This is a genomic window from Aquabacterium olei (genome assembly GCF_003100395.1).
In the GTDB taxonomy this organism is placed as follows: domain Bacteria; phylum Pseudomonadota; class Gammaproteobacteria; order Burkholderiales; family Burkholderiaceae_C; genus Aquabacterium; species Aquabacterium olei.
In genome coordinates this window covers 2,377,752-3,289,130 of record NZ_CP029210.1, presented here as the reverse complement: position 1 = coordinate 3,289,130, position 911,379 = coordinate 2,377,752, and the positions used below count along the sequence as shown (strand labels likewise).

General features: G+C 67.0%; 789 protein-coding genes, 20 tRNA genes, 2 other RNA genes, 4 pseudogenes and 1 riboswitch (2 of these 816 running past the window's edge). Of the genes and pseudogenes, 412 read left to right on the top strand and 403 right to left on the bottom strand.

All coding sequences use genetic code 11. The annotated features are described in order from the left end of the window. The 5 genes in view from DEH84_RS14755 to DEH84_RS14735 are tightly spaced (at most 48 nt apart) and all read right to left on the bottom strand, a layout consistent with a single transcriptional unit that may run on beyond the window. Positions 1-670: the 5' portion of an ABC transporter ATP-binding protein gene (locus tag DEH84_RS14755; protein WP_109037534.1), read on the bottom strand. Its footprint begins 143 nt before the window's first position; 670 of the gene's 813 nt are visible here — the first part of the coding sequence; the start codon lies at positions 668-670; the stop codon falls past the left edge of the window. 48 nt (positions 671-718) lie between these two features. Beyond that, the gene (locus tag DEH84_RS14750; protein ID WP_109037533.1) at positions 719-1,495 is read right to left on the bottom strand and encodes an ABC transporter permease; all 777 of its coding nucleotides are present in this window, start codon (positions 1,493-1,495) and stop codon (positions 719-721) included. Positions 1,496-1,521: 26 nt separating this feature from the next. Then, positions 1,522-2,397 carry an ABC transporter permease gene (locus DEH84_RS14745; protein ID WP_109037532.1) on the bottom strand — a complete coding sequence of 292 codons (876 nt, stop codon included), beginning with the start codon at positions 2,395-2,397 and terminating at the stop codon, positions 1,522-1,524. Positions 2,398-2,424: 27 nt separating this feature from the next. Further along, positions 2,425-3,522 (bottom strand): type 2 periplasmic-binding domain-containing protein, encoded by a 1,098-nt coding sequence (locus tag DEH84_RS14740; protein WP_109037531.1) that lies wholly within the window; start codon positions 3,520-3,522, stop codon positions 2,425-2,427. Between the two features lie 32 nt (positions 3,523-3,554). Then, entirely contained in the window at positions 3,555-5,048 is a 1,494-nt protein-coding gene (locus tag DEH84_RS14735) for a porin (protein WP_159098986.1), read from the bottom strand. A gap of 452 nt (positions 5,049-5,500) precedes the next feature. On the opposite strand from DEH84_RS14735, the gene DEH84_RS14730 reads away from it, so the two are divergent. From DEH84_RS14730 to DEH84_RS14635, 20 genes are all read left to right on the top strand, one after another. Beyond that, positions 5,501-7,864: a DUF1549 and DUF1553 domain-containing protein gene (locus tag DEH84_RS14730; protein WP_109038419.1), complete on the top strand. Its 2,364-nt coding sequence runs from the start codon at positions 5,501-5,503 to the stop codon at positions 7,862-7,864. A gap of 48 nt (positions 7,865-7,912) precedes the next feature. Then, entirely contained in the window at positions 7,913-9,364 is a 1,452-nt protein-coding gene (locus DEH84_RS14725; protein ID WP_109037529.1) for a DUF1501 domain-containing protein, read from the top strand. Next, complete coding sequence (locus tag DEH84_RS14720; protein ID WP_218929730.1) at positions 9,364-9,750, top strand: hypothetical protein; 387 nt, start codon at positions 9,364-9,366, stop codon at positions 9,748-9,750. Before DEH84_RS14725 ends, DEH84_RS14720 begins: the two co-directional genes overlap by 1 nt. Beyond that, a complete protein-coding gene (locus DEH84_RS14715) occupies positions 9,750-10,490 on the top strand; it encodes a c-type cytochrome (RefSeq protein ID WP_109037528.1) in 741 nt (246 codons plus the stop codon). Before DEH84_RS14720 ends, DEH84_RS14715 begins: the two co-directional genes overlap by 1 nt. Further along, the gene (locus tag DEH84_RS14710; RefSeq protein WP_109037527.1) at positions 10,487-11,086 is read left to right on the top strand and encodes a peroxiredoxin; all 600 of its coding nucleotides are present in this window, start codon (positions 10,487-10,489) and stop codon (positions 11,084-11,086) included. The genes DEH84_RS14715 and DEH84_RS14710 overlap by 4 nt, the downstream gene beginning before the upstream one ends. Positions 11,087-11,128: 42 nt before the next feature. After that, positions 11,129-11,617 carry a c-type cytochrome gene (locus DEH84_RS14705; RefSeq protein WP_109037526.1) on the top strand — a complete coding sequence of 163 codons (489 nt, stop codon included), beginning with the start codon at positions 11,129-11,131 and terminating at the stop codon, positions 11,615-11,617. A gap of 5 nt (positions 11,618-11,622) precedes the next feature. Next, positions 11,623-12,354 carry a lectin gene (locus tag DEH84_RS14700; protein ID WP_109037525.1) on the top strand — a complete coding sequence of 244 codons (732 nt, stop codon included), beginning with the start codon at positions 11,623-11,625 and terminating at the stop codon, positions 12,352-12,354. A 77-nt stretch (positions 12,355-12,431) separates the two neighbouring features. Then, positions 12,432-15,629, top strand: coding sequence for an efflux RND transporter permease subunit (locus DEH84_RS14695; RefSeq protein WP_109037524.1), 3,198 nt, complete (start codon positions 12,432-12,434; stop codon positions 15,627-15,629). Then, a complete protein-coding gene (locus DEH84_RS14690; protein ID WP_245932608.1) occupies positions 15,626-16,873 on the top strand; it encodes an efflux RND transporter periplasmic adaptor subunit in 1,248 nt (415 codons plus the stop codon). The genes DEH84_RS14695 and DEH84_RS14690 overlap by 4 nt, the downstream gene beginning before the upstream one ends. 72 nt (positions 16,874-16,945) lie before the next feature. Next, a complete protein-coding gene (gene ccmA, locus DEH84_RS14685) occupies positions 16,946-17,593 on the top strand; it encodes a heme ABC exporter ATP-binding protein CcmA (RefSeq protein ID WP_109037523.1) in 648 nt (215 codons plus the stop codon). After that, positions 17,593-18,261, top strand: a complete 669-nt coding sequence (ccmB, locus tag DEH84_RS14680) for a heme exporter protein CcmB (RefSeq protein WP_109037522.1) — start codon at positions 17,593-17,595, stop codon at positions 18,259-18,261. The genes ccmA and ccmB overlap by 1 nt, the downstream gene beginning before the upstream one ends. A 30-nt stretch (positions 18,262-18,291) precedes the next feature. Beyond that, positions 18,292-19,095: a heme ABC transporter permease CcmC gene (gene ccmC, locus DEH84_RS14675; protein ID WP_109037521.1), complete on the top strand. Its 804-nt coding sequence runs from the start codon at positions 18,292-18,294 to the stop codon at positions 19,093-19,095. Beyond that, positions 19,092-19,295 (top strand): heme exporter protein CcmD, encoded by a 204-nt coding sequence (gene ccmD / locus DEH84_RS14670; RefSeq protein WP_109037520.1) that lies wholly within the window; start codon positions 19,092-19,094, stop codon positions 19,293-19,295. The genes ccmC and ccmD overlap by 4 nt, the downstream gene beginning before the upstream one ends. Next, positions 19,292-19,738, top strand: a complete 447-nt coding sequence (gene ccmE, locus DEH84_RS14665; protein WP_109037519.1) for a cytochrome c maturation protein CcmE — start codon at positions 19,292-19,294, stop codon at positions 19,736-19,738. Before ccmD ends, ccmE begins: the two co-directional genes overlap by 4 nt. Before the next feature lie 4 nt (positions 19,739-19,742). Further along, complete coding sequence (locus DEH84_RS14660) at positions 19,743-21,788, top strand: heme lyase CcmF/NrfE family subunit (RefSeq protein WP_109037518.1); 2,046 nt, start codon at positions 19,743-19,745, stop codon at positions 21,786-21,788. Beyond that, positions 21,785-22,336, top strand: a complete 552-nt coding sequence (locus tag DEH84_RS14655) for a DsbE family thiol:disulfide interchange protein (protein ID WP_109037517.1) — start codon at positions 21,785-21,787, stop codon at positions 22,334-22,336. The genes DEH84_RS14660 and DEH84_RS14655 overlap by 4 nt, the downstream gene beginning before the upstream one ends. Then, the gene (locus tag DEH84_RS14650; protein WP_245932607.1) at positions 22,329-22,841 is read left to right on the top strand and encodes a cytochrome c-type biogenesis protein; all 513 of its coding nucleotides are present in this window, start codon (positions 22,329-22,331) and stop codon (positions 22,839-22,841) included. Before DEH84_RS14655 ends, DEH84_RS14650 begins: the two co-directional genes overlap by 8 nt. Beyond that, the gene (locus tag DEH84_RS14645; RefSeq protein WP_109037516.1) at positions 22,838-23,539 is read left to right on the top strand and encodes a tetratricopeptide repeat protein; all 702 of its coding nucleotides are present in this window, start codon (positions 22,838-22,840) and stop codon (positions 23,537-23,539) included. The genes DEH84_RS14650 and DEH84_RS14645 overlap by 4 nt, the downstream gene beginning before the upstream one ends. Positions 23,540-23,627: 88 nt before the next feature. Further along, positions 23,628-24,515, top strand: coding sequence for a dienelactone hydrolase family protein (locus DEH84_RS14640; RefSeq protein ID WP_109037515.1), 888 nt, complete (start codon positions 23,628-23,630; stop codon positions 24,513-24,515). Positions 24,516-24,660: 145 nt separating this feature from the next. Next, entirely contained in the window at positions 24,661-25,947 is a 1,287-nt protein-coding gene (locus tag DEH84_RS14635; RefSeq protein WP_109037514.1) for an O-acetylhomoserine aminocarboxypropyltransferase/cysteine synthase family protein, read from the top strand. Between the two features lie 18 nt (positions 25,948-25,965). Here the strand turns inward: DEH84_RS14635 and DEH84_RS14630 are convergent, their stop codons facing one another. Both DEH84_RS14630 and DEH84_RS14625 read right to left on the bottom strand, forming a co-directional pair. Beyond that, positions 25,966-26,439: a DUF6691 family protein gene (locus tag DEH84_RS14630; RefSeq protein ID WP_342755623.1), complete on the bottom strand. Its 474-nt coding sequence runs from the start codon at positions 26,437-26,439 to the stop codon at positions 25,966-25,968. Between the two features lie 14 nt (positions 26,440-26,453). Continuing rightward, on the bottom strand, positions 26,454-26,885 hold the full coding sequence (locus DEH84_RS14625) for a YeeE/YedE family protein (protein ID WP_109037513.1): 432 nt from the start codon (positions 26,883-26,885) through the stop codon (positions 26,454-26,456). 187 nt (positions 26,886-27,072) lie between these two features. On the opposite strand from DEH84_RS14625, the gene DEH84_RS14620 reads away from it, so the two are divergent. From DEH84_RS14620 to groL, 7 genes are all read left to right on the top strand, one after another. After that, complete coding sequence (locus tag DEH84_RS14620) at positions 27,073-28,098, top strand: sulfate ABC transporter substrate-binding protein (RefSeq protein ID WP_109037512.1); 1,026 nt, start codon at positions 27,073-27,075, stop codon at positions 28,096-28,098. Positions 28,099-28,128: 30 nt separating this feature from the next. Beyond that, entirely contained in the window at positions 28,129-28,971 is an 843-nt protein-coding gene (gene cysT, locus DEH84_RS14615; protein WP_109037511.1) for a sulfate ABC transporter permease subunit CysT, read from the top strand. A 13-nt stretch (positions 28,972-28,984) separates the two neighbouring features. Continuing rightward, complete coding sequence (gene cysW / locus DEH84_RS14610) at positions 28,985-29,860, top strand: sulfate ABC transporter permease subunit CysW (protein WP_109037510.1); 876 nt, start codon at positions 28,985-28,987, stop codon at positions 29,858-29,860. After that, a complete protein-coding gene (locus DEH84_RS14605) occupies positions 29,857-30,930 on the top strand; it encodes a sulfate/molybdate ABC transporter ATP-binding protein (RefSeq protein ID WP_109037509.1) in 1,074 nt (357 codons plus the stop codon). Before cysW ends, DEH84_RS14605 begins: the two co-directional genes overlap by 4 nt. Before the next feature lie 30 nt (positions 30,931-30,960). After that, positions 30,961-31,902, top strand: a complete 942-nt coding sequence (locus tag DEH84_RS14600; protein WP_109037508.1) for a CysB family HTH-type transcriptional regulator — start codon at positions 30,961-30,963, stop codon at positions 31,900-31,902. A gap of 290 nt (positions 31,903-32,192) precedes the next feature. Next, the gene (locus DEH84_RS14595) at positions 32,193-32,483 is read left to right on the top strand and encodes a co-chaperone GroES (protein WP_109037507.1); all 291 of its coding nucleotides are present in this window, start codon (positions 32,193-32,195) and stop codon (positions 32,481-32,483) included. A 54-nt stretch (positions 32,484-32,537) separates the two neighbouring features. Then, complete coding sequence (gene groL / locus DEH84_RS14590; RefSeq protein WP_109037506.1) at positions 32,538-34,178, top strand: chaperonin GroEL; 1,641 nt, start codon at positions 32,538-32,540, stop codon at positions 34,176-34,178. A gap of 273 nt (positions 34,179-34,451) precedes the next feature. Here groL and DEH84_RS14585 read toward each other — a convergent pair whose 3' ends face one another. Further along, positions 34,452-34,619, bottom strand: a complete 168-nt coding sequence (locus tag DEH84_RS14585) for a DUF3149 domain-containing protein (protein WP_109037505.1) — start codon at positions 34,617-34,619, stop codon at positions 34,452-34,454. A gap of 249 nt (positions 34,620-34,868) precedes the next feature. Here DEH84_RS14585 and DEH84_RS14580 point away from each other — a divergent pair, with 249 nt between their 5' ends. Continuing rightward, on the top strand, positions 34,869-37,121 hold the full coding sequence (locus DEH84_RS14580; RefSeq protein WP_245932606.1) for a patatin-like phospholipase family protein: 2,253 nt from the start codon (positions 34,869-34,871) through the stop codon (positions 37,119-37,121). A gap of 18 nt (positions 37,122-37,139) precedes the next feature. Here the strand turns inward: DEH84_RS14580 and DEH84_RS14575 are convergent, their stop codons facing one another. The 3 genes from DEH84_RS14575 to DEH84_RS14565 all read right to left on the bottom strand — a co-directional run bounded on the left by DEH84_RS14575 (position 37,140) and on the right by DEH84_RS14565 (position 39,863). After that, positions 37,140-38,276 carry a protein-glutamate methylesterase/protein-glutamine glutaminase gene (locus tag DEH84_RS14575; RefSeq protein WP_109037504.1) on the bottom strand — a complete coding sequence of 379 codons (1,137 nt, stop codon included), beginning with the start codon at positions 38,274-38,276 and terminating at the stop codon, positions 37,140-37,142. A gap of 18 nt (positions 38,277-38,294) precedes the next feature. Then, positions 38,295-38,927, bottom strand: coding sequence for a chemoreceptor glutamine deamidase CheD (gene cheD / locus DEH84_RS14570; RefSeq protein ID WP_245932788.1), 633 nt, complete (start codon positions 38,925-38,927; stop codon positions 38,295-38,297). 96 nt (positions 38,928-39,023) lie between these two features. After that, positions 39,024-39,863 (bottom strand): CheR family methyltransferase, encoded by an 840-nt coding sequence (locus DEH84_RS14565; RefSeq protein ID WP_109037502.1) that lies wholly within the window; start codon positions 39,861-39,863, stop codon positions 39,024-39,026. 182 nt (positions 39,864-40,045) lie between these two features. On the opposite strand from DEH84_RS14565, the gene DEH84_RS14560 reads away from it, so the two are divergent. From DEH84_RS14560 to DEH84_RS14550, 3 genes are read left to right on the top strand one after another with little or no spacing between them, the layout of a single operon-like run. Further along, positions 40,046-40,846 carry a GGDEF domain-containing protein gene (locus DEH84_RS14560; protein WP_109037501.1) on the top strand — a complete coding sequence of 267 codons (801 nt, stop codon included), beginning with the start codon at positions 40,046-40,048 and terminating at the stop codon, positions 40,844-40,846. Continuing rightward, a complete protein-coding gene (locus DEH84_RS14555) occupies positions 40,843-41,655 on the top strand; it encodes a MinD/ParA family protein (RefSeq protein WP_109037500.1) in 813 nt (270 codons plus the stop codon). Before DEH84_RS14560 ends, DEH84_RS14555 begins: the two co-directional genes overlap by 4 nt. A gap of 36 nt (positions 41,656-41,691) precedes the next feature. Further along, positions 41,692-42,108, top strand: coding sequence for a group II truncated hemoglobin (locus DEH84_RS14550; RefSeq protein ID WP_109037499.1), 417 nt, complete (start codon positions 41,692-41,694; stop codon positions 42,106-42,108). Positions 42,109-42,120: 12 nt separating this feature from the next. Here the strand turns inward: DEH84_RS14550 and DEH84_RS14545 are convergent, their stop codons facing one another. Further along, a complete protein-coding gene (locus DEH84_RS14545) occupies positions 42,121-42,837 on the bottom strand; it encodes a Smr/MutS family protein (RefSeq protein ID WP_109037498.1) in 717 nt (238 codons plus the stop codon). 77 nt (positions 42,838-42,914) lie between these two features. After that, positions 42,915-43,583, bottom strand: a complete 669-nt coding sequence (radC, locus tag DEH84_RS14540) for a RadC family protein (RefSeq protein WP_109038413.1) — start codon at positions 43,581-43,583, stop codon at positions 42,915-42,917. A gap of 134 nt (positions 43,584-43,717) precedes the next feature. Between radC and DEH84_RS14535 the strand changes: the two genes are divergently transcribed. The 8 genes from DEH84_RS14535 to DEH84_RS14500 all read left to right on the top strand — a co-directional run bounded on the left by DEH84_RS14535 (position 43,718) and on the right by DEH84_RS14500 (position 50,934). Next, entirely contained in the window at positions 43,718-44,173 is a 456-nt protein-coding gene (locus DEH84_RS14535) for an FKBP-type peptidyl-prolyl cis-trans isomerase (RefSeq protein WP_109038412.1), read from the top strand. 16 nt (positions 44,174-44,189) lie between these two features. After that, on the top strand, positions 44,190-45,170 hold the full coding sequence (gene ispH / locus DEH84_RS14530; RefSeq protein WP_109038411.1) for a 4-hydroxy-3-methylbut-2-enyl diphosphate reductase: 981 nt from the start codon (positions 44,190-44,192) through the stop codon (positions 45,168-45,170). A gap of 42 nt (positions 45,171-45,212) precedes the next feature. After that, on the top strand, positions 45,213-46,532 hold the full coding sequence (serS, locus tag DEH84_RS14525; RefSeq protein WP_109037497.1) for a serine--tRNA ligase: 1,320 nt from the start codon (positions 45,213-45,215) through the stop codon (positions 46,530-46,532). Positions 46,533-46,614: 82 nt separating this feature from the next. After that, a tRNA-Ser gene (locus DEH84_RS14520) sits at positions 46,615-46,705 on the top strand. A 158-nt stretch (positions 46,706-46,863) separates the two neighbouring features. Continuing rightward, on the top strand, positions 46,864-47,505 hold the full coding sequence (locus DEH84_RS14515) for a Spy/CpxP family protein refolding chaperone (RefSeq protein ID WP_245932603.1): 642 nt from the start codon (positions 46,864-46,866) through the stop codon (positions 47,503-47,505). 26 nt (positions 47,506-47,531) lie between these two features. After that, on the top strand, positions 47,532-48,248 hold the full coding sequence (locus tag DEH84_RS14510) for a winged helix-turn-helix domain-containing protein (protein WP_109038409.1): 717 nt from the start codon (positions 47,532-47,534) through the stop codon (positions 48,246-48,248). After that, the gene (locus tag DEH84_RS14505) at positions 48,245-49,684 is read left to right on the top strand and encodes a sensor histidine kinase (RefSeq protein WP_109037496.1); all 1,440 of its coding nucleotides are present in this window, start codon (positions 48,245-48,247) and stop codon (positions 49,682-49,684) included. The genes DEH84_RS14510 and DEH84_RS14505 overlap by 4 nt, the downstream gene beginning before the upstream one ends. 209 nt (positions 49,685-49,893) lie before the next feature. Further along, on the top strand, positions 49,894-50,934 hold the full coding sequence (locus tag DEH84_RS14500) for a nucleotidyltransferase family protein (RefSeq protein WP_425428962.1): 1,041 nt from the start codon (positions 49,894-49,896) through the stop codon (positions 50,932-50,934). Positions 50,935-50,939: 5 nt separating this feature from the next. On the opposite strand, the gene DEH84_RS14495 is transcribed toward DEH84_RS14500, so the two are convergent. The 10 genes from DEH84_RS14495 to DEH84_RS14450 form a co-directional block, all read right to left on the bottom strand. Further along, positions 50,940-52,340 carry an MFS transporter gene (locus tag DEH84_RS14495; protein WP_109037494.1) on the bottom strand — a complete coding sequence of 467 codons (1,401 nt, stop codon included), beginning with the start codon at positions 52,338-52,340 and terminating at the stop codon, positions 50,940-50,942. A gap of 34 nt (positions 52,341-52,374) precedes the next feature. After that, entirely contained in the window at positions 52,375-53,904 is a 1,530-nt protein-coding gene (locus DEH84_RS14490; RefSeq protein WP_159098985.1) for a carboxylesterase/lipase family protein, read from the bottom strand. A gap of 38 nt (positions 53,905-53,942) precedes the next feature. Continuing rightward, a complete protein-coding gene (locus DEH84_RS14485; RefSeq protein ID WP_159098984.1) occupies positions 53,943-55,013 on the bottom strand; it encodes a porin in 1,071 nt (356 codons plus the stop codon). A 98-nt stretch (positions 55,014-55,111) separates the two neighbouring features. Then, on the bottom strand, positions 55,112-56,398 hold the full coding sequence (locus DEH84_RS14480) for an MFS transporter (RefSeq protein WP_109037491.1): 1,287 nt from the start codon (positions 56,396-56,398) through the stop codon (positions 55,112-55,114). 97 nt (positions 56,399-56,495) lie between these two features. Next, on the bottom strand, positions 56,496-57,275 hold the full coding sequence (locus DEH84_RS14475) for an enoyl-CoA hydratase-related protein (RefSeq protein WP_109037490.1): 780 nt from the start codon (positions 57,273-57,275) through the stop codon (positions 56,496-56,498). Between the two features lie 11 nt (positions 57,276-57,286). Then, positions 57,287-58,087, bottom strand: a complete 801-nt coding sequence (locus DEH84_RS14470; RefSeq protein WP_109037489.1) for a crotonase/enoyl-CoA hydratase family protein — start codon at positions 58,085-58,087, stop codon at positions 57,287-57,289. Between the two features lie 11 nt (positions 58,088-58,098). Beyond that, positions 58,099-59,310: a 3-oxoadipyl-CoA thiolase gene (pcaF, locus tag DEH84_RS14465; RefSeq protein WP_109037488.1), complete on the bottom strand. Its 1,212-nt coding sequence runs from the start codon at positions 59,308-59,310 to the stop codon at positions 58,099-58,101. Next, positions 59,307-60,149, bottom strand: coding sequence for an amidohydrolase family protein (locus DEH84_RS14460; protein WP_109037487.1), 843 nt, complete (start codon positions 60,147-60,149; stop codon positions 59,307-59,309). The genes pcaF (DEH84_RS14465) and DEH84_RS14460 overlap by 4 nt, the downstream gene beginning before the upstream one ends. 24 nt (positions 60,150-60,173) lie before the next feature. After that, positions 60,174-61,865, bottom strand: a complete 1,692-nt coding sequence (locus tag DEH84_RS14455) for a (2,3-dihydroxybenzoyl)adenylate synthase (protein WP_109037486.1) — start codon at positions 61,863-61,865, stop codon at positions 60,174-60,176. 42 nt (positions 61,866-61,907) lie between these two features. Then, complete coding sequence (locus DEH84_RS14450; protein WP_109037485.1) at positions 61,908-62,678, bottom strand: SDR family NAD(P)-dependent oxidoreductase; 771 nt, start codon at positions 62,676-62,678, stop codon at positions 61,908-61,910. Positions 62,679-62,836: 158 nt separating this feature from the next. On the opposite strand from DEH84_RS14450, the gene DEH84_RS14445 reads away from it, so the two are divergent. After that, on the top strand, positions 62,837-63,895 hold the full coding sequence (locus DEH84_RS14445) for a LysR family transcriptional regulator (RefSeq protein WP_245932602.1): 1,059 nt from the start codon (positions 62,837-62,839) through the stop codon (positions 63,893-63,895). On the opposite strand, the gene DEH84_RS14440 is transcribed toward DEH84_RS14445, so the two are convergent. The 12 genes from DEH84_RS14440 to xrtB (DEH84_RS14385) form a co-directional block, all read right to left on the bottom strand. After that, on the bottom strand, positions 63,847-65,073 hold the full coding sequence (locus DEH84_RS14440) for a glycosyltransferase (RefSeq protein WP_109037483.1): 1,227 nt from the start codon (positions 65,071-65,073) through the stop codon (positions 63,847-63,849). The genes DEH84_RS14445 and DEH84_RS14440 overlap by 49 nt on opposite strands. A 25-nt stretch (positions 65,074-65,098) precedes the next feature. Then, positions 65,099-65,836 carry an SDR family oxidoreductase gene (locus DEH84_RS14435; protein WP_109037482.1) on the bottom strand — a complete coding sequence of 246 codons (738 nt, stop codon included), beginning with the start codon at positions 65,834-65,836 and terminating at the stop codon, positions 65,099-65,101. Then, the gene (locus tag DEH84_RS14430; RefSeq protein ID WP_109037481.1) at positions 65,833-67,179 is read right to left on the bottom strand and encodes an FAD-binding oxidoreductase; all 1,347 of its coding nucleotides are present in this window, start codon (positions 67,177-67,179) and stop codon (positions 65,833-65,835) included. Before DEH84_RS14430 ends, DEH84_RS14435 begins: the two co-directional genes overlap by 4 nt. Before the next feature lie 6 nt (positions 67,180-67,185). Beyond that, positions 67,186-68,610, bottom strand: coding sequence for a UbiA family prenyltransferase (locus tag DEH84_RS14425; RefSeq protein ID WP_109037480.1), 1,425 nt, complete (start codon positions 68,608-68,610; stop codon positions 67,186-67,188). Next, on the bottom strand, positions 68,607-69,578 hold the full coding sequence (locus tag DEH84_RS14420) for a lysylphosphatidylglycerol synthase transmembrane domain-containing protein (RefSeq protein ID WP_109037479.1): 972 nt from the start codon (positions 69,576-69,578) through the stop codon (positions 68,607-68,609). The genes DEH84_RS14425 and DEH84_RS14420 overlap by 4 nt, the downstream gene beginning before the upstream one ends. Positions 69,579-69,648: 70 nt before the next feature. Further along, positions 69,649-70,212: a dTDP-4-dehydrorhamnose 3,5-epimerase gene (rfbC, locus tag DEH84_RS14415; protein ID WP_109037478.1), complete on the bottom strand. Its 564-nt coding sequence runs from the start codon at positions 70,210-70,212 to the stop codon at positions 69,649-69,651. A 14-nt stretch (positions 70,213-70,226) separates the two neighbouring features. After that, positions 70,227-71,114 carry a glucose-1-phosphate thymidylyltransferase RfbA gene (gene rfbA / locus DEH84_RS14410; RefSeq protein ID WP_109037477.1) on the bottom strand — a complete coding sequence of 296 codons (888 nt, stop codon included), beginning with the start codon at positions 71,112-71,114 and terminating at the stop codon, positions 70,227-70,229. Between the two features lie 5 nt (positions 71,115-71,119). Further along, positions 71,120-72,037 carry a dTDP-4-dehydrorhamnose reductase gene (rfbD, locus tag DEH84_RS14405; protein WP_109037476.1) on the bottom strand — a complete coding sequence of 306 codons (918 nt, stop codon included), beginning with the start codon at positions 72,035-72,037 and terminating at the stop codon, positions 71,120-71,122. A gap of 11 nt (positions 72,038-72,048) precedes the next feature. Then, positions 72,049-73,134, bottom strand: coding sequence for a dTDP-glucose 4,6-dehydratase (rfbB, locus tag DEH84_RS14400; RefSeq protein ID WP_109038408.1), 1,086 nt, complete (start codon positions 73,132-73,134; stop codon positions 72,049-72,051). Positions 73,135-73,152: 18 nt separating this feature from the next. Then, positions 73,153-74,175, bottom strand: a complete 1,023-nt coding sequence (locus DEH84_RS14395) for a glycosyltransferase family 2 protein (protein ID WP_159098983.1) — start codon at positions 74,173-74,175, stop codon at positions 73,153-73,155. An 8-nt stretch (positions 74,176-74,183) separates the two neighbouring features. Then, entirely contained in the window at positions 74,184-74,876 is a 693-nt protein-coding gene (locus DEH84_RS14390; protein WP_109037474.1) for an exosortase C-terminal domain/associated protein EpsI, read from the bottom strand. After that, on the bottom strand, positions 74,873-75,763 hold the full coding sequence (gene xrtB / locus DEH84_RS14385; protein ID WP_109037473.1) for an exosortase B: 891 nt from the start codon (positions 75,761-75,763) through the stop codon (positions 74,873-74,875). Before xrtB (DEH84_RS14385) ends, DEH84_RS14390 begins: the two co-directional genes overlap by 4 nt. A gap of 206 nt (positions 75,764-75,969) precedes the next feature. On the opposite strand from xrtB (DEH84_RS14385), the gene DEH84_RS14380 reads away from it, so the two are divergent. Together DEH84_RS14380 and DEH84_RS14375 are read left to right on the top strand one after the other, a co-directional pair. Then, complete coding sequence (locus tag DEH84_RS14380; RefSeq protein ID WP_109037472.1) at positions 75,970-76,998, top strand: glycosyltransferase family protein; 1,029 nt, start codon at positions 75,970-75,972, stop codon at positions 76,996-76,998. 36 nt (positions 76,999-77,034) lie between these two features. Beyond that, positions 77,035-78,414 carry a hypothetical protein gene (locus DEH84_RS14375; RefSeq protein ID WP_109037471.1) on the top strand — a complete coding sequence of 460 codons (1,380 nt, stop codon included), beginning with the start codon at positions 77,035-77,037 and terminating at the stop codon, positions 78,412-78,414. Here the strand turns inward: DEH84_RS14375 and DEH84_RS14370 are convergent. Genes DEH84_RS14370 through DEH84_RS14360 form a run of 3 tightly spaced genes read right to left on the bottom strand, consistent with a single transcriptional unit; the run spans position 78,395 to position 81,975 of the window. Continuing rightward, positions 78,395-79,396 carry a polysaccharide pyruvyl transferase family protein gene (locus DEH84_RS14370; protein WP_109037470.1) on the bottom strand — a complete coding sequence of 334 codons (1,002 nt, stop codon included), beginning with the start codon at positions 79,394-79,396 and terminating at the stop codon, positions 78,395-78,397. The genes DEH84_RS14375 and DEH84_RS14370 overlap by 20 nt on opposite strands. Further along, positions 79,386-80,882 carry a lipopolysaccharide biosynthesis protein gene (locus tag DEH84_RS14365; RefSeq protein WP_109037469.1) on the bottom strand — a complete coding sequence of 499 codons (1,497 nt, stop codon included), beginning with the start codon at positions 80,880-80,882 and terminating at the stop codon, positions 79,386-79,388. The genes DEH84_RS14370 and DEH84_RS14365 overlap by 11 nt, the downstream gene beginning before the upstream one ends. A gap of 19 nt (positions 80,883-80,901) precedes the next feature. Continuing rightward, on the bottom strand, positions 80,902-81,975 hold the full coding sequence (locus DEH84_RS14360) for a hypothetical protein (RefSeq protein WP_109037468.1): 1,074 nt from the start codon (positions 81,973-81,975) through the stop codon (positions 80,902-80,904). A gap of 253 nt (positions 81,976-82,228) precedes the next feature. Between DEH84_RS14360 and DEH84_RS14355 the strand changes: the two genes are divergently transcribed. After that, positions 82,229-84,256: a cellulase family glycosylhydrolase gene (locus DEH84_RS14355; protein ID WP_109037467.1), complete on the top strand. Its 2,028-nt coding sequence runs from the start codon at positions 82,229-82,231 to the stop codon at positions 84,254-84,256. Positions 84,257-84,260: 4 nt separating this feature from the next. Here the strand turns inward: DEH84_RS14355 and DEH84_RS14350 are convergent, their stop codons facing one another. Genes DEH84_RS14350 through DEH84_RS14325 form a run of 6 tightly spaced genes read right to left on the bottom strand, consistent with a single transcriptional unit; the run spans position 84,261 to position 91,635 of the window. Beyond that, on the bottom strand, positions 84,261-85,616 hold the full coding sequence (locus DEH84_RS14350) for a hypothetical protein (RefSeq protein ID WP_109037466.1): 1,356 nt from the start codon (positions 85,614-85,616) through the stop codon (positions 84,261-84,263). A gap of 3 nt (positions 85,617-85,619) precedes the next feature. Beyond that, on the bottom strand, positions 85,620-87,008 hold the full coding sequence (locus tag DEH84_RS14345; RefSeq protein WP_109037465.1) for a hypothetical protein: 1,389 nt from the start codon (positions 87,006-87,008) through the stop codon (positions 85,620-85,622). 10 nt (positions 87,009-87,018) lie between these two features. Then, on the bottom strand, positions 87,019-87,888 hold the full coding sequence (locus DEH84_RS14340; protein WP_109037464.1) for a polysaccharide biosynthesis tyrosine autokinase: 870 nt from the start codon (positions 87,886-87,888) through the stop codon (positions 87,019-87,021). A 15-nt stretch (positions 87,889-87,903) separates the two neighbouring features. Next, complete coding sequence (epsF, locus tag DEH84_RS14335; RefSeq protein ID WP_109037463.1) at positions 87,904-89,319, bottom strand: chain length determinant protein EpsF; 1,416 nt, start codon at positions 89,317-89,319, stop codon at positions 87,904-87,906. 19 nt (positions 89,320-89,338) lie between these two features. Beyond that, the gene (locus tag DEH84_RS14330; RefSeq protein WP_109037462.1) at positions 89,339-90,541 is read right to left on the bottom strand and encodes a glycosyltransferase family 4 protein; all 1,203 of its coding nucleotides are present in this window, start codon (positions 90,539-90,541) and stop codon (positions 89,339-89,341) included. After that, the gene (locus DEH84_RS14325) at positions 90,538-91,635 is read right to left on the bottom strand and encodes a glycosyltransferase family 4 protein (RefSeq protein ID WP_159098982.1); all 1,098 of its coding nucleotides are present in this window, start codon (positions 91,633-91,635) and stop codon (positions 90,538-90,540) included. Before DEH84_RS14325 ends, DEH84_RS14330 begins: the two co-directional genes overlap by 4 nt. Positions 91,636-91,868: 233 nt before the next feature. Here DEH84_RS14325 and DEH84_RS14320 point away from each other — a divergent pair, with 233 nt between their 5' ends. The 3 genes from DEH84_RS14320 to DEH84_RS14310 all read left to right on the top strand — a co-directional run bounded on the left by DEH84_RS14320 (position 91,869) and on the right by DEH84_RS14310 (position 95,197). Then, positions 91,869-92,960, top strand: coding sequence for a nucleotidyltransferase family protein (locus tag DEH84_RS14320; RefSeq protein WP_218929795.1), 1,092 nt, complete (start codon positions 91,869-91,871; stop codon positions 92,958-92,960). Between the two features lie 30 nt (positions 92,961-92,990). Then, entirely contained in the window at positions 92,991-94,004 is a 1,014-nt protein-coding gene (locus DEH84_RS14315) for an NAD-dependent epimerase (protein WP_109037459.1), read from the top strand. Between the two features lie 224 nt (positions 94,005-94,228). Next, on the top strand, positions 94,229-95,197 hold the full coding sequence (locus DEH84_RS14310) for a glycosyltransferase family 2 protein (RefSeq protein ID WP_159098981.1): 969 nt from the start codon (positions 94,229-94,231) through the stop codon (positions 95,195-95,197). A 43-nt stretch (positions 95,198-95,240) separates the two neighbouring features. Here the strand turns inward: DEH84_RS14310 and rfbC (DEH84_RS14305) are convergent, their stop codons facing one another. From rfbC (DEH84_RS14305) to rfbB (DEH84_RS14290), 4 genes are read right to left on the bottom strand one after another with little or no spacing between them, the layout of a single operon-like run. After that, on the bottom strand, positions 95,241-95,810 hold the full coding sequence (gene rfbC / locus DEH84_RS14305; protein ID WP_109037457.1) for a dTDP-4-dehydrorhamnose 3,5-epimerase: 570 nt from the start codon (positions 95,808-95,810) through the stop codon (positions 95,241-95,243). 6 nt (positions 95,811-95,816) lie between these two features. Further along, positions 95,817-96,704, bottom strand: a complete 888-nt coding sequence (gene rfbA / locus DEH84_RS14300; protein ID WP_109037456.1) for a glucose-1-phosphate thymidylyltransferase RfbA — start codon at positions 96,702-96,704, stop codon at positions 95,817-95,819. Between the two features lie 5 nt (positions 96,705-96,709). Continuing rightward, positions 96,710-97,627 (bottom strand): dTDP-4-dehydrorhamnose reductase, encoded by a 918-nt coding sequence (gene rfbD, locus DEH84_RS14295; protein ID WP_109037455.1) that lies wholly within the window; start codon positions 97,625-97,627, stop codon positions 96,710-96,712. Between the two features lie 11 nt (positions 97,628-97,638). After that, positions 97,639-98,724, bottom strand: a complete 1,086-nt coding sequence (gene rfbB / locus DEH84_RS14290) for a dTDP-glucose 4,6-dehydratase (protein WP_109038408.1) — start codon at positions 98,722-98,724, stop codon at positions 97,639-97,641. Positions 98,725-99,137: 413 nt separating this feature from the next. On the opposite strand from rfbB (DEH84_RS14290), the gene DEH84_RS14285 reads away from it, so the two are divergent. The 3 genes from DEH84_RS14285 (at position 99,138) to DEH84_RS14270 (ending at position 103,963) form a co-directional block, all read left to right on the top strand. After that, entirely contained in the window at positions 99,138-100,367 is a 1,230-nt protein-coding gene (locus tag DEH84_RS14285) for a glycosyltransferase (RefSeq protein ID WP_245932601.1), read from the top strand. A gap of 979 nt (positions 100,368-101,346) precedes the next feature. Next, entirely contained in the window at positions 101,347-103,164 is a 1,818-nt protein-coding gene (locus DEH84_RS14275) for an acyltransferase family protein (RefSeq protein WP_109037453.1), read from the top strand. Between the two features lie 520 nt (positions 103,165-103,684). Next, positions 103,685-103,963 (top strand): DUF1153 domain-containing protein, encoded by a 279-nt coding sequence (locus DEH84_RS14270; RefSeq protein ID WP_109037452.1) that lies wholly within the window; start codon positions 103,685-103,687, stop codon positions 103,961-103,963. Positions 103,964-103,990: 27 nt separating this feature from the next. Here DEH84_RS14270 and istB (DEH84_RS14265) read toward each other — a convergent pair whose 3' ends face one another. Beyond that, positions 103,991-104,764, bottom strand: coding sequence for an IS21-like element helper ATPase IstB (gene istB, locus DEH84_RS14265; RefSeq protein WP_109036370.1), 774 nt, complete (start codon positions 104,762-104,764; stop codon positions 103,991-103,993). Continuing rightward, the gene (gene istA / locus DEH84_RS14260; RefSeq protein WP_109036372.1) at positions 104,761-105,777 is read right to left on the bottom strand and encodes an IS21 family transposase; all 1,017 of its coding nucleotides are present in this window, start codon (positions 105,775-105,777) and stop codon (positions 104,761-104,763) included. Before istA (DEH84_RS14260) ends, istB (DEH84_RS14265) begins: the two co-directional genes overlap by 4 nt. Before the next feature lie 94 nt (positions 105,778-105,871). Between istA (DEH84_RS14260) and DEH84_RS19460 the strand changes: the two are divergent. The 5 genes and pseudogenes from DEH84_RS19460 to DEH84_RS19770 form a co-directional block, all read left to right on the top strand. After that, positions 105,872-105,955 (top strand): annotated as a pseudogene (locus tag DEH84_RS19460) (DUF1153 domain-containing protein); the annotation flags it as partial. A gap of 156 nt (positions 105,956-106,111) precedes the next feature. After that, the gene (locus DEH84_RS19320; RefSeq protein WP_218929729.1) at positions 106,112-106,261 is read left to right on the top strand and encodes a hypothetical protein; all 150 of its coding nucleotides are present in this window, start codon (positions 106,112-106,114) and stop codon (positions 106,259-106,261) included. Between the two features lie 225 nt (positions 106,262-106,486). Next, positions 106,487-107,692, top strand: a complete 1,206-nt coding sequence (istA, locus tag DEH84_RS14245; RefSeq protein ID WP_218929728.1) for an IS21 family transposase — start codon at positions 106,487-106,489, stop codon at positions 107,690-107,692. Then, positions 107,689-108,501: an IS21-like element helper ATPase IstB gene (gene istB, locus DEH84_RS14240; protein WP_109037450.1), complete on the top strand. Its 813-nt coding sequence runs from the start codon at positions 107,689-107,691 to the stop codon at positions 108,499-108,501. The genes istA (DEH84_RS14245) and istB (DEH84_RS14240) overlap by 4 nt, the downstream gene beginning before the upstream one ends. 1 nt (position 108,502) lies before the next feature. Further along, positions 108,503-109,074, top strand: a pseudogene (locus tag DEH84_RS19770) (transposase). A 160-nt stretch (positions 109,075-109,234) separates the two neighbouring features. Here the strand turns inward: DEH84_RS19770 and DEH84_RS14230 are convergent. From DEH84_RS14230 to DEH84_RS14155, 16 genes are all read right to left on the bottom strand, one after another. Continuing rightward, positions 109,235-110,701 carry a DUF1501 domain-containing protein gene (locus DEH84_RS14230; RefSeq protein WP_245932598.1) on the bottom strand — a complete coding sequence of 489 codons (1,467 nt, stop codon included), beginning with the start codon at positions 110,699-110,701 and terminating at the stop codon, positions 109,235-109,237. 7 nt (positions 110,702-110,708) lie between these two features. After that, positions 110,709-112,544 (bottom strand): DUF1800 domain-containing protein, encoded by a 1,836-nt coding sequence (locus tag DEH84_RS14225; RefSeq protein WP_159098980.1) that lies wholly within the window; start codon positions 112,542-112,544, stop codon positions 110,709-110,711. A 341-nt stretch (positions 112,545-112,885) separates the two neighbouring features. Then, the gene (locus tag DEH84_RS19160; RefSeq protein WP_159098979.1) at positions 112,886-114,199 is read right to left on the bottom strand and encodes a lipopolysaccharide biosynthesis protein; all 1,314 of its coding nucleotides are present in this window, start codon (positions 114,197-114,199) and stop codon (positions 112,886-112,888) included. Beyond that, a complete protein-coding gene (locus DEH84_RS19155) occupies positions 114,199-115,173 on the bottom strand; it encodes a hypothetical protein (protein WP_159098978.1) in 975 nt (324 codons plus the stop codon). Before DEH84_RS19155 ends, DEH84_RS19160 begins: the two co-directional genes overlap by 1 nt. A gap of 138 nt (positions 115,174-115,311) precedes the next feature. Further along, positions 115,312-116,565 (bottom strand): glycosyltransferase WbuB, encoded by a 1,254-nt coding sequence (locus tag DEH84_RS14210; protein ID WP_109037445.1) that lies wholly within the window; start codon positions 116,563-116,565, stop codon positions 115,312-115,314. After that, a complete protein-coding gene (locus DEH84_RS14205; protein WP_109037444.1) occupies positions 116,562-117,377 on the bottom strand; it encodes a glycosyltransferase family 2 protein in 816 nt (271 codons plus the stop codon). The genes DEH84_RS14210 and DEH84_RS14205 overlap by 4 nt, the downstream gene beginning before the upstream one ends. 13 nt (positions 117,378-117,390) lie before the next feature. Continuing rightward, a complete protein-coding gene (locus DEH84_RS14200; RefSeq protein WP_109037443.1) occupies positions 117,391-119,022 on the bottom strand; it encodes a hypothetical protein in 1,632 nt (543 codons plus the stop codon). Next, positions 119,023-119,904: a CgeB family protein gene (locus DEH84_RS14195; RefSeq protein WP_245932597.1), complete on the bottom strand. Its 882-nt coding sequence runs from the start codon at positions 119,902-119,904 to the stop codon at positions 119,023-119,025. 155 nt (positions 119,905-120,059) lie between these two features. After that, positions 120,060-121,214, bottom strand: coding sequence for a glycosyltransferase (locus DEH84_RS14190; RefSeq protein WP_109037441.1), 1,155 nt, complete (start codon positions 121,212-121,214; stop codon positions 120,060-120,062). Beyond that, entirely contained in the window at positions 121,211-121,927 is a 717-nt protein-coding gene (locus tag DEH84_RS14185) for an exosortase C-terminal domain/associated protein EpsI (protein ID WP_109037440.1), read from the bottom strand. Before DEH84_RS14185 ends, DEH84_RS14190 begins: the two co-directional genes overlap by 4 nt. Continuing rightward, positions 121,924-122,841 (bottom strand): exosortase B, encoded by a 918-nt coding sequence (xrtB, locus tag DEH84_RS14180; protein ID WP_159098977.1) that lies wholly within the window; start codon positions 122,839-122,841, stop codon positions 121,924-121,926. The genes DEH84_RS14185 and xrtB (DEH84_RS14180) overlap by 4 nt, the downstream gene beginning before the upstream one ends. Then, positions 122,834-123,964 (bottom strand): GDP-mannose 4,6-dehydratase, encoded by a 1,131-nt coding sequence (gene gmd / locus DEH84_RS14175; protein WP_109037438.1) that lies wholly within the window; start codon positions 123,962-123,964, stop codon positions 122,834-122,836. Before gmd (DEH84_RS14175) ends, xrtB (DEH84_RS14180) begins: the two co-directional genes overlap by 8 nt. Positions 123,965-124,011: 47 nt before the next feature. Beyond that, positions 124,012-124,860: a polysaccharide biosynthesis tyrosine autokinase gene (locus DEH84_RS14170; protein WP_159098976.1), complete on the bottom strand. Its 849-nt coding sequence runs from the start codon at positions 124,858-124,860 to the stop codon at positions 124,012-124,014. 31 nt (positions 124,861-124,891) lie between these two features. Further along, positions 124,892-126,316, bottom strand: coding sequence for a chain length determinant protein EpsF (epsF, locus tag DEH84_RS14165; RefSeq protein ID WP_109037436.1), 1,425 nt, complete (start codon positions 126,314-126,316; stop codon positions 124,892-124,894). A 31-nt stretch (positions 126,317-126,347) separates the two neighbouring features. Beyond that, on the bottom strand, positions 126,348-127,277 hold the full coding sequence (gene fcl, locus DEH84_RS14160; RefSeq protein WP_109037435.1) for a GDP-L-fucose synthase: 930 nt from the start codon (positions 127,275-127,277) through the stop codon (positions 126,348-126,350). Positions 127,278-127,525: 248 nt separating this feature from the next. Continuing rightward, a complete protein-coding gene (locus DEH84_RS14155; protein ID WP_109037434.1) occupies positions 127,526-128,416 on the bottom strand; it encodes a WecB/TagA/CpsF family glycosyltransferase in 891 nt (296 codons plus the stop codon). 202 nt (positions 128,417-128,618) lie between these two features. On the opposite strand from DEH84_RS14155, the gene DEH84_RS14150 reads away from it, so the two are divergent. The 8 genes from DEH84_RS14150 to DEH84_RS14115 are packed head-to-tail and all read left to right on the top strand — an operon-like array spanning position 128,619 to position 137,471. After that, positions 128,619-129,461, top strand: coding sequence for a glycosyltransferase (locus DEH84_RS14150; protein ID WP_109037433.1), 843 nt, complete (start codon positions 128,619-128,621; stop codon positions 129,459-129,461). A gap of 52 nt (positions 129,462-129,513) precedes the next feature. After that, positions 129,514-130,431: an exosortase B gene (gene xrtB, locus DEH84_RS14145; RefSeq protein WP_109037432.1), complete on the top strand. Its 918-nt coding sequence runs from the start codon at positions 129,514-129,516 to the stop codon at positions 130,429-130,431. Then, on the top strand, positions 130,415-131,113 hold the full coding sequence (epsI, locus tag DEH84_RS14140; RefSeq protein ID WP_159098975.1) for an exosortase-associated protein EpsI, B-type: 699 nt from the start codon (positions 130,415-130,417) through the stop codon (positions 131,111-131,113). The genes xrtB (DEH84_RS14145) and epsI overlap by 17 nt, the downstream gene beginning before the upstream one ends. Before the next feature lie 18 nt (positions 131,114-131,131). Further along, the gene (gmd, locus tag DEH84_RS14135) at positions 131,132-132,262 is read left to right on the top strand and encodes a GDP-mannose 4,6-dehydratase (protein WP_109037430.1); all 1,131 of its coding nucleotides are present in this window, start codon (positions 131,132-131,134) and stop codon (positions 132,260-132,262) included. After that, positions 132,259-133,527 (top strand): lipopolysaccharide biosynthesis protein, encoded by a 1,269-nt coding sequence (locus DEH84_RS14130; protein ID WP_109037429.1) that lies wholly within the window; start codon positions 132,259-132,261, stop codon positions 133,525-133,527. The genes gmd (DEH84_RS14135) and DEH84_RS14130 overlap by 4 nt, the downstream gene beginning before the upstream one ends. Next, positions 133,524-134,783: a glycosyltransferase family 4 protein gene (locus DEH84_RS14125; protein WP_109037428.1), complete on the top strand. Its 1,260-nt coding sequence runs from the start codon at positions 133,524-133,526 to the stop codon at positions 134,781-134,783. Before DEH84_RS14130 ends, DEH84_RS14125 begins: the two co-directional genes overlap by 4 nt. Next, positions 134,780-136,345 carry an O-antigen ligase family protein gene (locus DEH84_RS14120; RefSeq protein WP_159098974.1) on the top strand — a complete coding sequence of 522 codons (1,566 nt, stop codon included), beginning with the start codon at positions 134,780-134,782 and terminating at the stop codon, positions 136,343-136,345. Before DEH84_RS14125 ends, DEH84_RS14120 begins: the two co-directional genes overlap by 4 nt. Further along, complete coding sequence (locus tag DEH84_RS14115; RefSeq protein WP_109037426.1) at positions 136,329-137,471, top strand: glycosyltransferase; 1,143 nt, start codon at positions 136,329-136,331, stop codon at positions 137,469-137,471. The genes DEH84_RS14120 and DEH84_RS14115 overlap by 17 nt, the downstream gene beginning before the upstream one ends. 1,324 nt (positions 137,472-138,795) lie before the next feature. Here DEH84_RS14115 and DEH84_RS14100 read toward each other — a convergent pair. From DEH84_RS14100 to glnE, 6 genes are all read right to left on the bottom strand, one after another. Then, positions 138,796-140,214 (bottom strand): right-handed parallel beta-helix repeat-containing protein, encoded by a 1,419-nt coding sequence (locus tag DEH84_RS14100; protein ID WP_159098973.1) that lies wholly within the window; start codon positions 140,212-140,214, stop codon positions 138,796-138,798. A gap of 55 nt (positions 140,215-140,269) precedes the next feature. Next, positions 140,270-141,190, bottom strand: a complete 921-nt coding sequence (locus DEH84_RS14095; protein WP_109037422.1) for a polysaccharide biosynthesis tyrosine autokinase — start codon at positions 141,188-141,190, stop codon at positions 140,270-140,272. A 3-nt stretch (positions 141,191-141,193) separates the two neighbouring features. Continuing rightward, complete coding sequence (gene epsF, locus DEH84_RS14090) at positions 141,194-142,645, bottom strand: chain length determinant protein EpsF (RefSeq protein ID WP_109037421.1); 1,452 nt, start codon at positions 142,643-142,645, stop codon at positions 141,194-141,196. 86 nt (positions 142,646-142,731) lie between these two features. Beyond that, positions 142,732-143,724, bottom strand: coding sequence for an EpsD family peptidyl-prolyl cis-trans isomerase (locus tag DEH84_RS14085; RefSeq protein WP_109037420.1), 993 nt, complete (start codon positions 143,722-143,724; stop codon positions 142,732-142,734). Between the two features lie 122 nt (positions 143,725-143,846). Continuing rightward, on the bottom strand, positions 143,847-144,497 hold the full coding sequence (locus DEH84_RS14080; RefSeq protein WP_109037419.1) for a rhomboid family intramembrane serine protease: 651 nt from the start codon (positions 144,495-144,497) through the stop codon (positions 143,847-143,849). 3 nt (positions 144,498-144,500) lie between these two features. Continuing rightward, positions 144,501-147,437: a bifunctional [glutamate--ammonia ligase]-adenylyl-L-tyrosine phosphorylase/[glutamate--ammonia-ligase] adenylyltransferase gene (gene glnE, locus DEH84_RS14075; RefSeq protein ID WP_109037418.1), complete on the bottom strand. Its 2,937-nt coding sequence runs from the start codon at positions 147,435-147,437 to the stop codon at positions 144,501-144,503. A 126-nt stretch (positions 147,438-147,563) separates the two neighbouring features. Here glnE and DEH84_RS14070 point away from each other — a divergent pair, with 126 nt between their 5' ends. After that, a complete protein-coding gene (locus DEH84_RS14070; RefSeq protein ID WP_109037417.1) occupies positions 147,564-151,967 on the top strand; it encodes a YhdP family protein in 4,404 nt (1,467 codons plus the stop codon). A 74-nt stretch (positions 151,968-152,041) separates the two neighbouring features. Continuing rightward, entirely contained in the window at positions 152,042-152,566 is a 525-nt protein-coding gene (locus DEH84_RS14065) for a TlpA family protein disulfide reductase (RefSeq protein WP_245932596.1), read from the top strand. Positions 152,567-152,599: 33 nt separating this feature from the next. Here the strand turns inward: DEH84_RS14065 and DEH84_RS14060 are convergent, their stop codons facing one another. Next, positions 152,600-153,793: a hypothetical protein gene (locus tag DEH84_RS14060; protein WP_179950592.1), complete on the bottom strand. Its 1,194-nt coding sequence runs from the start codon at positions 153,791-153,793 to the stop codon at positions 152,600-152,602. 99 nt (positions 153,794-153,892) lie between these two features. Between DEH84_RS14060 and DEH84_RS14055 the strand changes: the two genes are divergently transcribed. The 5 genes from DEH84_RS14055 (at position 153,893) to DEH84_RS14035 (ending at position 157,226) form a co-directional block, all read left to right on the top strand. Next, positions 153,893-154,525, top strand: a complete 633-nt coding sequence (locus DEH84_RS14055) for a hypothetical protein (protein WP_109037416.1) — start codon at positions 153,893-153,895, stop codon at positions 154,523-154,525. Positions 154,526-154,547: 22 nt separating this feature from the next. Then, a complete protein-coding gene (locus DEH84_RS14050; RefSeq protein ID WP_109037415.1) occupies positions 154,548-155,006 on the top strand; it encodes a PTS sugar transporter subunit IIA in 459 nt (152 codons plus the stop codon). Beyond that, positions 154,975-155,244 (top strand): HPr family phosphocarrier protein, encoded by a 270-nt coding sequence (locus DEH84_RS14045; RefSeq protein WP_109037414.1) that lies wholly within the window; start codon positions 154,975-154,977, stop codon positions 155,242-155,244. Before DEH84_RS14050 ends, DEH84_RS14045 begins: the two co-directional genes overlap by 32 nt. Positions 155,245-155,436: 192 nt before the next feature. Next, positions 155,437-156,522 carry a SphA family protein gene (locus tag DEH84_RS14040; protein ID WP_109037413.1) on the top strand — a complete coding sequence of 362 codons (1,086 nt, stop codon included), beginning with the start codon at positions 155,437-155,439 and terminating at the stop codon, positions 156,520-156,522. Between the two features lie 38 nt (positions 156,523-156,560). Next, entirely contained in the window at positions 156,561-157,226 is a 666-nt protein-coding gene (locus DEH84_RS14035; protein WP_109037412.1) for a chalcone isomerase family protein, read from the top strand. A 10-nt stretch (positions 157,227-157,236) separates the two neighbouring features. Here the strand turns inward: DEH84_RS14035 and DEH84_RS19315 are convergent, their stop codons facing one another. The 3 genes from DEH84_RS19315 to queC are packed head-to-tail and all read right to left on the bottom strand — an operon-like array spanning position 157,237 to position 160,508. Beyond that, a complete protein-coding gene (locus tag DEH84_RS19315) occupies positions 157,237-159,138 on the bottom strand; it encodes a M48 family metalloprotease (protein WP_218929727.1) in 1,902 nt (633 codons plus the stop codon). An 11-nt stretch (positions 159,139-159,149) separates the two neighbouring features. Then, positions 159,150-159,743, bottom strand: a complete 594-nt coding sequence (locus DEH84_RS14025; RefSeq protein ID WP_109037411.1) for a LemA family protein — start codon at positions 159,741-159,743, stop codon at positions 159,150-159,152. A 27-nt stretch (positions 159,744-159,770) separates the two neighbouring features. Further along, positions 159,771-160,508 (bottom strand): 7-cyano-7-deazaguanine synthase QueC, encoded by a 738-nt coding sequence (queC, locus tag DEH84_RS14020; RefSeq protein ID WP_109037410.1) that lies wholly within the window; start codon positions 160,506-160,508, stop codon positions 159,771-159,773. A 226-nt stretch (positions 160,509-160,734) separates the two neighbouring features. On the opposite strand from queC, the gene DEH84_RS14015 reads away from it, so the two are divergent. Beyond that, the gene (locus DEH84_RS14015; RefSeq protein WP_109037409.1) at positions 160,735-161,511 is read left to right on the top strand and encodes a ferredoxin--NADP reductase; all 777 of its coding nucleotides are present in this window, start codon (positions 160,735-160,737) and stop codon (positions 161,509-161,511) included. Between the two features lie 58 nt (positions 161,512-161,569). Here the strand turns inward: DEH84_RS14015 and DEH84_RS14010 are convergent, their stop codons facing one another. Then, on the bottom strand, positions 161,570-161,812 hold the full coding sequence (locus tag DEH84_RS14010; protein WP_109037408.1) for a DUF2061 domain-containing protein: 243 nt from the start codon (positions 161,810-161,812) through the stop codon (positions 161,570-161,572). Positions 161,813-162,022: 210 nt separating this feature from the next. On the opposite strand from DEH84_RS14010, the gene DEH84_RS14005 reads away from it, so the two are divergent. Continuing rightward, positions 162,023-163,231, top strand: coding sequence for an SMP-30/gluconolactonase/LRE family protein (locus tag DEH84_RS14005; RefSeq protein ID WP_245932595.1), 1,209 nt, complete (start codon positions 162,023-162,025; stop codon positions 163,229-163,231). A 35-nt stretch (positions 163,232-163,266) separates the two neighbouring features. Here DEH84_RS14005 and DEH84_RS14000 read toward each other — a convergent pair whose 3' ends face one another. Next, positions 163,267-164,040 carry a sulfite exporter TauE/SafE family protein gene (locus tag DEH84_RS14000; RefSeq protein ID WP_109037407.1) on the bottom strand — a complete coding sequence of 258 codons (774 nt, stop codon included), beginning with the start codon at positions 164,038-164,040 and terminating at the stop codon, positions 163,267-163,269. Positions 164,041-164,151: 111 nt separating this feature from the next. Beyond that, positions 164,152-165,462, bottom strand: a complete 1,311-nt coding sequence (locus DEH84_RS13995) for a glutamate-5-semialdehyde dehydrogenase (RefSeq protein ID WP_109037406.1) — start codon at positions 165,460-165,462, stop codon at positions 164,152-164,154. A gap of 140 nt (positions 165,463-165,602) precedes the next feature. On the opposite strand from DEH84_RS13995, the gene DEH84_RS13990 reads away from it, so the two are divergent. After that, positions 165,603-165,965: a hypothetical protein gene (locus DEH84_RS13990; RefSeq protein WP_109037405.1), complete on the top strand. Its 363-nt coding sequence runs from the start codon at positions 165,603-165,605 to the stop codon at positions 165,963-165,965. An 85-nt stretch (positions 165,966-166,050) separates the two neighbouring features. Further along, positions 166,051-166,185: a hypothetical protein gene (locus tag DEH84_RS19635; RefSeq protein WP_281262553.1), complete on the top strand. Its 135-nt coding sequence runs from the start codon at positions 166,051-166,053 to the stop codon at positions 166,183-166,185. A gap of 43 nt (positions 166,186-166,228) precedes the next feature. On the opposite strand, the gene DEH84_RS13985 is transcribed toward DEH84_RS19635, so the two are convergent. Next, positions 166,229-167,575 (bottom strand): FAD-dependent monooxygenase, encoded by a 1,347-nt coding sequence (locus DEH84_RS13985; protein ID WP_109037404.1) that lies wholly within the window; start codon positions 167,573-167,575, stop codon positions 166,229-166,231. Positions 167,576-167,766: 191 nt separating this feature from the next. On the opposite strand from DEH84_RS13985, the gene DEH84_RS13980 reads away from it, so the two are divergent. The 3 genes from DEH84_RS13980 to DEH84_RS13970 all read left to right on the top strand — a co-directional run bounded on the left by DEH84_RS13980 (position 167,767) and on the right by DEH84_RS13970 (position 170,746). Further along, positions 167,767-168,696: a polyprenyl synthetase family protein gene (locus DEH84_RS13980; RefSeq protein WP_109038404.1), complete on the top strand. Its 930-nt coding sequence runs from the start codon at positions 167,767-167,769 to the stop codon at positions 168,694-168,696. Positions 168,697-168,711: 15 nt separating this feature from the next. After that, positions 168,712-168,788, top strand: a tRNA-Pro gene (locus DEH84_RS13975). Positions 168,789-169,000: 212 nt separating this feature from the next. Next, positions 169,001-170,746, top strand: a complete 1,746-nt coding sequence (locus DEH84_RS13970) for a methyl-accepting chemotaxis protein (RefSeq protein ID WP_109037403.1) — start codon at positions 169,001-169,003, stop codon at positions 170,744-170,746. A 29-nt stretch (positions 170,747-170,775) separates the two neighbouring features. On the opposite strand, the gene DEH84_RS13965 is transcribed toward DEH84_RS13970, so the two are convergent. The 5 genes from DEH84_RS13965 to DEH84_RS13945 all read right to left on the bottom strand — a co-directional run bounded on the left by DEH84_RS13965 (position 170,776) and on the right by DEH84_RS13945 (position 178,351). After that, positions 170,776-171,771, bottom strand: coding sequence for an SDR family oxidoreductase (locus DEH84_RS13965; RefSeq protein ID WP_245932594.1), 996 nt, complete (start codon positions 171,769-171,771; stop codon positions 170,776-170,778). A gap of 168 nt (positions 171,772-171,939) precedes the next feature. Next, entirely contained in the window at positions 171,940-174,924 is a 2,985-nt protein-coding gene (locus DEH84_RS13960; RefSeq protein WP_109037401.1) for an ATP-binding protein, read from the bottom strand. An 11-nt stretch (positions 174,925-174,935) separates the two neighbouring features. After that, a complete protein-coding gene (locus DEH84_RS13955; protein WP_109037400.1) occupies positions 174,936-176,150 on the bottom strand; it encodes an ABC transporter substrate-binding protein in 1,215 nt (404 codons plus the stop codon). A 64-nt stretch (positions 176,151-176,214) separates the two neighbouring features. After that, a complete protein-coding gene (locus DEH84_RS13950; protein WP_109037399.1) occupies positions 176,215-177,021 on the bottom strand; it encodes a DODA-type extradiol aromatic ring-opening family dioxygenase in 807 nt (268 codons plus the stop codon). Positions 177,022-177,052: 31 nt separating this feature from the next. Next, a complete protein-coding gene (locus DEH84_RS13945; protein WP_109037398.1) occupies positions 177,053-178,351 on the bottom strand; it encodes a D-amino acid dehydrogenase in 1,299 nt (432 codons plus the stop codon). 142 nt (positions 178,352-178,493) lie between these two features. Here DEH84_RS13945 and DEH84_RS13940 point away from each other — a divergent pair, with 142 nt between their 5' ends. Continuing rightward, the gene (locus DEH84_RS13940; RefSeq protein WP_109037397.1) at positions 178,494-178,964 is read left to right on the top strand and encodes a winged helix-turn-helix transcriptional regulator; all 471 of its coding nucleotides are present in this window, start codon (positions 178,494-178,496) and stop codon (positions 178,962-178,964) included. A 9-nt stretch (positions 178,965-178,973) separates the two neighbouring features. Here the strand turns inward: DEH84_RS13940 and DEH84_RS13935 are convergent, their stop codons facing one another. From DEH84_RS13935 to DEH84_RS13895, 9 genes are all read right to left on the bottom strand, one after another. Next, positions 178,974-179,534, bottom strand: coding sequence for a hypothetical protein (locus DEH84_RS13935; protein ID WP_109037396.1), 561 nt, complete (start codon positions 179,532-179,534; stop codon positions 178,974-178,976). A 141-nt stretch (positions 179,535-179,675) separates the two neighbouring features. Next, positions 179,676-180,047: a transfer-messenger RNA gene (gene ssrA, locus DEH84_RS13930) on the bottom strand. 96 nt (positions 180,048-180,143) lie between these two features. Beyond that, positions 180,144-181,373 (bottom strand): bifunctional glutamate N-acetyltransferase/amino-acid acetyltransferase ArgJ, encoded by a 1,230-nt coding sequence (argJ, locus tag DEH84_RS13925; protein WP_109037395.1) that lies wholly within the window; start codon positions 181,371-181,373, stop codon positions 180,144-180,146. A gap of 27 nt (positions 181,374-181,400) precedes the next feature. Further along, positions 181,401-184,145 carry a preprotein translocase subunit SecA gene (gene secA, locus DEH84_RS13920; protein WP_109037394.1) on the bottom strand — a complete coding sequence of 915 codons (2,745 nt, stop codon included), beginning with the start codon at positions 184,143-184,145 and terminating at the stop codon, positions 181,401-181,403. A 173-nt stretch (positions 184,146-184,318) separates the two neighbouring features. Further along, complete coding sequence (locus tag DEH84_RS13915; RefSeq protein WP_109037393.1) at positions 184,319-185,098, bottom strand: metal ABC transporter permease; 780 nt, start codon at positions 185,096-185,098, stop codon at positions 184,319-184,321. Between the two features lie 9 nt (positions 185,099-185,107). Beyond that, positions 185,108-186,043: a metal ABC transporter substrate-binding protein gene (locus DEH84_RS13910; RefSeq protein WP_109038403.1), complete on the bottom strand. Its 936-nt coding sequence runs from the start codon at positions 186,041-186,043 to the stop codon at positions 185,108-185,110. A 19-nt stretch (positions 186,044-186,062) separates the two neighbouring features. Continuing rightward, the gene (locus DEH84_RS13905; protein ID WP_109037392.1) at positions 186,063-187,508 is read right to left on the bottom strand and encodes a TonB-dependent receptor; all 1,446 of its coding nucleotides are present in this window, start codon (positions 187,506-187,508) and stop codon (positions 186,063-186,065) included. 98 nt (positions 187,509-187,606) lie between these two features. After that, a complete protein-coding gene (locus tag DEH84_RS13900; RefSeq protein ID WP_109037391.1) occupies positions 187,607-187,915 on the bottom strand; it encodes a hypothetical protein in 309 nt (102 codons plus the stop codon). A gap of 6 nt (positions 187,916-187,921) precedes the next feature. Next, complete coding sequence (locus DEH84_RS13895; RefSeq protein ID WP_109037390.1) at positions 187,922-188,905, bottom strand: M23 family metallopeptidase; 984 nt, start codon at positions 188,903-188,905, stop codon at positions 187,922-187,924. Between the two features lie 44 nt (positions 188,906-188,949). Between DEH84_RS13895 and DEH84_RS13890 the strand changes: the two genes are divergently transcribed. Beyond that, positions 188,950-189,318, top strand: a complete 369-nt coding sequence (locus DEH84_RS13890) for a DciA family protein (RefSeq protein WP_109037389.1) — start codon at positions 188,950-188,952, stop codon at positions 189,316-189,318. Between the two features lie 22 nt (positions 189,319-189,340). Here DEH84_RS13890 and DEH84_RS13885 read toward each other — a convergent pair whose 3' ends face one another. Beyond that, positions 189,341-190,519, bottom strand: a complete 1,179-nt coding sequence (locus DEH84_RS13885; RefSeq protein WP_109037388.1) for an NAD(P)/FAD-dependent oxidoreductase — start codon at positions 190,517-190,519, stop codon at positions 189,341-189,343. Between the two features lie 14 nt (positions 190,520-190,533). Further along, a complete protein-coding gene (locus tag DEH84_RS13880; protein ID WP_109037387.1) occupies positions 190,534-190,698 on the bottom strand; it encodes a rubredoxin in 165 nt (54 codons plus the stop codon). A gap of 204 nt (positions 190,699-190,902) precedes the next feature. Here DEH84_RS13880 and DEH84_RS13875 point away from each other — a divergent pair, with 204 nt between their 5' ends. The 8 genes and pseudogenes from DEH84_RS13875 to DEH84_RS13845 form a co-directional block, all read left to right on the top strand. Next, positions 190,903-193,305: an SLBB domain-containing protein gene (locus tag DEH84_RS13875; RefSeq protein WP_245932593.1), complete on the top strand. Its 2,403-nt coding sequence runs from the start codon at positions 190,903-190,905 to the stop codon at positions 193,303-193,305. Beyond that, complete coding sequence (locus DEH84_RS13870; RefSeq protein WP_159098972.1) at positions 193,305-194,360, top strand: GumC domain-containing protein; 1,056 nt, start codon at positions 193,305-193,307, stop codon at positions 194,358-194,360. Before DEH84_RS13875 ends, DEH84_RS13870 begins: the two co-directional genes overlap by 1 nt. Positions 194,361-194,424: 64 nt before the next feature. Beyond that, complete coding sequence (locus DEH84_RS19150) at positions 194,425-195,609, top strand: hypothetical protein (protein WP_159098971.1); 1,185 nt, start codon at positions 194,425-194,427, stop codon at positions 195,607-195,609. Between the two features lies 1 nt (position 195,610). Beyond that, the gene (locus DEH84_RS19765) at positions 195,611-196,480 is read left to right on the top strand and encodes a glycosyltransferase family 2 protein (RefSeq protein ID WP_159098970.1); all 870 of its coding nucleotides are present in this window, start codon (positions 195,611-195,613) and stop codon (positions 196,478-196,480) included. A gap of 16 nt (positions 196,481-196,496) precedes the next feature. Next, positions 196,497-197,393, top strand: a complete 897-nt coding sequence (locus DEH84_RS13860; RefSeq protein ID WP_109037384.1) for an alpha-1,2-fucosyltransferase — start codon at positions 196,497-196,499, stop codon at positions 197,391-197,393. Positions 197,394-197,396: 3 nt separating this feature from the next. Then, complete coding sequence (locus DEH84_RS13855; protein ID WP_109037383.1) at positions 197,397-198,149, top strand: hypothetical protein; 753 nt, start codon at positions 197,397-197,399, stop codon at positions 198,147-198,149. Beyond that, on the top strand, positions 198,146-198,880 hold the full coding sequence (locus tag DEH84_RS13850; RefSeq protein ID WP_109037382.1) for a hypothetical protein: 735 nt from the start codon (positions 198,146-198,148) through the stop codon (positions 198,878-198,880). Before DEH84_RS13855 ends, DEH84_RS13850 begins: the two co-directional genes overlap by 4 nt. A gap of 91 nt (positions 198,881-198,971) precedes the next feature. Next, positions 198,972-199,079, top strand: a pseudogene (locus DEH84_RS13845) (DUF1153 domain-containing protein); the annotation flags it as partial. 31 nt (positions 199,080-199,110) lie between these two features. Here the strand turns inward: DEH84_RS13845 and DEH84_RS13840 are convergent. The 3 genes from DEH84_RS13840 to DEH84_RS13830 all read right to left on the bottom strand — a co-directional run bounded on the left by DEH84_RS13840 (position 199,111) and on the right by DEH84_RS13830 (position 202,583). Then, positions 199,111-200,231, bottom strand: a protein-coding gene (locus tag DEH84_RS13840; RefSeq protein ID WP_425428960.1) for an IS3 family transposase whose coding sequence is annotated in 2 segments (ribosomal slippage) — positions 199,111-199,967 and positions 199,967-200,231 — 1,122 coding nt in all. Because the reading frame shifts where the segments join, the coding sequence is not laid out codon by codon here. A gap of 218 nt (positions 200,232-200,449) precedes the next feature. Then, positions 200,450-201,091, bottom strand: coding sequence for a class I SAM-dependent methyltransferase (locus DEH84_RS13835; RefSeq protein WP_109037380.1), 642 nt, complete (start codon positions 201,089-201,091; stop codon positions 200,450-200,452). A 358-nt stretch (positions 201,092-201,449) separates the two neighbouring features. Continuing rightward, positions 201,450-202,583: an MraY family glycosyltransferase gene (locus tag DEH84_RS13830; RefSeq protein ID WP_109037379.1), complete on the bottom strand. Its 1,134-nt coding sequence runs from the start codon at positions 202,581-202,583 to the stop codon at positions 201,450-201,452. Positions 202,584-202,883: 300 nt separating this feature from the next. Between DEH84_RS13830 and DEH84_RS19145 the strand changes: the two genes are divergently transcribed. Genes DEH84_RS19145 through DEH84_RS13815 form a run of 4 tightly spaced genes read left to right on the top strand, consistent with a single transcriptional unit; the run spans position 202,884 to position 209,102 of the window. Then, positions 202,884-203,156 (top strand): hypothetical protein, encoded by a 273-nt coding sequence (locus DEH84_RS19145; protein WP_159098969.1) that lies wholly within the window; start codon positions 202,884-202,886, stop codon positions 203,154-203,156. Positions 203,157-203,167: 11 nt separating this feature from the next. Then, positions 203,168-203,833 (top strand): YjbF family lipoprotein, encoded by a 666-nt coding sequence (locus DEH84_RS13825; RefSeq protein ID WP_109037378.1) that lies wholly within the window; start codon positions 203,168-203,170, stop codon positions 203,831-203,833. Then, positions 203,830-206,634 (top strand): YjbH domain-containing protein, encoded by a 2,805-nt coding sequence (locus tag DEH84_RS13820; protein WP_109037377.1) that lies wholly within the window; start codon positions 203,830-203,832, stop codon positions 206,632-206,634. The genes DEH84_RS13825 and DEH84_RS13820 overlap by 4 nt, the downstream gene beginning before the upstream one ends. Beyond that, a complete protein-coding gene (locus DEH84_RS13815; protein ID WP_109037376.1) occupies positions 206,631-209,102 on the top strand; it encodes a ligase-associated DNA damage response DEXH box helicase in 2,472 nt (823 codons plus the stop codon). Before DEH84_RS13820 ends, DEH84_RS13815 begins: the two co-directional genes overlap by 4 nt. Here DEH84_RS13815 and DEH84_RS13810 read toward each other — a convergent pair. The 11 genes from DEH84_RS13810 to glf form a co-directional block, all read right to left on the bottom strand. Then, a complete protein-coding gene (locus DEH84_RS13810) occupies positions 209,096-209,314 on the bottom strand; it encodes a DNA gyrase inhibitor YacG (RefSeq protein ID WP_109037375.1) in 219 nt (72 codons plus the stop codon). The genes DEH84_RS13815 and DEH84_RS13810 overlap by 7 nt on opposite strands. A 25-nt stretch (positions 209,315-209,339) precedes the next feature. Next, entirely contained in the window at positions 209,340-210,098 is a 759-nt protein-coding gene (gene zapD / locus DEH84_RS13805) for a cell division protein ZapD (protein ID WP_109037374.1), read from the bottom strand. Between the two features lie 18 nt (positions 210,099-210,116). Then, positions 210,117-210,737 (bottom strand): dephospho-CoA kinase, encoded by a 621-nt coding sequence (coaE, locus tag DEH84_RS13800; protein WP_170119677.1) that lies wholly within the window; start codon positions 210,735-210,737, stop codon positions 210,117-210,119. After that, on the bottom strand, positions 210,737-211,612 hold the full coding sequence (locus tag DEH84_RS13795; protein ID WP_109037373.1) for a prepilin peptidase: 876 nt from the start codon (positions 211,610-211,612) through the stop codon (positions 210,737-210,739). The genes coaE and DEH84_RS13795 overlap by 1 nt, the downstream gene beginning before the upstream one ends. A gap of 7 nt (positions 211,613-211,619) precedes the next feature. Further along, the gene (locus DEH84_RS13790) at positions 211,620-212,843 is read right to left on the bottom strand and encodes a type II secretion system F family protein (protein WP_109037372.1); all 1,224 of its coding nucleotides are present in this window, start codon (positions 212,841-212,843) and stop codon (positions 211,620-211,622) included. Positions 212,844-212,880: 37 nt separating this feature from the next. Continuing rightward, positions 212,881-214,605 (bottom strand): type IV-A pilus assembly ATPase PilB, encoded by a 1,725-nt coding sequence (pilB, locus tag DEH84_RS13785; protein WP_109037371.1) that lies wholly within the window; start codon positions 214,603-214,605, stop codon positions 212,881-212,883. A 164-nt stretch (positions 214,606-214,769) separates the two neighbouring features. Then, positions 214,770-216,500 (bottom strand): ABC transporter ATP-binding protein, encoded by a 1,731-nt coding sequence (locus DEH84_RS13780; RefSeq protein WP_109037370.1) that lies wholly within the window; start codon positions 216,498-216,500, stop codon positions 214,770-214,772. A gap of 25 nt (positions 216,501-216,525) precedes the next feature. Next, positions 216,526-217,500 carry a lipopolysaccharide heptosyltransferase I gene (waaC, locus tag DEH84_RS13775; RefSeq protein ID WP_109037369.1) on the bottom strand — a complete coding sequence of 325 codons (975 nt, stop codon included), beginning with the start codon at positions 217,498-217,500 and terminating at the stop codon, positions 216,526-216,528. A gap of 15 nt (positions 217,501-217,515) precedes the next feature. Continuing rightward, complete coding sequence (locus tag DEH84_RS13770; RefSeq protein WP_109037368.1) at positions 217,516-218,190, bottom strand: DUF4254 domain-containing protein; 675 nt, start codon at positions 218,188-218,190, stop codon at positions 217,516-217,518. Beyond that, a complete protein-coding gene (locus tag DEH84_RS13765) occupies positions 218,187-219,029 on the bottom strand; it encodes a DUF707 domain-containing protein (RefSeq protein ID WP_109037367.1) in 843 nt (280 codons plus the stop codon). The genes DEH84_RS13770 and DEH84_RS13765 overlap by 4 nt, the downstream gene beginning before the upstream one ends. Positions 219,030-219,036: 7 nt before the next feature. Beyond that, positions 219,037-220,131: a UDP-galactopyranose mutase gene (glf, locus tag DEH84_RS13760; protein WP_109037366.1), complete on the bottom strand. Its 1,095-nt coding sequence runs from the start codon at positions 220,129-220,131 to the stop codon at positions 219,037-219,039. Between the two features lie 123 nt (positions 220,132-220,254). Here glf and DEH84_RS13755 point away from each other — a divergent pair, with 123 nt between their 5' ends. Beyond that, positions 220,255-221,223, top strand: coding sequence for a class I SAM-dependent methyltransferase (locus DEH84_RS13755; protein WP_109037365.1), 969 nt, complete (start codon positions 220,255-220,257; stop codon positions 221,221-221,223). 9 nt (positions 221,224-221,232) lie between these two features. Here DEH84_RS13755 and DEH84_RS13750 read toward each other — a convergent pair whose 3' ends face one another. The 13 genes from DEH84_RS13750 to DEH84_RS13690 all read right to left on the bottom strand — a co-directional run bounded on the left by DEH84_RS13750 (position 221,233) and on the right by DEH84_RS13690 (position 234,844). Further along, positions 221,233-222,999 carry a glycosyltransferase family protein gene (locus DEH84_RS13750; protein WP_109037364.1) on the bottom strand — a complete coding sequence of 589 codons (1,767 nt, stop codon included), beginning with the start codon at positions 222,997-222,999 and terminating at the stop codon, positions 221,233-221,235. 174 nt (positions 223,000-223,173) lie between these two features. Beyond that, on the bottom strand, positions 223,174-224,262 hold the full coding sequence (locus tag DEH84_RS13745) for a glycosyltransferase family 2 protein (protein ID WP_159098968.1): 1,089 nt from the start codon (positions 224,260-224,262) through the stop codon (positions 223,174-223,176). Further along, the gene (locus tag DEH84_RS13740) at positions 224,237-225,061 is read right to left on the bottom strand and encodes a DUF5672 family protein (RefSeq protein WP_109037362.1); all 825 of its coding nucleotides are present in this window, start codon (positions 225,059-225,061) and stop codon (positions 224,237-224,239) included. Before DEH84_RS13740 ends, DEH84_RS13745 begins: the two co-directional genes overlap by 26 nt. Then, a complete protein-coding gene (locus tag DEH84_RS13735; protein WP_109037361.1) occupies positions 225,055-226,155 on the bottom strand; it encodes a glycosyltransferase family 4 protein in 1,101 nt (366 codons plus the stop codon). The genes DEH84_RS13740 and DEH84_RS13735 overlap by 7 nt, the downstream gene beginning before the upstream one ends. Next, the gene (locus DEH84_RS13730; protein ID WP_159098967.1) at positions 226,152-227,117 is read right to left on the bottom strand and encodes a glycosyltransferase family 9 protein; all 966 of its coding nucleotides are present in this window, start codon (positions 227,115-227,117) and stop codon (positions 226,152-226,154) included. Before DEH84_RS13730 ends, DEH84_RS13735 begins: the two co-directional genes overlap by 4 nt. After that, complete coding sequence (locus DEH84_RS13725) at positions 227,114-228,019, bottom strand: glycosyltransferase family 9 protein (protein ID WP_159098966.1); 906 nt, start codon at positions 228,017-228,019, stop codon at positions 227,114-227,116. The genes DEH84_RS13730 and DEH84_RS13725 overlap by 4 nt, the downstream gene beginning before the upstream one ends. Positions 228,020-228,157: 138 nt before the next feature. Continuing rightward, positions 228,158-228,562, bottom strand: coding sequence for a YkgJ family cysteine cluster protein (locus tag DEH84_RS13720; RefSeq protein WP_109037358.1), 405 nt, complete (start codon positions 228,560-228,562; stop codon positions 228,158-228,160). 80 nt (positions 228,563-228,642) lie between these two features. Further along, a tRNA-Phe gene (locus tag DEH84_RS13715) sits at positions 228,643-228,718 on the bottom strand. Positions 228,719-228,783: 65 nt separating this feature from the next. Beyond that, on the bottom strand, positions 228,784-229,572 hold the full coding sequence (locus tag DEH84_RS13710; protein ID WP_109037357.1) for a response regulator: 789 nt from the start codon (positions 229,570-229,572) through the stop codon (positions 228,784-228,786). Positions 229,573-229,609: 37 nt separating this feature from the next. Then, positions 229,610-231,934 carry a sensor histidine kinase gene (locus DEH84_RS13705; protein ID WP_109037356.1) on the bottom strand — a complete coding sequence of 775 codons (2,325 nt, stop codon included), beginning with the start codon at positions 231,932-231,934 and terminating at the stop codon, positions 229,610-229,612. A 10-nt stretch (positions 231,935-231,944) separates the two neighbouring features. After that, positions 231,945-232,535, bottom strand: a complete 591-nt coding sequence (locus DEH84_RS13700) for a DUF4390 domain-containing protein (protein WP_109037355.1) — start codon at positions 232,533-232,535, stop codon at positions 231,945-231,947. Next, positions 232,535-233,935 carry a 16S rRNA (cytosine(967)-C(5))-methyltransferase RsmB gene (rsmB, locus tag DEH84_RS13695; protein ID WP_109037354.1) on the bottom strand — a complete coding sequence of 467 codons (1,401 nt, stop codon included), beginning with the start codon at positions 233,933-233,935 and terminating at the stop codon, positions 232,535-232,537. The genes DEH84_RS13700 and rsmB overlap by 1 nt, the downstream gene beginning before the upstream one ends. A gap of 48 nt (positions 233,936-233,983) precedes the next feature. Then, positions 233,984-234,844, bottom strand: a complete 861-nt coding sequence (locus DEH84_RS13690; protein ID WP_109038400.1) for a GNAT family N-acetyltransferase — start codon at positions 234,842-234,844, stop codon at positions 233,984-233,986. A 172-nt stretch (positions 234,845-235,016) separates the two neighbouring features. Between DEH84_RS13690 and ptsP the strand changes: the two genes are divergently transcribed. Then, positions 235,017-236,807 carry a phosphoenolpyruvate--protein phosphotransferase gene (gene ptsP, locus DEH84_RS13685; RefSeq protein ID WP_109037353.1) on the top strand — a complete coding sequence of 597 codons (1,791 nt, stop codon included), beginning with the start codon at positions 235,017-235,019 and terminating at the stop codon, positions 236,805-236,807. A gap of 15 nt (positions 236,808-236,822) precedes the next feature. Here ptsP and DEH84_RS13680 read toward each other — a convergent pair whose 3' ends face one another. After that, entirely contained in the window at positions 236,823-238,772 is a 1,950-nt protein-coding gene (locus DEH84_RS13680; protein WP_109038399.1) for an ATP-binding cassette domain-containing protein, read from the bottom strand. Positions 238,773-238,862: 90 nt separating this feature from the next. Here DEH84_RS13680 and DEH84_RS13675 point away from each other — a divergent pair, with 90 nt between their 5' ends. Both DEH84_RS13675 and DEH84_RS13670 read left to right on the top strand, forming a co-directional pair. Then, positions 238,863-240,809, top strand: coding sequence for a sensor histidine kinase (locus tag DEH84_RS13675; protein WP_159098965.1), 1,947 nt, complete (start codon positions 238,863-238,865; stop codon positions 240,807-240,809). Continuing rightward, complete coding sequence (locus DEH84_RS13670) at positions 240,806-241,552, top strand: response regulator (RefSeq protein ID WP_109037351.1); 747 nt, start codon at positions 240,806-240,808, stop codon at positions 241,550-241,552. Before DEH84_RS13675 ends, DEH84_RS13670 begins: the two co-directional genes overlap by 4 nt. 15 nt (positions 241,553-241,567) lie before the next feature. Here the strand turns inward: DEH84_RS13670 and gshB are convergent, their stop codons facing one another. The 6 genes from gshB to DEH84_RS13640 form a co-directional block, all read right to left on the bottom strand. Further along, on the bottom strand, positions 241,568-242,515 hold the full coding sequence (gene gshB, locus DEH84_RS13665; RefSeq protein ID WP_109037350.1) for a glutathione synthase: 948 nt from the start codon (positions 242,513-242,515) through the stop codon (positions 241,568-241,570). Then, complete coding sequence (locus DEH84_RS13660; RefSeq protein ID WP_245932592.1) at positions 242,512-243,690, bottom strand: benzoate/H(+) symporter BenE family transporter; 1,179 nt, start codon at positions 243,688-243,690, stop codon at positions 242,512-242,514. Before DEH84_RS13660 ends, gshB begins: the two co-directional genes overlap by 4 nt. Positions 243,691-243,719: 29 nt before the next feature. Next, positions 243,720-245,606, bottom strand: a complete 1,887-nt coding sequence (locus DEH84_RS13655; protein ID WP_109037349.1) for a potassium transporter Kup — start codon at positions 245,604-245,606, stop codon at positions 243,720-243,722. 82 nt (positions 245,607-245,688) lie between these two features. Next, positions 245,689-246,984 carry a glutamate--cysteine ligase gene (gshA, locus tag DEH84_RS13650; RefSeq protein ID WP_109037348.1) on the bottom strand — a complete coding sequence of 432 codons (1,296 nt, stop codon included), beginning with the start codon at positions 246,982-246,984 and terminating at the stop codon, positions 245,689-245,691. A 153-nt stretch (positions 246,985-247,137) separates the two neighbouring features. Then, on the bottom strand, positions 247,138-248,676 hold the full coding sequence (locus DEH84_RS13645; protein WP_109037347.1) for an ammonium transporter: 1,539 nt from the start codon (positions 248,674-248,676) through the stop codon (positions 247,138-247,140). 68 nt (positions 248,677-248,744) lie between these two features. Then, on the bottom strand, positions 248,745-249,083 hold the full coding sequence (locus DEH84_RS13640) for a P-II family nitrogen regulator (RefSeq protein WP_109037346.1): 339 nt from the start codon (positions 249,081-249,083) through the stop codon (positions 248,745-248,747). 288 nt (positions 249,084-249,371) lie between these two features. Here DEH84_RS13640 and DEH84_RS13635 point away from each other — a divergent pair, with 288 nt between their 5' ends. Together DEH84_RS13635 and DEH84_RS13630 are read left to right on the top strand one after the other, a co-directional pair. Beyond that, positions 249,372-250,916 carry a YifB family Mg chelatase-like AAA ATPase gene (locus DEH84_RS13635; RefSeq protein ID WP_109037345.1) on the top strand — a complete coding sequence of 515 codons (1,545 nt, stop codon included), beginning with the start codon at positions 249,372-249,374 and terminating at the stop codon, positions 250,914-250,916. A 72-nt stretch (positions 250,917-250,988) separates the two neighbouring features. Beyond that, a complete protein-coding gene (locus tag DEH84_RS13630; RefSeq protein WP_425428958.1) occupies positions 250,989-251,549 on the top strand; it encodes a copper chaperone PCu(A)C in 561 nt (186 codons plus the stop codon). Here DEH84_RS13630 and lapB read toward each other — a convergent pair. The 10 genes from lapB to gyrA all read right to left on the bottom strand — a co-directional run bounded on the left by lapB (position 251,543) and on the right by gyrA (position 264,038). After that, positions 251,543-252,700, bottom strand: a complete 1,158-nt coding sequence (gene lapB, locus DEH84_RS13625; RefSeq protein WP_109037344.1) for a lipopolysaccharide assembly protein LapB — start codon at positions 252,698-252,700, stop codon at positions 251,543-251,545. The two genes, DEH84_RS13630 and lapB, sit on opposite strands and share 7 nt — an antisense overlap. Positions 252,701-252,759: 59 nt before the next feature. Continuing rightward, the gene (locus DEH84_RS13620; RefSeq protein WP_342755622.1) at positions 252,760-253,125 is read right to left on the bottom strand and encodes a LapA family protein; all 366 of its coding nucleotides are present in this window, start codon (positions 253,123-253,125) and stop codon (positions 252,760-252,762) included. Positions 253,126-253,132: 7 nt separating this feature from the next. Beyond that, entirely contained in the window at positions 253,133-253,462 is a 330-nt protein-coding gene (locus DEH84_RS13615; protein WP_109037343.1) for an integration host factor subunit beta, read from the bottom strand. Between the two features lie 157 nt (positions 253,463-253,619). Next, complete coding sequence (gene rpsA, locus DEH84_RS13610) at positions 253,620-255,305, bottom strand: 30S ribosomal protein S1 (RefSeq protein ID WP_109037342.1); 1,686 nt, start codon at positions 255,303-255,305, stop codon at positions 253,620-253,622. Between the two features lie 159 nt (positions 255,306-255,464). After that, positions 255,465-257,510 (bottom strand): bifunctional 3-phosphoshikimate 1-carboxyvinyltransferase/cytidylate kinase, encoded by a 2,046-nt coding sequence (locus DEH84_RS13605; protein ID WP_109037341.1) that lies wholly within the window; start codon positions 257,508-257,510, stop codon positions 255,465-255,467. A gap of 30 nt (positions 257,511-257,540) precedes the next feature. Continuing rightward, positions 257,541-258,422 (bottom strand): prephenate dehydrogenase, encoded by an 882-nt coding sequence (locus tag DEH84_RS13600; protein ID WP_109037340.1) that lies wholly within the window; start codon positions 258,420-258,422, stop codon positions 257,541-257,543. 12 nt (positions 258,423-258,434) lie between these two features. Then, entirely contained in the window at positions 258,435-259,574 is a 1,140-nt protein-coding gene (gene pheA / locus DEH84_RS13595; RefSeq protein WP_109037339.1) for a prephenate dehydratase, read from the bottom strand. Next, positions 259,567-260,673: a 3-phosphoserine/phosphohydroxythreonine transaminase gene (serC, locus tag DEH84_RS13590; protein WP_109037338.1), complete on the bottom strand. Its 1,107-nt coding sequence runs from the start codon at positions 260,671-260,673 to the stop codon at positions 259,567-259,569. The genes pheA and serC overlap by 8 nt, the downstream gene beginning before the upstream one ends. A 49-nt stretch (positions 260,674-260,722) precedes the next feature. Further along, complete coding sequence (locus tag DEH84_RS13585) at positions 260,723-261,331, bottom strand: DUF2059 domain-containing protein (protein WP_109037337.1); 609 nt, start codon at positions 261,329-261,331, stop codon at positions 260,723-260,725. 76 nt (positions 261,332-261,407) lie between these two features. After that, positions 261,408-264,038, bottom strand: coding sequence for a DNA gyrase subunit A (gene gyrA / locus DEH84_RS13580; protein ID WP_109037336.1), 2,631 nt, complete (start codon positions 264,036-264,038; stop codon positions 261,408-261,410). A gap of 321 nt (positions 264,039-264,359) precedes the next feature. Between gyrA and ompA the strand changes: the two genes are divergently transcribed. After that, a complete protein-coding gene (ompA, locus tag DEH84_RS13575; protein ID WP_109037335.1) occupies positions 264,360-265,010 on the top strand; it encodes an outer membrane protein OmpA in 651 nt (216 codons plus the stop codon). Positions 265,011-265,110: 100 nt separating this feature from the next. On the opposite strand, the gene DEH84_RS13570 is transcribed toward ompA, so the two are convergent. Continuing rightward, positions 265,111-266,721 carry a GMC family oxidoreductase gene (locus tag DEH84_RS13570; RefSeq protein WP_109037334.1) on the bottom strand — a complete coding sequence of 537 codons (1,611 nt, stop codon included), beginning with the start codon at positions 266,719-266,721 and terminating at the stop codon, positions 265,111-265,113. Then, positions 266,718-267,254 (bottom strand): hypothetical protein, encoded by a 537-nt coding sequence (locus DEH84_RS13565; RefSeq protein WP_159098964.1) that lies wholly within the window; start codon positions 267,252-267,254, stop codon positions 266,718-266,720. The genes DEH84_RS13570 and DEH84_RS13565 overlap by 4 nt, the downstream gene beginning before the upstream one ends. A 279-nt stretch (positions 267,255-267,533) precedes the next feature. On the opposite strand from DEH84_RS13565, the gene DEH84_RS13560 reads away from it, so the two are divergent. Further along, the gene (locus tag DEH84_RS13560; RefSeq protein ID WP_109037332.1) at positions 267,534-269,234 is read left to right on the top strand and encodes a long-chain-fatty-acid--CoA ligase; all 1,701 of its coding nucleotides are present in this window, start codon (positions 267,534-267,536) and stop codon (positions 269,232-269,234) included. 77 nt (positions 269,235-269,311) lie between these two features. Here the strand turns inward: DEH84_RS13560 and hemW are convergent, their stop codons facing one another. From hemW to DEH84_RS13535, 5 genes are all read right to left on the bottom strand, one after another. Then, positions 269,312-270,508, bottom strand: a complete 1,197-nt coding sequence (hemW, locus tag DEH84_RS13555) for a radical SAM family heme chaperone HemW (protein ID WP_109037331.1) — start codon at positions 270,506-270,508, stop codon at positions 269,312-269,314. A gap of 36 nt (positions 270,509-270,544) precedes the next feature. Next, entirely contained in the window at positions 270,545-271,231 is a 687-nt protein-coding gene (locus tag DEH84_RS13550; protein ID WP_109037330.1) for a non-canonical purine NTP pyrophosphatase, read from the bottom strand. Positions 271,232-271,263: 32 nt separating this feature from the next. Then, on the bottom strand, positions 271,264-271,998 hold the full coding sequence (rph, locus tag DEH84_RS13545) for a ribonuclease PH (RefSeq protein ID WP_109037329.1): 735 nt from the start codon (positions 271,996-271,998) through the stop codon (positions 271,264-271,266). An 88-nt stretch (positions 271,999-272,086) separates the two neighbouring features. After that, positions 272,087-273,025, bottom strand: coding sequence for a PP2C family protein-serine/threonine phosphatase (locus DEH84_RS13540; protein WP_109037328.1), 939 nt, complete (start codon positions 273,023-273,025; stop codon positions 272,087-272,089). After that, positions 273,022-273,990 (bottom strand): serine/threonine protein kinase, encoded by a 969-nt coding sequence (locus tag DEH84_RS13535; protein ID WP_109037327.1) that lies wholly within the window; start codon positions 273,988-273,990, stop codon positions 273,022-273,024. Before DEH84_RS13535 ends, DEH84_RS13540 begins: the two co-directional genes overlap by 4 nt. 29 nt (positions 273,991-274,019) lie before the next feature. Here DEH84_RS13535 and DEH84_RS13530 point away from each other — a divergent pair, with 29 nt between their 5' ends. From DEH84_RS13530 to DEH84_RS13515, 4 genes are all read left to right on the top strand, one after another. Beyond that, a complete protein-coding gene (locus tag DEH84_RS13530) occupies positions 274,020-274,958 on the top strand; it encodes a YicC/YloC family endoribonuclease (protein ID WP_109037326.1) in 939 nt (312 codons plus the stop codon). 47 nt (positions 274,959-275,005) lie between these two features. Then, the gene (gmk, locus tag DEH84_RS13525; protein WP_109037325.1) at positions 275,006-275,626 is read left to right on the top strand and encodes a guanylate kinase; all 621 of its coding nucleotides are present in this window, start codon (positions 275,006-275,008) and stop codon (positions 275,624-275,626) included. Between the two features lie 67 nt (positions 275,627-275,693). Continuing rightward, on the top strand, positions 275,694-275,897 hold the full coding sequence (rpoZ, locus tag DEH84_RS13520) for a DNA-directed RNA polymerase subunit omega (protein WP_109037324.1): 204 nt from the start codon (positions 275,694-275,696) through the stop codon (positions 275,895-275,897). A gap of 109 nt (positions 275,898-276,006) precedes the next feature. Beyond that, positions 276,007-278,211 (top strand): RelA/SpoT family protein, encoded by a 2,205-nt coding sequence (locus DEH84_RS13515; RefSeq protein ID WP_109038395.1) that lies wholly within the window; start codon positions 276,007-276,009, stop codon positions 278,209-278,211. A 15-nt stretch (positions 278,212-278,226) separates the two neighbouring features. On the opposite strand, the gene greB is transcribed toward DEH84_RS13515, so the two are convergent. Then, positions 278,227-278,799: a transcription elongation factor GreB gene (gene greB, locus DEH84_RS13510; RefSeq protein WP_109037323.1), complete on the bottom strand. Its 573-nt coding sequence runs from the start codon at positions 278,797-278,799 to the stop codon at positions 278,227-278,229. Between the two features lie 172 nt (positions 278,800-278,971). On the opposite strand from greB, the gene DEH84_RS13505 reads away from it, so the two are divergent. From DEH84_RS13505 to DEH84_RS13485, 5 genes are all read left to right on the top strand, one after another. Beyond that, complete coding sequence (locus DEH84_RS13505; protein WP_159098963.1) at positions 278,972-279,655, top strand: excisionase family DNA-binding protein; 684 nt, start codon at positions 278,972-278,974, stop codon at positions 279,653-279,655. Between the two features lie 21 nt (positions 279,656-279,676). Then, positions 279,677-280,765 carry a sensor histidine kinase gene (locus DEH84_RS13500; protein ID WP_109037321.1) on the top strand — a complete coding sequence of 363 codons (1,089 nt, stop codon included), beginning with the start codon at positions 279,677-279,679 and terminating at the stop codon, positions 280,763-280,765. 10 nt (positions 280,766-280,775) lie between these two features. Next, positions 280,776-281,153, top strand: a complete 378-nt coding sequence (locus tag DEH84_RS13495) for a response regulator transcription factor (RefSeq protein ID WP_109037320.1) — start codon at positions 280,776-280,778, stop codon at positions 281,151-281,153. A 71-nt stretch (positions 281,154-281,224) separates the two neighbouring features. Beyond that, the gene (locus tag DEH84_RS13490) at positions 281,225-283,993 is read left to right on the top strand and encodes a PAS domain S-box protein (protein ID WP_109037319.1); all 2,769 of its coding nucleotides are present in this window, start codon (positions 281,225-281,227) and stop codon (positions 283,991-283,993) included. 143 nt (positions 283,994-284,136) lie between these two features. After that, on the top strand, positions 284,137-284,832 hold the full coding sequence (locus tag DEH84_RS13485) for a TVP38/TMEM64 family protein (RefSeq protein WP_159098962.1): 696 nt from the start codon (positions 284,137-284,139) through the stop codon (positions 284,830-284,832). Between the two features lie 18 nt (positions 284,833-284,850). On the opposite strand, the gene DEH84_RS13480 is transcribed toward DEH84_RS13485, so the two are convergent. The 15 genes from DEH84_RS13480 to DEH84_RS13410 all read right to left on the bottom strand — a co-directional run bounded on the left by DEH84_RS13480 (position 284,851) and on the right by DEH84_RS13410 (position 298,767). Next, entirely contained in the window at positions 284,851-285,693 is an 843-nt protein-coding gene (locus DEH84_RS13480; protein ID WP_109037317.1) for a tetratricopeptide repeat protein, read from the bottom strand. Between the two features lie 189 nt (positions 285,694-285,882). Continuing rightward, positions 285,883-285,959 (bottom strand) — tRNA-Arg (locus DEH84_RS13475). Positions 285,960-285,990: 31 nt separating this feature from the next. Then, positions 285,991-286,067, bottom strand: a tRNA-Arg gene (locus DEH84_RS13470). 104 nt (positions 286,068-286,171) lie between these two features. After that, a complete protein-coding gene (locus tag DEH84_RS13465; RefSeq protein ID WP_109037316.1) occupies positions 286,172-287,428 on the bottom strand; it encodes a heme biosynthesis HemY N-terminal domain-containing protein in 1,257 nt (418 codons plus the stop codon). Between the two features lie 20 nt (positions 287,429-287,448). Then, on the bottom strand, positions 287,449-288,609 hold the full coding sequence (locus DEH84_RS13460; RefSeq protein WP_245932591.1) for a uroporphyrinogen-III C-methyltransferase: 1,161 nt from the start codon (positions 288,607-288,609) through the stop codon (positions 287,449-287,451). Between the two features lie 58 nt (positions 288,610-288,667). Then, positions 288,668-289,468 (bottom strand): uroporphyrinogen-III synthase, encoded by an 801-nt coding sequence (locus DEH84_RS13455; RefSeq protein WP_109037314.1) that lies wholly within the window; start codon positions 289,466-289,468, stop codon positions 288,668-288,670. Between the two features lie 7 nt (positions 289,469-289,475). Beyond that, positions 289,476-290,423: a hydroxymethylbilane synthase gene (gene hemC / locus DEH84_RS13450; RefSeq protein ID WP_109037313.1), complete on the bottom strand. Its 948-nt coding sequence runs from the start codon at positions 290,421-290,423 to the stop codon at positions 289,476-289,478. 46 nt (positions 290,424-290,469) lie between these two features. Continuing rightward, the gene (locus tag DEH84_RS13445; protein WP_109037312.1) at positions 290,470-291,234 is read right to left on the bottom strand and encodes a flagellar brake protein; all 765 of its coding nucleotides are present in this window, start codon (positions 291,232-291,234) and stop codon (positions 290,470-290,472) included. A gap of 19 nt (positions 291,235-291,253) precedes the next feature. Next, a complete protein-coding gene (locus tag DEH84_RS13440) occupies positions 291,254-291,601 on the bottom strand; it encodes a flagellar protein FliT (RefSeq protein ID WP_109037311.1) in 348 nt (115 codons plus the stop codon). Beyond that, positions 291,598-292,008: a flagellar export chaperone FliS gene (gene fliS / locus DEH84_RS13435; RefSeq protein WP_245932590.1), complete on the bottom strand. Its 411-nt coding sequence runs from the start codon at positions 292,006-292,008 to the stop codon at positions 291,598-291,600. The genes DEH84_RS13440 and fliS overlap by 4 nt, the downstream gene beginning before the upstream one ends. Before the next feature lie 184 nt (positions 292,009-292,192). Next, complete coding sequence (fliD, locus tag DEH84_RS13430; RefSeq protein ID WP_109037309.1) at positions 292,193-293,473, bottom strand: flagellar filament capping protein FliD; 1,281 nt, start codon at positions 293,471-293,473, stop codon at positions 292,193-292,195. 125 nt (positions 293,474-293,598) lie between these two features. Further along, the gene (gene fliD / locus DEH84_RS13425; RefSeq protein WP_109037308.1) at positions 293,599-295,101 is read right to left on the bottom strand and encodes a flagellar filament capping protein FliD; all 1,503 of its coding nucleotides are present in this window, start codon (positions 295,099-295,101) and stop codon (positions 293,599-293,601) included. Positions 295,102-295,208: 107 nt separating this feature from the next. Then, complete coding sequence (locus DEH84_RS13420; RefSeq protein WP_109037307.1) at positions 295,209-296,168, bottom strand: flagellin N-terminal helical domain-containing protein; 960 nt, start codon at positions 296,166-296,168, stop codon at positions 295,209-295,211. Between the two features lie 244 nt (positions 296,169-296,412). Next, complete coding sequence (locus DEH84_RS13415; protein WP_109037306.1) at positions 296,413-297,414, bottom strand: flagellin N-terminal helical domain-containing protein; 1,002 nt, start codon at positions 297,412-297,414, stop codon at positions 296,413-296,415. A gap of 267 nt (positions 297,415-297,681) precedes the next feature. After that, positions 297,682-298,767, bottom strand: coding sequence for a glycosyltransferase family 2 protein (locus tag DEH84_RS13410; protein WP_109037305.1), 1,086 nt, complete (start codon positions 298,765-298,767; stop codon positions 297,682-297,684). Between the two features lie 166 nt (positions 298,768-298,933). Between DEH84_RS13410 and DEH84_RS13405 the strand changes: the two genes are divergently transcribed. Next, the gene (locus DEH84_RS13405; protein ID WP_245932589.1) at positions 298,934-300,340 is read left to right on the top strand and encodes a glycosyltransferase family 2 protein; all 1,407 of its coding nucleotides are present in this window, start codon (positions 298,934-298,936) and stop codon (positions 300,338-300,340) included. 13 nt (positions 300,341-300,353) lie between these two features. Here DEH84_RS13405 and DEH84_RS13400 read toward each other — a convergent pair whose 3' ends face one another. The 6 genes from DEH84_RS13400 to DEH84_RS13375 form a co-directional block, all read right to left on the bottom strand. After that, positions 300,354-301,481 (bottom strand): deoxyguanosinetriphosphate triphosphohydrolase, encoded by a 1,128-nt coding sequence (locus DEH84_RS13400; protein ID WP_109037303.1) that lies wholly within the window; start codon positions 301,479-301,481, stop codon positions 300,354-300,356. Between the two features lie 21 nt (positions 301,482-301,502). Beyond that, positions 301,503-302,627: a 3-dehydroquinate synthase gene (aroB, locus tag DEH84_RS13395; protein WP_109037302.1), complete on the bottom strand. Its 1,125-nt coding sequence runs from the start codon at positions 302,625-302,627 to the stop codon at positions 301,503-301,505. A gap of 108 nt (positions 302,628-302,735) precedes the next feature. Further along, positions 302,736-302,833, bottom strand: an RNA gene (ffs, locus tag DEH84_RS13390) — signal recognition particle sRNA small type. 104 nt (positions 302,834-302,937) lie between these two features. After that, a complete protein-coding gene (locus tag DEH84_RS13385; protein WP_245932588.1) occupies positions 302,938-303,171 on the bottom strand; it encodes a SlyX family protein in 234 nt (77 codons plus the stop codon). 4 nt (positions 303,172-303,175) lie between these two features. Beyond that, complete coding sequence (locus DEH84_RS13380) at positions 303,176-304,294, bottom strand: AIR synthase-related protein (protein WP_109037300.1); 1,119 nt, start codon at positions 304,292-304,294, stop codon at positions 303,176-303,178. Between the two features lie 109 nt (positions 304,295-304,403). Further along, positions 304,404-304,871: an NINE protein gene (locus DEH84_RS13375; protein WP_109037299.1), complete on the bottom strand. Its 468-nt coding sequence runs from the start codon at positions 304,869-304,871 to the stop codon at positions 304,404-304,406. Positions 304,872-305,121: 250 nt separating this feature from the next. On the opposite strand from DEH84_RS13375, the gene rpsP reads away from it, so the two are divergent. The 6 genes from rpsP to DEH84_RS13345 all read left to right on the top strand — a co-directional run bounded on the left by rpsP (position 305,122) and on the right by DEH84_RS13345 (position 309,245). Beyond that, on the top strand, positions 305,122-305,379 hold the full coding sequence (gene rpsP, locus DEH84_RS13370) for a 30S ribosomal protein S16 (RefSeq protein WP_109037298.1): 258 nt from the start codon (positions 305,122-305,124) through the stop codon (positions 305,377-305,379). A gap of 15 nt (positions 305,380-305,394) precedes the next feature. Continuing rightward, on the top strand, positions 305,395-306,051 hold the full coding sequence (rimM, locus tag DEH84_RS13365) for a ribosome maturation factor RimM (RefSeq protein ID WP_109037297.1): 657 nt from the start codon (positions 305,395-305,397) through the stop codon (positions 306,049-306,051). Between the two features lie 19 nt (positions 306,052-306,070). Beyond that, positions 306,071-306,853, top strand: a complete 783-nt coding sequence (gene trmD / locus DEH84_RS13360) for a tRNA (guanosine(37)-N1)-methyltransferase TrmD (RefSeq protein ID WP_109038394.1) — start codon at positions 306,071-306,073, stop codon at positions 306,851-306,853. Positions 306,854-306,959: 106 nt separating this feature from the next. Beyond that, complete coding sequence (gene rplS, locus DEH84_RS13355; protein WP_109037296.1) at positions 306,960-307,316, top strand: 50S ribosomal protein L19; 357 nt, start codon at positions 306,960-306,962, stop codon at positions 307,314-307,316. 155 nt (positions 307,317-307,471) lie between these two features. Next, on the top strand, positions 307,472-308,188 hold the full coding sequence (locus DEH84_RS13350) for a CoA pyrophosphatase (RefSeq protein ID WP_245932587.1): 717 nt from the start codon (positions 307,472-307,474) through the stop codon (positions 308,186-308,188). A gap of 58 nt (positions 308,189-308,246) precedes the next feature. After that, positions 308,247-309,245, top strand: a complete 999-nt coding sequence (locus DEH84_RS13345; RefSeq protein WP_109037294.1) for a CobD/CbiB family protein — start codon at positions 308,247-308,249, stop codon at positions 309,243-309,245. 98 nt (positions 309,246-309,343) lie between these two features. Here DEH84_RS13345 and DEH84_RS13340 read toward each other — a convergent pair whose 3' ends face one another. From DEH84_RS13340 to DEH84_RS13325, 4 genes are read right to left on the bottom strand one after another with little or no spacing between them, the layout of a single operon-like run. Next, positions 309,344-309,607, bottom strand: a complete 264-nt coding sequence (locus DEH84_RS13340; RefSeq protein ID WP_109037293.1) for a hypothetical protein — start codon at positions 309,605-309,607, stop codon at positions 309,344-309,346. A gap of 13 nt (positions 309,608-309,620) precedes the next feature. Then, positions 309,621-310,589 (bottom strand): ribosome small subunit-dependent GTPase A, encoded by a 969-nt coding sequence (gene rsgA / locus DEH84_RS13335; RefSeq protein ID WP_109037292.1) that lies wholly within the window; start codon positions 310,587-310,589, stop codon positions 309,621-309,623. Beyond that, positions 310,586-310,924, bottom strand: coding sequence for a 4a-hydroxytetrahydrobiopterin dehydratase (locus DEH84_RS13330; RefSeq protein ID WP_245932586.1), 339 nt, complete (start codon positions 310,922-310,924; stop codon positions 310,586-310,588). The genes rsgA and DEH84_RS13330 overlap by 4 nt, the downstream gene beginning before the upstream one ends. A 5-nt stretch (positions 310,925-310,929) precedes the next feature. After that, the gene (locus DEH84_RS13325) at positions 310,930-312,231 is read right to left on the bottom strand and encodes a M48 family metallopeptidase (protein WP_109037290.1); all 1,302 of its coding nucleotides are present in this window, start codon (positions 312,229-312,231) and stop codon (positions 310,930-310,932) included. Positions 312,232-312,319: 88 nt separating this feature from the next. On the opposite strand from DEH84_RS13325, the gene orn reads away from it, so the two are divergent. Beyond that, positions 312,320-312,901 carry an oligoribonuclease gene (gene orn, locus DEH84_RS13320; RefSeq protein WP_109038393.1) on the top strand — a complete coding sequence of 194 codons (582 nt, stop codon included), beginning with the start codon at positions 312,320-312,322 and terminating at the stop codon, positions 312,899-312,901. 10 nt (positions 312,902-312,911) lie between these two features. Next, positions 312,912-313,286, top strand: coding sequence for a cupin domain-containing protein (locus tag DEH84_RS13315; protein WP_109037289.1), 375 nt, complete (start codon positions 312,912-312,914; stop codon positions 313,284-313,286). Between the two features lie 43 nt (positions 313,287-313,329). Here the strand turns inward: DEH84_RS13315 and gluQRS are convergent, their stop codons facing one another. Together gluQRS and DEH84_RS13305 are read right to left on the bottom strand one after the other, a co-directional pair. Further along, positions 313,330-314,268 (bottom strand): tRNA glutamyl-Q(34) synthetase GluQRS, encoded by a 939-nt coding sequence (gene gluQRS / locus DEH84_RS13310; protein ID WP_109037288.1) that lies wholly within the window; start codon positions 314,266-314,268, stop codon positions 313,330-313,332. Further along, positions 314,265-315,209, bottom strand: a complete 945-nt coding sequence (locus tag DEH84_RS13305) for a LysR family transcriptional regulator (RefSeq protein WP_109037287.1) — start codon at positions 315,207-315,209, stop codon at positions 314,265-314,267. Before DEH84_RS13305 ends, gluQRS begins: the two co-directional genes overlap by 4 nt. Before the next feature lie 129 nt (positions 315,210-315,338). Between DEH84_RS13305 and DEH84_RS13300 the strand changes: the two genes are divergently transcribed. After that, positions 315,339-316,040, top strand: coding sequence for a pirin family protein (locus tag DEH84_RS13300; protein ID WP_109037286.1), 702 nt, complete (start codon positions 315,339-315,341; stop codon positions 316,038-316,040). 44 nt (positions 316,041-316,084) lie between these two features. Here the strand turns inward: DEH84_RS13300 and DEH84_RS13295 are convergent, their stop codons facing one another. Next, a complete protein-coding gene (locus DEH84_RS13295) occupies positions 316,085-316,951 on the bottom strand; it encodes a 23S rRNA (adenine(2030)-N(6))-methyltransferase RlmJ (RefSeq protein WP_109037285.1) in 867 nt (288 codons plus the stop codon). An 88-nt stretch (positions 316,952-317,039) separates the two neighbouring features. On the opposite strand from DEH84_RS13295, the gene DEH84_RS13290 reads away from it, so the two are divergent. Together DEH84_RS13290 and DEH84_RS13285 are read left to right on the top strand one after the other, a co-directional pair. Next, positions 317,040-317,597 (top strand): flavodoxin family protein, encoded by a 558-nt coding sequence (locus tag DEH84_RS13290; RefSeq protein WP_109037284.1) that lies wholly within the window; start codon positions 317,040-317,042, stop codon positions 317,595-317,597. A 23-nt stretch (positions 317,598-317,620) separates the two neighbouring features. After that, positions 317,621-318,232: an NADPH-dependent FMN reductase gene (locus tag DEH84_RS13285; RefSeq protein WP_109037283.1), complete on the top strand. Its 612-nt coding sequence runs from the start codon at positions 317,621-317,623 to the stop codon at positions 318,230-318,232. Here the strand turns inward: DEH84_RS13285 and DEH84_RS13280 are convergent, their stop codons facing one another. The 4 genes from DEH84_RS13280 to DEH84_RS13265 are packed head-to-tail and all read right to left on the bottom strand — an operon-like array spanning position 318,233 to position 322,511. Further along, positions 318,233-319,177: an alpha/beta fold hydrolase gene (locus DEH84_RS13280; RefSeq protein ID WP_109037282.1), complete on the bottom strand. Its 945-nt coding sequence runs from the start codon at positions 319,175-319,177 to the stop codon at positions 318,233-318,235. A gap of 21 nt (positions 319,178-319,198) precedes the next feature. After that, positions 319,199-320,050 carry an SDR family NAD(P)-dependent oxidoreductase gene (locus DEH84_RS13275; RefSeq protein ID WP_109037281.1) on the bottom strand — a complete coding sequence of 284 codons (852 nt, stop codon included), beginning with the start codon at positions 320,048-320,050 and terminating at the stop codon, positions 319,199-319,201. Positions 320,051-320,067: 17 nt separating this feature from the next. After that, positions 320,068-321,009, bottom strand: a complete 942-nt coding sequence (locus DEH84_RS13270) for an alpha/beta hydrolase (RefSeq protein WP_109037280.1) — start codon at positions 321,007-321,009, stop codon at positions 320,068-320,070. Then, positions 321,006-322,511: a flavin-containing monooxygenase gene (locus tag DEH84_RS13265; protein WP_109037279.1), complete on the bottom strand. Its 1,506-nt coding sequence runs from the start codon at positions 322,509-322,511 to the stop codon at positions 321,006-321,008. The genes DEH84_RS13270 and DEH84_RS13265 overlap by 4 nt, the downstream gene beginning before the upstream one ends. A gap of 79 nt (positions 322,512-322,590) precedes the next feature. Between DEH84_RS13265 and DEH84_RS13260 the strand changes: the two genes are divergently transcribed. Further along, on the top strand, positions 322,591-323,256 hold the full coding sequence (locus DEH84_RS13260) for a TetR/AcrR family transcriptional regulator (protein WP_159098961.1): 666 nt from the start codon (positions 322,591-322,593) through the stop codon (positions 323,254-323,256). Positions 323,257-323,315: 59 nt separating this feature from the next. Further along, the gene (gene dnaE, locus DEH84_RS13255; RefSeq protein WP_109037277.1) at positions 323,316-326,849 is read left to right on the top strand and encodes a DNA polymerase III subunit alpha; all 3,534 of its coding nucleotides are present in this window, start codon (positions 323,316-323,318) and stop codon (positions 326,847-326,849) included. 107 nt (positions 326,850-326,956) lie between these two features. Here the strand turns inward: dnaE and DEH84_RS13250 are convergent, their stop codons facing one another. Genes DEH84_RS13250 through DEH84_RS13235 form a run of 4 tightly spaced genes read right to left on the bottom strand, consistent with a single transcriptional unit; the run spans position 326,957 to position 332,455 of the window. Further along, the gene (locus DEH84_RS13250) at positions 326,957-328,741 is read right to left on the bottom strand and encodes an acyl-CoA dehydrogenase (RefSeq protein ID WP_109037276.1); all 1,785 of its coding nucleotides are present in this window, start codon (positions 328,739-328,741) and stop codon (positions 326,957-326,959) included. Positions 328,742-328,775: 34 nt separating this feature from the next. Beyond that, entirely contained in the window at positions 328,776-330,449 is a 1,674-nt protein-coding gene (locus DEH84_RS13245) for a cation acetate symporter (RefSeq protein WP_109037275.1), read from the bottom strand. Next, positions 330,446-330,754 carry a DUF485 domain-containing protein gene (locus DEH84_RS13240; RefSeq protein WP_109037274.1) on the bottom strand — a complete coding sequence of 103 codons (309 nt, stop codon included), beginning with the start codon at positions 330,752-330,754 and terminating at the stop codon, positions 330,446-330,448. The genes DEH84_RS13245 and DEH84_RS13240 overlap by 4 nt, the downstream gene beginning before the upstream one ends. A 60-nt stretch (positions 330,755-330,814) precedes the next feature. After that, positions 330,815-332,455 (bottom strand): acyl-CoA synthetase, encoded by a 1,641-nt coding sequence (locus DEH84_RS13235; RefSeq protein ID WP_109038392.1) that lies wholly within the window; start codon positions 332,453-332,455, stop codon positions 330,815-330,817. Between the two features lie 221 nt (positions 332,456-332,676). Here DEH84_RS13235 and DEH84_RS13230 point away from each other — a divergent pair, with 221 nt between their 5' ends. The 3 genes from DEH84_RS13230 to DEH84_RS13220 are packed head-to-tail and all read left to right on the top strand — an operon-like array spanning position 332,677 to position 336,607. Continuing rightward, on the top strand, positions 332,677-334,641 hold the full coding sequence (locus DEH84_RS13230) for a PAS-domain containing protein (protein ID WP_109037273.1): 1,965 nt from the start codon (positions 332,677-332,679) through the stop codon (positions 334,639-334,641). Beyond that, a complete protein-coding gene (locus tag DEH84_RS13225) occupies positions 334,638-335,384 on the top strand; it encodes a response regulator (RefSeq protein ID WP_109037272.1) in 747 nt (248 codons plus the stop codon). The genes DEH84_RS13230 and DEH84_RS13225 overlap by 4 nt, the downstream gene beginning before the upstream one ends. A gap of 47 nt (positions 335,385-335,431) precedes the next feature. After that, positions 335,432-336,607: a PA0069 family radical SAM protein gene (locus DEH84_RS13220; RefSeq protein WP_109037271.1), complete on the top strand. Its 1,176-nt coding sequence runs from the start codon at positions 335,432-335,434 to the stop codon at positions 336,605-336,607. A gap of 6 nt (positions 336,608-336,613) precedes the next feature. Here the strand turns inward: DEH84_RS13220 and DEH84_RS13215 are convergent, their stop codons facing one another. Then, the gene (locus DEH84_RS13215) at positions 336,614-337,327 is read right to left on the bottom strand and encodes a glycine zipper 2TM domain-containing protein (RefSeq protein WP_159098960.1); all 714 of its coding nucleotides are present in this window, start codon (positions 337,325-337,327) and stop codon (positions 336,614-336,616) included. Positions 337,328-337,548: 221 nt separating this feature from the next. On the opposite strand from DEH84_RS13215, the gene DEH84_RS13210 reads away from it, so the two are divergent. Beyond that, entirely contained in the window at positions 337,549-338,988 is a 1,440-nt protein-coding gene (locus DEH84_RS13210; protein WP_109037269.1) for an argininosuccinate synthase, read from the top strand. 26 nt (positions 338,989-339,014) lie between these two features. Continuing rightward, on the top strand, positions 339,015-339,332 hold the full coding sequence (gene ppnP, locus DEH84_RS13205) for a pyrimidine/purine nucleoside phosphorylase (RefSeq protein ID WP_109037268.1): 318 nt from the start codon (positions 339,015-339,017) through the stop codon (positions 339,330-339,332). A gap of 105 nt (positions 339,333-339,437) precedes the next feature. On the opposite strand, the gene murB is transcribed toward ppnP, so the two are convergent. Continuing rightward, positions 339,438-340,502 carry a UDP-N-acetylmuramate dehydrogenase gene (gene murB, locus DEH84_RS13200; RefSeq protein ID WP_109037267.1) on the bottom strand — a complete coding sequence of 355 codons (1,065 nt, stop codon included), beginning with the start codon at positions 340,500-340,502 and terminating at the stop codon, positions 339,438-339,440. A gap of 34 nt (positions 340,503-340,536) precedes the next feature. Here murB and DEH84_RS13195 point away from each other — a divergent pair, with 34 nt between their 5' ends. Together DEH84_RS13195 and DEH84_RS13190 are read left to right on the top strand one after the other, a co-directional pair. Next, a complete protein-coding gene (locus DEH84_RS13195; RefSeq protein WP_109037266.1) occupies positions 340,537-341,025 on the top strand; it encodes a YajQ family cyclic di-GMP-binding protein in 489 nt (162 codons plus the stop codon). A 4-nt stretch (positions 341,026-341,029) separates the two neighbouring features. Further along, positions 341,030-341,680, top strand: coding sequence for a retropepsin-like aspartic protease family protein (locus DEH84_RS13190; RefSeq protein WP_109037265.1), 651 nt, complete (start codon positions 341,030-341,032; stop codon positions 341,678-341,680). A 24-nt stretch (positions 341,681-341,704) separates the two neighbouring features. On the opposite strand, the gene DEH84_RS13185 is transcribed toward DEH84_RS13190, so the two are convergent. The 9 genes from DEH84_RS13185 to DEH84_RS13145 all read right to left on the bottom strand — a co-directional run bounded on the left by DEH84_RS13185 (position 341,705) and on the right by DEH84_RS13145 (position 351,988). After that, on the bottom strand, positions 341,705-343,060 hold the full coding sequence (locus tag DEH84_RS13185) for a sigma-54-dependent transcriptional regulator (protein ID WP_109037264.1): 1,356 nt from the start codon (positions 343,058-343,060) through the stop codon (positions 341,705-341,707). Then, positions 343,057-345,105: a sensor histidine kinase gene (locus DEH84_RS13180; RefSeq protein WP_109037263.1), complete on the bottom strand. Its 2,049-nt coding sequence runs from the start codon at positions 345,103-345,105 to the stop codon at positions 343,057-343,059. The genes DEH84_RS13185 and DEH84_RS13180 overlap by 4 nt, the downstream gene beginning before the upstream one ends. A gap of 9 nt (positions 345,106-345,114) precedes the next feature. Continuing rightward, positions 345,115-346,443: a Glu/Leu/Phe/Val family dehydrogenase gene (locus tag DEH84_RS13175; RefSeq protein WP_109037262.1), complete on the bottom strand. Its 1,329-nt coding sequence runs from the start codon at positions 346,441-346,443 to the stop codon at positions 345,115-345,117. 109 nt (positions 346,444-346,552) lie between these two features. Beyond that, on the bottom strand, positions 346,553-347,281 hold the full coding sequence (locus tag DEH84_RS13170; protein WP_109037261.1) for an amino acid ABC transporter ATP-binding protein: 729 nt from the start codon (positions 347,279-347,281) through the stop codon (positions 346,553-346,555). A gap of 27 nt (positions 347,282-347,308) precedes the next feature. After that, positions 347,309-347,992, bottom strand: a complete 684-nt coding sequence (gltK, locus tag DEH84_RS13165) for a glutamate/aspartate ABC transporter permease GltK (protein ID WP_109037260.1) — start codon at positions 347,990-347,992, stop codon at positions 347,309-347,311. Between the two features lie 13 nt (positions 347,993-348,005). After that, positions 348,006-348,743, bottom strand: a complete 738-nt coding sequence (locus tag DEH84_RS13160; protein ID WP_109037259.1) for an amino acid ABC transporter permease — start codon at positions 348,741-348,743, stop codon at positions 348,006-348,008. Positions 348,744-348,787: 44 nt separating this feature from the next. Next, complete coding sequence (locus tag DEH84_RS13155) at positions 348,788-349,828, bottom strand: porin (protein ID WP_109037258.1); 1,041 nt, start codon at positions 349,826-349,828, stop codon at positions 348,788-348,790. A 1-nt stretch (position 349,829) separates the two neighbouring features. Then, positions 349,830-350,915, bottom strand: a complete 1,086-nt coding sequence (locus DEH84_RS13150; protein ID WP_109037257.1) for a type II asparaginase — start codon at positions 350,913-350,915, stop codon at positions 349,830-349,832. 173 nt (positions 350,916-351,088) lie between these two features. Continuing rightward, a complete protein-coding gene (locus DEH84_RS13145; RefSeq protein ID WP_109037256.1) occupies positions 351,089-351,988 on the bottom strand; it encodes a glutamate/aspartate ABC transporter substrate-binding protein in 900 nt (299 codons plus the stop codon). 253 nt (positions 351,989-352,241) lie between these two features. On the opposite strand from DEH84_RS13145, the gene DEH84_RS13140 reads away from it, so the two are divergent. From DEH84_RS13140 to DEH84_RS13110, 7 genes are all read left to right on the top strand, one after another. Then, positions 352,242-352,997, top strand: coding sequence for a pseudouridine synthase (locus DEH84_RS13140; RefSeq protein ID WP_109037255.1), 756 nt, complete (start codon positions 352,242-352,244; stop codon positions 352,995-352,997). Between the two features lie 34 nt (positions 352,998-353,031). Beyond that, positions 353,032-354,018 carry a bifunctional riboflavin kinase/FAD synthetase gene (locus DEH84_RS13135; protein WP_109037254.1) on the top strand — a complete coding sequence of 329 codons (987 nt, stop codon included), beginning with the start codon at positions 353,032-353,034 and terminating at the stop codon, positions 354,016-354,018. A 302-nt stretch (positions 354,019-354,320) separates the two neighbouring features. Continuing rightward, positions 354,321-357,152, top strand: a complete 2,832-nt coding sequence (gene ileS / locus DEH84_RS13130; protein ID WP_245932785.1) for an isoleucine--tRNA ligase — start codon at positions 354,321-354,323, stop codon at positions 357,150-357,152. Further along, a complete protein-coding gene (lspA, locus tag DEH84_RS13125; RefSeq protein WP_109037252.1) occupies positions 357,152-357,679 on the top strand; it encodes a signal peptidase II in 528 nt (175 codons plus the stop codon). The genes ileS and lspA overlap by 1 nt, the downstream gene beginning before the upstream one ends. 118 nt (positions 357,680-357,797) lie before the next feature. Continuing rightward, positions 357,798-358,844, top strand: a complete 1,047-nt coding sequence (locus tag DEH84_RS13120; protein WP_245932585.1) for a DUF2189 domain-containing protein — start codon at positions 357,798-357,800, stop codon at positions 358,842-358,844. A gap of 196 nt (positions 358,845-359,040) precedes the next feature. After that, positions 359,041-359,967: a DUF4394 domain-containing protein gene (locus DEH84_RS13115; RefSeq protein WP_109038390.1), complete on the top strand. Its 927-nt coding sequence runs from the start codon at positions 359,041-359,043 to the stop codon at positions 359,965-359,967. Positions 359,968-360,047: 80 nt separating this feature from the next. Then, positions 360,048-361,016 (top strand): DMT family transporter, encoded by a 969-nt coding sequence (locus DEH84_RS13110; protein WP_109037251.1) that lies wholly within the window; start codon positions 360,048-360,050, stop codon positions 361,014-361,016. On the opposite strand, the gene DEH84_RS13105 is transcribed toward DEH84_RS13110, so the two are convergent. Then, positions 360,965-361,585: a rhomboid family intramembrane serine protease gene (locus DEH84_RS13105; RefSeq protein WP_109037250.1), complete on the bottom strand. Its 621-nt coding sequence runs from the start codon at positions 361,583-361,585 to the stop codon at positions 360,965-360,967. The two genes, DEH84_RS13110 and DEH84_RS13105, sit on opposite strands and share 52 nt — an antisense overlap. Before the next feature lie 214 nt (positions 361,586-361,799). On the opposite strand from DEH84_RS13105, the gene DEH84_RS13100 reads away from it, so the two are divergent. The 6 genes from DEH84_RS13100 (at position 361,800) to DEH84_RS13075 (ending at position 366,367) form a co-directional block, all read left to right on the top strand. Beyond that, the gene (locus DEH84_RS13100) at positions 361,800-363,050 is read left to right on the top strand and encodes a DUF1688 family protein (protein WP_109037249.1); all 1,251 of its coding nucleotides are present in this window, start codon (positions 361,800-361,802) and stop codon (positions 363,048-363,050) included. 24 nt (positions 363,051-363,074) lie between these two features. Then, a complete protein-coding gene (gene upp, locus DEH84_RS13095; RefSeq protein WP_109037248.1) occupies positions 363,075-363,716 on the top strand; it encodes a uracil phosphoribosyltransferase in 642 nt (213 codons plus the stop codon). A gap of 15 nt (positions 363,717-363,731) precedes the next feature. After that, positions 363,732-365,003, top strand: a complete 1,272-nt coding sequence (locus DEH84_RS13090) for an amidohydrolase family protein (RefSeq protein ID WP_109037247.1) — start codon at positions 363,732-363,734, stop codon at positions 365,001-365,003. A gap of 52 nt (positions 365,004-365,055) precedes the next feature. After that, positions 365,056-365,140: transfer RNA gene (locus DEH84_RS13085), tRNA-Leu, on the top strand. Between the two features lie 46 nt (positions 365,141-365,186). After that, positions 365,187-366,089 (top strand): cysteine synthase CysM, encoded by a 903-nt coding sequence (cysM, locus tag DEH84_RS13080; RefSeq protein WP_109037246.1) that lies wholly within the window; start codon positions 365,187-365,189, stop codon positions 366,087-366,089. 32 nt (positions 366,090-366,121) lie between these two features. After that, the gene (locus DEH84_RS13075) at positions 366,122-366,367 is read left to right on the top strand and encodes a sulfurtransferase TusA family protein (protein WP_109037245.1); all 246 of its coding nucleotides are present in this window, start codon (positions 366,122-366,124) and stop codon (positions 366,365-366,367) included. Between the two features lie 34 nt (positions 366,368-366,401). Here the strand turns inward: DEH84_RS13075 and ruvB are convergent, their stop codons facing one another. Next, positions 366,402-367,517: a Holliday junction branch migration DNA helicase RuvB gene (ruvB, locus tag DEH84_RS13070; protein ID WP_109037244.1), complete on the bottom strand. Its 1,116-nt coding sequence runs from the start codon at positions 367,515-367,517 to the stop codon at positions 366,402-366,404. A gap of 311 nt (positions 367,518-367,828) precedes the next feature. Here ruvB and DEH84_RS13065 point away from each other — a divergent pair, with 311 nt between their 5' ends. Beyond that, on the top strand, positions 367,829-368,920 hold the full coding sequence (locus tag DEH84_RS13065; RefSeq protein WP_109037243.1) for a porin: 1,092 nt from the start codon (positions 367,829-367,831) through the stop codon (positions 368,918-368,920). A 274-nt stretch (positions 368,921-369,194) separates the two neighbouring features. Next, on the top strand, positions 369,195-370,514 hold the full coding sequence (locus DEH84_RS13060; protein ID WP_109037242.1) for a porin: 1,320 nt from the start codon (positions 369,195-369,197) through the stop codon (positions 370,512-370,514). Between the two features lie 138 nt (positions 370,515-370,652). Here the strand turns inward: DEH84_RS13060 and lysA are convergent, their stop codons facing one another. Both lysA and lptM read right to left on the bottom strand, forming a co-directional pair. Beyond that, positions 370,653-371,924: a diaminopimelate decarboxylase gene (gene lysA, locus DEH84_RS13055; RefSeq protein WP_109037241.1), complete on the bottom strand. Its 1,272-nt coding sequence runs from the start codon at positions 371,922-371,924 to the stop codon at positions 370,653-370,655. Further along, positions 371,921-372,136, bottom strand: coding sequence for an LPS translocon maturation chaperone LptM (gene lptM, locus DEH84_RS19760; RefSeq protein WP_109037240.1), 216 nt, complete (start codon positions 372,134-372,136; stop codon positions 371,921-371,923). The genes lysA and lptM overlap by 4 nt, the downstream gene beginning before the upstream one ends. Positions 372,137-372,160: 24 nt before the next feature. Here lptM and cyaY point away from each other — a divergent pair, with 24 nt between their 5' ends. Then, entirely contained in the window at positions 372,161-372,523 is a 363-nt protein-coding gene (gene cyaY, locus DEH84_RS13045; protein ID WP_109037239.1) for an iron donor protein CyaY, read from the top strand. 16 nt (positions 372,524-372,539) lie between these two features. Here cyaY and DEH84_RS13040 read toward each other — a convergent pair whose 3' ends face one another. Further along, complete coding sequence (locus DEH84_RS13040) at positions 372,540-374,945, bottom strand: penicillin-binding protein 1A (RefSeq protein WP_425428956.1); 2,406 nt, start codon at positions 374,943-374,945, stop codon at positions 372,540-372,542. Between the two features lie 240 nt (positions 374,946-375,185). On the opposite strand from DEH84_RS13040, the gene DEH84_RS13035 reads away from it, so the two are divergent. Genes DEH84_RS13035 through DEH84_RS13010 form a run of 6 tightly spaced genes read left to right on the top strand, consistent with a single transcriptional unit; the run spans position 375,186 to position 380,919 of the window. Then, positions 375,186-376,265: a pilus assembly protein PilM gene (locus tag DEH84_RS13035; RefSeq protein WP_109038388.1), complete on the top strand. Its 1,080-nt coding sequence runs from the start codon at positions 375,186-375,188 to the stop codon at positions 376,263-376,265. Next, the gene (locus DEH84_RS13030) at positions 376,262-376,948 is read left to right on the top strand and encodes a PilN domain-containing protein (RefSeq protein WP_109037238.1); all 687 of its coding nucleotides are present in this window, start codon (positions 376,262-376,264) and stop codon (positions 376,946-376,948) included. Before DEH84_RS13035 ends, DEH84_RS13030 begins: the two co-directional genes overlap by 4 nt. Positions 376,949-376,957: 9 nt before the next feature. Next, entirely contained in the window at positions 376,958-377,632 is a 675-nt protein-coding gene (locus DEH84_RS13025) for a type IV pilus inner membrane component PilO (protein WP_109037237.1), read from the top strand. Then, positions 377,632-378,165 carry a pilus assembly protein PilP gene (locus tag DEH84_RS13020; RefSeq protein WP_245932784.1) on the top strand — a complete coding sequence of 178 codons (534 nt, stop codon included), beginning with the start codon at positions 377,632-377,634 and terminating at the stop codon, positions 378,163-378,165. Before DEH84_RS13025 ends, DEH84_RS13020 begins: the two co-directional genes overlap by 1 nt. A gap of 23 nt (positions 378,166-378,188) precedes the next feature. Next, positions 378,189-380,324, top strand: coding sequence for a type IV pilus secretin PilQ (locus DEH84_RS13015; protein ID WP_245932584.1), 2,136 nt, complete (start codon positions 378,189-378,191; stop codon positions 380,322-380,324). A 10-nt stretch (positions 380,325-380,334) separates the two neighbouring features. Continuing rightward, complete coding sequence (locus DEH84_RS13010) at positions 380,335-380,919, top strand: shikimate kinase (protein WP_109037236.1); 585 nt, start codon at positions 380,335-380,337, stop codon at positions 380,917-380,919. Positions 380,920-381,001: 82 nt separating this feature from the next. Here the strand turns inward: DEH84_RS13010 and DEH84_RS13005 are convergent, their stop codons facing one another. Next, positions 381,002-383,836: a valine--tRNA ligase gene (locus DEH84_RS13005; RefSeq protein ID WP_109037235.1), complete on the bottom strand. Its 2,835-nt coding sequence runs from the start codon at positions 383,834-383,836 to the stop codon at positions 381,002-381,004. Between the two features lie 249 nt (positions 383,837-384,085). Between DEH84_RS13005 and DEH84_RS13000 the strand changes: the two genes are divergently transcribed. From DEH84_RS13000 to DEH84_RS12965, 8 genes are all read left to right on the top strand, one after another. Then, a complete protein-coding gene (locus DEH84_RS13000; RefSeq protein WP_109037234.1) occupies positions 384,086-384,535 on the top strand; it encodes a universal stress protein in 450 nt (149 codons plus the stop codon). 37 nt (positions 384,536-384,572) lie between these two features. Further along, a complete protein-coding gene (locus DEH84_RS12995) occupies positions 384,573-384,884 on the top strand; it encodes an ElaB/YgaM/YqjD family protein (protein ID WP_109037233.1) in 312 nt (103 codons plus the stop codon). Positions 384,885-384,905: 21 nt separating this feature from the next. Then, entirely contained in the window at positions 384,906-385,331 is a 426-nt protein-coding gene (locus DEH84_RS12990) for a phage holin family protein (protein ID WP_109037232.1), read from the top strand. Continuing rightward, on the top strand, positions 385,328-385,744 hold the full coding sequence (locus DEH84_RS12985; RefSeq protein WP_159098959.1) for a YqjK family protein: 417 nt from the start codon (positions 385,328-385,330) through the stop codon (positions 385,742-385,744). Before DEH84_RS12990 ends, DEH84_RS12985 begins: the two co-directional genes overlap by 4 nt. A 77-nt stretch (positions 385,745-385,821) precedes the next feature. After that, positions 385,822-387,063 (top strand): NAD(P)H-dependent flavin oxidoreductase, encoded by a 1,242-nt coding sequence (locus tag DEH84_RS12980; RefSeq protein ID WP_109037230.1) that lies wholly within the window; start codon positions 385,822-385,824, stop codon positions 387,061-387,063. Between the two features lie 49 nt (positions 387,064-387,112). Next, a complete protein-coding gene (locus DEH84_RS12975) occupies positions 387,113-389,608 on the top strand; it encodes a UvrD-helicase domain-containing protein (RefSeq protein WP_109037229.1) in 2,496 nt (831 codons plus the stop codon). 49 nt (positions 389,609-389,657) lie between these two features. After that, the gene (locus tag DEH84_RS12970) at positions 389,658-390,389 is read left to right on the top strand and encodes a hypothetical protein (RefSeq protein WP_109037228.1); all 732 of its coding nucleotides are present in this window, start codon (positions 389,658-389,660) and stop codon (positions 390,387-390,389) included. Between the two features lie 157 nt (positions 390,390-390,546). Further along, entirely contained in the window at positions 390,547-391,092 is a 546-nt protein-coding gene (locus tag DEH84_RS12965) for a Dps family protein (protein ID WP_109037227.1), read from the top strand. Between the two features lie 30 nt (positions 391,093-391,122). Here DEH84_RS12965 and DEH84_RS12960 read toward each other — a convergent pair whose 3' ends face one another. Both DEH84_RS12960 and DEH84_RS12955 read right to left on the bottom strand, forming a co-directional pair. Further along, entirely contained in the window at positions 391,123-391,752 is a 630-nt protein-coding gene (locus DEH84_RS12960) for a response regulator (protein ID WP_109037226.1), read from the bottom strand. A gap of 4 nt (positions 391,753-391,756) precedes the next feature. Beyond that, a complete protein-coding gene (locus DEH84_RS12955; RefSeq protein WP_109037225.1) occupies positions 391,757-392,992 on the bottom strand; it encodes a hybrid sensor histidine kinase/response regulator in 1,236 nt (411 codons plus the stop codon). A gap of 188 nt (positions 392,993-393,180) precedes the next feature. Here DEH84_RS12955 and DEH84_RS12950 point away from each other — a divergent pair, with 188 nt between their 5' ends. From DEH84_RS12950 to DEH84_RS12935, 4 genes are all read left to right on the top strand, one after another. Beyond that, the gene (locus DEH84_RS12950; protein ID WP_109037224.1) at positions 393,181-393,630 is read left to right on the top strand and encodes a hypothetical protein; all 450 of its coding nucleotides are present in this window, start codon (positions 393,181-393,183) and stop codon (positions 393,628-393,630) included. A gap of 96 nt (positions 393,631-393,726) precedes the next feature. Further along, positions 393,727-394,089 (top strand): response regulator, encoded by a 363-nt coding sequence (locus DEH84_RS12945; RefSeq protein ID WP_109037223.1) that lies wholly within the window; start codon positions 393,727-393,729, stop codon positions 394,087-394,089. A gap of 56 nt (positions 394,090-394,145) precedes the next feature. Further along, the gene (locus DEH84_RS12940) at positions 394,146-396,323 is read left to right on the top strand and encodes a chemotaxis protein CheA (protein WP_109037222.1); all 2,178 of its coding nucleotides are present in this window, start codon (positions 394,146-394,148) and stop codon (positions 396,321-396,323) included. Positions 396,324-396,352: 29 nt separating this feature from the next. After that, positions 396,353-396,829 (top strand): chemotaxis protein CheW, encoded by a 477-nt coding sequence (locus tag DEH84_RS12935; RefSeq protein ID WP_109037221.1) that lies wholly within the window; start codon positions 396,353-396,355, stop codon positions 396,827-396,829. 77 nt (positions 396,830-396,906) lie between these two features. Here the strand turns inward: DEH84_RS12935 and DEH84_RS12930 are convergent, their stop codons facing one another. Then, positions 396,907-397,371, bottom strand: a complete 465-nt coding sequence (locus DEH84_RS12930) for an HIT family protein (protein WP_109037220.1) — start codon at positions 397,369-397,371, stop codon at positions 396,907-396,909. Positions 397,372-397,373: 2 nt separating this feature from the next. Next, positions 397,374-401,381 carry a DUF3683 domain-containing protein gene (locus tag DEH84_RS12925; protein ID WP_109037219.1) on the bottom strand — a complete coding sequence of 1,336 codons (4,008 nt, stop codon included), beginning with the start codon at positions 401,379-401,381 and terminating at the stop codon, positions 397,374-397,376. A 285-nt stretch (positions 401,382-401,666) separates the two neighbouring features. On the opposite strand from DEH84_RS12925, the gene ugpQ reads away from it, so the two are divergent. Continuing rightward, positions 401,667-402,482: a glycerophosphodiester phosphodiesterase gene (gene ugpQ, locus DEH84_RS12920; protein ID WP_109037218.1), complete on the top strand. Its 816-nt coding sequence runs from the start codon at positions 401,667-401,669 to the stop codon at positions 402,480-402,482. 84 nt (positions 402,483-402,566) lie between these two features. On the opposite strand, the gene mpl is transcribed toward ugpQ, so the two are convergent. From mpl to thiD, 3 genes are all read right to left on the bottom strand, one after another. Then, on the bottom strand, positions 402,567-403,943 hold the full coding sequence (gene mpl / locus DEH84_RS12915) for a UDP-N-acetylmuramate:L-alanyl-gamma-D-glutamyl-meso-diaminopimelate ligase (RefSeq protein ID WP_109038385.1): 1,377 nt from the start codon (positions 403,941-403,943) through the stop codon (positions 402,567-402,569). A gap of 115 nt (positions 403,944-404,058) precedes the next feature. Next, a complete protein-coding gene (hemL, locus tag DEH84_RS12910; protein WP_109037217.1) occupies positions 404,059-405,351 on the bottom strand; it encodes a glutamate-1-semialdehyde 2,1-aminomutase in 1,293 nt (430 codons plus the stop codon). Next, on the bottom strand, positions 405,341-406,288 hold the full coding sequence (gene thiD, locus DEH84_RS12905) for a bifunctional hydroxymethylpyrimidine kinase/phosphomethylpyrimidine kinase (protein ID WP_109037216.1): 948 nt from the start codon (positions 406,286-406,288) through the stop codon (positions 405,341-405,343). The genes hemL and thiD overlap by 11 nt, the downstream gene beginning before the upstream one ends. A gap of 129 nt (positions 406,289-406,417) precedes the next feature. Between thiD and DEH84_RS12900 the strand changes: the two genes are divergently transcribed. The 7 genes from DEH84_RS12900 to DEH84_RS12870 all read left to right on the top strand — a co-directional run bounded on the left by DEH84_RS12900 (position 406,418) and on the right by DEH84_RS12870 (position 418,399). Then, positions 406,418-406,570 (top strand): rubredoxin, encoded by a 153-nt coding sequence (locus DEH84_RS12900; protein ID WP_109037215.1) that lies wholly within the window; start codon positions 406,418-406,420, stop codon positions 406,568-406,570. An 86-nt stretch (positions 406,571-406,656) separates the two neighbouring features. Beyond that, positions 406,657-407,034 carry a response regulator gene (locus DEH84_RS12895; RefSeq protein ID WP_109037214.1) on the top strand — a complete coding sequence of 126 codons (378 nt, stop codon included), beginning with the start codon at positions 406,657-406,659 and terminating at the stop codon, positions 407,032-407,034. A 97-nt stretch (positions 407,035-407,131) separates the two neighbouring features. After that, positions 407,132-407,497: a response regulator gene (locus DEH84_RS12890; protein WP_109037213.1), complete on the top strand. Its 366-nt coding sequence runs from the start codon at positions 407,132-407,134 to the stop codon at positions 407,495-407,497. A gap of 13 nt (positions 407,498-407,510) precedes the next feature. Beyond that, a complete protein-coding gene (locus tag DEH84_RS12885; RefSeq protein WP_109037212.1) occupies positions 407,511-408,047 on the top strand; it encodes a chemotaxis protein CheW in 537 nt (178 codons plus the stop codon). A gap of 51 nt (positions 408,048-408,098) precedes the next feature. Continuing rightward, the gene (locus DEH84_RS12880; protein ID WP_109037211.1) at positions 408,099-410,429 is read left to right on the top strand and encodes a methyl-accepting chemotaxis protein; all 2,331 of its coding nucleotides are present in this window, start codon (positions 408,099-408,101) and stop codon (positions 410,427-410,429) included. Positions 410,430-410,447: 18 nt separating this feature from the next. Next, positions 410,448-417,269, top strand: a complete 6,822-nt coding sequence (locus DEH84_RS12875) for a hybrid sensor histidine kinase/response regulator (protein ID WP_109037210.1) — start codon at positions 410,448-410,450, stop codon at positions 417,267-417,269. Between the two features lie 11 nt (positions 417,270-417,280). Continuing rightward, positions 417,281-418,399, top strand: a complete 1,119-nt coding sequence (locus tag DEH84_RS12870) for a GGDEF domain-containing protein (RefSeq protein ID WP_245932583.1) — start codon at positions 417,281-417,283, stop codon at positions 418,397-418,399. 27 nt (positions 418,400-418,426) lie between these two features. On the opposite strand, the gene DEH84_RS12865 is transcribed toward DEH84_RS12870, so the two are convergent. Continuing rightward, complete coding sequence (locus tag DEH84_RS12865) at positions 418,427-419,986, bottom strand: cryptochrome/photolyase family protein (protein WP_109037209.1); 1,560 nt, start codon at positions 419,984-419,986, stop codon at positions 418,427-418,429. Positions 419,987-420,090: 104 nt separating this feature from the next. Between DEH84_RS12865 and DEH84_RS12860 the strand changes: the two genes are divergently transcribed. From DEH84_RS12860 to DEH84_RS12820, 9 genes are all read left to right on the top strand, one after another. Further along, complete coding sequence (locus DEH84_RS12860; RefSeq protein WP_109037208.1) at positions 420,091-420,678, top strand: YqgE/AlgH family protein; 588 nt, start codon at positions 420,091-420,093, stop codon at positions 420,676-420,678. Positions 420,679-420,710: 32 nt separating this feature from the next. After that, on the top strand, positions 420,711-421,133 hold the full coding sequence (ruvX, locus tag DEH84_RS12855) for a Holliday junction resolvase RuvX (protein WP_109037207.1): 423 nt from the start codon (positions 420,711-420,713) through the stop codon (positions 421,131-421,133). After that, positions 421,130-421,642 carry a bifunctional pyr operon transcriptional regulator/uracil phosphoribosyltransferase PyrR gene (gene pyrR, locus DEH84_RS12850; RefSeq protein WP_109037206.1) on the top strand — a complete coding sequence of 171 codons (513 nt, stop codon included), beginning with the start codon at positions 421,130-421,132 and terminating at the stop codon, positions 421,640-421,642. The genes ruvX and pyrR overlap by 4 nt, the downstream gene beginning before the upstream one ends. Then, the gene (locus DEH84_RS12845) at positions 421,642-422,613 is read left to right on the top strand and encodes an aspartate carbamoyltransferase catalytic subunit (RefSeq protein ID WP_109037205.1); all 972 of its coding nucleotides are present in this window, start codon (positions 421,642-421,644) and stop codon (positions 422,611-422,613) included. Before pyrR ends, DEH84_RS12845 begins: the two co-directional genes overlap by 1 nt. Continuing rightward, entirely contained in the window at positions 422,610-423,950 is a 1,341-nt protein-coding gene (locus tag DEH84_RS12840; protein WP_109037204.1) for a dihydroorotase, read from the top strand. The genes DEH84_RS12845 and DEH84_RS12840 overlap by 4 nt, the downstream gene beginning before the upstream one ends. Before the next feature lies 1 nt (position 423,951). After that, a complete protein-coding gene (locus tag DEH84_RS12835; protein ID WP_109037203.1) occupies positions 423,952-424,746 on the top strand; it encodes a lysophospholipid acyltransferase family protein in 795 nt (264 codons plus the stop codon). Positions 424,747-424,933: 187 nt separating this feature from the next. Continuing rightward, a complete protein-coding gene (locus tag DEH84_RS12830; protein WP_159098958.1) occupies positions 424,934-426,235 on the top strand; it encodes a hypothetical protein in 1,302 nt (433 codons plus the stop codon). Positions 426,236-426,253: 18 nt separating this feature from the next. Then, positions 426,254-426,685, top strand: coding sequence for a type 2 periplasmic-binding domain-containing protein (locus DEH84_RS12825; protein ID WP_109037201.1), 432 nt, complete (start codon positions 426,254-426,256; stop codon positions 426,683-426,685). 118 nt (positions 426,686-426,803) lie between these two features. Further along, on the top strand, positions 426,804-428,030 hold the full coding sequence (locus DEH84_RS12820; protein WP_109037200.1) for a DesA family fatty acid desaturase: 1,227 nt from the start codon (positions 426,804-426,806) through the stop codon (positions 428,028-428,030). Between the two features lie 253 nt (positions 428,031-428,283). Here the strand turns inward: DEH84_RS12820 and rpmG are convergent, their stop codons facing one another. The 3 genes from rpmG to trxB all read right to left on the bottom strand — a co-directional run bounded on the left by rpmG (position 428,284) and on the right by trxB (position 429,865). Further along, a complete protein-coding gene (gene rpmG, locus DEH84_RS12815) occupies positions 428,284-428,454 on the bottom strand; it encodes a 50S ribosomal protein L33 (protein ID WP_109037199.1) in 171 nt (56 codons plus the stop codon). A 14-nt stretch (positions 428,455-428,468) separates the two neighbouring features. Continuing rightward, on the bottom strand, positions 428,469-428,702 hold the full coding sequence (gene rpmB, locus DEH84_RS12810) for a 50S ribosomal protein L28 (protein WP_109037198.1): 234 nt from the start codon (positions 428,700-428,702) through the stop codon (positions 428,469-428,471). A gap of 206 nt (positions 428,703-428,908) precedes the next feature. Next, complete coding sequence (gene trxB, locus DEH84_RS12805; RefSeq protein WP_109037197.1) at positions 428,909-429,865, bottom strand: thioredoxin-disulfide reductase; 957 nt, start codon at positions 429,863-429,865, stop codon at positions 428,909-428,911. Between the two features lie 220 nt (positions 429,866-430,085). Here trxB and DEH84_RS12800 point away from each other — a divergent pair, with 220 nt between their 5' ends. The 3 genes from DEH84_RS12800 (at position 430,086) to lolA (ending at position 434,028) form a co-directional block, all read left to right on the top strand. Beyond that, a complete protein-coding gene (locus DEH84_RS12800) occupies positions 430,086-430,757 on the top strand; it encodes a Crp/Fnr family transcriptional regulator (RefSeq protein ID WP_109037196.1) in 672 nt (223 codons plus the stop codon). A 203-nt stretch (positions 430,758-430,960) separates the two neighbouring features. Continuing rightward, on the top strand, positions 430,961-433,312 hold the full coding sequence (locus tag DEH84_RS12795) for a DNA translocase FtsK (RefSeq protein WP_109038383.1): 2,352 nt from the start codon (positions 430,961-430,963) through the stop codon (positions 433,310-433,312). Between the two features lie 47 nt (positions 433,313-433,359). Then, positions 433,360-434,028, top strand: a complete 669-nt coding sequence (gene lolA / locus DEH84_RS12790; RefSeq protein WP_109038382.1) for an outer membrane lipoprotein periplasmic chaperone LolA — start codon at positions 433,360-433,362, stop codon at positions 434,026-434,028. Positions 434,029-434,182: 154 nt separating this feature from the next. On the opposite strand, the gene DEH84_RS12785 is transcribed toward lolA, so the two are convergent. Continuing rightward, positions 434,183-436,135 (bottom strand): DEAD/DEAH box helicase, encoded by a 1,953-nt coding sequence (locus DEH84_RS12785; protein WP_109037195.1) that lies wholly within the window; start codon positions 436,133-436,135, stop codon positions 434,183-434,185. Positions 436,136-436,613: 478 nt separating this feature from the next. Here DEH84_RS12785 and DEH84_RS12780 point away from each other — a divergent pair, with 478 nt between their 5' ends. Beyond that, positions 436,614-438,005 (top strand): replication-associated recombination protein A, encoded by a 1,392-nt coding sequence (locus DEH84_RS12780; RefSeq protein ID WP_109037194.1) that lies wholly within the window; start codon positions 436,614-436,616, stop codon positions 438,003-438,005. 6 nt (positions 438,006-438,011) lie between these two features. On the opposite strand, the gene icmH is transcribed toward DEH84_RS12780, so the two are convergent. The 3 genes from icmH to tssJ are packed head-to-tail and all read right to left on the bottom strand — an operon-like array spanning position 438,012 to position 440,920. Continuing rightward, positions 438,012-438,797, bottom strand: coding sequence for a type IVB secretion system protein IcmH/DotU (gene icmH, locus DEH84_RS12775; RefSeq protein WP_109037193.1), 786 nt, complete (start codon positions 438,795-438,797; stop codon positions 438,012-438,014). Between the two features lie 16 nt (positions 438,798-438,813). Beyond that, positions 438,814-440,175 (bottom strand): type VI secretion system baseplate subunit TssK, encoded by a 1,362-nt coding sequence (gene tssK, locus DEH84_RS12770; protein WP_109037192.1) that lies wholly within the window; start codon positions 440,173-440,175, stop codon positions 438,814-438,816. 37 nt (positions 440,176-440,212) lie between these two features. Continuing rightward, positions 440,213-440,920 (bottom strand): type VI secretion system lipoprotein TssJ, encoded by a 708-nt coding sequence (tssJ, locus tag DEH84_RS12765; RefSeq protein WP_159098957.1) that lies wholly within the window; start codon positions 440,918-440,920, stop codon positions 440,213-440,215. Positions 440,921-441,168: 248 nt separating this feature from the next. On the opposite strand from tssJ, the gene DEH84_RS12760 reads away from it, so the two are divergent. The 8 genes from DEH84_RS12760 to tssH are packed head-to-tail and all read left to right on the top strand — an operon-like array spanning position 441,169 to position 450,732. After that, entirely contained in the window at positions 441,169-441,852 is a 684-nt protein-coding gene (locus tag DEH84_RS12760; protein WP_109037190.1) for a tetratricopeptide repeat protein, read from the top strand. Positions 441,853-441,875: 23 nt separating this feature from the next. Continuing rightward, a complete protein-coding gene (gene tssB, locus DEH84_RS12755) occupies positions 441,876-442,391 on the top strand; it encodes a type VI secretion system contractile sheath small subunit (RefSeq protein ID WP_109037189.1) in 516 nt (171 codons plus the stop codon). A gap of 4 nt (positions 442,392-442,395) precedes the next feature. Continuing rightward, the gene (gene tssC / locus DEH84_RS12750) at positions 442,396-443,874 is read left to right on the top strand and encodes a type VI secretion system contractile sheath large subunit (protein ID WP_109037188.1); all 1,479 of its coding nucleotides are present in this window, start codon (positions 442,396-442,398) and stop codon (positions 443,872-443,874) included. Between the two features lie 22 nt (positions 443,875-443,896). Continuing rightward, entirely contained in the window at positions 443,897-444,466 is a 570-nt protein-coding gene (locus DEH84_RS12745; protein ID WP_109037187.1) for an Hcp family type VI secretion system effector, read from the top strand. Between the two features lie 32 nt (positions 444,467-444,498). Next, a complete protein-coding gene (gene tssE, locus DEH84_RS12740; protein WP_159098956.1) occupies positions 444,499-444,960 on the top strand; it encodes a type VI secretion system baseplate subunit TssE in 462 nt (153 codons plus the stop codon). 5 nt (positions 444,961-444,965) lie between these two features. Beyond that, a complete protein-coding gene (gene tssF / locus DEH84_RS12735; RefSeq protein WP_109037185.1) occupies positions 444,966-446,837 on the top strand; it encodes a type VI secretion system baseplate subunit TssF in 1,872 nt (623 codons plus the stop codon). Continuing rightward, positions 446,801-447,889 carry a type VI secretion system baseplate subunit TssG gene (tssG, locus tag DEH84_RS12730; RefSeq protein ID WP_109037184.1) on the top strand — a complete coding sequence of 363 codons (1,089 nt, stop codon included), beginning with the start codon at positions 446,801-446,803 and terminating at the stop codon, positions 447,887-447,889. The genes tssF and tssG overlap by 37 nt, the downstream gene beginning before the upstream one ends. Before the next feature lie 59 nt (positions 447,890-447,948). Then, complete coding sequence (gene tssH / locus DEH84_RS12725; RefSeq protein WP_109037183.1) at positions 447,949-450,732, top strand: type VI secretion system ATPase TssH; 2,784 nt, start codon at positions 447,949-447,951, stop codon at positions 450,730-450,732. Positions 450,733-450,763: 31 nt separating this feature from the next. Here tssH and DEH84_RS12720 read toward each other — a convergent pair whose 3' ends face one another. Continuing rightward, on the bottom strand, positions 450,764-450,973 hold the full coding sequence (locus DEH84_RS12720; RefSeq protein WP_109037182.1) for an oxidoreductase-like domain-containing protein: 210 nt from the start codon (positions 450,971-450,973) through the stop codon (positions 450,764-450,766). 113 nt (positions 450,974-451,086) lie between these two features. Here DEH84_RS12720 and DEH84_RS12715 point away from each other — a divergent pair, with 113 nt between their 5' ends. Both DEH84_RS12715 and DEH84_RS12710 read left to right on the top strand, forming a co-directional pair. Next, positions 451,087-451,878: a hypothetical protein gene (locus DEH84_RS12715; RefSeq protein WP_159098955.1), complete on the top strand. Its 792-nt coding sequence runs from the start codon at positions 451,087-451,089 to the stop codon at positions 451,876-451,878. Beyond that, positions 451,875-452,600 (top strand): hypothetical protein, encoded by a 726-nt coding sequence (locus DEH84_RS12710; protein WP_159098954.1) that lies wholly within the window; start codon positions 451,875-451,877, stop codon positions 452,598-452,600. The genes DEH84_RS12715 and DEH84_RS12710 overlap by 4 nt, the downstream gene beginning before the upstream one ends. Positions 452,601-452,626: 26 nt before the next feature. Here DEH84_RS12710 and DEH84_RS12705 read toward each other — a convergent pair whose 3' ends face one another. Beyond that, on the bottom strand, positions 452,627-453,166 hold the full coding sequence (locus DEH84_RS12705; RefSeq protein WP_109037179.1) for a PadR family transcriptional regulator: 540 nt from the start codon (positions 453,164-453,166) through the stop codon (positions 452,627-452,629). Positions 453,167-453,284: 118 nt separating this feature from the next. Between DEH84_RS12705 and DEH84_RS12700 the strand changes: the two genes are divergently transcribed. Beyond that, positions 453,285-455,306, top strand: a complete 2,022-nt coding sequence (locus DEH84_RS12700; protein ID WP_109037178.1) for an NADPH-dependent 2,4-dienoyl-CoA reductase — start codon at positions 453,285-453,287, stop codon at positions 455,304-455,306. Between the two features lie 28 nt (positions 455,307-455,334). Continuing rightward, a complete protein-coding gene (locus DEH84_RS12695; protein ID WP_109037177.1) occupies positions 455,335-456,180 on the top strand; it encodes a crotonase/enoyl-CoA hydratase family protein in 846 nt (281 codons plus the stop codon). On the opposite strand, the gene DEH84_RS12690 is transcribed toward DEH84_RS12695, so the two are convergent. Genes DEH84_RS12690 through DEH84_RS12670 form a run of 5 tightly spaced genes read right to left on the bottom strand, consistent with a single transcriptional unit; the run spans position 456,170 to position 461,318 of the window. Beyond that, the gene (locus DEH84_RS12690; RefSeq protein ID WP_109037176.1) at positions 456,170-456,694 is read right to left on the bottom strand and encodes a hydrogenase maturation protease; all 525 of its coding nucleotides are present in this window, start codon (positions 456,692-456,694) and stop codon (positions 456,170-456,172) included. The two genes, DEH84_RS12695 and DEH84_RS12690, sit on opposite strands and share 11 nt — an antisense overlap. After that, positions 456,691-458,193 (bottom strand): Ni/Fe hydrogenase subunit alpha, encoded by a 1,503-nt coding sequence (locus DEH84_RS12685; protein ID WP_109037175.1) that lies wholly within the window; start codon positions 458,191-458,193, stop codon positions 456,691-456,693. Before DEH84_RS12685 ends, DEH84_RS12690 begins: the two co-directional genes overlap by 4 nt. A 6-nt stretch (positions 458,194-458,199) precedes the next feature. Then, positions 458,200-458,787, bottom strand: a complete 588-nt coding sequence (locus tag DEH84_RS12680) for an NADH-quinone oxidoreductase subunit B family protein (protein WP_218929726.1) — start codon at positions 458,785-458,787, stop codon at positions 458,200-458,202. Between the two features lie 9 nt (positions 458,788-458,796). Next, positions 458,797-459,537 carry a 2Fe-2S iron-sulfur cluster-binding protein gene (locus tag DEH84_RS12675; RefSeq protein WP_109037173.1) on the bottom strand — a complete coding sequence of 247 codons (741 nt, stop codon included), beginning with the start codon at positions 459,535-459,537 and terminating at the stop codon, positions 458,797-458,799. After that, positions 459,534-461,318 carry an NAD(P)H-dependent oxidoreductase subunit E gene (locus tag DEH84_RS12670; protein WP_159098953.1) on the bottom strand — a complete coding sequence of 595 codons (1,785 nt, stop codon included), beginning with the start codon at positions 461,316-461,318 and terminating at the stop codon, positions 459,534-459,536. The genes DEH84_RS12675 and DEH84_RS12670 overlap by 4 nt, the downstream gene beginning before the upstream one ends. An 84-nt stretch (positions 461,319-461,402) precedes the next feature. Between DEH84_RS12670 and DEH84_RS19140 the strand changes: the two genes are divergently transcribed. The 6 genes from DEH84_RS19140 to DEH84_RS12645 all read left to right on the top strand — a co-directional run bounded on the left by DEH84_RS19140 (position 461,403) and on the right by DEH84_RS12645 (position 468,678). Next, positions 461,403-461,834: a hypothetical protein gene (locus DEH84_RS19140; RefSeq protein WP_159098952.1), complete on the top strand. Its 432-nt coding sequence runs from the start codon at positions 461,403-461,405 to the stop codon at positions 461,832-461,834. Positions 461,835-461,956: 122 nt separating this feature from the next. Beyond that, positions 461,957-463,255: a TolC family protein gene (locus DEH84_RS12665; RefSeq protein WP_109037171.1), complete on the top strand. Its 1,299-nt coding sequence runs from the start codon at positions 461,957-461,959 to the stop codon at positions 463,253-463,255. Continuing rightward, positions 463,252-463,893: a hypothetical protein gene (locus tag DEH84_RS12660; RefSeq protein ID WP_159098951.1), complete on the top strand. Its 642-nt coding sequence runs from the start codon at positions 463,252-463,254 to the stop codon at positions 463,891-463,893. The genes DEH84_RS12665 and DEH84_RS12660 overlap by 4 nt, the downstream gene beginning before the upstream one ends. Before the next feature lie 3 nt (positions 463,894-463,896). Beyond that, the gene (locus DEH84_RS12655; RefSeq protein ID WP_109037169.1) at positions 463,897-465,039 is read left to right on the top strand and encodes an efflux RND transporter periplasmic adaptor subunit; all 1,143 of its coding nucleotides are present in this window, start codon (positions 463,897-463,899) and stop codon (positions 465,037-465,039) included. A gap of 9 nt (positions 465,040-465,048) precedes the next feature. Next, positions 465,049-468,153, top strand: a complete 3,105-nt coding sequence (locus DEH84_RS12650) for an efflux RND transporter permease subunit (RefSeq protein WP_109037168.1) — start codon at positions 465,049-465,051, stop codon at positions 468,151-468,153. A gap of 33 nt (positions 468,154-468,186) precedes the next feature. Then, positions 468,187-468,678: a hypothetical protein gene (locus tag DEH84_RS12645; RefSeq protein ID WP_159098950.1), complete on the top strand. Its 492-nt coding sequence runs from the start codon at positions 468,187-468,189 to the stop codon at positions 468,676-468,678. A 4-nt stretch (positions 468,679-468,682) separates the two neighbouring features. Here the strand turns inward: DEH84_RS12645 and DEH84_RS12640 are convergent, their stop codons facing one another. Beyond that, on the bottom strand, positions 468,683-469,885 hold the full coding sequence (locus tag DEH84_RS12640) for an extracellular catalytic domain type 1 short-chain-length polyhydroxyalkanoate depolymerase (protein ID WP_109037166.1): 1,203 nt from the start codon (positions 469,883-469,885) through the stop codon (positions 468,683-468,685). A gap of 35 nt (positions 469,886-469,920) precedes the next feature. Continuing rightward, positions 469,921-470,340 (bottom strand): ribbon-helix-helix domain-containing protein, encoded by a 420-nt coding sequence (locus tag DEH84_RS12635; RefSeq protein ID WP_109037165.1) that lies wholly within the window; start codon positions 470,338-470,340, stop codon positions 469,921-469,923. A 134-nt stretch (positions 470,341-470,474) separates the two neighbouring features. On the opposite strand from DEH84_RS12635, the gene DEH84_RS12630 reads away from it, so the two are divergent. The 4 genes from DEH84_RS12630 to DEH84_RS12615 all read left to right on the top strand — a co-directional run bounded on the left by DEH84_RS12630 (position 470,475) and on the right by DEH84_RS12615 (position 474,673). Next, positions 470,475-471,035, top strand: a complete 561-nt coding sequence (locus tag DEH84_RS12630; RefSeq protein ID WP_109037164.1) for a DNA-3-methyladenine glycosylase — start codon at positions 470,475-470,477, stop codon at positions 471,033-471,035. 165 nt (positions 471,036-471,200) lie between these two features. Further along, positions 471,201-471,644 (top strand): DUF2382 domain-containing protein, encoded by a 444-nt coding sequence (locus DEH84_RS12625; protein ID WP_109037163.1) that lies wholly within the window; start codon positions 471,201-471,203, stop codon positions 471,642-471,644. Positions 471,645-471,688: 44 nt separating this feature from the next. Further along, complete coding sequence (locus DEH84_RS12620; protein WP_109037162.1) at positions 471,689-472,711, top strand: YsnF/AvaK domain-containing protein; 1,023 nt, start codon at positions 471,689-471,691, stop codon at positions 472,709-472,711. 273 nt (positions 472,712-472,984) lie between these two features. After that, on the top strand, positions 472,985-474,673 hold the full coding sequence (locus DEH84_RS12615) for a hypothetical protein (RefSeq protein ID WP_109037161.1): 1,689 nt from the start codon (positions 472,985-472,987) through the stop codon (positions 474,671-474,673). A 5-nt stretch (positions 474,674-474,678) separates the two neighbouring features. On the opposite strand, the gene DEH84_RS12610 is transcribed toward DEH84_RS12615, so the two are convergent. Further along, positions 474,679-474,754: transfer RNA gene (locus DEH84_RS12610), tRNA-Ala, on the bottom strand. Between the two features lie 37 nt (positions 474,755-474,791). Continuing rightward, on the bottom strand, positions 474,792-475,679 hold the full coding sequence (locus DEH84_RS12605) for an NAD(P)-dependent oxidoreductase (protein WP_109037160.1): 888 nt from the start codon (positions 475,677-475,679) through the stop codon (positions 474,792-474,794). Between the two features lie 258 nt (positions 475,680-475,937). Here DEH84_RS12605 and DEH84_RS12600 point away from each other — a divergent pair, with 258 nt between their 5' ends. After that, positions 475,938-476,930, top strand: a complete 993-nt coding sequence (locus DEH84_RS12600; protein WP_159098949.1) for a GGDEF domain-containing protein — start codon at positions 475,938-475,940, stop codon at positions 476,928-476,930. 349 nt (positions 476,931-477,279) lie between these two features. Here the strand turns inward: DEH84_RS12600 and DEH84_RS12595 are convergent, their stop codons facing one another. Both DEH84_RS12595 and DEH84_RS12590 read right to left on the bottom strand, forming a co-directional pair. Further along, positions 477,280-477,615, bottom strand: a complete 336-nt coding sequence (locus DEH84_RS12595; RefSeq protein ID WP_109037158.1) for a cell division protein ZapA — start codon at positions 477,613-477,615, stop codon at positions 477,280-477,282. Between the two features lie 4 nt (positions 477,616-477,619). Continuing rightward, positions 477,620-477,859, bottom strand: coding sequence for a DUF904 domain-containing protein (locus DEH84_RS12590; RefSeq protein ID WP_109037157.1), 240 nt, complete (start codon positions 477,857-477,859; stop codon positions 477,620-477,622). A gap of 65 nt (positions 477,860-477,924) precedes the next feature. Continuing rightward, positions 477,925-478,169: riboswitch (cobalamin riboswitch) on the top strand. Between the two features lie 78 nt (positions 478,170-478,247). Between DEH84_RS12590 and DEH84_RS12585 the strand changes: the two genes are divergently transcribed. Genes DEH84_RS12585 through DEH84_RS12525 form a run of 13 tightly spaced genes read left to right on the top strand, consistent with a single transcriptional unit; the run spans position 478,248 to position 491,561 of the window. Next, positions 478,248-480,140, top strand: a complete 1,893-nt coding sequence (locus tag DEH84_RS12585; RefSeq protein ID WP_109037156.1) for a TonB-dependent receptor domain-containing protein — start codon at positions 478,248-478,250, stop codon at positions 480,138-480,140. A gap of 29 nt (positions 480,141-480,169) precedes the next feature. Further along, positions 480,170-480,727 carry a bifunctional adenosylcobinamide kinase/adenosylcobinamide-phosphate guanylyltransferase gene (gene cobU / locus DEH84_RS12580; protein ID WP_109037155.1) on the top strand — a complete coding sequence of 186 codons (558 nt, stop codon included), beginning with the start codon at positions 480,170-480,172 and terminating at the stop codon, positions 480,725-480,727. Between the two features lie 47 nt (positions 480,728-480,774). Continuing rightward, a complete protein-coding gene (locus tag DEH84_RS12575; protein WP_109037154.1) occupies positions 480,775-481,659 on the top strand; it encodes an ABC transporter substrate-binding protein in 885 nt (294 codons plus the stop codon). Beyond that, positions 481,656-482,639, top strand: a complete 984-nt coding sequence (locus DEH84_RS12570) for a FecCD family ABC transporter permease (RefSeq protein ID WP_245932582.1) — start codon at positions 481,656-481,658, stop codon at positions 482,637-482,639. Before DEH84_RS12575 ends, DEH84_RS12570 begins: the two co-directional genes overlap by 4 nt. After that, positions 482,636-483,418, top strand: a complete 783-nt coding sequence (locus DEH84_RS12565) for an ABC transporter ATP-binding protein (RefSeq protein ID WP_109037153.1) — start codon at positions 482,636-482,638, stop codon at positions 483,416-483,418. Before DEH84_RS12570 ends, DEH84_RS12565 begins: the two co-directional genes overlap by 4 nt. A 1-nt stretch (position 483,419) precedes the next feature. After that, positions 483,420-484,736, top strand: coding sequence for a cobyrinic acid a,c-diamide synthase CobB (locus DEH84_RS12560; protein ID WP_245932581.1), 1,317 nt, complete (start codon positions 483,420-483,422; stop codon positions 484,734-484,736). A 15-nt stretch (positions 484,737-484,751) separates the two neighbouring features. After that, complete coding sequence (cobO, locus tag DEH84_RS12555) at positions 484,752-485,321, top strand: cob(I)yrinic acid a,c-diamide adenosyltransferase (RefSeq protein WP_109037151.1); 570 nt, start codon at positions 484,752-484,754, stop codon at positions 485,319-485,321. Positions 485,322-485,328: 7 nt separating this feature from the next. Then, entirely contained in the window at positions 485,329-486,300 is a 972-nt protein-coding gene (gene cbiB / locus DEH84_RS12550) for an adenosylcobinamide-phosphate synthase CbiB (RefSeq protein ID WP_109038380.1), read from the top strand. Further along, complete coding sequence (locus DEH84_RS12545; RefSeq protein WP_109037150.1) at positions 486,293-487,450, top strand: aminotransferase class I/II-fold pyridoxal phosphate-dependent enzyme; 1,158 nt, start codon at positions 486,293-486,295, stop codon at positions 487,448-487,450. The genes cbiB and DEH84_RS12545 overlap by 8 nt, the downstream gene beginning before the upstream one ends. Next, positions 487,447-488,934 carry a cobyric acid synthase gene (locus DEH84_RS12540; RefSeq protein ID WP_109037149.1) on the top strand — a complete coding sequence of 496 codons (1,488 nt, stop codon included), beginning with the start codon at positions 487,447-487,449 and terminating at the stop codon, positions 488,932-488,934. The genes DEH84_RS12545 and DEH84_RS12540 overlap by 4 nt, the downstream gene beginning before the upstream one ends. 39 nt (positions 488,935-488,973) lie before the next feature. Next, on the top strand, positions 488,974-490,032 hold the full coding sequence (cobT, locus tag DEH84_RS12535) for a nicotinate-nucleotide--dimethylbenzimidazole phosphoribosyltransferase (protein WP_109037148.1): 1,059 nt from the start codon (positions 488,974-488,976) through the stop codon (positions 490,030-490,032). 27 nt (positions 490,033-490,059) lie between these two features. Further along, entirely contained in the window at positions 490,060-490,929 is an 870-nt protein-coding gene (locus DEH84_RS12530) for an adenosylcobinamide-GDP ribazoletransferase (RefSeq protein ID WP_109037147.1), read from the top strand. Beyond that, positions 490,926-491,561, top strand: coding sequence for a histidine phosphatase family protein (locus DEH84_RS12525; protein WP_109037146.1), 636 nt, complete (start codon positions 490,926-490,928; stop codon positions 491,559-491,561). Before DEH84_RS12530 ends, DEH84_RS12525 begins: the two co-directional genes overlap by 4 nt. Here DEH84_RS12525 and DEH84_RS12520 read toward each other — a convergent pair. The 15 genes from DEH84_RS12520 to DEH84_RS12450 form a co-directional block, all read right to left on the bottom strand. After that, the gene (locus tag DEH84_RS12520; RefSeq protein WP_425428954.1) at positions 491,474-492,568 is read right to left on the bottom strand and encodes a ligase-associated DNA damage response exonuclease; all 1,095 of its coding nucleotides are present in this window, start codon (positions 492,566-492,568) and stop codon (positions 491,474-491,476) included. The two genes, DEH84_RS12525 and DEH84_RS12520, sit on opposite strands and share 88 nt — an antisense overlap. 27 nt (positions 492,569-492,595) lie before the next feature. Then, entirely contained in the window at positions 492,596-493,897 is a 1,302-nt protein-coding gene (clsB, locus tag DEH84_RS12515; protein WP_109037145.1) for a cardiolipin synthase ClsB, read from the bottom strand. Positions 493,898-493,903: 6 nt separating this feature from the next. Next, a complete protein-coding gene (locus DEH84_RS12510; RefSeq protein WP_109037144.1) occupies positions 493,904-494,716 on the bottom strand; it encodes an endonuclease/exonuclease/phosphatase family protein in 813 nt (270 codons plus the stop codon). 17 nt (positions 494,717-494,733) lie between these two features. Then, complete coding sequence (nudB, locus tag DEH84_RS12505) at positions 494,734-495,210, bottom strand: dihydroneopterin triphosphate diphosphatase (protein WP_109037143.1); 477 nt, start codon at positions 495,208-495,210, stop codon at positions 494,734-494,736. Between the two features lie 12 nt (positions 495,211-495,222). Next, entirely contained in the window at positions 495,223-495,549 is a 327-nt protein-coding gene (locus DEH84_RS12500; protein WP_109037142.1) for a P-II family nitrogen regulator, read from the bottom strand. Positions 495,550-495,567: 18 nt separating this feature from the next. Further along, on the bottom strand, positions 495,568-498,657 hold the full coding sequence (locus DEH84_RS12495) for an efflux RND transporter permease subunit (RefSeq protein ID WP_109037141.1): 3,090 nt from the start codon (positions 498,655-498,657) through the stop codon (positions 495,568-495,570). Positions 498,658-498,661: 4 nt separating this feature from the next. Further along, complete coding sequence (locus tag DEH84_RS12490; RefSeq protein ID WP_109037140.1) at positions 498,662-499,855, bottom strand: efflux RND transporter periplasmic adaptor subunit; 1,194 nt, start codon at positions 499,853-499,855, stop codon at positions 498,662-498,664. 12 nt (positions 499,856-499,867) lie between these two features. Next, positions 499,868-501,211 (bottom strand): TolC family protein, encoded by a 1,344-nt coding sequence (locus DEH84_RS12485; protein ID WP_245932580.1) that lies wholly within the window; start codon positions 501,209-501,211, stop codon positions 499,868-499,870. A 116-nt stretch (positions 501,212-501,327) separates the two neighbouring features. Beyond that, positions 501,328-501,705 (bottom strand): hypothetical protein, encoded by a 378-nt coding sequence (locus DEH84_RS12480; protein ID WP_109037138.1) that lies wholly within the window; start codon positions 501,703-501,705, stop codon positions 501,328-501,330. 249 nt (positions 501,706-501,954) lie between these two features. After that, complete coding sequence (gene aspS, locus DEH84_RS12475; RefSeq protein WP_109037137.1) at positions 501,955-503,757, bottom strand: aspartate--tRNA ligase; 1,803 nt, start codon at positions 503,755-503,757, stop codon at positions 501,955-501,957. A gap of 74 nt (positions 503,758-503,831) precedes the next feature. Further along, the gene (locus DEH84_RS12470) at positions 503,832-504,506 is read right to left on the bottom strand and encodes a DUF502 domain-containing protein (protein WP_179950589.1); all 675 of its coding nucleotides are present in this window, start codon (positions 504,504-504,506) and stop codon (positions 503,832-503,834) included. Between the two features lie 143 nt (positions 504,507-504,649). Further along, entirely contained in the window at positions 504,650-504,979 is a 330-nt protein-coding gene (locus tag DEH84_RS12465) for an FmdB family zinc ribbon protein (protein ID WP_109037136.1), read from the bottom strand. Positions 504,980-505,080: 101 nt separating this feature from the next. After that, positions 505,081-506,529, bottom strand: coding sequence for a high affinity choline transporter 1 (locus tag DEH84_RS12460; protein WP_109037135.1), 1,449 nt, complete (start codon positions 506,527-506,529; stop codon positions 505,081-505,083). Positions 506,530-506,658: 129 nt separating this feature from the next. Continuing rightward, on the bottom strand, positions 506,659-508,221 hold the full coding sequence (gene ubiB / locus DEH84_RS12455; RefSeq protein WP_109037134.1) for a ubiquinone biosynthesis regulatory protein kinase UbiB: 1,563 nt from the start codon (positions 508,219-508,221) through the stop codon (positions 506,659-506,661). Between the two features lie 8 nt (positions 508,222-508,229). After that, complete coding sequence (locus DEH84_RS12450) at positions 508,230-508,772, bottom strand: hypothetical protein (RefSeq protein WP_109037133.1); 543 nt, start codon at positions 508,770-508,772, stop codon at positions 508,230-508,232. Positions 508,773-508,961: 189 nt separating this feature from the next. Here DEH84_RS12450 and DEH84_RS12445 point away from each other — a divergent pair, with 189 nt between their 5' ends. The 4 genes from DEH84_RS12445 to DEH84_RS12430 all read left to right on the top strand — a co-directional run bounded on the left by DEH84_RS12445 (position 508,962) and on the right by DEH84_RS12430 (position 514,185). After that, positions 508,962-510,356 (top strand): undecaprenyl-phosphate glucose phosphotransferase, encoded by a 1,395-nt coding sequence (locus DEH84_RS12445; protein WP_109037132.1) that lies wholly within the window; start codon positions 508,962-508,964, stop codon positions 510,354-510,356. Positions 510,357-510,383: 27 nt separating this feature from the next. Next, entirely contained in the window at positions 510,384-511,631 is a 1,248-nt protein-coding gene (locus DEH84_RS12440) for a hypothetical protein (RefSeq protein WP_109037131.1), read from the top strand. Positions 511,632-511,636: 5 nt separating this feature from the next. Then, complete coding sequence (gene galE, locus DEH84_RS12435; protein ID WP_109038377.1) at positions 511,637-512,668, top strand: UDP-glucose 4-epimerase GalE; 1,032 nt, start codon at positions 511,637-511,639, stop codon at positions 512,666-512,668. A 62-nt stretch (positions 512,669-512,730) separates the two neighbouring features. After that, positions 512,731-514,185: a mannose-1-phosphate guanylyltransferase/mannose-6-phosphate isomerase gene (locus tag DEH84_RS12430; RefSeq protein ID WP_109037130.1), complete on the top strand. Its 1,455-nt coding sequence runs from the start codon at positions 512,731-512,733 to the stop codon at positions 514,183-514,185. Positions 514,186-514,251: 66 nt separating this feature from the next. On the opposite strand, the gene gph is transcribed toward DEH84_RS12430, so the two are convergent. Genes gph through DEH84_RS12415 form a run of 3 tightly spaced genes read right to left on the bottom strand, consistent with a single transcriptional unit; the run spans position 514,252 to position 517,741 of the window. Beyond that, on the bottom strand, positions 514,252-514,953 hold the full coding sequence (gph, locus tag DEH84_RS12425) for a phosphoglycolate phosphatase (protein WP_109037129.1): 702 nt from the start codon (positions 514,951-514,953) through the stop codon (positions 514,252-514,254). An 11-nt stretch (positions 514,954-514,964) separates the two neighbouring features. Then, complete coding sequence (gene ubiG, locus DEH84_RS12420) at positions 514,965-515,669, bottom strand: bifunctional 2-polyprenyl-6-hydroxyphenol methylase/3-demethylubiquinol 3-O-methyltransferase UbiG (protein WP_109037128.1); 705 nt, start codon at positions 515,667-515,669, stop codon at positions 514,965-514,967. Positions 515,670-515,713: 44 nt separating this feature from the next. Further along, positions 515,714-517,741: a sigma-54-dependent Fis family transcriptional regulator gene (locus tag DEH84_RS12415; RefSeq protein WP_109037127.1), complete on the bottom strand. Its 2,028-nt coding sequence runs from the start codon at positions 517,739-517,741 to the stop codon at positions 515,714-515,716. A 431-nt stretch (positions 517,742-518,172) separates the two neighbouring features. On the opposite strand from DEH84_RS12415, the gene exaC reads away from it, so the two are divergent. From exaC to DEH84_RS12395, 3 genes are all read left to right on the top strand, one after another. Further along, positions 518,173-519,696 (top strand): acetaldehyde dehydrogenase ExaC, encoded by a 1,524-nt coding sequence (gene exaC, locus DEH84_RS12405; protein WP_109037125.1) that lies wholly within the window; start codon positions 518,173-518,175, stop codon positions 519,694-519,696. Positions 519,697-519,777: 81 nt separating this feature from the next. Further along, positions 519,778-520,176 (top strand): DUF779 domain-containing protein, encoded by a 399-nt coding sequence (locus DEH84_RS12400; protein ID WP_245932579.1) that lies wholly within the window; start codon positions 519,778-519,780, stop codon positions 520,174-520,176. 61 nt (positions 520,177-520,237) lie between these two features. Continuing rightward, positions 520,238-520,597 (top strand): ArsC family reductase, encoded by a 360-nt coding sequence (locus tag DEH84_RS12395; protein ID WP_109037124.1) that lies wholly within the window; start codon positions 520,238-520,240, stop codon positions 520,595-520,597. A 39-nt stretch (positions 520,598-520,636) separates the two neighbouring features. On the opposite strand, the gene DEH84_RS12390 is transcribed toward DEH84_RS12395, so the two are convergent. Next, on the bottom strand, positions 520,637-521,548 hold the full coding sequence (locus tag DEH84_RS12390; RefSeq protein WP_109037123.1) for an esterase/lipase family protein: 912 nt from the start codon (positions 521,546-521,548) through the stop codon (positions 520,637-520,639). Between the two features lie 110 nt (positions 521,549-521,658). Beyond that, positions 521,659-524,400, bottom strand: coding sequence for an aconitate hydratase AcnA (acnA, locus tag DEH84_RS12385; protein ID WP_109037122.1), 2,742 nt, complete (start codon positions 524,398-524,400; stop codon positions 521,659-521,661). Positions 524,401-524,559: 159 nt separating this feature from the next. On the opposite strand from acnA, the gene DEH84_RS12380 reads away from it, so the two are divergent. Together DEH84_RS12380 and DEH84_RS12375 are read left to right on the top strand one after the other, a co-directional pair. Then, entirely contained in the window at positions 524,560-525,588 is a 1,029-nt protein-coding gene (locus DEH84_RS12380; RefSeq protein ID WP_109037121.1) for a bile acid:sodium symporter family protein, read from the top strand. Between the two features lie 4 nt (positions 525,589-525,592). After that, on the top strand, positions 525,593-526,309 hold the full coding sequence (locus tag DEH84_RS12375) for an RluA family pseudouridine synthase (protein WP_109037120.1): 717 nt from the start codon (positions 525,593-525,595) through the stop codon (positions 526,307-526,309). Positions 526,310-526,328: 19 nt separating this feature from the next. Here the strand turns inward: DEH84_RS12375 and DEH84_RS12370 are convergent, their stop codons facing one another. After that, the gene (locus tag DEH84_RS12370; protein ID WP_109037119.1) at positions 526,329-529,760 is read right to left on the bottom strand and encodes a PAS domain-containing hybrid sensor histidine kinase/response regulator family protein; all 3,432 of its coding nucleotides are present in this window, start codon (positions 529,758-529,760) and stop codon (positions 526,329-526,331) included. Between the two features lie 235 nt (positions 529,761-529,995). Here DEH84_RS12370 and DEH84_RS12365 point away from each other — a divergent pair, with 235 nt between their 5' ends. From DEH84_RS12365 to DEH84_RS12355, 3 genes are all read left to right on the top strand, one after another. Further along, on the top strand, positions 529,996-531,117 hold the full coding sequence (locus DEH84_RS12365; protein ID WP_109037118.1) for a beta-ketoacyl-ACP synthase III: 1,122 nt from the start codon (positions 529,996-529,998) through the stop codon (positions 531,115-531,117). Between the two features lie 101 nt (positions 531,118-531,218). Beyond that, on the top strand, positions 531,219-532,688 hold the full coding sequence (sbcB, locus tag DEH84_RS12360) for an exodeoxyribonuclease I (protein ID WP_109037117.1): 1,470 nt from the start codon (positions 531,219-531,221) through the stop codon (positions 532,686-532,688). Positions 532,689-532,691: 3 nt separating this feature from the next. Then, positions 532,692-533,234: a YgjP-like metallopeptidase domain-containing protein gene (locus DEH84_RS12355; protein ID WP_109037116.1), complete on the top strand. Its 543-nt coding sequence runs from the start codon at positions 532,692-532,694 to the stop codon at positions 533,232-533,234. Between the two features lie 16 nt (positions 533,235-533,250). Here DEH84_RS12355 and DEH84_RS12350 read toward each other — a convergent pair whose 3' ends face one another. Continuing rightward, entirely contained in the window at positions 533,251-535,605 is a 2,355-nt protein-coding gene (locus DEH84_RS12350) for a penicillin-binding protein 1A (protein ID WP_109037115.1), read from the bottom strand. Between the two features lie 136 nt (positions 535,606-535,741). Here DEH84_RS12350 and DEH84_RS12345 point away from each other — a divergent pair, with 136 nt between their 5' ends. Beyond that, positions 535,742-536,344 (top strand): 2-hydroxychromene-2-carboxylate isomerase, encoded by a 603-nt coding sequence (locus DEH84_RS12345; protein ID WP_109037114.1) that lies wholly within the window; start codon positions 535,742-535,744, stop codon positions 536,342-536,344. Positions 536,345-536,458: 114 nt separating this feature from the next. Here the strand turns inward: DEH84_RS12345 and acnB are convergent, their stop codons facing one another. From acnB to prpB, 9 genes are all read right to left on the bottom strand, one after another. Then, positions 536,459-539,050 carry a bifunctional aconitate hydratase 2/2-methylisocitrate dehydratase gene (gene acnB / locus DEH84_RS12340; protein ID WP_109038375.1) on the bottom strand — a complete coding sequence of 864 codons (2,592 nt, stop codon included), beginning with the start codon at positions 539,048-539,050 and terminating at the stop codon, positions 536,459-536,461. 259 nt (positions 539,051-539,309) lie between these two features. Then, positions 539,310-539,849 (bottom strand): hypothetical protein, encoded by a 540-nt coding sequence (locus DEH84_RS12335; protein ID WP_109037113.1) that lies wholly within the window; start codon positions 539,847-539,849, stop codon positions 539,310-539,312. Between the two features lie 176 nt (positions 539,850-540,025). Beyond that, complete coding sequence (prpF, locus tag DEH84_RS12330; RefSeq protein WP_109037112.1) at positions 540,026-541,213, bottom strand: 2-methylaconitate cis-trans isomerase PrpF; 1,188 nt, start codon at positions 541,211-541,213, stop codon at positions 540,026-540,028. A gap of 20 nt (positions 541,214-541,233) precedes the next feature. Then, the gene (locus DEH84_RS12325; RefSeq protein WP_109037111.1) at positions 541,234-541,932 is read right to left on the bottom strand and encodes an RNA ligase family protein; all 699 of its coding nucleotides are present in this window, start codon (positions 541,930-541,932) and stop codon (positions 541,234-541,236) included. Then, entirely contained in the window at positions 541,929-542,477 is a 549-nt protein-coding gene (locus DEH84_RS12320; RefSeq protein ID WP_109037110.1) for an NAD(P)/FAD-dependent oxidoreductase, read from the bottom strand. Before DEH84_RS12320 ends, DEH84_RS12325 begins: the two co-directional genes overlap by 4 nt. Continuing rightward, entirely contained in the window at positions 542,474-543,310 is an 837-nt protein-coding gene (locus DEH84_RS12315) for an AAA family ATPase (RefSeq protein ID WP_109037109.1), read from the bottom strand. Before DEH84_RS12315 ends, DEH84_RS12320 begins: the two co-directional genes overlap by 4 nt. 109 nt (positions 543,311-543,419) lie before the next feature. Beyond that, positions 543,420-546,041: a Fe/S-dependent 2-methylisocitrate dehydratase AcnD gene (gene acnD, locus DEH84_RS12310; protein WP_179950588.1), complete on the bottom strand. Its 2,622-nt coding sequence runs from the start codon at positions 546,039-546,041 to the stop codon at positions 543,420-543,422. Positions 546,042-546,181: 140 nt separating this feature from the next. Continuing rightward, complete coding sequence (gene prpC, locus DEH84_RS12305) at positions 546,182-547,345, bottom strand: bifunctional 2-methylcitrate synthase/citrate synthase (protein ID WP_109037108.1); 1,164 nt, start codon at positions 547,343-547,345, stop codon at positions 546,182-546,184. A 63-nt stretch (positions 547,346-547,408) separates the two neighbouring features. Further along, entirely contained in the window at positions 547,409-548,293 is an 885-nt protein-coding gene (gene prpB, locus DEH84_RS12300; protein ID WP_109037107.1) for a methylisocitrate lyase, read from the bottom strand. Positions 548,294-548,532: 239 nt separating this feature from the next. Here prpB and prpR point away from each other — a divergent pair, with 239 nt between their 5' ends. Further along, positions 548,533-550,569, top strand: a complete 2,037-nt coding sequence (gene prpR / locus DEH84_RS12295; protein ID WP_109037106.1) for a propionate catabolism operon regulatory protein PrpR — start codon at positions 548,533-548,535, stop codon at positions 550,567-550,569. Here the strand turns inward: prpR and DEH84_RS12290 are convergent. From DEH84_RS12290 to DEH84_RS12280, 3 genes are all read right to left on the bottom strand, one after another. After that, on the bottom strand, positions 550,566-551,006 hold the full coding sequence (locus DEH84_RS12290; RefSeq protein ID WP_159098948.1) for a hypothetical protein: 441 nt from the start codon (positions 551,004-551,006) through the stop codon (positions 550,566-550,568). The two genes, prpR and DEH84_RS12290, sit on opposite strands and share 4 nt — an antisense overlap. 171 nt (positions 551,007-551,177) lie before the next feature. Next, the gene (locus DEH84_RS12285) at positions 551,178-552,191 is read right to left on the bottom strand and encodes an HpcH/HpaI aldolase/citrate lyase family protein (protein WP_109037104.1); all 1,014 of its coding nucleotides are present in this window, start codon (positions 552,189-552,191) and stop codon (positions 551,178-551,180) included. Positions 552,192-552,416: 225 nt separating this feature from the next. Continuing rightward, on the bottom strand, positions 552,417-553,403 hold the full coding sequence (locus tag DEH84_RS12280; protein WP_109037103.1) for a malate dehydrogenase: 987 nt from the start codon (positions 553,401-553,403) through the stop codon (positions 552,417-552,419). Between the two features lie 198 nt (positions 553,404-553,601). On the opposite strand from DEH84_RS12280, the gene DEH84_RS12275 reads away from it, so the two are divergent. The 30 genes from DEH84_RS12275 to DEH84_RS12130 all read left to right on the top strand — a co-directional run bounded on the left by DEH84_RS12275 (position 553,602) and on the right by DEH84_RS12130 (position 580,623). After that, a complete protein-coding gene (locus tag DEH84_RS12275; RefSeq protein ID WP_109037102.1) occupies positions 553,602-554,441 on the top strand; it encodes a GntR family transcriptional regulator in 840 nt (279 codons plus the stop codon). Between the two features lie 147 nt (positions 554,442-554,588). Continuing rightward, positions 554,589-555,008, top strand: a complete 420-nt coding sequence (gene sdhC / locus DEH84_RS12270) for a succinate dehydrogenase, cytochrome b556 subunit (protein ID WP_109037101.1) — start codon at positions 554,589-554,591, stop codon at positions 555,006-555,008. A gap of 21 nt (positions 555,009-555,029) precedes the next feature. Beyond that, on the top strand, positions 555,030-555,392 hold the full coding sequence (gene sdhD / locus DEH84_RS12265) for a succinate dehydrogenase, hydrophobic membrane anchor protein (protein ID WP_109037100.1): 363 nt from the start codon (positions 555,030-555,032) through the stop codon (positions 555,390-555,392). Positions 555,393-555,395: 3 nt separating this feature from the next. Further along, positions 555,396-557,174 carry a succinate dehydrogenase flavoprotein subunit gene (sdhA, locus tag DEH84_RS12260; protein WP_109037099.1) on the top strand — a complete coding sequence of 593 codons (1,779 nt, stop codon included), beginning with the start codon at positions 555,396-555,398 and terminating at the stop codon, positions 557,172-557,174. A gap of 29 nt (positions 557,175-557,203) precedes the next feature. Then, entirely contained in the window at positions 557,204-557,911 is a 708-nt protein-coding gene (locus tag DEH84_RS12255; RefSeq protein ID WP_109037098.1) for a succinate dehydrogenase iron-sulfur subunit, read from the top strand. A gap of 55 nt (positions 557,912-557,966) precedes the next feature. Continuing rightward, positions 557,967-558,254, top strand: coding sequence for a succinate dehydrogenase assembly factor 2 (locus DEH84_RS12250; RefSeq protein ID WP_109038373.1), 288 nt, complete (start codon positions 557,967-557,969; stop codon positions 558,252-558,254). A 113-nt stretch (positions 558,255-558,367) separates the two neighbouring features. Beyond that, positions 558,368-559,678 carry a citrate synthase gene (gene gltA, locus DEH84_RS12245; protein WP_109037097.1) on the top strand — a complete coding sequence of 437 codons (1,311 nt, stop codon included), beginning with the start codon at positions 558,368-558,370 and terminating at the stop codon, positions 559,676-559,678. A gap of 383 nt (positions 559,679-560,061) precedes the next feature. Next, a complete protein-coding gene (leuC, locus tag DEH84_RS12240) occupies positions 560,062-561,471 on the top strand; it encodes a 3-isopropylmalate dehydratase large subunit (protein WP_109037096.1) in 1,410 nt (469 codons plus the stop codon). Between the two features lie 12 nt (positions 561,472-561,483). Further along, positions 561,484-561,615 carry an entericidin A/B family lipoprotein gene (locus DEH84_RS12235; RefSeq protein WP_109037095.1) on the top strand — a complete coding sequence of 44 codons (132 nt, stop codon included), beginning with the start codon at positions 561,484-561,486 and terminating at the stop codon, positions 561,613-561,615. Positions 561,616-561,620: 5 nt separating this feature from the next. Then, a complete protein-coding gene (gene leuD, locus DEH84_RS12230; protein WP_109037094.1) occupies positions 561,621-562,268 on the top strand; it encodes a 3-isopropylmalate dehydratase small subunit in 648 nt (215 codons plus the stop codon). 41 nt (positions 562,269-562,309) lie between these two features. Next, the gene (gene leuB / locus DEH84_RS12225; RefSeq protein ID WP_109038372.1) at positions 562,310-563,386 is read left to right on the top strand and encodes a 3-isopropylmalate dehydrogenase; all 1,077 of its coding nucleotides are present in this window, start codon (positions 562,310-562,312) and stop codon (positions 563,384-563,386) included. A 55-nt stretch (positions 563,387-563,441) separates the two neighbouring features. Further along, entirely contained in the window at positions 563,442-564,575 is a 1,134-nt protein-coding gene (gene asd / locus DEH84_RS12220) for an aspartate-semialdehyde dehydrogenase (RefSeq protein ID WP_109037093.1), read from the top strand. Between the two features lie 313 nt (positions 564,576-564,888). Then, the gene (locus DEH84_RS12215) at positions 564,889-567,591 is read left to right on the top strand and encodes a FimV/HubP family polar landmark protein (RefSeq protein WP_281262552.1); all 2,703 of its coding nucleotides are present in this window, start codon (positions 564,889-564,891) and stop codon (positions 567,589-567,591) included. A 9-nt stretch (positions 567,592-567,600) separates the two neighbouring features. Then, positions 567,601-568,554 carry a tRNA pseudouridine(38-40) synthase TruA gene (gene truA / locus DEH84_RS12210; RefSeq protein ID WP_109037091.1) on the top strand — a complete coding sequence of 318 codons (954 nt, stop codon included), beginning with the start codon at positions 567,601-567,603 and terminating at the stop codon, positions 568,552-568,554. Positions 568,555-568,670: 116 nt separating this feature from the next. Then, positions 568,671-569,351, top strand: coding sequence for a phosphoribosylanthranilate isomerase (locus DEH84_RS12205; RefSeq protein WP_109037090.1), 681 nt, complete (start codon positions 568,671-568,673; stop codon positions 569,349-569,351). Positions 569,352-569,405: 54 nt separating this feature from the next. Further along, a complete protein-coding gene (gene trpB, locus DEH84_RS12200) occupies positions 569,406-570,650 on the top strand; it encodes a tryptophan synthase subunit beta (protein WP_109037089.1) in 1,245 nt (414 codons plus the stop codon). After that, positions 570,650-571,474, top strand: a complete 825-nt coding sequence (trpA, locus tag DEH84_RS12195; protein WP_109037088.1) for a tryptophan synthase subunit alpha — start codon at positions 570,650-570,652, stop codon at positions 571,472-571,474. Before trpB ends, trpA begins: the two co-directional genes overlap by 1 nt. Before the next feature lie 2 nt (positions 571,475-571,476). Beyond that, positions 571,477-572,352 carry an acetyl-CoA carboxylase, carboxyltransferase subunit beta gene (gene accD, locus DEH84_RS12190; protein WP_109037087.1) on the top strand — a complete coding sequence of 292 codons (876 nt, stop codon included), beginning with the start codon at positions 571,477-571,479 and terminating at the stop codon, positions 572,350-572,352. 90 nt (positions 572,353-572,442) lie between these two features. After that, positions 572,443-573,837, top strand: a complete 1,395-nt coding sequence (gene folC, locus DEH84_RS12185) for a bifunctional tetrahydrofolate synthase/dihydrofolate synthase (RefSeq protein ID WP_109037086.1) — start codon at positions 572,443-572,445, stop codon at positions 573,835-573,837. 43 nt (positions 573,838-573,880) lie between these two features. After that, positions 573,881-574,798: an SPOR domain-containing protein gene (locus DEH84_RS12180; RefSeq protein WP_109037085.1), complete on the top strand. Its 918-nt coding sequence runs from the start codon at positions 573,881-573,883 to the stop codon at positions 574,796-574,798. 22 nt (positions 574,799-574,820) lie between these two features. Next, the gene (locus DEH84_RS12175; RefSeq protein ID WP_109037084.1) at positions 574,821-575,351 is read left to right on the top strand and encodes a CvpA family protein; all 531 of its coding nucleotides are present in this window, start codon (positions 574,821-574,823) and stop codon (positions 575,349-575,351) included. A 31-nt stretch (positions 575,352-575,382) separates the two neighbouring features. After that, on the top strand, positions 575,383-576,909 hold the full coding sequence (gene purF / locus DEH84_RS12170; RefSeq protein ID WP_109037083.1) for an amidophosphoribosyltransferase: 1,527 nt from the start codon (positions 575,383-575,385) through the stop codon (positions 576,907-576,909). Positions 576,910-576,996: 87 nt separating this feature from the next. Beyond that, positions 576,997-578,280, top strand: a complete 1,284-nt coding sequence (locus DEH84_RS12165; protein WP_109037082.1) for an O-succinylhomoserine sulfhydrylase — start codon at positions 576,997-576,999, stop codon at positions 578,278-578,280. After that, entirely contained in the window at positions 578,277-579,695 is a 1,419-nt protein-coding gene (gltX, locus tag DEH84_RS12160) for a glutamate--tRNA ligase (protein ID WP_109037081.1), read from the top strand. The genes DEH84_RS12165 and gltX overlap by 4 nt, the downstream gene beginning before the upstream one ends. A 106-nt stretch (positions 579,696-579,801) precedes the next feature. After that, positions 579,802-579,877 (top strand) — tRNA-Ala (locus DEH84_RS12155). A gap of 75 nt (positions 579,878-579,952) precedes the next feature. Next, positions 579,953-580,028 (top strand) — tRNA-Glu (locus tag DEH84_RS12150). A 52-nt stretch (positions 580,029-580,080) separates the two neighbouring features. Continuing rightward, a tRNA-Asp gene (locus DEH84_RS12145) sits at positions 580,081-580,157 on the top strand. Between the two features lie 92 nt (positions 580,158-580,249). Then, positions 580,250-580,325: transfer RNA gene (locus tag DEH84_RS12140), tRNA-Ala, on the top strand. An 85-nt stretch (positions 580,326-580,410) separates the two neighbouring features. After that, positions 580,411-580,486: transfer RNA gene (locus DEH84_RS12135), tRNA-Glu, on the top strand. 60 nt (positions 580,487-580,546) lie between these two features. After that, positions 580,547-580,623, top strand: a tRNA-Asp gene (locus DEH84_RS12130). A gap of 50 nt (positions 580,624-580,673) precedes the next feature. On the opposite strand, the gene DEH84_RS12125 is transcribed toward DEH84_RS12130, so the two are convergent. Together DEH84_RS12125 and DEH84_RS12120 are read right to left on the bottom strand one after the other, a co-directional pair. Next, complete coding sequence (locus DEH84_RS12125) at positions 580,674-581,153, bottom strand: MaoC family dehydratase (RefSeq protein WP_109037080.1); 480 nt, start codon at positions 581,151-581,153, stop codon at positions 580,674-580,676. Further along, the gene (locus DEH84_RS12120; RefSeq protein ID WP_109037079.1) at positions 581,150-581,992 is read right to left on the bottom strand and encodes a DMT family transporter; all 843 of its coding nucleotides are present in this window, start codon (positions 581,990-581,992) and stop codon (positions 581,150-581,152) included. Before DEH84_RS12120 ends, DEH84_RS12125 begins: the two co-directional genes overlap by 4 nt. Positions 581,993-582,283: 291 nt before the next feature. On the opposite strand from DEH84_RS12120, the gene DEH84_RS12115 reads away from it, so the two are divergent. Together DEH84_RS12115 and DEH84_RS12110 are read left to right on the top strand one after the other, a co-directional pair. Continuing rightward, positions 582,284-583,675 (top strand): phosphomannomutase/phosphoglucomutase, encoded by a 1,392-nt coding sequence (locus tag DEH84_RS12115; protein WP_109037078.1) that lies wholly within the window; start codon positions 582,284-582,286, stop codon positions 583,673-583,675. Between the two features lie 47 nt (positions 583,676-583,722). Then, entirely contained in the window at positions 583,723-585,063 is a 1,341-nt protein-coding gene (locus DEH84_RS12110; protein ID WP_245932578.1) for a 3-deoxy-D-manno-octulosonic acid transferase, read from the top strand. Between the two features lie 7 nt (positions 585,064-585,070). Here the strand turns inward: DEH84_RS12110 and DEH84_RS12105 are convergent, their stop codons facing one another. From DEH84_RS12105 to DEH84_RS12085, 5 genes are all read right to left on the bottom strand, one after another. Next, positions 585,071-585,358, bottom strand: coding sequence for a GNAT family N-acetyltransferase (locus DEH84_RS12105; RefSeq protein WP_109037077.1), 288 nt, complete (start codon positions 585,356-585,358; stop codon positions 585,071-585,073). A 16-nt stretch (positions 585,359-585,374) separates the two neighbouring features. After that, positions 585,375-585,914, bottom strand: coding sequence for a chromate transporter (locus tag DEH84_RS12100; protein ID WP_109038370.1), 540 nt, complete (start codon positions 585,912-585,914; stop codon positions 585,375-585,377). Between the two features lie 71 nt (positions 585,915-585,985). Beyond that, complete coding sequence (locus DEH84_RS12095; protein ID WP_109037076.1) at positions 585,986-586,591, bottom strand: chromate transporter; 606 nt, start codon at positions 586,589-586,591, stop codon at positions 585,986-585,988. Next, positions 586,584-587,423, bottom strand: a complete 840-nt coding sequence (locus tag DEH84_RS12090; RefSeq protein WP_109037075.1) for an acyl-CoA thioesterase — start codon at positions 587,421-587,423, stop codon at positions 586,584-586,586. Before DEH84_RS12090 ends, DEH84_RS12095 begins: the two co-directional genes overlap by 8 nt. A gap of 73 nt (positions 587,424-587,496) precedes the next feature. Beyond that, positions 587,497-590,727, bottom strand: coding sequence for a sensor domain-containing protein (locus DEH84_RS12085; RefSeq protein WP_245932780.1), 3,231 nt, complete (start codon positions 590,725-590,727; stop codon positions 587,497-587,499). Between the two features lie 183 nt (positions 590,728-590,910). Here DEH84_RS12085 and DEH84_RS12080 point away from each other — a divergent pair, with 183 nt between their 5' ends. From DEH84_RS12080 to DEH84_RS12055, 6 genes are all read left to right on the top strand, one after another. Beyond that, entirely contained in the window at positions 590,911-591,840 is a 930-nt protein-coding gene (locus tag DEH84_RS12080; RefSeq protein ID WP_109038369.1) for an alpha/beta fold hydrolase, read from the top strand. A gap of 146 nt (positions 591,841-591,986) precedes the next feature. Beyond that, positions 591,987-593,091 (top strand): peptide chain release factor 2 gene (gene prfB / locus DEH84_RS12075; protein ID WP_109037073.1). Its coding sequence is split into 2 segments (ribosomal slippage): positions 591,987-592,067 and positions 592,069-593,091, totalling 1,104 coding nucleotides; the frame shifts between segments, so codons are not numbered across the junction. Positions 593,092-593,142: 51 nt separating this feature from the next. After that, the gene (gene pepN / locus DEH84_RS12070; protein WP_109037072.1) at positions 593,143-595,815 is read left to right on the top strand and encodes an aminopeptidase N; all 2,673 of its coding nucleotides are present in this window, start codon (positions 593,143-593,145) and stop codon (positions 595,813-595,815) included. 36 nt (positions 595,816-595,851) lie between these two features. Beyond that, positions 595,852-596,865 (top strand): class 1 fructose-bisphosphatase, encoded by a 1,014-nt coding sequence (locus tag DEH84_RS12065; RefSeq protein ID WP_109037071.1) that lies wholly within the window; start codon positions 595,852-595,854, stop codon positions 596,863-596,865. A gap of 74 nt (positions 596,866-596,939) precedes the next feature. Next, positions 596,940-598,328, top strand: a complete 1,389-nt coding sequence (locus DEH84_RS12060) for a diguanylate cyclase (protein WP_109037070.1) — start codon at positions 596,940-596,942, stop codon at positions 598,326-598,328. 90 nt (positions 598,329-598,418) lie between these two features. Beyond that, positions 598,419-598,494, top strand: a tRNA-Thr gene (locus tag DEH84_RS12055). Between the two features lie 75 nt (positions 598,495-598,569). Here the strand turns inward: DEH84_RS12055 and DEH84_RS12050 are convergent. Beyond that, positions 598,570-599,007: a hypothetical protein gene (locus DEH84_RS12050; protein WP_159098946.1), complete on the bottom strand. Its 438-nt coding sequence runs from the start codon at positions 599,005-599,007 to the stop codon at positions 598,570-598,572. Positions 599,008-599,118: 111 nt separating this feature from the next. Here DEH84_RS12050 and DEH84_RS12045 point away from each other — a divergent pair, with 111 nt between their 5' ends. Further along, the gene (locus tag DEH84_RS12045; protein ID WP_109037068.1) at positions 599,119-599,769 is read left to right on the top strand and encodes a phosphatase PAP2 family protein; all 651 of its coding nucleotides are present in this window, start codon (positions 599,119-599,121) and stop codon (positions 599,767-599,769) included. Between the two features lie 120 nt (positions 599,770-599,889). On the opposite strand, the gene DEH84_RS12040 is transcribed toward DEH84_RS12045, so the two are convergent. Then, on the bottom strand, positions 599,890-600,270 hold the full coding sequence (locus DEH84_RS12040; protein WP_245932577.1) for a c-type cytochrome: 381 nt from the start codon (positions 600,268-600,270) through the stop codon (positions 599,890-599,892). Positions 600,271-600,554: 284 nt separating this feature from the next. Between DEH84_RS12040 and DEH84_RS12035 the strand changes: the two genes are divergently transcribed. Together DEH84_RS12035 and DEH84_RS12030 are read left to right on the top strand one after the other, a co-directional pair. Then, positions 600,555-601,664: a hypothetical protein gene (locus DEH84_RS12035; protein ID WP_109037066.1), complete on the top strand. Its 1,110-nt coding sequence runs from the start codon at positions 600,555-600,557 to the stop codon at positions 601,662-601,664. A gap of 63 nt (positions 601,665-601,727) precedes the next feature. After that, a complete protein-coding gene (locus tag DEH84_RS12030; protein ID WP_109037065.1) occupies positions 601,728-602,702 on the top strand; it encodes a helix-turn-helix transcriptional regulator in 975 nt (324 codons plus the stop codon). A gap of 4 nt (positions 602,703-602,706) precedes the next feature. Here DEH84_RS12030 and DEH84_RS12025 read toward each other — a convergent pair whose 3' ends face one another. From DEH84_RS12025 to DEH84_RS11990, 8 genes are all read right to left on the bottom strand, one after another. Next, a complete protein-coding gene (locus DEH84_RS12025; RefSeq protein ID WP_342755621.1) occupies positions 602,707-603,990 on the bottom strand; it encodes a Glu/Leu/Phe/Val family dehydrogenase in 1,284 nt (427 codons plus the stop codon). A 76-nt stretch (positions 603,991-604,066) separates the two neighbouring features. Next, the gene (putP, locus tag DEH84_RS12020; protein ID WP_109037064.1) at positions 604,067-605,551 is read right to left on the bottom strand and encodes a sodium/proline symporter PutP; all 1,485 of its coding nucleotides are present in this window, start codon (positions 605,549-605,551) and stop codon (positions 604,067-604,069) included. A 206-nt stretch (positions 605,552-605,757) separates the two neighbouring features. Then, positions 605,758-606,522 (bottom strand): helix-turn-helix transcriptional regulator, encoded by a 765-nt coding sequence (locus tag DEH84_RS12015; RefSeq protein ID WP_109038367.1) that lies wholly within the window; start codon positions 606,520-606,522, stop codon positions 605,758-605,760. 87 nt (positions 606,523-606,609) lie between these two features. Beyond that, the gene (locus DEH84_RS12010; RefSeq protein ID WP_218929725.1) at positions 606,610-607,506 is read right to left on the bottom strand and encodes an alpha/beta fold hydrolase; all 897 of its coding nucleotides are present in this window, start codon (positions 607,504-607,506) and stop codon (positions 606,610-606,612) included. A gap of 67 nt (positions 607,507-607,573) precedes the next feature. Then, on the bottom strand, positions 607,574-608,761 hold the full coding sequence (locus tag DEH84_RS12005) for an acetyl-CoA C-acyltransferase family protein (protein WP_109037063.1): 1,188 nt from the start codon (positions 608,759-608,761) through the stop codon (positions 607,574-607,576). 97 nt (positions 608,762-608,858) lie between these two features. After that, complete coding sequence (locus tag DEH84_RS12000; protein ID WP_109037062.1) at positions 608,859-609,497, bottom strand: response regulator; 639 nt, start codon at positions 609,495-609,497, stop codon at positions 608,859-608,861. After that, positions 609,498-610,856 (bottom strand): sensor histidine kinase, encoded by a 1,359-nt coding sequence (locus DEH84_RS11995; RefSeq protein ID WP_109037061.1) that lies wholly within the window; start codon positions 610,854-610,856, stop codon positions 609,498-609,500. It abuts the gene before it with no gap. Then, complete coding sequence (locus DEH84_RS11990) at positions 610,853-611,854, bottom strand: alpha/beta fold hydrolase (protein WP_109037060.1); 1,002 nt, start codon at positions 611,852-611,854, stop codon at positions 610,853-610,855. Before DEH84_RS11990 ends, DEH84_RS11995 begins: the two co-directional genes overlap by 4 nt. 212 nt (positions 611,855-612,066) lie before the next feature. On the opposite strand from DEH84_RS11990, the gene pqqA reads away from it, so the two are divergent. The 5 genes from pqqA to pqqE all read left to right on the top strand — a co-directional run bounded on the left by pqqA (position 612,067) and on the right by pqqE (position 615,389). Beyond that, positions 612,067-612,141 (top strand): pyrroloquinoline quinone precursor peptide PqqA, encoded by a 75-nt coding sequence (pqqA, locus tag DEH84_RS11985; protein WP_109038365.1) that lies wholly within the window; start codon positions 612,067-612,069, stop codon positions 612,139-612,141. A 69-nt stretch (positions 612,142-612,210) separates the two neighbouring features. Beyond that, on the top strand, positions 612,211-613,128 hold the full coding sequence (gene pqqB / locus DEH84_RS11980) for a pyrroloquinoline quinone biosynthesis protein PqqB (RefSeq protein ID WP_109037059.1): 918 nt from the start codon (positions 612,211-612,213) through the stop codon (positions 613,126-613,128). Beyond that, entirely contained in the window at positions 613,125-613,892 is a 768-nt protein-coding gene (gene pqqC / locus DEH84_RS11975; protein WP_109037058.1) for a pyrroloquinoline-quinone synthase PqqC, read from the top strand. The genes pqqB and pqqC overlap by 4 nt, the downstream gene beginning before the upstream one ends. Positions 613,893-613,908: 16 nt before the next feature. Beyond that, the gene (gene pqqD, locus DEH84_RS11970) at positions 613,909-614,220 is read left to right on the top strand and encodes a pyrroloquinoline quinone biosynthesis peptide chaperone PqqD (RefSeq protein WP_179950587.1); all 312 of its coding nucleotides are present in this window, start codon (positions 613,909-613,911) and stop codon (positions 614,218-614,220) included. After that, positions 614,217-615,389, top strand: a complete 1,173-nt coding sequence (pqqE, locus tag DEH84_RS11965; protein ID WP_245932576.1) for a pyrroloquinoline quinone biosynthesis protein PqqE — start codon at positions 614,217-614,219, stop codon at positions 615,387-615,389. Before pqqD ends, pqqE begins: the two co-directional genes overlap by 4 nt. Here the strand turns inward: pqqE and DEH84_RS11960 are convergent. Next, positions 615,364-616,323: a LysR family transcriptional regulator gene (locus tag DEH84_RS11960; RefSeq protein WP_109037057.1), complete on the bottom strand. Its 960-nt coding sequence runs from the start codon at positions 616,321-616,323 to the stop codon at positions 615,364-615,366. The genes pqqE and DEH84_RS11960 overlap by 26 nt on opposite strands. Before the next feature lie 142 nt (positions 616,324-616,465). On the opposite strand from DEH84_RS11960, the gene trhP reads away from it, so the two are divergent. The 9 genes from trhP to DEH84_RS11915 all read left to right on the top strand — a co-directional run bounded on the left by trhP (position 616,466) and on the right by DEH84_RS11915 (position 625,883). Beyond that, positions 616,466-617,812 carry a prephenate-dependent tRNA uridine(34) hydroxylase TrhP gene (gene trhP / locus DEH84_RS11955; protein WP_245932779.1) on the top strand — a complete coding sequence of 449 codons (1,347 nt, stop codon included), beginning with the start codon at positions 616,466-616,468 and terminating at the stop codon, positions 617,810-617,812. Positions 617,813-617,921: 109 nt separating this feature from the next. Next, on the top strand, positions 617,922-619,388 hold the full coding sequence (locus DEH84_RS11950; protein ID WP_109037055.1) for a form I ribulose bisphosphate carboxylase large subunit: 1,467 nt from the start codon (positions 617,922-617,924) through the stop codon (positions 619,386-619,388). 15 nt (positions 619,389-619,403) lie between these two features. After that, complete coding sequence (locus DEH84_RS11945; protein WP_109037054.1) at positions 619,404-619,856, top strand: ribulose bisphosphate carboxylase small subunit; 453 nt, start codon at positions 619,404-619,406, stop codon at positions 619,854-619,856. Between the two features lie 68 nt (positions 619,857-619,924). After that, positions 619,925-620,911, top strand: a complete 987-nt coding sequence (gene cbbX, locus DEH84_RS11940) for a CbbX protein (protein WP_425429014.1) — start codon at positions 619,925-619,927, stop codon at positions 620,909-620,911. Continuing rightward, positions 620,902-621,984, top strand: a complete 1,083-nt coding sequence (locus DEH84_RS11935) for a class 1 fructose-bisphosphatase (protein WP_109037052.1) — start codon at positions 620,902-620,904, stop codon at positions 621,982-621,984. Before cbbX ends, DEH84_RS11935 begins: the two co-directional genes overlap by 10 nt. A 10-nt stretch (positions 621,985-621,994) precedes the next feature. Then, positions 621,995-622,879 (top strand): phosphoribulokinase, encoded by an 885-nt coding sequence (locus tag DEH84_RS11930; protein WP_109037051.1) that lies wholly within the window; start codon positions 621,995-621,997, stop codon positions 622,877-622,879. Between the two features lie 218 nt (positions 622,880-623,097). After that, a complete protein-coding gene (locus DEH84_RS11925) occupies positions 623,098-623,691 on the top strand; it encodes a thioredoxin family protein (RefSeq protein ID WP_109038362.1) in 594 nt (197 codons plus the stop codon). Positions 623,692-623,894: 203 nt separating this feature from the next. Further along, positions 623,895-624,497, top strand: a complete 603-nt coding sequence (locus DEH84_RS11920) for a methyltransferase family protein (protein ID WP_109037050.1) — start codon at positions 623,895-623,897, stop codon at positions 624,495-624,497. Between the two features lie 12 nt (positions 624,498-624,509). Further along, entirely contained in the window at positions 624,510-625,883 is a 1,374-nt protein-coding gene (locus DEH84_RS11915; protein WP_109037049.1) for an acyltransferase, read from the top strand. Here the strand turns inward: DEH84_RS11915 and DEH84_RS11910 are convergent. From DEH84_RS11910 to DEH84_RS11890, 5 genes are read right to left on the bottom strand one after another with little or no spacing between them, the layout of a single operon-like run. Then, positions 625,843-627,267 carry an alpha/beta hydrolase domain-containing protein gene (locus DEH84_RS11910; protein ID WP_159098945.1) on the bottom strand — a complete coding sequence of 475 codons (1,425 nt, stop codon included), beginning with the start codon at positions 627,265-627,267 and terminating at the stop codon, positions 625,843-625,845. The genes DEH84_RS11915 and DEH84_RS11910 overlap by 41 nt on opposite strands. An 8-nt stretch (positions 627,268-627,275) precedes the next feature. Further along, positions 627,276-628,445, bottom strand: a complete 1,170-nt coding sequence (locus DEH84_RS11905) for an ABC transporter permease (protein ID WP_109037047.1) — start codon at positions 628,443-628,445, stop codon at positions 627,276-627,278. Positions 628,446-628,454: 9 nt separating this feature from the next. After that, entirely contained in the window at positions 628,455-629,615 is a 1,161-nt protein-coding gene (locus tag DEH84_RS11900; protein WP_109037046.1) for an ABC transporter permease, read from the bottom strand. A 14-nt stretch (positions 629,616-629,629) separates the two neighbouring features. Next, on the bottom strand, positions 629,630-630,337 hold the full coding sequence (locus DEH84_RS11895) for an ABC transporter ATP-binding protein (protein ID WP_109037045.1): 708 nt from the start codon (positions 630,335-630,337) through the stop codon (positions 629,630-629,632). 21 nt (positions 630,338-630,358) lie between these two features. Beyond that, positions 630,359-631,594: an efflux RND transporter periplasmic adaptor subunit gene (locus tag DEH84_RS11890; protein ID WP_109037044.1), complete on the bottom strand. Its 1,236-nt coding sequence runs from the start codon at positions 631,592-631,594 to the stop codon at positions 630,359-630,361. Between the two features lie 304 nt (positions 631,595-631,898). On the opposite strand from DEH84_RS11890, the gene DEH84_RS11885 reads away from it, so the two are divergent. Beyond that, entirely contained in the window at positions 631,899-633,725 is a 1,827-nt protein-coding gene (locus DEH84_RS11885) for a glucokinase (RefSeq protein ID WP_109037043.1), read from the top strand. 102 nt (positions 633,726-633,827) lie between these two features. Here the strand turns inward: DEH84_RS11885 and eda are convergent, their stop codons facing one another. Together eda and edd are read right to left on the bottom strand one after the other, a co-directional pair. Continuing rightward, complete coding sequence (gene eda / locus DEH84_RS11880; protein WP_109037042.1) at positions 633,828-634,469, bottom strand: bifunctional 4-hydroxy-2-oxoglutarate aldolase/2-dehydro-3-deoxy-phosphogluconate aldolase; 642 nt, start codon at positions 634,467-634,469, stop codon at positions 633,828-633,830. 52 nt (positions 634,470-634,521) lie between these two features. Continuing rightward, positions 634,522-636,366 (bottom strand): phosphogluconate dehydratase, encoded by a 1,845-nt coding sequence (gene edd, locus DEH84_RS11875; RefSeq protein ID WP_109038361.1) that lies wholly within the window; start codon positions 636,364-636,366, stop codon positions 634,522-634,524. Positions 636,367-636,562: 196 nt separating this feature from the next. Here edd and zwf point away from each other — a divergent pair, with 196 nt between their 5' ends. The 3 genes from zwf to DEH84_RS11860 all read left to right on the top strand — a co-directional run bounded on the left by zwf (position 636,563) and on the right by DEH84_RS11860 (position 639,832). After that, on the top strand, positions 636,563-638,035 hold the full coding sequence (zwf, locus tag DEH84_RS11870) for a glucose-6-phosphate dehydrogenase (protein ID WP_109037041.1): 1,473 nt from the start codon (positions 636,563-636,565) through the stop codon (positions 638,033-638,035). 83 nt (positions 638,036-638,118) lie between these two features. Further along, on the top strand, positions 638,119-638,826 hold the full coding sequence (pgl, locus tag DEH84_RS11865) for a 6-phosphogluconolactonase (protein ID WP_109037040.1): 708 nt from the start codon (positions 638,119-638,121) through the stop codon (positions 638,824-638,826). 34 nt (positions 638,827-638,860) lie between these two features. Then, positions 638,861-639,832 carry a glucokinase gene (locus tag DEH84_RS11860; RefSeq protein WP_109037039.1) on the top strand — a complete coding sequence of 324 codons (972 nt, stop codon included), beginning with the start codon at positions 638,861-638,863 and terminating at the stop codon, positions 639,830-639,832. Positions 639,833-639,913: 81 nt separating this feature from the next. Here the strand turns inward: DEH84_RS11860 and DEH84_RS11855 are convergent, their stop codons facing one another. Both DEH84_RS11855 and DEH84_RS11850 read right to left on the bottom strand, forming a co-directional pair. Then, complete coding sequence (locus DEH84_RS11855; protein WP_109037038.1) at positions 639,914-641,035, bottom strand: fatty acid desaturase family protein; 1,122 nt, start codon at positions 641,033-641,035, stop codon at positions 639,914-639,916. A gap of 13 nt (positions 641,036-641,048) precedes the next feature. Continuing rightward, complete coding sequence (locus tag DEH84_RS11850) at positions 641,049-642,149, bottom strand: ferredoxin reductase (protein ID WP_109037037.1); 1,101 nt, start codon at positions 642,147-642,149, stop codon at positions 641,049-641,051. A 132-nt stretch (positions 642,150-642,281) separates the two neighbouring features. Here DEH84_RS11850 and fabR point away from each other — a divergent pair, with 132 nt between their 5' ends. Further along, entirely contained in the window at positions 642,282-642,986 is a 705-nt protein-coding gene (fabR, locus tag DEH84_RS11845; RefSeq protein ID WP_109037036.1) for an HTH-type transcriptional repressor FabR, read from the top strand. Positions 642,987-643,089: 103 nt separating this feature from the next. Next, positions 643,090-646,605, top strand: a complete 3,516-nt coding sequence (locus DEH84_RS11840) for a transglutaminase family protein (protein ID WP_109037035.1) — start codon at positions 643,090-643,092, stop codon at positions 646,603-646,605. Here the strand turns inward: DEH84_RS11840 and DEH84_RS11835 are convergent, their stop codons facing one another. Then, complete coding sequence (locus DEH84_RS11835) at positions 646,606-649,713, bottom strand: efflux RND transporter permease subunit (RefSeq protein WP_109037034.1); 3,108 nt, start codon at positions 649,711-649,713, stop codon at positions 646,606-646,608. 10 nt (positions 649,714-649,723) lie between these two features. Continuing rightward, the gene (locus tag DEH84_RS11830; RefSeq protein ID WP_109037033.1) at positions 649,724-650,863 is read right to left on the bottom strand and encodes an efflux RND transporter periplasmic adaptor subunit; all 1,140 of its coding nucleotides are present in this window, start codon (positions 650,861-650,863) and stop codon (positions 649,724-649,726) included. A 219-nt stretch (positions 650,864-651,082) separates the two neighbouring features. Here DEH84_RS11830 and DEH84_RS11825 point away from each other — a divergent pair, with 219 nt between their 5' ends. The 5 genes from DEH84_RS11825 to DEH84_RS11805 all read left to right on the top strand — a co-directional run bounded on the left by DEH84_RS11825 (position 651,083) and on the right by DEH84_RS11805 (position 658,061). Then, complete coding sequence (locus DEH84_RS11825) at positions 651,083-653,683, top strand: circularly permuted type 2 ATP-grasp protein (RefSeq protein ID WP_109037032.1); 2,601 nt, start codon at positions 651,083-651,085, stop codon at positions 653,681-653,683. Further along, positions 653,680-654,627: a transglutaminase family protein gene (locus DEH84_RS11820; protein WP_245932575.1), complete on the top strand. Its 948-nt coding sequence runs from the start codon at positions 653,680-653,682 to the stop codon at positions 654,625-654,627. Before DEH84_RS11825 ends, DEH84_RS11820 begins: the two co-directional genes overlap by 4 nt. A gap of 136 nt (positions 654,628-654,763) precedes the next feature. Then, positions 654,764-656,197, top strand: coding sequence for a circularly permuted type 2 ATP-grasp protein (locus tag DEH84_RS11815; protein ID WP_109037031.1), 1,434 nt, complete (start codon positions 654,764-654,766; stop codon positions 656,195-656,197). 121 nt (positions 656,198-656,318) lie between these two features. Further along, the gene (locus tag DEH84_RS11810; protein WP_109038359.1) at positions 656,319-657,275 is read left to right on the top strand and encodes an alpha-E domain-containing protein; all 957 of its coding nucleotides are present in this window, start codon (positions 656,319-656,321) and stop codon (positions 657,273-657,275) included. A gap of 90 nt (positions 657,276-657,365) precedes the next feature. Beyond that, positions 657,366-658,061 (top strand): hypothetical protein, encoded by a 696-nt coding sequence (locus DEH84_RS11805; protein ID WP_159098944.1) that lies wholly within the window; start codon positions 657,366-657,368, stop codon positions 658,059-658,061. Here the strand turns inward: DEH84_RS11805 and DEH84_RS11800 are convergent. The 3 genes from DEH84_RS11800 to DEH84_RS11790 are packed head-to-tail and all read right to left on the bottom strand — an operon-like array spanning position 658,055 to position 660,917. Next, entirely contained in the window at positions 658,055-658,327 is a 273-nt protein-coding gene (locus DEH84_RS11800) for an oxidative damage protection protein (protein ID WP_109037029.1), read from the bottom strand. The two genes, DEH84_RS11805 and DEH84_RS11800, sit on opposite strands and share 7 nt — an antisense overlap. A 28-nt stretch (positions 658,328-658,355) precedes the next feature. Beyond that, on the bottom strand, positions 658,356-659,738 hold the full coding sequence (argA, locus tag DEH84_RS11795; RefSeq protein WP_109037028.1) for an amino-acid N-acetyltransferase: 1,383 nt from the start codon (positions 659,736-659,738) through the stop codon (positions 658,356-658,358). A 60-nt stretch (positions 659,739-659,798) separates the two neighbouring features. Beyond that, positions 659,799-660,917 carry a GGDEF domain-containing protein gene (locus DEH84_RS11790; protein ID WP_159098943.1) on the bottom strand — a complete coding sequence of 373 codons (1,119 nt, stop codon included), beginning with the start codon at positions 660,915-660,917 and terminating at the stop codon, positions 659,799-659,801. Positions 660,918-661,082: 165 nt separating this feature from the next. Here DEH84_RS11790 and hrpA point away from each other — a divergent pair, with 165 nt between their 5' ends. Further along, positions 661,083-665,045 carry an ATP-dependent RNA helicase HrpA gene (hrpA, locus tag DEH84_RS11785; protein WP_109037026.1) on the top strand — a complete coding sequence of 1,321 codons (3,963 nt, stop codon included), beginning with the start codon at positions 661,083-661,085 and terminating at the stop codon, positions 665,043-665,045. Positions 665,046-665,105: 60 nt separating this feature from the next. Next, positions 665,106-665,182 (top strand) — tRNA-Pro (locus tag DEH84_RS11780). 77 nt (positions 665,183-665,259) lie between these two features. On the opposite strand, the gene DEH84_RS11775 is transcribed toward DEH84_RS11780, so the two are convergent. Both DEH84_RS11775 and DEH84_RS11770 read right to left on the bottom strand, forming a co-directional pair. After that, the gene (locus tag DEH84_RS11775; protein ID WP_109037025.1) at positions 665,260-666,489 is read right to left on the bottom strand and encodes a hypothetical protein; all 1,230 of its coding nucleotides are present in this window, start codon (positions 666,487-666,489) and stop codon (positions 665,260-665,262) included. A 222-nt stretch (positions 666,490-666,711) separates the two neighbouring features. Continuing rightward, positions 666,712-666,894 carry a CsbD family protein gene (locus tag DEH84_RS11770; protein ID WP_109037024.1) on the bottom strand — a complete coding sequence of 61 codons (183 nt, stop codon included), beginning with the start codon at positions 666,892-666,894 and terminating at the stop codon, positions 666,712-666,714. A 126-nt stretch (positions 666,895-667,020) separates the two neighbouring features. Here DEH84_RS11770 and DEH84_RS11765 point away from each other — a divergent pair, with 126 nt between their 5' ends. Both DEH84_RS11765 and DEH84_RS11760 read left to right on the top strand, forming a co-directional pair. Continuing rightward, positions 667,021-667,440 (top strand): polyhydroxyalkanoate granule-associated phasin, encoded by a 420-nt coding sequence (locus DEH84_RS11765; protein WP_109037023.1) that lies wholly within the window; start codon positions 667,021-667,023, stop codon positions 667,438-667,440. 194 nt (positions 667,441-667,634) lie between these two features. Beyond that, the gene (locus DEH84_RS11760) at positions 667,635-669,254 is read left to right on the top strand and encodes a methyl-accepting chemotaxis protein (RefSeq protein WP_109037022.1); all 1,620 of its coding nucleotides are present in this window, start codon (positions 667,635-667,637) and stop codon (positions 669,252-669,254) included. On the opposite strand, the gene DEH84_RS11755 is transcribed toward DEH84_RS11760, so the two are convergent. After that, positions 669,205-669,888, bottom strand: coding sequence for a PEP-CTERM sorting domain-containing protein (locus tag DEH84_RS11755; protein ID WP_159098942.1), 684 nt, complete (start codon positions 669,886-669,888; stop codon positions 669,205-669,207). The two genes, DEH84_RS11760 and DEH84_RS11755, sit on opposite strands and share 50 nt — an antisense overlap. A gap of 233 nt (positions 669,889-670,121) precedes the next feature. Beyond that, a complete protein-coding gene (locus DEH84_RS11750; protein WP_109037020.1) occupies positions 670,122-670,328 on the bottom strand; it encodes a heavy-metal-associated domain-containing protein in 207 nt (68 codons plus the stop codon). Between the two features lie 150 nt (positions 670,329-670,478). Between DEH84_RS11750 and DEH84_RS11745 the strand changes: the two genes are divergently transcribed. Further along, a tRNA-Arg gene (locus DEH84_RS11745) sits at positions 670,479-670,555 on the top strand. 76 nt (positions 670,556-670,631) lie between these two features. Then, positions 670,632-671,291: a hypothetical protein gene (locus DEH84_RS11740; RefSeq protein ID WP_109037019.1), complete on the top strand. Its 660-nt coding sequence runs from the start codon at positions 670,632-670,634 to the stop codon at positions 671,289-671,291. Between the two features lie 27 nt (positions 671,292-671,318). Here DEH84_RS11740 and DEH84_RS11735 read toward each other — a convergent pair whose 3' ends face one another. Beyond that, positions 671,319-672,089, bottom strand: a complete 771-nt coding sequence (locus DEH84_RS11735; RefSeq protein WP_109037018.1) for an oxepin-CoA hydrolase, alternative type — start codon at positions 672,087-672,089, stop codon at positions 671,319-671,321. Between the two features lie 115 nt (positions 672,090-672,204). Here DEH84_RS11735 and DEH84_RS11730 point away from each other — a divergent pair, with 115 nt between their 5' ends. Next, positions 672,205-674,313, top strand: a complete 2,109-nt coding sequence (locus DEH84_RS11730; RefSeq protein WP_109037017.1) for a type IV pilus assembly protein FimV — start codon at positions 672,205-672,207, stop codon at positions 674,311-674,313. 27 nt (positions 674,314-674,340) lie between these two features. Here the strand turns inward: DEH84_RS11730 and DEH84_RS11725 are convergent, their stop codons facing one another. Genes DEH84_RS11725 through lptF form a run of 4 tightly spaced genes read right to left on the bottom strand, consistent with a single transcriptional unit; the run spans position 674,341 to position 678,022 of the window. After that, positions 674,341-675,315 carry a CysB family HTH-type transcriptional regulator gene (locus DEH84_RS11725; protein ID WP_109037016.1) on the bottom strand — a complete coding sequence of 325 codons (975 nt, stop codon included), beginning with the start codon at positions 675,313-675,315 and terminating at the stop codon, positions 674,341-674,343. A 30-nt stretch (positions 675,316-675,345) separates the two neighbouring features. After that, a complete protein-coding gene (locus tag DEH84_RS11720; protein ID WP_109037015.1) occupies positions 675,346-675,762 on the bottom strand; it encodes a sirohydrochlorin chelatase in 417 nt (138 codons plus the stop codon). A gap of 11 nt (positions 675,763-675,773) precedes the next feature. Then, positions 675,774-676,931: an LPS export ABC transporter permease LptG gene (gene lptG / locus DEH84_RS11715; protein WP_109037014.1), complete on the bottom strand. Its 1,158-nt coding sequence runs from the start codon at positions 676,929-676,931 to the stop codon at positions 675,774-675,776. Further along, positions 676,928-678,022, bottom strand: coding sequence for an LPS export ABC transporter permease LptF (lptF, locus tag DEH84_RS11710; RefSeq protein WP_109037013.1), 1,095 nt, complete (start codon positions 678,020-678,022; stop codon positions 676,928-676,930). Before lptF ends, lptG begins: the two co-directional genes overlap by 4 nt. A gap of 42 nt (positions 678,023-678,064) precedes the next feature. Here lptF and DEH84_RS11705 point away from each other — a divergent pair, with 42 nt between their 5' ends. The 5 genes from DEH84_RS11705 (at position 678,065) to DEH84_RS11685 (ending at position 681,933) form a co-directional block, all read left to right on the top strand. After that, the gene (locus DEH84_RS11705) at positions 678,065-679,687 is read left to right on the top strand and encodes a leucyl aminopeptidase (protein WP_109037012.1); all 1,623 of its coding nucleotides are present in this window, start codon (positions 678,065-678,067) and stop codon (positions 679,685-679,687) included. A gap of 7 nt (positions 679,688-679,694) precedes the next feature. Next, a complete protein-coding gene (locus DEH84_RS11700) occupies positions 679,695-680,144 on the top strand; it encodes a DNA polymerase III subunit chi (RefSeq protein WP_109037011.1) in 450 nt (149 codons plus the stop codon). After that, positions 680,141-680,596 carry a hypothetical protein gene (locus tag DEH84_RS11695; RefSeq protein WP_109037010.1) on the top strand — a complete coding sequence of 152 codons (456 nt, stop codon included), beginning with the start codon at positions 680,141-680,143 and terminating at the stop codon, positions 680,594-680,596. The genes DEH84_RS11700 and DEH84_RS11695 overlap by 4 nt, the downstream gene beginning before the upstream one ends. 57 nt (positions 680,597-680,653) lie before the next feature. Continuing rightward, positions 680,654-681,814 carry a branched-chain amino acid ABC transporter substrate-binding protein gene (locus DEH84_RS11690; RefSeq protein ID WP_109037009.1) on the top strand — a complete coding sequence of 387 codons (1,161 nt, stop codon included), beginning with the start codon at positions 680,654-680,656 and terminating at the stop codon, positions 681,812-681,814. A gap of 28 nt (positions 681,815-681,842) precedes the next feature. Then, positions 681,843-681,933: transfer RNA gene (locus DEH84_RS11685), tRNA-Ser, on the top strand. A gap of 55 nt (positions 681,934-681,988) precedes the next feature. Here DEH84_RS11685 and DEH84_RS11680 read toward each other — a convergent pair. Then, a complete protein-coding gene (locus DEH84_RS11680) occupies positions 681,989-682,450 on the bottom strand; it encodes an Lrp/AsnC ligand binding domain-containing protein (RefSeq protein WP_109037008.1) in 462 nt (153 codons plus the stop codon). 198 nt (positions 682,451-682,648) lie between these two features. Between DEH84_RS11680 and putA the strand changes: the two genes are divergently transcribed. Next, positions 682,649-686,374, top strand: a complete 3,726-nt coding sequence (gene putA / locus DEH84_RS11675; protein WP_109037007.1) for a trifunctional transcriptional regulator/proline dehydrogenase/L-glutamate gamma-semialdehyde dehydrogenase — start codon at positions 682,649-682,651, stop codon at positions 686,372-686,374. A gap of 43 nt (positions 686,375-686,417) precedes the next feature. Here the strand turns inward: putA and DEH84_RS11670 are convergent, their stop codons facing one another. Continuing rightward, positions 686,418-686,708, bottom strand: coding sequence for a hypothetical protein (locus tag DEH84_RS11670; protein ID WP_109037006.1), 291 nt, complete (start codon positions 686,706-686,708; stop codon positions 686,418-686,420). Between the two features lie 336 nt (positions 686,709-687,044). On the opposite strand from DEH84_RS11670, the gene DEH84_RS11665 reads away from it, so the two are divergent. Continuing rightward, the gene (locus DEH84_RS11665; RefSeq protein ID WP_218929724.1) at positions 687,045-687,446 is read left to right on the top strand and encodes a DUF2493 domain-containing protein; all 402 of its coding nucleotides are present in this window, start codon (positions 687,045-687,047) and stop codon (positions 687,444-687,446) included. A 320-nt stretch (positions 687,447-687,766) separates the two neighbouring features. Here the strand turns inward: DEH84_RS11665 and DEH84_RS11660 are convergent, their stop codons facing one another. Beyond that, entirely contained in the window at positions 687,767-689,611 is a 1,845-nt protein-coding gene (locus DEH84_RS11660; RefSeq protein ID WP_245932573.1) for a TolC family outer membrane protein, read from the bottom strand. 248 nt (positions 689,612-689,859) lie between these two features. On the opposite strand from DEH84_RS11660, the gene DEH84_RS11655 reads away from it, so the two are divergent. Continuing rightward, positions 689,860-690,549 (top strand): transglutaminase-like cysteine peptidase, encoded by a 690-nt coding sequence (locus tag DEH84_RS11655; protein WP_109037003.1) that lies wholly within the window; start codon positions 689,860-689,862, stop codon positions 690,547-690,549. A gap of 22 nt (positions 690,550-690,571) precedes the next feature. Then, positions 690,572-692,494, top strand: coding sequence for an EAL domain-containing protein (locus DEH84_RS11650; RefSeq protein ID WP_159098941.1), 1,923 nt, complete (start codon positions 690,572-690,574; stop codon positions 692,492-692,494). Here the strand turns inward: DEH84_RS11650 and DEH84_RS11645 are convergent, their stop codons facing one another. Genes DEH84_RS11645 through DEH84_RS11630 form a run of 4 tightly spaced genes read right to left on the bottom strand, consistent with a single transcriptional unit; the run spans position 692,495 to position 697,311 of the window. Next, complete coding sequence (locus tag DEH84_RS11645) at positions 692,495-693,937, bottom strand: HlyD family type I secretion periplasmic adaptor subunit (protein ID WP_109037001.1); 1,443 nt, start codon at positions 693,935-693,937, stop codon at positions 692,495-692,497. A 16-nt stretch (positions 693,938-693,953) separates the two neighbouring features. Then, a complete protein-coding gene (locus DEH84_RS11640) occupies positions 693,954-696,131 on the bottom strand; it encodes a type I secretion system permease/ATPase (protein ID WP_109037000.1) in 2,178 nt (725 codons plus the stop codon). 55 nt (positions 696,132-696,186) lie between these two features. Then, complete coding sequence (locus DEH84_RS11635) at positions 696,187-696,732, bottom strand: NUDIX hydrolase (RefSeq protein WP_109036999.1); 546 nt, start codon at positions 696,730-696,732, stop codon at positions 696,187-696,189. Positions 696,733-696,768: 36 nt separating this feature from the next. Continuing rightward, on the bottom strand, positions 696,769-697,311 hold the full coding sequence (locus DEH84_RS11630; protein ID WP_159098940.1) for a chorismate--pyruvate lyase family protein: 543 nt from the start codon (positions 697,309-697,311) through the stop codon (positions 696,769-696,771). A 78-nt stretch (positions 697,312-697,389) separates the two neighbouring features. On the opposite strand from DEH84_RS11630, the gene pgeF reads away from it, so the two are divergent. Then, positions 697,390-698,244, top strand: a complete 855-nt coding sequence (gene pgeF, locus DEH84_RS11625; protein WP_425428953.1) for a peptidoglycan editing factor PgeF — start codon at positions 697,390-697,392, stop codon at positions 698,242-698,244. On the opposite strand, the gene DEH84_RS11620 is transcribed toward pgeF, so the two are convergent. Next, positions 698,167-698,475: a hypothetical protein gene (locus tag DEH84_RS11620; protein ID WP_109036997.1), complete on the bottom strand. Its 309-nt coding sequence runs from the start codon at positions 698,473-698,475 to the stop codon at positions 698,167-698,169. The two genes, pgeF and DEH84_RS11620, sit on opposite strands and share 78 nt — an antisense overlap. Positions 698,476-699,175: 700 nt before the next feature. Here DEH84_RS11620 and phaC point away from each other — a divergent pair. From phaC to phbB, 3 genes are read left to right on the top strand one after another with little or no spacing between them, the layout of a single operon-like run. Next, the gene (phaC, locus tag DEH84_RS11615; RefSeq protein WP_109038357.1) at positions 699,176-700,894 is read left to right on the top strand and encodes a class I poly(R)-hydroxyalkanoic acid synthase; all 1,719 of its coding nucleotides are present in this window, start codon (positions 699,176-699,178) and stop codon (positions 700,892-700,894) included. Positions 700,895-700,946: 52 nt separating this feature from the next. Continuing rightward, entirely contained in the window at positions 700,947-702,125 is a 1,179-nt protein-coding gene (locus DEH84_RS11610; protein WP_109036996.1) for an acetyl-CoA C-acetyltransferase, read from the top strand. A gap of 53 nt (positions 702,126-702,178) precedes the next feature. Continuing rightward, complete coding sequence (phbB, locus tag DEH84_RS11605; protein ID WP_109038356.1) at positions 702,179-702,916, top strand: acetoacetyl-CoA reductase; 738 nt, start codon at positions 702,179-702,181, stop codon at positions 702,914-702,916. 145 nt (positions 702,917-703,061) lie between these two features. Here phbB and DEH84_RS11600 read toward each other — a convergent pair whose 3' ends face one another. Both DEH84_RS11600 and lexA read right to left on the bottom strand, forming a co-directional pair. Beyond that, positions 703,062-703,430, bottom strand: coding sequence for a hypothetical protein (locus tag DEH84_RS11600; RefSeq protein ID WP_159098939.1), 369 nt, complete (start codon positions 703,428-703,430; stop codon positions 703,062-703,064). Between the two features lie 140 nt (positions 703,431-703,570). Next, positions 703,571-704,278, bottom strand: coding sequence for a transcriptional repressor LexA (gene lexA, locus DEH84_RS11595; RefSeq protein ID WP_109036994.1), 708 nt, complete (start codon positions 704,276-704,278; stop codon positions 703,571-703,573). An 84-nt stretch (positions 704,279-704,362) separates the two neighbouring features. On the opposite strand from lexA, the gene DEH84_RS11590 reads away from it, so the two are divergent. Continuing rightward, positions 704,363-705,328: an asparaginase gene (locus DEH84_RS11590; RefSeq protein ID WP_109036993.1), complete on the top strand. Its 966-nt coding sequence runs from the start codon at positions 704,363-704,365 to the stop codon at positions 705,326-705,328. 151 nt (positions 705,329-705,479) lie between these two features. Here the strand turns inward: DEH84_RS11590 and DEH84_RS11585 are convergent, their stop codons facing one another. After that, positions 705,480-706,085 (bottom strand): methylamine utilization protein, encoded by a 606-nt coding sequence (locus DEH84_RS11585; protein WP_109036992.1) that lies wholly within the window; start codon positions 706,083-706,085, stop codon positions 705,480-705,482. Between the two features lie 173 nt (positions 706,086-706,258). Between DEH84_RS11585 and DEH84_RS11580 the strand changes: the two genes are divergently transcribed. The 4 genes from DEH84_RS11580 to DEH84_RS11565 are packed head-to-tail and all read left to right on the top strand — an operon-like array spanning position 706,259 to position 711,572. Further along, positions 706,259-707,479 carry an efflux RND transporter periplasmic adaptor subunit gene (locus DEH84_RS11580; RefSeq protein WP_109038355.1) on the top strand — a complete coding sequence of 407 codons (1,221 nt, stop codon included), beginning with the start codon at positions 706,259-706,261 and terminating at the stop codon, positions 707,477-707,479. A 13-nt stretch (positions 707,480-707,492) separates the two neighbouring features. Beyond that, positions 707,493-709,445, top strand: coding sequence for a MacB family efflux pump subunit (locus DEH84_RS11575; protein ID WP_109036991.1), 1,953 nt, complete (start codon positions 707,493-707,495; stop codon positions 709,443-709,445). Between the two features lie 37 nt (positions 709,446-709,482). Further along, entirely contained in the window at positions 709,483-710,877 is a 1,395-nt protein-coding gene (locus DEH84_RS11570) for an efflux transporter outer membrane subunit (RefSeq protein ID WP_109038354.1), read from the top strand. Positions 710,878-710,888: 11 nt separating this feature from the next. Beyond that, on the top strand, positions 710,889-711,572 hold the full coding sequence (locus DEH84_RS11565; protein ID WP_109036990.1) for a glutathione S-transferase family protein: 684 nt from the start codon (positions 710,889-710,891) through the stop codon (positions 711,570-711,572). 57 nt (positions 711,573-711,629) lie between these two features. On the opposite strand, the gene DEH84_RS11560 is transcribed toward DEH84_RS11565, so the two are convergent. Next, the gene (locus DEH84_RS11560) at positions 711,630-712,577 is read right to left on the bottom strand and encodes a LysR family transcriptional regulator (protein WP_109036989.1); all 948 of its coding nucleotides are present in this window, start codon (positions 712,575-712,577) and stop codon (positions 711,630-711,632) included. 97 nt (positions 712,578-712,674) lie between these two features. Here DEH84_RS11560 and DEH84_RS11555 point away from each other — a divergent pair, with 97 nt between their 5' ends. Together DEH84_RS11555 and DEH84_RS11550 are read left to right on the top strand one after the other, a co-directional pair. Continuing rightward, positions 712,675-713,235 carry a gamma carbonic anhydrase family protein gene (locus DEH84_RS11555; protein ID WP_109036988.1) on the top strand — a complete coding sequence of 187 codons (561 nt, stop codon included), beginning with the start codon at positions 712,675-712,677 and terminating at the stop codon, positions 713,233-713,235. A gap of 59 nt (positions 713,236-713,294) precedes the next feature. Further along, positions 713,295-714,287: a M14 family metallopeptidase gene (locus tag DEH84_RS11550; RefSeq protein WP_109036987.1), complete on the top strand. Its 993-nt coding sequence runs from the start codon at positions 713,295-713,297 to the stop codon at positions 714,285-714,287. A gap of 15 nt (positions 714,288-714,302) precedes the next feature. On the opposite strand, the gene DEH84_RS11545 is transcribed toward DEH84_RS11550, so the two are convergent. Then, positions 714,303-714,827 carry a hemerythrin domain-containing protein gene (locus DEH84_RS11545; protein WP_109036986.1) on the bottom strand — a complete coding sequence of 175 codons (525 nt, stop codon included), beginning with the start codon at positions 714,825-714,827 and terminating at the stop codon, positions 714,303-714,305. 170 nt (positions 714,828-714,997) lie between these two features. Between DEH84_RS11545 and DEH84_RS11540 the strand changes: the two genes are divergently transcribed. Further along, the gene (locus DEH84_RS11540) at positions 714,998-715,336 is read left to right on the top strand and encodes a hypothetical protein (protein ID WP_109036985.1); all 339 of its coding nucleotides are present in this window, start codon (positions 714,998-715,000) and stop codon (positions 715,334-715,336) included. Between the two features lie 109 nt (positions 715,337-715,445). Here DEH84_RS11540 and DEH84_RS11535 read toward each other — a convergent pair whose 3' ends face one another. The 3 genes from DEH84_RS11535 to DEH84_RS11525 all read right to left on the bottom strand — a co-directional run bounded on the left by DEH84_RS11535 (position 715,446) and on the right by DEH84_RS11525 (position 719,870). Next, positions 715,446-716,303 (bottom strand): hypothetical protein, encoded by an 858-nt coding sequence (locus tag DEH84_RS11535; RefSeq protein ID WP_159098938.1) that lies wholly within the window; start codon positions 716,301-716,303, stop codon positions 715,446-715,448. Positions 716,304-716,471: 168 nt separating this feature from the next. Then, positions 716,472-718,277: an aminopeptidase P family protein gene (locus DEH84_RS11530; protein WP_109038353.1), complete on the bottom strand. Its 1,806-nt coding sequence runs from the start codon at positions 718,275-718,277 to the stop codon at positions 716,472-716,474. 141 nt (positions 718,278-718,418) lie between these two features. After that, the gene (locus DEH84_RS11525) at positions 718,419-719,870 is read right to left on the bottom strand and encodes an NAD(P)/FAD-dependent oxidoreductase (RefSeq protein ID WP_109038352.1); all 1,452 of its coding nucleotides are present in this window, start codon (positions 719,868-719,870) and stop codon (positions 718,419-718,421) included. Between the two features lie 253 nt (positions 719,871-720,123). Between DEH84_RS11525 and DEH84_RS11520 the strand changes: the two genes are divergently transcribed. Further along, on the top strand, positions 720,124-721,710 hold the full coding sequence (locus DEH84_RS11520) for a serine/threonine protein kinase (RefSeq protein WP_109036983.1): 1,587 nt from the start codon (positions 720,124-720,126) through the stop codon (positions 721,708-721,710). A gap of 21 nt (positions 721,711-721,731) precedes the next feature. Here DEH84_RS11520 and DEH84_RS11515 read toward each other — a convergent pair whose 3' ends face one another. Beyond that, positions 721,732-722,268: a 3'-5' exonuclease gene (locus tag DEH84_RS11515; protein ID WP_109036982.1), complete on the bottom strand. Its 537-nt coding sequence runs from the start codon at positions 722,266-722,268 to the stop codon at positions 721,732-721,734. Positions 722,269-722,318: 50 nt separating this feature from the next. Further along, on the bottom strand, positions 722,319-723,575 hold the full coding sequence (locus tag DEH84_RS11510; RefSeq protein WP_245932572.1) for a GNAT family N-acetyltransferase: 1,257 nt from the start codon (positions 723,573-723,575) through the stop codon (positions 722,319-722,321). On the opposite strand from DEH84_RS11510, the gene DEH84_RS11505 reads away from it, so the two are divergent. Together DEH84_RS11505 and DEH84_RS11500 are read left to right on the top strand one after the other, a co-directional pair. Continuing rightward, on the top strand, positions 723,574-725,283 hold the full coding sequence (locus DEH84_RS11505) for an NAD+ synthase (protein ID WP_109036980.1): 1,710 nt from the start codon (positions 723,574-723,576) through the stop codon (positions 725,281-725,283). The two genes, DEH84_RS11510 and DEH84_RS11505, sit on opposite strands and share 2 nt — an antisense overlap. Positions 725,284-725,379: 96 nt before the next feature. After that, entirely contained in the window at positions 725,380-725,718 is a 339-nt protein-coding gene (locus tag DEH84_RS11500; protein ID WP_109036979.1) for a P-II family nitrogen regulator, read from the top strand. A 7-nt stretch (positions 725,719-725,725) separates the two neighbouring features. On the opposite strand, the gene DEH84_RS11495 is transcribed toward DEH84_RS11500, so the two are convergent. The 5 genes from DEH84_RS11495 to DEH84_RS11475 all read right to left on the bottom strand — a co-directional run bounded on the left by DEH84_RS11495 (position 725,726) and on the right by DEH84_RS11475 (position 729,045). After that, on the bottom strand, positions 725,726-726,340 hold the full coding sequence (locus DEH84_RS11495; RefSeq protein ID WP_109036978.1) for an LOG family protein: 615 nt from the start codon (positions 726,338-726,340) through the stop codon (positions 725,726-725,728). Positions 726,341-726,345: 5 nt separating this feature from the next. Continuing rightward, a complete protein-coding gene (locus DEH84_RS11490; RefSeq protein ID WP_109036977.1) occupies positions 726,346-726,933 on the bottom strand; it encodes an RDD family protein in 588 nt (195 codons plus the stop codon). Positions 726,934-726,995: 62 nt separating this feature from the next. After that, positions 726,996-727,802 (bottom strand): DUF3106 domain-containing protein, encoded by an 807-nt coding sequence (locus DEH84_RS11485; protein WP_109036976.1) that lies wholly within the window; start codon positions 727,800-727,802, stop codon positions 726,996-726,998. Beyond that, positions 727,799-728,464 carry a DUF3619 family protein gene (locus DEH84_RS11480; protein WP_245932571.1) on the bottom strand — a complete coding sequence of 222 codons (666 nt, stop codon included), beginning with the start codon at positions 728,462-728,464 and terminating at the stop codon, positions 727,799-727,801. Before DEH84_RS11480 ends, DEH84_RS11485 begins: the two co-directional genes overlap by 4 nt. Continuing rightward, on the bottom strand, positions 728,461-729,045 hold the full coding sequence (locus DEH84_RS11475) for an RNA polymerase sigma factor (protein ID WP_109038350.1): 585 nt from the start codon (positions 729,043-729,045) through the stop codon (positions 728,461-728,463). Before DEH84_RS11475 ends, DEH84_RS11480 begins: the two co-directional genes overlap by 4 nt. Before the next feature lie 322 nt (positions 729,046-729,367). Between DEH84_RS11475 and DEH84_RS11470 the strand changes: the two genes are divergently transcribed. From DEH84_RS11470 to ilvC, 3 genes are all read left to right on the top strand, one after another. Next, positions 729,368-731,146 carry an acetolactate synthase 3 catalytic subunit gene (locus tag DEH84_RS11470; protein WP_109036975.1) on the top strand — a complete coding sequence of 593 codons (1,779 nt, stop codon included), beginning with the start codon at positions 729,368-729,370 and terminating at the stop codon, positions 731,144-731,146. A 185-nt stretch (positions 731,147-731,331) separates the two neighbouring features. Next, positions 731,332-731,823 carry an acetolactate synthase small subunit gene (gene ilvN, locus DEH84_RS11465; protein ID WP_109036974.1) on the top strand — a complete coding sequence of 164 codons (492 nt, stop codon included), beginning with the start codon at positions 731,332-731,334 and terminating at the stop codon, positions 731,821-731,823. 98 nt (positions 731,824-731,921) lie between these two features. Next, complete coding sequence (gene ilvC, locus DEH84_RS11460) at positions 731,922-732,938, top strand: ketol-acid reductoisomerase (protein WP_109036973.1); 1,017 nt, start codon at positions 731,922-731,924, stop codon at positions 732,936-732,938. A gap of 79 nt (positions 732,939-733,017) precedes the next feature. Here the strand turns inward: ilvC and DEH84_RS11455 are convergent, their stop codons facing one another. From DEH84_RS11455 to DEH84_RS11405, 11 genes are all read right to left on the bottom strand, one after another. Further along, entirely contained in the window at positions 733,018-734,547 is a 1,530-nt protein-coding gene (locus DEH84_RS11455) for an efflux transporter outer membrane subunit (protein ID WP_109036972.1), read from the bottom strand. Next, entirely contained in the window at positions 734,544-735,962 is a 1,419-nt protein-coding gene (locus DEH84_RS11450) for a bifunctional enoyl-CoA hydratase/phosphate acetyltransferase (RefSeq protein ID WP_109036971.1), read from the bottom strand. The genes DEH84_RS11455 and DEH84_RS11450 overlap by 4 nt, the downstream gene beginning before the upstream one ends. A 12-nt stretch (positions 735,963-735,974) precedes the next feature. After that, on the bottom strand, positions 735,975-737,708 hold the full coding sequence (locus tag DEH84_RS11445; RefSeq protein ID WP_218929723.1) for a PHA/PHB synthase family protein: 1,734 nt from the start codon (positions 737,706-737,708) through the stop codon (positions 735,975-735,977). A gap of 22 nt (positions 737,709-737,730) precedes the next feature. After that, entirely contained in the window at positions 737,731-738,858 is a 1,128-nt protein-coding gene (locus tag DEH84_RS11440) for an ABC transporter permease (RefSeq protein ID WP_109036969.1), read from the bottom strand. Positions 738,859-738,862: 4 nt separating this feature from the next. Next, positions 738,863-741,664 (bottom strand): ribosome-associated ATPase/putative transporter RbbA, encoded by a 2,802-nt coding sequence (gene rbbA, locus DEH84_RS11435; protein ID WP_245932570.1) that lies wholly within the window; start codon positions 741,662-741,664, stop codon positions 738,863-738,865. 13 nt (positions 741,665-741,677) lie between these two features. After that, complete coding sequence (locus DEH84_RS11430; protein ID WP_109036968.1) at positions 741,678-742,712, bottom strand: HlyD family secretion protein; 1,035 nt, start codon at positions 742,710-742,712, stop codon at positions 741,678-741,680. Next, on the bottom strand, positions 742,709-743,428 hold the full coding sequence (locus tag DEH84_RS11425; protein ID WP_109036967.1) for a CerR family C-terminal domain-containing protein: 720 nt from the start codon (positions 743,426-743,428) through the stop codon (positions 742,709-742,711). The genes DEH84_RS11430 and DEH84_RS11425 overlap by 4 nt, the downstream gene beginning before the upstream one ends. 140 nt (positions 743,429-743,568) lie before the next feature. Then, positions 743,569-744,090, bottom strand: a complete 522-nt coding sequence (locus DEH84_RS11420; protein ID WP_159098937.1) for a GNAT family N-acetyltransferase — start codon at positions 744,088-744,090, stop codon at positions 743,569-743,571. Positions 744,091-744,187: 97 nt separating this feature from the next. Continuing rightward, positions 744,188-745,957 carry a PhoH family protein gene (locus tag DEH84_RS11415; RefSeq protein ID WP_109036965.1) on the bottom strand — a complete coding sequence of 590 codons (1,770 nt, stop codon included), beginning with the start codon at positions 745,955-745,957 and terminating at the stop codon, positions 744,188-744,190. Positions 745,958-746,327: 370 nt separating this feature from the next. Further along, positions 746,328-746,807, bottom strand: coding sequence for a peroxiredoxin (locus tag DEH84_RS11410; protein ID WP_109036964.1), 480 nt, complete (start codon positions 746,805-746,807; stop codon positions 746,328-746,330). Positions 746,808-746,938: 131 nt separating this feature from the next. Further along, the gene (locus DEH84_RS11405) at positions 746,939-747,313 is read right to left on the bottom strand and encodes an Mth938-like domain-containing protein (RefSeq protein WP_109036963.1); all 375 of its coding nucleotides are present in this window, start codon (positions 747,311-747,313) and stop codon (positions 746,939-746,941) included. Between the two features lie 188 nt (positions 747,314-747,501). Between DEH84_RS11405 and DEH84_RS11400 the strand changes: the two genes are divergently transcribed. The 3 genes from DEH84_RS11400 to thrC all read left to right on the top strand — a co-directional run bounded on the left by DEH84_RS11400 (position 747,502) and on the right by thrC (position 751,556). Continuing rightward, positions 747,502-748,725, top strand: coding sequence for a pyridoxal phosphate-dependent aminotransferase (locus tag DEH84_RS11400; RefSeq protein WP_109036962.1), 1,224 nt, complete (start codon positions 747,502-747,504; stop codon positions 748,723-748,725). A gap of 90 nt (positions 748,726-748,815) precedes the next feature. Continuing rightward, positions 748,816-750,138 (top strand): homoserine dehydrogenase, encoded by a 1,323-nt coding sequence (locus DEH84_RS11395; protein ID WP_109038348.1) that lies wholly within the window; start codon positions 748,816-748,818, stop codon positions 750,136-750,138. After that, positions 750,135-751,556, top strand: a complete 1,422-nt coding sequence (gene thrC / locus DEH84_RS11390) for a threonine synthase (protein WP_109036961.1) — start codon at positions 750,135-750,137, stop codon at positions 751,554-751,556. Before DEH84_RS11395 ends, thrC begins: the two co-directional genes overlap by 4 nt. A gap of 63 nt (positions 751,557-751,619) precedes the next feature. On the opposite strand, the gene DEH84_RS11385 is transcribed toward thrC, so the two are convergent. Next, entirely contained in the window at positions 751,620-752,288 is a 669-nt protein-coding gene (locus DEH84_RS11385) for a DUF542 domain-containing protein (RefSeq protein WP_109036960.1), read from the bottom strand. A 145-nt stretch (positions 752,289-752,433) separates the two neighbouring features. Between DEH84_RS11385 and DEH84_RS11380 the strand changes: the two genes are divergently transcribed. The 7 genes from DEH84_RS11380 to DEH84_RS11350 all read left to right on the top strand — a co-directional run bounded on the left by DEH84_RS11380 (position 752,434) and on the right by DEH84_RS11350 (position 760,564). Continuing rightward, complete coding sequence (locus DEH84_RS11380; protein ID WP_109036959.1) at positions 752,434-753,714, top strand: molybdopterin molybdotransferase MoeA; 1,281 nt, start codon at positions 752,434-752,436, stop codon at positions 753,712-753,714. Positions 753,715-753,798: 84 nt separating this feature from the next. Next, positions 753,799-754,344, top strand: a complete 546-nt coding sequence (locus DEH84_RS11375) for a molybdenum cofactor biosynthesis protein MoaE (protein WP_245932569.1) — start codon at positions 753,799-753,801, stop codon at positions 754,342-754,344. Next, entirely contained in the window at positions 754,341-754,724 is a 384-nt protein-coding gene (locus DEH84_RS11370; RefSeq protein WP_109036957.1) for a CrcB family protein, read from the top strand. Before DEH84_RS11375 ends, DEH84_RS11370 begins: the two co-directional genes overlap by 4 nt. 3 nt (positions 754,725-754,727) lie before the next feature. Beyond that, positions 754,728-755,900 (top strand): GGDEF domain-containing protein, encoded by a 1,173-nt coding sequence (locus tag DEH84_RS11365; protein WP_109036956.1) that lies wholly within the window; start codon positions 754,728-754,730, stop codon positions 755,898-755,900. Between the two features lie 119 nt (positions 755,901-756,019). Then, the gene (gene clpB, locus DEH84_RS11360; protein WP_109036955.1) at positions 756,020-758,614 is read left to right on the top strand and encodes an ATP-dependent chaperone ClpB; all 2,595 of its coding nucleotides are present in this window, start codon (positions 756,020-756,022) and stop codon (positions 758,612-758,614) included. 140 nt (positions 758,615-758,754) lie between these two features. Beyond that, complete coding sequence (locus DEH84_RS11355) at positions 758,755-759,411, top strand: type IV pili methyl-accepting chemotaxis transducer N-terminal domain-containing protein (protein WP_109036954.1); 657 nt, start codon at positions 758,755-758,757, stop codon at positions 759,409-759,411. Positions 759,412-759,574: 163 nt separating this feature from the next. Continuing rightward, a complete protein-coding gene (locus DEH84_RS11350) occupies positions 759,575-760,564 on the top strand; it encodes a PEP-CTERM sorting domain-containing protein (RefSeq protein WP_109036953.1) in 990 nt (329 codons plus the stop codon). A gap of 28 nt (positions 760,565-760,592) precedes the next feature. Here the strand turns inward: DEH84_RS11350 and DEH84_RS11345 are convergent, their stop codons facing one another. From DEH84_RS11345 to DEH84_RS11335, 3 genes are all read right to left on the bottom strand, one after another. Beyond that, the gene (locus tag DEH84_RS11345; protein ID WP_245932568.1) at positions 760,593-761,651 is read right to left on the bottom strand and encodes an MBL fold metallo-hydrolase; all 1,059 of its coding nucleotides are present in this window, start codon (positions 761,649-761,651) and stop codon (positions 760,593-760,595) included. Between the two features lie 115 nt (positions 761,652-761,766). Beyond that, entirely contained in the window at positions 761,767-763,293 is a 1,527-nt protein-coding gene (locus tag DEH84_RS11340) for a fumarate hydratase (protein WP_109036951.1), read from the bottom strand. A gap of 97 nt (positions 763,294-763,390) precedes the next feature. Next, positions 763,391-763,987: a TIGR00645 family protein gene (locus tag DEH84_RS11335; protein ID WP_109036950.1), complete on the bottom strand. Its 597-nt coding sequence runs from the start codon at positions 763,985-763,987 to the stop codon at positions 763,391-763,393. 163 nt (positions 763,988-764,150) lie between these two features. On the opposite strand from DEH84_RS11335, the gene acs reads away from it, so the two are divergent. Continuing rightward, a complete protein-coding gene (gene acs / locus DEH84_RS11330) occupies positions 764,151-766,124 on the top strand; it encodes an acetate--CoA ligase (protein WP_109036949.1) in 1,974 nt (657 codons plus the stop codon). A 323-nt stretch (positions 766,125-766,447) separates the two neighbouring features. Then, positions 766,448-768,073 carry an MFS transporter gene (locus tag DEH84_RS11325; protein WP_179950586.1) on the top strand — a complete coding sequence of 542 codons (1,626 nt, stop codon included), beginning with the start codon at positions 766,448-766,450 and terminating at the stop codon, positions 768,071-768,073. 172 nt (positions 768,074-768,245) lie between these two features. Here the strand turns inward: DEH84_RS11325 and DEH84_RS11320 are convergent, their stop codons facing one another. Further along, positions 768,246-768,557: a c-type cytochrome gene (locus DEH84_RS11320; protein ID WP_109036947.1), complete on the bottom strand. Its 312-nt coding sequence runs from the start codon at positions 768,555-768,557 to the stop codon at positions 768,246-768,248. Positions 768,558-768,676: 119 nt separating this feature from the next. On the opposite strand from DEH84_RS11320, the gene DEH84_RS11315 reads away from it, so the two are divergent. After that, positions 768,677-768,934, top strand: a complete 258-nt coding sequence (locus DEH84_RS11315) for a TIGR04438 family Trp-rich protein (RefSeq protein ID WP_109036946.1) — start codon at positions 768,677-768,679, stop codon at positions 768,932-768,934. Positions 768,935-769,004: 70 nt separating this feature from the next. Then, entirely contained in the window at positions 769,005-770,855 is a 1,851-nt protein-coding gene (ilvD, locus tag DEH84_RS11310) for a dihydroxy-acid dehydratase (RefSeq protein WP_109036945.1), read from the top strand. Between the two features lie 8 nt (positions 770,856-770,863). Here the strand turns inward: ilvD and DEH84_RS11305 are convergent, their stop codons facing one another. Then, on the bottom strand, positions 770,864-772,243 hold the full coding sequence (locus DEH84_RS11305; protein WP_109036944.1) for a chloride channel protein: 1,380 nt from the start codon (positions 772,241-772,243) through the stop codon (positions 770,864-770,866). A 9-nt stretch (positions 772,244-772,252) separates the two neighbouring features. On the opposite strand from DEH84_RS11305, the gene DEH84_RS11300 reads away from it, so the two are divergent. Together DEH84_RS11300 and DEH84_RS11295 are read left to right on the top strand one after the other, a co-directional pair. After that, positions 772,253-772,780, top strand: coding sequence for a MarR family winged helix-turn-helix transcriptional regulator (locus DEH84_RS11300; RefSeq protein WP_245932567.1), 528 nt, complete (start codon positions 772,253-772,255; stop codon positions 772,778-772,780). A 221-nt stretch (positions 772,781-773,001) separates the two neighbouring features. Beyond that, positions 773,002-775,695: a cation-translocating P-type ATPase gene (locus tag DEH84_RS11295; protein ID WP_109036943.1), complete on the top strand. Its 2,694-nt coding sequence runs from the start codon at positions 773,002-773,004 to the stop codon at positions 775,693-775,695. A 6-nt stretch (positions 775,696-775,701) separates the two neighbouring features. Here the strand turns inward: DEH84_RS11295 and DEH84_RS11290 are convergent, their stop codons facing one another. After that, positions 775,702-776,958: a putative Na+/H+ antiporter gene (locus DEH84_RS11290; protein WP_109036942.1), complete on the bottom strand. Its 1,257-nt coding sequence runs from the start codon at positions 776,956-776,958 to the stop codon at positions 775,702-775,704. A gap of 84 nt (positions 776,959-777,042) precedes the next feature. Between DEH84_RS11290 and lgt the strand changes: the two genes are divergently transcribed. Continuing rightward, entirely contained in the window at positions 777,043-777,846 is an 804-nt protein-coding gene (gene lgt / locus DEH84_RS11285; RefSeq protein ID WP_109036941.1) for a prolipoprotein diacylglyceryl transferase, read from the top strand. A 150-nt stretch (positions 777,847-777,996) separates the two neighbouring features. On the opposite strand, the gene DEH84_RS11280 is transcribed toward lgt, so the two are convergent. The 4 genes from DEH84_RS11280 to DEH84_RS11265 form a co-directional block, all read right to left on the bottom strand. Further along, on the bottom strand, positions 777,997-778,797 hold the full coding sequence (locus DEH84_RS11280) for an ABC transporter ATP-binding protein (protein ID WP_109036940.1): 801 nt from the start codon (positions 778,795-778,797) through the stop codon (positions 777,997-777,999). Between the two features lie 28 nt (positions 778,798-778,825). After that, positions 778,826-779,752, bottom strand: coding sequence for a nitrate ABC transporter permease (gene ntrB / locus DEH84_RS11275; protein ID WP_109036939.1), 927 nt, complete (start codon positions 779,750-779,752; stop codon positions 778,826-778,828). Positions 779,753-779,831: 79 nt separating this feature from the next. After that, on the bottom strand, positions 779,832-781,055 hold the full coding sequence (locus DEH84_RS11270; RefSeq protein WP_245932566.1) for a CmpA/NrtA family ABC transporter substrate-binding protein: 1,224 nt from the start codon (positions 781,053-781,055) through the stop codon (positions 779,832-779,834). Positions 781,056-781,403: 348 nt separating this feature from the next. Continuing rightward, the gene (locus tag DEH84_RS11265; RefSeq protein ID WP_109036937.1) at positions 781,404-782,042 is read right to left on the bottom strand and encodes an ANTAR domain-containing response regulator; all 639 of its coding nucleotides are present in this window, start codon (positions 782,040-782,042) and stop codon (positions 781,404-781,406) included. A gap of 76 nt (positions 782,043-782,118) precedes the next feature. Here DEH84_RS11265 and tsaD point away from each other — a divergent pair, with 76 nt between their 5' ends. The 25 genes from tsaD to DEH84_RS11140 all read left to right on the top strand — a co-directional run bounded on the left by tsaD (position 782,119) and on the right by DEH84_RS11140 (position 806,159). Continuing rightward, positions 782,119-783,222, top strand: a complete 1,104-nt coding sequence (tsaD, locus tag DEH84_RS11260) for a tRNA (adenosine(37)-N6)-threonylcarbamoyltransferase complex transferase subunit TsaD (RefSeq protein ID WP_109036936.1) — start codon at positions 782,119-782,121, stop codon at positions 783,220-783,222. A 206-nt stretch (positions 783,223-783,428) separates the two neighbouring features. Continuing rightward, positions 783,429-783,698: a 30S ribosomal protein S15 gene (gene rpsO / locus DEH84_RS11255; RefSeq protein ID WP_109036935.1), complete on the top strand. Its 270-nt coding sequence runs from the start codon at positions 783,429-783,431 to the stop codon at positions 783,696-783,698. A 214-nt stretch (positions 783,699-783,912) separates the two neighbouring features. Beyond that, on the top strand, positions 783,913-786,195 hold the full coding sequence (pnp, locus tag DEH84_RS11250; RefSeq protein WP_109036934.1) for a polyribonucleotide nucleotidyltransferase: 2,283 nt from the start codon (positions 783,913-783,915) through the stop codon (positions 786,193-786,195). Between the two features lie 11 nt (positions 786,196-786,206). After that, on the top strand, positions 786,207-786,953 hold the full coding sequence (gene tpiA / locus DEH84_RS11245) for a triose-phosphate isomerase (protein ID WP_109038346.1): 747 nt from the start codon (positions 786,207-786,209) through the stop codon (positions 786,951-786,953). Positions 786,954-786,986: 33 nt separating this feature from the next. Next, complete coding sequence (secG, locus tag DEH84_RS11240) at positions 786,987-787,343, top strand: preprotein translocase subunit SecG (protein WP_109036933.1); 357 nt, start codon at positions 786,987-786,989, stop codon at positions 787,341-787,343. Positions 787,344-787,498: 155 nt separating this feature from the next. Next, positions 787,499-787,583 (top strand) — tRNA-Leu (locus DEH84_RS11235). Positions 787,584-787,817: 234 nt separating this feature from the next. After that, the gene (locus DEH84_RS11230; RefSeq protein ID WP_109036932.1) at positions 787,818-788,177 is read left to right on the top strand and encodes an NADH-quinone oxidoreductase subunit A; all 360 of its coding nucleotides are present in this window, start codon (positions 787,818-787,820) and stop codon (positions 788,175-788,177) included. A 44-nt stretch (positions 788,178-788,221) separates the two neighbouring features. After that, positions 788,222-788,698: a NuoB/complex I 20 kDa subunit family protein gene (locus DEH84_RS11225; protein WP_035035151.1), complete on the top strand. Its 477-nt coding sequence runs from the start codon at positions 788,222-788,224 to the stop codon at positions 788,696-788,698. 13 nt (positions 788,699-788,711) lie between these two features. Further along, a complete protein-coding gene (locus tag DEH84_RS11220; RefSeq protein ID WP_109036931.1) occupies positions 788,712-789,320 on the top strand; it encodes an NADH-quinone oxidoreductase subunit C in 609 nt (202 codons plus the stop codon). A 9-nt stretch (positions 789,321-789,329) separates the two neighbouring features. Further along, on the top strand, positions 789,330-790,583 hold the full coding sequence (locus DEH84_RS11215) for an NADH-quinone oxidoreductase subunit D (protein ID WP_109036930.1): 1,254 nt from the start codon (positions 789,330-789,332) through the stop codon (positions 790,581-790,583). 15 nt (positions 790,584-790,598) lie between these two features. Next, complete coding sequence (gene nuoE, locus DEH84_RS11210; RefSeq protein WP_109036929.1) at positions 790,599-791,084, top strand: NADH-quinone oxidoreductase subunit NuoE; 486 nt, start codon at positions 790,599-790,601, stop codon at positions 791,082-791,084. Between the two features lie 10 nt (positions 791,085-791,094). After that, positions 791,095-792,438, top strand: a complete 1,344-nt coding sequence (nuoF, locus tag DEH84_RS11205; protein ID WP_109036928.1) for an NADH-quinone oxidoreductase subunit NuoF — start codon at positions 791,095-791,097, stop codon at positions 792,436-792,438. Between the two features lie 13 nt (positions 792,439-792,451). Continuing rightward, positions 792,452-794,767: an NADH-quinone oxidoreductase subunit NuoG gene (nuoG, locus tag DEH84_RS11200; RefSeq protein WP_109036927.1), complete on the top strand. Its 2,316-nt coding sequence runs from the start codon at positions 792,452-792,454 to the stop codon at positions 794,765-794,767. A gap of 19 nt (positions 794,768-794,786) precedes the next feature. Continuing rightward, a complete protein-coding gene (gene nuoH / locus DEH84_RS11195; RefSeq protein WP_109036926.1) occupies positions 794,787-795,845 on the top strand; it encodes an NADH-quinone oxidoreductase subunit NuoH in 1,059 nt (352 codons plus the stop codon). A gap of 12 nt (positions 795,846-795,857) precedes the next feature. Continuing rightward, positions 795,858-796,352, top strand: coding sequence for an NADH-quinone oxidoreductase subunit NuoI (gene nuoI, locus DEH84_RS11190; RefSeq protein ID WP_109036925.1), 495 nt, complete (start codon positions 795,858-795,860; stop codon positions 796,350-796,352). Positions 796,353-796,358: 6 nt separating this feature from the next. Continuing rightward, the gene (locus tag DEH84_RS11185; protein ID WP_109036924.1) at positions 796,359-797,000 is read left to right on the top strand and encodes an NADH-quinone oxidoreductase subunit J; all 642 of its coding nucleotides are present in this window, start codon (positions 796,359-796,361) and stop codon (positions 796,998-797,000) included. Further along, the gene (nuoK, locus tag DEH84_RS11180; protein WP_109036923.1) at positions 796,997-797,311 is read left to right on the top strand and encodes an NADH-quinone oxidoreductase subunit NuoK; all 315 of its coding nucleotides are present in this window, start codon (positions 796,997-796,999) and stop codon (positions 797,309-797,311) included. Before DEH84_RS11185 ends, nuoK begins: the two co-directional genes overlap by 4 nt. Before the next feature lie 17 nt (positions 797,312-797,328). Beyond that, complete coding sequence (nuoL, locus tag DEH84_RS11175; protein WP_109036922.1) at positions 797,329-799,335, top strand: NADH-quinone oxidoreductase subunit L; 2,007 nt, start codon at positions 797,329-797,331, stop codon at positions 799,333-799,335. A 25-nt stretch (positions 799,336-799,360) separates the two neighbouring features. Next, positions 799,361-800,839, top strand: coding sequence for an NADH-quinone oxidoreductase subunit M (locus DEH84_RS11170; RefSeq protein ID WP_109036921.1), 1,479 nt, complete (start codon positions 799,361-799,363; stop codon positions 800,837-800,839). Between the two features lie 13 nt (positions 800,840-800,852). Next, positions 800,853-802,334, top strand: coding sequence for an NADH-quinone oxidoreductase subunit NuoN (gene nuoN, locus DEH84_RS11165; protein WP_109036920.1), 1,482 nt, complete (start codon positions 800,853-800,855; stop codon positions 802,332-802,334). A gap of 41 nt (positions 802,335-802,375) precedes the next feature. Then, on the top strand, positions 802,376-802,681 hold the full coding sequence (locus DEH84_RS11160; protein ID WP_109036919.1) for a DUF2818 family protein: 306 nt from the start codon (positions 802,376-802,378) through the stop codon (positions 802,679-802,681). Between the two features lie 69 nt (positions 802,682-802,750). Then, a complete protein-coding gene (locus DEH84_RS11155) occupies positions 802,751-803,356 on the top strand; it encodes an NUDIX domain-containing protein (protein WP_109036918.1) in 606 nt (201 codons plus the stop codon). 15 nt (positions 803,357-803,371) lie between these two features. Next, the gene (locus DEH84_RS11150; RefSeq protein ID WP_109036917.1) at positions 803,372-803,881 is read left to right on the top strand and encodes a DUF1178 family protein; all 510 of its coding nucleotides are present in this window, start codon (positions 803,372-803,374) and stop codon (positions 803,879-803,881) included. A gap of 158 nt (positions 803,882-804,039) precedes the next feature. Further along, complete coding sequence (locus DEH84_RS11145; protein ID WP_109036916.1) at positions 804,040-805,557, top strand: PhoX family protein; 1,518 nt, start codon at positions 804,040-804,042, stop codon at positions 805,555-805,557. A 26-nt stretch (positions 805,558-805,583) separates the two neighbouring features. Beyond that, positions 805,584-806,159, top strand: a complete 576-nt coding sequence (locus DEH84_RS11140) for a PEP-CTERM sorting domain-containing protein (protein ID WP_109036915.1) — start codon at positions 805,584-805,586, stop codon at positions 806,157-806,159. A 23-nt stretch (positions 806,160-806,182) separates the two neighbouring features. On the opposite strand, the gene DEH84_RS11135 is transcribed toward DEH84_RS11140, so the two are convergent. Continuing rightward, positions 806,183-807,637, bottom strand: a complete 1,455-nt coding sequence (locus tag DEH84_RS11135; RefSeq protein WP_109036914.1) for an FAD-binding oxidoreductase — start codon at positions 807,635-807,637, stop codon at positions 806,183-806,185. 2 nt (positions 807,638-807,639) lie between these two features. After that, positions 807,640-808,020, bottom strand: a complete 381-nt coding sequence (locus tag DEH84_RS11130; RefSeq protein ID WP_245932777.1) for a DUF2069 domain-containing protein — start codon at positions 808,018-808,020, stop codon at positions 807,640-807,642. Between the two features lie 116 nt (positions 808,021-808,136). Between DEH84_RS11130 and DEH84_RS11125 the strand changes: the two genes are divergently transcribed. The 4 genes from DEH84_RS11125 (at position 808,137) to DEH84_RS11110 (ending at position 813,414) form a co-directional block, all read left to right on the top strand. After that, positions 808,137-809,378 carry a YihY family inner membrane protein gene (locus DEH84_RS11125; RefSeq protein ID WP_109036912.1) on the top strand — a complete coding sequence of 414 codons (1,242 nt, stop codon included), beginning with the start codon at positions 808,137-808,139 and terminating at the stop codon, positions 809,376-809,378. A 128-nt stretch (positions 809,379-809,506) separates the two neighbouring features. Beyond that, positions 809,507-809,977 carry a CBS domain-containing protein gene (locus DEH84_RS11120; RefSeq protein WP_109036911.1) on the top strand — a complete coding sequence of 157 codons (471 nt, stop codon included), beginning with the start codon at positions 809,507-809,509 and terminating at the stop codon, positions 809,975-809,977. A gap of 135 nt (positions 809,978-810,112) precedes the next feature. Beyond that, positions 810,113-811,213 (top strand): chorismate synthase, encoded by a 1,101-nt coding sequence (gene aroC / locus DEH84_RS11115; RefSeq protein WP_109036910.1) that lies wholly within the window; start codon positions 810,113-810,115, stop codon positions 811,211-811,213. Between the two features lie 173 nt (positions 811,214-811,386). Continuing rightward, positions 811,387-813,414 (top strand): methyl-accepting chemotaxis protein, encoded by a 2,028-nt coding sequence (locus DEH84_RS11110; protein WP_245932565.1) that lies wholly within the window; start codon positions 811,387-811,389, stop codon positions 813,412-813,414. 12 nt (positions 813,415-813,426) lie between these two features. On the opposite strand, the gene gloA is transcribed toward DEH84_RS11110, so the two are convergent. From gloA to DEH84_RS11085, 5 genes are all read right to left on the bottom strand, one after another. Beyond that, positions 813,427-813,846 (bottom strand): lactoylglutathione lyase, encoded by a 420-nt coding sequence (gene gloA / locus DEH84_RS11105; protein ID WP_109036909.1) that lies wholly within the window; start codon positions 813,844-813,846, stop codon positions 813,427-813,429. A gap of 90 nt (positions 813,847-813,936) precedes the next feature. Further along, positions 813,937-814,488: a fasciclin domain-containing protein gene (locus tag DEH84_RS11100; RefSeq protein ID WP_109036908.1), complete on the bottom strand. Its 552-nt coding sequence runs from the start codon at positions 814,486-814,488 to the stop codon at positions 813,937-813,939. 119 nt (positions 814,489-814,607) lie between these two features. After that, entirely contained in the window at positions 814,608-816,482 is a 1,875-nt protein-coding gene (locus DEH84_RS11095) for a chorismate-binding protein (RefSeq protein ID WP_109036907.1), read from the bottom strand. After that, positions 816,475-816,969, bottom strand: a complete 495-nt coding sequence (locus DEH84_RS11090) for a disulfide bond formation protein B (RefSeq protein WP_170119675.1) — start codon at positions 816,967-816,969, stop codon at positions 816,475-816,477. Before DEH84_RS11090 ends, DEH84_RS11095 begins: the two co-directional genes overlap by 8 nt. Before the next feature lie 4 nt (positions 816,970-816,973). Beyond that, positions 816,974-817,429 (bottom strand): RidA family protein, encoded by a 456-nt coding sequence (locus tag DEH84_RS11085; protein ID WP_109038343.1) that lies wholly within the window; start codon positions 817,427-817,429, stop codon positions 816,974-816,976. Positions 817,430-817,697: 268 nt separating this feature from the next. Between DEH84_RS11085 and DEH84_RS11080 the strand changes: the two genes are divergently transcribed. The 8 genes and pseudogenes from DEH84_RS11080 to DEH84_RS11050 all read left to right on the top strand — a co-directional run bounded on the left by DEH84_RS11080 (position 817,698) and on the right by DEH84_RS11050 (position 826,871). Next, positions 817,698-820,271, top strand: coding sequence for a DNA internalization-related competence protein ComEC/Rec2 (locus tag DEH84_RS11080; RefSeq protein WP_159098936.1), 2,574 nt, complete (start codon positions 817,698-817,700; stop codon positions 820,269-820,271). A 20-nt stretch (positions 820,272-820,291) separates the two neighbouring features. Further along, positions 820,292-820,960 carry a response regulator transcription factor gene (locus DEH84_RS11075; RefSeq protein ID WP_109036905.1) on the top strand — a complete coding sequence of 223 codons (669 nt, stop codon included), beginning with the start codon at positions 820,292-820,294 and terminating at the stop codon, positions 820,958-820,960. Between the two features lie 12 nt (positions 820,961-820,972). Beyond that, the gene (locus tag DEH84_RS19710; RefSeq protein ID WP_342755619.1) at positions 820,973-821,455 is read left to right on the top strand and encodes a sensor histidine kinase N-terminal domain-containing protein; all 483 of its coding nucleotides are present in this window, start codon (positions 820,973-820,975) and stop codon (positions 821,453-821,455) included. Positions 821,456-821,467: 12 nt separating this feature from the next. Beyond that, complete coding sequence (locus DEH84_RS11070; protein ID WP_342755618.1) at positions 821,468-822,445, top strand: sensor histidine kinase; 978 nt, start codon at positions 821,468-821,470, stop codon at positions 822,443-822,445. Positions 822,446-822,588: 143 nt separating this feature from the next. Continuing rightward, positions 822,589-823,835: pseudogene (locus DEH84_RS11065) on the top strand (ABC transporter substrate-binding protein). 136 nt (positions 823,836-823,971) lie between these two features. Further along, positions 823,972-824,865, top strand: coding sequence for a carbohydrate ABC transporter permease (locus DEH84_RS11060; RefSeq protein ID WP_109036904.1), 894 nt, complete (start codon positions 823,972-823,974; stop codon positions 824,863-824,865). Positions 824,866-824,886: 21 nt separating this feature from the next. Next, entirely contained in the window at positions 824,887-825,735 is an 849-nt protein-coding gene (locus DEH84_RS11055; RefSeq protein ID WP_109036903.1) for a carbohydrate ABC transporter permease, read from the top strand. 50 nt (positions 825,736-825,785) lie between these two features. Next, positions 825,786-826,871, top strand: coding sequence for an ABC transporter ATP-binding protein (locus DEH84_RS11050; RefSeq protein ID WP_109036902.1), 1,086 nt, complete (start codon positions 825,786-825,788; stop codon positions 826,869-826,871). A 12-nt stretch (positions 826,872-826,883) separates the two neighbouring features. Here the strand turns inward: DEH84_RS11050 and DEH84_RS11045 are convergent, their stop codons facing one another. Beyond that, a complete protein-coding gene (locus DEH84_RS11045; RefSeq protein WP_109036901.1) occupies positions 826,884-828,179 on the bottom strand; it encodes a hemolysin family protein in 1,296 nt (431 codons plus the stop codon). Between the two features lie 63 nt (positions 828,180-828,242). Here DEH84_RS11045 and DEH84_RS11040 point away from each other — a divergent pair, with 63 nt between their 5' ends. The 4 genes from DEH84_RS11040 (at position 828,243) to DEH84_RS11025 (ending at position 831,251) form a co-directional block, all read left to right on the top strand. Continuing rightward, positions 828,243-829,070, top strand: a complete 828-nt coding sequence (locus DEH84_RS11040) for a symmetrical bis(5'-nucleosyl)-tetraphosphatase (protein ID WP_109036900.1) — start codon at positions 828,243-828,245, stop codon at positions 829,068-829,070. Between the two features lie 22 nt (positions 829,071-829,092). Further along, positions 829,093-829,182 (top strand) — tRNA-Ser (locus DEH84_RS11035). Positions 829,183-829,324: 142 nt separating this feature from the next. Further along, positions 829,325-829,645, top strand: a complete 321-nt coding sequence (locus DEH84_RS11030; protein WP_109036899.1) for an EthD family reductase — start codon at positions 829,325-829,327, stop codon at positions 829,643-829,645. Between the two features lie 37 nt (positions 829,646-829,682). Continuing rightward, complete coding sequence (locus DEH84_RS11025) at positions 829,683-831,251, top strand: NAD(P)H-hydrate dehydratase (protein ID WP_109036898.1); 1,569 nt, start codon at positions 829,683-829,685, stop codon at positions 831,249-831,251. Positions 831,252-831,259: 8 nt separating this feature from the next. Here DEH84_RS11025 and DEH84_RS11020 read toward each other — a convergent pair whose 3' ends face one another. Genes DEH84_RS11020 through DEH84_RS11010 form a run of 3 tightly spaced genes read right to left on the bottom strand, consistent with a single transcriptional unit; the run spans position 831,260 to position 839,237 of the window. Continuing rightward, complete coding sequence (locus DEH84_RS11020) at positions 831,260-832,966, bottom strand: GGDEF domain-containing protein (RefSeq protein WP_109036897.1); 1,707 nt, start codon at positions 832,964-832,966, stop codon at positions 831,260-831,262. A gap of 5 nt (positions 832,967-832,971) precedes the next feature. After that, the gene (locus DEH84_RS11015; protein ID WP_109036896.1) at positions 832,972-835,197 is read right to left on the bottom strand and encodes a putative bifunctional diguanylate cyclase/phosphodiesterase; all 2,226 of its coding nucleotides are present in this window, start codon (positions 835,195-835,197) and stop codon (positions 832,972-832,974) included. Continuing rightward, complete coding sequence (locus tag DEH84_RS11010) at positions 835,194-839,237, bottom strand: response regulator (protein ID WP_159098935.1); 4,044 nt, start codon at positions 839,235-839,237, stop codon at positions 835,194-835,196. The genes DEH84_RS11015 and DEH84_RS11010 overlap by 4 nt, the downstream gene beginning before the upstream one ends. A gap of 174 nt (positions 839,238-839,411) precedes the next feature. Between DEH84_RS11010 and DEH84_RS19135 the strand changes: the two genes are divergently transcribed. Continuing rightward, positions 839,412-840,812 carry a sensor histidine kinase gene (locus tag DEH84_RS19135; protein ID WP_159098934.1) on the top strand — a complete coding sequence of 467 codons (1,401 nt, stop codon included), beginning with the start codon at positions 839,412-839,414 and terminating at the stop codon, positions 840,810-840,812. A 31-nt stretch (positions 840,813-840,843) separates the two neighbouring features. Here DEH84_RS19135 and DEH84_RS11000 read toward each other — a convergent pair whose 3' ends face one another. The 3 genes from DEH84_RS11000 to apbC are packed head-to-tail and all read right to left on the bottom strand — an operon-like array spanning position 840,844 to position 845,219. Continuing rightward, positions 840,844-841,455 carry a response regulator gene (locus DEH84_RS11000; RefSeq protein ID WP_109036894.1) on the bottom strand — a complete coding sequence of 204 codons (612 nt, stop codon included), beginning with the start codon at positions 841,453-841,455 and terminating at the stop codon, positions 840,844-840,846. A gap of 37 nt (positions 841,456-841,492) precedes the next feature. Next, the gene (locus DEH84_RS10995; protein WP_109036893.1) at positions 841,493-844,081 is read right to left on the bottom strand and encodes a PAS domain-containing sensor histidine kinase; all 2,589 of its coding nucleotides are present in this window, start codon (positions 844,079-844,081) and stop codon (positions 841,493-841,495) included. 13 nt (positions 844,082-844,094) lie between these two features. Next, the gene (gene apbC, locus DEH84_RS10990) at positions 844,095-845,219 is read right to left on the bottom strand and encodes an iron-sulfur cluster carrier protein ApbC (RefSeq protein WP_245932564.1); all 1,125 of its coding nucleotides are present in this window, start codon (positions 845,217-845,219) and stop codon (positions 844,095-844,097) included. 128 nt (positions 845,220-845,347) lie between these two features. On the opposite strand from apbC, the gene metG reads away from it, so the two are divergent. Further along, complete coding sequence (gene metG, locus DEH84_RS10985) at positions 845,348-847,423, top strand: methionine--tRNA ligase (protein WP_109036892.1); 2,076 nt, start codon at positions 845,348-845,350, stop codon at positions 847,421-847,423. Between the two features lie 73 nt (positions 847,424-847,496). On the opposite strand, the gene DEH84_RS10980 is transcribed toward metG, so the two are convergent. Further along, positions 847,497-848,537, bottom strand: a complete 1,041-nt coding sequence (locus DEH84_RS10980; RefSeq protein ID WP_109036891.1) for a CYTH domain-containing protein — start codon at positions 848,535-848,537, stop codon at positions 847,497-847,499. Between the two features lie 89 nt (positions 848,538-848,626). On the opposite strand from DEH84_RS10980, the gene DEH84_RS10975 reads away from it, so the two are divergent. The 4 genes from DEH84_RS10975 (at position 848,627) to panC (ending at position 851,609) form a co-directional block, all read left to right on the top strand. After that, positions 848,627-848,827 (top strand): DUF3460 family protein, encoded by a 201-nt coding sequence (locus DEH84_RS10975; protein WP_109036890.1) that lies wholly within the window; start codon positions 848,627-848,629, stop codon positions 848,825-848,827. Positions 848,828-848,877: 50 nt separating this feature from the next. Continuing rightward, positions 848,878-849,729: a segregation and condensation protein A gene (locus DEH84_RS10970; RefSeq protein WP_109036889.1), complete on the top strand. Its 852-nt coding sequence runs from the start codon at positions 848,878-848,880 to the stop codon at positions 849,727-849,729. A gap of 167 nt (positions 849,730-849,896) precedes the next feature. Beyond that, entirely contained in the window at positions 849,897-850,721 is an 825-nt protein-coding gene (gene panB / locus DEH84_RS10965; protein WP_109036888.1) for a 3-methyl-2-oxobutanoate hydroxymethyltransferase, read from the top strand. 12 nt (positions 850,722-850,733) lie between these two features. Then, the gene (gene panC, locus DEH84_RS10960) at positions 850,734-851,609 is read left to right on the top strand and encodes a pantoate--beta-alanine ligase (protein WP_109036887.1); all 876 of its coding nucleotides are present in this window, start codon (positions 850,734-850,736) and stop codon (positions 851,607-851,609) included. A 7-nt stretch (positions 851,610-851,616) separates the two neighbouring features. Here panC and DEH84_RS10955 read toward each other — a convergent pair whose 3' ends face one another. The 17 genes from DEH84_RS10955 to DEH84_RS10875 all read right to left on the bottom strand — a co-directional run bounded on the left by DEH84_RS10955 (position 851,617) and on the right by DEH84_RS10875 (position 876,595). Beyond that, positions 851,617-853,830, bottom strand: a complete 2,214-nt coding sequence (locus tag DEH84_RS10955; protein ID WP_109036886.1) for an ATP-dependent DNA helicase — start codon at positions 853,828-853,830, stop codon at positions 851,617-851,619. A 96-nt stretch (positions 853,831-853,926) separates the two neighbouring features. Next, positions 853,927-856,449: a zinc-dependent metalloprotease gene (locus DEH84_RS10950; RefSeq protein WP_159098933.1), complete on the bottom strand. Its 2,523-nt coding sequence runs from the start codon at positions 856,447-856,449 to the stop codon at positions 853,927-853,929. Between the two features lie 336 nt (positions 856,450-856,785). Further along, positions 856,786-858,942 (bottom strand): TRAP transporter large permease subunit, encoded by a 2,157-nt coding sequence (locus DEH84_RS10945; RefSeq protein ID WP_218929722.1) that lies wholly within the window; start codon positions 858,940-858,942, stop codon positions 856,786-856,788. Positions 858,943-859,044: 102 nt separating this feature from the next. Further along, positions 859,045-860,097 carry a putative solute-binding protein gene (locus tag DEH84_RS10940; RefSeq protein WP_109036883.1) on the bottom strand — a complete coding sequence of 351 codons (1,053 nt, stop codon included), beginning with the start codon at positions 860,095-860,097 and terminating at the stop codon, positions 859,045-859,047. Between the two features lie 205 nt (positions 860,098-860,302). Continuing rightward, a complete protein-coding gene (locus DEH84_RS10935; protein WP_245932563.1) occupies positions 860,303-861,325 on the bottom strand; it encodes a hypothetical protein in 1,023 nt (340 codons plus the stop codon). A gap of 179 nt (positions 861,326-861,504) precedes the next feature. Next, entirely contained in the window at positions 861,505-863,169 is a 1,665-nt protein-coding gene (ettA, locus tag DEH84_RS10930) for an energy-dependent translational throttle protein EttA (RefSeq protein WP_109036882.1), read from the bottom strand. Positions 863,170-863,274: 105 nt separating this feature from the next. Continuing rightward, complete coding sequence (locus DEH84_RS10925; RefSeq protein WP_109036881.1) at positions 863,275-863,466, bottom strand: hypothetical protein; 192 nt, start codon at positions 863,464-863,466, stop codon at positions 863,275-863,277. A gap of 177 nt (positions 863,467-863,643) precedes the next feature. Then, positions 863,644-864,501: a response regulator gene (locus tag DEH84_RS10920; protein ID WP_109036880.1), complete on the bottom strand. Its 858-nt coding sequence runs from the start codon at positions 864,499-864,501 to the stop codon at positions 863,644-863,646. Beyond that, on the bottom strand, positions 864,498-865,985 hold the full coding sequence (locus tag DEH84_RS10915) for a PAS domain-containing sensor histidine kinase (protein WP_109036879.1): 1,488 nt from the start codon (positions 865,983-865,985) through the stop codon (positions 864,498-864,500). Before DEH84_RS10915 ends, DEH84_RS10920 begins: the two co-directional genes overlap by 4 nt. A gap of 223 nt (positions 865,986-866,208) precedes the next feature. Beyond that, entirely contained in the window at positions 866,209-866,673 is a 465-nt protein-coding gene (locus DEH84_RS10910) for a histone (RefSeq protein ID WP_109036878.1), read from the bottom strand. 156 nt (positions 866,674-866,829) lie between these two features. After that, positions 866,830-868,014, bottom strand: coding sequence for a ribonucleotide-diphosphate reductase subunit beta (locus DEH84_RS10905; protein WP_109038339.1), 1,185 nt, complete (start codon positions 868,012-868,014; stop codon positions 866,830-866,832). Between the two features lie 316 nt (positions 868,015-868,330). Further along, positions 868,331-871,189, bottom strand: a complete 2,859-nt coding sequence (locus DEH84_RS10900) for a ribonucleoside-diphosphate reductase subunit alpha (RefSeq protein ID WP_245932776.1) — start codon at positions 871,187-871,189, stop codon at positions 868,331-868,333. 334 nt (positions 871,190-871,523) lie between these two features. Beyond that, positions 871,524-872,123 (bottom strand): 1,6-anhydro-N-acetylmuramyl-L-alanine amidase AmpD, encoded by a 600-nt coding sequence (gene ampD / locus DEH84_RS10895; protein WP_109036876.1) that lies wholly within the window; start codon positions 872,121-872,123, stop codon positions 871,524-871,526. Beyond that, positions 872,110-873,630 carry a sigma-54-dependent transcriptional regulator gene (locus DEH84_RS10890; RefSeq protein WP_109036875.1) on the bottom strand — a complete coding sequence of 507 codons (1,521 nt, stop codon included), beginning with the start codon at positions 873,628-873,630 and terminating at the stop codon, positions 872,110-872,112. Before DEH84_RS10890 ends, ampD begins: the two co-directional genes overlap by 14 nt. Continuing rightward, a complete protein-coding gene (locus DEH84_RS10885) occupies positions 873,627-875,477 on the bottom strand; it encodes a two-component system sensor histidine kinase NtrB (RefSeq protein WP_109036874.1) in 1,851 nt (616 codons plus the stop codon). The genes DEH84_RS10890 and DEH84_RS10885 overlap by 4 nt, the downstream gene beginning before the upstream one ends. 11 nt (positions 875,478-875,488) lie before the next feature. Further along, positions 875,489-875,737, bottom strand: a complete 249-nt coding sequence (locus DEH84_RS10880; RefSeq protein ID WP_109036873.1) for a PP0621 family protein — start codon at positions 875,735-875,737, stop codon at positions 875,489-875,491. Positions 875,738-875,743: 6 nt separating this feature from the next. Continuing rightward, positions 875,744-876,595 carry a cytochrome C assembly family protein gene (locus DEH84_RS10875; protein ID WP_109036872.1) on the bottom strand — a complete coding sequence of 284 codons (852 nt, stop codon included), beginning with the start codon at positions 876,593-876,595 and terminating at the stop codon, positions 875,744-875,746. Between the two features lie 32 nt (positions 876,596-876,627). Here DEH84_RS10875 and ffh point away from each other — a divergent pair, with 32 nt between their 5' ends. After that, the gene (gene ffh, locus DEH84_RS10870) at positions 876,628-878,007 is read left to right on the top strand and encodes a signal recognition particle protein (protein ID WP_109036871.1); all 1,380 of its coding nucleotides are present in this window, start codon (positions 876,628-876,630) and stop codon (positions 878,005-878,007) included. Positions 878,008-878,142: 135 nt separating this feature from the next. Next, on the top strand, positions 878,143-879,003 hold the full coding sequence (locus tag DEH84_RS10865; RefSeq protein ID WP_109036870.1) for a DUF2726 domain-containing protein: 861 nt from the start codon (positions 878,143-878,145) through the stop codon (positions 879,001-879,003). Between the two features lie 4 nt (positions 879,004-879,007). Here the strand turns inward: DEH84_RS10865 and ftsY are convergent, their stop codons facing one another. Next, the gene (gene ftsY, locus DEH84_RS10860; protein ID WP_109036869.1) at positions 879,008-880,222 is read right to left on the bottom strand and encodes a signal recognition particle-docking protein FtsY; all 1,215 of its coding nucleotides are present in this window, start codon (positions 880,220-880,222) and stop codon (positions 879,008-879,010) included. A 39-nt stretch (positions 880,223-880,261) separates the two neighbouring features. On the opposite strand from ftsY, the gene rsmD reads away from it, so the two are divergent. From rsmD to DEH84_RS10845, 3 genes are all read left to right on the top strand, one after another. Then, positions 880,262-880,972: a 16S rRNA (guanine(966)-N(2))-methyltransferase RsmD gene (rsmD, locus tag DEH84_RS10855; RefSeq protein WP_109036868.1), complete on the top strand. Its 711-nt coding sequence runs from the start codon at positions 880,262-880,264 to the stop codon at positions 880,970-880,972. Positions 880,973-881,095: 123 nt separating this feature from the next. Continuing rightward, a complete protein-coding gene (gene coaD, locus DEH84_RS10850; RefSeq protein ID WP_245932775.1) occupies positions 881,096-881,548 on the top strand; it encodes a pantetheine-phosphate adenylyltransferase in 453 nt (150 codons plus the stop codon). Positions 881,549-881,572: 24 nt separating this feature from the next. Next, positions 881,573-881,857 carry a YfhL family 4Fe-4S dicluster ferredoxin gene (locus DEH84_RS10845; protein WP_109036866.1) on the top strand — a complete coding sequence of 95 codons (285 nt, stop codon included), beginning with the start codon at positions 881,573-881,575 and terminating at the stop codon, positions 881,855-881,857. A 40-nt stretch (positions 881,858-881,897) separates the two neighbouring features. Here the strand turns inward: DEH84_RS10845 and DEH84_RS10840 are convergent, their stop codons facing one another. The 8 genes from DEH84_RS10840 to DEH84_RS10805 form a co-directional block, all read right to left on the bottom strand. Next, positions 881,898-882,359 carry a hypothetical protein gene (locus DEH84_RS10840; RefSeq protein ID WP_109036865.1) on the bottom strand — a complete coding sequence of 154 codons (462 nt, stop codon included), beginning with the start codon at positions 882,357-882,359 and terminating at the stop codon, positions 881,898-881,900. A 6-nt stretch (positions 882,360-882,365) separates the two neighbouring features. Further along, positions 882,366-883,001: an aminoacyl-tRNA hydrolase gene (gene pth / locus DEH84_RS10835; RefSeq protein WP_109036864.1), complete on the bottom strand. Its 636-nt coding sequence runs from the start codon at positions 882,999-883,001 to the stop codon at positions 882,366-882,368. 83 nt (positions 883,002-883,084) lie between these two features. Further along, complete coding sequence (locus tag DEH84_RS10830) at positions 883,085-883,708, bottom strand: 50S ribosomal protein L25/general stress protein Ctc (protein WP_109036863.1); 624 nt, start codon at positions 883,706-883,708, stop codon at positions 883,085-883,087. A gap of 80 nt (positions 883,709-883,788) precedes the next feature. Beyond that, positions 883,789-884,751, bottom strand: a complete 963-nt coding sequence (locus DEH84_RS10825) for a ribose-phosphate pyrophosphokinase (protein WP_109036862.1) — start codon at positions 884,749-884,751, stop codon at positions 883,789-883,791. Positions 884,752-884,918: 167 nt separating this feature from the next. Next, positions 884,919-884,995: transfer RNA gene (locus DEH84_RS10820), tRNA-Gln, on the bottom strand. 140 nt (positions 884,996-885,135) lie between these two features. After that, the gene (ispE, locus tag DEH84_RS10815; RefSeq protein WP_109036861.1) at positions 885,136-886,023 is read right to left on the bottom strand and encodes a 4-(cytidine 5'-diphospho)-2-C-methyl-D-erythritol kinase; all 888 of its coding nucleotides are present in this window, start codon (positions 886,021-886,023) and stop codon (positions 885,136-885,138) included. Positions 886,024-886,028: 5 nt separating this feature from the next. Beyond that, positions 886,029-886,607: an outer membrane lipoprotein LolB gene (locus DEH84_RS10810; RefSeq protein ID WP_159098932.1), complete on the bottom strand. Its 579-nt coding sequence runs from the start codon at positions 886,605-886,607 to the stop codon at positions 886,029-886,031. Continuing rightward, on the bottom strand, positions 886,604-888,466 hold the full coding sequence (locus DEH84_RS10805; protein ID WP_109036859.1) for a tetratricopeptide repeat protein: 1,863 nt from the start codon (positions 888,464-888,466) through the stop codon (positions 886,604-886,606). Before DEH84_RS10805 ends, DEH84_RS10810 begins: the two co-directional genes overlap by 4 nt. A gap of 57 nt (positions 888,467-888,523) precedes the next feature. Between DEH84_RS10805 and mutM the strand changes: the two genes are divergently transcribed. The 3 genes from mutM (at position 888,524) to mutY (ending at position 892,585) form a co-directional block, all read left to right on the top strand. Next, positions 888,524-889,366, top strand: coding sequence for a bifunctional DNA-formamidopyrimidine glycosylase/DNA-(apurinic or apyrimidinic site) lyase (mutM, locus tag DEH84_RS10800; protein ID WP_109036858.1), 843 nt, complete (start codon positions 888,524-888,526; stop codon positions 889,364-889,366). 106 nt (positions 889,367-889,472) lie between these two features. Beyond that, positions 889,473-891,494, top strand: a complete 2,022-nt coding sequence (locus DEH84_RS10795) for a dynamin family protein (RefSeq protein WP_109036857.1) — start codon at positions 889,473-889,475, stop codon at positions 891,492-891,494. Then, on the top strand, positions 891,491-892,585 hold the full coding sequence (mutY, locus tag DEH84_RS10790; RefSeq protein ID WP_109036856.1) for an A/G-specific adenine glycosylase: 1,095 nt from the start codon (positions 891,491-891,493) through the stop codon (positions 892,583-892,585). Before DEH84_RS10795 ends, mutY begins: the two co-directional genes overlap by 4 nt. A 24-nt stretch (positions 892,586-892,609) precedes the next feature. Here the strand turns inward: mutY and xth are convergent, their stop codons facing one another. The 4 genes from xth to DEH84_RS10770 form a co-directional block, all read right to left on the bottom strand. Beyond that, positions 892,610-893,392, bottom strand: a complete 783-nt coding sequence (gene xth / locus DEH84_RS10785) for an exodeoxyribonuclease III (RefSeq protein ID WP_109036855.1) — start codon at positions 893,390-893,392, stop codon at positions 892,610-892,612. 228 nt (positions 893,393-893,620) lie between these two features. Further along, complete coding sequence (gene pcaF, locus DEH84_RS10780) at positions 893,621-894,826, bottom strand: 3-oxoadipyl-CoA thiolase (protein ID WP_109036854.1); 1,206 nt, start codon at positions 894,824-894,826, stop codon at positions 893,621-893,623. A 32-nt stretch (positions 894,827-894,858) separates the two neighbouring features. Then, a complete protein-coding gene (locus tag DEH84_RS10775; protein WP_109036853.1) occupies positions 894,859-895,518 on the bottom strand; it encodes a 3-oxoacid CoA-transferase subunit B in 660 nt (219 codons plus the stop codon). A 24-nt stretch (positions 895,519-895,542) separates the two neighbouring features. After that, a complete protein-coding gene (locus DEH84_RS10770) occupies positions 895,543-896,241 on the bottom strand; it encodes a 3-oxoacid CoA-transferase subunit A (protein WP_109036852.1) in 699 nt (232 codons plus the stop codon). Between the two features lie 227 nt (positions 896,242-896,468). On the opposite strand from DEH84_RS10770, the gene DEH84_RS10765 reads away from it, so the two are divergent. The 4 genes from DEH84_RS10765 (at position 896,469) to pcaG (ending at position 899,751) form a co-directional block, all read left to right on the top strand. Continuing rightward, on the top strand, positions 896,469-897,272 hold the full coding sequence (locus DEH84_RS10765; RefSeq protein ID WP_109036851.1) for an IclR family transcriptional regulator: 804 nt from the start codon (positions 896,469-896,471) through the stop codon (positions 897,270-897,272). 1 nt (position 897,273) lies between these two features. Further along, a complete protein-coding gene (locus DEH84_RS10760) occupies positions 897,274-898,191 on the top strand; it encodes a LysR substrate-binding domain-containing protein (protein WP_109036850.1) in 918 nt (305 codons plus the stop codon). Positions 898,192-898,336: 145 nt separating this feature from the next. Continuing rightward, positions 898,337-899,098: a protocatechuate 3,4-dioxygenase subunit beta gene (gene pcaH / locus DEH84_RS10755; protein WP_109036849.1), complete on the top strand. Its 762-nt coding sequence runs from the start codon at positions 898,337-898,339 to the stop codon at positions 899,096-899,098. Positions 899,099-899,112: 14 nt separating this feature from the next. Next, positions 899,113-899,751: a protocatechuate 3,4-dioxygenase subunit alpha gene (gene pcaG / locus DEH84_RS10750; RefSeq protein WP_109038338.1), complete on the top strand. Its 639-nt coding sequence runs from the start codon at positions 899,113-899,115 to the stop codon at positions 899,749-899,751. Between the two features lie 106 nt (positions 899,752-899,857). Here the strand turns inward: pcaG and pcaCD are convergent, their stop codons facing one another. The 8 genes from pcaCD to DEH84_RS10710 all read right to left on the bottom strand — a co-directional run bounded on the left by pcaCD (position 899,858) and on the right by DEH84_RS10710 (position 908,176). Beyond that, positions 899,858-901,123 (bottom strand): bifunctional 4-carboxymuconolactone decarboxylase/3-oxoadipate enol-lactonase PcaCD, encoded by a 1,266-nt coding sequence (gene pcaCD, locus DEH84_RS10745; RefSeq protein ID WP_425429012.1) that lies wholly within the window; start codon positions 901,121-901,123, stop codon positions 899,858-899,860. After that, positions 901,120-902,493, bottom strand: a complete 1,374-nt coding sequence (gene pcaB, locus DEH84_RS10740) for a 3-carboxy-cis,cis-muconate cycloisomerase (RefSeq protein WP_109036847.1) — start codon at positions 902,491-902,493, stop codon at positions 901,120-901,122. Before pcaB ends, pcaCD begins: the two co-directional genes overlap by 4 nt. A gap of 180 nt (positions 902,494-902,673) precedes the next feature. Then, the gene (locus tag DEH84_RS10735; protein WP_109036846.1) at positions 902,674-903,822 is read right to left on the bottom strand and encodes a porin; all 1,149 of its coding nucleotides are present in this window, start codon (positions 903,820-903,822) and stop codon (positions 902,674-902,676) included. A gap of 79 nt (positions 903,823-903,901) precedes the next feature. After that, the gene (gene aroQ / locus DEH84_RS10730) at positions 903,902-904,336 is read right to left on the bottom strand and encodes a type II 3-dehydroquinate dehydratase (RefSeq protein ID WP_109036845.1); all 435 of its coding nucleotides are present in this window, start codon (positions 904,334-904,336) and stop codon (positions 903,902-903,904) included. Positions 904,337-904,345: 9 nt separating this feature from the next. Then, positions 904,346-905,359: a TRAP transporter substrate-binding protein gene (locus DEH84_RS10725; RefSeq protein ID WP_109036844.1), complete on the bottom strand. Its 1,014-nt coding sequence runs from the start codon at positions 905,357-905,359 to the stop codon at positions 904,346-904,348. 57 nt (positions 905,360-905,416) lie between these two features. Continuing rightward, a complete protein-coding gene (locus DEH84_RS10720) occupies positions 905,417-906,697 on the bottom strand; it encodes a TRAP transporter large permease subunit (RefSeq protein ID WP_109036843.1) in 1,281 nt (426 codons plus the stop codon). Between the two features lie 25 nt (positions 906,698-906,722). Beyond that, positions 906,723-907,280 carry a TRAP transporter small permease gene (locus tag DEH84_RS10715; RefSeq protein ID WP_109036842.1) on the bottom strand — a complete coding sequence of 186 codons (558 nt, stop codon included), beginning with the start codon at positions 907,278-907,280 and terminating at the stop codon, positions 906,723-906,725. Between the two features lie 185 nt (positions 907,281-907,465). After that, positions 907,466-908,176 (bottom strand): TetR/AcrR family transcriptional regulator, encoded by a 711-nt coding sequence (locus DEH84_RS10710; RefSeq protein WP_109036841.1) that lies wholly within the window; start codon positions 908,174-908,176, stop codon positions 907,466-907,468. A 243-nt stretch (positions 908,177-908,419) separates the two neighbouring features. Between DEH84_RS10710 and DEH84_RS10705 the strand changes: the two genes are divergently transcribed. From DEH84_RS10705 to DEH84_RS10695, 3 genes are read left to right on the top strand one after another with little or no spacing between them, the layout of a single operon-like run. Beyond that, entirely contained in the window at positions 908,420-909,313 is an 894-nt protein-coding gene (locus DEH84_RS10705) for a shikimate dehydrogenase (protein WP_109036840.1), read from the top strand. Positions 909,314-909,341: 28 nt separating this feature from the next. Continuing rightward, positions 909,342-910,232, top strand: coding sequence for a VOC family protein (locus DEH84_RS10700; RefSeq protein ID WP_245932562.1), 891 nt, complete (start codon positions 909,342-909,344; stop codon positions 910,230-910,232). A gap of 20 nt (positions 910,233-910,252) precedes the next feature. Beyond that, entirely contained in the window at positions 910,253-911,137 is an 885-nt protein-coding gene (locus DEH84_RS10695) for a sugar phosphate isomerase/epimerase family protein (protein ID WP_109036839.1), read from the top strand. A gap of 13 nt (positions 911,138-911,150) precedes the next feature. On the opposite strand, the gene DEH84_RS10690 is transcribed toward DEH84_RS10695, so the two are convergent. Next, positions 911,151-911,379: the 3' end of a PAS domain-containing sensor histidine kinase gene (locus DEH84_RS10690; protein WP_109036838.1), read on the bottom strand. 2,135 nt of this gene lie beyond the right edge of the window; 229 of the gene's 2,364 nt are visible here — the last part of the coding sequence; the start codon falls outside the window, past its right edge; it ends in the stop codon at positions 911,151-911,153.

Below are 911,379 nucleotides of genomic sequence, written 5' to 3'. Positions count from 1 at the left end.
CGTCGACGATGCGCTTGATGCGGCCGGGGCGCGGCTCCATCACGACGATGCGGTCGCCGAGGTAGACGGCTTCCTCCACATCGTGCGTGACGAGGATGGCAGTGATGCCCTCGGCCTGCCAGATGCGCTGCAGTTCCTGCTGCAGCCGGGTGCGCGTCAGGGCGTCGAGCGCGCCGAAGGGTTCATCGAGCAGCAGTACTTCCGGGCGGTTGACCAGCGCGCGGGCAATGGCCACGCGCTGTGACATGCCGCCCGAGAGCTGATAGGGGTAGGCTTTCTCGAACCCCTTGAGCCCCACGAGTTCGATGTGCTCGCGCACGCTGCGGTCCTTCTCGGCCTGGGTGCCCGGTGCGTTCAGCAGGCCCAGCGCGACGTTCTGCTCGACGCTCAGCCAGGGAAAGAGGCGGTGCTCCTGGAACACGATGCCGCGATCCAGGCTCGTGCCCTGGATGGGCTTGCCGTCCAGCAGCAGCTTGCCGCTGTAGCCGGATTCCAGGCCGATCAACAGGCGCAGCAACGTTGATTTGCCGCAGCCGCTGGCCCCCACGATGCTGATGAACTCGCCCGGGCGGATCGAGAGGTTGATGTCCTGCAGGACCTTCAAGGGCTGGCCCTTGACGTCGTACTGCTTGTGAAGTTGCTGGATGTCGATGGTGCCTGCGTGGGGCATGGCGGCTCCTGAGTCTGGGTTCGAAGGAAGTCGGTCGGTGGCGGCAGGTCAGCGACGCGCGGGCGCGCGCCAGTGCAGCAGGCGCTGCTCGGCCAGCGTGGCCAGGCGGTTGAACACCACGCCGACCAGGCCGATGGCCAGCAGGCCGAAGAGGATCAGCTCGACGTTGAAGGCATTGCGCCCCTTGAAGACGATGTTGCCGATGCCGTGTCCGTCGTTGACGAGCAGGAACTCGGCGCCGATGGTCGCCAGCCAGGCATAGATCAGCCCCAGGCGCAGGCCACCCAGCATCTGTGGCGCGGCAGCCGGCCACACCAGGCGGCGCAGCGTCTGCCAGGGCGTGAACCCGTACACACGGGCCACCTCGGCATGGGCCTGGGTCACGCCCCGTACGCCCTCGATCGTGCCCAGCACCACGGGGTAGAAAGTCGAGAATCCGATGAACAGGATCTTGGCCACATCCCCGGTGCCGAGGATGGCCGAGAGCAAGGGCAGCCATGCGAACAGCGAGATCTGGCGGGCCGTGTGGAAGGTCGGGCCAATGAGCTTGTCGGCCAGGCGGGACACGCCGATCAGGGTGCCGACGGCCACCCCGGCCAGTGCGCCGATTGCAAAGCCGGAGAGATCTCGCCACAGGCTGAGCGCCACGCCGACATGGAAATCGGGCTTCTGCAATTCGGTGAACGCGGTGGTCACCACGCCTGCGGGCGGCACGATGAGCCGGGTGTTCACCCAGTGCAGCTGCGTGGCGGTGAACCACAGCGCGATGAAAGTAGCAGGCAGCACCCAGCCGCGCCAGTCAGGTCGTTTGGAAGGCAGAGACATGGTGAAGCGTTCCGGTCAGGTCGGGTTCAGAAGGCGTTGCGGCGCCAGCCTTGCAGCCGGGATTCGACCAGCCGCAAGGTGAGTTCGATGGCGAGGCCCAGCACGCCGATGGCCAGCATGGAGACGATCACCATGTCGATCTGGCTGAGCGAGCGGCTGTAGGACATGAAGAACCCCAGCCCCTCGCTGGAGGACAACAGCTCGACGAAGATCGTGGTGAGCCATGCCTGCATCACGCCCTGACGCAAGCCCGTGAACAAGGCTGGCGTGGTGGCCGGCAGCACGATGCGACCCAGGGTCTGCCATGCGCTGAAGCGGTAGACGCGCCCGACCTCGAGCAGCGCCGCCGGAATGTTGGCGATGCCATTGAGCGTGCTGAGCGCGACCGGCACGACCACCGCGATCGAGATGGCCGTCAGCTTCAGGCCTTCTTCGATGCCGATGAAGATGATGAGCAGCGGGATCCAGCCGAGCACCGGCAGCTGCGCGAGTGCATTGAAGCTGGGCCACACATAGGCCCTGATCCGCTCGGACAGGCCCATGGCAAAGCCCAGCACCAGCCCGGCCCCGCCACCGATCAACAGGCTCAGCGCGGCACGTCGGGCGCTGTGGCCGACGTGGCCCAGCAGCTCGCCGCTGTCCCACACGATGCCGAGCGATTCCCACACGAACGCCGGCGACGGCAGGATCTGCTCGGCGATCCAGTGGCGGTCGGCGGCCGTCCACCACAGGGCGAACAGCGCGGCCGGCAGGATGAGGCCGAGCGCCACGGTACCGAGGGTGCTGGCCAGCCAGGCCAACCCCCCCGCGACACGCGACGGTGACCGGCGCGTCGATGCCGGTGTGGCGGGCAGTGCTCCCTCCGGCGGAAAGATTGCAAGGTCGTCGGTGGACACGGCCATGGTGGGTTCCTTCTCGGGTCGCGGGGGTCAGGTGCGGATGAACTTGCCGTTGGCGTCCTGGGTGGGCCAGTACGTCTCGAGCTTCTGTTCGCGCAGCGCGTGGTTCAGGTACTTGGGCTCGATCCAGCCGTCCAGGCTCACGTCGCGGCGCGACAGGCGGTGGCCCTTGATCTCGTTCACCGAGCGCTGGATGGAGGCGGTGTAGTACTCGTCCAGCAGGGGGGTGATCCGGTTGCGCAGGTCCTTTGTGCGGTCCCACACCCGCTTGTTGTCGATGTAGGTGTTGTCGCCTGCGCGGGTCCACAGCTGGTACTGCGTTTCCCGGTTGGCTTCCTGCGAACTCCAGTGCGCGGTCTTGACCAGTCGGTTGACGATGCGCTGCACCAGGTCGGGATGGCGCTGCTCGAAGGCCTCGCCCACCCACACCGAGCCCGGCACGTTCTGGAAGGGGTCGTCGAAGATCTGGTCCAGCGTGCGGGCGATGCCGCGGGCCTCCAGGCCAAAGGGCGTGTCGAGTGCGCCGGCGATGTTGCCGGTGGCCAGCGAGGCGCGACGGTCGTCGGTGATCTGGCTGATGATGCGGAACTGCTTCTCCGGTTCCTTGTAGCCGTGGTGGGCCAGGAAGCGGTAGAGCCGCAGTTGCCCGGCGGTGCCCTTCTGGCACGACAGGATCTTGCCCTCCAGGTCCTTGATGCTCTTCGCGCTGGAGGACGCAGGCACCACGAAGTAGGTGTCGCCGCCGCGACCGGACGACAGCAGGATCTTGTGCTTGAGCCCGGTGGAGCGGCCCACGATCAACGGCAGGTCGCCGTGGCCGAAGCAGAAGTCGAGCAGGCCGTTGGCATAGGCCTCGTTGAGTGCCGGCCCGGCGCCGACGTAGTACTTCCATTCGATCTTGATGCCGTCGGCTGCGAACTCCTGCTCCAGTTCGCCGCGGAACACGACGTTGGCCGTGAAGCCGGAAGAGGGCAGGGGCCGGCCTGCCGTGCCGGCGCCGGGGAAGCCGATGCGGATGGTGGCGGGCTTGCCGCCGGATTGCGCCCGGGCGGTGCCGGTGGTCAGGCCGATGAGGGCCGGTGCGGCCAGGCCCGAGGCCAGTGCGGCGCTGAAGGTGCGACGTTTCATGAGGGGAACACTCCTGTGGATGTCAGTGGGGATCAGAAGCCGGCGACGAACTGCGCCTGCAGGCCGGTGGCGCGCTTGGGCTGGGCGCTGGTGCCCGCTTCGTTGCGATCCTTGAAGTAGTTGATCTGGAAGCGGGTCGTCTCGGCGAAGAAGACGTTCAGGCCCAGCGTGGTGCGGGTCTGCTTGTCATTGACCACGCGGGCGTTGTCGTTCGGATCGAAGGTGTCGTAGCGCACGAAGGCCTGATAGGACTGCGGCCAGTAGTCATCGAACTTGCCTTGCTGCTTCGAGCTGTTGAGGAACTGCTCGCCCCACGTGTAGCCCAGGTTGATGTACTGGCCCACACCCCGCTTGTTGCCATCCGGATCGACGGCGGTGGGCGTGATCTGCCCCTTGCCGCGGGCCCATTCGTACGAGATCGAGAAGGGCAGGTGCGTCCAGTTCACGTCGATGCCGGTGATGTCGTTCTCGCCGGTGAAGCCGGTGGTGGCCGTGCTGGTGCGTGCCACGGTGGGTGAACGCTTGTAGTAGCTCGCGCCGATCTGCAGCTGACGGAACCAGCTCGTGTAGTCGACCGGCAAGGTGAAGACCAGGCGCGCCAACCAGTCGCGCGAGGCGTTGTTGTCGTTCTTGTTGGGGCCGTTGCCGTTGAAGTAGCCCAGCGCGTAGCCCAGCAGGGGGGCGCGGTAGTTGTTGGTGAAGTCGACGTAGGGGTCGAAGTCACCCTGCACGAGCAGACCGATCTGGCGCGTGCCCAGGTCCAGTCCATTGACGAACAGTGCGCTGTTGATCACGGCGCGCACTTCGGGGTCGAGCGCGGGCGCGTCGAGGCCGAAGGGCACCGGCTGCTGACCCAGCGTGATGGTGCCGAGGCGGTCCTCGAGGTTGCCGGTCGCGGGCTCGTAGCTGTAGCGGATGTAGGCGTCCGTCAGGTTGACCTGCGAATTGCTCGTCGCGTTGGTGCCGGTGGTGCCGATGTTGAGGGCCAACCGGTAGGTGAGGTTGCGGCCCTCGGCGTAGTCGCGGTAGAGGTTGCCGGTCAGGTTCAGCGTGGCGGTTGGCGCCCGGAACCCGTTGTCACGCGGCTCGGCGGGGTTCGCCGTGCTGGCGGCGGTGGTCTGCGAGTCACCCGCGGCATAAGCCGGGTTGCGGGTTTCATAGCCCAGCGTGACGGTGCCGCCCAGGCGGGTGTTGCGCGTGACGCTGGGGATGTTGCGTTCCTGCAGGCGGGACTGGTCGTACTTGTAGTTCTCGAGGTCGGTGCGGAGGCCCTGGATGTCGGCCTTGGATGCCGCGGTCCGGGCGTCGATGCTTTCCTGTGATTCGCCTTCGACCGGGCTCGCCGTGGCGGGGGCGGCTGCCTGCGACCGGACCAGCCCGCGCAGCTCTTCCACCTGGCGCCGCAGTTCTTCGACCGTGTTCTTCAGGGACTGGACCTCGCTGGCGTTGGACTGCGCGTGGACGGCGGCGCCGGACAGCGCGAGCAAGGCTGCGAGGGCCACCTGAGATTTTTTCTGAAAGGACACTAAATGGCTCCTGCTTCAAGGAATTCTGAATATCTGGAGCCGAGCTTTACGCAGGGTTTGTGCCAGCCTTTTTTTGATGTCGAGGCAGTATCTGAGGCGCCTTGTGTTGATTTCTGTGAAGCACGTTGTTGGTTTTCGTGCAGCGGGGTGTTGAGGAATCACCGCATGGAATCGGGTGGGCGAGGTGGCCCTCCTTTCGTTGCGGTTCGGATAAGCATAGAAAAATCACAAATATCCTTTCATATCAATGATTTGGGTGATTTTTGCTTGTCGATCGGGTTGACGCTGCGGGTGGCACGCAAGTTGCGCTATGCCGCCATCCCTCGCTGTCCCCTGGCACCTTTCCCGGAACGTCGGCAACGAGGCCCTTTCAGGTATTTCGTTGTGGTTTCATATATCCAAGGAAAGCAAGCAAATGAATTTTCCGCGTATCGCAAATGGAGGCTCTGGAAATGAATAACAGATGGCTTGTCTCCGCCGCAGTCGGGCTCGCGGCTGTTTCCTTGCAGGCGGCCGAGCCCACGCCCTCGGCGGGCACGAATCCGGTGTCGGCCAGCGCCGCGAAACCGGCCGCGGCCACCGGTCGCTGGAGCCCGTATCAGCCTCTCAAGACGCCTTCCGTGCCGACCGTGCAGAACGCGCGGTGGGTGCGTTCACCCATCGATGCCTTTGTGCTCGCCCAGCAGGAAACCGCCGGGCTCAAGCCATCGCCCGAAGCCGATCGGGCCACCTTCATCCGCCGTGCCACGCTCGATGCATGGGGCTTGCTGCCCACGCCGGAGGAGGTCAAGGCCTTCGTCAACGACAAGTCGCCTCAGGCTTACGAGAAGCTGGTGGACCGTCTGCTGGCATCCCATCACTTCGGGGAACGCCAGGCTCGTCGTTGGCTGGACCTGGCCCGCTACGCGGACAGCACCGGCTTTCAGAACGACAACACGCGGCCCAACAACTGGCGCTATCGCGACTACGTCATCAACGCCTTCAACAGCGACAAGCCCTACAACCGCTTCATCCAGGAGCAGCTGGCCGGTGACGAGCTGTGGCCGGAGGACCAGCAGGCCCGCATTGCAACAGGCTTTCTGGCGGGCTACCCCGACAACTACAACTCGCGTGACCTCATTCAGCGGAAGTACCAGATCGAGACCGACATGACGGATCTGGTCGGCGAGGTCTTCCTGGCGCAGACCATCGGTTGCGCCCGGTGCCACAACCACAAGTCGGACCGCGTCAGCCAGAAGGAGTACTTCCAGCTGCAGGCCTTCTTCGCCAACACGGCCTTCAACGAGAAGGCACCGCTGGCCAAGGGCACGGAAACCGAGTTCGACCGGGCCTATCAGAAGCAGCTGGCCGTCTACAACGAGGCCACGAAGGACATCCGGGCGCGTCAGAAGGCCATCCTCGATCAGGTGCGCGAGGCTGGTCGCAAGTACTACAACGAGCGCTACCTCGATGACAGCCGTGCCGCCATCTTCAAGCCCGAAGCCGAGTGGACGCCACTCGACAAGTGGGTGAACTGGCGCAAGCAGGCCGTGGCGTCCGACAACGAGATCGTCAGCTACCTGCGTGACACCGCAGAAGAGAAGACGCGTGCGGACTACAAGGAGGACCACGTTGCCCTGTGGAAGGAGTACAAGGGCCTGCAGGAGCAGCTCAAGCAGTTCGACAAGCTCAAGCCGTCCAAGGGCAGTGGCACCCTGACGACCGCGCTGGAGCTGACCAGCAAGGAGGTGCCGCCCACCCACGTGCGCTTCACAGGCATCCACGAGAAGCCACTGGAGGCCGTGAACCCTGGCATCCCGGCGCTGTGGGGCGGCAAGGGTGAAGTGCCCATAACGCCGCTGGCCCATTCTTCCGGTCGCCGCGCGGTGCTGGCTCAATGGTTGAGCGCCGACAACAACCCGCTCACGGCACGCGTCTACGTGAACCGGGTCTGGGCCCAGTACTTCGACAAGGGCATCGTGCCCACGGTGGCCGACTTCGGTCGTGCGGGCCAGAAGCCGACCCACCCTGAGCTGCTGGACCACCTGGCCTCGAAGTTCGTCGGCGACGGCTGGAGCATCAAGAAGCTGCACCGCGAGATCCTGTTGTCGTCCACCTATCGCCAGTCGTCTGACGAGCGCAAGGACGTCGCGAAGCTCGACCCCGAGAACAAGCTCTTGGCTGTCTATCCGCGCAAGCGCCTGGAAGCCGAAGAGATCCGCGACTCGTTGCTGTACGCGTCGGGCCTGCTGGTCGACAAGGTGGGAGGACCGTCCGTGTTCCCGCCGGTGCTCAAGCGTGGCAACGACGTCGGCAAGTCGCAGGATTTCGCGGGCAACCGTGCATGGACCGTGTCCGATGACCAGGAGGACTGGCACCGCCGCAGCCTCTATGTGTTCACGCGTCGCAGCTTCCCGTACCCGATCACGCAGAACTTCGATCCGGCCAACCCCAACAACCCGCATCACAAGCGGGATGTGACGACCACGCCGCTGCAGGCCCTGACCCTGTTCAACAGCGAGATTGTCTTTGACTGGAGCCAGGCGTTGGCGGGCCGCGTGATCAACGAGGCCGGGGCGAACGAGGATGCACAGCTCAATCGGGTCTACCAGATCCTGTTTGCCCGGGAGCCCAACAAGACCGAGCGCGCTGCGCTCAAGCAGTTCCTCGCCGATCAGCAGATTGCCATCCGTCAGAAGGTCGCCGAGGGCAAGTTCGAGGTGGCAGTGCCGTGGGGCCTGAAGAACACCAAGGGCTACGACCCCATCAAGTCAGCGGCCTTCGTGGACCTTGTGCACACCGTCGCGAACGCCAACGACTTTGCCTATCGCTTCTGACCGGACCCATCCGGCTGACGAACCCTCATCCAGACAAGGAATCAGAGCATGAACAACGAACAACGTCGCGCCTTCCTGCGCCAGGCCGGCCTGGGCCTCGGTGGTGCAGCCCTCGGCGGCTTTCTTCCCGGGATCGGCTACATCGGTGCAGCCACCGCGGCCGAGCTGGCCGACCCGCTGGCACTGAAGTCGCCGCACTTTCCGGGCAAGATCAAGTCGGTGATCTGGCTGCATCAGAACGGCGCGCCCTCGACGCTCGATCTGTACGACTACAAGCCGGAGTTGCAGCGCCTGGCTGGCGAGCCGGTGCCGGCTTCCTTCCTCAAGGGCATCAAGACCAGCACGCAAGGCGGGGTGGGCAAGCTCTTCGTGTCGAAGGAGCGCACCTGGAAGCAGTATGGGGAGAGCGGCGCCTGGTTCTCGAACCTGCTGCCCAACCTGGCTCAGCACGCCGACAAGCTCACCTTCATCAAGTCGAGCACGACCGTGGGCGCCACGCACGATATCTCGATCCTGAAGCTCAACACGGGTGACCTCAACCCGGGGCGGCCGTCGCTGGGTGCCTGGATCACGTATGCACTGGGCTCGGCCAACCCGGATCTGCCGCCGTACGTGGTGCTCTACAACGGCGACCGCGAGCCGTCGGCCGGCTCGGTGAACTGGGCCTCTGGCTTCCTGCCGGCGGTGTACCAGGGCACGGCCTTCCGACCGGGCGAGAACCCCATCCTCTACCTGAACCGACCCGACCTGCGCAGCCCCGCGCAGCAGCGCGCTTCGCTGGACCTGCTCAAGCGTCTGAACAACATCGGCGCCGATCGGTACCCGAGCGACACCGAGCTGCGGGCCCGCCTGCAGTCATACGAGCTGGCCGACCGCATGCAGACGGCCGCCCCGAAGGCCGTGGACATCAGCAAGGAAACGGCCGCCACCAAGGAGCTGTATGGCTTGAATGACAAGACCAGCCAGAGTTATGGCGAGGTGCTGTTGCGGGCCCGCCGCCTGGTGGAGAACGGCGTGCGCTTCGTGCAGGTGGTCTCCGGCTTCCCTGAAGGCGCGGACATCGACCGCCAGAGCTGGGACGCACACAGCGAGCTGGATCAGAACCACGCCGTGATGGCGCGCATGGTCGACAAGCCGATTGCCGGCCTGCTGCACGACCTGAAGGAGCGCGGTCTGCTGGACACCACGCTGGTGGTGTGGACCTCGGAGTTCGGCCGGACCTCTTGGGGCGAAAGCGGGAGCGGCCGCGATCACAACCCCTGGGGCTATACACAGTGGCTGGCCGGAGGGGGCCTCAAGGCGGGCTTCACCTACGGCGAGACCGATGACGTCGGGCTGCAGGTGGCCGACAAGGAGAAGTCGGTCGACACCTATGACCTGCATGCCACCGTGCTGCACCTGATGGGGCTCGACCACCTGAAGACGACCTTCATCCACAACGGCCGATCCGAGCGCCCCACGGTGGTGTACGGCAAGGTCATCAAGGACATCCTGGCCTGATGCGCAAGCTGTCTGCCCTGATCCCGCTGGGAGTGCTGTGCTTCGCAATCGGGCTGGCCCGCGCGGCCGATGCCGCGCTGGACATGGACCTGATGCAGAACGTGGAGGACGCCAACAAGAGCCTGGCATCGAACATCGCGCTGCGCGATGCCGGTGCCTCTGCGAAGGATGCCGAGGAACTGCACACCCTGTTCCAGACGGTGGAGAAGCACTACCTGGCCAAGCCGGAAGCACCGGACGGCCTGGCGCTCTCGCGCAAAAGCCTGCAGCTGACCGAGAAGATCCAGCAGCAGGTGGGCGCGCAGGACTTTGGGGGCGCCTCGGGCTCTGCCACAGAGCTGTCGCGCACCTGCCGCGCCTGCCACACGTTCTACAAGCAGTCCTGATGGGCCAGCGGAAGTCCTCAAAGAACGCCTGCATCGGCGTGTTGCTGTGTCTGCTGGCTGCCATCCCGCTGGGCTCGCTGGCAGCCGGTACACAGGGCCGCAAGGGTGGACCCAGCCAGGCTTCGCCCACCATGCCGCGACCCGGTGACGCAGCGCTAGGGCAAGGCAAGGCGGACGCCGAGCGCTGCATCGAATGCCATGGCGCAGACGGGCAGGGCCAGGGCCACAGCAACGGGCCCGAAGGCAAGTTCGCGCGGCTGGCCGGGCAGCAGGCCGCCTACATCGTCAAGCAGATTCAGGACTTCCGTTCGGGTGCGCGCAAGCACGACCAGATGGCCATCATGGCTCGCAGCATCACCGACGAGGACGCGGCCGACATTGCTGCGTACTTCGCGTCGCTGCCGTCCATGCGGGGGGACGCCCGCGACGTCAGCGAGCTCGGACGCCGGCTGTACGAACAGGGCGATTCAGTTCGGGGCGTACCTGCCTGCGCAGCGTGCCACGGCCCAAGAGGCGAGGGGCAGCGAGCTCAGCCGCTGTCGCCCGTCCTTGGCGGGCAGGAGTGGCGCTATCTCGATCAGCAGTTACGCAACTGGCGTAGCGGCGATCGCCGTAACAGTCCGGGCGGCGTGATGAGCGATGCAATCCGCCCCCTGACCGACACCGAGATCGAGGCCCTGGCCTCTCACCTGTCGGGGCTGTCAGCCCATTCCGATCAACGAGGAAACACCACACCATGAACAAATCTGTCGCCGGCGCCGTGCTGGCCCTTTCTGCCGCCTGGCTCGCGTGGCCCGCCCACGCCGCGCTCAAGGAGGGGGACATCGCCCCTGACTTCCGCCTTCAGGCGTCACAAGCGGGAAAGCCCTTTCACTACGCGCTCAAGGACGCGTTGCGCAAAGGACCGGTCGTCGTCTATTTCTATCCTTCGGCCTTCACCAATGGCTGCAACGTGCAGGCTCACCTGTTTGCCCAGAACGTCGAGAAGTTCGCCGCGGCGGGTGCGTCGATCGTCGGCGTGTCGCTCGACAGCATCGCGCGCCTGAACGATTTCTCGGCCGATCCCCAGTTCTGTGCTGGAAAGATCCCGGTGGCGTCGGATGCGGACGGCAAGGTCGCCCGTGCGTTCGATCTGCCGGTCACCGAAGTGCCCGCCGGGCGCAAGGACACCCGCGGCATCGAGATCGACCATGCGCGCACCGAACGCACGACCTTCGTCGTCACGCCGGATGGCCGCGTGGCCGCCACGGTCGGTGGCGTGTCGCCAGACCAGAACGTGCGCAAGGCACTGGAAATCGTCCAGCAACTGGCTGCCACCAAAGGGCGCAAGTCCTGAGCATCCCTTTCATCCCATCTCCAACCCATCACAAGGAAGACCATGAAGAACCGCAAGCGCTTTGCCGCCGTTCTGGGCGCCACGGCGTCCACCGTGCTGGCCGCCCTGCTGGCCGCCCAGGCCGCCCACGCGCAGCAGGCCCCCAAACCCGAGCAGCTGATCAAGTGGCGTCAGTCGGCCTACCAGGTGATTGCCTGGAACACTGGCCGCGTGAAGGCCAACGTGGACGGCACGTACAACAAGGACGACGTGATCAAGGCGGCCAACGCGATTGCCGCCCTGGCCAACTCCGGACTGGGCGCGCTCTATGCGCCGGGCACGGAAACCGGCAAGGGGTGGCGGGAGACGGCCGTCAAACCCGAGCTGTTCACCGACAAGAAGGCCGGCGAGGTGGCCGCATCGTTCAACAAGGAAGCCAATGAGCTGTCCCGTGTGGCGGCCGCAGGCGATGTGGGGCAAGTGAAGGCCCAGCTGGCGAAGCTGCAAGGCACCTGCAAGGCCTGCCACGACGACTACCGCAAGAAGGACTGAACACCATGAAGCACACCATTCAGTCCATCGCCGCAGCGTCGTTCGTGGGCCTGCTCATGCTGACGAGCGCCGCCGTGCAATCCCAGACTGCCGCAGCGCCGGCCGCTGCCCCGCAGCCGGCCAACCGGGAGGTCGGGCCCTTCAGCTTCTTTGTCACCAGCGTCGGCTCCGGCAAGGGTGCGGATCTGGGCGGCCTGGCTGGCGCGGATGCGCACTGCCAGAAGCTTGCGGCCGCGGTCGGTGCCGGTAACCGCACCTGGCGGGCCTACCTGAGCACGCAGTCGTGGGACGGCAAGCCGGCCGTCCATGCGCGTGACCGCATCGGCACCGGTCCGTGGTTCAACGTGAAGGGCGCACTGATCGCCCGCGACGTGGCACACCTGCACGGTGACAACCTGGAGGACGCGCGCATCGGCAACGCCATCAACTGGTCGACGGCACTGACCGAGCAGGGCCAGCCGGTGAAGCGGGCTGGCGACACGCCGAACGAGCACGACATCCTGACCGGTTCTCATCCGGACGGGCGGGCCTTCGTCAACGACACCTCGGACCGCACCTGCAAGAACTACACGAGCAGTGCGGAGGACGGGGCCGTCCAGGTCGGGCACTTCGATCGCACCGGGGGCGTGCACACGGCGCTGTCGTGGAACTCGGCCCATGCGAGCCGCGGTTGCAGTCAGGCGAAGCTGGTGAGCACCGGCGGGGCCGGCTACTTCTACTGCTTTGCCGCTAGGTAAGCACAGCGGGCGGGTGTCTGCGGACACCCGCCGCCTCGGCTCACGCATTCTCTTTCTGCCTTCCCGCCGCCCGCCCCATGTGGATCGTCCGACTCGCGCTGCGCCGCCCCTATACCTTCCTCGTCGGTGCGCTGCTCATTGTGCTGGCCGCGCCGCTGCTGCTGCGCAAGGCGCCCGTCGATGTCTTTCCCAAGATCGACGTGCCCGTCGTGGCCATTCTGATGAGCTACAACGGGCTCAACGCGAAGGAGATGACCGACCGCATCATCACGCCGATCGAGCGCAACCTGGCCAACTCGGTCGGCGACATGGCGCACACCGAGTCCCAGACCATGGCCGGTCTCGGTGTCATCAAGGTGTTCTTCCAGCCGCAGGTCGACCAGGCCACGGCCATTGCGCAGGTGGTGTCCAGCACGCAGGCTGCCTTGCGCTCGCTGCCGGCAGGGGCCACGCCGCCGACGATCATCAAGTACAGCGCGACCGACCTGCCGATCCTGCAGCTCGGCATCAGCAGCCCCGTTCGCAGCGAACAGGAGCTCAACGAGCAGGCCTTCAACGTCCTGCGAACCAGGCTCATCACCGTGCCCGGCGTGGCCGTGACGGCGCCGTACGGCGGGCGCTTCCGCCAGGTGTCGATCGACCTCAATGGGCCGGCTCTGGTGGCGCGCGGGCTCACGGCGGTGGACGTGGTCAACGCACTGAGCGTGCAGAACCTGACCCTGCCTTCCGGCTCGGCGCGGATCGGCAGCCAGGAGGTGGCCGTCCAGCTCAATGGCTCGCCATCGAGCATGCAGGCGCTGGGCGACATCCCGATCACCACCGTCAATGGCAACACCGTGTTCGTGCGCGACGTGGCCCAGGTCAAGGATGGTTTCCAGCCGCAGACCAACGTGGTGCGCCGCGATGGCGAACGCGGCCTGCTGATGACGGTGCTGAAGAACGGTTCGGCCTCGACGCTGGACATCATTCGCCAGATTCGGGAGGAGTTGCCACGTTATCTGCAGAGCCTGCCCGAGGACATCACGGTGACACCGCTCGCTGACCAGTCGGTGTTCGTGGACGCGGCCATCCAGTCGGTGCTGCACGAAGCGCTCATCGCCGGCTGCCTCACGGCCGCCCTGCTGCTGCTCTTTCTGGGCAACTGGCGCAGCACCGCCATCATTGCGGTGTCCATCCCGCTGTCCATCCTCGTGTCGCTGATCGTGCTGCACCTGATCGGCGAGACCATCAACATCATGACGCTCGGCGGGCTCGCGCTGGCGGTCGGCATCCTGGTGGACGACGCCACCGTGGAGATCGAGAACGTCGAGCGGCACCTGCACATGGGCAAGGCCCCGCAGGCGGCCATCCTCGACGGCGCGGCCGAGATTGCCGGGCCGGCCCTGGTGGCGACACTGTGCATCTGCATCGTCTTCGTGCCGATGCTGTTCCTGCCCGGCGTGGCAGGGCAACTGTTCAAACCGTTGGCGCTGGCGGTGGTGTTCGCCATGTTGGCTTCCTATGTGCTGTCGCGCACGCTGGTGCCCACCCTGGTGATGTACCTGATGCGCCACCGGGAGCGTGCCCTGCCGCCTGGCCGTCTTGGCACGGTCTTGCTGTCGGTCCACCATGGCTTTGAAGCCGCGTTCGAGCGGGCGCGGCGCGCCTATGCGGCTCAACTGGCGGGACTGCTGCACCACCGCCTTCGGTACGGTGCGGCCTTCCTCACCCTGGCCCTGGCCTCGTGCGGCCTGTTTGCCGTGCTCGGCCGCGACTTCTTTCCGGTCGTCGATGCGTCTCAGATCCGGTTGCACGTGCGGGCGCCGCTCGGCACACGCATCGAAGAAATGCCGGCCTTCATCGACCAGGTCGAGGCCCACATCCGGCAGGTGATCCCCCGCGAGGAACTGCTGGGTCTGGTCGACATCGTGGGCGGGCCCTATTCGCCGTTCAACACGCTCTACAGCAACAACGGCACGTTCGACAGCAGCGACGCCGAGATCCTCGTGAGCCTGCAGCCGGGGCTGCGCAAGACCGCCGGCTACATCCGCGAGCTGAGGCGCACGCTGCCCCAGCGGTTTCCCGGCAACGAGTTCTACTTCCAGCCGGCCGACATGGTCAGCCAGACGCTCAACTTCGGGCTGAGTGCGCCCATCGACATCCAGATCCAGGGCAACAAGACCGAAGAGAACCTTGCTGTGGCGACGACGTTGATCAACCGGATCCGCAAGGTGCCGGGCGCTGTCGATGTCACCTTGCATCAGCGCTTCAACCGGCGCGCGCTGGCGCTCGAGATGGACCGCGCTGCGCTGGCCCAGACGGGCCTGGTGGCGAGAGATGTGGCGCAGAACGTCATGGTGTCCATGAGTTCGAGCTTTCAAACCGCGCCCACTTACTGGCTCAACCCAGTCAATGGCACCGTGTACAACGTGGCTGTGCAGGTGCCGCAACAGCAGGTGGACAGTCTGGGGGCCATGCTCAGTCTGCCGATCAACGGGTCGGGTGGAGGGGACGCGCGCGAGCCGCAATTGTTGGGCAGCGTGGTGCAGGTGAGGCCGACCAGCCTGCAAGGCAACGTCTCGCACTACAACATTGCCAACGTGCTCGACATCCATGTCAGCGTCGATGGCCGTGATCTGGGCAGCACCTATGCCGAGATTGCCGCGTTGATCGATGGCGTGCGCGGCCAGTTGCCGCGCGGCTCGGAGATCACGGTGCGGGGTCAGGTCGAGACCCTGAAGACCGCCTACAACGCGCTGGCTGCGGGTCTGCTGGTGGCCGTGCTGCTGGTTTACCTGCTGCTGGTGGTGCACTTCCAGTCCTGGCTGGATCCCGCTGTCATCCTCAGTGGCCTGCCGGCTGCCCTGGCGGGCATCGCCTGGATGCTTTACCTGACGGGAACGCCTCTGTCGGTGCCCGCGCTGACCGGGGCGATCATGACCGTGGGCGTCGCCACGGCGAACAGCATCCTGGTGGTGTCCTTTGCACGTGAGCGCCTGGCCGAAGGTGCGGATGCCATCACCGCGGCCCGCGAGGCCGGTGCCACGCGCCTGCGTCCGGTGCTGATGACCGCGCTTGCCATGGTGATCGGCATGGTGCCGATGGCCCTGGGCCAGGGGGAGGGCGGCGAGCAGAACGCCCCGCTCGGGCGGGCCGTGATCGGCGGGCTTGCGGCGGCCACCCTGTCCACCCTCGCCTTTGTTCCGCTGGTGTTCGCCGGCGTCCATGCACGGCGACGGGCCCGTGCGCACCGCCGCAATGGCCTGGCTGTTGCCCAACCCTTCCCGCTGTCATGAACGCACAACTGAATCCAGAAGGCTTTCCGGTCGAGGAGCCCGAGCCTGTCCCAGCCGACGAAACACGCCAGGTGCCCCGAGCCCGCGTGGCGCCGTGGGGCTGGGGGATGCTGGCTGTGTTGCTCCTGGCCGGTGGCGCACGCACCTGGGTGAATGCCGAGCAGGCGAGGGCGGTTCGCGCGGGCACCGAGGCCGCAGCCGTGCGCTCCGTGCTGTTCATCCGGCCCGAGGTGGCGCGCGGCGAACGCACGCTGACCCTGCCCGCGACGCTGAGAGGGCGGCAGGAGGCCGCGATCCACGCGCGCACCAACGGGTATGTGAAGGCGTGGAAGAAGGACATCGGCGACCGCGTGAAGCAGGGCGAGGTGCTGGCCCTGATCGACACGCCGGAGGTCGATCAGGACCTGGCCCAGACCCGGGCCACCCTGCAGCAGATTCAGGCGCGCCTGGAGCTGACCCGGACGTCGCTGGCGCGATGGGAGAGCCTGCGGGGCAGCAACGCCGTCTCGCAGCAGGAACTCGACGAGCGCCGGTCCGCCTTTCAGGCTGCACAGGCCGATCTGGCTGCGGCCCGTGCCAGTGTCCAGCGGCTGGAAGCCCTGCAGCAATTCGGTCGCATCGTCGCGCCGTTCGATGCCGTGGTGGTGCGCCGCCATGTCGAGGTCGGAGCGTTGGTGGCGGCAGGCAGTGCGACCGCGAACCGCGAGCTCTACTACCTGGCACAGGATGACGTGCTGCGGCTGACCGTGGCGGTGCCTCAAAGTCACCTTGATGGCGTGAAGGTGGGGCAGTCCGTATCGCTCCGCCTGCTCGAGCGGCCTCCGCTGAAGCTGGCAGGCATGGTGCGCCGGGTGGCAGGGGGGATCGACGCGGCCACGCGCTCCGCCCAGGTGGAAGTGGAAGTCCCGAATGCGGGCGGCCAGCTCAAGCCGGGCGGGTACGTCGAGGTCGGCCTCGAGCTGGCCGGGGCTGGCCCGACGCTGTTTGTGCCGCCCACCGCGGTGCAATTCCGTCAGGACGGACCCCGGGTGGCGGTGCTGAACGAGGATCAGTCATTGAGCCTGAGACCCGTGAAGTTGGGGCGCGACCTGGGGCGCTCTGTCGAGGTCATCGAGGGTCTGTCGGCAGACGAGGCGGTGGTGCTGAACCCGCCCGATACCGTCCAGGCCGGCGAGCGTGTGCGCGCCAGCGAGGCACCCAAGGAAGCGCCCAAGGACGGGCCGAAGTCCGCTCGCAAGGGCTGAAGCCTTTCCCGTCATAAGCAAGCGCTTTTTCCTTCGTTGGTTGGCGGCGGTGGCGTCGATAGAGTGCTTTCCATGTTGTCGACCCCGGATTCCACTGCCCACGATGCAGCCTGGCTCAGCGCCACAAACCTGGGGGCCGGCCCCGCCGGCCGCCTGCTCTTTGCCGGTTTGAACCTGCATCTGGCTGCGGGAGAGGCGCTCTTCATCGCCGGGCCCAACGGCGCCGGCAAAACGACGCTGCTGCGCATCCTGGCCGGGCTGGCCGAGCCGGCGCAGGGCCAGGTGGCTCGACCCGCTCATGCCGTGAGCTACATCGGCCACGCGCCCGCGCTGAAGGACGATCTGAGTGCGGCAGAAAATCTGAAAGTGGCGGCCCACGTGGCGGGCCTGCGCGTGTCCGACGACGGTGTGCGCCGTGCGCTGACGCGCTTCGGGCTGGCCACCCGCACCCATCTGCCTGCGCGGGCCCTCTCGCAGGGCCAACGCCGGCGTGCGGTGCTGGCGCGGCTGGCACTCACCTCGGCCCCCGGCGTGCTGTTGCTCGACGAGCCCTTCAATGCGCTGGATGAGGCTTCAGGCGAGGTGCTGGCCGAGGTGCTGACCGAACGTCTGGATCAGGGGGCGGTGCTGGCTTACACCACGCACCAGCCGCGCAGGATCGTGGCCCGCCGCCATCACACGATCCGGCTCGGGGTGCCGACGATGCGGGAGGCAGCCTGATGGGGCGGGTCTTTCTGACCGTGCTCCACCGGGACCTGCAGCTCGCCTTTCGCCGCCGATCCGATGTGTGGACCACGTTGAGCTTCTTTCTCGTGGCGGCCAGCCTCTTCCCGCTGGCGGTCAGCCCCGAGCGCGACACGCTGCGCGGCATGGCCCCCGGCATCCTGTGGGTGGCCGCGCTCCTGTCGTCCACGCTGTCGCTGGGTCGCCTGTTTGCGCTGGACCATGCCGACGGCACGCTCGAGCAGTTGCTGCTCTCACCCGAGCCGCTGAGCCTCATCGTGCTGTCCAAGGTCGTGGCGCACTGGCTCGTCAGCGGCCTGCCGCTGGTGCTGTTGTCGCCGCTGCTGGCGCTGCAGTACGACCTGCCGACGCCGGCCATCGCGGTGCTGACGGGCAGCCTCGCGCTCGGCACCCCGGTGCTGAGCCTGGTGGGCGCCATCGGAGCGGCCCTCACGCTGGGCCTGCAGGGCGGCGGTGTGCTGGTCAACCTGCTGGTGTTGCCGCTGCTGGTGCCGGTGCTGATCTTCGGCGCTGGCTCCGTGGTGGCCCATGGCAGTGGCCAGGGCCTGGCTGCCCATTTCTATCTTCTGGCCGCCTTGCTGGCCTTCACGCTGGTTGTCGCCCCCTGGGCTGCGGCGCACAGCCTGAAGGTGTCGGTGGGATGAGGCGGACACCGTGATCGACAAGGATCTGCAATGAGCACGACCACCTGGTTGCGACATCGGCAACCCGACGGGGCCGCGGCCACCCGGGGCCTCTGGCGCTTTGCCTCGCCCCCGGCTGCCTTTCGCCTGGCCGGGCAACTTCGCCCTTGGGCCATCGCGCTGGCCGCTGTCACGGCGGTCATCGGCCTGTATGTGGGCCTGCTGGTCGCGCCCACCGACCACCAGCAGGGCGAGGCGTATCGCATCATCTTCGTGCACGTGCCGGCGGCCTGGCTGTCGATGGTGCTGTACGTGGCCATGGCCTTCTGGTCAGCGGTGGGCTGGGTCTTCAACACCCGGGTGTCGTCGCTGCTGGCGCGCGCCATCGCGCCCACCGGCGCGCTGTTCACCTTCCTGGCCCTGTGGACCGGCGCCTTGTGGGGCCAGCCCACCTGGGGCACCTGGTGGGTCTGGGATGCCCGCCTGACCTCCGAACTCATTCTCCTGTTCCTCTACCTCGGCGTGATGGCGCTGCAGTCGGCCATCGACGATCCACTTCGTGGCGACCGGGCAGGTGCCTTGCTGACCCTGGTCGGCGTGGTCAATGTCCCGGTCATCTATTTCTCCGTGCAGTGGTGGAACACCTTGCACCAGGGCGCGTCGGTGAGTTTCAGATCGGCGCCCACGATGGCCGCCCCCATGCTCGCGGGCATGCTGCTGTGCACCGTGGCGCTGTGGGCCTGGGCCGTTGCGGTGGTGTTGCAGCGTCTTCGCACGCTCATCCTGCAGCGCGAGGCCGACGCCGCCTGGGTTCGGGCGCTGCTCGCGCCTCACCAGACCGGAGTGGCGCGATGAACTGGACGAGCTGGAATGCCTTCATCGACATGGGTGGCTACGGGCGGTATGTGTGGGGATCGTTTGGCGCGGTGGCGCTGGCACTGGGCATCGAGGCGGTGCTGTTGCGCCACGCCGATCGCCGCCTGCGCAATGCCGTGCGGGCGAGCTGGCAGGACGAGGCCGCCGAAGGCCCGGCTCACGTGGAGTCTGCGCCATGAAGCCGCGACAGCAGCGTCTGGCCCTGGCGCTCGGCGGTGTCGCCGTGCTCGGGCTGGCGGTCTTCTTTGTGCTGCAGGCGTTTCAGCAGAACCTGGTGTTCTTCTTCACGCCCTCGCAGATCAGCCGGGGCGAGGCGCCCGTGGGCCGCAGCTTCCGCATTGGCGGCATGGTCGAGGCAGGCAGCCACCGCCGGGAAGCCAATGGCCTGGGCCACCGCTTTGTGGTGACCGACGCGGTGCAACGGGTGGAAGTGCAATACGCCGGGCTGCTGCCCGATCTCTTCAAGGAGGGCAAGGGCGTGGTCGCGCAGGGCCGCTTGCAGGCCGACGGCCGGTTTGCGGCCGACGAGGTGCTGGCCAAGCACGACGAGAACTACATGCCGCCCGAAGCGGCCAGGGCACTCGAGCAGGCCCGGGCTCCGCTGGGCGCGAAGGAAAGGTGAGCCGATGACGGCCGAGTGGGGACAGTGGGCGCTCATGCTGGCGCTGGGCGTGGCCTTGTTGCTGGGCAGCGTGCCCCTATGGGGGGCGCAGACCGGGCGCGCACACTGGATGGCGCTCGCCCGGCCTCTGGCCGCGGCGCAGTTCGTGCTGGTGGGCGCGGCGTTCGGGCTGCTGGTGGCCGCGTTCGTGCAGATGGACTGGTCGGTGGCCTATGTCAGCCAGCACGCCAACGGCCTGCTGCCCTGGCCCTTGCGGGTGGCCGCGACCTGGGGTGGCCACGAGGGCTCGTTGTTGTTGTGGCAACTCATGCTGTCCGGCTGGACGCTGGCGGTGGCCATCTTCAGCCGGCGTCTGTCTCCCGACACGCTGGCCCGCGTGCTCGCCGTGCTCGGCCTCGTCAGCATCGGCTTCCTCAGCTTCACGCTGTTCACATCCAACCCGTTCGACCGCGCGCTGCCAGCGCCGCTGGAGGGACAGGATCTGAACCCGCTGCTGCAGGACCCGGGCATGATCTTTCACCCGCCGCTGCTCTACATGGGCTACGTCGGGCTCTCGGTGGCGTTTGCGTTCGCCATCGCGGCACTGATCAGCGGCCGGCTGGACGCCGAATGGGCCCGCTGGTCGCGCCCATGGACGCTCGCTGCCTGGAGCTTTCTGACGCTGGGCATCCAGCTGGGCAGCTTCTGGGCCTATTACGAGCTGGGGTGGGGCGGCTGGTGGTTCTGGGATGCGGTCGAGAACGCCTCCTTCATGCCCTGGCTGGTGGCCACTGCCCTGCTGCACTCGCTCGCGGTGAGCGAGCAGCGCGGCAGCTTCAAGAGCTGGACGGTGCTGCTGGCCATCCTCGCGTTCTCGCTGTCGCTGCTGGGCACCTTTCTGGTCCGCTCGGGCGTGCTGACCTCGGTGCATGCCTTTGCGAGCGATCCCCGACGCGGCCTCTACATCCTCGCCTTCCTGGTCATCGTCATCGGCGGCTCCCTGGCGCTGTATGCGTGGCGTGCGCCTCGCATCGGGTTGGGTGGGCGATTCGATTTGCTCTCGCGCGAGACAGCGCTGCTGCTCAACAACGTCTTTCTGCTGGTCAGCGCTGCCACCATCCTCTTGGGCACCCTGTATCCACTGGCTCTGGATGCCATCACGGGCGTGCGCATCTCTGTCGGGCCGCCGTATTTCGAGGCCGTGTTCGTGCCCTTGATGCTGCCGCTGCTGGGGCTGCTGGCGCTGGGGCCGTTCGTGAACTGGAGGCGCGACACAGGGGGCGCACTGTGGATTCGCCTGCGCGGGGCCTGGCCGGTGTTGCTGACGGCCGCGGCAGTGACCCTGCTGGCCGCCGGTTTCTGGGCACGGCTGTCAGCCGGGGTGGCCGCCGGACTCTTGCTGGCCGTGTGGATTGGTGTGGGCACCGTGCACCTGGTGGCGCGCCGCGTGCAGGGCGTGGCAGCAGAGAGCTGGCCCCGTGCCGTGGCGCACATCCCGGCCGCCTGGTGGGGCATGGTGGTGGCACACCTGGGTGTCGGTGTGTTCGTGGCCGGCGTGACGCTGGCACGCGGGCTGGATCACGTTCAGGACGCCAGCCTGCAGGTGGGGCAGGCCGTGCAGGTCGGCGACTACCGCTTTGCCTTCCAGGACCTTCAACGCGCGCAAGGGCCGAACTATGTCGCTGCACGGGCCACCTTCGAGGTGTCACGGGGCGGGCAGCGGCTGACGACCCTGTACCCCGAAAAGCGCCTGTACGTGGTACAGCGCATGCCCATGACGGAGGCCGCCATCGACCGCGGCTGGACGCGCGACTTGTATGTGTCGCTGGCCGATACCGGCCCCGACGGCGCCTGGGGGGTGCGCGTGCAGGTCAAGCCCTTCATGAGCTGGGTCTGGTCCGGGGTGCTGATCATCGCTTTCGGGGGCGTCTTGTCGGCGTGCGATGCCCGGTACCGACGGCATCGAACTCGCTCATCCAGTGAGCCTGAAAGCCTGACACAGCCGGTGCCGGATGCCCGTGTCGGGGTGCCATCGCCCCTGGTGAGAAATCTGAAGGGAGGGCGCGCATGAGCCGCTTTGTTCTGCCGCTGGCCTTGTTCGCCGCGATCGTTGCCACCCTGGCGCTGGGTCTGCGTCATCAGGCCGAGGGCGCCGACCCGGCGGTGTTGCCCTCTGCGCTGGTCGGGCACGATGTGCCCGCCTTTACCGCCCCCGTGCTGACGTCGGTACGCACCGAAAACGCGTCGTTCCAGCCCGCGGACCTTAAGGGCCAGGTGTGGCTGCTCAATGTGTGGGCCTCCTGGTGCACCAGCTGCCTGCACGAACACCCCGTTCTGGTCGCCCGCGCTCAGGCCAGCGGGATCGCGCTGGTTGGCCTGAACTATCAGGACGACCCGGGCCGCGCCCGTGCCTGGCTGGTCGAGCATGGCAACCCCTATGTGGTCACGGTGTCCGACAACGAGGGGCGCGTGGGGATCGAGTTCGGCGTGGTCGCCGTGCCGGAAACCTTTGTCATCGACAAGCGTGGGCGGATTCGCCACAAGTTCACCGGGCCGTTGAGCGAGGCCGACTGGCAGCAGACCCTGTTGCCGCTGATCCGGGAGTTGCAACGTGCGTGACCGCCTTGTCTGTACCGGCCTGTTGGCCCTGATCCTGAACGGGATCCCCGGTGCCCGCGCGGCCGAGGTGCCGGATGGGGCCGCACCGCACGCGGCCGGCTCCGATACGGTGCTCGAAGACCGGGTGCACGCGCTGGCGGCGGAGTTGCGTTGCCTGGTCTGCCAGAACCAGAGCGTGGCGGACTCGCACGCGCCGCTGGCGGTGCAGTTGCGCGAGGTCGTGCGCAGCCAGGTGGCGGCCGGCGCGAGCGACCAGCAGGTGCGTGACTTCATGGTCCAGCGTTATGGTGCCTTTGTGCTGTACCGCCCGCCCTTGCAAGCGGCCACCCTGGCCCTGTGGGGCGGGCCGGTGGTGATGCTGTTGCTGGCGCTGGCTGGGCTGGCGCTGGCGGTGCGCGCCCGAAGGCTGCGCGATGAGGACCTCGCCGAGGCGACCGCCGCGGCGCCCACGCACCTCGAGCATGAGGCGGGCTCGTTGCACCCCCGTCGCGGGAGACCGGCATGAACCCGTCGGATGCCGTCTTCCTGTCCGGCGCACTGGCCCTGGCCTCGGTGCCGGTGATCGCCGTGTTGCGCCCGTGGTGGCATGTTGCGCGCGGCGCGGGCGTGGCCGTGTCGGGCGCCCTGCTGTCGGGCGCGGTTGTGGGGTATCTGGCGCTGGGGCAGCCGGGCATGTGGTCCGTGCGCGTGCCGCATGAGCGGGCCGCCGCCGCACCGTCCGATGCGGGACAGGTGGGCCCGGCCCAGATCGAAGCCATGGTGCAGCGCCTGGCGGCCCGCCTGAAGCAGCAGCCGGACGATGTGGAAGGTTGGCGCAAGCTGATTCGCTCGTACGAGACGCTGCAGCGCTTCGACGACGCCGTGGCGGCCTGGCAGCGGCTGTTCCAGCTGGTGCCGCCCGGTGCGGACCAGCTCACCGAGTACGCGGTGACGCTGGGCATGGCTCGCGGACAACGGCTCAGCGGTGAACCGGAGCAGGTGCTGGAGCGGGCGCTGAAACTCGATCCCGACCACGTACAGGCGCAGGCCCTGTTGGGCAGTGCCGCGCTCGAGCGGGGAGACCACGCCCGGGCGATCGCCCGTTGGGAAGCCTTGCTGGCCCGTGCGCCGGCCGACGCCGAAGTGCAGGACCGCATCCGCGCGCAGATCGACAGGGCGCGTGACCTCGCTGCACGCGATGTGGCGCCCCGGCCCGCACGATGACGTGAACCTGAATCCCTGTGCCAGTCAGGGCGCTTCTCAACCTGCCAGACTGTCACCGCCGATCCCCCTATCCCACCCAGGAGAGACCATGTCCCGACTGACCGCCCGAGACTTCGCCCCCGAAGTGCTGCGCCTGTTCGACCAGTATGTCCACGGCCAGCTCGACCGCCGCGGCTTCCTGCAGGGCGCGGGCAAGTACACCACCGCAGCGGTCTCGGCCGAGATGCTGCTGGCGCAACTGGCACCCAACTTCGCGCACGCGCAGCAGGTGGCCCCGGACGATGCGCGAATCGTCGCCTCGTTGGTCGAGATCCCGTCGCCGCAGGGCCATGGCACCGTGCGCGGTTACCTGGTGAAGCCCGCACGCGTGCAGGGAAAGCTGCCCACCGTGCTCGTCGTGCACGAGAACCGTGGTCTCAACCCGCACATCGCGGACGTGGCACGCCGGCTCGCGCTGGCAAATTTCATTGCCTTCGCACCGGATGCGTTGTCTTCGCTGGGCGGCTACCCCGGTGACGAAGACAAGGCGCGAGAGCTCTTCCAGAAGCTCGATCCGGCGCGCGCCCGAGCGGATTTTGTCGCGGCTGCGCGCTGGCTGAAGGCGCATCCGGATGGCAACGGCAAGACCGGGGCGGTCGGCTTCTGCTACGGCGGCGCCATCGCCAACCACCTGGCAGTGCAACTGCCCGAGCTGGATGCCGCCGTGCCGTTCTATGGGGGGCAGCCCGCTGCAGAAGAGGTGGCGCGCATCCAGGCGCCGCTGCTCATCCACTACGCCGAGCAGGACGAGCGCATCAATGCCGGCTGGCCTGCCTACGAGGCGGCGCTGAAGCGCTCCGGGGTGCGCCACGAGGCCCACATCTACCCCGGCACACAGCACGGCTTCCACAACGACACCACGCCGCGCTATGACGAGGCGGCCGCCCGGGTGGCCTGGCAGCGCACGCTGGCGTTCTTCGAGCGGCACCTGCGCTGAGCAAGGCGCCCGCCGTCGTGCGAGCCGCTGCGGCTTATGCGCAACCCGCATGACGCGCATCAGTTCCCCCACTTGGCTTTGTCGAGCTGACGGCTTAGTGTGTGCGTCTGCGTTCAGCAGACCCCAGACCAACAAGAGGAACACGATGTCGAACCCGAACTGGAAATTCGAAACCCTGTCAGTGCACGCCGGCTACTCGCCCGACCCGACCACCAAGGCCGTGGCCGTGCCCATCTACCAGACGGTCGCGTACGCCTTCGACAGCGCGCAGCACGGTGCCGACCTGTTCGACCTGAAGGTGCCGGGCAACATCTACACCCGCATCATGAACCCCACCACCGATGTGCTGGAGCAGCGCGTCGCGGCGCTGGAAGGCGGCATCGGCGCCCTGGCCCTGGCCTCGGGGCAGGCGGCCATCACGTACGCCATCCAGACCATCACCGAGGCCGGTGACAACATCGTGTCATCGACCGCCCTGTATGGCGGCACCTTCAACCTGCTGGCCCACACCCTGCCGCAGTACGGCATCACCACCCGCTTTGCCGACCACCGGGACCCGGCCAGCTTCGAAGCGTTGATCGATGAGCGCACCAAGGCCATCTTTGTCGAATCGCTGGGCAACCCGGCCGGCAACGTGACCGACCTGGAAAAGATCGCCGAGATCGCCCACCGCAACGGCGTGCCGCTGATCGTCGACAACACCGTGCCGTCGCCCTACCTGTGCCGCCCGATCGAGCACGGCGCCGACATCGTGGTGCACTCGCTCACCAAGTACCTCGGTGGCCATGGCACCAGCCTGGGCGGCGCCATCGTCGACTCCGGCAAGTTCCCGTGGGCCCAGCACAAGGCCCGCTTCAAGCGCCTCAACGAGCCGGACCCCAGCTACCACGGCGTGGTCTACACCGAAGCCCTGGGCCCGGCGGCCTACATCGGCCGCGCCCGCGTGGTGCCGCTGCGCAACACCGGTGCAGCGATCTCGCCCTTCAACGCCTTCCTGATCCTGCAGGGCATCGAGACGCTGAGCCTGCGCATGGACCGCATCAACGAGAACACCAAGAAGGTGGCCCAGTTCCTGAAGGACCATCCGCGCGTGGCATGGGTCAACTACGCAGGCTTGGAAGACCACCCCGAGCATGCGCTGGCCAAGAAGTACCTGAGCGGCAGCGCCTCCGGCCTGCTGACTTTCGGTGTGCCGGGTGGCCGTGAGGGGGGCGCCCGGTTCCTGGACGGCCTCAAGCTCTTCACCCGTCTGGTGAACATCGGGGACGTGCGCTCGCTGGCCACGCACCCGGCGTCGACCACCCACCGTCAGCTGTCGCCCGAAGAACTGGCCAGGGCCGGTGTGACGGAAGACACCGTGCGCCTGTGCGTGGGCATCGAGCACATTGCCGACCTGCTTGCCGACCTGGATCAGGCGCTCGCGCAGGCCTGATCGGCCCCGAAGCCTGGCTCAGCCCCGATTCGTCCGGCGCTGCAGCCAGGCCCCGGCCAGCATCGCGGCCACCACGATGCCGGCCTCGGCGTTGCCTGCCAGCAGGCCGGTCAGCGCCGGCCCCGGGCAGTAGCCCGACAGCCCCCAGCCCACGCCGAACAGGGCTGCGCCGATCAGCAGTCGGGCGTCCAGCGTCCGCTTCTGCGGCAGGTGAAACTGCACGTCACACAAGGGCGCGGGCCGCCGCGCCACGAGGCGGAAGCCCACCAGCGTCACGCCCACAGCCCCGCCCATCACGAAGGCCAGGCTGGGGTTCCACACGCCCGCCACATCGAGGAAGCCGAGCACCACGGTCGGATCGGTCATGCCCGACAGGATCAGGCCCGCTCCGAACACGAGGCCGGCCAGGAGGGCGATGCCGATGCCCGCGCGGGTGCGGCAACGGTCCATCATGCAGACGGCGTTGCGATCGGATGCAGTGTGTGCAGACATGAGGTGATCTCCCTTCAATAGCCGGCGCCAACCACGTGGCGCATCACGAACACCGTCACGGCCCCCGTGCCCATGAAGGTCAGCACGGCCGCCAGCGAGCGCAGCGACAGCCGCCCCAGGCCGCACACCCCGTGCCCGCTGGTGCAGCCGCTGCCCAGTGACGTGCCCCAGCCCACCAGCAGCCCGCTGATCACCAGCAGGGGAAGGTGCATCTCGCGCGCGGGTGCCAGTGGCGCTCCCGTGCCCTGCTGCCACAGCCATCCCGCGCCGACCAGCCCGGCCACAAACGCCAGACGCCATCCGGGGCCGGCCTGCCAGTTGGCGCGCTCCAGCAGGCCGAAAGTGATGCCACTGATGCCGGCGATGCGACCCAACCCCACCAGCAGCAACACCGAGGCGCCGCCGATCAGCAGGCCGCCGAGCAAAGGAAAAAGGGAGGAGGACATGAGGCGATCCTGGATTCGTTTAATACCCCCACCAGTATATGAGACGAGGAAAACCGGCACAACTGGCCGGGTGTTCACCGTCCTTGCTTGTTATGCGGTTTCTGCATATGAAGTTGCCAAAACTGTCCTTCTCTGCCGATCATGCGGTCCCTAACATTCGCCACTTGCATCCAGAAGGGACTCCGTCATGCGTTTTTCTCAGAAGCCTTTTCTCGCTCGTGTGCTCCTCGGCCTTGCCGTGGGCGTCACCGCCCTGAGCACGGCCCACGCCGACGTCACCCTGCTCAACGTGAGCTACGACGTCACCCGCGAGTTCTACAAGGACTACAACGCCGCCTTTGCCCGCCATTGGAAGCAGACCACCGGTGAAACGCTGACGCTCAACCAGTCGCATGGCGGCTCCAGCAAGCAGGCCGGCTCGGTCGTGGCCGGTCTGGCCGCCGATGTGATCACCATGAACCAGGCCAACGACATCGACATCCTGGCCGAGCGCGGTGGCCTGGTGCCGGCCGACTGGGCCAAGCGCCTGCCCAACAACAGCGCACCGACCACCTCGGTCACCGTGATCCTGGTGCGCAAGGGCAACCCCAAGCAGATCAAGGACTGGGCCGACCTGGTCAAGCCGGGCGTCTCGGTCGTCATCCCCAATCCCAAGACCTCGGGCAACGGCCGCTACACCTACCTGGCTGCCTGGGGCTCGGTGATCAAGTCGGGCGGCAACCCGAAGCAGGCGCGTGACCTGGTGCAGCGTCTGTTCGCCAACGTGCCGGTGTTCGACGGCGGTGGCCGTGCCGCCACCACCACCTTTGCGCAGCGCCAGATCGGCGATGCCCTGGTGACCTTCGAAAGCGAAGTGCCGCTGATCCGCAGCGAGTTCGGTGGCGACTACCAGGTGGTCTACCCCAAGCACACCATCCTGGCCGAGAACCCGGTCAGCGTGGTTGACAAGGTGGTCGACAAGAAGGGCACGCGCAAGCAGGCCGAGGCCTATCTGAAGTACCTGTGGTCGGATGAAGGCCAGGCGATTGCCGCCAAGCACAACATGCGTCCACGCTCGGACAAGGTGCTGGCGCAGTACAAGGCCGCCTTCCTGCAGATCCCGACCTTCACCGTCGACGAGGTGTTCGGCGGCTGGAAGAGGGCGCAGGCCGAGCACTTCAACGACGGTGCCACCTACGACCAGATCATCGCCGCCGGCCGCGCCGGTCGCTGATCCGGCCCCCCGCAGTACCTGGCTCATCCCATGATCTTTTCCAAGACCCTGCTGCGCAGGCGCAGTGTCTTGCCCGGCTTCGACCTGTCGCTGGGCCTGACGCTGTTCTACCTGTGCCTGATCGTGCTGATCCCGCTGTCGGCGGCGTTCCTGCGCACGATGGACCTGACCTGGCCCCAGTTCGTCGATGCGGTGGCCTCGCCCCGCGTGGTGGCGTCCTACAAGCTCACGTTCGGTGCGTCGCTGCTGGCGGCCATCGTCAATGGCGTGTTCGGGCTGCTCGTGGCCTGGGTGCTGGTGCGCTATGACTTCTTCGGACGCCGCATCGTCGATGCCCTGGTCGACCTGCCGTTTGCGCTGCCTACCGCCGTGGCTGGCATCACGCTGACGGGCCTGTACGCCGCCAACGGCTGGATCGGCAAGCACCTTGAACCACTGGGCGTGAAGGTGGCGTTCACGCCCATCGGTGTCTTCGTGGCCATGACCTTCATCGGCCTGCCCTTTGTGGTGCGCACGGTGCAGCCCATCCTGGAAGACCTGGCCAGCGAACTCGAAGAAGCCGCCGCCACGCTGGGCGCCAGCCGCTGGCAGACCTTCGCCCAGGTCATCTTCCCGACGCTCATGCCCGCGCTGCTGACCGGCTTTGCGCTGGCCTTTGCCCGCGCGCTGGGCGAGTACGGCTCCATCATCTTCATCGCCGGCAACATGCCCATGGTGTCCGAGATCACGCCGCTGCTCATCATCACCAAGCTCGAGCAGTACGACTACGCCGGGGCCACCGCGATCGCGGTCGTCATGCTGGTGATGTCCTTCCTGATGCTGCTCGCCATCAACGGGCTGCAGGCCTGGGCGCGTGCGCGTCAGGGCAAGTGAAAGGCCTCGCATCATGAGTTCGATTGCCCCCCCCCGCCTGGCCCAGGCCACCCGCGAGCCCGCCTGGGTGCGTTGGACGCTGATCAGCGTGGCACTGATCTTCCTGTCGCTGTTCCTGTTCCTGCCGCTGGTCTCGGTGTTCTTCGAGGCCTTCAAAAAGGGCTGGGACGTCTATGTGGCGTCCATCACCGAGGCCGACGCCGTCTCGGCGATGAAGCTCACGCTCATCGCCGCGGCCATCTCGGTGCCGCTGAACCTGGTGTTCGGTGTGTCGGCCGCCTGGGCCATCGCGAAGTTCGACTTCCGTGGCAAGAGCGTGCTGCTGACATTGATCGACCTGCCGTTCTCGGTCAGCCCGGTGATCGCCGGCCTGATCTACGTGCTGGTGTTCGGCCTGCAGGGCTGGTTCGGTGAATGGCTGCAGGACAACGACCTGAAGGTGATCTTCGCGGTGCCCGGCATCGTGCTGGCCACCATCTTCGTGACCTTTCCCTTCGTGGCGCGTGAACTGATCCCGCTGATGCAGGCCCAGGGTCAGGAGCAGGAAGAGGCCGCCCGCGTGCTGGGCGCCTCCGGCCTGCAGACCTTCTGGAAGGTCACGCTGCCCAACGTGAAGTGGGCCCTGCTGTACGGCGTCATCCTCTGCAACGCTCGCGCCATGGGCGAGTTCGGCGCGGTGTCGGTCGTGTCGGGCCACATCCGAGGGCAGACCAACACGCTGCCCCTGCACATCGAGATCCTCTACAACGAATACCAGTTCGCCGCCTCGTTCGCCGTGGCCTCGCTGCTTGCGGGCCTGGCGCTGGTCACACTGGTCCTCAAATACCTGGTCGAACGTCGGGTGCGCCAGCAGGCCGCCCAGGCGCAGGACACCGGAGCCGCAGCATGAGCATTGAAGTCAGAAACCTCGTCAAACGCTTTGGCAACGTCACCGTGTGTGACAACCTGAGCCTGGACATTCCCTCCGGCGAACTGGTTGCGCTGCTGGGCCCGTCGGGCTCGGGCAAGACCTCGCTGCTGCGCATCATCGCCGGGCTGGAAACGCCCGACAGCGGCTCGGTGCTGTTCAACGGCGAAGATGCCACCCACGTCGCCGTGCGCGAACGCCAGGTCGGTTTCGTGTTCCAGCACTACGCGCTGTTCGGCCACATGACCATCTTCGAGAACGTGGCCTTCGGCTTGCGTGTGCGCCCGCGTGCCACGCGGCCCTCGGAAGAAGCCATCCGCAGCAAGGTGATGGAACTGCTCAAGCTGGTGCAGCTCGACTGGATCGCCGACCGCTACCCGCACCAGCTCTCGGGTGGCCAGCGGCAGCGCATTGCGCTGGCCCGTGCGCTGGCGGTCGAGCCCAAGGTGCTGCTGCTCGACGAGCCCTTCGGCGCGCTCGATGCCAAGGTGCGCAAGGAACTGCGCCGCTGGCTGCGCCGCCTGCACGACGAGATGCACATCACCAGCGTGTTCGTCACGCACGACCAGGAAGAGGCCATGGAAGTGGCCGACCGCATCGTGGTGATGAACCAGGGCCGCATCGAACAGGTGGGCCCGCCGGACGAGGTGTACGACCACCCGGCCACGCCCTTCGTGCTGCAGTTCCTGGGCGATGTGAACCTGTTCCATGGCCGGGACCACAAGCCGGGCCAGACCACGACGCCGCCGGCCGTGAGCTATGTCCGCCCCCACGAGATCCAGGTGCTGGCGCGCGCGGAGGAGGGCGCCGTGGCCGCCACGCTGATCGACGTGCTGACGGTGGGCCCCAACACCCGCCTGGCTTTCCGGCCTGACGAGGGCAGCGGCGCTTCGGGCGAGATCGAGGTCGAACTCAGCCGGGACGAGTACGCCGCGCTGCGCGACAGCGGCGTGCTGCGCGCGGGTGAGCGTGCCTACCTGAAGCCGCGCCGCGTGCGCCGCTTCGGTGAGGACGGCGAGCCCACGGTGTCGGACGAGCACGTGGTCATCTGACAGCGGCCGACACGGCAAGGGAGAAGAACAATGAATTTCCAGCAACTGCGTTCGGTGCGCGAGGCGGTGCGCCGCGGCTTCAACCTCACCGAGGTGGCGGCGGCACTGCACACCTCCCAGCCCGGCGTGAGCCGGCAGATCCGCGAACTGGAAGACGAGCTCGGGGTCACGCTGTTCATGCGGGCCGGCAAGCGGCTGACGGGGCTGACCGAGCCGGGCACCAGCTTGCTGCCCATCATCGAGCGGCTGCTGCTCGATGCCGAGAACCTGCGCCAGGTCTCGCGTGACTTCGCCTCGCATGACGCGGGCCCCTTGTCGCTGGCCGCCACCCACTCGCAGGCGCGCTACGCACTGCCATCGGCAGTCAAGGATTTCCGCCAGCTGTTCCCGCAGGTCACGCTCAGCCTGCACCAGGGCTCGCCGCGTCAGATCGCGCAGATGCTGATCAGCGGCGAGGCCGACATCGGCATCGCGACCGAGGCGCTGACACAGTACGAGCAGCTCATCACGCTGCCGTGCTACCGCTGGACCCACACCGTGGTGGCCCCGCCCGACCACCCGCTGTTCGATGGCCAGCCGCTGACGCTCGAGCGTCTGTCGCGCTACCCGATGGTGACGTACGACGAGGGCTACACGGGCCGTTCGCACATCGACGAAGCCTTTGCCCGTGCGGGCATCAAGCCCAGCATCGTGCTGTCCGCCATGGACGCCGACGTGATCAAGACCTATGTCGAGCTCGGCATGGGGGTGGGCATCGTGGCCTCCATCGCCTACGACGCCGACCGGGATCGCAACCTGCGGGCCATCGATGCCGGCCACCTGTTCGAGGTCAACATGACCCGGCTGGCCTTCCGCAAGGGCGCCTTCCTGCGTGGCTACGCCTATGCCTTCATCGAGACCTTTGCGCCGCCGCTGACCCGCGAGGTGGTCGAGCAGGCCGTGCGCCAGGCCACCGAACTGACGGCGGCGTGATGTGCAGTGGGCGAAGCCCGGGTCGGCTTTTTGTTGCCGCTGGCCCGGGCGTGAGCTGCCGCCTCCGATGACCCCGCCCCGGGAGGGGCTTCGGGCCCTCTTGAAATGTCATGCGCCGTCCCTATAATCATTAGCACTCGCTACCCTTGAGTGCTAACAGCGTCGTCTGGACGACACTGGGCGCCGGTGGCGGCATGCGGTTTTCCGCATGATGCAAAAACAGGCTCTGCAGCGGCGAACCGCTCAGAGCCGCATTGTCCCAACCGATGTCTCAAGAGACTGGAGAAACCATGAAGCTGCGTCCCCTGCACGATCGCGTGATCGTCAAGCGTCTGGAACAAGAAACCAAGACCGCCCTGGGCATCATCATCCCTGACAACGCCGCCGAGAAGCCCGACCAGGGCGAAGTGCTGGCCGTCGGCCCGGGCAAGCGCAATGACAAGGGCGAATTCGTTGCCCTGAACGTGCAAGTGGGTGACCGCGTCCTGTTCGGCAAGTACTCGGGCCAGACCGTCAAGGTCGACGGCGAAGAGCTGCTGGTCATGCGCGAAGAAGACCTGTTCGCCGTCGTCGCTCAGTAAGCGACCACCGCCACAGGCATCCCACCCCCATCACACTGATTACGGAGATTTCACATGGCAGCAAAAGACGTCATCTTTGGCGGCGAAGCCCGCGCCCGCATGGTTGAAGGCGTGAACATCCTGGCCAACGCGGTCAAGGTCACCCTGGGCCCCAAGGGCCGCAACGTGGTGCTCGAGCGCTCGTTCGGCGCCCCCACCGTCACCAAGGACGGTGTGTCGGTCGCCAAGGAAATCGAGCTGAAGGACAAGCTCCAGAACATGGGCGCCCAGATGGTCAAGGAAGTCGCTTCCAAGACCTCGGACAACGCCGGTGACGGCACCACCACCGCCACCGTGCTGGCCCAGGCCATCGTGCGCGAAGGCATGAAGTACGTGGCCGCCGGCATGAACCCGATGGACCTGAAGCGCGGCATCGACAAGGCTGTGCAAGCCCTGGTCGCCGAGCTGAAGAAGGCTTCGAAGGCCACCACCACGTCCAAGGAAATCGCCCAGGTCGGCACGATCTCGGCCAACAGCGACGCCGACGTCGGCGGCATCATCGCTGAAGCCATGGACAAGGTCGGCAAGGAAGGCGTCATCACCGTCGAAGACGGCAAGTCGCTGAACAACGAGCTGGACGTCGTCGAAGGCATGCAGTTCGACCGCGGCTACCTGTCGCCGTACTTCATCAACAACCCCGAGAAGCAGTCGGCCATCCTGGACAACCCGTTTGTCCTGCTGTTCGACAAGAAGATCTCGAACATCCGTGACCTGCTGCCCACGCTGGAGCAAGTTGCCAAGGCCGGCCGTCCGCTGCTGATCATCGCTGAAGAAGTCGACGGCGAAGCCCTGGCCACCCTGGTGGTCAACACCATCCGCGGCATCCTGAAGGTCGTGGCCGTGAAGGCTCCTGGCTTCGGCGACCGCCGCAAGGCCATGCTGGAAGACATCGCCATCCTGACCGGTGGCAAGGTGATCGCTGAAGAAGTCGGCCTGTCGCTCGAGAAGGTGACCCTGGCTGACCTGGGCCAGGCCAAGCGCGTCGAAGTGGGCAAGGAAAACACCACCATCATCGATGGCGCCGGTGCCGCTGCCGACATCGAAGCCCGCGTCAAGCAGATCCGCATCCAGATCGAAGAAGCCACCAGCGACTACGACCGCGAGAAGCTGCAAGAGCGCGTGGCCAAGCTGGCCGGCGGTGTCGCCGTCATCAAGGTCGGTGCTGCCACCGAAGTCGAGATGAAGGAAAAGAAGGCCCGCGTGGAAGACGCCCTGCACGCCACCCGCGCTGCCGTGGAAGAAGGCATCGTGGCCGGTGGTGGCGTGGCCCTGCTGCGCGCCAAGCAGGCTGCTGGCGAGATCAAGGGTGACAACCCCGATCAGGACGCTGGCATCAAGCTGGTGCTGAAGGCCATCGAAGCCCCGCTGCGTGAAATCGTGTCGAACGCCGGTGGCGAGCCCTCTGTGGTCGTCAACGCCGTGCTGAGCGGTTCGGGCAACCACGGCTTCAACGCCGCCAACGACACCTACGGCGACATGATCGAAATGGGCATCCTGGATCCCACGAAGGTCACCCGCACCGCGCTGCAGAACGCCGCTTCGGTCGCTTCGCTGATGCTGACCACCGAGTGCATGGTCGCCGAAGCCCCGAAGGATGACGCTCCGGCAGCCGGCGGCATGCCTGGCGGCATGGGCGGCATGGGCATGGACATGTAATCCAGCCAGGCGCTTCACAGCCTCAGTCAAAGGCCACCTCTTCGGAGGTGGCCTTTTTCATGGGCGACGCACGGCCGAAAAAAAAGGGCCGCACATGGTGCGGCCCTCGCAGATGGCTGTGCACCCCTCTCGTGCACATCCCCCCAAGCCGGTTCTCGAGACCGGTCCTGCTTCCACGGTCGAGCCCCTCAGCTCTTCCGTGAGGTCAGGCCAGCCCCTCAGCTGTCCTGACCCACAAGCCGGCCCCTCAGCCGGCTCGCACGGGTCGGCCCCTCAGCCGCCCCGAGCTTCTCTCACCAGGCGGTCGTGCCGCTCGGTGTCTTCACGCACATGCTTGGCGACATACCAGGCGATGTAGCCCAGCATGACGAACATGAAAGCGATCACTGCAGCACTCATCAGGCCGTAGTCGGTGGTGAAAAAATCAACCCAGGCTTGCATCGCTTTCTCCTTATCAGCAGTGCTGTTGGTGTCCTCAGGTGCTATCAGACCGCTGATCGGGTCGCGCGGCTCTGATTTAGGTCAAGCGGCCGACCGCCCTCCGGCGTGCCCTGCCGGGGGATTTGACGCGGCACAATCTCTTGCATGATCGAGTTGGTTCATGGCCGTTTCTGCGCCCGTTTCTTGCATGCGATACCCAGGCGGGTAGGGGGATGTGCCGCCGTCCTGTGCGGCGGACTGTGGGTGGGCATGGCCTCGGCGCTGACGGCGTCGGCCCTCGCGGCGTCGCCGGCGCCCGCCGTGCTGCCGGCTTCCACCGACATGGTGGCACCGCGCCCACGCATCGGCCTGGTGCTGTCTGGCGGCGGTGCGCGCGGGCTGGCCCACGTGGGCGTGCTCAAGGTGCTCGAGCGTGAGCGCATCCCGGTCGATGTCATTGCGGGCACGTCGATGGGCGCCATCGTCGGTGGGCTCTACGCCAGCGGCATGGACGCCCGCACCGTCGAGGCCGAGGTGCGCGCGCTCGACTGGAACACGGTGTTTGCCTCGCGCGTCGATCGGCAGAACCTGAACCAGCGCCGCAAGGAGCAGGACTTCGAGGTCTCGCCGGTGGTCGAGGTGGGCATCGGCATGGACGGCATCAAGGCGCCGATCGGCTCGGTGTCCAGCCGCGGGTTGGAGTCGCGTCTGCGTCGCCTGACGCTGCCGGCGCGGCTCACGCAGGATTTCGACCAGTTGCCCACGCCCTTCCGCGCGGTGGCCACCGACATGGAGACCGGGCAGCCCGTGATCCTGCGCCAGGGTGATCTGGCCACGGCATTGCGTTCGAGCATGTCCGTGCCGGGCATCTTCGCGCCCGTCGAGGTCGATGGTCGCATCCTGGGCGATGGCGGCCTGGTCAACAACACCCCGGTCGACGTGGCGCGTGCCATGGGCGCCCAGCGCCTCATCGTCGTCAACATCGGCACGCCGCTGGGCCCGCGCGACACGCTGTCGTCGTTCACGGGTGTGACGGCGCAGATGATCAACATCCTGACCGAGCAGAACGTGCAGGCCAGCCTGCGCACGCTGGGCCCGGACGACGTGCTGATCGCGCCCAAGCTGGACGGCCTCACCTCGGCTGACTTCGAGCGCGCCCGCGAGTTCATGCTGTTGGGGGAACTGCAGGCCGAGGCGCTGGTGCTGCGCATGCAGGATCTGAAAGTGAGCGAGTCGGACTATGCGGCGTGGCTGGCGGCGCGCCAGCAGCGCATCGCGCCGCCCGTGCCGCTGCAGTTCGTGCGTTTCGAAGGCACGGAGCGCACCAAGCCGGCCAATCGCTCCGACATCCTGGCCACGCAGCCCGGTCAGGTGTTCGAGCTCGCCAAGGCCGAGCGCGACACCACGGTGTTGGCCGCCTCGGGTGACTACCTGCGCACCGACTACCGGCTGGTGCGCGATGAATCCGGGCGCGAGGGCCTGGTCTTCGACCTGGAAGACAAGCCCTGGGGGCCGAACTACCTGCAGATGGGCGTCGACTTCGTGGCCGACAACCGCGGTCGCAGCGCCTTCAACCTCAAGCTCGTGCACAACCGGCACTGGCTGGATGCGCACGGCAGCGAATGGCGCAACGCCGTGCGCATCGGCTCGGCGCCGGGCCTGAGCAGCGAGTGGTACCGGCCGATGGACTGGCGTCTGCCGGACGGGCTCAGCGGCTTCGTGGCCGTGCAGGGCACGCACCAGCGCGAGCGGGTGGATTTCTATGCCGATCCGGACCGCGACGTCTCGGCGCGGGTGGACCGCGCCCGCACGGCCGTCCACCTCGACATTGGGGCCAACTGGCGCGAACTGGGCGAGATTCGCCTGGGGCTGGTCGACGAGGTGCGGCGTGACCGGGTGACGCTGGCGGCCGACGGTGGGTTGCTGCGCAGCCTGTTGCCCGATGGCGTGGCGCGCTGGCGCGAGCAGGGCCTGCGTCTGCGCGCGGTGTTCGACCAGCTCGACCATGCCTTCTTTCCGACCCGCGGCTGGCGCATCGAGGCGGCAGCGACGTGGGCCCACAGCCGCCAGCGCGATGGCCAACCGGGCGAGGACGGTTTCGTGCGGCACCTGCATGCGCAAGGCCAGTGGGTGCAGTCATGGGGCGACCACACCCTGAACCTGGGCGGCCGCCTCGGCCTGTCCGACGGCGTGATGCCGCTGGCGCCCCGCTACGGCCTGGGTGGCTTCCAGCAGCTCTCGGGCTATGGCACCTACCAGGTCAGTGGCCAGCAGGTGGGGCTGGTGCGCGCGGTGTACCAGGTACGGCTGCCGGGGCCTGGCTTCACGCGCGGGCTGTTTGCAGGCACCAGTGTCGAGGCTGGCAATGCGTGGGATCGGCCCGAGCAGTTCTGGCAGGGCCGCAAGCGCATCGGCGCCAGCCTGTACCTCGGCCGGGATACGGTGGTGGGGCCGGTCTATGCGGCGGTGCTGCACAGCCCGGCCGTCGGGCCCACCTTGATGGTGTTCGTGGGCCGGCCTTGACCGAAGCCAGGCCGAGGCTCAGACGCGGCTGAGCGCGTGGCCCACCGTGGCGCGCAGGTGCTCCACCAGGTGCGGGCCGATCTTCACGAGCGGCATCACATCCTGCACGGCGCCGGCCGCAATGGCCTCGCGCGGCATGCCGAACACCACGCAGCTCGCCTCGTCCTGCGCCAGGCAGTAGGCGCCGGCGTCGCGCATCTCGCGCATGGCGCGGGCGCCGTCGGCACCCATGCCGGTCAGCATCACGCCGATGGCGTTGGGCCCGGCCACGCGGGCCGCCGACTTGAACAGCACCTCGACGCTGGGCTTGTGCCGGTTCACCGGCTCGCCATCCTGCACGCGTGCGATGTAGTTGGCGCCCGAGCGCTCGACGCTGAGGTGCAGACCGCCCGGCGCGATGTAGGCATGACCGGGCAGCACGCGCTCACCATCGGTCGCTTCCTTGACGCGGATGCGGCACAGGCCATCGAGCCGCGCGGCATAGCTGCGGGTGAAGCCCGGCGGCATGTGCTGCGTGATCATCACGGCCGGGAAGTCGGCTGGCAGCGAGGTCAGCACTTCCTTGGTGGCCTCGGTGCCCCCCGTGGATGCGCCGATGAAGAGGATCTTCTCGGTCGACAGCCTGCCCAGCGGCGAGCCGGTGGACGCGGCCGGTCGCGGCGCGTTGGCGGCGCGGTGCTCCGCGCTCGGCGTATGGGCCGGGTGCGCCGCTGCCGCTGCGGCGGCGGCCGTGGTGGGGGGCAGTCGGCTGATGCGGGCCTTGGCCGCGATGCGGACCTTGTCCGTGATGTCGTCGGCGAGCTGCCGCAGGCCATCGGCCACACCGATCTTCGGTTTGGCGACGAAGTCGATCGCGCCCAGCTCCAGTGCCTTGAGGGTCACCTCGGCGCCGCGCTCGGTCAGCGTCGACACCATCACGACCGGCATCGGACGCAGACGCATCAGCTTGGACAGGAAGTCGATGCCATCCATGCGCGGCATTTCGACGTCCAGCGTGATCACGTCCGGATTGAGGTTGCGGATCATCTCGCGCGCGACGAAGGGGTCGCTGGCCGCGCCGATGCAGGTCATGTCGGGCTGACGGTTGATGATCTCGGTCAGCATGCTGCGGACCAGGGCGGAATCGTCCACCACCACCACGCGGATCTTGGCCATGTTCTTGTCTCCGTGGGCTCAGAAAAGGTCGATGGAGCCGCCGTTGCTGGCCACAGGCGTGACCTTCTGCGCAGCCAGGCGCTCCTGCTGGATGATGGCCTCGGGGTTGCTCGGCGCCAGGCGTTTCACCATGGCCTTGCCGCTGAAAGGCAGGAAGCACACCTTGCGCGGGTAGATGTCGAGCACGTCCTTCGAGACCACCGGAATGCGTTCGGTCTTGAGGTAGTCCATCACGAAGGCCGTGTTGCGCTCGCCGACGTTGATGGTGTTCATGCCGGTGATCACGGCGCCGCCGCCGAACACCTTGGCTTCCATCGTCATCCGCGACGCGCCCTTCTTCATCATCTCGTTGATCAGCAGTTCCATCGCGAACGAGCCATAGCGGCCCGAGTCGCTGGCCCCGCCACCGTTGTCGGGCAGCATGAAGTGGTTCATGCCGCCGACCTTGGCCTGCCGGTCCCACAGGCACACGGCGATGCACGACCCCAGCGTCGTCATGATCAGCAGGTCCTCGTCGTACACGAAGTACTCACCGGGCAGGATCTTGACCGCCTCGGCCTTGAAGTGCGCGTCGTAGAAGAAGAACGAGGCCTCGCCCGGCTTCGGGATGCGGGCCTTCAGCCGGTCCAGCCGGTCGCTGCGTTGTCCCATCGGACTCTGCTGCAGTCGGGCTGGCGGCGGGGTGCCGGGGCGTGCGCCCATCGGGGTGGTGCTGATCATCGCTTGTCCTTGTCTCCAGCCTGTCCGTCAGACCCTGTCATAGACCGTCTTGCCGCGCAAGTGGAAGAGGTCGCGGGAATCGGTGAAGTTTTCCGAGTGACCCACGAACAGCAGGCCCTTCGGCTTCATCACGCCGTGGATGCGCTCAAGCACCTTGCGCTGGGTCGGGCCATCGAAGTAGATCATCACGTTGCGGCAGAACACGATGTCGAAGGGCTCGCCGAGCTGCCAGCTCGTCTGCATCAGGTTGAAAGGCCGGAACTCCACCATGCGAGCCAGTTCCGGCTTGACGCGGATGCTGCCTTCGTTGGCGCCCTTGCCGCGCAGAAAGAAGTTGCGCAGCCGCTGCGGGCTCAGGCCACGGGCGTCGGCCGTGTACACCGCACGCGAGGCGGTGGTCAGCACATTGGTGTCGATGTCGCTGCACAGGATCTTCACCGGCGCGTGCAGGCCCAGCGACTCGGCCACGGTCATGGCCAGCGAATAGGGTTCCTCGCCCGTCGAGGCGGCGCAGCACCAGATGCGCGTGGGCGTCGAGCCGCGGGCCTTGAGCCACTCGGCCAGTGCATGGAAGTGGTGCTCCTCGCGGAAGAAGCTGGTCAGGTTGGTCGTGAGGCAGTTCACGAACTCCTGCCACTCGCTGCCGGTGTGGCTTTCCAGCCACCGCAGGTAGCTCTCGAACGACTGGTGGCCGGTTTCGCGCAGCCGGCGCGACAGCCGGCTGTAGACCATCGCCTGCTTGCCTTCGTGCAGGCTGATGCCGGCCCGTTCGTAGATCAGCGCCCGCACCCGGGCGAAGTCCCGGGGGTGGAACTCGAACTCCCGGTCATTGAGAGCGGGGGACAGGTCAGGCGCAATGGGTTGCATGACAGGCAGACGGTTGGCGACGGCAAACGGCCGCCTAGGTTTATCGGCCGGGATGTGGCGATCCTTGAGCTTGCCTTGGTCGCATACCCCATGAAACGTGCAAGCTCGCACAGGAAAGGGCGCTTATTCAACGGCTTGCGCATGGTGCAACTGCTAGACTGGAACCCAGCTTTACCAGCCTCATGGGGTCTGCCATCGCCACCCTGGATCTCGAAACACCTGTTGCCGTGCCCCTCGCCGAGGGTGTGGCCGAACTGCGCCTGGAGATGGCGCTCAGCTTGCTGAGCCAGGCCGGATGGGTGCCACCTGCCGGGTTGCTGCCCGGTTCGGCCGAATGGATGCAGGCCGTCATCGACGGACTGTGTGATCTGTCGAGCCGCGATGCCCTCACGGGGCTGGCCAACCGCCGGCAGTTCGAGGCCGCGATCGCCCGTGAGATCGACCGCGTCGCGCGCGTTGGCGAACCGGCCTTGCTGCTCATCGCCGACATCGACCACTTCAAGAAGGTCAACGACTGCCACGGGCATGCCGCCGGTGACATGGTGATCCAGTCCGTGGCTGCGTGCCTGCAGGACTGTGTGCGCCCGATGGACCTTGTGGCGCGGCTGGGCGGTGAAGAGTTCGCGATCATCCTGCCCAACTGCCCGCCGGCGTTCGGTCAGACCGTCGCCGAACGCATCCGCAAGCGGGTGCAGGTCTGCCCCGTCGCCGTCATCGGCGGCCAGCAGCTGTCCGTCACCGTCAGCATCGGCGGGGCGTTTGCGCCGCAGTGGGTCCGCTCCTCAGCGGTGCTGTGGTCCGAGCGCGCCGACCAGCAGCTTTACCGCGCCAAGACCGAGGGCCGCAACCGTACCTGCCTCGATATGCCGCCCCTGACGGTGGTGAGCGCCGAGGAAAAAGGCCTGTTGTTCAGCGGCCTTGCGCAATCTGACCCGTTTTTGGCCTCAGGTCTGCCCGATGACCTGCCGAAAACCACCGAATGATGGTGTCCATGTCCGCCTCCGCTCCTCCGAAACCCACCGCGTCTGCACGCATTGCCCGCACGCTGGCCATCACCAGCGGCAAGGGCGGTGTCGGCAAGACCTTTGTCAGCGCCAACCTGGCGGCGGCCCTCAGCCGGCAGGGACTCAAGGTGCTCGTGCTGGATGCCGACCTGGGCCTGGCCAACCTCGATGTGGTCCTCAACCTCTATCCGAAGATCACGCTCCACGACGTCTTCACCGGCAAGGCGCAGCTGGAAGAGGCCATCCTGCCTGCGCCGGGCGGGTTCTCGGTGCTGCTGGCCGGATCGGGTCTGGTCGAGTATTCGCGCCTCACGCCCGAAGTGCGTGACCAGCTGCAAGGCATCTTCGAGGCGGTCAAGCCGCGCTTCGACGTCATCCTGATCGACACCGGCGCCGGCATCTCCGACGTCGTGCTGCATGCCGTCTCGATGGCGCAGGACGTGGTCGTCGTGGCCACGCCCGAGCCCACCTCCCTGACCGACGCCTACGCGACCATCAAGGTGCTGTCGGCCCAGCAGGGCCGGGAAGTGCTGCACCTGGTGGTGAACCAGGTGGGCCGGCCCGGAGACGGTCGTGCGATCTGCAATCAGCTTCAGCAGGTGGTCGAGCGCTTCGTGCAGGGCCCCAAGGGGGTGCCCCCGCGCCTGCAGCTGCTGGGCGACATCCCGCTCGATTCGGCGGTGCGCGAAGCCGTGCGCAAGCGCTCGCTGCTGCTCGAGCTGCACCCGGGCAGTGCGGCCGCACAGGGCATCCTGCAGGTGGCGGCGCGGCTGGCTTCGCCGCGCTGACCCTGGGCGCAGGCCCGCCTGCTAGAGTGCCGCCCCATGTCTGCAAGCGATACCGATACCGATGACCTGAGCCAGCCCACGGCCTACGAGCTGCTGGGCGGCGATGCACGCGTGCGCGAACTGGTCGACCGTTTCTACGACCTGATGGACCTGGAGCCGGCCTACCGCGAACTCCGTGCCGTGCACGGCAGCACGCTGGACGAGGCCCGTGACAAGCTCTACTGGTTCCTCAGCGGCTGGCTCGGCGGCCCGAACCACTACATCGAGCGCTTCGGCCATCCCCGCCTGCGTGCGCGCCACATGCCGTTCCCCATCGGCATCCGCGAGCGCGACCAGTGGGTGGGATGCATGGACCAGGCCATGGCCGACATCGGGGTCGAAGCCGACCTGGTGCCGCGTCTGCAGAAGGCCTTCTTCCAGACCGCCGACTGGATGCGCAACCAGGGCGTCTGACGCCGGGCGGGTTCAGCCCCCGCCGGGTGCACCCGGCTTGCTGGTGGATTGCAGCAGCACCACCACCGCACCATGACCGCCTTCATCGGCCCGTGCCTGCACGAAGGCTAGCACCCGTTCGCTCTGGACAAGCCAGCGGTGCACCTTGTCCTTGAGCACGGGCTGGCGGCCCGGTGAGCCCAGACCCTTGCCATGCACGACGCGCACACAGCGCCATCCTTTGGTCTGGGCCTCGCGCAGGAAACCGACCAGCCGCTCACGCGCCTCATCGGTGCGCAGTCCGTGCAGATCGAGCTCGCCTTGCAGGGCCCACACACCGCGGCGCAGTTTGCGCACAACGTCGATGCCGATCTCGGTGCGCCGCCATGACAGCGATGCGTCGGTTTCCAGCAGGCTCTCGACGTCGAACTCGTCGGACAGCGACTCCTTGAGCACGGCCTGCTCGTCCTGCTGCTTGCTGGCCGGCACGGGCTCGGGGCGGGGGCCGCCTCCCAGAATGCGGCCCGTGTCCGGCAGCCGGTTGACCTGCCCCACCGAGCGCTTGAACAGCTCGGCTTCGGCCTCGTGACGGCGTTGTGCGGCCTCGCGCTGCGCGCGTTCGGCGCGTTCGCGTTCGAGGCGGGCGGCCGTTTCCTTCGCCGCCTGCTTCAATGCCTTCTTAAGGTCGGCAAAGTCGCGCAGCGGCGTGGACGAGGGGGCCTGAGAGGGGGGCTTGGTCCCGTTTTTCACGGGGTCAAGCCTAACTCAAGATGCAGGCTGTTCCGGGGCGCGTCGCATCGGGAGTCGCCCCAGCATCGAGGGCGGGCTCAGATCAGGCCGCGCTCGGCGAACGACAGCGCCCCGCCTCGGCCCACCACCACGTGGTCCAGCACCTTGACGTCGATGAGGTTCAGGCTGCTCTTGAGTGTCTGCGTCAGCAGCTCGTCGGCACGTGAAGGTTCGAGCACGCCCGACGGGTGGTTGTGCGCCAGGATCACGCTGCCTGCGTTGAGCGCCAGCGTGCGCTTGACGACCTCTCTGGGGTACACCGACGTCTGCGTGAGTGAGCCCCTGAAAAGCTCCTCGCAGGCCAGCAGCCGATGCTGCGCATCCAGAAACACCACGGCAAACACCTCGTGGGGCAGGGCGCCCAGCCGCATCTGGAGGTAGTCCTTCACCGCCTGGGGCGAGTTGAACACCGGCTGCGCCTGCAGGGTGCCACTCAGGCCGCGGCGGGCCATCTCCATCACGGCCAGCAGCTCGGCGCGCTTGGCCGGGCCCAGGCCCTTCAGGCCCTTGAGCCGGGCCGGTTCGGCGTGCAGCAGGCCGGCAAAGCCGCCCAGCTCGGCCAGCAGTTTCTCGGCCAGTTGCAGCACGCCCAGCCCCTTCATGCCGGTGCGCAGCAACAAGGCCAGCAACTCGGCGTCGGCCAGCGCGCCGGGGCCGAGCGCCAGCAGTTTCTCCCGTGGCCGCATCGCGGCAGGCAGGTCCTTCATCGTGTCTTCCTGTTTTTGCGGGCGATTGTCGGCAGCGCCGATCAACCCGCCCATCCTCCTGATTGGTGGACTGCGGCAAAATCATGCTTTTCCTGCCTCCACGGAACCCGCCCGTCTTCAAGGCGGTCCTGACCATGACCTCTGCTGCGCCCACCGTTCAACCCGGCTCCTTCCTGACCCTGCACTACCGTCTGGCCGGGCCGGATGGCGAAGACCTGGTCAACACCTTCAACGACAAGCCGGCCACGCTGTCGATCGGCTCCAACGAACTGTCGCCTGCCCTGGAAGCCCGCCTGGTGGGCCTGATCGAAGGCACCCGTACCGTCATCGAGCTCGAGCCTGGCGAAGCCTTCGGCCCGCGCAACCCGGAGATGGTGCAGAAGGTGGCGCTGTCGCTGCTGCGCCAGCTGGGCGACCCGGACGAGACCTGGAATGTCGGCGACGTGGTGCAGTTCCCCACGCCCGATGGCAGCGGCTCGTTTGCCGGCGTCGTGCGCGAGACCACCGACGAGTGGGCGCTGTTCGACTTCAACCACCCCCTGGCCGGCCAGCCCGTCACCTTCGAGGTGCAGCTGATCGGCGTGTTGTGAGGGCCGCCCCGTGCCTCTGACGCCCCACGTGCAGGACGTCCTGCTGGCCGAGCCCCGCGGCTTCTGCGCGGGGGTCGACCGCGCCATCGAGATCGTCGAGCGGGCGCTGGCCCAGTTCGGCGCGCCCATCTACGTGCGCCACGAAATCGTCCACAACACCTACGTCGTCAACGACCTGAAGGCCAAGGGCGCCATCTTCATCGAGGATCTGGCCGAGGTGCCCGCGGGCGCCACGCTGATCTTCAGCGCCCACGGCGTCAGCCAGGAAGTGCGCCAGGAGGCCGAGCGCCGCGGCTTCAGCATCTTCGACGCCACCTGCCCGCTGGTCACCAAGGTGCACATCGAGGTGGCCAAGCTGCGCCGTGAGGGCTACGAGTTCCTGATGATCGGCCACAAGGGGCACCCCGAGGTCGAAGGCACCATGGGCCAGTTGTCCGACGGCATCTACCTCGTCGAAGACATCGACGACGTGGCCCGCGTGCAGGTGCACAACCCCGAGAAGCTGGCTGTGGTCACCCAGACCACGCTGTCGGTGGACGACGCGGCGGGCATCCTGAACGCCATCAAGCAGCGCTTTCCGCACATCCGCGAGCCCAAGCAGCAGGACATCTGCTACGCCACCCAGAACCGTCAGGACGCCGTGAAGATCATGGCGCCGCAGGTCGATGTGGTGGTCGTGGTGGGCAGCCCGACCAGCTCCAACAGCAACCGCCTGCGGGAACTCGCCGAGCGCCTGGGCACGCCCGCCTACATGGTCGACTGCCCGGAAGACCTGCAGTCCAGCTGGTTCGAGGGCCGCCCGCGCGTCGGGCTCACGGCCGGCGCCTCGGCGCCTGACGTGCTCGTGCAGCGCGTCATCGGCCAGCTCAAGGCGCTGGGCGCGGTTTCGGTGCGCCGCATGCAGGGCGTGGAAGAGCACGTGCGCTTCCCGCTGCCCAAAGGCCTGGGCGGCACCGGCCTCGATCGCCCGCTGCCTTCCGAACGGGGCCAGGCCTGAGCGCCACCCGTCACCCCTGACTCTCTCTCATCGACACACACCATGCTCGACATCGCCCTGCTGCGCAAAGACCTCGACGGCGTGCTCGCCAAACTGGCCCTGCGCAAGAACCCGCAGCCCTTCCTCGACGAGGCGCGCTTCCGTGAGCTGGAGGCCGAGCGCAAGCGCATCCAGACCCGCACTGAAGAACTGCAGGCCCAGCGCAACAGCCTGTCCAAGCAGATCGGCATGCTCAAGGGCAAGGCAGCCAAGGGCGAAGACACCGCAGCCGAGGTCGAACGCGTGATGGCCGAGGTGGCCGGCATTGCCGATGAGCTGAAGGCCTCGGCCGAGCGCCTGGAGGGCATCCAGACCGAGCTGCTGGCCATGCTGCAGGCCGTGCCCAACCTGCCCCAGGACGGCGTGCCTGTGGGCTCGGACGAGTCGGGCAACGTCGAGGTGCGCCGCTGGGGCACCCCGGGCGCCTATGCCTTCACCGTGCGCGACCACGTCGACCTCGGCGAGAAGCTGGGCCTCGATTTCGAAACCGGTTCGAAGCTGTCGGGCGCACGCTTCACCTTCATGAAGGGCCCCATTGCCCGCCTGCACCGCGCGCTCGCCGCCTTCATGCTGGACGTGCAGACCCAGGAGCATGGCTACACCGAGTGCTACACGCCCTATCTGGTGAAGGCGCCGGCACTGCAGGGCACGGGCCAGCTGCCCAAGTTCGAGCAGGACCTCTTCCACGTCACGTCGGGCGATGCGGAAGACGCCGACAGCAAGTGGTACCTGATTCCCACCAGCGAAGTCACGCTCACCAACACCGTGGCCGACACCATCGTGCCGGTGGACCAACTGCCCATCAAGCTCACGGGCCACACGCCGTGCTTCCGTTCGGAAGCGGGCAGTGCCGGCCGTGACACCCGCGGCATGATCCGCCAGCACCAGTTCGACAAGGTCGAGATGGTGCAGATCACCACGCCGGAGCAGAGCAACGCCGCGCTGGAAGAGATGGTCGGCCACGCCGAAGCCATCCTGCAGAAGCTGGAGCTGCCGTACCGCGTGATGGCGCTGTGCACGGGCGACATGGGTTTTGGTGCAGCGCGCACCTACGACCTTGAGGTGTGGCTGCCCGCGCAAAACACCTACCGCGAGATCAGCTCGTGCTCGAACTGCGAGGCCTTCCAGTCGCGCCGCATGCAGGCCCGCTTCAAGAACGCGCAGGGCAAGAACGAACTGGTCCACACGCTCAACGGCTCGGGCCTGGCCGTGGGCCGCGCGCTGGTGGCCGTGCTGGAGAACCACCAGCAGGCCGACGGCAGCATCCGCGTGCCGGCCGCGTTGCGTCCCTATCTGGGGGGCGCCGAGGTGTTGTCGGTCTGATGCAACGCGCGAGCAGGTGAGGCGGGTGAAAAACCTGCTATAGTCGCGGTCTACGCCGTTGACCACGGATGCACCGTTTTCAGGAGAGGTGGCAGAGTGGTCGAATGTACCTGACTCGAAATCAGGCGTACGTGCATAACGTACCGTGGGTTCGAATCCCACCCTCTCCGCCATACAAAAGCCCGTTTGCCGAAAGGCAGCGGGCTTTTCTGTTTTGGCGTTCGGGTGTGAGCGGCTTTCACAGATCTTTACCCCCGGGCCACAGCCGCTTTACCCCCGCAGCGCATCCTCTTCTTCACAGGCCACAACGGCTTTCAACCAGGAGAAGCAGATGACGAATTCCTCTCGCACCGCGCATGCCAGCCAACCCCTTGGCCGCCAGGGCTGGGCCCTGGGCATGCTGCTCGCCGGCGCCACGGCCCTCACTGTCTGGTCGGCGAACGCCTGGGCGGCCTCGCCTGGCAACACGGGCGGCGCCAATGCGCCTGCGGCTCAGGCCACGATGCCGCATGGGCACGGGTATGGCCATGGCGGCATGATGATGGGCATGCCCTTCGAAGGCCGCGGCCTGGACCGCATGCTCGATACCGTGAGGGCCACCGACCCTCAGCGCAAGCAGATCCGCGAGATCGCCGACAAGGCGCGTGCTGACATGCAGACGCTGCACAGCAAGCTGCCGCCAGGGGCAGACGGCCAGCCGGCACACCCTTACCGTGCGATGCTGGCGCTGCTCGCCCAGCCCCAGGTCGATGCGGCCGGCGCGGAGAAGCTTCGCCAGCAACTGCACGCCCATCACGATCAGGTCAGCCAGCGCATGCTGCAGGCCGCGGTCGACATCGCCAAGGTGCTGACGCCCGAGCAGCGCGCCACCTTTGCCAAGGAAGTGCAGGCGCGCATGGACCGTCGCGGCGGCGACCGCATGCATCACCGGCATCACGGCCGCGACGGCGCGGAGCGCCCTGACGCACGGTGAGCATGGAGCGCGCGACAATGCCGGACATGAGCGAGCACATCCTGCTGATTGACGACGACCTTCGCCTCAGTGCCATGGTCGGTGACTACCTGCGCAGCCACGGCTACCTCGTGTCGTGTGCCCCCAGTCTGGCAGCTGGCCGTGAACTGATTGCGCGCCAGGCCTTCGACGCCCTGGTGCTCGATCTCATGCTGCCGGACGGCGACGGGCTGGACCTGTGCCGGGAGTTGCGTGCCTCGCCGCGTACACGCAGCCTGCCGCTGCTGATGCTGAGTGCGCGCGGCGAACCCACCGACCGCATCGTCGGGTTGGAGATCGGGGCAGACGACTACCTCCCCAAGCCCTTCGAGCCGCGCGAGCTGCTCGCCCGCCTGCGCGCCCTCCTGCGGCGCACCGGCCCGGCGACCGACGACAACGATGTCTGGCGCTTTGGCCGCCTCGAGATCGACACCGGCCTGCGCCAGGTGCGCCTCGACAGCAAACCGTGCGACCTCACGTCCTATCAGTTCGACCTGCTGTCGGTGCTCGCCCAGCATCCCGGCCGCGTGCTGAGCCGTGACCAGATCATGGACGCGCTCAAAGGGCACCCGCTGGAAGCCTTCGATCGCTCCATCGATGTCCACATCTCGCGCATCCGTGCCGCCATCGAGGACGAGCCCAAGGAGCCGCGCCGCATCCTGACCGTGCGCGGCGTGGGCTACGTCTTCGCGAAGAAGCAGGACGCCGACGTCGACGCCCGATGAAGACGCTCGCGCTGCGCATTTACCTGGCCGTCGTCGCGGTCCTGCTGATCTTTGCGCTGGTGTCAGGCTGGCTGGCGCAGCGCAACCTCGAGCACCAGCGTGAACAACTGCAGACGCGCGCCTTCCACGCCGAGCGCGCGGCCGCCTGGGCCGAACTGCTGGAGAACAGCCTGCCGCCCGTGACGGCGCCGGTCGAGGAGCAGGCCAACGCGCTGCTGGACTGGTCGGAGCGACTGCGCATGCCCATGGCGCTGGACGACGCCCGTGGCGAGCGCCTGGCGACCTCTCCCCTGCTCGCCGACATCCTGCGGCGCGCGCCGGACATGCGCGGCCGCCTGCAGCAATCCCGTCTGTCGGACGGCCGCACCTTGTGGATGCTGCGCCCTGGTTCGTTGCGCTTGCGCGTGTTGCCCGGCGGGATGGGGCCACCGCCTCCGCCCGGCATGGGCCACGGCGCTGAAGGCCCGCCGCCGTTCACGCGGGGTGCGCCCCCGGTCGAGCCGCGAGGGGCGCCGCACGGCTGGTGGTCCGACTTCCCGCCTGCGTTCCTGCCCTTGTGGTTGGTGGAGGGCGTGCCCGCGCTCATCACCTCGCTGGTGTTGTTGTTCATTGCCGTCGCCATCGGGGCATGGCCCGTGGCCAACCGGCTCACCCGCCGGCTCAAAGCCCTGCGGGACGGGGTGGAGGCGTTCGGATCCGGGCAACTGCAACACCGCGTGACCGTGGAGGGGCGCGACGAAGTGGCCGCGCTGGCCGCCAGCTTCAACGACACCGCGCAGCGCATCGAAGACCTGGTCACCGCCAACCGCAGCCTGCTGGCCAACGCCAGCCACGAACTGCGTTCGCCGCTGGCCCGCCTGAAGATGGCCGTGTCCATCATGGCCGACATGCCGCCCGAGCGCGCCGCGCAGATCAAGGAAGAGATCCACCAGGACATTCGCGAACTCGACGCGTTGGTCGAAGAGGTGCTGCTGGCCAGCCGGCTCGATGCCCGCACGGACATCGAGCGCCAGCCGGTCGACCTGCTCGGGCTGGCCATCGAGGAGGCGCGCCGTGTCAATGCCGAGGTCTCTCCGGTGCAGGTGCCCGCCCAGCCTTATCCGGGCGACGAGCGCCTGCTGCGCCGTGCCGTGCGCAACCTGCTCGAGAACGCCCGGCGCTACGGCGGTCCGGAGATCGAGCTCGAGCTGGATGCCCAGCCGCGGTTTGTCGAGCTGCGCGTCTGCGACCGGGGGCCCGGGGTGCCACCCGAGCAGCGTGATCGCATCTTCGAGCCCTTCTACCGGCTGCCCGGGCATGCCGAGTACGCGGGCGGCGTGGGGCTAGGTCTGAGCCTGGTGAGGCAGATCGCCGAGCGGCACGGTGGCAAGGTGCGATGCGAAGCCCGCCAGGGTGGCGGCAGTTGCTTTGTCATCCATTTGCCCGTGACAAATTGACGGGGCAGGCCTGCGCCGTGCAACTTCTGCAACGCAGCGGTTTCAAACTGGTGTGACGGGGCATCCTCTTGGGGGGCGGTCGCTTGGCTGTCATCCTCCTTGTGGTGCAATCGGGCGGTCTGCCTCTTACGACACATCAACGAAAAATGACAAAAGCCATGATCCTGGCGGCCGGTCAAGGGACCCGGATCCGCCCACTCACCAAGGGCATGCCCAAACCGATGATCCCCATCCTGGGCAAGCCGGTCCTTGAGTACATCATCGAGCACCTGGCCCGCCACGGTGTGCGCGAGATCATGATCAACGTGGCTTACCACCACTGGAAGATCGAGAACTACTTCGGGGACGGCAGCCGGTGGGGTGTGGAGATCGGCTATTCGTACGAGGGCGTGCGCGAGCATGGCGAAATCGTGCCCCGGCCGAAGGGCTCTGCGGGTGGCATGCGCCACATCCAGGATTTCTCTGGCTTTTTCGACGACACCACGCTGGTGCTGTGCGGCGACGCGATCATCGACCTCGACATCACCGCCGCCCTCGAAGAGCACCATGCCAAGAAGGCCATGGCCACGGTCGTGACCCTGCCCGTGTCGCGCGAAGAGGTGAAGAACTACGGCGTCGTGGTGGCCGGTGACGACGGCCGGGTGCAGTCCTTCCAGGAAAAGCCCAAGCCCGAAGAGGCGCTGTCCAATCTGGCCAGTACGGGCATCTACATCTTCGAGCCGGCGGTGCTCGAACTGGTGCCGCGTGGTGTCGAGTTCGACATCGGCAGCCAGCTGTTCCCGTTGCTCGTGAAGCAGGGGCTGCCGTTCTTTGCCCAGAGCCACCCGTTCCACTGGATCGACATCGGCCGGGTGACGGACTACTGGACCGTGCTGCAGCGCGTGCTGAAAGGCGAGATCGCCGACATGCGCATGCCGGGCAAGGAAGTGCGCCCGGGCGTCTGGGTGGGGCTGAACACACGCGTGAACTGGGACAAGGTCAACATCACTGGCCCGGTCTACATCGGTTCGGGCAGCGACATCGAGGACGGTGTCACCATCGAAGGCCCGGCATGGCTGGGCAATGGGTGCCAGCTGCGTGCCGGCAGCCACCTGGTTCGCAGTGTGCTGTTCGATTACACCCGACTGAATGCGGGTGCGACCTTCACCGACGTGATCGCCTCGCCGCTGTACGTGGTGGACCGCGGCGGCCACACCACCTACCAGGGCGAGGAAGGCACCGCGCTGCGCTGGGGCGACGCGCGGGCCTGACCGCGTCAGGGAGAGCCGGCCCCGGCGGCCCGACCTTCCGTGGGCGCGGGCGGTGTCTCCTGAGCGGCTGACGCACCCGCCTCGGCGCGGGCCACACGCTGCTTGAGGGCCACCGCGCCGGCAGCCAGCAGGCCGGGGACGGCCACCACGGCGAACACCGCTTCGAAGCCCAACTGACGACGCTGCAGTTCGACCACCAGGAACGAGCCCGCGATGCCGCCGAAGCGCCCGATGCCGAGCATCCACGCCACGCCGGTGGCGCGGCCGGCGGTCGGGTAAAACGCAGCCGCCAAGGCGGGCATGGACGACTGGGTCGTGTTCATGAGCGCGCCCGCTACGAACACCACGGCCATCAGCATGCCCACTTGACCCGTGCTCTGGCCGATGGCCCAGATGGCTGCTGCGGTGCAGAGGTAGCCTGCCATGATCACGCGGTCTGCGTTGTAGCGGTCCATCAACCAGCCTGCGGCCACGGCGCCCACGCCACCCAGCGGGAAGACCGCAGAGATGAGGGTGGCCGTCCGGGCGTCGATGCCCGCATCCTTGAAGAGAAGAGGCATCCAGTTGATCAAAGCGTAGAAGATCATGAGGCCCATGAAGTAGGCGAGCCAGAGTGCCACCGAGCCCAGCGCATACGGTCTGGACAGCACGAGCCGCAGACCGCGCGTGGTCTGGGGGGTGACGCTGGCCGGTTCGCTCATGACGAAGGACGCCGCGTCGCGGGCCATGGCGGCGTTGATCCGCAGCAGCACGGCCCGGATGCGGTTGGCGGCTTCGCCGCGGGCCACCATGTGTCGCACGGATTCGGGCAGCGCGGGCAGCATCACCAGGACAAGCAACAGCGGGGCCACGCCACCGGCGTACAGCACGCTGCGCCAGCCGAATTGCGGGATCATCCAGGATGCGAGAAACCCACCCAGGGCCGCCCCCAGGGGGAAGCCGCAGAACATGGCATTGGTGATGGTTGCGCGGCGGTCCGAGGGGCAGTATTCGCTCATCAGCGTCACCGCATTCGGCATGGCCGCGCCTAGTCCAAAGCCGGTGATGAACCGCAGCACGGTGAGCTGGGCCAGGTCGGCAGAGAAGCCGGAGGCCAGGCAGCCGGCGCCGAACAGCAGCACGGACACGACAAGCACTTTCTTGCGTCCGAGCCGGTCTGCCAGCGGGCCTGCACAAAGGGCGCCGCCGGCCAACCCGAAGAGGGCTGCGCTCAAGACCGGAGCCAGTTGCAGTTTGTTCACGCCCCAGTCTTTGATCAGGGATGGGGCGATGTAGCCGATGGCCGCGGTATCGAAGCCGTCCAGCAACACCACCACGAAACACAATCCGAAGATGAGCCACTGGTAGCGTGAGAACGGACTGCGATCGAGCAGTTGCTGAACGTCGAGGGAAGGCGAAGAGGACACGGTTGCTCCTGAGGGACGGAAAGGGCGCGAGGGGTCAGTTGGCGTGCACGTCGGGGTGGAGCGCGAGGATGTCCAGCCATGTGCGGTCCGGTACCGTGATGGCTTGTCCTCCGGCCGCGTCGATCCACATCAGGCGTGGTGCATGGGCGGTCAGTCTGGGCCAGCGGTCATGCCGGGGCGTGGGGCGGCCGCTGTGGGCAAAGTGGGTCCACCAGCGTTGCAGCGCGGCGGCCACGAATGCGTCTTCGCGTGCAGGGTGTCCCACGCCTTCCGGGGTGAAGAGCAGCGGCAACTCGGCCGTGTGAATGGCGCCAGCGGCGTGACCGCGTTGTGCGGCAGCGACGTGGCCATAGCGATAGAGGTACACCGGCGCCTGGCCCGCGTGCGCCTGGGCCACCTGCCAGGTGGGCAGGGTGGCGAAGACGTCGGTGGCAAGGCGCTGGGCGCGTTCGGCCTCGCCTGCTGCAGGGGGCAGGGGCATTTGCGCACGCACCGCGGCCCAGCGGTCACCGAGTTGCTGCACGACCGCCTGGGACCAGGCCGGCGGGAAGAAGCCGGACTCGGCATCGTTGCTGCCGATCAGCAGGGGCATCGGGGCGGCATCGCCATCGCGGAACGCCTGACGCATCGGCTTGCGGACGACCTGCCCATCCACCATTGGCATCGTGTCCTGTCGTTGCCAGGGCAGATCGATGAGTACCCGGGCTGGCAGTTGGCGCAAGTCTTCCGCGGTGGGCGCTGGCCCGGCCACCGGCGCGAGGAGGCGTGCTGCGGTCTGTTCGCCTTGTTGTCGTGTGCGCTCGGGCAGGTCAAGCGCGCCAGACTGGATGATGGCGCGGTGAAAGAGGCCCTTGGCCAGCGGTGTCGTCATCAGATAGCCCACCGAGGCCCCGCCGGCCGACTCGCCGAACAGCGTGATGCGTTGCGGGTCGCCGCCCAGTTGGCGCGCATGGTCTTGAATCCAGCGCAGCGCGGCGATCTGATCCAGCAGGCCGTGGTTGACGCCGGGTTCGTCATCGCGATTCAGTGCCGGGTGGGCCAGGAAGCCAAAGGGCCCGAGCCGGTAGTTCACCGTGACGAGGATGGCCTGCCTGGCGGCCAGGGCCGCGCCGTTGTACAGATAGAGCGAGCCGGCGCCGAGCCGGAAGGCGCCACCGTGCAGCCACACCATGATGGGCAAGGCGTGGTGCTGCCGCTGCAGGGGACGCCAGATGTTGAGGGTCAGGCAGTCTTCCGACATGGGGCGTTGTGCGAGGGTGGCCTCGGGCCCGCGTGGTGCCATGGGCTGCATACAGACGGGCCCCGGTGTCCGGGCATCCCGGACGCCGTGCAGGCGGGATGCAGCACGCGGCGCCCGCCATCGTGCTTCGCCCACCGGCGGTTGGGCATAGGGCAGGCCGAGAAAGGCCTCGCTGTCTCCGTCCCGACGGCCGATCACCAGGCCGTCGTCAAGACGCAGTGTGATCGGTGTGGCCTCATGATGGGGCGAGGAACCGCTTGAGCCGGAAGCCCCACCGGCCAGCCCGGGAAGGGCGGTCAGCGCACCGGCGACCGCGGACACCATGAGGCGGGTGTATGGGTTGCAGCGCTTCATGACGACCCTCAGAAACGGTGCGACACACCGAGGCCGAGGGCCGACTGGGACTGTCCCGGCTTCGACGTCGACGTGGCAAAGGCCGCGCCGACCTGGCTGCCTCCGTGGTTGTTGACCTTGGTCCAGAAGCCATAGAGCAAGGTCCGCTTTGAAAGGTCATATTGCGCGATCAAGTGCGCCAGTGCCGGGCGGCCGTTCGAGTCGCTGTAGCGGTAGACGCCAAACTCGCCGATCAACTGCCAACGGGGGGCGATGCGGTATCCGACGCCGCCTTGCCAGACATGCCCGCGCGGTGTGATGCGGAGGTCGCCCTGGACCGACACGTAATCGGCAAACAGCGAGAGGGCATCGATGTTCCAGCGCGCAGCCACCGAAGTCCGCTTGTCGGTGAGGCCGGACTGGTCGAGTGTGCCGGTGAGGTTGCCGCGCGTGACCTCGTGTGTCGCACGGGCCTTGAAGTCGCCTTGCGCATACTCGATGGCTGCGCCGCTGTAGCGCCCAGCCCCGCTGGCTTCCGGCAGTTCCTGGCCGCTCGACGTCATGAGGCTGCCGCGCCAACCTCCCCATGTCGGGCTCTCGTATTTGATCGCGTTGTTGATCTTGAACAGCGCGGGCGGAAGGGCCCCGAGCGCCACGATGCCGTAAGTGTCGAGCATGGTGAGGTCGTAACCCATGGCCGTGAAGTCGAACTGCATGCTGCCCAGTCGGCCCGCGGTGACCGTGCCATAGGGCGTACGCAATCCCAGCAGGGCAAAACGGTTGAAAAAGGAGGCGTTGGTGGTGACGGCCCCCGTGTCGACATTGAAGCTGTTTTCCAGTTTGAAGAAGGCCTGCAGGCCGCCGCCGAGGTCTTCCTGACCCCGGATGCCCCACACCGAAGGCAGGAAGCTGCCGGAGGCGATCGATGTCGTGTCTTGGCCCGCGGCATTCGTGTTCGAGACGTGCGTCAACGACAGGTCGACCGCGCCGTACAGCACCAGTGCGCTGCCGACCTGGGCCTGCGAAACGGAGAGGGTGGACAGTGTCAGGGTGAAGGTGGCAAGGATGCGCAAAGCGCATGAAGTGAAGGTGTTCTGCATGGTGTGCGAGGCAAAAGGGCAGCGGGCACCCCGGCCCGGCCAGCGGCCGGGCATCGAGGTGGTGGTGTGGGGGGCGCGCGATCTGGGCGCGCGTGACGTCAGGCCGCGCGGGTGGTCGGGGCGGCTTCCGAAGCGCGTTCGGAGGGCGCGGGGTCTTCTGCCATCGGCTCGGTGGCCGGGATGCCGCCAAAGGCGTAGGGGCCCATGCGCATCATGGCGAGGCACGCAAGCACCAAGCCGCCGCTGAGCAGCCACAATGCCGGGTCGTAGCTCTGTTGCAGGCGAAAGCTCTGTCCCATCAGGAATGGGCCCAAACCCGAACCCAGCATGAAGATCGCAAACAGGTAGCCGTACAACTCGCCGAAGGCCTTCAACCCCAGGTAGCGAGACTGCAGAAAGGCGATCAGATCCACCTCGGCCCCGAGGCCCAAGCCCACCAGCACGGCCGCCGGCACGCCCAGTGCGGGACTTGTGCTGAACAACAGCATGCCAATGCCGATGAGCGGCAGGCTGAAGAACACCAGGGCCACCAGCGGGCCATGCAGGCGGTCCAGCAACCAACCGGCTGCAAGCCGCCCCACGATGAGCGCCAGGCCGGCGGCGCTGATGGCTGACGTCGCCTGCGCCGGTGAGACGCCGCGGTCCGTCATGATGGGCACGATGTGGGCCACCACGCCTGAGGCGGCCAGCGCCACGGCAAAGAAGGACACAGCCAGGAGCCAGAACGCGCCCGTGCGCATGGCCTCGCCGCGGCTCAGGCCGGCTTGTGCCGGCATCGCCTTGTGGCTGGCGCGCCCCTGAACGGCATGCGGTGCAGACACCATCCAGCGCATCGCGGGCCAGGCCACCAGCAAGGTCACGACCCCCAGTCCGATGTAGGCGCCTCGCCATCCCCACACGGAGATCAGCTTCTGGGCCAGCATGGGCATCAGCATGGTGCCCAGCCCGACGCCCGCCGTGGCCACACCGAGTGCCAGCCCGCGGTGGCGGTCGAACGTCATGGCGATGGCCTTGCTGTACGGCAGCGGGGTCTGGCCGGCTGCCACCACGCCGCACACGCCATAAGCCAGCATCAGTGACAGCGGTGACTGGGCCACCCAGCCGATCGCCATCATGCACAGCGCAAACAGCACGATGGCGGGCAAGGCCACGCGCCGCGTGCCGTGGCGGTCGACCAGTCGGCCGATCACGGGCGTGGCGATGCCCGTGGCCACCAGACCGATCAACAAGGCGCCCGAGACCGTGCCTCGGTCGGTCTCGAAGGCTTCCGTCAATGGCTTGACGAAGACCCCGAACGTGAATTGCATGACCGGGCCGTTGCCCACGGTCAGGCCCAGCAGGGCGCCGACCACCACCCACCAGGGGCTTCTGTCTGACTGTCTCATCTTGTGCTCCTCCGACCCTTGTCACGCGGTGGCGACGGGTTTTCTGTGACCGATGATCCGGGCAGTGCCCGGGACAAAGCAAACGCGGTAACCCGCCTCAGTCGAACGCAGGCGGAACCTTGCCAAGGCGCGCCCGGATCCCTGTGGTCTTGTCTTTCGTGGCAAACAGCAGCTGGAAGGATTTGCGCTCCATCTGGAGCCCGACCTCCAGCGTCGTGGCCATGCTCTGCAGCACGGCTTCCTTGATGAACTGCTGGGCGAGTTGGGGCCCCTTGGCGAGGGCCGCAGCCATCGAGAGCGCCCGGTCTTCCACTTCGGCGTCCGGGTGCACTTCACTGACGAGGCCCAGCGCGAGGGCCTCGGGGGCGGTCAGTCGCGCACCGGTCAACAACAGCCGCATCGCCTGGAACTTGCCCACGGCCCGTGTCAGCCGCTGTGTGGCCCCGCCGCCGGGCATCAGGCCCAGCAGCACCTCGGGCTGACCAAAGCTCGCCTGGTCGCTGGCCAGGATCAGGTCGGCGTGCATGGCCAGTTCGCAGCCGCCGCCCAAAGCGTGGCCGCGCACCGCGGCGATCACCGGCTTGCGACAGGCGCTGATGGCGCCCCACAGCCGGTCCATCTCCCGTCCGATGATATCGGTCGGCGAGGCATCGACGTACTCGTTCAGATCGGCCCCTGCACAGAAAGCGCGCTCTCCACCTGCAAGCACCACCACGCGCACAGCAGGGTCGGTGTCGGCCGCGGCAAAGGCCTCGGCCAGGCGTTGGCGCAGAGCGAGGTTCAGTGCATTGAGCACGGCAGGGCGATTCAGCCGCAGCACCCGCACGCCGGGTGTGGGGTCGTGCGACAGCACGACATCGTCATCCGAGTTCAACATGGCAGGCCGCCTCAGTGACCGGTGAAAACAGGCCGCCGCTTCTCGAAGAAGCTGGCGACGGCCTCTGCGTGGTCGGCGGTCTGATGGGCCAGCCCCTGGAACCGTCCGGCGTGTTGGAGCGCCTCGCCCAGCGTGCCGTGGGCGGCGTGCTGGAGCAGTTGCTTCGTCCAGCGCAGTACCTGTGGCGGGTTGGCCGAGATCCGCTCAGCCAGTCGCATGGCCTCGGGCATCAGCGCATCGGGTTCCACCACGCTGGACACGAGGCCGATCCGCAGCGCCGTCTCGGCATTGACCGTGTCACCGGTGAAGGCCATTTCCGCGGCGCGGCTGGCTCCGACCACGCGTGGCAGCAGCCAGGCGCCACCATCGCCGGGCACGATGCCGACCTTGACAAAGCTTTCCGCGAAGCACGCGCGTGTCGAGGCAATGCGGATGTCGCACATGCAGGCCAGGTCGTTGCCGGCCCCCATGGCCGGCCCATTGACGGCCGCGATGATGGGAACCTGAAGCGCCTGGAAGGCCAGCGGGATACGCTGAATGCCGTTTCGGTACTGGCTCACAATCTGATCTGGTGATCCTGCGAACATGCCTTGCCGGTCGCGCATCTCGGCGATGTTGCCGCCTGAACAGAACGCCGCACCCGAGCCGGTGAGGATGGCGCACCGGATCGACAGGTCGTCGTTCAGTTCCGCGAAGAGGCGCTCGAACGCACCGAACAGGTCGTCGCCGCTGAGCGCGTTGCGGGTATCGGGTCGGTTCAGCGTCAGGATGGCCACGTGGCCCTGGCGCTCCACCAGAATGGAAGAGGTCATGGTCTTGCTCCTCAAGTGCGTTCGAGCGCCACGGCGATGCCTTGTCCTACGCCGATGCACATCGTGCACAGCGCCAGGCGGCCGCCCGTTTTCTGCAGGTGTCGGGCTGCGGTCAGCGCGAGCCGCGCCCCCGACATGCCCAACGGGTGGCCCAGCGCGATGGCGCCGCCATGCGGGTTGATGTGGTCGCTGTCGTCCGGCAGGCCCAGTTCGCGCAACACGGCCAGACCTTGCGCCGCGAACGCCTCATTGAGTTCGATGACGTCGAAATCGGCAATGCGCAGGCCGGTGCGCGCCAGCAGCCGCTGCACGGCCGGCACGGGCCCGATGCCCATCATCCGGGGCTCAACGCCTGCCGTGGCAACACACACCACCCGTGCCAGCGGCTGCAGATCATGGCGCTGCACGGCGGCCTCGCTGGCCAGGAGGAGGGCGGCTGCGCCATCGTTCACGCCGGAGGCATTGCCTGCCGTCACAGTGCCTTGCGGCCTGAACGCAGGTTGGAGCCGTGCCAGGTCGTCCCGCGTGGTGTCGGGCCGCAAATGCTCGTCCTGCGTGAACCAGCGGGGCGCTGCGCCCCGCTTCTGGGGCAGGGCCACGGAGACCGTTTCGCCATCAAACCACCCGTCTGCCTGGGCCCGTGCGGCGCGCTGCTGGCTTCGCCAGGCGAACGCGTCCTGATCGGCCCGTGCGATGCCGTGTCGTTCGGCCACGTTCTCGGCGGTTTCGCCCATGGCCTCCACGCCGTACAGTTCGGCCATGCGGGGGTTCACAAAACGCCAGCCGATCGTGCTGTCATGCACTTCCGGTTGGCGATCGAAGGCGCTGCCGGGCTTGGACATGACCCACGGGGCGCGGCTCATGCTTTCCACCCCGCCGGCGAGCGCCAGATCGATTTGGCCCAGTGCGATGCCGCGTGACGCTGCGGACAGCGCCTCCAGCCCCGAGCCACACAGCCGGTTGACCGTGGCTGCCGCCACCGACACAGGCAGGCCTGCCAGCAAGGCGCTCATGCGCGCCACGTTGCGGTTGTCTTCGCCGGCCTGGTTGACGCAGCCATAGTAGACCTCGTCAAGCTGGGCCCAGTCGAGGCGGGGGTGGCGTGCCATCAGCGCCTGAATGGGGAGGGCGCCCAGGTCGTCGGCACGGATGCCCGACAGCGAACCACCGTAGCGTCCGATCGGTGTCCGCACACCGTCGCAAAGGTAGGCGTGCCGGGTCATAGGCCCAGCACCCGCTCAGCGTTGCCGTGCATGACCTTTTCCATCACGGCGTCGCTGTAGCCCAACTCCGACCATTCTCGCAGGATGCGGTCGTAAGGCAGGCTGGGATAGTCGCTGCCGAACATGATCTTGTCCTGCAGGCGGCCGCGGATGTCGACCTTCAGGTTGCCCGGAAAGTACTTGGGCGCCCAACCCGACATTTCCCAGTACACGTTGCCTTTGTGCAGGGCCACGGCCGTGGTCTCGTCCACCCAGGGCCAGCCAGGGTGCGCCATGATGATCTTGAGGTTGGGGAAGTCGGCGGCCAGGTCATCAATGGCACCAGGGTGCGCGTGGCGGATGCGCGCGCCATGACCGCCCGGCATGCCGGCCCCCATGCCGGTGGTGCCCACGTCGATCATCACGGCCGCGCCCAGCGCGTTGATCTCCTCGAACAGCGGGTAGTGGCGCCGGTCGTTCACCGCGAAGTGCTGCATGATGGGGTGGAAGTGGAAGCCGATGAATCCCAGCTCCTGAACGGCCTTCTTCACCTGACGGATGGCAATCTCGCCCTTGGCGGGCTCCACGGCCCCCCAGCACTGGATGATGCGGTCGGGGTGCCTTTTCCACATGCCGTGCACGTATTCGTTGGTGCAGGGCGGGGCCGCCACGGTGGTCTCCAGATCGAGCGCCACCAGGCAGGCTTGCACGCCAGCCTCGGTGAACTCGGCCACCACCTCGTCCTCCGATTTGCCGACCCATTCGCGCTTCCAATAGCGCGCCAGTTCAGCGGGATAAGGCCCTTGAGATTCAATCCAGGTCGGTGTGCCTGGATAGCAGTGCAGATCGATGATGCGCATGGCAATGTCTCCGTTGGGTTGAGGTCAGGCGGCTTGCTGGGTGGGGGCGTGGGCCGGGCGCTCTGCTTCCTCGCAGAGCAGCTGTGTCACCCATTCCCCCAGGGCCTTCTTGCTGACCTTGCCAAAGGTCGATACGGGAAAGTCGGCCATCGACTCCAGCCGCTCGGGCAGCTTGAAGCGTGCGATTTCATGGGTTTGCAGAAAGGCCACCAGTTCGGGCAGCGTCAGGCTCTTGCCCTGGCGCAGGACGACACAGGCGCACATCTTTTCGCCCATGGCGGCGTCGGGCATGGGGATGCAGGCAACGTTCTGCACGGCCGGGTGCATCAGGATGAGGTTTTCCACCTCTTCTGCGCTGATCTTTTCACCACCCCGGTTGATCAGGTCCTTCTTGCGGCCCTCGACGATGTAGTTGCCCGAGGGATGCTTGCGCATCAGGTCGCCGGAACGGTAGAAGCCATCCGGCGTGAATTGGCGCGCGTTGTACTCGGGAACGCCGAAGTAGCCACGCAACGTGTACGGGCCACGGCAGGCCAGCTCACCCACATCGCCGTCCGGGACTTCGCGGCCTTCGTCGTCGATCAGCTTGACCTCATCATCCGGGCACACCGGGCGGCCGCACGTTTCCAGCAGCACTTCTTCAGGATCGCCCCGGCGCACGAACATCAGCAGGCCCTCGCTCATGCCAAAGTTCTCCTGCACGAAGGCGTTCTTGAACAACTGGCGCGTGCGCAGCCGCACCTCGGGCTGCATGCGTTGGCCCCCGCTTTGAATCTGCTGCACCGAGTCGAGCTTGAAGTCGCCAATCTCGGGGGCGTTGATCAGGCGAATCAGCAGGGCCGGCACCACCTTCAGGTGGGTAACGCCATGGCGCTGAATGAGATCGAACATCTCTACCGGCTTGGTGTTGGCGTGTAGCACCACGGTGGCCCCGCGGAACAGGAAACCCTGGATGCCGGGGCAGGCCAGCGGCAGGTTGTGCGCGATGGGCAGCACCAGCAGCAGCACCGAACTGGCGTCCACGCCGGCGACGTCTGCGGCCACCTTCGAGTTGTAGGCGTAGTCGTTGTTGGTGCGCGGAATCAGCTTGGGGATGCCCGTTGTGCCACCTGACAGCTGAAAGATGCACGGGTCGGTGGGGGCAATGGCAATGCCCTCGAGGTCCGAGAGCGGGCGTCGGGCCGGCTTTGCAATCAGCGCGGTGAGCGACACCTCGCCGGCTTCAGGCTCGCCCAGCACCAGGCGGTGTTCCAGCACGGGCTGCTCTTGCTGCACGCGCTGCACGAAGGGCGCGAAGGCAAAGGTGTTGCCGGCCTCGCGCACCGTCTTCGGGTAGACCACGCAACGTGCTTGCGACAGACGCACGAACTGGCTGAGCTCCGCGTAGCGGTGCGTGACCAGCGCGGCGATGGGAATGCAGCCGATCTTCTGCAGCGCGAAGTACAGCACCACGAACTCGGCCACATTGGGCAGCATCGGCACGACGCGATCCAGTGGCTTCAGGCCCAGGTCCAGCAGGTTCAGCGCGAGGTTGCTGCTTTGCGCATCCAACTCTGCGTAGGTATAGCGACGGTCGCCATCGATCAGCGCCGTGCGGGGCGCGAATCGCTTGAACACGGTGTCGAACTCGGCGGCCAGCGACTGGTCCTGCCAGTAGCCCTTGGCACGGTATTGCGCTGCGGCGTTCTCTGGGAACGGCACGAATCCTTCCAGCATCGGTCTCTCCTTTATCCAGGGTGTCGAGGGGCGCTTGGGCGATCAGGTCGATGCGGTGAAGCCGCCGTCGATCACGACCACCTCGCCGGTCACGAAGCGGTTGGCCGTCAACAGGTTGAGCATCACTTCGGCCACGTCGTCTGCCGTGACGCAACGGCGCAGCGGAGTCTGCTTGGCGCGCTTGCCCATCAGGTCGTCGTACTTGTCGCCCAGCATCCGCTCCATCCATTCCCCCTCCATCCAGCCCGGGGCCACCGCATTCACGCGGATATCCGGGCCCAGGTTCCAGGCCAGCGTCTTGGTGAGGTTGACGACTGCGGCCTTGCTGGCGGCATAGGCCGGCGGTTGCGGGCCCGGACGCAGGCCGACGATGCTGGCCGTGTTGACGATGGCCGGTTGAGTGCCTTTGCGCAGCAGCGGCGCGGCCGCGCGCGTCACCTGGAACGTGCCGCGCACATTCACGGCAAACGTGCGGTCCCACTCGGCCATGTCCAGGCTGTCGAGGTCGCGCATCTTCCAGCTTGCGGTTGTGCCTGCGTTGTTCACCAGCGCATCAAGGTGGCCGAACGTCTCGCCAATCGTGTGCATCATCTGGTGCACCGCGGGATCGTTGCTGACGTCGCACTGGATCAGCAGTGTGCGTGCGCCAAGTTGCTCGGCCTCTGCCGCCACTTGTTGGGCCTTGGCTGCACTGGCGCTGTAGTTGATGGCGATGTCGTAGCCGGCGCGGGCCAGGGCCAGCACGGCGCTGCGGCCGATGCCCGTGGCACCGCCGGTCACGAGTGCTTTCTTGCGAGGAGATACGATCGTCATGAGAAGGTCCTTGGATATGAGTGAACTCAGGTGGTCCGCCATGCAGCGGCTCGACCTGGTGGCAGGCCAATGTGGTCAGGGTGAGGGGGCTTCGCCGGCCTGTTTCCCTAGGTGGTGAAAACCCGGAAGCGGTTGAAAGGCACGGCGTTGTCTCCTGGTTGAATGGATCCGTCTGCAGCGGATGTCACCAATGTAGGCAAGGCCCTGTCACGGCAGAAGATGACAAAATCAAGCGAGCGATACGCATTCATCATCTAGGTGCAACCCTCATGAAGCTCACGCAGCTGCGCGACCTCGTGGCCATCGTCGAACATGGCAGCCTGCGCGCAGCGGCGCGCCATCTCGGGGTCGACCAGCCGGTTCTCACGCGCAGCGTCCGTGCGCTGGAAAAAGAGCTGGGCACGCCGATGTTCGAGCGAACTGCCTCCGGCATGACGCTGACCCAGGCGGGGCAGCGGTTTCATTTGAGGGCCAGCTTGATCGTCAACGAGTCTCGGCGCGCACAGGACGAGCTGGCGCAGATCCTTGACGAAGGCGGCGGCAGCCTGACGGTGGCCTTGTCCATCATGCCGCATGCCGGATTGCTGCCTGCCGCTTTGCCGCGGTTCCGGCAGCGTTACCCGCGCGTGCGGCTGCACCTCATCGAGGGCCTCTTCCCGGACATCGAGTCACGCTTGCGTGACGGCAGCATCGACTTCTACATGGGAGCGGCGCCGCGGATCGCACCGTCGTCTGGGCTGCGGGTCGAGACCCTGTTCCGCAACACCCGTGCGGTGGTGGGCCGCAAGGGGCATCCGCATGCCGGAGCTGGCTCACTGCATGAGCTGGTGGGCGCGGAATGGGCTTCCACCGCCATCGACCACAATGCCAGCGAAGACCTGGCTCACCTGTTTGCACGCTATCAACTTGACCCGCCTCGCGTCATGCTGCAAGCCGGCAGCGCCCTGTCTCTGCTGGTCGCGTTGACGCAAACAGACCTGCTTGCGATGCTGCCCAGGCAATGGGCGGATTTCCCGTTGACCGCCGATACCTTGCAAATCATCCCGGTGCGTGAAGAGCTGCCAGCACCCGACATGGTTTTGATCCACCGGGCCGGCTTGCCGCTGACCCCCGCTGCCGAGCACATGGTGGACCTGTTGATGCGCTTTGCGCCCCAGCAGGCAGGGCCTCAACAGGGCTTGATCGCGCCGTCGGGAGACACGGCGTTGTCGCGGTAGCCAGCCTCGCGCAGCACGTCCATATAGACCCCGAGATAACCTTCTATGGCGGCACCCGTGTTGAACTGGCTGGCCCAGGCTTGCGCCTGTTGAACGCGGTGTTCCCTCTCGGCCCCCGACAGGGCCAGCATGCCGATCAAGGTTTCGGCCGCCGTTTCAGCCCACGGGCCCACCGAGGCGCCGTAAGGCAGTCGGGGCACGTAGAAGGCAGAAGGCCCGCCCACCTCGCTCATGGGAGCCTCGTCGGTGGTCAGGGTCAGCGTGCCACATGCCTGGGCCTCGACGATGGGCCATCCGAACCCTTCTGCCAGGCTCGGGAACAGAAAAGCGGCAGCCTGTGTGTAAGCGGCCACCAGGGTAGGCTGGTCCAGCCCCTGACGGAAGATCACGTGCGCGCCGGCCGGCACCGAAGCCAGCGCGGCCTGCAACGCTGCCCCGGAGGGAGGCGGGCCCACCATGAGCAGCGGCAGCGGGGCCGTGCCCGCCTGTGCACAGCGCCGTGCATACGCCGCATACAGGCTCACGATGCCGACGCGGTTCTTGTACCACTGGCCCCCGCCCACATGCAGCAGCATGCTGCCCTTGTCTGCCGGCAGGTTCGCCCGGGTCAGCACAGCGCGCGCCTCGCCGTCGGGCATCGGGGCAAAGCGGTGATTCAGATCGTTGTAAACCACGCTGATGCGTTCACGCGGAATGCCGGCGAAGCGGATCAGATCGTCCTGCGTGCGCCGGGAAATGGCGATGAAGCGCCGTGCCTGCTGAAAGCCCTGCCGGATGTAGCGCTGGTAGGCCTTGCCCGTGGCCGACGTCGGGTTCTCGGGAATGTCGCCCAGTGCCGATCGCAGCGCGAGCAGATCGTGTGCATGCACCACGTGCGGCCGGTCGGCCACCAGCGGGCACCACGGGCCCAGCGCCTGGTCGCAGAACACGAACAAGGTGTCCGGTGGGAGGGTCCGCAGCGTCTTGCGGAAGGCCCGCGGGAACAGCAGGTACTGGTCGACGTAGCCCGCCCACTTGGCGAGCTTGGGATGGGTGATCCAGCGGCGCATCACCGGCACAGCCGAGTGCAGGCTCACGGTGTGACCGCGTGCGGTGTAAGCCTCTTCCAGCATGCGCGCGAACCGCGGCATGCTCTGCGAGTTCATGAAGGGCGGGTGGGTGAAGATGGCGATGCGCATGCGGGCTTTCGTCCGGTGGGGGCGCTCAGAGCGCGAGCTTCACGAACACGAACTCCGGGATGTGCTTGATGATCAGCATGATCAAGGCCCAGAAGCCCGGGGTGTAGACCACCGACTTGCCCTTGTCCACGCCGTTCACGATGTCGGCCGCCACCTTCTCGGGTTTGGCCCACAACGCGCCCTTCTTGAAGGACGCCGTCATCGGCGTGTCGACAAAGCCGGGCTTGATCGTCACCACGTGCACGCCCTGCTTGCTGAGCCGTTGCCGTAGCCCGGAGGCAAAGGCAGACACCAGGGCCTTTGCGCTGCCATACACGTAATTGCTCTGCCGCCCGCGGTCGCCGGCCACCGACGAGATCACCGCGATGGCGCCATGCCCCTGGCTGGCCAGTTGCTCACCCGCCAGGCCCATGAGGTGGACCACGGACAGGCCGTTGGTGTGAATCTCGTCCATGGCGTAGGCCGCATCCGTCTGCGCCCGGTTCTGGTCCGACAGGGTGCCGTGCGCGATCAGCACGGTGTCGAGCCCGCCCATTGCTTCGGTGGCGGCCTGCAGCAGGCTCACATGCTGATCCAGTGCGTTGGCGTCGAACACCTGCGTGCCCACAAAAGGTGCACCGCGCGTGCGCAGGTCGTCTGCCACGGATTGCAATTGCGTCTCACGTCGCGCAGCCAGGAAGAGCTTGTCGCCCCGCTGGGCCCAAACGCGCGCCGTCGCCTCTGCAATGGCCGACGTGGCCCCGACGATCAGGATCTTTCTCATGCTTGCTCCATGACCCTGCGCCAGAAGCCGGAGCTGAAGCGAGGGTCGACATACGAGGTGAATTCAGACCAGCGCGGGTAACCCGCCTTGAACAGGGCGGCGCCCATGCGACCATCCTTGGCGGGGTAAAGCCGCCCGCCCGCTTCCAGCACGATGCGGTCCAGCGCCTCGAAGAGCTTGTGGAGCCGGGGGCCCTGGTTGGGGAAGTCAAGCGCCAGCGTCGTGCCGGGCATCGGGAAGGACAGCATGCCGTGCGAGGCGGGCGCGCCAAACTGCTTGAGCACGGCCAGGAAAGAGCCCATGCCGCTGGCCGAGATCGCCTCCAGCAGCGCACGCGTGGCCTTCAGCGCCCGCTCGGGCGGGATGGCGCACTGGTACTGATAGAAGCCGCGTGGGCCGTAAATGCGGTTCCACTCCAGCAGGGCATCGAGGGGATAGAAGAACGGCCGGTAGTGCTGCATGCCGCTGACCACATCGCGCCGCTGCTTGTGGAAGTACAGCGTGTTGAACGATTTCAGCGACAGGCTGTTGACCAGCGACAGCGGGGGCGTGATCGGCACGGTGCGCGTGTGGGGGTCTCCGCCTTGCGCCAGGCCGCGCGGCACCCAGGCTGTCTCCATCGCCGCGGGCGCGTGGTTGCCCCGGTTGAACAGGCCGCGGCCGAGGCGCTTGCCGCCGAACGCGCAGTCGATCCACGACACGGTGTACTCGTGGTCGGCCTCCGAGGCGGCGCTCAGCTCGAAGAACTCCTCCAGGCTGCGGAAGCGGATCGACTCGGTCACCATGAAGGGGTTGGCCACGCGGCGCAGCTGCACTTCGGCCCAGGTGATCAGACCGGTCAGGCCGAGACCGCCCACCGTGGCGGCAAACCAGTCCGCGTGCTCGGTCAGGCTGCACACGCGCCGTATGCCATCCGAGCGCAGCAGCTCGAAGCACCGCACGTGGTTGCCGAACGAGCCGGCCACATGGTGGTTCTTGCCATGCACGTCGTTGGCGATGGCGCCGCCCACGGTCACGAACTGGGTGCCGGGCGTGACGGGCAGAAACCATCCCTGGGGCACCACCAGGCGCAGGATCTCGGACAGCAGCACGCCGGCCTCGCAGCGCAGCACGCCCGTGGACGGATCGAAGGCGATGAAGCGGTCGAGCTGGCGACCGGGCAGCAGGGCGCCGCCCGGGTTCAGGTTGCTGTCACCGTAGCTGCGGCCGTTGCCGTAGGGCAGCATGGTCGCGCTGCCATCAGGCAGGGCAGGCAAGGCCGCATGGCGGCTCGCCAGAGGCAGCAGTTCGTGCTCGGGACGCAGCACCCGGCCCCATGAGGTGTACGACGAGGTGACCGCCATACGGTGTCAGGTGGCGGCCCACAGCACGATGGCCGCCGCCACACCGGTGGCCAGGCTGGTGCGGTCCTTCAGCGCGTAGACCAGGGGGTCGTCGTCCATGTTGCCGCGGTAGGTCTCCATCCAGATGCGGCTGATCCAGTACAGCATCACCGGCACCAGCAGCCACACCAGCTTGGGATGGCTGTAGAGCCTGGCGATGTCGGGCGAGTTCACGTACAGGGCGAGCACCAGGATGCTGAGGTAGCCACTGGCCGTGCCCAGACTCTGCAGCAGGTGAATGTCGTTGACCTGGTAGCCACGGCCGGAGGCCTTGTCCTTGCCCTGCACGCGCATGGCGTGCAGTTCGGCAAAGCGTTTGACGATGGCCAGGCTCAGGAAGATGAAGATCGCGAACATCAGCAGCCAGAACGACAGCGGGATGTCCGTGGCCGCCGAGCCCGCCACGATGCGCACGGTGTACAGCCCGGCCAGCGTCAGCACGTCGATCATCACCAGGCGTTTCAGCAGGAAAGAATAGGCCAGCGTGACGACGTAGTAGGCCAGCAGCACGCCCAGGAACTTCGCGGGCAGCAGCAGCGCCAGACCGAAGGCCAGCAGCAGCAGCAGGGGCGCGGCCACCAGCCCGAACAGCAGGCTCAAGGTGCCTGCCGCAAACGGCCGGCGGCACTTGCTGTGGTGCGCGCGGTCCGCTTCCAGGTCCAGCATGTCGTTGAGCAGGTACACCGACGAGGCGCACAGGCTGAAGGCCACGAAGGCCGTCAGGCCGTCCAGCATCCGGGCTGCATCGCCCAGCACGTGGGCGGCTGCCAGCGGCACGAAGATCAGTGCGTTCTTGGCCCACTGGTGAACGCGCAGTGCTTTCGTCACCACCTTGAAGGTGGTGGGCTGCGGGGCAAAGGTGGCTGCCACCTGGGTGACCGCGCGGGCACGTGCTTCCAGCGCCTTGCCGCCGTGCACCACCACCGCGGCGTGGGCATGCGGCCAGACCTTCAGGTCGACGGCCTCGTTGCCACAGTAGTCAAAGCGCTTTTCGCCAAAGCGCTTGACCAGTTCGGCGGCCTTGTTGCTTCCCGACAGGTTGGTCTGGCCGTCGCTGGACAGCACGCCATCGAACAGGCCAAGGTGCTGGGCCACGGCGTGGGCCAGGCGGCTGTCCGAGGCGGTCACGAGCCAGATCGGCCGGCCCAGTTGCTTCTGCGTGCGCAGCCACTCGACAAAGGGGGCGGCGTAGGGCAGAGCCGCGCCGTTGAGCGTGACGCGGCTCGCAATCTCGCGCTTGAGTCGGGCCTTGCCGCCCAGCAGCCAGAACGGCACGAGCAGCAGGTACAGCGGGTTGCGCTTGACAAGCAGGAGGAAGGATTCGAGCAGCAGGTCGCTGTGAATGAGCGTGCCGTCGAGGTCGACGCAAAGCGGAACGTCTCTCTGATTCATGTCTGTTTTGTATGGCGAAGAACCCAGACGCAGTACCAGCCGATCACGACGGCCAGCCACAGGGTCAGGAGTCGGCACACCAGGGTCAGCAGGATCGCCTGGGGCATGGTGAAGCCGTGGGCATACAGCAGCCCGGCCATCACGAACTCGGTGCTGCCCAGTCCGCCCGGCAGAAAGGACAGCGCACCGACGATGATCGCCACCGCGTAGATGCCCATGGCGGACGCCATGGCGAGGGGCTCGGGCGACAGCACGTCGGCCACCAGCTTCAGGCCGATGGCTTCCAGCGCCCAGGCCGCGAGACCCAGGGCCATGCCGCCCAGCAGGATGCCGGGAGACAGCAGCGCGCGGGCACGCACCAGCGTGTGCACGATCGTCTGGGCGGGGCGCAACAGGCGGTGCGCGGCACGTTGGTCAAGGTGGGCCGCCACGCGGGGCCACGGCAGCAGCATCAGCATGGCCAGCAGGCCGCCGACCAGCGCGAGCGCCACCCACAGAAAGCGCTGGTAGGCCTGCAGTTCGGTCAGTGCGGCGGCCGTCAGCAGCATCATGGCGAGCAGGTCCAGCAGGCGTTCGACGAAGAAAGCCGCACCGGACGCCGGCAGGCCGATGCCATGCGGCTGGTAATAGCGTGCACGGACCATCTCGCCGATCTTGCCGGGCGACAGCGTGAACGCGAACCCGGCCATGTAGGTCAGGGCCACGAAGCGCCACGGCAGGCTGTGGCCCAGTCGTGTCATGTACAGGCGCCAGCGCCACACGCGCAGCGCGTAGTTCACCAGCGACAGCCCACCCGCGAGCAGCACCGCACCCCAGCCGGCCTGCAACTGGCTCGGGTCGACCTGGGCAATGTCCTTGCGGAAGGCGGTGACACACCACACGGCGAACACGGCGAACAGACCGTAGACGGCCAGCTTGCGCATCAGGTTGGTGTGGGGTGGCGCGGGGGGGGCCGCATTGGAGTTCATTCAGGGATTATGCGGGGGTGTCTGTGACACGGCGGTCACGTTCCCCACGCTTTGGGGGCCCCGTGGCGTATCAGAACGTGTCGGCCCGGCTCAGCAACGGGGCCTCTGCGTCCTTCGGGGCCAGCACTGGCGTGAGGCCGCCCAGCGGCCACGCCACCCCGATGTCCGGGTCATCCCAGCGGATGCTGCGCTCGTGTTCCCTGGAGTAGGTGTCCGTCGTCTTGTAGAGGAAGTGGGTGTTGTCCTCCAGCGCGACAAAGCCGTGGGCGAAGCCCGCGGGGATCCACAGCTGGCGTTGGTTGTCGGCGGTGAGCTCCACGCCCACCCACTGGCCGAACGTGGGCGAGTCCTTGCGGATGTCGACTGCCACGTCGAACGCGGCGCCTTGCACCACGCGCACCAGCTTGCCCTGCGCACGGGGCGCCAGCTGGTAGTGCAGGCCGCGCAGCACGCCGCGCCGGCTGCAGGAGTGGTTGTCCTGCACGAAACGGCGTGGGACGGGCAGGCCGAGCTTGCCGAGTTCGTCTTCGAAACGACCTTCGTTGAAGCTTTCCATGAACCACCCGCGGTCGTCGCCGTACACGGCGGGCTCGATGATGACGACGTCGGGGAGGGCGGTGCGGATGAGTTTCATGAATCGGAAAGGGATCAGTAGACCTTGTCGTTGATGACCTTGAGCAGGTATTGCCCGTAGCCGTTCTTCAGCATCGGCTGGGCCATGCGCTCGAGGTCGGCCGCAGAGATCCAGCCCGACCGGTAGGCGATCTCTTCGGGGCAGGCCACCTTCAGGCCCTGGCGCTTCTCCAGCGTGGCGATGAACTGCCCGGCTTCGAGCAGGCTGTCGTGTGTGCCGGTGTCCAACCACGCATAGCCGCGGCCCATGATCTCGACGTGGAGCTGGTTCTGCTCCAGATAGCGGGCGTTGACGTCGGTGATCTCCAGTTCGCCACGGGAGCTGGGCTGGATGGATGTGGCGATGTCGCACACCTGCTCATCGTAGAAATACAGGCCGGTCACGGCGTAGTTGCTCTTCGGCGCCTTCGGCTTTTCCTCGATGCTCAGGGCCCGTTTGGCCTGGTCGAACTCGACCACCCCGTAACGTTCCGGGTCTTGCACGTGGTACGCAAAGACGCTCGCGCCTTCCGTGCGCGCATTGGCGCTCAGCAATTGGCGCTGAAGGTCATGGCCGTAGTAGATGTTGTCGCCCAGCACCAGGGCACTGGGGGCGCCATCCACGAAATTCCGGCCGAGGACGAAGGCCTGGGCCAGTCCATCGGGGCTGGGCTGCACGCAGTACTGCAGGTTCAGGCCCCACTGGCTGCCGTCGCCCAGCAGGGCCTGGAAGCGCGGGGTGTCTTGCGGCGTGCTGATGACCAGGACGTCGCGGATGCCGCCCAGCATCAGGGTGCTGAGCGGGTAATAGATCATCGGCTTGTCGTACACCGGCAGCAGCTGCTTGCTGATGGCCAGCGTGGCCGGGTGCAGGCGCGTGCCCGAGCCGCCGGCCAGGATGAGGCCCTTGCGGGTCTTGCTCATGGTGATTACCTCCCCAGGATTTCGGTGAGCATGCGTTCCACGCCCTGTTGCCAGTGCGGCAGCGTCAGGCCGAAGGCGCTACGCACCTTGCCGGTGTCGAGTCGTGAGTTCAACGGGCGCTGCGCGGGCGTGGGGTAGCCACCGGTGGGCAGCGGCATGATCGCGTCGGGCGCCACCCGGATCGGCTGGCCGCGCTCGCGGGCCCATTCGATGACGAAGCGCGCGTAGTCGTACCAGCTGGTTTCGCCGGCGGCCACGAGGTGATACAGGCCGAGCAGGTCGTCACGGCCCGCCACCACGGTGCGAATGGCATGCGCGGTGACGTCCGCCAGCAGGTCGGCCCCGGTGGGCGCGCCGATCTGGTCATCGATCACCTTGAGCTGGTCGCGCTCGGCGGCGAGGCGCAGCATGGTCTTGGCGAAGTTGCCGCCGCGGGCAGCGTAGACCCAGCTGGTGCGGAAGATGAGGTGACGGCAGCCGCTGGCCTGGATAACCTGCTCGCCTTCGAGCTTGGTGCGGCCGTAGACGCTCAGGGGCGCTGTGGTGGCGCGCTCGTCGCGGGGCGCGGTGCCGCTGCCGTCGAAGACGTAGTCGGTGCTGTAGTGCACGAGGAGCGCACCGAGGTCGTCTGCCGCCTGGGCCACGAGCCCCGGCGTCGTGGCGTTGATGGCCCGTGCCAGATCCGGCTCGCTCTCGGCCTTGTCGACCGCGGTGTGCGCCGCTGCGTTCACGATCACGTCGGGTCGCACGGCGCGCACCAGGGCCGCCACTTGCTCGGGCTGACTGAAATCAGCACGCAGATCGGGGGCCGCGGCGGGCCCTGGTGTGTCGAAATCGAGGGCGGTGACCTGACCGAGCGGCGCCAGCGCGCGCTGCAACTCCCAGCCGACCTGGCCGCCCTTGCCGAGCAGAAGAATGTGCATGGCGACCTCGTTCAGACGGCGCGGCCGCTGTAGTTCTTCGCGATCCAGTCCCGGTAGGCGCCCGAGCGCACGGTGTCGATCCACTCCGTGTTCTCAAGGTACCAGCGCACCGTCTTGTCGATGCCCGATTCGAAGGTTTCGGCCGGCTGCCAGCCGATCTCGCGCTGGATCTTGGTGGGGTCGATCGCGTAGCGGCGGTCGTGGCCCGGGCGGTCGGTCACGTAGGTGATCAGGCTTTCGTACTTCGTGCCGTCCGCACGCGGGCGCAGCACATCGAGCTTGCGGCAGATGGTGGTCACCACGTCGATGTTGCGGATCTCGTTGATGCCGCCCACGTTGTAGGTCTCGCCGCAAGTGCCTTTTTCGATGACCTGGCAGATGGCCTCGCAGTGGTCGCGCACGAACAGCCAGTCGCGTATGTTCAGGCCGTCGCCGTACACGGGCAGCGGCTTGCCATCCAGCGCGTTGAGGATCATCAGCGGGATGAGCTTTTCGGGGAAGTGGTAGGGCCCGTAGTTGTTGCTGCAGTTGGTGGTCAGCGTCGGGAAGCCGTAGGTGTGGTGGTATGCCCGCACCAGGTGGTCGCTGCCCGCCTTGCTGGCCGAGTACGGGCTGTTGGGTGCGTAGGGCGTCGTTTCGCTGAAGGCGGCGTCGGTGTCAGAGAGCGAGCCGTAGACCTCGTCGGTGCTCACGTGCAGGAAGCGGAAGGCGGACTTGGCCTCGCCGTCCAGTCCGCCCCAGTAAGCGCGGGCTTCCTCGAGCAGGCTGAAGGTGCCCACCATGTTGGTGTGCACGAACTCGCCGGGGCCGTGGATGGAGCGATCGACGTGGCTCTCGGCTGCAAAGTGCACGATCAGCCTGGGGCGGTGCGTGGCCAGTGCCTGCCGGACCGCATCGCGGTCGGCAATGTCGGAGTGCACCAGGGTTGCCTGGCCCGATCGCAGGTAGGTGGCGATGGTGGCCGGATTGCCCGCGTAGGTCAGCTTGTCGAACACGACCACGGGCTCGGCCGGCAGGCCCTGTGCCGCCGCGCGTTCAAACCAGTGGTGCACGAAGTTGCCGCCGATGAAGCCGGCGCCGCCAGTGATCAGGATCATGGCGGCCGAGTATGCCACTCAGTTCACGGCAGACCGCCTGCTGGACGGGTTGCAGACGTGCCGCGCCAGAGGCATCCCCAGTCGCCTGGGCAGCAGCCAGACCAGCACGCCCCACGCCGCCAGCCCCAGCTTCATGGGCAGCGCGCAATGACGCAGTCGGATGGAGTGCAACATGGGCGGCAACTGCGCAAGCCCGGCTCGCAAGCCCGCCCCGTAGTTCGGGGCCGAGAACACCGCATTGGCGAAATCCTGCTTCTGCAGCGAAAAGTCGGGAAAGACGTCGTGTGCGAGGCGTTCCCCGGGCAGCGCTGCAGTCAGCCATGCTGCGAGCCGCTGGTAGCGCATCTGCAGGATACGCGTCTGAGGGGCTGTGGCGCGGGCGTTGCCAAAGCAGAGACTCGTTTCATCGCCCGCCTTGTGCACGCGGTACTGGGCGAGCGCGGTTGGCAGTGCCTTCACGCGCCCGAGCAGGGCCGTGCCGTAGCCCGCGAAGAAGTCGGCGCCGTGTCGCTCCTCCTGGCTCACGGGCAGCGGCATGATGCGGCGCAGCGCCGCGACGCGGTAGGCGTTGCCACTGCCGGGCGATGCCAGAAAGAGGCGACCGCTTCGCACTTCATCGGCCAGATCGCCGTCGGCCAGCAGGGTCGGAATCACGGCACCTGTGGCGGTGCCCGAGGCGTCAATCAACCCGAGCCGATACTGAAGCCGGGCCACCGCCGGGTCTGCCATGGCTTGGGACACCACCTGGATGGCCTCGGGGCACAGGCGGTCGTCGGAATCCAGGAATACCACAACGTCGCCTGAGGCGGCAGCAAAGCCGGTGTTGTAGGCCGAGATCTGCCCGCCATTCGGTTGCGTGATCAGCCGGATGCGGTCCGCGAAGCGGGAGGCGACCGCGACCGAGTCATCGGTCGAGCCATCGTCGACCACGATGACCTCGTGCGCAGCCAGCGTCTGGTTCAGTGCGGACTGGATGGCGTCGGCTATGAAATGGCCGTAGTTGTGATTGCACACGACCACCGAAACGCGGGGCAAGGACATGGAAGGGCTCATCTGACCAGGTAACTGCGCGTGGCAGGCGGCACCGCCGCAAGCAAGTCTCGGGCAAAGGACTCCACCAGGGCATGATGGGGCGCCGGGTCTTCGCCCGGACTGACCCGCTGCGACACCCGCACCAGCATGCCATCCGTCATGCGGCCCTGCAGACCTTCCTTCATGATTTGCCAACGTACCTGCCAGGGGCTGCTGCTGTAGGTGTCGCCAATGCGGATCCAGTAGCTCACCACCTCCGCGCTGCTTCGGGCGTTGACGACCATGCGTTGCCCGGTGACGTTCTTACCGGATGCGCTGTCTGCAATGCCGGTAAAAGTGACCGGTTGGAGTGACATCACCTTGAAGCCCTGTGCCGGATAGCACAGCTCCGGGCGGTGCACTTTCACTTCCTGACGCTGGTTCTTGCCATAGGCAAGGGCCAGCATCACCATGTCGCCCTGCGGATTGACGTAGGTGCGGGACACCACCTCGTCGTAAGGCTGGTCGGTGGAGGTGGCGCCCTGGGTGGCCACCGAGATCTGCTGCAGCGGGTTCGGCAACATCTTCCACGACCCGAAGGACTGCGGCACGCTGGCCTCCAGATGCGGGTCGGGCGCGCTGCTGTTGATGTCCGGCCGGATCAGCACCGCGGCCAGCGCAAACAGCAGCAGTGTGGTGGCGACGACCGTTGAACGTGTCCAGCTCGTCATGTGGGCTCCCGGGACTTGTCGCGACCGAAGAACAACCCGAGTACCGAGTCGGTGCCGATGGTCAGGCAGGTGGCCACGAGGAACAGGAGGATGCCGGCAAAGTCATGGACAAAGCCCTGCCCCACTTCATCCCCGAAGTAGTAGGTGATGAGCACCAGTGCCATGACCCGCAGCACGTTGGAGGCGAACGAGATCGGGATGATCAGCGCGGCCAGCAGGATGTTGCGCAGGCGGCTGGTGTGCTGGACGACGCTCATGTAGAACACGCCGATCGCCTCCAGCGCGAAGATGGAGTTCAGGCCAGCGCAGGCGTCGGCCACGAACAGCTGATAGGGGCCGATGTGCAGCGTGACGCCCATGCGTCCGATGGGGTAACCCAGGGCATACAGGATGTGCTCTGCCACGTACGACACGCCCATCTTCAGCGGGGCGGTGACCACGTCGACGATCGAGCCCGGCACGGGCACCAGGAACAGCATGAAGAAGAGCGGGAACCACATCGTCTTCAGGCCCTGCCAGCCCCATAGCAGGAGCAGCACGCCCATCAGGACCGGGATCTGCGAGATGGCATCGAGAAAGAGGACGTCCTGCGAGCGGCCCACCACGTAGATCAGGCCACCCAGCAGCAGCAGCAAGCTGCCAGCGAGGGTGGCTGGTGGGCCTTCCAGTGTGGCGAGCTTCGGATAGCGTTGCCAGGCCAGCCACAGCACCAGGGCGAGCATCACGGGGCCATGGCCTTGGCCGACCAGGCCCCATACGAATTGGTCCAGTGCCCGGTAGGTGGGCAGGTACATGATGAGAAGGGCCAGCCCGGCCAGCGCGGGGGCCCACCGCACGGCGCGTGGATCGGCGCGCCAGGGGGTATGGGTCAGAGGCGGTGCGTTCATGAGGTTCCAGGAGAGAAGCCGTGCCCTGGAGAGCAACTGGTGGGCCTTCCAGGTGCGCCATGGTGGCTTTTTCCCTGAGACGAGGGGGGGCGTGAGGCAGGCTGTTACCCCTGTGAAAATCACATACACGGCGCACACAGGCTTGTCACAACTGACCCCTGTTGATGGGGGATGAAGCTGCCCTTCAGGCCGATAGACTGGGCCGGATGAAAACCGCCTTCGTGTCGCCCTTCACCAACCACACGAACGACTACATCAACCGGGTGAAGACCATTGTGGCGGCCTGCGGTTACGACGTGCAGCCGCTGTCGTTTCGCACGTTGTTGTCACGCAGGGTTCTGGGCTTGTTCCAGCGTGACAACGTGGTGCTGCTGCACTGGCTCGAGGCGCGGGCTTTTTCCGAAGGCCATGCCGGGGCGAGTATCCGCTGGGCGGGACTCGCGCAGTTCGCGGTGTACGCCCTGGTGCTGAGCCTGATGCGGGCGCGTCTGGTGTATTTCGTGCACGACCATGCGGTGCATGACCTGAGTGGGTGGCGCCGCGGCTTTTCTGTATGGCTGATTCGCTTGCTGAGCCGGCTGGCCGATGTGCGCGTGGTGCACGATCCGAGCTTTGCCGACCGATACCGTGCCGATTACCTCCCGCACCCGCTGTATCGAGATGGCTCACTCGATGAGCTTCTCGTCAGAGGGCTAACCGCGCCGGGGCCCATGCGCGCCGGCATCCTGGGTGCCGTGAGGCCCTACAAGCGCATCGAGCGCATCATCGACCTGTGGCCGGTGGGGCCGGAACTCGCCATCCGAGGGCGTGCCGACCCGGCTTACGAAGCGCTGTTGCGAAGCCACATGGCACGCCGTGATCCCGCACCGGATATCCGGCTCTCCACGGGCTTCATGAGCCGTGAGGACTTTGCGGCCGCCCTGGCCCGCCTGGATGTCCTCATCTTGCCGCATGCCGACGAGTCGGCGCTCGTCAGTGGTGCCTTCTTCGAGGCGATCGGGGCGGTGCCCATTGTCATTGCACGCACCAGCCCGTTCATCCGCTGGGTACAGGGACAATTCGAGGGGGTGCTGTCGTTCGACACGGACGAGGAGTTCGTGGCGGCGGTGCAGCAGGCGCAGGCACTGCAGGCGCGCATGGCCGAGCGTCTGCCGGTCAGCGCACGTCGTGCGGAAGAGTTATTCGGGCTTGGAACTTGCGTTGCCCGCTACAAGCAGGCGATCGAACGCCCGTGAGGCGCAACCCGACCCGAGCGACCCCAGAACCCCATCATGCAGGCACCCGGCACCACCTTCGTCCCCACCGTCGACCGTCGCCACGCCCGCATGCTGTTGCCAGGTGCGTATGGCGCAGTTCTGCTGCTGGTGATCTGGTGGTTTCGCTATCTGCCGCTGGCCGATTTCAACGAATGGGCCTACCAGGCCTTCATCACGCGCACCTTGCTGGACGGCACGGGCAGCGCGGTGTTCTATCTGCGCGACTACCCCGTTCCGTACATCACCTCGCAGTTGTGGATGACGGGCCTCAACTTCTTCATGAGCCCGGTCGCTGCGGCGCGGTGCACCGTGACGGCGTATCTGGTGGTTGCGGCATGGCTGGCCTATCGCTTTGTCGAGGCCAACCGATTGCGGCCCGAGTTGGCCTACCCGGCGCTGCTGGTGTGCATCGTGTGCAACTCCAGTTTCTGGAGCGGCTATCTGAACTACCAGTGTGGCTTGCTGGTTCTGATGGCCTATCTCTCCCTTCCCGATGACCGTCAGCGGGATCCGCGTGTGGTGTGCGGCGTGTCGCTGCTCGCCTTTGCCTGCCATGGCTTCTGCCTGCTGGCGTTCGGCGTGTTGTCGGGGATGCAGGCGCTGTACCGCTCGCGTCGTGCGGTGTTGCACTACGTGATTGCCATGGTCCCAGCCGGCCTGCTCACGCTGTGGTACCTGCTGGCCAAATCCAACGACGCCATGCCGGCCCTGCACACGCCCGTCAGCTATGGCGATGTCCGCTTCCTGGCGTACAAGTTCTACACTTTGAGCAAGGCCGGCCCCTACCAGAATTTCATGATCGGCGACCTCTCCGATCTGGGGCGTCTGCCGTCCCTGTTCTGGCTGGGGTGCGCGGCCAACTTGGCGGCGGCCGTTGTGCTGCTGAGGATGCAGGTGCTGGCGCTGAAGCGCCCCGCGGTGGCGCACCATGCCGCGCTGCGCGCCGTCGCGGTGGTGCTCGGGGCGGCGTACCTGCTGGTGCCGGCCACGGCGCTGCAGATCGTCAACCCGGGCGAGCGCTTGCTCTATCCGCAATTGCTGGTGGTGTTCGTGCTCACGCTCAGGCGGCCCGACGAAGGGGGGCTCCCGGCCCGTCGCCGTTGGGCTCCCGTGGCCGCCAGCATGGCGGTGGGGGTGGCGCTGCTCAGTCTCGTCAACCTCATGGGCAGCACCGAGGCGCAGGGCTATCGCGGGGTGAGCGCGGACACCTTCCAGAGCGCACAGCAAGGGTATGCCGAGCGCTTTTACTGGCATCGGCCCTACCAGTTCATTGCGATGCAGGACCACATGGTGGAGCGGTACACCCAGGGCCGGGCGCCCGAGATGCCGATCACCTTCACGACCAGCCTGATCGGCATGCACCCTGTCGCGAGGCCTACACCCCCCACGCCTTGAACACGGCCAGCGCTTCGTCTACCGAGTGCACGGGCCGGGCGGTGGGCGCTTCGCGTGTCCACGCGGCCATGTAGCCGTGGATCTTGCCGTAGTTGTTGTCCAGCACCGCGTGGGGCTTGCCCAGCAGCACCGAGAGGATGTGTGCATGCAGGCGATCGGTCAGCACGTGCTCTCCCTGTTCGAGCAGGCGCACGCCTCGGTCGAGACGCGCCTGCGCGAGTCGCTGGTATTTGGCAAGGCGCACGCGCTGTGCACCGCTCCGACCGGCCGTCAACGCTTTCAGGGCGGAGTGCATCTTCACCATGCGTGACATCGCCGCTGGTTCATCGAGCCAGTCTGCCGCCATGACGCCCGGCCGGGCCAGCACCGGCGCAAAGTCGAAGCCCGATTGCTCGGCGTCCTGCCGGATCAGGCAGAACACCCCGGCTTTGGGCGGATGGTGGGCCGACAGCTCACCCAGCCCGAATGCGGCGTCGGGGCACAGCCCACACTGGTCGCCCAGTGCCGCCCGCGCCTCCGAATGGCTGCGCTGGTCGCGTGTCAGTACATGAACATCCCCGTGGCGCTGGGCCAGATCCCAGAAATGCCGGGCGCGGTCGGGGCTCTGGAAGAAGATCGACTGAGGCATCTGAATGATGCGACGTCCAGGGAAGTCCTGGATCACCCGTTCGCGCAGGCTCTGGTGCCGCATCCACAGGTCGCCCAGATTGCCGCCGCCGTGGATGAGGATGGGGCCTTCCGGGTGTGCGGCGCGCAGGGCAGCGGGGTCGTAGCTTTCACATTCGCACACGTAGCGCGGCGGCTTGCCCTGCAGGTCGAGCAACACCTCGATTTCGCCGAGCCAGATGGCGCTGTCTCCGACGTTGCCGTGGTCTGGAAAGTCGACCAGTGCGTAGTCTTCGCCGGGCGCCAGCAGGGTGCGGAAGGTCTTGCGCAACAAGGCGATCTGCGACTGGATGAACGGGGTGTTCTCATTGGTCATGGGTGCTCACCTGATGGGGGAGGAACTTGTGGCGCAGCTTGTCGAGCAGGCTCAGCAATTCGGTTTCGGGCCCGGGGGGACGCGAGGCCAGCGACCACAGCACCAGGTGCATGGCGCCGTAGACCGCCACACCCAGCGTGCTGACAGCAGCCAGTTCACCGGCCAGATGGAGCCAGCTCCATCCGGCCCCGCTCGGGGTTTGCGCGGCCCACACCACGGCGCCCGCCACCACCGCGCTGACCAGGGAGCGCTCGGTGCTGCGCAGCTGGGCTGTGAGCGAGAGGCCCGCAAGTTGGCGGACCACGGTCATGTTCAGCACGATGGTGGCCAGGCCGGTGATCGCCCGCGCCTGCAGCACCATCAGCAGGCCGCCATACCACGCTGCTGCGGCGATGATGGGCACACGCACGGCGAACATCGCCAGGTCGCGCATGAAGAGCAGGCGCGTGGCGCCGAGCGCCATGGCCAGGGGGCGCACGGGCGAGGCCACCGTCTGCAAGGCAAACACAGCGGCCAGCATCTGCACGACGATCACGGCATCCAGCCACTTCTCGCCCAGCACCAATCGAACAACGACCTCGGCCTGCAACGCAAACAGCATTCCGACCGGCATCGCGGCGGCGGCAATGACGGCCTGGGCGCGCAGGTAGCCCCGCTTGAGCCGCTCGGGCTCGTGCACCACGGCGCGCAGACCGGGGAACAGTGCCTGCTCGATCGGGCCGATGGTCTCGCGTGTGGCCAGGGCCGCGAGCTTGTCGCCCACGGTGTACAGGCCCAGTGCACGGGCGCCCATGCGGGCACCGATGATCAGGTGGTCCAGTCGCCAGTTCAGCGTGTTGACGATCTGCCCGAGCGACAGCCACACCGAGAACGACAACAGATCCCGCACATGGATCAGTGAGAACCGAGGACGGTAGGGGACGACGACATAGGAGCTGACCACGCCGGCCACCTGTGTGCACAGAAGCCCCACCACCAACGCCCAATGGCTTCGGAAGACAAGCGCGACCACGATGCTGGCAACGACGCCCGCCAGCTTCTGCGTGACGAGCACGACGAATTCCTGCCAGAACACCAGCTGCCGGGTCAGCACGATGACCTTCGGGTTCGCACCGCCGTTGATGAACACCGACAGGCCCATCCAGCACATTACCGGGATCAGCCGTTCGTCGTGGTAAAGATCAGCCACCCAGGGCGAGGCGAGCGCAAAGCCGGCCCCCACCAGTCCGCCACGGATGAGGTTCATCGTCCACGCCGTGTGGAAGTGATCTTCCGTGGGCTGTTCGTGGTGGATCAGCGAGGACGCGAGCGAGAGCTCGGTGATGGCGGCCAGCACCTCCAGCATCGTGAGCGCCAGCGCCACCAGCCCGAAGTCTTCGGGGGTCAACAGTCTGGCCAGGATGAAGGTGCTGCACAAGGCGAGCACGGTCACGGCGACCTTGGCCGCCGACAACCACAGCACGCCTCTGGCAAGTTGGGCCTTCATGCTCGGGTCTCCATGGTGCTCAGTACGCGTCGACGGCGCGCAGCGCCTGCGTCATGGGGGCCGGGCGCATGCGGCCACCCAGTCGCACCAGCGTGTCCGATACGAAGGCATCTTCGTACAGCGCGGTGCGCACCAGCTCACCGAAATACACATGCGCCCACACAAAACGCAGCAGCGCCGCACGGTTCAGCACGTAGCCGTGTTCGCCCGTACACCAGGTGATGGCGCCCATGTAGGTGTGCGGCACGTGGTTGATGTGCGCCTCACCGCATTTGCCAAGATGCCAGATGCGGTTGTGCCCTGCCGGATAGGGGCTGTGATAACGGTGGCCCCATTGCGTGGGTGCCTCGCAGCGGGCTGCACGGTTCAGGACCCGTTTCAGCGGCACAACATGCCCGGCGCGGTGGTCGTCATCGACCTTCATGACAACGCGCACATGGGGCAGCAGGCCCAGCAGAAAGTAGGCCGCAGCCACTTTGCCAGCCAGGTGATCGTAGGTGTCCGGAACTGGCACGCGCAGGGCGTCAAGTTCGTCATCCCACGTGAATCGATGTACCTCAGTGTCGCTTCCGACCACATTGATCTGGCTCACACCTTGCGCCTGCAGTTCGGTAAAGCTTTCGGCTGACTGCCGCGCGCGCGCGATGCGGGCTTCGCACGTCATGTGCATCACAACCTGCGGCGTGAGCCTTTTGCGCAGGGCATCGAGCAAGGGTGCATGCACCAGGCAGAACGCCAGACCGTAGGCGTGGAAGCAGTCTGCATCGCGCGCGTCGGCGGAGGCCATCCAGCGCGTCAGCGCCAGAAGTGCCCCAGGCGTGTCTTCCATATGGATGTTGCCCAGCAGCGATCGCGCCTGTTCAGCCTTGTCCTTCAGAACGGAGGTGGTGTCCGGGGCCCCCTTGCGCAGGTTCGTCATGGCGGGCCGTTGAATGATCTGAAGAAGCACCGCGTCGAGCGCCGCCGCAGGGTTGGCGCGGGCGTTGTCCAGTCGGCTCATTCTGTGAGCCAGTTCGCGGTCGAAGCGGCGTGCACGGACGCGGTCGCGCAACCATTGCACGCAAGCGTCGGGGAGAAAGGGCAGGGCGCTCATGACGTCTTACCGTGTGATTTGCCCGACGCCGAAACCGGACGTAACAGTGAGCCAATCCGTGCTGGGCAAACGGCCGTGCCGGAATCCGCGGGGCGCACGGCCCGGATCGATCGACGGGGCACCGGCCGTGATGCCTTGCACGAATGGTCGGCGTGGCGGGCGTCCACCCTGACTTGCAAGGCGATACAAGCCCGTGCGCGCGGCACCCGGTGCGTCCTTAGCATCCGCGTCGCTCTTTCGATTTTGTATTGCCATGTCTGTACCCTCCCTGAATCTCTCATCGCCGGTCCGGCTGAAGCTGGCGCTCACGGCCCTTGTCTGTGCTTGTCTGACCGCCTGTGGCGGTGGCGGGGGCGGGTCCGAAAGCAAGATCGCGTCGCCGCAACTGGCGGCCTCGGAAGCAGAGGTGAGCGTGGACGCCCAAGGTGTTGTCCTGGCTTCTTCGACGCTTTCCACCACGCGCACCTATCTCAACAACATCACCACCACGACGGCCAATGCTGGCGAGGTGATGGATGACTTCAATGCGTACACCGCGCTCGACGGTGCGCTCGTCCCCAAGTGGCAGTTCTCGCTGGGCCCCGAGTTCACCGGCGCCATCGGCACGATGGCCATGAGCAGCACGCTCGAGAACCGCCACGCCGATGTCGTCGCCGACTTCGGTTGCAGCACGCTCGAAGTGATCGCCGCTCCGAAATGGAACTGCGGTCGTTATGTCTCCGGCACCCGCAACTTCAGCGTGCCGTTTGCCGTCACCGCACCGGACAGCACCCGCGTGCTCATGCGTGTGCGCCAGACGCAACCGCTGCTGGGCACGGGCATGCGCCTGCGTGACACCTCGGGGCAGACGCTGCAATACAGCTTCGCGTCTCAGACCATCGAGAGCGTGCAGGGCGACGGCTGGGCCCAGGTTTCCGTGCCCGTGCGGGCGCCTGCCAGCTACTGGGGGGGCGTGAACAACGGGGTGCTGCAGGGCGGCGTCAGTGGCGTGTCGCTCACGGTGGGCCAGCAGGCGCTGGTCGGTCCGCGCGGCACGGTGCAGTTCGATGATGTGCGCCTCGTGCGGAGCAACACTGTCGAGGTGGGCCTCACCGGGCAGGAGGCCGTGCTGTCCAAGGGCGTCGTGGCCCGCACCACCGACCGGATGGCCACCGGTGCATCGTTCTATCGCATCTCCGACGCCAGCATGAAGCTGGCGTCCGAAGCGGGCTTCAACGTGATCCGCTTCGACCTGTTCTGGGACATGGTGCAGAGCGGCGGCCGGTTCGATTTCTCGATCTACGAGACCGCGCTCACCCGCCTGGCCAAGTACGGCATGAAGGCGCTGTTCATTCTCGACTACGGTCACCCCGACTTTGGCGGGGGCGCGCCCGTCACCGAGGCCAACCGCGCCGCCTACATCGAGTTTGCCCGTCAGGCCACCCGCTTCGCGATGGGCCGCAACGTGGTGGCGTTCGAGGTGTGGAACGAGCCGGACAACGCCGTCTTCTGGCGCGATGGCGACCCCAAGACCTATGCCGCCCTGCTGGGTCCCACGGTCGCTGCCATCAAGGCCATCGACCCGAACCGCAAGGTGCTCAACGGCGGTCCGTCGTGGATCAATCTGCCCTACGTGCTGGAACTGGCCCGCACCGGCCAGCTGGCGAATGTGGACGGTTTCGCCATCCACCCGTACCGCACCGGTGCGCCCGAAACCTTTGCCGGCGACCTCACGGCGCTGCGCTACGTGCTGAAGTCGCAAGGCGTCAACGCGCCGGTCTGGAGCACCGAATGGGGCTACTCGTCGGGCGGCCTGAATGCGGCCACGTTTGGCGATGGCCACGACATCCGTGCCCGTACCTGGCAGGCGCGCATGGTGCTGCGGACCATGCTCACGCAGATCTCGATGAACTTGCCGATGATGATGACCTTCGAGCTGCTGGACCGGGGCAACGACCCGGCCAACCCCGAGTACAACTACGGCATGCTGACGCCAAGTCTCACACCCAAGCCGGCTTATGTTGCGGCAAAGCAGCTGCAGACGATGACCGGAAGTAAGGATTACCGGGGGGTTGTGACCGGCTTGCCCGCCCGCGTCCACGGGCTCAAGTGGGAGGGCGATGGCAAGGTGGTCTACGCGGTGTGGCTCGACTCGAACCAGATCAGCGCGCAGGTTTCGGTGCCCGCCACCGCCCAGGTCATCGCCTGGGACGGCAGCCTGCCGACGACCGCTGCGGGCAGCTCGAACACCCGCCAGCTGACCCTCACGCACGACATGGGGCCTGTCTACATCGCCTTCTGAGCAATCAGGGCTGCCGTTTCGGAACATACGCAAGCGCGGCCATGATGTAGAAGAGGAAGCCCAGGTCGTAGACCAGTGCAATCAGGGAGGCGGAGACCAGCGTCGCGAACACCGCGCGGCGCGCCCCGATGGCTATGACCCGGTCGGTCGACGCCAGATGCTCGGGAATCCGGCCGAACAGGATGGGCGTGACGAAGAAGACGAACAGCACGGCTCCCACCCATCCCAGGTTCGACAGCACGACCAGCGCAAAGCTGGATGCCCGGCAGCATCCCAGCCCTGCGCCCAGCCCGAATGACTCGACGAACGTCTGCAGGGCCTGGGCGTTCAGCGCGCCGCGTATGGCCCCGGAGTCGGAAGTGAGCTTCTGACCGATCACCACCGAGAAAAAGTCGCTGACGGCGTCCAGTGCCGGCGGCACGAACAGCAGCACCCCCACGGCCAGCACCAGGCCGCTGGCGGTCAGCTTGAGATACAGGCTGTAGGGGCCGATCTGCCCCACGCGCATCAACCGCAGGAAGGTGTAGAGCAGGGCCACCGTCGTGCAGATGGCCAGGCTCACATAGGCGGTCCCGGAGGTGGACAGCAGCAACAGCAACAGATTGGCCAGCGTCAGGGCGCGCGCCCAGCCGCGCAGCACGCCATGCATCCACAGCGTGTGCGTGAACGCCACCAGCGCCAGGGTGTACTGCGAAAACATCGACGTCTCGGGGAAGGTGCCCGTGATGCGCATCAGGCCGGCCACCTCGCCACCCATCATCGCGTAGTTCGCGTTCTTCAGGTAGGCCAGAATCGGAACCAGCCCCAGCTGGTACTGCGCCATCTCGAGCAAGGCGGCCACCACGTTGAGCCCCGCAGCCCACAAGACCGCGCGCGCCGCAGCCAGGCCGGCTCCGGGTCGGGTCAGCAGGGTGCGGGTCATCACGAAGGTCATCAAGGCCAGGAACGCATACATGGCCTGCGTGATGTTCATTGACACCGGCCCTAGCGGGCCCACCAGATACGCACCGCCGCTCTCGCTGCGGTCGAAGCCGGCCACCATCAACTGGCCCTGCAGCAGCCGCGGCATGACGAAGGCCGTCGCCATGGCCCACCCCGTGAGCAGCAGCAGCCAGAACGTCGGTGTTGCAAACTCGATGGGACGCAGGAAGCCGCGCAGTCCTTCGCGCCGCATCAGGTTCAAGCCTGTGAAGCCCTGGGCCAGCATGGCGGGCGTCACGTTGGCGCCGCCCAGCGCCGTGGCGAACGCCACGGCCGTGCCACCGAACAGTGTGGCGATCACGGCCATGTACAGGATCCCCTGCCCACTGACGAACAGGCCCACCAGGAACATCAACAGACCATAAAGGGTCGGGACCATGCGTCAGTCTCCCGCGCGCGGAGGCCAGCGCGGCGTGCTGCCTGCCCCCAACTCGATGTAGATCGGGGCGGCCCCCAACTCGGCTTGTCGGACGACCTGCCTGGTGCCCACCTTCACCGGCTCCCCGTAGGCATCCAGGATGCGTGTGGCAGACCATGCCGGATCCAGCGGCAGCGTGCGTGACTGGTTGTCGGCGCTCCACACCATCAGCGTGCGACGGCTTCCTTGCTCGAACAGATAGGCCTGCGTGCCGCGCGTCTGCTGGCCCGCGGGGCTGAGCCGTTGCGTCAGCCGCAGGTCACCCACGATGCGGCTCATGGCCGCGTAGGTCCTGAACGCCGGTCGTTGCCGCCCGGCGCGGTCGATCAGACCATACGCCCCGTCGTTCGCGTCCTGCATGCTGAACCAGCACAACACCTTCACACCTGCTGCTTCGGCCAGCACATAGGCGCGCGGCAGAAAGGCCGCCACCAGCTCTTCCGTCACGCGTCCGCCTGCAAAGCGCCCGTCGACCTTGAAGCCCCATTCTGTGATCCACACCTCCGGCTCCACCCCGGTGTGCTTGCGTGTGTGGCGCTTGAGGCGGTCGATGGCGGTGGCGAAGGCGCGGTCGCGGTCCACCAGCTGAAACGGCCTGGCCCACTCGCTGTCGGCGTACGGTGCCACCACCTCAGGGCCGGACGAACTCTCGTTCGCATACGCATGCAATCCGATGCCCTTGAAACCTTGAGGCAGGCGCGGGTGTTGCGCAAACCAGTAGTGGTTCACCAGCACGTCCTCACTGGTGATCACTGGGGTGCCGGGCGCCTTCTTCTGCACGTGCTCGCTCACGGCGCGCAGCATGTCCACATAGTGGTCCACCCAGGGTGAAGGCGGCCGCCCGTTCCAGGCCCCACCCACCATCTTCAGGATCTGAAAGTTGTGCGGTTCGTTCCACACCTGAACGGCGAAGTCGACCCCTGCTGCTTTGAGCAGGCCCGTGACGTGGGCGGCATAACGCCCCAGCGCTTCGGGGTCGATCGGTGCGCGGGGGGCCGCCTTGGTGGCGGGGTAGGCCTTGCCGTTGGCATAGCCCAGCATGTAGATCACCCCGATGCCCTGCTGCCGATAGCGCTGCAGTCGTTGCGAGAACGCCGGTGGAAACGGCTTGTACTCGCCTGCGCGTGGCTCCATGTCGACCCACTGCACAGCGTCTCGAACCCAACGTACGCCCAGCTCGGGCAGCAGGTCGAGCTGCGCCGTGGGCTGGCCCTGATCGAACTTGACCACCAGCCCGAAGCCGGCGCGCATCGGGCGATCCGACAGCGCTGGCGCAGCATGGGCCGGCAAGCCCATCGCGATGCAGGCGAGGTGAAGCCACAGTCGCAGCCAGAGCGAGCGGATGAGGGGCACGCGCGGTGTCTCAGCGCCGACCGTGGTCGTTGAACAGCACGCCACTGAAGACCTCACACGATTTCTGCAGGCTTTCCACCAGCGCCTTGGTGGTGGACACCGCGCTCACGCCCCGGCGCGCCACCATCAGCGCTGCGCCGCATTTCTCTGCAATCACGCGGGCGTCGGCGCCGTGTGCAGCGGCTGGTGTGTCGACGATCACGTGGTCGAACTGGGTCAGCACTTCCTGCATGAGCCCGTCGAACGGATGTCCTTGCACGAGCTCCAGCGGGTTGGGCGGTGTGACGCCGGCGGGCAGCAGGAACAGATTGGGCAGGGAGGGCAGGGGACGCAGCACATCCACTTCGCCTCGGCCGGCCAGGGTCGAGCTCAGCCCCACCACGTCGTTTGGCGTGCCGAACAGCGACTGCAATCGGCTGGTGCGCAAGTCGGCGTCGATCAACAGCGTGCGGCCCGGCAGCTGGCTGAAAGACGCCGCCAGGTTGGCGGCGAAGAACGTCTTGCCGTCGCCCATGTTGGTGCTGCACACCGCCAGTGCCAGACGGCGGGCAGGGCGAGGTGCAAACACCGTGGACAGCAGGCGAGACCGCATGTCGCGAAAGAACTCTGCCGCCGCCTCGAAGGGCCGCGTGGCCACCACCAGCTCGGGCGCCAGTGTCTGGGGTTCCCGCCCCTCGTAGGGGTAGTTGAACTGCACCGACAGCGCCCAGGCCACATCTTCGGGCCGCGCCAGGCGCAGGGCCACAGCCGCCTCCCCGAACTTCACACCGTGCTTCTTCTGGTACTGCACGATGGTTTCGATCTGCGCCGCATCCAGGCTGTTGATGCGGGCAATGATGTCGCCGATGGTCTGCGTCGGCATATCCGCGAGGTTCGTCATGGTGAGGCCAGGGTGTTACACAGAGGGGCTGGGCAGCCGAACCGAGGTCTTGCTGCCGGGCAGGGGGAGAAAGCGCATGGGCAGGGCCTTGCTTGCGCGGGTCAGCGCCTCGGGCATGCTGCCCAGGCTCGTTGCCCCGACCAGCTCTCTCAGGTCCTGATCCACCCGCACGCGGCGGTCGCGCAGTTCACGCACCACGGCGATGCCGATGCCCACGAACAGGCCGACGAAGAGGGCCTGCAACAGGTAAAGCAGCTTGCGCGGCGACGAATGGCGGTAGGGTGCGGTCGCGTACTTGAGCACGGCGACGTTGGTCTGATCCAGCCGGCTCTCCAGGCTGCTTTGCTGCACGCGGGCCTGGATGGCGTCGAAGCCCCGCTGGGCGCTGGCCACATCGTTGGCCAGCAGCATGGCCTCATCGCGGGTGGCCTTCAGCTTGAGCACTTTGTCGCGCTGGGCGTCCAGCAGCGCGCGCGTCTGGGCTTCACGCTGCATCGCGATCTGTGCGGACACCCCGCTGGTGCGCCCCACCGCGGCCGACTCCGCCTGGATGCGCGCCTTCAGCTCGTCAATGCCGGCCCTCAATCGGCCCATCGCGGGGTGGTTGTCCGCGTAGCGGTCGCCTTCTTCCTTCAGCCGGGCTTCCTGCCGCGCCAGGTCGGCCTTCAGGCCCATGATGACGGCGCTGTTCATCGCATCCGGGCTGTTGATGCCGGCCTGCGACTTGCGGCTGACCGCATCGGCCGTCACGGCCTGCAAGGTCACCAGCTGCGCCGAGAGCTCACCCAACCGGGCCGTTTCCACGTCGATGCGCTCGTCCGTGGCCACGATGCCCTTCTGCTGCTGGAAGGCCGACAGCTTGCGCTGCGCCGTCTCGAGTGCCTCGCGCGCCTGGGCCAGCTGGTCCGTGAACATCGATGAATACTGCTTCGCCGGCGACACCCGCAGCTCCAGGTTCACGTCCACATAGCCCTTGATGAACTCGTTGACCAGCGCCGCGGCAAAGTTCGGGTCCGATGCCACATAGCTGATGCCGATCACGTTCGAATTGCGCTCGGGTTTGACCTCCAGCGAATTCAGCAGGCTTTCCGCAATCCAGGTTTCGAAATCCCCCCGGCCCTCGGTGGCCTCCTGCCAGCTGGCGCGCAGCATCTGACTTTCATGCAGCTTCAGGTTGCGGATCACGCGCTTGGCCACGCGGTCGCTGCGCACGATGTCGACTTGCGTCGACAGGTACTGGCTTGTTTGCGGCATCAGGGTCCCGTTGATGGGGTCTGGCGTGCGGCTTTCGACCACCACGCTGCCTTCGGCCGTGTACTTCTTCGGCAGCAGGAACGCCAGCAGCATCGCCACCGTGACGAGGAACACCAGCGTGAAGACGGGCGCCTTCCAGCGCGCACGCAGGATGGCAAGAAACTGGGCAAAACTCATGGTTCACCTTCTCATCGGTTCAATAGCCAAACTCACGGATCGCACCGTTGACGGCCTGCGACATCGATTGCCGGAACGTCTCGGTCGAGAAGCGCAGCGCGTTGTCGCGGCAGTCCACCGGCCGGATCTCATCCGAGATGGATTCAAAGCGCCGCACGGCCGCGGCAATGCTCTCGGGCGTCTGCTCATGAAAGAAGACGCCGGTCGGGCGGGGGCACTCACCCACCGCCAGCACCGTTTCCAGCGTGCCGCCACGGCCATAGGCGATCACGGGCGTGCCACAGGCCTGTGCCTCCACCGGCGTGATGCCGAAGTCCTCTTCTGCGGCAAACACGAAGGCCCGCGCGTTCTGCATATGCGCGCGCAGCACGTCAGCGGGTTGGTGCCCCATCACCTCGACGTTCGGGCCGGCCACCTCGCGCAGCCGGGCCATGTCCGGCCCGTCACCGATCACCACCAGCTTGCGGTCCGGCAGCAGGCGGAAGGCCTCGGCAATGACGGGAATCATCTTGTAGGGCACCAGCCGGGATGCCGTCACATAGAAGTCCTGCTTGCGCGTCACCAGCGAGAAGCCCGACGTGTCCACCGGCGGGTAGATCACCTCGGCCTCGCGCCCGTAGCACTTCTCGATGCGTCGCGCGATGTAGCGCGAGTTGGCCAGCATCACATCCACGTTCGGTGCGGTCCGCACATCCCACAGCCGCATGTAGTGCAGGATGGCCCGCACCAGCATCGACTTGAAACCTTGCTGCAAGTGGGCCTCGCGCAGATACTGATGCTGCAGGTCCCACGCGTAGCGGATGGGCGAGTGCACATAGCTCACATGCAGCTGGTTGCCCGACGTGATCACGCCCTTCGCCACGGCGTAGCTCGACGACATCACGATGTCGTACGACGAGAGGTCGAACTGCTCGATGGCCATGGGCATCAACGGCAGGTAGTGCCGGAAACGCTTGCGAGAACCGGGCAGACGTTGGATGAACGACGTGTGCACCGTGCTGTCACCCAGAAAGCCGCGGTGCTGGTCGGGCAGGAAGTCCACCAGCGTGAACACATCTGCTCCCGGCCACATCTTCAACAACTGCTCGAGCACCCGCTCTGCGCCGGCATAGACCTCCAGCCAGTCGTGCACGATCGCCACCCGGGGGGCCTTGCCCGCCAGGGGGCGCACGCGGGGGGCTGGTCGTTCCACCAGCACCGCGCGTCTGATCTGCGCTGTCATGCCATCTCCTTCAGATGATGGGCAAGCGCCTGTGCAGCACGTTGCCAACTCCATTCCTTGCTGCGTGCCAGACTGCGTGCACCCAGGTCCTGTCGGCCTGCCTGGCCCGACTTCATCACCTGATCCAACGCCCGAACGCAAGCGTCCGGGTCATGCGGGTCGAAATACACGGCGGCATCGCCGCACACCTCGGGCATTGAGGCCGCGTGCGACGACACCACCGGGCACCCCAGCGTCATGGCTTCCAGCGGAGGAAGCCCGAATCCCTCGTACACCGACGGGAACACGAAGACGGCTGCGTGCTGATACAGGCTGTTCAACTCGCCGTCCGACACGTAGCCCACCCGTTTGATGAAGGGCGGCAGCGACTGCTCGGAGCGAGAGAACACGGCATGGTTCAAGCCGCCTGCGATGACAACGTCGAAGTCAGGCCGCTGCAAGCGCAGCATGGCCTGCGCCACGACAGCAAAATTCTTGCCCAGGTGGTTGCTGCTCACGGCGAGCACGTACGGCCGCTGGCGAAGTCCGTGGCGATCCAGTACGCCGTCGTCGGGCGTCACGCGCAGCATGTGGTCGCCGCCCGCTGCCAGCACACCAATGCGCTCTGCCGGCACATTGAGATGACGAGCCAACTCCTGCTGCGAGAACGCCGACACCGTGAGGATGCGCGCGGCGGAATGTGCCAGTAAACGATGCAGAACCCGGTAAGCCAGGCGAAAACGCCAGCTGTAGGCCTGCGGCAGCGCGAACACGGCGGCGTCGTGGATGACCACCAGCTGCCCGGTGCGTCGCAGCGGCGCCGTGTTGCACAGGTTCAGCAACGGCAACTCGGGCCGGAAGCGCGCCAGCTCCATCTGTTCCCAGGCGTGGCCCTGGCGTCGACCCACCTGCACCACCCGGCCATGCTTGAGCCCCAGCTTGTCCGGCACGCCTTGCGGCACGGCCACCAGCAACTCGGTGTGAGGCAGCGCGTGCGGCATGGCCTGGTCCAGCGCGCGCAGCGTTTCGTGGGCAAACCGCTCCACACCGGTCACGGGCCGGCCCATGAAGCGCCCGTTGACAACAAAAGTACGACGGTGAGGGAGAACACTCATGCGATTCATCAAATCACACCGTCCTCTCGCCGCCGCCCCCTCAGAGCGGGGGCTGAAGGGGCTTCATTAGCGCCCGCTCACAAATGCAATCACCCGTTCACCCGGTCCCACGTTTGGCTACTCGTCGCTGTGGCGTGCTGGTGGCATGATGCGTGCATGGCCTCGCCGTGGCCCGCGCCCGGTTGCGGCAGGGCCGTTCATACAAGACTGAAAGCAGCGTCATGGCCAAAGCAATGATCCTGGCGGCCGGGCAAGGGACCCGCGTACGCCCCCTCACCAAGCAGACCCCCAAGCCCATGGTGCCCATTCTGGGCAAGCCGGTGATGGAATACATCATCGAGCACCTGGCCCGCTACGGCGTCACCGACATCATGGTGAACGTGGCGTTCAACCACTGGAAGATCGAGAACTACTTCGGCGACGGTCACCGCTTCGGCGTCAACATCGGCTACGCCTATGAAGGTGTTCGTGAGCACGGCGAGATCGTGCCCAAGCCGCTGGGCTCCGCTGGCGGCATGCGCCGCATCCAGGACTTCTCCGGCTTCTTCGACGAAACCACCATCGTCCTGTGCGGCGACGCCATCATCGACCTCGACATCAAGGCCGCCCTGTTCGAGCACAAGGCCAAGGAGGCCCTGGCCAGCGTCGTGACGCTGGAAGTCCCGCGCGATCAGGTCAAGAACTACGGCATCGTCGTGGCCGGCAAGGACGGCAAGGTCGAATCCTTCCAGGAAAAGCCTTCCCCCGAAGAAGCCCGCTCGAACCTGGCCAGCACCGGCATCTACATCTTCGAGCCGGCCGTGGTCGACCTCATCCCCCCGGGCAAGGAGTTCGACATCGGCAGCCAGCTCTTCCCGATGCTGGTGGAGAAGGGCCTGCCGTTCTATGCGCAAAGCCGCTTCTTCAACTGGATCGACATCGGCCGTGTGGCCGATTACTGGGCCGTGTGCCAACGCGTGCTGCGCGGTGAAATCGCCCAGATGGACATGCCCGGCAAGGAAGTGCGTCCGGGCGTGTGGGTGGGCCTCAACACCAGCGTCGACTGGGATTCGGTGAACATCACCGGGCCGGTGTACATCGGCTCGGGCTCCTGCGTTGAAAAGGGCGTCACCATCGAGGGGCCCGCCTGGATCGGCCACGGCTGCCGTCTGCGTGAAGGCAGCAAGGTGGTGCGCAGCGTGCTGTTCGAGTACACGCGCCTGGGTGAAGGGGCCGTGTTTGATGAAGTGGTGGCCTCGCCGGTGTATTGCGTTGACCGCCACGGCCGCACCACCTACCAGGGCGATGAGACCACCTCCCTGCGCTGGGGCGACGCCCGCGCCTGAGTGTCACCGAAGTGCCGGACAATCCGGGTCATGAGCAAGATTCTTGTGACCGGCGCGGCCGGCTTCATCGGCATGCACGTCACGCTCGCCCTGCTGGCGCGGGGCGACGAAGTGGTGGGCATCGACAACCTCAACGACTATTACGACCCGGCGCTCAAGCACGCCCGGCTGGCCGAGATTCAGGCCGCGGGCGGCACGTTCCGTTTCGTGAAAATGGACGTGGCGGACAACGCGGCCCTGGCCGCGCTCGCTGAGGCTGAGCAGTTCGACACCGTCATCCATCTGGCGGCCCAGGCCGGCGTGCGGTACTCGATCACCAACCCGCACGCGTACGCGCAGTCCAACCTGGTGGGCTTTGTGAACGTGCTGGAGGCCTGCCGGCACCATGGCGTGAAGCACCTGGTGTACGCCAGCAGCTCGAGCGTGTATGGCGGCAACACCAAGATGCCGTTTGCCGAGACCGACGCGGTGGACCACCCCGTGAGCCTGTACGCCGCCACCAAGAAGGCCAACGAGCTGATGGCCCACACGTACAGCCACCTCTATGGACTGCCCACCACCGGGTTGCGTTTCTTCACGGTGTATGGCCCCTGGGGTCGGCCCGACATGGCGCCTTTCCTGTTCACCAAGGCGATCCTGGCCGGCGAGCCGATCAAGGTGTTCAACCACGGCAACATGAAGCGCGACTTCACGTACATAGACGACATCGTGGCGGGCGTCGTGGCGACGGCCGATCGACCGCCCCAGCCCGATGGGGACTTTGACCGGATGAACCCGTCGGCTGCCACGTCATGGGCGCCGTACCGGGTGTTCAACATCGGGCACAGCGAGCCGGTGGCGTTGATGGACTTCATCGCCTGCCTGGAGGATGCGCTGGGCAAGAAGGCCGAGTTGGACCTGCAGCCCATGGCGCCGGGGGATGTGGCAGCGACGTATGCGGATGTGGGGGCGCTGGAGGCGTGGACGGGAGTTCATCCCGGTGTTCAGCTGGAGGAGGGGATTTCTTCCTTTGTTCGTTGGTACCGCTCTTTCTTTCCCGCCTGAAGCAAGTGCAATCAAAATATGTACGAGCCGAAAGAAGGCTGCGTGAAGACCGATATCAAGCGAAGGCTCATTCAAGCTGTCCCGGCCGCGGTTCGGTCGCCCCAATTAGAGTGTCGTCGGTGTCACCTTGCTTGAGGGGGGCGGCGGCCGCTTATGGCAAGCATCGCCTAAGATGGTTGCCTCAACGGCACATTGGAGCAACTTAGATGTCCATAACGCTTGTCATGCCAACGTATAACGGCGGAGCCTATCTGCGTGAAGCAATTGAATCGGTGATGAGGCAACGGTATCAGCAGTGGGAGTTGCTCGTCAGCGATGACGGCTCAAGCGACGGAACACGAGATTATTTGCTGCAATTAAAAGACCCTCGTATTCGAGTCTTTCTGCAAGAAAAGAATCTCGGGATCTTCGGTAATCTCAACTTCTTGTTTCAGCAGGTAAAGACGGATATCGTCCAAATCCTTTGCCAAGACGATTGGCTAACAGACGAATATGCCCTTGAATCATGCCTAAATGAGTGGTCGATCTTGCCGGAGGATGTTGCCTTCATGCGGGCAAACCACGGCTCAGACTTCTCATCGAAGGACGGCGGGGCATTTGAGGCTCAATGGTTGCCCCGAATTGTGGATCCAGGCATATCTGATCTTTACTTCCTCATGTTCGGATGCATTCCTGGTAACCTATCCAATGTATCGCTGCGCACAGAAATCGTAGCCAAGCATGGTTGGTTTGACCAGAGGTTGCCTTATGCCGGAGACTTTGATTTCTGGAGTCGCGTGGGCCGCAGCCAGCGGTGGGTGGTCTCCGCGGTGCGCGTTTCGACTATCCGTACGCACCAGAACCAGGCGTCCAAAACGCTGAACAAGGTTGGTGAATTAATGCCTCAGATGGGCGAACTGCTGCGCCGGTTGTACTCTAAGGTGGATGAGCGCGGACTGATCGATTGGCGCGTGCGGGTTGCGATGCAAATTGTTTATGTTAGTCAGCAGCGCTGGGCCGGGCTTCGAAGTAGGATGAAAACCGGATCATGGTCCTACATGAAGCACGTGAATAAGTATATTGGCAGGGGCCCATGGGAGATCGGGGTGGTATTTGGGTGGTTGATTTTCCTTCTTTCCGGTGGCGGCCGTTGGTTTAAAAAGGCAGCAATCGGGGCAGTGCTTAGCAGGCACCAGGGGCACTTGGTACGCTGAATACATTGAGTGATTCTGCGGGATGCTGCCTGCTCAAGGGAATTCAGCCCAACTCAGAGAAATGTACTTCTGCGAGGGTTGGTGCTGCTGCATCTTTGGGTGCCAAGTAATCAGGGGTGCTTATCGGCCAATTGATTCCAATTTGCGGATCATCCCATCGGATGCCGCGTTCGTGATCTTTTGAATAAGTGTCTGTTGTTTTGTAGAGAAAGTGCGTTTCATCCTCGAGCGAGAGGAATCCATGCGCGAAGCCCTCTGGAATCCATAATTGTCTGCAATTGCCTGCTGTCAGCTTGACTCCAACCCATTTCCCGAATGTGCGTGAGTCCTTGCGAATGTCGACTGCTACATCAAATGCTGCGCCCTTGACCACACGAACCAGTTTTCCCTGCGCACGGGGCGCGAGCTGGTAGTGCATCCCCCTTAGTACACCTTTCCGGCTGCATGAGTGGTTGTCCTGTATAAATGGCTTGGGGACAGGTCTGCCAAGCCTCGCCAGTTCGCTTTCGAATCGTGTTTGGTTGAAACTCTCCATGAACCAGCCTCGATCGTCGCTAAATACAGCCGGCTCAATTATCAGGACATCATGTAGATCTGTTTCGATGAATTTCATGATGGATCAATAAATCGTCTCGTTGAGGACTTTCAGCAGGTACTGCCCATAGCCGTTCTTCAGCATCGGCTGGGCCATACGCTCGAGGTCGGCCGCCGAGATCCAGCCCGAACGGTAGGCAATTTCTTCCAGGCAGGCCACTTTGAGGCCCTGGCGCTTTTCCAGGGTGGCGATGAACTGCCCGGCTTCCATCAGGCTGTCGTGCGTGCCGGTGTCGAGCCAGGCATAGCCGCGGCCCATGATCTCGACGTTGAGCTGGCCCTGCGCCAGGTAGCGGGCGTTCACGTCGGTGATCTCGAGTTCGCCGCGAGGGCTGGGCTGGATGGATGCGGCGATGTCGCACACCTGCTCGTCGTAGAAGTAGAGGCCCGTCACGGCGTAGTTGCTCTTCGGCGCCTTCGGCTTTTCCTCGATGCTCAGGGCCCGCTTGGCCTGATCGAACTCGACCACGCCGTAGCGCTCCGGGTCGTGCACGTGGTAGGCGAACACGCTGGCGCCTTCGGTGCGCCCATTGGCGCTCAGCAGCTGGCGCTGAAGGTCATGGCCGTAGTAGATGTTGTCGCCCAGCACCAGGGCACTGGGGGCACCGCCCACGAAGTCGCGGCCGAGAATGAAGGCCTGGGCCAGACCGTCGGGGCTGGGCTGCACGCAGTATTGCAGATTCAAGCCCCACTGGCTGCCGTCGCCCAGCAGGGCCTGGAAGCGCGGGGTGTCCTGCGGGGTGCTGATGACCAGGATGTCGCGGATGCCTGCCAGCATCAGGGTGCTGAGCGGGTAATAGATCATCGGCTTGTCGTACACCGGCAGCAGCTGTTTGCTGATGGCCAGCGTGGCCGGGTGCAGGCGCGTGCCCGAGCCGCCGGCCAGGATGAGGCCCTTGCGGGTCTTGCTCATGGTGATTACCTCCCTAGGATTTCAGTGAGCATGCGCTCGACACCTTGTTGCCAGGGCGGCAGGTTCACGCTGAAGGCCTCGCGGACCTTGCGGGTGTCGAGCCGCGAGTTCAGCGGGCGCTGCGCGGGCGTGGGGTAGCCACTGGTGGGCAGCGGCGAGATCGCCTCGGGCGCCACCTGGATCGGCTGGCCGCGCTCGCGGGCCCATTCGATGACGAAGCGCGCGTAGTCGTACCAGCTGGTTTCGCCGGCGGCCACGAGGTGATACAAGCCGAGCAGGTCGTCGCGGCCCGCCGCCACCGTGCGAATGGCATGCGCGGTGACGTCCGCCAGCAGGTCGGCCCCGGTGGGCGCGCCGATCTGGTCATCGATCACCTTGAGCTGGTCGCGCTCGGCGGCGAGGCGCAGCATGGTCTTGGCGAAGTTGCCGCCGCGGGCAGCGTAGACCCAGCTGGTGCGGAAGATGAGGTGACGGCAGCCGCTGGCCTGGATAACCTGCTCGCCTTCGAGCTTGGTGCGGCCGTAGACGCTCAGGGGCGCTGTGGCGGCGGCTTCGTCGCGCGCCGCCGTGCCGCTGCCGTCGAAGACGTAGTCGGTGCTGTAGTGCACGAGGAGCGCACCGAGGTCGGCTGCCGCCTGGGCCACGAGCCCCGGCGTCGTGGCGTTGATGGCCCGTGCCAGATCCGGCTCGCTCTCGGCCTTGTCGACCGCGGTGTGCGCCGCTGCGTTCACGACCACGTCGGGTCGCACGGCGCGCACCAGGGCAGCCACTTGCTCGGGCTGACTGAAATCAGCACGCAGATCGGGGGCCGCGGCGGGTCCCGGTGTGTCGAAATCGAGGGCGGTGACCTGACCGAGCGGCGCCAGCGCGCGCTGCAACTCCCAGCCGACCTGGCCGCCCTTGCCGAGCAGAAGAATGTGCATGGCGACCTCGTTCAGACGGCACGGCCGCTGTAGTTCTTCGCGATCCAGTCCCGGTAGGCGCCCGAGCGCACGGTGTCGATCCACTCCGTGTTCTCAAGGTACCAGCGCACCGTCTTGTCGATGCCCGATTCGAAGGTTTCGGCCGGCTGCCAGCCGATCTCGCGCTGGATCTTGGTGGGGTCGATCGCGTAGCGGCGGTCGTGGCCCGGGCGGTCGGTCACGTAGGTGATCAGGCTTTCGTACTTCGTGCCGTCCGCACGCGGGCGCAGCACATCGAGCTTGCGGCAGATGGTGGTCACCACGTCGATGTTGCGGATCTCGTTGATGCCGCCCACGTTGTAGGTCTCGCCGCAGGTGCCTTTTTCGATGACCTGGCAGATGGCCTCGCAGTGGTCGCGCACGAACAGCCAGTCGCGTATGTTCAGGCCGTCGCCGTACACGGGCAGCGGCTTGCCATCCAGCGCGTTGAGGATCATCAGCGGGATGAGCTTTTCGGGGAAGTGGTAGGGCCCGTAGTTGTTGCTGCAGTTGGTGGTCAGCGTCGGGAAGCCGTAGGTGTGGTGGTAGGCCCGCACCAGGTGGTCGCTACCTGCCTTGCTGGCCGAATAAGGGCTGTTGGGCGCGTAGGGCGTCGTTTCGCTGAAGGCGGCGTCGGTGTCAGAGAGCGAGCCGTAGACCTCGTCGGTGCTCACGTGCAGGAAGCGGAAGGCGGACTTGGCCTCGCCGTCCAGTCCGCCCCAGTAAGCGCGGGCTTCCTCGAGCAGGCTGAAGGTGCCCACCATGTTGGTGTGCACGAACTCGCCGGGGCCGTGGATGGAGCGATCGACGTGGCTCTCGGCTGCAAAGTGCACGATCAGCCTGGGGCGGTGCGTGGCCAGTGCCTGCCGGACCGCATCGCGGTCGGCAATGTCGGAGTGCACCAGGGTTGCCTGGCCCGATCGCAGGTAGGTGGCGATGGTGGCCGGATTGCCCGCGTAGGTCAGCTTGTCGAACACGACCACGGGCTCGGCCGGCAGGCCCTGTGCCGCCGCGCGTTCAAACCAGTGGTGCACGAAGTTGCCGCCGATGAAGCCGGCGCCGCCAGTGATCAGGATCATGATGAACGAGTATGCCACCCGGTCTGCGCTGCCGTTCGTGCGGAAGACGATGAGCAAGGCCGCCGAATCAGGGGGGGTGTATCGCTCAAGCGTTGCTTGCTGGCTACCATCTCCAGGGGCGGCTTCTGCGCGACAAAAACCACCAATGACGTTGTTCGGATCCCATCTGACGTTCTACTGGCCGAGACCCTCTGGTGGCATGATGAGCCCTGTCCTGTCAATGGTCGAGGCGGGTAGTGCATGGAGGCCTCTGCCGAAACCACCCCAATTGAGTTCGCTGTGAGTTCCTTAGATGGTCACCAGGAAGGGCAATGCATTGATGGCGCGAAGCTAAGTGCATGGCTCGCTGACCCGGACTGCGTTTCTTCGCTCACACAGCAAAATTGCGTTTACTCGATGAAGGCCGGCCGTCCATGGCCGTGAAAGCGAAAGATATGTCATTACGCATTCTCCACGTAATTTCTTCGGTTAATCCGAGCGGAGGCGGGCCTATCGAGGGATTGAAGCGGATGGCCGCTGAGCACCGTGCTCATGGCCGTACTGTGGAAGTGGCATGTCTCGACGACCCAGGCGCTGACTGGGTTAAAGAGTTTCCCCTGAAATGTCACGCGTTGGGGCCTGGGTATATAGGAAACTATCGATATAGCGGGGCGATGACTGCTTGGCTCAAGGCCAATCGAACCAGATATGACGTCGTCTTTGTGAATGGCATATGGCAATATCACGCGTTCGCCGTATGGCGTGCATTGCACGGCACGGATACCCCTTACTTTGTATTTATCCATGGCATGTTAGACCCTTGGTTCAAGCGTCGCTACCCTATAAAGCATTTGAAGAAATGGCTTTTTTGGCCTTGGAGTGAGTACCGAGTTCTGCGGGACGCGCGGTCTGTGCTGTTTACATGCGAGAACGAGCGGCTTTTGGCGCGCCAATCATTTTGGCTTTACCAGTGTCGAGAAGCCGTCGTAAACTACGGAACAGACGCTCCACCAGAAGAATATGAGAAGCAGGTGAGGGCTTTTCGGGAGGGTTTCCCAGCTCTCGTTGGTAAGCGCCAGCTGCTCTTCTTGGGGCGAGTTCATGAGAAGAAAGGCGCGGATCTTCTCTTTCATGCCATCGCAAGAATCCGCGGTGCGTCGCCAGAATTGATTGAAGGGATTCAGATTGTGATGGCTGGTCCGAACGCCCACGCGTACGGAAGTCAAATGAGGCAATTGACGATTGATCTCCGTATTGCGGATATGGTGACATGGGTTGGCATGGTCGCGGGCGATATGAAGTGGGGTGCGTTTAAGAGCGCATCTGCGTTCATTCTTCCGTCGCACCAAGAGAACTTCGGCATTGCCGTTGCAGAAGCTATGGCGTGCGGTGTGCCCGTGCTGATCTCAGACCAAGTTAATATATGGCGGGAGATTGTGAGCTCCGGTTCCGGATTTGTAGAGCCTGACTCGATCGATGGAACGGAGCGTCTTGTGCGTCGGTGGCTGGAGACGCCCGAAATGGAGTGGCGTGCAATGGGCCAGCGAGCGCGTCAATGCTTCCAGAACCAGTTTACGATATCCCGCTCGGTACAGTCTGTCATCAATATTTACGAGGCGTCTAAAGCAGGCGATATAAAATTGGGGGCTGTCTGTCATGACTGAGCCAATCTTGCTGCACGGTTCCAAAGGCTCGATGCCGAGAGACGGAGGGCCTAGCTTCAGCCTAAGAAATCGGGTTGTACGTCTCGTGTGGGGTATCACCTGGCTCGTTTTCGCCTCATGGACGCCGAGACCTTTGTGCCCATGGCGTCGATTCTTGTTGCGCTCGTTCGGCGCGAGTTTGGGCCCGGGGGCCGATGTGAGGGGCAGCGCGCGTGTTTGGCTGCCAAGCAATCTCGTTATGGGCGCTGGTGCAGTAATCGGTCCGAACGTGAACTGTTACAACCAGGCCTTGATCACCATTGAGGAGCGAGCGCTCATTTCACAAGGGGCGCACTTGTGCTCAGGAACTCATGACATCGAGGACGAGCACTTTCAACTCGTTGCCGTTCCCATTCGCATCGGCGCGCACGCATGGATCGCCGCGGAGGCATTCGTGGGGCCTGGCGCGGTTGTGGGCGCAGGTGCAGTGGTCGGAGCACGCGCTGTTGCGTTTGGTCACCTTGAACCTTGGGCCGTGTTCGTTGGCAATCCCGCAAAGAGGATACGAGATCGCGGTTGGAGGCCGCGCTCTTTAGATTAAGGGACATTTGGCGAGGTGTGCGGAGAGGCGTGTTGGGGGGGGGGGGGGGGGGGAATACGCCGATTTTTAACGGCGATTTACTGTATAACCCACGGCGTGGGTGCTTGTCGGTAGCGAAGGGTGCTCATGGGCACCAGCGGCCAGCGCCGCTACTAGAGTTGCCACACAAAGGTCAAGCGGCTTATCGGCGAAGACCACACGTGCTGTGAGAGGGGCGGGCGAGGCGTGCACAGCTCCTCTTAATAAGAAGCAAGGAAAGTCGGCTGCTACCTCAAAGGCGACTTACGGTCGGCGTTCCTGTCCGGTACTCTCTAGTGCCCCTCCAGCGAGGGGGTGTAGTTACACAGAGGTCTGGCATAATCGTAGCGAATCCACCGAAGATTGATTGGTCATTACAAAATGAAATATCGTCCCGAAATTGATGGTCTGCGGGCGCTTGCTGTGTTGCCCGTAATCTTCTCACATGCCGGGTTTGGTGCCTTCAAGGGGGGCTACGTTGGGGTGGATATATTTTTTGTGATCAGCGGATTTCTTATTACGTCTATCTTGCTTGAAGAGAACCTTCAAGCAAGTTTTAGCGTCGTTCGTTTCTACGAGCGCCGTGCCCGTCGAATACTGCCTGCTTTATTTCTGGTAATGGCAGTTTCATCGGGTCTTGCTTGGTGGAGCATGTTGCCAGACGAGCTTGAGAACTTCGGTCAATCCCTTTTTGCCACTTCGGCCTTCGCCAACAATGTCTTACTCATGTTCACGGCAGGATACTGGTCCCTTGCCTCTGATTTCAAGCCGCTGCTGCATACATGGAGTTTGGGGGTAGAGGAACAGTTTTATATCGTTTTCCCACTATTGTTGGTTGCGTGTCGTCGTTGGTCCATGGGAGCGCTTGCGGCGATGTTTGGTTCGATCGCGGTTCTCAGCCTAGCCGCAGCAGAGTGGTTGTCTCTGACTCGTTCTACCATGGCTTTTTACTTGCTTCCGACAAGAGCATGGGAGTTGTTGTTTGGCTCCCTGGTCGCCGTAGGCAGTAAAGAGGTGTGGGGTGCATCTTTATTGGCTGGGGCTCGTGAGCCGCTAAGCTTTGTCGGGTTGATTATGGTGTTGGGTGCCATTTTCAGCTTCGGGGAATCAATTCGGTCACCTAGTTTGTGGTTATTGGTGCCCACTGTAGGGGCTGTATTAATAATACTCTTTGCTTATCCCGGCACCTTTGCTCACCGCGTGTTGGCTAGTAAAATTGCAGTCGCTGTAGGATTGGTAAGTTATAGCGCCTATCTATGGCATCAGCCACTATTCGCTTTCGCGCGAATTTTAAGCCATGAGAAGCCCTCTGACGCCTTGATGTTCGGGCTATGTTTCGCAACGATAGCGCTTGCTTACGTGAGTTGGCGCTGGGTAGAGCAGCCTTTTCGCCGGAGCGGTAGCCCGTTTGGGCGTCGCTTCATATTCACCGGGGCTTTCTTGGGGTCGCTTGCATTCTCTGCTTTCGGGCTCTTCCTCCATTTTGGAAAGGGTATTCCCGAGAGAGTCTTTGCTGACTCCTCTGTGACACGAGCGGGAATGTATATCGGCTACAATGAGCGTGCGTTCGAGCGGAAGGTCGAGTACTTCCAGCGCGAGGGGGTGAGTAGAGTTCTCGTGCATGGAAATAGCTACGCTCGCGACTTCCTTAATATGAACTTAGAAGTTTTCGATACCGGCAGTATAGAATTTGTCTACCGCGATGACTTCGCTCCATGCTTGGATAAGCTCGAAGGTCGAAGTGCGCGTCTATATGAGCAAGCTGATGTTATCGTGTACGCAAGTGGAGGTATGGGGCCGGAGGTTGCTTGCGCTCAGCGCAACGCTGCCATAGCAAACGCAGCGGGGAAAAGGATCTTTTATTTGGGTGGTAAGCATTTCGGCTATAACTTAAATTGGCTTGCTAGAGTTCCGCAAGCAGAGCGGGTGTTGCAAACCAATGCTGTTGTTCCGGCAGCTTGGGATGAAGCAAGTCAGTTGCGGGCGACTGTGCCGCAGGAGATTTTCCTGCCAATATACGAGCGGGTCATTGTGCAGGACCGGCGAATGCCAATTACAGACGAAATGGGGCGTATTTTGAGTCCGGACCGAGTCCACCTTACCCGAGATGGCGCTGTGTATCTCGGGCGGCGCGTTCTCTGGGATACGGCCTACGAAGAGTCAATAGGAAGGCCCGGCCGCAAACAGACGATGCGCTGATAGGCATCTTTCACGCGGTGTGTGTTCGTTAGCCGGCAAGGCATCCATGCCTCTTGAAGCAAACTAGATCAATGAGCAGGGAGAGAGGCAGCTGCGGGACCTTTGGGGGTTCCATAGTGAAACCGTACCAAAACTGCTTGCCACGGGCAAGCTAGTGCCCCTGCGCGTCGCGGCCGAGGAGTGGCTACGAGCGTTGAACACCGGGTGATTGAATACGGTCCATCAAGGCATATTCGGTTATCAACCCGTAGTACCCCGCTTCCGTTCAGCTGGAGCACAGTACAGCATACCTGCCGGCTAAAGTGCTGGCAGGTTTGCGAAAGGCCGGTCAGGTTCAGTGCTGTATCCAGCACTCTCCTTGGAAATATAACGCCATAAGCGGTGGGCGCCAGCCCTGTTGCTTGTGTGTACGGATATTCGTTGCTAGCTCTACTCGAATGCCTATAGTCGCGAGTTGCACAGTAGCCATGTATTGACCGAGTGAATTCCTGCTCAGGTGTTAACGTTGAAGGAAGCGACGATGAGCACCCTGATGGAAAGCGACATCAAGCGCTGGACAGCCAAGCGTAAAACGGCCCTGGTCATGGACATCATCCAGGGCAAGACCACGGTCTCGGGGGCCAGTCGGGCCTTCGATCTCAACCCATCCGAGGTGGAGCAGTGGGTTGATGAAGGCAAGCGCGGCATGGAGAACGCCCTGCGCACCAAGCCCCTGGAAGTCAAAGAGCAGTACGAGAAGCAACTGCGTGTCAACGTCGGTTCAAAACTGACCCACTTTCCGACGCTGGCGTCGGAGTAAAAGTGACCCACCTGGGCGCTCATCACATCAGTTGTTCCTGGCCTTGATCTGTCCGGCCTTGCGCTTGTCCTTGAGCCGGTAGCTCTCGCCGCTGATCTGCACGATGTGGGCGTGGTGGAGCAGGCGGTCAAGCAAGGCTGCGGTCAAGGTCTGGTCATCGGCGAAGGCACTGGCCCACTGACTGAACGGCAGATTGCTGGTCAGCACGATGCTGCCGCGCTCATACCGCTTGGCCACCACGTTGAAGAACAGGGTGGCCTCTTCACGGCCGAAGGGCAGGTAGCCGATCTCGTCGACGATCAGCAATCGCGGGCCGATCACGGCGCGGTTGAAGTACTCCTTGAGCCGATCCTGCTTGTGTGCCGTGGCCAGTTGCAGCATCAGGTCGGCCGCTGTGATGAATCGCGTCTTGATGCCTGCCATGGCAGCCCGGTAGGCCAAGGCCTGTGCCAGATGGCTCTTGCCGACGCCGCTGGGCCCCAAGAAGACGACGTTCTCTGCTCTCTCGATGAAGGTCAGCGCCGCCAGTTCCTGAATCTGCGCGCGTGGCGCGCCACTGGCGAATGCGAAGTCGTACTCTTCCAGCGTCTTGATGGACGGCAGCGTCGCCATCTTCACCAGCGCCGAGCGTTGCCGCTGCAGCCGGGCATCGTTCTCCACCGTCAGGATCTGCTCCAGAAAGTCGCCCAAGCTGTCTTGTTGCTGCGCTGTCCGTTGCGCAACGGCCGCCCATTCACTGGCGATGCGCTCGAGCTTGAGTGCGCCACACAACGTGGCGATGCGTTCGTGCTGAAGGTTCACAGTCGCACCTCCAGCAGTTCGTTGTAGACGGACAGGGGATGCTGCAAGCTCTCGGCTGGAATCGGCCTGTTGCGCACAGGTGTGGCTGGCAATGCCGTCGGTTGCCTGAGCGGCAACGGCAGCAAGGCTGCGCGCTCCAGTGCGAGGCGTCTGTCAGGTCGTTCGCCCGTGGTGCCGTGTATGCGGCTGTTGGCCACCTCGGCCAGCCATCGGCCGATGTGGGCGTTGGCCGCCTGCACGTCAAGCCTGAGCCCGGCCTGCTTGAGGCTGGCCGCCAAGGGCACGCAGAAGCTGCCCTTGAGGTAGCCGTTGAATCGCTCGACCTTGCCCTTGGTCTTGGCGCGATACGGACGGCACAGACGTGGCGTGAATCCGAATCGCTCCGACATCTTCAGCATCTCGCTGTGCCAACGGTGGCGGCCTTCGCCATAGGCATCTCGCTCGGTGACGATGGTGCTGGCGTTGTCGAACAGCACATGCTGCGGCACGCCGCCAAAGTACTCGAATGCCTCAGCCAGGCACCGACCCAGCGTCTCGGCACGCTCGTCGCCCGTGAAGCGCACCCAACTGGCGCGGCTGTAGCCCAGCGTGGCCACGAAGGCGATCAGCGGGTCACGTCCTTTGCGGATGTGCGTGAAGTCCGCCTGCATCTGCTGGCCTGGCGCCGTCTCGAATCGCACAAGCGGCTCCACCGGCTTGTCGCGATGGCCGTTGATGAACTGCTTGAGCTGCGTCAGCCCGCCCGTATAGCCCTGCTGCGTGATCTCGCGCAACAGCACGACCGCCGGAATCCAGTGCGGCCTGGCCGCCTCGATCCTTTGCAGCAGATAGCCCTTGAACGGGTCGAGCTTGGTCGCTCTTGGCGACCTGGGCCCATACACCGGCGCACTGTCCTCACGCAGGTATCGCCTGACTGTGTTGCGCGAACAGCCTAGCTGCCGCGCCATCTCCCGGATGCTCATGCCCCGCCGAGACATCACCTTGATCTCCACTACTTGCTCCTGGGTCAACATCGGCGGCCAAAGCCGCCATCCTCACCCCAGGTGGGTCACTTTTACTCCGACGAAGTGGGTCAGTATTACTGCGGCGGTGACAACTGCGTGAACTAAGGAGGCCTATGGCGAAGCAATGCTGGAGCTGCGTGCCAGAAAAATGCTGGCATCCCTGCTGGGCAACGAGGACGAGAAATGATCCTCGGCCAACAGCAGGGACTGGCTGAAGACCGATGGAAGGTCGGCCTGGTCAAGCTGTGCCAGTGGTTCGAGATGCCTCGACGCACGGTGTACTACCGCAGCACCAAGGCAGCGCCGAGGGGGCAGGAGCACTTCGTCAAGCCCAATCAAGGCGATGACCGAAGAGAACCCGTCCTTCGGTTACCGCACCGTGGCGCACTTGCTCGGATTCAACAAGAACACCGTGCAGCGCATCTCCCAGCTCAAAGGCTGGCAGGTTCGCAAACGGCCCGTGCGCTTCAGACTGTCAGTGGCACTCCAATAATCCCCAGTCATGGCATTCGAATTTTCCCCACCCATCTCATGCAAGGAGCATCAGATGGAGCAGGAACAGCAATGCTTGAACACAGACCATGACGAGGTTGGCCAGCAGGGCCCGAGGGCCCTGCTGGCCGGCGTCGCTACCGTGCCGGGAGACATCCCGGACACGGAGGCAGGCGTGATTGGTCAAACTCAATGGCAGGAGATAAGGCAAGCCAAGGCGGCGGGGATGAGCATCTCGGCCATCGCCCGCGAGATGGGGCTGGACCGCAAGACCGTTCGCACGGCGCTTGGCAGCGAACACTGGCGACCTTACAGCCGCCCCAACCGGTCCTCGATGCTCGATGAGCACATGGACTGGCTGCGCCAGCGGGCGCCCGAGGTCAACTTCTCTGCGCGCATCCTGCATCAGGAGTTGCGTCTGCAACGCGGCTTCGTGGGCTGCTACGAGGTGGTCAAGGTGGCCGTTCGCCCGCTGCGTGCGCAGGCGGTGTCAGCGGCGCTGACCCAGTGCCGCTTTGAGACGGAGCCAGGCGAGCAGGCCCAGGTCGATTGGGGGCAGATCAAGGTCCGCTTCGGCGAGCAGCCCGTGAGGGTGCACGTCTTCGTCATGACGCTGGGCTACAGTCGGCGCGGCTTTGCCGAGGGCTTTCTCAACGAGCGCCTGGGCAATGTGCTGGCCGCGCATGAGCACGCCTTCGCGCACTTCGGCGGCCGCTGCGAGACGCTGCTGTATGACCGCATGCGCACTGTCGTGCACCATGAGCGCGATCGCAGCCGGCTCAACACCACCTTCGAGGCCTTCGCCCAGCATTGGGGCTTTCGGATCAGGCTGTGCCAGCCCTACCGGGCCAAGACCAAGGGCAAGGTCGAGTCGGGCGTCAAGTACGTCAAGCGCAACTTCGTGCCAGGGCGGACATTCCGGAATCTGGAGGACTTCAACGCCCAGTTGCTGGAGTGGCTGACGCAGGTCTCCGATGTGCGCATCCACGGCACCACGCACCAGCGGCCCATCGAGCGCTTCCAGCTGGAGGCCGCTCACCTGACGGCCACCACCAGCCAGCCCAGCTTCTTGCAAGCCATGGTGCGAGAGCGCGTGGTGGCAGAGGACTGGCTGGTGTGCATCGACGGCAACCGCTACTCCGTGCCCTTCGGGCTGATCGGCAAGACCGTGCAGGTGGTGCGAGAAGGCGCGTACTGGGTGATTCGCCACGCGGGCCAGGAAGTGGCGCGCCATGAGCTGCTGGCCGGCAAGGCGCAGTTGAGCGTCCAGCACGCTCACGGGCCGCGAGCAGCCCGGGCATCACAGGCGGCGGCTGTCCCACTGCCCACGCCGGTGCATGACGGCCCGGCGCGGACCTCCATGGCCCACGACGTCGAGGTGCGCGATCTGTCGGTCTACGAGCAGCTTGCCGCTGCACTGGAGGCCGCATGAACGCCACCGCCATGACCACGCCTGCGCAACTCGAACGCCTGGGCGAGCACCTGCGCAAGCTTCGGCTGCACAAGAGCAGCGAACGGCTCGAAGCCCTGCTGCAGCACGCAGCAAGCCAGGAGCAGCCTTACGCCGACTTCCTGGAGCAGGTGCTGGGCGAAGAGGTCGCTGCCAAGCGCAGCCAGAACATCGCCATGCGCACCGCCATGGCCAGATTCCCCTTCGTCAAGCCGCTGGAGACCTTCGACTTCGGCTATCAGCCCTCCATCGACAAGAAGCAGGTGGCCAACCTGGCCACCTGCCACTTCATCGAGCACGGCGACAACGTGATCATCCTGGGGCCGCCCGGCGTGGGCAAGACGCACCTGGCCGTCTCGCTGGGGCTCAAGGCCATCGAGGCCGGCTACCGAGTGCTGTTCACGTCGGCGGCCAACCTCATCGCGCAACTGACCAAGGCGTACGCCGAGGGCAAGCTCGACGACAAGCTCAAGGTGTTCACCACCCCGAGGCTGCTGATCATCGACGAGATCGGCTACCTGCCCATCGACCGGCAAGGCGCCAATCTGTTCTTCCAGCTCATCAGCCGCCGCTATGAGCGCGGACCGATGATCCTGACCAGCAACCAGAGCTTCGGCGCTTGGGGCGAGGTCTTCGGCGACCGGGTCATCGCCACTGCCATCCTCGACCGGCTGCTGCACCACGCCGTCACCCTCAACATCCGCGGCAACTCATACCGCCTGAAGGAAAAACTCAAGGCCGGGCTCGTTCGTTCCGACGAGTCCGATCCTCAACCGGGTGGGGAAATTTGAAATGCCACGGCTGGGGAAAATTGGAATACCGTTGACATCAGACCTTGCATCCAGGCTTTGCCTTCTGTGGCCAAGGCGCCAGACGTGCGCTGGGCCACCTATCTGTGCCGCGTGTGGACAGGGCGTGATGGCTTGGGCTTCGCTCGCCCTAGTGATCGATTGCTACAGCCGGGAGCTGCTGGGCTGGCACCTCAGCCGCAGCGGCCGATCCAAGACAACTGAGGCGGCCCTTGAGCAGGCGCTGATCGCTCGCTATGGCTGCCTGGGCAAAGTCCGACAGCCGCTCTTGCTGAGGTCAGACAACGGCCTGGTGTTCACCAGCCGCAGCTACACGGCCCTGGTCAAGAGCTATGGCCTGCAGCAGGAGTTCATCACCCCATACAGCCCGGAGCAAAACGGCATGGTCGAGCGCGTGATCAGAACGCTCAAAAATACGTGCGCCGCCACCAGTTCGAGACCCTACAGCACGCCAGCCGCGTGATCGCAGACTGGAACGGCTTTTACAACCACCGGCGCCCTCACCACGCGCTGGGCATGAAGACCCCCGCTGAGGCTTTTGCTTTAGCAGCCTGAGCCGTGCAGAAACCGCTAGGTCAGTACAGCGCGGGCGCTTCGTCGACCTTCCCAATTCAAGGCTGCTGCTCAACTTTATGGACTCGATGGTCTCGGCAATCAGGTAACTGCCAAGCACATTCTCGGGCGGTTTATGCAGGCCTTGCAAAAGAAATTCGCCTTATGCAGCGAACGGGCTTGGTATGCCACTAGATGAAAAGTTACCAATATTTGGGAAAACTGATGAAAGTTGGCTGTCTGCAATGCCCATCCAGCGAGCCATCGCCGCTCCATATTGCTCGACAGAGGTTGTGGGCAGAAGCGCACCATTAAAAACCTGATTGGGGCTGCTGTCGAACCAGTTGTCTGACAAGTTTTTAGTGCCGAGCACGGGAAGTTCGCCGAGGACTCTTCCCCCCTTGACCGCGCCACCCATAATGAAGTGATGACCTCCCCACCCGTGGTCAGTTCCGTCACCATTGCTTGTGAAGGTCCTACCGAAATCGGAAGCTGTGAATGTCGTGACCGAGTCACGCATGTTCAGTCTACCTAAAGTCTCGTCAAAATAGTTAAACGCATGGTCGAGCGATGACAACAGTTCCGCGTGGCGATTCATCTGACCATCGTGGGTGTCGAAGCCCATCGCTTGAACAAAAAACACTTGTCGCTTGAGGCCTAGCGTATCGCGAGCGGCTAGCATCCGAGCAATAACACGAAGCTGTCTCGCTAACGGATTCACTCTTGTCTGGCCCGTAACCGGCGAGATGTAGTTCATCTCGCTGTCCACTCCCAGTCTGGAGTCGGCCGAGGAGGGCAACGCGCTCCTCAGGGTCTGCTCGGCCGAGATGCTCCTAGCGGCTACGCTGGATAAGTCTGCTCCGAAAGGGCCAATATTGTCTCTTTTCGCCACTCGAATCAAGACATCAGCAGCGACATTCGAGTTAAGTGTGGGTCTACCATCACTTCCAACCCGATATCCGTATGTGACTGGACCGCTAAGGCCAAGTTGATACTGCCGAACCGATGAGCCAGAAAGCCAGACGGTATTGCCGGCTGCGGAAATGGCTGTGAACAAACTGGAAGAATTTGAGCCGGCGACGATATCAGCAATTCTTCCGCCCCAACCGATAGAGGCGCCCTCTGGCCCCAAAGCCTGCCACGTGGTGGCTTGATCGTTGTGGGAGAAGAGTTTCGGTGGAACGCGCCTTGTCTTCTGCACATACTGAGCCTTCGAAAGAGGTTCAATCAGTGTCCCAACGTTGGCGAGCACAGCAAGCCGCCGCTCACTATTAAACAGCCGCTGCATCTGCTTAAGTTGAGGATGTAGAGCGATGGTTCGCTCATACGCCACTGCTGGATAAAGCGCGAGTACTTTATCGCGCGGTAGGACGATGCTTTCTGGCTGTTGTGTCCGGGTCTGTGCGTAGTTTTTCCAAGATAAGTCATCTGTCGGCAGGACGGTGTTGAAGCTATCATTCCCCCCCGCCAAATACACGCATACCAGCGCTTTCTGGTCTCCCGCGCTCTGGGCCGATGCGCTGCCCATTGCAGCGAGGTTTAGCGCTGTCGCATACCCTGCGCCTAAACCTGCAGAAGTAAGTGCTCCGGCTTGCTGGAGAAAGAGTCGGCGAGATACAGTAGAAGTCATGTCCAGCTCACTTTTGAACGAGGAACTCGGGAGATGCCACTGCCAGTGTGAGTGCAGTCCATACGCGACGCTGGAACGTGGAGTCGATCTGCGCTTGTGTTGGATTTGTCCGGGACCGGTAATCGATCGAGTTCATCGCTTCGACCAAGTCGGCCCTAAGTTCTGTGCTCATGCCGCCTCCGAAAAGAGCTGTGTTAATGTGTTGCGCGAGTTCCGAAGGATTTTCGGCGAGTTTTCTAATGGGGTGCGAAGCGCTCAGGTTGAAGGGAAACTGAACATCGGGGGCAGACCCTCTTCCGTCATACCCATAATTGCCTGCGCCGGTTGATATTGTGTTCGCGAGAAAGCTAATATAGCCCGCCATGCTCGTTTCGTCCGCGATCTGAAGCTCAGGTGCTACCATCGCCACAGCACCTGTTTTTGAACCTGGTGCTACATACCCAGGACGATAGAAGTTGAAAACCGAAGGCGAGAACATTGGAGCTTGGTTCAGTCCGTAAGCTGCCTCACGAGTGTTTCCAATCAAATAATTCCCGGAAGTTGACGTGGCTGCGTAAGCCCGCAGGAGGTTTGAATACCGAAGAATCGGCTCTTTCACTTTTCCGTACGCAGCGCCCTGTGCCAGAGTTGGGTTCCTCGCCTCGTCATCCAGCAGTGCAGCCTTCAACGTTTGACCCAAGTTCCCTCCCGAGGAGGTGAACTTGGCGGCGACCCGGGAAACATACGCTCTTGACGGGTTGCTAGTCACGAACCGCTGAATAATTTGTCTGCTGATGAAAGGCGCCACATTCGGATGCGTTGAAATTATATCGAGGGCTTGCTTGAGCGTGGCCATTGGATCAGCCTGTGAGGTTATCGCTCTCCCCAGGATTGTTTTGCTGCCCCCGTCATGAAATTTTGGGTACCCTCTCATAGGGATCGTCCAGGGATCTTGAAAACCCGCTCTAGTGGACGTGCCCCAGAACTTAAAGCAGTTGTCCGCAGGATAGTCGGGGCAGTCCCAACTGAAGCCAGTGAAAACGCGCGCAAGCTCCGAAACGTCGCCCTGAGAGTAGCTTTCTATTTCCTTACCGGCCGTATCTCTCTTCGGCGTTCCATCGGTGTTCAACTGGACAAGGCCAATGGAAAAAAGCTGCAGGATCTCTCTGGCATAGTTCTCGTCGGGCACGCGGCCCGTGACGGGATCGGCCTTCTGGTTTCTCAAGTGAGAAAGGTAGCACCCCATCATCGGGTGCAGCGAAACCGCTTGCAGCAGATCCCGATACGAACCGAACGCGTTCTTCGTTAGGGTATCGTAAAAGGACGCGACGCCGATCCCAGAGCTTGCGCCACATTGGTCAGCAAATGACACGACGAAGATCTGTGAGAGCGCGAATGCCATTCGCTGCCTCAGTTGGTCCGGTGAAGTCAGTGCTTTCTGCCAGAATCCATAGAAGAACTGGTGTTTCCCGCCGGTAGCAGCATTTCGCTCAGTGGCCAACTGTTGATGACTGATGCTCAAGGGCATGACAAGCTGGCCGTCAATCCACGCACCATAGGTCCGCGCTTTGACTTCAGCAACAGACGAGTCCGACGGTCCGAAGGTTGCTTGGCTCAGAAAGCGGTGAGCGTCTATGGAGGTTGTTGGCGCCGACGCTGCATAGTTTGGTGCGTCCGTTGTGCTCTTGACGAGAACAATACCTGCTGCCTGAGCGCTCTCGCCGATTGCTTGTGAGGCCACCGCCACAGTCGCTGTTGACTCACCGGCCCCGCCACCCCCGCAGGCCGAAAGGAAGCCGGCTGCGAACAGTGTGGCCCCAGCGAGAAGTGGGCGAGTCACGATGTTGGAGAGTAAGTCTTGCATGGCTGTGGTGCAGAATCTATGGAAGGATTGTCGTGGAGCCATGCACGGCCGCTGTGTGCGTATGTCACAAGGCGCGATCAGCTTACATGGTCTTACAAAAGGACGCTTTTTCAAACATTCGGACTTATGTCGTGTCGATAGTGAGGGGTAGCCGCAAGGTAAAGCCGTGTTGCCGATTCTGATTTCTTTTCGTTTGAAGTGTCCTGGTAGAGATTGGGGTAAATATTAAGATTGAAACAAAGTAATATGATGCTTCGAAGGCGCATCAGGAATCGTTGCGGATCTAACGCGGACCTAAGAATAAGAGGCCGCGCGCTGGCTCACTGCATGCGCGAGTGCAGTCAATATATTCTCGTTATGTTTGAAACGCTGTCTTCGGTTAGCTTGAGCGCTCTTGGGACAACGTATAGAAAAATTGTAACCTCTCCTATTAATAGGGAAATCAGCATGCCTACCAAGCCGTGGCTTTCGGTTAGCTCCCAACCCAGCAGAATGCTCAACGCGCTGCTTACCACCATCGCCACGCCCATACCTGAATGGCTGTTACTCGAGGCGAGCACGATGGAACTCGTGTTCCACAATGACGAGACTGCAGAAGCGGCCAGTAGCCAGTGCAGCACGAACGGCTGAAAATTCGCGCTTGAGCCAAGCCATATGCTGCTGATATACCCCCCAAACACAGCGAGCGTAAATCCTGAGCAGGAGGCAGCCATCGCGGTGATGGCCGCTGACCCACGGTGAAGACGGCGAACCTGTGCAAGATTATGAGCACCGAACGCTCTCGACATTTCTGGCCACACCGATGCGTTCAATACATTGGTTGCCTGCATGGGTATGCGCGCGAGCGTTCTCATTGCTGAGAAAATCGCAACGGCTTCGCCACCTAGTGCAGTACCTAGAATCAATATGGGCCCTTGGAGCGACAAGGCTCCTGAAGCAGGAAACGCCATGAACCCGAGCGAGGGCTTGATGAGGCGGCGTGCCAGCGTCTTGTCTGCTTTTACATGTGGCGAGTAGAGCCAAGGGCAAACTCTAGGTAAATGCCATGCCTGAATGGCTAGAAAAGCAGCTTTGACGGTAAGGATGCCAACGCATACCTGGATCGGGCCGAATCCACTGATGAGGAGGGCTGCAGTTGAGGTCGCCTCAGTGAGGCGACTGCAGTTGCTAATGAAGATTCCAGTTCCGTTTCGCCCTGCACACCTGTAGCCGGCGGAATAGACGCCGCCGAAGAAGCTCATTCCCACGTTCACGGCCAGCAACATCAGGATGATCGCTGCGACGTTGTCTGATATCAAAGAAGTCACCGGGCTGTTTGTGATGATCTTGATCAAGACGAAAACCAGTCCCAGAAGGGTCGCGCAGCATAAAGCTAGGCCAGCGATCCAAAAAGCGCCTCGGTAGGTTTGTTGTGCACCAGTCCGGTCTTCGGCGCCAGCTCGCATGGTCATCTCGTTGCCAGCAGCTGACCCGATACCAAGATCCGCCATTGTTAGGTAAGCAGGGAGTGCGGTGAGTACTAGCCACTGTCCATATAACTCTGCTCCCCAGCTGCGGAAGTAAAGGGGGATGAGGAAGATCTGTGTACCGATGGTCACCGCTTGGCCGAATGTGTTGGCTGCGAGTGCAGAAATAATGCGAGTGCGAACGGACATCAGCGCTCGGGGTTAAATAACTGTTGTAAGGCGGAAAGGCTGCGCCCGGCGTCGATCTCACACCGTTCCCACAACCAACCGGGAGTATCGTCCTGTAAGCAGCGGCCGGAAACGCCTTCGTTTTCCGGTAACCAACGGAGAGCAAGTGTCGGTTTGTGGTTGAGCGCCATATCTACGGTGCGAGGGTACAGGCGGTCCGGGCCTCGCACGCTACCAAAGTCGAGAAAGACATTATTTCGATAACCGGCTGCATCATACGGGTCAAGGTGTTTGTCTTGCGAGAATTCGTTAACAAATAGCGAAGGGGTCCAATCGCTGATCAGGCTGAGGGTGCCGAGGCGATGCATGACGTTCATCAGCGTGTACGCGCAAGCCCAATCAGCAGGCGTGGGACTTTCGATGCGCCGTAATTCGTGTATGAGCTCGGAAGTGGCTTTGGTGAGAGTGCGGCACACAGAGCCGGACTGCCCCAACCATTCGAGGTCGATAAGCCCTGAGCGTTGAACCCAGTTAGGGCTGATCTTGGTGCCACGGAGGAAACCTGACAGAACGTTCTTTGACGGACGAACGAGTCCACAGAACACAAGCAGTCCGCCTTTGCAGAGCATTCGATGGCGATCCGACGAGATCCAGCGATTGCGGAGCATCCTTACCCGCGTGCGTAGCGCCCTCTGTATGTCGTACGCGAAAGGCAAAACCACGTAGTGTCTTGAGACAAGATCGCCTGGATCGCTGCTGGCAGGATCGAACAGAGGCAGGGTGCTCGCCGGAAGCGCCGCCACGACCTCTGGAACCATGCCGACACACAAATAGACAATGTCTGAGCGGCTCGCCAGTTGCGGCCTCTTGGAATGCAGTTCCAGGAGGCTGTTGTAGCCATCCCAGAGGACGATATGGGCACCGCAGGACGGGCTGTCGGCTTGCGCAGCTACGATGCTATCGAGCATGTCGACCTTGCCGTCGCGCGCGCTCATTGCGAGCGATGCGCGCAGTGTGGCATGGCTCCGCAGAGCAGCGACTGCCCACCGCACCCGGTTTGCGTCCGCCAGAAGAAGTGACACTTCGCAGCACTCTGCGGTCAGAACGCGTACGGTGGAGCGCCTCATGAATTGTTAATTCCTTTGAGATAAGGCGCGATGTGACGCAGTTCTCGTCCTGATCATGTCCTGAACCAGGCGCTCTAACACAGAGTCGCGTCCAATTTGCTCTTCGGCGTAATGGCGAGCCGCGATCCCCATCGCGAGGCGACGCTCGGGGCTCGTTGCCAGTTCAGCGATGGCCTTTGCCAGCTCCGGAGCATCTTCAGGCGGCACCACCACGCCACATTTGCGCACAATCGATGCGATCTCGCTGGTCGCACGGCACGTGGCGATGATGGGGCGGCCGCTCGACACCATACCCGTGAGCTTCGAAGGGAGGACGAGGTCTTCTGCTTCAGGACTCTGCGGCAATAGATGGATGTCAGCCAAGCCAAGTAATTCGGGCAACTGCTCGATAGGCTGGAGAGGAAGGAAGTGAACGTTGCGAAGGCCCCGGCACGCCTCCTCGAGGTCTTGTTTCATGACGCCGTCACCGCAGACAACATAGTGAATATCCGCGTGAGTTGGCTGAAGAAGTCTGGCAGCCTCGGGAATGACCATAAGTCCTTGTTTTTGTCCCAGAGATCCGGAAAAAAGGCATACCGTTGCCTCTGCCGGAATTCCCAACATTTTTCGATAAGTGCTGGCATGGGAAAGCGGCGTAATACGCTGTATGTCAGCCCAATTGGGCAACATACGGCACCGTTCACGGCGGACGCCTTTCTCCTTTAACGTGTTGAGCATTCGTTGAGATATGGTCGATACGGCATCGAACCGGCGCATCATCCAGCGCTCAAGGTGTCGCACAATACCTTGCGCACCCCGACCCCTTAAAAAGCCCATTCTGAATGCCACGTCGACCTCGAAGTCTTGGACATGGAGCCAAGCTGTCGCGCCGGTCATCCGAGCCGTCAGCCAACCGGCGGGAGCGCACATGAACGAGGGCGCAACAGTGATCACGACGTCAGGGCGCCAAAAACACTGAAGTAACATGACCGGCACTGAACTGATGCCAAAAGTAGCGAGATGAATGACGCGTTTGATGCCACTCGGATTTCGCGGGACCCATATCGGAGCACGCCAAACCTTACAGCCAACCATATCTTCCTTCCGATATGGTGGCCAACGATAGTTTCTGTCGATCTGCCAGTTAGGGTAGTATGGCGGGGCGGCAACCACCCGGATCTCGTGTCCATTTTTGGCTAACCATTCTGCCATCTCGCCAGAATACTTGCCGATTCCCGTCGGTTCCGGCGCGAAATTCGCGCTATAGATGAGGACCTTCATCGTTTTTCCTCCCGCATTTCACGTACTTTGAGGACGATTAGATACTCATATATAGACTGTAAAATAGAGTAACGCAGCCCCGGCCAACCGTCCATGAAGGCGCGACGGACCAGTAGCATGTACACAAGTTTTACCAGCGGTCGTGCGGGCAAATCGTAAAAAATCGCTTTCTGATGCTGACGACGTACGTGAAAGTCTCGCCCGAAAAGCGCCGTTGACCAAGATGGCTTTATGACATTGCCGGAGTTGATAAGCTGCGCCTCCATGGTGGAGTACCTGTTGTGTTTGTCTATCCAGTGCGAAAGCCCTTTGGAGAACGGATGATGATCGAACGTGCCTCCGAGTGTCAACGTTTGGCCCTTAACGCAGAGCACTTCATTAATTTCACGCTCGTAATGCGCGTGTCCTACGCGCACGAGGCGAACGTAATATGGGGAAATCTGCGCGTGCTTGAGCCAACGCCCCCACCAAATGTCTTTACGCTGGATGCTGAAGGCAGACACGCCTTCAGCAGCTTGACGTACTGCACGAAGCATCTCTTCAGCGGTCTCTGCAGGAACGCGCTCGTCTGCGTCAAGTATAAGTAGCCACGAGTGACGGAAGGGTAAAGCGAGTCCAGCGTTACGTTGGCTGGCATAGCCGTCGAAAGCACGTTGGGTGACGGTTGCCCCGGTTCCTTGGGCCAAAGAGACAGTCCGGTCGGTGCTGAATGAATCCAGGACGTGGACGTCATCCGACCATCTCACACTGTCCAGGCATGCAGGTAGGTCGTGCTCTTCATTCTTTGTAAGGATTAAGACCGAAATGGACATGAGCGGAGTTCTATCAGTTGGTGCGCAGCGAACAATGTTTATCGAGTCCTGGTTCGGGGGGCGGCGCCCACAATGCTTCGCGATGAAATAACTTCAGAATAAACGTAACCACCGCCAGCACAAGTGCGTAAACTAAGACGTTCTGAAGGTTGTCTCGAGTGATTTGCGCAATCTTTTTGCTGATGGAGTCTCCACCAATGCCATACTGAAATATTGTATACGCAGTTCCCAGCGCGATTGGAGAAATGAATTGGCCGCATCTCAGGCGCGTTAGTGAGTCTTGTGTTATAAATATTGGAATCAAGACCCAAAATACGACGACAGGCATCCACGGGCCAGATATGACGTACAGGTCAGCCCACATAGAGCCAGTTACAAAGGCCCCCAGCGGGGCCCCAACAGTTCGATTCAAGTAGTAATCGCCGGTAGAATAACTCAGCGTCTGCTTGTCGAGGTCTATATGCAGCGCGTCAAGGGCGTTCTGCGGTAGTAGAGCTATTACCTTCAGCCACTGCGCTTCAATCAGGCCAACTTTATCTTCTTCACGAAAGCCTTGACCAAAAAAGAGCATGTTGTCATGAAATTTCGTTTCGGTTAGTCGGCCAAGCATCATGTTGCTGAGGTAAACCTCATCGTATAAGTTGAGGTTAAGCGAGTGTCGCATGTTCTCCTTCGCGGATGCCAGCCTAGCAGTGTCGAAAAACGTCTCTGCCGTTTCCTTTACCAGTTCTGTCGCGCTGACCTTGTCTCGTTGCTCGCGAGTGATTTGCATTGCGAGCATCAAATCGGATAGAACTGGAAGGCAAGCAATCAAAAATGCCATTGCAAGGATCCCCCGTTTGATGAGGCGCTTCCTCACCAACTGCTTCCCCTGGCATTTGTAGATCAAGAAGACAAGTGTGAGCTGCAGGGGGCCGATAAACATCACACCCCGATGATTTCGCGCCACTGCTAATAGAACGATGAGCGCTGCCCAAGCTGCGATGAGCGGAATCTGGGTCTTCATGTTGCAATAGCGTTGCCCCGTAAGGTCTTGGTAAAGCGGTAGCATGAAGGGAAGCCACACTAAAAAAGTAAGCCCTGCCATCAGTTTTCCGCCGACGTCACCCGATGCCCCGCCACCCGCAAACATACCCAGCATGCCAATCGATCCCAATGCCCAAAGCGTTATAGGCATGGGAATCCGGTGAATGCGAAGCGGTCCGTAGACTTTTTCGGCGATGAAGTTCGAGGCCCCGCTCAATGGCGTGAAGTTACGGTAGACAAAGTGGGTGAAAACGGCACTTAAATGCGCTACCGCAAGCACGCTGAACGTCAACCCGGGGGCTCGTAAGTTCTCGGTAAAAGCCTCGAGGTCTACCGATTGGCTCGCAAGTGCAAGAAACTGGCTGCTACAGGTAAAGCCTAATAAGCCTAGCGATGACAACGGACTCGATGTCATTGAATCGCTATGCCAAAGATATTGGAATACCAGGGATGAAGTGATGGCCACCAAGCCGACGCAGATCAGATTTTCTGGATCCGGCGCGATAACGCACTGGACCAAAGTGAAAATGATAAGGGTGATCTGTAATGTGCCCAATAAGAGTGAGCGATAGCTAAGCCACGGTATTGCGTCGCCTGACCTGGGGTCGAGTGAGTTCATTCACTGCTCCGTCGCACGAGCAATAAAATGGCTAAGCACATCTTCGTTTCCATGTTTATTCGCGCGATACCGAGCAAATCCGCGCTCTGCCACCGACCGCCTTTGCGGTTCGTCCGCGAGTAGTTCGGCGCATGACGCCGCGCATTCAGCGGCGTCTGACCAAAATATGGCCTCCACGCCTTCCTCGTACATAAGTAGGTGTTCCGCTGTCCGTTCCGCACACAGCACCCCCCCAAGAGCAGGTATCTCGAGGGAGCGCGTAGTGTGGAGGTCACGGTTTCCTTTGGACAGTAAACCCAGATTAATTTTCGCGCACTGGATCGCTTTCGCGTAGTCGTCGCCAGAAATGGGGCCGCCTCGCCAATATTTCCTCAAGGTGACCCACTCTGGCGCTTTTTGCCAGCCGCCACCTTGTATGGTGAGTGGAACCCCACGTTGAATGAGGTCAAGTAAGAAAGGGCCGCGTTCCGGCATCCAGGTTCCGAGAAATAAGACGTCGCAGTCCCATTGAGCGTGGTCTTGCGCTGTCAATGGCCTCGGTGCGTGAGTTACTTCATCCGCTGAACGCCAAACGCGGATCACCTTCTTTGCCCCCAACGCGTGCAGTTCGCGTACGTTCTCTTCACGTACAACCGCGAGAAGGTCATAGTCTGGTACTGCCTGGCGGTAAGCAGCGAATCTGTGGCCGTCCCTCGGTCCTGTTGGGTCGTCAATGTTGTAGTTAATGACGAGCGCGGCATGTTTTTTAAGCAGTTTTACTACGCGGGCTGATACGTACTCGCCATTGTCCACATATGCAAGTTCAAACCGCTTGCCGGTCAAAATTTCCCGCAGCCTCGATATGACCAGCTCAGAAAGCCAGTGCCCACCTAAGCGCCACATGATCCGGTCGATCCATATCGTACGCGGTAGCAGCGCTCTTAGGTCCAAGTGTGTAAGTGTATGCCCCAACCTTCGAAGGGCGTTGGCTCGGTCCAAACACGTTCCGGATTTTGGGCCGATATAAAGAATATGCAGGTGGCGGTCCAATTTATCGTTCATAGCAAACGCCTGTATATCTCAATTGCGGCATCGCCATAAGCTGACCATCCACCGATTTGTGACACTGTTCGAAGCGCGTTTCCGCTCATTCGCTCTCGCTCACCGGGTTGGTCGGCAAATCTTTGCAGTGCGTCTGCAATCAGATCTGCACGTCGTACGGGCAGTATGAATCCTGCATCGCCGTCTTTGAATAGATTGGGCGCGCCAGTGTTTTCTGTGGCGATGATCGGGCAGCCACAGGCCATGGCTTGAGCCTGCACCAATGCAAGCCCTTCTTCGAGGCTCGGCAAAACGAGTACGTGGCTTTTGCTCATGCGTTCGCGTAGTTGCTCTCGATTGAGGTGTCCAAGCACATGAAAGTCGTTCGACCATAGATTTACCGCTCTCATCGCATTAACAAATGCTGGCGGCATGCTTCCTGCGAACCAAAGCCGTTTATGGGGGTGCTGCAGCTTGCCAAAGGCTTGAAGGAGGTATGGGACACCCTTCCTGAGACTTGCGCCCCCGGCAAATAGCACGTCGAAGAATTTGTCGTCAGGATGACCGACCTGTTGAAAGTGTTGAAGGTTTACGCCGTAAGGTAAGACCTTGATTTTTTCGGCAGCGATGCCCTGATCAAGAAAGGTCTGACGAGTGAAATCAGACGGGACAGTTATGCAGTCCGCGCGGTGATATTCAGCTTCTTCTCTTGCAACGGTGCGTGGGTCGATCGGAGAATACGATTGACCCCATATCGCGTGCTCCTCGGCCAATACGATATCTTGATGCCGAATGTGCGTCGATCCTCGATCGCATACATATTTTGCGCCAATCTGCTGAGCCGTGATCCCGGTGTGCAGTGCCGCCGAAGACATCCCGACGAATACCTCGCATGTTGGAAGGTTTCGCGACGTGTACCAGTCCAGAGTCGTGTTGTTCAGGTTGGCCCAGTTTCTGGCGATCTGCCTTGGTAGTCGCTGCTTTTGCAGCATAGCGAGATAGGGCGTAATCAGCCACGGAAACGGGCGGATTTTTTCTGGAGGGAGCCCTGCATCTTTGAGCTTGAAGCGAGGGTAGCCGGTGAAGACGCACTCCAGAGCATCGCGAGCGTGCAGTTCTCGTGCGAGATCGAAAGTGTGAAACTTTCCTGGAGTAGACAATGCCACCTTCATGACCTATTGTCCCCAATCAAGGAGCGTCTTTGTGTCGCGGTCAGCGTTGACAGTAAATCATTGATGAATTTTTCTTGAAGAGCGAATGCTAACTCGCTTCGTGTGATCTCAGAGACGCGGAAGAGGGTGCCATCAACACGGTATCCGCGCAGCGCCATGGCGAGGCGTTGAATGTTTCTTTCCTTAGAGCCTCGCGCAATTTCATCTCCAACTCGGATGAAATAGGTTAGAGGCTCGGTGCGCTGTGCTCCCATAGATGTTGTCAGCCGGACCGATTTGATGATGCCATACGCCGTTTGGAGGTCGACCTGTTCGCGCTTGTTGATGCGGAACCCTTGAGATGGGTAGCACGCGTCGGGCGTATGGATCTGACTGTCATTGGTCTGGTCTCTGCCGTAGGCGATTGACAGCATTAAGACCCGCCCAGTGGGCTTGTGGACGAAAGAGTGTGCGTATATCTCGCTGTAGAGGCTGAGCAGGTATTCCTCTTGGGCGGGGCTGACCACCCGACCACCCGCATCGGGCAGACGCTCCCATTCTCCAAATCGCGTCGGAACCAAAGTTTCGTAGTGAGGCTCGCCGACGACGTCGGCCCAATATTTGCGCGGCTTCATCCACTCGGCCGTAACCACACTCCCCCACATGAGTGCTATCGCGATCAACAGGTGAATCACCGGTGCTTTGGGGGCCTTGATGAGGGTGGCGGTACTCATGCTGCGTGCCTCCGCTTGTCGATGATCGCCGCGATGCTCCTAAGCAGGGCGTCAATCATGATGGTGAACAGTAAGCCGGCGACGAAGAGTACTATGCCGGCAAATCCATGCAGGAACCCTTGCCCGACTTCGTCGCCGAAGTGGTAGGTGAGCAGCGCCAGGAAAATGACGCGGGTGACATTTGCCGTGAAGGAGATCGGCACGATTAGCGTGGCGAGTGCAACGTTCCGCAGCAAGGACGAGTGCTTTACCACGTTGATGTAGAAGATCCCCATTGCTTCCAGCATAAAAAGCGTCCGCATACCTGCGCAGGCGTCAGCCACTAGGAGCTGGTACGGGCCGATTGCGATGACGACGCCGGTGTGAGTGATGGGGTAGCCTGCCTGCCACAGCAGTTCGGTAACCACTTCTGTCACTCGCATCTTGATGAACTGGCTAATTGGGTCCGTGATGAACCCTGGCAACGGCACCATGAACACGAAGAAGAACACGGGGAACTTCAACTTGTTGAGCAGAGGAGTGCCGCCCACCCTCAGGACCATGGAGATGATCACGGGGATGAACGATGCCACCTCGAGATGCACGATGGTGAGTGCCCGTGATACCGAGTGAATCAGCACGCCGAAGGCCAGTATGGCCCACGAGAGCCAGATGTCTCGTCGATGGGGTGCTAGGGGCTGGTCATATTCGCGCCAGCGAGTCACCAGGAGGAACATCGCCACGGTCAGCATGATCGGTCCATGGCTGAACTCGCCCTTCGACCACAGCGCGTTGTCACCGTTGTAGAGCAGGTCGTAAACCGTGAAGCTGAACATCCCGAGCATGCCAATGGCATACGCGAGGATGTCGCCCGAGATGGGGAGCCATGGCTTGGCTGGCGCGTGTGCCGCCAGCCCGAGCGCCTCGTTACTCATGGTAGTCATAGGCTTGGAACCCCGCGAGTTTGACCAGGTTGTCGCGCTTGGCCGAGGTGTAGTCGCTCTGCACCATCTCCTTGACCAGATCCTGCAGCGTGATCTTGGGCTCCCAGCCCAGCTTGGCCTTGGCGTTGCTCGGGTCACCCAGCAACGTCTCGACCTCAGTGGGGCGGTAGTAGCGCGGGTCGACCTTCACGATCACGTCGCCCACCTTGCACTTGGCCAGCAGCTGTCCGTTCACCGGCTCGACCTTTGTGACCACGCCCACTTCGTTTTCGGCCTCGCCTTCGAACGCCAGCGTGATGCCCAGCTCCTTGGCCGCAAACTCCACGAACTGCCGCACGCTGTACTGCACGCCCGTGGCGATCACGAAGTCTTCTGCGTGGTCCTGCTGCAGCATCAGCCACTGCATCTCGACGTAGTCCTTGGCGTGGCCCCAGTCGCGCAGGGCGCTCATGTTGCCCAGGTACAGGCAGTCCTGCAGGCCCAGCGCGATGCGGCTGATGGCCCGCGTGATCTTGCGTGTCACGAAGGTCTCGCCGCGCACCGGGCTTTCGTGGTTGAACAGCACGCCGTTGCAGGCGTACATGCCGTAGGCCTCGCGGTAGTTCACCGTGATCCAGTAGGCGTACAGCTTGGCCACTGCGTACGGGCTGCGCGGGTAGAAGGGCGTGGTCTCCTTCTGCGGGATCTCCTGCACCAGGCCATACAGCTCGGAGGTGGAGGCCTGATAGAAGCGGGTCTTCTTTTCCAGGCCGCAGATGCGGATGGCTTCCAGCAGGCGCAGTGCGCCGATGCCGTCGGCGTTGGCGGTGTACTCCGGCTCTTCGAACGAGACGGCCACGTGCGACTGGGCCGCCAGGTTGTAGATCTCGTCGGGTTGGACCTGCTGCACGATGCGCACCAGCGAGGTCGAGTCCGTCAGGTCACCGTAGTGCAGCACGAAGTTGCGGTTGTTGACGTGCGGGTCCTGATACAGGTGATCGATGCGGTCGGTGTTGAACAGCGACGAGCGGCGCTTGATGCCGTGCACCTCGTAGCCCTTGTTCAACAGAAACTCCGCCAGGTAGGAACCGTCCTGGCCGGTGACGCCGGTGATGAGTGCAACTTTCTTTGTCATGAGAGGGGTGTCCTGCTTGAATATGCGCCTGGAGTGGAGATCAGCGGTCAGTACTCGTTGACCAGTGCCCCGGCGATATGAATCTTGCTTTTATTGAGGTGGGCGACCAGCTCTTGCATTGGCTTGACGCGGCTCTCGCCCTTCCGACCGATGACCATGGCGGCGCCACAGTGGGCGGCGATGATGCGGGCGTCCGGGCCATGGGTGGCTGCAGGGGTGTCGACCAGCACGTGATCAAACTTGGCGAGCAGCTCGCGCAGCAACAGGCTGAACGCTGCGCGGTGCAATAGCTCGGCAGGGTTGGGGGCTTGAACGCCGGCCGGCAGCAGATACAGGTTGGGAAGGTGTCCCACGGGCTTGATGACGTTGGGCTCGGTGCGGCCGGCCAGGATGCCGCTCAGGCCGGGGCTGGCCTCAACGCCGAACACTTCGTGCAGCCGCGGACTGCGCAGATCTGCATCTATCAGCAATGTGCGGCCCGGCAGCTGGCTGAAGGCCACCGCGAGGTTGGCCGCGATGAAGCTCTTGCCGTCACCGGAGTTGGCGCTCACGATGGCGAGCGGGCGGCGATTGTCACCTTCGGCCATGACGCCCATGAGCAGCTGGGTGCGGAGGTCACGGAAGGCCTCGATGTTCTCTGAGAACGGGCTGTTCGCGACCACCAACTCGTCGTTCAAGCTGCGCTCGGAGACCGGGGCGTAGGGATAGTGAAACTGCTGGGACAGCGCCCAGATGATGTCTTCCGGCCGCGCCATGCCGAGGGCGACGACCGCTTCACCGAAGCGAATACCGTGTGCGCGCTGGTATTCGAGCGCCTGATCGACCTGCTCGCCGGTGAGGCCCTTGGTGCGCCGGAGGATCTCACCAAGCGACGGGTCTTGCACGTTGGCGTCCATGGAGTGGGTGGGATTCGTGGTCATGTGATGCTTAGGCGTTGTTCGGCAGAGCTTTCATGTCGCCACGCCGCAAGCCCAGGCGCTTCGGCAGGTCCCTGCTCTCTTCATGCTTCTTAAAGGAGGGGATACTGCCCAGGAGTTGCAGGCCCAAAACGGGCTCGATTTCACTGAGTGTGCGCAAGCGGCGATCATGGAGTTCCAAGCCGAGCACTAGCGCAAGCGCAGCGACGAGGGCGCCGACGCCGCCGAGCATGACGTTGGTGAAGAGCCTAGGCGACGACGGCACCGATGGTGCTTTGGCTACCTCAAGCGCTACAACGTTCGATTGTTGCGCCATGCTCTCCAGGCTTGAATTCTGAAGACGGGAGACAACCCCGTCGAGTGCCCGTTGTGCGCTGTCGACCTCGCGCTGGAGGACTGCAGCCTGATCGCGAATATTCTTGAGCTTCAGGACTTTGGCACGTTGCTCTTCCAGCGAGGCGCGCAGTTGAGCCACGCGTGATGCATTGACGGTGTTACTGACGCTGAGACTGCCAGCAACGCGGCGAACTTCGGATTCGAGCTTGCTGCGAAGATCATTGACGTTGGAGCGCAGTTCAATAACCTGCGGGTGATTTTCTCCGTACTTGGCTCGGAACTGCTGAAGCTGGGCTTCTTGCCGAACCACGTCGCCTTTTAGGCCGGCGATCAAGGGGTTGGCGATGATATCGGGAGACTGATCTGTCCGTGTCATGGCAGCGGCTTGGCGGCTGCCAGAGTCGGCGGCGACCGCTTGCAGCGAAACAAGCTGTGCTGAAAGCTCGTTGAGGCGAGCTGTTTCGACGTCAAAGCGCTCGTCGTTTATCACAAGGCCCTGTTGTTGCTGGAAAGTGGACAGCCGAGTTTGTGCCTCAAGAAGGTTTGCCTTGAGTTCTTTGGCACTGGTGTCAAATTGCGAGTTGAATAGCTTGGCTGGATCGGTGCGCAGTTCAACGGTCGTCTCCAGGTACGCCCGTATGAACCCGTTGACGATGGCGGCGGCAAATTGTGGGTCGGGTGATTTGTAGCTCACGTAAATGACGTTCGAGCCGCGCGATGGCCGCGCTTCGAGGCTGGATCGAAGCAGCTGTGCCACCCAAGCCTGGAAGTCGCCGATGCCGCCTGTCGACTCTCGCCAGTTCTCCTGCATGACCTTCGATTCAGCGAGGCGGAGGTTTCGTACCACTTGTTGAGCGACTCGGCTACTGGTCAGAATGTCGATCTGAGTCATCAAGAAGCTGGGTTGCGCAACTCCGGCCAGTACCATGCCTGCGATAGGGTCGGGCGACTTAATGTCGACCACCACTGACCCCGAGGCCGTGTAAGTTTTCGGGGTGAGCAGCGTCGCCGTGGTCACAGAGCCAAGAATCAGCACGAACGTGCTCAGTGCGATCAGCCAGCGCGCGCGCAGGATGGCGATCAGTTGTTCAAAAGTCATCAGATTGCTCCGTAAAGGCGGGCGGTGGCTGTCAGGCCTGGCGGCTCAGGAAATCTTGGTAAGCCAGCGCAATGCCGTCTTCCAGCGAGGTGCGCGCTTTCCAGCCCAGGCTGTGCAGGCGCGACACGTCCATCAGCTTGCGCGGGGTGCCGTCCGGCTTGGTGCTGTCAAAGGTGAGGTCGCCCTCGAAGCCGACCACCTTGACCACCGTTTCGGCCAGCTCACGGATGGTGACGTCGGTGCCAGTGCCGATGTTGACGAGCGGGCCGCTGTAACCCTGCTCCATCAAGTGGACGCAGGCGTCGGCCAGGTCGTCGGCGTACAGGAACTCGCGCATCGGTGTGCCGGTGCCCCACACCACCAGGCTGGCGTCGCCGCGCTGCTTGGCTTCGTGGGCCTTGCGGATCAGCGCGGGCAGCACGTGGCTGTTGTTGAGGTCGTAGTTGTCGTTCGGGCCGTACAGGTTGGTGGGCATCACGCTGATGTACTGGCGGCCGTACTGGTCGTTGTAGGCCTCGCAAAGCTTGATGCCGGCGATCTTGGCGATGGCATAGGGCTCGTTGGTGGGCTCCAGCGGGCCGGTCAGCAGGCAGTCTTCCTTCAGCGGTTGGGGGGCCAGCTTGGGGTAGATGCAGCTCGAGCCCAGGAACATCAGGCTTTGCACGCCGGCCGTGTGGGCAGCGTGGATCAGGTTGGTCTCGATCACCAGGTTCTGATAGAGGAACTCGGCGCGGTAGACATTGTTGGCATGGATGCCGCCCACCTTGGCGGCTGCGATGAAGAGGTAGTCGGGCCGCTCGGCGTGCATGAAATCGTGCACCGCCTGCTGGTTGAGGAGGTCGAGTTCCTGGCGGCCACGGGTCAGCACCTGGGTGTAACCGCTCTGCTGAAGGCGGCGCACGATGGCCGAACCCACCATGCCGCGGTGACCTGCCACGAAGATCTTCGCTTGTTTTTCCATGAAACCGATGTGAGGGGAAGTCGTGCGGGATGGATGCGAGGCGGCTCAGGGAGTTCCCGCTCCCCCCTTGAATGAAGTGGTGCTGCCCTGCGCGCAAGAGTCGGGCCAGTGTACTGACGCCTGCTGACGATTTGGTGGCAGTTGCAACACGTGGCCACCCGAGAGAGGGGGCCCCACGGTGGTGCGCCGTTGCAGAAAGTAAAAACGCCGCTCGAGGGCGGCGTTTGCGGGATGGCGGCGTGGGCCGGTCAGGCTTCCTGGCCCTTGCCCGACCTCCGTCCGGTCACCATCAGCTTCAGCATGCGCCCCACGAACACCGTATTGGTGTGCAGGTAGCGCTTGAGCAGCCGCCGGGGCTCGCTGCCCAGGCGGTGCAGCCATTCCAGGCCGGCCTTCTGCATCCACAGCGGGGCGCGCGCCAGCGTGCCGGCGTGGTAGTCGAACGCGGCGCCGACGCCGAGCATCACGGCGTGCACGCGGCCCCTGTGGGCCGACATCCAGGCTTCCTGCTTGGGGCACCCCAGGCCGACGAACACCACATGGGCGCCAGAACGGTTGATCTGGTCGATGTGTGCCTGGTCTTCTTCGGCGGTGAGCGAGCGATAGGGGGGCGACACCATGCCGGCGATCTGCAGGCGGGGGAAGTGCGCCACGATGCGGGCGCGCAGCTTGTCGAGCGTTTCGGGGGTGCTGCCGTAGAAGAACACGCGCTGCTTGAGGCGCTGGGCTTCGGCCAGGTAGCGCCACATCAGGTCGGGGCCGCTGAGGCGGGTCTGTTCCGGGTGGCCTTCACGGCGCAGGGCCCAGGCGATGGGCGCACCGTCGGGCAGGGCGAGGTCGGCCTGTTCGATGACGCGGCGGAATTCGGCGTCTTCGCTGGCTGTGACGACCGAGTGCACATTGCACAGGGTGACATAGCGGGACTGACGCAGGGCGGCCCAGGTGGCGATGCGGTTGATGCATTCGTCCCAGGTGAGGGCGTCGATGTGGCTGTCGAGGACGAAAGCGCCTTGTCGGGTGAACGGGCTGAGGATGGCTTGCTTTTTCAACGGCGACTCGCTGGCTCGGGACGGCGCGGGCCAGCGCTTGTCCGCAAGGGGCAGCGAGGGGTAGCCGAAGTTGGGATCAGGATGTCGCATGTGTACCCCGCGGGGCAGTTGAAGGCGCCCTTTTGATCGGGCTTCAACAAATTCTAGGAGTGGGGTGGTACGCAGAAGTTCAGGGAAAGTGCTCGGTCACCGGCCGCAGGCTCGGTAAGGCGTCACGTTCAGCGGAAGTCCAGGGGTTTTTGCGCGCCGGGTGGCTGATCGGCAGCCTAGGGTCCGTGCTGATAATCCAGCCATGAGTGAAACACAGAACCCGGTTCCGCTGCTGTCGGTCGTGACCGTGGTCCGCAACGATCTGGCAGGGCTGAAGGCCACGATGGCGAGCCTGCGCGAGCGCCTTGCGCTGCCGCTGGCGCAGGGGGCTGTCGAGCATGTCGTCATCGACGGCAGCACCAACGGCGAGATCCGCAACTTCCTTGTGCAGCAGGCGATTGCGCCGGGTTCATGGGTGTCGGAGCCCGATCGCGGCATCTACGATGCGATGAACAAGGGGCTGGATCGGGCGGGTGGACGGTACGTGCTTTTCATGAATGCGGGGGACGTGTTTTCGTCCTTTTTTGATTGGCGTTTGCTTGTCCCTCACTTGAGGGGAGGCTCGCGGGTGTTGCTTGCCTACGCGGTGGAGTGTTTTGGCAACGACCGTTATTTGCGCCCCGGACTGGGGCGCGAGGGGCACGTGTTCGGGGCGCCGTCGCACCAGTCGACCTTCTATCCGCGGGCGTTCTTCACTGAGGCCCGCTATCGGCTGGATCTGCCGGTGAAGGGCGATGGCGACTACACGAAGAGGGCGATCGAGCAGGTGGGCGCGCTGTTCCTGCCGACGGTGGTGGCGGAGTTCGCACTCGGTGGTGTCTCGTCCAATTACACGGCGACCAAGGTGCTGCGTCGTCGCCTGGCCGAGCAGGAGGTCTGGCGCGAGCGCGCCAAGCTGCTGATCAAGTTCGTGTTGTGGCGCCTGTTGCCGCAGCGCTGGTTCTACCGGGTGCTGGCCTGGGGCAAATACACCCCACTCGATCACGGGGGGCTGCCCGGGCTGCGGGCCGCGCCGCTAGAGGGACCTGCCGGCAGGGCAGGGTAGTCACGTAGCAGGCCCGAGCGGAACTTATCCATCGGGCAGGTAACAATTCGCCATGTCTGTTGAAGTCACGCCGCCGTCGGGTGCGGTCACCCCATTGCCCGCCTCGCCGCTGACCCTGCCCGGGCAAGGTTGGGGCGTTGTGCTCTTGCTGGTTGGGTTCTTCTGCCTGTATGGCCCGACTTACGCGCACCTGGCGGTGTCGACGTGGGCGACCGACGAGCAGGGCCATGGGCCGCTGATCGTGGCAGCCAGTGCGTGGCTGTTGTGGACGGCGCGCGGCGAGATCTTTGCCGGCCCCGCCCGGCCTGCGCTGGGGGCGGGCTTTGGCCTGCTGGCCTTCGGGCTGCTGTGCTTCATGGTGGGGCGCTCGCAGTCGGTGATCGAGCTCGAGGCGGGCTCACAGGTCATCGTGCTCGCATCCGGGCTGCTGATCCTGCATGGCTGGGGGGCGTTGAAGCGCGCCTGGTTCCCGATCCTGTTCCTGCTGTTTTCGGTGCCGCTGCCCGGGGCGCTGGTGCAGGCGATCACGATGCCGCTCAAGCACGCGGTGTCGGTGGTGGCCGAGAAGGTGCTGTACCTGGCGGGCTACCCGATCGGGCGCTCGGGCGTGATGCTCGTCATCGGGCCGTACCAGCTGCTGGTGGCCGATGCGTGCTCGGGACTGAACTCGCTGTTCACGCTCGAGGCGCTGGGCCTGCTGTACATGAAGGTGATGCGCTACCAGTCCAAGGCGCGCAACGTGCTGCTGGCGGTGATGATCGTGCCGATCTCGTTCGTGTCGAACGTGGCGCGGGTGCTGGTGCTGGTGCTGATCACCTACCACCTGGGCGACGAGGCCGGGCAGGGCTTTGCGCACGGCTTTGCGGGGATGGTGCTGTTTGCCATCGCGCTGGTGCTGACCTTCCTGTTCGACCGCCTGCTGGCGGCCCGTTTTGACCGTGACGGAGGCGCCCGTGCTGAAGTTCGATGACCTGCGCCGTGTGACGGGGGCCACCGTGGTGGCCCTGGCTGCGATGCTGCTGTCCGTGGGCGGCGCCGAGGCGCTGAAGCCGTCTCGCGTGCTGGCCGATGAGCTGCCGGCGCTCGACCTGGAAACGGTGATCCCCAAGCGGTTTGGCGACTGGGTGGTGCGGGCCGACGCTGCGCCGGTGGTGTCGGACCCGACGCTGGATGCCACGCTGGCCAAGTTCTATTCGCAGACCCTGGCACGCACGTATGTGAACAGCCGGGGGCAGGCCATCATGCTGTCGCTGGCGTACGGCAAGAACCAGAACTCGTGGAACACGGCGGCCCACCGGCCCGAGTTCTGCTACGACGCCCAGGGGTTCACGGTGGCGGCGCGGGGCGTGCATGATCTGCCTCTCGCCGGCCATGAAGTGCCGTCGGTGCGCATGGTGGGCACCAAGCACCAGCGCCAGGAGCCGGTGACGTACTGGGTCACCCTGGCCGACACCGTGACGGTGCCGGGTTTCCGTCGCAAGCTGCAGCAGGTCCGCTATGGTCTGCAGGGACAGATCGTCGATGGCTTGCTGGTGCGCATGTCGTCGCTGGGCCATGACGAGGCCGAGGAATTCGCGCTGCACGAGGCGTTTGCCCGTGAGTGGGAGCGGGCCATGTCGCCGGACATGCGCCCCCGTTTTTTTGGACACTGAACGCAGAAAGTTTTGGACATGAGCAAGAAAGTCGCCCTGATCACGGGCGTCACCGGTCAGGATGGCTCCTACCTGGCGGAGTTTCTGTTGAACAAGGGCTACGAGGTGCACGGCATCAAGCGCCGCTCGTCGCTGTTCAACACCGACCGCATCGACCACCTGTATCAGGATCCGCACGTCAACAACCGCAACTTCGTGCTGCACTACGGTGACCTGACCGACTCGACGTCGCTGGTGCGTATCGTGCAGCAGGTGCAACCCGACGAGATCTACAACCTGGCGGCCCAGTCGCACGTGGCCGTCTCGTTCGAAGAGCCCGAGTACACCGCCAATGCCGACGGCATCGGCGCACTGCGCCTGCTGGAAGCCATCCGCATCTGCGGCCTGGAAAAGAAGACCCGCTTCTATCAGGCCTCCACCTCCGAGCTGTATGGCCTGGTGCAGGAGATCCCGCAGAAGGAGACCACGCCCTTCTACCCGCGCAGCCCGTACGCAGTGGCCAAGCTGTACGCCTACTGGATCACGGTGAACTACCGCGAGGCCTACGGCATGTACGCCTGCAACGGCGTGCTGTTCAACCACGAAAGCCCGGTGCGCGGCGAGACCTTCGTGACGCGCAAGATCACGCGCGCCATCAGCCGCATCGCGCTGGGCCTGCAAGACTGCTTGTACCTGGGCAACATGAGCGCGCTGCGCGACTGGGGCCACGCCAAGGACTACGTCGAGATGCAGTGGCTGATGCTGCAGCAGGACCACGCGGAAGACTTCGTGATCGCCACCGGCGTGCAGTACAGCGTGCGGCAGTTCGTGGAGTTTGCGGCCAAGGAGTTGGGCGTCACGCTGGCGTTCGAAGGCGAGGCCGAAAACGAAGTGGGCGTGGTCACGAAGGTCGAGCCGGTGAATGGCGAGATGCTGGCCAAGTGCAAGGTGGGCGACGTGATCGTGAAGGTCGACCCGCGCTACTACCGCCCCACCGAGGTCGAGACGTTGCTGGGTGACCCGAGCAACGCCAAGGCCAAGCTGGGCTGGGAGCCCAAGATCACGCTGCAGGATCTGGTCAAGGAGATGGTGCAGAGCGACTACACCTCGGCCAAGCGCGACAACCTGGTCAAACTCGCAGGCTTCCAAGCCTACGACTACCACGAGTGACCTGGGCACGGTTGACCCGGTCGCCGGTGGTCTGGGCGCTGGGCGACCAGGTGCTGGTGTCGGCCAGCAATTTCGTGCTGACGCTGGTGGTCGCGCGTCATGTGTCGCTGTCGGCGTTTTCGGCCTACGGGCTGGCGATCACGCTGGTGTGGTTCGTCAGCGCGATGCACCGGGCCTACCTGACCCAGCCGATGGCGATTGCTGCGGTGGGAGAGGCGCCCGCCGAGTTGGGCGAACGGCTGAAGGCCGTGCTGCTGTTGCAGGTGCTGGGCTGGCCGCTGGTGATCGGGCTGTTTGCGTTGGTGGCGTGGCGTTACCTGCCCTCGCAGGGCGTGGCGCTGGCGGCCGCGGTGTTTACGGCGGCTTTCCTGCTGCAGGAAACGATGCGGCGGGTGCTGTTCGTGCAAGGGCGCATGCAGCGGGTGTCTGCGCTGGATGCGCTGGCCTACGGCGGGCAGTTGGTGGCGATTCTGGCGGTGGGCATGGCGGCGGGCGGTGAGGCACCGCTTGAGGCCGTGCTGCTGGTGGGGGCGCTGCCATTTGCTGCATCGGCCGCTTGGGCCTATGCGGGCCTGCCGGCCGAGGCGCGAGCGGTGCCCTGGCCCGCGCCTGCAGCCTTGCAGCGGGCTGCCGCATCGCACTGGGCGGAATCGCGGTGGGTGTGTTTCAGTCAGGTCTTCATGTTCGGGTCTTTCATGCTGGTTCCGTTTCAGATCGCCGAGTGGGGCAAGCCTTTGTGGGTGGCGCAGTACAACGCCGCCGCGTCCATCCTGAACGGGCTGAACGTGATCCGCCAGGCACTGGGCAACCACTTGCCGATCGAGGCGGCACGCCGATTCAAGGCCGGGGGCATGCCGGCCATGCAGCGTTATCTGGCTCAATCGGCGAGCCTCATCATGCTGCTGGCAGCGGCCATCGTGGCCGTGCTGGTGGGGCTGGGGCCTGAGCTGGTTGGCTGGCTGTTCGGCGCGCGTTTTGCCGAGGCGGCCGCGGTGTTGCCGCATGCGGCGGTGGGCCCGCTGGTGGGGATGTTGTCGCTGGTGTCGCAGGCTGGCGGCCTCGTCATCCGGCAGACGGAGCAGATCTTCTGGTCCTATGTGGCCGGCACAGTGGTGTCGTTTGCGCTCGCGCCGTGGCTGATCCCGGCGTTCGGCCTGCTGGGGGCCGTGTGGGTCTCGAACATCGGTGTGCTGGTGCCCACGTTGTGGCATTTGCTGGCCTTTCACCGTCAGGTGGGTGCGATGAGGCAGGAGCAGCACGCATGAGAATCCTGCTGTCGGCCTTTGCGTTTTCGCCGGTGCTGGGCTCGGAGTGCGGCGTGGGCTGGCATTGGGCGTTGGCGCTGGCAAAGCACCATGAGGTCACGGTGATCACGCATGCGTGGTTCCGCACCGATGTGGAGGCCGAGCTGGCGCGCCGGCCGGTGCCGCGGCTTCAGGTGGTGTATGTGGATGTGCCGCCGCCGTGGGGGCGGTTCGAGCGCCGCCTGCTGGATTCGCAGCTGTACTACGTGTATTGGCAGTGGAAGATGCGGCCGGTGGCCCGCGACCTGGTGCAGCGGCAGACCTTCGATGTGGTGCACCACCTGACGTGGGGCTCGCTGCGTTATCCGTCGTGGCTGGGCGGGCTCGGCCTGCCTTTCATCGTCGGGCCGCTGGGCGGTGCCGAGACGGCGCCAGCGCGGTTGTTTGCCGGGCTACCCTGGAAGGTGCAGCTGAAGGAAGCCTTGCGCACAGCGGTGCTGTGGTCGTTCTGGCTCGATGTGCCCACGCGGCTGGCCTGGTCGCGTGCCGACCGGCTTTATTGCCGCACCCGCGACACGCTGGCCTTCCTGCCTGCCAGCCTGCGTGCGCGGGCCGTGGTCGCCCACGAGGTGGGTGTGATGGACGTCGTGCCCCGGCCCACGCCGGTGGTGCGTCGGGCCCGGACGACCTTCATGTTTGCCGGGCGCCTGATTGCTTTCAAGGGCGTGCACCTGGCGCTGCCAGCGCTGCGGGCCGCTGTCGACCGCGGCGCCGACGTGGCGCTGCTGATCGTGGGCGAAGGGGAGCTGGATGGCTTCTTCAAGGCCCGGGTGCAGGCGCTGGGCCTGACCGACCGCGTGCGCTTCGTGAGCCGGGTGCCGCAGAGCGAGCTGATGAACCTGTATCACCAGGCCGATGCCTTTCTGTTTCCCAGCCTGCATGACTCGGGCGGTACGGTCGTGATGGAGGCGCTGTCGCGCGGCCTGCCGGTGATCTGCCTGGACCTGGGCGGCCCGCATCACTTCATCACGCCCGCCTGCGGCATGGTGGTGTCGACGGCGGGGCGAAGCCAGGGTGAGGTGGTGGACGCGTTGGCGGAGGCCGTGGTGCAGTTTCATGCGCTGTCGACCCCGGCCCGGCAGGCCTTGCATGACGAGGCGGTGGCCCGGGCGCGCCGCATGGGCTGGGCCGAGCGCGCGGCCGCTGTGTACGACGATGTGCGCCAGCAGGTGCCGCAATGTGCCGAGGCCTTGCGCCGGCTGGAGGGAGAGGCATGAGCACCTTGGCCATGTGGCGCGCACGCGCCATGTCGTGGGCCTGGCCCTCGTGGACGGAGCTCGGGCTGTTTCTGCTTCTGGGTGTGCTGGTGCCCCTGATCGGCTACTACGTGCTGGTGGGCAGCCCCTTCCTGGGCCTCTACGGGCTGCGGTATGTGGTGGTGGCGGTGATCCTGTGGGCCGCCTTCAGCTTCGCCGCGCCGAAAGCGCCCTGGTATGTGCGCCTGGTGTTGTCGGTGACGCTGGGGCAGCTCGTGCTGAACTATGGTTTCACCAACATCGTGGTGGGCGCGGGCTCGGCCAAGATCACGCTGGCCGAGGGGGGCTGCCTGATCGGGCTGCTGGTGCTGCTGCCGCTGACCTACCGCTGGCTGGCTCGCACGCCGGCGTTCTGGCTGGCCATGGCCGCCATGGTGATCCCGCCGACTTACCACCTGTACCGCGACTTCTTCACCTACAAGATGGCGGCGCTGCGCGATGTGCTGACGGTGGTCGACATCGCCTTCTTCGTGGCGGGCATGGCCATCGTGGCGCTCGGTGTGCACCGCGGCACCTGGCTCGCGTGGCGCGATCGCTTCATGCGCATCTGGTTCATTGCCGGGGGGCTGTATGGCCTGACGTGGCCGTTCTCGACGTGGATTCAGGCCGTCTCGCCTTCGTTCAGCAGTTACCAGCAGGCGGTGCCCGTGCTGGGCACGCAGCTGACATCGCCCTACACCGCGATTGCCGTGCTCGTGGCCTGGTTTGCCATCCCGCATGTGTTCCCGAAGCGAAGCTGGCTGCGCACGCTGTGGATCCTGCTGGTGCTGGTCGAGACCATCATCGTGGTGGTGATGGCGCAGTCGCGCAACCTGTACCTGATCATCCTGTTCGTGCCGGTGGCGCTGGGCTTCTTTGGCTACAAGCGGGCCTTCGCCGCGGTGGCGGGGGGCTTGATCGCCATGGTGTTGTCGCTGGCGCTGGTGGAGACGCTGAACATCAAGATCCCGGGGCGGATCTCGGATGTGACGCTGTCGGCGGTGGTCGATCGCTTTCTGTCGATTTCCGGCAAGCACGGGGATGAGTACGGCGCCACCGGCGTGCAGCAGCGGCTGGACTGGTGGGCGTCGTCGCTCGACATGTGGCGGGCGAGCCCGGATCGCATGGTGTTCGGCGTGGGCTACGGCCCGGCGTTGACGAACTTCATGGCGCCCGGGGTGGACGGGGAGGGCGTGGTGGTGCGCGAGCCGCACAACAGCTTTGTCTCGAGCCTGGTGCGCGGCGGCGTGGTGTACTTCGTGTTGTGGGGCGCCGTGGTGTTCGGCTCGATGCGCCGCGCGTGGCTGGGGGCGCGGCTGCCCGGTCTGGGTGAAGACGCCGCGGGGCATTTCAAGGGCTTTGCCGCCTGGAGCTTCATCGTCATGGGCATGCTGGCGTTGACCAGCCTGTCGGAGCCGCATTTCGAGACGCCGTCGATCGCTGCGATGTTCTACATCGTGGCCGGGATGGTGTCGATGGAGTACTACATCGTGACGCGCCGGGTGGACATCCGGCCAGGAGCCGGCCGTGCACCTGGTGTTTGACGCCTTCGAGCTGACGCCCGATTCGGCCAAGAGCAAGGGCATCTACAGCTATGCCGTGCAGCTGTGTGGCGCCATGGCGGCCCAACTGGCGGCAGACGAGGTGATGGACGTGGCCTGCCATGGTGGCAATGTGGCCGACTTTCAGTCGCTCGGTCTGCCACGGCAGGTGCGCCTGCACGTGCTGGCGCCTGCCATGCCGGGGCGGCTGCGTCGCCTGTGGTGGTCTCAGTTCGGTGCGGCGCTCTGGGCACGGGCTCGTGGCGCACAGGCTGTCTACCTGTCGCCCAAGGGCTTCACGCCCGGGCTGGGGCGACACCTGGTGCGGCTGCGCACCGTGTGCGTGATCCACGACCTGATCCCCCTGTGGTACCTGGCACATCACCCGGCCCATTTCGGGCGGCTGGAAGGCTGGCTGGTGAAGGCCGGCCTGCTGCATTCGGCTCGGCGTGCCGATGGCATTGTTGCGATCTCTCGCGCCACGGAGGCCGATCTGCTGGCCGCCGGGGCGCCCTCGCACCGGGTGCGCGTGGTCTACAACGGCGTGCCACCGCTGCCCGCGCCAGGCCCCCAAGCGGGCGACTACATCATGGCCTTGGCCTCCGGACTGCCGCACAAGAACCTGGCGGGGGTGCGGGCGGCTTACGCGGCCTACCGGAAGCGGGCCGGGGCTGCCGCCTTGCCCCTGCGGCTGGTGGGTGTGCGCGACGTGAACGACGAAGGGGTGTCGGCACTGGGCACGGTGTCGGCCGAGACCCTGTCGGGGCTGTATGCCCACGCGCGGGCGTTCCTGTTCCTCTCGCACATCGAAGGATTCGGCTTCCCGCCGCTGGAAGCGCTGCGTGCGGGCGCGCCCGTGGTGTGCTCGGACATCACGGCGCACCGCGAGCTGTGTGCCGGACAGGCGCACCTGGTGCCACCCGATGACCCGGACGCGGCCGCGGCGGCGCTGATGACCGTGCTGGCCACACCCGAATCGCCAGAGACCCGCCGCGAGCGCGCTGACCGCATGGCAGAGCGGGTGGCTCATGAACTGAGCTGGAGCCGCTGTGCGGCCGGCGTGCTCGATCTGGCGCGTCAGGTGGCTGATCCGTCATCCTGGCCTGCTGCGCAAAGGAGTGTGCCGTGATGGCGCTGAAACGCATCCTCAAGCAACACCGCAAGCTCGCGCTGGCGGTGTTCATCAGCAGCCAGGCGATCGCCCTGGCCTACTGGCTGGTCCTGCCGCGGCAGCACATGGCCACCGCGCTGGTGCTGGCCGACACACAACCTTCGCCCGTGCGGAGCGTGACCAGCGACCCGAGCGTGACGGTGGTCGGTGCGCGGGCTGCGCTGCTGATGAGCGACCTGGTGGCCGAGCGCGTGGTCAAGCGCCTGCGGCTGGAGGAGGTCGACATCCTGCGTGAGAGCTGGGCCCGCCAGGGCGAAAAGGCGGGCTCTTACCAGCAATGGTTGATTCAGCTGGCGCAGGGGGGGCTGATGCCGGCGCTCGGGCGCGGCGGCTACCTGATGCAGGTGCGCTACGTGGCGCCCGACGCCGGCTTTGCGCGCACCATGGCCAACGCCTATGCCGAGGAACTGGTGGCCACAGTCGACCGGCTGAACCGCATGGACGACCAGGCACTGGAGGCCCCGGTGGCGCGCAGCCTGGCCAGCAGCGTGGCCCGCATGACGGCAGCACACGATGAGCTGATGGCCGTGTCCCAACGCTCGGGCGTGCTGCTCGATGGCATGGCGGACCCGGGCTTCCAGGCCGATGACCAGTTGCGTCGGCAGGCCGTGATCGGGCTGATGGCGTCGCAGCAGGCGGCGGCCACGGCCCGCGTGCTGCAGGGCAGCGAAGAGGCGCGCAGCACGCTCGACGATGCGGTGCTGCAGCGCTTGCGCGTGCGCCTGGCAGACCTGAGCGCGCAGCAGGAGGCGGCCATGGCGTCGCGTGGCGTGAACCACCCGTCGGTGGCCGCCCTCGACGCGGCCATCCAGCGCACGCAGCAGGAGATTCGCAGTCAGGTGGCTTCGCTGAACCGCTCGATGGGGGCAGTGGCCGAGATCCAGCAGGGCGTGCGCGTGCAGCGGGATCAGGCCGGGGACGCCGCCCGCGATCGCCTGCTCGCCTCGCTGGATGACCGGGCGGCTTTCCGCCAGGCCCAGTCCCGGTTCGACACGGCGGCGGAGGACTACATCGTGATGGCGACCAACCTCGCCACGCTGGCCGCGAACCGCGACGCGAGCAAGTCGGACATCGTGCTGGTGGAGCCGGCCACGCTGCCCAACGAGGCCTGGTTTCCGCGCTGGGAGTACGTGCTGCCGGTGGCACTCGGGTCCGGCCTGATGCTGGCGTTGCTGGCGTGCGTGATGGCCGACCGGCGCGATCGCCGGGTGGCCACGCTGGACGACCTGCGCGGCCTGGTGGGCGCCGACCTGGTGACCGCGATGCCCGCGACGCAGCCGGCTCAGCGGCCAAGTCCGGCCGGGTCGGTGGCCACGCGCTCGAGCCGGTTGCGCTCGGCGATCAGGCCGCTGCTGTCTCCGCTGATGCCTTGGCGCAGGTCGCGCAGCGTGTTGCGCAAGTAGCGCACGCCGACGTGGCCGCCCTGTGAGTTGGTGCTGACGAACGCACCGTGGCCGCGTCCCTCGCAGACGTTGTCGGCCACCAGTGCGCCGCGCATGTCGCCCTGGTGCCCCGAGTTGCCGAAGCAGGCCATGGGTGCTGATGCCGTGCTGCCCGGCAGCAGCGTGACCCGGTTGCCGGTGACGGTCAGGGGGCTCTTGTCGGTGCCGGTCAGCAGGATGCCGATGAAGGGGGCATCTCCGGGCTGCTGCTGGCGCACGATGGTGTTGTCGCTGAGGGTGATGCGGTCGTAGCCGCGCCAGTAGTCGGTGCCGATGGCCACACGCGGGGCCTGCTCGATGCGATTGCCGCTGATGCGCAACTGCCCGCCCTGCACGCGGTTGACGTCCTTGAAGATGCCGGCGCCGCGCACCGTGTTGCCCTCGATGCGGGCATCCGGTGCGGTGGCGATCACCAGCGGGGCCCCGACCAGGGTGTTGCCCTGCACGACCGGCGCGATGCCGCCGACCTCCAGTGTGGCGCCCATGCCCGGGCGCGCTTCGACCGTGTTGCCGCTGACCACTGCGCCGTCGCCACTCACCACCGACATGGCATAGCTGCCCGGGTCGTGCGTGGCCAACCAGCTGCTGAAGCGGTTGTCACGGATGACCAGCCCGGGAATGTCGTCGCCCTGCACCTCAATGGCCATGGCCGTGAAGCCCTCGCCCGTGTTGCCCGCCACGGTGGTGTGCCCGCTCGACCAGAGGTGGATGCCCTCGACGACGCGCAGGAAATGGTTCTGCTGCAATGCACTGTCGCGCAGGCCGTACGCCATGATGCCCGTGTCGACGATGTCCTCGAAGCGATTGCCGATGACGCGCAGTTGCTCGGCCCGGTCGACCACGATCACGCCATGGCGCTGGTTCCAGTGGGCCTTGCCCTGGTGTGGGCCGCCGGTGATGCGACGGATCCAGTTGTTTTCGACGTGGTGGCCACGCCCCTTCAAGGCGATGCCGCGGCCTTGCAGGATGAGGTTCTGGATGCGCGTGTGGTCGGCGCGGGTGCCGTCGAGCAGCAGGCCGGGGCGGTCTTCATCGGCCCATTGCAGCGTGGCGGCGGGTTGGGCGCACAGCCGGGTGCCGGAGCGCAGGCGCACCGTGCGGTCAATGTCATAGCGGCCTGCGAGCATCACCACGGTGTCGGCCGGGGCCTTGTCGATGGCCTTCTGCAACGCCGCGGCGCTCTGCCCGTCCGGGCTCAGACGTGGGCCGTCGGGGCAGGCGGCCGGTGCCGATTGCGCCCAGATGGGGGCCGCACCCATGGCGAGGCCCAGTCCCCAGAGCCATCGTGACACGACGGCACGCATGCGGCGGCGGTCAGTACCCGTTGAGCACGCTGCCGACGATCTGGATGTCGGACATGCGCAGCGTGGCCACCATGGTCTGCATGTCGCTGACATGGGTGACGTCCTGGCGCGCCATCACGAGGGCCGCGCCGCACTTGGCAGCGATGACCGCACCGTCCATCCCTTGCGAGGCGGCTGGTGTGTCGACGATGACGCGGTCGAACTTGGTGAGCAGCTCGCGGATCAGCAGGCCGAAGGCGGGGCGCTCCACCAGTTCGAGCGGGTTGGGGGGCACGGTGCCGACCGGCAACACGAACAGGTTGGGCAGCCCCTTGACCGGCTGGATGACGTTGCTGACTGCCCGCCCGGTGAGGATGCTCGACAACCCGGCTGCGCCCGGCTTCAGGTGGAAGACCTCGTGCAGGCGCGGGTTGCGCATGTTGGCGTCGATCAGCAGCGTGCGGCCCGACAGCTGCGAGAACGCCACCGCCATGTTGGCCGCGAAATAGGTCTTGCCGTCGCCGCTGCGGGGGCTGACCACCGCCAGCGCATGGCGCTGCCCCACACCGCTGTACAGCTTCATGATGAGGTGGCTGCGGGTGGTGCGGAAGGCCTCGGCCTGGGCCGAGAACGGTTGCTTGGCCACCACCAGCTCGTCGCTGCAGGCATCGTCGTGTTCGCTGCTGTACGGGTAGTGGAACTGCTGTGCCAGCGCCCACATCACGTCGTCGGTGTTGGCGAGGCCCAGGGCCACGGCCGCTTCGCCGAAGCGCACACCGTTCTCGCGTTGATAGGCCAGGATCTGCTCGATCTGTTCGGGCGAGAGGTTGTTGGCCTTGCTGATGATTTCGCCGATGGTGGGCTCGCCACCGATCTGCTGCGTGTCGGGGAAGCGGGAGTCGTTGACACCCAGGCTCGAGGCGGAGAATTGCTTTTGGGTCGCGTCTTGCATGGCTTATCCCAGACTACCGAAGCGCTGCACGTTGCCCGACGAGGCGGGCTGGATCGCGTGGCCGGGCAGGCGCGTGGCGCCACCGGACCAGGGCAGGCGGCCTTGCCGGGCGTTCGGGCCGGGCAGGGTGCCGATGACGGGCAGTTCGATCAGGGTGGTGACGTCGGAGGCCGAGCGCACGCGGCGGTCGAGGAACTCGGCGCCCAGCGTCAGGCCCAGCGAAAGCATGCCGCCCAGCAGCGTGGCCAGCACGAGGTTGAGCGCCAGCCGCGGCGAGCTGGGAGACGTGGGCGCGGTGGCCGGCCCCAGCACCACGATGTTGGTCTGGCTGTTGCTGCCCTCCAGGCTCATCTGGCTCTGGCGGGCCTGAATGGCGTCGAACACCCGTTGTGCGGCCTCGACCTCGCGTTCCAGCACGAGCAGGTCGTTGCGGTCCTGCTTCATCTTCAGCACCTTCTGGCGCTGCTCTTCGTAGGCCGCCTGGATGGCGCTGGCACGCGACGAGCTGATCTGGCTGCTGGCATTGAGGCTGCTGCTGACGCGGCCCACTTCGGCGCGGATCTTGGCCCGGGTGGAGGCGATGGCAGCGCGCAACTCGACGATGGTGGGGTGCTGTTCACCGAAGCGCTCGAGAGACTGGTCGAGCTGCGCTTCCTGGCGGGCGAGGTCACCCTTGAGCGACGAGATCACGGTGTTCGACATCGCGTCGGGCGAGATTTCGGCGTTGGCCACGGCCTGGCTGCGGCGGCTCGAGGCGTCGGCCATCACGCCGCGCAGCGTGGTGACCTGCCCGGCCAGGTCGTTGAGCTTGGCGGTCTCGACATCGAGGCGTTCGTCGGTCACGACAATGCCCTTGTCCTGTTGCGCCTGCGAGAGCTTGGCCTGCGCCGACTCCATCTTCTGGCGGGCCAGGCGGGCGCGCTCTTCGAAGAAATCGGAGTACTGGCGGGCCGGGGCCGTCTTGAACTGCACGGTCGAGTCCATGTAGGCCTTGGCGTAGGCGTTGGCCAGCGCGGCCGAGAAGCCGGGGTCGGCCGACTCGTATTCGATCTCGATGACGTTCGATTCGCGGGCGGCGGCCACTTTGAGGTTCTTGCCGACCTTGTCGGCCAGCCAGGCTTCGAAGTCGCCTTCGGAGCGCGTGGCGTCGGCCCATTCTTCCCGCATGGCGGTGTTCTGAGCCAGGTTCATGGCCCGCACGACCTTGCGGGCCACGTGGCCACTTTCGATGATGTCGACCTGGGTGGCAAGGTAGGCCGCCGAGGGCATGACGCCAATGGTGGAGGTGCCCGCCACCGGGTCCATCTTCATGTCGACCATGACCACGGCCTTGGCCGTGTACTTCTTGGGCCACAGCAGGCTGCCCACCAGCGCGAGGATCACGACGGCCAGCAGGGTGGTCAGCGCGAGGATCCACCGGGCACGCAGGACCCGCAGAAAATCAGCAAAGCTCATGGTCAGGTAATGCAGGTAAAAACAAGGCCCGGCTGCACCGTGGTCGGCACAGCGCGGGCTGTTTCGAGCCTAAGGGGTGGCCGGGCTCACTTGAGTCCGGACAGACCCTTGTTCATGGCGGTGGCGTCCAGGCCGCCCGGGGCAGCAGAGGCGGGGGTTTCGGCAGGCGCCGGGGCCGAAGCGGCGGCGACGGCGCCGCTGGCCGGCTTCTCGGCGAACTTGCCGATGTAGTCGACCTTGGCCGCGGTGCGCAGGTTCTTGATCTCGTTCTTGACGAATTCGCGACGGCGCTCGGTGGTCAGGAACTGCTCGATGGCCGGCTTGGCCTGATCGAAAGTGACCGGCTGCAGGCGGCTGGCCACCACGAGCATGGCCTTGAAGCCGTCCGGCGCAGTGACGTAGAGCGCCTCACCGTCGTTGACCTCGGCGAGCTTGTCGACGATGGCCAGCGGCAGGCCTTCGGCGGCCTGTGTGACCTGGTTGGCGGTGAACTTGACGCCGCTGGCCTTCAGCACCTCGACGAATTCCTGCTGGCCCTTGGTGGCCTTGAGCTTGGTCATCAGGGGCTCGGCCACGTCCTTCGCGGCGGGTACGGTGAACTCCTGGATCGCGTAGACCTTGCGCTGGGCAAACAGGGCGGGCTTGGTGTCGAAGTACTTGCGCACGTCTTCCGCCGAGGGCGCGCCGACGGCCGCGGCCGCCGCCTTCTCAAGGTAGGTTCGGGCGAGGATGTTGCGGCGGGCCGCGTCCAGCATCTGCACGACCTGCGGGTCACGGTCGAGCTTCTGCTCTTCGGCCTTGGCCACGGCCAGTTGCTGGTCGATCAGGCCTTCCAGAACCTGGCGGCTGGCGGACTCGGCCTGCTCGGGCTTGAGGCCTTGCTGGCGCTCGAGCACCTGGTTGATCTGGTGGACGGTGATCTCGGTGTCATTGACACGGGCGGCCGCCTGGCTGGCCTTGCCTTCGGGCTTGTTCTTGTCGCCGCAGCCCGCGGCAAGCGTGGCGGCCACGACGACGGGCAGCAGGGCCATCAGGCGGATCGAGCGTGAACGGGCAAGGACGGACTGGCGGGTTTGCATGGTCTTGCTGAATGGTATGTCGGTTGTATGGGGTGCCGGCAGGGTGACCTGCACCCCTTGCTGACCGGTTGGCCGGCACGAAGTTCCCGTGAAGGAGGCGGCCCCCGCTCAAATGAGGGCCATCAGCCGGCTGGTCGACCCCGCTGCGCACCCAGGCGGCACCACAGCGCGCCGGGCAGTGCGCACAACAGGCCCGCCACCGCGCCGCTGAGGTGCACCCAGGGGACCACGGTTATATCCGAGCCGGGTGGCTGGACAAGGCGGTGGGCGACGGGGTTTTCCATGATGAGCTTGGCAACGATCCCCAGGAGCGCCACAGCGGCCAGAGCCTTGGGAAAACGGGGGTGATTGGCCGCCAGGCTGTGCACGCACACCACGGCGACACCGGCATGGACCACCCCCGAGAGCCCGACGTAGTGCGCAATGGGCGATGGCTGCAGCAGCAGACCGAGTTGGGTGAGGGGCCACGCTGCCAGCAAGGCGAGGGCGGCCGCCCGGGGCAGGGCGGCCAGCCAGCCCATCCAGGCGAGCAGCGCGACCGCCCCCAGATTCTGGAGCCGATGCGCGGCGCTGCCATGCAGCCAGGCGGCCGTCCAGAAGGTGTGGAATGGCTGATCCACCCCTTGATCGGGGCGCAGGGTCAGCTGTTGAGCCAGCGCGGGCCACTGCGCCACGGGCTGATCGAGCGGCACGGGCGCGAGCAGCATCGCGGGCAACGCCAGCGCGGCACATGCCAGCAGCCAGCCGATGCGCCCGGGCCCGTGAGGCAGCACCGCTCAGGCGCCCGGTGGGGCCGGTGTGGGTTCGGTCGGAAAGGCGCTGGCCCACAGGGTGAGCACGGCCTGGCGATGCGGCTCGATGGCCACCAGGGCCTCGCCTTCCAGGCGGGTGGGCGACTCGTTCAGGCGCGCACGGTGCTGCAGGCGACGCAGCTCGCGATACGCCTTGCCGGCTGCCGCACCGGCGCCTGCCGGTAGCAGCCCGACGTCTTCCGCGTGCTGCAGCAGGGCGATGTTGCCGACGTTGTCGAGCAGACCCGCATGGCGGTGGCTGTGCGCCAGCACCAGGTACTGCACGGCGAACTCCACGTCGATCATGCCGCCCGGGCTGTGCTTCACGTCGAACTGACCGGCGGGGCAGGTGTGGGCGCTGCGCAGGCGTTCACGCATGGCCTGCACTTCGTCGCGCAGCGCGAGCGGGTCGCGCTCGGACGCCAGCACGTTGCGCCGCGTGGTCTCGAAACGCTCGGCCAGGGCGGCATCGCCGGCGCACCAGCGCGCGCGGGTCAGTGCCTGGTGCTCCCAGGTCCAGGCGGTGTTGCTGCCGCGCTGGCGCTGGTAGTCGTCGTACGAGTGGAAGGACGTGACCAGCAGGCCGGAGTTGCCGTTGGGCCGCAGTGCGGTGTCGATGTCGAACAGTTCACCCGCCGCGGTGCGCAGCGTGAGCCAGGTGATGAGCTTGCGCGCGAACAGCAGGTAGGCGTCGATGGCGCTGGGTGTGTCGGGGCCGGCGGAGGTGTCGACGTCGTCCTGGCTGTCGTCGTAGAGGAAGACGACATCGAGGTCGGACCCATAGCCCAGCTCCTTGCCGCCGAGCTTGCCGTAGGCGATGACGGCGAAGTGCGGCTCGTGGTTGACCGCCCATGCGCCCTGTTTGCCGGGGCGCTGCTGCAGGTGGCCCCAGGCCCACTGGATGGCGGTGGACACGGTGGCGTCGGCCAGGGCAGAAAGGTCGTCGGCTACCTGCTCGACGGTGATGAGGCCTTCGACGTCGCGCACCAGGGTGCGGAAGACTTCTGCATGGTGCGCGCGGCGCAGTGTGTCGAGCAGGGCCTCTTCATCGGCCTGGCCGGCGCGGGACCAGGCGCGGTGGCGGTCGGTCAGCTCCTGCTGGTAGGCCGCGGCGTCGAAGCGGCCGTCCATCAGGCGTGGGTCGGCCAGCTCGTCTATGACGCCGGGGTGGCGCAGCAGATAGCGCATCGGCCATTTGGCCAGGCCCAGCAGACGCAGGAGCCGGTTCTGCACCTCGGGCCGTTCGGCCAGCAGCGAGAGGTAGCTGTCGCGGCGCAGCAGCGGATTGAGCCAGTCGATGAAGTGCAGCACGGCGTCGGCGCCGAGCGGCGGCTGTCCGTCCTTGCCTTCACTGAGTGCTGTATGGGTGGCTCGCCCGATGAGCTTGGCCAGGCGCAGCTTGCCGGCATCGGGCAGCATGGCGACCTTGCCCTGCTGTGCGAAGTCGCGCACACGGCCTGCTATCGGTTCGGGCAGCTTGGCGATGAAATCGTCGCTGTCGACCGGCATCGGCGGGCCGCCACACGAGCGGCAGCCTTCGCCCGGGCTGGGGCTGCGGCCGTCGTGCAGCAGTGCGTCGAACTCATTGGCCACGAACTCGCGCACGCTGCACAGGGCTTCCAGCAGCTGGCAGGTGGCGCCCTGGCAATCGGCGTCGTCCGGGGGCGTGCACGGCGCCGAGGTGGGCGGCGTGGGCGTCAGGATCTTGCGGCCGGGCAGGCCCAGGCTGGTGGCGATCCAGGCCAGGTCGGCGTCGTTTGTTGGCAGCAGGTGGGTCTGCTGGTCGTCCAGATACTGGATGCGGTGCTCGACGCGGCGCAGGAAGACGTAAGCCTGCGCCAGCCAGTTGGCGGTGGCCTGCGGAATCAGCCCGCGGGCGCTGAGGCGCTGCAGGGCGCGCAGGGTACTGCGGGTGCGGATCTCGGGGAACTGGCCGCCGCGCACCACCTGCAGCAGCTGCACGGTGAACTCGATCTCGCGGATGCCCCCACGCGAGAGCTTGACGTCGTTGGCGCGCTCGGGGCGGCCGGCGGCGCGGCGGTTGGCCTCGTCGCGGATCTTGCGGTGCAGCTGACGCAGGCCTTCGAACACGCCGTAATCGAGGTAGCGGCGGAAGACGAAGGGGATGGTCAGGTCACGCAGGGCCAGGGCCCGGTCGTGGCGTTCACCGCCCGGCATGGCCGCACGCGGGGCCACGATGCGGCTCTTGAGCCAGGCAAAGCGCTCCCATTCGCGGCCTTGCACCAGGAAGTACTCCTCCAGCATCGCCATGCTGACCACGGGTGGGCCGGAGTTGCCGTTGGGGCGCAGCGCCAGGTCGACACGGAAGACGAAGCCGTCCTCGGTGGTGTCGCCGATCAATGTGGACAGCCGGCGGGCCACCTGTGCGAAGTACTCGTGCACGGTGATCCGGCCGGTGCCGTTGGGGGCGCCTGCGGTGTGGCCGTCTTCCTCGTACACGTAGATCAGGTCGATGTCGGACGAGACGTTCAGTTCGCGCCCGCCGAGCTTGCCCATGCCGACGACCCACATGTCGACGCGGCGACCCTGTCCGTCGAGCGGGGCCCCATGACGCACGTCGAGCTCGTCCTGCGCGGCCTGCAGCGCGATGTCGAGCGTGACCTCGGCCAGCTCCGTCATGGCCGCGGTGATGTCCACCATCGCGGCGCCCTGTTCGACATCGAGCGTGGCCAGACGCTCGAGCACCAGCTGCCGGCCGACCCGCAGGGCCGATGGCAGTTCTCGGCCCTGCGCGCGCAGCCGCTCGATCAGGGCGCGGATCTCGGCCGCGCGGGGGAGCCCCGGGTGGTGGGTGGCGAAGGCCTGCACCTCGTGCTCGTATCGGCGCCGGATGCGCTGAACGTAGCGGGCGTGGGCTGCGGGGGCGGCCGTGACGACGGCGTCGAAGGGGAATTCAAACATGGAACCTGGGGCGCCGCGGGAGGTCTGTGCTAGGGTATTCGGTTGTCGATCCCGGGGGCTTGAGCTGCGATGGTAGGTCAAGCGCGGCTGTTGCGCTGTAGGGGGATCGACTGAGATTGCCTGCCCATGTCCAAGCCCTTGTCCGAGCGTCCTGTTGAAGAAGGCGCTGTGCCTTCTGTCGATCCAGTGACGCCGGCGCCCCCTGAGGGGCGCATGCGCGGCCTGGGGCGCCACTTCGGCACGCTGGGACGCGCGGGCCTGGGTGGGGTGCGTTGGCTGGCCTGGGGGCTGCTGGGCGCATGTGGGGTGCTGGTGCTGGCCTGGGCGGCGCTGTTGTGGCTGATTCTGCCCCGCGCCGACCAGTGGCGCCTTGATGTGGCTGAACAAGCCACACGGGCGCTGGGGGTGCCCGTGCAGATTGGGCAGCTTCACGGCGAAGCACAAGGGCTGTGGCCCGTGCTGTCCCTGCGCGATGTGCGGCTGCTGGACCGGCAGGGACGGGTGGGCCTGCGCCTGCCCGAAGTGACCGCGCGCCTTTCGCCCCTGACGCTGTCGCCGCTGTCGCTGTGGCAGCGGCAGCTCGTGCTGGGGCGGCTCACGCTGTTGGCGCCCGAGCTCGCTGTGCGGCGGGACACCGAAGGCCGCTGGCATGTGGCGGGGCTGCAGATCGAGCCCTCGCGTGCGTCGGCCAGCGCGGACGGGGCCATGCTGGACTGGGTGATGAGCCAGTCGCGCATCGAAATCCGACAGGGTACGGTGCTGTGGCAGGACGAGCTGCGTGGGGGGGCGCCACTGGCCTTGCGCGAGGTGGAGCTGCGTTTGACGAACCGCCCCGGGCTGGGGCAGCGCCTGCACGACGTGCGGCTGCAGGCCACACCGCCGGCCGCGTTCGGGGAACGCATCGAGTTGCGCGGGCGCTTTCAGCAGCCTTTGTGGCTGACGGGCCCCGCGGCGGAGACCCGCGACGGTGCGCCGGGCTGGTGGCGGCAGGTGGCGCTGCGCACGACCCGGGCGGGCGACCTGGCCAGCTGGCGCGGTGAAGTCACGGCCAGCCTGCCCCGTGTGGATGTGCAGACCCTGCGCCAGCATGTGAGCCTGCCGGTGCAGGTGGCTGGCGGGCATGGGCGCATCATGGCGACGATGGGCGTGCGCTCGGGCCTGGTGACCTCGGTGAGCCTGGATGTCGATGTCGCGGCCGTGCAGGTGCAACTGGCCCGCGACACCGAGCCGCTGGCTTTTCGGCGCCTGCAGGGGCGGGTGGCGCTGGCCCATGAGACGCGGGTCACCCGTTTGACATGGACGGATCTTGCGTTTGAACTCGACGAGGGGCTGACGTGGCCCCGCAGCAGCGCGAGCCTGGAATGGCGGCATGCCCCCTGGCCCGCGGGGGGCGGGCTGACCGAACAGCTGTGGGCGCTGACTCAGGGCGGTGATGTCCGTGCCGATCGCCTGGACCTGGCGCTCTTGGCCCGCCTGGCCAATCGCCTGCCGCTGGCGGCGAGCGTGCGCACCCGCCTGGCAGACCTCGCGCCTCAAGGCGTGGTCGAGGACCTGCGTTGGCAGTGGGAAGGGCGCCCCGAGGCGCCGCAACGTTACACGGCGTCAGGGCGGGCGCGGGGGCTGGCCTGGGCGCCCGATGCGGCCTCCGGTCGGCCGGGCCTGGCGGGTGCCGATGTGACCGTCACGGCCAGCGAGCAGGGCGGTGAGGCCGATCTCAGCGTGGCCGGCGGATGGATGGCCTTCCCGGGGGTGTTCGAGTTGCCGGAGGTGCCGCTGGATCGCCTGCGCAGCCGCGTCACCTGGCGCATGCAGCCGGGGGCGTCGGGGCAGCCTGCGGGGTTCGAGTTGCGGGTGCGGGAGGCCGAGTTTGCCAACCCCGATGCGCGGGGGCGGCTGAGCGGGCGCTGGCAGACGGGCGACGGCGCAAAGCGCTTGCCCGGTCGGCTGCAGCTGGATGGCGAGCTGCAGCAGGCCCGCGCCGACCGGGTGTGGCGCTACCTGCCGCTGGAGATTCCGAAGGACGCGCGCGACTACGTGCAGCACGCGCTGCGTGAAGGCAAGGGCGAGCGCGTGGTCTTCGAGGTGCGCGGTGACCTGGATGCGTTTCCGTTCAAGGACGACCGCGGCGGCCGCTTCCGCGTGACGGTGCCGGTACGCCAGCTGCACCTTGACTACGTGCCTGCCGCCCTGGACGCAGGGCATTGGCCGGCGTTCACCGCACTGGATGGGGAGCTGCGTTTCGAGGGGCAGCGCATGCTGATCCGCGGTGCGCGCGGCCGCCTGGGCGGGCTCGGGTCGGGTGGGTTTCGCCTGCAGGAAGTGGAGGGCCGCATCGACGACCTCGGCGCGGACGAGCCCCATCTGACGATTCAGGGGCGCGGTGACGGTCCGCTGGACGACATGCTGCGCTTTCTGTCGGCATCGCCGGTGGGAGGCTGGACCGGTGACGTGATGAGCCAGTCACAGGCCACGGGCTCCGGCACGATGCAGCTGTCGCTGGACATCCCGCTGAACCACACGAGCGACACGCGGGTGCGCGGGCAGGTGCAACTGGCCGAGCGGGATGCCGCCAGCCTGCGGCTGATGCCCGGTCTGCCTACGTTCCAGGCCGTGCGCGGTCGCGTGACCTTCACCGAGCAGACGCTGCAGATCCAGGCGGAAACCCAGTTGTGGGGGCAGCCTTTTGTGGTGGAAGGGGGCGTGGACGCCACCGGCCAGACCCGCATTCAGGCGCGGGGCAGCATCAGCGGCGAGGGGCTTCGGCAGGCACACGAGTGGCCCGCGCTCAAGCGCCTGGGTCAGCACGCCCAGGGCGAGACCCCGGCTGCCGTGCTGGTGACCGTGCCCACGACAGGCCCCGGCCGCGGCCAACCCGAGGTGGTGGTGAGCTCGAGCCTGCAAGGGCTGGCTGTGCACTTGCCCGCCCCGTTGAACAAGCCTGCCAACGCGAGCTGGCCGTTGAAGGTGGTGCACCGTGCGGACGACCCCGACGGGCGCCACGACGCCATCGTGGTAGATCTCGGTGCGCCGGTGCCGCTGTCCGGTGGCGTGCCCTGGCTGCATGTGGACCTGCGTCGCGACGTGAGCCAGCCCCGCTCTACCGTGACGCGTGGGGTCATGAGCCTGGTGCAGGCGGGCGCCGGGCTGCCTGCCCTGCCGGCCATGCCGCCGCGCGGGATTGCCGCGCAGGCCTTCCTGGACACCGCGGACGTCGACGCGTGGCTGGCGGCCGCCACGGCCCCTGCCGCCCCCACGCATGCGCAGGGCGCCTTGCCGAGCGCCGTGGCGTACAAGGGCGGCGCCCATCACACGCCGCCCGATGCCGAGCTGGAGGATTACCTGCCCGACACGGTGACCCTGAAAGCCAATGCCCTCAGCTGGCAAGGCCGCACCCTGCGTGACCTGCAGGCGACCGTGGCCCATCCCGATGATGGCCTGTGGCGCGTGCAGCTCAACGCGCAGCAGGCGGCCGGGCAGCTGGAATGGCTGAGCGATCCGGCCTCGCCCAGCGGCGCCTTGCGCGCAGGCCGGCTGGTGGCGCGGCTGTCGCGCCTGTCTGTGCCGGCGTCCGAGGCCCGCGCCCTGACCGAGCGCGCCACTGCCCGACTTCAGCAACGTGAATCAACCTCGGTGCCTGCGCTCGACGTGGTCATCGACGATTTCGAGTGGCGTGGCATTCCCCTGGGGCGCATCGAGGTGCAGGCCGTCAACCGGCCATCGACACAGCCTGGGCGCACCGGCCTGCCGGAGTGGCGGCTTGACACCTTCCGCATCAGCAACGCCGATGCCGAGTTGCGCGCCAGCGGACAGTGGACCGCGCCGGAAAGCGGCCGGACCCGCTCGGCCTTCGGTTTCCAGCTCGACCTGGCCAACAGCGGCACCTTGCTGGCCCGCCTGGGCCTGCCGCAGACGCTCAAGGGCGGCCGCGGCACGCTGAGCGGGCAGATCAGCTGGGCCGGGTCACCGCTGGAGCCCGATCCCGCCAGCATGAGCGGCGACGTCGCGGTGCAGATCGCCGAAGGACGGTTCCTGAAGGCCGACCCCGGGATGGCAAAGTTGCTGGGCGTGCTGAGCCTGCAGTCCCTGCCGCGGCGGCTCACCCTCGATTTTCGCGATGTCTTCCAGCAAGGCTTCGGCTTCGACCGCATCGATGGGCAGGTCACCATCGACCAGGGCGTGGCGCGCACCCGGGCCCTGCGCATGCGCGGCGTGCAGGCGCTGGTGCTGATGGACGGGCAGGCCGATCTGGCCCGTGAAACGCAGGATCTGCATGTGTATGTGCTGCCCGACCTCAATGCCGGCGGGGCCTCGCTCGCTTATGCCGCAATCAACCCGGTGGTGGGGCTGGGCACCTTTCTCGCCCAGGTGTTGCTGCGCAAGCAGGTCAGCGAGGCCAGCGCCCAGGCCTTCCGGATCACGGGCAGCTGGGCGCAGCCCCAGGTCGAGAAGGTCCGGTTCGAGCCGGATGCCGCCGAGGCCGCAGGCGAGGTCCAGCCTGCGGCGCCCCCTGCGCCGCGTAAGCCCTCCTGAGCGCCGGCCCGGCGAACGCGCCACAATGTGGGGCATGGCAAGGGCCGAGTGTGGCCTTTTCAAGGTGTGATCCGATGATGCTCAAGCTGTCTGTCCGTCGTCGCCAGGTGCTGGCGCTGGGTTCCGTGGTGGCCCTGTCGCCCTGGCTGGGTGCCTGTGGCGAGGACGCCCGTTCCAAACTGCCCGAGTTGCCTTTCACCGAGCTTGACGGCTCCCGTCACCAGCTGACCGACCTGAAGGGCCGCGTGGCGCTGGTGAACTTCTGGGCCACCAGCTGCAGCACCTGCGTGAAGGAAATGCCGGAGCTGGTCGCCACCCACCAGCGCTTCAAGGACCGCGGGATGGAAACGCTCGCGGTGGCCATGGAATACGACCCGCCGGCGTACGTGACGCAGTTCGTGCAGAGCCGCAAGCTGCCTTTCCGTGTCGCGATCGACCATGACGGCCGCCTCGCTGCGGGATTCGGGCCGGTGCAGTTCACGCCCACCACTTTTGTCATCAACCGCCGCGGCGAAGTCGTGAAACGCTACGTGGGCGAGCCGGACTTCGCGGCGTTGCACCAGCTCATCGACAAGCTGCTGGCCGAACCAGTGGCCTGACGCCAGCGGGGGCCGCGCACGCAGCGGCCCCGGTCACATGATGCGCGAGAGCTCGAACACCAGCGCCGAGGGCAGGTTGCTGGCGATGCCGTCGGCGCCGATGCGGGCCATGCCCGTGCCTGACAGGGTGGAAGCCTCGAAGCTCTGGCCTTGTTCCGCCACCTCGATGAACACGAACTCCGGCACTTCCTGACGGATGCTGGCCACCAGTTCGTCGAACGCCCGCCCGCGCAGCAGGCCTTCGAACACGATCGCATGCGGCAGGCCTTCATCGCAGAAGGCGCGGGCTTCACGCACCGAGCCGACGAAATCCATCACCAGGCCCATGTCGCGGCTGGCCTCCCGGATCTGCACGCGCAGATCGCGTCGGCTGGCCACCACCAGCACGTGGCTGCCAGCCAGCGGCTTGGAGTTGACCGAGGTCGAGAAGCCGTGATACTGGTCGTCGTCGTCCAGCTGCGGCATGACGGCATTGACCGTCCTGGGGAATTCAAGCGTCAGCACCGCGTGCGTGGCGTCGATCTGCCGATCGATGAGCAGTGCCATGCTGCGGGCCGTCTGGTCGAGCAGGTGCCAGTGCATGGTGTCGAGCCGGTGCTGCAGCAACTCGGGCGACGGCGGCCGGGCCTCGTCGAGCGGGCGGTGCTGCAGACGCGCCTGGAGCCGCGCGCGGGCAGGCCAGTCTCGCTGGTCGATCCGCAACTCGACCACGCCATGAGCAGCCTCGAGCAGCCAGTCGATCAGGGCGTTGAGCAGCGAGAACAGCATCGACGCGTCGGTGAGGACCTCCAGCGGCAGCAGGGACTGCGAGAGCTGGATGCCACGCGCCTGCAGCTCGCGCGTGCGGTAGGCCAGCGTGCTCTGCACCGTGTGCGTGAGGTGCACGCGCTCCGGAGACTGGCGCACCCGGCCCGAGGCCAGGCGTGCAATCTGCTGGCACCAGATGCCGGCCTGACGGGCCCGATCGACCTCGGCCCGCAGCGCGCGCAACCCCAGCCGGTCGATGCGGCCGGTGGTGGTGAGGGTCGTGACCCGCTCAAGCGCGGCCGTCAGGGGCTCTGCCAGTTCGCGGCCGACCTGTGCCACCAGCTCGTGCCAGCGGTCCAGCTCGGCATCGGTGGCGGCATCGTTCTCAGGGGGCGGGGCAGGCTCTCGGGCACCACCGGCGTCGACGCCAAGGCCGCGCAGGAGATCGGACAGCGGCGAGTGATGGGGCGTGGAGGGCATGCAGACAAACGGGGGGCAGGGGCCCAGTGTTCGGCGGCAGCCCCCTGCTGTCCATCCCACGCATGGGTGAGGGTGAGCGCACATCCTGATAATGGCGACATGACTGACACCGAGACGTCCCTGCGTGGGCCTCTGTTGCGACGGCTTGGCGTGACCAGCCTGTTGATGAGCGCCCTGTGGCTCACAGCGTGTGCACCGGCGCTGGACTGGCGTGAGATGCGCCCGCCCGAGGCAGACGGGCTCGTGGCCCGGTTTCCGTGCAAGCCCGACACCGCCAGCCGGATGGTGCCGGTTCCCGGCCTTGGTGGCCCGCAGCGCGTGCAGATGCTGGTGTGCCAGCACGAGGGCACGAGCTGGTCGCTGGCCTACCTGCGCGTGGCGGACGTGCGCCAGGTGGGCGTGGCCATGGAGGGACTGCAGCAGGCGTTGCGCGAGAACGTGCAGGCGGCCGCGGTGCTGGTCGCGCCCGACCGGCGAGCCACCGAGGCGGCGCCGACCCCCGTCGCGGTGCCCCGCATGACGCCGCAGCCGGCGGCCCGGGGGCTGGCGTTCGTCACCGAGCGGCCCGACGGGCTGGGTCGCCCCATGCCCATGCGGGTGAATGCGTGGCATTTCGCCCACGGCCTGACGGTGTTCCAGGCCACGGTCTGGCAGCCGGCCGAGCGTCCGGCGCTCGAAAGCGGGGAGGATGTGGCAACCACCTTCCTGCGCGGCTTTCAATTTCCTGAATGAGCGCCCGATAATCCCAGTCTGTATGCCCGGCCTGTTCATCATCGCGCACGCGCCCCTTGCCTCCGCCCTCAAGCTGGCGGCGGCGCATTGCTTTCCGGAAGCGGCGCAGACCCTGCAGGTTCTGGACGTACAACCCAACATGCCGCCCGACGAGACGGAAGCCCAGGCGCGGCTGCTGCTCGCCGATGCGATTGCCTCCGATGCGCGCGGCGAGGCACTGATCCTCACCGACGTGTTCGGGGCCACGCCGTGCAACACGGTGCAGCGCCTGGCCGATGGCGTGCGGGTGAAAGTGATCACGGGCGCCAATGTTCCGATGCTGTGGCGCGCGCTGAACTACTCGGCCGAGCCCCTTGATACCCTGATCACGCGCGCAGTGGCCGGGGGCACGCAGGGCGTGATGCAGATCGCCACCAGCCGCCCGCACAACCAGGTCACACAGCCCACACATGATCAAGACCACCGTCACCATCAGCAATAAGCTCGGCCTGCACGCGCGGGCCTCGGCCAAGCTCACCAAGCTGGCCAGCAGTTTCCCCTGCGATGTGTTCATGAGCCGCAACGACCGGCGCGTGAACGCCAAGAGCATCATGGGTGTGATGATGCTGGCCGCGGGGCTGGGCAGCTCGGTGGAGCTGGAGTGCCATGGCGACCGCGAGGACGATGCCATGAAGGCGCTGGTCGCGCTGATCAACGACAAGTTCGGCGAAGGCGAGTGATGCACCGGGGGTAGTTCCTCCCCCCTGACTGCATGTCACGGCTCGCGGATCGTGACATTTTGGGTTTTCTGATGTGGTTCGATGGCGACACAGATGCGCCAGAATCGGCCCGCCCTCGGCAAAGTAGGTTGACCGGACAGCGTGCGCGCTGAGCGGTACGCCGAAGTACACGGAAAGCAAGAAGGATTCGCGATGGACCGCCACAGCAAGCAGTTTGGATTCAATGTTGCCGCGCCTTTCCGCGCGGCCACCCTGGCGATGGCCCTGGCGGCAGCCACCTCCGCGCAGGCGGCGGACAACGGGCTGCAGCGTTACTCGCCGGGCGTGGGCGGCAGCGACATGAGCTCGCCCGTCGTGCCGGGCTGGTACGGACAGGTGGCGCTGGTGTCGTACCACGCGAGCAAGCTCAAGGGGAATGATGGCGAAGCGGCGCGCGCTGCGCTGCCGACCAACGCCGCGGTGACCTACCAGGCCGACATCCATGCCGACGCTCGTGCGGCTTTGACCCGCCTGACCTACATCAGCACCGAGCGCATCTGGGGCGGCAACCTGGGCTTCACGGTCATGATCCCGCTGGTGCAGCGCAAGGCCGATCTGTCGGTGTCGAACTTCAACTTCCCGACGGGTACGCCAGGGCCGATTCGCGCAGGTACCATCGAGCAGGTTGCCAGAACAGCCAATGCCCAGGACAGCAAGTCGACCGGCATCGGCGACATCGAACTCTCGCCCGTGATCCACTGGGAGATCGGCGACCACCAGTCGGCTTCGTTTGCGCCCACCATCGTGGTGCCCACCGGCGACTACGACGCCACCCGCCGCGCCAACGCGGGCTACGGCAACTTCTTCACCTTCCGCCCGTCCTTCCAGTATGCCTTCATCGGCGACGGGTGGGACCTGGCCGCCCGCACGGTGCTGTCGTTCAACACGCGCAACAAGGACAACGGCTACTTCTCGGGCCACATGTTCAACCTCGACTGGCAGGCCATGGCCTTTGTCTCGGACGACGTGCGCGTGGGGGTGCAGGGCTATTTCGTGCGGCAGCTGACCGGTGACACGCAGAAACTCGACGGCTTCAGCGTGGCGCGACAAACCGCCCTGGGTGGCTACAAGCCCCTGGTCGACGGCAACAAGGCCAGCGTCAACGCCGCGGGCCCGGCCATCGCCTGGATCCGCAACGGCGGCGAGTTCATGCTCGAAGGCAAGCTGCTGCAGGAGTTCAACGCGCGCAACCGCACGGAAGGCCAGTCCCTCTGGGTGACTCTGTCCAAGCCGCTGTGAACCCTTCTTCAACCGTCTGCAGCCCGGAGGTAAGGGACATGCAAGAGGATCGACTGACAGAGGGGTCGCTGGATCTGCGCCGTCGGCAACTGCTGGCGGGCGCGGCAGGCGCGGCCCTCATGCCGTGGGTTCCGTCTGCGCAGGCAGCGGGCTACGAGCTGGAAGGCGTGGAACTGCCCGAGACCGTGACGGCGCACGGGCAGAGGCTGGTACTCAATGGCGCCGGCGTGCGCAAACGGGGCTATTACAAGGCCGATGTGACCGCGCTGTACCTGCCCGAAAAGCGCACCACCCCCGAGCCCATCTACCGGCTCAATGGCGTGCGCCGCATCCAGCTCAACATCCTGCGCGAGTTCACCTCGTCCACCATTTCCCGGATCTTCATCGCCGACTTCAAGCAGGCGGCCACGCCCGAGGAGTTCAAGCGGCTGATCTCGGTGGTGGGGCAGATCGGGGCGGTCTACGCCAACGTGAAGCGCGTGGTCAAGGGCGATGTGGTCAACCTCGACTGGGTGCCGGGCACCGGGTGGATGGCTTTTCACAACAACCGGCCGCTGCAGATCGAGGGCGAACCCATCTCGGCCATCAACAACGAACTGGCCTACCAGATCTACCTGCGCATGTACATCGGCGAGGCCGCGCCCGAAGAGCTGCGCAATGCGCTGCTGGGCCTGACCAGGCTGCCGCGCGCTGGCGAGGCCTGACGCGCCGGGCTCAGGCGCGCGGGTAGTGCGCCGAGAGCATGGGGGGCAGGGGGGCGTCGATCAGCCCGGCCACCAGCCGCAGCGCGTCGGCGGTGGCGTCGCTCATGACGCCGTTGGGGCTGTGGTTCACAGCCTCTTCGACCCAGGCCTTGACCAGCAGCGGGCGCAGCATCCATGACAGCTCCTGCACGGTGGTGAGGGCCAGCATCAGGCCGTCGGCGTCGGGTGGCGGCGCGGCAGTGATGTCGGGCAGGCCGGTGCGCCGCCCGATGCCGCTCAGCCAGGCCTCGGCCGCCGCGGCGCGCTGAGGTCGGGAAGTTTCTCCGCCCGCTGGAACGGTTTCCGGTTCAGGCAGCATGCGCGCCAGATAAGCAGACAGGGCCGCGACGGCCTGCAACGCGTCCGGCGGGAGCTCGCCCAGATCCTGACCCTGCCCGGTGACCGGGCGCAGCATGGGCGCTTCACGCTGGGCGTCGTTGAGGCGATGCCGCAGGCTCAGCCACCACAGGCGATCCCGCGGGCTCACACGGCCGTCGGCGCGCAGCAGGTCGCGGCCTGCTTCCACCACGGCGCGCCGCTGTGCGACCGGATCACGGGCCATCTGCGCTGTGAGTCGCTCGAACTCGGGCACCCGCCGTGGCGGCTGGAGGGCCATGACGTCCCGGAGGATGCGCTCTGCATGGGGCAGGCCTTCGGCCTGTTGGCGCCACAGTTTGTGCTCGCGTGCGTTGGCCGGGTCCATCATCAGGGCCAGCACCGCCAGGCGTTGCTCGGTGGGGCCGCCCAGGCGCTGCAAGCGGTCCAGCGCGTCGCGATCGTCTGGCGTCGCCAGCGCCAGGCCGTGCACATCGGCGGGCACCGGGTTGGCGGGGGCGGCGGCCATCGTGGCGCCGGGCGGGTTAATCGGCCGCGTGCGCCGGGGCTCGGCATCGGCGCGCACGGCGGTGGCCGGCATCGGCGGCAGTACGCGGCCGTGCAGGCGCCGGATCCGCTCCGAGAGGCGCGGGTGCGTCGCCAGGCAGCCGCCCGCCGGCTGGTGCATCAGCATGCTGGCCACCAGTCCGGCGGCCGGGTGGTGCAGCCGGGCTGCGTGCGCCTGCTGGTCGTGCCAGACCTTGCGCAGCACCTGGCCGATGCCGTCGCGCGAACGGGTGAACTGCACGGCGCTGGCATCGGCATGGAACTCGCGCTGTCGCGAAACGGCGGCCTGCAGCGCGCGCCCAGCCAGCCAGCCCAGCCAGCCCACGATCGCGAGCAGCGCGCCGACCATCCAGGCCATCGGGCTGACGCGGCCATCCTCGCCGGTGTCCATCAGCGAGCGGCCGAAGCCATGCACCAGTGACAGACCCCAGACGAGCGCCAGCAGGCGCATCGACAACGGCAGGTCACCGGCGCGGATGTGGCCGAACTCGTGCGCCACGAGGCCTTGCAGTTCGGCACGGTCCAGGCGCTCGAGCGCCCCGCGGGTCACGCACAGGGCGGTGTCGCCCGCGTCCCAGCCGGCCACGAAGGCGTTGAGGCTGTCCTCGCGCGGCAGCAGGTAGACGCGCGGCACGGGCTGACCACTGGCCAGCGCCATTTCGTCGACCACGTTGAGCAGGCGGCGCTGCAGGGCGTCTGCGGGCTCGGTGAGCTCGCGGCCACCCAGCCAGTGGGCCACGCGGGGGCCACCCCCTTCGCGCAGCCGCCGGGTCTCGAAGAAGCAGCCGCCCAGCACGAACAGGGCGACCACGGCGGTGTTGGTCTCGAAGAAGAGGGCGGGGTAGCCTTCGCCGAAGGGTGAGGTCAGTCGCCACAGCCCGGCCAGCAGTCCGTTGACCGCGAGCACCAGGCCCAACAGCATCACGGCAAACCACGCATACAGCTGCAGGCTGCGGTGGTCGGCGGCTTCCTGGTGGCGGCGAAACAGCATGGGCCCGGCCGTCAGAGTCGCACGGTGACGGGCGCGCGCTCGGCCTCACTCTGGGTGGACTGCAGCATCTCGGCGGTCTTGAAGCCGAACAGTCCGGCGATCAGGTTCGCCGGAAACTGGTGCGCGGCATTGTTGTAGTCCAGCGTGGCGTCGTTGAAGAGCTGGCGCGAGAAGGCCACCTTGTTTTCGGTGTGCGTGAGCTCCTCGCGCAGATCCTGGAGTTGCTGGTCGGCCTTGAGCTCGGGGTAGGCCTCGACCACGGCCATGAAGCGGCCGAGCGCCCCGGCCAGCGCGCCCTCGGCGAGGTTCAGGCTCTTGATCGGGCCCGGCTGGTTGGGCTGGGCCTTGACGAGGTCGGTGGCGGCCACGACCTGGGCGCGCGCGGCGGTCACGCGCTCCAGCGTGTCGCGCTCGTGCTGCAGGTAGGCGCGGGCCGTCTCGACGAGATTGGGGATGAGGTCGTGGCGGCGCTTGAGCTGCACGTCGATCTGGGCGAACGCATTGGCGATCTCGTTGCGCAGGCGGATGAGCCGGTTGTAGGCGCCGACGGCCCAGAACAGCACGATGGCGCCGAGCGCCAGCAGGATCACATCAGAAACAGACATGGCGTGGGACAGCAGGTCAGTCGGGGATCAGTCGGCCGGTGTGGCGCGGTTCAGCCACTCGGTGTGGCCCTGGGCGCGCAGCTCGCACGCCGGGCAGCGGCCGCAGCCATAGCCCCAAGGGTGGCGCTGCTGGCGCTCCCCCAGGTAGCAGGTGTGCGTGTGCTCGGCAATCAGCGCGTTGAGCGCCTCGCCGCCGAGCTGGTCGGCCAGGGCCCAGGTCTGGGCCTTGGTGAGCCACATCAGCGGGGTCTCGATGACCATGGGGGTGTCCAGGCCGAGGCTGATCGCCACCTGCATGGCCTTGAGCGTGTTGTCGCGACAGTCGGGGTAGCCCGAGAAATCCGTCTCGCACATGCCGCCCACCAGCACCGAGGCACCGCGCCGGTAGGCCAGGGCGGCTGCGAAGTTGAGGAACAGCAGGTTGCGGCCCGGCACGAAGGTGTTGGGCAGCCCGTTGGCCTGCATCTCGATCGCGCGGGTTTCGGTCAAGGCCGTGTCGGACAGCTGGCCGAGCAGGCGCAGGTCGAGCAGGTGGTCCATGCCGAGGCGGCTGGCCCAGCCCGGGAAGTGGGTGGTGAGCTCGCTGCGCACGCGGTTGCGGCAGTACAGCTCGACGCGGTGGCGCTGGCCGTAGTCGAAACCGATGGTCTCGACGTGGCGGTAGCGGGACAGCGCCCACGCCAGGCAGACAGTCGAGTCCTGGCCTCCGGAAAACACGACGAGGGCGGTGCGGGGATCGAGGTCGGACGGGTTGAGCGGGCTCATGCGGTGACAGACAACAGGGGCGAACAAGCGGGGCGACGGGCAGCCGGCATGCTGTGATGCAGCATAGCGCAAGCCGCGTCAAATGCCCCGGGACACGGGGGCGCGCCGCCGTGCGTGGCGAAGCGTCCGGTTTCTGGGCGACAATACAGGGTTTTCCTGAGCGCGCAAGCCGTGCTCAGCGTCCCATCTGCCGAGCGTTTTCGCCGCGCTTTTCTTGCCCAGCATCATGGCCGCGTTCAACGAAGAAACCGTCACCTCCGTCCACCACTGGAACGACACGCTGTTCAGCTTCCGGACCACGCGCGACCCGTCGCTGCGTTTCTCCAGCGGCCACTTCGTGATGATCGGCCTGATGGTCGACGGCAAGCCGCTGATGCGCGCCTACTCGGTGGCCAGCGCCAACTACGAAGAGCACCTCGAGTTCCTGTCGATCAAGGTGCAGGACGGCCCGCTGACCTCGCGTCTGCAGAAGATCCAGCCGGGCGACAAGATCCTGGTGGGTCGCAAGGCTGTGGGCACACTGGTCGTCGATGACCTGACCCCCGCCAAGAACCTGTACCTGTTCGGCACCGGCACCGGCCTGGCGCCGTTCATGAGCATCATCCAGGACCCGTACACCTACGAGAAGTTCGAGAAGGTGGTGCTGGTGCACGGCGTGCGCTATGTGAGCGAGCTGGCGTACCACGATTTCATCAGCAAGGAACTGCCGCAGCACGAACTGCTGGGCGAGCTGATCCAGGAAAAGCTGATCTATTACCCGCTGGTCACGCGTGAGCCCTTCCGCAATCAAGGCCGCCTGACCGACCAGATTCTGAACGGCGAGCTGGCCAAGGGCGTGGGCCTGCCCCAGATGAGCCCCGAGAACGACCGCGCGATGATGTGCGGCAGCCCCTCGATGCTGCGGGACCTGTGCAAGATCCTCGACGACGCCGGCTTCAAGGTGTCAGAGTCGCAGGGTGTGCCGGGCGACTATGTGATCGAGCGCGCCTTCGTCGAGAAGTGAGGCGCCGGGGGCTCGCCCCCGATCCCGCCGTGAAGGGCGCCCGTAGGGCGCCCTTTTTTCATGCCTGTCTGGCCTGCGTGTCGGGCATCCGGGCGATCGGGCGAAGGCGGGCCAGCTGCTGGCGCACACGGCGGGCCACCGGGTGATCCCAGTACTTGTCGAAGAAGTAGTGCATCACGGTGTTGACCAGGGGCTCGACGAAAGTCACGACACCGGCGATGGTGATGCTGCCGGTCAGCGCATAGGTCACGGTGAACGAGGTCATCACGTGCATCACGCCGAATGTTGCGGTCTTGGCCATGGGGTACTCCTGGAGGCGATGCGTTTGAGAATGGTTCTCATTTTCCGGGCGCTCCGGCCGCGGGTCCAGTCGGGTGATTGGATCGCGCCGATAGGGGGCGTCAATCGCGTCGCGCCGGCGCCCCATCCGGTCAGGGGGACGCGGGTGATTCCGCACGGGGCCGTGTGGGGCGGTCGGCGACACTGCGGCCTTCCCGGAGGTTCTGACACGATGATTTCCACTCCACCCGCGCGCCAGCGTGGCCGCCTCATGGTGCTGGCCAGCTGGGCCACCCCTGTCATGGCCCTGGTGGCCTACCTGGCCTTCTGGCCGGTGCCGATCCAGCCCCGCGCATGGCAGCCGCCTGCCGACGCGGGCCACACCGGCGCCCATGCCGCCAACACCCGCTTGGCGGGCCTGCAGACCTGGTCGCTGGCCGAAGGGCAACACGGACCCGAGCACATCCTCGCCACGGCGGATGCGCTCTACACCGGGCTGGACAACGGCGACGTGCTGAAGCTGTCGCTCGACGGCCGCACACAGGAGCGGGTGGCGAACACCGGCGGGCGCCCGCTGGGCCTTGACATCGATGCACAAGGCCGCCTGCTGGTGGCCGATGCCATGCGGGGCCTGCTGCGCGTGTCGGGCAGCGGCCCGCAGGCCCAGGTCGAGACCCTGCTCGACCGGGTTCAGCACCCCGGCCCGGACGACCCGGTGCGCTATGCCGATGCGGTGAAGGTCGACGCCCGGGGCACGATCTGGCTGACCGATGCCTCGCGGCGCTTCGGTGCCAAGGCGGTGGGAAGCACCTTCGAGGCGAGCGTGCTCGACATCCTGGAGCACAGCTGCAGTGGCCGTCTGATCGCGTTCGATCCGACCCTGGGTGTGGCGCGCGTGGCGCTGCAAGGGCTGTGTTTCCCCAATGGGCTGGCGTTCTCGCGCGACGGGCGAAGCCTGTTCCTGTCGGAGACCGGCACCTACCGCATCCTGAAGGTGGACCTGGCCAAGCTGTCGCTCGTGCGGACGGGGGCCGGCGACAACGGCGTGCCGACGCTGGATGACGCGCTGCGCCAGCAGGCTGCGACGGTGCTGATCGACAACCTCCCCGGCTTTCCCGACAACCTGACCGCGGGCGAAGGCGGGCGCATCTGGGTGGGCCTGACCAAACCGCGCAGCCCGGTGATCGACCGGGGCGGCGCGCAGCCGTGGATCCCGAGCCTGGTCCTGCGGTTGCCGCGCGCGATGTGGCCCGTGCCCAAGCCGTATGGGCATGTGCTGGCGTTCGACGAGCAGGGCCGCATCGTGGACGACCTGCAGGACCCCGAGGGCGGCTATCCGGAGACCACGGCGGCGACCGAGGCCGGCGGGCGCCTGTTTGTGCAGAGCCTGCACGCGGGCGCGATCGGATGGATGCCGTACAGCGGGCCGGCCGCGCGTTGACGGCGGCGTGCTGGCTCAGTGTGTGAGCCAGTGGCTCAGCGCATCCAGGCGTCGAAGCCGGTCTTGCAGATGAGCGCTCCGACCACCACCAGGAAGGCCACCCGCACGAAGCCGGCACCGTGGCGCAGCGCCAGCCGGGTGCCGATGCTGCTGCCCAGCACGTTGGCCGCGGCCATCGGCAGCGCCAGGGCCCACACCACGTGCCCGTGCGGGATGAACCAGGCCAGCGCCGCCGCGTTCGTGGCGAAGTTCAGGCGCTTGGCAGCCGCACTGGCATGAAGAAAGTCCCAGCCCAGTGCGCGCACCAGCGCGAACACGAAGAAGCTGCCGGTGCCCGGACCGAACACGCCGTCGTAAAAACCGATGACACCGCCGATGGCTGTGGCGATCAGCGCCTCGGTGCGGGCCGACCAGTGTGGCAGGTGGGTGTGGCCCAGGTCCTTGCGCCACAGGGTGTAGCCCCACACGGCGGCCAGCACCACGGGCAGCGCCGCGCGGAAGCGGTCGGCTGGCACGCGCGTGGCGAGCCAGGCGCCCACGACGCTGCCCAGCACGGTGGCCACCAGCGCGCCCATCAGGCGGGCCGAAGGCAGCTTCACACGCTGCGCGTACTGCCAGGCTGACCATGCCGTCCCCCAGATGGATGCGGCCTTGTTCGTGCCCAGCAGCGTGGCCGGCACGGCCTGCGGGAACAGCCCGAACAGCGAGGGCACCATGATCAGCCCCCCGCCGCCCACGATGGCGTCGACCAGGCCGGCGGCGGTGGAGGCGAGCACCATGAGGGCGATGTTGAGCGGGGTCAGGTCCATGAGGCAGACAAGAAACGGGCGCCGGGCAGGCACTCAAAGCAAGAGCCCGGCATGGGGCCGGGCTCCGGGTCGTGAGGGGCGAGGCGGGCAGGAGGGGCCCCCCTGGGGCCGTCAGCTGCGCACTTCCCCTTGGCCGAGCACCACGAACTTCAGCGAGGTCAGGCCTTCCAGGCCGACCGGGCCGCGCGCGTGGAACTTGTCGGTGCTGATGCCGATCTCGGCGCCCAGACCGTACTCGAAGCCGTCGGCAAAGCGCGTCGACGCATTGATCATCACGCTGGATGAATCCACCTCGCGGATGAAGCGCATGCCGTTGGGGTGGTTGGTGGTCAGGATGGCGTCGGTGTGGTGCGAGCCGTAGTGGTTGATGTGGGCGATGGCCTCGTCCAGCGAATCGACCACCTTCACCGCGATCACCGGCGCCAGGTATTCCTCGAACCAGTCCTGCTCGGTGGCCTCGACCACCTTGGCACCCGGCACGTCGGCCAGGATGGCCTTGGCGCGGGCATCGGCACGCATCTCCACGCCCTTGTCGGCAAACACCTTGCCGATGCGGGGCAGGAAGGCCGCCGCCTGCGCGGCGTGCACCAGCAGCGATTCGGTCGCGTTGCAGGGGCTGTACTTCTGCGTCTTCGCGTTGTCCGTGACCTTCACGGCCAGGTCCAGATCGACCTCGCTGTCGACATAGGTGTGGCAGTTGCCGTCGAGGTGCTTGATGACCGGCACACGGGCTTCGTTGCTGATGCGCTCGATCAGGCCCTTGCCGCCGCGCGGGATGATGACATCGACGTACTGCGGCATGGCGATGAGCTGGCCCACGGCGGCGCGGTCGGTGGTCTGCACCAGCTGCACGGCGTTGGCGGGCAGGCCCACCTGCGTGAGCGCGGCCTGCACCAGCTTCCACAGCGCCAGGTTGGAGTGGATGGCTTCCGAGCCGCCGCGCAGCACGCAGGCGTTGCCGCTCTTGATGGCCAGCGAGGCGGCCTCGATCGTCACGTTCGGGCGCGACTCGTAGATCATGCCGAACACGCCGATCGGCACGCGCATCTGGCCCACGCTGATGCCGGTGGGGCGGCGGCGCACGTTGGTGATCTCGCCGACCGGGTCGGGGAGGGCGGCCACCTGTTCGCAGCTTTCGGCCATGGTCTCGATGACCTTGTCCGTCAGGCGCAGGCGGTCGACCATCGGGGCGGCCAGGCCGTTCTTTTCAGCGGCGATGATGTCGGCTTCGTTGCGGGCCTTCAGTTCGCCAGCGTGGGCGCGGATCTGGCCGGCCAGGGCGAGCAGCACGTTGTTGCGGGCGGCCGTGCTGGAGGCGGCCATGGCCGTGGCGGCCACGCGGGCGGCGCGGCCCACGGCGTCCATGTACTGGTCGACGGGCAGGTCGGCCGACGGGGCGAGGGAGGTGGCGGCGGTGTTCATCCGGCTATTGTCTCGCACGGGCCCGGCCGTTGCACGCCGTCGGTTTGCCCCCGTCTCAACGGTGACCCGGTAAGGCCCGTGACGAGCCCGGGGCCCATTTCCCGCGATGGCGCCCCGGTGGCCCGACGTATGCTGCCGCCATGCCCCCGCGCGAGCAAGTCATCCACATTCACCCCGAGGCGCCGCCCAAGCCGGCCGAAGGCCAGCCGTGCAATGGCTGTGGCGTGTGCTGCCTGGCCGAGCCATGCCCGGTGGGCGTGCTGGTGAGCCGCCGGCGCACGGGGGCGTGTGCGGCCCTGAAGTGGTCGGAGGCGGGCGGGCGTTATGTCTGCGGCCTGATGGGCGAGGCCGATGTGACGGCGGCAGCCCCGCGGCCGTTCTGGCCTCGTCGGCTGTGGCGACATTGGGTGCGCCGCGTGATCGCGTCAGGCATCGGCTGCGATGCGGGCCTGGAGGTCGGCGGCCCCGCTGCTGCCAGGGGCGAGGGGAACAAATCGTGCTGAAGTGCACGGCTGGAGGTGCCCTGTTCGGTGCATTGCCGGCCGGCCGCTTGCCTAGGATGACCGCATTGATTCCTGGAGCCGATTCATGCGCAAGAAGTTGTTGCAGCACACCCTGTTCGCCGCCATCGCCGCCTGGGCCCTGACCCTGGCCCATGGTGGGTCGACGGCGGTGCCGGATCGGTTGGCGGTGGACGTTCCGGCCGCATGGGCCGCACCGTGATCCGCCCGGCGGAGGCCACCGAGCGGGTCTGAACGCAGCGGGTTCAGCGCCAGCCGAACATCATCGAGCGCGCCACCAGGCGCTTGACCGGGCCGAGGGCCTGCACGGCACCCAGCCCGAGGCCGCGTGCCGTGGCGAGGATGGGCGCGGGCCAAGTGAAGCTCCGTGCGAGGAAATCGGTGGTGGCGAGCAGGGCCCAGCGATCGGGCTGACGGCGACGCTCGAAGCGGCGCAGCGCGTGCTGCACGCGGCTGGCCCGCGCAGTGGCATCGGCTTGCAGCACCCCTGGCGTGCCGGCGGGCGGCGCCAAGGTTTCGGCCTTGAGCGCGGCCAGCAACTCGTGCACGTCGCGCATGCCGAGGTTGAAGCCCTGGCCGGCCACCGGGTGCATCGTCTGCGCGGCATTGCCGATGCGCACCACGGCGCCGTCTTCGACCAACTTGCGATGGGCGTTGAGGCCCAGCGGGAAGGCCTTCAGCGGCGACATGGCCAGCAGCTGCCCGGCGTCCGGGTGGAAGACCGTGTTGAGCAGCGTGAGCCGCTGCGCCGGGGTGAGTTCCAGCACGGGATCGTCGGCCGCATTGACGCACCACACCAGGGCTGCGCGCCGCCCCACCGGGCCACCGGGCTCGATCGGACCATCGGGCAGGGGCAGCAGCGCAGCCGGACCCGAGGGGGTGAAGCGCTCGAACGCCGTGCCACGGGCGCCGGAGTCGTCCAGCAGGACCTGGCCCACCCAGGCGGTCTGGTTGTAGTCGTGGCTGACGCCGCGCGGCCATTGCAGCTTGGCCTGCTCGGAAAAGACCCCGCCTTCGGCCACCACGGCCAGGTCGAAGCGCTCGGCGATGTCGGCGTCGATCTCCACGCCTTCCGGGCCCAGCGGCTTGAAGCCACGCACCGGGGTGTCGAAGCGCATGGCCAGACGGTGCGGCTCGGCCGCGGTGGCGGCCTCCCAGGCTTTTTGCAGTGGCGCCACGAGCGTGCCGTAGCTGCACACCACACCCAGGCGGGGCACGCCCTGCTCCTGCGCCGTGATGCGCACTTCGGGCTGTTGGGCGCCTGGCCACAGCACGGTGGGTTGCTGCTGCGAGACGTGCACTTCGCGAATCGGCGCAGTCTGGCCGGCCTGCTCGATGGCATCCCACACGCCCATGCGCTGCAGTTCCTGCACGGTGCCGAGCGACAGGGCCAGGGTGCGCGCGTCGCCCGAGATGTCCTTGCTGGCGCTGCGTGCGTCGAACACGGTGATGCGGGCCTTGGGCAGGGCGGCGGCGGCCTGCAGCGCGAGGCTCAGTCCGGCCGGGCCGGCGCCGATGATGGCGAGGCTCAACGCGGGCGTCGGGGCGACGTGCGGCGCGGGCTCGAGGGGAACGGTGTGCGGGCTGCTCATGGTGACGTGGATCAGGAGGCCTTGGATTTGCCATTGTCGGCCACGGGCCACTGCCCCGCCAGCCACTGTGGTGCTCCGGATGCGCCCGGACTGCCTTCCTATAATGACGCGTTCCGTTACCTTTCAACCCCCCCGCGCTTGTGACCGCCTCCACCACGCCATCCAGCTACCGAGCCCTTGCCGCCGCCGACATGGCCCTGGTGGACGAGGTCATCCACCAGCGTCTGGCCTCGAAGGTGGCCCTGGTCAACCAGATCTCGCACTACATCGTGAGTGCCGGCGGCAAGCGGGTGCGCCCGATGCTGCTGCTGCTGGTGGCTGGCGCGCTGGGCGAGGACACGCCGCACCGCCACGAACTGGCCGCGGTGGTCGAGTTCATCCACACCGCGACGCTGCTGCACGACGATGTGGTCGATGAATCGGATCTGCGTCGGGGCCGCAAGACGGCCAATGCGCTGTTCGGCAACGCGGCCAGCGTGCTGGTGGGCGACTTCCTTTACTCGCGCGCCTTCCAGATGATGGTGTCGACCAACCGCCTGCGCGTGATGGAGGTGCTGGCCGAGGCCACCAACGTGATTGCCGAGGGCGAGGTGCTGCAGCTGATGAACATGCACGACCCCGACATCTCGGTGGACGACTACCTGCGTGTCATCGAATACAAGACGGCGAAGCTGTTCGAGGCGAGTGCCCGCCTGGGCGCCGTCATCTCGGATGCGCCGGCCGAGATCGAGGAGGCCTGCGCATCGTATGGCCGCGCCATCGGCACCGCCTTCCAGCTGATCGACGACCTGCTGGATTACGAAGGCAGCACGGCCGAACTGGGCAAGAACATCGGCGACGACCTGCGCGAAGGCAAGCCCACGCTGCCGCTGCTGGTGGCCATGCAGCGTGGCACGCCCGAGCAGTCGGCGCTGATCCGTGAGGCCATCGTGCACGGCGAGGTGGAGCGCATGCCGCAGATCATCGAGATCGTGAAGGCCACGGGGGCGCTGGAGGCCACGCGCGAGGCCGCGCACGCCCAGGCCGAGGTGGCGAAACGTTGTCTGGATGCACTGCCGGCCTCGAAGTGGCGAGAAGCCATGCTAGAATTGCTGTCTGACTCGATCAAGCGCTCTTCTTGAGCAGCAGATCAGAGACGGGGTGTAGCTTAGCCTGGTAGAGCGCTACGTTCGGGACGTAGAGGCCGGAGGTTCGAATCCTCTCACCCCGACCAGGAACACGAGAAAGCCCAAGTGATGCGTCACTTGGGCTTTTTGCATTGCGTGCTGGCTGTTGCGAATTTCATGGTGTGGCGTGAGCGGCGACCAGATCTGTCCGTCACCCCTGCGACAAAGTTGCCAGAAAGTCGGATTTCGGACAATGACACACTTCCGCGTGTGACAGCCATGACGTCATAGTGGGTTTCTCTCGTACAGGAAACGCACCATGTCTTTCTTCCACAATTTGAGCCTGAGCGCGCGGCTCTATGTTGTCTCTTTGACGTTGATCGCGGCCCTGGTGGCCGTGACCGCCAGTGCCTGGCAGCAGTTGGGTGAAGTGCAGGGCCTGACCCACCGCACGGGCAACGTCAAGGTGCTGCAGCTCAGCCTGATTGCCAGCACCGAACTGAAGGTGTCGCAGGCGCTGTCCGACATCCGGCAGGCCATGCTGGCCAAGAGCCCGGAAGAGATCGAGCAGGCGGCCAACGCCGTGCGACTGAAGCGCGAGCAGATTTCGAAGAACGACGCGGACTTTCTGGCCGAGATCACCGACCAGGCGGGCCGGGATGCCTTCAAGCGCGATTGGTTGGACCTGCAGGAGGTGTCGTGGCCGGTGGCGCTGAAGAACCTTCAGCTGGTCAAGGACGGGCAGCAAGAGGAGGCCCTGGTGATGCTGGCCCAGACCACCACGCCGCAGTTCGCCAAGATCCAGAAGTGGTTGAGCGAGGAGCGTGATCGGCAGATCAAGGTCCTGGGGCAGGATGTGGCCACCATCGGCACGAACGTGGACAGCACGCGTCTGCAGCTTTCCGGCCTGGTCGCGGCGGTGGGGGTCGGCCTGCTGGCCTTCTCGTGGTACATGGCGCGCTCGTTGCGCGGCCGTGTGGCGCAGGCGCAGACGGTGGCTGACCGCGTCAAGGAAGGCGATTTCTCGGTGGCCGTGGCGGACGACGCACGTGACGAGTTCAGCCCGCTGCTCGGCGCGCTGGCCGCCATGCAGACCTCACTGACCGATGTGGTCTCGCAGGTGCGGCAGAACGCCGAAGGGGTGGCCACGGCGAGCGCCGAGATCGCACTGGGCAACCAGGATCTGAGCCAGCGCACCGAAGAGCAGGCGACGGCGCTTCAGCAGACATCGGCCACCATGAGCCAGCTGGGATCCACCGTGCGCAACAACGCCGACAGCGCGCAGCAGGCCAACACCCTGGCGCAGGGCGCGTCGGCGGTGGCGGCCCAGGGCGGTGAGGTGGTGGGCAAGGTCGTGTCCACGATGCAGGGCATCAGCGACAGCAGCCGCAAGATCGGCGACATCATCGGCGTGATCGACGGCATCGCCTTCCAGACCAACATCCTGGCGTTGAACGCCGCGGTGGAGGCCGCACGGGCCGGCGAGCAGGGTCGGGGCTTTGCCGTGGTGGCGTCCGAGGTGCGCACGCTGGCGCAGCGCAGCGCGGAGGCGGCCAAGGAGATCAAGACGCTCATCGGCCGCAGCGTGGAGCAGGTGGAGCAGGGCACCGTGCTGGTGGACCAGGCGGGCAAGACGATGGACGAGATCGTGGGCTCCATCCGCCGCGTGAGCGACATCGTCGCGGAGATCACCTCGGCGACGGTCGAGCAAAGCTCGGGCATCCAGCAGGTGAGCGGCGCCGTGGGGCAGATGGACCAGGTCACGCAGCAGAATGCCGCGCTGGTCGAGCAGAGTGCCGCGGCCGCCGAAAGCCTCAAGGGCCAGGCACAGCAGCTGGTGCATGCCGTGGCGGTGTTCAAGCTGTCGCAAAAGGGGACGGCCTCGTCTTACCAGGCGGCGCGCAGCGTGCCGGCCCCCCTGCAGACCCCGCGCCCCGCGGTGCCTGCGCCTGTCGCGGCGAAGCCACCCCCCCTGACGTCAACCCCTTCCAGCACCCCCACCCCGACCCTGGCTCAGACCCCGGTTGCGGCACAGGCGGACGCCGACGACTGGACGTCCTTCTGAGCGGGACCTGACCGGCACCGCTGTGCCGCTTATCGGCCGTTCGCCCGCCGCAGGCGCGCCTGGCGAACGGCCAGCCAGCCCGCCCACACCATGAGCCCAGCGGCCGCCAGGCTGCCGCGGTGGGTGTTGAGCCAGTGCTGCGTGCTGTGGGGCGTGGCCTCGGCGTCGAACCGGCCATGGGCGCCGTGGTCGCCGGGCACGGGTTGCCAGAGGTTGTCCTGGTGTCCGGGCGGCAAGGGCTCAGCGGTCAGCTGCCCGCTCACCGCGCGGCGGCCCAGCAGGCGGTCCAGCACGCCGGGCATCACCAGGGTGCCCAGGATGGCCTGCACCGCGGGCCAGCCCACCCACACTTCGCGGCGCCGGTGGGTGGCGGCCCAGTACACGGCGCGTGCGGCCAATTCGGGCTGGAAGACCTTGCCCATCGGGCGGGGCCGCCGGTCGAACGCCGTGCGTCCCCAGTCGAACTGCGGGGTGTTGAAGGCCGACAGCTGCACCATCGTGAGGTGAACGGGGCTGCGCTCGTGAACCAGCTCGCACCGCAGCGCGTCGGTGAACCCGCGGACCGCGGCCTTGGCCCCGCAGTAGGGTGCCTGCAAGGGGATGGAACGGTAGGCCAGGGCGGAGCCCACCTGCACGATGGTGCCGTGGCCCTGGCGCTTCATGTGGCGCAATGCGGCCAGCGTGCCCCAGACGGTGCCGTGGTACGTGACGTCGGTGGCGCGCTGGAAATCGGTCGGCGAGATGGACAGCGCGTCGGCAAACAGCGTGGCCATCGCGTTGTTCACCCAGACGTCGATGCGCCCCCACGCACGGATCACCTCGTCGGCTGCGGCTTCGACCTGCTGCGACTCGGCCACGTCGGTGGGGACCACGAGGGCTTCGCTGCCCTGATGTTCGACATCGCGCTGCGCACCGGCCAGGCCGTCGGCACCGCGGGCCAGCAGTGCCACCCGCCAGCCGTGGCGCGCGAACTCGGTTGCCACCGCCCGGCCCACGCCGGCCGAGGCGCCGGTGATGACGACCACGGGCTGAGAGGCAGGTGCTGTGGTGGCAGCACGCGCGGCTGGCTGCGCGACCGGACTGGCGCGGCTTGGCGTGGTTTCAGCGGGCATAGCAAAACGGTGTGGATGCAGATTGCCATCGGTCAGCAAGCCGCGCGCCCGTCAGCGCGGGGCTCCCAGGGGGCGCCCGATTCAGGTTGTGCCGTCCGCCACAGCGGGCGCGGCGGCCACGCTGGTCTCGGCCGGCAGCCACAGCGTCACGGTGGTGCCCACGCCCCGTTCGCTGTCGAGCTCGACCTGGCCGCCATGCAGTTCGACGATCTCCTTTACCAGCGCCAGGCCCAGGCCGGTGCCCGGGATGTTGCCGGAGGCATCGGCGCGGAAGAAGCGCTCGAAGGCGCGCTGCGTGTGCTCCGGTGTCATGCCGATGCCCTGGTCGCGCACCACGATCGCGATGCCCGGTCGACCGGCGCGCTCGGCCCGACTCACGCTCATGGCGATGTCGCCACCTTCCGGCGAATACTTGTAGGCGTTGGACAGGACGTTGGTGACCGCATGCTGGAGCTTGGCCGCATCGACCAGCGCAGAGGGCAGGGCCGTGTCGACCTGCAGGGCCACGCGGCGCTCGTCGCCAGGCACCATGTGCGAGGCCACGATGTGCTGCATCAGCTCACCCACGTCGGTCGAGGCCCGCTGGAAGTCCTTGCCCTTGCGCGCTTCGATGCGGGCCAGGTCCAGCAGCTCGTTGATCATGTTGGTCAGCCACACCGACTGCCGGTTGATGGTCTGCAGCAGATCGCGGGTGCGCTCTTCGTCGAAGCGGCGCATCAGCAGCAGGTCCGAGAAGCCGCGGATGCTGGCCATCGGGGTGCGCAGCTCGTGAGCGGCCGTCGACAGGAACTCGCTCTTCATGCGGTCGACCTCGGTTTCCCGGGTGATGTCGCGCAGGTGCAGCACGCGCGACACGTTCTGCGCCGTGCACTGCCGCGTGGTGCACACCAGCACCCGCTGCGGCGGGCCGCGCAGCACCAGCACCTCGCTCTCGTCTTCGGGCCCGGCGCTCCAGTGCGCCATGCCGGGCGGGTTGCGTTGCTCGATGCACTGGGCGAGTCGGGCGTCGAAGTCGTGCACGTCCAGCCCGGTCACCTCGTCCACCGTGAGCCCGGTCAGGCGCTCGAAAGACGGGTTGCACGACACGACCCGGCCGGCCTTGTCGAACGAGACGAAGCCATCGGGGCTCAGCGCAAAGATGGTGTCGAGGCGGGCGAACTGATCGCGCAACTGCGCCTCGGCGGCGCGCTGCTCGGTGATGTCGCTGATGACGCCGATGTAGTGCGTGACCTCGCCCGTGCGTTCGTGGTGCACCGGCGCGATCGACAGGTCGTTGTCGAAGCGGCGGCCGTCCTTGCGGTAGTTGCGCAGCAGCACGCGGCAGGGCGTGTGATTGGCGATGGCGTCGCGCAGGACGGCGAGCCCGGGCTGGTCGCGGTCGTCGCCCTGCAGGAAGCTGCAGGAGCGGCCCAGAACCTCGTCGCGGCGGTAGCCGGTCACGCGCTCGAAGCCCTCGTTGACAAAGGCCAGCGGCGCATGCGGCTTGCGCACATCGACCAGCACGATGCCGTTGGTGCTGGCGTCGATGGCACGGTCGCGCAGACGCAGCTCGGCGGTGGCCTGCTCGCGCCATGCCTCGGCGCGGACCATGCCGGTGATGTCCGACAGGGTGCCGTCCAGGCGCACAGGCTTGCCTTCCGGGTCGCGCACGATGTTGAGCCGGTTGAGCAGCCAGCGCGGGCCGCGGTCGTCACCTGGTACGGCCAGCCGCACGGCCGCGCTGCCGGCTTTCATGGCGTGGGCAATGGCCCCGTCGAGTGCCTGCCGGCCGTGGTGATCGAGCAAGGTCTGCATGGTGGCCTCCACCATGGGCGTGCGGCCCGGCGGCAGGCCCAGCAGCGCGTGCACGGGCGGGCTGGCAAACAGCAGGGTCTGCCGGTCGATGCTGAGCGAGTAGACGCCGTCATGCAGGCTGGCCAGAATGCTGTCGAGGCGTTCCTTGGCGTGCGCGAGCTCTTCGGTGCGGTGCGCGACGGTCTGCTCCAGCCCGCTGTGGGCAGCCTGCAGCCGGGTGAGCATCGTCTGAAAGCTGTGCGCCAGGCTGTGCACTTCGGCCCCGCCGCGGCGCAGCTGGTCGGCCGAGAGTTGCGGGATCTCGTCCAGGCCGTCCCGCGTGACGCGGCGGGCGGCCTTCTTGAGCGCCTGCAGTGGCTCGATGGCAGCGCTGGCATACCGCTCGACCCAGCGCCGCGCCACACGCAGCACGATGGCCGTCAACAGCCCGTACACCAGCCCCACCCACAGCACGGGCTGCAGGGCGTGGAGGGTGGTCTCGAAGACCTGGAGCGTGAACGCGTGGCTTGTGCCGTTGTCGCGTGTACGCAGTTGCACCGGCCAGGAAACCGACAGCTCGCTGCTGAGGCGTTTGCCGGTGCTCGACAAGATCTGCCCGCCACTGCGGACCTCGCCGCGGTAGTCCGACGGAATGGTGCTCAGCGGCTCCTTCAGCAGCTGCGCCAGATCCAGCTCGCCGACCAGCGCCCCTTCGGCCGAGGCGGTGGCGCCGAAAAACACCGGGTAGGCCAGGATGAGCCGCCAGCGGCCATCTCGCTGACGCAGCTGCTGCTGCAGTTGACCGGCGACCACGCTGCGGGTGGCGAGCTCCTGGATGTCGGGGTCGGCCTTGCCCGCGCCAGGCGTCACGGCGGTGCTGCTGGCCAGAGGCCGACCCAGGTGGTCCGTGAGCCACACCGAGGCCACGGCCGGGTGGTGGCGCCGGTGTTCGACCAGGGTGGGGCGGATGTAGGCGTCACGGCCGGTCGGGTCCACCAGCGCGTTGCGCACCAGCGATCGCTGCGAGAGATCGGCCAGCCCCAGCGTGGCGGTGTCGAGTGCCGCCGACAGCTTGAGCCGCACTTCCTCGCCGTGCGAGCGCAGTTCGGCGTCCGCACGCTGCAGCAGCAGCCACACGATGAAGGCGAGCGACACGCCGCCGATGAGCAGGACCACCAGGGTCACCAGCCTCCGCGCGCCGATCGACAGCCGGGTCCCGAGGCTGACGGTGCCACTCAGATCCGGCGGCTCGGCCAGCGTGGACGAAAACAGCGAGCTGGGAGCGTCGTCCATGAGCACGGGCCTCAGGTCGGATGGCGCGGGGCGCGCTGCAGTCGGCCCTCGGCATCCCAGCGGGCCAGGAAGACGTCCGAGGCGTGGAGTGCCTCGTGGCGCTCGCGCGTGAAGGCTGGCGCATAGCGGCGCACCACGCCCTCCACCGGGTCGAGGTGCTCCAGTGCGTCGCGTACCGCCTCACGCCGCGTCGTGCCGGCGCGGGCCACGGCACGGTGCAGGATCAGCATCGCGTCGTACGCATGGCCCAGCCCCACCAGCGAAGGCACGCGCTGCGGGTCGGCCACGCCCATGCGCTCGGCGGCCCGTTGCTGCAGGCGCCTGCCCCGCGGGGTGCGGGCCATCTGCAGGGCGGCGGTCTGCACCACGCGCAGGTCCAGCTCACCGAGTGCCGGGCCCACCAGACGCGGGAAGTCGCCCCCGGCAATGCCCCAGTGGCTCAGGATGGGCAGACGGCTGGGTGGTGGCAGGCTCAGCATTTCACGCATGAGCAGCACCCCCTCGGGCTCGTTGGCGACGAGGACGAGGGCCTGTGCGCCGGCCTGCCTCAGGTTCAGCACGTGGTCGATCAGAGACGTCTCGCCGCCCCAGTTGTACCAGCGGGCCGGCAGCACGCGGATCGCCCGATGCCGTGCGGTGTATTCCTCGACCACCTTGTGACAGCTGCGCCCCCACCCGGAATTCGGCAACATCAGCCCCACGCGCTGGCACCCGTCGGCCGCCGCCGCGTCCAGCAGGGTCTCCATGGCCCAGGTGTCATTGAGCGAGACCCTGAACGACCAGTCGGGCTGGCGCGTCGGATCGAGCACGGTGTTGCCGGCCGCCCAGGGGCTGAAGACGGGGCACTGCAGTGCGGGTGCCACCTGGCCCATCTCCGTCAGCACCGGGCTGAAGCGGCTGCCGAACACGCCAACCAGATCGGGCAGGGCCGCCAGTTCGCGCAGGTTCTCGACACCCCGGCTCGGCACACTGCGGTCGTCGCGGACTTCGAGCAGCAATGGCCGGCCCAGCACACCCCCCGCGGCGTTGAGGTCTTCGATGGCCAGCTCCAGCCCCAGGCGGACCGCATCGTCGCTGGTGCTGGACGTCATGCGGAGTTCGGCCGTCATCCCCACGCGCACGGGCGAAGCCGCGGCCATCGCGGCCTGCAGGCAGGCGGGTGCAGCGAGGGCGCCACCGAGCCAGCGCAGAGCGCGGCGGCGGGGGCGATCGAAGGAGGCAGCCATGGGGCATCCCGGTTGGGGGCCGACAAACTGGACCGGCCGTTATCGCCCTATCGGCCGCCCCGGATCAGACTTGAGGCCAACCCCAGCCAAAGGTGGCCATCGACAGCACGCCGTGCGTGGTGTCGGCTGCCAGGCTGATGAAGGCATCGCCGTGGCGGCGGGCGCCGAGCGCCACCAGCAGGGGCAGGAAGTGTTCTTCTGTGGGATGCGCCCGCGTGGCATGCGGCGCGCGCTGCCGGTAGGCGATCACGGCATCGTCGTCGCCCCGCGCCACGGCGTCTTCCACCCAGCGGGTGAACTCGGCCACATAGGGTGCGGGTGGTGCATCGCCCCACTGCACCTCGCGCAGGTTGTGCGTCATGCTGCCCGAGCCGACGATGAGCACGCCTTCATCTCGCAGCGTCGACAGCGCGCGCCCGAGCTGCCAGGCCTCCGCCGGCCCGTAGTGCACCGGCAGCGAAACCTGGAAGACTGGCAACGGCGCCATGCCATCGGCCCCGGCGGGCAGCAGGTGCATCAGCGGCACCCAGGCGCCATGGTCCAGGCCACGGTGCTCGTCGCCCACCACGCGCAGCCCCGCGCGGGCCAGCGTCTGCACGGCCTTGCCGGCAAAGGGCAGGGGATCGGGCACGGGGTATTGCAGACGGTACATCGCTGGCGGGAAGCCGCCGAAATCGTGCACCGTCTCGGGCTGGCGCGACAGGGTCACGGCCAGCTCGCGGGTCTGCCAGTGCGGCGACACGACCAGCACGGCTCGGGCGGCGTGCGGCCGCTGGCCCAGTGACGTGAGCGCCTGGCCCAGCTGGCCGGGTTCGAGTGCGAAGGTCGGCGCACCGTGGGACACGAAGAGGACAGGGGCAGGGGAGTTCATGCCCTCACTGTATTGCGGCCCCTGGCGGCCATCATGGCGTGGCGGCTGACGGCTTCATTGCAAACTTTTGAACGCCGCGCTGCCAGCGCGCCAGCGAGAGCCCCTCGACATCGATGGCCGGGCGCCGTCCCATCACCAGGTCGGCCAGCACATCGGCCGAGCCGCAGGCCATCGTCCAACCCAGCGTGCCGTGGCCGGTGTTGGTCCACAGGTTGCGGAAGCCGGTGGCGCCGACCAGGGGCGTGCCATCCGGCGTCATCGGGCGCAGACCCGTCCAGAACTGGCCGGTCTCCATCACGCCGCCGCCCGGGAAGAGGTCGTTCACCACCTTCTCCAGCGTGGCGCGCCGGCGCGGGTCCAGCCGCATGTCGAAGCCCGCCAGCTCGGCCATGCCGCCCACGCGCAAGCGACGATCGAAGCGCGTGATCGCCACCTTGTAAGTTTCGTCCAGCACGGTGGACACCGGCGCGCGGGTCTCATCGGCCAGCGGCAACGTCAGCGAGTAGCCCTTCACCGGGTACACCGGCAGATCCAGGCCCAGGTCGTGCAGCAGGGCGCGGCTGCCACAGCCCAGCGCCACCACCACCTGGTCGGCCGGCAGACGGGCCTCGTCGGTCAGCACCGCACGCACCTGGCTGCCTTGCGTTTCCAGCCCCTGCACCTGCACCCCGAAGCGGAACTGCACCCCCAGCGCGCGGGCCTGGTCAGCCAGGCGGGTGGTGAACAGATGGCAGTCGCCGGTTTCGTCGTTGGGCAGCTGCAGGCCACCCGTGAGGCGGTCGCGCACGGCGTGCAGAGCGGGCTCCACGGTGTGCAGCGCCTCGCGCGTCAGCAGGCGGTGGGGCACACCGAGTTCGCGCAGCACGGCCACATCCCGCTCGGCGGCAGCCAGCTGCGCCTCGGTGCGAAACAGCTGCAGCGTACCCAGGCTGCGCGCCTCGTAATCCAGCCCGAGCTCGGCCCGCAAGGCGCGCAGGCGGTCGCGGCTGTATTCGGCCAACCGCATCATGCGGGTCTTGTTGACGGCGTAGCGGTCGGCGCGGCATTCCATCAGCATCCGGGCCATCCACTGTGCCTGGAACAGCGTGCCATCGGGCCGGATGGCCAGCGGCGCGTGCTTCTGGCACAGCCATTTCAGCGCCTTCAACGGGATGCCTGGGGCGGCCCACGGTGTGGCATAGCCCGCAGACACCTGTCCCGCGTTGGCAAAACTGGTTTCCAGCGCCACGCCGGGCTGGCGCTCCAGCACCGTCACGCGGGCGCCAGCCCTCGCCAGACTGAAGGCGGTCGTGGTGCCGATCACCCCGCCCCCCAGCACGATCACGTCCATGTCACACCCCTCACGGGCCGTCCAAGGCCCACGGCTTCACTGTAAGAAAACGGGTGTGGGGCTTTTCACTGACTTTGTTGCCATGGCAGGCGCTCTGCAGTGAAAATCACTACCAAACAAAGTCACGCGGGGGAAAGCCACCATGACCCGAGAACTCGATCGCCTGGACCGCCGCATCCTTGCCCACCTGCAGCGGGAAGGCCGGCTTTCGATGACCGAGCTGGCCGAGCGCGTGGGGCTGTCGCCCACCCCGTGCACCGAGCGCGTGCGACGCCTGGAACGCGAAGGCGTGATCACCGGCTACCACGCACGTCTGAACCCCGGGGCCGTGGGCCAGGCCATGCTGGTGTTCGTCGAGCTGAAGATGGCGATCAAGTCCGACGAGGTGTTCAACCAGGTCAAGGCGCAGATCGGCCACGTGCCCCATGTGCTCGAGTGCCACCTCGTCTCGGGTGACTTCGACTTCCTCGTCAAGGCCCGCATTGCCGAGATGTCGCAGTACCGCCGCCTGCTGGGCGAGATCCTGCTCAAGCTGCCGGGCGCGACCGAATCGCGCAGCTACGTGGTGATGGAAGAGATCAAGGAAACGCTGGTGCTGCCGGTCGAGGGCTGAACGCGCTGCTTACCGGGCTTCGCGGCAGTGCAGATAGCCTTCCACGGCCTCGGTCCAGGCGGCCTGCGTGTCCAGGTCTTCGTGCAGCGGGGAGGCCGGCGCCCGTCCCTGCAGTGCGGCCTGTGTGGAATGCAGCCCGTGCTGCACCATGTAGCTCGGGAAGTAGGCCGGTGGGCCGGCGCGCTGCACCATGGCACACAGCTGCAGCTTGCCCAGCTCCGAGCCCGCCATGTGGCGCAGATGCTGGCGGAAGGCGTTGCTGAGGTGGCCGTCTATGGCCATGCGCATCACCGACACGGCCTGGTGGGCTGACTCGTCCTTCACCCGAAGGATGTCGTAGCGCCCGTAGACGCCGGCCAACACGAACATGTTCGTGGCCGCCTCGAACGTGGCTGGCTGCTTCGCGCACTCGACCGCGCCTAGATACAGGTTCACCGGGGTGTATCGGTTGCCGAGGGACTTGCCGGCCGAGCAGGGTACGGGTTGCGCATCCGCGGGGCGCTCCTCCCCGCGCGCGGTGACCAGCGCGCAGGACAGCAGGATGGCGAGCAGGCAAGACCGTGAGCGCATAGAAGGCTCCGTGATGGTGCAGGGGCAACACCATCCTAGGCGCACGCGCAGCATGTGTTTTGCGACAGCGCAAGGCAGCTCGGCCGGTGGCGCAGCGCCCATAAAAAAACCCGACCACCAAGGGTCGGGTTTTCAGGTGTGTGGTGGAGCCGGGGGGAATTGAACCCCCGTCCGTAAGCCATCATCGAGCAGTTCTACATGTGTAGCCGTCTGATTTGGATCTCACCAACCTGATCGCGCAGCGGCACGCTACCAGGTCAGCCAGTCACTGAATCTCGACCTGAACCGAGTGACCCGGCTCAGACCCAGCCTATGTGAATGACCTCTCAGTCTTTGTCTTGCGACTCAGACACAGCCCATAGGCCAACTGTCGAGAGGCTCACCGGTGTTAAGCGGCGAGTGCGAACGATTCGTCGTTTGCAGTTACTTTGTTTCCAGATGGATTTACGAGGTGGCTGGTCCTCGACATGCCCTGTCCCGAATCCGTACCCACGTCGAAACCAGGTCGGCCCCAGGAAAAGAAGACCATTGTAGGCCGGATCGTCCGACCTTGCTGGTCTGAATGGAACATGGGGCTGTTCCGCCCCGTTTCAAGTGCCCCGGCCGCAATCAGCTGCGGTAGTCGGCGTTGATGCTCACGTAGTCGTGCGAGAGGTCGCAGGTCCACACGGTGGTCTGCGCCGTGCCCCGGCCCAGGTTCACGCGGATGCCGATTTCGCTCTGCTTCATCACGCGCTGGCCGTCTTCCTCGCGGTAGGCAGGGTTGCGGCCGCCCTTCGTCACCACGTGCACGTCGTCCAGGTGCATCTCGATCAGGTTCTGGTCGAGGTCGTCGATGCCGGCATAGCCCACCGCGGCCAGGATGCGGCCCAGGTTGGGGTCGGAGGCGAAGAACGCGGTCTTGACCAGCGGCGAGTGGGCAATGGCATAGGCCGCGAGTGCGCACTCGGCCTCGTCACGGCCGCCTTCCACCGTGATGCTGATGAACTTGGTGGCGCCTTCGCCGTCGCGCACGATGGCCTGGGCCAGCTTCTGGGCGACCTCGATCAGGGCGGCGCGCAGCACCTGAGCATCGGCCGAGTCCAGGCTGTTGATCTCGGCGTGCTTGGCCTGGCGGGTCGCGATCAGCACGAAGCTGTCGTTGGTCGAGGTGTCGCCGTCGATGGTGATGCGGTTGAACGAGGCGTTGGCGGCCTCGGTCACCAGCGGCTGCAGCAGGGCCGGCGCGATGTTCGCGTCGGTGGCCAGGTAGCCCAGCATGGTGGCCATGTTGGGCTTGATCATGCCGGCGCCCTTGCTGATGCCGGTGATGGTCACGGTCTGTCCACTGATCTGCACCTGCTTCGAGGCACCCTTGGGGAGGGTGTCGGTCGTCATGATGCCTTCGGCGGCCACGGCCCAGTTGTCGGCCTTGGCATCGGCCAGGGCGGCGGGCAGGCCGGCTTCAATGCGGTCCACCGGCAGCGTTTCCATGATCACGCCGGTCGAGAACGGCAGCACCTGCTCGGGCGACACGTTCAGCAGACGGGCCATGGCGATGCAGGTCTGGCGCGCGCGGACCAGGCCGTCTTCGCCCGTGCCGGCGTTGGCATTGCCGGTGTTGATCACCAGCGCGCGGATGTCGGCGTTGGCGGCCAGGTGCTCGCGGCACAGCTGCACCGGGGCGGCGCAATAGCGGTTCTTTGTGAACACGCCGGCCACGGCGCTGCCGGGCTCCAGTGTGATCACGGTCAAGTCGCGGCGGTTGGCCTTGCGCACGCCCGCCATCGTGATGCCCAGCTTGACGCCGGGAACGGGGTGCAGGTCAGCGGGGTTGGGGGCGGTCAGGTTGACGGGCATGGTGTCGGTCTCTCAGGCGCGGGCGGATCAGGCCAGCTTGCCGTGGCAGTTCTTGTACTTCTGGCCGCTGCCGCAGGGGCAGGGGTCGTTGCGGCCCACGCGGGGCAGGGCGTCCGCCTGCGTGGTGGGGTCGGCTTCGGTCGCCACCGAGCCATCCTCGTTCGGATGGGTGTAGGTGACGTTGATGAAGCTCTCGCCCTGGTTCTCGATGGCCTGGGCCGCCTGCGCCGCTTCCTCGCGGCTCTGGATGCGCACCGTCATCAGCGTGCGGGTCACGTCCATCTTGACCACGTCCAGCAGCTGACCGAACAGCTCGAAGGCCTCGCGCTTGTATTCCTGCTTGGGGTTCTTCTGGGCGTAGCCGCGCAGGTGGATGCCCTGGCGCAGGTAGTCGAGCGCGGCCAGGTGCTCGCGCCAGTGGCTGTCCATCGACTGCAGCAGCACCATGCGCTCGAAGCCGGCAAACTGCTCGGCCCCCACCAGCGCCACCTTGGCCTGGTAGGCCGCCTCGGCGGCGGCCAGCACGCGCTCCAGCACGTCGTCGTCTTCCACCGAGGTCGCGGTCTCGACCCACTTCACCAGGTCGACCTCCAACTGCCATTCGTCGGTCAGCACGCGTTCCAGCGTGGCCAGATCCCACTGCTCTTCCAGGCTGTTGGCCGGCACGAAGGTGCGCACCACGTCGGTGATGGCGCCCTTGCGCAGGTTGGCGATCGACGCGGCCACGTCCACCGATTCCAGGATCTCGTTGCGCTGCTGGTAGATCACCTTGCGCTGGTCGTTCGACACGTCGTCGTACTCCAGCAGCTGCTTGCGCATGTCGAAGTTGTGCCCTTCGACCTTGCGCTGTGCGCTTTCGATCGAGCGGGTCACGATGCCGGCCTCGATGGCTTCGCCTTCGGGCATCTTCAGGCGGTCCATGATGGCGCGCACGCGGTCGCCCGCGAAGATGCGCATCAGCGGGTCGTCCAGCGAGAGGTAGAAGCGCGAGGAGCCCGGGTCACCCTGGCGGCCGGCACGGCCACGCAGCTGGTTGTCGATGCGGCGCGATTCGTGGCGTTCGGTCGCGATGATGCGCAGGCCACCCAGTTCCTTGACCTTGGCGTTCAGTTCGACCTGCTCCTGGCGCAGGGCTTCGATCTTCGCGGTCTTCGCGGCCTCGTCGAGCGACGCGTCGGCCTCGATGAGCTGCACGTCCTTCTCGACGTTGCCACCCAGCACGATGTCGGTGCCGCGGCCGGCCATGTTGGTCGCGATGGTGATCATGCCCGGGCGGCCTGCCTGGGCCACGATCACGGCCTCGCTGGCATGCTGCTTGGCGTTCAGCACCTGGTGCGGCAGCTTCTCGCGGGTCAGCATCTGCGAGATCAGCTCGGAGTTCTCGATCGACGTGGTGCCGACCAGCACGGGCTGGCCGCGGCCATGGCACTCGCGGATGTCCGCGATGATCGCGTTGTACTTTTCCTGCGCGGTCTTGTAGACGAGGTCGAGCTGGTCCTTGCGGGCCAGCACCCGGTTCGGCGGGATGACAATGGTTTCCAGTCCGTAGATGGACTGGAATTCGTAGGCTTCGGTGTCGGCCGTACCCGTCATGCCGGCGAGCTTGCCGTACATGCGGAAGTAGTTCTGGAAGGTGATCGAGGCCAGCGTCTGGTTCTCGGCCTGGATGTGCACGCCTTCCTTGGCTTCCACGGCCTGGTGCAGACCATCGGACCAGCGGCGACCCGACATCAGGCGACCGGTGAACTCGTCAACGATGACGACTTCGCCGTTCTGCACGACGTAGTGCTGGTCCTTGTTGTACAGGTGATGGGCCCGCAGCGCCGCGTACAGGTGGTGCATCAGCGAGATGTTGGCCGCGTCGTACAGCGAGGCGCCTTCGGCCAGCAGGCCGGCTTCGCCCAGCAGGCGCTCGGCGTTCTCGTGGCCTTCTTCGGTCAGGAACACCTGACGGGATTTTTCATCGGCCGTGAAGTCGCCCGGCTCGATCACGCCTTCGCCGGTGCGCGGGTCGGCTTCACCGATCTGCTTCTTGAGGTGCGGCACCACGGCGTTGATGCGCACGTACATCTCGGTGTGGTCTTCGGCCTGGCCCGAGATGATGAGTGGGGTGCGGGCCTCGTCGATCAGGATGGAGTCCACCTCGTCGACGATGGCGTAGTTCAGGCCACGCTGCACGCGGTCGTGCAACTCGTAGACCATGTTGTCGCGCAGGTAGTCGAAGCCGTACTCGTTGTTGGTGCCGTAGGTGATGTCGGCGTTGTAGGCGGCCTGCTTCTCCTCGCGGGGCATCTGCGGCAGGTTGATGCCGACGGACAGGCCCAGGAAGGTGTAGAGCTTGCCCATCCACTCGGCGTCGCGGCGGGCCAGGTAGTCGTTGACGGTGACCAGGTGCACGCCCTTGCCGGTCAGGGCATTGAGGTAGACGGGCAGGGTGGCGGTCAGCGTCTTGCCTTCGCCGGTGCGCATTTCGGCGATCTTGCCGTTGTGCAGGGCCATGCCGCCCAGCAGCTGCACATCGAAGTGGCGCATCTTGAAGACACGCTTGGAGCCTTCGCGCACGACGGCAAAGGCCTCGGGCAGCAGGGCGTCGAGTGACTCGCCACCGGCGATGCGTTGCTTGAACTCGTCGGTCTTGGCACGCAGCTGCTCGTCGCTCAGGGGCTCGAAGGTGGGCTCCAGCGCATTGATCTTGGCCACCGTGCGACGGTATTCCTTCAGGAGGCGCTCGTTACGGCTACCAAAAATCGAAGTGAGAAGCTTGGGCAACATGGAGGAATCTATCCAATCGATCGGCTTTGCACGCCGGCTGGCGGGGGCACCTTGCCCCAGTCAACCAAAGCGAAAAAGTGTAGCACCCGGGGGTGACGCCCCTGCGACGGTGGCCGGGGCCGCTGCGGGGGGCTTTCCCCGCCCCGGTTTCGGGGGGAAGGTGGGCAGGCGCGTCAGGCTTCAGGCGCGGACCTGGCGGTGGGCATGAGGCTGGCCACGCCCATCGCACACGCGGCCATCGCGACCACCACGACGGCGCCCGACGGCAGATCGAGCACCGCCGAGAGGGCCAGGCCCAGCAGGTAGGCCGTCGCGCCCAGCCCCCACGCCACCGGCAGTCGCCACCGGGTGGGCGCGCGCCGCACCGCCAGGGCCGGCATGATGAGGCTGCTGAAAACCAGGTAGACGCCCACCAGCTGCACCGAGGCCGTCACCGCCAGCGCGAAGAGGACATAGAAGCCGGTGCTGCCCAGCCGCTCGCGGGCGCCGAACCACAGCGCGAGCAAGACCGCCGTGAGGGCGGCCATGCCGAGCAGCTGCGACGGGGTCACCCACAGGATCTGGCCCACCAGCAGGTCCTTGAGGTGCTCGCCGCCGTGCGGGTTGCCCGCCAGCAACAGCAGGCCCACGCTGCTGGCCAGCACGAACAGGGCACCGATCAGGGCTTCCTGCACGTCGGGCCAGCGGCGCTCCAGCCAGGTCATCAGCGCGGCACCCACCAGCGCGGCCGAGGCGGCCGCCAGCTGCACGCCCCAGCCCTGCGCTTCCCAGCCCAGGGCATCGGCCGCGATCACGCCCAGCCCGGCAATCTGGGCGATCGCCAGGTCGATGAAGACGATGCCCTTGCGCAGCACCTGCATGCCCAGCGGCACGTGGGTGGCGAGCACCAGCAGCCCCGCCACGAGGGCGGGGCCGACGATGCTCCAGTCGAGCGGGTGCCAGTGGTCGAGCATCGATGCGCCTTACTTCGTGGGCCCGGTGGCCTTGAGCAGCTGGTCCAGGGTGTCGTCGAACAGGCCGAAGAGGTCCTTGGCCCGCTCGCTGCCACCCACGGTGTACGGCAGCGTCACCACGGGGATGCGGGCGCGCTCGGCCAGCCACTGTGCGCCCCGGCCCTCGTTGTAGGCAGCCCGCAGAATCATCCGCGCAGGCTGTTGCTGCAGCTGGCGCAGCACATCGGCCAGATGGGCGCTGCTGGGCTCGACCCCGGGCTTGGGTTCGAGCGCGGCCACCTGCTGCAGGCCGAGCCACGCTTCCAGATAGGGGAAGCCGCGGTGCTGCACCGCAATCGGCACGCCTTTGAGGGGTGCGGCGGCCTGCGTCCAGCGGTGGGTGGCTGCCTGCCAGCGGGTCTGGAAGTCTGCCAGCCGGCTGCGGTAGTGCGCGGCGTTGGCCGGGTCCAGCTGGGTCAGCCGCTGCCCCAGCGCCTGCGCCACCAGACCGATGTTGCGCGGGTCGGTCTGGATGTGGGGGTTGCCGGCGGCGTGCACGTCGCCGTCGGCCCGGTCGAGCCGGGTCGGCACATCGAGCTTGCGCACGAAGTCGGCGGCCATCAGTTGCCCAGGCTTGCCGTCGTCCACGGCCGGGTTGGCGGCCTGGCGCAGCAGCACGGGTAGCCAGCCGGCTTCCAGTTCGGCGCCGGTGCAGACCAACAACTCGGCCTTGCGCACTGCCGCGATCAGGCTGGGGCGAGCCTGAATCTGGTGCGGGTCCTGCAGGGCCGTGGTGGCGGTGTAGACGGTGGCCTTGTCGCCAGCCAGCTCGCGGGTCAGCGCGGCCCACTCGGGCTCGCACGCGAAGACCTGCAGGGCGTGGGCCGGTGTGGCGAGCGTGGCGGCCAGGGCCAGCCACGCTGTAGCCCCTGCCCGTTGCAAGGCCCTCAAGGAGCGGTGATGCATGGTGATCTCCCTTCGCATGTCAGAAGGCGTGGGCGCCATGGGCCCCCAGGCTCATGATGTACTGCAGGAAGATCTGGTTGTCCTTGATGCCACCCAGACGGACCTGATCCTGGTTGTACTGCAGGCGCCAGCGGCTGAACTCGCTGAGCGACCAGTCCACCATGGCGCTGGTGCGCTTGGGCTGGTGGTCCGGGTTGCTCAGGAAGGCGCCATTGCCACCGTAGTTCACGGTGCCGCTGTCGAGCTGCTCGTGGCGCAGGCCCACGCGCCAGCGCGGCATGAACTGGTAGACGCCTTGGACGTACCAGCCGGACTGGGCGCTGCGGTAGGCGTCTGAATTGGCGCTCACACCGTCGTCATTCAACGCGTAATTGACGTTGCCTGTTTCCTTCCGACGGAAGTACTCGCCCTGCAGCTTGAAGTTCGTGCGCGTGGCGTTGCCGTTCGGCGCCCACTTCCACACGCCATCCAAGGCCCAGATGCGGCTCTTGCCGGTGAAGCTGTTGCGCACCGTGTCGCCATCAAGGTTGGTGTCTTGCCACTCCCGTCCCTGCGCGCTGGTCTGCAGCCAGCTCGCGCCGGCTCGCCAGCTGTGGCTGATCCCGATGTCGCCGCCTGTGTGCGCGGTCAGGGTCAGGGCGCCCGCCGCATTGCGGTTGCGCTCCGTGCCCGGGAAGCCATTGCCCCGGCCCAGCTCCAGCCCCAGCTGCACGAACTGGTCGGTGGGCAGCACCCAGCGGCCCTGCACACCGTCCTGCTTGAACTGGCCGCCCAGCATGGCCTGGTACACCACCGGCGCGTCCACGAAATCCCAGGTGTGGGGATGCTGCTCGTTCAGGTAGCCCAGGCCGGAATAGAAGCGGCCGGCCTTCACGGTGGTGCCGTCCGGCAGGGCACGGGTCTGCACGAAGGCCTCTTCCACCTCGATCTCGCTGTCGCCGGTCACGGCCAGGGTGGCCTTGCCGTAGAACCAGGGGTCGATGTTGGCGCTCAGCACCAGTTCCGACTCGGCCAGGCTCAAGCCGCGCTCGCCCGGGCCGATCTCCTCGCCACCGGGCTGGAAGCCGCCGATCGACCAGCTCTCGGGGTCACGCTGCAGGTTGGTGTAGACGCCGCTGAGGATGAGCGACACCTGCGGGTTGAAGCTGTTGTCGGCTGCTTGCCGCGCCTTGCGGGCGAAGGTGGCCGGCGGTGTGGCGGGCGCCGGGCTGGGGGCTGCGCCGTCGGCGGGGGCTTCTAGGGCTTGCGCGGTCGACTGCCCCGGCTGCGCGGCTCGGGCTTGCGCCGCTTTCAGTTGCGCCTCCAGGGCCTGGATGCGGGCGTCGTACTGCGCGCGCAATTCGTCCAACTGGCGTTGCACATCGGCCAGCGTGGGATTGGCGAGTGCGGGGCTCATCAGTCCGACCGAGGCCATGGCGAGGGTCAGGGCGCGGACACGGGCCGCAGAGAGAGAGGGGGCAAACATGAAAAAAACTCCACGCCCGGCGCACGTCAAGGCGCGCCGGGTCAGACAGACACGGGTTGCAGGGGCCGGTGGGCCCCTGCGTACAGAACAGAACGGTGTCAGCCGAGGGAGGGAGGGGCGCGGGCCAGATAGGCCGCAGGCGCGGCGGTCGTGCGGTCCGTGGGCAGCACGGCCACAGTGGGGCCATGCTGCAAGGCCAGCAACGGCACCACTGTGGTGTCGCTGGCCACGGCCTGGTCGCCCGCGTGGAACGCCAGGCAGTCGAGACAGATCTGGTGCGCCGCGGCGCCCTCTTCACCCTTCAGGTGATGGGCCACACCATGGCGCACCGCCCCCTGCTGCATCAGCAGCATCAACAGGGCCAGCAGCAGGTGCCAGCCCCAGCGGGGGGCCTTGCGGAGCGTCATCGGCGCTTACTGTAACTGCATCGGCCTGGCCCCCGCCACGCGCGGGGCAACGGGTGTGCCGCCTTGCTGCGCGAGGAACTTGGCCGGGTTCTGCTGCACGCCTTCCACCAGCACCTCGAAGTGCAGATGCGGCCCGGTCGAGCGCCCGGTGTTGCCCACCTCGGCGACCTGTTGGCCGCGCTTGACGATGTCACCTTGCTTGACCAGCATGCGCGACGTGTGCGCGTAGCGCGTCATCAGGCCCTTGCCGTGTTCGATCTCCACCAGCAGGCCGTACTGAGGGTGCGGTCCGGCCGACACGACGACGCCCCCCGCGGCCGCCAGGATCGGTGTGCCGACGTCGGCCGGGTAGTCGAGCCCGGTGTGCAGTGCCGGGCGGCCGGTGAAGGGGTCGGAGCGAAAGCCGAAGCCGGATCCCACCGGGCCGTTCACCGGGGCCGAGCTGGGCACCATCAACGCCTCCAGGCGTTTCTCGAACAGGCGGGATTCGATCAGCGTGAATACGTCGGCGTGCCGGTCGCTCAACGACTGCAGGTGGTCGAGGCTGTGGCTGAGGTCGTCGAGGGACGCGGCCGATGCGCGCGGCTCGCGCAGGCTCACCAGCGGGCCGCCGGCAGGGCCGGCCGGGGCGGCTTCCATGCGCTTGAGTTCATCGGGCTTGATGCCCGCCATGCCGGCCACGCGCTCGCTCACGGTTTCCAGGCGCAGCAGGCGCGCCTGCAGGTCGCCCACTTTCTCGGCCATGGCGTCGAGGTTCTCGCGCACATAGCGGTCGCGCTGCGCGCGGTCCTGGCGCTCGAAGTAGCGCACCGCTTCGGAGATCACCGGCCAGCGTTCGTGTGCCGCCTTCAGCACCACCGCGTGGTACAGCGCCAGGCTCAGCACCATCATCGGGATGGCGAGCGCCAGCAAGGTCAGCACCAGCCCCCAGGGCGTGAACTGCACAATACGGGGGCGGCTGAGTGCGCTCGTCGTGATCAGAATCTGCATGGCCTGTTGCCCCTTCACCTCGAACTGCGGTACATCCCCTCTCCATGAGCACGCGAGACAAGCCCCCCACCGGCTCCCGCCCGACCGGCACCTTCCGGCCGGCCGTGCTGCGGCCCATGGTGCCTGACGTTCCGCCCGTTCAGAGCGCCATGCAGCGTGCGGGCGCGCTGGGCAGCCTGCTGTCGCGCCTGAAAGCGTCGCAGGAATGCCTGGAGGTCGTCAAAGCCTGTCTGCCGCCAGCGATGGCGGCCCACGTGCGGTCTGGCGCTCTGGATGACGAGGGCTGGACCCTGCTAGCCGCCAACTCGGCCGTGTCAGCCAAGCTGCGCCAGCTTCAGCCCGACCTGATGGACGCGCTGAAGAAAAAGGGGCTCAAGGTTAACGCAATCAGGGTACGGGTTCAAAGGCAGTGAACCCGGCGGGCTGCGTGGGGCCTCAGGCCAGCAGCGGCGGCACCTGGGCGGCCAGCGCCTGGCGCTGGCTCACGGCCTTACCCTGCAGCACGAAGCCCAGCAGCCGCTCGGGCTCGCCGGCCGCCGTGAAACGGGCTTCCAGGGCCTCTTCGGTGGCCGTCACCTGCCATTGGCCTTCGGCGTCGGCGGGCGGCGGGCACACCACCGTGGGCCATGCCGGCGTCTTCACGGCCACGGGCATGGCGGGATAACTCACCGGGGTGGGCTGGCCAGCGAGGGTGGCCGCCAGCGCACGGGCCTGCTGCATCAGCGGCATCACATAGGGCAGCAGCGTGCCTTCGACCTCGGTGCAATCACCCAGGGCGTGGATGTGCGGCACCGTGGTGGCCAGCAGGCGGTCGACGACCACGCCGCGGGCCACCTTGGCGTGCGCGCCCGTGGCCAGGTCAGTTCGGGGCTTCAGGCCGATGGCCGACAGCACCAGATCGGTTTCCAGCGTGGTGCCGTCGTTCAGCGTCACCACCAGGCCGTTCGGCCCCCGTTGCACCGATTGCGCACCGACACCAAAGCGGAACTGCGCCCCGGCGGCCACCAGCTTGTCCTGCAGGCGCAGGCTGGCCTCAACGGGCAACAGGCGGGGCAGGGCGCGATCGGCCAGGTCGATCACCGTGGGGGCGATGCCGCGCGCGAGCAGATCGTTGGCGAACTCGCAGCCGATCAGGCCCGCGCCCAGGATCACCACCCGCTGCACGGGCTGGCCGGTCGGGCCCTGTTCCAGGTGGTCGGCAAAGCGGGCGAAGTCGTCCAGGTCGTTCACGGACAGCACCGTGTCGGCGGCATCGCCCTCCAGCGGCAGGCGGATCGGGTCGGCGCCCAGGGCCAGCACCAGATCGCGGTAGGCCAGCGTCTCGCCGTTCGACAGGCTCACCGTGCGGGCCTCGCCATCGATGGCGGTGACGGTCGTGTGCGGCAGCACGCGGGCCTGCACCTCTTCGCCGATCTTCTCGGCTGGCTTCATCACCAGCGTGGCCGCTGTCTTCTTGCCGGCGAGCGCGTTCGACAGCATCGGCTTCGAATAGAAACCGGCGTGGTCGCGGCTGACGACCACGATGGGCACGGCGGGATCGGCCTTGCGCAGCTCGCGCGCCAGGTTCCAGCCGGCCAAGCCAGCGCCGATGATGACGACCGCATCAGAAGACATGGGCACCGCTCCGGTCAGATCTCAATCATTTCGAAGTCGGACTTGCCGACGCCGCAATCCGGGCACAGCCAGGTGTCGGGCACGTCTTCCCACTTCGTGCCGGGCGCGATGCCTTCGCTGGGGATGCCTTGGGTTTCGTCATACACAAAGCCGCAAACGATGCACTGGTAGGTTTTCATGGCTACTGCTTCTGGAGAGGGAGGGAGGACAGAACCGGGGATTGTGCGCGATGCGGGCAGAAACGCCGGGAAGCGGCCGTGCCACGAAGGGATCGTGCGTGACACCCGCCGCGGCACGAGCGTGAGATTTCCCCGCGCCGCAGTCTCTGGCACGCGAGGGTACCCCCCTACAATCGTCCCATACCTATCAAAGCAGCAACAGGAATGCATGTCGTGCGCCAGCTGAATCCGATGTCTCGCCTTCTCATCGTTTGCCTGTCCGCGAGCCTGGCCGTGGGGCCGGCCTTGGCGCAGCGACAAGGGATGTTTCCGGAAACGGGTGCGGGTGATGCGCCGACAGTGAGCCCGGACCTATCGAGCGGCGGGTTCTCTCTGCCACCGACGAGCGGCGGCGGCATGACGCCGACGATTCGCCTGCTTGATCCTCGCCCCGCGGTGCAGCAGGCGCCCCTGGCTCCGCCGCAACCCGAGGCCCGACAACAGGTGTTGCCGCCGAACGATTTCCAGCGCTTCGTGCTCGAAACTTCGGGTCAGGCCCTGCCCCTGTATGGCGTCAGTTTCTTCAATCAGGCCACTGCCACCTACGTGCCGCAAGGCAATGTTCCCGTGTCGCCCGACTATCGAATGGGGCCGGGGGACGAAGTTCAGATCCGGGGCTGGGGCTCGGTCGACATCGACGTCCGCACCACGGTGGATCGCGACGGGCTGATCCACATACCGCGTGTTGGCAAGGTCAACCTCAGTGGGATCCGGAGCGCGCAGGCCGAAGACGTGGTTCGCGCGGCCGTCGGGAAGTACTACAAGGACTTCCAGCTCAGCGTCACGCTGGGGCAACTCAAGGGCATCACGGTGTACGTGGTGGGGCAGGCCCGGAAGCCCGGGTCATACACCTTGGGCAGCACATCGACCCTGGTGTCGGCGCTGTTTGCCAGCGGTGGCCCCAATCAGAACGGCAGCATGCGGCGCGTTCAGGTCAAGCGAGGCGACAAGGTCGTGACCGAGCTGGATCTCTACGCGTTCCTGGCAAAGGGTGACAAGGCGGCTGACATTCGACTGCAGGATGGCGACACGATCGTGATTCCGCCCGCAAAAGGCTTTGTGGCACTTTCGGGCAAGGTGACGAATGCGGCCGTGTTCGAACTGGCGCGAGAAGGCGAAACACTGGGGGCCATGCTGGCCGTGGCTGGGGGGCTGCCCGTGGTGGCCGATCCCAAGCGCGCGCAGCTGGACAGGGTCGACCCCAGCAAGAAACCCGCACGCTCGGTTGATGTTTTCGCGCTGGATGCCAAGGGGCTGTCCACGCCGCTGAAGAGTGGCGACATCCTGACCGTTTCGGAACTGGTCCCCGAGTTTGGTAACGCCGTCACGCTGCGCGGCAATGTGGCGCAGGCAACGCGCAGCCCCTGGAAAGCCAACATGCGGATCACCGACCTAATCCCGAGTCGGGCCTTCCTGATGTCGAGGGCTTCGGTGAAGCGCCAGAACGATGTTCTGCTGAGCGAGGACGACAAGCGCAACGCAAGTTCGGACGCCTTTGCCCGGCTTGCCGAGACGGATCAGCAGAAGTCGGGGCAGAAGGAAAAGCCCGTTGGTGACAGTGCCGACACGCTGGCCAGCCGGATCGGGAATCTGGTTGATGAAATCAACATGGATTACGCGGTGGTGGAGCGGGTCGATACGGCCAAGGTGTCGGTCAAGCTCATCCCCTTCAGCCTCGGTAACGCGCTGGACAACCCTTCAGGGCCGGATAACCTGCCGCTGCAACCGGGAGACATCGTGACCGTGTTCTCGGCGACCGATGTGCGCGTGCCCCAGGCAAAGCGACAGGTTTTTGTTCGCGTGGAGGGCGAGGTGCACCGCCCTGGCGTTTATCAGATGAAGCCGGGTGATGGACTGCAACAACTCATCGCGCAGGCAGGCGGCATGACGCCGGACGCTTACCTCTTCGGGGCGGCGTTTTACCGCGAAGAGGTGAGGCGCGCTCAGACGGCCAATCTGGAGCAACTGGTGCGCCGCCTGGAGGCGCAGGTGGAGACGCGACTCAGCTCTTCGGCGGCGAGCGTGTCGTCGAGCGATGCGGCGGCGGCGCAGATTCGGCTGCAGGCAGAGGCCAGGGCGCAGCGTCAGGCTCTTGAACGCTTGCGTAGCCTGAGGCCCACCGGGCGGATTATGTTGGGGCTGAGCGATGCGAGCAACCAATCAGACAGCCTGCCCAGTCTCCGGCTTGAGAATCTGGACCGCCTGGTTATTCCTTCGCGCCCGGACTTCGTTTACGTGCTGGGGTCAGTCAATACAGAGTCTGCCTTGATCTGGCGTCAAGGTGCATCCGTGCAGGACTATCTCGATCAATCTGGGTTGACTGGCGGTGCTGATGTGGGCGAATCGTTCGTGCTGAGGAGCGATGGCAGTGTGATGTCCAACCATGCCAGTGGTTGGTTCAGTAATATCCGCAGGTTCAAAGTCATGCCCGGGGATGTAATCGTTTTGCCTGAGAAGACAGATCATGAGAGCGCATGGAGTTTGTTCACGCGCAGTGCAAAGGACATTACGCAGATCATTTACCAGTTCAGCCTAGGGGCTGCTGCGATCAAGACACTGAGGGATTGATGGCTAGAAAAGATTTCGTTGAGGATTTCAAGAGTCACCCGAAGGTGTACATTGCTATTCTCTTAATTGGGGTCGCGTTCACGACTATAACGGCCTTTTTTTTCCCAAGGAGGTTTGTTGCGGAAACCACAATTCTCCCCCCCCAGGCCGCTCTATCGGGTAACGCTAATGCTCTTGCTCAAGTGGGAATGCTGGTGGCAGGTGGTGCAGCTCCACAGCAAGACGAGTTGTACTCATCATTACTTAAAACTAGATCAGCTCTGGATTATGTGCTGGCCCATACAGACGTAAAAAAGGCGTCGAAAATTACTCTTGAAGAAGATGCTAGAGAGGTGCTCCTCAAGCGGACTTCGATTGTGCTTAACAAAAAGTCGGGTCTTATAGGGCTAACTTATGAAGACGAGAGCCCGGAGCGTGCCGCGCTTGTAGCTAACACGTACTTTGCAGCATTGAAGAGCGTCTTAAATAGAGTTGCCGTTACAGAGGCGAAGCAAAGACTCATTTTCTTGCTGGAGGAGGTTGATCGTGCCGAAATCCGGGTGTCGGACGCGGAGCGCCGTTTTCTGCAACTTCAAGAGAGGTTTGCCTTCCGTCCCGTTCGGCCGCAGGTGGAGGCTGACGTTCGAAGTGGCGTGGAGGCGGAATTGCGATTAAAGGCGAAGCAAGCCGAATTGTCTGCGATGAAGAAATTCGCGACCGACAACTCGATTGAGGTAAAACGTCTGCGCGCGGAAATCGACGCGCTGGGTCTCGCGTCACAATCACAGAAGCTTTCCAAAACCGGTCAAGACGAAGAGCAAGACCAGGTCGCCAATTCTTATCGGAACTACGTCGCCGCAACCGGCGCCCTTGATTCACTGAAAAAGCACTTGGAGATCGCGCGCGTAGAGGCTGCTAAAGAGGCGCCACTCTTGCAGCAAGTAGACGTCGCGAAGCCCCCTCAAAAGCCAAGTAAACCTGCTTTGCGGCAGATAGTGGTAGTCGGTTCCTCTCTTACCTTGCTAGCGATGCTGGTTTACTTTCTGAGCGACAGGAAGCGGCGTGGTGAGACTTAGGATAGGCATGACTCGACGTCCGAGGATGGTGGGGCGGCCTCAACTTGTGAAGATAGTAGAAGTGATGCTTCTGCTTGCTGCTTCCTTCTCCGACGTCACTTTTCATGCCCACCCGGGCGAATCGAGTGTATTTCCTCTGGCGCTGGCGCTGGCGCTCTTCGGTTTGCGGTCCGATTACTCAAAAAATGCGACGGTTCTTGTTTTTCTTGCGCTAGCGCTAGGTGTTGCGTATGGATGGGCCGGCGGTGCATCGGTGGAATCTGCGGCGCAGGCTGGCATCGCATATATTCAGTTGATCGTTGTCGGCGCCTATTACCTTAAGTGGGGGTGGACGGGCCCCCTCTCGGTGCCCGTAGGAATACTATCTTTTCATCTCATCATTGGTTTTATGCAGTATTCAGAATTTGCCAGTGATTCGCTGGCTTATTTTCTGGGTCTGTTGCTCCCTCGTTCCAGTGCGGTCGCGCTCTCCGACATCGGGAGAGGTATATCCTTCGTGAGTACAGAACCATCGCACGCTTTACAGTCTATATTGCTCCCGATGTACCTGGTCGCCGTTGAGGGCGATCTACGAATGAGATGGCTCGCGGCCTTTAGTTTTCTTGCGACAGTTTTTTTCGCTGGTGCTGGCGTTGGGTACGTTTACTTGATGGTTGCGATATTGTTTGCCTCCATCCGGCGGCCTATTCTGGCGATAGTTTCTTCCATGGTAATTGCACTAGTGGTTTCCTCTGTGCTTGAAAAGGATTCTCGAATAATATCACTTGCTCTCTCTTTTTTCGCTATATTTGATGATTGGAGTTGGGATGCATTTCTTATGGCTACGTCGCTTTCTGGTTTCCGTCTTCCGTCCGTTTTGGCGGCATATTCCTCGCTCTTATATCTGCCTTCTTGGGTAGGTTTTGGTATGTGGGACGTTAGCTCTTTAGAATTTATTTCTAGATTGGGGTACGATGTTGAGAACCTGGGGCACTGGCGGTATACCGGTGAACTAACCAGCATTAAGCCTTATTCTCCGGTGGCGAACCTAATACTCGATTTTTGGTGGGCCGGTCTGGTGGCGCCTGTTCTGCTTGTGTCGAAGCCATTGGCAACAGTCCTTTGTTCCAAAGCGAGCCGCAATGTGGTGGCGGACGCGCTTTTGTGTGTCGGCGTGTTTGGTGTATTTTTCCTGGTTACCGTCGGAAAGCCGGCCTTTGTCGCAACGATATGCATGGCAGAGTATTTCCGGCGCCAACGTAAGAGCTAGAATGCCGCTTAACTATCTCGTTCAAAACGATAGCGCAGCATGCAAAGATGGGATTGGTAATCTTCCGCTCGTGAGCGTTATCACTCCCTGCTTTAATGCAAAAAAGTTTTTGCCAAGCCTGTTGTCTTGTGTGGAGAGTCAAGATTTTCAACTCGAGCATATCATCGTTGATGACTGCTCGGACGACGGGTCGTGGTCCGAGTTAGAAGCTCTATCTCGTGGGCGCCCTTGGTTAAAGATTCATCGCCTGGAATGTAGGTCCGGCCCTATCGTGGCCAGAAATAAAGCGATTGAGTTAGCTCAAGGTCGTTTTTTGGCGTTCTTGGATGCGGACGATCTCTGGCTTCCGTGTAAGACGAAGCGGCAAGTGGCGTTCATGGTCGAGAGTCAATGCGGCATTTCTTTCACGGACTACCGGCACATGAGCGAAGATGGAACCCGCGTTGGGCGCTTGCTGCGCGGACCATCGCGTATTGGTTTGACGCTTCATCACACAACCAGATTCATGGGTTGCTTGACGGTTGTTATAAATCGAGATGTAGTAAAAGACTTCCGTTTTCCGGAAATAAACCCGTCTGTCCGGGCGGAGGACTTTTTGGCATGGTCAAGAGTGATTCGATTTTACGGTCCGGCGTTTAGATGCCCAGGTGACTTCGCAAGATATCGCGTGGTGAAGAATTCCAGGTCAAGTAGTAAGTTCAAGGCTTCTCTTAGCGTTTGGCGACTTTATTATGTGGTGGAGGGCCTTCCTGGTTGGAAGGCTGGCTGTTTTTTTATTCTTTTTCTGATCTTCTCTGCGTGGAAGCGGTTGCTATATTCTCCGCGACTTTATGTGAGCGGCGACGCATCTGTTGTGAAGTATAGGCTTTAACTACGATGACTGCTTTATGATATACGTCAGGCTCGCCGGTGGGTTGGGAAATCAACTCTTTCAAACTGCTGCGGCTTTACTCCTCGCGGCCAGTGAGGAACGGCAGATCGTACTGGTCCCGAATGGACTCACCAAGTACGCGTCCGTTAGAGGGCTTGATATTGCGAGACTGCTTGATTTTGGAAAAATTAAGCAGTTGAGCATCGCATCTGAAAATTCGTTGGGTGCTGCGCTCATAGACAAGTTAAGGATCGGGCGCTGGTTGCCATTCTTGTCGGTTACCGATGCCAAATTCTCTCGATTGTGTGGCGATGGGAGATCAATGCCTTCCTTGCTGTTTCTTGATGGCTACTACCAATCGGGATGGGATGTCAAGGAGTTATTGCGGATTGCAGATATTATCAAAGCGGCTATTCCGCATTCCGGAGGCCAAGAGCCGCGAGATGGTGATGTAATTGGGGTTCACGTCCGAGGGGGGGACTTCCTCAATGTGCCATTGCATAAAGTTGTCGATGAGAAATACTATTTCCACGCAATTAAGGATCTCATTGAAGTTCAGGGGGCGGGCAGAGAATTGTGCTGCATTACAGACGATCCAGACTACGCGAGGGCGGTTCTTCGCTATTCAGTGGCGCGATTCGGCCTCCAGTTCTCTGCTATAGAGCGTCCTTCTTCTGATTTGCTTGATGATTTTCGTCGCCTAGGTGCTTTTAGGTTTTGTGTTATCGGTAATAGCACTTTCTCGTTCTGGGGCTACTTGCTTGGGTCTGGCCCTCTATCTGCGCGAGTGCTGGTGAGTCCTAAGCAATTCACGAATAAGAGGGATCGAGATTTCTTATTGCCGGGCGAGGTTTTGCTGGATGCAAAAAATGAGTGGCGGCGCACTTCGTTAGCCGAAGAAAACGGGTTGTAATCTATGCCGGATAATTCTAAGGTGCCCATCGCGATAATCGCGAAGGAAGTGAATGAAGCGCTGATCAGTTTCGTTTCGACCAGGCTACGAGCCCCTATTCATGTCGTGACACCCGAGAGGTCTTATACGAAGGTGAGGGACGTCAAGCTACATCGGGATGACGATTTTCTACCTTCGCGAGAGTTCTTCGCGAAGTGCGTGCACCCCCGTCCGGGATGGATCTATCAGCAGTGCCTCAAATATCAGGTTGTACTTACCTTGGGTTACGAGAGTCTGCTTATCCTCGATGGCGACAGTGTAATTGCAGACCGTAAGTTTCTTGATGCGGGCGCTGTTTACTACACTCCAAGGAATATTGAGGCTGTCTACGATGCCTATGTCCGGAACGTGCTCGGCACAGAATTTAGTAGGGCTGAGAGTTTCATAACCAATCAGATGCTTTTTAATAGGTCGTTGTTGGTTGGTATGCTCGATTCCCGCTTTGGTGGGGTCGATAAATGGGTGGACCATGCGCTTGCCATGCTCGACGCCGGAGAGTTCAGTGAGTACCAGGTGTATGCTTGCTGGGCACTCTTGAAAGGCGGAGTTCGTGCAATGCCTATGAAAGTTTTTCGGCGTCTCGACCTTGTTCGTCGTACGCCGTTGGAGGCGCTGCAGAAATATGACCTAGTTGCTTTCGAGCCGCATCATAGAGGCGGCTCTCTAAGGGAGGTTAGAGCTCGATTTTTGTACGCACTGGGGAGGAACCTCGGGTGATCGCCGGCGCTCATCATTCGGCGGAGTGGGCGATGGCTGTGCTTTTCTTCATCTTGTCCACGCTGTGTGCAATTGAGGCCAGTACATCGATCGCTCGGTATGTGGGAATTCAGATAGGAAGCTTGGCAGGCGGGTTTTCCCTGCAGAGCGGGCTCTCGTTGCTGTCTCGCATGCTGATGGCCGTTTTTATGCCAATGCTTGGCTATATGGCGGATAAGGGGCTCATCTCAGATGTCGGTTACATATTTCTTTTTCTTTTGTCCCTTGGCGTTCCCTGTGCCTTGCTGCTCGTGCTGTTGTTTCGAGATTGGATTGCCTCGAACTATATTGGCATTCTGCGCAGCATGCTAACCCGAGGTGGTTATTTCCCGTTTCGGAGGGAGCTTGTCTCTATGCGAAGAAGAGGGCGTTTCTTGGGGCGCTCTATTTCTGCGCGCAGGTTGGTTATTGTAACCGTACTTTCTTATATACCTTATTATCTTGCGTGGCCTGTTACCATGCTTTTGATAAGTCGCCACCCAGATAATCGAGGATTTATAATGGGCCTGACCTCCGTCTTGAATGGGGTAAATACTATCACGTTGGTCCTTTTTGTTGATCCTTTCCTGGTCCGTTTGGCAGGCCTTAAGAATGTTTCCCAGGACGTGTATTCTGACCAGCTGTGGGTTCGGATACTTTCCGGGGTCTTGGCTAGTTTCCTGTTTCTTCTGTTCGCGTTCTGCACGTCCTGAGGGCCTCGTATACAAGAGTGTTGCCATCTCGGGCTTGCGTGTGTTGACCCAGTGAATTCCTGCTCAGGTGTTAACGTTGAAGGAAACGACGATGAGCACCCTGATGGAAGACGACATCAAGCGCTGGACAGCCAAGCGTAAGACGGCCTTGGTCCTGGACATCATCCAGGGCAAGACCACGATCTCGGAGGCCAGCCGGGGCCTTCGATCTCAACCCGTAAGCTCCCCTGTCAAGTAGACAGTCCAGAAGTAGAGACTTCCTGGTTGAACACCCTGGGTTTGAACACCACCGGCGGCACGTTGCCCAGGGAGTCGTGCGGCCGGTATTCGTTGTAGTCGGTCAGCCAGTCGTCGGCAGCGGTCTGAACCTCGCTGATTGCGTTGAACAGCCAAGCATCGAGCACCTCCTGGCGGAAGCTGCGGTTGAAGCGCTCGATGAACGCGTTCTGGTTGGGCTTGCCGGGCTGGATGAACAGCAGCTTCACACCGTTCTTCTCGGCCCAGTCGACGAAGGCCTCAACGGTCAGCTCGGGGCCGTTATCCAGGCGGATCGCCTCAGGCCGACCGAACATCTCCACCAGTTGCTCCAGCACGCGAACCACGCGCGACGACGGGATCGACGTGCCGCACTCGATGCGCAGCGCCTCCCGGTTGCCCTCGTCGATCACGTTCAGCGTCCGGAACGGCCTGCCGTCGTAGAGCGTGTCGCGCATGAAGTCCAGCGCCCAGACGCGGTTGAGCTCCGAGCTGGCCAGCAGCGGCTGGCGCTCGCGCGTCAGCACGCGGCGCCGAACCTTGCGCTTGAGGTTCAGCCGCATCGCGCAGTACACGCGGTACACCCGCTTGTGGTTCCAGCCGTGCCCGTCTTGCCGAAGCCGGTCGAAGCACTTCCAAAAGCCCCAGCGCGGGCGCTTCTCCAGCATGACGTTGATCGCGTCAATGACCGGCGCATCCTTGGCCGCCCGATCCGTCGTGGGCTTGTACAGCGCCGACCGCGGGAGCCCCACGGCCTGGCAGGCGCGCACACGGGACAGATGATGTTCGTCGACCATGATCTGCACCGCAGCCCGCCTGGCGATCGGCGTCACAATTTTCGCGACAGCACGTCCTTGATCGCAGCGTTCTCCAGCGCCAGATCGGCGTACATGCGCTTGAGCCGCGCGTTCTCCGCGTCGAGCTCCTTGACGCGCTTGAGCTCGTTGGCCGACATGCCCGCGTACTTGCTCTTCCATTGGTAGTACGTCGCCGAGCTGATGCCGTGCTTGCGGCAGACCTCCACCACGGCCAAGCCCGCCTCGCCCTCGCTCAGGATCGCCAGGATCTGGCTCTCTGTGAATCTCGACTTCCTCATCGCTCTTCCTCGAAGATGCGGAAGTCTCTATTTTCAGCTTGTCTACTCAGAGGGGGAGCTTACGATCGGCTTTTACAACCACCGGCGCCCTCACCAAGCGCTGGGCATGAAGACCCCCGCTGAGGCTTATGCTTTAGCAGCCTGACCTGTGCAGAAACCGCTGGGTCAATACATAACGCTGGTCTCTCGAATCGTGATTTGAGCAAGTTTCTGCTAATTCAAGTGGGCTTCTGCAAAAACAAATGGTCTATCTTCCTTTCGAGATGCAAAGTGGCTGCCCCCCAGCCTTTGCCGTTTAAGGTCGACACGATGCCTCTAGGGATCGCAAGTAAGTCTTTCAAGGGGGTAGAAATCGGGCCGCAACTTAGTACCCGACACTGATTCTCAATTGCGGTGTTTGCAAGCGCCGTGATTGAATAAAACCGTTTGTGTGTTGGGTCATCGTGAAAGTGGTAGTTCAGTCGATTTTTTTTCTTGTATGCGGTTTTTATTGACGGAAACTCTACATACAAAAAACCCCCGGGCCTTAGTCTTTTGCACAATAGATCAAAAACGCGATCTCCATTCTGCAGATGTTCCAGCACGTGATTGGCTATGATGGCGTCGTACGTGTCTAAGGAGGCTAGTAAATCTGCGTTCGCTTCGAGGTCGAGTTGAAAGAATCGATCTTGATCATGCATTTGAATGCGATGGTCAACGAAGTCGATGCCGTGGTATATCGCGCCAGGAAAGAGCGCCTTAGTCTCGTTGTAAGAACGATTTGCAATCCCAAGATCTAGTATTTTGGTTGGTTTTGCGCCTGCCAGAAAAAGTTTCCAAAACTTGGGTTTGATGAGGAGGGCATATCTTTTGGTCTGCATCTTCTATCCATTATAAGATTGTCCGGAGAAGACTTGGATCGACTTGTCGGGGTCGCCAGCGGAGTCTTCGGCACGGACTCCTTAACGGCGAGCAATGCTTTGGTGCCAGCGCTATCCTTAGCAAGGATTTGATTCCTCTTCTTTGGCAGAGTGGCTTAACCAAGTGCCGGGGCCGTGCAAAGCGAGGTTATTGCGCCTTTACTAGTGCGATTTTACGGTGCAGTCTGTTCAGGTGTTGGCGCGTGAGCGGCTCCCGCCTGCGCCACTGAATTGAAGGCGAAAAGCTTGGTTTTTAATGCGACGTTCACTCCGCTCATGGGGGTAAGCCCGGCATGTTGTGCTATGCGCTGTCCGTTGTTTAGCTTACAGTTCTTTGCCTATTTGAAATCGAAGATGTCGCGTCGATTCCACTCGGATGTAATGTCATTTTGCGGTACCAAAATCCATAGACCCAACCGAAGATGGCCAGACTGGAGATCGAAATTAGTGTGGCGTCCGCGCAGCGTGCCGCAATGTTCGCCACGACGGAGCATGTGGCTGGCAAAGACCAAATTAAGGCACTGGTCATTGCGTGTTTGCGCCATTGGGGAGCAGACCGTCCCAACTTCAGGCTCACCATGCGTCTGTAGACCAACATATGGAAATGAACTCTGTCCGGTCTTCCGGCGCCCGTTTTGCGATGGATACTCTTGCGCCAAATGGAGAACAAAGTTTCCCAAACAGGGTAAAGCACGCACAGGAGTACCGCCCAAGTGGACAGGCCTGGATGGCGGGCCAGCAGTAGGATGGCGCATTCAGCTACCCAAAAGCCGGCGAGGTAGGCGCCGCCGTCTCCCATAAAGATTTTCCCGAAAGGGAAGTTTAGGAGCATAAAGCCAATTAGTGCCGCGACTCCCCACAAGCACAGTTTCATAAGGACGATGTCGTCGAGGTGCAAAGCGATTCCCGCCAGCCCCCCAAGCATTAGTGCCACGGTGCCCGACGCTAAACCATTGAACCCATCGATAATATTCACCGCGTTTGTCATGCCCGCTACGGCAAAGCAGGTAAATAGGAAGCCCACGGGGGTCAGCGAGATGAGATCGTCTGCGAGCGGAACATCGATGCGCACCAATTCAGCATCAAGGGCATAGGCAGCGAGTCCCGCAGATACAAAAGAGGCGACAAGACGCCGTCGCGCCGAGACGTTCTTTGTCAGGTCTTCGATGATCCCTGCTGCAAAAACTGGCAATGCTGAAATGAGCAGGCTGAAGGCGGTGGGATGGGTCCGTGAATGGATCATCACCCCGACGAGAACGCCCGCACCGAGCCCAAGCGCAACGCCCAATCCTCCCACCCGCGGTACGGGAACTTTATGAAACTTCTGCGCGCCCTCCAGGTCTCTGTCAAGCGAGAGCCTTCCGTGCCACCGCTGCGTCAGCACGAGGAGCGCACAGGCGAGAAAGGCCACCGTGCTCACTGACAGAAATACCCATCCAATGTTCTGAACCATCCCGTGCTCGATTCGTGAGTCTGCCGTTGTCACAACAACTTTTCATTGTATCGATCGGTCCCTGCAGCGACCGACTTTGTTCTTCGGTGCTTGTGGGTACCTCAACAGGCTGTGAACTTTGTCAGCGTGTCCTCGGTGCCCGGGGTTGGCAGCGCAATGACTGTTGCTCTATGGCCCTCGCATAAAGTCTGGCGCTATGGACCTGCAGGTACCGTTTGAAAGATCGCTTGATGACGTGCATGATGAACGGTGGCACGCCACGCGCGTGGTTCAAACAACAGCTTCAACAGGACGTGGATGATGAAGAAAGCAATTGTCTCGGTGGTTCTTGGCTCTGTTGCCTTCGCTTCCGTTGCTCAAGGTAGTGCTCCTGCTCCTGCTGGCGGTGGCGCTACCTCAGCCACGGCCGCTGGCGCCGGCGCCACCGGTGCCACCACCGCTGCGGCGGCCACCACCACCACTGGCATCACCGCCGCCACCGGCGCTGCCATCGTGGGTGGCGTGGCCATCGTCGGCGCGGCCGTTTCGCTGAACAACAGCGGCAGCTCGGGCACCACCGGCACAACGAAGTAAGTCCTGCCCGCATGACCGAGAAGCCTCTCGCCTCCCGGTCGTGTGTCGCGCTGTTGTCGTTGGCGGCTTCCGTGAGCCAGCTTGCCTGCTCAACGGACCAGGCTGCCACGTGGGCCACCGTGCGCTATGCGGTGACAACGGGAACAACACCCGATGGCCGTCCCCTGTCGGACGGCTTTTCGTACTTGCGGCTCACGGTCAACGGCGTGCCTGCGGTGGTGGCGCTGGGCTATGTTGACCACGATCCTCTTGGGCGGCCCGTTCACGTCTGGTACAGCAGCGCCGGTGAGGTGATGCGTACGCAGGCGGGCCGCCTGGTGGGGCTCGTCGGCACGCCGGTGGAATGGCGCCAGGTTGCGCTTGCTCCGCACACGCCCGAATGGGCTGAGATCACCCAGCCAATCTCGTTCAGGCGCACTTTAGACGTCTCGCCGGGCTACCAATGGGGCCTGCAGCACGACCTCACGGTGCAGCCCGTGACCGCACCAGCAGACACCGCCTTATCGCGCCTGGCGCCCGAGCAATTGCGCTGGTTTGCCGAGCATGAGCAACACCGTCGTGCGTTGCCCGCACGCTATGCCGTGTCGCCTTCCACGGGGCAGGTGGTGTACGGTGAGCAGTGCCTCGCGCCCACGTTCTGCCTGACCTGGCAGACTTGGCCTCCCACGCAACCATGAAGCTTGTTTTTGCTGCGCGGCGGGCGCACATCCTGTTGGCCGGCCTGCTGGGAGTCTCCTGGGCCGCCTGCGCGGACCCTGCGCAGACGCATGCGATTTCGCAGACTGAGCGTCTCAGTGCCTGGTTCGAGCGCCATCCTTCGTTGCAGCGCCCGGGGGACACTGCCTCTTGGGCGTGGCATGCGGCCTCTGAACGCGGGGGGCAGGCTGTGCTTCAGCGCGAGCTGGCCGAGGCCCTGGGGGCCTCCCATTCTGCGCTGGCCGGTTTTGTCCGTTCGCTGCCAGTGACAGGGCGAGTGGCCCTGCCCTTGGTGGACGGGCGCTGGCTGCAGACCAATCCTGCGGCCGATCCGATCCTGCGCGAGGGTGACACCCTGGTGCGCCATGCGCGCACCGGTGACGTGGCGGTGCTGCTCCCCACAGGCCACGTGTGCCGCGTGTCGCACCAGCCCTCGGCCACCTGGCTGGCCTACGTGCGTGCCTGCGACCCGTCCGTGGCCCCCTCGCTCTCGTGGCTGATTCAGCCCGACGGACAGGTCGTGACCGCCGATGCACTGGACCGGCACGCCGCGCAGCCTGTGTTGGCGCCGGGGGGCTGGTTGTGGGCGCCGCCGCCCGATGGTGCCATTCCGCCTGCTGTGTCCAGCCGATTGGCGCAGTTCCTCGCGACGCAGGGCCCCGCTGACCCGGCCTACCCCTGGACGCTGCGTGACCGCCGCATCGCCGCCGAGCCCGGCTTGCCGGATGCCCCCTTGCCGACCAGCGTGAACGACTGGGGTACGGTGGGCCTGTTGCAGACGCCCACGGCCAGAATGGAGCCTGCGGGCACGGCCGGCCTGATGTTCGGCCGCGTGTTGCCGTATGCGCATCTGAAGGCGCGCCTGCAGCCGTTCGACTGGCTGTCGGTTTCGTTCGGCTATGTGAGCGCTTCCGACCGGCTTTATGGCGCAGAGGACCTATCTGGCGATCGTTCATATGTCGACAAGAGCGCCGACGTGAAACTGCGCCTTTGGCGCGAAGCCGCCTGGCGACCCCAGGTGGCCGTCGGCCTGCGCGACCTCATCGGCACGGGCCTGTTCGCCAGCGAATACGTCGTGGCCAACAAGGCCTTCGGCAACCTTGACCTCAGCCTGGGCATGGCCTGGGGCTACCTGGGCAGCCGCGGCCAGTTCCGCAACCCGCTGGGCCTGGTGTCATCGAAGTTCGACGAGCGTCCCGCGATCCGCTCCGAATCGGGGGGCACCCTCAACAGCAAGAGCTACTTCCGTGGCCGCACGGCACTCTTCGGCGGCGTGCAGTACCAACTGCCCAGCCACCCGTCGTGGTTGCTGAAGCTGGAGTACGACGGCAACGATTACCGCAGCCCTACCGACCGCGGCAACATCCAGGCTGCCTCGCCGTGGAACGTGGGCGTGGTGTACCGGGCCCGCTCCTGGCTTGATCTCACGGTGGGTTTCGAACGCGGCAACCAGATCATGTTCGGCTTCTCGCTGCACGAGCGCATGAACAGGCTCGACATGATCAAGTTCCTGGATCCGCCTCGCGTGCCGGTTCGGCCTGTGGGTGTCGCATCGGGACAGGCTCATTCCGTGAGCGACACAGTGGCCGAGCTGGAGCGCCAGGCGGGTGCTGCGGTCAAGCGCGTGCACGCCGACGATGTGCGCTGGACCTTGGTGCTGGACGGCGCGGACCGCGGCGCCCAGCGCCCGTTGGTCGACAAGGTGGTGGCTGTGGCCCACCGCGACGCACCCGCAACGGTGCAGACCATCGGTGTCGCGCTGGAAGAGCGCGGTGTACCCGTGGCCGAGGTGGCGGTGGACCGTGCCCAGTGGGCGCGTGAACGAACCGAGTTTCTGCGGCCTTCCGAGCGCCAGACAGACCGCGTGACCCGGCCTGTGGCCGCGGGCGACGCCGCGCGGCAGCCCGGCAACCTGTACGACCGCGATGCGGCGGGCCTGGGGCAGCGCGGGCGTGCGGGGCTGGGTCTGAGCTACGCCCAGAGTCTGGGGGGCCCGGACGGCCTGCTGTTCAGCCTGGGCGCGGTGGCCCAAGGCGAGTACCGCCTGCGCGACGACCTGTGGGCCACCGGCGTGCTCCAGCTGCGCCTGCTCGACAACTACGACAAGTTTGATTACACGGCGCCCAGCAACCTGCCCCGCGTGCGCACCTTCATCCGCGAGTACCAGACCGACCGGCGTGTGACCGTGCCGGTGGCGCAAGTCACGCATTTTGGCGAGGCCGGGCAGAACCACTTCTACCTGGCCTATGGCGGCCTGCTCGAATCCATGTACGCGGGCGCCGGTGCAGAGTACCTGTACAGGCCCCTTGGCAGCCGCTGGGCCGTGGGCGTCGACGTGAACCGCGTGCAGCAGCGCGAGTTCAGCCAGGGCCTCGGCCTGCGTGACTACAAAGTGACGACAGGCCACACCACGCTGTACTGGGATACGGGCTTCGAAGACGTCCTGCTGCGCCTCAGTGCGGGCCGTTACCTCGCGGGCGACGTGGGCATGACCGTGGACGCTTCGCGCGTCTTTGCGAACGGCGTCAGATTCGGGGCGTACGCCACGAAGACGGATGTCTCTGCGGCACAGTTCGGTGAGGGTTCCTTCGACAAGGGCATTTACGTGAGCATCCCGTTCGACGTCATGCTGCCGCGCACCGGCGGCGGCACCGCCACCGTCACCTACGCGCCCCTGATCCGCGATGGCGGCGCGCGCCTGAACCGGCGGTTCACGCTGTACGACCTGACCCGCTCGCGCGATGTTCGCGCGGCGTCGACCCCCGACAGCACGCTGCCATGATGGGCTTGGCCGCCTGGTTCAGCCAGCGCGGCTTCTCGCCGTTTTCGTTCCAGCAGGCCGTGTGGCAGGCCATGGCCGAAGGCCACTCGGGCCTGCTGCACGCGAGCACCGGCGCCGGCAAGACGCTCGCCGTGTGGGGCGGCGTGTTGCAGCGGGCGATGGCCCGTGAGAACGGTTCCACCCGCATGCCTTCGGGTCTGCGCGCCTTGTGGATCACACCGATGCGCGCGCTGGCGGCCGACACACTGGTCTCGTTGCAGGCGCCGCTGAACGACGTGCTGCCCGGCTGGCGCGTGGGCCTGCGGACTGGCGACACGCCTTCATCCGAGCGCGCACGTCAGGAACGCGCGTGGCCGCATGCCCTGGTCACCACGCCCGAGTCGCTGAGCCTGATGCTGGCGCGCCCGGACGCCGCGGCCCTGTTCGCCCAGCTCGATGTCGTGATCGTGGATGAATGGCACGAGCTGCTGGGCAACAAGCGCGGCGTGCAGGTGCAGCTGGCGCTGGCACGCCTGACGACGTGGTGCCCGGGGCTGCTGGTGTGGGGCTTGAGCGCGACCCTCGGCAACCAGAACGAGGCACTGTCTGCGTTGGTGCCGTCGGTGCGCAAGACTGGCTCAATCAACGAGCCTGTTCGCGTACAGGGCCACGTCGACAAGGCCTTGGTGATCGACACCTTGCTGCCGGCGCACGCCACCCGCCTGTCCTGGGCGGGGCGCCTCGGTGCGCCCATGGTGCCGCAGTTGGTGGCCGAGTTGGAAGGCCCGGGCTCCACGCTGGTCTTCACCAACACCCGTTCACAGGCCGAAATCTGGTATCAGCTGCTGCTTGAAGCCCGACCAGACTGGGCCGGGTTGGTTGCCTTGCACCATGGCTCGCTCGATGCGGAGGTGCGGGCCTGGGTTGAAGCAGGCTTGAAGTCTGGCCAGCTCAAGGCAGTGGTGGCCACTTCGTCGCTCGACCTGGGTGTGGACTTTCTGCCGGTGGATCGCGTGATCCAGGTCGGCTCGCCCAAGGGCGTGGCGCGCCTGTTGCAGCGCGCCGGGCGCAGCGGCCACGCTCCGGGGCGTACCAGCCGCATCTCGCTGGTGCCGACCCACACGCTCGAACTGGTCGAAGCCGCTGCGGCTCGGCGCGCCGCGCTGGCCGGGCAGGTGGAGGCCCGCCCGGCACCCCACCAGCCGCTGGACGTGCTGGTGCAGCATCTTGTGACCGTCGCACTGGGTGGCGGCTTCACGCCCGATGCGCTGTTCGTCGAGGTGCGGCGCGCTCATAGCTATCGCGACCTGTCTCGCGAGGCCTTCGACTGGTGCCTGGACTTTGCCGCGCGCGGTGGTGACAGCCTGCAGGCCTATCCCGAGTACCACCGCATCGCGCCGGACGAGGCGGGTGTGTGGCGCGTGGCCGAGCACACGCAGCCAGGCCGGCTGGTGGCCCGGCGTCATCGGCTGCAGGTGGGCACCATCGTGTCGGACGCCTCGATGGCGGTGCGCTACCTCAACGGCCCCAAGCTCGGCTCGGTGGAGGAGGGCTTCATCGCGCGCCTGAACAAGGGCGACTGCTTCGTGTTCGCCGGCCGCACCCTGGAATTCGTGCGTGTGCAGGACATGACCGCCTACGTGCGACGTGCCGAGGGACGCAAGCGCATCGTACCGCGCTGGGAAGGCGGGCGCATGCCGTTGTCGAGTGAAATGGCCCGTGCGGTGATGGACCTGCTGGATGAGGCGGCGGAGGGCCGTGCATGGCATGAACCCGAGATGCAGGCCGCGCGTGACATGCTGGAGGCGCAAGCCCGGATCTCGCACCTGCCGCGGCGTGATCGCCTGCTGGTCGAGCGACACCGTTCGCGCGAGGGCCATCACCTCTGGCTCTATCCCTTCGCGGGGCGGCTGGCCCATCAGGGCCTGAGCGCGGTGCTGGCATGGCGGCTGGCACGACAGCAACCCAACACCTTCAGCCTCGCGGTGAACGATTACGGCCTGGAGTTGCTGAGTGCCGAGCCCGTGCCGGTGGACGAGACGCTGTTGCGCACGGTGCTCTCACCGGATCGCCTGCTGGAGGACATCCTGGAAAGCCTGAACGCGGCCGAGCTGGCCCGGCGCCGGTTTCGCGAGATCGCGCGCGTGGCCGGCCTGGTGTTCACCGGCTACCCGGGCGCGCCAAAGAGCAACAAGCAGCTGCAGGCCTCCAGCAGCCTTTTCTACGAGGTGTTCCGTCAATATGACGCTGGCAACCGGCTGCTGACCCAGGCGCAACAGGAGGTGCTGTCGCAGGAGCTGGATGTGGCCCGGCTGCGCGCCGTGCTGACGGCGCTTCGGCAGCGCCGCATCGATCTGGTCGACCTGAAAAGCCCCAGCCCCTTCAGCCTGCCGCTGATGGTGGAGCGCCTGCGCGAGCGCCTGAGCACCGAGAAACTTTCCGACCGGGTCGCCCGGGCGCTGAAGGCCATGGGCGCGCCCGCTCAGTGACCGGGGTCGTCGGTCAGGTCTTCCAGCAGCTCGTCGCGGTTGGGCTTCGCCTCGAAGCGGTATTCCTCGCTGGCCCACGCCCCCAGGTCGATGGCCTTGCAGCCTTTGCTGCAGAACGGGCGGTAGGGGTTGTCGGTGCTGTAGAGGTGCATTTCGCCGCACGAGGGGCAACGCACTTCCAGGGGTTTGCGGGGTGATTCGGTCTGGCTCATGGTGAGGGTCTGCAGAGCAGGGGCCTCAGGCACACAGCGTCAGCTCGAAGCCGGCGTCCGTGTCCGAGGCGACGCGCAGCTTGCCGTCCTGATCGGGCCGCATCAGGCGGATCGACACCATCAGACGGTTGGCGCTGATTTCGGGCACCAGGCCCAGGCTTGGGTCGATGCGCAGGCGCAGCAGGTGGTAGGTGCGGTTGTCCTTCAGCTGCTGCTGGAACTGGCCGCAGGGCGCCGCCACCATGTGCGGGTGTCCGCCATCGCGCAGCAGGCCCAGCATCACCTTCAGCGCATCGGCCAGCGGGGTGAGCGTGGCAATCCACTGCTGCAGATCGCCCTGGCGTTTCGAGGCAGGCTCATGCTGCCAGGCGTAGTAGGCCGGCAGGTCGAATTCGCAGGTGCCGCCGGGAATGCTGATGCGGCTGCGCACGCTCATCAACCAGTCATTGGCCGCGAGGGCCTGCCCGGCCTTGCCCTGCAGCTGGTTGAGGCCCGAATGGGCGCGCTCGATGCGGGACAGCACCTCGTCGAGCACGGCCTCCTGGATGGCCGGGTTGCCCTTGTAGGACATGAACTGGGCGCGATAACGCTCGAGGTCGCGCAACACATCGCTCTTCAGGTCGGCGCGTGAGGCCACGTCCATGATCTCGAAGATCGTGGACAGCGCGAAGTGATGGTCGATCGGGTCTTCCCGCCAGATCAGCACGCCCAGCCGGTCGAACAGGTGCTCGAGCCGCAGCATGGTGCGGATGCTCTCACCGAAAGGGTATTCGTAAAGGATCAACGTGCCACCTGCAGCTGTTCACCGGCCATCCGTGAGATTGTTCCACAAGCGCCAGAGCTTCTCGACCTCGGCCCGCAGTTCCGGCAGGGTCTGTCCGTCGTTGACGATGACGTGATCGGCCAAGGCCAGCCGCGTGGCGCGATCGGCTTGCCGGGCCAGCACCTTCTCGACGGCCTCGCGAGGCCAGCCATTGCGCACCATCACACGGGCGATCTGGGTTTCGGGCGAGGCGTCGATCACCAGCACCCGGTCGACGCGCTCTTTCCAGCGGCGGCCTGATTCAGCCAGCAGCGGCACGTCGAACACCACCGGTTGACCGGGTAGGGCCAGCCGGGCGTGGGCATCGGCCTGCGCACCGATCAGCGGGTGAAGGATGCCCTCCAGGCGCTTCATGGCCAGCGGGTCGGTGAAGGCCAGATCGCGCATGCGGTCGCGGTGCATGGCGCCCTGTGCGTCGATCAGCTCGGGCCCGAAGTGGCGTTCGATCTCGGGGATGGCGGCGCCACCGGGCAGCGTCAGCGTGCGCGCGATCGCGTCGGTGTCGACGAGGTGGGCGCCCAGCTCCACCAGCATCTGACCCACGGTGGATTTGCCACTGCCGATGCCACCGGTGAGGCCGATGGTCAGGGGGGCGGGCATCACGCCCATCCCAGCCAGCCCAGTACCGTGTCGTGCCCGGCCAGTGCCACCACCAGACCGGCACCGGCCAGGAAGGGGCCGTAGGGCACGTACACGCCTTCGCGCAACTTGCCCGACACCTTCATGCCGATGCCCACCACGGCGCCCAGCACCGACGAGCCGAGGATGATGGGCAGGATCATGGGCGCGCCCAACCAGGCGCCCAGCGCGGCCAGCAGCTTGAAATCCCCCTGGCCCATGCCTTCCTTGCCGGTGGCCAGCTTGAACAGCCAGTACACACTCCACAGCGAGAGGTAGCCGGCCACGGCGCCCCACAGCGCGTCGGCCAGGGGCAGGTTCCAGCCCAGGGCCGCCACGATCAGGCCGGCCCAGGTCAGGGGCTGGGTGAGGCTGTCGGGCAGCAGGGTGGTGTCCCAGTCGATCAGCGCGGCGGCCAGCAGCATCGCCATGAAGCCGCACCACAGCAGCGCCGTGGGCTGGTAGGCCACCAGTTCACCCGCGGCGTAGAACAGTGCGCCTGTGGCCAGTTCGACCAGGGGGTAGCGAACGCTGATGCGGGTGCCACAGGCCGAGCATTTGCCGCGCAGGGCCAGCCAGCTCAGCACCGGGATGTTTTCGTACCAACGGATCTGGTGCCCGCAGGACGGGCAGCGCGAAGCCGGCTTCGAGAGCGACAGCGCCGGGCCCTCGGTGGCGGGCTCGGTCGTCTCCAGCATCGCATGGGCGTCGCTGCGCCATTGGGCTTCCATCATCTTGGGCAGTCGGTGCACCACCACGTTGAGGAAGCTGCCGACGCACAAGCCCACCAGGGCCAGACCCCAGGGCGTGAGCAGTTGCGCGAGGAACGGGTTCAGAAAGGCAAGATCAGACAGCATCCGGCGATTACACCACCTGACCCAGCTTGAAGATCGGCAGGTACATCGACACAACAATGCCGCCAATCACCGTGCCCAGGAACACGATGATGAAGGGTTCCATCAGGCTGGACAGCGCCTTCACGGCTTCGTCCACCTCTTCTTCGTAGAAGTCGGCCGCCTTGCCCAGCATCTGGTCGAGCGAGCCCGATTCTTCGCCGATCGAAGCCATCTGCAGCACCATCACCGGGAACAGGCCCGTGGTCTGCATGGCGTTGGTCAGGCCCGTGCCGGTCGAGACGTCCTTCTGGATCTGCTCGGTGGCTTCCGCAAACACCGCGTTGCCTGAGGCGCCGCCCACCGAGTCGAGCGCTTCCACCAGGGGCACGCCCGCTGCAAACATGGTCGACAGCGTGCGCGTCCAGCGGGCCACCGCCGACTTGTACATCAGGTCGCCGAACACCGGGGCCTTCAGCAGCAGGCGGTCCATCTTCTTCTGCATGGCCTCGGAGCGCTTCCAGGACTGCAGGAAGAAATACACGCCCCCGCCGATGGAGCCGAAGATGGCCCACCAGTAACTGACGAAGATCTCCGACATGCCCATCACGAACAGCGTGGGAGCCGGCAGGTCGGCACCGAAGGAGGTGAAGACTTCCTTGAACGCCGGGATCACGAAGATCATGATGACGGCGACCACGATGAAGGCGACCACCAGCACGGCGGTGGGGTAGGTCAGGGCCGACTTGATCTTCTGCTTGATGGCGATCGTTTTTTCCTGGTAGGTGGCCAGGCGATCGAGCAGGGTTTCCAGGATACCGGCGGCCTCGCCGGCCTCGACCAGGTTGCAGTACAGGTGGTCGAAGTGCAGCGGGTGCTTGCGGAAGGCCATCGACAGGCTGGTGCCGGTCTCGACGTCCGAGCGGATGTCGTTGAGCAGCTTGGTGACCCGCGGATTGGTGCTGCCGCGCGCCACGATGTCGAACGACTGCAGCAGGGGCACGCCAGCGCGCATCATGGTGGCCAGCTGGCGCGTGAAGATCGCGATGTCTTTCGGCTTGATGGACGAGCCACCGCTCATGCGGCGCCGCTTGACCTTGTTGACCAGGATGCCCTGGCGGCGCAGGCTGGCCCCCACCATCGCTTCACCGCCGGCGCGCATCTCGCCGCGGACCACCTTGCCGTTGCGGTCCTTGCCTTCCCACTCGAAGACGTATTCCTGAGGGGCGGATTTCTTGGCTGCTGCCGTGGCCATGTATCGGAACTCCAAGACGCGCGAGCGTCACTGCTGCTTATTCATTGGTCACCGAAATCACCTCTTCGAGTGAGGTGAGGCCAGCCTTGACCTTGACCAGGCCCGATTCGCGCAAGTCTCGCACGCCTTCCCGCTTGGCCTGCTTGGCGATGTCCATCGCAGTACCTTGATTCAGGATGATGCGTTGTATTTCCTCACTGATGGGCATGACTTGGTAAATGCCCAGCCGACCTTTGTAACCGTTGTTGCAAGCTGAGCAACCCACTGCGCGATACGGTGTCCAGGTGCCGTCGAGGTCTTCTTCCTTGTAACCGGCGTCCAGCAGGGCCTGCCTCGGAATGTCGGCGGGGACCTTGCAGTTGTCGCACAGCCGGCGCGCCAGTCGCTGTGCGGTGATCAGGATCACGCTGGAAGCGATGTTGAAGGGCGGCACGCCCATGTTCATCAACCGCGTCAGCGTGGTGGGCGCGTCGTTCGTGTGCAGGGTGGACATCACCATGTGGCCGGTCTGGGCGGCCTTGATGGCGATGTCGGCGGTTTCGAGGTCACGGATTTCACCGACCATGATCACGTCGGGATCCTGGCGCAGGAAGGCCTTCAGCGCGGCCGAGAAGGTGAGGCCGGCCTTGTCGTTGACGTTGACCTGGTTGATGCCGGGCAGGTTGATTTCCGCCGGGTCTTCGACCGTCGAGATGTTCACGCCCGGCTGGTTCAGGATGTTCAGGCAGGTGTAGAGCGACACCGTCTTGCCGGAGCCGGTCGGGCCGGTGACCAGCACCATGCCGTACGGGCGCCTGATGGCGTTGAGCAGGCGCTCTTTCTCGATCGCCTCGTAACCCAGGGCCTCGATGCCCAGCTTGGCGCTGGACGGGTCGAGGATACGGATCACGATCTTTTCGCCGAACAGCGTGGGCAGGGTGCTGACGCGGAAGTCGATGGCCTTGGAGCCGAACTTGAGCTTCATGCGGCCGTCCTGCGGCACGCGCTTCTCGGCGATGTCCAGCTTGGAGATGACCTTGATGCGCGACGCGAGCTTGTCCTTGATGGCGACTGGCGGCTGGGTGACCTCGCGCAGCTCGCCGTCGACGCGGAAGCGCACGCGGTAGTTGTATTCGTAGGGCTCGAAGTGCAGGTCGGAGGCGCGCGCGTTGATCGCGTCGATCAGCATCTTCTGGAGGAAGCGCACCACCGGGGCGTCTTCCACCTCGGAGGCGACGTCGTTCGTGTCGGGCTGGGGGGCGCCCACGTCTTCGGTGGAGTCGAATTCGAAGTCGCTGGAGGCCAGGGCCGAGAGCTGCTCTTCCGCGCTGGCCGTGAGGCCGTCAAGCAGCTTCGCGAGCTTGTCCTGCTCGACGATGACCCATTCGGGCGTGAGCTGCGTGGCGAACTTGATGCGCTCGATCGCTTCCTGGTCGGTCGGGTCGGCGCCGGCCACGAACAGCCGGTTGCCCCGCTTGGAGAGCACCAGCACCTGATACTGGGCCGAGAGCTTCTTGTCGATGACGCCCTTGGGCAGGCGTTCGACGTCGAGCGCGGCCAGGTCCATCACCGGCACGGCCAGCGCCTTCGACAGCGTGTGGGCGAGTTCGCCGGGTTCGATGACGCCGCTCTGGACCAGCGTGCTGACGAAGCTGCGCTTTTGCTCCTTGGCGGTGCGCGTGAGGGTTTCGGCCGCGCGTGCATCCAGCTTGCCTGCGTTGACGAGCACGCGGGCCACGCCGGACAGCGAGCCAGGGGCATCAGCGAGAAGGGAATCGGCCATGATCGTCGGGCTTCGGAAACAGACGGACAGCGCCCCGGGGCCGGGCGCACACCGCATCTATTTGAACAGCAAATGATCCCCCAATCATCACCCGGTGTAAACGGTGGAAGTGCCGGGGCAAAACCTGCCCTTTCCGCCAGACGGGTGTCCGAGTGGGGGCGCAGTCAGTGCGCCGACTGGATGCGCACCATGCCGGCGTAGATGCCGCCTTGCGCCATCAGCTCGGCATGGTTGCCTTGCTCGGCCACCTGGCCTTCGGCCATCACGTAGATGCGATCGGCGTTGCGGATGGTGCTGAGGCGGTGGGCGATGAGGATGAGCGTCTTGCTGCCGCGCAGGTCTTCGATGGAGCGCTGCACCACGGCTTCGGATTCGGAATCCAGCGCGGAGGTCGCTTCGTCGAAGATCCAGATGGCGGCGTCGCGGTAGAGCGCGCGCGCGATGGCGAGGCGCTGGCGCTGGCCGCCCGAGAACTTGCTCCCGTTGGTTCCGATGGGTGCATCCATCCCATCGGGCAGGGTCTGGATGTGGTTCCAGAGGTTGGCCGCCCGCAGGCAGCGCTCGACCTTGTCGCGGTCGACGCCAGCCGGGCTGGCATAGGCCACGTTCTGGGCCACCGAGCCATCGAACAGCACGATGTCCTGCGAGACCACGGCGAAGTGGCGGCGCAGGCTGGCGAGCCTGAGGTCCTCGATGTCGGTGCCGTCGAGCGTGATGCGGCCGCTGTCGGGATGGGCGAAGCGCAGCAGGGCGCTCACCACGGTGCTCTTGCCGGCGCCGGACGAGCCGACCAGCGCGATGGTCTCGCCGCCACGGATCTGCAGGTTCAGCCCGTCCAGGGCCGGCGCGCTGGCGCCTTCGTACTGCAGGCGCACGTTCTCGAAAGCGATGTCGCCACGCGAGGTGGCCAGTTCGCGCGTGCCGTTGTCGGGCTCAGGGGGGGCATTGATCAGCTCGAACGCGCCACGCAGCGTGATCATGGCGCCACTGATCGGGGTGTAGATGTCCGTCAGGTGGCGCATCGGCGAGATCGTCATCAGCAGCGCCGTGATGAACGAGACGAACTCGCCCACCGTGGACGACCCCTGGCTCGCCTGCCAGATCGCCAGCGTGAGGATGATGGACACGCCGACGGCGGCCAGCACCTGGGTGACGGGCGTGACCAGGGCGCTGGTGGCCACCTGTTTCATGATCATGCGGCGGTGGTGCACGGCGTCGTGCTCGAAGCGGGCGAGCTCGAAGTCGACCGCGTCGAAGGTGCGCACCACGCGCCAGGCGCGGGCGTTGTCGTCCACCGTGGACACCAGCTTTTGCTGGGCCAGATACTGCGCCTCGCCGACGCGATTCAGGCGCTTGCGGATGAGCTTCACGCTGAAGCCGAGCAGCGGCATCGTGACGAACGCCAGCAGTGTGAGCTGGAAGTTCAGATACAGCAGGTAGCCCACGAGGAAGATCAGCGTGGACGCGTCGCGGATGATGGAAATAACCGAGCTGCCCAGCGCGCCAGAGGCGTGCTGCGGGTCGTTGATGACCTTGGCGACCGCGATGCCGGGGCTGATGGTCGTGAACAGCTTGGCGTCGGCGCGCAGCAGCGCCTTCATCAGGTCACGCCGCAGGTCGAGCACGATGGCCGACGTGGCGTGGTTCATCACGAAGGTGCCAGCAAAGTTGAACAGCCCGCGCGCCAGGAACAGCCCGATCACGACGATGGGCACGATCCACAGCGGGTACTTCAGGCCTTCCTGGAAGCCCGAGTCGATCAGTTTCTTGAACAGGGCCGGCACCAGTGGCTCGACGGCGGAACTGAGCAGGAAGAAGCCGACCGCCGTGGCCAACTGCTTCCATCGGGGGATCAGGTAGCCCTTGAGGCGCGCGTAGGTGTCGGAAAAATCCATAAATCGGCCTGGCGGCGCGGTTCGATCAAACCCGGGATTCTGACACCGCGGGCTGCAGTACGGTGTCGAGCGCCTGCAGAACGGCCGCGCGCGTGGGCACCTGGCCCTTGCCGCCCAGACTGATGACGGGGCCGCTGCCGCGGAGACCGGCGAGCCCGGGTTCGTGGTCACAGTAGATGCCGACCGTGGGTCGACCGTGTGCGGCGGCGAGGTGGCTCATGCCCGTGTCGAGGCCGACCACCGCCTGCGCCTGGGCCAGGCTGTCGGCCACCTGGGCCACGGTGAGGAAGGGGGGCACCGCTCCGCCGACGGCTTGCGCGATGGCCTGGGCGCGTTGTTCTTCTTCCGGGCTGCCCCAGAAGACGGCGACCTGCCAGCCGCGCGCTTTGAGCGCCTGGCCCACGGCCACCCAGTCGGCCTCGGGCCAGAGCTTTTCCGGCCGGCTGGCACAGGGGATGAGGGCGGCGAAGGGGCCCGGGCCCGGTGTCCAGGCGTTGGTGGTGGCCTGCAGGCCGAAGTCTGGCGGGGTGTGGGGCACCGGGTAGCCGAGCAGGGCGGCGGCGAGTTGCCGGCAGCGATCGACGGCGTGCAGATCGCGCGAGACCGCGGCCTTGCGGCTGTAGAACAAGGCGGCGATCGGTTCACGGGCGCTGTGGCGGTCGTAGCCAGCACGGGGGCCGTGCGCGAAGCAGGCGAACAGGGCGCTCTTGAGCAGGCCCTGGAGGTCGATGACGAGGTCGTAGCGCTCGCGGGCCATCTCGGCCCGCCAGGTTGCCAGCGCCGCACGCGTCTCGGGCGAGCGCAGGCTCTTGCGCCACTTGCGCCACTGCAGCGTGATCACGCAGCGAACCGCCCGGTGCTGCTGCGGCATGGCGGCAAAGCCTTTTTCCACAAGCCAGTCGATCTGGGCATCGGGAAAGGCACGGGCGATGTCGGACACCGCGGGCAGCGCATGGACGACATCGCCCATGGAGCTGGTCTTGACGATGAGGATGCGCATGCGGCCGCGCGGATCTCAGCCCTTGGCCTGCGCGGCCTGTTCGGCCACCAGCACCGGGTTGAAGCGCGGGTCGTTGTACATCTTGAACTGGCGGTAGACCTTGAAGTAGGCGCGGCCGGCCTGCGTGTCGGCCAGCAGCTCGTCGAGGCACTGGCCGAGGTCGGCGCGCTGCTGCAGCAGCTTGTCGAGCTTGACCTGGCTGCTGGTGCGGTGGGCTTCATCCACATCGGTGCGCTCGGTCTGCGCGCGCATGGCGTGGATCTTCAGCGCCATGATCGACATGCGGTCGATGATGCTGCCGGCGGTCTCGCTGTTGAGGCGGGCGCCAGCCGGCACCTTGGCGACAGGCGCGTCGGTCTGGGCCGAGGTGGCATCGACCAAGCCGAGTTCGGTCAGCAGGATCTCGTCGACGCGCTCGGTGGCGTCGTTGCGAGCCTGGTTGAATCGGTCGATGGCGCGCTTGTTCTGTGCGATCTCGTCGCCGCTGACCGTGGTGCGGCGGGCGAGGTCTTCTTCAGCCCAGAGGGAGCTGTTGAAGAAGTGGTTGGTGGCGATCCATTGCCACAGCAGGGCCTGGCGGTCGGTGCCCTCGGCCGGGATGGGTTGGGCCACGGGAGGGCCGCCGGCGGTGGTGAGGGTGGTGTCGTGGTGCGAGGCGACGGCCGCGCCGAGCGCAAGAAGATGGTTCATGTGGAGTCCGTTGGGTTCTGTCGGCGGGCCTGGTTGCGTCGGAACTTGCGATGGCCATTGGCCACCTTGATAGCCAGGCGGATGCGTTCAAGCCAGGGAGGCTGTGTGAATCCGACCCCGCCGTTCAGCGGGTAAATGGCCAGCGCTTTGACCGGCTTCACATTGTATTTAGCGTGCACGCGCTCGGCTTCGCGCCGAGGATCCATTTCCGGATTGTTCTTGTAGAGCTCTCCGCCCACAGGCCGTGTGTGCTTGACCGGTGTGGCGTCGATGAGGCCGACCTTCTTCGGGTCTCCGTTGCTGCACAGCGATGGCCAGACCCAATCGAGCCCCCAGCCGCTGCGGTTCTCGTTGAACGTGGGCAGGCAGCGGGACAGGGCGGCTCTGGAGAAGACGGGGACCATCACCTCCACGAAAGCGACGTAGCGCACGAGAAAGTCGTCACGCTGCAGGAGATGCGACCAACTGAAGTACGAATCGCGGGTCAATGCCGGCTGTGCCAGCTCCAGTTGCAGCGCGTGGAAGAACGCGAACATCCGATTCAGGGTATCGGTGCTCGCCGAGATGTCGTCATCCGGGAACCAGAAGGCGTCATACCGCTCGATCAGATCGGGTCTCGTTGCAAGCAGGTCGTGGATGCAGGGCCACTTCGGCCCCTTGCGCATTTCGTGATACTCGGCGTCCTCTGCGTACCGCCCTTCATCGGCCCCGTAGTAGCTGATGTACAGATCGAAATCCCGGTGTGGGGAGGCGATCCACTCCTTGTGCAGCGAGCTGTTGCCCGCCCGCAGGATGACCAGGTTGCGACGGCCCGAGGCCGGGGCGAGGGGCTCTGACATCCGACAATCACCGGTTGCCATCAAGCAAGGCCTCTGCGGCCTTCAAGGCTGCGGCGACGACCTGGTCCATGTTGTAGTACCGGTACTGGGCAAGGCGGCCGATGAAGGTCACCCGTGTCTCCTGCTCGGCGAGTGCCTCGTATTGCTTGAAGAGCGCTTCGTTCTCGGGGCGGGGAATCGGGTAGAACGGATCGCCCTCGGCTTGCGGGTACTCCTTGACGGTCGAAGTCCCGGGGTGTTGCTGGCCCGTGAGGTGCTTGAACTCGGTGATTCGGGTGTACTCGTGGTCGTTGGGGTAGTTCACCGTGCCGACGTCCTGGATGCGGCTCCGGTCGGGCAGGTGCTCGTGTACGAAACGCAGGCTGCGATACGGAAGCTTGCCGAAGCGATATTGGTAGAAGGCGTCGACGGGGCCCGAGTAAACGATGTGGTCGTGAGGCCAGGCTTCGCGGACGCTCTCGAAATCTGTGCCGAGACGGACCTCGATCAGCGGGTGATCCAGCATGCGCTCGAACATGCGGGTATAGCCCTCGTTCGGCATGAACTGGAAGGTGTCGCCGAAATAGCGGTCATCGTCATTCGTCCGGGTCGGGATCCGCGCTGCGACGCCTGCCGACAGCTCCGACAGGTCCAGCCCCCACTGCTTGCGGGTGTAGCCGCGGAAGAACTTCTCGCAGAGGTCGCTGCCGACGCTGGAGAGCACCACGTCTTCGCTGGTGCGAATGGGGTCACGGGGCTCGCGCACGGACTCCAGGTAGGCGCCCACTTCCTCCTCGGTCAGATTCTTGCCGTACAGGGTATTGATGGTCGTGCGGTTGATCGGGATGGGCAGCAGTTGCTCGTCCACTTTGGCCAGAACCCGATGTTCATAGAAGCGCCAGTCAGTGAAGCGCGAGAGGTATTCGAACACACGCTTGCTGTTCGTGTGGAAGATGTGAGGGCCATACGGGTGGACCAACACGCCGTGTTCGTCGACCTCGTCATATGCGTTGCCCCCGATGTGGGGACGTTTGTCGACCAGCAGGATCTGGTGTCCCGCTTCGGCCAGTTCACGGGCGCACACGCTGCCGGCAAAGCCGGCTCCGACGATCAGTACTTTCATGGATGCGGTCCAGTGTTTTCTCTCGGGACGCGACAGGCGCGAGAGCTCTGGAGTCTGTAAAAATGACTTCGAGTCTACTGCAACCCTTCCTCATCCCATGTTCGAGCACAGGCCGGAGCAACCATGTATCCACTGACAGTTTCAGATGCAGTCCTGCCTCGGTTTGCGCGGCGTGCCGTGACCGACGAGGAGCATCTCAAGGATGAGATACGGTGGTGGGCGTCCTACGGAAGAGACGAGGAGGATTTCTTCTGGGTCCTTCCCTCAGCCGTACAGCCCCTTGCACGGCAGCGTTACATGGCGTTGCTCGCCCGAAGGTTGCATGGCAAGCAGACGCTGGTTGATTACGGGTGTGGGAACGGTTGGACCACCCGGGTCTTTGCGCCGCATGTGGCCGAAGCAGTGGGTCTAGATTTCTCCGAGGACCAGCTAAGACTGGCGAGCGCGACGGACGCCGGGAGCAACATCCGGTATGAATGCATCCGCAGCGTTGACGGCCTTCCGGAAGCAGACGCGTATGTGTTTCATGGGGTGCTGCACCATCTGTCAACGTACGAGATTGCCGAACTTTTCATGCGTGTGAAGCATCGAGCTCGTCCCGGGGCGCTTCTTGCCGTGATCGAGCCTCATTGCTTTCCCGGGAGTCCCACTGGACCCGAGGCTGCTGAGCAGCTCGGCCTTGCCCAGCAGCTGCTGGACGAAATCTCGAAGAAGCGAGCCATGCTCGGGCTGGCGTACTCTCAGCGCACACAGGAAGCAGTCAACTCCCTCGACACGCGTTGGTGGGGGCTTCCACCCTATGGACCGTCCCCGCTGGAGAAACCTTTCGAGCGAGACGAACTGCGTGACTTTCTTGACCTGCACATGGAAGTCGAGTCTGACGATCTGGTGCAGGCGCTCCAAGTCTCACAGGCGGTATCGGGGCAGTTGGCTCTGGTGACCCATGACTGGGCCAACATCGATACGCAATGGGTCAACGAGATCCTCGGGCGCGCCGATGCGGTCGAGGCCAGTCTTTTGTCGTCGGGCCGCACGCCGCCCGATACGGGGTGGTATATGCGGCTGATCCTCGGCACGGTGCGCTCGCCGTGAAGGCTCGACTCACGTTGATTTGCCGTACACCGCCTCCCAGAAAGTCCTTGAGGACAAGGTCTGGTTGGTATCCCCGTAAAGAGAAATGAGTTCAGGCATCCGACGCATGACTTCTCTCTGAAGTTGCCATGCTCGAACAGTGATGCGGATGGCCCGCATGCGGTCGAGGCTCGTGATAAAGCCTTTGCGAGTCTGCTGGCTGTAGTACAGGATGTGGCGGTGCCTGAAGGCCAGCAGCGGATCGCACGAAAAGCTCTTCTTGACGAGCAGGGGGCGACGCCGCAAGGCCCATGTGGGAATGAGCAGGCCGTTGAGGGTCAACCGGCGAGCAACTGTCCGTGCCTTTCGTTTCGAAAGCCGGCGCGGCCGGGAGAGCCGCATGGCCTCAGGTTCGACGGGGTTGGGGCGCTCCTTGGTAATGACTGCGTTGATCTGTGCGCGCCGCACCGACATATCGATGTGTTCTTGCCAGAATGCGGGTCCCTGGAGGACGTCTTCGACGGCGAGCAGGGCCGCCTCGGCAGATTCGTACAGGTAAGAGTCCCGCCTCAGCCTGATAAACGTATCGAACAGGTACTTGATGGCGCGCTTCGGGTTTTTCACCTGTCCCCTGACGGTGTGCATCAGGTGGTTGCGCGTATCGAGGTAATTGGTGAGCGGCGATGCCTTCTCTTCAAATCGGTCCTGCCAGGAGCAGACGCCGTTGAGTGTGCGGGTGACGAACTCGTTCGAGAGCCCGAAGGCGATGTCGTCTCCACGCACAAAGAAGGGAAAGGGGTAGCACCGTGCGTGGTGTAGAGGGAAGGCGAAAAACCACCACGCGCCATAGTCGATGGTCTTCACTTCATTGATTTCGATGAGATCGGTGATTTGCCGGAGGTCTTTGCCTGTGTCCAGCGAGTGACAGGAGCCGTCGAAGCGGGCACCGTTCTCGTGCATGCGCGTGGGTTCGTCCTCGTACAGCATGGCGCCCGCAATGGCCGTCCGGTCATCTTGCGCGAACGCGAGCGCCGCGAGGGTGCGGCGAATGGACTCGACCGCACATGAAGCATCGTCGTCCATGAACAGGCAATGCGTGTACTGCCCGGACTGGTGGTAATGCAGCATGCCGCGGGCAAATCCGCCAGATCCTCCCAGATTCAGGTTCCGGATGATGGAGATGCCGTATTCCTCGATCTCGGGCGGTAGGTTCTGACTGTTGTCGATGACCGTGATATCGAGCTTGTCTTGCAAGACGGGGTCGCGCAACAACGGGCTGAGTCGGCGCGCTGCGCTAAGAACCTGCGGCTGGCGATTGAAATGGGTGATGACGATGCCCAGTCTGATGGACCGTGCCGGTTCCTGTCGCGCGGCGAAGCGAAGTGCGCGCAACTCCACGACCTCTGACAGAGCCACGAGCTCGGGCGCCAGAAGGCCGTCGGGCAGATCGTGAATGGCGGGCAGCTCGATCTCCGCGGTGCCGTGCAGGTCGACCACCTGCTCCGAAAGCAGGGTTCTGTGTTGCTCTGAGCGGTGGAGCCAGAAGCGGAGCAACACACGGCCAACGCCTTCCAGTTGCACCGTGGGCAGAAGCGAGGCGTTCAGTTTTCGCCAAGCGGTAACGCTGAATGCGTTGAAATAAGAAAGAAAGTCGATCGACCCGTATCGTGCCAACTCGACCTTCTGCTCTTCAAAATGGCAGACACCGCCGGACAGGGATGCGTAGAAGAGCCGCTCCTCCGTGCAGTGGTCTTCATGCGGAAAGAGGGTGGTCTGGAGTGTCCGTTTGTTCATCATGTATGAGTGCAATGCGACGCCGGGCGATGACCGTCTGATGTGTCACGCGTGCCGGCCGCAACGGCGTTTTGCTCGTACTCACGCACGAGCCCTGGCTGAGCTTTTTAAAATTGAAGCAGGGTGTGTGCATCCCCACTCAGGCAAGCAGACCGCCGGAGAGGAAGGCTGCTCTGCTTACCGTCTGTTGAGTTTAAGACGGAACCACTGCCAGTAGCCTGCGAGAAGACGTCCAGCAACGTAGCGTGTGCGGTGGTCGAGCATGCCGCGCGCGTGCCGCACGAGCCGGTTGCCAGCCGGGGCCGTGCACAAGGCATCAAGCAGGGCCGCGCCTTTCAGAGTGAGCCCCGACAGGCCCTTGTCCATGACTTTCGTGACCGCTTTGGCTCGCGGAGGAACGATGCGCGATGCATTGCGCACGGCCATGATGAGGTGCTTGAAGGCCAGAGCATTGCAAGCAGCCACGACAGACGTCGGAGCACCGAACTGCTGTAAGTCGGACAGGACGCCGTGCAACGACGCAGCCTGATCCATGCAGCGATTCATGCTGTGAGACTGGGTGATGCTGCCGCTCCGAATCCGGTAGCGGTAGATCGGGGTCGGGAGGTAGACCACGTGGTGGGCGCGAAGCAGCAGACGTGGAATCGTTGCATTGTCCTCGTAGCACTTGCCAGGAGGGAACAAATCAGGGCCGACCGACCTCAAAAGGTCTGCGCGGTAGACGCGCGATGCCGTGGCAAGAAAGTCATCCTTGAACGTGGCTTGCAGGACGGCGCGGAGATCCGCGTTCGGGCCGGGGGTGAGAGAGTGCGTGACGCGCTTGGCCTGCGAGGGCGGTGCGCCGTCCACCCAGATGAGGGCGTCGCACGTCAGCATGTCAGGCGAATGGCTAGCCAACTCGGCCCGAATGAGGTCGAAGTGCTCGCTGCAGAGGATGTCGTCCGAGTCGAGGAAGTAGATGTACGGGTTGCGCGCGGAAGCCAGACCGCGGTTTCGCGCGGCAGACAGCCCTCCGTTCGCCTGGTGGATCACGGAGATCAGGGAGGGCAGGCGGCGCTGCCACTCATCGCAGCGCGCGCCCGAGGCGTCGGTGCTGCCGTCGTCGACCAGGATGATTTCATCTCCCTCGCGGGACGCGTCGACGAGGCTGCTCACGCACTCATCGAGGTAGCGCAGGACGTTATAGACGGGGACGATGAAACTGACCGAAGTAGGCGACATGGGTGCGATTGTCCGGGCATCAGGTTCGATTTCCCAGTCGGGCAAGTGCGATCCGGGCGCGCAGACGGAGGTCGGCGAACAGCTCGCCCTTGCCACTTGCCTTGCGCTTTTCCAGGGCGAGCAAGGCGGTATCGGCCATTTCGAGCGCCAGCAACTTCTTTATCAGGCGCCGGGTTTCTACCCCCGCAAATAGCGCGGGGGGGGCTTCCTCGATGAAGGACACCAGTTCGTCACGCCTCATCACGTCGGGCAGGTTGGACAGCCCGTGAAAACCAAAGCTGGACAGCGTCTCGCGGCTGCGTTCAAACGCGAACTGGTGTGCCAGGGCCTCGTCCGCAAAGCGGATCCCGAAGCGTTGCTCGAGCATCGGGCGGTGAATGCGTGCGATGCACTCGTCTTCTGGATGAGAGGCCTTGAAATCCGGAGCTGCCATTGCGTCGAGCAGCTTGCGGGAGCGTAGCGAGAAACCACCGTTACCGACACGGTGCGCATCGTGGTATTGCGGCCAGACGGCCCCGATGTAGTCGAACGACAGGAAGGCATCTCGCCACATGGCGGGGTCAATCACATAACCGTCCCACTGCACGATGAGGTGGTGGCTGGTATGGATTTCAGCGCCCATCTCCTTGAGCAGGAAGTGTGAGTAGGCCTCAACCGAGTTGATGTGGAGCACGATTTTCAGTCGGACACCGATAGGCAGATCGCTGATGTTCTGGTCAGGTGCTGTGAACAGGATGGCGTCACCGAACTCGCATAGCGCCATACACCGGCGCATTGCGTCCAAGGCAAGTTCTGGCGTGCGGGTGTCGACACACACCAAGGTGACCTGAGGAAGTTTCAGCATGCCGAGAAGCCTTGGTTCGACGCATTGCAGGGCAAGTAGCAGGCTGCGTACGCTTCTGCCGCTTGGGGCCATGTGTACCGCTGCGCAGCTGCTCGGAGTTCATGTCGCGTTTCGCCGTGCTTGCACATGTCCAGTTGATGCTCGACGATCTGGCGCATGACAACGGCGCTGAAGTCGTGCCAGTAGCCAGCGTGTGGCCCACACACCTCCGGCAACGAAGTCGCCCTTGCCGCCACCACCGGTTTTCCGAAGTACATCGCCTCGATCGGCGGCAGCCCGAACCCTTCCAGCAGCGACGGGAACAGAAACGCCTTGCAATGCGCATACAACCAGGCCTTCTGGGCCTCGGTCACGTCCAGCAGGAAGTGGACATTGCGCAGGCCGAGTCGGGCGACATGATCCTGGTGCTTCTGCACTTCCGGGCTGCTCGGCCCGACCAGCAGCAGGTCCTGCTCGGGCCACTCCGCCGCCATTTCGATCAGGCTGCCGACGTTCTTCGAAGGCGACATGCGGCTGATGTGCAGCAGGTAGTCGCCTTCCGTCAGTGAGAAGTTCGCCGGCTTCTCATGCGGCACCTGGGTCAGGTCGGCCACGCCGTTGTGGATGACGGTGGCAGGCGGCGCCCACGGCAGGTGCGTGCGGATGTCATCGGCCACGAACTGGCTGATGGCGACCAGTTGATGCGCCCGTCGAAGGTGGCGCGTCAGCCGCATGTTCTGCCACCACAGGCTCAGGCCCTTCTTTGCGTACACGTGGTTGAGGTCGTGCACGGTGATGATGTTGCGGCGGCTGTTGACCGGCGGGCGGTAGCGCATGTGCTGGTGCAGCCCGTGCCAGACGTCCAGGTCGACCGGAAAGCGGTGGCGCAGGCGCATGCTGTCGCTCAGTTCGTGATACTGAACGTCGGGCCCGAACAGGCCGTGCCACTGAGCCGGCAGGATGAAGTGGAAGTGCCAGTTGCGCTCGGCTTTCAACTGCGGAGCCTGGCGTGCAAACTGCATCCCCAGCTGGCGCGAGAATTCGGCCAGCCCTTCGTTGAAGTGGCGGATGTGGCCGAACTGCAGGGCGATGTGGAAGGGCTGCGCCGGGGTCATGTGCGCACCTGATTGTGGACCGCGGTGAGCGCGTCTTCCAGGCTGGGCCAGCCAGCGGCCGGGCGCAGCAGGGTGACGTGCTCGCCTTGCGCCAGCCACATGTCGGCCGCATCGGGGCCGAGCACGCTCACCAGCCGTGCGCCTGCGGCGGCCGCCAGGTGGCCGGGCCCGGTGTCGTTGGACACGGTGCAGCGGGCCAGGCGGGTCAACGCGGCATAGGTGCCCAGGTCGACGCCTTCGAGCATGACGGCGCCGGGGTACTGCGTGCGGGCCTGTGCTTCTTCGCCGGGGCCCGGGCACAGCACGACCTGCAGCCCCTGCGCCTGCAGCCGCTGCGCCAGGTTGGGGAAGGGCGGCCAGAGCTTCTTGCCGGTCGTGTCGGCCGCGCCGGAGAAGGGGCAGAGGATCACGAAGTCGGCGCTCGCCAGGCCGTTGGCGGCCAGCAGTGCGCGCGCCTGGGCGCTCTGCTCGGCGCTGGGCTGAAGGCCCAGCGCGCCAGGACGTGCCTCGGCCACCCTCGCAAAGTGGGTGCCGATGCGCCAGTAGTCGTCGGCGGCATGCAGGCCGGCGATGTAAGGCACGCGGTGCGCGAGCAGCAGGCCGCGGCTGTCGCGGTCGTAGCCGGCAGGACGCAGGCCGGCCAGCCGCCCCTCCAGCGCGCTGGAGAACGAGCTGGTGAACAGCAGGTAGTTGGGGCGGCGGGCAAAGCCTGGGTCTCGCTGGCTGAGCTCGTGGCGCAGGGTCTTGAGTTGACGGATGGCGTCGCCCCGGCGAGCCGGCCTCACATGCACGGCCCACCCGTGTCCGGCAAACAGACTCTGTGCCCAGCGCTTGCCGATCAGGTGGAGCTCGTAGCCCTGCTGCTCGAGCATGGTCAGTGTGGGCAGCGACAGCACCGCCTCGCCCACCCAGTTGCACAGGCGGACGATGAGCGGGCGACCTTGGCCGTTGGGGGGGCTCATGCCCGCACCTCGCGCAACACCTCGTCGACCGTGGGCCAGAGGCGGCCGTCGCTGCCGGTGGCAATGCGGTTTTGCGGCCCCCAGGGGCGCCATTGGCCGGGCTTGGTCGGGCCCAGCACGCTGAGCACCGGGGTGCCGACGGCTGCCGCCATGTGGGCGGGTCCCGTGTCATTGGAGACGACCAGGCCTGCGCGCTTGAGCACGCCCAGGTAGGTGCCCAACCCCAGCTTGGGCAGGATCAGGGCGGCGGGGTGGGCCTGGGCCACGTCTTCTTCGCCGGGGCCCGGGCAGGTCACGATGCGCTGCGGTGTGCGCTGGGCGAGTGCCTCGGTGAAGGCAGTGAAGTCGGGCCAGCGCTTGTCCTTGCCGTCGACGTCGCCTGCTGCGTAGGGCACGATGCAGATGAAGCCGGGCGTCAGGCCTTGCGCGGCAAGCAGGCGGTCGGCCTCGGCCTGGTCGGTTTCGCTGACCTTAAGCTGGATGTGCGTGGGCGGGGTGCCACGGTGGCCGGTAAGCCGGCACGCCAGGCCCCAGAACCCTTCAAGTGCATGCGCGGGCGGATCGCGCCGCCAGGCCGGGCGCAGCAGCAGGCTGCGGCCATCCCCCCTGTAGCCCGCCGGTCGGAGCCCGGCCCAACGGGCCTCGAAGGCGCTGGAAAAGGAGTTGGGCATGACCAGGGTGTTGATGCGCTGGTCGAATGTGGCGTCCTGGGCCTGGCATTGCGCGCGCAAGCTCTTCAGTTGCGCAATGCGCTCGCCCAGCGAGCCGGCACGCGTGGTGCAGGGCCAGCATTCGCCGGCCAGCAGCTTGGGCGCCCAGCCTTTGCCGTACAGGTGGAGGTCCCAGCCATGCGACTGCAGCAGGTGCAGTGCGGGCAGGCCGAGAACGACGTCTCCCACCATGTTGCACAGGCGGACGATCAAAGGGCGGGGTGAGGAAACGGTGCGCGGCGTGGACATCGCCCGGGATTGTGCCAGCGTGGGTCTCTGTTGCCGGATTGTTCGGTGGTGGCGGTGCCCGTTGTGCGGCACGCTCGCGACTCAGCGGCGTTCCTGCCGAGGCCCGTAAGGGCAGAACCCCGGTCGAGGGCCGACCTGCGGGTGTTTGCGGCACGTGGCGGGGCGCTGCTCGTACACCGTACAGCGCCGCGTGCTGGCATCCAGGAAGCGGCAGTCGCCATCGGCGCGTCGTGCGAGCGTGTAGATCTCGCTCTTGTGGTGATAGCGCTCGGCAATGCCGGCCTTGATGAGGCGCTTGCTGATCTGCCGTGCTTCCTCATGTTCGGCTTCGAACGGGTCCACGAGCCCCAGCCGGACCAGATCCGGCAGCTTCACTTCCACCGGCATCGTGCAGCAGTTGGCCATGCACGTGTCGCACAGGCCGTTGCGATGGCGGCTCCAGGTCTCGATGCGGTCGACGTCGACGATGTGGATCGAGGATCTCATGGCGTGTGGTGCGCGCAACAGACGAGGGCCGCGCACAAAGCAAAACGCCCACTCGTGAGAGCGGGCGTTTGCGATTGTCTTGGTGGCCTGGGGCGGAATCGAACCACCGACACGCGGATTTTCAATCCGCTGCTCTACCAACTGAGCTACCAGGCCTCTGGGTTTCCCCTTCGGTTTTCGCTGTCTGCGAAGCAGTGATCAGCGAAGACCTAGACTATACATCAATTTGCGGCGGTTTTCTTGCTGCGGCCCAAATCGACGCCCAGCTGTTTCAATTTTCGATACAGGTGGGTGCGCTCCAGGCCGGTCTTCTCGGCGACACGGGTCATGCTGCCGCCTTCACGGGCCAGGTGGAACTCGAAGTACGCGCGCTCGAAGTCGTCGCGGGCTTCGCGCAGTGGGCGGTCGAGCTCGAAGCTCTGTTCGTGCTGCGGGCCGGTGTGCACGGGTGTGCTGACGATGGGAGCGTGGCTCATGCCGTAGCTCACCGGGGCGCGGTGCGGTTCGACGTGGCCCACCAGTTCGCTGCGGATCGGCGAGATGGTGGCGGGGCTGTTGCTCACCGCGGCGTACGAGGGGGCGGCGGTGATCGGCGTGACGGTGGCCAGGTGCACCGGTGGGGTCGCAACCACGGCGGGGCGCGGGGCCGGTTTGGTCAGGCCCTGTTCCACTGCGCGCAGCAGCTTCTGCATGGTGATGGGCTTCTCGAGGAAGGCCATCGCGCCGAACTTGGTGGCTTCCACAGCGGTGTCGATCGTGCCGTGGCCGGACATCATGATGACGGGCATCGTGAGTTGGCCGCCAGCCGACCATTCCTTGAGCAGCGTGACACCGTCGACATCGGGCATCCAGATGTCGAGCAGGATCAGGTCCGGCTTGCACTGTTCGCGCATCACGCGCGCCTTCGCGGCGTTCTCCGCCACTTCGACAGAGTGACCTTCGTCGGTCAGGATCTCTGACAGGAGGGCACGGATGCCCAGTTCGTCGTCAACAACAAGAATGGTGGCCATGAATGTGGAAGTGCACCGGGTATCGGGAAAACAACGCTCAGTGTCCCCGATCCGCGGTTGATTTGGATGACAGCTGTGAAAATGATAGCGAAACTTGTGCCCCGCTCCCGGGAACACCCCCTGCGGGATAGCCCGCAGCAGCGGTCACATCCCCCTGGGATTCGCCCACATTGCGCACTTTGACCAGGGCGCCGTGCTCGTCGGCGATCTTCTTGACCACCGCCAGCCCCAGGCCCGTGCCCTTGGATTTGGTCGTGATGTAGGGCTCGAAGGCGCGCTTGAGGATGTGAGGGGCGAAACCGGGGCCATTGTCGCGCACGATGAGGCGCACCGCGCGAATGCCACCATCGGCGTGGCGGGGGGCGTCGGTGCGCACCAGCACGGTGGGCTGGCCGTGCTCGGGCGGGCGCTCTTCCAGGGCATCGAAGGCGTTCTGCACCAGGTTGTGCACCACCTGCCGCAGCAGCGTTGCGTCACCCTGAATCAACGGCAGATCCGGGGCCAGCGTCACCTGCAGGCGGCCCTGCTCGACCGCATGGCCGTACAGCGCGGTCACATCCTGCACCAGCGCATTGAGGTCGAGCGGTTGCAGGCGGGCCGAGGGCAGGCGGGCGTAGTCGCGGAACTCGTTGATCAGCGTCTTGAGTGCCTGCACCTGGTTGACGATGGTGTCGACCGAGCGGCGCAGCAGGCTGCGCTCCGGCTCACCGGCGAGCTTGTCCTCCAGCTTGAGTTGCAGGCGCTCGGCCGAGAGCTGGATCGGCGTCAGCGGGTTCTTGATCTCGTGGGCCACGCGGCGGGCCACCTGACTCCAGGCCTCGGCGCGCTGGGCCGACACGACCTCGGTGAGGTCGTCGAACACGATGAGGGTTTCCTGGCGGGGCAGTTCGGCGCCGCGCACCAGCAGGGTCAGGGCCTCGGGGTAGTTCGGCAGTTTCAGCTCGTACGCTTCCTGCCATTGCTGGCGTTCGCCCGGCGTGGGGTCGTTGGCGTGCAGGTCGAAGCGGGCTTTCAGCGTCTGGGCGAAGTCTTCCAGGCCGGTCACATCCGACAGCGGGCGGCCGCGGTAGGCCGACAGCGGGAGACGCAGGATCCGCGTGGCGCCCGGGTTGACGGTCTCGATGTGGCCATCGGCGTCGAACACGATGACGCCCGCGCTGAGGTTGTCGAGAATGGTCTGCAGGTGGGCGCGGGCCGATTCGAGGTCGGCGACACTGCGGTCAGCCAGGGTGCGGGCGTCGGCGAGCTGCTGTGTCATGGCGGCGAACGAGCGGGTCAGGCCGCCGAGTTCGTCGCCCGAGGTGAAGATGGGCTTGGGGCGCAGGTCGCCGCGGGCCACTTCGCCCACGCCTTCGGCCAGCAGCAGCAGCGGCCGGGCGAGCTGCTGCCCGAGGATGGCCGCCAGCAGGAAGGCCCCGAACACGGCCAGGATGAGGGCGAGCGTCAGGGTGCCGATGTACATGCGGCGCAGCCCTTCACGGCCGAGGGAGCGCTGCTGGTACTCGCGGTAGGCCGCCTGCACGTCGAGCGCGTTGCGCACCAGGTCGGCTGGCAGCTTGAGCGTGACCATCAGGAAGTGCCCCTTGGCCTGCAGGCTGAAGCTGCGGTCAGGCATCCAGGCCAGGGCAACGAGGCGGGGGCTCACTTCGTCGCGGGCCTCATCGACAGGAGGCGGGGCGGTGCCGTGGTCCGTGCCGTCGTCCAGCCCTTCCACCATGGCCGTGACCCCGCGGTTGCGGGCATCCTGCCGCCAGGTGAGCGGCAGGCGCTCGGCGGCGAGGATGCGCGATGCGCGGCCGCCGGCGGAATGGACGGCCAGCCCGCCTTCGTTGAGCAGCGTCACGGTGTCGGCGCCCATCTGTTCGCGCACCCGTTCGAGCTCCAGCAGACCGGGGTTGTCCGACAGGCGGTCGGCGGCCACGCGGGTCTGCTTGGCGGTGTCGCGCGTGAGGGTGTCGAGCGTGCTGCGACCGAGGTTGAGACCGGCCTCCAGCGCACCTTCCACCCGCACGTCGAACCAGGTCTCGATGCTGCGTGAGACGAACTGGTAGGACACCGTGTAGATCAGCAGGCCGGGCAACAGCCCCACGAGCCCGAAGATGCCGGCGAGTTTGAGCAGCAGCCGGCTGCCGAACTTGCGGGCGCGCAGCCGCAGTGCAAGGCGGCCCAGGGCCAGCAGGATGACCACGCCGAGCAGCGCGGCCACGGTGACGTTGGTCCAGAAGAGCCAGGTGAAATGCGGCTCGAGCCGCTCGCTGTTCTGGGTGGCGAAGACGAGCAGGAAGGCGAGGATCAGGCCGGTGGCCGTCATGGCGACACCGGAGACGATCCACGCCCAGCGGTTGGGCTTGATCGGGCTCATGAGGGGGGCATCAGACCGGCGGCACCGGCACGCGGCGCTCGACGGACACGTTCCAGTTCGGCTGGCCGCCGAGGCCGATCTGCAGGGGGCGTGGCAGCTCGTTGGGGTCCAGCATGAAGCGGAAGGCGACCTCGTAGTCCTGTTCGTCGGCGTAGGCAATGGGCTCTGCGATGCGCCAGCGGTTCGTGCGGCGCAGTGCGTCCAGCGCGTCGCCGAGCTGGTTGTACTGGCGACTCAGGCCATCGAAGTTCACGCGCCAGTGCCGGGTGAGCGGCTGGTAGGCCAGGCGCCAGCGGCGCACGGCCCGGGCGCGGGTCTGGTCGAGCCAATACCAGCGCGGGCGCAGCAGTTCGGCGCGTGCCACGAAGGTGACCGCCACGCCCTTGCCGAGCGCCGACTCGATGTCGTCCGGGAGGTCGAAGCGCACGTCGTAGCTGAGCAGCAGGCCTTCATCGGCCCGCTGTACCGCCAGTCGGTTGAGCACCAGGCCGGCTTGCGGAGCAGCCTCGGCCAGCGCCGCACGCCCCGCGACCGCCATCGGCATGGCGAGCAGGGCGGAGGCACTGCGGTGCAGCATCTCTCGGCGGCGCATCTGGGGCATCACGCACCTGGAGGTGTTCGGGTCAACAAGGCGTAGAAGAAGCCGTCGCCGCGGTCGGCATGGCCAGGGTCAAGGTATTCGACCACAGGCAGCAGGTGGCCGGGGGAGGGCAGAACGCGGGCGTCCGGCGTGCGTTGCAAAAACGCGTCGACCCGATCCTGACCCTCCATGCGGAAGACCGAGCAGGTGCAGTACAGCAGATGACCGCCCGGGCGCAGCAGGGGCCACAGGGCGTCGAGGATGGCGTCCTGCGTGCGGGCCAGCGCGGCGATGTCCGATTCGCGACGCAGCCAGCGCACGTCCGGATGGCGGCGCACGATGCCGGAGGCACTGCAGGGCGCGTCCAGCAGGATGGCATCGAAGGGCTGGCCGTCCCACCAGCCGGCGGGCTGGCTGGCGTCGGCGGCCAGGGTGCGGGCGCGCAGGCCCAGGCGCTCCAGCGTGTCGTTGACACGGGTCAGACGCTCCGGGTCGGCGTCCAGCGCGGTCACGTCCAGGTCGGCCAGTTCCAGCAGATGGGCGGTCTTGCCGCCCGGTGCGGCGCAGGCGTCGAGCACCCGGGCGCCCGCAGGCAAGGGCCGGCCGCCGGCATGCACCAGCAGCGGTGTGGCCATCTGGGCGGCGGTGTCCTGCACGGACACATCGCCCGCATCGAAGCCGGGCAGGCGCTGCACCGGCACCCCGTGCGGCAGGACGATGGGAGAGGGCGCGCCGGGTACCTCGGCAGCCGGTGGCGGGGCGTCGGCTGGCAGCAGGCCGGCTTCCACCAGGCGCGCGCGGTAGGCCGCCACGCTGCCATGCCGGGTGTTCACCCGCAGCGTCATGGGAGGCTGTTCCTGGTTGGCCATGAGGATGGCCTGCCAGTGCTCGGGCCAGTCCTTCTGCAGCCGCTTGATCCACCAGGCCGGGTGGTTGAAGCGCGCGAGCGGGTCTTCTTCCAGTTCGGCCAGCAGGGCTTCCTGTTCACGCAGGAAACGGCGCAGCACGGCGTTGACAAAGCCGCTGGCCGCCTTGGTGCGGCGCTTGGCCGCTTCCACGGCCTGGTCGACCAGGGTGTGGCCGGCGTATTCCGGGCCGCTGGCCAGGGCCAGGGCCGACAGCAGCAGGGCATCCACCCACGGCGCGGGTGCCTTGGGCACGAGCTTGTTGCGCAGCGCCTGCGCCAGGCCCAGCCGGCGGAGCACCGCAAACGACAGGGCCTGCACGCCCGGACGCTGCGCGGCCGGCTGCCCGGCCAGCACGTCGGTGAGCGAGCGGCCCTCACGCACCGCGGCCACGGCCTCGGCGCACCCGGTCAGCAGCTGCCACAGCGGCAGGCTGCCGCTCGGTGGCGCAGCGTGCGGCCCGGAGGCCGGGGTGGATCGGGGCGGGGTACGGCGAGGCGGAGGCTGTTGGCGCATGGCGCGCAGTCTATGCGCTGCCGTGGCCGCGGGCGGGTCAGGATGGCGTCAGGCGCCCAGGAAATGCCGGCGGTAGCGCGATGGCAGATCGGCGATGCGCATCAGCATGGGCAGGTCGGCGGTGTGGAAGTCGGGGTCCCACGCCGGGGCGCCGAGCACCTTGGCGCCCACGCGCAGGTAGCCCTTGATCAGCGCGGGCGGCTCGACCTGCAGGTGGCGGTCCAGTTCGTCGACTGGCAGCGGCAGGCGGGGGCGCACTTGCAGGTCGATCGGGGCGAGGTGTGTGTGGCGCAGCTGCTCCCACAGGCTGGCGGCCACGTGGCCGCCGTCGCGCATGCTGATGCTGGCGCAGCCCACCATGGTGTCGAGCTCGTTGCGCACCATGAACTCGGCCAGGGCCCCCCACAGCGCCATGATGGCGCCGCCGTGGCGGTGATCCGGGTGCACGCACGAGCGGCCCAGCTCGACCATGCGGCTGCGCATCGGGCGCAGGCGGGTCAGGTCGAATTCGGTCTCGCTGTACAGGCCGCCCACGCGGCGGGCTGCATCGGGCGTCAGCACGCGGTAGGTGCCGATCACGTCGCCAGGCTCGCCATCCGTGCCCATCAGGCGCACCAGCAAATGCTCGCAGTACGGGTCGAACAGGTCGATGTCGTGACCGGGCGGGCTGCCGGCGGGCACATTCAGGCGCGCGCCCATTTCATCCGCGAAGACACGGTACCTCAGTCGTTGAGCGGCGCGAACATCTTCTTCAGAGCTTGCCCAAACGACCGCCAGGCCGGCGCGGCTGGCCGCGTCTTCACCGTGCGCTGCGCCCGGATGAAGTGACCTCCGGGCGGCACGGGTCTCGGCCGACAGGCGGGTGGACAGGTCTGCCATCGGCAGCGTGGGCAGAGGCAGGTCACGCATGGTCATCTCCAGGGGCTTCGTGGACATGAGCCTCGACTGTGGGCAGGTGGGGTGACGTGCCCATGAACCTGGCGTGACAGTTGCATGACGCACCGGCCATCCGGCCGTGATGGGTGTCAACCCTGAGGCCGCACACCCCGGGTACGGGGGTGCCCACTGTTACGATCAAGCCATGAGCATCCAGATCTTCGGCCTGCCGGTGTCACGCGGCGTGGCCATCGGCCGCGCCGTGCTGGTGGCGTCCAGCCGGGTGGACGTGCCGCACGTCTTCATCGACCCCACCCTGATCGAATCGGAGGTGGGGCGGCTGCTGAGCGCGCGCGACGTGGTGGCCACCGAGTTCGAGGTGCTCAAGCGCGATCTGCCTGCCGATGCGCCGGCGGAACTGGCGGCGCTGCTCGATGTGCACCTGATGCTGGTGCAGGATGAGGCCCTGGTGGGCGCGTCTGCAGACTGGATCCGCGAGCGCCACTACAACGCGGAGTGGGCGGTGTCCGCGCAGCTGGAGGTGCTGGCGCGCCAGTTCGACGAGATGGACGACCCGTACATCCGCGAACGCAAGGCCGACCTGGAGCAGGTGGTGGAGCGCCTGCTGCGCAGCCTGAGCAAGGGCAAGCCGTCGGCCGTGCCGGATGGGGGCGAGCACCGCGATTTCGGGGGCGACGAACCGCTGGTGCTGGTGGCCAGCGACATCGCACCGGCCGACATGCTGAACTTCAAGCGCAGCGTGTTCAAGGGCTTCGTGACCGACGTGGGAGGCAAGACCTCGCACACGGCCATCGTGGCGCGCAGCATGGACATCCCGGCCGTCGTGGGCGCCCGCCAGGCCAGCCACCTCATCCGTCAGGACGACTGCATCATCATCGATGGCGATGCCGGGCTGGTCATCGTCGACCCGTCGCCCATCGTGCTGGAGGAATACCGCTTCCGGCAGCGTCAGAGCGAGCTGGAGCGCGGGCGGCTGGCCCGGCTGCGGCACACGCCGGCGGTCACGCTCGATGGTGAGCGCGTCGAGCTGCTGGCCAACATCGAGATGCCGGAAGACGCCCCGGCCGCACTGGAAGCTGGCTCGGTGGGCGTCGGGCTGTTTCGCTCCGAGTTCCTGTTCATGAACCGCGGTGGCAACCTGCCCGATGAAGAGGAGCAGTACGACGCCTACCGCCGTGCCGTCGAGTCGATGAAGGGCCTGCCCGTCACGATCCGCACGGTCGACATCGGCGCCGACAAGCCGCTCGATGGCCTGTCGGCGGCCGAGCTGCGACATGAATCGGTGCTGAACCCGGCGCTCGGCCTGCGGGCCATCCGCTGGAGCCTGTCCGAGCCGAGCATGTTCCGTCGACAGCTGCGGGCGCTGTACCGCGCGGCGGTGCACGGGCCGGTGAAGATCTTGATTCCGATGCTGGCTAGCCAGCGCGAGATCACGCAGACCATGGAGCACATCGCCCACGCGAAGCGCCAGTTGACCGAGGCTGGCCGCTCCTTCGGCGAGGTGCAACTCGGGGCCATGATCGAGGTGCCCGCCGCGGCCCTGACCCTGCCGCTGTTCCTCAAGCACTTCGACTTCCTGTCGATCGGCACGAACGACCTGATCCAGTACACGCTGGCGATCGACCGCGCCGACGAGGCCGTGGCCCATCTGTACGACGCGTGGCACCCTGCGGTCCTGCAACTCGTGGCCAACACCATCACCCAGGCCCGTGCCGCGGGCAAAGGCGTGAGTGTGTGCGGCGAAATGGCGGGCGATCCGGCCTTCACCGAGCTGCTGCTGGCCATGGGGTTGCGCAGCTTCTCGATGCACCCCACGCAGGTGGCGTCGGTCAAGCAGCGTGTGCTGCGGGCCGACACGCGCCGCCTGGCGCCTCTCCTTGATCAGGTCCTCTACAGCGAAGACCCGGAAGCCGCCTGCGAAAGCCTGTTGTCGCAGACAAACGGCGGGGCCTCGCCGGTGGCGCGTCGCGCCTGACCCGCTAAGCCGCGATCAGCGCTGGCCCAGCGTTTCCCAGCGTTCCAGCAACGCCAGCAGCGCCTCGTCGATCTCCTCGACGCGGGCATGCAGGGCCGCCACGTTCGCGCCTTCCTTGCTGTAGACATCCGGGTCGGCGAGCTGCTTGTTCAGTTCGGCCTGTTCGGTCTCGAGTGCCTCGATGCGGGCGGGCAGTTCGTCCAGCTCACGCTGCTCCTTGTAGCTCAGCTTGCGTTTCGGCTGGGCCACCACGGCGGCTGCCGGCGCCGCGGCGGGCGCGGTGTCGGCGGCCACGCTCACCGGTGTGCGCGTGTCGGCTTCCGGCGTCTGCTTGACGGCGGCGGCAATGGCGGCTGCCCCCGGCTTGCCGGCCGCAATGGCCTGCGCGCGGCGCGACTGGATCAGCCAGTCTTCGACGCCACCTTCGTATTCGCGCCAGTGGCCGTTGCCCTCGGCCACCAGGGTCGAGGTGACCACGTTGTCCAGGAAGCGCCGGTCATGGCTGACCAGGAAGACGGTGCCCGGGTACTCGGCCAGCAGGTCTTCGAGCAGGTCGAGCGTGTCGATGTCAAGGTCGTTGGTGGGTTCGTCGAGCACCAGCACGTTGCTGGGCTTGGCGAACAGGCGCGCCAGCAGCAGGCGGTTGCGCTCCCCGCCGCTGAGCGTGCGCACGGGCGAGTTGGCGCGCGCCGGCGAGAACAGAAAGTCCTGCAGATAGCCCATCACGTGCTTGCGCGAGCCGTTGATCTCGATCCACTCGCTGCCCGGGCTGATGAAGTCGGCCAGCGTGGCGTCGAGGTCGAGGTGATCACGCATCTGGTCGAAGTACGCCACCGCGAGGTTGGCGCCTTGCTTCACGGTGCCGCTGTCGGGCGCCAGTTCGCCCAGGATCATCTTCAGCAGCGTGGTCTTGCCCGCGCCGTTGGAGCCGACCAGGCCCACCTTGTCGCCCCGCAGGATGGTGCCCGTGAACCCCTTGACGATGGTGCGGCCGCCGTAGGCCTTGGAGACGTCTTCGAGTTCCGCCACGATCTTGCCGCTGCGGTCGCCCTGCGAGACCTCGAGCTTGACGCGGCCCACCACATCACGGCGCGACGAGCGCGCGGCACGCAGGCCTTCCAGGCGCTTGATGCGCGCCACCGAGCGCGTGCGGCGGGCTTCCACGCCCTTGCGGATCCACACCTCCTCCTGCGCCAGCAGCTTGTCGAAGCGGGCGTTGGCGACAGCCTCGTCGGCCAGTTCCTGCTCCTTCAGCGTCTGGTAGGCAGCGAAGTTGCCGGGGTAGCTGCGCAGCTGGCCGCGGTCGAGCTCGACGATGCGGGTGCACACGTTGTCCAGGAAGGCGCGGTCGTGGGAGATCAGCAGGATGCTGCCCTTGAAGTCCTTGAGCAGGTCCTCCAGCCACGTGATGGCATCCAGGTCCAGGTGGTTGGTGGGCTCGTCAAGGAAGAGCACATCGGGGCTGGCCACCAGGGCGCGGGCCAGGGCGACGCGCTTCTTCATGCCGCCCGAGAGGCTCGCAATCGGGAGGTCGGCCGAGAGGTTCAGGCGCTGCAGGGTTTCTTCGACGCGCTGCTCCCAGTTCCAGCCGTTGCGGGCCTCGATCTGGGTCATGAGCGATTCCATGTCGTCGGCATCGCCTTCGCCGTGCGTGATCGCCTCGAAGCGTTCGCGCAGCGCGCGAATGTCGCCCAGGCCTTCGCTCACCGTGCTCTCCACGGTGGCGTCGTCGGCGAATGCCGGCTCCTGCGGCACGTAGGCCAGCTCGACGCCTTTTTGCACCTGCAGCTGGCCGTCGTCGGGCTTCTCCAGCCCGGCGAGGATCTTCAGCAGCGAGGACTTGCCGGTGCCATTGCGGCCAATCAGCCCGACGCGTTCGCCGGTTTCGAGCGAGAACGAGGCATGGTCGAGGAGGGCGACGTGGCCGAAAGCGAGTTGAGCCTGGCTCAGGGTGAGGACGGCCATGGTGGCGGGCAGCAAGCAAAAGCGGAAAAGCTGCATTGTCGCCCCAAGCAGGGGGCAGACCCGTGCAGATCGGCGCGAGACAATGGCGCGATGTCTGGCTTGTTGCTCCGGGCGCGCACCGGCGTCGGTCTGTTGGGGTGGATGGTGGTGTGGGTCTTGTGGTCGGTGTGGCCCGTGTCGGGCGCGCGCGCGGCCAGCGACGCCGTGGCCGTGCGGAGCGTGCCGCTGCACGGTGAAATGCTGCACCACCTGCACGAGGCCTGCGTGCTGATCGGCGCCCGGGGTGCCGATGGCGTGCCGCCCCCTGACGGACCCTGGTTGCACACGCACCTGCCGCACCGCTGGATGGACACCCATCCGGGTCACACCGGCTCGATGTGGTATCGCTTCCGGGTCGATCTGGCGGGCGTGCCCAAAGGGCCATGGGCCGTCTACCTGCCCCGCGTCTCGATGAACGGGCAGGTGTGGATCAACGGTGTGGCCTTGCCGTTCTCGGGCTCGATGACCGAGCCCGTGACGCGGAACTGGTACGTCCCGCTGCTCTTCACGGTGCCGTCCACCTTGTGGCGCGACGGCGCCAACGTCATCGACGTGCGGGTGGCCAGTGGTCATGCTGCCCGTGAGGGGCTGGCGCCCATTGCGGTGGGCCCGCTGGAGCAGGTCATGCAGCCCTACCGCTGGCGCCGCTGGATCCAGGTCGATCTGATGAACTTCATCCACACGGCCCTCATCACCAGCGGCCTGCTGATGGGGCTCGGCTGGTGGCGCGATCGCAGCCAGGGCGCCGTGGCCTACATGGGTCTGGCAGCCTTCACCTGGGGCCTGTCGACGCTGTTGATGATCCGGCCCGAGCCGCTGAGCGACCCGTCCTTCTGGGAAGGCCTGCGGTCCACGCTCACGCACTGGTATCAGCTGGCGCTGTGCGCCTTCTTCTTTCGCATTGCAGACTGCCCGCCGCGCTGGCTGGCGCGCGTGTTCGGGGCACTCATGCTGCTGGTCGCCGGCTACCACGCCACGGCGGCCGACTTCGTCCGCACGGCGTATGTCTATGGGGCCACTTACCTCATTGCGCTGGTCGGCATGGGGCTCGCCATCTCGCACGTGATCCGCACGCGACGGCCGGATGGCGGCTGGCTGGTGCTGGGCTGTGCGGTGCTGGTCCCCGCGGCCTTCCACGACATGCTGATCGTGACCGGCGCGCTGCCCTTCGATGCGGTCTACCTGATGGGCATCTTCGGCCCGGTGCTGATCGCGTGCAACTTCGTGGTGCTGGCCGGCGACCAGGGGCGATCGCGGGCGGCGCTGCACGAGCTCAACCGCACGCTCGCCACCCGTGTCGCCGAGCGCGAGGCCGCCCTGCGTGACAGCTTCGCCCGGCTGTCTGCGCTCGAGAAGGCGCAGGCCGCCACCGCCGAGCGTGCGCGCATCGTGCAGGACATGCACGATGGCGTGGGTGCGCACCTGACTTCGGCGCTGCGGCAGCTTCAGGCCCCCGGTGCGCGGCCCCCGGACATCGGGCTCGTGACCCAGACGCTGCGTGATTCGCTGGCCCAGCTCAAGCTCACGATCGATGCGATGTCGCTCGCGCCGGGCGATGTGGCGGGGCTGCTGGCCAGCTGGCGGTACCGACTCGCGCCGCGCCTCGAGGCCGCCGGCATCACGTTGCGCTGGGACGTGGCGCCTTTGCCCGCCTGGCCCGACGGCAGCCCGCCCGCCCTGCGACAGCTTCAATACATCCTGTACGAGGCGCTGTCCAACGTGCTGCAGCACGCACATGCCACGCAACTGGTGCTGGCTGCGCGCGCCTTGCCCGATGCCATCGAGGTCACCCTCATAGACAACGGTGGCGGCTGGGATCCCGGCGCCGCGCCCCGTGGGCAGGGCATTGTCGGCATGCTGGGCCGCGCCAGTCAGATCGGCGTGGCGCTGCACTTCGACACCCCGCGGGACGGCGGCCTCGCCGTGCGGCTCGTGCTGCCGCTGGCTGCGTCTGCGCCCGGCCCGGGCTCTGCAGTCGGTATATCCTCGTCCACATGAACCGCGACGCCCCCTGGGACGTGGTGCTGGTCGAGGACAATCAGCTGACCCGTCAGTTCCTCGAGCAGTCCATCGATGCCCATCCCGCCTTGCACCTGCGCGCCAGCTTCGGCACGCTGGCGCCGGCCGCGGCGTGGTTCGAACACCGGGGGGCCGACTTGTTGCTGGTCGACCTGGGGCTGCCGGATGGCAGTGGCCTGAGCCTGCTGCGCCAGGTGCACCAGCGCTGGCCCGCGTGCGACATGCTGGTCGTGTCGATGTTCGGGGATGAGGCCAACGTGGTGGCCAGCATCGAAGCCGGTGCGGTGGGCTATGTGCACAAGGACGACGAGGCGGCCGACATTGCGGCCACGCTGCTGGCCGTCAAGCAGGGCGCCTCCCCGATTTCGCCGATGATCGCGCGCCACTTGCTCAAACGACTGCGCCCGGTTCCCGATTCCGGGCGGATCGCCGAACCGGACCGCGCCGCGCCCGTGCCGCTCATGGCCACGGCGATGCCGTCGGAGGCGGCCGACGTGCCCGCGCCGGTCAGCCTGAGCCGTCGCGAACAGGAAGTGCTCGAGTTCATCGCCCGTGGCTATGCCTACGCCGAGATCGCGCGCGAGCAGGGCATCACCGTGCACTCGGTGCAGACCTACATCAAGAAGCTGTATGCCAAGCTCGCCGTCCACTCGCGCAGCGAGGCCGTGTACGAAGCGAGCCGGCTCGGGCTGCTCGACGTGTTCGGCCGGCCGCGGGGCTGAACACGCCTTGAACCGTCAGCCCTTCAGGCGGGCTTCCAGCGCATCGATGAAGCGCGCCGCCACATCCCACCCGGTCTGCTGCGTGATCTCCTGGAAGCAGGTCGGGCTCGTCACGTTGATCTCGGTGAGACGGTCGCCGATGATGTCCAGGCCCACGAGCAACAGGCCACGTGCCGCCAGGATGGGGCCGAGGTGGCGGGCAATCGTCAGATCCGACTCGCTCAGGGGCTGAGCCACCCCTTTGCCGCCCGCGGCCAGGTTGCCCCGGACCTCGCCCCCCTGCGGGATGCGCGCCAGCGCGTAGGGCACCGGCTCGCCATCGATGACCAGCACCCGCTTGTCGCCCTCGCTGATGGCCGGCAGGAACTTCTGCACCATGATGGTCTGCGTGCCATTGCGCGTGAGGGTTTCGGCCACGCTGCCGAGGTTCAGCCCGTCGTCCTTCACACGGAAGATGCCCGCGCCGCCCATGCCGTCCAGCGGCTTGAGGATCACGTCACGGTGCTGCGCGTGGAAGGCGCGCACGGTCTCGATGTCGCGCGTGACCAGCGTGGGCGCAATGAACTGCGGGTAGGCCATGATGGCCAGCTTCTCGGGGTGCTCGCGCAGCGCCTGCGGGCTGTTGAACACGCGGGCGCCTTCGCGCTCCGCCTGGCTCAGCAGGTGGGTGGCGTACAGGTACTCGGCGTCGAAGGGCGGGTCCTTGCGCATCAGCACGGCGTCGGCGTCGGCCAGCGCCACCACGGCCATTTCTTCGACGGTGTACCAGTCGTCGGCATCGCCGGTCAGCGTGATGCGGGCGGCCTCGGCCTGCACCCGGCCGTCGCGTTGCCACACGATTTGCGGCGGCTCGCAGGCCCAGAGTTCATGGCCCCGCGCAGCGCCCTCACGCATCATCGCGAAGGTGCTGTCCTTGTAGGTCTTGAAGGTGTCGAGCGGGTCGACAACGAAAAGCAGCTTCATGGTGTCTCGGTCGGTTCGGTGGGATGTCGGAAGTGTTCCACGAACAGCGTCAACGCGCCGGCGACCAGGCCCCAGAAGGCCGATCCGATGCCCAGCAGCGTCACGCCCGACAGTGTCACAAGAAAAGTGATGATGGCCGCCTCGCGGTAGCGCACGTCGTGCAGCGCGTTGGCCAGGCCATTGGCGATGGTGCCCAGCAGGGCCAGGCCCGCCACCGAGATCACCAGGGCCTGCGGAAACGCCGCCAGGAGCCCGGCCACGGCCCCACCCAGCAGGGCCATGAGGATGTAGAACACGCCGGCGTAGACGGCCGCGGTGTAGCGGCGGGCCGGCTCGGGGTGGGCGTGCGGGCTCAGCACGATGGCGGCGGTGATGGCCGCCAGGTTGAACGTGTAGCCGCCGAACGGGGCGAGCACCAGCGTCAGCACGCCCGACCAGCTCATCAGCGGTGACACCGGGGACGGGTAGCCCGCCACGCGGAGGGCGGAAATGCCCGGCACCGCCTGCGAGGCCATGGTGACGATGAACAGCGGCAGACCCATGCCCACCACGGCGTGCCACGAGAACGCCGGCATCACGAACACCGGGCTGGCCAGATTCAGATTGAGCTGGGACGCATCCAGCTGCCCGCGCACGCCCGCCACCGCCATGCCCACACCCAGGACGAAGATCACCGCATAGCGCGGCATCCAGCGCTTGCCCAGCAGGTAGGCCACGAGCATGGTGATGACCAGCAGCGGCTCGCCGGAAGCCGCCGAGAAGGACTGCAGCGCAAAGCGCGCCAGAATGCCCGCCAGCAGCGCCGAAGCCAGCGCGACGGGGATGCGGTCCATCATCCGCTCGAACACGCGCGTTGCCCCGCACAGCCACATCAGCAGCCCGCACACCAGGAAGGCACCGGTCGCCTCGGCCAGGCTCACGCCCGTTGACGCGGTGGCGATCACGGCCGCGCCGGGGGTTGACCAGGTCACCAGCACGGGTGCGCGCAGCCACAGCGACAGGCCGATGCTGCCCACGCCCATGCCCACACCCAGGGCCAGCACCCACGAGCTGAGCTGGTCGGGCGTGGCGCCCAGCAGCCGGGCCGCCTGGAACACCAGCGCAATGGTGCTGGTGAAGGCCACCAGCGTGGCCACGAAGCCCGCCGACACCGACGAGAGCGCCGAGTCGCGCACCAGGCGCGACAGGAGGCTGGGCGACGCGTTCAGAGCTCGACCTTCGAACCCAGCTCGACCACGCGGTTGGCCGGCAGGCTGAGGAAGTCGGCCACGCCCGACGCGTTGCGGTGCATGCTCGCAAACAGCTTCTCGCGCCACGGCGCCATGCCACCGCCGATGGTCGGGATCACGATGTCACGCGACAGGAAGTAGCTGGTTTCCATGTCGTCGATGTGGACGCCGTGCTGGCGCACCAGCTTGAGCGCTTCCGGCACGTCCGGTTCGTTCTTGAAACCGAAGTGCAGCATGATCTGCCAGCAGCTGTTGCCCAGCGATTCGATCTCGACGCGCTGGTCGAAGCCGATCCACGGCACCTCGTGCGACTTCACCGTCACGAACAGGTTCTGCTTGTGCAGCACCTTGTTGTGCTTCAGGTTGTGCAGCAGGGCGTTTGGCGTGGTGCCTGCGTCGGCATTGAGAAAGACGGCCGTGCCTTCCACACGCTGCGGCGGGCTGGAGAACACGGCCTCCAGGAAGGGCAGCAGGTCGATCGAGTCCGAACGCAGGCGCTCGCTGAGCAGCGCCCGCCCATCCCGCCAGGTCATCATCAGGCTGAACATCACCACGCCGATCAGCAGTGGGAACCAGCCGCCATCCACGACCTTGATCACGTTCGCACTGAAGAACATGATGTCGATCACGAAGAAGATGCCGGTGGCGCCGATGCACAGCGCCAGCGGCAGCTTCCAGGCAAAACGGATCACGAAGAAGGTCATCACCGTGGTGATCAGCATGTCGATCGTGACGGTGATGCCGTAGGCCGCGGCCAGCTTGCTGCTCGAGCCAAAGAAGATCACGGCCAGCACGATGCAGCCGTACAGCGTCCAGTTCACGAAGGGGATGTAGATCTGGCCCGTCTCGTTGACCGAGGTGTGCAGGATGCGCAGACGCGGCAGGTAGCCCAGCTGGATCACCTGCTTGGTGACCGAGAAGGCGGCCGAAATCAGGGCCTGCGACGCGATCACGGTGGCGCAGGTGGCCAGGCCCACCAGCGGGTACAGCGCCCAGTGCGGCGCCATCTCGAAGAAGGGGTTTTCGACGTTCTCGGGATGGGCCAGCAGCATGGCGCCCTGGCCAAAGTAGTTCAGCGTCAGCGCGGGCAGCACCAGGCTGAACCACGCCAGCCGGATGGGCTTCTTGCCGAAGTGGCCCATGTCGGCATACAGCGCCTCGGCGCCGGTGGCGCACAGGATCACCGAGCCCAGCGCCACGAAGGCCATGCCCGGGTGGGTGAAGACGAACAACAGGGCGTGATGCGGGCTGAGCGCGGCCAGCACCGCTGGATTGCCGACGATGTGCATGACCCCCAGCACCGCCAGCACGATGAACCACAGTGCCGTGATGGGGCCGAAGAACTTGCCGATGCCGCCGGTGCCGTGCTTCTGGACCATGAACAGGCCCGTGAGCACCACGAGCGTGACCGGCACGACGAAGCGCTCCAGCGCGGGCGCGGCCACCTCCATGCCCTCCACCGCCGACAGCACCGACACGGCGGGGGTGATCACCCCGTCACCGAAGAAGATGGCCGTGCCGAAGATGCCGATGCCCAGCAGCTTGGCGCGCAGCGCCGGCCGGTCGGCCACCGCGGTGGAGGCCAGGGCCAGCATGGCAATCAGGCCGCCTTCGCCGTTGTTGTCGGCCCGCAGGATCAGCGTCACGTACTTCAGCGAGACGATCACCATCAGCGTCCAGAAGATCATCGACAGGATGCCGTAGATGTTTTCGGGCGTGAGCGGCACGTGGCCGTGCGCGAACACCTCCTTGAGGGCATACAGGGGACTGGTGCCGATGTCGCCGTAGACGATGCCGATGGCACCGAGGGTCAGGCCGGCGAGCTGTTTGCCGCTGAGGGCGGCGTTGGGGCTGTGTTGCACGTGGAGACGAACGCGTTGCGACAGATGGGCATTTTGCCCGTGTTCCGCCTCTGCGCGCGCGCTCCGAAATGGTGCAGTGGGGTCAGGCGTAGACCTCGGCGTTCGGGTCCGTGGCCTCGAGCTCGTAGGCGGCAGCCAGCATGGCGAGGCGCGCGATCACGCCATACATGTAGAAGCGGTTCGGGGCGCTCACGCCCGGCTTCACGCCCGGGCGGGGCAGGTGGGCCGGCTCAGCAAAGGCCAGCGGCACGAAGCTCGAGCCCGGCGCGTTGAGGTTTTCGTCGATGCCCCGCTCGGCGTGCACGCGGTAGAACCCGCCCACCACGTAGCGGTCGATCATGTAGACCACCGGCTCGGCCACGGCGTCATTCAGGCGCTCGTACGTGGGCACGCCTTCCTGGATGATGACGCGCGTCACCTCCTGCCCATCCTTCACCACCGACATCTTGTTGCGCGTGCGGCGGTTCAGGTCGACCAGCTCCTTGGCGTCCCGCACGGTCATGATGCCCATGCCGTAGGTGCCGTTGTCGGCCTTGACGATGACAAAGGGCTTCTCGTTGATGCCGTATTCCTTGTACTTGCGGCGAACCTTGTTGAGCATGGCGTCAACCTGGGCCTGCAGGGCGTCCAGCCCGGCGCCTTCCTGGAAGTTCACGCCCTCGCACACCGCATACATCGGGTTGATCAGCCACGGGTCCATCCCCAGGAGCTTGGCGAACTTCTTGGCCACTTCCTCGTAGGCACTGAAGTGCTGGCTCTTGCGGCGCACCGCCCACCCGGCATGCAGCGGCGGCAGCAGGTACTGCTCGTGCAGGTTCTCCAGCACGGGCGGGATGCCGGCCGACAGGTCGTTGTTGACAAGGATCGTGCACGGATCGAAGTGCTTGAGCCCCAGGCGGCGCTTGGTGCGCACCAGCGGCTCCAGCGTCAGCGTCGAGCCATCCGGCAGGGGCAGCTCGGTCGGTTCGGTGATGGTTTCGTCCAGCGTGCCGAGCCGCACATTGAGGCCGGCCGAGCCGAAGATCTGCATCAAGCGGGCCACGTTCGCCAGGTAGAAGGTGTTGCGCGTGTGCTTCTCAGGAATCAGCAGCAGGTTCTTGGCTTCGGGGCAGATCTTCTCGATTGCGGCCATGGCGGCCTGCACGGCCAGCGGGATCATCTCCGCCGTGAGGTTGTTGAAGCCGCCCGGATACAGGTTGGTGTCCACCGGCGCCAGCTTGAAGCCCGCATTGCGCAGGTCCACCGAGGTGTAGAACGGCGGCGTGTGCTCCATCCACTCCAGCCGGAACCAGCGCTCAATGGCCGGCATGGACTCGAGCATGCGCTGCTCCAGTTCGTTGATCGGGCCGGTCAGTGCGGTGATGAGGTGAGGAACCATGGCGGAGGCAGGCGGGAGTCTGTGGACACCGGATCATTCTAGGAACATCCGCATGTGGGGGCACATCGGCCAAAAAAAAGGGGCCGCCCGAAGGCAGCCCCGTTGACAGCGGGTCCGGCGGCGGGGCGGGGCCCCGTCCGGATTCCGGGTCGATCACTTGTGATAGGCCGTCTCGCCGTGCGAGGTGATGTCCAGGCCTTCGCGCTCTTCCTCTTCCGGCACGCGCAGACCGATCACCACGTCGACGATCTTGTAGGCGATCAGCGAGACCACACCCGACCACACGATGGTGATCAGCACGCCCTTGAGCTGGATCCAGACCTGGCTGGCGATCGAGTAGGCGTCGCCCGTCACCATCGAGACCGTGACCCAGTCGGACACCACCGAGGGGCCGCCCAGGTTGGGCGAGTTGAACACGCCGGTCAGCAGGGCACCCAGGATGCCGCCCACACCGTGCACGCCGAACACGTCCAGCGAGTCGTCGGCACCCAGGATCTTCTTCAGACCCGACACGCCCCACAGGCAGACGAAGCCAGACAGCAGACCGATGATCAGCGCACCACCGATGCCGACGTTGCCGGCAGCCGGGGTGATCGCCACGAGGCCGGCGACGGCGCCCGAAGCGGCACCCAGCATCGAAGCCTTGCCCTTCAGCAGGCCTTCGCCCAGACACCAGGCCAGCACGGCAGCGGCGGTGGCGGCAAAGGTGTTGATGAAGGCCAGGGCAGCGAAGCCGTTGGCTTCCAGAGCCGAGCCGGCGTTGAAGCCGAACCAGCCCACCCACAGCAGCGAGGCACCGACCATGGTCAGCGTCAGCGAGTGCGGGGTGAAGGCTTCCTTGCCGTAGCCGATGCGCTTGCCGACCATGTAGGAACCGACCAGGCCCGCCACGGCAGCGTTGATGTGCACCACCGTGCCGCCGGCAAAGTCCAGCGCGCCGTGTTGCCAGATCAGACCGGCCTTGCCGTTCATGGCTTCCACCACGTCAGCCGAGGTGTAGGCGTCCGGGCCCATCCAGAACCAGACCATGTGCGCGATCGGGGCGTAGCTGAAGGTGAACCACAGCACCATGAACAGCAGCACGGCCGAGAACTTGATGCGCTCGGCAAAGGCGCCGACGATCAGGCAGCAGGTGATGCCGGCGAAGGTGGCCTGGAAGGCGGCGAACACGATCTCGGGGATCACCACGCCCTTGCTGAAAGTGGCGGCGTTGGCAAAGGTGCCCGCGGCGTTGTCCCACACGCCCTTCATCATCAGGCGATCCAGGCCGCCGATGAAGGCGTTGCCCTCGGTGAAGGCCAGGCTGTAGCCATAGATGAACCACAGCACGACGATCATCGAGAACGTGACCATCACCTGCATCAGCACGGACAGCATGTTCTTGCTGCGCACCAGGCCGCCGTAGAACAGGGCCAGACCGGGCACGGTCATCAGGATCACCAGCAGCGTGGAGACCATCATCCAGGTCACGTCGCCCTTGTTGGGGACGGGCGCAGCGGCTGCAGCTTCGGCGGGCGCGGAGGCAGCTTCAGCGGCCAGAGGGGCGGCCTCGGGTGCAGAAGCCGGGGCGGCCGCAGCCTCGGTGGCGGTGGCGGCGACGGGGGCTGGCGCGGCAGCATCCTGGGCGTGCGACACGCCCAGCAGGCCGAAGGCGGCGAGCCCCAGTGCGATGGACGCAATGAGCTTTCTCATGAAATGCCTCTCAGGTACTCAAAGGAGGAGGGGGAGGACACACACCGGGCGGTGCGGCCAACGCGGAATCAGAGCGCGTCCTTGCCGGTTTCGCCGGTTCGGATGCGGATGACCTGCTCGAGATCGGTCACGAAGATCTTGCCGTCACCGATCTTGCCGGTGCGGGCGGACGATTCGATCGCTTCGATCACGCGGTCGAGGATGGCTTCGTCGACGGCGGCCTCGATCTTGACCTTGGGCAGGAAGTCGACCACGTACTCTGCACCGCGGTACAGCTCGGTGTGGCCCTTCTGGCGGCCGAATCCCTTGACTTCGGTCACGGTGATGCCCTGCACGCCGATGGCTGACAGGGCCTCACGCACTTCATCAAGCTTGAAGGGCTTGACGATGGCGGTCACCATTTTCATGGTTGGTTCTCCGGTGGTTGGCTGAATTGGACGGGTGCGTAACTGCACGATCTGTGCCAGTGCTCCAAAACGGGGAACGGCCGCGGGGCCCCGGGGCGCGTTCGCACCGGGATGGCGGGCGCAGCGGCCTCGCGCACCATAACAAGGCGAGCGGGACGTTCGTGGCTGTCATGGAAGGCGCGGGGCACAACATTGGTGCGTCAGGGGGCGCCTCGCTCTCCAGGGGGACAGCCAGACACCGGGTCGATGACGACAATCTCGCTCCATCGTCCTTCTTCCCTGTTCCCGATGTCGCTTGCCTTGGTCCGTAGCCGCGCCCTGGATGGGTTGCGCGCACCTGAAATCACCGTCGAGGTGCATCTGGCCAACGGGCTGCCGGCTTTCACGCTGGTCGGCCTGGCAGACACGGAGGTCAAGGAGGCCCGAGAACGGGTGCGTGCCGCGCTGGCCAACTGCGGGCTGGATTTCCCCTTCAACAAGCGCATCACGGTCAACCTCGCGCCGGCCGACCTGCCCAAGGAGTCGGGGCGTTTCGACCTGCCCATCGCCATCGGCATCCTGACCGCCATGGGGCAGCTGGATGCCGAGCGCGTGGCCGCGTTCGAGTTCGCCGGCGAGTTGTCGCTGGGCGGTGAACTGCGGCCCGTGCGCGGCGCGCTGCCCATGGCGCTGGCCCTGCACCGCGCGGCCTTGCAGGCCGGTGAGCGGCCACCACGCGCGCTGGTCCTGCCCGCCTCGAGTGCCCGCGAGGCGGCGCTGGTGAACGGTGCCCCGCTGTATGGGGCGGCCCATCTGATGGACGTCGTCAACGCCTTGCGCGTGGAGGGGGCCGAGCCGGGCGGTCTGGTTCGCATGGTGACCGAGGGCGGCTTGGCCCCTTCCGCCATCGGGCAGCCCGATCTGCGCGACGTCAAGGGCCAGAGCGCCGCCAAGCGCGCGCTGGAGGTGGCGGCGGCGGGGCGCCATTCGCTCTTGATGGTTGGCCCACCCGGCACAGGCAAGTCCATGCTGGCGCAGCGTTTTCCGGGCTTGCTGCCGCCGCTGGATCAGGATGAGGCGCTGGAGTCGGCGGCGGTGCTGAGCCTGGCGGGCCATTTCGATCCATCACGCTGGATGCAGCGTGTGATGCGCAGCCCGCACCACAGCGCGTCGGCCGTCGCCATGGTCGGAGGCGGATCCCCGCCGCGGCCGGGGGAGATCTCGCTGGCCCACCACGGGCTGCTGTTTCTCGATGAACTGCCGGAGTTTCCGCGGGCGGCGCTCGAGGCGCTGCGCGAGCCCCTGGAGACCGGGCACATCACGATCTCGCGCGCCGTGCGGCGGCACGACTTCCCGGCGCGCTTTCAGCTGTTGGCCGCCATGAACCCCTGTCCTTGCGGGCACTTCGGCAACCCGCTGAAGAGCTGCCGGTGCACGCCCGAACAGGTCACGCGATACCAGTCCCGGCTGAGCGGGCCGCTGCTCGACCGCATCGACGTGCAGGTGGACGTGCCCATGGTGGCGCCGGAGGTGCTGGCCCGCAGTCCGGACGGCGAAAGCACGGCCGAAGTGGCCGAGCGGGTGGCCGCCGCCCGGGCGCGCCAGCTCGGCCGGCAGGGCGTGCTCAATGCCAGCCTGGAAGGGGCCGCCCTGACCGAGCACGCCCGCGTGCACGCCGACGCCATGGCCTTTCTGCAGACGGCTTGCGGGCGCCTGGGCTGGTCCGGCCGGGCTTTCCACCGTGTGCTGCGGCTGGCACGCACGATCGCCGACCTCGGTGGCGCGGCCGACGTGCTCACCGCCCATGTGGCCGAGGCGATTCAGTACCGGCGCGTGCTGCAGGTCGCTTCCTGATCCGCGTCAGACGGCAGCGGTGGTGCAAGGATAGACTGGCGCCTTGTTCCATTCCCCTGTCAGAGCCTGCTCATGCGCATCGTCCCTGCTGCTCTTTCTTCTGCCTGCGCGCTGGCGCTGGGCATGGCGCTTGTCGGCGTGCCCGCCGTGCAGGCGGCCGACAAGGTCGCAACGGGCGCGACCCAGGCCGCCGAGGCGCCCGTCTCCGTGGAGGGGGCCTGGATCCGGGCCACCGTCAAAGGGCAGACAGCCACCGGCGGATTCATGAACCTGCAAAGCAGCCAGGCCCTGACGCTGGTCGGCTTCCGTGCCGCTGAGGCGCCCGTGGCCGAGCTGCACGAAATGAAAATGGAAGGCGACGTGATGCGCATGCGGGCCCTCAAGGCCCTGCCACTGCCTGCCGGCCAGACCGTGAGCCTCAAGCCCGGAGGGCATCACCTCATGCTGATGGGACTGAAGGCGCCGCTGGCTGCTGGCACCACGGTCAGGCTGACCCTGCAATTGCGCACGGAAGACGGCCGTGTCTTGAGCCAGGCAGTCGATGTGCCGGTCAAGGCGATGGCGCCCGCCGGGTCAGGCCAGGGGGCGGGCATGCCGCACCATGGCCAGGGCCACGGCCACATGCATCACTGATCTTCCAGACGCCGGGGCGGGTAGGTGTCCCACCCCTGACAGCCGGGACATTGCCAGAAGTAATGCTGGCTCTCGAAGCCGCAGGCGGCGCAGCGATAGCGCTGTAGCGGCTTGGCGGCGGTGTTCAAGGCCTTCTGCAGGCCTTCGATCTCGCTCTGATCGAGGGCAACCTCGCTGCTCAGCCGCTCCCGGATCAGGCCCTGCGCCGCAGACAAGGACGGCTGGTGGCGCAGGTGCTCGATCAGGCGCTGCCTGCGCAGTCGCTCGTCGGGTTGCAGCAGGTTCACGGCGTTGAGCACCTCGACCGAGGGGGCCTGGGCGTACAGCCCTTCCAGCTTGCGCAACGCGGTCGGTCCTTCGCCGCTGGCCTGGGCAGCCTGCGCGTAGTCCATGGCAATCAGCGCAAAGGCCTGAGGTTGCAGTGCCATCAGCTCGTCCCACGCCCTCAGCGCGCCGGCGTGGTCACCCTGGCGCAGCAGGCGCTGGCCTTGAATCACCAGGGGCCGGGCCGCCTGGGGCGCGGCCTCACGCGCACGGGCAAGCGCCTGTTCCGCCTCGTCGGCCCGGCCGCGGGCGTCGGCTTCCTGGGCGACCTCACACCAGTGGTGGGCCATGCGTTGCGAGAACGAGCCCGTGCCGGCCGCTTCGAGTTGTCGCGCGACGTCGATGGCCGGATGCCAGTTCCGCGAGCGCTCATGCAGGGACAGCAGCGCCAGGCGGGCGTCCGTGGTGAAGGCCGTGCCTTCCAGTGCCTTGAACGCGTCCTCGGCACGGTCGAACAGGCCGGCCTTCATGAAGTCCTGAGCCAGCGCGTGCTGGGCACGCTCGCGTTCGTCCCGGGTGATGTCCGCACGGGCCAGCAGGTGCTGGTGCACGCGGATCGCGCGCTCATATTCGCCACGCCGACGGAACAGGTTGCCGAGTGCGAAGTGCAGGTCCGAGGTGTCGGGGTCGTGCTGCACGGCCTCGATGAAGGCGTCGATGGCCTTGTCCTGCTGCTCGTTCAGCAGCAGGTTCAGGCCCTTGAAGTAGGCCTGCGGTGAGGCGCGGTCTTCCCGCTTGAGCTGCCGCAGGTCGAGACGCGATGCCAGCCAGCCGGCCAGAAAGGCGCCCGGCAAGGCGAGCAACAGCCAGTAGAAATCGAAGTCCATGGGTCACGGGCCCGCCAGGCGGGCAGGTGGAAGCGGTGAACGGCCCGGGTGGCCGAAGGTCAGCGTGCCGGCTTGCGCGGGGCAGGCATGTCCGGGGGGAAAGGCAGCTCGACAGGCAAGGTCGCGGCGTCGGTACCGGCTGCGGTAGGCGTGCCCTTGCCGCTCTGCACAGGGGCCTGCGGTTCGGGCTGCAGGTGGGCGCGGTGGCGGGCGTCCCGGCGGTGGCGCCACCAGCTGGGCACCATGGCGAGTACGCCAGCCACACAGCCCAGGGCAAACATGCCGAGCACGATGAAGACCATGGGCGCCTCCCACTGGTAGCCCATGAACCACTTGAGTTGCACGACGTGCTGGTTGTTCAGCGCGAACGCGAACAGGATGAAGAACAGCAGGGCGCGAAACAGCCAGTTCAGGGTGCGCAGCATGGGCAGGTCAGCTCCGTGATGGGTCGGTGGACGGGGTGTCGGCCTCAGTGGCCTCACCGCGAGTATCCACCCCTTCGCGCAGGGCTTTGCCGGGTTTGAAGTGCGGAACGAGCTTTTCCGGGATCAGCACCTGCTCGCCGGAGCGCGGGTTGCGGCCCATGCGTGGCGGTCGGCGGTTGATCGAAAAGCTGCCAAAGCCGCGAATCTCGATGCGGTGGCCTCGGGCCAGTGCGTCGGACATGGCGTCCAGGATGGTCTTGACGGCGAATTCGGCGTCACGTTGCGTGAGCTGGCCAAAGCGCTCGGCCAGTCGGGCCACGAGGTCGGATCGGGTCATGTCGGGACGTCGGCAATCGGCTAATTGCCTCTTGTGGAGGCTGTGATGAGCACCGGCACCGTCAGGAAGACAGGCGCCGCGCTCATCACAACCCCCGTGTGCGATGGCCCCCAGGGGCCAGGCACAACGGGTGTCGTGCTTGGAACGTCAGCCGGGATCAGCCGTTGTTCTGGTCGAGCTTGGCCTTCAGCAGGGCGCCCAGGCTGGTGGTGCCGGAGCCTTCCTTGCTGGTGTCGGCGCGCAGCGACTGCAGGGCTTCCTGCTGTTCTGCGTTGTCCTTCGCCTTCACGGACAGCTGGATGTTGCGGGTCTTGCGATCGATGTTGATGATGATCGCGGTGACTTCGTCGCCTTCCTTCAGCACGTTGCGGGCGTCTTCGACGCGGTCGCGGCTGATTTCCGAAGCACGCAGGTAGCCGACGATGTCGTCAGCCAGCGTGATCTCGGCGCCCTTGGCATCCACGGTCTTGACGGTGCCGGTGACGCTGGCGCCACGGTCGTTCAGGGTCGTGAAGTTGGTGAAGGGATCCGAATCCAGCTGCTTGATGCCCAGCGAGATGCGCTCGCGCTCGACGTCGATGGCCAGCACGATGGCTTCGACTTCCTGGCCCTTCTTGTAGTTGCGGACAGCCGATTCGCCCGGCTCGTTCCACGACAGGTCGGACAGGTGCACCAGACCGTCGATGCCAGCGGCCAGGCCGACGAACACGCCGAAGTCGGTGATCGACTTGACGGGGCCCTTGACCTTGTCGCCGCGGTTGAAGTTCTGAGCGAAGTCGTCCCAGGGGTTCGGCTTGCACTGCTTCATGCCCAGCGAGATGCGACGCTTGTCTTCGTCGATCTCCAGGACCATGACTTCCACTTCGTCGCCCAAGTTGACGATCTTGTTGGGGGCCACGTTCTTGTTGGTCCAGTCCATTTCGGAGACGTGCACCAGGCCTTCGATGCCCGGTTCGATCTCGACGAACGCACCGTAGTCAGCGATGTTGGTGACCTTGCCGAACAGGCGGGTGCCGGCGGGGTAACGGCGCGACACGCCAACCCACGGATCGTCGCCCATCTGCTTCAGGCCCAGCGAAACGCGGTTCTTCTCGGCGTCGAACTTCAGGACCTTGGCGGTCAGTTCCTGGCCAACCGTCACGACTTCGGACGGGTGACGGACACGGCGCCATGCCATGTCGGTGATGTGGAGCAGGCCGTCGATGCCGCCGAGGTCCACGAACGCACCGTATTCGGTGATGTTCTTCACCACGCCGTTGACGATGGCGCCTTCGCGCAGCGTTTCCATCAGCTTGGCGCGCTCTTCGCCCATCGAGGCTTCGACCACGGCACGGCGCGACAGCACGACGTTGTTGCGCTTGCGATCGAGCTTGATGACCTTGAATTCCATGGTCTTGCCCTCGAACGGCGACATGTCCTTGACAGGACGCGTGTCGAGCAGCGAGCCGGGCAGGAAGGCGCGGATGCCGTTGACCAGAACGGTCAGGCCACCCTTGACCTTGCCGTTGACGGTGCCGGTCACGAAGTCGCCCGACTCGAGGGCGTTCTCCAGCGACAGCCACGAGGCCAGGCGCTTGGCCTTGTCGCGCGACAGGATGGTGTCGCCGTAGCCGTTTTCGATGGCGTCCACGGCCACCGACACGAAGTCACCCACTTGGACTTCGATCTCGCCCTGGTCGTTCTTGAACTCGTCGAGGGGCACATAGGCCTCGGACTTCAGGCCGGCGTTGACGACCACGAAGTTGTGTTCGACGGCCACCACCTCGGCGGTGATGACTTCGCCCGTGCGCATGTTGGCGCGCTGCAGCGACTCTTCAAAAAGGGCGGCAAAAGATTCAGACATGGAATTTCCTGTGCTGGCGCAAACCAGCGGAAACGTTCACGCCGACAGGAACGACGGAACGGGTTGGGTTGAAGAACATGACACCCAGGCCGGCTTGGCGCCGACCCCTGCTTGCGCGTAGCGCCTGCCTGGCAGCAGACGCCGGATGTCACAGCCTTGTCAGGGCTTCACGATCACGTGAGGCCAGCCCTCGACCCACGAGTTCAGCACGGTGTCCACCGATTCGTCGATGGACAGCGCCGAGTTGTCGAGGCTTCGGGCATCTGCAGCCGGCTTGAGCGGCGCCACCGCGCGGGTTCGATCCCGCAGGTCACGCGCTTCCAAATCAGCGCAAATCTCTTTCAGGTTAGCAGAAAAGCCTTTGGAAATCAATTGCTTATACCGGCGCTCGGCGCGCTGGGCCACCGAGGCCGTGAGAAAGACCTTCAGCGAGGCGTCGGGGAACACCACCGTGCCCATGTCGCGCCCATCGGCAACCAGGCCCGGCAGGGCGCGGAAGGCCTTCTGCAGATCCAGCAGCGCCTGGCGCACGCCGGGGTTGGCCGAAATGCGCGAGGCGGCCTGGCCGACTTCCTCGCGGCGCAGGTCGGCTCCCACATCGCGGCCGTCCAGCCAGACGTGTTCGCCGTCGAAATGCAACGGAATGCTGTGGCCGACGCGGCGCGCCAGCATTTCGACCTGGCGGCCATCGTCCAGATCGACCCCGGCTTCCATCGCCAGCAGTGCGGCGATGCGGTAGAGCGAGCCCGAATCCAGGAAACGATAACCCAGGCGGGTGGCCAGGCTGCTGGCCAGCGTGCCCTTGCCCGAGGCGGTGGGGCCGTCGATCGTGATCACGGGGATCAGGTCGGGCCGCGTGCGGGCCACCTGGAACAGGGCTTCGAAGTAGTCCGGGAAGGTCTTGGCGACGCAGCGGGGGTCTTCGATGCGGACGGACACCGGGGCGTTCGGCGTGGCGGTGGGCGCCAGCGGGTTGAACGCCGCCAGCGAGAAGCACATCGCCATGCGGTGGTCGTCGTAGGTGTGGATGCTCGCGTGTTCCCAGCAGGCCTTGGCCGGGGGCGTGACCTCGATGAAGTCTTCACCCTCTACCACGGTGGCGCCCAGCTTGCGCAGCTCGGTGGCCATGGCGGCGATGCGGTCGGTTTCCTTCACGCGCCAGCTGGCGATGTTGGTCAGGCGGGTGGTGCCCCGGGCGTACAGCGCCATCACGGCCAGCGTCATGGCCGCATCGGGGATGTGGTTGCAGTCGAGCGTGATGGCCTTGAGCGGCCAGGCGCCGCGGCGCACTTCCAGCCAGTTGGGGCCGGAAGTGACCTGCGCGCCCATGGCCTCGGCCGCTTCGATGAAGCGGATGTCGCCCTGAATGGAGGCGGCGCCCACCCCCTCGATGCGGACCGGCTGCTCGGTCGCGGCCAGTGCGCCGAGCGCGATGAAATAGGAGGCCGAGGACGCATCGGCCTCGACGTGGATTTCACCGGGGGACTGATAGTGGCTGCCCTGCGGAATGGTGAAGCGCGACCAGCCCTCGCGGCGCACGGCGATGCCGAAGCGTTCCAGCAGGTTGAGCGTGATCTCGATGTAGGGTTTGGAGATCAGCTCACCGACCACCTCGATGACCAGATCCTGCTGTTGCGACACCAGTGGCAGGGCCAGCAGCAACGCCGTGAGGAACTGGCTGGAGACGTCGCCGCGCACCTTGATCGGGTCGGCCAGATGGAGCTTGCCGCCGGCCAGGCGCAGTGGCGGATAGCCCTCGTTGCCCAGGCACTCGATGTGGCAGCCGAGCGGCCGAAGGGCGTCGATCAGGTCGCCGATGGGGCGCTCATGCATGCGCGGAATGCCGCTGAGTTCGAAGACACCGCCCTGGGTGGCCGACAGCAGCGCGAGGGCCGCCGTCAGGGGGCGCATGGCCGTGCCGGCGTTGCCCAGGAAGAGCTGGGCGTTCAGCGCCGACAGCTGCCCGGCCAGGCCGGTGATCGACACGGTGTCGCCGTCCTGCTCCACGGTGCAGCCCAGGGTGCGCAGCGCCTCGAGCATCACGCGGGTGTCGTCGGACGCCAGGAGGTCGTGCACGACGGTGGTGCCGGCGCTCAGGCCAGCCAGCAGCAGCACGCGGTTGGAGATGCTCTTGGAGCCTGGCAGCCGGATGGTGCCACCGGCAGACAGCAGGGGCGGCAGATCAAGAAAAGCGGTGGTGTACATGCGAGGCAAGCGGGTGAGCGCGCACGGCGCTCAGCGGGAGGCGGCGGGCTTGGGGCCCAGGTGCCACTGGCTGCGGGCGTCGGAAGCCGACTGGATCAGTTCCTGCAGCGCGGGGCCATTCCAGTCGCGCATCTGGCGCTCCATCAATTCGAGCGCGTGGCGGAAAGCCTCGGATTGTTTCAGGATTTCTTCCCGGTTGGACAGCAGGATGTCCCGCCAGACAGTGGGGTCGCTCGCTGCGATGCGGCTGAAGTCCCGGAAACCGGGGCCGGCCAGCGAGAGGTACTCCTGCCCGGCAGGCTGCTCGGCCATCGCGTTCATGTAAGCGAAGGCCAGCAGGTGAGGCAGGTGGCTCACGGCCGCGAAGGCGGCATCGTGGTGCTCGGGCGTCATCTTCAGCACCTGGCAGCCCACGGCCGACCAGGCGTCGGTGGCGCGTTGCACCAGCAGGGGATTGGTCTGCGGCAGGGGCGTCAGAATGGTCTTGCGGCCCTGATAGAGCGCGGCATCGGCGTGCTCGATGCCCGCCACCTCGCGGCCGGCAATCGGGTGTGCGGGCACAAAGCCCGGCAGTCGCTCCTTCAGCACGCGGCGCGCGGCGTCGACCACGTCCCGCTTGGTCGAGCCCACATCCATCATCAGCACGGTCGGGTCCACCAGGTGGCGGATGGCCTTGAAGGTGGCTTCGGTGGCGGCCACCGGCACGGCAATCAGCACGATGTCGGAGCCGGACACGGCCAGCAGGGCGGATTCGGCGGCGATGTCGATCACGCCCAGTCGGCGGGCCTTCTCGACGGTGGAGGGCGACTTGCTGTAACCGATGACCCGCTTGACCAGGCCGGCTTTCTTGAGGGCGAGGGCGAAGGAGCCGCCCATCAGGCCGCACCCGATCAGACCGAGTTGGTTGAACATGGGACAGCGCTTTCAGTGAGATCCGTGTGCATCCAGCGGGTAGCTGCCGAGCACCTTGATGAACGAGACTTGCGCGCGCAGCGCTTCCAGCGCGGCGGCCACATTGGGGGTGTCCGGATGGCCGACGATGTCGACGAAGAAGACGTATTCCCACTGGCCGGAGCGGGCCGGGCGGGATTCGATGCGGTTCATCGACACGCCGTGCTGCTTGAGCGGCACCAGCATGTCGTGCACCGCACCGGGTTTGTTGGGCACCGAGACCGCGAGGCTGATGCAGTCGCGACCCGTGGGCCCTGCCGGCTTGTGCTTCTCGGCCGGCGTGAGGATGAAGAAGCGCGTGCGGTTGTTGGCCTCGTCCTGCACGGCGCGCTGCACGACGTGCAGGCCGAACATTGACGCGGCGCGCTCGCTGGCCAGAGCGGCAAAGCTCGGGTCGGCGGCGGCCAGGCGGGCGCCTTCGGCATTGCTGGCCACCGCGCGGCGCTCGGCATGTGGCAGGTTCTGGCTGAGCCAGCCCTGGCATTGCGCCAGCGCCTGCGGGTGCGCGGTGACCACCCGGATGCCGTCGCGGCCGGGGTCCTTGCGCAGCAGGTTGTGCTGCACGGCCAGGCTGGTCTCACCCATGATGGTCAGCGACGACTGCAGCAGCAGATCGAGCGTGCGGGCGACCACGCCTTCGGTGGAGTTCTCGATCGGCACGACACCGTAGTCGGCCGAGCCCGAGGCGGCCGCCCGGAAGATCTCGTCGAAGCTCGAGCAGGCAATCGGTTCGATGGACGAGCCGAAGTAGTTGTACATCGCCTGCTCGGTGAACGTGCCTGCCGGCCCGAGGAAGGCCACGCGCTGCTTGGCTTCCAGTGCGCGACAGGCTGACATGACTTCGCGCCAGATCGGGCCGATGCTCTCGGGCAGGACCGGGCCGGGATTGCGCTGTTTCAGGCCTTCGATCACCTGCAGTTCACGATCGGGCCGGAACACCGGCGAGCCGTCGATCTTCTTGACCTCGCCCACCGCCTGAGCAAGCCGCGCGCGCGCATTGAGCAGACTCAGCAGCTCGACATCGAGCGCGTCGATGCGCACGCGCAGGTCGGCCAGCTGCTCGTCGACCGGCCGGCCATCGGGTTGATAGTGGGCGTCGAGGGGCTCAGCCATGGGTGCGTGCGAAGTGCTTCATGAAGTCGACCAGCGCCTGCACGCCCGCCAGCGGCATCGCGTTATAGACCGAGGCCCGCATGCCGCCCACGCTCTTGTGGCCCTTGAGCTGAAGCAGGCCCGCTTCCTTGGCGTCAGCCAGGAAGGCGTCGTTGAGCGTCTCGTTCTTCAGGAAGAACGGCACGTTCATGCGCGAACGACAGTCGACCGCCACGCGGTTCTCGTAGAAGCCGGAGCCATCGATGTAGTCGTACAGCAGCGCCGCCTTGGCGATGTTGCGGGCCTCGACCGCGGCCAGCCCGGTGAGCGCGCCCTCGGTCTGGCGCTTGACCCACTGGAACACGAGGCCGGCGATGTACCACGCATAGGTCGGCGGCGTGTTGTACATCGAGTCGTTCTTGGCCACCGTCTGGTAGTCGAAGGCTGACGGGGTGATGGGTAGGGCGCGGCCCAGCAAGTCTTCCCGGACGATCACCAGCGTCAGACCCGAGGGGCCGATGTTCTTCTGTGCGCCGCCGTAAGCGACAGCCACGCGGGACCAGTCGAGCGGGCGGGAAGCGAGGTGCGACGAACAGTCGATCACCAGCGGCGCGTCCGAGCCGAGGGCCTTCAGGTCGGGCAGCTCGTGCATCTCCACGCCGTGGATGGTTTCATTGCTGCATACGTGCACATAGGCCGCGTCCTTCGACAGCTGCCAGCTGCCATAGGCGGGCATGCGCGTGTGCAGGTCGGCCTCGTTGGTGGCCGCCACGTGCACGTCGCAGTACGTGCGCGCTTCCTTGGCCGATTTCTGCGACCACGAACCGGTGATCACGTAATCGGCGCGCGCGCCCCGCGACAGGTTCATCGGCAGGATGGCGTTCTCGGCGATGGCGCCGCCCTGCATGAACAGGACCTTGTAGTTCGCCGGGATCGAGAGGATCTCGCGCAGATCGGCTTCGGCCTGCTGCGCGATCGAGATGAACTCCTTGCCGCGGTGGCTCATCTCCATGACGCCCATGCCGCTGCCGTGCCAGTCCAGCATCTCCGCGGCGGCCTGTTGCAGAACGTCTTCGGGCAGCGTGGCCGGGCCAGCCGAGAAATTGAAAGGACGCGTCATGGGGCAATCCGATGGGAACGAACCCGGCGCGCGGCCGGGTTGGGGAGGGTCACTTCTTGGCGGGGGCGGGCTTGGTGGCCGGAGCGGGCTGGCTGGATTGGCCGCCGCTCAGCTTGCCGCCGGTCGCGGTGTCCAGAATCTTGCGGATGTTCTGCTGGGCGGCCTGCAGCTTGGGGTCGACCTGCGGGCGTGCTTCCTGCACCACCTTCTCGACCAGCGCATTGCTCATCTCGGGCAGCAGCCCCTGGTACTTCTTGAGCACGGGCGACTCGAGCATGGTGACCAGCTGGCGCAGCTCGTCTTCGGTGAAGCGCTCTTCGAACATCGGGCCGATCACGCTCTGGCTGAGCTTGACCGTGGTGCTGCGCAGCACCGGGATGGCCACGTCCAGGTACTTTCGGATCTCGGCGTCGATCTGCTTGGCAGTGGCTTCACGCTTGTCTTCCGGGACAGCCTGGGCCAGGACCGGCTGCGCCGCGCCGGCGAGTTGGCGGGCCGGGTTCTCGGCCAGGCCGCGGGCGGTGCCTTCAAGTGCGGGTTGCTGGAGGGTCAGCAGCTTCTGAACCAGCTCCTTCTTGCTTTCGGCATGCGCACCCAGGCTGGTCGCCATCAGGGTCGAGGCGATGGCCGCAGCCCACACCGTTTTCGTCAGCTTCATGTTCGGTCCTTGGTGTCCGTGAGAGAAGGAAAACCCCGCCTGTGCGACGGGGCGCAACTCGCTTGGTGTCAGATCATCACAGATCGGTTCCGGCCTCGCCGTCTTCCGGGTCGTTCTCTGCCGCGGCCGCATCGGCGTTGGCGTCGTTCTCGACGATGCGCTGCAGGCCGATCAGCTTGGCACCTTCATCGAGCGAGATCAGCGTCACGCCCTGGGTGGCACGGCCGAGTTCACGGATCTCGCTGACGCGGGTGCGCACCAGCACGCCCTTGTCGGTGATCAGCATGATCTCGTCTTCGGCGCGCACCAGCGTGGCGGCCACGACCTTGCCGTTGCGCTCGGACTGCTGGATGGCAATCATGCCCTTGGTGCCGCGACCATGGCGGGTGTACTCGACGATGCTCGTGCGCTTGCCGTAGCCGTTCTCGGTGGCGGTCAGCACGCTCTGGGTTTCGTCTTCGGCCACCAGCATGGCGATGACCGACTGGCCCTCTTCCAGCATCATGCCGCGCACGCCGCGGGCGCTGCGGCCCATCGGGCGCACGTCTTCCTCGTCGAAGCGCACCGCCTTGCCGCCGTCGGAGAACAGCATCACGTCGTGCTTGCCGTCCGTCAGGGCGGCGCCGACCAGGTAGTCGCCATCATCGAGGCCCACGGCGATGATGCCGGCCTTGCGCGGGTTGCTGAAGTCGGTCAGCGGGGTCTTCTTGACCGTGCCCAGGCGTGTGGCCATGAACACATAGTGGTCTTCTGGGAAGCTGCGGAACTCGCCGGTCAGCGGCAGGACGACGTTGATCTTTTCGTCCTTCTCCAGCGGGAACATGTTCACGATGGGCTTGCCGCGCGAGTTGCGCGAGCCCTGCGGCACTTCCCAGACCTTCAGCCAGTACACGCGGCCGCGGTTGCTGAAGCACAGGATGTAATCGTGCGTGTTCGCGATGAAGAGCTGGTCGATCCAGTCGTCTTCCTTCGTGGCGGTGGCCTGCTTGCCGCGGCCGCCGCGCTTCTGCGCACGGTATTCGCTCAGCGGCTGGCTCTTGATGTAGCCGGTGTGCGAGAGCGTCACGACCATGTCGGTCGGCGTGATCAGGTCTTCGGTGCCCAGTTCCTGCGCGTTGTGCTCGATCGTCGAGCGGCGGGCGCCGACCTTGGTCTGGCCGAACTCGGTGCGGATGGCCATCAGCTCGTCGCCGATGATGGCCGAGACGCGTTCCGGCTTGGCGAGGATGTCCAGCAGATCGGCGATCTGAGCCATGACGTCCTTGTACTCGCCGATGATCTTGTCCTGCTCCAGGCCGGTCAGGCGCTGCAGGCGCATCTGCAGGATTTCGCCGGCCTGCTCGTCGGAGAGACGGTACAGGCCGTCGGCCTGCATGCCGTAATTCGGCGACAGGCTCTCGGGGCGGTACTGTTTTGCATCACCTTCGACGCGCGCCAGCATCTCGCGCACCAGCGACGAATCCCAGCTCTTGCTCATCAGGGCCGTCTTGGCGACCGGCGGCGTGGGCGAGGTCTTGATGGTCTCGATGAACTCGTCGATGTTGGCCAGTGCCACGGCCAGGCCTTCGAGCACGTGGCCGCGCTCGCGCGCCTTGCGCAGCTCGTACACCGTGCGGCGGGTGACGACCTCGCGGCGGTGTTCCAGGAAGACGGTGATGAGGACCTTCAGGTTGCACAGCTTGGGCTGACCGTCGATCAGCGCCACCATGTTGATGCCGAAGGTGTCCTGCAGCTGCGTCTGCTTGTAGAGGTTGTTGAGGACGACCTCCGGCACTTCGCCGCGCTTGAGTTCGATCACCACCCGCATGCCGGACTTGTCGGACTCGTCCTGGATGTGGCTGATGCCCTCGATCTTCTTTTCGTGCACCAGCTCGGCAATGCGCTCAAGCAGTGTCTTCTTGTTGACCTGGTAGGGGATCTCGTCAACGATGATCGCCTGGCGGTCGCCCTTGCCGATGTCTTCGAAGTGCACGCGGGCGCGCATGACCACACGGCCGCGGCCGGTGCGGTAGCCCTCGCGCACACCGCTCATGCCGTAGATGATGCCGGCGGTGGGGAAGTCGGGCGCGGGGATGATCTCCATCAGCTCGTCGATCGAGCAGTCGGGGTTCTTCAGCGAGTGCAGGCAGGCGTCGACGACCTCGTTGAGGTTGTGCGGCGGGATGTTGGTGGCCATGCCCACGGCGATGCCGGCCGAGCCGTTGACCAGCAGGTTGGGCAGCCGGGTGGGCAGCACCAGCGGCTCTTTTTCCGAGCCGTCGTAGTTCGGCCCGAAATCGACGGTTTCCTTGTCGATGTCGGCCAGCATTTCATGGGCGATCTTCGACAGGCGGATTTCGGTGTATCGCATGGCCGCAGCGCTGTCGCCGTCGACCGAACCGAAGTTGCCCTGGCCATCGACCAGCATGTGACGCAGCGAGAAATCCTGCGCCATCCGGACGATGGTGTCGTAGACGGCCGAATCGCCGTGCGGGTGGTATTTACCGATGACGTCGCCGACGATACGCGCCGATTTCTTGTACGGCCGGTTCCAGTCGTTGTTCAATTCGTGCATCGCGAACAGGACGCGGCGGTGCACGGGCTTGAGGCCATCACGGGCATCGGGCAGGGCGCGGCCGACGATCACGCTCATCGCGTAATCGAGGTACGAGCGCCGCATCTCCTCTTCGAGGCTGATGGGCAGGGTTTCCTTGGCGAATGACGTCATGCGGACTCGGTCGGCGAGAAGGAGCGGTGCAGCCGGGAGGCTGGACACCACGACGGGCTTCCATGGACCCCGCCGCCCCCTGTGTCAGAGGGGGCGGGGCTGAACGATCCATTGTAATTGGCCTGGATTGTCTCCCTCGCGCAACAAGTCGGCGGCCGTGTTCGTGCAGTACGGACGCCTCATTGAGTGTCATTTCCGCTATGGCACAATGGTTCGTGTCAGCCCCCAAAGGGTTACCCCCTTTCACCGTTAGCTTTTCGGCTAATTGCCCAGGCAGGGCGCTTCGCAGTCCAATGCTGCGTCTTACACGTGAGGATTCGCATGAACAAACTCAATAAAGTTGCCGCGCTGTTTGCTACTGTTGCCCTGACGGGTGGCGCTTTCGCCCAAGCCCAGTCGACCACCGACAACTGGCGCGGTACCGACGGTACCGTGTGGAAGAACGGCACCAACGAATACTGCTGGCGCGACAATTTCTGGACCCCGCAGACGGGCGTTCAGGGTTGCGACGGCGTGCCCGCCCCGGCCGCTCCTGCTGCTCCGGCACCGGCTCCGGCCGCTGCTCCGGCCCCGGCTCCCGCCCCCGCGCCCGCCCCCGCCGTGGTTGCCCCGGCCACCGAGAAGGTCAGCTTCGCAGCCGACGCCTTCTTCGACTTCGACAAGGCAGTGCTGAAGCCCGAAGGCAAGGCCAAGCTGGACGACCTGGCCGACAAGGTCAAGGGCCTGAATCTGGAAGTCATCATTGCCGTCGGTCACACTGACTCGGTCGGCTCTGACGCCTACAACCAAAAGCTGTCGATCCGTCGCTCGGAAGCCGTCAAGAGCTACCTGACCGGCAAGGGCATCGACGCTGCCCGCGTTTACACCGAAGGCAAGGGCGAGAAGCAGCCTGTGGCCGACAACAAGTCGTCCGAAGGCCGCGCCAAGAACCGCCGCGTGGAGATCGAAGTGGTGGGCACCCGCAACAAGTAAGCTTGGCTGGTGCACCGGCTCCGCGAGGGGCCGGTTCCAACAACAAAACCCCGCCTTGGCGGGGTTTTGTGTTTCTGGGGCCTGCTTAAGCCCCCTGGCTTCAGGCCAGCGCGACGGTCTTGCCGCTGAGACGGCGGGCGAGTTGCGTCGCCATGCGGTTCACGGTGCCGTAGATCGACAGCTGCGGATTGGCGCCGATGCTGGTCGGAAACAGCGAGCCGTCGTGCACCGAGAGGTTGGCCAGTTGCCAGTGCACGCCGTCCGGGCGCACCACGCCCTGCTTCTCGGAGCCCCCCATCCGGCAGCCGCCCATGACGTGCGCGCTGCCCGCGCCAACGAGGTAGGGCTTCATGTCGAAGGCGGCAATGGCTGCCTTGGCCTCAGCCCAGCTTGTGTAATGCTGACCCTGTTCGTGCAGCGGCAACACCTTGCGGGCGCCAGCGGCAAACTGCACCTCGGCCATGCTGGCCAGCGCCCTGCGGAAGCCTTCCAGGACGTAGTCGGTCAAGGAGTAGTGCAGCAGCGGCGAGCCGTCCACGTTGAGGTACACCGTGCCCCCGACGGACTCCGGATGGAAGCCGTCTCGCAGCAGCGCGAGCATCATCTGCGTGTTCGGATACTGCGCAAAGCGCTCGGCCAGCAGATGGCCGTGTCCGCCCAGCAGCACCGAGGTCAGGCCCGGCTGCATCGGGGTGGCTTCAAGCTTGTAGCCCATCGGGCCGTCGAGCGGCGCGTTGTGCACGAAGTGATCGGAGTAGATCGACTGCGGCGCGCCAGCCCAGCCTTCGATGCGCTGGTCGAACACCGCCGATGAGAAGGCCACCGGGTGCAGGAAGGTGCGCGTGCCGAGCAGGCCGTGGGGGTCTGGCACCTTGGAGCGTTTGAGCAGGGCGGGCGAGTTGATCGCGCCGCCCGACACCACATAGTGGCGCGCGGTGACCCGCATCAACTGGTCGGACACCTTCTGGCCGTTGATGCGGATGGGCGCACACAGCAGCGCCTTCACCTTGTCGCCTTCAAGCTCGAATCCTTCGGCGCGGGTCTGATGGAACAGACGGGCACCGCGCTCCAGGGCCGTCGGCAGCGTGGTGACCAGCATCGACTGCTTCGCGTTGGTGGGGCAGCCCATGCCGCACGAGCCGAGGTTCCAGCAGCCCTTGACGTTGCGGGGGATCACATCGGCCTGGATGCCCAGTTTGCGTGCCCCGGTGCGCAGCAACTCGTTGTTGGGGTTGGCGGGCACTTCCCACGGGGTCATGTTGAGGCGCGTCTCGGCCTGCTTGAACCACGGGGCCAGGGCCTCTTCGGTGAAGTCCTGCAGTCCGAACTCGCTTTGCCAGTAAGCGAGGGTCTGGGCCGGCGTGCGAAACGAGCTCGTCCAGTTGATGACGGTCGTGCCGCCCACGCAGCGCCCCTGCAGGATGGTGATTGCACCATCCGCGGTGCGGCGACCGGCGCTGTCCTGGTAGAGGGTGGCGTAGGCCTCGGACTCTTTCTGGCGGAAGTCGCTGCTGGTACGCAGCGGGCCTTCTTCGACCAGCACGACATCGAGGCCGGCCTTGACGAGCAGTTCGGCAGTGATGCCGGCGCCGGCGCCGCTGCCCACGATGACGACATCGCATTCGACCTGGCTGGGCAGACCGGTTTCACCGTTGACGGCTTTCCAGCCGCGGGCCAGGCCTTCGCGGAACGGATCAGGGAGTTTGCTCATAGGTCGACGGGGCCAGGGTAGCCAGTGAGGGACCAGTGGTCGCTGTTTGCGAAGAACGTCATGCAGGTGATGGAGCGCACCACCTGGTAGGTCAGCCGGTTGCTGGGCAGCGGATGGCGCCGCATGTTGTCAAATGCGGCGGCGAGCTGCGCGGGCGTGGCGCTGTCCCAGTCGGTGGGCAGGCCCGTCAGCATGCGGCGCGTGACGCCGTTGGCGAGCAGCCCCACGATGGCATTGACCTGCACCTGCAACACCTGAGGCAGGTTGTTCAAGAAGGGCTCCAGGTGGTCGAGGTGGGCCTTCAGCACGGCCTCTCGCCGTGCCGGGTCCTGCGGCAGCATGGGGCCGACAAAGCCGATGGCAAGGGCGCGAAACACCGAACGGCCTTCTTGCGTGAGGTGTCCTTCGCGCATGCCGCGGTGCCAGTACACCAGGCCGCCGAGGGAGGCACCCAGTGCGCCGATCGCCAGGGCGGTCTTGAGGAACCAGCGGCGTCGAGGGGTGAGGGGATGGTCTATCGCACGGTCAGCCATGATGGACAGCGGGGCCTGCAAATGAGTGGTGAAGAGGAAACATACGGAGTCACATTCGGAGGTATTGTGCCTCCGGGTGCCGGGGCTGTCTGTCCCGGTTAACACCGGTGGCCCCGCATTCAGGGTGAAATAACCTGTTGCAATCGGCCGCGACCGGCAACTGGTACTCGGGATTACCCCTAGCTACAGATGTTGCAGAATGCGTGCAGCGCTGTCGTGCGGTGACCCCCGTCAGGGTACCGTGCGTGATTGACCTGACCAAGAGACGAGGATGACCCCATGACGAGCTCCAAACCCTGGCTGGCCCACTACGAAGCCGGCGTGCCTGCCGAGATCAACACCGCCGAATACGCCTCGCTGGTCGATCTTCTGGACCAGTCGTTCAAGCAGTACGCGAAGCGCGACATGGCGGCGTTCATGGGTGCCCACTTCACGTACGAGCAGGTCGACGACCAGTCGCGTGCCATGGCCGCCTGGCTGCAGTCGCTGGGGCTCGCCAAGGGCGCCCGCGTGGCGCTGATGATGCCCAACGTGCCGCAGTACGTGGTGGCGATCGCCGCCGTGCTGCGCGCCGGCTACGTGGTGGTCAACGTGAACCCGCTGTACACCCCGCGTGAACTGGAACACCAGCTCAAGGACTCGGGTGCCGAGGCCATCGTCATCCTCGAGAATTTTGCGACCACGCTGCAGGAAGTGGTCAAGCGCACGGCGGTCAAGCACATCGTCGTGGCCGCCATGGGCGACATGCTGCCCGGCCTGAAGGGCCCGCTGGTGAACTTCGTGGTGCGCCACGTCAAGAAGATGGTGCCCGCCTACAGCCTGCCCAATGGCGGCGGCATCAAGGTCACGCCGTTCAAGCAGGTGCTGTCGCAGGGCAGCTCGGCCAAGTACGCGCGTCCGTCGCTCAGGCCGGATGACATCGCCTTCCTGCAGTACACGGGCGGCACGACCGGTGTGTCGAAGGGGGCCACCCTGCTGCACAGCAACATCGTGGCCAACATCCTGCAATGCGAGGCGTGGTTCAAGCCCGAGCTGGGCAAGCTGGGCAACCAGCCGCTGACCGTGGTGTGCGCGCTGCCGCTGTACCACATCTTCGCGCTGACGGCCTGCTACATGGTCGGTGCGCGCATGGGCAGCATGAACATCCTGATCGCCAACCCGCGCGACATTCCCGGCTTCGTGAAGACGCTGAAGAACTACAAGGTCAACCAGTTCCCGGCGGTCAACACGCTGTACAACGCACTGGCCAACGACCCCGAGTTCGCCAAGCTGGATTTTTCGGGCCTGAAGGTGTCCAACGGCGGCGGCATGGCCGTGCAGCAGGCGACCGCCGAGAAGTGGCAGAAGCTGACGGGCTGCCCGATCGTGGAAGGCTATGGCCTGTCGGAAACCTCGCCGGTGGCCACCGTCAACCGCATGGACAACAAGGGCTTCAACGGCGCCATCGGCCTGCCGCTGCCTTCGACCGAAGTGGCCATCCTGGACGACGATGGGAACCACCTGCCGATCGGTGGCGTGGGCGAGATCTCGATCCGCGGCCCGCAGGTGATGGCGGGTTACTGGAATCGCCCGGACGAGACGGCCAAGGTCATGACGTCCGATGGCTTCTTCCGTACGGGCGACATCGGTGTGATGGATGAAACCGGCCTGGTCAAGATCGTGGATCGCAAGAAGGACATGATCCTGGTGTCGGGGTTCAACGTGTACCCGAACGAGGTGGAGCAGGTCGTGAACATGCACCCAGGCGTCCTGGAGTGCGCGGCCGTTGGCGTGCCGGACAGCAAGTCGGGCGAGGCCGTGAAGCTGTTCGTCGTGCGCAAGGACACCACGCTGACCGAAGAGCAGCTGAAGGCCTATTGCCACGAGCAGCTGACCGGCTACAAGTGCCCCAAGCACATCGAGTTCCGCACCGACCTGCCCAAGACCAACGTGGGCAAGATCCTGCGTCGCGAACTGCGCGACGAGAAGAAGGCGGCCTGATCGCCGCTTCCCGGCCGGGCAACCCCGGCCGGTGAGACCCGACCCAGCCGCTGGTGCGAGCCAGCGGCTTTTTTGCGTCAGTCCTTCAGGAAGAGGCCCTGCAGGTCGCTGAGGAAGTCGAAGCCGCGCGCGGTGGGCCAGGCACGGGTGAGGTCGCGGGCCAGAAGGCCCTTGGCCTCAGCTTCGGCCAGCGGCGCCTGGATGCTGGCCAGCGTGAGGCCGGTGCGCTCGGTGTAGCGGTCGAACTCGAAGCCCTCCTTCAAACGCAGGGCGTTCATCATGAATTCGAAGGGGCGGTCTGCCAGCGCCACCGGGGTCTCGTTGGAGCACGCCTGACCCTGGCTGGCCTTGTCCATGTAGGTGCCCGGTTCGCGCCAGCGCACCTGCCGCACGATGCGGTCGGGAAAGCTGAGCTTGCTGTGCGCGCCGGCGCCGATGCCGAGGTAGTCGCCGTACTGCCAGTAGTTGAGGTTGTGCCAGCAGCGGTGGCCCGGGCGGGCGTAGGCGGAAACCTCGTAGCGCTGCATGCCCGCCTGCGCGGTGCGTTCGGTGACGACGTCCAGCATGTCGAAGGCGGTGTCGTCGTCGGGCAGCCCTTCGGGCGGGCGCACGCCGAACACGGTGTTCGGCTCCATGGTCAGGTGGTAGAGCGACAGATGGGGCGGCTGCTGGGCCAGCGCCTGATCCAGGTCGGCGTGCAGGTCGGCCAGGGTCTGGCCGGGCAGCGCATACATCAGGTCGATGTTGAAGGTGTCGAAGCAGGCGCGCGCCTCGTCGATGGCGGCCAGGGCTTGATCACGGCTGTGCACCCGGCCCAGGGCCTGCAGCTTGGCGTCGTCGAAGCTCTGCACGCCGATGGACAACCGGTTGACGCCGGCGGCACGGAAGGCGCGGAAGCGGTCCTTCTCGAAGGTGCCGGGGTTGGCCTCCAGCGTGATCTCGGCCTGGGCATCCAGCGGCAGGCGCGCGCGCACGTCGGCCAGCAGGCGGTCGATGCCGGCTGGGCTGAACAGGCTGGGCGTGCCGCCACCGATGAAGACCGAATGGACGCGTCGGCCCCAGATCAGCGGCAGCGCACTTTCCAGGTCGGCGCACAGGGCGTCGAGGTAGCGGGTTTCGAGGTCGGGCGACAGCACGCCGGCATGGCCGGGCTCGCGCACCTCATGGCTGTTGAAGTCGCAGTAGGGGCACTTGCGCAGGCACCAGGGCAGGTGCACGTACAGCGACAGCGGGGGCAGGGCGCTCAGGGCGCCGGGGCGTTGCAGGGTGATCATGGCGTTGCCGTGCGTCGAAAGGCAGTCAGGGGCGCGTCAGGCGCCCTGCCAGGGCCACGCGCCGGTGTCCGCCGTGGCTGGGGCCTCGAGACCCCAGCGGACGCGCATCATGTCGCGCAGGCGTTGGCAGGCCACCGCGCGGTGGCTGATGCCGTTCTTGATGTCGGGGGGAAGTTGCGCGGCACTCATGCCGTGCGTCGGAATCCACAGCAGCGGGTCGTAGCCAAAGCCGTGCTCGCCCTGCGGCGCGGCCAACAACTCGCCTGACCAATGGCCTTCGGCGATCAGCGGCTCGGGGTCGTCTGCGTGGCGCACGGCCACCAGGAGGCAGGTGAAGTGGGCGCGGCGCTGGGCGGGCTGGGGCAGGTGCGCCATCTGGGCCAGCAGCCAGGCGTTGTTGGCCGGGTCGATGACGTCCCGGCCGGCGCCCTCGGGCACCCGGCCTGCATCGACGGCGTAGCGGGCCGAACGCACGCCCGGCGCGCCGCCCAGTGCGTCGACGCACAGGCCCGAGTCGTCGGCCAGCGCCGGCCCGTTGCCCTCGCGGGCGGCATGGCGGGCCTTGGCCAGGGCGTTCTCGACGAAGGTGACGTGGGGCTCTTCCGCCTCGGCAATGCCCAGCGCGCCCTGCGTGACCAGATCAACCCCGAGCGGGGCGATCAGCGCTTGCAGCTCGCGCAGCTTCTTGGCGTTGTTCGAGGCGAGGATGAGTTGGCGTGGCATGGCGGCAGACCGGGCAGGGGGCGAATACGCGCTCAGGCGAGCGGCTGAGCGAGGGCGGCGGCCTGGGCGGCGATCAGCTCGCGGATGCCCTTGTCGGCGAGGGCCAGCAGCTGGTCCATCTCGGCGCGGGTGAAGGCGACGCCTTCGGCCGTGCCCTGCACTTCGACGAAGTGGCTGGCGCCAGTCATCACGACGTTCATGTCGGTGTCGCAGGCCGAGTCTTCGATGTACTCGAGGTCGAGCAGCGGCGTGCCTTCGACGATCCCGACGCTGATGGCGGCCACGGGCTGGCGCACCGGGTTGTCGACCACCTTGCCCGAGGCCAGCAGGCCGTTGACGGCGTCCATCAGCGCCACGTAGGCGCCGGTGATGGCGGCGGTGCGGGTGCCGCCGTCGGCCTGGATCACGTCGCAGTCGAGCACGATGGAGCGCTCGCCCAGCTTGGCGAGGTCGACCACGGCGCGCAGGCTGCGGCCGATCAGGCGCTGGATTTCCTGCGTGCGGCCGCTCTGCTTGCCACGGGCGGCTTCACGGTCGCTGCGGGTGTGGGTGGAGCGGGGCAGCATGCCGTATTCGGCCGTGACCCAGCCCTCACCGCTGCCGCGCTTGTGCGGCGGCACCTTCTCTTCGACGGAGGCCGTGCACAGGACCTTGGTGTCACCGAAACAGATCAGCACCGAGCCCTCTGCATGGCGGGTGTAGCCGCGGGTGATGGTCAGCGGGCGCAGTGCGTCGGCGGCGCGGCCGTGAGGGCGTTGGAAGGCCATGGGGGCTCCTGTGTCGAATTCGGTCGTCAAAAACAAAGAGGGCACGTACGCGTTGCCGTGCCCTCGGAAGATGGTGTGTCGGGCGCGCTCAGGTCTTGCGGGCGGCTGCGGCGGCGGAGCGCCGGATGGCCTCGTTGATCTCGCGGATGGAGCGCTCGATCTCGGCCTCGTCCAGGTCGTCGGCCTCGACCATGTTACCCGGCCCGCTGGCGTTGCCGACGCTGGCCTGAATGGTGGAGGCAAACACCTCGTCGCCCAGCGTGTCGGTCGAGATCCCCCGGGTGTCTTCGTGGCTGGCCGACTCCCACTCCATGGCGATGACCGTCACGTTGTCGCACTTCGGGCCGCCGTTGCGCAGGGCCTCTTCGACCAGTTCGGGCACCGCATCCGAGATGGTGCGGGTGGCCATGTGGTGCGTGATGACCTCGTCGTCCACCGTGCCCCAGAGGCCATCGGAACACAGCAGCACGCGGTCGCCCTCCTGCAGCAGCAGCGGGCCTGCGGTGTCGACCACCGGCTTGCCGGGGCTGCCCAGGCAGGTGAACAGCACGTTGCGGTTGTAGCGCTCGTTGAGCGGCACCACGGTCGACAGCGTCTGTTGCAGTTCGGAGTAGGAGTGGTCGCGGGTGCGGGCGATCAGTTTGTCGCCGCGCACGAAGTACAGGCGCGAGTCACCGCAATGGGCCCAGTAGGCGGCATTGCCCTGCAGGATGCAGGCGACGATGGTGGTGCGCGGGGTGTCGATCAGGCCTTTTTCGCTGGCGTAGCGCAGCAACTGGTGGTGGCCCGCCATGACGGCGTCCTGCAGGAAGCGGATGGGGTCGGCCAGCGTGGGGCGGGCGTCACGCTGAAAGAGCGCGGCCATGGTCTGCAGTGCGAGCTGCGAGGCCATTTCGCCTTCGGGGTGGCCCCCCATGCCGTCCGCCAGGGCGAACAGACCGGAGTCCCGCGTGTAGCAGTAGCCCATGCGGTCTTCGTTCTTCTCGCGGCCGCCCTTGCGGCTGATCTGGTAAACGGAGAACCTCATGCTTTGGTACCGGTCTTGAGGTTTTCGATCTGGAGTTTCACGCGCTCGGCAAAGGTGAGTTTCGAGTAGCGACGTTCGGTTTCACGCGCCAGTTCTTTCTGCAGCGCGAACACGCTCTGCGGACGGGCCAGCGGGTCGAGCGACATGCACCACTCGGTCACCTCGAGCAGGTTATCCGAATAGACGTTGCGCAGCCGCGAGAGGGACAACCCGAGACGGTCTTTTTCAAGACGCTGGGGCGCGTCGTTCGGCGGGTAGCCCTGCATGCACGCGTAGATGCAGGCGCCGATGGCATAGATGTCGGTCCAGGGGCCCAGCGAGCCATCGCGACGGTACATCTCGGGCGCGGCAAAGCCGGGCGTGTACATCGGGCGGATGAAGTTGCCTTCCTTGGACAGCACCTCGCGCGCCGCCCCGAAATCCAACAGCACGGCCTTGTTGTCGTTCGTGATGAAGATGTTGGCCGGCTTGATGTCGAGGTGCAGCATCTTGTGCTGGTGCACGATGCGCAGGCCGCGCAGGATCTCGTCGAACAGGCTGCGGATCGTGGATTCGCGAAAGACCTTGTCGCGCTTGAGGTCACGGGCGGTGACGATGAAGTCCTGCAGCGTGTCGCCCTGCAGGTAGTTCATCACCATGTAGACGGTCTCGTTCTCGCGGAAGAAGTTGAGCACCGAGACCACGCTGGGGTGCGCGATTTGCGCCAGCGAGCGGCCTTCTTCGAAGAAACTCTTGAGACCCAGCCGGTACAGCGGCTGCTTGTCGGGCTTGACGCGTGGAATCAGCTCGCCGGGCGAGCGTTCGGCCAGCGAGGCGGGCAGGTATTCCTTGAGGGCGACCAGGCGTTTTTCGGGGTCTTCGGCCAGGTAGACCACGCCGAAGCCGCCTGCGGCGAGCTTCTTGACCACCTGGTAGCCACCCACGACGGTGCCCGAGGGCAACGGGGCGGGTTTGGGCTTTGACATAATCGAGTTTTGTCCGGTGTCAAGTAACCATGTCAGTCTACAGTATGACCGGCTTCGCCAGTGCGGCGGCGTCCTTGCCCGATCAGGGTGGTGAGCACGGCGAGGATTCCGACACGCCATCGGCGTCGCGCAAGGGCCTCAGTGGCTCGGTCGGCGCGGAGCTGCGCTCGGTCAACAGCCGCTTCCTCGATCTGAGCTTCAAGCTCGCCGACGAGTTCCGCGGCCTGGAGCCCGCCCTGCGCGAGCTGGTCACGGCGTCGTTCAAGCGCGGCAAGATGGAATTCCGCCTGCAGCCGCAGCGGGCCGCGGACGCCGGCTGGCCCCAGCCGCAGCCCGACCAGCTGCACACGCTGGCACGCCTGGAGGGCATGGTGCAGAACTGGCTGCCCAAGGCCGGGCCGCTGAGTGTGAACGAGGTGCTGAACTGGTGCCGCGCCGCCGCCCCCGCCGCCCGCCTGGAGGAGGTCGCCATGCAGGCGGCCCGCCTGTGCATCGAGGCGATGAAGGAGGCCCGCGAGCGCGAAGGTGCCCGCCTGGTGGCCGTGCTGCAGGACAAGCTCAAGGGGCTGAAGGCGCTGGCCGCCCAGGCCGAGCCGCTGGTGCCTCAGGCCGTGCAACGCCAGCAGGAGCGCTTCGTGCAGAAGTACGAGGAGGCCCTGAAGGCCGTGGGCGGCACCGTCACGCCCGAGGCCGCACAGGAGCGCGCGCTGAGCGAGGCGGCTGCCTACGCGCTGCGCATCGACGTGGACGAAGAACTGCAGCGCCTGAAGGCCCACCTCGACGAGATCGGCCGGCTGCTGAAGAAGGGCGGCGAAGTGGGCAAGCGCCTCGACTTCCTGATCCAGGAGCTGCACCGGGAGGCCAACACGCTGGGCTCGAAGGCCGCCGCGCTGGAGCTGACGCAGGTGTCGGTCGACATGAAGGTCCTGATCGAGCAAATGCGCGAGCAGGTTCAGAACCTTGAATGAGTGCCGATAACGTGTCTCATCCCTCCCCCATCGCCCCGGTCAGTGACATGGATTACCCCGGCAACCTCTTCGTGGTCTCTGCCCCCAGTGGCACGGGCAAATCCAGCCTGGTGAAGGCGCTGCTCGAGCTCGACTCGCGCCTGCAGGTCAGCGTGTCGCACACCACCCGCAAGCCGCGCGGGCAGGAGCAGCACGGCCGCGAGTACTGGTTCGTGTCCAAGGACGAGTTCAACGCCATGGTGGAACATGGCGACTTCTTCGAGCACGCCGAGGTGCACGGCAACTGCTACGGCACGTCGCGCAAGGCGATCGAGGAACGCATCCAGCACGGCGAGGACGTGGTGCTGGAGATCGACTGGCAGGGCGCGCTGCAGATCAAGCAGATCTTCCCGACCGCCATCCTGATCTTCATCCTGCCCCCCAGCTACGAAGAACTGTTGCAGCGCCTGAACCGCCGCGGGGAGGACCCGCAGGACGTCATCGACCTGCGCATGGCCAATGCCCGCATCGAGGTGGCGCAGGCCCAGCACTTCGATTTTGTGGTGGTCAATGCGCTGTTCGAGTCGGCTTTGTTCGATTTGAAAGCCATTGTTCACGCGCAGCGGTTAAAATACGCTGCTCAGCGCCGCAACAAGTCTGTTGTGTTCCGCGCCCTCGATCTGGTCTGAACGGGGTTTGCCCCCTGACCAGACCTGAACACGAACCGGTTTGCCGGTTCACCCTTCGGAGAGCCCCATGGCCCGCATCACCGTCGAAGACTGCCTGCAGAAGATCCCGAACCGCTTTCAGCTCGTGCTGGCCGCAACCTACCGCGCCCGCATGCTGAGCCAGGGTCACACGCCCAAGATCGACACCCGCAACAAGCCGAGCGTGACCGCACTGCGCGAGATCGCCGCCGGCCAGGTTGGCCTGGAAATGCTGCGCAAGGTTCCGACCTGATCCAGCCTGGCTCTGCACGCCACACAAGGCCCGCCTCGGCGGGCCTTTGTCGTTGTTTCCCGAGAGCCTGACGTCCCCAGGGGACTTGCGCTCGCGCTACATTCAGGACATGACCCTGGCCACTGACGCCGCGGCGGCTTCTTTTGCCGCGCTGACCCACAAGCTCGATTACCTGGACGAGGCCGACATCCGCCGTGTGCGGGAGGCCTACCGGTTTGCCGACGAGGCCCACCTGGGGCAGTTCCGCGCCAGCGGCGAGCCCTACATCACGCACCCGATCGCGGTGGCCGGCCTGTGTGCCGACTGGAAGCTGGACGCGCAGGCCATCATGGCCGCGCTGATGCACGACGCGATGGAGGACTGCGGGGTCACCAAGGTCGAGCTGATCGAGCGTTTCGGGGCGCCCACGGCCGAACTGGTCGACGGGCTCACCAAGCTGGACAAGCTGCATTTCTCCACCAAGGAGGAGTCGCAGGCCGAGTCCTTCCGCAAGATGCTGCTGGCCATGGCGCGCGATGTGCGCGTCATCCTGATCAAGCTGGCCGACCGGCTGCACAACATGCGGACGATGGCCGCGATGGTGGCGCACAAGCGCGCCCGCATCGCCCGGGAAACGCTCGAGATCTACGTGCCGATCGCGCACCGGCTGGGCCTGAACCAGACCTACCGCGAGCTGCAGGAGCTGTCCTTCCAGTACATCAACCCGTGGCGCTACGGGGTGCTGGCCAAGGCCGTGAAGAAGACCCGCGGCAACCGCCGCGATCTGGTCGAGCGCATCCGCAAGGAAGTGCAGGAAGCGTTCGATGCAGCCGGCATGCAGGTGGAGGTGTACGGCCGCGAGAAGACGGTTTACTCGATCTATCACAAGATGGTCGAGAAGAACCTGAGCTTCGCGCAGGTCAGCGACATCTTCGGCTTCCGCATCGTGACCCACGAGCTGCTGGAGTGCTACACGGCGCTGGGCGTGCTGCACCAGTTGTACAAGCCGCTGCCGGGGCGCTTCAAGGACTACATCGCCATCTCGAAGGCCAACGGCTACCAGTCGCTGCACACGACGCTGGTCAACCCGGTGGGCACAGCGGTGGAGTTCCAGATCCGCTCGCAGGCCATGCACGCCGTGGCCGAGAAGGGCATTGCGGCGCACTGGATGTACAAGGAGCAGGAGGAGCCGGGCGATGCATCGCCGCAGCAGGCGGCGGTGTGGCTGCAGTCGCTGATCGACATCCAGCATGAAACGCGGGATTCGGCCGAGTTCCTCGAGCACCTGAAGATCGACCTGTTCCCGGAGTCGGTGTATGTGCTGACGCCGAAGTCGCGCATCGTGGCGCTGCCCAAGGGCGCCACGCCGGTGGATTTTGCCTACGCCATCCACTCGGGCGTGGGCGACCGCTGTGTGTCGGCCAAGGTGAATGGCGAGCCGGTGCCGCTGCGCTCGCAGCTGCACAGCGGCGATGTGGTCGAGATCATCACGGCGCCGAGCGCCCGGCCGAATCCGGGCTGGTTGAACTTCGTGCGCACGGGGCGGGCCCGCTCGAAGATCCGCAGCTACCTGAAGGCGATGGAGGCCGAGGAGTCGCTGGAGCTGGGCGAGAAGCTGCTGGCGCAGGCGCTGCGCGCCGAGGGACTGACGCTGCCGAGCGGCGACGACGAGAGCGCGGGTGCGGAAGGCGCCCTGTGGCAGAACCTGGTGCGCTGGGGCGGCAACCGCAGCCAGCGCGAACTGCTGATCGACATCGGCCTGGGCCGCAAGATCGCACCGATGGTGGCCAAGCGCCTGGCACAGCTGATGGCCGAGTCGGGCGAGCGGCCGGATGCGCTCACGTTGACGCTGGGCCGTTTTGCGGCGGCCGAGGCGCCGACGCAGGGCTCGGTGGTGATCGACGGCAGCGAGGGGGCCACGGTGCGCCTGGCGCCGTGCTGCACGCCGGTGCCGGGCGACCCGATTGCGGGCTACCTGGGCCGGGGCGAAGGCCTGGTGGTGCACACGCAGCGCTGCGGCGTGGGTCGCCGCCTGTTCGAGCGGGACAGCGAGCGCTGGATCGACGTGAGCTGGGCCGAGGAGCCCACCCGCCCGTTCGAAACCGTGCTGGCCGTGACGGTCAACAACGGCAAGGGCGTGCTGGCCCAGGTGGCCTCGGCCATCAGCACGGCCGAGACCGACATCACCCACATCGAGATGGGCGATGAGCGCCTGGGTCAGACGGCCGAGCTGCGCCTGACGGTGGCGGTGCGCGACACCGAGCACCTCTCGGATGTGTTGCGCGCGCTGCGACGCTGCAACGTGGTCATCAAGGCCGAGCGCGTCTGCCCCTGAGGCCGCAAGCGGGCTTCAGGGCCCGTCGGTCTCTCGGGTTGGCGCGGGGTAGCGCACCTCCAGGACTTCGAGCCGTTCCAGCCCGCCGGGCGTCATCAGCTGCACCTCGTCGCCTTCGCGGGCCTTGAGCAGCGCGCGGGCGATCGGCGAGATCCAGCTGACTTCGCCATTGAGGTTGTCGACCTCGTCGATGCCCTTGATGGTGATGGTGCGCTCCACCCCCGCCTGGTTGGCGTAGGTGACGGTGGCGCCGAAGAAGATCTGGTCGTTGCCATGGTGCGCGGTGGGGTCCGCCACTTCCGCGCGGTCCAGCCGCTTCGTGAGGAAGCGGATGCGGCGGTCGATCTCGCGCAGGCGCTTCTTGCCGTAGAGGTAATCGCCGTTTTCGGAACGGTCGCCGTTGGAGGCGGCCCAGTGGACGATTTCCACCACCTTGGGGCGTTCCACGTCGATCAGACCGACCAGTTCGGCGCGCAGCCGCTGGTAGCCCTCGGGCGTCATGTAGTTCTTGGTGCCGGCAGGCAGCGGCGGCAGGGCGACGTCGTCGTCCTCGTCGCCTTCGGGTTCCTTCGTGAAGGCTTTGCTCATGGGACGCGATTGTGCCCAATCCAACGGGGGGCGCCAAATGCGACTTCTGCACGCCCCGTGGGTGTTTTGTGCTCCAGGGGCCTGCGGGTGAGGTTGTGGAACTCGAAAAACTGAAATGTCTGCCGACAACATGGGTGAGACCCCCCACTGGCGCGACAAAAAGGTGTGCCCCATGTCCCACGTGATTCCTTTGGGCCCCGCGGCCCGCATGCTGACCACCCGCGAGGCCGCCCTCCGCCTGGGTGTTTCGCTGCGCACCGTGCAGCTGTGGGTCGAGGCCGACATCCTGCCGGCCGCTCGCACGCCCGGGGGGCACCGGCGCATTCCGTACAACGCCGTCGAGGCGCTGGCCCTGAGCACCGGGCTGGGTGGAGAAGTGCCCCGCGCGGCCGAGCGGGCGCGTGCGCTCGCTGCCGTGCCCGAGGTGCAGCCCCCACCCGCCCGTCCGCGCGACGCCGTGCAGGGCACCCGGCCGCTGGACGTGCTGCTGGTGGCCGATGACCCGCAGTGGCAGGCGCGCTGCGAAGCCGCCGTGCAGCCGTTCGGGCCTTCGGTGACGATGCGGATGGCCGAAACCGGTTACCTGGCCTTGCTGCAGATCGGCCAGCGCGCGCCCGACCTGCTGGTGACCAACCTGGACCTGCCCGGGATGGACGGCATGGCGATGCTGCGGACGCTGGAGCGATGTGAGTCACTCGCCGGCATGCGCGTGCTGGTGCTGAGTGCGGCCAGCGACCACGAAATTGCCCGCCGCGGTGGCCTGCCACTGGCCGCGGAGCGGATTCACCTGCCGGTGTCGCCCGAGGCGATTGCCGTGCGGGTCGGTCGCCAGTTGCTGGGACAGCGTGCCAGCTGAAGGCGCCAGAAAAGGAACACCATGAACGACGCTTTCCGGATGTTGTTTGACCAGGTCAAGAGTGGCGTGGTCTGGGTGCAGCGCAACGGGGTGGTGCGCTATGCCAACAAGGCCGCGGTGCAGATGACGCCCGTGATGCTGGGCCAGCCGATGATGGACCCGGTGGCCGAACGCACCGTCAAGGCGGCCGGGCAGAACATGCTGACGCTGCCGTTCCAGTTCGAGCTGACGACGCAGGAGGCCAACCCCGACACGATTCGCGCGGTGGTGATCAATGCGCCGGTGGGCACCGACCTGATGGTGGTGCTCAACAACGTCTCGGAGGAGCGCTGGTACTCGCACGCGCTGGAAAACCTGATCGGCTACATCGACGCCGAAATGGCCCGCCCGATCGAGATGCTGGCCGGCAAGTTGCCGGCGATCAGCCAGATCCTGGCGCGCCCGGGCATCGCGCCCGAACTGCAGGCGCTGGCCGAAGAGGCCTCGGCGCTGTCGGGCAAGCTGGGCAAGCTGCACGACCTGGTCAGCGTCTTCGGCGAGAGCGCCATCCAGCGCGACGAGCGCATTCTGCTGCCCGACCTCTTGCGCAAGGCGCTGGACGAGGTGATGTACCTGGCTTCTGCCCGCAACGTCACGGTGGCCGTCAACGGCGTGGAGGGCGAGCTGCCGCCGGTCTATGGCAGCGTGCACTGGCTGGGCAAGGCCATGTCCGAGTACCTGGAGCAGTCCATCCGCAGCGCGCAGCCCGGCGGGCTCATCGACCTGTCGGTGCAGGCGGTGGGCACGCGGGTGATGGTGCGCGCCCGCAACCAGGGCCTGTTCGTGTCCAACCACGAGCGCCGCAAGGCGTATGTGCCCTTCGGTGTGGGCGACTCGCCCAAACCCGTGGCGCGCCAGGGCATCGGCCTGGCGCTGAGCCAACGCATCCTGGAACAGCACGGCGGCTCGGTGCGCATCGAGGACGATCTCGATGGCGTCGACTTCGTGCTCGAGATCCCCGCCGGGGCGCCCGCCACGCAGGACGCCCAGCTGTCCGTCGAGCAGGCCCAGCGCTATGCCCGCGACATGTCGCAACTGCTGGCCCGCAGCATGAGCAAGAAAGTGAACTGAGGAGACCGCCATGGCCCACCGCATCCTGATTGTTGAAGACCAGGCCGACATCCGCAAGCTGATCCGCATGACGCTGGAGTTCGGCGATTTCGAAATCCACGAGGCCCACGACGGTGAGTCCGGTCTGGCCATGGCCCGGGCGATCCGGCCCACGGTGATGCTGCTGGACGTGATGATGCCGGGCCTGCTGGACGGGTACCAGGTGTGCACCCGCATCAAGCAGGATCCCGAGCTGAAGGCGATCCAGGTGGTCATGCTGACGGCGCGCGGTCAGGCGACGGACCTTGCTGCTGGCGAGGCGGCAGGCGCCGACGCGTACCTGGTCAAGCCGTTCAGCCCGCTGGAGCTGATCGAGCGCGTGGAGGCCATGGTCTCGACCGTTGCCTGAGGACAGCCCTGCACCGAGCGAGGTGCCGGGCACCCCGTGACGGCCCCCATGCGGGCGCAAGGAGTGAGGCCATGAACCATCGTCGTGATGCAGTGGAGCTTCCCGCCACCCTGGAACGGCTCATCTCGGCGCTGGAGCGCCTGACCGGGCGGATTCCGCTGGGGCATGCCCTGACGCTCATCGGTGCCATCGGGGTGCTGCTGACCGCGGCCATGGTCTTCACCGTGTGGCGCATCGAGGCCGAACGGACCCGGCACGAGTTCGATGCCGATGCCGTGCGGCTGCAGATGTTGCTGCAGGATCGTCTGATGCAGCGCGTGACGACGCTGGAGCAGGCGGCGGCCTGGTTCGGCGCCAACGACCGCGGGACGGCCTCTGCCACCTGGCCCGCTGCCCGCATCGTGCGTGTGAAGGGCGAGGCCGCATCGCCCGCGGCCTTGGGTCGGCTGGGAGGCTACCCCCCGGCCGAGAGCGAGGCGCTGGCGTCCTGCCTGGTGCATGTGGAGGGCAGCGCCACCACCTTGTGTCCGCCGGCCACCGGGGCGGCGAGCGGGAGCCGCTTCATGGCACGCGCGCTGCCCGCTTCGCGAGGCTGGGTCGTGACGTTGCTGAATGACGCCGATCTGCTGCCCGCGGCCCTGCCTCGAGGCGACTGGCTGCTGTGGGCCCGGCTGTTCGGCAAGGTGCCCGTGCCGCTGCACGACGCGGCAGGGGCACCTTCGGCGCCCATGCTGGACGATGGGACGCGCAACCGCTGGCACCGCGACGTTGGCATCATGCTGGCCGGCGAGCGCCTGACCCTCACGCTGCAGGGCCACGAACAGGCGCGTGGGTGGTGGCAGGGCCTGATGCGCTACGCCAGCGTCTGGGCGGCCGCAGCGTTCGGGCTGGTCTGCACGCTCACGGCGCTGCATGTCTACCTGATGCTCATTTCGACGCGCAGGCGGGCCGCCCGCATGGCCAGCGAGATGTCGGCCGAGCTGCAGCGCACGCAGTCCCGCAACCAGGCGGTGATGGACACCGCGGCCGATGCCATCGTGATGGTCGACGGCCAGGGGCTGGTGCGATGGTGCAATCAGGCCACCACCAGCATCTTCGGCCGGCCGCCTGACGTGCTGATGGGGCAGCCGATCAACAGCGTGCTGCCCGCGCTGTCGCCCGACGGCCTGGACGACTGGTTTGCCAACCATGGCTTCTCCAACCGCGTGATCGGCTGTGAGACCACGGGGCTGCGCAACGAGGGCACGGCCTTTCCGGTGGCGGTGTCGGCCAGCCGGGCCACGCTGGACGGCGAGCGCATCCAGACCTTCATCGTGCGCGACACCACCGACGCGAAGTGGGCCGAGCAGGAGCTCATTCTGCGTGACCGCGCGCTGGCTTCGTCGGCCGATGGCGTGGTGATCGCGTCCATGACCTTGCCCAATCACCCCGTGATCTACGTGAACGCCGCGTTCGAGAAGATCACCGGCTACGAGGCCCACGAGGTGCTGGGCCTGAACTGCAGCCTGCTGCAGCGTCACGATCGCAACCAGCCGGGCATCGAAGCCATGCGCGAGGCCATCCGTGAGGGCCGGCCCTGTCAGGTGGTCGTGCGCAACTATCGCAAGGATGGCAGCCTGTTCTACAACGAGCTGGCCATCTCGCCCGTGCTCAATGCCGAGGGCGAGCTGACGCATTACGTGGGCGTGCAGTCGGACATCACCGATCGCATCGCGGCCGAGCAGGTGCTGCAGCTGCGCACCGAGCGTCTCAATGCCGTGTTCGACCTGAGCCCCGATGGCTTTGTGGTGCTGGACAAGCGGGGCGAGGTCAGCATCGTGAACCCGGCCTTCGAGCGCATGACCGGCTTGCTGGCGGCCGATCTGGTCGGGCAGTCGATCGAGGCGCTGGAAGAGCAGTTGATGGCGCGCTGTCAGTGGGTCGAGAGCGATGCCGTCGCGCCGCACGAAGGGCAGAGCGCCGAGAGCGATGCACGCCAGTTCGGGCCGCGGGAACTGCTCCACCTGCATACGCCATGCGCGCGCACCCTCACCCGTCGCGTGCGCCACGGCGGGCAGGACAACGAGACCGTCATGTACTTCCGCGATGTCACGCACGAGCGTGAGGTGGACCGCATGAAGAGCGAGTTCCTGTCGATGGCCGCGCACGAACTGCGCACGCCGATGGCCAGCATCTTCGGCTTCACCGAACTGCTGCTCAAGCGCCAGTTCAGCGACGAGCGGCGCAACGACATGCTGTCGACCATCCACCGGCAGGCCCAGGTGCTGATCAACCTGGTCAACGAGTTGCTGGACCTGGCCCGCATCGAGTCACGCCGGGGCAAGGACTTCAAGCGCGAGCGCCAGATGCTGCAGCCGCTGATCGAGGGCACGCTGTCGGGCCTGCTGGTGCACAACGACCCCCGCAAGGTGGACTACCGCCTGCCCGAGGAGCCCATCGTTGTCGATGTCGATCGGGAGAAGCTGTCGCTGGCGCTGACCAACGTGCTGTCCAACGCCTACAAGTATTCGCCGGGGGGCGGCGCCATCGAGCTGTCGCTGCTGTGGCGGTCGCAGGGGGCGCAGGGCGAGGTCGGCATCCAGGTCACCGACCATGGCCTGGGCATGACGCCCGACCAGCTCGAGCGGGTGTTCGAACGCTTTTTCCGCGCCGACACCTCGGGCAACATTCCGGGCACGGGCCTGGGCATGACCATCGTGAAGGAGATCATCGAGCTGCACGGTGGCCAGGTGATGCTGACCAGCGAGCACGGCGTGGGGACCACGGTGGTGCTGTGGCTGCCGGTGGTGAGCGGTGCGCCGGCGGCGCAGCAAGGCGAGTCCGCGGCGGCCTTGGCCTGAGCGTGGCGCGCGGGATGCGCGCCTCCCCGAAGCGCGGGGGCTGAGGCCTCGTTCGGGGGCATCTCCGCATGGCCGGGCCCGGGGCGGCGGGGCAGCATCGCTCTGCGCGCGCGGCGATGGGCCGCTGCGCCTGGAGACCGTCCTTGCCTTCCTCGCTCTCTGTGCCTCCGCTGCGGCGGGCGCGCTTGCTGTTCATTGCGGCCTACGCGCTGGTGGGCGTGGCGCTCGTGTGGCTGTGGCAGCAGCCGCAGGCGCGGGCGCTGCTCAGCCTGCCGGCTTTGTCAGAGGCTGGCCGCACGCTGTTGCAGACCCCGTTCGGCTCGCTGGCCGTGATCGGTGGCTACGTGCTGGCCGTGTTTCTGGCGGTGCCCGTGGCCGCGCTGATTGCAGCGGGCGTGCTGGTGTTCGGCCCGTGGCCCGGCATGGCCTACGCGATGGCGGGGATGCTGGCGGGGGCGGTCGTTGCCTGGGCGGTGGGGCGCTGGAGCGGCCCGGCGCTGATCGACCGGGCAGCGGGCGGGCGGCTGGCGCTGCTGTCGGCGCACCTGCACCGGCGCGGCCTGTGGACGGTGGCGGTGGTCCGCGCGTTGCCGGTGGCGCCGTTCCTGGTCGTCAATGTCGCGGCCGGTGCGCTGGGCGTTCGCCTGCGTGATTACGTGCTGGGCAGCTTTCTCGGCCTGCTGCCCGGCACCGTCGGGATGTCGCTGTTCATGGACCGTGTGGTCGCGGTGTGGCGCGAGCCGGGACCCGGCGCATGGGCCAGCCTTGCCGCCGTGTTCGCGGGCGTGGCGACCCTGCTGTGGTGGACGCGGCGCCGGCTGAGCCAGCCGCCGGTCTGAGCCCGCGCGGGCCGATCCTCAATACAGCCCGGCGGCGCTGCCCGATTGCAGGGCCGCCAACGCCGCCGGATAGCCTTGGGCTGCCGCCTTCTTCAGCCAGTGCAGGCTGGCCGGCAGGTCCTTGTCCTGGCCCACGCCGGTGCGGTGCATCACAGCCAGCGCGTACTGGGCCTCGGCCTCGCCGGCGTCGGCCGCCAGACGAAAGCGCCGGGCCGCTTCGGCCAGGTCGCGCGGCACGCCACGGCCGGCCTCGTGCATCCAGGCCAGCCGCGTCTGGGCGCTGCGGTCACCCTGGTCGGCCAGGCGTGCATACAGCGCGGCGGCCTCGGTGTGGCGGCCCGCGGCCGACAGCGATTCCGCTTGTTGGTACGGGCTCAAGGCCAGATCGGGCTGATCGAGTGCCGCCAGGCGGGCGCGTGCGTCCGTGTCACCGGCCTGCGCCGCCATGCCGAGATAGAGCCGTGCCCGGGCCGAGTCACGAGACAAGGTCTCGCCGGTGCTGTAGAGCAGGCCCAGCCGGTACTGCGCCTTGAAGTTGCCGGCCCGTGCCGCCGCGGTGTAGAGCGTCTCGGCCTTGCGCAGATCACGCGGCTCGCCGAGTCCATCTTCGGCCAGCACGCCCAGGTTGAACAGCGCATCGCCGTTGCCCACCTCGGTGAGCGTCTCCCACACATGGCGGGCCTCGGTGTAGTGCCCCATCTTGAACTCGGCGTAGGCCTTGTAATTGCCCATGGCGGGGTTGCGCAGCCAGTCGCTGCGGGTGCTGTCCTGCGCAGAGGCCGTGCCGATGAGGGCGAGCAGCAGACCTGCGGCGAGCAGGGGGCGCCGCCATGGCGAGCGGGAGGGGGAGCAAGAGGGCATGGGCGTTGTCTCCGGTGTCCTGCGCGTGGCGCAGCCGGGCCGGTGCATGCCGGCCCTGGGTTGAATGCCCGACAGCATACGCGCTGCGTGTCATCCGGAGGGGCCTCGGCGTGACGAAAGCGGAGGCAAAAACACAAAAGGTCAGATGCCTTGAGACATCTGACCTTCTGGCGCACAACGCAATGTGCTTGGTGCGGCTGGCAGGATTCGAACCCACGACCCCTTGGTTCGTAGCCAAGTACTCTATCCAACTGAGCTACAGCCGCTAAAAATGTTCTCGGCTACCAGTTGCGAAACTGGTGCGGCTGGCAGGATTCGAACCCACGACCCCTTGGTTCGTAGCCAAGTACTCTATCCAACTGAGCTACAGCCGCCGAGAAGTGAAACTATAGCATGTTTTCAGCCCTGCCGTCAAAACGGTGCACTTTTTGTGCGCCGCCGCGGCGCGGTGTGGCGAGCACCACACCACTGTGGCGGATCAGTCGCGTTCGCCGGGCAGGGCGGCCCGACGGTAGAAGCGGGCGGCTTCGTCGTCGCGATGTTCGCGTTCGGCCAGCTGGCCCAGCGCGGCCCAGGCGGTGCGGCGCCGCTCGGTGTCCAGCGCCTGGTCATTGGCGGCCGACATCAGCATGCCGCGCGCCTTGCCCCACAGCTGCCGTTCCGACAACGCCAGGCCCAGCACCAGCGCCAGGCCCGGATGGCGCAGGGCCATCTGCGTGCAGGCATCCAGGCGGGGCAGCCACTCGGCTTCCAGGCCGATCAGACTGTCGCCCAGGGCCTGGGTGAGCGCGTCGACGGCCTCGGGCGCTTGCTCGGTCAGGCGGTCCCACAGCGGGGCCAGCCACTGCCGTGCATCGGTCGGGGCGCCGAGGGAGGCCATGCGCCGTGCGGCATGCGCCACCACCATCGGGTCGCGCCGGTCGGCGGGGTCCAGATGCGACCACACGTTGCGGAGCTGGTCGGCGTCGCGGGCCGAATCGAGTGTCTCGGTGGCCAGTGTGCGCAGCAGGCCTTCGGCGGCAACCGGCGTGAAGCCCTGGTGCTTGGCCAGCAGGCGGGCGGTGCGCAGCGCCTCGACGGGCTGGCGGGCCAGCCGGGCAGCCTGGAGTTTGAGGCGCAGGGCCTGCGTGCGGCGTGCCACGCCGGGCGGCAGCTCGGCCAGATCGCGCAGGGCCTTGGGGGCGTCGCGGTCTTCCAGCGCGCATTCGGCGGCCATCAGGCGCGCGCCTTCTTCTGTCGGGCGCGGCTTGCGCGTCAGCTGCGAGAGCTCGATGGCGCGCCGCAGCTGCTCGTCGCGGCGCGGGCGGTCTTGCAGGCGGTGCAGGCTGCCCGCCGACAGCAGGTGGGCCAGGGCCGTGAACTCGGCGTCGAGCGCGAGTTCAGGCGTGTCGGCCTGGATGGCGATCGCCTTCTGGCAGGCGCGGTGGGCTCGGCTGTAGCGACCGGCCATGTACAGCGCCAGCCCTTCTCGCAGGGCCGCCTGCGCCAGACGGTCGCGCTGGTTCAGGCGCCAGCGTCGGGCGCGCTGCGGCAGATCCAGCAGGCCGTCGAGCCCGCGGATCAGCGAGTACACGGCCAGGTAGATCAGGATCAGGCTGATCAGGAAGAGGTTGAGCGAGAGGTCGGCGCGCCAGCCCATCCAGTAGAGGGTGACGAGGCCGTCATTGGCGCCGAGGGCGGTGGCCCCGACCACGGCCACGACGGCCAGCAGCAGAAGCCAGACGATGGAACGCATGCCTTGTGTCCTTCCGGGGCTCAGCGACCGCCGTTGACCGCGATCAGCGCGGCCAGCGTGTCATCGGGGCGGGGCACCACGGTGTGCTGGCCCTGGCCGATCACTTCGGCCAGCAGCGATTGCAGCAGCTGGGTCTTGCGCGAACTGGTGTCGAAGTAGCGGGACACGGCCTGTTGCGTGGCCTGCAGATCGGCGGTGGCGGTGTGCGTCTGGCGGCTCAGCAGGGCCACGCGGGCATTGAGCAGGCGCAGTTTCATGTTCTCGCGCACGAAGAAGCCTTGCTCGGGTGAGATCAGCATCGCCTCGGGACGGTCCACGCGGGTCAGGCGGACGAGGCCGCGGGTTTCGTCCCACACGGTGCGGGCCGATCCGCTGATCCAGCCCAGCACCTGCTCGCTCCAGCCCGGCTCGCCAGAGGCTGCTTCGGAGGCCGCGCCAGGGGCAGACGCCCCTTTGGTGGTCTGGGCGTTGCGCAGCGCGGGCCGGCTGGGTGCAGGCACCGGGCGGCCCTTTGCCATGGTGGCCTCGGGCTGGTTGAGCAGGGGCACCTCGTCGATGAGGCGGATGGCCTCGTCGAGGCGGATGCCCAGGGTGACGAGATCGGCCACGCGCGTGGCCTTCACGCGGTCAAGGTCCTTGGCGATGGCACGGCGGACGTTGTCCAGCCGGGGCTGACGGGTACGGGTCAGGCGTTCGTCGGCCGATTGCAGCGCGGCCACGATGGGATCGGCGCTGCCCGTCAGCGAAGCCTGCTGTGCGGCCACGCGCAGGCTCGATTCGATGTCGGCCAGCAGGTTCTCGTCGCGTGACTGGCTCAGGTTCTTGACGAGGTCTTCGACCTGCGTGCGCTGCAGGGCGACCTCGGCCAGCCGGGTTTCGAGCAGCGTGGCGCGGGCCGCGGCCTCGCGCGAGAGCTCCTGGGCCTGCTTGGCGGCCACGCGGGCCTCGGTGGCCTGGCCCTGGCTGTCCTGCTGTCGGCGCACCAGCTCCTGTTCGAGGCTGTGCACGCGCTGCTGCGTCTGCCAGGCAGACCAGCCGGTCGCGACGGCGGCAGCGGCCAGCGCCAGAACGGTCCAGCGCATCCACCCGGGCTGCCCGGACGGGGTGACGGTGTCGTCGCCTGCGCGAGGGGACGCGGGCAGTGCGGGCTCGGTGGCTTGAGGTGGGGTGGTATCGGTCACGCTTTGATTGTATCGAGCGGCCCAGCGTGCGCCCGTGACAAAAAGGCGTGGGGCCGACTCAGGCGGCCGTGCGTCGTGCCTGCACGACGGCCTCGAGCGTGGGACGGGTCTGAACAAGGTGTCCGAAGCCCGCGCGCCGGGCGTGTTCGGCGATTTTCGGATGGGTGACCAGGGCCTGGTGGGCTGCCCAGTCGGGTACAGAAAGGGACCAGGCGGGCAGGTGGTGGGCGATCAGATGGTCGATGGCCTGCGAGCTGCTGAACAGCCACTGGTGGGCGGCGGGGTCCGCCAGCGCAGCGCGAGCCAGCGCCTGCTCGGGGGCCTGCCAGGTGCCGGGGCCGCGTTGGTAGGCGAGCACCGGGGTGACGGTGGCGCCGCGCGCGCGCAATTGCTCGGCCAGCCAGGTGCGGCCCTTGACGTCGGACTGGTCGCCGCCGCCCAGGATGGCCACGCGCTGCCCGGCCCAGTCCAGCGGGGCCAGGACAGGCCACAGGTGTTCGGAATCGAACTGGCTGGCCTGGCTGGGCGGGGTCAGGATCTGCTGCGGTGTCAGACCGCTGGGGGCGCCGGCTGCCTGCAGAGACTGGGCCGTGCCCGGGCCGGGCGTCGCGGCCAGGCAGGTGGCAGGCCAGCGTGCCTCGGTCGGCCGCAGGGCAAAGAACCACTGCACCGCCGCGGGGCTCACGAACATCAGCAATCGGTGCGCGGCCAGCCCCTGCCACAGCGCCCGAACGGGCTCGGGATCGGCCGGGCCTTCGATGGCGATCAGGGGCAAGGCCGCGGCATCGAGCCCGGCTGCACGCAGGTCGGCTACCCAGGCATCGGCCTGGGGCTGGGGCCGGGTGACCAGCAGCCGCATGGGCGGATTAAGCTGCGGGGTGCAGCGCAGCCAGCCATTCCGGGCCGGCCTGCTCCTGCAGCCGCTGCGCAACCGCCTGGCCCATGGCCTCGGCTTCGGCAGCATCGGCCGGGGTGGCGCTCAGGCTGGCTTCCACCAGGCCGCTGGCGCTCGGGTGTCCCAGTCGGGCGTCGAGCACCAGCTGGCCTTCGCGCCACTGGGCGAACGCGGCCAGCGGCATCGAGCAGCTGCCGCCCAATGCGCGCGACACCGCCCGCTCAGCCAGCGTGGCCAGCCACGTCGGCATGTGGGCCAGCGAGGCGATGGCGTCGGCGAGTTCGGCGTTGCCGGTGCGGATTTCGATGCCGAGGGCGCCCTGGCCCGCCGCGGGCAGCATCACCGACGGTGCGATGAGGGCGCGGATGCGGCCTTCGAGGCCCAGGCGCTTGAGCCCGGCGGCCGCGAGGACGATGGCGTCGTACTGGCCGTCGTCGAGCTTGCGCAGACGGGTGTCGAGGTTGCCGCGCAGGGGCTCGATCTTCAGGTCGGGACGCAAGGCCCGCAGCTGGGCCAGGCGGCGCAGGCTGGAGGTGCCCACCACCGCGCCTTGCGGCAGGGCTTCGATCGACGCGTAGCGGGACGACACCAGCGCATCGCGCGGGTCTTCGCGCTCCATCACGGCGGCCAGCACGAAGCCGTCAGGCAGCTCCATGGGCACATCCTTCAAGGAATGCACAGCGAGGTGCGCCCGGCCTTCTTCGAGCGCGACTTCGAGTTCCTTGACGAACAGGCCCTTGCCGCCGACCTTGGAGAGGGCGCGGTCGAGGATCTGGTCACCCTGGGTGGTCATGCCCAGCAGGTCGACGGGCCGGCCGAAGCGGCGCGACAGGATGTCACGGACATGCTCGGCCTGCCACAGGGCCAGGCGGCTTTCACGGGTGGCGATCACCCAGGGGGACAAGGCGGTGGTGCTCATGCCCGGCATTATCGGGCCTGACGGCCAAGCGGGCACGAAGGCAGGCTCAGCCTTTGATGCTGCCCAAGGTGGCGAGCCGACGTTTCTGCGTCTGGTTGACGTACAGGGCCAGGGTGCGGTCGCGCGGGTCGATGCCCGCCAGCTCGCAGCCGAGTCGGTGCGCCGGGCCCTGCGTGCCGAGGGCCGTCACGTGGTGCACGATGAGGTCGCAGCTCAGCTGGGTTTCCTCGTCCAGCTCCAGGTCGACAGCCTGGATGCGGCTGCCCGCGGCCACCAGGGGTGCATCGGCCGGCAACAGGAGCGCCACGCCATGCAGGCTGACGTCCAGCACGCGCAACACGAGCGGGGCATCGGGCCGAGCCGGGTGAACCAGCCGGGCCAGGGGGGTGCTCGATGCGAGCGGCTGCACACGGAAGGCGGCGCGGCGCTGGAAGCGGTAGGCCACGGTCGGCAGGCTGGCGTGCAGCGTGCTGCCCTGGGTGCCGTGCACGAGCACGAGCCCATCCATGTCGAACTCGACCTTGATGCTGTCGAGGTAGGCCACGGCCGACACCTCGTTGCTGTCCAGCAGGGCCTGGATGCGGGCATCGCCCTCTTCGGCGCTGAGGGTCACGGTGTGGCGCTGCGGGTCGATGGTCAGCAGCACCGTGGTGTAGCTGGCGCCGCCCGGCGCACTCAATGTGACCAGCGCGTGCTCGTCGTGCATCTGGCGGAGCAGCGCTGCAATCTCGACGGCCGACGTGATGCGGAAGTCGTCCAGATCGGCAACACGCCCGCGGGATGCGGGCGTGGAAGGGGTGCGGGTGTCCATGTCGGATTAGCCCGAGGGCTCAATGCATCTTCGTCGGATCGGTGGTGTTGCCCATCATGCGACTGAGGTCGTTGATCCAGGGCTCGGCCAGGTTGCGGATCTCGGCATCGTTGACGAGGATGCGCTGCATGATGCGCGTCTTGAGCGCCAGTTCCGACGGGCCCATCGGGTGCTCTTCCGAGGCGTGCTTGAGCTGCGCGATCAGCACGGCGCAGGCGCCTTCCAGCTTCACCACGGTGTCCCAGTCGCCCTTGCGGGCGGCGTTGAGCATGTCGTGGCTGGCGGTCTCGATCGCTTCGTAGTAGCCCAGCAGGCTGCCGTGGAAGAGTTCTTCGTCGGTGTGGCCGAGGATTTCGGGGGCGTTCATGCGCGGAGCTCCATTTGGGCGTGCACGGCCACAGCTTCCTGCGGGCGAATGGCGGCCCAGGCGTCGCGCAGCGGGGTCAGCAGCTGCGTGCATTCCTCGAGCAGATCCGCGTCGTTGCGCAGGTTTGCCGACATCAGTCGGGTGGCGACGTAGGTGTAGAGGTTGGCGAGGTTGCCGGCCAGTTCACCGCCAGCAGCCGGATTGAGGCTCGCCTTGAGTCCCTCGTCGACGATGCGGATGGCGCGGGTGATGGCCGCGCATTTGGCCTCGATCTGGCCGGACTGCATGGCGCCCTTTGCCTGGGAAATGGCGTCCAGCGCGCCATTGAACAGCATGAGCGTCAGCTGGTGACCGGATGCGCCGCTGACCCCCGTCTCGACGTCAATGCGTCGATACATCTGGCTCATGTTGCTCGTGCTGTACATGCTGGAACTGAAGCCTCGTGCTGATGGGTACATCTTGCGTCTCTGTCGGTGGAGCTGATCAACAGCGTTGCTTGTTTATCGGCCTCGACCGGGCAGAGCTTGAACCTTTGTCACACCTTGAAGCTGTTGAAATGACGGGTTTTTTGGCCCGTTTTGCAGCCGAGCGTCAGGCGCTGACGAACTCATCCAGGCGGTACTGAGACAGCCAGCGCTGTCGTGCAATCGCGGAGGAGGGTGAGCCCGCCTCCACACGAGCATCGGGGGCAACAGGAACTTCGACGTGATCCAATGGCGGGGCGTTGAGCGCGTTCAGTTTCAGTAGGTCCCGCAGTCTGTCAGGCGACTGGCTCAAAGATTGAGCCAGCACGTCGTTGTTCAGCGCCATGCGTCCCGAGGTGTCCAGCGAGATGCCAAATTCCGAGAGGCGGGGTGATGAGCCTCCCCGCGCGCCATTCACCACCTTCGCCACGGCATCAAGGAGAGCATGCGCGCCCTCAGTTCGCTCGCGTGACAGGTTCGCTGCTTCGGGGCTTTCAAGTTGCTCTCGCAGCGCATTGAAGGCGCTCGCCACGCGTTGTACGCCCTCCTGCATGGCGCTCAGATCGGGTTCCACTGTGACCGTGATCGCGCGCTCGGTGACTTGATTGGCACGCAGGTAAAGCCCCGTCTGTGCGTGAAACGCTGTGCCATCTGCGCTGTTGACAGATTGGCCGTCCACTTCGATCTGCGCGTCCCGGGCAGGCTGTTCCAGGCGGACACTTCCCCAACCGCTGGCCAGGGCCTGTACGGCCGCGTCGTCCATCGGCATCTGCTCGCTGGCTCGCGCCCCGGAGGTCGACTCCGCCGTGGTGCGGAATCCTTGCATGACGCCGGTCCCCGTGGAGCGGAGGATGAGGCGCGTGCCGGTCGCATCACTGACCACGGTTGCCAGCACGCCCACGCCCGCAGCATTGATGCGGTCTCGCACCTCTTCCATGGAGGTGTCTTTCGGCCCGAACGTGATGCTTGCCTTGGGCCAGTTCGGGTTGGTTGCGAACGTGGACTGCGCTGCATCCCACTTGCCCGATTCGACATGCATCACCGCCAGTGCGACCGGGGTGGAAAGCGATGAGAAACTGGAAACCTGTCCTTGTGCAAGCTGCGTCACCTTGACGGCGTACTGCCCGGGGCGCGCACCCGCGTCGCTGACGGCGCTGACCGCATCCGGGTCGGAAGAGCGGGCCCGTGTGGCCAGCCAGGTCTGCGGGGACGCGAGCTTGTGCAGGGCATCCTGTAGGGCCGCAAGCGTGCTTTGCAGCTGACCGTCCGCTGACAGGCGTGTGTCGACATCCGCGCCAGAACTGGCCGGAGAAGGGGTGTCCAGCAGCTTTTCCGCACCCGATAGCACCCCGACAGCGACGGGTACGCTGGGCTGCGGCACTGAACCAGTGAGTTGAACGGAAGCCATGGGGCCCACCTCTGCCGAAGCGATACATCCAAAGCCGAAAGCGGCTGCGAGAGAACGCAGCCCAACGGCTTCTGATCGGTTATCGGTGAGAGACGGGGGAGCTTGAGTGGCTCAGCGTGACATTGTCACGAACTCGAACTGTTGAACGCCTTGAGAGCCTGGGTCACGTAGCCGCTTTGCTGGGTGATGGAAGCCATGGCCTTGTCCAGCGCGGTGTACTGCGCCCGCAAGCGTTTTTCATAGAGTGCCGCGCGGTCGTCCAGGCGCTCCTGCTGCTTCTCGTTGTTCTTGATGGTGGTCTGCAAGCCTGCCGTGCGGGTGCTGATCGGGCCATCGGTGTCCAGCATGCTGCGCGTCACCGTCCGGAGCGTATTGGCCAGGCCTACGTTCGTGCCGCCTTCGGTGCCTTCGTTGGTGAAGAACTTCTTCAGTTCGGTCAGGTTGCCGAGGGCTGCATTGAGCTTGGTGGCGTTGACGGTGAGCGTGCCGCTTGTACTCATTTGCAACCCGACAGAACTGAGGGTTCCGAACGCGCTGCTGGCGGTGTTGCTGCTGCCCAACCGCGCACGCAGCTGGTTGAGCACGGACACGGCCATGCTGTCGCCTTGCAGCGTGCCGCCCTTTTTGCTGGACTCGTCGTACTTGGTGTTGGTCTTCAAGTAGCTCGACAAACTGTTGTAGGCGCTGGCGAAGTCATTGAAAGCCTTTGTCAGCGTCTCGTTGTCTTGTGCGACCGCCACTTGCACGGGCGATGTGCTGACCTTGCTGACCGTCAGGCTTACGCCGGTCAGCACCTCGGAGAAGGTATTGGATGCCGAGGTGACGTCCACCCCGTTGATGGTGGCCTGTGCGTTTCCCGCAGCCTGCGTCAGGGTGGTGCCGCTCGTGCTCTGTTCCGGGTCGTAGGCCAGTCCGGCCACAAAGCTGGAAGCAGCACCTTCCGGCGTTGCAGAAGGCGCTCCTGCTGTGATGCGAAAGCCGTTGGCCTCGCCTGTCTGGGTGCCACTCATCACAAGGCGAGCCCCGTTCGCGTCCTTGACGATCGAGGCAGTGACGCCAGCCTTGGCGCTGTTGATCTTGTCGCGGATCTTCTCCAGCGAGTCGCCGGGTTCGACCTCGACGCTTACTGGTGTCGGCGTTGTGCCGTCAGCCGCTGTTGTGACCGCAAAGGTTGGTGGAGTTGAGGACGACCAGGTGCCTAGCTCTATCGTGAGCTTGCCGCTGGCGTTCAACGCGGTCGACGTGCCGGATTTCACCGCCTCTTTGCTGACGATGGACTGCGACGAGGCCAGGCGCGCGACCACCACGTTGTAATTGCCGCTGGCCGCGCCAGTGCTGGTGGAAACGGACAGCACCGACGTGTCCGACGAGGTGGCTTTCATGCTGTTCCAGAAGCCCGGATCGAGCAGTTTCTGGGTCGCATCCTGGAAGCCGGAGACCAGCGACTTCACCTGGCTGTAGGCCGAGATCTTGGTCTGGATCTTCGACACCTGCTCCTGCAGGCGCGTGATCGGTTGCCGCTCCAGCGCCACCAGCTTTGTGACGATTCCTTCCGCGTCCAGGCCGCTGCCCACGCCAAGCGAGGACAAGGTGCCCGCAGAGCCCGAGATGGAAGAGGTGGTCGCCATGGCGGTGATCCTTCAGAGACGGACGAGGTGCACCGCGCGGCGGCGGTGCTGCTCAGGAAGTTGTCGGCTGCGGATCGCTGAACTTGAGCGAAGCGGCGGGACGCTGATCAGCCTTGCAGCAGCTTCAGCACCTGTTGCGGGAGCTGGTTGGCCTGGGCCACCATGGCATTGCCGGCTTGCTGCAGGATCTGGGCGCGTGACAGGTTCGCGGTTTCGGCGGCGAAGTCGGCATCCATGATGCGGCCGCGGGCGGCGGACTGGTTCTCGACGTTGACCTGCAGGTTGGCAATGACCGCTTCAAATCGATTCTGCGCTGCGCCAAAGCTTGCGCGGTTATCGTTAATTCGAGTAAGTGCTTCGTCGATGACGTTGATGGCGGCGTCGATGTCTGTGCCGTCGATCGCAGTCGTTCCATCGTCTCGAACGCCACCGATCGAAATGCCCTGTGCATCGTCCCCATAACTCAACACCGCGGTCTGCAGCACCGCTCCATCGGCCAGAGCCGCACGGGTGGCGGCGACGGTGGATGATGCATCTGCCTTGTTGGCATCGGTTGCCCCTGCGCCATACAGATCCACTGCATCAATGCTGATGCGGTCGTCGTTTGTCGTGCCTGCGCCTATCTGGAAGTCAAGGGTGCCGCTGGTGCCGTCGAACAGCTTTTTTCCATTGAACGAGGTGCCATTGATCGTGCGGCTGATCTCAGCCTGAAGCGCCAGGAACTCCTTTTGAAGGTTGGCTCGGTCACCCGTGCTGTTCGTGGCGTTGCGTGATTGCACAGCCAGTTCGCGCATGCGCTGGAGGTTGTCGCCGATCTTGCCGAGCGCCCCTTCCGCGGTCTGCGACATCGAGATGGCGTCGTTGGCATTGCGCACAGCTACGTTCATTCCACGAATCTGGCTGTTCATGCGTTCGGCGATGGCCATGCCGGCGGCGTCGTCCTTGGCCGAGTTGACTCGCATGCCCGAGGAAAGGCGTTGCATGGAGATGGCCAGCGAGTTCTGAGAAGAGTTCAGGTTGCGCTGTGCGTTGAGCGACACGATGTTGGTATTGATCGTCTGGGGCATGATGCACTCCTACAAATGTTCATGACGTCCGATCACCCGATCGGTCAGCCTACGCAGGCCTGAAAACGCAATGACGTTGTGGCGACCTGTTGAGCACAAGTATTCGGTCGAATGGCCCCCGGGACTCCCGTGAAAAGCAGGGCGAAAGTGCCCTTAATGAAAAGAGAGAAGCCGCGCACCGGTGCTTCGGTGTGCGGCTTCTCGCGGCATGAAAAAAAGCCGGCCAGGCCGGCCTAGTTGTCGATCAGCGCAGCAGCGACAGAACCTGCTGAGGCAACTGATTGGCCTGGGCGATCATCGCGTTGCCGGCCTGCTGCAGGATCTGCGAGCGCGACAGGTTGGCGGTTTCAGTTGCGAAGTCGGCGTCCATGATGCGGCCCTTGGCGGCAGACTGGTTCTCGATGTTGACGTTCAGGTTCGAGATGACGGCCTCGAAGCGGTTCTGGGCTGCCCCGAAGGATGCGCGCTTGTCGTTGACGATGTCCAGGGCCTTGTCGATCACGTCGATCGCAGCGTCGATACCACCGCCTACGTCGGTCACGTCTGTGCCAGCGGAATCCTTCGAGGCGATGCCGATGCCGGCAGATGCAGTCCATTGACCAGCTGTGGAGCCTGTGCCGGACGTGATCGTCGCCATGATGGCTTGCGCGGCGGTGTCCCGAGCGGCGTCGGTCGTGGCATCGTCATACGCGTCGGACAGCGTCGTTGCGTCCGTCTTGCTTGTGGCTGCGCCTGCAGTGCCGCCGGACAAGTTGGCACCTGCGACGGTGATGCGGTCTTCTGCGGTGGTGTTTGCGCCCACCTGGAAGGCCAGATCTGCACCCTCCGAAGTGAACAGCTTCTTGCCGTTGAACTTGGTGCCGTTCAGGGTTCTGTCGATTTCCTTTTGCAGTTCCACGAATTCCTTCTGCAGGTTTGCCCGGTCGCCGGTGCTGTTGGTCGCGTTACGCGATTGCACGGCCAGTTCACGCATGCGCTGCAGGTTGTCGCCGATCTTGCCCAGCGCGCCTTCAGCGGTCTGAGCCAGCGAGATGCCGTCGTTGGCGTTGCGCACAGCGACGTTCATGCCGCGCACTTGAGAGCTCATGCGCTCGGCGATGGCCAGGCCGGCGGCATCGTCCTTGGCCGAGTTCACGCGCAGACCCGACGACAGGCGCTGCATTGAGGTGGCCAGAGAAGCCTGGGCGGAGCCCATGTTGCGCTGGGCGTTGAGCGAAACGATGTTGGTGTTGATGGTTTGCGGCATGGTGAAACTCCTGAAGCTGCAATAACGACCGGCGACTGCGCCGTAAGGTTTGGCTTTGTGGTGGGTTGTGACACCCGCCTTGCCCGACGCTAGTCAACCTGTGCACCTGTGAAGCCATGGGCGTCGAGGGTGGGTCGGCTAACCGGACCGCGATGCTGTGTCAAGCACCGTTGATTCAGTTTTCGACCGCTGCAGCCACTACTTGAGTGACTTTTTTCGCGCTATTTGCGGCTTCTGTTCGTCGACTTCGTGCAAGACGAAGAAACCTTATCGGCGCCCACTGGAGTGACTTGAGACCGCGTTGGTCGATTTCAGGCGTTCCGCCAGATCCCGGTAATACGCCGCAGGTTCTGCCTGTCCCAGGCTCTCATGGAAGACCATCAGGTTGTGCGCCGCCAGATGGGAACCGCGTCCCGCGACGCTGCCCTCGAGGTCCAGTGTGTCTCCAAGTTCCAGACAGCGCTGCCAGCTGGACTCGATCACCGGCAGGATGACCGACGCCTCGCTGGGCGCCGCAACGGCCTGGCTCAGCAACAGATCCCCCAGGGTGAAGAAGAAGTCGGCCGAGTGCATCCAGTAGGGCATTTCCTGTTCAGCGAGGGCCAGGGCATCGGCCAGTGCGCCCACCTGCTTCATCACGAAGAGATGCCGAATCAACAGATCGTGCCGCCAGGGTGCGCCGGGATCGCAGCGTGCCCAGGCCTGCACATAGGCAGCGTGGGCGGCCTCGAACCGATCGTGGACCTCGTGGTCCTTGCCAGCCTGATACAGCAGGTAGGCGTTGTCCGGCTCGCTCTGCAACGCACGCTGAAGAATCAGGGCATTGCGGTTCCCTTTGTGGTCCATCGCAGCGCGTTCATAGCCATCGTGGCCCAGCGTGACTGGCAGGCGGACAACGGGCAGGGCATGACGTGGTTGTTCATGGATGAGACCCTCATACTGGATGCCGCGTGGCAGCACCCGGGAGATCCAGCTGCCCGCATGGGCCGACACCCCTGAAGTCGAGGTGTCGAACGAACTGTTCACAAACAGCGCCCCCACGAAATCTGGATGCTGTTGTCGCAGTCCGGCCAGGGCCTCGCCGCCGCTGTCCAGCCACTCATCGGCATCGACCACGATGTTCCAGTCAGCCTGACTGTGCGCCAGTGCGGCATTGCGCGCCGCGGAGAAGTCGTCCACCCACTGGAAATGGTGCACTTCGGCGCCTGCCGCAGCCGCCCGTGCCGGGGTGTCGTCTTCCGAGCCGGTGTCCAGCACGATCATCTGATCTACCCAGGGCCGAAGGCTGTTCAGGCAGCGCTCGATGCAGTGCGCTTCATTGCGGGCAATGAGGACCAGGGCGGTTCTGTACATGGAATGTGTCTTGCAAAAGCAGGATTGATCACGGCTTGTCCATCCAGCATTCCATACTATGGTGTGCGCACCGTCAGCAAAGTGAAAAAAGATGGACCAGCCGTCAAGTGATCGAGGATTGGTGTGGGTCTGCGCCCGCAATGCCGCGCCATATGTCGAGCGATGCGTGCGCAGCCTCGCGGCGCAACAGGACGCGGCGTTCGATGTGCTCTTCGTGGACGATGCCTCCAGCGATGACACCGCGGGCCTGGCCGAGCGTGCGCTGGCTGCCAGCCTGCCAGGCCGGCACCGGGTCGTGCGCAGCCCGGAGCAGCGGGGCAAGGCCCGGCATGCCTTCGAGCTGCTGCGTGGCGCCACGGGCTACACCTGGATCGCCGTGGTCGACGGGGATGACGCGCTGATCGATCCCGACGCCCTTCACGCCATCGCCCGGGCCTATCAGGACGGCTTCGATGTGGTGTGGACGGACTTCGAAACCGACACCGGCGTGGCGGACGGCAATGGGCCGCTGGATCCGTTCGACTCTCCTCGGCGTCAGGGCTGGGCCAGCAGCCACCTCTTCAGCTTCCGACAGTTGCTGATCCAGCGTGTGCCGGATTCCTATTTCAAGGACGAGTCCGGCGCCTGGCTGGATTGCGCATGCGACATGGCGATCGCCTACCCCGTGCTGGATCAGACCCGCAGGTACCTGTTCCTGCCTCGCGCCGCCTACCGCTACACCACCACCAACCCCTTGTCACACCACGCTGGACATGGCGGCCTGAGCTCGCCCCGACAGCGCGAGCGTGCCGAGTGGGTACGCAGTCAGGCGCCCTTGCCCTGCTGGCGGCCGGTGCATGAGCACCGCCCCTCGATGGACCACGGGCTGGGTGTGAAGCTGCATCAGATGCACGTGTCCACCGCGCAGTGTTTTGCCCGGCTCGACGCGCTGGAGCGGCAGGTGGCGCAGATGCCCTTCCGTCAGCTTGCGCTGGAGCGTCTGGTCCAGCGCGAGCACATCCCCTTGGCCTGGCTGGTCCAGCTGGGCGGATGGGCGCTGGACGTCGGCATGCTGAACCATCTGGCAGACACGCTGGATGGATACCGCCAGCCGCGCGTCCTCGAATTCGGTTCAGGGCGGGGTTCGCGGGTTCTGGGCAAGCTGGTAGCGGCCCGTGGCGGCACCCTCACCAGCGTCGAGCACGACGCGGACTGGGCCGCCAGCACAGCCGCCGCGATCCGTGCCCATGCCCTGGGCGACCACGCCCGCGTCGTGCACTGTCCGCTGGTCGAGGCATCGTGCTTCGGGCACACCACCCGGTTCTACGACATGGGCTTCCTGTCCCCCGACGAGCGGTTCGACGTGGTCGTCGTCGATGGCCCGCCCGAGGCCACGGGCCTGTTCGCGCGCCTGCCTGCCTTGCCCGCCATTGCGGGGCATCTGTCGCTCCAGGGCTTCCACCTCTATCTGGATGACTTCGACCGCGAGCAGGAGCAGATGATTGCCCGTTGGTGGCTGGAGATGGCGCCGGAGCTGAGGGCCGAATCGCTCGTGTTCGACAAGATGGTCTGCGAACTCACGCCGCGGACGTGACGCCGCGGGTGCTTCAAAACACCCGCTCCCCCGTCACCCGCTCATGCTCCTTCACCGCAAACCGATCCGTCATCCCCGCGATGTAATCCGCCACGGCCCGGTGCAGGTCTTCTCGCGCCGCATAGTCGGCCGGCATCGCCTTCGGATCGGCCACATAGGCCTCGAACAGCTCGGTGATGACGCGCCGTCCCTTCGCCGTCATCTCGTTGACCTGCGGATGCCGGTACAGCTCCTTGAACAGGAAACGCTTGAGCTGCGTGCTGGCCTCGCGCATGGACGCGCTGAAGCGCACCAGCGGCGGGCAACGCCGCGCTTCGTCGGCCGTCACCGGCAGGTGCTCGGCAATCTGGGCGCGCGTCGCGTCGATCACGTCGTACACCTGCTGTGACAGCATCCGGCGGATGGTGTCGAACAGCAGGCGCCGGCCCTTGGCGTGCGGGAACTCGCTCAGCGTCTCATCACGGAAGCGCACGAACAGCGGCACGGCTTCCAGTTGCTCCATCGTGATCAGGCCCGAGCGCACGCCGTCGTCGATGTCGTGTGCGTTGTAGGCGATCTCGTCGGCCAGGTTGCACAGCTGCGCCTCCAGGCTGGGCTGATGGCCCTTGATGAAGCGCCGGCCCACGCCGCCCGGCTCGTGCTTTTCCAGCGCCTCGGCGTGGGCACGGGAGCAGTGCTTGAGAATGCCCTCGCGCGTCTCGAAGCTCAGGTTCAGGCCGTCGTAGCCCAGGTAGCGCTCTTCCAGCTTGTCCACCACCCGCAGCGACTGCAGGTTGTGCTCGAAGCCGCCGTGGCCCTGCATGCAGGCATTCAGCGCGTCCTGGCCCGCATGGCCGAACGGCGTGTGGCCCAGGTCATGCGCCAGCGCAATGGCCTCGACCAGGTCTTCATTGAGCCCCAGCGACCGCGCCACCGAGCGCCCCAGCTGCGCCACCTCCAGCGAGTGCGTCAGCCGCGTGCGGAACAGGTCGCCCTCGTGGTTCAGGAACACCTGCGTCTTGTAAACGAGCCGCCGGAACGCCGTGCTGTGCACGATGCGGTCGCGGTCGCGCTGGAAGTCGCTGCGCGTCGGGGCCGCCGGCTCGGGGTGGCGGCGCCCCTTGGTCTGCTCAGGATGACTGGCGTAAGGGGCTAACCACATGGTGTCTCGTTTCCGGTGGTGTCAGCGGGTGTGGGTGGCAATCACATCGCGTACCAGGGCGTCCGGCGCCCCGCGCATGCCCGCCTGTCCCAGCGGGCCGATCACCACGAAGCGGGTCTCGCCGCCCTCGGCCTTCTTGTCGACCTGCATCAGCTCGATGTAGCGGTCGGCGCCCAGATCGGGGCCCCGGGTCGGCAGCCCGGCCCGTTTGATCAGCGCGATGATGCGGTCGGCCGTGGCCGTGTCGATCAGGCCCAGGCGGGCCGACAGGTCGGCGGCCATCACCATGCCGCAGCCCACGGCCTCGCCGTGCAGCCATTCGCCATAGCCCAGCCCCGCCTCGATCGCGTGGCCGAAGGTGTGGCCGTAGTTCAGGATGGCGCGCAGGCCGGCTTCCTTCTCGTCCTGGCCCACCACCCACGCCTTGATCTGACACGAGCGCTGCACCGCGTACTTCAGCGCCTGACGGTCACGCGCGAGCAGCGCATCGAGGTTGTCTTCCAGCCAGCCCAGGAAGGCGGCATCGGCAATCGGGCCGTACTTGATGACCTCGGCCAGGCCGGCCAGCAACTCGCGCTGGGGCAGGGTGTCGAGCGTGCTCATGTCGCACACTACGCGCTGCGGCTGGTAGAACGCGCCGATCATGTTCTTGCCGGCGGGGTGGTTGATGGCGGTCTTGCCGCCCACGCTCGAATCCACCTGGGCCAGCAGCGTGGTGGGCACCTGCACGAAGGGCACGCCGCGCATGTAGCAGGCCGCGGCAAAGCCCGTCATGTCGCCGATCACGCCGCCGCCCAGCGCGTACAGCACCGTCTTGCGGTCGGCGGCTTCTTCCAGCAGGCGGGTGAACACCTGGTTCAACGCCGGCCAGTCCTTGTACTGCTCGCCGTCGGGCAGTTCGATGTCGAGCACCTGCTTGTGCAGCGGGGCAATGGCCGCGCGCAGCTTCTCGGTGTAGAGCGGCCCCACCGTGGTGTTGGTGACGATCAGCGCCTTGGTGGACTTGGGCAAGCCCGCAAACGTCGTCGGGTCGTCCAGCAGGCCCTCGCCGATCAGGATGTCGTAGCTCCGGTCGCCCAGGTCGATGGCCACGTTGGCCGTGCCGGCGGGGGCGGGAGAAGCGGGGGGCAGGTGCGTGGATGCCATGAACGCGGTCGTCGGTGTCAGCGGGTGGTCGAACAGTCTGTTCAAGCGCCCCGAACTTCGCGGAAGTTCGGTCCCGGCCGCGACGCAGGGGGCATCTGGAAAGGAAAGGGTGACGAGCCTTGACCTGGCACTGTTGGCTAACGGTTGGGGCTGCTTCGTTCCCGACCTGACCCGGTTGGCCGCGCCCCCATGCAGGGAGGCCCGTCACCGCGGATTGTAAGCGATCCTCGGCCTCTTCCCTGGATGGCTGTGGTGCCCTTGTGCGTGAGAAGGCCTCTTCCGGTGTGGGCGAAGAGGCGGGCCGGGTGGCTCAGTAGTGCGGCGGCAGCTCGTCGCGCAGGCTGCGGAAGGCGGGCGGTGCGCCCTCGTCGGTCTGCTCGCGCAGGCGGCGCACCTCGTGCAGCAGCAGGTCGATGTGGGCCTGCTGCCGCGCGACCACGGTGTTCAGGCTGTCGACCAGGTCTTCCAGGTAGACGGCCTTGATCTCCAGCGATTCGAGCCGGGCGGCTGTCTCGGCCTCCCGTGGCATGGGTTTGTCAGGCATGCGCTCAGCGCAGCTGCAGCTCGTCGGCGCCGTAGGTCACGCCCAGCGGCTCGATCACGACCTGCTTGGGGCCTTCTTCCACGCGGCCGGCCACCAGCGCCGGGATGCCCAGCGACTGGGCCACGGCCACCACGCGCTCCGCCTGGTCGGCGGCCACGTACAGCGCAAAGCCGGCGCCCATGTTGAGCGTGCCGTAGGCCTCGTGGTCGTCCAGGCCGCACTCCTTCTGCATGAAGGCCAGCACCGGCGTCTTCTCCGGCAGGGCGGTGATGCGGTAGGTCAGCGCCTTCGGGTGGCGCAGCAGCTTGCGCCAGCCGTGGCCGGTCACGTTCGCGCAGTAGTGCGGAATGATGCCTTCCTTGGCCAGCGCTTCGGTCACGGGCGAGTACAGCACCGTGGGGGCCAGCAGGGCTTCGCCATAGGTCTGGCCGTTGCCGATGTCGGTCAGGTAGCCTTGCGGCAGGCGCTCGGCCAGCTTGCGGGCCAGCGACAGGCCGTTGGCGTGGATGCCGCTGGAGGCCAGCAGCACGATGGCGTCGCCGGCTTCCAGCTTGTCGCCCACCGACAGGCGCTCCTTGGGGCTGATGATGCCGGTGCACGAGGCGGCCAGGTCGACGCGGCCATCGGCCACGATGCCGGCCAGCGCGGGGGTTTCACCGCCGCCCCAGGCCACGTTGCACACCTCGCAGGCCTTCTTCCAGCCGGCCACCAGCGCGTTGGCACGCACCTTGTCGCCGAACCAGTCCGAGCCGCCGGCGGCCCAGTAGGCCTGCACCACCAGCGGCGTGGCACCCACGGTGATCAGGTCGTTCACCGCCATGGCGATGGTGTCCTGCGCGATGCCGTCGTAGTAGCTCTTGCCCGTCAGCGTGGCCATCTCGTCGGCCACGAGCGTCTTGGTGCCCAGGCATTCCACGATCGAGGCCAGGTACATCGGGCCCACGTCCACCACATAGGCCGACTCGCCGCGCGAGGCCAGCACCTCGCTGAAGCCGTGGCTGGCCAGGTGGGTGCCGGTTTCCGCCGCGGCACGCTGGGCGGCCACCTTCAACGGGTCGATCAGGTCGTAGTTGACGCCGGCCTGGTCGTACGTCAGCGGGGAGGAGGGCGTGGCAGAAGTCATGGCGGTCGGGGAAATCGGTTGAGGCCCATCCGGGGTGAGACGAGGCCGGACGGCGATGCGCAAAGGCGGGATTATCCGGCACCCGGAGCCCGCGTGGCGCGCCCGGCCGTCACTGGCTGATCTTGCGGGCCTCTTCGACCTGGTATTCGAAGTAGCGCTGGCCCGAGAACGCGATGGTGGCCATCAACACCGTGGCGCCCACCATCAGGGCCAGTATCACGGCAATGACAGCAGCCCAGCCGCTGTGCGGGGCTGCGGCGGGGTCGGTCAGGTCGGGGTTGTGCCGCGCGTGCCAGCGGGCGTCCGGCGTCAGCCCGTAAAGAATGGCCTGCAGCATGGTGCCGGCCACCGTGAAGCCGAGCACCGGCAGCAGCAGCCACGAGAGGACGTCGTCCTGACCGTATTGCTCCACCCGGCGCAGGCCGGCCAGGCCGATCAGTGTCAGCACCGGCAGCGCCCAGCCCAGCCGGTCGCGCAGGCCGTGCAGGTAGAAGCGGTGCAGGCCCAGGGTGCCGACCAGGAAGGCCAGCCAGGTCGCGAGCGTCTTCGATTTGGCGGGTGTCGGCGCGACTTGCATGGTGTGTTCACACAAAGCGGTTTCGGGAGACTATAATCCGCGGTTTTCTGGCCCGAGCTGCGGGCTTTCCTTGAGCGCCCGATCCCGGGTTCGAACAGGGAAGTGCGTGGCGCGTATCTAATCGGCGCCGAATCAAAAAAAATGGTGCGGGCAGGTCGGATGAAACCAGACGCCTGCGCGAACCCTGGCTGGTCTACCCCGAGTGTCTCCCGGGCGGGCCGGTCGCCCAAACCAATCTGAAGGACACATCATGGTCGTGATTCGACTCGCACGTGGCGGCTCCAAGAAGCGCCCTTTCTTCAACATCGTTGCCGCTGATTCGCGCAACCGCCGTGACGGCCGCTTCCTCGAGCGCGTGGGTTTCTACAACCCCGTGGCTTCGGGCAATGCCGAGTCGCTGCGCGTCGCTTTCGACCGCGTCGAGCACTGGGTGAACAACGGTGCCCAGGTTTCGGAGACCGTGGGTCGCCTGCTGCGCCAGGCCAAGACCCAGGCCGCTGCTGCCTAAGGTTCTGCGTTTCGCATGAACGACCGCGCCACAGCCTCCCCCCTCGTGCTGGAAGACGGCGTCGTCTGGCCCGATGACGCGGTGGAGGTGGGGCGCGTGCTGGACGCCTGGGGCGTGAAGGGCGGCATCAAGGTGCTGCCGTTCTCGACCGATCCTCAGGCGCTCTTCTGCACCAAGAAATGGTTTCTGCGCCCGGCCGAAGCGGCTCCGGGCGCCGTGGCGCGTCCGGCAGCACGTCGGACGGCCTCCGCGGGTGCCGAGCCCGCTGCCCCGGCCCGCCTCAGCGCGCCACGCTTCCTGCAGGTCAAGCAGGCCCGTGAGCAGGGCGACGTGGTCGTCGTGACCGCCGAGGGCCTGGAAGACCGCAACGACGCCGAAGCCTTGAAGGGCGCGCGCGTCTTCGTGTCGCGCTCGGCCTTCCCCACGCCCGACGAAGACGAGTTCTACTGGATCGACCTGATCGGTCTGGACGTCGTCAACCGTGAAGGCCAGCACCTGGGCAAGGTGGCCGACCTGCTCGACACCGGTCCGCATTGCGTGCTGCGCTGCACCGTCGATGCGCCAGCTGAAGGTGCGCCGGCCGAGCGTCTGATTCCCTTTGTGTCGGCCTACATCGACAGTGTCAGCCTGGCCGACAAACGCATCGTGGCCGACTGGGGCCTCGACTACTGACGCGGGGCGGCACATGGCCGTGCGCTTCGACGTCATCACCCTGTTTCCCGAGTTGTTCGCCCCGTTTCAGAGCGTGGGCGTGACCCGTCGCGCCTTCGAGACGCGGGCGGTGGACGTGCGCCTGTGGCCGCTGCGCGACCATGCAGAGGGGGTGTACCGCCGTGTCGACGACCGGCCTTTCGGGGGTGGCCCCGGCATGGTCATGCTGGTCGAGCCGTTGGTGCGCTGCCTGGCTGCCATCCGCGCCTCGCAGGCGGCCGACGGCGGCGCCAGGCTGCCCGTTGTGCTGTTCAGCCCCGCGGGCCGCCCGCTCACGCAGCAACGCGTCGAAGCGCTGGCGGCCTCGCCGGGCGCCGTGCTGCTGTGCGGCCGCTACGAAGGCATCGACCAGCGTTTCATCGACGCACACGTCGACGAGGAAATCAGCCTGGGCGACTACGTGCTGTCGGGCGGCGAGTTGCCCGCGCTGACGCTCATGGATGCGGTGGCGCGCCTGCAACCCGGTGTGCTGCACGATGCCGCCTCGCACCAGCAGGACAGCTTCTCGGACGGCTTGCTGGATTGCCCGCACTACAGCCGCCCCGAGGTGCTGCCGCTGCCTGCGCGTGAAGGCGGTGAGCCGATCGAGCAGGGCGTGCCACCGGTGCTGCTGTCGGGGCACCACGCCCACATTGCGCGCTGGCGCCGTGAGCAGCAGCTCGCGATCACGTTGCGTCGCCGCCCCGAGTTGATCGCTGCAGCGCGCGAACGTGGCGAGTTGTCGAAGAAAGATGAAGACTTTCTGCGCGGACTGACGCTATAATCTGCGGTTTTCCGATCCTCTACCCGGCTTCATTGCGGGGGCGCCTCATCCCGAGGGGTCTTCGACATCCAACCTGGCGCGGGCAAGATCACCCTAGGAGCCCTTGATGTCCAACATCATCCAACAGCTCGAGCAAGAAGAAATCGCTCGTCTGAACAAGACCATCCCGTCGTTCGCCCCTGGCGACACCGTGATCGTGAACGTGAACGTGGTTGAAGGCACCCGCAAGCGTGTGCAGGCCTACGAAGGCGTCGTGATCGCCAAGCGCAACCGCGGCCTGAACTCCAGCTTCATCGTCCGCAAGATCTCCAGCGGCGAAGGCGTCGAGCGTACGTTCCAGCTGTACAGCCCGCTGATCGCGTCGATCGAAGTCAAGCGCCGCGGTGACGTCCGCCGCGCCAAGCTGTACTACCTCCGCCAGCGTTCGGGCAAGTCGGCTCGAATCAAGGAGAAGCTCGCCTGAGCATGGCTCAGCCGTGGCCATGGGTCACGGTGCTTTGCAACGCAAAGCAAGCGAGTTTCCGACGTGGGCCCCCAGGGGCCACGTCAAAAGCGTCTCGAAGACATCAAAAGCCGCCTGCTGCGCAAGCCCAGGCGGCTTTTGCTATGGTGCATGCCATGACCGTTTCCATCGACCCCCGCGTCGCCGAACTGCTCGGTCACGATCACCATCTCCCGCCGGTCGACCCGCAACGCTTCTCGCAGCAGGCGCTGGTCGAGCGCTTTCTGTCGCCGCCCGTGTGGCAGCCCGACATCTCGATCGAGCGCTGGGCCAGTCCGCCCGATCCGGTTCATGCGGCGGTGCTGGTGCCCATCGTGATGCGCCCCGAGCCCGCCGTGCTGCTGACCCAACGCACGGCCACGCTGCGCAAGCACGCGGGCCAGATCAGCTTCCCGGGTGGGCGCAGTGAGCCCGGTGACCCGGACCCGGTGGCGACCGCCTTGCGCGAGGCCCACGAGGAGGTGGGCCTGCCGCCCGAGCGCGTGCACGTGCTGGGCCAGATGCCGCGCTACACCACGGGCACCGGCTTCATCGTGACGCCGGTGGTGGGCCTGATTGCGCCCCAGCCGCACGAGACGCCGATGCTGGCGCTGCAGCCCGATCCGAGCGAGGTGGCCGAGGCCTTCGAGGTGCCGCTGTCCTTCCTGATGGATCCGCGCCATCACCAGCGGCGGGCCTTCGGCGTGCCGGCCATCGAAATGGGGCGCGACAACCCGCGCATCGAGTTCTTCTCGATGCCGTGGCGGCCCGGCGCCGAGTCCGATCGCGAGTATTTCATCTGGGGTGCCACCGCCGCGATGTTGCGAAATTTATACCGCTTCCTTTCCGCGTGATGCGGCGTGTTCTTTTCTGTCACCAGGGGGCCGGTGGGCCCCGCTATGATCCTGAGCCATGAGCTTTTTTGCCGTGCTGTTCGCCCTGCTCGCCGAACAGCTCAAACCCCTCTCGAACCTCAACCCCATTCACCACGGCCTGACGGCCTGGGTGCGCTGGGTCGGGCGCAATTTCGATGCGGGGGCCGAGGTGCATGCGCGCGTGGTCTGGGGGATCACCGTGGTGGCGTCGGCGGCGCTGGTGGCCATCCTGTACGTCTTCGTCAACCGCTACAGCACCCTGCTTGCGCTGGCGTTCGACGTGGCCGTGCTGTACCTGACGCTGGGCTTCCGGCAGTTCAGCCACCATTACACCGACATCCGCGATGCGCTCGAACAGGGTCGTGAAGAGCGCGCCCGCGAACTGCTCGCCCACTGGCAGAACGTCGATGCGAGCGACCTGCCGCGCACCGAGATCCTGCGCCATGTCATCGAGTTCTCGCTGCTGGCGGCGCACCGCCACGTGTTCGGCGTGTTCTTCTGGTTCGTGGCGCTCTCCACCTTTGGCCTGGGCCCGGCGGGCGCGGTGCTCTACCGCATGGCCGAGTTTGCCGGCCGCTACTGGTCGTACAAGAGCCGCGTGACCGGCCAGCCGACGCATGACCGCCTGATGGCCCTGTCGCAGACGATGTTCGCGCTCATCGACCACGTGCCCGCGCGCCTGACGGCATTTGGCTTTGCGGTGGTGGGCAACTTCGAGGACGCGATCGACGCGTGGCGCCGCCATGCGGTGCTCTGGGCTCACCCGAACGAAGGCACCATCCTGTCGGCGGCATCCGGGGCCATTGGCGTGCGCCTGGGCGGGCAGGTGGCACCGGCCACCGGCCGCGCCTTCGGCGACGTCAGCCGCACCGTGGTCAGCGGCGATTCGCCGGACGTGATCGACGCCGAAGGCAGCACCACCGGCGCACCGCCCGAAATGGCGCACCTGCGCAGCGTGGTGGGCCTGGTGTGGCGCTCGGTCGTGCTGTGGATGCTGCTGCTGGCGCTGCTGTCGCTGGCCAACCTGATCGGCTGAGCAGCCGGCCGGTCCGGTATGCGGCGCGCCGGTCTTGCGGGGCTGACCCTGTGCGGCGAGCCGGCGCGCGTCAGCCTGACCTTGTCACCTTCCTGTCGTCACAGCGCACGGGCGCGCGCCAGCCAGTCGCCCAGCGCCGCCACCATGTCACCCTGGCTGAACGAGCAGCTCTCTTCCGTGAACAGCGCGGCGCTTTCCAGCTGGGACAACACCCGTTCGAGCACCTCGAGGTAGCGCGGCGGCAGTGCCGGCTCATGCGCCCGGGCGGCCTCACGCCATTGCTGAGTCAGCGCGGAAAGGGGCAGTTGGCCGGCGCCGAAGGCGGTCAGGGAGGCGGGCAGGGCGGCAAGGCGGTCGGTCATGGGGCAGCAGGCCTCACCAGCGGGGCTGGCTCAGCTCCTCGAACAGGTCGTTGAACAGGCTCAGGCGGATCGGGCTGATCTCACCGCGCTCGACGGCGGCGCGCACGGCGCAGCCCGGCTCCTGCCGGTGCGTGCAGTTGTGGAAGCGACAGTCGGCCACGTGCTTGCCGATGTCGGGCATCCAGCGCGCCAGATCGGTGGGCGGGATGTGATGCAGGCCGAACTCCTGAAAGCCGGGCGAGTCGATGACGGCGGTGCCGGCGGCCTTGTCCATCCAGTACCAAAGGCTGGTGGTGGTGGTGTGGCGACCGGAGTTCAGCGCCTGCGAGATCTCGCCGACCTCGGCCCGCGCCTCGGGCAGCAGGGTGTTGATGAGCGTGCTCTTGCCGGCGCCCGAGGGACCCAGCACCAGCGTCGCCTTGCCGTCGAGCAGCGGGGCCATCTGCGCCCGGGCGCCTTCGGTGTCGGCCTTCAGCGAGAGCTCGACCACCCGGTAACCCATGGCGCGGTAGGGCGCCAGGCGGGCGCGGGCAGCGTCGGCACCGGGCAGGTCGATCTTGTTGAGCACGATGGTCGGCGGGATGTCGGCCGATTCGGCGGCGATCAGGGCGCGCGTGAGCTGCGCTTCGCTGAACACGGGCTCGACCGCGATCCACATCAGCAACTGGTCGAGGTTGGCGGCAAACGACTTGCTGCGCCATTCGTCCTGGCGCCACAGCAGGCTGCGGCGCGGCTCGACCTGCACGATCACCCCTTCATCGCCGCCATCGAGTGTGTGTTGCCACAGCACCCGGTCACCCACCACCGCTTCGCTCTTCTTGCCGCGGGGGTGGCAGATCAGGCGCGGGCCCTCCTCGGGCTCGACGACCACGTGGCGGCCGTGCGTGGAAACGACCAGGCCGCTGGTGCAGCCCGAGGTGTCGGCTTCGCGGGCCGGGCGTCCCTTGCGGCCCTGCGGGGCGGGCGGGTGACCCCGCTTCATGCGCCGAGCGCATCCACGCGGGCAGCGCAGATGAAGTCGTTGAGCGAGACGCCGCCGACCGAATGGGTCGACCAGCGCAGCGTGCAGCGGTTGAAGGACACGGCCATGTCGGGGTGGTGATCCTGTTCGTGGGCAATCCAGGCCACGGCGTTCACGAAGGCCATGGTGCGGTGGAAGTCGGGGAAGCTGTAGGTGCGCTGCAGCGCGCCGCCGGGCACGCTGGCATCGACCTGCCAGCCGGGGATCTGGCCGAGCATGGCGTGCTGGCCGGCCACGGACAGCGGCGAGCCGGCGCGCGGCTCACAACGCTGCTGGTGCAGTGGAAGGGGGCTCACCGCGCTCATGCCGGTTGGGCCGCGCCGTGCGGCGGCGTGTGGGCGAGGGCGCCCATGGCGGCCAGGCGCTCGGAGGCGGGCGGGTGCGAGTAGTGGAAGCGCACGTACACCGGGTCGGGCGTGAGGGTGGACGAGTTGTCCTTGTAGAGCTTGATCAGGGCGTTGGCCAGGTCGGTGCCGCTGGCCTGCGCACAGGCATAGGCGTCGGCCTGGTACTCGTCACGGCGCGAGAAGGCCGAGAACACCGGCGCGACGAAGAACATCACGGGCGGCAACGCGAGCATGAACAGCAGCAGGGCCAGCGCATCGTTCGGCGCGCCCAGGTTGGGCGAGGCGCCCAGGCCGGTGTAGAAGGCCATCTGGCGCGAGAGCCAGCCCAGCAGCGCAAAGCCGATCAGGCTCATCACGAACATCATGATCATGCGCTTGAGCACGTGTTTGTGCTTGAAGTGCCCCAGTTCGTGCGCCAGCACGGCCTCGACCTCGCCATGCGAGAGCTTGGACAGCAAGGTGTCGAAGAACACCACACGCTTGGACGACCCCAGCCCGGTGAAGTAGGCGTTGGCGTGCGCAGAGCGGCGGCTGCCGTCCATCACGAAAAAGCCCTTGGCCTTGAACCCACAGCGTTGCATCAGGCCGGTCACGCGCTGGGCCAGGCCGTCGTCCTGCAGCGGCTCGAACTTGTTGAACAGCGGTGCGATGAAGATCGGAAAGACCACCATCAGCAGCAGGCTGAACGACACCCAGGCCGCCCAGGCCCACAGCCACCAGGTGTTGCCAGCCGCGCCCATCAGCCACAGGATGAGGGCGGCAATCGGGGCACCGATCACGACACCAACAAGCGCCTGCTTGATGTGATCGCCCACCCACATGCCGAAGCCCATGCGGTTGAAGCCGTGGCGCTGCTCGATGCGGAAGGTGTGCCACGCTTCGAGCGGCATCTCGATGAGGGCCCCGATGGCACTGAAGGCGCCGAGCAGCACAAGCTGGTAGGCCAGGCCGCCCCAGCGGGGGAAGACCAGATCGCGCACCGCGTGGTTCAGCACGTCGAGGCCGCCCAGCAGCGTCCAGCCGAGCAGCACGGCGGTGGTCACGACGGTGTTCACCAGGCCGAAACGCAACTTGTCGAGCGTGTAGTCGGCGGCGCGCTGGTGGCTGCGCAGCGTCACCTCGTCGGCAAACGCGGGTGGCACAGCGGCGCGGTGGCGTGCGACGTGGCGGGCCTGGCGGGTGTCGAGCCAGAGCTTCACGAGCACGGAGGCCGCGACGAAAAAGGCAAAAAGCAGGGTGACGGTGCTGGATGGCATGTCGGGAGTGTACGTTTGCCGCACAATCGGCTGCCGGGCTGGCGTGCACAAGACCGTGACGCCAGCGCCTGTTTTGACCTCTGCCGACATGACCGACACCACCGCCCCCGACACCCCCGTGACCCTGGCCAAGAGCGACCAGAACCTGATCTGGATCGACCTCGAGATGACGGGCCTCAAGCCCGAGAGCGACCGCATCATCGAAATCGCGGTGGTGGTGACCGACGCCAACCTGGCTGTGCGCGTGGAAGGGCCGGTGTTTGCCGTGCACCAGAGCGACGCCGTGCTCGACAAGATGGACAACTGGAACAAGGGCACGCACGGCCGCAGCGGCCTGATCGACCGCGTCAAGGCCTCGACCGTGAGCGAAGATGAGGCCGCCCAGGCCGTGATCGACTTCCTGAAGCAGTACGTGCCGGCCAACAAGTCGCCGATGTGCGGCAACTCGATCTGCCAGGACCGTCGCTTTCTGGCGAACTACATGCCGAAGCTGGAAGCCTTCTTCCACTACCGCAACCTGGATGTCAGCACGCTGAAGGAACTGGCCAAGCGCTGGAAGCCGGGCCTGGCCGAAGGCTTCAAGAAGGCGCAGAAGCACACTGCGCTGGCCGACATCCACGAATCCATCGACGAGCTGGCCTATTACCGCGAGCATTTCCTGGTGAAGTGAGGCCGGGCCGATGACGCAGCATGCAGATCGGCCGGGCATCGTCCGGTTCGACGCCCCGGTGGGCGGCGGTGCGATCGACCATCCGCGGCCGGACCGGCTGGAGCAGGGCAACCCGCGTCGCGAGACCTGGACGCTGTACGAGCCGGCCGCGGGCGACCTGTCGGCCGGCATCTGGGCCTGTGAGGTGGGCCGCTGGCGCATCGTGTTTCCGCCGGGCAAGCACGAGTATTTCTTCGTGCTGGAAGGCCATGTGCGTCTGCATGACGCGGCCGGTGGCTGGACGGACGTGCGTGCCGGGGAAGGTGCCGTCATCCCCGGCGGGTTTGTCGGGGCGTTCGAGGTGATCGAGCCCGTGCGCAAGCACTTCGTGCTCGTGGGCGGCTGAGCCACGGGCACGCCGTGCCACGCCGTCGCACGGCAGCGTGTCGTCAGGCGATGGTTTCGGCGCGGGGAGCGGAGGAGGCCCAGCACGCCAGCCTGGCCCGCCAGGCCGGAATGGCGGCGCCGAGCCACTCGCTCACAGTGCCGCCGGCCACAGCGGACAGGCCCAGCACGGCACCCGCCCGCCGCAGCGCGTCCAGCGGATCATCGAGCGCCAGGGCCGCCGCACCGTTCTGCTTCGACAGTTTCTCGCCGTTGTCGCCCATCACCAGCGGCGTGTGCAGGTAGCGCGGGTGAGGCCAGCCCAGTTGCTGCTGCAGCCACATCTGGCGGGGCGTGTTGTCCGCGAGGTCTTCGCCCCGCACGACGTCGGTGATGCCCTGCTCGGCATCGTCCACCACCACCGCCAGCTGGTAGGCCCACAGGCCGTCCGCCCGGCGCACCACAAAGTCGCCGACGGCCTCGTCCAGCTGCTGTGACTGCGGGCCCAGCCGCCGGTCGACCCAGAGCCAGTGCCCGGCGGCGCCTTGCGGTACAGAGACCCGCCAGGCGCGGGGCGCGCGACCCCGCAGGCCCGTGTGGTCGGGGCGGCAGGTCCCGGGGTAGACCAGATCGCCATGCCGGGGCTTGATGCGGCCCAGCTCGGCGTTCGCGCGCGCGATGTCGCTGCGGGTGCAGGCGCAACCGTAGGCCGTGCCCTGGGCGATGAGCCGGTCGAGCGCAGCCTGATAGCGGTCTCCCCGGTGGCTCTGCCACAGCGGCGGCGCGTCGGGGTACAGGCCGCAGGTCGCCAGCTGCTGCAGGATCAGCGTGTCGGCACCCGGCACGCAGCGCGGGGTGTCGACGTCTTCGATGCGCACCAGCCACTGCCCGCCGTGCGCGCGCGCGTCCAGCCAGCTGGCCAGGGCCGCCACCAAGGAACCCGCATGCAATGGGCCGGTGGGCGACGGCGCAAAGCGGCCGACGTAGGGGGCGCCAGCGCTCACAGCAGCAGGCCCTCATGGCGCTCGAGCAGCGCGCGCCGGGTGGTCGGGCTGGCGAGTTGGTGCAGCCACCACGTGAGCCCCAGCCCCGGCTGGGCGCTGGGCTGGCGCCAGGCGTAGAACGAGCGGATCAGGCGTTCCGGGCCGGTCACCGGCTTGTGCACCAGTCGGCCCTGATCCAGATAGGGGCGCAACATGGGCTCGGGCAGGTAGCCGCAGCCCAGGCCCCGCAGTTGGGCTTCGAGCTTCGCCGACATGGAGGGCAGGGTGAGCACGTCCTGGCCGGGAAGGATGCCGACCGTCATCGGGGTCAGCCCCTGCGCCGTGTCGGCCACGGCGATGATGCGGTGGCGGGCGATCTCGGCCGGGCTCAGCGGGCCGGGTTCGGCAGCGAGCGGGTGGTGGGGCGCCACCGCGAAGATGAACTTGAACTCGCCGATCAGCTCCTGCCGCATGTCGGAACCCACCACGCGATCGGCCGGCACGCCAATGGCGAGATCGGCCTTGCCGGTGGTCAGGGCCTCCCAGGTGCCGGTCATGACCTCGCTGCGCATGCGCAGGCGGGTGGGGGGCTTGAGCGCATAGAACGCCTCCATCAGGTCGAAGATCGCGTGGGGCGCCATGGCCTTGTCGACGGCAATCGTCAGCTCGGCTTCCCACCCCGAGGCCACACGTTGCACCCGGTTGGCCACGGCGGCCATCTGCTGCAGCAACAGGCGGCCTTCGCGCAGCAGTTCCTCGCCGGCCGTCGTCAGGCGGGCCTGGCGGCTGCGCCGGTCGAACAGCAGCACATCGAGCGCGTCTTCCAGCTGGCGCACGCTGTAGGTGAGGGCCGAAGGCACCTTGCCGAGCTCCCGGGCGGCGGCCGCGAAGCTGCCGGTGCGGGCGATGGTGTCCATCATCAGCAGGGCGTCGGGCGTGAGGACGTGGCGGCGATCCTGCATCGTTCGACTCGTTTCGTTCAATTGGTTTGAATGATGCCATCAGAAGGCCGCAGCCACCGAGGGGTTGTCGGTGCCTACAGTGAGGTCATGCGTCCAGTGGGCGCCCGACCCCCTCTCAGGAGACCCCTCATGCTCACGCTGCGCCGATCCGAAGACCGCGGCTATGCCGACCACGGCTGGCTGCAGAGCTTCCACAGCTTCTCGTTCGCGGACTACCACGACCCGGCCTTCATGGGGTTCGGCCCGCTGCGCGTCATCAACGACGACGTGATCGCCCCCGGGCGGGGCTTCGGCATGCACGGCCACCGCGACATGGAGATCGTGACCTACGTGCTGGACGGCGCGCTGGCCCACCAGGACAGTCTGGGCAATGGCGCCACCATCCTGCCGGGCGATGTGCAGCGCATGAGTGCCGGCAAGGGCATCCTGCACAGCGAGTTCAACCACGAGACGGCGTCCGCCACGCACCTGCTGCAGATCTGGATCCAGCCCACGGCGCGCGGCATCCGCCCGAGCTACGAGCAGAAGCACTTCGGTGCGGCCGACAAACGCGGGCAACTGCGCCTGGTGGCGTCACCCGACGGCCGCGAGGGCTCGGTCGGCATGACGGCCGACGCGCTGCTGTATGCCGGCCTGTTCGACGGCGCTGAAGCGGCCGAACTGGCGCTCGACCCGCGTCGCAAGGCCTATGTGCATGTGGCGCTGGGCGAACTGGCCGTCAACGGTCAGGCGCTGAAGGCCGGGGATGCCGCGATGCTGGAGGGCGAGGCGCTGCTGCGTCTGGACGGCGGGCGCCAGGCCGAAGTGCTGGTGTTCGATCTGGCCGCCTGAGCACCGGGGTGCACACCATGCTCGGCCGATGTCTCGACCCTGGCTCAGTTCTGCTGGGCTTCGAGGGTGTAGGCGGCGTGGTCGTCTTCGCCGAGCTTCTCGACCAGCCAGGGCAGCGCTTCGGCCAGGCGGTCGTACAGCGTCCACGGCGGGTTGATGATGAACATGCCGCTGCCGAACAGGCCCACACCGTCGCGGGCAGCGGCCTTGACGCGCAGCGTGGCGTGGAGCCAGTCAACCTTGGGCAGCGACGCCGCCACGCGCTTGAGTTGGCCTGGCAGCTGTTGCGCCTCATGGCGCGCCACCTCGGGGTACCAGATGGCGTACGTGCCGGTGGCAAAGCGCGGCACGGCATCCTTCAGCGTCTGGACCACGATCTTGTAGTCGTCCTTGACCTCGTACGGCGGGTCGATGTGCACCAGGCCGCGGCGTGGTGGAGGCGGCAGCACGCCGCGGAGGCCTGCAAAACCATCGGCCACCTGGATGCTGACGCCGCGCCGCACCGACTCGAAGTGCTGCTCCAGCACCTTGCTTTCGGTGGGATGCAGCTCATACAGGCGCAGGTGGTCGCCCTCGCGCAGCATCTGCGCCGCCAGTTGCGGCGAGCCGGGATACCACTGGAGCGTGTCGCCGTGGTTCACGGCCGCCACCTGTTTCACAAAGGCCTTGACGGCTTCCGGCATGGCCGGGTCGTGCCGCTTGGGCCACAAGGCCTGGATGCCCGAGGCCGCCTCGCCGCTGCGTGCGGCGTAGCCCGCGGTGAGGTCGTACAGGCCGCCGCCCGCATGGGTGTCGATCACCCAGAAGGGTTTGTCTTTCTGCAGCAGGTGCGAAAGCAACTGCACCAGCACCGTGTGCTTGAGCACATCGGCGTGGTTGCCCGCGTGGAAGCCGTGTCGATAACTGAACATGGCCCAAGGGTAGCAGCGGATGGCGCTGCCTGCGGCTGATGTCCTTGTCTTTTTCCCGTTCCCTCTGTCTCCCTGAAAGGATTCCGTCATGAGCAAGCAGATCGCCATCGTGTATTTCAGCGGCTACGGCCACACCCGACGCATGGCCGAGGCCGTCGCCGAGGGCGCCGGTGCGACCCTGGTGGCCGTGGACGCCGAAGGCAACCTGCCCGACAGCGGCTGGGCCACGCTGGCCGCTGCCGACGCCATCGTGTTCGGCGCGCCGACCTACATGGGCAACGTGCCCTGGCAGTTCAAGAAGTTCATCGATGCAACATCGCGCATCTGGTACACGCAAGGCTGGAAGGACAAGCTGGCCGCCGGCTTCACCAACTCGGCCTCGATGAACGGCGACAAGCTGTCGACGTTGCACTACCTGTTTACCCTGGCCATGCAACACAGCATGGTGTGGGTCGGCACGGGCATGATGCCGAGCAACAGCAAGGCTGCGACGCGCAACGACGTGAACTACGTGGCCTCGTTCAGCGGCGCCATGGCCTCGACCCCCTCGGACGCCAGCGTGGACGAGATGCTGCCGGGGGACCTCGAGACCGCCCGCCTGTTTGGCGAGCGCGTGCGCGCCGTGGCCAGCCGCTTCAACGCCTGAACGACACCTGAAGGACGACCTGCATGACCGCCTCCCATCCGAACCGTGCCCCCCGCCTGCTGGCGTTGAGTGGCAGCGCCCGCGAGGGTTCGATCAACGGCAAACTGGTGGCGGTGGCCACCGCCAAGGCCACCGCCCTGGGGGCCGAGGTCACCTCGGTGGACTTGCGCGCACTGGCCCTGCCGGTGTTCGATGCCGACCTGATCGCGGCCGAAGGGCTGCCCGCCGGAGCGCGCCAGTTGCGTGACCTGATGGCGGCGCACGACGGCGTGCTGCTGGCCAGCCCCGAGTACAACGCCTTGCCGACCCCGCTGCTGATCAACGCGCTCGACTGGCTGTCTGTCGTGCAGGCCGAGGGTGAGCTGCCTGGTGGCACGGCCGCCACCGCGGGCAAACCGGTGGGCCTGATGGCCGCTTCGCCGGGTGCACTGGGTGGCGTGCGGGCGTTGCCCATCGTGCGCACCTTCCTGAGCACCAACTTCGCGATGGTGGTGGTACCCGAGCAGGTGGGCGTGCCCGCAGCCGATCAGCAGTTCACCGCGCCGGGTCGTCTGGCGAGCGATGCACTCGACCAGATGCTGGACCGCCTCGTGGCTTCGGTGGTGCGCCAGGCCAACTGGCGCCTGCAGGGCTGATCAGCTGCCGAGAAACTCGCGGACCGCGCTCAGCGTGGCGGCCGGGGCCTCTTCCTGCGGGAGGTGGCCCAGGTCGGGGTAGGTCACGAGCCGGCACTGCGGGATGTCGCGGCAGAACAGGCGGCCGTGTTCGGGCGAGATCATTTCGTCGCGCTCGCCCCAGATCACCAGGGTGGGCTGCCGCACGCGCTTGATCAGCAGGGCCGAGGCGCCGAACTGGGCCTGGTCCATGCGCTGGAAAAGCGCGCCGCGGTTGCCCACGCGCAGGGCCATCTCGAAATAGCGATCGACCTGTTCCTGGGTGACCCGTTCCGGCGCGCCGAACACGCTGCGCACGCTCGACGCCACCAGCGACTTCGGCAGGATGCGCTCCGACACCCAGCGCAGGCCCCGCGTGCTGGCCACCTGAAAGGCCAGAGGCATGGACAGCACCGACGGCTCATAGCCATCGGCGTCGATCAGGATGAGTTTGCTGACGCGGTCGGGCGCCAGCACGGCGGTCTGCCAGGCCACTTCGCCGCCCAGCGCATTGCCGCCCAGAATCACCTGGCGCAGGCCGAGGTTGTCCAGCAGGCGCAGCACGAAGCGGGTGTAGGCGTCGATGCGGTAGTCGCCCTGGGGCGACGGGCCGGTCAGGCCGAAGCCGGGGAGGTCGACCGTGATGACGCGGTGGCGGGCCTGCAGACCGCGCTGCCAGCCGTCGAAGGTATGCAGGCTGGAAGCCATGCCGTGCAGCAGCACGATGGGCGTCCGGTCGTCGCGCGGACCCGTGTCGCGCACGTGCACCTGCATGCCATCGAGCTCGATGAAGATCGATGGGTCCGGCGCCCAGCGGGCCACGAGCTGCCCGAGCTGGCGGTCAGGTTCCCAGGTGGTGGCCACCACCCCCGCCAGCACGGCGGCGAACAGCACGATGGCCCACCACAGACGTTTCAACCACTCCATGGGCCGACATCATGCCTTGCTTCAGCGCGGTTTCCGGCTGTTGAGCTTGCGCATCTGGCGGATCACGAGCGCCTGGTAGGTGCTGCCCAGCAGGCGCACGAGCTTGTCGAGGAACTTCGCGTCGGGGCCGACCAGCACGCGGCGGGCGTTGCGTTCGACGGCCGTGAGGATCTGCAGCGCGGCCGACTCGGCGGTGGTCGTGCTGATCATCTTGTTGGCGCGGCGCTTGTGCTGTTCGATGGTGGCGCCGGTGAGCTTCTCCATCGCCGGGTCAACCTTGCCGGCCATCGCGATGTTGGTGGCGATGCCGCCCGGATGCACGCAGGTGGCGCTCACGCACGCGCCTTCCATCTCCAGCTCCATGCGCAAGGCTTCCGTGAAGCCGCGCACCGCGAACTTGGTGGCGTTGTAGGTGCCCTGCGTGGGAATGGCCATCAGCCCGAACAGGCTCGAGGTGTTGACGATGTGGCCATCGCCCGAGGCCCGGAGGTGCGGCAGGAAGGCCTGCGTGCCGTGCACCACCCCCCAGAAGTTGATGCCCATGATCCACTCGAAATCGCTGATCTTCGCGTGCTCGACAGGCACGGTCAGCGCCACCCCGGCGTTGTTGAACACCAGGTTGACGCGGCCGTGGTCGCGCACGACTTCGTCGGCCCAGGCGAAGACGGCGGCGCGGTCGGCCACGTCGAGCTTGCGCAGGGTGACGCGCACGCCGTGCTGGCTGGCCAGCTCGGCAGTGCGGACCAGCTCGGTCTCGTTCACGTCGCTGAGGGCCAGATGGCAGCCGCGGCGGGCCAGTTCGACGGCGAGGGTGCGGCCCATGCCGGAAGCCGCGCCGGTGATGGCGGCGACCTTGTCCTTGAATGACTTCATGCGGGTAGTGAGAACAATCAGGCCGCGCGGCGGGCGGCATCGGCGGCCGCCTGGGCGGCCTGGGTACGGCGGGCGATCCAGGTGCCGCAGTCGGTCAACGTGCGGCGCGCCTCGGGCAGCATCAGCATCGTCGGCCACACGTGGGGCATGCGGGGCTTGAGGTGCAATTCGCTGGTGACGCCCTGCACCACGGCCCGGTCATGCAGCCGGGTCGAGTCGGCCAGCAGGATCTCGTGGCGGCTGGCGTGGATCATCAGCGGGGGCAGCCCGCGCAGGTCGGCAAACAGCGGCGAGGCCACGGGGTCGTTCGCGGGCCGGCCGGCCAGGTAGAGCTTCGCCGCTTCGGGCAGCAGGTGCGGGTTGAACATCACGTCGGCCTTGGCCTGCGTCTGCATGGTCTCGCCGGAGCAGGTCAGGTCACACCAGGGCGAGAACAGCACGGCGCCGGCGGGCAGCGGCAGACCGGCATCACGTGCCGCCACCAACGTGGCCAGCGCCAGGCCGCCGCCGGCCGAGTCGCCGGCAAACACGACGTCCTCGGGGCGGGTGCCTTCGGCCTGCACGGCTTTCCACCAGGCGAGGGCGTCATCGACCGCGGCCGGGCACGGGTGCTCAGGGGCCATGCGGTAATCGACGGAGAGCACGCGGGCCTCGGCGGTGCGCGCCAGGTAGGCGCACGTGGGCCGGTGGGTGGTGAGGCTGCAGAAGAAGTAGCCTCCACCGTGGAAATACAGCACGGTGCGCTTCGGGTTGGCCACGCTGAGCCATTCGGCCGCGCACAGGCCGGCGGCGGGGTTGGCGGCCACCGGCGTGTGCCGGATGCTGGCGGGCGGCGGCGGGTAGCGGCGTGCCATCTGATCGACCTTGTGACGGGCGGCGGCCACGTTCAGCGGGCCACGGCTGCCCCGCTTGAACTGCCAGCGAAGGACCAGGTTGGTGAGGACGGACTGGATGCTCATGCGGGCTCGCTCAGGTAAGGCTTGAGGTTGAAACGGCGGGTCTTGAGGCGGTAGGCAAAGGTGAAGCCGGGCCACAGCGAGATGTTGCGCCCCTGGGCCGTGAGGTACCAGCTCTTGCACCCCGACTGCCACACGGTGCGCTGCAGTTGCTGCTGCACCTCGTCCACGAAGCGGGCCTGCGCCTGCGGGCGGACTTCCAGCGTGCGCAGTCGGCGTTCCCGCATGGCTTTCAACGCCTCGACGATGTAATGCGCCTGCGACTCGATCATGAAGACCATGGAGTTGTGGCCCAGGCCGGTGTTGGGGCCCATCAGCATGAAGAAGTTCGGAAACCCCGCCACGGTGATGCCCATGTAGGCCTCCGGGCCGTTGCGCCAGACGTCGGCCAGGTCGGCGCCGCCACGGCCGAAGACCACGCCGGGCGGGATCGGGTCCGAGACCTTGAAGCCCGTGCCGAAGATGAGTGCGTCCACGTCGCGCAGCGTGCCGTCCCGTGTGACCACGCCGGTTTCCGTCACTTCCCGGATGCCGTCGGTGATCACGTGCACGTTCGTGCGCGCGAGCGCCGGGTAGTAGTCGTTGGAGATCAACAGGCGCTTGCAACCGGGCGTGTAGTCGGGTGTCACCTTGGCCCGCACCTCCGGATCCCGGATGGCCTTGGCGATGCGGTGCTTGCCGACTTTGGCCACCAGCTTCATCCACTCGGGCTTGTATTTGAAGGCCAGGAAGCGGGCCTCGAGCATCCAGTAGAGCTTGATGCGCTGCAGCCGCTGACGCCAGGGATGGGCGCTGAAGTCGGCACGTTCGCGCTCGGTCAGCGGGCGGTCGTCCTTGGGCACCACCCAGGGTGGGGTGCGCTGGTAGTAATCGAGCCGGTCGACCAGTGGGGCAATGGCCGGCACGAACTGGATGGCGCTGGCGCCACTGCCGACCACCGCCACGCGCAAGCCACGCAGGTCGACCCCGTGCTGCCAGGTGGCCGAATGGAACACCGGCCCCTTGAAACGCGCCAGTCCCGGCAGGTCCGGCACCATCGGGTTGCTCAGGCCGCCCATGCCGGACACCAGCACCTCGCCTTCGAAGACCCGGCCGTCTTCCGCCTGCACCACCCACAACCGGCGGGCCTCGTCGTAACGCGCGCCAACGAGGTTGGCGTTGAAGTGGATGTGCCGCATCAGGTCGAAGCGCCGGGCCACGTCCTTCAGGTAGGCAAAGATCTCGGCCTGGGGTGCATACATTCGCGACCAGTTGGGGTTCGGCGCGAACGAGAACGAATAGAGGTGCGATTGCACGTCACAGCCGCAGCCCGGGTAGGTGTTGTCGCGCCACGTGCCGCCGACCTCGCTGGCGCGTTCGAGCAGGACGAAATCCTCCTCGCCCGCTTCCCGCAGCTTCACGCCCATGCACAGGCCCGAAAACCCCGTGCCCACCACGATGACGCGGTGCCGGGACGGCGCGGTGCCCGACGGGGTCGCCGGCTGAGCGTAAGCCTGGGGTTTCATGCGAGGGGAGGGTTGATTTCTGACAAGGACGCTTGTCACAATAGCTTTGACAATGGACCATGTCAACATAGGCATCCCTATGGAAAGCCCACGCCCTGATCCTTCCCCCGCGAACAAGCGCCGTTACGGCGGCGTGCTGCCCGAAGAGCGGCAGCGGCAGCGCCGTGCCAAGCTCATTGAGGGGGCGCTGGCGGTGTTCGGCACCAAGGGCTTCCATGCCACCACGGTGCGTGAGGTGTGCGTGGCCGCGCACCTGACCGAGCGTTACTTCTACGAATCGTTCAAGACGCTGCCCCAGCTCTACCTGGCCACCTATGAAACGCTGCGCGAAGAGCTGATGCGGCTGACGCTGGCGGCGCTGTCGCAGGCCGAGCCCACGCCGCTGGGCTTGCTGGAGCCTGCGATGCGGGTGTTTCTCGAGTTCATCCGCGACGACCCGCGGCGTGGCCGCATCATGCTGGTCGACTCGCTGGCCGTGAACGACGAGGTGGCGGCCGTGAGCGGCGCCACGGCGCGCGATTATTCGAACATGCTGCGCTCGCACCTGACCCAGCTGGTGCCTGATCTGAAGCGCGACGACATCAGCCTGGACCTGCTGGCCGAGGGGATGATCGGCCTGAACGTGCTGCTGGCCGCACGCTGGATGCAGGACGGCTTTGCCGAGCCCATCGACAAGGTGGTCGCGACCAATCTGCTGCCTTATCGCGGGCTTTTCGTACTGGCGGGCGCCCCGCGCAGGGCCTGAACGGACAAGGCGCGAAGGGGCGGGCACCGGGAGGCGCCGGCCTCCCTACAATCGCGCCCATGCCTTTCGTTCACCTGCGCTCCCACACCGAATTTTCCGTCGTCGACGGCACCGTCCGGATCGACGACCTGGTCAAGGCCGCGGCCAAGGACAACCAGCCCGCGGTGGCCATTTCCGACCTGAGCAACCTGTTCGGGGCGCTGAAGCTGTACAAGAGCGCGCAGAAGAAGGGCGTTCAGCCCATCATCGCGGCCGACGTCTGGCTGGAGCCCGAAGAGGCCGGCAAGGCGCCCACCCGGCTGCTGCTCGTCATTCAGAACCGCCAGGGCTACCTCCGGTTGTGCGAACTGCTGGGCGAGGCCTGGACGGCCCCGGGGCAGCGCACGCACGCCTGGGTGGCGTGGGACTCGCTGGCGCAGCGCAACGAAGGCCTGATCTGCCTGTCCGGAGCCGACCTGGGGCCGGTGGGCCAGGCAGTCCTGATGGGCGACCTGGCCAAGGCCGAAATGTGGGTGCGCAAGCTGGCCGAGATCTTTCCGGGCCGCTTCTACCTGGAATTGCAGCGCGGTGGCCATGCCACGAACGAGCCGCACATCCGTGCTGTGGTGCCCATGGCTGCGCGGCTGGGTCTGCCCGTGGTGGCGACGCACCCGATCCAGTTCATGACGCCCGATGACTTCGAGGCGCATGAGGCCCGCGTGTGCATTGCCGAGGGCGAGACGCTGGGCAACCCCAAGCGCATCAAGCGCTTCACGAAGGAGCAGCACTTCAAGACCACCGCCGAGATGTCGGCGCTGTTCGCCGACATCCCCTCGGCCATCGCCAACACGGTGGCCATTGCCCGCCGTTGCGCGCTGACGCTGGTGCTGGGCAAACCGCAACTGCCCGACTTCCCGACGCCGATCATGCCGGACGGTCAGCCTCAGCCGATGGAAGACTTCTTCCGTGAGCTGTCGCACCAGGGCCTGGAAGAGCGGCTGGCCCACCTGTTTCCCGACGAGGCCGAGCGCAACGCGCAGCGCCCGACCTATGTGGAGCGCCTGGACTTCGAGATCAACACGATCCTGAAGATGGGCTTTCCGGGCTACTTCCTGATCGTGCAGGACTTCATCAACTGGGCAAAGAACAACGGCTGCCCGGTGGGCCCGGGCCGGGGCTCGGGCGCCGGTTCGCTGGTGGCCTACGCGCTGAAGATCACCGACCTCGACCCGCTGAAGTACAACCTGCTGTTCGAGCGCTTCCTGAACCCCGAGCGGGTCTCGATGCCCGACTTCGACATCGACTTCTGCCAGGGCAACCGCGACCGCGTCATCGACTACGTGAAGGACCGCTACGGGCGCGATGCGGTTTCGCAGATCGCCACGTTCGGCACCATGGCCGCCAAGGCCGCGCTGCGCGACGTGGGCCGCGTGCTGGGCATGGGCTACGGCCACGTCGACAGCATTGCCAAGCTGATCCCGGCGCCGCCAGGCAAGACGGTGACGCTGGCCAAAGTGCCCGCCGAGCCCGACCCTGGCATCATCTACGCCCGCAAGGAAGCGCCTGAACTGGAAGAGCGCGAAAAGGCCGAAGAAGAAGTGGCCGCGCTGCTGACGCTGGCCGAGCGCGTGGAAGGCATGGTGCGCAACATCGGCATGCACGCCGGGGGCGTGCTGATTGCGCCGGGCAAGATCACCGACTTCTGCCCGCTCTATATGCAGCCGGGCAGTGACTCGGCCGTGAGCCAGTACGACAAGGACGACGTCGAAGCCATCGGCCTGGTGAAGTTCGACTTTCTGGGCCTGGCGACGCTGACCATTCTGGAGACGGCCAAGGAGTTCATCATGGCCCGGCATCCGGACCAGAAGGACTTCGATTTCGCGAAGATTCCGCTCGACGACGCGCCCACGTTCCGGCTGCTGTCCGAAGGCAAGACGGTGGCCGTGTTCCAGCTGGAATCCCGCGGGATGCAGGGCATGCTGCGCGACGCCAAGCCCAGCGTCTTCGAGGACATCATCGCGCTGGTGGCGCTCTACCGTCCGGGCCCGATGGACCTGATCCCTTCGTTCTGCGCGCGCAAGCACGGCAAGGAAGAGGTGACCTACCCGCACCCGCTGATGGAGACGGTGCTCAAGGAAACCTACGGGATCATGGTGTACCAGGAGCAGGTGATGCAGGTGGCCCAGATCGTCGGGGGCTACTCGCTCGGCGGCGCCGACCTGCTGCGCCGCGCGATGGGCAAGAAGAAGGTCGAGGAGATGCAGCACCACCGCGGCATCTTCTCCGAAGGCGCAGCCAAGAACGGCATCAGCAAGGAACTGGCCGACGAGATCTTCGACTTGATGGAGAAGTTCGCGGGCTATGGCTTCAACAAGTCGCACGCGGCCGCCTATGCGCTGCTGGCCTATCACACGGCCTGGCTGAAGCACCATTACACCGCCGAGTTCTTCGCGGGCAACATGACGATTGCCAGCGACGACACCGACAAGCTCAAGATCTTCCACGACGACGCGACGCAGAACTTCGGCATCACGTTCACCCCGCCGGATGTGAACCAGGGCCAGTGGCGCTTCATGCCGGTCGACGACAAGACCATCTGCTACGCACTGGGTGCGGTCAAGGGCACGGGCCAGGGCGCGATCGAGGCCATCGTGCGCGAGCGCGAGGCCAACGGCCCGTTCAAGAGCTTCTTCGAGTTCTGCTCGCGTGTGGACCGCAAGCTGGTGAACAAGCGCGTGGTGGAGGCGCTGATCAAGGCCGGTGCGTTCGACCTGCTGGAGCCGCATCGATCGGGCTTGCTGGCGAGTGTGTCGCTGGCCTTCGAGTACGCCGACACGCTGGCGGCCAACGCCGACCAGGGCGGGCTGTTCGACTTCGGCGACAGCCACGCGGCTTCGACCAACGAGCCGGACCTGGTGCCGACCGAGCCGTGGACGCTCAAGGAGCGCCTGAGCCTCGAGAAGACCGCCATCGGCTTCTACCTGTCGGGCCACCTGTTCGACGAGGCCGAGCCCGAGGTGCGGCGCTTCTGCAAGCAGCGCATCGGTGACCTCAAGGACAGCCGCGATCCGCAGTTGGTGGCCGGCATCATCAGCGAGCTGCGCATCATCAACGGCACCCGCGGGCGTGTGGCCATCTTCAAGCTGGACGACAAGAGCGAGACCATCGAGGCCGTGGCCAACCAGAGCACGCTGGACGCCAACAAGGACCTGCTGAAGGACGACGAACTGGTCATCATCCAGGGTAAGGTGCAGACGGACCGCTTCTCGGGTGGACTGCGGCTGAACGTACAGGAAGTGATGAGCCTGGCGTCGGCGCGGTGCCGCTATGCCCGCTTCGTGCGGCTGGTGGCGCGCGACCAGAAGCTGCCCGTGGCCGAGGTGCTGCGCGAGCACCCGGCTCGACGCATCGAGTCCGACCAGCCGGACCTGCCGCCCATTCTGCAGGGCCTGCCGCTGCGCGTGATGGTGGAGCGGCGGACACCGACGCTGTCGGCGCGGGCCGAGCTGGAGCTGGGCGACCAGGCCAAGGTGTACCCGACCGAGGCCGCGATGCTGCGCTTCAAGGAACTGATGCCCGACGCCCAGGCCACGGTGGTGTACGGCGAAGGCTGAGCGGCCCACCAAAAAAAGCAGGCACATGCCGTGGAGCGCCATGTGCCTGAAAAGAGGGCAGGCCACGAGGCCCACCCGCCGCTGATCTGCTGGTGATCAGGTCAGAATCAGAATTGGTCCTCGCGCAGGGCCAGCGTGCTGCTCGCGCCGTTGACGACGCGGTCGCGCCAGGCCGGCGCCTCGACCAGCATGTGGTGCAGGAAGTGCAGCGCCGTGCCGACCTTGGCGCTGAGGAAGCCTTCATCGCCCGCGGCGCCCGACAGCTGGGCCTGGGCCGCCTCGGCCGATCGGCTCATCAGCCAGCCACCGATCACGGTGCCGCTGAGCTTCAGGTAGGGCACGGCACCGGCCGCGCTGGCCGCCGGTTGCTGGGTGCCCACCGTCAGCAGCCAGTCGGTCGCCTGCGACAGGGCGTCGAGGCCGCGCTGCAGGCCCTGGCCCAGCTGGCGCAGCGACGCATCCGGATGCTCGCTCAGTCGGTGAGCGTCGGCCGACATCGTGCGCATCAGCGCCTTCATGGTCACGCCGCCTTCGCGGGCCAGCTTGCGGCCGATCAGGTCGTTGGCCTGGATGCCGGTCGTGCCCTCGTAGATGGTGGTGATGCGGGCGTCACGCACGTACTGCGCTGCACCGGTTTCTTCGATGAAGCCCATGCCGCCGTGCACCTGCACGCCGTCGGCCACCACCTGCTGGGCGGTTTCCGTGCACCAGCCCTTGACCACCGGAATCAGCAGGTCGACCATGGCCTGGCTCTGCTGGCGCACGGTGGCGTCGGTGTGGCCGTGGGCGCGGTCCATCTGGCCGGCCGCGTAGTAGGCCAGCGCGCGCATGGCTTCCACACGGGCCTTCATGTCCATCAGCATGCGGCGCACATCGGGGTGGCCGATGATGCCGCGGCTGCCCTCGGTCAGCGTGCGGCCCTGCACCCGCTCGATGGCATAGGCGCGGGCCCGCTGGTAGGCTCGCTCCGAGATCGCCACACCTTCCAGGCCGACGTTCAGGCGGGCGTGGTTCATCATCGTGAACATGTAGCCCAGGCCCTTGTGGGCCTCGCCCACCAGGTAGCCAATGGCGCCGCCCTGGTCACCAAAGGACATCACGGCCGTGGGGCTGGCGTGGATGCCGAGCTTGTGCTCGATGGACGAGCACATCAGGTCGTTGCGCTCACCGAGTGAGCCATCGGCATTCACGAGGTATTTGGGGCACACGAACAGCGAGATCCCCTTCACGCCTTCCGGTGCGTCCGGCAGGCGGGCCAGCACCAGATGGACGATGTTCTCGGCCATGTCGTGCTCACCCCAGGTGATGAAGATCTTGGTGCCCGTGATGCGATAGTGGTCGCCCTCGGGCACCGCGCGGCTGCGGATGGCCGAGAGGTCCGAGCCGGCCTGTGGCTCGGTCAGGTTCATGGTGCCCGTCCACTGGCCGGACACCATCTTGGGCAGGAAGCGCTGTTGCAACTCGGGGCTGCCGTGGCGCGCCAGGGCCTCGACGGCGCCCAGCGTCAGCATCTGGCACAGCGAGAACGCCATGTTCGACGACTTCCACATTTCCAGCACCGCGGTGCTGACCAGCGTCGGCAGGCCCTGGCCACCGAACTCGGTGGCGGCGGGCATGCCGTTCCAGCCCGTTTCGCAGAACTGGGCGTAGGCTTGCTTGAAGCCATCGGCCGCGTGAACGACGCCGTTGTCCCAGCGTGCACCCTGCTGGTCGCCGGGCCAGTTCAGAGGGTCCAGCACACCGCTGGCAAACCGACCGGCTTCCTCGAGGATGGCCTCCACGAGATCGGGCGAGGTTTCTTCGAAACCAGGCTGGGCGCACACGGCGTCCAGGCCGGCCACCTCCTTCATCGTGAAGGCCATGTCGCGCAGGGGCGCGCTGTAGACGGACATCGTTCGTTACTCCAGTTCAGACTTGGGAAAGGACTCAGTGCGCGCTGGCCTGGGCCGCACCGATGCCGGTTTCGGCGCGCACGCTCTGGTCATGGAAGCCGGCCTTGTCCTGCTTGGCACGGGCGCTGCTGTCGGTCACCGAGAACAGCCACGTGAAGAAGAACGCCAGCGGCATCGAGAACAGGGCAGGGTGTTCGTACGGGAAGATGGGCTTCTCGTTGCCGAGCACCACGACCCACACCGCCTTGGACAGCACGACGAACATCACGGCCGACACCAGACCGGCGATGCCACCCAGCAGGGCACCGCGCGTGGTCAGGCCCTTCCAGTACAGCGACAGGATCAGCACCGGGAAGTTGGCCGACGCGGCGATGCCGAAGGTGAGGCCCACCAGGAAGGCGACGTTCTGCTTCTCGAACATGATGCCGAGCACGACGGCCACCACGCCCAGGCCGATCGAAGCGAACTTCGACACGCGCATTTCTTCGGCCTCGGTGGCCTTGCCCTGGCGCAGCACGCGGGCATAGATGTCGTGGGCGATGGACGAGGCACCGGCCAGGGCCAGGCCGGCCACCACCGCGAGGATGGTCGCGAAGGCCACGGCCGACAGGAAGCCCAGGAACAGGTTGCCGCCGACGGCGTTGGCCAGGTGCATCACGGGCATGTTGTTGCCGCCGATGATCTTGCCGCCGATGACGCCGCCTTCAAAGAACTTCGGATCCTGGCCGACGATCACGATGGCGGCCAGACCCAGCAGGCACACGATCAGGAAGAACAGCCCGATGAAGCCCGAGGCCACGAACACCGACTTGCGTGCTTCCTTGGCGTTGGGCACGGTGAAGAAGCGCATCATGATGTGCGGCAGACCGGCGGTGCCGAAGACCAGACCCAGCGACAGCGAGGTCGCGGTGATCGGGTCGGCGAGCATGCTGCCCGGACGCATGATGGCCTCGCCATCCTTGTGCGCAGCGACGGCCTTGGTGGCCAGCGTCTCGATGTTGAAGCCGAACTGGCTCAGCGCCAGGCCGAGCATCAGCACGCCACCGGTCAGCAGCAGCACGGCCTTGATGATCTGCACCCAGGTCGTGGCGATCATGCCGCCGAAGGTCACGTACACGACCATCAGCACGCCCACCACGGCCACGGCCACAGGGTAGTCCAGGCCGAACAGCAGCTTGATCAGCTGGCCCGCGCCCACCATCTGCACGATGAGGTAGAAGCACACCACGGTCAGCGACGAGAAGGCGGCGAAGGTGCGGATCGAGCCCTGCTGCAGCCGGTACGACGCGATGTCGGCGAACGTGAAGCGGCCCAGGTTGCGCATGCGCTCGGCCAGCAGGAACAGGATCACCGGCCAGCCGATGAAGAAGCTGATGGTGTAGACGAAGCCGTCGTAGCCGCGCATGAACACCAGCGAGCTCAGGCCCAGCAGCGTGGCGGCCGACATGTAGTCGCCGGCAATGGCCAGACCGTTCTGGAAGCCGGTGATGCCGCCACCGGCGGTGTAGAAGTGCGCGGCCGACGTGGTGCGCTTGGCGGCCCACCAGGTGATGCCGAGCGTGAACAGCACGAACACCAGGAACATGCCGATGGCGGTGACGTTGATCGGCTGCTTCTGCACCTGACCGACATCACCGGGGGCGGCGAGGGCACAGCCCATGGCCAACAGGGCCGCCGAAGCGGCAAGGGCTTTCAGATGGGCTTTCATGTGTTGCGCTCCACGATTTCACGGGTCAGGCGGTCGAATTGGCCGTTGGCGCAGCGCACGTACCAGCCGGTCAGCAGCCACGAGCCGACGATGAGGGCGGCCCCGACCGGGATGCCGAGCGTCAGGGTGCTGCCCGCGAACAGCGGTTGGCCGAAGATGCCGGGCGCGAAGGCCACGATGGCCATGAAGCCGTAGTAGGCGCCGAGCACCAGCACCGACAGGGTGACGGCCAGCCGGTTGCGGCTGCTTTTCAATTCGCGGAAGGCAGGGTCGGCCTCTACGCGCCGATAGATGTCCTGGCTCATGTCTCTCTCCAATTTCTCCAGGGATTGAGGGAGCGGCCCACCGTGGCGGGCCGCACGGGGTCACTCGATGGCGCTGGCGGACTTCACCCGCTCACGCAGCACGAACTTCTGCACCTTGCCGGTGGCCGTCTTGGGCAGCTCACCGAACACGATGCGCTTGGGCACCTTGTAGCGGGCGATGTGTTCGCGGCAGAAGGCGATCAACTCTTCTTCCGTCACATGCTGATCCGCCTTGAGTTCGACGAAGGCGCACGGCACTTCGCCCCACTTCGGATCGGGCTCGGCCACGACGGCCGCCGACATCACGGCCGGGTGGTGGAACAGCGCGTCTTCCACCTCGACGGACGAGATGTTCTCGCCGCCGGAGATGATCACGTCCTTGCTGCGGTCCTTGATCTTGATGTAGCCGCTGGCATCGCGCACGGCCAGGTCACCGGTGTGGAACCAGCCGCCCGCGAACGCTTCCTTCGTGGCCTTCTCGTTCTTCAGGTAGCCCTTCATCACGACGTTGCCGCGGAAGCAGATCTCGCCGATGGTCACGCCGTCGCACGGCACGGGCTCCATCGTGTCGGGGTTGAGCACGGTCACGGCTTCCTGCAGCGCGTAGGGCACGCCCTGGCGGCCGTTTAGGCGGGCACGCTCGTCCAGTGGCAGGTCGTCCCATTCGGCCTGCTTGGCGCACACCGCGGCGGGGCCATACACCTCGGTCAGGCCATAAACGTGGGTCAGGTTGATGCCTGCAGCCTCGCAGCCTTCGATCACGGCGATCGGGGGCGCGGCGCCCGCGATCAGACCATTGACCGTGTGGTTCAGGCCCTCGCGGAGCTTGGCCGGGGCGCTGATCAGCATGTTGTAGACGATCGGCGCGCCGCACATGTGGGTCACGTGGTGGCTCTTGATCAGCCAGAAGATCACCGACGGATCGATGCGGCGCAGGCACACGCTGGTGCCGGCGATCAGCGCCATCGTCCACGGGAAGCACCAGCCGTTGCAGTGGAACATCGGCAGCGTCCACAGGTAGGTGGCGTGCTGTGGCAGGCCCCACGAGATCACGTTGCTGGCCGAGTTCAGGTAGGCGCCGCGGTGGTGGGTGACCACGCCCTTGGGGTTGCCCGTCGTGCCCGAGGTGTAGTTCAGCGCGATGGCGTTCCACTCGTCGTCCGGCAGCTGCCACTCATAGGCCGGGTCGCCCTCGGCCAGCAGTTGCTCGTACGTGAGCGAGCCGACATTGTCACCCGCCGGTGCCGTCTCGTCCTCCACATCGATGACGAGGATGTCGAGGCCAGCCATCTCCAGTGCCTTGGAGATGACACGCGAGAACTCGCGGTCGGTCAGCAGGGCCTTGGCTTCGCCGTGCTGCAGCTGGAACGCGATGGCTTCCGCGTCCAGGCGCGTGTTGAGCGTGTTGAGCACCGCGCCCACCATCGGGATGCCGAAGTGGGCCTCCAGCATGGCCGGCACGTTGGGCAGCATCACGGCCACGGTGTCGCCCTGGGCGATGCCGCGGGCGGCGAGGGCGCTGGCCAGCCGGCGGCAGCGCGCGTCGGTCTCGGCCCAGGTCTGGCGGCGCTCGCCGTAGACGATGGCCGCGCGGTTCGGGTAGACGGCCGCCGCCCGGCGCAGAAAGCTCAGTGGCGAAAGGCTGACATGGTTGGCGGCGTTCTTGTCCAGGCCAAGCTTATAAGGGTTTATACTAGTCATCGTGGTCTCCGTGGCGGCGGTGCCTGCCGCGCCCGGATTCAGAGCCGGACGATGACGCGGCAAGCGTTGTCGGCGGCGATGATGGCCAAGGACCTTTTCACGACCTCCCATCAAATGTGACGAATCTTTGCGTCACCGGTCGTGGCCGGCGATCCGGCCCGTTGCTGCCTAGAATCCAGCAGTCAAAGGGCCCGTCCGAGGCCCGCCCACGAGGAGACAGCGTGACGGCCACCCCCCCCTCTTCCCCTGCCGATGGCGGCAGCTGGCGGCAGCAGACGCTGCAGGCCGGTCTGGATCTGCTCGACCAGGGCCTGACGGTCTTCGACGCCTCGTTGCACCTGGTGGCCTGGAACCGGGCCTTTCTGGAGCTGCTCTCGTTCCCACCCGAGATGACGCGCATCGGCGCGCCCTTCGAGGACTTCATCCGCTACAACGCCCGCCGTGGCGAGTACGGCGACGAGCCCGAAGACGAAGCCGTGCGCCGGCGTGTCGACCTCGCCCTCAAGTTCCTGCCGCATGACATCGAGCGCACGCGGCCCGACGGCCGCATCCTGCGCATCACGGGCCAACCCTTGCCGGGGCACGGCTTCGTCACGCTGTATTCGGACGTGACCGAGCAGCGCCGCACCGAGCAGGCGCTGCGGCAGGCCAACCTCGAGCTGGAGTCGCGCGTGCGGTCCCGTACCGCCGAGTTGCAGCGCAGCGAGCAGCAGATGCGGCTGGTGACCGACTCCATCCCGGCGCTTGTGGCTTACTTCCGGCGCGACCGAGGCTACGAGTACATCAACCGCGGCTACCAGGACTGGTTCGGGCTGGACCCGAAGCGACCGGAGCGCGTGAGTGCGCGTGCCTTCCTGGGCCCCGAGGTCTACGAAGGCATCAAGCCCAATGTGAAGCGGGCGCTGGCTGGCGAGTCCGTCACCTTCGACTACGAGCTGCACACCATCCAGGGCGAGACGCTGTCGGTGCGCACCACGCTCATCCCCGACCGCACGGCCGATGGCGAGGTGGTGGGCTGCTTCGAGCTGACCTTCGATGTGACCGAGCAGAAGCGTTCGCAGGCGCTGATCGAGCGCGCCCAGAAAATGGAGGCCATGGGCCAGCTCGCGGGTGGCCTGGCCCACGACTTCAACAACATCCTCACCGTCATCATCGGCAACCTGGCGGCGCTGGGCGATGCGCGGCCACAGGATCAACTGGTGAGCGAGTTCACGCAGCCCGCCGTGGCGGCCGCGCGCCGTGGCGCCGAGCTGATCCGCGGCCTGATGACGTTTGCGCGGCAGCAGCCGCTGCAGGCTGCCGCCGTCGATGTCGGCGCCCTGGTGTCGTCGGTGGTGCGCCTGGTGCGGCCTGCGCTGCCGGCCTGCCTCACGCTGCAGGCCCACGCGGGCGACGACGCCGCGTGGACCTGGGTGGACGCCACGCAGCTCGAGAACGCGCTGGTCAACCTGATCCTGAATGCGCGCGATGCCACGCCCGGCAGCGGCCGCATTGACGTGCGTGCGCGGTGCAGTGATCTGGATGGCCCGCGGGCGCGTGCGCTGCAACTGCAGACCGGTCCGCATGTCTGCATCGAGGTGCAGGACCAGGGGGTCGGCATGGATGCCGCCACACTGGCGCGTGTGTTCGAGCCCTTCTTCACCACCAAGCGGCACGGCAGTGGCACCGGGCTGGGCATGGCCATGGTGTATGGCTTCGTTCGGCAGTCTGGCGGTGCGGTGGACGTGCGCAGCGCCCCGGGGCAGGGCACCACGGTGAGCCTGTGGCTGCCCGCCACCGAGGCCCCGGCCGAGCTGCCCGCGCTGGACGAACCGGGCCATGTGCCCGGTAGTGCGCGCCGCGGTGTGGCGCTGCTCGTCGAGGACGACGGGGACGTGCGCAAGGTGGTGCGGCGCAGCCTGCTGGACCTGGGCTTTGCCGTGATCGAGGCCGCCAACGGTCACGAGGCCCAGGAGATCCTGGCGCAGATGAGCGGCATCACGCTGCTGCTGTCCGACATCATGATGCCCGGCGAGATCGACGGCCGTGCCCTGGCCCGTCAGGCGCGGGAACGCGGCCAGGCCCAGCAGGTGCTGCTGATGAGCGGGTACGCGCCCGGCATCGACACCCTGACCGACTTGCCCTTGTTGGCCAAGCCCTTCACCACCAGCGAACTGGCTGCTGCCATCGAGGAGCTCACTGTATGAGCGAGCCACACCTTCCCACAGCGGAGCAGGACGGCCAGGCACCGGCGCTGATCTACATCGTCGACGACGACCTGTCGATCGCCCGCCTGCTGACGCATGTGCTGACCGAGTTCGGCTTTCTGGCCGAAGCCTTCGGAACCGGGGCGGCGGTGTTGCGCCGCCTGCAGACCACGCGACCCGACCTGTGCATCGTCGACCTCGGCCTGCCTGACATGGACGGGATCGAACTGGTGCGCCAGATCGCCCTGCAGTCGCATGCCGGGGTGCTGATCCTGACCGGCCGCGGCCACACGGTGGACCGCGTGATGGGGCTGGAACTGGGCGGCGATGACTACGTGACCAAGCCGTTCGAGCCGCGTGAACTGGTGGCGCGGGTGCGCAGCATCCTGCGTCGGCGGGCGCCCCATACGGGGACGGCCGTGGGCTCGGCGCGCCGGCTGGCCTCGTTTGCCGGCTGGACGCTGGACTGCGCCGCCAACATCCTGCGCGCGGAAGACGGCACCGAGCATGTGCTGGGCGTGGCCGAGGTGCAGGTGCTGCGGACGTTTCTCGAACGCCCCCACCAGATCCTCAGCCGCGAGCAACTGGTCGGCCACCGTGGCCTCTCGCCCATGGACCGCAGCATCGACGTGCGCATCTCGCGGCTGCGCCGCAAGATCGAGATCGACCCGATGGACCCGCGCATCATCAAGACGGTGTATGGCGCGGGGTATGTGTTCTCGGCGAGCGTCAGCTGGTCCTGACGGGCGAAGGGGTTTGCGCAGCGCGCGATACTGTATGAAAATACAGTATGCCCAAGCCCGTTCCCCCGTCTGACGCGTTCCCGGATGCCCGGCGGGCGGCCGCGCCCGTCAAGGGCCGCGGCACGGCCACGCGGCTGGCGCATCGCTTCGAGGCCCGTACGCGCGAGCGCGATCAGACCGGCTGGGAGCCCATGCAGTGGCAGCCAGCTCTGCGCTCGGATGATCAAAAGACCGATGATCCGTTCGAGGCCCCGCCGGCGGTGCAGCCCACCACATGCCAGGCCGAGACGGCCCGCACCATCCTGTCTCGCAACGATTCCCCCGACATCCCCTTCACCTGGGCCATCAACCCCTACCGCGGCTGCGAGCACGGCTGTATCTACTGCTACGCGCGGCCCACGCACAGCTACCTGAACCTCTCACCGGGGCTGGATTTCGAGACGCGGCTGATCGCCAAGGTCAACGCGGCCCAGGCGTTGCAGCGCGAACTGGCCCGGCCGGGCTATCAGCCGAGTCCCATCCAGATCGGCTCGGCCACCGACGCCTACCAACCCGTGGAGCGCGAATGGCGCCTGACCCGGCAGGTGCTGGAGGTGCTCGATGCCTGTCGGCATCCCTACACCATCGTCACCAAGTCCAGCGGTGTGGAGCGCGACATCGACCTGCTGGCGCGGGCTGCCGACCGCAAGCAGGTCTACGTGATGGTGAGCATCACGAGCTTGGATGCGGGCCTGTCGCTCAGGCTGGAGCCTCGCGCCGCAGCGCCGTGGCGGCGACTGGAGACCGTGCGGCGGCTTGCGGCAGCGGGCGTGCCGGTGGGGGTCAACGTCGCGCCCATCATTCCCTTCCTTAACGAGCCGGAGATCGAGCGCATCATCGAAGCGGCTGCGCAGGCCGGGGCCGCCAGCATTCACTACACCGTGGTGCGCCTGCCCTGGGAGGTGAACCCGCTGTTTCAGGGCTGGCTGGCCGACCATGTGCCCGACAAGGCCGAGCGCATCATGGCCCGCATCCGTGAACTGCACGGCGGGCGGGACTACGAAGCCGACTTTGCCCGGCGCATGAAGGGCGCCGGCATCTGGGCCGACCTGATCCGCCAGCGCGTGCGCAAGGCAGCCGCGCGCCATGGCGTCGATGGGCGCCCGCCCGTGCTGGATGTGCAACCCTTCCGGGCGCCGCCGGGCCGGAATGCCGCCGCGGGACAGGCCCGCCTGTTCGATTGACCGCAATCACCACCGGTGGCGGTGGCCGCCATACGGACCGGGGGGGCCCCACCACCACGTGCCGGGATACACCACCGTCGGCGGTGCATAACGCACGGGTGGGGCGTAGCGCACGACCGGCGGAGGCGGTTCGATCACCATCTCGGTCTCGACCGGGGCGGTCATCACGCCCGGCGGCATCGCCCCGGCCGGGGCCAGCGTGACCTGAATCGGGATGGTCGGGCCGGGCTCCTGAGTCATCTGTGTGCTGAACTGCTGGCCGTTGTACTCATAGACGACGTTGTAGGCGATGACGCGCTGCTCGTACGCGTTCTGCTGCTCGCAGCGGCGCACCGTCTGCAGGCCGGACTTGCCATTGGTCTCGACCTTGTCGCCCAGGATGGCGCCACCGATGATGCCGATGCCGGTGGCCAGTGCATTGCCCGATCCCTTGCCGACTGCGTTGCCCATGGCGCCGCCCGCAATCGCGCCCATGAGGGCGCCTGCGCCCGTGCCTTGCGCGGCCACCGCCTGCTGTTCGTCGCGGCAGATCTGGCGTGGTGTGGTCACCTGGGCCACGACGGGCGTCGCCGCAACGACGCGCGCCTGCACCATGGTGCTGGTGGTGGAGGGCACGCCAACCACCGTGCCGACGGCCGGCCCGGCGCAGGCCGCACCGGCCGCCACGGCCATGCATGCCAGGGCCAGAAACGAGCGCGGGGTGTGCATGCGGCTTGTCATCGTCTACTCCTGAAGGGCCGGGCGGGCGCCCGTTGAAGGGTTCAACGCAAGGGCCGGTCGGCGCGCCGACACGGGCCCTGTACAGGGGCCGTAAAGATGGGTGAAAAGCGCGCTGGGTGAGGCCGCCGATGCGGTCGAGCTCCTGCTCCGTTCGGCCGTTGCGATGGGCTACGCGTGCGCGCACTAAAATCGCAGGTTTCCCACCTCTGTACCACCTCACCATGTCCAAGACGACCGTGAAAGCCACCAAGGCCGCCCCCCGGGCAGCCCAGGCCCCCAAGGCAGCCAAGCCTCAGGCTGCGTCCGCCCCCGCTGCTGCTCCTGCCGCCGTTGCCGGCCAGGGCAAGCAGGGCGTCAAGAAGGTCGTGCTGGCCTACTCCGGCGGTCTGGACACCTCGATCATCCTGAAGTGGCTGCAGGACGAGTACAACTGTGAAGTGGTGACGTTCACGGCCGACATCGGCCAGGGCGAAGAAATCGAGCCCGCACGCGCCAAGGCCCTGAAGATGGGCATCAAGCCCGAGAACATCCACATCGAAGACCTGCGCGAAGAGTTCGTGCGCGATTTCGTGTTCCCGATGTTCCGCGCCAACGCGCTGTACGAAGGCGAATACCTGCTGGGCACCTCCATCGCCCGTCCGCTGATCGCCAAGCGCCTGGTCGAGATCGCCAAGAAGTCCAAGGCCGACGCCATCTCGCACGGCGCCACCGGCAAGGGCAACGACCAGGTCCGCTTCGAGCTGGGCGCCTACGCGCTGCTGCCCGGCGTGAAGGTGATCGCCCCCTGGCGTGAGTGGGACCTGCTGAGCCGCGAGAAGCTGCTGGCCTACGCCGACAAGCACGGCATCCCCGTCGACTTCAAGAAGCGCAAGGGCGGTGCCCCGTACTCGATGGACGCCAACCTGCTGCACATCAGCTACGAAGGCGGCGTGCTGGAAGACCCGAACTTCGAGCCCGAAGCCAACATGTGGCGCCTGACCGTGTCGCCCGAGAAGGCCCCCAACAAGGCCGAAGTGATCGAGCTGACCTATGCCAAGGGTGACGTGGTCGCCATCAACGGCGTGAAGATGACGCCCGCGCAGGTGCTGACCAAGCTGAACGAGCTGGGCGGCAAGCACGGCATCGGCCGCCTGGACAAGGTCGAGAACCGCTATGTGGGCATGAAGAGCCGCGGCTGCTATGAAACCCCGGGCGGCACCATCCTGCTGACCGGCCACCGCGCCATCGAATCGATCACGCTGGATCGCGAAGTGCTGGCGCTGAAGGACGACCTGATGCCGCGCTATGCCCGTCTGGTCTACAACGGCTACTGGTTCAGCCCCGAACGCGAACTGCTGCAGGGCCTGATCGACAAGAGCCAGGAAACCGTCAACGGCACCGTCAAGCTCAAGCTGTACAAGGGCACCATCATGTGCACGGGCCGTGAGTCGGCCACCGACAGCCTGTTCGACCCGCAGATCTCGACCTTCGACGACGACGGCGGCGCCTACAACCAGGCCGACGCGGCCGGCTTCATCAAGCTGAACGCGCTGCGCCTGCGCATTGGCGCCAACGTGAAGGCCAAGCGCGATGCCGCTGCCAAGCCGGCGCGCAAGACCGCGGCCAAGCCTGCAGCCAAGAAGGCCGCCGCCAAGAAGGCCGCTGCAAAGAAGCCCGCCTGATCGCCAAACCTGAACTGGACATCCGCATGACCACCACGACCCTCGCTGGCAGCGTTGCCACGCAAGCCAATGTGTACTTCGACGGCAAGTGCGTCTCGCACACCGTGACCCTGACCGACGGCACCCGCAAGTCGGTTGGCGTCATCCTGCCCGCCACGCTGACCTTCAACACGGGCGCGCCGGAGATCATGGAAACCGTCGCCGGCAAGGCCACCATCAAGCTGGCCGGCTCTGACGAGTGGAAGACGTACGCCGCTGGCGAGAGCTTCAATGTGCCGGGCAACTCGTCGTTCGAGATCAAGGTGGAAGGCGAGCCCTACCACTACATCTGCCACTTCGGCTGATCCGGCACGGGGCCGTGGCGCGGGGCGTACACGGCTCAGGCTGAAAGAGGGGCGCTTCGGCGCCCCTTGTCGTTGTCGCCTCGGATGCGCCACGCCGCGCGCTCCTCAGAGCACGACGGGCTCCGGCTCCAGCCGGATGCCGAATCGCCCGTAGACGCTTTCCTGGATGGCGCGTGCGAGCGTCACCACCTCGGCCCCGCTGGCCCCGCCGCGGTTGACGAGCACCAGCGCCTGGCGCTCGTAGACGCCCGCGCGGCCGATGGACTTGCCCTTCCAGCCACAGGCGTCGATCATCCAGCCGGCCGCCAGCTTGAAGCTGCCGTCGTCCAGCGGGTAATGGACGATCTCGGGGTCTCGGCCGATGATGTCGCGGCACTGCTCGGCCGTCACCACGGGGTTCTTGAAGAAGCTGCCGGCGTTGCCGATCACGGCCGGGTCGGGGAGCTTGGCTCGACGCACCTCGCAGATCCAGTCGAAGATCTGGCGGGCGGTGGGGTGCGTGTTGCCGGTTTCGGCGATCTTGCGTTCGAGCTCGAGGTAGCCCAGCACCGGCACCCAGGGGCGCGGCAGGCGCAGGCGCACGCGCGTGATCACGCTCTTGTTGGCCAGGTGCTGCTTGAACACCGAGTCGCGGTAACCGAAGTGGCATTGCTCGGCCGTCAGCGTGACGGTGCGGCCCGTGATGAGGTCCACCGCATCGAGCGAGTCGAAGCGGTCTTTCAGCTCCACCCCGTAGGCGCCGATGTTCTGCACCGGCGCGGCGCCCACCGTGCCGGGGATCAGCGCCATGTTTTCCAGGCCGGGCAGGTCGTGGTCCAGGCACCATTGCACGGTGTCGTGCCAGGATTCGCCGGCGCCCACTTCGACGATCACTGCGTCCTCGCGGGTCTCCAGCACCTTGCGGCCGCGGATTTCGACCTTCAGCACGCACCGATCGACGTCCCGTGTGAGCACGAGGTTGCTGCCGCCACCCAGCACGAACTTGGGCGCGCGGCCCAGCTCCGGGTCGTTGACGACGCGCTTGAGGTCGCCCTCGCTGTGCACGCGCACCAGCGTGGTGGCCACGCAGGGCAGCCCAAACGTGTTGAACGCGCGCAGGCTGGCACCGCGCTCCAGATCGAGCGGCGGTGGGGTTTCGGCGAAAGTGGCTGCGGCGGAGGACGTGGGCATGGCAGAATTTTCGCAGACAACCACAGAGATTCCCATGCCCAGTTTTGACACCAAGCTCGATCCCAACCTGGAAGCCGTTGACAACGCCGTCAACACCAGCCAGAAGGAGATCGGCACCCGCTTCGATTTCAAGGGCACCAGCGCCGCCGTCGAATTCAAGAAGAAGGAAAAGGAAATCGTCGTCTACGGTGACAGCGACTTCCAGATCGACCAGGTCCGCGACGTGCTCTACAACAAGTTGACCAAGCAGAAGGTCGACATCCGCTTCATGGACGTGGGCAAGGTCGAAAAGATCGGTGGCGACAAGGTCAAGCAGATCGTGAAGGTCAAGGCCGGCATCGAATCCGAACTGGCCAAGAAGATCGTCAAGGTCCTCAAGGACAGCAAGATGAAGGTCAACGCCAGCATCCAGGGCGAGGAGGTGCGCGTGCAAGGCAACAAGCTCGACGACCTGCAGGCGGCCCAGGGCCTGATCCGCAAGGAGCTGGATTACCCGTTCTCGTTCGGCAACTACCGGGACTGATCGGGTGCGCGCGCGCCTGATGGGGTGTCTGGTGGCTGGCCTGACGCTGGCTGCGGGTCCGGCCGAGGCCCAGAGCGTCGCCATGACGGGCGGCATGGGCAGCAAGGTGCTGCTCGTCGTCAACGGTGGCGCGCCGCGTGCGCTGGCCGCGGGCGACACCCACCAGGGCGTGCGTGTCGTGAGCGTGGCCTCCGACCGCGCCGTGGTCGAGGTGGCCGGTCAGCGGCAGACGGTGATGCTCGGCGGTGCGCCTGTCAGCATCGGGGGGCGCGGTGGCAGTGCCGGTGGCACGCACATCGTGCTGACGGCGGGGCAGGGCGGCCATTTCCTCACGCTCGGTCAGATCAACGGGCGCTCGACGCAGTTCATGGTGGACACCGGCGCCACGTCGATCGCCATGAGCGCCGAGGAGGCCCGCCGGCTCGGCCTGGCGTTCGAGAACGGCCCGAAGATCTACGGCAACACCGCCAACGGGCCGGTCACCGGCTACCGGGTCACGCTGACTTCGGTGCGCATCCAGGATGTCGAGGTGCACAACGTCGAGGCGGCGGTGCTGCCGCTGCCCATGCCCCACATCCTGCTGGGCAACACCTTTCTGACGCGCTTCCAGATGAAGCGCGAGAACGACACGCTCACGCTCACGCGCCGTTTCTGAGGCCGCGCCACGGCGCGGGCCGCTTCACAGACCGTGGCGCTTGATCTTGTCGTGCAGCGTGGTCTTGGCCACCTTCAGGGCTTCGGCGCAGCGCGCCACATTGCCACCCTGGCGTTGCAGCTCGGTGGCGATCAGGTCGCGTTCGAAGCGATCGACCGCCTCGGCCAGCGAGAGGCCGCCTGCATCGCTGGGGGGCGTGCTCTGTCCACTGTCGAGCACGGCATTGCGCACCCCCAGCACCAGGCAGTCGGCCGCATTGCGCAGCTCGCGCACATTGCCCGGCCAGTCGTGGGCCATCAGCCGTGACAGTTGCGCCGCGCTCAGCTCGGGCTGCGGGCGGTTGAAACGCTGGGCAGCGAGCAGCGTGAAGTGCGCCATCAGCATGGGGATGTCCTCGCGGCGCTCGCGCAGCGGCGGCAGGTGCAGGGTCACCACGTTGAGGCGGTAGTACAGGTCGGTGCGGAAGGTGCCCTGGCGACCGCGCTCGAGCAGGTCGTCCTTGGTGGCGGCCACGATGCGGCAGTCGACGTCGATGGCGTGGTTCGAGCCGAGGCGCTCCAGCTTGCGTTCCTGCAACACGCGCAGCAGCTTGACCTGCATGGCCATGGGCATGCTTTCGAGCTCGTCGAGGAACAGCGTGCCGCCGTGCGCGTGCTCGATCTTGCCGATGCGGCGCTTCTGCGCGCCGGTGAAGGCGCCAGCCTCGTGGCCGAACAGCTCGCTGTCGAGCAGGTTGTCGGGCATGCCGCCGCAGTTCAGGGCCACATAGGGCGCGTCGCGGCGGTGCGAGTAGCTGTGCAGGGCCTGGGCCACCAGCTCCTTGCCGCAGCCGGTTTCGCCGTGCACCAGCACGTCCACCGGCGAGTCGGCCACATCGAGGATGAGCTTGCGCACGGCCGCCATGGCCGCCGATTGCCCGATGAGCTGGCCTTCGATGCCGGTGCGGTGGGCGAGCTGCTGGCGCAGGGTTTCCACCTCGCGCGTGAGCAGCCGCTTCTCGAACGCCCGGCGCACCACGTCCACGAGGTGCTCGGAAGGGAAGGGCTTGGTGATGAAGTCGTACGCGCCGCTGCGCATGGCCTCCACCGCGAGGTCGATGTCGCCATGTCCGGTGATCATCACCACGGGCAGCTGGGCATCGTGCTGATGGCAGAAGCGCACCAGCGACAGGCCATCGGCCTTGGGCAGGCGCATGTCGGTCACGACGACCCCGATGGCCCCCGACGTGATGCGGGGCAGCGCCTCTTCGGCCGAGCCCACGCCTTCCACGGTGAATCCGGCGAGCTGCATGGCCTGCACGCAGCCGAGTCGCACGTGCGGCTCGTCTTCCACGATCAGCACCGAGAGGGAAGGCGTGGTGGGGGCGTCAACAAGGCTCATGGCGGCGGCGGGGAGTCGGAATCGGGCAGGGGCGGAGGCAGATCGGCAGGGCGGCGCGAGGGCAGTCCCCCGCTGGTCCAACCGGGCGGCAGCGGCGTCACGTCGGCATCGGTGCGCTCGGGCAGTTCGACGATGAAGCGGGCGCCGCCCTCGGGCTGGTTCTCGGCACGCAACTCGCCGCGGAAAGCCCGGATGATGTCACGCGAAATGTGCAGGCCGAGACCGAGGCCCACGCCGCGCGGCTTGGTGGTGAAAAACGGCTCGAACATCCGGGGCAGCAGTTCGGCCGGGATGCCGCAGCCGCTGTCGCTCACCACCAGGCACACACGCTGGTTGCCAGTGTGCTCGGTGTAGACGTGCACACGGCGCTCGGGCGCATCGCGCACCGCGTCGAGCGCGTTGCCGATGAGGTTGACGACGACCTGCTCGAGCCGGTTCGGATCGCACCACACCAGCGCCTGGCCTTCCACGCAGTCATTGACCAGCGTGATGCCGTCCTTCTTGATGCGCGCCATGAACAGCAGCAGCGCGTTGTTGACCGCCTGGGCCATGTCGGTGGCCACCGGCGTCGCGGGCGCCTTGCGGGCAAAGGCCTTGAGCGACTGGATGATGTCGCCCATCTGGTCGGCCAGCCGGTTGATCAGCGTGAGGTTGCTGTCCACCGTGGGCAGGTCGCCCCGCTTGAGGAACTCGGCCGAGTTGCCCGAGAGCGTGCGAATGGCGCCGATGGGCTGGGCCAGCTCGTGCGTGATTCCTGCCGACATCTGCCCCACGACCGCGAGCTTGGCCGCCTGCACCAGCTCGTCCTGGGCTTCGCGCAGGTTCTGTTCGGTCTGGATGCGCTCGGCCACCTCGCGGCGCAGGCGCTCGTTGGTCTGCGCCAGCGCGCTGGTGCGGCGGGCCACCTTGGCTTCGAGTTGCGCGTTGGCGCGCTCGAGCATGTGGCGCGCCGCCAGCTTGTGTCGCACCAGCCGCTGGCGCTGGGCCAGGGCCAGCCACAGCAGGCCGACAAAGCCCGCGGCCACGGCCGACAGCAGACCCACCGTGAAGGCCTGGCTGCGCACCGGGTCGACGTCGGTGAAGACCCACAGATGCCAGTGCATCTTCGGCAAGGACTTGGCCTGGGCCAGCACCGTGCGCCCCTGCCCCGCGCCCAGGCTGCGCCCCTGCACCAGCACGCCGTCGGCGGCGTCCGGGCTGCTGGCGCCTTGCAGCGCCGTGCTGGCGGCAAAACGGCGCGGCCGGGTGTTCAAGTACAGCTGCCGGATCTGGAAGTCGACGACCTTGTCGAGGCCCTGGTCTCCCACGCTCTGGTAGAGCCAGTCCGGGCGCGACGACAGGATGATGACCTGGTTGTCGTCCGTGATGAAGGCCGGCACCCCGAGCATCGACCAGGCCTCGGCCACGGGGGCGAGCGAGATCTTGATGACCGCCACGCCGATCACCCGCCCCTGATCTCGGATGGGGTTGGCGAGGTAATAGCCAGGTTGCTTGCTGGTGTGGCCGATGGCGAAGTGGCGCCCGACCTGACCGGACAGCGCCTCGATGAAGTAGGGCCGGAAGGACAGGTCCTCGCCGATGAAGCTCAGGGGCTCGCCGGCGTTGCTGGAGGCGACCACATAGCCCCGCTCGTTGATGACGTAGACCGCCATGCTGCCCAGTTGCGCATTGAGCTTGCGCAGGAAGCCGTTGACCGCATCGGCCGAAGCCGGGCCGCTGCGGGGCTGCAGCAGGGCCACCACGTCGCGGTTGAGCTGGATGGTGGCCGGCACGTGCTCGAGCCGGTTCAGCATGCCTTCCAGCGCCGAGGCAAACAGGTCCAGTCGGTGGTTGGCGTTGGTCCGGATGCCTGCCAGGCCCTGGTTCCAGGAGGCGCGGTAGCTCACCACCCCGACGCCCAGAATGGCCAGCACCGCCAGCAGCCCGACCATCAGCCGCCGGCTGCGCGACAGCACGTCGCGTGCGGAGACCCGCTCCAGCGCGGTGCGGCTGGATGGCGGAGCGGACGAGGGGTCGTCAGGCGATGCGGCCGGGGCCAGGGACATGGGCAGAAATCAGGGGTAGAGCCCGCGCAGCGCCCGGGCCTCGAGCACCCGCGAGCACGCGGTGATAAAAGTCGCCGTGCGAAGGTTGACGCCTTTGTCCTGGGCGCTGCGCCAGATGCTGTCGAAGGCCTCGGACAGCACGCGGTCGAGTCGCGCGTGGATGTCCTGTTCCGTCCAGAAGAAGCTGGTCGCGTTCTGAACCCATTCGAAGTAGCTCACGGTCACACCGCCGGCGTTGGCCAGCACGTCGGGCAGCACGGTACAGCCCTGAGCATGGAGGATATCCTCCGCCTCGGGTGTTGTGGGGCCGTTGGCGCCTTCCACGATGAGTCGTGCACGAATGTGCGGTGCATTGTCCTTGGTGATCTGGCCTTCGAGCGCGGCCGGCAGCATCACGTCGCAGTCCACCGACCAGAATTGGTCGGACGGGATCAGGGTGGCGCCCGGGAAGTCGGCCCAGGCACCGCCTTCGACGGTCAGGTGGCGCAGCAGGGCGTGCGGGTCGAAGCCCGCCTCGTTGAACAGCGTGCCGTGGATGTCCTGGATGGCGACGATGCGTGCCCCCTCGTCATGGAACACCCGTGCCGAGGCGTTGCCCACGTTGCCGAAGCCCTGAATGGCGATTCGCGCATCCTTCATCTCGCGGTTCAGGCGCTTCATCGCCTCGCGGGCCACGACGAAGCAGCCGCGCCCGGTGGCATCGCGCCGCCCGAGGCTGCCCCCCATGCTGATCGGTTTGCCCGTCACGACGCCCGTGTGCGTGGCCCCGTGGTTGATGGCGTAGGTGTCCATCATCCAGGCCATCACCTGGTCGTTGGTGCCGACGTCCGGCGCGGGGATGTCACAGTCCGGGCCGATGAGGTCACCCAGTTCACTGGTGTAGCGGCGCGTCAGGCGCTCGAGTTCTGTGCGGCTGAGCTGCGACGGGTCCACCCGCACCCCGCCCTTGGCACCGCCATAGGGCAGGTTCACCGCGGCGTTCTTGATGGTCATCCAGCCCGCCAGCGCCATCACCTCCGACAGATTCACCGCGTGGTGGAAGCGCACGCCGCCCTTGCCGGGCCCCCGCGAGAGGTTGTGGTGCACGCGGAAGCCCTCGAAGTGCTCGATCCGCCCGTCGTCCATGCGCACGGGGATGTCGACCACCAGGGTGCGCTTGGGGCGGCGCAGGGTGTCGGTCCAGCGCGCCAGGTCGCCCAGGTGGGGCTCGACGCGGTCCAGTTGCTCCAGAAACATGGCCCACGGGCCGGGTTCGGCTGCGTTCAGGTAGGACGGCAGCCGGGTGCTGCGGCTGGCCGGGGTGGCGCCAGCCTGGAGGGCGGTGTCAGGGTGATTCATCGCGGGTTCCTCAGCGTGGTTGGGAATCGGGGCAACGGGCGAGCGCGGCCTGCTCCAACCAGCGCCGAGGCCGGTTGCTGAGGGCAGCGTCCGGTCCCGGCGTATCGGGTCAGTGGTGCAGGATGCGCGCCAGGAACTGCTGTGCGCGCTCCGACTCCGGTCGGTCGAAGAAGTCCGACTTGCTGCGGTCCTCCACGATGCGTCCGGCATCCATGAAGACCACCCGGTCGGCCACACGGCGGGCAAAGCCCATCTCGTGCGTCACGCACATCATGGTCATGCCTTCCTGGGCCAGCTCGGTCATCACGTCCAGCACCTCGCCCACCATTTCGGGGTCGAGGGCCGAGGTGGGCTCGTCGAACAGCATCACCACCGGGTCCATGCACAGCGCGCGTGCAATGGCCACGCGCTGCTGCTGGCCGCCCGAGAGCTGGCCCGGGCGCTTGTGCGCATGGGCCTTCAGGCCCACGCGGTCCAGCAGGGCCAGGCCCTTGGCGGTGGCTTCGTCCTTGGCACGGCCCAGCACATGGATCTGCGCCAGCGTCAGGTTTTCGGTGATGGTCAGGTGCGGGAAGAGCTCGAAGTGCTGGAACACCATGCCGACGCGGCTGCGCAGCTTCGACTGGTTGGTCTTCGGGTCGTTGACCTGCGTGCCATCGACGAAGATGCGGCCGCTCTGGATGGGCTCCAGCCCGTTGACGGTCTTGATCAGGGTGGACTTGCCCGAGCCGGACGGGCCGCACACCACCACCACCTCGCCCTTGCTGACGGTGGTGGAGCAGTCGGTCAGGACCTGGAAGGCGCCGTAGTGCTTCGAGACGTTTTCAATGCGGATCATGAGAGGGCTCCAGATGCTTTGTTCGGGTCAGTGCTGGACACGGGGTTTCTGCAGCGCCTGGACCAGTCGGGACAAGGCAAAACACAGGACGAAGTACACGGCGCCGGCAAACAGCAGCAGCTCGACGAGGCGTCCGTCGCGGTCACCCACCTTGTAGGCCGCACCGAAGAAATCGGCCAGGGCCGACACGTACACCAGCGAGGTGTCCTGGAACAGCACGATGGCCTGGGTCAGCAGCAGGGGCACCATGTTGCGCAGCGCCTGGGGCAGCACGACCAGGCGCATGGCCTGGAAGCGGCTCAGGCCGAGGGCGGTGGCCGCCGCCAGCTGACCCTTGGGCACGGACTGGATGCCCGCGCGGATGATTTCTGCGTAGTAGGCCGACTCGAACAGCGCAAAGCCGACCAGGGCCGACACCATGCGCACGTCGGTGCCGGGCTGCAGGTTGAAGAAGGTGGTGAGCAGCTGCGGGATCACGAGGAAGAACCACAGCAGCACCATCACCAGCGGCACGGCGCGAAACAGGTTGACGTAGCCCGCGGCAAACCAGCGCAGCGGGGCGCTGGCAGACAGCCGCATCACGGCCAGCAGCGTGCCCCACACCATGCCGACCACCAGTGCGGTGAAGGTGATCTCCAGCGAGACGAGCATCCCCTCGGCCAGAAAGGGCAGCGAGTTGGGGATGGAGCTCCAGTCGAATTCATAAGCCATGGCGTTCTCCTGTTCAGCTGCCCATGTAGCCGGGGACCTTCACCTTGCGTTCGAGCAGGTGCATCAGGGCCATCACGATCACATTGATCAGCAGGTACATCAGCGTCACGGCGATGAAGGATTCATAGGGCTGTGCGGTGTAGTCCACCAGCTGGCGGCCTTGCGCGGCCAGCTCCAGCAGGCCGATGGTCGAGCACACCGCCGAGTTCTTGAAGATGTTGAGGAATTCCGACGTCAGCGGCGGCACCACCAGGCGGAAGGCCATGGGCAGGAGCACGTATCGGTAGGTCTGCGGCAGCGTCAGACCCAGGGCCAGGGCGGCCCGGGTCTGCCCGATGGGCAGGCTCTGGATGCCCGCGCGCACCTGTTCGCACACGCGGGCACTGGTGAACAGACCCAGGCAGATCACGGCGGCGCCGAACTGCTGGGTTTCCGGGGCAAGCTGTTTGATGGCGTTGCCCCAGCTGGTGGGCAGCAGTTCGGGCACGATGAAGTACCAGATGAACAGCTGCACCAGCAGCGGGATGTTGCGCAGCAACTCGACATAGCCGGTTGCCAGACGCTGCAGGCCCTTGGACGGCACCGTGCGAAGCACCCCCATCAGGGCACCGACGACGAGCGCAATGACCCACGCGCTCAACGAGACGGAGACGGTCATCTTCAGACCGGCCAGCATCCAGTCGCCGTACGTGCCGCCGTCACCGACGGCGGAGGGCTGTGCGAACACGGCCCAGTTCCATTGATAGCTCATCGTCGCTCCTGTCAGAGGGTTACTGCGCTCGGGTCAGGCGCCAATCAGAAGGCGTGGCGCACGCCGAGCATCAGCGCCTTCACGTCCTGGCCGCCCACGGTGTTGACCGGGCCGTCGCCGGTGGCCGAGGTGGTGGTGTAGGTGGCTGCCGAGCTGTTGTTGATGCGCGAGGCAATGGCGTACACGCGGGTGCGCTTGCTCAGGTTGTGCAGGTAGCCCAGGCTGAACTGCGAGGCGCTGCCGCCATCGACACCGCTGATGCGGCTGCCACCCAGGGCGCCAGCGACGGTGCCCTGTGCGCTCACCGGCACGTTCACGCCGAACATGGCTTCACGGCGGTCGTTGGCTTCCACGGTGCCCTGGTTGCGAACGATCTGGTACAGACCGTACAGCTTGAGGGTGCCGAAGTCATAGGCCGAGCTCACCAGCGCGTACTTCGCGTCTTCACCGGTGGTGGCGCTGCGCTTCTGAAGGATGGTGGAGAGCGCGGCGCTGAAGGGGCCGGCGGCGTAGTTCACCGAAGCCGAGTACAGGTTGCCGAACGACTTCTGGCCGGCGGTGCTGCTTTCACCCAGCGAGGCCATGCCGGTGAAGGTGAAGCCACTCAGGCTCGGCGACGCATAGACCACGGCATTGTTGGCACGTGCGATGGCCGACACCACGCCGCTGGCGGCCACGGAGCCCGTGCCGGTGGCGAAAGCGTCATACGAGTCGACGGTCACGAACTGCGGGGTGTACTGACGGCCGAGCGTCAGCGTGCCCAGTTCGTTCGACGACAGGCCGACGTAGGCCTGGCGGCCGAAGGCCAGACCGCCCTGACCCGAAGCGCCGGTGTCGGCGTTGATGCCCATCTCCAGCTGGAACAGCGCCTTCAGGCCGTTGCCCAGTTCTTCGGTGCCCTTGAAGCCCAGGCGCGAGCCCTGCGGGCCGCCCGACTGGATCTGGGTCTGGGTGCCGTCACCCTTGCCGTACTGCATGTACATGTCGAGCAGACCGTACACGGTCACCGACGACTGCGCCGAGGCGGCGATGGGGGCGGCGGCTGCAGCAGCAGCCAGGGCGATGGTAGCGAGCTTGGTGTGCATATCAATACTCCATGAAGATGCGTTGGATGACCTTGGCGTCGTTCGACTTGGTCAGGGCGAGGGAAGCGAGAATGCGGGCCTTCTGCGGGTTGAGGTCGTGTGCCACCACCCAGTCGTACTGGTCGTCCGGCTGTTCGGCGTTGCGCAGCACGAAGCCGCCCCCCATCACGCGCGACGAACGCACGATGTGCACGCCTTTGGCGCGCAGTTCACGCAGCGCCGGCACCACGTCCTTCGACACCGAGCCGTTGCCCGTGCCGGCGTGGATCAGCGCCTTGGCACCCGCGGCGGCAAAGGCCTGGTAGGCCACCGGCGAGGTGTTGCCGTAGCCGTAGGCGATGTCGACCTGCGGCAGGCTGTCGATCTGGTCGATGTCGAACTCGGAGTTCACGGTGTGGCGCTTGACCGGGGCGCGGAACCAGTAGGTCTGGCCTTCCACCACCATGCCGAGGTCGCCCCAGGCGCTCTTGAAAGCGTCCGGACGCACGTTGACCGACTTGGCCACGTCGCGGCCCGAGTTGATCTCGTCGTTCATCGTCACCAGCACGCCCTTGCCTGCGGCGGTGGGCGAGGCGGCGGTGGCCACGGCGTTGTACAGGTTCAGCGCGCCGTCGGCCGACAGGGCCGTGCCGGGGCGCATCGAGCCCACCACCACGATGGGCTTGGTGGTGTGCACCGTGAGGTTCAGGAAGAAAGCGGTCTCTTCCAGCGTGTCGGTGCCGTGCGTGATCACGATGCCGTCCACGTCCTTCTGCTTGCTCAGCGCCGACACGCGTTTGGCGAGCTGCAGCAGGTGGGCGTTCGTGAAGCTCTCCGAGGCGATCTGGAAGACCTGTTCGCCGCGCACGTCCGCCACATTGCCCAGTTCGGGCACTGAGGCCAGTAGCTTGTCGACGGGCACCTTGGCCGCTTGGTAGGTGGCGCTGTTCGCCGCCGAGGCACCGGCGCCCGCGATGGTGCCGCCGGTGGCCAGGATCACCACCTGAGCCTTCTTGGTGGTCTGGGCCAGCGCGTGCTGCGCTGGCAGAAAGCCCAGGGCCACCGCGCCACTGAGGGCGAGCAGCCAGCGGGACAAGGATCGCTTCATGATGTCAACTCCATGGTTGTAAGGACAGGGGGACAAGCGGGGGCGCGATGGCTGTGAACCCGGCACGGCCCTCGTGAGGCCATGCGGCAGCCCGACCCTGGCCCTCGCAGGGCCGGGTTCTGGGATGTTGTGCAATCACAGGGGCGGGCTGACAGCACCCGCCCGGGTCTGGCTTATTCGAACGGGCGGTCGTTCGGCGCCTTGTACAGCTGGATGACGTCGTCGGACATCGGCCAGTTCAGGTTCAGGCCCTTCGGGGGAATGGGCTGCTGGAACCACTTGGCGTAGATCTTGGCGGCTTCGCCCGAGGTCATGGCCTTGGTGATGGCGGTGTCCACCAGCTTCTTGAACTCGGGGTCGCCCTTGCGCATCATGCAGCCGTAGGCTTCTTCCGACATCGGCTTGCCCACCACCACCCACTCGTCGGGCTTCTTGGCCTTGGCCTTTTCGCCGTACAGCAGGGCGTCGTCCATCATGAAAGCGACGGCGCGGCCGGTTTCCAGCGTCAGGAAGGATTCACCGTGGTCCTTGGCCGAGATGATGCGCATCTCCGCCTTGTTGGCCTCGTTGTACTGGCGCAGCAGGCGTTCCGACGTCGTGCCGGCGGTCACCACCACGTTCTTGCCCTTCAGGTCGGCGAAGTCCTTCACGCCCGAATCCTTCTTCGTCATCAGGCGGGTGCCGACCACGAAGATGTTGGTCGAGAAGTCGACCTGCTTGGCGCGTTCCTTGTTGTTGGTGGTCGAGCCGCACTCGAGGTCCACCGTGCCGTTGAGCACCAGCGGGATGCGGTTCTGCGAGGTCACCGGCACCAGCTTGATCTGCAGGCCGGGCTTCTTCAGCTGGGCCTTGACGGCGTCCACGGCCTTCAGCATCAGTTCATGCGAGTAACCCACCACCTGCTGCTTGTCGTCGTAATACGAGAACGGGATCGACGACTCGCGGTGACCCAGGCTGATCGTGCCGGTCTCGGCGATCTTCTGCAGCGTGGGGGAAGTCTGGGCGCCTGCCTGCAGGGCGGCAGACGTCAGGCACAAGCCCAGCACCGCGGAACGGAGGATCGTGTTCTTCATGAAAGGTCCTTTGATCGGTTTGGCCAACAGGGAAGAGGATCGGTGCCGTGATGTATCGCACGCCACGTGCCAGCTTTCCACTTCTGGGGCAGTTGTTGCAACTCCTTGATTCGCTTAAGGTTTTTACGCGGTGCTGCGTCAAGTGGTTCGGAATCCCGGACGGTGCGCCGACGGCCTGTACGTTTCATCGTACGAACGGCGTGTGCCCGCTGGCATCATGTGGGCCGTTCGCTGTCCAGACCATACTCCTTTCATGCCTCGCCGACCACGCCTGCCAGCAGGCCACAACACGCTTTCTCAGATCCTGTTCGACCAGGGCTTCGGTGCCCGTCGGGAATGCGACGGGCTCGTGCTCAACGGTCTGGTCCAGGTCGCGGGCGCGGTGGTGGACGACCCCGACGCCGTCTTTCCGGAAGACGGGCTGGTGCTCGATGTGGATGGGCAGTCCTGGGTGAGCCACGTGCGGGCCATCGTGCTGCTGCACAAGCCCGCCGGCTACGAGTGCTCGCTCAAACCGGGCGCCTGGCCTGGCGTGCACAACCTGCTGCCGGTGCCGTTGCGTCGGCGTGGCCTGCAGCCGGTGGGTCGGCTGGACCAGGACACCACAGGCCTGCTGCTGATGACGGACGACGGCCCGCTGCTGCACAAGCTCACTTCGCCCAAGCACCACGTGCCCAAGGTGTACGAGGTGACGTGCAAACACCCCGTGACCCAGGCCATGTGCGACAAGCTGCTCAAGGGCGTGGTGCTGGACGACGATCCGTTGCCGGTGGCTGCCCATGCCGCCGAGCGGGTGCTGCCCGAGGGCACGGCGCCCGACGCCGACACCTTCCACCTGCGGCTCACCCTGCTGCAGGGCAAGTACCACCAGGTCAAGCGCATGGTGGCCGCGGTGGGCAACCGTGTCGAGGGCCTGCACCGCAGCCAGATCGGCCGCCTGACCCTGCCGGACGACCTGGCGCCCGGCCAGTGGCGCTGGCTGGACGACGTGGCCCTCGTGCTGCCCTGAAGCACGAGCCCCTGAGGCGGGATAATCTGCAGCCATGCAAGTCTTTCGCGGTTTTCACCATGCGGCTCTGGCGCCGGCCTGCGCGCTGACCATCGGCAACTTCGATGGCGTGCACCGTGGGCATCAGGCCATGCTGGCCCTGCTGCGCAGCGAGGCCGAGCACCGCGGCCTGCCCAGCACGGTGCTGACCTTCGAGCCCCACCCGCGCGATTACTTCGCCGCCCTGGCCGGCAAGCCCGAACTGGCGCCCAGCCGCATTGCCACCCTGCGCGACAAGCTCTCGGAACTCGAGCGTTGTGGCATCGACCAGGTGGTGATCCTCCCGTTCGACCAGAAACTGGCGTCCCTTTCTCCCGACGCTTTCATTGACCAGGTGATTGTTCAGGGCCTGCACGCCCGCTACGTGCTGGTCGGCGACGATTTCCGCTTCGGTGCAAGACGCGCTGGCGATTACCCGCTGCTCGATGCGGCCGGCGATGCCCGCGGGTTCGACGTCGCCCGCATGATGAGCTACGAGGTGCACGGCCTGCGGGTCTCCTCGTCGGTCGTGCGCGAGGCCCTGACCGCCGGCGACATGGCCCGCGTGGCCACGCTGCTGGGCCGTCCCTATGCCATCAGCGGCCATGTCGTGCATGGCCAGAAGCTGGGCCGCAACCTGGATTGCCGCACGCTCAACGTGCGCTTCGGCCACGAACGCCCGGCCACCACCGGCATCTTCGTGGTTCGCACGCACGGTCTGGCGGGCGAGCCCCTGGAAGGCGTCGCCAGCCTGGGTGTGCGCCCCACGGTGGAAGAGGCCGGGCGCGTGCTGCTCGAGGTGCATTGCTTCGATTGGCCCGCCGAACTGGGTGCCGAAGGGGGCTACGGTAAAATCGTTCGGGTGGAACTGCTGCACAAACTCCGAGACGAAGCCCGTTATGACGGGCTGGAGGCGTTGCAGGCCGCCATCCACAAGGACATCGCCGATGCCAAGGGCTTTTTCCAGGCCCAGCGTCGTCAGACCACCCGCGACCGAATTTGACGCGGGCGCACCGTCCGCGCGTTGCCTGCCCGGTGCAGTCGGCCGTCGGAGGGTCTGCAGGTCTCGCCCGCCTGACCCCGCACTGCATCGGCCTGCCCCGTGCGGCCGCTGAACCTGAATCCCCGGCAAGCAAAGCGGGTGCGCGCACCGATGATGGCGCGTGCCCGAGCTGAAGCCGGACCTGAGAGACTGCCATGAGCCAAGACGCCAACGCCAAGCCCGACAACGCCAAGAAAGGCGGCGCCAAAGCCGCCAGAGCCAGCGACTCGGCCCCCGAGTCGAAGTACCGGGCCACGTTGAACATGCCCGACACCCCCTTCCCGATGCGGGGGGACCTGCCCAAGCGCGAGCCGGGCTGGGTGGCCGAGTGGGAGGCCAATGGCCTGTACGGCAAGCTGCGCGCCGCCCGCCAGGGTGCCCCGAAGTTCGTGCTGCACGACGGCCCGCCCTATGCCAACGGCAACATCCACATCGGGCACGCCGTCAACAAGGTGCTCAAGGACATGATCGTCAAGGCCCGCCAGCTGGCCGGCTATGACGCCATCTACGTGCCCGGCTGGGACTGCCACGGCCTGCCGATCGAGAACCAGATCGAGAAGACCTTCGGCCGCAACCTCAGCCGCGACGACGTGCAGGCCAAGGCCCGCGTCTACGCCGGCGAGCAGATCGACGGCCAGCGCACCGACTTCAAGCGCCTGGGCGTGCTGGGCGACTGGGCGCACCCGTATCTCACGATGAACTTCGGCAACGAAGCCAACGAGATCCGCGCGCTCAAGAAGATCATGGAGCGCGGCTATGTGTACCGCGGCCTCAAGCCCGTGTACTGGTGCTTCGACTGCGGCTCGTCGCTCGCCGAGTTCGAGATCGAGTACGCCGACAAGAAGTCGCAGACGCTGGATGTGGCCTTCCTGAGTGCCGAGCCCGAGAAGCTCGCCGCCGCCTTCGGCCTGCCCGCGCTGACCAAGGACGCCTTTGCCGTGATCTGGACCACCACCGCGTGGACCTTGCCGGCCAACCAGGCGCTCAACATGCACCCCGAGCTGAGCTACGCCCTGGTCGACACCCCCAAGGGCCTGCTGGTGCTGGCCGAGTCGCTGGTCGAGAAGGCCTGCGCACGCTACGGCTTCGCAGCCGAAGATTGCAAGGTGCTGGCCACCACGGTGGGCGAAAAGCTCGCCGGCCTGGCCTTCAAGCACCCACTCGCCCACGTGCACGAGGGCTACAACCGCGTCAGCCCGGTCTACCTGGCCGACTACGTCAGCGCCGAAGACGGCACCGGCATCGTGCACTCGTCGCCAGCCTATGGCGTGGACGACTTCAACAGCTGCGTCGCCCACGGCCTGAAGTTCGACGACATCCTGAACCCCGTGCAGGGCAATGGCGTGTACGAAGCCGAGCTGCCGCTGTTCGGCGGCCAGCACATCTGGAAGGCCGCGCCCGTGGTGCTCGAAACCCTGCGCGAGCACGGCCGCCTGATGGCCACCCAGGACATCGTCCACAGCTACCCGCACTGCTGGCGCCACAAGACGCCGGTGATCTACCGCGCCGCGGCGCAGTGGTTCGTGCGCATGGACGAAGGCGAGGGCGTGTTCACGACGAACAAGGCCGACAAGACGCTGCGCCAGACCGCGCTCGACGCCATCGACCAGACCACCTTTTACCCCGAGAACGGCCGCGCCCGCCTGCGCGACATGATCGCCAACCGCCCCGACTGGTGCATCAGCCGCCAGCGCAACTGGGGTGTGCCGCTGCCCTTCTTCCTGCACAAGGTCACGGGCGAGCTGCACCCCGACACGCTGGCGCTCATGGAGCGCGCCGCGCAGCTGGTGGAGCAGGGCGGTGTCGAGGCCTGGGCCAAGCTGGACCCGGCCGAGTGGCTGGGCGCTGAAGCCGCCGAATACAGCAAGTCCACCGACATCCTCGATGTGTGGTTCGACTCGGGCACCACGTTCTTCCATGTGCTCAACGCGCAGAACGGCAGCCACCCGAACGCCGGCCACCACGAAGGCCCCGAGGCCGATCTGTACCTGGAAGGCCACGACCAGCACCGCGGCTGGTTCCACAGCTCGCTGCTGGCGGCCTGCGCCATCTACGGCCGTGCCCCGTACAAGGGCCTGCTGACCCACGGCTTCACCGTCGACGGCCAGGGCCGCAAGATGTCGAAGTCGGTCGGCAACGTCGTCGCACCGCAAGAAATCAGCACCAAGATGGGCGCCGAGATCATCCGCCTGTGGGCGGCCTCGACCGACTACTCGGGCGACCTGGGCATCGACGACAAGATCCTCGCCCGCGTGGTCGACGGCTACCGTCGCATCCGCAACACGCTGCGCTTCCTGCTGGCCAACACCGCCGACTTCGACCCGAAGACGGACGCCGTGCCGCTGAACGAGCTGCTCGAGATCGACCGCTACGCGCTGGCCCGTGCCTCGCAGCTGCAGGAAGACATCCTCGCGCACTACGAGCGCTACGAGTTCCACCCCGTGGTGGCCAAGCTGCAGGTGTACTGCTCGGAAGACCTGGGCGCGTTCTACCTCGACGTGCTCAAGGACCGCCTGTACACCAGCGCCGCCAAGAGCCATGCCCGCCGCGCCGCGCAGACCGCGCTGTGGCACATCACGCACGGCATGCTGCGCTGGATGGCGCCGTTCCTGAGCTTCACGGCCGAAGAGGCCTGGAAGGTGTTCGACGGTGGCGAAACCATCTTCACCGAAACCTACTGGGACTTCCACGAGGCGGACAAGGACACCGAGCTGCTGGCCAAGTGGGCCCGCATCCGCGCTTTCCGGGAAGAGGTCAACCGCCGCATCGAAGACGTGCGCACCCGCGGTGACGTGGGGGCCTCGCTGCAGGCCAACCTGTTCGTCACCATCGGCACGCAGGACGAGCAGGGCGCCCGCCTGCTGGCCGACCTGCGCAGCCTGGGCGAGGACCTGAAGTTTGTGCTCATCGTCTCCAGCGTCGAGCTGGCCGAAGGCCACAGCACGCAGATCGAGGTGAACCCGTCCAAGGCCGTGAAGTGCGAGCGCTGCTGGCACTACCGCGACGACGTCGGCACCAACGCAGAACACCCGACGATCTGCGGGCGCTGCGACACCAATCTGCACGGGGCGGGTGAAGCCCGCGCGCACGCCTGATGGCCGCGCGCAAGTCTGCCCCGAAGGCGGCTTCCCGCCAGGGCCTGCTGCCCTGGCTGGGCATCGCCTTCATCATCATCCTGCTCGACCAGTTCACCAAGGTGCTCATCGTCGGCTGGCTGCAGCACGGTGAAAGCCGCGAGGTCTGGTCCTTCTTCAACATCGTCCGGGCTCACAACACCGGCGCGGCCTTCTCTTTCCTGGCCAACGCCGGTGGATGGCAGCGCTGGTTCTTCGTGGGGCTGGGCACGGTGGCCACGGGCTTCATCATCTACATGCTCCGGGAGCATGGCGGGCAGCGCCTGTTCTCGTGGGCGCTCACGCTGATCCTGGGCGGCGCCATTGGCAACGTCATCGACCGGCTGGTGCACGGCTATGTGGTCGATTTCCTGGATTTCCACTGGCGCTTCCTGGCGCCAATGTTCCCGGGCGGCCATTTCCCTGCCTTCAACATCGCCGACTGCGCCATCACGGTCGGGGCGGCGCTGCTGATCCTGGACGAAGTGCGCCGCGTGCGCCGCAGCTGAGCGGCCACCCGACGCCAGCCTGACGCGGGGCCCCGTGCCGGGGCTCCGCATTTCTCCCGATGCCAGCCCGGCCTTCCGGGCGTACCTTGAGGCGGTGTCCGTCATGCAAGGAGCAGGCATGGGAATGGTTGGCCGACTGTCGTACCACGCACTGGTCTCGCGTCGCCGCACACACCGGCGTCGCCCGCAGCATCTCCGCCGCCTGCACCATTGGCCGGACGCCAGCCTCCATCGCCCACCGGCCGGCACCGATGCCGAGGCGATCACGCCCGCCGCCGTTGTCGAGGCGCCCGCGCTGTCTCCGAGCCCTCCCCAGCCTGCCGCCCTCGGCGCCGGTATGGCACTGGGCGCGCTGCCCGGGCAAGTCGATGTGGCACCCGTGCTGGACGCCGCCCCGGCCGTCCAGCCCAGCGTGCTCGACATGCCGCTGCGCCAGCTCGGCTGGGCGGACCCCTTGCACTGGCTGGCCATGGGCTGGCGCGACTTCCGCCAGGCGCCGCTGATCGGGCTGTTCTACGGTGCCTGCTTCGTGCTGATGGGCTGGGGCTTGCTCGCGGTGTTCCGCTATGCCCCGGCCTACACGCTGGCGCTGTCCGCGGGCTTTCTGTTGATGGGGCCGTTCCTGTGCCTGGGGCTCTACCAGGCCAGCCGGCGCATGGATGAGGGCACCCGCCCGGGCTTTCGCGACAGCCTCACCGCATGGCGGCACAACAAGGGCCAGTTGGCCGTGTTTGCCACTGTGCTGCTGGTGCTCGAGATGCTGTGGGGCCGCGCCGCCATGATCGTGTTTGCCGTCAGCTTCGATGGCATGGCCGAATTCGACGGCTCGCTCACCAGCCTGCTCATCGCCGAAAACATCCCCTTCCTCGTCACCTACGTGGCGGTGGGTGGCCTCTTTGCCGGGCTGATCTACGCGGTCAGCGTCATCAGCATGCCGATGATGCTCCACCGTTCGGTCGACGCCATTTCGGCGGGGCTGGCCAGCCTGCGTCTCGTCACCACCCAGTTTGGCGTGATGCTGTTCTGGGGCGCCCTCATCACGGGTGGGGTGCTGTTGGCCATGGCGCCCGGCTTCCTGGGGCTGCTGGTGGTGGGGCCGGTGTTGGGGCATGCGTCCTGGCATGCCTATCGGGCAGCCACGATGGTGCCCTCCGCGCGGGACTGACACGAGACGGACGCGCGGTTTCTGCACCCCCCCTGGATGAAGGGGGTGGCTCGGCCTTTCTGGCGGGCCAGCGTGAATCCATCCCGCGGGGCCCCTCGTAGTGGAGAAGGCGTGTCGGCGACCTCCTCGGAGGCGTTCGGCACGGCCGCCGTCGGCATGGGGCCGGCGGTCGACATCCACACTGCGAGGACCCGACATGACGACAAGCAACCGCCTTCCTGCGACCTTCCGCCGCCTGAGCGCCCTGACCCTGGCCGCTGCAGCCACCTTGTGCGCGCACGGTACGGCCCGGGCCGAGACGCTTTACGGCCTGAGCAACACGAACCAGCTCATCACCTTCGACAGCGCCAGTCCGATGAATGGCACCGCGGTGCAGATCACCGGCCTGAAGCGGGTCAACGAACGCCTGCTCGGTCTGGATGCGCGCCCGGCCACCGGCCTGCTCTACACGCTCAGCAAGGACGGCAACCTGTACACCGTGGATGCCGGCAGCGGTGAGGCGTCGTTTGTCGCCTCACTGGGTGCCCCGCTGGCGGGTGACAACTTCGGCGTCGATTTCAATCCGGTGCCCGACCTGGGGCAGGTCAACCCGTCGCTGCGCGTGATCTCGAACTCGGGTCAGAACCTGGCGATCAATGTCAACGGCAGCGCCGCGGGGACCGTCGTGGAAAACGGCCGCATCACCGGCGTGAAGCCCCAGCCCACCGTCGTGTCGGTCGCCTACGCCAACAACGACCGCAACCCGATGACGGGCACCACGCTGTATGGCATCGACACCAAGGGCGACGGCCTCTACACCATCGTGCCTGCAACGGGCGCCGCAACGTGGGTCGGCGACCTCGGTGTGGACAGCATCCAGGTGTCCGCGTTCGACATCTCGTACACCGGCGCGGCCTTTGCGTCGCTGACCGGCGAGGACGGCTACAGCGGTCTCTACCGCATCGACCTGACCACCGGTCAGGCCACGTCCCTGGGCGCTTTCGGCATCGGCGGGGTCGTGCTGCAGGCCCCGATCGTGGGCCTGACTGCTGCGCCGGTTCCCGAGCCTTCCAGCATCGCGCTGGCTGCGGTTGGCCTCCTGGGCGTGGCCGGCCTGCACGCACGCCGCCGCCAGCGGGCCTGACCGGGCTGAGGCCAGCGACTGCGCGGCGCCTTGGTCAGCCTGTTCTAATGCGGGGCTGTCGCTGATCACACCCCCGCACCGTGTCCCTGCTGTCATCCCGCACCCTCGTCTATCTGCTCCTGCCGCCCATGATGTGGGCCGGCAATGCCGTGGTCGGGCGGATGATGGTGGGGAGCATGCCCCCCGTGGCCATGAATGCGCTGCGGTGGCTGCTGGTGGCAGCCATGCTGTGGCCGCTGGTGCGACGCTCCGGGTTGCAGTGGGGCGACGTCCGTGCACGCTGGCGCCATCTGGCCGTGATCGGCACATTGGGTGTCGGCACCTACAACGCGCTGCAATACCTGGCGCTGCAGACCTCCTCACCACTCAACGTCACCCTCATCGGATCGAGCGTGCCGGTGTGGATGATGCTCGTGGGGCGCTTCGGCTTCGGGCAGGCGCTCCACGCGCGCCAACTCGTGGGCGCGGCGCTCTCGGTGCTGGGCGTCATGCTCGTCATGGCGCACGGCGATCTGGCCGTGCTGAGCGGGTTGCGTCTCGTGCCGGGCGACATGCTGATGCTGCTGGCCAGCCTCGCCTGGGCCATCTACAGCTGGCTGCTGGCCCATCCGCCGGCCCACATGGTGGGCGAGCGTCGCCCCGCGTGGGACTGGGCGACCTTTCTGTTCGTGCAGGTGGTGTTCGGCAGCGTCTGGGCCGTGGCGTGCTCCGGGGTCGAAGCGGTGCTGTCAGCGGGCGAGGGCCCGGGCCTGATTCCCACTGGCTTGCTGCCGTGGCTCGGCATGCTGTTCATCGCCGTGGGGCCGTCGATCGTGGCGTACCGCTGCTGGGGCCTGGGCGTGCAGACCGTAGGCCCCACGATGGCCGCCTTCTTCAGCAACCTCACCCCCATCTTTGCCGCGGTGTGGGCCGCATTGCTCCTGGGTGAGCATCCGCGCTGGTATCACCCCGTGGCGCTGCTGCTCATCGTGGCCGGCATCGCGGTGTCTTCCGGGATTCAGAAACGGCGACGCGAGCCGCCCCGCCCGTTGGACCCGAAGGGCGGCTGACCGCGCCAGTAGCGCAGCATCAGCCAGCCACCCAACATGCCGCCCAGGTGCGCGAAGTGCGCCACACCGGAGGCGGTGCCCGTCACGCCGAGGAAGAGTTCCAGGCCGCCATACAGCGCCACGAACACCTTGGCCTTCATCGGAATCGGCGGGAACAGCGGCATGATCGTCCGGTTCGGGAACATCATGCCGAATGCCAGCAGCAGCCCGAAGAGCCCGCCCGAGGCACCGACCGTCGGGTTGTGCCAGCCGCCCAGCAGCGACATCACCAGCTGTGTGGCCGCGGCGGTCAGCACGCTGGCACCAAAGAACTCCATGTAGCGTCGGCCACCCCAGATGCGCTCCAGCTCCGAGCCGAACATCCAGATGCCCAGCATGTTGAAGAACAGGTGGCTGAACGAGCCGTGCAGGAAGGCATAGGTCACCACCTGCCAGGGGTAGAAGAACGGCCCTTGCACCGGCCACAGGGCCATGAACTGCGACAACATCCCGCCCAGAGCGAGGTCCAGACAGAACACGGCCACATTCACGAGGAGCAGGGCCTGGGTGATCGGGGGCATCGGAGGCATGCGCGGGTGGTTTCCTCAGTCGGTGAGCCGACATCATAGGGCCGGCTGCCCGCTCGCATCGCGCCTCTGCCCCGGATCCCTGGCCGGGAGCGGGGAGGCGTCGGTACCGTGGCACCTTGGCACGCAACTGGCTAAGGCAGGGAAGGGGCCGTTTGCCGGGCCCCTTCTTGCAGAGGAGGCCGCAGACCATGTCACCGCACCCTGGGTTCCGCTCATGAGCGCCCGCCGAAGTGTCGCCCCGACAGGGCTGGCCGACCGCCTCCTGTCCGCGCAGGCCGTGCGCGTGCACTGCCAGGCGCTGATGGCGCAGGCCCAGGCCGGTCTCGCCCGGCATTTCACCTGGCATCCCGAGCGCATGGCGCTGGTGTCGGCCTACGTCACGCAGGTCATCCGCGAGCGGCATCCCGATCTTCGGGTGCCCCCCCACAGCCGCTGGCGCCATTTCGAGGCGGGCAACGTGGACCGTTGGGCCCAGGTCGCTGCGCGCCACGGCCTGGATCGCCCCACGATGCAACTGGAGCGGGCTCGGGCCCGTGTCGATCTCGCCGTCACGAGCGTGCTGCTGGATGCCAGTGCGGGCGCGGCGTGGGCCTATGCCGACCTGTCGACGGGGCAGCAACTGGCCGGGGCCGAAGGGCTGGGCGTGGCCAGTCTGCACTGGTGGGCTGGCGGCGCGCTGTCCAGCGACCCCCATCATCCGTGTCGCGCCGATGCCGTCGGGCTGGAGCGCCTGCCGACCGCCGATCTGGCGCTGGCCTTCCAGGTGAACGAGCACAACGTGTTGCCCGGGCTGGAAGGGCGGGCCAATCTGTTGCGTCAGCTTGCGCTCGCGCTGCGCAGCCGCCCCGATGTCTTTGGCCACCCAGGGGCGTCCGGCCTGCGGCCCGGCCATCTGGTCGACACGCTCATCCGGCTGTACCCCACCGGGCGCGTGCCGGCCGAAGCCCTGTTGCGCCTGCTGCTCACCACACTGGGCGGCATCTGGCCGGAGCGACCCGCGCTGGACGGCGCCCCGCTCGGCGATTGCTGGCCCCACCCCGATGCCCCGGATGGCTGGGTGCCGCTGCACCAGTTGAGCCAGTGGATGACCTATGCGCTCGTCGAGCCGCTGGAAGAGGTCGGCCTCACCGTGGTGGGGCTCGATGAACTGACGGCCTTGCCCGACTGCCGCAACGGCGGGCTGCTGCTCGACCTGGGGCTGCTGCAGGCGCGCGACCGTGCCTTCCACACCACGCGCTGGCGTGCCGATGCCGAGCCCATCGTGGAATGGCGTGCACTGACCGTGGTGATCATGGATCATCTGGCCGAGGCGGTGCGGGGCGAGTTGCGGCTCACACCCGAGCAGCTGCCGCTGTCGCGCGTGCTGGAAGGGGGCAGCCGGGCCGCAGGCCGTCGCATCGCCAGGGCCAAGCGCCCCGGTGGCCCGCCCCCCGTGCACATCGACAGCGATGGCACCGTGTTCTGATCGACATCCGATGCTTTGCCCACCATGACCATCGACTTTCCCAACCTCACGCTCGTCGACCACCCGCTCGTTCAGCACAAGCTGACCTGGCTGCGTGCCGAAGAGACCAACACCGATTCCTTCCGCAACCTGCTGCGCGAGGTCAGCCAGATGCTGGTCTACGAGGCCACGCGCGACCTGCCCACCGAACTGCAGACCATCCGCACGCCGATCTGCGAGATGCAGTCGCCCATCATCAGCGGCAAGAAGCTGTGCCTCGTGTCCATCCTGCGCGCCGGCAATGGCCTGCTGGATGGGGCGCTGTCGGTGCTGCCGCTGGCCCGCGTGGCCCACCTCGGCCTGTACCGCGATCCGCAGACCCTGCAGCCCGTCGAGTACTACTTCAAGGCGCCGTCCGACATTGCCGAGCGCCAGATCATCGTGGTCGACCCCATGCTCGCCACCGGCAATTCCGCCGTGGCGGCCATCGACCGCCTCAAGGCCCTGGGCTGCGGCAGCATCAAGCTGCTGTGCCTGCTGGGCGCGCCCGAAGGCGTGCGCAACATGCTCGAGCACCACCCCGACGTGCCCATCGTCATGGCAGCGCTCGACAGCCACCTCAACGACCACGGCTACATCGTGCCCGGCCTCGGCGACGCCGGCGACCGCATCTTCGGCACGGTCTGACGAAAGGGCCCCACGGTGCTCGACCTCCTCATCCGCCACTGCACGCTGCCTGACGGGCGCACCGACCAGGACGTCGCCATCCAGAACGGCCGCATCATCGCAGTGCAGCCCGCTCTGGCCGCGCAGGCCGCCAACGAGGTCGACGCCCAGGGCCAGCTGCTGACGCCGCCCTTTGTCGACGCCCACTTCCACATGGACTCGACGCTGAGCTACGGTAAGCCCCGCGTCAACGCGTCCGGCACCCTGCTGGAAGGCATCGCGCTGTGGGGCGAACTCAAGCCGTTGCTCACGCAGCAGGCGCTGGTCGATCGGGCGCTGGCGTACTGCGACTGGGCCGTGGCCCGCGGGCTGCTTGCCATCCGGTCGCACGTCGATGTGTGCGATCCGCGTCTGCTCGCGGTCGAAGCGCTGCTGCACGTGCGCGAATGCGTGAAGCCTTATCTGGATCTGCAGCTGGTGGCCTTCCCGCAGGACGGCGTGCTGCGCGGCCCCGGCGCGTTCGATACCCTGCGCCGCGCGCTCGACATGGGTGTCGACGTGGTGGGCGGGATTCCGCACTTCGAGCGCACGGCCGAGCAGGGCGCCGAATCCGTGCGCCTGCTGTGCGAACTGGCCGCCGAGCGCGGCCTGCGCGTCGACCTGCATTGCGACGAGACCGACGACCCCCTGTCGCGCCACATCGAGACACTGGCCTTCCACACCCAGCGCCTCGGGTTGCAGGGCCGGGTGGCCGGCTCGCACCTCACCTCCATGCACAGCATGGACAACTACTACGTCAGCAAACTGCTGCCCCTGATGCGGGAGGCCGGTGTGGCCGCCATCGCCAACCCGCTCATCAACATCACGCTGCAGGGCCGCCACGACACCTATCCCAAGCGCCGCGGCATGACCCGCGTGCCCGAACTGCTCGCCGCCGGCATCCCGGTGGCCTTCGGGCACGACTGCGTGATGGACCCGTGGTACGGCCTGGGCAGCGGCGACATGCTCGAGGTCGCGCACATGGGGCTGCATGTGGCGCAGATGACCAGCCAGACGGCCATGCGCCAGTGCTTCGATGCCGTCACGCACACCCCGGCCGCCATCCTCGGCCTGGACGGCTACGGCATCGCCCCCGGCTGCCGCGCCGACCTGGTGCTGTTGCAGGCGCGCGACCCCGTCGAGGCGATCCGCCTGCGCGCCACCCGCCTGATGGTGTGGCGCGCCGGCCAGCTGGTGGCGCAAACGCCACCGGCCACGGCCGCCCTTCACCTGCCTGGCAGGCCGGCCAGTGTGTCGTTCCAGCCTTGAGACGACGCCAGGGCGCGGCACCCCTGTGCTATCCTTTTGGACTTTCCCCCGTGCCCTGGTGGTGAAATTGGTAGACGCGCCGGATTCAAAATCCGGTTCCGCAAGGAGTGCCGGTTCGAGTCCGGCCCGGGGCACCAGTCGGGCCGCCCGTGAGGGCTTCGGCAGCCTGCCACAATAGCGGGCATGCACTACCCGACCCTCGAAGACGCCATCGGCAAGACCCCGCTCGTCCGCCTGCAACGGGTGCCCGGCGCTGACAACGACGCCCGCGGCAACGTGATCCTCGCCAAGCTCGAGGGCAACAACCCGGCCGGCTCCGTCAAGGACCGCCCCGCCATCAACATGATCCGCCGTGCCGAAGAGCGCGGCCACATCAAGCCCGGTGACACGCTGATCGAGGCCACCTCGGGCAACACCGGCATCGCGCTCGCCATGGCGGCCGCGATCCGCGGCTACCGCATGATCCTCATCATGCCGGAGGACCTCTCCATCGAGCGCGCGCAGACCATGAAGGCCTTCGGCGCCGAGCTCATCCTCACGCCCAAGAGCGGCGGCATGGAATACGCCCGCGACCTCGCCGACCAGATGGTGCGCGAAGGCAAGGGCGTGGTGCTCGACCAGTTCGCCAACCCCGACAACCCCGCGGTGCACTACGACACCACGGGCCCCGAGATCTGGGCCGACACCCAGGGCCGCATCACCCACTTCGTGAGCGCCATGGGCACCACAGGCACCATCACCGGCACGTCGCGCTTCCTGAAAGAGCAGAACCGCGAGGTTCGGATCGTCGGTGCCCAGCCGCAGGAAGGCTCGCGCATCCCCGGCATCCGCAAGTGGCCCGAAGCCTACCTGCCCAAGATTTACGAACCCAGCCGGGTCGACGAGCTCATCTACGTGAGCCAGGCCGATGCCGAAGACATGGCCCGCCGCCTCGCACGCGAGGAAGGGCTGTTCTGCGGCATTTCGGCAGCCGGGGCCTGCTGGGCGGCGCTGCAACTGGCGCAGAATCTGAGCAACGCCACCATCGTCTTCATCGTGTGTGATCGCGGCGACCGCTACCTCTCCACCGGCGTCTTCCCGGCCTGACGACCGGCGCTCCCCCTGAAAAGGCACCAGCCATGTCCATCACCATCGCCAAAGAACTCGACGCCCGCGGCCTGACGTGTCCGCTGCCCATCCTCAAGGCCAAGAAGGCGCTGTCCGACATGCACAGCGGCGAAGTCCTCAAGGTGCTCGCCACCGACCCCGGTTCCGTGCGCGACTTCCAGGCCTTTGCCCGCCAGACAGGCAACGAACTGATCGACCAGCAGGCCGACGAGGCCGAGGGCCGCGAGGAATTCGTCCACCTGCTGCGTCGCCGCTGAATTGTCGAGGCGGCCCTCGGCGGGCCGCGCCCAGTCAGATCCCGTCCAGCAGGTCGCCAGCCTGTGGCGGCTGCAGCCCCAGATGCCGGAACGCCGTTGCCGTGGCCACGCGGCCGCGCGGCGTACGCTGCAGGTAGCCTTGCTGAATCAGATACGGCTCGATCACGTCTTCGATCGTGTCGCGTGCCTCGCCAATGGCCGCCGCCACGTTGTCCAGCCCCACCGGCCCGCCATCGAAGCGGTGGATGATGGCCTCCAGCAGCTTGCGGTCCATCACGTCAAAGCCCACCGGGTCCACGTCCAGCATGGCCAGGGCCTTGTCGGCCATGGGCCGGGTGATGCGCCCGTCGCCCTTGACCTCGGCATAGTCGCGCACGCGCCGCAGCAGGCGGTTCGCGATCCGGGGGGTGCCCCGTGAACGTCGCGCCACCTCCATCGCGCCTTCTTCGTCGATCGGCGCGCCCAGCAGCCGGGCCGAGCGCGTCACGATGCGGCCCAGTTCCTCGGCCGAATAGAACTCCAGCCGCGCGACGATGCCGAAGCGATCCCGCAAGGGGTTGGTCAGCATGCCGGCCCGCGTGGTGGCGCCCACCAGCGTGAACGGCTGCAGATCCAGCTTGATCGAGCGCGCCGCCGGCCCTTCACCGATCATGATGTCGATCTGGTAGTCCTCCAGCGCGGGGTAGAGGATTTCCTCGACCACGGGGCTCAGGCGGTGGATTTCGTCGATGAACAGCACATCGTGTCGCTCGAGGTTGGTCAGGATGGCCGCCAGGTCCTTCGGCTTTTCCAGCACCGGGCCCGAGGTCTGGCGCAGGTTCACGCCCAGCTCGGTCGCGATGATGTGGCTCAGCGTCGTCTTGCCCAGCCCCGGCGGGCCGAACAGCAGCACGTGGTCGAGCGCCTCCTGACGCTTGCGCGCCGCACCGATGAAGATCTCCAGCTGCTCGCGCGCCTTCGCCTGTCCCACATACTCGTCCAGATCCTTCGGGCGCAGCGCCCGTTCCAGCGCATCCTCGTTGCTGGACGCCACGGAAGCGCCCACCACACGGTCTGCGCCTCCCAGCTCTTCCAGGAAGGGCGAGGCCCCACCCGCGGTGCGAGCCTTGCGGGCGGGGGCCGGACTGAAGTCGTCGGTCTGGATACTCATACAGTGATTATCGGCCGATCTCGCTTCGGATGGCGGCCTTGGTGCCGCCATTCTTCCGGCGTGACGCCGCCCCCGCCTCAAGGTCGAATGATGAGTTGTTCGGACATTATTGTTGCGGGCGGGCAACGTGGCCCGGCCGAGAGACCCGTTTATGACAACCGTGTCATCACCTTGCCGGAAGAAGTCTGCTGCAATGCATCTCAGTTTCAGACGGACCTGCCCGTTTTCGCGTCGGCAAGTTTTCACACGGTGAATCCGTTGTGGTCCCCATCGCAACCGTCTGAAGCGTTCGAAACTAACTGGAGAAGTCCATGAAAAAGACTCTGCTGGCTCTGGCTGCCATCGCCGCATCCTCTGCTTCCTTCGCTCAATCGTCCGTCACCCTGTACGGCGTGGTCGATGCCTCGCTGGAAAGCGTCAAGGGCGGCACTGCCGCCGCAGGCTCCAACACCGTGACCCGTGTGTCGTCGGACAACCTGGCGACGTCGCGCCTGGGCTTCCGTGGCACGGAAGACCTGGGTGGTGGCCTGAAGGGCAACTTCGTTCTGGAAACCGGCGTGAAGTCGGACACCGGTGTGAGCGGCAGCAACGGTCGCTTCTTTGACCGCGCCGCATGGCTGGGTCTGTCTGGTGGCTTCGGCGAACTGCGTCTGGGCCGTCAGGATTCCTCGATCGGCATGATCGCTGGTAACACCTCGCTGCTGGGCGCTCAAGGCTACGACGATCTGCGCATCGTTAATACGTTTGCCTCGAACAAGTATCGTCGCCTGGACAATGCCATCACCTATGTCCTGCCCACCCTGTTGCCGGGCCTGAGCGCTCAGGTGCAATACAGCACGCAAGCTGACGGCACGACGAACACAATCGCCGGTAGCGGCGGCGGTGAAACGGGTGGCGATATCGGCAAGACCTGGGGCCTGAATGCTCAGTACGCTGCCAACGGTCTCGTCGCAGGTCTGGGCTACGTCAACGGCAAGGCAAACGCTGCCGGTTCGGTGAAGGACTCCGCGGCGCTGGTGTACGCGGGTTATGACTTTGCCGTGGCAAAGCTGACCGGTTACTACAACATGGACAAGACCACTGACGCCGCTGAAATCCGCCGCGTGTATGGCATTCGTGTTGACGTGCCGGTGAGCCAGCAATTCGCTGTCCAGGCTTCGGTGGCCAAGGCCAAGAACACTAGCGCTGACGCTAATGGCGCACCTACCGTTGCCGGCGATGCTGATAACGCCACCATCGTCGCTTTGAAGGGTGTGTACGCCCTGTCGAAGCGCACCTCGGTCTACGGCCTGTTCACCAACGTGAACAACGGCGACGCGTCGAGCCTGGGTGTAGCCAGCTACGCCAACACCGCTGGCAACACCGCCCGTGGTCTGGCTGTGGGCGTGGCCCACAAGTTCTGATTCAAGTTAATCGGACATTCCAAAAAGGGCCTTCGGGCCCTTTTTTCATGACCGTGCGCAGGGCGTGAATTCAGCCCTTCCCATAGCGGGCGCTGGCGCTTTCCATCGCCGCATGCATTCGCCTTTCACCTCAACGACTTAACCCAGCAGGTCAAACCTCCCCCATCGGGTGTAGTCATTTCGCGACACATCGCGTAAACCTCAAGAGGCGGCAAACGACCGTTCCGCAACAATTTCTTCGTCCCTCTGCTGAGGGGGTACCAAGGAGAAACAAATGCAGAAATCCGTCCTCACCAGCGCTGTCACGCTGGCCCTGGCCACCTTCGGCGCTGGTGCAGCGTTTGCCCAGTCGAGCCTGACCCTCTACGGCAACGCCGACGTCAGCTTCGACAACGTTCACAAGACCGCTGGTGTCCCGCTGCTGAATGGCACCTTGCCTGTTTTGAATGGTCAGTCTGCTGCAGCAGCCACCCAAGGCACTGACTCGACTGTGTCTCGTGTTTCGCCAAGTGCAACCTCGCAGACCTCTTTCGGTTTCCGCGGCACGGAAGACATGGGCGGTGGTTTCAAAGCCTCGTTCGTCCTGGAAGGGCAATTGAGCCACGACACCGGCGGCCTGAGCCAAGATGGTCGAATCTTCGGCCGTCAGAGCTACGTTGGCCTGACCACACCCTACGGCGAGATTCGTCTCGGCCGTCAGTACGCCCCGATCTTCTATTCGACCGCATTCGTGACGGGCGAGCGTTTCGGCGCGACCGACTTGTTCATTGAGGGCGGTGCCACGAATAACCTTCAGGTTCGTTGGGATAACCAGGTGAGCTACTGGGTGCAGGCCGGTGGCTTCACGGGCTCAGTCGCGTACTCCCCGAATGCTGGCTCGCTGGGCGTGGTTTCTGCGGCTCGTGGCGCCCAGGTAACTTCAACGGTGGGTGGCATCTTGGGTGCGGCTAGCGCTGGTGCCGAGTCCGCGACGAACACTGGGCGTGCGCTCGGCGCCTTCGGTAACTACGCTTTCAGCCCCAATTTCAACGTTACCTTGGGTCTGCACCGTAACCAGTTTGGCGGTGCATCGTTCGGTGTATTCAGCGGCGGTGCTCTGGTTGCTTCCACCTACAAGCTGGAGCGTTACGACGCGGCCAACCTTGGTGCGAAGTACACGTTCGAGAACGGCATCATGATCGACGGTGCGTTTGGTCAAGGTCGGTATGACTTCACCACGAGCGACGACCACATGCGTCTGCGCTTCTTTGCCGTCGGCACCCGTATCCCGATGGACAAGTGGACCTTCTCGGCGCAGGCCTCGCAGATCAAGTTCGCCAACTTCACGAAGGGCAAGGACACCGGGCTGATGCTGGGCGCCGAATACGCCCTGTCGAAGCGGACCTCGCTGTTCGCCCGTGCTGTCCAGATCCGTGACGATGAAGGCCAGCGCGCTGACGCAGGTTTCGCAGGAGCGATCGGCACGATCGCTGGCGGTCCGAACGTCATTGCCACTACCTTCGGCTTCCGCGAGACCCCGGTCTTCGCTGGCGCGGGCATCAACCCCGGCGGCACCGCCCGCTACGTGGGCGCCGGCATCCGCCACAGCTTCTGATCTTCGGTGACGAGGAGACAATAAAAAGAAGAAACGGAGCCGCCCTTCGGGGCGGTCTTCCCGTTCAGACCCGACAACAACAAGCAAAAGGGGCGCCTGTGGCGCCCCTTTGTCATGCTGGCCATGCGGCCCGTGTGCTCAACGCGGCAGTCGGCGTTCCAGGCGGAACAGGTCGTTCACGGCCTCGCGCTCGCGCACCACCCACACCTGCTCGCCGTCCACCATCAATTCGGCGGCCCGCCCGCGCGTGTTGTAGTTGCTGGCCATGGTCATGCCATACGCTCCGGCCGACAGCACAGCCAGCACGTCGCCCGGCTGCACGGCCAGCGCGCGGTCGCGCCCCAGCCAGTCACCCGATTCGCACACCGGCCCCACCACGTCCCACACCGGCGCGTCGCCTTCGCGAACCTGCGTGTTCACGATGGCCATCCACGCTTCGTACAGCGCCGGGCGCGCCAGGTCGTTCATCGCCGCGTCCACCACGCAGAAGTTCTTGTGCTCGCCCGGCTTGAGGTACATCACCTCGGTGAGCAGCACCCCGGCGTTCCCGACCAGCGAGCGACCCGGCTCGAACAGCAGCTCGCGGTGGCCATGGCCACGCGCGTCAATGCGGGCCAGCAGCTGGCCGATCAGCACGTCGGCGCCGGGTGGCGTCTCGTCGGTGTAGGTGATGCCCAGGCCACCGCCCAGGTCCAGATGGTGGATCGGCACGCCGGCCGCCTCGATGGCTTCGACCAGGTCCAGCACGCGATCCAGGGCGTCAAGGTAAGGCGACACCTCGGTGATCTGCGAGCCGATGTGGCAGTCGATCCCCGTCACCGCGATGCCAGGCAGGCTGGCTGCGCGGCGGTAGGTGGCCAGAGCCAGTTCGTGCGCCACGCCGAACTTGTTGCCTTTCAGTCCGGTCGAGATATAGGGGTGCGTGCCGGCATCCACATCCGGATTCACGCGCAGGCTGACTTGTGCCGTGCGCCCCAGGCCCGAGGCCACTTGCGAAAGCACCTCCAGTTCAGCGGTGCTCTCCACGTTGAAGCAGCGCACGCCGGCCTCCAGGACCTGCTTCATCTCGGCGCGCGTCTTGCCCACGCCCGAGAAGACGACCTTGGCCGGATCGCCGCCGGCGGCCAGCACGCGGGCCAGCTCGCCGCCCGACACGATGTCGAAGCCGCAGCCGGCCTCGGCAAAGGTTTGCAGCACGGCGAGGTTCGAGTTGGCCTTCACCGCGTAGCAGACGAGGTGAGGACGGCCCTGCAGCGCCTTCTGATAGGGCGCGAGCGCCGCGAGCATGGCCTGGCGCGAGTACACGTACAGCGGCGTGCCGTGCGTCTGAGCAAGGGCCTTCAGCGAAACGCCTTCCAGGTGAAGGTCATTGCCGCGGTAGGCCAGGAAGGGGGAGCCGGGAAGGGTCATTTTCTGGGGAGGGTTGGGGGTGGCGGTTCGCTGCCGTCTCGGTCGGGCAGGTAGAGCGAGCCTTTCTGGCCGCAGGCCGACAGGCCCGCGAGGACGCCAAGCAGCGCGCACGCCACAACGGCGCGGCGCCGGCCCCACGTTTTCAGTGGAGATCGGTCGGTGCGGTGCCCTTGCGGTTCCGGGCTGCCTAGAATTTCGAACTTGCGACTCATTCCGACATTCTAAGGATCCCTGCCATGAGCACCTCCCTCGATACGACCTCCGGGCTCACCGACGCCCAGTACGACGAGGCGATCCGGGTCGCGCTCGCGCGCATCGAAACCACCGTGGACCGCTGGCTGGAGGACGACGTGATCGACATCGACTCGGCGCGCACGGGCAGCATGATCACGTTGTCGCTGCCGAACCGCAGTCAGCTCATCGTCAATGCGCAGCCGCCGTTGCACGAGCTGTGGCTCGCGGCCCGGCGCGGCGGCTTCCATTTCCGCCACGACCTTGCCACGGGCCGGTGGCTGGACACGCGCACGGGCGAGGAATTCTTCAGCCTGCTTTCCAGTTGCGCCAGCGAACAGGGCAATTGCCCCGGCCTGCAGTTCTGACGGCAGGCGAGGCAGCTCAGGGCTGCTTGTCGCCGCCGAACATGTCGAGAATGCCGCGCTTCTCCTCGGCCGAGGTGGGCGGCGGCGCGCTGGCTGGGCTCTCACTGCCGTCCGGCGCCAGCTCGCGCACCCCCGTGCCGGCGGTGTATTCCTCGTAGAACCACTCGCCGCCGATCTGCACCACGCCGGGCGGCACCACGGGCTCGGTCACGGGGACGTCGCGCAGCGCCGTGCCCATGAATTCGATCCACACGGGCAGCGCCAGCCCGCCGCCGGTCTCGCGGTCACCCAGCTTGCGCGGCTGGTCGTAGCCGATCCACACCACCGCCACATTGGTGCTGCTGTAGCCCGCAAACCAGGCGTCCATCGAGTCGTTGGTCGTGCCGGTCTTGCCGTACAGGTCGGGGCGCTTGAGGGTGGCCTGTGCGCGCGCGGCCGTGCCCGAGCGGGTCACCTCCTGCAGCAGGCTGCTCATGATGAACGCGTTGCGGGCGTCGATGCTGCGCATGCGTTCGTCCAGCGGCGTGGGGCGATTCTGAGCGAGCACCATGCCGCGGTTGTCGGTCACGCGCGTCACCAGCATGGGGTTCACGCGGTAGCCCCCGTTGGCAAAGACCGCATAGGCGTTCGCCATCTGCAGCGGCGTCACCGAGCCGGCGCCCAGCGCCATCGTCAGGTAGGCCGGGTGCTTCTCGGCGTCGAAACCGAAGCGCGTGATCCAGTCCTGGGCGTAGCGCGCACCGACCGACTTCAGCACGCGGATCGAAATCATGTTCTTGGACTTTGCAAGCCCGCGGCGCAGCGACATCGGGCCTTCGTACTTGCCGTCGTAGTTCTTGGGCTCCCACGGCTGGCTGCCGGTCACGCCGGTGTCGAAGAACAGCGGGGCGTCATTGACCGTTGTGGCAGGGGTGAACCCCTTTTCAAGGGCGGCCGAATAGATGAAGGGCTTGAAGCTCGAACCCGGCTGCCGCCACGCCTGGGTGACGTGGTTGAACTTGTTGCGGCGGAAATCGAAGCCGCCCACCATGGCCCGGATGAGGCCCGTGCGGGGGTCCATCGACACAAAGGCGCCTTCGACGTCGGGCAGCTGTTGCACGAACCATTTGCCTTCGCCGTTGCGGTTGACCCGGATGATGGCGCCGCGACGGATTTGATGCTTGGGGCTCGCCTTGTCGGTCAGGGCCTGACCCACGGCCTTCAGACCCTCTGGGCCGATCACCAGCTGTTCGCCGCTCTGCAGCACGGCCACGATCTGACGGGGTTCGGCCTGCAGCACCACGGCGGCGCGGTTCGTGTCGCTGTCCGGGTGGTCTTCCAGGGCCTCGGCCACGCGCACGTCCACCTGCTTCGGGTCGCTCGGCAGCTCGATGGAGCCCTGTGGCCCGCGCCACGCCTGGCGCCGGTCGAAGTCCAGCAGGCCCTTGCGCAGGGCCGTCCAGGCGGCGGTCTGCTCTGCCATGTCGATCGACGTGTAGACGTTCAGGCCGCGGGTGTAGGCCTCGGCGCCGTATTGCTCGATCATCAGCAGGCGAGCGGCTTCGGCCGCGTAATCCGCGTGCAGCGGGATCGGGGCCTTCGTCCGGTAGCGCAGCGCTTCTGCCTTGGCGACATCGCGCTCGTCGGCGGTGATGAAGCCGTTCTCCAGCATGCGGTCGATGATGTACTGCTGGCGCAGCGTCGCGCGCTTCGGGTTGCGCACCGGGTTGTAGGCCGACGGGGCCTTGGGCAGGCCGGCCAGCATGGCCGCCTCGGCAATCGTGATCTCGCGCAGGGGCTTGCCGAAGTAGGTGTCGCAGGCCGCGGCGAAACCATAAGCCCGCTGCCCCAGATAGATCTGGTTCATGTAGAGCTCGAGGATCTGGTCCTTGCTCAACTGCCGCTCGATCTTGATCGCGAGCAGGATCTCGTAGATCTTGCGGGTGAACGTTTTTTCGGTGGGCAGATAGAAATTGCGCGCGACCTGCATCGTGATGGTCGATGCACCCTGGCTGCGCGACTCGCTGAAGTTCGCCAGTCCGGCACGCAGCACACCGACGTAGTCGACCCCCCCGTGCTGGTAGAAACGGGCGTCTTCGATGGCCAGCACGGCGTCGCGCATCACCTTCGGGATGGCCCGGATCGGGGTGAATTCACGTTTTTCCTCGCCGTATTCGCCAATCAGCACGCCGTCCGACGAATAGACGCGCAGTGGGATCTTGGGCCGGTAATCTGCAAGGCCGCGCACCTCGGGGAGGTTGGGATAGGCGACTGCCAGGCCGAGTGCGGCCAGCAGCAGCACGGAGAGCACGCCGGCCAGGGCCAGCCCGAACAGGGCCGCAAGGGGCCGCAGCAGCCACGTGGCCCACCAGGGGCGGCCACCACGCGGGGGGGCGCCGCTGGGAGAAGGGGGGCTGGAAGGCTGCTGCGTGTCGCTCATCATCTCTGACCGTGGAAGGTGCGCGGATTATAGAAACCAGTTGCATCCGCGCCGTTACACCACCCTGATTCGACAAGAAGCATCAGATTGCGGATGTTTGCAACGGCTTGTAAGGCGTGTGCAACTCGCAACGGGACGGGGGATTCTCCTGCTTTCTCTCAGCGCAACCCCATTTTCTTTGCTGCTAGCATTGATCTGGTTTATTAACTTTCCAGCGTCGGGCCCCGACGCATGGGGGATCGTGTGAGCTTTCTTGACACGCTCTTGGGCCGCAAGCACCCGCCGATGATCGGACTGGACATCAGTTCATCGAGCGTGAAGCTGGTCGAATTGAGCCAGTCTGCATCTGGCGATTACGTATTGGAACGGTTTGCTTCAGAACCCTTCGAGAAGGGCTGGATTGCCGACGGCCAGATCGAGAAATTCGATGAGGTGGCGGAAGCCGTGCGCAAGGTCGTGACCAAGAGCGGCACGCGCACCAAGCACGTCGCGATGGCGATGCCGCAGTCGGCCGTGATCACCAAGAAGATCATGCTGCCGGCCGGCCTGCGCGAGGAAGAAATGGAGATGCAGGTAGAGGCGGAAGCCAACCAGTACATCCCGTTCTCGCTCGACGAAGTCAGTCTCGATTTCTGCGTCATCGGCCCGAGCCCGTCCTCCGCGGGCGACGTCGAGGTCATGATCGCGGCCTCACGCAAGGACCGCGTGCAGGACCGGCAGGGTCTTGCCGAAGCTGCTGGCATGAAGCCTGCCATCCTCGACATCGAGTCGTATGCGTCTCGCCTGGCGGTGCAGCGTCTGATCGAAGCGCTGCCGGGGCAGGGCAAGGATGCGCTGGTGGCGCTGTTCGAGATCGGTGCCGAGAACACCAGCCTGAAGGTGCTGCGCGACAACGAACTGCTGTACGACCGCGACCAGGCTTTTGGCGGCGCGCAGCTGACCCAGCTCATCTCGCGGCAGTACGGTTTCTCGTTCGAGGAAGCCGAGCTCAAGAAGCTGTCGGGCGACCTGCCCGAGGACTTCCAGTCCACCATCCTCGGCCCCTTTGTGGACAGCCTCTCGCAGGAGATCGGGCGCGCCTTGCAGTACTTCTTCACCAGCACGCCGCACCACAAGGTGCACTACGTGATGCTTGCCGGTGGCACCGCCACGCTGCCCGGCCTCAAGGACCGCGTGACCGAACTCACCGGCTTTGCCTCGATGGTGATCAACCCCTTCGAAGGCATGAAGCTCGGCTCGGCCGTGCGTGAAAGCAAGCTCCGCCGCGAGGCGCCTTCCTACTTGACGGCCTGTGGCCTGGCGATGCGGAGGTTCCTCGCATGATCCTCATCAACCTCCTGCCTCACCGCGAGGAAAAACGCCGGCTTCGCAAGCAGGCCTTCTTCGTCGGGTTGGGGCTGTCGGCCGTGGCCGGCGCGGTCCTGGTCGCACTCTGGTACGTCGTGCTGCAGCAGATGACCGCCTCGCAGATGGAGCGCAACGACTTCCTGCGCGGGGCCATCACCAAGCTGGACGAAGAGATCAAGGACGTCTCGTCGCTCAAGAGCGAGATCGAGGCCCTGAAGGCCCGTCAGCGCGCCGTGGAAGACCTTCAGACCGACCGCAACATGCCGGTCTACCTGCTCAATGAACTGGTGCGCCAGACGCCCGAAGGGGTCTACCTGACAGCCATCCGTCAGGATGGCCAGTCGGTGCTGGTCAACGGGCAGGCCCAGACCAACGAACGTGTGGCCGAGTTCCTGCGCAACACCAATGCCAATTCGCAGTGGCTGGAGCGTGCCGACCTGCAGGAAATCAAGGCGGTGGCGAGCAACGCCCGCGACAACAAGCGCCTCTTCGACTTCTCCATGCGGGTCAGCCTGAAGCGTCCGCAGGACGTCAGCGCTGCGGCGGCCGCGGCCGCTTCGGCGACCGCCGCGCCTTCTGCGCCTGCACCGGGCGCATCGGCCCCGGCGGCACCCGCGTCGGCCCCTGTCGTGCCGGCCTCCGCCGCCGCGTCATCCTGAGGCAAGGCCATGGCCAAGAACATCAACATCGATCTGAACGCCTGGTTCGAGCAGGCTCAAGAGCAGTTCCGCGGGCTCAACCCCAACGAGCCCGGACAGTGGCCCTTGCTGCCCAAGCTGGCCACGTTTGCCGCCACCACGCTCGGCGTGCTGGCGTTCGGCTGGTTCACGCTGGTGTCGGGCCAGAGCGAGGAGCTCCAGGCCCAGGTGGACACCGAGCCCCGACTGAAGGAAGAGTACCGGAGCAAGGTCGCGCAGGCCGTGAACCTCAGCGAGTTGCGCAAGCAGCGCGTGCAGGTCGAGGAATACGTCAAGCAGCTGGAAAAGCAGCTGCCAGGCAAGGCCGAGATGGACGCACTGCTGTCTGACATCAACCAGGCCGGTCTGGGCCGTGGCCTCGAGTTCGAGCTGTTCCGCCCGGGTCAGGTCTCGGTGAAGGACTACTACGCCGAGCTGCCGATCTCCATCAAGGTGTCCGGCCGCTATCACGACATCGGGGCCTTCACGGCCGACATCGCCAACCTGTCGCGGATCGTGACCCTGCACAACCTGGTCATCCTGGGCGCGTCGAAGGACGCCAACGCCGCGCTGTCCATGGAAGCCACGGCGCGTACCTACCGCTACCTGGACCAGGCCGAAGTGGACGCCATGCGCGCCGACAAGCAGAAGGGGAAAGCCAAGTGATCCCGCAGTCTCAACGTTGGCTGACCGCGCTGCTGGGCGTGGCCCTGCTGGCCGGGTGCAGTGCCGAGCAGGATGAGCTCAACGCCTGGATGGAGCAGCAGCGCCATGAGGTTCGGCCGAGCGTCACCCCGCTGTCGCCGCCTCAGAAGTTCAACCCGCAGGCCTACAGTGGCATGGACGGCGTCGAGCCCTTCAGTGTGCAGAAGCTGACCGGCGCGCTGCGCCAGGAGGCTCGCCAGCCGAACTCGGCTGTCGCGGCCGAGCTGAACCGCCGCAAGGAGCCGCTCGAGTCCTTCCCGCTCGACAGCATGACCATGGTGGGCAGCGTCAACAAGCGCGGGACGCCCTACGCGCTGCTCAAGGTCGACAACCTGCTGTACCAGGTGAAGGCAGGCGAGTACCTCGGCCAGAACTTCGGCAAGATCACCCGGATCACCGAAACCGAGATCACCCTGCGAGAGATCGTCCAGGACGCCGCGGGCGAATGGATTGAACGTCCCACGACGCTGCAACTGCAGGAGAGTGGGCGATGACATTGAAGCTGGAGAAACTGACTATGAAACCGTGGCGTATGGCGTTGGCCGGCCTCTCGCTGGCATGTGTGTCGCCGCTGTCCTGGGCTGCCGCCGCCATTCAGGCCATCAGCAGTGCCCAGCAGGCGGGTGCCGAGGTCGTGCGCATCGAGCTCAGCGAACCGCTGACCGCGTTGCCCGCCGGCTTCGTCGTGCAGACACCCCCGCGCATCGCGATCGACCTGCCGGGCGTGACCAGTTCGCTGGCCCGCAACCAGGTCGAGATCAACCAGGGCAACCTGCGTTCGGTGAACGTGGCCCAGGCCGGCGAGCGCACCCGCGTGGTGCTGAATCTTCGCCAGTCGGCCACCTACAAGGCGCAGCTGCAGGGCAATGCGCTGTTGCTGGTTCTGGATCCGGCCGCCGCCGGCACGCCCGAATCGGCCCCGGTGGCCCGTGCGGCCAAGGCCGACGATGCGGTGCACTTCGCCGACAGCCGCAATGCCACGCCGCTGGCACTCAAGGACATCGACTTCCGCCGTGGCCAGGATGGCGCCGGCCGTGTCGTGGTCGAACTGCCGAACAACCAGGTGGGCGTCGACATCAAGCAGCAGGGGCAGAGCCTGATGGTCGAGTTCCTGAAGACCGACCTGCCGGAGCGCCTGCGCCGCCGCTTCGATGTGACCGACTTCGGCACACCGGTGCGCCAGATGTCGGCCAGCCAGTCGGGCGACCGCGTGCGTCTGCTGGTCGAGCCCAAGGGCGACTGGGAGCACTCGGCCTACCAGACCGACAACCAGTTCGTGCTCGAGGTGCGCCAGCGCAAGGCCGACCCGAACAAGCTGACCCCGGGACCGGGCTACGCCGGTGAGCGCCTGTCGCTGAACTTCCAGAACATCGAAGTGCGCTCGCTGCTGCAGGTCATTGCCGACTTCACCAACTTCAACGTGGTGACCAGCGACAGCGTCACCGGCAACGTGACCCTGCGCCTGAAGGACGTGCCCTGGGATCAGGCGCTCGACATCATCCTGCAGGCCAAGGGCCTGGGCGTGCGCAAGTCGGGCAACGTGCTGTGGATCGCGCCGAAGGACGAGATCAACGCCAAGGAAAAGCTGGATCTGGAGGCCAAGGCCCAGGTTGCGCAGCTGGAGCCGACGCGCACGCAGTCCTTCCAGTTGAACTACACGAAGGCCGAAGTCATTGCGCGGGGCCTGTTGGGCACCAGCACGGGGGGCAGCAGTGGCAGCACGGCGTCGCGCATCCTGTCGCCGCGCGGCAGTGTGATCTTCGAAACCCGCACCAACCAGCTCTTCGTCAGCGACATCCCCTCCAAGCTGGAGGAAGTGCAGCAGATGATTGCCAAGATCGACATCCCGGTGCGCCAGGTGCTGATCGAGGCCCGCATCATCGAGGCGGTCGATTCGTTCGGTCGCACGCTGGGTGCGCGTCTGGGCACGGCCAACCAGACGGCGGTGGCGTCGGCAGGCAAGCTGAACCTCGGTGTGTCGGGCAACTACTCGGGGGTGGTCAATGAAACGGGCCAGAACCTGAGCGGTTCGGCGGCCAGTGTCGCGAACAGCTACTTCGTGAACCTGCCGGCCCAGGCCTTGTCCACTGGGGCTTCTGCCGCGTCGATCGGGGTCTCGCTGTTCTCGTCCAGCGTCAACCACGCGCTGAACCTCGAGATTTCGGCGCTGGAAGCCGACGGCAAGGGCAAGGTGGTGTCCAGCCCGCGGGTGATCACGGCCGACCAGGTCAAGGCCATCATCGAGTCAGGTGAGGAACTGCCGTATCAGCAGGCCACGTCGAGCGGGGCGACCTCGGTCACCTTCCGCAAGGCCAACCTGAAGCTGGAAGTCACGCCGCAGATCACGCCGGAAGGCAGCATCATCATGTCTGTGGACATCAACAAGGACAGCGTGGGCCGTGTGACCACCGCGGGCTTTGCGATCAACACCAAGCACGTCGAGACCCAGGTGCTGGTCGAGAACGGCGGCACCGTGGTCATCGGTGGTATCTTCACGCAGTCCGAAGACGAAACGGAAAACAAGGTGCCGCTGCTTGGCGACATCCCGGTGGTCGGTTTCTTCTTCAAGAACAACGTCCGCAACCGTGCCCGGTCGGAGTTGCTCGTCTTCCTGACCCCGAAGGTGGTTTCGGACAAGACCGCCCTGCGTTGATCTGACCGGCTTGGTTTCTGTTGTTTCTCTGGTAGGCCTGCCCGGCGGTGGCAAGACCACGGTCGGGCGCCAGCTTGCGCGGCGCCTGGGTGCACGCTTCGTCGATGCGGACCATGTGCTGGAAGAGCGGCTCGGCATGCCGATCCGTGCGTTCTTCGAGCAGCACGGCGAGCCGGCCTTTCGTGACCTCGAAGAGCGGGTCATCGACGAACTGACGGCGCACACGGGCGAGCCGCTGGTGCTGGCCACCGGGGGCGGCGCGGTACTGCGGGCACCCAACCGGGCCCACCTTCGCGATCGCACCACCGTGGTCTATCTGCGCTCGACGCCGGAGGAACTGTTCCGCAGGCTGCGTCATGACACGCAGCGTCCGCTGCTGCAGGTGGCCGACCCGCTGTCCCGCTTGCGGGATCTGCATGCCCAGCGGCATCCGCTGTACGAGCAGACCGCCCACTTCTGCGTGGACACGGGCCGCCCGTCGGTGTCGATGCTGGTGGGGCTGATCCTGTCGCAACTGGAGCAGGCCGGCTGCCTGCCGCACGGCGAGGACCACGTCGGAGACCACGCGAGCGGGCCGAGTGCTGCACCGACCTGAATGCCGAGTGAGGCATGAAAAAGGGCGCACCACGGTGCGCCCTTGTCGTTTGCGGTGAAGGGCCGCCTGGCCCCCTCACGCGTCAGCCCAATCGCTGGAACTGGTCCTTCACGCGCGCCAGCGCGGCGCTGAAATCGGCCACACGCTGCTTTTCCTGCTCGACCACGGCGGCCGGGGCGCGGGCCACAAAGCCTTCGTTGCCCAGCTTGGCCTCGGCCTTGGCGATCTCGCCCTGCAGGCGGGTGATCTCTTTCGACAGGCGCTCCTTCTCGGCGGCCACGTCGATCTCGACGTGCAGCGCCAGGCGGGCTTCGCCCTGCACGGCCACGGGGGCCATGGTGGTCGCGGCCACGAAGGCGGCTTCGTCCAGCACCTGCACCTCGCCCAGCTTGCCCAGCGCCTTCAGGATCGCACCAGCCTGGCGGATGAAGTCGGCATCGCCGGTGGTGAGCAGGGGCACGCGCTCGGCGGGCGAGAGCTTCATCTCGCCGCGCAGGTTACGCACACTGCCGACCACGGCCTTCAGTCGTGCCACCCAGGCGTCGGCAGCCGGGTCGACGCGGCCCAGGTCGGCCACGGGGTAGGGCGCCACCACGATGCTGGCGTCGCTGTCAGCCTGCTTGCGGCCTGCCACCGGGGCCACCACCTGCCACAGGGCTTCGGTGATGAAGGGGGTGATGGGGTGCAGCAGGCGCAGCACGGTTTCCAGCACGCGGATCAGGGTGCGGCGGGTGGCGCGCTGCTGGGCTTCGTTGCCGGTCTGGATCTGCACCTTGGCGATTTCCAGGTACCAGTCGCAGTACTCGTCCCACACGAACTGGTAGAGCGCGTTGGCCACGTTGTCGAGGCGGAACTCGGCAAAGCCCTGGGCCACAGCGGCTTCCACGCGCTGCAGCTCGCTGACGATCCACTTGTCGGCGGGGCTGAAGTCAAGGTAGCCGCCGGCCGCGCAGACGCCGGGCTCGTGGGCTGCCAGACCGCAGTCGTGGCCCTCGCAGTTCATCAGCACGAAGCGGGTGGCGTTCCAGAGCTTGTTGCAGAAGTTGCGGTAGCCCTCGCAGCGCTTGCTGTCGAAGTTGATGGCGCGGCCCAGGCTGGCCAGCGCGGCGAAGGTGAAGCGCAGTGCGTCGGCGCCGTAACCCGGAATGCCGTCTGGGAACTCTTTTTCCGTGTTCTTGCGGACCCTGGGGGCGGTTTCGGGCTTGCGCAGGCCGCTCGTGCGCTTGTCCAGCAGCGGAGCCAGCTCGATGCCATCGATCAGGTCGACCGGGTCGAGCACGTTGCCTTCCGACTTCGACATCTTGTTGCCCTGGGCGTCGAGCACCAGGCCGTGGATGTAGACGTGCTTGAAGGGGACCTTGCCGGTGAAGTGCTTGGTCATCATGATCATCCGGGCGACCCAGAAGAAGATGATGTCGTAGCCGGTGACGAGCACGGAGGAGGGCAGGAAGAGGTCCTGCTCCTTGGTCTGCTCGGGCCAGCCCAGCGTCGAGAACGGCACCAGCGCCGACGAGTACCAGGTGTCGAGCACGTCTTCGTCGCGGGTGAGCTCACCGGTGTAGCCGGCGGCTGTGGCCTTGGCGCGCGCGTCGTCTTCCGAGCGGGCCACGAAGACCTCGCCGTTGCTGCCGTACCAGGCCGGGATCTGGTGGCCCCACCACAGCTGGCGGCTGATGCACCAGTCCTGGATGTTCTTCATCCACTGGTTGTAGGTGTTGACCCAGTTCTCGGGCACGAACTTCACTTCGCCCGAATCCACTGCCTCGATGGCCTGTTGGGCGATCGACTTGCCGCCAGCGCCGGGCTTGGTCATGGCGACGAACCACTGGTCGGTCAGCATGGGCTCGATGACCTGGCCGGTGCGGGCGCAGCGCGGCACCATCAGCTTGTGCTTCTTGACCTCGACCAGCAGGCCGTCGGCGTCCAGTCGGGCGACCAGCTGCTTGCGGGCCACGAAGCGGTCCAGGCCCACGTACTCGGCGGGGATGTCGGTGGCTTCGTGCGCGCTGACCTTGGCCTCCAGGTCGAAGATGGTCAGCATGGGCAGCTTGTGGCGCAGGCCGACTTGGTAGTCGTTGGTGTCGTGGGCCGGGGTGACCTTGACGACGCCGGTGCCGAACTCCTTGTCGACGTGCTCGTCGGCGATCACAGGCACCAGGCGACCGGTGATGGGCAGGCGCACCTGCTTGCCGATCAGGTGCGTGTAGCGCTCGTCTTCGGGGTGGACCATGACGGCGGTGTCGCCCAGCATGGTTTCAGGCCGGGTGGTGGCCACGACCAGGCTCGCGTCGCTGCCCTCGACGGGGTAGCGGATGTGCCACATCGAGCCTTCTTCTTCCTCGCTCTCGACCTCGAGGTCGGACACGGCGGACTTGAGGATCGGGTCCCAGCTCACCAGGCGCTTGCCGCGGTAGATCAGGCCTTCTTCATAGAGGCGCACGAAGGTGTCGGCCACGACCTTGGACAGCTTGTCGTCCATGGTGAAGTACTCGTGCTCCCACGAGACCGAGTCGCCCATGCGGCGCATCTGCTGGGTAATGGTCGAGCCGGACTGCTCCTTCCACTCCCAGATGCGGGCCACGAAGTTCTTGCGGCCGAGGTCATGGCGCGTCTGGCCCTTGTCCTGCAGCTGGCGCTCCACCACGATCTGCGTGGCGATGCCGGCGTGGTCGGTGCCCGGAATCCACAGCGTGTTGTGGCCCAGCATGCGGTGGTAGCGCGTCAACGAGTCCATGATGGTCTGGTTGAACGCGTGGCCCATGTGCAGCGTGCCCGTGACGTTGGGCGGCGGCAGCTGGATGCAGAAGGAGGGCCTGGACTCGTCGAGCGTGGGCTTGTAGAGGCCGCGTTGTTCCCACTGGGGGCCGTAGAGGGCTTCAATCGGGCCGGGTTCGAAGGATTTGGCGAGTTCGGTCATTGTGTGGTGCGGGGCGGGGCCCGGTGGGTCGTCGCACGAACGGCGTGCGCGGCGCAAAGCGCGATTTTAGGTCGGCTGCCGGCGTTCCCGTCACGCGACAGGGCTTCGCTTGAAAGCTGCCGTGGATCAAGGTCTGGCCGGGTGACGCTGTGTGTCTGCTCGGTAAAGCACTTGGCAAGCAGGGTCTTGTCGGCCTAGCATGGAACCAAGGCAGCCCACCGGCTGCCACCTGACGCCAAGGAGGCCCTCATGTACGAACATCTTCTGGTGCCGGTCGACGGCAGCGAGCTGTCCAACAAGGCAATCGATCACAGCATCGGTCTGGCCAAGATGCTGGGTGCGTCGATCACCGGTTTCACAGCCGAACCGCCGCTGCCGGTGCTGGTGGTCGAGCAGTCGGCGGTGGCTTACGACGTGGCCACCTTCCAGGAGCACGAAAAGCGTTGCGAGGCCCACGCCCGCGAGGTGCTGCAGGCCTTCGCCGACAAGGCCAAGGCCGCGGGCGTGGCCTTTGACGGCCAGTTCGTGATCACCGACAGCGTGCAGGATGCGATCGTCGAAACCGCCAAGCGCCAGGGCTGCGACCTCGTCGTGATGGCCACTCACGGCCGGCATGGCCTGGATGCACTGATTCATGGCTCGCTGACCAAGAGCGTGCTGGCGCACAGCCAGGTGCCGTTGCTGGTGCTGCACGGCTGATTCCTCTTCTTTCAACCCCAAAACAAGGAGCAGAAACATGAACGACATGAGCGCGGCCCAGAAGGACATCCTCGTTGCCGACCTGAAGCGGGTGCTGGCCGATGCCGAGGCCTTGCTGAAGGCCACTGCCGGTGAGGGGGCCGACGAGTTGGTGCATGTGCGCGACCGGCTGCAGGCGACGCTGTCGCACGCGAAGGACGGGCTGATCGAGGCCCAGGCTGCGGTGGTGGACAAGGCCAAGGCCGCGGCGAAGGCGACCGATGGCTATGTGCACGAGAACCCCTGGAAGGCCATCGGCGTGGCGGCGGGCGTGGGCCTGCTGCTCGGCGTGGTGATCGGCCGCCGTTGAGCATGAAAGGCGTCGTCGCGCATGGGTGACACGGCTGCCGATTCCGCGACGGCATCGGGTCGACTGACGGCCTCTTTGCGGGGCTTGCTGGCGACCCTGATGGCGCTGGGCCACGACCGGCTCGCGCTGGCCAGCATCGAGTTGGAGGAAGAGCGCGACCGGCTGCTGGCCACGCTGGCGTGGGGCGCGGCGGCCGTGGTGCTGGCCTGCTTTGCGCTGGCGTTTGCGGCGGTGTTCGTCACGGTGCTGTTCTGGGACACACACCGCCTGCTGGCGCTGGGCAGCGTCACCTTGATGCTGGGTGCCGCAGCGGGGCTGGCATGGTGGCGCATCCGCAGTCTTTGGGCGGGCCGTGCGGGCCTGCTGCCTGCGACCCTGGCCGAACTCGAGGCCGACCGGCGCGCCCTGATGGGCGAGATGGGCGGCGCGCCGGGGGCCGCCCCATGAGTGCGCCCTGGTCGGATGGCGGCGTCGCGGCAGCGCGTGAGGCGCGCAAGCGGGCCTTGATCGACCGCAGTGCCGTGCTGCGCCGCCAACTGGCCGACGACTACATCACCCTGGTGTCACCCGCCGAGCGCGTGCTTGACCGCGTGGTGGGCGCGGGTCATTGGCTGCGTCGTCATCCCTGGTTGCTGGGTGGCGTGGCGCTGGCGTGGCTGTGGTGGCGCCCGCGCCGTGCCGTGGGGCTGAGCGGCCGTCTGTTGGGCGCGTGGGCCCTGTGGCAACGCTGGCGGCCCGTGGTCAGCACGGTGGTGGCCCTGGCGGGCACTCTGGCCGCATCTGGCGCGGCGAACCGTACAGGCGGTGCTGGTACCGCCGCGACCGCGTCGCCACGCCGAGACAGCAAGCCGGGCGCTTGACCTGGGGCAAGCGGTCCACAGGACGACAGGACTACCGTGGCGGTTCCGCGCCCAGTGCGCAACCGCATCGCCCTGTCATGACCGACCTTCCGCACGTCCACCCCGAGCTCGCCGGCCTGCTCGAGCGCAGTGGCCTCCAACCCTTGTCTCTGGGTGGGCGGCACCTGCTGCCGATCGTTCAGGGTGGCATGGGTGTCGGCGTGTCGGCGCACCGGCTGGCCGGCTCTGTGGCCGCAGCGGGCGGCGTGGGAACCTTGTCGTCCGTCGACCTGCGTCGGCACCATCCCGACCTGATGGCGCGCACGCAAGGCCTGGCCTCGCGCATCGGTCAGGACGAGGACACCAAGGCCCAGATCGACGAGGCCAACCTGGAAGCGCTCGAGCGCGAGATCGCGGCAGCCCGTGCGCTGTCGCAAGGGCGCGGCCTGTTGGCAGTCAATGTGATGCGGGCGGTGAGCGAGTACGCGCCGGCCATCAAACGGGCGCTGGAATGCGGCATCGATGCCGTGGTGGTGGGCGCCGGCCTGCCGCTCGACCTGCCGGACCTGGCGCAGGACCATCCGAACGCGCTGCTGGTGCCCATCCTGTCGGACGCCCGGGGCGTGCAACTGGTGGTGCGCAAATGGGAGCGCAAGAAGCGCCTGCCCGATGCCATCGTGATCGAGCACCCCCGGCTGGCCGGTGGCCACCTGGGTGCCGCCAAGGTGGCTGATCTGCAGGACACGCGATTCGACTTCGAGAACGTCATCCCGGCCGTGCGGGCGTTTCTGCGTGACGCCGGGATCGAGAAAGAGGTGCCGCTGATTGCGGCGGGCGGCATCCGCACCTTTGAAGACATCCAGCGGCTGCAGGACCTCGGCGCGTCGGCGGTACAGCTCGGCACGCCCTTCGCGGTCACGGAAGAATCGGACGCCCACCCCGAGTTCAAGCGTGTCCTGGCCGAGGCGCGTGAGGAGGACCTGACCACCTTCACCAGCGTGGCCGGCCTGCCGGCGCGCGCCGTGATGACGCCCTGGCTCAAGGCCTATCTGCGCGTGGAAGACCGCCTGCAGGCCGTGACCCAGGTGCGCAAGCGCTGCACCAAAGCTTTCGATTGCCTGGCCCAGTGCGGCCTGCGCGACGGCCTGGCGGGCTGGGGGCAGTTCTGCATCGACAACCAGCTGGCCGCCGCCCTGCGCGGGGACGTCAACAAGGGGCTGTTCTTCCGCGGTGCGGGGGCTTTGCCCTTTGGCGACCAGATCCGCAGCGTGGGCGAGCTGATGTCGCGTTTGCTGACACGTGACATGGCCTTGGGCTCGCCCGTGCCCCAAGGGGCCTGAGCGGGACACCGCGCCCGGGCGGCGGGGCAATGCCGCCTAAAATCGGTCGATGACCGAGCACAACGCGCCCTCCGGCCTGGCGGCCCCGCATGCCACCACCGGCTCCTCTTCCTTGTTGGCCGGGTTGAACCCCGAGCAGCTTGCCGCCGTGACGGCCCCGCCCGGGCCTGCCCTGATCCTGGCTGGTGCCGGCTCGGGCAAGACCCGCGTGCTCACGACGCGCATTGCCTGGCTGCTGCAGACCGGTCAGGCCACGCCGGCCAGCATCATGGCCGTGACCTTCACGAACAAGGCCGCCAAGGAGATGCAGGCCCGTCTGTCGGCCATGCTGCCGGTGAACACGCGGGCCATGTGGATCGGGACCTTCCACGGCCTGTGCAACCGCTTCCTGCGTGCTCACGCCCGCATCGCCGGCCTGCCGTCGGCCTTCCAGATCCTCGACACGCAAGACCAGCTCTCGGCCGTCAAGCGCATCATCAAGGCGCTGAAGTACGACGAAGAAAAGTGCGTGCCCAAGCAGACGACGTGGTTCATCGCGAACTGCAAGGAAGAGGGCCGCCGCCCGAAGGACATCCAGCCGCGTGACGAACTCGGCCGCATGCAGCTCACGGTGTATCAGGCCTATGAAGACCAGTGCACCCGCGAGGGCGTGGTCGACTTTGCCGAGCTGATGCTGCGCACCTACGAGATCATGCGCGACCACCCGGAGGTGCGGGCCCACTACCAGCGCCGCTTCAAGCACATCCTGGTCGACGAGTTCCAGGACACCAACCGGCTGCAGTACCTGTGGCTGAAGATGTTTGCCGGCCGACCGGAAGAAACGGGCAACAGCCTGTTTGCGGTGGGCGACGACGATCAGAGCATCTACGCCTTCCGCGGCGCGCAGGTCGGCAACATGGCCGACTTCGAGCGCGAGTTCCGCGTGCCCAAGGTGGTGAAGCTGGAACAGAACTACCGCAGCTTCGGCCACATCCTCGATGCCGCCAACACGCTGATCGCGCAGAACAGCAAGCGCCTGGGCAAGAACCTGCGCACCGACGCGGGGCAGGGTGAGCCGATCCGCGTGTACGAGGCCTCGAGCGACTACGCCGAGGCGCAGTGGATCGTGGAAGAAGCGCGCCTGCTGCACCGCGAGGGCCACCCGCTGCACGAGGTCGCGGTGCTCTACCGCAGCAACGCGCAGTCGCGGGTGATCGAATCGGCGCTGTTCAACGCGGGCGTGGCCTACAAGGTGTACGGCGGCCTGCGTTTCTTCGAACGCGCGGAAATCAAGCACGCGCTGGCCTACCTGCGCCTGATCGAGAACCCGAACGACGACACGAGCTTTCTGCGCGTGGTGAACTTTCCGGCGCGCGGCATCGGGGCGCGCAGCGTCGAGCTGCTGCAGGATGCGGCGCGCAGCACGGGCCGCAGCCTGGCGCAGAGCGTGACGGCCGTGCCCGGCAAGACGGGGGCCAACCTGCAGGGCTTTGTGGCGCTGGTCGATGCCATGCGCGAGTGCACGCGCGGCCTGACGCTGCGCCAGATCATCGAGCACGTGGTCGAGGCCTCGGGGCTGGCCGACTTCTACCGCGCGGAAAAAGAAGGCCAGGAGCGGCTGGAGAACCTGGCCGAACTGGTGAACGCCGCCGAGGCCTTCGTGACGCAGGAGGGCTTTGGCAAGGACGCCGTGGCGTTGCCGGTGGACGAATCCGCCGGTGCCATCAGCGAAGGCCTGCCCGCTGCCGTGGCGCTGGCCAACACCCTGCCCGATGCCGAGACCGGCGAGATCATCTCGCCGCTGCTGGCCTTCCTGACACATGCCTCGCTGGAAGCGGGCGACAACCAGGCCCAGGCAGGGCAGGATGCCGTCCAGCTCATGACCATTCACGCGGCCAAGGGCCTCGAGTTCAACAACGTGTTCCTGACCGGGCTGGAGGAAGGCCTCTTCCCGCACGAGAATTCGATGAACACGACCGAGGGCCTGGAAGAGGAACGCCGGCTGATGTACGTGGCGATCACGCGGGCGCGCCAGCGCCTGAACATCTGCTTCAGTCAGACCCGGATGCTGCACGGCCAGACCCGCTACAACATCAAGAGCCGCTTTCTCGACGAGCTGCCCGAGGCCTCACTGAAGTGGCTCACGCCGCGCAATCAGGGCTTCGGCTCCGGCTTTGCCAAGTCGTATCAGGACGCCTGGTCGAGTGGCCGCGGCATGGGCTCGATGGTGGGCGCCGGTGCGCAGCCCTACCGACAAGGCGGGCAGGGCGGCCAGGGCGCCTACGGTGGAGGCAGCCGCGGCGGCTACGGCGGCCAGGCCTGGGGCGGCGCCCGCAAAGAAGACACCTTCAAGGACCTGACTGCGCCGCTGCCCAAGGCCATGGCCGAGGCCAAGAACGAAGGCGGGCTGCGCGTGGGGCAGGGCGTGTTCCACACCAAGTTCGGCGAAGGCGTGGTGCTGACGCTGGAAGGCACGGGCGCGGACGCGCGCGTGCAGGTCAACTTCGGCCGGCATGGCACGAAGTGGCTGATGCTGAGCGTGGCCAAACTCACCCCGATCGAATGAGCCCGCTGCGGGGCCTCCGTTTTTGTTTTTCATTCAGAAGAGACCGTTCATGACACACGCTGCTTTCCGACGCGCCGCACTGGCGGTTGCCGCCCTGACCTGCGCCGCTGGTGCCCACGCCTATGAATTCGACGCACTGGACCAGCTCGCCTCGCAAGGCGAGTTTCGCCAGCTGGCCGAAGACCTGAGCGCCACGCTGGCCTACAAGCCGCAGGCCCCTGCCGAAGGCCTGGGCATCACTGGCTTCGATGTCGGCGTGAGCGTGGGCGGCACCCGCATCAAGAGCCACCGCATCGTCGAGCGCGCGACCGGCTCCGACAACGTGCCGAGCACGCTGCCCACCGTCACGCTGCGCGCGGACAAGGGCCTGCCCTTCGGCATCGATGTGGGCGGGTCCTACACCCTGATCCCCGGCACCTCGGTGCGCGCCCTGAGCGGCAACGTGAAGTGGGCCTTCATCGAAGGCGGCGTGCTGACCCCGGCGGTGGCCGTGCGCGCCTTCTACACGCAGACCAGCGGCCTGGGCGACATGAACCTGCGCAGCCAGGGCGTCGACCTGTCGGTGTCCAAGGGCTTTGCCAACGTGACCCCGTACGGCGGCGTGGGCCTGGTGCAGAGTCGCGCCTCCGACGACGCCGGCCGCTGGGCCCGCGAGCGCTACACCCAGACCCGTCTGTTTGCCGGTGTCAGCGTGAACCTGCTGCTCGTGAACCTGGCCTTCGAAGCCGATCGCACGGGCGACGCCACCAGCGCGAGCATCAAGGCCGGTCTGCGCTTCTGACCGGATCTACGGGCTCATTGAAGGCGCCGAACGCCGTCATTGAGCCAATTCAAAGGCCATGCTGTGCGAGGGGCCGCGAGCGCGCTAAAGTGATCGGCAGATTGCTTTGGTCGCGTTCCCCGCGACGCCGTCTCATTCCATTCAGGAGTCACACCGCATGGCCAAGTCCGACAAGAAGTCTTCCCCCAAAGCCGCCAAGGCGGTCCTCCCGCCTGTCGCTGCGGGCGGTGCGCCGATCGACATCGGCATCAGCGTCGAGCACCGCGCGGCCATTGCCAAGGGCCTGAACGGCCTGCTGGCCGACACCTTCACGCTCTACCTCACCACGCACAACTTCCACTGGAACGTGACGGGGCCGATGTTCAACACGCTGCACACCATGTTCATGGCGCAGTACACCGAACTCTGGAACGCGGTCGACCCGATTGCCGAGCGCATCCGCGCGCTCGGCTTCCCGGCCATGGGCTCGTTCGCCGATTTCGGCGGCATCAGCACGCTGCCGGATGCGCCCACCACGCCGCCCAAGGCGAAGGAGATGATCCGCATTCTGGTGGACGGGCACGAGGCCGTGGCCCGCACAGCGCGCAGCCTGTACCCGCTGGTGGAAGAGGCCTCGGACGAGCCCACCGCCGACCTGCTGACGCAGCGCCTGGACGTGCATGAGAAGGCCGCCTGGATGTTGCGCTCGATGCTGGAAGAGTGAGACTGTGAACCCACCGCAGCGGGCGTGGCCTCAGACCAGCCCGTTGCGGATGGCGTAGACCGTCAGTTCGGAGTTGTTCGTCAGCCCGAGCTTTTCGAGCACGCGCGCCCGGTAGACGCTCACCGTCTTGGGGCTCAGCAGGAGCTGCTCGGCGATGTCCGACAGGCGCTTGCCCGAGGCGATCATCACCAGCGTCTGCAGTTCGCGGTCGGACAGCTTCTGGTGCAGGTCTTCCTGCGCCGGCGTGGTCAGGTTGTCGACCAGCATCTGCGCCATCTCGGGCGTGACGTACTTCTTGCCCTGCGCCACCGTGCGCACGGCCGCCACGATCTGCGCGGCGTCGCTGCCCTTGTTCAGATAGCCCGAGGCCCCGGCCTTCAGTGCGCGCATCGCGTACTGGTCCTCCGGGTACATCGAGACCACCAGCACCTTCAGCGTGCTGCCTTCTTCCTTGAGCACGTGCAGCACGTCCAGCCCGCTGCGGCCGGGCAGGTTGATGTCGAGCACCAGCACATCGCAGCTCTTGTCGCGCAACAGCGCGCGCAGCTCACCGTAATCGGCGGCCTCGCCCACCACCTCGATGTCGGCGGCATCGGCCAGCGTGTCGCGGATGCCGCGCCGGATCAGCGCGTGGTCGTCACAGAGTATGACTTTGATCATGTGCTCAGCCCCATACCGTGGGATCGTCGGGGTCCGTGTCGCTGGCCGGGGTGTCCGCGTCCAGGTTCGTGAACAGTTGGTCGATGAAGCCATTTTCCGGCCCTGACAGCGGGACGGAGAGGATCAGCGTGGTGCCGCCGGGGTTGCTGCTGATGTCGACCCAGCCACCCACCGTTTCCGCGCGTTCGTGCAGGCCGCGGATGCCGAAGGACCGGGCCTTGGCCAGGTCGTCGGCGCTCAGGCCTCGCCCATTGTCGGTGACTTCGATGGACAGCACGCCGCCGGCCTGCGTGACGTCGACGCTGACCTGCGTGGCCTGTGCGTGTTTGGAGACATTGGTGAGCGCCTCCTGCGCAAAGCGGTAGGCCACCAGCGGCACACCGGCCGGCAGCTCCAGCTGTTCCTGGCTGGTGCGGAAGCGCGCCTGCAGGCCGGTGCGCTTGCCGAACCGGTCCGTCATCCACTGCAGCGCGGGCACCAGGCCCTGCTCGAGGATGGCCGGTCGCAGGTTGTGCATGATGCGCTGGCTCGCCTCGTGGGCGTGGTTCACGGATTCCAGCGCCTGCTGTACCCGGTCTGCGATCTGGGCATTCGGCGCGTGGCGGGCGATCCACGCCAGATCGAACTTGATGGCGGTCAGCGCCCCGCCCACGTCGTCGTGGATTTCGCGGGCGATGGCGGCCCGCTCCTGCTCGATGCTGGTCTGCAGGTGCTGGGCCAGTTCGCGCAGTTGCTGCCGCGAGCGGCTCAGGGCCAGGTCGGCCCGCTGCTTGGCGATGCGGATGCGGTTGGCCTCGATGGCCAGCAGGGCGGCCGGCGCCAGTCGCGTCAGGTTGCTCTTGAGCAGGTAGTCGTTGGCGCCATTGCGCATGGCCTGCACGGCAATGTCCTCGCCGATCTCGCCCGAGACCAGGATGAAGGGCACCAGCTTGCCCAGCGCCCGGATCTTGTCCAGCGCGGCCAGCCCCGAGTAGCCCGGCAGGTTGTAGTCGGACAGGATCAGGTCCCAGTCTTCGTGCAGGGCGTCGGAGAGGGCCACCTCGGTGTCGATGCGGTGGATGTCGGCATTGATGCCACCGCGATGCAGGTGGATGGCGACCAGCGCCGCGTCCTCCTCGTTGTCCTCGATGTGCAGGACCTTCAGGCGCACCGGCGGCAGGCCGTCGGCACCCGACGCGGGCGCTACGGCGACAACAGGGGGCTGGGGTGTGAAATCGGACACGCGCTGCCTTCGATCCATGGATGAGTGCCTGGAATTGCCACGTGATTGTGAACAACTGGCGCCTTGAAATGCGAAAAATTCTAACAACCGGTTTAAGCCGGACCCTCACTGTGCCGATGACAGGGGGATCCTGGGTGTGCCGGGCACATCCTTCATCGCGTCGCCCTCGGATGGCGCGACACACAAACTGGTTGAGTGGAGCCACGATGAGTTACGACGAACCGGTCGCCAGCCCCCCTGCGGAGATGCCCCTCCTCCTCGCAGCGGAGTTGCAGGACCACCTGATGACGGCGTCCAACGACCTGGAGCGCCTGCAGCGACTTCTGGACGACGCCTGCGTCGTGCTCATGGAAGGTTTCCACGGGACGGCCGGGCAGCTCAGCGACGTGATCGACCAGGGGCATGCCATCACGCCGCACCTGGAAGAGGTGCGTCAGACCCTGTACCGCACGGTCACGGCCCTGCAGTTCCAGGACATGGCGACCCAGCTGATCGCCCACACCAACAACCGATTGCGCAATTGTGCCGACCAGATCGCGCGCGACGCCCTGGGCGACGACGACCCGGATGGCGCGGCGGTGGTGGCGGATGCCCCGATGAAACCCAACCCGGTGACCCAGGACGAGATGGACGCCGGGTCGGTCGAGTTGTTCTAAAGAATCCGTCCCATCTGTCGAAATCCCGTCAAGCGACTGGTTTCATTTTTTCCAGACAGCCGATCTGTCCTGTTATTCCAAGTACCGGAGAGCGACATGCATTCGATCCTTGCCGTCGACGATTCTGCGTCCATGCGCCAAATGGTTTCCTTTACCCTCAAGAGCGCCGGCTACAACGTCGTCGAGGCCGTGGACGGTCAGGATGCCTACGAGAAGGCCGGCGGCCGCAGCTTTGACTTGGTGCTGACCGACCAGAACATGCCCCGCATGGACGGCATCAGCCTGACCAAGAAGCTGCGCGAGAACCCGCAGTTCAAGACCACCCCCATCCTGATCCTGACGACCGAGTCGAGCGATCAGATGAAGCAGGCCGGGCGCGCGGCCGGCGCAACGGGTTGGCTGGTCAAGCCCTTCGACCCGAACAAGCTCATCGAGGTGATCCAGAAGGTCATCCGCTGACCTGACGCCGGGGCACACGGGCCCGCGCAGCGCACGACAATCTCCAGGAGCCTGACATGGCAGAGACCAGCACGGACAACAGCACTTCATCGGCCGGCATCGACCTGAGCCAGTTCTACCAGGTCTTCTTTGAAGAAGCCGGCGAGAACCTCGAGAACATGGAACAGCTCCTGCTGGAGCTGGACATCACTGCCGCCGACGACGAAGAGCTCAACGCCATTTTCCGTTGTGCGCACTCGATCAAGGGCGGCGCCGCCACGTTCGGTTTCAGCGACGTGGCCGAGCTGACGCACCAGATGGAGACGCTGCTGGACAAGCTGCGCCGCCATGAACTCGCGCCGACGGCCCCGATGGTCGACGTGCTGCTGCAGGCGGGCGATGCGCTCAAGGCCATGCTGGCGCGCCACCAGGGATCGGGTGGCGGCGAGGTGGACACGACCGAACTGCTGTTCCACATCCGTGCGATGGCGTCGGGCGAAGCGCCGGCCGCCGTGGCGGCGGCCCCGGTGGTTGCCGCGCCGGCCCTGTCCGCACCTGCGCCGGCGCCTGCCGAGGTGGCATCGGCTTCTGCGGCGGCAGCCCCCACTTCGGGCCCGCGCACTGTCGAACTGCGCGTCGGCCCCCTGGCCGACCCTTCGCAGGCCGACAACCTGGTGGACCTGTTCAAGGAAATCACCGACCTCGGCACGATCGAGCCGTTGCCCGATGACGCGGCGCTGGCCGGTCTGCGCCGCTTCAAGGTGAGCACCGCCGCCGCCGAGTCCGAACTGCTGGACCTGTTCACCTTCCATGTGGCCCGCGAGCAGGTCAGCTTCGTGGCCCTCGCGGAGGCCGGTGCCGCAGCGGCTCCGGCGGTCGATCCGGGCTACGGCTTCTTCGACGAGCCCGCACCGGTCGCGGCGGCGCCCGCAGCCCCGGCGGCCGAGAAGGGCTACGGCTTCTTCGACAACGCGCCGGGTGCCCCGGAAGCACCGGCGCCTGCCCCCGTCGCGGTTGAAGTGGCCAAGCCCGCACCGGCCCCCAAGCCGGCGCCTGTGGCGGCCAAGGCCGAGAAGCCGCACGCCGGCCTCGAAGCCTCGACCATCCGCGTCTCGGTCGAGAAGGTCGACCAGCTCATCAACCTGGTGGGCGAACTGGTGATCACCCAGGCCATGCTGGCCCAGAACAGCCGTGGCCTCGACCCGGTTGTCTACCAGCAGCTGGTCTCGGGCCTGACCGATCTGGATCGCAACACCCGCGACCTGCAGGAAGCGGTCATGTCGATCCGGATGATTCCGATGTCGACGGTGTTCAGCCGCTTCCCGCGCATGCTGCGCGACCTGGCCAACAAGCTGGGCAAGAAGGTCGAGCTGGTCACGCAGGGTGAAGCCACCGAACTGGACAAGGGCCTGGTCGAGAAGATCACCGACCCGCTCACCCACCTGGTGCGCAACAGTTGCGACCATGGCATCGAGATGCCGGACGACCGCCTCGCCAAGGGCAAGCCGGAAGTGGGCACCATCACACTGGCGGCCTCGCACCAGGGCGGCTCCATCGTGATCGAAGTGCGCGACGATGGCCGCGGCCTGTCGCGCGAGAAGCTGCTGAAGAAGGCCCGTGAGAAGGGCATCGACGCACCGGACACGATGACCGACCAGGAGGTGTGGAACCTGATCTTCGCACCGGGCTTCTCGACCGCCGACGAAGTGACCGACGTGTCGGGCCGCGGTGTCGGCATGGACGTGGTCAAGAAGAACATCACCTCGCTGGGTGGCACGGTCGAGATCGATTCGGCCGAAGGCTACGGCATGCGTGTGGCGGTGCGCCTGCCGCTGACGCTGGCCATCATGGACGGCATGAGCGTGGGCGTGGGCGAAGAGGTCTACATCCTGCCGCTGTCGTCGGTGGTCGAGTCCTTCCAGGTCAGCCCCGAGATGGTCAAGACGATCGGCGGCTCCGGCCGCGTGGTCGAGGTCCGCGAGGAATACATGCCGGTGATCGAACTGGAGAAGGTGTTCCAGGTGCCCCGTTTCGACTGGGAGCACAACAGCGGGATCATGGTGGTGGTCGAGGCCGAAAGCGGGCGCGTGGCCCTGCTGGTCGACGAGCTGCTCGGCCAGCAACAGGTCGTGGTCAAGAACCTCGAATCGAACTACCGCAAGGTCAATGACGTGTCGGGCGCCACCATCATGGGTGACGGCCGCGTGGCCCTGATCCTGGACGTCGGCAGCCTCGTGCGCCGCTCGCGTCACTGATCCGGGCTTGTAGAGAAGGAGACATTCCCATGGGCATGATGGAAAAACTGGACGTGCAGACCGATCTGGCACGCGAGTACCTGACCTTCCGCCTCGGTGACGAGGAGTACGGGATCGACATCCTGAAGGTGCAGGAAATCCGCGGTTACGAGAACCCGACCCGCATTGCCAACGCGCCCCACTTCCTGAAGGGCGTGGTGAACCTGCGCGGCACCATCGTGCCGATCGTGGACCTACGCCTGCGCTTCGGTTGCAGTTCGGCCGAGTACAACGCCTTCACGGTGTCCATCGTGCTGCACATCGGGCAGCGCACCATCGGCACGGTGGTGGACTCGGTGAGCGACGTGATGGAGATTCCGGCCGAGGCCATCCGTCCGGCGCCCGAGATGAGCTCCGCCATCGACGCCACCTACATCAAGGGCCTGGCCCAGGTGGGCGAGCGCATGGTGATCCTGCTCGACATCGAGAGCATGCTGATGAGCGAAGACATGGGGCTCATCGACTGAGCCCGTCAGGCGTCACCGCAAAAGCAGAGGCCCGGTCATGCCGGGCCTTTTTCTTTGCGTCCGACGCGATGCCTGCGTCAGAGTGATGTCGCCAGGTCCAGCTCGCGCACGGCCTCGGCCACCAGTCGGTCCAGTGCCGACAGCGGCACGGCCAGCCGGGCCTCGGCGTCCGGCACGCTTTCGCGCAGCGGCGCCCACACGGGCGCAGGCCAGCGCCCATCCCAGTCGAAGCGGGCAATCACGTGCCAGTGCAGGTGCGGCACCACATTGCCCAGCGAGGCCAGGTTCACCTTGGTGGGCTGCAGGTGCTCGCGCAGCACGGTTTCCACCTTGGCCACTGCCTGCATGAGGTGGCTGCGGTCTGCGGGCGGCAGGTCCGTCCACTCGGCCACGTGGTCGTTCCAGACCACGCGGTAGAACGCCGGATGCTCGGGCTCGGTGGCCCGGATCACCCGCAGCTTCACGCCACGGTGAACCAGCAGCCCACCGTCCTGCATGCACAGTTCGCAGCCGACGAGTCGGCCCGGATCGCGTTGGCCCATGGTCAGACCAGCACGCGCTCGATGCCGCCGGCGTTGGCCCGGTCGACGTACTCACGCATCCAGTTCTCGCCCAGGATCTGCCTGGCCATCTCGACCACGATGTAGTCGGCTTCCAGCAGGCCGTTCTGCGTGTCTTCACCATAGCGGGTGAGGCCTTGCAGGCACGACGGGCAGGATGTCAGGATCTTGACGTTGTCCTTCGGGCCCACCAGACCCTGGTCGCGCAGGGCCGCCTCGCCCTTGCGCACTTCCTCGGTCTTGCGGAAGCGCACCTGGGTGGAGATGTCCGGCCGGTTGACCGCGAAGGTGCCCGATTCGCCGCAGCAGCGCTCCGACTTGATCACGCCATCGCCCACCAGCGCCTTGACCGTCTTCATCGGGTCCTGGAGCTTCATCGGCGTGTGGCAGGGGTCGTGGTACAGGAAGGCGCCCTTGCCCTGCAGGGTGATGCCTTTTTCGAGCAGGTACTCGTGGATGTCGATGATGCGGCAGCCCGGGAAGATCTTGTCGAACTGGTAACCCTGCAGCTGGTCATAGCAGGTGCCGCAGCTCACCACCACCGTCTTGATGTCCAGGTAGTTCAGCGTGTTGGCCACGCGGTGGAACAGCACCCGGTTGTCGGTGATCATCTTCTCGGCGGTGTCGGCCTGGCCGGCGCCGCGCTGGGGGTAGCCGCAGCACAGGTAGCCCGGGGGCAGCACCGTCTGCACGCCGGCATGCCACAGCATGGCCTGCGTGGCCAGCCCCACCTGGCTGAACAGGCGCTCGGAGCCGCAGCCGGGGAAGTAGAACACCGCCTCGGTGTCGGCCGTGGTCTGCTTCGGGTCACGGATGATGGGGACGTAGTTCTTGTCCTCGATGTCCAGCAGCGCGCGCGCGGTCTTCTTCGGCAGGCCACCCGGCATCTTTTTGTTGATGAAGTGGATGACCTCTTCCTTCAACGGGGCCTTGCCATGGGTGGCCGGCGGCGCGCTCGTCTGCTTGCGCGCGGCCAGCTTGAGCACGTCGTTGGCCATGCGCTGCAGCGGCATCGCCACATCGACCACGGCGCTGCGCACGAACTTGATCGTCTGCGGGTTCGTGGCATTGAGCATCAGCATGCCGGCTGCCGCCGCGGGACGGAAGCTCTTCTTGCCCATCTTGGTCAGCAGACTGCGCATCGCCATCGACACGTCACCGAAGTCGATGTTGACGGGGCAGGGCGTCACGCACTTGTGGCAGACCGTGCAGTGGTCGGACACGTCCTCGAACTCGGCCCAGTGCTTGATCGACACGCCGCGGCGCGTCTGCTCTTCGTACAGGAAGGCCTCGATCAGCAGCGAGGTGGCCAGGATCTTGTTGCGCGGGCTGTAGAGCAGGTTGGCGCGCGGCACGTGGGTGGCGCACACCGGCTTGCACTTGCCGCAGCGCAGGCAGTTCTTGAAGCTCTCGGCGATGTCGCCGATGTCGCTCTGCTGCATGATCAGCGACTCGTGGCCCATCAGCCCGAACGACGGGGTGTAGGCCTCGGTCAGGTCGGCGGCGTGCACGTCGTCGCCCAGCGCGCGCAGGGCCTGGCCGCGCAGCAGCTTGCCCTTGTTGAAGCGGCCTTCCGGGTCGACCTTCTGCTTGTAGGCCGTGAAGTTGGCCATCTCCTCGTCGGTCAGGAACTCGAGCTTGGTGATGCCGATGCCGTGTTCGCCCGAGATGACGCCGTCCAGCGAACGCGCCAGCTGCATGATGCGCGCCACGGCTTCGTGCGCCGTCTGCAGCATCTCGTAGTTGTCGCTGTTGACCGGGATGTTGGTGTGCACGTTGCCGTCACCGGCGTGCATGTGCAGGGCCACCCACACGCGGCCGCGCAGCACCTGCTTGTGGATGCGCTTGAGCTCGTCGACCACGCCGCCGAGCACCATGCCGTTGAACACCTTGGCCAGCTCGTCGCGCACTTCGCGCTTCCAGCTCACGCGCACCGACCAGGTCTGCAGCAGGTTGAAGACCGTGTCGCCCGCCTGCGGGGCGTAGCGGCCATCGCGGTGCTGGGTGTAGCCCAGGGCGGCCAGGCGGTCGTCCACCTCGGCCAGCGGGGTGTCGAGCTGGTCGTGCAGGAAGGTCCAACGCGCGCGCACCTCGGCCAGATGGGCCTGGGCCGCGGCGATCTTCTCTTCCAGCTGCTCGGCGGTCGGCAGCTCGATCGGGTCTTCGGCCTTGCGCAGCGCGGCGGCCACGGTCAGGCGGCCGCTGCCGAAGAAGGCGTCGATGGCATCCAGCAGCGCGAGCTTGTTGCGCAGGCTCAGCTCGATGTTGATGCGCTCGATGCCCAGCGTGTACTCGCCCATGCGCGGCAGCGGGATCACGACGTCTTCGTTCACCTTGAAGGCGTTCGTGTGCTTGGCGATGGCGGCGGTGCGTTTGCGGTCGGCCCAGAACTTCTTGCGGGCGTCGGCGCTGACGGCCACGAAGCCTTCACCCGAGCGGCCGTTGGCCAGGCGGATGACTTCGCTGGTGGCGCGCGCCACGCGGTCTTCGTCGTCACCGACGATGTCGCCGATCAGGACCATCTTGGGCAGGCCCGAGCCGCCCACATTGCGCTTGCTCTTGGTGGCGTAGCCCACGGCGCGCAGGTAACGGTCGTCGAGGTGCTCCAGGCCGGCCAGGATGGCGCCGCCCGGCTGCTTCATCTCCTCGAACATGAAGTCCTTGATGTCGACGATCGACGGCACGCATTCCGTCGGGTTGCCGAAGAACTCCAGGCACACCGTGCGCACGTGCTTGGGCATGCGGTGCACGACCCAGCGCGCGCTGGTGATCAGGCCGTCGCAGCCTTCCTTCTGGATGCCGGGCAGGCCGGCCAGGAACTTGTCGGTGACGTCCTTGCCCAGGCCTTCCTTGCGGAAGACGCTGCCGGGGATGACCAGGGTTTCGGTGCGCAGCGGTGTCTTGCCGTCGGCCGCAAAGTAGTGCAGCTCGAAGCGGGCTTCGGCCACGTCGTGGATCTTGCCCAGGTTGTGGTCGATGCGGACCACTTCCAGCCACTCGGCATCGGGCGTGACCATGCGCCACGAGGCGAGGTTGTCCAGCGCGGTGCCCCACAGCACGGCCTTCTTGCCGCCCGCGTTCATCGCGATGTTGCCGCCGATGCAGCTGGCCTCGGCCGAGGTCGGGTCGACCGCGAAGACGTAGCCGCCACGCTCGGCCGCATCGGCCACGCGCTGGGTGACGACGCCGGCGCCGGTCCAGATGGTGGGCACCTTGTGCGCCACGCCGGGCAGGTCGACCAGCTCGACCTCGGTCATCTGTTCGAGCTTTTCGGTGTTGATCACCGCGCTCTTCCAGGTCAGCGGCACGGCGCCGCCGGTGTAGCCGGTGCCACCCCCGCGCGGGATGATGGTGAGCCCGAGTTCGACGCAGCCCTTGACCAGCGCGGCCATTTCGGCCTCGGTGTCCGGCGTCAAGACGACAAAGGGGTACTCGACGCGCCAGTCGGTGGCGTCCGTCACGTGCGAGACGCGGCTCAGGCCGTCGAACTTGATGTTGTCGCCGCGGGTGACCTTGCGCAGGACACGCGTGGTGCGCTCGCGCAGGGCGCCCATCTCGTCGAAGGCGCGCGCGAAGCGGTCCACGGCCACACGGGCCGCATCCAGCAGCTCGGCCACGAGCTTGTCGCGCGAGGCGTCGGCGCTCGGCGTGCGGCGCTTGTCGACCTCGCCGAGGCGGTGATGCAGGGCGTCGATCAGCTGACCGCGGCGCTTGGGGTTGTCCAGCAGGTCGTCCTGCAGATAGGGGTTGCGCTGCACCACCCAGATGTCGCCCAGGACCTCGTAGAGCATGCGGGCCGAGCGGCCTGTCTGGCGCTCGGTGCGCAGCTGGCTCAGAACCTCCCAGACGCGCTGGCCCAGCAGACGCTGGACAATTTCGCGATCCGAGAAGGAGGTGTAGTTGTAGGGGATCTCGCGCAGGCGGGGCTGGCCGGCGGCGTGAGCGTCGGCGGCCTGGGCGGTCATGTGGGTCAGCTCGGTCAGTGCGTTCATGCGGGCGCCAGGTGCGAAGTGCCTGATACAGAAAAGATGAACGCGCCTGGGGCCGGGGGTGCACCCAGGCACGTTGTCCAGTGGGGGTGGTTTTCGCGCCTGAGGCGAGATGGTACCGCACCCCTATCCCCCATGCGCCAGAAATGGGCACTCCTCACGGCCTTGTGGCGGGCTTTGCCCCGGGCGCAGAATGGCTATCCTGACTGTCATGCGATGTTTCTCTCCGGCGGCCGAGGCTGGTGGCGAAGGGGCATCCCCGTTCCACCGGTCTCTTATCAAGCAGTCATGAGCCCTTCTTCCCGATCGACCCCCGCCTGGCCCTATCCCTGCTGGATCGCCCACCGTGGTGCCGGCAAGCTGGCGCCGGAAAACACCCTCGCGGCCTTCCGCATGGGGGCCGAGCACGGGTTTGCCATGTTCGAATGCGATGTGAAGCTCAGCGCCGACGGTGAGCCTTTCCTGCTGCACGACGCGGAACTCGATCGCACCACGAACGGGCAGGGCCTGGCCGGCGCACAGCCCTGGGATGCGCTGTCCCGCCTGGATGCGGGCAGCTGGCACGGGCGCATGTACGCCGGCGAGCCGCTGCTGCGTCTGGAGGCGCTCTCGCGCTGGCTGCAGTCGCTCGGCCTGCTGGTCAACCTCGAGATCAAACCCACCCCGGGTGACGAACAGCGCACCGGTCGCGTCGTCGCCGAACATGTGGCACGGCTCTGGGCCCACGCCCACGTGAAGCCCTTGCTGAGCTCCTTCAGTGTCGAAGCGCTGCGGGCGGTGCAGCGCACGTGCCCGGACCTGCCCCGCGCACTGCTGCTCGAGCGCTGGGCGGTCGATGGTGTCAAGCTGGCCCTCGACCTGGGCTGTCAGGCCATCGTCGTGCACCACCCCGAACTGGATCGCGAACGCATCCGCGCGGCGCAGGCGGCTGGCCTGAAGGTGCTGACCTACACCGTCAACGAGCCGGGCCAGGCGGCGGCGCTGTGGCTGTCGGGGCTGGACGGTTTGATCACCGACCGTGTGGACACCTTCGAGCCGCAGGCGCGCCTGGGCGCCAACCCTGCGCGGCTGATGACGCTGGCGGCCGACGCACTGGCTGTCTGAGCGGCGGCCCCAGGCGCGGGATGCCCCCGAAGTAAAACGGCGACCTTGCGGGGTCGCCGTTTTGCTTGGTGCGTGCGGGGAGCGTCAGGCCAGTGCGGCCAGCAGCTTGTCGTGGATGCCGCCGAAACCGCCGTTGCTCATGCACAGGATCTGGTCGCCGGGGCGCGCCACCTTGGTGACCTTGGCCACCAGCGCGTCGATGGTGTCGGCCACCACGGCGCGTGCGCCCATCTCGGCCAGCGCCTCATTGGCGTCCCAGCCCAGGCCGCCGCTGTGGCAGAAGGCCAGGTCGGCCTCTTCCAGCGACCACGGCAGCAGCGCCTTCATGGTGCCCAGCTTCATGGTGTTGGAGCGCGGCTCGAACACCGCCAGGATGCGCGCATCCGGCCCTACCTTGCGGCGCAGGCCGTCCACCGTGGTGCGGATGGCCGTCGGGTGGTGGGCGAAGTCGTCGTACACGGTGATGCCGCGCACGTCGCCGCGGTGTTCCAGGCGGCGCTTGACGTTGGCGAACTGCCCCAGCGCCTCGCACGCCTGCTGCGGCGTCACGCCGACGTGTTCGGCGGCGGCAATGGCGGCCAGCGCGTTCATCTGGTTGTGCTCGCCCAGCAGCGCCCACTCCACGCGGCCCACCAGCACGCCGGCCTTGAGCACGTCAAAAGCATGGGGCTCGCCGCGGGCGCGGAAGCCCGGCGTGTCGCCGCGCACGCCGAAGCGGGCCACGTCGCTCCAGCAACCGCGGTCCAGCACGCGCTGCAGGGCCTCTTCACGCGCATTGACAACCAGCCGGCCGCCTGCCGGCACGGTGCGCACCAGGTGGTGGAACTGGGTCTCGATGGCGGCCAGGTCGGCAAAGATGTCGGCGTGGTCGAACTCGAGGTTGTTGAGCACCGCCGTGCGCGGGCGGTAGTGCACGAACTTGCTGCGCTTGTCGAAGAAGGCCGTGTCGTACTCGTCGGCCTCGATGACAAAGGGGTGGCCGCTGGCCGGGCGCGTTTCGGTGCGGGTGTCGCCCAGACGGGCCGACACGCCGAAGTTCTGGGGCACGCCGCCCACCAGAAAGCCCGGCTGCCTGCCGGCGTATTCCAGGATCCAGGTCAGCATCGACGTGGTCGTCGTCTTGCCGTGCGTGCCGGCCACGGCCAGCACATGGCGACCCTGCAGCACGTTCTCGCTGAGCCACTGCGGGCCGCTGGTGTAGGGCAGCCCCCCGTCCAGAATGGCTTCCATCAGCGGGTTGCCCCGGCTGACGACGTTGCCGATCACGAACAGGTCGGGCTTCAGCGCAAGCTGGTCCACCGTGTAGCCTTCGATCAGCTCGATGCCCAGGGCACGGAGCTGATCGCTCATCGGTGGGTAGACGCCGGCGTCGCAGCCGGTCACGCGGTGGCCCGCTTCACGGGCCAGGGCGGCCACGCCACCCATGAAGGTGCCGCAGATGCCAAGGATGTGGATGTGCATGGCGCGCATTGTAGGCAGCGCACCCGGGCCCCACCGTGCTTCTGAATGCAAAGGCCACCCGCTGTGGGGTGGCCCTGGGCTGAAAGGACGAGGGCCGGGAAGCCCTCAGGCCGTTTCAGAGTTGGCGAAAGGCATTGGCCGCAGCCGCCACCGTGTCGGCAATGTCCTGCTCGGTGTGTGCCGCGCTCACGAAGCCCGCTTCGTACATGGCCGGGGCCAGGTACACGCCCTGGTCCAGCATCAGGTGGAAGAAGCGGTTGAACGTGTCGGTGCCGCGCGCCATCACGGCCTGGTAGTGCTGCGGCAGCTCGGGCGCGAAGAAGAAGCCGAACATGCCGCCCTGGCTGTCGGTGCAGAAGTCGATGCCGGCGGCCTGGGCGGCGCCGTCCAGGCCGGACATCAGGCTGCGGGTGCGTTCGCCGAGCGCGTCGAAGAAGCCGGGCTGGCCGATGAGCCTGAGCGTGGTCAGGCCGCAGGCCGTGGCCACCGGGTTGCCCGACAGCGTGCCAGCCTGGTAGACCGGGCCCAGCGGGGCCAGCTTGGACATGATGGCCCGGGTGCTGGCAAATGCGGCCAGCGGCATGCCGCCGCCGATGACCTTGCCGAACACACTGATGTCCGGGCGGAAGCCGGGGATGGCCTGCGCATACAGGCTCTGCGCGCTGCCCAGGGCCACGCGGAAGCCGCTCATCACCTCGTCGAACACGAACAGCGCGCCATGCTGGTCGCACAGCTCGCGGATGCGTTTCACGAAGGGCACGCTGGCGCGCACGAAGTTCATGTTGCCGGCGATCGGCTCGATCATCACGCAGGCGATCTCATCGCCCTGGGTGGCAAACGCCTGCTCGATCTGCTCGATGTTGTTGTACTCGAGGACCAGCGTGTGCTGCACCACCTCGGGGGGCACGCCGGCGCTGGTGGGGTGGCCGAAGGTGGCCAGACCTGATCCGGCCTTGACCAGCAGGGCGTCGGCGTGGCCGTGGTAGCAGCCCTCGAACTTGATCAGCTTGCTGCGGCCAGTGACGCCGCGCGCCAGGCGGATGGCGCTCATGCCGGCTTCGGTGCCCGAGCTGACCAGGCGCACCTGTTCGGCGCTGGGCACGTGGGCCAGGATGGCCTCGGCCAGTTCGACCTCGCGCTCGGTGGGGGCGCCGAACGAGAAACCGTCGACGGCCGCCTTCTGCACGGCCTCGAGCACGTCGGGGTGACCGTGGCCCAGGATCATCGGACCCCACGAGCCGATGTAGTCGATGTAGCGGGTGCCTTCGGCATCCCACATGTAGGCGCCCTGGGCACGCTGGATGAAACGGGGCGTGCCGCCGACGGCGCGGAAGGCGCGCACGGGCGAGTTCACGCCGCCCGGGATGACGCGCTGGGCGCGCTCGAACAGCTGGGTGTTAGTGGACATGGCGGGAAGAAGGCGGTGTCGTGGTGTCGTCGAGCGTAGGACCCTGTTCCGGGGCGGCTTCGCCCTCGGCGGGTTGCTCGCCGGGCGGCAGGGCCCAGAAGAAGCGGTCGGGGACGACGCCGCCCATACCGGGGCGGAAGCCGGCGTCCAGGGCCTGGTCGAGGAAGCTCAGCGCCTCGGACACGGCGACGTCGAGCTCGGTGCCCGACGACAGGATGGCGGCCAGCGCAGCCGAGAGCGTGTCGCCGGCGCCCACGAAGGCGGTGTCGAAGCGCTCGAAGCGCTCGCCGCACAGCGCACCCTGAGGGGAGGCCAGCACGTTGTCGATGAACTGGTCGGGCAGCTGGATGCCGGTGACGAGCACATAGTCGGCACCCAGTTCGCCGGCGGCCACGGCCAGCTCGCGTGCGGAAGGCTGGCGCTCGGCGTCCCACTCGGGCAGCAGGAAGTCGGTCAGCGTCTTGTGGCTGCCGACCAACACCCGCGTGGCAGGCAGGATGAGTTCGCGGAAGGCATCCAGGTAGGCCATCTGCGGGTCTTCGTCCATCCACGACAGGTTGGGGAGGAAGGACACGAGCGGCACGTCGGAGTAATCCGACAGGATCTCGGCCACGGCACTGACCCCCTCGGCGCTGCCCAGAAAGCCCACCTTCCAGGCGGCAATGGTGCAGTCTTCGAGGATGGAGCGGGCCTGATCGACCACGGCATCGGGGTCGATCTCGTGCGACTCGAACACTTCGGCTGTGTCGCGGATCAGCAGGCTGGTGACCACCGGCAGGGCGTGGGCGCCCATGGCGGCAATCGTGGCAATGTCTGCGCCGATGCCGGACGCACCGCTCGGGTCATTGGCATTGAAGCTCAGGACGCATGCCGGCGCACCGGAATCCTGTTCGCCGGCAACCGGGGCGGTTTCAGCGCTGTTCTGGGGTGAATTCATGCGTTCAACGGTATCTCAGATGGGCGGGCCGTGCCCACAAACCCTGGGATTCGCCGGGGCGGGGGGTGGCTACAATCGGCCCATTGTATTCAAGCTGAACTTGCAGACGTGACCGAATTCCGAACCTGGATGTGCCTGATCTGTGGCTGGATTTATGACGAGGCCGCCGGCGTGCCGGAAGAAGGCATTCCCGCCGGAACCCGCTGGGAAGATGTGCCGATGAACTGGGTGTGCCCGGAATGTGGCGCCCGCAAGGAAGACTTTGAGATGGTTCAGGTCTGACGATCTCCGGCCGATATAAGCTGTGACCACGACGACCCGCCCACGATGCGGGTCTCGAAGTTTGGAGGAGCGGGTCCGTGTCTGAAATGGAAAACAGCGTCAGGAAGGTGCTCGTCATCGACGACAGCAACACCATCCGGCGCAGCGCCGAAATCTTCCTGAAGCAGGGTGGCTATGAGGTCGTGCTGGCCGAAGACGGCTTCGACGCCCTCTCGAAAGTGAACGACCACGCGCCGGATGTCATCTTCTGCGACATCCTGATGCCGCGGCTCGATGGCTACCAGACGTGCGCCATCATCAAGCGCAATCCGCGTTTTGCCCGCACGCCCGTGATCATGCTGTCCTCCAAGGATGGCCTGTTCGACAAGGCGCGTGGCCGCATGGTGGGGTCACAGGACTATCTGACCAAGCCGTTCACGAAAGACCAGCTGCTGCAGGCCGTCTCCCAGTACATGGGCGCCTGATGTGAGCGCCGCGTGTCGTCATCCGGCGCGCTGGTAATGTTTGGAAACATATGCGGCCACGGCCTTGTGGCAGCCTGTGGTGTGTTGAGGTAATTGCATGCCGATCCAGAAAATACTGCTTGTCGACGATTCCAAGACCGAATTGCACGTGCTGTCCGACCTGCTGACCAAAAAGGGTTACCAGGTCCGCACGGCCGAAAACGGCGAAGAGGCGCTGCGCCGTCTGCAGGAAGACAAGCCCGACCTGATCCTGATGGACGTTGTGATGCCCGGCCAGAACGGCTTCCAGCTCACGCGCACCATCACCCGCGATCCGCAGTACGCGTCGATCCCGGTGATCATCTGCTCCAGCAAGAATCAGGAAACCGACCGCGTCTGGGGCATGCGCCAGGGCGCGCGCGACTACGTGGTCAAGCCCGTGAACCCGGAAGAGCTGCTGTCGAAGATCAAGGCCTTCGGCTGAGAGGGCAGGGCACATGGCCAACAAGGAAGCCCTTCGGGAACTGCAGCAGCGCCTGGCCGACCGCCTGCAGAAGGTGCGTCAGCAGGCGCCCACGCGAAACTGGCTGGCCGTCGAGATGGCCGGGCACGGGTTCCTGCTGCCGCTGGACCAGGCCGGCGAGATCTTCCCGCTGGGCGCCGTCCAGACGGTGCCGCACAGCCAGCCCTGGTTTCTTGGCGTGGCCAACCTGCGCGGCCAGCTTCATGGTGTGGTCGACCTCAGCGGCTTCCTCGGACTGAGCCGGCGCACACCGCGCCTGCCCACCGAGCAGCAGGCCCGTGACGCAGGGCGGCTCATTGCGTTCAACCACACCCTGCAGGTCAACGCCTGCCTGCTGGTGGATCGCCTGCTGGGCCTGCGCCAGGCCGGTGCGATGCAGCCCACCGAGCGAGGCCGCAGCGCGCCGCACTTTGTGGTCCAGGAGCTGGCCGACCCCCAGGGCCGCGTCTGGTACGAGCTGGACCTGGCCGCACTCGCGTCCGACGATGCGTTTCTCAAGATCGATGCCTGAGCGCCACCCCGCGCAGCAGGCACACCCGTAGTCAGTTTGGAGCAAGTTCACATGAGTTTCCTGAGTCGTATCAAGGAGCTGGGCAAGCCACGTGAAGAGGACGAAGTCCAGCCCGAGGCCCTCAGCGCCGATGGACTGGTGGTGGCGTCGGGCGTCCAGACTGTGGACACGCAGTCGGCGCAGTCGACCCTCCAGCCCGGCGGCACCACGGCCGACTCGGTGATTTCCGAGGCCGCGCCGTCGGAGTTCCCGGCGGACTACCTCGACAACCGCCGTCGCGACGACGCCATGGACGGCGCCAGCCTGGAGCCACAGTCCGGGCTGCCGCTGGTGGGCCACCTCCGCCTCGACCGCCAGCAGCGTGTGCTCGGCGGCGCGCTGGCCGTCGGCGTGCTGGGCCTGATGCTCAGCGCCTTTCTGTCGGTGAACTCTGCCGACCGCCGTGCCGCGCAGACCGGGGCCACCGGCCAGGCGCTGATGCAGTCGCAGCGGCTGGCGAAGTCGGTGTCCCAGGCGCTGGTGGGTCGTGCTCAGGCCTTCTCGGAAGTGTCCGAGAGCGCCAAGGTGCTGGCGGCGAACGTGCGGGGTCTGGCCAAGGGAGACAGCACGCTGGGCCTCAGCGAGGTGTCCGGCGGTGCCCGCGAGGCGCTGACGCCCCTGCTGCAACTGGTCGACCGTGCCGAGAAGAACGCGAACTTCGTGTTGTCGCAGAAGCAGACGCTGACGCAGGTGAGCCAGGCGCTGCGCGAGGTCAACGCCCAGTCTTCGGAACTGCTGGACCTGGCCGAAGGCATCGCCACCGCCCGCCTCGAAAAGGGCGGTGTGCCCCCGGCCGAATCGCTGGCGCTGAACCAACTCGTGATGCTGACGCAGCGCATCGGCAAGTCGGCCAACGAATTCCTGACGGTGGAAGGTGTGTCGACCGAGGCCGTGTTCCTGCTGGGCAAGGACCTCAACGCCTTCAAGGAACTCGGCGAAGGCCTGCTGTCGGGCAACGCCGAGCTGCAACTGAGCGCCGCGCGCGACCCGGCGCTGCGCGAGCAGCTGGAAGCGCTGCTGAAGATCTTCGAACGCACACGCACCCAGTCGACCTTCATCCTGGGTTCGCTGCAGGGTCTGGTGGCCGCCCGTGATGCCCAGGTGGCCGTCATCGACGACTCCGAGCCGCTGCGCAAGGGCCTGGAAGAGGTGCAGAAGCGCCTGAACGACGGCGCTGGCATCGGCGGCCTGAACGTCGCCATGATTCTGGTCTTCTTGCTGGCCACGGCCGCCTCCGCCTGGGGCCTGCTGCGCGTCTTCCTGACCGACCAGCGCCACCGCGCTCGCATCGCCGAGTTCCAGCGCCAGGAGGCCGAGCGTCAGGAGCGCGAAGCCAAGCGCGTGAACGACGCCAACCAGGCGGCCATTCTGCGGCTGATGAACGAACTGCAGATGGTGGCTGAAGGCGACCTGACACAGCAGGCCACCGTGACCGAAGACATCACGGGCGCGATCGCTGACTCGGTGAACTTCACGGTGGAAGAGCTGCGCACCCTGGTGGCGCAGGTGCAGGGCACGGTGCAGCGGGTGACCGAGACGACGGTGCAGGTGGATGCGACGTCGACCGAACTGCTGGCCGCCTCCGACGAGCAGCTGCGCGAGATCCGCGAAACCGGTGAATCGGTGCTGCAGATGGCCGGCCGAATCAACGAGGTGTCGGCACAGGCCCAGCATTCCGCTGAAGTGGCGCGCCAGTCGCTGGATGCCGCTGACCAGGGCCTGCAGGCTGTGCAGAACGCCATCGGCGGTATGAACACCATCCGCGAGCAGATCCAGGAAACCTCCAAGCGCATCAAGCGGCTGGGCGAGTCGTCGCAGGAAATCGGCGAAATCACCGAGCTGATCTCGGACATTACCGAACAGACGAACGTGCTGGCGCTGAACGCCGCCATCCAGGCCGCCTCGGCCGGTGAAGCCGGTCGTGGCTTCTCGGTGGTGGCCGAAGAAGTGCAGCGTCTGGCCGAACGCTCGGCCGACGCGACCCGTGAGATTGCCGCGCTGGTGCGCACCATTCAGACCGACACCCAGGACGCCGTGGCCGCCATGGAGCGCTCCACGCAAGGGGTGGTGGAAGGGGCCCGGCTGTCTGACGCCGCCGGTTCGGCGCTGGGTGACATCGACCGCGTGTCGCGCCGCCTTGCTGAACTGATCGAGCAGATCTCGTCGCAGGCGTTGAAGGAGGCCGAGTCCGCCAACGTGGTGGTGGCCAACATCCAGCACATCTTCGCGGTGACGGAGCAGACCGGTGAAGGCACGCGGTCGACGACGCAGCTCGTGCGCGAGCTGTCCAAGACCGCTGAAGAACTGCAGCAATCGGTGGCCCGATTCAAGATCGCTCCCTGACCCGACCCGGGATGACGCATGGACAACCTGCACGAAGACGCCCCGCTTGCCTCGGATGACCTGAGCGCCCTGGCCTGGGTGCATGAGGAGCTCCGCAAGTCGCTGGATGCCGCGCACAAGGCGCTGCACCGTGTGCTGAAGGATTCGGCGGCCGCGGGGCTGTCCGACCTCGACGCGCTCGACCCGGCTGTACTGCGCACGGCGCGCCAGCAGATTCATCAGGGCGTCGGGGCGCTGGAGCTGGCCGGGCTGTCCGCGGGCGCCACGCTGCTGCGCGCCAGCGAGGCGGTGGTGCAGAAGTTCGTGAACCGGCCGCAGGCCATCACCGAAGACGCGGTGCGCGATGTCGAAAGGGGCTCGTTCGCCCTGCTCGACTACATCGGCCGCAAACTGGCGGGCAAGCCCGTGTCGGCGCTGGCGCTGTTCCCGCAATACGAGGCGCTGGCCACCCGGGCGGGCGGGCCGCTGCCGCGGCCGACCGATCTGTGGAGCCAGGACTGGCCCACGGTGTCCCTCGAAGCGCCGCTGGCGCCGCCGGACGACGTGTCGCCGCGCCAGGCCGATCAGGTCACGATCGGCGACTTCGAGATGGGGCTGCTGTCGCTGCTCAAGCGCAACCAGCCGGCCGATGCCGTGGCCCTGGCTGAACTCTGCACGGCACTGGCCAGTGGCGCGGCCGAGCGCCACGCGCACCGTGAGTCGGCCACCTGGCTGCTGGCCAGCGGCTTCCTGGAAGGGGTGGCCGAGCAGCACGTGCCCTTGAATGTGCATGCCAAGCGGGTGCTGTCCTCGTTGCTGAGCCAGTTGCGGAGTCTGGCCAAGGGGCAGGGCGTGCCGTCCGACCGGCTGGCCAGCGAGTTGCTGTTCTTCTGCGCCCAGGCGGGGCAGGCACCGGCCTCCCCGCGTTCGGTGCTGGCCCGCGTGCGCCAGACCTTCGGGCTGGAGCGCCACCAGCCGGTCGACCTGCAAGCCTCGCCGCTGGGCCGCTTCGATCCGTCCTGGATTGCGCAGGCCACCAAGCGCGTGGCCGGTGCCAAGGATGGCTGGTCGGCCGTGGCGGCCGGTGAAATGCTGCGCATGGCCGGTCTCAACGAGCAGTTCTCGTTGGTCGGAGATTCGCTGCGTCGCCTGTTCCCGAGTGGCGAGCGCCTGGCGGATGCCCTGGTCGATGCAGTGCAGCGCACGGTGCAGTCGGCACAGTCGCCCGAGCCCAGTCTGGCCATGGAAGTGGCCACCAGCCTGCTGTACCTGGAGGCGGCGCTGGAGGATGGCGAATTCGAGCATCCGGAGCAGGTACAGCGTGTGAGCCGCATGGCCGAGCGCATCGACCACGTCAACGCGGGTCAGCCAGCCGAGCCCCTGGAGGGCTGGATGGAGGATCTGTACCGCCGGGTTTCCGACCGTCAGACCATGGGCAGCGTGGTGCAGGAACTGCGCAGCACGCTGGGCGAGTCCGAGAAGCACATCGACGCCTTTTTCCGCGCGCCTCAGGACCGCACGCCGCTGGTCAACGTGCCGTCGCAGCTGCAGTCGATGCGGGGCGTGCTCGCCGTGCTGGGGCTGGATCAGGCTTCGCAGGCCGTCGTGCGCATGCGCGGTGACGTCGAACACCTGCTGCAACCCGATGCCGACCTGGATGAGGCGGCCCGCCAGGGCGTGTTCGACCGTCTGGCGAGCAACCTGGGCGCGCTGGGCTTTCTGATCGACATGATGGGCGTGCAGCCCGGGCTGGCCAAGAGCCTGTTCTCGCTGGACGAGGACTCGGGCGTGCTGTCGCCGCTGATGGGCCGTGAGAAGAAGGGCCTGGGGGTGCAGCCCGAAGATCCGGTCGAAGCCGCGGCCCAGCACGTCGAGCAGGTGCACCGCGAGGAAGCCCAGGCGGTGGCGGAGGAAGTGGCGCAGGCCCTGGCGCAGCCCGATGCGCCAATCGAAGACGTGAGCGAGCAACTGCAGAAGCTGGCCGAGACGCCGCACCTGCAGGTGCAGAGCGAGCTGGCCGACAACCTGGCCGCAGCGCAGGCCGCGCTGGCCGAGGCCCAGGCGCAGTCCGACGACGCCGCGCTGGAGGCCGCGCGGGAGCAGGTCGCCCAGGTGCTGTCCGACCTAACGCCCCCCGAGACCGAGCCGGTCGAGCCCGAGGCCCCCGCCTTCCCGCCGCAGGCCCCACTGGCGCCCACGCCGGTGTCGGCCCCCCAGGCCACGGGCCTGGAGGAAGACGACGAGATGCGCGGCATCTTCCTGGAAGAGGCTGCCGAGGTCATTGCCGAAGCCAGACAGGCGCTGAGTGTCCTGCGGGACAACGCCGCCGATGTGCAGGCCATGACGGGCGTGCGCCGGGCGTTCCACACACTCAAGGGCAGCTCGCGCATGGTCGGGCTGACGGTATACGGCGAGGCGGCCTGGGCCTGCGAACAGCTTTACAACGCGGCGCTGGCGGCGCAAGAACCCGCGAGCGCCGACTTGCTGGGTCTGAGTGAGGAACTGTTCGATCACTTCGCCGCCTGGACGGACGCCATCGCCCGTCGCAACGATGCGGCTTGGCGAGCCAAACCCGTGATCGCGGCGGCGGATGCGCTGCGCCTTCGCGGCGAGCGTGTCGGGCTGTCAGCCGTGCCCGAGCCCGAGGGCGTGCTGGAGCTTGATCTCGCTGCCGAGCCGGAGCCTGCTGCCGACCCGGATCCGCTGCCGTCACTCGATCTGGCGCTCGACCTGTCTGTGGTCAATCCGCTGCCGCCGGATGGCACCCCCGCCGATGTGCCCGTGCTCAACTGGGCCACGGACGAGGTGGTGAGCGAGGCCCTGGCCCGGCTGGCCGACGAGGGCCGCCTGCCTGGTGCGCAAGACGCCATGGCGCCGGTGACGCTGTTGGACGAGCCGGTGCCGGCTTCACCCGAGGCCCTGGCGCATGCCCCGTTCGATTTCGAGCCGACCCTGCCCGGTGAAGACCTGGCGCTGGCTTCGGTACCCGACGCTGTGCCGGAGGCGGACTCGGGCGCGCCGGACGAGACCCTGATCGAGCGCCTGAGCCTGGATCTCGACATGCGGGGGGACGATGGCCTGGGGGAGTTCCCCTCGGTGCCCGCGACCGACGCGGTTGACGCGGCACCGACGCTCGAGCCCATCCTGGAATCGCTCGACATCCCTCTGGATGGCGAGACCACGGCGCCAGCCGCCGAGGCAGGGGATGCGCTTCCGATGCCGGAGATGCATCTGCTCGAGCCTTCGGATTTTGGTGATCTGTCTGAGACCTCTGCCACGCAGCCGGACATCCTCCCGCCCGTGGAAGACCCCGTTGAGCCGGACGTTCTGGCCCGGGCGGAAGTGCAATCCGCGCCTGAGTCCGAGCCGGAGCCCGAAGCCTCTGACGAACAAGTGAAGGTGGTGGGGCCGCTGCGCATCAGCATCCCGCTGTTCAACATCTATCTCAACGAGGCAGACGAACAGTCGCGCCGCCTGTGCACGCAACTCGGTGAATGGGCGCTCGAACTGCATCACCCCGTGGGCGACGACACCATCGCCCTCGCGCATTCGCTGGCCGGCAATTCGGCCACCGTGGGCTACACCGGGCTGTCCCAGTTGGCCCGCCTGCTGGAGCACGCGCTGATGCGCTCCCAGGCGCTTGGCCCGGGTGACGCCGACGCGGCCGCGCTCTTCAACGAGGCCGCTGACGAGATCCGGCGCCTGCTGCACCAGTTCGCGGCCGGTTTCCTCAAGAGCCCGGACCCGGACCTGCTGGCCCGCCTCGCCGACTACGATCAGGCCGCGTCGCAGCAGCTCGAGGCACGCAGCCTGCGCGGCGATCCGATCGAGTCGGGCGACGACGACCTGGCCCCGCCGGCCGGCCGGGGTCACCTGCGGTTGGTGCATTCTGCCGATGAGCCGATCGCGACCGAGGTGGACGACACGCCCGCCGATGCCGAGGAGCCGACCACGGAGCCCCAGCCGCTGATGCCGCTGGACGAGCCGACGTCCGAGACGCTGGACGGCATCGACATCGATCTTGATCTCGGCGAACCCGCCGAAGCGCAGGAAGCGCCTTCGCCGGATGCTGCCGAAGCAGAAGCCAGCGACGCCCGGGACGCATCTGCCAGCGACGAAACGCCTGTTGACACGATCTCACCGGACGCCATGGTGCAGCCCGACGAGGTGATCGAGCTCGATGCGGCAGCCCCGGGCTATACGCAGCCCGCCCCCCTGGGCGTGCCCGAGTTCCGCGCGCTGGATGAGGTGCCCGTGCCTCAGCCGGGTCAGGTCCCCCCGTCCGCCTCTGCGCTCGCCACCCAGGCCGACTGGGATGACGAGGCCGACGTCGATGCGGAAGACCACGTCGACCCGGACCTGTTCCCCATTTTCGAGGAAGAGGCGCAAGAGCTGCTGCCCCAGCTGGCCAACCAGATCCGCCAGTGGCTGGACATGCCCGAGAACCCGGCTGCCGCCACGGCCTGCATGCGCACGCTCCACACCTTCAAAGGCGGTGCGCGCCTCGCGGGTGCCATGCGCCTGGGCGAACTCGCGCATCGGCTGGAGTCGCGCATCGAGCGCCTGCTGGCTGCCGAATCCGTCCAGCAAGACGACATCGCACCGCTGGAGTCCCGCGTGGACCGCCTCGTGGAGCTGTTCGAGGGGCTGCGCCACAAGGAGTCTCAGGAGCTGGTGGCGCCCTGGCCCGAGGCCTCCGCCGAGCCGTTTGCCGAACCCGTGTCGCCCGATCCGGTCGGCGATGGCGCGATCGATCTGTCCCAGGACACCGATGCAACGCCGCATCCTGGGGCAGACGAGTCTGAAGGCGGACGACCCGACACGGTGGACGAGGTGCCGCCCGCCGCAGCGTCGGACGAACCGGGTGCATCGCTCCCCGAAATGGGTCAGGGCATTGACTGGGCGCAGCTGGATCGGCCGTCCTCGGCGCCTGCCGTGCGCACCGCCCTTGACGCACAGGCTCAGCCGTCCCAGGCCGCCGTGCGCGTGCGCCCTCAGTTGCTCGACCGCCTGGTGAACCACGCTGGCGAGGTCTCCATCACCCGCACGCGCCTGCAGTCGCAGGTGGGGCAGATCCGTGGGTCGCTGACCGACCTGACCGACAACCTCGATCGTCTGCGCCAGCAGCTGCGGGACATCGAGCTGCAGGCTGAAACCCAGCTGAGCACCCGCATGGAAGCCGCCCGCGCGGCCGCCCAGAATTTCGATCCGCTCGAATTCGACCGCTACACCCGCTTCCAGGAGCTGACGCGGATGATGGCCGAGTCGGTCAACGACGTGGCCACGGTGCAGCGCACCCTGCAGCGCAACCTGGAAACCGCGGAAGACCAGCTCGCCGCCCAGGCCCGCCTCACACGCGACCTGCAGGACGATCTCCTGCGCACCCGCATGGTCGAGTTCGACAGCCTGTCCGATCGCCTCTACCGTGTCGTGCGGCAGGCGGCCAAGGAAACCGGCAAGCAGGTGCGCCTGGACGTGGTGGGCGGGCAGACCGAAGTCGACCGCGGCGTGCTGGAGCGCATGACCGGCGCATTCGAGCACCTGCTGCGCAACTGCATCACCCATGGCATCGAATCGCCGGAACAGCGTCAGGCTGCGGGCAAGGACGCCAGCGGCCAGATCACCGTGGCGCTCAAGCAGGAAGGCAACGAAGTCGTCATCTCCTTCCGCGATGACGGCGCCGGCCTCGACCTCCAGCGCATCGCCGCCCGGGCGCGTGCCTCGGGCCTGCTCGCCGCCGATGCCGAGCCCACCGAGGCCGAGCTGGCTCAGCTCATCTTCACGCCGGGCTTCTCGACGGCCGAGGTGGTGACGGAGCTGGCTGGCCGCGGGATCGGCATGGACGTGGTGCGCTCCGAAGTCAACGCCATGGGCGGCCGCATCGAGACCGCCTCGGCGTCGGGCCAGGGCACGAGCTTCACGCTGGTGCTGCCCCTGACCACGGCCGTCACGAAGGTGGTCATGCTGCGTTTCGGCACGGCAACCGTCGCGGTGCCCACGCACCTGATCGAGATCGTGCGCCGCGCCCGTCCGCAGGAGGTCGAGCAGGCCTACCGCGAAGGCCGCTTCCCCTTCGGTGATCAGGTGCTGCCGTTCTACTGGCTGGGGGCCTTGCTGAGCGCGTCGCCGCGCGGCAGCGAGGGCGGCCGCAGCCTGCCGGTGGTGGTGGTGCGCTCGGCGCAGCAGCGCGTGGCGCTGCACGTCGATGAAGTGCTGGGCAACCAGGAAGTGGTGGTCAAGCACCTGGGGCCGCAACTGTCGCGCCTGCCTGGCCTGGCCGGCATGACGCTGCTGGCGTCGGGTGCCGTCTCCCTCATCTACAACCCGGTGGCGTTGGCCACGGTGTATGGCGATGCCGCCAGGGCGGCCACCGCGGCCTCGCTGCAGGCGCTGGGCGCATCGCCCCAAGGCTGGCTGTCGCATGCCGCGCCGTCGACCACGGTCGACCTCGATGTGACGGCGACGGCGCCCGAGACCGAAGCCCCGCTGGTGCTGGTGGTGGACGATTCCCTCACGGTGCGCAAGGTCACGCAGCGCCTGCTGGTGCGTGAGGGCTACCGCGTCATCCTGGCCAAGGACGGCCTGGAAGCCCTGGAGCGCCTCGCCCAGGAGCGCCCGACGGTCGTCCTGTCCGACATCGAGATGCCGCGCATGGACGGTTTCGACCTCCTGCGCAACGTCCGCGCCGACGGGCAGCTGGCCGATCTGCCGGTCATCATGATCACCTCCCGGATCGCCCAGAAGCACCGCGATGTCGCGATGGAGCTCGGCGCGAACCATTACCTTGGCAAGCCGTATGGCGAAGAAGAGCTGCTGGCGCTGGTTGCGCGTTATGCTCTGAAGCGACCGGAGCTGGTCTGACTGTCCACTTTGTGAACGCCTCTCACCGTCCCTCTCACCCCGCCCCGGCGCCCTTCTCGTCGGGGGAGCCGCTGGCAGACGACGCGATCTCGCACCTGGCCTCCCTCACGGCCCAGCGCGATCGCGAGTTGCTGGACGTCTCCCTTGCGCAAGGGGTGCTGGAATTGCTCGGGGCTGTGAGCGTGGGGGTGTACCGCCTTGTGGGGCCGGAAGAGGAAGCGCGGCACTGGCTGTGCAGCGGCCTGGCGCGGCGCGGCCAGCTCACCGTGAGCGATCCGGTCTGGGCCGACATGGATGCCCTGCCGAGCGAAGACCATTTCCCCTTGCGGCAACAGGCGCTCGGCAATCGGGCCATTGCCCAGACGGAGTTGCCCGGGTCGGCCTGCCCGGAGGCCGAAGGGCGATTCGTCTGCGTGCTGCCGCTGCTGGTCGAAATCGGCTCCCCCGGGGTGCTCGAAGTGCGTTCCGAGCGCACCCTCACCCCGGCGGCACTGCGCCCGATCCAGACGCTGCTGCGCGTGTTCGCCAATTTTCAGAGCCTGCTGGAATCCAGCCAGCGCGATGCCCTGACGGGCCTGCTGAACCGCCAGACCTTCGACGCGACCTTTCTGCGGGCCTCGATGCCTTCCGAGCGGGGCGGCCTGCCGGTCGAGCCCGAGCGCCGTGTGGGCGGCACGACCGGCTACTGGCTCGGCGTCATCGACATCGACCATTTCAAGAAGGTCAACGATGGCTACGGCCACCTGATCGGCGACGAGGTGCTGGTGCTGCTGGCCCGCATCATGCGCCAGACCTTCCGCCACTCCGACCGGCTCTACCGTTTCGGCGGTGAGGAGTTCGTGGTGTTGCTGCGGGGCGGCACCGAGGCCGACGCCTTCGGGGCCTTCGAGCGCTTCCGGGAACTGGTCGAGGGCTACGCCTTCCCGCAGGTCGGTCGGGTCACGGTCAGCATCGGTTTCACCGAGGTGCAACTGCAGGATACGCCCAACGCGGCGTTCTCTCGCGCCGACCAGTCGGTCTATCTGGCCAAGCACCAGGGGCGCAACCGGGTGGTGGGGTTCGAGTCGCTGGTGCGCTCGGGCCTGCTGACCGACAACGGCCAGCACATTGGCGACGTCGAGCTGTTCTGACCGGCCCCGGCGCCCCGCGTGCCGGGCTCATTTCGCGCGTTTGCGCGCTGGGGTCTTGCGAGCGCCGGCGCGCCCGGGTTCCGCCCCTTCCTTCACCACCGCGTAACGTGCCAGCGTCTCGGCGCGGGCTTCGTCGTGCTGCACGATGGGTTCGGGGTAGTCGCGGCCCAGCACCACGTCCTGGGCGGCAGCCAGATCGGCCGGGCGCGCCAGCCACGGGGCGTGCAAGGCCGCATCCGGGAGGGCGGCCAGCTCGGGCACGTAGCGGCGGATGAAGCGGCCCTGCGGATCGAACTTCTCGCTCTGGCTGATGGGGTTGAAGATGCGGAAATAGGGCTGGGCGTCGCAGCCGGTCGACGCTGCCCACTGCCAGCCGCCGTTGTTGGCCGCCAGATCGAAATCCAGCAGTTTCTCGGCGAAGTAGGCTTCGCCGCGCCGCCAGTCGATGCCCAGATCCTTGATCAGGAAGCTGGCCGTCACCATGCGCAGGCGGTTGTGCATGTAGCCCGTCTGGTTGAGCTGGCGCATGGCGGCGTCCACCAGCGGGTAGCCCGTGCGGCCGCCGCACCAGGCCTGAAAGTGGGCCTCGGCCTTGGCGCCATGGGCCCACTTGATGCGGTCGTACTCGCGCTTGTAGGCATGGCCGACCACGTGTGGGTGGTGGTGCAGGATCTGGTGATAGAAATCGCGCCAGATGAGCTCGGCCAGCCACGTCTGTGCACCGGCCGAGCCGGCCTGCATGCGCTCCCAGGCCAGCCCCGCCAGCTGCCGGACCGACACGGTGCCGAAGCGCAGGTGGGTCGACAGATAACTGGGGCCCTTGATGCCGGGGAAGTCGCGCGTCTCGTCATAGCGGTCGATGCGGCTCAGGAAATCGTCGAGCAGGGCCTGGGCGCCGCGCATGCCGGGCGGCACCTTGAGTTCGCCCGGGTCTTCGAAGCCGATCTCGCCCAGGGTGGGCACCCGCGGCGCGCCGATGGGGCACACCGCCGGTGGGATGGGCGCCAGTCGCCCGGCATGGGGGGCGATGGGGTAGGGCTTGACGTAGAACGGGTCGAGCTTCTTCAGCCACGCGTTCTTGTACGGGGTGAAGACGCCGTAGGGTGAATCGTTGCCCGTCAGCACCTCGTTGCGCTCGAAGACCACGTGGTCCTTCGAGGTGTAGAGCGCCACGCCCAGGTCGCTGAGCTTGCCGCGCACGCGGGCGTCGCGGGCCTGCGCGTCGGGCTCGTCATCGTGGTTGGCGTACACCGCCTGCACGCCCAGCTGGGCCGCCAGCGCGGGAATGAGCTGCACCGGGTTCCCGTGTCGCACGATCAGGCCGGCGTGCTGGCCGCTGGTGGCCGCATGGGCAGGCAGTGCAGGCGCGGCGAGCTCGGCCAGTGCGGCATCCAGTTCCACCAGGCTCTCGCGGATGAAGGCGACTCGCCGATCCGCCCGGGGCAGCGGGGCAAGGATGGTGTCATCGAAGACAAAGACACACCACACCTTGCGCGCGGCTTTCAGGGCATGAAACAGTGCGGCGTGATCGTGGCTGCGCAGATCGCGGCGGAACCAGACGAGGGCGGACTCCAGGTGTTCACTCATGAGACGGCGAGGGCGGCATGACGGATGCAGCACTGTGACACGCCGGCAGGCCCATTTCATGGACGATGGGGCACCGTGACCTCGGGACGACTAAAATCGCAGGCATGTCTCAAGATCCCGCGCGTCAGATTGACCTGTCCAACCAGTTCCTCATTGCCATGCCCGGCATGATGGACGGGCATTTTGCCGGGTCGGTGGTCTACCTGTGCGAGCACACGGAGAAGGGCGCCCTCGGCCTGGTGATCAACCGTCCGATCGAGATCGATCTGCGTCACCTGTTCGAGAAGGTCGACCTCAACCTCGACCGCGATGACCTGGCCGGCACACCGGTCTACTTCGGCGGCCCGGTGCAGACCGAACGCGGTTTCGTGCTGCACGAAAGCCTGGACGAAGAGGGCGGGCATTACAGCTCGACCATGAAGATCGCCGGCGGCCTCGAGATGACCACCTCGCGCGACGTGCTCGAGGCCATCTCCAATGGCGCCGGGCCGCGCAAGGTCTTCATCACGCTGGGCTACGCCGGCTGGAGCGCCGGACAACTGGAAGACGAGATCTCCCGCAACGGCTGGCTCACCGTGCCCGCCGACCCGGACATCATCTTCAACACCCCGGTGGAGGCGCGCTATGACCGCGCCCTGTCGCTGCTCGGGGTGGACCGTCACTTCCTGATGGGCGAGGCCGGGCACGCATGACCGGTCAGGCCACAGGGCCCGGGAAGGGCCGGATGGGCGTCGCCACGGGCAGCGTCCTGACTTTCCTCGCGTTCGACTACGGGCTCAAGCGCGTGGGCGTCGCCACGGGCAATTCCTACACCCGCCAGGCCCAGCCGTTGCGCACCATTGCGGCTGAGGGCGCTGCCCGTTTCGAGCAGATCGCGGCGCTGGTGGCCGAGTGGCAGCCTCACGCGCTCGTCATTGGCGTGCCCTACCATCCCGATGGCGCCGAGCACGACAATACCGTGCGGGCGCGCAAGTTCGGTCGCCAGCTCAGCGGGCGCTTTCACCTGCCGGTGCACGAGGTCGACGAGCGTTACTCGACGACCGAGGCCATCGCAGGGGGGGCGCGCGACCTGGATGCCGCCTCGGCCGCGATCCTGTTGCAGCAGTTCTTCAACGACCTCTCTTCCAGCACGGAGCAGCCCACGTGAGCGCCACCACCTCGTCCCTGACCCTCGACGCCGAGGCCCTGTACACCAGCCTGCTGACCGGCGTCCGCCGCCTTGTCACGGCAGAGACCGTGCTGGTGGGCGTGTGGTCGGGCGGCGCCTGGCTGGCCGAGCGTCTGCAGAAGGACCTGGGCCTGGCCGCGCCGCATGGTGTGATCTCGTCGGCCCTGCACCGCGACGACTTCGGCTCGCGCGGCATGGCCTTGGGCAAGGACGCCACGCACCTGCCGTTCGAGGTCGAGGGCCGCCACATCCTGCTGATCGACGACGTGATCTACACCGGCCGCACCACGCGCGCCGTGATCAACGAGCTGTTCGACTTCGGTCGCCCCGCCAGCGTCACGCTGGCCGTGCTGGTCGACCGCGGAGGGCGCCAGCTGCCCTTCGAGCCCGCGTTGTCCGCCGCCCGCATCACGCTGCCCGACAGCGAGCGCGTCGCCCTGGTCCGCGACGACAACGGCCGCTTCCAATTCCATTTCGAGAGGGTTTGATGACCATCCGTAGACCCCAGCGCAACCCGCAGCTCAACAGCAACGGGGAGCTGATCCACCTGCTGTCGACCGAAGGCCTGCCCAAGGCCATCATCCACCAGATCCTGGACACGGCCGAGCAGTTCCTGAGCGTCAACGACCGCGAGGTCAAGAAGGTGCCGCTGCTGCGCGGCAAGAGCGTGTTCAACCTGTTCTTCGAGAACAGCACCCGCACCCGCACCACCTTCGAGATCGCGGCCAAGCGCCTGAGCGCTGATGTCATCAACCTCGACATTGCGCGCTCGTCGGCCTCCAAGGGCGAGAGCCTGCTCGACACCATCGCCAACCTGAGCGCCATGGCCGCCGACATGTTCGTCGTGCGCCACGCCGAATCCGGTGCGCCCTACCTGATCGCCCAGCACGTGGCGCCCCATGTGCACGTGGTCAACGCCGGCGACGGCCGCCATGCGCACCCCACGCAGGCGCTGCTGGACATGTACACGATCCGGCACTACAAGAAGGACTTCACCAACCTCACCGTGGCCATCGTGGGCGACATCGTGCACTCGCGCGTGGCCCGCTCCAACATCCATGCGCTGACCACGCTGGGCGTGCCCGAGGTGCGTGTGGTCGGCCCGCGCACGCTGGTGCCTGGCGACCTGCGCGAGATGGGCGTGCGCGTGTGCCACAGCATGGAAGAAGGCATCAAGGATGCTGATGTCGTCATCATGCTGCGCCTGCAGAACGAGCGCATGAACGGCGGCATGCTGCCCAGCTCCGGCGAGTTCTTCAAGGAGTTCGGCCTGACCGAAGCCAAGCTGGCGCTGGCCAAGCCCGACGCCATCGTGATGCACCCCGGCCCCATCAACCGCGGCGTCGAGATCGACTCTGCCGTGGCCGACGGCAAACAGAGCGTGATCCTGCCCCAGGTCACCTTCGGCATCGCCGTGCGCATGGCCGTGATGTCCATCCTGGCTGGAAACGAAGCATGAGCAAGATCCTGATCAAGAACGGCCGCCTGGTCGACCCCGCTTCCGGCCTGGACCAGGTCGGTGACCTCGCCATCACCTCGGGCCGCATCACCGCCATCGGCCAGGTCAACGCCGACTTCGCGCCCGACCGCACCATCGATGCCACGGGGCTGATCGTGGCCCCCGGTCTGGTCGACCTGGCTGCCCGCCTGCGTGAGCCCGGCCACGAACACGAAGGCATGCTGGAGAGCGAACTGGCCGCCGCCGCAGCCGGTGGCGTCACCAGCGTGGTCTGCCTGCCCGATACGGACCCGGCACTCGACGAACCTGGCCTGGTCGAGATGCTCAAGCTGCGCGCGCGCAAGCTGAGCCGTTGCCGCCTGTTCCCGCTGGGTGCGCTCACGCGTGGCCTCAAGGGCGAGAACCTGACCGAGATGGCCGAGCTGCACGAAGCCGGTTGCGTGGGCTACTCGCAGGCCGAGGTGCCCGTGCAGAACACCCAGGTGCTGCAGCGCGCGCTGCAGTACGCCGCCACCTTCGGCTACACCGTGTGGCTGCGCCCGAACGACGCCTGGCTGGGCAAGGGTGTGGCCGCCAGCGGCCCCGTGGCCACCCGCCTGGGCTTGTCCGGCGTGCCGGTGGCCGCCGAAACCATCGCGCTGCACACCATCATCGAACTGGCCCGCGCGACGGGCGCCCGCGTACACCTGTGCCGCCTGTCCAGCGCGGCCGGCGTCGAACTGGTGCGCCAGGCCAAGGCCCAGGGGCTGCCCATCACGGCCGACGTCAGCATCAATTCGCTGATGCTGACCGACCTGGACATCGGCTATTTCAATCCGGCGATGCGGGTGAGCCCGCCGCTGCGCCAGGGCCGTGACCGCGACGCCCTGCGCGCCGCGCTGGCCGATGGCACGCTGGACGCGCTGGTGTCCGACCACACGCCGGTCAGCGAAGACGAAAAGACGCTGCCTTTCGGCGAAGCCGAACCCGGTGCGACCGGCCTTGAACTGCTGCTGAGTCTGGCTCTGAAATGGGCCGGCGCCGACGAGCAGGACCAGCCCGACTCCGAGCGCCTGCGTCGGGCGCTCGCGGCCGTCACCCTCGGGCCCGTGAAGGTGCTGGGCGACGCCATCGGCTCGCTGTCCAGCAGTGCAGGGCAGCTGGTGGCGGGCGGGGTGGCCGACGTGGTGGTGTTCGACCCGACCGCACGCTGGACCGTGACGCCCGAAGCGCTGGTCAGCCAGGGCAAGCACACGCCGTTTGCCTTCAAGGACACCGGTTTCCAGATGGCCGGGCGCGTGCGCCTCACCCTCGTGGCCGGGCAGGTGGCCCACGAGGCCGAGGCGGCGTCCGCCTGACATGAGCCTCTCTGCTCGCCCGCTGGCGCCTAGTCAGACCCCTCGCATCACGGTGCTGGGGGTGGCACTGGCGCCATGGCGCCTGCTGTGCGTGGTGGCCCACGTCCTGCGGGCGCTCGCCCTGGCCTACACGTGGTGGCCCGGCTACGACGCGGCCCGCCGACGTGCCTTCACCATTGCCTGGTCGGGCCGCCTGTTGAAGCTGCTCGGCATCACGGTGAAGGTCACGGGCACGGCGCGGCCGGGTGGCAAGCTCATCGTGGCCAACCACATTTCGTGGCTCGACATCGTGGCCATCAATGCCACCGAGCCCGCCCGCTTTGTGTCCAAGGCCGAGGTCGGAGACTGGCCCTTGCTCGGGCGCCTCGTCACCGCGGCGGGCACGCTGTATCTGGTACGCGAGCGGCGTCGTGACGCCATGCGCGTGCTCGGTGTGATGTCCAAAGCCCTCCAGAACGGCGACACCGTGGCCGTGTTCCCGGAGGGCACGACCGGCACGGGTCACGGGGTGCTGCCGTTTCACCCCAATCTGTTCCAGGCCGCCATCGATGCCGATGTGCCGGTGCAGCCGGTCGTGCTGCGCTACAGCGACCCGCACCACGCAGTCAGCCCTTCCACGGCCTACGTTGGCACGACCACCTTGCTGCAATCGCTCTGGTGGGTTGCCACCGCGCGCGGCCTCACCGTGCACGTCGAAGTGCTGCCGCCGCTGCGCGCCACGCACGCCGACCGGCGGGCCCTGGCAGAGCATGTGCAGGGCCTGGCTGAAGCCGCTTTGACGCGGCAGTTCGAGTGAAATAAAACGAACGACCGTTCGAAACGGTGGCATTTGTCACGGCTGTTCGGACTTTCACATATCAAGATTCGCTCCAGAGTGGCGATACGAAGGTCACGTCTTGTTTCAGAAGAAAAACAAGCGGCACCTTTGTCCGGGCGGCGCACGCCGCTGGGTTTCACCCACCTCTCGTCACTGAGGAGCTTTCATGACTCAATTCAGGTTTGTCCGTCTGCCGGTCACTTTGGCCGTGCTGGCGGCCTGTGCCACCGCGCACGCCGACTACACCTCGCCCGATGGCCAGTTCCGTCTTTCCGGCTTCGGCACGCTGGGCGTGTCGCGCTCGTCGACCAACGATGCCCTGTTCAACTACCCAGGACAGGGTGGCGGTGCAGACAAGAAGGCAAGCCTGAACCCCGATAGCAAGATCGCGCTGCAGGGCTCGTACAAGTTCACCCCCACGCTGTCGGCCACGACCCAGCTGATGATGAAGTACGACGCCGATGGCGAGTACGTGCCCAACCCCGAGTGGGTCTTTGCCAAGTGGCAGCCCACGTCGGCGCTGAGCGTGCGTGGCGGCCGCATGGGTGCGCCGTTCTTCATGGTCTCCGACTTCCGCGATGTCGGTTACGCCAACACCACGGTTCGCCCGAACCTGGACGTGTATGGCCAGGTGCCGGTGAGCTACTTCGATGGCGCTGACGCCGCCTACCAGTTGGACGTGGGCAGCGTCACGCTGACCTCCACCCTGTGGGCCGGTAACGCCAAGTCGGACTTCTCCAGCGCGCTGCGCCGCAGCGGGGCAGCTGTGCCGCCGACCGAGGTACGGATCGACCACGCCGTGGGCCTCAACGTGCTGGCCGAGTTCTCGTCGGGCTACGCCCTGCGCGTGGGCCACATGCAGGGCAAGCTGACCACCAAGTCGGCGCTGGCGCAGCAACTGGTCAATGGCGTGAGCCCGGCCCTCGCTGCGGGCGGCGCAACCGCCATTGCCGCCCAGCAGGTGATTGATGCCGTCACGACCGACGACACCAAGGCCACGTTCAGTGGGATCGGTTTCACCGTCGACCGCGACAACGTCGTGGCGGCGGCCGAGTTCACCAAGCGCAAGGTGAACAAGGGCTACATCGCTGACACCACGGGCTGGTATGTCCTGGGTGGTTACCGCTTTGGCTCTGTCCTGCCCTACGTGTCCTTCTCGAAACTGAAAGTGGATGACCCGAACGCCGCCATGCCGGCCGGTGCGTCCGGTTTCGGCGCCGCCGTGGTCGGTGGCGTGCAAGGCATCCTCAACACCCAGAAGGTCAGCCAGCGCACCACCAGCGTCGGCGTCCGCTGGGATGTCCTGCGCAACGTGGCCCTCAAGGCCCAGTACGACCGCGTGAGCAAGCCGGCCAACTCCAACGGCCTGTTCCTGGTGGCAGATCCGGCGACGGCATCGGCACAGTCCTTCCTGGCCAACAAGAAGGACATCAATGTGTTCACCGTCTCGATGGACTTTGTGTTCTAAGCCGAAGGGAGCAATCACATGAAAACCAAGTTCACCCTTCAGACCCTGCTGGTCGCCGGTCTGCTGAGCGCCGCCCAGTTCGCCGCCGCTGAAGTTGCCATCATCGTCAACCCCAAGAGCCCGCTGGCGTCCATGACGCCGGATCAGGTTTCGGCCATCTTCCTGGGCAAGAGCGCCACGCTGCCGTCCGGCGGCACCGCCGTGCCCACCGACCTGCCCGAATCCAGCGCCGTGCGTGAGCAGTTCTACAGCAAGGCGGCCGGCAAGACGTCGGCTCAGGTCAAGGCCACCTGGGCGCGCTTGACTTTCTCCGGAAAGGCCACACCTCCGAAGGAACTGGGCAGCGCTGCCGAGGTCAAGAAGTTCGTCGCCTCCAACCCGGACGCCATCGGCTACATCGAGAAGTCGGCTGTGGACGGTTCCGTCAAGGTCGTGCTGACGGTCGACTGACCCTCCGGTACACCCGCCACCCGGCCTTCCCCTGGTCGGGTGGCGGCTTCTTGTGTTGAAACAAGGCCGGTCATGCAGGGGCGCCTACAATCTTCGGTCCCGCTGAAAGGTCCCCCTGATGTCCGATTCCCTGATTTCCGGCTCGCTGCACGATGGCCTCGTGCAATGGGCCATCCATGGCCTGCTCGACGCGAGCTGGTGGCAGATCGTGCTGTTCACGCTGGTCGTGACGCACATCACCATCGCATCGGTCACCATCTTCCTGCATCGGGCCCAGGCGCACCGTTCGCTGGACCTGCACGCCATTCCCTCGCACTTCTTCCGCTTCTGGCTGTGGCTGACCACCAGCACCGTCACCAAGCAATGGGTGGCCGTGCACCGCAAGCACCACGCCAAATGCGAAACCGCCGAAGACCCGCACAGCCCCGTGGCCCACGGCATCAAGAAGGTGCTGCTGGAAGGCCGCGAGCTGTACCGGGACGAGGCCATGAAGGCCGAGACGCTCAAGAAGTACGGCCACAACACGCCGGACGACTGGCTGGAGCGCAACCTCTACACCCCGCGCAACAACTGGGGTCCGATCGCCATGCTGCTGATCGACGTGGCGCTGTTCGGCGCCATCGGCATCACGGTCTGGGCTGTGCAGATGGCCTGGATCCCGATCACGGCGGCCGGCATCATCAACGGCCTGGGCCACTGGTGGGGCTACCGCAACTTCGAGGCGCCGGACGCTTCCACCAACATCTCGCCGTGGGGCCTGATCATCGGTGGCGAAGAGCTGCACAACAACCACCACACCTATCCGACCTCGGCCAAGCTGTCCGTCAAGCCCTACGAGTTCGACATCGGCTGGGGCTACATCCGTGGACTCGAGATGCTGGGTCTCGCCAAGGTGCGCAAGACCCCGCCGCGGCTGCAACTGGGCGACATCAAGCCCGTGGCCGATGCCAAGACGCTGGAAGCCATCGTGGCCAACCGATACGAGCTGATGGCCGGTTATGCGCGCGAAGTGCGCCTGGCGTGCCGGGCCGAACTGACGCGCCTGAAGGCCGCGGGCGAAGAGTCGGCGGCCATCCAGTTGCAGCGCGTGCGCCACTGGATGCACCGCGACGAGAACCAGATGCCCGAAGGCATGTCGGCTCAGGTCGCCGAAGCGCGCGCCGCGAACCCCAGCCTCGACAAGCTGATTGCGATGCGCGAGGAACTGCGCGCCCTCTGGACCCGCACCAACGTGTCTGCCGAGCAACTGGTGGCCGATCTGCAGAACTGGTGCCATCGTGCCGAAGAGAGCGGCATCCAGGCCCTGCAGGACTTCTCTCGCAAGCTCCGCGCTGCCCACGCCTGAGATCGGCGCCGACGCCGCCGTCACACTCGCTACACACACCAGCCCCGCCTCGGCGGGGCTTTTTTCTTGGGTGCTCGGTTCTTGCCGTACGGCACACGCAGGGCCGGACGCGATGCAACTCGCGGAGGGCGGGGGCTTCTTGTGAATGCCGCCGTGCGCGACCTGACGTGGGCAGTCGCTCCACATTACCAAAGAAAAAACCCGCCGAGGCTTGCGCCAGGGCGGGTTCTTGAAGCAGGTGCCTCGCGCTGAATTACTTCAGCTTCACTTCCTTGTACAGGACGTGCTTGCGGGCCTTGGGGTCGAACTTCATGAATTCCAGCTTTTCGGGCGTGGTCTTCTTGTTCTTGGCCGTGGTGTAGAAGTGGCCGGTACCCGCAGTGGATTCCAGCTTGATCTTTTCGCGTCCGCCTTTAGCAGCCATGGTTCAGTCTCCGATCACAGTTCGCCACGGGCGCGCAGGTCAACCAGGACCTGATCGATACCCACCTTGTCCACCAGACGCAGGCCGGCGGCGCTGATGCGCAGACGCACCCAGCGGTTCTCGCTTTCGACCCAGAAGCGGCGGTACTGCAGGTTGGGCAGGAAACGACGCTTGGTTTTGTTGTTGGCGTGGGAAACATTGTTCCCGACCATCGGGCCCTTGCCCGTGACTTGACAGACGCGTGCCATGACGCTTCTCCGTTCGCTGTATGCGCTTGTGTTGCGATTCGGTGACCAGAGCAGGGCCGGCTGCTTCGGGCTGCAGGCCTTGGTGGTTCACCCTTCCGACGTCGCCGCTCACCTGAACTGTCTTGCAACAGCATCGGCGCCCGGTCGTTTCGGGACGAAATTGGCAAAACCGAGATTATAGCCAGATTCCGCCGGCTTGGCAAAGGTCAGCTTGAAGACTGCTCCAGGAAGCGCTGTGCGTCGAGCGCCGCCATGCAGCCGGTGCCTGCGCTGGTGATGGCCTGACGGTATACATGGTCCTGCACATCGCCGGCTGCAAACACGCCCGGCACGCTCGTCATCGTGGCAAAACCATTGTGGCCGCCCTGCGTGAGGATGTAGCCGTCCTTCATTTCCAGCTGGCCCTGGAAGATGTCGGTGTTCGGGTGGTGACCGATCGCGATGAAGCAGCCCTTGAGTGCCACTTCCTTCGTGCTGCCGTCATCGACGTTCTTCAGGCGCACACCGGTCACGCCGGTCTGGTCGCCCAGCACCTCGTCGAGCACGTTGAACAGGTGCAGCTCGATCTTGCCGGCCGCCACCTTCTCCATGACCTTGTCGATCATGATGGCCTCGGCGCGGAATTTGTCGCGACGGTGGATCAGGTGGACCTTGCTGGCGATGTTCGACAGGTACAGCGCTTCTTCGACGGCCGTGTTGCCGCCTCCGACCACACACACCACTTCGTCACGGTAGAAGAAGCCGTCGCAGGTCGCACAGCCGCTCACGCCGCGACCCATGAAGGCCTCTTCCGAAGGCAGACCCAGGTACTTGGCCGAGGCGCCGGTGGCGATGATCAGCGTGTCGCTGGTGTAGGTGCCCGCATCGCCCTTGAGGGTGAAGGGCCGCTTCGACAGGTCGACCGTGTTGATGTGGTCGAACACCATCTGGGTGTTGAAGCGTTCGGCGTGCTGCAGGAAACGCTGCATCAGCTCGGGGCCTTGCACGCCGCTGGCGTCGGCCGGCCAGTTGTCCACCTCGGTTGTCGTCATCAGCTGGCCGCCCTGCGCCATGCCCGTCACCAGGGTCGGCTTCAGGTTGGCACGGGCCGCATAGATGGCGGCGGTGTAGCCTGCGGGGCCGGAGCCGAGGATGAGAACTTGGCTGTGTTGCGGGGTCGTCATGGCATCGCCTTTCGTTGTCTGGGACTGAACTTTGCCGGCAGCCTCCGGAAATTCCGGGCTTGCGCTCCTCGTGGGAGCTCATAAAGTGCTAAAAACTGCCGTACACGTGCCGAAAATTGTAGAGACGGTTGTATGTCACAGGCACGCACAGGTGATTTCGACCTTTTCCGACCTTTTTCCTTGACAGGCCTTCGTCGTCTTAAACCCAAAAGGAGCCGCCATGGCCATGTTGTCCAATCTTGATCTGATCCGGCGTGTCCCGCTGTTCTCGATGCTGACCCCGGCGCAGGCCGAGTCCATCGCGGAAGGCGTGGTCAAGCGCCGCTATCGTCGTGGCGAACTCATCGTCGAGCGCGGTCGGAAGACCAATTCCCTGTTCATTCTGCTCAACGGCCGTGCGCGCGTCGTTGCGGCCGACGAACGGGGCCGTGAGGTGATCCTGGCTGTCCTGGAGGCCGGTGACTACCTGGGCGAGATGAGCCTGATCGACAACGAACCGCACTCGGCCACCGTGCGCGCCGAGGTCCAGACCGATGTGCTGGTGCTGGGTCGTGCGGAGTTCGCCCGCTGTCTGCCCGAGAACTCCTCGCTGTCCTACGCCATCCTGCGCGGTCTGGTGCAGCGTCTGCGCAACGCCGACCGGCAGATCGAGTCGCTGGCGCTGCTGGACGTCTACGGGCGCGTGGCCCGCGCGCTCCTCGACATGGCCGACGACGACGACGGCGCCAAGATCATCCGCGGCAAGGTCTCGCGTCAGGATCTGGCCAAGCACGTCGGGGCCTCGCGCGAGATGGTCAGCCGCGTGATGAAGGACCTGGAAGAGCGTGGCCTGATCGAGACACAGGAAACCGGCAGCGTGGTGCTGAAGGATCGTCTGGCGGCCACCGCCTGAGTGCGCCTCTACCTGCATCTGTAACGATGGTTTCGGCGGCCCGGCCCAGGGCCTGAACCGCACCGAAATGCCGCCACAATGCAGGGATGACTTTTCCGCTGGGATCCCTCCGCACCGAGGGCGCTGCCACCCGTGGGGGCGAGCGCCGCAGTGAGCCGGGTGCCGCGCCGGCCCGCACCGCCGGCCGCCTGCACCGCGCGCAGATGGCCGCCTCCCTGGCTCGCCCCCCCGAGTCCACCACCCCGCTCGAGCACACACTCCGCTTCCAGGCCACGTTGCTCATTGGCGCGGTCGTGTGGCTCCTCTTCCTGTTGGCGATGCTGAGCCACAACCGGCTCGATCCCGCCTTCACCACCTCGGGCCACCACACCGAGCCCACCAACTGGGCCGGGCAACTGGGCGCCTACGCATCCGACCTCGCGCAGTTCGTGCTGGGCCAATCGTCCTGGTGGCTGCTGCTGATCGGCGCCCGGGTGTGGCTGGGGGCCCTGGCGCGCTGGCTCCGTCGTGATGCGGGCGTCAGCGGCGGCGTCCCCGCCACCTCCTTTTCGCCGTGGCGTTTCGGCGCCGGTGTGGTGCTGTTGCTGGCCGCCAGCACGGCCCTCGAATGGTCGCGCCTGTACCGCCACGAAGATGTGCTCGCCGGTGCCCACGCGGGCGGCATCCTGGGCATGACGCTGGGCCAGTTGGGTGAGCGCTGGCTGGGCTTCAATGGTTCGGGCGTGGTCTGGATCGCGCTGCTCGTGGCCGGCACGGCCATGGCCCTGCGCTTCTCCTGGCTGGACCTGGCCGAGCGCATCGGCGCGTTGTTCGACGGCCTGCGCCAGCAACGTGAGGCCCGCCGCGAAGAGGCCCGAGACATCCGCATCGGCGAGAAAGCCGCCATCGAGCGCGAGCGCGTGGTCGAAGAGGTGCGTCACGAGCTGCCCTCCGAGCCCATTCCCATCATCATCGAGCAGCCGGTGGTCGAAGTGCCCAAGTCCGACCGGGTGGCCAAGGAAAAGCAGAAGCCCCTGTTTGCCGAGATGGGCGACAACAAGCTGCCGCAGATCGACCTGCTCGACCCCACCGTGGGCCGCATCGAGACCGTGACGCCCGAGACGCTCGAGATGACCTCGCGCATGATCGAGAAGAAGTTGAAGGACTTCGGCGTCGAGGTGAGGGTGGTGGCGGCCTCGCCGGGCCCGGTCATCACGCGCTACGAGATCGAGCCGGCCACCGGCGTCAAGGGCTCGCAGATCGTGAACCTCGCCAAGGACCTGGCGCGCTCGCTGTCGCTGGTCAGCATCCGCGTGGTCGAGACCATCCCGGGCAAGAACCTGATGGCGCTCGAGTTGCCCAACGCCAAGCGCCAGATGATCCGCCTCACCGAGATCCTCGGCTCGCAGGTCTACCACGAAGCCCAGTCCATGCTGACCATTGGGCTGGGCAAGGACATCGTGGGCGCGCCCGTCGTGGCCGACCTGGCCAAGATGCCGCACTGCCTGGTGGCCGGCACCACCGGCTCGGGCAAATCGGTGGGCATCAACGCCACCATCCTGAGCCTGCTGTACAAGGCCGAGGCGCGCGATGTCCGCCTCATCCTCATCGACCCGAAGATGCTCGAAATGAGCGTCTACGAAGGCATCCCGCACCTGCTTTGCCCGGTCGTGACGGACATGAAGCTCGCCAGCAATGCCCTGAACTGGGCGGTGGGCGAGATGGAGCGACGCTACAAGCTCATGTCCAAGATGGGCGTGCGCAACCTGGCCGGCTACAACAAGAAAATGGAAGACGCCAAGGCCCGTGGCGAGTTGATCCCCAACCCGTTCAGCCTGACGCCCGACGAGCCCGAGCCGCTCGATCGCCTGCCGCACATCGTCATCGTCATCGACGAACTGGCCGACCTGATGATGGTGGTGGGCAAGAAGATCGAAGAGCTCATCGCCCGCCTGGCCCAGAAGGCGCGTGCGGCCGGCATTCACCTGATCCTGGCCACGCAGCGCCCCTCGGTCGACGTGATCACGGGCCTCATCAAGGCCAACATCCCGACGCGCATCTCGTTCCAGGTCAGCAGCAAGATCGACAGCCGCACCATCCTCGACCAGATGGGCGCGGAAGCGTTGCTGGGGCAGGGCGACATGCTCTACCTGCCCTCGGGCACCGGCCTGCCGATTCGCGTGCACGGCGCCTTCGTCAGCGACGACGAGGTGCACCGCGTGGTCGAGTACCTCAAGACGCAGGGTGAGCCCAACTACATCGAGGGCATCCTCGAGGGCGGTTCGCTCAGCGACGAGGGCAGCAACCTCGATGGTTCGCCCGCCGGCGGCGGCGATGGCGAGCAGGACCCGATGTACGACAACGCCGTGTCCGTGGTGCTGCAGCATCGCAAGGCGTCGATCTCGCTGGTGCAGCGGCACCTGCGCATCGGCTACAACCGGGCTGCCCGTCTGCTGGAGCAAATGGAGAAATCCGGTCTGGTCTCGTCGATGTCGACCAATGGCAACCGCGAGATCATCACGCCGGCCCGCGGCGGCGAAGGCGGCGCCACGTCGGCACCCTGGGACGAGGCCTGATGGCCACCACCGAAGACACGCACATGACGCACCTTGCCTCGATGTCCATGACCCGTACGCTGGCGCTCGGCGGCGTAATGGTCACCAGCCTGATGCTCAGCCAGCCGGCCCAGGCCGATGCCGTGGCGGCGCTGCGCGCCTTTGTGAAGGATGTGGATGCCGGTCGCGGCAGCTTCGTGCAGACCGTGACCTCGCCGGACGGCAAGAAGAGCAGGCAGTCGCGCGGCACGCTGGAGTTCCAGCGCCCGAACCGCTTCCGCTTCAGCTACACCACGCCCACCGAGCAACTCATCGTGGGCGATGGCAAGCAGGTCTGGCTGTACGACACCGACCTCAACCAGGTCACGGTGCGTCCGATGAGCCAGGCCTTGGGGGCCACGCCGGCGGCCTTGCTGGCCGGTGCGTCGCTGGACAAGGACTTCACCCTCAAGAACGTCGCTGCTTCTTCGTCGGGTGCGGCGACCGCGACCCCGACGCCTCTACAGGCAACGAACTCGATCGAATGGGTGGAGGCCTTGCCGCGCCACAAAGAGGGGCAATTCCAGTCCGTGCGCGTCGGATTCCGCAGCGGTCAGTTGACGGCGCTGGAGATCCTCGATGCCTTCGGGCAGCGCTCGAGACTGGACTTCACGCAGTTCGATTCGAAGCCGACCCTGGCGGCCGGCCGTTTCCAGTTCACACCGCCAGCGGGCGCCGACGTGTTGAACCAGCCTTGAACGAGCGGGCAGGGCGGGCCCATGTGGGGCCGGGCCTCTGTCCGTCATGACGCGTCAAGGGCGCGTCACTCCTTGAATCTTTGTATGTTGTTGAGCCAGCCCTCATTGTGGCTGGCCAGAGGCTCACAGCGTGAGCCTCTGCAAGGCACTTCAATCAGCCTTCGCGCTTGACGAAACCGGGGCGCTTGCCGCCGAAGCCCGGCTTCGGGCCCGACTTGAAGCCACCCGGCTTGCCGCCGAACGAAGGCTTGTCACCGAACTTGCCGTGACCCGGCTTGCCACCGAAGGGCTTGTCGCCAAACGGGCGGCTTTCACCACGGGCCTCGAAGCGGTCGCCACCGAAGGCGGGCTTGCCGCCGAACGGCTTGCCTTGCGGACGGTCGCCAAACGGATCGCTGCCACGTTCACGGCGATCTGCAAAGGGGCGGTCCGCACGGGGGCGGTCGCCACCGAAGGGACGGTCACCGCCGAACTTGCGTTCGCCGCCACCGAAGCCGCCACGGTCACCCTGCGGGCGGTCGCCGAAAGGCTTGCGCTCGCCACGGAAGCCACCGCGGTCGGCCGGACGATCGCCGCCGAAACCGCGCGGACCGTCTTCACGCGGTGCAAAGCGTGCTTCACGGTTCGGGTTGAAACCCTCTTCACGCGGCGCAAACTCGCGACGCTCGCCGCCATGACGCTCTTCACGCGGAGCGCCGAAGCCGCGGGGCTCGCCCCAGCCGCCTTCACGCTTGCCGCCAAAGCGGGGGGCGCGGTCATCGCGACGGCCGTGGCCGGGCATCGGCTTGTCGCGACGAGGACCGCCGCGGTCGGCGTACATCTTCGTCGTCGGCTCCAGACCCTCGATCACCGATTCAGGGATGCGCTGGGTGGTGAAGCGTTCGATGCGGCGCACCATCGGGATGTCGCGGCGCTCGGCCAGCGTCACGGCCAGACCGGAGCGACCGGCACGACCCGTACGGCCGATGCGGTGGACGTAGTCTTCCGGCTTCATCGGCATGCCGTAGTTGATCACGTGGGTGATCGTGGGCACGTCGATGCCACGGGCGGCCACGTCGGTGGCCACCAGCACGCGCAGCTGGCGCGAGCGCAGGGCCTGCAGCACGCGGTTGCGGCGGCCTTGCGGCATGCCACCGTGCAGCGCGGCCACGGCGTGGCCCATGTCGGCCAGGCGGTCGGCCAGGATGTCGGCGTCGCGCTGGGTGCTCGTGAAGATCACGGCCTGGTCCACTTCGCGGGCGGTCAGCAACTTGTCCAGCAGGTCGTTCTTGTGACCCAGCGAGTCAGCCAGGTGCAGACGCTGTTCGATGTTGTCATGGCTGTCGGTGTGCGAGGCCACTTCGATGCTCAGGGCATCGCGCGTCAGGCGCTGTGCCAGCTGGCCCACGTGACCGGCAAAGGTCGCCGAGAACATCAGCGTCTGGCGCTCTGCCGGGGTGGCGGCCGCGATCTGTTCGATGTCTTCGATGAAGCCCATGTCCAGCATGCGGTCGGCCTCGTCCAGCACCAGCACTTCCAGGTTGGACAGGATGGCGGCGCCGGTGCCCAGGTGGTCCAGCAGACGGCCAGGGGTGGCAATCAGCACATCCAGCGGCCCCTTGAGGGCCTTGAGCTGGGCGCCGTACGGCACGCCGCCCACCACGGTGGCCACACGCAGGCCTTGCAGGTGGCGACCATAGGTGGTCGCGGCCTTGGCCACTTGCAGGGCCAGTTCGCGGGTCGGGGCGAGCACCAGCACGCGCGGACCGTGGACCTTGCCCTTTTCGCGGCGCTTCGCGTTGTCGCCACGGGCGGCCACGATGCGCTCCAGCGCCGGCAGCATGAAGGCAGCGGTCTTGCCCGAGCCCGTGCTCGAAGCCACACGCAGGTCGGCACCGTCCAGAGCGGCCGGAATGGCCTGCACCTGCACGCTGGTCGGCTGGGTGTAGCCCGAATCGGCCAGGGCGTGCACCAGGTGCGGGCTCAGGCCGAGGTCGGCAAAGGTCGGGCCTTCCGGCGTCTCGACGGCGTCAGCCTGCGGCTCGACGCCGAAATCGCTTTCGATGCGGCGAGCGAGGGCTTCGAGCTGCGAGTCAACGCTGTTCAGGTTTGTTTGATCTTGGGACATGGATTCTTTCAAGCAATGCAAGGCACAACCTGCGGCCCGATGGGCAGCATGTCGCGCAAGCCAGGATGCGACCCGATCGCGGGTCGACGGGCCTGGCCCGGGGTGGGTCGCTGGGATTCGTGTCCGTACTTCGTGACAGGCGCATGCAGCGCGTGACGGGTCACGGTGAGTCGGTTTGAAAGCGACGGCATCGCCGCCAACCGGAACTCAAGACACGTGTGCTGAAGCTGTGGTCCGTGCACTCCGCAGAGTGGTCGCTTCGGGTGAAGCAGACGCCGCACGACCCGGCTACCTTGACTGGCAGACACCCGACGGTGTGTGCCCGGCTTGAAAAAGGTCAGAGGGGATGTACTCAGATCCTTCATTGGCAGCCCTGACAGGCGAACGCAACGAAGAATCAGCAATTGTGGCACCGTAACGAGGGTTTGTCCAGTCCCCCTCCTGTCTGCGCGGTTGGGCGGCCTGCGACAATTCCGTCATGCAAGAGAGCCTTTCACTCGATCTGCCCGATCCCGGTGGCCAAGGCCGTCCTGCTGCCACCCCGGCGCCGGACCCCGCGGCCCCGCTGACTCACCCTGTCGGCACCCCGCTGGCCGAGCGCCTGCGGCCGCAGTCCATCGACGACGTGGTCGGTCAGGATCACCTGCTCGGCCCCGGCCAGCCGCTGCGTGTGGCCTTCGAGTCAGGCCAGCCCCACTCCATGATCCTGTGGGGCCCGCCCGGGGTCGGCAAGACGACGCTCGCGCGCTTGATGGCGCGTGCGTTCGATGCGCAGTTCCTCGCCATCTCGGCGGTGCTCGGCGGGGTGAAGGACATCCGTGAGGCGGTGGAACAGGCGCAGGCCGTGCGGCGCCTGGGCCGGCGCACGATCGTGTTCGTGGACGAGGTGCACCGTTTCAACAAGGCGCAGCAGGACGCCTTTCTGCCTCACGTCGAGTCGGGCCTGTTCACCTTCATTGGCGCCACCACTGAAAACCCGTCTTTCGAGGTCAACGCTGCGCTGCTGTCTCGCGCCACCGTGCACGTGCTGCGCGCCATGGACGAGGGCGCGATGCTCAGCCTGCTGGACAAGGGTCAGGCCGTGCTCGCAGGCCCGAGGTTGACCCCGGCAGCCCGCACCCGCCTCATTGCCTATGCCGACGGCGACGCCCGCCGCGTGCTCAACACCTATGAGACGCTGGCCGCCATGCTCAAAGGCGTCGAGGAGATCGACGAACCGCAGCTCGAGAAGGCCCTGGGCGAGCAGCTGCGTCGCTATGACAAGGGGGGCGACCAGTTCTACGACACGATCTCGGCCCTGCACAAATCGGTGCGCGGCTCTGACCCCGACGCGGCGCTGTACTGGTTCGTGCGCATGGTGGACGGTGGGGTCGACCCGCGCTACATCGTGCGGCGGCTCATCCGCATGGCGAGCGAAGACATCGGCCTGGCCGACCCCCGGGCCCTGCGGATGGCGCTGGATGCCGCAGAGACCTACGAGCGACTGGGCTCACCCGAGGGCGAGCTGACGCTGGCTCAATGCGTGATCTACCTGGCCATCGCCCCCAAGAGCAATGCAGCCTACGCTGCGTACAAGGCCGTGCGCGCCTGGGTCAAGCAGGACACCACCCGCCCGGTGCCCATGCACCTGCGCAATGCGCCGACCAAACTGATGAAGCAGCTGGGCCATGGAGATGGCTACCGCTATGCCCACGACGAGCCGGAAGGTGTGGCAGCGGGCGAGCGCTACTTCCCCGATGGCATGGCGCCTCAGCCCTTCTACCAGCCTGTGAACCGCGGGCTGGAGATCAAGATCGGCGACCGGCTGAACCAGTTGCGCGCCATGCTGGGAGATGGCCGTGCCGGGGCCGACGCCGACCCGGCGGAGTGACCTGTCTCAGGGCAGGGTGATCGTGATGTGCGCTACCTGGGGCGCCATCTGCACGATGTGGTGTCGCAGACCGAGTTGCTGCTTGGTCTGCTCGGTCAGTTGCCATCGCAGGCCGAGAAAACCCGCCAGGGCCATCAGCCCGAACACCGAACCGACCACCCACAGCGGCACCTCGTTTTTCAGCTGGTTCTGCACCTTGTCCGGTGCCGCCCAGTGCGGTGCGAAGGCTGCGCCCTGGCCCTTCATGCGGGCGATCTCGTCACCCAGGCGCGCGGTCAGGTAGTTCAGCTTCTCCGTGCCTTCCAGCAGGTACTTGCCCTGGAAACCCAGCAGCAGGCACATGTGAAACACTTCCAGCGCCTGCACGCGCCGTGCGCCCTCGCGCCGCAAGGCCTCAAGCCGCTCGAAGAACTGCTCGCCGGCGAGCTGCTCACCGAAGAACTGCAGTTGCAGTGGCAGCCGCTGCCAGGCATCGCGCACCTTGAAGCCGGACATCAGCACCACTTCGTCCACGGTCGCGCAGAAGGCGTATTTGCAGGCGTACACGTCCTCCGCATCGGCCTGCATGCGCGTGGCGCCACGCTCGAAGGCCGTCAGGAACTGCTTGATGCGCTCACGGAAGGTGTCGGCGTCCAGCGGTGCATGCTTGGCCTTCAGCAGAAACAGCAGATAGAAGCCGTCGTACATCAGGTCGAGCAGGCAGGCAGCCTCGCTCGATGTGCCCGCCTCATGGCGCGGGGAGGGCGCCCGGGCGCCGTCGAACAGGGTGGGCATGGCAGAAGAAGGCGACATGGTGCGGTTCCCCGGGTCAGGCGTTGACCGCCACCAGCTCCAGCTTCAGATCCTGGATGCCGGCGGGCACATAGATGGTGAGGGCCTGGGCCTGCAGCATGCGCTCGTAGAGCATGCCGCGCGGTTCCAGTGTGAAGTAGTAGCTGCCGGGGCGCACCGGCACGGCCGCGGGCACCTGGGGTGCATGCACCAGCCGCACGCCAGGCATGGCCGACAGCACGAGTTTCTCGACGTCGTCGGGTGCGCCGACCTTGAAGCGGTGTGGCACCACATCGACCAGTTCGGCCGGCGGCATGGCTGCCGACACGCCAAGGTAGAACTGCGTCTGCTGCTGGATCTGCTCGGCGTCCAGACGTCCCTGGTGGAACGAAGGCTGCACTTCGTTCAGGGCGATCGCGAAGTAGCGCGTCGAGATCACGGTCTCCAGCAACTCGCGAACGATCTGGTCCAGCCGGTTGAACGCGGGGCCCGGGTTGAGGTGGTCGTAGGCGGGCAGGTCGGCCAGCGTGTAGCCCTTGGAGAAGGTCAACAGGGCGCCGGCCAGCTCCAGCAGGCGCTCGAACAGCCGCTCGGGATGCAGGGCCGGATGCCGCGCCAGGTGCGAGAGGCTGGCAAAGGCCGCGCTTGCGGTGTGCAGCAGCCAGAACGAGGCGACGTCGCCCGAGCGGAACTCGATGATGTTCTTGCTCGGCTCGCGGTGCAGGCCGTAGAGCGCGTCCACCTTGGCCTGCAGCACGTCGAGCAATCGCCGCACATGCAGGAAGAGCGCGGGTGAGGCCTGGATGCTGGCGCACGGCGGCATGAAGCGGCCGTCCAGTTCGAATCCCCCGGTCGAGGTCTTCTTGAGCCGAAGCAAGGGCAGGCTCACCAGATGAGCCCGTGGTGCCGAGTCGGGCAGCAGGCGCGCCGACTTGCGCAGCACCACCACTTCCGCTGAAACGGCGTCGGTGTAGGCGTCGCCCACCTGCCGCCCCTCCCGGAAGTAGCGCGCCGCAGTGTCGGCCTCGTCTCGGGAGGCGGCCACATTGGTGCCCTGCGCGCGCAGCGGCGCCATCGTCAGATGGAAGACGGCTTCGCCGGCCAGCGTGTCGGCTGCGTCGCCCAGCGCACTGAGGGCCACCGGCGGCGGCAGCTCGTCATCGCCGGGCGCGTTGTACAGCTCGCCATCCGGCAGGATGGCGCGCACCTCGAGCAGGCGCAGCAGGCCGGTCTGCAGGGCATCCGGGTCGACCTTGATGTGTTGGACGCCCCAGGCATACGGGTGCATCGCACGCGTCATCTGCGCGAGACGCCATTCGTGGTACGCGTCCTGTTGCTGGAAATGCTGAGGGCGCAGAAAGAGGCCTTCGCCCCACAGGATCTTCGGAGTCGGGATCAAGACGCAGTTCCTTCCAGTTCGTATCAATGGGGCGCCGTCATGGACAGGGCAGTGCGGCCGAGCGCGCGGCAGGGGCGGGTGTGCCGAGGGGCTCGCCGACCTGCACGCTCATGGCGCAGGCATGGACCCCGACATGCAGGCCGGACCACGCCGCCTTCGGGGTGCTGAACGCGTAGCGCCAGCGGCCCTCGGCCGGCTTGCGGAACAGCGCCACGACGCCGAGGAAGCGACCATCCCGCGCGACCTTTTCGGTGGAGGCATGGCGCTGGCCGGGCACCAGCTGGATCTCGCGTGCGCCGAGCAGATCTTCGCCGAACGCTTCCTTCTCCTTGGCCGCGTCCCCGAACACACCGAGGGGTGCCTGCAGGAAGGCATCGGGGCTTTTCAGTCGGTAGACGCGCACCAGCACGGCGAGCGACTGGCCGCTGGGCGCGACGTTCAGGGCCTCGCTGGCATGCAGCTTCAGACTGACCGGCCAGTCTGGCAGCGCGCTGTCGGGCACCTGGGGCAACTCTGGCGGCGCAGGCTGCTTGAGCCCGATGCTCTCGAGCGCCTTGTTGCCCAGGTTGCCGATGGCATCGAGCAGACCGGCCTTGTCAGTCGATGGCAGCGCTTGAGCCTGGGCCCACTCCGGCGCGGCTGGCATGGCCGGTGCCTGCGGGGCAGAACTGCAGGCGCCCAGCAGCGTGGATGTGACCAGCGCGGCGACGCACCAGCCCGTCGCACGGCTTCTCCCTGTTGTCATGACTTCTGTGGACGGAGCGACCAATGCCCTTCGCCGGGCGGTAGTGTAGAGAGCCCCGCCTTCAAGTCCGAGCCCACTCCCCCCACCAGGGGGCCGTGGAGATGAAACCGATTGAAAGAGTCTGTAAACACCCCCCGGAAGAGGGCAGGCGCTCCAGTCGAATTCGGCTCTAATCCGGCCAGCCATCGAGGCGCTGCCCAAGAGCAGGCCGGCACAGAAGTCAATTCAAGCGATTCAGGGAGCAAGGTGTGAAGCTGTACAGCATTCGCCGCGGCATGGGCTGCGCGGTCGGGGTTCTCGTGTTGTCTGCCAGCCTGACGGGCTGCAGCACGGTCCGCAAGCAGGATGAGGCGAGTGCCCGTCTGGCCGTGCAGGAGCAGGTCAACGAGAAGCTGGCTGCCGCCGAGAAGGCCCAGCAGCAAGGTCAGTCCGACAAGGCCATCGAACACCTCGATGCGGCCATCAAGGCCGATCCGGCTGCGAAGGAGCCGTGGCTGAAGAAGGCCCAGATTCACTTCGAGGCCCGCCAGTACGGCCTGGCGATCACCGAAGCCCAGGAAGTGCTGCAACGCGATGTGAACGACCTCACCGCGAAAAGCATTGTTGCCGTCAGCGGCCTGCGTGTCAGTGCCGAGGCGCTTGAGCAACTGCGCAAGGCCAACGAAGTGACCGGCTCGACGCGCAGCGAAGCCGAAAGCGTCGCCCGCATCATCCGCGAGGCGCTGGGCGAACCCATCCTCCCGCCGGTCGCCGGCCCTGCGGAGCCCGCTGCCAAGCCGCGCGGCAATCGTCCCGCCTACCGCCCGCAGACCCCGGTGATGAACCGCGCTCAGGCGCCGGCAGTGGGTGCCGCGCCCCCCGCCGCCGTCGTGAAGCCCGCCGCTCAGCCCGCCGGTGGCGCGCGAAGCAACCCCTTTGGTGCCTTGCAGTAAACAGACCAGGAAGGAGCCTTGTCATGGCCAAGAAAGACAGCGTGCAGGACCGTCTCGGACGTGTCCGCGCCCCCCGCGTGCAACTGCGCTACGACGTTGAAATCGGTGACGCCACCGAGCAGAAGGAGCTGCCGTTCGTCATGGGTGTGATGGGCGACTTCACGGGGCAGCCCGACCCTGACAAGCCGCAGGCCCGACTGAAGGACCGCAAGTTCGTCAACGTCGATCTGGACAACTTCGACGAAGTGATGGCCGGCATGGCACCGCGTGCCAGTTACCGTGTGAAGAACAAGCTCAGTCCCGATGGCGGCGAGTTCGCCGTGAACCTCGAGTTCAAGAAGATGGACGACTTCCGGCCGGAGGCCGTGGTCGAGCAGGTCGAGCCGCTGCGCAAGCTGCTGGAGGCGCGCAGCAAGCTGTCCGACCTGCGTAACAAGCTGGCCGGCAACGACAAGCTGGAAGACGTGCTCGGCGAGGTGCTCAACAACACCGAGAAGCTCAAGCAACTGGGCGAAGAAGCCCAGCAGGGCGGGGAGTGACATCATGAGCGCACAACTGCAAGCCCAGACCGGTGCCGTGGTCGAATCGACCAGTCTGCTCGACGACATCGTCGCCAAGAGCAAGGTGGCCAAGACCACCACCGAGCACGCCCGTGCGAAGGACCTGATTGCCGAGCTGGTCAAGGAAGTCATGCAAGGCACGGTCACGGTGTCCGACAACCTTTCGGCCACCATCGATGCACGGATTGCCGAGCTCGACCAGCTGATTTCCATGCAGCTCAGCGAGGTCATGCACGCCCCCGAGTTCCAGAAACTCGAGTCGTCGTGGACGGGTCTGCACTACCTGTGCAAGCAGACCTCGACAGGCGAGATGCTGAAGATCAAGGTCTTCAACGCCACCAAGAAGGAACTTGTCAAGGACTTCAAGACGGCCATCGACTTCGACCAGTCGGCACTGTTCAAGAAGGTCTATGAAGAAGAGTTCGGCACCTTCGGTGGTGCGCCGTTTGCCAGCCTGATCGGTGATTTCGAGATCGGCCGTGGCGCGGAAGACATGTACTTCCTCGAGCAGATGTCCCACGTGGCAGCCGCCTCGCATGCGCCTTTCGTCTCGGCCGCATCGCCGGAACTGTTCGGTCTGGAGACCTACACGGACCTGGGCAAGCCCCGTGATCTGGCCAAGGTGTTCGACACGGTCGAATACGCCAAGTGGAAGTCCTTCCGTGACGCAGAGGATGCGCGCTACGTCGGCCTGACGCTCCCGCGCTTTCTGGGACGTCAGCCGTTCGATCCGAAGGACGGTGTGACCTGCGAAGGCTTCAACTTCGTCGAGCGCACGGATGGCACCGACCACGAGCGTTATCTGTGGGTGAACGCCGCGTACGCCTTTGCGGCTCGCCTGACCAACGCATTTGAAAGCTATGGATGGTGTGCCGCCATCCGGGGTGTCGAAGGCGGCGGCCTGGTGGAGGACTTGCCCACCCATACCTTCCGGACCGACGATGGCGAAGTGGCGCTGAAGTGCCCGACGGAAATTTCCATCACGGACCGTCGGGAGAAGGAACTGAGCGACCTCGGCTTCATCCCGTTGGTGCACTGCAAGAACACTGATTACGCCGCGTTCTTCGGCGCGCAGTCGGTGCAGAAGGTCAAAAAGTACGACTCGGATGCGGCCAGTGCGAATGCTGTGCTGTCGGCTCAGCTGCAGTACATGTTTGCGGTCTGCCGCATTGCGCATTACATGAAGTCGATGATGCGCGACAAGATCGGCAGCTTTGCGTCGCCAGGCGAGATCGAGGCCTACCTCACCGGCTGGTTGCAGCAGTACGTGACGACAGACCAGGCCGCCTCGCAGGAGACCAAGGCGCGTTACCCGCTGGCCGAGGCCGCAGTGCAGGTTTCAGAAGTACCCGGACGTCCGGGGGTGTACAGGGCGGTTTCGTTCGTTCGTCCGCACTTCCAGCTGGACGAGCTGTCCATCTCGTTGCGCCTGGTCGCCCAGCTGCCCGGCTCCAACGGTTAATCAAACACAGGAGGAATGAGGAATGGCAAAGGACATCTTTGTCGAGTTCGTGGGCTCGGACGTCATCGGTGACGTCCGTGACAAGGACCACGGCTCGGCATCGCCCACCGCAAAGAACACCAAGCCGACGCTCGAGGTGAGCTCGTGGACCCAGACCGTGCGCCAGCCCAAGTCGGCGACGTCCTCGACGGCCGGTGGTCACTCGGCCGAGCGCTGCGAGCACGCCGACATGGTGTTCACCAAGGACATCGATGCGGCCACGCCCAAGCTGCTGCAGGCCTGCTCGGCCGGCACCATCTTCAAGGAAGTCAAGGTCTATTTCTACCGCGCGATTTCCAGTACGGCCAACCAGGCCGGTCAGCACAACGGCGGCCTGCAGCGCAAGCGCTACCTGTTGATCGAAATGAAGAACGTGCTGGTGTCAAGCGTCACGCCGCAGGTCGGCGGTGAGGGTCTGCCGACCGAGACGTTCTCGCTGCGTTACTCGGCCATCCGCTGGTCGTACGACGAAGTGAAGATCGACGGTACCGTCGGCCACACCAACGTGTCGTGCGCCTGGAACCTGGCCACCAACACCACCACCTACTCCTGATGGGGTTCGGGGGCGTAGCCCCCGTCTTGTCCATGCCTGACCAGTTCCCGCCCAGCATCTGGGATCGCCTCTTGGCCGCCGAGGGTGAGCATCGTCCGGGCGGGTTGGTCGGCATCGACAAGATCAAGGCTCAGGTGGCGCGCGATGTCGAGAACATCCTGAACGCCCGACAAGCGCTGTTCCTTGCCGGCGCCCAGCACAGCTTGGCTGCCCGTTCGGTCATGGGCTTTGGCCTCACCGATTTCGCGCACGTCACGACCTACGGCGCGCATGAGATGGACGAGGTCTGCCGCAGCATCGAGCGCGCCATTCTGGCCCATGAGCACCGGCTGCGTCATGTGCAGGTGCGGTTCCGGGGTACCTCGTTGATTGCCGGGCGCTGGGGCTTTGACGTCGTGGCTGAACTCCGTGTCGGCGATGCCCGCGAGCCGATCAGTTTCGAAGCCGTCATGGATTCGTCCAAACAGAATTTCAGCGTGCAACAGGGCGCCTGACCTGCATGAAGAGCCTTGTCCCCCATTTCGAACGTGAACTCACCTTTTTGCGTGAAAGGGCGTCGGGGTTCGCGCGCGCCTATCCGAAGATCGCCGCTCGGCTCGAGCTGAGCGACGGCGTGTCAAGCGACCCGCATGCGGAGCGCATGATCGAGTCGTTCGCCTTGTTGGCCGCCCGCATCCACAAGCGGCTGGACGACGATTTCTCGCTGTTCACCGAGTCCATGCTCGAGGTGCTGTACCCGCACTACCTCCGGCCGTTCCCTTCGTGCTCGGTGGCGCGCTTCGATCAGGGCGCAGCGGCCGGCCAGCTCACCCGAGCGATCACGGTGGGGCGAGGCACCAGCCTGCAGAGTCGTCCCGTCAAAGGGGTGGCGTGCCGTTTTCGGACCACCCAGGACGTCACCCTGCTGCCGCTGGTGGTTCAGTCGGCGGTCTATCGCAATGCGGTGAAGGCCCCGCCCGGGACGCCCCTGCCCGCTGGCGTGACGTCCGTCCTGTCGGTACGTCTTTCCTTGTCGTCGCCTCAGGCAACCTGGCCCGATGTCTTGGCGCGACCGTTGCGTTTCTACCTCGACGGCGAACCTTCGCTGGTGGTCGCCTTGCGCGAGGCCTTGTGTCGGAATGTCGCCGGCATGATGGTGCAGTGGGGCGACCATGGCGCCTGGCAGCCGATGGCATCGGATGCCGGGCCACAGCAGGCGGGCTTCGATCCGGACGAGCCCCTCGTGGCGTTCGACGCGAGAACGCACGATGCCTATCGGTTGCTCACAGAGTACTTTGTCTTCCCAGAGAAGTTCAACTTCGTCGACCTGCCGGTGTCGGCCCCTGCGGGGATGGCGCCCGGTGCCGCCGGGTCTGATGCGCCGACCTTGACCGTCCATCTGCTGATGAAGGGCATCCGCAGCGATTCGGATGCATCGCGCCTGCTCGAGATGAGTTCAGAGCGCAACCTCTTGCTGGGCTGCACGCCAGTGGTGAATCTGTTCGAGCAGCACGCCGATCCAATCCGCATCACGCAGCAGGCGGTGTCTTATCCGGTGGTGGTGGACAGTCGGCGCGCGTTTGCCTATGAGGTCCATACCATCCGCAAGGTGTTCCGGGTCAGAAAGACGGCGGAAGGGGAAGCGGTCGAGGCCTTCGGGCCGATGTTCTCGTTCCGCCATGGGGACGACGGGGCCGGTGAAGAAGGCGCTCCGCGGTGTTACTGGCATGTCCGCCGCGACGAGGACCTGGCCGAGCAGAGCCCGGGTTACGAGACGGAACTGACGCTGGTGGATCACGCCTTCAATCCGGCCACGCCGCAGATCGACACGCTTTCGCTGACAGTGCTGGCGACCAACCGCGATCTGCCGTCGCTGTTGCCTTTCGGCCTGCAGGGTGGCGACCTGTTCATGGAAGGGGGCGGTCCGGCACGCGAGATTCGCCTGCTGCGCAAGCCGACGGCCAGCGTGCGGTTGCCTCGCCACGGCGGGATGTTGTGGCGCTTGATCTCGCACCTGTCGCTCAACCATCTGTCGCTTGCGTCCAGCGGTGCTGAAGGCCTGCGCGAGATGCTGGGCCTCTACGACTTTGCCCGCGCATCGGGCGTGCGGGGCATGATCGATGGCCTGGAAAACCTCCGGTGTCGCGATGCGACTGCCTGGCTCCCGGGTGAGCCATTCGCTTCCTTCGTCAAGGGTACGGAAGTCCAGCTGTTTGTCGATGAGGAGCGTTTCGTCGGGGCTGGACTCGGCCTGTTTGCCGAAGTCCTGGATCGGTTTTTCGGCCTGTATGCCCACGCCAACAGTTTCACCCAGCTCACCGTGCTGGCCGCGCGTACCCAGGAAGTTCTGGTGTCATGTCCTCCCCGCAGCGGCGCTCAACGTCTGGTGTGATCCACCAACTGCTGCAGCAGCCGCAGCAGTTCGATTTCCTTCAGGCCGTGCGGTTGCTGGACCGCTGGCTTGACGGCGCGTTCCCAGCGGCGCGCGGGTTGGCGCGGGTTCGCTTCCGCAATGCCGTGTCGCTGTCGTTCCCCGCAAGCGACATCGAGGCGCTGGTGGTGCATGCTCGGGAAGACGGCCCCGTCGACCTGGGTGTGATTCCGGCCACCGCGATCGACCGGGTGGAGGTGACGCCTGCCTTCATGGGGCTGCTGGGCGTGAGTGGTGCCTTGCCGCTGTGCTACACCGAGGCCATCGGGCAGCGTGAGCTGTACCAGAAGGACACCGCAGCCCGCGCGTTCCTCGATGTCTTCACGCATCGCTCGGTCGTGTTGTTCTACGACGCGTGGCGCAAGCACCGCTTGCCCATCGATCTGGAGCTGACGGCGCCACGTCGCTTCCGGCGGATGGTGCTGTCTCTGGGGGGGCTGGAGGGGGAGCGGCCGCGGGGTGGGACGGAGCGCGTACCTGCGATCTCGGCTCAGGCACTGGCCTACTACGGCGGGGCGTTGCGGCACCAGCGGTGGTCGGCTGTGCAGGCTCAGCGCGTGCTGGCCGAGTACTTCGGTCTGCCGGTGCACATCGAACAGTTCGTGGGCCGCTGGTATGCCTTGCCCGAGCTCGCCCGTGCGCGGCTCGGGGTGCAGGTGGCCGGACAACGCACACAGGGCGTGCTGGGGAAGTCGGCGCTGCTGGGCGAGCGAGTCTGGCAGCGCAACCTGTGCCTGCGCGTGGAGCTGGGGCCTTTGCCCCACGCCCACCTGCAGGGGTTTCTGCCGGGAAGCCGTGGAGCGCGTGCGCTGTCGCAGTGGTTGACGCTGTGCTTCGGGACCGGGCTGACCTTTGAGGTGCGCCTGCGACTGGACCGCGCGCACATCGAGCCGACCGTGCTGAAGTCGGGCCGCGACAACACGCGCAGCCGCCTCGGCTGGGACACTTTTCTGCAGACCCGCCCAGCCAGGGCAGACCGCGGGGACATCTGCTACGAGCTGCATCCCGCTTGAGCCTGGCGGGATGCATCAGAACGAAGAACACACAAGGACCAGGGAAGGACCCCGTTGCCATGAGCCAGAACCTCAAGACCCTCATCTCGAAACTGAACGACGCCACGCGCCAGGCGGCCGAGCGGGCTGCCAGTCTGTGCATGGGCCGCGGCCACTACGAAGTGGACATCGAGCACCTGCTGCTGGCGCTGCTGGAGCAGCCGGGTAACGACCTCTCGGTGCTCGCTCAGCGGGCCAATGTGTCGCTCACCGAGTTGCAGCGTGACATCGAGGCGGAGCTGGCTGGCTTCAAGACGGGCAACACGCGCACGCCTGTGTTCTCGGCGCACCTGCCCGTGCTGTTGGAGCACGCCTGGTTGATCGCGTCGCTTGAATCGGCTGTCGCCCGCATCCGCAGTGCGCATCTGCTGCTGGCGCTGCTGACCGAGCCCACCCTGAGCCAGTTGGCGCACCGTACGTCGCGGTTGTTCGCGCGCTTTTCGCTGGAGGACCTGAAGCACCGGCTGGCCGAGGTGACTCGCGGCTCGACCGAGGCGGTGACACCTGCCGCCGCCGGCTCGGTGCAGGATGACGGGGGGGATGGCGATGAGGCCGATGCCGCCGACGCGCTCAGCGGCAAGACCCCCGCCCTCGACCAGTTCACCACCAACCTCACGGAGCGTGCGCGCGAAGGCAAGGTGGACCCGGTGATCGGTCGCGATGCCGAGATCCGGCAGGCCATCGACATCCTGATGCGTCGGCGTCAGAACAACCCCATCCTCACGGGTGAGGCCGGCGTGGGCAAGACGGCTGTGGTGGAGGGGCTGGCGCTGCGCGTCGCGCAGGGCGACGTGCCGCCGCCGCTGCAGGGCGTCGCCATCCATGTGCTCGACATGGGCCTGTTGCAGGCGGGCGCGTCGGTCAAGGGGGAGTTCGAGAACCGCCTGAAGAACGTGATCGACGAGGTCAAGCGCAGCACGCATCCGATCATCCTGTTCATCGACGAGGCGCACACCATGATCGGTGCGGGCGGCCAGGCGGGGCAGAACGATGCAGCGAACCTGCTGAAGCCGGCTCTGGCGCGCGGCGAGCTTCGCACAATTGCCGCGACCACCTGGGGTGAGTACAAGAAGTACTTCGAGAAGGACGCGGCGCTGGCCCGGCGGTTCCAGGTGATCAAGGTGGAGGAGCCGTCCGAGGAGCTGGCCTGCGCGATGCTGCGCGGCATGGCCCCTCTGATGGAGAAGCACTTCGGCGTGCGCCTGCTCGATGACGCGATCCGCGAGGCGGTGCGCCTTTCGGCGCGCTACATCAGCGGCCGCCAACTTCCCGACAAGGCCGTGAGCGTGCTGGACACAGCGTGCGCCAAGGTCGCGCTGGGCCAGAGCGCCACGCCGGCCCGCATCGAGGAGGCGCGCAAGCGCCTGGAGCGTCTGGACGCGGAGGCCGCCGCCTTGTTGCGTGAGGCCGCAATCGGGGCGCGCCATGGTGAGCGCCTGGACGCCTTGAAGGCCGAGCGCAATGCCATCGTGCAGCAGTTGCAGGCCGACGAGACCCGCTGGAGCCATGAACAGCAACTGGTGAGCGACATCCAGGCGCTGCGCGCGAAGCTGGAGCAGCAGGCCGGTGGTCTGTCTTCCGCCGAAGCAGGCCTGGCCACGACCACTGCAGACACCGCGGCGCCCGAGGGCACGAGCAAGGCCGCGAAATCGCGCAAGAAAATGGATGCGAGCCCGGCGTCGCCCGACCACGAGTTGCTGGCTGGCAAGCAGGCCGAGCTGGGCGCCCTGCAGGGCGAGGCGCCGTTGGTGCCGATGCAGGTGGACGGCCACGTGGTCGCCGAGATCGTGGCGGCCTGGACGGGCATCCCGCTGGGCAAGATGGTCAAGGACGAGATTCGCACGGTGCGCAATCTGCAGGGGACGCTGCAGGAGCGCGTCATCGGCCAGGACCATGCGCTGGCTGCGATTGCGCAGCGTGTGCGCACGGCCCGCGCCGGGCTCGAGGACCCGAACAAGCCCAAGGGCGTGTTCCTGTTTGTGGGCCCCAGCGGCGTGGGCAAGACCGAGACTGCACTGGCGCTGGCCGACATCCTCTATGGCGGCGAGCGCAACCTCATCACCATCAACATGAGCGAGTACCAGGAGGCGCACAGTGTCAGCGGCCTGAAAGGCTCGCCGCCGGGCTATGTGGGTTACGGCGAAGGCGGCGTGCTGACCGAGGCGGTGCGCCGCAAGCCCTACAGCGTGGTGCTGCTCGACGAGGTCGAGAAGGCGCACCCGGATGTGCTGGAGATGTTCTTCCAGGTGTTCGACAAGGGCGTGATGGACGATGCAGAGGGTCGCGAGATCGACTTCCGCAACACGGTGATCATCCTGACCTCGAATGCGGGCTCACAGCAGATCATGAATGCGTGCTTCCGACAGGACGAGGAGCTGGGCGGTCCGGTGATGAGGTCGGTCGACGAGATGCCAGCTGCAGACGAACTGGCGGAGGCGCTGCGCCCGGTGCTCTACAAGACCTTCAAGCCGGCCTTCATCGGTCGGACCAAGGTGGTGCCCTACTACCCGCTGAACGACGACGTGCTGGTCGATGTGATCAAGCTCAAGCTGGATCGGATTGCGGCCCGCGTGGCGGCGAATCACCAGGCCGAATTGAGCTACGACGACGCGCTGGTGGAGTCGGTGCTGGCGCGGTGTACCGAGGTGGACACGGGCGCGCGGGCGGTGGACCACATCCTCAACGGCAGCCTGCTGCCCGAGGTGGCGGAAAGCGTGCTGGCCCGCATGGCCGAAGGCCAGCCCATCCAGCGCATCAAGGTCAGCGCGGCCAAGGACGGCGCCTTCCGCTTCAAGGTGGCGTGATCGGGGCCGGGGCGACCCGGCTCGGCCCCGCTCAGTCGCTGAGCACCAGCATGGCCTCGTCGCACCAGTCGTTGGCGGCGGTGTAGAAGCCTTCCCAGACGCAGCCGTTGCAGCCGCGGCCGCAGCAGGTGGTCGGTTCGGGGGGCGGTTCACGCAGGGTGACGCCCTTCTGGGCGGCCTGGCGCTGGAAGTGGGCGAACATGGCCTGGGCCGATTCGCGGTCGGTGAGCTGGAAGTCCATGGTCACGCGGCGTGCAGGGCGCCGTCTGGCTGAGGGAACATCGCGCGGACACGGTGCGCGAGGCGTGCGGATGATACCGGCATGCGTGGCATAGTGTCCGCGTGCAGCCCGATGTGTCCCGTGATCCCGTGCCCGCGTCGCCGTCGCCTTCTGGCGCCCCGGCGGCGGGTGGTCGTGTGGTCACATGGCGGGCGCTGATCCTGACGTCCATCGTGCTGGTGCTGGCCATGACGGCCGTGGCAGTGGGCGTGGCGGCGTATGCGTGGCACCACCTGGCGGCCCGGGTCACGCTGCGCGAACAGCAGGCCGACGTGCTGCTGCCCGAGTCGTTGGCCGTAAGGGCCACCGTGGCCGAGGGCGTGACGGTGCGCATCGACCAGACGCTGCCGGTGCGTGTGCCCATCCAGCAGACGCTGTCCATTCCGATCGACGACGAGATCCCGCTGGTGGTGAGCCTGGACACGACGGTGCCCATCGCGCTGGACGTGCCGGTGAAGACCGTGATCCGGCTGGACCAGACGGTGGACGTGGACACCCGCGTGCAGACCCGGGTGCTGGGCATGACGCTGAACCTGCCCATTCGGGGCCGTGTGCCCATCCAGGCCGATGTGCCGATCGACGTGGTGGTGCCGGTGCGCGAACGGTTGCCCGTGGTGCTGCAGGCGCCCGCGCGGGTGCGCCTGCCCGAACCCATCCGCACCCGCATCGACACCGTGATCGACGCCCGTGTGCCGGTGCGCGAGGTGCTGCATCTGCCACTGTCGCGCCCGGTGGAGGCGAGCTTGCGGTTTCCTCAGCAGACGGTACGGGCCGGCCTGGCCGAACTGGATCTGACCCTGCCGTTCCAGGCCCTGAGCATCGGCGGGTTGAAGGGGCCGGCACCGACCGGTGCGGCCGCGCCATGACACGCCACATGAGGGCGCCATCGGGCTGGCACCGTGCGGTGACACGGCCCCAGATGGTCGCGGTGGCGCTGCTCGTGTTGACCGTGTGGCTGGCCCTGATGGCGACGGGCGCCTGGTTGTTCTGGCGGCATGCCGAAGTGCGGCTTGCGCTGCGTGATCAGCCGCTCACGCTGACCTTGCCAGCCGGTCTGCAAGCGGCGGCCACGGTGAATCGTCCTTTGTCGTCGCGCCTGAGGGCCTCGCCCCGGGTGCCGCTGGAGGTGGACCAGCGGGTGCGCGTGCGCTTCGAGGATGCGCTGTCCGCCCGGGTCGCGTTGAAGACGGTGCTGCCGGTGCACACGGTGGTGCAGGTGGACCAGCAGGTCCGCGTGTCGGCGCCGGTGTCGCTGGATGTGCCGGTGGTGCGGTGGCTGCCGCCGTTCAAGGTGACCGTGCCGGTGCAGTTGGTGCTGCCGGTGCAGTTCAAGGTGCCGGTCGACGCGCAGGTGCCACTGGACCTCGATGTGCTGGTGAGCGGGCGTTGGCCGGAGGACCTCAGCGTGCCCCTGAAGGCGAGCTGGACCTTGCGGGCCGTGCTGGATGCGCCGCTGCAGGCCGCGTTGACCCGCGAGACGGTGTTCACGCTGCAGGGGCCGGTGGCGCCCCTGGCACTGCGCATCCCGGCGATGGACTTGCGCATGCCGGTGAGCTGGATGGCGCTGGTGGCGGCGCCACCCCGTTGACACGGTGAGCGGGCGTGCAGGCGGCGTCAGGCGGTCTGCTGCAGCACGCCGAGTGCCTCTTCGCACCAGTTGGCCCAGCTGGCCTCGTACATGATCCCTGTCTTGAGGATGAGGTGCTGGATGCGCTTTTCGCGCGTGGCGGCACGGCCGGGCGGGAAGTCGCGCGCTTCGATGGCCCGGTAGGCCGCCAGGCGGGTCTGGTGCAGTTGCATGCGGCGGCGCAGTTCGCCTTCCAGGCCCAGTGGGCCGATGGCGGCGTCGGCCCGCAGGCGCACCATGAGCTCGTCACGCAGGTCGGTGGGCTCGGTGGGTTCGCGCACCCAGGCGCGCAGCGCGGCTTCGCCGGCGGGCAGCACCTGGTAGAGGCGCTTGCGGGTCTTGCCACCGTCCGGCGCGACGTCGGAGGCGATCCAGCCGGCCTGTTCCATGCGGGCCAGCTCGCGGTAGATCTGCTGGTGGGTGGCGTGCCAGAAAAAGCCGATGGACTTGTCGAAGCGACGGGCGAGGTCGTAGCCCGAGGATGGTTTTTCCAGCAACGAGGTCAGCAGGGCATGGGCGAGCGACATGCGGCGAGTGTAGCGGGCCGGTGCGGGTATGCAACCAGTTGCATGTTGCGGGCGACTCGATTAGAGTCGTGCACCGCTATGCAACTGGTTGCATCGAGACCTTTCTGCCGGAGACCCCATGACCGCGTACCCCCACCTGCTTCAACCCCTCGATCTGGGCTTCACCACACTGCGCAACCGCGTCCTGATGGGCTCGATGCACGTGGGGCTGGAAGAGGCCAAGAATGGCTTCCAGCGCATGGCCGCGTTCTATGCCGAGCGGGCACGGGGCGGTGTGGCCCTGATGGTGACGGGCGGCATCGCCCCCAATGACCAGGGCCGGCCCTATCCGGGTGGCGCCCGCCTGGCCACCGAAGAGGAAGCCGCGCAGCACCGCGTCGTGACCGAGGCCGTGCATGCTGCCGGCGGCAAGATCGCCATGCAGATCCTGCACTTCGGGCGCTATGCCTACCACCCCGAGCTGGTGGGCCCGAGCCCGATCCGCGCGCCGATCTCGCCCATGCCGCCGCGCGAGCTGACCACGGCCGAAGTCGAGCAGACGATTGCCGACTTCGTGCGCTGCGCCCAGCTGGCCCAGCAGGCCGGCTACGACGGCGTGGAGATCATGGGCTCCGAGGGCTACCTGATCAACGAGTTCATCGCCGCGCGCACCAACCAGCGCACCGACGAGTGGGGCGGCAGCTACGAGAACCGCATCCGTTTCCCGGTGGAGATCGTGCGCCGCACGCGCGAGGCCGTGGGGCCGAACTTCATCCTGATCTACCGCCTGTCGATGCTGGACCTGGTGGAGGGCGGCTCGAACTTCGACGAAGTGGTGCAGCTGGCCAAGGCCGTCGAAGCCGCGGGCGCCACCCTGATCAACACCGGCATCGGCTGGCACGAGGCCCGCATCCCGACGATCGCGACCAGCGTGCCGCGCGCCGCCTTTGCCTGGGTGACGAAGAAGCTCAAGGGCCAGGTGGGCATCCCGCTGGTCACCACCAACCGCATCAACACGCCGGAAGTGGGCGAGCAGGTGCTGGCCGAGGGCTGTGCCGACATGGTGTCGATGGCCCGTCCGCTGCTGGCCGATCCCTTCTTCGTGGTCAAGGCCGAAGCCGGCAAGGCCGATGAAATCAACACCTGCATTGGCTGCAACCAGGCCTGCCTGGACCACACCTTCAGCGGCAAGATCACCTCGTGCCTGGTGAACCCGCGTGCCTGTCATGAAACCGAACTCGTCATCGAACCCGCCAGCCAGCCCAAGCGAATCGCCGTGGTGGGCGCCGGCCCTGCCGGTCTGGCGTGTGCCACCACGGCCGCCAGCCGCGGCCACGATGTGACGCTGTTCGAGGCCGACGCCGATGTGGGCGGCCAGTTCAACATCGCCAAGCAGATCCCGGGCAAGGAAGAGTTCTACGAGACGCTGCGCTACTTCCGCAAGCAGCTGCCGCTGACCGGTGTGAAGGCGCGCTTCAACACCCGTGTGTCGGCGCAGGAGCTGATCGACGGCGGCTTCGACGAAGTGGTGCTGGCCACGGGTGTGGCGCCGCGCACGCCGGCCATTCCGGGTGTGGACCACCCCAAGGTGCTCAGCTACCTGGACGTGCTGCGTGACAAGAAGCCGGTGGGCAAGACGGTGGCCGTGATCGGCGCTGGCGGCATTGGCTTCGACGTGTCGGAGTACCTGACGCACGAAGGCGAAAGCCCCTCGCTGGTGCCCGAGAAGTTCTATGCCGAGTGGGGCATCGACACGAGCTATGCCGAGCGCGGTGGCATTAAACCGGCCAAGCTGGAAACGCCGCCGCGCCAGGTCTACCTGCTGCAGCGCAAGACGAGCAAGGTGGGTGACGGCCTGGGCAAGACGACGGGCTGGATCCACCGCACCTCGCTGAAGAACCGCAATGTCGAGATGATCGCAGGCGCGACCTACGAGAAGATCGACGACCAGGGTCTGCACATCACGGTGGGCGGGCAGCAGACCGTGCTGCCGGTGGACAACGTGGTGCTGTGTGCCGGCCAGGAGCCGTTCCGTGCGCTGCAGGACGGCCTGCAGACGGCGGGCGTGAAGGTGACGCTGATCGGCGGGGCCGACGTGGCCGCCGAGCTGGACGCCAAGCGCGCAATCAAGCAGGGCACGGAAGTGGCCGCGGCGCTTTGATGTTGCACGTGAAGAACAGGATTACACCATGAGCCAGAACACCGTGGACACGACCCCGCCGCAGCTGGAGACGCTGCGCGTGACGCTGAGCGACCACATCGCCACCGTGACGTTGAATCGGCCGGACAAGGCCAATGCGATGAACTGGGCGATGTGGCAGGACATCCGCAGCGCCATGCAGTGGGTGGACCGCACGCCTGAGGCCCGGGTGGCCATCATCGAAGGGGAGGGGCGCCTGTTCACCTCCGGCATCGACCTGTCGATGATGATGGGGCTGCAGGGTCAGATCAAGGACGACTGCGATGGCCGCATGCGCGAGAAGCTGCGCCAGCTGATCCTCGAATTGCAGGACACGCTGACCAGCATCGAGCGGTGCCGCAAACCGGTGATCGCCGCCATCCACGGTGGCTGCATTGGCGGCGGCGTCGACCTGATCAGCTGCACCGACATGCGCTATTGCTCGGCCGATGCGTACTTCACGATCAAGGAAATCGACATCGGCATGGTGGCCGACGTGGGCACGCTGCAGCGCCTGCCCAAGCTGATCGGCAACCAGGGCATCGTGCGCGAGATGGCCTACACGGGCCGCCGCGTGGAGGCAGCCGAGGCGCGCGAGATCGGGCTGGTGAACCGCGTGTTCGACAGCCGCGAGGCACTGCAGGCCGGTGTGCGCGAGGTGGCGGCCCAGGTGGCGGCCAAGTCGCCGCTGTCGATCCGTGGCACGAAGGAGATGCTGAACTACAGTCGCGACCACTCGGTGGCCGACGGGCTGAACCACATCGCCACATGGAACGCGGCCATGCTGATGTCGACCGACCTGACGGCGGCGATGATGGCCGGGATGGCCAAGCAGACGCCCGAGTTCAAGGACTGAGTGCGGTGTTCGCGGGGTGCGCGAGCTGTGGGGCCAGCCAGGCCTGCAGCGCGCGCCATGCGAGGTCGACCTGAAGGCGGGCGGCCTCGGACAAGGGGGCGCCCAGCGTGAAGTCCGACCCGGGCACCGACAGCACGGTGCAAGGCGGCGGCGGGGCCTGCAACAGCCGGGCGTGCAGGCTCAGCAGGTGCGCCGGTGTGAGGTGATGGCTGGTCCAGGCCGGGCCTTCTGGGGCGGCCGTCACGGCGGTCCATGCGGGATGCGGGGACGGGGTGGCTTGGGCGTCGATCACCAGCACGTGCGTGCGGTCGGTCAGGTCCAGCACATCTTCTGCCGAGAGTTGCATGGTGGTGAGCACCTCGATCTGATCGGACAGCGTGGATGGCTGTGAAGCGAGCCAGGCCTGCAGCCGATCGGCCAGCGCCGGGCCGATGCCGTCGTCGCCCCGCGCGGGGTTGCCGATGGCAATGACGAGCAGGGGCGCGCGATCGGGAGGCTGATCCCACAGGCTCATTGGATGAGCTCCGGTCGTTCCAGGTTGCCGTCCTCGTGCTTGAGCAGCACGTCCTGCAGGGCGCCGTCGGCGTGGCGGAGTTCCAGCCGCATCGGCATCTTGCCCAGCGCATGGGTGGCGCACGACAGGCAGGGGTCGTAGGCCCGGATGGCCACCTCGATGCGGTTGAGCAGGCCTTCGGTGAGCTCGCGTCCATCGAAATACTGCGCGGCCACCTGGCGTACGGCCTCGTTCATCGCGGTGTTGTTGTGCGTGGTGGAGACGATCAGGTTGGCGTGGGTGATGAGGTCGTCTTCGCCGATGCGGTAGTGGTGGATCAGCGTGCCGCGGGGCGCCTCGATCACGCCCACGCCTTCGCGCAGTGGCGTGCCGGTGGCCATGAGGTCGGTGCCGAGCAGCGCCGGGTCATCCAGCAGGTGGGCGATGGTTTCGGCGCAGTGCAGCGTGTCGATCATGCGGGCCCAGTGCTGGGCCAGCGAGGCCGTGACCGGGCGCCCGTCGCCCCAGGCCTTGAACGCCTGCCTGGCCGCTTCGGCCCGTGGGGTGTCGAGAAAGGTGGCGTTGTTGATGCGGGCCAGCGGGCCCACGCGATACCAGCCCGTGTCCGGGCCGTGTGCGCGCAGGAAGGGGAACTTCATGTACGTCCACGGCTTGACGGCTTCGCCGATCAGGGCGTCGTAGCCGCGCACGTCGACCTGGTCGACCACCAGGTTGCCTGCCGCATCGGTCACGCGCAGGGCGCCGTCGTACAGGTCGGCTGCGCCGTCCGGGCGCACGAGCGACATGAACATCGACGGGAAGTCGGCGAAGGTGCCGTGCTCGGGCAGGTGCTTCACGAAGAGGTCGCGCGCCAGGTCGACGGTCTGCGCGCACCAGTCGGTCACCTGGCCGATGTCGGCGCGCATCAGGTCGCGGTCAGCGGCCGACAGGGGCTTGTTGAAGCCACCGGGCACCGAGCCCGTGCCGTGGATGCGCTTGCCCGTCAGCAGCCGGATCACCTCCTGGCCATACTTGCGCAGGCGGATGCCCTGCAGGCCCAGCTCGCGGTGGTCCTGTAGCACGCCCATCACGTTGCGGTGGGGCACGGCGTCGTCGAAGCCGAACAGCAGGTCGGGCGAGGCGAGGTGGAAGAAGTGCAGCGCGTTCGATTGCAGCACCTGTGCGGCATGCAGCAGGCGCCGCAGCTTCTCGGCGGTGGGCGTGATGCGCGCGTGCCCGATCACGAAGGCATCGCAGGCCTTGCTGGCGGCCAGCAGGTGGCTGACGGGGCAGATGCCGCACAGGCGCTGCACGAGCGTGGGCACCTCCCAGTAGGGGCGGCCCTGGATGAAGCGTTCGAAGCCGCGGAACTCGACGATGTGCAGGCGCGCCTGCTGCACGCGGCGGTGTTCGTCGAGCAGCAGGGTGACCTTGCCGTGGCCCTCGACGCGGCTGACCGGGTCGATCACCACGCGGCGCAGGCCGTCGGGCTGAGAGGCGGTTTCAAGCGGGTGGGGCATGGTGGCTCAGTCGAAGCGGCGGGCGTGCAGCGGCAGCTCGGTCGCGATGTCGGGCGTGCGCCGGGCGATTTCGGCCAGTACCAGGGCGCGAAAGGCGTCGGCCGGAGGCGGGCAGCCGGGCAGGGTCAGGTCCACAGGCACGACCTCGTGCACGGGCAGCACCTTGTCGAGCAGCGGCGGCAGCTCGGGGTCGCGTGGCAGTTGCGGATCGTGCAGCCCGTCGGCCAGGTAGGCAGTCTGCATCAGCTCCGCCACGGGGATGCCGTTGCGCAGGGCCGGCACGCCGCCGTACATGGCACACGCGCCCACGGCGACCAGCACGCGGCAGCGGGCGCGAAAGGCGCGCAGCACCTCGACGTTCTCTTCATTGCAAAGGCCGCCTTCGATCAGGCCGATGTCAATGCCGTCCTCCGACAGCGCCTTGACGTCGGTGAAGGGGCTGCGGTCGAAGGTGATGAGGTCGACCAGGTCAGCCAGGGTCTCGTCGATATCGAGCAGGGACATGTGGCAGCCGAAGCAGCCGGCCAGCGAGCAGGTGGCGATGCGCAGTCGGGGCGAGGGGCTCGCAGGGGCGGTGGGGAACATCAGGGACATGGTGGCGCCTCAGGTGTCGGCCGGTCGCTCGGCGATGTCGGCGTGGTCGTAGGGGCGCGCACCGATGGGCATGGCAAAGCCCTGGCGTTTGGGCATCAGAGCGCCCACGGGGCAGATGGACAGCGCCCGGTCGGTGGCGGCCACCGCACTGTCCTTGAGCAGGCCACTGGCGCTGTTGACGAGCAGCGTGGTGTGGGCGCCGCGGCCGCCCACGGCGAAGACGTTCTTGCCATCGATCTCGCGGCTGGCGCGCACGCAGAGCTCGCACAGGATGCAGCGGTTGCGGTCGAGCCAGACATCGGGGTGCGAGGCGTCGACCGACTGGGGCGGGTAGGCGTGCACGAAATGCGTGTCGACCATGCCGACGTGATAAGCCACGGCCTGCAGGTGGCATGCGCCACTCTTCTCGCAGAAAGGGCAATGGTGGTTGCCCTCCACGAACAGCATCTGCACCAGGCGCTGGCGGTCGTGCTGCACGGCCGGCGTCTCGCTGTGCAGTACCAGCCCTTCGCGCGCAGGCAGGGTGCAGGCAGTGACCATGCGAGGGCCTGCCGATGTGTCGAGCTGCATGCTGCAGACCTTGCAGTTGCCCACGGGTTCGAACTCGGCGTGGTGGCACAGGTGCGGCACGTACACGCCCGCTGCAGTGGCCGCCTGCATCACGGTCTGGCCGGGCGTGAACGGGATGCTGCGGCCGTCGAGCACGAAGGTGGCCGCGGCGGCTTCGGCGGGATGGGGCTGGGTGTTCATGGCGGGCTTGCTGCGGGCGGCAGCGTGGCGGGCAGGTGGACGAGGGCCGCATTCACGTCGAAGGCCTGTGCGTCGGGCACCAGCCGGCGGCGCACCTGCTCGGGGAAATGGGTGATGACGTCCAGCAGGGGGTGGGCCGCCGTCTGCCCGAGACCGCAGTGGCTCAGGCGCTGCATCAGCGCGCCGGTGTCCTGCAGCCGGGCGATGTCGCGGGGCCCGGCGTGGCCCGCCAGCAGGCGGTCGGCCGTGTCGGCCAGCTGCACGCAACCCACACGGCAGGGCGTGCAGAAGCCGCATGACTCGTGCGCGAAGAAATGCGTGTACTGCCGCGCGATGTCGAGCATGTCGCGGCGCCTGTCGAACACGGTGAAGGCGCCGCCAGTGGGCAAATCTTCGAACGCGATCTGGCGGCCGAGCTGGCTGGCGTCGATCAGCTTGCCCGAGGGGCCGCCCACCAGCACGGCCTGCACCTCGGTGGCGCCCGCATCGGCCAGCACCTCGGCCACGGTGATGCCCCATGGCACTTCGTACAGACCGGGGCGCGCCACGTCGCCCGCGACGCTGAGCAGCCGCGTGCCGGGCGAGGCCGCCGTGCCGTGGGCGCGAAACCAGGCCGCGCCGTGCACCGCGATCTGCGCGACCTGCACAAAGGTTTCGACGTTGTTGTTGACGGTGGGCAGGCCGAGGTAGCCGCGGTCGACCGGGAAGGGCGGACGGGTGCGTGGAATGCCGCGCTTGCCTTCGACGGACTCGATCAGCGCGGTTTCTTCGCCGCAGACATAGGCACCGGCGCCGAGATGCGGCGCGATGTCGAAGGCCTGGCCACTGCCCGCCACGTTCGGCCCGAGCCAGCCGGCAGAGCGCCGCTCGGCCAGCACCTGCATCAGGTGGGGCGCCATGAAAGCGTATTCGCCGCGCAGATAAAGAAAGCCCTGGTCGGCGCCCACGGTGAGGGCGGCCAGCGTCATGCCTTCGACCACCTCGTGCGCCCAGTCCATCAGCAGCAGGCGGTCCTTGAAGGTGCCGGGCTCGCCTTCGTCGGCGTTGCAGGTGATGGCCTTGGGGCCGGGCGCCTGTTGGCACGCGAGCCACTTCTGCCAGGTGGCAAAGCCGGCGCCGCCGCGCCCGCGCAGGCCGGCATCGCGCAGCGTGGCGATCATGTCGGCCCGGCCCGCCTCCAGCCCGTTGACCAGCATGCGCTGCAGCGCGGTGCCTGGCGCGATGGGGTGGCTGAGGGTCTGCTGGTGGCGCCACACGGGGTTGTCGACCTCGAAGAAATCGGGGGGCCAGGCCTCGAGCGGGGTGGCGGTGCGGATCAGGTGGGCGATCTCGTCGATGCGGCGGGGCGTCAGGCGCACGAGCGGCCGGTCGTTGACGAGGCCGGCCGGGCCCTGGTCGCACATCCCGGTGCAAGCCGTGCGGTGCACCGACGCCAGCCCGTCGGCCCGCGTTTGCTCGGGTGTCACGCCGAGTTGCTCGCACAGGCGCACCAGCAGCGCTTCGCTGCCCTGCATGCGGTCGGTGGGGCTGTCGCTGAGGTAGACGGTGTAGCGGCCGCGGGGTGTGGCGCTCAGAAAGTGATAGAAGCTCACCACGCTGCGGATGGCGGCGTGGCCCAGACGCCAGCGGCGTGCGAGCGCATCGACGACCCACTCGGGAACATGGTGAAGGCGCGCTTGCACATCACGCAGCACCTGCAGCAATGAACCCGGCCCGGCCGGCCGCGAGGCCAGCAGGGCATCCAGATCCAGCAAGGGGGGCGGGGCGATGTTCGGGGGCATGCGCGGTCGGTTTAGGCGTTCTACAATGAACCCATTCACCGCTTCCTGACAAGCCCTGTGCGTCGCTTTCTCGCGATCCTCCTGATGTGCCTGCTGCCCCTGCAGTCGTTGCTGGCTTTGGCCGCACCGACGTGCGGGCTGTTGCCTGCTGCATCGGCGCAGGGCGTGGCGGGTCATGGTGAGGGCGTGCACGAGGCCCACCACGGACACCATGCGGTGATGGCGCACCATGCTGACCACGATGGTGCGGCCGCCTTCAATGTGCGCAGTGAGCCCTGTCCGCACGCCGGCTTGCATCCGGCAGACAGCGGCAGTTCAGGCCAGCCGTCCGATCAGGCTGATTGTGACGGCCTGCTGCATTGCATGGGATCGCACCTGGTGCCGTTTGCCCGTGTGCTGGATGTGCAGACCGCCGCGCTCACCGTGCGCGATCTGCTGGTGCCCGGCCTTGCCAAGTCGTTCCGCTCGGCCTTGACCGAGCCGCTGCACCGTCCGCCGATCGCCCGCGCCGCCTGAAGCGGTGGCCGGGGTGTCTTCCCGCGTGCCTGACGCCGACTGTTGAACCTGGGCCTGCCCGGGTCGGTTGGTGCGCCCACCGCTTCCTCGCCGTTTGCGCCTGAGTCGCTTTCGAGGAAGCCATGAAATCATCTGTTCTCTTGACGGGGTGCGTGTGTGCCCTGTCCAGTGCGGCCGTGCTGCTTGCGCGGCCTGTTTTGGCCGCATCGCCCGCGGCCACCGAGCCGGGCGTCAGGGCGGTGCCATCTGCATCGCCTGCCGAAGCCGCGGGCCCGTTGCTGCTGCGCCAGGGCGTGGAAGCCGCGTGGCAGCGCCACCCCTGGGCCCAGGCCCTGGCAACCCGCCAGACCCAGCAGCAAGCCGATCTGTCGTTGGCTGGTGCGTGGGTTTCGGCCCCGCCCACAGCCAGTCTGGGGCGCCTGGGTGACCGTGCGGGCACGCGTGCCCCGCGCCAGGAGTGGGAAGCCGAACTGAGCGTGCCGCTGTGGTGGCCGGGTCAGCGGGGAGCCGGTCGCACGTTGGCCGAGCGCAGCCAGGCGCAACTGGAGGCGGAAGCCGCCGCGCAGAAACTGCTGGTGGCGGAAGCCGTGCGGACAGCCTGGTGGACCGTGCTGAGCGCGCAGGACCAGGTCGCCGTGCTGCAGGGCCGGGTGGAAGCCGCCGAGGCCTTGCAGCAGGATGTGGAGCGCCGCCACCGTGCTGGTGAGCTCGCCCGGGTGGATGCGCATGCGGCCTCGGCCGAGTGGCTGGCTGCCCGCAGCGAACTGGCGGAAGCGCGGCAGGCTCTGCGGGCCGCCGAAGGGCGGTGGCAGGCCCTGACCGGGCTGCCGATGGCGGCCCAGGTGCCCAGTGCCACGTGGCCGTCGGCCCAGACGGAAGAGGTGACCGTGGACGCGCACCCCGCGTTGCAGGCCGCACAACTGGAGGCAGCGGTGGCCGAGGCCCGCGTGGACGTGGCTGCCGCGGCGGCGCGCGAGGCCCCGGAAGTGGCGGTGCGCGTGGTGCGCGAGCGGCGTGACACCACCGAGCCCTTCGACAACACAGTGGGGGTGCGCGTGAGCGTGCCCCTCGGCTCCACACCGCGCACCCTGCGGGCGAGCGCCGGCGCGCGGGCGGAATGGATCGAGGCCGATGCGCGGATGGCGCAGCTCACGGTGCGACTCCACGCGGCCCTCACCGAGGCGCACGAGGCCCTGGCCACCGCACGCACGCGGCTCGGCCTGGCCCGCGAGCGAGCCGAACTGGCCGCCGACAGCGAGCGGCTGCTGCGCAAGGCCTTTTCACTGGGCGAGGTCGACCTGGCCACGCTGCTGCGGGCGCGGGCCGGGGCGTTCGACGCCGACCGCGAACTGCGCCGTCAACGCCGGGCGCTCGATGCCGCCCAGGACCAACTTCAGCATGCCCTCGGGAGGCTGCCATGACGATGACCAAGATGCCTGACACCCTGATTTCCCTTGTGTGTGATGGCGTGCGGCGCCCCGCGATCGCGGCGCTGCTCGCGCTGACCTGCCTGGGCGCCATGAGCCCCGCCTGGGCGCACGGCGGCGAAGACCATGGCGATGAGGCTGCCACGCCGGCCGCGCTGCCGGGCGTGCTGCCTCGCGCGGCCACCCACACCGACGAGGTGGAACTCGTGGCGGTGCTCGAGCCCGGTCGCCTGCGCGTCTACCTTGACCAGGCGGCGACCAACGCACCGTTGGCGGGCGCGCGTGTGGAGGTGGAAGGCCTGGGCGCCACGGCGGTGGCCGCCGAGAGCGAGCCGGGCGTGTACGACCTCAAGCTGGCCCAAGCGCCGAAGCCGGGGCACCACCCGCTGACCGTGTCGGTCCAGGCGGGTGACACCGAGGACCTGCTCACGGCCGAGCTCGATGTGCCGGAGGTACCAGCCGCCGCGGACCACGATCACAGCGACCACGACCATCCTGAAGCGGCGAGTGCGTGGACGACCGCGTTGTGGGTGCTGGCCGGGGCCGTGTTCGGCGCGCTGGCGGCCACCGCGCTGCGCGCGTTGAACCGCCGGCGCCAGCCTGCATCGCCGAACGCGAACACAGGGAGCTGAGACATGAACCGAACGATTCTTGCCGTGCTCGTGGGCGCCCTGGCGGCCCCCCTGAGCCTGACCGGCCCCGCGTGGGCCCATGGGGGTGAAGACCATGCCCATGACACCCCGGCGCCGGCCCAGGCCACCGTGCCGAACGGCGTGGCCGCCCGCGAGCCGGCCCGGCGGCAGCCCGATGGCAGCGTCTTCGTGCCCAAGCCCGTGCAGCGGCAGTGGTCGCTGCGCACGCAGGCGGCGCAGCCCGGCCCCCTGGCGGCCACGGTCACGCTGCATGGGCGTGTCGTGCAGGATCCGGCCGCCGGTGGGCGGGTGCAAGCCGTACAGGGCGGCACGATCGAGCCAGCCGGCAAGGCCTTTCCGGCGCCCGGGCAGCGCGTGCGCCGCGGTGAGCTGCTGGCGTGGCTGGTGCCCACGGCCACCGCGCTGGAGCGCGGCGATCGACAGGGCACGCGCGCCGAACTGGCCGCCCAGGTGGCGCTGGCCGAGCGCCGTGCGGCCCGCCTGGCGCAGCTGGAAGGCTCCGTGCCGGCCAAGGACATCGAGGCCGCCGGCATCGAGGCGCGGGCGGCGCGTCAGCGTCTGCGGGCCATCGAAGCCAGCCTGGATGCCCGGCTGCCTTTGCGTGCCCCCGTCGACGGCATCATCGGCGCCGTCTCCGTGGTGGCCGGGGAGGTGGTCGATGCCCAGGCGCTGCTGTTCGAGGTGCTCGATCCGGCGCGTCTGGTGGTCGAGGCCCCGGCGTATGACCTGAGCCTGGCAGGCCAGATCGCGTCGGCTGAAGGCGAAGCGGGTGGGCGGGCCATCGCCCTGGTCGCCCTGCCCACCGGGCGGCAGCTGCAAGGGCAGGCCGTGCCCATGCGCTTCCGGGTGACGGACGCAGGACAGTCGCTGTCGGTGGGCCAGCCCGTGCGCGTGATGGTGCGTCGCCAGGCCGCGGGCGAGGGCGTGGCCCTGCCGGCCGCGGCCCTGGCGCGCGACAGCGCCGGCCGCACCATCGTGTGGGTGCACACCGAGCCGGAGCGCTTCGTGCCGCGCCCGGTTCAGCATGAGCCGCTGGGTGCCCGCGACGTGGCGATCCGCCAGGGTCTGAGCGCCGGCGACCGCATCGTCACGCAGGGCGCGAGCCTGCTGTCTCAGGTGCGCTGAGGAGTCCGCATGTTCGATTTCCTCATCCACCTGAGCCTGCGCCAGCGGCTCGTCGTCGCCGGCATGGCGCTGCTGCTGATCGTGTATGGCACCTTCAGCGTGCAGCGCATGCCGGTTGATGTGTTTCCCGATCTCAACAAGCCGACCGTGACGCTGATGACCGAAGCCGGCGGCATGGCCCCCGAAGAGGTCGAGCAGCTGGTGACCTTCCCCATCGAGGCCAGCATGAACGGCATGCCGGGGGTCACGCGCGTGCGGTCGACCTCGGGCGTGGGCCTGTCGGTGGTCTACGTCGAGTTCGACTGGGGCACCGACATCCTGCGCAACCGCCAGCTGGTCAACGAACGGCTCAACCTCGTGCGCGAGAACCTGCCGCCCGGCGTGCTGCCCCAACTCGGGCCGATCTCGTCCATCATGGGCGAGGTGCTGTTGCTGGCACTGCCTGCCGATCCGGCCAAGGTCAGCCCGATGGTGGTGCGTGATTACGCCGACACGGTGGTGCGCCCGCGCCTGTTGACGCTGCCCGGTGTGGCGCAGGTCATCACCATCGGCGGGCAGGTGCGCCAGTTCCGTGTCGAGATTGACCCCGTGCAGTTGCAGGCGCTGGGCGTCGAGCGCGACGAGGTCGAGCGCGCGCTGCAGGACTTCGGCAGCAACACCAGCGGCGGCTTCCTGGAAGCGCAGGGCCGCGAATGGTTGATCCGCCAGCTGGGCCGCACCATCGACATCAACCACCTGCGCAAGCTCGTGGTGTCGGTGCGCAATGGTCAGCCGGTGCTGCTGCAGCAGGTGGCGCGCGTGTTGGAGGCGCCCGCCGTGCGCCGCGGTGACGGGGGCTACAACGGCCGGCCGGCGGTCATCATGTCGGTGCAGAAGCAGCCCACGGCCGACAGCGTGAAGCTCACACGCGAGGTCGAGCGCGCCATGGAAGAGCTCTCCCGCAGCCGACCTGCGGGCATTGATGCCCCCGCCTTCCTGTTCCGTCAGGCCGATTTCATCGAGCGGTCCATCGGCAACGTGGTCGAGGCCCTGCGTGATGGCGCCATCATGGTCGGCATCGTGCTGTTCGCCTTCCTGCTGAACATGCGCACCACGCTGATCTCGCTGACGGCCATCCCGCTGTCGCTGCTGACCACGGCCGTGGTGTTCCGCTGGTTCGATCTCTCGATCAACACGATGACACTGGGCGGTCTCGCGATCGCGATCGGCGAGCTGGTCGACGATGCCGTGGTGGACGTGGAGAACGTGCTGCGGCGGCTGAAGGAGAACCGCGCGCTGGCCGAGCCCCGGCCGATCATGGAGGTGGTGGCCGATGCCTCGCGCGAGGTGCGATCGGGCGTGGTGTACGCCACCCTGATCGTGGTGCTGGTGTTCATCCCGCTGTTCGCGCTGCCGGGCATCGAAGGGCGCCTGTTCACGCCGCTGGGCGTGGCCTACATCGTGTCCATCCTGGCCAGCATGCTCGTGGCCACCACGGTGACGCCGGTGCTGTGCTACTGGCTGCTGCCGCGGCTCAAGCGGCTGGACCATGGTGACAGCCCGCTGGTACGGCGCCTGAAGGCCTGGGACACGCACCTGCTGGGCTGGTCGTTCCGCCACGGGCGGGTGCTGTTGGGCGGGGCCGTGGCGGCGGTCGCGCTGGCGGCCCTGGCCGTCACGCAGTTTCCGCGCAGCTTTCTGCCGCCGTTCAACGAGGGCACGCTGACGGTGAACGTGCTGCTCAACCCCGGCACGTCACTGGAAGAGTCGACCCGCATTGCGACGCTGGCCGAGCAGATGGCGCGGCAGGTGCCGGAGGTGCACAAGGTGGGCCGCCGCACCGGCCGGGCCGAGCTCGACGAGCATGCCGAGGGCGTGCACTACACCGAGATGGACGTGGACCTGCGGCCGTCCGATCGCCCGCGGGATGCGGTCATCGAAGACCTGCGCGCGCGGCTGGCCGTGCTGCCCGCTTCGGTGAACATTGGCCAGCCGATCTCGCACCGGCTGGATCACCTGCTGTCCGGTGTGCGCGCGCAGGTCGCGCTCAAGGTCTACGGCGACGATCTCGACACCTTGCGGGCCACGGCCGAACAGCTCCGGGTGCGGCTGGCCGCGGTGCCGGGTGTGGCCGACCTCCAGATCGAAAAGCAGGTGCTGATCCCGCAACTCAAGATCCGGCTGGACTACGACGCGGCCGCCCAGTACGGCGTGGCGCCCGGTGCGGTGCTGCGCAGCCTGCAGCAGCTCATCGAAGGCGAACGCATCACGCAGGTGATCGACGGCCCTCGCCGCATCGACCTCGTGGTGCGGCTGTCGGATGCGGCACGCGAGCCCGAGGCCCTGCGCCAGTTGCTGGTGCCGACGCCGCGGGGGCCGGTGCCGCTGTCCCGGCTGGCGTCGGTGGAGGAGGGCGATGGCCCCAACCAGATCGGCCGCGAGAACGGCCGCCGTCGCATCGTGCTGTCGGCCAACGCCGAAGGCCGCGCGCTGTCGGATGTGGTGGCCGACATCCGCCGCACCCTGGCCGACACGCCGCTGCCCACGGGCTACTTCACGGCGCTCGAGGGCCAGTTCCAGGCGCAGGAACAGGCATCGCGGCTCATCGCCCTGCTGGCCACGGTGTCGCTGGCGCTGGTGTTCATCGTGCTGTACGGGCGCTACCGCTCCACGGTGCTGGCACTCATCATCATGGGCAACATCCCGCTGGCGCTGGTGGGCAGCGTGATCGCGCTGGCCGTGGCGGGACAGCCGCTGTCGGTGGCCGCGCTCGTGGGCTTCGTGACGCTGGCCGGCATCGCCACGCGCAATGGCATCCTCAAGATCAGCCATTACATCAACCTGTGCGCCTACGAAGGCGAGCGTTTCGGGGATGCGATGGTGGTGCGCGGCTCGCTCGAACGCCTCACGCCGGTGCTCATGACCGCACTGGTGGCGGCCTTTGCGCTCGTGCCGCTGTTGCTGGCCGCTGACGCCCCCGGCAAGGAGGTGCTTCACCCCGTGGCCGTGGTGATCTTCGGCGGGCTGATCAGCTCGACGCTGCTCGACACCCTGTTGACCCCGGTGATGTACCGCCGCTGGGGTGAGGCGGCCACGCGCCGTCTGGTGGAAGCCCGCACGGGCGAACGTTTCTGACTTCCTGAACCTGAGAGAGAAAGGACCATGACCATGACTTCACTGATCCGTTCGGGCCTGCTGGCCGCCTCGATGCTGATGGCGGCACACGCCGCACTGGCCCATGACGATGCCACGCTGGACCGCATGAAGGCGCCGCATGGCGGCCAGCTGCGCGCCGCGGGTTCACTGCACTACGAACTGGTGCTGGCGCCGATGGGTACCCAGGGCGCCGCGCTGCCAGTGGCCGTCTACCTGACCGACCATGGCGGCAACCCGGTTCCCAGCCAGGGCGCCACCGGCACGGTGACGCTGCTGGGCCAGGGCCAGAAGACCCAGGTGAAGCTGGCGCCCGCGGGCGACAACCTGCTCAAGGGTGAAGGGGCTTACCAGCCCGGACCCGCCCTCAAGGCCATCGTGTCGGTGAGCCCCAAGGGCTTGCCGGCCGCGCAGGCGCGCTTCACGCCCTATGCCGCGCCGGCCAAGCAGCCCGAGCACGCGCACGACCACGCCGGGCACGGCAGCCACGGCGCACACCGGCACTGAAGCGTCACCGGTCCGGCAGGGCGTGCGCCGAGAAGAACCGCAGCATCTCGGCGCTGGCATCCGGGCCACCGGCATCGGTGTACGAGCCGTGCGCACGGCCGCCGGACCACGCGTGCCCCGCGCCGTGCACGACCCAGTGCTCGGCCTGCGGGCGGCCTTCGGCGTCCGCGTGCAGCCGGCGCGTGTACGTGCGGCCGTTGGGGCTGCGCACGCATTCCTCCGAGATGCACGCGGCCTCGTCGTTGGCAGCGGGCAGCGTGCAGGCGGCCACGATGTGTTCCCCGTTGACCGGGTGCACGGTCCTGTCCCGGTCGCCGTGGAAGACGATGGTGGGCGTGCGCCGACCGGTCGTCTTCGGTGCGCGCTTCTTTTTGGGTGCGCGGCCTTGCGCGAGTGCCTCCAGGCCCGGCAGGTCCGCCAGACCATGAGACAGCAGGCCGTTCGCCGCATCGCCCTTCATGGCGGCCAGCGCCGAGGGCAGGTCGTCGGCCGCCCCTGCCGCCAGGCCGGAATGCACGCCGACCGCTGCATACAGATCGGGGTAGGCTTCGCCCAGAATGGCGGCCATCGCCCCGCCGGCAGACAGTCCCGCCACATAGACCCGGCGCGGGTCGATGGCGTGCCGGGCCATCACGTCGCGGGTCATGTCCGCCAGCAAGGCGGGCTCACCCTTTCCGCGTTGCTGGTGGTTGTGCTTGAACCAGTTCCAGCAGCGCTGTGGATTCGCGTTCTGGGCCTGCGCGGGATACAGCACATAAACGCCCTGCGCGCGTGCGGCCTCATCCATGGCGGTGCCGGCGGCGAAGTCGTCCGGGTCCTGCGTGCAACCGTGCAGCATCACCACCAGCGGCCGTGGCGCCGAGGTGTCTCCGGGCGGCACATACAGCCGCCAGTCGCGTTGGCCGGTTGAACCGGAATGGGTGCCTCGCAGCACGTGGCCTTCGTCAGGCACCGCGCGCTCGGCCGTGGGGTGGCGTTCCGGCCTCCGTGAAGCGGCCACAGCCTCCTCGACAGGCGCCGCGACTTCGCGCACGTCCACATCGATCACGGCGTCGTTGGCCGATGCGCCTTGTGCAGGGTGCTGGCCCGGGACGCGAAAGGCCCCGGCGCCGAGGGCTTCCTGGATGGCCGCCGTGGCGCGCTGCAGGTTGCCCTGGCTGGTGAGACGGGCCGCCTGGCCCATCAGTTGTTGAAACAAGGGGTTCATGAGGTGCTTTCGCAAAAAGAAGGAGACGAGGCGTTTCAGCGCATGCGGCTGGAGAGCGCCTGCTTGACGGGGGCACTGGCCTGCAGCGCCCCCAGAACGGTCAGAGAATCGATCGCCGCCAGGGCGAGTTCGGGCGTCACATCGGGCGCGATCACGGCCAGGCCCAGCACGCGGATTTCGAGCTTTTCGCCAGCGGCCTGCACGGCCTGCAATTGAGCTGCGCTGAAGTGCTGAATGCCGAGCACCAGGGTTCGCCGAGCCACCACCTGCTTGACGACCTCGGCGTGCACCGCAAGCTGGTTGCGGATGGCCGTGCGGATCAGGTCGGTCCGGTTGGCATAGAAACCTTCCTGAACGAGCAGGTCGATCTGGCCCAGGTCCACCAGGCCCACGTTGACGGTGATCTTTTCGTCAGAGGGGCGAGAGGCGGCGGCAGACGGGGTGAGGGCGGGCATGGATGCATGGTGTGGCCATCCACTTGGATGGCGAAACGGAGGGGCCACAACCTCCCGTGCGTCATGGTCATCGCCATGGGGCGCCGCCGACGCTACCTTGTACCCAGCCCCTCATCCTCAAACGCGCTTGGCTCATGCACCTGGCTGGCATCGACTTCTCGGCGGCCGCGCCCGACGTGGCGCGCGCCCTCATCGGCACCACCCTGTGGATCGACGGCGTGGGCGGCCTGATTGCGGAAACCGAGGCCTACGACGCGGACGATCCCGCTTCCCACAGCTTCAACGGCCCCACCTCGCGTAACGCGGCCATGTTCGGCGAGCCCGGTCGGGCGTACGTTTATCGCACCTATGGCCTCCACTGGTGTCTGAACTTCGTGTGCGGTCCGGCCGGCCACGGTGCGGCCGTGCTCATCCGGGCGATCGTGCCGCAGCGGGGGCTGGAAACCATGCGCGAACGCCGTGGGCTGCAGGACGCCCATCTGCTCTGCGCGGGCCCCGGGCGCCTGTGCCAGGCCCTCGCGGTGGATGGCGGCCTGAATGGCCTGCGGCTGGATGCTCCGCCGTTCGAGCTCCGCGTGGCGGAGCAGCCCCATCCCATCGGCATCGGCACCCGGATCGGCATCTCGAAAGCGGTGACAGTGCCCTGGCGGTTTGGCCTCGCGGGCTCGCGGTACCTGAGCCGCCCCCTGCGATGACGCCACCGATGCAAGCCTTGCCGGACGTCGGTTCGCGCAGGCAGAAAGTACCGGCCCCAGCCGGCCGCCTGACGGGGCGCATGGGGTGGCGGCGAGGGTCCACGGGCCGGCTTGCCCGGGCATACCGGTTGCAGAACTTCTCTTGTGCAAAGAACGGTTCAAGCCATGCCCTCGACTTCTTCCCTGACCGGCGTACCGGCTGATCCTTCCGTCATCCCGGTGATCGAAGAGCAAGCGGAGATCGTCACCGTCCATCGACAGACGGGCGCCTTGCGCGTGCGTGTAGAGAGCGACGTGGTCGACGAGGCCTTGGCGCTGGAGCACCTGGCGCGCGACTACGACACACACCGCGTGCCGCGTGGGCTTCCGGTCGCCGAGGCGCGTGCGCCGTGGCATGAGGGTGAGGTCCTCGTGGTGCCCGTTTACGAAGAGGTGGAGGTGGTCGAACGCCGCCTGATCCTCAAGGAAGAGATCCGCTTGACGCCCCGCGCACACCGCGCCAGCCGCCACGTTGCCGTGCCACTTCGCAAGGAGCGCGGGGTGATCGAGCGATTGCAGGCCGATGGCACATGGCAGGAAGTCCCGACCGATACCGACGCAACCGAGTGACGGCCTTCTTGCCCTCGCTCCTCACTCCCTCGAAAGGAACCATCATGAGACAGACCATTGTGGGCGTTTTTGACAAGTACGCCGCCGCCCAGCAGGCCGCGCAGATCCTGCAATCCACCGGCGTCCCCGCCGATCACGTGCACGTCACGAGCCAGGATTTCGATCGCACCGACGCCGACGCGAGCCCACGTGGCGATGGCGTGTTCGGCCACGTGAAGGACTTCTTCTCCGATCTGTTCCGAGACGACGACGATCGCGACGTCGTGCAGTACGCCGAAGCCGTGCGGCGTGGTGGGGCGGTCGTGAAGGTCGACATCGACGAAGACAGCGAAGTCCCGCTGGTGGAGGACGCGCTTCACCGGGCCGGTGCGGTGGACATCGAGGAGCAGGTGGACTCCTGGCGGGCCAGCGGCTGGTCGGAGGCCGAGACCCCGGCCCTGCGTGCCGACCTCGACGAAGACGTGATCCCCGTGGTGCGAGAAGAACTGGAGGTTGGCAAGCGGGTGGTGTCCCGTGGCGGCGTGCGTGTCTATGCGCACACGGTGGAGCGCCCGGTGCAGGAGTCGGTCGAGCTTCGCTCCGAGACCGCCGAGGTGCAACGCCGCCCGGTGGATCGCCCGGCGTCTGCCGCCGACCTGGGTGACCTGGGCGACCGCACGATCGAAGTGCGCGAAACCGAGGAACGCGCCGTTGTGCAGAAGACCGCGCGCGTGGTCGAGGAGGTCTCGGTGGGCAAGCGCGTGGACCAGCGTACCGAGCACGTCACCGACACGCTGCGCAACACCGAAGTGGAAGTCGAGCGCCTGTCTGACGACGACATGGGCGATGACACCGCCTTCCGCAGCCACTTCGACACCACGTACGCAACGGGCGGCTCGCGCTACGAAGAGTTCGCCCCCGCTTATCAATACGGGTACACGTTGCGCAACGACGCGCGTTACCAGGGGCGGGCGTGGGACGACTTCGAAACCGACGCGCGAGGCGAGTGGGAGACCCGCCATCCGGGCAGCACTTGGGAGCGCTTCAAGGCCGCCATCCGGCATGGCTGGGAGGGCATGACGCGCTGAGCGATTCGGCATCACCGGCGGATGTCCGGCGCAGGAAGGATCGGCCCCGAAAGGGGCCGATTGCCGTTGAGCGGTCACCGCGTGTGCGCTCTCCCGGGTGCCGTGTCCACAGGTACGCGAGAGGACCTGTTTTCCGGACACGTCGCGCGGTGAAAGCTGCGTGAACAACGACACGGGATACCCGCCCGGGTTTCGCCTCCCGGCTGCGTTTTCGAGGGCGGTTCGTTACAGTCTCTTTCAGTTTTGACCTAGACAGAAAGAGGGATTCGAACCATGTCTGCTTCCCACCGCGCCCTTCTGCTGACCACCCTGTCGGCCTTGCTGGCCTCGACCGGCCTCGTTCACGCTCAACCGGCCGCCGCCACACCGGCAGACTCCCCGGCTGCTTCGGCACCGCGCGGCGCGCCCCAGGCTGCCGCCAACCCCGCCCTGGATCTGGTGGTGTTCATCCTCCGGGAGGCCGAGGTGCTTCGCACCGTGAAGTCGCTCGACGGCAGCCAGCGACTTGTCAATCCGGATGGCCTGGCGCGCCGCGGTTACCAGTACTGCATGGTGGTCTACGCCGAGGACTACAAGGGGCTGAACGCCGCAGCCGGCGACAACGCGCTGCAGGTGCTTGGGCAGGCGCAGATCAACAACGTGCTGGCGGGCCTGGCGGGTGGCAAGGTGGGTGCGGCCCGTACGTCCGACTGCCTGCAGAGCCAGGGCGATCAGGTTGCACTGGTCTCGTCCCCCGAGGTGATTGCCGTGCAGCGCAAGGCCCTGGCGCTGCTGAAGTCCTCCGTGCCCGAATTTGCCCGCTACACGCCGCTCCAGGAGGTGCGCTACGAGCAACTCGCCCAGGCCGCCGATGAAGCCAAGGCCCGTCGTCAGCAGGCCGCCTTGGCCGCGCGGCAGCGTTTTCACCTGTTCGAAGAGAAGGCCGCCGCGGACAGCCGCGACCACCTCGCATCCTTGACGCTGGGCTATCCCAGCGACGACAAGCTGCGCTACTGCACGCTCGAGTACAACGGTGATCAGGGGGCGGCCGTGATCGGCTATGCCCACCGCGGTGCCGACTTCCTGTCCGCCAACATGCGCGCGCGCATCGAGGACCGCAAGGCCAAGCAGGAGGGCCGCAACGGCTTCGCCAAGGCCTTTGCCAGCATGGACGTGTTCTACCAGGAGCAGCAGAAGAACCCCGGGCAGTGCCACGTCTTTGTCGATTTCCCCAAGAACATCAAGGTGCTGATGGGGGCGATCGAGCGCGACCAGGGCAGCCGCAAGTACGAACTCAACGAGGTCGTGCCGGCTCAGGACATGCGTGAGGTGTGGGCGCGTCGCGCGGGCTACCCTGACTGGGCATCGAGCGAGTTCGCCGATGCAATCAAGGGCAATGCGCAGCAGGTCAAGGCACTGGGTGAACGTGGCATCACGACCAAAGCGGCGTTCGATGCGGCCCTGGCCGAGATGAAAGCCACGCGCTACGCCGAGTCCAATGAGGTGCGCGAGGTGCTGGCCTACCTCGATGACAAGAAGGCCGCGGGCAAGGGGCGCACCGCCCTGATGGTCAAGCAGGAGCGCGAGCGCGCCGAGCGGGCCGCCACCGAGCAACGCGCGGCCGAGCAACGCCGCCGCCAGGCTGAATACGCGCGGGAGTTCCCGTACACCGCCACGCTGAGCTGTGGCATGGGCGGCCGCCACATCAACATCGCGGCGTGCTTCACCGGCAAGTACACCAAGACCCAGCTCGAAGTGCGCAATGGCACCACATACCAGATGCTGCAGGCGTGGGAACTGGGCCAGGCTGGCAACGAGACCGGCGAGGGGCTGGTCATTCCGCTGCGCCCCAACTTCAGCCTGAAGGCGCAGAACACCAGCGAATCGCTCATTCTGGCGCTGACCATCAAGGACAACGCCACGGGCCGGGTGATCTACGAGAAATCGGCGGCGCAGTTCGGCGTGGTGAACGCGCGCAACTGAGTGGATGGTGGACCGAAGGAGGATCGAACTCCCGACCTCCGCATTGCGAACGCGGCGCTCTCCCAGCTGAGCTATCGGCCCGTGTTGCAAAGTCTAGCAAAAACCGCAGGCGTCGCCATCAGGCCTCGCCCGTGTGCTGGCGCGCCTGCAGTTCCTTGAACAGCGCCGACTGGTCCAGCTCGGCCAGCCCGTGGTCCACCCCTTGCTGGTACAGCGTGGCCAGCAGGCGGGTGATCGGCCCCTCGAAGCCCAGTTGGGCACCAGCGTGCAGCGCGTTGTTCAGATCCTTCAGCTGGATCGCCATCGACCCGCGCTTGGCAAAGTCACCCTCCACCATGCGCTGGCCATGCACCTCCAGGATGCGGCTGTCGGCAAAGCCACCGCGCAGGGCTTCGCGCACCTTGGCCGGATCGGCGCCGCCGCGTTCGGCCAGCAGCAGCGCCTCGGCCACCGCCCCGATGGTGATGCCGACGATCATTTGATTCGTCAGCTTGGCCAGCTGCCCAGACCCGGCCGGCCCCACGTGCACCGGCCGGCCCATGGCCTCCAGCACGGGCCGGGCGCGTGCGAAGGCCGCCTCATCGCCACCGGCCATGATCGCCAGCGTGCCGGCCTCGGCGCCCAGCGTGCCCCCCGACACGGGCGCATCGAGCGCGGTTGCGTCCGCCTCGGCCAGGCGTGTCGCATGGGCCTGTGCCTGCTCGGGCAGGATCGAGCTCATGTCGATCACCAGGGTACCGGCGCGCAGGCCGTGCACGGCCGCGTCGGGCCCATCGAACAGCACGGTCTGCACCACGCCGCCATGCTCCAGCATCGTGATCACGATGTCGGCCCGGGCCACAGCTTCGGCCGGTGTGTCGGCCACCCGCGCGCCAGCCTCGGCCAGTGCCTCGGCCTTGAAACGCGTGCGGTTCCAGACGGTCAGGGGGTATCCCGCGGCAAGCAGACGGCGGGCCATGGGTGCGCCCATCAGGCCGCAGCCCAGCAGGCTGATGTGGGTGTTCATAGCAGACAGAAGCCAAAGCCACGATTCTGACCCAGCCCCTGGTCGCCCCAAGGGCTTGGGCACGGTTGTAATCTGCGGACACCCGTCCACTGCCGAGTGTGAAAAATACCGCAAGGGAGGGGTAAAGTCGCCTTTCATCCCATGTTTGAAGGGCGGCGCCGGTTGTCCTTTTCGGCGAACATTCGCCCGGACCCCCGTCCATGGCGTGCCGCCTGGCGCCCGTTCATTCCAATAACGACTTCTGCCCTGCAACACACCATGGCCGATTCCCCAGCAACCGGAGAGAGGACCGGTGGCGACCTCGTCGACGCCCTGTTCCAGGCCCTGGACCAGATGGGTCATGGGGCGCTGATCAAGGACCCGGCTTCGGGCCGCTACGAGCGCGCCAACGAAGCGGCCGCGCGCCTGCTGCTCCAGCCCGGTCAGCAATGGCTGGGGGCCGCAGACGCCGAACTGTTCGATGCCGGGCAGGCCGTGGCCTTGCGGGCCGCCGATCAGCAGGCCGTGGCCCAGACTGCGGGCGTGCGGGCCGAACACCGGCTGGAGCTGGGCGGTGAGCGCCGCGACTTCGTGGCCTGGCGGCAGATCGCCTCCACCCCGCAAGGGCCGCGTCTGCTGTCCGTATGGCAGGACCTCACCGAGCAGCGCCGCAAGGACGCCCAGCTGCAGACGGCACTCGCCCAGCTCGAAGAGCAGCAGAAGGCCAATGACGCCCTGCGCCGCGATGTGCAGGACAACCAGGTGCGGGACTCGGTGTCTGGCCTGTACCACCGCGCCCACTTCGAAGAGCAACTGCGCCGTGAGGCCGACCTGTCCAGCCGCGAACAGCGCGAGTTCGCGCTGGTGGCCGTGGCCATCGACAACCTCGAGGAGATCCTGCGCCTGCATGGCGCGGAAGCCTGCGAGCGGGTGGTCGAGTCCCTCGGGCGTCTGCTGCGCGCGGGCACCCGCGCCATGGACTCCCCGTGCCGCCTGGGTGGCGACCGTTTCATCGTGCTGCTGTCGGGCGTGGGGCTGGCCACGGCGCACTCGCGCATGGAACAGCTGCGGCGTCAGTGCGCACAGCACATCGTGGCCTACAACGGCCAGCAGATCCCCTTCACCGTGTCGCTCGGCATCTCCAGCTTCCCGCACACCGCCGGCGTGGTCGACGAGCTGATGCGCAGTGCCGACCGCGCGCTGTCGAGTGCGCGTGAGAAGGGGGGCAACCGCATCGCGCTGGCCAGCATCCAGTTCGTGCCGGTCACCTGAGCTTGCGGGCGGCCGTGTGCCGCATTGCATCGCACCCAAGAAAACGGCCAGTTCACCGAGAGGTGACTGGCCGTTGTGATGTAAGGGTCCGTCGCAGACTGGTTGCCGCATTCCTGAACCCAGGGGGGATTCAGGTGGGCGAGGTCAGCAGCACTTCGGGTTCATCTGACGCGAGACGATCACACCTGCGCTGCAATGTTCCAAGCCCTGGCTCCAAGAGCATCGGTTCAAGGAAATAAAAACAACCACGAACGCGACGAACGATTTCATTCTAAGCGTTGTCGCCGCGAGCACCCGTGCAAAAGCACCACGGCACGGGGTTTCATCGAGTGATGCTTGACAGCCCGTTTCAGATGAGGTGGCCGTCGTTGTCGAGCGCGTGGTCGAGGCGCTGGATCAGGTTGTCGATGTACTCGGGAGGGGGCAAGCCCGCGCCCGGGGGCGCGGCGCCTTCGGCAGAAGCCTGCGTGGCTGCGGGGGCAGGGGGGCGGTCGGTCAGCAGATAGGCCAGGTTCAGCGCGGCCAGCACGGCGATGCGCTCGCGGGCCTTGAGCTTGCCGCTGTCGCGGATGGCGCACATCTCGCGGTCGACCTGGGTCACGGCCTGTCGCAGGCGTTCTTCGCCGCCGTCCGGGCAGCCGAGCAGGTAGCTCTGCCCCATGATCGAGACTTCAATCTGCTTCATGCGTTCAGGCCTCGGACGAGGAGGAGGGCGTGTGGGGTTCGGCCGCGTCGATCGGGGCCTGCGGCAGGCGGTCGATCAAGGCGTCGATGCGGGCGCGGGCGGCCGACAGGCGGGCGCGCAGCGAGTCGCGCTCTTGAAGCGTGACGGCCAGTTGCTGCTCGAGCAGCGCGTTGGTGCGACGCAGTTCCTCGTGGCGCAGCAGAAGGCGCTCGATGCGTTCCGTGAGTTCGTCGATTCTGGACATGGCGGGAGCCCGCGGGTGGGTGGTGGCCCGGTGCACAGGCCCAGCAGGCATTGTAGGGGGCTTACCTTACAATCGGCCCCGTTGGTGCTCGCGCCGGGGTTCTCTCCGGCGCAGTTAAACGGGAAGCAGGAAGGCTCAGACATCCCCGATGTCGGCCCGACCTGCGCTGCCCCCGCAACGGTCGGCGATCGGGTTCGCCAGGCATCTGCCGTGAACCCCGCTTGTGTTCTCTGCCACTGGGCGCTTGCCTGGGAAGGCCACACAGGTTGCATCGCCCAGCCCGGATACCGGCCAACAGGGGGACAGCCGTGCACCGCGTGTGCGGCTGGCCATTCCGCCCGGGGCCTGCGGGGACGCTGGCTGGGGCTTCTGTCCTGTTGATCTTTTCATGTCTTTCCTGAACTCGGTGCCGCGTGCACCCGGGGTACGCTCGGCTTTCGCCGTGGCGTGTGGTTTTGTCCTGGTCGCGCCGTTCGGTGTGCGGGCGGCTGACGCCGACCATGTCGGGCAGGTGGTGGTGACCGCCACGCGCAGCCCGACCCGCATCAGCAACCTGTCGGCCGATGTGACGGTGATCGAGCGCGATCAGATCGACGCGTCGGCAGGCCGCAGTCTTGCCGATCTCCTGTCGGGCAGCCCGGGGATCCAGTCGGCATCCAACGGGGGGCTGGGGAAGAACAGCAGCGTGTTCATCCGCGGCGGGGATGCCAAGCAATCCATCGTGCTGATCGATGGTGTCCGCTATGGATCGGCCACCACGGGCGCCCCCTCCATCGACAACATTCCGCTCGATCAGATCGAACGGATCGAGATCGTGCGCGGCGCGCTGGCATCGCTGTATGGCGCGGATGCAGCCTCCGGTGTGGTGCAGATCTTCACGCGCCGGGAGACCTCCGGCAAGCCGCTTGGCTCAGGCAGCGCCACGCTGGGATCGGACCGCTATCACGGGCTTTCTGTCGGGGTATCGGGGGGCGTCGATCAGCTGACCTACAGCGTGCGGGCGCAGACCGTCGGCACCGCGGGGTTCAGCGCGACCAATCCTCGCGTCGGCGTGAGTTCGTACAACGCGGACCGCGATGGCTTCCGGCAGCAGTCCCTGAGCGCCAACCTCGGCCTCGGATTGAGCAAGGGGTGGCGGATCGAAGGCAATCTGCTGCGGTCGGACGGGGTCAACCGGTATGACGACGGCGTGGCCCGGTCGGGCGTGTCCAAGGACACCCGGGCCGAGTTGACCACACAGGTGGCCGGCATCAAGCTGCTGGGTCAGATGGCGCCGGGGTGGAAGTCGAGCGTGCAGGCCAGCCACACGCTGGACGTCTCGGACACGACCGTTGCGAACAAGAGCAGCTACCTCGGGCGGATCGCCACGGCACAGCAGCAACTGATCTGGGAAAACCAGATCGGCACCCCACTGGGAACCGCGCTGGTCGCCGTGGAGAGCCTGCGACAGTCCATCGAGAACTCCACGAAACAGTTTCCGGTGACGCAGCGGCGGATTGATGGTCTGGTGCTCGGGCTCTCGGGCCACCGGGGGGCGCACGACTGGCAGCTCAGTGCACGGCGCGACCGCAACTCGCAGTTCGGTACACAGGATACGGGGTCGATCGGTTATGGCGTTCACCTGAGTGAGGCCTGGCGCCTCGGCGGGGCCGTGGGCACCAGCTTTGTGGCCCCCTCGTTCAACCAGCTCTACTGGCCCGGGTACGGCACGCCGGATCTGCAACCCCAGCGCGGGCTGAACAAGGAGCTCAGCCTGGCGTGGGAAGCCGGAGAGCATGCTGCCCGGCTGACGCGCTACGACAATCGCATCCGTGACTTCATCCTGATCAGCCCGACTTCGGCCAGCAACATCAAGCGGGTGAGCCTGAGCGGCTGGACCCTGTCTTATCAGACCGCCACGCAGACCGGGATCGGCCAGCTGTATGGTGTGGGCAGCCTCGACTGGCTGGATGCGCACAATGAGGCGGACGGCAGCAAGCTGGTGAGGCGAGCAGACCGCTTCGGGACCATCCGGGTGGGCCTTGATCGCAGTGTCGTGAAGTACGAGGTGTCCCTCAAGGGCAGCGCCGGTGCGGTCGACAACAATGCGAGCTTTGTTCGGGATCGCCTGCCGGGTTATGCGCTCTGGGGCGCTTCCGTGGCATGGCGCGTGCATCCGGACTGGAAGTTGAGCCTGCGTGCCGACAACCTCGGCGATCGGACCTACGAGAAGATCTGGGGCTACAACCAGGCCGGTGCGCAGGTGTTCCTGACGCTGGCCTACGCGCCCGGATCCCGCTGACAGCCCGCCCTTTTCACGGGAGCTTGTTCATGTCATCCCATCACCTCGTTGTCGGTGGACAGCGCAGTGGCAAGTCGCGCCATGCCGAGCGGCTGGCTCAGCGCTGGCTGGCGGCCGACCCGGCGCACCGTGTCACGGTGGTGGCCACGGCGGAAGCCTGGGATGACGAGATGCGTGCCCGCATAGCGCGCCACCGCGTTGAGCGCCTTGAAGGCATGGACACGGTCGAGGCGCCGCGCGCGTTGTGCGGGGCGTTGCAGGCCCAGGCCGAGCCCGGTCGGCTCATCGTCGTGGATTGCCTGACCATGTGGCTCACCAACTGGCTGATGCCCGCAGCGGGCGAGCCCGACCCCGCCGCATGGCGTGCCGAGCGCGATGCCTTGCTGGCCTTGCTGCCGCAACTCGTGTCGCCGGTGGTGTTCGTGTCGAACGAGGTGGGCTGGGGCATCGTGCCGCTGTCGCGCGAGGTGCGGGCCTTTGTCGACGAGTTGGGCTGGCTGAACCAGGGGGTGGCGCGCTGCTGCAGTGACGTCACCCTGATGGTCGCGGGACAGCCGTGGACGCGGCCCGTGGTCGAGGAAACGTGATGGCGGCGTGGCGCGTTCGTGGTGGGAGGGAGTCACAGGCTCAACGCATGAGCTTTGTCGCCACGATGCTGCTTGCTGTCGCGTGCGTGGGGTCGCTGGCGCGTGCGGCCGACTTCACGCTGGTGGACGACCGCGGCGTGCGCACGGTGTGGTCGGCGCCGCCGCAGCGCATCGTGAGCCTGTTGCCCTCGCTGACGGAAACCGTGTGCGAGCTGGGGCAGTGCGCCCGGCTGGTGGGGACCGACCGCTATTCCAACCATCCTGCCTCGGTGAAGGTCCTGCCCAAGACCGGTGGACTGGACGACGCCAACCTCGAGCAGATCGTGGCCTTGCGGCCGGATGTGGTGTTGCTGGCGCTGTCGGCCCGCGTGACGGACCGCCTGGAAGCGCTCGGCATCCGCGTGGTGGCGCTGGAGCCGCGCACCCACGATGACGTGCGCCGTGTGGCGGGCAAGCTGGCCCAGTTGCTGGGGCAGCCTGCAGCCGGGGAGCGCCTGTGGGCTCGCCTGGAAGGGGAGATCGACCAGGCGGCCAGCACGGTGCCTGCCGGCTGGCGCGGACAGCGCGTGTACTACGAGGTGGACAGCGCACCCTATGCGGCGGGCGCTTCGTCCTTCATCGGCCACACGCTGGCGCGCCTGGGTTTGAAGAACATCGTGCCCGAATCGCTGGGCCCGTTCCCGAAGCTGAACCCCGAGTTCGTGGTGCGAGGTGATCCACTGCTCATCATGGTCTCGGCCCGCAATGCGGGCGCCTTGCCCGCGCGGCCGGGGTGGGCGCGCATCCAGGCCGTGCAGCACGGTCGGATCTGCACGTTCTCAGCGGAGCAGGGTGATGTGCTGTCGCGGCCGGGCCCACGCATGGGTGAAGCGGCGCGCATCATGGCTGCGTGCCTGCAACGCACGGCACCGCCTGTCGGGAGTGCACGGTGAGTGCGTGGCGCTGGGGCGGGGTGCTCGTCGGGCTGACGGTGGCGCTGTTGGGTGTGAGCCTGATGGCAGGCAGCACCGGGTGGTCCGTGCCGTTCGGCGCAGAGCATGATGCGCTCGCCCGTCAGATCCTGTGGGACATCCGCGCGCCACGTGGTCTGGGTGCGTGGCTGGCGGGGGCCCTGCTGGGGCTGGCGGGTGCGGTGGCGCAGGGCCTTTTCCGCAACCCGCTGGCCGATCCATACCTGTTGGGCAGTTCGTCCGGGGCGGCCCTGGGGGTGGCGGCCTGTCTGGCCGCGCTGGGCGTGGGGCCCGCGGCCACCGGCTGGGCCGTGCGGCTCGGGTTGACCGGCGCGGCGTTCGCCGGCTCGGTGCTGGCCGTGCTGCTGACCCTCACCCTGGCACGCGGCGTACAGCACACGTTGCGTCTGCTGCTGGCGGGCGTGGTCGTGGGGGTGGTGCTGGGCGCGTGCAGCGCGCTCACCATGCTGCTGGTGCCCGACATCATGCGGGCCATGCAGGCCTTCATGCTGGGCACCACGGGCTTTCTGGGCTGGTCGGCCGTGCAGGTGATGGCGCCGGTGTGCGCGCTGACCCTGTGTGTGGCGTGGGGCGGCGCGCGTGCGCTCGACGCCCTGAGCCTGGGCGACGCCACCGCGCGCAGCCTCGGCGTGCGCATGGGGGCGGTGCGGGTGTGGCTGGTGGGCGCGATGGCGCTGGCCACCGGCACGGCCGTGGCGCAGGCGGGCCTGATTTCGTTCGTGGGACTGGTGGCGCCGCACCTGGTGCGCGGTCGGGTGCCGGGCACCCAGGGCGCGGTGTTGATGCTGTCTGCGCTGGCCGGTGGGCTGCTGCTGCTGGCGGCCGACACCGTGGCCCGACTCGTGATCGCGCCTCAGGAGCTGCCTGTGGGGGTGCTGACCGCGGTGCTGGGCGGCATCTACCTGCTGTGGCGCATGCATCGCATGGAGGCATCCGCATGACGCCCGTGTTGCAGGCCCGCCTTGAGCGTGTGCAGCTGGGCCGCGTGCCCGTGTTGCACGATGTCGATGTGGCCCTGCACGCCGGTCGGTGGATCGCGGTGGTGGGCCCCAACGGCGCGGGCAAGTCGACGCTGCTGCGCGCCCTGGGCGGGCTGGTGGCCGTGACGGGCGAGGTCCGGCTGCAGGGCCGCCCGCTGTCGGCGTGGCCTGCCGCCGAGCGCGCACGCACGCTGGCGTGGCTCGGACAGGCCGAGTCCGGCGGGGAAGACCTGCGTGCACAGGACGTGGTGATGCTGGGGCGCCTGCCGTATCAGGCCTGGCTGGCCGCGCCCGATGCCGCCGACCACATCGCCGTGCAGGCCGCCATGCAGCAGACCCAATGTTGGGCCTGGCGTGCCCGGCGCATGGGCGAGCTGTCTGGGGGCGAGCGGCAGCGCGTCCTGCTGGCCCGGGCACTGGCCGTGCGTGCGCCGGTGCTGCTGATGGATGAGCCCCTGGCCCACCTGGACCCGCCACATCAGGCCGACTGGCTGGACACCGTGCAGGCACTGCGCGTGCAGGGCGTGACCGTGGTGAGCGTGCTGCATGAACTCAACATGGCGCTGCAGGCCGACGAGCTGATCGTGATGGCCGACGGCCGCGTGCGGCACCATGGTGCGGCATGCAGTGCGGATGCCCAGCAGGCGCTGTGCGCAGTGTTCGATCAGCGTGTGCGGCTGGTGCAGGTGGACGGCCAGTGGGTGGCGTTGCCCGTCAGTGGGCGGCAGCAAGGATCATGACGTGAGCGAGCCGACTTCCGTGCAGTGCCCCGCACTCCTCATCAGCGCCCCGGCTTCCGGCCAGGGGAAGACGACGGCCACGGCCGCCCTCGCGCGCTGGCATGTGCAGCAGGGTCGGCGTGTGCGCGTGTTCAAGACCGGCCCGGATTTTCTGGATCCGATGATCCTGTCGCGCGCCTGTGGCCTGCCTGTGCAGCAGCTCGATCTGTGGATGGGCGGCGAAGCCCACTGCCGGCAGCTGCTGTGGGCGGCGGCCCAGGAGGCGGAGGTCATCCTGGTGGAAGGCGTCATGGGCCTGCATGACGGCACCCCTTCGTCCGCGGACCTTGCGATGCAGTTGGGCCTGCCCGTGCTGGCGGTGATCGACGCGGGCGCCATGGCGCAGACCTTCGGCGCGCTGGCCCTGGGCCTGGCCGCCTACCGCCCTGGCCTGCAGCTGGCGGGGGTACTGGCCAATCGCGTGGCCAGTGCCGGCCATGCGCAGATGCTCCGTGAAAGCCTGCCCGCCGGCATGACGTGGTTTGGCGGGCTGCCGCGCGACGAGGCCATCGGGTTGCCATCGCGTCATCTGGGCCTGATGCTGGCCGACGAGGTGGCCGATCTGGATGCGCGCCTCGACCGTGCTGCGCAGGCGCTGGGTGCGCTCCAGCCGGCGATGCCCGCGCCGGTGACCTTCACGCCGCCACCCGAGGCCCTGCCCGAAGCCCGCCTGCCGGCCGACCGGCCCTTGCACGGTGTGCGCATCGGGGTGGCGCAGGACGAAGCCTTTGCCTTTCTGTATCCGGCCAACCTCGACGTGCTGCGCGCGCTGGGCGCCGACGTGGTGATGTTCTCGCCGTTGCACGACGAGACGCTGCCCGCCGTGGACGCGCTCTACCTGCCGGGCGGGTATCCGGAACTGCACCTGACCCGCCTGACCGGCCACCACGCCATGCGCGAGGCCGTGTGCCGCCACCATGCCGAAGGCCGGCCCATCGTGGCGGAATGCGGTGGCATGCTGGCGCTGCTCGATAGCCTGTGCGATGTCACCGGGCTGCGGGCGCCGATGTGGGGCCTGTTAAGGGGCGAAGGCACCATGCAGGCACGTCTCGTCAACCTGGGGCTGCATGCGGCGGCCCTGCCCGAGGGCACGGTGCGCGGGCACACCTTTCACCACGCCGCGGTCTCGGGTGACGCGCCGGTCGCCCTGCACACCACCGCACAGCGGCACCATGGTCGGCCCGAGCCGGTGTACCGGCAGCGGCGCCTGCTCGCGTCCTTCCTTCACCTCTATTTCCCCTCCAACCCGGCGGCCATTGCGGCCTTGTTTCAACCTTGATCCCCGAGGTCCCTCATGCAGATTGAAAACCCCCCGGTCGACCGCCAGGTCGAAAAGCCCGATGGCGAACGTCGTGGTCTGGTCCTGATCCACACCGGCGATGGCAAGGGCAAGAGCACGGCCGCCTTCGGCCTGGCCCTGCGCGCCCATGGCCGCGGCAAGGCCGTCAAGATCTACCAGTTCATGAAGGTGCCTTCGGCGCGCTTTGGCGAGCACCGCGTGTTCGAGCAGCTCGGTGTGCCCATCGAGGGCCTGGGTGACGGCTTCAGCTGGAAGAGCAAGGACCTCGAACACTCGGCGCAACTGGCCCGCGACGGCTGGGCCCGGGCAGCCGCCACCATCCAGGCCGGCGAGCACTTCATGGTCGTGCTCGACGAGATCACCTACCCGATTCGCTATGGCTGGCTCGACCTGCAGGCCGTGGTCGAGGTGCTGAAGACCCGCCCCTCGCACGTCAACGTCGTGCTGACCGGTCGCGGTGCTCCGCAGGAGCTGGTGGACGTGGCCGACACCGTCACCGAGATGAAGTTGATCAAGCACCACTACGACGCGGGCGTGCCGGCCCAGCGCGGCATCGAGGACTGAGTTGCAGATGGAGGGCCTTGCCGCTTTGTCGGGCACCGTGACGCTGGCGACCGCCCTCGGCGTGGCGCTGGCCATCGACCGCGCATGGGGCGAGCCTCCGGCGTGGGCACATCCGGTGGTGGCCATGGGGCGCTATCTGGGTGCTCTGGGGCCGCGCCTGTGGGCCTTGCCGGCGGCCACGGCGCGGCTGGGCGGGGCCCTGGCCTGGTGCCTCGGGGCTGTGCTGGTGCTGGCGGTGGCCCTGGCGCTCGACATTGGCGTGGGGGTGCTGACGGCGGCCGACGCGCCGCTGGAACAGGCGGTGCTGCGCGGGGCCCTCCTGGGGGTGCTGTTCAAGCCCTTGCTCGCGTGGCGCATGTTGCGCGACGAGGTGCGTGCAGTGGATCATGCACTGAGCCAGTCACTGGAGGCCGGGCGATCCCGGCTGGGCCGGCTGGTGAGCCGGGACACCGCGTCACTGAGCGAGACCGAGGTTCGTGAAAGTGCGATCGAGTCGCTGGCCGAGAACCTGAACGATTCCGTGGTGGCGCCGCTGTGCTGGTTTCTGGTGGCAGGCCTGCCGGGCGCGGCCCTGTACCGCTTCGCCAACACGGCCGATGCCATGTGGGGCTATCGCGACCACCGGCGCTGGATGGGGCAGTGGGCCGCGCGGGTCGACGATGTGCTGTCGTGGGTGCCGGCGCGCCTGACCGCTGTGATGCTGTATTTGGCCGCATGGCGTCGGCCTGACTGGGTGGCCTTGCACGCCGAGGCCGTTCGCACGCCATCGCCCAACGGTGGCTGGCCGATGGGGGCCATGGCGCTCCTGCTGGGCGTGAAGCTTGGCAAGCCGGGTGTCTACACGCTCCACGTCAAGGGGCGTGCGCCCCTGGCGCAGGATACCCCGCAGGCCTTGCGCTGGGCAGGCAGGGCCGTGGTGCTGACCGCGGCGCTGCTGACAATGGGATACGGGTTGTACGAGGGATACACGCATGTCTGATGGGACCGTGGAGCACGGCGGGCCGGACGCCGGACCGGCGATTCACTGGGATTTTTCGACCAACGCCAATCCGCTGCCACTGCCGGATGCGCTCGTGCTGGCCTTGCAGACGGCAGACCGGCGCCGCTACCCGGATCCGGCGTATGCCGCGCTGCGGGCCCACCTCGCTGCTCAATGGGCGTGTGAACCCGATGGTGTCCACATCACGGCAGGCAGCTCGGAAGCCATTCGCCGGCTCACGCTGGCGGCCTCGCTTCAGGGCGTGCGCCGGGTGTGGGTGCCCGAACCAGGCTATGGCGACTACCGCGCCGCTGCCGAAGCGCTGGGCATGACGGTATGGGGCTGGCGTGACGAGCCGGCGCTGTGCGAGGCCGTGCAGCGGCCAGGCCATGACGGCGAGCCGGTGCTGTGCTGGCTGTGTGACCCGAACAACCCGACGGGGGCCAGTCTGGCGGCCGACACGGTGCAGTCCCTGGTGGCCGCGCTGGATGCGGGCGCGCCCCTCATCGTGGCGCTGGACCGCGCCTACACGCCGCTGCGTCTGCGCGGAGAAGACCCCGTCGTCACGCGCAGCGCATCGCGTTTCTGGCAACTGTGGTCGCCCAACAAGGCGCTCGGCGTGACGGGCGTGCGCGCCGGGGCCATGCAGGCGCCCGGGCTGCCTCAAGACCTGGCCACGTCCTCATGGCAGGCGAAGGTGGCCCGGTCGGTGGCCGCTCTGGCGCCGAGCTGGGTGCTGTCGGCCGAGGGCGTGGCCCTGCTGCACGCCTGGCACACCGAGCCCGTCCAGAGCTGGCTGGCCGATGCGCGCCTGACGCTGGCCGAATGGGCGGCGATGCAGAAGGCCATGCTGACAGAGCGCGGCTGGCATTGCGCGCCTTCCGACACGCCGTTCTTCCTCGCCACGCCGCCGTGGTTGCATCACCGCGCCACCGAAGAGGCCGGTCTGGACTGGTCTGCGCAGCTCAACACGGGGCTGCGTGCGCGCGGCATTCGGCTGCGCGACGCCACGGCGTTCGGACTGCCCGGCGTGTTCCGGCTCAGCGTCCAGGCGCCCGTGGCGCAGCGTGTGCTGCGCGACGCGCTGGCCAGCTGGCGCCCGAGCCAGCCCGACGGCCACCGGTACCTGGACAAGGACCGACCGGCATGACGGCCAGGACCGTGATGGTGCTGGGCACCACCAGTGGCGCGGGCAAGAGCTGGCTGGCGACGGCCCTGTGCCGCTGGTATGCCCGGCAGGGCCTGAAGGTGGCGCCCTTCAAGGCGCAGAACATGAGCAACAACGCCCGCGTGGTGCCCGGTCTGTGCGGTGCCCCGGGCGAGATCGGCAGCGCGCAGTACTTCCAGGCGCTGGCCGCCCGCACCGTGCCCGATGTGCGCATGAACCCGGTGCTGCTCAAGCCCGAGCACGACACCGGCAGCCAGGTGATCGTGATGGGCGAGGTGCGCGACGACCTGCGTGCCATCCCGTGGCGCGAGCGCAGCGAGGCCCTGTGGCCGCACGCGCGGCAGGCGCTCGATGAACTCCGTGCGTCGCACGACGTGGTTGTGATGGAAGGCGCGGGCTCGCCGGCCGAGATCAACCTGCACAGCAGCGACTACGTCAACATGCGCACCGCGCGCCATGCTGGTGCCGCCTGTCTGCTCGTCACCGACATCGACCGGGGCGGTGCGTTCGCCCACCTTTATGGCACACACCAGCTGCTGCCGCCCGACGAGCGCGCACTGATCCGGGGCTTCGTGCTCAACCGGTTCCGCGGCGATGCGTCCCTGCTCGCGCCGGGCCCTGAACAACTGCAGGCTTTGACCGGTGTGCCGACCGTGGGCGTGCTGCCCATGTGGCGCGGCCACGGCCTGCCCGAGGAGGATGGCGTGTTCGACGACGCCCCCACGGGCGCTGGCGTGTCGGGCCTGCTGCGCGTGGCCGTGGTGGCCTACCCGCGGCTCAGCAACCTCGACGAGTTCCAGCCCCTGCGCGGCGCACCCGGCGTGCGCTTGAGCTGGGCGCGGCATCCGCGTGACCTCGATGGCGTGGACTGGGTCATCCTGCCCGGCTCCAAGCACACACGGGCCGACCTGCGCTGGTTGCGCACACAGGGCCTGGCCGACGCCATCGTGGCCCATGCGCGCGCCGGCCGGCGTGTGCTCGGCATCTGCGGTGGCCTGCAGATGCTGGGGGCGGCCGTGTGCGACCCCGATGGCATCGAAGGCGAGCCCGTGGTCCGCGAGCCCGGCCTGGGCCTGCTGGACCTCGTCACCACCTTCGATCATCGCAAGCTGCTCAGCGAGACCACGGCGCATGTCGTGGCGGACGCCACCGAGGCCGGGCCGTGGGCAGCGCTGCGTGGCCTCACCGTGCGCGGCTACGAAATTCACCATGGCCGCACCCACCGGGTCAGCGCGACCAGCCCGACCACCGCTGTGCTGCACGACGCGCGCGGGCAGCCCCTCGGCTGGCAGCGCGGCCCCGTGCTGGGCCTGTACCTGCACGGCCTGTTCGAGGACGCGACCGCGATGCGCGCGTTGTTCGGGCAGGACGCGCCGGTGCTCGACCACGTGATGGATGGCCTTGCCGATTTCATCGACCACCACATGGCGCCCGGCGCCTTGCATCACCTGCTCGACACGCGCTGAGCCGCGCGCGGTCTGCCCCTTCCTGATCTCGCTCACTCCATGATCCTCACCCGCCTCGACGCCATTGCCGACCTCGCCCAGCCCGCGCTTGCCGCCCGCCTGCAGCACCTGCTGGACCACAAGACCAAGCCGCTGGGCTCGCTGGGGCAGCTCGAAGCGCTGGCCCGCCAGATCGGTCTGGTGCTGCACAGCGAACAACCCCGCCTGACCCAGCCGCAGATGGTGGTGTTCGCCGCCGACCACGGCCTGGCCGCCCGCGGCGTGTCGGCCTTTCCCAGCGACGTGACCTGGCAGATGGTGGAGAACTTCCTGGCTGGCGGCGCCGCTGTCAGCGTGCTGGCCCGCCAGCACGGCCTGGCGCTCACCGTGGTGGACGCCGGCGTGGCCCGCGACATCGCGCCGCGCCCGGGTCTGCTGGTGCGCAAGGTGGCGCCCGGCACGGCCGACAGCACCCAGGGGCCGGCCATGACGCCCGCGCAGTGCGAAGCCGCGATGGCGGCCGGCGCCGAGGTCGTGCGTAGTCTGCCCGGCAATGCGGTGCTGTTGGGTGAAATGGGCATTGGCAACACCTCGGCCGCCGCGCTGCTGATGGCCAAGCTGACCGGCTTGCCGCTGGCTCGCTGTGTGGGCCGCGGCACTGGGCTGGACGAAGCCGGTCTGGCGCGCAAGCTGGCCGTGCTCGAGGCCGCGCTGCAACGCCACGCCGATGTGCAGGCGCCGCTCGCGGTGCTGGCGGCCGTGGGTGGCCTCGAGATCGCCGCGATGTGTGGCGCCGTGCTCGAAGCGGCCGCGCTCGACCGCGTCATCGTGGTCGACGGCTTCATTGCGAGCAGCGCCGTGCTGGTGGCCCAGGCCCTGCAGCCGCGCGTCCTGCAACGCTGCGTGTTTGCGCACCAGTCCGACGAGAGTGGCCATGCCGACATGCTGGCCCACATGGGCGTGCAGGCCCTGCTGAAGCTGAACCTGCGCCTGGGCGAAGGCTCGGGCGCGGCGCTGGCCTGGCCACTGCTTGATTCGGCCTGTCGCATCCTGTGCGAGATGGCGAGCTTCGAATCGGCGGGCGTCAGCCAGCCGGACGATGTCGCGCCTGCCGCATGATGTGAGCTCCGCCATACGCCAGCCCGCATGAAAGCCCTCGTCCACCAGTTGCGCCTGTTCTTCGTGGCGCTGCAGTTCCTGACCCGCGTGCCCACGCCTGCGTGGGTCGGCTTCGAGCCGGCGTGGTTGCAGACCTGTCTGCGCTACTTTCCGCTGGTGGGCGCGCTGGTCGGGCTGGCCGGGGCGCTCGTGCTGGCTGTCGCCATCGGCTGGTGGCCGCCGGCAGTGGCCGTGGTGCTCAGCATGGCCTTCACGGTGTGGCTCACCGGCGGTTTCCATGAGGACGGCTGGGCCGACACCTGCGATGCGCTCGGCGGCGCGGTGGACCGTGAGCGCGCCCTGGTCATCATGAAGGATTCGCGCCTGGGCAGCTATGGCGCACTCGGTCTGATCGGCCTGCTGGGGCTGAAGGCCACGGTGCTGTCCGCACTGACCACGCCACTGCACACTGAACTCGGCAGCGCCGACACCAGCCACATCCGCACCGTGCTGCTGGCCTGGTCGATGATGGCGCTGGTGTGGTGCCATGCGGCTTCGCGCCTCGTGCCGGTGCTGCTGATGACCGTGCTGCGCTATGCCGGCGACCTCGAACACGCCAAGGCCAAGCCACTGGCCCTGCAGGTCGACCGCGTGACGGTGATCGGTGCCGTGGTCAGCACGGCGCTGGTGGCGCTGGCGCTGTGGCTCAATCTGTGGGATGCGTCGTGGCCCACGGGCACGCTCGGCACGGCGCTGGGCCGCAGCCTGCTCGCCATGGCGCTGGTTCTGGGCTTCTGCTGGCACTGGTTCCGCCGTCGGCTGGGCGGCTACACGGGTGACACCCTCGGTGCCAGCCAGCAGCTGGCCGAGGTGGCGGGGCTGCTCGCCTGGCTCACGGTGGTGCACCCGGTCGCATGACGCCCCCGCTGCATGCCTGGGTGGTGGCTTGGCGCCATCCCCGCCCGCAGGGCGCAGAAGGCCGCTGCATCGGCCACACCGACCTGCCTGTCGACCGGCGCAAGGCGCGTCGCCTGGCCCACCGGATTCGGCAGGCCGCGCGTCGCCACGGCTGGCCGCGTGTGGTCTACACCTCGTCGCTGCGGCGCTGTGCGGCCGTCGGGCGTGTGCTGCGCGCCTGGGGCTGGCGCCATGTGGTCGACGACGCGCTGATCGAAGCCAGCTTCGGCACCTGGGACGGCCAACCCTGGTCCGCCATTCCGTGGGCCGAGGTGGACGCCTGGTGTGCCGATTTCACCGACCATGCGCCCGGTGGGGGCGAGGCCTTGCGCGCGGTGCTGACCCGGGTGGCGCAATGGCCGGCCGCACCGTTGCCCGTCGAGGCTGTCGCGTCGACCGCACCGCGGCTGGTGGTGGCGCACGCGGGCTGGATGCTGGCGCGCCGCTGGCAACTCGAGCAGCCACAAGCGCCCGTGCAGGCCGCGCAATGGCCCCGCGCGCCGCGCTACGGGGCCTGCTGGTCGCTGGGTGCAGGCGCTTCGGCTGCGGGCACCACCGCGTCGGTCGTGTCGTTGGCGGCTTCGTCGCCGTAATCGGTTTCCATCGAGCTGGCGTCCAGGCCCTGCTCCTGCAGCCAGCGCACCAGCACCGCTTCCTGCCCGTGGGTGACGATGACCCGCTCGGCCCCGGTGGCTCCGATGGCGCCCACCAGGCCCGGCCAGTCGGCATGGTCGGACAGCACGAAACCGCGGTCCAGGCCGGCCCGTCGGCGCGCGCCCCGCAACTGCATCCACCCCGACGCCATCGCATCCGAGGCGCCGCTCAGCGTCCGCGACATCGGCCCGCGCGCGGCGCTGGGCGGGGCCAGCACCACGGCCTGGCGCCACAGGGCCTTGTCCTTCACCTCGCTGAACCGGAGGGTCGGCGGCAGCGCCACGCCCTCGGCCCGGTAGGCCTCGTTGAGCGGTTCCACCGCGCTGTGCACGACGATGGGGCCGATGGCCGGGTCCAGCCCGGCCAGCAGCCGCTGGGCCTTGCCGAAGCTGTAGCCCAGCAGCAGGGAAGGGCGACCGGCCGCGACATTGCCCTGCCACCACCCGTTGATCTCGGCAAACACCTCGGCCGAGGGGCGCCAGCGGTAGATCGGCAGCCCGAAGGTCGATTCGGTGATGAAGCAGTGGCAACGCACCGACTCGAAGGGCGCGCACGTGCGGTCGGGCTCGGTTTTGTAATCACCCGACACCACCCAGACCTGCCCCCGCCAGGCCAGGCGCACCTGGGCCGAACCCAGCACGTGGCCGGCCGGATGCAGCGACACCGTCACGCCCTGCACATGGATGGTCTGCCCGTAAGCCAGCGTCTGCAGGCGGATGTCGCCCAGCCGTGCGCGCAGCACCCCTTCGCCCGGCGCGGCGCACAGGTAGGCGCCGTGGCCACCGCGCGCGTGGTCGGCATGGGCGTGCGTGATGATGGCGCGGGGCACGGCCCGCCACGGGTCGATGTAGAAGTCGCCCGGCGGGCAGTACAGCCCCTCGGGGCGCCGCACGACGAGGTCGCCCACAGCAGCCGCGGCGGAGGGGAGGGGGGGCGGCATCGGCATGGTTGCCTCGTGTCTCCGGCTCAGCGCTCAGTATCGGCCGGTGGCCCCGGAAAGCCGCAGATAGGCCTGGGCCAGCCAGGCCACCGCGCGCCGCCGCAGCCGCCCATGCCAACCCGGGTCGTGATCGGGCCACGCCGGGACCTCGCGGCTCAGCGCGAAGTCCCGGGCCAGTTCGGTCGTCAGGTGGCTGACGAAAGCGCGGTCGCGCACGATGAGGTTGGCCTCGAGGTTGAGCACCAGCGACAGCGGGTCCAGGTTGGACGAGCCGACCGTGGCCCACACGCCGTCCACGCACAGCACCTTGGCGTGCAGGAAGGCAGGCTGGTATTCGTGGATGTGCACGCCGTGTGCCTGCAGCTCGGCGTACAGCACCTGCGCGGCCACGGCCGCGATCCGGAAGTCCGGCCGGCCCTGCAACAGCAGCCGCACGGTCACGCCGCGTGCGGCCGCCTGGCTCAGCGCCAGCCGGAAGGCCTTGCGCGGGTAGAAGTAGGGCGTGACCAGGTCGATGCGCTCGCGGGCCTGGTGGATGGCCTGCAGGGCCGCACGCTCGATGGTGCGGCGCTGGCGCAGGTTGTCGCGCATCACGAAGGCGCAACGCACAGGCTCCTGACGGGTGGCCGCATGGGCCAGCCGCCCCTGCTCGCTCGGGCGCAGGCGCAGCCGGGCGTCCTGCCACAGCTGCCGCAGGCGGGCCACGCGGCCGGGCCCCTGGGCCCATTGCAGCAGTTCGTCACGCCAGTCGCGGCCGAACCGGGCGCGTGTCCACATTGCCATGGCCGTGTGCTGGATCGGGATCGCAGCCGGTCCTTGCACGGCGAGCGCATAGTCCAGCCGCGGCGTGTCCTGCCAGCCGTGGTGCCCGTCGTAGCGGTCGTCGATCAGGTTGATGCCGCCCACAAAGGCGTGCGAGTCGTCCACCGCAAACAGCTTCATGTGCATTCGGCGCCAGGCGCCCGGATCGCTCAGCCCCCAGACCCGGTGCAGCGGGCGGAACTGGGTCAGCTGCACGCCGGCCGCTTCCAGCTCACGCCACAGGCTGTGAGGGGCCAGGTTGGAGCCCACCGCATCGACCACCATGTGCACCTGCACGCCGCGGCGCGCGGCGCGCATCAGGGCCGCGAGCACCTGGCCGCTGCGACCCAACGGTGACACCATGTAGCACGCCACCCAGACCTGCTGGCGCGCCCCATCGAGGGCGTCGCGCAGCGCTGGGAACAGGGCCTCGCCGCCGCGCAGCAGTTGCACGGCGTTGCCGCCTGTGAAGACCGGCCGGCGCTGCGCGTACCAGGCCAGCCGCTCCAGTGCCTCGTCGTGCACGGGCGGCATCGGGGGTCAGTCCACCAGTTCCAGCTCGGCGACCAGGGGCAGGTGGTCGGACAACCTCGCCCAGGTCTGGCCACGCGGCACCATCACGGACAGGCAGCGCATGCCGCGCGTGTAGACGCGGTCCAGGGCCAGCACCGGCACCATGGACGGGTAGGTTGCCACGCGAGGCTCGCCATCTCGCCCCGCCCGCTGCAGGCCCACGCCATGCAGGATGTCGTCGAGCTTTTCGTTCCAGTCGTTGAAGTCGCCGGCCACCACCACGGGGGCGCCGGCTGGAATGCGCCCGGCCACCAGTTCGGCCACCTGCTCGGCCTGGCGCACGCGGCTGGCGTGGATCAGGCCCAGGTGCACCACCACCACGTGTACCTCGATGCCGCGCCACTGCACCGGCACGTGCAGCAGCCCGCGCTGCTCGAAGCGGTGGTCGGACACGTCATGGTGCCCGACGTCGCCGATGGGCCAGCGCGCCAGCAGCGCGTTGCCATGCTCGCCCTGGCGGGTCACGGCATTGGTGCGGTAGGCCACTTCATAGCCGTCGGGGGCCAGGTACTCGGCCTGCGGCTGGTCGGGCCATGCACCTGATCCGAAGCGGGTGTGCGAGAAGCGCCGGGCTTCGGCATGGTTGAAGCGCCGCACCTCCTGCAGGCACACGATGTCGGCATCCAGCGCCTCGACGGCCAGCGTCAGGTTGTGGATCTCCAGGCGCTTGCCCGGGCCCAGGCCTCGCACGCCCTTGTGAATGTTGTAGGTGGCCACACGCAGGCCGCCCTCCCCCAGGCTGGACGGGGGCAGGTGGGTCGAGTTGAGTGGGTTGAGCACAGGGGAACTCCGGCGGGTCAGCGGGCGGACCGCCGTTGCGGCAGTTGCAGGATGGCTTCCGCGTTCGACGGCGAAAAGCAGCGGTCGGCCGCCTCGCGCCAGGGCAGCCAGGCGTGGGCCGTGTGTTCGCCGGGCGCCAGCGTCACGGCCACATCACGCGGCACGCACAGCCCGAACACCCGTTCGGTGTTGTGCGTCACACCCGGCGCATAGCGGTGGCGCCAGACCGGGTAGATCTCGTAGACATTCTCGATGCCCCAATCGACCAGCGCCGAGGCGGGCACGTCGGCCGAGCCCACGACGATGCCGGTTTCCTCCTGCACCTCGCGGATGGCGGTCTCCCGCCAGGGCTCGTCCAGCGTGTCGAGCGAGCCGGTCACGCTCTGCCAGAAGCCAGGTTGCTTGGCCCGCTCGATCAGCAGCACATCGAGGTTCGGTGCGTGGATCACCACGAGCACCGACTGTGGGATCTTCGGGACGGCGGAGACAGGCATCCGCCTAGTTTGTCACAGCTGGGCGCGGTCCCGGATGCGGTGGATGTCCCCGATGTCGACGGTCCACACCAGCCCGTCGCCGATGGCGCCGGTGCTGCAGGCTTCCATGATGGCGTTGCGGATCGGGTCCACCATTTCGTCGCTGGCCAGCACGCAGACCATGAGCTTGCCGGTGAAGTCGGTCAGCTCGTCCTTCACCGTGCGCTTGTCCACCGCGGCGGGGGCCGTGAAGCCCTCCGCCTTGAAGATGGTCACGCCCGGGAAGTTCGGGATGGCACGCAGGGCCTCGCGCAGGCGGTCGAGGCGGTTGGGGCGCACGATGGCGCGGATTTCCTTCATGATGGTCTCCTTGACGGCTCAGGCCTCTGTGGGCTTTTCATCGAACCAACGGTACAGCGTGGGCAGCACCACCAGTGTGAGCAGGGTGGACGAGATCAGGCCACCAATGACCACGATGGCCAGCGGGCGTTGCACCTCGGACCCCGGCCCGGTTGCGAACAGGAACGGCACCAGACCCAGCAGGGCCACCGTGGCGGTCATCATCACCGGGCGGAAACGCTGCACGCAGCCTTCGCGCACGGCTTCGGCCACGCCCATGCCATCTTCCCGCAGGCGGCGGATGCAGGTGACCAGCACCACGCCGTTGAGCACCGCAATGCCCCACAGCGCGATGAAGCCCACCGAGGCCGGCACGCTCAGGTACTCGCCCGTCACGAACAGCCCGATGATGCCGCCCACCGAGGCAAACGGCAGCACCAGAATGATCAGGCTGGCGAGCTTGACGGAGTTGAACAGCAGGAACAGCAGGAAGAAGATGGCGGCAATCGTCAGCGGCACGATCACCGACAGCGTCTCCATGGCGCGCTCCATGTTCTCGAACTGACCGCCGTACTCGAAGTAATAGCCCTCGGGGACCTTGATCTCCTTGTCCATGCGCTGCTGCACCTCGGCCACGAAGCCGGCCAGGTCGCGGCCTTCCACGTTGGCGCCCACCACCACGCGGCGCTTGCCGCCTTCGCGGCTGATCTGCGCCGGGCCGTCCACCAGCTGGATCGTGGCCAGCGACGACAGCGGCACCTGGGCCCCATCCTGAGCGGTCAGCAGCGTGCGGCCGATCGACTCGGGCGAGCCCCGGGCCGACTCGGGGAAGCGCACCACCACGCTGTAGCGGCGTTCCCCTTCATACAGCGTGGTGACGTCCTTGCCACCAATGGCCGTCTCGATCAGCGACTGGACGTCGGCCACGTTGATGCCATGGCGCGCAATGGCCTTGCGGTCGATGTCCACCGTCAGCGCCTGCTGGCCCGACAGCCGCTCGATGCGGATGTCCCGGCTGCCCTCCACGCTCTTGAGCAGGCGGGCCACGTCTTCCGACACGCGACGCAGTTCGCCGAGCTCATCACCGAACACCTTGATGGCGACCTGCGAGCGCACGCCCGTCACCATCTCGTCCACACGCTCGGAGATCGGCTGCGACAGCACGATCTGCACGCCCGGGATGGTCGACAGCCGCTGGCGGATGTCCTCGTCGATCTCGTCCTGCGTACGCTCGGACTCGGGATCCAGCAGCACGATCGGATCGGACTCGTTCGGTCCCGCCGGGTCGGCCGGCGATTCGCCGCGACCCAGCTTGGACACCACCATGCGCACGCCCGGCACCTCGGAAATGGTCTTCATCGCGGCCATTTCCATGCGAATCGATTCGTCGAGCGAGATGCTTGGCACGCGGTTGATCTGCGGGGTCAGCGCACCCTCCTTCATGGTCGGCATGAAGGACTTGCCCAGCAGCGGGAACAGCGCCAGCGAGCCGAACAGCAGGGCCACCGAAGCGGCCAGCGTCACACGGTGGCTGCGCGTGGCGCCGTCCAGCAGGGCCAGGTAATGGCGCTTCAGGAAGGCGATCAGCTTCGTGTCGTGGTCCGAGCCGCCCTTCAGGAAGTAGGAACACAGCACCGGCGACAGGAACAGCGACACCGCCAGCGACACGGCCAGGGCCATGGCGATGGTCAGGGCCAGCGGCGCGAACATCTTGCCCTCGATGCCCTGCAGCGTCATCAGCGGCAGGAACACCAGGATGATGATCGCGATGCCGAAGATGGTCGGCGTGGCCACCTCGGTCGTGGCGGTCAGCACGGTGCGCACGCGCGCGCCCATGCTGTCGCCCGCCTGGCCGAGCTTGTGATACACGTTCTCCACCACCACCACGGTCGCGTCCACCATCAGGCCGATCGCGATGGCCAGGCCGCCGAGCGACATCAGGTTGGCCGAGATGCCGTAGCGGTTCATCAGGATGAAGGTCGTCAGCGGCGCAATGATCAGCGTGGCCACGACGATGAGGCTCGAACGCACATCGCCCAGGAACACGAACAGGATCACGACCACCAGGAAGATGCCTTCGATCAGCACCTTGCCCACCGTCCACAGTGCCGCGTCGACCAGGTCGGTGCGGTCGTAGTACGGCACGATCTTCAGCCCATCGGGCAGCATGCCCTTGCTGTTGATCTCGTCGACACGTTCCTTCACCCGCGTGACGATTTCCTTGGCATTGCCGCCCCGCATCATCAGCACGATGCCCGACACGCCTTCGGTGTAGCCACCCTTGATGATGGCGCCCTGGCGCACCTCGCTGCCGATCCTCACCTCGGCCACGTCCTTCACGTACACCGGCACGCTCCCGTCTTCCTTGACGACGATGTTGCCGATGTCTTCCAGCGTGCGGATCAGGCCGACACCGCGGATCAGGTACTGCTCGGTCACCTGGGGCAGGATGCCGCCACTCGTGTTGGCGTTGTTCGAGGCGATCGCGTGCACGATCTGCTGCACGGACAGCCCATAGTGACGCAGCCGGCCGGGATCCACCAGCGCCTGGTACTGCTTCACGTAGCCACCCTGCGAGTTGATCTCGGCCACACCGGGGATCGAGCGCAGCAACGGCCGCACCACCCAGTCCTGAACGGCACGCCGGTCGGCCAGCTCCTGCGGAGTCAGCGCGCGCTTGCCGTCATCGGCCTTCTCCAGCGTGTACTGGTAGACCTCGCCCAGCCCGGTCGACACCGGCCCCAGCACGGGCACGATGCCCTCCGGCATGCGGGTGGACACCTCGATGAGCCGCTCGGTGACGAGCTGCCGCGCGAAGTAGACATCGGTGGTGTCCGTGAACACCAGCGTGATGATGGACAGCCCGCTCTTGTTGAGCGAGCGCATCTCCACGATGCCGGGCAGGCCGGTCATCGCAATCTCGAGCGGCACGGTCACGAAGCGCTCGATCTCCTCAGGCGAACGGCCCGGGGCTTCGGTCGCGATCTGCACCTGCACGTTCGTCACATCAGGGAATGCGTCGACCGACAGCTTCATGGCGGCGCGCAGGCCGAAGCCGCACACCACCAGCGCCAGGACGACCACCACCAGCCGCTGGCTGAGCGCGGCCCGGATCATGGATGCAATCATGGGCTTACTCCAGCTCGGCGCGCTTGCGCTCGTTGTTCAGGTGGAAGGCGCCCTCGATCACGATCGGCGTGCCTTCACTCAGGCCCTTGAGCACGGGTCGCTTCCCGCCGCTGGCCGGGCCGAGTTCCACAGGCGTGAGCCGGAACCGGTTCGCGGCCGTCTGCACATACACATGGTCGCGGTCGTTGTCGCGCACCACCGCCCCGGACGGGATCGCCAGGGTCTCGCTGGCCTGACCTGCAATCAGCATGGTCGCCAGCATCTGCGGCTTCAGGGCCTGATCGGCGTTGTCCACCTGCGTGCGGATCGGCACGGTGCGTGTCTCTGGCGACACCGTGTCCGCCACGTACACCACGCGACCGGACAACTGCTTGCCGATGGCCGGCACATCGATCTCGACCGACTGCCCGGCCTTGGCATTGCGCGCGGCCTGCTCGGGCAGCGAGCCCACCACCCACACGGTGTTGAGGTCGGCCACGGTGAACAATGGATCGCCCGGCTGGGCCACCTGGCCCTGGCTCACCTTGCGCTCGATGACCACACCGGCTTGCGTGGCCAGCACGGCTGCGTGCGGGAACAGGCTGCCCGATTCACGCAGCTTGGCCACCGCATCACGCGGGATGCCGACCAGGGCGAGCTGGTCGCCGGCCGCGCGCAGTTCGGCACGGGCGATGGCCAGTTCCGACTCGCGGCGCAGCAGCTCGGCCGACCCGATGACGTCAGCCTGGATCAGCTGACGGGCGCGTTCCACGGCGCGCTCGGCCAGTTGGGTCGACGCGTTGGCGCGCAGGTAGTTCAGCTGGGCGGTGGAGAGCTCCGGGCTGGCGACGTGGGCGAGCACCTGGCCGGGACGCACCCGGTCGCCCACTTCGGCCAGCACCTGGGTCACGCGGCCTGTCACGCCCGCCCCGATGCGCGCCACCTGGCGCTCGTTGGCCTCGATGCGGCCACTGACTTCCAGGATCTGGGCCATCTCTGCGCGGCCCACCTTGTCGACCTTGAACTGACTGACCATGCCGGCCGGCACGTTGACCACCATCGGGTCTTGCGCGGCGGCAGCCGACGCGGCGGAGGCCGCTGCCGCCGGCTTCTGGGCCTCGGCGTCCTTTCCGGCATCACCACAAGCCGACAGCGTCAGCGCCAGGACCGAAACCAGGGCGGCAGACCAGGTCAGAGGAAATGTATGAAGCGTCTTCATGGTGCGTGGAAATCAGGGTTGTGGGGTAGGCGCAGTCGCGAAGCGGCCGGCCAGGGTGTCGAGTTCGATGCTGGCGGCCTGCACCTGGAATCGCGCCAGGAGCAGGTCGGCCCGTGCGGAGCGCAGCACCCGCTGCGCGTCCAGCACGTCGAGAATCCCGCGCTCGCCAAACTGGTAGGCGGCCTGGGCCACCCTCAGGGCGGCTTCAGCGTCCTTTACGACGCCCTCGCTCAGCGCCTGCACACGCAGGGTGGCGATCTCAAGCGACTGCCATGCCAGGCGGACCTGCTGGCGCAGCTCGGCGCGGCGGCCCTCCATCCGTCCGCGCAGACGTTCGAGGTCGGCGGCGGCTTCGCCGATCACGCCGTCCCGTCGGTCGAACAGCGGTACCTGCAGGTTGAGCCCGACGGTGGACTGCCGCACTTCCGGCTCGTTCGTCTGCCCCACGCGCACCTCCACGCCGGGAAGGCGGCTGGCCCGCGCGCCGCGCAGTTGCGCTTCGGCGCGGTCGACCTCGGTCTGCAAGGCGCGCAGTTCCGGGTTGCCCTCGTCCGCCTGTTGCTGCAGGTCGGCCAGCGAGGGCCTGGGGGCGCCGTCCTCCAGGGACCCTGTCAAGGTCCAGCGCGCCGGGAGCCGGCCCGCCGCCAGCCGATTCAGCGAGATGAGCACCTGTTCCGCCTGCAGCCTGGCGGTCTGCAGCCGCTCGCGGGCGTGCACGATTTCTGCATCGGCCTTGATCAGCTCATAACGCGCGGCTTCTCCGCTGCGAACGCGCAGCTGCACCCGTTCGCGAACCTGCTCCAGCAGGGCCAGGTTCTCCGCACTGACCGTGGCCTCGGCCCTCCGCAGCTGGTATTCGCTCGCGCGCAACCGGGTCTCGCTGATGAGCGCGTTGCGGGTCAGGGCGATCGCGTGCTCCGAGCCGCGGGCCAAGGCGTCTGCCGCGTCGATGCGCGCGCTGCGTGCCGACGGGTTCTCGATCAGCTGCGAGACACCCCAGCCCTGGACGTTGCCGGCTGCGGTGCCAGGCATGCGGGCCTGATTGCGTCCCGTCTGCCACTCGACCCGGGGGTTGGCGTAGGCCGAGGCGGTCCGCACGCCCGCCAGCGCACCGACGCGGGCTTGCTGGGCGGCCAGGAGCTCGGTGTTGTGGGCCACCACGGTCTGGATCAGCTCGGCCAGGGTGAGCGGCTGCGCGCGCTCGGCAGCTTCACGGTCGCCGGTGGTGGGCGGCGCGGCAGACAACAGGAAATCGGGCGTCTGCGGCGTCTGTGCCCGAAGCGTCGTCGCCGTCGTCAGCAAACACAACGAGACCAGACCCGCCATCAAGGAGGGGGACAGGACAGGATGAGACATGAAAGGAGGGCACCGCGGATGCGGTGAAAGAGCTGAAAACTTGCTCGGCAAGCAACCGTGCGCGGGCCGTCACGGACCGCGGAACCTGCGCGCGCACACTTCGCCCCGAGGGGCGATCAGATTGCGTGTGAACGCTGCGGCGGGCGCAACGGCAGGCGGAGCCAAGGCCCTGGCTGGGCCAGGGCCGGCGCGGGACGGTGGCGGCCGGACGCCACAGCGTCTGGCCAGCGGCACGATTGCACCGGATAGGGCTCACCGCGGTCTTCGTCTCCGCAAGGGAGGTTGACCGGGTTGTCAGGAAGGCGTTTCTCTTCTGCCGAGGCGCTGTCCGTCTCGGTCAATTCCGACAGGGCCACCGAGGCCATGGCGGCTTCCGCGGGCAGTTGCCCTGCGAGGTCAGCGCCGGCCGTCGGAGTCCACGCGTGCGCGGCCATCACGAGCAACGTGAGGTGGGCCAGCAGCAGGAACTTCAGCCACGACGAGACAGCGCGCATGAAACTGAGAAGAGGTGGAGAGGGTGATCCTAGGGTAAATCAGCTTGTTCAACCCTGCGGAACGAGAGTTTGCAGTTGTAGCCTATTTTTGACACGTCAACGGGGTCTCACGCCCCTGGAACACGGGTGCTTTACCTTTGGAAAACAAAGGCGGGCCGATTTCCTGCACGCGGGGGCGCCGGTTCCGGGTAACGAAAAAAGCCACCCGAAGGTGGCTCTCTCGTCGGGTGGCCCGCAGGGGCTCCGGAATCAGGCCGCAGGCGCCTGACCGGCCATCGTGTTGCGCAGGCGGATGTGCAGCTCGCGCAGCTGTTTCTCGTCGACGTTCGACGGGGCGCCGGTCAGCAGGCACTGGGCGCGCTGGGTCTTGGGGAAGGCGATCACGTCGCGGATGGACTCGGCCTTGGTCATCAGCGTGACCAGACGGTCCAGACCGAAGGCCAGGCCACCGTGCGGGGGCGCGCCGTACTGCAGCGCGTCCAGCAGGAAGCCGAACTTCACCTTGGCGTCCTCGTCGGTGATCTTCAGGGCCTTGAACACCTTGGACTGCACTTCGGCGCGATGGATGCGGATCGAGCCGCCACCCAGTTCCCAGCCGTTGAGCACCATGTCGTAGGCCTTGGCGATGCACTTGCCCGGGTCGGTGTCCATGTAGTCTTCGTGGCCGTCCTTCGGCGCCGTGAACGGGTGGTGCACGGCGTTCCAGCGGTCTTCCTCGTCGTCGTACTCGAACATCGGGAAGTCGACCACCCACAGCGGCGCCCAGCGGTCCTCGAACAGGCCCGACTTCTTGCCGAACTCCGAGTGGCCCACCTTCAGACGCAGTGCGCCGATGGCGTCGTTGACCACCTTGGCCTTGTCGGCACCGAAGAAGATGAGGTCGCCGTCCTTGGCGCCGGTGCGCTCCAGGATCTTGGCGATGGCGGCATCATGCAGGTTCTTCACGATGGGCGACTGCAGGCCTTCGCGACCCTTGGCGACCTCGTTGACCTTGATCCAGGCCAGGCCCTTGGCGCCGTAGATCTTGACGAATTCGGTGTAGGCGTCGATCTCGCCGCGCGACATGGCGCCACCGCCCGGCACGCACAGGGCCACCACACGGCCACCCTTGGTGGTCGCCGGGGTCGAGAACACCTTGAAGTCGACGTCGCCCATCACATCGGTGAGCTCGGTGAACTGCAGCTTCACGCGCAGGTCGGGTTTGTCCGAGCCGTACAGGTGCATGGCGTCGGCGTAGGTCATCACCGGGTAGGCGCCCAGGTCGACGTTCAGCGCCTTCATGAAGACGTGACGGATCATGCCTTCGAACATGTCGCGGATTTCCTGCTCGGTCAGGAAGCTCGTCTCGATGTCGATCTGCGTGAATTCGGGCTGGCGGTCGGCGCGCAGGTCCTCGTCACGGAAGCACTTGGTGATCTGGTAGTAGCGGTCGAAGCCGGCCACCATCAGCAGCTGCTTGAACAGCTGGGGCGACTGCGGCAGCGCGAAGAACTGGCCGTCGTGCACGCGCGAGGGCACCAGGTAGTCGCGGGCGCCTTCCGGGGTCGACTTGGTCAACATCGGCGTTTCGATGTCGACAAAGCCGTGCTCGTCCAGGAACTTGCGCGCTTCCATCGCCACGCGGTAGCGCAGCATCAGGTTCTTCTGCATGTAGGGGCGGCGCAGGTCCAGCACGCGGTGCGTCAGGCGCGTGGTCTCCGACAGATTCTCATCGTCGATCTGGAACGGCGGCGTCACCGAGGCGTTCAACACTTCCAGCGTGTGGCCCAGGATTTCGATCTTGCCGCTGGTCAGGCCAGCGTTCTCGGTGCCGGCGGGGCGGGCGCGCACGACGCCGGTCACCTTCAGGCAGAACTCGTTGCGCACATCCTCGGCCACCTTGAAGGAGTCGGCGCGGTCCGGGTCGAACACCACCTGCACCAGGCCTTCACGGTCACGCAGGTCGATGAAGATCACGCCGCCGTGGTCGCGGCGACGGTGGGCCCAGCCCATCAGCGTCACGGTCTGGCCCATCAGCGCTTCGCTGACCAGACCACAGTAAGTGGTGCGCATTGTCGTGTTCTCTTTCGGAGGTGGATCGGGTGGGGCGCGGCGCAGTCACCGCGTCCCGAACCCTCGATTGTCGTTCAGGATTGGCGTGTCGGCGCGCTGGTCGAGGCCGCTGTGGGGCTGGCCGGGCGGGCCGGGGTGGCGGGCGGCGCCACGACACCCATGGAGATGATGTACTTCAGGGCCTCGTCGACCGACATGCCCAGTTCGCGCACGTCGGTGCGAGGCACCAGCAACATGAAACCCGAGGTGGGGTTGGGGGTGGTCGGCACGTACAGCGTCAGCATGTCGTCCGGAAGCTTGTCGGCCACTTCGCCGGAAGGGCGGCCCGTCACGAAGGCGATCGTCCAGGATCCGGCACGGGGGTACTGCACCAGCACCGCCTCGCGGAAGGCCTGCCCGCTGCTCGAAAACAGCGTGTCGGACACCTGCTTGACCGAGCTGTAGATGCTCTTGACGATGGGGATGTTGGAGAACAGCCGGTTGGACTGGTCGACCAGCCACTGGCCCGCCATGTTCGACACCGCCATGCCCGTCAGCAACAGCGCTGCGACGACGATGATGACGCTCAGCCCGGGGATCTCGCGCAGTTGCTGGAGCGCCGGCCGCAGGCTCTCGGGCAGCACGGTCTGGGCGGCGACGACCAGCCAGGCGAAAACACCGTCGAGGGCGCCAACGACGCTCATCAGCACCCAGATGGTGATGGTCAGCGGCAGCCAGACGAGCAGGCCGGTCAGGATGTATTTCTTCACGTGTGGAACGGGTGAGGGTGGAAAACGGGCCCGCGCATCATGCCCGACAAACGGCCGCGGGCCGCCCGCTGGACGGCCCGAGCAGGGCTGGCTGCCCGGCTGGCGCCCGGAGCGAGATGCCCGGAAGCGCCTTCAAGGACAGATCAATGGCAGGCGCAGGCGCTGCCGCAGCCGCCTGCGGCCGGCGTGTCGCCCCCGCTGCTGCTGTCGCTGGAAGCCGCTGCAGCAGCAGGCGCTGCAGCCGCGGTGGCAGCGGCGCCCGCCGTGGCCGGGGCGCTGGTGCCGCCGGAGCCGCCGCGGAAGTCGGTCACGTACCAGCCGGAGCCCTTGAGTTGGAAGCCGGCTGCGGTCAGCTGCTTCTTGAATGTTTCGGCGCCGCAGGCCGGACAGGTGCTCAGGACCGGGTCGGAGATTTTTTGCAGAACGTCCTTGGCGTGGCCACAGGACTCGCAGCGATAGGCGTAAATGGGCATCTTGACTACCTCGGGCTAACCCGTGAAAGCACCATTTTAAATGGGGTCATCGTGCGCCCGTTTCAAGGGGGCAAGGGGCCCCGCGAAATCTGACGCACCGTTCAGCCCGCATCCGCCGGGCGGGGACGCTTGTTGGCGAGCAGCTGGGGCCCCAGAGAGCCCAGCAGCATGCCGAGCAGGGCCATGCCGAGACCGGCCAGCTGGCCCGGGAAGGCTTCGCCCAGGCCGCTGTGCAGCGTGAACAGCGCGAGCGTGCCGATGCCCAGCGTGATGGACAGGAAGGCGCCCTGCGTGGTGGCGCGTCGCCAGTACAGCCCGAAGGTCAGCGGGATGAAAGCCCCCACCAGCGGGATCTGGTAGGCGGCCGACACCAGATCGTAGATGGCCGTGCCCTGCATCACGATGGCGTAGGTCAGCACCAGCGCCGTGAAGACGAACAGCGTGATCCGCATGGCCAGCAGCACCTGGCGGTCGCTCATGCCGGGTCGCAGGTGCTTCAGGATGTTCTCCACGAAGCTGGTGGATGGCGCCAGCAGCGTGGCCGATGAAGTGGATTTGATCGCCGACACCAGGGCGCCAAAGAAGAAAATCTGCGCGACCAGGGGCATCTTGGTCAGGATCAGCGTGGGCAGGACCTGTTGCGGATCGTGCGCGAGCAGGGCCTGCGTCTCGGTCGGCATCACGATCAGTGCCGACGCCACGATGAACATCGGCACGAAGGCGAAGGTCAGGTAGCCCAGGCCGCCGATGATGGCACCCTTGCGCGCGGTGGCACCGTCCTTGGCCGACATCACGCGCTGGAACACGTCCTGCTGCGGGATGGAGCCGAACATCATCGTGATCGCCGCCGCGATGAACCACACCCAGCCATGCGGTGTGGCCTCGGGCAGGATGCGGAACCAGTCTCGCGCCTCGGCCAGAGCCAGCACCTGGCGTGCGCCGCCAGCCTGATCGGCCGCCATGTAGGCGATCAGCGAAAGGCCCACCACCAGCACGATCATCTGCACGAAGTCGGTCCATGCCACGGCCAGCATGCCGCCGACCAGCACATAGGCCAGCACCAGGGCGGTGCCGATCACCATGCCGGTCGACGTGGCGATGGCACCGCCGGACAGCACCGAGAAAACGAGGCCGAGCGCCGTGATCTGGGCGGCCACCCAGCCGAGGTAGCTGAGGATGATGGCGATGGAGCAGAAGATCTCGACCCCGGGACCGTAGCGGTCACGGTAGAAGTCGCCGATCGTCATCAGGTTCATCCTGTACAGGCGCGTGGCGAAGAACGCCCCCACCAGCACCAGACACATCGAGGCCCCGAACGGGTCTTCGATCACCGCATTGAGGCCGCCCTCCACGAACTTCGCTGGGATGCCCATCACTGTTTCGGCGCCGAACCAGGTGGCGAAGGTGGTCGTGATCACCATGGCCAGCGGCAGGCTGTGGCCGGCGACCGCAAAGTCGGTGGCGTTCTTGACGCGTGTGCCCGCGTACATCCCGATGGCCATCGTCCCCACGAGGTAGAGGATGACAAAGGCGAGCAAGGTCGTGTTCATGTTCGGCAGAACCTTTCAACTGACAGGCCGAAGAACAAGGGGCGGCCGTAAGGCCGTGTGGAGATCCGGGGGCGGAGTGTAGTGCCCGCGAGGGTGCCTGGCGCGGCGAGCGGGGGGAGAACCTGCGCCTTACAGGGCGCCGGCCCCGTGCAGTTGCAGCAAGAGGCGGGCCACCAGCAGGCCCATCACGAAGCCCAGCCCGATCCACAGCACGGCCGACAGGATGCGGTTGGTGCGACGCTGCTCGATCAGGATGGCCATCAGGTCGCGACGCAGCGCCGTGTCGCCGCGTTCGAGGTTGTGGTGAACCAGTCTCGGCAGTTCGGGCAGCAGCTTGGCGTAGCGGGGTGCTTCGCGTTTGAGGCGGTGCAGCAGGCCTCGCCAGCCCACCTGCTCGTGCATCCAGCGCTCGAGAAAGGGCTTGGCGGTGCTCCACAGGTCGAGGTCGGGATCGAGATCGCGCCCCAGGCCTTCGACGTTGAGCAGGGTCTTCTGCAGCAGCACCAGTTGCGGCTGGATTTCGACGTTGAAGCGCCGCGAGATCTGGAACAGGCGCATCAGCACCTGACCCAGCGAAATCTCCTTGAGCGGCCGGTCGAAGTAGGGCTCGCACACGGTGCGCACGGCGCCTTCGAGTTCGTCCACCCGCGTGGCGGCCGGCACCCAGCCGCTTTCGATGTGCAGCTCGGCCACGCGCTTGTAGTCGCGGTGGAAGAAGGCGATGAAGTTCTGCGCCAGGTAGTCCTTGTCGACCTCGGTGAGCGTGCCGATGATGCCGAAGTCCAGCGCGATGTAGCGACCGAAGGTTTCGGGTGCCAGGCTCACCTGGATGTTGCCCGGGTGCATGTCCGCGTGGAAGAAGCCATCGCGGAAGACCTGGGTGAAGAAGATGGTCACGCCATCGCGGGCGAGCTTCTTGATGTCGACGCCGGCCTCGCGCAGCCGCGTCATCTGGCTGATGGGCACGCCCTTCATGCGCTCCATCACCATGACGGTGGGGGTGCACAGGTCCCAGATCATCTCGGGCACGAGCACCAGATCGAGCCCCTGCATGTTGCGGCGCAGCTGGGCCGCGTTGGCCGCCTCGCGCACCAGATCCAGCTCGTCGTGCAGGTACTTGTCGAACTCGGCGACCACCTCGCGGGGTTTGAGGCGCTTGCCGTCGGCCCAGAGCTTCTCGACCCAGCCGGCCAGGGTGCGCATCAGGGCCAGGTCATCGTCGATCACGGCCAGCATGCCGGGGCGCAGCACCTTGACCGCCACCTCGCGGCCGTCGTGCAGCACGCCGAAGTGCACCTGGGCAATCGAGGCGCTGGCCACGGGCTGCACCTCGAAGTCGCGGAAGACGGCGGCGATGGGGCGCCCCAAGGCCTTCTCGATCAGCAGGACCGACTCTTCGCCAGGAAAGGGCGGGACGCGGTCCTGCAGGCGAGCGAGTTCGTCGGCCACATCGGCGGGTATCAGGTCGCGCCGCGTGGACAGCATCTGCCCGAACTTCACGAAGATGGGGCCGAGGCGTTCCAGTGCTTCGCGCAGGCGCTGACCGCGCGGGGCGTCCAGCCGCCGGCCGGTGGCCAGCACGCGGCCCAGCAGCGACAGGCCGGGGCGGCGCAGGCTGTCGAGCATCAGGCCGTCCAGGCCGTAGCGCAGGACGATCAGGCCGATGAAGACCGGGCGAAGCAGGGCGCGCATCGGAACCGTCAGCGTGGCATGCCGGGACGCCAGCGCTGCAGCGCCTGCCGGACGGCCCCGCCCAGCATGCGCAGCATCTCGGCGGGCGCCGTGCCCATCCAGCGGGCCACGTCATCCTGTGCGTCCCAGCGCAGATTGTTCATCAGCCAGGAGGCCACCTCGGCGAGCGCGGCGTCGCCCTCGATCGCCACGTCGGGCCGTTCACCGCGCAGGACCTTGCGGGCCAGCGTCAGGGGATCGGGGAGCGCCACCGTCAACACCAGGCCGGCAGGCACGTCGACCGGGGCATCGGCATCGAACAGGCCTGCGGGGGTGATCTGGAGTCGCACGGGCGGCGGCAACCAGCTGTCGGCGGCCGGTGCGATGCGGCTCAACAGCCCGGGCAGGGCAGCGTCTGCCACCGCGCTGCGCCAGCGAATCTCGATCGTGCGCCCGGCGTGCGGCTGCAGGCGGCTCACCGCTTGCGGTTCGCTGGACACGATGTGATTGAGCAGCAGGACCAGGCGCGGCAGGGCCAGCGGTCCGATCCACGAGAGCGGGGAGGCAGTCATGCCCCCGATTGTAGGGGGGGGCCGACATTCCGGCGGAACTCGCCCCCATGTCGGGTGGTCGCACCCGGCGCCCCAGGGGTTTTGCGCCACAATGATCCGAACCCGGGTCCGCCCGCTGGCGCATGCGATCCGGTGCCCTCCCGCCGGCTCCGTTTCATCCTGTCGACCCTGGGAAAGTCCCCGGCGTACATGTTTAACAACCGCAACTACAACCGTACGTTCTTCAACGCGCCGCAGTCGGTCACCTCGTTCGTGGCGGCCTTCCTCGAGCCCTCCATCACGGTGGCGTCGCTGTTGGCCACCATGGCGTGGTATGGCGAGCCCGTGCAGCGGGCTGCCATGGCCTTGTGCCTGCTGGTGTTCGCGCTGACGTTTCCGGGGCGTAACCGATTTGTCGATTCGCGTCTGGAAGCGGCCATCGACATCCTCGGCTCGTGGGTGTCGATGCTCGCCATCCTGTGGCTGTGCGGTTACGCCACCAACAGCCTGATGTTCTTCGACTTCCGGGTCATGCTGGTATGGGCCGTGCTGACGCCCGCGCTGCAGTGGCTGGCCGTGCTGCTCGGCAAGGCGGTGATCAAGCACCGGTCGGCCCAGCCGCATGCGCGGCGGCGTGCCATCGTCGTGGGCGCGGGCCCGCTGGGTGGCAAGGTCGCGCGGGCGCTGCAGGGACACCCGGACCAGGCCACCGAGTTCGTGGGCTATTTCGACGACCGGACCGATTCGCGCGTGCTGACCGAGGCCGTCAGCATGCGGCTCGGCGGCCTGCGCGACGTGGCCAACTATGTCTACGCGCACGGCATTCACGAGGTCTACATCACCCTGCCGCTCGGCTCGCAGCCCCGCATCGTCGAACTGCTGGAGGCCGTGCAGGGCACCACCGCCTCGCTGTACTTCGTTCCCGACGTGTTCGGCATCAGCATCATCCAGGGCCGACTGCAGGACATGAATGGGGTCCCGGTGGTCGGCATCTGCGAAACGCCGTTCACCGGCACCAACGAACTGGTCAAGCGGGTGTCCGACATCGTGCTGGCCGGCATCATCCTCGTGCTGATCTCGCCGATCCTGCTGGCGCTGGCGATCGGAGTCAAGATGAGTTCGCCGGGCCCGATCATCTTCAAGCAGCGCCGCAACGGGCTGGATGGTGAGGAGATCATCGTCTACAAGTTCCGGTCGATGCGCACCCAGGACAACGGACCGGTGGTGAAGCAGGCGACCAAGGGCGACCCGCGCATCACGCCGTTCGGCGCCTTCATCCGCAAGACCTCGCTGGACGAGCTGCCACAGTTCATCAACGTGCTGCAGGGACGCATGAGCATCGTGGGCCCCCGCCCGCACGCGGTCGCGCACAACGAGGAATACCGCCGCCTGATCAAGGCCTACATGGTCCGGCACAAGGTCAAGCCGGGCATCACGGGCTGGGCCCAGGTACATGGCCTGCGCGGCGAAACCGAAACGATCGACAAGATGCAGGCGCGGGTCGAGTACGACCTCGAGTACCTGCGCAACTGGTCGCTGGCGCTCGACCTGCAGATCATCATCCGCACGGTCCGCGTGATGGTGTTCGATCGAAACGCCTACTGAGAATTCAACCTGAACACCGAGGTGACCATGACCCAGAGGTACCGGCACGCTTTTCCCCTGGCCCGCAGCGTCGTGATGGCGATGATGGCACTGGGTGCGTCTGGCGCGCACGCCAATGACGAGGATCTGCCGCTGTTTCTGACACTGAGCCAGTCGGTACGCCAGGACTCGAACTTCTCCCGCAACGCGGCCGAAGCGTCCGAGACCGTGAGCACGACGTCCGTTGGCGGTGGGTTCAGCAAGAGCTATGGTCGCCAGACCTACCGGCTGGCCGGCACGCTGGGCGCGCAGCGCTATCGCAACTTCGAGTACCTGCGCAATGACACCAAGCGGCTGGACGGGCAGTTCACGTCGGAGTTCGGGCGCAATTTCAGGCTGTCTTTGAGCGGGCAGTACAACCAGGGCCTGAACCCGATTCAGAACAACAACAACGGCGAGTTGCGTGTGGTGCGCAACATCCGCACCCTGACCGGCAATTCCGCCTCGTTGCAGTACGGTCTCGGGGGGCGCTTCAGCCTGGTGGGCTCGATCGAGAACAACAAGCAGACCTTTTCGGAGCCCGCCTACCGGACGCTGAACCTCGACCAGCAGGCCCGGGCTGCCCGTGTGCTCTACAACGTGACGGACACCCTCCAGTGGGGGGTGGGTTTGCGGCGCGTCGAGACCGAGTATCCGTACCGCAACAACGAGCAGGTCCGCGACAACAACATCGACTTCCAGGTGGGGTGGCAGGCCACCGGCCAGAGCAGCCTGGACGCGGTGCTGAGTCGCCGTGACAGCCGCTACTCGATCACCGGTCGCAAGCTCAACAACTGGGTGGGCTCGCTGAACTGGGAGTTCACACCGCGGGGGCTGATCGTCTACCGCGTGGGTCTGTCGCGCTCAACGGGCAGTGATCGCTACACACAGCGACAGTCGTTCTTCGGCACCGGGTTCGATGCCAACTTCGACTACAACACCATCACGACCGGCGTGAACATGTCGGCACGCTACCAGCCAACGGCCAAGATCGGGCTGACGGCGGCCTACTCGTACGCCAAGTACGACATCAACCGTGCGGCCACCTCGCGGTTCGACAACGGTGCGGTGATCGATGCGGGCAACACCCAGCGCAGCAGCCATTTCTCCGAGCTGTCGCTGGCAGGCGATTACGCCGCCATGCGGTCGCTGAAGCTGGGCTGCAACGTGTCGCGCTACGACCAGACCGCCGACTTCTTCCGTCGCGCCTTCAGCGGTCACGCGTACGGCTGCACCGCTACCTTCACCCTCGATTGATGCCCATGCCCGCTGTTCTGTTGACCGGGGCCACCGGCTACATCGCATCCCATACCTGGCTGGCGCTTCAGGAGGCCGGGTTTGACGTCATTGGCGTCGACAGCCTGGTGAACAGCTCGGCGCGGGTGCTGCCGCGGCTGCAGCAGCTCTCTGGCCGCGATCCAGTCTTTGTTGAAGGTGATGTGCGCGATGCGGTCACACTGGACCGGTGTTTCGACGTGGGGCAGGCGCGCTTTGGTGGCATCTCTGCCGTGGTCCATTTCGCGGCCCTCAAGGCGGTGGGCGAGTCCACCGAAAAGCCGCTCGACTATTTCGAGAACAACATCGGCGGCCTGCTGTCGGTGTGCCAGGCGATGAAGCGCCATGGCGTGCACGATCTCGTGTTCAGTTCGTCGGCCACGGTGTATGGCAAGCCCGAGTCGCTGCCCATCACCGAAGATGCGCCGCTGCGTGCCACCAACCCTTACGGGCAGACCAAGCTGATCGGCGAGGAACTGCTGCGCGAACTCGAGCGGTGCGATCCTCGCTGGCACATTGCCTGCCTGCGCTACTTCAACCCGGTGGGCGCGCATCCGAGCGGCCTGATCGGCGAAGACCCGCGCGGCGTGCCCAACAACCTGATGCCGTATGTGGCCCAGGTGGCGGTGGGCAAGCGCGCTCACCTGAACGTGTTCGGCAACGACTACGACACGCCGGATGGCACAGGCGTGCGCGACTACATTCACGTCTGTGACCTCGCTGAAGGCCATGTGGCAGCCCTGCGTTATCTGGCCGAGCAGCAGCGCTCATTGACGGTCAACCTCGGCACTGGCCGGGGCTACAGCGTGCTGGAACTGGCCCGCGCCTATGGCGATGCGGCCGGCCGCGAGATTCCGCTGGTGTTTGCACCTCGGCGCCCAGGCGACGTCGACGCCTGCTATGCCGATCCGCGTGCGGCGCTGGAAACCATGGGGTGGCGCGCCACCCGTGGCCTGCCGGACATGTGCGCCGATTCATGGCGCTGGCAATCCCTCAACCCCCTCGGTTTCGAGGGCTGACCCTTTCATCCTCCCGCGCCTTGCGTGTAACCTGCCGTGGCGCCTACTCGCATCTCTGACTCATGACCCACGCACTGCTTCCCGTCATCATGGCCGGTGGCTCCGGCACCCGCCTGTGGCCGCTGTCGCGCGCGCTGTATCCCAAACAGTTTCTGGTGCTGCAAGGCACGCAGAGCCTGTTCCAGCAGGCCCACCTGCGCCTCCAGTCGCTCGCGGCCGATGACATCGCGGTGGGCAAGCCGTGTGTGGTCGGCAACGAAGAACACCGTTTTCTGGTGCTCGACCAGTTGCGCGAACTGAAGGGCGAGCCGTCTTCGCTGCTGCTCGAACCCGTGGGGCGGAACACCGCGCCGGCCGTGACGCTGGCGGCGCTGCAGGCCACGGCCGAAGGTGCCGACCCGATCATGGTGGTGACGCCGGCCGACCAGACCGTGACGAACGAGCGCGCTTTCACGCAGGCGGTGCAGACCGCCGTGCGCGCCGCGGCCGAGGGCGACATCGTGATCCTGGGCATCACCCCGGATCGCCCCGAGACCGGTTTTGGCTACATCCGCACGAGTGACGCCGACGCGGTGGGCGTGCGCGGCGTGGACGCCTTCGTCGAGAAGCCTGACCTGGAGAAGGCCAAGGCCTACGTGGCCGATGGCGGCTACTTCTGGAACAGCGGTATGTTCGTGATGCGGGCCTCGCGCTGGCTCGCGGCGCTGGGGCATTTCCGTCCGGACATCCTTGCGGCCACGCAGGCCTCGTTTGCCGCGCGTGGCACCGACGCGCAGTTCGTGCGTCCGGGCAAGGCCGAGTTCGCGGCCGTGCCGTCCGAGTCGGTCGACTACGCGGTGATGGAGCAGTGTCCGAGCCACCCGGAGGCCGGCTTCAAGGTCCGCATGGTGCCGCTGGATGCGGGCTGGTCCGATCTGGGCGCATGGGACGCCGTGTGGCAGGTCAGCGAGCGCGATGCGAACGGCAACGCGGCCCAGGGCGATGCGCTGTTCCAGAGCAGCACCAACACGCTGGTGCACGCCACGAGCCGCCTGGTGGCCGCAGTCGGCCTCGACAACGTGGTGGTGGTCGAAACGCCGGACGCCGTGCTGGTGGCCGACCGCAACAGCAGCCAGGACGTCAAGAAGATCGTGGCCACGCTGGAGAAGCAGTCGCGTTCGGAAGGCACCCTGCACCGTCGCGTGCACCGGCCCTGGGGCTGGTATGACTCGATCGACATGGGGCCGCGCTTCCAGGTCAAGCGCATCATGGTGAAGCCGAAGGCGTCCTTGAGCCTGCAGATGCACCACCACCGTGCCGAGCACTGGATCGTGGTCAGCGGCACGGCCGAGGTCACCAACGGCGACCAGGTGCTGCTGCTGGGCGAGAACCAGTCGACCTACATCCCGCTGGGCACCGTGCATCGGCTGGTCAACCCGGGCGCAATCCCGCTGGAGATCATCGAAGTGCAGTCGGGCAGCTATCTGGGCGAGGACGACATCGTGCGCTTCCAGGACAACTACGGTCGCTCGGCCTGATCGGTTGACCCACCCATCAAAAAGCCACCGCGTGCGGTGGCTTTTTGCTTCTGGGCCCCCTCGGCTTCAGTCCAGGAAGTGCAGCAGGTCGAGTGGTGTGGCGGCGATCACGTCGGCGCCCCAGTCGGCGATGTCGCCGTTGTGGCCGATGTAGCCCCAGCGTGCGGCGGCACTCGGCATGGCGGCCGCCTGGGCGGCCTGGATGTCGCGCAGGTCATCGCCCACGTAGAGGGCACACGCCGGCGGCACCCCCAGTTGTTCGCATGCCGTGAGCAGGGGGAGCGGGTGCGGCTTGGCGTGGGCCGTGCTGTCGCCGCTGATGATGACCCCCGCGCGGGCCGTGAGGCCGAGGCCTTCCATCACCGGCACGGTGAAGCGGTGCGGCTTGTTGGTCACCACGCCCCATTTCAGCCCCCGCGCCTCGAGCTGGTCCAGCAATTCGGCCATGCCTTCGAACAGGGCGGTGGTCTCGCTCAGGCACTGTGTGTAGGCAGCCAGAAAGGCCAGGCGCAGCGGCTCGAACTCGTCGTGGCCCGGATGGATGTCGAGGCCGGCGCCGATGAGGCCCCGCGCACCCGCCGAGGCGTACGGGCGCAAGGTCTCCAGCGGCATGGGCGGCAGGCCGCGCTGCACACGAAGGCGGTTGAGCGCACCGACGAGGTCGCCCGCGGTGTCGGCCAGCGTGCCGTCCAGGTCGAACAGCACCGCTTGCGGCGGGGCTGACCAGCGGATGCGGCTGGGAGCGTGGTGGGCGTGCAGGGCGGTCATGGGCGTGGGCCTCAGGCGGCCGGCTTGCGGCAGGCCACCAGGTAGTTCACGCTGGTGTCCTGGTTGAGGCTGTAGATGCGGGTGAGCGGGTTGTAGCCCATGCCCTTGAACTCGCGGTGATCGAGGCCCGCTTCCCGGATCCAGCGCGACAGCTCGGCAGGGCGGATGAAGCGCGAGAACTCGTGCGTGCCCTTGGGCAGCAGCTTGAGCACGTACTCGGCCCCCAGAATGGCGAACAGGTAGGACTTGGGGTTGCGGTTCAGCGTCGAGAAGAAGACCCAGCCGCCGGGCTTGGCCATCTGGGCACAGGCGCGCACGACGGCAGACGGGTCGGGCACGTGTTCGAGCATCTCCATGCAGGTCACGACGTCGAAGTGGCCCGGCTGTTCGGCGGCGAGGGCTTCGGCGGCCACCGCGCGGTAGCTCACGTTGGCCACGCCGGCCTCCATGGCGTGCAGCATGGCGACCTTGAGTGGTCGGTCGGCCAGGTCGATGCCCAGCACTTCCGCGCCACGGCGGGCCATGGATTCGGCGAGGATGCCGCCGCCACAGCCGACGTCCACCACCGTCTTGCCCTTGATCGAGGCGAGCTGGTCGATCCAGTCCAGGCGCAGCGGGTTGATCTGGTGCAGCGGCCGGAATTCGCTCTCAGGGTCCCACCACTTGTGGGCCAGGTCGCTGAATTTGGCGAGTTCTTGGGGGTCGGCGTTCGTCATGGACGAGATGCTAACCCGAGCAGACGCCTCGTCCGGAATCGCCCTCAGTCGCTGACCTGTTTGAGACGCCGGTAGAGCGTGTTGCGGCTGATGCCCAGCTTGCGGGCGGCCTCGGACATGTTGCCGTTGGACGCCTGGATGGCGCGCTCGATGGCGCTGTGCGAGAGGCGCCGCAGGTTGACCTCGCTGGCCTCTTCCGCGCTGGCCAGGGGCGGGGGCGGCAGGCTGTCGATTCGGGGTGCCGCGGGCGCGTCGTCGCGGTAGGGCCGCGAGAACACGTCGTACCAGAGGTCTTCGCTGAAGTGCTCCCAGTGCAGCTCGTCTTCGTGCGGGCCCAGCAGTGCGCAGGCCGTGCGCAGCACCGCATGCAGCTGGCGCAGGTTGCCGGGCCAGGGGTGCTGCAGAAGGGCCTCGACGACCTCGACAGTGATGCGTGGCGGTTCCACCCGCTTCATGTCGAGTGCGATGGAGGCAAGCATGTCGTCGATCAGGTCGGCCGTGTCGCCCCGCTCGCGCAGCGCGGGGATCTGGACCGTGAGGCCGTTGACGCGCCAGTACAGGTCTTCGCGGAAGCGGCTGGCCGAGACGGCGTCGCGCAGGGCCTGGTGGGTGGCGCAGACGAGGACGAAGTCGACCGGCTCGGGATGCAGCGCACCGACGGGCACGACCTGCTTGTCCTGCAGCACGCGCAGCAGCCGCGCCTGCAGTGCCGGGGCGAGCTCGCCGATCTCGTCGAGAAACAGAGTGCCCCCCTCGGCCTGACGGATGCGGCCGGGTGACCCCTCGGGGCGTGCCCCGGGGAAGGCGCCGCCTACGTGGCCGAACAGTTCGACTTCCATGAGTGCCTCGGGCAGCGAGGCGCAGTTGACGGCGACAAAGGGCTTGGTGGCGCGATCGCCCTCGGCGTGCAGCGTGCGGGCAAAGACCTCCTTGCCGGTGCCCGCCTCGCCCTGAAGCAGGACCGGGATGCCCTGGGCCTGAACGCGCAGCGCGCGTGTCAGGGCCTGCACCATGCGGCGGTCGTCACGGCGGTCCTGGGCCATCGGCGGGCGCCCACGGGCGGCGGCCGCAGCGGCCGCGGCAGATGGCGCTGCAGCACCGGAACGCGAGCGGGTGTGGCTGACGGGTGTGGCCGCCCAGACGCGACGGCGGCGGTCGGGTTCGTCGCGCACATACAGGGTGTGGCCCTGCATGGTGGTGACGCGGGTGGGCTGGCCGGTCGCAGGCAGGGACTGGAGCCGCAGGGCCTGGGGGCCGAAGACGCGGTCGAGCGTGATGGCGCCGATCTGGCTGGCGCTGAGGTTCAGCCAGTGCTGGGCGATGGCATTGGCGCCCATGATCCAGCCGTCTTCCGAGACGGCCAGCAGGCCTTCTCCGACGGCGCCGAGGCCTTCGACGTGCGGGTGCAGGCGCAGCAGCGGGTCGTTGATGTGCCGTGCGTGGAAGAGGCGGTCTTCGATCATGCGCGCGGCCGAGCGCACCAGCGCAAAGGTGTGCGGGTGGTAGCCGCTCTGGTCGACCGAGATGTCGAGCACACCGCGAAGCCGGCCGTCGGGCGCCATGACGGGTGAGGCCGAACAGGTCAGGAAGCTGTTGCGCTCGAGGTAGTGCTCGGCGCCGTGGATGACGGTGGGGCAGCCGTTGGCGATGGCGGTGCCGATGGCGTTGGTGCCGCGGTGCTCTTCGCGCCACAGCGCGCCCGGGGCCAGCGAGACGCGCTCGGCCCGGGTGAGGAAGTCGGCGTCGCCCAGGCTGTGGAGCAGCAGGCCCTGGGAATCGGCCAGCACGATGACGCTGCCGCTGTCGCGCATCTGGTCGTGCAGGAACTCCATCACCGGGCGCGCGTGGGCCAGCAGGTCGTACTCGCACGCGAGGGCGCGGCGCAGGTCGGCAGCCGAGGTGATGGGCGGGGCGACAGGGGGCTCGACGGGCGAGAGGCCGGCCATCTGACTGCGTTGCCAGGACAGGGACACCTGCAGGCTGACGACGCCTTCCGGCACTTCGCCGGTTTCAAGCAGACAGCGACGTGCGTGACGCAGTTGGTCGGCGGTGGCTTGCGGAGTCAGTTGCATGGGCGCCTCGGGGAGCAGTGTTTTCGGACGCCAATCCCCCTGCAGGAACGGGGCCCGTCCGAATTCCGTTAACGGGTCGCAGTATGGTCCCTGTCGCGGTCTGTCACATGCGGGTTCCCCCTGTGTCAACGCGGAGCATCGTCACAAAGCGTCGCAAACCGTGGAGCAAGTGGCCCTGATGCATCGAGTCGGGTCTGCGCAGTACCGGCGCGCCCTCCATCGCGGTTTTCTCCAGCAGCCAAAGGGGTTTGGCGCGTTCTGCCCGGTCGTTGCAGCGGGCCCGCAGGGGGATGGAATCTCGGTGGAAACCCGCGTTGGCACGGGCCATGCCCTTATTGGCCCCGGAAGCCGACACCTGTGACACCCGCAGGCCGAGGCGACTCACAAGCTCAACCGCTGACATACCCGGCAGACCTCTGAAGGAGACCCCCATGACTGTTTACGCTGCACCCGGCGCCGCTGGCGCACCCGTTGCGTTCAAGCCCCGTTACGACAACTTCATCAACGGCAAGTTCGTGGCGCCGGTGGGTGGCCAGTACTTCGACGTGATCACCCCGATCAGCGGCAAGGTCTACACCCAGGCTGCGCGCTCGACCGAGGCCGACGTCGAGCTGGCGCTGGACGCCGCGCACGCCGCCAAGGACAAGTGGGCCGCCACCTCGCCCACCGAGCGTTCGAACATCCTGCTGAAGATCGCCGACCGCATCGAGCAGAACCTGGAAAAGCTGGCCTACGCCGAAACCGTCGACAACGGCAAGCCGATGCGTGAAACGCTGAACGCGGACATCCCGCTGTCGGCCGACCACTTCCGTTACTTCGCAGGCTGCCTGCGTGCCCAGGAAGGCGCCATCTCCGAAATCGACGGCAACACCGTCGCCTACCACTTCCACGAGCCGCTGGGCGTCGTCGGCCAGATCATCCCCTGGAACTTCCCGCTGCTGATGGCCGCCTGGAAGCTGGCCCCGGCCCTGGGCGCTGGCAACTGCGTGGTGCTCAAGCCCGCCGAGTCGACCCCGATCTCGATCCTGGTCTTCGCCGAGCTGATCGCCGACCTGCTGCCCCCGGGCGTGCTGAACATCGTCAACGGTTTCGGCCGCGAAGCCGGCATGCCGCTGGCCTCGAGCAAGCGCATCAACAAGATCGCCTTCACCGGTTCGACCGCCACCGGCAAGGTCATTGCCCAGGCTGCTGCCGGCAACCTGATCCCCGCCACGCTGGAACTCGGCGGCAAGAGCCCGAACGTGTTCTTCGAAGACGTGATGGCCGAAGACGACGCCTTCCTGGACAAGGCCATCGAAGGTCTGGTGCTGTTCGCCTTCAACCAGGGTGAGGTCTGCACCTGCCCGTCGCGTGCGCTGATCCAGGAATCGATCTACGACCGCTTCATCGAGCGCGCCATCAAGCGCGTGGCCGCCATCAAGCAAGGCAGCCCGCTGGACACCGACACGATGATGGGTGCCCAGGCATCGCAGATGCAGCTGGACAAGATCCTGTCGTACCTGGAAGTGGGCAAGCAGGAAGGCGCCGAAGTGCTGATCGGTGGCGAGCGCGCCCAGCTGGGTGGCGATCTGGCCGACGGCTACTACGTGAAGCCGACCCTGTTCAAGGGCCACAACAACATGCGCATCTTCCGTGAAGAAATCTTCGGCCCGGTGCTGGCCGTGACGACCTTCAAGACGGAAGAGGAAGCCCTGCAGATCGCCAACGACACCGTCTACGGTCTGGGCGCTGGCGTGTGGAGCCGTGACGGCAACCGCGCCTTCCGCATGGGCCGCGCCATCCAGGCTGGCCGCGTGTGGACCAACTGCTACCACGCCTACCCCGCGCACGCCGCCTTCGGCGGCTACAAGGAGTCGGGCATCGGCCGTGAAACCCACAAGATGATGCTGGACCACTATCAGCAGACCAAGAACCTGCTGGTGTCCTACAACCCCAACAAGCTGGGTTTCTTCTGATCCCCGGGGTTTTTTGAGTTCGTTCAGTGACAGCGTTTGGGGGCGGCTTCGGTCGCCCCCTTTTTTCTTTTCACACCCGACATGGAAAGCGAGCACCGCATGATTCACCGCGTGACCGCCACCGACGCCGCCCTGGCGCTGGTGCAGCAGCTGAGGCAGCGCCACGGGGCGATCTTCTTTTACCAGGCTGGGGGGTGCTGTGAGGGCAGCTCACCGATGTGCTACGCCGAGGGCGACATGACGCTGATGCCCGACGACGTGCAGCTGGGCGAGGTGGGCGGCGTGCCGTTTCACGTGAGTCGCTCGCAGTGCGAGTACCTGCTGGGCTCGCAGCTGACGCTGGATGTGGCGCCGGGCAGCCTGGGGACGTTCTCGCTGGAAGACGCGGACGGCCATCATTTCGTGAGCCGCACGCGGCTGTGGACCGACGAAGAGTGGCACCAGCTTGAAGCCCAGGAGGCGGCCACGAAGGCCCGCTGAACGGCAGGGCCGGTCGGCTGTGCGACAGTTCAGGCCGTGTTTTCTGCTTTCTGAACCGACCATGAGCCTGATTGTTTACGGCATCCCCAACTGCAGCACCGTCAAGAAAGCCCGCGCCTGGCTGGAAGAGCAGGGCGCGGCCTACACCTTCCACGACTACAAGAAGCTGGGCGTGCCCGCCGAGCGGCTGGACGCCTGGATCGCGGCCGCTGGCTGGGAGAAGCTGCTGAACCGCCAGGGCACGACCTGGCGCAAGCTGGATGAGGCCACACGCGAGGGCGTGACCGACGCCGCCAGTGCCAAGGCCGTGATGCTGACGCAGGCCAGCGTGATCAAGCGGCCCGTGATCGAGCTGGACGGCCGCGTGCTGGCCGTCGGCTTCGATGAGGCGCGTGCGCAGGCGGTGGCCGCGGCGCTCTGAACACCGATGGATTGAACGGGGCCGGCGCAACCCCGCGCATCACAGCCCGGCTGTCTTCAGGCGGTTGGCGTGCGTCAGATAGAACTGGGCCGGGTCCGGCGCGCCACGGCCGATCAGCCCGAAGACGTGGTTCATCTCGTCGATGTGGTTCCAGGGGTAGTCGGCGCGGATGACCTGGCCGAGGCGCGCCGTGCAGGCCACGATCGCACCGTCGCTCGGCTCCGAAAGCTGCTGCATTGCCAGGTCAGAGATGTCCCAGGCGTTCGTCTTCACCCCCGTGCCGGTGGCCGAGTAATAGCGGATGCCGTGGACGACCGGGGCGCCGTTGCCGCAGTAAGTGGCCGGCAGACCTGCCGGAAAGCGTCGGGCGAAGTCGTCCAACTCCTGCTTCAGCGTGAGCGCCGCCGCGTCCTGCGGCAGTTGCGGCTGGCCCGAGAGCCAGGCCACGACCGTGCCGGCAAATTCGACCCACGAGCCGTAGGTGCGCAGGCCGTTGGCAATGTTGCTTTCGGCGTCCTGCTGGGGTGTGACGATGGTGGGGCTGCCGATGGTGGTCACGCTGGCGACCATGTCGGGCGCGACGCCAGCCACATAGCGGCTGGTGGGGCCGCCCTGGCTGTGTCCGATCAGGTTGAACTTGCTGATCCCATCGCGCGCGGCCCACTGCTTCATCTGCTGCAGCAACTGTTCGCCGCGCACGCTGCTCGAGTTCACTTCGGACACGGCGGCGACGTAGACCTTGGCGCCGTGGCGGCGCAGCAGATCGGGCACCTGGTAGAAGTAGTCGACCCCGAGGATCTCCTTGAACCCCATGAAGCCGTGCACCAGCACGATGGGGTGGCGTGTGGCGGCCTCGGTGGCCGATGTGACGGGCGCGGCATGGCCCGTGGTGGCGGTGAGGGCAAGCAGGCTGCCGGCGGCCGCCAGCAGCAGGGTGCGGAGCAAACGCATGATGCAGGTCTCCCGATTTGGTTGCGGTGCATAACAATCTAACGCGACGTGTCGAATGTGTCTGCCCCTCGTCGGGGAGGCCCGGGTTCAATCCCCGCCAGCCACGGTGCTCATCCGGCTGCCAGCAGTTGCCGCAGCACATAGGGCAGGATGCCGCCGTGCTGGTGGTAGCTGACCTCGATGGGCGTGTCGATGCGCAGGCGCACCGGCACCGTGTCCGTCTGCCCGTTGTCGCGGGTGATGCGCAGCGTGACCTCGGCCTGCGGTTCGATGGTCGCACCCAGCTCGATGTCGATGCGTTCGCTGCCCGTCAGGCCGAGCGACTGCCACGAATCCTTGCCCATGAACTGCAGCGGCAGCACGCCCATACCGACCAGGTTGGCGCGGTGGATGCGCTCGAAGCTGCGGGCGATCACGGCCTTGATGCCCAGCAGCTGGGTGCCCTTGGCGGCCCAGTCCCGGCTGGAGCCGGTGCCGTATTCCTCGCCACCGAAGATCACGGTGGGCGTGCCGGCCGCGATGTAGCGCATGGCCGCGTCGTAGATGGTCAGGCGTTCGCCGCCCGGCTGGAACAGCGTCCAGCCGCCTTCTTCGCGGCTGCCGTCGTCGCGCGCAGGCAGCATCAGGTTCTTGATGCGGACGTTGGCAAACGTGCCGCGCATCATCACCTCGTGGTGGCCGCGGCGCGAGCCGTAGCTGTTGAAGTCGACCGGCTGGATGCCGTGGGCCACCAGATACTGCCCCGCCGGGGATGACGGCTTGATGCTGCCCGCGGGCGAGATGTGGTCGGTGGTGATGGAGTCGCCGAACAGCGCCATGATGCGTGCGCCCTGCACGTCGTGCACCCGCTCGGGCGGCGTGGTCTGGAAGCCATCGAAGAAGGGCGGCCGGGCGATGTAGGAGCTCTCGGGCCAGGTGTAGACCTGGCCGCTGCTGCTCTCGATGTCGCTCCACAAGGCGCCGGGGTTGCTGCGCACCTGCGCGTAGTTCGCACGGAAGGCGTCGCCATTCATCGCGTGGTGCATCAGCGCGTTGACCTCCTCCGAGCTCGGCCAGATGTCGCGCAGGTGGATGGCCCGGCCGTCGTCCGACTGGCCCAGCGGCTCGGTCAGCAGGTCGCGCGTCACGTTGCCGGCGATGGCGTAGGCCACCACCAGCGGCGGGCTGGCCAGGAAGTTGGCCTTGATGTTGGGATGGATGCGCGCTTCGAAGTTGCGGTTGCCCGAGAGCACGGCCGCGCACACAAGGTCGTTCTCGACGATGGTGGCGTTGACGTCGGTGGCCAGGTCGCCGGCGTTGCCGATGCAGGTGGTGCAACCGTAGGCGGCCACGTGAAAGCCCAGTTGCTCGAGGTAGGGCAGCAGCCCGGCCTTGGTCAGGTACTCGGTGACGATGCGCGAGCCGGGCGCCAGCGAGGTCTTGATGTGCTGAGGCACCTTCAGGCCCGCCTCCACGGCCTTCTTCGCCAGCAGGCCGGCCGCCAGCAGCACACCCGGATTCGATGTGTTGGTGCAGGAGGTGATGGCGGCAATCAGCACGTCGCCGTTGTGCAGGGGCAGGTCCGAAGTGGTGGTGAAGGTCTGCCCCAGCTTCTCGGCCGGCTGGTTGAAGCCGTTCTCGGCCGTGGGCCGCGCATACAGGGCCTGGAAGGTGCTCGCCAGCTGGCCCAGCTCGATGCGGTCCTGCGGGCGCTTGGGGCCGGCCACCGAGGGTGTCACGGTCGACAGGTCGAGCCGCACGGTGCTGGAGTAATGCAGCTCGCCGGCCTTCGGGATGCCGAACAGCCCCTGGGCACGGAAGTAGGCCTCGAAGGCCTCGATCTCTTCTTCGGTGCGGCCGGTACCGCGGAAGTAGGCCAGCGTCTGCTCGTCGACCGGGAAGAAGCCCATGGTGGCGCCGTACTCGGGCGCCATGTTGGCGATGGTCGCCCGGTCGGGAATGGCGAGCGAGGCGGTGCCCTCGCCGCAGAACTCCACGAACTTGCCGACCACCTTTTCCTTGCGCAGCATCTCGGTCACGGTCAGCACCAGGTCGGTGGCCGTCACGCCTTCACGCAGCTGGCCGGTCAGCTCGAAGCCCACCACATCGGGCGTCAGGAAGTACACCGGCTGGCCCAGCATGGCGGCTTCGGCCTCGATGCCGCCGACCCCCCAGCCCACCACGCCGATGCCGTTGATCATCGTGGTGTGGCTGTCGGTGCCCACGAGCGTGTCGGGGTAGGCCACGCCATCGGCGCCCACATGCACACCCCGCGCCAGGTATTCCAGGTTCACCTGATGCACGATGCCGAAGCCCGGGGGCACCACGCGGAAGGTGTCGAAGGCCTGCATGCCCCACTTCATGAAACGGTAGCGCTCGGCGTTGCGCTCGAACTCGATCCGCATGTTGAGGTCGAGTGCCTGGGGGCTGCCGTAATGGTCGATCATCACCGAGTGGTCCACCACCAGGTCGACGGGTACGAGGGGCTCGATGCGTTTCGGGTCCTGGCCCTGGTCGGCCGCCACGTTGCGCATGGCGGCCAGGTCGGCCAGCAGCGGCACGCCGGTGAAATCCTGCAGCACCACCCGGGCCACCACGAAGGGGATCTCTTCGACGCGCGCGGCGTTGGGCTGCCAGTTGGCGAGCTGGAAGACGTGCTCGGGCGTGACCTTCTGGCCGTCGCATTGCCGCAGCACGGCTTCCAGCACGATGCGCAGCGACACGGGCAGCTTGTTCACATTGGCGTGCTTGCAGGCCAGCTCGGGCAGCGAGAAAAAGCTCAGACTGCGGCCGGACGCCGTCTGGAACGGCTTCCGCAGCGTGGCAAACGGGTGGGCGGCGCTGGTGGGCACTGCTGGCTTGGTGGCGGCCATGGCGGCTCCTGTGTGAAGTGGATGGTGGGCGTCTCGGGCGCGTGACACGGCCGCGGTGTGCCGGACCCGCCTGGAACCATTGGGCAGGCAGCGTGCCTGTCTGTCCAGCGGCCCGGCCTGCAACTGCGATAGGCTCGGGGTTTTGCCGGTTTTGTTGTCATGTTCCTGCCCACCTCGCGTCCACCCCGTGCTGCCCGCGCTCGCCAGTCGGGCGTCATCGACTGGTTTCTGGCGGCCATGATCGTTGCGGTGGCCATTGCTTCGTTTGCGCCACAGTGGGGGCGCAGCGAGGGGCCGCTGCACCTGGGGCAGGTGACCGACGTCGGCGTGTTCCTGCTGTTCTTTCTTCACGGCATGGGCCTGTCGACCGACAGCCTCAAAGCCGGCGCCACGCGCTGGAAGCTGCATCTGCTGGTGCAGGGCTGCACCTATGTGCTGTTCCCGCTGTGGTGGGCCGTGCTGGCGCTGCTGGTGGGGCGCTGGGTGCCGCACGATCTGCTGATGGGTTTCTTCTACCTGGCGGTGTTGCCATCCACGGTGTCGTCGTCGGTCGCGCTGACCGCCGTGGCGCGCGGGCATGTGGCCGCGGCGGTGCTGAACGCCACGCTCTCGACGCTGCTTGGCGTCTTCCTCACCCCCTTGCTCGTCAGCCTGGTGATCGGGCAGAGCGCCACCGGTGCCGGCATGGAGGTCGGTCCGACCATGCTGAAGGTGGCGCAGATGCTGCTGCTGCCGTTCGTTGCGGGCCACCTGCTCCGGCCGGTGCTGGGCACGTTCTTCGCGCGCATCAAGCGCTACACCACCGTGTTCGACCGGGGCGTCATCGTGCTGCTGGTGTGGTCGGCGTTCAGTGATTCGGTGGCCGATGGCCTGTGGTCGCGCCACGGGGTGGGCCTGTTGCTGCAGGCCGCCGTCGGGGTGGTGCTGTTCCTGATGCCGATGCTGTGGGTGACGCGCTGGCTGGCACGGCGCCAGGGCCTGCCGGTGGAAGACGAGATCGTCGCCGTGTTCTGCGGCTCGAAGAAGACGCTGGCCTCGGGCATGCCGATGGCCAAGCTGCTGTTCGGCGGCAGCGCGGCCATGGGCGTGCTGGTGCTGCCCATCATGCTGTACCACCAGCTGCAGTTGTTCGTGTGCGCGGTGATGGCCCGGCGCTACGCGGCCCGCAGCACGCAGCGGGTGGTCTGAATCCATGGGTCGTTTTCGCGGGCTGCCCCCGCCGAGCGCACCGTCGCTGTGCCCGCCCATCGTCTATGCACCGCCGCCCGCCGGGCCTTTACAGCCCGTCTACGAGGATGCTTGCCTGCTGGTGCTGGACAAGCCCGCCGGGCTGCTCACGGTGCCGGGGCGCGGTACGGCGCATCAGGACTGCCTGCTGCATCGCGCCCAGCAATGCTGGCCCGATGCGGGCGTGGTGCATCGGCTGGACCTGGCCACGTCCGGGCTGGTGGTGTTCGGGCGCGGCGGGGCTGCGCAGGCGGCCTTGAGCGCCGCCTTTCGGGCCAGGGTGGTGAGCAAGCGCTACGAAGCGGTGCTGCACGGCGTGCTTTCCGCCGAGCTGGGTGATGCCGGCGAGGTGGGCCTGCCGCTGGGCACCGACTGGGACTGGCGGCCCATGCAAAAGGTGGACACCGAGCACGGCCGCTCAGCGCTGACACGCTGGCGGGTGCTGTCGCGGGATGCGGGCCGGGCTTGCACGCGCGTTGAACTCGAGCCTGTCACCGGGCGCTCGCACCAGTTGCGCGTGCACATGCTGGCGCTCGGGCATCCCATCCAGGGGGATCCGCTTTATGGCCCGCCCCAAAGCCAGGCGGCCGCGCCCCGGCTGCTGCTGCACGCCCGCTCACTCGCGCTGGATCACCCTGTGACCGGGCGGCCGCTCCACTGGACGAGCCCGCCGCCGTTCTGATCCATCCCTTTGGGGGCCATCACGGCGTGACAGGCCGGCGTTGGCCCACGCCCACCCAGCGGCGGATCACGCTGAACATCTGCTGCACGTCCAGCGGCTTGCTCACGTGGTCGTTCATGCCGGCATCGAGGGCCGCCTCGCGGTCGGTGGCCAGCGCGCTGGCCGTCATCGCGATCACCGGCAGCATGGCCCAGCGCGCATCTGCGCGGATGTGGCGCGTGGCCGTGTAGCCATCCATCCTGGGCATCTGGCAGTCCATCAGCACGCAGTCGAAAGGGCCGTCGCGCTCGATGCGCTCCAGGCTCTGTTCGCCGTCCTCGGCCACCACGACTTCGGCGCCCGCCCGCGACAGCAGCTCGCGCGCCAGCTCCTGATTGAGCAGCTGGTCTTCCACCAGCAGGATGCGCAGGCCGTCCAGCGGCTTGTCGGGCATCCCGGTGGCCGACAGTGCGTGCTGGGGCGTGGCGACCCGTGCCAGGCTCCCGGCAGGCTGCCTGATCGAACGGGACAGGCTGTCAAACAGGGTGGAGGGGCTGACCGGCTTGATCAGGATGTCGGCCAGCGCGAGGCCTTCGGCCGCTTTCAGCGCGTCGTCGCGGTTGAAGGCGGTGACCAGCAGCACACAGGGCTCCACCAGCGGAAAGCGCTCCAGCGAGCGGGCCAGCACGTGGCCGGCGCACGTGACGCCATCCATGCCCGGCATGTGCCAGTCGATCAGGATCCAGTCATACGGCGCGGCACTCGCTTCCAGCTGACGCAGCGCGTCTTCCCCATTCATGGCGTGCTCCACCACCAGGCCCAGCTCCGAAGCCATCTGACCGATCACTTCGTGCACATCGGGGTGGTCGTCCACCAGCAGCATTCGCTTGCCGATCCAGGCCTCGCGCTGCACCGCCATCGGCGCAGGGTCGGGCGGCAGGCCCAGCCGCACGTTGAAGTGGAAGGTCGATCCCCGGTGCAGCGTGCTTTCGACCCACAGCTGCCCGCCCATGCGCTCGGTGAGCTGGCGCGAGATCGTGAGCCCCAGCCCCGTGCCGCCAAAGCGGCGGGTGTTGGAGGCATCGCCTTGCGAGAAGGGCTGGAAGAGCCGCGCCTGCTGCTCGGGTGTCATGCCCATGCCGGTGTCGCGCACCCAGCCATGCAGCCGCACTTCGTGGTCATGCCGGTGTGCCACCTCCAGTCCGATCACCACGCTGCCCCGGTCGGTGAACTTCACGGCGTTCGAGCCCAGGTTGACCAGCACCTGCCGCAGCCGGGTCGGGTCGCCCCGCAGTTGGGCGGGCAGGGTGGTCGGCACGTGGAACAACAGCTCCAGCCCCTTGCGTTCGGCCTGCAGGCTCAGCATGTCGGCCACCTGGTCCAGCACGTCCTGCACGGGGAAGTCGATCTCCTCCAGCTCCAGATGGCCCGCCTCGATCTTGGAGACATCGAGGATGTCGTTGATGATCTGCAGCAGGCTGTTGGCGGCCTGGTGGGCCTTGCCCACATAGCCTCGCAGTTGCTCCGGCGTGCCGGCCTGCAGGGCGAGGTGCGTCATGCCGATGATGGCGTTCATCGGCGTGCGGATCTCGTGGCTCATGTTGGCCAGAAAGGCCGACTTCGCGCGGCTGGTGGCCTGGGCGGATTCGCTGGCCTCGCGCAGGGCTTCTTCGGTCAGACGGCGCGCGGTGACGTCCTCTGCAATCGCGAAGTAGAGATCGCGGTCTTCGTGGCCAAGCCAGATCATCGTGACCTCGCACTCGCGCAGTTCACCGTCCAGCTTGCGGTGCCGCCACGGAAAGCGGATGGGCTCGGCATTGTCGCGGTAGCGTTCCAGCAGCCGCGCCGCCACCTCTGCGCTGGGCTGGCCGTCGGCCTGGTGCTCGGGGCTCAGCGTGGATTCCCATGGACGCAGGGCGATCAGCTCGCTTTCCCGCGTGGCCCCGAACAGCCTGGCAGTCTCCGGATTGCAGCGCTGGATGCCGCGCTCGCGATGGAAGAAGAAGTAGGCCGTGGGCGCATGCTGGAAAGCGGCCTCGAAACGATGCTCGGCCTGGTGCCGCGCCGTCACATCGAGCCAGTAGCCGTCGTACACGACGCTGCCGTCGGGGGCTTCCACGGCCGTGCTGTTCACGCTGATCCAGTGCTGCTGGTTGTCGCGGTCGATGGCGAACTCGACCGGCTCGGTGGGCGGGCGCCCGCCGGCGACGCCGGCCAGGGCCCAGCACTGATCCGGCTGGGCCTTGAGCGTGGCCTCGTCCACGCCGAACAGGTTCTTCACACCCGGCCCCAGGTAGCTGAAGTGCCCCCGCCCTTGCGGCTGCACGCGATAGCGGAACAGCGTCAAGGGCAGGGTGCGCGTCATCTCCAGCGTTTCGCGCCGGACCTGTTCCACCACCTCGGCGCGCTCGCGGCGGCGCCACAGCAGCCACATCGTCAACCAGCCCAGCGCCACCAGCCCCACGGCACTGGCCGTGCCCGCGGCCACCAGCGACCGCTCCTGCCCCAGTGGGGCCAGCACCCACAACGAGAAGGGGAAGCCTGTCAGCGGCTGCGTGCGCACCAGGTACGGTGTGCCTTCGATGTCGAGCATGGCATGGCGCTCGCCTGCAATCCGGATGGAGCTGGTTTGCCAGGGCAGCGCGCGCTGCGGTGTACGCGCGGCGTCCGGTTCACCGTCGGGTGTGCGCGCTTCGGCGACCACGCCGCGCGGGACATGGCGCTGCTCGAGCGCGGGGTCATTGCTGGTGACGACCGCACCGCGCGTGTTGACCATCATGTTGATGCCGTTGGTGCTGGAGGCAAACAGACGCGCCATGCGCTGCGGATTGGTCACCAGCATCAGCACGCCGTGCGTGCCCTGGCTGTCGCCGACGCGCGTGGCGATGACGAAGCCTGGCTGCCGATTGAGCCGGAAGAGGATGAACTGGAACCCTTCCCCGCGCTCCATCGCGTCGATGAAGTAGGGGCGGTTCGCAACGTTGAGCCCGAGGGCATCCCCCCGCTGCTCGGTCAGGGCGCTGTCGGCCACCACGGTGCCGAAGGGGTCCAGCAGCATGGCCTGGCTGATCTGGAAGTCGCGCACCAGTTGCGCCAGCTGTTCGCTCATGCCCCGAACCTGCGGGTTGGTGGACAGCCTGCGCTGCAGCGCCTGGCGCTCGGGCAGGTTCAGGCGCACACTGTCATGGCCACCTGTGTCCTGCATGAAGGAGACCATCTGGGGTTGCCGCGACAGCACCTTGGCCAGCGCCGTCAGCGAGGCGAACTGGTTGGCCACGTTCTCGTCCAGCGAGCCCAGCCGCCGTTCAGCGGCCTGGGCTGTTTCGACGCGCAGGCTGCCGATGCGCCACGCCACCACAGCGGCGCACGCGCCGACCACGAGCAGCAGCCACACCAGCGCCGCCGTCAGCCAGCGCCGTGCATCCGGGCGACGCCACACCGTGGCCACCAAACCGCCTGCCCCTCGAACCATTCCGTTCTCCGTGACGCGGTACCACTCCGGCGCGAGGCCCGTACTCGGGGGACGGACCGCGCGCCCTCCCAAGCCCCATGCCCCTGGTTCTAGCAGAGGCGCCAGCACGGGGCAAGCGGAGCACCCTGTGCCCGCCCCGAAAGGGGGTTGACGCGCATCACCTCAGGGCGAAGCCCCATGGGGCCAGCGGGGGATCGGTGGCAAAATCGCAGGTTTTCCTGTGGAGTCATCCTCGATGAGCGCTGTCGTCATCTCGGGTACCGGTCTTTACCAGCCGCCCAACATCATCACCAACGCCGAGCTGGTGGCCTCCTTCAACGCCTACGTGGCCAAGTACAACGCCGAGCACGCCGCCGAGATCGAAGCCGGCACGCTGACGGCGCTGTCGCCCTCGAGCGTGGAGTTCATCGAGAAGGCCTCGGGCATCAAGCAGCGCTACGTGATCGAGAAGGAAGGCATTCTCGACATCAACCGGATGTACCCGCGCTTCGAGCCGCGCCCGGACGACCAGCTCTCGCTGATGGCCGAGATCGCCGTCGATGCCGCGAAGAAGGCCATGGCCGCCGCTGGCAAGGAGGGCAAGGACATCGACGCCGTCATCTGCTCGTCGGCCAACATGCAGCGCGCCTACCCGGCCATGGCCATCGAGATCCAGCAGGCCATCGGCGCCCGCGGCTATGGCTTCGACATGAACGTGGCCTGCTCGGCCGCCACCTTCGCGCTGGAGCAGGCCGTCAACGCCGTGCGCTCGGGCTCGGCCAGCTGCGTGCTGGTGGTCAACCCCGAGATCACCTCGGCCCACCAGGAATGGAAGGACCGCGACTGCCACTTCATCTTCGGTGATGTGTGCACCGCCGTGATCGTCGAGCGCGCCGACACCGCCACCTCCAAGGACCAGTGGGAAGTGCTGGGCTCGCAGCTGGCCACGCAGTTCTCCAACAACATCCGCAACAACTTCGGCTTCATGAACCGTGCCGAAGACAGCGACCCGACTGCCCGCGACAAGACCTTCCGCCAGGAAGGCCGCAAGGTGTTCAAGGAAGTGGTGCCTGTTGCCGCGGCCCACATCGAAGGCCAACTGACCCAGCTGCACATCCAGCCGACCGACGTGCGCCGATACTGGCTGCACCAGGCCAACTCGGGCATGAACCAGCTGGTCATCAGAAAGCTGATCAACGCCGAGCCCACGCAGGACGTGGCCCCGATGATTCTGGACGAGTACGCCAACACCGCGTCGGCCGGCTCCATCATTGCCTTCCACCTGCATCGCGGTGACCTGAAGGCGGGGGACCTGGGCGTGATCTGCTCGTTCGGCGCGGGCTATTCCGTCGGCAGCCTGGTGCTGCGCAAGCGGTAAGCCCTCCGCGCGCCGCCCATCTGCCCACAACGCCCGCTGCAGCGGGCGTTTGTCTTTGAGCCCCCCCAGGGTGGCCCTCGGCTTCCTGTATCGTGACGCCCATGTCTTCAGACACCTCCTACACCTTTTACTGGCACGACTACGAGACCTTCGGCCGCGTGCCGCGTCGAGACCGGCCGGCCCAGTTCGCCGGCATCCGCACCGACGCCGAGCTCAACGAGATCGGGGCTCCGTTGATGCAGTACTGCCAGCCCGCGCCCGACTACCTGCCTGATCCCGAGTCGTGTCTGCTGACTGGCATCGTGCCGCAGACCTGCCTGGCGCAGGGCGTGCCCGAGCACCGCTTTGCCGAGGCCATCGAGCGCGAACTGGCCGAGCCCCACACCGTGGGCGTCGGCTACAACACCATCCGCTTCGACGACGAGGTGACGCGACACCTCTTCTGGCGCAACCTCATCGACCCCTATGCGCGCGAATGGCAGAACGGCTGCGGTCGCTGGGACCTGATCGACCTGGTGCGCACCACCTGGGCACTGCGCCCCGAGGGCATCGAATGGCCCCGTTACGACGACGGGCGCCCCTCGTTCAAGCTCGAGCACCTGACGGCGGCCAATGGCCTGGCCCACGAAGCCGCGCACGATGCGCTGTCCGACGTGCGCGCGACCATCGCCGTGGCGCGGCTGATCAAGACCCGGCAGCCCCGCCTGTGGGATTTCTGTCTGAAGCTGCGCAAGAAGGACGCCGTGCTGGCCGAAGCCGGGCTCGACAAGCCCCGCAGCCAGTGGAAGCCCTTTCTGCACATCACCAGCCAGTTCGGTGCCGAGCGCGGCTTCATGGCGCTGGTGTGGCCGCTGGCCCAGCACCCGACCAACAAGAACGAAATCCTGTGCTGGGACCTGGCTCACGATCCGAGCGAGCTGTTCGGCCTGAGTGCCGAAGAGATCCGCCTGCGCCTGTTCACGCGGCGCGACGACCTGCCCGAAGGCGTGACCCGCCTGCCCATCAAGGGCGTGCACATCAACAAGTCGCCCGTGGTGATCGGCAACCTCAAGGTGCTGACGCCGGAGGTGGCGGCGCGCTGGGGTGTGAACATCGAGCAGGCGCTGCAGCGGGCAGAGGTTGCTGCAGCGCACGGTGCCAGCATGGACGGCATCTGGGCCGAGGTGTATGGCGGCCGCGACCGCGATGCCCGCCAGGCGGCCACGCCGGACGTGGACGAAGACCTGTACGGCGGCTTTGTCGGCAACGATGATCGCCGCGTGCTGCAGCGCCTGCGCGGCCTGAGCGGCGAGCAGCTGGCCGACAAGCGCCCTGGCTTTGTCGACGAGCGACTGGAAGAGTTGCTGTTCCGCTACCGCGCGCGCAACTTTCCTGACACGCTCGACGAGGCCGATCAGGCCCGCTGGCAGGCGCTGCGCCAGGCCCGGCTGCACGAGGGAGTGGGTGGGATGTCGCTGCAGGCCTTCTTCGACCGCATCGACGCGCTGGGCGAGCAACTGCCCGAGGACGACGAGCGCGGCCAGGAAATCCTCGGCCTGCTCTACGAGTACGCCGAGCAGATCGCGCCCTGAGCCATGTCCCGCGTTGTTCACCTCGCCCCGCCGCCCGTGCAGTCGGCCGTGCTGCGCTACCTGGGCGGCTATCCGGCGCAACTGCTCGCGCAGGCCCAGGAGCTGATCGACGCAGGCCGCCTGGGAGCGGTGCTTCAGAAGCGCTACCCCGATCACCACGAGGTGCGCACCGACAAGCTGCTGTACGAGCACGTGATGGCGCTCAAGCAGCAGTACCTGCGCAGCAGCGAGCCGCTCAGCAAGGTCGCCTACGACGGGCAGATCCAGGTGATCCAGCAGGCGCTGGGCACCCACACGGTGGCCTCACGCGTGCAGGGCGGCAAGCTCAAGGCCAAGCGCGAGATCCGCGTGGCCAGCCTGTTCAAGGACACGCCGCCCGAGTTCCTGCAGATGATCGTGGTGCACGAACTGGCTCACCTCAAGGAGAAGGCCCATGACAAGGCCTTCTATGCGCTGTGCTGCCACATGGAGCCGGCCTATCACCAGTACGAGTTCGACCTGCGCCTGTGGCTCACCGCCCGGGACATCGGCCAGCTGACGGCCTGAACGCCGCCAGCCTGGTTCAGAACAGGCGGTCGATGAAGGCCTTCAGGCGGTCTTCCACATTGCCTTCGCCCTCGGCCGACGAAGGCGCCGAACCGGGGGGCACCGGCGGGGCCGGGATGAGGCTCGGGTCGATCGGGGCGTCATCCATGCCGAGCTCCGTCAGGAAGCCGCCCTCGGCCCACTCGCTGTAGCGCCAGCCCGATTCCATTCGCACCACGCCATCCGGCACGGGCATCGACACCACCGGCTCGCGCTTGAGCGCCGTGGCCATGAACTGGATCCACGCCGGCAGGGCCAGCGAACTGCCCGAGGCGTGGCTGCCGAGGCTGCGCGGGGTGTCGTAACCCAGCCAGACCACCGCCACCAGATTGGGCTGGAAGCCTGCAAACCACGCATCGAACACGTCGTTGGTGGTGCCCGTCTTGCCGAACAGATCGGGGCGACGCAGTTGGGCCTGGGCGCGTGCGGCGGTGCCGGTGCGGGTCACCTCATTGAGCAGCGTGCCCGTCAGGAAGGCATTGCGCGCCGGCACCACGCGGTCGGCCTCGTCGGCCCGCTTCAACGTGGCATCGAACACCACCTTGCCATCGCCGTCGGTGATGCGGCGGATCACCACCGGCGACACCTTCAGCCCGCCATTGGCAATGACGGCGTAGGCGCTCGCCATCTGCATGGGGGTGGTCGAGCCCGAACCCAGGGCCAGCGTGAGGTTGTCGGGCTGCTTGCCCACCTCGAAGCCGAAGTGCCCCGTCCATTCGCGCGACTTCTGCGTGCCCATCAGCTGCACCAGCCGGATGCTGACCAGGTTCTTCGACTTGGCCAGCGCCGTGTGCAGCGGAATGGGGCCGTCGGCACTGCCATCCGAGTTCGACGGCGTCCAGTTGCCCACATTGGCCAGCGGGGCGTCGTTGATGAGCGTCTCGGGCATCACGCCGTTCTCCAGCGCGGCGGAGTACAGGAAGGGCTTGTACGCCGAGCCCGGCTGGCGCCAGCCCTGCGTGACGTGGTTGAACTGGTTGCGCTGAAAGTCGAAGCCGCCGACCAGCGCGCGCACCTGGCCGTCGTGCGGGTCCATGGCCACCAGCGCGCCTTCGGCTTCCGGCCACTGGGTCAGTCGCCACTCATCGTTGAGCTCCACCAGCCGCACCACCGAGCCGCGGCGCAGGCGCAGCTTGTCGCTCGCGTTGCGCGCCAGCCCAGGCTGCGCCTGGCGCAGGCCCTTGCCGCTGATGCGCACCACGTCGCCGCTCGCCAGCACCGCGCGCACTTCCTTCGCGCTCGCCGCGGTCACGATCGCCACGCGCAACATCTCGTCGTCGTTGTAGTCGGCCAGCACCTGCGACACGGCCGGGTCCTCGTCCTTCAGGTCGCTGTCCAGCTCTTCCCAGGCCTCGGGGCCCCGCCAGGGCAGGCCGGTCTCGCGGTCGATCAGCGTGCGACGCAGGGCCTTCCAGGCGGCTTGCTGGTCGGCGGCGCGCAGCGTGGTCACCACCTTCATGCCGGTGGTGTAGGCCGACTCGCCATACTGCGCATAGACCTGGGCGCGCGCCATCTCGGCCACGTACTCGGCGTGCACGTCCATCTCGCCAGGCGGGCGCACCGCGAGCTTTTCGGCTTTGGCCTTTTCATAGGCGGCGTCGTCCAGCACGCCCTCGGTGTGCATGCGCGACAGCACCACCAGCTGGCGTGCGCGGGCGCGCTGCGGATTCTTGATCGGGTTGGCGTTGGCCGGGTTCTGCGGCAGGCCGGCCAGCATCGCGCATTCCGCGGGCGACAGCGCACCCAGCGGCTTGCCGAAGTAGGTCTGGGCCGCTTCGGCAAAACCGTAGGAGCGCGCGCCCAGGTAGATCTGGTTCATGTAGAGCTCGAGGATCTGGTCCTTGCTCAGTTGCCCCTCGATCTTCAGCGACAGCATGGCCTCCTTGATCTTGCGCGTCATGGTCTTCTCCCGGGTGAGGAAGAAGGTGCGCGCCACCTGCTGGGTGATGGTCGAGGCGCCCTGCGTGCGGCCGCCGGTCACGTTCGAGACGATGGCCCGCAGCACGCCGATCACGTCGATGCCGGGATGCTCGTAGAACCGCGAGTCCTCGACGGCCAGCAGGCTGTCGCGCATGAGCTTGGGGATCTGCTCCAGCTTCAGATACTGGCGTTTCTCGCTGCCAAAGCCGCCGATTTCGACGCCATCGGCCGTGTACACACGCAAGGGCTGTTTCGGCTGGTAGTTCGACAGCGAGCTGGTGTCCGGCAAGGAAGGGTAGAGCACCGCCGCCGTGACGAGCAGGGCCACCGCCATGGCGGCCACCGCGCCCAGGGCGGCAAGGAGGATGAAGCCACGTGCACCGTGAGGGCGGGCAGAGAAGGTCTTGCGCATGGAACGGGCGGCCCAGCCGGGCGCCGTCAGAGTCCGAAGAGCGCGATTATCCGATGCAGCGCGCCCTGCTGCCGCCGGCCGTCCCAACGGGCGCCCATGCTAGGCTGGCGGCGTCCTCATTTTTCGCCCCCTCGCCATGTCCGCTGCCATCGACTTCTACTTCGAGTTCTCGTCCCCCTACGGCTATTTTGCCGCCGAACGGGTCGAGGCCCTGGCCGAGCGCCACGGTCGAACGGTCGACTGGCACCCGGTGCTGCTCGGCGTGATCTTCAAGAGCACCGGCATGGCGCCGCTCACGCAGGTGCCCATCAAGAAGGACTATGTGCGCCGCGACTGGGAGCGCATCTCGCGCCTGACCGGCATCCCGTTCAAGATGCCCAGCGTCTTCCCGATTGCCTCGCAGAACCCGGCGCGCGCGGTGCTGTTCGTGGCGCGCAGCGACGAGGCGGCGGCCAAGCAGCTGGCGCTGGCGCTCTATCGCGCCTACTTCGTCGACAACAAGAACATCGGCGAGGTCGATGTCGTGCGCGAGGTGGCCGCCGCGCAGGGGCTGGACGCCGACGCCATCACCGAAGGCATGGCCGACCCGGCGGTGAAGGACCAGCTCAAGCACGAGGTGGGCGCCGCCGAGGCCCGCGGCGTGTTCGGCAGCCCTTTCGTCTTCGTGGACGGTGAGCCTTTCTGGGGCTTCGACCGTTTCGACATGGTGGACGACTGGCTGAAGCGCGGCGGCTTCTGACGCTGGCGCGGGCCGGCGCGCGCTGCGCCCGGCCATGAAAAAACCCGCCAGGTTGCCCGGGCGGGTTTCGTGTCAGCCGGCCCCGGAAGGGCACGGCTGTGGCGTGGTCAGGCCTCAGGCCTGCACGGTCTTGGCGGTCTCCACGTACTCTTCAATCTGGTTGAAGTTCATGTACTTGTAGATCTTGTCGGCGTCCTTCGACACCACACCGATTTCGGCCAGGTACTCGGCCGGCGTCGGCAGCTTGCCCAGCTTCGAGGCCACGGCGGTCAGCTCGGCCGAGCCCAGGAACACGTTGGTGTTCTTGCCCAGACGGTTCGGGAAGTTACGCGTCGACGTGGAGATACAGGTCGAGCCTTCCTTGATCTGAGCCTGGTTGCCCATGCACAGCGAGCAGCCGGGCATTTCGGTGCGGGCGCCGGCGGTGCCGAAGGTGTTGTAGAAGCCTTCCTTGGTCAGCTCGGCGGCGTCCATCTTGGTCGGCGGGGCCACCCACAGACGCACCGGGATGTCCTTCTTGCCTTCCAGCAGCTTGCCGGCGGCGCGGAAGTGACCGATGTTGGTCATGCACGAACCGATGAAGGCTTCGTCGATCTTGGTGCCGGCGACTTCGGACAGGAACTTGGCGTCGTCCGGGTCGTTCGGGCAGCAGACGATCGGTTCCTTGATGTCGTTCAGGTCGATCTCGATCACGGCCGCGTATTCGGCGTCCTTGTCGGCTTCCAGCAGGTTCGGGTTGGCCAGCCAGGCTTCCTGGGCTTCGATGCGGCGCTGCAGCGTGCGGGCGTCCTGGTAGCCGTCGGCGATCATGTTCTTCATCAGAACGATGTTCGACTTCAGGTACTCGGCGATCGGCTCCTTGTTGAGCTTGATCGTGCAGCCGGCAGCCGAGCGCTCGGCCGAGGCGTCCGACAGTTCGAATGCTTGCTCGACCTTCAGGTCAGGCAGGCCTTCGATTTCGAGGATGCGGCCCGAGAAGATGTTCTTCTTGCCGGCCTTGGCGACGGTCAGCAGACCGGCCTTGATGGCGTACAGGGGGATGGCATGCACCAGGTCACGCAGGGTGACGCCAGGCTGCATCTGGCCCTTGAAGCGCACCAGCACCGATTCCGGCATGTCGAGCGGCATCACGCCGGTGGCCGCGCCGAAGGCGACCAGGCCCGAACCGGCGGGGAAGGAGATGCCGATCGGGAAGCGGGTGTGCGAGTCGCCACCGGTGCCGACGGTGTCGGGCAGCAGCAGGCGGTTCAGCCACGAGTGGATCACGCCGTCGCCCGGACGCAGGGCCACGCCGCCGCGGTTCGAGATGAAGGCGGGCAGCTCGCGGTGCATCTTCACGTCCACCGGCTTCGGATAAGCGGCGGTGTGGCAGAACGACTGCATGACCAGGTCGGCCGAGAAGCCCAGGCAGGCCAGGTCCTTCAGCTCGTCACGGGTCATCGGGCCGGTGGTGTCCTGCGAACCCACGGTGGTCATCTTCGGCTCGCAGTAGGTGCCGGGACGCACGCCCTGGCCTTCCGGCAGACCGCAGGCGCGGCCGACCATCTTCTGGGCCAGGGTGTAGCCCTTGCCGGTGTCGGCCGGGGCCTGGGGCAGGCGGAAGGCGGTCGAGGCGGGCAGACCCAGGAACTCACGGGCCTTGCCGGTCAGCGAGCGGCCGATGATCAGGTTGATGCGGCCGCCGGCGCGCACTTCGTCCAGCAGCACTTGCGACTTCAGTTCGAACTTGGCGGCTTCGGCGCCGTTCTTCTCGATCTTGCCGTCGTACGGGTAGATGTCGATCACGTCACCCATTTCGAAGTTGGACACGTCCACTTCGATGGGCAGCGAGCCGGAGTCTTCCTGCGTGTTGAAGAAGATGGGGGCGATCTTGCCGCCGAGCGTGACGCCGCCGAAGCGCTTGTTCGGCACGAAGGGGATGTCTTCGCCGGTGGCCCAGATCACGCTGTTGGTGGCCGACTTGCGCGAAGAACCGGTACCGACCACATCGCCCACGTAGGCGACCAGATTGCCCTTCTTCTTCAGGTCTTCGATGAACTGCATCGGACCGCGCTTGCCGTCTTCCTCGGGCTTGAAGGCCGCGTCAGGGCGCGTGTTCTTCAGCATGGCGAGGTAGTGCATCGGGATGTCCGGGCGGCTCCAGGCGTCCGGGGCGGGCGACAGGTCGTCGGTGTTGGTTTCGCCCGGCACCTTGAACACGGTCACGGTGATCTTCTTGGCGACTTCCGGACGGGTGGTGAACCACTCGGCGTCGGCCCACGACTGCATCACGGCCTTGGCGTTGGCGTTGCCGGCCTTGACCAGCTCGGCGACGTCGTGGAACGCGTCGAACATCAGCAGGGTCTTCTTCAGGGCTTCGGCGGCCACGGTGCCGACTTCGGCGTCCGACAGCAGGTCGACCAGCGGCTTGACGTTGTAGCCACCGACCATGGTGCCCAGCAGCTCGGTGGCCTTGGCCTTCGAGATCAGGCCGACGCTCACGTCGCCATGGGCCACAGCGGCCAGGAAGGAGGCCTTCACCTTGGCGGCGTCGTCCACGCCCGGCGGCACGCGGTGCGTCAGCAGGTCGAGCAGGAATGCATCTTCACCGGCCGGCGGGTTCTTGATCAGCTCGATCAGCTCGGCGACTTGCTGGGCCGACAGGGGCAGCGGGGGGATACCCAGCGCGGCGCGCTCGGCAACGTGTTGGCGGTAGGCTTGCAACATGGTGATCACCTTTGTGGGGCGGGGACTGAAAAGAATTCACCGCGGCGGGGCCGCACGGGGAGGTGCGGCTCGACCTGGAGGCTGGAAGTCTTCTATAAGACTTCGCACAATTGGCTATTTTCGCCCAGGAGCGGACGGAATGCCACAGGGGGGAGCGAAAAACTGTCGAACTCGTGCGCACACGCGGCCGTTGCGCATCAATCGGGGGCCCGAAAAGACATCAGCCGGACGGGTGTCCGGCTGATGCGAGGGGGGAAGGTCAGCGGTTGCCGTCGGCCGGCGTGTCGCTGTTGAGCCCGAAGACCGAGGGCCGCGGGTTGCGCTTGAGGTCTTCGTCGGCCGCGCGTTGCGTGTCGTGCATGCAGCCGTCCACCAGACGCTGGCCGCGCTTGGGGTCCATCAGCATCGACTTGGTCAGGATCTGGATCATCAGCGCGGCGCCCTTGACGTCTTCCAGGCGCACCGCACCGGTCGACGACAGCACGGGCTTCATCGTCCACGACTGCTGGCCGAGGCGCAGGTCGAAATAGCCGTTGTTGCGCGCGTGACGGTCGATGGACACGGCCTTGCCGAACTCGCACTGGTACTTGCCGATCAGCACGCGCTCGGCGGCCTGCAGTTGCTCGACGGTGGCTTCCGGCAGGGCCACGATCTTCTCGACCAGCGTGCGCTTGGTCTTCTTGACCTCCGCGGCATGGGCGAACTGCGGGCCGAAGGTGGTGACCACCATGCCGAGCATGACGCCGGCCGACAGGGCGAGGGTGCGGATGCGTTGGATCTGGCGGAGGGTGTGGCTCATGGCGGTAGGCGGGTGTCGCGGCAAACAGTGAATCGGTCAGACGAGCAGGCGTCAAGTTCGAATATTGCCACCGATCTGCCGGGCGTGGACACCGGAACTGACCCGGGGTGTGCGCCCGTCACGGTGGATCGCCGCGGGGCGGCCCCTTCACCAGGGGCCATGCCCTGACCCACGGATCAGAACGTGTCGCCCGGCACGCGCACCCAGCCTTCCATGAGGATGCGGGCGCTTCGGCTCATGATGGCCTTGGTGACGGTCCACTGACCGTTGACTTGTTTCGCCTGGGCGCCGACGCGCAGGGTGCCGGAGGGGTGGCCGAAGCGCACGGCCTCGCGCTCGCCGCCGCCAGCGGCCTGGTTGACCAGCGTGCCGGGGATGGCGGCTGCCGTGCCGATCGCCACCGCACAGGTGCCCATCATGGCGTGGTGCAGCTTGCCCATCGACAGCGCGCGCACCAGCAGATCGACGTCCACCGCCTCGATGGTCTTGCCGCTGGATGCGGTGTAGGTGGTGGGCGGTGCGACGAAGGCGATCTTGGGCGTGTGCTGGCGGGTGGCGGCTTCTTCGGGCGTCTTGATCAGGCCCATGCGCAGCGCACCCGCCACGCGGATGGCCTCGAAGCGCTTGAGCGCTTCGGCGTCGCTGTTGATGTGCTCACGCAGTTCCATGCCGGTGTAGCCGATGTCCTTGGCATTGACGAACACGGTCGGGATGCCGGCCGTGATCATCGTGGCCTTCAGCATGCCGATGCCGGGCACTTCCAGGTCGTCCACCAGGTTGCCGGTGGGGAACATCGAGCCGCCTTCGTCGCCATCGTCGGACGGGTCCATGAACTCGAGCACGATCTCAGCGGCCGGGAAGGTCACGCCATCGAGCTCGAAATCGCCGGTTTCCTGCACCTGGCCGTTGGTGACGGGCACGTGCGCGATGATGGTCTTGCCGATGTTGGCCTGCCAGATGCGAACCACGGCCGTGCCGTTCTGCGGGATGCGGGCCGGGTCGACCAGGCCGGCGTGGATCGCGAAGGCGCCCGCGGCGGTGGACAGGTTGCCGCAGTTGCCGGACCAGTCCACGAAGGGCTTGTCGATCGAGATCTGGCCGTAAAGGTAGTCCACATCGTGGTCGGGCTGGCTGGCCTTTGACAGGATCACGCACTTGCTGGTGCTGGACGTGGCGCCGCCCATGCCGTCGATGTGGGCCGCATACGGGTCGGGGCTGCCGATGACGCGCAGGAACAGCTTGTCGCGCGCTTCGCCGGGCACCTGGCAGGCTGCGGGGAGGTCCTGCAGGCGGAAGAAGACGCCCTTGCTGGTGCCGCCGCGGATGTAGGTGGCCGGGATCTTGACTTGGGGTGCGTGTGCCATGGCTGTGTCCGGTGGAGAGGTCAGTTGCGGTAGGCCGCATCGTGGTCGACGCGGTTCCATTCGATGGCGCGTTTGCGCCAGTGGGTGTCGATGGCCTGGGTGAAATCGGGGCGCACGAGCTTGGCTCGGTTTTCACACCAGGTTTCGGATTCGTGGCGGATCACCATGCCTTCGAGCGGGCCCTTGCGGTAGCGACTCGGGGTGCTGGACACCATGAGCTTGAGCGCGTCCAGTGTGGTGTGGCCCTCGAACAGGCGGGGCACGGTGACCAGGCCGGCGCGGGCGGCCAGCGCATTGCGGCGGGCGGTGCTCCAGAAGCGGCCCTGGCTGCGTTCGTACACGTCGAACAACAGGAACCAGTCGGGCAGGGCGCCATAGTCCAGCGAGTGGCGCGCGGCGCACCATTCGCCGAAGAAGATGAGGTCCGGTGTCAGCTCGGCCAGCAAGGCGTCGCCATGCTGCTGCAGCCACAGCGGGATGCGGGCGAACTGGCCCGCGTGCGGATCGCTCAGATACTGCCCGCGGTTCTGCGCACGCAACTCGCCGTGCTCGTCGAGCGAGAAGCCGAGGTTCGCGCCGTCGAGCTTCTCTTCGACCACGACCTTGTGTGCCAGCAGGGCATGGGCCTCGGCGGGCGACAGCACCTTGTCCTCGCGCGGTTCGCCGGCAGCCAGCCAGGCGATGTGCGGGGTGTGCGGGAAGCGAAAGAAATCCGTCATGCTGAGGTGGCCGGTGCGCGAGGCAGCGGCGGAAGCGGGTGGTCCGGAAACTTCTTGCGGTAGAAGTCGCACGTGTCTTCGGGGCAGAGGAACTCGACCTGCACGCCGCAGGCCTTGAGGGCCGGCCACCAGTCCAGCCACTTGCTGTCGGCGGCTTCCCAGATGGGCGGCTTGTCGGGGTGGGCGTGGGCGACGGCGGCGAACTTGCGGTCGGATGGGTCGAAGCGGGGTTGCAGGGCGGTCGACGGGAACTCGGCGTAGGTCTGCTCGCCGGTCTCCGTCAGTGGCACCTGTTCGACGCGCTGAGGATTGGCCACCTGGCGAAGCAGCCATTTCAGGAACACGTCGCCGACGCCCTTGGGGCGGTTGGCCTGGGTCTTGTGCAGGTACTCGTCCAGGATGCGATGGCCGTCGTCGATGACCGTCACGCCATCGGACTGCATGGCCTGCAGTCGCTCTACACAGGCGGTCACGCAGTCGGGCGAGACATCGGGGTGCTGGCCGTTGGCGACCAGCAGCACATTGGTGTCGATCACGGCCTTCATGCCTTCGGCTCCCGGGCCTCGGCCTGGCGGCGACGCAATGCAGCCACCGTGCGGGCGGTGATGTCGGTCATGTCGTGACCGAACAGGTCTTCGGGCCAGTTCTCGATGTCACCATAGGCATTGAGCCGCAGTGCTTCCAGTTCGGCATGCGGGCCACGCAGGCGGCACACATACAGCGCGAGCTCCTCGGGCGGGATCACCGCTTCGGCCACGCGGCGTTGCAGGCGGTTGAGGAGGGCTTCGGAGTGGCTTTCGACGATGCACTGAACGCCTGGATGCTGACCTTCAGCCGTCGACTGGACAGCGGCGATCAGGGCGTCGGCCAGCACGGCCTGGGCCTTCGGGTGCAGGTGGTTCTCCGGGTGCTCGAGCCAGATGGTGCCACCCTCCGGGGCGTTGAGGAGATGCCCCAGCAGGTGCTGTGCATGGCGGGCACTGCGGCCGGTTTGCGAGGCCGTCGAGGGCGCATCCAGGCCCATGGCGTGCAGCCAGTGCGACACGGCCGGGTCGCCGGCCGACGGCAGCGGGATGCGGTCTCCCTGTGCCTCGGTGTCGACAAAGGTGAGGGGGGCTGACGCTCGCTCAGGAGCCGATGCTGCGGAAAGGTGTCGACTGACACGCTGGCCACCGGCTTGCCACACCGCATCCAGCGCAAAGCCGGCCTGCTGGCCGGACACCGCCTCGTGGGCGTGCGGATCCAGCAGGGCCAGTGCATGGCCCAGGCTGCTCTTGCCGGTGCCGTGCTCACCGAAGAACACGGTGAGCGGCGCGAGCCGCACGGGCCCGGTGTCTTGCCACGCCCGGAAGTGACGGATGCGCAGAGAAGTCAGCATGGTTTCGGGTTTGCGAAGGGGGCCCGGCCACCGCCAGGCAAGCAAAGCCTCGTGGACTTTGCTTGCCCGGGCTCCGCCTCCTTGTGGGAGGCGAAGGCGCTCGGAGAGGTCACTTGTTCGCCGCCAGGAAGTCCTGGGCGAAACGCTGCAGCACGCCACCGGCTTCGTACACCGACACTTCTTCGGCGGTGTCCAGGCGGCTGGTCACGGTCACGCGCTCGGTCTGACCATTCTTGCGGTGGATCACCAGCGTCAGGTCGGCGCGCGGCTTCAGGTCGCCTTCCACGTCGAAGGTTTCGGTGCCGTCCAGGCCCAGGGTCAGGCGGGTGGTGCCCGGCTTGAACTCCAGCGGCAGCACGCCCATGCCGATCAGGTTGGTGCGGTGGATGCGCTCGAAGCCTTCGGCCACGACCGTCTCGACACCCGCCAGGCGCACGCCCTTGGCCGCCCAGTCACGCGAGGAGCCCTGACCGTAGTCGGCGCCTGCGATGATGATCAGCGGCTGGCGGCGGTTGAGGTAGGTCTCCATCGCCTCCCACATGCGCATGACCTGGCCCTCGGGCTCCACGCGGGCCCACGAGCCCACCTTGATCGAGCCGTCTTCCTTGCGCACCATCTCGTTCTTGAGCGTGGGGTTGGCGAAGGTGGCGCGCATGGCGGTCAGGTGGTCGCCACGGTGGGTGGCGTAGGAGTTGAAGTCCTCCTCGGGCAGGCCCATCTTGTGCAGGTACTCACCGGCGGCCGAGTTCATCAGGATCGCGTTGGACGGCGACAGGTGGTCGGTGGTGATGTTGTCCGGCAGGATGGCCAGCGGGCGCATGGCTTTCAGCGTGCGCGGGTTGGCGGCGAGAGCCCCGACGCCTTCGGTGTCCCAGTAGGGCGGGCGGCGGATGTAGGTCGACATCGGGCGCCAGTCGTACTGCGGGCTGACCTTCTCACCCTTGTCGGCCTGGATGGCGAACATGGGCTCGTACACGGCGCGGTACTGCTCGGGCTTCACGGCGGTCTTGACCACGGCGTCGATCTCTTCGTCCGACGGCCAGATGTCCTTGAGGCGGATTTCCTTGCCATCGACGACCGTCAGCACGTCGTTTTCGATGTCGAAGCGCACGGTGCCGGCGATGGCGTAGGCGACCACCAGCGGCGGCGAGGCCAGGAAGGCCTGCTTGGCATACGGGTGGATGCGACCGTCGAAGTTGCGGTTGCCCGAGAGCACGGCGGTGGCGTACAGGTCGCGGTCAACGATTTCCTTCTGGATGACCGGGTCGAGCGCGCCCGACATGCCGTTGCAGGTGGTGCAGGCAAAGGCCACGATGCCGAAGCCGAGCTTCTCCAGGTCGCCCAGCAGGTTGGCTTCCTTCAGGTACAGCTCCACCGCCTTCGAGCCAGGGGCCAGCGACGACTTCACCCAGGGCTTGCGCGTCAGGCCCAGCTTGTTGGCGTTGCGGGCCAGCAGGGCGGCCGCGATCACGTTGCGAGGGTTGGAGGTGTTGGTGCACGAGGTGATGGCCGCGATGATCACGGCGCCGTCGGGCATGGTGCCTTCACCGGCAGCCGGCATCTGCCATTGGCCGGCAATGCCCTTCGAGGCCAGATCCGACGTGGCCACACGGGCGTGCGGGTTCGACGGACCGGCCATGTTGCGCACCACGCTCGACAGGTCGAACTCGAGGTTGCGCTCGTACACGGCGTTCTTCAGGCTGTCGGACCACAGGCCCGCGGTCTTGGCATAGGTTTCGACCAGCTTGACCTGCTCGGCCGTCCGGCCGGTCAGCGTCAGGTACTCCAGCGTCTGTTCGTCGATGCTGAACATGGCGGCGGTCGCGCCGTATTCGGGGGCCATGTTCGAGATGGTGGCGCGGTCGCCAATCGTCAGCTTCGACGCACCTTCGCCGTAGAACTCGAGGTAGGCGCCCACCACCTTGTTCTTGCGCAGGAACTCGGTCAGGGCCAGCACCACGTCGGTGGCGGTGATGCCGGGTTGGCGTTGGCCGGTGAGCTTCACACCCACGATTTCAGGCAAGCGCATCCACGAGGCGCGGCCCAGCATCACGTTCTCGGCTTCCAGGCCGCCCACGCCGATGGCGATCACGCCCAGCGCGTCCACGTGCGGGGTGTGCGAGTCGGTGCCGACGCAGGTGTCGGGGTAGGCCACGCCGTTGTCGGCATGGATCACCGGCGACATCTTCTCCAGGTTGATCTGGTGCATGATGCCGTTGCCCGCGGGGATCACGTCCACGTTGGCGAAGGCCTTCTTCGTCCACTCGATGAAGTGGAAGCGGTCTTCGTTGCGGCGCTCTTCGATGTCGCGGTTCTTCTGGAAGGCTTGCGGGTCGAAGCCCCCGCACTCCACAGCCAGCGAGTGGTCCACGATCAGCTGCACGGGCACCACCGGGTTCACCTTGGCCGGGTCGCCGCCTTCCTTGGCAATGGCGTCACGCAGGCCGGCCAGGTCCACAAGGGCGGTCTGACCCAGGATGTCGTGGCACGCCACGCGGGCCGGGAACCAGGGGAAGTCCAGGTCGCGCTTGCGCTCGACGATCTGCTTGAGGCAATCGGTGACGATGGCCGGATCGGCCTTGCGCACGATGTTCTCGGCGTGCACGCGGGCGGTGTAGGGCAGGGTGGCCCAGGCGCCGGGCTGGATGGCTTCGACGGCAGCTTGCGTGTCGAAGTAATCGAGGTTCGTGCCGGGCAGCGGCTTGCGGTATTGGGTGTTGATGTTGCTCATGGCCGTGGGGCAGTCAGCAAAGTGGGGCGGACGATCGGGGCGTCGGGGCCGACGTCGGTTCGGGGTGGCAGCGAGGCGCGGCCACAAGGCAGAAAGGCGCCACATCACCCGGGGCAATGTGGCGCCTTCCTCTGGCTTGCTTACTTGCGGTCCTTCAGCGGGACGAAGACCTGGTCTTCGGGGCCGACGTAGTTGGCGCTCGGGCGGATGATCTTGCCGTCGATGCGCTGCTCGATGATGTGGGCCGACCAGCCCGAGGTGCGGGCGATCACGAACAGCGGGGTGAACATGTCGGTGGGCACGCCCATCATGTGGTAGCTCACAGCGCTGAACCAGTCCAGGTTCGGGAACATCTTCTTGATTTCCCACATCACCGACTCCAGGCGCTCGGCGATGTCGTACATCTTCATGTTGCCCTGTTCCTTCGACAGGTCCTCGGCCACCTTCTTGATGACCACGTTGCGCGGGTCGCTCACGGTGTAGACGGGGTGGCCGAAGCCGATCACGACTTCCTTCTTTTCCACGCGGGCGCGGATGTCGGCCTCGGCCTCATCCGGGTTGTCGTAGCGCTTCTGGATCTCGAAGGCCACTTCGTTGGCGCCGCCGTGCTTCGGGCCACGCAGGGCACCGATGCCACCGCACAGCGCCGAGTACATGTCCGAGCCCGTGCCGGCCACCACGCGCGAGGTGAAGGTCGAGGCGTTGAACTCGTGCTCGGCGTACAGGATCAACGAGGTGTGCATCGCACGCACCCAGCTGTCGCGGGGCTTTTCGCCGTGAAGCAGGTGCAGGAAGTGGCCGCCGATCGAGTCGTCGTCGGTTTCCACCTCGATGCGCTTGCCGTTGTAGGCAAAGTGGTACCAGTACAGCAGCATCGAGCCCAGCGAGGCCATCAGCTTGTCGGCGATGTCGCGGGCGCCCGGGTGGTTGTGGTCTTCCTTCTCGGGCTTGACGCAACCCAGCACCGACACGCCGGTGCGCATCACGTCCATCGGGTGGGCCGACGGGGGCAGTTGCTCCAGCGCCACCTTCACGGCGGCGGGCAGGCCGCGCAGCGACTTGAGCTTGGCCTTGTAGCCGGCCAGTTCGGCCACGTTGGGCAGCTTGCCGTGCACCAGCAGGTGGGCGATTTCCTCGAACTCGCAGGTCGTGGCGACGTCCAGGATGTCGTAGCCGCGGTAGGCCAGGTCATTGCCGGTACGGCCCACGGTGCACAGCGCGGTGTTGCCGGCCGCGGTGCCCGACAGGGCAACGGACTTCTTGGGCTTGAAGCCGGGCGTGGTGGTCTCGGGCGTGGCGCTCATGGATGGGATCTCCTGGTCAGAGGTTGATTCAGCAGTCAAACGGTCGGGGTCGTCGGTGACGACTCACTTCTTGGCGGCAAACAGCGCGTCCAGCTTGCCTTCGAAGGCGTGGTAGCCGATGCGGTCATACAGCTCGTCGCGGGTCTGCATGATGTCGACGACATTGCGCTGGTGGCCGTCACGCCGGATCGCGGTGTAGACGGTCTCTGCGGCCTTGTTCATGGCCCGGAAGGCGCTCAGGGGGTAGAGCACCATGCCCACGCCGGTGGGGCGCAGGTCGTCGGTCGAGAACAGCGGGGTCTTGCCGAACTCGGTGATGTTGGCCAGCACGGGCACCTTCACGGCGTCCACGAACTTCTTGTAGGTCTCCAGATCGTACGCCGCTTCGGCGAAGATGCCGTCGGCGCCGGCTTCCACGCAGGCAATGGCCCGCTCGATGGCAGCATCCACGCCGTGCACCTGGATCGCGTCGGTGCGGGCGATCAGGAAGAAGTCCTTGTCGGTCTTGGCATCGGCGGCGGCCTTCACGCGGTCGACCATCTCTTCGGTCGACACGATTTCCTTGCCGGGGCGATGGCCGCAACGCTTGGCGCCCACCTGGTCTTCGATGTGGCAGGCAGCGGCGCCGGCCTTGATCAGGCTCTTGACGGTGCGCTCGATGTTGAAGGCGCTCGGGCCGAAGCCGGTGTCGATGTCGACCAGCAGAGGCAGGTCGCACACGTCGGTGATGCGGCGCACGTCGATCAGCACGTCGTCCATCGTGTTGATGCCCAGGTCGGGCAGGCCCAGCGAGCCCGCTGCCACACCGCCCCCCGACAGGTAGATCGCCTTGAAGCCGGCGCGCTTGGCCAGCAGGGCGTGGTTGGCGTTGATCGCGCCGATCACTTGCAGCGGGGATTCTTCCTGAAGAGCCTGGCGGAAACGGGCGCCGGGGGTCATGTTGGCCATGTGTGCTCCTTGGTGGGATGCGGGTGAACCGGTGTGTGGAAGAAACAGCGCAACGTGCGTGCCAGCCCGATCGGTCGGGTCCGTCGTTGCCGAGCACTCGTTCAAGTCTTTGAATTCAAAGCGTTTCTTGTTCTCGCTGTCGACGGGATATCGGGCGGTGTTTCATTTTGGTTTCATGCATGAAACGGATAGACTGCTGGTTCATGAAACGTGGAACATCCCGCTGAAAACGCCTCGCCATGACCTTGTCCCTGACGCCCCGCTCGGGCACTGCCGCCCTGCCGCGCATTGTGGCCGTGGGTTTCCGGCGCATCAACAAGATGTTGCAGGAGCTGGCCCCGCAGTTCGCCGACCGGGCCTCGGTCGAGGTGCTCGACGTCGGCTTCGAGCAGGCCGTCACGCGCCTGCGTGCCATGCAGGCGGCACGGCCTGTCGACGTCGTGGTGGCGGCCGGCTCGAACGGCGGCTACCTGCGTCAGCGGCTGGAGACCCCGGTGGTGCTGGTCAAGGTCGGCGGCTTCGACCTCATGCGGGCGCTGGCCCGGGCCAAGCAGGTGTCCCACCGCGTGGGCCTGGTCACCTATGAAGGCATGGCGCCCGATGTGGCGCAGTTCGACGGCCTGTTCGAACTCGACATTGTGCAGCGCAGCTACCAGACCGAGGAAGAGGCCCAAGCCAGCGTGCGCGCACTGCAACAGGAGGGCGTGCCCGTCGTCGTGGGCACTGGGGTGGTGGCCGACATGGCCGACCAGATCGGCCTGACCGGCGTCTTCCTCTACTCGCGTGACGCCGTGCGCGAGGCCCTCGAAGACGCGGTCGAAGTGGCCCGCGCTGCCCGCATCGAGCTGGCCAAGCGCGAACGACTGAACACCATCCTGGCTCAGCTCAGCGACGGCGTGATCGCCGTCGACCTCGACGAGCGCATCCAGACCCTGAACCCCGCCATGGCCCAGTTGCTCGGTGTCGATCCGGGGCAGTGGGTGGGCCAGCGGCTCAGCGAAGTCTGTCCCGACCTCACCCTCCAGGGCACCTTGCGGCTGGCGCTGCCTGACCTGGAGAAGATCGAACGCATCAAGGCCAAGGCCCTCATCGTCAACCGCATGCCCATCCTCGAGCAGGGCGTGCTGACGGGCGCGGTGCTCAGCTGCCAGGATCCCATCAGCATCCAGCGGGTCGACCGCCACATCCGCACGCGCATCAAGCCGGTGGCCTCCGCCACGCGCCATGAGCTGGACGCCTTTCTCGGGGACAGCACCGCAGCCCGCCAGCTGCGCGACACGGCCCGCGCCTGTGCCCGCAGCCAGGCCACGGTGCTGCTGATCGGCGAGAGCGGCACCGGCAAGGAACTGGTTGCTCAGGGCATCCACATGGCCAGCGAGCGCCGGGACATGCCCTTCGTGGCGGTCAACTGCGCGGCGTTGTCCGAATCGCTGCTGGAAAGCGAGCTGTTCGGCTACGAAGAAGGCGCTTTCACCGGCGCGCGCAAGGGCGGCAAGATCGGACTGTTCGAAGCCGCGCACAACGGCACCCTGTTCCTCGACGAGGTCGGCGAGATGCCGCCCTCCCTGCAGGCCCGTCTGCTGCGTGTGCTCCAGGCGCGCGAGGTGCTGCGCGTCGGTGCCACCGAGCCCACCCCCGTCAACGTGCGAGTGATTGCTGCCACCCACCGCGACCTGCTTGCCCATGTCGGGCAAGGCCTGTTCCGGCTCGACCTCTACTACCGCCTCAACATTCTCCGGGTCGACGTGCCCCCGCTGCGCGCCCGGCTGGCCGACATCGACGTGATCGCCCGCACGTTGGGGCACCAGGTCTGCCGACGGCTGCACCTCGATCCGGATGCGGCCCAGCCGCTGCTGGCCGCTCTGGTGGCGCAGGCGCCGCACCACACGTGGCCCGGCAATGTGCGCGAACTGGAAAACCTCATCGAGCGCCTGATGGCCTACGCCGCCGCAGACGCTCCCATGTTGGCGCGGGATCGGGCTGCCGCGCAGAGCCGGCTCCGGCAGATCGTGCCCGAACTGTTCGCTGCAACAGACGGCGAGCCACAGCGTGCCGAGCGCCTCCTGCCCGTGGCCGGGCCGATTGTGCCTGTGGCCTCATTCGCGCGCGGACAAAGGGCGCGTGCTGGGGCCGCGGCGTCGCCGGCAGACGTGCGTGCGGTGCTGCAGGCCTGCAATGGCGACCGTCAGCAGGCCGCGGAACAGCTGGGCATCAGCCGCACCACGCTCTGGCGGTGGTTGCGGGAGGTCGAACCGCCGACCGGCGGCGCCCGCTAGCAGGCCCACGATTCGATCAGGCGCGAATCGGGCTGCAAGAGAAGGGCGACGCTTCGACACCGCACGACGAGACTGCCGCCCCCCCGCCAGGACAGCGTGAGCGTCAGCAGGTCGCCGCTCCCAGCGGCCTCGATCCGACCCGGCACGGGCAACATGCGGCGCATGGCGGTGCCGTCATGCAGCCCGCCTTCGGCGAGCGCCTGTGGGTGCTCGGCCGCCGCGGGCCACTCGGTCACCGCGTCGCAGCGCACACACAAAGGAATCAGATTGGCGTCCACCGGACCGGTTTGCGCATCGAGCGTGCCACGTACTGCCGCCACGGCCAGCCGGATCAGCAGCGCATCGCCCTCGCGCCGCCAGCCCGACACCTCGGATCCGGCAAAGCTCCAGACCAGGTCTGGTGGCATCGGGGCGGGCGAGGGCGCTTCAGAAGGCATCCCGACACTGTATCTCTTGGGGACGTGGGCAGGGTTGTCCACGGATCCTGTGGACAAGTTTGTGGGGAAGCCCGGGGGAACCAGCCCGCGCCCCAGCGGCCGGGTTTCCCTGCTCAAAAAATGGGCAGGCTATGCCATCTTCCTCGGGCAGGCTGGACAGGGGTTTGACGGTCAGCTGAAAAAAGCCTGCTCGATCTCGGCCGGCAGCGGCTGCCCGGTCAGCCAGGCCCGTTCCAGCACGTGCCAGTAGTGGCGGTAGCTGGCCCGGTCATGCAGCACCTTGCGGTGTGCGGTTGGCGCCCAGTGGGCCGCCTGGGCCGCCAGCAGGATCTCGATGGCGTCGTCCACCTCGGCCGTCACCGGCGCGAACGCCTCGATGATGACCGGAACCTGGTCCGGGTGGATGCTCCACATGCGCGTGTAGCCCAACTCCCGCGTGGCTTTCTCGGCCGCCTGGCTGAGCGCGCGCGTGTCCTTGAATTCGGTCACCACACAGTGCGACGGCGTGATGCGCGCAGCATGGCAGGCCGCGGCGATTTCCAGCTTGGCCCGCACGATCAGCGGGTGGCTGAACTGCCCCTGCACGCTCATCGCCGAAGCCGGGACCGCGCCGCGGTGCTCCGACACGAAGTCCATCAGCCCGAACGACAGCGATTCCAACCCCGGCAGGGCTGCAATTTCGGCCACCTGCTGCACGGCACGGTGGGTTTCGATCAGCCCGTGTACGGGCAGCGCACGCCCGATGTTGTGCCGCACGCGCGCCTGCCGGATGGCCTCGATGGCCCCCCGCGCGTCGTCCACATTGGCGAGTTTGGGCACCATGACATAAGCCAGTCGCTCGCCCACCCGGCTGATCAGCGTGTCGATGTCGTCCTCGAAGCGCTTGTGCCGGTAGTCGTGCACCCTCACCCCCACCCGATCATGGGCGTTCGCGGCGCTGCCCACCAGCTCGGCCACCAACAGCGCGTGCTCATGCTCCCCACCCACGGGGGCGCCGTCTTCCAGGTCCAGCGTCACATCGAACACCGGCCGGCCGGCGTCAGCCGCCATGTCGGCCTGCAGCTTCAGGCTCTTGTGCATCCGCTCCTCGACACCGGCGTAGTGATCGCACACCGGCAGCATCGGAACGGGTTTCTCGGCGCCGAAAAGGGCGTGGCGGGGATGGATGGCAGTCAGGTTCGACATGGTGATCTCGACAGGGTTCGCCAGAAGCAGGCCTTCACAGGATGCAGTCTCACCGAAAAACGGCCTGGATGCCCGGCGGGTTGTACGCGGAGCGCACAAATTGACGTGGGCAAAACACGCGCCGGGCCGGCAGGTCACCGTGGCGACAGCCAAAGAAAAACCGGCCTCGTGTCGCCACGGGCCGGTTGTCTGGTTCGAGCCGCCCCGATCACCGGGGCGTTCTCATCACAGCAGGTGCTTCACGCCGTCCTGCTCGCCCTGCAGCTCGGCCAGGGTCTTGTTGATGCACTCTTGCGAGAACGCATCGATGGGCAGGCCTTCGACGATCTTGTACTCGCCGCCTTCGCAGGTGACCGGGTAGCCGAACATGACGTCCTTGGGGATGCCGTATTCGCCGTTCGACGGGATGCCCATCGTGACCCACTTGCCGTTGGTGCCCAGGGCCCAGTCGCGCATGTGGTCGATGGCGGCGTTGGCAGCCGAGGCGGCCGACGACAGGCCGCGGGCGGCGATGATGGCGGCGCCACGCTTGCCCACGGTCGGCAGGAACGTGTTGGCGTTCCAGTCGTGGTCGTTGATGGTGTCCTTGACCGACTTGCCGTTCACGGTGGCGAAACGGTAGTCCGCGTACATCGTGGGCGAGTGGTTGCCCCACACGGCCAGCTTCTCGATGTCACCCACGGCGCAGCCGATCTTGGTGGCGATCTGCGAAGCAGCGCGGTTGTGGTCCAGGCGCAGCATGGCGGTGAAGTTCTTGGCCGGCAGATCCGGGGCCGACTTCATGGCGATGTAGGCGTTGGTGTTGGCGGGGTTGCCGACGACCAGGACGCGCACATTGCGCGAGGCCACCGCGTTCAGGGCCTTGCCCTGGGCGGTGAAGATCTGGGCGTTGGCAGCCAGCAGGTCGGCACGCTCCATGCCGGGGCCGCGGGGACGGGCGCCGACCAGCAGGGCGTAGTCGGTGTCCTTGAAGGCGGTCATCGGATCGCTGTGGGCTTCGATGCCGGCCAGCAGCGGGAAGGCGCAGTCTTCCAGCTCCATGATCACGCCCTTCAGGGCGTTCTGGGCCTTCTCGTCAGGGATCTCCAGCAGTTGCAGGATCACGGGCTGGTCCTTGCCCAGCATTTCGCCAGAGGCAATGCGGAACAGGAGGGCGTAGCCAATCTGGCCAGCAGCGCCGGTGACGGCGACGCGAACGGGTGCTTTGCTCATATGCAACTCCGAAGGGAAGGTGACGGACGGGTGGAACAAACCCGCAAGTGTAGCGTTGCCGGGGGCGTTATGGCGAGCCCCCGTTAAATGCCTTTGTCTTATGTCTTATATAAGACATCATTCGACAGATTGGTTGCGTGCCTGCCGCAGTTGTGGTGCAATACCGCCCGGCCTGGCCTTATCCGGCCTGACCAATGCATGACCGATCGCACGAAGATCGCTTTCAAGACGAGCCGACACGCTGTGGTGACCCCTCCGCCTAACAATGCTGCCGATGCCGCCCTGCCTGCAGGTGGCGCATCCGCATCTGCGTCGGGGCCCTCCTTCAGCCCGCTCTACCAGCAGATCAAGGCGCTGATCCTGCGCAGCCTGCAGTCCGGCGAATGGCGTCCGGGCGAGGCCATTCCCAGCGAGATCGAACTGGCGGCCCGTTTCAAGGTCAGCCAGGGCACCGTCCGCAAGGCCGTCGATGAACTCGCCGCCGAGAACCTGCTGACCCGCCGTCAAGGCAAGGGCACCTTCGTGGCCACGCACGCCGAAGAGCAGGTCCAGTACCGCTTTCTGCGACTGATGCCGGATCAGCCGGTGGCCGAGTCGACCGATTCCCGCCGTGAGTTCCTCGACTGCCGCCGCCTGCGCGCGCCCGCCGACGTGGCGCGTGCCCTGCATCTCAAGCCGGGCGACATGGTGGTCGAGATCCGCCGCGTGCTGCACTTCTCCGGCTGCCCCGTGGTCTTCGATGACATCTGGCTGCCGGGCCGCCTCTTCAAGGGGCTCACGGCCGATCGCCTCAGCGAATACCGGGGGCCGATGTATGGCCTTTTCGAATCCGAGTTCGGGGTGCGCATGATTCGCGCCGAAGAAAAGCTGCGCGCCGTGGCCGCCGATGCGGATATCGCACAGGCTTTGCAGGTACCGCAGGGGACCCCGCTGCTCAGTGTCGAGCGGCTGTCCCTGACCTACGGTGACCAGCCCGTCGAGCTGCGCCGTGGCCTCTACCGTACGGACAGGCATTACTACCGCAACGAACTGAGTTGACCGCCACACATTCACGAGTCCCCCGTTCTGTTTTGGGTCTGACCCAGTTTTGACCAAAAGCAGAACGAGTCCGTCGGGCTGGGGATTGCCCTAAAATCCCGTGTTCTCTTGACAGATTAATGACGCTCGGCAGGAGCCCCACACAACATGGCTGACAACGCGAAAACCCCACGCCCCGTCTACCGGAACATTCACATCTCGGACATCGTCGCCTACCGGCTCCCGGCGGCCGGCATTGTGTCGATCCTGCACCGCATCAGCGGCGCGATCATGTTCCTGCTGATGCCCTTCATCATCTGGATGTTCGACAAGAGCGTCTCCTCGGAGATCTCCTATGACGAATTCACGGCCGTCTTCACGGGCCAGGCCGGCTGGTTCTTCAAGCTGGTCGCGCTGGGCCTGATCTGGGCCTACCTGCACCACTTCTGCGCTGGCATCCGCCACCTGCTGATGGAAGTGTCGCACTCGTACTCCAAGGAGACCGGCAAGTCCACCGCTGTGACGACCCTGGCTGTCAGCATCGCGCTGACCGTCGTGCTGGGCGCCAAGCTGTTCGGTCTGTTCTGATCACTGTCCCAGGAAACAAGCATGTCCCAAAACTACGGAACCAAGCGCATCGTCACGGGTGCCAGCTATGGTCTGCGCGACTGGTTGGCGCAGCGCATCACGGCCGTTCTGATGGCCCTGTTCACCGTCGTCCTGCTGGCGCAGGTCCTCTTCGGTGGCCCTCTTGGCTACGACAGCTGGGCCGGCATCTTCTCCCAGCAGTGGATGAAGACCCTGACCTTCGTCGTCATCATCGCCATGCTCTACCACGTGTGGGTCGGCATGCGTGACCTCTTCATGGACTACATCAAGCCGGTCGGCATTCGCCTGACGCTTCAGGTGTTCTCGATCGTGTGGCTGGTCGGCTGTGCCGGCTGGGCCATCCAAGTGCTGTGGAGACTGTAAAAAATGACCGCTATCGCTACCTCTCTTCCCACCCGCAAGTTTGACGTCGTCATCGTGGGTGCCGGCGGCTCCGGCATGCGTGCCTCGCTGCAGCTCTCCCTGGCCGGCCTGAACGTCGCTGTCCTGTCCAAGGTCTTCCCGACCCGCTCGCACACCGTCGCGGCGCAGGGCGGCATCGGTGCCTCGCTGGGCAACATGTCGGAAGACAACTGGCACTATCACTTCTTCGACACCGTCAAGGGCTCCGACTGGCTCGGCGACCAGGACGCCATCGAGTTCATGTGCCGCGAAGCACCGAAGGTCGTGTACGAGCTCGAGCACTTCGGCATGCCGTTCGACCGCAACCCCGACGGCACCATCTACCAGCGTCCGTTCGGCGGCCACACCGCCAATTACGGTGAAAAGCCCGTGCAGCGCGCCTGCGCCGCGGCCGACCGTACCGGCCACGCCCTGCTGCACACCCTGTACCAGCAGAACGTCAAGGCCCGCACCCAGTTCTTCGTGGAGTGGATGGCCCTCGACCTGATCCGCGACGCCGACGGCGACGTGGTGGGTGTGACCGCCCTCGAAATGGAAACCGGCGACGTGCACATCCTGCACGCCAAGACCGTGCTGTTCGCCACCGGTGGCGCCGGCCGCATCTACCAGGCTTCCACCAACGCCTTCATCAACACCGGCGACGGCCTGGGCATGGCGGCTCGCGCCGGCATCCCGCTGGAAGACATGGAGTTCTGGCAGTTCCACCCCACCGGCGTGGCCGGCGCGGGCGTGCTGCTGACCGAAGGCTGCCGCGGCGAAGGCGCCATCCTGCGCAACGCCAACGGCGAGCGCTTCATGGAACGCTACGCCCCGACCCTGAAGGACCTGGCTCCGCGTGACTTCGTGTCCCGCTCGATGGACCAGGAAATCAAGGAAGGCCGTGGCTGCGGTCCCAACAAGGACTACGTGCTGCTGGACATGACCCACCTGGGTGCCGAGACGATCATGAAGCGTCTGCCCTCGGTGTACGAGATCGGCCACAACTTCGCCAACGTCGACATCACCAAGGAGCCGATCCCCGTGGTGCCGACCATCCACTACCAGATGGGTGGCATTCCGACGAACGTGCACGGCCAGGTCGTCGTGCCCGCCAACGGCAAGCCCAACGAGATCATCAACGGCCTGTACGCCGTGGGTGAGTGCTCCTGCGTGTCGGTGCACGGCGCCAACCGCCTGGGCACCAACTCGCTGCTCGACCTCGTGGTGTTCGGCCGTGCCGCCGGCAACCACATCGTCGACTTCAACCTCAAGACCAAGAACCACAAGCCGCTGCCCAAGGACGCTGCCGACTACACCCTGTCGCGTCTGGCCCGTCTGGACAACCAGAAGGGTGGCGAATACTGCCAGGACGTCGCCAACGACATCCGTTCGACCATGCAGAAGCACGCTGGCGTGTTCCGCACCCAGGCTTCGATGGAAGAAGGCGTCAAGAAGATCGCCGACGTCCGCGAGCGCGTGAAGAGCATTGGCCTGAAGGACAACTCCAAGGTCTTCAACACCGCCCGCATCGAAGCCCTGGAAGTCGAGAACCTCATCGAAGCTGCCCAGGCCACGATGGTGTCGGCCGCCGCCCGTCCGGAGTCGCGTGGTGCTCATGCCCACAACGACTTCCCGAACCGCGACGACGACAACTGGATGAAGCACTCGCTGTGGTACTCCGAAGGCAACCGCCTGGACTACAAGCCTGTGAACCTCAAGCCGCTGACCGTGGAATCGGTGCCGCCGAAGGTCCGTACCTTCTGATCGAAGCGACCCAGCATTAGGAATTCATCATGAGCCAAAAGCGCACTTTCCAGATCTATCGCTACGATCCTGACAAGGACGCCAAGCCCTACATGCAGACCATCGAGATCGAACTCGACGGTCACGAGCGCATGCTGCTGGACGCCCTGGTCAAGCTCAAGGCTGTGGACCCCACCCTGTCGTTCCGCCGTTCGTGCCGTGAAGGCGTGTGCGGTTCGGACGCCATGAACATCAACGGCAAGAACGGTCTGGCCTGCCTGACCAACATGCGCACGCTGCCCGGCACGATCGTGCTGAAGCCGCTGCCCGGCCTGCCCGTTGTCCGCGACCTGATCGTGGACATGACGCAGTTCTTCAAGCAGTACAACTCGATCAAGCCGTACCTGGTCAACGACACGCCGCCGCCCGACAAGGAGCGTCTGCAGTCGCCCGAAGAGCGCGAAGAGCTCGACGGTCTGTACGAGTGCATCCTGTGCGCCAGCTGCTCCACCAGCTGCCCCAGCTTCTGGTGGAATCCCGACAAGTTCGTGGGCCCCGCCGGTCTGCTGCAGGCCTACCGCTTCATCGCCGACAGCCGCGATCAGGCCACGGCCGAGCGCCTGGATAACCTGGAAGACCCATACCGTCTGTTCCGTTGCCACACCATCATGAACTGCGTGGACGTCTGCCCCAAGGGCCTGAACCCCACGAAGGCCATTGGCAAGATCAAGGAATTGATGGTCAAGCGCGCCGTCTGATCCCGCCCGCTTTCCATTCTTGCTCGCCCTCGTGCGCAACAGCCCACCCATTCCGATGACCGCTCCCGTGCCTGCCGACCTGATGCCCGACCCGGACACCCTGCGTCGGCTACGCTGGCGCTGTCGTCGCGGGCTGCTTGAAAACGACATCTTCATCGATCGGTTTTTCGAGCAGCACGAAGCGAGTCTGACCACACCGTTGGTCCAGGGATTGCTTCAATTGATGGACCTGTCTGACAATGATCTGCTGGATCTCCTGTTGGCCCGCAAGGAGCCCGAAGGCGAGCTGGCATCCTCCGAAGTCATGCAGGTGCTTTCGCTGATGCGTGTGAAGCCGGCGTGAATGTTGCCCTCTGATGCCGCGCGAGCGGACTGCAGAGGGCACATTGCTGTCAGCCGGCCCTGGTACCCGAAGTTTCCATTTCTCTCACAAGACCGACCCCCTTAGGAGTGCTCATGACCCCGTCCGACGTGAAAGCCACCCTGTCGTTTTCTGACGGCAGCCCCAGCATGGAACTGCCCATCTACAAGGGTTCTGTCGGCCCGGATGTGATTGACATCCGCAAGCTGTACGGCCAGACCGGCAAGTTCACCTACGACCCTGGCTTCCTGTCGACGGCGTCGTGCAACTCGAAGATCACCTACATCGACGGTGACAAGGGTGAGCTGCTGTACCGCGGCTACCCCATCGAGCAGCTTGCCACCAACTGCGACTTCCTGGAAACCTGCTACCTGCTGCTGAACGGCGACCTGCCGAACCAGTCGCAGAAGGACGAGTTCGTCAACCGCGTGACCAACCACACGATGGTCAACGAGCAGATGCAGTTCTTCCTGCGCGGTTTCCGTCGTGACGCGCACCCGATGGCGGTGCTGACCGGCCTGGTCGGCGCGCTGTCGGCCTTCTATCACGACAGCACGGACATCAACAATCCCGAGCACCGCAAGGTCGCCGCGATCCGCCTGATCGCCAAGATGCCCACGCTCGTGGCCATGGCGTACAAGTACTCGATCGGCCAGCCGTTCATCTACCCGAAGAACGACCTGTCCTACGCTGGCAACTTCCTGCGCATGATGTTCGCCACGCCGTGCGAAGAGTACAAGGTGAACCCGGTGCTCGAGCGCGCCATGGACCGCATCTTCACCCTGCACGCTGACCATGAGCAGAACGCCTCGACCTCGACCGTGCGTCTGTGCGGCTCGTCGGGCACCAACCCGTTCGCGGCCATTGCCGCTGGTGTGGCCTGCCTGTGGGGCCCGGCCCACGGTGGTGCCAACGAGGCCTGCCTGAACATGCTGGAAGAAATCCAGGCCATGGGCGGCATCTCGAAGGTCGGCGAGTTCATGGAAAAGGTGAAGGACAAGAACTCGGGCGTGCGCCTGATGGGCTTCGGTCACCGCGTCTACAAGAACTACGACCCGCGCGCCAAGCTGATGCAGGAAACCTGCAACGAGGTGCTGGCCGAGCTGGGCCTGGAAAACGACCCGCTGTTCGCCCTGGCCAAGAAGCTCGAGCAGATTGCCCTGGAAGACGACTACTTCGTGCAGCGCAAGCTCTACCCGAACGTCGACTTCTACTCGGGCATCGTGCAGCGCGCCATTGGCATCCCCGTGCCGCTGTTCACCGCGATCTTCGCGCTGGCCCGTACGGTCGGCTGGATCGCCCAGCTCGACGAAATGATCGGCGACCCCGAGTACAAGATCGGCCGTCCGCGTCAGCTGTTCGTCGGCGCCGAGAAGCGCGACGTGGCTCCGATCGCCAAGCGCTGACCGTTTCACCTGGCCCGCTGGTCGGGTCAGTGAACCCCTCGAAACCCGGCCCCGGCCGGGTTTTTTCTTGGCGCGTGGTGTCCGGGCTCCCGCGAGTGCGTGGTGGGCATTTCGGCACCCTTCCGCCCCGCTATCGCGATCTGGGCCTTGGCGGCCGCTGCGTGCCCGTGCGGACCGATACCCGATCGGAGTGCCCGCCCGCACCTTCCTCCGAAGCGGGCTGTCGCTGACGCCGTCGCGAAAGCCCGTCGCACGGGGCGAAGTGCCCATGTTGTCGGGGGGATCGCCTGAGGAAGGGTGCGCGTGGGTGCCGTTGCCTGTCGTAAAATTGACAACTTTCCCCAACCTGGGGGCAGTCTGCCCCTTCCCCGCGCGACAGGATCATGGGACGCACGCTCTACGACAAGATCTGGGACGAACACGTCGTCCACACCGAGGAAGACGGCACCGCCGTCCTTTACATCGACCGCCAGTTGGTGCACGAAGTGACCAGCCCCCAGGCGTTCGAAGGCCTCGACATTGCTGGCCGCAAGCTGTGGCGCCTGTCGGCCAACCTGGCCGTCAGCGACCACAACGTGCCCACGACCGACCGTCGCGAAGGCATCAAGGACCCGGTATCCAAGCTGCAGGTCGACACCCTTGACAAGAACTGCGACCGCTTTGGCATCACGCAGTTCAAGATGGGTGACAAGCGGCAGGGCATCGTCCACGTCATCGGCCCGGAGCAGGGTGCCACGCTGCCCGGCATGACCGTGGTGTGCGGCGACAGCCACACCTCCACCCACGGCGCGTTCGGCGCCCTGGCGCATGGCATCGGCACGTCCGAGGTCGAGCACGTCATGGCCACCCAGACGCTGCTGGCCAAGAAGGCCAGGAACATGCTCGTGAAGGTCGAGGGCACGCTGCCCAAGGGCTGCTCGGGCAAGGACATCGTGCTGGCCATCATCGGCAAGATCGGCACAGCGGGCGGCACCGGCTACACCATCGAGTTCGCCGGCAGCGCCATCCGCGCACTCAGCATGGAAGGCCGCATGACGGTGTGCAACATGGCCATCGAGGCCGGTGCGCGCGCCGGCCTTGTCGCCGTGGACGACACCACGATCAACTACGTCAAGGGCCGCCCCTTCACGCCTTCCGGCGTGGAGTGGGATCAGGCTGTTGCGTACTGGCGTACGCTGCATTCCGATCCGGACGCCGTGTTCGACGTGGTCGTCGAGCTGAACGCCGACGAGATCAAGCCACAGGTCACCTGGGGCACCTCGCCGGAGATGGTGCTGTCCATCGAGGACCGCGTGCCGGATCCCGACAAGGAAAAGGACCCGGTCAAGCGCTCCGCGATGGAGCGTGCGCTGCAGTACATGGCGCTCGAACCCAACAAGGCCATCAACGACATCCGCGTCGACAAGGTTTTCATCGGGTCGTGCACCAACAGCCGCATCGAAGACATGCGTGAGGCCGCCGCGGTGGTCAAGCGCATGGGTGGCCGCGTGGCCTCGAACATCAAGCTGGCCATGGTGGTCCCGGGCTCGGGGCTCGTGAAGGAACAGGCCGAGCGCGAGGGTCTCGACCAGGTGTTTAAGGCCGCGGGCTTCGAATGGCGTGAGCCGGGCTGCTCCATGTGTCTGGCCATGAACGCCGACCGCCTGGAGCCGGGCGAGCGCTGCGCGTCCACCAGCAACCGCAATTTCGAAGGCCGTCAGGGCGCAGGCGGGCGTACCCACCTGGTGAGCCCGGCCATGGCGGCCGCGGCGGCCATGGAAGGCCACTTTGTCGACGTCCGTCGTCTGGGCTGAGGCAGGACCACCATGCAACGTCTGGCAGCCCTGATCCTCATGCTGATGACCTTGTGGGCCATGAGCGCCTGCAACACGGTGCACGGCTTCGGTCAGGACCTCGAGAAGGCCGGTGAGGCCATCTCCAACGCGGCGAAAAAGTAAACACCATGCAAGCATTCCGCATTCACAAGGGCCTCGTCGCCCCGATGGACCGGGAGAACGTCGACACCGACGCCATCATTCCCAAGCAATACCTGAAGTCGATCAAGCGCACGGGCTTCGGCCCCAACCTGTTCGACGAGTGGCGCTACCTGGACGCCGGCGAGCCCGGCCAGGACCCGGCCACCCGCAAGCCCAACCCCGATTTCGTGCTGAACCAGCCGCGCTATCAAGGCGCTTCGGTGCTGCTCGCGCGCAAGAATTTCGGCTGTGGTTCAAGCCGTGAGCACGCGCCCTGGGCGCTCGAACAGTACGGCTTCCGCGCCATCATTGCCCCCAGCTTTGCCGACATCTTCTTCAACAACAGCTTCAAGAACGGCCTGCTGCCGATCGCGCTGAGCGAGTCGCAAGTCGACCAGCTGTTCAACGAGGTGTTCGCGTTCCCGGGCTACGAACTCACCATCGATCTGGAGCGTCAGGTCGTGGTCAAGCCCGATGGCGCCGAGCTGTCATTCGACATCCAGCCCTTCCGCAAGTACTGCATGGTCAACGGCTTTGATGACATCGGCCTGACCCTGCGCCACGCAGACAAGATCAAGGCCTATGAGGCCGAGCGGCTGGCCACGAAGCCTTGGCTGAACAACCGCATCGTCTGAGTTCCAGATTCCCACGAAGTTACGAGACAACCACCATGGTCATGAAGATTGCTGTGCTGCCGGGTGACGGCATCGGCCCCGAGATCGTCAACGAGGCGGTCAAGGTGCTGAAGGTGCTGGACCTGCCGTTCCAGCTGGACGAAGCCAAGGTCGGCGGCGCTGCCTTTGACGCCCACGGCCACCCGCTGCCCGAGCACACCCTGAACCTGGCCATGGCCTCGGACGCCGTGCTGTTCGGCTCGGTGGGCGACTGGAAGTACGACAAGCTCGAGCGCCACTTGCGCCCCGAGCAGTCCATCCTCGGCCTGCGCAAGAACATGGGCCTGTTCGCCAACTTCCGTCCGGCCATCTGCTACCCGCAGCTGACCCACGCCTCGAGCCTCAAGCCCGAGCTGGTGGCCGGTCTGGACATCCTCATCATCCGCGAGCTGACCGGCGACATCTACTTCGGTCAGCCCCGTGGTCGCCGCGAGGCCCCGGATGGCGAGTTCAAGGGTGCACCGGAAGCCTTCGACACGATGCGCTACAGCAAGCCCGAAATCGAGCGCATCGCCCACGTGGCCTTCCAGGCCGCCCGCAAGCGCAACAAGCGTGTGACCAGCGTCGACAAGGCCAACGTGCTGGAAACCTTCCAGTTCTGGAAGGACGTGGTCACCGAGGTGCACGCCCAGTACCCCGACATCGAGCTGGACCACATGTACGTGGACAACGCCGCCATGCAACTGGTCAAGGCGCCCAAGCGCTTCGACGTGGTTGTGACCGGCAACATGTTCGGCGACATCCTGTCGGACGAAGCCTCGATGCTGACCGGCTCGATCGGCATGCTGCCTTCGGCCTCGCTGAACGCCAAGGGCCAGGGTCTGTACGAGCCCAGCCACGGCTCGGCTCCGGACATCGCCGGCAAGGGCGTCGCCAACCCGCTGGCCACCATCCTGTCGGCCGCGATGATGCTGCGCTTCAGCCTGAACCAGGAAGAGGCCGCCGCCCGCATCGAGCGCGCCGTGCAGGCCGTGCTGGAGCAGGGCCTGCGCACGCCCGACATCCACTCGGAAGGCACGCAGAAGGTCGGTACCGTCGAGATGGGCGAGGCCGTGGTCGCCGCCCTCAAGGCGCAATGACCGACCGGGCTGAACCGCTCGCTACACAACACTGAATCACTGAAGGAAATTCATCATGGCTACGACTCTGGTTGGTCTGGTCGGCTGGCGCGGCATGGTCGGCTCGGTGCTGATGGACCGCATGCAGGCCGAAGGCGACTTCGCCCACTTCGAACCGCTGTTCTTCTCGACCTCCAACGCTGGTGGCGCTGCCCCCGCGATGGCCAAGAACGAGAAGACGTTGAAGGACGGCTACGACATCAACGAACTCAAGCGCTGCGACATCATCCTGACGGCCCAGGGCGGTGACTACACCAACGACGTGTATCCCAAGCTGCGCGCCGCCGGCTGGAATGGCCACTGGATTGACGCCGCCTCCTCGCTGCGCATGAAGGACAACGCCGTCATCGTGCTGGATCCGGTCAACATGCCGGTGATCAAGAACGCGCTGGCCAACGGCGGCAAGGACTGGATCGGTGGCAACTGCACCGTCAGCTGCATGCTGATGGGCGTGGGCGCGCTGTACAAGGCCGGTCTGGTCGAGTGGATGTCCACCCAGACCTACCAGGCCGCCTCGGGCGGCGGTGCTCAGCACATGCGCGAGTTGCTGACCCAGTTCGGCACGCTGAACGCCGAAGTGAAGTCCCTGCTGGACGACCCCAAGAGCGCCATCCTGGAAATCGATCGCAAGATCATCGCCAAGCAGCGTTCGCTGACGGAAGCCGAAACGGCCAACTTCGGCGTGCCGCTGGGTGGCTCGCTGATCCCCTGGATCGACAAGGACCTGGGCAATGGCCAGTCCAAGGAAGAGTGGAAGGGCATGGCCGAGACCAACAAGATCCTGGGTCTGGGCGAGGGCTTCGGCTCGGCCGCGATCCCGGTCGACGGTTTCTGCGTGCGCATCGGCGCCATGCGCTGCCACTCGCAGGCCCTGACCTTCAAGCTGAAGAAGGACGTGCCCCTGGCTGACATCGAAGCCATGATCGCCGCCGACAACGAGTGGGTGAAGGTGGTGCCGAACACGCGTGAGGCCACGATCAAGGACCTGACCCCGGTGGCCACCACCGGTACGCTGACGATCCCGGTGGGACGCATCCGCAAGCTCGCCATGGGCCCGGAGTACATCGGCGCCTTCACCATCGGTGACCAGCTGCTGTGGGGCGCGGCCGAGCCGCTGCGCCGCATGCTGCGCATCCTGCTGGACGCGTGAGCGTTTTTACCCCTCGAAAAACAAGACCGGGCAGCCGCTGATCAAGGCAGCGGTTGCAACGTCTGGTCACAAAATCAAAGGTGGGGCGTGTGGCCGCAAGGCGACAATCATGCCCCGCCAAGGGGGCGGGGACAGGCACCATGCTGGCACTGGCTTTTGTCAGTAAATGCATGAGCTTGTCACCGTATCTAGCGGCTGTTATTGTGTTTTCTGCTGCGTACCGTCTGCGGGTGGGGTCGCGCCTCCTGGGTCTTGTCCGATCCGGTCGTATTGAGGTCGACGCATGCACCGTCACGACGACTTGGGAGACGCCTTGAAAGATCATTCGTTGTCCTCGGGGCGATTCGCCCTGAATCGGGTTGCGCTGGCCGCAGTCTTTTCCGTGCTGGCGGGCTTGCCTGGGGCCTCCTGGGCGCTGGGTCTGGGCAAGCTGAATGTGCAGTCTGCGCTGGGCGAGTCGCTCCGTGCCGAGATCGACCTGAGCAGCCTCACGACCGAAGAGGGCGCTTCGCTGCAGGTTCGCGTGGCGTCGCCGGAAACCTACCGCGCAGCGGGCGTCGACTACAACCCGGTGCTCGCCACCACCAACATCACGCTGCAGCGCCGCGCCGACGGCCGCCCCTATCTGCGCATCGCGAGTGACCGCTCCGTCCAGGAGCCGTTTGTCGACGTGATTCTGGATCTGTCCTGGTCCACGGGGCGTCTGGTGCGTGAATACACCCTGCTGTTCGATCCCCCTTCGAGCCGCGCCCCGACCCAGGCCACCGCGCCGGCCATCAGCGTGCCGTCGCCTGTCACGCCGCCGCCAAGCACCGAGGCTGCGGCGTCGCGTGCGCCGTCCCGGCCGGCTGCCGAGCGTCCTGCCGAACCGGCGGTGCGCGCCGAGCGCCGCGCCAGCCGTCCGGCGCCGCCCGCGCCTTCCGCTCCCGCCCCGGCGCCCGCTCCGTCGGCACCGGTCGCTGAAGCGCCGGGCAGCACGCCGTCGGCTGCGGCCGCCTCGGCGTCTGCCGAAAGCGTCCGCGTGCGTTCGGGCGACTCCCTGTCGTCGATCGCTGCCCGCAAGCTGCAGCCCGGCGTGTCGCTCGACCAGATGCTGGTGAGCCTGTACCGCGCCAACCCGAAGGCCTTCCAGGGCAACATGAACCGCCTCAAGGCGGGGGCCGTGCTGGACCTGCCCTCGGCTGAACAGGCCCGCGAAATCAGCACGCAGGAAGCGCGCAAGATCATCATCGCCGAAAGTGCCGACTTCGCGGCCTACCGTCAGCGCCTGGCTGGCACGGTGACCGAGTCGGTGCCTGGCCAGGCACAGCGTCAGGTCAAGGGTCAGGTCGAAGCCGAGGTCAAGGACCAGAAGCAGGCCGCCGCACAGACCCCCGACAAGCTGACCCTGAGCAAGGGCGGCATGGCCGCGGGTGGCAACGCCTCGGTGGAAGACCGCCTCGCGAAGTCGCGTGCCAAGGAGGAAAGCACGGCCCGCGTGGCCGAGCTGTCCAAGAACCTCGACGAGCTCCGTCAATTGAAGGAGAAGGCGGCAGTGGCCCCCCCGGCACCGAAGCCGGCCCCCGTGCCCTCTGCTCCCGCGAAGCCGCTGGAGGACGTCCCGTCCGGCTCGCCGGCTCCGGCGTCCGAGCCCCTGACCGACGCGCCGCAAGTCGTGGCCTCGGAAGCCGCGTCGGCCACGGCCGTGGCCAACGCCGCGTCCGAGCCGGCGTCTGCGGCTTCGCCGGTTGCACCGGTGGTCCAGGCGCCCGCCCCGGTGGCACCGCCGCCTGCAGCCGAGCCTGAAGAGCCGGGCCTGCTGGCCACCGTCAACCCGATGCTGCTCGCCGCCGGCGGTGCGGCCCTGGCTTTGCTGGCCGGCGGGCTGATGTTCCTTCGCTCGCGTCGCCGCACCGACTCCGGTGAAACGTCTTTCCTCGAGAGCCGCCTGCAGCCCGACTCCTTCTTCGGAGCCAGCGGGGGGCAGCGCGTCGACACCCGCGACGCGACGGGTGGCCCGTCGTCGATGAGCTATTCGCTCAGCCAGTTGGATGCCATCGGTGATGTCGATCCGGTGGCAGAAGCCGATGTGTACCTGGCTTACGGCCGGGACCTTCAGGCCGAGGAAATCCTCAAGGAGGCACTGCGCAGCACGCCCGACCGCCTGGCGGTGCGCACCAAGCTGCTCGAGGTCTACGCCAAGCGCCGCGACACCAAGGGTTACGAGCAGCTGGCCGTGCAGTTGTTCGCCCTGACGAATGGCGTCGGTGAAGACTGGGCCAAGGCCCAGGAAATGGGCCTGGGCATCGACCCCGAAAACCCGCTGTACCAGCCGGGCGGGCGCCCCTCCGAGCAGGATGTGGCCCGTGAGTCGACCGACGCCCTGGGCGCCTCGACCGTGCCGCACTCCGTGATGCCCGCTCCCAGCCAGCTCGACTCCGTGGCCCCGCCGGTCGCGGCCGAGCCGGACGACGTCGACATGGTGAACCTGGACCTCGACATCTCGGGCCCGGCGCCACTGGACGAGGTGACCGACTCGGTGTCGCCTGCGGCCGTCGAGCTAAATGACCTGCCGCCGCTGGACCTGAACGACGACCTGCCTGATCTCGGCAACCCGCCGGCATCCGCGGAGCCGGTCGAACTGCCGGAGCTGCCGGCGGCCACGTCGCCTGACAACGCTGGCCTGGACTTCGATCTGGACGAGTTCCCGCCTGCTGCGCCCGCAGCCCAGCCTGCTGCCACACCGGAGCCCGCCTTCGACATGGAGTCGATCAGCCTCGACCTCGATGTGCCGACAGGAGAGGCAGCCGAGCCGATCCCGGCGGCCGAGGTGGCAGGCGAGGACGACTGGCTCAACCAGCCTGCTGCGGATTCCTCGCTCACCGATCCGATGGCTCGCAAACTGGAGTTGGCCGACGAGTTCCGACAGATCGGCGATGTCGACGGTGCCCGCGAGCTGCTCAATGAAGTGCTCGACAACACCCAGGACGCGGCGCTGCGCGCCAAGGCCCAGGGCATGCTCGATTCACTGGGATGATGCGACACGATGCGGCATGAGGAACCGGCGCGGGTGCCGGGTCGGGTCACTCCGGTGGCCGACCCGGATGCCCGAGACGCCTCCCGGTCCGACGCAAGGGCGACCCGCCGGGTCGCCCTTGGTGTTTCTTACCGTGGCGGCGCCTACACCGGCTGGCAGAGCCAGCCCTATGGCGGCACAGTTCAGGATGCACTGGAGCACGCGCTGAGCGAGTTCGCCGTGCATCCGGTCAAGACCGTGTGTGCCGGGCGCACCGACACCGGCGTGCATGGCATCAACCAGGTGGTGCACCTGGATACGCCGTTGTCCCGGGCGTCGTTTTCCTGGGTGCGCGGCACGAACACCTTTCTGCCGCCCGACATCGCCGTGCAGTGGGCGGCCGAGGTCCCTGACACCTTTCATGCGCGCAACAGCGCCATCGGCCGCCGCTACGCCTACATCCTGCTCGAGTCACCCATCAAGCCGGCCATCGAGGCAGGGCAGGTGGGCTGGGTGTTCCGGCCGCTGAACCTGCAGGCCATGCGCGAGGCCGCCGCCCTGCTGATCGGCGAGCACGACTTCAGCTCGTTCCGCTCGTCGCAATGCCAGTCGCCGACGCCGGTCAAGCAACTGCGCGACATCCGCATCGCCCCGTGTCGCCCCGCCACGCCCTTCGTTCCACCACGCGACAGCGATGTGCCGCACCGCTACTGGCGCTTCGATTTCGAAGGGCAGGCCTTTCTTCACCACATGATCCGCAACATCATGGGTTGCCTGATTGCCGTCGGAACAGGCACGCAGTCGGTGTCCTGGGTGCAGCGGGTGCTCGAGGCCCGTGATCGCAAGGTCGCCGCGCCCACGTTCTCACCCGACGGGTTGTACTTTCTGGGGCCGCAGTACGACGCAGCTTGGGGGCTGCCCAGCCAGGTTCCCGGGTTGTCGTGGCTGCCTCAGCCGCTCCCGGACGACGGCTCGGCCGGCTGACCGGGGCCTGTCGTGCCCCATGGCGTCGGGCGGGAGATTGGCCTGAGGGCCGATTTTTGCGACAATCCACGGGTTGTCACCACCGGCTATGCAGCTCAGTCTGCCGCCATGTCGGGATGCCCCCCAGTCTGACGTCGCCTTTGCCCGCCTTTCATCGCACCCGCATCAAGGTCTGTGGCCTCACGCGCGAGGCCGATGTCGATGCTGCGGTCGAAGCCGGTGCCGACGCCATCGGGTTCGTGCTTTACCCCAAAAGCCCCCGGCATGTGCCGCTGGCCCGTGCGGCCGAGCTGGCACGCCGTCTGCCTCCGTTCGTGACACCGGTGGTGCTGCTGGTGAACGCCGATGCCGCGCTGGCGGCCGAGGTGCGCCAGAACCTGCCTCAGGCGCTGCTGCAGTTCCACGGCGACGAACAACCCGCCGATTGCGTCTCGCTGGCGGCCGGACAGCCGTTCATCCGCGCGGCCCGGATGGCGCCGGGTTTCAATTTGTTAGACTTCGCCTCGTCCTACACCGACGCGCAGGCCGTGCTGGTGGACGCCCATGTCGAGGGCTACGGCGGCGGCGGGCAGGTGTTCGACTGGTCCTTGCTGCCGACGACCTTGTCTCGACCGATGATCCTGTCCGGGGGGCTGCACCCCGGCAATGTGGAAGAAGGAGTGAGGCGCGTGCGGCCCTGGGCCGTGGACGTCAGTTCGGGCGTGGAAGCCAGCAAGGGCATCAAGGATGCCGCGCTGATGCGCCGTTTCTGTGAGGCCGTGCGAGCGGCCGACCGGCTTTGTGCCGAAACCGTTTGAAGCGGCTGCCGACCCATTCCGGTGGCAACCGCGTCCGAGTTCCTTGAGAGTCACATGCTGAACTACAACCAGCCCGATGCCCGCGGGCACTTCGGTCCTTACGGCGGCACCTTTGTCTCCGAGACCCTGATCTACGCGCTCGAAGAGCTCAAGAACGTCTACGAGCACTACCGCCATGACCCCGAGTTCAACGCCGAGTTCCGCAAGGAGTTGGCGCACTTCGTGGGCCGCCCGAGCCCCATCTACCACGCGGACCGCCTGAGCCGCGAAGTGGGCGGCGCGCAGATTCACTTCAAGCGCGAAGACCTCAACCACACCGGCGCGCACAAGGTCAACAACACCATTGGCCAGGCGCTGCTGGCCAAGCGCATGGGCAAGCCCCGCGTGATCGCCGAAACCGGGGCAGGGCAGCACGGCGTGGCCACGGCCACCATCTGCGCCCGCTACGGCCTCGAGTGCGTGGTGTACATGGGCGCCGAAGACGTCAAGCGCCAGTCGCCCAACGTCTACCGCATGCACCTGCTGGGTGCCAAGGTGGTGCCCGTCGAGTCGGGCAGCCGCACCCTGAAGGACGCGCTGAACGAAGCCATGCGCGACTGGGTGACCAACGTCGAGAACACCTTCTACATCATCGGCACGGTCGCGGGCCCGCACCCGTACCCGGCCATGGTGCGTGACTTCCAGAGCGTCATCGGCGAGGAATGCCTCAAGCAGATGCCCGAGCAGATCGGCCGCCAGCCGGACGCCGTCGTGGCCTGCGTGGGCGGTGGCTCGAACGCCATGGGCATCTTCTACCCCTACATCCCGCATGAAGGCGTGCGCCTGATCGGCGTGGAAGCGGCGGGCGAAGGCTACGAGAGCGGCAAGCACTCGATGTCGCTGCAAAAGGGCGTGCCGGGTGTGCTGCACGGCAACCGCACCTACCTGCTGCAGGACGAGAACGGTCAGATCACCGAAACGCACTCGGTCTCGGCGGGCCTCGATTACCCCGGTGTGGGCCCCGAGCACGCCTACCTGAAAGACATCGGCCGCGCCGAGTACGTCGGCATCACCGACAAGGAAGCGCTCGAAGCCTTCCACCGCCTGTGCCGCACCGAAGGCATCATCCCCGCGCTGGAGTCCAGCCATGCCGTGGCCTATGGCATGAAGCTGGCCGCGACCATGAAGCCCGATCAGCATGTGCTGGTCAACCTGTCCGGCCGCGGTGACAAGGACATCGGGACGGTGGCCGACCTGACCGGCGCCGAGTTCTACTGCCGCCCGTCGTGCCGTGGCCTGTCGGTGAAGGGGGGCGTGTGATGACGACCCGCCTCGACCAGACCTTTGCCACGCTGAAGGAACAGGGCCGCAAGGCACTGATTCCCTACATCACCTGCGGTGACCCGTACCCCGAGAAGACCGTCGAGCTGATGCTCGCGATGGCCGAAGCCGGCGCCGACGTGATCGAACTGGGCGTGCCGTTCTCCGACCCGATGGCCGACGGCCCCGTGATCCAGAAGGCCGCCGAGCGCGCGCTGGTCAAGGGCATCTCGCTGGCCCATGTGCTGGCCGACGTGAAGGCCTTCCGTGAGCGCAACGCCACCACGCCGGTGGTGCTGATGGGCTACGCCAACCCGATCGAAAACCACGACCTCCGTCATGGCGCCGGCAGCTTCGTGCGCGACGCGAAGGCCGCGGGCGTCGACGGCGTGCTGGTGGTCGACTACCCGCCGGAAGAGTGCGAGGAGTTCGCCGCGCGCCTGAAGGCCGACGGCCTGGCCCCCATCTTCCTGCTGGCGCCCACGTCCAGCGAGCAGCGCATGGCCGATGTCGGCCGCGTGGCTGCGGGTTACGTCTACTACGTCTCGCTCAAGGGCGTGACGGGCGCCGGCCACCTGGACACGGCCGCCGTGGCCGCCATGGTGCCGCGCATCAAGGCGCACGTGAACGTGCCGGTCGGTGTGGGCTTCGGCATCCGCGATGCCGAGACCGCCAAGGCCGTGGCCGCCGTCTCCGATGCCGTCGTGATCGGCTCGCGCATCGTGCAACTGCTCGAGACGCAATCGCCTGACACCGTTGTTTCTGCTGCGCGCGGCTTCATTGCCGAGATCCGCGCTGCCCTCGATACCCTGAAAGGAGCCTGAGCATGAGCTGGCTTGAGAAACTGCTGCCCCCGAAGATCCAGCCGACCGACCCGTCCGAGCGTCGTTCGGTGCCCGAGGGCCTGTGGGTCAAGTGCCCGTCGTGCGAGACGGTGCTCTACAAGAACGACCTCGAGGCCAACGTCAACGTCTGCCCGAAGTGCGGTCACCACCACCGCATCGGTGCGCGGGCCCGCCTGGACGCCTTCCTCGACGCCGAAGGCCGCTACGAGATCGGCCAGGAAGTGCTGCCCGTCGACGCGCTGAAATTCCGCGACAGCAAGAAGTACCCCGACCGCATCAAGCAGGCGATGGAATCGACCGGCGAGACGGATGCCCTGATCGTGATGGGCGGCTCGGTCCACAGCATCCCGGTCGTGACGGCCTGCTTCGAGTTCGACTTCATGGGCGGCTCGATGGGCTCGGTGGTGGGTGAGCGTTTCGCGCGCGGCGTGGAAACCGCCGTCGAGCAGAAGACGCCTTTCATCTCGTTCACCGCCACGGGTGGCGCCCGCATGCAGGAAGGCCTGCTGAGCCTGATGCAGATGGCCAAGACCAACGCTGCGCTGACCCGCCTGGCCAAGGCGAAGCTGCCCTACATCAGCGTGCTGACCGACCCGACCATGGGCGGCGTGTCGGCCTCGTTCGCCTTCATGGGCGACGTCGTGATCGCCGAGCCCAAGGCCCTGATCGGCTTTGCCGGCCCCCGCGTGATCGAGAACACCGTGCGCGAAGTGCTGCCGGAAGGCTTCCAGCGTGCCGAGTTCCTGCTGCAGAAGGGCGCCGTCGACATGATCCTCGACCGCCGCGAACTGCGTATGGCCATCGCCCGCCAACTGGCCATGCTGACGCGCCAGCCGGCCGACGCCGTCGCGGGCTGAGTTTCCCGCTGCCTCGGAGGCCGATGCGCCTTCGCTGATCGGGCTGCGCCACGGTGCAGCCCGTTTGCTTTTCTTTCTGACCCTGTCGACATGACTGCCACCGACACGCTCCCGAATCCGGCCGATCTGCACACCCTGGACGACTGGCTCGCGTACTGCGAACGCCTGCACCCGGTCGGCATCGACATGGGGCTGGAGCGCGTGGGCGCGGTGTGGGCGCGCACCGGTGTCGTGCTCGGCACGCCGCTGGGCCAGGAGGACGCAGGTCGTGAGGCGCCCGTGGTGTTCACGGTGGCGGGCACCAACGGCAAGGGTTCGACCTGTGCGATGCTCGAGGGCATCCTGATGTCGTCGGGCTTCCGCGTGGGCGTGTACGGCTCGCCGCACCTGGTGCGCTTCGAGGAGCGCTGCCGCATCCAGGGCGAACTCGTCACGGCCGAACAGCTCGTGCCGCACTTCGCGGCCATCGAGGCCGCCCGCGGCGACACCCCGCTGACCTACTTCGAGTTCACCACGCTGGCCATCATGCGCCTGCTGGCCTCGGCCGGGCTCGATGCGGTGATCCTCGAAGTGGGCCTGGGTGGCCGGCTGGATGCGGTGAACATCATCGACACCGACTGCGCCATCATCACCAGCATCGACCTCGACCACATGGAGTGGCTGGGCCCCGACCGCGAAGCCATCGGCCGCGAGAAGGCTGGCATCATGCGGGCGGGGCGTCCGGCCGTGGTGTCCGACCCGCAGGCGCCGCAGAGTGTGGTGGACCATGCAGCCGAGATCGGCGCCGACCTGTGGCTCTTCGGCCGCGACCACAACTACGCGGGCGACCGCCAGCAGTGGTCCTGGGGGGGGCGCAGCAAGCGCTTCAACGGCATGGCCTACCCGGCGCTGCGCGGCGCCAACCAGTTGCTGAATGCGTCCGGTGTGCTGGCTGCGCTCGAAGCCATGCGGCCTCGTCTGCCGGTGTCCGCGCAAGCGGTGCGCACGGGCCTGGCCACGGTCGAGTTGCCCGGCCGCTTCCAGATCATCCCGGGTCAACCCACGCTGATTCTGGACGTGGCACACAACCCGCATGCCGTGGCCACGCTGGCCGTCAACCTCGACCAGATGGGCTTCTTCCCGCGCACGCATGCCGTGTGGGGCGCGATGGCCGACAAGGACGCCGCGGGGATGGTGGCGAAGCTGCGCCCTTTGGTGGACGCCTGGCATGTGTGCGACCTGCCCACACCGCGGGCCGCGACGGCGGCGCAGTTGGCCCAGGTGATCACCGATGAAGTCGCGGCCCGCCCGCTGGCCACCGCTCCGAAAGCCACGGTCAACACCCACCCGGATCCGATGAGCGCGCTCAAGGCAGCCCTCGCTGCGGCGGACCCGGCGGATAGAATCGTGGTTTTCGGGTCGTTCTATACCGTGGGCGGCGTGTTGCACGAGGGCTTGCCCAAGCTGAACGCGCCCCATCTGAAGGCGGGCGGCGACGGCGCCTGATCAGGCTGCCACCCCCCCGCTTCTTCCATTTTCCAAGCCGAGCATGTCGCTGTCATCGTTTTTCCAGCGCCTTCTGCGTCGCGGCCCTGCGGTCCAGGCCCCGGCGGCCGAGTCCCTGCCGCCTTCCCAGGCCGACATCGAGGCCACGCGCACGCGGGCGCGTCGTCGCCTGATCGGCATGGCCGTGCTGGTGGGGGCGGGTGTCATCGGCTTCCCGTGGCTGTTCGAGACCCAGCCGCGGCCGATGTCCAGCGAAGTCGAAGTGGTCCAGGCCGGAGCGCCCCGTGCCTCGGGTGACCCCGCGCCCGTTTCCGGCCGCGCCGTGGCGGGCAAGGTCGGTGTGGCAGGCATCGTGACGCCGCCTTCGGCGGAGGTGGTGGAGCCCGCGCCGGCAGCTGTCGAACAGGAGGTGACCGAGCGCGAGGTGGTCGAGTCGCCTGCGGAGACCGCGCGTGACACGGCTGGCGCGAAGGAAGCCGAGCGCAAGCAGCCGGAGCAGAAGGCCGCAGAACAGAAGTCGGCTGCTGAGAAAGCGGCCGATCAGGCCGCGGCCAAGCGTCTGGCAGCCGAGAAAGAGAAGGCTGCCGAGGCCGCTCGGGTCCGTCGGCTGGCCGAGCAGAAGGCAGCGGATCAGAAGGCGGCAGAACTCAAGGCTGCCGAACAGAAGGCCGCCGAACGCCGTCAGGCCGAGGCCCGGGCAGCGGCCAGCAAGCCCGCTGACAAGACCGACGGAGGACGCTACATCGTCCAGGTGGGCGCCTTTGGCGAGGCGGCCAAGGCACAGGAGGTGCGGCAGAAGGTCGAGCGCCTCGGCATCAAGACCTACACCCAGGTGGTCGAGACCCCGGATGGCAAACGCATCCGTGTCCGCATCGGGCCTTACGCCGACAAGGCCGAGGCCGAGAAGGCCATGGCAAGCCTGCGCAAGGCCGGGCTGGGCGGCAACATCCTGACGTTGTGAGCACCCCCATCGCCCTGACCCCATGGATGCAGTGAACCCCGTGGACGCCGGCAACGCATGGTCGTTCATCGACCTGGCCCTGCTCATCGGCCTCGCGCTGTCCGTCATCGTGGGGGCGTGGCGCGGCCTGGTGCACGAGGTCATGTCCCTGCTGGGGTGGGGCGCGGCCTATGTCTCGGCGCAGTGGTTCGGCCCGGCCCTGGCCCCGCATCTGCCGGTGGGTGAGGCGGGTGGCCGACTCAATCTGATCTCCGGGATGCTGGTGGCCTTCGTGCTGGCCTGGCTGGTGTGGGCGCTGCTGAGTTGGGGCGTGACCCAGCTGACCCGCGAATCCCCGCTGAACGGGCCGGACCGGGTGCTGGGTGCTGGATTCGGCCTGACGCGGGGCGTGCTGATGGCCTTGCTGGTCGCCACGCTGGTGAACATGACGCCGCTGGCCCAATGGGGTCCGTGGCAATCGTCACGCGGTGTCGCGTGGCTGGCAGTGTTATTGGACGGGCTGCGCCCCGTTCTGCCCGAGCAGGTGGTCAAATTCCTGCCCGAGCAATCGTGACTCGATTTTGTTGAATTGGAAGAGGTGAACCATGTGCGGCATCGTTGGTGTGATTTCCAAGGCGCCCGTCAACCAGTTGATCTATGACGCGCTGTTGCTGCTGCAGCACCGTGGTCAGGATGCGGCCGGCATCGTGACGGCAGGACCGGATGCGCATGGTCGCAAGTTCTACATGCACAAGGCGCGCGGCATGGTCAAGGACGTCTTCCGCACGCGCAACATGCGCGCGCTGCCGGGCACCGTCGGTCTGGGGCAGGTGCGCTACCCGACCGCAGGCAATGCGTTCAACGAGGAAGAAGCCCAGCCGTTTTACGTGAACGCACCGTTCGGTCTCGTGCTCGTGCACAACGGCAACCTCACCAATGCCCACGAACTCCGCGAGGAACTGTTCGACATCGACCGCCGTCACCTGAACACGGACAGTGACACCGAAGTGCTGCTCAACGTGTTCGCGCATGAACTGGAGCTCGCCGGTCGCGAACTGCCGCTGACGCCGGACGCCGTCTTCCAGGCTGTGCGTGCCGTGCACAAGCGCATCAAGGGCTCTTATGCGGTGATCTGCCTGATCGCTGGCCACGGCATGGTCGCCTTCCGTGACCCGTATGGCATCCGCCCGATGTGCTATGGCGAGGCCGATCTGCCCGAGGGCCGTGAAGTGATGGTCGCCAGCGAATCTGTGGCGCTGGAAGGCACGAGCCACCGCCTGGTGCGCGACGTGGCGCCGGGCGAGGCCCTCTTCGTTGACCTGGATGGCGTGGTGCACGCCCGTCAGTGCGCCGAAAAGAGCGTGCTCAACCCGTGCATGTTCGAGTATGTGTACCTGGCCCGCCCCGACTCCGTCATCGATGGTGTTTCGGTCTACCAGGCGCGCCTCAACATGGGCGAGACCCTGGCCCAGCGCGTGATCTCTACGATGCCGCCGTCCGAGATCGACGTCGTCATCCCCATCCCCGAATCCAGCCGGCCGTCGGCCATGCAGCTGGCTCAGAAGCTGGGCAAGCCCTACCGCGAAGGGTTCGTGAAGAACCGCTATGTGGGCCGGACCTTCATCATGCCGGGGCAGGGCGTGCGCAAGAAGTCGGTTCGCCAGAAGCTCAACGCCATCAGCATGGAGTTCAAGGGCCGCAACGTGCTGCTGGTGGACGACTCCATCGTGCGCGGCACGACCTCGAAGGAGATCGTGCAGATGGCCCGCGAGGCCGGCGCCAAGAAGGTCTACCTCGCCTCGGCTGCGCCGCCGGTGCGCTTCCCCAACGTGTACGGCATCGACATGCCGACCAAGACCGAGCTGGTGGCCCACGGCCGCTCCCACGATGACATCCGCAAGATCATCGGCTGCGACGCCCTGATCTATCAGGATGTCGATGCGATGAAGAAGGTGGTGGGTAAGCTGAACCCCGAGATCAAGGGCTTCGAGGCCTCGTGCTTCGACGGTTGCTACATCACGGGTGATGTCAGCGCCGCCGACTTCGCGGCCATCGAATCACAGCGCCTGACGCAGAAGGACGAGGAAGAGGCGGTCAACTCGCGTCTGGCCCTGCAGAACCAGCCGGAGTGAGCGCCAACCTGGCCCTGAGGGCCAGGCCGGATTCGCAACCGGGTCGGCCGGCCACTGGCTGCGGCCGCCCATGGAAAGGGGCCGCTGATGGCCGACAACGACAAGAAAAGACTGCCGCGCCGCGACCTGCCGACCGATGCCCGCATCGAGACGCTCGCCGTGCGCGAGGGCCTGCCGCCCACGCAATGGGGCGAGAACTCCGAAGCGCTGTTTCTGACCAGCAGCTTCAACCACCCGGATGCAGCCACGGCCGCCGCCCGCTTCGCCAACGAAGAGGAAGCGTTCGTGTACTCGCGCTTCACCAACCCGACCACGATGATGTTCGAGCGCCGCCTGGCCGCGCTCGAAGGCACCGAGGCGTGCATTGCCACGGCCAGTGGCATGAGTGCCATCCTGCTCATGGTCATGGGCCTGCTCAAGGCGGGTGACCACGTGGTGTGCTCCCACAGCGTGTTCGGCTCGACCATCACCCTGCTGGCCACGCAGTTCGGCAAGTTCGGGGTCGAGACCACCTTCGTCTCGCAAACCGACGTGCAGCAGTGGCGCGACGCCATGCGGCCCAACACGAAGCTGCTGTTTGCCGAAACACCGAGCAACCCGCTGACCGAGGTGTGCGACATTGCCGCCCTGGCCGAGATCGCGCATGCACACGGTGCCCTGCTGGCGGTGGACAACTGCTTCTGCACCCCCGCGTTGCAGAAGCCGGTGGACCTGGGTGCCGACCTCATCATCCACTCGGGCACCAAATACCTGGACGGGCAGGGCCGGGTGCTGGCCGGTGCCGTGTGCGGGCCTGACGCCATCATCAACGGCCCACTGATGAGCACCCTGCGGGGCGCCGGCATGGCGCTCTCGCCCTTCAATGCCTGGGTGGTGCTCAAGGGCCTCGAAACCCTGGCCATCCGCATGGCGGCGCAAAGCGCCAATGCGCTAAAGCTCGCACAGTGGCTCGAGCGGCACCCGAAGGTCGACCAGGTCTTCTACCCCGGCCTGCCCAGCCACCCGCAGCACGAACTCGCCATGCGGCAGCAGAACGGTTGCGGCGGTGCCGTCGTGTCCTTCACGACGAAACCGGCGACCGGCGACGTCACCGTGCCTAGCCCCGCCACGCTGGACGAGGCCGCCATGCGCCTGCGTCAGGCCGCTTTCCACGTGATCGACCACACCCGTCTGTGCTCGATCACCTCCAACCTGGGCGACACCAAGACGCTGATCACCCACCCGTCGAGCACCTCGCACGGGCGGCTGACCGAAGCCCAGCGCCTGGCCGCCGGCATCACGCAGGGCATGGTCCGCGTGGCCGTCGGCCTCGAACACATCGATGACATCACGGCCGACCTGGCCCGTGGCCTGGATACCCTCAACTCATGAGTAACGCTGTTCCCCAACCCACCGGCGTGGTCCGCACCCGGATCGCCCCTTCGCCGACCGGCTACCTGCACCTCGGCACCGCCCGCACCGCGCTGTATTCCTGGGCCTATGCCCGCCACCACGGTGGCCAGTTCGTGCTGCGCATCGAAGACACCGACGTGGCCCGCTCCACGCAGGAATCGGTCGAGCAGATCCTGCAGTCCATGCACTGGCTGGGCCTGGACTACGACGAAGGCCCGATCTACCAGATGCAGCGCCTGGACCGCTACCAGCAGGTCATCGACCAGATGCTGGCCAACGGCACGGCCTACCGCTGCTACGCCACGCCGGAAGAGCTGGACGCCATGCGGGAGGCCCAGAAGGCCCGCGGCGAGAAGACCGGCTACGACGGCCGCTGGCGCCCCGCTCCGGGCAAGGTTCTGCCTCCGATCCCGGAGGGCGTGAAGCCCGTGGTGCGCTTCGCCAACCCGCTGGACGGCGATGTGACCTGGGACGACCTCGTCAAGGGCCCGATCACGATCAACAACCGTGAGATCGACGACCTGATCATCCAGCGCCCCGATGGCGTGCCCACCTACAACTTCGCCGTGGTGGTCGACGACTGGGACATGCAGATCACCCACGTCTTCCGTGGCGACGAGCACATCAACAACACGCCCTGGCAGATCAACATCTACCGTGCGCTGGGCGCGGCGCTGCCGCAGTTCGGCCACCTGCCGGTCATCCTGGGTGACGATGGCACCAAACTGTCCAAGCGCCGCGGCGCCGTGGCCGTGTCGAACTACGAAGAAATGGGCTACCTGCCCGAGGCGATGTTGAACTACCTGGCCCGCCTGGGTTGGAGCCATGGCGACGAAGAGCTGTTCACGATCGAGCAGATGGTGTCGTGGTTCGATGGCTCGCACCTCAACAAGAGCCCGGCCCAGTGGGATGCGGCCAAGCTGGCGTGGGTCAACGCCCACTACGTCAAGCACGCAGACGACCAGCGGCTCTCGGCCCTGGTGGCCAAGCACCTGCGCGCCAAGGGCCATGCCGTGGCCGACGACGCCGCGCTGGCCCCGCATTGCGCGCTGTTCAAGGACCGGTGTGCGACGACCATGGAACTGGCCGACTGGCTGAGCATGTACGTGACCGACGTGACCCCGCCGGCCGATGAGCTGGCTGCCAAGCTGACCGACGCCGTCAAGCCGGCCGTGGCCGCGCTGGCAGAACGCCTGAAGGGTGTGGCGTGGGAGGCACCGGCCATCAGCCAGGCCATCAAGGACACGCTGGGCGAGTTCGGTCTGAAGATGCCGCAGCTGGCGATTCCTGTGCGCCTGCTGGTATGTGGCCGCTCGCAGACGCCGTCGGTGGATGCCGCGCTGGTGTTGTTCGAACGTGACGTTGTCGTGCAACGGTTGCAGAAAAACATCTGACAGTTGCCAACGACAGAAAAATCGACATATACTCTCATTCTCGCTTGAACGACGCTTTGTTCGAAACGACAAAGCAGCCGGGCAACCTGAAGGATGCAGATCCAGAGGGGGTATAGCTCAGCTGGGAGAGCGCTTGCATGGCATGCAAGAGGTCAGCGGTTCGATCCCGCTTACCTCCACCACCAGAGCAGTCTGGTTGGTGTCTGGTTGCAGAGTGTGTCGGGTAGAGCGTCGATCAGGTTGCATGAAGGAATTCAGTCCCCTTCGTCTAGAGGCCTAGGACACCACCCTTTCACGGTGACTACAGGGGTTCGAATCCCCTAGGGGACGCCAAGTTTTGACGGCACTTGGCTGGCAGTAATGTCAGCGCAGCCGACAACCACGCGGAGTGGTAGTTCAGTTGGTTAGAATACCGGCCTGTCACGCCGGGGGTCGCGGGTTCGAGTCCCGTCCACTCCGCCAGTTATTTGAATGGCGTTGCTGGTGACACAGCAGCGCGGTTGATGGAAACAGTCTCGGTGCCAGTCTGGCGCCCTGAACGTGGCAACACGAACGGGGGTATAGCTCAGCTGGGAGAGCGCTTGCATGGCATGCAAGAGGTCAGCGGTTCGATCCCGCTTACCTCCACCAAAATGCCGACAGGGTGTCCTGTTGGTCGGTGGCGTCAGGGCCGGTAGTGAGGCGGTTTGTGTCGATTACAATTCGTTGCGACGGAGTCCCCTTCGTCTAGAGGCCTAGGACACCACCCTTTCACGGTGACTACAGGGGTTCGAATCCCCTAGGGGACGCCAAGTTTTGACGGCGCTTGGATCAAGCATGCTTGCATGCGAGACTGAAGTCGTCAGCCACGCGGAGTGGTAGTTCAGTTGGTTAGAATACCGGCCTGTCACGCCGGGGGTCGCGGGTTCGAGTCCCGTCCACTCCGCCAAGCTTTGCGAAGCCCTGATGCCTGTGCATCAGGGCTTTTTGTATTGGGCCTCAGCCTGTCGTCTCTTCGGCCGGCGTCCGACGACCGAACATCGCCCAGCTTTCAATCAGCATCACCACGTCGTCATGCTGGTTCAACGCTTCCCATCGCGTCTGCACCAGGCCCACATGGGCACGGCTCTTCATCGGGCGCGACGCCAGCACGGTCATGCGGGCGCGCAGATGGTCACCCACCATCACCGGCTTCAGCCACTTGAGCGAGTCCAGGCCCGGCGATCCCAGGCTCGACGAATCCAGCAGAAAGCCATCGCACATCAGCCGCATCACGATGCCGGCCGTGTGCCAACCGCTGGCCGCCAGCCCACCGAACAGCGAGGCCTTGCCGGCCTCTTCGTCGAGGTGGAAAGGCTGCGGGTCGAAATCGCGCGCAAACGCGATCACCTCGTCGCGGGTGACCTCTTTCGGGCCGAACGTCATGGTGAGGCCTTCGGTGAAGTCCTCCCAGTGCCACCGGGGCACGGGCTTGCTCATGGTGTCTCCTTGTCGAAGCGGAGGGGGCGGGGGGACAAAGGGGAGCCCGCAGGGGGCGCGCCCTGATTGGAAAGAAAGGTGCCGGCCAGGATCACCACCGTGCCGAGGACCATGCTGACACTGATGGACTCACCCAGAAACAGGGCGCCCCACAGCATGCCGAAGATGGGGATGAGGAAGGTGACGGAGATCGCGCGGCTGGCGCCGATGCGCACGATGAGCCGGTTGAACAGGTCGTAAGCGAAGCCAGTGCACAGCACGGCGAGGCCCAGCAGGGCCACCCACACCGTGGGGCTGAGCAACGACCATGTGGCCGCTGGGGCGCCGGGCAGCCCCGCCCACCAGGCAGGCCCGCACAGGGTCACGCCCGCCATGGCGAGCGTCGAGGTCGTCACGGTGAGTGAGGGCACCCCGTGCAGACGCCGCTGCACCATGTACACCGACAGGGCATAGCACAGCGTCGCCAGCATCACGAGTGCCACCGCAAGCAGCGAGGCCTCTCCGCTGTGCAAGCGCTCGGCAGACAGCAGCATCACGCCAGCGAAGCCGGTGGCCAGGCCGATCAGGCGCCGTCTGCCCAGCGGCTCACGCGTCCACACCCAGCCCACGAGGGCGCCCCACAGAGGGGTGGTGGCATTCAGGATGGACATCAGGCCCGCGGGCAGCGAACGCGCAGCCTGACTGAGGCACAGGAAGGGGATCAGGGTGGACAGCAGCGCCACGCCGAACAAGGTTGTGCGGTGCGCGCGGGCCTTGCCAAAGTCATGGAAGCCACCCCGCCACATCAGCAGCGGCAGCAGCACCAGCGCCCCGCCCAAGGTGCGCACGGCGGCCACCATGATGGGGCCGACGACGGGCGAGGGCCCTGTCGCAGGAAGAGGAACGAGGCGCCCCACAGCGCGGCGAGCAGAAGAAGGGCGAGATGGTCACGAAGGTGCATGCGGTGGGATCCTAGCGTGAAGCAGCCGCGCGCACGGCGTTTGCTGGCTAGGTCGTCCGGACAGATTCGGATACCTCGATTCGCGGGGAACCCAGTCCCCTGGCGACGGTGCCTCACCGGGTGGTCACAGGGCAGTCCCTAAAATGGGCCCAGTTCAGTTCACCATCATTCATCTCAGCAAAGGACCACCATGCAAGTTGCGGCTTCCATCTTCAAGGCCTATGACATTCGGGGCGTCGTCGGGCAGACCTTGAGCGAGGCGGTGGCCGAGCACCTGGGCCGTGCCTTCGGCACCGAGGCCCTGAAGCTGGGCGAGAAGGCGGTGGCCGTGGGCCGCGACGGCCGCCTGTCGGGCCCGTCGCTGAGTGCGGCGCTGATCAAGGGCCTGCGCGCCACCGGCATCCACGTGATCGACCTGGGGGCCGTGACCACGCCGATGCTGTACTACGTGGCCGCCACGCGCGAAGCCGAGGGTTGCCACAGTGGCATCCAGGTCACCGGCAGCCACAACCCGAAGGATTACAACGGCTTCAAGATGGTGCTGGCCGGCCGCGCCATCTATGGCGACGACATCCAGAACCTGCGTCTGCGCATCGAGCGTGAAGAGTACGCCGAGGGGCAGGGCAGCCTCACGGCGCTGGACATCCTGCCGGAGTACACCCAGCGCATCGTGGGCGACTGCAAGCTGAGCCGCCCGCTGAAGATCGTGGTTGACTCGGGCAACGGCATTCCGGGCGCTTCGGCCCCCGGCATCCTGCGCGCGCTGGGCTGCGACGTGACGGAGCTGTACTCCGAGGTTGATGGCGACTTCCCCAACCACCACCCGGACCCCTCCAAGCCCGAGAACCTGCAGGATCTGATTGCCGCGGTGAAGGCACAGGGCGCCGACCTGGGCCTGGCCTTCGACGGTGACGGCGACCGCCTGGGCGTCATCACCCGGGAAGGCAACAACATCTTCCCGGATCGCCAGATCATGCTGTTCGCCCGCGACGTGCTGTCGCGCGTGCCGGGCGGCAAGATCATCTACGACGTGAAGTGCAGCCAGCAGCTGGCCATCGCCATCCGCGCGGCGGGCGGCGAGCCGGTGATGTACAAGACCGGCCACTCGCTGGTGAAGGCCAAGCTGAAGGAAACCGGGGCACCGTTCGCCGGCGAGATGTCCGGCCACATCTTCTTTGCCGAGCGCTGGTACGGTTTTGACGATGCCACCTACACCGCCGGCCGTCTGCTCGAGATCCTGAGCAAGGAAGCCGACCCGAGCGCCGTGCTGAACGCGCTGCCCACCAGCCACAGCACGCCCGAGCTGAATGTGCCGTGCGCCGAGGGCGAGCACCACGCGGTGGTCGAGAAGCTGCGTGAAACGGCGAAGTTCGAAGGTGCCCGCGAGGTGACGATGATCGACGGCCTGCGCGCCGATTACGAGGACGGCTTCGGTCTGGTGCGGGCTTCCAACACCACCCCGGTGCTGGTGCTGCGTTTTGAAGGTCAGACGCCCGAGGCGCTTGAGCGCATCCGCAAGGTCTTCATGGACGCCATCCTGGCGGTCAAGCCCGACGCGCACGTCGGCGCCGCGGCGCACTGAGCGGCCTGGGCTACGATTTCGGGTTTGCTGTCCCGAAAGCGTTGCCCTTGTCCGACCGAATCCTGAGCGCCTGGCTGGCCCGCCAGGCCTACACCCTGCTGCTGCGTCTTGGCACGCCCGCCTACCTGTGGCGGGTGTGGGCGCGCGGCCGGGAAGAGCCCGACTACCGCGCCGACTGGCCGCGCCGGCTTGGCTTGTACGACGCGGCCTACCGTGCGCAGGTGGCAGAGCCCACCGGAGCCCGCCCCCTGCTGTGGCTGCATGCCGTGTCGCTGGGCGAGGCAAGGGCGGCCACGCCGCTGGTGCAGGCGCTGCGCACCGCACGGCCCGGCATGCGATTGCTGCTGACCCACACCACCGCCACGGGCCGTGAGGCCGGCCGTGCGCTGCTTCAGCCGGGTGATCTGCAGACCTGGCTGCCCTACGACACCCCGGGTGCCGTGCGCCGCTTTCTGGCGCTGCACCGTCCGGCCGTGGGCGTGCTGATGGAAACCGAAGTGTGGCCCAACGTGCAGCACGAGGCGACCCGGGCCGGGGTGCCCATGGTGCTGGCCAATGCCCGCTTGAGCGCGAAAAGCCTTCGACAGGGGCGGCGGTTCGCGGCGCTGTTGCGGCCTGCTGCGCAGGCGCTGCGCCTGTGCCTCGCGCAGACCGAGGACGACGCTACCCGGCTGCGTGCCATGGGCGCGCCCACCGTGCGGGTGTCTGGCAACGTCAAGTTCGACCTGGCACCCGACCCGACGCTGCTTGCGCGTGGCGAGGCGTGGCGGGCGGTCGACCCGCGCCCCGTGGTGTTGGCGGCCAGCACGCGCGAAGGTGAGGAGGGCGGTTTGCTGGCGGCGTGGCGTTCGGCCATGGCAGCGTGGCCGGCCGATGGCGCCAGTTTGCGGCCCCGGCTGTTCGTCGTGCCGCGCCATCCACAGCGCTTTGACGAGGTGGCGCAGGCGGTGTCGGCGGCTGGCTTCACGCTGTCGCGCCGCAGTGCCTGGCCGGCATCCGGCCCGGACGCCGCGGCACAGACCGCAGATGTGTGGCTGGGTGATTCGATGGGCGAGATGCCTGCGTATTACGCCGCGGCCGACGTGGCGCTGCTGGGTGGCAGCTTTGCGCCGCTGGGCGGGCAGAATCTGATCGAGGCGGCCGCCTGTGGCTGCCCGGTGGTGATGGGCCCGTCCACCTTCAATTTCGCGCAGGCGGCCGAGTTGAGCGAGGCCGCCGGCGCCGCCTGGCGCGTGGCCGACTGGCCGGCTGGCGTGGCGCAGGCCGTGGCGTTGACCGCGCCGGCGGCACGGGGCGAGGCGAGTGCGCGGGCGCTGGCGTTTGCCGCTGCGCACCGCGGTGCGGCCCGTCAGATGGCCGAGGCGATCTGGCAGGTGGCCCGCGGCTGACGCGGCGTCAGGCCTGCAGATCCTGCCACTCGGGGTGGCGCCGCATGTAGGCGACCACATAGCTGCACAGCGGCTGCACTTTGTGGCCTTCTGCGCGTGCCCAGCCCAGCGCGTGCGAGACCAGCGCCGCCGCAATGCCGCGGCCTTCCAGTGCCCGCGGCACCCCGGTGTGGGTCATGCGGACGATGCCGTTCTGCAGCACGTAGTCGGCTTCACAGCGCAAGCCGTCGACGGTCGCCTCGAAGCGGCCGATCTCGGGGCGGTGGACGATGTCAAGGGGTTTGGTGTCGCTCATGCTTGCTCCTTGTGTTTCAGACCCAGCCCAGGCCACCCAGCACGGCGCCCAGCGCCACCAGCCAGATCAGCGGCACGCGGGTGCGCCAGACGGCCAGCGCCACGCCCACGCTGAGGGCCAGGGCGCGGGGCGCATCGGGAGCAGGGGCCAGCAACCAGCCCGTGGCAAGCAGCAGGCCCACCGTGACGGGCACCATCGCCGCCTGAAAGGCCTGCACGCCCAGCCATTGCCGGCGCCTGGCCACCCATCGCGAGGCGGCAAGGGCCAGCGTGGTCGACGGGATCATGATCCCCAGCAGGCTGATGACCGCACCGCCCAGCCCGGCGCCGTACCAGCCCATCAGGGCCACGAAGAGCACATTGGGCCCCGGCGCTGCCTGGGCCAGCGCGATGGCGGCCGTGAAGTCGGTGTCGCTCATCAGGCCGCCATCGGTGACCAGCCGCCCGTGCATGTCGGGCACCAGGGTGATCGCTCCGCCGATGGACATCAGCGAGAGCGCGAGAAAGTGCCCGAAGAGGGTCAGCCAGGTGTCGGGCGCCCACATCAGTGGATGCATGGCCACGGGGTGACTGGCTGCTGCGGTGGGGGCAGAAGCCGCAACCGCCTGGGCGGCGGTCAGCGTGGCGCTCATGTGCGGGCCTGCGCGGGGCGCGCGCGCCGTCGCAGCAGCACATAGGTGACCGCCCAGGCACAGCCCCCGAGGCCCAGCAGCACCCACAGCAGTGGCAGGCGCAGCACGGTCATCATCAGAAAAGCCGTGAGGGCCAGCACGGCCCCGGTGGTGGCCCCCAGCACATGGCCTTTCAGGGACACGGCCAGCCGGAGCACGGTGCCGACGATCTGGCCGGCGGCCACCGCCGCGATGCCATGCAGTGCGCCGCGCACCACGCCCTGCGCGGGGCCGGTGGCTGCCGCCTCGCCCAGCACCCAGGCCAGGGCCAGCATCAGGACCAGCGGCGCGCACACCATGCCACCCAGCGCGGCCAGGGCCCCGCGCCAGCCGAAGAAGCGGTCGCCCACCATCAGCGACAGGTTGCAGACGTTCGGGCCGGGCAGCACCTGGGCACTGGCCAGCAGCTGCACGAACTCGTCGGCGGTGAGCCAGCCGCGGCGTTCACACAGCTCGCGCTGCGCCACCGCGATGACGCCTCCGAAGCCTTGCAGGGCCAGCAGCGTGAAGGCCAGGAACAGCTCGCCCAGTGAGGCGGGCCGGCGCGCCGCTTCTTCAGGCATACACGGCGACGACCTGATAGCCCAGCGCGGCGAGCTGTCCGCATGGGGTCCACAGCGTGGTGCGCTCGTTCACGTAGCCCTCGCCGGTGACAAGGGCGTCCTTGTCCATGCGCCAGAAACCGGCCGGCTCGCTCAGGGCCACCGGCCGCAGTTCGAGCGCCCACGACACCGACGATGCGGGGGCAAAGCCGTTCAGGCGCTGCAGCGCGGGCGTGGGGCCGGCGTCGGCCATCAGCACGGCCTGGAGCTCGGCATCGACGTCACCGGGCTGCTTCACCCGCACGTGGGTGCGGCTGTGCCAGTTCTCGGCGCCGGTGAAGGGCAGACCGCCTTCTGCGACGCGGAACTCGAGGTGCTGCGTGAAGTTGGGCGTCAGGCCCGGAATGAAGGGCAGCTTCAAGGCGGCATCCGGGTCCTTGTCGACGTCGGGCCGCGCGGGGTTCAGCGCGGGCAGGGTGCTGTCGCGGCCGGTGCCGAACACGCCGAGCAGCACGCCCGCCACCTGTTCTGCGCCGCTGCCATCGGCCTGCAGCAGCCGGGCCTGAACCTGACGCACGTTCTTGCCCTGCCTCAGCAGGTGCACTTCGATGTCGACCGGACCCGGCACCACCGGCCCGACAAAGCTGGTCTGCAGGGCGCGCAGGGGCCAGTCGGTGCCACACACATCGCGCATGGCCTGCACGGCCAGCAGCGAGAGCAGGCCCCCGAAGGTGGTGCGGCCCTGGCCCCAGTCAGCACCGACATGGAAGCGCACGCGCACCTCTCCCGGCGTGCGGGTGGCCAGCAGTTCAGGAAGGGTCTGAAGGGGCAGGGTGGGGGCGGTGTCGGACATGGCGGAGGGGCGAGGACAGCTTGGATCGCCCCATTATGGGTGGAATCGAACGATCGTGCTTTTCCGGGGAGACTCAAGCGTGCTGGCGTTCCTGGAGCCAGGCGGCCAGCGCCGGCGCGGGCAGGGGACGGCTGTACAGGTAGCCCTGAACCAGATCGCAGCCACGGCTGGCCAAGTAGGCTTCCTGATCCGGCATCTCGACGCCCTCGGCCACCACGGCCAGCTTCAGGCCACGCGCCATGGCGATCATGGTGGCGACCAGTTGCCCGTCGTTGTCGTTGCCCGGCAGGTCCTGCACGAAGCTGCGGTCGATCTTCAGCTGGTGCACCGGGAAGCGCTTGAGGTAGGCCAGCGACGAGTAACCGGTGCCAAAGTCGTCGATGGTGAGCGTCACGCCCAGGCTGTGCAGCATGTGCAGGAACTGCTCGGCACTGCCGCCGGTTTCCATCAGCCCGCTCTCCGTGATCTCGAGTTCCAGCCGGTCAGGCGGCAGGCCGGTTTCATTGAGGATGCGCGACACGCGTTCCACCACACCGCCGCGGCGGATCTCGGACGGCGACAGGTTGACCGACATGCGCCCGAAGTCCAGCCCTGCATCCAGCCAGGCGCGACCCTGGCGGCAGGCTTCGGCCAGTACCCATTCGCTGAGCGCGACGATCATGCCGGTGTCTTCCATCACGGGAATGAACTGGTGCGGGCTGACCGGTGCCATGAACTCGCCACTGCCGGATGGCGGGCGCAGCCGCACCAGGGCTTCGACCGCCGTGACGCGGCGGTCGCTCAGGCGCATCTGCGGCTGGTAGTGCAGCAGGAAGTCGCCTTGTTCCATGGCGCGGCGCAGGCGGGTCTCGAGCAGCAGGCGCGAAGTGGCGTCGCTGGTGAAGGACTCGGTGTAGAAGCTGAAGCTGTTGCGCCCGCGACGCTTCGACTCGTACATCGCCGCATCGGCATTGCGGATGAGTTCGGCTGCGTCCTGGCCGTCGTCGGGGAAGAGGCTGATGCCGATCGAGGCGCGCACGTAGACCTGCTCGCCGCCGTCGAGCGTGAAGGGCTGTTGCAGCGTGTCGAGGATGGCCGAGGCCACGTGGGCCGCCTGCTGCGGGTGCCGCAGGTGTTCGAGCACCAGGATGAACTCGTCGCCGCCCAGTCGGCCCAGGGTGTCTTCCTGGCGCACGCGGGCCCGCAGGCGGCTGGCGACCTGGCGCAGCAGGCTGTCGCCCGCGGCGTGGCCGAGGCCGTCGTTCACGGTCTTGAAGTTGTCGAGGTCGATGAAGACGACGCCCACCAGCGTGTGGTGGCGCTGGGCCAGGCTCAGGGCGTGGGCCAGCCGCTGGTGGATCATGCCGCGGTTGGGCAGCTCGGTCAGCGTGTCGAAGTGCGCCATGCGGGCCAGGCGCTCCTCGGTCTGCTTCAGTTGCGTGATGTCGGTGAAGACGCCGACAAAGTGCGTGGGACGCCCGGCCTTGTTGCGCACCGCACTGACCGACAGCTTGGTCATGAACAGTTCGCCGTTCTGGCGCTGGAACCACATCTCGCCCTGCCAGCTGCCTTCCTGGATCAGGCCCTCGCGGATGTCGTCGAGCGTGACGGTGGGGTCGTCCGGCAGCAGGAAATCCGGCATGCGGCCGATCACCTCGGCCTCGGTCCAGCCGGTCAGCGCCGTGAAGGCGGGGTTGACCGACACCACCACACGGTCCTGCGACAGCACCATCATCCCGTCCTGGGTGCTCTCCAGCGCCGCGGCGTGCAGGCGGATGCGCTCCTCGGCATGGTGGCGCAGCGCCTCGCGGTGCAGGTTGGTCAGGGCGAAGGACAGGTCCTTGGCGAGGTCGTCGAACAGGGTGAGCAGGTCTTCGGCCTGGTCGTTCACGCGGCGCCCCAGCAGCACGAGGTGGCCGATCAGCACCTCGTCGCGCCGCAGCGGCACGGTGACGCAGCCCGGCATCCCCGATGCGATCGCCGCATCGGCCCAGGCAGGGCGGCGGCTCAGTCGGCCCAGGTCGCTGCTGCAGTACGTCCGGCCGTTGCGCAGGGCGGCGTCCAGCGGGGTGTCGGCGGCCGGGTCGGCGGGCAGGATGAAGTCGAGCAGCGGGCGATCGGGCCCATCCTCGCCGGCGACCGCTTCGCAGCGCAGGTCCAGCGTGCCCTCGCCCTCGTGCATCACCACCCAGGCCTTCTTGAATTGCCCGTGCTCGATGGCGACCCGGCACACGCGGGCCAGCAGCGAGCGTTCGTCGGACGAGCGCACCACGGACTGGTTCACATGGCTGAGGAAGTCGTACAGCCGGGTCTTGTGGCGCAGGCGTTTTTCGGTCTGGCGGTGGGCGGTGATGTCCCAGATCATCCAGACGACTTCTTCCGTGTCGGCCACGGGGGCGCAACGGCTGTCGAAATGCCGGGCCTCTTCGTGAAGGCGCACCGAGAAATTGAGTGATTGCGTGCGGCGGCTGCTCAAGGCTTGCGCGATGACGTCCATGAAGCGCCCGCGCATGTCGGTGGGGAAGAGGATGGACAGCGGCTTGCCCAGAATGGTTTCGGGCGGCCGCCCCAGCAGAGGCAGGTTGCTGCCGTAGACGTCGAGGAAGGTGCCATCGGCGTCCATGCGGAAGGCGAGGTCGGGCAGCACTTCCGCAAACGCGCGCAACTGGGCGTCCCGGGCATGGAGCTTGTCGGCCGTGGCCGCGCGCTGGCGGTCTGCGCGGCGCATCAGGCTGATCAGCAACAGCGTGACCAGGCCCACCAGCGCGATGTTGAGGTGGTCGAACTGCTGCTGGGCCGCCGTCTGGGTGCGCAGCGTGTCGTCCCAGCGGGTGGTGGCCTGCCGCACGGCGGTGTCGACCCGGTCCAGGGTCTGGCGCAGCGCGGCCGCGTCCACCGTGGGCGGCACGCGGGTGCGGTCGTGAACGGCGTTGCGCGTGATCTCGAGTTCGGCCACCAGGGCGGCCATGGCAGGCCGCAGTTCGGCCGGAGAGTCTTCGTGCAGCGCCCGGGCCTGACGCAGCGCGATGGCAATGGCCTCGCGCGGATCCTCGTTGTGCAGGGTGGGCAGACCCAGCACGCGCTGCTCGGCCTCCAGCACGCTGGAGCGTGCCTGGTACTGCACGGTCGACAGCAGCGTGTCAACGCGGTGGGTGCGCTCCTGCAGTCGCCCCCAGCTTTCGTGCGACCAGGCGATCAGACCCATGCTGATGGCGGCCAGCGCGGAAACCGCCAGCGCGAGCGGGCCGAAGCGCACCAGGGCGGGAGCCCGGGGCGTGTCCGGCCGGTGGGCGGCGGTGGGCGACAAAGGGGAAGGCGGGGCCATGCTCACGGGGCGCTCGGTAAGGGAAGACGTCGGCGGCGGGCACAAAACGAGACAGCTTAGGTTAAAACCATGCCCATCGGTGAGGATGACCCGCCTGATGGGCGTCAACTCCCTCATCGTGACGAAGTCCACGCGTGGCAGATGCCACACCTGGGCCTGCCTGATTTCAGTTTTTGCACCTTCATGGCCGAGCACGTTTCCCGACATCCCTTCCGAGCCGAGCGGCTTGCCGTTCGTGGGCAGCAACTGCAGATCCTGCATTGGGGCGATCCCGCCGAGGCCACCGACGCGGTGCCCCTGACCGTGATGGTGCATGGCTGGATGGACGTGGCGGCCTCGTACCAGTTTCTGGTCGATGCGTTGCGCGCACAGCCGGGTTGGGGCGCCCGACCCTTGCTGGCGCTGGACTGGCGCGGTTTCGGGGGAAGCTATCTGGCCAGCGGACCGGCGCCCGACGGGGACTACGCTTATGTCGACTACCTGGCCGACCTGGATGCCGTGCTGGACCGGGTCTCGCCGGGGCGCGCGGTCAACCTGATCGGCCACAGCATGGGCGGCAACGTCGTGATGCTGTATGCCGGCGCGCGGCCGGGCCGCATCCGCCGTCTGGTCAACCTGGAAGGCGTGGGCCTGCCGGTGGCGGCACCCGAAGAAGCACCGCGCCGGCTGGCGGCCTGGCTGGACGGCCTGAAGGCGCCGGTCGCCCTGAAGGACTACGACAGCGTGGCGGCCGTGGCGGCCCGCCTGCGACAGAACAACCCCCGCCTGACGCCCGAGCGGGCGCAGTGGCTGGCCGGGCACTGGGCGCACGAGGCGGGTGGGCGCTGGCACATCAATGCCGACCCGGCGCACAAGCGGCCCGGGCCGCACCTCTACCGCCTGGAGGAAGTGCTCGCCACATGGCGGGCGATCACGGCGCCCACGCTGGTCGTGGAGGGGGCAGACACCGCCGTCTACCAGTTCTTCAACGGGCGCCACACCCGCGACGACTTCCTGCAGCGCGTGGCCGTGCTGCAGAACGCCACGCACCGGGTGTTGCCGGATGCCGGCCACATGCTGCACCACGACCAGCCCGAGCAACTGGCCGCCTGGCTGGCCGACTTTCTGGGCTGAGGGGCGCGCGTCGCAATCCCTCCGTACCGTGAGAAAATGAAAAGTCCGACCGCATGCCGGGCGTCGAATCCGACGCTGTCTGCCCGCGGCCCCTCATGCCCCCGGGCCGGCCCCCTGCCTGGCCCCGCACAGAAGATTGCAAGACCATGGACATCGAACACATCAACGCCCTGGGCACCCAGATCGCCGACCTGACTCAGCGCACCGCTGAGCTTCGGAGGTATCTTTGACTGGGATGAAAAGTCCCGCCGCCTCGCTGAAGTGAATGCCGAACTGGAAGATCCGTCCGTCTGGAACGATCCCAAGCGGGCGCAGGCCCTCGGCAAGGAAAAGAAGTCCCTGGAAGACGTCGTCGTCGTCATCAACAACCTGACGGGCAACCTGGCCGACAACGCCGAACTCTTCGAGATGTCGAAGGAAGAGGGCGACAACGACGGCCTGCAGGCCATCCACGACGACGTGCAGAACCTGCTGAAGGACGTGGAAGGGCTGGAGTTCCGCCGGATGTTCAGCAACCCGGCCGACCCGAGCAACTGCTTCATCGACATCCAGGCGGGCGCCGGTGGCACCGAGGCCTGCGACTGGGCCTCGATGCTGCTGCGCCAGTACCTGCGCTATTGCGAGCGCAAGGGCTTCACCGCCACGGTCGAAGACCTCACCGACGGCGACACCGCCGGCATCAAGAGCGCCACGATCAAGGTCGAGGGTGAGTACGCCTTCGGCTACCTGCGCACCGAAACCGGCGTGCACCGCCTGGTGCGCAAGTCGCCGTTCGACTCGTCGGGCGGCCGTCACACCTCGTTCGCGTCGGTGTTCGTCTACCCGGAAATCGACGATTCGATCGAGATCGACATCAACCCGGCCGACGTGCGCACCGACACTTACCGCGCTTCGGGCGCGGGCGGTCAGCACATCAACAAGACCGACTCGGCCGTGCGCCTGACCCACATGCCGACCGGCATCGTGGTGCAGTGTCAGGACAGCCGTTCGCAGCACAGCAACCGTGACGTGGCCTGGCGCCGCCTGCGTTCGCGCCTGTACGACCATGAGATGCGCAAGCGCATGGAAGCGCAGCAGAAGCTGGAAGACACCAAGACCGACGTGGGCTGGGGCCACCAGATCCGTTCGTACGTGCTGGACAACAGCCGCATCAAGGACCTGCGCACCAACGTCGAAATCTCCGCCACCCAGAAGGTGCTGGACGGCGACCTGGACGCCTTCATCGAGGCCAGCCTGAAGCAGGGCGTCTGACCCCGCCCGCGCCGCCGCCCGCCACTGCCCGACCTGACACCAAGGACCCCCATGCGTGAAGGCACCGCCCAGCTGATCCGCCGCGAAGACTACGCGGCGCCGGCTTTCTGGATCCGCACCGTCGACCTGACGTTCGACCTGGATCCGGCCAAGACCCTGGTCATCAACAAGATGACCGTCGAGCCGAACGCCGAGCAGCCCGGCGCGCCGCTGCGCCTGGACGGCGAGGACATCAACCTGCTGCGCGTGCTGGTGGACGGCGAGCCCGTGTCCTTCCGCACCGAAGGCAGCCAGCTGGTGCTGGAGAACCTGCCGCAGCAGCCGTTCCACCTGGAGATCCGCACCACCTGCGCCCCCGAGAAGAACACCCAGCTGTCGGGCCTGTACACCAGCAGCGGCGGCTTCTTCACGCAGTGCGAGGCCCTGGGCTTCCGCCGCATCACCTACTTCCTCGACCGCCCGGACGTGATGGCGACCTACAAGGTCACCCTCAAGGCCGACAAGTTGAAGTACCCGGTGCTGCTGTCCAACGGCAACCTGGTGGAAGAGGGTGTGCTGGAAGGCGGCAAGCACTTTGCCGTGTGGGTCGACCCGCATCCCAAGCCCTGCTATCTGTTTGCGTTGGTGGCGGCCGACCTGGTGCGTCGCGAGCAGCGCATCCGCACGCGCGCCGGCAAGGACCACCTGCTGCAGATCTACGTGCGCGCGGGCGACCTCGACAAGACCGAGCACGCGATGAACTCGCTCATTGCGTCCATCGCCTGGGACGAGGCGAAGTTCGGCCTGAGCCTCGATCTCGAGCGCTTCATGATCGTCGCGGTCAGCGACTTCAACATGGGCGCGATGGAGAACAAGGGCCTGAACATCTTCAACACGAAGTTCGTGCTGGCCAACCCCGCCACCGCCACCGACGTCGATTTCGGCAACGTCGAAAGCGTGGTGGCCCACGAGTACTTCCACAACTGGACGGGCAACCGCGTCACCTGCCGTGACTGGTTCCAGCTGTCGCTCAAGGAAGGCCTCACGGTGTTCCGCGACCAGCAGTTCAGCCAGGACATGGCCGGCAGCCGCAGCGCACGGGCCGTCAAGCGCATCGAGGACGTGCGCACGCTGCGCCAGCTGCAGTTCCCGGAAGACGCAGGCCCCATGGCCCACCCGGTGCGCCCCGACAGCTACGTGGCCATCGACAACTTCTACACGGCCACCGTGTACGAAAAGGGCTCGGAAGTCGTGCGGATGATGCACACGCTGGTGGGCGACGAGGGCTTCCGCAAGGGCATGGCGCTGTACTTCGAGCGCCACGATGGCCAGGCCGTCACGTGCGATGACTTCGCGCAGGCGATTGCCGATGCCAACCCGGGCAGCGAGCTGGCCAACCGCCTGGAGCCCTTCAAGCGCTGGTACGCCCAGGCCGGCACGCCGCGCGTCACGGCCCGCGGCAGCTACGATGCCGACAACCACATCTACACGCTGAGCTTGAGCCAGCGCAGCGCCCCCACGCCGGGCCAGCCCGACAAGGCCCCGTACGTGATCCCGGTGGCCATGGGCCTGGTGGGCCGCGATGGCCGCCAGATCAACCTGCAGCTCGAAGGCCACCTGAATTCGCTGGGCCACGACACCGTGCTGGTGCTGTCCGAGCCGGAGCAGACCTTCACCTTCGTGCATGTGCCGGTCGAGCCGGTGCCCTCGCTGCTGCGTGGCTTCTCGGCGCCGGTGGTGCTTGAGGCCGAGCACAGCGACGACGCGCTGTTCACCCTGCTCAGCCACGATCACGACCCGTTCAACCGCTGGGAAGCCGGCCAGCAACTGGCGCTCAACCGCATTCTGGCGGCGGTGCGCGGCGACGGTTACATCGAGCTGGACGCCCGCTACCTGCACGCCATGCGTGAGGTGCTCCGTCACCCCGAGCTGGACGCCGCCTTCAAGGAGCTGGTGCTGACCCTGCCGAGCGAAGCCTATGTGGCCGAGCAGCTCGACGTGGTCGACCCGCAGCGCATCCACACCGTGCGCGAAAGCCTCAAGCGCCAGCTGGCCCATGCCCTGCATGAAGACTGGATCTGGGCCTGGGAGCAGTTCCACGACAACGGCGCCTATTCGCCCGACGCCCGCAGCGCCGGCCACCGCGCGCTCGCCAATCTGGCGCTCGCCATGCTGGTGCTGGATGGCAGCTTGCGCCAGAACCCCATCTGGCCCGGCAAGGCGCTGCAGCGCTTCAAGGACGCCACCAACATGACGGATCGGCTGGGTGCCCTTCAGGCCCTGGTCAACGCCCACGCCGAGCTGGCCGGACCGGCGCTCGAGCGCTTCCACGCGCAGTTCAAGGGCGAGGCACTCGTCATCGACAAGTGGTTCACCCTGCAGGCCACCGCGCCCGAGCACGACGGCAAGGTCTTTGCGCGCGCCCGGGCCCTGATGCAGCATCCGGACTTCACGCTGCGCACGCCCAACCGCGCCCGCAGCCTGCTGATGGCGCTGTGCCAGAGCAATCCGGCGGCCTTCCACCGCACCGATGCGGCCGGCTACGTTTTCTGGGCCGACCGCGTCATCGAGATCGACGGCATCAACCCGCAGCTGGCCGCCCGACTGGCCCGCGCGCTCGACCACTGGCGCCGCCTGGCCGAGCCCTACCGCACGGCGGCCCGCGAGGCCATCAGCCGTGTGGCGGCCCGCCCCGAGCTGTCGGACGACGTGCGCGAAATCGTCACGCGCGCGCTGCAGGATTGAGCCTCTCCCTGTTTCCAACCCACATCCACCCATCCCATGACCAAACGCATCAGCCTCACGCAGTACCTGATCGAACAGCAGCGCGGTGAAGCCCAGATTCCCGCGCAGCTGCGCCTGCTCATCGAAGTGGTGGCGCGCGCCTGCAAGCGCATCGCCATCAGCGTCAACAAGGGCGCGCTCGGTGAGGTGCTCGGCACCGCCGGCAGCGAGAATGTGCAGGGCGAAGTCCAGAAGAAGCTGGACATCATCGCCAACGAAGTGCTGATCGAGGCCAACGAATGGGGCGGCCACCTTGCCGGCATGGCGTCCGAGGAGATGGACGACATGCACGCGGTGCCCAACCGCTATCCGCAGGGCGAATACCTGCTGCTGTTCGATCCGCTGGATGGCTCGAGCAACATCGACGTCAACGTGTCGATCGGCACCATCTTCTCGGTGCTCAAGCACAGGGGTGGCGACGTCACCAACGACAGCTTCCTGCAGGCCGGCACCGAGCAGGTATGCGCCGGCTACTGCGTGTACGGCCCGCAGACCACGTTGGTGCTGACCGTGGGCCAGGGCGTCGTGATGTTCACGCTCGACCGCGAGCAGGGCTCGTGGGTGATGACCACCGAGAGCGTCCAGATTCCGGAAGACACCAAGGAATTCGCCATCAACATGTCGAACATGCGCCACTGGGATGCCCCCGTGAAGCGCTACATCGACGAGTGCCTGGAGGGCAAGGAAGGCGTGCGCGGCAAGGACTTCAACATGCGCTGGATCGCCTCGATGGTGGCCGACGTGCACCGCATCCTGACCCGTGGCGGCGTGTTCATGTACCCGTGGGACAAGCGCGAGCCGAGCAAGCCCGGCAAGCTGCGCCTGATGTACGAAGCCAACCCGATGAGCTTCCTGGTGGAGCAGGCGGGCGGCGCGGCCACCAACGGCCTGCAGCGCATCATGGAGATCGAGCCCAAGGGCCTGCACGAGCGTGTGAGCGTCATCCTGGGCTCGAAGAACGAGGTGGAGCGCGTCACGGCCTACCACCGCGAGGCCCAGCAGGCCAAGTGATGAACGGTGGCGCGCTGGGCGCGCCCTGTCGACGGGGCCCTTGTCGGGCCCCTTTTTTTCTCGTCTGACCCGACATGCTGTCTCTGTCGTCCACGCCCCCGTCGCCCCCCGATCACCACGCCCCGGAAGAAGAATGGCAGGCGCTCGTCCACAGCGTCACGCCGGCCTGCCGCCAGTTGGTGGCCGCGGTGGCCGATCGGCACGCGGAAGCGCTGGCCGACCGCTTCTACGAGGTCATGATGGCGCACCCGCGGGCCGGCGCCTTCCTGGCGCACGATGTGGTGCACGAGCGCCTGCGCGCTTCGATGGCCCGCTGGATCCGTGAGGTGTACGGCGACCGCCCGAACGAGGTGGCGACGCTGGTGGCCCACCAGCGCCATGTGGGTGAGGTGCACGCCCGCATCCAGCTGCCGATCAACCTGGTGACCCGCGGTGCCCGCACGCTGAAGCGCGCCATGGCCGAGCGGCTGGTGGCGGCCTGTGCAAGCGCCGCCGAGGCGCAGGAGGCCGAACGCTATGCCGGCCACCTGATGGACCTGGCGCAGGAGTTGATGTCCGAGGCCTACCTGCGCAACACGCAGCGCGGTGCCCGCACCGATGAAGCCTACCGCTTGTTCTCGCTGGGACAGAACATGTCCGTCGAGCGTGAGCGGCAGCGCTCGGTGCTGCTGGAGTGGGGGCAGGAGTTGCTGTTTGCCCTGCACCGTTCGTCCGTGCCCGGTGCGTTGCCGCGCCTGGCGCACTCGGAGTTCGGCCTGTGGTTCAACCACAAGGCTGCGGCGATGTTCGAAGGCGCGCCGGAGCTCGAGCAGATCACCGAGATCATGGAGCGCATCGACGACACGCTGCTGCCGCAGCTGGGCGGGCCGGAAGCGACCGCGCCCCAGCCGCTCATCATGAGCCTGCAGACCGAGCTGGACAACCTGAAGTTCCAGCTCAACACGCTGTTCGAGCGCCAGCTGGAGGTGGAGAACGGGCGCGACACCCTGACGCGGCTGCTCAACCGCCGTTTCCTGCCTTCGGTGATGAGCCGCGAGATCAAACTCGCCAACGAGCGGCACACGCAGTTTGCGCTGCTGCTGATCGACGTCGACCACTTCAAGCGCATCAACGACGAGGAGGGCCACGATGCCGGCGACATGGTGCTGCAGCAGGCTGCGATGCTGGTGCTCAACAGCGTGCGCAACGGCGACTTCGTCTTCCGCTACGGGGGCGAAGAACTGCTGGTGATGCTGGTGGAGGTGACGCCGCCGGTGGCGCAACGCATTGCGCAGGAGCTCTGCGAGCGCTTTGCCGCAGCCGACTTCCTGGTCGGCCAGGGCCGCAAGCTGCACGCGACGGTGAGCGTGGGGGTGGCGGTGTACGACGGCCACCCGGACTTCCAGCACCTCATCAACCGCGCCGACCAGGCCATGTACGAGGCGAAGCAGGGCGGCCGCAACCAGGTGCGCGTGGCGGGCTGAGCCCCCCGGCCCGTGTTCGCGGGTGTGGCGAATCTGCCTGATGGGGTGTTTACGAGCGATTTCAGCGTGCTAAACTAGCGGTCTTGGGACGCCGGTGTAGCTCAGTCGGTAGAGCAGCTCATTCGTAATGAGAAGGTCGAGGGTTCGATTCCTTTCTCCGGCACCATCAGAATCAAGCGCAAAGCCTCGGATGACCTCCGGGGCTTTGTTGTTTCCGGGGCCGCCCATGTGTGTTTGGGTCTCACGCCCGCCGATGCCGTCCCATCAGCCGCAGCAGGCCGGCCGTGCCGGCGATGAGCAGCGCCAAGCCAACGCCCCACATGACCCAGATCAGCGGCACCAGCCAAGCCAGCGCCTCCCCGAGCATCGGCAGGTGTCGCTGTGCGACGGTGAGCGCTGCCACCATGGCGTCCCGCCATGCGGGCAGTCCGAAGAAATCCGCCCAGCGCCGCAGCCACTCTGGCATCTCGGGCAGGGGCATCCGCCGCACCTCCTCCACCGTGAGGTCGCCCGACTGAAGCACGGCGCTGGCCCAGTCCGTCAGCGCGGCGCCCATCCACGCACCGGCTGTCCACAGCAGGGCGAGAAACGCGGCGAAGCCCCAGGCGAACAGGCGCATGTGGCGAGACAGCGAGGCGGCAGGGCGGCGAGCGCCGGGAATGGGATGGGGCGATGTCATGCGGGGAGGCGTCCAGGGGGTGTGTGGAGTGTCGCAGAGGCGCCCCGGGCCCTGTCACGGTAGGGCTGCTGCCTTGGGGCAAGATTGGCACATGGCTTGCCCGCACGCTGCATGACGCTGCCCACTTCGCCCGCTGTCCGGCCGACGCACCTTGCGCTGCTGGCCGCTCTGCTGATCTTCCTGTCGGTCGCCGCGGCGTGGCTGTGCCCAGGAGGCAGTTGTGGCACCACCGCGCTCGACCAGGCCGGGCTGGCGTGGATGAGTCAGTTCCGCTCGCCCTGGGCCGACCGGCTCATGACGGCCGTCACCTGGCTGGGATCGCTTTATGTGCTTTTGCCCACCGCCCTGGCTCTTGGCGCGTGGCAGGCAAGCCGGGGGGATTCAGGCAGGCGGTGGCAGGCGCTGTTTGTGCCGGCGGCGCTGCTCGGCGCCAGTGCGATCGTGCACGCGCTCAAGCTGGCGGTGGCACGCCCCCGGCCGGGCCTGTTCGAGCCCCTGGTGACGATGCCGATCGACCCGAGCTTTCCGAGTGCGCACACCATGCAGGCATGCGCGTTTGCGGCCGCCTGCCTGCTGCAGCGCCGCCAACGTGCGGGTGCGTGGGGCTGGGCAGTGGTGGCGGTGTTCGTGGCCGTGATAGGCGCTTCGCGCATCTACCTGCAGGTGCACTTCCCGACCGATGTGCTCGCCGGCGCGGCGGTCGCCCTGGTGTGGGTCGTGGTCCTGCGCCGGGTGTGGCCGCCGGCACAGGCCGCCCAATGAAAACAGACTTGTCCCCGTTTCCTGTGGACAAGTCTGTTGGGAAGGTTGGGGCAAGCGGGCCCGCCCCTGGGAGACACCCTGGTCTGCACAAAAAACAGGCAGATCAGGGCGTGTGCCGGATCAGGACTTCTTGCCGGCTTCCAGCGACAGGATCCACTTCACGAGCTTGCGCGCGTCGGCTTCCTTGATGGCGGCGGCGTTGGGCGGCATGGCCAGGCCGGAGGCCTTGCCCTTCCAGTGGCTGTCGTACGGGTTGGAGCCCTTCATGACGGTCTGGGTCAGCTGCTCGAGCGCGCCCTTCTGGCCCTTGTACTTGGCCGACACATCGCGCCACGGCGGGCCGATCGGGGGCAGGCCGTCCGGGCCCTTGGCGCCGGGCTCGACGTGGTGGCAGGTCATGCAGCCCGCGTGGTTGGCCAGGTCGAGCATGGGCTTGTCCTGGGCAGGGTCGGCGGCGAGCGCCGCACACGAGGCAAGCAGGGCGGCGAGGGGGAGCACCATTTTGGTCATTTGTTTTCTCCTGAAAAACAACCGGGGTGTCCCCAAGATAGGGCGCCATGATGGCGCGGGATTGAGCGAAGTCAAGAACGCCAGGGCTTTTCTCAGGATGGAGCAGCAGCGCGGGGGACTGCTGCGAAATGGAGCAGTGCGAGCGTGGGCAGGCATGTCGTTTCGTGGCGTCGAAGTCGTTCATCGCTGGATCACGCCCTGAGCTTGTGCGTCGTCAGACTGCATGGCATGGTCGGTCGCGCCGTGTCGGTGGGCCGCGTTTCCAGGAGCACCCCATGCACACATCCGTCACTTCGCGCATTGCCCGCCTGGGCGTCGATCTGGCCTTCGAGCTGGGCTGGGATTTCGCCCACTACGGCCTGGCCGTTCCCGAGGGCGCCGAGGCGGCGTGGCCGCAGCTGGCGCAGGGCGTCGAAGCGGGCCGTCAGACTTTCGGCCTGCGCGTGCTGCAGCCCACCCGCCATGCCCGCAAGTGGCTGAACCTGCGCCTCAATGCGCTGAATCGCGGGCGTGTGTTCGACACCGAGCAGGTCACACCGCGCTTTCTGCAGCTGATCGACACCGACACCTGCCCGATCACACGGGCCGCGCTGAGTCATGGCACCGGCGCCGACACCGACTGGTCCGTCGACCGGGTGTTCAACGATGCGGCCTATGCTGCCGGCAACCTGGCCGTGATGAGCCGGCGTGCCAACGCGGCCAAGGGCGACGCGAGCTTCCATGACGCGATCCGCTACATGCGCGATTGCGAAGGCGGCGTGACGGAGATCGATGGCCTGAGCGGCGCCGAGTGGGCCCGCGTGGCCGTGCTTGTGTCCTTCGTGACCCGGCTGGATCACCAGGAGGCGGCCGTGCTGCCCATGCTGGTGCTGCCCTCGAACCGCCTGCGCGTGTTCAATCCCATCCAGGCGCTGCAGGCGGTGGTGTGCCGCCTGGTGCTGGCTCACGCCGAGAGCGAGCGCCCCGAGGCGCTCGACGAGCACATCGATGCGTTGCGTGCCCTCGTGCCGGGCAAGGCGCTGCGCAAGGACGTGCTGGCGTTCACCGACGCGTATGTGGCTCAGGTGCGTGCCTTGCGCCGTACCCAGCCTGCACTCACGCTGCGGTGGGCGGTGGAAGACGCCTGGCAGACGCGCCTGGTGCTCAACCGCTGGAAGCGCGTGGCGCGTGCGCTCACGGCCGCGCAGGCCGAAACCATCGTGAACGCGCTGGCGCAAGGCACCCGCAGCCTGCCTGACGCGCAGGCCACCGAGGGCTGGGCGCTGGCCACCCGGGGCCTGCTGAGTCCCCGCCCGGTGCCGCGTCGCCTGCCGGATCCCAAGGTGTGCCTGCCGGCCGATCACTGGCTGACGGCCCGCCAGGCAGAACTGTTCGCCGTGCGCTGAGGGGGCGGAGTCTGCTAGAGTCGCCTTCGAGGCTCAGGGGATGAGCCTGGGAGTCGACACACCATGGGCAACCGCACCGAACGCTTCTACAAGATCGAGAACCTGATCCGCCATCACGGTGGCGTGAGCTTCCAGCAGATGCTGGACACGCTCGAGGTCTCGCCGGCCACGCTCAAGCGCGATCTGCAGTTCCTGCGTGACCGCATGGATGCGCCGATCGTCTACCACCGCGACGACAACCTCTACCGTTTCGGCGAGGAGTTCCGCGGCCAGAAGCACGAACTGCCGGGATTGTGGTTCGATGAGCGTGAGCTCTACAGCCTGCTGACCGCCCACCAGCTGCTGTCCAGCCTCGACAGCAACGGGACGCTCAGCCGCCATCTGCAGCCGCTGCTCGACCGCATCTACCACCTGCTGGGCACCAACGATTCCGACAGCGCCGAGCTGATGCGCCGTGTGCGCATCATGGGCACTGGCAAGCGCCCGGTGCCGAGCGAGCATTTCGAGCTCATCGGGGCGGCGCTGCTGCAGCGCCAGCGCATTGCGATGCGCTACCTGACGCGCGGCCGCAAGACGAGTTCCGACCGCGAGGTCTCGCCGCAGCGCCTGATCCACTACCGCGGCACCTGGTACCTCGACGCCTGGTGCCACGAAAGCGATGCGCTCAAGCGTTTTGCACTCGACGCCGTCGAGTCAGCCGAGATGACGGGCCAGAAGGCGCGCGACATCAGCCTCAAGCGCGTGGAGCAGGAGCTCGACGGCGGCTACGGCATCTTCGCCGGCAGCAAGATCAACTGGGCGACACTGGTGTTCAGCGCCGAGGCCGCCCAGTGGGTGTCGCGCGAAGAGTGGCACCCCGACCAGAAGACCCGCACGCTGCCCGATGGCCGCTACGAGCTCAAGGTGCCCTATGTGGAGCCCACCGAACTGGCGATGGACGTGCTGCGCCATGGCGCCGAGGTGGAGGTGGTGTCGCCCAAGGCGCTGCGCGATGCCGTGAGCACCCGTCTCAAGGCCGCGCTGGCACAGTACAAGTAAAGGCTCAGGGATAGAGCCCGCGCAGCGCGCGGGCTTCGAGCACGCGCGTGCAGGCGGTGATGAAGGCCGCCGTGCGCAGTGGCACCTGGCGCGCCGCGGCCACCTGCCAGATCGCCTCGAACGCTTCGGTCAGCACCCGGTCGAGCCGCGCGTTGATGTCGTCTTCCGTCCAGAAGAAGCTCGACGCGTTCTGCACCCACTCGAAGTAGCTGACCGTCACGCCGCCAGCGTTGGCCAGCACGTCCGGCAGCACCAGGCAGCCCTGGTCGAGCAGGATGTCTTCGGCTTCCGGCGTGGTCGGGCCGTTGGCGCCTTCGACCACCAGGCGGGCCTTCACGCTGCGGGCGTTGTCGCGCGTGATCTGGCCTTCCAGAGCCGCCGGCAGCAGCACCTCGCAAGGCAGCGCCCAGAAATCCTCGTCCGCAACCGGGATCGCACCAGGGAAGTCGGCAACCCGGCCGCCATCCTGTCGGATGTGGCGATCCAGCGCGGCGGGGTCGATGCCCGCCTCGTTGTGCACGGTGCCCGTCGCGTCCTGCACCGCCACGATGCGCGCGCCCGCGGCGTGAAAGGCCCGTGCTGCGGCGCTGCCCACATTGCCAAAGCCTTGGATGGCGATGCGGGCGCCTTCCATCGGGATGGCGAGTTTGCGCATCGCTTCGCGGGCCACCACGAAGCAACCCCGGCCGGTGGACTCGCGCCGCCCGAGGCTGCCGCCCATGGTGATGGGCTTGCCGGTCACGACCCGCGGTTGCGTGCCGCCCTGGTTGATGGAGTAGGTGTCCATCATCCACGCCATGGTCTGCTCGTTGGTGTTGACATCGGGTGCCGGGATGTCGCGGTCGGGACCGATGATCACGCCGATCTCGCTGGTGTAGCGGCGCGTCAGGCGCTCGAGCTCGGCGGTGGACAGCGTGGCCGGGTCGACCCGGATGCCGCCCTTGGCGCCACCGAAGGGCAGGTTCACGGCGGCGTTCTTGATCGTCATCCAGCCGGCCAGCGCCATCACCTCGGACAGGTTCACGCCGGGGTGGTAACGCACGCCGCCCTTGCCCGGGCCGCGCGACAGGTTGTGCTGCACCCGGTAGCCCTCGACGTGGTAGATGGTGCCGTCGTCACGGTGGATGGGCACGTCGACCGCCAGGATGCGCTTGGGGCGGCGCAGGGTGTCCATCATCCGGGCCAGCGGGCCCAGGTGGGGCTCGACGCGGTCGAGTTGCTCCAGGAACATGCCCCATGGGCCAGGGGCGGCGGGGTCGATGTAGGACGGGAAACGTTCGGTGCTCAAGAAAACCTCCTGTTGTTGAAAAGAAGCGCCGGAAAGGAAAACGGGGCACAAGGCCCCGTTTGTTCTGTCTGTGCGATCAGCTCGCAGCGTGCTCGCGGTCGGCGCGTTCGAAACGCACGACCATGCGCTTGGTCGGTTTCGGGCCGATCAGGCTGAACACGACGATGGCAATGCTGGACAGGATGAAGCCAGGGATGATTTCGTACAGGCCCAGCCAGCCAAACTGCTTCCACACGATCACGGTGACGGCGCCGACCAGCATGCCGGCCAGGGCGCCGTTGCGGGTCATGCCCTTCCACAGCACCGAGAACAGCACCAGCGGGCCGAAGGCGGCACCGAAGCCGGCCCAGGCGTACGACACCAGGCCCAGCACGCGGTTGTTCGGGTTGGTCGCGAGCAGGATGGCGATCACGGCCACGGCGAACACCATGGCACGGCCCACCCACACGAGTTCCTTTTCAGAGGCGTTCGGGCGGAAGAAGGGCTTGTAGAAGTCTTCGGTCAGCGCGCTGGAGCACACCAGCAGCTGGCAGCTCAGCGTGCTCATCACGGCAGCCAGGATGGCCGACAGCAGCACACCGGCGACCCACGGGTTGAACAGGATCTTGGCCAGTTCGATGAACACACGCTCGGGGTTCTGGATCACCGGTTGAGCCTGTTCAGGATGGGCTGCGAAGTACGCGATGCCGAAGAAGCCGACGGCCATGGCACCCACCAGGCAGGCGATCATCCAGATCATGCCGATGCGGCGTGCGTTCGGAATGGACTTGACCGAATCGACGGCCATGAAGCGCGCCAGGATGTGCGGCTGACCGAAGTAGCCCAGGCCCCAGGCCATGAGGGAGGCGATGCCGATGGCGCTCGTGCCCTTGAACAGGTTGAAGGCTTCGCTGTTCTTCATCTCGATCGCGGCCAGTGTCGGGTCGATGCCCCCGGTGGCCAGCATCACGGCGATGGGCGTGAGGATGAGTGCGAAGATCATCAGGCTGGCCTGCACGGTGTCCGTCCAGCTCACGGCCAGGAAGCCACCGACGAAGGTGTAGGCGATCGTGGCGGCCGCACCGGCCCACAGGGCGGTTTCATAGCTCATGCCGAAGGTGCTCTCGAACAGGCGCGCACCGGCCACCACGCCGGAGGCGCAGTAGATGGTGAAGAACACCAGGATCACCAGGCCCGACAGGACGCGCAGCACGCGGCTGTTGTCCTCGAAGCGGTGGCTGAAGTAATCCGGCAGCGTCAGGGCGTTGCCGTTGTGTTCGGTGTGCACGCGCAGGCGGCCGGCCACGAAGTACCAGTTGAGCCAGGCCCCGATGATCAGGCCGGTGGCAATCCAGCTTTCAGACAGGCCGGACACGAACAGTGCGCCGGGCAGGCCCATCAACAGCCAGCCGCTCATGTCGGAGGCGCCGGCGGACAGGGCCGTCACGAAACTGCCCAGACTTCGCCCGCCCAGGATGTAGTCCGACAGGTTTTCGGTGGAGCGATAGGCGAGGAAGCCGATCAGCACCATGGCGGCGATGTAGATCACGAAGGTGATCAGGGTTGGGTTGGAAAAGCTCATGAGGTGGTCCCCTGGCGGGGCGTCTGGGCGGGTGGAGGGAAGCAGCTTGCGCCAGTGCCGAGACACGGCAGTGCGGGCGACTGTGTCATGGTCGCCGCGGGCGAGGTGCGGCTTGGTGGGCAGCGTAGGGGAGTGTCGGCCGATTTTTTTACCGACTCTCCGATGGTTTTTCGGAAAACTCCGATGCGGGCCTGCCGGAGCGCTGTTCAGGCCTGGGCGAGACGCGCTGTGCGCAGGCGCCGGGGGGTCATGCCCAGGTGGCGGCTCATGGCCGTGGTCAGGGCGCTCTGGCTGGAGAAGCCGCAGTCCTCTGCAATCTGTGGCACCGGCAGGCCACTGTCTCGCAGCAGCGTGGTGGCGCGCTTCAGCCGGGCCTGCAGCAGGTACTGATGGGGCGTCATGCCGGCAATCCGCTTGAACTCGGCGTGAAAGTGGCTCGTGCTCATGCATGCCACCTGAGCCAGTTCATGCACGCCGATGGGGCGTGCCAGGTGCCGGTTGATGAAGGTGTCGATGCGGCCGACATCCAGGCGCCCTGTGCGGGCGGGGGTGTCCTGCTCGAACAGGCGCAGGTGCAGCGCCCGAAGCAGGGTGGCGCCCAGACCCTGGGCCAGCAGGGGGTCGCTGCCAAAGCGTTTCAGCTCGGCACTGGCGTAGCAAAGCAGGTGTTGGAAGTCGGCGTCGAGCAGGGGGTAACGGGGCGCTGCGAACAGGCGACCCATGACATCCAGGTCGGGCGTCTGCATGTCCCCGGCGTCGAAGTCGATGATGAGCATGCGGTTGTCGCCCAGCCCGGCGAACTGGTGTTCGGCGTTGCCGGGTACGAGGCAGGCCCGCATCCGACACACCTCGCCGCCATGGCCTTCCACCTCGAACTCGGCTTTCCCGTCCACCGACAGCACGAGCTGGTGGTGCCCGTGCGCATGGTGGTGCGCATCGGGACTCAAGGGGATCAGGCGGGTGTGGAGCATGTTGCAGCGTGCGGCCGCGTCGGGCACCGCGCGGGTGCACCAACGGAGACTCCATTATTAAAGCAAGTTGAATGCCGGAGCTCGGTGTTAACCCTTGGTCCGGGAGATCAGAAAGTCCGCCACCGCCCGTGCCGCGTCTTCAGGGTGGGTCTGCATGAAGCAGTGGCCGCCAGGAAACTCGGTCTCTTCCACCGCGTTGTTGACCAGGGTCCAGCGCGAGACGGCCTCGCGCACGAAGCCGAAGGTGTGCGAGGCCCGCAGGACGAGGGTGGGGGTGCGCACCCGTCCCAGCGAGGCCCACAGTCGCTCGGGCCCGCTGCTGAAGATCTCTGCCTCGCGGGCGGGCGGGCATTTCAGGCTCACGCTGCCGTCGGGCGCTTCCCGCATGCCATGGGTGACGAACGCGTGCAGCGCCTCATCCGTCCAGCCCTTGTAGACGCCGCGGCCGTGCAGTGCCTGGAAGGCGGCATCGCGGCTGGCCCAATGGTGGCGGCGCTGCCGGGCCTGCCGTGCCAGCGGTGCGAGCTTGGCCGTGCCCGTCATCTCGGCCAGGGTCAGGCCAAACAGCATGGCCGGCGGCATCAGCACCGGATCCAGCAGCACGGCGCGCGCGAAGTGCCGGGGGTGCTCGGCCATCATCAACGCCGTGAGCACGCCGCCGAAGCTGTGCCCCAGGGCCACGTGCGGCACCTGCCGGAACATGGGGCCCTGTGCCTGCAGCGCCTCCAGCGCCAGTTCGGCGTTGCGGTTCCAGCCGAGAAAGCGCTCACCCGGGTCGCTGTCGCCATGGCCCTGCACGTCGCTGAGCCAGAGGTCGAAGTGGGCGCTGAGCGGCTTCAGCATGGGCTCGTACATGCGGGCGCAGAACCCGTTGCCATGCAGCACGTGCAACAACGGCTTGCCGCTGGGAGCGCTGTGCCAGCCCCGCAGGGTGAACCCTTCGCGGGCGGGGTGGGACCACGGGTGCAGCTTCAGGTCATGCATGGCGCGAAATGGTAGGGGCAAACGAAAAAGGGGCCTGGCGGCCCCTTGGTGCGTGGTAGGCGGGCGCTTATTGCAGGCGCTCGATCACCATGGCGATGCCCTGGCCGCCGCCAATGCACATCGTGATCAGGGCGTAGCGGCCATTCACGCGCTGCAGTTCGTACAGCGCCTTGGTCACCAGGATGGCGCCCGTGGCACCGACCGGGTGGCCCAGCGAGATGCCCGAGCCGTTCGGGTTGGTCTTGTCGGCCGGGAAGCCCATTTCCTTGGACACGGCACAGGCCTGGGCGGCAAAGGCTTCGTTGGACTCGATGACGTCCAGGTCGGCCACGGTCAGGCCGGCCTTGGCCAGGGCGGCCTTCGAGGCCGGCACGGGGCCGATGCCCATGTACTCGGGTTCGACGCCAGCGTGGCCATAGGACACCAGGCGGGCCAGGGGCTTCAGGCCCAGTTCCTTCGCCTTCTCGGCCGAGGCCATCACCACGGCTGCCGCGCCGTCGTTCAGGGTCGAGGCGTTGCCGGCGGTGACCGTGCCCTCTTCCTTCTTGAAGGCCGGCTTCATCTTGCCCAGGGTGTCGACGCTGGTGTCGGCCTTCACGCCTTCGTCGGTGTCGAACAGGACCACGCCCTTGCGGGTCTTGATCTCGACCGGCACGATCTGCTCCTTGAACAAGCCGGCGGCAATGGCCTTGGCGGCACGCGCTTGCGATTCGGCGGCATAGGCGTCCTGCTGCTCGCGGCTGATGCCGTGGCGGGCGGCGACGTTCTCGGCGGTGATGCCCATGTGGATGTTCAGGCGCGGGTCATGCAGGGCGCCCAGCATGTAGTCCAGCATCTTGACATCGCCCATGCGCGCGCCCCAGCGGTTGCTGGTGACGAGGTAGGCGCCACGGCTCATGGACTCGGCACCGGCGCCGATGGCCACGTCGCAGTCACCCAGCAGGATGGACTGAGCGGCCGACACGATGGCCTGCAGGCCCGAACCGCACAGGCGGTTGACGTTGAAGGCGGGGGTTTCCTGCGGCACGCCGGCTTCCAGCGCGGCCACGCGGCTGATGTAGGCGTCCTGCGGCACGGTGGGGATGACGTTGCCCAGCACCACGTGGCCCACGTCCTTCGCGGCCACGCCGGCGCGTTCCAGCGCGGTCTTGATGACCAGCGCGCCGAGTTGCGCAGGGGGAATGTCCTTCAGCGAGCCACCGAAGCTGCCGATGGCGGTACGGGCTGCGCCCACGAAGACGACGTCACGGGTCATGTGTGTTCCTTGCAGGGGGTGAAAACGCGATCATGCACCGCCAATCAGGCGGGCGTCGTTGTCAGATTATCCGTGAAAACACGGGGGAGGGTACACCTCAGGGTTCGATCAGGCCTTCGCGCACGGCCAGCAAGGTCATTTCGGCCTGGTTCTGCAGGCCCAGCTTCTGTTTGATGTTGTAGAGGTAGGTGCCGACCGTCGAGGCCGACAACTGCATGGCCTCGGCCAGTTGCTGGACGCTCTGCCCGCGTGCCAGTCCGAGAAAGGCCTCGAACTCGCGCTCGGACAGGCGGGCCAGCACGGTGGCGCCGGCTTCTTCGCCGGCGTGCAGGCGCTGGGCAATCAGAGGATCGAGCGCGATGCGGCCCGCCGCCACGTCGCGGATGGCCTGCACCAGCGCCTCGGCTGCGCCCCGTTTGGAAAGGTAGCCGCAGGCCCCTGCCTTCAGCACGCGGCGCGGGTGGCTGGCGTCTTCGTGCGCCGACAGGGCGAGCACCCGGGCGTCGCGGTCGAAGGACACGAGGCGCCGCACGGCCTCGATGCCGCCCATGCCCGGCATGGTGATGTCCATCACGACGACGTCGGGGCGGAGGGCGGCATAGAGCTCCAGCGCCTGCTCGCCGCTGTCGGCCTCGCCCGCGACAACGATGTCCGGCGTGGTCTGTAGCAGCAGCCGGAAGCCCATGCGCACCACGGTGTGGTCGTCGACGAGGAGAACGTGAAGGCGAGAGCTCATTCAGGTGCCTGAAACAGGAGGCTGGGACCAGGGCAGGGCGGCCGACAGGCGCAGGCCAGGGTGGGGTGCTGCAGGCTGCGCGGCAGAAAGCGCCAGTGTGCCGCCAAGTGCCTGAACCCGCTCGCGAATGCCCAGGAGACCGTGGTGGCCGGGGCGTTGCCATGCGGCGGGCAGGCCGATTCCGTCGTCCTGCACGGTGAGTTCGAGCGCGTGGTCGGTGGAGGTGAGCGTCACGGTGATGCGGCGCGCCTGTGCATGCTTGATCGCGTTGGTGACGGCCTCTTGCACGATGCGGTAGGCCGCGGTGGCCAGGGTGTCGCCCAAGCCGTCCGGCAAGGGGGCGACGTGCAGCGTGATGTCGAGCGTGGGCGCGACCTGCCGCCAGTCGAGCAGCAGATCCGACAGGGCATCCTGCAGGCCCAGGCGGTCGAGTGCGAGCGGGCGCAGGCGCGGCAGCATGCCCTGCAGGCTGGCGGCCATGTCGTCGGACACGCGCTTGAGCAGGCCCACCAGTTCGGCCTTGTCGCGCATCAGGGCCGGGTCCTGGCTCAACACCTGAGCCACCGTGCGCAGGGCGGTCAGCTGCTGCCCCAGTTCGTCATGCAGGTCACGGGCGATGCGGGCGCGCTCGGCCTCCACGCGCTGGAGGATGACCTGGGTCAGCTCGCGCGATTGGGCCAGGCTGGCCTGGGCGGCCCGTGCTTCGTCGCGGGCGTGCAGGTTGTCCTGGATGGACTGCGCCATGTCGTTGAAGGCCTGGCTCATCAGGGCGGCCTCGCGTCCGGGCAGGGCGGGCAGGCGGGTGTCGTACTGGCCGCGTTGCAGGCTGCGCAGGGCCGCTTCGATGCGGGCCAGCGGGGCCAGGGTGCGCACCAGCGTCAGCGCGGTGAAGCCTCCCACCACCACCAGCCCGGCGGCCACATGCAGCATGAGCTGGACGAACTCGTCCCAGCCATCGAGCACCGCACGGGATGGATCGGGCCGCACCGACAGGCGGCCGCCCGGCAGCGCGATGTCCTGCACCGCGGTGCGCGGTGTGACAAGCCCGGCAAACCAGTCGGGTGCCTGCCGGCCGGGCTTGTAGGGCGAGGGGGGCGACACATAGGCCACGCTGCCCTGTGCGTCGAACAGGGTGATCTCGTTGGCGCGCACGCGGCCCAGGCCCTGCACCATGATCCGGGCTTCGTCGAAGGGCAGCTGGTTCACCACCCGCAGTACCTGCACGGCCACGCGGCTGGCGGCCTCGATTTCTTCGTGCACGCTGCGCCGTGTGCCGTTGATTTCACGCCAGGCGAGCAGGCTCACCGTGAGCGCCATCAAGGCGACGACGACGAGCGTGAGGCGCAGGCGCAGGCTCATGGGGCCTCCTGCGTGGCGAAGCGGCCATGGACGAGAAAGTGCGCCAGCTGCTGGCGCATGGCGGCCTGCATGGCGGGCTCGAATGGGGCGTGGCCCGCGCCGGGCACCCAGTGCAGCACGCTGTCGGGCCACGCGGCGTGCACGGCCTGGGCGTTGGCGGGGCGGCACACAAGGTCGTGCGTGCCGTGCAGCAGCACGCCGGGCAGCTTGCCGAACATGCGTGCGCCCGCGACCAGGGCACCGTCATCCAGGAAGCAGCGATGGCGCAGGTAATGCGTCTGGATTCGCCCGCGGGCCCGCAGGCGGTCGGCGTCGGCGCTGCCAGGTGCGGGCGGGGTGGGGCCATCGGGGGGCGGCTCAATGGGCGTTTCGAGCGCGGCTTCCCAGCGCAGCCAGCGAGCCAGCGCATGGCAGGCTTGCCCCGCGTCGGTTCCGTTGAAGGCTTCGGCATACCGATCGATCAGGGTATGCGGCGCATGCCCCTGGGCGAACTCGGCGTAGGCAGCAGGGCGCATGGCACGGGCGCCATCCACGAACCAGTCCACGTCGGCCTGCTGGCCGAGGAACGTGCCGCGCAGCAGCAGGCCCAGGCAGCGTTCACGGTGGCGCAGGGCATATGCCAGGGCCAGCGTGGCGCCCCACGAGCCGCCCACCACGAGCCAGCGCGGGATGCCGAGGTGCTGCCGCAGGGCCTCGATGTCTGCAACGAGATCGGCCGTGGTGTTGTGCGCGATGCCGCCCAGGGGCGTGCTGCGGCCGCATCCGCGCTGGTCGAACAGCACCACCTGCCAGCGCGTCAGGTCGAAGAATTCGAGGTGGCGCAGGCTGCTGCCACTGCCCGGGCCGCCGTGCAGCACGACCGCAGGCGCGCCCTCTGGCGCACCGTAGCGCGCCCAGGCGATGTGATGGCCGGCCCCCACGTCGAGCCAGCCGGAATCCTGCAGACGCGGTGCAGAAGACGGCAGGGGCGGTTCGGGCAGCCGGGCAGACGTGGGCATGGCGGGATGCTAGCAGCGCGACGGCGGTGTGGGGTGTGCCACGGTGTGTCACACACTGTCCCAGAACGGGACTCCAGAAATTCATGAGCCGGGCTGCAGGAAACCCGTGATGGTGGGGGCCGACCGTCTTGCCTACAGTGAGTTCAGCCGTCACGCCGTGATGGCTTGTGCGGGCAACCCGCCCGTGCGCCACCCCTCAAAGGAGACTGTTCATGACCTGGGAAACCCCTGCCGCCACCGATCTGCGCTTTGGCTTCGAAATCACGATGTACATCGCCAACCGCTGAGCTTCGGCTCGGTGAACCCGGGTGCGCTGGCTGCCACGGCACTGGCGCACCTGAACCGGATTCCCGCTTGTGAAAATCCGCATTCTGGGCAGTGCCGCCGGTGGTGGCTTTCCGCAGTGGAACTGCAACTGCCACAATTGCCGCGGTTGGCGCGAAGGCACCGTACGGGCCAAGGCGCGCACCCAGTCTTCCATTGCAGTCAGCGCCGACGACGAACGCTGGCTGCTCTTCAACGCCTCGCCCGACATCCTGCAGCAGCTGCGCGAATTTCCCGCCCTGCAGCCGGGCCGCGCGCTGCGTGACACCGCCATCGAAGCCATCGTGCTGATGGACGCGCAGATCGATCACACCACCGGCCTGTACATGCTGCGCGAGCACCGTCAGCCGTGGGCCATCTGGTGCACGGCGCCCGTGCGCAGCGACCTGATGGGCGGCAACCCGCTGTTCCAGGTGCTGTCGCACTACAGCGGCGTGGCGTGGCATGACATGCCGGTGGGTGAGGCGGGGTTTGACATCGACCGCCTGCCCGGGCTGCACCTGCAGGCCCTGCCACTGCGTTCGAACGCGCCCCCTTACTCGCCGCGACGCGACCAGCCCGACCCGGGCGACAACGCCGGCATGCTGGTGCGCGACACCCGAACCGGCCGACGCCTGTTCTACGCGCCGGGCCTGGTCGAGATGGAGCCCCATGTGTGGGCTGCCATGCAGCAGGCCGACTGCGTGCTGGTGGACGGCACGCTGTGGACGGACGACGAGATGATCCGCCTGGGTGCGTCCACGCGCACCGCCCGTGCCATGGGCCACATGCCGCTGAGCGGCGAGGACGGCATGCTGGCCTGGCTGGACCGTCTTCCTGCCAGCACGCGCAAGGTGCTCATCCACATCAACAACACCAACCCCATCCTCGATGAGGACAGTCCCGAGCGCGCCGAGCTGGCCCGCCGCGGCATCGAGGTGGCGGAAGATGGCATGGAGATCATTCTGTGAGCCACACCCACCACCAGGCCCATTGGGTCGACGATGGCCGGCCACGCTGGTCGGCCGACGAGTTCGAAGCCCGCCTGCGCGAGAAGGGCACGAGCTACCACATCCACCATCCCTTTCACGTGATGATGGCCGAGGGCAAGCTGACGCAGACGCAGATGCAGGGCTGGGTGGCCAACCGCTATCTGTACCAGGTGGCCATTCCCATCAAGGACGCGGCCATTCTGTCGAACTGCCCGGACCGGGAGATCCGCCGCGAGTGGATCGAGCGCATCCTCGATCACGACGGGCGCTTGGTGGACGGCGTGCGCGAAGAAGGCGGCATCGAGGCCTGGATTCGCCTGGGCGAGGCCGTGGGCCTGACGCGCGACGATGTGGTGTCGGAGCGCTTCGTGGCCCCGGCCGCGCGCTTTGCGGTCAACGCCTACGTGAACTTCGCGCGGCAGCAGCCGTGGCAGGAAGCGATCGCGTCCAGCCTGACCGAACTGTTCGCCCCGCACATCCACCAGCAGCGGCTGGACCTGTGGCCCGAGGCCTACCCGTGGATCAAGGAGGAAGGGCTGCAGTACTTCCGCAACCGCCTGACCCAGGCCCGGCGCGATGTGCAGCATGGCCTGCGCTTCACGCTCGACTATTTCAGCCAGACGCGTGCGCTGCAGGAGCGCGCACTCGAGATCCTGCAGTTCAAGCTCGATGTGCTGTGGGCGCTGGCCGACGCCATCATGCTGAGCCAGTGCAAGGTCGAGATCACCGGGCCGCGGGCCTGACTTCGGACACGACAGCATGAGCGACGCCAACCTGCCTGCCACACGCACCGCGCTGGACAACACACCTCGCGTGCGCCCGCCGTATCGCCTGCAATGGGAGGCGGCCCAGGATGCCTGGGTGCTGCTCTACCCCGAGGGCATGATCAAGCTGAACCGCAGCGCGGGCGAGATCATGCAGCGCTGCAATGGGGAGCGCAGCGTGCAGGCCATCGTGACCGAGCTGGAGCAGGCCTTCCAGACCACGGGCTTGCAGGCCGACGTGCTGGCCTTTGTCGACATGGCGCGGGCCCAGCGTTGGCTGGACATCACGCCGGTGGTGCCCGCATGAGCGTCGACATGACGGCCGCGCCCGACCGGCCTTCTGCTGCCGCGCCGCGCCCTGGCCCGCCGCTCTGGCTGCTGGCCGAGCTGACTTACCGCTGCCCGCTGCACTGCGTGTTCTGCTACAACCCGGTGGACTTCGCACAGACCACGCCCGAGCAGGAGCTGAGCACCGAAGACTGGTTCCGCGTGTTGCGCGAGGCCCGCGCCGCCGGCAGCGTGCAGCTGGGCTTGTCGGGCGGCGAGCCGCTGGTGCGTGACGACCTCGAAGCCATCGTGGCCGAGGCACACCGCCTGGGCTTCTACACCAACCTGCTCACATCGGGCGTGGGCCTGACCGAGTCGCGCATTGCCGCGCTCAAGGCCGCCGGTCTGGACCACATCCAGCTGTCGTTTCAGGACGCCACGCGCGAGGTCAACGATTTCCTGTCCAGCACCAAGACCTTCGAGCTCAAGCAGAAGGTGGCCGGCCTGATCAAGGCCCACGGCTACCCGATGGTGATGAACGTGGTGCTGCACCGCTTGAACATCGACCACATCGGCGAGATCATCGCGATGGGCGACGCGCTGGGTGCCGAGTACATGGAACTGGCCAACAGCCAGTACTACTCGTGGGCCCATCTGAACCGCGCGCAGCTGCTGCCCACCCGCGCGCAACTGGAAGCCGCCGAGCGCACCACCCAGGCCTGGCGCGAGAAGCTCGGCGACCGCATGCGCCTGTTCTTCGTTGTGCCCGACTACCACGGTGACCGGCCCAAGAAGTGCATGAACGGCTGGGGCAATGTCTTCCTGACTGTCACGCCCGATGGCACCGCCTTGCCATGCCACACCGCGAAGATGCTGCCCGGTCTGGCCTTTCCGAACGTGCGCGAGCAGTCGATCGAGTCCATCTGGTACGCGTCCGAAGGCTTCAACCGCTACCGGGGCGACGGCTGGATGAAAGACCCGTGCCGTACCTGCCCCGAGAAGGAAAAGGACCTGGGTGGGTGCCGCTGTCAGGCCTACATGCTCACGCAGGACCCGGCTGCGGCCGACCCGGTGTGCAGCCTGTCGCCGCACCATCACCTGATCGAGCAGGCCGTTGCGCAGGCAGAAGCCGGTGTGCGCGAGCAGCCGCTGGTGTTCCGCGACCCGAAAGCCTCGCTCGCGCTCAGCGGGACTCGATCGCAGCCTTGATCGGCTGGCCCAGCAGCGCCTCGGCCTGCGCGGCCAGCAGGGCCTCGGCCTCGTCCAGCAGGAAGTAGCGGAAGGCCTCGGCCGCCGGCGACAACACCTTCGAGGCCTCGTGCACGATGTTCCAGGTGCGCACCACCGGCGTGTCTTCGAACTCGACCACGTGCAGCAGGCCCGCGCGCAGTTCGCTGGCCACCGCGTGCAGCGACAGAAAGCCGATGCCCATGCCGGCCATCACCGAGGCCTTCAGCGTCTCGTTGCTCGGGATGGCCATGGCCACGCGCGGGTCGAGCCGGTGTTCGCGCAGGTAGATGTCCAGGGCGGCCCGCACCTCGGCCCCGGGTTCGCGCACGATCAGCGGGTGGCGCACCAGCGCGTCGAGCGGCGGGTGGCCCACGCCCAGCAGCGGGTGGCCAGGCGGGCACACGAACACCATGGGGTGGGCGGCAAAGGGCTCGGCCCGCATGGCCACCTCACGCGGCGGGCGGCCCATCACGGCCAGGTCGATCTCGTTGCCATGCAGCCGGTCCAGCAGCTTGCTCAGGTCGCGCGTGACGTCCAGCCGCACGTCGATGCCGGGGTGCTCGGCCTGGAAACGCGCCAGCAGCGTGGGCAGGAAGTAGCCGGCGGTGCTCAGCAGGCCGATGGTCAGCACGCCCGTTTCCACCTTGCGGAAACGGGCCATGACGTTTTCCGCGTCCTTCAGCGTGGACAGCAGCCGGCGCGCGTAGACCAGAAAGTACTCGCCCGCCATCGTGAGCTGCACCTGGCGCCCCTGGCGCTCGAACAGCGGCAGGCCCACGTGGCCCTCCAACTCCTTGACCTGCATGGTCACGGCTGGCGGCGTGAGGTGCAGGGCCTCGGCCGCGCGTGCAAAGCTCAGGTGCCGCGCGACCTCGGTGAAGACGCGGAGTTGACGAAAGGTGACGCTGCGCATGCGGTGGAAGCCAGGTGAATACGCGGTGGTGGGGTGGGGGGATCGCGCCGGGGGGATGCCGTGAGACCCGCGAACAGCGACAATACCGCCCGTGAAACGCCCAGCCCCCGAACTGCTCCTGCCCGCCGGCTCGCTCGACAAGATGCGCGCCGCCTATGACTTTGGCGCCGATGCGATCTACGCCGGCCAGCCGCGCTACAGCCTGCGTGCCCGCAACAACGAGTTCCGCCTGGAACAGTTGCAGCAGGGCATCGAAGAGGCCCGCGCGCGCGGCAAGAAGTTCTACGTTACCAGCAACCTGCTGCCGCACAACGACAAGGTGCGCACCTATCTGCGGGACATCGAGCCCGTGATCGCGATGAAGCCCGATGGCCTGATCATGGCCGACCCGGGCCTGATCATGATGGTGCGCGAGAAGTGGCCCGAGGTGCCCATCCACCTGTCGGTGCAGGCCAACACGGTCAACCACGCCTCCGTGAAGTTCTGGGGCAAGGTGGGGGTGCAGCGCATCATCCTGTCGCGCGAGCTGAGCCTGGACGAGATCGAGCAGATCCGCCAGGAATGCCCCGACATGGAGCTGGAGGTGTTCGTGCACGGCGCGCTGTGCATTGCCTACTCGGGCCGCTGCCTGCTGTCGGGCTACTTCAACCGCCGCGACCCCAACCAGGGCACCTGCACCAACGCCTGCCGGTGGGAGTACAAGACCCATGGCGCCACCGAGCAGTCGGACACCGGCGAGGCCGTGCCGCTGAAGCTGGAAGGCGACTTCAACTTCGCCCGCGAGCAGGAAGCCGCCGAGAAGGCCTTCTCCGGCTGCGGCGACGGCAAGCGTCATCCGGCGGCCGACCGCGTCTACCTGCTGGAAGAGTCTGAGCGCCCGGGCGAGCTGATGCCCATCATGGAAGACGAGCACGGCACCTACATCATGAACTCGAAGGACCTGAGGGCCGTCGAGCATGTGGCGCGTCTGGCCGAGATCGGGGTCGATTCGCTCAAGGTCGAAGGCCGCACCAAGTCGCTGTATTACGTGGCCCGCGTGGCCCAGGTCTATCGCCAGGCCATCGACGACGCCGTGGCCGGCCGGCCGTTCAACCCCGATCTGCTGCTGCAGCTCGAAGGCATGGCCAACCGCGGCTACACCAGCGGCTTCCTGCAGCGCCGCCCGGCCCAGGACTACCAGAACTACATCACCGGGCACTCGCAGTTCCACCGCAGCCAGTTCGTGGCCGAGGTGCGTGAAATGGGCGCTGACGGTTGGGCCGAGGTTGAGGTCAAGAACCGCTTCGATGTCGGCGACACCCTGGAAGTGATCCACCCGCAGGGCAACCTCCAGTTCAAGCTCGAGTCCATGCGCAACATGGAGGGCGCCCCGATCACGGCCGCGCCGGGCAGCCCGCTGCACGTACGCATTCCGCTGGACGCCCGCTACGCCGGCGCGCTGATTGCCAGGCTGCTGATTGACCAGCCAGCCGAAGCGACACCCGCTTGACGCTGGTTCCTTAAGCTTTTGCTTAACTGGCTTGAAAGAATAACTGAATTTACCTTATTGGCCCTGCTTCCTAAAGTGACCTGATCCATTGATCAGACGGGGGCAGGTCATGAACAAGCCAGTCGAAGAGGGCATCATCCGCGACGCCCGGCAGCGCTACAGCGCCGGGGTGCTGAAGTACCGCCAGATGGGCTACTGGGAGCCCGACTACGTTCCGAAGGACACGGACGTGGTGTGCCTCTTCCGCATCACGCCGCAAGAGGGCGTCGACCCGGTCGAGGCCGCGGCCGCGGTGGCCGGCGAAAGCAGCACCGCCACCTGGACGGTGGTCTGGACGGACCGCCTCACGGCCTGCGACACCTACCGGGCCAAGGCCTTCAAGGTGGAGCCCGTGCCCGGCCAGCCGGGACAGGTGTTCGCGTGGGTGGCCTACGACCTCATCCTCTTCGAGGAAGGCTCGATCGCCAACATGACGGCCAGCCTGATCGGCAACGTCTTCAGCTTCAAGCCGCTGAAGGCCTGCCGGCTGGAGGACATCCGCATCCCGGTGGCCTATGTCAAGACCTTCAAGGGGCCGCCCACCGGCTTGATCGTGGAGCGCGAGCGGCTCGACAAGTTCGGCCGGCCCCTGCTGGGCGCCACCACCAAGCCCAAGCTCGGCCTGTCCGGCCGCAACTATGGCCGCGTGATCTACGAGGGGCTCAAGGGCGGGCTCGATTTCATGAAGGACGACGAGAACATCAACTCGCAGCCCTTCATGCACTGGCGCGATCGCTTTCTGTACGTGATGGACGCGGTCAACAAGGCCAGCGCCGCCACCGGCGAGGTCAAGGGCAGTTACCTGAACGTGACCGGCGCGACGATGGAAGACATCTACGAGCGCGCCGAGTTCGCGAAGGAGCTGGGCTCGGTTGTCATCATGGTCGACCTGGTCGTGGGCTGGAGCGCCATCCAGAGCGTGGCCAACTGGGCGCGCAAGCACGACATGATCGTGCACATGCACCGCGCCGGCCACGGCACCTACACGCGGCAGAAATCCCACGGCGTGAGCTTCCGCGTGATCGCCAAGTGGCTGCGCCTGGCGGGCGTCGACCACCTGCATGCGGGCACCGCCGTGGGCAAGCTCGAGGGCGATCCGCTGATGGTGCAGGGCTATTACAACGTCTGCCGTGAAGCCTACAACCGGCAGGATCTGCCGCGCGGGCTGTTCTTCGACCAGGACTGGGCCGACCTCAAGAAGGTGATGCCGGTGGCCTCGGGCGGCATCCACGCCGGGCAGATGCACCAGCTGCTGAGCCTGTTCGGTGACGACGTGATCCTGCAGTTCGGTGGCGGCACCATCGGCCACCCCGCCGGCATCCAGGCCGGCGCTGTGGCCAACCGCGTGGCGCTCGAAGCCATGGTGAAGGCACGCAACGAGGGACGTGACATCGACGAGGAAGGCCCCGAGATCCTGCAGCAGGCCGCCCGTTGGTGCGCGCCGTTGGCCCAGGCGCTCGACACCTGGAGGGACGTGGCCTTCAACTATGCCTCGACCGACACCAGCGACCACGTCGCCACCCCCGCCCTTGCCTGACCCGGAGCGCACGCCATGATGACCAACCCGACCGGCCGGCTCACCCAGGGCCAGTTCAGCTTCCTGCCCGACCTGAGCCACGACGAGATCCGCCTGCAGATCCAGTGGGGCCTGCGCCAGGGCCACGCGTGGAGCGTGGAATACACCGACGACCCGCACCCGCGCAACACCTACTGGGAAATGTTCGGCATGCCGATGTTCGACCTGGAGGACGCGGCCGGCGTGATGCAGGTGCTGGGTGAATGCCGCGCGACCTTTCCCCAGCACTACATCCGGCTGGTGGCCTTCAACGCCACACGCGGCATCGAGTCCATCACGATGAGCTTCATCGTGCAGCGGCCCGCATCCGAAGCGGGCTTCGGGCTGGTGCGCACCGAGGGCGCGGGCCGGACGGTGCACTACACGGTGCGTGGCTACGAGGCCGAGCGGCCCGAGGGTGAGCGTTACGGAGCCGGAGCCCCCTCATGACGGCGCCGGTGTTCCGGCTGCCTGGTGCGCCGGTGCTGGTGGGGCCGCGCGATGCGGATCCCGGCCCGATGCATGCCACGTCGTTGTCACCCCGGCCTGGCTCGGCGGGCGCAGAGGCTGCGGCTGCGCATGCCCCGCCCGGCCCTGCTCCACGGACCGTGCACGAGGTGCTGGCTGCCACGCAGGTGGAATCGGTGCTGGACGAGCTGGACACCGAGCTGGTGGGTCTGCAGCCCGTGAAGCAGAAGGTGCGCGAGCTGGCTGCGCTGCTGGTGATCGACCGGCTGCGGGCCGCGCACGGCCTGGGCACAGGCACGCCCAGCCTGCACATGTGCTTCACCGGCAACCCGGGCACGGGCAAGACCACGGTGGCGCAACGCATGGCCACCATCCTGCACCGGCTGGGGCACGTGCGCACGGGCCATCTGGTGTCGGTCACGCGTGACGACCTGGTGGGCCAGTACATCGGCCACACGGCGCCCAAGACGAAAGAGGTGCTCAAGCGCGCCATGGGCGGCGTGCTCTTCATTGACGAGGCGTACTACCTCTATCGACCGGAAAACGAGCGCGACTACGGTGCCGAGGCCATCGAGATCCTGCTGCAGGTGATGGAAAACCACCGCGATGACCTGGTGGTGATCCTGGCGGGCTACCCCGATCGCATGCAGACCTTCTTCCAGTCCAACCCGGGGCTGAGCAGCCGCATCGCCCATCACATCGACTTCCCGGACTACGACCCGTCCGACCTGCTGCAGATTGCCGATCGCATGCTGGAGGCGCAGCGCTATCGATTCGGTCCGGGTGCGCGCGAGGCATTCGCTCATTACGTGAGCCTGCGGCGCGAGCAGCCCCACTTTGCCAACGCACGCAGCGTGCGCAATGCGCTGGAGCGCGCACGTCTGCGCCAGGCCGGCCGCCTGTTTGCCGAACGCCATGCGGTGCTGGACGAAGCCGCACTGGCCACCCTCACCGTCGCCGACTTTGCCGCCAGCCGGGTGTTCCGGCTGGCCACCACCGAATCCGAAACCCTCCCTGGAGCGTCACCATGTCGCTGACCCATCCCCTGACCCTGACGCAATACCTGATCGAGCAGCGCCGACGCTTTCCGGGCGCCAGCGGCGCGCTGAATGCGCTCATCCTCGATGTCGCCCTGGCCTGCAAGGCCATCGCCCGCACGGTGGCATTCGGCCGCCTGGCACCCGGCCTCGATCAGGTGGGCGGGCAACGCAACGTGCAAGGTGAAGTGCAGCAGCCGCTCGACGTGCTGAGCAACGAGGTCTTTCTGCGCCGCACCGAGTGGGCCGGGCACCTGGCCGGCATGGCCTCCGAAGAGATGGCCGAGCCCTATCAGATCCCGCAGGCCTGGCCGCGTGGCAAGTACCTGCTGGTGTTCGATCCGCTTGATGGCTCCAGCAACATCGACGTCAATCTCACGGTGGGCAGCATCTTCTCCATCCTGCGCGCGCCGGCGGGCGTGACGGCCGGCGAGCGCGATGTGGACGAGGCCGACTTCCTGCAACCCGGCGCCGCACAGGTGGCCGCGGGCTATGCGCTCTACGGCCCGAGCACCATGTTCATCCTGAGTGTGGGCAACGGGGTGGTGGGATTCACGCTCGATCCCAACCTGGGCGAATTCATGCTCACGCACCCGCAGTTGCAGGTGCCTGAGCACACGCGCGAGTTCGCCATCAACGCGTCCAACAGCCGTTTCTGGGAGCCACCCGTCAAGCGCTATGTGGACGAGTGCCTGGCCGGGGCGGCGGGCGCGCGCGGCTCGGACTTCAACATGCGTTGGATCGCATCGATGGTGGCCGAAGCCCACCGCATCCTCATGCGGGGCGGCGTCTTTCTCTACCCGCGTGACACGCGCGATGCCAGCCGCCCCGGGCGCCTTCGGCTGCTGTACGAGGCCAACCCCATCGGTTTCATCATCGAGCAGGCCGGTGGGCGGGCGTCGACCGGGCGGCATCCTCTGCTGGGCGTGCGGCCCACGGCGCTGCACCAGCGCATCGGGCTGGTGTTCGGCTCGCGCGCCGAGGTGGAGCGCATCGAGCGCTATCACCACGAGCCGGTCAGCCGCAGCGACCTGAACCCGCTGTTCACCGAGCGCAGCCTGTTCCGCGACTGAAAGGCCCTTCATGTCCGAACGACATCCCATCATTGCCATCACCGGCTCCTCGGGTGCCGGCACCACCTCGGTGACGCGCACGTTCGAAGCCATCTTCCGCCGCGAGGGCGTGAAGGCCGCGCTCATCGAAGGCGACAGCTTTCATCGCTTCGACCGCAGCGAAATGCGCGCACGCCAGGCCGAAGCCGAGGGCTCGGGCAACGGGCACTTCAGCCACTTCGGCCCGGAGACCAATCTGTTTGCAGAGCTGGAGCAGCTGTTTCGGAGCTATTCCGAAACCGGCTCGGGCAAGACGCGCCACTATCTGCACGACCCCGTGGAGGCCGCGCCCTACGGGCAGGAGCCCGGCACCTTCACGCCGTGGGAGGACCTGCAGCCCGGCACCGACCTGCTGTTCTATGAAGGCCTGCATGGCGCCGTGGTCACGCCCGAGGTGAACATCGCGCGCTACCCCGACCTGCTGATCGGCGTGGTGCCGGTGATCAACCTCGAGTGGATCCAGAAGCTGTGGCGCGACAAGCATGTGCGCGGTTACTCGGCCGAGGCCGTGACCGACACCATCCTGCGCCGCATGCCGGACTATGTGAACTACATCTGCCCACAGTTCACGCACACGCACGTGAACTTCCAGCGTGTGCCCGTGGTGGACACCTCCAACCCCTTCATCGCACGCGACATTCCCACCGCCGACGAGAGCCTCTGCGTGATCCGGTTTGCCAACCCGAAGGGCATCGACTTCCCGTATCTGCTCAACATGATCAACGACTCCTTCATGTCGCGCGCCAACACGATCGTGGTGCCGGGCGGCAAGATGGCGCTGGCCATGCAGCTCATCTTCACCCCCTTCATCTGGCGCATGATGGAGCGGCGCCAGCGAGCGCTGGCGGGGTACTGAGGCGTGTCAATCGTGTGTCACCCACCCCCGCCCGCCCTGTTACGAAGCGGGGCTTGCGTTCACCGAAAGGGTGTGATTCCATCACGGAAAGCGCAGCCGACGAAGGCCCTGCGTGCCCGCCCGGGAGGGCGCGTGCAGCACGAGGCCGAGGCCCATCGTGCCGCCTTGTCTCCCGCGTCCGTGTTCCCTTGCAGTACCTCGTCTGAAAGGAAATGACCATGGCCCTGACCACTCCGATTGCCGACATCGGCTGGCCTGCCGCCCCGTTCCGCCTGCTGGGCGTGGACAGCCATTACCACTCGTTGAAGCAGTTGATGGGACGCCGCGGCACCGTGGTGGCCTTCATCTGCAACCATTGCCCGTACGTGCAGGCCATGATGCCGCGCCTGATTCGCGACGCCCGCGAACTGGCCACCATCGGCGTGAACGTGATTGCCATCAACCCGAACGATGCCGACGCCTACCCCGAGGACAGCTTCGCCGCGATGAAGCAGCAGGCCAAGGCGTGGGATCTGCCGTTCCATTACCTGCATGACGAGACGCAAGCGGTGGCCCGCGCGTATGGGGCCGTCTGCACGCCCGATTTCTTCGGTTTCGATGCGGAGATGCGACTGCAGTACCGCGGCCGTCTGGATGCCGGCCGTAATGAGCCGGTGGAGGAGGACACGCCGCGTGAACTGTTCGATGCCATGCGGCTTGTCGCGCACCTGGGCTACGGACCGGGGGAGCAGGAGGCGAGCATCGGCTGCAGCATCAAGTGGCGTGAACCGCAGGAGGCGGCCGAGCGCGGGCTGATCCAGAGCGCCACCTGAAGCACGTCACCGCGCCTTGGCGCGGCGTACGTTTCACCACGCCCGCTTGCACGCGGGCGTGGTCGTTTCTGGCCGCACACGCCCTTGTCGTGCGGTGTGCCGGCACCCCACGGATGCGGGAGCCCAGCAGGGGAAAGCACTTGGCAGGCTGCGCAAAGGCGCCCACCACAATCTGCTCAGCATTCAACACGTAGCGAGCAGCCATGGATTCCCTTCGCCCCCTGATCTTCGTGTGGCCGGAAGGCCTGCTCATCTGGACCGTCATGGCCTGGGCCCTGACGATGGAGTGGCGTCAGCTGCAGCGCAAGAAGGCCTTCTCGGGCGGGCACGATGGCGACGACCGCTATTCGGGCCTGGTGATCTCGGTCGGGGCCTCGGCGCTCCAGGTGCTGGCCGTGCTGGCGGCCTGGCACGCGCCCACGGTGCTTCACGATGAGGGACGGCTGATGGCCTATTACGGTGGCGTGGCCGTCATCGTGGCCGGCATGCTGTTGCGCATGCATTGCTGGGCGGCGCTGGGTCGCTTCTTCACCCACACGGTCACGGTGCAGTCCGATCACCAGGTGGTCGATGTGGGGGCGTACCGCTACCTGCGCCACCCTTCCTACCTGGGCGCGCTGATGACCCTGGGCGGCTTCGGCCTGATGCTGGGCAACCTGCTCAGCCTCGGCGTGATGCTGCTCGGCTCGTGGGCGATCTACCTCTACCGCATCCATGTCGAAGAGGCCGCGCTGGAAGCCGCGCTGGGCGACAGCTATCGCCGCTTCAAGCAGACCCGCAAGCGTCTCATCCCCTTTGTCTATTGAGGGAGTGGAAGCATGGCCCGGTTCTCGTCGTCCCTCTTGCGCCATGTTCGACTGCAGGCCGGCACCCAGGCGCCGCCACAGCGCCTGACCGGATCCGACCTGTTCAACGGGCACGTCGGCATCCCGGTCATGCTGGTCTATCCGCAGGGCTTCGACATCGTGCGGGCCGAGCGGGCCCTGCGCGAGGTGCTGCGCGGCTATCCGGTCATCACGGGTCGGCTTCGCAAGGGCAGCGACGGCCATTCCTTCATCGACTGCAACGATGCGGGCATCGATTTTCGTGTGCATGCCTGTGCCGGGCCGCTGCCTGCCTACGGCATCGACCGCCCGATGGGCCGCGACCTGCGCCGCTACTTCAAGCCGTTTCTGCCCTGGCGCATCGTGGGGCGCGATGTGCCCCTGCTGCAGGTCGATGTCTGGCGCTTCGAGGATGGCGGCATCGTGCTGTCGTGCTACGGCACGCACTCGGTGTTCGACGGCATCAGCTTCTGGCAGTTCATGAGCGACTGGTCTGCCGCGTGCCGCGGAGAGGCTGTGCCCCTGCGTGCGTTCGATCGGAAGGTTCTGACGGACATCGTGGCCGATCGGCCGGTGCCGCAGGAAGCGGGGCTGCTGTACGACCCGAGCATGCCCGAGCGCATCGGCCTGTTCGCTCGCCTGGGCTGGCAGGCCTTGCAGTTGCGCAAGGCGGTGCTGCGTGTGCCGGCCTCGCTGGTGCACCGTTGGAAGGACGAAGCCCGTGCGGCGGGCGATGCCACGGCGGGTGTCAGTTCGAGCGACCTGGTGGCGGCCTTCTGCCTTCAACAGCTTTCACCGCTGATGCCGCCCCAGCATGAACGCAGCGTGGGGGTCGTGCTCGATCTGCGCGCAAGACGGCGCCTCCGCATCCCGCGCGATTACTTCGGCAATGCGCTGGGCTACGGCGAAGGGCGCAGCACGACCCAGGAGGTGGCGACGCTGAGCCTGCCTGAACTGGCCCTGCGATGCCGGCCCACGGCGGCCCAAGTGGCCCACGACGCGCTGTTCGACCTGCTGGCGCTGCTGGATCACCACCGGGCGCAGAAGTCGGTGTGGCGCCTGTTCATGCGGCCGGCAGGCGAGACGCTGCGCGCCGGCTTCATTCTCAACAACTGCGTCAACTTCCCCATGTACCGCATCGACCTGGGCCAGGGCGGCCCGGCCTGGTACGACATCTGCGGCGTGGCCTTCCGCATGCTGATGGTGGTGTCGACGCCGGAAGAAGATGGCGGGCTGGACCTGCACCTCAGTGCCCGCCCTGCCGAGATCGAGGCCGTGCGCCGTGCCATTGCCGCCCAGGGCGCGGTGCCCGAGCCGCCAGCCGGACTCAACGGGGCCAGGCCGTCCGGCGCGCTGTCTCCAGCGTAGCGGCGTGGTCGGCCGGGCGCAGCAGCCCGGCGTCCCGCAACGGGTCGGCCGAGCGCTGCAAGGCCTGCAGCCAGGCGTCGCGGTTGCCGTGGCGTTGCTGCAGGCGCTGCAGCGACAGCGGTGTGGTGCTGCCACCGGCGATGCAGGTGTACAGCCCGCGCACGCTGGGCCAGCTGGTGGGGAGGTTGCCGTACGTGCCGAACTGCGCCAGCGGCACCGCGAGTTCCGGCAGGCGCAGGCCGCCGACCACGTTGCCATCGTCATCGTGCGTGAGAAAGCCGATGTGGCCACGGGCCATGCGCGGCACGATGGGCGGGGGCACGCCTTCGGTCATCCAGCGACGCAGGGCGTGCAAGGCGGCGGCATCGGCATGGCGCAGCGGCAGGGTGTTGAGCGGCTTCAGGCAGCGGGGCTCATCGGCGCGCCAGGCGGGTGTGGCCACGGCGTGGGTCTGTGCGTGCACGTCAGCATCGAGGTGGGCGGCGCCGGCCACTTCCCAGTAGCGCACGCGGGGCGTGTCGGGCGTGCGCGAAAGCGGCCAGCTCACCGCCACTTCCATCTCGGTCTGCACCTGCATGACGGGCACGGGCAGGTCGGCGCGCAGGCGGGGTGCGTAGACATGGCTGTCGTCGCCATGGAGCGGGCCGGCGGCCGGTGCGGCGCCGTGCAGCAGAAAGCCGTCGAACAGGCGGCGTGCGGGCTCGAAAGCGTTGAGCCAGGTGGTCAGGAACACGGCCGACTGCGAGTAGCCCAGTCCGACCAGCCGGACGGGCCGGGGGGCGGGCAGCTCCAGCAGGCGCGTGGCCTGGCGGCGCACGGTGTGGGCCGCGTCGGCGTAGAGATCCCAGGCGTGTGCGTCGCCGGGCAGGTTCACGGTCTCATAGCGCGTGCCGCCCAGCGCGCGCAGGCCTGGCAGCGCCTCGGCCTGCACGCTGACGCCGACCCAGGCATAACCTTCGCGCAGCAGCTCGTCGCGGGTCAGGATCCAGCCGCCATCGAGGTCGAAGCCCAGCGTGGTGTTGAGCCACTCCACCAGCACGATGCCGTTGAAGCGGGCCGCGTCGGCCGGGTGGCGTACCAGCAGACGCGTGGCATAGGGGCGGGCGCTGCCCGGGCGCGGCGCCACGCCCCAGCGCCCATCGGCGTCCCAGGCGCCGGCACGGTCGTAGACGCGTGCCTGGCCGCTCAACCACCATTCCCGCTCGGTGTGGCCGTGCCGCGCCAGCAGCGCCGCGCGCGAGGTGGCGACCGGGGCGCCCATGGCCGGGGTGAGGGTGGCAACGGGGCGGTCGTCCGCTGGCTCGGCCGATGCCGAGAGGCTCAGGGTGTGAGCCACCAGAAGCAGGGCTGCGAGAAAGCCTGAACGCAGAAGAGCGCGCTTCATGATGCCGATCACGCCTGCCGCAGGCACTCGATGATGCTCAGCCGGGCGGCGCGCCAGGCTGGCACGAAGCCGCCCAGAAAGCCCATCAGCAGCGCGAAGGCCATGGTCTGGCCCGCCACCGTCGGCGTGAACCGGAAGCGGAAGGCGATCTCGGAGAAGGTCTGGTAGTTCACCGTCGAGATGTTGACCATCTGCATCAGCGAGGCCGCGCCCAGTCCCACCAGCCCGCCCACCAGGGCCAGCCCGAGCGATTCGCCCAGAAAGGCGATCAGCACGGCCTCTTTGCGGAAGCCCAGTGCACGCAGGGTGCCGATCTCGCCGATGCGCGAGGCCACCGCCGCGAACATGGTGATCATGGCGCCCACGATGGCGCCGATCGAGAAGATGACCGACAGCGACAGGCCCAGCAGCCGGATGAAGCGTGACATGGATTCGGATTGCTCGGCGTAGAAGCGCTGCTCCAGTTTGGCGTCCATCTGCAGCCGGGGGTCGGTGGCCATGGCCTGGCGTGTGGCCTCGAGCGCACCCGGGTGGCTCAGGCGGTAGAGCAGGGTCGAGTACACCGCGCGGTGAAAGGCCTGCATCACCTGCTCACTGTCGGCCCAGAGTTCGGAGTCGAAGCCGCTGCGCTGTGCATCGAAGTGCCCGACCACCACCCAGTCCCGGCCGGCGAAGTGCAGCGTGTGGCCGATTTCCATGTTGGCAAAACCGCGCACGATGCCCGAGCCGACGATGACCTCGGACGTGCCGGGCTGGAACATCCGCCCCCGCACCAGCCTGACCTGCGGCCGCAGCCCGATGCCGACGGCGTTGGTGCCGCGCACCGTGACGTTGCTGAGCTCGCCGCTGTCCCGCTTGGGCAGGTTGTTGAGCACCACCACCTCGCGCGAGAGCTGCTTGCGCCCGAGGCTGTCGTTCGCCACGGCCGGCAAGGCCTCGATGGCGGCGGCCTGATCCCGCGAGATGGCCGAGTTGATCTCGGTGCCGGCACCCTTGCGCAGCACGATGACGTTGTCGAGCTGGCCCGTGGCCACCATGGTTTCGTTGATGCCTTCGCTCATCATCAGCACGGTGGCGAACACGAACACCACCAGCGCCATGCCACCGGCCGTCAACGCGGTGGTGACCCGGCGCACCCAGAGGTTGCGCATCACGTAGGAGAGGGGAATGGCGCGCATGGTCGAGCGTCAGGCGATGTGGCGCAGGCCTTGAACGATGTCGATGCGCGACATCTTCCAGGCGGGCCAGGCGGCGGCAATCAGGCCCACGACCAGGGCCGCCCCGGCCTGGATCAGCATGGTCTCTTGTGACACGGCGAAGACCTTGAAGAGCTGCTGCGTCTGCGACAGGAAGGCGCTGGCCAGCGGGAAGGTGGCGGCGATGCCGAGTGCCCCGCCGATGGCCGCGATCATCAGGCTCTCGCCGAACAGCAGCTTGACGACAAAGCCCGGCGAGAAGCCCAGGGCCTTGAGCGTGGCGTACTCGGCCAGGCGCTCCCGCGCCGTCATGGTCATGGTGTTGGCCATCACCGCCATGATGATGAGCACGACGACGAAACTGACCGCACGGATCGCCATCAGCACCGCCTGGCTCATGGCCACGATGCCCAGCTGAAAGGACTTCTCGGTTTCCGTGCGGGTCTCGGCGCCGGAGTTGCGGAACAGCGCGTCGATCTCCTGCGAGATGGCGGCAGCGCGGTTCGGGTCCTTGATGCCGACCACGTACAGGCCGACCTGGTTGGCCTGGGCCGAGCCCACGCGCTGGCGCACGCTTTCGGCGAGCAGCGACCAGTGCATCAGCATGAGCGTCTCGTCGGTGCGGGCATCTGCGCCGGTGTAGATGCCGCGGATCGTGAAGTTCCAGTTGCCCGGGTAGATGTTGCCCTGCAGCGGGATGGTGTCGCCCACCTGCCAGCCGAAGCGCTGCGCGATCTTGCGGCCGACGATGGCCCCGCGGCGGTCGGCGAGGAAGGCTGCCTTGTGTTCGTCGCTGACGCGGTACTCGGGGTAGAGCGTGAAGTAGCTCGGGCCATCCACCGCGAAACGGGCAAAGAAGTTCTTGCGGTCGATGTAGATGCCGCCGAACCAGTTGGCCCACGTCACGTCGGTGATGCCCTCGATCTTGCGGATGCGTTCGGCGTAGTACAGCGGCAGCGGGTAGCCCACCGAGATGGCGCTGCGCGTGATGAGGCGTGTGCTGGAGGTGGCATCCACGCCGGCATACCAGGCATCGACAATGGTGCGCAACAGCCCGAAGGCGCTGATGGCCACGATGAGGCCCACCATGGTCAGCAGGGTGCGCAGCTTGTGTCTGAAGGCGTTCTTCAGCAGCAGCTTGAACAGGAACATCGTGGCCCGCGCGGTCAGTGGGCGTCGGCCGGATCGCTGACCAGCACGCCCTTCTCGAGGTGGATCATGCGGCTGGCGCGTGCAGCGGCCTTGGGGTCGTGCGTCACCATCACGATGGTCTTGCCCAGATCGCGGTGCAGTTCGTCCATCAGGGCCAGCACTTCTTCGCCGGTGGCGCGGTCGAGGTCGCCGGTGGGCTCGTCGGCCACGATCAGTGTGGGGTCGGTCACCAGGGCCCGCGCAATGGCCACGCGCTGCTGCTGGCCACCCGAGAGCTCGTTGGGGTAGTGGTCCATGCGATCGGCCAGGCGCACCATCTCGAGTGCGGCTTCGACATGGGCCTTGCGCTGGCGCCGGCTCAGGTTGGTCAGCAGCAGGGGCAGCTCGACATTCTCGTACGCCGTCAGCACCGGCATCAGGTTGTAGAACTGGAAGATGAAGCCGACGTTGGCCGCGCGCCAGTCGGCGAGTGCGGTTTCATCGAGCGTGGCGATGTCGACCCCGTTGATGGCGATGGTGCCGCTGCTGGGCTGGTCGATGCCGGCAATGAGGTTGAGCAGCGTGCTCTTGCCCGAGCCGCTGGGGCCCATCAGCGAGACGAACTCGGCTTCGGTGACCTCGAGGTTGATGTCGCGCAGCACCGGAATGGGCTGCCCGCCGCGGGTGTAGGTCTTGCTGAGGTGATCGATGCGGATCACCGGTTCGCGCTTGGGGGCCTGCATGGTGTCGTACTGCTGGTGACGTCAGGAGGCGCTGAGCGCGACGCGGGCGCCGTCCTTCAGGCGGGCAGGGGGTGTGGCCACGATCTTGTCGCCCGGTTTGATGGGCCCGCTGACTTCGCGGAACTCGCCCAACTGGCGGCCCGGCTTGACGGCCACGGCTTCCACCGTGTTGCGGTCATCGGCCTGGCGCACACGCCAGACCACGTGTTGCTCACCCTGGCGCGCGATGGCCGCGGCGGGCACGGCCGTCACGGGCTGCTGGTCGGCGTCGGAGATCTCGCGCGACAGGAAGGCCACCTTGGCGCTCATTTCCGGCAGCACACGGGGGTCGAGCTGGTCGAAGCGGATCTTCGTCATGACCGTGGCCTTGGCCCGGTCGACCGTGGGCACGATGCCGACCACGTGGCCCTTGAAGCGTTTGCCGGGCAGGGCGTCCAGCGTGATCTCGACCGGCTGGCCGGGGCGGGCCTTCGAGAGGTTGCCTTCCGAGACGTCGGCCTCGACTTCGAGCGTGCCCATGTCGGCCATCGTCACCACGGCGCCCTGTGCGCCGGCCGCGCTCGACATCGGCATGATGATGTCGCCCACGTTGGCGTTCTTCACCAGCACGACGCCGTCGAACGGCGCGCGGATCTCGGTGTAGTCGAGCGCCACCTTCTGGGCCTTGAGCTGCGCACGGGCCTGGGCCAGCGCGGCTTCGGCGGCCGACACCTGCGCGAAGACCGCCTTGTTCTTGCTCACCACGCTGTCGACCATCTGCCCGGAGACAAAGCCCTGGGCTTCGAGGCTGCGGGTGCGGGTCGTCTCGGCGCGGGCGTTGATGAGCTGCACCATGGCCTGCTTCTGGTTCGCTTCGGCCTGCAGCACGGCGGCCTCGGCGGCCATGATGCCGGCCTGGATGTCGCTGGCGTCCAGGCGGGCCAGCAGCTCGCCCTTCTTCACGTTCGAGCCCTCACGCACGGTGAGTTCGAGCAGCCGGCCCGAAGCCTTGGACGACACCGCGGCACGGCGCTGTGCCACCACGTAGCCGGAGGCCGTGAGCTGGACATACTGCTGCGACGGCGTGCTTTGCACGACCGAGGTGGCCGTGACTTCGGCGGTGCGGGGGTAGAGCGTCCAGGCACCTGCGGCGGCGAGGCCCACCCCGCCCGCGATGAGCCAGGGCAGCAGCGCGGAGGGGCGCCGGGTCTTGGCCTGCACGCTCCTGTCGATCTTCAGGCGGGACAGTGCGGAAGGGGCTGCGGCGTCGGTCGTCATGGTGTCACTGCTCGGTAAATCGAGATTCTGCATTGTCACTTCACTGCTAACGATGATCGTTAAGCCGACCCCCGAACCAAGGCCCCGCCGGGCTAGAACCCATGGACAAGCGGGGGCGTCTGTGATTGCGGTGGCGAGGCAGACCTCGCCCGGGTTGAAGACAGGCTAAGTCAGATGCCAGAAAGGTCGCCTAAGGGATTGCGTGGTCTCCCCCCGGACCAAGTGGGAAGAGAAGGCGCTCGCCCTATACTGACTCGCGCCCTGGCCTCCACCCTCACTCACCTTGCCGACCGCTGCTGTTTCGATGGACGGATCTCGTCTGCTTGCCCTGTTGGATCCCCATGGCCGCCTCACGCTGTGCCGGCCCGATGGCGCGCTTCAGCAGGGTGCGCCGGTCGTCGAGCAGCGCGCGTGTACGGGGCCGGCGCAGCTGGCCAGCGCGCTCAAGGCGGGCTGGGTGGCGCAGGCTGGGCGGCAGGCAGGCCCTTTGCGCCATCTGGCGCTGGCCGTGGCGGGCACGGTGCACGACGACGAAGTGGTGCTGACCCACAAGGGCTGGCGGCTGTCGGTGTCGGCGCTGCGCGAGTCGCTCTCCCTCGAAACGCTGCTGGTCGTCAACGACTTCACCGCGCTCGCCATGGCACTGCCCGCGCTGCCGCCCGAGGCCTGTGTGGCACTGGGTGGCGGGCAGGCGCAGCCCGGCGGGGTGATCGGCCTGATCGGGCCTGGCGAGGGGCTCGGGGTGTCGGGCCTGATTCCGGCCGAAGACCGGCGCATCACACTGGGCAGCGAGGGTGGCCACATCAGCTTCGCACCAGCCGATGACACCGAGCTGGCCATCCTGCAGGCAGCGTGGCGGCAATGGCCACACGTGTCGGCAGAGCGGCTGGTGTCGGCGCAAGGCCTGCGCTTCATCTGGCAGACGCTGGGCCCGCAGGCCGACACGCCACCCGATGCATTCACCGTGATCGATCTGGCGCACGCTGGTGAGCCCCGCAGTGCCGCCGCCGTGGCGGTGTTCGCCCGCATGCTGGGCACCGTGGCGGCCGATGTGGCGCTGATGCTGGGCGCGGTCGGCGGCGTGTATCTCGGGGGCGAGCTGCTACCGCGCATGGGGCCCTTGCTGGCGGCCGGCGGTTTCCGTGCGCGCTTCGAAAGCAAGGGGCGCTTCTCAGCGTGGCTCGCGGCCGTGCCCACCGTGCTCGTCACCGCACCCTGGCCTGTGTTCTCCGGGCTGGAGGCGCTGCTCACGCATCACCTGCGAGATCGGGGTGCGGCGCTGCAGGATGGGGGCGTCATGGCCCGCATCAAGAGCCTGCGCAACGAGTTGAGCCGGGCCGAGCAGCGTGTGGCCGATCACCTGCTGGCGCATCCGCGCGCCTTCATGAACGAACCGGTGGCCGAGATCGCCCGGCAGGCCGAGGTGAGCCAGCCCACGGTGATCCGTTTCTGCCGCAGCCTCGGCTTCGAGGGCCTGTCGGACTTCAAGCTCAAGCTGGCGTCCGGGCTCACGGGCACCATTCCCTTGCGGCACAGCCAGGTCATGGTCGACGATGCCGCGCCCGACCTGTCGGCCAAGGTGCTGGACAACACGGTGTCGGCCATCGTGTCGCTGCGCGACGGGCTCAACGGGCAGGCCATCGGGCGCGCCATCGCCTTGCTGCAGCAGGCACGGCGGGTCGAGTTCCACGGGGTGGGCAACTCGCATGTGGTCGCGGTCGACGGGCAGTACAAATTCCTGCGCTTCGGCATCCCGGCCACGGCACACGCGGACAGCGCTCTGCAGGCCATGGCGGCCGACCTGCTGGGGCCGGGGGATGTGGTGGTCGCCGTGTCCCGCTCGGGCGCCATGCCCGATCTCATTCATGCGGTGGACAAGGCGCTGAATGCCGGCGCGGCCGTCGTGGCCATCACGGCGAGCGATTCGCCGCTGGCCCGGCGGGCCACCGTGACGCTGGCGGTGGACCACGTCGAAGGCCGCACCGAACAGCTCTCCATGGTGTCGCGCATCCTGCATCTGCTGATGATCGACGTGCTGGCCGTGGGCGTGGCCATGCAGCGCCCGGGCTCGGTGAAGTCGCCGTTCGGGCTGCGAGAAGACGCGGCGGCGTGGATCTCGCACGCACGCTGAGCCGAGGCCGGTTCAAGCAAAAAAAGACCGACCAGGCCTTGAAGCCAAGTCGGTCAAAAGTCTGCGCCGCGCTGGCGCTGACCCCATACAACAACGGTGCGATCAGGCCGCGCGCAGGGCCGAGGCTGCCCGGGCCAGGTCGCGAATGGCGTTCCAGTCACCGGCCTTGACCAGCGCTGCCGGGGCCAGCCACGAGCCGCCCACGCAGGCCACGTTGGGCAGGCTCAGGAACTGAGGCGCGGTCTCGACCGTGATGCCGCCCGTCGGGCAGAACAGCGCATCGGCAAACGGCCCACCCAGCGCCTTGAGCATGCCCACGCCACCGGCCTGCTGGGCCGGGAAGAACTTGAAGTGGGTGAAGCTGCCATCCAGGGCGGTCATCAGTTCGGATGCCGTGGCCACGCCCGGCAGCAGGCCGGTGGTGGCGTGCTGCGCGTGCTCGATCAGGGCCGGTGTCAGCCCGGGCGACACCATGAACTGCGCGCCCGCTTCGGCTGCGGCCTCCCACTGGGCAGGGGTGGTCACGGTGCCCGCGGCCACCACGGCCCCGTCCACGTGCTGCGCGATCTCGCGGATCACCTCGAGTGCGTTCGGCGTGCGCAGCGTGATCTCCAGCACCTTCAGGCCGCCTTCGACCAGCGCGCGGCCCAGCGGTACGGCGTCTTCGGTGCGATCGATCACCAGCACCGGGATCACGGGGCTCAAGCGCATGAAGGAAGCCAGGCCGGGATTGAGGTTGGGCATCGTCGTGTCTTTCTTGCAGAGGATCAGTGAGTGAGCGAGTGTGCGAGGCGGGTCAGAAGCTGCCGAAACTCATGGCGCCCTGTTCGGCGCCGGTGACAGCCTGGCGGAAGCCGCCGAACAGCTCGCGGCCCGTGCCGAACCCGTTGGCCGACAGATCGGTGGTGTCCACGGTGCGCTGGGCCCATTCGGCCTGCGGCACCAGGGCTTCGAGCGTGCCGGCGTCGGCGTCCAGCCGGATCAGGTCGCCCGCACGTACCTTGCCCAGCGGACCGCCCGCCGTCACTTCCGGCGTCATGTGGATGGCGGCCGGCACCTTGCCCGAGGCACCGGACATGCGGCCGTCGGTCACCAGCGCCACCTTGAAGCCCTTGTCCTGCAGGTTGGCCAGCGTGGGCGTCAGCGAGTGGAGTTCGGGCATGCCGTTGGCCCGCGGGCCCTGGAAGCGCACCACGGCCACGAAGTCGCGGTTGAGCTCGCCGCGCTTGTAAGCGGCAATGAGTTCACTCTGGTCGTTGAAGAGAACGGCAGGCGCTTCCACCAGCCGGTTCTCGGGCTTGACCGCCGAGACCTTGATGACCGAGCGACCCAGGTTGCCCTTGAGCACGCGCAGGCCGCCATCGGGCGAGAAGGGGGCGCTCACGGTGCTGACCACGCTGGCGTCGCCGCTTTGTGCAGGCGCGTCCACCCATACCAGATGGTCGCCGTCCAGCTGCGGCAGGCGGGTGTAGGCGCGCAGGCCTTCGGTGCCGCCGGCCACGGTCTTCACGTCTTCATGCAGCAGGCCGGCATCCAGCAGCTCGCGGATGAGGAAGGCCATGCCGCCCGCCGCGTGGAAGTGGTTCACATCCGCCTTGCCGTTGGGGTAGACCCGGGCCAGCAACGGCGTGATGGTCGAGATCGCATCGAAGTCGTCCCAGTCGATCACGATGCCGGCCGCGCGCGCCATCGCCACCAGATGCAGCGTGTGGTTGGTGGAGCCGCCGGTGGCCATCAGGCCGACCAGCCCGTTGACGACCGCCCGTTCGTCGATGACGTGGCCCACGGGGGTGTACTGGCTGCCCAGACGGGTCAGGCGCGCAGCCTGGCGGGCGGCTTCGCGGGTGAGGGCCGCACGCAGCGCGCTGTGCGGGTGCACGAAGGCCGAGCCGGGCAGGTGCAGCCCCATGATCTCCATCAGCATCTGATTGCTGTTGGCCGTGCCGTAGAACGTGCAGGTGCCCGGGCCGTGATAGGCCTTTTCTTCTGCGGCAAGCAGTTCATCCTGGCCTACCTCACCGGCTGCAAAACGCTGGCGCACCTTGGCCTTGTCGTCGTTGCTCAGACCGGTCGTCATGGGGCCGGCGGGCACGAACACGGTGGGCAGGTGGCCGAAGCTGAGTGCGCCGATCAGCAGGCCGGGCACGATCTTGTCGCACACACCCAGACACAGGGTGGCGTCAAACATGTTGTGAGACAACGCGATGGCCGTGGACATGGCGATCACGTCGCGCGAAAAGAGCGACAGTTCCATGCCGGCCTTGCCCTGCGTGACGCCGTCGCACATGGCGGGCACGCCGCCGGCGAACTGCGCCGTGGCGCCCACCTCGCGGGCGGCCTGCTTGATCCACTCGGGGAACTCGGCCAGCGGCTGGTGGGCCGACAGCATGTCGTTGTAGGCCGACACGATGGCGAGGTTGGGGCTGCGTTGTTCGCGCAGCCAGATCTTGTCGCTGGCCGGTGCGGCCGCGTAGGCGTGGGCGAGGTTGGTGCAACCCAGCGCCGAGCGCTCGACCGGGCCCGCCTGGCCTGCCGCGTCGATGCGGGCCAGGTAGGCCGCACGCGGGGCCGCGCTGCGTTCGCGGATGCGGTCGGTCACGGCTTGGAGTTGCGGGTGCAGGGGGGCGGGAGAGGTGGCCATGTTGAAGACGCGTGGACTGGCAGAGCACCCAATGTAGCGAAATTTCATGTGCTTTGCCAGCCCGACCCTTCCGACGCAGGATGTTTAAGATGGCGACGGGCGCGAATGCCAGGGATAACCCGCCGTATGCGCCAGTGTGTGGGTGGTTGCTGATGAAGTAGTATTACTACATTGTTCTGCGACGTCCCGAGGAAACATGGGTACACGACTGCAAGCTGCTCCCGAACTGGACCTGGTCATCTTTGGTGGCACGGGTGACTTGGCCATGCGCAAATTGCTGCCGGCGCTGATCCGACTGCAGCATGATGGCCTGCTGCCGGCCAGGCTGCGTGTCATCGGCGTGGCGCGCGAGCCGCTGGACCGCGATGCCTTCCGCGCGCTTGCCCAGCAGCGCGTGGCGGCGTGCCTCGGCGCGGCATTCGATGTCGCTGCCTGGGATCGCTTCGCCGCGTTGCTCGACTACGCCTGCGTCGACGCCACCGATGCGGCCTCGTACGAGGGGCTGGCGTCGATGCTGCTGGCCGCGCCCGAGCGGGAGCGGGTGTTCTACCTGTCAACCGCGCCGCGTCTGTTTGCCACGATCTGCGAGCAACTGGCGCAGCGCGGCCTGAACACCGAGCGCAGCCGCGTCGTGCTCGAAAAGCCACTGGGCCACGACCTGGCCTCGTCGCAGGCCATCAACGATGCGGTGGGCGGCTTCTTCGGCGAGCAACAGATCTACCGGATCGACCATTACCTGGGCAAGGAACCCGTACAGAACCTGCTGGCGCTGCGCTTCGGCAACGCGCTGTTCGAGCCACTGTGGCGGCGCGAATCGGTGCGCGACGTGCAGATCACGGTGGCCGAGGAACTGGGCGTGGAGTCACGCGGTGACTTCTATGACCAGGTGGGCGCGATGCGCGACATGGTCCAGAACCACCTGCTGCAACTGCTGTGCATCGTGGCCATGGAGCCGCCGGCATCGATCTCGGCCGATGCCGTGCGCGACGAGAAGCTGAAGATCCTGCGGGCGCTGCGGCCCATTGCCGGCGCCGATGTGGGCCTGAAGACCGTGCGGGGCCAGTACCGTGCCGGGGCGGCGGGCGGCAAGCCGGTGCCCGGTTACCTGGACGAGGAACGCATCCCCCCGGGCAGCACCACCGAGACCTTCGTGGCCCTGCGCGCCGAGATCGACACCTGGCGCTGGGCCGGCGTGCCCTTCTTCCTGCGCACCGGCAAGCGCATGCCGCAGCGCGTGGCCGAGATCGTCGTCAACTTCCGCAGCGTGCCGCATTCCATCTTCGGGCAGACGGCCGACAGCCTGAACCCCAACCGCATGGTGATCCGCATGCAGCCCGAGGAAAAGGTGGAGTTGCACCTGCTGGCCAAGCAGCCGGGCGACGTGATGCACCTGCAGCCCGTGCACCTGAACCTCGACTTTGCCGAGACCTTCCGCTCACGCCGGCTGGATGCCTATGAGCGCTTGCTGATGGATGTGATGCGTGGCAACCTGACGCTGTTCGTGCGCCGCGACGAGCAGGAAGCCGCGTGGCGCTGGGTCGAGCCCATCATGGACGCCTGGAAAGCCAGCACCGAACGCCCCAAGGCCTACACGGCGGGCACGTGGGGTCCGGCGTCCTCGAGTGCACTGCTGGGGCGAGATGGTTTGGCCTGGCATGAAGAAATCTGACTGCATTCCCGCGCACGGCGGCGCGGACGGGCACCGCGATTGCCCGTTCTGGCTGCCGTTTCACCCTCGGGCCCTGACACACCATGCAACACAACCACCACACCGCCGCCGATGCCGCCACGCTGGCGGCCGATCTGGCGCGCTTCACCGCCGACCGCCTGCAGGCCGGCCTGGCCGAGCGCGACCGCGTGCTGCTCGTGCTGTCGGGCGGCAGCACCCCTGTTCCCTTCTTCGAGGCACTCAGCAAGCTGCCGCTGGACTGGTCTCGCGTGGTCGTGACCCTGGCCGACGACCGGTGGGTGCCGCATGACCACGCCGACAGCAATGCCCGCCTGGTGCGCGCCCATCTGCTGCAGGGCCCTGCAGGGGCCGCCACGTTCGTGCCCGTGAGCAGCGAGGCGCCGTCGCCCGCCGACGGCCAGCGCGCCATTGAGGACGAGTTGACCGAGCTGCCGTGGCCCGCCGAGGTCACGGTGTTCGGCATGGGCGGCGACGGACACACGGCCTCGCTGTTTCCCCATGCGCCCGAGTTGGATGCGGCGCTGGACGACGCCCACGCGCCGCTGACGCTGCCGGTGGGGGCGCCTGCGCTGCCCAATGTGCCGGTGCCGCGCCTGACCCTCACGCGCCGGGCCCTGCTCGACACGCGCTGTGCCGTGGTCCATTGCACCGGCGCGGCCAAGCGCGCCCTGCTGGAGCAGGCGGCGACAGCGGGTGAGATCGCCGAACTGCCCATCCGCATCGTCTTCCAGCAGGACCGCGTGCCCGTGCACGTATTCCACGTCGACTGACGTCGGCTTTGCCCATTCCGACCCCGACCTGACCATGTCTGCCCGTTACCCCCGTCTGCTTGGCGATGTGGGCGGCACCAATGCCCGCCTCGCTCTCCAGCAAGCGCCCGATGCCCCCATCGAGCACATCGTCAACCTGCCGTGCAAGGACTTTGCCGGTCCCCAGCAGGCCATCGAGCACTACCTCGCGCACGTGCTGCCGCACACCGGCGGGATGCGCCCGCGCTCGGGCGTGGTCGGCATCGCGAACCCCATCCTGGATGACCACATCGCGCTGACCAACGCGCACTGGGCGTTCTCGATCAGCGCGCTGCGTGATGCGCTGGGCCTGGAATCGCTGCGCTTCCTCAATGACTTCACCGTGCTCGCCTTGTCGCTGCCCGGGTTGCCGGCATCCGATCTGGTACAGGTCGGCGGCACCGAGCCCATGCCGGACAAGGCCAAGGCGCTGCTGGGCGCGGGCACGGGGTTGGGCGTGTCGGGCCTGGTGCCGGTGCCGGGCACGGGGCAATGGGTGCCGTTGGAAGGCGAGGGCGGCCATGTCACGCTGCCCGCCTTCGACGAAGAAGAGGCGCGTGTGCTCAGCGCCTTGCGCGCGTTGCTGCCCGGCCATGTCTCAGCCGAGCGCGGCGCGCTGTCGGGCCAGGGGCTGCAGGCGCTGTACCAGGCGCATTGCCGGCTGGCAGGGGCGACAGCGGAGTCCCTGAGCCCTGCCGACGTTACCCAGCACGCCCTGGACGGCAGCGACGCGCACTGCGTGGCCGCGCTCAACACCTTCTGCGCGATGATGGGCACGGTTGCGGCCGACCTGGCCCTCACGCTGGGGGCACAAGGCGGCGTCTACATCGGGGGTGGCATCGTGCCCAGACTCGGTGACTTCTTCCTGCACTCGCCCTTCCGGGCCCGCTTCGAAAGCAAGGGTCGTTTCGGGGCCTACCTGGCCCGCATCCCTGTGTATGTGATCCATTCGGCCTACCCGGCCCTGATCGGCGCCAGCCGCGCCTGAGCGCTTCACGCCACCGCGCGCGGTCCGTTCTGCCCAAAAAAAACCCGCCTGCTGGCGGGTTTGCTTTTGAAGAGATGGGCTTCAGGCGGCGGGCTGGGCCGAGCGCCGCACACGGGCCGGTGAGCTCGGGAACGAGTGCCGCAGGATGCGCCAGATCACCTGGCTGAACTGCTTGACCATCGAGCCCGTGTTGTAGAACTGGCCGTAGCGCGCGCAGATCTCCTTCACCTCGACGGCCATGGCGGCGTAGCGGTTGGCCGGCACGTCGGGAAACAGGTGGTGCTCGATCTGGTGGCTCAGGTTACCCGTCCACAGGTCGATCAGCTTGCCACCCGTCAGGTTCGACGAACCGCGCACCTGACGCAGGTACCAGTGGGCGCGCGTCTCGCTCTTCAACACGCTCTTGGGGAAAGTTTCGACGTTGGTCGTGAAGTGGCCGCAGAAGATGACGGTGTAGGTCCAGATGCTGCGGATCACGTTGGCCACGGCGTTGCCGGCCAGCACGGTGAGGAAGCCCGGCCCGGCGAGCAGCGGGAACACGACGTAGTCCTTGATGATCTGTCGGCGCATCTTCAGCAGCGCGGGGTGCGAGATGCGGTACATCTGCTTGTTGGACACGCGGCCCGACAGCCAGCGACCCAGGCGCAGGTCCTGAATGGCCACGCCCCACTCGAACAGCAGCGCGAAGATGATGGCGTAGATGGGCTGGCCCAGGCGGGCCGGGTGCCACTTCTGCTCGGGGAACAGGCGCAGCACGCCGTAGCCCAGGTCTTCGTCCATCCCGTGCACGTTGGTGTAGGTGTGGTGACGGAAGTTGTGGGTCTTGCGCCAGTTGTCGCTGGTGCCGGCGATGTCCCATTCGAAGTGCTTGCCCTGCAGGTGGGCGTCGCCCATCCAGTCGTACTGGCCGTGGATCACGTTGTGACCCAGTTCCATGTTGTCCAGGATCTTGGACATGCCGAGGATGACGGCACCCAGCGCAGCGGCCGGGAACAGCCAGCCTTCCGGCAGGAAGAAGGCCGCCATCAGCAGGACACGGCCCAGCGCTTCGGTGTAGCGCACGGCCTTGTAGATGCGGCGGATGTAGCGGGCGTCGCTCTCGCCCAGGTCGGCGACGGTGCGGGCGCGCAGCGCGTCGATCTCGGCGCCGAAGCGCTCGATCTCTTCTGCGTTCAGCGTGCGGTGCAGGGAGGTGGTGCTCATGGTCGTGGGCTCCTCAAAGGTCCAGCGTGACGTTGGTGCGGGCGCGGCTCACGCAGATGCGGACCTGGCCTTCTTCCTCGGTGCTCTGTTCTTTCGTGTTGATGTCTTCAATGGTGCCGGCGCGCTTGGTGCACACGCAGGTGTGGCACACGCCCATGCGGCAGCCAGAGCGCGGGTTCACGCCGTGCGCTTCCAGGGCCTCCAGCAGCGATTGGCCGGTCGACACCTCCAGGGTGCGGCCGGTGCGGGTGAGTTGCACGCGCACGGTGGTGGCGTCGGTCGCGTCGATCTGGGTGGGCGTGAAGCCCTCGGCCAGGAAGCGGCGCACGCGGCCTTCGGTCAGGGTGCGGGCGGTGTCGACGAAACCGCTCGGGCCGCAGGCATACACCTGCGCGTCCGACAAGTCACCGGCCAGCTCGGCCAACTGCTCTGTGCTGATGAAGCCGCTGTGCTCGCCGGCAATCAACTGGGCTTCGTGTGTCAGCACGATGTGCAGGTGGAAATTGGGGAAGCGTCGGGCCAGCCCCTGCAGCTCCAGCAGGAAGCACAGCTCGGCGCGGGTCTTGGCCCAGTAGATCAGGGTCGTGTCGACCGGCATCTTCTGCGCGGCCAGGGCCCGCGTCAGGCTCATCAACGGGGTGATGCCGCTGCCGGCAGCCAGAAACACCCAGCGGCCCTCCGGTTGGGCGGGCAGCAGCATCTCGCCGAAGGCAGGGCCGATCTCGAGCACGTCGCCCACGCGCACGTCGCGACACAGGTGGGTGCTGAGCTTGCCGCCTTCGACGCGCTTGACGGTCAGGCTGAAGCGACCGTCGCGTTGCGGGATGCCGGTGAGGCTGTAGCTGCGCGTGGTGCGCCGGCCGTTGACCTCGGCGCTCACGTTGACGTGCTGGCCCGGCTGGAAGCGGCCGACGTGGCGGTTGGGCTTGAGCACCAGGGTGACGGTGTCAGCCGCTTCGACGCGGCGCTCCACCACCTTGGCAAGCGGACGCGACCACGACCACGCAGGGTTGAGGTGACCCACCCAGAAGTCAAAGACGTCGGGGGCGACGAATGGCTCGATGAGCCGTCCCAGCGTGGAGGGCGCGCGCGCGCCGGAAGCGGATACAGACACGGTGTCGGGTGGCCTTTCGAACGGGCACAGATCAGGAACTTGCCACCGAGTATACGCACGTCAGAACATTTGTCTATACACGTGTGCATTAATTCGGGCCCGTATGATGTCGGTCAGTTCTAACCCAGCTTCATGACAACACTCTCCTCGCCGGTACCCGGTCTCGTTTCTGTCTCGGAACTGGCTGCCGCCTCTGTCGCGTCGGTGTCAGCCGGGCCCGGGCGCAAGGCCGTCATTTCACGCGAGGACATCATCACGGCCGCGCTCAAGCTGCTGGGGCCGCACCGCAGCGTGTCGAGCCTGAGCCTGCGTGAGGTGGCGCGTGAGGCCGGCATCGCGCCGAACAGCTTCTATCGCCAGTTCCGCGATGTGGACGAGCTTGCCGTGACGCTGATCGACCGGGCCGGCGAGTCGCTCCGTCAGATCATCGGCGAGGCCCGCCGGCGCGCGCGGCGTGAGGGCAGCGTCGTGCGCAGCTCGGTCGAGGCCTTCATGGAGCAGCTGCAGGCCGACGACAAGCTGCTGCACATCCTGCTGCGCGAGGGCTCGGTGGGTTCCGACGCCTTCAAGCAGGCGGTTGACCGGCAGCTCAATTTCTTTGAGGAAGAACTCCGGCTGGACCTGATCCGTCTGGCCCGCGCCGGGCGCACGGGGCTGCACGAGCCTGCGCTGACGGCCAAGGCCATCACCCGCCTGGTGTTCGCGATGGGCGCCACGGCGATGGACCTCAGCCCCGCGCGGCAGCGTGAGGTGACCGAACAGATGGTCATCATGGTGCGCATGATCGTGGAAGGCACGCAGGCCATAGCGGCCTCCGCCGAGCGCCCCGACCGCTGAACCCTCGGCCAGGTGCCGAACGGGGTGCACCAACTTGGTGGCCCGCAACTTGCTCGTGTCACACGGTCTCTGCACCATGGGTGCAGGCCCTACGGAGAGTCGTGTGTCCATCCACGTTGCCCTGAATCACGTCACCCACTATCGTTACGACCGCCCGGTCACCCTGTCACCTCAGGTGGTGCGCCTGAGGCCAGCGCCTCACTGCCGCACCCGCATCCTGTCGTACACGCTCAAGGTCGAGCCGGCCGCGCACTTCATCAACTGGCAGCAGGACCCGTTTTCGAATCATCTGGCGCGGCTGGTCTTTCCCGACAAGACAGAGGTCTTCAAGGTCACGGTCGACCTCGTGGCCGAGATGGCGGTCTACAACCCGTTCGATTTCTTCCTCGAGCCCTACGCCGAGCGCTTTCCCTTCGAGTACGACGCGGCCTCGTTGCACGACCTGCAGCCCTATCTCGCCCGGGCCGAGCTCACGCCCGCGTTCAAGGCCTTCATCGACAGCATCGACCGATCCGAGGTGCGCACGATCGACTTCCTCGTGGGCCTGAATCAGCGTCTGCAGCGCGAGATTGCCTACACGGTGCGCATGGAGCCCGGCGTACAGACGCCCGAGCAGACGCTGACCTTGAAATCGGGGTCGTGCCGCGATACGGGCTGGCTGCTGGTGCAGGCCCTGCGCCACATGGGGCTGGCGGCCCGCTTCGTGTCAGGCTACCTGATCCAGCTGAAGGCCGATGTGGCCGCGCTGGACGGCCCCTCGGGCACCGAGGTCGACTTCACCGACCTGCACGCATGGTGCGAAGTGTTCCTGCCCGGCGCGGGCTGGATCGGCCTGGATCCGACCTCCGGGTTGCTGGCCGGAGAGGGGCACATCCCGGTGGCGTGCACGCCCGAGCCCTCCGGGGCGGCGCCCATCACCGGCGCGGTGGATGAGTGCGAGGTGGCGTTCGAGCACCACATGGCGATCACCCGCATCTACGAATCGCCGCGGGTGACCCGGCCCTATACCGACGACCAGTGGGCGGCCATCGGCGCGCTGGGTGCGTCGGTGGATCAGGAACTGAGCCAGGGCGATGTGCGCCTGACCATGGGGGGTGAGCCGACCTTCGTGTCGGTGGACGACCGCGATGGCGCCGAGTGGAACACCGATGCCCTCGGCCCCTCCAAGCGCGGTCTGGCCACCGAGCTGGTTCACAAGCTGCGCGCTCGGTATGGCGAGGGTGGCTTCCTGCATTTCGGCCAGGGCAAGTGGTATCCAGGCGAGCAACTGCCGCGCTGGGCGCTCTCCATCTTCTGGCGTGCCGATGGCCAGCCGTGCTGGCACGACGCCAGCCTGTTTGCCGACGAGCGCCACGCGCCCCGCTACACCACCGACGATGCCAGACGCTTCATCGAGGCGCTGAGCCACAAGCTGGGCGTCGGCCCGGGCCACATCCAGACCGGCTACGAAGACACCTGGTACTACCTGTGGCGCGAACGCCGCCTGCCGGTCAACGTCGACCCGCTGGAGGCGCGGCTGGACGACGAGCTGGAGCGTGTGCGCTTGCGGCGCGTGTTCGGCCAGGGGCTGGATCACCGCGTGGGCTATGTCCTGCCGCTCAAGCGCGACGAAGGCGTGGGCATGGCGGGCCCGAAATGGGTGACCGGGCCGTGGTTCTTCCGGGACGAGCGCATGTACCTGGTGCCCGGCGATTCGCCGATGGGCTACCGCCTGCCGCTGGATTCGCTGCCGTGGGTGAGCGAGGCCGACTACCCCTATGTGCATGCGCACGACCCGTTTGCACCCAAGGCGCCGCTGGCCGACGCGGCCGCGCTGCGGGCCCAGTATGCGGCCCATCAGGTGGGCGGCGGCTTTGCGCAGGGCGGGGCGGTGTCCGTTCAGGGGCAGGCTGCCGACGGTGCGTCCCGTGTGCCGGGGCTCAATGGCGAGTGGGGCCATCTGGCGGCCAACCCGCCAGCCGGCGCGCAGGGGGCCGCGCTGGCGACCGAGGCGGATCCGTCCCGCATGCCGGCCCGCCATGAATCTGCACACTGGATCACGCGCACGGCGCTGTGCGTCGAGGTGCGCAACCCCGACCGCGCCAATGGCCCGAAGGTCGAGTCGGCGGGGCAGGGCGGGGGCGTCATGTACGTGTTCATGCCGCCGCTGAGCCGCCTCGACGACTACCTCGACCTGCTGGCCGCGGTGGAAGCCACGGCCGCCGAACAGGGCGTGCAGATCGTGCTGGAAGGCTACCCGCCGCCGCGCGACGTGCGCCTGAAGGTGCTGCAGGTCACGCCTGACCCGGGTGTGATCGAGGTGAACATCCACCCGGCTTCGAACTGGGCCGAGCTGGTGGACCACACCGAGTACCTGTACGAGGCCGCGCACCAGACGCGCCTGTCGACCGAGAAGTTCATGGTCGATGGCCGGCACACGGGCACGGGTGGGGGCAACCACTTCGTGCTGGGCGGGGCCACGCCGGCCGACAGCCCCTTCCTGCGCCGGCCCGATCTGTTGCCGTCACTGCTGACCTTCTGGCACAACCACCCGTCGCTGTCCTACCTGTTCTCGGGCCTGTTCATCGGGCCGACCAGCCAGGCGCCGCGCATCGACGAGGCCCGCCAGGATCAGGTCTACGAGATGGAGGTGGGGCTCAAGGAAATCGAGCGCCAGATGGGCGTGTGGGGCCAGTGCCCGCCGTGGCTGGTGGACCGCATGCTGCGCAACCTGCTGATTGACGCCACGGGCAACACGCACCGCAGCGAGTTCTGTATCGACAAGCTCTATTCGCCAGACGGCCCCACAGGGCGGCTGGGCCTGCTGGAGCTGCGCGCCTTCGAGATGCCGCCCCATGCGCGCATGAGCCTGGTGCAGCAGCTGCTGCTGCGTGCGCTGGTGGCCTGGTTCTGGCGCGAGCCCTATCAGGGCCACGGCGCGCAGCGCCTGACGCGCTGGGGCACGGGCCTGCATGACCGCTTCCTGCTGCCCAGCTTCGTGCAGCAGGACTTTGCGGATGTGCTGGCCGAACTCGAGATGGCCGGCTATGACTTCGACCCGGCCTGGTTTGCGCCGCACTTCGAGTTCCGCTTCCCCTTCATCGGCGACTTCGCGGCCTCGGGCGTGAAGCTCACGCTGCGTGGGGCGCTCGAGCCTTGGCATGTGATGGGCGAGGAGGGCGCCATCGGGGGCACCGTGCGCTACGTGGATTCGTCGCTGGAGCGGCTGGAGGTCAAGGCCTCGGGGCTCAATGGCAACCGCCATGTCATCACGGTCAACGGCCACATCCTGCCGCTGCATCCCACCGGCCGGGTGGGCGAGTTCGTGGCGGGTGTGCGTTACCGGGCGTGGCAGCCGCCTGCCTGTCTGCATCCCACCATCGGCGTCGATGCGCCGCTGGTGTTCGACGTGGTCGACACCTGGCTCAAGCGCTCGGTGGGCGGATGCCAGTACCACGTGGCGCACCCGGGCGGCCGCAATTACGACACCTTCCCGATCAACGCCTACGAGGCCGAGAGCCGGCGGCTCGCGCGCTTCTTCCGGATGGGCCACACGCCCGGCTTGATGAACCTCAAGCCGCTGCAGCCCGGCCTCGAGCACCCGCTGACGCTGGATCTGCGGGTGGCCCGACAGGGCTGATCAGTTCACCTCGCGCAGCGGGGCCTCTGCCTCTCCGGCAGCGCCGCGTGCGCGGCGCACCAGCCGCTTCGTGCGGGCAATGCCGCCGTCCACCAGGCTGAACACCACCGGGATCACCAGCAGGCTCAGGAACGTGGACGTGATCAGCCCGCCGATCACCACGATGGCCATCGGCGCGCGGAAGCTCGGGTCCACGCCGATGCCCAGCGCAATGGGCATCATGCCGGCCCCCATCGCGACGGTCGTCATGATGATGGGCTGCGCGCGCTTGTGGCAGGCATCGAGAATGGCCTCGAAGCGCGACAGGCCCTGCTCGCGTTGGGCGAGGATCACGTAGTCCACCAGCAGGATGGAGTTCTTGGTGGCGATGCCCATCAGCATGATGAGGCCGATCATCGACGGCATGGACAGCGCCGTCTGCGTGATGAACAGCGCGACGATCGCACCCGGCACCGACAACACCAGTGCCGTGAGGATGGTGGCAGGCTGGATGAAGTCCTTGAACAGCAGCACGAGCACCACGTAGATGCACAGCACGCCGGTCAGCATGGCCAGGCCGAAGCTGGCGAAGAGCTCGCCCATGGCTTCGGCATCGCCCACCGTGGTCTGCGTGACGCCGGGGGGCAGGTTGCGCAGGCTGGGCAGGGCCAGGGCCGCTGCTTCCACGGCTCCCAGCGGCTGCTGGTTCAGCTCGATCTCGAAGTTGATGTTGCGCTGGCGGTCGTAGCGGTCGATCTGGGCGGGGCCGCTGGCGAGGGCGATGGTGGCCACGCTGGAGAGCGGCACCGCGCCCTGCGCACCGGGCACGGGCAGGCGGCGCAGCAGCTCGATGTCCTCGCGCGCGGAGGTGGGGAGTCGCACCACCACCGGCACCTGACGCTGGGCCAGGTTGAGCTTGGACAGGCTCTGGTCATAATCCCCGGCGGTGGCCACGCGCAGCGTGTCGGCGATGGCGCTGGCCGTGACGCCCAGGTCGGCGGCCCGCGCAAAGTCGGGCCGCACGATCAGTTCGGGGCGCACCAGGCTGGCCGTCGACGTGACGTTGCCGATGCCGGGCAGGGTGCGCAACTCGCGCTCGACCTTGGCCGCGTGGGCGCTCAGCACCTCGCCGTCTTCGCCGGCCAGCACCAGGATGTACTTGTCGTTGGCGCCGCCGAGGCCCACGCGCACGCGGGCGCCGGGCAGGGCTTGCAGGGCCTCGCGCATCTCGCCCTCGATGTCCTGTTTGGTCAGGCCCGGGCGCTCGCTGCGGTGGGTGAGGTTGACCGTGAGGGTGGCCTTGCTGACCTCGCTGGCGCCGGCCGACGTGAAGGGATCCCCACCCGCCTTGCCGGCCCCGATGGCCGTGTAGACCAGCTTCACGTTGGGGTTGGCCGCCACGATGCGCCGCGCCTCTTCGGCCAGCTGTTTCGCCTGGGCCAGCGTGCTGCCGGGTGGCAGGGTCAGCGTCACCTGCGTCTGCGAGAGGTCGTCTGGCGGCAGGAAGCCGGTGGGCAGCCGGCCCGCCATGGCGATCGAGGCCACGAAGAAGCCGATGGTCAGCAACACCGTCAGCAGGCGGTGCTTCAGACACCAGCGTGCCCAGCCCAGGTAGCGCGCCATCCAGAAGGGCTCGCGGTGCGCGTGGCGCGGCGGCTTGAGGATGTAGGCCGCCATCATGGGCGTCAGCATCCGCGCCACCACCAGCGAGAAGAACACGGCGATCGCGGCCGTCCACCCGAACTGCACGAAGAACTTGCCGGCCACCCCGCTCATGAAGGCGGTGGGCAGGAAGACGGCAATCAGTGTGAAGGTCGTGGCGATCACCGCCAGGCCGATCTCGTCGGCGGCCTCCATCGCGGCCTGGTAGGGCGTCTTGCCCATGCGCAGGTGGCGCATGATGTTCTCGATCTCGACGATGGCATCGTCGACCAGCACGCCCACGACGATGGACAGCGACAGCAGCGTCACCACGTTGACGGTGAAGCCGAACAGGTACATGACGCCGAAGGTGGGCAGCACCGACAGGGGCAGGGCGGCGGCGGCCACCAGCGTGGCCCGCCAGTCGCGGAGGAAGAGGAAGACCACGATCACGGCCAGCGCGGCACCCTCGTACAGCAGGTGCATCGAGCCCGTGTAGTTTTCCTTGACCGGATCGACGAAGTTGAAGGCCTCGGTCACGGTGATGTCGGGGTGTTCCTGCTGCAGGCGGGCCAATGCCTCGCGCACGCCGGACTCCACCTCGACTTCGCCGGCGCCGCGCGCCCGCACCACCTCGAAGCCGACCACCGGCTTGCCGTTCAGGAAGGCGGCGCTGCGGACGTCGGCCACGGTGTCGCGCACGCTGGCCACGGTGTCCAGCCGCACGCGGCGCCCGTCCGACAAACTGATCGACATGGCGCCGAGTTCTTCGGCCGACTGCACGGTGGCAATGGTCCGCACCGACTGCTCGGCGCCGCCGATGTCGGCCCGGCCGCCCGAGGCCTCCTGCTGGATGGCCCGCAGCTGCCGCGACACATCGGCCACCGTGGTGTTGAGGGCCAGCAGGCGCGAGGGGTCGAGTTCGACGCGCACTTCGCGGGTGACACCGCCCACGCGCGAGACCGCTCCCACCCCCTTGACCGACAGCAGCCGGCGTGTGACGGTGTGGTCCACGAACCAGGACAACGCCTCGTCGTCCATGCGCGGCGAGGCCACCGTGAAGGTCAGGATGGGCAGGCCCGAGAGGTTGATCTTCGAGATGGCCGGGTCACGCAGTTCGGCGGGTAGATCGGCCCGCACACGTGCCACCGCGTCGCGCACGTCGTCCACGGCTTCCTGGATGGGCTTTTCCAGGCGGAACTCGACCGTGGTCGTCGACTGGCCGTCCTGCACCGTGGTGTAGATGTGCTTGACGCCCTGCAGCGTGGCCACACTGTTCTCGATCTTGCGCGCCACCTGGGTTTCCAGCTGGGCGGGCGAGGCGCCGGGCAGCTGGGCCGTCACCACCACCGAGGGCAGCTCGATGTCGGGGAAGTTCTGGATCTTCATCCGGCTGAAGCCCATCAGGCCCACCAGGGTGAGCATGATGAACAGCAGGATGGCCGGGATCGGGTTGCGGATCGACCAGGACGAGACGTTGACGCTCATGGGGTGTCCTTCACCGTGCGGCCGGTGCGCTGGCGACCACCTTCACCAGGTCGCCTTCGCTGAGGAAGGCCCCGCCCGACACCACCACGCGGTCTTCCGGCTTGAGGCCACCGCGTACCTCGATGCGGTCGCCCACGCGGCGCCCCACGTCGATCTTCACCGCACGCAGCCGGTTGCCCGGGCCCACGGTGTAGACGAGGTGGAAGCCCTCACGCAGCAGCACGGCGCTTTGCGGCAGGGTCTGCGCAGGGGTTGCGCCCAGCTCGATGCGCCCCGTGGCAAACATCCCGGCCCGTGCGACGCCGCCCGCGGGCACGTCCACATAGACGAGGCCCAGGCGGTTGCCCGGGTTCAAGGTAGGGGCAACAGTGCGCACCTTGCCATTCAGCGTGGTGCCACCGGTCAGCGTCAGGTTCACGGGCTGCCCGGGTTGCACGCGTTCCAGATCGACCTGGGGCACTTCGCCGCGCCACTCCAGCCGGCCCTGTCGGATCAGGCGGAACAGTTCCTGGCCGGGCTGCACCACGCTGCCGACCGTGGCCGGGCGGGCCGAGATCACGCCGTCATCCGGTGCCAGCACGCGGGTCTGGCTCAGCCGCAGGTCGTCGACCGCCAGGCGGGCCTTCTGGGCCTCGACCCGGGCGCGGGCGGTCTGCTCGACGGTGAGCGCCTGTTGCACCTGCTGCGCGCTCATGAAGCCCTGCGGCTGCAACTGGCGGGCGCGTTCGGCATTGGCCTGGGCCTCGGCCAGGGCCGCTTGCGCTTCGGCGACAGCGGCCCGCGTGGCCGCGGCCTCGGCGCGCACGGTGTCCTGGCGGAACTCGGCCAGCACCTGCCCACGGCGCACCGTGTCGCCCACATTGACCAGCACCTGCTGCAGACGCAGCCCGCTGGTCTCGGCGCCGATGATGGCCTCCTGCCAGGCGGCAATGCTGCCGTCGGCACTGATCGTGCGCGGCCACGAAGCCGCCTCCAGCGACGTGACGTTGACGCTGAGCGCCGCACGGGCGGCCGCGGCGCCGGGGCTGGAGTCCGAGTCCGCGGCAGCGGCGCCTTCAGCAGGCTTGGCGGATTCATCGCGCCCGCAGGCCCCCAGCAGGGTGAGGGTCAGCAGGGTGGCGGTCAGGGTCAGGCTGCGGAGTCGGTTCATGGCTTCCCTTGGCATGGTGACGGGCCCTCGACGTGGCCCTTGCCGGCATGTCGCCAGCGAGTGTACGCGGGCGGTCCGAAAGGCCTCGGACGCCGTGTCGTACCCGCCCTGGGCCTCCGGTTTCGCCGCCGCGGGTGAACGCGTGGTAAGCCTCTTGCTTGCTTCGTCGACAATGCACGGGCCGGTTTTCCAGACCGGTTGCCGAGCCCCTGCCTGCCCATGTCCTCCTCAGTGCCCCTTTTTGACGAAGTCGACCCCGCCCCTGCCGTGACGGAGGACCTGTTGCGCCGGGCCGCCGCTGTGGAAAGCGGGCACCACGACGAACTGCGCGGGCCGGAGGGCGTGCTTCGGCCCGCCTGGCAGGTCTTTGCAGACCAGCTGGGCGCGCCGCTGGACGACCTGACCCGCCGCCAGGCCCTGCTTGCCCGGCAGATCAACGAGGACGGGATCACCTACAACGTCTACAACGCCCAGGGCGAACCCAGCCGCCCCTGGTCGCTCGAGACGCTGCCGCTGCTGATCGACGCCGACGAATGGCGCAGCCTAGAGCGCGGCATTGCGCAGCGCGCCAGCCTGCTGGACCACATCCTGCGCGACGTCTATGGCCCGCAGTCTGCCTTGAAGGAGGGGCTGCTCCCCCCCGCGCTGGTGCTCGGTCATCCGGGCTACCTGCGGGGTCTGCAAGGCGTCTCGCCGGTCGGCGATGTGTACCTGCATGTGGTCGCCTTCGACCTGGTGCGGGGGCCCGATGGCGCCTGGTGGGTGGTGTCGCAGCGCACCCAGGCCCCGTCGGGCCTGGGCTATGTCATGCAGAACCGGCTGATCGTGTCGCGCCTGTTCCCCGAGGCCTACCGCGCACTGAATGTGCAGCATCTGGCCACGGGCTACCGCCGCCTGATCGACACCGTGACCGAACTGGCCAGCCGTTGCGCCGGGGGCGCCACACCGCGGCTGGCGCTGCTGACGCCCGGCCCCTACAACGAGACCTATTTCGAGCAGGCCTACCTGGCGCGTTACCTCGGCCTGCCGCTGGTCGAGGGCGGTGACCTGGTCGTGCGCGACGACACCGTCTACCTGAAGACGGTGCAGGGCCTCGAGCCCATCCACGGCCTGCTGCGGCGGCTGGACGACGACTTCTGCGACCCCCTGGAGCTGCGGTCCGAGTCGACCCTCGGCGTGCCGGGGCTGCTTCAGGCCGTGCGCGCCGGCAAGGTGGTGCTGGCCAACGCCCTGGGCACCGGCTTTCTCGAGTCGCCGGCGGTGCACGGCTTCCTGCCCGCGCTGTCCGAGCGGCTGCTGGGCGAGCCGCTGGCCCTGCCGTCGCTGCACACCTGGTGGTGTGGCGAAGCCCCGGTGTGGCAGCGAGTCCGCGAGGAGCTCCAGGCCCACGTCATCCGTCCGAGCTTTCCGTATGCGGGCACACCGGGTTTCGGCTCGCCGCGCCTGCGCCAGAGCTTCGACGCCATCACCGGTCCCACGCTGACCCCCGCTGCCCTGCAGACCTGGCGCAGTCGCATCGACCACGACCCTGCGGCCTACACGCTGCAACGCTTTGTGCCTTACGCCCAGGCGCCGGTGTGGAGCGAAGGGCGCGTGGCGATGCGAGGCGCGTCCCTGCGCGTCTATGCGTTGTCGGACGGGCGCGGAGGCTGGCAGGTGCTGCCCGGTGGCATGACCCGCATTGCCACACGCGACGCCGGCCCCGTGTCCATGCAGCTCGGCGGATCGAGCCTGGACACCTGGGTGATGACGGATGGCCCGGTGGACACCTTCTCCATGCTGCCCGCCACCGTGAAGCTGGACGAGCTGGTGCAGCGCCAGCGCCCGGTGGCCAGCCGCACCGGCGAAAACCTGTTCTGGATGGGCCGCTACACCGAGCGCAGCGAGTTGCAGTTGCGCCTGACGCAGGGGCTGCTGAACCTGCAGTCGGCCGACGACGAGCCCGAGAACGCCGTGCTCGAGGCGCTGTCGGCCCTGGCTCTGGCCAACGGCCTGGTGCCCCCGGGCACGCCCAGCCTGCGCCAGTCGCCGCGGGTGTTCGAACGCGCGGCGCTGGAGGCGCTGGTCGATGCCCAGGCTGCGCAGGGCGCCTACAGCCTGGCCTTCAACCTGGGCGCCCTGCAGCGCTGCGCTCAGGTGTTGCGCGAGCGCCTGTCATCCGACCATGGCCGCCTGCTGCGCAGCATGGGCAGCGACTTCCAGCGTCACCTCGAAGAGGCGCTGCGCCCGGGCAACCCGCTGGCCTTCTCGCTGGCCCAGCACGCGCTCGATCAGCTCGGCATGCACCTCTCCGCCGTGACCGGCGCGCAGACCGACCGCATGACCCGCGATCCGGGCTGGCGGCTGCTGACCGTCGGCCGCCTGATCGAGCGGCTCCAAGGCTACAGCGCCTTCCTCAAGGCCTTCTGGGAGACCGATGCGCTGCGCCATCCCCAGGGCTTCGACCAGATCCTGACGCTGTTCGACAGCATCATCACCTTCCGGGCTCGCTACCAGCGCCGGCTCGAGCGCCCGGCGCTGCTGGCCTTGCTGGTGCTCGACGAGACCAACCCGCGGGCGCTTGCCTGCGTATTGCGGCGCCTGCGCACCGAGCTCGGCAAGCTGCCCGCGCGGCCCGACCGGGGCGGCGACCTGCTGGCCCTGCTGCCGCACGAAGGCGTGGGTGTCACGCTGGCCGAACTGTGCGATCCCGAGCAAGGCCATGCCCGTGTGCTGGCCCTGCTCGATCGCCTGATCGATGCCAGCTGGCGCCTGTCAGACGAGGTCGGCCTGCGCTATTTCGCGCACGCCGAGCCCACCGACTCGATGGTGAGCGCATGACGGTGGCCCGCCTGTCCGTCGAGCACGAGACGCTGTACACCTACGCCAGCCCGGTGGAGCAGGCACAGCATATCGCCTGCCTGCGGCCGCTGTCGGATGCCGGCCAGACGCTCGAGGCGTTCGACATGACCGTGTCGCCATCGCCCTCGCAGCACAGCGTGCACCGCGACAGCCACGACAACAGCCGCGCCTGTTTCGCGCTGCATGCCCCGCACAGCGAACTGCGCGTGGTGGCCCGCAGCACGGTGCAGGTGCGCGACCGCTACCCGGGCCTCGATGCGGCCGACGCCCCCGACTGCGAAGACGTGCGCGGGCGCCTGGCCTACCGGGCGCACAGGCCTTTCGAGCCAGCGTGCGAGTATGTCTACGCCTCGCCCTACGTGCCGCTGCATGCCGAGCTGCGCGAGTACGCCAGCCTGTCGCTGAAGCCCGGCCGTCCGTTGGCCGAGGCCGCGATCGAGCTGATGCACCGCATCCACACCGAGTTCACGTACGCGCCCGCGTCCACCGACATCTCCACGCCCATCCTCGACGTCTTCGATCGCCGCCAGGGCGTCTGCCAGGACTTCGCCCACCTGATGATCGGTTGCCTGCGCGCCTGGGGTGTGGCCGCACGCTACGTCAGCGGTTACCTGCTGACGCGACCGCCGCCGGGGCAGGCGCCCCTTGTTGGTGCAGATGCGTCCCATGCGTGGCTGAGCGTCTGGGTGCCGGGCCTGGGCCTCGAGCGCGCGGGCGACTGGCTCGACCTCGACCCCACCAACGATTGCATCCCCGCGCTGCACCACGTCCGTGTCGCGCATGGCCGTGATTTCGGCGACGTGACGCCCCTGCGCGGCGTGATCCGCGGTGGGGGGCGGCACACCTTGTTGGTGCGCGTCACCACCCGCCTGCTGGATGAAGACGCGGACGTCGACACGCCCCGCACCGCCTCGGTACGTTGAGGCACCTCGCTGTGGCGCGCGGCGAACGCCACGCCCGAAAGCTGTGCCTGCTCAAGCTGCGCTGGATGACGGCTGGCACACTCCATGCAAAGGGTTACGAAAACGCGGTTTTCAGCCCCCGCAACGGGATTCAACGATGCGATTCTTCGACGAGATGCACGCGAGCCGCGCCGATGTGCGCGACCATTACAAGGTCTACGACCGCTGGCTCGGCCGGCAGCCTCAGGACCTGATGAACTCCCGGCGTGCCGAAGCGGAAATGATCTTCCGCCGGGTGGGCATCACGTTCGCGGTGTATGGCGACAAGGACGAAACGGGCGACGGCACCGAGCGCCTCATACCTTTCGATCTGATCCCGCGCATCATTCCTGCCCACGAATGGCGCGAGATGGAGAAGGGCCTGAGGCAGCGCGTCACCGCTCTCAACCGTTTCCTTGAAGACATCTACCATGACCAGGCCATTCTCAAGGCCGGCGTCATCCCTGCCGAACCCGTGCTCAACAACGCCCAGTGCCGCAAGGAGATGATGGGCCTGAACGTGCCCGGCGGCATCTACTCCATCATCGCCGGCATCGACATCGTGCGGGCCTGCAACCCCGATGGGAGCGGCACGTATTACGTGCTGGAAGACAACCTGCGTGTGCCCTCCGGCGTGAGCTACATGCTCGAGAACCGCAAGATGTCGATGCGGCTCTTTCCCGAACTGTTTGCCGAGCACCGCGTGGCCCCGGTGGCGCACTACCCCGACCTGCTGCTCGACACGCTGCGCACCATGGCGCCGGCCGGTGTCAACGAGCCCACGGCCGTGGTGCTCACGCCCGGCATGTACAACTCGGCCTACTTCGAACACGCCTTCCTCGCACAGCAGATGGGCATCGAGCTGGTCGAGGGGCAGGACCTGTTCGTCAAGGACGACTTCGTCTACATGCGCACCACGCGCGGCCCTCAGCGGGTGGACGTGATCTACCGGCGCGTGGACGACGACTTCATGGACCCCGAGGTCTTCCGCAAGGATTCGACCCTGGGCGTGGCCGGGCTGCTGCGCGCCTACCGCGCCGGCAACGTGACGCTGGCCAACGCCTTCGGCACCGGGATCGCCGACGACAAGTCGATCTACCCCTACGTGCCCAGGATGATCGAGTTCTACCTGGGCGAGAAGCCGATCCTGCAGAACGTGCCCACCTATGTCTGCCGCGAAAAGGATGACCTGCAGTACACGCTGGATCACCTGGATGAGCTGGTGGTGAAGGAAGTGCACGGCGCAGGCGGCTACGGCATGCTGGTCGGCCCGGCGGCCACCCAGGCCGAGGTGGAAACCTTCCGCCAGGTGCTGCTCGCCAATCCGGGCAACTACATCGCGCAGCCCACGCTGTCGCTGTCGACCTGTCCGACCTTCGTCGAAAGCGGCATCGCGCCGCGCCACATCGACCTGCGGCCCTTTGTCCTGTCGGGCAAGGAGGTGCGCATGGTGCCGGGCGGCCTGACCCGCGTGGCGCTCAAGGAAGGCTCCCTGGTCGTCAACAGCTCGCAGGGCGGCGGCACCAAGGACACCTGGGTGCTGGAAAGCTGACACACGGAAACGGAGGACACCCATGCTGAACGAACGCATCGAACGCCATCTGCCCTCCCACCTGACCGAGACTGAATCCGGGGCCCGGCGCACGGCAGCCCCGCACACGGAGACCAAGCCCATGCTGTCGCGCACCGCCGATCACCTTTTCTGGATGGCCCGCTACATGGAGCGCGCCGAGAACACCGCGCGCCTGCTGGACGTGAACTACCAGACGGCGCTGCTGCCGCAGTCGCAGGAGGCCGCGCAGAACGGCTGGAAGGGCCTGCTGAGCATCAGCGAGCTCACCAGCGATTACCTCAAGAAGCACGGCGAGATCACGGCGCGCGACATCATGACCTTCATGGTGAGCGACCCCAACAACCCGTCGAGCATCCTCAACTGCCTGCGCGCCGCCCGCGAGAACGCGCGCGCCGTGCGCGGTGCGCTGACCACCGAGGTGTGGGAAACCGCCAACCAGACCTGGCTGGAGTTCAACCGCGTGCTCAAGGACGGCATGCTCGAGCGCGATCCCGGTGAGGTGTTCGAGTGGGTGAAGTTCCGCTCGCACCTCTCGCGCGGGGTCACCGTGGGCACCATGCTGCAGGACGAGGCCCTGCACTTCCAGCGCATCGGCACCTTTCTGGAGCGCGCCGACAACACAGCACGCCTGTTGGACGTGAAGTTCCATGCCCGCAACACCGAGTTCTTCGGCTCGGGGGCCGGCAACGAAGGCAAGGAAGTCGACTTCTATCACTGGTCGGCGGTGCTGCGGTCGGTCTCGGCCTTCGAGGTGTACCGCAAGGTCTACCGCAACGTGATCCGGCCGGAGAAGGTGGCCGAGCTGCTCATCCTGCGCGCCGAAATGCCCCGTTCGCTGCTGCACTGCATGAACGAAGTGGTCGGCAACCTGCGCGCGGTGGCCAACGACCAGAGCCACGAGACCCTGCGCCGGGCGGGCCGTCTGCGTGCCGACCTGCAATATGGCCACATCGACGAGATCCTCGCCACGGGCCTGCATGCCTACCTGACGCAGTTCCTCGACCGCGTCAGCGACCTGGGCTACGGCATCAGCCGCGATTTCCTGATGCCCGCCTGAAGCGGTCAAGCCCGGGCCATCCGGCTCAGGGCTTGACACAAAAGCGTCACAGACCAATCATCCGGGGCTGTTTGCCGTCGGGATCTGTCTGTGTTGTTGCGTGTCGCGTTGATGACCTTGTTCGGGGTGGCGGTCGTGCTGGCTGCCTTGCCATTCTCTGTCGATGCCGTGACCGTGACGGCCTGGGTGGCAGAAGACGGCGTGATCGAACAGACGTCGGTGGCGGTGTGGCTGTGCGCCGCGCTGTACCTGCTGTGGCGCAGCCGGTCGCCCCGCGGCGCGGCGGTCGCCTTCGCGGTGGTGTTCCTGACGCTGGCCGTGCGCGAGGCCGGCCTGCCGCCCGAACTGGTGCCCAGCGGCAAGCAGCTGCTGTCATGGCGGTACTACCTCAACGGCGACATCGACCTGCTGCGCCGCCTGATCACGGGCGGGCTGATGCTGGCGGTGCTGGTGTCGTTCGGGGCGTGCACCCGGGCCGGCTGGCGCTACCTGCTGCGTGAGCAAGGGTGGCGCCATGCTGACGGACAGCTGCTGGTGATGTCGGCTGCCACGCTGGTGCTGGCTCAGGGTGGCGAAGCGGTGGTGGAGCGCCTGCTGCACGCCGCAGCGGCGGGAGAGGCGTCACCCCGCGGGCTGCTGGTGGCCCTGAGCCTGGAAGAAGGCCTGGAGTGTCTGGGCAGCGTGTATGCGCTGGCGGCCATCAAGGCCGCCTCCAGCTGGATGGGGGTCGACCACCCCACACGGGTCTTTCCCGTGCGGATCAGCCGCCCCGCCGTCGCTCACTGAGCAGGCGGCACGTAGCCCTGCACCTGCTCGGCGCCGGCACCAAAGAAGAACTGTTCCATCTGGCGGGCCAGGTACTGGCGTGCGCGCGTGTCGGCCAGGTTCAGGCGGTTTTCATTCACCAGCATGGTCTGGTGCTTGAGCCACATCTGCCAGGCTTCCTTCGAGATCTCGTTGTAGATGCGCTTGCCCAGCTCACCCGGGTAGGGCGCGAAGTCCAGGCCTTCGGCTTCCTTGTTGAGGTGCTTGCATTGGATGGTGCGTGCCATGGTGTCGGTCCAGGGAAAGGTGTGAGGGTTATTTGAGGTTCTTGACGAGGACCTGCGAGCGCCGGTCCCACTTGTAGCTGCGCTTGCGCGCCTCGGGCAGCCAGTCGGGGTCGACCGGCGCAAAGCCGCGCTTGATGAACCAGTGCATGGTTCGGGTCGTCAGCACGAACAGCGTCGACAGGCCCATGGCCCGCGCGCGCTGCTCGATCCGCTTGAGGATACGTTCGCCGTCACCCTGGCCCTGCACGTTGGGCGAGATGGTCAGGGCGGCCATTTCGGCGGTGCTGGCCTCGGGGAAGGGGTAGAGCGCCGCACAGCCGAAAATCACGCCGTCGTGCTCGATCACGGTGTACTGGTGGATGTCGCGTTCGATCTCGGTGCGGCTGCGCTTGACCAGCGTGCCGTCCTGCTCGAACGGCTCGATCAGCTGCAGGATGCCGCCCACGTCGTCCGGTGCGGCCTCGCGCAGGCTTTCCAGCTTCTCGTCGACGATCATGGTGCCCACGCCGTCGTGGGTGAACACCTCCATCAGCAGGGCGCCGTCGACCTTGTACGGAATGATGTGCACGCGCTCGACGCCGCCCTCGCTGGCCTTCACCGCATGTTGCAGGTAGTAGGCCGTGTCGGTGGGCTGCAAGGGATTGGGCAGGGCCGCCAGCAGGCGCCGGGCGTCGGCGAGGGCCAGTTCCTGGTCGATCTCGACGTCCGGGTCATGCTGCCGGGCCTCCAGCTCGGCTGCGCGCGCCGGGTCCTGCACGATGCTTTGCAGGATGCCGCGCACCTCGGTCACGAAGATGAGCTTGTCGGCTTTCAGCGCGATGGCGGCACTGGTGGCCACGTCTTCCATGCTCAGGTTGAAGGCCTCGCCGGTGTGCGAGAAGCCGAATGGCGAGAGCATGACGAGCGCGCCGGTGTCGATGGCGCGGCGCACGGCCATCGCATCGATCTTGCGCACCAGGCCGGTGTGAATGAAGTCGACGCCGTCGACGATGCCCACCGGGCGGGCGGTCACGAAGTTGCCGGAAATCACGCTCACCGAGGCCCCGGCCATCGGCGTGTTGGGCAGCCCCAGCGAAAAGGCCGCCTCGATTTCGTAGCGCAGCTGGCCCGCGGCTTCCTGGGCGCAGTCGAGCGCCACCGCGTCGGTGATGCGCATGCCGTGGCTGAACTTCGACTCCTGGCCCTTCAGTCGCAGCTGTTCCTCCAGCTGCGGACGAAAGCCGTGCGCCAGCACGATGCGGATGCCCATGGCCTGCATCAGCGCCAGGTCCTGCACGAAGCTTTCCAGCTTGCCGGCGGCGATCAGTTCGCCCGACAGCCCCACGACAAACGTCTTGCCACGGTGCGCGTGGATGTGGGGCGCCACGGAACGGAACCAGGGCACGAAGGTGTGGGGGAAGACCAGATCCATGGCGAGGGCGCAAGGGGGCGAAAAAGGGCCGGTCAGGGCAGACGGTGCGAGGGCTCCATGTTACGGGGTTTGCACCCACCGGTTGCGCCCGGCGTCTTTTGCCTGGTAGAGCGCGCGGTCCGCCCGTTCGATGCTGGCCTCGATGCGCTCGTCCAGCTGGTGCTCCGTCAGGCCTGCGGAGAAGGTCACCCGCAGGGTGGGGTGCTCGGCCAGCAGGGGCTGGGCGGCCAGGCCGGCTTGCAGCCGCGACAGGCCCACCGCCGCCTGCTCTGCATGGCTGCCGGGGCACAGCAGCAGAAACTCTTCGCCGCCCCAGCGGGCCAGCACGTCGATCTCGCGCAGGGCGGCGCGCGCACGCTCGGCAAAGCGGCGCAACACCTCGTCGCCCACGTGGTGGCCCAGCGTGTCGTTGATCCGCTTGAAGTGATCCAGATCGATCAGCGCCACGCTGAATGGCGTGCCCTGGCGTGCGTGGCGCCGGGTTTCTTCCAGCAGGATCTCGTCCATGCGACGCCGGTTGGGCAGGCCGGTGAGGTCATCGCGTGTGGCCAGCAGTTGCACGCGAGCCAGGGCATCGCCGAGTTCGGTCTGGCTGCGCACCAGATCGTGCCGCAGCCGGCTCACGAGTTGTGCGACCTTCGAGCTCACCAGCAGCACCCCGCCGATGTAGACCATCTGCACCACGTCGCGCGCAAACTCGTGTTCGACCGGGGTGGTGCTCAGCCAGCGGCCCAGCGTCACCAGGCCGATGCCCAGCACGGACAGCAGCCCCAGGGCCCGGATCTGCGATGGCGGGAGGTTGAACTGGCCGAGCATGAGCACCAGCGGCAGGATGGCCAGCACCAGTCCGCGCAGCTGCACCACCATGCCTCCGAAGGCCAGGATGATGCTGCCGATGCAGAACAGGCACATCGGGAACACCATCATCGGATCGCGGAAACGGCGGCTCCAGCCCGAGCGGATCGCGGCATAAGCCAGCATCGGCCCGACCAGGATGTAGGCAATCAGCACGGCGCCGAAGCGCGCGTCCATGTGGCCGGCCCGGATTGCCCACCACGCCAGCACCGCGTTCACCGGGTAGAGGCTGTTGGCGATCAGCATCAGGCGCAGCGACCGACGCATGCGTCCGTCTGAGCCCAGGACCAGATCGGCCAGGGGAGGGCGGGGAGCAAAGGGCACGGGGGTGGTGTCACCAGGACGATTCACGACCACAGGGTAATCGACAGCCCGCAGCGGATTTCAATGGGTGAACTGGGCCGGCGTGCCTCAATTCACGAAAACGCCTTGCTGTGGCACGGTCTGGCCGGCTTGGGATAATGCGCGTTTTGCCGCCCGCCTTGCTTCGTGTCCACCCTGCCGCCCATCACCTTCCCCGAATCGCTGCCCGTCAGCGGCAAACGTGCCGAGATCGAGGCCGCCCTGCGCGACCACCAGGTCATCATCGTCTGCGGCGAAACCGGTTCGGGCAAGACGACGCAGCTGCCCAAGATCGCGCTGGCCATGGGGCGGGGCGGCTGGGGACAGGTGCGCGATCCGAATGCCCGGCGGCATGAACGCCCGAAGCTGATCGGCCACACCCAGCCGCGGCGGATTGCGGCCTCCAGCGTGGCCAAGCGCATCGCCGAAGAGCTCAACACGCCGCTGGGCGAGGTGGTGGGCTACAAGGTGCGCTTCCAGGACCGGCTGCAGCCCGGTTCGTCCGTCAAGCTGATGACCGACGGCATCCTGCTGGCCGAGACCCAGGGTGATCCGGACCTGCGCGCCTACGACACGCTCATCATCGACGAGGCCCACGAGCGCAGCCTCAACATCGACTTCCTGCTGGGTTACCTGCGCCAGTTGTTGCCGCGCCGGCCGGATCTCAAGGTCATCGTCACCTCGGCCACCATCGATGCCGAGCGCTTCGCGAAGCACTTCGAATCGGCCAAAGGGCCCGCGCCCGTCATCATGGTGTCGGGTCGGCTGTTCCCGGTCGAGCAGCGCTACCGGCCGTTTGAAGAAAGCCGCGAGTACGGTCTGAACGAGGCCATTGCCGATGGCGTGGACGAACTCTGGCGAGAGGGCAGTGGCGACATCCTCGTCTTCCTGCCGGGCGAGCGCGAGATCCGCGAGGCCGCCGACCACCTGCGCAAGCACCTGGCCGAGCACCGCACGGTGGCCGAGGTGCTGCCGCTGTTCGCCCGCCTGAGCCAGCAGGAGCAGGACCGCGTCTTCCAGACCGGCAATGGCCGCCGCATCGTGCTGGCCACCAACGTGGCCGAGACCTCGCTGACGGTGCCCGGCATCCGCTACGTGATCGACAGCGGGCAGGCGCGGGTCAAACGCTACTCTTTCCGCAACAAAGTCGAGCAGCTGCAGATCGAGCCCATCAGCCAGGCCGCGGCCAACCAGCGGGCCGGGCGTTGCGGCCGGGTGGCCAACGGCATCTGCATCCGCCTGTACGACGAGAAGGACTTCACCGCGCGGCCGCGGTTCACCGATCCGGAAATCCTGCGCAGCTCATTGGCCGGCGTCATCCTGCGGATGAAGTCGCTGCACCTGGGCCATGTGGAGGACTTCCCCTTCATCGAGCCCCCGCTGCGCAAGGCCATTGCCGACGGCTATCAGTTGCTCAACGAGCTGGGTGCGGTCGACGACAACAACGACATCACGCCGCTGGGCCAGACGCTGGCAAAGCTGCCGCTCGACCCGCGCGTGGGCCGCATGATCCTCGAAGCCAAGGACCGCCAGGCGCTGGCCGAGGTGCTGGTGATCGCGGCGAGCGTGAGTGTGCAGGATGTGCGCGACCGGCCCATCGACCAGCAACAGCAGGCCGACCAGAAGCACAAGCAGTTCGACGACGAGAAGTCGGAGTTCATGGGCACGCTCAAGCTGTGGAAGTGGCTGGACGAAAGCCGCGGCGGGCACGGACATCACGCCCCGGGCGAGCCGGAAAGGCACAAGCTCAGCCACCGCAAGTACGAAGCCCTGCTGCGCGAGAACTTCATCAACCCCCGCCGCGTGCGCGAGTGGCGGGACGTGTACGCCCAGCTGCACACCGTGGTGGCCGAGCACAACTGGCGCCTCAATGGCACGCCCGCCACCTACGAGCAGGTGCACCTGTCACTGCTGTCCGGCCTGCTGGGCAACGTCGGCGTCAAGAGCGACGAGGATGAGTGGTACCTGGGTGCGCGCGGCATCAAGTTCTGGAAACACCCGGGCGCCAACCTGAGCAAGAAGCCGGGGCGCTGGATCCTGGCTGCCGAGCTGGTTGAAACCACCAGGCTGTATGGCCGTGGCATTGCCAACATCGACGCGCAGTGGCTGGTCTTCATGGGCCAGCACCTGCTCAAGAAGCAGTTGCTCGAGCCCCATTGGGAGAAGAAGGCCGCCGAGGTCGTCGCGCTGGAGCGCGCCACGCTGTATGGCCTGGTCGTCTACAACAACAAGCGCGTCAACTATGGCCTGGTCAACGCCCGCGAGGCGCGCGAGATCTTCATCCGCGAGGCCCTGGTCGGCCAGGAATGGGAGACCCGTCTGCCCTTCCTGGCGCACAACCGCAAGCTGATCGCGCAGGTCGAGCAGCTGGAGCACAAGTCCCGCCGCCAGGACGTGCTGGTGGACGATGAGCTGATCCACGCTTTCTACGACGCGCAGATCCCGCCCGACGTGATGAGCGGCCACAGCTTCGAGCGCTGGTACCGCCATGCGAGCCGCGAGAATGCCAAGCTGCTCTACCTGAGCCGCGAAGAGCTGATGCGCCATGAGGCGGCGGGCATCACGAGCGCGGCGTTCCCGAAGGTGATCCGGCTGGGCGGGGTCGACTGTGCTGCCACCTACCTGCACCAGCCTGGCGATGCGCGCGACGGCGTGACCGTGACCGTGCCCATCTTCGCGCTCAACCAGGTGGGCGACGAGCGCGGCGAATGGCTGGTGCCCGGCATGCTCAAGGACAAGGTGCTGGCGCTGGTCAAGAGCCTGCATCAGAAGCCGCGCGCGCGCCTGGTGCCGCTGCCGGATTACGCCGAATCGTTCGTGCAGGCTGCCGAGTTCGGGCAGGGCAGCCTGATGGAGCAGCTGCTCAAGGCCGTGCGCGACAAGACGCAGCTCGACATCAAGCGCGCCGACTTCAAGCTCGACATGCTGCCGCCCCACCTGTTCATGAACTACCGCGTGGTCGACGAGCATGGCCGCCAGCTGGGCATGGGCCGCAACCTGCCAGCGCTCAAGGCCGAACTCGGCTCGCTGGCGCGCGGGGCCTTCCAGGCCCTGGCCGCGCTGAAGGCGAAGGAGGTGGTGCAGGGGGGCGAGGCGGCAGCGGGATCGGCGGACGATTCGGTGGCGGCGGTCGGCGCCCGCAAGGCCGGCCAGGCCACCCGTGTGGCAGGGGGCGCGCCCGGCCACTCCGCGTCCGCGCCGGCACCTGCAGCGGCTTCGAAAGCCGGCAGCGCGGCGGGGCAGGGCAAGTCGCCCTCGGCCAGCACCCCGCTCACCGACTGGACCTTCGGCGAGCTGCCCGAGCTGATGGAGATCCAGCGTGGCGGCCACACGCTGGTCGGTTTCCCGGCCCTGATCGACAAGGTCAGCCACGTCGAGATCGACATCTTCGACGAGCCTGACGTCGCCGCCGCGAAGCACCGTGCGGGCCTGCGCCGGCTGGTGGCCCTGCAGATCCGCGAGCCGCTGAAGTATCTGGAAAGAAACATCCCGGACCTGCAGAAGATGGCGATGGCCTACATGAGCCTGGGCACGGCCGACGAGCTGCGCGACCAGATCATCGACGTGGCCCTGGACCGCGCCTACCTGGCCGAGCCGCTGCCCACCGATGCCGCCAGCTTCAAGGCGCGCGTGGAAGAAGGCCGCACCCGCCTGAACCTGATCGCCCAGGAAGTGGCCCGCCTGGCCGGCACCGTGCTGACCGAGTACGCCGCCGCCCTGCGCAAGCTGAAGGACGCCCGCCCGCCGAAGGACGTGGCCGACGACATCACGGCGCAGTTGCAACGCCTGATGCCCAAGCGCTTCGTGGCGCAGACGCCGTATGCGCAACTGCAGCATTTCCCGCGCTACCTGAAGGGGGTGGTGCTGCGCCTGGACAAGCTCAAGGGCGACGCGGCCCGCGACGCTCAGCGGCTGACCGAACTGCGGCCACTCGACCAGCGTTACACCCGTCGCCTGGCCGAGCTCAAGGGCACGCACGACGCGCGCCTGGACGAGTTCCGCTGGCTGCTGGAAGAACTGCGCATCAGCCTGTTTGCACAAGAGCTGCGCACGCCCCAGCCTGTCAGCGTCAAACGGCTCGAAAAGACCTGGGCGCAGCTCAGTGCCTGACGCCGATCCACCACGCGGCCGCCGGGGCGCCGCAATTGCCGACTACAATGGCGGCTCAGTCGGGGCGTAGCGCAGCCTGGTAGCGCATCTGCTTTGGGAGCAGAGGGTCGTGAGTTCGAATCCCACCGCCCCGACCACATCTCAGTGATTGAGCCGCAATGATTTTTAGTCGTTGCGGCTCTTTTCATTTCCGCCCTGGTTTTTCCAACAAGGTTCAACCGTCCTGGCGCGACGCCGTCCAGCCCACTTGTGTGCTGCGCGTGGCCTTCCAGGCAGCCAGAGGGGGGCGCCGCCAATGAACCGGGCTGCGCGGTGTGAGGGGCCAGGCCGCCAGCAGCACGCCGGGAAGCGCCACGGAAAGCGGCAGCCAGGTCCAGTCTCCGGCCTGGATCAGCAGGGCGTGCGCGGTGACATACAGCGCAGGCAGGATCGCCAGCAGCGCCCCAAACACCAGGGCCCAGTGCAGGGCATGGCGATGGGTGTCCGCGGTGTGGAATCGGTCTGCCAAGCCATTGCGGACGCAGGCCAGCACAGCCAGCCCCAGCACGAAGGGCGCATGCCCGATCACGTCGATCGGCCCGAACATCGGCATGGCCGCGACCATCAGGGCCAGCAGCAGCCCGCACGCCAGCCGCCCGGCGACCCCGCCAATCACGATGGCGGTCGCGGTGCAGAACTCGATCATGCCCGCGCCCTGCATGAAGAAGTCGGGCGTCAGTCCCATCAGCAGCGCACGGGCGTCTCCGCACAGCAGCGGAAAGGTCCACTGCGGGTACATCCACTTCTCGATGGCGCCCCATAGCAGGGACAGGCCCACCGTCAGCCGCAAGGCGGTCAGTGCACGGCGCTGGAGCGCGGCCGGGGCGTCGGCCAGCCACAGGCATGCCGCCACCCCGAGAAAGAGCGTGTAGTCGATCAGGTGAAAAGCGCCGTACTGCGCAATGGCCTGCCCGAACAGGGCCACCAGGCCCATGGCGGCCAGCCGCGGACGGCCCAGCAGGGCCATCGCGCCGGTTGCAACTTGCAGCACGGTCGTCCAGGGCGCGTCGGCGGTCAACTCGGGCGTGAGCAGCACCGGCTTGTCGACAAAGTACAGCGCGTTGGCCAGAAAGAAGAAGCCGGTGCCGATCCGGATGACGCGTAAGGCGGTCCTGTCGTTCACCACGCCGTGCAGCGCGCGCCCAGGTAGACCGGTCGTTCGGCGCCGCAGCCACGCCTCGGTGGCCGCCACCAGCATCATCGTCAACAGCGCACACGCCGCCAGGGCAATGAATCCGGACTGACCGATCACCGTCACGACCGGGCGGGGCGCGTCACGTACTTGCACATCGGCAAACCACTTGATGTGGGCGCTCGCCGGGCTGCACCCGATCAGCAGCAGGCTGGTCAGCCAACGCGTGCGGGCGGTGCCGGGCAGGGCGAGAAACGAACGAGCACGAGACATGGCGAGAGCTCCCGGAAACGAATCCGATCAAAGGACATCGGTTGCGGGCGTCGCCCCGCAGGCGGTGTCGATGGACCGGCAGTTCCAGGCGCCACAGACATGCGCCATGGTGCCGCTCGAGCAAGGCCGTGGATCGGCCAAACAGCAGCCGGGTGGCCGGTCAGATCGACGCGGCACCCGGCATTGCGCGGCGCTCCGTGACGGAGCGCACGCGCCAGTGCATCAGCGGTCCAGCTGCTTCTTCACTGTTTCCTTGGCATCGCCATAGGCCTTCTGGGTCTTGCCTTCGACCTGACGGGCCACGCCCTTGGCGTGCTGTTCATGGCTGCCGACGGCCTTGCCGACTTCGGCCTGTGCCTTGCCGGCGACGTCCTTGGCGGTGCCCTTGATCTGATCGCGGTTCATGGTGTTCTCCGTTGAAGTGGATCGTGTCCTGTCCCGGCAAGCGACATGCCCGGTACACGCCGCTCGGAGTGCACGGCGGGCGCGTCGCTTGCATACTGGGCTCTCACAACCCCCTTTAGGATCACCATGCCCTCTCGCCGCAAAGACGTCACCGCAGTCAGCCTCGCGACGCGCGGACACGAACTCGCCATCGCCGTGCCCCAGGTTATCGGGCATCGGGTGGTCCGCATGGCCCTCGCGGGGCCGGTCCTGTCCGCCCGCGACCACAAGGAGTTCAGCGGCATGGTCGCCGAAAAGCAGGTGGCTTTCATGCAGTCCTGGATGGCGATGTGGAGCCACGCGATGCAGGCGCAGCAGCGCCTTGCGCTCTCTCTGTGGCAGGCCTGCTGGCCTGTGCCCGGCGGCGCCCATCCCGGCCAGACGCTGCTCCAGGCGGGCGAGGCCTGGCACCGGGCCTCGCTGGGCGTGATCGACCAGGGCCTGGCCCCCGTGCACCGCAAGGCCACGGCCAACGCGCGTCGGCTGGCGCGGACGCGCCTTCGCTGACATTCACTCATCCGCCCGGGGCCTCCGGATATCGTTTGACGTAGATCAAACTGCACTGAAACCGTGCACGAATTCGTGCATGTGCGCGGGGCGCACCATTTGGTTTCGAGGACAGCCGCCGATACTGAAGCAGGCTCCTGGCGCCCGTCATGGTCGCGCCGGGAACAACGGCGACATGTCCTGAGGGATGGACCATGACAACACATCTTCCGCCCGTGACCGGGCGCGAACACGATTTCCCGGCAGAGTACAAGCTGGTTTCGACCACGGATCCGCAAGGAAGAATCACGCACTGCAACGGTGCATTCCTGGAGGTCAGCGGTTTCGGCTACGACGAGTTGATGGGCCAGCCCCACAACGTCGTGCGTCACCCGGACATGCCACCGGAAGCCTTCAAGGACATGTGGAGCACCATTGGCCGAGGTCGTCCCTGGACCGGCGTGGTCAAGAACCGCTGCAAGAGCGGAGACCACTACTGGGTGCTGGCCAACGTCACCCCTGTCATGGAGGATGGCAAGCCCAAGGGTTACATGTCCGTGCGGATCAAGCCGACGCGGGAGCAGGTGGCCAAGGCCGAGGCGCTGTACGCCCAGGTGGCCGCCGAGCGTGCCACCGGGCACCACACCGTGCGCATCCATGCCGGCGCCATGCGCCTGGTGGGTTGGCGCGACTGGCCCCACCGCGTGCACCGTCTCACGCTCACCCAGCGCGTGGGCCTGGTCATCCTGGCGGTCTCGCTGCTACCCGTCCTGGCAACGACGCTGGGCCTGCCCTGGTTCGCGCAGTGGCTTGCCGCACTGGTGCCGGCCGCGCTGGCCACGTGGTGGTTCCACGGCTACGTCGCCCAGCCGCTCGACCGCGCGGGCGAACTGGCTGCCCACATTGCCGGCTGCAACCTCAATGGCAACGTGCGCTTCATGCGTCGGCATCCATTGGGGCAGTTGTTGCGGCGACTCTGGCTCATCAACCTCAACATGCAGGCCATCGTCGAAGACGTGCGCAGCGAGGTCAACGCGATGAAAGACGGCGCGCGTGAAATCGCCTCGGGCAGCGACGACCTGTCCGGCCGGACCGAGCAGCAGTCGGCAGAGGTGCAGAAAACCGCTTCCACCATGGAACAGATGACCGGTGTCGTCAGCGGCACGGCCGATGCCGCCCGTCAGGCCGCCGATCTCGGCACGCGCGCTAGCACGGTGGCCAAACGGGGTGGCGAGGCGGTGGGCGAGATCGTCCAGACCATGGGCCACATCGAATCCTCTTCGCGGCGCGTGGCCGAGATCAACCAGGTCATCGAGGGCATCGCCTTCCAGACCAACATCCTGGCGCTGAACGCCGCGGTCGAGGCTGCCCGTGCCGGCGAGCAAGGCCGGGGCTTCAGCGTGGTGGCCGCCGAGGTGCGGTCGCTGGCCCACCGGTCGAGCGAGGCCGCTCGAGAAATCCGTTCATTGATCGATGCGTCCGTGAGCCAGGTGACCGACGGTGCCGAGCGCGTGCGTGTGACCCAGCAGGTGATCCGCGACATGGTGGACGCCGTGGAGCAGGTCAGCGGTCTGGTGGCCCACGTCCAGCAGGCGACGACCGAGCAGTCGCAGGGCATTGCGGCGCTCAACGGCACCGTTGCCAGCTTCGATGCATCGGCCCAGCAGAATGCCGCGCTCGCGGAACAGACCGCGGCGGCGTGTCAGTCGTTGCAGCGTCGTGCCGGCACGCTGGAGCGCGCGGTGCAGGTCTTCCGCCTCGGCGTGTCCAAGGATGCGCCGGTGGTCAAGCCGGCCGGTGCCCGCTCGCCCGGGTCCCAGCGCGTGCCCGCCTGACGCCGGCGATCGCCAGGAGCCCCAGGCCCATCGTGGCCAGCGTGCCGGCTTCGGGCACGGCGGCGACGGGCCCGCGGCCGTACACCACGTCGTCGATGGCAATGATGTCGTTGCCGGTGTAGAAGCTGACCGAGTCGATGAGCTTGCCCGGGTTGTGGAAGCCCACAAAGGCCATGCCCCCCAGCGACATGTCGCCGTAGGGCAGGCTGATCTCCTGGCGCGCGCCATCCTGGAAGGTGAGGGTGCCGGTGGCCAGCTGCAGGCCCGAGAAATACGCGCCGAAGTAGCTGACCCCCTCACCGAACGTGAAGGTGATGGTGCCTTTCTTGCCCGGCGCAAGCAGGAACTGACTGCCCGCCTCGGTGGTGTTGAAGCCGCAGAGTGCCGCCCGACAGCCTGAATCGTCCGTCACCCGGCCCCCCTGGATGGCCAGCCCGGCCGGCATGCCGCCTTCGAAATCGAGCATCACGCGGCCGCCGGTCGTACCCAGGAAGGACGCCTGACTGGCTGCCGCCTGCGGGCCCACCGTGCTCGCTCCGCTGTCGAACCCCGACGTCACGGCGAGCTGGGCCATGGCGGGCGCACCCAGCAGCATCGCGAGCAGGGGGAGCAGGGTCTTCACAGGGCTTGGCATGGTCATCTACCTCGGGGCCACAGCAGATCAGAGGGTGCGCGTCGAGGGCCCGGTGCGCTCACCTTCGGCGTAACGAATCCGGGTTACGCCTTCTGTATCAAACTGTATCGAGATGGGTGGCCGGCATGGAACCCCTGGATGCCGGGAGCGGCTCGGGTTTTGCCCCCCGCCTCACCCATTCAGGGTGTGCAAAAGGCGTCTGACCACGCGACGCCTCCTGGGGTAACCCCTGCTCAGCCTTGCGGCTCGTACCCTTCTTCGGTGATGGCGGCCAGCACCTGCGCTCGCTCCAGCACGGTCTCCACCGTCACCTGCCCGGATGGCAGGTCGACCTGGACACGCGCGCCCGGGTCCAGCGTCTGCACAGCCTGGGTCACGGCCTTGACGCAGTGGCCGCAGCTCATGCCGCTGACAGTGATCTGGTGGGTCTGGGTGCTCATGAATTGACTCCGGTTGGATGCGATGCAGACCATTTTCCCGCGTTACCCGCTCGCACCGTGGGCGGGTGACCACGCCGGCCGGTGTCTGCCGCCATGGCGGGCGGGGCCATCGCGTAAACTGCACGCTCACATGCCACGTGCATGCGCTGGCTGTCCGTAGCTCAACTGGATAGAGCAGCTGCCTTCTAAGCAGCAGGTCGGGGGTTCGAGTCCCTCCGGACAGGCCAACCCGTCAACCGGCGGTCAGCCGCGGGCCCGGCCCGTACGGCGAGCCGTTCCACGAACAAGGGACTGTCGTCAGCCATGTTTGCCGCGATCAAGCGACTCCTGGGTACCCGGGGCGGCGCAGGCGCCGATGGCGACGTGCTGGCCACCTGGGCCAAGGCCGAAGGGCATCAGCTCAAGCGCGTCAAGGACAGCCGTGGGGCAGGGGGCTTTGTCGTCAGCACCCAGGCCGGCTGGCGCGTCGAGTGGGGCGCGTCCCAGCGGCCCTACATTGCCGGTCAGGAGCTGCGCTTTCGCAGTGACACCGGTCTGCCGCACGACGTGCAGATGCTGCTGCTCAGCAAGGTCCTCACGCAGACCCTCGAGACCGATGTCTTCAGTCGCTACACCAACGCGATGCAGACCCAGGTCGATCACACGCTGCCCGAGGAAATGCGCTGGTTGGCCATGCACCCGCGCATCTCGATGGCGGCCTCGCCCGTGCTGGCCCGCCGGTTTGCGCTGTTCTGCAACGCCGAAGAGGTGGCGCGCGCATGGCTCGATGAAGACATGCTGTCCCAGCTCGATGCGGCCGCCACCTCCTGGTGGACCGACGCGCTGCTGCTGGTGCTGACGCTCAACCGCGGCATCCTCACCGTCCGCATGAGCGGGCAGAACCTTGAGGCAGCGCAGCTGCACTTCGTCGGTGGGCTGTTTGACCGGGCCGCAGCCCGCTGCCGCGCCATCGCCCGGGGCTGAGGCGCAGACAGTTCGGCTGGCGCCGGATCAGCCCTTGCGCCGCTGCAGAAAGGCCGCGATGGCCGTGCCGGCCGCAGGCTGCGTCAGGTTGCGCAGAAAGTGCGCCTGCTCCTGTTGCAGATGGGCATGCAGGGGGCGCGAATCCGCCTCGTTCACCAGTTCCTTGATGCTGGCCACGGCACCCGCCGGCAATGTGGCCAGCTCGTCTGCCCACGCAAGCGCCGCCGACAGCGCCGTGCCCGACGGAGCCAGCCGCTGGACCAGCCCCAGCGCGGCCCAGTCCTGCGCGCTGTGCGTGCCGCCGTCCCACAGCCAGGCCAGCGCCCGGCCGCGGCCCACCCGGCGCGCAAGCTGCCACGAGGTGCCACCGTCGGGCGACAGGCCGATCTGGCTGTAGGCCATCGTGAACCGGGCGTCCTCGGCCGCCACGATCAGGTCGCACGCCAGCGCCAGGGAGACGCCACCGCCTGCAGCCCGTCCCTCAATGGCCGCGATCACCGGTTTCGGGAAGCTCTGCAGTCCCTCCACCCATTGATGGAAGGCGCCGATGGCCGCTTCCTGTGCGGGCAGATCGTGGTCGCGGTTGTGCCCCAGGCGCGCCAGGTCGCCGCCACTGCAGAAGTGGCCACCCGAGCCGGTCAGCACCACGGCTGCGACGTCGGGGTTGTCTTCCGCCATGCCGAGTGTTTCGATGCCCGCGGCGTACACCTGGGGTGACAGCGCATTGCGGTTGGCCGGTCCGTGCAGGGTCAGCACGAGGGTGGCGCCGTGGCGCGAAGTCTGCAGTTCAGTGGTCATGCCTTGGTTTGCCGTGTTGATTCATGGAAACTGCTGGGAATCCCTCGCGATTCTCGCCCCCGGGATGCATTTCGCTTCATGCTAGAGTGGTTTACTGGCCTCAAAGCACACCCTCATGATTCATTGCAACAAGGTGTCGGCCGCGGTTCTCGCTGGAGTGGCACTGGGTTTCGTGCCGGTTGCGTCTCACGGCTTGGGCTTCGGTCGCCCCGTCAGCCGCGCCATCCTCGGCGAACGCCTGCAGATGCAGGTTCCCATCCGCCTTGAAGCCGGCGAAGACCTTGCCCAGGATTGCCTTGCCAGCGACGTCTACGTTGGCGAAGACAAACTGCCTCGCGGCGCGGTGTCCCTTGCAGTGGAACGCGCAGTCGGGGCCTCCGAGGCCACCTTGCGCCTGCAGACGCAAGGCGCGCTGAACGAGCCGGTGGTGACGGTCTATCTGATTGCAGGCTGTCAAGCACGCGTCACCCGCAAGTTCGTGCTCTTCGTCGACCCGCCCTCGCTGGCGGCGGCCGAGACCGCTCCGCTCACTGCCACCGCCCCCTCGGACAACCCTGCCCCTGCGGATGCGGGGGGCGCTGCTGCCCCGTCCACCCGTCGCCCGGCATCGAGCACCGCCGCCCGCACGGCTGCTCGCGCGCCTGCGACGCGTGCGGCCGCTTCGCCCGCCAGTGAGGCGGGGGGCATGGCCTCCCCCGGTGCTGGCGGCCTGTCCACCTCGATGGGGGCAGCAGCAAAGGCTCCGAAGGCGGCGAAGGCCGATCCGGGCAGCCGACTGCTGCTCGATCCGATCGAGCAGGATGCACTGGTCCTGCCTGAACTGCGCCCCACCGCCACATTGGGCACGGCTGCCCTCGACGATTCGCCCGCCTCCAAGGAGCGTCGGGCGGCCGCTGCCGCGCTGTGGCAGGCGTTGAACGCCACCCCCGAGCAACTCGCCCGTGACCGCCAGCGCCTGGCCGAACTCGAGCAGCGGCTGGTGGCCCTGCAGGCCGAAAGCGACAAGGCCAAGGCTGCGCTGGCCCGCCCCGCCCCCGTGAGCGAGGCGACCCCCGCTTGGTGGGTCGCTGTCCTCGGGGCGCTCGTGCTGGTCCTGCTGCCGTTGGTGCTGTGGCTGGGGTGGCGGCTGTGGCGTGCCCATCGCGCAGCCGCGTCGTCCGACTGGATGGCGTCTGCCGCGAACAGCGAACCGCGCGACACCGGTGTGGACGACGACCTGAGCCGCACCTCGGTCGACTTCGTGCGCCGTCCCGAGGGTGTCCACGCGCCTGAAGTCGACACCTTCCAGGGCGAGCTTGCGCACCCGGCACCCTCGGTCCAACCTGACTGGAGCGTGCCTGCACCGGCTCCGTTCACGCCCGCTCCGGTGTTCCAGGCGCCCGCGCCGAGCGTCACGCTGGAGCCACCGCCTGCCCCGGCTGTCGCGTCGATGGCCTCACCGGTGCAGCGCGAGGCCCTGCGCGAGGTGTCCGTCGAAGAACTGATCGACCTGGAACAGCAGGCCGAGTTCTTCGTGGTGCTGGGTCAGGACGATGCGGCCATCGACCTCCTCGAAGGGCACGTCCAGAGCACCACCGGGGGCAGCCCGCTGCCTTACCTCAAGCTGCTCGAGATCTACCAGCGCCTGGGCCAGCGTGCCGATTACGAGCGCGTGCAGGCCGATTTCAACGCCCGGTTCAATGGCTATGCGCCCGCCTGGGAAGCCGACCTGCAACAGGGTCACAGCCTGGCCGATTACCCTGGGGTGATCGAGCGCCTGCAGGGTCTGTGGTCCACACCGGCGCGGGCCATGGACGTGCTCGAGAAATCGCTGACCCGGCCGGATCACGACGCCGAGACCTTCGACCTGCCGGCCTACCGCGAACTGCTGTTCCTGTACGCCGTGGCGCGCGATCTGTCCGAGCGTGAATCGCGGGATCGCCAGGCCGTGGACCTGTTGCTGCCCGAGATGGGCGGTGCGCAGCCCGCATCGCAGCTGACCGTGCCCGGTGAATCCGATGAAGTGGCCCCGTTGATGGCCACCCGGCCCATCAAGGCGCAGCCGGGTGCCCGTCCCAGCATCAGCCTCGACCTGCATCTGGAAGACCTGGCCTCGCCGGATCCCGACCCGGCGGCATCCGAGGTGCGCGTCACCGACCCTCTGCCGGGTGCGCCCCGCACGCTCGACCCGCTGCCGTTCCACGTGGACGACAGCGACACGCCGCAGCACATCGGCAAAGTGTGATCAGGCGCCGCCGCGGCGGCCTCTCGGTCACATGCCGGCGTCGCTGCCTTCGCGTGGTGCGCCGGCCGGCGTCTGCATGGCCTGCAGGATCAGCTGACGGGTCAGCCGGTCGGACACCAGTTCGGCAAAGTTCAGCACGAACTGGCGCATGTAGGCGCCCCGCTTGAAGGCGAGCCGCGCCAGGTTGGGGCCGAAGAGGTGGCCGACGGGGCGCGCCACCAGCTCGCTGCCCGGCGTGTTCATCAGCGGGTCGTCCTTCACCGCCATCTCGGCCACCAGCCCGATGCCCATGCCAAGACGGGCGTAGGTCTTGATCACGTCGGAGTCGATCGCCTCCATCACCACGTTCGGCGTGAGCCCGCGCTGCGCGAAGGCCTGGTCGATGCGCTTGCGGCCGGTGAAGGAGGGGTGATACGAAATCAGCGGCTCGGCGGCCAGCTGTTCGAGCGTCAGGCGCGGCACCTGGGCCAGTGGGTGCCCGGCCTGCATCACCACCACGTGCTGCCATTCGTAGCAGGGCAGGGTGACGAGCTCCGGGAAGTCGCTGAGCGACTCGGTGGCCAGGCCCACGTCGGCAACTTCGTCCAGCACCATGCGCGCCACCTGTTCGGGCGTGCCCTGGTGCAGGCTCACGGCCACCTTGGGGTATTTGCGGCGCAGGGCGGCCACGGGCTCGGGCAGCACGTAACGCGCCTGGGTGTGCGTGGTCGCAATCGAGAGCGTGCCGGCATCCTGCATGGCGTACTCCTCGCCGATGCGTTTGAGGTTCGCCACCTCGCGCAGGATGATGTCGATGGACTTCAGCACCTGCTGGCCAGGCTCCGTGACCCGGCGCAGGCGCTTGCCGTGGCGCACGAAGATGTCGACGCCCAGTTCTTCCTCCAGCTCCAGAATGGCTTTGGAGATGCCGGGCTGCGAAGTGTGCAAGGCCTTGGCGGTTTCGGTGAGGTTCAGGTTACGCCGTGCGGCTTCCCAGACGAAGCGGAACTGGTGCAGGTTCATGGTGTCTGTTGGACTGCCGTGCTGGCGCCCTCAAGCGACAGGCTGCGCGGGGTGCGCGAGCTGCCAGGCCGAGTCGGCCAGCGCCTGGATCAGCAGGGCAGTCTCGCCCACGGCCGCGCTCAGCGTCCATGTCACATCCGGGTGGGCTTCGGACAGCTCGGTCATCAGGCGGGGCAGGTCCTTGCGCACATGCCCGCCAGCGCCCAGAAACAGCGGCACCACCGTCACCGCGGTGCACCCCGCCTCGGCCAGTTCACGGCCGGCGGCCGGCAGGTCGGGCGACATGAATTCGAGAAAGGCCAGGCGAATGTGCGCGGCCAGGGCCGCATCGCCTGCGGCAAGGGCGCGCTGGCGCAAGGCTTCCGCGGCGGCCTCGAAGGGGCGTGCCCAGTTCGGGTCGCGGGCGCCGTGGGCGAACAGCAGGATGCCGGAGGCAGAGGAAGACATGGCGGAGGCTTTCAACGGTAACGCACGAGCCACACGAAGGCGCTCATGGACAGCAGGAGGTACAGCGCACTCGGTGCGGCGGCGGCCAGCCACGGTTGCCACTGGTGCAACAGGCCCAGGTGGCTGCTGATGTGGTTGGCCAGCACGAAGCTGATGCCCAGCATGATGCCGCCAAAGATCTTCAGGCTCATGCCGCCGCTGCGTGCGTGCAGGTAGGCAAAGGGCAGGGCGAGCGCCACCATCACCAGGCACACCACGGGGTAGAAGCTCTTCTTCCAGAACTCGATTTCGTAGCGCTGCGCTGCCTGGGCGTTGCTGGCCAGGTGGCGGGTATAGCGCCACAGCGCCAGGGTCGACATCGTGTCCGGCGGCAGCACCGAGGCCGAGACCACCAGCGGTGTCAGGCTGCTCTGCCAGGCGAGCTGCACATGGGTCTGCTCGCGCACCACGGGGCGGGCCTCGCGCACGGCTTCCTCGCCCAGCAGGTCGTGCGTGAGCCACAGTGTCTCGTTCACCTCGCGCAGCTGCCACACCGAGCCGACGTCGTCGCCGCCGGCGCTGACGTCGGCCTGTCGCGCCGAGAGGCGGCGCAGCAGCCGTCCGCTGTCGTCGAACTCGAAGATGCGCACGTCGCCGAACTGGTCCTGCCGCACGGCCTTGCCCACGCTGACCGTGATCAGGTGGGTGCTGCCATCGGGCTGGGCGCGCCGTTCACGCAGCCAGGCGCCCGACTGGCCCAGCTTCAGGCCCTGGCGGGTGCTGAACTGCGCCTTGTGCACCTGCAGCTGCGCCTCGGACCAGGGCACGTACCAGTTGCCGATCCACACCATGATGGCCGCGGCCAGCACGCCCAGCAGCCCGAGCAGGCTCAGCGCCCGGCCGGGCCCCAGGCCGCCTGTGCGCAGGATGGTGAACTCTGAGGTCTGCGCCAGCCTGGACAGCGCCAGGATGGCGCCGATCAGCAATGCGATGGGGAAGAGGTCATACAGGTGGGCGCCCTGCATCAGCACGCAGGTCCACAGCACGTGGTGCAGCTTGTAGCCCAGACGGCCCAGGTTGCGCACTTCGTCGACAAAGTCGATGAAGAAGAACAGGGCCGAGAAGGCCAGTGCCACCAGCGCCACGTGGCGCACGATGGTGCCGAAGATCAGTCGGCGAACGGTCTTCATGCGCGGGCCTCCTGCGGGCGGCGGCCCAGCATGCGGAAGGCGCCGTCACGCCAGGCGATCAGGGCCAGCAGCGCCATGGTCAGCCCGCCATGCACGCCCAGCACGGCCGGCGCCCACTTCATCTTGCCCTGTGTGACCCACGACTGCGTGAGCGTCAGCAGGTTGAAGTAGACGACGAAAAGAAGCAGCGCGTAAACCAGGTTCCAGCTGCTGTTGCGGCGGCTGTTGCCGGCGGCCAGGGCGAGGCCGGCCAGCACCATGTTGAGGGCAGCCCACACCAGGCCCAGGCGCCAGACCAGTTCGCCGCGCGCCTCGCGGCTGCGGTCGGCCAGGAGGTCGGTGGTCGACATGGCGCGCAGCTCCGGAGCAGCCGAGCCGGCGTCCGGCGCCTCGCCCACCAGCACCCGGGCACGGTCGAAGTGGGCGCTGGTGATCTCGCCCGTGTCCAGTCGGGTCTGGATGCGCTCGCCGTTGTTCAGGATCAGGTAGCGCATGCCCTTGTCGACCTGCAGTTGCCCTTCGCGCGCCGTGACGACCGATTCGGTGCCTTCATCGGTCAGCACCATGAAGACATTGCGCCCGGTGGTCTGGCCGTCGCTGTGGCTGTCGATGAAGAACACGCGCTTGCCATCGGCAGATGCCTGAAACTGACCCGGGGCGATGCGCGCCATGTCGGAGCGCTTCTCGAAGCGGTGCCGCAGGACCTCGGTCTGGTCATAAGCCCACGGACGCGCCACCAGCGTGCTGGCCGCCACCAGCGCCACGATGGGCCAGGCCATGCGCAGCAGCGGGCGCAGAAAGCTGAATTGCCGCGCACCGCTGGCCTGCCAGACCACCATCTCGCTGTCGCGCCACATGCGGCTGAGCACCGACACGACCGACACGAACAGCGCGAGCGCCAGCAGCACCGGCAGCTGTGTGACGACGGTGTAGCTGAGGATCAGGCTCACGTCGGCCGGCGCAAAAGCGCCCTTGGTGGCCTGACCCAGGATGCGGATGAGCACCATGGTGAGCACCACGGTGAGCAGCACCACGAGCGTGGCCATGAAACTGCGCCAGAGTTCACGGCGCACGGAGGAATCGAATAACATTGCTTGGATCTGTCTATCCCGTCCATTATGGACTTGCACTGCATGGACTACCGCTCCACCGTGGCCCACGGGCCCGCCCTGTCCCAGCTCAATGCCGATGCGCTGCTGGTGGTTTTCACGGCCGATCAGGGCAGCACGGGTGATCCGGTGCTGGACCAGATCGCCAGGGACGCCATCGCCGCCGGCGACTTCGCGCTCAAGGCGGGCAAGAGCCTGTACGTGCATCGACCGGCGGGCGTGAAGGCCTCGCGCGTGGTGCTGCTGGCCGCGGCCGATGCCACCCCCAAGGCGCTGAAGGCCGCCGTGGCCAAGGGCGTGGCCCACATCAAGGACCTCGGTGCGGCCCACGCCGCTCTGGCCGTGGCCGCCGGTGTGACGCTGGAAGCGGCCCACGCCCACGCCCTGGTGCTGGCCGTGGCCGATGCCACCTACATCTATACGCACACCAAGCCGAGCGCGCCCAAGCCCGGGCAGCTGCGCAAGGTGACGCTGGCCTGCACGCAGGACGAGGCCGCTGGCGTCAAGCGCGGTCTGGCTGAAGGCCAGGCGGTGGCCGAAGGCGTGACGCTGGCCCGCGAGCTGGGCAACCGCCCGGGCAACCACTGCACCCCGAGCTTTCTGGCCAGCGAAGCCAAGCGCCTGGGCCGCGAGTTCAAGTCGCTCAAGGTCGAGGTGCTCGATCGCCCGGCCCTGGAAAAGCTCGGCATGGGCTCCTTCCTGTCGGTCACCAACGGCTCGGCGCAGCCGCCCAAATTCATCATCCTGCGCTACCAGGGCGCGGCCGCGAGCCAGGCGCCGCTGGTGCTGGTGGGCAAGGGCATCACGTTCGACACGGGCGGCATCTCGATCAAGCCGAGCGCCGGCATGGACGAAATGAAGTTCGACATGGGCGGCGCGGCCAGCGTGCTGGGCACCTTCCGTGCCGTGGCCGAACTGCAGCCGCGCATCAACCTGATCGGCCTGGTGCCCGCATGCGAGAACATGCCCAGCGGCACGGCCACCAAGCCGGGCGATGTGGTCACCAGCATGTCGGGCCAGACGATCGAGGTGCTCAACACCGACGCAGAGGGCCGCCTGATCCTGTGCGACGCGCTGACCTATGCCGAGCGCCTGAAACCGGCTGCCGTGATCGACATCGCCACGCTGACCGGCGCCTGCGTGATCGCGCTGGGCAACCAGCACAGCGGCCTGTTCTCGGCGGACGACGAGCTGGCACAGGCGCTGCTGAAGGCCGGCCAGCAGGCACAGGACACCGCCTGGCGCATGCCGCTGGACGACGAGTACGCCGAAGGCCTGAAGAGCAACTTCGCCGACATCGCCAACGTGGGCGGCCGCGAGGGTGGGGCCATCACGGCGGCCTGCTTCCTAGCGAAGTTCACCAAGGCCTACCGCTGGGCCCACCTCGACATTGCCGGCTCGGCGTGGAAGTCGGGGGGCGCCAAGGGTGGCACCGGTCGCCCGGTCGGTCTGCTGACGCGCTTCATCCTGGACCAGGCCGCGGCCGGCAAGGAGGCCATCGTGCCGCGTGCTGTGAAGGCCGTGAAAGCTGTGAAGGCGGCTGGATCGTCACGCACGACCCCACTGCGGCAGGAAACTGCCGCCGCACCGACCCGCGCGCCGCGCGTCCGCACGGCCCGCGTGAGTGCCGCTTCGAACAAGGTCTGAGCGGATCATGAGCGAGGCCCGGACAGGCAAGGTCGAGTTCCACCACGGGGTGGGCGACAAGCTGGCGTATGCCTGCCGCCTGCTGCGCAAGGCGTACCGGGCCGGGGCCCGCGTGGTGGTGACGGGGGATGAAGCGAGCCTGCGCACCCTCGATCGCCAGCTCTGGACATTTGACGAGCAGGAGTTCCTGCCGCATGTGCTGGCCGCGGCGGCAGGCGATCTGCCTGCCTGTCAGCACGACACGGCCATCTGGCTCACGCCTGACCCGGCCACCGCGCCGGGCGAGCGCAGCGTGCTGGTGAATGTGGGACAGCGGCTGCCGGCGGGCATGGACCGCTGTGCCCGGCTGTTCGACATCGTCTCCAGCGAGCCGGAGGACCGCCAGCTCGGGCGGCAACGCTGGAAGCAGTACGCAGCCATGGGCTGGCAGGTGCAGCCGCACGAGGTCAAGGAATGAGCCAGTCGCCCCGCCCGCCTGCCCATGTGCCGACGTTGACGGAGGTGATCGACCTGCCTGTCGACGTGGCGGGTGTCGGGCAGACCGTATCTGCACCGGTCGTCACATCCGGTTTTCCGAACGCCCGGCCGGCGTGGGCGCCCATCTCCAATCTGGTGGTGGGGGCACCGGGCGACACCCCGCTGGTGGATCTGCCCATGCAGCCGGTGGCTACCGGCGCGGCCACGCGTGCCGACATCACCGAGGCGCAGATTGCGCAGCGCGTGCTCAACGACGTGCAGAAGCAGATCGACGGCCTGCTCGATTTCCGGCTTCGGGAGGCCATCGGGCCGATCCTCGCGCGCCACAGCGAAGCCCTGGTGCGCGATTTGCGTGAAGAACTCGGGCGCACCATGCGAGACGTGGTGGCCCGGTCCGTGGCGCAGGAGGTGGCGAAACTTCGCCAGCGCTGAACCACGGTGCCTTGTGAACCGTACCCAAACGCTTTCAACCCAACCGACGAGGTGGACATGACCCTTCGCTTTGCCCCTTCCCCGAGCCTGCGCCACGTGGCCCTGGCTGCCGCATCGTTTGCCGCCCTGGCCACGGCCGGCGGCGCAGCCCAGGCCCAGACTGTGGTCAAGATCGGCCACGTGGGCCCGGTGTCCGGCCCGCAGGCGCACTACGGTCGCGACAACGAGAACGGCGCACGCATGGCGGTCGACGAACTCAACAAGCAGAACATCTCGATCGGCGGCAAGAAGGTGACCTTCGAACTGCTGGCCGAAGATGACGCAGCCGACCCGAAGCAGGGCACGGCGGCCGCGCAGAAGCTGTGTGACGCCAAGGTCAACGGCGTGGTGGGCCACCTGAACTCGGGCACCACCATCCCGGCCTCGAAGGTGTACAACCAGTGCGGCCTGCCGATGATCTCGCCCTCGGCCACCAACCCCGACCTGACCAAGCCGGGCTACAAGAACGTGTTCCGCCTGCTGGCCAACGACAACGCCCTGGGCGCCGGTCTGGCCAATTACGCGCATGGCACCCTGAAGCTCAAGAAGGTCGCGATCATCGATGACCGCACGGCCTACGGCAAGGGCGTGGCCGAAGTGTTCGCCAAGACCGCCAAGCAACTGGGTATGGAGGTGGTGAGCCAGCAGTACACGAACGACAAGGCGGTGGACTTCATGGCCATCCTGACGGCCATCAAGAACAAGAAGCCGGACGGCATCTTCTTCGGTGGCATGGACCCGCAGGCCGGCCCGATGCTGCGCCAGATGCAGCAGCTGGGGCTGACCAAGACCTACCTGTTCGGCGGCGACGGCATTTGTACCGACAAGCTGATCGAACTGGCCAGCGGCGCCAAGACGCTGGGCAACGTGGTCTGCGCGGTGGGCGGTGCCTCGCTCGAGAAACTGGCCGGCGGCAAGGACTGGCGCGCCCGTTACGACGCCAAGTTCCCGGGCCAGTTCCAGGTCTATTCGCCCTACACCTACGACGCCACAATGGTGCTGGTGGACGCGATGAAGCGCGCGAACTCGGTCGACCCGAAGGTGTACGGCCCGAAGATCGTCGAGGCCGCTTACCAGGGCGTGACGGCCAAGGTGCAGTTCGAATCGAATGGCGAGCTGAAGAACCCCGCCATGACGTTGTACGGCTACAAGGACGGCAAGAAGACGCCGGTGAACTGACGCGAAGCATGCTAAAGTAGCGGGCTTCGGAGAGGTGGATGAGCGGTTTAAGTCGCACGCCTGGAAAGCGTGTGTAGGTTAATAGCCTACCGCGGGTTCGAATCCCGCCCTCTCCGCCAGAACACAACCCCAAGTGATTCCTTCACTTGGGGTTTTTTGCTTTTCGGGCCAGGGTCAGGGGTGTGGCAGCGGCAGGCTGCGTGACTCCTTCACCATCTCCATGACCACATACGTGTGGGTCTGCTTCACACCCGGCAGGCCGGAGATGTGCTCGCCCATCACCCGCCTGTACTCGTTGATGTCGCGGGTGCGGACTTTCAGCAGGTAGTCGAAGTCGCCGGCGATCATGTGGCATGACTCGATCTCGGGGATGCGTTGCACGGCTTCGTTGAAGCGCCGGAGTTCGTGCTCGGTGGTGCCGGCCAGCAGCACTTGCACCACAACGATGTGACCGGCCCCCACGGCATCGGGATCCAGGTCGGCGTGGTACCCGCGGATCACCCCTGTTTTCTCCAGCCGCCGCACCCGCTCTGCACACGGCGTCTTGGTGAGGCCGACCCGGCGGGACAGTTCCACGATGGACAGGCGGGCGTCTGCCTGCAGTTCGGCGAGGATCTTGAGGTCAATGCGGTCCATGTGCGAGACAGTCTTTCTGACTTCCAAAGCTGCTTGTAAAAGTCATTATGGCTTTTCAGATCGAAAATTTGGAGCCATTTACTGCGGTGTTTCGAAAACAATTCAGCCCATCTGGCGGATGCGTTTTCCGCCATCTCTCGCGACTGCAGCGCGCGCAGCCCTCTGCGCCATGCGCCAGCCCCTCAGGAGTACCCGGACATGACCGCCACCATCCCCACCAGCCTCTGGCCCATCGGTGCGTTTGACGCCTCGGCCACCGCCTTGCCCACCGCGCCCCGCAGTGAGATTCGCCGCAGGATCGACGCAGCATGGCGCACCCCTGAACCGGTCTGCGTGCCCACCCTGGTCGACGCCGCACGCATCCCGGCGGCGTTGCGTGAGCCGGTGCGTGGCCTGGCGCACGATCTTGTGAGCGGCCTGCGCGCCACCCGCTCGCGTTCGTCGGGTGTCGATGCGCTGATGAAGGAATTCTCACTGTCCAGTCAGGAGGGCGTGGCGCTGATGTGTCTGGCCGAAGCGCTGCTCCGCGTGCCGGACAAGGCCACGGCAGACCGCCTGATTCGTGACAAGCTGGCCGACGGAGACTGGCGTTCCCACATCGGCAACAGCCCGTCGCTGTTCGTCAACGCGGCCACCTGGGGCCTGCTGATCACGGGCCGGCTGGTGTCGACCAGCAGCGAAGAGGGGCTGTCGTCTGCGCTGACCCGTCTGGTGGCGCGCGGTGGTGAGCCGCTGATCCGCAAGGGCATGGACCTGGCGATGCGCATGCTCGGCGAGCAGTTCGTCACCGGCCGCGACATCGACGAGGCCTTGCGCCGTGGCCGTGCCCACGAGAAGAAGGGCTATCGCTACTCGTTCGACATGCTGGGCGAGGCGGCCATGACGGCCGCCGATGCTGACCGCTATTTCGGTGACTACGAGCGGGCCATCGAGGCGATCGGGCAGTCGTCCACCGGCCGCGGTGTGGTCGACGGCAACGGGATCTCGGTGAAGCTCTCTGCGCTGCACCCGCGCTACACCTGGTCGCAGCGTGAACGCGTGCTGGCCGAATTGCTGCCCAAGCTGAAGACCCTGTGCCTGCAGGCCAAGCGCCACGACATCGGCCTGAACATCGATGCCGAGGAGGCCGATCGTCTGGACATTTCGCTGGATCTGCTGGAGGCCCTGGCGCTCGACCCGGCACTGGCGGGCTGGACCGGGCTCGGCTTTGTCGTGCAGGCGTACCAGAAGCGCGCACCGTATGTGCTCGATTTCGTGATTGACCTGGCCCGCCGCAGCGGTCGTCGGATGATGGTGCGTCTGGTCAAGGGCGCGTACTGGGATGCCGAGATCAAGCGCGCGCAGATCGATGGGCTCTCGGGTTACCCGGTCTACACCCGCAAGGTGTACACGGACGTGTCCTACCTGGCGTGTGCCAAGAAGCTGCTCGCCGCGCGCGATGTGATATATCCGCAGTTCGCCACCCACAACGCGCACTCGCTGGCCGCAATCTTCCATCTTGCCGCGGCTGAGGGGCGTGCCTGGCAGCCCGGCGACTACGAGTTCCAGTGCCTGCATGGCATGGGCGAGCCGCTGTACGACCAGATCGTGGGCCAGGCCGAGCGCCACCGCATGGTGCGCATCTATGCGCCGGTGGGCAGCCATGAGACCCTGCTGGCTTACCTGGTTCGTCGTCTGCTGGAAAACGGCGCCAACACCAGTTTCGTGAACCGCATCGTGGACGAGCGGGTGCCGGTGGAAGAACTGATTGCCGACCCGGTCGAGCAGGCCGCGCCGCTGGCTGGCGCACCGCATCCGAAGATTCCGCTGCCCGCTGAGCTGTTCGGGACGCTGCGCGCCAACTCCGAGGGCCACGACCTGGCCAGCGAAACGGTGCGTGAACGCATTGCCACCGCGCTGGCTGCCTCCTGCGAAACGGCCTTCCGAGCGGGACCGACGCTCGCGGTCGAGGCCGCTGAAGCGATCGTCCAACCGGTCTGCAACCCCGCCGACCACCGCGATGTGGTGGGCCACGTGGCAGAGGCCACGGCCGCAGACGTGGCTCAGGCACTGCTGGCTGCCCATGCGGTGGCATCCGAGTGGGGCGCCACCCCGGCCGCCGTGCGCAGCGACGCGCTGGAGCGCGCTGCGGAACTGTTCGAGCGCGACGCCGACATCCTGCTGGCGCTCACTGTGCGCGAGGCGGGCAAGTCGTGGGGCAACGCCGTGGCGGAGCTGCGGGAAGCCGTCGACTTCCTGCGCTACTACGCACAACAGGCGCGGGGCTTCGATCCTGCCACCCATGTGCCGCTGGGCCCCGTGCTGTGCATCAGCCCGTGGAACTTCCCGCTGGCCATCTTCACCGGACAGGTGGCTGCCGCCCTGGCCGCAGGCAACTCTGTGCTGGCCAAGCCTGCTGAGCAAACGCCCCTGATTGCCGCCTTTGCGGTTCGCCTGCTGCATGAAGCCGGGGTGCCGGTGGCGGCCGCGCAATTGTTGCCCGGCCGTGGCGAGACCGTGGGCGCCGCCCTGGTGGCGGATGCCCGCGTGCGCGGCGTGATGTTCACTGGCTCGACCGAGGTCGCGGCGCTGATCAACCGCACGCTGGCTGCGCGCGGTGGCAACGTGCCGCTGATTGCCGAGACCGGCGGCCAGAACGCCATGATCGTCGATTCCACGGCGCTGCCCGAGCAGGTGGTGGGCGACGTGCTGGCCTCGGCCTTCGATTCGGCCGGCCAGCGTTGCTCGGCACTGCGCGTGCTGTGTCTGCAGGAGGACATCGCGGATGGCGTGCTGCACATGCTGCAGGGCGCGTTCACCGAGCTGCGCCTGGGCAACCCCGCCGACGTCCGCATCGACATCGGCCCGGTGATCGACGCCGAAGCGCGCGATGGCCTGCAAAGCCACGTGGCCGCGATGCAGCACAAGGGCGCCCGTGTCACCCAGTTGACGCTGCCCGCCGAATGCGCACACGGCACCTTCGTCGCCCCGACCATCATCGAGATCGGTGCGCTGTCGGAGCTGGGACGCGAGCAGTTCGGCCCCATCCTGCACGTGCTGCGCTACCGTGCCGCCGACCTGGACAGCCTGATCGACGCCATCAATGCCAGCGGCTATGGCCTGACGATGGGCGTGCACACGCGCATCGACGAGACGGTGGAGCGGGTGGCCGCCCGCGCGCATGTCGGCAACCTCTATGTGAACCGCAACGTCATTGGTGCGGTGGTGGGGGTGCAGCCCTTCGGCGGCGAAGGCCTGTCCGGCACAGGACCGAAGGCGGGTGGCCCGCTGTACCTCCATCGCCTGCTGGCCCGCACCTCGGGGCCCCGACTGCACAACGGTGCCGTGTCGGTCACGGAAGGGGATGAGACCCGGTCGGCCGACCAGGCATTTGCCGCCTTCCTGAGCTGGCTGGACGGCGCCGGGCGGGCCCTGCTGGAGGGCGACGAACTCGCCGTGCTGCGCGACCGCGCCGACGCCTGCCGTGCGCGCCGCATCAGTGGCCTGCGCGTGGCCTTGCCCGGCCCCACGGGCGAGGACGACAGCCTGCGCTTCACCGCGCGCGGCACGATTGCCGGGGTGGCGGACACCGCCACGGCCGTGCTGCATCAGCTGATGGCGGCGCTGGCGAGCGGCAACCACCTGGTGGTGGCAGAAGGCCATGCGGCCCGGGTGGTGGTGGCCTCGCTGCCCGCGCCCCTGCGCTCGCATGTGACGGTGGATGCGGCGTGGTTCGAGCGCGAGCTGGGCGCGGTGCTGTTCGAGGGCAGCGAGGCCGATGCCGATGCCTTGCGTGTTCGCGTGGCGTCTCGCCCCGGCCCGATCCTGCAGTTGCTGCAACCGACACCGGACTACGACCTGAGCCGCCTGGTGCACGAGCGGACGTTGTCGATCAACACCGCCGCGGCCGGTGGCAACGCCAGCCTGATGGCCATGGGCGCTTGACGCCAACCCCCCCCGGCTTCCAGCCGCGGGGGAGCACCTTGCCTCAGCGCGGCTGTTTTGCCTGACTGTCCAGCCAGCGCAGCGCGCCGTAGAACACCGTGGCGACCCCCGCGCCGGTCGCCAGGGTCATCTTTGCCGCTGCGGCAAAGCCCCCCAGGTACCACGCGATGGCGCCCCCCACCGGCAGGCTGAGCGCGCTGACGATGCCGGCCACGAGCAGGGTGAGCCCGTTGGCGCCGTTGATGCGCTGGTGGATGGCGCTGTACTCCATCCAGGTGGCCACCGACAGGATCAGGGCCAGCGTGCCGGCCCACAGCATCCAGAACGTGTTCATCGTTCCCTCCGCGCGGGCGCAAGGACGAGACCGGGTGTGGCGAAGCCACGGGTGATGCTGTTCATTGTCTGACTGCCCTGAGCGATGGTCGTGTTGACAGCGCGACATTGTCCCATCGGCCAGCGTGCGATGACCCTGTCGAGACCTTGACCAACCGCAGGGAACGTGCGTGCCGGGCCTCACCCTGCCAGACTTCCGGCCGTGTCTGTCCTTCCCGTGTCCCGGCCCGTCAGGATGCCGTGCTGGTCCTGTCGGCATTTCGGCGGCAGCCCCCGGCGGGCTCCCTCGCGTCTGGTGGGGATCTGTTTGCGTGCCGATCCGGCTCTGCAGCCCGAGATGGGTGCTGGGTGCGCGCACTGGACTGCCGCAGAGCGCCCCGCTTTGCGCGTGCTGGTGTGTGGCGGGCTGGAGGCCGACGACCAGCACGCGGTGTTTCACGCGCTCGATCTCGTGCTCACGCGGTACCAGGTCACAGTGCTCATTCACGGGGCCGCCCGCGGGGCGGACACGCTGGCCGACCAGTGGGCGGTGGCGCGTGGCATCGAGCGCCAGGTCTTCCCCGTGCCGCCCGAGCAATGGGAGCGGGTCGGCCTGGCCGCGAGCCCGCTGCGCAACACGCGCATGCTGGTGGCCGGGCGACCGGACGCGCTCGTCGCGTTTCCCGGGGGACCCGGCACCGAAGACATGGTGAACCAGGCGCGGGTGGCAGGCCTGCCGGTGTGGCGGCCCTACGGTTGATGCGGCAAGGCCGAAAAAAGAAAACCCGTCGCACGCAGGCACGACGGGTTCGGCGGGCAGGCTCACTGCCTGACCTGGCGCGCCCAGGTGATCCGGCGCTGCCGCTTTCCCTGATGACAGGGCCGCCTCACCGGCGGTCGGGCCGAGGCGGGATCACCCCGCCTGCGCCACCCGAGGGCGGCACCGTGCCCGGTCTGACCCCCGATGTCCGGCGGGTCATGCTGTGCTGTCGGACTGTGCCGTCAGGTCAGCAATGCCAGTGTGCGCCGAAGCGAGGGCACGCAGGTGTGACGCCTGCACGCTTTGCCCGCGAAATGCGCTCAGCGGTTGCTTTCCCGCACGATGACCCAGGCGCCGCCCTGCAGGCGCCAGGTGAGCGTCTTGGCCGTCTGGTCGCTGAAGTCATTCGAGCGATAGCTCTGCTCGAAGCGGGTCACGACCGTGTCGCCTTCCGGCGCGACCTGCACCTGGCCCAGCTTCACCTCGATGGGGCCGGACTTGCTCAGCATGCGGCGGCGGTTGGCTGTCCATTGGGCCGGGGTCGTGCGCGCCGGTGCAAATTCGGGCGCGTAGAAGCCGAGGTAGCGGTTCGCGTCCTTGGCCATCCAGGCGGCGGCCCAGTCCTGCAGGCGCTGCGTCACGGTGGCCACCGCTGCGGCGTCGGCCTTGGGCGCCACCGGCGCAGCGGTCGGCACGGTGGGGGCGGTCACGGCTGCGGTCGCCACAGCGGGCACAGCCAGCCTGCGCGCGCGGGCGTCGAGTTCTTCTCGCGGGGTGCCGGTCGGTTCCACCGACACCACCGGGCAGCGCTGGGCTGCCTCATCCTCGGCCTGCCAGTCCTTGGCCAGCTCGGGTGCAGCGCCTTCCTGGGTCAGGCCCAGCGTGCTCACCAGCATGTGGCGCACGGCTTGTGTGCGGGCGTAGGCCAACTGCAGGTCGTGCTCGGCATTGGCATAGGCTCGGCGGGCCGTGTAGAGCTCGTTCTCGGCGTTCAGCAGGTCCAGCAGGCTGCGCTGGCCGATGTCGAACTGCTGGCGGTAGGCGTCGCGCGCTTTCTCGATGGCCAGCACGTTGCGGTCCAGTGCCACCAGCTGGTCCTTGAGCTTGCGGATGTCGTTGTGGGCGATGGCGCTGGTCTGGCGCACGTCGCGACAAGCCTTGTCGCGCTGGTCGGCAGCCTGGTTGATCAGGTCGGCGTACTGACGCACGCGAGCGCGGTCGGATCCCCCGTTGTAGAGGTTCCAGTTCATCACCAGTTCGGCGGCGGTGTCGCGCTTCTGGTTGAGCACGCCATCGAAGTTCTTGCCCACACCCGAGCGCACCCGCGCCTCGACGCGCGGCTGGAAGCGGCTTTCCTGGCCTTCGGCCTGCGCCTGCACGGCGCGCAGGTTCTCGACCGCGGCGCTGATGGCCGGGTTGCGGGCCAGCGCCTGGTTCACGTGATCGGTGTTGGCGGGCTGCAGCCCGCGCTCGAGTCCGGCGGGCACGTTCAGCCGCGGGCCCGGGGCCTCACCCACGATGCGCAGAAAGCGGGCGCTCACGTCGTGCAGGTTGGCGATCTCGGTCGTCAGGTTGGATTCGGCGAGGGCCAGTCGGGCGTTCGATTGCTCGGCGTCCACACCGCGGCCCACACCCGCCTTGAATTTCGACTGCAGCTGGTCGGCGGCGTACTTGTGCTGCACGTAGTTGTCTTCCGCCAACTGCACGAGCTTGCGAAAGCGCAGCACGTCCAGATAGGCGCGGGCGGCTTCCAGCGCGGTGTCTTCGCTGGCAGACAGGAACTCGAAGTAGCGCACCATGCGGGCGTGGCCCAGTCGCTCCACTTCCTTGCGGGTGGCCAGGCCGTCCCACAGCATCTGCGAGGCGCTCAGCGCAAGGCCATGGCGGGTCAGGCTCTGGGAGTCGGGCGTGCGCGAGGTGATGCGGTCCTGGTCGCGGCCCACGCTGGCGCCCAGGTCGATGCGGGGGTAGAAACCGCCGCGTGCGACGTCGGCTTCATTGGCCGCCGCCTGCAGTGCATTCAGCCGTGCGGTGACGTCGGGGTTGTTCGCCAGCGCCTTCTGGACCGCTTCGGTCAGGCCTGCGGCGGTCTGGGCGCCTGCTGCCGTGGCGAGGCACGCCATAGCCAGTGCCGAGAGGGCGCACTTCATCTTGTTTTGCGTCACGGTGTTGCCTTGGGAAACGGTCGGTCCCGGGTTATCGGCCTCGGGTCTTCAAACTACAGCTGTCGGGACGACGGCGTCCGCATGTGTTGGTAAACCGGTTATTTTGTCACCAAGCGTACGCGCGCGACCTGCCGCCGGGGCCATCCGGCCCGGGGGGAGTGCATCCCCTTAACGGTGAAGGTGGGTCAAGTCTCCGGCGCACTGGCCGATACTGTCGTGTGATTCGCCCGTCTGCCTTGCTGTCCGCCATGGCTCCGCTGGATGCCGACGGCCATCGCGCGCCCTTGCTGCGCAGGGCGCGCGGGTGGCTGCTCGGCCTCGTCGTGCTGGCCTCGTTCGTCGGCACGGTGGGCCTGGCCTGGGAGGCCCCCCGGGTGCTCGGCAGCGCACAGCGCCTCGGCCCGGTGGTGGCGGCACGGGCGCAGGCGCTGGTGCAGGACATCGGCGAGGCCGCCGCTCTCGACGAAGAGGCTCGGCTGCGGCGGCTCAACACCTTCTTCAATCGCCAGGTCCAGTACCGCGATGACCGCGATGTGTGGGGGCAGGTCGACTACTGGGGCTCGCCGCTCGAAACCCTCACGAAGGGGCAGGGCGACTGCGAGGACTACGCCATCGGCAAATACTTTGCGCTGATGGCGGCGGGCGTGCCGAGTGCGCGGATGCGGTTGGTTTACGTCCGTGCACAGAACGGGGGCGTCATCCAGGCGCACATGGTGCTGGCGTATTACCCGACGCCCGACGCAGAGCCGCTTATCCTCGACAACCTCATCACAGACATCCGGCCTGCGTCCCGGCGGCCTGATCTGACGCCCGTCTTCAGCTTCAATGCCGAAGGCTTGTGGCAAGGTGTGGGGGCCGCCACGGCGGGCGATCCGGTTGCGCGTCTGTCGCGCTGGCGAGAGGTGCTCGCGAAAGCGAAGGCGGAGGGGTGGTGGTGAACGGCAAGCAGGTGGAGTGTTTATGTCCTTGATTCGTCAGATCTGGTTGTTGTTGCTGGCGACGCTGTTGTTGGCGTTCTTCGGCAGCTTCGCCGTCTGGATGCTGTCTGCGCGCGGCTACCTTGAAACGCAGTTGCGGCTGAAGAACGCCGACAACGCGCAGTCGCTGGCCTTGAGCCTGTCGCAGCAGAAGGGCGACCGCACGGCCATGGAGCTGACGGCCTCGGCCGTTTTCGACACCGGCTTCTACCAGCGGGTGACGCTGCGGGACGGTGCCGGCCGCGTGCTGTTCAGCCGCGATGCCGAAGCCGATGCCGTGCGTCCCCGTGCCCCCGCCTGGTTTGCGCAGATGGTGACCGTCACGTCGACACCCGGGGTGGCCCAGGTGTCCGATGGCTGGCGTGCGCTCGGCTCGGTCGAGGTGGTGAGCCACGCGGCGTTTGCCTACGACCAGCTCTGGCAGGGCGCCTTGAAGACCGTGGGGCTGCTGTCCGTGCTGGGCGCCTTGGCGGCGGGGGCGGCCGCATATGGCGTGCGGCGCATCCGCACCCCGCTGGATGCCACGGTGGCGCAGGCACAGGCCTTGATGGAGCGGCGCTTTGTCACGGTCCCCGAGCCGGCCGTGCCCGAGCTGGCTCGGCTGAGCCGCGCCATGAACGAGGTCGTGCAACGGCTGAAATCGCTGTTCGACGAGCAGTCCACGCAGGTCGAGCAGCTGCGTCAGCAGGCGCATTGCGACCCGCTCACCCGGCTGTCGCATCGCGCACACTTCATGACACAGTTGCGCGCCATGCTGGCCACCGACGAAGCGGCCGGCGAAGGCATGCTGTACCTGATCCGCGTGGTGGACCTGGCCGGGATCAACCGGCAGCTGGGCCACCGGGCCACCGATGCCCTGCTGCAGAAGGTGTCCGACGTGCTGCGTGGCGTCTGGGCCGATGTGGCGGGCGTGGCCCGCGGGCGGCTCAATGGGGGCGACTTTGCCGTGCTGGTGGGGCAGGGCGACGTGGCGCCGCCGCCGGCGGCCTACTATGCCGATCTGCTGCGCCGCGCGCTGACGGAGATGGCCTCGCCCGCGCAGATCGTGGTGGGCGCCGTGCGCTGGAGCCGCGGCATGCCGGTCGCGCAGGTGCTGGCGGCAGCCGACTCGGCGCTGGCCCGCGCGGAAAGCCGCGGTCCGTTCGCGGTGGAGACGGCCGAGATGCCGCAGTCCGATGTGGCCGTGCTGGGCGAGGAGGCCTGGCGCGAGCGGCTGGACGCCGCCCTGCAGGCAGGCCGGATGGAGCTGGTGCGCTTTCCGGTGGTCGGCCGTGACCAGCTGCTGGTTCACCACGAATGCCCGCTGCGCATCCAGCTTGAGGATGATGGCACGCCCGAGCCGGCCGCGCGCTGGCTGCCGATGGCGCTGCGCACCGGCCTGATCGCCCGCATCGACGAGGCCGCCGTGGCACTGGCCCTGCTGCAGATTGCGCGGGATCACGAACCGCTGGGCGTGAACCTGTCGCCGGCCTCCCTGGCCGACAGCAGCTTCGTGCCGCGCCTGCGCGCGCGTCTGGCCTCCATGCCCGAGGCGGCCCGCCACCTGTGGCTGGAGGTCGATGAAAGCGCGGCGATCGACCGCTTCGACATGGTGCGCGAGCTGTGCAAGCAGCTGCGCCCCTTGGGGGCCCGCGTGGGGCTCGAGCACGCCGGTGACCGCCTGGCGCGCATCAACCTGCTGTTCGAGGCCGGGCTGGATTACGTCAAGCTCGGTGCCTCGGTGGTGCAGGGGGTGGCCCAGGATCCGGCCCGTTCGGCGTATGTGACGGCGACGGTCAGCATGCTGCATGGCCTGGGCCTGCAGGTGTTTGCCGAAGGCGTGAGCGATCCGGCCGACATCGTGGCCCTGCACCAGGCTGGCCTGGACGGTGTCACCGGCCCGGCCGTGCGGCTGACGACCGCCTGATCAGCGCTCGCGCAGCGCGTAGGCCTTGGCCTTGAGCACCGGCTTGAGCAGGTAGGACAGCACCGTCTTCTTGCCGGTGAGGATGTCCACCTCGGCGGTCATGCCCGGGATGATGGGCAGCTGGTCGCTGAAGTTCACGCGCTTGGTGCGCACCCGCACCACGTAGAACGTGTTCTGGCCCCGCTCGTCGGTCACGGTGTCGGGGCTGATGTTTTCCACCGTCGCGTCCAGCCCGCCGTAGACCGAGAAGTCGTAGGCCGTGAACTTCACGGTGGCCGGCTGGCCGGGGCGGATGAAGGCGATGTCACGCGGCTGCACCTTGGCTTCCAGCACCAGGGCGTCGTCCAGTGGCACGATCTCGATGAGGTCCTTGCCCGGGGTCACGACGCCGCCCACCGTGTTCGCCAGCAGGCGCTGCACACGCCCGCGTACCGGCGATTTCACCGAGGCCTTGTCCACCTTGTCGGCCAGGGCCACGGCGCCTTGGTTGAGCGCGTTCAGACGGCCCAGCACCTCGGACAGCTCCTTGCGCGCTTCGTTGCGGAAGGAGAGCTCGGTTTCCTGGATCTTGCGCGTGGCTTCGCTGATGGCGGCCTGGGCCCGACCGATCTGCGCGCCAGCCTGCTCCATCTCGCCGCGGGCGCGTGTGACGTCGCGTTCGAGTCGCAGCACGTCGACTTCCGAGACCGCGCCCGTGGCCAGCAGCGGTCGCGTTTTGGCCAGTTCCTGCTGTGACAGGTCGAGCGAGCGTGCGGCCGATTCGCGGCGTGCGCGGTACTCGCTCAGTTCCTGCTGGCGCTGGGCGAGCTGCTGCTGGCTGATGGACACCAGGGCGTTGAGCTCGGAGCGGCGCGCGTCGTAGAGCTGGCGTTCCTCGTCGATGATGCGCTGCTCTTCGGCGTCGCCGGTGCGGGCCGTGGGCGGGTAGAACGGATCGCCTTCGGCGAGCGCCTTCAGGCGCGCCTGCTTGACCTGCAGCGCAAACGCCTGCGCGGCGCTCTCGCGCACGCCCGAGGTGGCCCGCGTCTCGTCGATCTTGAGCAGCAGCTGCCCGGCCTCGACCACCTGGCCCTCCTGCACACGGATCTCGGAGACCACGCCGCCATCGAGCGACTGAATCACCTGCAACTGCCGCGACGGGATCACCTTGGCGTCGCCCTTCGAGACCTCGTCCACCTCGGCCACGGCCGCCCACGCGATCAGGATGGCCGTGACCAGCACCGCCGAGCGCACCAGCGTCTGTGCGCGGTGGGTGCCCGCGGTGGACATGACGGCCTCGGCCTCGTTCTCGAATGCGGGCATGCCGGCCGCATGGGCCTGTGCGGCGTCCACACGCGGGCCGCCCAGGCGGTCGAGCAAAGGGTCGGTCACGGGCGCGATGGTGGTGCGCACCTTTTCGAGGACGCGCACGGCACCCTGACCGGACTGGATGAGCTTGTTCATGGTGTGCGGCCTCCGGTCACGATGCGCGGGCGATGCGGCCGGCCGCCAGCGCCTGCATGATGCGGTCGCGCGGGCCATCGGCCACCACCTTGCCCTGGTCGATCACGATGACCCGGTCGACGAAGGCCAGCATCGAGGTGCGGTGCGTCACCAGCACCACGGTCTTGCCCTGGCAGAAGGCCTGCATGCGCTGCGTCACCTGGGCCTCGGTCGAGAAGTCCATCGCGCTGGTGGGCTCGTCGAGCAGCAGGATCGGGGCGTTGTGCAGCACGGCGCGGGCAATGCCCACGCTCTGGCGCTGGCCGCCCGACAGCAGCTCGCCGCGCTCGCCCACCGGCAGATCGAAGCCCTGCGGGTGGCGTTGCACGAACTCCGTCAGTCCGGCGGTTTCGGCAGCGGCCACGATGGCATCGTCCATCGCGTGCGGCATGCCGAAGGTGATGTTCTCGCGCAGCGTGCCGAAGAAGAGGTTCACGTCCTGCGAGACGTGTGCGGTGTTGCGACGCACGTCGGCCGGGTCCAGCTGACGCAGGTCGATGCCATCGAGCAGCACGGCGCCCCCGGTCGGCTGGTACAGGCCCATGACGAGCTTCTGCAACGTCGTCTTGCCCGAGCCCACCTTGCCGATCAGCGCCACGCGCTCACCCGGAGCCACCTTGAAGCTGATGTCATCGATGGCCGGCTCCTGTCGGCCCGGGTAGGCGAACGACACATGGCGGAACTCGATTTCGCCCTTGAACTCGCGGCGCTGCACGAAGGCCGAGCCCTCGGGCCGCTCCACCGGCTGCGCCATGATTTTCTCGAGCGACTCCAGGGCCGTGCGTGCGCCTTGGTACTGCATCAACAGGCCCACGATCTGGCCCGCGGGGGCCAGCGCACGGCCGGCCAGCATGCTCACGGCGATCAGGCCCCCCATGGTGAGCTGGCGGTCGGTGATCAGGTAGACGCCGATCACCACGATGCTCACCGACACCATCTGGGTCAGCGTGGCGGTCGTGTACATCGCGCTGGACGACAGACCCCGCATGCGCACGTTGAGCCCGGCGAGGAAGCGGTTGGCGCGCTCCCAGCGGTCCTGGATCAGGCTTTCGGCAGCCTGCGCCTTGATCGTCTCGATGCCGGTCAGGCTCTCGACCAGCGTGGCGTTGCGTTGCGCCGAGGCCTGGTAGGTCTGCTGCGACAACTCGTGCAGGCGATGCTGCAGCACATAGCCGGCCACCACAATCATCAGGAAGATCAGCACCACGGGGATCACCAGCCACGGCGAGATCCAGGCGATCACGCCCAGGAACAGCACCGCAAACGGCAGGTCGATCAGCGCTGTGACGGTGCCCGAGGCAATGAAATCGCGGACCTGCTCGAAGCCGCGCAGGTTGGCCGCGAACGAGCCCACCGATGCCGGCCGGTTCTCCAGCCGCATGCCCAGCACCCGCTCCATCAGCGTGGCCGAGATATGCACGTCGATGCGGGCGCTCGCCTCGTCGATGAAGTGGCTGCGCAGCAGCTTGATGAACAGGTCGCCGCCCAGCACGAGCACGATGCCGATGGCCAGCACCCACAGTGTCTCGGTCGCGTGGTTGGGCACCACGCGGTCGTACACGTTCATCGAGAAAATGGGGTAGGCCAGCGCGAACACGTTGATCAGCAGCGCCGCCCACAGCACATCGCGGTACACTAGGCGCTGCGCCAGCACCGGGCCCCAGAACCAATGGCCGCTGCGGGTGGCTCGCACGGCCGGCGTACGCTCGTCGAAGCGGAAGTGCGGGCGCGCGAACAGCACCACGCCGGTGTGGCGGGTGTTCAGGTCGTCCAGCGTCAGGCTGATCGCACCCTGACCCGATTCGGGCAGCAGGATGCGGCAGGTGCCATCGGCCTCCCGGGACAGCAGCACGCACGCGCGCTGCCCGTGCAAGATCAGGATGGCGGGCAGCGTGAGGGCGTCGATGTCGGCTACCGCCAGGCGCTGTACCTTGGTGGCCAGTCCGGCCCGGCTTGCGGCCCGTTCGGCCAGCTGCAGCGTCAGCGGGCCACTGGCCAGCGGCAGTCCAGCCGACAAGGCAGCGCGAGAGGCCCCAAGGCCATGCAGGCGGCAGACCTCGATCAGGCAGTCCAGCAAGGGATCGGGGGTGACCAGATCGTCGCGCAGGCGCGCGGTGGGCTGGGCGACGACAGGGGGATCCTGAGGGGCGTTCATCGATGGTGTGGAGGCAGGCCGGCCGCGCAGGGCCTGGCTGGCCGGCGCGGGTGTGTCAGCGGATATCGGCGCAATGGATGCCGAATTGACCCGTTTCCCGGTCTGCGAAATAGCGATCGAGTGTCATCCGCACGGTACGGAACGCCAGGTCGTCCCATGGGATCTCGTGGCGGTGGAACAGGCGCGCCTCCATCGTCTCGGGGCCGGGCGCAAATTCCGTGTCAAGCAGACGTGCGCGGTAGAACAGGTGGACCTGGCCCGCGCTGACCACATTGATGACGCAGTACAGGTCGCCCAGCTCAATGTGAGCCCCTGCTTCCTCGTCGGTTTCGCGCGCGGCACCCTCGGCGGTGGTCTCACCCAGTTCCATGAAGCCGGCGGGCAGGGTCCAGAAGCCCTTGCGGGGCTCGATGTTGCGCTTGCACAGCAGCACCTGGTCGCCCCACACAGGCAGGGTGCCCACCACGTTCAGCGGGTTGACGTAGTGAACGTGCCCGCACGACGGACACACCGCCCGTTCGCGGTTGTCGTCGGCTGGCACCTTGTGCTCGACGGGGGTGCCACAGACCTGGCAGTGCTCGATTCGGCGTGCAAACAGCATCCGTCAAGTGTAGGGCAAGGCAGCGCACGGCGCGGGTCAGCGCCGGTGCCCCCGACGCACGGCGCCAGTGCGGCCCGCTTCCAGCCCGCCCACCCATGGTGAGAACGCTTCCAGCACCTGCAGCGGGTGCCCCTTGTGTCGAAAGATGGAGTGCCGCGCCCATGATGGCGTGGCGGCGATGGCTTCGGGCGCACGGGTTTGCCAGCCGCGTGCCAGATGACGGCCCTCGGGCGAGGAAGAGGGGAAGCGGCTGGCTTGCAGCGGCCCACGGTGCACGCGCCGGTGCGCAAACAGCAACTCGGCCAGCGGCCGTGTGCCCAGGCCCTTCATGGCCCGCCAGGCGCCGCGTGCGGCGCGCAAGGTCGTGACACTCCGTGCCCAGACTGCGGGCCGGCCATCCACCATCAGCATGACTTCGCGGACGTGCCCGCTGCGCTCGCCGAGGGCCCGCTGCTCCTGCCGCCAGAGCGGTCGATGGCCCTGCTGCAGCACCCGCACGGTGACGACGCCGTGGCTTCGCAGTCGCGCCGTCAGTGATCCCGGGGCGCAGAGCCAGGCGGGCAGGTCGCCGCATGTCAAGGGCAGGCGGCGGTCAGGCGCGGGGTATCGTCGGGGTAGCATCGGGGCGCGATCATAGCCCTGCCACCGTCTCGTCTCATGTCCACTGACCCTGCCACCACACCCCGCTCCGACGTCGCCGGCCAGCCCCCGGGCCTGCCGGCCGGGTGGATCGTGCCAGCCATGGGGCCGGGCGTGGGCGCCTTGATGACGGCACGATCTGGCGGGCACAGTGCCGCGCCCTATGCCGGGTGCAACCTGGGGGACCATGTCGGGGACACGCCCGACGCCGTGGCCTTGAATCGGGCCGAGGTGGCTGCCTTGCTCGGTGCGCGACCAGTCTGGCTCAGGCAAGTGCATGGGCATACCGTGGTCCGGCTGACGGCAGGCAGTGGTCTGGGCGGGGAACCCATTGAAGCGGACGGGGCGCTGACCACGGAGCCCGGCGTGGCTTGCACGGTGATGGTCGCGGACTGCCTGCCGGTGCTGCTCGCTGCGCCGGAGGGGCGCGGCGTGGCGGCGCTCCACGCAGGTTGGCGCGGCCTGGCGGGCGCAGGCGAACTGGGCGGGCGCGGCATCGTGGAGGCCGGTGTGGCGGCGCTGTGTGAGGCCACGGGCTGTGCCCCCGCCGATCTGCGCGCGTGGTTGGGGCCCTGCATCGGCCCGTCGGCGTTCGAAGTGGGCGCCGACGTGTTGGCGGGCTTCGGGGTGAACCCCGCTGAATCTCACCCCCGGTTCGTGCCCCGCGCAGGCAGCGGCGAGGCCGCGCCCCGCTGGCTGGCGGATCTGGCTGGCCTGGCGCAGGACCGGCTGGCCGGGCTGGGCGTGCGCGCGGCGCACACCGCCGGGGGGGCGTGGTGCACGGTCAGCGAGCCATCACGGTTCTTTTCTTTCCGGCGAGACGGGCGCACCGGACGGCAGGCTGCCTGCATCTGGCTCGACTCCTGCCGCTGAGTCGGCCGCCGGGCCCTCTGCTGCGGCCGCCTGACGCGCTTCGGCTGCCTGCCTGGCCTTGCGACGGGCCGGCGTGCCCAGCAGGTACATCACGAGCGCCAGTGGGCCCAGCCCATAGAACAGGAAGGTGATGACCGCGCCCAGCACGGAGCCCTGCGGGTCCGTGGCTTCGGCCAGCGTCATCAGCGAGACCACATACATCCACGCCAGGGCAACAATCCAGGTCCACATCGCGAAGGGCTTTCTTCAGGCACCGAGGGCAAACACTGCAGACGGTAACGGGGCGCACCAAGACCATGTCGGTTGATGTGCATCACCCATGCCAGTGCATTCATGGCGTTATTGTGACCATGGTGCGCTGCCTTACCGGGCGAATGGCGGTTGTTGGAAAGACGGCAAAAGCCGCCTGGGGTCGTTTCGCCACGAAAAATGTGCCCTCAAAATAGGACAACATGCAGAGGGGCACTCGGTTGCCCGCATCGGTCCTCATCCAAGCAGGAGACGTATGGCAGTTTCCCCAAGGTCGCGCAGCTCGCGCACCCGGCAAGCCAGCAGCGACGCTGAGTCGCGCAAGGCAACCCCCTCTGCGCGCGCCCCGGGCGCCGCACCCTCGCCCAAGTCGGCCACCCGGGCGACGAAGCCTGCGCCGGCGCGCGAGCCCGAGCAGGTCGCACCAGCGGCGACAGACTCCGCGGCCGCAGCGCCGTCAGCCGGTGCCTCGCCCGGCGCCGAGGCCGCAGCGGCAGCCAACCCGTTCGGCGCACCGTTCCAGGCCTTTGCGCAGGCACTGCCCGGCGCCGAGGCGTTCAAGACCGGCGCATGGCCCGACTGGCGCCAGTGGGCACGGGGCACGGGCCTCGACGCCGCCGATCTGTTCAAGTTTCCGCCGAGCACGGCGGGCCAAGCCGGGCCCGAGGCCCTGACGCAGTGGATGAACCTGCTGAAGCCGGCCGGTCTGCCGACCCTGCCCACGGCACCCGGTGTGTCCACCATGACCGCGGCGGTGGAGGCCATGGGCCGAAGCCTCGGCACCACCGTGCAATCGCTGGCGGGGCTGAGTGTGCCGGCCGACGAGATGCAGCGCATCCAGCAGGAGTACGTGCAGGAAGCCACTGCGCTGTGGAACAAGTCGCTGGAAGGCCAGGACGCGCTCAAGCCGGCTGACAAGCGTTTCGCTGCGCCCGAGTGGTCGGCTCATCCGGCAGCCGCTTTCACCGCGTCGCTGTACCTCCTCAACGCCCGGACCTTGCGCCGCCTGGCCGACGCGCTGCAGGGTGACGACAAGGCCTGCGAGCGCGTGCGTTTCGCCGTGCAGCAGTGGGTGGCGGCCTCGTCGCCCAGCAACTTCCTGGCGCTGAACCCCGAGGCGCTGAAGAAGGCGATCGACACCCGCGGCAGCAGCCTCACGCAGGGCGTGCAGCAGCTGATGCACGACCTGCGTCAGGGGCACCTGTCGCAGACGGACGAAAGCGTCTTCCACGTCGGCCAGAACGTGGCGACCAGCCCCGGCCAGGTGGTGTTCGAGAACGCCTTCTTCCAGCTGATCGAGTACGCGCCGCTGACCGAGAAGGTCTACGAGCGGCCGTTCCTCTTCGTGCCCCCGTGCATCAACAAGTTCTACATCCTTGATCTGCAGCCCGAGAACTCGGTCGTGCGCTACCTGGTGTCGCAAGGCCATCGGGTGTTCATGGTCAGCTGGGTCAATCCGGATGAGAGCCTGGCGCAGGCCAGCTGGGACGATTACATCGAGCAGGGCGTGTTCGAGGCGCTGCGTGTCACGCGCGACATCTCGGGCGCCGACCAGGTCAACGCCCTGGGCTTCTGCGTGGGGGGCACCATGCTGGGCACGGCGCTGGCCACCCTGGCTGCCCGGGGCGAACACCCCGCCGCCAGCCTGACGCTGCTGACGGCCTTCCTCGACTTCAGCCAGACCGGCATCATGGACGTCTTCGTGGACGAGGCCATGGTCCGCATGCGCGAGATGACCATGGGCCCCGACAGCCCGAAGGGCGGCGGCCTCATGCGCGGCGGCGACCTGGCAGCCACCTTCTCGTTCCTGCGCCCGAACGACCTGGTCTGGAACTACGTCGTGGGCAATTACCTGAAGGGCGAGCCGCCGCCGGCGTTCGACCTGCTGTACTGGAACAGCGACAGCACGAACCTGCCGGGCCCGTTCTACACCTGGTACCTGCGCAACACCTACCTCGAGAACAAGCTGGTGCAACCGGGGGCGGTCACGGTGTGCGGCGAGCCCCTCGATCTGAGCCGGCTCGACCTGCCGACCTTCATCTACGGCTCGCGCGAAGACCACATCGTGCCGTGGGAGAGCGCCTATGCGTCCACCCAGGTTGTGCGGGGGCCCCGCACCTTCGTGCTGGGTGCGTCGGGCCACATCGCCGGCGTGATCAACCCGCCTGAAAAGAAGAAGCGCAGCCACTGGGTGAGCGGTTCGCTGGCACAGGCCTTGCCTGACAGCGCCTCGGCCTGGCTGGATGCGGCAGAAGAACGTCCCGGGAGCTGGTGGCCCGTGTGGGCCGACTGGCTGGCTGGACATGCCGGCCGTCAGGTGCCCGCACCGAAGCGCCCTGGCAACCGGACCTACCCCCCGATCGAAGCCGCGCCCGGCCGTTACGTGCTGCGCAAGGCTTGAACCGCACGAGCCCGGCGCACGGGCTTTTCATTGATTGATACAGGAGCGTCTCATGACTGACATCGTCATCGTTGCCGCCGCGCGAACCGCGGTGGGCAAATTTGGTGGAACCCTGGCCAAGACCCCGGCCGCGGAACTCGGTGCGGTGGTGATCAAGGATCTGCTGCGCCGCACCGGCGTGTCGGGTGACCAGATCAGCGAAGTGATCCTGGGCCAGGTGCTTCAGGCCGGTTGCGGCCAGAACCCCGCGCGCCAGGCTGTGATCAAGGCCGGCCTGCCGAACTCGGTGCCCGCCATGACGATCAACAAGGTGTGTGGCTCGGGCCTGAAGGCCGTGATGCTGGCTGCACAGGCCATCCGCGACGGTGACGCCGAAATCGTGATCGCCGGCGGTCAGGAGAACATGAGCCTGTCGCCGCACGTGGTGCCCAACTCGCGCGACGGCATGCGCATGGGCAACTGGTCCATGGTCGACACCATGATCAACGACGGCCTGTGGGACGTCTACAACCAGTACCACATGGGCATCACCGCCGAAAACGTGGCCAAGCAGTACGGCATCAGCCGTGAGGAGCAGGACGCCCTGGCGCTCGCGTCGCAGCAGAAGGCGGCCGCGGCCATCGAGAGCGGTCGCTTCAAGGACGAAATCGTGCCGGTCGTGATTCCGCAGCGGAAGGGCGACCCCGTCGTGTTCGACACGGACGAGTACGTGAACCGCAAGACCAGCGCCGAAGCACTGGCCGGTCTGCGTCCGGCTTTCGACAAGGCGGGTTCGGTGACCGCTGGCAACGCGTCGGGCCTCAATGACGGCGCCGCTGCCGTGATGGTGATGTCGGCCGCCAAGGCTGCGGAACTCAAGCTGCCGGTGCTGGGTCGAATCGCTTCCTACGCCAACGCGGGCCTTGACCCGGCAACGATGGGCATGGGCCCGGTGCCGGCATCGCGCCGCGCGCTGCAGCGTGCCGGCTGGGCGCCTGCCGACCTCGACCTGCTCGAGATCAACGAAGCCTTTGCCGCTCAGGCCTGCGCCGTGCACAAGGAAATGGGCTGGGACACGAGCAAGGTCAACGTCAATGGGGGCGCCATCGCCATCGGTCACCCGATCGGTGCATCGGGCTGTCGCATCCTCGTGTCGTTGCTGCATGAAATGGCCAAGCGCGACGCCAAGAAGGGCATTGCCTCGCTGTGCATCGGCGGCGGCATGGGCGTGGCGCTCACCATCGAGCGTTGAGCGCAGTTTTCGTTCGTCGAGACCATAAACATTCTTTGGAAGAGGAGATCAACATGACTCAAAAAGTGGCTTACGTGACCGGCGGCATGGGCGGCATCGGAACCTCGATCTGCCAGCGGCTGCACAAGGACGGCTACAAGGTCATCGCCGGTTGCGGCCCCAGCCGTGACCATGTCAAATGGCTCGACGAGCAGAAGGCCCTGGGTTACACCTTCTACGCATCGGTGGGCAACGTCGCCGAGTGGGACTCCACGGTCGAGGCCTTCCGCAAGTGCAAGGCCGAGCATGGGCCCATCGATGTGCTCGTGAACAACGCCGGCATCACGCGTGACGGCATGTTCCGCAAGATGACCAAGGCCGATTGGGATGCGGTGATGGACACCAACCTCAACAGCATGTTCAACGTGACCAAGCAGGTCATCGACGACATGGTGGACCGCGGCTGGGGACGCATCATCAACATCAGCTCGGTCAACGGTGAGAAGGGCCAGTTCGGTCAGACGAACTACTCGGCTGCCAAGGCCGGGATGCACGGCTTCACCATGGCGCTGGCGCAGGAAGTGGCCAACAAGGGCGTGACCGTGAACACGGTGTCGCCGGGCTACATCGGCACCGAGATGGTGCGCTCCATCCGCCAGGATGTGCTCGACAAGATCGTGGCCACCATTCCTGTGAAGCGTCTGGGCACCCCGGAAGAAATCGCCTCGATGGTGTCGTGGGTGGCCAGCGAAGAAGCCGGCTTTGCCACGGGCGCCGACTTCTCGGTCAACGGCGGCCTGCACATGGGCTGATGCGCGGCATCAACCCGGTGGCTTGAGGCTGCCGGGCCTCGCCTGATCCGAGCGTTGAGCCCGGGTCATGAACCCGCCAGTGCACCCTGTGTGCCTGGCGGGTTCTGCTTTTTTGCACGCTCGATGGCCGGGGTGGCGATGGTCCTCAGGCCAGGGCTTCCTGCTCGCGAACCAGGCGATCCAGCGCCGCACACACGGCACCGAATCGACCTGCGATCACGGTGCGGCGTGCGTCTGTGGGGTCGGTGGAGATGCGCACCGCATGGGCGGAAGCCGGGCGGCCGTCAACCGGGGGGCGTTGACCCGGCGCGGGTGGGGTGCTGCTGTCGGCCCCCTGCTTGCAGCCCGGTGCTTCCGGTGCGGGCTTGACCTGCCAGGGCGTGAGGGGCCGAGGCCGCACGGGACGGCGCCCGGCGGTGTCCGCCTCGGCGGCGTTCTGCTGCGCGCGTGCGGACTCCAGGGGGTAAGTGGCTTGCTGGCGTGCGGCGAACGCCCGGGCGAGGTGATGAATCATGGTGAACTCCTTGAAACTGACGAAGTCCGGCAGGATTCGGACGCACATCACCATGCGGGATTGCACGCCGATCCAGGCGCACGAATGCCCGCCACCCGCATGGTGGCTGTTGACCAACTGGCGCCGCCCTGGGGCGGTGTTCAGTTCGGCAACTGCTTGCGAATCAGGCCCACCGCCAGCCCCTCGAGCTCGAACTCGGGGTGATCAGGGGGGACGAGAATGGGTTCGAAATCGGGGTTCTCCGGCAGCAACGTGATGCCTTCCGGGGTGCGCTGGAAGCGCTTGACGGTCACCTCATCACCCAGGCGCGCCACGACGATCTGGCCGTTGCGGGCTTCGCGGGTGCGGGCCACGGCCAGCAGGTCGCCGTCGAGGATGCCGACATCCTTCATGCTCATGCCCTTCACGCGCAGCAGGTAGTCGGGCGTGCGGCTGAACAGGCTGGGTTCGACCGCGTAGGTCTGCTCGACGTGCTCCTGCGCGAGGATGGGCTGGCCTGCCGCCACACGGCCCACCAGCGGCAGCACGAGTTGCTCAAGGCCCGGCAGCGGCAGGTTGAAGGGCAGCCCGCCGTTGCGCGGCTCGGCCGGGCGCTTGCGGCTTTCATTCACCGTGCGCAGCGTGTCGGCCTTGAGGCGGATGCCGCGCGAGGTGCCGCCCACGAGTTCAATCACGCCCTTGCGGGCCAGGGCCTGCAGGTGCTCTTCCGCGGCATTGGCCGAACGGAAGCCCAGCTCGGCCGCGATCTCGGCCCGGGTGGGCGGGGCGCCTGTGCGCGCGATGGCACGCTGGATCAGCTCGAAGATCTGCTGCTGGCGCGGCGTGAGTTTGGGTTTATCGTTCGACATCGCAGGGCAGCCCGGGGGGCGCAGTCCGTTTGCTGGCATTTTATACAGGACTGTTTCTTTGTCCAGTACCCCAAGGAAAGAACGATGCAGAAGGTGGTGATCCTCGGAACGGGGGGCACGATCGCCGGGACCGGCTCGGACCCCGATCGCGCCTGGCACTACGTGGCCGCCCAGCGCAGCGTGGCAGAGCTGGTGGACGCTGTCCCGGAGCTGGCCAGCGAGGCGATCGAGGCGAAGCAGGTGGCCCAGATCGACAGCAAGGACATGGGCTGGCCGGTTTGGCAGGCACTGGGCCAGGCCATCCAGACCGAACTGCAGCGCGACGATGTGGCCGGTGTGGTGATCACGCACGGCACCGACACGCTCGAGGAAACCGCGTGGCTGCTGCACGCCCTGCACGATGGCCGCAAGCCCATCGTGCTGACAGCCGCCATGCGGCCCGCGACGGCGCCGGATGCCGATGGCCCGGCCAACCTGCGTGATGCCGTGGCGGTGGTTCGCCAGGGGGCGCAGGCCGGGCAGGGGGGCGTGGTGGTGGTGATGCACGGCCGGGTGTGGCCTGCCAGTGCGGTGCGCAAGGCCCATACGTCGGTGATCGACGCGTTCGATGGGGGCGATGCACCTGTGCTCTGTGAGCTGAGCCCCGACGGCACGATGCCTGCCAGCGCATCGATGTGGCCGTCGTGTGGCGCGCGCGGCTGGGCGCTGCTGCAGGCGCCTCGCGTGCCGCGGGTGGAGGTGGTCACCAGCCATGCCGATGCAGATGGCTGGGTCGTCGACGCGCTGTGTGCGCATGCGGCGCAGCACGGGGGGCTGGACGGGTTGATCGCCGCCGCAACCGGACACGGCACCCTCCATGCCGGCCTGTCCGCCGCGCTGGAGCGCGCGGAGGCGGCGGGCGTGACGGTGTGGCGCAGCAGCCGGGTGGCGCGGGGCGGGGTGACGCCCCGTGAGGGCGATCACTGGCTCGCTGCCGGTTCGCTCACGGCGGCGCAGGCCCGCGTTGCGCTGGTGCTGCACCTGCTGGAAAGACAACGGCCCGCCAGGTGAAGGGCAGGCCGGAGAAAAAAGGTGTCGGGGGAATTCAGGCGTCGACTGCGGCGTCCGTCGGCCGGGCCTGGTGGGCTCCCTGCGGCCTTTTCAGGCCGCCGACAAGGTGAACTGTGCCAGCCGATTGTGAAAGCGGTGTGACGCCCGTCCGTCAGGGGTTCATGCGCAGCGTGACCGCCCCCGCGGCCGTGGTCGCGAAGCGCACCTCCTGACCCGGGACCTTCTCGCCCATGGCAGGCTTCCAGATGCGGGCGGTGTGCTCGCCCCCGGGGAGGTCGATGGTCAGCCGGCCGCGCTCGTCGCTCACTCCGAAATGCGGCGTGTCCACGACGTGGACGTAGGCCAGCATGCGGTCGTGGATGTTGCAGCCCAGCGTGGCGGTGCCCGGTTTGTCGAAGAGCACGGGTTGCGCCGGGGTGCCGGCGTACAGCTTGATTTCGAAGGGGCGCGCGGGCGAGAACGAATAGACGTGGTGCCGCACCGTGTCGAAGTTGGGGAAGTTCACCAGCGTGCCCGTCTGGACGACCAGCAGCGTCGGCTCGAACTGCTTGTTGCGCTGCCCGAGTTGGGCGAGCGTGCCTGACGGCGCGGTGGCCCGCACGCCGCGCACCAGAACCGAGACAACGGCCCCCGCGACCGGTTGCCCGGCGGTGTCCACCACCATCAGGCCTTGTGGTGCCGCGATGGCGGCCGGAGCTTGCGCCAGCGCAAAGAGGGCAGCGGCCAGCAGAAGGGCCGGTTCACTATGAGACAGCATGCCGGTATCTTGGCCCGGAACGACGAACGAAACCGTGGGATCAGCCCGTGACCCACGCCTTTTCGGGTACTTGTTGCGGCTTTCCGGACGCGCGCGCAGCGGTCTTTACATTGCAGTAACCTGCGCTTCGCGGAATGACAACCGGGCACGATCACACTGCCCGCATGAGCACGATGATGAGAAGAACAAGCTGGTTCAAGGGGTGGCGGCTGGGCCTGATCGCCGCCTTGCTGATCGGGGGAGGCTGGTGGGTGCGCCAGCACTACTTCACCCCACCGCCGGCACCGCAGGTGATCACGGCGCCCGTCACGCGACAGGATCTCGAAGACACTGTGCTGGCCACGGGCTCCATCCAGGCCATCCAGCAGGTGGACATCGGGGCCCAGGCCTCGGGGCAGATCCGCAAGTTGCATGTCGAACTGGGGCAGTCCATTCACAAGGGCGATCTGGTGGCCGAGATCGACTCGACCAAGCAACAGAACGACCTGCGCAATGCCGAGGCGCAACTGGCCGTGCTGGCCGCGCAGAAGCGGTCGCGCCAGGCGCAACTGGTGCAGTACGAGCTGGCGCTCCAGCGCACGCAGGCGCTGGTGAAGGAAGATGCGGGCACACGGGCCGACCTGGAGGCGGCGCAGGCCTCGGTCGACACCACGCGGGCGGCGCTGGCCGAGCTCGACGCGCAGATCGAGCAGGCGCGCATCGCCGTCGACACCGCCAGGACCAACCTGGGCTACACCCGCATCGTGGCGCCGATGGACGGCGTGGTGATCGCCGTGGTGCGCAAGGCCGGGCAGACGGTGAACGCGCTGCAATCGGCCCCGACGCTGATCAAGCTGGCCCAGCTCGACACCATGCTGATCCGCGCGCAGATCTCGGAAGCGGACGTGGTGAAGGTGCGGCCCGACATGCCGGTGTACTTCACCATCATGGGCGAGCCCGACAAGCGTTACGACGCCAGGCTCGTGGCGATCGAGCCCTCGACCGACGCCGAGCAGGCCGAAACCTCGAGCACGACCAGCACGAGCAGCACCAGCTCCTCCACCACCTCGGCCATCTACTACAACGGCCGCTTCACCGTGCCCAATCCCGAGCACAAGCTGCGCATCGACATGACCGCGCAGGTGTCCATCGTCGCCTCGCGTGCCGACAACACCTTGACCGTGCCCGCCACCGCACTGGGCGCGCGCGGCAAGGACGGCCGCTACACCGTGAAGGTGCTGGAGGGGGAGGCGGGGCAGGCTCAGAGAGTGAGCCAGCGCCAGGTGCGCGTGGGCCTGAACAACCGCGTCCAGGCCCAGGTGCTGGACGGGCTGAAGGAAGGCGAGCGCGTGGTGATCGGCGATGCGTCGGCGAACAACGCGTCCCGTTCCCGCGGCGGGCCGCCGATGTTCTGAGCCGGGGCACGACATGGGCAAGGCATTGCTGGAAGTCCGCGACCTCTGGCGCGAGTTTCCTTCGGGCGAGGGCACGGTGGCGGTGCTCAAGGGCATCGACCTGACGATCGAGGCCGGCGAGATGGTGGCCATCATGGGCGCCTCGGGCTCGGGCAAATCGACGCTGATGAACATTCTGGGCTGCCTCGATCGCCCCACGCGCGGGCAGTACGAGGTGGCCGGCCAGTCCACTGCCGCACTGGAGCCGGACGAGCTGGCGCGGCTGCGGCGCGAGCACTTCGGCTTCATCTTCCAGCGCTACCACCTGATGGGGGACCTGACGGCCGAGGGCAACGTCGAGATCCCGGCCATCTATGCGGGCATGCCGCCCGCGCAGCGCCATGAACGCGCGCAGGCCCTTCTGCAGCGGCTGGGGTTGGGCGATCGCACAGGGCACCGTCCCGGCCAGCTCTCGGGCGGGCAGCAACAGCGCGTGAGCATCGCACGGGCGCTGATGAATGGCGGTGATGTGATCCTGGCCGACGAGCCGACCGGGGCGCTCGACAGCGTCAGTGGCGCCGAGGTCATGCGCATCCTGCGCGAGCTGCATGCCGATGGGCACACGGTCATCCTCGTGACGCACGACGCCCAGGTGGCCAGCCACGCCCAGCGCGTCATCGAGATCAGCGACGGGCGCATCGTGGCCGACCGCCGGCAGGGCGAGGCCGCGTCGGTGACGGCTGCGCCGCCGGCTCGCGACCGCGCATCCGGCTCCTGGCTGCATGCGCACTGGGATCGGCTGGCCGAAGCCTTCACGATGGCCTTGCGCGCCATGGCTGGCCACCGGTTGCGCACGCTGCTGACCATGCTCGGCATCGTGATCGGCATCGCCTCGGTGGTGTCGGTGGTGGCCCTCGGGCAGGGTTCGCGTGAGCGCATCCTCAAGGACATCAGCGCCATGGGGACGAACACGATCGACATCTTCCCCGGCAAGAACTTTGGCGACCGGCGTGCCGCGACGATTCACACGCTCATTCCAGGCGATGCACGGGCGCTGTCGCAGCTGAGCTATGTCGACAGCGTGAGCCCCACCGTGAGCACGAGTGTGACCAGCCGGCGCGGCAATGTGGAAGCGTCGGCCACCGTGTCGGGCGTGAGCGAGGCCTATTTCCGGGTCAAGGGCTACACGCTGGCTGAAGGGCAGGGCTTCGATGCCGACAGCGTCTCGCGGCTGGGCCAGGAGGCCGTGATCGACCCCAACACCCGCAGGGCGCTGTTCGCACCGAGCGAGGCTGCCGTGGGCCAGGTGATCTTTCTGGGCAGCGTGCCGGTGCGCGTCATCGGCGTGACGGCCCCGCTGGAGTCGGCCATGGGCAACACCGATGCCCTGAACATCTGGGTGCCCTACACCACGGCCATGAAGCGCATGCTGGGGCAGGACCACCTGCGCAACATCACCATGCGGATCAGCGACCAGGTGCCCAGCGCGGCGGCCGAGCAGGGCATCGTGGCGCTGCTGACGCAACGCCATGGCGTGCAGGACTTCTTTACCCGCAACAGCGACAGCATCCGCCAGACGGTCGAGAACGCGACCCAGACCATGACCATGCTGGTGTCGGCCATTGCGCTGATCTCGCTGGTGGTGGGCGGCATCGGGGTGATGAACATCATGCTGGTGTCCGTCACCGAGCGCACCCAGGAGATCGGCGTGCGCATGGCCGTGGGCGCGCGCCAGAGCGACATCCTGCGCCAGTTCCTGATCGAGGCCGTGCTGGTCTGCCTGATCGGCGGGGTGCTGGGCATCGGCATCGCGCTGCTGATCGGCCTGCTGTTCGAGCGCCTGGGTGGCAACTTCAGCATGGTCTATTCCTCTGCCTCCATCGTCACGGCCTTCGCGGTCTCGACGCTGATCGGCGTTGTCTTCGGTTTCCTGCCCGCGCGCAATGCCGCCCGGCTCGATCCGGTGGACGCGCTGGCCCGACAATGAGCGCCCGCCCGTGGCCGCCTTCCCGCATACACGCACGATGAACCGCGACGCCCGCCTCCTTCCCTTTGCACTCACCTTGCTGACGCTGGCCACGCTGGGTGGGTGCGCCACCTACCGCGGCGAGCCCGTGGCACCCGCTGTGCAGCAACCGTCTGCTTTCCAGCAGGCACAAGGCGGACAGGTGGGCGAGACCCGACCCTCGCCCTGGTGGCTGGAAATGAACGACCCGGTGCTGGTGCGCCTGATCGACGACGCACTGGCGCGCAACAACAACCTGGCCCAGGCCACGGTGCGGGTGCGTCGTGCGCAGCTCGTGGCCGGCACGGCGGCGAGCAACCAGCTGCCCACGGTGTCCGTGCGCGCCAGCACGCAGGGCAGTCGTCAACTCGACGGCGAAGGCAACCTCGTCAAGACCAGCGCCCTGACGGGCAGCGTCAGTTGGGAGTTGGACCTCTGGGGCCGCCTGGCCGCAACCCGCCAGGCGGCCGAATGGGAGGCCTCGGCCACCACCCAGGACCGGCTTGCCACGGCCCAGGCCCTGGTCGCCACCACGGCCCGAACCTACTGGCAGGTCGCTTACCTGAATCAGCGGGTGGCCGCCAGCCAGGCCAGCATCGACTACGCCCGCCAGACCTTGAAGCTGGTGGACGCCCAGGCCCGCGCGGGCGCGGCCTCCGGGCTGGAGGTGGCGCAGGCCCGACAGACCGTGGCTGCGCTGGAGGCCTCACACACGCAATGGCTGCAACAGCGCGTCGAGGCACGCAATGCCCTGGCCATCCTGTTCGACGGCCCGCCGGGCGTGCCCATGGACGAAAGCCAGCTGCTGCCGGAAGGCACGCTGCCCGAAGTGCCCGCCGGGCTGCCAGCCTCGCTGCTGACGCGGCGTCCTGATGTGCTGGCGGCCGACTTGCGCCTGCGCTCGGCCTTTGCCACGGTCGATGCCACCCGTGCGGCGGCCTACCCGGTGCTCACGCTGACCGGCAGCGTGGGCCGCACCACCACCGCCCTGTCCAATGTGCTGATCGACCCGGTGGGCACGCTGGGCGCGGGCCTGACGCTGCCTTTCGTGCAGTGGCGCGACGTGCGCCGCAACACGGCCATCTCGCAGGCCGATTACGAGCTGACCGTGCTGAGTTACCGCCAGACCTGGTACACCGCGCTCAGCGAGGTCGAGAACGCGCTGTCCGCACGGCGCCAGTACGAAGAGCAGGGCGCCCGCCTCGCTGAAGCGGTGGAGGCGGCCCGCCAGGCCGAGCGCCTGAGCGAGATCCGCTATCGCAGCGGCGCCGTGCCGCTCAAGACCTGGCTGGACGCGCAGGAGACCCGCCGCGCGGCCGAAAACAACCTGGCGCTGAACCGCTACAACAGGCTGTCGGCGCTGGCCACCCTGTATCAGGTCCTGGGCGGTGACATGGGCCGCGCGGGCGTGTAGGCTTCGCGCCCATGATCATCGTTCATCACCTCGAAACCTCCCGCTCGCAGCGCGTGCTGTGGCTGCTTGAAGAGCTCGGCCTGCCCTACGAGATCAAGCTCTACAAGCGCGACCCGCGCACCCGGCTGGCCCCGCCCGAACTCAAGCGCGTGCACCCGCTGGGCAAGTCGCCCGTCATCACCGACGGTAACCGCGTGGTGGCCGAATCGGGCGCCATCCTCGAATACCTGGCTGAAACCCATGGCAGCGGGGCTCAGGGTGAGTTGGCCAACCTGCTGCCTGTCCGCGGCACCGAGGCGCACCACCAACTGCGCTTCTGGATGCACTACGCCGAGGGTTCGCTGATGAACTGGCTGGTGATGAAGCTCGTCTTCATGACCATCCCGACGCAGCCCATGCCCTTCTTCGTGCGCCCGATCGCGCGGCAGCTGTGCCAGCAGGTGCAGGCCAAACTGATCGACCCCAACCTGGCCAGCGCCCACGCCTTCATCGAAGACCACCTCTCGCGCCACACATGGTTTGCGGGCGATCAGCTGAGCCTCGCCGATTTCCAGATGAGCTTTGCCGTGGCGGCCCTGCTGTCGCGCAACCCGGCGCCGGCCCCGGCGATGCGCGCGTGGCTGGCGCGTGTGGAGGCCCGTCCGGCCTACCAGCGCGGCGTGGCCAAGGGCGGCCCGGTCATCATGGGTGCCTGAGCCCGATGGGGTTGTGGGCGCCACGGCACCGGGCTGGCTCGCCCCGTCGTGGCTGCCTCATCCGGGTTCGTGGCGTGGCACCTCGCGCCCCGGCGGCGTCTCGCTGAACTGCTGGCGCAGCGCCGCCAGAAAGGTGCGCGCCGGCAGCGACAGGCTCCGGTCGCTGCGCCACACCACGTGCCACATCCGCCGGATCGGCAACCCCGTCACCTTCAGCTCCACCAGCCCCTGCGAGGCGGGGTCCGGCCCCAGCGTATGGCGTGACAGGATGGCCAGCCCGAGGCCCGCCGCCACGGCGTGCTTGATGGCCTCGTTGCTGCCCAGCGCCAGGCGGGCGGGCCAGCTCACGCCCTGTGCAGCCAGATACTGGTCGGTGGCCTGACGCGTGCCCGAGCCGGGCTCGCGCGTGAGCCTTGCCTCTTGGATGACCTGACTCAGCCGCAGCCGGGTGCGCTGCGCCAGCGGATGACCGACCGGTGCAATCAGCACCAACGGGTTCTCCAGAAAGGGCCAGCGCTCGAGCGCCAGGTCGGTGGGCGGCAGCATCATCACCGCCAGTTCCACATCCCCGCGGGCCAGATGCTGGATCACGGCATCGCGGTTCTCCACCGCCAGATCGATGCGCAGCCCGGGGTACTGCCGGGCAAACGGCCCCAGCAGGTCGGGGATGAAGTATTCGGTCGTCGTGACGGCGGCGAGCTTCAGCCGGCCCTTCTGCAGGCCCTGCATGGCCAGCGCATCCTCTTCGAAGCGCCGCCAGCGTGCAAACAGATCGCGCACGGTGTCGGCCAGCAGTTCGCCGTGCGGGGTGAGCCGCACGCCACGGCCTTCAGGCTCCAGCAGGTGCAGGTTCAGCGCCTGCGCCAGTTCCTTGAGCTGGGTCGACACGGTGGGCTGGGCCAGATGCAGCGCCTCGGCCGCCTTGCCGATCCCGCCCAGCCGGGCCACGGCCTCGAAGCTGCGCAGCTGCTGAAGACTGGCACGCGGAAGTCGCAAGGTATTCATCGGAGGGGTAGATGGAAAGCATCGGAAAAGATCACTTTATCTGATTGGAGCCTTTGCGTATCCTTCAGGCATCAAGGAAAAGTACGCACTGCCGCTCATGCTCAGAAAGAACCCTTCCGGTCACCTGCCCCAGGTCCACGAATCCGCTTATGTGGACCACACCGCCATCCTGTGCGGCAAGGTGATCGTGCACGAGAACGTCTTCATCGGCCCCTATGCCGTGATCCGCGCTGACGAAGTCGACGCCAGCGGGGACATGGAGCCCATCGTCATCGGCGCGCACTCCAACATCCAGGACGGCGTGGTGATCCACTCGAAGTCGGGCGCGGCGGTCACCATCGGCGAGCGCACCTCGATCGCGCACCGCGCCATCGTCCACGGCCCGTGTGAGGTCGGCGACGGCGCCTTCATCGGTTTCAACAGCGTGCTGTTCAACTGCAAGATCGGCGCGGGCTGCGTGGTGCGCCACAACGCCGTGGTGGATGGCATCGACCTGCCGGCCGGCTTCTACGTGCCGTCCACCGAGCGCATCGGGCCGAGCAGCAAGCTCGAGAACATCTCGCGCGTGAGCGTGGCCGCTTCGGAATTCTCGGAAGACGTGGCACGCACCAACAACGAGCTGGTGCAGGGTTACAAGCGGCTCGCCAACGAGTTCTGACCTTCGCCCGCGCAGGGCGGTGCGCCAGCCCGGGGCGTCGCCCATGCGACACTGCAGTCATGGCTGACCTCCAAGCTGCTTCCACCGTGCCGGCCTCGTTGAGGGTGCACCAGTTCCACGGCCTGCAGCCCGGCCCCCGGCTCATCGTGCTGGGTGCCGTGCATGGCAACGAAACCTGCGGCACGCAGGCCATCGAGGCCTTGCTTCCCGAACTGGACAGCGGCCGTCTGACCATCCAGCGCGGCTGCCTGACGCTGGTGCCCGTGGCCAATCCGCTGGCCTTCGCGCGCGGCACGCGCCAGGGTGACCGCAACCTGAACCGCCGCCTGCGGCCAGAGCCCGAGCCGCGCGAATTCGAAGACCGCGTGGCCAATGTGCTGTGCCCGTTGCTGGCCGCCCACGAGGTCCTGCTCGATCTGCACTCCTTCCACACCCCCGGCGAACCCTTCGCCATGCTGGGCCCCGAAGACAACACCGGTTCGCTCGAGCCCTTCACGTACGCCGCATGCGAGTCGGCGTGGGCGGCGCACCTGGGGCCGCGGCGTTTCGTCGAGGGCTGGCTGGACACCTACGCGGCCGGCGTGGCCGAGCGGCGCGCGCGGGCGGCGCTGGATGGCGCGCTGCCTGCCGTCGTGCAGGATGCGCAGTATGGCGTCGGCACGACCGAGTACATGCGTTCGGTGGGCGGCTACGGGATCACGCTGGAGTGTGGCCTGCACGGCGATCCGCACGGTGCGGCCGTGGGCCTGCATGCGATCCGGCAGACGCTGGCGTGGCTTGGCATGGCCGATCTGCCGCTGGTGCCGCCCGTGGGCGATCCGGACGTGATGCGGCTGGTGCAGGTGACGGACCGACTCCACCCCGATGACCGGCTGGCTGCCCCCTGGCGCGGCTTCGATCCGGTGCGGGCGGGGCAACCGATCGGCTGGCGCCATGATGGCCAGGCCGTGTGTGCGCCGGAAGACGGCTGGGTGGTGTTCCCCAACCCCGAAGCCGAGGTGGGACAGGAGTGGTTCTACTTCGCGCGCCGCAGCCCGCGACGGCTGGGCTGACGCGGCACGTTGTGCTCAGTGGGTGCGGCGGCGTGCCACCATGGCGGCGCTCAGCGTGCGGCATTGCTCGGGCGTGAGGCCGGCAGCGGCCGGATAGACCCAAGCTTCCTCGGCATCCGCATGGGCCGGGTAGCGTTCCGTCAGCGTCAGCACGGCGTCGGGCACCGCATCGCCCGGCGCGGCCTCGCCGGCCTGCACGGCCAGCAGCCAGGGGCGGGTGGCCTGCCACAGCGCACCCAGCTCATCGTGTTCGGCCTGCAGGCGTGCAATGTGTGCCGTCACGTCCGGCTGGCCGAGCGCCCGCAGTGCCGGAAACAGATCCATGTCTTCGTCTTCATGGTGCAGCGGCGCCGCCAGATCGAAGTAGCGCAACACGGAGGTGGCCGCCTCGCGGGCCTCGGCATCGGCACCGTGTTGCCCAACGTGCGCCACCAGCCGTCGCGTCAGGGTCGAGAAGCGCCGCACCTTTTCATGGCAGGCCGTCAGCAGGGCCAGCGGGTCGTCGATCTCGGGGGCAATGGGTTGGAGCAGCGGGCGCATGAGGTCGGGGCGAGGGCGAGTCGCCCGGGGCGGGCGCCGTGCTGCATTGTCCGCCGTGCGCCAGGGGCGTGGGTGTGATGCACCTCAACAACCTGCCTGCAGGCAGGGCGGCGCGGGCGGTCTGCATCTTGCTAAATCCACGCGTTCAGCAGTAGCAGGAGTTTTCTCGCATGAGCCAAGACAGTACCCGCATCGCCCTTGCCGCCCGCATTCATGTGGCCTTGCGCCGCAAGACCGGCCGCGTGACCGACACCGAGTGGCTGGCGCAGGATCCGACCTACGCCACGGAGATCATCCGGATGTGCCGGGCCGAGGGGGATGCGGAGCTGGTGGGGCTGGCCGACAAGCTGGATGCGGCCATGCAGACCTTGCGGCCACGTGTTGTGAGGCCGGTGGCCCCGCCGCCCGTGGCCGTGGTGCCGGCATGGGCAGACAGCAGCATGCAGCTGGAGGCGGAGCGGGAGCGTGAGCGCAAGATCGAGCAGCGCTACGTCGGCCGCCTGCGGTGAAGCAGCGTGGGTGCGGCGAGGGCCACGGTGGCGGCGACCGCGCGCCATGGCCCTGCGCACCTTTGCTGCATCAGATCACGCAAGCGCTATGCCAGCGCTGTGCCGCTGTTCAGAGCTGGTTCTGCACAGAGGCGGTGCCTTCGGCCCGCCCTTTGCGGCGCAGCGCCAGCACCATGCCGAGGCCGACCACCGCCATCAGCACCGTTTCGGGTTCGGGCGCCGGGCTGAGCGTCACGTCGGCCAGCGTGCGGCCCGAATAGCCGTAGCTGCCCCCGATGGTGCCGTCGATGTAGGCCGACGCGCGCAGCGTCATGTCCATGCGGTACTGCCCCGCACTCAGGAAGAGGGGCACCGAGAAGTCGCGGTACATGGCCACGTCATCGAAGATCACGGTGTTGGTCCACACCGCCTGCCATTCGCCGTCCTGCAGCCGGCTGAGGCTGAAGGCAAAGTCGTCATCGCGGTAGTCGGCCACGGTGCTGTTCATGGTCAGGCGCATGCCGTGACCGTCCTCCAGCTCGAAGCGGTGGGAGAGCGTGGTCTCGGTGTAACCGTGTCCCCAGTACTGGCCATCGAAGTCGTAGACCGAACCGTAGGCCGACACGTCCACGAGGCCGCTGAACGAGATGCGGTTGGGGGCGGCCGACCACGTCTGCTGGGCCTGGCCGTCGACACCGCCGTAGCCCATCGCGCTGTCGAGCTGCACGCTCAGGCCCTGGTGCAGGGTGCCCGCATCGCCGGTGCCCGTCTGCTCGCCGCCGTCTTCGTTGCGAACGGTCTCGAACGGCTCCATCTCACCGAGCTGGATCGTCCCGCTCGCCTTCACCGTCTGGGTGGTGCCGTGGTGGATGAAGGGATTGGCATGCGTGGTCGTGCTCGCATGGGCGGTGGTGCACAACGCGACCGCAAACGACAGTGGCATCAGGACGGGGCGCCGAAACCCCGTGGGCAGTGAAGACGCGGACATGTGGGAAGACTCCTGAGTTTGTGTTGCCGGTGTGACAAAACACCGTGCAGGCAGTCTATGCAGCGCATGTCGCTTGCGTGTTCTATTTCATCGAACGGACACGGCATCAAGGTGTAACGTTTGCGCGCCGTGTTTCCAAAGCCCCCTCATGATGCGGGTTTACATGGATCACAGTGGCTGCGTGCGCGCCACCAGCCAGTCTCGCGCCGCCCCGTCGACGTGCGGCAGCAAGCGCTCGCGGACGGTCTGGTGGTACGCGTCGAGCCAGGCCACCTCGTCTTCACGCAACAGGCTGCGGTCGATGCACCGGGTGTCGATCGGGCACAGGCTCAGCGTCTCGAACGCCAGGTAGTCGCCATGTTCGGGCGTGCCCGGTTCGGCATCCGGCCGCGCCGAGGGCACAGCCACATTGAGCACCAGGTTCTCGATGCGGATGCCCCACTGGCCCGGTCGGTAGAGTCCCGGCTCGATCGACGTGATCATGCCGGCGTGCATGGCCATGTCCGGGTGGGGCACGGCTTTTGAAATCGATTGCGGGCCCTCGTGCACGTTGAGGAAGTAGCCGACACCGTGCCCCGTGCCATGGCCGAAGTCCAGTCCCTCGGCCCACAGCGGCGCGCGCGCGATGGCGTCCAGCATGGGCGCCAGCGTGCCCTTGGGGAAGCGCGTGCGCGACAGGGCCATCGTGCCCTTGAGCACCAGCGTGAAGTCGCGCTTCTGCGCGGGTGTCGGGGTGCCGATGGCCCACACGCGGGTGATGTCGGTGGTGCCGCCCAGGTACTGCGCGCCCGAGTCGATCAGCAGCAGCCCGTCGGCCACCAGGCCCTGGGGCGTGGAGATCATCGCGTGCGCGTCGGGCGTGGCACGGTAGTGCGGCAGGGCGCCGTTCGCGTTGAAGCCCGCGATGGTGGGAAAACTCAGCGACACGTAGCCGGGCTGGCGTGCGCGCTCGGCGGTCATGCGCTCGTCGACGGTGAGCTCGCTGATCGCCTCGCGGCCCAGTGCCTGCTCGAGCCACGCATAGAAGGCGCACATGGCGGCGCCGTCGCGCGCCATGGCCTCGCGAATGTGCTCGGACTCGGCCTCGGTCTTGCGGGACTTCGCCAGGGTGCTCGGGTTGATCGCTTCGAGGACGCGCACGCCCTCGGGCACGGCTTCACGCAGTCCCCACGTGGTGCGCTTGGGGTCCAGCCAGAGCACCGCGCCGGCCGGCAGCGCGGACAGCGCCGCCAAGGCTTCATCGTAGGGGCGGCACTGCACGCCGTCGGCAGCCAGGCGGGCAGCCAGTGCCGTGTCCACCTTGCCGACGCCCACGAACAGCTCGGCCCGGTCCGGCGCAATCAGCAGGTGGCCCAGAAACACCGGGTTGTATTCGACATCGGCGCCTCGCAGGTTCAGCACCCAGGCGAGGTCGTCGAGCGTGGCCACCCAATGGTGCGTCGCCCCCCGTTCCTGCAGCGCGGCGCGCATGGCGGCCAGCTTGTCGGCGCGCGGGGTGCTGGCGTGCGGGGGCAGGTGCTCATAGACCGGTGCGGCGGGCAGGGCCGGGCGATCGGGCCAGGCCTCGGCCAGCACGTCTTCTCGTGTGTGCAGCTGCCATGCGGCGCCCGTCATGCCGGTCAGGGCGTCCCGCAGCTGCTGGGTCTGTGCCAGGCCCATCACCGCGCCGTCGGCCGCCAGCGTGGCCGGCCCGTCCGACACCGGCAAGGCGCCCAGCCAGGCCACATAGGCGGGCACCGGCGCGCCATCCAGCTTGACCAGTTCGACGCCGGTGCCTGCCAGTTCGGCTTCGGCCTGCGTCCAGTAGCGGCTGTCGGTGAACAGCGCGGCGCGGTCGGCCGCCACCAGCAGCGTGCCCGACGAGCCCGTGAAGCCGCTGAAGTGGGCGCGGCCTTCCCAGCGCGCCGGCAGGTATTCGGACAGGTGCGGGTCGCTGCTGGGCAGCAGCACGGCGTGCCAGCCCCGTGCGGCCATGGTGGCGCGCAGGGTGGACAGTCGGGCCGGAATGGGCGAGGCGAGCGGGGCGAGGGCTTGGGGGGCGTTCACGGTCTGGTCCAGCGGAAATCGACCACCGATGTTGCCATGCCGCGGCGCCTCATGCCGCGCACGCGGGCTTCAGCCGACCTTGGGTGGGGCGCTGGCCGGGACGGGCTGTGCCTCGTCGACCCGCATCAACACCTTGTTCGGCTCGAGTGCGTGCGGGTCCGGAAACACCCGTGCGTGGCGCTGTGAGGTGAAGTAGGCCCAGGCCCAGTCCATCATCACCACCAGGCGGTTGCGGAAGCCGATCAGGAAGTAGACGTGAACGAAGAGCCAGAACAGCCAGGCCACAAAGCCGCTGAAGCGCACCTGCTTGCGGGTGAAGGGCAGTTCGACCATGGCCACCGCCGCGCGCTTGCCGATGGTGGCCAGCGAGCCATAGTCGAAGTAGCGGAAGGCCTGCGGCTCGAGCCCCTTCATGCGGCGGATGATGTTGAACGCCGCCTTGCGGCCCATCTGCTTGGCCCCGGGGCTGACGCCGGGCACGGGGGTCGGCTTGGCCGGATCCAGATAGCTCCTGGCGTTGGCCAGGTCACCCACCACATAGATGTTGGGGTGGTGGGGGATCGTGAGGTCGGGTTGCACCACGACGCGGCCGGCGCGGTCGAGTTCGCAGCCGGTGGCCTTGGACAGGGCCTTGCCCAGTGGCGACGCGGCCACGCCGGCCGCCCAGATCACGGTGCGTGTCGGCAGGAAGTGCGATACGGCCTGGGTGGTGCCGTCGGGCTGGTGCTCGGTGAGGTCGTAGTGAATGCCGAAGGCCGTGATGTTGGTGACCCGTGCACCCGGCAGCACCTCGGCGCCCAGGCCTTCAAGCTGCTCCTTGGCCCGCTGTGACAGGTCCTCGCTGAAGGTGCCCAGCACACGCGGGGCGCCCTCCAGCAGCACGATGCGGGCCTCGCGCGAGTCGATGCGGCAGAACTCGGCGCTGAGCGTCTGCTGGGCGATCTCGGCCATCGTGCCGGCCATCTCGACGCCCGTCGGCCCCGCACCCACCACCGCAAAGGTCAGCCAGGGCAGACGCTTGACGGGATCGGTCTCGCGCTCGGCCTGCTCGAAGGCGGTCAGCACGCGGCGGCGAATGGTGAAGGCGTCGCCCAGTGTCTTGAGGCCCGGTGCGTACTTGGCCCAGTCATCGCGCCCGAAATAGCTGTGGGTGGCCCCGGCCGCCACGATGAGGTGGTCGTAATGAAGGTGCTCTCCGCCATCCATCTGCACGCATGACGAGGCGGTGTCGATGCCCGTCACCTCGGCCATCAGCACCGTAAGCTGGCCCTTGGCGATCTGCTTGCGCAGCACGTGGCGGATGGGCGCGGCGATCGCGGGGGCCGAGAGCCCGGCCGTGGCCACCTGGTAAAGCAGCGGCTGGAACAGATGGTGGTTGGTGCGGTCGATGACCACGATGTCCACCGGCGCGGCCGCCAGCGCCTGGGCGGCTTCCAGCCCGCCGAACCCGCAGCCGATGATCACCACACGCGGGCGGCCACCCGGTGTACGGTCTGGGGAAGGCAGGGGCGGCGTTTCCATCTGTCGCATGAGGTGGGCTTTCGGCAGAAGCAAAGGGGCGGTTATACCCTCATCCGCCCGCGGTCTGTGGCGCGGAACATGACGGTTCTCCACTCGATCATGGGGCTTCTTTCGTCTATTGACGGCTTTTTTCCATTCGGTGCCACGCAAGGGTGGGCGGGCCGGCTTTTCAGCAGGGCGTTTCCGCCCTGTCATCGGGGTGCGTTAAGCTGGCAGGCTGATCGTCTTTGTGGCTGTCGCTTCACCGTACCCCATGCCGCTCCTGTCTGCACACGATGTGCTGCCGCCTGGCACCCGACTGGGTGAGTTCGAGATCCAGCGCGTGCTGGGCTCGGGCGGTTTCGGGGTGGTGTACCTGGCACTCGATCACACCCTGGAGCGCCGCGTTGCCGTCAAGGAATACATGCCTTCCGCGCTGGCGGTGCGAGGGGCGGACCATGCCCTGAGCCTGCGCCCCGGGGCGGACGCGGGCGCATTCGAACTGGGGCTGCGCTCGTTCGTGAACGAGGCGCGGCTGCTGGCCCGGTTCGACCATCCTTCGCTGGTCAAGGTGCATCGCTTCTGGGAGGCCAATGGCACGGCCTACATGGCCATGCCGTATTACCAGGGGCGCACACTGCAGGAAGCCCGTCGCGAGATGGGTGAGCCGCCCGACGAGGCCTGGCTGCGGCGTCTGATCAACCCGCTGCTGGGCGCGCTCGAGTGCCTGCATCGCGAGCAGGTCTACCACCGTGACATCGCGCCGGACAACATCCTGCTGCTGGATGACGAGCACGGTGAGGGCCATGGGCGTCCCGTTCTGCTGGACCTCGGCGCCGCGCGTCGCGTCATCAGCGACCACACGCAGGCGTTGACGGCCATCGTCAAGCCGAGCTTTGCGCCCATCGAGCAGTATGCCGAGACCACCCAGCTTCGGCAGGGGCCTTGGACGGACCTGTACGCGCTGGCTGCGGTGGTGCACTTCTGCATCACCGGGCGCCCGCCGGTGCCGGCCACCGCGCGCACGCTGCACGACGAACTGCCGTCCCTGAAGGACATGGCGCCCGCGCTGGCCAGCGGCTTCAACCGCGACTACAGCACGGTGTTCCTGGCGGCGATCGACCACGCGCTGGCGGTGCGCCCGCAAGACCGCCCGGCGTCGGTGCTGGCCTGGCGCGAAGAGTTGGCCGGCATCGTGAGCGTGCCGCGTGCCGACGCGGCAGACGGCGGGCGGGACGATGCCTTGATGCCCACCGTGCTGGTCAGGCCAGCCGGCGAGGCCTTCGCGACCACCGCGCCCGCGGCCAGCGTGCTGGCGGCGCCCGCGACCCAGCCCTTGCCCCGACCGGGCGCGCCGTCCACCGCCACGGGCGCCGCGCCCGATGCCTCGCAAACAAGCGATGACGCTGCGCCGTCCGCTTCGTCATCGCCGCTGAGCGGCCGGTTTGCGCGCACGCGGCGCGCCACCTGGGCCGGCATCGCGGGCGTGTTCACGCTGGCAGTGGCGGGGCTGGGCTGGTTCGGCTCGCGGCCGGCTGTGCCTTCTGTCGCGCCGGCTGCCTCGGCCGTCCAGTGGGTGTCGGCCGGGCCTTCTGCGCCGTCCGTCATGCCGCCAGGGCCGGACGCCGCCAGCGCGGTCAGCGCCGGTGCCAGCGGCGCCACCGACAAGGCCCGACCGGAGGACAAGAAGCGAGAGGCGCGTCCGGGCCCGCTGAACCCGCGCGCGGCGTGCGCCGGCAAGTCCTTCATCTTCCTGGCCATCTGCATGAAGCAGCATTGCAGCCGGTCGGCCTACAAACGCCATCCCGAGTGCGTGCGCATGCGCCGGCAGGAAGAAGCGCAGCGCAACATGCAGCCCTGAGCCAGAGGGGCCGTCCTGTCCTCAGGCCGCCGTCTGATGGGCCGTGTCCGGTCGCAGCGCCACCAGCGTCTGCTGCAGCACGCGGGCATCGGCACTCGCCCGGTGACGCGCCAGGCCCATGCGCGCCGCCACCTGCTGCTTCACCTCGTGCCACCGCGCAGCCTCGGCCTCGTCCAGCAGCGCCCGCAGGTTCTCCATCCGGAAGGACGGCGTGCGGTCGGCCACGTCATACAGCCGGCCCAGCCAGGTGTAGTCGTGCGCCCAGGCGTCCGAATACACCGTCTGCCCGTGCAACTGGTCGTTCAGCGCTTCGCACACCACCCGGGGCGCTCGCCCGTGGCGGGACAGCTGTTCCCGGGCGATGCCGTGCACGGAGGCGGCTGCGGCGTCCCAGTGCTGCCAGTCGGGCTCGGGGCAGATCAGGCTGCACCAGGCGCGACCATCCGGCAGCACGAACCCCACTTCGATCGGGTAGCTGCCATGGCCGAAGCCCGACGCCTCGATGTCGATGATGGTGGGTGGGAAGGGGGCGCTGCTGGCCTGCGGGGAGAGGATCATGGGGGCCCTGATGTCTGTGTGTTGAATGTGCCCCCATGTCGACGGGGCCGTCACGTCGGGGGATCCCCCGCCTTGAAGGGCTGCCGCTCTTCCAGTTCGTTCAGGTAGTAGCCGATGCCGCGCTGCTCGCGGTCGAGGAAGTCGGCCACCGCCTGGCGCAGCCCGGGATGGCGCAGCAGGTGCACGGAGTGCGTGGTGACAGGCAGCAGGCCGCGTGCCAGCTTGTGCTCGCCCTGCGCGCCGCCCTCGAACCGCTGCATGCCCTGTGCGATGCACCAGGCGATGCCCTGGTAGTAGCAGGCCTCGAAATGCAGGCAGGACACCGATTCAAGCGCGCCCCAGTAGCGCCCATAGGCCACTCCTGCCTGCGGATCGACCGCCAGCAACGAGGCCGCGATGCGTTCGCCGTCGCGCACGGCAATGAACATCGTCCAGCAGTCTGGCAGCGCCGCGCCCACCTGATGCCAGAAGGCGTGAGCCAGGTAGGGGCGTTGGCCGTGCTCCAGATAGGTGCGCGTGTAGCAGCGGTGAAAGAAATCCCAGTCCGCCTCGGTGATGGCCGCGCCCTGCTTCACCTCGAAGCGCACACCGGCCTCGGCCACCTTGCGCCGTTCCTGCTGGATCTTCTTGCGCTTCTCGCGCTGCAGGGTGCCGAGAAAGTCGGCGAAATCGGCATACGGCGTGCCGCTGCGGTTCAGCCAGTGGAACTGCACGCCGGGCCGCTTCAGCCAGCCCCGCTCGGCCGCCCGGGTGGCCTCTTCGTCCTGCAGGAACAGCAGGTGGGCCGACGACCAGCCCTGATCCTCACACCGCGCGGCCAGGGCATCGAGCAGGCGGCCCTGCCATGCGGCACGGGCGGGCGCGGGCACACTCGGGTCGACCAGCAGCCGCGACCCCGGGATGGGCGAGAACGGCACCGCGCTCAGCAGTTTGGGGTAGTAGTGCGTTCCCTGGCGGGCCAGTGCGCGGTCGTGCGCGTCGGCCCAGGCCCAGTCGAACACGTACTCGCCATAGGAATGGTCCTTGGCGTAGGCCGGGCACGCGGCGCGCAACCGGCCTGCAGCATCGTGCAGCAACAGAAACTGCGGATGCCAGCCAGTGGCCGGGGCCGCACTGCCCGTGTCATGCAAGGCCCGCAGGAAGGCATGCCGCAAAAACGGGTTCGCGCCCTCGGCGGGAAGCAGCGCATCCCAGGCGTCGGCGTCGATCAGACCCGGGTCATCCACCCAGGTGATGCTGCAGTCACCCGACAGGGCCGCTACCATGCTGGCTTGCGCGTCTGCGCCGTCTGCTTGAATCCTGCTCATGAATGCTGTGTCGTCCGCGGCCCGTCCTGCCCAAGCGCTGAACGTGGCCCTGCTGCAAATCAACCCGGTCGTCGGTGACCTGGCCGGCAACGCCCGCCTGATCGTGGACGCGGCCCGCCAAGCGTACGCGCAAGGCGCGCGCCTTGCCGTCACGCCGGAAATGGCCTTGTGCGGCTACCCCCCGGAAGACCTGCTGCTGCGCCCGGCCTTCGTGGCAGCGTGCGACCAGACCGTGGCCGACATCGCGGCCCGGCTGGCCGACCTGCCAGACCTGCATTTGGTGCTGGGGCACCCGCAGACCGCCCCGGGCGCTGGCTTGCGCGGGCGCTCGCACGCGGTGCCGGGGCTGTTGAACGCCGCCAGCCTGATCGCAGGCGGCCAGGTGCGCGCCAGCTACGCCAAGCGCGAGTTGCCCAACTACCAGGTCTTTGACGAGCGCCGCTACTTCATCGGCGGTCGCGAAGCGGGGCTGGGCCCTGTCGTGGTCGATGTGCTGGGCTGGCGCCTGGGCCTGCTCGTGTGCGAGGACGCCTGGTTCGACGAGCCCGCCCTCGCCGCGCTGGGGCAGGGCGCCCAGGCCCTGGTCGTGCTGAACGCTTCGCCTTTCCACACCGGCAAATGGGGCGAGCGCGAAGCCCTGATGGGCGAGCGTGCCCGCCAGCTCGGCGTGCCGCTGGTCTATGCGCACATGGTGGGCGGGCAGGACGAGGTCGTGTTCGACGGCGCCTCGTTCGCCGTCGACGCGCAGGGCGCCGTGCAGGCGCGCGCACCCAGTTTCGAAACCGCCACCCTGCCGCTGACGCTGCAGCCCGACGGCAGCGTGCAGGGCGCGCTGGCCGACGTGCCATCGGCCGATGCCGAGATCTGGCAGGCGCTGGTCATCGGCGTGCGCGACTACCTGGGCAAGAACGGCTTCCCCGGCGCCATCATCGGCCTATCCGGTGGCATCGACTCGGCGCTGGTGCTGGCCATCGCCGTCGACGCCCTGGGCCCCGACAAGGTGCGCACCGTGATGATGCCGTCGCCCTACACGGCCGACATCTCCTGGATCGACGCGCGCGACATGGCCGACCGACTGGGCGTGCGCCACGACGAAATCGCCATCGCGCCCGAATTCGAGGCCTTCAAGGCCTCTCTGGCACCGTTGTTCGTGGGTCGCGCCGAGGACACCACCGAAGAGAACATCCAGGCCCGTATCCGCGGCACGCTGCTCATGGCCCTGTCCAACAAGACCGGCGCCATCGTGCTGACCACGGGCAACAAGAGCGAGATGGCCACAGGGTACTGCACGCTGTATGGCGACATGGCCGGCGGCTTTGCCGTGATCAAGGACCTGGCCAAGACCGTGGTCTACCGGCTGGCGCGTTGGCGCAACGCCCAGGCCGCCGCGGCCGGGCAGGTCGAGCCCATTCCCGAGCGCATCATCACGCGCCCGCCCTCCGCCGAACTGCGGCCGGATCAGACCGATCAGGACAGCTTGCCCGAGTACGACGTGCTCGACGCCATCCTCGAGCGCTACATGGAGCAGGACCAGTCCATTGAGGAGATCGTGGCTGCCGGCTTCGAGCGCGCAGATGTTGACCGGGTCACCAGCCTGATCAAGATCAACGAATACAAGCGCCGCCAGGCCCCGGTCGGCATCCGCATCACCTACCGCGCATTCGGGCGGGACTGGCGCTACCCGATCACTTCCCGCTTCCGCGCCTGAGCGCGAGACGTGCTTAAATAGCCATCATGCGGCGCAACATGGCGCCCGCGCGGCTTGCCGATTTCCCCACTTCGCAGACTTATCCGGAGTTCCTCCATGAAACAGATCACCGCCGTCATCAAACCGTTCAAGCTCGAAGAAGTCCGCGAAGGCCTGGCTGAAGTCGGCGTGACCGGTCTGACCGTCACCGAAGTGAAGGGTTTCGGACGCCAGAAGGGCCACACCGAGCTTTACCGCGGCGCCGAATACGTGGTCGACTTCCTGCCCAAGGTCAAGATCGAGGTCGTGGTGAAGGATGGCGACGTCGATCGCTGCATCGAAGCCATCGTCAAGGCCGCCAAGACCGGCAAGATCGGCGACGGCAAGATCTTCGTGACGGCGGTCGAGCAGGTCGTGCGCATCCGCACTGGCGAGACCGACGAATCGGCCGTCTGACGCCGCTTCAGATCTCGGGCGACACGCCGCCAGGACCCGGCTCAGGCTGGTCCGGCGGCGTTTGCACTTGCAGACGGGCGTGCTCGTCCTCGATGCGGTCGAGCAGCGTCGTGATGTCATCCCCGATCATCAGCAGTTCCTGCACATCCGGCCAGAGGAAGCCACCATCCCGGCAGCCGTCGATGAAGCGCAGCAGGTGGTCGTAGTAGCCGGCCACGTTGAGCAGGCCCAGCGCCTTGCGGTGGTAGCCCAGCTGCCGCCAGGTCCACACCTCGAAGATCTCTTCCATCGTGCCGATGCCGCCGGGCAACGCCAGAAAAGCGTCCGACTGCATGGCCATGTTGTGCTTGCGCGCGTGCATGGTGTCCACCACCTGCAACTCGGTGAGACGGCCGTGCCCCATCTCTCGCGTCATCAGGCGCTCGGGGATCACGCCGATCACCGGCGCACCCGCGTCGAGTGCAGCGTCCGCTACCGTGCCCATCAGGCCCGTGCTGCCGCCGCCGTACACCAGCTGCCAGCCGCGCTCGCCGATCTGGCGGCCCACTTCACGCGCCGCAGCCACGTGGGCCGGATCCAGCCCGTCACGCGAGCCGCAGTACACACACAGAGACAGGGACATGGTGGTCAGGCCGCGTGCACGGCGTCGGGGTTGGCTGTTGGCGCGGCGTCCGGCCGCGTGTCGATGAGGCTGGTGCCGCTCAGCACATCATGCAGGAACTGACGGCGCGGCAGCACAAAGCTCGACACGGCATACAGCACCATCCAGCCCACCAGGGCGGCAAACAGCTGGCGGCCCTGGGTCAGGCCGAGCACTTTCGGCAGCAGCAGGCCCGGCATCAACCACAGCCAGGCCAGCACATGGCGCAGCAAGGCACGGGGCAGGGTCACGCCCTCGCCATCCCGGCCCACCACCCGCAGGTGCCAGGTCTTCATGGCGAGCGTCTGGCCGGTCTGCACCCAGCACCATGTGTAGTACAGCGCGAAGGCCAGCAGCAGCGCTGCCCACAGCCCGTGACGGCCCTCGAGGCCGTGCCGCTGGTTGGTCGCGATGCCGTACACCAGGCCCACCGGCACCGCGATGCCGAACACCAGCACGCCCTCGTAGACGAACGAGGTGACACGGCGCCTCAGGCGCGGCGCGGTGGCGCGGGCCCGGGTGGCGGTTTCTTCAGCGGTGAGGGGGCGGTACGTGTTCGTGGGCCGGGCGGACATGGCGAAAGGCGGTCAGACAAGCAGCCGCGAACGATACACCAGCGCAGCCGACGCGAATCGACTCAGTCCGGCAGGTCGTGATCGCGGTCGGCCGGCATGGCGCCGCCCATGCCGGCGCCCTGCGCACCTTTGCGGGGCAGCAGGGTGACCGGGTCGACAAAGACCCGGGTGGCGGTGATCTTGGGCAGGCCCGCCTGCTGGTGCAAAGGCGGGGTGGCCGGCTGCGTCACCAGCCGCGTGGTCGCGCCGGGCCCTTCCTTGATCAGTGCCGGAGCGACCACGGTGGGTGCGGGGGCGCGCCGCTGTCCGGCAGCCGGCACGACGTTCGCCTTGCGCCCGTCGGCCGTCACGAGGCGGCGGCTGTTCTGGCTCGGTGCCGAAGAGGCCGCGCTGCTCGCCATGCTGGCCGGATCGGCCTTCTGGCGTGCCTGGCGGCCCAGTTGGTCACGGTCTTCCGCGGAGAGCGCCTGGTAGGCCTCCCATTTCTGCTGCCGCTCGGAGGGACTCAGCTGGCGCGCCTGCTGGAAGCGCAGCCGTGCCTCGCCGCGCTCGGTGGCAGGCAGCGATGCCCACTGGTTCATGCGCTCGCGCAGGCGCTGCTGTTCGGTGGCGGTGAGCTTGGGGTAGCGAACGGCCACCTGCAACCATTTTTCGCGGCTGGATGCGGGGAGATCGCCCCACTGCGCGGCCAGGGGCTGCAGCACTTGCCGCTGGGCGGGTGTGAGCGACTGCCAGGCCGGTGCGCCGGCCTGTGCGGTCTGGGCGCTCGCGGGCCCTTGCGCGCGCGCCAGGCTCACCGCCGCCGGGCCGAGTGCCACCAGGCACAGCGCAACCAGCAGGGTGGGGGAGGCGCAGCGCGTCAACGTCATGGCGTCACGGCGGGCGCGACCTCGCCGCCTTCCTCTTCCACGGCTGCCTCCAGTTCGACGGGCGGCTGCACCGAGACCTCGATGTCCGGCGTGCTCACGGCTTCCACCGCCATCGCGGGTGCCGTGTCGTTCTGGAGGAACTCGGCAAAGCCCGGGTCGGCATAGGCGTCCGGCGGCAGGTCGTCGCTCAGGAGCGCCGTGTCGACATCGGCCGCGGCTTCCGTTTTCTCGATCTGGTGATAGTGATGCACGCCCCACAGGCCAGCCACGAGCGCCATCACCGGCAGCACCGAGGCCAGCTTGAGGCCCCAGGACAGCCGACCCTCGTCGAGGCGGCGGCCATGACCGGGCTGACGCGCTGCACCTTCGTGCCACCCCGCCACGGGGGCCGAGAAACCGCCTCCAGTGCCCGTGGCACCCGCGCCTGCCAGGCCCAGGTGCACCACGGGCGTCGCGATGTGCACGCTGGAGGGCGCGGTGCGCACACGGGCCTCACGGGCCGTGCGCACCGCCTGTTCACGTGCCACGCGCAAGCGCTCGGCCACGTCATGGGGCACACACCGCGCACCTCCTTCCAGGCGCGCGCTCAGGCGCAGGGCAAAGCGGGCCTCGAGGGCCTCGCGTTGCGCTGCGTTCAGCGGGGGAGTCGGGCGGGTCTTCACAATGTGATTCCACGAAGTTGAAGGGCTTTGGCCAGGGCCTGGACGGCGCGCGAGCAGTGCGTCTTCACGCTGCCTTCGGAACAACCCATGGCGGCGGCGGTCTCTGCAACATCCAGTTCCTCCCAGTAACGCAGCAGAAACGCTTCCCGTTGACGCGCCGGCAACTTTGCGATCTCTTCTTCGATCTGCCCCAGGGCTTCCGTGCGCGCCGCAGCATCATCTGCACCTTCCGTGCCACCGTCCTGAGCCGTCAGCGCTTCCAGCAGGTCGAAGTCGCCGTCGCCGTCGCCAGCTGCGGCTTCCAGGTCGCCGATGTTGGTGAACACGGCGTTGCGCACCTTCTGGCGGCGGAACCAGTCCAGGGTGGCGTTCGACAGAATGCGCTGGAACAGCATCGGCCACTCGTTCGCGGGGCGGTCGGCGTAGCTCTGCACCAGGCGGATCATGCTGTCTTGCACGATGTCCAGGGCCGCATCTTCGTCGCGGACGGCGTACACCGTGCGTTTGAAGGCGCGACGCTCGACGCTCCTGAGAAAGTCGTCGAGTTCTTCTTCTGGGGTGGGGCTGGGAAGAGGGGTCAAGACCAAAAGCCGGACGGCGGCGTATGACGCGGCGGATTATGGCACCCGCTTGCCCGGCATCATGCCGCGGGGCCGGTTTGCTTGAAGTCGTGTCAGGGAATGCAATAATGTCGGTTTTGCGCCATTTCGATCTGGCTTGTGCTCGCCCGCATCAACAGGCGACGTGCCCAGGCCGCGCAGGCTCCGAAACCGCCTCACGAGGGCGAGCACGCTGGCAATCCGTTGCCGCAGTGCTGCTGTTGCCACCCGCCCGGGTGGTGGCCGTGTAAGAGGGGCACCGATCGTTTTTCGTTAGAGAAATTCGGAAAGGTTCTTCTTCATCATGGACATGTCTCCCGCAGACGCCAAGCGCGCCGCAGCTGCCGACGCCAACTCCGCCGCCCACGGCGAAATCCTCAACGGTTCCGACATCCTCGTGCGCTGCCTGCAGGCCGAGAGCGTCAAGTACATCTGGGGCTACCCCGGTGGCGCCGTTCTGTACATCTACGACGCCCTGTACAAGCAGGACACGATCGAGCACGTGCTGGTGCGCCATGAGCAGGCCGCCGTTCACGCGGCCGATGGCTATGCGCGCGCCACAGGCGAAGTCGGCGTGGCCCTCGTGACTTCCGGCCCTGGCGTGACGAACGCCATCACCGGCATCGCCACCGCGTACATGGATTCCATCCCGATGGTGATCATCACCGGGCAGGTGCCCACGGCCGCGATCGGCCTGGACGCCTTCCAGGAGTGCGACACCGTCGGCATCACCCGCCCCATCGTCAAGCACAACTTCCTGGTGAAGGACGTGGCGGACCTGGCCTCGACGCTGAAGAAGGCCTTCCACATCGCCCGTACCGGCCGTCCCGGTCCGGTCGTGGTCGACATCCCGAAGGATGTCTCGCTGAAGACGACCGCCTTCCACTACCCCGAGTCGGTGGAAATGCGCTCGTACAACCCGGTGCGCAAGGGCCACGGCGGTCAGATCCGCAAGGCCGTGCAGCTGCTGCTCAACGCCAAGCGCCCCTACATCTATGTGGGCGGCGGCGTGGTGCTGGCCAACGCCCACAAGGAGCTGCGCGAGCTGGCCGACATGCTGGGCTTCCCCTGCACGAACACGCTGATGGGCCTGGGTGCGACCGCCGCTTCCGACCCGAAGTTCCTGGGCATGCTGGGCATGCACGGCACCTACGAAGCCAACATGACCATGCAGCACGCTGACGTGGTCATCGCCGTGGGCGCCCGCTTCGACGACCGCGTGATCGGCAACCCCAAGCACTTTGCCCAGGTCGAGCGCAAGATCATCCACATCGACATCGACCCCTCGTCGATCTCGAAGCGCGTCAAGGTCGACATCCCCATCGTGGGCGACGTCAAGGACGTGCTGCTGGAGCTGATCGCCCAGGTCAAGGAATCGGCGCAGAAGGTCGACCAGCAGTCGCTGGCCGCCTGGTGGAGCCAGATCAACGAATGGCGCAAGCGCGAATGCCTGCGCTACAAGACCTCGAACGACGTCATCAAGCCGCAGTTCGTGCTCGAGACGCTGGGTCGCCTGACCGCCGGCACCGACCACTACATCACGTCCGACGTCGGCCAGCACCAGATGTTTGCCGCGCAGTACTGCCGCTTCGAAGAGCCGCGTCGCTGGATCAACTCCGGTGGCCTGGGCACGATGGGCGTGGGCCTGCCGTACGCCATGGGCATCAAGCTGGCCAAGCCCGAATCGGATGTGTTCTGCATCACCGGCGAAGGCTCGATCCAGATGTGCATCCAGGAGTTGTCGACCTGCCTGCAGTACAACACCCCGGTGAAGGTGCTGTCGCTCAACAACCGCTACCTGGGCATGGTGCGCCAGTGGCAGCAGCTGGATTACGGCGGCCGCTACTCGCACAGCTACATGGACGCGCTGCCGAACTTCGTGAAGCTGGCCGAGGCCTATGGCCATGTGGGCATGCTGGTCGAGCGTCCGGAAGACGTGGAAGGCGCCCTGAAGGAAGCCATCGCGCTGAAGGACCGCACCGTGTTCCTCGACATCCGCACCGACCCCACCGAGAACGTGTGGCCGATGGTGCAGGCCGGCAAGGGCATCTCCGAGATGCTGCTGGGCTCCGAGGAACTCTGATCCGCCACGCCAACTGACACCGAGGCCCGATCCGGTCGGGGTAGAACCAAGGCCCGTGCTTTCCGGCACGGGCGGAGGGTTCGCTCAAGCCGGTCGGGCGCATGCACAACGACTTCCCATCGTGCGCGGGCCACGGGCCCGGGGTTACCGCCCCGGGTGCTCAAGAGCCCGCCAGGACGATCACCATGAAACACATCATTGCCCTGCTGCTGGAAAACGAAGCCGGCGCCCTGTCCCGCGTTGTCGGCCTGTTCTCGGCCCGCGGCTACAACATCGAGAGCCTGACGGTCGCCACCACGGAAGATCCGTCGCTGTCGCGCATGACCATCGTCACGCATGGCTCCGATGACGTGATCGAGCAGATCACCAAGCACCTGAACCGACTGATCGAGGTGGTCAAGGTCGTCGACCTGTCCGAAGGCCCGTACACCGAGCGTGAACTCATGCTCATCAAGGTGCGCGCCGTGGGCAAGGAACGCGAAGAGATGAAGCGCATGGCTGATATCTTCCGCGGCCGGATCATCGACGTGACGGACAAGACCTACACCATCGAACTCACTGGCGACGCATCCAAGCTTGATGCCTTCATCGAGGCCATCGACCGCGCTGCCATTCTCGAAACCGTGCGCACCGGGACCAGCGGGATCGGGCGCGGCGAGCGCATCCTGCGCGTCTGACTCTCCGCAGTCTCTTTCTCCCGCTGATTTCCGCTGTCACTGCAACAACCCGCTTGAGTCCATCAAGCAACCATTCGTTTTTCGACGGAGCACAAAACATGAAGGTCTATTACGACAAGGACGCCGACCTGAGCCTGATCAAGGGCAAGAACGTCGCCATCATCGGTTACGGCTCGCAAGGCCACGCCCACGCTCAGAACCTGCGTGACTCGGGCGTCAACGTGACCGTCGGTCTGCGCAAGGGCGGCGCCTCGTGGTCGAAGGTCGAAGCCGCTGGCATCAAGGTGGCCGAGGTCAACGACGCCGTGAAGGGCGCTGACGTCGTCATGATCCTGCTGCCGGACGAGAACATTCCCGACGTCTACAAGAACAACGTCGAGCCGAACATCAAGCAAGGCGCCGTTCTGGCGTTCGCCCACGGCTTCAACGTGCACTACAACCAGGTCGTGCCCCGCGCCGATCTGGACGTGATCATGGTCGCCCCGAAGGGCCCTGGCCACACCGTGCGTTCGGAATACCTGAAGGGCGGCGGCGTGCCTTCGCTGATCGCCGTGTACCAGGACAAGTCCGGCAAGGCCAAGGACATCGCGCTGTCGTACGCTGCGGCCAACGGCGGCACCAAGGGTGGCGTGATCGAGACCAACTTCCGTGAAGAAACGGAAACCGACCTGTTCGGCGAGCAGGCCGTGCTGTGCGGCGGTGCCGTCGAGCTGGTGAAGATGGGCTTCGAAACCCTGACCGAAGCCGGCTACGCGCCGGAAATGGCCTACTTCGAGTGCCTGCACGAACTGAAGCTGATCGTCGACCTGATGTACGAAGGCGGCATCGCCAACATGAACTACTCCATCTCGAACAACGCCGAGTATGGTGAGTACGTGACCGGCACGGAAGTGATCAACGAGAAGTCGCGCGAAGCCATGCGCAACGCCCTGAAACGCATCCAGACCGGCGAATACGCCAAGATGTTCATCCAGGAAGGCAAGACGAACTACCCGAGCATGACCGCTCGCCGTCGTCTGAACGCCGTGCACCCGATCGAGACCGTGGGTGCCGAGCTGCGCGCCATGATGCCCTGGATCGCCAAGAACAAGCTGGTCGACCAGTCGAAGAACTGATCGGGCTGCCGGCGCAAGCCGGCTTGCTTGTCAGATTGAAAAGCCGCCGAGGTGCAAGCCCGGCGGCTTTTTCTTTGCCTCAGCGCGGTGCGCGCTCGGCGGTCTCTGCCCGAGAGGCTGTCTCGTCCTGCCAGCCACCTCCGATGGCCTGGTAGAAGGCGATGGTGGCGCGTGCGCGGGCCGCCTGGGTCTGGATCAGTTCGTCTTCGCGCTGCAGCGCCGTGAGGCGGGCTTCGAGCGCGGGCTGCAACAGCGTGCTGCCTTGTTCGAACAGGCGTTGGGCGTGGCGGGCTGCGTCGTTGCCGTGCTGCAGCGAGGCAGCGAGCTGCGTGGCGCGCTGATCGAGTGCGTGGCGCATGCCGTAGGCGTTCTCCACGTCTTCCAGTGCGCTCAGCACCGCCTGTTCGTGCTGCACGGCGGCGGCTTCCAGCCGCGCGTCGGCCGAGGCAATGCGCGCGCGGATGCGGCCGCCTTCGAAGATGGGCAGACGCATGCCGACGCCCCAGGCCGTGAACTGGTCGCGTGCGCCCAGGTTGTCGCCGATGCTCAGGCGCCCGTCGGTGTTCAGGAAGCCGAGGTAGAAGCTGGGCAGCAGTTCGGCCTTGGCGCTGCCGAGGCGGGCGGCCAGGGCGCGCACCTGGCGCGCGGTGCCGCGCACGTCGGGGCGCTGTTCCAGCACCGACGAAGGCAGCACGGTGGGCAGCGCGGTCGGGATGACGCTGGCGTTGGCCGGGGCGGCGGCGGTGGGCGTGGGCAGGGTGGTCAGGGCGCCGGGCGTCTGGCCCGAGAGCACCGCCAGGCGGCGCAGGCGCGAGGCGAGCAGACCCTGCAGCGGCGCGCGCTGGCCTTGCACGTTGGCCAACTGGGCCTGGGCGCGGTCGATGTCGGCACGGCTGGCCTGGCCTGCCGTGAAGCGGCCGCGCACATAGCGCAGCAGGGTCTGGAGCGTGGCCTCGACCCGGTCGAGCACGGCCAGGCGGTGTTCGATGGCGCGGGCCTCGGCATAGTTGGCTGCGATGTCACCGGCCACCAGCAGCTGGGCGCCATGCACGCGTTCGGTCTGCGCCAGCTCGGCCTCGCGGGCGGCGTCGATGTCGCTGCGGCGGCGGCCGAACAGATCGACCTCCCAGGCGGCGGCCAGGCCGAAGCCGTCGAAGCGGCTGATGGGCACGCGGACATCAGGCAGGGTCACGGGCAGGCCTTCCGGTGTGGAGGGCAGGACGTCCTGACGGTTGCGCCCGATGCCTCCAAAGCCCGACAGCGTCGGATACAGCGCCGATTCGGCCTGGCTGATGACGCCGCGCGCCTCTTTCACGCGCGCCAGCGCGATCCGCACATCGGCGTTGGCGTGCAGGCTTCGTTCGATGAGCGCATGCAGGGCGGGGTCGGGCACCTGGCGCCACCAGCGTGCGGTGTCGGGCAGGGCGGTGCCGGGCTCGGTGGGGGCTTCGGCAAAGTGCGCCGGGGTGGCCACGCCGTTGGCGGGCAGGTCGACGCGCACCAGGGTGCAACCGCACAGGGTGGCCACGGCGCAGGCGAGCAGCAGGCGCTGCGTGTGCCGCCCAGCGGAGGCGTGCGGAACAGACAGTCGGTCGGCAGACGCGTTCATGTGATCGGGTGTTCGGTTGTGAGCCGGCCGTCGGCATCGTGCAGCAGCAGAGCCAGCGCGGCCGAGGCGAGCCGCGTGCGCGGGCTGTCGGCCGGGTTGGTGAGGATGATGGGGACGCGCGTGCCGAGCACGATGCCGGCGACGTCGGCATCGGCCAGCAGCGAGAGCTGCTTGACCAGCATGTCGCCTGTCTCCAGGTTGGGCACGACGAGCACGTTGGCCTGGCCCGCCACGGGTGACTGCGGATGTTTGAGGCGGGCGATGCGCTCGTTGATGGCCGCGTCCAGTGACAGCGGACCATCCACGATGCCGCCGGCGATCTGGTGGCGTTCCAGCATCTTGCACAGCGCGGCCGCATCCATCGACGAGCTCAGCGTGCTGTGCACGGTTTCCGCCGCCGACAGGATGGCCACGCGTGGCTCGCTCAGTCCCAGCGTGCGCGCCAGGTCGATGGCGTTTTGCACGATGTCGCGCTTGTCTTCCAGTGTGGGCTGGATGTTGATGGCCGCGTCCGTGACGATGAAGGGCCGCGGGTAGGTCGGCACATCGGCGATGTAGGCATGGCTGACGCGGCGGTGGGTGCGCAGGCCGTAGCCGTGGTCCATCACGGCGTGCATCAGCGTGCCGACTGGCAGGGCACCCTGCATCACCGCCTGCACATCACCTTCCCGGGCCAGGGCCACGGCGTGGTGGGCGGCCGCCGTCGGCCCGGGCGCTTCTTCGATCTCGCACCCGTCGAGCTTGAGTTGCAGCTGCTCGGCCTGGGCACGGATGCGGCTGCCGTTGCCCACCAGCACGGGCATCAGCAGGCCTGCGTGGGCGCATTCCAGTGCGGCCGTCAGCGTGTGCTCGTCATCCGGCCACACCACGGCACAGCGCAGCGGTGCATGTGATTGCACGAGGCCCATCAATTGATCGAAGCGCTCGTGGCGATGCAGATGCACCTCGGGTAGGCTGTTGGGCAGGCGGCTCACCTTGGTCTGCGGGGCCAGCACCTCGGCCTCGCCGGTGATGACGGGCTTGCCGAGCTGGTTGGTGCACAGGCAGTCGAGCCGCACGCGGTTGTTGGCCTCCTTGGCCTTCACCGTGACGGTGACCGTGATGCGGTCGCCCAGGCCCACGGGCCGCATGAACTGCAGCGTCTGGCCGACGTAGATGGTGCCCGGCCCGGGCAGCTTCGTGCCCAGCACGGTCGAGATCAGTGTGCCGCCCCACATGCCGTGGGCAATGACCTTGTGAAAGGGGGTGTCGCGGGCGTAGGCCTCATCCAGGTGCGCCGGGTTGACGTCGCCGCTGAGGATGGCGAAGAGCGCGATGTCGTCCTTGTTGAGCGTGCGCACCAGCGAGGCGCTGTCGCCCACGGACAGCTCGTCGTAGGTGCGGTTCTCCAGCAGGGCGGGGGTGTCGTCGGTCATCGGGGTCTCCGCTCAGGGCACGCGCACGTAATCGCCCGGTGCGTCGGGCAGGGCCTTCTTGCGGCCACCGGGCAGGCCCATGCGGGGCGGGGCCACGAGGCCGCTGGAATGCTCGACCAGCCAGGTCTGCCACGCCGGCCACCACGAGCCTTCCACGCGCGGGGCCGTGGCCTGCCAGGTGTCCGGGTCCACATAGTGTTCGTCGGCCGGGCGGTGGTGGATCTGGTAGTGCCGGCGCGGGTGACCGGGCTCGCTGACGATGCCGGCGTTGTGCCCGCCGCTGGTCAGCACGAAGGTGAGGTCGATGGGCAGCAGGTGCAGCTTGTAGACCGACTTCCACGGTGCCACGTGGTCGGTCACGGTGCCCACGGCAAAGGCCGGCATGCGGATGTCGGTGAACCACACGGGGCTGCCGTCGACCTCGTAGCGCCCGCTGGCCAGGTCGTTGTGCAGGAAGAGCTTGCGCAGGTATTCGGAGTGCATGCGGTAGGGCATGCGCGTGGTGTCGGCGTTCCAGGCCATGAGGTCGTTGGGCTCGCCGCGCTGGCCCAGCATGTACTCCTTGAGCACGCGCGACCAGATCAGGTCGTTGGAGTGCAGCAGCTGGAAGGTGCCCGCCATCTGGCTGCCTTTGAGTACGCCTTCCTCGGCCATCATGGCTTCGATCAGGCTGACCTCGCTGTCGTTGATGAACAGCAGCAGCTCGCCGGCTTCGGTGAAGTCACCCTGGGCCGCAAACAGGGTCATCGTGGCCAGGCGGTCGTCGTGGGCGCGGCCCATGGCCGCGGCGGCGATCATCAGCATCGTGCCACCCAGGCAGTAGCCCACGCCGTGCACCTTGCGGTCGGGCACGATGCGGTTGATGGTGTCGAGCGCGGCCATCACGCCGAGTTCGCGGTAGCAGTCCATGCCCTTGTCGCGGTCGTCGGCCGTGGGGTTCTTCCACGAGATCATGAACACCGTGTGCCCCTGGTCGACCAGGTACTTCACCAGCGAGTTCTGCGGCTGCAGATCGAGGATGTAGTACTTCATGATCCAGGCCGGCACGATGAGGATGGGCTCGGCGTGCACCTTGTCGGTGGTGGGGCTGTACTGGATGAGCTCGATGAGGTCGTTGCGCATCACGACCTTGCCGGGCGTGATGGCCACGTTGCGGCCCACCTCGTATTGCTCGGCGCCGGACGGCGGCAGCCCGCGCACCAGGTGCTGCCAGTCGTCGAACCAGTTCTGGCCGCCGCGCACCAGGTTCATGCCGCCTTCCTTGGCGGTGGCCTGCAGCACTTCGGGGTTGAGCCAGGGCAGGTTCGAGGGCGACATCATGTCCAGCCACTGCCGTGCGGCAAAGGTGGCGGTTTCCTCGGTCTTGTGGCCCACGCCGGGCACGTCGTGCGTGGCGCGGTCCCAGGCGCGCTGCATCAGCAGAAAGCCTTCGGCCCAGGCGTTGAAGGGAAAGCGCCGCCAGCCTTCGGACTTGAAGCGCTTGTCTGCGGGCACCTCGTCTTCGGGCGACAGCACCCGCTCGGTCGTGGCCTGGGCGTCTTCGATGAAGCGCTTCATCAGATCAAGCTGCTTGCCCGGCGCGGTGCCCAGGTGGCCCAGCCAGTCGAGGTAGACCAGGGCGGCCTGCACCGGCGAGATGCCGCCCGTGATCTGGCCCACGGTGGCCTGCGCATGGCGGTCGAGCTCGTTGACCCAGTTCTGCCAGGCGTCCGGATCCGGGGTGGGGGGCGTGCAAGGGGTGGTCATGCTCATAGCTCCTGGGTTGGCATCAGCCCTGTCGGGCCAGCATCGATCTGAAACGCGACAGCGCGATGACGAGGAAGAAGGCGCCGGCCGCGGTCACGATCAGCAACTGTGGCCAGACGATGTCGAGCCCGGCGTCCCGGTACAGCACCGACTGCACGAGCCGCACGAACTGCGTGGTGGGCGAGAACTGCACCAGCTGCTGCACGCGCGGCGGCATGCTTTCCACCGGCGTGGCGGCGCCCGACAGCAGGTACAGCACCGCGTACACCGGCGACGACAGCAGCCCGAACTGTGGCATCGACGACGCGAGCGTGGCCAGCATGATCCCGAGCGCCGTGACGGCAAAGAGGTAGACCGTGGTGGCCAGCAGGATGAGGGGCACCGAGCCGGCCAGCGGCACGCCCAGCCACAGGTGCACCACCAGCCACAGCGACAGCATCACGGCCAGCACGATCACGGCGCCGTTGGCGATGATCTTGGCGAGGGCGATCTCGCTCGGGCGCACGGGCATGACCAGCAGGTGCTCGATGGTGCCGTGCTCGCGCTCGCGGATCACCGCCGCGCCCACCAGGATGATGGCCAGCACCGTCACGTTGGTCACGATCTGCATGACGGCCGTGAACCAGTGCGACTGGGTGTTGGGGTTGTAGAGCACGTGCATCACCGGCCGGGTGGGCAGGCGCGCCTCGATGCCCTGCTGGTGGAAGAAATCGAGCAGTTCGCGGTAGAAGATTTCGTTGAGGTAGACCACACCCAGGCCGGCCTGGGTCATGGCGGTGGCGTCGACCAGCACCTGCACGGTGGGCGCGCGGCCGGCCAGCACATCGGCCTCGAAGCGCGGCGGGATGTCGATCACGAAGATCAGGTCGCCGCGGTCCATGGCCGGGGCGGCGGCCTGCGGCGTGGTGTCCACCGGGGGCTTGAAGTAGGGCGGTCGGATGGCGTCGCGCAGGCGGTGCGACAGCGCCGAGCGGTCGCCGTCGATGATGCCCACCGAAGCGTTGGCCACCTCCGCCTTCACCCCCTTGGCCGTGCTGTAGATGGCCACCGAGAACGCGAAGACGATGAGCGCCATCAGCGGCAGGTCGCCGGCCAGGCTGCGCAACTCCTTGCCCGACAGGCGCAGCACGTTGAGGATCCATTGCCGCATGGCCTCAGGTCTCCTGCTTGCGCACGGCCAGCCGCGCGGCGGTCAGGTACAGCACACCGAAGCCCAGCAGCGCGGCGTACATCGGCCCGAAGCTCTCCAGCCCCAGGCCCTTGGTGAAGGTGCCCAGGCTGATCAGCTGGAACCACGACGACGGAAAACCCAGCCCCACCCAGCGCGCGCTGCCCTCCAGCGTCGACACCGGGTACAGCAGCCCCGAAAAGTTCACCGAGGGGATCATGCAGAGGATGGCCGTGGCGAATGTGGCCGCCACCTGCGAACGCAGAAAGGCCGACACCAGCAGCCCCAGCGCCGTGCCGGCGAACACGAAGCACAGCGCCCCGAGGCTGAGCGCGATGAAGCTGCCCTTGAGCGGCACCTGCAGCAGCGTGACGGACAGGCCCACCAGCGTCAGGTAGCTCAGCATGGCCAGCGCGATGTAGGGCAGTTGCTTGCCGATCAGGAACTGCGCCACCGTGGCCGGCGAGGCGTACAGGTTCACGATCGAGCCCATCTCCTTCTCGCGCACCACGCCCAGCGCGGTCAGCATGCTCGGGATGATGATCAGGCACAGCATCAGCAGGCCGGGCGTGAAGGCGTAGATGCTGCGGAACGACGGGTTGTAGACGAAGCGCGGCTCGAACCCGGCGGGCAGGGCAACCGGCGTCACGCCCGGGGTCTCGCGCGACAGGCGCATCGCGTGCTCCAGCAGGATGCCGCGCGCATAGCCGCGGATGTTCTCGGCGGTGAAGGGCTGTGCGCCGTCGATGTAGAAGCCCACTTCCGGCTGCCGGCCGGCCAGCAGGTCGCGACCGTAGCCGGGCGGAATGTCGATCACGAGCAGCACGTCGCGCCGCTGCAGCCGCGGGCTGATCTCGGCCATGTCGTGCAGGGGCGGCTTCTGCACGAAGTAGCGCGAGCCCTCGAAATGCGAGATGAGCTGGCGGCTGTCGTGGCTCTGATCGTGGTCCAGCACCGCAAAGGCCACACGCTCGATGTCGAACGAGATGGCCCAGGCCGCGGTCAGCAGCAGGATGATGGGGCCCAGCAGCGCAAAGGTCAGGCGGATGCGGTCACGGCGCAGCTCCATGCCTTCGCGCCGGGCAAAAGCCCACATGCGGGCCAGCCAGCCGAGTCGTGCCGCGCGGCCGGCATCGGGCGCTTGCGCTGTGGTGGCCGTATCCGGCTGTGGCTCACTGGATGAGCGGGTGTCGGCCTGAGCGGCATCCCGGGCGGCCTGCACCGTGGTGTCGGCGGCTTCCAGGCAGGTGATGAAGGCGGCTTCCAGTGTGGGAGCGCCATGCTGCTGGCGCAGGTCTTCCGGCGAGCCCACGGCCAGCACCGTGCCGCGGTGCATCAGCGAGATGCGGTCGCAGCGCTCGGCCTCGTTCATGAAGTGGGTGGACACGAAGATGGTGACCTGCTCGTCGCGCGACAGCCGCACCAGATGCCGCCAGAACAGGTCGCGCGCCGCCGGGTCCACCCCCGAGGTCGGTTCGTCGAGGATCAGCACCTCGGGCCGGTGCAGACAGGCCGCGGCCAGCTGCAGCCTCTGGCGGATGCCCAGCGGCAGCGCCGAGGGCATGGCCTCGGCATGGTCGGCCAGCTCGAACTGCGTCAGGGCCTGGGCAATCGCGCGGTCGGCTGCATCGCTGTCCATCCGGTACAGCTGCGCGTGCAGACGCAGGTTGTGCACCACGCTCAGCTCTTCATACAGCGAGAAGGCCTGCGACATGTAGCCCACGCGCATCCGCGTGGCCAGATCCCGGGCGTTGATCGGCTGGCCCAGCAGGCTCGCCTCGCCACTGCTGATGTCGAGCAACCCGGTCAGCATCTTCATCGTTGTCGTCTTGCCGCAGCCGTTCGAGCCGAGGAAGCCAAAGATCTCGCCCCGTTCGATGCGGAAGCTCACATCGCTGACCGCCACGAAGTCGCCGAAGCGCCGCGTGAGGTGGCGGGCCTCGATGGCGGCCGGCCCGTCGGACGGCGCGCGCGGCGGGATGACCAGCGGCTCGCCACTGCCGCGCCGCGCGGGTGGCAGCATCGCGATGTAGGCCGATTCCAGCGTGCCCTGGGGGGCCGTGGCGAGCACGTCGGCCGTGGGCTTGCACACCAGCACGCGGCCGGCGTCCATGGCCACCAGCACCTCGAAGCGCTCGGCTTCTTCCATGTAGGCGGTGGCGACGATTACCGTCATGCCGGGACGTTCCTGGCGCAAGGCTTCGACCAGTGCCCAGAACTGCCGGCGCGACAGCGGGTCGACCCCCGTGGTCGGCTCATCGAGGATCAGCAGGTCCGGGTCGTGGACCAGCGCACAGCACAGCCCCAGCTTCTGCTTCATGCCGCCCGACAGCTTGCCGGCCGGGCGGTCCCGGAAGGGCGACAGGCCGGTCGCGTCCATCAGGCGCTGGCTGCGGGCGGCCCGCTCGTGTGCGCCCTGACCGAACAGGCGCGCGAAGAAGTCGATGTTCTCGGCCACCGACAGCGTGGGGTACAGGTTGCGGCCCAGCCCCTGCGGCATGAAGGCCACGCGCGGCGCGAGCCGATGCCGGTCGGCGGCCCAGGCCACGTCCAGCCCGAGCACCTGCACCTGGCCCTGCTGCAGGCGCCGCACGCCCGCCATCAGCGACAGCAGCGTCGACTTGCCCACGCCATCCGGGCCGACCAGGCCGATGGTCCGGCCTGCGGGCAGTTGCAGGCTCACGTCATCCAGCGCGAGGGTCTCGCCATGGCGATGCGACACGCCCTGCACGTCGACCGCGAGGGCGTGTGAGGGCGGCATGTTCGGGAGGATGCCGGTGTCCGTCATGGGCCTGGTGCGCTCAGTGGGCAGACGCCGAGGCCGGCGCGGCCGCCGGCGCGGCCGCCGGCGCCACACCGGGCAGCTTGACGGCCAGTGGGGCCGGCCAGGCCACCCGCGCGTCCGTGCGCACATAGGCATAGCCCGTCAACCCGGCCTTCACAAAGCCGGCGTGCTGCTGCGCCAGCGCGCGCGGCACGGCCAGCTTCACGCGGTAGACCAGCTTGTCGCGCTCGGTCGCGGTCTCGACATACTTCGGCGTGAACTGCGCTTCGGCGGCCACGAAGGTCACGTGCGCGGGCAGCGTGTAGTCGGGCGCTGCGTCCAGCTGAAGCCGGGCCTCATCGCCCACCTTCAAGCGACCCGCCACCGACGTCGGCAGGAACACGGTCATGTGGACCTGGCTGGTGTCCAGCAGCGTGGCCACGCGTCCGCCGGAAGGGATGACCGAGCCTGGCTCGACCACGCGGTACTCGATGCGGCCGTCCACCGGCGCGCGCAGGCTCATGTCGGCAATCGCCACGTCGATGCGGCGGATCTGCGCGTCGGCCTCGGCACGGGCGGCGGTGGCCTCACCGATGGCCGCGGTGGCCACCATCACCCCCGCGCGCTCGCCGTCACGCTGGGCGGTGCGGCGGTCGACCTCGGCCACCGACACCAGCTCATCGCGGCGCAGCGTGGCGGTGTGGTCGAGCTCCAGCTGCGCCAGCCGGGCCTGTACCTGGCGCACGGCGGTTTCGGCCCTGGCGCGGGCCATGGCATTGGTGGCCCGTTCCCGGGCGGCCTCCACGGCGGCCCGTTGCGCCTGCAGCTCGCTGCTGTCCTGTCGCGCGATCAGATCGCCCGCGCGCACGACGTCGCCCTCACGCACTGGCAGGTCGACGATGCGCCCCGGGTACTTGGCCGCCACCTCGATCCGCTCGACTTCCAGGCGGCCGTTGCTGCGTGCAATGCCGGCCGGCAGATCGTCGCGGTGGGCCACGTACCAGTAGCCCGCGGCGCCGGCGGCTGCCGCTGCGCAGACCAGCACCATGGTGGTGATCACGGGGCGCTTCATGCCTGGGCTCCCCGGCGGGCGGCGCCCAGCAGTTGGTCGCGCAGTGCCGTGCCGATGGTCTCCAGCAGCATCTCGATGCGTGGCGGGGTGAAACCGTCCCAACCCAGCCGCCGCAGCAGCACATCGCCGGTGAGGCGGAAGCACACCGACTGGTGAAAGGCGAGGTAGGCCAGTGCCCGCGTGCGCGGGTGGTCCGCCGGCAGGTGCATGACCCGAGCCAGCACGCCACACACGGTGTCGTGGCTGGGCGAGATCACCTGTTCGAACAGCCGCTCGAAGGCGGCATCGCATTCGGTCTGAGCACGCATGTAGAACTGGATCCAGCTGGCCGGCGCCGCATCGGCCAGCAGCGACCGTGCATGCGCCTGCATGAATTGCACCAGGTGGTCCACCAGCGCGATCGGGTCGGTTTCCTCTTCGCAAGCGGCCTGCAAGTGGGCGAGCGGCTCGCGCATGCGGTCGGAAATGTAGTCAGCCAGCCAGGCAGCCGCCTGCCCGTACAGATCGTCCTTCGAGCCGAAGTAGTACGGGATGGCGCCCAGGTTCATGCCGGCCTGCTGGGCCACCATGCGCGTGGTGGTTGCTTCGAAGCCGTGGCGGCCGAACAGATCAAGGGCGGCCATCAGCATGCGGTCGCGGGCGAGGGCGCCGCGTGAGGATTCAGGCAGGGGGGCGTGCGTGTGGCTGGCAGGCGTCTGGAAGGTGACGGGTGTCATCGCGGATCCTGTGGCTTGGGTGCAGGGGAAACCCTGGCAACAGATCGCAGCATGACACCGCGGGCTCAATCAATCAATCGACTGATTTGATACACCGCAAGCCCCGCGAAAACACCGGCGAGGCATGCGATGGGCTCCGTTCAACGCAGGTTCTGCTGCATGAAACACGCTTCATCTCCGAAGCTGCGGAGCTTGTCGGCAAGCGGGCCCTCGGCCTCCACCACCGAGAAGCCGTGCCGCGCCCAGTAAGGCACCGAGCCCTGCACGGCCACCAGCACCATGGCGTCGCAGCCCAGCGCGTGGGCCTGTTGCCGCGCCGCGTCCAGAAGGCGGCTGGCCAGCCCCAGCGCACGGGCTTCGGGGTGCACCGCCATGTCGTGCAGATACAGCCAGCCGGGCTCCGCGGGCCGTTGCCATGCGGTCGCGTGCAACGCCGGCAGGTTGTGCGGCGTGACGGGCAGGCAAAAGAGATACGCCCTCAGCTGGCCGCGATGATCGACCCCCCAGCACGTGTCGGGCGCCTGGCGCAGCTTGTTGGCAAAGGCGTCTACCGGCTCGACGAAGCCTTCGCCATAGCAGGCGGCCTGGATGTCCAGCACGCCGGGCAGGTCGGCATGCAGCAGGGGGCGGATGACGGGCGGGGGCGAGGCAGACACAGACATGCATCCTAGGGAAAACCGCCCCGGCTTGGCCATGGCAGACGAAAAAAAGCCGAGGACGGTGCCTCGGCTTTCTGTGTGGCGTGGTGCCGATCGTGCGTCAGAGCACTTCCGAAGCGAAGTCGGCCAGGCGCGAACGCTCGCCCCGCGCCAGCGTCACGTGCCCGCTGTGCGGCCAGCCCTTGAACTTGTCGACCGCGTAGGTCAGGCCCGACGAGCCCTCGGTCAGATAAGGCGTGTCGATCTGCGCTAGGTTCCCCAGGCAGACGATCTTGGTGCCCGGACCTGCTCGCGTGATCAGCGTCTTCATCTGCTTGGGCGTGAGGTTCTGCGCCTCGTCGATGATCAGGAACTTGTTCAGGAAGGTGCGACCCCGCATGAAGTTCATGCTCTTGATCTTGATCTTGCTGCGCACCAGTTCGTTGGTGGCCGCACGCCCCCATTCACCGGCACTGCTGTCGCCGCGGGCCAGCACTTCCAGGTTGTCGTCCAGCGCGCCCATCCACGGCGACATCTTCTCTTCTTCCGTGCCCGGCAGGAAGCCGATGTCCTCGCCCACCGGCACGGTCACGCGGGTGACGATGATCTCGGTGTAGCGGCGCTCGTCGAGCACCTGGCTCAGCGCCGAGGCCAGCGTCATCAGTGTCTTGCCGGTGCCGGCCGAGCCCGTCAGCGTCACGAAGTCGCAGTCGGGGTCCATCAGCAGGTTCAGCGCGAAGTTCTGCTCGCGGTTGCGTGCCGACACGCCCCACACAGAGTGCTTCTGGTTCGTGTAGTCCTTCAGCGTGCGCAGCACGGCCGACTTGCCGGTGATCTCGGTGACCTTGCCGTACCAGGGCGCGGCGCCCGGGCTCTCGTAGTACACGAACTGGTTGATCAACAGCGACGGCACCATGGGCCCGGTGATCCGGTAGTAGGTGATGCCACCTTGCTGCCAGCTTTCCATGCCCTTGGCGTGGCGCTCCCAGAAGTCGCCGGGCAGCGGCAGCACGCCGGTGTAGAGCAGGTCGCCGTCTTCCAGCGTCTTGTCGTTGAAATAGTCCTCGGCGGGCAGGCCCAGCGCGCGGGCCTTGATGCGCATGTTGATGTCTTTCGACACCAGCACCACTTCGCGGCCCGGGTGCTCGTTGCGCAGCGCCTGCACCACCCCCAGGATCTGGTTGTCGGCCTTGCCCTGGGGCAGCCCCATGGGCAGCTCGATCGCCATGCCCGTGGTCTGGAAGTACAGCTTGCCCTTGGCTTCGACGTGGCCGGTCTTGGCCAGTGTGATGCCCGAGTCGGGCGCCACCTGCTGGCGGTTGCTCATGTCGGCGGCCAGCGCGTCCAGATCCCGGCTGACCTGACGGGCGTTGCGCGCCACCTCGGTCATGCCCTTCTTGTGCCCGTCCAGCTCTTCCAGCGTGATCATGGGCAGGTAGATGTCGTGTTCTTCGAAACGGAACAGCGACATCGGGTCGTGCAGCAGCACGTTCGTGTCCAGCACGAACAGCTTGGCCGGGCCGTCGTCCACCTTGCGGCGGCGGCTGCCCCCGGTGGTCGCGGCGGTGCGCGCCTTGCTGGCGCTGGATGGTTCGGGCGTGGGCGCAGCCGGCGCATTGACCTTGTCGGCCACGATCGGGGCCGTGCGCGGCGCCGCCACGACGGGCGTGCGCTGCACCGGCGCCGTGTTGCGGGCAGTGTGGCCTTGCGGCTTGACCAGCTCCAGCACCGGGGCGGCGGGCGACGCGACCTCGGGCAGGGCCGGGGGCGCCGCGTCGGTGGTACGGGTGCCGGCTTTCGAGCGGCTTGCCTTGGCCGGTTTGGGCTGCGAGGCGTAGTCCTCCTCGGTCAGCATGTCAGCGCGTTTGGTGGGCGGCTTGGGCAGAGGCATGGTGAAGTCCGTCGGGTTGGGGCAAACAAAAAGGCCGCACAGGGCGGTGTGCGGCCTCGTTCGGGTCGACCTGATGATCGCAGGGGCGATGCCAGGCAGGTCGGACGTCGGCGGGGAAACAGTCAATGCGCAGGGGCATGCGATCGATTATGCACACACCGTGCCCGCCCGCCAGCGCGGTATCCCGGGCGTGAGCCCCCGGCGTGGCGGCGGCGTGACAGCCGCCCCCGACAGGTCACAAACGTGTCATCCTGGACAGTCGCAGGCGGGCAAAACAAAGGGCGCCTCGGGGACGCCCTTGCTGTGATGGTGAGCCGCCTCGTTTACGCTTCTTTACCGCGAAGTCTGGCGTGCACACCACAGATCCGGCTCAAGCGGCCTCTTGTTTCAGGCTCTGAACGGCCTTCAGGACGTCGTCCACGTGGCCGGCCACCTTGATGCCGCGCCACTCTTCGCGCAGCACGCCGTCCGGGCCGATCAGGAACGTGGAGCGCTCGATGCCCTTGACCTTCTTGCCGTACATGATCTTGTTCTTGACCACGCCGAACATGTGGCAGAGCTTCTCTTCGGTGTCGGCAATCAGCTCGTACGGCAGTTCGAGGTTGGACTTGAACTTGTCGTGCGAGGCCAGGTTGTCGCGTGAAACGCCGAACACCACGGCCCCGGCCTTCACGAATTCCTTGTGCTTGTCGCGGAACTGCATGGCTTCGGTGGTGCAGCCAGGGGTGTGGTCCTTCGGGTAGAAGTACAGCACCACAGTCTGACCGATGTAACCCTGAGGAGTGAACTTCACGCCCCCAGTGGCAACTGCTTCGAATTCCGGCAACGGTTTGTTCAGGGCGGGTGTCATGTCTTGGTGAATCAGCAGCCTGATTGAATAGCCTCAGATTATAAAGTGCTTCTGCCGACACCCCCCGAGGTGTGGCTGGATCCCCCTGAGGGAGGATCAGACTCGGGTCGCTGAGGCGCGAAGACGCGACTTCAGCGCCCGATCAGCAGGGCCGCCCACACCTGCCGGCCTTCGCCGACCAGGATGTTGAACGTGCGGCACGCGGCGGCCGTGTCCATGGACTCGACCCCGATGCGTGCGCCCATGAGTTCGCGCAGCACCGCAGGCGGCGGAAAACGAAGCGTGGTGCCCGACCCGAAGACGACCACCTCGGGGCGTGCCGCCACCAGCGGGGCAAAGTGCGCTTCCGTCAGGTCGGCCAGCGCGGCCGGCTCCCAGGGCTGCACCGGCCCGGTGGGTGGAATGAGGATGCTGTGCGTGTAGGCCACGCCATTGACGGACACGGAGCCGGGTTCGCAGGCATGGATGACGTTGACGCCCTCGGCGCGGTCGGCATGCAGTTTCATGAACGGGTGGGCAGGTTGGTGCACGGCGGCCGCACGGGCTGCGCCGGCCGGGAGAGGGTGTGGTTAAATTGTAGCTTTCCCTGAAAAAGCCGCGATTTGAGCGCGGTCTGTGCCTGCTTGCCGCTTTTGCGGTCGCGCACGGAAAGGGAAGCCCTGCCGAGCCCCCACGCACTCCCACGGAGCCTGTTTTGAAGCCGATCGCCAAATCCAGCAAGCTTGCCAACGTCTGCTACGACATCCGTGGGCCCGTGCTGGACAAGGCGCGCCAGATGGAAGAAGACGGGCACAAGATCATCAAGCTCAACATCGGCAACCTGGCCGTGTTCGGGCTCGAGCCGCCCGACGAGATCGTGCAGGACATGATCCGCAACCTGTCGGGCGCGGCCGGCTACACCGACAGCAAGGGCCTGTTCGCGCCGCGCAAGTCGGTGGTGCACTACTGCCAGGAAAAGGGCATCAAGGGCGTCACGGTGGACGACGTCTACCTGGGCAATGGCGCCTCCGAACTCATCGTGATGGCGCTCAATGCGCTGCTGAATGAAGACGACGAGGTGCTGCTGCCGGCACCCGATTACCCGCTGTACACGGCGGCGGTGTCGCTGTCGGGCGGCCGCCCGGTGCACTACCTGTGCGACGAGCAGTCCGACTGGTATCCCGACATCGCCGACATCCGCGCCAAGATCACGCCGAAGACCAAGGCCATCGTCGTCATCAACCCGAACAACCCGACGGGCGCGCTCTACCCCGAGAGCCTGCTGAAAGAGATCATCCAGGTCGCACGCGAGCACCAGCTCATCGTGATGGCCGACGAAATCTACGACAAGACGCTGTACGACAGCGCCGTGCACACCTCGATGGCCTCGCTGGCCGACGATGTGCTGTTCCTGACCTTCAACGGCCTGAGCAAGAACTACCGCTCGTGCGGCTACCGTGCCGGCTGGATGGTGGTGTCCGGCGAGAAGCGCCATGCCCGCGACTACATCGAAGGCCTGAACATGCTGGCCTCGATGCGCCTGTGCGCCAACACGCCGGGCCAGCTGGCCATCCAGACCGCATTGGGGGGCTACCAGAGCATCAAGGACCTGGTGGCGCCGGGCGGGCGGCTGTGCAAGCAGCGCGATCTGGCCTATGACCTGCTGACCCAGATCCCGGGCGTGAGCGTGGTCAAGCCCAAGGGCGCGCTCTACATGTTCCCGCGGCTCGACCCCAAGATGTACCCCATCGCCGACGACCAGCAGTTTGCTTACGAGTTGCTGGCCGAAGAGAAGGTGCTGATCGTGCAGGGCACCGGTTTCAATTGGGCCCACCCTGACCACTTCCGCCTGGTCTTCCTGCCCAACAGCGACGACCTGACCGACGCCGTGGGCCGCATTGCGCGCTTCCTGGATGGTTACCGCAAGCGCTACGCCTGAGCCCGCACCTCCCTTACCCCTTTGTACCCACCCGCGCCGCCCACAAGGCCGCGCGCAGCGAGAGAAGAGAACGACATGAGCCAAGAACAACTGCGTCCCGTGCGCGTCGGCCTGCTGGGCATCGGCACCGTCGGCGGTGGCACCTTCACCGTGCTGCAGCGCAACCAGGAAGAGATCCGTCGCCGTGCTGGCCGGGGCATCGAGATCACCATGGTGGCCGACCTGAACACCGAGCGCGCCAAGGCCGTGGTCGGTGATGCCGCCAAGGTGGTGGCCGACGCCCGCGAAGTGATCGCGAGCCCGGACGTGGATGTGGTGGTCGAGCTGATCGGTGGCTACGGCATCGCCAAGGCGCTGGTGCTGGAAGCCATTGCGGCTGGCAAGCACGTGGTCACGGCCAACAAGGCCCTGCTGGCCGTGCACGGCACCGAGATCTTCGCCGCCGCCCGTGAAAAGGGCGTGATGGTGGCCTTCGAGGCCGCCGTGGCCGGTGGCATCCCCATCATCAAGGCGCTGCGTGAAGGCCTGACGGCCAACCAGATCCAGTGGGTGGCCGGCATCATCAACGGCACCACGAACTTCATCCTGTCCGAGATGCGTGACAAGGGCCTGGACTTCGACGTGGTGCTGAAGGAAGCGCAGCGTCTGGGTTACGCCGAAGCCGACCCGACCTTCGACATCGAAGGCGTGGACGCCGCCCACAAGGCCACGATCATGAGCGCCATCGCCTTCGGCGTGCCGGTGCAGTTCGACAAGGCCCATGTGGAAGGCATCACCAAGCTGTCGGCCACCGACATCAAGTACGCCGAGCAACTGGGCTACCGCATCAAGCTGCTGGGCATCGCGCGCCGCCAGGCCGAAGGCATCGAGCTGCGCACCCACCCGACGCTGGTGCCGATGCGCCGCCTGATCGCCAATGTGGAAGGCGCGATGAACGCCGTGATGGTGCAGGGCGACGCCGTGGGCACCACCATGTATTACGGCAAGGGTGCCGGCTCCGAGCCGACCGCCTCGGCCGTGGTGGCCGACCTGGTCGACATCGCCCGCCAGGTTCAGGCACCTGCCGCGTCGCGCGTGCCGGCGCTGGCCTTCCAGCCCGATGCGCTGTCCAGCCTGCCCATCCTGCCGATCGAGCAGGTGGTCACCTCGTTCTACCTGCGCCTGCGCGTGGCCGACCAGACCGGCGTGCTGGCCCGCATCACGAGCATCCTGGCCGAGCAGGGCATCAGCATCGACGCGGTGCTGCAGCGCGAGGCCGATGAAGTGAGCGGCGAGGGCGGCAACCAGACCGACCTCATCATCCTCACACACGACACCAAGGAAGGCGCGATGAACACCGCGCTGGCTGCGATGCAGTCCCTGCCGACCGTGCTCGCCCCGATCGTCAAGCTGCGCAAGGAAGAGTTGGCATGAAATACATCAGCACCCGCGGTGACCAGACGCGGCGCGGCTTCTCGGAGATCCTGCTGGAAGGCCTGGCTCCGGACGGCGGCCTGTACCTGCCGGTGGCCTACCCGAAGGTCGATGACGCGCTGCTGTCGAAGTGGCGTGGTCTGTCGTACGCCGAGCTGGCCTTCGAGATCCTGTCGCTCTACATCGACGACATCCCGGCGGCCGACCTGAAGGCCCTGACGGCCAAGACTTACACCAAGGCGGTGTACGGTTTTGACGAGATCACGCCGCTGAAGCCGCTCGAGCCCGGTCTGGCGCTGGAAGCCCTGTCGAACGGCCCGACGCTGGCCTTCAAGGACATGGCCATGCAGTTGCTGGGCAACCTGTTCGAATACCAACTGGGTCGCCGTGGCGAGCAGCTCAACATCCTGGGCGCCACCTCGGGCGACACCGGCAGCGCGGCCGAATACGCCATGCGCGGCAAGAAGGGCGTGCGCGTGTTCATGCTGAGCCCCAACGGCCGCATGAGCCCGTTCCAGCAGGCCCAGATGTTCAGCCTGCAGGACCCGAACATCCACAACCTGGCGGTGGAGGGCGTGTTCGACGACGCGCAGGACATCGTCAAGGCGGTCTCGAACGACCTCGAGTTCAAGCGCAAGTACAAGATCGGCACGGTCAACTCGATCAACTGGGCCCGCCTGCTGGCCCAGGTCGTGTACTACTTCGCCGGCTACTTCTACGCCACCAAGTCGAACGCCGAGAAGGTCAGCTTCACGGTGCCCTCGGGCAACTTCGGCAACGTCTGCGCCGGCCACGTCGCTCGCATGATGGGTCTGCCGGTCGAGAAGCTGGTGGTGGCCACGAACGAGAACAACGTGCTGGACGAGTTCTTCCGCACCGGCACCTACCGCGTGCGGGGCTCGGCGGAAACGTACGAGACCTCGTCGCCCTCGATGGACATCAGCAAGGCCTCGAACTTCGAGCGTTTCGTGTTCGACCTGCTGGGCCGCGATGGCGCCCGCGTGAAGGCCCTGTTCAAGGACGAGGTCGAGCAGCGCGGCGTGTTCACGCTCACGGCGGAGGAGTTCGCCCGCGTGCCGGGCTACGGTTTCGTGTCTGGCACCAGCACGCATGCCAACCGCCTGGCCACCATCAAGGACACCTTCGAGCGCTTCGGCATCATGATCGACACCCACACGGCCGATGGCCTGAAGGTGGCGCGTGAGCACGTCTCGGCCGGCGTGCCGATGCTGGTGCTGGAGACAGCCCTGCCGGCCAAGTTCGCCGAAACCATCGTGGAAGCCACGGGCCGTCAGCCCGAGCGTCCGAGCTGGATCCAGGGCCTGGACGGGCTGGAGGACCTGCCCAAGCGCTTCGTGGTGGTGCCCAAGAGCACGCAGGCCGTCAAGGACTACATCGTCCAGCACTGCCAGGACTGAGCCTCGCCTGCCTCCCTTTGAAAGCCTGCCTCTGCGCAGGCTTTTTTCGTGGCGCAGGCGGGTTCAACTTGCCAGCCTCCGGGCGCGCTCGAAGAGCACGTTGCGCTCCAGGTAGATGTGCTCCATCAGGTCTTCCTTGAACCGGCGCAGCGCGGTGCAGAGGGTTCGCCACTCGGGCGATCCGTCGTCCGGCGCCGTGAAGCCATGCGTGAGCCGATCGAGCTGCACCAGCGCGCTGGCATGGCCCTCGTGTACCTTTTGCATGGCGTTCATGGCGGCCTGGGCTTGCTGGGCTTCTCCATCGGCGAGCAGCGGGAACAGGCAGTCCTCTTCCAGTTGCATGTGCTGTGCGAGCGCGGTGCCCAGTCCCTCGAGCACCGAAACGAGGCCCCGTGGGCAGGCCGGATGGTCGGCATGCACGGCCTCCACTTGCCGGGCCAGCCGCATCAATTCGGGCAGCTGGACGCGGTGGTGGCCGTGGTAGCGCTCCAGCAGGTGCTCCACCAGCGCCGGCGTGCTGGCCCTTGCCCAGTTCACCTGGGTGCGGGCGGCCTGCTTGATGGCCGCCAATTCGGCTTCGATCACGGCAAGGTCCAGGCCCCTTGCCTGGGCCGCGGCCCGGAGCGTCTGGTCGGCTTCGGTGCAGAAGTCGAGGTTGTGCAGGTGAAAGACCCGGGTCGCACCGGGAATGGCGCGGGCCAGGGTGCCCAGGGCCAGGTCAGCGTCATGCATGGTGTCCTCACGGTTCGACAGGAATGCACCGATGGTCGCGGCGCAAGGGCAGCAGGGTTTTGATGCGGCGCAAGTCCGGGTTGCCGTCTGATGGACGTGCGCTGCGCCACAATCACGCCGCGTTCACTTTGTGCCGAGGATCTCCGTGCCACCTGCCTTCCAACCCCTCACTCCGCTCGACGAAGCCTGGTGGCGCCTGCACGCCGCGGTGCAGACGCACCTGGACGCCTGCGTGCTGAAGCGCGAGTCGGTGGCCAGCGTGGACGCCCTGGGGCGGGTGCTGGCACAGGATCTGGCCTCGACCGTCGATGTTCCCCCGCTCGACAACAGCGCCATGGACGGCTATGCGGTGCATGCGGAAGACCTGCCGGCCCTGGCGCAGCCGGGCGGCGTGCTGACCGTGGCGCAGCGGATTGCCGCGGGGCAGGTTGGCGTGACGCTCGCGCCCGGGCAGACAGCGCGCATCTTCACCGGGGCACCGGTGCCCGTGGGAACGGGTGCCGTGGTGATGCAGGAGCACACCGAGTCGGCCGGCGAGGGAGCCGTGCGCTTCACCCAGCCCGTGCAGGCGGGGCAGAACATCCGTCGCCGCGGCGAGGACATCGGTTGCGGGCAGACCGTGCTGTCGGCGGGGCAGCGGCTCACCGCTGCGGGCCTCGGCGTGGCGGCCTCGGTTGGCGCGGCCCACCTTCCGGTGTTTGCCCGCCCGCGTCTCGGCGTGCTGACGACGGGCAACGAACTGGTGATGCCCGGCGAGCCGCTGCCGCCAGGCGCCATCTACAACAGCAACCGTCACACCTTGATGGGCCTGGCGCAGGGATGCGGGGCCGTGGTGAGCGACCTGGGCATCGTGCCCGACCAGCTGGAAGCCACGCGGGCTGCCCTGCGCTCTGCAGCGGCCCACCACGACCTGATCATCACCAGCGGTGGCGTGTCAGTCGGCGAGGAGGATCACCTGCGGGCGGCGGTGCAGGCCGAGGGCGAACTGGCGCTCTGGGCTTTGGCGATCAAGCCGGGCAAGCCCTTCGTGTTTGGTCGGCTGCGCCGGACCGATGGCACGCACGCGCTGTACATGGGTCTGCCTGGCAACCCGGTGGCCAGCTATGTGACCTTTCTGTTGCTCGTGCGGCCGGTGCTGAGCCGCCTGGCTGGTGAGGGGTGGCACCTGCCCCGACCGCTGATGCTGCCGGCTGGCTTTGCGTGGCCGAAGGCCGACAAGCGCCGCGAGTTCGTGCGCGCCCGTCTGGGCGACGATGGACGGCCCGTGCTGCACCCGCACCAGGGCTCGGGCGTGTTGAGCTCGGCGGCGTGGGCGGACGGCCTGGTCGACCTGGCGCCGGGCCAGACCGTGGTGCCGGGCGACCTGGTGCGGTGGCTGCCCCTGGCCGAGCTGTTGCAGCCGGCGATGGCGAGCCGCCAGGGTTGATCCGCACGCTGTTCTGCGAAGATGCCACCATGCGCACAGAAGTTTCGTTCGCCTTCCTTTCTCTGATCGCCGAGGGGTAAGCCCATGTCCACGCCACCCACCTGGCAGGACATGTTGTCCTGCGTCACCGTCGGCACCGACGACTTCGACCTGAGCACCGAGGTGGCGCGCCTGCGCGCCGGAGACCTGGGCGTGGGGGCCGTAGCGAGCTTTGTCGGCACGGTGCGCGAATGGGTGCATGAGTCCGGCGGGGCAGCACAATCTGCCCCGGACCAAGCCATCTCGCAGCCTGTGATGTCGCTCGAACACTATCCCGGGATGACGGAACGCAGCATCGCCGAGTTGATCGTGACCGCCCGCGAGCGGTTTGACGTGCGCGGCGTGCGGGTGATCCACCGCGTGGGGCCGCTGGCGCTGGGTGACCAGATCGTGCTGGTGGCGGTGAGTTCTGCACACCGCGGAGACGCCTTTGCCTGCTGTGCTTTCCTGATGGACTGGCTGAAGACGCGGGCGCCGTTCTGGAAGAAGGAAATCTCGGCGCAGGGCAGCCGTTGGGTGGAAGCGCGCGCCAGCGATGACGCAGCGGCGGCGCGCTGGTCTGGCCCCGACGCGCCCGGGGGCCCTGCATGAGCGCCTACGTCTGGCAAGCCCTCGCTGTAGCCGGTGGCGCGGTGGTGGGGGCGTGGCTGCGCTGGCTGGCTGCGCTGTGGCTCAACCCGTTGTGGGTCGGCTTTCCGCTGGGCACGCTGTTCGTCAACCTGGTCGGGGGCTTTCTGGCCGGCTTGGCGTTCGTCTTTTTCGGGCGCGTGTCGAATGAAACACTGCGGCTGCTGATCGTCACCGGCGGACTCGGGGGGCTGACGACGTTTTCCAGCTTCTCGGCCGAGTCGCTGGCGCTGATCGAGAAGGGGCGGCCAGAGGTTGCCGTGGCGCACACAGCCGCCCACGTGCTCGGCGCGCTGGGCTGCGCCTTCCTGGGCGCGCGACTGGCGCGGCACTGGTGGGCCTGAGCCATGGGCGCGATTGACGTCTACACCAGCTACGTGGCGGCCGGCGCGGGGGCGCTGGTGGGCTTCGGGCTTGTTTCGCTCGTCCGGACCGACCAGCCGCGCATACGCCAGGCCCTGAGCCTGTACCGCTGGGCGTTTGCCTGCCTCGGCACACTGGCCGGCCTGCCCCTGATGCCGGATGCCGCGCGCGCGAGCTACCTGCAACTCGGCATCGGCTTCGTCGGCATGGGCGTGGCCTTGCTGGCCTGGGCTTTCCGGCAACTCAACGGGCGCCGCACCTCTCCCGTCGCGGGCACGGTGCTCACACTCCTCACGGGCGCGGTGCTCTGGGCCGGGGCGTGGGCGGGCGACCGACACTTCGTGCTGACGATCGGCTGGGTGTTCACGGTCCTCAGCGTGGGCCTGGCCGTGGAGCAAGGCTGGCTGATCCTGCGCAGTCCGCGCGTGAGTGGCGCCGAAATGTCATTGCTGGGCGTGGCGGCCGGCTTTGCGCTGAACTGGGTGGTGGTGCTCAACCATGCCCTCACCGTGCCAGGCCCTTACCCGGCTCACTGGCTGCACGCGCCTGCGTGGCTGCTGCCGTGGTCCGGCCTGGCCATCGCCATCCTGCCGCTGGTGGTGGCCGCGGTGGTGTTTGCCATCGTCAACGAGCGGCTCAGTGCCCAGCTTCGTGCGCGGGCCCTGTCCGACGACCTGACGGGAACCTTGTCGCGGCGCGGGCTGCGTGAACTGGGTGAACGCATGCTGGCCCTGCAGCTCAAACCGCCGCGTGCCACGGCGGTGCTGATGATCGACGTCGATCACTTCAAGGCCATCAACGACCGGCATGGGCACCTGATCGGTGACGAGGTCCTGCGCCACCTGGCCCAGGTGCTGCGCGACCACCTGCGCGAGGACGCCTTGCTGGCCCGCTACGGCGGTGAGGAATTTACCGTGCTGCTGCCGGTGAAGCTGGAAAGCGAGGCACTGCGCGTGGCCGAGCGGCTGCGCCGTGTGGTGGAAGGCACGCCGTGCCGGGCGCGCGGGGTGTCGGTGAGCGTCACGGTCAGCATCGGCGTGGCCTACCACGGCCGCGGCGAGTCGCTCGACGAGGGTCTGGCCCGGGCCGATGCCAGCCTGTACGAGGCCAAGCGGCTGGGCCGCAACCGGGTCGTCTGCCTCCCACCACCCGCTTGACCGACGTCAAGCCGCGGCGCTCGTGGAGGCCGTCGGCGCAGCAGGGGGCTTGAAATGCGGCGTGTCTGCCCACACTCTTGGACGCATCGGCACCGATGCCCGGTGCCCCAGGAGTACCCATGCGACTCGACAAACTCACCACGAAATTTCAGGAAGCGCTGACGGAGGCCCAGAGCCTGGCCGTCACCCGAGACAACCCCTACATCGAGCCGGCCCACATCCTGCTCGCCATGCTGCGCCAGGAAGAGGGCCCCAAGGCCCTGCTGGAACGCGCCGGCGTGAAGGTGCAGCCCCTGGCGGCCGCGCTGGAAAAGCAGATCGACAAGCTGCCCCAGGTGCAGGGCGCCGACCAGGTTCAGGCTGGCCGCGACACCATCAGCCTGTTGCAGGGCGCCGAGAAGGAAGCCCACAAGGCCGGTGATCCCTACATCGCCAGCGAGATGTTCCTGCTGGCGCTGACCGACCACAAGGGTGACACCGGCGCGCTGGTGCGCGACCATGGCCTTACCCGCAAAGCGCTTGAAACCGCCGTCAAGGCCGTCCGTGGAGACCAGAAGGTGGACAACCCCGAAGCCGAAGGCCAGCGCGAAGCGCTGAAGAAGTACACGCTGGACCTGACCGAGCGCGCTCGCCAGGGCAAGCTCGACCCGGTCATCGGCCGCGACGAGGAAATCCGCCGCGCCATCCAGGTGCTGCAGCGCCGCTCCAAGAACAATCCCGTGCTCATCGGCGAGCCCGGCGTGGGCAAGACCGCCATCGTCGAAGGCCTGGCCCAGCGCATCGTGGCCGGCGAGGTGCCCGATTCGCTGAAGAACAAGCGCGTGCTGGTGCTGGACATGGCCCTGCTGCTGGCCGGGGCCAAGTACCGCGGCGACTTCGAAGAGCGCCTCAAGGGCGTGCTCAAGGAAGTGGCCAAGGACGAAGGCCAGACCATCATGTTCATCGACGAGATCCACACCATGGTCGGTGCGGGCAAGGCCGATGGCGCGATGGACGCGGGCAACATGCTCAAGCCCGCCCTGGCGCGCGGCGAGCTGCACTGCATCGGCGCGACCACGCTCGACGAATACCGCAAGTACATCGAGAAGGACGCTGCGCTGGAGCGCCGCTTCCAGAAGATCCTCGTGGGCGAACCCACGGTGGAGGCCACCATCGCCATCCTGCGCGGCCTGCAGGAAAAGTACGAGGTGCACCACGGCGTCGAGATCACCGACCCGGCCATCGTGGCCGCGGCCGAGCTGTCCAACCGCTACATCACCGACCGCTTCCTGCCGGACAAGGCCATCGACCTGATCGACGAGGCCGCGGCCAAGATCAAGATCGAGATCGACTCCAAGCCCGAGGCGCTCGACCGTCTGGACCGTCGCCTCATCCAGCTCAAGATCGAGCGCGAGGCCGTCAAGCGCGAGCGTGACGAGGCCTCTCAGAAGCGCTTCGAGCTGATCAACGAAGAGATCACCCGCCTGCAGAAGGAATACGCTGACCTGGAAGACGTCTGGAAGGCCGAGAAGGCGCAGGCGCAGGGTTCGGCCACCGTGAAGGAAGAGATCGACAAGATCCGATTCCAGATTGAGGAGTTCAAGCGCAAGGGCGATTTCAACAAGGTGGCCGAGCTCCAGTACGGCAAGCTGCCCGAGCTGGAAAAGCGCCTGAAGGACGCGCAGGAAAAGGAATCCGCCAAGGGCAAGGCCGGCGATCGTCCGCAGCTGCTGCGCACCCAGGTCGGCGCTGAAGAGATCGCCGAGGTCGTGGCGCGTGCCACCGGCATCCCCGTGTCCAAGCTGATGCAGGGCGAGCGCGACAAGCTGCTGGCGATGGAGGACAAGCTGCACGAGCGCGTGGTGGGCCAGGAAGAGGCCATCGTCGCCGTGTCGGACGCCATCCGTCGCTCACGCGCCGGCCTGTCGGACCCGAACCGTCCGTACGGCTCCTTTCTGTTCCTCGGCCCCACTGGCGTGGGCAAGACCGAGCTGTGCAAGGCGCTGGCCGGCTTCCTGTTCGACAGCGAAGACCACCTCATCCGCATCGACATGAGCGAGTTCATGGAGAAGCACTCGGTGAGCCGCCTGATCGGTGCGCCCCCGGGCTATGTGGGCTACGAAGAGGGCGGCACGCTGACCGAGGCCGTGCGGCGCAAGCCCTACAGCGTCGTGCTGCTCGACGAGGTCGAGAAGGCCCACCCGGACGTGTTCAACGTGCTGCTGCAGGTACTGGACGACGGCCGCCTGACCGATGGCCAGGGCCGCACCGTCGACTTCAAGAACACCGTCATCGTGATGACCTCGAACCTGGGCTCGCACCACATCATGCAGATGGCCGGTCAGCCCGCCGAGGACATCAAGGACGCCGTCTGGGTCGAGGTCAAGCAGCACTTCCGTCCCGAGTTCCTGAACCGCATCGACGAGGTCGTGGTGTTCCATGCGCTCGACCAGGCGCACATCGAGTCGATCGCGAAGATCCAGCTCAAGGGCCTGGAAGCGCGCATCGCCCAGATGGACATGAAGCTCGACGTGAGCCCGGCTGCTCTGGTCGAACTGGCCAAGGTGGGCTTCGATCCAGTGTTTGGTGCGCGGCCGCTCAAGCGGGCGATCCAGCAGCGCATCGAGAACCCGGTGGCCAAGCTGATCCTGAAGGGCCAGTTCGGCCCGAAGGACGTCATCCCGGTGGACGTGGACAGCAAAGGCGAGTTCAGTTTCGCCCGGACTGTGCACTGATCCGGTGCGTGTCTGATCGCGGGGAACCAGAGGCCGCCTTCGGGCGGCCTTTTGACGTTTTGTGTGATCGGTCTTTCTTCATTGCCACTCCACTGTGTCCCGGGGGGGCTTGCGGGCGCGTCTGCCCGTATGCTTGCGGCATGGTCCCGTCTTCTCTCCTGCCCATTGGTTCGGCGCTGACTCAGCCAGGCGCCGACATGCTGTCCCGCCTCATCAACCTTTCCGGTCGACAGCGGATGCTGTCGCAGCGGCTGACGCTGTTCATCGTGCTCGCCGGGCAGGGCCAGGCGGACGCTGTCCAGACAGCCGAAGAGGTGTTGCAGCAACTGGCGGCCAGCCAGCGCCGGCTCACGGAAGGGGGCGATGGCTATCCGGGGTTGTTCAGCGAGCACCTGCGACTGGTCTTCGACGGTCCGACGCAGGCGCGTCAGCGCACCCAGGCCTTCGTGGGGCTGGCCGAGCAGATTCTTCGGAGTCTTCGCCAGGGCGTCCCACTGGAGCCCGCCGTGCAGGCAGGTCTGGTGGAGTCTGCCAGTTCGGTGCTCAGCCTCTTCAACCTCGTCACCCAGGCCTTCGAGCAAGAGGCCCAGACCCTGGCGCGCAGCCACGAGCAGCAACGGGATCAACTGGGGGCGACGGTGCGCACGCTGGCGCACGACGCACGGCAGTTGCTTTACGACACCCGTTCTGCATCGCGAGCGTCGCCATCGGAGAATTGGCAGGAACTGGCGGGCCGGATGGAGGCCCTGACGGATGAGATGGATCGTCTCGCGCGTGCTGTGACCTTGCTGGGCTGAAACGCTGGCAGATGTGATTGGCTCACGAGATGAGCCCCTGTTTTCAACAGAGGGTGTCATCAGCCGAATGTCCTCCCTTGTCCTAGGGGGTGGTCGATCTGTTTCAAAGCCGACGTTCCTGTAACTTCTCTCCCCGTCTGTTTCGTTCATACAGGGAGTCAACATGCGTTCATTCGTCAAGGCCACGCTGCTCTGCGCGCTCGGCCTGTCTACTTCGTTGGCGTCTGCCGCCGTGCAGTCGTCTGCTTCGATCCACAACCTCAGCTTCCAACTCATCGATCTCAATCCGCTGGATGGCGCCGCGTTCACGCTGATGAACAATGCGGGCACCTCCACCATGAGCCTCAGCGTGTCGGACTCGACCTACGGTGAATCCGATTCCTTCGGGCGTTCGCGTCAGGGCCTGCTGTCCTTCACAAAATCCGTCGAGTCCTCTCTGGACAACGCTTCTGGGTCGGCTTCGTTGAGCACCACTTCGCTGTCGGTGCACGGCAGCGCATATGGGCCGGGTACTTCGTACAGCGCCTCGGTGGCCTCGGGATCGGCTTACAGTTACTACGGCTCGAACAACATCACGCTGTCCGCCCAGTCGATCCTGGTGATCAAGGCAGATGCCAGCGTGTTTGCCGAAGCACTGAACCCGCAGGCTTGTACCTCGTACTACTGGTGCTCCAACGTCGAGTCGGCGAGCGCTTCGGCTTCCATGGCCCTCAGCTACAGCAATGGCGGCCCGCTTGGCTCGGTGTCGTACAACTACAGCGACACCGTGTCGGTGAGCGCCACCGCGCGCGGCGCGTACACCGAGTCTGTTTTCGTGGGCTACCGAGATGTTTATGGTTATGGCTACGGGTGCAGTTCCTACTGGTACTACTGCCAAGCTGTGTACGAAGACGTAGTGCGCCCCGCCACCGAGCAATCGAGCAGCGACAGCCGCTCGTTCGTTGCGGTGTTCATGAACGCATCGAACAGCGATGTGACCGCCTCGTTGTCCCTGAATGTCAGCACCAGCGGCTCGGCCTCCACGCCGTTCGCTCAGGCGGCAGCTCTTGGCGCTCCGCTGCCTGCAGTACCCGAGCCGGGCACCTGGGGCCTGCTGGCCGCTGGCATGCTGACGGTCGGTTCGCTGAACCTGCGTCGCCGTCGCCAGGGCTGAGCACCAACGATCGCGGCGATCCGCCGCATCACGGCCGCGGTGGCAGGCGCCACGTCTGCCCCACGGCCATCACCCGGAACGCTTCAGCAGGCAGGTCCGCGGCGTGCAAAGCGGCCGCCAGTGCCCGAGGCGGCTCGTCCAGCGCCTCGTCGGTCAGCTGGAACGTGCCCCAGTGCACCGCGAGGGCCCGCTTGCAGCCCAGGTCCTCGAAGATCTGCACCGCTTCCTTCGGGTTCACGTGCTGGTCCTTCATGAACCAGCGTGGCTCATAGGCGCCGATGGGCAGCAGTGCGAGATCGAAGCCGCCGCCTTGCCCTGGCGTGTGCTCGCGCGCAAAGTGCTGGCGTATGTCCACGAAGTCCTTTGAATAGGCCGTGTCGCCCGCGAAGAACAGGTGGCAGTCCGGCGACAGCACCGCGAACCCGCCCCACAGGCTGCGCAGCGCGTCCGTCGTGGTGCGCGCGGACCAGTGCTGCGCGGGCGTCAGTACCACAGGCACGCGGTGGTTGTGCGCAGACGGCTCGATCACATGCCGATCCCACCAGTCCAGCTCCACCACGCGGTGCAGACCCCAGCGGTTCAGCCAGTGCCGGTGCGCCAGCGGGCAGATGACCAGTGGGGCGCCGCCTGGCTGCTGCGCCAGCGCCCGCATCGAGCCCTCATCGAGGTGGTCATAGTGGTTGTGGGACAGCAGCACGATGTCGATGTGCGGCAGTTGCCCGAGCGTGAGCCCTGGTGGTGTGTGACGCCGCGGGCCCGCCCACTGCACCGGAAAGCAGCGCTCCGAGAACACGGGGTCCGTCAGGACATTCAGACCACCGATCTGTAGCAGCACGGTGATGTGACCGATCCACGTTGCGGCGGGCTGCATCTGCAAGCCCGCTTGCGCATTGCCATGGATGAACGCCAGGTCCGGGGCCACCACCGGGATGGGCTCCTGCAGCGGCTTCGGCAAGCCGGCCCGCCATGCCTGCCAACGCCAGCGCAGGATCTCGTGCCAGCGCTTGCCACGAAACGATGCGTGGTTGTTCTGAAACCCGTTCGGTCGGTGATGCGACTTCGTCGGGTTGTAGTGCGGGTTCTTCATGGTCTGGCAGGCTAGCGCACGGCGCCCAGGGTGCGTCCGGCCCCGCCATGAAAAAGCCCCGAGGCCGGAGGGCCGTCGGGGCTTGCGAGGGGGCGCGGGCGCTGCGGCCCGGCCATCAGGCCACGCTGACAGGGATCTTGCCGATCTTGGCCTGCCACACCTTCGGACCCTCGATGTGGGCGCTGGTGCCGCCGGCATCGACCGCCACCGTCACCGGCATGTCGACCACGTCGAACTCGTAGATGGCTTCCATGCCGAGGTCTTCGAAGCCCACCACCTTGGCGGCCTTGATGGCCTTGGACACGAGGTAAGCCGAGCCGCCCACGGCCATCAGGTAAGCCGACTTGTGCTTCTTGATCGACTCGATGGCGACCGGGCCGCGCTCGGCCTTGCCCACCATGGCGATCAGGCCGGTCTGCTCCAGCATCATGTCGGTGAACTTGTCCATGCGGGTGGCGGTGGTGGGGCCTGCGGGGCCGACCACTTCGTCACGCACCGGGTCGACCGGGCCCACGTAGTAGATGACGCGGTTGGTGAAATCGACCGGCAGCTTCTCACCCTTGGCGAGCATGTCCTGGATGCGCTTGTGCGCGGCATCGCGGCCGGTCAGCATCTTGCCGTTGAGCAGCAGGGTGTCGCCCGGCTTCCAGCTGGCCACTTCGGCCGGCGTCAGCGTGTTGAGGTCGACGCGCTTGGACTTGTTGTAGTCCGGCGCCCAGTGCACGTTGGGCCACAGGTCGAGGCTGGGCGGATCCAGGTAGACCGGGCCCGAGCCGTCCATCACGAAGTGCGCATGGCGGGTGGCCGCGCAGTTCGGGATCATGGCGATCGGCTTGGAGGCTGCGTGCGTCGGGTAGGTCTTGATCTTGACGTCGAGCACGGTGGTCAGGCCACCCAGGCCTTGCGCACCAATACCCAGGGCGTTGACCTTCTCGTACAGCTCGATGCGCAGCTCTTCCAGCTTGTTCTGCGGGCCGCGCTGCAGCAGCTCGTACATGTCGATGTCGTCCATCAGCGACTCTTTGGCCAACAGCGCGGCCTTCTCAGCCGTGCCGCCGACGCCGATGCCCAGCATGCCGGGCGGGCACCAGCCAGCGCCCATGGTCGGCACGGTCTTGAGCACCCAGTCGACGATGTTGTCCGACGGGTTGAGCATGTAGACCTTGGACTTGTTTTCCGAGCCGCCGCCCTTGGCGGCCACGGTCACGTCGACCTTGTCGCCCGGCACCAGCTCCATGAACACCACGGCCGGCGTGTTGTCCTTGGTGTTCTTGCGCTCGAAGATCGGGTCGCTCAGCACCGAGGCGCGCAGCTTGTTGTCCGGGTTGTTGTAGCCCCGGCGCACGCCTTCGTCCACGGCATCCTGGATGCTGCGGTTGCCAAAACCCTCCCACTTCACGCCCATCCCGATCTTCAGGAAGACGTTCACGATGCCGGTGTCCTGGCAGATCGGGCGCTTGCCCTCGGCACACATGCGCGAGTTCGTCAGGATCTGCGCGATCGCGTCCTTGGCCGCCGGGCTTTCCTCGCGCTCGTAGGCGCGCGCCAGGTGAGCGATGTAGTCGGCAGGGTGGTAGTACGAGATGTACTGCAGGGCGGCAGCGACGCTTTCAACGAGGTCGTCGTGGCGAATGGTCGTCATGGCAGGGCCTTCTTGGGGCAGATGGACGGATGGGGTTGAGCCCGACATTGTGCCAAGGATGGACACGGATCGGCCGGGCAGGTGTGCGCACTTCGGCTCAGTGGTGGGCAGGCGGGTGCAGCAGGCGGTCGGTGTAGGCAATGGCCATGGCCGAGAACAGGAAGGCGATGTGGATCACCGTCTGGGCAATCAGGACCTTGTCGGAGTAGTTCTCGGCGTTGATGAAGGTCTTGAGCAGGTGGATGGAGCTGATGCCGATGATGGCCGTGGCGAGCTTCACCTTCAGCACCGAGGCATTCACGTGGTCCAGCCACTCGGGCTGATCCGGGTGGCCTTCGAGGTTCATGCGCGAAACGAAGGTCTCGTAGCCCCCCACGATCACCATGATCAGGAGGTTGGAGATCATCACCACGTCGATCAGGCCCAGGACGACCAGCATGATCGTCGTCTCGGTGAGGTGGGTGGGAGCCGCGCTGGCTTTCTGGCCCGAGGCTTCGAAGATGGCCCTGAGCGCCTCGGGCTGGCCGAGCGCGGCCTCCACGAGGTGCACGAGCTCGACCCAGAAGTGGAAGACATAGACCGCCTGGGCGAGGATCAAGCCCAGGTAAAGCGGCATCTGGAGCCAGCGGCTGGCGAAGATCAGGCGGGGGACGAAACCGAGGGGCGTCGGGACTGCAGCGGGGGATTTGGGCATCTGTGTCACTTTGGAGCAGGGATACTACGGAGCAACAAATTGTAGGGAGAGGCGCATGGTTTAGGGAAAGCCAGGGCTTGTCCTGCGCCATGGTATGGCATGTCCCGGCAATTGATTCAATGACTCAGCGCCCTTGTGGCGCAGGTACCCAGGAGCCCATCTCATGACTGGCACAAGCACCCCCCCCAGCCTCTATCCCGTTCCGGAAGCGTTTGCCAGCAAGGCCCGCGTCGGCAGCCGCGCAGCCTACGACCAACTGGTGGCCGCCGCCGAGGCCGATTACAGCGGTTATTGGGCGAACCACGCCCGCGAGTTGCTGAAGTGGCACAAACCGTTTACCAAAACCCTCGACGAGAGCCAGGCGCCTTTCTTCAAATGGTTTGAAGACGGCGAGCTGAACGCTTCCTACAACTGCCTGGACCGCCACGTCGAAGCCGGTCTGGGCGATAAGGTCGCCATCATTTTCGAGTCGGACGACGGCGTCGTCTCCAAGGTGACTTACAAGGAATTGCTGTCCCGCGTTTCCCGCCTGGCCAACGTACTGAAGGCGCAGGGCGTGAAGAAGGGTGACCGCGTCGTCCTGTATCTCCCGATGTCGGTGGACGGTGTGGTGGCCATGCAGGCCTGCGCCCGCATCGGCGCCACGCACTCGGTGGTGTTCGGTGGTTTCTCGGCCCAGTCGCTGCGCGACCGCATCGAGGACGCTGGTGCCGTGCTGGTCATCACCGCGGATGAACAGAAGCGTGGCGGCAAGAGCCTGCCGCTGAAGACCATCGTCGATGAGGCCTTCACCCTGGGTGGCTGCGACAGCGTCACCCAGGTGCTCGTGGTGCGCCGCACCGGCGGCGATGTGCCCATGGTGGCCGGCCGCGACGCCTGGCTCGACGAGCTGACCGCGCAGGCTTCCGATGTGTGCCCGCCGGAGTGGGTGGGCGCCGAGCACCCGCTGTTCCTGCTGTACACCTCCGGTTCGACCGGCAAGCCCAAGGGCGTCCAGCACAGCACCGGCGGCTACCTGCTGCACGCCACGCTGACCACGCAGTGGACCTTCGACCTGCGCCCTGACGACGTCTTCTGGTGCACGGCCGACATCGGCTGGGTCACGGGGCACAGCTACGTGGCCTACGGCCCGCTGTCGTGCGGGGGCACCCAGGTTGTCTTCGAAGGCGTGCCCACCTACCCGGATTCGGCCCGCTTCTGGCGCATGATCGAGGCCCACAAGGTCTCGATCTTCTACACGGCCCCCACCGCCATCCGCGCGCTGATCAAGGCTGCCGAATCGAACGCCGAAGTGCACCCCAAGCAGTTCGACCTCAGCAGCCTGCGCCTGCTGGGCACCGTGGGTGAGCCGATCAACCCGGCCGCCTGGGAGTGGTATCACCGCGAAATCGGCGGCGGCAAGTGCCCGATCGTCGACACCTTCTGGCAGACCGAAACGGGTGGCCACATGATCACGCCGCTGCCGGGCGCCCATGACCTGGCCCCCGGATCGTGCACGCTGCCGTTCCCCGGCATCGACGCCGCGGTGGTCGACGAAACCGGCAAGGAAGTGCCGTGGGGGCAGGGCGGCGTGCTGGTCGTGCGCAAGCCCTGGCCTTCGATGATCCGCAACATCTGGGGTGACTCGGAGCGCTTCAAGAAGAGCTACTACCCGGCCGATTTCGGCGGCAAGTACTACCTGGCTGGCGACGGCGCCATCCGCGACGCTCAGACCGGCTACTTCACCATCACGGGTCGCATTGACGACGTGCTGAACGTGTCGGGCCACCGCATGGGCACGATGGAAATCGAGTCGGCGCTGGTGTCGCACCCGCTGGTGGCCGAAGCCGCTGTGGTGGGCCGTCCGGACGACCTGACCGGCGAAGCCATCTGCGCCTTCGTGGTGCTCAAGCGTCCCCGCCCCACCGGCGACGAGGCCAAGCAACTGGCCTCGCTGCTGCGCAACCACGTGGGGCAGGAGATCGGCCCGATCGCCAAACCCAAGGACATCCGCTTCGGGGACAACCTCCCGAAGACGCGCTCCGGCAAGATCATGCGCCGCCTGCTGCGTGTGATCGCCAAGGGCGATGCCGTCACCCAGGACACCAGCACCCTGGAAAACCCGGCGATTCTCGATCAATTGGCTCAAAGCAATTGAATGTCGTGGCCCCTGACCGGGGCCCAAGGCATCACCGTCCCCGCGCCGATATATTCTTCACAAAAGTAATTCATCGGCCGGGTTCCACCCCCACCGCTTGGGTATGCGCAGGCCAATAAGACAGGTTTTTCAGGGCACGAAGCCATCCTATTCGTGAAAACCCTCGTGGAAATTTGTCGGTTTGGCTTGTTTTCATCCGCATTCCCCCGAATGACATCCCTCGAAACACCCCCTATATTTGGGGTGAGCACGCCACAAGCGGCTGCAATTTGGCAATGAAGAGGAGCACACACATGGCCAGTCCGAGCGTTTCCACAGCGCCCATGACCAAAGAGGAAAAGAAAGTCATTTTCGCCTCGAGTCTGGGTACGGTTTTCGAGTGGTATGACTTCTACCTGTATGGCTCGCTTGCAGCCATCATCGCGAAGCAGTTCTTTGCCGGCCTGGACCCGACGTCCGCCTTCATTTTTGCCCTGCTGGCTTTTGCAGCCGGCTTCATCGTGCGTCCGTTCGGCGCACTGGTCTTCGGTCGCCTCGGCGACATGATCGGCCGCAAATACACCTTCCTGGTGACCATCCTGCTGATGGGGGCCTCCACCTTCATCGTCGGCATCCTGCCCAACTACGCCGCCATCGGCGTGGCCGCCCCGGTCATCCTGATCATCCTGCGCTTGCTGCAAGGCCTGGCACTGGGTGGTGAGTACGGTGGTGCCGCCACCTATGTGGCCGAGCACGCGCCGCACGGCCGTCGTGGTGCCTACACCGCCTGGATCCAGACCACGGCCACGCTGGGTCTGTTCCTGTCGCTGCTGGTGATTCTGGGCACCCGCACCATCATCGGTGAAGACGCCTTCCAGGACTGGGGCTGGCGCGTGCCGTTCCTCGTGTCGGTGATCCTGCTGGGCATCAGCGTGTGGATCCGCATGAGCATGAACGAGTCTCCTGCCTTCAAGAAGATGAAGGCGGAAGGCAAGACCTCCAAGGCCCCGCTGTCCGAGTCCTTCGGTCAGTGGAAGAACCTGAAGATCGTGATCCTGGCCCTGTTCGGTCTGGTCGCTGGTCAGGCTGTGGTCTGGTACACCGGTCAGTTCTATGCCCTGTTCTTCCTGACGCAGGCTTTGAAGGTCGATGGCGCCACCGCCAACATCCTGGTGGCCATCTCGCTGCTGATCGGCACCCCGTTCTTCGTGGTGTTCGGCACGCTGTCTGACAAGATCGGCCGCAAGCCCATCATCCTGGCAGGCTGCCTGGTTGCTGCGCTGACCTACTTCCCGCTGTTCAAGGCCCTGACGGAAGCCGCCAACCCCGATCTGGCCAAGGCCCAGGCCACGGCTCCCGTGACCCTGATCGCCAACCAGAACGAGTGCTCGTTCCAGTTCAACCCGACTGGCACCGCCAAGTTCACCAGCTCGTGCGACATCGCCAAGCAGGTGCTGGCTGCCAACTCGGTGAACTACGAGAACGTGTCCGGTGATGGCGTGGCCGTGATCAAGGTCGGTGACCGCGAGATCGCTTCGTACAGCTCGGCCGGTCTGAGCGCCGACGATGCCAAGGCCAAGGACGCGGCCTTCAAGAAGGAAGTGGTGCAGGCCATCCGTGATGCTGGCTACCCGGCCAAGGCCGATCCGGCCAAGCTGAACAAGCCGCTCGTCATCGCCATCCTGACGCTGCTCGTGATCTACGTGACCGCCGTGTACGGCCCGATCGCGGCCATGCTGGTGGAAATGTTCCCGACCCGCATCCGCTACACCTCGATGTCCCTGCCGTACCACATCGGCAACGGCTGGTTCGGCGGCCTGCTGCCCACCACCGCCTTCGCGATCGTGGCTCAGACCGGCAACATCTACAACGGCCTCTGGTATCCGATCATCGTGGCGTCCATCACCTTCGTGATCGGCCTGCTGTTCGTGAAGGAAACCAAGGACGTGGACATCTACGCCGGCGACTGATCGGCATGCCACGCGGGAGGTGCAGTGCACCTCCCACGGAGGAGACAACCCCCCAGGCCCCGTTTCGACGGGGCCTTTTTCATGTCCGTCCCGCCGACGGCAGGGCATGAAAAAGCGCCCCGCAGGGCGCTTGGTTGCTGAGAGGGGGCGCGGTGTCAGCCCGCGCCGCCGATCACTTCAGCGACAGGATCCAGTGCACCAGTTCCTTGGCTTCGGCTTCGCTGACCTGGGGGTTGGCCGGCATCGGGATCTCGCCCCAGGCGCCCTTGCCACCCTTCAGCACCTTTTCAACCAGCTTGGCTTCGGCGCCCTTCTGGCCCTTGTACTTGGCCGCCACGTCCTTGTAGGACGGGCCGATCATCTTCTGCTCGACACCATGGCAGGCCAGGCAGGACTTCTTCTGGGCCAGTTCCATGCTGGCCATGGCCGGGGCGGCGAGGGTGGCCAGCGCAGCAGCGGCGACGAGGGTCGACAGTTTTTTCATGGGTCTCCTTCCGGTACGGGGGGTGGATTACAGTGGAGGTCGATTTATAAACGCATTCACCCTTCTCGGGGTTGACGGCGCTGTCACTTATCGTGACACGTGCATGAGGAAAGCACCACATGTGGTTTGTGTTGATCGGCGTGGCCTTGCTGGTGATGTGGCTGGGTGGCATTGGCCCGGTGGGCGAGTGGACGTGGTCGTCGCACTGGTGGGCACTGTGCCTGCCCTTCGGGCTGGCGGCGGTGTGGTGGTGGTGGTCCGACACCACGGGGCGGACGCAGCGGCTGGCGATGGACAAGGTGGCCGCCAAGCGCGAGGCGCGCCGACAGAAGGCCGTCGACGCCATGGGCGTGCAGAACCCCCGTAAGCGGCGCTGACACTGCGCCGGCTGGTGGGGCGGGCTAAAATGACCGGTTCCCACAAGCGTCATCTGCCTGGAGTTTCCTGATGCCCCAGTACCGTTCCCGCACTTCCACCGCCGGTCGCAACATGGCGGGCGCCCGCGCCCTGTGGCGCGCCACGGGCATGAAGGACGGCGATTTCGAGAAGCCGATCATCGCGATCGCCAACAGCTTCACGCAGTTCGTGCCCGGCCACGTCCACCTGAAAGACCTCGGCCAGCTGGTGGCCCGTGAGATCGAGGCGGCCGGTGGCGTGGCCAAGGAATTCAACACCATCGCGGTGGACGACGGCATCGCCATGGGCCACGGCGGCATGCTGTACTCGCTGCCCTCGCGTGACCTGATCGCCGACAGCGTCGAATACATGGTCAACGCCCACACCGCCGACGCGCTGGTGTGCATCTCCAACTGCGACAAGATCACCCCGGGCATGCTGATGGCGGCCCTGCGCCTGAACATCCCCGTGGTGTTCGTCTCGGGTGGCCCGATGGAGGCCGGCAAGGCCAAGATCGAGGGCAAGGTCATTGCGCTGGACCTGGTTGACGCCATGGTCAAGGCGGCCGACAAGAACTGCTCCGACGAGGAGGTGGCCGAGGTCGAGCGCTCGGCCTGCCCGACCTGCGGGTCGTGCTCCGGCATGTTCACGGCCAACTCGATGAACTGCCTGACCGAGGCCCTGGGCCTGTCGTTGCCGGGCAATGGCACCATCGTGGCCACGCACGCCGACCGCGAAAAGCTGTTCCGCAAGGCCGGTCGCACCATCGTCGAGCTGGCCAAGCGCCACTACGAGCAGGACGACTTCAGCGTGCTGCCGCGCAGCATTGCGAGCTTCAAGGCCTTCGAGAACGCCGTGGCGCTCGACGTGGCCATGGGCGGCTCGACCAACACCGTGCTGCACCTGCTGGCGGCGGCCCGCGAGGCCGAAGTGCCGTTCACGATGGCCGACATCGACCGCATCTCGCGCAAGGTGCCGTGCCTGAGCAAGGTCGCCCCGGCCGTGCCCGACGTGCACATCGAAGACGTGCACCGTGCGGGTGGCATCATGTCGATCCTGGGCGAGCTGGCCCGTGGTGGCCTGCTGCACACCGACGTGCCCACCGTCCACAGCCCGACCATGGCCGATGCCATCGCAAACTGGGACGTCAAGGTCACCCAGGACGAAGCGGTTCACACGTTCTACAAGGCAGCCCCGGGCGGCATCCCCACGCAGGTGGCGTTCTCGCAGGACAGCCGCTGGAAGGCGCTCGACCTCGACCGTGAGAAGGGCGTGATCCGCGCGGCGACCCATGCCTTCACGAAGGACGGCGGTCTGGCCGTGCTGTACGGCAACATCGCCGAGAAGGGCTGCATCGTGAAGACGGCCGGCGTCGACGAGTCGATCTGGACGTTCACTGGCACCGCCCGTGTCTATGAAAGCCAGGAAGACGCCGTCGAAGGCATCCTGGGTGAAGAAGTCCAGGCTGGCGACGTGGTCGTGATCCGCTACGAAGGCCCGAAGGGCGGCCCGGGTATGCAGGAAATGCTGTACCCGACGTCTTACCTGAAGAGCCGCGGCCTGGGCAAGCAGTGTGCGCTGCTGACCGATGGTCGTTTCTCGGGCGGCACCTCCGGTCTCTCCATCGGCCACGCCTCGCCCGAGGCCGGCATGGGTGGCGCCATTGCGCTGGTCGAGAACGGCGACAGGATCGAGATCGACATCCCGAACCGTCGCATCCACCTGGCCATCAGCGACGAGGCGCTGGCCGCCCGCCGTGCCGCCATGGAAGCCAAGGGCGATCAGGCCTGGAAGCCGGTCAATCGCCAGCGGATGGTGTCGGCCGCGCTGCAGGCTTATGCGCTGCTCACCACGTCGGCAGACACGGGCGCGGTGCGCGACATCAACCAGCTCAAGCGCTGAGCCTGCCATCACGACGCGGTGTCCGCCGCATCCTCAAGGGGCCTTCGGGCCCCTTTTTGCTGGCCGGGTGGCGTGGCAGGCAGTCGGTGCAACTGCAGTTCAGCGAGTGCGACATAAAGCGGTGGGCTGATCACACGGGCCATGCCGCTCGACAGCATCGCGCAGCCCATCAGGCTCAGGACCATGGCGTGGCCCTCGACCATCTCCATGACGATGATGAAGGCGGTAAACGGGTTCTGCGTAGCACCGGCCAGAAAGCCGGCCATGCCAAGCGCGATCAGGGCCGGATGGGCGTGGCCTGTCCAGCCGGCCACGTCGTGCCCGATGCCGGCTCCGATGGTGAGGGCTGGGGCAAAGATGCCGCCTGGTACGCCGCTCCAGGCCGACAGCCAGGTGACCACCATGCGCAGCACCACGTACAGCCCGTGGGTCGGCTCCTGGCCTTGCAGCAGGGCCCGCGTCGTGCCATAGCCACCGCCAAAGGTGCTGCCTTGCGTGACGATGCCGATGACCGCCACGGCAAGGCCGCAGCCGGCGGCAAAGCGCACCGGATGCCGTTGACGCCACCGGCTGAAAACGTCCGACCCGCCGCGCATCGACTGGATCAGCAGCCGGGAGAACAGCCCACCCAGCAGGCCGCACAGAATCGCCACCATCAGGCCGGGGCCCCACAGCCCCCACGACAGGGCCGTGGCGTCGATGCGCCCGAAGTAGGTGTCATTGCCGTGGATGGAGACGGCGAGCAGGCCCGCCAGGACGATGGCCCCGATGAGCAGGCCGCTGGCCCGGTCTTCCGGGCGGCGCGAGAGCTGCTCGATGGCGAACATCACACCACCCAGCGGGGTGTTGAAGGCCGCCGCGATGCCGGCCGCACCGCCGGCCACCAGCAGACCGCGCTCGTTGACTGGGCTGCGGGCAGGCAGCCAGCGCCGGGCGTGGTGCATCAGCCCAGCGGCCACCTGGACCGACGGACCTTCCCGGCCGGTCGACAGCCCGGCGAGCAGGCCGCCGGCCGTCAGAACCACCTTGGCCAGTGCAAGCCTCACCGACACGAAGAGCTGGCGTTGCTCGACAGGCACAGCCGGGTCCTGCGCCGCGAGCACCTGGGGGATGCCGGAGCCGGCGGCGCCGGGCGCGAAGCGACGTGTGATCCAGACGATCCCGGCGGTCAACGCCGGCGTCCAGAGCAGGGGTGCCCACTGCCACCGCGCATGGAGGACACCGAAGGCGTGCAGGGCCTGTTCGGTCAGCCAGGTGAGGCTGATCACCCCGAGCCCGGCCAGGGCCGCAAAAAGGAGGACCACGGCGCGCGCGGCCCAGCGTCGCCAGTCGGATAATTCGTGCCTTGCTTCGTCTGACAGCCAGTCCGACGGGTAGCGACTCTTCATGGGCTCACCGTGTCAGAACCGATTGCAACGCGCATCAATGCGCCTGCCGATGTCATCGGCACCAGCGCACTTCCACCCCAGGCGGCTGTGGTGCTGCGTCAGTTCCGCGTGGTCTTCAACGCGGTCAAGACGCACTTTCAGCAACTCGAGCGGCAGACCGGCGTCGGCGGGGCGCAGTTGTGGGCACTGAGCGTGGTGGCGGCCGAGCCGGGCATCGTCGTGGGTGATCTGGCGCAGCGGATGGACATCCACCAGTCGACCACCAGCAACCTCGTGCGCACACTGGTGTCGCGCGGGCTGATGCTGTCGCGCCGTGACGAGCAGGACCGCCGCGTCGTTCACCTGGAGATCAGCGAGAGCGGCCGTGCCTTGCTCTCCAGTGTGCCGGGGCCGATGGCCGGGGTGCTTCCCCAGGCTCTGGCCCAGCTCGATGAGGCCACGCTGATCCGCCTTCATGATGACCTGGCAACGCTGATCCGCACGCTGGGGGAGGACGAACATGGCGAGGCTTCGCGGACGCCGCTGGCGCAGTTGTGATGGAAGTATTTGTTCAAATATAATTCATTCGTAACGCTCGCAGTGGTGACGTTGCGAAGAGAGTGTCTTCAGGCCCCGCAAGTCGGGGCCTTTTTTTGCCTGCGGTCGCGGCGCGGAGAATTGCGCCGCATCAGCCGGGCGGACGAGCGCACACCGCAGAATGCACGCCGGACTGCCTGCCTGTGGCGACCCGGCAATCGACCGATGGAGGATGCTTCGAAATGGCAGACCACACCCCCGCGCCCTGGCATGCCTGCACGGCCGAAGAGGCCGTGGCGCGACTGGAGACCGACCCACATCGCGGCCTGAGCAGTGCCCAGGCCGTCGAGCGGCGCGCGCGGCACGGTGCCAACCGTCTGCCCCAGGCTCGGCGTGTCCCGCCCTGGCAGCGCTTCCTGCTTCAGTTCCACAACCCATTGATCTATGTGTTGCTGGCCGCGGGTGTCGCCACGGTGCTGCTGGAGGACCACGTGGATGCGGCGGTGATCCTGGGCGTGGTCATCGTCAATGCGGTCATCGGCTTTGTTCAGGAAGGCAAGGCCGAGCGGGCGCTCGACGCGGTGCGGTCCATGCTGGCCGAGCATGCGCTGGTGTGGCGGGATGGCGAACGGCACACCTGCGACGCCGCCGACCTCGTTCCCGGCGACATTGTCTGTCTGGCTTCAGGCGACCGGGTGCCGGCAGACCTCCGAGTCGTGCGCGCCCATGGCCTGCGGGTCGACGAATCTGCGCTCACGGGCGAGTCCGTCCCCGTCGACAAGTCGGTCGAGCCTCAGGCGGCGCAGACGGCGCTCGCTGACCGCCACAGCATGCTGCATGCGGGCACCATGGTCGCGCAGGGCCAGGCAACGGCCGTGGTGGTGGCCACGGGCGAGGGCACCGAGATCGGCCGTATTGGCACGCTGGTGCGCGAGGTCGTGACCCTGGCCACGCCACTGACACGGCGCCTGGATCACTTCGCCCGCCAGATCACCGTGCTCATTCTGGCCATCGGCGCACTGACGTTTGCCTTCGGCTACTTCGTGCGCGGCCTGCCCATGCTGGAGGTCTTTCTCGCGGTGGTCGGCCTGGCGGTGGCGGCGATTCCGGAAGGCCTGCCGGCGGTGGTCACCATCGTGCTTGCCATGGGGACACGGGCGATGGCGCGCAACCGCGCCGTCATCCGTCGCTTGCCGGCCGTCGAGACGCTGGGATCGGTCTCGGTGATCTGCACCGACAAGACCGGCACGCTCACGTGCAACGAGATGAGCGCGGTGCGCGTCATGCTGCCCGGTCGGGTCCTGCGCGTGAGCGGTGCGGGCTACACGCAGGAGGGGGCCGTGCACGAGGGCGAACGCACCGTCGACGCGGAGGAAGATCCGGCACTCGATGCGCTGGCAGCCTGTGCCCTGCTGTGCAACGACGCGCGGATGGCGGAGGCCGAGGACGGCAGCTGGCGTGTTCTCGGTGACCCGACTGAGGGGGCCTTGCTGGTGCTGGCCCGCCGCGCCGGCCTGGACACCGAGGCCCGGCTGAGGGCCAGCCCGCGCATCGATGCCATCCCGTTCGAGTCCGAGCACCGCTACATGGCGACCTTGCACCGTGACCACGACGGCCACGCCAGCATCCTGCTCAAGGGCGCGCCGGAGCGCGTGCTGTCGCTGTGCGTGCAGCAGGCCGACGGCACGCCGCTGGACCTCGACCACTGGCACGCAAAGGTGGCAGAGGCAGCCCAGGCCGGTGAGCGGGTGCTGGCCCTGGCCCGCTGTGACGTGGCGACCGACACGGTGGCCCTCGCCCGGGCCGACATCACGCCGCGCTTCACGCTGCTGGGGCTGGTCGGCCTGATCGATCCCCCGCGTCAGGAGGCGCTCGTGGCCATTGCGCAATGCCAGCAGGCCGGTATCCGCGTCAAGATGATCACGGGTGACCATGCCGTCACGGCGGCGGCCATCGGCAGCGCGCTCGGCCTGCGTGCCCGGCATGCGTTGACGGGCGAGGACATCGACGCGCTGGACGAGCAGGCGCTGCAGACACGCATTCAGGACGTGGACGTGTTTGCCCGCGCCAGCCCCGAGCACAAGCTGCGCATCGTCTCGGCGCTGCAGGCGCGGGGGCATCTCGTGGCCATGACGGGTGACGGCGTCAATGATGCGCCGGCGCTCAAGGCCGCTGACATCGGGGTGGCCATGGGCCTCAAGGGCACCGATGCCGCACGGGAGGCCGCCGACGTGGTGCTGACCGACGACCACTTCGCGACGATCGCGAGGGCGGTCTACCAGGGGCGGGTCGTGTTCGACAACATCAAGAAGTCGCTGCTCTTCATGATGCCGACCAACTTCGGTGAGGCGGGCGTCATCGTGCTGGCGATCTTTGCGGGCCTGGCCCTGCCCGTCACAGCGGGGCAGATCCTCTGGGTCAACACGGTCACGGCGATCACGCTGGCGCTGGCCCTGGCGTTCGAGCCCGGCGAGGCGGCGGTCATGCAGCACCCCCCGCGGGCAGCGCGCGCACCGCTGATCAGCGGTGCGCTGGCTTTCCGCATGGCCTACGTGAGCGTCCTGATGGTGGCCGTGACCTTCGCTGTCTTCCAGTGGGAGCTGGCGCGGGGGCACACGCTGGAGCAGGCCCGCACAGCGTCGGTCAACATGCTGGCGCTGGGCGAGATGGTGTACCTGTTCAACGTGCGGCACTTCACCGCGGCCGCGTGGGGACGGGAGGTGCTGACCGGCAACCGCGTGGCGCTGTGGGTCAGCGCCGCGCTCGTTGTGTTGCAGCTCGCATTCACCTACATCCCTGCAATGCAGGCCACCTTCCAGACGGCTGCCCTCGATCTGAAGACCTGGGGATTCATTGCGGCCCTGGCGCTGCTGAAGTTTCTCGCCGTCGAGGCGGAGAAAGCCTTCTGGCGCACCCGCGGCGTGCACCGCATGTGAGTGCGGTCAGAGCAGCTTGAGGCACAGCACCGCCACGGCCGTGGCAGGGAGGGCGGCCAGCAGCAGCCCGCCGGCGTTGATCGCCTGCTCGGGAAAGCCCACCTTCAGGATCGATGCGCCCGCGGGGTTGGGGGCGTTCGCGATGATGGTGAGGCCACCGCCGGCCACAGCACCGGCCACCAGGGCGTACTTGAACTCCTCGCTCAGGCCCGGCACCAGCGAGCCCAGGTAGGTGAGGGCGGCGTTGTCGGTGATGGCCGTCAGTGTGGTGGCGCCGAAGAAGATGGCGTCGCTGCTCATGCTCAACAACAGCGGCTCCAGCCACCACTGCTGCTGGCCGCCCAGCACCACCAGGCCGGCCAGGAAGAACGCGACGAGCAGGCCTTCACGCAGAATCAGCGGTGATTGGTAGCGCTCGTACGCGGCCGTGAAGCCGAGGAAGAACAGGAACAGCCCCAGGAAGGCCGCCGGGTGATGTGCGAACACGACGATCCCGGCGAGAAAGCCGAGGTGGATCAGCGTGACGAGGGCGGGGGGGCGTTCGTCGGTGCTGCGGGCCGGGGGGCGCAACTGCAGGAACTCGCGCGAGAACAGCAGCACCAGGCCGGTGGCATTGAGCACCACGGCCAGTCCGGTCTTCCAGCCGAAATGCAGCAGCATGTGCTGCAGGTCCCACCCCCAGGCCTTGGCAACCATCAGCACCGGCGGTGCTGCGTAAGGGGTCAGCGTGCCGCCGATCGACACGTTGACGAACAGCACCCCCAGGATGGCATAGCGCAGCCTCAGCGAGATGCCGAGTTGAAAGACTCCGTCACGCAGCAGCAGAGCGGCCAGCGTCATGGCGGCCGGTTCGGTGATGAAGGATCCCATCAGCGGCACCGCCGACAGGATCACCAGTGTGGACGCCATGGCCCCCGGCAAGGGGATCAGGCGGGTCAGCATGCGGGTGACGCTGCCGGCCAGCAGGATCACGGGCCGGGTGGCCGCCGACACCATGATCGCGAAAACGAACAGCGGCTCGGTGAAGTTGCGAGTGTCCAGGTAGCGGGTGGCTTCCGCCTTGCCCAGCAACGCGAACATGAACACCATGAGCACCAGCGCCCAGAAGCCGAAGACGACCTCCACCTCGGCGAGAAAGTGCCACAAGCCGGCATGGTTGGGCCGTGTGTGCGCAAGGTGCTCGAAGAACCGGGTCGAGAAAGTGTGGATCAGCGCGAGCGCGAACAGGGCCGCGCCGACGAGTTCAATGGTGGTCGGGTTCATGGGCGCGCATGCTAGCAGTGCAGGCAGCCTCGCGGCTTGCGGCTCACCACATTCGTGACGTCCCGATCGGTTATCGTTCGCGCCATGCTGATCCATCCCCAATTCGATCCGATCGCCGTGAGCCTGGGCCCACTGCAGGTGCACTGGTACGGGCTGACCTATCTGGTGGCCTTCACGCTGTTTTACCTGTTGGCCGTGCGGCGAGCCGCCAGCGCGCACTTTGCGGCTCGAGGCTGGAATCGGCCCATGGTCGAAGATCTGCTGTTTTTCGGCGTGCTCGGTGTCGTGCTGGGAGGGCGTCTCGGTTACGTGCTGTTCTACAAGCCGGGCCATTACCTGAGTCACCCCGCAGAGATCCTGGCGGTCTGGCAAGGGGGCATGGCTTTCCACGGGGGGCTGCTCGGGGTCATTGCCGCCATGGCGCTGTACGCGCGGCGCCAGCGACGGCATTTCTTTGAGGTGGCCGATCTGGTCGCGCCGTGCGTGCCGGTGGGCCTGGCCGCGGGCCGCATCGGCAATTTCATCAACGGCGAACTCTGGGGCCGAGCGGCCGATCCATCGCTGCCCTGGGCGATGGTCTTTCCGCAGTCCGGTACCGACGTGGCGCGGCACCCGTCGCAGCTCTATCAGTTCGGGCTGGAAGGCCTGCTGCTGTTTGCCCTTCTCTGGTGGTATGCCCGCGTCCCGCGCCCCCAAGGGGCCGTGGCGGGCCTGTTCCTGCTCGGGTATGGACTCTTCCGTTTCATCGCGGAGTACTTCCGCGAGCCCGACAACTTCCTGGGCCTGCTCGCGCTCAACATGAGCATGGGTCAGTGGCTGTGCGTCCCGATGATCGTGCTGGGTGCGCTGTTCTGGGGCATGGCAAAAAAAGACGCCTTCCGGTCCTGAAACCGGAAGGCGTGAAGAGGTCGGTGGCATTTTCGCGGTCCACTGACCCCCGCTGAGGAAGACCGCCTGGCTCTGGCGATTCAAGCGGTCCCGCAAGTCAAAGCACGAGGTGTGCCAGCTTGTATCCTCTGCGGGTGTCGGCGGCGCGCTTCAGGCCGCCTCTTTCTGGGGCGCGCCGTGCCGCGTGTACAGGAAGTCAAGCACCGCCTTGCGACAGTGCATGTAGGTCGCGTCCTCGGCCAACTCCACGCGGTTGCGCGGTCGGGCCAGCGGTACCTCCAGCACTTCACCGATGGTTGCAGCGGGGCCGTTGGTCATCATCACGATGCGGTCCGACAGCAACACGGCCTCGTCCACGTCGTGCGTCACCATCACGACGGTGCTCTGTGTGCGTGCGACGATCTTCAGGAGTTCGTCCTGCAGGTGTGCGCGGGTCAGGGCGTCGAGTGCACCGAACGGCTCGTCCATCAGCAGCACCTTGGGCTCCATGGCCAGTGCGCGTGCGATGCCCACCCGCTGCTTCATGCCGCCCGAAATCTCGTTAGGCCGCTTCTGGCTGGCATGCGCCATGTTGACCAGTTCCAGCGCCGCCTGGGTGCGCGCCTTCAACTGTGCCTTGCTTTCCTTGCCGCCGAACACGCGCTCGACCGCCAGATACACGTTGTCGAAGCAGGTCAGCCACGGCAGCAGCGAGTGGTTCTGGAACACCATCCCGCGCTCCGGCCCGGGGCCGGCAATTTCCTTGTTGTCGCAGATCAGGCCGCCCTCGGTGGGCAGCAGCAGGCCGGCAATCAGGTTCAGCAGCGTTGACTTGCCGCAGCCTGAGTGCCCGATCAGCGCGATGAACTCGCCTTTGTCGATGCCCAGGTTGATGTCGCGCAGCGCATGGAAGCGGCCCTTCTTCGTGTTGAACACCATCTCCGCGTTGCGGACGTCGATGAAGTGGGACATGTCGGACTCCTTGTGACGAGGGAAGCGGTTACTCGAAGCTGAATCGCTTGGCGATGGACACCAGGGCCTGCTCCAGCAGCAGCCCCACGATCCCGATCACGAAGATCGCGATGATGATGTGCTGCACGTTCAGGTTGTTCCACTCGTCCCACACCCAGAAGCCGATGCCCACGCCCCCGGTCAGCATCTCGGCGGCCACGATCACCAGCCAGGCCGTGCCCACCGACAGGCGCACGCCGGTCAGCATGTAGGGCAACACCGAAGGCAGCAGGATCTTCGTGACGATCTTCCATTCGCTCAGGTTCAGCACCTTGGCGACATTCAGATAGTCCTCCGGCACGCGCTGCACGCCCACCGCGGTGTTGATGATCATCGGCCAGATCGAGCAGATGAAGATCGTCCAGATGGCCGCCGGGTCTGCCGACTTGAACACCAGCAGGCCGATCGGCAACCAGGCCAGCGGCGAGACCGGGCGCAGCAGGCTGATGATCGGGTTCAGCATCGCGCCGATCACCTTGCTGCGGCCGATGATGAAGCCCATCGGGATGCCCACCAGCGCTGCCAGACCGAAGCCCATGGCCACGCGCTTGAGCGAGAACAGGATGTTCCAGCCGATGCCCTGATCGTTCGGGCCGTTGCTGTAGAACGGGTCCGAGAACAGTGCCACAGCGGCCTCCCAGGTGGCAGCTGGCGTCGGGAAGTTGCCGCCCTTCATGGTCAGCATGGCCCAGATGCCGATCAGCACGGCCAGCCCTGCCAGAGGGGACAGTGTGCGCAGTGCCAGGGCGCCCCAGTCGACCGGAGGTTTGGAGGGCGCCGCCGCGCGCGGGGCAGGTGGAGTGAGGGTGGCGGAAGTCATCGTGGAAGCAGGGAAGGCGGAAGCGGTGGCAGAAGCCTTGGCGGCACGCATCGCGTCGCTGGCATCGGAGGGGCTGTGGAAGACGGCGCTGACCATGTCGGGCTCCTTGTCTGGGCGGGCGAAAACGGGGCGGTGGGTGCGGGTTCTCAGCGGGGTTCTGTGGCCACTGGGTGGCTCATGCCTTGATCTTGAAACCGTCGGCGTACTTCTTCGGGTCCTTGCCGTCCCACACCATGCCGTCGATCATCTTGCTCGTGCGCATCACGTCCTTGGGCACGCTGACCTTCAGGGCCGAGGCGGCCTGCTTGTACAGGTCGATCTTGTTGACCTGCCTGGCCACGCCCAGGTAGTCGGGGTGGTCCTTCAGCAGGCCCCAGCGCTTGTGCTGCGTGAGGAACCACATGCCGTCGCTCAGGTACGGGAAGTTGACCTTGCCGTCATTGAAGAACTTCATGTGGTTGGGGTCGTCCCACGTCTTGCCCAGGCCGTTCTGGTAGCGACCCAGAATGCGCTGGTTGATCGCATCCACGCCGGTGTTCACGTACGACTTGGCAGAGATGGTCTCGGCCATCTTCAGCTTGTTCTGCAGGCCAGCGTCGATCCACTGGCTGGCTTCCAGCACGGCCATGATCACGGCGCGCGCGGTGTTGGGGTGCTTCTTGACGAACTCGTCCGTGCAGCCCAGCACCTTCTCCGGATGATCCTGCCAGATGTCCTGCGTCGTCACGGCCGTGATGCCGATCCCATCCATGATGGCGCGGTGGCCCCACGGCTCGCCCACGCAGTAGCCATCCATGTTGCCCACGCGCATGTTGGCCACCATCTGCGGCGGCGGCACGGTGATGACCTTGGCGTCCTTCATGGGGTTGATGCCATAGCTCGCCAGCCAGTAGTAGAGCCACATGGCGTGCGTGCCGGTCGGGAAGGTCTGGGCAAACGTGTACTCGCGCTTGTCCGTGGCCATTAGCTTGGCGAGCGAAGCACCGTCGACGGCCTTCTTGTCCGCAAGCGCCTTCGACAGCGTGATCGCCTGCCCGTTGTTGTTCAGGTTCATCAACACGGCCATGTCCTTCTTCGGGCCGCCGATGCCCAGGTGCACGCCGTAGACCAGGCCATACAGCACGTGCGCCATGTGCAGGTCGCCGTTCACCAGCTTGTCACGCACACCGGCCCACGAGGCCTCCTTCGTCGGGATGATCTTGATGCCGTACTTCTTGTCGAAGCCCAGCACCGAGGCCATCACCACCGAGGCGCAGTCGGTGAGCGGGATGAAGCCGATCTTGACCTCTTCCAGCTCGGGCTTGTCCGAGCCGGCGGCCCACACGGCCGATTGCAGACCGGGGACGACACCGACGGCGCTGGCGGCGGCTGCGGTTTTCAGGATGGTGCGGCGGGTCATCTTGTGATCCTGCGAATTCATGGTGCGAAGCTTTCCCGTGTTGAAAAACAAAAAAGGTGTCCTCGCCAGACCTGTGCGCGCACGCACCGATCCGTCGATGACACCTTTGTCGAAAGCTCGGGGCCCGGCACTGGGCACCCAAGACAGGCCAGATCGCCGTTGACCTGGATGTGCAGGGATCAATGCAAAGGGTGTGCCAACAGCCGGGCACTCGAAGCTGGCCGCAAAGTCGCGGCAGATCGGCCCATCACGGTGCCTGCTGTGCGGCAGCGTGGCGCAAAAGAGGGCGTGAAACGAGTCGGGTTGGGGCGCCAGCACGCAAACGGGGCGCTGCGCTGCGGCGCGTGGTCAGCCCAGCAGGTCGGCTGCGTCGATCAATCGTTGAGCCACCTCGGCGAGCCGGATGCCCTTGTCCATCGCCGCCTTGCGCAGCCGCGCATAGGCTTCCTGCTCGCTCAAGCCCTGGCGCGACATCAACAGGCCTTTCGCTCGGTCCACCACCTTGCGTTCTTCCAGCTGGCTGCGTGCATCGGCCAGTTCACGCCGGAGCTGCTCTTCATGTTCGAAGCGTGCCATCGCTACCTCGATCACGGGCCTCACGTGGTCCGATGGCACCCCCGCGGCCACATACGCCGAGACCCCGGCTGCAATCGCTCGTCGAACATGGCTGGTGTCCTCGTCGTCCGAGAACATCACGATGGGCCGGCGTTCGTCGCGGGTTGCCATCACCACGTGTTCCAGGATGTCGCGGCCTTGCGATTCGGCATCCACCACGATCATGTCTGGCTGGATCTGCGCAATGCGTTCCGGCAGGAAGCGGTCGCCCGGCAGGGTGGCCACCACGTTGTAGCCGGCCTCGAGCAGGGCGATGCGCAGGACGCGCGTGCGCTCCGCCTCGGCCACCTCCGCCTCGTCGGGTTCGGCGGACAGCGCCACAGGCAGGACGATCACCAGTCGCAGGTGATTCGGACGCGCTTCGGCTTTCATGACGTGAATGATGCAACAACCGCGCCTCGCGCCCTTGGCCGCAGGCGGGTTACATCACCCCCACTACACTTCGTGCATGTCCGAAAGAGAAGTGCGCGCATCCCCCCGGGTTCCTGGTGAACGGCTCATCCTGGGCGTCGAGTCATCCTGTGATGAAACCGGGCTGGCGCTGGTCGCCCTGCCCGAAGCCGGCGCCCCGGTGCTGCTGGCCCACGCCCTGCACAGCCAGATCGACATGCACCAGGCCTACGGCGGCGTCGTGCCTGAACTCGCCTCACGCGATCACATCCGCCGCGTGGTGCCGCTGGCGCGCCAGGTGTTGTCCGAAGCCGGGCGCCGCATCGACGAGATCGACGTGGTGGCGTTCACCCGCGGACCCGGCCTGGCCGGGGCGCTGCTGGTCGGTGCGGGCATGGCCTGCGCCCTCGGCGTGGCCATCGACCGCCCGCTGCTGGGCGTGCATCACCTCGAAGGCCACCTGCTGTCGCCCTTTCTGTCGGCCGACCCGCCCGAGTTCCCCTTCGTGGCCCTGCTGGTTTCCGGCGGCCACACCCAGCTCATGCGGGTCGATGGGGTGGGGCGCTACACGCTGCTTGGTGAGACCGTCGACGACGCCGCGGGCGAGGCTTTCGACAAATCCGCCAAGCTGATGGGCCTGCCTTACCCGGGCGGTCCGCACCTAGCGCGCCTGGCTGAAGAAGGTCGAGCCGACGCGTTCGAATTGCCCCGGCCCATGCTGCACAGTGGCAATCACGATTTCTCCTTTGCCGGGCTGAAAACCGCGGTGCGCACCCACCTGGTGCGCCAGGGCTGGCTCGATCGACCCGATGCGCTGGCAGACCCTGCCAACCACGCCGCCCTGGCTGATCTGGCCGCCTCCGCCCAGACGGCCATCGTCGAGGTGCTGCTCAAGAAGTCGCTGGGGGCGCTCAAGGCCACGGGCCTGAAGCGGCTGGTGGTGGCCGGCGGCGTGGGCGCGAACCGCCAGCTGCGCAGCCAGCTGGACCAGGCCTGTGGCCGGCGAGGCGTGCGCGTCCACTACCCCGAGCTGCATCTGTGCACCGACAACGGCGCCATGATCGCCCTGGCCGCCGCCATGCGCCTGCAGACCGGGCAGGCCGTGCCCACCCGGGAACCGTCGTTCGACGTGAAGCCCCGCTGGGACCTCGCCGCGCTGTAGGCGGTCGCCCGCGCAGGCCGGGCAGCCGCTGCTCGCTTGTGCTAATATCGAGGGCTTGATGGTCCTTTCGGGGCCGTCAATTTCGCACGGCCCGGGTCGGTTTCACCCGGAGTCCGCAAGTCCAACGCCGAAACCGGGGCAGGAAGGGTGGCTGATACAGCTGCTTTCTCGCGCCGGCCAGGCATATGCATCGAACTGGAAACACCATGTCCGTCGCCGACATCAACAAGGCCGAGATCATCAAGGCCAACGCCCGTGGCCAAGCCGACACCGGCTCTCCCGAAGTGCAGGTCGCTCTGCTGACCGCCCGCATCAACGAACTGACTCCCCACTTCAAGGCCAACAAGAAGGACCACCACGGTCGTCGCGGCCTGCTGCGCATGGTCAGCCGTCGTCGCAAGCTGCTCGACTACCTGAAGAGCAAGGACTTCGACCGCTACGCCGCCCTGATCCAGAAGCTGGGCCTGCGCAAGTAATCAGCGCATGACGACAAAAAGCCTGTCTGGACTGCCCAGCACAGGCTTTTTGTTTTTTCACGCCTGCAACTCGACTCAAGCGACCGCTGTGTCATTCCAACGTGGCTGCCCCGCCCAGGCGCCGCGCAACCCCGCTGGAATGGCATCGCGAACGAGTGAAGGCATCACAAATCGCCCTGGCCATGTGGCCTGAGGCACATCGGAGATCAATTCCATGACCATGTTCAACAAAGTCACCAAGACCTTCCAGTGGGGCGGCCGCACCGTCACCATGGAGACCGGCGAAATCGCCCGTCAGGCCACTGGCGCCGTCCTGGTCGACATCGAAGGCACCGTGGTGCTGGCCACCGTCGTGTGCGCCAAGACCGCCAAGCCCGGCCAGGACTTCTTCCCCCTGACCGTCGACTACATCGAGAAGACCTACGCCGCCGGCAAGATCCCGGGCAGCTTCTTCAAGCGTGAAGCCAAGCCGTCCGAGCTCGAGACGCTCACCTCGCGCCTGATCGACCGCCCGATCCGTCCGCTGTTCCCTGAAGGCTTCTTCAACGAAGTGCAGCTCGTCATCCACGTGGTGTCGCTGAACCCGGAAGTGTCGGCTGACATCGCGGCCATGATCGCCTCCAGCGCCGCGCTGTCGATCTCGGGCATCCCGTTCAATGGCCCCATCGGTGCAGCCCGCGTGGGCTACATCAATGGCGAGTACGTGCTGAACCCCAGCCCCGCGCAGATGGCCGAGTCCAAGATGGACCTGATCGTCGCCGGCACCGAAACCGCCGTGCTGATGGTGGAATCGGAAGCCGACCAGCTGTCGGAAGACGTGATGCTGGGTGGCGTGGTGTTCGGCCACGAGCAGGGCAGCGTGGCGATCAACGCCATCCACGACCTGGTGCGTGACGCCGGCAAGCCGGCCTGGGACTGGCAGCCGCCCGCCAAGGACGAAGACTTCATCGCCAAGGTCAACGCCCTGGCCGAAGGCCCGCTGCGCGCCGCCTACCAGATCCGCTCCAAGCAGGCCCGCACCCAGGCCTGCCGCGCTGCCTACGCCGACGTGAAGGCTGCCCTGACCGCCGAAGGCATTGCATTCGACGGCGTCAAGGTCGAAGGCCTGCTGTTCGACATCGAAGCCAAGATCGTCCGCAGCCAGATCCTGGCCGGCGAGCCGCGCATCGACGGCCGCGACACCCGCACCGTGCGCCCCATCGAGATCCGCACCGGCGTGCTGCCGCGCGTGCACGGCTCGGCCCTGTTCACCCGTGGTGAAACCCAGGCCCTGGTCATCGCCACCCTGGGCACCGAGCAGGACGCCCAGCGCATCGACGCCCTGACCGGCGACTTCCGCGACACCTTCCTGTTCCACTACAACATGCCTCCGTTCGCCACCGGCGAAACGGGTCGTGTCGGCTCGCCCAAGCGCCGCGAAATCGGCCACGGCCGTCTGGCCAAGCGCGCCCTGGTGCCGCTGCTGCCCCCGAAGGACGAGTTCGCTTACACCGTGCGCGTGGTCTCGGAGATCACCGAATCCAACGGCTCCTCGTCGATGGCTTCGGTCTGCGGCGGCTGCCTGGCCATGATGGATGCCGGCGTGCCGATGAAGGCCCACGTGGCCGGCATCGCCATGGGCCTGATCAAGGAAGGCAACAAGTTCGCCGTCCTGACCGACATCCTGGGTGACGAGGATCACCTCGGCGACATGGACTTCAAGGTGGCCGGCACCACCGCCGGCGTGACCGCCCTGCAGATGGACATCAAGATCCAGGGCATCACCAAGGAAATCATGCAGGTGGCCCTGGCCCAGGCCAAGGAAGCCCGTCTGCACATCCTCGGCAAGATGACCGAAGCCATGGCCGGCGCCAACACCGAGGTGTCCGAGTTCGCTCCCCGCCTCTACACCGTCAAGATCAATCAGGACAAGATCCGTGACCTGATCGGCAAGGGTGGCGCCACCATCCGCGGCCTGTGCGAAGAGACCGGCTGCCAGATCAACATCGCGGAAGACGGCACCGTCACCGTGGCGTCGGCCGACACCGCCAAGGCCGACGAAGCCCTGCGCCGCATTGCCGAAATCACCGCCGAAGTCGAAATCGGTGCCGTGTACGAAGGCCCGGTCACCAAGCTGTTCGACTTCGGTGCGCTGGTGAACCTGCTGCCCGGCAAGGACGGCCTGCTGCACATCAGCCAGATCGCCCACGAACGCGTCGAGAAGGTCTCCGACTACCTGACCGAAGGCCAGATGGTCAAGGTCAAGGTCCTCGAGACCGACGAGAAGGGCCGTATCAAGCTCTCCATGAAGGCCCTGCTGGAGCGCCCTGAAGGCATGCCCGAGCGCGAAGAGCGTGGTGAGCGCCGTGACCGCGGCGACCGTGGTGATCGCGGCGAGCGCCGTGACCGTGGCGGCGACCGTGGCGAGCGCCGCGATCGCGCACCCCGTGCCGAGCAGCAGTTCACCGACGCCCCCGAGGGCAACGGTGACGAGCAGGCCCAACAGCAACAACAGTGATCCGTCAGGCCATGAAGAAGCTGGTTGTTGGTAACTGGAAGATGCACGGTTCGCGTGCATTCAATGCCGAACTGATCCAGGGCCTGCTGGCCTCGGATCTGGCCACCACGGCGCCCCGCGCCGATGTGGCTGTGTGCCCGCCCTTCGTGTACCTGGCCGAGGTCGTGGCCGCGCTGCAAGGCAGTGCGATCGGCGTCGGAAGCCAGGACGTCTCCGTGCAGGTGCAGGGCGCCTACACGGGCGAGGTCGCGGGGCCGATGCTGCGCGAAGTCGGGGCCACCTACGCCATCGTGGGGCACTCCGAGCGTCGCAGCTACCACGCTGAAGGCGACCAGCTCGTGGCCGACAAGGCCCGGGCTGCGCTGTCGCACGGTCTGATCCCCATCGTCTGTGTCGGTGAAACGCTCGCCGAGCGGGAAGCCGGTCAGACCGAAGCGGTGGTGGGTCGTCAGCTGCAGGCCGTGATCGACACGTTGGGGGCCGACCTGGCCCGCATCGTCGTCGCTTACGAACCGGTCTGGGCCATCGGCACCGGCAAGACCGCTTCGCCCGAGCAGGCGCAGGCCGTGCACGCCTTCCTGCGGGCGCAACTGAAGTCGGCCCGCGCTGAAGCGGCCACCGTGCCACTGCTCTATGGTGGCTCGGTCAAGCCCGACAATGCGGCCCAGCTCTTCGCTCAACCCGACATCGATGGCGGCCTCATCGGCGGCGCCGCGCTGAAGGCGGCCGATTTTGCCGCCATCGCGCGTGCGGCCTGACGTCGCTTCCGACCCTCACAGGAGTTTCTGTACATGCAACAAGCTTTGATGACCGCGGTGCTGCTGCTGCAGGTCGCATCGGCGCTGGCCATGATCGGCCTGGTGCTGGTGCAGCACGGCAAGGGCGCCGACATGGGCGCTTCTTTCGGCAGTGGTGCGTCCGGCAGCCTGTTCGGTGCCACCGGCAGCGCCAACTTCCTGTCGCGCACCACCGCCGTGGCGGCGACGATCTTCTTCAGCACGACCCTGGGTCTGGCTTACTTCGGCAACCTCCGCACGCCGACGGCCGAAGCCCCGACCGTGCTGGAGCAGTCTGCCAGCGACGCTGCCTCTGCAGCTCAGCCGGCGGCTTCCGCGGCTTCGGGCGCTGCCCTGATTCCGACGAAGTGACAAGTGTCTCGAAGAGGTCGTCCGTTTGACACCAAACGCGAACGACATCTTCAAGACAGGTCGATTTTCGGTTTAGAATAGAAGTCTTCGGTAAGCAATCCTCACGCAAGCCGAGCGACAGACGAAAAAGAGCTGGCTGTCATCCAGTCAGTTTGGCCGACGTGGTGAAATTGGTAGACACGCTATCTTGAGGGGGTAGTGGCGAAAGCTGTGCGAGTTCGAGTCTCGCCGTCGGCACCATGAGATCAACAGACACTTGTGCCAACCCTCATGATCAGCGCCGGTCGTCCCCCCAAAGCTGATCATCTGGAATGTGGCTCCGTCATGCGGGGCAGCACAAAGTGTCAAGGAAGGCGCGCTGTGGTTGTCATTGAACCGGAATGGAATCCGGGCAATGTCAGGCCTGGCGCGCCTTTTGTTTTGTCCGCGTGATTCAATCGCGCGTCCTGTTCAATCAATGAGACAAGGGTCAAGATGAACATCGAGCAGTATCTGCCAGTCATCCTTTTCATCCTGGTTGGCGTCGGTGTGGGTGTCGCGCCACAGTTGCTGGGCTTTCTGCTGGGCCCGCGTCGCCCTGACCCGGCAAAGAACTCCCCCTACGAGTGCGGCTTCGAGGCTTTCGAAGACGCCCGGATGAAGTTCGATGTGCGCTATTACCTGGTTGCCATCCTCTTCATCCTGTTCGACCTCGAAATCGCTTTCCTGTTCCCGTGGGCCGTGGCCCTGAAGGAAGTGGGCATGGCGGGTTTCGCGGCCATCATGTTGTTCCTGGGCATCCTCGTCGTGGGCTTCGCCTACGAATGGAAGAAGGGCGCGCTGGATTGGGAGTGATCCCGTTCGCGCGTCACCACACAGGAATCTGAAGAGGTATTGCTATGGGTATCGAGGGCGTCTTCAAAGAGGGCTTCATCACCACCTCGGCCGACACGCTGATCAACTGGTCCAAGACCGGTTCGCTGTGGCCGATGACGTTTGGTCTGGCCTGCTGCGCGGTCGAGATGATGCACGCCGGTGCGGCGCGCTATGACATCGACCGCTTCGGCATGCTGTTCCGGCCCAGCCCGCGTCAGTCCGACCTGATGATCGTGGCCGGCACGCTGTGCAACAAGATGGCGCCCGCGCTGCGCAAGGTGTATGACCAGATGGCCGAACCTCGCTGGGTGCTGTCCATGGGATCGTGTGCCAACGGTGGCGGCTACTACCACTACAGCTACTCGGTGGTGCGCGGCTGCGACCGCATCGTGCCGGTGGATGTCTACGTGCCAGGCTGCCCGCCGACGGCCGAGGCACTGCTCTACGGCATCCTGCAGCTGCAGGCCAAGATCCGCCGCGAAAACACCATTGCCCGCTGACCGGAGCCTGCACATGAGCAAACTGGACACCCTGCAGGCTGCCCTGCAAAACGTGCTGGGCGACAAGATCAAGCGCCTGGTTTCCGACCGTGGCGAGCTGACGATCACCGTGTCGGCCGGCGACTACCTCGATGTGGCCCGCACCCTGCGTGACCACGCCGATCTGGCTTTCGAGCAGCTGCAGGACCTCTGCGGCATGGACTGGTCCGCCTACAAGGATGGCGCCGAGTCCATCTACGCCGACGGCCCCCGCTTCGGCGTTGTGTTGCACCTCCTGTCGATCAGCAAGAACTGGCGTTTGCGCGTCAAGACCTTCGCTCTGGACGACGATTTCCCCGTGCTGGCTTCGCTCTGCGACGTCTGGAACGGTGTGAACTGGTTCGAGCGCGAGGCCTTCGACCTGTACGGCATCGTCTTCGATGGCCACACCGACCTGCGCCGCATCCTGACCGACTACGGCTTCATCGGCCACCCGTTCCGCAAGGACTTCCCGACCACGGGCCACGTCGAGATGCGCTACGACCCCGAGCAGAAGCGTGTGATTTACCAGCCGGTCACCATCGAGCAGCGCGAGATCACCCCGCGCATCATCCGCGAAGACAACTACGGTGGTCTCCACTGAGCACGAGCCATGGCAGAGATCAAGAACTACACCCTGAACTTCGGTCCCCAGCACCCGGCCGCCCACGGCGTGCTGCGTCTGGTGCTCGAGCTGGACGGCGAAGTCATCCAGCGTGCCGACCCCCACATCGGCCTGCTGCACCGCGCCACTGAAAAGCTGGCCGAATCCAAGACCTACATCCAGTCGCTGCCCTACATGGACCGCCTGGACTACGTGTCGATGATGTGCAACGAGCACGCCTACTGCCTGGCCATCGAGAAGATGCTCGGCATCGAGGTGCCCGAGCGTGCGCAGTACATCCGCGTCATGTTTGCCGAGATCACCCGCGTGCTCAACCACCTGCTGTGGCTGGGCTGTCACGGGTTCGACTGCGGCGCGATGAACATCCTCATCTACTGCTTCCGCGAGCGTGAGGACCTGTTCGACATGTACGAAGCGGTGTCGGGTGCGCGCATGCACGCGGCCTACTTCCGTCCGGGTGGCGTCTACCGCGATCTGCCGGACACCATGCCGCAGTACAAGGTCAGCAAGATCAAGAACGCGAAGACCATCGCGCGCCTGAACGAGAACCGTCAGGGCTCGCTGCTGGACTTCATCGATGACTTCACCCAGCGCTTCCCCAAGCTGGTGGACGAGTACGAAACCCTGCTGACCGACAACCGCATCTGGAAGCAGCGCACCGTCGGCATCGGCGTGGTCACCCCCGAGCGCGCCCTGCAGATGGGCCTGTCGGGCGCCATGCTGCGCGGCTCGGGCATCGTGTGGGACCTGCGCAAGCACCAGCCCTACGACGTCTACGACAAGGTCGACTTCGACATCCCCATCGGCAAGAACGGCGACTGCTACGACCGTTACCTGGTCCGCGTGGAAGAGCTGCGTCAGTCCAACCGCATCATCAAGCAGTGCGTGGACTGGCTGCGTGCCAACCCGGGCCCGGTCATCACCGACAACCACAAGGTGGCCCCGCCGTCGCGCGTCGAGATGAAGTCGTCGATGGAGCAGCTGATCCACCACTTCAAGCTCTTCACCGAAGGCTTCCACGTGCCCGAGTCCGAGGCCTACGCGGCCGTCGAGCACCCGAAGGGCGAGTTCGGCATCTACCTGGTGTCCGACGGCGCCAACAAGCCGTACCGCCTGAAGATCCGTGCCCCCGGCTTCCCCCACCTCGCCGCCCTCGACGAGATGAGCCGTGGCCACATGCTGGCCGACGCCGTGGCCATCATCGGCACGATGGACATCGTGTTCGGTGAAATCGACCGCTAAGTGACCGACCTACCCATGCTCAGCGAACAAACCAAAGCGCGGTTCGACCGCGAACTCGCCAAGTACCCGGCTGACCAGCGCGTGTCGGCGGTCATGGCCTGTCTGTCCATCATCCAGCAGGAACGCGGCTGGGTCTCGCCCGAAAGCGAGCAGGAGATTGCCGACTACATCGGCATGCCTGCCATGGCGGTGCACGAGGTCACGACGTTCTACAACATGTACAACCAGAAGCCCGTTGGTCAGTTCAAGATCAACGTGTGCACCAACCTGCCTTGCCAGCTGCGTGATGGCCAGAAGGCCCTGCAGCATCTGTGCGAGAAGCTGGGCGTGGAAGACGGCGGCACCACGGCCGACGGTCTGTTCACCGTGCAGCACTGCGAGTGCCTGGGCGCCTGCGCCGATGCACCGGTGGCGCTGGTCAACGACCGCCAGATGGTGAGCTACATGAGCAACGAGAAGCTGGACCAGCTGATCGACGTGCTCAAGGCCAATGCCAAGTGAGGTGAAAGACATGCTCGACCTCTCTCAATTCCAGGCCACCGGCGCAGAGACCTGCTTCCATGGTCGCCACATCAACCCGCAGATCTATGCCGATCTTGACGGCAAGAACTGGAGCCTGAAGGACTACGAAGCGCGTGGCGGCTATGCAGCGCTGCGCAAGATCCTGGGCAAGGACGGCGGCGAAGGCCTGTCGCAGGACCAGGTGATTGCCGAAGTGAAGGCGTCCGGCCTGCGCGGTCGTGGCGGCGCCGGTTTCCCGACCGGCCTGAAGTGGAGCTTCATGCCCCGTGCCTTCCCGGGCCAGAAGTACCTGGTGTGCAACTCCGACGAAGGCGAGCCGGGCACGGCCAAGGACCGCGAGATCCTGCGCCACAATCCGCACATCGTCATCGAGGGCATGGCCATCGCCGCTTACGCGATGGGCATCACGGTCGGCTTCAACTACATCCACGGCGAGATCTTCGAGGTGTACGAGCGCTTCGAAGCCGCGCTGGAAGAAGCACGTGCCGCCGGCTACCTCGGCGACAACATCATGGGCAGCGGCTTCAGCTTCCAGCTGCACGCGCACCATGGCTTCGGCGCCTACATCTGCGGCGAAGAAACCGCCCTGATCGAATCGATCGAAGGCAAGAAGGGCCAGCCCCGCTTCAAGCCGCCTTTCCCGGCGAGCTTCGGCGTCTACGGCAAGCCCACCACGATCAACAACACCGAAACCTTTGCGGCCGTCCCCTGGATCATCCGCAACGGTGGCGAGGCCTTCCTGGCCGTCGGCAAGCCCAACAACGGTGGCACCAAGCTGTTCACCGTGTCCGGTGACGTCGAGCGCCCCGGCAACTACGAGATCCCGCTGGGCACCCCGTTCTCGACGCTGCTCGATCTGTGCGGTGGCGTGCGGGGCGGCAAGAAGCTCAAGGCCGTGATCCCCGGTGGCTCTTCGTCGCCGGTGATCCCTGCCCACATCATGATGGAGTGCACGATGGACTATGACTCCATCGCCAAGGCTGGCTCGATGCTGGGCTCGGGCGCCGTCATCGTGATGGACGAGACACGCTGCATGGTCAAGAGCCTGCAGCGCCTGTCCTATTTCTACATGCACGAGTCCTGCGGCCAGTGCACGCCTTGCCGTGAAGGCACCGGCTGGCTGTGGCGCATGGTCGATCGCATCGAGCGCGGCGAAGGTCGCCCGGAAGACATCGACATGCTGAACTCTGTCGCCGACAACATCCAGGGTCGCACGATCTGTGCACTGGGTGACGCAGCGGCCATGCCGGTGCGCGCATTCATCAAGCACTACCGCGATGAGTTCGTGCACCACATCGAACACAAGACCTGCATGGTCCCGGCCTACATCTGAGCGGGAAACACCGATGGTTGAAATCGAAATCGACGGACAGAAAGTCCAGTGCCAGGAAGGCAGCATGGTGATGCATGCGGCCGAACAGCACGGTACCTACATCCCGCACTTCTGCTACCACAAGAAGCTCTCGATCGCGGCGAACTGCCGCATGTGTCTCGTGGACATCGAGAAGGCGCCCAAGCCCATGCCGGCTTGTGCGACCCCGGTGACCCAGGGCATGATCGTGCGCACCAAGAGCGAGAAAGCCATCAAGGCCCAGCAGGGCGTGATGGAATTCCTGCTCATCAACCACCCGCTGGATTGCCCGATCTGCGACCAGGGTGGTGAGTGCCAGCTGCAGGATCTGGCCGTGGGCTATGGTGGCTCCTCGTCCCGCTACAACGAAGAGAAGCGCGTCGTCTTCAAGAAGGACGTCGGCCCGCTGATCTCGATGGAAGAGATGAGCCGCTGCATCCAGTGCACCCGTTGCGTGCGCTTCGGCCAGGAAGTGGCCGGCGTGATGGAGCTGGGCATGCAGCACCGCGGTGAACATTCCGAGATCGCGACCTTTGTTGGCCGCTCGATCGATTCGGAGTTGTCGGGCAACATGATCGACATCTGCCCGGTCGGCGCCCTGACCAGCAAGCCTTTCCGCTACAGCGCCCGCACCTGGGAGCTGTCGCGCCGCAAGAGCGTGTCGCCGCACGATTCCACCGGTGCCAACCTGATCGTTCAGGTCAAGAACGGCAAGGTGATGCGCGTGGTGCCGCTCGAGAACGAAGACGTCAACGAGTGCTGGATTGCCGACCGCGATCGTTTCAGCTACGAAGCGCTGAACACCGACGCCCGCCTGACCCGTCCGATGATCAAGCAGGGCGGCGAGTGGCGTGAAGTCGACTGGACGACCGCACTCGAATACGTGGCCAACGGCCTCAAGGGCATCAAGGCCGAACACGGCGCGGCTGCCATCGGCGCGCTGGCCACCGAGCACAGCACGGTCGAAGAGCTGTTCCTGCTGGGCCAGCTGGTTCGTGGCCTGGGTGGCGACAACGTCGACACCCGTCTGCGTCAGACCGACTTCACGGCCGGCTCCGGTGTGCGCTGGCTGGGCCTGCCCATTGCCGAACTCGACAAGCTCGATCGCGCGCTGGTCGTGGGCTCGTTCCTGCGCAAGGACCACCCGCTGTTTGCCACGCGTCTGCGCCAGGCGGCCCGCCGTGGCGCACAGGTGTCGGCCATCGGCGGCGCCAACGACGATTGGGCCATCTCGCTGGCTCAGCGCGTGACCGTGGCGCCGAGCGCCTGGGCGCAGGCTCTGGGTGACGTGGCCGTGGCCATCGCAAACCAGCTCGGCGTGACCGCGCCCTGCAACGGCACCGCCACGGACGCCGCCAAGGCCATCGCCGCCTCGCTGCTGTCGGGCCAGAACAAGGCCATCCTGCTCGGCAACGCCGCGGCGCAGCACCCGCAGGCCTCGGTGCTGCAGGCGCTGGCCCAGTGGATCGCCGGCCAGACCGGGGCCCGCTTCGGCTTCCTGGGCGAATCGGCCAACACCGTGGGCGCCCAGCTTGTGGGGGCACAGCCCCAGCAGGGCGGCCTGAACGCAGGTCAGATGCTGGCCGGCAAGGGCCTCAAGGCCTTCGTGCTGATGGGCGTCGAGCCCGAGTTCGACAGCGCCAACCCGACCGCAGCGGCAGCCGCCATCCTGGGCGCCGAAATGGTCGTGGCCATGAGCCCGTTCAAGACGGCTGCCACCGAATACGCCGACGTGATCCTGCCGATCTCGCCGTTCTCCGAAACGTCGGGCACCTTTGTGAACGCCGAAGGCCGCGTGCAGAGCTTCCACGGTGTGGTCAAGCCGCTGGGCGAGACCCGCCCGGCCTGGAAGGTGCTGCGCGTGCTGGGCACGATGCTGGGCCTGGACGGCTTCGCTTTCGAGACCTCGGAAGAGGTCAAGGCGCGCGCGCTGGGCGACCTGGCCGCACTGCCTGCCAAGCTGAACAACGACACGCCTGCCGCCATCACCCTCACGGGTGGCACCGGTGCGCTCGAGCGCCTGGCCGATCTGCCCATCTACAGTGCCGACGCCCTGGTGCGCCGTGCGCCGTCGCTGCAGGCCACGGCCGATGCACGTCCGCCGGTGGTGAGCCTGCCGCAGGCCCTGTGGGCCGAGCTGGGTCTGGCCGACGGTGCCCAGGTCAAGGTGTCGCAAGAAGGAGGCGCTGCCGTGCTGCCTGCCGTCCTGGATGCCAGCCTGCCGGCCAACGTGGTGCGCGTGCCCGCCGGTACGCAGGCGACGTCCACCCTGGGCGCCTCCTTCGGCGCGATCCGCGTCGAAAAAGCCTGAAGGGTAGGGGAGACACTCAATGATTGACACCCTGTACAACGCTGGCGCAGCCAGCCTGGGCGGTGCCTGGCCGGTGGTCTGGTCGCTCATCAAGATCGTGGCGCTGCTGCTGCCGCTGCTGGGCTGTGTGGCCTACCTCACGCTGTGGGAGCGCAAGGCCATCGGCTGGTCTCAGATCCGTCCGGGTCCGAACCGCACCGGTCCTGGTGGTCTGCTGCAGCCGATTGCCGACGCCGTGAAGCTGATCTTCAAGGAGATCATCGTCCCGTCGGCCGCCAACAAGAGCCTGTTCTTCCTGGGCCCGATCATGACGATCATGCCGGCCCTGGCTGCCTGGGCGGTGATCCCGTTCGGCCCGGAGGTCGCGCTGGCCAACGTCAACGCTGGCCTGCTGTTCTTGATGGCGATCACCTCGCTGGAAGTCTATGGCGTGATCATCGCTGGCTGGGCTTCGAACTCGAAGTACGCCTTCCTCGGCGCCATCCGCGCTTCGGCCCAGATGGTGTCGTACGAAATCGCGATGGGCTTCTGCCTAGTGATCGTGCTGATGACCGCCGGTTCCCTGAACATGACGGACATCGTGCTGAGCCAGGGCAAGGGCCAGTTCGCCGACATGGGCATGAGCTTCCTGTCCTGGAACTGGCTGCCGCTGCTGCCCATCACCGTCATCTACTTCATCTCGGGTCTGGCTGAAACCAACCGCCACCCGTTCGACGTGGTGGAAGGCGAGTCGGAGATCGTGGCCGGTCACATGATCGAGTACTCGGGCATGTCGTTCGCGATGTTCTTCCTGGCCGAGTACGCCAACATGATCCTGGTGTCCACGCTGGCCGCCATCATGTTCTTCGGTGGCTGGCTGCCCCCGATCGACGCCCTGAGCTTCATTCCGGGCTGGATCTGGCTGGGTCTCAAGGCCTTCATCATCGTCACCCTGTTCCTCTGGGTGCGCGCATCGTTTCCCCGCTTCCGTTACGACCAGATCATGCGTCTGGGCTGGAAGATCTTCATCCCGCTGACCCTGGTCTGGCTGGTGGTGGTCGGGGTCTGGATGATGTCGCCCTGGAACATCTGGAAATAAGGAAGGCCACCCATGTCTGCGACCTCCTTCAAGGAATTCGTCTCCAGCTTCTTCCTCATCGAACTGTTCAAGGGGATGGCCCTGACCGGCCGTCACTTCCTGAAGCCGTCCATCACGGTGCAGTTCCCTGAAGAAAAGACCCCGATGTCGCCGCGCTTCCGTGGCCTGCACGCCCTGCGCCGCTACGAGAACGGCGAAGAACGCTGCATCGCCTGCAAGCTGTGCGAGGCGATCTGCCCGGCCATGGCCATCACGATCGAGTCGGACGTGCGTGACGACGGCACCCGCCGCACCACGCGCTACGACATCGATCTGACCAAGTGCATCTTCTGCGGTTTCTGCGAAGAAAGCTGCCCTGTGGATTCGATCGTGGAAACCCACATCCTCGAGTACCACGGCGAAAAGCGCGGCGACCTCTACTTCACCAAGGACATGCTCCTGGCGGTGGGGGATCGCTACGAAAAGGACATTGCAGCCAACAAGGAGGCGGACGCGAAATACCGCTGACCCACCATGGACACCTTCAGCCTACTTTTCTATCTGTTCGCCCTGGTGCTGGTCTACGCGGGCTTCCGCGTGATCACCGCCCGGAGCCCCGTTTCCGCCGCGCTGCATCTGGTGCTGGCCTTCTTCAGCGCTTCGTGCGTCTGGATGCTGCTGCAGGCCGAGTTTCTGGCGATTGCGCTGGTGCTCGTGTACGTCGGTGCCGTGATGGTGCTGTTCCTCTTCGTCGTGATGATGCTCGACATCAACGTCGACGCCTTGCGTCAGGGGTTCTGGAAGCACTTCCCGGTGGCCGGCATCATCGGTGCGCTGATTGCCATCGAGATGGCCTTCGTGCTGACCCGTGGCTTCGACCTGCCTCAGGCTCGCCCCTTCCCGCCTGAGGTCGCGCAGGTGGCCAACACCAAGGCGCTGGGCATCGAGCTCTACACCAACTACCTGTTCCCGGTTCAGATTGCCGCCGTGATCCTGCTGGTCGCCATCGTGGCTGCCATCGCGCTGACGCTGCGTCGTCGCAAGGATTCGCACTACCAGAACCCGTCCGAACAGGTCCGCGTCAAGAAGGCCGACCGCCTGCGCATCATCAAGGTGGCGCCCCAGGTGGACGCGCCGGCTGCCGACGCCAGCAACCAGACCGGAGGCCAGGCATGACCACGTCCATCACCCTCGGGCACTTCCTGTCGCTGGGCGCGATCCTCTTCGCGATGTCGGTGATCGGGATCTTCCTGAACCGCAAGAACCTGATCGTGCTGCTGATGGCCATCGAGCTGATGCTGCTGGCCGTCAACATGAACTTCGTCGCGTTCTCCCACTACCTGGGGAACATGGATGGTCAGGTTTTCGTCTTCTTCATCCTGACCGTCGCGGCCGCTGAATCGGCCATCGGTCTGGCCATTCTGGTGGTGCTGTTCCGCAACCGTCAGTCGATCAATGTCGACGAGCTCGACACGCTCAAGGGCTGATCGGGAGAGACACAACAATGACAACAGAACTTTCTCTCAACTCGCTGCTGGCGGTGCCCCTGGCGCCGCTGGTTGGCTCGATTGCCGCCGGCCTGTTCGGCAAGGCGATCGGGCGGCGTGGCGCGCACCTGCTGACCATCCTCGGGGTGCTGATCGCCTTCATCATCTCGGCGATGACGCTGAAGGCCGTGGCCGTGGACGGCGCGACCTTCAACCAGACCGTCTATGAGTGGATGACGCTGGGCTCGCTGAAGATGGAAGTCGGCTTCATGGTCGACGGCCTCACGGCGATGATGATGTGCGTGGTGACCTTCGTGTCGCTGATGGTGCACATCTACACCATCGGCTACATGGAAGAGGACCCTGGCTACCAGCGCTTCTTCTCGTACATCTCGCTGTTCACGTTCTCCATGTTGATGCTCGTGATGAGCAACAACCTGCTGCAGCTGTTCTTCGGATGGGAAGCGGTGGGCCTGGTGTCCTATCTGCTGATCGGCTTCTGGTTCAAGAAGCCGACGGCGACTTTCGCCAACATGAAGGCCTTCCTGGTCAACCGCGTGGGTGACTTCGGCTTCATCCTGGGCATCGGCCTGCTGCTGGCCTACACCGGCACGCTGAACTACACCGAGCTGTTCGCCAAGGCCGGCGACCTGACCTCGATGACGCTGCCCAAGACAGACTGGGCGCTGATCACCGTGATCTGCGTCTGCCTGTTCATCGGTGCGATGGGCAAGTCGGCGCAGTTCCCGCTGCACGTGTGGCTGCCCGACTCGATGGAAGGCCCGACCCCGATTTCGGCGCTGATTCACGCGGCCACCATGGTGACCGCCGGCATCTTCATGGTGTCGCGCATGTCGCCGCTGTTCGAGCTGTCGGACGCCGCCCTGAACTTCATCCTGGTGATCGGCTCGATCACGGCGCTGTTCATGGGCTTTCTGGGCATCATCCAGAACGACATCAAGCGTGTGGTGGCTTACTCCACGCTGTCGCAGCTGGGTTACATGACCGTCGCCCTGGGCGTGTCCGCCTACAACGTGGCCGTCTTCCACCTGATGACGCATGCCTTCTTCAAGGCGCTGCTGTTCCTCGGCGCGGGCTCGGTCATCATCGGCATGCACCACGATCAGGACATCCGCAACATGGGTGGCCTGTGGAAGCGCATGCCCATCACGTGGATCACCTCGCTGCTGGGCAACCTGGCCCTGATCGGCACGCCGTTCTTCGCCGGGTTCTATTCGAAGGACTCGATCATCGAGGCCGTGCACGCCAGCAACCTGCCGGCCGCCGGTTTCGCGACCTTCGCCGTGACCGCCGGTGTGTTCATCACCGCGTTCTACAGCTTCCGGATGTACTTCCTGGTCTTCCATGGCAAGGAACGCTTCCACCACAAGCCGTTCCCGGGTGAGCACGACCACCACGATGACGACCATGGCCACGCCCATGAGCCGCACGAGTCGCCCTGGGTTGTGACGGCGCCGCTGCTGCTGCTGGCCATTCCGTCGGTGGTGATCGGCTTCCTGTGCATCGAGCCCATGCTGTTCGGTGACTTCTTCAAGGGCGCGATCTTCGTCGATGCCGCGAAGCATCCGGCGATGGCCGAGCTGGCTCACCACTTCCATGGTGCGACGGCGATGGCCCTGCATGGCTTCAGCACGCTGCCGTTCTGGCTGGCACTGGGCGGTGTGGTCACGGCCTACGTGTTCTATCTGGTGGCTCCGCAGATCCCGGCCATGTTTGCCAAGGTGTTGCGTCCGCTGATCGTGATCGGCGAGAACAAGTACTACATGGACTGGATCAACGAGAACGTCTTCGCAGCGGGTGCGCGCCTGGTCGGCCGCTTCTTCTGGAAGGTAGGTGACGTGGCCCTGATCGACGGTCTGGCCGTCAACGGGTCGGCCAAGCTGGTCGGCCTGATCGGCTCGCTCGTCCGTCTGTTCCAGACCGGTTACCTCTATCACTACGCGCTGGTCATGATCCTCGGGGTGTTCGCCCTGATGACCTGGTTCGTGTTCATGCAGCCCTGAGCGCGGGGACCAGTCCATGCAAACAATGTCCAACATCCTTTCTCTGGCCATCTGGGTTCCGGTGGTCTTCGGGGTCCTGCTGCTGGCCGTCGGCCGCCAGGAGAACGCCGCTTTCACCCGCTGGGTGGCCCTGATCGGCGCGATCGCCGGTTTCCTGGTCACCATCCCGCTGATGACCGGCTTCGACAACTCGACGGCGGCCATGCAGTTCGTCGAGAAGGCAGCCTGGATCGAGCGCTTCAATGTCATGTACCACCTGGGTGTCGATGGCATCTCGATGTGGTTCGTGCCCCTGACGGCCTTCATCACGGTGATCGTGGTGCTGGCTGGCTGGGAAGTCATTGAAGACCGTCCGCACCAGTACTACGGCGCCTTCCTGATCCTGTCGGGTCTGATGGTCGGCGTGTTCTCGGCGCTCGACGGCATGCTCTTCTACGTGTTCTTCGAGGCGACCCTGATCCCGATGTACATCATCATCGGCATGTGGGGCGGCCCGCGTCGCGTGTACGCTGCCTTCAAGTTCTTCCTGTACACGCTGCTCGGCTCGCTGCTGATGCTGATCGCGCTGATCTTCCTGTACTACAAGTCGGGCGGTTCGTTCAGCATCCTCGACTGGCACAAGCTGCCGCTGGCGGCCACGCCGCAGACGCTGCTGTTCATCGCCTTCTTCGCGGCCTTCGCCGTGAAGGTGCCGATGTTCCCGGTGCACACCTGGCTGCCCGACGTGCACGTTGAAGCGCCGACTGGTGGTTCCGCCGTGCTGGCCGCGATCATGCTGAAGCTGGGCTGCTATGGCTTCCTGCGCTTCATGCTGCCGATCGTGCCCGATGCTTCGCACGAGTACGCGCCGGTCGTCATCACCCTGTCGCTGGTCGGTGTGATCTACATCGGTCTGGTGGCCATGGTGCAGCAGGACATGAAGAAGCTGGTGGCCTATTCGTCCATCGCCCACATGGGTTTCGTGACGCTGGGCTTCTTCATCTTCAACGAGCTGGGGATGTCCGGTGGCCTGGTGCAGATGATCGCCCACGGCTTTGTCTCGGGCGCCATGTTCCTGAGCATCGGCGTGCTGTACGACCGTGTGCACTCGCGTGAGATCTCGTCCTACGGTGGTGTGGTCAACACGATGCCGAAGTTCGCTGCCTTTGCGCTGCTGTTCTCGATGGCCAACTGTGGTCTGCCGGGCACCGCAGGCTTCGTGGGCGAGTGGATGGTGATCCTGGGCGCCGTGCAGTACGACTTCCTGATCGGCCTGCTGGCAGCCACCGCACTGATCTTCGGTGCGGCCTACACGCTGTGGATGTACAAGCGCGTCTACTTCGGTGACGTGACCAACGACCACGTGCGCGAACTCACCGACATCAATGCCCGTGAATTCCTGATCCTGGCCGTCCTGGCCGCCGCCGTGCTGTGGATGGGCATCCAGCCCAAGCCCTTCACCGACGTGATGCACGTGTCCGTGACGGAGCTGCTCAAGCACGTGGCTCAAAGCAAGCTGAACTGAGGCCCGAACCAACATGACTGACCTCAACTGGATCGCGGTGACACCGGAGATCGTCCTGCTGGCCCTGGCCTGCGTGGTCGCACTCGTGGACCTGTTCGTCACCTGCCCGCAACGCAAGCCGACCTACTACCTGACGATGCTGTCGCTGGCCTGCGTGGCCGGCCTGCACCTGCAGGCGCTGGACTCGGGTGCCTCCGTCTATGCCATGCAGCAGATGGTGGTGACCGATGCCATGGGCCACCTCCTGTCGTTTTGCGCCACCCTGGCCGTGATGGGCTCGCTGGTCTACGCGCAGACCTATGCGGCGTCCCGCGACATGCTCAAGGGAGAACTGTTCTCGCTGAGCATGTTCTCGCTGCTGGGCATCTCCATCATGATCATCGGCAACAACTTCCTGGCCATCTACCTGGGGCTGGAGTTGATGTCGCTGTCGCTGTACGCGCTCGTGGCCCTGCGCCGCGACCATGCGCAGTCGACCGAGGCCGCCATGAAGTACTTCGTGCTGGGCGCGCTGGCTTCGGGCTTCCTGCTGTACGGCCTGTCGATGATGTACGGCGCCACCGGTTCGCTGGACATTGGCGAAGTCTACAAGGCTACCCTGGCCGGCACGGCCAACAAGCAGGTGCTGGTGTTCGGTGTGGTGTTCATCGTCGCCGGTCTGGCGTTCAAGCTGGGCGTGGTGCCATTCCACATGTGGGTGCCCGACGTCTACCAGGGTGCCCCGACGGCCGTCACGCTGCTGGTGGCTGGCGCACCGAAGCTGGCTGCGTTCGCCATAACCATCCGCCTGCTGGTGGAAGGCATGATCAACCTGGCCACCGACTGGCAGCAGATGCTGCTCATCCTGGCTGTGGCCTCGATGACAGTCGGCAACCTGGCGGCCATTGCGCAGACCAACCTGAAGCGTCTTCTGGCGTACTCGGGCATTGCGCAACTGGGCTTCATGCTGCTGGGCTTCGTGCCGACGGTGGTGGCGGGGAACACGGTGTCGGCTGGCAACGGCTACGGCTCGTCGCTGTTCTACGTGCTGACCTATGTGCTGACCACGCTGGGCACGTTCGGTCTGATCATGATCCTGTCTCGTCCGGGCTTCGAGTCCGAGCAGATCTCGGATCTGGCCGGTCTGAACAAGCGCAGCCCGGTGCTGGCCGGTGCCATGGCCGTGTTCATGTTCTCGCTGGCCGGCATCCCGCCGACGGTGGGCTTCTATGCCAAGCTGGCCGTGCTGCAGGCGCTGATCACGACGAACTCGCCGCTGCTGCTGCAGATCTCGATCGTGGCGGTGGTGCTGTCGCTGATCGGTGCGTTCTACTACCTGCGTGTCATCAAGGTCATGTACTTTGACGAACCGACCGACGCCACCCCGGTGGCCGAAGGCGGCGCCGCCCGCGCGCTGCTGTCGGTGAATGCGCTGGCCGTGCTGGTGCTCGGCATCCTGCCGGGTGGCCTGATGGCCCTGTGCGCCCGCGCCATCACCCAGTCGCTGGCTGGTTGAGTGCCGACGATGCTCTGCATTATTGACATGGAGTTTGCCGCATGACGGGCCTGGTGCCCGTCTGGGCGGTGTCTGTGGTGCTGCTGGCCGCCCTTGTGGCGGCCAATTTGCCTTTCGTGAACGAGCGCCTGTTTGTGTTCGGCCCCCGCCGTGAGGCAAAGACCGTGGCCTGGCGCTTGCTTGAGTTGCTCGTGTACGCCGCGCTGGTGGCGCTGGTGGGTCGTGCGCTCGAATCGCACCTCGGGCAGCCCAGCCCGGTGCGCTGGGAGTTCGTGGCCGTGTGGTTGTGCGTCTTCCTGACGCTGGCCTTCCCGGGTTTCGTCTGGCGCTATCTGCGCCGGCACTGACCGGTGGGCAGGCGGGCACGTGTGCTGCCCGCACGACAGGTTGCTGCCTTACTCTCGACAGGAACTGCGATGACCTTGCCCCTGGATGCCTCTGTGGTCCATGCCGACGACGCGCACCTGCGCGAGCACACCGTGTCGTCGGAAACGGTCTACGAGGGGCGCTTTCTGTCGATGCGGCGCGACCGCATCCAGCTGCCTGACGGTCGTCCGGCCACGCGCGAATACGTCGTTCATCCGGGCGCGGTGATGGTGGTGCCGATCCTGCCCGATGGCCGTCTGGTCGTCGAGCGGCAGTACCGCTATCCCGTGTCGCGCACGATGATCGAGTTCCCCGCGGGCAAGCTCGATCCGGGGGAGGGCGGCCTGGTGTGTGCGCAACGCGAGCTGTTCGAGGAGACCGGCTATGTGGCGCGCCGCTGGGCCCGGGCCGGGCAGATGCATCCGGTGATCGGCTACGCCAACGAGTTCATCGAGATCTGGTTTGCCGACGAACTCACCGAGGGCGAGCGGCAACTTGACGAGGGCGAGTTCCTGGACGTGTTCGCGGCAACCCAGGCCGAGCTGGAAGGTTGGATGCGCGATGGCCAGCTCACGGACGCCAAGACCATGGTCGGAATGATGTGGCTGGCGCAGTGGCGAGCCGGACACTGGTCGCTGGATTGGCAGACGGTCTGAAGCGGGCATTGAACCATGCTGGTGGTGGATCTGCACTGTGCCCTGGGGCACGACTTCGAGGGCTGGTTCGGCTCGGCGGATGACCTGGCCGACCAGCAGGCGCGCGGGCTGGTGACTTGCCCCATCTGTGGGGGGCACGAGGTGGTGCGGCGTCCCTCGGCGCCGCGGCTCAATGTGTCGGGGCTGAAGGAAGAGGGGCAGGTGACCCCGGTATCGGCGCCCGCTGCGTCGGCGAGCGGAGGAGGCGGCCTTTCATCGGAAGGTGCGCGCCACGCTGAAACGGCACAGGACGTCGCGCGCGCGTTGCGGTCGATGTACGCCGACCTGGTGCGGGAGGTGACGGCCCGCACGGAGGACGTCGGCGAGCGGTTCGCCGAGGAGGCCCGCCGTATCCATCACGGCGAGGCGCCGGAGCGGGGCATCCGTGGCCAGGCTTCGGCGGAAGAGCGTGAGGCGCTCGCGGACGAAGGCATCGAGGTGATGGCCTTGCCCTGGCCGGTGGTGCCGAAGTCCAGCCTGCAGTGAGGGGGAGCGGGCGTCGGGAGACGGCACCCCCAGCCTGAGGGGGGGACTGTCGGGCAGGTGCAGAGTGCCACGTGCCTGTCATCGAGGCCTTCGAGGATGTGGGAATCCCGCCGCGCGGCGGGTTTGTCTCGCCCCACATCCTCCCCAGAAGGTCCCTCATGAAACCCCACGACATGAAGCGCCGCCAGATGCTGCAAGGCTCTGGTGCCCTGATGGCCGCCGGCCTGTTCACCACCCTGCAAGGGCTGCAGATGCGCCAGGCGCATGCCGCGACCCGGTTCAGCAACCTCGTCACCGGCCCCTATGGCGCGCTCGCGCCGGTGAATGACCTGAGCACCGGTCTGCCCCTGCTCATGCTGCCGTCCGGCTTCTCGTACAAGTCCTTCGGCTGGACTGGCGATCTAATGGCCAACGGCCAGCGTTGCCCCAGCAACCACGACGGCATGGCCGTCGTCCGCACGCGCCAGGTCGGTCGCTCGACCGAGATGGTGCTGGTGCGCAACCACGAGCGCGGCACCGGCGACTACGCCAGCCGCATCCAGGCGCCCGGCGTCTACGACGACGGCCAGATTGCCGGCGCCACCGCACTGGGCGGCACCACGAACCTCGTCTTCCGTGATGGCAACTGGGTCAGCATGGCGCCCAGCCTGGGCGGCACGCTGGTCAATTGCGCTGGTGGCGTGACGCCGTGGGGCACGTGGCTGAGTTGCGAAGAGATCAACACGAACAATGTGTCGACCACCGGCAAGAAGCACGGCTATGTCTTCGAGGTGACCGCCGATCCGTTGCAGACCACGGGCCAGCCCATCGTGGGCATGGGCCGCTTTGCCCACGAGGCCGTGGCGGTCGACCCGAAGTCCGGCATCGTCTACGAGACCGAGGACGCGCGCAACGTGTCCGCGCTGTACCGCTATGTGCCCCATGTGACGCCAGGTGGCGTGGGCTCGCTGGTGCAGGGCGGTGAGCTGCAGGCGGCCCGCGTGAAGGGGCGCCCGAATGCCAGCCTGATCGTGGCGTCGATGGGCGACGAGGTGGAACTCGAGTGGGTCACGATCGCCAACCCGGACGCCGACATCACGACGACCGCGGCCTTGTCCCTGGTGCCGCCGGGCATCACCTCGGCCACCGGCTGCAGCGGCACGTTCGCGCAGGCCTGGAATGCGGGCTGCCTGCAAATGAGCCGCGGTGAGGGCATCTGGTACCACGCCGGCAAGATGTACATCGCGGACACGAGCGTGGGCGTGGACAGCAGCAACCGCCCCGGTCGCGGCGACGGTGCCGTCTGGGAGCTGGATCTGGCCACGATGAAGATGAAGGCCATCTACGTCAGCAGCGGCCAGCTGGTGGGCAACAACCCCGACAACATCACCGTGAGCCCGCGGGGCGGCATCCTGCTGTGCGAGGACGGCGGCAACAGCCCGGACAGCTACGGCTCCGGCTCCCGCATGTTCGGGCTGACAGCGCAGGGCGACGCCTACTACTTTGCGAAGAACACGGTGAACCTCACGGCCGCGCAGATTGCCGCCGCGGGCAAGTCCGTCAATGCGGGCGACCACCAGGGCAGCGAGTTCTGTGGGGCCTGCTGGGATCCGAGCGGCCGCGTGCTGTTCGTCAACATCCAGACGCCGGGCATCACCTTCGCCATCACGGGCCCCTGGGCACGTGGCAACCAGTGAATCACACAGATCAACGGAGTTTTCACATGATCAAGCACGCTTTCCTGTCGGCGGCCCTGCTGTCGGCGACCCTGTCCGCACATGCGGTGACGATGACCGGCATGTCGCTCCAGGGCAATGCCCTGGCCGGCTTCTACTCGCCCGATGGCGAGCTGAGCCTGGACCTCAACCTGGCCAACCAGCGTCCTGCCACGCTGGTCTTCACGGTGGAGGCGACGGACCCCGCCGAGCTGAAGTTCGATGCCGTGCTGGCCAACCTGAGCGGCTTCAACTGGTCGCTCGTGACGCTGACGCTGGACAAGGGCGTGAGCTTCGGTTCGGTCGGTACCGTGCAGACCACATTTGCACCGGGCTCGGTGCTGTCGCGCGCGGGCGGCATCGCGCAGATCACACTGGCCCAGCCCGGCGAAGGCTATGGTCTTGAGATCGGTGACGTGTTCGGCAATGCCGGCACCGCCGACTGGACGCTTCAGCTCAACGGCCTGAAGGTGGGGCAGCAGTTCTCGCTGACGGTTTCTGCGGTGCCGGAGCCCGAATCGGTTGCCTTGATGCTGGCGGGTCTTGGTGTGATCGGCGCGGTGCGCGCACTTCGTCGCGCCTGAGCCTCCGGGCCTGCTGCAGGCCCTCAGATCACCCGGCCGGGATTCAGAAGACCGGTCGGGTCGAGGGTTTGCTTGAGGGCCTTCATGGTGGCGAGCGCCACTGGGTCGGCGCGGCGTGCCAGTTCATCACGGCGAAGCGCGCCGATGCCGTGTTCGGCCGACAGTGTGCCGCCCCGCGCCATCACCAGCCCGAACACCAGGGCGTTGACCTCGCCCTCAAAGATCGCGAGGGCAGGGCCGCTGCGCGCCAAGGCAGGCGGCTGCACGTTGTAGTGCAGGTTGCCGTCGCCCAGGTGGCCGAAGCAGACGACCCGCGCGTCCGGCCAGCGTTGTGCGATGGCCCGGCCGGCCTCTTCGACGAAGGCCGGTACGGCCGAGGTGGGCATGCCGATGTCGTGCTTGACCATCAGGCCTTCTGTCTTTTCGGCGAGCGGGATGCTCTCACGCAGGCCCCACATGGCCCTGCGTTGGTGCTCGTTGTGCGCCAGCGCGGCGTTCTGCGCCAGGCCGGTCGTGAGCACCTCGTCGAGCCAGCCCTGCAGGCTTTCTGCGGCGTGGGTGTCCGACACACTGCTGGTGTGTTCCATCAACACGAGCCACGGTGGCGGCACGCTTGTGGGGTCCGCGTTGAACGGCGCAATAGGGTGAGCGGCGTCGGGCAGGTGTCGTGCCACCAGCGACAGCGGCAGCGCTTCCATGACCTCGAATGCGGTGAGCCCCGCATCCAAGTCGCGGCGTGCGGCCTGCAGCAACGTCACCGCCGCGCCCATGTCGGCGCAGGCCACCAGGGCCGTGCACAGGCCCTTCGGGCGCGGATGCAGCCGCAGGCTGGCCGCCGTGATGATGCCGAGCGTGCCTTCGCTGCCGATGAAGAGGTCACGCAGGGCGTAGCCGGTGTTGTTCTTGCGCAGGCTGCTGAGGGCGTCGAGCACCTCGCCGTGTGCTGTCACCACCTCGAGGCCCAGGCACAGCTCGCGTGCCGTGCCGTAACGCAGCACCTGGGTGCCGCCGGCATTGGTGGCGAGGTTGCCGCCAATGGTGCAGGTGCCTTCAGAGGCCAGACTGAGCGGAAACAGAAGCCCGGCGGCCGCTGCAGCGTCCTGGACCTGCGCGAGGGTGCAGCCGGCCTGAACCGTCATCGACAGGTTGGCGGCGTCGACCGCCAGCACGCGGTTCAAGCGGCTCAGCGAAAGCACCACCTGCAGACCCGATGCGTCGGGCACGCCGCCGCCCACCAGCCCGGTGTTGCCCCCCTGGGGCACGATGGTGACGCCGTGCTGCGCACACAGGCGGACGACCGTGGCCACCTCTTCGGTGCTGGCTGGGCGGGCGATGGCCCGGGCGCGACCGTGGTAGCGCTGCCGCCAGTCGCTCAGATAACGCGCGTGTTCGTCCGCTTGCGCCTCTGAGGTAAGGACGGCCGTTGCGCCCAGCGCTTGACGCAGCGCGGCAACCAGGGCGTCAGACGTGTCGGGCATGGTCAGTCGGCGGCGCTGCGGCGGGCGCCCTTTTCCTTCGGGGGCAGCACGCGCAGACGCAGGCGCACGTAAGCCGCGCAGCCGATGAACAGCACCACGCTGAGGGCCACTTCAACAAAAGCCAGTTGCTGCGACAAGCCCGTGTCGCCCGCAGCACGCACCACGCCCTCGGTGAAGTAGAGCCACACCAGCAACGACAGCCAGCGGCAGGTGTAGAGCCGGTGCTTGAGCAGGCCGGCGATGCCGAACGTGAGCGGCACCACCTTCAAGGCCAGCGCGCCGCCGCTGCCGCCCTGCAGCGGTGCAAGCCACAACTCCCACGCCACGCCAAGTGCGATGAGACCCAGCAGCGCGGCGAGGTTGACGCGACGCAGCGCCTCGATCTGCCGCTGGCGTTCGGGCGGGTGCTGGCCGAGAACCGGCTCGTTGAGGGGATCGGGAACGGACACTGCGGGGCTCTTTCAGCGTGGGAGGGGCGTGAGGCTGGCATCATAGCCAGATGAATGTGTTGCGGACCGCCCGGCGGGCCAGCCTGTCGCGCTGGCGCCGGTTTGTACAGATGCTGATCCAGTGGCCCTGGGGGCAGACCTACGAGACCCTGCGCCACCGGTTTCGCGAGGATCGCCTGGGGCTCACCGCCGGCAGCCTGACCTTCACGACCACGATCGCGCTGGTGCCCTTGTTCACGGTGATGCTGGCCCTGTTCAGCGCGTTTCCGGTGTTTGCGCGGTTCCGCAAGGTGCTGGAGCAGCAGGTGCTGGCCGGGCTGGTGCCCGACATGATCGCCAAACCGGTGTTGCTGACGCTGACCAAGTTCGCGGCCAAGGCGAGCCAGCTCGGGGGCCTGGGCCTGGTGGCGCTGGGCTTCACGGCGATGGCGCTGATGCTGACCATCGACCACACGCTCAACGGCATCTGGCGTGTGCGGCGCCCCCGGCCCATCGCGCAGCGGGTGCTGGTGTACTGGGCGGCGCTGACGCTCGGGCCGCTGGTGGCCGCCGTCAGCCTGTCCGTGACCTCCTACGTGCTGTCGGCGTCTCGCGGGCTGGTGGCTGACCTGCCGGGCGGCCTGAGCCTGATGCTGACGGGCATCGTCTTCCTGCTGCAGACCGCTGGCTTTGCCGCGCTGTACCGCTTCGTGCCGAATACCTTCGTGCGCTGGTCCCATGCCTGGAGCGGCGCGCTCTTTGCCTCCGTGGGTCTCGAGTTGGCGCAAAAGGCGCTGGCCTTCTACCTCGCGCAGGTGCCGGTGTATTCGACGGTCTATGGCGCATTCGCGGCCATGCCCATCTTCCTGATCTGGATCTACCTCAGCTGGCTCATCGTGCTGATGGGGGCGGTGGTGGCGGCCTACATGCCCAGTCTGCTCTCTCAGGCCAAGCGGTGGCCCGACACGCCAGGGCAGCGGTTCGCCCTGGCCCTGGCCGTGCTGGCCGCGCTGCGGGCCGCGCGATGCACCCAGGCCCGTGGGCTGACGGCCGAGGCCGTGGCAGAGCAATTGCGGACCGACCCGCTCCAGACCGAACCCGTGCTGGATCTGCTGGTGACGCTGGACTGGGTAGGCCGGCTGGCCGACGAGGACGACACGGGGGGACGCTACACCCTGCTGTGCGACCCGACCACGACGCCGCTGAACCCCTTGCTGGGCGCCTTGCTGCTGCGGCCCGATGGGTTCACGATCGGGTTCTGGCATGCGGCCCGGCTCGACGCCATCATGGTGGCTGACGCGCTGCCGGCCTGATCCCAGCACATCCGATGACCGTGGCGTTACCGTGAAACCCCCTTGGCCACCCTGGGCCAAGCGGCTATATTCAACGACATCAGGGGTCTGGCCCCGCTTTGTTCAACCTGCTCCAAGGAGAGGCCCCCATGAAAGTCAGCGACATCCTGCGCGTCAAGGGCAGCACCCTGTTCACCGTGCAGCCGGATCAACCTCTGAGTGAAGCCGCCTCCACGATGGCAGAACGTGATATCGGTTCGCTGGTGGTGATGGAGCACGGGGATCTGGTCGGCATGTTGACCTTCCGTGAGGTGATCCAGGGCACCGTCCGCAATGGCGGGAGCTTCGGCACGCTGCTGGTGCGCTCGGTGATGGACGACCATCCGCTGACCTGCACGCCGGACACCGAGATCGACGAGGTGCGCCGCATGATGCTGAACCGCCATGCTCGCTACATGCCCGTGATGACACAGAAGACCCTGATGGGTGTGATCTCGTTCTACGACGTGGCCAAGGCCGTGGTGGACGGGCAGGACTTCGAGAACCGCATGCTCAAGGCCTACATCCGCGACTGGCCGGTGGAAGAAGAGGGCGCGGCAGAGCGCCCGGCGCTGCTCTGATCCGCCCGCGTTGAAGCGGCGGGCGCGCCGTTTTCCGCCTCACGCCCGGCCCGCGCCGGGCGTTCGCGTTTGCGCGTGTCGCCATGCGATCGGCGACAATGCAGGTTTTCCGGTTTCCTCACTCTGGTTGGCGCAATGGCTGGCAGCACCTTCGGTCTCTTGTTCACGGTCACGAACTTCGGCGAATCGCATGGCCCGGCCATCGGTTGCGTCATCGACGGCTGCCCGCCGGGGATGGCTCTGTCCGAAGCGGACATCCAGCCCGACCTCGACCGCCGTCGCCCTGGGACCTCGCGCCATGTCACGCAGCGCAATGAGCCCGATGCCGTCGAGATCCTCAGTGGCGTCTACGAAGGGCGCACCACGGGCGCCCCGATTGCGCTGCTGATCCGCAACACCGACCAGCGCAGCAAGGACTACGGCAACATCCTGCAGACCTTCCGCCCCGGTCACGCCGACTACACCTACTGGCACAAGTACGGCATCCGCGATCCGCGCGGCGGCGGTCGCTCGTCGGCCCGGCTGACGGCCCCGATGGTGGCGGCGGGGGCGGTGGCCAAGAAGTGGCTGCGCGAGCAGTTCGGCACCGAGATCCGCGGCTGCATGACGCAGCTGGGAGAGCTGCCGATCGCGTTCGAGGACTGGGCGCACGTGCCGAACAACCCGTTCTTTGCGGCCAACGCGAGCCAGATCGAGCAGCTCGAGGCCTACATGGACGAACTGCGCAAGGCAGGCGATTCCTGCGGCGCGAAGCTGATCGTCGAGGCGTCCGGCATGCCGGTGGGCCTGGGCGAGCCGTTGTTCGACAAGCTCGATGCCGACATTGCCTACGCGATGATGGGCATCAATGCGGTCAAGGGTGTCGAGATCGGTGCGGGATTCGAGAGCGTCAGCCAGCGCGGTTCGGTGCATGGCGACGAGCTGTACGCCGAGGGCTTCGGCTCGAACCACGCCGGCGGCGTGCTGGGTGGCATTTCGACCGGCCAGGATCTCCGCGTGGCCATCGCCATCAAGCCAACCAGCTCGATCCGCACGCCGCGCCAGTCGATCGATCTGGCGGGGCAGGCTGCCACGGTGGAGACCTTCGGGCGCCATGACCCGTGCGTGGGCATCCGTGCCACGCCGATTGCCGAAGCGATGCTGGCCCTGGTTCTGATCGATCACGCGCTGCGCCACCGTGCCCAGTGCGGCGACGTGCGGGTGGACACGCCCCGCATCCCGGCCGCACGGTATTGATGCACCTTGCCGGCGTGCACGTTCAAGGTGCACATTAGTCCGGTAAAAAGCACGGCTTTTTCAGGATTTGGGAAGAACCCGGGCAGTGATGGAATGTCGGCATTCCGTCACAGCAACCCCGATCGAGGCTGGCTCCGCCTCATCCGGCAGGAAGGTTTTCCCAAGGAGCCCTGATGAGCACGATGTCCCCCCATGCCCCGGTGCCCTGGTCGCGCGACCGCGTTCAGGATGCCACCGAGGTTCGCACGCCACGCGCGCACCCCGTGCGCGGATTCTTCCAGTACCACGGCATCTGGGCGCCCGGCGTCAGGCTGTTCCGCAGCCTCGGTTTCCGGGCCAAGGCGCTGATCATTTCGGCGGCCTTCCTGGTGCCGCTGGTGGTGCTGGGCGCTTCCTACCAGTGGTCGCACCATCTGGATCTGCGGTTTGTGGAAGCCGAGCGGGCGGGCGTGGCGTACGCGGGTCCTTTGCTGACATTGGTGGAGTCGACCACGACGTTGCGACAGCAGGCGCGCGCCGCTGCGCGGGGTGAGTCAGCCGCCGCCCTGGAACCCGCCCGGATGGCGGTACGCAAGGCGCTGGAGGCCTTGTCGGCCCAGCACGCGGCGCATGGCGCCTTGCTGGGCGTGACATCACGCTGGAAGCCCCTGACCGATGCGCTGACCCGTGCTGAAGCGATGCCGCTGTCCGATGCAGAGGCGATCTTCGAAGCCTTCAACCTGGCCCTGCAGCAGCAGTTCGCGATGCTGGATGCGGTGGTGGACCAGTCGAATCTGGCGCTCGACCCGGAGATCGCGAGCTATTACATGATGGACGCGGTGATGATTGCCGCACCGGATCTGGCCGCCACGGCGGGGCGCCTGCGCGGGCGGCTCGTGACGGCCGTCAAGCGGGGCGGGGCCCAGCCCGAAGCGGTGGCCGAGATGGACCGCGACGCGCAGACCCTGCTGCGTCGCATGGCGCAGATCGAAACCTCGCTGCGCAAGTCCAGCGAAGCGCAGGCCAGCGCCGCCTTGCCCGTGGAGGCCCTCCGAGAGCCGGTTGCTTCGCTGGTTGCACTCGCCGTCGATCGGGTGGCGGGCAAGCCGCTGCCGCCGGATGTGAACGGGGTGAATCGGGCAGGCAACGCCGCTGTCCAGGCGGGCTTTCGGTTGTTCCATGCGGGGCTGCCCGCGCTCGATGGCCTGCTGGCGGAGCGCGAGCGCGATCTTCAGCGCGGGGTGTGGGCGGTCAGTGTGCTGACCACCGTGTGCGTCGTGCTGGCGGCCTACCTGCTGTATTGCTTCTACCGCGTCACGCGGGGCGGCATGGACGAGGTCCGTCACCACCTGGTTGCCATGACGCGCGGTGACCTGACCACCTCACCGCGCCCATGGGGCAAGGACGAGGCGGCGGCCTTGATGAACACCATGGCCGACATGCAGCGCGCGATGCGTGGCCTCGTCAGCGAGGTGCGCGCAGCGGCCCAGGTCATCGTGGAATCGAGCTCCGAGATCGCGGCTGGCTCGCTGGACCTGTCCACCCGCACGGAGCGCACGGCCGCCAACCTGGAAGAGTCGGCTTCGTCGATGGAGCAGATGGCCGCCACGGTGCAGCAGACCGCGGCCCATGCGATGACGGCTGCCGAGATGGCCTCGGGCAATGCCGATGTGGCCACCCGCGGCGGGGCCGAGATCGAACGCGTCGTGCACACGATGAGCGAAATCCATCAGTCTTCGTCTCGCATCGGCGACATCATCGGCGTGATCGACGGGATCGCCTTCCAAACCAACATCCTGGCGCTGAATGCCGCGGTGGAGGCCGCGAGGGCCGGCGAGCAGGGGCGCGGCTTTGCGGTGGTGGCCGGCGAGGTGCGCGCATTGGCCCGGCGCAGCGCGACGGCAGCTCACGAGATCAAGCAGTTGATTCAGGACAGCGTCACCCGCGTCACCAGTGGCGCGACCGTGGTACAGGGCGCGGGCACGACCATGGCCGACATCGTGGCCAACGCCCAGCGCATGAACGGCTTGCTGTCCGACATCGCGACCGCCTCACGCGAGCAGAGCGCGGGCGTGGCGCAGGTCGGGCGCGCGGTTCAGGACCTGGACCGCGTCACGCAGGAGAACGCAGCGCTGGTGGAGCAGACCGCGGCGGCCGCCCGGGCCCTCAAGCACCAGGCCGAGGCGCTGGCCCACGCGGTCGGCAACTTCCGCCTGCCGTGAAAGGGGCCTGGCTCAGGCGTTGAGCTCGTTGGCCGCCTCGGGGCGCTCGATGAGCTCTACCTTGTAGCCATCGGGATCGGTGATGAACGCGATCACGGTGGTGCCGCCCTTGATGGGGCCCGCTTCGCGCGTGACCGCGCCACCCAGCGTGGCCGTCTTGGCGCGCACAGCGTCGCAGACCGCGGCGGCGTTGTCCACACCGATGGCGATGTGGCCATAGGCTGTGCCCAGTTCGTACTGGCTCACGCCGTAGTTGTAAGTCAGCTCGATCTCGGCGTGCTCGGGGTTGCGCCCGTAGCCCAGGAAGGCCAGCGTGTACTGCTGTTCAGGCCGATCGGTGGTCCGCAGCAGCGTCATGCCCAGGGCCTGGGTGTAGAAGTCGATCGATCGCTGCAGATCGCCGACGCGCAGCATGGTGTGGAGCAGTCGCATGGAGTGGGTCCTTCAATTCGAGGACCCGAAGTCTGCCAGGGAAGCGTGAACCCGGTGTGATGCGGGTCATGCTGCCCTGGCCGGATGGTGTCAGCGGAACTGGGGCAGCAGCACGCTGTCGATGATCCACACCGTGCCGTTCGTGGTCTTGACGCCCTTGCAGGCCGCCACCGACTGGTTCACCGAGGCGCCGTTGCCGTCGTAGACCAGGAACAGGCTCTGACCCTGCAGCGTGGTGACCTGGCTAGACAGCAGGCTGCGGCGCGGGTCTGCGGTGCCCGGGGTGACGTGGTAGGTCAGCACGCTGGTGAGGAGGCCGACATCGCTGCCGATCAGGTTGAGCAGCGCCGGCGGCACCTTGCCGAAGGCGGCGTTGGTGGGTGCGAACACCGTCAGCGGGCCCTTGCCGCTCAGCGGGCCCACGAGGTTGGCGGCCTGAACCAGGTTGACCAGCGTGCTGAGTTCGGGCGTGGCGACGGCCGCATCCACGATGGTGCCGGGGAACTCCGTCAACGTGGTGTGCTTGCATTGCAAGTAGCGCTGCAGCACGGAGGTGGACGCCGAGGCGGGCGCGACAGCGGCGGCGGCCAGCAGGGTGGCGAGACCGAGGCGGACCGTGATCGAGCGGAGGGCGTGACGCATGAAGGGCTCCTGAGAAGGGTGGATTTACTGATAAGTCATAAAGTGACCAATCGGTATTTATTGTGTGAAGAATGCCCGCCCGTGTACAGCGCTTTTGGCACGGCGGGGGACTTTTCGCGTCAGGCTGGCGCAGCCCAGCCGGCCAGGCGGGCTTGCTGCTGGAGGTCCGTCAGGTCGACGGGAACCCACCCGCGCACGCTGTTGAGCAATGCTGCGTCGCCTGCTTTCAGCAGGTCGGTGCGGTGGAGCGGGTGCTCCTGCAGTTCGCCGCTGGCCAGTGCCGCAGCGCGCATCACGCCGGGCAGCAGGCCTGCCTCGAGCGGCGGGGTGCACCAGGTTCCGCCCAGCTTCAGGGCGAGGTTGCCGATCGTGAATTCGGTGAGCAGGCCCGCCTCGTTGTGCAGCAGGGTGTCGAAGCAACCGGGCGGCGGCACAAAGCCGGCGTAGGCCTGGCGTCGGGTGGTCTTGTGACGGATGAAGTCGTCCGCCGGGGGCATGGGTGTGCGGGCCAGCGCCACGCGCACGGATGCCGGTTCGACGCCGGGTGTGCCCGGACCGGAAAGGGCAGCCGCTTCCACGCTGAAGCGGCCGTCGGGGCCCAGCAGCAGCCTGACCTTGTGCACACCAGTGGGGTGGGCAAGCGCAATCTGGCGCAGGGCGTGATCCAGATCATGGCGTTGCGCCGGGGTCAGCGCAGGCCAGCCGAAATGCGTGGCACTGCCCGCCAGGCGCGCAAGGTGGCGGTCCACCCGACACAGTCGTCCGTCCTCGAGACGCAGGGATTCGATCAGCTGGAAGGGCTGTGCCGCGCGGTACAGAAAGCCACGTTTGGCCTGCCATTCAAGCACCTCGCCGGGGCCGGTGGCGTCCAGCGTGATGCCGCTGCCGATGCCGCACTCGGCACGCCAGGGCGCGGGCGGTGGGGGCGTGTGCAGGCACACGGTGCGGATGGGCACATTGAACGTGACCCGCCCGCCGGGCTGCATCAGGCCAACGGCACCACAGTACACGCCGCGGGCACTGCGCTCGAGCCGGGCAATGTGGTGCATGGCCTGCCGCTTGGGGGCCCCGGTGACCGAGCCGCACGGGAACAGGGCCGCAAACGCTTCGCTCAGGCGAAGGCCCGCCCGGCTGCGCGCGGTGACGGTGGACGTCATCTGCCAGACCGTTGGCAGGGCGTGCAGGTCGAACAGCGAGGGCACGCGCACCGACCCGACCTCGGCCACGCGCGACAGGTCGTTGCGCAGCAGGTCGACGATCATCAGGTTCTCGGCGCGTTCCTTGTCGCTGCTGCGCAGGTTGTCGGCGGCGCGTGCATCGGCCTGCGCCTCGGGCTGCCGCGCGGCCGTGCCCTTCATCGGCCGGGTCACCAGGGTCTCGCCGTCCCAGTCGAAGAACAATTCGGGCGAGACGCTCAGCACGGCGCCCGGCGCACGGCAGGCCGCCCGCGCGTCCAGCATCAGCGTGTAGCCCTCGGGCTGGCTGCGCTGCAGCGCGCGAAAGTACGGCCACATGCCTTCGGAGCCGCCTTCAAAGGGGCTGCGCAGGCGGGCGGTGAGGTTGATCTGGTAGACCTCGCCCGCGCGGATCAACTCGCGAATGGTTTCGACGCGGCCCAGTACGGCGGCTTCGTCCAGTTCGGCGGCCCATTCGCTGGCAGACCAGGGGGGCTCGGGTGCGGCCAGCGGGCTGCCATCCCAGGCTTCGGCTTTGTCGAAGACGGCCCAGATGGCGTAGGGTTGCCCGGGGGGCAGGGCCTTGACCGGCAGGTGCGGGTTCAGGCCGGGTGCGGCCTCGTAGGCCACCCAACCCACGCACCATTGCCCGGCCTGGGCGAGCGCGTGCGCCGCGTCCAGCAGGCTGGCGACCTGGCTGGGGTCATGGGCCACCAGCCATTGTGTCGGGCGGTCGAAGCGCCAGCGCGCACGGCCCGGGCCGTCGGGCAGGGGGAAATCGACGAGCGCGGTGGGGAAGGCAGGATCCTGATCAAGCACGGCGTGCAGGCGTGACGGCCACCGTCAGCAGCACCAGACCGGCGATGGCGAACAGCGCCAGGCTCCAGAACTCGAAGGGCACGCCAATCAGGTTCACCGCGGCGTCGGCACACGATGCGCGCACTTCGAAGACCTCGGGCCAGCGGGTGTCGAGGCCCAGCCCGCTGATGATTTTGTCGGCCAGGGTGAGGGCGCACGAGTTGGTGCGGGCGGCGACGAAGTGTTGCCACAGTGCGGCCGCCATGCCGGATGCGGACAGCAGCACGCCCCCCAGCGCCGGCGCACGGCGTGGCCAGCCGGCCGGGAGCGCTGCGCCGACCAGGCTCAACACCGCCACCGCGACGAACAGGATGCGCTGCAGGATGCACCAGGGGCAGGGCTCCATGCCCCACTGGTGCTGCGCGTAGAGGGCAAATCCGACGGACAACGCGCACGCGGCGCCCAGGCCGGCCAGCAGGGGGCGGGAGGGCAGAGCGATCAGCGCCATGGCCTCAGGCCACCTCGGCGATCAGCTCGATCTCGACGCAGGCACCCAGCGGGACCTGTGCCACCCCGAAGGCGCTGCGGGCGTGCTTGCCCGCTTCGCCGAAGACCTCGCCGATCAGTTCGGAGAAGCCGTTGGTGACCAGGTGGTGCTCGGTGAACTCCGGCGTGCTGTTGACCAGGCTCGTGGCCTTCACGATGCGCACGACCTTGTCCAGCCCCCCGGCTGCGGCGTTCAGCGTGCCGAGCAGGTCGATGGCGACGGCACGGGCGGCGGCCTTGCCTTCCTCGGTGGTCAGGTTCTTGCCAAGCTGCCCGACCCACACCTGGCCGTCCTTGCGGGCGATGTGACCCGACAGGTAGACCATGTTGCCACTGCGCACGAAGGGCACGTAGGCCGCAGCGGGGATGGACACGGGCGGCAGGGTGATGCCGAGGGCTTCAAGGCGTTGGGCGATGCTCATGATGGCGAGGGCGACGAGAAGAGGAGAGGCCGGCGCGCGAGTGCGGCGCGTCGTTTGGCGGGGATGGTACATGAGGGCGTTCTATCCTGCCGCCGGGGGCATGGTGCGACGGTCAAGTCACCCTCAGAGGGGCCCCGTGCGGGGGTGGGCAAGCCGTTGCAGCGGCGCCATGCTGACGGGCTCAGCTCTGAATCAGTCCATGCCCGTCGCCCCTCCTGTTGTGCTGCCTCGTTGCCCGACGTCGTTGCCCGCATCACGGTGTCGCAGCGTGGGACTGGCTGAATTCAGGGTGGATGCGTCGATGGGCTGGTCGCTGGCGTGGCTGTGTCCGCTCGCGTGGGTGGCCGGCACGGCGATCCAGCTGGCGCAGCGCACCGTGTCGTCGCCTGCCGTGCACGCGCTGGCCATGGCTGTGGCGGTGGGGCTGATGGCCTTCGCCGTCTGGGCAACGCGGCGTCCGCCGTACTGGCTGGGGCGGGGGGCCGCGTGTGTGGCGGCCGCCTTGTTGCTGGGCTGGGGTCTCACCGGGATGCGGGCCACAGCGCGGCTGGCGGAAGCCGTGCCGTCCGGCTGGCAGGGGCGTGAGGTGTCGCTGTGCGTGCAGATCGACGGTTTGCCGGCCCGCACGGCCTGGGGTGTGCGCGTGGATGCCATCCTGCTGGGCGCCGAGGAACAGGGGTGCCCCGGTGCACGGCCCGCGCGAAAGCGGCCGTTTCAGCGGCTTCAGCTGCAGGTGCCCGAGGGTCTGGCCATGACCGCATTGCGTTCCGGCGAGGTCTGGCAACTGCGAGCCCGGGTGCGTGCGCCGGACGGTCTGGCCAACCCGGGCGGCCACGATGCGGAGCTGGGCCCGTTCGCGCGCGGTGTGAGGGCCGTGGCGTCGGTGCGGGCCAGGCCGGAGGCGCCCGTTCGCATGGCGGCGGCCGAAGGGTGGTCGGCTGGATGGGTGGAGCGCGCCCGCCATGCGGTGCGCGAGGCCATCGCGCAGGCGGTGGACAACCCGGCCAGCGCGGGGGTGCTCGCCGGGCTGGCGGTGGGGGACCAATCTGCCATCGAGCGGGATGACTGGGCCATTTTCCGCCAGACGGGCGTGGCGCACGTGGTGGCCATCAGTGGCACGCACGTCGTGATATGTGGCTGGTTGGTGGCCTGGCTGGTTCGCCGGCTGTGGGGCCGCGTGCCTGCCCTGGCGTTGCGGTGGCCTGCACCCGAGGTGGCCCGCTGGGTGGGGGTGGCGGGCGCTGCCGGCTATGCCGTGCTGGCCGGCTGGGGGCTGCCCGCGCAGCGCACCGTGTGGATGCTGCTGATCGTCTCCCTGTTGCGCAGCGGGGCGCGCCGCTGGCCGTGGCCCCTGGTGTGCCTGTGGGCCGCGGCCGGCGTGCTGGCGTTCGAGCCCTGGGCGTGGCGCCAGGCTGGGTTCTGGCTGTCGTTCGTGGCGGTGGCCGTGTTGATGAACGATGGCTCTGCCCGCCAACCGGGCCGGGAACCGGAGCCCGACAAGGAGGCTGGCTCGCCGCCGAACGGACCCGATGCCCGGCCGGCCAGGCCATCACGGCGCCGTGCTCAGGCACTGTGGGCGCAGGGCCGCGAACTGCTTCGCGTGCAGGTGCTCGTGACCTTGTCGCTGGCGCCGGTCACCCTGGCGTGCTTTCAGCAGTTTTCGCTGATCGGTCTGGTGGCGAACCTGGTGGCCATCCCGGTGTTCACCTTGCTGATCACGCCGATGGCCCTGCTCGGCGTCGTGTGGTCGCCGGTCTGGGTGCTGGCGGCGCACGGGGTGGACGGGATGCGCTCGGTTCTGGGTTGGCTCGCCGAGGTGCCCCATGCCACCTGGTCGTCGCCCGAGATGCCGCTGGGGCTCACGGTTGGCATGGTGGCCGCAGGCATGCTGTGCCTGCGGCCGTGGCCCTGGCGGCTGAAGCTGCTGCTCGGCCCCTTGCTGTTGCCGCTGGCGTGGTTGCCACCGGCGTGGCGGGTGCTGCCGCCGCCGGCGCACGGCTTCCAGGTGGTGGCCGCCGACGTGGGGCAGGGCAGTGCGGTGCTGGTGCGCACAGCGCGCCACGCCTTGTTGTTCGACGCCGGCCCTGCCATGGGCCGCGAGCACGATGCGGGCGAGCGGGTGGTGCTGCCCTTGCTGCGGGCGCTCGGTGTGGCGCAGCTCGACACGCTGATGCTCAGCCACGAGGACGCGGACCATGCCGGTGGTGCGCGTGCCGTGCTCGGCGGGGTGCCGGTGATGACCTTGCACCACAGCCTGCCCGCAGGCCACCCGCTGCTGACACCCTCGCGGGAGGCATCCGGTCCACGTCCCGAGGCGAGACCGTGTGAAGCGGGCCAGGTGTGGACCTGGGACGGCGTCCGTTTCGAGGTGCTGCACCCGTTCGCGCCGCGACCTGATCGTTTTGATGGCCGGCGCGGCGACGGCAACGCACACTCGTGCGTGCTGAAGGTCAGTGTCCCGGCGGGCGCGGGCCCGGCCGCCGCCTCGCTGCTGCTCACCGGTGACATTGGCCACGCCGAGGAGCGCGCCCTGGTGGCGCGACATGGCGCCAACGCACTGAGCAGCACCGTGCTGGTGGTGCCGCATCATGGCAGCGCGGGCTCGTCGGGCGAGGCCCTGTTGAAGGCCGTGCAGCCCCGCGAAGCCGTGGTGCAGGTCGGCCGCCGCAATGCGTACGGGCACCCGTCTCCTGGCGTGATGCAGCGCTATACCCAGCACGGCATCGCCGTCCGGGGCACGCCAGCCTGTGGCGCATGGACGTGGGACAGCACCGCCTTGCGCGGGAGTTGCTGGCGCGACACCACCGCCCGATACTGGTTCGTGCGCGACGGACGCGATTGAAACTCTCGTATGCTTGAGGGATGCGTGTCCTGCTTGCTGAAGACGACGACATCCTGGCCGATGCCCTGGCCGAACAGCTCGGCAATGCCGGGTTCCAGACCGAGGTGGCGGCCGACGGGCGTACCGCGCTTGAAGCACTTACTTCCCAGCCCTTCGATGTGGCGGTGCTGGACCTCGGGTTGCCGAAACTCGATGGCCTGAGCGTGCTGAAGGCCGTGCGCGAGGTGAAGCCGGCGTTGCCCATCCTCATCCTCACGGCCCTTGACGGGCTGGAACACCGCGTGGCCGGCCTCAATGCCGGGGCCGATGACTACCTGACCAAGCCCTTCGACTTTCCCGAGCTCGAGGCGCGGATTCGTGCGCTGCTGCGACGCTTCAAACCCCAGGCAGGCAGCACCGTGTCCCTGGGCGCACTGAGCTTTGACCGCGAGGCGCGTCGCGCCGTCGTCGACGGTGAGCCGGTGGAGTTGTCACCGCGAGAGTGGGAGTTGCTCGACTTGTTGCTCACCCAGCGTGACAAGGTGGTGACCAAGGACGAGATTGCACAGGCCTGGGATCTGGATCGCAACCAGGGCGGCCCCAGTTCCATCGAGGTCTACATCCACCGGCTGCGTCGCAAGCTCGAGCCCTCGGGCGTGTCGATCCGCACGGTGCGCGGGCTGGGCTACCTGCTCGAACTGCAGGCCTGACGGCAGGGCGCCGTGCGCGATTCCCCCTTGCCCGGTCCGACGGACGATGACCGCGCCGAGGCGGTCGACCTGCGGGTCGGCAGCCCGCTGAGCCGTCAGCTTCTTTGGTGGATCGTGCTGCCACAGTTGGTGTTGTGGCTGGTGGGGGCGTTCGTGACCTACAGCGTGGCGTCCAATTACGCCAACCAGGTGGTCGATCGCAGTCTGTTCCAGACCTCGCGTGCGCTCGCCCGTCAGGTCAAGCCGATCGACAACGGTCTGCTGATTGACTTCCCGCGGGCGGCCCGCGACATCATCGAGACCGACCCCGACGACACGGTCTACTACATGGTCAGCACGCCGCCCGGCCGGTTCATTCTCGGCAACCAGCAACTGCCGCCGCCGTCCGAGCGCGTTCAGCTGGAAAACGATGAACCCTATTTCTACGACGCCACCGTGCGCGAGACGCGCGTGCGTGTGGCCGCGCTGCTGCTGCCTTACGGTGAAGGCGGCTAGGAACGCCTGCTGGTGCAGGTGGCCAAGAGCCGGGCCAGCCGAGAGGCCCTGGCCCGGCGCATTCTGATCGACACGGCCTTGCCGCTGTCCGGGCTCATCGTGCTGATGACCCTGATCGTCTGGGCCGGCATCCGGGCGGGCCTGGCGCCGCTGTCGCGGCTGCGCCGGCTGGTGGAAGACCGTCATCCGAACGACCTCAATCCCATCCGCATGACGGCGGCGCCCGCCGAGGTTCACGCGCTGGTGATGGCGCTCAACAGCCTGCTGGCTTCGGTGCGGCGCAACGTCGAGGCACAGAAGCGCTTCATCAGCGACGCGGCCCACCAGCTTCGCACCCCGCTGGCGGGCGTGAAGTCCCAGGCCGAGCTGGCGCTGGAAGCCGCCCAGGAGCCGCAGCTGCGCGCCCGGCTCGAGCGCGTGCGGGCCAGTGCCATGCGCAGTGCCCACCTGGTGAACCAGTTGCTGACGCTGGCGCGGGCCGAGCCCGAATCGGCGATGAAGCAGGGGCAGGTGCCCGTGCCCGTCGGCCCGCTGGCGCGCGAGCTCACGGCCGAGATGGTGCCCCGCGCGCTGCAGATGGGCGTGGACCTGGGGTGTGACGAGCTGGAGTCGCCTGAGGGTGACGGCCGCGCAGACACCGATCTGGTGGTGATTGGCAACCCCTTGCTGCTGCGCGAGGCGCTGGTGAACCTCATCGACAACGCGATGCGGTATGCCGGGCGCGGCAGCATCGTCACCGTGCGCACCCGCCGCGAAGGCGAGCAGGTGGTGATAGAGGTGGAGGACAACGGCCCCGGCATCCCGACGGCCGATCACGCGCGAGTGTTCGAGCGCTTCGTGCGTGGCAGCAACGACGGCACGGGCTGCGGCCTGGGGCTGGCCATCGTCCGGGAAATCATCCTTCAGCATGGGGGCAGCGTCTCGCTGTACAACGTGGTGCCGCACGGTCTGCGTGTGCGGGTCAGCCTGCCGGTTCGCGCGCGAACCTAGGGAAGACCCCTGGATTCAAGAACCGTTAATGTATTAATAATTCATTAACGGTTTGTGAGGCGCCGCGCTGCACGCCCGTTGATCCTCAAACACACACAGATCCCTCGTTGACGAGAAGGAGACGCCCCATGTCGAAGAAGATGATGTTCGCGCTGCGCGCGGGTGCCGTGGTCGCCGCCTCGATGGTGACCGTCCTGGCCGCGCAGGCCGGCGAAGTCGAAGTGCTGCACTGGTGGACCTCGGGCGGCGAAGCCAAGGCGGCCAAGTCGCTGCAGGCCACGCTGCAGGCCAAGGGCCACAGCTGGAAGGACTTTGCGGTCGCTGGCGGCGGCGGGGACTCGGCCATGACGGTGCTGAAGTCGCGCGTCGTGTCGGGCAACGCACCGGCCGCGGCCCAGATCAAGGGACCGTCCCTGCAGGAGTGGGCGCAGGAAGGTGTGCTGGCCGACATGTCGGACGTGGCCGCCACCAACCAGTGGGACAAGCTGCTGCCCCCGTCGTGGGCAACATCATGAAGTACAAGGGCAAGTACGTGGCCGTGCCGGTCAACGTGCACCGCGTCAACTGGCTGTGGGCCAACCCGGAAGCCTTCAAGAAGGCCGGTGCCAAGGTGCCGACCAACTGGGACGAGTTCTTTGCAGCCGCTGAAAAACTGAAGGCCGCCGGCATCATCCCCGTGGCCCACGGTGGCCAGAACTGGCAGGACTTCACCACCTTCGAGGCGGTGGCGCTGGGTGTGGGGGGCACCGAGTTCTACAAGAAGGCGCTGGTGCAGCTGGACCAGGCCACGCTCAAGAGCGAGACCATGACCAAGGTGCTCACCACGTTCAAGCGCGTGAAGAGCTATACCGACAAGAACGCCCCGGGCCGCGACTGGAACCTGGCCACGGCCATGGTGATCCGTGGCGAGGCAGGCATGCAGCTGATGGGCGACTGGGCCAAGGGCGAGTTCATCTCGGCCGGCAAGAAGCCGGGCGTCGACTTCATCTGCACGGCCGCCCCCGGCACCGCCAAGGCCTTCACCTTCAACATCGACTCGTTCGCGCTGTTCAAGCTGAAGAACGAGGCGAACGTCAAGGCCCAGAAGGACCTCGCGGCAGCCGTCATGTCGCCCGAGTTTCAGGAGGTCTTCAACCTGAACAAGGGTTCGATCCCGGTGCGCCTGGGGCAGAACATGGACAAGTTCGACGACTGCGCCAAGCAGTCTTCCAAGGACTTTGTCGAGACGGCCAAGACCAACACGCTGGTGCCGTCGATTGCCCATGGCATGGCCGTGTCGTCGGCCGCTGAAGGTGCGATCAAGGACGCGGTGTCCAACTTCTGGAACAGCGACCGCATGACCGTGGCCCAGGCCATGGACAAGATCGCCGCCGCCGCACGCACCAAGTAAACCGAGCAAGCCGCATCACGCGATGCGAAGGGCAGGGCCGTCACGAGCGGCCCTGGCCCCTTGCCCCCATGCCGATGTTGTTCGCGCATGGGCGGCCCTTTCTTTTGCCTGTTCTTTCTGAAGGGATGTCGCCGACATGACCCGACCCGCCACCCCCACGATCCACAAGCCGCGCACACACTGGCTCCCCAAGCTGGTGCTGGCGCCGTCTTTCCTCGTCGCGATGCTGTTCATCTATGGTCTGATGATCTGGAACGGCTACCTCTCGGTGTCGGCTTCGCGCCTGCTGCCCAACTACGAGTTCGTGGGGCTGGCGCAATACGAGCTGCTGTTCGAGAGCGAGCGCTGGATGGTGGCGCTCAAGAACCTGTGGGTGTTCAGCGCGCTGTTCATCGGATTCGGCATGGCGATCGGCCTGTTCCTCGCCATCCTGCTCGATCAGAAGATCCGGGCCGAGGGCTTTCTGCGGACGGTTTACCTCTACCCGATGGCGATCTCGTTCATCGTCACCGGCACGGCCTGGAAGTGGATCCTGAACCCGGGTCTGGGCATCGAGAACCTCATGCAGCAATGGGGCTTCGAGAACTTCACCTTCGGCTGGCTGGTCGACCCCGACTACGCCATCTACTGCGTGGTCATCGCCGGGGTGTGGCAGAGCGCCGGCTTCGTGATGGCGCTGTTCCTGGCCGGTCTGCGCGGCATCGACGACAGCATCATCAAGGCGGCCCAGGTCGATGGCGCCACCTTGCCGCGCATCTACTGGCGCATCATCGTGCCCAGCCTGCGCCCCGTCTTCTTCTCGACGCTGATGGTGCTGGCCCACCTGGCGATCAAGAGCTTCGACCTGGTGATGGCGCTGACCGCCGGCGGCCCGGGCTATGCGTCCGACGTGCCCGCGACCTTCATGTACGCGATGTCCTTCACCCGCGGCCAGATCGGCCTGGGGGCGGCCTCGGCCACCGTGATGCTGGCCACCGTCGCCGCCATCGTCGTGCCCTATCTGTATTCCGAACTGCGGGCCCGCCGCTGATTGCCCGCAGGAGTGCTCACCATGAACCGATTCCATCGATTCGCCATCTACACGCTGCTGGGCCTGTTCGCGCTGGTCTTCCTGGCACCGATGTACGTCATGCTCGTCACGTCGCTCAAGGACATGGACGAGATCCGCAACGGCAACCTGTTGTCGCTGCCCGGCTCCATCAACCTCGACGCGTGGCTCAAGGCCTGGTCCACCGCCTGCACCGGCGCCGATTGCGGCGGCCTCAAGCCTTACTTCTGGAACTCGGTCGTGATGGTGGTGCCCGCGGTGCTGATCTCGACCGTGCTGGGGGCCATCAACGGCTACATCTTCAGCAAGTGGCGCTTCCGCGGCAGCGAAGTGATGTTTGCGCTGATGCTGTTCGGCGTCTTCATGCCGATGCAGGTGGTGCTGCTGCCCATGTCGCAGGTGCTGGGCTGGTTCGGCCTGTCCAGCTCGGTGTGGGGCCTGGTCATCGTGCATGTGATTGCCGGCCTGGCGTCGACCACGCTGTTCTTCCGCAACTACTACGTCGGGCTGCCCGATGAACTGATCAAGGCCGCGATGCTCGATGGTGCCGGCTTCTGGCGCATCTTCTTTCGGATCGTGTTGCCGCTGTCGACGCCCATCGTGGTCGTCGTGCTGATCTGGCAGTTCACCGCGATCTGGAACGACTTCCTCTACGGCGTGGTGTTCTCCGGTGCCGAGTCCAAGCCCATCACCGTGGGCCTGAACAACCTGGCCAACACCTCCAGCACGGTCAAGGAATACAACGTCGACATGGCGGCCGCCCTGATTGCCGCACTGCCCACGCTGTTCGTCTACGCGGTGGCCGGCAAGTACTTCGTGCGCGGCCTGACCGCTGGCGCCGTCAAGGGCTGATCCGGCCCGCTCCCCTCATCCGCTCGAATTCACACAAGAAGGACAAGCCCATGGGCGCTCTTTCCATCCGCAACGTTCGCAAGGCCTACGGTGGCCACGAGATCCTCAAGGGCATCGACATCGAGATCGAAGCCGGCGAGTTCCTGATCCTGGTCGGCCCGTCGGGCTGCGGCAAATCCACGCTGCTGAGCATGATCGCCGGGCTGGACACGCCCACCTCCGGCAACATCCTGATCGGCGACCAGGACGTGACCTTCGCCCCGCCGAAGGACCGCGACATCGCCATGGTGTTCCAGAGCTATGCGCTGTACCCGAGCATGAACGTGGCCGAGAACATCGCCTTCGGCCTGGAGATGCGCAAGGTGCCCAAGGCCGAACGCGAGGCCGCGGTGGCCCGCGTGGCCAAGATGCTGCAGATCGAGCACCTGCTCAAGCGCAAGCCGGGCCAGCTGTCAGGCGGTCAGCGTCAGCGCGTGGCGATGGGCCGGGCGCTGGCCCGCAACCCCAAGCTCTTCCTGTTCGACGAGCCGCTGTCCAACCTCGACGCCAAGCTGCGTGTCGAGATGCGCGCCGAGATCAAGCTGCTGCACCAGCGCACCCGCACCACCACCGTCTACGTCACACACGACCAGGTCGAGGCCATGACGCTGGGCGACCGCATTGCGGTGATGAAGGACGGTGTGCTGCAGCAGTTCGGCAGCCCGGACGACATCTACTCGCGCCCGGCCACGAAGTTCGTTGCCGAGTTCATCGGCTCGCCGGCGATGAACATGGTGAAGTCGCACCGTGCTGTCGGTGCGGCCGGTCTGGTGGCTCATGGCGTGAGCCTGCCGCTTGCGGAACACCAGTTGGCCGCGCTGCAGCAGCAGCCGGGTCAGGGTGACGTGACGTACGGGCTGCGCCCCGAAAGCCTGGCGATCGGGCCGCTGGATGGCGCTCATCTGGCTGGCTCGGTGACCATGCTGGAGCCCACGGGCCCGGAAACCTATGTGTTCCTCGACACGCCGGTCGGGCCGCTGGTGTCGCGCGTGGCCGGCCCGCGGGCCCACCTCACGGTGGGCGAACGGGTGGGCCTGCGCTGGGATGCCGCCGAAGCGCATCTGTTCGACGACGCCACCGATCAACGCATCGGCTGACGCGCCGGCGACTCAGTCTTCCTGCTCGACGACGCGGGAAGCGAGCACCTTGTCGATGCGCTTGCCGTCCATGTCGACGACCTCGAAGCGCCAGTCCTGCCACTCCACGATGTCGGCCGTGCGCGGCAGACGCCCCAGCAGCAGCATCACCATGCCGGCCAGGGTGTTGTAGCGGCCGCGGTCCTCATCGGGGAGGACCTTCAGGCCCAGGCGGTCCTTCAGCTCCGGCACGGGGATCAGGCCGTCGATCAGCCAGGAGCCATCCTCGCGCTCCACGGCCCACGCGTCTTCGGCCTGCGGGGGCGTGAACTCGCCCGTGATGGCTTCCAGCACGTCGCGCAGCGTGATCACGCCCTGCACCTCACCGTATTCGTCCACCACGAACACCATCTGCGTGTCGGACGCGCGGAAGTGTTCGAGCAGCTCCATGCCCGACAGCGTCTCCGGCACGAACACGGCTTGCTGCAGGCCTTCGCGCAGTGTGGCCTGCTGTTGCTGCGTCAGCTGGTGCAGCAGCTGCTGGGCCGTCACCACGCCCACCACGTCATCGAGCCCACCCCGGCACACCGGGTAGCGCGAGTAGCCATGCTCCGCAATGGTGGCCAGGTTGTCCGCCATCGGCGCCTCGATGTTGAGGAAGGCGATGTCGCCGCGCGGGATCATCATCGAACCGATCTGGCGCTCGTCCAGACGGAACACGTTGCGCACCATCTGGTGCTCGTGGGCTTCGATCACGCCGGCATCCAGGCCCTCTTCGAGCTGGGCGGCGATCTCTTCTTCCGTCACGCTGCGGTTGCCGCTGTCACGGATGCCCATGAGCTTGAGCACACCTTCGGTGGCCGCCGCCAGCAGCCGCACGAACGGGCGGGTCAGCGACGACAGCCACATCATCGGCTTGCCCACCACCCGTGCCACCGGCTCGGGGTACATCTGCGCCACGCGCTTGGGCACCAGCTCGCCGAAGATGATGGACGCGAAGGTGATGATCACCACCACGAGGCCCGTAGCGATGATGGCAGCCGCGTCCGCCGAGAGCGGAAAGTGGCCCAGCAGCCATTGGGCCAGCGGGGGGGAAAACACCGCTTCGCCGACGATCCCGTTGAGGACGCCGATGGACGTGATGCCGATCTGAACCGTCGAGAGGAACTGGGTGGGGTTGTCATGCAGGGTCATCGCCGCCTGGGCCCCGGCGTCGCCGGTCTCGGCCATCACCTGCAAACGCGCCTTGCGGCTGGCCGCCAGGGCCATCTCCGACATCGCGAACACACCGTTGAGAAGGATCAGAAAGATCAGCAGGGCAAGGTCCATACAGGGCGCCGGGCATGGCCGGGCCATCGGTTCAAACGCGGCAAGCGTAGCAGAATCCCCCCCATGATCTACCTTGTTGGCGACATCCAGGGCTGCTGCAGGCCCTTTGAACAGCTGCTGGCCACGCTGGACTTTTCTCCCTCGCGCGACCACCTCTACGTGCTGGGTGACCTGGTGAACCGCGGGCCCGATTCGCTGGGCACCCTGCGCAAGTTGCGTGCGCTGGAGGGCTCGGCCACGTGTCTGCTGGGCAACCACGATCTCCACATGCTCGCGGTGGCCCATGGCGTGCGCAAGGCCCACCGCAGCGACACCCTCGACACGGTGCTCGACGCGCCGGACCGTGAGGCGTGGCTGGCCTGGGTGCGGCAGCAGCGCCTGGCGGTGCACGCGCACGGCTGGCTTATGGTGCACGCGGGGGTGCTGCCTCAGTGGGATCTGACGCAGACCCTGGCCCTGGCCGGTGAGGTGGAAGCCTTGTTGCGCAGCGCCGACCTGGGGGATTTCCTGCACCAGATGTATGGCAACGAGCCCGCCCGCTGGGATGATGGCCTGACGGGCGCCGACCGCTTGCGCTGCGTGGTCAACGCCTTGACCCGCCTGCGCTTCTGCGCTGCCGACGGCACGATGGAGTTCGGCACGAAGGACGGCGCTGGCGATGCCCCGGAAGGCCACATGCCGTGGTTCGACGTGCCGGGCCGCCGGACGGCTGGCACGCCGGTGGCGTTCGGCCACTGGTCGACGCTGGGCCTGGTGAACCGGGACGATCTGCTGGCACTGGACACCGGTTGTGTGTGGGGTGGGCAGCTCACTTCCGCGCGTGTCGATGGCGCCACGCGCGAGATCATTCAAGTGGCCTGCCCGCAGGCCCAGAAGCCGGGTGGCGCCTGAGCGCCTACAATGGTGCCTCTGAGGGTGTGTGGCCGAGCGGTTTAAGGCACCGGTCTTGAAAACCGGCGAACGTTTGCGCGTTCCGTGAGTTCGAATCTCACCGCACCCGCCATTTTTCTGGCTCGGCTGCTCGTGTGTGTGTCACACCGACACATCCCGACCGCGGGCCCAGCCACCTTTCCTGTTCCTTCCTCACGCGCTATGTTGACGCGACGGTCGCATCCCACCGCGGCCGGTACCCTCGAGGAGACAGGATGATCAAGATCAGCGTGATGTACCCCCATCAGCCAGGGGCTCGTTTCGACCACGACTATTACCGCGACCGGCACATGCCGCTCGTGAAAGCCCGCATGGGTGACGCCTGCCTGTTCTACACGGTGGACAAGGGCCTGGCGGGTGGGGCGCCCGGTGAGACGCCCACGTATGTGGCGATGTGCCACATCTACACCGAGACCGTCGAAGCGTTCCAGGCGGCCTTTGGCCCGCACGCCGGCGAGATCCTTGGGGACATCCCGAACTACACCGACCTGAAGCCCGTGCTGCAGTTCAGCGAAGTGGTGGTCGGCCGTTCCTGACTGGCTGCGGTCGCGCGAGTCATGGCAAGCTGGCGGCATGCCACACACCGCGCCCTGCCTGTCTCAAGATCACCTGCTGCTGACGTGCGCCGACATGGCACGGGCGGACGCCTGGGCCGTGTCGCACGGCGTGCCTGGCGTCGCCTTGATGGCGACGGCGGGCAAGGTGGTGTGCGATGCGATCCGTGCCCGATGGGCGCCGAGGCCGGTGCTGGTGCTGTGCGGCCCGGGCAACAATGGCGGGGATGGCCACGTGGTGGCCAGGCGGTTGCACGAGGCGGGGTGGCCCGTCCGGCTGGCGTCCAGCGTGCCCGTTGCCGCGCTGCAAGGGGATGCGGCCCATCACGCCAGCCGTGCTGGCGAGATCCTGGCGATCGAGCCCCTCTCCGATGCCCTGCTGGATGGCGCACACCTGGTGGTGGACGCCCTGTTCGGTGCGGGGCTGACGAGGCTCTTCGATGGCCCAGCGGCCATGCTGCTGCGTCAGGCGCGGTCCGCCGGGCTGCCGATCGTGGCGATCGACGTGCCTTCGGGCCTGCACGGTGACACGGGCGCGGACTGGGGCGCCACGCCGGCGGATCTGACCGTCACCTTCTTCCGCAAGAAGCCTGGCCACGTGCTGATGCCGGGCCGGGCGCTGTGTGGTGAGATCTGCGTGCGTGACATTGGCATCGCGCCGGAGGCGCTGGCCACCGCAGCGCGCCAGACGTGGGAGAACGCGCCCGTGTTGTGGTGCGATCAGTGGGCGCATCCTTCCGCGCCGGCAGTGCGCCCCGGCATGGTTGCCAGCGGCGCCATCCACAAATACGTTCGGGGCCACACGCTGGTGCTGGGCGGTGCCGTGATGACGGGCGCCGCACGGCTGTCTGCGCGGGCCGCGGCGCGCGCCGGTGCTGGGCTCACCACCTTGCTCGTGCCCCGGCAGGTGTGGCCGGTATACGCCGGAGGCCTGCTGTGCGGCATGGTGCAGCCGCTGGATGACGAGGATGCCGACGCGGTGGCGGCGGCGTGGTCCCGCCAGTTGGGCGCGATGAAGTGGCACAGCCTGGTGATGGGGCCGGGGGCGGCACTCGGCCTGCCGGGAGACGACGCCGCGGCCACCCTGCGCACCCTCGTGGTCGACGCGCTGTTGCTGGCCGACGGGCGTGGTGTGGTGCTGGACGCCGATGCCCTGACCGCCTTCGAGCGCGAGCCCGAAGCGCTGTTCCGGGCCCTGGCCGGGCCCGCGGTGCTCACGCCGCACGAGGGAGAGTTCCGGCGGCTGTTCGGCGCGGGCTCGGGCGAAGACAAGCTCTCGGCCACCCGGGAAGCCGCGCGGCGCAGCGGCGCGGTGGTGCTGCACAAGGGGCCGGATACCGTGATCGCCGATCCGGAAGGGCGGGTGGTGGTCAACACCAATGGCCCGGCCAGCCTGGCCACCGCGGGGTCAGGCGATGTGCTCAGCGGACTGATCGCCGGCTTGATGGCCCAAGGCCTGCCCGCCTTCGAGGCGGCGTGTGCCGGTGCCTGGCTGCACGGTGAGGCGGCGCGCGCCTTCGGCCCCGGCCTGCTGGCCGATGACCTGCCCGAGCAACTGCCGGCGGTGTTGCGCCGGCTGTGGGGCTGACGCCGTTTTCAGCCGACGCAGGTTCGGTTCTTGCCCGATTGCTTGGCCTCGTACAAGGCCAGGTCGGCGCGCTCCAGCGCCGCTTCCATCGATTCGCCGGCACGGTAGAGCGTGGCGCCGGCCGAGAAGGTGATGAAGACCTTCTTGTCGTCGTGCGTGAAGAACTCGGCGCTGAGCGTGCGTTGCAGGCGGGTGAGGGCGGCCTGACCTTCTTCCAGCGAGGTGTCGGGCAGCATCACCACGAATTCTTCGCCACCGTAGCGCGCCACCACGTCCACGGGGCGCAGGCATTCACTCACGCGGCGCGCCAGGAAGCGCAGGGCTTCGTCGCCCGTGTTGTGGCCGAGCTGGTCGTTGAGCTTCTTGAAGTTGTCGACGTCCAGCAGAGCGACCACCAGTGCCGTGTTCGAGCGGTCCACGCGTGAGCGTTCGGCCTCGAAGGCTTTCTCGAGCCCGCGGCGGTTGGCGACCTGGGTGAGCGGGTCCGTGGCGGCCTCGGCCGACAGCTGCCGGATCTCGTCTTCAAGCTCGCGCACGCGGGCCGTGAGCTCGGTGGCGCGGCTGTGCTCGGTGTGCAGGCGTTGCTGTGTGTCAGCCACCACGGAGGCCACGGCCCGGCTTTCGGCCACCATTTCGCGCACCACCCCGGCGAGGCTCTGCAAGGTGTCGGCCGCGCCGATGGTGTCGGCGTAGCGGCCGAGGTTGTCCTGGAAGCGGTCTGTGGTCTGGCCCAGTGCGGCCAGCTCCTGCAGCATCTGGTGGATCAGCGATTTCAGGGCCTGGCGTGCCTGCTCGCGTTCGAACTTGAGCACACGCTGGCGTTGCCGGGTGTCAGCCAGCAAGGCCTGGATGTGGTCCATGCCGCGGCGGTTGAGGCCTTCGGAGATCTGGTGCCGCATGGCCAGGCACTGGCCTTGTGCCCAGCTCTCGTCCTCGGCCAAGTCAACGAGGCTGTCGGTGAGTGCGCTCACCAGCTGCGTGAGCTGCGAGGTCAGCAGATGGCGGTGGTCGATGATGCGGCGCGCCTGATTGCAGGCTTGCGTCAGCTCGACCTGCAGGGCATTGACCTCGTGCGGCGGCAGTCCGGCGGATTGCTGTGCCCGCGTGAGGGCCTGGCGCAAGGCCTGGGTCGCTTCGGCCTGCGGGACGCCCGGGCCTTGGAGTGCCTGTACGGCGGTGTCGCCCAGCTGCGCGACGGCATGGCTGGCCACGACAGGCCAGGTCTCTGCGGCGGGCGTGCGCGGTGCCGCATCTGGGGCCACGTTCGCGGCAACGGATGCCACTGGCGCGGTCGCAGCCGCCGGCACGCCATCGGCCGTGTCCTCCAGCGGCGTGGCGTCCAGCGTGTCGCTGTCCCAGCTGGCGATCAGTTGGCCCAGGCGCTGGTGCAGGCGCGTGCCGGAGCCCCGGCTGCCTTCCAGCACGCGCTGAAGGCTTTCCTTCTTGCGCGCCATCGTCCACTGGCGTCCACCTCGCTCGGCGCCCCGCACCACGCGCGAGATCAGCGTCGACCAGCGCTCGCCTTCATCGTGATCCCGTTCGGCCAGGTCGGCGGCCACCGCCGCAGGCTGCGACGGCAGGCCGCCTTCAGCCTCGTAGGCCTGGCGGAAGTTGTCGGGCGTGGGTTCCAGGCGTTGCTCTGCCAGGCGGCGCAGCGCGGCCTTGGCCAGCAGGGCAGGCGTCTGCCCCTCGGTCGTCTTGCCGGGAATGGACATGGGGTTCAATGCGAAGAAGGGGGCGACAGGCCGTCGTGCGTGGGCTCGTCGTCGGTGATGCGGGGCAGCAGGTTGACGGTCTGCGAGTCGCGCACCCACTGGCTCAGTTCATGCGCGGGCATCGGGCGGGCAAACAGAAAACCCTGGCAGATGTGGCAACCCAGGTCGTACAGCACCTTCATTTGCGACTCCTGCTCCACGCCTTCCGCAATGACGCGCAAACCGAGTGCGCGGGCCAGCGCGATGATGGCCGACACCACGGCCGAACTCTGCGGGGTGTCGCCCAGGTCGTGCACGAAGGAGCGGTCGATCTTGAGCTCGCTGATCGGCAGGGTGGTGAGGTAGGCGAGCGAAGAGTAACCGGTGCCGAAGTCGTCGATCGAGATCTGCGTACCGAGTTGGTTGAGCCGGTGCAGGGAGGGCACGACGCCTTGCAGGTCCTTCATCAGGCCGGTTTCGGTGATCTCGAGCTCGATGGCGCGCGGGGTGACCCCTTCGCGGGCCAGGATGCTTTCCACGCGTTCGACCAGATCGGGTTGCTCGAACAGCCGGCTGGGCAGGTTGACCGCGATGGACGAGTCGAAGCCGAACTCGTTCTGCCAGGCGCGGGCCTGGCGGGCCGCCTCGCCGATGGCCCACAGGCTCATGTTGTTGATCAGGCCGGTCGCTTCGGCCAGCGGGATGAAATCACCGGGCGGCACCAGCTGCCCGTTGCGCCGCCAGCGCATCAGCGCCTCCGCGCCCACCATGCGGCTGGTGCGCACGTCGATCTTCGGCTGGTAATACAGCACCAGCTCCTGGCGCTCCAGCGCCTTGTGCAGGGCGGTGTCGAGGTCGAGTCGAACCCGGCCCTTGCTGGCCAGCTGCGGGTCGTACATCTGCACGGCGTTGCGGCCCTGCGTCTTGGCCAGGTCCATGGCCACGTCGGCGTGGCGCAGCAGGTCGGGCACGTTCAGGCCGTGTCCCGGAAACACCGCGACGCCCACGCTGGCCGTGATGAAGCATTCCTGCCCCGCGGCCATCATGGGCTCGCGCAGCGCGTCCAGCAGGCGTTGACCGGTGGCCATGGCCTCCGCGTCGGTGCCCACCTCGGGCAGCAGCACCACGAACTCGTCGGCGCCCAGGCGGCCCACCGCTTCCAGGGTGCGATGGGTGCGCTGGCCGAGCATCTCCATGCCGCCTTCGATGATCTGGTCGGAATGGCGCACACAGTTGCGCAGGCGGCGTGAGACTTCGATCAGCAGTTCGTCGCCGGCATGGTGGCCGAGGTTCTCGTTGATGATCTTGAAGCGGTCCAGCCCGATCTGGAGCAGGGCCACACAATGGTTCTGGCGCTTGGCGTGTTCAATGGCGCGCTCGGCCCGCCAGAAGATCTGGCGGCGGTTCGGCAGCCCGGTCAGGGTGTCGAAGTTGGCCAGGTGCTTGATCTTGTCTTCGGCAATGCGGCGGTCTGTCACGTCCTGCACGATGCCGGTGTAGCCGATGATGTTGGCCAGCTCGTTGAACTCGGGCTCGGCCTCGATGTGCAGGATGCGCTGGCGACCGTCCATCAGGTTGACCTGGATGTCGTTGCACAGCACGGTGCCGTGGTTGAGCACCTCGCGCAGGATGCGGCGGAAGCCCTTCTGATCCTCGGGCGGCATCATGCGGATGATGCGACGCAGGCCCAGTCGGTCATACGGACCGAGGCCGAACACGCGCAGGCCTTCCAGCGAAAAGACCAGATCGCCGACGCCGCGGCGCCAGTCGAAGCTGCCCATGCGGGCCAGTTCCTGGGCGCGCGCCAGTTTGAACTTGCTGCGCTCCAGTTCGGTGCGGGTCCGGGCGGCGCGCAGCAGGTAGCGCAGCCGGCCGGCCAGCAAGCTCCACTGCGTGCTCTTCACGAAGAAATCGGTCGCGCCCACCTCGTAGGCGCGTGTGATGGACGCCTCGTCATCCAGCCCCGTGAGCATCAGCACCGGGATGGTCTCGAACCCGGGGAGCTGCCGCAGTTCCTGGCAGGTCGCGAACCCGTCCAGGCCGGGCATGACTGCGTCCAGCACCACCACGTCAGGCAGGTAGTCGGCAATCATCTGCAGGGCCTGCTCGCCGCTGCCCGCTTCGGTCACGGCAAAGCCACGTTCACGCAGGGCGATTGACGTCAGCAGCAGGTTGACCTCGTCGTCGTCGACAAGGAGCACCCGCGGTTGTTCGTCGGGATCGTCCGGCGCGAAGTGCGAGCCGAACGTCATCTCGCCGACTCCATCAGGGCACGAAGCCCGCGCAGCGCCCGTTCCGTCTCTGCGGGGATCTCGCGGATGCGTGGGTTCAAGTCTTCTCCTGTCTGGCGCCGGATCATGTGCTCGATTTCGGCGCACAGCTGCGACAACTTGAGCGCGCCGATGCTGGCCGACGAAGACTTCAGTGTATGCGCGACATGCAGGATTGCGGTCTGGTCCTGTGCGCGCATGGCATCTTCGAGCTGGGGCAGCATCCGGCTGACCGAGGTTTCGAACGCGCCCACGACGCGCTCGAGCAGCCGGTTGTCGCCGCGTGGGTCGAGCTCGCGCAGGCGTTTGAGCGCCTCGGCATCAAGCACGGAGGCGTCGGCGTCTGCTGCGGCAGCGGTGGAGGGCGGTTCCGAGGGGTGGTCGGGCGAGCCGGTGGGCAAAACAGGGTTCACGGTCGCTGGGTTGTATACCAGTGTCGGCGAGGGGGCGGGGGACACCGGTTCGGTTGTCGCCTTTGAATCCCTTTCCGCTGGGAATTCTGGCGTTGCGGGCGTGGCCTCGTCGGCACGCTGCGTGTGTTCCATGAGGATCTTCTGCAGCTGACTCTGACGGAAGGGCTTGGAGAGGTAGTCGTCAAAGCCCAGGCTCAGGAAGCGCTGTTCGTCGCCTTCCAGCGCGTTGGCGGTGACCGCGATCACCGGCGTCTGGCTGGGGGTGACGAAATGAAAGCGCGTGGTGGAGCCGCGACGGAACCACGTCAGCGCCTCGATGCCGTCCATGCCGGGCATCTGGATGTCCATCAGCACCAGGTCGAACCGGTGCTCGCCGAGCTTGCGCAGCCCCTCGAGGGCGGAGCTGGCCACCCGCACGTCGCAGCCCAGGCGCTTGAGCATCTGGCTGCACACTTCCTGGTTGACGGTGTTGTCCTCGATCACCAGCACGTGCTTGCCCAGGTGGGGCAGGTCGGCGCCGCTGTCGATGCCCAGTTCGGCGGTGATGCCCAGGATGGCCTGGCGCAACTCGGCCTTGCGAAGCGGCTTGGGCACGAACCGCTGGAATCCGACTTCGTGGGCCCGCTTCACGTCGTCGGGTGACGACACCGACGACAGCAGCACCATCTTCAGGTGGGGGTGACGCCCGCTGTCCTTCAGCGCCTCGGCCAGGCCGAGACCATCGAGTTCCGGCATGTTCATGTCGACGAGCGCCAGGTCGAAGGTGCCGTCGGGACAGCCGGCCGCCGTGAGGATGTCCAGCGCCTCGCGGCCGTTGGTCGCCTGGGTGACCTTCATGCCCCACGCGGTGAGCATGTTCTCGATCACGGTGCGGTTGGTTTCGTTGTCGTCGACCACCAGCACGTGGAAGGCGGGCATGTCGGGCTCTTCCAGCATGGCCATGTCGGCCTGGGTGTCGCCCACCCGCACGGGGATGCGGAAGACGAACTCGGAGCCCACGCCGGGCGCGCTGTGCGCCTCGATGGTGCCGCCCATCAGCTCGACCAGCTGCTTGGAGATGGCCAGGCCCAGGCCGGTGCCGCCGTAGCGTCGCGACATGCCGGTGTTGGCCTGCACGAAGGCACTGAACAATCGCGGCAGCATGTCCTGCGGGATGCCGATGCCGGTGTCGCGCACCATGAACTCGAGTTCGATCTGCGTGGCGGCCGCGTTCGAACTGCTCTGTCCGATGGCACGGCGAATGTCGACGACGACCTCACCGTGCTCGGTGAACTTGATGGCGTTGGCCACCAGGTTGGTGAGGATCTGGCGCAGGCGCAGCGGGTCACCGTGGATGACCGACGGGAGGCTGGGCTGCTCGCGGAAGCTCAGTTCCAGGCCCTTTTCATGGGCGCGGGGGGCCATCAGCTCGAGCGTGTCCTCGACCAGCGTGCGCAGCACGAAATCGCTCGTGGCCAGTTCGAGCTTGCCGGCTTCGATCTTGGCGAAGTCGAGGATGTCGTTGATGATTTCGAGCAGGCTCTCGCCCGAGCGGTAGACCGCCTGCGCAAAGCGGCGCTGCTTGTCGTTCAGCGGCGTGCCCAGCAGCAATTCCGTCATCCCCAGGATGCCGTTCATGGGGGTGCGGATCTCGTGGCTCATGTTGGCCATGAACTGGCTCTTGGCCAGGCTGGCGGCTTCGGCCAGATCGCGGGCGCGCTGCAGCTCCAGCGCCTGGTTGTGGTCCTCCGTCACGTCGGAGACCAGGCCGTAGAGCCGCAGTTGACCATCAGGCAGGCGCCGCGCGCGGGTGCGGTGGCGCATCCAGCGCATGCCCTTGCCGGGCACGATCATGCGCAGCAGCGCATCTGTGGAGGCCTCGCCCGCTTCCCCCGTTTCTCGCGCTTCCTGCTCGGCCAGCAAGGGCTGGTCTTCGGCGACGACCATGGTGCGCAGGCGGTGCGGCGCGGCATGGATCTCATCGGCGCTCAGCCCGTAGAGAGCCTGGGTGCGCGGGCTGAGGTACAGGTAGCTTGCACGGCGCTCGGTGGCGACGTACACGCCGTCGTCCATCGACTCGACCAGCTCGCGGAAGCGGCGCTCCGACTCCTCCAGGTCGGCCTGGGCCTGGCGCGCCGACGTGATGTCGCGCACCAGCGAGATCAGCAGCCGCGGCATGCCGTTGCCATGGCGCAGGGCAAAGTGCCGCGCGTTGACGACCTTCTCGCCGGCCGGGCTGTGCCAGGTGAAGTCGTGCTCGACGGTCTCGCCTGACGCGATCGCCTCCTCCATGAAGGGGCGGGCCACGTCCAGGCCGCCTTCACCCAGCGCCACCGCGATCGAGCCGCCGACCACCTTGTCGCGCTCGAGGTGGAACTCGACCTCGGTGTAGCGGTTGATGGCCACCACGTTCAGGTTGACCGGATCCAGCACGAACAGGCTGACGGGCAGGTTGCCGAGCAGGGCTTCGAGGAATTCGCGCTCCTGTTCGCGCACGTGCTCCTGGGCCTTGCGCCGCGTGATGTCGTTGAACAGGCAGACGTACTGGCTGCGGCCGCCGGCCTCGTCGAGCATCTGGATGGCATCGATCTCGCCCCAGTAGCGGCTGGCGTCCGGGCCGCCGTCGCGCCGCGATTCGTACGACATGCGGAAGGGCACGCCGCGGGCGAGGTGCGACTGCAACTCGGTGATGCAGGCGTTGTCCGTCACCTCATCGGCCAGCAGATCGGTGAGCTTGCGGCCCAGGGCCTGCTCTTCAGGCCAGCCGGTGAGTGCGACGAAGGCGGAGTTGATCCACTCGATCACCCCGTCCCGGTCGGTGATGGCCACCCCGCTGCTGATGCGCGATGCGACCAGGCCCAGGCGACCCAGGTGCTCGGCATGGCTGGCCATGCGCGCCAGGTTGGCGTCGCGCTGGGCCACAAAGCCAAGCTGGATGGCTGCGATATCCAGCACACGGGTCATCGCCGCGGCCTGCGGGCCGGGGTCGTCGAACTCGAGCAGGGCCAGCGGCCAGCCTTCGATGGCGACGGGCAGGGCCAGCACACGGCGCGTGCCGGCGGGGCGCCAGGCGTAGGGCGGCTGCGCCTGGGCGGGCAGGTCGCTGACGATGGGGCGCAGCTGACCCAGGGCCAGCCCCAGGGGGCGGTCATCCCGGTGCGCGGTGGCGATGGCCGTGACGTCGATGACGTCGTCGCCGTCGTTTCCCGTGTCCATCCACGGTCGCAGCAGGGCCGATTCACCGTTCCAGCCCTCCACGCGCAGGCAGATCCAGGAGGGCGAGCCGAGCGCCTCACTCAGCGCCTGACCGACGCGGTACAGCGCCTGTGGCAGGCTGGGCGCCGCGTGGGCCCCTTCGACGACCCGCTGGCTGAGCGCGAGGAGGTCGCCGGATTCAGCCGGCACCGTGGGGGCGTGCGAGTCGGCGGCCACCGTCGTGAGCCCGCTGCCCTCTCCGATCGAGTCCGGGTCGGCGGTGGTGTCGGCGCGGTGGCGCGCGGCGTAGCCCAATCCGGCCGCAGCCACGGCGGTCAGCATGAGGCCCACGCCCGACAGTCCGCCCAGCCAGCCCGCGGCCACGAGCAGAGCGAGGCCCATGAACAACAGGATCATGGTCCGGGTCGGGCGCATCGTGGGCGTGTTCTGGGGCATTGCCTTGTCATGGTGAAAGCACGGTATCGGGGAAGCGATAAGCGTTCTCATACTGCCGCAGTCTGTGGCAGTCTTCACGTCGACTTTAACCCGTTCGTGAAATCTGCAACCAGCGGAAGAAACCCCCTGCGGGGGGTCCTTACAATGATTTCGATGGCGCGCCCCGAAGATTCGACCCCGAGCAAGAGAGCCGGTTTATCGCACCGGCTGCCCTGGTATGCAGGGTGGATGGGCGTGGCCGTCTTCGGCGTGCTTGTTCTCGCTTATCTCGACAGCGCAGCCTGGGCATTTTCCTTGTGGGTGTTTGCCTGGGTCTGCGCAGGCTGGCTCGGCCTGCAACGGCGCCCGTGGCAGGAGGGTCCGAAATACCCCCCGGGCGTTTCCGGAATTCAGGTCTCGCCTCAGGAAGTCCTCGGCGACCGTTGGCGTGAATGGCTGACCGGCTGGTATTGGCAAACCAATGAAGCCCACAAGTTGCTCGCACTCAAATCTCCGGCGCGTGGCGTCGACGGCACAGATTGGAATGCCCTGTCCGAATTACTCGGGCAGCGCGCCGATTGGTGGCAATGCTGGGGCGATGAGCAGGTGTGGCAGCACCACCCCGAGTTGGCGCGCATGCGGCATTGCATGGCGCAGGGTGACGGGTGGCCTGGTGCCTTGACGGTGCCCGTGCCGCCCGGCTTGCGCATGTTGGGACAAGCCGACCGGGCGGAGGTCTGCCGGGTTCAGGGGGCGCCGCGCTACGCGTCCGACGGCCGGTTGCTGGGCTTCCACGGTGTGATCGAACTGGTGTTGCCACACCAGCAGACGGGCGGCGCCCTCGCCGCCGCACCGCAGGCGATGTCGGAAGCCGAGCAGGAGGCCCTGCGCTATGCGCTGTCCCACGATCTGCGGGCGCCGTTGCGCGTGGTGGAAGGATTCACGCGCATCGTCAAGGAAGACTATGGACGCTTTCTGGATCGCGTCGGGCATGACCATCTGGAGCGCGTGCTGGCGGCCTCGGCGCGCATGAACGGGATGATCGACGCGATTCTGGGGCAGGCGCAACTGGCCGGCACGGAGGTTGCGCGCGAGGAGATCGACCTCAGCACGATGGCGCGGGAGGTGGGCAGCGAACTGGCCCTGCTGGTGCCGTCCCGGTCGCCGGTGAGCCTCAGCGTGACCGATGGGCTGCGCGTCATGGCGGACCCCGCCTTGATGCGCCGCGTGATGGAGAACCTGATCGGCAACGCGCTGAAGTACAGCGCCAAGGTCGAGGCACCGCGCGTGGAAGTGGGCATGATGCCGGCGACCGATCCACCGGTGTATTTCGTGCGCGACAACGGCGCCGGCTTCGACATGCAGCACGCCGACAAGCTCTTCGGGCTGTTTCAGCGCCTGCACAGCGCCAAGGACTTTCCTGGCACGGGGGTGGGCCTGGCGGGCGTGCAGAACATCGTGCGTCGCCATGGTGGCCGCGTGTGGGCTGAGGCACGGCCAGGGGCAGGCGCCTGCTTCTATTTCACGTTGAGCGAAGCGGCCCTGGCGCGCCAGGGTGTGCGCGAACTGGCCTGACCGAGTCAGACACCGGCGCGCGCGGCAGAGCCTAGAGCGAGCCCAGCCCCGCCAGCACTTCCTGGGCATTGAGCAAGCGTTCGCACACCGATTCCAGCGGCCGGTCTTCCGCGCGCGCTTGCTGCGCCAGGCGCTCAAGCGCCTGCTTGCGCGAAACCGAATGGCGGTGCATCACGATGCCGATGGCCAAGGGCACGGGGTCGTGCAGCGGGTCGGAAGCCGACGTGGGTGTACTGAGGGGCGAGGCCTGCTCGCCCGGTGTGCTGCGCGCTTGGCCGCGGTTGGCAAAGGCGGCCTCGACGGCCGGCACGATCTGCTGGATGTCGAGCGGCTTGACCAGGTAGGTGAGGGCGCCCAGTTCCTTGACCTGCTTGATGGTGCCTTCGTCGGCAAAAGCGGACAGGAACATGAAGGGGATCTGGCAGTACTCGCGCAAGTAGGCGGCGACGTCGAAGCCGGTCTTGCCTTCCATGCGGATGTCGAGCAGCGCCAGTTCGGGCTTGTGTTCGCGTGCGAGCAGGATGGCGTCGTCGCCATTGTCGGCGTCGATGACGTCATAGCCCGCCTGCGACAGGCCGTGCGTCAGGGTGGCCAGCACCAGCCGGTCGTCATCCACCACCAGGATTTTTCCTTTGTGATTCACTCAAGTCCTCTGCGGGCTGCCCGTCGATCGCGCAAAGTCATGATTGTGGCCAAAGCGTGATCTGCTGACCAGTGCCTTCGGCGCACACCGGTGGGGGGGGCGCGACGAGGTGGATGCCCGGCGGATTCAGTTCGATGCGGGTCCGCACCACCTCGCCGTGCTGCGCGAGCGTGAGCCGGGCGCTGCGGCGTGGCAGGAGCGCACGCACCAGCCCGAGGCCGGACACGCCACCACGTACGCGGTCGAGGCTGAATTCGGGCGGCAGCTGCCCCGGGTTCAGGATGTCGATGCACACGGCCTGCTCGGTGGACACCAGCATGCACTGCAGCGGCGTGGGGCCGGGCCCGTGCTTGTGTGCGTTGGTGAGCAGTTCGTTGAGGCTGAGCGCGATCGGGATCGACTCGGCCTCGGGCAGCAACCAGTCACATGCGCGTGGCCCCTCCATCTGAAGGCTGATGGGGCGGCCGAAGGTGCGCTGGACCGATTGGGCGATGGCCTCGATCACGCTGTGCAGGCGCAGCGGGCCGCCGGTGCCGACCTGCAGGCCGTAGACCTGTGCAATGGCCTGCACCTGCCCGACCACCTCGGAGATGGCGGGGGCCACCTCGGGCTTGCGGGCGGCAATCTGCTGCAGCAGGCCGGCCACGCCCTGCAGGTTGTTCTTGATGCGGTGGTGCACTTCGCGCACCAGCATCTCGCGCTGCGCGATGGCGGCGTCCAGCCGCGCCTTCTCGGCTGCCCGCTGCTCGGTGATGTCCGAGGCGACCACGAGCAACTGGTCGGTGGCCTCGCCCTCGTGACGCAGCGGCAGGTAGTTGACATCCCACACCTGCGGGCCGCTGCGTGCCTGCAGCAGGTATTCGCGGTGAATGGCTTCGCCGGTATCGAGCGCGGCCTGCATGTCGGCCCGCAACGCGCGCGCCCGGTCGGGGTCGTACACCTGCTCGGGCGTGCGGCCCAGTGCGCAGCCGGTCTCCAGGGCCATGTAGGCCGCAGCGGCCTGGTTGGCCTGCACCAACGTCAGTTGTTCGGCATCGACCAGCTGGATGGCCATGGGCGCCATCTCGATGATGCGCTGCAGCGTGGCCTGGGCCTCGGCAGACTGCGCCTCTGCCTGACGGCGGCGGTCGATGTCGAGCAGGGCGTAGGTGGTCTGGCGGCGGTTGTGCTGGCCGTAGGTCACGACCGCGTTGCCCACCACCCAGAACACACGTCCGTCGCGGCCGACCACCTGGCATTCGAAGGTGTGAGACTGGCCGTCCTGCAACTCGTCGAGGTAGTCGGTCAGCCGGAACGGGTGGTCGAGGTCGGGCGTGGCCACGGTGCTCAGGGGCTGGCCGATGAAGTCGGCCAGGTCGCCGCCGAACATGCGGCGCGCAGAGCGGTTCATCCAGGCGATGCCGTTGCGCTCGATGGTGACGATGCCGACAAACACCGAATCGAGGATGGCGCGGGTGCGGTCGGCCTGCAGCGTCAGGTCCTGCTCCGCGCGGTGTCGGGCATCGACGTTGACGAACGAGGCGATGAAGCCCTCATCGGCACGCTGCGCATGCACCAGGCGCAAGGCCATCTCCGTCCACAGCGTGGTGCCGTTGGCACGGCGCAGGGCACGCTCGCCATGCCAGTGCCCCTGGCTGCGCAACTGGCTCATCACCTCCGGGTCACGGGCCTGGTCGGTGTCGTTCGCATACAGGCTGATCAGCGGCCGGCCGGCCAGCGTGGTCGCGTCCTCGTCGATCAGGTGCGAGAGGGCGGGGTTGGCGCTCTGGATGAGCCCGTCGCGGACGAACGCGATGCCGACGCCGGACAGCGAGAACATCAGATCGCGGTCGCGGCCCAGTGCCTCGAGTTGCGCCTGCTGGTTGCGCAGCCGGGTCACGTCCGACAGGACGGCGATCACCTCCAGCGGCTGAACCGACTGCCCCAGCCTCCGGATCGACAGCGTGTAGCAGCGCGGCGTGAGGCCGGGGACGCTGATCTCCAACTCGTTCTCGAACTGTCCGTCCTTCATCAGCTCGGCCGAGGCCCGCGCCACGACGTGGTTGATGCGGGGATCGCTTTCGAGCAGGGCGTCGAGGCTCTGGCCGGTCATGGTGCCCGGCTGGATGCCCAGCATGCGCTCGAACCGGCGGTTGCAGCGCACCAGGGTGTTGTCGCGCAGGTAGGCGATGCCGGCGGGAGAGCTTTCGAGGATGGTCGCCAGCTCGTACAGCAGCTGGCCCTGCTGCGCAGTCAGCCCGCTGGCCTGCGGAGGAATGGGGCGCGTGAGCGCGGCCTCCCGGATGGCGCAGAGGAAGCGGCGGCCCTGCGGGCTGTCGGTCGCCCACACCTGGCTGTGGAGGGCGACGGTCGGCTGGCCGGCACGGGGCACCGTGACCTGGGCCTGCATGGGGGTGTCGCCCGCCGCCAGCGCCATCAGGGTCAAGGGGGCGTCCCAGCCGCACAGTCGCTGCAGGGCAGCCTGGGCCTGCTGCAGGTCGCTGCCGGGCGTCGGGGGCGCGTCCAGCAGCGCCGCGACGGCCGCGTTGGCCCGCCGCACCTGGCCTTGTTCGTCAAACTCGATCAGGGCGAGCGGCACCAGATCGAACCAGGCGTCATCGACCGCGGGCGGGCTGTGGGGCAGCATGGGGTGGCAGAGGTCAGGCCTTGGACTGCACGGTGACCCCGGGCAGCTTGCTGGAATAGTCCTTGGGCAGCTTCGACATCAGGGCTGCGGCCTGGCGTGCCATGGCCTTGTACAGCCCGGCCAGCTCGCCATCCGGCTCGGCCACCAGCGTGGGCTGGCCACTGTCGGCCTGCTGGCGGATCTTCAGGTTCAGCGGCATCGAGCCGAGCAGCGGGACGTTGAACTCCGCGGCCATGCGCTTGCCGCCGTCCTCGCCGAAGATGTGTTCCTGGTGGCCACAGTTCGGGCAGCAGAACACCGCCATGTTCTCGACCACGCCGAGCACGGGCACGCTGACCTTCTCGAACATCTGCAGGCCCTTCTTCGCGTCCAGCAGGGCGATGTCCTGCGGCGTGGTCACGATGACGGCGGCCGTCAGCGGCGAGCGCTGGCAGATGCTCAGGTGGATGTCGCCGGTGCCGGGCGGCAGGTCGACCACAAGGTAGTCGAGCGGTTCGTCCGGATGGCCCCAGTTGGTCAGGCGCAGCAGCTGGTCGAAGGCCTGGCTGGCCATCGGGCCGCGCCAGATGGTGGCCGACTGGTTCTCGACCAGCAGCCCCATGGACATCATCTGCAGCCCGTGGTTGGTGGGTGGGTTGATGGTCTTGCCATCCGGGCTCTCGGGCTTGCCGCTCAGGCCCAGCATCATGGGCTGGCTGGGGCCGTAGATGTCGGCGTCCAGCATGCCGACGCGGGCGCCTTCTGCCGCCAGCGACAGCGCCAGGTTGACGGCCGTGGTGCTTTTGCCGACACCGCCCTTGCCGGAGGCCACGGCCAGGATGTTCTTCACGCCGGGCAGCAAGGCCTGGCCGCGCGTGGCCGCGTGCGTACGGATGTCGGTGCGCCAGCTCACGTCCAGGCCAGTGATGCCGGGGACTTCTTTCAGGGCGGCTTCCACCAGGGCCGTGTAGGCCGGCCACTGCGAACGCGCCGGGTAGCCCAGCGAGATCGCCACGCGGGCCACACCCTGGTCGACGGTGAGCGACTGGAGGTGGCGGGTGCTCACCCAGTCCTGGCCGGTCAGCGGATCGGTGACGGTGCGCAGGGCATCAAGGGCGGCGGTCTCGAGGGGCGTGGGGGCGTTCATGGTGGACTGCATGCAATTCTTTCCGGCTGGCCAGTCTAGCGCGGCCTAAAATCGCGGACTCCCTCCAGATTGAACGCAGGGTCTTGTGTCCGTCGCATCGACGCGTCGGCCGGGGCCCGGATGCCGCCTGCCACGCAACCATGCCACGCCAGCTCTTCGTCACCACCGCGCTGCCCTACGCCAACGGCCACTTCCACATCGGCCACATCATGGAGTACATCCAGGCCGACATCTGGGTGCGGTTCCAGCGCATGCAGGGCCACCAGGTGCACTTCGTGGGCGCCGATGACGCCCACGGCGCGCCCATCATGATCGCGGCACAGAAGGTCGGCAAGACCCCGCAGCAGTTCGTGGCCGACATTGCCGCCGGCCGCAAGCCGTATCTGGACGGCTTCCACATCAGCTTCGACCACTGGTCGTCGACGGACAGCCCGGAGAACCACGAGCTGGCGCAGAGCATCTACCTGGCCCTGAAGGACCAGGGCCTGATCGACGTGCGCCCTGTTCAGCAGTTCTTCGACCCCGAAAAGGGCATGTTCCTGGCCGACCGCTTCATCAAGGGCGAGTGCCCGAAGTGCGCGGCCAAGGACCAGTATGGTGATTCGTGCGAGGTGTGCGGCGCCGTCTACGCGCCCACCGAGCTGAAGAACCCGTACTCGGCCCTGTCGGGCGCCACGCCGGTGCTCAAGACCTCGGACCACTACTTCTTCAAACTGTCCGACCCGCGCTGCCTGAACTTCCTGCAGGAGTGGACGCAGGACGGCAAGCTGCAGCCGGCCGTCAGCAAGAAGATCAAGGAGTGGTTCACCAAGGACGAGAACGGCGAGGGCGGCCTGGGCGACTGGGACATCAGCCGCGACGCGCCTTACTTCGGCATCGAGATCCCTGGGGCACCGGGCAAGTACTTCTATGTGTGGCTGGACGCGCCCATCGGCTACCTGGCCTCGCTCAAGAGCTATTTCGCAGCCGGCGGCCCGAAGGCCAAGTACGGGGAGGCCCGCTCGTTCGACGAGTTCATGGCCGACCCGGCCGTGGAGCAGGTGCACTTCATCGGCAAGGACATCACCTACTTCCACACCCTGTTCTGGCCCGCGATGCTGAAGTTCAGCGGCCGCAAGCTGCCGAACCAGGTGAACGTGCACGGCTTCATGACCGTGAACAACGGCGAGAAGATGTCCAAGAGCCGTGGCACGGGCCTGGACCCGCTGAAGTACCTGAGCATCGGCATGAACCCCGAATGGCTGCGCTACTACATCGCCGCCAAGCTCAATGCGAACGTGGAAGACATCGACTTCAACAAGGACGACTTCATGGCCCGGGTCAACTCCGACCTGATCGGCAAGTTCGTCAACATCGCCAGCCGGGCCGCGGGCTTCATCGCCAAGCGCTTTGAAGGCAAGCTGACCGCGTCGCTGGGCGACGATGGCCAGCAGCTGCTGGCCACGCTGCAGGCCGGTCGCGCCAGCATCGTCGAGCAGTACGAGGCCCGTGAGCTGGGCAAGGTGCTGCGCGAGATCATGCTGCTGGCCGACCGCGTGAACGAGTACGTGGACGCCAACAAGCCCTGGGAGCTGGCCAAGCAGGAGGGCATGGACGCCCGCCTGCAGGAAGTCTGCACCGTGTGCATCGAGGCCTTCCGCCTGCTGAGCATCTACCTCAAGCCCGTGCTGCCCGCGGTGGCCGCCAACGTCGAGGCCTTCCTGAAGGTCGAGCCGCTGACGTTTGCCAGCGCCGAGCAGCTGCTGGGCGCCCACACCATCGGCACCTACCAGCACCTGATGCAGCGCGTGGACGTGAAGATGCTGGATGCGCTGTTCGAGCCGCCGCCTGCACCGGTGGTGGAAGTGCCCAAGCCGGGCGGTGAGGACATCGCCCCCACCATCACCATCGACGACTTCGTCAAGGTGGACCTGCGCATTGCGAAGATCGTCAACGCCGAGCTCGTGGAAGGCAGCACCAAGCTGCTGCGCCTGACGCTGGACGTGGGCGAGGGCCGCCACCGCAACGTGTTCAGCGGCATCAAGGAGGCCTACCAGCCCGAGCAGCTGATCGGCAAGCTCACCGTGCTGGTGGCCAACCTGGCACCCCGCAAGATGAAGTTCGGCGTGAGCGAAGGCATGGTGCTGGCCGCGTCGCACGCCGATGAAAAGGCCAACCCGGGTGTGTATGTGCTCGAGCCCTTCCCGGGCGCGGAGCCCGGCATGCGAATTCGCTGAGCCCGCGCGCTGACCGAGGAAGAACGGCCCGGTGTTCCCGGGCCGTTTTTCATTGTCGTGGTGCGTCAGGCGATCATGCGACCTGCTGCAGCAGGCGGGCCAGCAGGTCGAGCTGCAGCAGGGTGGTGTCGGTGGACCTCGCCAGCGTCACCGCCTCGTTGCCGGACGCCAGTTGCCGCGGTGCCGGCCGCAGCGCGTGGTACAGCGCCGTCACTTCGCCGGTCAGATCGTCGGGCAGCGCGAGCCATTGCAGGCGGCGCAAGCCCACCGCCGCGGCGCGCACCCAGGCGCGCACGTCCGATGTTTCGTCCGCAGCCACTTCGCTGAGGTTCAGGCCGACCTGTTCCAGCGCGGCGTTCAGCGCGGCCACCCGACGTGCGTCCGGCGTGGCGGGCGTGCCCGGGCGGGGGGCGGGTGTCCGTCGGCGCACGGGCGGCACCGGGCTCGGCGTGCCGGACGCGGCCTCACGGGCCAGCTGGTCGCCGCGGTGGGCCTTGGTCTGGGCATCGAGCCACAGGCCGTGCGCGGTCACCCAGTCCCGGGCGGCCGCGAGCACGGCGGCGGGCTCGCCGTCCACCAGTTCGATCTCCAGTTCGCACACCGGCCGTCGTAGCGTGCCGGCCTCGATCCAGCCCTCGTCCAGGGCCAGCTCGACCGTGCCCAGCGTCTGCCCAGCGGCCGTGACCGGCACGCGGGCGCGACGCCGGCGGATGTCGGTGCGGTACAGCGCCTGCAGCCCGGTCTGCGCGCCCTGCGGGTCGGTGTCCGGGTTCCAGGCCAGATCGCGCATCAGTGCGGCGCGGGCTTCGCCCTCGTGCAGCGCGAGGTCAGGCCAGGGCGCCTGCCCGTCGGCCGCGGGGGACACCGTCCGGTTGTCTTCCAGCCGGGTCAGGGCGTTGACGCCAGCCGCCTTGAGGGTCTGCACCCGCTCGTCGTCTTCGCGTCGCACGCGCAACGCCGCCCGGGCGCGTGCCAGTTTGCGGTCCGGCGTGTCGAAGTAGGCGGCCTGCAGCACCTGCGGCGGCGCCTCGCCGCCGGGAAGGGCGGCCACGGCGACCCGCACGGCGTCCAGCGCGTCGGCCGGGATCTGGAATTTCAGCTCGATTTCCTGCATGGACGAATTGTCTCGTTCCGGGGCACACCAGAGCCGTGCGGGCCGATAAAATGTCGGGTTGCTCCACGTTCATTTCACTGGAACCGTCCATGCCGCTTTTCTGGAAACCCTACAAGTCCGACGCGACGCAGTTCATCGACAGCCTCAAGCAGCGTGACCCCCAGCTGGAAGCCCGTCAGCGCGAAGGCCGTGGCCTGCTGTGGGACAAGGCCATCGACCGCGAGGCCCAGCAGGACTGGCGCGAGGCCCGTGTGCCCCAGAAGCCCTACGTCTACCAGACCAAGGCCTGAGCCCGGCCGGCTCACCTGACCGTTTTCGCCGCACGGTGAACCCGGACACCATGGCTGCCGACGCGGACGGCGGCCTGCCCGCGCCCCCGCTGGACGAGCAGGGTCTGCCCGAGGTCGTGGACCACGTGGCGGTGGCGCGCCTGTATGGCGAGCCGCTGTTCTCGCTGCCGACCGACCTCTACATCCCGCCGGATGCGCTGGAAGTCTTTCTGGAGGCCTTTCAGGGCCCGCTGGATCTGCTGCTGTACCTGATCCGCAAGCAGAACTTCAACATCCTCGACATCCCGCTGGCCGACCTGACGCGCCAGTACCTGGCCTACGTCGACCAGATCCGCAAGCGCAACCTCGAACTCGCCTCCGAGTACCTGCTCATGGCGGCCATGCTCATCGAGATCAAGTCGCGCATGCTGCTGCCGCCCAAGCCCTCCGAGGATGGGCAGGAGCCGGAAGACCCGCGTGCCGAACTGGTGCGCCGCCTCATCGAATACGAGCAGATGAAGCTGGCCGCGGCCGGCCTCGACCAGCTGCCGCTGCTGGGCCGCGATTTCATGCGGGTGCAGGTGCACTCCGACCCGTCCCTGGTGGTGCGCCATCCCGATGTCACCCTGGCCGACCTGCGCGAGGCCTGGATGGACATCCTCAAGCGCGCGCGGCTGCACACGCACCACACCATCACCCGCGAGGAGCTGTCGGTGCGCGAGCACATGGGCATCGTGCTGCGCACACTGCAGGGCCAGCGCTTCGTCGAGTTCGCCGACCTGTTCGACGTGACGCGGGGCACGCAGGTGCTGGTGGTGACCTTCATCGCCCTGCTGGAGCTGGGCAAGGAAGGCCTGCTGGACATCACCCAGGCCGAGGCGTTCGCGCCCATCTACGTGCGCCTGGCCTACCGCCCGGCCTGAACGGGGGGGCGACCGAGCCCTGCCGTGAGCCGGGGCCGCGCGCAGGGTCTGACGCCTTGCCGCCCCGTCGCCTGCAGCCCTGGCCTAGAATCGCGCCACTTCCGGCGGAGCCCGGGCCCCGGACACCCTGGACGGCGGCCACGGGCCCCCTCAGCTGAGGACAGACCATGAGCAGCACAGCCGCGCCCGCGCGCAAACCCGTGACCCTGCACCGCCTGCGCGAGATGCACGCACAGGGCGAGAAGATCACCATGCTGACCGCCTACGACGCGACTTTTGCGCGCCTCGTGGACGACGCCGGCGTGGACAGCATCCTGGTGGGCGATTCGCTCGGCATGACCGTGCAGGGCCACACCAGCACCGTGCCCGTGTCGCTCGACGACATGGTTTACCACACCCGCTGCGTGGCCCGCGGCAACCGTGCAGCCTGGGTGGTGGGTGACCTGCCGTTCGGCAGCTACCAGGAAAACCGTGAGCAGGCCCTGCGCAGCAGCGTCGCCCTGATGCAGGCGGGCGCGCACATGGTCAAGCTCGAAGGCGGCGGCTGGACGGCCGAGACCGTGCACTTCCTGACCGAACGCGGCGTGCCCGTGTGTGCCCACCTGGGGCTCACCCCGCAGAGCGTGCACGCGCTCGGCGGCTACCGCATCCAGGGGCGCGACGAAGCGGGTGCCACCACGCTGCGCCGCCATGCGCGCGAACTCGCCGATGCGGGCGCGGCCATGATGGTGCTGGAGCTGATGCCATCGCAGGTGGCGCGCGATGTGCAGACCGACAACCCCGGTGTCATGACGATCGGCATTGGCGCGGGGCAGGGCACGGCCGGCCAGGTGCTGGTGCTGCACGACATGCTGAACCTGACCCGTGGCAAGCTGCCCCGTTTCGTACGCGACTTCACCGCCGAGGGCGGCTCGGCTGAAGAGGCCATCCGCCGCTATGTCGCGGCCGTCAAGAACGGCAGCTTCCCCGACGAAACCCTGCACGGCTACTGAGCCCCACGCCCCATGAAGGTCATCCACACCATTGCCGAGCTGCGTGCCACGCTGTCGGCCGCGCCCGCTGCCCCCGTGTTCGTGCCCACGATGGGCAACCTGCATGACGGCCACCTCGACCTGATCCGCCGCGCCCGCGAGCTGGCCGGTGAAAGCGGCAGCCCCGTGGTGGCCAGCATCTTCGTCAACCGGCTGCAGTTCGGCCCCAACGAAGATTTCGACACCTATCCGCGCACGCTGCAGCGCGATGCCGAGCTGCTGACGGCGGCCGGTTGCGACATCCTGTTTGCGCCGTCGGAAGCCGAGCTTTACCCCGAACCGCAAGGCTACAAGGTGGTGCCGCCCAGTGAGCTGGCCGACATCCTGGAGGGCGCCTTCCGCCCCGGGTTCTTCACGGGCGTCTGCACGGTGGTGCACAAGCTGTTCAACCTCGTGCAGCCGCGTGCCGCGGTGTTCGGCAAGAAGGACTACCAGCAGCTCATGGTGATCCGCAACATGGTGCGGCAGATGGGCCTGCCCATCGAGATCGTTGGGGGCGAGACCTTGCGGGCCGACGACGGCCTGGCCCTGTCGTCGCGCAACGGCTACCTCAGCGAAGCCGAGCGGGCCGAGGCCGTCCAGCTCAGTGCCGCCTTGCAGGCCGTGCGTGCGCAGATCACGCAGGCGCGTGACGCGGGTCGGCTGGATGGTGGCGCGGTGCTGGCGCTGGAAGAAGCGACCATGGCCGGCCTGCGCGGTCGCGGCTGGGTGCCCGACTACGTGCTGGTGCGCCGCCAGCGCGACCTGCTGCCGGCCGCCGATGCCGAACTGGCCGCGGGCGAGCCCCTGGTCTGCCTGGCCGCAGCGAAGCTGGGCAAGACCCGCCTGATCGACAACCTCGAGATCTGAGCCGGGCTCAGGTGACGGCCTGATCTTTCAGGCTGAGCAGGAAGTCGATGGCTTCCTGCTGGACGCGGCTGCGGCGCATCGGCGGCAGGCTCTGCCAGATGCGCCGGCCGTAAGGCTTGTCGATCAATCGCGTGTCGCAAATCATCAGCACGCCGTGGTCGCGCTCGCTGCGGATGAGCCGGCCCGCACCCTGCTTGAGCGCAATGATGGCCTGCGGCACCTGGTGTGACATGAAGGGGTTGCCGCCCTGTTGCTGCAGCAGCTCCAGCCGCTTGGCCAGCACCGGATCGTCGGGCGGTGCGAACGGCAGCTTGTCGATGATGACCAGCGTGAGGGCATCGCCCTTGACGTCGATGCCTTCCCAGAAACTGTGGCTGCCGACCAGCACGGCGTTGCCCGCCTTGCGGAAGTCGTCCAGCAGGGTGGGGCGGGGCGCGTCGCCCTGTTGCAGCACCGGATACGGGTCGCCAGCGTCGGCCAGCAACTGGCGCAGTCGCTCGGTGGCGCGTGCCACGGCCCGCAGGCTGGTGCACAGCAGGAAGGCTCGGCCTTGGTTGGCCCGGATCAGCGGCAGGGCTGCGTCCACCACGGCGTCGGTGTGTCCCGGGTCACTGGGCTGCGGCAGGCTGTGCGGCACGTACAGCATGGCCTGGTTGGGGTAGTCGTACGGGCTGGACCAGGCCTGGCAGTGTGCGTCTTCCAGCCCCAGCGCCTCGGTGAAGTGGTGGAAGTCGTTGCGCACAGCCAGCGTGGCCGAGGTGAACACCCAGGCCTTGCGCGGCACGGTGGTCGGGGCACGCTCGGTGCTCGCGGATGACGCCGCCGGTGTTGTGCTCGGCGCCGTCTCCACGGCCTCGCTGCCGGCCATCAGGGCTTGCAAGTCATCCAGCTCATCCAGACTGTCATCCTCTGGCTGGGCGCCGGGTTCGGCGCGCGCGTCGGCCTTGTCGAAAAGCGCGTCCAGTTCCGCCGCATGATCCGGGTCGTCGGGCAGCGCGTCGGCGCGGTCTGCGGTCTCGTCATCCTCGCGCTCGTCGGTGTCCAGACCCAGGCGCTGCCGGCGGAACACGTCCGCCACCGAGATGGGCGTGCGGTGCAGCTGCACGCCATGCGTGCCCACGTCCACCCAGCACAGCACGGGCTCGGCCGGGTTGTCCGGTCCCCCCCAGGCACACAGGCGTTGCAGCAGCTCGTCGGCGCGGCGGTGCAGTTGGGCGAGATCGGGACTGCGGTCGGCCGCCGCATCCAGCACCTCACGCACCTCGCGCAGGGCGCCCCGCACTTCTTCGATCGCCGGAAACAGCAGGTGCGACTCACCCAACTGGGCCTGCGACATGCGCTGCGTCTGTGGACCGAAGCACAGCCGCAGATCGCGCGTGCTGCGGTCCAGCGGTGCCAGCACGTCGTTCCAGTTGGCCGCGTCGCGGGCCTGCGCCTGCCCGGTGGCCAGGGTGTCGCGCAGCAGATCCAGCAGCTGCGCGGTGGACACCGACTGCCCGAAGAACAGCGTGGCGGTGTCGGGCAACTGGTGCGCTTCGTCGAACACGATGGTCTGCGCGTTGGGCAGCAACTCGGGCACGCCTTCCTCGCGCAGCATCAGGTCGGCAAAGAAGAGGTGGTGGTTCACGACCACCACGTCGGCGTCCTGGGCCTCGCGGCGGGCCTTGACCACGAAGCACTCGGCGTGGTGCTTGCAGTCGCTGCCCAGACAGGTTTCGCGCGTGGACGTGACCCGCGCCCAGATGGTGGCGTGCTCGGGTACCTGGGTGCACTCTGCCTTGTCGCCGGTGGGCGTCAGGTGAATGAAGCGGTTCACGATGCCGAGGTCGCGCACTTCCTGTCGGCTCGACAGCAGCGTGGCGTCCTGGTTGGCACGGTCGAGGTGATGCCAGCACAGGTAGTTGCTGCGCCCCTTGAGGAGCGCAACCTTGATCGGCACGGCCAGGGCGTCGCGCACGGCAGGCAGGTCGCGATAGTAAAGCTGGTCCTGCAGGGCCTTGGTGCCGGTCGAGACGATGACCTTGCCGCCCTCCAGCAGCGAGGGTACGAGGTAGGCCGCCGTCTTGCCGACCCCGGTTCCGGCTTCGAGCACCACGGTGCGGGCCTCGCGGATGGCCTGTTGAATGGCCTGCGCCATCTCGATCTGCTCCTGACGCTTGCAGTAGCCGTCAAAGGCGCGGGCCAGGGGGCCGGATTCGGAAAACAGCGTGGGCAGGTCCATGGGGCAGGCGGTCAGGTCAACCGCTATTGTCCCCCTGGAATGAAGCCCCTGCCGCCCACACTGATGGGGTGGCGTGACGCATTGGCCCCCCGCCCCTCAAGGGGTGGTGCGCACCACGCTGGCCTGCAGCGCGCTGCGCAGCGTGTCGAGGCAGTCTCGGCGATGGGCGGCTTCGATGGCATCGCCGCCGCCTGTGGCCGCCAGGCGCGATGCCAGTCGCCGTGCCTCATCGCGCACCACGGCCCGCACGTCGGCGCGCCGGTTGCCGCGCACCACGGCCTGGGCCAGGCGGTTGACGTGCTCGCGCTGCAGGTTGCGGCGCTGCGCCGCGTCCACGGGATGCCGGGGCGGTGCCCAGACCGCGTCGCGCAGCCGCTGGTGCAGTTCGGCGACGGTGAGCGGGCGGCGCTCCTGATCTCGGACCTTGTCGGCGTTGTCGAGCAGCCGTTCTGCCAGTGACTCGGCCATCAGCCCGTCGAGCAGCAGGCGCTGGCGTGTCAGCTCCTGCTCGGCCACCGAAAAGTCGGTCAGCTGTGGCGTGAGGTCGCGCTGGTCCTGGCGGTCGAGGTAGTCCGGTGCCAGGCGCCGCAACAGCGCGGGGGGCAAGCTCACGGCACCCGGTGCCAGCAGTTCATCGAGCAGCAGGGTCAGTGCGGCCCGCTGCTCGGCGGCCGGCAGCGGCACCAGCAGGTCGCGGCCGCTGGCCGGGTCATCGCGGCGGGTGACCAGGCCGCCCACCTGACGCAGCAGGATCTGGCTGGTGCGGCTCAGCTCGCGCAGGCCATAGGCCACGGCGCGGCGGGGCAGGGCGGCGTCATCGCCAGGTTGCGGTGACCGACGCGCCTGCCGATCGAACAGGTCGCGCACGATGGCCAGGCGCTGACGGGCGAACACGACGGGATCGCGGCCCAGGTCGAACGTGAGCGCCTGAGGGTCGAGGCCCAGCAGGTTGTCCTCGTCCGTGCCGAACGCGAGGGCCTCGCGCCAGGCGGGCTCGGCGCTGCGCGCGGCGATGGCGCGCAATGCGGCCGCAGCCTGGGTCGGATCGGCGGGCAGGGGCTTGTAGCCGTATTCGATGGCCCAGAAGTCGTACGGCCCCAGCGTTGTCTGGAACGGGGCAGGGCGAGGCTGCCCGGGCAGCGGCAGGTTGATGGGCGCGTAGTCCATCACCGAGGCGCTGTTACCGGCCCGTGCGCCCAGCGTGGGATGGGCCAGTTCATCGGCGGTGCGCCAGCGCGAGGCCCGGAAGTTGTGGCGCAGGCCCAGCGCGTGTCCCACCTCGTGCATGGTGGTGTCCTTCAGGTAGGCCAGCACGAAGGCTTCAACCTCCGGGCTGTCAGGATCCAGCTCGCCGCGCGTGGCCAGGACGTCGAGCGCCAGGCCGAGTTGCTCGGCAGCGTGTTCGGCATGCTGGCATTGTTCGCCATCGGGATGGCTGTGCCCGGTGTGGCTGCTGGGGCCCTGCAGTGCCGGCAGCCCGCTCAGGTACTGGCTGCGCGCGGTGCGGATGGCGCGAGACGACAGGCTTTCCAGCGCGATGTCGGCGTCGAGGATTTCACCTGAGCGAGGGTCGACATGGCTGGGGCCGATGGCTCCGAAGCTGGGCTCGTTGTTGGCCATCCAGCGGATGGAGGCGCGCCCGGTTTCCAGCGTGTCGAACGGCGTGTCGGCAGGCGGGGTACGGACTTCGATGGCCTTGCGCAGGCCGATGGCCTCGAAGGCCTTGTTCCACTCCAGCACGCCTTCCGTCACGGCAGCGCGGTAGGCCTGCGGAATGCTGGGGTCCAGCCAGAACACGATGGGTTGCACCGGCTCGGACAAGGGGGCGGCCGGGTCCTCCTTGTCGAGCCGCCAGCGGTTGATGAAGCGCTCGCGCGGCGTGCGCCGAAGGTCTTGCGTGAAGTCGACCACGCTGGAGCTGAAATAGCCCACGCGGGCGTCGGCGGGTCGGCGCGGCATCGGTTGGGCCGGCAGCGGGCTGAGCGTGTAGTGCACGTTCACGAACAGGCTGCGCGGGTCGGGGACGGTACCGGGCACGGTCGATCCCGGGGTGCCGGGCGTGGTGCTGCCCGCGCTGATGCCGGCCGTGGCAAAGTGCTGGCTGACCTCGAACACAGTGGCTGTGGCGTCGCTGCGCGCCTGAAGGAGCACGGTGTGGCGTGGGTCGAGGGCATAGCCTTGCCGGTACTGGCGCTGCAGGTGCTGGGCCAGGCCCAGCACGTCCCCGAGCATCAGCGCATTGAGGTCGACCAGCACGGCGCCGTTTTCCGCGTGCGGGGCACTGGCCAGGGGGGCGCTGGCCAGCAGGCTGGGCGAGTAGGCCGCGGCCACGGCCAGTGCCTGCGGCGTGCCTTGCTGCGCGGTGTAGGCGGCGTTCACGGCCAGCAACTGCACCTGCTGCTGCACCTTGCGGAACTCGACCCACTGGGGGCGGCCGACCTGGGCCGAGCGGCTGTGCATGAGCCCCCCGAATACGCCCGCTTCGCCGATGCCCCGCGAGACCTTGGGCGACAGAAAGAGCGGCTTGCCCAGCATCTCGGGCTTGAGCTCCAGCCAGACCTTGTCCTGCTTGCGCCAGACAGGCAGCAGCCCGTCCTGACGCTCGGCTCCTCTGCTCACCTGTTCGAAGGCCGGTGGCGAACCCGGGGATGGTGCCGGGGCGACCGCGACCGTGGCAGAGGGCGGCGCGTTCGCCGCGGGAGCGCCCCCCGGGGCGCCACGCACCCCCACCGTGGTGCAGCCCGTGCTCAGGGCCGCAGCCACGGCCAGAGGCCACAACAGGCCGCGCCTCTGCGGCGGCTCACGGAAAACGGCAGACACTTCAACACGCATCCGGTGACCTTACCACTGGCGGCCCCCGGGCTGACGCTGTCACCCAGACGCAAAAAAACCGGCCGATGCAGATGCAGTCGGCCGGTGGTGGGGCTCAGGGCACCGTCAGAGCGGTGCGCGCACTCACTGGGGTGCCGAGGGGAACCAGTCGCGGATGAAAGCCAGCTCCGGGATGTCGTGGACCAGCAGCGGACCGTAGGACACGATCACGAGGCCGACCGCCATCACCGCCAGGGGCAGGATCCAGCGCTCGTAGCGGCGGTAGAAGCCCAGATGGCGGACCTCCGAGTCAGCCTGGCCCACCTCCTCTTCGCCGATCACCTGGCGTGTCAGCAGCTGGTTGATGGCCACCGGGGGCAGCAGATAGCCCAGCTCGAACGCCACCAGCACCATCATCCAGAAGTGCATCGGATCGATGTTGTTGGCATAGGCAATGGGCGCCAGCGTGCCCGAGACCAGCACCACGGCGCCGAACGGGTCCATGATCATGCCGAGCACCACCTTGGTCACCACCAGGAAGGTCATCGCGGTCCAGTGGTTCTCGAACACCTTCGGGAAGTTGTCCATCACCTCGGAGCGTTCGATCACCCCCCCCATGGCGAGCGACAGGGTCATCAGGCTCAGCAGGGCGCCGATGTGGCCCACCGTCTCATTGGTCGCGTAGCGGATCGAACGTTCGACCCCTTCCTGGCGATGGCTTGCGTAGTCCGGCGTGAGGGCGGTCTTGCCCTTGTTTACCAGCTTGTCGAACACCAGCACGATCAGCAGGATGACCGGCATGATGGTCGGCGCCGTGATCTCGTTGAGCTTGGTGTCCAGCGCGTACTCGTAGATCGCAATGACCGCGACGGTCAGGGCAATGTAGGGCAGGGTGGGCACCATGTGGCGCAGCATCGCGGGGATCGCCACAGCGGGCGATTCAATGCTGGCGCGCTGGGTGCGCAGCATCTGCGAGGCCAGGAAGAACAGCGTCGACGTCAGCAGGAAGACATAGAAGCCCCAGTGGTACAGCGCACTGGTGGTGACCTGCTTGTTGAGCGCCGCAATGAACACCACCAGCAGGCAGGGGCGCAGCACGACGCCCAGCGAGCCCGACATGGCGGTGGCAGCCAGCGCGAACTGCCGCGAGCCACCCGAGGCGCGCACCTCGTGGTAGATGATGCCGCCGGCGGCAATCACGAACACGCCCGATGCGCCGGTGTAGGCCGTGGCCACCGAGGCGCCCAGCAGGATGATGTAGGTCAGCAGCTGCGGCGACAGGCTCCAGGGACGCAGGATGTCCATCAGCAGGTCGATGATGCGGCTCTGCTTGAGCAGCATGCCGGCCCAGATGAACAGCCCCAGGTTCATGAAGATGCTGGGCAGTTCCATCAGCTGGTTGATGTAGATCGCCAGGCCCGCGTGGTGGTTCTTGATGAGGAAGTAGACGCCGGCGACGGTCGCCATCTGTGCATACAGCGGGATGGACAGGATCGCAGTGCCCCAGGTGCCGTCACCATGCGGCGACTTCACCGGCATGATCACGCGCTTCAGGTTGATCACGAGCAGGATCACGAACAGCGCCATCCAGATGTAGTGCAGCAGCGGGTGCTCGACCGGCACACCGGAGTCCAGCAGGATCTGGTAATAGCGAATGCTCGAGAACAGGAGCAGGCCACTGGAGATGGTCTGCGCGACCGACTGCAGCAGGTAGTCCTTCGAATAGTGGCCCGGACGGATGCCGATGTGGTGGAAGCTCAGCGTCGTGCTGACCGCGGCGATCGCCACCATCAGCAGCAGGATCAGCGAACGGTTCTCGGTGCCGAAGTGGAACAGCATGAAGAAGCTGGTCTCGACCGTCCGGTACAGCTTCACCTGCGGCGTCTGGTGCGCGACCACGCGGTTGTAGAGGTCGTGCTTGGCCGCACAGATGGCCTGCGACTGCTCCAGCGAGCGCCGCAGCACGGCCGGGTCGGTGGCCGGCTCGTCGCCGAACAGGTCATCGATGTCATCCCCGCTGCCGGCGGCCGGTTTGCTGCCTTGCCGCTGGATCTCGGCTTCGATGTCGAGTTTTGGATTGCACTCCGGGCGTGATGGCTCGGCGCGCAGCATGAAGTACTGGACCTGTGCTTTCGGGTCGCCGAACATCGATTCGCCGAACTTCAGCAACTGGCCGTGAACCATCTCACCGGTACCGATGATCAGGGTCAGCAACAGCAGGATGAAGACAGGGAGGCTCGACAGCCACTCGAGCGGGGAGCGGCCCAGGAGTTTGCGGGATTCAGCGGGGGTCATGGTCATCGTGGGCCGCTCGGTGGCCGAGCGTTCCTGCAGGCGGGGGTGAGGGAGGGCGTGGCCCTGCGGTCAGCGCAGGGCCTCGGCGAGGCGGGCGAGGGGCCGTGCTTACTTCCAGTCTTCTTCGGACTTGGTCGTGCACTCCGGGTCAGCCGCGTTCACCTTGCAGCGGATCTTCTTGATGACCTTGAGGCCGCGCTTGTCGTACAGGCCCTTCTGCGCGATGTCGATGCGCGACTCGCGCAGCATCAGCGTGTACTTGTAAGCGTTCTCGGGCGAGAGCTCCATCCACGTGGCGGGCGGCACGCTGGCGTCAGCCTGGCGGATGAGCTGCAGCGCGCGGTCGAACTGGGTCATCCAGTAGTTGCGCGAGGCCTGGCCGAAGCCTTCAGGGAACTTGCTGTGGTTCAGCACGACCTGGTAGGTCAGGATCATGATCGGGAAGCGCGCCATGGCGCCGTTCTTGCCGATGCCCTTGTAGAGTTCGAGCGGCTTGTACGCCATGGACGGCGCCGCGATCATGTCGACCGTGCCGTTGTTGAACTTGGTCGAGAAGTTCGTGATGTCGGCCGACACCGGCTGCGCGCCGATGCGCTGGATCATCACGGCCTGGGCCTTGTCGTAATCGAACGAGGCGATGCGCTTGCCGGCGAGGGCCTCGACCGTGTTGATCTTGCGGTCGTTGACGATCGGGTAAGCCGCGCCCAGCGGCGTGATGCCACCGATCTCGTACGGCCCGTCGATCATGAGCTTGGCGGCGGCGGGGTCGGCGTAGGTCTGGATGAGCTTGCGCACCACGTCGTAGCTGCCCGCCATGTCGATCTTGCCGTCGCGCACGATGGTGGTCGCGCCCAGCGTGTCGATGGAGCCAGCCACTGCGTTGAACTGACGGGTGCGGAAGGCCGTGGCGATCACGGCGTCGCACTGGCCGGTGCGGAAGTCTTCCGTGGCCACACGTTCATCGGTGTACCCCTTCAGGTCGATGCTGGCGCCATGCTTCTGCATGGCGACGGCATAGTCCTTCGCCATGTTGAACAGGTCGCCAGAGGCGCCCAGCAGGTCGTAGACGCACACCCTCTGGCTCGCGTGGACGCCAGGTGCTGCGCTGAGGGAAATCAGGCCGGCGATGCCGACCAGGCTGATGTGACGGGCCAACTTCATGCAACTGCTCCTCGGTGCCAAAAAGCCGGGGGCAGCGCATGCGTCACCCCCGAGCCGTCGTTTGATGTGCGCCGTCTAATCTGACTACGCACGTAGTTCAAACAACCGTTTTGTAACTATATCTGGGGATGCCTGAGCAGCGATGTCCAGTGCCCACACACACGGGGGAAGGGGATTCCCTAGCCCGCCGCGCCCGCAGGGAAGATCATTTCAGGAAACTGTCGGCGTCAATCTGCTCGCCCTTGTCGTCCCAGAACTTGCCGAGGCCGGCAATGGGCGTGCGGGTGCCAGCACCCTGTGTCCAAAGGCGGTCCGACATGTTGGTAAGCTGGGACTGGGCGATGGCGTCGATCAGTCGGTACTGCGCGTTGGGCTGGAAGTCCTTGTTGGCCGTGAAGCGCTTGATCACCTCACGCAGGCGCGCCTGGTCGTCACCCGACTGGGCCGCCACGGCCGCCATCACGTGGGGCAGGCGCACGCCCTTGGCTTCGCCTTGCGCCATGGCGCGGTCGAAGGTGCCCTTCACATCCTTGCCCTCGGCATTGCCGGGAATGATGCTCCAGACCACCGCGCGGGTCGCATCGGGAGCGCCCCACCATTTCGCGTTGTCCAGGCAGTTCATGGCGCGCTCGGCAAGCGGCGCAGTGTCGGTGGGCACGCCGACCGACTGCTGCGCTGCAATGTCGTTCTGCATTGCCTGCAGGCCGGCGACGCTGCCCAGCAGGTAGACCAGTTCGTCGAAGTCGCGCTTGAAGCGCGGGCAGCTGCTGCCGTACTTGAAGAAGTACTTCTGCTCCAGCTTGGTCTTCATGCGGTTGAAGGCGGCGAACTGGCGCTGTGCCGCCACGGCCAGATGGCGTTTCTGGGCGATGCGGGCGTCCTGGGCTTCGTCTGCGCGCTTGTCGCGGGCCGCCCGCAGGTAGCGCATTTCCTCGTTCACCGCCTGGTTCTCGGAACACACACCCGCCGAGGACAGCATCACCGTTTCCATCAGGGACGGGTCGCCATAGAAGTTGCGAGCGGCGCCGACGAGCGGGGTGTTGACCATCGAGAAGCTGCAGGCCATCTCCACGTCCGTGACTTGCAGCACCGGCGGGGTGAAGCCGTCTTCCAGGATGGACAGGGTGGTGTTGCTGACGTTGGACTCGATCAGCGCGCACCCGCCCATCGTCATGGCCGAGACAGCCAGTGCGGTGGAGGTCAGCAGGCGGGTAAAGCGTGTGGTCATAAGGTCTCCGGTGATGGTCATGCTGCCCCTCCATCGGGAGTGGCAGGATGCGGCAAATTCTAGACCCCGGCCTTTGGCGCTTCGCTGCAGGAAGCCCCGTGATAACCCCTGAAAGCATGCAGATGCGGGAAGAACAAAGCCCGCACATGGCGGGCTTTGTTCCGTGAGCTGAGGGGGGCTCAGCGGATGGGCTTGAAGCGCACGCGCTTCGGACGCGCACCTTCTTCGCCGAGGCGCTTCTTCTTGTCGGCTTCGTACTCGTGGTAGTTGCCGTCGTAGAAGAACCACTGCGAGTCGCCCTCGCACGCCAGGATGTGCGTACAGATGCGGTCGAGGAACCAGCGGTCGTGGGAGATGATCATCGCGCTGCCGGCGAACTCGAGCAGTGCGTCTTCCAGCGCGCGCAGGGTTTCGACGTCCAGGTCGTTCGACGGTTCGTCGAGCATCAGCACGTTGCCGCCCTGAGCCAGGGTCTTGGCCAGGTGCAGGCGGCCGCGCTCACCGCCCGAGAGGTTGCCCACGAGCTTCTGCTGGTCGTTGCCCTTGAAGTTGAAGCGGCCCAGGTAGGCGCGCGAGGGCATCACGAACTTGCCGACGATGATGTTGTCGAGGCCGCCGGAGACGTCCTGCCACACCGTGTTGTCGGCCGCCAGGCCTTCACGGCTCTGGTCGACGAAGGCCAGCTGCGCGGTCTTGCCGATGACGACTTCACCGCTGTCCGGTTGCTCGACGCCCTGGATCATGCGGAACAGCGTCGACTTGCCGGCGCCGTTGGGGCCGATGATGCCGACGATGGCGCCAGCGGGCACCTTGAAGCTGAGGTTGTCGATCAGCACGCGATCACCGAAGGACTTGGTGACGTTCTTGAACTCGATGACTTCATTGCCCAGGCGCTCGGCCACGGGAATGAAGATCTCGTTCGTCTCGTTGCGCTTCTGGTATTCGACGTCGCTCAGCTCCTCGAAGCGGGCCAGACGTGCCTTGCTCTTGGCCTGGCGGCCCTTGGCGTTCTTGCGCACCCATTCCAGTTCCTGCTTGAGGGCCTTGGCGCGGGCGTCTTCGGTCTTCTGTTCCTGCTCCAGGCGCTTTTCCTTGGCATCCAGCCAGTCGGAATAGTTGCCCTTGTACGGGTGGCCGGCGCCGCGGTCGAGTTCGAGAATCCACTCGGCGGCGTTGTCCAGGAAATAGCGATCGTGGGTGATGGCCACCACGGTGCCCGAGAAGCGGCTCAGGAACTGCTCCAGCCAGTCCACCGATTCGGCGTCCAGGTGGTTGGTCGGTTCGTCGAGCAGCAGCATGTCGGGCTTGGACAGCAGCAGGCGGCACAGCGCCACGCGGCGCTTTTCACCCCCGGAGAGGTTGCCGATCTTGGCATCCCAGGGCGGCAGGCGCAGGGCGTCGGCGGCGAGTTCGAGTTGCAGGTCGGTGTTCTCGGAGCCGGCGGCTGCGATGATGGCTTCCAGCTCGCCTTGCTCTGCGGCCAGGGCGTCGAAGTCGGCATCCGGCTCGGCGTAGGCGGCATACACCTCGTCGAGGCGCTTCTTGGCGGCCAGCACGCCGCCGATACCTTCTTCCACCGCCTCACGGACGGTCTGCTCGGGGTTGATCTCGGGTTCCTGGGGCAGGTAGCCGATCTTGATGCCGGGCATCGGGACGGCTTCGCCCTCGATGTCCTTGTCGACCCCGGCCATGATCTTCAGGAAGGTCGATTTGCCGGAACCGTTCACCCCCAGCACGCCGATCTTGGCGCCCGGGAAAAAGCTCAGGGTGATGTCTTTGAGGATCTGCCGCTTCGGGGGAACGATCTTCCCGACGCGGTTCATGGTGAAAACGTATTGCGCCATGGCGGGCTCGCTTCGCGAGTGTCTTTCGTCAAACCGCGTAGTGTAAGCAACCGCGGCGGTTTGCGGGGTGAGCTGGCGTTGCGCCCGCGGTTTTGTTTTCCCGAGTCAGCCTCGCAGGCGGGCCATCAGCCGTTCGCTTTCCAGCTGCGCCTGCTGCTGCGCGTCCTCGTCGGTCATGCAGGCCAGTTCCAGCAAGGACATCTTGAGGTTCATCAGGCCGTCACGCAGGCTGAAGAGGGCGGCCTGGACGTCCGCCAGCTGGGCCTTGTTGTCATCTGCGCCGGATTCGCTCGACATGGTGGTGCTCCGTGCCCCGTGGGTCATGCATGCCGACGCGCCTGGGGCCATGGCACCGACGGCAGCAACCACTGTAGGCAGGCGGCGTGCCCGTGCACAGCGCCCGATCACGGGGGGAACACGCAAGTCGGGGGCCTGGCTTTGCCGGGGGATGAAAGCCGCGCGCGGGCGGAGTGGTCAGCTGTTCTCGGGTCCGCCATGCGGAAGGCAGGCCTGGATCTCCCCGAGCAACTCGTCGCTGTCGAGGGGGCGATACAGGAAGCGGCGAGCCCCGAGGCGCAGGCCTTCCGCTTCCCAGACGGGGTTGCGGTGTGTGGCGGTGATGAAGACCACGGCAATGTGCTGCACGGCGGGGTCGGCCTTGAGCTGACGGATCAGGTCGAAGCCGCCGGCGTCAGGATGCAGCCCGACGTCCGAGATGATGAGGTCGGGGCGGTGCTGGCGCGCCAGGGCGAGGCCCTGTGCCATGCCTGCCGCCGTGATCACCCGGTAGCCCATGGGCTCGAGCAGGCTCGACTTCAGGCTGAGGTTCAGGGGCTCGTCGTCCACCACCAGAATGGTGTGTGTGGGGGCAAGCGCTGCAGAGGCCGGGGTGCGCTGAGTGCCGTCCTGAGGCGGGATGCGGAAGGCACCGGCCCCGGTGTGGGCTGTGCCCGCCGCCTGGTTTTTGCGCTCCAGAAAGGGGGCAAGGTCGTTCATGAGTGTCGCCGGGTCGATGGGCTTGGACAGGTAGCCGTCGAAGCCGGCCTCGATCATGCGCTCCCGGTCGCCCAGCATGGCCGAAGCCGTCACGGCGATCAGCGGGATGGCGGCCGTGGCCCGGTCCTGCTTCATCTCGCGCGCCACGGCATACCCGTCCATCAGGGGCATCTGGATGTCGCACAGCACCAGATCCGGTCGCGCCTCGCGGATGACCGCCATGCCCCTCAGGCCATCGGGGGCGCTCAGCACAGTGCACCCGAAGGCTTCCAGCACGTAAGTCATGAGGGCCAGGTTCATGGCGTTGTCCTCGATGACGAGAATGCGGCGACTCATGGGGTGCGTGGCTCCAGCACGAGGGTGAAACGGCTGCCCTGGCCCTCGACGCTGTGCATCTCGATGTGCCCGCCGATCAGCTGGGCGAGTTGCTGACACAGGTAAAGGCCCAGGCCGGTGCCCTCGATCGAATGGGCGTCGGCGCGGGTCACCTGGGAGAAGGCCTTGAACAGTTTGTGCTGCTCGCTGGCCGGAATGCCGGGACCGGTGTCCAGCACCGACAGGCGGGTGACGGTCCGACCCGGGTCGGCTTGCTCGGAAACCGACACGCACACGCGCCCGGTCTGCGTGTACTTCACGGCGTTGTTACCCAGGTTCAGCAGGATCTGGTGCAGCGCCCGCCGGTCGGTGTGGACAATGACGGTGGTCGTGGGCATGTCGCTGTCGAGGGTCAGGCCCTTGGCCTGCGCGGCGAGCTCGAGGGCGGTCAGAACCTCCCGCACGACGTCCTGGCAGATCACCGGCTCGATGCTCAGGTCGACGTGGCCCGACTCGATGCGGGCCACGTCGAGCAGATCGTTGATCAGCGCGAGCAGGTGCTTGCCGCTGGAGCGCACGGCTTCGAGCTGTTTTTCCTGGTCGGCCGTCAGCGGGCCCGGCAGGCGCATCAGCAACAGGCTGGTGAAGCCGATGATGGCATTGAGCGGCGTCCGCAGTTCATGGCTCATGGACGCGAGAAAGCGGTCCTTGGCCCGGCTGGCGCGCTCGAGTTCGACGTTCTGGTCGTGCAGGGCTTTCTCGAAGCGCTTGCGTTCGCTGATGTCGCGAATGGCGCTCATGCCGAAGCGGCCCTTGTCGGTGTCCAGCGGACTCAGGCTGATTTCGACCGGGAATTCTTCGCCATTGCTGCGGCGGCCGTAAAGCTCCAGCCCCGCGCCCATGGGGCGTGTGCGGGGGTGGTCGAAATAGCGGGTGCGGTGGGCCACATGGCGATGCTGGAAGCGCTCGGGCAGGAGCACTTCGATGGGATGGCCCAGGAGGCTGTTCGCGTCGTAGGCGAACAGCGCCTCGGCATGCACGTTGGCCAGCACGATGCGGCCAATGTCATTGACGATGATGATGGCGTCCGGCGTCGAGTTCAGCAGCGTTCCGTAGCGCGTGGCGACGGCGGCCGTGTCCTGGCGCACGCGGAGGTGCGTGATGTCGGTGTCCCGATGCAGAAAGCCTTGCAGCAGGCGGGCGTCGTCGTACAGCGCCCGCAAGGTCGCGTTGACGTAAATACGCGTGCCGTCACGGCGCACGCGCAAGGCCTCGAAGCTGGGTTGCGGCCCACGGGAGGCTTCGACACGGACAGCACGTTCGCCCTCAATGTGGTGGCCCGGAATCAGCAGGTCGGTTGCATCCTTGCCGACGGCCTCTTCGGCGCCGTACCCATAGGTGGCCTCGGCACCCGGACCCCAGTCGACGATGCGGCCGTCGGCATCGGTGGTGAAAAGGGCGTCGGGGCACGCCTCGAGTGCATCAGGCAGGACTGGACGGGGCATGGCAGCGTGAGGGCGAGGGGGCCGCGACCGAGGGCGCCATCGATGACCGTGCGCCTGGTCACCCGACCGAGTGTAGAGGGACACCGGGCCGCCGTCTTGCCCATGTGCGATCCCCTTCAATGCATATGGTGGGGAAAGTACTCTGGGGACCAGGGCGTGACTGAAACGAAAAACCCGGCCGGAGCCGGGTTGGTCAGAAAGGCGTGTTGCCTTGCTGGGGCCGTCAGGGCTTGGTGCCCGTCGGGAAGGGCCACGCGGCCTGGGGGCTCAGCGTGGTCTTGGCTGCCGGGGCCGACGTCTTCTTCACAGCGGCAGGCTTGGCGGCGGCCTTCTTGGCTGCAGCCTTCTTGGCCGGAGCGGCCTTCTTGGCAGGCGCTTCGGCCTTCTTCACGGCGGCCTTCTTGGCGGGCGCGGCCTTCTTCGCCGGAGCCGCCTTCTTGGCCGGCGCTGCAGCCTTCTTCACCGGGGCGGCGGCCTTCTTCGCGGGTGCCGCCTTCTTGGCCGGTGCAGCCTTCTTCACGGCGGCCTTCTTGGCGGGCGCTGCCTTCTTGGCCGGAGCGGCCTTCTTGGCAGGCGCTGCAGCCTTCTTCACCGGGGCGGCGGCCTTCTTGGCTGGTGCCGCCTTCTTCACAGCGGCCTTCTTGGCCGGGGCAGCTTTCTTTGCTGCCACTTTCTTCGCAGTTGCCATACGGATCTCCTTGATCAAGTTGCAAAGAGCACTGCACTGCAGCACGCAGCACAGGGATTCACCGCCCGACGCCCCCTAGGATCTGAGCGCGGTGCAGTGAATGGGGAAGGCCGGGAGGTCATGTGCTGGGCTGTCCGAGTGCTCTTGCTGGCCGGATCAATCCCAGGACAGGGCGCCGCCCGACTGGTATTCGATGACGCGGGTTTCGAAGAAGTTGCGTTCCTTCTTCAGATCGATCATTTCGCTCATCCAGGGGAAGGGGTTCTCTTCGTTCGGGAAGAGCTCTTCCAGGCCGATCTGCGTGGCGCGGCGGTTCGCGATGTAGCGCAGGTAGCCCTTGAACATGGATGCGTTGAGACCCAGCACGCCGCGCGGCATGGTGTCTTCGGCGTAGCGGTATTCGAGCTCGACCGCCTTGATGAACAGGGCCTTGATCTCGGCCTTGAACTCGGGCGTCCACAGATGCGGGTTCTCGAGCTTGAGCTGGTTGATCAGGTCGATGCCGAAGTTGCAGTGCATCGACTCGTCGCGCAGGATGTACTGGTACTGCTCGGCGGCGCCGGTCATCTTGTTCTGGCGACCCAGCGCCAGGATCTGCGTGAAGCCGACGTAGAAGAACAGGCCTTCCATCAGGCAGGCGAACACGATCAGCGACTTCAGCAGCGTCTGGTCGTTCTCCATCGTGCCCGTCTTGAAGTTCGGGTCCATGATCGCTTCGATGAAGGGGATCAGGAACTCGTCCTTGTCGCGGATCGACTGGACCTCGTGGTAGGCGTTGAAGATCTCGGATTCATCGAGACCCAGCGATTCCACGATGTACTGATAGGCGTGCGTGTGGATCGCTTCTTCAAAGGCCTGGCGCAGCAGGAACTGGCGGCACTCCGGCGCCGTGATGTGGCGGTAGGTGCCCAGCGTGATGTTGTTGGCGGCCAGCGAGTCGGCGGTGACGAAGAAGCCGAGGTTGCGCTTGATGATGCGGCGCTCGTCATCGGTCAGGCCGTTCGGGTCCTTCCAGAGCGCGATGTCGCGGCTCATGTTCACTTCCTGCGGCATCCAGTGGTTGGCGCAGGTGGCGAGGTACTTCTCCCAAGCCCACTTGTACTTGAAGGGCACCAGCTGATTGACGTCGGTCTGACCGTTGATGATGCGCTTGTCGGCGACGTTCACGCGGCGCGTGGAAGCGGCCTGAACAGAGTTGGCGGGGGTGTGCACGGGGGCTGCGCCAGCCGTCGACATCGGGGCATTCCGTGCATCGCTGGGGGCAGAGGCCGGCAGCGGTTGAGGCACAGAACCGACAGGGTTCGAAGAGGCGTTGGAGGAGTCGTCTTCCCAGACCAGCATGGTGAACATCCTATGGAATCGGATTATGGAAGGGTGTTGTGAAAAACACCAAGCACTTCTTGACAGCGAGCGCCCGAGCTTGTTGCAGCCGAGCATCGAAAACAAGGGTCTCAGATCAAGAAGGCACTGAATGGCTGTGCATCGAAGACCCTGATGCGGTCAGGCTCTGACGGTGCCAGGCTCGGCGGGCTCATTGTGTGAGCCAGCGAGCCGAACGTGGCTGCGGGCGCAGATGCACTTCGGAGACAGACAAGGCCTCGTTCGCGCGCACGCTCCCGAGGCCTTGCTCATCACCGCGCCCGCCGCGGTGGCCGCCTTACTGGCAGGCCTCGCAGTCCGGGTTGTCGATCGAGCAGAACTTGATGTCGGTCGCCGGTTCGGCGGCCAGCACGGGCTCGGAGGACACGGCCTGCGGTGCAGCCGCTTGGGCTGCGGCCTGGAAGCCACCACTCGACACGGCGTTGAGCTGGCCGCGCGAGACGGTGGACTTCTCGGCGTGCGTGGCGCCCACGGTGCGGAGGTAGTAGGTGGTCTTGAGGCCACGCAGCCAGGCGAGCTTGTAGGTCTCGTCGAGTTTCTTGCCCGAGGCGCCGGCCATGTAGATGTTCAGCGACTGGGCCTGGTCGATCCACTTCTGGCGACGCGAGGCGGCTTCCACCAGCCACACGGGCTCGACTTCGAAGGCCGTGGCGTACAGGTTCTTGAGTTCTTCGGGCACGCGGTCGATGCGGCGCAGCGAGCCGTCGAAGTGCTTGAGGTCCATGACCATCACGTCGTCCCACAGGCCCAGCTTCTTCAGGTCACGCACCAGGTACTCGTTGACCACGGTGAACTCGCCCGACAGGTTGGACTTGACCGACAGGTTGCCGAAGCACGGTTCGATCGAGGCGTCCACGCCGACGATGTTCGAGATGGTGGCGGTGGGGGCGATGGCCACGCAGTTGGAGTTGCGCATGCCGTACTGGGCGATGCGGGCACGCAGGGCGTCCCAGTCCATCGAGGTCGTGGTGTCGACTTCGACGTAGCCGCCGCGCTGCTCGGCCAGCAGCTTCACCGAATCGATCGGCAGGATGCCGCGGTCCCACAGCGAGCCACGGTAGCTGCTGTAGCGGCCACGCTCTTCGGCCAGCTCGGTCGAGGCCCAGTAGGCGTAGTAGCAGACGGCTTCCATCGAGCGGTCGGCAAATTCGACGGCTTCCTGGCTGGCGTACGGGGTGCGCAGCTGGTACAGCGCATCCTGGAAGGCCATGATGCCCATGCCGACCGGACGGTGGCGCAGGTTCGAATCACGGGCCTTCTTGACGGCGTAGTAGTTGATGTCGATGACGTTGTCGAGCATGCGCATGGCGGTCTTGACCGTCTTGCGCAGCTTGTCGTGGTCGATGCCGCCATCCTTGATGTGTTGCGACAGGTTCACCGAGCCCAGGTTGCACACGGCGATTTCGCCGCCGTTGGTGTTCAGCGTGATCTCGGTGCACAGGTTGGACGAGTGCACCACGCCGACGTGCTGCTGCGGCGAGCGCACGTTGCAGGCGTCCTTGAACGTGATCCAGGGGTGGCCGGTCTCGAACAGCATCGAGAGCATCTTGCGCCACAGGTCGACGGCCTTGATGCGCTTGAAGGGCTTGATCTCGCCGCGGTCGGCCTTGGCTTCGTAGGCGACGTAGGCTTCTTCGAAGGCCACGCCGAACTTGTCGTGCAGGTCAGGGCAGGAGGCCGGCGAGAACAGGCTCCAGTCGCCGCCTTCCATCACGCGCTTCATGAACAGGTCGGGAATCCAGTTCGCCGTGTTCATGTCGTGGGTGCGGCGGCGGTCGTCGCCGGTGTTCTTGCGCAGTTCCAGGAACTCTTCGATGTCCAGGTGCCACGACTCGAGGTAGGCGCAGACGGCGCCCTTGCGCTTGCCGCCCTGGTTCACGGCCACGGCCGTGTCGTTGACCACCTTCAGGAAGGGGACGACGCCTTGGGACTTGCCGTTGGTGCCCTTGATGTGCGAGCCCAGGGCGCGCACCGGGGTCCAGTCGTTGCCCAGGCCGCCAGCGAACTTGCTCAGCAGGGCGTTTTCCTTGATGGCTTCGTAGATGCCGTCGAGGTCGTCAGGCACGGTGGTCAGGTAGCACGACGACAGCTGCGAGCGACGGGTGCCCGAGTTGAACAGCGTGGGGGTCGACGACATGAAGTCGAACGAGGACAGCAGCTCGTAGAACTCGATGGCGCGGGCTTCGCGGTCGATTTCGTTCAGCGCCAGGCCCATGGCCACGCGCATGAAGAACGCCTGGGGCATTTCGATGCGGGCACCCTGCACGTGCAGGAAGTAGCGGTCGTACAGCGTCTGCAGGCCGAGGTAGTCGAAGTTCAGGTCGCGCTCGTACTTCAGCGCGGCGCCCAGGCGGGCCAGGTCGAACTGGGCCAGGCGCTCGTCGAGCAGCTCGGCCTCGATGCCCTTCTTGATGAAGGTGGGGAAGTAGTCGGCGTAACGCTCGGCCATCTCCGCGTGCATCACCTCTTCGCCGAGGATTTCGCGGCGGATGGTGTGCATCAGCAGGCGGGCCGTGGCGCGGGTGTAGGCGGGGTCGTGCTCGATGCGGGTGCGGGCGGCCAGGATGGCGGCCTTGTAGACCTCGTCGATCGAGACGCCGTCGTACAGGTTGCGCTGGGTCTCGGCCAGGATCGGTCCGGGCTGCACGTCGGCGCCCAGGCCTTCGCACGAGGATTCGATCAGGGCCTGCAGGCGGGGCAGGTCGAGCGGCACACGCTGGCCACGGTCGATCACGTGCAGCGTGGGCAGCGCGGCGGCCTGTTGCTCGGCGGCCTGCTTGGCGCGTTCCTGCGAGCGGCGCTCGCGGTACAGCACGTAGGCACGGGCGATTTCATGGTGGCCGCCGCGCATCAAGGCCAGTTCGACCTGGTCCTGGATGTCTTCGATGTGGAAGGTGCCGCCGTTGGGGCGCGAACGCAGCAGGCCGCGGACCACGGCTTCGGTCAGGCCGTCGACGGTCTCGCGCACGGAGGCCGAGGCGGCGCCCTGGGTGCCGTGCACGGCCAGGAAGGCCTTCATCATGGCCACGGCGATCTTGCTGGGCTCGAAGGCCACGACCGCACCATTGCGTCGGATGATCTGGTAGTTGGCGTAGGCCGACTGACGCGGCTCGGCGGCATCGGCGGCACCGCCCATGAAGGCAGATGAGGTGGACGACAAGGTGCTGGGCGTGGACGTTTGCATGTGTTTCCCTTCAGGATCTCAAGGCCCCGCGAGCGGGCGCGAAACCTTGTGAATTCGGGCGCTTCGGGGTAGAGGCGCTGACTGCGGAGGACACTATATCTGGTGTCTGGGGGTGCTTTGGGCACTACCAGTAGTGTTCGGCGGCAACTATAACGCCTTTTTGCCGGCGTCGGGAAGCGACCTTGATCCTCGCGACATGGCGGCCCTCGACACGGCCTTCACGGGCGTGCGCAAGGTCTTGTCGCGTCAGGGGGCGAGCGGGTTTCCCCGGGGCGCAGAGGGGCTGTCAGTCGGCCGCCACACCGACGGGAAAGCGGACGGCAGCCCACCCGAGTCGGCGTCGCAGGTCGGCCCAGTCGAAGGCCTGGCCGGGGTCGCGCTTGCGCCCAGGGGCCACATGCTCGTGGCCCACCACGCCTTGCAGCGGCCACTCGGTGTCGATCTGCGCCAGCAAGTGCGCGAGAGCCTCGTATTGCGCGGGCTCGAAGGGGTGATCTTCAAGGCCTTCCAGTTCGACCCCGATGGCGTAGTCGTTGCAATTGTCGCGGCCGCACCAGCTCGATCGGCCGGCATGCCAGGCGCGATCGAGCACGGACACGAACTGCATCAGCTGGCCGCCACGGCGAATGACGAAGTGCGCCGAGACCTCCAGCCCGCGGATCTGCTGGAAGTAGGGGTGGGCGTCCCAGTCGAGCGTGTTGGTGAACAGGCGCTCGATGTGGTCGCCGCCGTATTCGCCGGGGGGCAGGCTGATCGAGTGGACGATGGCCAGGTCGATCGGCATGCCGGGCGGGCGGGGGCCGAAGTTGGGGGAGGGGCAACGTGCCGCCTCGGACAGCCAGCCGTTTTGCCAAGCTGGGGCTGGGCAGGGGTCAGTCCGGATCATGTTCGGGGTCGAACTGTTCGCCCAGCACGATGCCGTGGTCGTTGACCTGCACGCCCAGGCGGGCCATGCGGTAGCGCATCTGGCGCAGCGACAGGCCGAGGCTCTGGCCGGCGGCCGTGCGGTTGAGTCGATGCTTTTCCAGGGCGCGCACGAGGATGTCGCGCTCGACCTGATCGAGGTGTGCAGCCAGGTCGGTCGGCAGCGCTGCGGGCGTGGCTGGCACCGGGGCGGTCGCCAGCGAGGCCGGTGCGGGCTCGGTGATCGTGGGCGCAGCGCTTGAGGCGGCCGTGGCGGGGGCGTCCAGCCCGAGGTCAGCGGCGTCGATGGTGGCGTGGCCGCTCAGGGCCGTGGCGCGGTGCAGCAGGTTCTCCAGCTCGCGCACGTTCCCCGGGAAGGGGTGGACCTCCAGGGCGCGCAAGGCGGCCTCGCTCAGTTGCGGCACGGCGCTCAGGCCGGCCTCGCGGGCCAGCCGTTCGAGCAGACCCGCGCACAGGCCGGGCAGGTCTTCGCGGCGCTCACGCAGAGCGGGCAGGCGGATCTGGATCACATTGAGTCGGTAATACAGATCCTGCCGGAAGCGGCCTGCCTGCACCTCGGCCGCCAGATCCTTGTGCGTGGCGCTCAGCAGCCGCACGTCGACCGGCATCTCGGCGGTGGCGCCGACGGGGCGCACGGCGCGCTCCTGGATGGCGCGCAGCAGTTTGGATTGCATGGCCAGCGGCAGGTCACCGAGTTCGTCCAGGAAGAGCGTGCCTCCGGCTGCGGCCTGGAAGAAGCCCTCGCGGTCTTCGCTGGCCCCGGTGAAGGCGCCCTTGCGGTAACCGAAGAACTCGGCTTCGAGCAGGTGCTCCGGGATGGCCCCGCAGTTCACCGCGATGAAGGGGCGTGCCGCACGGGTGCTGGTGTCGTGGATGGCGCGGGCCACCAGCTCCTTGCCGGTGCCCGACTCGCCGCTGATGAGCACGGGCGCCATGCTGCGGGCGACCTTGTCGATGAGCTGGCGTACCTGCTGAAGGCCCCGGTCGACGCCGATCAGCCGCTGCAGTGCGCTGCGCCCGCCGTTGGCGGCCGGGGCGGCCTGTGATGCGCCGGGGCGACTGGCGCTGACCGGGGGCGGTGTGCTGACTGCGCCCTGCAGGCCCACGATGCTGGCCACCACACTGCGAAACTGCTTCAGATCGACCGGCTTGGTCAGGTAGTCGAAGGCGCCTGCCTTCAGCGCCGACACCGCGTTCTCGGCCGATCCATAGGCCGTGATGACGATGGCGCGTTCCTGCCGGCCGGTCTGCTCCAGGTGCTCGAGGATGTCGAGGCCGGTGCCATCCGGCAGCCGCATGTCGGTGATGACCGCGCTGTAGCGCTGCTCCGCCAGATGCTGCAGTGCTTGCGCGACGCTGTCTGCCGTCTCCACGTCGTAGCCCTCCCGCAGCAACGTGAGCTCGTAGAGCGTGCGCAGGTCGGGCTCGTCGTCGATGACCAGCAGGCGGTGGGCGGAAGCAGTGCTCATGCGTGAGGGGGGGGGAGGCCGACGGGTTCGATCGGCATCGTCAGGTAGAACTCGTTGCGGTGGCGCATGCTGGCCGGATGCTGACGGTAATCCATGGTGGCACCGTGGCGCTCGCACAGCTCGCGGCAAATATACAGGCCCAGGCCCGTGCCCCGGCTGCGGGTCGAGAAGAAGGGCTCGAAGAGGGCGCGCTCGGTGTCGGGGGTGATGGGCGGGCCGTCGCTCAGCACCGAGATCATCAGCAGCCCGTGCGGGCCGTGCACGGTCGGCACCCAGCCCACGTGAACCCGGATGGCGCCGGGCTCACCGGACTGATGGCGCAGCGCGTTGTCCAGCAGGTTGACCAGCACGCGCTGCAGGTGCTCGGGTTCGAAACGCACCTTCAGGTGCGGAAAGCTCGGTGCCTGACGGCAGGCCTGGATGTCGATCTCGAGCAGGCTGTGCTCACCCATCCCGACGCCCGCCGTGCTGCGCCATTCATTGCAGATGGCGACGATGTGCTCCAGCGGGTCGATGGCCGGTGCAGGCGGGCGCACGCCGGGTGCCACGGCCAGGATGTCGTCGACGATGTGCTTCAGGCGTGCGACGTTGTCGGCCACCATCTGGGTGAGCCGCTGCTGGGTGGATGTGGCGGCGTCCTCGGCCATCAGGGCGTTGGCCTGGGCGATGGCCGCGAGCGGGTTGCGCACTTCGTGCGCAATGCCGGCCGACATCCGGCCCATGGCGGCCAGCTTGTCCTGACGCTGGCGGGCGCGCACGCTGCGCAGGTCCTCGATGAAGAGCACGCAGACGTCTTCCTGGGCCCGCGCACCCCGCCCGCGGATGAAACGCATGCGCAGGCGCAGCTCGCGCAGACTCCGGTCGTCGAAATGCAGGGTGACTTCCTGCCCCACCTCTGCATGGCCGGGGTTGGCCATGGCCTCCTCGATGGCCTCGATGAGGGCGCGCCAGGCGGGAACGCCTGTCAACGGGAAGGGCGGTTGCGGCGCCGAGCCCTGTGCTGACAGCAGGCGCCGCGCGGAGGGGTTGGCCGTGCGGACGCGGCCTCGCCGGTCGACCACCAGCACGCCTTCCGTCATCTCGTCGATCACCAGCTTGTTGAGCTGGGCCTGACGCCGCGCCGCTTCCATGTTGCCGCGTGCGCTGCGCTCTTCGCGCGCCAGCCGGGCGGCCAGTTCGCTGGCCAGGGCGGCGATGAGGAACAAACCCAGACCGTTCAGCCCGCCTTGCGTCATCAACGCGGCGACCTCGTCGCTGCGCTCGCCCTGCACCCACGCCACGGACAGCAGGTTGAGCGTGGCAGCCGCCGCAACACCGAGCGCGATCACGCGGGGCAGCAGCACCGCCGACATCAGCACCGGCATGACGAGCAGGGCCTGCGCGTTCAGGCCATTGCCACTCAGGTGGTGGATCAGGGCGAAGACGGTGAGGTCGACTCCCACGGTGCCCAGTGCCTGCCGTGTGCCCAGGCGCGCGGCGTCGCGACCCTTGCGACTGCGTCCCGGCCAGAACCACGCCAGCGTGGCCAGGGTGGCGTACACCGCGCCCAGCAAGGACGCCCAGGGGGACACGCGGGTGCCCGTGCTCCACAGCGTCGCCAGCAACAGCAGGCCCAGCATGCCGAGCACGAGGCGGGCCGCCAGAAAGGCCCGGTAGATCCGCTGAAACGTCGGGTGACCGTTGTCGCTGTCGGGCAGCGAGGTGTGCCGGCTTTTGCGCTGGGCGGCCATGGCGGCCGCTTCGGTGGGGGCATCCAGCTCACCGAACCAGGAGGCTTGCCGGGAGTTCGGAAACTGGCTGGCCTCACCCGGGCCGGCTTCTGCGGGGCGGGTGGCGGCGTCGTCCATCGGGCGCGGCATCAGCCGGGCCGGCGGCCCAGCCGGGCGTGTTCGGCACTGCAGTAGGGCAGGCCACCAAGATCATGGTGGGCCTCCGCCTCCGGCAGATGAATGCCGCAATGGGCGCACTGCACGATCTCCTGTGTCTGAGGCGGCGTGGGGGGCGGGTCGGCGCGCTGCGCGGGCTCGGCCGGGCGGGCCAGCATGCGCTTCAGCAGCGGCACCACCACCAGCCACACCAGCAGGGCAATCAACAGGTACTTGAGCATGGCGGGTCAGACGGTGGCAGGGCGGTGCAACAGCACCTCCATCACGAAACGGGAACCGACATAGGCCAGCAGCAACAGCAGCGAGCCGGCCACCAGCCAGCGGATGGCCTGGCTGCCCCGCCAGCCGAAGCGGGCGCGGCCCACCAGCAGCGTGGCGAACACCAGCCATGACAGCACGGAAAAGACCGTCTTGTGATCCCAGCGCCACGGATTGGCGAAAGCTGCCCCCAGGAGCAACGTCAGACTCAGCATGACGAACCCGGCGGCCACGAAGCGCAGCGTCAGGGCCTCCAGCCGCAGCAGGGGCATGCCGAGCGCCTGTCCGATCGGCCGGGGCGCAGGCACCTGCCCGCTCACCGGGCGTGTCCGCATCTGGCGCTCGGCGTGCTGCAGCAGCCCCGCGTGCAACAGCGCGGTGCCGAACAGCCCGTACGAGGCAAAGCCCAGCAGCCAGTGCAGCGGCGCCCAGGGCGAGCCCCCCAGAGGGTGAGTCTGCCCGGGGAAGATCCAGGCAAGCGCCACCACGACGGCGCCCAGCGCTGCCAGCACGCGCCGCACCACGACCAGGTCGAGGCGCCGGCTTTCGAGCGCGTACACCGCCAGGACCAGCCACACCGTGACCGACAGGGCCGGCGCAAAGCCGAATCGTCCCCCTGGTTCGGGGCCGCCGAGCACCAGCGCGTCGAGCACGATGGCCACCGCCTGCGCCAGCCAGCCCAGGCCAAGCACCATCCAGACGGGGCGCGCGGCGTCCGGGCGGTCTGCCTGGGCGGGTTGCGGCCACGCGCTGGCGGCAAGATAAGCCAGCACGGCAAGGCCACTGGGCCAGGCGGTCGAGAGGGCGGGCGATAAAATCATGTGTCGAGTTTAAAAGCACACGCAGCTCTTTCATGGCATCCAACCTCACAGAACGCCTGAGTCGCCTGGTCAAGACCATGCGCGGCCAGTCCCGCATCACCGAATCCAACGTGCAGGACATGTTGCGTGAGGTTCGCATGGCGCTGCTGGAGGCCGACGTGGCCCTGCCGGTGGTGCGCGACTTCATTGCCCGTGTCAAGGACAAGGCCCTGGGCCAGGAGGTCGTCTCCTCGCTGACCCCGGGCCAGGTCCTGGTCAGCATCGTGCAGAAGGAGCTCTCCGCCACGATGGGCGAGGGGGTGTCGGACATCAACCTGGCCACGCAGCCGCCTGCCGTCATCCTGATGGCCGGCCTGCAAGGTGCAGGCAAGACGACCACCACAGCCAAGCTCGCCAAGCACCTGATCGAAAAGCGCAAGAAGAAGGTGTTGACGGTCTCGGCTGACGTGTACCGCCCGGCCGCCATCGAGCAGCTGAAAACGGTGACCGCGCAGGCCGGGGCCGAGTGGTTCCCGTCGGCACCCGATCAGAAGCCCGCCGAAATCGCCGCGGCGGCCATCGACCACGCCCGTCGTCACTACTTCGACGTGCTGCTGGTGGACACGGCTGGCCGCCTGGCGATCGACGAAGCCCTGATGGCGGAAATTAAGGCGCTGCACGCCCAGCTCAAGCCCGTCGAGACGCTGTTCGTGGTGGACGCCATGCAGGGCCAGGATGCGGTCAACACCGCGAAGGCCTTCAAGGACACGCTGCCGCTCACCGGCGTCGTGCTGACCAAGCTCGATGGTGACTCGCGCGGGGGCGCGGCCCTGTCGGTGCGCCAGATCACGGGTGTGCCGATCAAGTTTGCCGGCGTCTCCGAGAAGATCGACGGGCTGGAGGTGTTCGACGCCGACCGCCATGCTGGCCGTGTGCTGGGCATGGGCGACATTGTGGCTCTGGTCGAAGAGGTGCAGAAGGGCGTCGACATCGAGGCGGCCCAGAAGCTGGCCGAGAAGGTCAAGTCCGGCGCCGAGTTCGATTTCAACGATTTCCTCTCGCAGATCAGCCAGATGAAGAAGATGGGTGGCCTGTCCGGACTGATGGACAAGCTGCCCACCGAACTGGCCGCCAAGGCAGGACAGGCCGACATGGACAAGGCCGAGCGCGATGTGCGCCGCATGGAAGGCATCATCAGCGCCATGACCGCGAAGGAGCGCCGCCAGCCTGCCCTCCTGATGGACGGCAAGAGCAAGGCCAGCCGCAAACGCCGCATTGCCCAGGGAGCCGGCGTGCAGATTCAGGACGTCAATCGCTTGCTGAACCAGTTCGAGCAGATGCAGACGATGATGAAGAAGATGAAAGGCGGCGGCCTGATGAAGATGATGAAGCGCATGGGCGGCATGAAGGGGCTGCCTGGTCTGGGGCGCTGACCCCCGGCCCCATGTGAGCAGGTGTGACAGACGTCGCACTTCGCTACACAACCCTTTATTGAGGCGTCAGACCGCCGAAGATCGGAGACGGTCCGGATCCGCCATCCGGTGCATGCCTTGGGCAGGAAGAGCCTCATGATGGACTTGGCCTCGATCTGGCCGGCCTTGGCCGCCGGCGTCCTCGCGCCCGGTGGCATTGCCGCTGCGTGGTGGTGGCGGCGGGCCCGCCTTGCTTCGGTGGGCGGGCGATCCGGGCGGGCTGCGCCGCGCGTGGCCCGGCCCGCCAAGGTGTCTCGCAAGGCGTCTGTGCCCGAATCCGACCTGGACACGCTGATCGGCTGGGAGCCGGTGGCCACGCGGGTGCTGACCAGTGCAGAACGAGAGGCCTGGCACATTCTGCGCAAGGCGCTGCCCGAACACATGGTGCTGGCGCAGGTGCCGGTGGCGCGTTTCATCAAGGTGCCCACGCGCAACTCCTACAGCGAATGGCTGCGCCGCGTCGGGTCACTCTGCGCCGATCTGGTCGTGTGCGACGCCGCCTCGCAGGTGGTGGCGGTGGTCGAAATCCGCCAGCCCATGTCACGCGAGAAGGAGCGCAGCCAGCAACGCCATGCGCGCATGGACCGGGTGCTGACGGCCGCGCGCATCCCCGTGCATGTGTGGCTGGAGGGGGCATTGCCCGGGCCGGCGGTGGCGCGTGAAGCCATCCTGGGCGCGGCCATCAGCACCTCGGGCCGGTCTGGCTATCAGGATGTGAATGTCGCGCGGCGCACCGCGGAAGCGGCGGCCGTGGTCGCCTCGTTGCAGAACCCGGCATCGGCGTTGCACGGCATGCAGGTAGACGAATCCGCCAGCGGAAACCTGGACGCCTGGCGGGCCGCGATCCATGAAGACCCGGAAGACCCCGAAGTGGCGCGCCGGGAGCCACCGCCTTCCACCTGGTTTGACGACCTGGATTCCGAGCCGATGCCGCTGGGCCCGATCAGCCGGCTCTGAACGATCAGCTCAGCAGCGCATGGGCGAACTCGCGGGCGCTGAAGGTCTGGAGGTCTTCGAGCTTTTCGCCCACACCGATGAAGTACACCGGCACTGGCGCCTGACGTTGACGCGACCACAGCGCAATGGCGGCCAGCACACCGCCCTTGGCCGTGCCGTCGAGCTTGGTGACGATGAGCCCGGTCAGGCCCAGCGCTTCATCGAATGCCTTCACCTGGGCCAGCGCGTTCTGGCCCGTGTTGCCATCCACCACCAGCAACACCTCGTGTGGCGCGGTGTCCATGGCCTTCCCGATGACCCGCTTGATCTTGCGCAGCTCCTCCATCAGGTGCAATTGCGTGGCCAGGCGTCCGGCCGTGTCGGCAATCACCACGTCGCAGCCGCGGGCCTTGCCAGCCTGCACGGCGTCGAACGTCACGGCGGCCGGATCCCCACCCTCCTGGCTGACGATGTCGACCTGGTTGCGGTCGGCCCACACACCCAGCTGCTCGCGCGCCGCAGCGCGGAAGGTGTCGGCGGCAGCCAGCAGCACGCGTTGCCTCGCGTCGGCCAGATGCCGGGTCAGCTTGCCGATGGTCGTGGTCTTGCCCGCGCCGTTGACGCCGGCCACCATGATGACGGTGGGCGTGGTGTGGCCCACTTCCAGTGATTTCTCCAGCGGGGCCAGCAACTCGGTGATGGCGTCGATCAGCAGCGCCTTCACCTGGGCCGGCTCGGTGGCCTTGGTCTCCTTCACACGGCGCTTGAGATCGTGGAGCAGGTGTTCGGTCGCGGCCACGCCGGCATCGGCCATCAGCAGGGCGGATTCCAGCTCTTCGTACAACGCGTCGTCAATGCGGGTGCCCGTGAAAACCTGGGCGATGCCCGAACCGGTTTTCTTCAGACCCTGACGGAGCTTGTCGAGCCAGGAGCGGCGCTCGGGCTCGGGGGCGCGGGGGGCAGCGGCTTCTGCGACCGACACCGGGGCTGGCGCGGCGGGAGCCTGGGCCACCGGGGCAGGCGCGGCAGCCGGCGTCGGGGCTGCGGCGGGTACGGCCGCAGCAGGGGCTGGCACGATGGGCGATGTCGGCGGCGATGCCACGGGGGCAGGGGCCGGTGCGGGGGGCAGAGGGGCGGTCTCGGGCGCCGCCGGCGTCGCGGGTGCGGCGGCTGGCTGCTCTGCGGGCGCTTCCGGGGCAGACTGGCCCCATCCCAGCTTTTTCTTGATGAAACTGAACATGCATCCATTGTAGAGGGCGCCCCTTCTTACAATCTCGCGATGTCTTCCCCCCGTTCCTCCTCCAGATCCGGTCCCCGTTCGGCGCGCGCAGGGGCTGCCGGCGCCGATTCGCCGACGGCGAAAGGCGCGCGGTCCGACGCCGGGCGCCGCGCGGCGGAAAAGGTCGCCTCCGGCGCGCCCCAGGAAGTCCGGATCATCGGCGGTCAATGGCGGCGCACGCCCTTGCCGGTCCCGGTGTCGTCCGGCCTGCGCCCGACGCCCGCCCGCGTGCGTGAAACGCTGTTCAACTGGCTGGGGCAGGATCTGCAGGGCTGGCGCGTGCTGGACGCGTATGCCGGTTCTGGCGCGCTCGGCTGGGAGGCCGCCTCTCGTGGCGCCGACGAGGTCGTGATGCTCGAGCGTGAGCCCGCCCTGGTGCGCGGACTGCAGGCCGTGAAGACCCGGCTGCAGGCTCGGCAGGTGCACATTCACCAGACCGACGCGCTCACGTGGATGAGCCAGCCTGCGCAGGCCGGCCGTTTCGACGCCGTGTTCCTCGACCCCCCGTTCGATGGCCAGGCCTTTGACCGGGCCCTGGCGGCGGCGCGCGGATGTGTGCCGGAGGGGGGCTGGATCTACCTGGAAGCGTCGTGCGCGTTCGAAGCGCGGCCCGGGCTGGCACTGCATCGCCGCGATCGGGCCGGCGCAGTGCACTTTCACCTCTTCCGCCGCGTGGAGGAAGACGGCCGCGCCCACGCACTGTCTGCCTGACGCTTACACTGACGCTGGTGCTGTCCTCACGGCCACGGCATCCACCGAATCCGTTCCTTTCCGGAGCCCCGTTTGAGCCCGTCTGCTTCCCCGACCGCCGTCTATCCCGGCACGTTCGACCCCATGACCCTTGGGCATGCCGACCTGATGCGGCGCGCCAGCCAGCTGTTTGGCCGCCTCATCGTTGCGGTGGCCGCGGGGCATCACAAGAAGACGATGTTCTCGCTGGAAGAGCGGCTGGACATGGCCAAGGAACTCGCGGCGCGGCACGCGAATGTCGAGGTCATCGCCTTCGAAGGACTGTTGCGCGATTTCGTGGTGGGCCACGGAGGCAAGGTGGTGGTGCGCGGGCTGCGGGCCGTGAGCGACTTCGAGTACGAGTTCCAGATGGCCGGCATGAACCGGCAACTGATGCCCGATGTCGAAACCGTGTTCCTGACGCCGTCCGACCAGTTCCAGTTCGTATCGGGCACCTTTGTGCGCGAGATCGCGATGCTGGGCGGTGACGTGTCGAAGTTCGTGGCGCCCAGCGTGCTGGCCCGCCTGCACGAGCGCGTGGCCCGGCGCCCGGCCTGAACGTATCCCCAAGAAAGCGCCGCCATGGCCCTGACCATCACCGAAGAGTGCATCAACTGCGACGTGTGCGAGCCCGAGTGCCCCAATCAGGCCATCTCGATGGGCGACACGATCTACGTGATCGACCCGGCCAAGTGCACCGAGTGCGTCGGTCATTTCGATGAGCCGCAATGCGTGCAGGTGTGCCCGGTCGAGTGCATTCCGGTGAACCCGGCGCATGTGGAAACCCCCGCGCAGCTGCTGGCGAAGTACCACCGGCTGCAGGCAGGGCAGGGCGCTCCAGCGCCTGCGGTGAACGCGGCGGGCTGAACGCGCGCCACTTTTTTGCCCGAAGCGGTCAGCGTCAGCGTCAGCGGCTGGCGTCCTGGCCGTTGCCTGCCGGTGCGGCCTGTGTAGCCCGAGGCGCACGCGCGGTAAACAATCGCGGATCTCGGTCTTGCGCCCGGCGGGCTCGCTTCGGCGGGGTGTCGTTGTCGGGCTCGGGCGCGGCCGCTGGCGTCTTCGACACGAGCGCAGGCTGCTCCGCTTGCTTGCGCTGTGCGGCCTGTGCACGCTGAAGTTGTTCCTGCGCCCGGGCGCGTCGATTGAGCGCGTCATGCAGCTGCGCTTCCGTGCGCAGGTCCTCGCGAACCGGCTGGCGCTGGCCGCCCGCACAGGGAAACTGGCTCAGCACCACCGACCCACCCTCGCTGCAGCGATAGACCACGGTCGCGGCCGCCACCATCGGGGCCGACGCCCCGGCCAGTGCGATGGCGCACAGGGCGATCTTCATCCAGGGCCAGGGGGGCAGGGAGGGCGGCGGGCGGCGCATGGTGCTTCAGGTCTGGGATGTCGAGGGACTGCCGTCGGCGGCAGGCGGCTTGCGCGGGGGCTTGGGGCGCTGCGGGCCAGCGTGGATGGTGGCCGTCGCCTTGGCCATGTCGCCGGACAGCAGCGCCTCAGTGGCGTCCAGCGCCTGGTCGATGCACTTGTAGATGGCTTCCCGTTCGGGTTGGGGCGGTTTGCGCAGGACATAGGCCGCCACCTCGTGCTTCACGCCCGGATGGCCGATGCCCAGGCGCAGGCGGTGGTAGTCGCCCGAGCCGAGTTGCGCGTGGATGTCGCGCAGGCCGTTGTGGCCCGCGTGGCCGCCACCCTTCTTGAGCTTGACCTGGCCGGGCAGCATGTCGAGTTCGTCGTGCGCCACGAGCACTTCGTCCGGGTTGATCTTGAAGAAGCGGGCCAGCGGTGCGACCGACTTGCCGGACAGGTTCATGAAGGTCTGGGGCTGCAGCAGCCACACCGGCCCTTGCGGCAGGTTGGCGCGCGCCACCAGCCCGTGATAGGCCCGGTCGGGTTGCAGGTGCACGCCCAGGCGACGGGCGAGGGCGTCGATGTACCAGAAGCCCGCGTTGTGCCGGGTGTCTTCGTATTCAGGGCCCGGGTTGCCCAGGCCGACAAACAGGCGAATCATGTTGGGGCTCGATTATCGGGAGACCGTCTCACAAAAGAAAAGCCCCGCCGAGGCGGGGCTTGACTGTGCCGAAGCGCAAGAAATTACTTCTTGCCCTTCTTGCCCTTGGCGGGCTCGGCAGCCACCGGAGCAGCCACGATTTCTTCGGCAACCGGCTCGACCACAGTGGCGATCACCGGGTTCTTGCGGCCGTGGGTGATGACCTTGATGTGGCTGTCGAGCGTCAGGTCTTCGACGTGGATCGACTGGCCCTTGACGACGTTGCTCAGGTCGACGGTCAGGAACTCGGGCAGCTGTTCAGCCAGGCACTCGATTTCCAGTTCGGTCACGACGTGGTTGATCAGGCACTTGTCGATCTTGACGGCCTGCGACTCTGCTTCGTTCACGAAGTGCAGAGGCACCTTCTTGCGGATGCGGGTGGTGGCGTCCACGCGTTGCAGGTCCACGTGCAGGACGAGGCGCTTGAACGGGTGAATCTGATAGTCGCGCAGGAGGACCTTCTGCACTTCGCCGTTCAGTTCCATGTCCAGGATGGACGAGTGGAACTGTTCCTTGCGCATGGCGTGGAACAGGGCGTTGTGGTCCAGCTCGATGTTCTGCGGGGCCTTGCCGGCGCCGTAAACGATGCCCGGGGTCTTGCCGGAATTGCGCAGGCGGCGGCTCGCTCCGGTCCCCTGCAGATTGCGCTCAAAAGCGACGAATTTCATGGAATGCTCCAAGTTGGTAAAGCGCCCGCGACCAGGCGCTGAAAGAAACCGCGGCCGAGGCCGCGGTCAGCAGAAACGGATCAGAAGTTGTTGTTCTGTTCCGCAAACAGGGATGTCACCGAGTCGCCGTCGGTGATGCGACGGATGGTTTCGGCAAACAGGAATGCGGTGCTCAGCTGGCGGATCTTGGCGGTGCCCTTGGCAGCCTCGGCCAGCGGAATGGTGTTGGTGATCACGACTTCGTCGAGGTGCGAAGCCTTGATGCGCTCGATGGCCGGGCCCGAGAACACGGCGTGCGTGCAGTAGGCGTACACGCTCTTGGCGCCGCGCTCCTTCAGCACTTCGGCCGCCTTCACCAGCGTGCCGGCGGTGTCGATCATGTCGTCCATGATCACGCAGTTGCGGTTCTCGATTTCGCCGATCACGTGCATCACTTCGGAGACGTTCGCCTTGGGGCGACGCTTGTCGATGATGGCCAGATCGCAGCCCAGCTGTTTGGCCAGCGCGCGAGCGCGAACCACGCCACCCACGTCGGGCGACACGACCACCAGGTCTTCGTACTTCTTGGCCTGCAGGTCGGACAGCAGCACGGGCGACGCGTAGATGTTGTCGACCGGGATGTTGAAGAAGCCCTGGATCTGGTCGGCGTGCAGGTCCATGGTCAGGACGCGGTTGACGCCGACGGCTTCCAGCATGTTGGCCACCACGCGGGCCGAGATGGGCACGCGGGTGGAACGCGGGCGGCGATCCTGGCGGGCGTAGCCGAAGTAGGGGATGACGGCCGTGATGCGCTGGGCCGATGCACGCTTGAGTGCGTCGGCCATGATCAGCAGTTCCATCAGGTTGTCGTTGGTCGGGGCGCAGGTGGACTGCACCACGAACACTTCGCGACCGCGCACGTTCTGCTGAATTTCGACCGTGGTCTCGCCGTCCGAGAAGCGGCCGACAGCGGCCTTGCCCAGAGAGATGCCGAGGCTGGTGGCGATTTCCTGAGCGAGCGCCGGGTTGGCGTTGCCGGTGAAGAGAACGGTGTCGGAGAGCATGGGCGGGCCGTTGGGGACGGAGATGATGACGAAATGACCATCTGCCCTGTCACCTTGCCCCTGAGGAAACCGGAGCCTGTCCGGTTGATGCCTGTTGGCATCTGCCTTCGCGGAAGGTTCAGGGCAGGTGATGTTGTGTGATCAGCAAAGACCGCACAGAAGAAATCTGGCAGGGGAGGAAGGACTCGAACCCTCGCATGTCGGAATCAAAATCCGATGCCTTGACCAACTTGGCGACTCCCCTACTCAGGACACAGTCTTGAACTGACGTTCTTGTCTGCGACCTAGTAAGCTGTTCTCTTGTCGAGAGCCTCGGATTGTATGTCGATTTTTGCGACGTTTGCAAGTCTGTTGCGTCTCTGCATCATCTTCTGTCGATGCTGTTCAATCACGGATCGGATCGAGCATCTCCAGCAGAGGGTGCCGAGGCAGACCGCGTGTCACGCGACCGACCCAGTCCGGATCATTCAGGCCCACATCGCAAGGCTGGAAACCGTTTTCAGGCTGTGCGTCATCGTCGATCCATGAAAACACCGTGCTGCCTGAACCCGTCATCCGGCTGTTGCCGAAGCGGTTCTGCATGATCTCAAGTGCCTGGCTGATCTGGTTGCTGTAAGCCGTTGCGGGCTCTTGCAAGTCATTTCTGCCGAAGCGCTTGGGCGCTGCAAGAAAGACTGCGACTATAGCATGGGGTGTGTCGCGTTTCAACGCGGGCGATCCAAAAATCGCCGCGGTGGGCACCGCCACCGGCGGCTTCAGCAGGGCCAGTGGCGTTTTCAACACACTGTGTGGCAGTTCGATGGGCGTGATGGCTTCACCCACGCCTTCCACCCAGGCGTTGCGGCCACGCACGAAGAAGGGCACGTCGGCGCCCAGTCGCAGCGCCAGGGCTTCCAGACGCGTGCGCGACCATTGCAGGCCCCAGAGCTGATTGAGGCCGAGCAACACCGTGGCCGCATCCGAACTGCCGCCGCCCAGGCCGGCGCCCCAGGGAACGTGTTTGCGGATGCCGATGTCGCAACCGAGCGGGGTGCCGCTTTCCTGCTGAAGCAGGCGGGCGGCGCGCAGGCACAGGTCGTCGTCGGGCAGGGTGACCGTGAGGTCGTGGCGCTGCAGGCAGCCGTCGCTGCGCAGGGTCAGGTCGATGCTGTCCTGCCAGTCGATCAGCATGAAGACGGACTGCAGGAGGTGGTAGCCGTCGGGGCGCCGTCCGGTGACGTGGAGGAAGAGGTTGATCTTGGCCGGGGCGGGCAGGCCGAGGAGGGCGGACATGGGGCTCAGCGGTCGGAAACGATGCGGATGGTGACGGGGCGCTGGCCGGACGAGCCGGGGCGTTCGGCGGTGATGCGGCCTTCATTCACGGCGCGGGTGTCGATGCGCCAGCCAGCCTGGCCGAATGTGCCGGTGTCAGCTTGATGGGGCAAGGCAGGCGTGGGCTTGCCCTGCATCCACCAGGGCAGGGCGCGCAGCGGGAGTGCTTCGCCGAAGAGGCTCTCGCTGAGCGCGTCGAGTGACTCGAATTCCCGTCGCTCGCGCCCGTCTTCCAGCCACACGCGGCCGGGTTGCCACACCACGCGCGCCATCTGGCTGCCCAGCGGCGTCATGAGGTCGATGCGGCCGGAGCGTTCGTCGCCCTCGAAGAAGTAGCCGGCGCTGATGCCGCGCGCGGGCTGGTCCAGCCAGGCGGCGAGCTTGATGCTCAGTTGGCCTTGCAGGGACACGGACTCGGTCGAAGCCACCGGCTCGGGCAGGGGGGGCTGGGGGGTGGCGCAGCCGAGGAGTGCCACGCCCAGCGTGCCGAGGAGAACAGCGCGCGTGAGCCTTCTCGCGGCCGGCATGACGGGGCGGAGGCTCACAACCTGATCTTCAAGCGTTTGAGGGTTTCGACCAGCGCCTCGTTTTCGGGGTCACCCTGGCGGGATTCCCGGAAGTACTGGAGCGCTTCCTCCTTGCGGCCCATCTGCCAGAGCACTTCGCCGATGTGGGCGCCGATCTCGGGGTCGGCCCGCTTGGCGTAGGCCTCTTTCAGTGTGCGCAGGGCGTCGTCGGTCTGGCCGGCCCGGAACATGACCCACCCCAGGCTGTCGGTGATGTACGGGTCACCCGGGCGCAGTGTCAGGGCCCGATCGATCAGGCTCCGCGCCTCATCAAGGCGGACGCCGCGGTCTGCAAGGCTGTAGCCCAGGGCGTTGAGGGCATTGGCGTTGTCGGCGTTGAGCGTCAGTGCCTTGCGCAGCAGCCGCTCCATCTCGTCGTGGCGGCCGAGGCGGTCGGCCATCATGGCCTGGTCGTACAGCAGGTCGCCGTCTTCGGGAAAGCGGCGCACGCCCTCGGCGAGCACCTCGTAGGCGTCCTTGTGGCGCTTGGCCTCGCGCAGCAACTGGGCTTCGGCCTGAATTTTCACGGCAGCGTCGCGAGGTTCGGTCTCCGGGAGCTTGCGCAGGGTGGCGCGGGCCTCGTCGACACGTCCCAGCCGGACCAGGATGCGGGCGCGGTGGTTCTGGATGGCCATCAGCTGGTGATCGGGGTCGGCTCGCCCCAGCCAGTCGAGCGCCGTGGGCAGCTGCTTGCGCTGCTCGGCGATCTGCGCCATCAGGATCTGCGCCTGTTGCTGCTCGGTCAGGCCGCTGCTGTTGGCCTCGCTCATCATGCGGGGCATGCCACCTTCCTGGACTGCGGTATCGGCCGGGGGGGCTTCCAGAACCGGCTTGAGTGCCTGCTCGGCCTTGTCGAGCTGGCCCAATTCCATGCGGACCGCGGCCAGCGTCAGCCAGATGCCGGTTTGCGAGGGCTGGCTGGCCAGCAGGGTGTCCAGCTGGCTGGCGGCCTCTTCGTAGCGTTTCAGGCTGGCGAGCTTGCGGCCGTAGGCCAGGCGCACCAGGGGCTCGGCATCCGGGCGTGCGAGCTGGGCCTTCACAAGGTCCTCGGCGCCAGACTGAACGCCCATGAGATCGACGGCCAGCAGGCCGGCCAGGGGAAGCTGGGGCTTCAGTGTGAGGGCACGCTGAGCGGCGGCCATGACCTTGTCGGGCTGGCGCGCGCCGAGCCAGGCTTCGCCGCTGGCGCCCCATGCTTCGGCCAGCTCCAGCGGGGGCTGGCGCCAGGGCTGGGTGGCGTCGTCGACCACGCGGGCCACGGCCTGCTTGTCCGGCAGGCGCTGCAGGCTGCGGGGCAGGCCGGCAATCACCTGAGGTTGCTGCGGTGCCGGCGTCTGCTGGATGAGGGTGCGCAAGGGCGCGGCCAGTTCATTGGTGCGGCCCAGTGCGATCAGGATCTGCGCGGTGTAGTCGGAGGCCTCGCGCGATTGCGGGTACGCCTGACGCCAGGCCTTGGCTGCGGCCAGTGCCTGCTCACCCGCCCTGGCCCGCAGGGCGATCTCGACGGCGCGCTGGTACAGCTGGCTGCCTTGCGATGTGGTGTGCTGCCGGCGCGCGGCTTCCAGGTAGAGCTGGTAGGCCGGGCCGGCATTGCCGCCGTTGGATTCGATCTCGGCGATCAGCACCTGATAGAACAGCGCGCCGTCCATGGAAGAGTTTTCGACGGGTTTGCTGGCGGCGCCGGCAGGTGCCTCGGCGGCCTTGCGTTCGGACGGCTTGCGGCCAGCCTGCGCGTGGGCGTGGGACGCAAGCAGGGCGCTGGCTGCCAGGGCCACCATCAAGGCGGAACGAGGGATGGGCAGCAGAGACAGCGAGGGGCGGTCGGTCGGCAAGGGCATGAGCTCTCCAATGGTGCAGCCATTCTATTGAGTGAGCTGGCCCGGGATAATTCCGCCATGCCTGAATTGCCGGAAGTCGAAGTTACGCGGCGCAGCTTTGCAGACCGCATCCTGGGTGCCACGGTGGAGGCCGTACGCCTTGGCAAGCCCTTGCGCTGGCCCATGGGGCGCCATCCTGACGAACTGGTGGGATGCCGGGTGGGGGCGGTGCAGCGGCGAGGCAAGTACCTGTGGCTGCCACTGACCCGGCCGAGCGCGCCTGGCGAGGTCGACGAAGGTGGGCTGCTGATTCACCTGGGCATGTCCGGTTCGCTGGGATTCGGCATCGGCTTGACGCCACCGGGTCCGCATGACCACATGGAGCTGCACACGACGCACGGGTGTCTGCGTCTGACTGATCCCCGCCGCTTCGGCGCCGTGTTGTGGGGCCCCTCGATGACGCTCGGGTGGCCGGGCAAGCTGTTGACAGGGCTGGGGCTCGAGCCGTCCGATCCCGTGCTGGACGGCGCGTACGTTCATGCGCGGCTCAAGGGCCGCCGAGTGCCGATCAAGCAGGCCTTGATGGCGGGCGCCATCGTGGTCGGGGCGGGCAACATCTATGCGTGCGAGGCGCTGTTCCGGGCGGGCATCGATCCGCGGACTCCGGCAGGCCACCTCAGCCGGCCGCGGTGCCAGCGGTTGGTGGACGAGGTGAAGGCGGTCCTGCAGGAGGCGGTGGCGCAGGGCGGGTCAAGCCTGAAGGACTTCCGGGATGCACATGGTGCCCAGGGGCATTTCCAGCTGAGTACGCTGGTATATGGCCGCGAGGGCGCGCCGTGCCGGCGCTGCGAGCGACCGGTGCGTCGCGTGGTGCTCGGGCAGCGTTCCACGTTCTACTGCGCCAATTGTCAGAAGAAGTGACAGTCGTGCGGTCTGTTGCGAAACCCCCGGCGGTGGGCAGGGGCCGCGCACGTTTTGCAGCCTTTTGGTTTGCCCGCGGGAGGGGCGCTTGCGCTAGGATGACCGCATGATGCCGACTTTTGCCAGCCACCTTGACGCCCTGGGCCAGTGGCGCGCCGACACCGACGCCCGTCTGGCCTCGCTCGCGCGTTTTGCTCGCGAGCACGATCTGCTCGACGACGCCTCGGCCGAGTGGTTCGAGGCCATGCGGCATCGCCTGTCGGGCGAAAAGCTCATGGTGGCGTTTGTGGCCGAGTTCTCGCGCGGGAAGTCGGAACTCATCAACGCCATCTTCTTTTCGGACAAGGGGCGGCGGATGATGCCGGCATCGGCTGGGCGCACCACGATGTGCCCGGTCGAGCTGGGCTACGACGCGGAAGACCCGGTGGGGCTGTCGCTGCTTCCGATCGAGACGCGTCTGGAGCCGACTTCGCTGACCGAGTACCGCACCCGCCGCGCGGCCTGGACCTGGATTGAGCTGGATCTGCAGAACCCCGACGGCATGGCGCAGGCGCTGGCCCAGGTGGTGCGGACGCGGTTGGTGTCGAAGGATGAGGCTGCACGGCTCGGTTTCTGGGACGACGAGCGGCCTGACGACAACCCGCCGCTGCAGGCAGAAGATCTGGTCGAGGTGCCCGTCTGGCGTCATGCGCGGATCAACCTGCCGCATCCGCTGCTCAAACGGGGCCTGGTGGTGCTCGATACGCCGGGCCTGAATGCCATCGGTACGGAGCCGGAACTGACGCTGGGGTTGCTGCCACAGGCGCATGCCACGGTGTTCATCCTGGGCGCGGACACGGGCGTGACACGCTCGGATCTCAGCATCTGGCGTGACCACCTTTCCGGCCCGGCGCTGGCCCGCTACGTGGCGCTGAACAAGATCGACACGCTGGTCGACCCGTTGAGCACGCCGGCCGAAGTCGAGGCCGTCATCGCCCGGCAGCGCGAGAGCGTGGCCCAGACGCTCGAGATCCCGGCTGACCATGTGTTTCCCATTTCGGCACGCCTGGCGCTGACTTCGCGCCTGTCGGGTGATGCGTCGGGCATGGCGGCCAGCCGGCTCGAAGCGTTCGAGCATGCGCTGTCGGACGGCCTGTTGCCGCGCCGGCGTGACAACTTGGCCGAGGCCTCGGTGGCCGGCGCGCTGCGGTTCCAGCAGCAGCTGCAGCGCCGCTTCGGCGAGATGCGCCGTCTGTACGCCGACCAGCTGCTCGAACTGCGCGGCCTGCGCGGCAAGAGCTCCGGCAAGGTGCAGCTGATGCTGCAGCGGGTTCAGGCCGAGGCGACCGAGTTCGAACAATGCACGGCCCGCCTGCAAGCCATGCGCAGCGTGCACGCCCGCATGATGAAGGACGTGTTGCGCGAGCTCTCGTCCGACCGGCTGCGTGCCGAGGTGGAAGTGCTGCAGCAGGTGCTGGGCGGCTCGTGGCTGCCATTGGGCGCGCGCAAGGCTTTCATCGAATTGTGCGCGCGGCTGCGCGGCCTGATCGAACAGGCCCAGCAGCGCAACGACGAGGTGCACGCGATGCTGGTGGCCTCGTTTGCCAAGCTCAATGCCGAATTCGGCTTCAGCCTCGTGGCCGACAAGCCGGTCGATGTGCGCAAGTACACCGACGACCTGAACCTCATCGAGCGCAACTACGTTCAGTATCTCGGCCTGAGCCAGGCCTTCCGGCTGGCGCAACCCGGTTTCCAGGAGCAGTTCCGCCGCATGCTGATCTCGCGTTTGCGCGTGGTCTTCGAGACGGTGAGCAACGACATCGAGCTGTGGAACAAGACCGCCTCGGCACAGGTGGACAGCCAGCTGCGCGAGCGGCGGCGCAATTTCAAGCGGCGCTACGAGTCGCTGGATCGCATCCAGACCGCCTCGACCGAGCTGGATAACCGGCTGCAGGAAGTGCAGGCCCAGGACGAGCGCGTGCTGCAGTTGCAGACCCGTCTTGGCGTGCTGGTGGACGAACTGGTGCAGCAGGCGCAGAGCGCAGGCGGGCTGTCGGCCGCGGCCGGGTTGCCTGGGCTGAATCTGGATCTCAACCTCAGCACCGAGCCGGCCTTGCTGGCAGATTCGGCCCCGTCGACCAGCGCATGAGTGTTCGCACTGCAGACGACCTGCTGCGGGACGCGCAGCAGGTGAGCCCGGTGCTGGCCGAGCGACTGGTGGCCTGGCAACGACTGGAGGGGCGGCATCATCTGCCCTGGCAGAAAGTGCAGGACCCGTACCGCGTGTGGCTGTCGGAGATCATGCTGCAGCAGACGCAGGTGAGCACGGTGCTCGGCTATTTCGACCGTTTCCTGACGCGCTTCCCGGATGTGGCGGCGCTGGCTGCTGCGCCGCAGGATGAAGTGATGGCCCTGTGGGCCGGGCTGGGCTATTACAGCCGCGCGCGCAACTTGCATCGCTGTGCGCAGGCTGTGGTGGCGGAGCATGGCGGGGTCTTTCCGAACACCGCGGCCGTGTTGCAGACCTTGCCCGGAATCGGGCCTTCGACTGCGTCGGCCATTGCATCGTTCTGCTTCAACGAGCGCATCTCGATCATGGATGGCAACGTCAAGCGTGTGCTGGGGCGGGTGCTGGCTTGGGGGGAAGACCTCTCTGTGAAGGGCCACGAGCGGGCGCTTTGGGCGGCGGCGCAGCAGGTGCTGCCAGAGCGCGCCGAGGACATGCCGGCCTACACGCAGGGCCTGATGGACCTGGGGGCGACGCTGTGCACGCCGCGCAAGCCGGCCTGCCTGACCTGCCCGTGGTCTGACTTGTGCCTGGGCCGCAGGGACGGTGACCCCGAGCGGTTTCCGGTGAAGGGCCGCAAGCTGGTGCGGGGCGAGCGCGAAAGCTGGCTGCCGTGGCTGGAGTGGCAGGCACAGGTGTGGCTGCAGCAGATGCCGGAAACCGGCGTGTGGGGCGGTTTGTGGACCTTGCCCCTGCTGGAAAGCGAAGCGGATCTGCAGTCGCTGCTGGGGGCGCTGGCTGGACGGGCCGAAGCCCAGCCGCGCAGCAAGCACGTGCTCACGCACCTGGACTGGTGGCTCAACCCGCGGCGGCTGGTGCTGAACGATGCGCTGGAGGCGAGTGTGTTGGCCGAAGCGCTCAAGGCCCGGGTTCCGTCGGGGCGGTGGGTGCCCCTCAACGAGCTGGCGAACTGGGGCCTGCCTGCGCCGGTGAAGCGCTGGCTCGTGGGTTGAGCTTCTGCTCGGCCGCGGAAGCGCTCAGGCGAGCGTGACGATGACCGGGGCGTGGTCGCTCGGGCGTTCGTTCTTGCGCGGCGCCTTGTCGATCGTGCAGGCCTGCAGGCGCGGGGTGAGCACCGTGCTGGTGAGGATGTGGTCGATGCGCAGGCCCTGGTTCTTGCGGAAGGCCAGGTTGCGGTAGTCCCACCAGCTCCAGGGCTTGGGTGGCTGCTCGAACTGGCGGAAGGCGTCGACGAAGCCCAGATCGAGCAGTTGCTGGAAGTGGGCGCGCTCTTCGACCGTGCAGTGAATCTGGTCCTTCCAGCCGACCGGGTCGTAGACGTCGGCGTCGGTGGGGGCGATGTTGAAGTCGCCCATGAGCACGAGCTGCGGATGCTGTGCGAGCTCATCGCGCAGCCAGGCTTCGAGGGCGTTGAGCCAGCCCATCTTGTAGGCGAACTTGTCGCTGCCGGGTGCCTGGCCATTGGGGAAGTAGCAGCCGATGACCCGCACGGGGCCGAGCTCGGTCTGGCCCAGCGTGCCGGCGATCACGCGGGCCTGCTCGTCGGCGAAGCCGGGGATGTTGCGCACGATGTCGGTGGATTCGGTGCGCGTGAGCAGGGCCACGCCGTTGTAGGTTTTCTGACCGAACCACTGGGCCTGGTAGCCGGCGGCGGCCAGTTCGGCATGCGGGAATTTATCGTCGGTGAGCTTGGTTTCCTGGAGCACGAGGGCGTCGACCGGGTTGGCGGCCAGCCAGTCGAGGAGCTGGGGCAGGCGGACGGCGAGCGAGTTGACGTTCCAGGTGGCGAGCTTGAGCATGGTGTGAGCGGGGAGCGGTCGGTGCGTGCCGGTGGCACAGCCCGCCACTGTAGCGGGAATGTCCGCTGGCGGTGAACGCGGCGGCCGTGACCTCATTCCGCGATGCGGATGCCACAGACGCAAAAAAGGGGCCCCATTCAGCCCCGTAAAGACCCTGCGCGCCCCGCCTGTGAGGGCGGTCCGCGCAGGGCCGCCGTTCCGTCCGAACGGTATCTGTGGTCGGTGCGTTTACACGCGCTCGACGATGAGGGCGATGCCCTGGCCGACGCCGATGCACATGGTGCACAGCGCATAGCGGCCGCCGGTGCGGTGCAGCTGGTTGACCGCGGTGGTGACCAGGCGTGCGCCGCTGGCGCCCAGCGGGTGGCCCAGGGCAATGGCGCCACCGTTGGGGTTCACACGCGGATCGTCGTCACGCAGGCCCAGTTCGCGCAGCACGGCCAGGCCCTGTGCGGCAAAGGCTTCGTTCAGCTCGATCACGTCCATCTGTTCGAGCTTCAGGCCGGTCTGGGCCAGCACCTTCACGGTGGCCGGCGCCGGGCCGATGCCCATGATGCGCGGGGCGACACCGGCCGTGGCCATGCCGACGATGCGGGCACGCGGGGTCAGGCCCTGGCGCGCGGCGGCGCCTTCGCTGGCGAGAATCAGCGCACAGGCGCCATCGTTCACGCCCGAGGCGTTGCCGGCGGTCACAGTGCCATCGGGGCGCACCACACCGCGCAGCTTCGCCAGCGCTTCCATCGTGGTCTCGCGCGGGTGCTCGTCCTTGCTCACGACGATCGGGTCACCCTTCTTCTGCGGAATCGTGACCGGCGTGATCTCGCTGTCGAAGAAGCCGGCCTTCTGTGCGGCCACTGTCTTCATCTGCGAGGCCAGGGCCATCTTGTCCTGGTCTTCGCGGCTGATCCTGAAGTCGGTGGCGACGTTTTCGGCCGTCTCGGGCATCGAGTCGACGCCGTAGAGCTGCTTCATCAGCGGGTTCACGAAGCGCCAGCCGATGGTGGTGTCGTACACCGCGTTCTCACGGGCGAAGGCCGACGTGGCCTTGGGCATCACGAAGGGCGCGCGGCTCATGCTTTCGACGCCGCCGGCCAGCATCAGCTCGGCTTCGCCGGACTTGATGGCGCGGGCGGCGGTGCCGATGGCGTCCATGCCCGAACCGCACAGGCGGTTCACGGTGGAGCCAGGCAGGGTCAACGGCAGGCCGGCCAGCAGCAGCGACATGCGGGCCACGTTGCGGTTGTCTTCACCGGCCTGGTTGGCGCAGCCGTAGATGACGTCGGAAAACGCGTCCCAGTCGAGTTGCGGGTGGCGGGCGGCCAGGGCCTTCAGCGGCACGGCGCCCAGGTCGTCGGCGCGAACGCCGGAGAGGCTTCCGCCGTAGCGGCCGAAGGGGGTGCGCAGGGCGTCGCAGATGTAGGCGTGTTGAGTCATGGGGTCTCCTCGGGGGCGGTCTGGCCGGTGGGTCAGGCTTGCGTCAGCGTGACGCCGGGGGTCATGGCCTGCAGGGCCTCGAACGTGAGGCCGGGGGCCAGGTCCAGCACGCGGGCTTCGCCATTCACCAGGTCGATCACGGCCAGGTCGGTGTAGAGGCGGCTGACGCAGCCGATGCCGGTGATGGGGTAGGTGCAGGTCGGGGTCAGCTTGGCTTCGCCCTTCTTGGTCAGGTACTCCATCATCACGTAGGTCTTCTTGGCGCCGATGGCGAGGTCCATCGCGCCGCCCACGGCGGGAATGGCGTCCGGTGCGCCGGTGTGCCAGTTGGCGAGGTCGCCGCTGGCCGACACCTGGAAGGCACCCAGCACGCACACGTCGAGGTGGCCGCCGCGCATCATCGCGAAGCTGTCGGCGTGGTGGAAGAAGCAGCCGCCCGGCAGCAGCGTGACGGGCTGCTTGCCGGCGTTGATGAGGTCGAAGTCTTCTTCGCCTTCCTTCGGCGCGGGGCCCATGCCGATGACGCCGTTTTCGGAGTGCAGCACGACCTCCTTGTCGGCCGAGAGGTGGTTGGCCACGGCGGTGGGCAGGCCGATGCCGAGGTTGACGACGGCGCCGTCGGGGATGTCCTGCGCGACGCGGGCGGCCATCTGGTCACGGGTCCAGCGGGTGTAGCTTTGTTCCTGGCTCATGGGGTGATCCTTGTGTGATGGCGTTCAGGCGCGCTTGAAGCCGCCGGCCGAGGTGGCCACGCGGTCGATCTTCACGACGCGCTGCACGAACAGGCCGGGCGTGACGACGGTTTCCGGGTCGATCGAGCCGAGTTCGGCGATCTCGTGCACGGTGGCGATGGTGGTTTTGGCGGCCATGGCCATGATCGGGCCGAAGTTGCGGGCCGTCATGCGGTAGGTGAGGTTGCCCCAGCGGTCGCCCTTTTCGGCCTTGATCAGGGCGAAGTCGGCGTGGATGGGCGACTCGAGCACATACATTTTTCCGTTGATCTCGCGCGTTTCCTTGCCCTTGGCCAGCTCGGTGCCGTAGCCCGTGGGCGTGAAGAACCCGCCGATGCCGGCGCCCGCGGCGCGGATGCGCTCGGCCAGGTTGCCCTGAGGCACGAGTTCCAGCTCGATCTCGCCGGCGCGGTACAGCGCGTCGAAGTGGTGGCTGTCGGCCTGGCGGGGGAAGGAGCAGATGATCTTGCGCACGCGCTTCTTGGCGAGCAGTGCGGCCAGGCCGGTGTCGCCGTTGCCGGCGTTGTTGTTGACGATGACCAGATCCTTGGCACCCGTCTCGATCAGGGCGTCGATCAGTTCATTGGGCTGGCCAGCCGTGCCGAAGCCGCCAATCATGACGGTGGCGCCGTCGCGGATGTCGGCCAGTGCCTCGGCGGGCGTGGCCACAATCTTGTCGATCATCTCGTGTCTCTCGGTGAGGGCGCGGCCGGGGCGCACGCCGGTCAGGGGCCCCGGGTCTTGTGCCCGGCCTCTTGGTGTGTTCTAATAACGAACAAGAATTCGTTGGTAGAACAGTTTGAGCTTACGCGGGCCGCATGGCGCTGTCAATCGGCTACGCTCGCCAAAACGCCGTCTGTTCGCTTGCCGCACGGTTTTGCCCGTGACGACCCCTCCTCGGAGTCCCGTTGATGCCATTGCACGAAGAGCCCACGCAGGTCACCACTGAGCCGCCGCGCCCCAGCGACAGCTACGTCCAGTCGTTCGCACGCGGGCTGGAGGTGCTGCGCAGCTTCGGGGTCGATGCGCCAGCGCAGACGCTTTCAGAGTGCGCCGAGCGGGTGGGGCTGACCCGTGCCGGTGCGCGCCGCATCTTGCTGACCTTGCAGACGCTGGGCTATGTCGAGCAGGACGGGCGGCTGTTCCGCCTCACGCCTCGGGTGTTGGAGCTGGGCTTTGCCTACCTGAGCGCACAGCCCTGGTGGCACCTGGCCCAGCCGGTGATGGAAGAGCTCACTCGCGAGTTGCGCGAGTCGTCTTCGGCTGCGGTGCTGGACGGCAGCGACATCGTCTATGTGGTGCGTGTGCCGGCCCATCGCATCATGTCGATCAACCTGGGCGTGGGCACCCGGCTGCCGGCGTACTGCACCTCCATGGGGCGGGTGTTGCTGGCCGCATTGCCCGAGGACGAGCGGGCACGCCGCGTGGCCGGCATGACGCTCACTGCGCGCACGCCGCACACCGTCACGCAGGCCGATGAGCTGCTGGATGTGCTGGCGCGTGTGCGCCGACAGGGCTGGGCCCTGATCGACCAGGAGCTGGAGCTCGGGCTGCTGTCGCTGGCCGCTCCGATCCGCGACCGGGGCGGGCGCGTGGTGGCGGCCGTCAACGTGAGCGGGCAGGCGCAGCACACCACGGTGGATCACATGCTGAGCCACTACCTGCCCAGGCTGCTGTCTGCCGCCGAGCGCATCAGCGCCATGATGGCCGCCTGACATGTCGAACCTGCTGCACAGGGTCCGACTGCAACATGTGCGCTGCCTGTTGGCCTGCGCCCGTCACGGCAACATGCGGGCCGCGGCCGAGTCGCTGGCCGTCACCCAGCCCGCGGTCACGAAGACCATCAAGGAGCTGGAGGACATCGTGGGCCAGGCGCTCATGGTGCGGGAGCGCCAGGGCGTGCGCCTGACGCCCGCTGGCGAACTGTTCGTGCGGCACGCCCAGCAGGGGGTGTTCGCCCTGGAGCAGGCGCTGGGCAGCGTGACACAGCCCCAGGGCGGGCTGATGCGGCTGGGGGTGCTGCCCTCAATGCCGGCCGGCTGGCTGGCCAGGCTGGTGCTTGCCTGGCGTGAGCGCGCAGGCCCGGGTACGGTGCGCGTGGTGCACGGCCGCAACGGTGAGTTGCTGTCACAGCTGCAACGCGGTGAGCTGGATGCCGTGCTGGGACGGCTGGCCGAGCCGGACAGGATGATGAACTTGCGCTTCGAGCCGCTATGGGGCGAGCCGCTGGTGGTCGCCATGCGCCCGGATCACCGATTGAGCCAGCAGCCCTGGATGCACTGGCAACGGCTGGACGCACTGGTGGTGCTCGCCGTGCCGGGCACCGCCATTCGTCAGGCCGCAGACGGGTTTCTTCATGGCATCGGCGCCGAGCCCGTGGCCGGTGTGGTGGAAACGCTGACGCCCGAGCTGGCGCGGACGCTGGTGCTGGACGTCGACGCCGTGTGGTTCACCCCGCTGAGCGCCGTGCGTGACGAGGTAGCGCGCGGGACCCTCGCGGTGCGCGCTTTGCGTGGGGCGCCGGATGAAGCCATCGGCTTGTTCACGGCCGCGGCGCATGGGGGAGGGCAGATCGCGTTGCTGTCGGCGCTGATGCACGAGCTGGCCGATGACGGCCGGCCGGACGCCCTCTGAGGGTTGCCCCTTGGTATAGCCGGCGGTAATGGCTGTCGGGACGATTCTTCAATTGTCTGCTCGGGGGGCGCTGCCTACAGTGCCGCCCATGCACCGACACCTCCTGGTCGGATGCAGTTCACTCCCCCTCACACCGAGCGAGACCATGAGCGACATCCTCCTGCCCCCCGCGAGCGGCGCCCTGTCGCCTGACCTGACAGCCCACGGCTACTTCGGTCAGCGCAACAGCGAAGCCCATCCGCCGGCCCTGACCCCGGGCTACAAGACCAGCGTGCTGCGTTCACCGCGCAATGCGCTCATCTCGAATTTCGCCACGCTGTCGGAGATCACCGGTCCGGTGTTCACGCCGGCCGAACTGGGCCCGAAAGACAACGACCTGATCACCAACTTCGCCAAGGATGGGCTGCCCATCGGCGAGCGCATCGTCGTGCACGGCTTCGTGCGTGACGAGTTCGGCCGCCCGGTCAAGGGGGCGCTGGTGGAAGTGTGGCAGGCCAACGCTTCCGGTCGTTATCGCCACAAGAAAGACCAGTACCTCGGCTCGCTCGACCCCAATTTCGGTGGCTGCGGCCGCATGCTGACCGATGAGAACGGCCATTACGTCTACCGCACGATCAAGCCCGGGCCCTATCCGTGGCGCAACCGGATCAACGAGTGGCGTCCGGCCCACATCCACTACTCCATCAGTGGCGATGGCTGGGTCCAGCGTCTGATCACGCAGCTGTACTTCGAGGGCGACCCGTTGATCCCGCACTGTCCGATCATCAAGACCATTCCGAGCGAAAGCCAGATCCGCAGCCTGATCGCCCAGCTGGATCGTGAGCAGGCCGTGCCGATGGACAGCCTGTGCTACCGCTTCGACATCACGCTGCGTGGCCGCCGTGCCACCTGGTTCGAGAACAAGTGAGCGAGGGCTGCACCATGACGACACTTCTGACCCAGTTCAACGAGACCCCGTCGCAGACCGGTGGCCCCTATGTTCACATCGGGCTGGCGCCGCGCCAGGCCGGCTTCGAAATCTTCGAGAACAACTTCGGCAACGTGCTGGTTCAGCCCGAGACACAGGGCGAACGCATCCGCATCGAGGGCTGCGTGTACGACGGCACCGGTTCGCTGTTGCGGGACGTGCTGATCGAGGTCTGGCAGGCCAATGCAGCGGGCAAATACGCCCACCCGGCAGACCGCCAGAACAAGCCGCTGGATCCCGCATTTCGCGGCTGGGGCCGAACCGGTGCCGATTTCGACACGGGGGTTTACACCTTCGAGACGATCAAGCCCGGCAAGGTCAGCCATCCCGATGGCCGCGAGCAGGCACCTCACATCTGTCTCGTGCTGTTTGCCCGCGGCATCAACATCGGCCTGCACACTCGCCTGTACTTCGAGGACGAGACCGACGCGAATGCGAAGGACCCGGTGCTCAATGGCATCGAATGGGTGGTGCGGCGCGACACGCTGAAGGCCCGCCGTGAGGTGCGCGACGGCGAGGTGGTCTATCGCTTCGACATCCGCATTCAGGACACCCCGGATGGTGGCAAGGAGACCGTGTTCTTCGACATCTGATCGGTGAACAGCAAAGCAGGGGGCGGGCCACAAGCCTGCTCCGTGATGCACAAAGGCCCCGGGGCAACCATGCCGCGGGGCCTTTTTGTTCTGTGGGGCCGTGCGATCAGGCGAGGCCGGCCAGCCAGTCGCGCACGCAGGCCGTGAACGACTCGGGTTGTTCCAGCACGCTCAGGTGAGAGGCCTCGGGCAGCACCACCAGCGTGGCGCCGGGGGTGGCCTGGGCGATGGTCTTGGCCATGGCGGGCGGGGTGCCCATGTCCAGTTCGCCGGCGATCACCAGCACGGGCACCTTCAGCTGACCCAGGCGGGCGGTGGTGTCGATCTGGCTGATGGCCTGGCAGGTGGCGATGTAGCCACGTGCATCGCACGTGACCACACGCTGACGCCAGCGTGCCACGGTGGCGGGCTGCGCGGCGCGGAAGCCGTCATGGAACCAGCGCTGCATGGCGCCGTCGACGATGCCTTCCAGCCCGCCGGATTCGATGGCGGCAATGCGTTGCGCCCAGCCGGCCTGGGCTTCGGCCGGGTAGCCACTGGTCGTGTTGGCCAGCACGAGAGCCTGCACCTTGTCAGGGTGCTGCAGGGCCAGTTCCTGTCCAACCATGCCGCCCATCGACAGGCCGATGAAGGTGACCGGGCCGCCGATTTCGTCGATCAGGCGGGCCGCGTCGTCGCACAGGTCCTGCATCGTGTACGGACCGGCAGGCACCTCGCTGAGGCCATGGCCGCGGTGGTCATAGCAGACGACACGGTTGTCCCAGGCCAGCACGTTGGCCAGGTGGTCCCACATCATGACGTCGCAACCGAGCGCGTGACTGAGCACGATGGTGCGGCGCGGTGCCTGACCATTGCGCGGCTCGCGCACGGTGTAGTGCAGGCTGGGGGTGGTCTTGGTGAAGCGGCTGGCACCCACACCCGGGTGCGCCACGGTGTGCACGTCCAGCTGCTCCAGCCAGGGTGCGAACTCGGGGCCGAGTTCACGCAGGATCTTCACGGTTTCGGCGAAAGCCGTGTTGGCGGCGGGCACGCCCGCGTAGATGGCGGACTGGATCAGCACTTCCTTGATGTCGTCCACCGTGAGGCGCGAGGCCGGGTCATCGCCCGTCAAGGCAGCGCGGATGTGCAGCTGGAACTCTTCCCAGCGCCCCAGCGCGGTGGTGATGGCCAGCACGATGATGCGACGGGTGCGGTGATCAAGCCCGGGGCGTCCCCAGACCTCGTGCCACGCGTAGCGGCTGATGAAGCCCTGGAACTCGGCGGTGAGGGCCGTGGCGCCGTTGAGCGAGCGGTCCACCCAGGCGTCGCCCAGGACGCTGCGGCGGTTGCGAAGGCCGCGCTGAAGATCGTGGTCGTATGCAGTCATGGTCAGGCTCGAGGGTCAGAGGAAGAGGGCAGGTTGGCAAGGTGCTGGCGAGCCAGCTCGGCGGCGTGTCGGGCGGCGTGGTCCGGACTGAAGGCCCGCCGCAGTGAGGCCTCGTCAACGTGGTCACGCAGGGCGTCGCTGGCCTGCACACGGGCGAGGGTGAGAGCCAGCAGGTGGGTGCGCGACGCCACGGCTTCACGTGAGAGGGCTTCCATTTCGTGGTGCGCGTCTGCGCGGCCGATGGCTTGAGCGAGCACGGCGCTGGCCGCTTCAGCGAAGACCAGCCCCAGCAGCGCATCGATGTTGGCGCGCATGCGGTCCGTGTCGACCTGCAGGCCAGCGAAGGCTTCGTTGAGGGCCTCCAGCGCACCATGTGCTCCCAGGAACAGGCCGGGCCACTCGGCCATCTCGGCCTGCCAGTCACCCAGGCCGCGTTCGTGTGCTTGCGCCATGCAGCCCAGCAGCGCACCGACGCGGGCTGGCGCGCGGTGTGCGGCAGCGAGCGCGATCATCGATGAGACAGGGTTGCGCTTGTGCGGCATGGCCGACGAGCCACCGCGGCCGCCGCCCGAAGGCTCGGCGAGTTCGCCCACTTCGCCTTGTGCCATCAGTGCCAGGTCGGTGGCGATCTTGCCCAGTGTGCCGGTCAGGATGCCGACTTCGGCGCCAAGACGCATCCAGCTGTCGCGCTGGGTGTGCCAGCAGCCATCCGGCAGGGCCAGACCCAGCGACTGCGCCATGCGACGTGCCACGGCCGGCCCCTTGTCGCCCAGCGCAGAGAGCGTGCCCACGGCGCCGCCGAGTTGCAGTGCCAGGGCGCTGTCTGCCAGCTCGGTGAGGGCGTCGCGGCTGCGTCGCAGCGGGGCGATCCAGCCCAGCATCTTGAAGCCCAGCGTGGTGACGGTGGCAGGCTGCAGCAGGGTGCGAGCCAGAACCGGCGTGGCCGCGTGCTCGCGGGCCAGCACCTGCAGCCGGTCAATCAGCCGGGTCAGGCTGGCGTCGATGAGGGCCAGTGCTTCGCGCGTGACGAGTGCGTTGCCACTGTCGATCACGTCCTGGCTGGTGCTGCCCTTGTGCACATGGCGCGCCGCCTCGGCGTCGAGCGAGGCCGTGCGTTGCGTGAGGGCCTTGACCAGCGGGATGGCGACACTGCCGGCACTCCGGCTGGCCCGCGCGATCTCGGCCACGTCGAATGCGTCGATCTGGCAGGCGTCGCGGATGACGCGGGCCGCCGCGGGAGGGATCAGTCCTTCAGCCGCCTCGGCCTCGGCGAGCGCGGCCTCGAAATCGAGCATGCACTGCAGCAGGTGCGGCCCGTCGAACACCGCCGCCATGGCGTCGGTGGAAAGAAACTGGTCGAACAAAAGGGTGCTCACAGGCGTGTCGCAAGGGTTGCAGGGCCCCATGTTAGGCAGTGCGCAGTGCGCACGCAAAGGGGCGCATGAAAAAGGCCGCGAGACCTGTCTGCCTGTGATGGGTGTCACAGGGCGGGGGCGTCTCGCGGCCGGGGGGCAGGGGGCCGATTGCAGCGTGACAACCGGCCCCCGGGAGGGACCTCAGAAGCGGTGGATCACACCGACCTGCATCCCGTGGATACGCTGGCCATTCACGTCGGCACCCGTGAAGTTCGGGTTCACGCCCGCCGAGCCGGAGGGGCGGAAGCCGGCGTTCGTGTCGTTGCTCATCGATTCGTACATCGCCATCAGCGTGGTGCGCTTGCTGAGGCTGTAATAGGCGCCCACCGAGCCGCCCTTGGCGTCGCGGCCCGAATCCGACGTGTCCTTGATCACGCCGTACAGCGCACCGAGGCGCAGCGCCGGGGTGATGCGGTAATCGGCCGAGATCTGGAAGATGTTGTAGAAGCGCTGGAGGTCGGCCTGAATGGTTGGGTTCGTGGCGGTGTTGGTGCCGTTCACCAGACCACCCACGTTGCTCATGATGGCCGCACCGTTGTTGCTCGTCGTGGTCGAACTGGTGCTGTTGTTGCTGCGGATGGCAACCAGGTAGACCTTGCCCTGACCGTAGTCGTAGTTGGCGTACAGGTTGCGGTAGATGACGTTCTCACGCACGGCCGAATTGGGGTTGGCCTTGCCGGTGATATCGGCATAGCCCACGCGGAAGGGGCCGTTCACATAGTCGACGCCCAGCTGGTAGATGGCCTGCTTGCCGCTGCCGGCGGTGGTTTCGCCCAGCGCGTAATGGGCCTCCAGCATGACGCCGGCCCAGCGCGGCGACTGCCACGAGATGTCGTTGTCGTAGCGCGAGGGGGTGCCGAAATTGTTGACGATCGAGCCCAGCGTGCGCGAGCTGTAGTCGATGAAATCGCCCCGGCCGAAGACGATGCCGTTCTGGCGGCCCAGTCGGAATTCGCCATAGGTGGGCGAGGCAAGGCCGATCCAGGCCTGGCGATCGAAGAAGCGGGCCGAGTCGGCCTGGGCACCCGAGTCCGCCGACAGGCCGTGCTCCAGCTGGAACTTGGCCTGCAGGCCGTTTCCGAGTTCTTCCACGCCGCGGAAGCCGATGCGGCTGCGCAGCGTCGAGCCATCGTTCAACGAGGTCAGCGACTTGCCCGAACTGCTTTTCATGTAGCTCAGGTATTGATCCAGACTGCCGTACAGCGTGACCGAGGAGGTCTGGGCAAAGGCCGCGCCGCACAGCAAGGCCGTTGCGGCAACGATGGAAACGCGAGCGAGTTTCTGACTCATGAGTTTGCTCCTTCAGTGGCGTAGGGACGCACACGGCCCGGCCACTTCGGCCCGTGCGTTGAGGTCGAGGTGCCCGCGTTCAGCGGGCGATGAGGTGTTGCAGCGCCAGGTGATAGCCCTGGGTGCCAAGCCCGCAGATGACGCCGATGGCCACATCCGACAGATAGGAGTGATGCCGGAAGGCTTCCCGCTTGTGGATGTTCGAGATGTGGGCTTCGACGAAGGGAATGGCGACGCCGGCCAGGGCATCACGCAGTGCGACGCTGGTGTGGGTGAGGCCGCCCGGGTTGATGAGGATTCCGTCCACCCCTTCAAGGCGCGCCTGGTGGATGCGGTCGATCAGGGCGCCCTCGTGGTTGCTCTGGAAGCAGGTCACTTCCACACCGTGGTCGCGGCCTAGATCGATCAGCTGCTGTTCCACTTCGGGCAGCGTGGTGGCGCCGTACACCGCCGGTTCACGCGTACCCAGGAGATTCAGGTTCGGACCATTGAGGACGAGAATCTTCTTCATCATGGGCCCGCCTTACTTGGCGCCGCGCACCTTGGCGATGGCGGCATTCATCTCGGACAGCATCGCGTCGCCGATGTTCTGCGTGGCCTTGGCCACGACGGGCTTGATGCGCTCACGGATCCGGGCCAGCTCGGCAGGGCTCAGCTCGTTGACCTGCATGCCCGCCTTCTTCAGGGCTTCGAGCGACGAGGCTTCGCGCTCCAGCGAGACCTGACGCTGGTACGCCGTCGCCTCGGCCGCGGCCGACTCGAACACCTTCTTTTCCTGCGCGGAAAGCTTGTCCCAGAACTTCTTGCTCACCATCAGGACCTGCGGGTTGTAGGTGTGGCGGGTGAGGGTGAGGTACTTCTGCACCTCGTAGAACTTGGAGTTGTGGATCAGCGTGACCGGGTTGTCCTGGCCGTCCACCGCCTTGGTTTCCATCGCGGCATACAGCTCGGTGAAGGGCATGGGTACGGCGTTCGCACCCAGCGTGTTGAACAGGTCGATGTAGACCGGCAGTTGCAGGACGCGCAGCTTCAGGCCGCTGATGTCTTCCAGCTTCGTGACCGGGCGCTTGCTGTTGGTCATGTTCCGGAAGCCGAGATCCCAATAACTCAGGCCGACCAGGTTCTTGTCCTGCAGGCGGTTGAGCAGGCGCTTGGCGAAGTCGCTGTCCATCACGGCAAACGCTTCCTTGCTGTTGTTGAACAGGAAGGGGATGTCCATCGCAGCGAACTCCTTGACCTGAGAGGCCAGAAGTCCGGCATTCAGCACGGTCACCTCGACGGTGCCGCCCTGAAGGGCCGACACGGTCTGCAGGTCGCCACCCAGCGCACCGCCCGCAAACAGCTTGACGGTGTGCTTGCCGCCACTCTTCTGCTTGATCAGCTCGGCGAACTTCTGTGCACCCAGCCCCTGTGGGTGGTCCATCTGATTCAGAAAGGCAAACTTGATCGTGCGCTCGCTGATCTGGGCCATGGCGGCGCTCAGGGGCAGCAGGGACACGGCCGCGGCCGTGCAGAGCAATTTCGCGAACTTGCGCATGAGGGTGTCTCCGTTGGAAGGGTGGGGGGCGAAGAGAGGGCCGGTTGCTGACTGCGGTCAGCCACCGAACCAGCGAGCCGGCACGGTGACCAGCCAGGGGAACAGAACCATCAGGAACATGACGCTGAACTGCGCGGCCACGAAGGGCAGGGCGCCCTTGGTCACCTGGTCCATCGTCAGGCGGCCGACGCCGGCCACCACGTTGAGCACCGTGCCCACGGGCGGCGTGACCAGCCCGATGGCGTTGTTGATGATGAACAGCACGCCGAAGTAGACGGGATCGATGCCGGCCGCCTTGATCACCGGCATCAACACCGGCGTGAGGATCAGGATGGTCGGGGTCATGTCCATTGCCGTGCCGACGGCCATCACGAGCAGCATGATGGCGATCATCAGCAGCGTGGGGCTGTCCATGAAGGGCTGTACGAGTTCGATGACCTTGGAGGGCAGATCGGCCACCGTGATCAGCCAGGCAGACACCATGGCGGCCGCGACCAGGAACATGACGATTGCGCTGGTGCGGGCGGCGGTCACGAAGATTGGGTACAGGTCCTTGATCGACAGCTCGCGGTAGATCACCGTGGCAACGAACAGCGCGTACACGGCGGCCACCACGGCGGCTTCGGTCGGCGTGAAGACGCCCATGCGCAAGCCGACCAGGATGATGACGGGCAGCATCATCGCCCAGGCGGACTCCTTGAGGGCCGCCTTGACCTCGGCGCGCGTCTTGCGCGGCGGAGGGGTCAGCTGCTCTCTGCGCATCAGCCACCACCAGGTGAACCACAGCGCGCCGCCCAGCATCAGGCCCGGGAAGATGCCGGCCATGAAGAGCTTGGAGATGGACACGTTGGCGGCCACGCCGAAGATCACGAACCCGATGGAAGGCGGGATCACCGGAGCAATGCAACCGGCGCACGCGATCAGTCCACCGGAGCGTCCCTTGTCGTGTCCGGCTGCGACCATCATGGGCAGCAGCAGCGAACCCAGCGCAGCCGCGTCGGCCACGGCCGAGCCAGACAACGCGGCCAGCATGCAGGCTGCAACAATGGCCACGTAGCCCAGTCCGCCGCGCACGTGGCCGACCAATGCCATGGCCAGATGCACGATGCGTTTCGACAGCCCGCCGTGGTTCATGATCTCGCCGGCCAGCATGAAGAAGGGCACGGCCAGCAACGTGAAGCTGTCGGCGCCATTGATGACGTTCTGCGCGAGGATCTGCGCGTCGAACAGATCGAGGTGGTACATCAGGGCCACGCCGCTGAGCAGCAGGGCAAAGGCAATGGGCATGCCGAGCGCCATGGCGCCAAGCAGGGATCCCAGGAAGATGGTGATCGTCATGTGAGGGGTCTCCGAGGGGCCGGACTTACTTGGCGGGAGCGTGTTTGTGGGCTGCCTGCTGGGCTTCGACCGCACTCATGTCTTCCGATTCCTGTGTCTGCACCAGCTCGTCTTCAGACAGTCGACCGGTGATGGCCAGCAGCAGGTCACGCAGCAGGAACAGCGCCGCCGACGCGCCGAACACCACGCCGCACCCGTAGAACACCGCCATGGACGTGCCGGTGGTGGGCGAGGCCACATCGAGGTTGATCTGGGCCTGGTCCAGGCTGCCCTTGAACAGCAGCCAGCACACGTACAGCATCAGCAGTTGGGAGGCGACGAGGCAGGCGCGCTTGCCGCTTGCGGGCAGGCGGCTCACCAGCATGTCGGTACCAAGGTGCTTGCGGTCCTTCAGCAGCACGATGGCGCCAAGAAACGTCATCCAGATGAAGAGCCAGCGTGACACCTCTTCCGACATCGTGATGCCGGAATTGAAGCCATACCGCAGCACCACGTTGCCGAACACGAGGATGACCATGCCGGCCATCAGCAAGGCCAGCAGGAGGTCAAGGAACTTGCAATAGCGATCGAGCCAGATCTGCATCAGGGGTCTCCGAAAACGAGGGGAAGGCGCAGCTGCCCCGATGGGTTCGAATAATGTACGAACCAGTTCGTTTAGTAATCGGTGTTTGCCCTAGGTCAATGGAAGGTCGGATCGGCACGGGTGAAACAGGCACATAAAAAGCCCACCGGTGGTGGGCTGTGCGGGGGGGGCGCGGAGCGCGCCGTTCAGGCGCGAACGTAGCGCACGATCATGTCGACGATGTTGGCGCGGCGCAGGGCCTGGGTGGCGGGTGAGCCGAGATCGCGTTTGAAGATCAGCGAGAAGGTGTGCCGGTTCGAGACCGTGAAGAAGCACAGCGCGCTGATGGACATGTGCAGGTCGATGGGATCGAGTCCGGTGCGAAAGACGCCGGCCTTGCAGCCCCGCTCGTACACCTGCGACAGCCCGAGGATGGCCGGGGTATTGAGTTGCTGGATCAGGCTGGACTGGGCGAGGAACTCGCCGCTGTGCATGTTTTCGTTCATCACCAGGCGGATGAACTCGGGGTTGCCGACCTGATAGTCGAAGGTGAATTCGACCAGTCGGCGCAGGGCGTCCTCTGGCGCGAGGTCCTCCAGATGCAGCTCGCTCTCGATGTGGCGGATCCGCTGGTACGCGTGCTCGAGCACCGCGATGTACAGGCCTTCCTTGCTGTTGAAGTAGTAATAGATCATCCGCTTGCTCGTCTGCGTCAGGGCGGCGATCTCGTCGATGCGCGCGCCGCTGAAGCCCTTGTCTGCGAACTCACGGGTGGCGACTTCCAGGATGTTCTGGCGCGTGTGATCGGCGTCCGGGCCACGCTCGGATGCGGGCGGGCGTCCCCGGCGGGGGGCAGTGCGCTCGGCAGTGGCTGGCTGGCTGCGGGCGACAGAGGAGATGGAGGCTGGCTTGCTCATGTGACGGCGGGAAGTGCGCGTGGCGGGGTGGCGCACACGATGACGTGATTGTGCCTGCGGCAGGCGAGGGCTCGTCCGGTCTGCCTTGCGGCAGGCTCCTTCAAGCTCACCGGACCGGCCAGGACAGATTCGGGAAATCCCTCGTGATATAAAACGAACTAGTTAGTACATTTGTGTGCAGCCTTATTCTCAGGGCGCCACGCAACGCCCGAACCCCTCGTTTCCTCGCATTCCCGTCTGCTCATGAACGCATCCCTCGCACACGCGCTCGCCCCGGCGGCCAGCACAACCAAGCTCCTCATGGGGTTGATCGGCTCGGGCATTCAGAAGTCACTGACGCCCGCCATGCAGGAGGAAGAAGCCCGGCGGCATGGTGTGCGCCTGCACTACCAGCTCATCGACCTGGACACCACCGGCTCGACCGTGGATGCCCTGCCCAACCTGATCGATGCGGCGCGCACCATGAACTATGCCGGTCTGAACATCACCTTTCCGTGCAAGCAGGCGGTGCTTCCCTTGCTGGATGGGCTGTCGGATGAGGCCGCGGCCATCGGTGCAGTCAACACGGTGGTGCACCGTGACGGTCGCCTGGTGGGGCACAACACCGATTGTTCCGGCTGGGCGTGGGGCTTTCAGCGCGCGCTGCCCGATGCAGACCTGTCTCGCGTCGTGCTGCTGGGAACGGGCGGGGCGGGGGCCGCCATTGCACACGCCGTGATGCGCATGGCCGTGGGCCGGCTGGTGCTGGTCGATCAGGACCCACGCCGCGCGATCGAGCTGGCTGCCCAGCTGAACGCGCGCTACGGCGGTGAGCGCGCTCTTGCTGAAGCAGATGTGGTCCGCGCGATGGCGGGGGCCAGCGGCCTCATCCACGCCACGCCCACGGGCATGGACAAGCTGCCTGGCCTGCCGCTGCCGGCCGACCTGTTGCAGCCCGCCATGTGGGTCAGCGAGGTCGTCTACTTCCCGCTGGAAACCGCCTTGCTCAAGGCTGCGCGTGCCAAAGGTTGCCGTACGGTGGACGGCGGCGGCATGGCTGTCGGCCAGGCCATCGGGGCGTTCGAGCTCGTCACGGGCCTGAAAGCCGATCCCGAACGCATGCTGGCTCATTTCCTGAGCCTCATCGGGCATCGCTGAGCCCGGCTTTTCGCGAGAGGACACTGTCATGAACAAAGTCGATCCCACCATGCCGCGCGAGCGCGTCGGCGCTTCTGACAATTCGCTGGGCATGAACGGCATCGAGTTCATCGAGTTCAGCACGCGCAAGCCGCAGGCGCTGGGCCAGGTGCTCGAGATGCTGGGCTTCCGCCCTGTGGCTCGCCATCGCTCACGTGAGGTGCTGCTGTACCGCCAGGGGGACATGAACATCATCATCAACGCCCATCCCGGCAGCCGTCCCAGCCTCGATGCGGAACCCGATGTGCCACAGATCGCCGCCATTGCGCTGCGTGTGCGTGACGCCGGCGCCGCCTACCGTCGCGCCCTGGAGCGGGGCGCCTGGCCGGTCAAGACCGAGGTTCAGCCGATGGAGCTCAACATTCCCGCCATTCATGGTGTCGGTCAGAGCCGCATCTTCTTTGTCGACCGCTACCGCGAGTTCTCGATCTACGACGTCGACTTCGTGCCCATCCCATCGGTCGACCCGCATCCGCCTGCGCTTGCCGGCTTCGAGTTCTTTGGCGTCGTGCAGTACATCGGTGCGGATCGCATGGACGACTGGACCGAGTTTTACGGGGAGCTGCTGGGCTTCCTGCCCGTTCCGGACGAGCTGCGGTTCGGCATCCTGCCCAAGGGGCGCGTACTGCGCAGCGCGTGCGGGAAGTTCTTCCTGCAACTCATCGAGCCTGAACCGGATGCCTGGGATGTGGGGGGCGAGGAAACCTTACAGCGCATTGCGCTGAGCACGCCCGACGTGCTGGGTGCGGTGGCGGCGCTGCGCAGTCGCGGCCTCGAGTTCACCGAGACCCGCCATTTGCACAGCGAGGACCGTGGCGCGCTCACCCAGACCCATCTGGGCGGCGTCAGCTTCGAGCTGGTCCACCGTGACGCGGCCTGAGCCATCCGAAGGAGCACGCCATGAATGCAGTCGCCGGATTCGGCATGGACACCATCTCGCTGGGCGGGGGCCTGGACGTCAAGCTGCGCGCCATCCGTGAGGCCGGCTTCGACCAGGTGATGCTGTCGGCACGGGACCTGGTGCAACACCCCGCGGGCGTGCAGGACGCCATCCGCCTGGTGCGGGACAGCGGCCTGCGGGCCACGGGATTTCAGGTGCTGCGCGACTTTGAAGGCCTGTCGGGCCACCTGCACGAGTACAAGGTCGACGTGGCCAAGTCGATGATGGAGATGTGTGCCGCGTTGGGTTGCAAGGTCATGCTGGCATGCTCGTCCACCTCGGTGCACGCCACACAGGACAGGGACGCACTGGTGCGCGATCTGCGCAAGCTTGCGATGCTGGCCGTGCCGCTGGGCATCAAGGTGGCGTATGAAGGGCTGTCATGGGGCCGGACCATCAACGAGTACACGACGGCGTGGGAGCTGGTCGAGGCGGCCGACTGCCCCAACCTCGGTCTGGGGGTCGATTCCTTCCACATCTTTGCGACCCGCACCCCGCTCGACGCGCTCGAGATGGTGGATGCGCGCAAGATCTTTCTGGTACAGCTTGCCGACTTCATGTGGCAGGAGATCCGCACGGTGGAGGAGCGCATCACCACGGCACGGCACTTCCGCGTCTTTCCTGGTGAGGGCGTCCACAGTGAAGAACTGGCCCGACTGGTGCTGCAGCTCGATCGCATGGGTTACGCCGGCGATTACAGCTTCGAAGTCTTCAACGATGACTACCAGGCGATGCCGCCGGAGCTGGTCTCGCAGCGTGCCTTCCGCAGTGCGAGCTGGCTGGCTGACGAGGTGCTCAAGCGCGCCACGCCGTTGCCGAGCCAGATGCGCCTGAAGCGCGCCTGAACGCGGGAGCGCTTCAGCTGCCGGCTTCCGGGGCGTGCTGATCGTTCGCCGACGCGGCGACCCGGGTACGCCAGCGGTCGATCTCGGCCCTCAGCAGGCCGAGGTGAATGGGTTTGGTGATGTAGCCGTCGAAGCCGGCGCGCCGGGCGGTCGCGGCATCGCCCACCATCGCGTTCGCGGTCAGGGCCACCACCGGAATGGTGCCTGTGGCCGGTTCTGACTTGAGTCGTCGCAGCACCTCG

Excerpts from the sequence above, each read along its gene's own strand:
- DEH84_RS14750 (WP_109037533.1), bottom strand. The coding sequence starts at position 1,495 with ATGTCTCTGCCTTCCAAACGACCTGACTGGCGCGGCTGGGTGCTGCCT.
- DEH84_RS14745 (WP_109037532.1), bottom strand. The coding sequence starts at position 2,397 with ATGGCCGTGTCCACCGACGACCTTGCAATCTTTCCGCCGGAGGGAGCA.
- DEH84_RS14740 (WP_109037531.1), bottom strand. The coding sequence starts at position 3,522 with ATGAAACGTCGCACCTTCAGCGCCGCACTGGCCTCGGGCCTGGCCGCA.
- DEH84_RS14730 (WP_109038419.1), top strand. The coding sequence starts at position 5,501 with ATGAATAACAGATGGCTTGTCTCCGCCGCAGTCGGGCTCGCGGCTGTT.
- DEH84_RS14725 (WP_109037529.1), top strand. The coding sequence starts at position 7,913 with ATGAACAACGAACAACGTCGCGCCTTCCTGCGCCAGGCCGGCCTGGGC.
- DEH84_RS14720 (WP_218929730.1), top strand. The coding sequence starts at position 9,364 with ATGCGCAAGCTGTCTGCCCTGATCCCGCTGGGAGTGCTGTGCTTCGCA.
- DEH84_RS14715 (WP_109037528.1), top strand. The coding sequence starts at position 9,750 with ATGGGCCAGCGGAAGTCCTCAAAGAACGCCTGCATCGGCGTGTTGCTG.
- DEH84_RS14710 (WP_109037527.1), top strand. The coding sequence starts at position 10,487 with ATGAACAAATCTGTCGCCGGCGCCGTGCTGGCCCTTTCTGCCGCCTGG.
- DEH84_RS14705 (WP_109037526.1), top strand. The coding sequence starts at position 11,129 with ATGAAGAACCGCAAGCGCTTTGCCGCCGTTCTGGGCGCCACGGCGTCC.
- DEH84_RS14700 (WP_109037525.1), top strand. The coding sequence starts at position 11,623 with ATGAAGCACACCATTCAGTCCATCGCCGCAGCGTCGTTCGTGGGCCTG.
- DEH84_RS14695 (WP_109037524.1), top strand. The coding sequence starts at position 12,432 with ATGTGGATCGTCCGACTCGCGCTGCGCCGCCCCTATACCTTCCTCGTC.
- DEH84_RS14690 (WP_245932608.1), top strand. The coding sequence starts at position 15,626 with ATGAACGCACAACTGAATCCAGAAGGCTTTCCGGTCGAGGAGCCCGAG.
- ccmA (WP_109037523.1), top strand. The coding sequence starts at position 16,946 with ATGTTGTCGACCCCGGATTCCACTGCCCACGATGCAGCCTGGCTCAGC.
- ccmB (WP_109037522.1), top strand. The coding sequence starts at position 17,593 with ATGGGGCGGGTCTTTCTGACCGTGCTCCACCGGGACCTGCAGCTCGCC.
- ccmC (WP_109037521.1), top strand. The coding sequence starts at position 18,292 with ATGAGCACGACCACCTGGTTGCGACATCGGCAACCCGACGGGGCCGCG.
- ccmD (WP_109037520.1), top strand. The coding sequence starts at position 19,092 with ATGAACTGGACGAGCTGGAATGCCTTCATCGACATGGGTGGCTACGGG.
- ccmE (WP_109037519.1), top strand. The coding sequence starts at position 19,292 with ATGAAGCCGCGACAGCAGCGTCTGGCCCTGGCGCTCGGCGGTGTCGCC.
- DEH84_RS14660 (WP_109037518.1), top strand. The coding sequence starts at position 19,743 with ATGACGGCCGAGTGGGGACAGTGGGCGCTCATGCTGGCGCTGGGCGTG.
- DEH84_RS14655 (WP_109037517.1), top strand. The coding sequence starts at position 21,785 with ATGAGCCGCTTTGTTCTGCCGCTGGCCTTGTTCGCCGCGATCGTTGCC.
- DEH84_RS14645 (WP_109037516.1), top strand. The coding sequence starts at position 22,838 with ATGAACCCGTCGGATGCCGTCTTCCTGTCCGGCGCACTGGCCCTGGCC.
- DEH84_RS14640 (WP_109037515.1), top strand. The coding sequence starts at position 23,628 with ATGTCCCGACTGACCGCCCGAGACTTCGCCCCCGAAGTGCTGCGCCTG.
- DEH84_RS14635 (WP_109037514.1), top strand. The coding sequence starts at position 24,661 with ATGTCGAACCCGAACTGGAAATTCGAAACCCTGTCAGTGCACGCCGGC.
- DEH84_RS14630 (WP_342755623.1), bottom strand. The coding sequence starts at position 26,439 with ATGTCTGCACACACTGCATCCGATCGCAACGCCGTCTGCATGATGGAC.
- DEH84_RS14625 (WP_109037513.1), bottom strand. The coding sequence starts at position 26,885 with ATGTCCTCCTCCCTTTTTCCTTTGCTCGGCGGCCTGCTGATCGGCGGC.
- DEH84_RS14620 (WP_109037512.1), top strand. The coding sequence starts at position 27,073 with ATGCGTTTTTCTCAGAAGCCTTTTCTCGCTCGTGTGCTCCTCGGCCTT.
- cysT (WP_109037511.1), top strand. The coding sequence starts at position 28,129 with ATGATCTTTTCCAAGACCCTGCTGCGCAGGCGCAGTGTCTTGCCCGGC.
- cysW (WP_109037510.1), top strand. The coding sequence starts at position 28,985 with ATGAGTTCGATTGCCCCCCCCCGCCTGGCCCAGGCCACCCGCGAGCCC.
- DEH84_RS14605 (WP_109037509.1), top strand. The coding sequence starts at position 29,857 with ATGAGCATTGAAGTCAGAAACCTCGTCAAACGCTTTGGCAACGTCACC.
- DEH84_RS14600 (WP_109037508.1), top strand. The coding sequence starts at position 30,961 with ATGAATTTCCAGCAACTGCGTTCGGTGCGCGAGGCGGTGCGCCGCGGC.
- DEH84_RS14595 (WP_109037507.1), top strand. The coding sequence starts at position 32,193 with ATGAAGCTGCGTCCCCTGCACGATCGCGTGATCGTCAAGCGTCTGGAA.
- groL (WP_109037506.1), top strand. The coding sequence starts at position 32,538 with ATGGCAGCAAAAGACGTCATCTTTGGCGGCGAAGCCCGCGCCCGCATG.
- DEH84_RS14585 (WP_109037505.1), bottom strand. The coding sequence starts at position 34,619 with ATGCAAGCCTGGGTTGATTTTTTCACCACCGACTACGGCCTGATGAGT.
- DEH84_RS14580 (WP_245932606.1), top strand. The coding sequence starts at position 34,869 with ATGGCCTCGGCGCTGACGGCGTCGGCCCTCGCGGCGTCGCCGGCGCCC.
- DEH84_RS14575 (WP_109037504.1), bottom strand. The coding sequence starts at position 38,276 with ATGGCCAAGATCCGCGTGGTGGTGGTGGACGATTCCGCCCTGGTCCGC.
- cheD (WP_245932788.1), bottom strand. The coding sequence starts at position 38,927 with ATGGGACAACGCAGCGACCGGCTGGACCGGCTGAAGGCCCGCATCCCG.
- DEH84_RS14565 (WP_109037502.1), bottom strand. The coding sequence starts at position 39,863 with ATGCAACCCATTGCGCCTGACCTGTCCCCCGCTCTCAATGACCGGGAG.
- DEH84_RS14560 (WP_109037501.1), top strand. The coding sequence starts at position 40,046 with ATGGGGTCTGCCATCGCCACCCTGGATCTCGAAACACCTGTTGCCGTG.
- DEH84_RS14555 (WP_109037500.1), top strand. The coding sequence starts at position 40,843 with ATGATGGTGTCCATGTCCGCCTCCGCTCCTCCGAAACCCACCGCGTCT.
- DEH84_RS14550 (WP_109037499.1), top strand. The coding sequence starts at position 41,692 with ATGTCTGCAAGCGATACCGATACCGATGACCTGAGCCAGCCCACGGCC.
- radC (WP_109038413.1), bottom strand. The coding sequence starts at position 43,583 with ATGAAGGACCTGCCTGCCGCGATGCGGCCACGGGAGAAACTGCTGGCG.
- DEH84_RS14535 (WP_109038412.1), top strand. The coding sequence starts at position 43,718 with ATGACCTCTGCTGCGCCCACCGTTCAACCCGGCTCCTTCCTGACCCTG.
- serS (WP_109037497.1), top strand. The coding sequence starts at position 45,213 with ATGCTCGACATCGCCCTGCTGCGCAAAGACCTCGACGGCGTGCTCGCC.
- DEH84_RS14515 (WP_245932603.1), top strand. The coding sequence starts at position 46,864 with ATGACGAATTCCTCTCGCACCGCGCATGCCAGCCAACCCCTTGGCCGC.
- DEH84_RS14510 (WP_109038409.1), top strand. The coding sequence starts at position 47,532 with ATGAGCGAGCACATCCTGCTGATTGACGACGACCTTCGCCTCAGTGCC.
- DEH84_RS14505 (WP_109037496.1), top strand. The coding sequence starts at position 48,245 with ATGAAGACGCTCGCGCTGCGCATTTACCTGGCCGTCGTCGCGGTCCTG.
- DEH84_RS14500 (WP_425428962.1), top strand. The coding sequence starts at position 49,894 with ATGCCCAAACCGATGATCCCCATCCTGGGCAAGCCGGTCCTTGAGTAC.
- DEH84_RS14490 (WP_159098985.1), bottom strand. The coding sequence starts at position 53,904 with ATGGTGTCCGCGGTCGCCGGTGCGCTGACCGCCCTTCCCGGGCTGGCC.
- DEH84_RS14485 (WP_159098984.1), bottom strand. The coding sequence starts at position 55,013 with ATGCAGAACACCTTCACTTCATGCGCTTTGCGCATCCTTGCCACCTTC.
- DEH84_RS14480 (WP_109037491.1), bottom strand. The coding sequence starts at position 56,398 with ATGAGACAGTCAGACAGAAGCCCCTGGTGGGTGGTGGTCGGCGCCCTG.
- DEH84_RS14475 (WP_109037490.1), bottom strand. The coding sequence starts at position 57,275 with ATGTTGAACTCGGATGACGATGTCGTGCTGTCGCACGACCCCACACCC.
- DEH84_RS14470 (WP_109037489.1), bottom strand. The coding sequence starts at position 58,087 with ATGACCTCTTCCATTCTGGTGGAGCGCCAGGGCCACGTGGCCATCCTG.
- pcaF (WP_109037488.1), bottom strand. The coding sequence starts at position 59,310 with ATGACCCGGCACGCCTACCTTTGCGACGGTGTGCGGACACCGATCGGA.
- DEH84_RS14460 (WP_109037487.1), bottom strand. The coding sequence starts at position 60,149 with ATGCGCATCATCGATCTGCACTGCTATCCAGGCACACCGACCTGGATT.
- DEH84_RS14455 (WP_109037486.1), bottom strand. The coding sequence starts at position 61,865 with ATGCTGGAAGGATTCGTGCCGTTCCCAGAGAACGCCGCAGCGCAATAC.
- DEH84_RS14450 (WP_109037485.1), bottom strand. The coding sequence starts at position 62,678 with ATGACGATCGTATCTCCTCGCAAGAAAGCACTCGTGACCGGCGGTGCC.
- DEH84_RS14440 (WP_109037483.1), bottom strand. The coding sequence starts at position 65,073 with ATGCGCATCGCCATCTTCACCCACCCGCCCTTCATGAACTCGCAGAGC.
- DEH84_RS14435 (WP_109037482.1), bottom strand. The coding sequence starts at position 65,836 with ATGAGAAAGATCCTGATCGTCGGGGCCACGTCGGCCATTGCAGAGGCG.
- DEH84_RS14430 (WP_109037481.1), bottom strand. The coding sequence starts at position 67,179 with ATGGCGGTCACCTCGTCGTACACCTCATGGGGCCGGGTGCTGCGTCCC.
- DEH84_RS14425 (WP_109037480.1), bottom strand. The coding sequence starts at position 68,610 with ATGAATCAGAGAGACGTTCCGCTTTGCGTCGACCTCGACGGCACGCTC.
- DEH84_RS14420 (WP_109037479.1), bottom strand. The coding sequence starts at position 69,578 with ATGAACTCCAATGCGGCCCCCCCCGCGCCACCCCACACCAACCTGATG.
- rfbC (WP_109037478.1), bottom strand. The coding sequence starts at position 70,212 with ATGAAACTCATCCGCACCGCCCTCCCCGACGTCGTCATCATCGAGCCC.
- rfbA (WP_109037477.1), bottom strand. The coding sequence starts at position 71,114 with ATGAGCAAGACCCGCAAGGGCCTCATCCTGGCCGGCGGCTCGGGCACG.
- rfbD (WP_109037476.1), bottom strand. The coding sequence starts at position 72,037 with ATGCACATTCTTCTGCTCGGCAAGGGCGGCCAGGTCGGCTGGGAGTTG.
- rfbB (WP_109038408.1), bottom strand. The coding sequence starts at position 73,134 with ATGATCCTGATCACTGGCGGCGCCGGCTTCATCGGCGGCAACTTCGTG.
- DEH84_RS14395 (WP_159098983.1), bottom strand. The coding sequence starts at position 74,175 with ATGTCCTTGCCCCGCGTTTCGGTGGTCGTGTGCAATCACAACTACGGC.
- DEH84_RS14390 (WP_109037474.1), bottom strand. The coding sequence starts at position 74,876 with ATGACGAGCTGGACACGTTCAACGGTCGTCGCCACCACACTGCTGCTG.
- xrtB (WP_109037473.1), bottom strand. The coding sequence starts at position 75,763 with ATGAACGCACCGCCTCTGACCCATACCCCCTGGCGCGCCGATCCACGC.
- DEH84_RS14380 (WP_109037472.1), top strand. The coding sequence starts at position 75,970 with ATGAAAACCGCCTTCGTGTCGCCCTTCACCAACCACACGAACGACTAC.
- DEH84_RS14375 (WP_109037471.1), top strand. The coding sequence starts at position 77,035 with ATGCAGGCACCCGGCACCACCTTCGTCCCCACCGTCGACCGTCGCCAC.
- DEH84_RS14370 (WP_109037470.1), bottom strand. The coding sequence starts at position 79,396 with ATGACCAATGAGAACACCCCGTTCATCCAGTCGCAGATCGCCTTGTTG.
- DEH84_RS14365 (WP_109037469.1), bottom strand. The coding sequence starts at position 80,882 with ATGAAGGCCCAACTTGCCAGAGGCGTGCTGTGGTTGTCGGCGGCCAAG.
- DEH84_RS14360 (WP_109037468.1), bottom strand. The coding sequence starts at position 81,975 with ATGAGCGCCCTGCCCTTTCTCCCCGACGCTTGCGTGCAATGGTTGCGC.
- DEH84_RS14355 (WP_109037467.1), top strand. The coding sequence starts at position 82,229 with ATGTCTGTACCCTCCCTGAATCTCTCATCGCCGGTCCGGCTGAAGCTG.
- DEH84_RS14350 (WP_109037466.1), bottom strand. The coding sequence starts at position 85,616 with ATGGTCCCGACCCTTTATGGTCTGTTGATGTTCCTGGTGGGCCTGTTC.
- DEH84_RS14340 (WP_109037464.1), bottom strand. The coding sequence starts at position 87,888 with ATGACGAACCTCGCGGATATGCCGACGCAGACCATCGGCGACATCATT.
- epsF (WP_109037463.1), bottom strand. The coding sequence starts at position 89,319 with ATGAGTTTTGCCCAGTTTCTTGCCATCCTGCGTGCGCGCTGGAAGGCG.
- DEH84_RS14330 (WP_109037462.1), bottom strand. The coding sequence starts at position 90,541 with ATGACAGCGCAGATCAGACGCGCGGTGCTGGTGGAACGACCAGCCCCC.
- DEH84_RS14325 (WP_159098982.1), bottom strand. The coding sequence starts at position 91,635 with ATGAGTGTTCTCCCTCACCGTCGTACTTTTGTTGTCAACGGGCGCTTC.
- DEH84_RS14320 (WP_218929795.1), top strand. The coding sequence starts at position 91,869 with ATGATCCTGGCGGCCGGGCAAGGGACCCGCGTACGCCCCCTCACCAAG.
- DEH84_RS14315 (WP_109037459.1), top strand. The coding sequence starts at position 92,991 with ATGAGCAAGATTCTTGTGACCGGCGCGGCCGGCTTCATCGGCATGCAC.
- DEH84_RS14310 (WP_159098981.1), top strand. The coding sequence starts at position 94,229 with ATGCCAACGTATAACGGCGGAGCCTATCTGCGTGAAGCAATTGAATCG.
- rfbC (WP_109037457.1), bottom strand. The coding sequence starts at position 95,810 with ATGAAATTCATCGAAACAGATCTACATGATGTCCTGATAATTGAGCCG.
- rfbA (WP_109037456.1), bottom strand. The coding sequence starts at position 96,704 with ATGAGCAAGACCCGCAAGGGCCTCATCCTGGCCGGCGGCTCGGGCACG.
- rfbD (WP_109037455.1), bottom strand. The coding sequence starts at position 97,627 with ATGCACATTCTTCTGCTCGGCAAGGGCGGCCAGGTCGGCTGGGAGTTG.
- rfbB (WP_109038408.1), bottom strand. The coding sequence starts at position 98,724 with ATGATCCTGATCACTGGCGGCGCCGGCTTCATCGGCGGCAACTTCGTG.
- DEH84_RS14285 (WP_245932601.1), top strand. The coding sequence starts at position 99,138 with ATGGCCGTGAAAGCGAAAGATATGTCATTACGCATTCTCCACGTAATT.
- DEH84_RS14275 (WP_109037453.1), top strand. The coding sequence starts at position 101,347 with ATGAAATATCGTCCCGAAATTGATGGTCTGCGGGCGCTTGCTGTGTTG.
- DEH84_RS14270 (WP_109037452.1), top strand. The coding sequence starts at position 103,685 with ATGAGCACCCTGATGGAAAGCGACATCAAGCGCTGGACAGCCAAGCGT.
- istA (WP_109036372.1), bottom strand. The coding sequence starts at position 105,777 with ATGTTGACCCAGGAGCAAGTAGTGGAGATCAAGGTGATGTCTCGGCGG.
- DEH84_RS19320 (WP_218929729.1), top strand. The coding sequence starts at position 106,112 with ATGACCGAAGAGAACCCGTCCTTCGGTTACCGCACCGTGGCGCACTTG.
- istA (WP_218929728.1), top strand. The coding sequence starts at position 106,487 with ATGAGCATCTCGGCCATCGCCCGCGAGATGGGGCTGGACCGCAAGACC.
- istB (WP_109037450.1), top strand. The coding sequence starts at position 107,689 with ATGAACGCCACCGCCATGACCACGCCTGCGCAACTCGAACGCCTGGGC.
- DEH84_RS14230 (WP_245932598.1), bottom strand. The coding sequence starts at position 110,701 with ATGACTTCTACTGTATCTCGCCGACTCTTTCTCCAGCAAGCCGGAGCA.
- DEH84_RS14225 (WP_159098980.1), bottom strand. The coding sequence starts at position 112,544 with ATGCAAGACTTACTCTCCAACATCGTGACTCGCCCACTTCTCGCTGGG.
- DEH84_RS19160 (WP_159098979.1), bottom strand. The coding sequence starts at position 114,199 with ATGTCCGTTCGCACTCGCATTATTTCTGCACTCGCAGCCAACACATTC.
- DEH84_RS19155 (WP_159098978.1), bottom strand. The coding sequence starts at position 115,173 with ATGAGCGCGCGCGACGGCAAGGTCGACATGCTCGATAGCATCGTAGCT.
- DEH84_RS14210 (WP_109037445.1), bottom strand. The coding sequence starts at position 116,565 with ATGAAGGTCCTCATCTATAGCGCGAATTTCGCGCCGGAACCGACGGGA.
- DEH84_RS14205 (WP_109037444.1), bottom strand. The coding sequence starts at position 117,377 with ATGTCCATTTCGGTCTTAATCCTTACAAAGAATGAAGAGCACGACCTA.
- DEH84_RS14200 (WP_109037443.1), bottom strand. The coding sequence starts at position 119,022 with ATGAACTCACTCGACCCCAGGTCAGGCGACGCAATACCGTGGCTTAGC.
- DEH84_RS14195 (WP_245932597.1), bottom strand. The coding sequence starts at position 119,904 with ATGTGGCGCTTAGGTGGGCACTGGCTTTCTGAGCTGGTCATATCGAGG.
- DEH84_RS14190 (WP_109037441.1), bottom strand. The coding sequence starts at position 121,214 with ATGAAGGTGGCATTGTCTACTCCAGGAAAGTTTCACACTTTCGATCTC.
- DEH84_RS14185 (WP_109037440.1), bottom strand. The coding sequence starts at position 121,927 with ATGAGTACCGCCACCCTCATCAAGGCCCCCAAAGCACCGGTGATTCAC.
- xrtB (WP_159098977.1), bottom strand. The coding sequence starts at position 122,841 with ATGAGTAACGAGGCGCTCGGGCTGGCGGCACACGCGCCAGCCAAGCCA.
- gmd (WP_109037438.1), bottom strand. The coding sequence starts at position 123,964 with ATGACAAAGAAAGTTGCACTCATCACCGGCGTCACCGGCCAGGACGGT.
- DEH84_RS14170 (WP_159098976.1), bottom strand. The coding sequence starts at position 124,860 with ATGGACGCCAACGTGCAAGACCCGTCGCTTGGTGAGATCCTCCGGCGC.
- epsF (WP_109037436.1), bottom strand. The coding sequence starts at position 126,316 with ATGACTTTTGAACAACTGATCGCCATCCTGCGCGCGCGCTGGCTGATC.
- fcl (WP_109037435.1), bottom strand. The coding sequence starts at position 127,277 with ATGGAAAAACAAGCGAAGATCTTCGTGGCAGGTCACCGCGGCATGGTG.
- DEH84_RS14155 (WP_109037434.1), bottom strand. The coding sequence starts at position 128,416 with ATGCGACATCCTGATCCCAACTTCGGCTACCCCTCGCTGCCCCTTGCG.
- DEH84_RS14150 (WP_109037433.1), top strand. The coding sequence starts at position 128,619 with ATGAGTGAAACACAGAACCCGGTTCCGCTGCTGTCGGTCGTGACCGTG.
- xrtB (WP_109037432.1), top strand. The coding sequence starts at position 129,514 with ATGTCTGTTGAAGTCACGCCGCCGTCGGGTGCGGTCACCCCATTGCCC.
- gmd (WP_109037430.1), top strand. The coding sequence starts at position 131,132 with ATGAGCAAGAAAGTCGCCCTGATCACGGGCGTCACCGGTCAGGATGGC.
- DEH84_RS14125 (WP_109037428.1), top strand. The coding sequence starts at position 133,524 with ATGAGAATCCTGCTGTCGGCCTTTGCGTTTTCGCCGGTGCTGGGCTCG.
- DEH84_RS14120 (WP_159098974.1), top strand. The coding sequence starts at position 134,780 with ATGAGCACCTTGGCCATGTGGCGCGCACGCGCCATGTCGTGGGCCTGG.
- DEH84_RS14100 (WP_159098973.1), bottom strand. The coding sequence starts at position 140,214 with ATGGGTGCGGCCCCCATCTGGGCGCAATCGGCACCGGCCGCCTGCCCC.
- DEH84_RS14095 (WP_109037422.1), bottom strand. The coding sequence starts at position 141,190 with ATGCAAGACGCGACCCAAAAGCAATTCTCCGCCTCGAGCCTGGGTGTC.
- epsF (WP_109037421.1), bottom strand. The coding sequence starts at position 142,645 with ATGAGCTTTGCTGATTTTCTGCGGGTCCTGCGTGCCCGGTGGATCCTC.
- DEH84_RS14085 (WP_109037420.1), bottom strand. The coding sequence starts at position 143,724 with ATGCAAACCCGCCAGTCCGTCCTTGCCCGTTCACGCTCGATCCGCCTG.
- glnE (WP_109037418.1), bottom strand. The coding sequence starts at position 147,437 with ATGTTTGAATTCCCCTTCGACGCCGTCGTCACGGCCGCCCCCGCAGCC.
- DEH84_RS14070 (WP_109037417.1), top strand. The coding sequence starts at position 147,564 with ATGTCCAAGCCCTTGTCCGAGCGTCCTGTTGAAGAAGGCGCTGTGCCT.
- DEH84_RS14065 (WP_245932596.1), top strand. The coding sequence starts at position 152,042 with ATGATGCTCAAGCTGTCTGTCCGTCGTCGCCAGGTGCTGGCGCTGGGT.
- DEH84_RS14060 (WP_179950592.1), bottom strand. The coding sequence starts at position 153,793 with ATGCCCTCCACGCCCCATCACTCGCCGCTGTCCGATCTCCTGCGCGGC.
- DEH84_RS14055 (WP_109037416.1), top strand. The coding sequence starts at position 153,893 with ATGACTGACACCGAGACGTCCCTGCGTGGGCCTCTGTTGCGACGGCTT.
- DEH84_RS14050 (WP_109037415.1), top strand. The coding sequence starts at position 154,548 with ATGCCCGGCCTGTTCATCATCGCGCACGCGCCCCTTGCCTCCGCCCTC.
- DEH84_RS14045 (WP_109037414.1), top strand. The coding sequence starts at position 154,975 with ATGATCAAGACCACCGTCACCATCAGCAATAAGCTCGGCCTGCACGCG.
- DEH84_RS14040 (WP_109037413.1), top strand. The coding sequence starts at position 155,437 with ATGGACCGCCACAGCAAGCAGTTTGGATTCAATGTTGCCGCGCCTTTC.
- DEH84_RS14035 (WP_109037412.1), top strand. The coding sequence starts at position 156,561 with ATGCAAGAGGATCGACTGACAGAGGGGTCGCTGGATCTGCGCCGTCGG.
- DEH84_RS19315 (WP_218929727.1), bottom strand. The coding sequence starts at position 159,138 with ATGCTGTTTCGCCGCCACCAGGAAGCCGCCGACCACCGCAGCCTGCAG.
- DEH84_RS14025 (WP_109037411.1), bottom strand. The coding sequence starts at position 159,743 with ATGTCTGTTTCTGATGTGATCCTGCTGGCGCTCGGCGCCATCGTGCTG.
- queC (WP_109037410.1), bottom strand. The coding sequence starts at position 160,508 with ATGAGCCCGCTCAACCCGTCCGACCTCGATCCCCGCACCGCCCTCGTC.
- DEH84_RS14015 (WP_109037409.1), top strand. The coding sequence starts at position 160,735 with ATGGCCGCGTTCAACGAAGAAACCGTCACCTCCGTCCACCACTGGAAC.
- DEH84_RS14010 (WP_109037408.1), bottom strand. The coding sequence starts at position 161,812 with ATGGCCAAGACCGCAACATTCGGCGTGATGCACGTGATGACCTCGTTC.
- DEH84_RS14005 (WP_245932595.1), top strand. The coding sequence starts at position 162,023 with ATGATTTCCACTCCACCCGCGCGCCAGCGTGGCCGCCTCATGGTGCTG.
- DEH84_RS14000 (WP_109037407.1), bottom strand. The coding sequence starts at position 164,040 with ATGGACCTGACCCCGCTCAACATCGCCCTCATGGTGCTCGCCTCCACC.
- DEH84_RS13995 (WP_109037406.1), bottom strand. The coding sequence starts at position 165,462 with ATGAACACCGCCGCCACCTCCCTCGCCCCGTCGGCCGACCTGCCCGTC.
- DEH84_RS13990 (WP_109037405.1), top strand. The coding sequence starts at position 165,603 with ATGCCCCCGCGCGAGCAAGTCATCCACATTCACCCCGAGGCGCCGCCC.
- DEH84_RS19635 (WP_281262553.1), top strand. The coding sequence starts at position 166,051 with ATGCGCAAGAAGTTGTTGCAGCACACCCTGTTCGCCGCCATCGCCGCC.
- DEH84_RS13985 (WP_109037404.1), bottom strand. The coding sequence starts at position 167,575 with ATGAGCAGCCCGCACACCGTTCCCCTCGAGCCCGCGCCGCACGTCGCC.
- DEH84_RS13980 (WP_109038404.1), top strand. The coding sequence starts at position 167,767 with ATGGCCCTGGTGGACGAGGTCATCCACCAGCGTCTGGCCTCGAAGGTG.
- DEH84_RS13970 (WP_109037403.1), top strand. The coding sequence starts at position 169,001 with ATGTCTTTCTTCCACAATTTGAGCCTGAGCGCGCGGCTCTATGTTGTC.
- DEH84_RS13960 (WP_109037401.1), bottom strand. The coding sequence starts at position 174,924 with ATGGACGACGCTCCCAGCTCGCTGTTTTCGTCCACGCTGGCCGAGCCG.
- DEH84_RS13955 (WP_109037400.1), bottom strand. The coding sequence starts at position 176,150 with ATGGCTGCCTCCTTCGATCGCCCCCGCCGCCGCGCTCTGCGCTGGCTC.
- DEH84_RS13950 (WP_109037399.1), bottom strand. The coding sequence starts at position 177,021 with ATGAACTCCCCTGCCCCTGTCCTCTTCGTGTCCCACGGTGCGCCGACC.
- DEH84_RS13945 (WP_109037398.1), bottom strand. The coding sequence starts at position 178,351 with ATGGACGTGATCGTGCTGGGGGGCGGGGTGATCGGCACCACGACCGCC.
- DEH84_RS13940 (WP_109037397.1), top strand. The coding sequence starts at position 178,494 with ATGACCCGAGAACTCGATCGCCTGGACCGCCGCATCCTTGCCCACCTG.
- DEH84_RS13935 (WP_109037396.1), bottom strand. The coding sequence starts at position 179,534 with ATGCGCTCACGGTCTTGCCTGCTCGCCATCCTGCTGTCCTGCGCGCTG.
- argJ (WP_109037395.1), bottom strand. The coding sequence starts at position 181,373 with ATGCCCGTCAACCTGACCGCCCCCAACCCCGCTGACCTGCACCCCGTT.
- secA (WP_109037394.1), bottom strand. The coding sequence starts at position 184,145 with ATGTTGCCCAAGCTTCTCACTTCGATTTTTGGTAGCCGTAACGAGCGC.
- DEH84_RS13915 (WP_109037393.1), bottom strand. The coding sequence starts at position 185,098 with ATGCTCGACCACTGGCACCCGCTCGACTGGAGCATCGTCGGCCCCGCC.
- DEH84_RS13910 (WP_109038403.1), bottom strand. The coding sequence starts at position 186,043 with ATGCATCACCGCTCCTTGAGGGCCTTGCAACGGGCAGGGGCTACAGCG.
- DEH84_RS13905 (WP_109037392.1), bottom strand. The coding sequence starts at position 187,508 with ATGTTTGCCCCCTCTCTCTCTGCGGCCCGTGTCCGCGCCCTGACCCTC.
- DEH84_RS13900 (WP_109037391.1), bottom strand. The coding sequence starts at position 187,915 with ATGACGCTCCGCAAGGCCCCCCGCTGGGGCTGGCACCTGCTGCTGGCC.
- DEH84_RS13895 (WP_109037390.1), bottom strand. The coding sequence starts at position 188,905 with ATGCAGATTCTGATCACGACGAGCGCACTCAGCCGCCCCCGTATTGTG.
- DEH84_RS13890 (WP_109037389.1), top strand. The coding sequence starts at position 188,950 with ATGAGCACGCGAGACAAGCCCCCCACCGGCTCCCGCCCGACCGGCACC.
- DEH84_RS13885 (WP_109037388.1), bottom strand. The coding sequence starts at position 190,519 with ATGTCTTCTGATGCGGTCGTCATCATCGGCGCTGGCTTGGCCGGCTGG.
- DEH84_RS13880 (WP_109037387.1), bottom strand. The coding sequence starts at position 190,698 with ATGAAAACCTACCAGTGCATCGTTTGCGGCTTTGTGTATGACGAAACC.
- DEH84_RS13875 (WP_245932593.1), top strand. The coding sequence starts at position 190,903 with ATGCATGTCGTGCGCCAGCTGAATCCGATGTCTCGCCTTCTCATCGTT.
- DEH84_RS13870 (WP_159098972.1), top strand. The coding sequence starts at position 193,305 with ATGGCTAGAAAAGATTTCGTTGAGGATTTCAAGAGTCACCCGAAGGTG.
- DEH84_RS19150 (WP_159098971.1), top strand. The coding sequence starts at position 194,425 with ATGCTTCTGCTTGCTGCTTCCTTCTCCGACGTCACTTTTCATGCCCAC.
- DEH84_RS19765 (WP_159098970.1), top strand. The coding sequence starts at position 195,611 with ATGCCGCTTAACTATCTCGTTCAAAACGATAGCGCAGCATGCAAAGAT.
- DEH84_RS13860 (WP_109037384.1), top strand. The coding sequence starts at position 196,497 with ATGATATACGTCAGGCTCGCCGGTGGGTTGGGAAATCAACTCTTTCAA.
- DEH84_RS13855 (WP_109037383.1), top strand. The coding sequence starts at position 197,397 with ATGCCGGATAATTCTAAGGTGCCCATCGCGATAATCGCGAAGGAAGTG.
- DEH84_RS13835 (WP_109037380.1), bottom strand. The coding sequence starts at position 201,091 with ATGCAGACCAAAAGATATGCCCTCCTCATCAAACCCAAGTTTTGGAAA.
- DEH84_RS13830 (WP_109037379.1), bottom strand. The coding sequence starts at position 202,583 with ATGGTTCAGAACATTGGATGGGTATTTCTGTCAGTGAGCACGGTGGCC.
- DEH84_RS19145 (WP_159098969.1), top strand. The coding sequence starts at position 202,884 with ATGAAGAAAGCAATTGTCTCGGTGGTTCTTGGCTCTGTTGCCTTCGCT.
- DEH84_RS13825 (WP_109037378.1), top strand. The coding sequence starts at position 203,168 with ATGACCGAGAAGCCTCTCGCCTCCCGGTCGTGTGTCGCGCTGTTGTCG.
- DEH84_RS13820 (WP_109037377.1), top strand. The coding sequence starts at position 203,830 with ATGAAGCTTGTTTTTGCTGCGCGGCGGGCGCACATCCTGTTGGCCGGC.
- DEH84_RS13815 (WP_109037376.1), top strand. The coding sequence starts at position 206,631 with ATGATGGGCTTGGCCGCCTGGTTCAGCCAGCGCGGCTTCTCGCCGTTT.
- DEH84_RS13810 (WP_109037375.1), bottom strand. The coding sequence starts at position 209,314 with ATGAGCCAGACCGAATCACCCCGCAAACCCCTGGAAGTGCGTTGCCCC.
- coaE (WP_170119677.1), bottom strand. The coding sequence starts at position 210,737 with ATGCCCGCCCCCCTGACCATCGGCCTCACCGGTGGCATCGGCAGTGGC.
- DEH84_RS13795 (WP_109037373.1), bottom strand. The coding sequence starts at position 211,612 with ATGCTGTCTGATCTTGCCTTTCTGAACCCGTTCCTCGCGCAACTGCTC.
- DEH84_RS13790 (WP_109037372.1), bottom strand. The coding sequence starts at position 212,843 with ATGGCCACGGCAGCAGCCAAGAAATCCGCCCCTCAGGAATACGTCTTC.
- pilB (WP_109037371.1), bottom strand. The coding sequence starts at position 214,605 with ATGGCCGATTCCCTTCTCGCTGATGCCCCTGGCTCGCTGTCCGGCGTG.
- DEH84_RS13780 (WP_109037370.1), bottom strand. The coding sequence starts at position 216,500 with ATGGATTTTTCCGACACCTACGCGCGCCTCAAGGGCTACCTGATCCCC.
- waaC (WP_109037369.1), bottom strand. The coding sequence starts at position 217,500 with ATGCGCATCCTCATCGTCAAGACCAGCTCCATGGGCGATGTCGTCCAT.
- DEH84_RS13770 (WP_109037368.1), bottom strand. The coding sequence starts at position 218,190 with ATGAACCATCTTCTTGCGCTCGGCGCGGCCGTCGCCTCGCACCACGAC.
- DEH84_RS13765 (WP_109037367.1), bottom strand. The coding sequence starts at position 219,029 with ATGTCAGAGCCCCTCGCCCCGGCCTCGGGCCGTCGCAACCTGGTCATC.
- glf (WP_109037366.1), bottom strand. The coding sequence starts at position 220,131 with ATGAAAGTACTGATCGTCGGAGCCGGCTTTGCCGGCAGCGTGTGCGCC.
- DEH84_RS13755 (WP_109037365.1), top strand. The coding sequence starts at position 220,255 with ATGTATCCACTGACAGTTTCAGATGCAGTCCTGCCTCGGTTTGCGCGG.
- DEH84_RS13750 (WP_109037364.1), bottom strand. The coding sequence starts at position 222,999 with ATGATGAACAAACGGACACTCCAGACCACCCTCTTTCCGCATGAAGAC.
- DEH84_RS13740 (WP_109037362.1), bottom strand. The coding sequence starts at position 225,061 with ATGCTGAAACTTCCTCAGGTCACCTTGGTGTGTGTCGACACCCGCACG.
- DEH84_RS13735 (WP_109037361.1), bottom strand. The coding sequence starts at position 226,155 with ATGACCCCGGCGCAGCCCTTCCACATCGCCCTGCAGTTCGGCCACATC.
- DEH84_RS13730 (WP_159098967.1), bottom strand. The coding sequence starts at position 227,117 with ATGAGCCCCCCCAACGGCCAAGGTCGCCCGCTCATCGTCCGCCTGTGC.
- DEH84_RS13725 (WP_159098966.1), bottom strand. The coding sequence starts at position 228,019 with ATGGTGGGAGACGTCGTTCTCGGCCTGCCCGCACTGCACCTGCTGCAG.
- DEH84_RS13720 (WP_109037358.1), bottom strand. The coding sequence starts at position 228,562 with ATGAGATCCTCGATCCACATCGTCGACGTCGACCGCATCGAGACCTGG.
- DEH84_RS13710 (WP_109037357.1), bottom strand. The coding sequence starts at position 229,572 with ATGGCCACCATTCTTGTTGTTGACGACGAACTGGGCATCCGTGCCCTC.
- DEH84_RS13705 (WP_109037356.1), bottom strand. The coding sequence starts at position 231,934 with ATGAGCCCGATCAAGCCCAACCGCTGGGCGTGGATCGTCTCCGGTGTC.
- DEH84_RS13700 (WP_109037355.1), bottom strand. The coding sequence starts at position 232,535 with ATGCCCCAGATGCGCCGCCGAGAGATGCTGCACCGCAGTGCCTCCGCC.
- rsmB (WP_109037354.1), bottom strand. The coding sequence starts at position 233,935 with ATGCGCCAACAGCCTCCGCCTCGCCGTACCCCGCCCCGATCCACCCCG.
- DEH84_RS13690 (WP_109038400.1), bottom strand. The coding sequence starts at position 234,844 with ATGCGTGACCTGCCTCTGCCCACGCTGCCGATGGCAGACCTGTCCACC.
- ptsP (WP_109037353.1), top strand. The coding sequence starts at position 235,017 with ATGAGCATCCAGATCTTCGGCCTGCCGGTGTCACGCGGCGTGGCCATC.
- DEH84_RS13680 (WP_109038399.1), bottom strand. The coding sequence starts at position 238,772 with ATGGCCGTCCTCACCCTGAGCCAGGCTCAACTCGCTTTCGGCCACGTC.
- DEH84_RS13675 (WP_159098965.1), top strand. The coding sequence starts at position 238,863 with ATGTCTGGCTTGTTGCTCCGGGCGCGCACCGGCGTCGGTCTGTTGGGG.
- DEH84_RS13670 (WP_109037351.1), top strand. The coding sequence starts at position 240,806 with ATGAACCGCGACGCCCCCTGGGACGTGGTGCTGGTCGAGGACAATCAG.
- gshB (WP_109037350.1), bottom strand. The coding sequence starts at position 242,515 with ATGAAGCTGCTTTTCGTTGTCGACCCGCTCGACACCTTCAAGACCTAC.
- gshA (WP_109037348.1), bottom strand. The coding sequence starts at position 246,984 with ATGGTTCCTCACCTCATCACCGCACTGACCGGCCCGATCAACGAACTG.
- DEH84_RS13645 (WP_109037347.1), bottom strand. The coding sequence starts at position 248,676 with ATGAGAAAGCTCATTGCGTCCATCGCACTGGGGCTCGCCGCCTTCGGC.
- DEH84_RS13640 (WP_109037346.1), bottom strand. The coding sequence starts at position 249,083 with ATGAAAATGGTGACCGCCATCGTCAAGCCCTTCAAGCTTGATGAAGTG.
- DEH84_RS13635 (WP_109037345.1), top strand. The coding sequence starts at position 249,372 with ATGTCGCTTGCCTTGGTCCGTAGCCGCGCCCTGGATGGGTTGCGCGCA.
- DEH84_RS13630 (WP_425428958.1), top strand. The coding sequence starts at position 250,989 with ATGCGCATCGTCCCTGCTGCTCTTTCTTCTGCCTGCGCGCTGGCGCTG.
- lapB (WP_109037344.1), bottom strand. The coding sequence starts at position 252,700 with ATGGACTTCGATTTCTACTGGCTGTTGCTCGCCTTGCCGGGCGCCTTT.
- DEH84_RS13620 (WP_342755622.1), bottom strand. The coding sequence starts at position 253,125 with ATGCTGCGCACCCTGAACTGGCTGTTTCGCGCCCTGCTGTTCTTCATC.
- DEH84_RS13615 (WP_109037343.1), bottom strand. The coding sequence starts at position 253,462 with ATGACCCGATCCGACCTCGTGGCCCGACTGGCCGAGCGCTTTGGCCAG.
- rpsA (WP_109037342.1), bottom strand. The coding sequence starts at position 255,305 with ATGTCTGAATCTTTTGCCGCCCTTTTTGAAGAGTCGCTGCAGCGCGCC.
- DEH84_RS13605 (WP_109037341.1), bottom strand. The coding sequence starts at position 257,510 with ATGTACACCACCGCTTTTCTTGATCTGCCGCCCCTGCTGTCTGCCGGT.
- DEH84_RS13600 (WP_109037340.1), bottom strand. The coding sequence starts at position 258,422 with ATGTTCAACCAACTCGGTCTGATCGGGTGCGGCCTGATGGGCGGCTCC.
- pheA (WP_109037339.1), bottom strand. The coding sequence starts at position 259,574 with ATGGCTGAGCCCCTCGACGCCCACTATCAACCCGATGGCCGGCCGGTC.
- serC (WP_109037338.1), bottom strand. The coding sequence starts at position 260,673 with ATGACGCGTCCTTTCAATTTCTCGGCTGGCCCGGCCACGCTGCCCGAA.
- DEH84_RS13585 (WP_109037337.1), bottom strand. The coding sequence starts at position 261,331 with ATGAAGCTGACGAAAACGGTGTGGGCTGCGGCCATCGCCTCGACCCTG.
- gyrA (WP_109037336.1), bottom strand. The coding sequence starts at position 264,038 with ATGACGTCATTCGCCAAGGAAACCCTGCCCATCAGCCTCGAAGAGGAG.
- ompA (WP_109037335.1), top strand. The coding sequence starts at position 264,360 with ATGAACAAACTCAATAAAGTTGCCGCGCTGTTTGCTACTGTTGCCCTG.
- DEH84_RS13570 (WP_109037334.1), bottom strand. The coding sequence starts at position 266,721 with ATGAGCAAACTCCCTGATCCGTTCCGCGAAGGCCTGGCCCGCGGCTGG.
- DEH84_RS13565 (WP_159098964.1), bottom strand. The coding sequence starts at position 267,254 with ATGGCTGACCGTGCGATAGACCATCCCCTCACCCCTCGACGCCGCTGG.
- DEH84_RS13560 (WP_109037332.1), top strand. The coding sequence starts at position 267,534 with ATGACGAGCTCCAAACCCTGGCTGGCCCACTACGAAGCCGGCGTGCCT.
- hemW (WP_109037331.1), bottom strand. The coding sequence starts at position 270,508 with ATGATCACCCTGCAACGCCCCGGCGCCCTGAGCGCCCTGCCCCCGCTG.
- DEH84_RS13550 (WP_109037330.1), bottom strand. The coding sequence starts at position 271,231 with ATGCCACGCCAACTCATCCTCGCCTCGAACAACGCCAAGAAGCTGCGC.
- rph (WP_109037329.1), bottom strand. The coding sequence starts at position 271,998 with ATGGCCTTCCAACGCCCTCACGGCCGCGCCGCCGACGCACTGCGCCCG.
- DEH84_RS13540 (WP_109037328.1), bottom strand. The coding sequence starts at position 273,025 with ATGAGGTTCTCCGTTTACCAGATCAGCCGCAAGGGCGGCCGCGAGAAG.
- DEH84_RS13535 (WP_109037327.1), bottom strand. The coding sequence starts at position 273,990 with ATGTCAAAGCCCAAACCCGCCCCGTTGCCCTCGGGCACCGTCGTGGGT.
- DEH84_RS13530 (WP_109037326.1), top strand. The coding sequence starts at position 274,020 with ATGTCAGTCTACAGTATGACCGGCTTCGCCAGTGCGGCGGCGTCCTTG.
- gmk (WP_109037325.1), top strand. The coding sequence starts at position 275,006 with ATGGATTACCCCGGCAACCTCTTCGTGGTCTCTGCCCCCAGTGGCACG.
- rpoZ (WP_109037324.1), top strand. The coding sequence starts at position 275,694 with ATGGCCCGCATCACCGTCGAAGACTGCCTGCAGAAGATCCCGAACCGC.
- DEH84_RS13515 (WP_109038395.1), top strand. The coding sequence starts at position 276,007 with ATGACCCTGGCCACTGACGCCGCGGCGGCTTCTTTTGCCGCGCTGACC.
- greB (WP_109037323.1), bottom strand. The coding sequence starts at position 278,799 with ATGAGCAAAGCCTTCACGAAGGAACCCGAAGGCGACGAGGACGACGAC.
- DEH84_RS13505 (WP_159098963.1), top strand. The coding sequence starts at position 278,972 with ATGTCCCACGTGATTCCTTTGGGCCCCGCGGCCCGCATGCTGACCACC.
- DEH84_RS13500 (WP_109037321.1), top strand. The coding sequence starts at position 279,677 with ATGAACGACGCTTTCCGGATGTTGTTTGACCAGGTCAAGAGTGGCGTG.
- DEH84_RS13495 (WP_109037320.1), top strand. The coding sequence starts at position 280,776 with ATGGCCCACCGCATCCTGATTGTTGAAGACCAGGCCGACATCCGCAAG.
- DEH84_RS13490 (WP_109037319.1), top strand. The coding sequence starts at position 281,225 with ATGAACCATCGTCGTGATGCAGTGGAGCTTCCCGCCACCCTGGAACGG.
- DEH84_RS13480 (WP_109037317.1), bottom strand. The coding sequence starts at position 285,693 with ATGCCCTCTTGCTCCCCCTCCCGCTCGCCATGGCGGCGCCCCCTGCTC.
- DEH84_RS13465 (WP_109037316.1), bottom strand. The coding sequence starts at position 287,428 with ATGCGTTCCATCGTCTGGCTTCTGCTGCTGGCCGTCGTGGCCGTGGTC.
- DEH84_RS13455 (WP_109037314.1), bottom strand. The coding sequence starts at position 289,468 with ATGCGGCTGCTGGTCACCCGGCCCCAGCCCCAGGCCGATGCCTGGGTA.
- hemC (WP_109037313.1), bottom strand. The coding sequence starts at position 290,423 with ATGAGCACCACCGCCTTGTCCCCCTGGGTGATCGCCACCCGTGAAAGC.
- DEH84_RS13445 (WP_109037312.1), bottom strand. The coding sequence starts at position 291,234 with ATGGACACCCGCACCCCTTCCACGCCCGCATCCCGCGGGCGTGTTGCC.
- DEH84_RS13440 (WP_109037311.1), bottom strand. The coding sequence starts at position 291,601 with ATGAACGCCCCCGAAATCCTCGGCCACACCGACGAAGAACTCTTCCAC.
- fliS (WP_245932590.1), bottom strand. The coding sequence starts at position 292,008 with ATGAGCCAGATGTATCGACGCATTGACGTCGAGACGGGGGTCAGCGGC.
- fliD (WP_109037309.1), bottom strand. The coding sequence starts at position 293,473 with ATGGCTTCCGTTCAACTCACTGGTTCAGTGCCGCAGCCCAGCGTACCC.
- fliD (WP_109037308.1), bottom strand. The coding sequence starts at position 295,101 with ATGGCGACCACCTCTTCCATCTCGGGCTCTGCGGGCACCTTGTCCTCG.
- DEH84_RS13420 (WP_109037307.1), bottom strand. The coding sequence starts at position 296,168 with ATGCCCCAGACGATCAATACCAACATCGTGTCGCTCAACGCACAGCGC.
- DEH84_RS13415 (WP_109037306.1), bottom strand. The coding sequence starts at position 297,414 with ATGCCGCAAACCATCAACACCAACATCGTTTCGCTCAACGCCCAGCGC.
- DEH84_RS13410 (WP_109037305.1), bottom strand. The coding sequence starts at position 298,767 with ATGTACAGAACCGCCCTGGTCCTCATTGCCCGCAATGAAGCGCACTGC.
- DEH84_RS13400 (WP_109037303.1), bottom strand. The coding sequence starts at position 301,481 with ATGTGGTTAGCCCCTTACGCCAGTCATCCTGAGCAGACCAAGGGGCGC.
- aroB (WP_109037302.1), bottom strand. The coding sequence starts at position 302,627 with ATGGCATCCACGCACCTGCCCCCCGCTTCTCCCGCCCCCGCCGGCACG.
- DEH84_RS13385 (WP_245932588.1), bottom strand. The coding sequence starts at position 303,171 with ATGCCTGACAAACCCATGCCACGGGAGGCCGAGACAGCCGCCCGGCTC.
- DEH84_RS13380 (WP_109037300.1), bottom strand. The coding sequence starts at position 304,294 with ATGACTTCTGCCACGCCCTCCTCCCCGCTGACGTACGACCAGGCCGGC.
- DEH84_RS13375 (WP_109037299.1), bottom strand. The coding sequence starts at position 304,871 with ATGCAAGTCGCGCCGACACCCGCCAAATCGAAGACGCTCGCGACCTGG.
- rpsP (WP_109037298.1), top strand. The coding sequence starts at position 305,122 with ATGGTCGTGATTCGACTCGCACGTGGCGGCTCCAAGAAGCGCCCTTTC.
- rimM (WP_109037297.1), top strand. The coding sequence starts at position 305,395 with ATGAACGACCGCGCCACAGCCTCCCCCCTCGTGCTGGAAGACGGCGTC.
- rplS (WP_109037296.1), top strand. The coding sequence starts at position 306,960 with ATGTCCAACATCATCCAACAGCTCGAGCAAGAAGAAATCGCTCGTCTG.
- DEH84_RS13350 (WP_245932587.1), top strand. The coding sequence starts at position 307,472 with ATGACCGTTTCCATCGACCCCCGCGTCGCCGAACTGCTCGGTCACGAT.
- DEH84_RS13345 (WP_109037294.1), top strand. The coding sequence starts at position 308,247 with ATGAGCTTTTTTGCCGTGCTGTTCGCCCTGCTCGCCGAACAGCTCAAA.
- DEH84_RS13340 (WP_109037293.1), bottom strand. The coding sequence starts at position 309,607 with ATGACCGACCGCCTTGCCGCCCTGCCCGCCTCCCTGACCGCCTTCGGC.
- rsgA (WP_109037292.1), bottom strand. The coding sequence starts at position 310,589 with ATGAAGCGGGGTCACCCGCCCGCCCCGCAGGGCCGCAAGGGACGCCCG.
- DEH84_RS13325 (WP_109037290.1), bottom strand. The coding sequence starts at position 312,231 with ATGCCATCCAGCACCGTCACCCTGCTTTTTGCCTTTTTCGTCGCGGCC.
- orn (WP_109038393.1), top strand. The coding sequence starts at position 312,320 with ATGACCGACACCACCGCCCCCGACACCCCCGTGACCCTGGCCAAGAGC.
- DEH84_RS13315 (WP_109037289.1), top strand. The coding sequence starts at position 312,912 with ATGACGCAGCATGCAGATCGGCCGGGCATCGTCCGGTTCGACGCCCCG.
- DEH84_RS13305 (WP_109037287.1), bottom strand. The coding sequence starts at position 315,209 with ATGCAGGATCGCCGCCACGTCCTCACGCCCGACGCCCTGCTGATGATG.
- DEH84_RS13300 (WP_109037286.1), top strand. The coding sequence starts at position 315,339 with ATGCTCACGCTGCGCCGATCCGAAGACCGCGGCTATGCCGACCACGGC.
- DEH84_RS13295 (WP_109037285.1), bottom strand. The coding sequence starts at position 316,951 with ATGTTCAGTTATCGACACGGCTTCCACGCGGGCAACCACGCCGATGTG.
- DEH84_RS13290 (WP_109037284.1), top strand. The coding sequence starts at position 317,040 with ATGAGCAAGCAGATCGCCATCGTGTATTTCAGCGGCTACGGCCACACC.
- DEH84_RS13285 (WP_109037283.1), top strand. The coding sequence starts at position 317,621 with ATGACCGCCTCCCATCCGAACCGTGCCCCCCGCCTGCTGGCGTTGAGT.
- DEH84_RS13280 (WP_109037282.1), bottom strand. The coding sequence starts at position 319,177 with ATGGAGTGGTTGAAACGTCTGTGGTGGGCCATCGTGCTGTTCGCCGCC.
- DEH84_RS13275 (WP_109037281.1), bottom strand. The coding sequence starts at position 320,050 with ATGAAGTCATTCAAGGACAAGGTCGCCGCCATCACCGGCGCGGCTTCC.
- DEH84_RS13270 (WP_109037280.1), bottom strand. The coding sequence starts at position 321,009 with ATGAGCATCCAGTCCGTCCTCACCAACCTGGTCCTTCGCTGGCAGTTC.
- DEH84_RS13265 (WP_109037279.1), bottom strand. The coding sequence starts at position 322,511 with ATGAAACCCCAGGCTTACGCTCAGCCGGCGACCCCGTCGGGCACCGCG.
- DEH84_RS13260 (WP_159098961.1), top strand. The coding sequence starts at position 322,591 with ATGGAAAGCCCACGCCCTGATCCTTCCCCCGCGAACAAGCGCCGTTAC.
- dnaE (WP_109037277.1), top strand. The coding sequence starts at position 323,316 with ATGCCTTTCGTTCACCTGCGCTCCCACACCGAATTTTCCGTCGTCGAC.
- DEH84_RS13250 (WP_109037276.1), bottom strand. The coding sequence starts at position 328,741 with ATGTCCGTCTACAGCGCGCCCCTGCGCGACATGGCCTTCACGATGAAG.
- DEH84_RS13245 (WP_109037275.1), bottom strand. The coding sequence starts at position 330,449 with ATGAAAGCCCATCTGAAAGCCCTTGCCGCTTCGGCGGCCCTGTTGGCC.
- DEH84_RS13240 (WP_109037274.1), bottom strand. The coding sequence starts at position 330,754 with ATGAGCCAGGACATCTATCGGCGCGTAGAGGCCGACCCTGCCTTCCGC.
- DEH84_RS13235 (WP_109038392.1), bottom strand. The coding sequence starts at position 332,455 with ATGACTAGTATAAACCCTTATAAGCTTGGCCTGGACAAGAACGCCGCC.
- DEH84_RS13225 (WP_109037272.1), top strand. The coding sequence starts at position 334,638 with ATGAGCGAGCCACACCTTCCCACAGCGGAGCAGGACGGCCAGGCACCG.
- DEH84_RS13220 (WP_109037271.1), top strand. The coding sequence starts at position 335,432 with ATGCCCAAGCCCGTTCCCCCGTCTGACGCGTTCCCGGATGCCCGGCGG.
- DEH84_RS13215 (WP_159098960.1), bottom strand. The coding sequence starts at position 337,327 with ATGACAAGCCGCATGCACACCCCGCGCTCGTTTCTGGCCCTGGCATGC.
- DEH84_RS13210 (WP_109037269.1), top strand. The coding sequence starts at position 337,549 with ATGTCCAAGACGACCGTGAAAGCCACCAAGGCCGCCCCCCGGGCAGCC.
- ppnP (WP_109037268.1), top strand. The coding sequence starts at position 339,015 with ATGACCACCACGACCCTCGCTGGCAGCGTTGCCACGCAAGCCAATGTG.
- murB (WP_109037267.1), bottom strand. The coding sequence starts at position 340,502 with ATGCCCACGTCCTCCGCCGCAGCCACTTTCGCCGAAACCCCACCGCCG.
- DEH84_RS13195 (WP_109037266.1), top strand. The coding sequence starts at position 340,537 with ATGCCCAGTTTTGACACCAAGCTCGATCCCAACCTGGAAGCCGTTGAC.
- DEH84_RS13185 (WP_109037264.1), bottom strand. The coding sequence starts at position 343,060 with ATGAGCCTTGTTGACGCCCCCACCACGCCTTCCCTCTCGGTGCTGATC.
- DEH84_RS13180 (WP_109037263.1), bottom strand. The coding sequence starts at position 345,105 with ATGTCCCTGGCCCCGGCCGCATCGCCTGACGACCCCTCGTCCGCTCCG.
- DEH84_RS13175 (WP_109037262.1), bottom strand. The coding sequence starts at position 346,443 with ATGAATCACCCTGACACCGCCCTCCAGGCTGGCGCCACCCCGGCCAGC.
- DEH84_RS13170 (WP_109037261.1), bottom strand. The coding sequence starts at position 347,281 with ATGATCCGCATTGAAAACGTCTCGAAGCACTACGGCGCCTTCCAGGTC.
- gltK (WP_109037260.1), bottom strand. The coding sequence starts at position 347,992 with ATGGCTTATGAATTCGACTGGAGCTCCATCCCCAACTCGCTGCCCTTT.
- DEH84_RS13160 (WP_109037259.1), bottom strand. The coding sequence starts at position 348,743 with ATGAGCTATCAATGGAACTGGGCCGTGTTCGCACAGCCCTCCGCCGTC.
- DEH84_RS13155 (WP_109037258.1), bottom strand. The coding sequence starts at position 349,828 with ATGCACACCAAGCTCGCTACCATCGCCCTGGCTGCTGCTGCAGCCGCC.
- DEH84_RS13150 (WP_109037257.1), bottom strand. The coding sequence starts at position 350,915 with ATGAAGCGATCCTTGTCCCGCTGGCTGCTCGCCCTCAGTGGCGCGGTG.
- DEH84_RS13145 (WP_109037256.1), bottom strand. The coding sequence starts at position 351,988 with ATGAAGAACACGATCCTCCGTTCCGCGGTGCTGGGCTTGTGCCTGACG.
- DEH84_RS13140 (WP_109037255.1), top strand. The coding sequence starts at position 352,242 with ATGCCTCGCCGACCACGCCTGCCAGCAGGCCACAACACGCTTTCTCAG.
- DEH84_RS13135 (WP_109037254.1), top strand. The coding sequence starts at position 353,032 with ATGCAAGTCTTTCGCGGTTTTCACCATGCGGCTCTGGCGCCGGCCTGC.
- ileS (WP_245932785.1), top strand. The coding sequence starts at position 354,321 with ATGCCCGACACCCCCTTCCCGATGCGGGGGGACCTGCCCAAGCGCGAG.
- lspA (WP_109037252.1), top strand. The coding sequence starts at position 357,152 with ATGGCCGCGCGCAAGTCTGCCCCGAAGGCGGCTTCCCGCCAGGGCCTG.
- DEH84_RS13120 (WP_245932585.1), top strand. The coding sequence starts at position 357,798 with ATGGGAATGGTTGGCCGACTGTCGTACCACGCACTGGTCTCGCGTCGC.
- DEH84_RS13115 (WP_109038390.1), top strand. The coding sequence starts at position 359,041 with ATGACGACAAGCAACCGCCTTCCTGCGACCTTCCGCCGCCTGAGCGCC.
- DEH84_RS13105 (WP_109037250.1), bottom strand. The coding sequence starts at position 361,585 with ATGCCTCCGATGCCCCCGATCACCCAGGCCCTGCTCCTCGTGAATGTG.
- DEH84_RS13100 (WP_109037249.1), top strand. The coding sequence starts at position 361,800 with ATGAGCGCCCGCCGAAGTGTCGCCCCGACAGGGCTGGCCGACCGCCTC.
- upp (WP_109037248.1), top strand. The coding sequence starts at position 363,075 with ATGACCATCGACTTTCCCAACCTCACGCTCGTCGACCACCCGCTCGTT.
- cysM (WP_109037246.1), top strand. The coding sequence starts at position 365,187 with ATGCACTACCCGACCCTCGAAGACGCCATCGGCAAGACCCCGCTCGTC.
- DEH84_RS13075 (WP_109037245.1), top strand. The coding sequence starts at position 366,122 with ATGTCCATCACCATCGCCAAAGAACTCGACGCCCGCGGCCTGACGTGT.
- ruvB (WP_109037244.1), bottom strand. The coding sequence starts at position 367,517 with ATGAGTATCCAGACCGACGACTTCAGTCCGGCCCCCGCCCGCAAGGCT.
- DEH84_RS13065 (WP_109037243.1), top strand. The coding sequence starts at position 367,829 with ATGAAAAAGACTCTGCTGGCTCTGGCTGCCATCGCCGCATCCTCTGCT.
- DEH84_RS13060 (WP_109037242.1), top strand. The coding sequence starts at position 369,195 with ATGCAGAAATCCGTCCTCACCAGCGCTGTCACGCTGGCCCTGGCCACC.
- lysA (WP_109037241.1), bottom strand. The coding sequence starts at position 371,924 with ATGACCCTTCCCGGCTCCCCCTTCCTGGCCTACCGCGGCAATGACCTT.
- lptM (WP_109037240.1), bottom strand. The coding sequence starts at position 372,136 with ATGAGTCGCAAGTTCGAAATTCTAGGCAGCCCGGAACCGCAAGGGCAC.
- cyaY (WP_109037239.1), top strand. The coding sequence starts at position 372,161 with ATGAGCACCTCCCTCGATACGACCTCCGGGCTCACCGACGCCCAGTAC.
- DEH84_RS13040 (WP_425428956.1), bottom strand. The coding sequence starts at position 374,945 with ATGATGAGCGACACGCAGCAGCCTTCCAGCCCCCCTTCTCCCAGCGGC.
- DEH84_RS13030 (WP_109037238.1), top strand. The coding sequence starts at position 376,262 with ATGATCCTCATCAACCTCCTGCCTCACCGCGAGGAAAAACGCCGGCTT.
- DEH84_RS13025 (WP_109037237.1), top strand. The coding sequence starts at position 376,958 with ATGGCCAAGAACATCAACATCGATCTGAACGCCTGGTTCGAGCAGGCT.
- DEH84_RS13015 (WP_245932584.1), top strand. The coding sequence starts at position 378,189 with ATGAAACCGTGGCGTATGGCGTTGGCCGGCCTCTCGCTGGCATGTGTG.
- DEH84_RS13005 (WP_109037235.1), bottom strand. The coding sequence starts at position 383,836 with ATGACCGAACTCGCCAAATCCTTCGAACCCGGCCCGATTGAAGCCCTC.
- DEH84_RS13000 (WP_109037234.1), top strand. The coding sequence starts at position 384,086 with ATGTACGAACATCTTCTGGTGCCGGTCGACGGCAGCGAGCTGTCCAAC.
- DEH84_RS12995 (WP_109037233.1), top strand. The coding sequence starts at position 384,573 with ATGAACGACATGAGCGCGGCCCAGAAGGACATCCTCGTTGCCGACCTG.
- DEH84_RS12990 (WP_109037232.1), top strand. The coding sequence starts at position 384,906 with ATGGGTGACACGGCTGCCGATTCCGCGACGGCATCGGGTCGACTGACG.
- DEH84_RS12985 (WP_159098959.1), top strand. The coding sequence starts at position 385,328 with ATGAGTGCGCCCTGGTCGGATGGCGGCGTCGCGGCAGCGCGTGAGGCG.
- DEH84_RS12980 (WP_109037230.1), top strand. The coding sequence starts at position 385,822 with ATGACCGACCTTCCGCACGTCCACCCCGAGCTCGCCGGCCTGCTCGAG.
- DEH84_RS12975 (WP_109037229.1), top strand. The coding sequence starts at position 387,113 with ATGACCGAGCACAACGCGCCCTCCGGCCTGGCGGCCCCGCATGCCACC.
- DEH84_RS12970 (WP_109037228.1), top strand. The coding sequence starts at position 389,658 with ATGACACACGCTGCTTTCCGACGCGCCGCACTGGCGGTTGCCGCCCTG.
- DEH84_RS12965 (WP_109037227.1), top strand. The coding sequence starts at position 390,547 with ATGGCCAAGTCCGACAAGAAGTCTTCCCCCAAAGCCGCCAAGGCGGTC.
- DEH84_RS12960 (WP_109037226.1), bottom strand. The coding sequence starts at position 391,752 with ATGATCAAAGTCATACTCTGTGACGACCACGCGCTGATCCGGCGCGGC.
- DEH84_RS12955 (WP_109037225.1), bottom strand. The coding sequence starts at position 392,992 with ATGGATCGAAGGCAGCGCGTGTCCGATTTCACACCCCAGCCCCCTGTT.
- DEH84_RS12950 (WP_109037224.1), top strand. The coding sequence starts at position 393,181 with ATGAGTTACGACGAACCGGTCGCCAGCCCCCCTGCGGAGATGCCCCTC.
- DEH84_RS12945 (WP_109037223.1), top strand. The coding sequence starts at position 393,727 with ATGCATTCGATCCTTGCCGTCGACGATTCTGCGTCCATGCGCCAAATG.
- DEH84_RS12940 (WP_109037222.1), top strand. The coding sequence starts at position 394,146 with ATGGCAGAGACCAGCACGGACAACAGCACTTCATCGGCCGGCATCGAC.
- DEH84_RS12935 (WP_109037221.1), top strand. The coding sequence starts at position 396,353 with ATGGGCATGATGGAAAAACTGGACGTGCAGACCGATCTGGCACGCGAG.
- DEH84_RS12930 (WP_109037220.1), bottom strand. The coding sequence starts at position 397,371 with ATGGGCCAACGCGATCCGGGCCGACTCGTCGGCTGCGAACTGTGCATG.
- DEH84_RS12925 (WP_109037219.1), bottom strand. The coding sequence starts at position 401,381 with ATGAACGCACTGACCGAGCTGACCCACATGACCGCCCAGGCCGCCGAC.
- ugpQ (WP_109037218.1), top strand. The coding sequence starts at position 401,667 with ATGAGCCCTTCTTCCCGATCGACCCCCGCCTGGCCCTATCCCTGCTGG.
- mpl (WP_109038385.1), bottom strand. The coding sequence starts at position 403,943 with ATGCACATCCACATCCTTGGCATCTGCGGCACCTTCATGGGTGGCGTG.
- hemL (WP_109037217.1), bottom strand. The coding sequence starts at position 405,351 with ATGTCCACTAACACCCAGCTGTTCGAGCGCGCCCAGCGCGTCATCCCG.
- thiD (WP_109037216.1), bottom strand. The coding sequence starts at position 406,288 with ATGAATTCACCCCAGAACAGCGCTGAAACCGCCCCGGTTGCCGGCGAA.
- DEH84_RS12900 (WP_109037215.1), top strand. The coding sequence starts at position 406,418 with ATGTGCCTGATCTGTGGCTGGATTTATGACGAGGCCGCCGGCGTGCCG.
- DEH84_RS12895 (WP_109037214.1), top strand. The coding sequence starts at position 406,657 with ATGGAAAACAGCGTCAGGAAGGTGCTCGTCATCGACGACAGCAACACC.
- DEH84_RS12890 (WP_109037213.1), top strand. The coding sequence starts at position 407,132 with ATGCCGATCCAGAAAATACTGCTTGTCGACGATTCCAAGACCGAATTG.
- DEH84_RS12885 (WP_109037212.1), top strand. The coding sequence starts at position 407,511 with ATGGCCAACAAGGAAGCCCTTCGGGAACTGCAGCAGCGCCTGGCCGAC.
- DEH84_RS12880 (WP_109037211.1), top strand. The coding sequence starts at position 408,099 with ATGAGTTTCCTGAGTCGTATCAAGGAGCTGGGCAAGCCACGTGAAGAG.
- DEH84_RS12875 (WP_109037210.1), top strand. The coding sequence starts at position 410,448 with ATGGACAACCTGCACGAAGACGCCCCGCTTGCCTCGGATGACCTGAGC.
- DEH84_RS12865 (WP_109037209.1), bottom strand. The coding sequence starts at position 419,986 with ATGAGTGAACACCTGGAGTCCGCCCTCGTCTGGTTCCGCCGCGATCTG.
- DEH84_RS12860 (WP_109037208.1), top strand. The coding sequence starts at position 420,091 with ATGTCTCAAGATCCCGCGCGTCAGATTGACCTGTCCAACCAGTTCCTC.
- ruvX (WP_109037207.1), top strand. The coding sequence starts at position 420,711 with ATGGGCGTCGCCACGGGCAGCGTCCTGACTTTCCTCGCGTTCGACTAC.
- DEH84_RS12845 (WP_109037205.1), top strand. The coding sequence starts at position 421,642 with ATGACCATCCGTAGACCCCAGCGCAACCCGCAGCTCAACAGCAACGGG.
- DEH84_RS12840 (WP_109037204.1), top strand. The coding sequence starts at position 422,610 with ATGAGCAAGATCCTGATCAAGAACGGCCGCCTGGTCGACCCCGCTTCC.
- DEH84_RS12835 (WP_109037203.1), top strand. The coding sequence starts at position 423,952 with ATGAGCCTCTCTGCTCGCCCGCTGGCGCCTAGTCAGACCCCTCGCATC.
- DEH84_RS12830 (WP_159098958.1), top strand. The coding sequence starts at position 424,934 with ATGACTCAATTCAGGTTTGTCCGTCTGCCGGTCACTTTGGCCGTGCTG.
- DEH84_RS12825 (WP_109037201.1), top strand. The coding sequence starts at position 426,254 with ATGAAAACCAAGTTCACCCTTCAGACCCTGCTGGTCGCCGGTCTGCTG.
- DEH84_RS12820 (WP_109037200.1), top strand. The coding sequence starts at position 426,804 with ATGTCCGATTCCCTGATTTCCGGCTCGCTGCACGATGGCCTCGTGCAA.
- rpmG (WP_109037199.1), bottom strand. The coding sequence starts at position 428,454 with ATGGCTGCTAAAGGCGGACGCGAAAAGATCAAGCTGGAATCCACTGCG.
- rpmB (WP_109037198.1), bottom strand. The coding sequence starts at position 428,702 with ATGGCACGCGTCTGTCAAGTCACGGGCAAGGGCCCGATGGTCGGGAAC.
- trxB (WP_109037197.1), bottom strand. The coding sequence starts at position 429,865 with ATGACGACCCCGCAACACAGCCAAGTTCTCATCCTCGGCTCCGGCCCC.
- DEH84_RS12800 (WP_109037196.1), top strand. The coding sequence starts at position 430,086 with ATGGCCATGTTGTCCAATCTTGATCTGATCCGGCGTGTCCCGCTGTTC.
- DEH84_RS12795 (WP_109038383.1), top strand. The coding sequence starts at position 430,961 with ATGGCCGCCTCCCTGGCTCGCCCCCCCGAGTCCACCACCCCGCTCGAG.
- lolA (WP_109038382.1), top strand. The coding sequence starts at position 433,360 with ATGACCCGTACGCTGGCGCTCGGCGGCGTAATGGTCACCAGCCTGATG.
- DEH84_RS12785 (WP_109037195.1), bottom strand. The coding sequence starts at position 436,135 with ATGTCCCAAGATCAAACAAACCTGAACAGCGTTGACTCGCAGCTCGAA.
- DEH84_RS12780 (WP_109037194.1), top strand. The coding sequence starts at position 436,614 with ATGCAAGAGAGCCTTTCACTCGATCTGCCCGATCCCGGTGGCCAAGGC.
- icmH (WP_109037193.1), bottom strand. The coding sequence starts at position 438,797 with ATGTCGCCTTCTTCTGCCATGCCCACCCTGTTCGACGGCGCCCGGGCG.
- tssJ (WP_159098957.1), bottom strand. The coding sequence starts at position 440,920 with ATGACAACAGGGAGAAGCCGTGCGACGGGCTGGTGCGTCGCCGCGCTG.
- tssB (WP_109037189.1), top strand. The coding sequence starts at position 441,876 with ATGGCCAAGAAAGACAGCGTGCAGGACCGTCTCGGACGTGTCCGCGCC.
- tssC (WP_109037188.1), top strand. The coding sequence starts at position 442,396 with ATGAGCGCACAACTGCAAGCCCAGACCGGTGCCGTGGTCGAATCGACC.
- DEH84_RS12745 (WP_109037187.1), top strand. The coding sequence starts at position 443,897 with ATGGCAAAGGACATCTTTGTCGAGTTCGTGGGCTCGGACGTCATCGGT.
- tssE (WP_159098956.1), top strand. The coding sequence starts at position 444,499 with ATGCCTGACCAGTTCCCGCCCAGCATCTGGGATCGCCTCTTGGCCGCC.
- tssF (WP_109037185.1), top strand. The coding sequence starts at position 444,966 with ATGAAGAGCCTTGTCCCCCATTTCGAACGTGAACTCACCTTTTTGCGT.
- tssG (WP_109037184.1), top strand. The coding sequence starts at position 446,801 with ATGTCCTCCCCGCAGCGGCGCTCAACGTCTGGTGTGATCCACCAACTG.
- tssH (WP_109037183.1), top strand. The coding sequence starts at position 447,949 with ATGAGCCAGAACCTCAAGACCCTCATCTCGAAACTGAACGACGCCACG.
- DEH84_RS12720 (WP_109037182.1), bottom strand. The coding sequence starts at position 450,973 with ATGGACTTCCAGCTCACCGACCGCGAATCGGCCCAGGCCATGTTCGCC.
- DEH84_RS12710 (WP_159098954.1), top strand. The coding sequence starts at position 451,875 with ATGACACGCCACATGAGGGCGCCATCGGGCTGGCACCGTGCGGTGACA.
- DEH84_RS12705 (WP_109037179.1), bottom strand. The coding sequence starts at position 453,166 with ATGTCGCTCGCCCATGCCCTGCTGACCTCGTTGCTGGAAAAACCATCC.
- DEH84_RS12700 (WP_109037178.1), top strand. The coding sequence starts at position 453,285 with ATGACCGCGTACCCCCACCTGCTTCAACCCCTCGATCTGGGCTTCACC.
- DEH84_RS12695 (WP_109037177.1), top strand. The coding sequence starts at position 455,335 with ATGAGCCAGAACACCGTGGACACGACCCCGCCGCAGCTGGAGACGCTG.
- DEH84_RS12690 (WP_109037176.1), bottom strand. The coding sequence starts at position 456,694 with ATGAGCCTGTGGGATCAGCCTCCCGATCGCGCGCCCCTGCTCGTCATT.
- DEH84_RS12685 (WP_109037175.1), bottom strand. The coding sequence starts at position 458,193 with ATGCCCCACCCGCTTGAAACCGCCTCTCAGCCCGACGGCCTGCGCCGC.
- DEH84_RS12680 (WP_218929726.1), bottom strand. The coding sequence starts at position 458,787 with ATGTCCCTGATGTTCCCCACCGCCCCTGCGAGCCCCTCGCCCCGACTG.
- DEH84_RS12675 (WP_109037173.1), bottom strand. The coding sequence starts at position 459,537 with ATGAACACCCAGCCCCATCCCGCCGAAGCCGCCGCGGCCACCTTCGTG.
- DEH84_RS12670 (WP_159098953.1), bottom strand. The coding sequence starts at position 461,318 with ATGCCCCCGAACATCGCCCCGCCCCCCTTGCTGGATCTGGATGCCCTG.
- DEH84_RS19140 (WP_159098952.1), top strand. The coding sequence starts at position 461,403 with ATGTGCCTGCTGCCCCTGCAGTCGTTGCTGGCTTTGGCCGCACCGACG.
- DEH84_RS12665 (WP_109037171.1), top strand. The coding sequence starts at position 461,957 with ATGAAATCATCTGTTCTCTTGACGGGGTGCGTGTGTGCCCTGTCCAGT.
- DEH84_RS12660 (WP_159098951.1), top strand. The coding sequence starts at position 463,252 with ATGACGATGACCAAGATGCCTGACACCCTGATTTCCCTTGTGTGTGAT.
- DEH84_RS12655 (WP_109037169.1), top strand. The coding sequence starts at position 463,897 with ATGAACCGAACGATTCTTGCCGTGCTCGTGGGCGCCCTGGCGGCCCCC.
- DEH84_RS12650 (WP_109037168.1), top strand. The coding sequence starts at position 465,049 with ATGTTCGATTTCCTCATCCACCTGAGCCTGCGCCAGCGGCTCGTCGTC.
- DEH84_RS12645 (WP_159098950.1), top strand. The coding sequence starts at position 468,187 with ATGACTTCACTGATCCGTTCGGGCCTGCTGGCCGCCTCGATGCTGATG.
- DEH84_RS12640 (WP_109037166.1), bottom strand. The coding sequence starts at position 469,885 with ATGAACCCCTTGTTTCAACAACTGATGGGCCAGGCGGCCCGTCTCACC.
- DEH84_RS12635 (WP_109037165.1), bottom strand. The coding sequence starts at position 470,340 with ATGCCCGCCCTCACCCCGTCTGCCGCCGCCTCTCGCCCCTCTGACGAA.
- DEH84_RS12630 (WP_109037164.1), top strand. The coding sequence starts at position 470,475 with ATGCACCTGGCTGGCATCGACTTCTCGGCGGCCGCGCCCGACGTGGCG.
- DEH84_RS12625 (WP_109037163.1), top strand. The coding sequence starts at position 471,201 with ATGCCCTCGACTTCTTCCCTGACCGGCGTACCGGCTGATCCTTCCGTC.
- DEH84_RS12620 (WP_109037162.1), top strand. The coding sequence starts at position 471,689 with ATGAGACAGACCATTGTGGGCGTTTTTGACAAGTACGCCGCCGCCCAG.
- DEH84_RS12615 (WP_109037161.1), top strand. The coding sequence starts at position 472,985 with ATGTCTGCTTCCCACCGCGCCCTTCTGCTGACCACCCTGTCGGCCTTG.
- DEH84_RS12605 (WP_109037160.1), bottom strand. The coding sequence starts at position 475,679 with ATGAACACCCACATCAGCCTGCTGGGCTGCGGCCTGATGGGCGCACCC.
- DEH84_RS12600 (WP_159098949.1), top strand. The coding sequence starts at position 475,938 with ATGGCCGATTCCCCAGCAACCGGAGAGAGGACCGGTGGCGACCTCGTC.
- DEH84_RS12595 (WP_109037158.1), bottom strand. The coding sequence starts at position 477,615 with ATGAAGCAGATTGAAGTCTCGATCATGGGGCAGAGCTACCTGCTCGGC.
- DEH84_RS12590 (WP_109037157.1), bottom strand. The coding sequence starts at position 477,859 with ATGTCCAGAATCGACGAACTCACGGAACGCATCGAGCGCCTTCTGCTG.
- DEH84_RS12585 (WP_109037156.1), top strand. The coding sequence starts at position 478,248 with ATGTCTTTCCTGAACTCGGTGCCGCGTGCACCCGGGGTACGCTCGGCT.
- cobU (WP_109037155.1), top strand. The coding sequence starts at position 480,170 with ATGTCATCCCATCACCTCGTTGTCGGTGGACAGCGCAGTGGCAAGTCG.
- DEH84_RS12575 (WP_109037154.1), top strand. The coding sequence starts at position 480,775 with ATGAGCTTTGTCGCCACGATGCTGCTTGCTGTCGCGTGCGTGGGGTCG.
- DEH84_RS12565 (WP_109037153.1), top strand. The coding sequence starts at position 482,636 with ATGACGCCCGTGTTGCAGGCCCGCCTTGAGCGTGTGCAGCTGGGCCGC.
- cobO (WP_109037151.1), top strand. The coding sequence starts at position 484,752 with ATGCAGATTGAAAACCCCCCGGTCGACCGCCAGGTCGAAAAGCCCGAT.
- cbiB (WP_109038380.1), top strand. The coding sequence starts at position 485,329 with ATGGAGGGCCTTGCCGCTTTGTCGGGCACCGTGACGCTGGCGACCGCC.
- DEH84_RS12545 (WP_109037150.1), top strand. The coding sequence starts at position 486,293 with ATGTCTGATGGGACCGTGGAGCACGGCGGGCCGGACGCCGGACCGGCG.
- DEH84_RS12540 (WP_109037149.1), top strand. The coding sequence starts at position 487,447 with ATGACGGCCAGGACCGTGATGGTGCTGGGCACCACCAGTGGCGCGGGC.
- cobT (WP_109037148.1), top strand. The coding sequence starts at position 488,974 with ATGATCCTCACCCGCCTCGACGCCATTGCCGACCTCGCCCAGCCCGCG.
- DEH84_RS12530 (WP_109037147.1), top strand. The coding sequence starts at position 490,060 with ATGAAAGCCCTCGTCCACCAGTTGCGCCTGTTCTTCGTGGCGCTGCAG.
- DEH84_RS12525 (WP_109037146.1), top strand. The coding sequence starts at position 490,926 with ATGACGCCCCCGCTGCATGCCTGGGTGGTGGCTTGGCGCCATCCCCGC.
- DEH84_RS12520 (WP_425428954.1), bottom strand. The coding sequence starts at position 492,568 with ATGCCGATGCCGCCCCCCCTCCCCTCCGCCGCGGCTGCTGTGGGCGAC.
- clsB (WP_109037145.1), bottom strand. The coding sequence starts at position 493,897 with ATGCCGCCCGTGCACGACGAGGCACTGGAGCGGCTGGCCTGGTACGCG.
- nudB (WP_109037143.1), bottom strand. The coding sequence starts at position 495,210 with ATGCCTGTCTCCGCCGTCCCGAAGATCCCACAGTCGGTGCTCGTGGTG.
- DEH84_RS12500 (WP_109037142.1), bottom strand. The coding sequence starts at position 495,549 with ATGAAGGAAATCCGCGCCATCGTGCGCCCCAACCGCCTCGACCGCCTG.
- DEH84_RS12495 (WP_109037141.1), bottom strand. The coding sequence starts at position 498,657 with ATGATTGCATCCATGATCCGGGCCGCGCTCAGCCAGCGGCTGGTGGTG.
- DEH84_RS12490 (WP_109037140.1), bottom strand. The coding sequence starts at position 499,855 with ATGAAGACGCTTCATACATTTCCTCTGACCTGGTCTGCCGCCCTGGTT.
- DEH84_RS12485 (WP_245932580.1), bottom strand. The coding sequence starts at position 501,211 with ATGTCTCATCCTGTCCTGTCCCCCTCCTTGATGGCGGGTCTGGTCTCG.
- DEH84_RS12480 (WP_109037138.1), bottom strand. The coding sequence starts at position 501,705 with ATGCGCGCTGTCTCGTCGTGGCTGAAGTTCCTGCTGCTGGCCCACCTC.
- aspS (WP_109037137.1), bottom strand. The coding sequence starts at position 503,757 with ATGCGCACCACTTACTGTGGTCTGGTCAGCGAAGCGCTGATGGGCCAG.
- DEH84_RS12465 (WP_109037136.1), bottom strand. The coding sequence starts at position 504,979 with ATGCCCATTTACGCCTATCGCTGCGAGTCCTGTGGCCACGCCAAGGAC.
- DEH84_RS12460 (WP_109037135.1), bottom strand. The coding sequence starts at position 506,529 with ATGAACACGACCTTGCTCGCCTTTGTCATCCTCTACCTCGTGGGGACG.
- ubiB (WP_109037134.1), bottom strand. The coding sequence starts at position 508,221 with ATGCGCGCCCTGCTTCGCCCGGTCTTCATCGGCCTGATCGTCCTGCGC.
- DEH84_RS12450 (WP_109037133.1), bottom strand. The coding sequence starts at position 508,772 with ATGACTGCCTCCCCGCTCTCGTGGATCGGACCGCTGGCCCTGCCGCGC.
- DEH84_RS12445 (WP_109037132.1), top strand. The coding sequence starts at position 508,962 with ATGTTTAACAACCGCAACTACAACCGTACGTTCTTCAACGCGCCGCAG.
- DEH84_RS12440 (WP_109037131.1), top strand. The coding sequence starts at position 510,384 with ATGACCCAGAGGTACCGGCACGCTTTTCCCCTGGCCCGCAGCGTCGTG.
- galE (WP_109038377.1), top strand. The coding sequence starts at position 511,637 with ATGCCCGCTGTTCTGTTGACCGGGGCCACCGGCTACATCGCATCCCAT.
- DEH84_RS12430 (WP_109037130.1), top strand. The coding sequence starts at position 512,731 with ATGACCCACGCACTGCTTCCCGTCATCATGGCCGGTGGCTCCGGCACC.
- gph (WP_109037129.1), bottom strand. The coding sequence starts at position 514,953 with ATGACCGCCCTGCACGCCCACCACGCTCCCAGCCGCATCCGCTGGTCA.
- ubiG (WP_109037128.1), bottom strand. The coding sequence starts at position 515,669 with ATGACGAACGCCGACCCCCAAGAACTCGCCAAATTCAGCGACCTGGCC.
- DEH84_RS12415 (WP_109037127.1), bottom strand. The coding sequence starts at position 517,741 with ATGCAACTGACTCCGCAAGCCACCGCCGACCAACTGCGTCACGCACGT.
- exaC (WP_109037125.1), top strand. The coding sequence starts at position 518,173 with ATGACTGTTTACGCTGCACCCGGCGCCGCTGGCGCACCCGTTGCGTTC.
- DEH84_RS12400 (WP_245932579.1), top strand. The coding sequence starts at position 519,778 with ATGGAAAGCGAGCACCGCATGATTCACCGCGTGACCGCCACCGACGCC.
- DEH84_RS12395 (WP_109037124.1), top strand. The coding sequence starts at position 520,238 with ATGAGCCTGATTGTTTACGGCATCCCCAACTGCAGCACCGTCAAGAAA.
- DEH84_RS12390 (WP_109037123.1), bottom strand. The coding sequence starts at position 521,548 with ATGCGTTTGCTCCGCACCCTGCTGCTGGCGGCCGCCGGCAGCCTGCTT.
- acnA (WP_109037122.1), bottom strand. The coding sequence starts at position 524,400 with ATGGCCGCCACCAAGCCAGCAGTGCCCACCAGCGCCGCCCACCCGTTT.
- DEH84_RS12380 (WP_109037121.1), top strand. The coding sequence starts at position 524,560 with ATGTTCCTGCCCACCTCGCGTCCACCCCGTGCTGCCCGCGCTCGCCAG.
- DEH84_RS12375 (WP_109037120.1), top strand. The coding sequence starts at position 525,593 with ATGGGTCGTTTTCGCGGGCTGCCCCCGCCGAGCGCACCGTCGCTGTGC.
- DEH84_RS12370 (WP_109037119.1), bottom strand. The coding sequence starts at position 529,760 with ATGGTTCGAGGGGCAGGCGGTTTGGTGGCCACGGTGTGGCGTCGCCCG.
- DEH84_RS12365 (WP_109037118.1), top strand. The coding sequence starts at position 529,996 with ATGAGCGCTGTCGTCATCTCGGGTACCGGTCTTTACCAGCCGCCCAAC.
- sbcB (WP_109037117.1), top strand. The coding sequence starts at position 531,219 with ATGTCTTCAGACACCTCCTACACCTTTTACTGGCACGACTACGAGACC.
- DEH84_RS12355 (WP_109037116.1), top strand. The coding sequence starts at position 532,692 with ATGTCCCGCGTTGTTCACCTCGCCCCGCCGCCCGTGCAGTCGGCCGTG.
- DEH84_RS12350 (WP_109037115.1), bottom strand. The coding sequence starts at position 535,605 with ATGCGCAAGACCTTCTCTGCCCGCCCTCACGGTGCACGTGGCTTCATC.
- DEH84_RS12345 (WP_109037114.1), top strand. The coding sequence starts at position 535,742 with ATGTCCGCTGCCATCGACTTCTACTTCGAGTTCTCGTCCCCCTACGGC.
- acnB (WP_109038375.1), bottom strand. The coding sequence starts at position 539,050 with ATGTTGCAAGCCTACCGCCAACACGTTGCCGAGCGCGCCGCGCTGGGT.
- DEH84_RS12335 (WP_109037113.1), bottom strand. The coding sequence starts at position 539,849 with ATGAGCCACACCCTCCGCCAGATCCAACGCATCCGCACCCTCGCCCTG.
- prpF (WP_109037112.1), bottom strand. The coding sequence starts at position 541,213 with ATGGCACACGCACCCCAAGTCAAGATCCCGGCCACCTACATCCGCGGC.
- DEH84_RS12325 (WP_109037111.1), bottom strand. The coding sequence starts at position 541,932 with ATGACGGATTTCTTTCGCTTCCCGCACACCCCGCACATCGCCTGGCTG.
- DEH84_RS12320 (WP_109037110.1), bottom strand. The coding sequence starts at position 542,477 with ATGAAGGCCGTGATCGACACCAATGTGCTGCTGGTCGCCAACGGCCAG.
- DEH84_RS12315 (WP_109037109.1), bottom strand. The coding sequence starts at position 543,310 with ATGCTGACTTCTCTGCGCATCCGTCACTTCCGGGCGTGGCAAGACACC.
- acnD (WP_179950588.1), bottom strand. The coding sequence starts at position 546,041 with ATGAGCAACATCAACACCCAATACCGCAAGCCGCTGCCCGGCACGAAC.
- prpC (WP_109037108.1), bottom strand. The coding sequence starts at position 547,345 with ATGAGCGCCACGCCCGAGACCACCACGCCCGGCTTCAAGCCCAAGAAG.
- prpB (WP_109037107.1), bottom strand. The coding sequence starts at position 548,293 with ATGGCCAACATGACCCCCGGCGCCCGTTTCCGCCAGGCTCTTCAGGAA.
- prpR (WP_109037106.1), top strand. The coding sequence starts at position 548,533 with ATGACCTTGTCCCTGACGCCCCGCTCGGGCACTGCCGCCCTGCCGCGC.
- DEH84_RS12290 (WP_159098948.1), bottom strand. The coding sequence starts at position 551,006 with ATGCCTTCTGAAGCGCCCTCGCCCGCCCCGATGCCACCAGACCTGGTC.
- DEH84_RS12285 (WP_109037104.1), bottom strand. The coding sequence starts at position 552,191 with ATGTCGAACCTGACTGCCATCCATCCCCGCCACGCCCTTTTCGGCGCC.
- DEH84_RS12280 (WP_109037103.1), bottom strand. The coding sequence starts at position 553,403 with ATGAGCAAAGCACCCGTTCGCGTCGCCGTCACCGGCGCTGCTGGCCAG.
- DEH84_RS12275 (WP_109037102.1), top strand. The coding sequence starts at position 553,602 with ATGACCGATCGCACGAAGATCGCTTTCAAGACGAGCCGACACGCTGTG.
- sdhC (WP_109037101.1), top strand. The coding sequence starts at position 554,589 with ATGGCTGACAACGCGAAAACCCCACGCCCCGTCTACCGGAACATTCAC.
- sdhD (WP_109037100.1), top strand. The coding sequence starts at position 555,030 with ATGTCCCAAAACTACGGAACCAAGCGCATCGTCACGGGTGCCAGCTAT.
- sdhA (WP_109037099.1), top strand. The coding sequence starts at position 555,396 with ATGACCGCTATCGCTACCTCTCTTCCCACCCGCAAGTTTGACGTCGTC.
- DEH84_RS12255 (WP_109037098.1), top strand. The coding sequence starts at position 557,204 with ATGAGCCAAAAGCGCACTTTCCAGATCTATCGCTACGATCCTGACAAG.
- DEH84_RS12250 (WP_109038373.1), top strand. The coding sequence starts at position 557,967 with ATGACCGCTCCCGTGCCTGCCGACCTGATGCCCGACCCGGACACCCTG.
- gltA (WP_109037097.1), top strand. The coding sequence starts at position 558,368 with ATGACCCCGTCCGACGTGAAAGCCACCCTGTCGTTTTCTGACGGCAGC.
- leuC (WP_109037096.1), top strand. The coding sequence starts at position 560,062 with ATGGGACGCACGCTCTACGACAAGATCTGGGACGAACACGTCGTCCAC.
- DEH84_RS12235 (WP_109037095.1), top strand. The coding sequence starts at position 561,484 with ATGCAACGTCTGGCAGCCCTGATCCTCATGCTGATGACCTTGTGGGCC.
- leuD (WP_109037094.1), top strand. The coding sequence starts at position 561,621 with ATGCAAGCATTCCGCATTCACAAGGGCCTCGTCGCCCCGATGGACCGG.
- leuB (WP_109038372.1), top strand. The coding sequence starts at position 562,310 with ATGAAGATTGCTGTGCTGCCGGGTGACGGCATCGGCCCCGAGATCGTC.
- asd (WP_109037093.1), top strand. The coding sequence starts at position 563,442 with ATGGCTACGACTCTGGTTGGTCTGGTCGGCTGGCGCGGCATGGTCGGC.
- truA (WP_109037091.1), top strand. The coding sequence starts at position 567,601 with ATGCGGCATGAGGAACCGGCGCGGGTGCCGGGTCGGGTCACTCCGGTG.
- DEH84_RS12205 (WP_109037090.1), top strand. The coding sequence starts at position 568,671 with ATGCCCCCCAGTCTGACGTCGCCTTTGCCCGCCTTTCATCGCACCCGC.
- trpB (WP_109037089.1), top strand. The coding sequence starts at position 569,406 with ATGCTGAACTACAACCAGCCCGATGCCCGCGGGCACTTCGGTCCTTAC.
- trpA (WP_109037088.1), top strand. The coding sequence starts at position 570,650 with ATGACGACCCGCCTCGACCAGACCTTTGCCACGCTGAAGGAACAGGGC.
- accD (WP_109037087.1), top strand. The coding sequence starts at position 571,477 with ATGAGCTGGCTTGAGAAACTGCTGCCCCCGAAGATCCAGCCGACCGAC.
- folC (WP_109037086.1), top strand. The coding sequence starts at position 572,443 with ATGACTGCCACCGACACGCTCCCGAATCCGGCCGATCTGCACACCCTG.
- DEH84_RS12180 (WP_109037085.1), top strand. The coding sequence starts at position 573,881 with ATGTCGCTGTCATCGTTTTTCCAGCGCCTTCTGCGTCGCGGCCCTGCG.
- DEH84_RS12175 (WP_109037084.1), top strand. The coding sequence starts at position 574,821 with ATGGATGCAGTGAACCCCGTGGACGCCGGCAACGCATGGTCGTTCATC.
- purF (WP_109037083.1), top strand. The coding sequence starts at position 575,383 with ATGTGCGGCATCGTTGGTGTGATTTCCAAGGCGCCCGTCAACCAGTTG.
- DEH84_RS12165 (WP_109037082.1), top strand. The coding sequence starts at position 576,997 with ATGGCCGACAACGACAAGAAAAGACTGCCGCGCCGCGACCTGCCGACC.
- gltX (WP_109037081.1), top strand. The coding sequence starts at position 578,277 with ATGAGTAACGCTGTTCCCCAACCCACCGGCGTGGTCCGCACCCGGATC.
- DEH84_RS12125 (WP_109037080.1), bottom strand. The coding sequence starts at position 581,153 with ATGAGCAAGCCCGTGCCCCGGTGGCACTGGGAGGACTTCACCGAAGGC.
- DEH84_RS12120 (WP_109037079.1), bottom strand. The coding sequence starts at position 581,992 with ATGGTGGCCGCCGTGCGCACCTTGGGCGGGGCGCTGGTGCTGCTGCCG.
- DEH84_RS12115 (WP_109037078.1), top strand. The coding sequence starts at position 582,284 with ATGCAAGTTGCGGCTTCCATCTTCAAGGCCTATGACATTCGGGGCGTC.
- DEH84_RS12105 (WP_109037077.1), bottom strand. The coding sequence starts at position 585,358 with ATGAGCGACACCAAACCCCTTGACATCGTCCACCGCCCCGAGATCGGC.
- DEH84_RS12100 (WP_109038370.1), bottom strand. The coding sequence starts at position 585,914 with ATGCATCCACTGATGTGGGCGCCCGACACCTGGCTGACCCTCTTCGGG.
- DEH84_RS12095 (WP_109037076.1), bottom strand. The coding sequence starts at position 586,591 with ATGCCTGAAGAAGCGGCGCGCCGGCCCGCCTCACTGGGCGAGCTGTTC.
- DEH84_RS12090 (WP_109037075.1), bottom strand. The coding sequence starts at position 587,423 with ATGTCCGACACCGCCCCCACCCTGCCCCTTCAGACCCTTCCTGAACTG.
- DEH84_RS12085 (WP_245932780.1), bottom strand. The coding sequence starts at position 590,727 with ATGGCCCCGCCTTCCCCTTTGTCGCCCACCGCCGCCCACCGGCCGGAC.
- DEH84_RS12080 (WP_109038369.1), top strand. The coding sequence starts at position 590,911 with ATGGCCGAGCACGTTTCCCGACATCCCTTCCGAGCCGAGCGGCTTGCC.
- pepN (WP_109037072.1), top strand. The coding sequence starts at position 593,143 with ATGCGTGAAGGCACCGCCCAGCTGATCCGCCGCGAAGACTACGCGGCG.
- DEH84_RS12065 (WP_109037071.1), top strand. The coding sequence starts at position 595,852 with ATGACCAAACGCATCAGCCTCACGCAGTACCTGATCGAACAGCAGCGC.
- DEH84_RS12060 (WP_109037070.1), top strand. The coding sequence starts at position 596,940 with ATGCTGTCTCTGTCGTCCACGCCCCCGTCGCCCCCCGATCACCACGCC.
- DEH84_RS12050 (WP_159098946.1), bottom strand. The coding sequence starts at position 599,007 with ATGACATCGCCCCATCCCATTCCCGGCGCTCGCCGCCCTGCCGCCTCG.
- DEH84_RS12045 (WP_109037068.1), top strand. The coding sequence starts at position 599,119 with ATGACGCTGCCCACTTCGCCCGCTGTCCGGCCGACGCACCTTGCGCTG.
- DEH84_RS12040 (WP_245932577.1), bottom strand. The coding sequence starts at position 600,270 with ATGGTGCTCCCCCTCGCCGCCCTGCTTGCCTCGTGTGCGGCGCTCGCC.
- DEH84_RS12035 (WP_109037066.1), top strand. The coding sequence starts at position 600,555 with ATGCACACATCCGTCACTTCGCGCATTGCCCGCCTGGGCGTCGATCTG.
- DEH84_RS12030 (WP_109037065.1), top strand. The coding sequence starts at position 601,728 with ATGGGCAACCGCACCGAACGCTTCTACAAGATCGAGAACCTGATCCGC.
- putP (WP_109037064.1), bottom strand. The coding sequence starts at position 605,551 with ATGAGCTTTTCCAACCCAACCCTGATCACCTTCGTGATCTACATCGCC.
- DEH84_RS12015 (WP_109038367.1), bottom strand. The coding sequence starts at position 606,522 with ATGCTCCACACCCGCCTGATCCCCTTGAGTCCCGATGCGCACCACCAT.
- DEH84_RS12010 (WP_218929725.1), bottom strand. The coding sequence starts at position 607,506 with ATGCATGACCTGAAGCTGCACCCGTGGTCCCACCCCGCCCGCGAAGGG.
- DEH84_RS12005 (WP_109037063.1), bottom strand. The coding sequence starts at position 608,761 with ATGACCCGTGACGTCGTCTTCGTGGGCGCAGCCCGTACCGCCATCGGC.
- DEH84_RS12000 (WP_109037062.1), bottom strand. The coding sequence starts at position 609,497 with ATGAGCTCTCGCCTTCACGTTCTCCTCGTCGACGACCACACCGTGGTG.
- DEH84_RS11995 (WP_109037061.1), bottom strand. The coding sequence starts at position 610,856 with ATGAGCCTGCGCCTGCGCCTCACGCTCGTCGTCGTCGCCTTGATGGCG.
- DEH84_RS11990 (WP_109037060.1), bottom strand. The coding sequence starts at position 611,854 with ATGCCCACGTCTGCCCGGCTGCCCGAACCGCCCCTGCCGTCTTCTGCA.
- pqqD (WP_179950587.1), top strand. The coding sequence starts at position 613,909 with ATGAGCGACGCCAACCTGCCTGCCACACGCACCGCGCTGGACAACACA.
- pqqE (WP_245932576.1), top strand. The coding sequence starts at position 614,217 with ATGAGCGTCGACATGACGGCCGCGCCCGACCGGCCTTCTGCTGCCGCG.
- DEH84_RS11960 (WP_109037057.1), bottom strand. The coding sequence starts at position 616,323 with ATGCGCAGCGTCACCTTTCGTCAACTCCGCGTCTTCACCGAGGTCGCG.
- trhP (WP_245932779.1), top strand. The coding sequence starts at position 616,466 with ATGCGCGCCGCCTATGACTTTGGCGCCGATGCGATCTACGCCGGCCAG.
- DEH84_RS11950 (WP_109037055.1), top strand. The coding sequence starts at position 617,922 with ATGAACAAGCCAGTCGAAGAGGGCATCATCCGCGACGCCCGGCAGCGC.
- DEH84_RS11945 (WP_109037054.1), top strand. The coding sequence starts at position 619,404 with ATGATGACCAACCCGACCGGCCGGCTCACCCAGGGCCAGTTCAGCTTC.
- cbbX (WP_425429014.1), top strand. The coding sequence starts at position 619,925 with ATGCATGCCACGTCGTTGTCACCCCGGCCTGGCTCGGCGGGCGCAGAG.
- DEH84_RS11935 (WP_109037052.1), top strand. The coding sequence starts at position 620,902 with ATGTCGCTGACCCATCCCCTGACCCTGACGCAATACCTGATCGAGCAG.
- DEH84_RS11930 (WP_109037051.1), top strand. The coding sequence starts at position 621,995 with ATGTCCGAACGACATCCCATCATTGCCATCACCGGCTCCTCGGGTGCC.
- DEH84_RS11925 (WP_109038362.1), top strand. The coding sequence starts at position 623,098 with ATGGCCCTGACCACTCCGATTGCCGACATCGGCTGGCCTGCCGCCCCG.
- DEH84_RS11920 (WP_109037050.1), top strand. The coding sequence starts at position 623,895 with ATGGATTCCCTTCGCCCCCTGATCTTCGTGTGGCCGGAAGGCCTGCTC.
- DEH84_RS11915 (WP_109037049.1), top strand. The coding sequence starts at position 624,510 with ATGGCCCGGTTCTCGTCGTCCCTCTTGCGCCATGTTCGACTGCAGGCC.
- DEH84_RS11910 (WP_159098945.1), bottom strand. The coding sequence starts at position 627,267 with ATGAAGCGCGCTCTTCTGCGTTCAGGCTTTCTCGCAGCCCTGCTTCTG.
- DEH84_RS11905 (WP_109037047.1), bottom strand. The coding sequence starts at position 628,445 with ATGCGCGCCATTCCCCTCTCCTACGTGATGCGCAACCTCTGGGTGCGC.
- DEH84_RS11900 (WP_109037046.1), bottom strand. The coding sequence starts at position 629,615 with ATGTTCCTGTTCAAGCTGCTGCTGAAGAACGCCTTCAGACACAAGCTG.
- DEH84_RS11895 (WP_109037045.1), bottom strand. The coding sequence starts at position 630,337 with ATGCAGGCCCCCAAGCGCGAACCGGTGATCCGCATCGATCACCTCAGC.
- DEH84_RS11890 (WP_109037044.1), bottom strand. The coding sequence starts at position 631,594 with ATGACGACCGACGCCGCAGCCCCTTCCGCACTGTCCCGCCTGAAGATC.
- DEH84_RS11885 (WP_109037043.1), top strand. The coding sequence starts at position 631,899 with ATGGACGGATCTCGTCTGCTTGCCCTGTTGGATCCCCATGGCCGCCTC.
- eda (WP_109037042.1), bottom strand. The coding sequence starts at position 634,469 with ATGCCCAACCTCAATCCCGGCCTGGCTTCCTTCATGCGCTTGAGCCCC.
- edd (WP_109038361.1), bottom strand. The coding sequence starts at position 636,366 with ATGGCCACCTCTCCCGCCCCCCTGCACCCGCAACTCCAAGCCGTGACC.
- zwf (WP_109037041.1), top strand. The coding sequence starts at position 636,563 with ATGGGTACACGACTGCAAGCTGCTCCCGAACTGGACCTGGTCATCTTT.
- pgl (WP_109037040.1), top strand. The coding sequence starts at position 638,119 with ATGCAACACAACCACCACACCGCCGCCGATGCCGCCACGCTGGCGGCC.
- DEH84_RS11860 (WP_109037039.1), top strand. The coding sequence starts at position 638,861 with ATGTCTGCCCGTTACCCCCGTCTGCTTGGCGATGTGGGCGGCACCAAT.
- DEH84_RS11855 (WP_109037038.1), bottom strand. The coding sequence starts at position 641,035 with ATGAGCACCACCTCCCTGCACCGCACGCTGAACGCAGAAGAGATCGAG.
- fabR (WP_109037036.1), top strand. The coding sequence starts at position 642,282 with ATGACAACACTCTCCTCGCCGGTACCCGGTCTCGTTTCTGTCTCGGAA.
- DEH84_RS11835 (WP_109037034.1), bottom strand. The coding sequence starts at position 649,713 with ATGAGCGTCAACGTCTCGTCCTGGTCGATCCGCAACCCGATCCCGGCC.
- DEH84_RS11830 (WP_109037033.1), bottom strand. The coding sequence starts at position 650,863 with ATGAACCGACTCCGCAGCCTGACCCTGACCGCCACCCTGCTGACCCTC.
- DEH84_RS11825 (WP_109037032.1), top strand. The coding sequence starts at position 651,083 with ATGTCCTCCTCAGTGCCCCTTTTTGACGAAGTCGACCCCGCCCCTGCC.
- DEH84_RS11820 (WP_245932575.1), top strand. The coding sequence starts at position 653,680 with ATGACGGTGGCCCGCCTGTCCGTCGAGCACGAGACGCTGTACACCTAC.
- DEH84_RS11815 (WP_109037031.1), top strand. The coding sequence starts at position 654,764 with ATGCGATTCTTCGACGAGATGCACGCGAGCCGCGCCGATGTGCGCGAC.
- DEH84_RS11810 (WP_109038359.1), top strand. The coding sequence starts at position 656,319 with ATGCTGTCGCGCACCGCCGATCACCTTTTCTGGATGGCCCGCTACATG.
- DEH84_RS11800 (WP_109037029.1), bottom strand. The coding sequence starts at position 658,327 with ATGGCACGCACCATCCAATGCAAGCACCTCAACAAGGAAGCCGAAGGC.
- argA (WP_109037028.1), bottom strand. The coding sequence starts at position 659,738 with ATGGATCTGGTCTTCCCCCACACCTTCGTGCCCTGGTTCCGTTCCGTG.
- DEH84_RS11775 (WP_109037025.1), bottom strand. The coding sequence starts at position 666,489 with ATGTCTCGTGCTCGTTCGTTTCTCGCCCTGCCCGGCACCGCCCGCACG.
- DEH84_RS11770 (WP_109037024.1), bottom strand. The coding sequence starts at position 666,894 with ATGAACCGCGATCAGATCAAGGGCACCGCCAAGGACGTCGCCGGCAAG.
- DEH84_RS11765 (WP_109037023.1), top strand. The coding sequence starts at position 667,021 with ATGCCCTCTCGCCGCAAAGACGTCACCGCAGTCAGCCTCGCGACGCGC.
- DEH84_RS11760 (WP_109037022.1), top strand. The coding sequence starts at position 667,635 with ATGACAACACATCTTCCGCCCGTGACCGGGCGCGAACACGATTTCCCG.
- DEH84_RS11755 (WP_159098942.1), bottom strand. The coding sequence starts at position 669,888 with ATGCCAAGCCCTGTGAAGACCCTGCTCCCCCTGCTCGCGATGCTGCTG.
- DEH84_RS11750 (WP_109037020.1), bottom strand. The coding sequence starts at position 670,328 with ATGAGCACCCAGACCCACCAGATCACTGTCAGCGGCATGAGCTGCGGC.
- DEH84_RS11740 (WP_109037019.1), top strand. The coding sequence starts at position 670,632 with ATGTTTGCCGCGATCAAGCGACTCCTGGGTACCCGGGGCGGCGCAGGC.
- DEH84_RS11735 (WP_109037018.1), bottom strand. The coding sequence starts at position 672,089 with ATGACCACTGAACTGCAGACTTCGCGCCACGGCGCCACCCTCGTGCTG.
- DEH84_RS11730 (WP_109037017.1), top strand. The coding sequence starts at position 672,205 with ATGATTCATTGCAACAAGGTGTCGGCCGCGGTTCTCGCTGGAGTGGCA.
- DEH84_RS11725 (WP_109037016.1), bottom strand. The coding sequence starts at position 675,315 with ATGAACCTGCACCAGTTCCGCTTCGTCTGGGAAGCCGCACGGCGTAAC.
- DEH84_RS11720 (WP_109037015.1), bottom strand. The coding sequence starts at position 675,762 with ATGTCTTCCTCTGCCTCCGGCATCCTGCTGTTCGCCCACGGCGCCCGC.
- lptG (WP_109037014.1), bottom strand. The coding sequence starts at position 676,931 with ATGAAGACCGTTCGCCGACTGATCTTCGGCACCATCGTGCGCCACGTG.
- lptF (WP_109037013.1), bottom strand. The coding sequence starts at position 678,022 with ATGTTATTCGATTCCTCCGTGCGCCGTGAACTCTGGCGCAGTTTCATG.
- DEH84_RS11705 (WP_109037012.1), top strand. The coding sequence starts at position 678,065 with ATGGACTACCGCTCCACCGTGGCCCACGGGCCCGCCCTGTCCCAGCTC.
- DEH84_RS11700 (WP_109037011.1), top strand. The coding sequence starts at position 679,695 with ATGAGCGAGGCCCGGACAGGCAAGGTCGAGTTCCACCACGGGGTGGGC.
- DEH84_RS11695 (WP_109037010.1), top strand. The coding sequence starts at position 680,141 with ATGAGCCAGTCGCCCCGCCCGCCTGCCCATGTGCCGACGTTGACGGAG.
- DEH84_RS11690 (WP_109037009.1), top strand. The coding sequence starts at position 680,654 with ATGACCCTTCGCTTTGCCCCTTCCCCGAGCCTGCGCCACGTGGCCCTG.
- DEH84_RS11680 (WP_109037008.1), bottom strand. The coding sequence starts at position 682,450 with ATGGACCGCATTGACCTCAAGATCCTCGCCGAACTGCAGGCAGACGCC.
- putA (WP_109037007.1), top strand. The coding sequence starts at position 682,649 with ATGACCGCCACCATCCCCACCAGCCTCTGGCCCATCGGTGCGTTTGAC.
- DEH84_RS11670 (WP_109037006.1), bottom strand. The coding sequence starts at position 686,708 with ATGAACACGTTCTGGATGCTGTGGGCCGGCACGCTGGCCCTGATCCTG.
- DEH84_RS11665 (WP_218929724.1), top strand. The coding sequence starts at position 687,045 with ATGGGTGCTGGGTGCGCGCACTGGACTGCCGCAGAGCGCCCCGCTTTG.
- DEH84_RS11655 (WP_109037003.1), top strand. The coding sequence starts at position 689,860 with ATGGCTCCGCTGGATGCCGACGGCCATCGCGCGCCCTTGCTGCGCAGG.
- DEH84_RS11650 (WP_159098941.1), top strand. The coding sequence starts at position 690,572 with ATGTCCTTGATTCGTCAGATCTGGTTGTTGTTGCTGGCGACGCTGTTG.
- DEH84_RS11645 (WP_109037001.1), bottom strand. The coding sequence starts at position 693,937 with ATGAACAAGCTCATCCAGTCCGGTCAGGGTGCCGTGCGCGTCCTCGAA.
- DEH84_RS11640 (WP_109037000.1), bottom strand. The coding sequence starts at position 696,131 with ATGAACGCCCCTCAGGATCCCCCTGTCGTCGCCCAGCCCACCGCGCGC.
- DEH84_RS11635 (WP_109036999.1), bottom strand. The coding sequence starts at position 696,732 with ATGCTGTTTGCACGCCGAATCGAGCACTGCCAGGTCTGTGGCACCCCC.
- pgeF (WP_425428953.1), top strand. The coding sequence starts at position 697,390 with ATGTCCACTGACCCTGCCACCACACCCCGCTCCGACGTCGCCGGCCAG.
- DEH84_RS11620 (WP_109036997.1), bottom strand. The coding sequence starts at position 698,475 with ATGTGGACCTGGATTGTTGCCCTGGCGTGGATGTATGTGGTCTCGCTG.
- phaC (WP_109038357.1), top strand. The coding sequence starts at position 699,176 with ATGAACCTGCTGAAGCCGGCCGGTCTGCCGACCCTGCCCACGGCACCC.
- DEH84_RS11610 (WP_109036996.1), top strand. The coding sequence starts at position 700,947 with ATGACTGACATCGTCATCGTTGCCGCCGCGCGAACCGCGGTGGGCAAA.
- phbB (WP_109038356.1), top strand. The coding sequence starts at position 702,179 with ATGACTCAAAAAGTGGCTTACGTGACCGGCGGCATGGGCGGCATCGGA.
- DEH84_RS11600 (WP_159098939.1), bottom strand. The coding sequence starts at position 703,430 with ATGATTCATCACCTCGCCCGGGCGTTCGCCGCACGCCAGCAAGCCACT.
- lexA (WP_109036994.1), bottom strand. The coding sequence starts at position 704,278 with ATGTCGAACGATAAACCCAAACTCACGCCGCGCCAGCAGCAGATCTTC.
- DEH84_RS11590 (WP_109036993.1), top strand. The coding sequence starts at position 704,363 with ATGCAGAAGGTGGTGATCCTCGGAACGGGGGGCACGATCGCCGGGACC.
- DEH84_RS11585 (WP_109036992.1), bottom strand. The coding sequence starts at position 706,085 with ATGCTGTCTCATAGTGAACCGGCCCTTCTGCTGGCCGCTGCCCTCTTT.
- DEH84_RS11580 (WP_109038355.1), top strand. The coding sequence starts at position 706,259 with ATGATGAGAAGAACAAGCTGGTTCAAGGGGTGGCGGCTGGGCCTGATC.
- DEH84_RS11575 (WP_109036991.1), top strand. The coding sequence starts at position 707,493 with ATGGGCAAGGCATTGCTGGAAGTCCGCGACCTCTGGCGCGAGTTTCCT.
- DEH84_RS11570 (WP_109038354.1), top strand. The coding sequence starts at position 709,483 with ATGAACCGCGACGCCCGCCTCCTTCCCTTTGCACTCACCTTGCTGACG.
- DEH84_RS11565 (WP_109036990.1), top strand. The coding sequence starts at position 710,889 with ATGATCATCGTTCATCACCTCGAAACCTCCCGCTCGCAGCGCGTGCTG.
- DEH84_RS11560 (WP_109036989.1), bottom strand. The coding sequence starts at position 712,577 with ATGAATACCTTGCGACTTCCGCGTGCCAGTCTTCAGCAGCTGCGCAGC.
- DEH84_RS11555 (WP_109036988.1), top strand. The coding sequence starts at position 712,675 with ATGCTCAGAAAGAACCCTTCCGGTCACCTGCCCCAGGTCCACGAATCC.
- DEH84_RS11550 (WP_109036987.1), top strand. The coding sequence starts at position 713,295 with ATGGCTGACCTCCAAGCTGCTTCCACCGTGCCGGCCTCGTTGAGGGTG.
- DEH84_RS11545 (WP_109036986.1), bottom strand. The coding sequence starts at position 714,827 with ATGCGCCCGCTGCTCCAACCCATTGCCCCCGAGATCGACGACCCGCTG.
- DEH84_RS11540 (WP_109036985.1), top strand. The coding sequence starts at position 714,998 with ATGAGCCAAGACAGTACCCGCATCGCCCTTGCCGCCCGCATTCATGTG.
- DEH84_RS11535 (WP_159098938.1), bottom strand. The coding sequence starts at position 716,303 with ATGTCCGCGTCTTCACTGCCCACGGGGTTTCGGCGCCCCGTCCTGATG.
- DEH84_RS11530 (WP_109038353.1), bottom strand. The coding sequence starts at position 718,277 with ATGGCCGCACGGGGCTGGCACGCCGTGCTGCTGCCCAGCAGCGACCCG.
- DEH84_RS11525 (WP_109038352.1), bottom strand. The coding sequence starts at position 719,870 with ATGGAAACGCCGCCCCTGCCTTCCCCAGACCGTACACCGGGTGGCCGC.
- DEH84_RS11520 (WP_109036983.1), top strand. The coding sequence starts at position 720,124 with ATGCCGCTCCTGTCTGCACACGATGTGCTGCCGCCTGGCACCCGACTG.
- DEH84_RS11515 (WP_109036982.1), bottom strand. The coding sequence starts at position 722,268 with ATGATCCTCTCCCCGCAGGCCAGCAGCGCCCCCTTCCCACCCACCATC.
- DEH84_RS11505 (WP_109036980.1), top strand. The coding sequence starts at position 723,574 with ATGAATGCTGTGTCGTCCGCGGCCCGTCCTGCCCAAGCGCTGAACGTG.
- DEH84_RS11510 (WP_245932572.1), bottom strand. The coding sequence starts at position 723,575 with ATGAGCAGGATTCAAGCAGACGGCGCAGACGCGCAAGCCAGCATGGTA.
- DEH84_RS11500 (WP_109036979.1), top strand. The coding sequence starts at position 725,380 with ATGAAACAGATCACCGCCGTCATCAAACCGTTCAAGCTCGAAGAAGTC.
- DEH84_RS11495 (WP_109036978.1), bottom strand. The coding sequence starts at position 726,340 with ATGTCCCTGTCTCTGTGTGTGTACTGCGGCTCGCGTGACGGGCTGGAT.
- DEH84_RS11490 (WP_109036977.1), bottom strand. The coding sequence starts at position 726,933 with ATGTCCGCCCGGCCCACGAACACGTACCGCCCCCTCACCGCTGAAGAA.
- DEH84_RS11485 (WP_109036976.1), bottom strand. The coding sequence starts at position 727,802 with ATGACGTTGACGCGCTGCGCCTCCCCCACCCTGCTGGTTGCGCTGTGC.
- DEH84_RS11470 (WP_109036975.1), top strand. The coding sequence starts at position 729,368 with ATGGACATGTCTCCCGCAGACGCCAAGCGCGCCGCAGCTGCCGACGCC.
- ilvN (WP_109036974.1), top strand. The coding sequence starts at position 731,332 with ATGAAACACATCATTGCCCTGCTGCTGGAAAACGAAGCCGGCGCCCTG.
- ilvC (WP_109036973.1), top strand. The coding sequence starts at position 731,922 with ATGAAGGTCTATTACGACAAGGACGCCGACCTGAGCCTGATCAAGGGC.
- DEH84_RS11455 (WP_109036972.1), bottom strand. The coding sequence starts at position 734,547 with ATGAACGCGTCTGCCGACCGACTGTCTGTTCCGCACGCCTCCGCTGGG.
- DEH84_RS11450 (WP_109036971.1), bottom strand. The coding sequence starts at position 735,962 with ATGACCGACGACACCCCCGCCCTGCTGGAGAACCGCACCTACGACGAG.
- DEH84_RS11445 (WP_218929723.1), bottom strand. The coding sequence starts at position 737,708 with ATGACCACCCCTTGCACGCCCCCCACCCCGGATCCGGACGCCTGGCAG.
- DEH84_RS11440 (WP_109036969.1), bottom strand. The coding sequence starts at position 738,858 with ATGCGGCAATGGATCCTCAACGTGCTGCGCCTGTCGGGCAAGGAGTTG.
- rbbA (WP_245932570.1), bottom strand. The coding sequence starts at position 741,664 with ATGACGGACACCGGCATCCTCCCGAACATGCCGCCCTCACACGCCCTC.
- DEH84_RS11430 (WP_109036968.1), bottom strand. The coding sequence starts at position 742,712 with ATGAAGCGCCCCGTGATCACCACCATGGTGCTGGTCTGCGCAGCGGCA.
- DEH84_RS11425 (WP_109036967.1), bottom strand. The coding sequence starts at position 743,428 with ATGACACCCGTCACCTTCCAGACGCCTGCCAGCCACACGCACGCCCCC.
- DEH84_RS11420 (WP_159098937.1), bottom strand. The coding sequence starts at position 744,090 with ATGTCTGTGTCTGCCTCGCCCCCGCCCGTCATCCGCCCCCTGCTGCAT.
- DEH84_RS11415 (WP_109036965.1), bottom strand. The coding sequence starts at position 745,957 with ATGCCTCTGCCCAAGCCGCCCACCAAACGCGCTGACATGCTGACCGAG.
- DEH84_RS11410 (WP_109036964.1), bottom strand. The coding sequence starts at position 746,807 with ATGACACCCGCCCTGAACAAACCGTTGCCGGAATTCGAAGCAGTTGCC.
- DEH84_RS11405 (WP_109036963.1), bottom strand. The coding sequence starts at position 747,313 with ATGAAACTGCATGCCGACCGCGCCGAGGGCGTCAACGTCATCCATGCC.
- thrC (WP_109036961.1), top strand. The coding sequence starts at position 750,135 with ATGAAATACATCAGCACCCGCGGTGACCAGACGCGGCGCGGCTTCTCG.
- DEH84_RS11385 (WP_109036960.1), bottom strand. The coding sequence starts at position 752,288 with ATGCATGACGCTGACCTGGCCCTGGGCACCCTGGCCCGCGCCATTCCC.
- DEH84_RS11375 (WP_245932569.1), top strand. The coding sequence starts at position 753,799 with ATGTCCACGCCACCCACCTGGCAGGACATGTTGTCCTGCGTCACCGTC.
- DEH84_RS11370 (WP_109036957.1), top strand. The coding sequence starts at position 754,341 with ATGAGCGCCTACGTCTGGCAAGCCCTCGCTGTAGCCGGTGGCGCGGTG.
- DEH84_RS11365 (WP_109036956.1), top strand. The coding sequence starts at position 754,728 with ATGGGCGCGATTGACGTCTACACCAGCTACGTGGCGGCCGGCGCGGGG.
- clpB (WP_109036955.1), top strand. The coding sequence starts at position 756,020 with ATGCGACTCGACAAACTCACCACGAAATTTCAGGAAGCGCTGACGGAG.
- DEH84_RS11355 (WP_109036954.1), top strand. The coding sequence starts at position 758,755 with ATGGTCCCGTCTTCTCTCCTGCCCATTGGTTCGGCGCTGACTCAGCCA.
- DEH84_RS11350 (WP_109036953.1), top strand. The coding sequence starts at position 759,575 with ATGCGTTCATTCGTCAAGGCCACGCTGCTCTGCGCGCTCGGCCTGTCT.
- DEH84_RS11345 (WP_245932568.1), bottom strand. The coding sequence starts at position 761,651 with ATGAAGAACCCGCACTACAACCCGACGAAGTCGCATCACCGACCGAAC.
- DEH84_RS11340 (WP_109036951.1), bottom strand. The coding sequence starts at position 763,293 with ATGACGACCATTCGCCACGACGACCTCGTTGAAAGCGTCGCTGCCGCC.
- DEH84_RS11335 (WP_109036950.1), bottom strand. The coding sequence starts at position 763,987 with ATGCCCAAATCCCCCGCTGCAGTCCCGACGCCCCTCGGTTTCGTCCCC.
- acs (WP_109036949.1), top strand. The coding sequence starts at position 764,151 with ATGACTGGCACAAGCACCCCCCCCAGCCTCTATCCCGTTCCGGAAGCG.
- DEH84_RS11325 (WP_179950586.1), top strand. The coding sequence starts at position 766,448 with ATGACCAAAGAGGAAAAGAAAGTCATTTTCGCCTCGAGTCTGGGTACG.
- DEH84_RS11320 (WP_109036947.1), bottom strand. The coding sequence starts at position 768,557 with ATGAAAAAACTGTCGACCCTCGTCGCCGCTGCTGCGCTGGCCACCCTC.
- DEH84_RS11315 (WP_109036946.1), top strand. The coding sequence starts at position 768,677 with ATGTGGTTTGTGTTGATCGGCGTGGCCTTGCTGGTGATGTGGCTGGGT.
- ilvD (WP_109036945.1), top strand. The coding sequence starts at position 769,005 with ATGCCCCAGTACCGTTCCCGCACTTCCACCGCCGGTCGCAACATGGCG.
- DEH84_RS11305 (WP_109036944.1), bottom strand. The coding sequence starts at position 772,243 with ATGAAGAGTCGCTACCCGTCGGACTGGCTGTCAGACGAAGCAAGGCAC.
- DEH84_RS11295 (WP_109036943.1), top strand. The coding sequence starts at position 773,002 with ATGGCAGACCACACCCCCGCGCCCTGGCATGCCTGCACGGCCGAAGAG.
- DEH84_RS11290 (WP_109036942.1), bottom strand. The coding sequence starts at position 776,958 with ATGAACCCGACCACCATTGAACTCGTCGGCGCGGCCCTGTTCGCGCTC.
- lgt (WP_109036941.1), top strand. The coding sequence starts at position 777,043 with ATGCTGATCCATCCCCAATTCGATCCGATCGCCGTGAGCCTGGGCCCA.
- DEH84_RS11280 (WP_109036940.1), bottom strand. The coding sequence starts at position 778,797 with ATGTCCCACTTCATCGACGTCCGCAACGCGGAGATGGTGTTCAACACG.
- ntrB (WP_109036939.1), bottom strand. The coding sequence starts at position 779,752 with ATGGTCAGCGCCGTCTTCCACAGCCCCTCCGATGCCAGCGACGCGATG.
- DEH84_RS11270 (WP_245932566.1), bottom strand. The coding sequence starts at position 781,055 with ATGACCCGCCGCACCATCCTGAAAACCGCAGCCGCCGCCAGCGCCGTC.
- DEH84_RS11265 (WP_109036937.1), bottom strand. The coding sequence starts at position 782,042 with ATGAAAGCCGAAGCGCGTCCGAATCACCTGCGACTGGTGATCGTCCTG.
- tsaD (WP_109036936.1), top strand. The coding sequence starts at position 782,119 with ATGTCCGAAAGAGAAGTGCGCGCATCCCCCCGGGTTCCTGGTGAACGG.
- rpsO (WP_109036935.1), top strand. The coding sequence starts at position 783,429 with ATGTCCGTCGCCGACATCAACAAGGCCGAGATCATCAAGGCCAACGCC.
- pnp (WP_109036934.1), top strand. The coding sequence starts at position 783,913 with ATGACCATGTTCAACAAAGTCACCAAGACCTTCCAGTGGGGCGGCCGC.
- tpiA (WP_109038346.1), top strand. The coding sequence starts at position 786,207 with ATGAAGAAGCTGGTTGTTGGTAACTGGAAGATGCACGGTTCGCGTGCA.
- secG (WP_109036933.1), top strand. The coding sequence starts at position 786,987 with ATGCAACAAGCTTTGATGACCGCGGTGCTGCTGCTGCAGGTCGCATCG.
- DEH84_RS11230 (WP_109036932.1), top strand. The coding sequence starts at position 787,818 with ATGAACATCGAGCAGTATCTGCCAGTCATCCTTTTCATCCTGGTTGGC.
- DEH84_RS11225 (WP_035035151.1), top strand. The coding sequence starts at position 788,222 with ATGGGTATCGAGGGCGTCTTCAAAGAGGGCTTCATCACCACCTCGGCC.
- DEH84_RS11220 (WP_109036931.1), top strand. The coding sequence starts at position 788,712 with ATGAGCAAACTGGACACCCTGCAGGCTGCCCTGCAAAACGTGCTGGGC.
- DEH84_RS11215 (WP_109036930.1), top strand. The coding sequence starts at position 789,330 with ATGGCAGAGATCAAGAACTACACCCTGAACTTCGGTCCCCAGCACCCG.
- nuoE (WP_109036929.1), top strand. The coding sequence starts at position 790,599 with ATGCTCAGCGAACAAACCAAAGCGCGGTTCGACCGCGAACTCGCCAAG.
- nuoF (WP_109036928.1), top strand. The coding sequence starts at position 791,095 with ATGCTCGACCTCTCTCAATTCCAGGCCACCGGCGCAGAGACCTGCTTC.
- nuoG (WP_109036927.1), top strand. The coding sequence starts at position 792,452 with ATGGTTGAAATCGAAATCGACGGACAGAAAGTCCAGTGCCAGGAAGGC.
- nuoH (WP_109036926.1), top strand. The coding sequence starts at position 794,787 with ATGATTGACACCCTGTACAACGCTGGCGCAGCCAGCCTGGGCGGTGCC.
- nuoI (WP_109036925.1), top strand. The coding sequence starts at position 795,858 with ATGTCTGCGACCTCCTTCAAGGAATTCGTCTCCAGCTTCTTCCTCATC.
- DEH84_RS11185 (WP_109036924.1), top strand. The coding sequence starts at position 796,359 with ATGGACACCTTCAGCCTACTTTTCTATCTGTTCGCCCTGGTGCTGGTC.
- nuoK (WP_109036923.1), top strand. The coding sequence starts at position 796,997 with ATGACCACGTCCATCACCCTCGGGCACTTCCTGTCGCTGGGCGCGATC.
- nuoL (WP_109036922.1), top strand. The coding sequence starts at position 797,329 with ATGACAACAGAACTTTCTCTCAACTCGCTGCTGGCGGTGCCCCTGGCG.
- DEH84_RS11170 (WP_109036921.1), top strand. The coding sequence starts at position 799,361 with ATGTCCAACATCCTTTCTCTGGCCATCTGGGTTCCGGTGGTCTTCGGG.
- nuoN (WP_109036920.1), top strand. The coding sequence starts at position 800,853 with ATGACTGACCTCAACTGGATCGCGGTGACACCGGAGATCGTCCTGCTG.
- DEH84_RS11160 (WP_109036919.1), top strand. The coding sequence starts at position 802,376 with ATGACGGGCCTGGTGCCCGTCTGGGCGGTGTCTGTGGTGCTGCTGGCC.
- DEH84_RS11155 (WP_109036918.1), top strand. The coding sequence starts at position 802,751 with ATGACCTTGCCCCTGGATGCCTCTGTGGTCCATGCCGACGACGCGCAC.
- DEH84_RS11150 (WP_109036917.1), top strand. The coding sequence starts at position 803,372 with ATGCTGGTGGTGGATCTGCACTGTGCCCTGGGGCACGACTTCGAGGGC.
- DEH84_RS11145 (WP_109036916.1), top strand. The coding sequence starts at position 804,040 with ATGAAACCCCACGACATGAAGCGCCGCCAGATGCTGCAAGGCTCTGGT.
- DEH84_RS11140 (WP_109036915.1), top strand. The coding sequence starts at position 805,584 with ATGATCAAGCACGCTTTCCTGTCGGCGGCCCTGCTGTCGGCGACCCTG.
- DEH84_RS11135 (WP_109036914.1), bottom strand. The coding sequence starts at position 807,637 with ATGCCCGACACGTCTGACGCCCTGGTTGCCGCGCTGCGTCAAGCGCTG.
- DEH84_RS11125 (WP_109036912.1), top strand. The coding sequence starts at position 808,137 with ATGAATGTGTTGCGGACCGCCCGGCGGGCCAGCCTGTCGCGCTGGCGC.
- DEH84_RS11120 (WP_109036911.1), top strand. The coding sequence starts at position 809,507 with ATGAAAGTCAGCGACATCCTGCGCGTCAAGGGCAGCACCCTGTTCACC.
- aroC (WP_109036910.1), top strand. The coding sequence starts at position 810,113 with ATGGCTGGCAGCACCTTCGGTCTCTTGTTCACGGTCACGAACTTCGGC.
- DEH84_RS11110 (WP_245932565.1), top strand. The coding sequence starts at position 811,387 with ATGAGCACGATGTCCCCCCATGCCCCGGTGCCCTGGTCGCGCGACCGC.
- gloA (WP_109036909.1), bottom strand. The coding sequence starts at position 813,846 with ATGCGACTGCTCCACACCATGCTGCGCGTCGGCGATCTGCAGCGATCG.
- DEH84_RS11100 (WP_109036908.1), bottom strand. The coding sequence starts at position 814,488 with ATGCGTCACGCCCTCCGCTCGATCACGGTCCGCCTCGGTCTCGCCACC.
- DEH84_RS11090 (WP_170119675.1), bottom strand. The coding sequence starts at position 816,969 with ATGGCGCTGATCGCTCTGCCCTCCCGCCCCCTGCTGGCCGGCCTGGGC.
- DEH84_RS11085 (WP_109038343.1), bottom strand. The coding sequence starts at position 817,429 with ATGAGCATCGCCCAACGCCTTGAAGCCCTCGGCATCACCCTGCCGCCC.
- DEH84_RS11075 (WP_109036905.1), top strand. The coding sequence starts at position 820,292 with ATGCGTGTCCTGCTTGCTGAAGACGACGACATCCTGGCCGATGCCCTG.
- DEH84_RS11060 (WP_109036904.1), top strand. The coding sequence starts at position 823,972 with ATGACCCGACCCGCCACCCCCACGATCCACAAGCCGCGCACACACTGG.
- DEH84_RS11055 (WP_109036903.1), top strand. The coding sequence starts at position 824,887 with ATGAACCGATTCCATCGATTCGCCATCTACACGCTGCTGGGCCTGTTC.
- DEH84_RS11050 (WP_109036902.1), top strand. The coding sequence starts at position 825,786 with ATGGGCGCTCTTTCCATCCGCAACGTTCGCAAGGCCTACGGTGGCCAC.
- DEH84_RS11045 (WP_109036901.1), bottom strand. The coding sequence starts at position 828,179 with ATGGACCTTGCCCTGCTGATCTTTCTGATCCTTCTCAACGGTGTGTTC.
- DEH84_RS11040 (WP_109036900.1), top strand. The coding sequence starts at position 828,243 with ATGATCTACCTTGTTGGCGACATCCAGGGCTGCTGCAGGCCCTTTGAA.
- DEH84_RS11030 (WP_109036899.1), top strand. The coding sequence starts at position 829,325 with ATGATCAAGATCAGCGTGATGTACCCCCATCAGCCAGGGGCTCGTTTC.
- DEH84_RS11025 (WP_109036898.1), top strand. The coding sequence starts at position 829,683 with ATGCCACACACCGCGCCCTGCCTGTCTCAAGATCACCTGCTGCTGACG.
- DEH84_RS11020 (WP_109036897.1), bottom strand. The coding sequence starts at position 832,966 with ATGTCCATTCCCGGCAAGACGACCGAGGGGCAGACGCCTGCCCTGCTG.
- DEH84_RS11015 (WP_109036896.1), bottom strand. The coding sequence starts at position 835,197 with ATGACGTTCGGCTCGCACTTCGCGCCGGACGATCCCGACGAACAACCG.
- DEH84_RS11010 (WP_159098935.1), bottom strand. The coding sequence starts at position 839,237 with ATGCGCCCGACCCGGACCATGATCCTGTTGTTCATGGGCCTCGCTCTG.
- DEH84_RS19135 (WP_159098934.1), top strand. The coding sequence starts at position 839,412 with ATGGCGCGCCCCGAAGATTCGACCCCGAGCAAGAGAGCCGGTTTATCG.
- DEH84_RS10995 (WP_109036893.1), bottom strand. The coding sequence starts at position 844,081 with ATGCTGCCCCACAGCCCGCCCGCGGTCGATGACGCCTGGTTCGATCTG.
- apbC (WP_245932564.1), bottom strand. The coding sequence starts at position 845,219 with ATGCAGTCCACCATGAACGCCCCCACGCCCCTCGAGACCGCCGCCCTT.
- metG (WP_109036892.1), top strand. The coding sequence starts at position 845,348 with ATGCCACGCCAGCTCTTCGTCACCACCGCGCTGCCCTACGCCAACGGC.
- DEH84_RS10980 (WP_109036891.1), bottom strand. The coding sequence starts at position 848,537 with ATGCAGGAAATCGAGCTGAAATTCCAGATCCCGGCCGACGCGCTGGAC.
- DEH84_RS10975 (WP_109036890.1), top strand. The coding sequence starts at position 848,627 with ATGCCGCTTTTCTGGAAACCCTACAAGTCCGACGCGACGCAGTTCATC.
- DEH84_RS10970 (WP_109036889.1), top strand. The coding sequence starts at position 848,878 with ATGGCTGCCGACGCGGACGGCGGCCTGCCCGCGCCCCCGCTGGACGAG.
- panB (WP_109036888.1), top strand. The coding sequence starts at position 849,897 with ATGAGCAGCACAGCCGCGCCCGCGCGCAAACCCGTGACCCTGCACCGC.
- panC (WP_109036887.1), top strand. The coding sequence starts at position 850,734 with ATGAAGGTCATCCACACCATTGCCGAGCTGCGTGCCACGCTGTCGGCC.
- DEH84_RS10955 (WP_109036886.1), bottom strand. The coding sequence starts at position 853,830 with ATGGACCTGCCCACGCTGTTTTCCGAATCCGGCCCCCTGGCCCGCGCC.
- DEH84_RS10945 (WP_218929722.1), bottom strand. The coding sequence starts at position 858,942 with ATGACCATGACCCCCGCTGAATCCCGCAAACTCCTGGGCCGCTCCCCG.
- DEH84_RS10940 (WP_109036883.1), bottom strand. The coding sequence starts at position 860,097 with ATGAAGTTGGCCCGTCACATCAGCCTGGTCGGCATCGCCGGCCTGATT.
- DEH84_RS10935 (WP_245932563.1), bottom strand. The coding sequence starts at position 861,325 with ATGACCACACGCTTTACCCGCCTGCTGACCTCCACCGCACTGGCTGTC.
- ettA (WP_109036882.1), bottom strand. The coding sequence starts at position 863,169 with ATGGCGCAATACGTTTTCACCATGAACCGCGTCGGGAAGATCGTTCCC.
- DEH84_RS10925 (WP_109036881.1), bottom strand. The coding sequence starts at position 863,466 with ATGTCGAGCGAATCCGGCGCAGATGACAACAAGGCCCAGCTGGCGGAC.
- DEH84_RS10920 (WP_109036880.1), bottom strand. The coding sequence starts at position 864,501 with ATGAGTCGCCGCATTCTCGTCATCGAGGACAACGCCATGAACCTGGCC.
- DEH84_RS10915 (WP_109036879.1), bottom strand. The coding sequence starts at position 865,985 with ATGCCCCGTCCAGTCCTGCCTGATGCACTCGAGGCGTGCCCCGACGCC.
- DEH84_RS10910 (WP_109036878.1), bottom strand. The coding sequence starts at position 866,673 with ATGGCAACTGCGAAGAAAGTGGCAGCAAAGAAAGCTGCCCCGGCCAAG.
- DEH84_RS10905 (WP_109038339.1), bottom strand. The coding sequence starts at position 868,014 with ATGCTGGTCTGGGAAGACGACTCCTCCAACGCCTCTTCGAACCCTGTC.
- DEH84_RS10900 (WP_245932776.1), bottom strand. The coding sequence starts at position 871,189 with ATGGGCGGTGCCGCCGATGCCGCCGAGCCGCGTCAGTCGGCCTACGCC.
- ampD (WP_109036876.1), bottom strand. The coding sequence starts at position 872,123 with ATGATCCGGACTGACCCCTGCCCAGCCCCAGCTTGGCAAAACGGCTGG.
- DEH84_RS10890 (WP_109036875.1), bottom strand. The coding sequence starts at position 873,630 with ATGAGCACTGCTTCCGCCCACCGCCTGCTGGTCATCGACGACGAGCCC.
- DEH84_RS10885 (WP_109036874.1), bottom strand. The coding sequence starts at position 875,477 with ATGGACGACGCCGCCACCCGCCCCGCAGAAGCCGGCCCGGGTGAGGCC.
- DEH84_RS10880 (WP_109036873.1), bottom strand. The coding sequence starts at position 875,737 with ATGCTCAAGTACCTGTTGATTGCCCTGCTGGTGTGGCTGGTGGTGGTG.
- DEH84_RS10875 (WP_109036872.1), bottom strand. The coding sequence starts at position 876,595 with ATGATTTTATCGCCCGCCCTCTCGACCGCCTGGCCCAGTGGCCTTGCC.
- ffh (WP_109036871.1), top strand. The coding sequence starts at position 876,628 with ATGGCATCCAACCTCACAGAACGCCTGAGTCGCCTGGTCAAGACCATG.
- DEH84_RS10865 (WP_109036870.1), top strand. The coding sequence starts at position 878,143 with ATGATGGACTTGGCCTCGATCTGGCCGGCCTTGGCCGCCGGCGTCCTC.
- ftsY (WP_109036869.1), bottom strand. The coding sequence starts at position 880,222 with ATGTTCAGTTTCATCAAGAAAAAGCTGGGATGGGGCCAGTCTGCCCCG.
- rsmD (WP_109036868.1), top strand. The coding sequence starts at position 880,262 with ATGTCTTCCCCCCGTTCCTCCTCCAGATCCGGTCCCCGTTCGGCGCGC.
- coaD (WP_245932775.1), top strand. The coding sequence starts at position 881,096 with ATGACCCTTGGGCATGCCGACCTGATGCGGCGCGCCAGCCAGCTGTTT.
- DEH84_RS10845 (WP_109036866.1), top strand. The coding sequence starts at position 881,573 with ATGGCCCTGACCATCACCGAAGAGTGCATCAACTGCGACGTGTGCGAG.
- DEH84_RS10840 (WP_109036865.1), bottom strand. The coding sequence starts at position 882,359 with ATGCGCCGCCCGCCGCCCTCCCTGCCCCCCTGGCCCTGGATGAAGATC.
- pth (WP_109036864.1), bottom strand. The coding sequence starts at position 883,001 with ATGATTCGCCTGTTTGTCGGCCTGGGCAACCCGGGCCCTGAATACGAA.
- DEH84_RS10830 (WP_109036863.1), bottom strand. The coding sequence starts at position 883,708 with ATGAAATTCGTCGCTTTTGAGCGCAATCTGCAGGGGACCGGAGCGAGC.
- DEH84_RS10825 (WP_109036862.1), bottom strand. The coding sequence starts at position 884,751 with ATGCTCTCCGACACCGTTCTCTTCACCGGCAACGCCAACCCGGCGCTC.
- ispE (WP_109036861.1), bottom strand. The coding sequence starts at position 886,023 with ATGTCCGCCCTCCTCGGCCTGCCCGCCCCGGCCAAGATCAACCTCTTC.
- DEH84_RS10805 (WP_109036859.1), bottom strand. The coding sequence starts at position 888,466 with ATGCCCTTGCCGACCGACCGCCCCTCGCTGTCTCTGCTGCCCATCCCT.
- mutM (WP_109036858.1), top strand. The coding sequence starts at position 888,524 with ATGCCTGAATTGCCGGAAGTCGAAGTTACGCGGCGCAGCTTTGCAGAC.
- DEH84_RS10795 (WP_109036857.1), top strand. The coding sequence starts at position 889,473 with ATGATGCCGACTTTTGCCAGCCACCTTGACGCCCTGGGCCAGTGGCGC.
- mutY (WP_109036856.1), top strand. The coding sequence starts at position 891,491 with ATGAGTGTTCGCACTGCAGACGACCTGCTGCGGGACGCGCAGCAGGTG.
- xth (WP_109036855.1), bottom strand. The coding sequence starts at position 893,392 with ATGCTCAAGCTCGCCACCTGGAACGTCAACTCGCTCGCCGTCCGCCTG.
- pcaF (WP_109036854.1), bottom strand. The coding sequence starts at position 894,826 with ATGACTCAACACGCCTACATCTGCGACGCCCTGCGCACCCCCTTCGGC.
- DEH84_RS10775 (WP_109036853.1), bottom strand. The coding sequence starts at position 895,518 with ATGAGCCAGGAACAAAGCTACACCCGCTGGACCCGTGACCAGATGGCC.
- DEH84_RS10770 (WP_109036852.1), bottom strand. The coding sequence starts at position 896,241 with ATGATCGACAAGATTGTGGCCACGCCCGCCGAGGCACTGGCCGACATC.
- DEH84_RS10765 (WP_109036851.1), top strand. The coding sequence starts at position 896,469 with ATGCCATTGCACGAAGAGCCCACGCAGGTCACCACTGAGCCGCCGCGC.
- DEH84_RS10760 (WP_109036850.1), top strand. The coding sequence starts at position 897,274 with ATGTCGAACCTGCTGCACAGGGTCCGACTGCAACATGTGCGCTGCCTG.
- pcaH (WP_109036849.1), top strand. The coding sequence starts at position 898,337 with ATGAGCGACATCCTCCTGCCCCCCGCGAGCGGCGCCCTGTCGCCTGAC.
- pcaG (WP_109038338.1), top strand. The coding sequence starts at position 899,113 with ATGACGACACTTCTGACCCAGTTCAACGAGACCCCGTCGCAGACCGGT.
- DEH84_RS10735 (WP_109036846.1), bottom strand. The coding sequence starts at position 903,822 with ATGAGTCAGAAACTCGCTCGCGTTTCCATCGTTGCCGCAACGGCCTTG.
- aroQ (WP_109036845.1), bottom strand. The coding sequence starts at position 904,336 with ATGATGAAGAAGATTCTCGTCCTCAATGGTCCGAACCTGAATCTCCTG.
- DEH84_RS10725 (WP_109036844.1), bottom strand. The coding sequence starts at position 905,359 with ATGCGCAAGTTCGCGAAATTGCTCTGCACGGCCGCGGCCGTGTCCCTG.
- DEH84_RS10720 (WP_109036843.1), bottom strand. The coding sequence starts at position 906,697 with ATGACGATCACCATCTTCCTGGGATCCCTGCTTGGCGCCATGGCGCTC.
- DEH84_RS10715 (WP_109036842.1), bottom strand. The coding sequence starts at position 907,280 with ATGCAGATCTGGCTCGATCGCTATTGCAAGTTCCTTGACCTCCTGCTG.
- DEH84_RS10710 (WP_109036841.1), bottom strand. The coding sequence starts at position 908,176 with ATGAGCAAGCCAGCCTCCATCTCCTCTGTCGCCCGCAGCCAGCCAGCC.
- DEH84_RS10705 (WP_109036840.1), top strand. The coding sequence starts at position 908,420 with ATGAACGCATCCCTCGCACACGCGCTCGCCCCGGCGGCCAGCACAACC.
- DEH84_RS10700 (WP_245932562.1), top strand. The coding sequence starts at position 909,342 with ATGAACAAAGTCGATCCCACCATGCCGCGCGAGCGCGTCGGCGCTTCT.
- DEH84_RS10695 (WP_109036839.1), top strand. The coding sequence starts at position 910,253 with ATGAATGCAGTCGCCGGATTCGGCATGGACACCATCTCGCTGGGCGGG.